The following is a 922,746-nucleotide window of genomic DNA, read 5'->3' on the forward strand; positions in this document are numbered from 1 at the left end:
TGCTGATGGCGTGGTCGTTCAAAAACTGCAGAATGCCGGTGAGCAGGTACAAGGCGGCACGGCCATCTTGCACATCAGCAGCACCAGCAGCAGCGACTGGGTCGTGAAATGCGGCCTTACCGACAAGGACTGGGCGCGGCTGAAAGGCGGTGAGAAGGCAGAAATCAATTTCGACGCTTATCCGCAGACATTTACCGGTAATGTGAAAACGCTGGCGCAAGTGAGCGACCCGGTTTCGGGACTGTACCAGGCCGAAATCACACTCGATAAACCGGTTACCAAGCTCGCCAGCGGCCTTTTTGCCAAAGTGCAGATTTATCCAAAAGAAAAGACCAGCATGGTTTCCATTCCCGTCGACGCATTGATCGAAGGCGAGAACGACAGCGCATTTGTATTCGTGGCGGAGGGTAATCATGCGCAGAAGAAATCCGTGAAGATCGCATTCCTCGAAGGCGACAAGGCATTTATCCTCGCGGGTATCGGCGCAGGTGCGCGGGTGATCCGCGAAGGCTCGGCTTACCTGGCCGAAGGATCGGTGATTAAAGTAGTTCAGTAACCTGTTTCAACCGCAAAGACCATGAAATTACCTGAATTTGCAGTCAAGAATTACCAGTTTACGCTGGTGGTATTCCTGGGTGTGCTGGCGCTGGGGCTGTACTCGCTCTTCACCATGCCCCGAAGCGAGGACCCCGACATTCACCCGCCGCAATTTACCGTCGTGGTGGTGTACCCGGGTGCCAACCCGAAAGATATGGAGCAACTCGTGGTGGATCCGATGGAAAAGAAAATCAACGAGCTCGACGATATGAAGCACATTATCACCGACATCCGCGACGGGCTCGCGGTAATGCAGGTGATTTACAAATACAGCTCCAATCCGGACGATAAATACCAGGAAATAGTGCGCGAGATCAACGCATTGCGCTCGCAGCTCCCGGCCGACATTGCCGACATCCGTATCAACAAACAGATACCATCCGACGTAAGCATTTACCAATATGCCCTTATCAGTGAGAATGCGAGTTATGCGCAGTTGAAGAAGTATTCGAAGGAATTCAAAGAGCAGCTGGAAAAGGTTAAAACGCTGAAAAAGGTAGAGTATTCGGGCATTCCCGAGCCGCAGGTGAAAGTGAGCCTCAATTTGCAGAAGATCGCGCAGCAGAAACTCACCCAGGACCAGATCGTGGGCGCATTGCAGAGCGAGGGCGTGAATATCCCGGGGGGGAGCATTAGTATGGCTACCAAAAAGCTGAATATCAAAACCAGCGGCAGCTACCGCACGCTCGACGAAGTGGCCAACACGGTGGTTTCCCGCTCGAATGGGAAAATTGTGTACCTGAAAGATGTTGCCGACGTGAAGATGGGCTACGAGGACGAGACGCATATTACCCGGCTGAACGGCTTTCGGTGCAGCTTTGTGAATGTGAGCCAGAAGGAAGGCGAGAACATTATCTCCGTGCGCGATCAGGTTGAACCGGTGGTAGCGGAGTTTCAGAAAACATTGCCTTCGAATATCGAGATGATCAAGGTCTTCGATCAGGCCAGTAGCGTTGATACCCGCTTGTCGCACTTCGCCCGCGACTTTGGCATTGCCATATTGCTGGTACTGCTCACATTGCTGCCGTTGGGCACACGGGCCTCGCTGGTGGTGATGATCTCGATCCCGCTTTCGCTGGCGATCGGCCTGACGATCATGAACTTGCTGGGGTATAATATCAACCAGCTCAGCATTGTGGGGATGATCGTCGCGCTGGGTATCCTGGTCGACGACAGCATTGTGGTCGTCGAGAACATCGAAAGGTATTTGCGCATGGGCTACGGCAAGGTACAGGCGGCCATTCAGGCGTCGTCGCAGATTGGCCTCGCCGTGGTGGGTTGTACGATCTTGCTGATCTTCGCATTCCTTCCGCTTGTGTTCCTACCCGAAGGGGCGGGTGACTTTATCCGCAGCCTACCGATGTCGGTGATCACGACGGTGTTCGCTTCGATGCTCGTATCGCTTACCGTGGTGCCGTTCCTGTCGAGCGTAATCCTGAAACCGCATGCTTCGGAAGACGGCAACTGGTTGTTGAGAGGTATGAAAAAGGGCATTCATAAAACCTATGGAAGCGTGCTCGACCGTGCATTGCATTGGCCTAAAACCACATTGCTGATTGCCGGTTTGATATTTGTCGGTTCGCTGGCATTGGTACCGCTCATTGGCAACAGCCTTTTTCCTAAATCGGAGAAACCGATGTTCCTGGTCGATATTGAAACGCCCCAGGGTACCAATCTTAAAAAGACGAACGAAGTAGCGCGTTATGTGGAGGGCATCCTCAAACAAGAGCCACTTATTACATCCTTCTCGACCAATGTAGGCAAGGGTAACCCGCGGGTTTATTATAATGTAGTTCAAAGAAACGAGAGCGAGAACTTTGCGGAGATTTTCGTGCAGGTGGAAGGCCTTGAAACCGAAGAGAAGGTAGCGGTGATCGAAAAGCTGCGCAAAAAGCTGGAACGCTATCCCGGGGCGGAAATTAAGGTAAAAGACTTTGAACAGGGGCCGTTGATCGAAGCGCCGCTGGCTTACCGGATTTATGGTGAAAACCTGGAAGACTTGCGCAAGACCGCATTCCGCGTCGCCGATTTGCTCACCAAAACCGAAGGGACCATTTACGTCAACAACCCGTTGCTTGTGCAACCGACCGACTTACGCATCAACATCAATAAACAGAAAGCCGGAACGCTTGGCATTTCCTCGGCTGACATCGATCGTACGGTGCGGCTGGGGGCTGCCGGGCTGAACGTGGCCACTTTCCGCGAGGATGTGGGCAAGGCTGATAGTTACAATATCAATGTATCGGTGCCGCGTAATGCTGCCATTCAGGATTATAGTGTATTTGATAAATTGTATGTCACAGCTGCATCGGGCGCGAGCATTCCCTTGAAAAACATCGCTACCATCGAAATGGAAAGCTCGCCGAACCAGATCCGCCATTACGATAAGGACCGCTACGTGACCGTTTCGGCATTTGCGAAGCCGGGCTATAATGTCCAGAAAATGAACGACGAGATTACCGTGAAGCTCAACCAGTTCAAATTTGAGAAAGGCCAGCATTTTAAGGTAGCCGGAGAAAAGGAGAGCCAGGAGGAAAGTTTCGGCGGACTCGGATTGATCATACTCATCACCGTTTTCGGGTTCCTGGGTGTATTGATATTGGAATTCAAAACCTTCAAAAGCATACTGATCGTACTCTCGGTGATCCCGCTGGGCATCGTGGGCGGCCTCGCAATGCTTTTCCTGACGGGCGAAACGCTTTCTTTTACAGCCACTATCGGTTTCATCGCATTGGTTGGGATTGAAGTGAAAAACTCGCTGCTGGTGGTCGATTTTACCAACCAGCTCCGCGAGCAGGGCAAGGGCATCGAGGAAGCGATCATCGAAGCTGGCGAAATCCGTTTCGTACCGATATTGCTCACTTCCATGACCGCGATCGGCGGCTTACTGCCACTCGTGATCGAATATAGCGCATTGTATTCGCCGCTGGCTCTGGTGCTCATCGGTGGGCTGATCAGTTCAACATTGCTTTCGCGCCTGGTAACGCCGGTAATGTACAAGCTGTTGCCGCCGAAAGTAGAGCAGCAGAAAGCAGTGGAAGAAGCGGAGTTGGAAGCAGCCTATTGATAATCGGCAGGTTTGAATGTAAAAGGAAAAAGGGTTGCCGGTAAGAATGCCGGCAACCCTTTTTTACGAATCATTTCCTTACAGATTCACCACAACGCGTTTGCCGCCGTTTTGTTTGGTAACCTTATTGAGCGCTTGCCCGATTCCTTTGGTGAAACCCTCGCCGATTTCAGCATAAGCAAGGTCGGTATTTTCCACGATCAGCTTGTGGGCCAATTCATCGTAGCTCCACTTCATACCGGCCATTTTGGTATCTGTTGCGGGAGTTTCCGCAAGTTTGGCGACGGCATTGGGTTTGCCGGTCTGGCCGGCGCCCAGTTTCCAGAGAATAAGGGCGGCCACGACGGCCGCGATGAAAATGGTTTGCAGCTGTCCCTTGGGATTGTGGAGCAGCGCGGATACCGCTGAGGTTACGATGGTGGTAGATTTAAAGAGCATGGCTAATGGGAGTTAAGTACAATAGATGTTTGGTATGAATTGTCCGCATGGGCGGAAGCTATACCGTCTGACAAATTTGTCGCCTTAATCGTTGAAATCTGTACAAAAAATGTCTGATCTGGCTCTTTTATTATTTAAAGCGTGCATTTCAAATCGTGAACCGTATTGGCAGGTTAGCCCATTCTGGTGATGAAGGCCTTGATATTGTCGCGATAGCCTCGTGTCCATTTCACTTTTTCGCCGGTGGATAAATGAATGATATACTCCCCGTTGAAATAGGTTTCAAGTTCGGAGATGAAATTCATGTTCACGATGTTCGAACGGCCTACACGGATCATCACCGACGGGTCGAGGCGGTTTTCGAGGCTGCCGAGGCTTTCGTACACGGTGTAAACTTTCTTTTGTGAAGTATAAACCGATATATAGTTGCCATCCGCCGAAAAATGTGTGATATCGTCGGTTTTGATCAGGTACATTTTCCCGGCTTCCTTTACCAGCAGCCGCTGCAAATAATGCTCTTCCTTTTCTTTCTGATCACGGAACAGACTGTTCACCAACTCCTCTATCCGCGGCTGCGATTTCTGGCTGAGCCGCTCTTTAAGCCGGCCAAGCGACTGATGGAAACGGATCTCATCAAAGGGTTTCAGCAGATAGTCGATCGCATTGACCTCGAATGCGCGCAACGCATATTGATCGAAGGCGGTGGTGAAGACGACGAACGGCTGGTGGTGCGGCCATACTTCGCGCAACACCTCGAAACCGTCGAGCTCGGGCATCTGGATATCCAGGAAAATGACGTCGGGCCGGTGCTGCAATATTTTAACCACCGCCTCGGAGCCATTGGCAGCCTCATCGGTGATTTCAATAGCATGGTCATGCTGTACAAATGTCCTGATAACGTCCCTGGCCAGCACTTCATCGTCGATGATCAGGCAGCGGTATTTCATAATTTTTCAGGTTTTTGGGGTGGGGTGAGGGCCGACGGCTGACCATAGGCCATGATGATGATAGTCGCGGCTAGTACCTAATGTGGTTAATTCAATCGAAAATCCATTGTCTATGGTCCGCCGTCAACCATCGTCCATAGCCGGCTGGCGGCCGTCGATGGTCGGCCGTCGGCGGTCAAAATACATCGTCACCGAAGTGCCGCCGTCGGCGGGGTGTTCAAATTCCAATCGGCCGTCGGCGCCGTAGGCTTGTTGCAGCCTCAGCAATGTGTTTTGCAGGCCGAGGCCCATTCCTTTGGATGGTTTCCGTGGTGTGGCGCCAATGCCGTTGTCGTACACCGTCACATGCATGCCCGTAGCACTCACGTTGCTGGTGATGCGGATCAGGGCGTTGGTGGTGATATCGGAAATGCCGTGGGTAATGGAGTTTTCGACGATCGGTTGAAGGATCAGCTGGGGCACCGGGTAGAGTTCAGAAGCCGGATCGATATGATATTCGACTGTCAGGCGGTCCTGGAAGCGGATCTGCTGAATGTCGAGGTATTGGCGGGTCAGTTTGAGCTCCTCCTGCAAAGGGATGAAATCGGCCGACTGGTTCACGAGCACTGCCCGCAGCAGGTCGCTCAATGTTGTAATCATCAATGTGGCTTTCCGAATGTCGTTTTTCACCATCAGGCTGATCACGCTATGCAGGGTATTGAAGAGAAAATGCGGATTGAGCTGCATTTTGAGCGATTGCAGCTGAGCGTTAGCCAACTGTCCGCGGAGCTGTTCATTATGCAGTTCGGTTTCGAAATTCTGTTGTTTGAGCTGCTGGTAACGGTAAATGTAAGATACTTTGTTGAAACCGACTACCAGCAGCAAATACTGACCAAAACTCGCAGTGTAGGCTATAAAGAACGAAAACAGATAGTTTTCCAGCGGCACGTATTTCCCCACCGCGCGGTACATCAGCGGGTTGGTAACGTAATAATGCAGGACATTAATAAAGATGTTCAGGAACGTTACTATGAACAGGTGGACGAGGAGCGGTTTGAGAATAGAAGAACTCTCCCGCACCTTGAACGCGATGGGCACTTTGATGGACGCGTACAAAATGAGCGGGGTGGTGGACCACCAGAACAGCCCGTCGAGCAGCCAGACAAACATCTCGTGGGGCCGCATGACCACTCCCTCCCTTAAAAGCCACAGCACCATAAGCTGACCGAATGTTATTACCGCGAAAATGCTCCAATAGCAGAAGGAGTACCACCAGAACTGCCCGACCGAAAGCGGCAGCCTGGAATGATCCAACATACGTTTTAAAAATGTCATGACAGGATGGATGATCTGAAACCATAAGGATGGTTTCGGGACAAATCTAATGTTTCGACGGCGGGGAAGTAACCTGCATTTACGCAAAGCGAGGGAATCATTATTTGGAATCCCTTTTCAGCCATGCAATGCGTTTAAGACCACTGTAAATGATTATGTGTTTATTTTTAGAAAAAATGTAAAAATAATTGCCTTTAAATTTTGTTGTTTAATCGATTAAATCTACATTTGGTCACAACAATTCCCAATTTCATATTCCACTTGCCAACCCGATACTTTCATGGCAAGCTCTTTGAATTCCCGATACCATCACAGAAACCTGACTAAGACATTGCTATCCGAGATTTTGGTGCGAAAAACGGCTTAATCGTTTAAACAAAAAATAGATATCAATACATAGCCTGTTGCCGGCGCGACGAATGCATAGGTCACTACCGACCGCGTACGGTTGGTAGTGAAACAGCTTCTTTTTGATTGCGTATATATAATACCGTTCGGTGAAAATCGCCGGGTGCAGCTTTGTCTATTGTCTTTCCTATTCCTGGCCCTCGTGTCCGTAAGCGATTGCGGTTTTCGTGTATGTTTTGCATAACCCTATTCACCCTGAATTTTGACCCAATTAGATGTGATGAAGAAATGTTTTACGATCATCGCGCTGCTGGTTACGCTATGCGGCGGCGTGGTTTTTGCCCAGGGCATCCGCATCACCGGTATCGTTACCGGCGACAACAAGGAAGCGTTGCCGGGCGTCAATATCCTGATCAGCGGCTCTTCGCAAGGTACCGTTAGCAACTCGGAAGGTAAGTATACCCTGGAAGCGCCAGCCAATGCGACCCTCGTTTTCTCTTTTATAGGTTATGTAAGTCAGACCATCGCAGTGGGTGCGCGCTCGTCCATAGACGTGCAGCTGACGCAGGAATCGAGGAATCTCGACGAGTTTGTTGTAACAGCGCTGGGGATCAAACGCGAGGCTAAAACGCTCGGCTATGCCACGGCGACGGTCAATGCGGATCAGATTTCTACCAACCGTACACCCAACGTTATCAGCTCGTTACAGGGTAAAATGGCGGGCGTGAATATCTCTTCATTATCTACCGGGCCGGGTGGAACAGCGAAAATCCGCATCCGCGGGCAGTCGTCGTTCAGCGGGCAGAACAACCCGCTCATCGTAGTGAACGGGGTACCGATAGATAATTCCAATTTCGCCGGCGGAGGCGATTATGGTCAGCGTGCAGCGAACAATTCCGATGGCGGCGATGGTTTGTCGAGTATTAATCCGGACGATATCGAGTCGATGACCGTGCTCAAAGGCGCCACTGCCGCAGCGCTTTACGGCTCGCGCGCCAAAGACGGCGTGGTGATGATCACGACTAAAACCCGGGGGGCCGGCAAGGGCATCGGGCTGGATTATAATATCAACTTCACTACCGATACACCGCTCGATTTTACTGATTTTCAATATGAATATGGCCAGGGCGAAGGCGGCAAGCGGCCTACGAGTGCCAACCCGACCTCGGGCGTGTGGAGCTTTGGGGAAAAGTTCGAGCCCGGTATGACGCAAACCCTTTTTGACAATGAAACATGGCCTTACGAGCCTGTACGCGGGCGTGTGAAGCAGTTTTACCGCACCGGCACGAACATGACCAACACCATAACCGTTTCCAACAACGGCCCCAACGGAGGTTTCAGTCTGTCGCTGGCCAATAGCGACAACCGGGGTATTGTCGAAAACAACAAGTTCAACCGAAAGGTGGTGAACCTGGGTTTTACACAGAATATTTCCAAACGGCTTACCGCTTTTGGTAATATCAATTATTCCAAAGAAAAGAACACGAATCCGCCCCAGATCGACGCCCAGGACTTCGCTACTTCGACGGTGATCTTTACGCTTGCCAACTCGATGCCTTTTGACGCCCTGAAACAAAACCAGACGCATCCGAACGGCGACGAGTTCGTCTTTTCAAGGTTTCTGGTGAGAAATAACCCGTATTACTCGCTCAGCCACCATTTCGAGAACATTTCCCGCGATCGCCTTTTTGGCAATGTGGCATTAAAATACCAGTTTACAGACTGGCTCTACCTGCAACTTCGCGCAGCGCAGGACTTTTACGTCCGTAACCAGGATTACAATATTCCAAACGGCTACGCACCGATCGCCAAAGCACCGGTTGGGTATGTAAACGGCTCATTCACACAAGATGTGCGCCGCAATACCGAGCGCAACCTCGACTTTATCCTGGGGGGCAACCGCAACTTCGGCAATATAGGCCTGGACGTAACGCTGGGCGGTAACCAGCGCTACGCGCGGATGGATTACAATAGCGTCACCGTCCAGGATTTCATCCAGCCCAACCTTTACACGGTCATGAACGGTCGCGTGAAAAACCCGTTGTATGCGCTTTCGGAGAAGAAGATTAATTCGCTTTACGGGGCGGCCACCATTTCCTGGAAGGAGTTCATTTACTTGAACGTAACGGCCCGTAACGATTGGTTCTCAACGTTGGCACCCCAAAACCGTAGCATACTTTACCCGTCGATAACGGGTAGTTTCATCTTCTCGCAAGCCTTCCCGAACCTGCCGGCGTGGATCACCTTCGGCAAGTTGCGCGCGGCGTACGCGCAGGTCGGCTCCGACAATGTGAACCCCTATTCGAATGCATTGTATTACGCGGTGGACAACAACTCGTTCCCGAACCCGTCGGGCCAGCTGGTGCCGGTGGGCGGTATCAATGCGTCCATTGTTCCAAATAAAAACCTGCGCCCGTTGCGCATTAAGGAAGCGGAAGCAGGCCTTGAAATGAAGTTGTTCAACAATCTGCTTGGGTTTGATTTAACATACTACCACAAAACGACTGACGATCAGATTCTTGCGGCGCAGATTTCCGATGCTTCTTCTTACACCGCTCAGCTGATCAATGTCGGCCGGAGCATGAATAAGGGTATCGAGCTTTTGCTGACCGGTTCGCCCGTGAAGACCAAAGATTTTACCTGGGATGTCAGTTTCAATGTGTCCTATAACACCTCCAAAGTTTTAAAACTAGGCCTGGCAGAGAAAGATACGGTAATTACGGTCGGCGGCGGGGGAGGCCGGACGCTCAATATGGTGGTAGGCAAGCCGTTGGGTCAGCTTTACACGTTCACCTACCTGCGCGACGCACAAGGTCGACAGGTGTTCGATAAAAATAGTGGTATGCCATTGAGAAACAATACCTTAATGAATGTCGGCAACGCATTGCCCCGCTACTTTGGCGGTATCACCAATACATTTACCTACAAAGGAATTATGCTCTCGGCGCTGGTGGATTTCAAACTAGGCCACAAAATGATCGCCGGGCGGAATATCAACTACATGCGGCATGGCTTGTCGAAACGGACCTTACCCGGCCGGGCCGAGGGGTTTGTGATCGGAAATGGGGTGAACGCGGATGGCGAGGTAAACCAGACGAAAGCGGCGGTGCAGCCATTTTACGAGTCGATTAACCCTCTGGGAATCAATGAGGATTTTGTTCAGAATGCCGGTTTCTGGAAGCTGCGCCAGCTCACGCTGGGGTACGACCTGGGCAAACTGCTGCCTGAGAAGTCGTTCGTGAAAGGGTTGCGCCTGAGCGCAGTGGCGAACAACCTGCTTGTGATCAAGAAGTGGACGGAGAATATGGACCCGGAAGAGGTGCTCAACTCGTCGGATAACGCCACCGGCCTTGATTTCTGGCCCGGTCTGCCGCCGACCCGCAGCATTGGTTTCAATCTCAATGTTAAATTCTAAACGTCGATCCCATGAAAGCTACATTCAAATATATCCTATTGCTTTTCCTGCCGCTCACGTTCATTACCGCCTGCGATGAGGGCTTCGACGAGATTAACACCAACAAAGTAGATCCGACCTCGCTGGCACCTTCGCTGATCCTGAACAAAGCGATTATCGCAACCACTTACCTCGACGGCGTGTCGACGCTGGGCATGCTTTGCTACAACTTTGGCATTGTGCAGCAGGTGATTACGCCTTATGGAAGTTCTTTGTCGGGCGGCAACTACAACCAGCTTAACAACGCTAATTCGCCGCTCGTCTGGGTTAATTTTTACCGGAATGTGATCAAGCAACTCGTGGCAGTTACCGAGCAGACCAAGGCTGATCCGTTGAGTGCGAATATCTACCACACGGCGCGCATCTGGAAAGCCTACGCATTTATGATCCTGACCGATACTTATGGTGATGTTCCGTATTTTGACGCAGGAAAGGGCTATATCAGCGAGGAGATCCGCCCGAAATACGATGCGCAGGAAGCGATTTATAAGGATATTCTCAAAGAATTGGAAGAGGCTTCCGGCGCGCTCGACGCTTCGCAGCCTGCGGTTACGACCGACATTTTGTACGGGGGCAATGTGGCGCGCTGGAAAAAACTCGGCTACTCGCTTATGCTGCGTGCCGGAATGCGTCTCAGCAAAGTCGACCCGACGACGGCCAAAGCGTACGTGGCCAAAGCCGTTGCGGGAGGTTTGTTCGAAAGTAATGCGGATAACTCGATCATCCGTCACACCTCACTTTACAACAACTTCATTGCCAATCACCTTGCAGCGCGTGAAAAGACTAACTTTTACCTTGCAGCGCCGTTTGTAAACTACCTCAAAGAAAATAACGATCCCCGCCTGCCTGTGTTTGCGGTCCGGTATGTGGGCGCCAAAGGCGGGCCCGAGCAGACCGGCGCACGCGCCTCATCTGACCCGAAGGTGCAGATCGGTATGCCAATGGGCTATAATGACGTGACGATCAACAATGTACTTGCCGAAAATGGGGTGGTTAGCCTCTGGGATTTTACGCAGATTAACCTCGCGACGGTTTTGAAGCTCGACGCCCCGGAATTTCACATTACCTACTCGCAGGTGCAGCTCCTGCTCGCGGAAGCGGCTGTGCGTGGCTGGGTGACAGGCGAGGCAGCGGATTATTATACCAAAGGAATCAGAGGCAATCTCGAACAAATGTCACTCTACGACCCCAGCGCTACGATTAAGGAGGAAGCAATTCTTGCGTACCTGAAAGCGCACCCGCTCGAAACGGCCAAAGCTTTGGAGCAGATCAATACCCAATACTGGGTAGCGACCTTCCTGGACGGCAACGAATCCTGGGCCAATTTCCGCCGAAGCGGCTTTCCCGCATTGAAAAAGAACCCGTACCCTGGCTCGGAGATCAAGGAGGACTTTATCCGCCGCATGCCTTACCCCGACAGCGAGATCGTCGTGAACTTGCAGAATGTGAACGACGCCAACACGCGCCAGGGGCCTAATGACCTGAATACGAGGGTTTGGTGGGATAAAAAGTAAGATCAGCAATTCTCAAACCTTTAATCTGAAACAAATGAAAGAGAACGAAGTGAGTCGTCGTGATACGATGAAAGCATTGGGACTGGGCGGTTCCGCGGGGATTCTGGGGCTGTTCGGGGGTATTTCCAAGACCCATGCCGACGAAGCGGAAACGCCACAGTACGCCAAGGCGATGAAACCTTTGACGATCAAAAGCGTTCGCGCGATAGCCACGGCGCCGCAGGGCTCCAACCTGATTGTCGTGAAGGTCGAAACCTCTGAACCGGGGCTTTACGGGCTGGGGTGCGCCACCTTCACCCAGCGGGCCGAGGTGGTGCTGGTGGCGATCAATACCTATCTCAACGAATTTTGTGCGGGCAGGGATGTCGACAACATCGAGGATATGTGGCATGCCGCCTATGTGAGCTCTTATTGGCGCAATGGTCCGGTGCTCAACAATGCCCTAAGCGGGCTCGACCAGGCACTTTGGGATATCAAAGGCAAACGTGCGGGAATGCCGCTCTACCAGCTGCTGGGCGGGAAAGTCCGCTTCGCGGTGCCGTGTTATACGCATGCGAACGGGCGCACACCCGAGGAAACGGTGGAAAGTGTCAAAAAGATCCAGGAGCAGGGTTACCGCTATATCCGCATTCAGCAGGGCGGTTATGGCGCGGTGGGCAGCACTACCAAGAAGCCCGATTTTAAAGAAGCGGGCTTCGGCGGGGCTACCGACAACTATATGGACGAGAATGCCTACCTCAAAGCCATTCCCATTCTCTTTGAAACCGTGCGCAAGCAATGCGGCGAGGAGGTGGAACTGCTGCACGACATCCACGAGCGCGTGCAGCCGATGAATGCGATCAATATGATCAAAAAGCTGGAAGAATACAGGCCGTTTTTCATCGAGGACCCGTTTTCTCCCGAGAATATGAAGTGGTTCAAGCTATTGCGCCAGAGTACCACCGTGCCGCTGGCAATGGGCGAGCTTTTTAATAATATCAATGAATTCCTCGAACCGATGGCTAATCAATGGTTCGACTACATCCGCATTCACGTCTCGCAGATCGGCGGCGTTACGCCCGCCATGAAAGTGGCGCGGCTGGGGGAATGGTTCAATGTTAAAACGGCCTGGCACGGGCCAGGCGACGTATCGCCTGTGGGACACTCGGCACACGCGCACATCGACCTGGCTGTCTGGAACTTCGGTATCCAGGAGGCGGTGCAGTTCAATGACAAGACATTGGAGGTTTTCTCGGGTTGCCCTACTATGAAGAACGGCTACATGTCGGTGAACGAGGTGCCTGGCATTGGGGTGGATATTAACGAAAAGGCGGCTGCCAAATTCCCGATCAGCACAAAATCCAACTGGCAAGTAAGAAAATTCGACGGTACGCTTATACGTCCATGAAAAAAACATCGCTCAAAGATATTGCACAGCAAGCGGGCGTTTCCACGGCCCTGGTTTCCTATGTTCTCAATGGAAAAGAGAAGGAAACCAGGGTGGGGGAGGCCATTGCACATAAAATCAGGGAGATAGCCAAGGAATTAAACTATCAGCCCAATCATCTGGCCAAGAGCCTCAGAAGCGGTAAAACCTACACCATAGGGCTCATCATCGCAGATATTTCCAACCCGTTCTTCGCCAACATCGCCCGTGTGGTGGAAGATGAGGCCAAAAAGAATGGCTATACGGTCATTATCGGAAGCTGCGACGAACACGCCGAAAAGTCGTGGGATTTGCTCAATGTGCTGATCAACCGCCAGGTCGACGGCTTCATTATCGTTTCCTGCGAGGGCTCCGAAAGTCAGGTGCATTATCTTAAAGAGCGTAACATCCCATTCGTTTTGCTGGACCGCCATTTCCCGGAAATCCAAACCGATTTTGTGGCTACCAACAACTACAAGGCCTCCTACGACGCCGGCATCCACCTCATTCAAAGCGGTTATTCGCGGATTGGGATCATGGCTTACAAATCGAATATGTACCACATGGAGGAAAGGGTGCGCGGCTACAAGCACGCATTGCGCGACAATCACATCGAATTTCGTGATTCATGGCTGAAAGAGGTGCATTTCGAATCGATGGACAGTGAGGTAAAGACTGCGATCGACGAAATACTGGCCTCCGAGCAGCGCGTGGATGCCATGATTTTCGCGACTTATGGATTGGCTATCAATGCATTGAAATATATCAATGAGCTGCGTCTTAAAGTGCCGTCGGACTTGGCGATCGTCAGCTTCGGCCAGGCGGAGGTGTTCGACCTGTATTATTGTCCGATCACCTACGTGCGGCAGCCGCTCGAAATGCTGGGTAAAACCTCCGTCGAATTCCTCCTAGAGAAACTGAAAACCCCCGACGAGGGCATGAAACAGATTTTGATGGAAGCCAAACTGATCGCCCGAGAGTCGTCGAAGCCCAAACCGGCAGCGCTTAGCGGTTAATCCCCGGCGTCAATCCGTCGCGGATATTTTTTTCACAAAAAGCTTAAACGTTTAATTAACAGGTGGTTGCAAAGCGATGGTCAGCCCGACCACACCAGACTATTCCCTGACAACTCTTGATAAAATCGAAACACAAATGCAAAGAAGAAATTTCATAAAAACTGCCTTCCTCGGCTCCGCGGCCGTCGCCACGGGCTTTCCGCTGATCAACGCCGAGGCAGCGTCGAAAATGAAGATTACCAAGATCCGCTACTATGCCGCGCCCGGGTATAGCAAACCGCTTTTCAACCAGGCAAGGGGCATTGTCGAAATCGAAACCGACGGAGGTATTATCGGCATTGGCGAGGGTGGATCGAAGGACATGATCGAGCAATGCGCACAAATGATGATCGGTGAAGATCCATTTCGCATCGAGCACATTTGGCAGAATGTGTACCGGGGGATGTTCTACCCGCCGGGCCGCGAGAAATTGCACGCGTTGGGCGCGTTGGAAATGGCGCTTTGGGACATTAAAGGCAAAGCATTGAATGTGCCTGTGTACGAGCTGCTAGGCGGCGCCACGCGTGACTATGTTGAATGCTATGCGACCGGTTTCCGCGCTTCCAAAGCCAAAACGGAGGAAGAGCGGGCGAGGGATTGCATCGAAGCAGGCTTGCGGTCGTACCGCATAGGGCCTACCGGCGGTAATGGAGACCAGCCTTTTGACTTTTACGAAAATGTCAAAAAGACGATCGACTTCTGCAAGCGGATCGATGAGGCTGTGGGAGGCGGCGGTAAGTGGGCTATCGACCTCCATACCCGTTTCGATATGACCGACGGCTTGAAGATCTGCACGGCACTGGAATCGCTGGAACCGTACTTCGTGGAGGACATTATCCGCTCGGAGAATCCTTCGGTGTATAAAACCGTGCGGTCGATGACGAAGGTGCCTATTGCCGTGGGCGAGCAGTTCGGGGACCGTTGGGATTGCAACGAATTCATCGAAAACCGCTGGATCGATTATACCCGTTTTACGCTGCCCAACACCGGCGGCATCGGCGAGTTTAAAAAGCTGGCTTCCATGTGCGAAACGCATTACGTGGGCATGATACCGCACTTCACGGGCCCGCTGGCGACGGCCACGTTGGTGCATGTATTGGGTTCGAGCAGTCCTGCGCGTGCGCTGATGGAGCTGGGCGGGGGCGAACCGGAGCGGCCGCCTTACTTCAACGAGGATTTTATCAATTTCAAAAATGGTAAGCTGTATCTGAACGACGCGCCCGGACTGGGGGTAAAATTTGATCCTAAAAAGGCGACTTTCATCATGGAAGTCAAAGAAAAAACCAAATTCCCGCATCCGATCCTGAAAAGCCCGGACGGCGCTATCCATAACTGGTAATGCTATGAAATCTAACCCTAAATCTGCCACCTTATCCCGTCGCTCGGCCATTCAATCGGTGTTGGGCATTGCGGCGACGGGCACGATGCTCCTGCCCAAAACTTCTTATGCAGCCAATCCGACGCCTTTTCAGGCATACGGAAAGGTGAAGATTACTAAGCTCGAAACGTTTCTGGTGAAGCCGCGCTGGGTTTTTCTCAAAATCCACACCGATGCCGGCATTGTGGGCCTGGGCGAGCCGTTGCTCGAAGGTCGCGCATTGACAATTCAAACAGCCATTAAGGAGGTGGAACCCTATCTGCTAGGCAAAGATCCGCGGGCCGTGGTGCACCACTGGCAGGCCATTTACCGCCACGCATTCTATCGCGGCGGGCCAATCCTCACCAGCGCGTTGAGCGGCATCGACCAGGCATTGTGGGACATTAAAGGCAAGCTGCTGGGCGTGCCGGTGTACGAACTCCTGGGCGGGCCCACCCGCGACCGCGTGCGGGTATATGGCCGCGCATCCAACGCGGAGGATATGAAAAAGCGGAAGGCAGAAGGCTATACGATCATCAAAACGGGTGTTGCCAAAAAGAACCCTTCGAATTTCGTCGAGAACCCGGCGTTCATCAAATATGCCTCCGATAATTTCGCTTCGCTCCGTGAAGCCGGCGGCCCGGAAATGGACATCGCCATTGATTTTCACGGTTCGGTCCCGCAGCAGACTTCGAAAGTACTCATCAAAGAATTGGAACAGTATCAGCCGTTTTTTGTGGAAGAGCCGTGCCAGGCACAGAATGTAGACACGCTCGTCGACATTGCCAGGGGGACGCACATTCCCATCGCGACAGGTGAGCGGATCTTTACCAAATGGGGCTTTCGCGAAATCCTCGAAAAAGGTGCTGCCAGCATTATCCAGCCCGATTTGTGCCACGCGGGCGGCATTACCGAGGGCAGGCTCATTGCCGGAATGGCCGAAGCATATTACATCCCGATCGCGCCGCACAACCCCATGGGGCCTATCTCGCTCGCTACCGGTCTTCAACTCGCAGCCAGCGTACCCAATTTCCTCGTCCAGGAGCAGGTTACACTCGGTGAAGGTTATCTCAAAGAACCATTCAAACTACAAAAAGACGGGACCGTAATGGTTCCCACCAAACCCGGCCTTGGCGTAGAGCTCGACGAGGACGCATTAAAAGACAAGATTGGTCACGACTGGAAGAACCCCGAAAGCTATAATGCGCTGGATGGGTCGGTGGTGGATTGGTAAAGCAGCCTAGCATTTGACATTCTGAAAGCTACCCGCTTCCGGCTGAGAACCGGTAAGCGTGGAGTTGTTCGTTCAAATGTTCTTAAAAATAGTATTATTTAATTTTTATATATAAATATATTTATTCAAAACCATGAAAAAACTACTAAGCTTATGCCTGGTTTTACTGGGTCTGGGAGGCGACGGTTTGCTTGCCCAGAATGCCAGGGTGACCGGAAAAGTAACGGACCAGGATAATGCGGCGCTCCCCGGCGTGAGCATCCTGATCAGCGGCACCTCGCAAGGTACCGTAACCGACGGAGAGGGCAATTATGTGATCCAGGCGCCGGGAAATGGCACGCTGGTGTTTTCGTTTATCGGTTATGAAAGCCAAACGGTTGAGATCGGTAACCGCTCGGTAATTGACATTAAACTGGCGCAGGGCTCTCGCAGCCTGGATGAGCTGGTGGTGGTAGGCTATGGTACGCAAAAGAAAACCGACGTTACCGGTGCATTGTCGGTGGTGTCGACGCGGGAATTTTCGCAGCAACCTATTACCCGTCTCGATCAGGTGTTGCAGGGCCGTGCAGCCGGGGTGCAGGTGACGCAATCCAACGGCGCGCCGGGTGGAGATTCGAAAGTACGGGTGCGGGGAGCTAACTCAGTGCTTGGCAACAACGATCCCCTGTATGTGATCGATGGATTTGTGGGTGCTAATTATAATTTATTGAACCCCAATGATATCGAGTCGCTGCAAGTGCTGAAAGATGCGGCCTCTACCTCCATTTACGGTAGCCGCGGCGCCAACGGGGTGATCATTATCACGACCAAAAAGGGCAGCAAAGGCATCAAAGTAAGCTATGAAGGGCAGGGAAGCGTTTCGAATGTGATCAAGAAGTTCGATATTCTTCCTGCGGGCGAGTTCGCGGAGATCGTCAACGCACGCGCGGCCGCCACGGGTTCCAATGCGCCATTTACGCAAGCGCAGATCGACGATTTTAAAAAGAACGGCGGTACCGACTGGCAGGACCTCGTGTACCGGAAGGGAAGCGGCCAGCAGCATCAGGTGACAGTTTCGGGAGGTAATGAAAAGACTTCGTTCCTGATCTCCGGTAACTATTTGAACCAGAAAGGAATCGTGAACAACAGCGGTTTCAAACGTTATGTTTTGCGGACTAATCTGACCACCCAAATCAATAAAAACCTTGCATTGCGACTCAATTTATCGGGTGCCAAAACCGCCAACCATAATACTGACGGCGGCGGGGCATTGATCGAAGCGTTGCAATGGGCACCCACCACGCCTGCCTATGGTGCCGACGGCCAGCCGACTTTTGCGGACCCTACCGGTTCGGTTTCAAGAAGCCCGTTGGATCATTTGTACGACAAATCCATCGACACCGAGCGGATGAATATCAATGCGATCGGCGGGTTGAGCTACCAGTTGCCGATCAATGGCCTTTCGCTCGATTTGCAATATGCGATCAACTACCTCGATGCGCAGAATAAGAACTTCAACGGTAAGCGCCTGTCGAACAACAACCCGAATGCGACCCGCTATTCAGCCGACCAGGTAACTTTGCAGAATACCAATGCATTGAACTACAACCGAACCTTCGGCAATCACTCGATTACGGCTGTGGCGGTGTTGGAGACCCAACAGTTTACAGACAAGAACTTTACCGCCACCGCAAACGGCCTTCGTTTTCCACAATTGGGCTATAATAATATCGGCGGCAACTCTGCCGCAACGGTCAATTCGGGTTTTTCCAAATGGACGTTGCTTTCGTTATTGGGCCGGGTAAATTATGCATTCAAAGACAAATACCTGATAACTGCGGCGATTCGCCGGGATGGCTCTTCGAAATTCAGCGAGGACAACCGGAACAGCGTTTTCCCGTCGGTAGCATTGGGTTGGAGGCTTTCGGAAGAAGCGTTTATTAAGAATCTGAATGTATTTTCAAACCTGAAATTGCGCGGAAGCTGGGGGAAAACCGGTAGCCAGGCTATTAACCCGTATGCCACGCTTTCGCCGTATAACTCGACCCAGGTTGGTTTTAACAACACGGCCGTCACGGCGGGTGTGATCCAGGGCAACCAGGGGAATAAAAATCTGAAATGGGAAACAACCACGCAGACCGACGTGGGTATTGAAATGGAGTTTCTCAATGGCCGCCTGCATTTTGAAGCCGATTATTTCAACAAAAGCACGACCGATTTGCTGCTGAATGTGCAGCTACCCAACTACGCGGGCGGGGGTACGCAGCCTCGCAACGTAGGTGAGATCAGGAACCGGGGTTTCGAGTTCGCGATTGGCGGTACGCCTATTGAGAAAGGTAAATTCAGCTGGGAAACCAACCTGAACCTTTCGACGCTGAAAAACGAGGTGGTAAGCCTTGGCGGGCTGCCACGGCTCGGTACGGGCACGGGAGCAGGCGGCGGGATGTCCATTACCAACGAATTTATGCTGATGCCCGGCCAGCCGCTGGGTTCGTATTGGGGCCTGAAATACCTCGGGACGTTTAAACCCAACGAGGCCGACATCGCAGCCAAACAAGGCCGTGTGCCCGGCGATCCGCATTATGAGGATGTGAATGGCGACAATGCGATCACTACCGACGATTTTCAGATAGTCGGCCACGCGTTCCCGAAACTGACCGGCGGTTGGAACAATACCTTTACTTACAGCGGTTTTACGCTGAACGTCTTTTTCCAGGGCGCTTTTGGCGTGGATAAACTGAACTACACCCGTGCCGGCGCCATGTCGGGTTCGGGCGAAGCACGCCAGTTCCTGCTCACCGAGATCCGCGACTATTATCGCGAGGGCAATACGGATTCGGATATTCCGGCATTCACCAAAACTTACCAGCCGTTCACGCAGTCGAGCCGGTTCGTTGAAAATGGGAGTTTTGTTAGGCTGAAAAACGTGAGCCTGGCTTACAATGTGCCATCGTCGGTTTTCAAGGATAAAGCCAATATCCGCATTTTCGCAAGCGCCACCAACCTGCTTACGATCACCAAATACTCCGGTCCCGACCCGGAAACCAGCAACGTGGGTTCCAGCACCGACACGGCCATCGGCATCGACCGCGGCTCGTACCCGAATGCGAAGGTGTATACAGTGGGATTGACGCTCGGATTTTAAATCATTTCAAAAAATAGACATGAAAAAACTAACCATACTTCTTTTGAGCGGCTTGCTCCTTACCGGCGCGGGTTGCAGTGATTACCTCGATGAGGATACGACCGGACTTTTGTACGGGCCTAATGTGCTTTCGACGCAGGATGGGCTTGAATCGGCATTGACCGGAGCTTATAAGGGCCTGGCAAACCAATGGAGTTACGGATTCTTGCACCCGTCGGCCAATGCGGCTGTGCTCGGTGCCGACGACGTGACTACGCACCCGGCGAGCAATAAGGCCGACTGGCGTGAGTTTGACCAGTTCAATGTATCGACGACCAACCAGCGCTCGAATGCCGTTTACAATGGCTGTTACAAAGCGATCCAGGGCGCGAACAATGTGATTAATAATTACCAGAAAACAGTGGGTACCAAGGCTACGATCGATATCATTGTCGGCGAAGCTCATTTCATCCGCGCGTTTTCCTATTATTGGCTGACCCGTTTCTGGGGCAATATCCCTTTGATCCTGGCGGGAGAATATTCCGATGATTTGCTGACCGTCAAAAAGTCGACGCCGCAGGAGGTTTACGATCTGATTGTGGCTGATTTGAAAGTGGCAGAAAGCAACCTTCCGAATGCGAAACGTGATCCGGGGCGGCCTAACAAGGGTTCTGCCAAAGCATTTTTGGCGGATGTGTACCTGACGATGGCAGGCTGGCCGTTGAAACAAACCGACAAATACGATCTTGCCGCCGCAAAAGCGAGAGAAGTGATCGATAATGCGGGCACCTATGGTTTTGAACTGCTTCCGACGTTTGCGGCGGTATTTGAAAACGATCCGGCTTCATCTGGTACCAAGGAAGCCGTGTTCCAGATCAGCGGATACCTGGGCGGCAGCGGTACTGCCAATGCAACCTATGGCAATACCACTATGCCAGGCGAAGAAGGTGGTTGGGACGATATGTTCGCCGAGCTGAATTTCTTCCGCGATTTCCCTGCTGGCCCGCGCAAAGACGCTACTTTCCGCACGGAGTTCGGCCTGGGCGCTACCAAAATCCCATGGCAGGCCAGTCTGACGAAACATCCTTACTATCAAAAATGGTACATTAAAGGGAATGTCGTGACGTCGAGCATTTCGCTGCCTTCGGTAATGATGCGGTACCCGCACGTGCTGACGATCTATGCGGAAGCCAAAGCCCGCGGCACTGGCGGTCCCGATCAGGCTGCTTACGACGCACTGAACAAGGTACGTTTGCGCGGACGTGCAGCTGGTACCAAGGCATTGACGCCGGGTGATGGCCTCACAGCCGCGCAATTCGCCGATGAAGTCGTGCAGGAGCGTGCGTGGGAGTTCGCTTGCGAGCGTACCCGCTGGTTCGACCTCATCCGTCTGGAAAAAGTGGAGGAAGCCAATGCCAAGAAAAGTATCGACGATTTGCAACCGATCAAACCGATTGTGAAGGCCAATTACTGGTTCCCGCTGCCCTATACGGATACGTCCATTAATCCGAATTTGTAGCGATGACAAGATGCATGCGCTTTGACTGCCTGGCGGCCTGGTCCGCTCCGCGTGACAACGTAATGTCAGACTGAGCGAACCGTGCCGCCGGGCGGTCGAAGGCGGGCGAGATACCTGATATGCTTTGTTAAATGTCTTCATTCTATACCCTATGACAATCCGCTTCCCGATCATATCGGCATTGTTGGTTACAGCAATTTTCTGTGCGCTTTCTCCATCGACCCCGCACGATCGCGTCCCGGACGGCCGCGTCCCGGACGATCCCAAAGACGTCGACTGGCCGGTATATGGCGGTAACAATGCCGGCAACCGCTATTCTTCATTGACGCAGATCAATAAGGACAATGTGAAAAACCTGCAACCCGCCTGGACTTACGATACCGGCGAAAACAACAAGGCGGGCGAACGCGGCATGGATATGCAGTGCCAGCCGATCGTGATCGATGGTATTATGTACGGTACCACGCCGCGGTTGAAGGTTTTTGCCATTGAAGCGGCTTCGGGAAGGGAACTCTGGAAATTCGATCCGTTCGAGGGAAAACGGCCGCGGTTCCATCCGATGCGTGGGGTCGTGTATTGGGCGGAGGGGCACGACAAGCGCATTTTGTTCACCGCCGGGGCGTCATTGTTTGCATTAAATGCCGAAAATGGGAAGCTCGTTGAAGGTTTCGGGAAGAATGGAGAGGTAGATTTTCACGACGGCCTGGGCGACGAGGCTACTTACGGCTACGACCCCTACCAATTCAATATCCGCAACACCAGCCCTGGGGTGATTTACAAAAACCTGCTTATTACCGGCTCCTCTGTCTCCGAGGGTGGCGACGCGTTGCCGGGCCACATCCGCGCATTCGATGTACGTACGGGCAAGGTCGCCTGGGTGTTCCGTACGATCCCGCTGCCGGGCGAATACGGGTACGAAACCTGGTCGAAGGAATCATACAGGAAACTGGGTGGTGCCAATTGCTGGGCGGGAATGGTAATTGACGAAAAACGGGGAATGGTGTTTATGGGGACCGGATCGCCATCGGTGGATTTTTACGGCGGGGCCAGGAAGGGCAGTAACTTGTTCGCCAACTGCGTGATTGCGCTTAACGCGGCTACCGGCAAGCGGGTCTGGCATTTTCAAACCGTCCACCACGATCTTTGGGATAGGGATATTCCTTGTCCGCCCAACCTGATCAGGGTCAGAAGGAACGGTAGGATGGTCGACGCCGTGGCGCAAGCTACCAAGGACGGCTATGTTTTTCTTTTCGACCGTGATACGGGGAAACCGCTCTTCGATGTAAATGAAGTGCCGGTACCCAAAGCAAACCCGCTGCCGGGTGACCAGGCCTGGCCCACGCAGCCGGTACCTGTCAAACCGGCGCCATTCGCCAACCAGACAGTAACAGAAGCCGACATTACCACACGCACACCCGCAGCGCACGCATACGTGCTCGACCGTTTTCGCAACAGCAATATGGGCCCGAAAAACCAGCCGCCAGATTTACAGGGTGGCTTGCTCTACGGGATCGGAGGCGGTGCAGAATGGGGCGGTACAGCGGCCGATCCGGAGGGAATTGTGTATGTCAATGGCAATAATATGCTCTGGTGGCTCAAAATGCGGGATCTTCGCCAAAGCCCTGATGGTCAGGAACGTCAGGTGTCGTCAAGAGGCTCCGTCTTGTTTAATACAAATTGCGCGGCTTGCCACGCTATGGATTCAAAAGGAGCGACGCCCTCCGAAGCAACACAGGCATATCCAGCCTTAAAAGACATTGGCCAGCGGATGAACCGCGAGCAGATCGGCGCATTGCTCGAAACGGGCCGGGGAAGAATGCCTTCTTTTCAGCATATTTCAAAGGAAGACCGCGCCGCGATCATTGATTTCCTTTTAAATACTGAAATAAAACCGGCGACTAACGACATTCACGCACAAACAGCGACCGCCGCGGGCAAAAGCCTGGCCGATTTTCCGCATAAGCCGCCTTACGTCAATAACGGTAATGTACAGTTCCGCGACCCGGATAATTACCCGGCCATAAAGCCGCCCTGGGGCACGCTGAACGCCATTGATATGAACACGGGCGAATACCGCTGGAAAGTAACACTCGGCGAATATCCCGAGCTGACAAAGCAAGGCATCCCGCCGACTGGCACCGAAAACCACGGCGGCCCGCTGGTGACCGCCGGCGGCCTGCTCTTCATCGCAGCGACCTACGATGAGAAGCTCAGGGCATTCGATACCCAATCCGGCAAGATTGTTTGGGAATACAAACTTCCGGCAGGCGGTTTTGCAACGCCCATTACCTATATGGTCGATGGAAAGCAATATATTGCAATCGCAGCCGGCGGTACGAGGTACGGTTTAAAACCCGGAGGAAAATACATCGCATTCGCATTGCCATAATACATCCCGGCCACGAATCTGGCCGTGGATCTGGCCGTCGACTTAAGTCGACGGAAACAAAAAATTAAAGAGATAATGAAGAAACACCTGCTGAGTTGTGATTGGGGAACGTCCTCGTTCCGGTTGAGGCTGGTCAATTTGGCGGATCACGATGTGGTGGGCGAAGTGACGTCTCCGGATGGTATCGGGGCGGTTTATAATGCGTGGCAGGAAGCAGATGCCGATGGCCATGTTCCGCGCGCGGAGTATTACCGTTCGGTTATTGCTACTCAGCTTATCGCATTGGGCAAGCAAACCGGAATCGATCTGACGGGCGTGCCAATCGTGCTTTCGGGCATGGCGTCGTCGTCTATCGGCATGGAGGGGCTGCCGTACGCGAGCCTGCCGTTTGCCCTGGACGGGAGCGGCCTCGGGATTCAACGATACGACGAGCTGCCTCATTTTCCCCATGCCATTACGCTCATATCCGGTGTTCGGAGTGGCCACGATGTAATGCGGGGGGAAGAAACGCAGCTGATCGGCCTTGGCGCGGCCATGGACTTGTCGGGTCGCGACGCGATATTCATCTTCCCGGGCACGCACTCCAAGCACATGTTTGTCCGGGATGGCGAGCTGATTGATTTCAAGACATTTATGACTGGGGAGGTGTTCAATCTGATGGCCAATCAAAGCATTTTGAAAGACTCCATCGAACACTATCACCATTCCGATTTTAACGACAACGTAGCCCGGGCCTTCCGCTCGGGCGTGCGCGCGTCGGGGTCCGGGAACATTTTAAATGCATTGTTTACAGTAAGAACCAACCAGCTTTTTGATTTATTGAATAAGCGGGAGAACGGAATGTTCCTGAGCGGGCTGCTGATCGGCTATGAAATCCGCGATCTGATGAAGGAGACAGGCGCGCACCTCGTGCTGTGCGGCGGAAACAATTTGTATCATTTGTACAAATCCGCGATAGAGACTTTGGCGCTGGCCGGCAGGGCAACCATCATCCCCTCGGAGATTGTAGACCGGGCGGCTACTACGGGGCATATCCGTATTTTTGAGAATCAGTATTTAACATTGAACAAAACAAATTTATGAGTGAGCGTACATTTTCGTGGGAGTTGTTCAACAAGGCGCCGCTGGTCGGTATTATCCGGAATGTTTCGCCGGAAGATGTCAAACGCATTCTGCCTATTTACCGGGAGGCGGGTCTGACGACCGTCGAAATTACCATGAACACACCGGGTGCGACGGATATGATCCGATACGCGCTGGAAAACGAGCACTACGGTCTGAATATCGGTGCTGGAACGGTGTGTACCAAAGAGGATCTGGACGCAGCATTGGAGGCTGGCGCACAGTTTGTTGTTACACCCGTTTTGAGTAAAAAAGTTGTTAAATCCTGTGTCAAAAAGGGAATTCCTGTTTTCCCGGGTGCATATACTCCCACTGAAATATTCAATGCATGGGAGCTGGGCGCGTCGATGGTGAAGATATATCCCGCAACGGCGCTGGGCCCGGGGTATATCAAGGATTTGAAAGCGCCGATGAACCAGCTGAAACTGTTGCCTACGGGCGGTGTGAGCCTCGAAAATATGGAGGCATTTCTGAAAGCGGGGGCGAATGGGCTAGGGATAGGGGGGCAATTATTCGATAAAAAGCTGATTCAGGACAAAAACTGGGATGGACTGAAAGCACATTTCCTTCAATTCGCACAAAAACTTGCTTTGTAATGGGTAAAATCAGGAATTACCGCTGGATCATCGTGGTCCTGCTCTTTCTCGCCACGACCATCAATTACCTCGACAGGCAGATCATCGGTCTCCTGAAACCCATTCTGGAAAAAGAGTTTGTTTGGACGGAAACAGACTTTGCGCGCATAGTGATGGCGTTCACGGCGGCCTATGCCGTTGGTTTGCTCGCTTTTGGCTGGCTGATCGACAAGATCGGCACCAAAGCCGGGTACTCGTTCACCATCATCTTTTGGAGTATCGCGGGGATGCTGCATGCGGTTGCGCGCAGCGCATTCGGGTTTGGGGTTGCGCGTGTGGGCCTGGGCCTGGGAGAAGCCGGTAATTATCCTGCGGCCGTCAAAACCGTTGCCGAATGGTTTCCAAAAAAGGAACGGGCGCTGGCAACCGGGCTTTTCAATGCCGGCACCAGCGTTGGGGTGGTGGTGGCGCTCATACTCGTCCCCTGGATTCTGAGCCATTATGGCTGGCAAGAGGTATTCTGGATTACAGGCGCGCTGGGTTTTGTGTGGCTGATTTTCTGGTGGGTGTTTTATGATATTCCTGTCAAACAAAAGCGCCTGGGTGCCGATGAGCTGCAATATATTCTCGGCGGGCAGGACCAGGACGAAAACGATGCCGAAAAGCAACCGGTAAAATGGATCAAGCTTTTCACTTTCCCGCAGACCTGGGCCTACATCACAGGTAAAGGGCTCATCGACCCGATTTATTGGTTCTTCCTGTTCTGGCTGCCTTCCTATTTCGCTTCTACCTTTAATCTCGATCTTAAAAAGCCCAGTTTTGAATTGATGCTCATCTATACGGCGACGACCGTCGGTAGTATCGGTGGTGGTTACCTGTCGTCCTGGCTTATCAAACGGGGCTGGCCGACGCTCAAAGCACGCAAAACAGTGCTGCTTGGTCTGGCATTCTGTGAATTATCCGTGATATTGATCCAGTTTTCCAGCGGCGTCTGGATGGCCGTCGGGCTGATCAGTCTGGCTGTGGCATTGCACCAGGCCTGGGCAACAAACGTATTTACCTTACCGTCCGATCTTTTCCCCAAACAAGCGGTAAGTTCGGTAGTAGGCATCGGCGGGATGGCTGGTGCGGTAGGAGGAATCCTTTTTCCGATCCTGATCGGCAGCTTGCTCGACCGTTATAAGGCGGCCGGCAATATCCAGGCCGGCTACAATATCATTTTTACAATCTGTGGTTTTACTTATCTTGTGGCGTGGCTGATCATCCATTGGCTCACCAGAACGCCCAAAGTGGTAGAACTTGAAGAATTGCAATGATCGATATAAGAAGAACCGACTCCGACGACCTTGATTTCAAAGCCTTGGTAAAGCGGCTGGATGCCGATCTCGCCGAGCGTGACGGTGCCGACCACGGCTTTTATTCCCAATTCAATAAAATAGACAAGATCCGGCACGCCGTAGTGTGTTACGAAGACGGTCAGCCCATCGGATGCGGCGCCATCAAGGCATTCGACGAGCAGGCTATGGAGGTAAAGCGGATGTACGTGTCACCTGAGGGCCGCAACAAAGGCATCGCTACCCGAGTGCTTACAGAACTGGAAACCTGGGCGAGCGAAATGGGTTACGCCAAATGCGTGCTGGAAACCGGCAAACGCCAGCCGGAAGCCATCGCGCTTTATGAGAAAAACGCCTACCGGCGCACGGAAAATTACGGGCAGTATGTGGGCGTGGAGAATAGTGTTTGTTTTGAGAAGGTACTGAAAAATTAGTCCTTCCGAATAGCTGTGATTTCGATGGACGGGAATACGATCATTGATGTCGGCCCAAAGAAACATTCCTTTTTAAGATTCCCGGCGATCGTGTAGTCAGGGATTTCACTATTCTCACTTTTGGCCCAGAGCGAATCCGCATCGCATGCCCAAGCCGAAATTTTATTGAGCGTAATAGGGTGGGTAAAAGTAAAAAGCCCGGCGCCCTCATGAACGGCTCGTGTGTTCTTAATAACCAGCATTGTAGGTCCCGCGCACCCGCAATCCGGTTCAGGATCCTTTTTGCAGCAAAACAGAGCGACCGAAAAGGCCATTAAAATCGCCGAAAGTAGCAGTTTTTTCATGGTATTGGCTTCTTAAATGGATTGTTTTTTAGTGTATCTCGTATTTGGATGCCCATTCGATAACAGCAGGATACAAATCGGCGACAGTTTGACCTGGTTTTCTATTCTTGTATAAACGCATCAGCTCCTGGTTGAATGCTCTAAATCTTTGAAAACCACGGAAGTCAACCATATTTTTTTCTATGGTGCTGTTAAGAGAATCAAATGTCTTTTTGTCAAAAATATCTGAATAATATAAACCGACCAATCCATAGTTCATGTATTCTTCAAAACAAACCAGCGAATTGTTGTAGCTGGAAGAAGGTTTGCCGGAAATAGTCCATTTAGATAAGTCCTTAAAAGCGTCCCCGATTGCTTTATTATATTTTTCGGCCTCTGGATTCAGGTAGGCATGATTAATTTCGGTAAAGGCAATCATCATGCGCCGGCCTTTCAGAATATCGGCGGGTAGTTTTTTATTTTCGTTAGCAACAAAAGGGTAGTTGATGTGTGCTTGTGCCTCCGTAAAGCCGTTATCGTTAAAAAAGCTCGCAGATTGGTTCCATCCGACCAAAGGCGAGAGAATTACTTTAATAGCGGAATATTTAGTGGCTGGGAATTGTTTTTCAAGCCAACTTTTCATGCCGGTTATGTTGATATTATCGCTGAAATCCTTTTTAAGATTTGAATAGTAGTTTAAATTAGCTCTGTAAAACGTTCTGAATCCCGATTTTTCAGCAAATTTTTCCAATAATGGTATGTAATATTCCAGCTCATTTTTTTCTCCTGATGCAATGCGGTCATATACGCCCCCGTTTGTAATTTTATTTCCTGAAAACACAAATGCATAGCTATCCATTTTTAAATGAAGGTAGAAATAACCGGGTTCGAATTTCAACAATGAATCTATCGATCGTACAGCCGGATCTTGGTTGTATGGCGTAAAGTGATCGATTACTGTCTTGAAATACGCAGATCCCTTTTCGATAGCACCCGTTTTCCCGTATTCGGTAAGCGCGAAAACGATGTTAATCAACTCGTACACTTCCGGAATCTCAACAATGGTTTTCCCCTCATTCTCTGCTTTATATTTTTCATTGAAAGATGCCGGTTTAACTAACTTCTGTGTCGTAAAGACGCACGTAACAGTGTCAGCCGTGGACTTTCTCACAATTTTGAATACAGTGTGCCTTTTTGGTCTGAGTATCATTGATATGGAGTCTGATTTTGAAACCAGAGCAAACACCGTCGAATCTTTCTGGACTACAAAACTGTAATCAAATTGCCTGCCTAATTTATTAATGCCATTGAATTCTTCCTTTTGGCCATCCAAATACATGGTTAGACTGTCAGACGATGCGTGTAGGATTGGGATGGGTAATTTTTGAGCGAAAGCGAATCCAGTCCAGCAGATAAAGAGGCAAGTAATAATTAACTTCATGAAGTGTTGGTTAATGTAGATCTGATTTCCTTTGACTAGTAATATAAGAATTTTTTTGTTTTGGCTACAAGAAGTTACATTTATCGCGATCCTGAGAAAACCGTATGATGATCGATAAACTAGCCCTTATTTATATTGGAAACCAGAGAAGACTGGCCGCGAAGCATTTTCCTGGCCGCCCAGATGCTCTTCGACGACCTGAAAACAAAGGGAATGATCGCCTGACACGCGCTTTGTCGACAATTAGGTGCTGTCGGTCGACGGTATGGAACAAATGCAGGGGCGTGTTGATTATGCATGCAGTTTAGTATTTGTCAGCCATATTCAGATGTCAGATTTAAAAATAGCAAAGACTGATTGGGAACCTGCCAGCCGGCTTATTATTACGCAAATTAGCGGCGACATGGAAAAAGCGGATGTGATCCGATGGGAGGAATCGCTACTTGATGCGCTGGATCAGATCGAGGAGGGAGGCACGTTCCGCATTTTCGTAAACCTTCACGGCTTTACGGCGTTAAATCTCGATGCGCATAAATATTTCCGCAATATCGTCCCGCTGACGCTCGCGGATTACGGGTGGAAAGTGGGTTACCTCGCCATGTTTGCGCAGGAATCGTCGAAACTGGTTGTAACCACGAAGCGCGACATCCGGTGCCTGGCTGCGGTGCATTGCCATCAGGACGAGACCAAAATCGAGAAATACGAATCCCTTTATAGCAGTCCAAACGAACGTTTCTTTACCGATCCGGGAATGGCGGAGGCCTGGATCAGGAGCATCGCCTGATTTTTACTGCGGTTCAGGCTTCTTCCTGAATGTACTTTTTGTGCTCCTTACCCCATTCGATCATGGCCAGAATGATGTTTCCGAACGTTTTGCAGTACGGGGTCGACTCGTATTCCACCAAAACCGGGGAATCGGGATAGACGGTCCGTTTGATGAGCTTGTTCATTTCCATTTCTTTCAATTCCCGGGAAAGCATCCGTGTGGTAATGCCCGGAATGCTTCTTTCAATTTCGCGGAAGCGCTTGTTTCCGTTGCATATGGAGTTGATAATGGGCAACTTCCATTTTCCCCCGATTACATAAATCGTGTCCTGCAATGCCTTTACTTCTTCCGGCTGATTTCTGATCAATTGCGCGTTTTCCATGATAGTAGTTGGTATACTCTGTGATACTGATTACAAAGTTATACCAATGCGCACTAATTTTGCCTCATTCAAATCAAAATTTATTCAAAATGAACGAGCAAAAAACCATTTTCATAACAGGAACAAGCAGCGGGCTAGGCAAGCTAACGGCAAAATACTTCGCAGAAAACGGTTGGAATGTGGCCGCAACCATGCGTACGCCGGAAAAGGAAACAGAGCTGACGGCATATGATAACATCCGGATATTTAAATTGGATGTTACCAATACCGAGCAGGTGAGAACGGCCGTTGAGCAGGCGATCGATATATTTGGAAAGATCGATGTGGTGGTGAACAACGCGGGTATGGGTACTTACGGCGCACTTGAATTGGCAAAAGAGGAGGATATCGACTGGCAGTTTGCCGTGAACGCCCGCGGTCCGATTAATGTGATCCGCGCATTCCTGCCGCATTTCCGGGAATATGGTGGCGGGATGTTTATCAATATCAGTTCATTTATGGGCATTACCACGGCGGTGCCGCTGGGCTCGCTTTATAATATGTCCAAGTTCGCGCTGGAAGGCCTGATCGAAGGATTGTATTATGAACTAAAACCGCTGAATATAGAGTTGCGGCTGATCGAACAAGGCGGCTCGAAAGGGAATAGTTTCCGGGAAAGTATTGTCTGGAATACACATCCCGAAATCACGGCATATGACGAGTTGACGAGCAAACTTCGGGCCATTATGGCAAATGCGGATGAAAGCCAGCTGGACGATCCAATGGAAATAGTCAATGTAATTCACAGCCTCGCGACCCGCGAAACAAATCAATTCAGGAATGTGATCGGAGCAACCGGTAACCAGTTAATGCAAATGCGCCATTCGATGCCTATTGAAGAATATATGGAGGCTATGAGAAGCTATTTCTGAGCAGGTGGTTCTTAACAGGCAGGTAGTGAAGTCATTTCATTGCCTGTCTATTTATTGTTTTAATTTGTTGGTAACCGAAGTTATATTATTTTGTATGAAAATATAACTGTCGACAATATGAACTTAGCATCGTTTTTAGGATTGGGACAAATGGAATTGATTCTAATCTCCGCTGTGCTACTTCCAATGCTGGTGTCGCTCTGGGCATTGATTGATGCGATCCGCAGCGATTTTGCAAAAGATATCAACAAACTGATCTGGATTCTCGTGATCATTTGTGTGCCATTTGTTGGAGGTGTATTATATTTTGTCCTCTCGCGGAAGCAGAAAGTAACAGCCTAAACGAGCCATTCAATGACATCAGCCATACTGCTATTTATGGGTTTAGGAGGTTTTTCGGTGGAATCCTCTACCTCTTCCTCGGGCGGAGTCAGAAAGCCGATTTTTAAATCTGAAAGCGTCGGGTGCGAAGCTGGAAGCTATTCCGGCCAGCATCCGGTGGGGCAAAAAAATGGCGGCCATTTCAGGCCGCCTGCAACCCACAACAAAGAGTGGCACAGCATTAATCTGCGATTACATTTTTGTAGTCCTTGACTAATCTTGAGCTTTTGCAAGCCCGTATTTGTGGTCAGTTATCACACTAGCTCATGGAAAACAGCAATTAATTGCTTGCCGGTCGTTTATTGACTCGACCGGCGCCGGAAATGAAGTTGCCCAGAAATCCGGTTCCTGTAATGTGATAAAAGAGGTTGCGATAGCGAAAGTAACACATTCATCTCGTTCGGCAAAACTCTAGCGGATTAAGAAGCCCACTCATTTTTCGATAGAGCAAGGCAAGGCTGCGAAACAGCAATATACGCCGGTCTTGTTGCATCCATAGAAGGATTTCAGTGTCGGAACCTGACTGTGGCATGGCTTTTGAGGCCGTTTGAGCGTATTATGGAAAGTTTATCTCAGTCTGTCAATACGGGAAGGCTCATCATAGTCGCATATCGGTTACCGTTCAAGGTTGTCCGCGACGGTGATGTCTCCCGATTATTTCAAAATTCAGGCGGCCTCGTTTCTGCGGTGCTGTCGCTGGTAAAAGACCAGCAGAACCAGGCCTTTGATGCCCATCAGAAGATTCAGTGGATCGGTTTTTCGGAGAATAGCCCGGACGAGCTTGAAGGGCAGTCGATGGAGAATGAGAATTTCCGGGCGCATCCGGTTTTCATCCCCGACGAACTCAATGAAAATTATTATGAGGGCTTCTGTAACAATCTGATATGGCCGCTCTGCCATTACTTCCCGTCGCTGGCGCGATTCCATGATGCCTATTTCCAGGCCTACCAGGAAGCGCACGAATTGTTCTTCGAAAAGGTGAAGGAAGTGATCCGTCCCGGTGATGTAGTTTGGGTGCAGGACTACCAGTTGATGCTGCTCCCGCAAATGATCCGGCAAGCCTTTCCTGAAAACAAGATCGGCTTCTTTTTTCACATTCCTTTTCCTTCTTTCGAGATATTCAGGCTGCTGCCGGTGACTTGGAGGAAGGCTATTGTGAATGGCATACTAGGCGCCGACGTGGTGGGGTTTCATACCAACGATTATGTGGAGTATTTCCTGAAAGCGGCGAGACTTGTCTCCGAACTGGGGAATAAATTGCATTACATCAACCTCGGCAACCGGATTGTGAAGGTCGATTCATTTCCGATCAGCATCGATTTCGAAAAGTTCAATGATGCCTACGATGAGCCGGACGTGGCAGCCGCGCGTTCGGATGCCCGGCAGTCGCTCAAAGAGAAGATCATTTTCTCCGTCGATCGCCTCGATTATTCCAAAGGTATTATCCACCGGCTCCACGGTTATCAGCGTTTTCTCGAACAGAACTCGGACTGGCACGAAAAAGTGTCGTTTGTGATGGTTGTAGTGCCCTCACGCGATACGATAGAGCAGTATCAGCAAATGAAGTCGGATATTGACCAGACGGTAGGAAAAATCAATGCCGATTTCGGGACGATGTCCTGGCAACCGATCATTTACCAGTACCGCTCGATGCCTTACCACGAGATGGTGGGGATGTACACGGCCAGTGACGTCGCCCTTATCACACCTGTCCGCGACGGGATGAATCTCGTTTGCAAGGAGTATGTCGCAAGCCGAAAGGATGGCCGGGGTGTATTGATTTTAAGTGAAATGGCAGGTGCGGCGGCCGAGCTCGGCGAAGCGCTGATCATTAATCCGCTCGACAGGCAGGATATTGCCGATGCGATCAAAACGGCGTTCGAGATGCCTGAGGAAGAGCAATACAAACGAATGGAGGCCATGCGCGAGAGGATTCGTGACTATGATGTATTTGCATGGACTACTGATTTTTTTACCCAAATGACAATGCTAGAATTGGAACATGACCGGCTGCGCCAGGTTTTCCTGAACAACAGGGGCATCGACGTGATCCGGCACGCATATCAGTTATCCAATAACAGGATACTTTTCTTCGACTACGATGGTACCCTCGCACCGATCGTTCCCGACCCTGCGAAAGCGATTATGAGCGAGGATGTTAAAAAATTGCTCCATGATATTGCCAAACGTGATACGGTGGTAATCGTCAGCGGCCGCGACCGCTATTTTCTCGACAAGCTTTTCAGTGACCTTCCGGTGCATATGATCGCCGAACACGGCGCATTGATCAAGGCCAAAGATTCGGGTGAATGGCAGTTGAATGAAGGCTATGAGGAAAACTGGAAAGACGGCATCCGTCCGGTGATGCAGATCTATGCCAAACGTTGCCCCGGTGCCTTTGTAGAAGAAAAGGAAACCGCGCTGGCGTGGCATTACCGTACCGCCGACGACAAGGAATACGCTACCCGCCGCGCCCAGGAGCTGCTTTGGCAACTCAAAAACTACATCCAACCCGAGCTGAACTTGCAAGTTATTGACGGTAATAAGGTGGTGGAAGTCAAGAAAACCGCATTTAACAAAGGAACTGCTACGCGGACGTTCGTGGAAACGGGCGATTTCGACTTCATACTGGCTATCGGCGACGATACGACCGACGAGGACATGTTCGAAGCCTTGCCCGATACTTCATTTACGATCAAAATAGGGGATGATCTTTCGGCCGCGCGGAATCACATCCGCAGCCAGGACGAGGTTTTTCATTTCCTGCATTTTATGGTCTCGCCCGTAGGCGAGTAGGAGGGGCTTTCGTATTTTAGCGGTTCTATGGAGGAACCGCTAAAATTGCTTCACTCGGTCGTTCAGGCCATTCATCCGCTCGATAACGCCGATTGGGAAGCGTTGTCGGCTATCTGGAAACCGTTCAGCGCGCGCAGGAAGGAAATCATTACATGTGCGGGCGAAACTGAGCGCTACATTTATTTCGTGACGGACGGCGTACAGCGCATTTACTATCTCGACGATCAGAACCGGGAGGCGACCATCGTGTTCACATACCGGCCGTCCTTCGGCGGCATTATCGATTCGGTGCTCATGGAAGTGCCCTCTCGCTATTATTATGAGACGCTTACGCCTTCGACATTTATTCGGGCCCCTTACTGCGAGTTTAAGGCGATTGCCTATGAACGGCCGGCCATTGAGCGGATGCTGCGGGCGGGAATGACGCAGACGCTCTCGGGCATTCTGGAACGACTTGTGGAAGTGCAATGCTTTTCTTCGGAAGATAAATTCAGGAACCTGCTCAAACGAAGCCCGCATATACTGCAATTGGTGCCGCACAAATACCTCGCCAATTACCTGGGCATCGATCCGACGAATTTCAGCAAACTTGTCAACAAAGTCCGCATTTGAAAATCTTGGTTTTTACCAAATATTTCAAAAATCCTGTTGCACAACTTTGCATTGTCTATTAATCGAACGCCCATGGAAACCTTCAATAAGAAAGCATTGCTGCAACGGCTCGACGATCAGGTCGAGCAACACATCGCTGACGCGGTAGCATTGTTCCAAAACAGAGATAACGAATTCCTGAACCGGCCGTCGGATACCGGAGGGTGGAGCATCGCGCAATGCCTGGACCATTTGAACAGCTATGGCCATTACTATTTGCCCAGAATGCGCGAGAAGCTTCGCGCAGCGCCGTCCACCGAAAAGAAAGATTTTACAAGCACCTGGATGGGTGCTTATTTTACCCGCATGATGGATCCCGAAACCGGCAAGCGCAAATTCAAAGCTTTGAAGGGGCATATTCCGCCGTCTGACCTTGATTCCGCCGCGGTCGTAGGCGAGTTTATCAGGCAGCAGGAAGAGCTGCTATATCTGTTACGAATGGGCGTACGGAAAGACCTCGATGCAATCCGCGTTCCAGTGTCGATCCTGCCATTTATCCGTATGAAAATCGGTGACGTTTTCCAGTTCATAGTTGCTCATGACGAGCGGCATATGCAGCAGGCGAAGCGGAACCTCTTACTCGAGAACGTTTATTAGCCAGGAATATATTTTTGGTGGCCGGCGCGAAAATTCACGCCGGCCTTTCGTGCATGAAAAAAGCAGCCACCATGCGGTGGCTGCTCTGAAAAGGGTAAGGATAGCCGCTAAATGTCCGTACGCTATGCGATTGAAACGCCCCCTGTTTCCAATCGGGTTTCCAACAGGGCCTCATTCATGTTTTCGAGCTTAATAAAATGGCAGACATACCCGGCTGACCGCAAGGCAAGCTGGATACGGGTAAAGTCAGATAATTCGGAAGTCAGTGTCAGCAGGAAATCCTGGAAATCGTAAGCCCAGTGTTTTACATTAAGCTGTTTCAGGCAATCGTGCAGCTTTTGCAGCGATTTGCTTGCCTGAATGTGCGTACGGAAAAGAATCTTATATGTATTGGCCATTGTTTACTACTTGAAATTAGTGGTCGGTATGTTACCGTTGAATTCAGATTGTTGATTTAATAGATCAAACTTACTACTTATTTAAAATCGTTCCAAATAACTTTGCTTTAAAATTTGGAATAAAACAAAAAGCTCCGCAACCATGATGCCAAGTTGCGAAGCTTTTTTGATAACTCCTTTTAGTGCTATATTAAGAATTTATTAGATTTAATAAATCCCGCTGGAATGGTAGGCTAATGCTGTCAGTCCCAGCTCTTTTCCAGAAAGGTGACCCAGTTACGCCACATTATCCGTTCGATGTCGGCCTCGGAATAACCGCGTCTGGATAGGAGACTGGTAATGGTTTGCAAATCTGCAATGGAATCCAGGTCGCCGGGTGATTGCTCTTTGCCGTACGCGCCATCCAGGTCGGAGCCGATGCCGACGTGCAATGCATTGCCTGCAATCTGGCAGATGTGGTCGATATGCTGCACGATATGCTCGATTTTCAGGCCGGTACTTTCCGGCGTCGATTTGCCGCGAACCCACCCAGGGATCATCATCCACGCATCGAAGGCCATACCGATCACCGCGTCGCGTTCGAGGAGTACTTTGATCATCTCGTCGGAAAACTGACGGTTGTGCGGTGTGATCGCGCGAACGAGGTTGTGGCTCGCCCAAACTGGCCCTTTATACAAATCCATCGCTTCCCAAAACGCGGTGTCGCACAGGTGGGTAGCGTCGAGAATCATGTCAAGCTGGTCCATTTCGCGTAGCAGGTCTTTGCCTTTTTCGCTTAAAGGAGCATCAGAGTCGGTTCCGTACGCGTATACGCCCGGGCCATAATGCGCGGGCCCGATCGCACGAAGGCCATAGGCGTAGGCGGTTTCAAGATTTTTGAGGCTTACAAATGAATCCGCGCCTTCCAGACTTAGAATATAGCCGATGGGCAAACCTTCGGTCGTTTCGGCATTCTGCCAAAGTTCAAGATGGCTCCGAAGGCCTGTTAGCCCCGTGATCTGCACCATTTCACCAGCCTCTTCCATAGCCTTGTACCACGCAACCTGGGCCTGGGTGATCGCCCACGCCTGAGCCTGCGAATGCCAGCCCGGGATTTTACTATCGGGCCTGATGTAACGGCCGATCTGCGTGGCCACGCAGAGTCCGATATTACCTTTGCGCATTTCCGGAAAACTCACCACGCCTTTGCCGCGGTCGGGTTTGTCGGTAAGGTTTTTTTCACGGTCGCGGATCGAATACAGGTCTTGCGTAAGGTCGCGGTTCCATTCCACGGCATTCATGGAAAGGTCGAGATGTGCGTCGAATAGGAACATAAAATGAATGAGTGAATAGGTCAATGAGTGAATGAGGGAATGAGGGAGGGTAGCTATTCACTCATTCGCTCATTCAAAATTAGGTTATATCGTGATACGCCTGCTACGCGCGGTGATCTTCCATTCATCCGTCACATTGCCGTCTTCAATGACTGTTGCGAAATCGTGCAGTGCCACGGTTGGGCAAATGTGGTAGGGGAGTGCGTAAAAGACATCGCCGATCTGGACGCTCTCCCATACATCGTTACTCACCTGCAACACACCGTGCTCTTCGCTTTGGCTGAGCAATGTGTAATCGGGCAGGTTGAGCAAACGCAGACGGTTTTCAATCGGGTTTTCGGCAGCAATCGCCTTATGGCCGAGGTCGATGGTGAGAATGCCCGGAGTCGGTTTGGAAACGACCCGGGTCAGTATTAATGCGGCGTGCTCAAATGGCTGGCCGTCGAACCGGTCACCGTAGCCCCAATCCCAAAGTACGTTCGTGCCGGGGCTGAGGTAAACCTCGGGGCGCAACGCATGTACGGTAAATGACGGTGAGCCGCCGACGATGATCATCGGTTCATAGCCGCATTCGGTTTCAATGCGGTCGAGCAACGGAAGCGCCTGTTCGTAGGCCTCGTCGGCCGCGGCCTTGCGCTCGGAAAACTCCGGATTACGAATATGGCCGTCGTAAATATGCACGCCACCGAAAGATAATCCATCCAGACCGCTCACGAATCGGTACAGGGAAAGCAACGACTCGTCTGTGGCGTGCCCGGTGCGGTTCATACCATTGTTGACATCCAGAAAAACCGCCGAGCGCAGCCCGCGCTCACGCGACGCTTCGCTCAGTAACGTGGCAGTTTGCTCGTTGTCGACAAGGGAAGCGAAGGTGGTATCGGGAAACATGTTGCGCAATGCAAAAAGCCGGTCGATATTCGGGCCGACGAGCTGGTAGGCGATCAATACCCACGGCGCGCCCGCGGTCGCGACCATTTCGGCCTCGGCGATCGTGGCGCATTTAAATTTTGAAATACCGGCAGAAAGCTGCATTGCGACGATTTCCGGGCATTTATGGGTTTTAACATGGGGCACCAGCCGTTCTGCGGAACGCTGCCCGGACGAGCCAGCAATGTTCACCATGCTGCGGATATTGCTCTCGATACGGCCCTTGTAGAACAGGAGTGATGGAGAAATTACTTCCCCGGGGTTGGTTAGCTGGTACCAGGACATGTTTTTAATTTTGAATGACCGAATGATTGAATGACTGAATAATGGAAAGGACTCTGCCAATTCAATGATTCAGTCATTCAATCATTCAAAATTACTTTTCTTCAAGCTCAAACATCGCCTCGATCTCCACCGGGATGTTATCAGGCAATGTACCCATTCCTACGGCGCTTCTTACACCGATACCGTTTTCTTCGCCCCATACTTTCGCGAAGAGTTCGCTGCATCCGTTGATGATATAGGGATGTCTTTCAAAATCCGTCGTGCCGTTTACCATGCCGAGCACCTTAATCACTCTTTTCACACGGTTGAGGCTGCCAAGATTGGCTTTCAGCGTGGACAAAATAGCCAGACCTACCTGACGTGCAGCGAGTTTGCCCTGTTCTGCATCGAGGTCTTTACCAATACGGCCTTTAATGAGCGAGCCGTCGTCCTGCACAGTGCCGTGGCCGGAAACGTAAACCCAGCGCTTGTCGACGATCAATAAAGGTTTATAAACGCCAACCGGTTTCGGTGCGGGAGGGAGGTTGAGGCCAAGAGCCGCGAAATTTGATTCTGGTGTATTGTCCATAGTAGTTGCGTCTTTTCCGTTAAAACGGACGGGTATTGATTGGGAATTGATTTTGAACGATAATATAAAGAGTATAAAAAGCGTATCTGAATACCCTCTTCCAAATTGAAAAAATCCATTACCGTCCGTTTAAACGGGCGGTATTGACTAAAACTCTTTATTACCGTCCGTTTTAACGGACGGTATGCGGACTAGGGTTTAATTTACTCAGACGAACAAATTTAGCACCAAAACGCCCAGTAAGCCCATTATTGACACAATAGTTTCCATTACCGACCAGGTGAGGATTGTGTCTTTGATGCTCAGATTGAAGTATTCTTTGAAGAGCCAGAAGCCACCGTCGTTGAGGTGGGAGAACATCAGACTGCCAGATCCGATGGCGAGTACGAGCAATTCCGCGGGGACGCCTGCATTGGCAAGCAGGGGGGCGAGAATACCAACGGTTGTAAGCCCGGCAACGGTGGCAGAACCGACACAGACGCGGATTACCGCCGCAATGGCCCAGCTTAGCAGGAGCGGGGAGATGTCCATTCCTTTGAGGCTCTCGGCAATGTAGGTACTCACGCCGCTGGCTGTCATGATTTCTTTAAATACACCTGCTCCCGCGATGATCAGCAAAATGGTGGAAACGCCTTTGAAAGCTTCTTCCATTGATTTGCTCACCTTTTTCATGCTCATGCCACGTTTTACACCCAGTACATAGGCCGCAAAAAGCACCGAAACGAGCATTCCGAAATAGGGCTCTGCCAGCAATCCGATTAGTTTGTTATCAGGATAAACGCGTTTTACACCTGACATGGCAGTGAGTAGAAATACCGGAAGCAATGCAGTAACGATGCTGATTGCCAATCCCGGGAGTTCGGAAGCGGGGCGGGGTTTTACATCGAACAGGTCTTCGTCGGGTTTTGGCTGGAAACGTTTCAATGTCTTCCCAAAAATAGGGCCGGCTACGGCGATAGCGGGTAGCGAAACGATCATTCCATAGAATAGGGTCTTACCCAGGTCGGCATGCAGCTGGCTGGCGATCGCGGCTGGGGAAGGGTGGGGTGGGAGGTACCCGTGCGCTACGGATAACGCCGATAACATTGGAATACCTATATATAATAATGGTAACCTTGCGGTTGCACTGATCATGAAAATCAGCGGGATCACGATGACAAAACCTGCGTTATAAAACAATGGAATACCTATCACAAATCCGGCAAGCGCCATACCCCATTGAATGTATTTTTGACCAAAAAGACTGATAAGCGCATCGGTAATGCGCTGCGCGGCCCCACTGTCCGCCACCATTTTCCCCAGCATCGCCCCGAACCCGACAATGAGCACCAGGTCTCCGAGCGTCCCTCCCACGCCCTTCTGAATAGCCTTGCTCACCGTGTCCACATCCAGCCCGCTCGCGAATCCCAAAGCGATGGAAACCAGCAGGAAAGAGATGAAAGTGTCGATTTTAAGCCAGGCAATAAGTAAAATGAGCGCGAGGATTGCGATAAAGGTTAATAGTAAAGGCATAGGTGAAATTGTCGAAAATTAAGCTTTTGCTAATAAGTTGGAAGAACGGGATTTTTAATGATAGATGCCAATTTAGTTTTCCCGCGGATATTTCTGGCAGGTAATGGACGGATAGTCACGGATATACGCCCCGGGGGCCGAAATAGCACAAAAGATAGTTTGTTAGAATGCTTTAAAATAGCGAAATTTGACTTTTTAGTACCAACAAGATTGTATTAATCCGCTGGGCAATTGAATCTATCGGTTAGCCCAACTTAAATTTTGATTCTTTTCTAATTCTTTATGGCAGAATCTTCTGGTGAAAACATTATCCCGATTAATATCGAGGATGAAATGCGTGGAGCCTACATCGATTACTCGATGTCCGTTATTATCTCCCGCGCTTTGCCCGACGTTCGCGATGGTCTGAAACCCGTTCACCGGCGGGTCCTTTATGGAATGGACGATCTGGGCGTAAGCTACAACCGGGCCCATAAGAAGTCGGCTCGTATTGTGGGTGAAGTTTTGGGTAAATATCACCCGCATGGCGACTCCTCCGTTTATAATACGATGGTGCGTATGGCCCAGCCATGGTCGTTGCGCTACCCGCTTGTCGATGGTCAGGGTAACTTCGGATCTGTCGACGGCGACAACCCGGCGGCAATGCGTTATACCGAAGCCAGGCTGAAAAGAATTGCCGACGAGCTGCTTGCTGATCTCAACAAAGACACGGTTGACTTCCAGCCCAACTTCGATGACTCGTTGAGCGAACCTACGGTCCTGCCTGCTAAATTCCCGAACCTGCTTGTTAACGGATCGTCCGGTATCGCGGTAGGTATGGCCACCAACATGGCGCCGCACAACCTGACCGAGGTAGTGGACGGCGTGCTCGCTTACATCGACAACAACGACATTACGATCCCGGAACTGATGGAGCATGTAAAAGCTCCTGACTTCCCGACGGGTGGTATCATTTATGGTTACAATGGCGTACGTTCTGCAATGGAAACAGGCCGTGGCAGCATCATCATGCGTTCCAAGGCGCAATTTGAGGTTTCCAAGACCGGGCGCGAGCAGATCATCGTAACCGAAATTCCCTACATGATCAACAAAGCGGCGATGATCGAACGGATCGCGTCGCTGATCAACGATAAGAAACTCGACGGCATTTCCGACATCCGCGATGAATCGGACCGTGAGGGTATGCGCATTGTTTTCGACTTGAAAAAAGATGCTATACCTAATATTGTATTGAACCACTTGTACAAATACACGCCGTTGCAGACCTCTTTCGGGGTGAACAACGTCGCGCTTGTAAAGGGACGCCCGGTTTTGCTGAACCTGAAAGACCTGATCAAGCATTACGTGGATCACCGGATTGTGGTTATTACCCGCCGGACCGAATATGAACTGCGCGAAGCGGAAAAACGCGCACACATTCTGCAAGGTTTGCTGATCGCACTCGATAACCTCGACGCGGTGATCTCACTGATCCGCGCAGCCCGTGACCCGGAAACTGCGAAGAACGGATTGATGGAGCAATTCAGCTTATCGGAAATCCAGGCGCGCGCGATACTTGAAATGCGTCTGCAACGTCTGACCGGTCTTGAAAGAGAGAAGATCGTGAAGGAATATGAAGAGATCATGGTCCTGATCGCCGACTTGAAAGACATTCTTGCCAATGAATTCCGTAAGTTCGAGATCATCAAAACCGAGCTGACCGATATTAAGGAACGCTACGGTGATGCACGCAGAACGAAAATCGAGTTCTCGGCGGAGGAATTCAGCGACGAAGATATGATCGCCGATGAGGAAATGCTCATTACCATTTCCAAGGAAGGATATATCAAACGTACGCCGCTTTCGGAATACCGTACGCAAACAAGGGGAGGAGTTGGTTCACGCGGTGTGAAAACCAAAGACACCGATTTCACCGAGCATTTGTTCTCTGCGACAATGCTTAACTACCTGTTGATATTCACCGAATACGGTAAGTTGTTCTGGATGAAGGTTTACGAGGTGCCCGAAGGAAGCAAAACTTCCAAAGGCCGCCCGATCCAGAACCTCATCAGCCTTGAAGGCGGTGACTCGATCCGGTCGGTTATCAATGTGAAGACGCTCTCGGATGAGGATTATATCAACAATAATTACCTCATTATGTGTACCGAGCAGGGCACCATTAAAAAGACTTTGCTCGAAGCATATTCACGTCCGCGTACAAACGGTATCATCGCGATTTCGATCAATGAAGGCGACCGCTTGCTGAACGTTGCGTTAACCAACGGTGACAACGACATCGTGATCGCGTCGGCTGCCGGTAGGGCGGTCCGCTTCAACGAAAAGGGCGTGCGACCAATGGGACGTACCGCTGCCGGTGTTCGTGGTATCAACCTGAACGATCCCGACAATAAAGTGATCGGTATGGTATGTATCAGCCGCGAGGATGCCCAATTGCTTGTTGTTTCTGAAAATGGTTTTGGGAAGCGCTCTGCAATAGAAAGTTATCGGGTAACAAATCGTGGTGGTAAAGGAGTCTCGACCATGAATGCAACCGACAAGGTAGGCAAGCTGGTGGCGATTCGCGAAGTTACCGAAGAAGACGACCTGATGATCATCACACGTAACGGTATCGCTATCAGAATGAGCGTGCTTGATATCCGTCAGGCAGGACGTAATACCCAAGGCGTGAAACTGATCCGTCTGAACAGCTCGGATGAGATCACATCGGTAACCCGTATTCTGAAAGATCCGGATGAGAAAGCCGAAGATGAATTGGACGAAGATGGAAACGTAGTTCCAAAACCGGTAGCGCAGGTTGAAGGCGCATTGGCAGAAGATGTGTTGGTTACAGACGAGTTGGATGAGGAAGACGAGGATGTCGCTGACGACGAAGAGGAGGACGATGAAGAGCCTTCCGACGACGCAGAGGCATGATTTTTGTAAAATTTATATTAATTGATTTATATTTAGAACTCGAACAATCAATCACAACCAAAGTTAATATTTATGAAAAAACTGTTTTTTGTTTCTGCACTTAGCCTGTTCGGCTGTGCTGCGATAGCGCAGGACGCTGTGAACAAGGCTTTGGTAGATGGATTTCGTAAGGAAAAGGAGAAAAGCGATAAAGATGCCAGTGACCCGAAAGCAAGTGCCAAAGCCGCTTTTTGGCTGGAACGCGCTAAACTTTATGAAAACATAGCCCTACAAGGTTCAGAAGTAGATTCTAGTGCAGCAAAAACGGCTTTGGAAGCCTATAAAAAGGTTGTTGAGCTGGATGTTACGAAGAAAGGGGAGCCAGGGAAATCATCAAAAGAAGCTGCGAATGTTATCGCCGGCGGTGAAGGAACCCAGCTTTTCAATGCATTCGTAAAACAAGGTGCGGAAAAGTACCAGGCTAAAAACCTGAACGGTGCCTTGGAAATGTTCCAGGCTGCCCAACAGATCAACAAAAAGGATACTTTGGCATCGCTTTATGGTGGTATCGCGGCACAACAGCTTGATAAAAAGGATGTTGCAAAGGCATCATTTGAAACATACGCAGCGAACGGCGGTAAAGATCCCAGCGTATTCTACGGTTTGGCGCAGCTATACCGTTCTGAGCAGAACTTCGACAAAGCGGTGGAGACTTTGAACAATGGTTTGAAACAATCTCCGGGAAACAAGGACCTGAAAGCGGAAGTTGTTAACATTTTGCTGGCCTCAGGTAAAGAAGATCAGGCAATCAAAGAACTCGAAGCTTTGGCAGTAGCCGATCCTAAAAACACCCAAAATGTGGTAAACCTGGCTATTCTGTACGATAACATGTACAGAACATCTACCGACAAAGTGAAGCAATTGAACGGTAAAGTAGGTTCGGGTAATAATGCAGTTGCAACCGCTACAAAGGCACTGGATGCCGAAAAAAGTAAGATCGAAGTCTACGACGGCGAAGTAAAACGTATCGGAGCGTTGATCAAAAAGCAGCCAAAAAATGCCGACCTGAAACGCCAGCTTGCTGATGTGAACGCGAAGAAAAAAGAAAGTGTAGAAGCGATTGCTAAACTGGAAGGAGAAGTAAAAGCTGCACAGGAAGCTGCGAAAGGACAAGACGTAGCCGCATTGGAAAAAGAACTTGCTGATGCGAAAGCGAAACAGAAAGAAGCAAGCGAGAAGGCGGTACTGAATTATAAGAAAGCACTGGAAATCGACGCAACTAACTACGACGCGCTTTACAACCTTGGTGTATTTTATTTCAACGAGGCTGTGCAGCTGAAAGGCGAAGTTGATAACATGAATATGACCGAGTACCAGCAACGTGGCAAGGAAGTTGAAGGTCGTGTTTGCGGTAAATTCAAAAAAGCAAAACCATACTTCGAAAAAGCAATCCAGGCTAAGGACGAAGCGGAAGCTAAGGACAACCTGACCAACCTGAACGGCGTATTGGAACAATTCGCTGCCAAAGGAGTTGCTTGTATTGAAGAATAGTAAATGTCACGAAGCTCTTGCTTCGCTTACAAGATAGAAGAGCGCATCGGGTAATCGATGCGCTCTTCGTTTAGGAATATCTATTTAACATAATATAAATTATACAACAGGTCGACTCAAAAGTATGAGAGTATGGGACCGCTTGACAATGTTGACAAATACGACGATCTGTAAGTAAGCTTATACTTGGATGGGCACTAGATTTTGCTATCCTGTCTCAGATATCGAATCGTAAATTTTGTGAAAATCTCAGGCTGCGTGTTTAATGGTTTCTCTGAGTTAATTCACTGTAATTGAGCATTATTTCAAGGCTTTTGCAGTCTTCAAAATTAACCTGTGGAAATTCAAAATTGCCTGGAAATGCTGATTTGAAGGCTTTTTGAGCATTTCAAACAGCATTTCCAGGCAATTATCAGAGGAAAATCTCAAAATACTTTGCTTCCGTATCACGCAATATCGCAAATCTTCACACACTGGGCCAAAGAAGCCAGCGGCTCGCGCTTCGGAATGAACTCCTGTGCGACGAATCCGTTGAAACCGGTTTCGACGATCGCTTTCATGATCGCCGGGTAGTACAGTTCCTGGCCTTCGTCGATTTCGTTGCGGCCTGGAACGCCGCCGGTGTGGTAATGGCCGATGTATTTGTGGTATTGCTTAATGGTCGCGATAACGTCGCCTTCCATGATCGACATGTGGTAAATGTCGTAGAGCAACTTGAAGTTTTCGGAACCAACCATTTCACAAAGTCCTGCGCCCCAGGCTGTGTGGTCGCACATGTAGTCGCGGTGATTGACTTTGCTATTGAGCAATTCCATGATCATCGTAATGCCATGCTTTTCAGCTGACGGCATCAGGCGGCGCAGACCAACGGCACAATTCCGCATACCGTCGTAGTCGGACATGCCGCGGCGATTTCCCGAAAAGCAGATGACGGTTTTATAACCAGCTTCTTTCAGTTTTGGAAAAATGTCCTCGTAACTTTTGACAAGTTCATCGTGCAAGGCCAAGTCGTTGAAACCTTTTTCGATACCCATACCTGCGCCGTTAGGCAACGCGCACGTGAGCCCGTACTTTTTCAAGGTCGGCCAGTCTTCCGGTCCGAGGAGTTCTATGGACGTGATCCCGATCTTCTTACATTCCTGTGCGAAAGTGTCGAGCGGAATTTTACCGTAGCACCATTTGCAAACCGAGTGGTTAATCTTACCATTCAGTTTAGCACCCAGTACTGATTCATTTTTTGCGAAAACTTCCGAAATAGACATCATTCCGGCAGCTGCTCCTGCGGCTGTTCCCGCTGCAATATTTTTTAACGCGTTTCGTCTCGTTGGCATAGTGTAAATTGTTGAATATCAGTCTTTAAGAAATATCGCAAATAGTAACCCCCTGTTTCAGCGAAGCCAGATCGTCACCGCGGCTTGGGATAAATTCCTGCCCTACGAACCCTTTGTAACCCGTTTCTACAATCGCCTGCATAATCGCCGGATAATACAGCTCCTGCGTCTCATCGATCTCGTGCCTTCCGGGTACGCCGCCTGTATGATAATGGGCGATGTATTTGTGATACTTTTTGATCGTCGCCACTACGTCACCCTCCTGGATTTGCATGTGGTAAATATCGTAGAGCAGCTTAAATTTTTCTGAACCAACCGCTTCGCAAAGGGCTGCCCCCCACTCTGTCCGGTCGCACATGTAGTCTTTATGGTTGACCTTGCTGTTGAGCAATTCCATCACCAATGTTACATTATGCTTTTCTGCTGTTGGAATCAGTTTGCGGATCCCTTCGGCGCAATTACGAATTCCGTCATAATCCGACATTCCACGGCGATTTCCAGAAAAGCAAATGATCTTGTCATAACCCGCAGCGCGTACTTTGGGGATCACATCTTCAAATCCCTTGATCAGTTCCTCGTGATTTTTCGGATCGTTGAAACCCTTATCGATGCTGCGCGTAAGACCTTCGCCCCAGGGCAATGCACAGGTAAGCCCGTATTTTTTAATGACCGGCCATTCTTCCGGACCAAGCAGCTCGATAGACGTGAGCCCGATCTTCTTGCATTCCTGTGCAAACGTATCCAGTGGAATTTTGCTATAACACCATTTGCATACGGAATGATTGATCTTTCCATTCAGCTTAGGGCCAAGCGCCTTTTCTGACGCGGCAAACGCACTGGCGAGAGAGGTTGAAAATGTACCCAAGCCCGCTGCCGCTGCCATACTTTTAAGTGCTTTCCTTCGATTTGAGAGTGACTTCATTTATCAGTTGACTATCTAAATATACTATTTGACCATACGCGCACTGCGCCCCCTACCCTTTTTCAGCAACGAACGCGTTTGTATATACGTTATATTTGCTGCTCGTGTTCTATTTTGCAGTATCCATAAAAAAGTAGTGATGCTACCGGATCCGTATTTGCTTTGAAAGCATCAGGACCAACACGCAGCACCACTATCTTAAGCCTAATTAATTATAATCTACTCAAAAATTCATGTGATCTATTTTCCGCTTTTCGGTGCTCCCGACTCGGAATAGATCGGATTATTTTTGTTACCGCCTGCCATCAGATAAGCTACCAGGTCTCTCAGTTCATTCGGGTTCAGACCGTTGATCAGGCCGGGAAGCATCATAGACACCGGTGATATTTTGCTGGACACAACGTCCTTCTTAGCTACCTTGCGGATCGTTTTCGTATCGAACGGGTTTTGAGATACGTAATAGAAATTAGCATCCTGGTTTACCTCGCGGCCTACGATCGACTGTCCGTCTTTCATTTGGAATGAGATCGAGGCATATTGGTCAGACACCGCTTTATCGGGTTCGATGATCGCTTCGAGCATGTCCTTCACAGAGAAGCGGGTTCCAAGTTGTGTCAGTTCGGGACCTACATCGGCACCTTGGCCCTGGATAGTATGGCAACGGCTGCAAAGAACGGCTGAAAAAATCTGCTTGCCGCGCTCGAAATCACGGTTGCTAAGGCTGTCTTTAACGAGTTCAACCGCCTGGTCAACTTTCCAGCCACGTCCCGGACCTTTCGGCGTGTAGAGCTTCACGAGATCGTTTCCGGTTCCGGTAAGTAATTCAGAACCAGATAGTTTGTTAAAGTAAGCCACTTTGTCGCTCGGTACGTTTTTCAATGCAAGCTGACGGGCCTTGTCAATAAAGCCGATGTAGCTGCGTCCGCCCTGATAGCTGAATGCTTTATGGAACCATTTGAAATACTCTTCGCGGGATGCAGGTGTCCAGCCGGTTTTAGCACTGCTTAGCATAATCGCGTAGAACGTTTGCTGCTGCGGCGGCATTTTTTCCAGCAAACCAGCCAGGTCGAGACCATATTGCGGGTTACGGAGGATCAGGTCGGCGGAAGCGGTTACCATTTCATTGTCCTTATCATCGAACTTCTCGTTTTTAGCGATCAACGCAAGGGTCTTTTCAACTACTTTTGGTGCTTCGATTGTTACAAGTATTTTGGCTAAAAATCTGTTTTGCAATGCATTAGCAGACGGATATTTAGGATTCAGATAAGCGATCAATGCAGCTTTCGTCGCAGCATCCGGTTGGCCGGCGCGGTACAAGATCACTTCCACAGCACGCAACAGCGCTTGTTTGTTAAGGTCGTCGAGCTTCGCGTAATCGATCGTTATCAGTTTTTTCAAAAGGGGCCCTCCTACCTTTGAGGAATCACCCTGGCGGCCCAATGCGATGGCCGCATAAATGATCGATTGCGGATCTTTCTCAGCGTAAACTTTGCTTTCCCACTGACTTACAGGCTGGTGTTCAATAGCCAACCGGCCCGCGTAGCGTAGGAAACGGTCCGGGCTTTTCAACAATGGCCACGCCTGGTCGATCGCTTTCGGATCTTTCTTAACATGGTACTCTTCAATGGCGGTACGTTGCTTGTGCTCGCTGGTAACAACCGGCGTTGCAGTGTTGGAGCCTGGTGCAATGTTCTTGTAGTCACCATAATACACACGGTAAAGATCCGATTCCAGACGACGACCGCCGGTCAGGAAGTACAGTGCGCCGTCAGGTCCGATGGCGCCGTCGGTCAATGGAAGCGGTGCGCCGGAGAGGAACTCTTCATGGTCAGCAGTGTAAGTCGAGCCGCTTGGTTTCAGGTGCAAACCGTGCACGATACCAAAACTCCAGTCGAATGCGAGCAATGTGTTTTTGTACTTCGCAGGGAAACGCGCGTCTTTCAGATAAATAAGGTTGGTTGGCGATCCTTGTCCGATGTTCATGACCGGCGAAAGGAAATCGGCAAATGCAGGCGAAGTGTTGGCAGAACCTGTTCTCCATCCGAATTCACCACCGCTTACCGCATGGCAAACGCGGGTTGGACGATACCAAGGCGTTCCGAAATCCCACTCCATATCCGAGTCATAAGCGAAAAGGTCACCCGCTTCGTTGAATGCGATATCATAGGGGTTACGGAAACCGGCTGTGTACAATTCCCAGTTTTTTCCTTCGGGATCGGTATGGGCAATCCAGCCTCCCGGAGCATTACGATCCGTCGCGTGGCCGCGCGGGTCTTTAATGAACGGGAACAGGTTGTCGTTTTTCCAGTTCGGCATCAAACGATAAATATCCATCTGTGGCAGGTCGGTGAAGTTACCGGCCACTACGAAAAGCGATTTCTGATCGGGCGCCATTACAATACTGTGCGGACCATGCTCGCCCTCGCCTTTCAGCGGCTTGATGAGCGTGATCTTGTCGTACTGATCGTTGTTGTCGGTGTCCTGCAAACGGTACAAGCCGCTTCCTTTCGGGAAACGTGCATTCGACCGGTTGTTGATCATTACGTAAAGGCTATTGAATGCGTAGAGCAAACCGTGCGCATATCCCATCGCAACTTTCGCGGTATCTCCTTCGATTTTAAGTATCTCAACCTGAGGCTTGTCGGTAGAACCAATTGCCGGCAGCACCAGACGGTACAGTCCGCCATACTGGTCGGAAGTGATCATCCTTCCCTTGTTGTCGAAGGTCATGGATACCCACGAGCCGTTCTTTTCTTCCGAAACACTATATAAATGATCGGCCTTGAAGCCATCCGGAAGTTTCAGTTTGTCGACCTTTGAGCCGGGAGGACGGTGTTTGGCAGTTCGGTTGCTTAGCATCACTCCACAGAAGACCCCTACGGCGAGCAGTACCGCGAGCGTCATCGGAAGTTTTGACCATTGTTTTGTTGTGTACATTTTACAGCTCAGAGTTTAAGTAAATATGATTGATAAAAAAGGATGAAGCGCAGGAGGGGTTGGTGATTAAGTATCCTGGTTCTTAAATAAAGCAAACTAAAACTTCAAATAATCTGATATTACAATATTAGATCGAAACATCGGTGAGACTATCCTGTTCTGTGGGGTATTAGGCCGATTAGTATGATCATAATGAAAAAAGTGCAGCGAGCTTGCGCCTGCTGCACTTTTTTATTCTTTTGCACCCATCAGAAATGTGGCGTCAATGCAGCTTCAACAGCAGGCAGACCATAATAGTCATCCAGTACCGTGAATGCATTTGGCGGAGGCACAGCGCCTGTCTTGAAGTAGTATGCCTGCGGATTCGCTTTCACCTTGGCACCATAAGCCCCGATGATTTCCTTCACGCGACCCGTGCGGGTGAGGTCGAACCAGCGCTTGTTTTCAAATGCCAGCTCTATTCTTCTCTCCTTGAAGATCGCCTCGCGCATATCTGCCTGGGAAGCAGCTTTGGTTGCGGCCAGACCGGCACGTGCGCGAACCTGGTCGATGTAAGTAGCGGCGTCGGCCGGTTTACCTTGTTCGTTCAAAGACTCGGCGAGGAAAAGCAACACTTCGGCATAGCGGTAAACGGGCCAGTTCTGACCGGTGTTGTTATGCAGTGAATGTTGCCGCGCGTACTTTTTGATATAAGGATAAACCTTGTTGTCGTTCAGGGAGCCGCTCAACGTTACGGAACCGATCGAAATGTCCTTTCTCTTGTCACCGGTTTCATATGCCGCGATCAGATCGGGCGTAGGAATGTTGTTACTTTCCTGAGAAGTCGGTTGGGGATTGGAAGTTCCTGTAATCGGCGCGATTTCAGCAGCAGTGATAGGCGACGGAATGAAGCGGTAAATTTGGTTACCGTTATAGCCCGAAGAACCTTCCATATACTGGATCTCGAAAATAGACTCCTTGTTATTCTTGTTACCGGTTGTGGTAGAGAAAGCATCGTTGTAGTCGGGCATCAGTGCATACTGCCCGCTTGCTACGATTTCTTTCAGCAAAGGCTCAGCGAGCGCCCACTTTTTCTGGGTAATGTAAAGATTGGCCAAAAGCGTCTTGGCCGTACCAGAAGTAACACGACCAGCTTCCTGTTTGGCTTTATCATACAGGCCGGTAATAGCTTCCTTAGCGTCTTTTTCAATTTGCGCATAAATCTCCTCGGTAGTCGACAAAGGCAGTGGCGCATCTTCGCGGCTGGTCACAGGCACCAGGTGAAGCGGTACTTTACCGAATAGGCGTACGAGATCGAAGTAGGCAAATGCCCGCAGGAACAATGCTTGTCCTTTGAGGTTCCCTTTCGATGCCGCATCGAAATTGACGCCGTCGATCAAGGCGATGATCTGATTAGCACGTGCGATGACCCGATAGTTCAATCGGTACTGAACCAGCACGTTGTCGTTCGCCGTAACCCCATTTGCGGTCGGTACCGCAAAGTCAGCCACGTTTTCGGTAGGGTCCACCGCGCCGTACAATGTGTTCCGGGCGTAATAGGTGTTATCCGAATGCATTTCTTCTAAAACCCACGCACGCTCGTTGTACATCTGCCGGAACGGTTCGTAAGCCGCATTGACAGCCTGCTTGAAGTCGTTTTCAGAGGTAAAGAAGTTGTTGGAACTCAATGCAGTTTCCGGGTTCACCGTCAGGAAGCTGTCACCGCAACCGGTAATCATGCCCGCCGCCAGAATCCACGCTGCTATATATTTTGTTTTCATTTCTATCGGAATTAAGATGAGCTATTTTACAAGTCAGGCTTAGAAGTTCAGGTTCACACCGAGCGTCCATGTACGTGGCACCGGGTAGTTTGAGAGGTCTATACCCTGGCTCAGGTTACCGCCATCGCCTTGTCCGTCACCTTGTGCGCTGGTTTCAGGGTTAGGTCCGCCCCAATATTTGGTGAAAACATATACCTGCTGTACGCTCGCATACAAGCGCGCCGATTTGAAAAACTTATTGATACCACCCAATTGATAACCAAGCGTAATGTTTTTGAGTGTAAAATAAGAAGCATTTGCCAGGAAGTGAGAGCTTGCCCAGTCGCGTTCGATACCGGTGAAGTTACCGCCGTTATTGGTAGCACCGTACATGCCTTTACCTGGTGTGATCACTGTCTGGGCCTCTTGCGCGCCGGTTACGGGGTTCGGTCCGTTTTTCACGCGGAAGCGGTCTTTGGCCCCTGCCACCATATTGAATACACCGTCGAGGTTGGCAGTGCTGTACAAGTGGCGCACCCATAGCTGGTTACCCTGCGATCCCGATCCTGTGATCGATAGATCCCAGTTTCCATAGCTGAAAGTGTTGGTAAGACCGTAGGTGAATTTGGGGAACGGGTTACCGATGATGGTCCGGTCGTCGGCATCACCACCGTTGGTAATCACGCCATCACCATTCACGTCTTTGAACTTGATGGTACCGATCGCCGAGCGGCCTGGAATGATCGGACTGCCCGCCAGTTCTTCTTTGCTCATGTAGAAACCTTGTTTAACTAGACCGTAGAACTGACCGAATGGTTGACCTACCTGCGTAATGTGGAATGTACCATACACGCGGTCGATACCCGGTGCAAGTTCCATTACTTTGTTACGGTTGATCGAAATGTTCGCATTAGTTGTCCATTTCAACTTGCCCATGAGGTTACGGGTGGTAAGCGAAAATTCATGTCCCCAGAATTTGATCTCTCCGATGTTGTCGTTATAGTTGGTAAAACCTGATTCCTGCGGAACCTGTACCGCGTAAAGCAGGTTGGTGGTCCGTTTGGTGTAGAAATCGTAAATGAACTGGATGCGGTCGTTGAAGAGCCCCAGGTCAAGGCCTGCGTCGAATTGCTTGGTAGTTTCCCAGCCGAGGTTGGAGTTCGAGAGCGAAGTCACCTGTGCACCGGTGGCCACCGTGCTTCCGAAAACGGCGTTGGTCGTGTTGTTCACCAAAGCATACTGCGTGTAGTTACCGATGTTGTTGTTCCCAATCACCCCGTAGCTCGCGCGGAATTTGGCAAAGGAAACTTTCGGGATCGACTGCATGAAGTTCTCGTCCGAGATTACCCAGCCCACCGATGCCGACGGGAACGTACCCCAGCGGTTGTTCGAGCCGAAGCGTGAAGAACCATCCGCACGTACCGCAGCAGTGAAGAGGTACTTGCCTTTGTAGTTGTAAGTCAAACGTGAGATGTACGACATCAATGCCCATTCATTGGCACCGTTGAAAGTGTTGGAACCGGAAATGCCGTTCACGTTAAAGTTTCCACCGCGGTCGATGTTGATTGCACCCTGGATAGTCGGAAGGCGGTCATCGGTGTAGGTGTTAGCCGTGATACGGTCGAACTCCTGACGGAAACGTTGTTGGGTAAAACCAGCCAGCAATTCGAAATTATGCTTTTCATTGAAGCTGTGGCTGTAAGTTGCCAGGTTTTCGTTCAGCCATGAGAAGTTCTGATAGTTCTGACGGATCGAAACGGCAGTGGTTGGAATCGGGACGTTGATCGCGCTCGTAGCAGTCGACGGGTTGAAAAAGAAGAACTTATTGCTCTCCATTTCCACGTTCAATGTCGATTTCAACGTCAGGCCTTTGATCGGGTTGTACTGGATATACGTGTTACCCAGCAACTTGTTGATCTTCGTTTCATTGGTAAGCTCATTGGCGGCGCGCACCCAGTTCGGGTAGTTGAAGATATTGCCCGTGCTTCCAGGGAACGTATTGAACTTCGTCAAATCGCCGTTGGCATCGCGGATCGGCATCACCGGCCACGTATGCAATGCATTGAAGAGCACGCCCGTTCCGCGGTCACCGTCGGTCCTGGGGGTATTGTCATATACAAATTGCGGGGCGACATTGAAGCCGATTTTCACTGTGTTGGAAATGTCGTATTCAGAATTCATCCGCAGTGAATACCTTTTATAGTTGTTATTCAAAACAACCCCTTTCTGATTGAAAACCCCGGCCACGAGCGATGTGCGCATGTTTTCCTTATTAGAGCTGATACTCAGGTTGTAGCTCTGGATCGGTGCCGTGCGAAGCAATGCGTCGTACCAGTCGTTGTCTTTGCCACGGTATTTGGAAGGATCCTGGAATTCGGCAGGTACTGTTTTGTTCTCATCTTCGAACATTTCTTTTTTGAACTGCGCGAATTCTTCTGCATTCAGCATTTTAACGCGACCTCTCATCGGTACTTTCTGAATACCGGCAAAAGCACTGAAACTAACGCTCGTCTTGCCCGGTGTACCGCGCTTGGTCGTGATCAACACAACGCCGTTAGCTGCACGCGAACCGTAAAGAGACGTCGATGCGGCATCTTTCAGAATGGTAATGTCCTCTATTTCATCCGGGTTCATCTGACCGATGGTACCGGTGATCGGAAAACCGTCGATCACGTAAAGCGGGTCGCTACCAGCGGTAACCGACACCTGCCCGCGTATACGTACAGACATCCCCTGCCCCGGCTTACCGGTCGTTTGGTTGATCTGCACCCCCGCAAGACGTCCTTGCAGTTTTTGAGTTACCTGCGAAACAGGAATATCTTTCAATTCCTCACTTTTGACGGTTTGCACCGAACCTGTAATTTCCTTTTTCAACTGGCTACCATAACCCACCACCACGACCTCTGTCAGCGCTTTGGCGTCAGGAGCGAGTTTGATATCGATTGTGGAGCCCGCTCCGACAGGAACTTCCTGCGTGAGGAAACCGACTGACGAGAAGATGAGTACCCCACCCCTGTCAGGAATGTTGATGGTATACACGCCGTCGGCATCGGATACCGTTCCTGTCGTGGTACCTTTGAGGACCACGCTCACACCCGGCAGTTTTTCACCGGTGTCGTCGGTAACCTTTCCCTTGATCGTCCGGTCGGCGGTGACATTGCTGCTTACAACCAGCGGGTTAAGATTGATACTATTATCGGCCATTGCATTGAATCCGCAAGCAACCCCGATGAGCGCCTGGCCCACGGAAAGTTTCAGGATCGAATTCAATCGTGCACAATAAGGAGATTGGCGAAATTGATTCATAAGCTTCATTTTTAGATTTAGTAATTAGCAGAGGCCCGGAGCATTGTCCAAAACATCCGGGAGGCAAGGTTAATCGGTTAAGCTCTCTATTCTCATAGTCATCGGTTTAAGTGAACATATAGTCGGGTTGGGAAAATGCAGAGTTTGTTTGGCCTGAAAGTTGGCAGTGCTATCGTTGATGAAGATTGGAGTACTCTAAGAAATAAATGTCTTTGTGACGTATAAAAGACAATTATTCATGCTTAAAGTAATATTTATGCAATACTAGAAGGAATGCAAGAACAGACTGTCCTGCTGTGTCTGGTTTTGATTAATATTTAATAAACATGAGTTTTTTGGATATATCTTATATTAAGGAAGGGCTTTTCAGGAGGATGCAGGGGGCATGTCGCGGTCGCTCTGCTGGCTGCACGGAGGGTTTTTGCGCGTGGGCGTATAGCATCTTGCGGTCGCCTTGTGGATTTTCCTATCCTTAAAATCAATTGATTGCCCCGGTGACTAAGATTTTGTTACGAGTTTACATATTTTAGCATTTATTTAGAGCCTTTCGCCTACCAATCTTTTTATCAGTTTCGGACCATATGTTGTTCAATAGTTTTGAGTTTCTCACACTAACCATAGCATCGTTTGCTATCTACTACTTATCCATTTTCAGGCGTTACCAGGTACAGATTCTCATAGTGGCGAGCCTTATATTCTACGGATATGCCAATCCGAAGTTGCTGTTACTATTTCTGTTTTCCGTCCTGATCAATGTCATATCAAGTTACAGCGTAGTATACGGAAAGCGCAGCACTCAAAAAACTGTATTGACGATTGGAGTTATTTTTAACCTTTCCATACTTGCGTTTTTTAAATACAGTCCGCTGATCGGCAGCACTTTTTTTAATGCAGGTAATGGAATAGGCGCATTCCTGATTCAGATACCGCTGCCTATTGGAATTTCATTCTTTACATTCGAGGGGATAACCCTGTTAGTGGATGCATATCGGGGAAGGGATGAAGCCAAGTCAGAAAACTTAGTGATACCATCCCTGGGAACACATGCAATGCATACAACTTTCTTCGTCGCATTCTTTCCCCATTTGATCGCCGGTCCCATTCTGAAGGCGCATCATTTTCTGCCGCAAATCAAGGAGAAGTTTTTTAAGGATATTCCGTGGGAGTTTTGTTATCGCAATCTGGTTACCGGATACTTTCTCAAAATGGTGATAGCGGATCAATTAAGTCAGCATACTTTTTGGATCCAATACCCCTATTTCGAGGTGAAATCGTCAATTGAACTGATTGTTTTACTGTTTGGTTACTCGATACAAATCTTTGCTGATTTTGCAGGCTATTCTCTCATCGCGTTGGGTATAGCTGGCTTGTTTGGCTATAAGCTGGAAAAAAACTTTGATTTTCCCTACATCTCGACGTCTTTCTCTGAGTTCTGGCGCCGGTGGCATATTTCATTGTCGACTTTTTTGAAAGAGTATCTGTATATACCGCTTGGTGGTAACAGACGTGGGCCTTTTCGTACCTATTTGAACCTGTTTGTTACTATGCTGCTGGGGGGGCTTTGGCATGGAGCCGCGTGGAGCTATGCTATCTGGGGAGCATTTCATGGATGCGCGCTGGCAATAGAGCGCTTTGTTAAGGATCATGGAAAGCAGAAAGATAAAGCGATGCCGGTTTTTATGAACATATTATCCGGCCTCCTGGTCTTTATGTTTGTCACCTTTGCATGGCTGTTCTTCAAATTGACTAACATATCGGACGTCGTCAAGTATGTCGCGGCGATTTTCAATAATACTCATGTGGCTCCGAGTATGAGCTCGATAGCTTACGTGCTGATGTATTCGCTGCCCGTGATCGCATACCACTTGTTGTATTTAAGTAAAAATCTAATGCCTGATGTCTTGCGCTGGTCAAATTTTGAAGCTTACGCTCACGGCCTGATGTTGTTTATGATCGTGACGAACAGCGGTATTAGCGGTGATTTCATCTACTTTCAGTTTTAGCACATACTGTCTTCTTAAATCTTCCATTAAGTGAAAAAGTCTTTATTGTTCTTCGTTGTTTTGGTTGTTCTTTATGAAGTCTTCATTCGTAGCGTTGACGTGTGGTGGACTTTGGGCCAGAATCAATGGCATGCCAACCGCATTGTAGCTAACAACTTCGTATTTCGCACCAAGGAATATGCTAATGTGATGGTAGGTTCGTCCATGGCGGCCCGGCTGACCAATAAAATTTCAAAAGACAGCTTGCCAGCCGATCTCTATAATTTATCCCTGAACGGCCAGTCGCTTTTTGATGGCTTGCTGATTCTCAAGGAATCCGGCTGCGCGCCCAAAAACCTTTTCATTGAAACCAATGTGTTAATGCGGAACGAAGACCCTGAACTTCACAGCGCAATTTTTTCGCCCGTGACAATGAATCTAAAAAAATATATCAAATCGTGGCGCGACAACTACCAACCGATTGAGCTGCTATATCGAATACGTTCGAAGAAACCCACCAATGCAGACCTTCTCAGTCAGGTGGAGGCTCCAAGGGATGAAAAGAGCTATAAAACAATGCTGGCAGTGCAATTGGAAAAGAACAACGTCCCTCTGGAAGAAAAGGCCTTGAAAAAACAGGTTGAAAAATTGAAGGAACTTGTTTTGTACTTTCAAAAGAAAGGCAGCCACGTGGTACTGTTTGAATTGCCTGTCGATTCGTCTTTATGCTATGCCAAGCAGGTTACACAGAGCAGGGCAGCAATTAGGGAAGCGTTTGTGCCTATGAAATGCGATTTCATTCAAGTCCCTTCCTGTAACGAGTACAGAACGACGGATGGCACGCACTTGGACGTACCATCCGTCTACACCTATCTACACTATTTCAGGAATGCAATAGGCTCTTTTGCAGAGCCCAGGTAACGCGCACCGGAAAATCACACCAGCAACTCCTTCACGGCCAAACCCTTCCCGTCAGGAGTTGTATAGAATGGCCGCTTTTCGATTTCGTATTGCGTATCCGGCGGGATGCCCAGTGCATGGTAGATCGTCTGATGGATTCCGTCGATCTTGACCGGGTTTTCGATGGTTTTGCAAGGGCGTTCGTCGGCGGTTTTGCCGTAAACAAAGCCCTTTTTGATCCCGCCGCCAAACATGAGCATCGAGCAACCATCCGTGAAATGGCGGTGCATCCCGTAAAATTTGAGATCAGAGAGAATGTCCGGCTGGGCTACCTGCTCTTTCACCTTCGCGTCCGGCCGACCTTCCACCATCATATCGCGGCTGAACTCGCTCGCAAGCACGACCATCGTACGGTCGAGCAAACCTTTTTCGTCGAGGTCTTTGATAAGCTGGGCAATGGGTCCGTCGATCTGCTTTTTCATATCCTGCAAACGCGTATGGCCGTTCTCATGCGTATCCCAGCCCTTGAACGGCTCGTATTCGGTGGTAACACTAATGAACCGCGCGCCTTGTTCGGTTAACCGGCGGGCCAGCAGGCAGCCCAGGCCGAAGCGGCCGGTGTTATAAATGTCGTAACTCTTTTTAGGTTCGGTACTGAGGTCGAATGCTTTCGATTCCGGTGAATTGAGCAGTGCATAGGCCTGTTCCATCGAGCGTTTCAACGATTCGCGCTGGTAATCACTGCCAAACTCTCCTACCGGGCTGTTGTTGATCAATTCGTTGTACAGTTGATTGCGCCGCTCGAAGCGTTTGGCGTCCATCCCCACTGGCGGGCGCACGCTGTCGAGGCCCTGGCTTGGATCGGGAATAAAAAACGGCCCGAACTCGTTGCCGAGAAATCCGGCGGTATGAAAGGCTTTTAGCTCTTCGGCCTCGCCCACGGTAAAGCGCTGACCGATATCGATGAATGCCGGTATCACCGGGTTTTTGGGCCCGAGTTCCTTGGCAATCCACGAGCCCATGTGCGGTGCTGCCACCGTTTGGGGCGGTTCATAGCAGGTGTGCCAATGATACTGGTGGCGCGAGTGCAGGATGTGTCCCATGTCGGCAGCGACGTAAGAACGGATGAGCGTCCCCTTGTCCATCACCTGCCCTATCGACTGCAAGCCGTCGGAGAAATGGATGCCGTCGAGCTTGGTGGGGAGCGATTTGAATGTGCTCAAAACGCGATTGCCTTCCATGTCTTTTTCGAACGGTGTGTAGACTTTCGGATCGAAAGTTTCAGTGTGGGCCATGCCGCCTGCCATCCATAAAAGTATCACAGTGTCCGCCGAAGAATTGGCTCCTGCCTTACCCCTGCAAGAGGTGAGCAGGTTTGATACGGGTGCTCCGGCCGCCAATGCCGCCAATGTAGCTGCACTGGCCCGTTGTAAGAACTCCCTCCTATTCCATTGGATATTCATTTCGGTGTTTATTTTAAATGTTTGTATTTCAATATGTTATGTATTAATGCATTTTATACTTTAAATACTTTTATTAATTATAATAAGTACTTAATTTTTTATTCTTTCTATATATTAAAAATATTTCTGATGTATTTAAAGTCCTGTTCATTTGATATTTTAGATATGTTTAATCTGTATAACACATTTAATATATCAGCTGAAACTCGGGCACGAGCGCAATCGCCCAAACGAGGTCCTGAATCCCTTCCTCGCTTGGCGTCGGGCCGAGGATCTTTTTGGCTGCGGCCAGCTCTTTCGCTACCGGTGCCCGGCCCAGTGCTTTTCGGTAAAGAGCTGTCACGAGCGAGTCGGATGTTGGGTACTGCGACTTCCAGGCCTTCGATCCCGCTTTGAGCGTCTCGGTGAATTTCGACCCGTTTGTGAGCTCCAATGCCTGGAGTAGGTTCGCCTGGGAAGTTCGGCCGGTACTAACGGTCTCGCGGTTGGGCCGTCCGAGCGAAGTAAGGAATGGATCGTTTTTTACGAAGGCCGCGCGCGGGAACGGCAGGCGCGACTTAATGTCTTCCGGAAGCTTTTTCAACGCGAGCGCCGTGTCGGCATACATTGGCGTGAAGCTCGTGCTGATAGCGTCCGCGAATTGCTCAGCGGTGAGCCTTCTGCGTACCATGCCGGTAAACTTGAAGTCGGAAGCCATAATGTCCCCCGCTTCTTTCGCCGAAGACGACGGCAACTGATAAGTTTTCGATGTGACAATGGTATAAATAAGCTTTTTGACATCATAGCCATTTGTTACAAAGTCCGACGCCAGCCAGTCGAGCAGGTCCTGGCTCCACGGCATATTGTCCATCGCATCCACTGGCTCCACAATGCCGCGCCCCATCAACTGTGCCCACACGCGGTTCACAAGCGTGCGATACAATCTCCCGTCTTTGGGCTGTACGAGGAAATCGGCCAGCTGGCGGAGACGCTGTTCGGTTTTTGCGTTGACTTCTATCTCACCCAGCTCGGGATACAAAATGCGGGTCCCTGCGATTTTGCCGGTAGGTTTGTCGCAACGGTTAATTTCAAGCAAAGTGTCGGCGAAGATGTTCGCAAATGCATAGGCGTCGGCCAGTTTCCAGTCGCTGATGAAACTGTCATGGCAGGAAGCACATTTTAGGTTTAATCCCAAAAATACCTGTGCAACGTTTTGGGCCGCCTGCATTTCGGTGCGCTGGCTGGAATTGATCGTTCCCCGCCATTTAATGCCTTTAATAAAGCCTTCGGATTCTTTATTGGGGCTGATCAGTTCTTTCACAAACCAGTTGTAAGGCTTGTTGTCGAGCAAACTTGCGTAAAGCCATTTGGAAATGCCGAAGCGACCGCCGGTAATGTAGCCGGTTCCGTCGTAATCGTTGCGGAGCGCGTCGTTCCAGAACGTCATCCAATGTTGTGCATAAGCGTCGTTTTCGGTCAGAAGCTCCTTTGCGAGTTGTTCACGCTTGTCGGGACGCGTATTTGCCACAAATGCGTCGACCTTTTCCGGAGGCGGAAGCAGGCCTATAATATCGAGGTAGACGCGGCGGATATAGGTACGGTCGTCCACCACGGGTTTCCAGCTTCCCTTGTTCTTCTGGAAATAGGCATTCACAAAAAGATCGACAGGCTTATTAAGCTCCGCGGTAGCGGCAGGTACCTGTGGGGTGCGCGGTGCGAGTTCAGCTACGCGATAAATGCTTTTTTCCTTGCCATCGGGCCATGGCGCACCTTTCTCGATCCAGAATGCGAGTAGTTTTATTTCTTTATCTGTCAGTCGCTTACCTTTTGTGGGCATCGCTTCCTTATGGCCTTTTGGAAGTGAAATGCGGCGGATGAGCTCACTTTTGTCGGGATGATTGGGCACCACCACGACGCCGTCCTCGCCACCTTTCATGATGGCGGCTTTGCTGTCGAGCCGGAGCTCACCTTTCATTTTAGCTTCGCCGTGGCAGCTGTAACAGTTGTGCGCCAGGATCGTCCTGACTTCCACATTCAGGTTTTGTATTTGTTCAGGTGTTAATACCCCATTGTTAGTGAGTACAAAGTCAGCTTCTGTCTCCCCTTCAGGCTCCACTGTTTTATCGCCTCCCGGCAATACCTCCGTGAGGTAGTCTTCGCCATGCGTGAGCATCGCGCCATAATGGCCCGCAAATGACACCCCGAATACGGTGGTAAACAACAATCCGCGAAAAAGGCTCCTGTTGCCCGCGCGCAACGTGAACGCGGTAACCACGGAAAGCACCATGGTGGCGATCCCGGCCCAGCGATGGATTTCAAGGTTGGTGCCACTGGAGTCTTCGGAGCTGGCGAGCAGCAGGCCGAATGCCACGGCCAGTACCGCACTCGCGGCGCTGATCCACGTGATAATGCGTGTGCCATCACGTAAGACGGTCGATTTATGCTTCCAGTCAATAAGCTCAAAAAGCAATGCAATGCAAAGAAGTCCGATGGGAAAGTGGACCAGTAAGGGGTGCAATCGTCCTAAAAATTGCCAAAGCCAGAAAGTTTCGGTTGCTTGGAGTAACACAAGTTCAAGGGGTTAGTGGTTCAGGAATATCTGCCGGGACATTCCGCAATATCATACAATACTAAAATGCAGCGAAGGGAATAGTATCCTGTTCTGTCTTGTTATAAATAATAAATATTCATGTTTTTCTAAAATGGTTTATATAAAAGGTGTTTTGTGTACGGGGCAGACTATCAGCATTATAACGATCTGCTTCACGGATTAGTTATAAAATTTAACAGGAGGGACATATTGAATGTCCCTCCTGTGCATTAAAACACGCGTACGGATCAATAGCCCGGGTTCTGGGCCAATTTCGGGTTGATCAGAATTTGCGGCGCGGGCAAAGGCAAGAAGTATTCGTTCTCGGTATAGACGTAGTCTGTCGAGTTGAACGGTACATTCCCCCTGGCGACGGTCGGATTCGCGCGTTCCTGCGCACCATGCGCATTCATGAAAGCCGCCCACTCGGCCGGTGTTTTGGTTCTTTTGAGATCAAACCAGCGGTGGTTTTCGAACGCCAGTTCCAGTCTTCTCTCTTTCAAAACAGCCGTTCGGAAGGCCACTTTATCCGCAGGAGCCAGGTCTGCCAGGCCCGCCCGTTTCCGGATCTGGTTGAGATATCCCAAAGCTTCGGCAGTCGGGCCGGATTGCTCGTTGATCGCTTCCGACAGCATGAGCAGCACATCGGCATAGCGCAGTACAGGCCAGTTGGAATTGGTGCGGTTCACGATCGTATGCGGGTAGCTGTATTTGATCACGTAGGGCACCTTGTAAGTGGTGGTATCCAGTTTGAAATTGGGTTTCAGGGAAAGATCTTTCCGCAAATCACCCTTTTCGTAGGCAGCCATGATGTCGTTGGTAGGCACATTCCGCCCGCCATTGGTGCCTGCCGCGAAGCCTGTCACGGCCCCCTTCGATACCCTCGGTGCGAACACGTATTGGAAGTTACTCCACTCTCCCAGGTCGTTATCGCCCTGGTACTGGATTTCGAAAATGGATTCAACGCCGTTTTTCTTAGCGGGAGACGGGTCGAAATTGTCGGCATAGTTTGGATTCAATGCATAACCGAGCGTTGTTACTTCTTTGAGTGTCGCAGTGGCGTCAGCATATTTTTTTTGCGTCAGATATGCCTTGCCTAGCAAGCTCAGTGCAGCGCCTTTGGTAACACGGCCCTTGTCGCCTGCCGCGGTGTACTTGGCCGGTAATGCTGCGGCAGCGTCTTTCAGGTCCTTCTCAATTTGTGCCCAAACGTCGGCCTGCGGCGAGCGTACCAGGTCAAATGCCGGGTCGGGCACAACGAGCGTGGATGTAACGATGACCACATCCCCGAAATACTGGACGAGGTTAAAATACATATACGCGCGAAGGAATTTGAGCTGTCCTTCCACCTCTTTTCTGCCGGTTTCGCTCATTGTTGCGTCCACCATTTTTTCCAACGTGAGGTTGCAATTGTACATAGCGGCATAGTAGTTATTCCAAAGGGTGGCTATTTCGCCATTTCCCGAGTTTACCGTAGCAAATTCAAATGCCTCCCAGCCGCCAGCACCACCGCGGTCAGACGGGTTTAGGTCAATGGTCGTATTATCCGTCTGAAACTCGCCAAATAGATAGCCGGTGTTTGTTACGACCTGTATCTGGCTGTACACACCGCTTAGCGCCTGCTTCACTTGTTCTTCGTTTTTATAGAACAAGCCGACGCCTACTTTGGTGGGGTCCGTCTGGTTGAGGAAATCTTCGCTACATGACGACAGACACAGCGCCAGTGCGATTCCAAGTATCGTTGCTTTTTTCATCTTCGTCGATTTTAGAAGTTAACTTTAAGGCCTGCGGAGAACGTTCTGGGTACCGGATACGACTCATCGTCGTTGTTCAGTTCGGTACCGGAACGCACACCCGCATCGGGGTTATTGCCCGGATACTTGGTGATCAGCAACAGGTTGGCCGCATTAATGAAAATCCGCGCATCCGACAGAATACCGCCTAATTTTGGAAGCGTATAGCCGATTGTGACGTTTTTAACCCAGGTATGGCTTCCGTCGTACACGTAGCGCTCGCTGCTCTCGCGTGACCATTTGAAATAGTCGGTACCGCCTTGCGAATTCTTCGCGCCTGGGTTGGAGCCCGGGTTTTCAGGTGAACGCCAGCGATCTTTCGCCTTTTCCAGCACGTTGAAAACGCCATCCATGTTCATCGTCGAAGCCTCGATGTTCCGGTAAATGTCGAATTTATGGGCGCCCATCAATAACACACTCACATCGAAGCGCTTGTAGTCAACTCCAACAGTCCATCCCCAGTTGAATTTCGGGTTAGGATTACCGATTTCGGTCATATCCTTGGTATCGTAAGAAACGATTCCGTCGGGGCCGCCGTCGGCTGCACCATGGAGGTCGGCAAACTTCATAGCCCCCGGTATGGCACCTTCCTGAACCGGCGAAGCGTCGATTTCTGCCTGGGTGTTGAAAATTCCCAGTTTTCTATACCCGAAAATCATCCCGATCGGCCGGCCTACCTGCTGGATGTTATAACCGCCGTACTGGCTTCCCTGAAGTATAAAGTCGTTTTGCCCCCGGATCGCCAGGATTTTGCTGCGGTTGAACGTGATGTTGGCATTAGTCCTGAAATTAACCTGACCGATCTTCATCCGATAGCTAGCCGCGAGTTCCACCCCTTGGTTCTGAACTTTACCGAGATTTTTCAATGTCGAAGTGAAGCCGGATACTGCGGGGATGCTGTAACCCAGGAGCATATCATCCGTAACCTTTTTGTAGTACTCGGCAGTAAAGACAAGTCGGTTGTTGAAAGTCGAGAGATCGAGCCCGATATTCAGCTGATTTGATTTTTCCCAGGTCAGCTCGGAGTTTGCAAACCGCGTTACCGTTTTCCCGGAAGCCAATGTGTTATTGAAAACATAGTTGTTCAGACCCAGGAATGCGAGGCTGGCGTAATTACCATCGTCGCCCGCATTTTGCCCGGTACCGAAGTTGTTATTGGCACTTACCTGGTAGGTATTGTTACCGGTCATACCCCAGCTACCGCGGACTTTCAGGTCGGTGAGCCATGCCGCTTTTGGAATAAATGGTTCTTCCGAAATTCGCCAGCCAACCGATACTGCCGGGAAATTACCGAACTGGTGTCCTTCGCTGAAACGGGAACTTCCCTCGCGACGAAACGACGCGGAGAGCAGGTAACGGTCTTTGAACGAGTAGTTCAAACGCGCCAGGTAGGCGAGCATTGTCCATTTCCGCTCCATGGAATTGGAGGAACGGATCGTTGCATTGCCGAGGAATGGCGCAAGATCGTCCGGGAAGGTGTTGCCTGAGCCGTACAAGCCCTTAACGATCTCCTGTTGGGCAGTGTAGCCAACCATGGCATCCATGTGATGGTTTTCACCAAAATTCACGTTATAAGTCAGAAGCTGGTCGGCGGTGTAGTTGCGCAGTTCTTCCACATCGTCGCGTTCCGAAGCAAGCCGCGGAGGCGCGCCGTTGGTGCCTGTGGCGATCGCAAGCCCGATCGTTGAAGGTACATATTCCTTGTACTTGTTATAGTTGATCTTCGCGTTCACGGAGGTCCTGAATTTCAATCCCTTGGCGATGTTGAAGTCAATGTATCCATTAGCCAGGACGTCGGCGATGTTCCTGCTACGGTCGATGGCTTTGAGCAGATAAAGCGGGTTAGGGAAACCGAAAATGTCGCCGACCCCGTTGTAGTACGGGATCAGATCACCTTTCTGATCATAAGCCGGATACCGTGGGTCGCTGATGAGCGTGAGGCCCACCAATGCGCTGCGGCCATCCGTGGCTGCGAGGCTCGACCGAGAGTAGCTCCCTGCGATATTTACCCCCATGGAAATGAACTTATTAATGTCGCCGGCGAGGTTGGTACGGACGGAGGCGCGATCGTAGTCGGTGTACTTCAATGCACCTTCCTCCTTGTAGTAACCTATGGAAACCATCGATTTGATGGGGCCTTTTCCGGACGACATCGACACGTTTACATCCGTGTAAGCGGCGTTGTTGTTGAGAATCAGGTCAAACCAGTTGGTCGAATATTTAGTGTCTGCCGGATTTCGGAAGTCAATGGGAATCTCCTCATTGGTTGGCTGTCTTTTTTTGTCGAGTACAAAACGTCCGATGAAAACCTCCTTCTTGAACTGAGCAAAATCCTGGCCGTTCAACACCTTGGTCTTTCTCGAATTCGGGACATTCTGAATCCCGTGGTCGACGGATACGTTCAGGCTTGTTTTACCTTCCTTCGCGGATTTCGTGGTGATCAACACTACGCCATTCGAACCCCGGGCACCGTAAATGGCAGTTGAAGCTGCGTCTTTCAGTACCGTGATGGTTTCTATATCGTTAGGGTTCAGGTTTTGCCCAACGGAAATACCGACAGGAAATCCATCGATTACATACAATGGGTCGCTACCGGCCCCGAGTGAACTGATACCGCGTACCTTCACTTCGAACTGCTGGCCCGGCGTGCCGCTTTTTTGTTTGATAATTACCCCCGGTGCCTGGCCCTGGATCATCCGGGTGACGTTCGATTTAGGGACTTCTCCAATATCGTCCATATTGATGTTGGATACTGCCGAAGTAATGTCGCGCTTGCGCTGGGTACCGTAACCCACCACGACCACTTCTTCCAATGCTTTGTTATCCACGGCTAATTGAACGTCCAAAGTAGTCTGATTTCCCACTGAAATCTCTTTTGGTACGTACCCGACGAAAGAGAAAACTAAAAGTGGGCTTCCAGATTCAGGTACGTTGATAGTGTAACGGCCCTCCGTATCGCTCACCGTCCCGGTGCTGGAACCTTTGACAACGATACTTACGCCGGGGAGTCCGGCGCCATTTTCATCAGTAACTTTCCCGGCCAGGGACCGGTCGGCGGTCACCATAATCGGGTCCTTCATCGGAGCGGCAGTTGCCGGGGCCTGGTGGAAGCCTGCGAGTGCGACACCGAGTAACACCTGGCCGAGCATCAGCTTAGAAAGCGGACGCAGCCCGGTGTTGAATCTTAATTGTCGAGGTTGATTCATACGTCTAGGATTGGAATAGTTAAAATGATTTGACCTGCAAAATGGGCTTCACGTGCTGTTTTTTGTCATAGGCAGTTGGTTTTGAGTAGAACGCGTGGCCGGAGTGGCCGGAAAGAATAATAAAATTCAAATATGTTGCCGGGAGCAAAAGTGGTTGGGCATCAGGTACATACCATTTTTAATGTTTGATATGTACAATTAATGATTTGAATTATATTATTTGCAATAGTATTGGTATTTGAATTCCATACTATCCTGTGCTGTCCGGTATGGGCCAAAAATTGCAAACCGGCTACAATTAAATTACCGCTTGCTGCCGGCAGCAAAATTTAATCAATGCCTAATCTCGTGATATAGTGTAATTTGAGTATTTTCGGGCATCGGACTTCATCAAAACACGCTCTGTATGTTGAAAGGTCTACGGTTCCGACTGCTTCTTTTTGCCGTGCTGGGGTGGTTTACACCGTTAACTTACGCGAATCATATTGTTGGCGGCGAGTTACAGATGAAGCCGGCAGGTCCTCGCGGTCAGTTCGAAATCTCGCTCATCCAGTTCTGGGATCAAAACAATCTGATAATACCCACAGCTGATAATGGCGGCAATCGGGACGAGCGTGCTGATTTGTATATTTACCAGAAAAGTAACAGGCGTTATAAAGCCACGGTAAGGCTTGCCTATCTCAGCACAGAGCAGATCACCTACCAAAACCGGGCTTGTGCAAGCAGCCGTTCGTTGAACACTTCCATTGGATATTACAAAGGATCGATATATCTCGACCCTGCCGATTATAGTGATCCCGGCGGATACTATATTGTATGGGAGCGCTGCTGCCGCAATGATGATATCAACAATATCAAAGAACCGGGAGATAACGGAATGGTATTTTACCTGGAATTCCCACCCCTTTCCATCCCGAACTCATCTCCGGAATTCGTCGCGCCCAATGGTAGCTACATCTGCGCCAACAAGGCTTTTTCTATGGGAATGAGCGCCACCGATGTGGACGGTGATGAATTGCGTTATTCGCTCGTGACGCCAATGCGCGGCACCACCACCCCAGGCGTGACAACAGGCGATAGTATTTCGAAGAGCGTTTACCCTCTGATAACGTGGTCGAACGGTGTTAGTTTGTCCAATGTCATCCCCGGACCTAAACCGCTGCATATTGATGCTGCGGGCAAACTGACAGTTACCGCTAATGCCCTTGGCTTATATGTATTTACCGTCCAATGCGAAGAATTCCGGAATGGGAAGCGGATCGGCCTTGTCCGCAGAGACTTTCAATTGTTGGTGATCGATTGCAGCGACGATCAGCCGGAGCCACCGGTGATCAAGATGGACGGCAATGACGTATCCGAAGTGAGTTTTTGCCCAGAAGCCCCCGTGGAGCTTCATACCGATAGTGCGACGGATTGGTCCTACCAATGGCAGCTCAACGGGCTCAACATTCCCGGCGCGACCGGGGCCAGCATTATGGTGCAGGACTCGGGCAATTATTCGGTGGTGAAGAGTTACACGAGGAAGTGTTCGCGGGATACGGCATCGTCTATCGTACACGCGACGTTTACGAATCCGCTTCCGGCGGTGATCTCGGCAAAAAAGCAAATGCTCTGTGCCAACGATTCGATCGTGTTGCTTGCTAATGGAGGGGTTACAACGCCCGGGGAACATTTATCATGGTACAATGGGGCCGTTCTGCTAGAACCCAAGGGACCCGGGCTGGCGGTGAAAGAGCCGGGCACATATATATTGACGATCGACGACGAGATACCAGGCTGTGCAGGAAAGGATACGATGGAAATTGGCCGCGAGGAATTTTCCGTTGCGTTGCCCGAAAAGAAGGGGATTCCCGAAGGTACGAATGGTACGGTTATTCCGCTGCTCAGTCCCGAGGCTCTGACATATGCATATGCCTGGTCGCCGCCTGATGGTTTGCTATCCCCGGCAAGCGAGAAGGTTGCCACTATTACGCCCGTGCAACCGGAACAGCTGTACCATCTGCGCGTGACGTCGTTGAGCGGCTGTGTTACCGAGGATAGCGTGTTGGTATATATGATCAAGCCGCTGTTTATCCCATCGTCCTTTACCCCGAACGGCGACGGTCACAATGATACATTCCAGGTCTTTAATGGGAAAGAGCGAATCGAGCAGATGCGGATTTACAACCGTTGGGGAGAGCTCATTTTCCAGTCCCGTGGTTACGACCAAGCGTGGGATGGTACTTACAAGAATTCCCCCGTGCCTGCGGGTAGTTATCCCTACATTATCAAGACACCAGAGCATGAAATCACGGGCACGGTACTGATTTTGAAGTAAACCCAGCATTTTGAATCCCACCTCCCCATTTTGTCACCCTTGTTTAAACTCCTGAAAAGTGCCGTCTGAATAAAAAATAAGCACTTTTTCGATCTTTTTTTCGGGTAAAACAGGTGGTTTTTCTTTCGCTACAATCGGTTGTGCGGGCTGGGGCGCAGGAATTGTTTTTTTACGCGATTCTATGACGGGTTCATTTGCGGCTTCCGGGGCAATTACCGGCAGTGGCACGTCGTCGAGAATCCAGTTTATTCCCAAATCGGGAAAGCGCTTTATAATTTTCTGCACCATATCCAGACTCGGCTTGTTGCGCCCCGCAAGTATATGTGACATGCTCGAACGCTGTATGCCTATTTCATCCGCGAAGAGCGATGGTGTGATATTTTTGTCAACCAGTATCTGTTTAATTTTATCAGTAAGATCCATGCTATGATTTATAATTGCTATTACAAAAGTAAATTAATGTACTTTTCGAAGCAACTACAAATGTAAATTAGAAACGTATTTGTTGATTTAATTAATTAAACAAGAAGATTGCATTTTTTAAATTGTGTGTCAGGGTTAGTGATAGATATTTGTAAACTACTGGTTTGCGCAAAAAATAAGTGCGACACGAAGATCTCATGTCGCACTCAGGTTGTGTTATTCGGGAATTATTCGGCGAACTATACGGCTACGCTATTGTCGCGGAGGGCTTCGTTCAGGGAAGTTTTGAGATCCGTGCTTGGTTTACGCTTGCCGATGATCAGGGCGCAAGGTACGTGATAGGTGCCTGCGGCAAACTCTTTCGGCAGTGTACCGGGAATCACAACACAGTCCTCAGGTACATATCCCTTATATTCGACAGGCTCGCTACCGGTAACGTCGATGATTTTCGAGCTGCCCGTAATCGTTACTCCGGCACCCAAAACCGCTCTTTTTCCAATGCGGGCGCCTTCCACGACAATGCAACGTGAACCGATAAACGCACCGTCTTCAATAATGACGGGTGCTGCCTGAACGGGTTCGAGTACCCCTCCTATTCCTACGCCACCGCTTAGGTGAACGTTCTTTCCAATTTGCGCACAACTTCCCACTGTTGCCCAGGTATCGACCATCGTTCCTTCATCGATATAGGCACCGATGTTTACATAAGATGGCATTAGTACCACGCCTTTGGAAATATAGGCACCGTATCTGGCTACGGCCGGCGGGACTACTCTCACTCCTAGCTGCTCGTAACCCGATTTTAGTTTCATTTTATCATGGTATTCGAAAATGCCAACTTCGCTAACCTGCATCTGCTGGATTGGGAAGTAAAGAATGATCGCTTTTTTTAGCGCTTCGTTAACAATCCACCCGCCGTTAGCATCCGGTTCTGCTACGCGAAGCCGTCCTTTGTCTACCTCTTCAATTATATCGCGGATAAAGTTCTTTGCTGATTCTTCTTTCAATAATTCCCGGTTGGTCCAGTAATTTTCAATTTGGTTAGCGAAATCCATGTTAAATTTTAAAGTTAATAAAATGCATTTAAAGTGGTGTGTATCAATCTGTTATATACATTTTCGACACAAAACAGATGAGTAATCATATTTAATCAAAGAGACGAGCTCTGTAAGACCACCAATCCCCAGAACCCTACTACAATATTATAGGTTATAACAGTAACATCAAAGTAAAAACAAAACAGAATCGAGCGACGCATTACCACCATAATTAGTAAAATCAAAAAATGAAAATACTAAATTTTAGCATTTTTCTAGTAATTTACTAACTTAAATAGTAATATTTTATCTATTTACTTAGTTTCTTATATTTCTGTTCAATGCTTTTCATCCGCAGACATTTTTATTAATATTGCGGCTGAAATAACCAATCTACCTCGATATGTCAAAAGTAAAAGTCGCAATCAATGGATTTGGCCGTATCGGCCGCCTTGTTTACCGTCAAATCTATAACATGGAGGGCATCGATATCGTAGCCATCAATGATTTGACAAGTCCAAAAGTATTAGCACATCTTCTTAAATACGATACTGCACAAGGACGTTTCGACGCAGATGTTAAGCCTACCGACAATTCAATTGTGGTCAACGGCGAAAACATCGTTATTTATGCGCAACGTGACCCTGCACAAATTCCCTGGGCTCAACATGATGTTGATGTCGTTCTGGAATGTACAGGTTTCTTTACCAGTGCAGAATCTGCTGGCGCGCACATTAAGGCGGGTGCTAAAAAAGTGGTTATCTCCGCTCCTGCTACCGGTGACCTGAAAACAATCGTGTTCAATGTGAACCACGACATCCTTGACGGCACTGAAACCATCATCAGCGGTGCCTCTTGTACCACCAACTGTCTTGCTCCAATGGCGCAGGTGTTGGAAAACAAATTTGGCATCGTAAACGGCTTGATGACAACCATCCACGCCTACACCAACGACCAGAACACCCAGGATGCACCACATCCGAAAGGTGATTTGAGAAGAGCGAGAGCAGCTGCTCAAAACATCGTTCCCAACAGCACAGGTGCTGCAAAAGCAATCGGCCTGGTATTGCCTTCTTTGAAAGGTAAATTGGACGGTTCTGCTCAGCGTGTTCCTACGCTAACAGGTTCGTTGACCGAATTGACAGTTGTTTTGGGCCGCGAAACCACTGTGGAAGAAATCAATGCTGAAATGAAAGCTGCTGCTAACGAAAGCTACGGCTACACAGAAGACGAAATCGTGAGCAGCGATATCATCGGTATCAGCTACGGTTCATTGTTCGACGCTACGCAGACTCGCGTTCAAAAAGTAGGTGACGTTCAGCTTGTTAGAACCGTTTCATGGTATGATAACGAAATGTCATACGTGTCTCAGCTCGTGAGAACCGTTTACTACTTCGCTGGTTTGATCCAGAAGTAACAGGCATTTAATACGAAAAGGCCCGTTCCGGCAAAAGCTGGAACGGGCCTTTTCTTTGCAATAGGGTCTAGGCCAATTGCGCTTTAATGTATTTGATGGTGTAGCCTTTGGCGGTGAAAATGGCTTCGTAATGAGTACGCACACCGTGGTGCTCGTCCAGCAAATGCGACTGGTACAAATCGTCGGTATGCTCTATGATTTTAAAATTCGACGCCTCTTCGATGGTCTGTAAAGTGTATTCGTAAAGGAACGTGCTGTCTGTTTTAAGAAAAAACATGCCTCCTTCCTTTAAAAATGCAGCATATTTAGCTAAAAACTCGGGGTTAGTAAGCCGGTACTTCTCATTGCGGTCGCGCACTTGCGGATCGGGATGAATAAGCCAGATCTCGCTTAATTCCCCATTGTCAAAAAACTCGTGCGAATATTGGATACCTGCGCGGAGGAAAGCTACATTGGATAAATTATGCTCGGAGGCCAACGCACTGCCACGCGCAATTCGGTCGCCTTTGATATCGACGCCAATAAAATTCTTTTCAGGAAATTTCCGGCCAAGTCCGACCGTATATTCACCTTTCCCGCAGGCCAGTTCCACCACAATCGGGCCTTCATTATTAAAATATAGCTTGTTCCAGTTGCCTTTTACTTCTGAATAAAGCGATTTTCCTGCCTGAACTACATTTTCTGCCTGCTCACTAAACCTGTAATGATCTAATTTTCTTCTTGCCATTATACTTTAATACGCTATAAACTTTCAATATCTGCGACTACAAAGGTACTACCGCCAACGTAAATTGCGTCCTCAGGACCAGAATCCTTAATGGCCGCTGCCAGCGCTTCGTTTACGTTTCCGAAGGTTTTGCCTACCAAACCGTGTTCAAGCGCCCTAGATTGCAATTCTTGGGCTTTTAACGCCCTCATATTGGATGGTTGGCAAAAGTAATACTGCGCATCTTGCGGAAACAACGACAGCATCGTTGAAATATCCTTATCACCGACAAAACCGACGACAAACCGCTTCCTTCCTCTGCAAACCGTCTCGAACTGTGCCAGGGTTATCGTGAGACCAGCCGTGTTATGGGCCGTATCACAATACACGTCGGGATTTTGGCGTAACTGCTGCCATCGTCCTTTCAGCCCTGTGATCGCGCTTACCGACTTTAACGCACTTCTTATCGAATCATCGGTTATTTTCCAGCCTTTTAATGCAAGTACATCGCAGGCCGCCCAAACGCCGGCTATGTTTTTTAACTGGTAAGCTCCTGTGAGATCGGCCGCCAGCCTTCCTGAAACGATCGCTCCCGAAGCCTTGTCCCTCACATCGACGAGCATTTGACCGTCTAGCAATGCCACAAAGTCTACTTCGATCACCTCAGAGGCAAAAATCAGAGGGGCATCGGCAGCCGCGGCGGCGGCATTAATCACATTGGAGATCTCGTCATTCTGATACTCACTTACGACTACCGGAATACCACTTTTGATAATCCCGGCCTTTTCACCCGCGATTTTGCCGAGCGTGTCGCCCAAAAACTGCATATGATCAAAACTGATGTTGGTAATGACCGACAGCTCCGGCGTAATGATGTTAGTCGAATCCAGCCTGCCGCCCATGCCCACCTCGATCACCGCTACATCCACGTTAGCCTTCTCAAAGTAGGAAAATGCCATCGCTACGGTGACTTCGAAGAACGATGGCGACAATCTATCGATGTTAGATTTTTGATCATCGACAAACTGAATAATGAATTCTTCGGGTACACAAGCTCCATTTACACGAATGCGCTCACGAAAATCCTTCAAATGAGGCGAAGTATATAGTCCAACCCGGTATCCCGACTCTTGCAGTACCGCTGCCAGCATGTGCGAGGTACTTCCCTTTCCGTTGGTACCCGCAATGTGGATGGTGGGATATTTGTCCTGGGGATCGCCCAGAGATTTACATAATTCCCGGGTAGTATGAAGGCCCGGCTTGAAAGCACGGGCCCCGATATTCTGAAAAACCGGTAATCTTTCGTAGAGATACCCGATCGTTTCCTGATATGTCATTTAAATATTAACGTGAACGTATTTTAAAAGTGATGGTACCGATCGACTCGTCCGGTACATTGGCCGACTTGGGCACGAAAGTGAGGTCTCTGACGGCACTTTTGTATTTGTTGACTACGGCATAGTCGGTAACAGTCGTTGCCTGGGTGATCACACTTTTCACGCGGCCGTTTCTGTCGACAGTAATTTTGAATGTAATATCGCCCGTCGCGTCTGAATTATCATCTACAACAGGCCTTCTCGACCAGCTCCATCCCGACAGGTTAAGCCCCACATTGGTTCCTCCGCCGCCGCCTTCCCCTTTGTAGGTTTTGGCAAAAAGGCTGCCGGTTTTAGATCCTTTGTCGCCTACTCCTTCCGCATCGTCGCCGTTATTGTTACCGCCAATGCCTGTTTTGGTACCGTTTGTACCGTTGCTCCCCGATTTGCTACCGGATGATTTGCTGAACAATGCGTCCTTATTAACCGCCTTTTCAGGCGCTGGCTTCACCACCGGTGCCGAAGCATTTTCGCTTCCTGTCGATTTTTTAACGTCAGTCTTCTCAGGCGCCTCCACCGGGCTCTCTACCTTAGAAGTGATGGCAGGCTTCTCAGCGACGGTTTTTGTGGGCTTTGGCGACTCTATTTTAGGCGGTGTGGGAGGCGTCGGTTTCGGTGTCGCTACCGATTTCACTTTCTTCACCTCGTCAGCATCCGCTTTCATGTTTTCCGCGACCTTGCTGTCGTTCGGCTTGTTATAGGTCTGAACATCCCCTTTTCCCACTTTGCTGGTCCCGTAGTTCACTTCCACGAACAATTCCATAGGTTCCACTTTTGGAATGGAGGAGCTGAGCCGGATGAAGAAGAATAGGACCAGCATAGCAGCAGTGATCCCAAAGGACCATGCCCATGATATTGCGATTCGCTGCCGGTCTTCTGCCTGTAATGTGATCATTTTATCAAAATGGGTTTTTCTTTCGGAAAACGTAAAAGTAGTAAAAAACGTATGCAACAAAAAAGGAGGCCAAAGACCTCCTTTCTCTATTTTCAGGTTTAAAACCTCATTTTTTCTTATAAACCCAGCCCGGTTCCCCGATAACCGCTTTGAGTTGTGCGGATGCGCGGTATGCATCGGTTTCATTGTCAAATCCATCCACGGCTACCTTCACTTTCTTGCTGCGCTCGTCGCTCGGGATAATCAATGCTTTTGTAAATCCTTTTTTCGTCAGTTCAGCAAGCAAAACATTTGCCTGTTTCGTTCCCTTGAATGCACCGGCTATTACGTAAAACTTCGCGGAAGCCACATTCGCAGGTTTTGCCTCTGCGACCGCGGGAGTCGGTGCGGGGGTAGTCACCACCGTTTCAGGGGTATTTGAAACTGCTGAATCCGCCGGCATCGAATCTACTTTTGCAACAACCACTTCGGCAACCGGTGCCGGCTTAGGTGTTTCAACCTGCTCGCTGGCTACCACCGTTGTTCCGGCAGCCTCTTTCCGGCTGAACATCTCCGCAAACGGGTTTAATGTGCTTTTGATATATTCGTTCTCGGTATTTACCAGGAAAAAGCTCAATCCACAAAGCAGACCGGCTATTACTGCCGCGGCAGCCCAGCCCGTCCAGCGACGCGGCCTTGCTTCTGCTTCCAGTTCAACCAATTCGACGTCGTCGCTGATGTATTGTGCCGAATTCAATACGGCTACCGGGCGCGCCTGTACCTCAGCAGCTTTCACCTTCTCGAAGCCGTACCATTCGTCTTTAAAGTACTTACCAGTATTAGGTTCAAATACCAGCTTTCCTTCTACGTTTTGCTTGAATTCGCCAATGCCGGTAATGCTCGCCTCTCCGTTTACGTCCAGGCCCGATCTCAGACGATCCGTATAGCCTTTGATGTAATCCACCGCATCCGCGTGGGTCACTTTCTCATGGCGCGAAATGTAGTTTGCCAGCAGCCCGTCGTCCAGTTTCAGGTACTCATTAAATGCCAGCCTCTTGACAGGCGGTGCGAAAATGCCCGAATTACCGTCATAAACCGCCGGTACCTGATGCGAAAGCAAGGCACCGAAGCCGGGAATGATCACGAATTCGTATTCTCCAATGAGTTTCCGAATGACTGTTTCGACTGCTATCATGAAGCAAAGTTTGGTGTTAACTCAGCGAAGTTAAAAAGAAAATGACAATCCCGCAATAAAGTTCAGCCCCTGCTGCGGGTAGTATTGATATCGCTGGTAGTTTTTGCCTAACACATTGTTCAGGTTCACAAATGCAGAGAAGTTCCTGGTTAACAGGTAGTCGATTTTAAGATTCAGATCGGCGATCACCGGCAATTTGGTAACCTCGCCAGTCTGAAAATTTTTCGCTTTCAGGCCCCTCAGCATATAAAAATCAGCAGTAACAAAGAGCTTTTTACTGATGGTAAGGGCATTGAACCAGTTCAAAGTAAGATCGGGACGGTGCCAGGGCTCTTCTACTTTATCTACGGCGTAATCAAAGAAATTGGCTTTGAGCGAGGTCTTGAACAACTCGTTGAAATTGTATCCCGCCTGAGCAGAAATCGTCAGCACCTTTGTTTTGCCCGGGTCGAAAATGGCCGAGAAACGGGACGTATCCGAGAGCGAGTTGTTATAGGAATAAAAATTCTTGTAAGAGGTATAGGCCACTTTACCTTCGTAATTAATGCCTGTACCCGTCTCTCCTTTAACACCTGCGCTAATATCCGACGTTTTTTCGGTATTCATGACTAGCACGTTCGGCCCCAGCCACTGGTTTTCACTCAGCATACTTCTCAATGTGTTCCGGACAATATCGCCATTCCAGCCAGCAAAAATGTGGACGCCTGAAAACGGTGTCACATCCAGGTTAACCGCCGGAAATGCTTTCGTCCGGTTGATATCTAGCTGGCTATCTGTCTCATTCACCGCATTAATACCCGCCGAAACCGAGAACATCTCGTTCACATACTTGAAAGTAGGTTTAACACGGAAAAGGTTACGGTTATAAGTAAAGTAATCGACGCGCTGCGATACGTAGGCATCTGCTTCGAGCAAGGCAAAGAACGTCTCAGAAATGGGTACCGAGGCGGTCAGGTTCGTTCCCCAGTCGATTTCAGACGCATTGTAGCGGTCTTTCAAAGTGTTCAATCCAGTTTTCACCGAGTAATCCACTAATACAGAAGCATCAGTGTTCTCGAATCCGAGGTTAAACCCAAATTGGTTGATCGTTTGCCGGATCGTATCGCGGTTCACAACAACGCCTTCGGGCTGGGGCTTGTAGCCGTAGAAATAATAGTTTTTACGATCAAAATTAAAGCCTGCATCGACTTTATACTTCGAGCGGATATATTTCCCGCCGATTTTGAAACTCGTGGCTGCATTGGCTGAATTTTTACCATCCACCGGGCCGTTGGCCGCCGAGAGGTGTTTCAGCTGCGTTGTAAATGCAAGGTCTTCCTTCGGCCTTCCTCCAACAAATATCTCGCCCAAAAACCGCCCGTAATTACCGCCACCTGCTTTTACATAATTGTTCAGCACATCGGGCTCGTCCTTGCGGCTTTGCTCGTCAGAGGAGGCCGGCACGGCCGGGGTTAGTTTCGGGGAGGCAATATTGATTTCCGGGTCGACGATCTGGTACGAAACTTTCTTCTTACCCGTTTCGCCTTTCACAGGCTGCACTTTGTCGAAAACCCGGTCGGCCGGGGCAAATTCAATGCTTTTGTCCTTTAAGATTTCGTAAGTCTGGCTTTCAATCTCTCCCCGCTGTGCGATCGCGAACTGGGACGAGAAGCCCAGCGCCAGCAAAAACAATGAGGAACGTAATATCTTGGAATGCGTCATGGATAACGAGTTTTTCTGTTTAATGAAACCGTAATTCACGGGTTATTTTTCAATTTTGTTCAACTTCTCCTTCGCCAGTTCAACCGCTTCCTTGTCATCGGAATTCTCGATAATGGAGTTAAGCGTGGCTTTCGCCTGAACCTTCTCGTTCATGCCCAGGTACACATCCGCAAGCAGAATGAACGAGCGCGCACGCCAGAAGTCGTACCCTTCGAAATTTTTCCCCATATCAATAATGGCAGTTTCCGCTTCCTTGTATTTCTTCTCTTTGTAAAGGACCATCGCCGACCAATATGCCGCTTCCGCACCATATTCATCTTTGGAAGAAGTCGATACTTTCCTGAATTCCTCGCCGGCCTTTTTCAAATCGCCCTTCTCGTAGGGTACTTTTCCGAGGTAGAGCTGCGCCTTGCCCAGGCTCGCCGGAACGATATTGCCCATGCTGATGATCTCCTTCGCATAATACAGCGTCGAGTCGTAGCTCTTCAATGTGAAGTAGGTATCCATCAGGCCTGTCCACGCAGTAGCCTGATCCTTCTTGTTTTCCGCATTGCGGGAAAGCACCCGGAAACTCGTTACCGCGTTATTAAAGTTGCCGCGACCGATTTCCAATTCCGCCGAACGTTGCGCTGCTGCACCTACAAACTGCGAACGGTTTTGTTGAACCACTTTACTGTAATATTGAAGCGCTTCATTCACCCGGTTTGTCTTATCATAGGACGATGCAATGAAGTAGGTCGCGTCATACTGATGTTTGCTGGCCGGATAGCTTTGCAGAAACGCCTGCAATGCAGTAATCGCATTCTCGTACTTCTCCGCATAATACAAGTTCCGCACGTTATCAAATTCAACGCCTTCCAGTTTATCGTTGCCCGGATTGTTTTTACGGACAACACCCAGCACCTGGTTAAACTCTTCCGGACGTCCTACCGCAGAATAACTCTCCTGGATACCTTCCAAAGCACTTTCTGCCGATGGAGAATCGGCGTATTCCGTCAGGATCTTGCGAAAATCGACGATCGCCTGCTCATACACCTGCAAGTTGTAGTACGACTGCGCCCGACGAAGCAAAGCGGCCGGGATCAGCGTGCTCTTCGGCTTTTCGTTGACCAGCCGGGTAAAACCCTTCACAGCGGCCGAATAGCTCTGATTTTGGAAATCGATGTCCGCGAGCTGGAAATATGCATTGTCCAGATGCTTGGATTGCGGGTACTGGCTGATCAGTAACTCGAATTGCCGCTTAGCTTCGGCCTCGCGGTTCATGTATACGTACGCGCGAGCCTTTTGGAAGAGCGCGTAATCTTTATCGACTTTGCCTTTCGCAGCAACTTGCTCATAAGTGCGGATCGCCTCGTTGTAATTCTTGGCAGCCAGGTAACAGTCGGCCAGCCTCGCGTGCGCGTCTTCGATCATGTCAGCCTCCATTCCTTCGATATTGTTGGTGAAATCTCGGAAGTACGGCAGCGCCTGGCTGTATTTCTTTTGGTTATAATAAATGTATCCCAAAGCATACAGGCTCTTTCTGGCATAAATACCTGCTTTGGGATTCTTGGCAATCTGGTTGTATAACGCAGCGGCTTCGTCCACACGCTTCAAACCGTAAACCGATTCCGCTTTATAGAATGATGCCGAATTGAAAAGCTCTACATCGATCGGGTATTTCAGTGACTTCTCGAACATTTCAATGGCCTGCTCGAAGCGGCCCGCATTAAAATCCGTCACGCCCTGGTTGTATGTCAGCCGCTGATACGTACTATTTAATTTAGCATTGCGCGTTTTCAGCCCCTCAATGTACTTTATGGCTTGCGAACTGTTGCTAGCGCTGGCATATCCTTCGGCCACTAACTCGGTGGCTTCTTCCGTATGCTTGCTCTCAGGGTACTTCGTCATGTAATTACTGAGCTCTTTCACCGCATCGGCGTTATTGCCCATTTCCAGCTGCACTTTCGCATGGTTGTAAGTAGCTTCTTCCTTCACCACCTGGTTGAAGTCCAATGACGCCGCATTACCGAATGACGTTAAAGCATTACTTAAATTAGTCGTCTTTAAGTTGCTGATTCCCAGTATATATGAAGCATACTGCGAAACAGAATCTTTGCCGTTTCCAATTGGCTTTAATGAGGCAATTGCCCCTTCAAAATTATTGTTGCGGAACTGCGCATGCCCGTAGTGTAAAGCAACCGATGGAGGCATCGCGCCGGGCTTCATACGCTTGTAGCGCTCGTATGACTTCACTGCATTAGCATAGTCTCCTTTCTCATAATACACCTCCGCGACGTACAAGGCCACATCATCCAGCTTCGTATTACCGCGCTGTGCGCCTAAGATGCGTTCGCCATATGCCAGGAGCTCGTCAAATTTTTTGAGTTGGTAGAGCGAAGAAATGATCCAGTTTGGTGCCTCATTCTTATAATAAGGATGCTCCTCGATCCGCTTGAAATCCTGGTAAGCTTCCTCGAAGTTATTTTTCTGATAGTTGATCACACCAGCATAAAAAGAGGCGTCGCCCGCATTCTCGAATCCCGCTTCACTTTTCACCTGATTGAACAACGGGAGTGCAAGATCCGGCTGCTTCGTATTATAATATGCCATCGCAAGCCGGTAGGTGCTTTCCAGCCTCCCCGCTCCTGCCCCCGGCAGATCTACCGCCTTTTCCAGATATGTAATGGCCTTTTCGTAGTTACCGCTTTCATAATAGTATTTACCCAAATCGCTGTAAATAAGCTGCGCTTTGGGGTGTTCCGCGTGGTTCTTAACAAACCTGTCGACTTGCACCTCGGCCTCTGGGTAATTGAGGTATAGCCCCGTCACAGCCACATAATACTCGGCTGTAACCTTATTATAGTCGCTCGTGCTGAGCAACTTATCCTGCGAATTCAGGAACTCGCCGAATTCCTGCCTTGCAGCCACGTAGTTGGACTTTGCGTAATATTCGAGGCCGTTGCGAAAGTGTGCTTCCGGCTCCGTAATACTAAGCGTATTCTGGGCTACTACGGAAGACGCGCCTACACATACAAACATGCCGATGGTGGAGGCGCTACGTTTAAAAACCATAGATACTGAGTTGGTGGAGTTTTGAATTAAGTTGTTGTGGTGTGCCATATCCTGACAAAAGAATATTTTGGTCCTCACTTACCGCTTAAAATTGTTTGCTATCTAACGAAAAGCGTACTAAAACCGTATACGTCCGCTAATCAGAAATAGGCGTAATGGGCTAAAAAAGCACATTATGGCGTATCAGCGAGCCGTTAAAATCCCCGTGCATCGCATCGAACCGCGATGCTACCGCATTGGTGAAGTCTTCGTCCATGCAAACTTCGAGCTCGTCCGTGGAAGCAACTTCGTAATCATCGATTTTGTAAGTTTGCTCATACATACCCGACTCTATTCTGATGATGTACTTACTGTTCCATTGATAAAGACCGATTTTGAAGCGAGGGTTAGGGATGTCTTTAATGTAGCGCATAACTGGTGTTCTTACTATTACTAATCATATGTTATTCAAATTCAATACGTTAATCCGGCTATTTTTTTTAGTACTAATCCTATTCAACTGCACAAGTCAGAGTAAAAAGGATGCTGCCGATTTTTTTCTGAAAGGCAACCAGGCTCTTAGTCAAAAGAACTATGCCGAGGCAATAAGGCTATATGACGAAGCGATTGCCAAAAATGCAGATTTTTCGGACGCCTATCTCAACAAGGGGATAACTTTGTTGAAATTGGGGCGCGGTGAAGATGCCTACGAGATTTTGACAGAAGCGATCCGCATTGACCCTACTTTGACACAAGCAAATCTCGTGCGGTCGGAAGCAGCACTGGATTTGGGCAGGTTGAGAGAGGCTCGGGAAGATTTGGCGCAAATTGAAAAGCAATATCAGGACTCCACTCGTTTCCATCTTGCGAAAGGGAACCTCCACGACGCAGAAGGGAACCCCTCCCTTGCCATTCCGGAATATGATGCCGCGCTCCGGTTGAACAAAACAAACGTGGAGGCGTACGTAAACCGCGGCGCCGTGTATTACCGGATGGGATCCTATTCGGAAGCCAGGTTAGATTTTGAGAGCGCAATAACCCTCGATCCCGCACAACCGCAGGCGCTGAATAACCTGGGACTCATCGCTTCAAAAAACAGGCAATGGCCACAAGCCATCACATACTTCGACCAGGTGCTGAGCCGTGACCCTGCCGAACCCTATTCGCTCAACAACAAGGCGTATGCATTGCTTCAAACCGGAAAAGCGGACGAAGCCCGCGGGCTCATCGAAAGATCACTGGACAAATTGCCGAAAAACGGCTACGCGCTGCGCAACCTGGGCATCTATTATCAGCAGAAAGGGAATACCGCAGAAGCGCTGAAAGCATTCAGCAGGGCCATCGAAATTGCCCAGCCTGTGGAATCGCTCTATGGATTGACCGGGCAGGCTTATATGGCGGAAAAAAACCTTGCAGAAGCGTGTAAAATTTGGAAGCAGGGAGTCGTGCTGAAAGACTCCCTGGCAACGGCCGAAGCGGCCAAATACTGCCGGTAGGATCGCTAATGCAGGGCGCGTTTGAGCTCCCGCCAAGCCCTTGTATTTTCGACGGGATCGGTAAAACCTTCGAGTAGGGCGATCCCGTCGAAATCCAGAAAATTCTGAATAACGATATCAATTCCTTCCTTGCCGGAAACTCCGAAATATGCAATTCCAGAATCCTCGCACGTACGCTGCGCGGAGAATGAATGCCTGGTCTCAAAAAATGTTTCCAGCTCCGGTAAGCTTCCCGGGCCGTCGATCATCCGGAATATGTTCCCACCCGAATTGTTCAGCACAACGATTTTCAGGTTCCGGGGCAGATCGTCGATCAGCAAGCCGTTCCGGTCGTAAAGGAAAGCTACGTCGCCTACGATCAGCAGTGTCGGCCTACCGGTCACGCGTGCCGCGCCTATCGCCGTGCTTACACAGCCATCGATCCCGCTCGTTCCCCTATTCGCGAATACCCCCGACCATTCGTTTTCAGTGGCAAGCAAATTAGCATAGCGCACAGACATACTGTTGGCTATATGTAACTGATACTGGTTTTTAATATATTTAAATATTATATCTAACAGAGATAGATCACTGAACATTGTTAGGTTTTTCGCGATTTCATGCTTCTTCTGCCGCGCATTTCGCTCGTTTTGCAGCCATAACGTATGAAATGCGGTGTCGTGCCCCAAGTCTGAATTCTCGACAAAGGACTGGTAATCAAGTTTTTCGAATAGCTTTTCGAAAAATGATGCCGCTTTTCCCGGAATATCCCTGGTTACCGACTGGAACGGGTCGGCTAGAAACGCGTCTTCGCCCAGGTGCCAATGGTATTTAGGGGGATTTTTACGAATGAATAGCTTGAATTCCTTCGAAAGGAACGACATTCCGAATGTAATCAGCAGATCTGGCCGGAGATTCTCAACGCCTTTTGTTCCTAAAAACAAGTCATGATGACGTATGAATTCCCTGCCCGACAAGTTGGCAATGCAGTCGCCCAAGACGGGAATCTGCCACTCTTCGTTAATGCGGGTCAATACGGTATTCAATGCGCTGTCGGGCTTGCCCTGTCCGCCTGCAATGAGGATATTGGATGCGTTCTCCCATTCATCAAGCAATTCTTCCCAGACCGTTTGCGGCCATACTGCCTCGTTTTCCTGCCTTTTAATAACCCTAACCTGATCCGAAGGCCTGAAATCCTCGCCGGAAGACGGGTAAAACGGCTCACGGATCGGCACATTGATGTGCACCGGGCCATTTGGAGCAATCGAAGCCAGATTAACCGCCTCATTGGTGACCCGGTTAATCGCCCATTGCACGTCCGGGTGCTGATAATCGGGCGAAATCTCAAAGGAGCGCTTTACATGCTGACCGAAAATGCCTGTTTGATAGATCGTTTGGCCATCATATTGGTGCTGCCACTCCTTAGGCCTGTCGGCCGTGAGAACCAGCAGCGGAATCTGCTGGAAAAATGCCTCAGAAACGGCCGGAGCGAAGTTGTAGGCCGCACTACCCGAGGTGCATATCAAAACCACGGGAGAATCGATTTGCTGGGCTATCCCGAGGGCAATAAAGCCCGCCGAACGTTCGTCGATGCAGACATGAGGCTGAAAGCCGCCGTGACGCGCAAATGCGAGCGTCAATGCTGCGCTGCGGGAGCCAGGAGAAATTACGACGTGGCGAATCCCCTGCTGGAAGCAGATTTCGGCCATGTCGATCAAAGGTTGTAAAATAGCCATGGAAAACTTCCTTGTCTGAAAATGAAAATAGCCTCCCGAAAGAGGCTATTAAAGTAATTAGAAGGTTTGCATTTCGAGATGCATTAACCCAAATAGGTTTTCAAAGCTTTGCTTCTGGAAACGTGACGCAATCTGCGGATCGCTTTTTCTTTGATCTGGCGTACGCGTTCACGTGTGAGGTTGAACTTCTCCCCGATCTCCTCCAAAGTCATCGCATGCTCGCCATTCAGCCCGAAATACAAGGCAATTACGTCTGCTTCGCGTTGCGTAAGCGTGCACAATGCGCGCTGCACCTCTTTCCGAAGCGATTCGTTCACCAGTCCCGAATCCGGTTTGTCTTCCAGGTCGTTTTCAAGCACGTCCAAAAGGCTGTTTTCTTCGCCTTGTACGAATGGAGCGTCCATGGATACGTGGCGACCGGAAATCTTCATGGTATCAACTACCTCCGATGAAGAAATTTCCAGTACTTCCGCCAATTCTTCCGGTGACGGTTCACGTTCGAAACGTTGTTCCAGTTCCGAGAAAGTCTTTGAAATTTTGTTCAAAGAACCTACACGGTTGAGGGGTAAACGTACGATACGCGACTGCTCTGCCAATGCTTGCAGGATCGATTGACGGATCCACCAAACTGCGTATGAAATGAATTTAAAACCTCTTGTTTCGTCGAAACGCTGTGCTGCTTTGATCAGACCGAGGTTCCCCTCGTTGATCAGGTCACCCAACGATAAGCCTTGATTTTGATATTGCTTTGCAACTGACACCACGAAGCGCAGGTTCGCTTTGGTCAAACGTTCCAAAGCCAACTGGTCTCCATCCCTGATTTTCTGAGCTAACGTCACCTCCTCATCCGGCGTTAGCAAATCCACCTTACCGATCTCCTGCAAATATTTATCTAATGACTGACTTTCACGGTTGGTAATTTGCTTACTGATCTTTAGCTGTCTCATCTATGTCTTTATTAAGTATGTTATATAACGACGTTTTTACCGTTCCTGCCTAGAAGAACACTGAATTAATCTTTTTTGTTCTCAGGCTTTGGTAACAATACTTTGCGTGAAAGGCGGTATTTTCCAGTTTTCTTATCGATTTCGACCAGCTTGACCTGCACCTCTTCTCCTACTTCCAGAACGCCGTCCATTTTTTCGAGGCGCTCCCACTTGATCTCGGAAATGTGCAATAAGCCATCTTTACCTGGAAGGAATTCTACAAAGGCTCCGAATGGCATGATCGACTTCACTTTGCCGGAATAGATTTCACCGATCTCAGGTACCAGAATGATGCCTTTAACCCGTGCAACCGCCTTATCCATGGAAGTCTTATCAGCAGAGAATATACTTACGAACCCTGCGCCGTCTTTCTCTTCGATGGAGATCGTTGCGCCGGACTCTTTCTGAATATCCTGAACCACTTTTCCGCCTGGCCCGATCACAGCACCGATCATCTCGCGATCGATTTTGATCACGATAGCACGTGGTGTATGAGGTTTCAGGTCAGCACGGCTTTCGGTGATGGTTTTGTTCATCTCACCAAGAATGTGCAGACGACCCGCTTTGGCTTGCATCAATGCCTCTGTCAATACTTCAAATGAAAGGCCGTTCACCTTCATATCCATCTGGCAGGCAGTGATACCCTGCTCTGTTCCGGTTACTTTGAAGTCCATATCGCCCAGGTGGTCTTCGTCACCAAGGATATCGGAAAGAACCGCATACTTGCCGGTTGCTTCATCCGAGATAAGACCCATTGCGATACCGGATACCGGTGCTTTGATTTTCAGACCTGAGTCCATCAATGCCAGAGATCCTGCACAAACGGTCGCCATAGACGACGAACCATTCGATTCAAGAATGTCGGATACGATACGGATGGTGTACGGGTTATCCTCCACTGGCGGCAACACTTTTTTGAGTGCACGCAATGCGAGGTTACCGTGCCCTACCTCACGACGGCCAGGACCGCGGTTTGGCTTCACTTCGCCGGTTGAGAAACCTGGGAAGTTGTAGTGCAAAAGGAATTTGCTGTAACCGTATTTCAATGGGGTATCGATGATCTGTTCGTCCTGCTTGGTACCAAGCGTTACGGTGGTCAGCGATTGTGTTTCCCCGCGCGTGAAGAGCGCAGAACCGTGTGCATTAGGAAGGAAATCAACTTCCGAGGCGATCTGTCTTACTTCGTCCAGGCGACGGCCGTCAAGGCGCGTGCGCTCGTCAAGAACCAGGCGGCGGGATGCTTCCCAAACCAGGTCGTTGAAATAGCGTTTCGCCAGACTTTCGTTGAATTCCGGTTTCTCTTCTTCTGTAATAGTTGTTTTGAATTCTTCCCAAACAGCTTTGAAACCGTCTTTTCTAACTGTTTTGTTAGTAGAACCCAACTGCGTTACCGCATATATTTTGCCATAAGCAAACTCGCGCAGACGTGCTTCAAGCGCTTCGTCGGCAGGGTCGCCTACATATTCTCTTTTTTCAGTTTTGCCAACAGCCGCTTCGAATTCCTTCAACGCAGCGCATTGGTCTTTGATAACTGCGTGTGCTATTTTCAGCGCCTCGATCACTTCCTCTTCCGATACTTCGCTCATTTCACCTTCCACCATCGCGATATCGTTATACGTCGCGCCTACCATCAGGTCGAGCGTTGCATTTGCCAGCGCAGTCGTTCCCGGGTTGATCACATATTCGCCATCGATTTTAGCAACGCGAACTTCCGAAACCGGCCCGCCGAAAGGGATATCCGATGCCGCCAATGCAGCCGATGCCGCCAATGCAGCCAATGCATCCGGCAAGGCTTCTGCGTCAGCAGAGATCAAAAGAATGTTTACCTGTACTTCTGCGTGGTAATCCTCAGGGAAAAGCGGACGCAATACACGGTCCACCAAACGGCTTGTCAACACTTCGTGGTCAGACAGCTTGCCCTCGCGGCGCTGAAAGCTTCCCGGGATACGTCCCGCTGATGCGAATTTCTCCTGATAGTCGACTGACAATGGCAGAAAGTCGAGGCCTTCCTTAATATCCTTGTTAGCAACAACCGTAGCCAACAACATGGTGTTACCCATTCTGACTACCACCGATCCGTCGGCTTGCTTGGCTAATTTTCCTGTTTCGATTGTGATTTCCCTGCCGTCCGGTAAGGTTATAGTCTTGGTAACTATATTAAAGAGCATAGAATATTGTTTTTTGTAGCTGTGAGACGCCGTCCTGACGCCCCGGTAAGTTCTTGTTTTTTCCGCAAAAAATCAGGGAACTTTCACATATGTAAAGTTCCCTGATTTCAAATTACTTACGTATGTTCAATTCGGCGATGATCGCACGGTAGCGATTGATGTCTTTTTTGTAAAGATAATCCAACAATCTTCTGCGCTTTCCTACCATTTTGAGGAGGCCCAGACGTGTATCATTATCTTTCTTGTGCGTTTTAAGGTGCTCGTTCAGATAATTGATACGGTACGTAAATAAAGCAATTTGTGATTCAGCAGAGCCGGTGTCACCGCTCTCCTTTTTAAAACCTTTCGATTCGAAGATCTCGCTCTTCTTTTCCGCGGTTAAATACATGATTGTAACAACAGATTAAAGTGATATGTAGTAATCACGGCACCTTGCCGCAAATAAAGTTGCAAAAGTAGGCTTTTAAAACCGGTTTTTAAAATAATTTAAATTAATTATGAGTGATAAGCTCCGTTTTCCCGAATCTACTTGCCCATTTGGACTTAATTCTTTTGAAGAACATCTGGTAAACATCCTTCTCGAACAACCGTGAGTCGCTCCGTGCGCGCTCAATAAAGTAAATACCCGTCGCAAACAGGAGCGTGTTGGCCATCCACGCACCGATCGGAACTGCCACCAGTCCTTCCTTCACCCATTTATCGCCCTGATTTGTCAGTACATACAACAGAATAAAGAACAGGATCGAAACCAGCACGGGTACGCCGAACCCGCCTTTCTTGATAATAGCTCCCAATGGCGCGCCGATCAGGAACATGATCAGGCAGGAAAGCGCCTGGGTGAATTTGTGGTGCCTTTCCAGTTCGTACTTACTCGCGTCCTTCAATTTCGTCTGCAAATAGTCTTGCTGCGACTTAATATAGCTCAACATACTGTTTGATGCCGCCTTGGTATTCATCAGGATATCCTTTTTCAAACTGTCCGAAACAGGCTTCGCGAGCAGCGAGTCGATCCATTTACCGCTTTTGAGCGTTTTATCGGTGCCTTCGCGGTAGTTGTAGGAATAATATTGCTGACTGCCTGAAACAAGGTTTTTCTTTGTTTCCTGGTAGGAAGTACGTAACGAATCCGCTGTTGCCGTCAGATCGCTAATGTTCTTCATAAATTCGTGGTATTTGAACTGCCCTTCGTCCGTCCGCTTCATTCCAAACGACGCAAGACTTTCCGTAAGGCGGTAATGCCTGAACGACTGGCGGTTAAAATTGGAATAGGGAGTCTGGGAACCGGCGGGCGATGCAATATAAACGGGTCGCGAGCTTCCCGAAGCTTGCTCGTCCGTGTAGCGGGTACCGTTGTAAAGCTCGATCACCAGATAACGGTTCTCATTGATGGAGAACATTCTGCCCGAATCTGCCAGGATAATCTCTGTATTCCCCAATTCGTACGACCGGCTGTTGTGTATATAGATCACCATGCCGATCATCTTGCCATTGTCCAGCTTTTCGTCGACCTTGATGCTATACCCGGGCAAATCATTGTAAAAAATTCCTTCTTTAATTTTTAACGTAGCTTTCGTGGTTTTGATGTCATACAGCAGACTATATCCTTTCAGGTTAGCCCAGGGCGAAACGCGGTCGTTAAAATAAAAGGAGAAGATGCTGATTCCGACAGCCACGATAAACATCGGCAACATGGCGCGCACTACGGAAATACCGGCGCTTTTGATGGCCGTAAGTTCAAAGAATTCGCCCAGGTTGCCAAAAGCCATCAGGGAAGACAGCAGCATTGCCAGCGGTAATGCCGTGGGCACGGTAATGAGGCTGAAAAAGAAGAATAGTTGTGCATAGTCCATGACGTTCAGGTCCTTCGACACGAAGTCATCTATGTAAAAGATCATGATCCGCATCAGGAAGACGAACACCACAACCGACATTGTAATCACAAAAGGTCCCCAAAAGGACGTTAAAATAAGCTTATCCAGCTTTTTCATCAACTACCTACTATTTCTCTTAAATTATCAATAAATCCCTCCCACAATGAATGAAGCTCGTCCTTGTCTCGATTCGACGAATAGTCGATCACGCGTAAAAAGGTTGTCTGGGTTAACTCGCTAACTTCTAATTTTAGTTCCAAATGGTTGTTATCAAGATTGTCGTCACTCGTGTCCTCAAAATCGAAACGCACCGCCTTGTTGATCCGCAAACCGGTTTGTCGGGCAATATGGCTGTCGCCGTCCCATTGAAAATCGAAACGGTGATCGGGCAGCACAGTCACTTTCTCGGCAAACCATTGTTGCAGTCCCGAGGGTGTGGAAATATATGGAAAGAGAACTTTAGGGGAGGAACGCAATTCAAATTCGGTAACAAATTTATATTTTTCCATATGTGCTGAAATTAAAGGTGCGGCCTCGTTAGCCTTGCCTTATGTGCTGATTTAAAAGTTGTAATATAATATAAATCGACAATAAATGCGTGTAAATATAAATTTGTTGTTTCAAAATTATGCGGAATTTACGTTAAAAATGGGTAAACGGGTTGCATCGTAATATTCTTTAACATACTTTTGCACCACAATTACGACGGCGGGGTAGCTCAGATGGTTAGAGCGTAGGATTCATAACCCTAAGGTCGGCAGTTCGATCCTGCTCCCCGCTACATTGTTGAAGACATCCTCCCGGATGTCTTTTTTATTTTCCGCCATTTTGTGTCTTCTCGAGAATTAAAATCGGCGCATTTCGGTTTACAGTAATTGGTAACACCACCGAATCACCTCAGAACTGTATGAAATTATTATTCCAATACCTGAGCAGGTACAAGGGACTCATTTTCCTGGCCCTGCTAATGGCGGCCGTCAATCAAACCTTCTCCCTTCTCAACCCTTACATCCTCGGTAACTACCTCATCGATCCCTACGCCAACAAAGCGGTAGAGTTCCGCACGAAGGGACTTGACAATGCATTCTTTAAGGGGATACTGATGGGCCTGCTGATGATCATCGGCGTAGCGATGGTATCGCGCATAGCCAAGGCATTTCAGGATTACCTGGTGAATGTCGTGATCCAGAAATTCGGTGCAGCGCTTTATACCGACGGGCTGCGGCATGCATTAAGGCTCCCGTTCCAGGATTTTGAAGACCAGCGCTCGGGCGAAACGCTTTCCGTGCTTTTGAAGGTCCGTGCCGATTGTGAAAAGTTCATTCTCAACTTCGTTAACGTCCTGTTCTTTACATCGGTAGGTATTGTTTTCGTGGTCATCGTCGCATTCAGGCTCAGCCCGTGGTTACCGCTGATCTACCTCGTCGGCTCGATCATTCTCGCGTTTCTGACTAGTGTTTTGAGTAGGAAAATCAAAACGATCCAGAAGAATATCGTGAAGGAAACGACCGCATTGGCCGGTTCTACCACCGAATCGTTGCGCAATATCGAGCTCGTAAAAAGCCTTGGATTGACGCAGCAGGAAATCGGACGACTGAATACCACAACTTATAAAATTTTGAAACTCGAACTGAAAAAGGTAAAAAGCATCCGTTCGGTAAGTTTCATCCAGGGAACGTTCGTCAATTTTCTACAACAATGCGTGATGTTCGCACTACTGTTTTTCGTGTTCCGTGATAAAATTACCGTGGGGCAGATGATGATGATGCAATTCTACTCCTTCTTCATATTCGGACCATTGCAGGAATTGGGCAATGTGATCCTCTCCTACCGTGAAGCTGAGGCGTCTTTGAATAACCTGCAAACATTGCTGGCCCGACCCGTAGAACACAAACCGGCTAACCCTGAAAGCATTACCGACATTAAGGAGTTGCAATTCGACCATGTGAAATTCCAACATCAAACGGCCAAACGCCCTGCTCTCGAGGAGATTTCGTTTAATGTGAAACGTGGAGAAACCATTGCATTCGTGGGGCCATCGGGCTCCGGCAAGACCACCTTGGTAAAGCTGCTCGTTGGACTGTACCAACCTATCGAAGGCGCTGTTTTCTATAACGGTGTGAGTGGAAAAGATATCGATTTTGACGAAATCAGGCATAAAATCGGCTTTGTGACGCAGGATACGCAGCTTTTTTCGGGTACCATTAAGGAAAACCTGCTGTTTGTTAATCCGGAAGCAACCGACGAAATGATCAACGACGTGCTCATGAAAGCCGCTTGCTATAACCTGTTGGCCAGAGCCGAAAATGGCATCGACACGATGATCGGCGAAGGCGGTTTGAAATTATCAGGCGGCGAGCGCCAGCGCCTCTCGATCGCCCGCGCACTCCTGCGTAACCCACACCTGATCATTTTCGACGAAGCAACATCAGCACTCGATTCGCTGACCGAAGAAGAAATATCGAACACCATTCGCGACATTACCGACCAGCGCCAACACATTACTGTCATGATCGCACACCGGCTATCGACCATCATGTACGCCGACCGCATTTATGTGCTTGAAAAAGGCCGTATCGTCGAAACCGGCAGTCATCATGCATTGCTTGAAGAAAAAGGCCTCTATTACGCGATGTGGCGCCAGCAAATCGGCGAACGCAAAGACGAAACGGTACTGTCGGCTTAATGGTGCAAATCTCTTGATTTGCACACACTATTCGCAGGCCTCCGGCCGGAGGCCTGCGAATAGCAAGTCACGAAGGCTGACCTTCGTGCCATTTGCTTAACTACGCAAGAATCGGGTTTCAGTGCACGCCCGGGCCGGGTAATTTTGGTTCAACCAATCAAAATACCCAATGACCACCATTGAAAACCTCGACTGGGCTTCCATTCGCGAAAACCTTCACCAGCGCGGCTATGCGCAACTTAATCAGCTTCTGAATCCAGAGGAATGCGACAATCTGATTGCTGAATATGCCAACCCGGCACATTACCGCAAGACGATCGTCATGGAGCGATATCGCTTTGGGCTGGGTGAGTATAAATACTTTTCTTATCCACTACCCTCAATTATCCAACGGCTGCGCGAAAGCATTTACCCAAAACTGGCGCCCATTGCTAATCAATGGATGAATGCGCTCAGCAAAGAAAATCCCTACCCTGCTCATTTAGAAGATTTTCAGGAACTGTGTAAGGCTGAGGGACAAACAAAACCGACGGTACTGATCCTGAAATACGGCCAAGGCGGCCATAATACGTTGCATCAGGACCTTTATGGCGAGCTGTTCTTTCCGATTCAAATGGTGCTGTTCCTCAACGAGCCGGACGAGGACTATACCGGCGGCGAATTCGTTATGACCGAACAAATACCACGTGCGCAATCGAAGGCCATTGTTTTAAAACCCCGGAAAGGCGATGCGTTGCTTTTTACGACGAATTTCAGACCAGTGAAAGGCAGCAAGGGCTACTACCGCGTCAATATGAAGCACGGCGTGAGCGAAGTGCATGGCGGCCAGCGGTACACGTTAGGTATTATTTTTCATGATGCATTGAGCTAAAACCGGGCATTTCCCGGCAAATGCATTTAAAACAGCACGCATGATCAGCCACGAAGAACTAGGCCCGGAAAACTTCGCGACGAGCCGGAAGCTGAAACGAATGATTGCCAGCTTTGCCATCACAATGGCCGGCAACCGCAACCTTAAAATTTACGGTCGATTATCCTGCGGTTCGGGAAAACGAATGAAACGAAGCACCAGGGTATTCTTCTCCGACGAGCGTGACGCGCTCACGCATGGGTACCGCCCGTGCGGGCATTGCATGCGCGAGGCATATTTGAAATGGAAATTAAGTTAGTGGCTTTACAGCCAGGCTCCTCCACAAATAGAACGTGACATAGGTTTCCCAGCCTGCATAATCACGGAAAAAGGCTTCGATTTTGTCCTTTTCAGTACGCTCTGCGATGATACCATGACCAGTCAGCGCATTCAGCAGCCCCACATCTCCATGGGGAATACCCTCGGGCGCACGGAACGACTTCATAAGCACATAATTGGCCGTCCAGATACCAATTCCCTTGTGCCCCACCAACGCCTTCTGTCGTGACTCAAAATCCGGCAAAGCGTCGATTAGCGAACGGCTGAGCGTGCCCTCCACGAATGCGCGAGCCGCACCAATCACATATTCCGCCTTTTTTTGTGAAAACTGCATTCCCCGCAGCACATCGATTTCCGCATTGGCCAAAACTGCCGGTTCAGGAAAAATATGAAAAACCTGATTATCCCATTCAATATGCCGACCATAGCGCTCTACCATGCGCCGTTTCATTTTATATGCAAATGTGAGGTTAATCTGCTGCCCGATAATGGACCAGCAAAGTGCTTCAAACATATCGGAAATGCCCATCAGCCGCAAGCCGGAGAAATTTTCAGCCATATATGCCAGGCGGCTGTCCCGCTTTAACTGCATATAAAACGGCAGAAGGTCGCGATCCAGATCGAACCAATCGCTGACGTAAGCTGTGAGAAAATCGCGGCATTCCGGATTTGCAACACCTTCCAGAATCTCGATTTTTAAAAAATTACCCTGCTCACTTACCTGGAAAAGCACGTCGCCATAAGGCGTCGCAATTGCTTTGAAAACTGCTGTTTCAGTTACCAAATGCAGGCAATCGTCGTAATTGCGGTTTAAAAACCAGAGGCATTCCTGGAAATTGAAAAGCGGCGGGACCGCGATAAGGATAGTTTGTTGATGCATCTTGGGGTTAATTCACTCATTCACTCAATGCACGATTTTGAAAACCAGTTCCCGCAGCAGCTCACCCTCGGGAATACTCGTGCCGTCAAGCCCTTTCAAACGCCCGTCGCTTTCGCGCAGGTAATGGATAATATTAACAACCTTGCCCATTGGATAATTTCGCGCGGCCAGCAGATAATCCTTGACGAAATACGGGTTAACACCCAGCTCCACAGCCAGCCCCTTTTCCGATTTGTCGCGCGCCGCATGGGTAAGGAGTAGTTTCGAGAAAAATCCGAACAAAATGATCAACACCGGCGCCAGCGGATTGTCCTTGGAATTGGAAGCAAAAAAAGCGGCTATCTGGTTCGCTTTCAGCACATCGCGATGCATCAATGCCTTTTGAAATTCAAAAACATTATATTCTTTGCTTATACCTACAAACTTTTCAATCGCCGTCGCATCAATACCTTCGTCTACACGCAGGTTCACCATGATCTTGCGAATCTCGTTTGAAAGCCGTTTCAGGTCGTTACCAATGTTATCCACCAGCATTTGAACGGCCTTCGGACTGATTTTTACGCCCTCGTGCTGGCAAAATGAGCCTACCCAGTCGGGCAGCTTGTTGTCATACATCTTTTTAGATTGCACCACCACCCCATTTGCATTGCAGGCTTTAAGGTAAGATTTTCGCTCGTCTGCGTTGGCGTGATAGCAAAACACCAGCACGGTGCTTGGCACGGGGTTCAAGGCATAATCTTCTAATCGCTGCTGCTGTTCCTTCTGTTCAATGCCGTTCAGGCGGTGTGCTTCTTTCACCAAAACCAGCTGACGCTCGGCCATGAAAGGAAACCGCCGCGCATAGCTCAGCACGCCGGCCACGTCGGTGTCTTTTCCGTACAGCACAAACTGGTTAAATCCCCGCTCCGATTCCGGAACCACTTTATTTTCAAGCTCTTCGGCAATAGAATCGATGTAATAGGGTTCGTCGCCGTGCAGGAAGTACAGCGGCCGAAACTTCTTGCTTTTGAGCTCTTTAAGGATAATATCAGGTGTTTGTGCCATGAGTTTGGGAATTGAGACCGGCATGCGGTCCAGGCATCAAATTTACCGTTCCACAACGATTTATGCCGCGTTTTCGACGATAAATTGCCCTGCCTGCCGGCGCAATTCCGGAAAAAAGGAGACGAATTTGGTATAATAGAACTCTTCATTGGCTTGCAAGTCGCTGACAGCCGTGGAGATAGGCGCTAAAAACTCCGCCCGGCGCGAAAGGCGGTGAAACGTGGTATCAATACCGTCGAACGTCTCATAAGTGTTGAGCCAGTCCTGCCGGATCATCGAACGCACCATCGGCACCATTGTCTCCGGGATAAGGTGGGCGTTCCGCTCGATCACCGAATAAATCCGGTGCGCGTATACGAAAAGCGGTTCATGATGGTAATGCTCGAAATTTTTGGCGAGGAAATAATCGAAATAGATGTCCATCACGATTCCCGCCAGCTTTCCCTGTGTAACCGCCGCCACATCTTTGGCTTCGAGTACTTCGGGATGCTTATCCGTAAATGAATCGATAAAGCGGTGCAGTTTCAGCCCCAGCACATAGTCGGGATTCCAGTTGGCAGTCTTTTCATCACTCAGACGTCCTTTAATGAAGTCACCGACATAATTGCCCATCATCACCCCCTCATTCTCGCCAGACAGCAAAATATGTGCTAAAAAATTCATCCAAATGACATTTTGACAAAATTGCCGTACGTTTGTTCCAGTACTCTCTCACGGAACAATTCTTTTACAACAACCATTATTTTAATCAAACTAGCAAATGAAAATCGAAAAAAATAACGTCGTAGCGTTAACATATAGCCTCAGCATTCCTGACTCTGAAGGCGAAACAGATGTTGTCGAAGTAGTGTCTGAAAATGACCCGATGTATTTTATCCACGGCATCAGCGGACTGCCGGAGGGTTTCGAAAGCCAGATCGAAGGCCTTTCTGCGGGCGATACTTTTGATTTTACCGTCTCTCCCGAAGAAGGTTACGGAGAATATGATGAAGAAGCGGTTGTAGACCTGCCGAAATCGGTTTTCCAAAATAGTGAAGTGGATCAAAACGAGCTGTTGCAGGTAGGCAACATCATCCCAATGACCAACGAAGAAGGCGAAAGACTACACGGTCAGATCGTCGAAATCCAGGATGACGTCGTAATCATGAACTTTAATCACCCGCTGGCAGGCAAGGAAATGCATTTCTCGGGCAAGGTGCTGAGCGTGCGTGCAGCAACACGTGAAGAGCTCGATCATGGGCATGTGCACGGTACGGGGGGAGTGCATCATCATTAATGAGTGAATGTCGGAATGAGTGAATGAATGAATAACCGCAAAAACATTCACTCATTCACTCATTTACTCACTCAATCATTGGCTGATACTGCTCCACCTCCACACCAAACCTTCGCAAAAACTCCACGCCCTCTTCGATCGCAATGCCCTTGTAGGCCGCATACGAGTGCAGGAAAATCACTTTCCTGATCTTCATCGTGTAAATCACCCTTGCACAGGCAATGCACGGCGCGAGTGTGACAAAAAGTGTTGATCCTTCGATATTTGAACCGTTTTTGACGGCGAACAGAATGGCGTTCTGCTCAGCATGCAATGCCAGCGAGCAACTCCCTTTTGCATCGCGCGGGCATCCTACGCCCGGAAATTCTTCATCGCAGTTGTGCGTGCCCGCCGGCGGCCCGTTGTAGCCAATTGAAATAATCCGCGTGTCCTTCGTTAGCACCGCACCCACCTGTGCTTTTATACAATGCGAACGTTTGGCAAGATTTTTTGCCAGGTCCATATAAATGTCATCAAATTCCGGCCGCAAATTCGTTGTAGCTATTGTCATTCTCTGGTCAATCGAAAAATTCAAGGTACAAAATTAGGGAAATGACGGCTGGATTCAACGCAGTTTGAAAAGTATGACTAGAAGCATATTGCTTATTTTCTTCCTGACCATCCTCCTTAACCCGCTTTTCGCACAGCAGGAGAAGTCGGTTGTTACCCTCACCAAAGACCCCGCAGGCCTTTTCAAATCCTATAAATTCTTTATTCAAAATGTAGAAGACCAGCGCCCTCAACCGGGAGCCGCACTGGGCAAAGTTATCGCCCTGGGCAGGGAAATCCCGGTAGTATTGGCCGGAAAGGCCGAAAATGAGCTGTTCGGGTACTGGTCGTACCTCGCGCCGAAGAAAGAGCAATCCTATTTGCCGCTTTACATTACCATTAAGGAACTGTCTGTCAGCGAAAAGCGCGTTGGACCAAACAGGGTTACGGGCGAAGTGCGGCTGAATGTCCGCTTCCGATGGTACCGTAATATGGAGCCCGTGGAGCTTACTGGATATCAAACGGCAGCCAATTATACGCGGCCGGAAACTGCGTTCACCCACGATAAGTTAATCAAACAGCTTGTGGATCAAGCGTTAAGCCATTTTCAAAAGTGGATGACATCCAATGGGGGCAAAACGTCGGCGCTGGCCCGCAATCTGGTGCTTACATTCAAAGAAATTAACAACACGGCCTCCGAGGACACGGTTTTTTACTCTCCAAAACGACCGCTGATCTGGAATGATTTTAAGGTAAGAAGTGCGAAACCGGGCAGCAGGTATGCAGCTGCGGTATTCACCAGTTTCGGGTATGAAGGCCGCTCCTATCCAAAAGGCGATGATCTGGTGGTGGAAATTGGTTTAAAGACCTTCATGGTCAAAAGCATGTCGTGGGGCCGGCCGGAGTCGCGCGATGCGGGCACATTGCGTCATGAGCAGATCCATTTCGACATTACGAGGTTGGTAGTAGAGAAGTTTAAAGAACGCCTCAGAAAAGCGGAATTAACCTTTGAAGACTACGACAGCGAGATTCAATACCAGTTTCTCGAAGCTTTTCGGGAAATGAACCACGATCAGGAACAATACGACGGAGAAACCGGCCACGGCCTGAATGCGGGCGTCCAGGCCGCGTGGGATAAAAAAATTGCACAGCAAATCGAAGCGCTCTATTCGGTGCAGTAATGCCCTTTAAGGCGATTCGAATGACTTACCCGGCTACGGGGCTGCAATGCGGATAATGTCCTGAATTTCACGGCTTAACGCGTAGTTTTTTATATTAAAATCAAAAGCGCGCGTGTCCTCTGCAAATGCCTTATTACTCACAAGGTAAAGTTCACCGCCTGATTTAAAGCCCACTACCTGATGTTTAGGAACCAGAAAGCTGACCATCTCGGCATTCAGGTGCGTATTCAAACCGCCTGATATTGAAATAGTTGCGAAAATTACTACCGATACCGCTGTCCATTTCAGGCAATACACTGAGCGCTGGTACACAGTATACCAAACCAGTAGAATTATACTATACAGCAAAATCACTTCCAATGCGCTTAAATGCAAGTTTTCCAACAAATGTCCGGGAAGCGATCGTGGGATCGAGGCCGACCAGTCCGTAAGCCCGGCAGAAAGTGTTACGACTTGGCCGGCAACCCAGGCAAGCCACGAAATCCCGACAGGACTAATCAGCAACAGAACCAATGCAGCTGGCAGCAAGATATTCGTAAATACCACCACCAGCGGGTTTACCAGCCAGAAGTAAGTCGGGAATTGATGAAAGTAGAAAAGACTCAGCGGGAATGTCGCAATCTGGGCCGCGAGGGCAAGCGCACTTACCTGCCACACAAACCTGATAAGGCTATTTGTAGGGTTCACAATATCAAAAATAGGTTGATAAAGCAGAAAAATCCCCGCCATAGCCAGGTATGACAGCTGAAAACCGACATCATACAATGCACAGGGATCGAGCAGGAGAATTATGAGCGCCGAAAATGCCAGCGTGTTCATCGGGTAATGCTTTCGTCCGGCCACTTCGGCCGTTACCAGTACCATGCACATCAATGTAGCACGCTGGACGGAGGGCGGCAAACCGGTAACCAGCGCATAAAATCCCAGTAATGCAGCTGTGAGGAAGAGATAAATCCATTTTCCAAAGCGCCAACGCTTCAACCAGCCGAAAGCCGTACTAATGGCCAGAAAGATAATGGCTACGTGCATTCCGGAAACGGAAAGAATATGCACCGCGCCCGAAATAACGTAATCGCCTACTTGTTGCTCGCCGAGATCGTCGCGGCGGCCCAACAGCATAGCCTTCACAAGCCCGTATGCCGCGGAATCAATATGCTCGCGGAAACGGTCGTCAGCCCATTGAGAAACTGTTTCAGGCCAATAAGCAGGATTTCCCTTGTTACCGGCGGACATCAGCTGGCAGGAACCCTTATTTACAAATGCGGTAAAAAGGATACCCTTGTTCCTCAAATACCGGGCATAGTCAAACTGTTCGGGGTTTTGCGGCGGAGCGGGTTGCTCCAACCGTCCGTTGATCATCAACTTGTCGCCGGGTCTGGGAATGATCGGGAGGCTATCCGGCAAATAAATCAATGCCCTCACCGGATAATTAACCCATTGCTTTCCGCTTTTAAACTGTTCGGTCCGGATCTCAAAGCGAATGGAATTGGTCCGCTTTTCGGGTATGGTCGTCACTACGGCTGCGAAGGATTGGTATTCCAATGCATTAAGTCCGCTGAGCTGCCTGTCTTTTTCCTCCTCGACCCGCATTTTAACACCAGCTCCCAAAAGAAACATCCAGGCAGCCAAACCAATAGCGAAGCCTGTCTTGCGCCGCAGCAGATACAGCGAAATACATCCCAACGTCACGGCAACCACGGGTATTAATATAAAAACAACCGGCATACCGGCGGTCGTACGGAATGCGTCGCCTGCCAATATGCCGGTTGCTAGGAATAGTACTACGCTTACAAACGGAGCGCGTGGTAGCATGTGTATTTATCGTACGACAAAACGTTTTGTGATCGTCTTATTAGCGGTCTCTACTTTGTAATAGTACAATCCGCTAGGGAAGTTTCTAACGTTGAGGTAAGAGCGGTTGACGGCATCTTCCGTCACCTTTTGTCCTTTCTGATTATAGACGGACACGGTATAATTTTCAAAATTAGGCGTGAACACGTTGGTTGTCAAGGTCTCACGAACCGGATTAGGGTAAAGTTCCACTAAAAGTTCGGTCGTCGAGAACTGTGAGTACTCCACCATTTTCGCACGTCTGGGACTCAATGCAAGCACGGCGTGCATTCGTGCCTTCTGATCATTCGTAAATATGCTCATGCACACGTCGGGCGAGTAGTCCATGTAGTTTTCGATCATGTTGCGCGTCATCACAGTTCCGCCACATTGCGAATATACCGGCGAGCACGAAAGGTCTGTTGTCTCGTTCTTGGTATTGGCGGTTGGCGTGTCGTCGCAATAATCGGTGCCGCAGGTACTGTCGCCCCAAATGTGTATCAGCCCGAGCCAATGGCCTACTTCATGTGTTGTCGTACGGCCCAGGTTATAGATCCGACTCGTGATCGCATCGGAATTGCGGCCGAAATAGCGGAAATCGATGATTACGCCGTCGGTCAATGCGTCGGCTTCCCCATTTTCGGAGGTAGCAAGACCGGCCGTACGGTCGTTGAGCTCCGTGACTACCGGAAACTGCGAAGTCCCGAGGTAGCGGTCGTTCAGCCGCGTTACCCAGATGTTCAGGTAACGGTTTGTAAACCAGGCCGGCGAAATGTTCGCCAGTTCGTCGGCGTCGGTAATCGGGCTGAACTGCGACGTTGCATTATAGGTGCGCACCACCGAAACCAGTTTGAAACGGATGCCGGTATCTACGCCCAGCGAATCGGTATAATAGCCTTTATAGCCCGAAGTATTGCCATAGTCTTCATTCAGGACGTCGATCTGGCTTTGTATTTGCGCATCGGAGATATTGCCGTTGCCTGCGCCGCCGATTACCTTATCGGCCCGGTTGTGGACGACGTGTATCACCACCGGGATCGTGATCACCTCACTCGCGCTCGTACGCGCCGCAGCGCCAGTATGCAGGTAATTCTCAATCGCCTGCTCAGATTGCATTCGCAGGTTGCGGAGGGAGGGGTTTTTCAACAGCCGTACAGAGTCCCGTTCCGTGCTGGCGCACCTCGTAACAAGCGGATCCTGCGCTCTTCCGAGCGTGGAAACCATCAAAAGGCCGACCAGTAGCAGGCTATTTCTCCGATTTTTCATAAGCAGCAAGAATGTCCTTCACCAAACGGTGCCTTACAACGTCCGAACCGTCCAGTTCCACAAAACTGATTCCCTTAATGCCCTTCAAAACGGTGATAGAGTCGATTAGCCCCGATTTCAAGTTTTTGGGAAGATCGATCTGCGACTTGTCGCCGGTAATGATCGCTTTCGAGCTTGGGCCCATCCGGGTCAGAAACATTTTCATCTGCATGGGCGTCGTATTCTGTGCCTCGTCGAGCAGGATAAATGCGTTGTTCAGCGTACGTCCCCGCATGTAGGCAAGCGGCGCAATTTCGATTACCCGGCTTTCCAGGTACAATTTCAGCTTTTCCGGCGCGATCATATCATCGAGCGCATCGTAGATCGGTCGCAGGTAGGGATCGATCTTTTCTTTCAGGTCACCCGGCAAGAACCCAAGGTTCTCCCCTGCTTCCACGGCCGGACGCGTTATGATAATTTTTCGTACTTCTTTGTTTTTCAATGCCCTCACCGCAATGGCGACCGCAGTATAGGTCTTTCCCGTACCGGCCGGACCGATTGCAAACACGAGGTCGTATTTGCCGGCCTGCTCGACCAGGAGCTTCTGGTTGGTCGTTTTGGCTTTTACAACGAGGCCCTTATTGCCATAAAGAATCACATCGTCGTCGTCTTCGCCGGTGGCCACAGGCATTTTGGCTATGCCGTTCAGGTAGCCTTTGACGTTGTCGTTCGTTATTTTCCCATACTTCTGATAATGCGCCAGAAGGGAGTCTATTACATCTGTGATTCGGATAATTTCGGGGGCAGTCCCCTGGATGCGGATCTCGTTTCCGCGTGAAATAATTTTACTTTCGGGGAAAGCAGCAGCGACTTCCTTGATATTCGAGTTATGAATCCCGAGAAAATCGACCATGGATACGTCTTCGAGTGTGATGATTTTTTCCAGCAAATGAATCAGTGTTTAATGTTTATCTAATCGTTGTAAAATTTAGTAATAATAACCAACATTTGTAAAACATAATCGTCGAAAAAACAATTAATCTACTAAATACCTGGCCAAAAAATAACTCTTTCCCGACCAAGTCTTTCATTATCAGACACGCACAAAAAAGTCGTGTGGCAGAAAAAAAATTATTGCGTCAAACTCCCCGCCGCCGCTTTCCTCGAAGGCCTCCAATGATTAACTTTGTCTTAACATGGAAAACGAAAAGGCACCCAACAACTACCCCAGGAGCGGCTCCAAGACCGGAAACGGCACCAAGCGGTCATTCGCCCCAAGAACGCCATCCAACGATCAGAATTTCAGCAAATTACCTCCTCAGGCGATCGACCTGGAAGAGGCGGTTTTGGGTGCTTTGATGATCGAAAAGGATGCACTCACGGCGGTGGCGGATATCCTTCGTCCGGATAGTTTTTACAAGGAGTCGCACATCCGCATTTACAGCGCGATCGTTACGCTCTTCGCCGATTCGGAACCGATCGACATGCTCACGGTCACCGCAAAGTTGCGCAGCACCGGAGAGCTTGAACTCGTCGGCGGCGCATCCTACATTATGGAGCTGACCAGTAAGGTCAACTCTGCCGCCAACATCGAATTCCACGCCCGTATCATATCGCAGGCCTACATCAAACGGGAGCTTATCAAAGTATCTTCGGAGATCCAGCGGGAGGCTTATGAAGATACCACCGACGTGTTCCGCCTTCTCGACAAAACGGAACAGTCGCTCTTCGCGATTTCGGAGTCTAATATCAAGAAAAATTACGCCGATATGGGCGCGCTCATGCGCCAGGCACTGGCCGAACTCGACCAGAAAAAAAATAACAAGGATGGCCTCACCGGCGTACCATCCGGTTTCAGCGCACTCGACAGGCTTACGTCCGGCTGGCAGAAAACGGAATTGATGATCCTCGCGGCACGTCCCGGTATGGGTAAAACGGCATTTGTCGTTTCCTCGCTCCGGAATGCAGCGGTAGACTTCAATATTCCGGTGGCCATATTCTCGCTGGAGATGTCCTCGGTACAGCTGGTAAATCGTTTGATTTCCGCTGAGGCTGAGATCGATAGTGAGAAAATTCGTAAAGGAAGCCTCGCCCCTCATGAATGGGAGCAACTGCACCACCGCATTCACCGGTTGACAAATGCCCCCATTTACATTGACGACACCCCTGCCCTTTCGGTACTCGAACTGCGTGCAAAATGCCGTCGTTTGAAAGCGCAGCACGATATTCAGATGATCGTAATCGACTACCTGCAGCTGATGACCGGCGATACGGGAGGCAAAAGCCCCGGTAACCGCGAACAGGAGATTGCAATGATCTCACGGTCGTTGAAAAACCTTGCAAAAGAGCTCGACGTACCGGTAATCGCCCTTTCTCAGCTGAGCCGTGCGGTAGAAACGCGTGGAGGGGAAAAGCGTCCTCAACTCTCCGATTTGAGGGAATCCGGGTCAATCGAGCAGGATGCAGACATGGTAATCTTCCTCTACCGCCCTGAATATTATGGTATTACGGAAGACGAAGCAGGTAACTCGGTGGCAGGTGTTGGTGAAGTGATTCTGGCTAAAAACCGTGCAGGTTCGCTGGATACCATCCAGCTGCGCTTCATTGGCAAATACACCAAATTCGCTGACCTTGATTCCGGTTTCACACCGGCCCCATTCTCGATCGACCGCCCGATCCAGACCTCGAACCCAATATCTTCCTTCGAGAGCCAGGCCAAACCTTCGGCACCGTCCACGGGCGGAACGCTCCGCAGCCGCGCCAACGACCTGAGCAACTTCGATTACAAAGGGCCGGATTCGGAACCGCCGTTTTAAGATAATCAGTCAAAAAATACCGTTCGGACACTTTCCGGTTGCCGTTTGATAAAGCGATAATGTAACCGGCATCGTCACTATATTCATTTGGATAGTCACCATCCTAAATAGGCTATCCAAATGAAAAGCATTACCAATAAACTTCTTCTTTCCGTTATTGCTGCTTGCTCGCTCCTGCAATGCCGGCAGGAAACCGGTTCTTCCCCTCCTGGGCCCGAAGCATATCCCTATGCATTACTCGTAACCGCAGTGGAAGCCGAAAAACTCGCATTTGGCGAGCTAACCTCTTCCACAAACAACGCTGCCAGGACTGCCGCAACGGACGTTTCAAAACGGATCAAAAACGTGCGCACATTGAATGACGACGAGGGTAATCCACTGATGCACATTATTCATTTCGAGGCGGATGTGCAGCCTGATGCGGGATTTGTCATCATTGCCGGTGACAAACGAGTTGTTCCGGTACTGGCCAAGGGTGATAGCGGCAAATTCGAGCCCGACGGCGAAAACCCCGGCCCGAGAATATGGATTGAACACGTGAAAGCCGAAGTCGCGACTGGTAAAAGACATGTTACCACGCCTGTGAAAGCCGTCGAACTATTGCTCCTGGCCCCGTCACCAATTACAATTTCCCCTTGAACAACAAAATTTCAACAGACAATTGCACGTCCGCCAATCTCGCTGATCAGCAGATAGCCAATATGATACGCGTGGCTGGCATGTACGCCGGTTCTAATTACAATACTTTTGGTTGTAACACAGTGATCTGGCGTGAGAATATCAAGACAGCATTCCAGGCTGCTGGTTATTCAAATGCAGGAAAAAGGGCTGCGTTCAGCAATGTATACAACGATGTCAGATCCGAACTCATGAGCGGCCACCCGGTAATTATGGACGGCACGAACCAGTTCCTCGGATTTAATAACTGGCACATATGAGGGACGGGACTCCACGCACAACATACGAAGCATCCGAATTACGGTCGAAGACGTCAAAATAAACAAGCCCAGGCTCGTAACCAGCGAAGTAATGGATGGCGAGTACAACCCCGCCGCCGACTCGATATGGACTTACTACAAATATTTAGATCGAAATAAATAACCCGCAGTCAGGAATGGTCAGGAGGAGTCAAGGATGGTCATTTATTGTTCAATGTTAACCACAAATGACTACTCCTGACAAAAACCTATTTCCTCACCAACAACGCCACATTCTCCACATGGTGCGTATTCGGGAACATATCCACTGGCTGCACCCGCGTCACTTCATAATCTTCGGACATTAATGCCAGATCGCGCGCTTGCGTGGCTGTGTTGCAGCTCACGTACACAACACGGTCGGGCGCAGCTTTCAGGATCGTTTCGATCACGGGCACGTCCATTCCGGCACGTGGCGGGTCGGTAATGATCACATCCGGACGTCCGTGCGTGTGCAGGAAGCTCTCGTTCATGATCGCGCGCATGTCACCTGCGAAGAATGAGGTATTGGTAATGCCGTTCAACTGCGAGTTAATGCGGGCGTCTTGCACAGCCGCTTCCACATACTCCACTCCGACCACTTTCTTTGCGCTGCGGGCCACGAAGTTGGCGATCGTGCCGGTTCCGGTATATAAATCGTAAACCGATTCACTACCCGTCAGCTGCGCATAATCGCGTGCCACGCTGAACAGTTTATAAGCTTGCTCCGAGTTGGTTTGGTAAAACGATTTCGGCCCTACCAGAAACGTGAGGTCCTCCATCGTTTCGCGAATTACCTTATCGCCCGCGTAATGGATCACTTCCTGATCCTGATAAGAATCATTTCCCTTCAAATTCACGATATAGTTCAGCGAAGTGATTTCCGGGTGATTTTGGTGCAGGAATTCCATCACTTCCGCGATAATTTCGTCATTTTGCGCGCCAAATTGCACGATCACCATCACGTCGCCCGAATTGGCCGTCCGGACGATCACATTCCGCATCACGCCTACATTAAAGCGTACGTCGTAATAAGGAAACCCTTTTTCCTCGGAAAACCGGTGCAAAGCATTGCGGATCGCATTCGAGGGATCGGGTTGGAGATGACAATGATCGACGGTGAAGATCTTATCGAAACGCTTCGGCACGTGGAAGCCTAATGCGGTTTTCGTGAAAGGCTGCCCCGAATCGAGCTGCTCTTTGGTCAGCCAGCGCCAATTCGAGAAAGTGAATTCCAACTTATTTCGGTAATATTCGGTCTTAGGGGCAGCGATAATCTCGTTAATCTCGACATTCCTGATCTTTCCTATCCTTTCAAAATGATCCACTACCTGCTGCCTCTTGAACCTGAGCTGATGCTCATAGCTGATATGCTGCCACTTACAGCCCCCGCACACCGTGAAATGCTCGCAATAGGGTTCTGTACGTAAAGCCGATTGTGAATGGATTTTGGTAACAATGGCTTCCTTCAATTTCTTCTTGGTACGAACGACCTGAAGATCGACGATGTCACCGGGGGCCACATTACCTTCTACAAAGATTACGCCGTCTTCCGATTTAAATATACATTTGCCTTCTGCCGCAAAATCGGTAATTTCAACGTATTCGTACTTGTTACTCTTAGACATTATTTTCTGTTTTAATTACTAATCCCAATATCCTATCGGATCAATTCTACTGCCGCATATTCCATGAAAAAACGGTTCATCTTATTTGTTCTGATGCTGTTTGCCATTTGCGAAGCGAGTGCGACGCACATCGTCGGCGGGCAGCTCTTCATCACGCAAAACCAGGACAGCTACTACAACTATAACATGGGCCTAACGATGTATTTCGATGCCCTGAATGGTAATCCGGGTGCAGAAGATCCGTTTGTCACGATTTATGTATTCAGAAAGCGCGACAATGTCCTCATTGGCTCTCTTGAAGCCCCAAAAATAGAACGAAAATCGGTCAACTACGCAAACCCGCTCTGTGGAATCTCAACTCTGCAGACCTGGCAGATCACTTATGGCTCCGCGGTACACCTCACTCCCACGGATTTTGCCGACGCGCAGGGCTATTACATGGTGTGGGACAGGTGTTGCCGCAACGGTACAATCACCAACATCCAGGCTCCGGGCGACGCCGGCAGCCTTTTCTATCTCGAATTTCCGCCCCTTTTTAAGAATAATGCCAATTTCAAGAACTCGTCACCAGTTTTTCCGGAGATCAAAGGCGATTATGCTTGCGTCAATTCCCCTTTTCTGTTCGATTTCGGAGGTACCGATGCAGATGGCGACAGCCTGGTGTACTCGCTGATCACTCCCATGCAGGGCTATGCCGATAAGGCCAACCCGAGCGCGCCGGCCCGCGGATCATCCAACTACCCGCGCCTGACGTGGATCGACGGCATTTCGGTAAGCAATATGATCCCCGGCCCCGATCCGCTGAAAGTGAACACGTCGACCGGAATGCTGTCCGTCACGGCTGGCTCGGTGGGTTTGTATGTGTTCGCAGTGCAGGTGGACGAATACCGCAAGGGTGTCAAAATCGGGACGCTTACGCGCGATTTTCAGCTCAAAGTGGTCGACTGTCCCAAAATGGACCCGCCCAAGTTATTGTTCAAACCCAAGGGAAGAAATACCTATTACACTGAAAATGAAATTATAACAGTCCAAAAAAATGATCCAAACTGCTTCGAGGTGATGGTAACCGACCCGACTGTGAACCAGATCGTGGCCGTCGATGGCAAAGCGGTGAACAATTCGAAGGACTACTTCACAGTGTTACCGGCGCAGTTCACCACGAGAGTCCCGAACGACACACTGAAATTCCAGATATGCCTGGAAGAATGCTTCGTAACCTACGATAACCGCCCGATAAAGATCCAGCTGATTGCGCAAGACGGCAGTTGCCCTTTCCCGCTTACAGACACGCTGAACATTTATATACGCCGCCCAAGCAGCGGCAACAATGCCCCGACCGTGTCGACCTCGCTCAAAGGCGACTACGTACACGTGAGCGCGGGCGTGCCCGTAACCTTCGATGTTTACGGGAAAGATCCTGATAAAGACAATCTCGCGCTCTCGGGCCGCGGGCAGGATTTCAATATGACCGATATGGGAATGGATTTCAAACCCGTCAGCGGACAGGCCAATGTTCAGCAGAAATTCACCTGGGTGCCTCCGTGCAATGCCAAAAAGGGCGATACCCTGGCTGTCGATTTCAAAGTCGAGGACATGCGCTGCGAGGGAAACCCGATGCCCGTTTCGAAACCGGTATATTTCATCGTCGATGAATCGCCGAACCGGCCTCCTGCCGTAAAGACCTCTTTGCCCGTGCAGGAGATCACCTACCAGATCGGCACCTCGCCCGGCATTACCTTTGATGTGCTGGCAACCGATCCCGACACGAATATGATCGTTCTGACAGCCGCTGGGCGCGGATTTGACATGAAGGGTGCCGGAATGATTTTCGAGGCTAAAACGGGCATAAAATCGGTCACTTCCCCCTACGCCTGGAATCCTGAATGCGCCGTGCTCAACGGCCAGCCTGAACAGACGTTCATGGTCGACTTCGTGACGCAGGACAAAAGTTGCGCAGCCGCCACTGATACTACCACCGTCAAAGTGACTATTAAAGACAATGGCTCGGCGCCATTCCCCGAATTTCCGAACGTTATCACGCCGAACGGTGACGGCAAAAACGACTGCCTCGTGTTTCAGGAACTGCCGGCAGACAATTGCGATGACTACTTCAAAGACATCACTGTTTTCAACCGCTGGGGTAAGCAAGTGTATTATTCAAAAATCAAACCCAACGACTGGTGCCCCGACCAGATCTCCGGTGGCTACTATTACTTCGTCGTTCAATATACCAAACGATCCTACAAAGGCGGATTGACAATTCTTAAATAATTAATAATCAACAATATACACCGTAGCGTTTAATATGATGCTACGGTGTATATTTTTTATATGTTCTATACTGACAAATAGTTTGGTACAGATAATTTATACAAAAAGTATATTACTTTTAATACTAATTATTACTATAAAATTATTAATTCTTTTAGTACTTAATATAAGTATATAAAATATCATACTTTACAAAAAAACAACACTTTTAATAATACAAACAGCCTATTTACCCCAGCCAAGGTGAGATCTTAAAAAACTTCCAATCGCTTGCATTTTCGAAAACAATCCTCCACCTTTGTACTGTAATAATAAAAGTTACAGTATGAATTCTGGTCGCTTTGCCATTTCGGTGCATATTCTCACGTTGCTCGCCTTTTCGGGGGACGAGTGGACGCCGTCCGAGTACCTGGCCGGCAGCATCAATATCAATCCCGTGCTGGTACGGAAAGAGCTTAGTAACCTTCGCGAACGCGGCCTGGTGCTTAGCAAGGAAGGGAAATCCGGCGGGAGTCGTCTTGCCAAACCTGCGGACAAACTATTCATGTCGGAAGTGTATGGGGCTGTGAAACAAAAAGACCTGCTTGGAAAAGGCATCAACTCCCCTAACCCGGACTGCCCCGTCGGCCGGAAGATCAACGACCATCTCGACAACCTGTACGGCGACGCTGAGAAGACTTTGCTTGCCAGCCTGGGCAAAATGTCCCTGGCGGAGTTTTGCAAGAAATTCGAGTGATTTTTGCGCCCTAAACTGTAACATTTATTATTTCAGAACTGAATATCCATCTTAAATCAAACACATATGAAAATTGCATTGATCGGCGCCACTGGATTTGTGGGCACGCACGTTTTGAATGAACTTGTTTCACGCGGCCACCAGGTGACTGCTGTTGCCCGCAACATTGATAAAATCGACGCGGGTAGTGAGCTCGTAACCGCTAAGGCCGCGGACGTAGCGAATTCGGATGAGGTTGCAGCGGCCGTAGCCGGGCACGACGCCGTGATCAGCACGTTCAACGCAGGCTGGACGAACCCCAACATCTACCATGATTTCATCGCTGGTGCAAAGGCCATTCAGGCGGGTGTGAAACAAGCTGGTGTAAAACGCTTCCTGACCGTAGGTGGTGCAGGCAGCCTGGAAATTGAGCCGGGCCTGCAACTGGTCGACACCCCCAACTTCCCCGAGGCCTACAAACCCGGCGCTACCGCAGCCCGTGACTACCTCAATATTCTCAAAACAGAAGCAGATTTGGATTGGACTTTTCTAAGTCCGGCCATCGAGATGTCTCCTGCTCACCCTGGCGAGCGCACGGGCAAATACCGTACTTCGCTCGATACGCCGGTGTTCGATGCACACCACCACAGCAGGCTGTCAGTACAGGACACAGCCGTCGCTATCGTCGACGAAATCGAACAAGGGAACTTCATCAGGAAGCGGTTTACGGCTGCATATTAGGCTGGTATTATTGATATGCGTATCACTTATAGTAAGTATAATTATACCGTTCCGCATTATACTTATCATTCATATAATAAGTATTAAAAGCTTATTATATATTATACTTTAAATACTAAAATATTTTTAAAAAAAGGTTTATACTTTTTTATTCACAAAAAAGTATAAACCTTTTTTTTCTTACACTACATAATATTAGTTCATAATAATATAATACTTTTATTACTTATAGTATATATAAAAAAGTAAGATAATAATACATACTTTTCAATAGTAAAAACTTACTTTACATTTAATACTTGTAATACTATTGAACATATAAAAAGTATTATAAGTGTGATGCATATAAAAATCAAAATGCTGATTAACAGGCCGATAAGCCGATGGCTAATTGATCCGCACCGGTTAGAGTCATTGCTACTACCCCTACTCATTTTTCTGACTGCGCAGCGGACCTGGCCGAAAGCGCCGTAATCGACACTAATTTTTGACTAATTTTACAGTCATAAAACCTTTCAAAATCATGGCCAGAAGCAACACCCCATCAGCAAACCAGCTTGCCAAGCTGTCTTCAAAAGCAGTCAAAGATAGGACGGGCCGGGATTGGGCCGAATGGATTGAGTGGCTCGACAGTCTTCAATCCGACGGAAAGACACACAGAGAGATCGTCACCTTGCTGTCCGAGCATGTCGATAGCATATGGTACCGGCAGAAAATCGCACTCGGATACCGCGAGGCGACGGGCCAAAGGCAGCTGGGAGAGCTTTCGTCTGGCTATGAGATCGGGGTTACAAGAACCTTTCCGGTTTCAAGGACCAAAGCCTGGGAGCTGATGGCCTCCGAGAAAGGACTGTCTGCCTGGCTTGGCGATCTCGAAGACGGCTGCATCGGGGCGGCCGAATCCTTTAAAACCAAGGAAGGTATTAGTGGAACGATTACCGTGCTAGAACCGGGCTCGCATTTCCGGATGGCCTGGAAGCCGGACAACTGGCGCCATCACTCGACCCTGCAAGTACGCGTAACAGGCAGCAAAAGCAAGCACGCCGGCAAAAGCGTGATCAGCTTTCACCATGAAAAACTCCCAAGGGTTGCCGACCGTGATGCGATGAAAAAGCATTGGGAAGAAAAACTATCCGATCTGGCTGAAATAATTAAGGGAAAATAAGGTTCTTTGTAGCCCGATTTTATCGCCACCAATTATACAAAAATGAAGTTTCGTGTTGCCAGCCTATTATTACTTTTTATACTTTTAAGCCATTCAGACCTTTTTGCCCAGCGGTTCCTTATGGACCTTGTGGATACCACAAACCAGATGGGAAAAGGAATGCTCTCTATATATGAACGATATAACCGCGTGAGGATCAGCGGTTATATCCAACCCCAGTTCCAGGTAATTTCCAAAGAAGGTGCCGAGACCTACGCCGGTGGAAATTTCTCCGGCCTCGCCAGCAACCGTTTCATGCTCCGGCGCGGCCGATTGCGTGTAGACTACGCGCACCTGAACAAAAACAATGACCCGACGTCGTATTTCGTGTTCCAGTTCGACGGTACCGAGCGCGGGGTTGCCATCCGCGATTTCTGGGGAAGATTTTATGAAAACAAATTCAAAATATTCGCTTTGACCACCGGGATGTTCGCACGGCCCTTCGGCCATGAAGTGAACCTTTCCTCGGCCAACCGCGAAACACCTGAGCGCGGACGTATGTCCCAGATCCTGATGAAAACCGAACGTGACATCGGTGTAATGCTGACCGTTTCCAGCCGCAAAACGCAGGAATGGCACCAGAAACTAAAATTTGACGTGGGGGTCTTCAACGGCCAGGGTATGTCCGGACCGATGGACTACGATAGCCATAAGGACGTCATCAGCCGGTTGAGTCTTAAACCGACGAAAATCCGGGCGCTGGGTAATGCGACCTTCTCGGCAGCTGTGTCGGGCTACGCAGGTGGCATTGTGAGCCAGGGTAATGTGCTTTACAAAACCGAACGCCGCGGAGGAGAATACCAGGCCGTACGCGATTCCTCGGCCTCAAACCTGCACAAAACAAGACCACGCAATTACGCGGGCGCAGACTTCCAGATATCGTTTCCCAACGGCAAAGGCGAGACGGAATTTCGTGCGGAATATATCAAAGGCCAGCAAACCGCCACATTCAGCACGAGTGAAACGCCTGGTACTTACCCCGTTACCAACGGGATCAAAGATCCGCTTTACAATCGCAGCTTTGACGGCGCTTATTTCTATTTCCTGCAAAACCTGGGCAGCCTCGACCACCAGTTTGTGATGAAATACGATTGGTACGACCCCAACAAGAAAGTTTCCGGCAAGCAAATCGCTGCGGATAAAGGATTCGGAAAAGCCGATCTCCGCTACAACACGCTGGGCTTGGGCTACATATACACGGCCAACGAGTCGCTGAAATTCGTGTTCTATTATGAGTTCGTACGCAATGAAAAGTCGGCGTTGGCGGGTTATGAAACCGATATTTCGGATGATGTTTTCACGGCCCGCGTTCAGTACAACTTCTAAGTCCGAAAACGTTCGGCCAGCACTTTTCTGCGGTAAGCAAAAATCGTATTCACCTCCCGGTTCACGACCATCCGGTCCACAAGATTCCCCAGAATACCGAAGGGAACCTTATAATGCAGAATGTCCTCCATCAGCACGCCGCCATTTTGCTCGGTGAAGTGGTGCTGATGGTGCCAGAATGCATACGGCCCAAAGCGCTGCTCGTCTACAAAATATTGTCTGTCAACCACATGTGTAATCTCGGTGCACCATTTCAGGGGTATACCAAATAGCGGTCTGACGATGTAACGGATGATCTGTCCGGCGTACATTCTATCCCCAGGGTGCGACGACGTTACTACAAATCCCATCTTGGCGGGTGTGATTTCCTTCAAGTTGGAAGGGTCGGAGAAAAATGTCCAGGCCTCATCGAGGCTGATGGGCAACCATTGTTTGAAATATAGCTCGCGCATGTCAACTGATTTGACCTAATATACGTTAAATATGCAGCCTGCGATTAAAAATCCGGGCCGGGGCAATCCAACCCAGGACAACTCTGGCATAGTTTTCTCAGTATTTATCACAGTACTAACTCCGAATGACATGAACAGAAAACAGCTTGCAACCACAACCATTTCTATCCATGCAAGCCCTTCTGCGGTTTGGAAGGCATTGGTAGAACCTGAACTCGTCAAAAAGTATTTTCATGGAACAGAAATGCGCTCGGATTTTGAAATCGGGAGCCCTATTACCTTCGAAGGCGAATGGCAAGGCCAACATTACGTCGATAAGGGTGAAATTCTGAGGATCACACCGGAGCGTGAACTCAGCTATTCCTTCTGGAGCCCGCTGTCAGGCGTCGAGGATTTTGAGGATAATTATACGCATGTGACCTTCCATCTGTCGGACTACCACGAGCATACAACGCTGGTTGTTACCCAGGACAACCTGGAAGACGACGAAGCCGTGGTGAAAGCCGAAGGCAACTGGTTGAACGTGCTGCACGATCTGAAAAGGGTTGTGGAGGAAGAGCGGCTGCACGTACTTTGATGACTCATTAACACAAAACCCGTCGGACTCAATTGCCAACGGGTTTTGTATTTTTCAAAGTTTCATTGATAATGCAATCCGCTTCCGGGAAAGGTCAACCTCGGTTACCTTCACTGTCACGTGCTGCTGCAATTTCACGACTTCGTTCGGATCTTTGATAAACTTGTCGGCCATTTGCGAGACGTGGACCAACCCGTCCTGTTTTACTCCGACGTCGACGAACGCTCCGAATGCGGTGATGTTCGTTACGATTCCCGGAAGAATCATACCGACCTTCAGATCTTCCGGTTTCCTTACCGAGCTATCGAATTCAAATTTCTTCATTTCGGCGCGCGGGTCACGCGAAGGCTTTTCGAGCTCGGCAAGGATATCTTTCAAAGTTGGCAAACCTACCGAGGTGGAAACGTACTTTTCGATCCTTACCTGGCGTCGCAATTCAGGTTTTTGCATTAAATCCTTCACTGTGGTGCCGGCATCTTTGGCCATTTGCTCTACAAGCTCATAGCGCTCGGGGTGTACCGCACTGTTATCCAATGGATTAACACCATTTTCAATGCGTAGGAACCCTGCCGCCTGCTCAAACGCCTTCGCACCCAGGCGCGGAACTTTCAACAATTGCTGCCTCGATTTGAAATTTCCATTTTTAGCCCGAAAATCCACGATATTTTGCGCCAAAGCGGGTCCAAGCCCCGAAACATAGCGTAGCAAATGCTTGCTCGACGTGTTGAGATTTACGCCTACGGAATTCACGCAGCTTTCTACTACTACGTCCAAAGCATTTCGCAAAGAATTTTGGTCCACATCGTGCTGATACTGCCCGACCCCGATCGACTTGGGATCGATTTTCACGAGTTCCGCCAGCGGGTCCATCAGCCGCCGGCCGATTGATATCGAACCACGCACTGTCACATCCTTATCAGGAAACTCTTCCCGCGCAACTTCCGATGCCGAGTAAATGGAGGCACCCTGCTCGCTCACCATGAACAACCCGATCTCCGTCGGCTGTTCCGAGCCGCCGAGCAGCTTCTTCACAAAATCCTCCGTTTCCCGTCCGGCGGTACCATTACCTACCGCAATCGCCTCGACCTTGAATTTCCGGATCAGCTCGTTCAACCGCGCGCCTGCATCGGCTGGTTTATCGAACGGATATATGACATGGTCGGCGATAAGATTGCCCTGGCCGTCGAGCACGACTACCTTGCAGCCTGTGCGGTAGCCCGGATCGATCGCCAACACCGTCTTCTGACCGAGCGGCGATGCGAGTAAAAGCTGCCGGAGATTTTCGGTAAATACCTGGATTGCGGCGACATCGGCCTTTTCTTTAGACAAATTGGCAAATTCCGTTTCAATGGAAGGCTTCAAAAGCCGTTTGTAGCTATCGGCGATCGCCAGTTCGAGCTGATCTTTGCAAGGCTCCGTCCCGAACATGAACAGCCTGTCCAATGCTTCGAGTGCCGCGTCTTCGTCCGGTGAAATATCGACGCTCAAAATACCTTCTTCTTCCCCCCGGCGCAATGCGAGCAGCCTGTGCGACGGTATCTTCGCCAACGGCTCCGAAAACTCGAAGTAATCACGGTATTTGGCGCCCTCTTCCTCTTTTTTCTTCTTGACCTTCGAGGTGATGATCGCCCCGCGCTGGAATGTAAACCGCACTTTTGCGCGCGCATCCTGGTTTTCGTTGATCCACTCGGCTATAATATCCCTGGCTCCCTGCAATGCGTCGGCCGCATTCGCCACCTGATCGTTCAGGAAAGTGGCTGCCTTGCCTTCCGGGTCCCTTTCCTTACCCTCGAAGATCAACTTCGCAAGTGGTTCCAGGCCCTTTTCGATGGCGATCGTAGCACGTGTTTTTCTTTTTTGTTTATAGGGAAGATAAAGGTCTTCCAGTTCGGTCATCGAAAACACCCCCTCGATCTTTTTTTTCAGTTCGGCTGTGAGCTTGCCTTGCTCCTCGATGCTTTTTAAAATCGCCTCGCGTCGTTTTTCGACTTCCTGCTGTTTCTGCCAAGCCTCTTTGACGTTGCCGATCTGGACCTCATCCAGCCCGCCGGTCGCCTCCTTGCGATAACGCGCGATAAACGGCACCGTAGCGCCTTCCTCGAACAGCGCGATGGTATTTCTCGCCTGCTTGTCGCTGACGCCGGCCTGTTGTGCAATAAGGGTATAGTTCATGTTTACTAATGAAATTGGATACGGCAAATAAAGCGGATATTCATCGTTTTCAAAACTAAAATTAGTACCGGAGCGACGTACGCATTTTACCATTTATATTTGGCATGATTTAATCCTCATACCTAATCCCTTATCAAAATGAAGTACCAGTTCGGAAAGCCACTGGCTATCCTTGCCGTAATTCTGGCCATGATATTTTGGCTCACTCCCGCCCATGCCCAGCAGAAAGCCGGATTCAAAGTCATCGCATTTTTTACCGGCGCGAACGACCGCGCACACATCAGCTTTGTGCACGAGGCCAACCGCCGACTGCCGGAACTCGGCAAGAAAAATGGCTTTTCGTATGATTCCACCACGAATTGGGATAACCTGAATGCAGAATTTCTGTCGCAATACCAGGTGGTACTGTTCCTGGACACACGTCCCGAAAAGCCCGAACAACGTGCTGCATTCCGGAAATACATGGAAAATGGCGGTGGCTGGATCGGCTTTCACTTCGCGGCATTCGCATTGACGCCCTCGGCATATCCGCAAAATTGGGACTGGTACCACGACCAATTCCTCGGCTCCGGGCAATACAAAAGCAACACCTGGCGCCCAACCTCTGCCACTTTGAAGGTCGAAGATGCCCAAAGCCCCACCACGAAAGGTCTGGGAGCCACATTTAAAGCTTCCCCCAACGAATGGTACCGCTGGGAAAAGGATTTAACCCAAAATCCGGATATTCAAATACTCTTATCGATCGACCCGTCGAGTTTCCCGCTTGGAACCGGTCCGAAACAGCACGAAATATGGCATAGCGGTTATTATCCGGTAGCCTGGACCAATAAAAAATACAAAATGTTGTACATGAACATGGGCCACAACGACATCGACTACGAAAACAAAACCAATAAGGAATTATCATTTACCTTTGATAACGACATGCAGAACCAGTTCCTCGTGAACTCTATCCTGTGGCTTGCAAACCGCAAAAAATAGCCTGTTATGGAAGAAAAACAGACCCGCAGCTTCGAAAAAGGCCAAATGACTGGCATTACTTGGCAATGCGACGGCATCCTGCTCGGGCACGCCGTTTCCCGCTTTACGGAATTGTCGGGATTCCATTCCAAAAGCGTCAATACCGATGTGGTACGCATGCATTTCGGGCTGAAAGGCGATTATATGTTCACCTACCATCAGCTTGGCAGGACATTCGACCTCGTCGGCGGGCATCATAATATCATGTATTCGAGCGAGTTTGAAATGACCGTTCAGGCCAAAACACTTGAAATTGAGACCTTCGGTATTCAATTTCCCAAAGACGTTTTTATCCAGTTCACACAAAGTGCTGGCGATGCCTTGAAACGCTTTTCGGAGTCTATCATATTGGGAAACAGCACGATATTAACCGACAATTGGGGAACGATCGACTCGCAGATCCAACAGGTAATCCAGCAGATTATTCATTGCAAATATTCGGAAAGCCTGAAAAAGCTATTCCTGCTCTCAAAAAGTTTAGAGCTCCTTGTGCTGTGCGCCGACGCCTGCGAGGCTTCGGAACGCAAAACGGATACATTCATCAAAACCAAAACCGACAAGGAGAAGATCATCGCCGTCCGCGACCTGATTAACGAACGCGTACACTGCCCTCCCAACCTCTCAGAGATCGCCCAGCATGTGGGTTTAAATGAATTCAAACTCAAAAAAGGCTTCAAGGAAACATTCAACAATACGATTTTCGGCTACCTGACCGATCAACGCCTACAACTCGCCAGACAATATCTTCTTGATACACAGCAAACAGCAGCAGAAATATCTACACAACTGGGCTATGCGACGCCCCAGCATTTCAACAATGCCTTCAAAAAGAAATTCGGCGTCACTCCCTTTTCGGTTAGAAATAATCCGTGAAACGCAATTGGGCGGCAGCTGGTGTGTGGTAATATTGTCGTCTGGGGTGGCCAGCCGACCACCGACCAACTTACAACGATCATCAAACCACCAAACGACATGCAAACACCACTCATCATCAAAAACGAAATTACCATCGACGCGCCAGCGCAGCGCGTGTGGAACGCCCTTGTGAATCCCGAACAAACCAAACAATATATGTTTGGCTGTGAGGCACTTTCCGACTGGAATGTCGGAAGCGAGCTGCTCTGGAGAGGCATTCATGAAGGAAAGGAGATTATCTGGGTTAAGGGCGAAATCCTGGACATCGAACCTGAAAAGTTTCTGCGGTACACTACCATCGACCCACATTCGACCATCGACGATATCTCCGAAAACTATCTGCAAGTCACCTATGACCTTATTCCACAAGGAGAAAAGACTCTTTTAAAGGTCACGCAGGGCGATTACAGCACCGTTGCCGAAGGCGAAAGACGGTACCAGGACTCATATAACAATGGTGAGGGCTGGAACCCGATCCTCGTCGAGATCAAGAAGTTGGTCGAAGCGCAGTAAGAGCGCATCAGGGATTTTGAGACTCGATCTCTCCCACTTCGTCCCCATCGGTCGGCTCTGCCGGCGCGTCTTTGTCAATTCTTGAACCGGTATTGACCTCCGGTGCATCGGTGCCTGGTACATCGGGCGTCGGGTTCAATGGGGCTATTTGGCCTGGTTTGTCGGGATAACTGGGTACAGGCGGCTGATCGTCAGGCATTTCAGCGACGGGGAATGCAGGTACATATTGGTTTTGAAAGTCCATGGTTTTGTTTGTTGATTTTGGGTAATCAGGAAAAAACCATGCCTTTCATCTTTTGCGGAACTAGTTGAATGCATTTCTCGCTTTCACCGGAAAAGCATTTCATCAACTATGGCAGTACTTATCGTTCTGATCACCACTTTTTTGGCAAGCCTTGGCATTACCTGGGCGATTTCCGGAGACCCGGCCTACACGCTAAGCGGTAATATCGCTATGTGCGCGATGCTGCAATTCACTGCATTGGGGCATTTCAAGTTTCCCGAGGGGATGAAAATGATGATCCCGCCGTTTGTTCCATTCAAAAAAGAGATGGTATTCCTCACGGGCATGATGGAAATCGCGGCAGGAATCGCGCTGCTTTTTCCGGCCACCCGCTATGCAACTGGCGTGTTTCTGATGCTGTTTTTCATCGCATTGCTTCCAGCCAACATTTACGCGGCCAATCACCATCTCGATTATCAGAAGGGCACCTATGATGGAAAGGGACCAGCCTATTTGTGGTTCCGTATTCCGATGCAGGTCCTTCTGATCGCCTGGGTATGGTATTTTGCCGTCCATTCGGCCATGTAGTGCTATTTCCGTTCGAGCAGCGCCATATAGAAGCCGTCGAAACCGTCCTGCGCGGGGGATGTGCGGTGCTCCGAAACGAACCGCCAGTCGGCTTTATGACGCTTTGTGAATGCTCGTACCTGCTCCTCAGACTCCGATGGCAGGACACTGCACGTTGCATACACCATTTTCCCTCCTTTCTTCACCATTTTAGAATAGTTTTCCAGGATCTGCGCCTGCACTTTGCGGATTTTTTCCAGAAATTCAGGTTTAAGCTTCCATTTGCTGTCCGGATTTCTTCTTAAAACACCCAAGCCCGAGCAAGGGACGTCTAGCAGCAGCCGGTCGGCGGTTTCGGAAAGGTTTTCTATGACTTTGTCGGAGCTGATAACCATAGTTGTCAGATTGGTAACCCCGTTTCGTGCGGCGCGGCGTTCCAATTCCTGCAATTTGTGGTGCTCGATGTCCATCGCAAGGACCGAGCCTGTATTGCGCAGCAATGCGGCCAAATGCAAGCTTTTTCCTCCCGCGCCCGCACATGCATCTATTACAGACATACCGGTGTGTACGTCCAGGTAAGGCGCGATAAGCTGCGACCCCGCGTCCTGAACTTCAAAAAAGCCGTTTTTGAAACTTTCGAGCCCCGATACATTGATGCGCTTTTTCAACGCCAGCGCCTCTGGCAAGCCTGGAACGGTTTCCGTGATTTCAGAGCCTAGCTGCTCCTGCACCGTTTCTGTGTTCGCTTTCAAGGAATTAACACGTAAAACCACAGGGGCGGTTTTGTTAAGCGCAGCCAGCTCTATCGGCCACCGTTCGCCGAGTTCAGTCTCGCCCGTCTGATCGATCCAGTCCGGAATGGATTGTGCTATCTTACGGATTGCCTGGCCCTCCGCGTATCGCTGGTTTACCACTTCCCGGTCGATACCTTCAAATTCAGGCCACTCTGGCAGGGTTTCCAACGCTTCATGGCCTTCCAGCTGCATAGGCTTAATCAGCTGCCATACACCTGCCAGCCGCCAAAAATCTTCACTTTCCCGGACCTTTTCAACCTGCGCGGTGTATTTGACCAACCGCCACCAGCGCACGATTTCGTACACATTTTCAGCAATAAACGCGCGGTCGCGGGCGCCCCACTTTTTGTTGGATTTCAGCAACTGCTCAACGACGCGGTCAGCCTGCCGGTTTTTGACAAATATGTCCTGCAATGCCTCAACGGTGGCCGCAACAAGTCCTTTGTATAGTTTCAAAACGTAAATTTCCAGGTGAAACAAGATGACAAAGTTGGCGACGGATGGACTACAAAACAAAAAAGCGCAGCCGTTTGATCAATAAATATTCTGTGGAAGATCGATCTCGAAATTGGTACCAGCTCCCGGCTGCGAACTAATGCTAATCGTTCCTCCCAGGCTATCGACCAGGTGTTTCACCAGTGCCAAACCGAACCCGAAACCCTGCTCGCCCCCGGTTCCGTTGGTCGACGAGGCATTCCCCGACACGATCGCCTGAATGTTTTCCGTAGTAATCCCAACGCCCGAATCCTTTACCGAAATACGCAGTGCCGGCTTCAACTGGTCGATCAGCAAATGTAAGTCAACCGTTACCTCGCCGAATGGAGGTGTGAATTTCATGGAATTTGAAATGAGGTTGCCGGTAATTTGCAGTAATTTGCTTTTCGAGAAATGAATATTCTCTGTTAAAGGGCTGGTATTCACCTGAAAACGAATGTTCTTTTGCTTAGCCTGCGGACCATAAAGCTTTTCCAGTTTGTCTTTGAAGATTGCCAACGTAAAGCCCTGCCCGTTGGAGGCACGCGGCGAACCGGCGGTTGTCCCTTTTTCCTTGTGTGAGCCCAGGATCTCTTCCGCCAGATCGAGGATAGAATTCCCACTCTTGTGGATGAGATTGATGAATTCAAGCACCTCGTCCATCCGGTTCTGATCGCCCTGGTCGCGGATAATTTGCGCCAGCCCAACTATTCCTCCCAGAGGCCCGCGTATATCATGCGCGACCTTTTTTTGTGTCTGCCCAGCTTCCAGGAGCCTTGATTTCAAGTTTTCCAGGACCTTATGCGTTTTCAAACGGCCTACGATCTCGTCGGCAATAATCTTCAGGAGCTCAATTTTCTCAGGTTCGAGTGTCTTACGTTCCTGATCAAGCACGCATAACGCACCTATTTGCAGCCCATCGCCGGTTTTAAGCGGTATTCCGTAATAATATTTAACGTTTGGCTCACCGGTGACGTAAAATTTATCCTTAAAACGTTCGTCCTCGGTGAGGTCGCCCACTTCAAAATGCTCGGATTCCATGATCGTATATTGGCAGACAGAGTCTTCCCGGAGCATTTGATCGATATCCAGACCGTAATTCGAAATCGTCCACTGTGTTAATGAATCAATGAGGTTCACGAGGGAAATCCGTGTACCGGCTACTTTGGCAGCGAGTTTCGCAAGGTCTTGGAAGGTAACTTGATGATCCGAATAGTCGATATCCAATTCTGAAAGGCCTAGCAGACGTTCCATTTCATTAGCAGGAACAGGCGCACTGGAAATACTCATGATATAAATGCGGTTTAAACCCAATTCTACAAACAATAAATGAAAAAAGAGAGAAGTAATACTATAAAAAACAATACCCGAAATCGACATTTCAGTAGACAGCCTTTGGAAAAATCACCAGCAAATACAAGTTCCGGCCAGGAATAGCTTTTGCAATATTCATGTGAGCCGACGCACCGGCGGCAAGAGATCGGCGTTGGTCACACCGGCGTTTGCTATGGCGTCTTGGAATAATTCTGTTTCAAAATCTGCCAAACTGTTGTATATTGTCACACCAACTATTGAGCAGAATTGTATTTTAGGACGTCGATAGTAAAAAGGCAATTTACTTAACAGTGTTAAGTCATATATCTATCATTGTTAAATTTAAAACCAACGATAGATTTGTGTCATAAAACCTCAATATTGCAGTTTTTTCTTTTACAACGGTTAACAGCGTAAAGTTGACGTAATTTTAAACTTGCATATTTTTAAGAGCCCCCAACCAAGAACAATTAACCCGACGGACGTTACAGGAATGTATAAAATACTTTTTACAATATTTTTTTTCGCGAGTTTCAGCCCTGCCGGATCTCAAATTATTGTTGCGGATAAGATCGTCGGTGAGTGGATCAATGAAGAAAAAGATACCCGGATCGAGATATACAAAAACGGCGACGAATATTTCGGCCGCCTGCTCTGGTCCGAATACCTATTTGAGGCCGACGGCAAAACCTCCCGGAAAGACGTCCGCAATTCGAATGAAAAGCTCCGCGGACGAAACCTGCTCCACGTAAACCTGCTAAACAACTTCGTCTTTAGCGAAGACATTTGGGACGACGGTAAAATGTACGACCCCAGAAGCGGCAAAACCTACAATTGTCTTATTAAACTGCGTAAAGAAAAATTGGAAGTGCGTAGTTATGTGGGCATCCCGCTTTTGGGCAGGAGCACTTACTGGGACCGCGTCCTTTGACCTCCCCCACCCCGCCTGCGAACGTTACTATCCCTGCGGAAAGGACATTTTAGCCTTCCACAGTGAATACAAACGGCGTGTGACGTGTTATGTTTCAAATCACGCATCGATCGTATGAAGCATTTCAAACTGGGTATTCTCGACCAATCCGTTGTGAGACACGGGTCAAGCGTCCGGGAAGCCATCCAAGAAACCATCACCACGGCAAAGCTGGCCGAAGAGTTTGGTTATAGCCGTTTCTGGGTTTCTGAACACCATAATTCCACATTTATTGCAGGCTCCGCGCCGGAAGTCCTGATGGTCAAACTGGCCGACGTTACGAGTCATATCCGCGTCGGGTCGGGCGGGATTATGCTGCCCAACCACAGCGCGTTGAAAGTGGCCGAGAATTTCCGTATGCTCGAAACGCTGTACCCGGGTCGTATTGATCTCGGTATGGGCCGTGCGCCCGGTACCGACCGCATTACTTCTTCCATCCTCAATCCGTCCAATGATTTCAGCGAAAGCAGTTACCTGCGCCAGCTCGAACATTTACAGCATTTTTTCAGGGATACGGCAGGGACCGACCGCGGATTTATCTATGCCTCGCCGCAATCGCCTACTATACCAGAGCAGTGGATACTGAGTTCAAGCGGCGGCAGCAGCAATATAGCAGCGCGTTTCGGCATGGGCCTGGCCGTTGCGAAATTCATCAATGGCTTCGTTAAGCCTGATGTCGTGGAAGAGTACAAACGCAACTTCCGCCCGTCGGATCAGCTCGACAAGCCCAAAGTGATCCTCTCCGTATTTACCTTGTGCGGTGAAACCGAGGAGCAGGCGGCGGCCATGCGCAAGATGATGGATTATGTGCTCGTGGAGTTCGAGCGCGGCAAGTTCGGGCCGTTCCCCGATCCTGAAACCGTACGCAAATACGAATTCAATTTCGGCGAAATGGACCGCATTCGTTACAATAGCGGCCGCATTGTATCGGGGACGGCGGAGTCGGTGAAAGAACAACTCACGAAACTGGCTACCGACTTTGATGCGGACGAGATTATGGTCTCCACGATGGCCGACACTTTTGAAAACCGTATCAAATCCTTTCAATTGATTTCGGAGGCATTTAATTTGAGAGAACCGGTTCTTTAACCTTAATTTGTGCCGGACATTACTTCACCGACACTCATGAACCGTTTCGACCGCATTACAGCCATCCTGATCCAGCTTCAATCCCGTAAAATTGTGAAAGCCCAGGACCTGGCAGAACGCTTCGAGATCAGTCTGAGGACGGTGTACCGCGATATTAATTCGCTTGCGGAGGCGGGCGTACCCATTATAGGCGAGGCAGGCGTCGGTTATTCCATTATGGATGGCTATCGCCTGCCTCCCGTTATGTTTACGATGGAAGAGGCCCGTACATTCATTACCGCCGAAAAACTGATGGAGAAATTCACCGATTTTTCGACACAATCGCATTATCAGGCGGCAATGTACAAGATCAAAGCGGTGCTGAGAAGTACCGAGAAATCGATGGTGGAGAACCTGGAAAACCATATTGAGGTACGGAGTCGCCCACGGGCATTTCACCAGCCCAACAGCAATACGCTCGATATTTTGCTCAGAAGCATCTCCGAAAGAAAGATCGCCAAAATCCTTTATGTCGCGTTAAGTGCCGCTGAGCCCGGGGAGCGGATTATCGAGCCGGTGGGTGTTTATCATGAAAACAATTACTGGTACACCATCGCATTCTGCCACCTTCGCAACGATTACCGCAATTTCCGTTCCGACCGCATCCTGCAATGCGACATTACCGACCAGCCGTTCATGCACCAGCATGCCCCGCTGAAAGACTTCATGCACGACAGTTGGGAAAACGACAACATGCGCCTCGTACGCATACGTGTAGAGAAGCGCGTGGCGCGCTACATACGCGAACAAAGGAACTTTTACGGCTTTGCTTCGGAGGTGGAAAAGGACGATCATACTGAAATGACTTTCCTGAGCCCCTCGCTCGAAGGTTTCGCACGCTGGTACATGATGATAGCCCCGGAGGCTTGCATTCTCGAACCCGAGTCGCTCAAATCGATCGTGCGGCAGCTAACCGAAAAAATTTCGGAAAATTTGAACCACTGACGAATGCTGCTGACACAGGGCTGTCACAAGCACGTGTTTTCTTTGTAATGCACTTAAACAAAGAAGCTATGTCAGCCACAATTGAAATTCCGACCGCAGAAAAAAGTTTGGCTTATGCGATGAAAAATTTCGCAGATTACAACCATTGGGCCAACTGCACATTGGTGAACTGGTTACGCACAAAACCTGCCGAAATCCTCGAAACGGAGCTAAAATCGAGCTTTTCAACCATCCGGCTGACGCTCATTCATACGCTCGAAACCCAGCGCTACTGGCTCTCGATTATCAATCCGGGGAGCAATTACAGCGGCCAGGATTTTGATGGAGACCTTGAATCGACATTTGATACGCTTATAGCACAATCTCAGGAGCTTGCGGAGTACATCGAAAGCCTGTCCACGGAACAGATCCAGAGCGAAACTCTGGTTGTAAGCCAGTGGTTCGAATGCAACTTCCCGAAATTCGAATACATCATGCACGTGGTGAACCACACCACTTACCACCGCGGGCAGATCATCACCATGGGGCGCAACCTCGGTTTCACGGACGCTCCTATGACGGATTACAATTTTTATAATGTTATGGCTAAATAAATTGGCAGCCGCGGAAACCTGTCCGCCCCAGTATTTGTAATGCTGGTTATGAAACGCATTCACATTCTGGGGATTTCGGGTAGCCTGCGCGCCGATTCTACCAATACCATCATCCTGAAAACCTTGGGAAGCCTTTTGCCTTCCGACACCACATTTGAAATTTTCGAAGGCCTGGGCGAAATCGAGCATTTCAGTCCGGGCCTTGTCGATACAGAGGCGGTGATACGGTTTAAAACTGCCATTAACCAAGCCAACGCCGTCGTAATATGCACGCCGGAATATGCATTTGGCGTCCCCGGTACGCTCAAAAACGCACTGGACTGGACCGTCGGCTCCGGCGACCTAAACGACAAACCGGTGTCAGCCATCAGCGCCTCGCCGCTCAATTCGGGTGGTAATAATGCGTTGGCGTCGTTGTTGCTAACCTTAACCGCATTGGGTACCCAAAAGAATGAAGCCTCTGCCCTTTCGATTCCAAACGTTAAAGGGAAAATCGCGGACGGTCGTGTAACCGATGCGCATACGCTTAACGAGCTCAGCGTGCAATGCGCGAATCTGCTGGGACTGATCGAAGCTTAAAGTCTCCCCCAGTAAAATCCTATTTATTATCCGGCAAGCAAAAGACTATAATTTTCATAGAGTAATATCATTTAGTTTGATACATTTGGGCTTTATCCACTTTAAACGTTCAAGCCAGATGAAATTTGAGACCTTGCAGCTTCATGCCGGACAACAGCCCGACCCTGTAACCAATTCGCGGGCAGTGCCTTTGTACCAGACCACTTCCTACGTGTTCAACAACGCCGAGCATGCTGCTAACCTTTTCGCATTAAAGGAGTTCGGCAATATATATTCCCGCATTATGAACCCAACCAACGACGTTTTCGAAAAACGCGTTGCGGCGTTGGAAGGCGGTGTGGCAGCATTGGCCACCGGCTCGGGGCATTCTGCCCAGTTTCTGGCGATTAACAACATTACTACCGTCGGCGACAATTTCGTCACCACATCATTCCTGTACGGCGGTTCCTATAACCAGTTCAAAAATTCGTTCAAAAACATCGGCGTGGAAGCGCGTTTCGCCGATGGCGACGATGTGAGCAGCTTCGAAAAGCTGATCGATGCAAAAACGAAGTTCATTTACCTTGAAACGATCGGTAACCCGAGCTATTCCGTGCCCGATTTTGAGGCATTTGCTGCGCTTGCCAACAAGCATGACCTGCCGTTGATCGTCGATAACACATTCGGTGCTGCCGGGGCGATATTCCAGCCTATCAAGCACGGAGCACACGTGGTAGTGCAGTCGGCCACGAAATGGATCGGCGGACATGGGACTTCCATCGGCGGAGTGATCGTCGATGCGGGTACTTACAACTGGGGCAATGGCAAGTTCCCGCAGTTTACCGAGCCTTCCCCAAGCTACCACGGCCTTATTTTGAACGATGTTTTCGGCATTGGCGGGCCGTTCGGCAACATTCAGTTCATCATCCGCGCCCGCGTGGAAGGCCTGCGCGACTGGGGCCCGTCGCTGTCGCCATTCAATTCGTTTCTGTTCCTGCAGGGGCTTGAAACCCTGTCCCTCAGAGTGGAGCGCATTGCGGAGAATGCATTGAAACTCGCGAAATGGCTTGAAAATCACCCGAAAGTAGAGAGCGTGAACTATATCGGCCTGGAAGGAAACAAATACCACCAGCTCGCGAAAAAGTACCTCACACGCGGTTTTGGAGGCGTTTTGTCATTCACATTGAAAGGTGACAAGAAAACCGCCGAGCATTTTGTCGATAACCTGAAACTGATCAGTAACCTGGCGAACGTAGGCGACGCCAAAACGCTCATCATCCACCCTGCATCTACAACGCATTCGCAACTCTCTGAGCAAGAACAAATTTCCGCCGGAGTACTACCAACACAACTCCGCATTTCCGTGGGTATCGAGCATATCGACGATATCATTGCGGATGTAGAGCAGGCGATTGGGGCCTGAGGATGAACATAACGTCATGCTGATTTCTATGATAAACCAGCAACCTATCAAGATCACTTGGTTTTATCATAGAAATCAGGGTGACAACGTCACTCCCCGATCCCTTCCAACGCAAACATAAACGCGAACTGCAACGCAATTTCCTTCAAGTAATCAAACCGCCCCGAAGCGCCACCATGGCCGGCTTCCATGTTTGTTTTTAGCAGCAGTACATTGTGGTCCGTTTTATGCGTTCGGAGGCGCGCTACCCATTTGGCGGGTTCGAAATATTGCACTTGGCTGTCATGTAATCCGGTAGTAATGAGCATGTTGGGATAAGCCTTTCTCGCTACATTGTCATACGGCGAATAGGACTTCATGTAGTCGTACGATTCCTTTTTTTTCGGGTTCCCCCACTCGTCGAATTCGTTGGTTGTCAATGGAATGCTCTCATCGAGCATGGTAGTAACAACGTCCACAAACGGCACATCCGCTATGATCCCCCGCCAGAGATCGGGGCGCATGTTGCTGATCGCCCCCATGAGCAGGCCGCCCGCGCTACCGCCCTCGGCAAACAAATGCGCCGGCGACGTGAATTTCTCCTTGATCAGGAACTCCGCGCAGTCGATAAAGTCATTAAATGTGTTCTTCTTTTTAAACATCTTACCGTCCTCATACCATTGCCGGCCCATTTCCTGTCCGCCTCGTATGTGTGCGAGCGCATAGATGAACCCGCGATTGAGCAGGCTCAGGCGCGTGCTGCTGAAAGCAGGGTCCATGCTGTTGCCATATGAGCCGTAGGCATACAGCAAAAGCGGGGTTTCGGCACTTTTAGGCGTGCCTTTCTTGTAAACCACCGAAACAGGCACTTTCACGCCATCGCGTGTGGTCGCATACAAACGTTCCGTGACATATTCCTCCGGGTTGTACCCTCCCACCACTTCCTGGCGCTTTTTCAGCTCCCTCTTGCGAGTTTCCATGTCGTAATCGTACACCGAACTCGGTGTTGTGAGTGAAGTATAAACATAGCGCAGCTTCGAGCTGTTGTATTCGGGGTTCGAGCCGGCGTAAGCGGTGTAGGCCGGTTCGCCAAAATCCACATAATGCTCGGAATTGGTATTGATATCGCGGATACGAAGCTGCAAAAGGCCGTTTTTCCGCTCGGTAATTACCAGGTAGTCCTTAAAAACATCAATTCCTTCCAGTAGCACATCGGCGCGGTTCGGGATTACTTCCTTCCAGTTTTCGACACCAGTTTGGGTCACGGGCGTTTCCATCAGCCTGAAATTCAACGCGTCTTTGTTGGTGACTATCAGGAACTTATCTCCCTGGTGATCCACATCGTATAAAACGTCCTTCATCCGTGGCTGGAACACTTCGAATTTGCCCTCCGGCTTGTCTGCGTCCAGGATCAGGTATTCCGATGACATGGTGGCCGACGACGCGATCACAATGTATTTCTCCGATTTCGTCTTCCCTACTCCGATATAATTGCTCTTGTCCTTCTCATTATAAACCACCACATCCTTCTTCGATTCCGTCCCGAGCGTGTGACGTTTGATCTTTTCACTCAGCAGCGTTTTGGGGTTGGTAGCCGTATAAAAAAGCGTTTTGTTATCGTTTCCCCATTCGGAACCACCGCTGGCCGGGTAAATTGTATCGGCATAGTGCTCGCCGGTTTCCAGATTTTTAATGTATATGGTGTATTGCCTTCTCGAAACGGTATCCACGCCGTATGCCAACAACTTATTATCCGGACTTACATTGAAACCGACCGCAGAATAATAGGAATGTCCTTCGGCCATTTTGTCGACATCGAGCAGCACTTCTTCCGGGGCTTCGAGCGAATCTTTCTTGCGGCAATATTTGAAATACTGCTCACCTTCCTCGCTCCGGGTGTAATACCAGTACCCATTGCTGAACACCGGCACCGACTCATCCTTTTCCTTAATGCGCCCCTTCATCTCCGCAAACAGCGCTTCCTGAAATTTCGCCGTGCCGGCCATCATCGTGTCGGTGTAGGCGTTCTCGGCATTCAGGTATTCGACTACTTTATCGCTGTCGGGACCTTCACGGAAGAAATCGCCCATCCAGTAATATTCATCGTTGCGTTGGTCGCCATGCATTCCGGTTTCATGGTCTTTCTTTTCGGCGACGGGTGGTGTGGCTCCCGGCCATTGATATGCTTGTTTCACGGGTTTATTTTGGTTACACGAAAAAATGACAACAGCTAAAAGTAAGAAAATAATTCGCATATATGGGGACGGTTTCAGTGTAGCTGATTATCAGTTATTTAGTCGTCAGTGAGGAGGTTACGCAATGATATTAGGACAATACTTTTAATATGATAGTATGTATTTAAAGTATCTAACTTTCAATTATTTTTATAAGGGAGTGTAAATGAAATGCTTTGCACTTTTAAACTATTTAGTACTAGTTGTTAATACTTAAAATATAATTCTTTTAATACTTTAAAACATATTAAAACTTATATAAAGTACTATACTTTTAATGCAAATAAAGACAACAGTTGCTATTGATTAGTATAATTCTTTTAAAAAGCATGAAACTTTTAATTAATACCGATAGTAACATCCTTACAATACTTGTTCTGCAAATCCACAAAAAACCGCCGGTAAACCCTGTCCGTCCCCATAGTTGCATTATATTTGAGTTTCGATCATAAACTTACCTCATGGAAAAACCCGTTCACAAGCTGTTCCTTCTGGATGCTATGGCCTTGATATACAGGGCGCATTTCGCATTTATCAAGGCGCCGCGCATCACTTCAAAAGGACTGAATACCAGCGCCGTTTTCGGCTTTACCAACACACTGCTCGAAGTACTGCAAAAAGAGAAACCTACCCATATCGGCGTTGCATTTGACACCGCCGCGCCTACATTCCGCCATGTGCAATTTGAGGCATACAAGGCCCAGCGCGAAGCGCAGCCGGAGGATATCACCGTGGCGATCCCGCTCGTAAAGCGCCTGCTGAAAGGCATGTGCATTCCCATTCTCGAACTGGACGGGTACGAGGCCGACGACATTATCGGCACCATTGCCAAAGAAGCGTCGCGGGAAGGTTTCGAGGTTTTCATGATGACGCCCGATAAAGATTACGGGCAATTGGTCGAACAATACGTACACATTTATAAGCCCGCGTTCCTCGGCAAGGGCGCCGAAGTGCTGGGTGTTCAGGAAATACTCGACCGCTGGCAGATCCAGCGCATCGACCAGGTGATCGACATCCTCGGCCTCATGGGCGACGCCGTCGATAACATACCGGGGATACCGGGTGTGGGAGAGAAAACGGCCCAGAAGCTGATCCAGGAATACGATACAATCGAAAACCTGATCACACACGCCGACGAAATCAAAGGCAAACTTGGCGAAAAAGTCCGCGAGAACTTCGATAAGGCCATATTAAGCAAGCAACTTGCAACGATCGATTGCAAAGTGCCCGTGCCGTTCGATGCCGAAGACCTCACCATTTGCTCGCCGAATGCAGAACTCATCGCCGATTTGTTTGATGAACTCGAATTCAAAACATTAAAAACCCGTGTCCTCGGCGTAGGCGGCGGCTCAACGACAGCTGCTGGCGGATCGCTCGGAGCTCCGGCCCCTGGAGGACGTGCAGGTGCCCCGCAAGCACGCAAAACCGTCAACAAGGACCAGCTCGACATTTTCGGTAATCCAGCACAAGAAATTGGTCAGCAGCCAGCGGTCGTCAGCGGCGACCTTGCCGACGGCGAGCTCACCGAAGACACAGAAGGTATCCGCATTCCGACGTCGAAAAAGACTATTGCCAATACTTTCCACCGCTACCATACCGTGGATACGCCCGAACTGATGACCAGTCTCTCGCATTATCTGGGCTTGCAGGAAGCATTCTGTTTCGACACCGAAACGACCTCGCTGGATACCACCGACGCAGAGCTCGTAGGACTTTCGTTCTCCTACTTCGCCGGCGAAGCATTCTACATTCCGGTGCCTGCCGACCGCGAAAAAGCGCAGGAAATCGTGGAGCACTTCCGGGCCGTTTTTGAGAATGAAAATATTGAAAAAATTGGCCAGAACATCAAGTATGACCTGCTTGTCCTGAAAAACTACGGCATTGAAGTCCACGGCAAGCTGAGCGACACCATGCTGGCGCATTACCTGCTGCAACCCGATAAGCGCCATGGAATGGACATCCTGGCAGCTTCCTACCTGAACTACGAACCGGTGTCGATCACGGAGCTGATTGGCAAAAAAGGCGGCAAACAGGGCAATATGCGCGATGTAGCGATCCCCGAGATCACACAATACGCAGGCGAAGATGCCGACATTACGTTTCAGCTCAATGCGATTTTCAGCCGCGAACTGCCGAAAGTGAATGCAGCGAAACTTTTCCACGAAGTCGAAATGCCGTTGACGAAAGTGCTGGCCTCGATGGAAAATACCGGCGTGAGGCTGGATATCAATGCATTGAAAGAAATGTCGGGCGTGCTGGAATCCGACCTCCGCCAGACCGAATCGGAGATTTACGAAGCGGCCGGGCAATCGTTCAATATCAGCTCGCCGAAGCAGCTTGGAGAGGTGTTGTTTGAGAAAATGAAGCTGATCGACAAGCCGAAAAAGACGAAAACAGGCCAATATGCGACGGGTGAGGAAATCCTCTCCGACCTGGAAGCGAATCACCTTATTGCCCGTAAAATACTGGATTACCGCGAGTTACAAAAACTAAAATCGACGTACGTCGATGCATTACCGACGATGGTAAGCAGCCGCACGGGCCGCATTCATACTTCTTATAACCAGGCGGTGGCGGCCACCGGGCGTCTGAGTTCCACCAACCCGAACCTTCAAAACATCCCCATCCGCACGCCGCGCGGACGCGAGATTCGCAAAGCATTCGTGCCGGATACCGACGAATTCCAAATCCTTTCCGCGGATTATTCGCAGATCGAGCTACGCATTATGGCGGCATTCAGTGCCGACGCCAGTATGACGGAGGCATTCAACCAGGGCCGCGACATTCACGCCACCACGGCCAGCAAGGTTTTTGCAGTGCCCTTAGAGGAAGTGACTTCCGATATGCGCCGGAAGTCCAAAATGGTCAATTTCGGTATCATTTACGGCATTTCTGCGTTCGGTCTCGCACAGCGCCTGGGCATCCCGCGCGGGGAAGCGAGTGAGATCATCCGAGCCTATTTCGAGGAATTCCCCGCTGTGAAGGGCTATATGGACAAGGTCGTAAACGACGCGCGTGAGCGCGAGTATGTAGAGACCATCCTCGGCCGCCGCCGGTATCTGCCGGATATTAACTCCCGGAACCAGACCAACCGCGGCTATGCCGAACGAAATGCCATCAACGCCCCGATCCAGGGCTCTGCGGCCGATATGATTAAAGTCGCGATGATCAATATCCACGATTTTATGGCAAAGGAAAAGCTCAAATCGCGCATGATCCTGCAAGTGCATGACGAATTGGTTTTCGATGCACATTACAGCGAAATTGACTTGTTGAAAGAGAAGGTCGATGAGTTAATGCGAAATGCGATCCCGATGGCGGTGCGGATGGAAACAGGCATTGGCGTAGGCGCCAACTGGCTGGAAGCGCATTGATTTGAGGATGGAAGAAAGGGAGGAAAGGGAGGATGGAGGAAAGGGAGGATGTCAGTCTGAGCGCAGTCGAAGACAGTCCATACGGTGAATTATGCCGTATTTCAAGTGCTTCGACTTCGCTCCTAACATTTCTTCCCTTTCCTCCATCCTCCCTTTCTCCCTTTCTCCCTTTCTCCCTTTCTCCCTTTCTCCCTTATTTAGCCACCCAAGTCCGGGTATTCAAATCATCGGTCCCCTGGCGTTTCACCGCTTCTTCACGATTTGCACCGTTCAGCGATTGCTCCGACAGCGGGTAAATAAAGCGTACGGGTACACGGTTCTGGTTCAGGTTGTCCGGCCCCGGCTTGATCTCCGGCATACCTGTCCGGCGCCAGTCGAACCAGGCTTCCAGGCCGTTGAAATAGTAGGCAATCCACTTTTGCAGCGCAATTTTTCCCAGTTTTTCAGCGCTGGTGCCTGTGTACGCTACGCCCGCCTGCGTGTAGTACGACGCGTCCGGCGTAACATTGATGCCGTACGAAGACGGCACTACGCTTTTCCAGTAGTCGAAATTGCTCTGAACGCCTTTTGTATAGTAACCCTCGGCGGTACCGGTTGTAATCCATCCTTTTTCGCGCGCTTCTGCCAGAATAAACTGCAATTCGGAGTAGTTCATAATGATCCCACGCGGAGCAGAAGGATCCGGCGCTGCTTGTCCGGGGTCGTTGCAGACGAGACACGCGAACGTGTAACCTACGCGCGAGACGCCTTGCGGGCCGCCATTGTAGTTCAATGCCGGCACATCTCCCAGTCCGTTAGGAACACCTTCGATCACCGGCTTACCAGCCGATACCGACGATTGTGAAGGACGACCGAAGACCATCAGACGCGGGTCTTTCAATGCGGTAAGGCGGTCGCTAAGCGTCTTGCTCACCCGGAATTCGTCGAATGAACCTACGCGCGCACCGTACAACGTCCATTGGTTGGGGGCCGCTGCCAGATATTTCAACTCTGCATTGTCCTGATTTCCTTCAAAAATAGGGTTCTTCGCAGGATCGGCAAGGATCGCCTGCATATCCGCTTTGACATCCTTCTGTTTCGAAATACGCATCAGGTAGCGCAGACGCAAAGAATTGGCGAGTTTGCGCCATTTAATCAGCGAACCGGTACCTCCTCCGAAGAGGATATCGCCCGAAACGGCTGTTGTGCTCGTAGAGAGGATATTATTGGCTGTACTAAGATCAGCCAGTACGCCCGCATAAACGCTTTCCTGGGTATCGTATTTCGGCTGATAAACACCATCTGTCTTGCCTTTCGTCGCCTCCGTGTAAGGAATATCGCCGTAAGCATCGGTCGCGAGCGCGAACATCCACGATTTCAGGATCAGCGCGATGCCTTTGTAGGCATTGGCATCGTCGGTGCCAACCTGGTCCAGGATGTTTTTAACATTACGCATATTACCATACACATTGTCCCAGATGCTGTTTTGCTGCCCCCACAAGTAGCGGTCCTCGTTCACGAACTGGATCTTGGCGTGGTGCTGCACCACAATGTTGCCGATACCCCAGGCGTCGTTTACCTGGCTATTGACCAGGTTGCGGATCACACCGGCCAGTAGCAGGTCGGGCGTGACGTCGTTCGGAACGTTGTTATTGGTATTGATTTCTTCAAAATCGTTGGTACATGCCCCGCCTGACACGATCAGCGCGGCCATGATATATATCGGAATTAGCTTTTTCATTGTTTTCCAATTGAAATTTTACAGTTTGAAACTCACATTGAAACCATAGCTGCGGCTCGAAGGAATCGACATGTATTCGATGCCCGGCAAAGCGGTTCCTCCGTTGTAAGCCATTGTTTCGGGATCCACGTGCGGCACTTTCGACCACAATGCCAGGTTACGTCCTACCAACGAAATGGTGATGTTCTTGATCGGCGACCGCCCCAGGATGCGGTTAGGGATCGAGTAACCCAGCTGCAATTCACGAAGCTTCACGAACGAAGCGTCGTACATCACACCTTCGGCGATGTTGCGGCCGCCCGTAAAAGCGGTATGCCACGCACGGGCTGTCAGTTTCACGTCGTTTTTGCTGAATGAACCATCCGCATTCTGCACCACGCCGTCGCCGATCACACCGTTGCCGGGTTTGCCCAGGTCGTATCCATCGGCACGTCCTTCGAGGGTTTCTTTAATGATACCGCCTTCACGGCCAACCACCTGTGTTTCAGAAAATATCTTTCCTCCATGGCGAATATCGAACAGAAAGCTCAGTCTCACATTCTTATAGCTGAACTGATTGGAAATACCTGCGAGCCAGTCGGGATTGTAGTTACCCATTTTCTGAACGTTGGTAGTAGGCACCGGGCGACCGTCTTTGTAAACGACCTGACCTACATTCTGGCCTGACGCATCATAATAAGGCAGGGAAGGGCTGGTGTTTTGCACACGCGCAAATGCGATTCCGTACATGTCCCCCATCCTTTCACCCACGCGTGCCTCGATGCTTACGCCTTTGCTCGCCATCACGAAGTTGGTGATACCGTCGGAGAGTTCGAGTACTTTGCTGCGGTTAGCCGAGAAATTGATGCCGACATTCCATTTGAAATCATTGATTTCCACCGGTGTTACATTCAACATCGTCTCAAAACCCCAGTTTTTGATCTCACCCGCATTGAAGAAACGGCCATTATAACCGGTTGTCTGTGAAAGGGGGATTTGCAGGATCTGGTTTTTGGTTTTGCTTTGGTAGAATGTAAAGTCCAATCCTACGCGATTCTTGAAGAAACGCACATCCGCACCCAATTCGAATGCAGTACTGATCTCCGGTTTCAGGTTCAGGTTAGCCAAACGATCGGTCTCGCCGTAGATCTGCGAGCTTCCGAAAGGCGTGCTGGGATTGTAAGCCTGGGTAAAGGTAAACGGATCGGTGTCATTACCTACCTGCGCGAAGCTTCCGCGGAGTTTGGCAAATGAAATCACTTCCGGAAGTTTGGTCATGTCGCTCAATACGGCGCTCAATGCTACCGAAGGATAGAAGTACGAGTTGTTTTCAGTACCAAAAGCTTTCAGGGCTGTCGGGAGCGTCAATGCACTACTCCAATCGTTACGTGCGGTAATGTCGAGGAACAGGTAATTGCGGAATGAAACCGAGGCCGAACCGTACAAACTGTTGATACGCTTGCCTACCTTGCTTTGCGAAGCTACGAGCGCAATGCGGGAGTTTGTCAGGTTGTAAATGCCCGGCAAATTCAGCTGGCCTGCATTTTCCTCGTCGTAAATAGAGCTCTGGCGGTTCTGGTTGCCACCGAGTGTCGCCGAAATGTTGATATCCCTGGTGACGTCCTTGTTGAACGACAATAGGAAATCGCTGTTGCGTTCCTCGGTGTTGATCTTCGTTTCGCGGTACTGACCGAACGGAAAACGTTGCGTGCTGAATGCGCGGCGGTATTCGCGCCGCTCGTTGCCCCAGTCGGTAGCCGTCCGCACTTGCAGGCTAAGCCAGTCGGTAAAATCGTATTTCAGGATAACGTTTCCGATTATGCGGTTCACTTCCTGGCCGTTGGTATTTTCAAAAACCGTCAGGTAAGGGTTATCGTGGTAGTTGTAGTTCCAGCTGAACTGGCGTCGGTCTTCCAGACCGTTCATCCATAAACGTTTCATATCACCTACATCGACCGAACGTGGCAGCCAGCAGTTGAACAGGTACATGATGCTCTCCGTACCATAGCTGATCGACGGACGGTTGCCGCTCGCGCTCTTGATATAGCTCACAAATGTTTTTGCCGAGAGCTTCTTCGTCAGATTATAACCTGCACTCAATGAGACAGTATGGCGTTTCAGATCGGTGTTCGGCACAATACCCGTCTGGTCGAGATTGGTGTACGATAAGCGAAAACTACCCTGGTCGTTATTTCCAATCAATGCGACGTTATTCGTCAAGGTACGGCCTGTCCGGAGGAAGTCTTTCAAACCGTCCACATCCGGTACCCAGGGGGTTGCGGTGATCACACTACCCGCGGGGGCATTCAGGTCCCCACCGAGATAAGGGATTACCTGTCCGTTCAGTGTACGCGGTGAGTTGTATTGCGGGTAGCTCTGGCCTTTGAACTCCGGCCCCCAGCCTTCGTCGGTACCATCCGTGAGACCGCCACCGGCGCCATTCACGAACGCGAAGTCGCCTCCGTTACCATTGCCTTGTCCGTATTTGTTTTGATACTCAGGCAATTTCAACGCACGCTCGAATGTGGTGTTGCTATTCACTTCCACACCGATGCCTTTGTTGCCCTTACCCGATTTGGTGGTGATAAGGATCACCCCATTGGCCGCTCTTGATCCGTACAAGGCCGCAGCCGCCGGTCCTTTCAGCACGCTCATCGTCTCCACGTCGTCGGGGTTGATAAAGCTCGCGCCATTCCCGAAATCGACTTCCAGGTTCCCCTGGCCCGAGCCGCCTGTGATGGAGTTGCTGATAGGCACCCCGTCGATCACGTACAACGGTTGGTTTTTGTTCAAATCTACCGACCGCTCACCCCGGATCGTTACCCGTGCCGAACCGCCGATACCCGACGGGCTTCCTACGACCGTCACACCGGCCACTTTACCGGCCAACTGGTTCACAATGTTGGTCTCACGCGCTGTAACGATGCTTTCACCTTTCAGCTCCTGCACCGCGTAACCCAACTTGCGGACGTCTTTTTTAATACCGAGGGCCGTCACCACTACCTCCTGAAGTTGTTTCTGATCGGCAAAAAGCGTCACGTCCGCCACGGCACGGCCGCCGACCGTCACTTCGTGCGAAACGTAGCCGAGGAACGAGAATGTCAGTACCGAGCTGGCGCCCTTCACCGTGATCTGGTACTTTCCGTTGGAATCCGTCACTGTACCGTTGTTACTCCCTTTTTCGATGACGCTCACGCCCGCGAGAGGCGCCTTGTCATCATCGGAGATCACCTGCCCGGTAATAACCGACTGTGCGACGCCCGCGTGGCAGTAGAGCAGCCCCGTGAGCATGAGCCCGGTGTACGCGCTTCTTCTGAAAATACTCAGCCGAAAGCATAAGTAAAATTTTTTAATCATGAGCACTAGGTTATTTAGGTGAGAAAAGAATGGAAACAGGCAATACGCCTTGCAAAGCGCAAAAATCCGGTTAAATACAGACTGTTATGTTAAGTATTTATTAACATACTATAAACAAATCTTCCCTTCGACACTGCCTCCCCGAGAACCGGTAACTACTACTGACTAACACTTTAAAATTCCACGAATGTCCCTCCGCTGTGATCGGACGTCTGCATCGCGCCCCTTTAAATTTACAAAAATGAAATGCAACCGCAAACAACCTTACCGGCTTGTTTATCAACATTTTACAAAACAATGGTCACCAGATTGGACTATTCCGGACATGTGTTTTGGAATAATACAGAAAAATCCTTGAATAAGGCTACTAAACACCGCCAGTTCTCACACCAAATCCTCCTGTCATTCCCCCCTGCAGTTTCAACCCTTGCCGATATACGCCAGGGCGGCGGGAGGCATAGGTGTTAAACTTTTGATAATTCAAATATGGACTATGCTAATTCCCGGATGACGATACGGAAAGATAGTGGTATCAATGCAAATCCAAAACCAACAATCGCCATGTTCACCTCCCGGGAATACGAAATTATCAAGCTGATCGCGCAGGGTTTACCATCCCGCGCGATCGCCGACCGGCTATTTGTCAAAAGCGGCAGTCGACGCTATTGGCATTGCGTTTAAGGGGCCATTGCCAAGTCTGAGGGGCAATCCCGAGTTTTTGACAGAGCAATGCCATAGTGCCGGTGGACCTGGCACACGCTCATGTTCAAATGCCTGCTGTACAATTACCCGCAAAAACGGCTACTATGCATCATGCGGGCAATCTTGTAACTGTACGAAAGAGGAGTAATAAAACTTCACCACGCCGATTAAAATACGCAAGGCTGCTTCTTCACAAGCAGCTTTTTTTATTAAAAACCGTTCAAAAAATTCATACTATTTCCGGATATAATGGTAAAAAAATGTCGAACTTCGTTTTTTAATTGTAAACAATACACTTAATCGATTCCAATGCATCAATTGTTTCAGAAAGTCTCCCTCCTGCTGCTGGCTTGCCCGGCGATGGTGATGGCTCAGACAGGAAAGGGAAACTATTCTCCGCTTCCCCTCAAAGACCTCAGCGCATTTGAAAGCGCCGCTCCCAACTGGTCGATTCAAGGTGGCATTTCCATACACCCTACCGGTACGGCGAAGCCCAAAACACTGACCGGCGACGGCGTACTGATCGGTAATGCAGGAACCGTGCTGACTACCAAACTGAAAGCGAGCGACTTACGGCTATACATCGAATTCAACGTTTCGCCGGGAGCCGAGGGAAATATCATCCTTCCGGGCGGGCAGAAAGTAAAGATCTCCGATAGCAGCAAACAAAAGACAGCGGACGCCACGACGTCGGGGTATATCGGCCAGTTTCCGAACCAGAACGCCGCTAAATCGGCCGGTCTGTGGCAGACACTCGAAATTTCCTATGATGCATCCGTACAACACATTCCTAACTCCGCACGCCTGAATGCGCTTTCGCTAAACGGCGTCACAGTTCTAGAAACCGTTTACCTTCCTAACTCAAAAGCCGCAGCAGATGGCCAGCCCATCGCATTCGAAGTTACCAAAGGCAGCATCGCATTCCGCAATGTAGGCTACCAACTTCTTGCTAATCGCAAGCCACTGTCAATCAGTAACCTAAATTACAAAGTTTACGCAGACAAATGGGATGCCAAAGAATATAGCAAGCTCGACCACGAGGGTCAGTCTCCCCTGCTAACCCAGGAGGTGACCAACGGAATGCGGGAATTTCACCTTGTGTATGAAGGGGATATCGACGTAACCGAGGCTGGCGACTACATTTTCACGACTATTTATTCCGGTCCTGTCCTTTCGGTTGATATCGACGGCAAAAGCGTGGTATCGTCCGGTGAAGCCACTTCTCAGGAAACACACACCGGTTCTATTAACCTGACACAGGGCAAACACAAATTCAAAATTTATTACTCGCGCTTCCCGTGGCGCCAGCCTGCATTGGGGCTGCGCGTGGAGAAATCGGGTGTGCGCCCTTACGACCTGCATTCATTGTCGTCCCTGCCCGAGCCTGAACCCAAGCCCTACATCAGCGTGACGCCCGACAAGCGCCCGGAAATGGTGCGCTCATTCATTCAGCTGGACGGCGAAAAATCGAAGCGTACGCATTGTATCTCAGTAGGAAGCCCCGATGGCTGGAATTATACCGTCGACCTGAACCGCGGCGCATTGGTACAGGCGTGGAGAGGCCAGTTTGCCGACGTGACCGAGATGTGGTACGAGCGCGGCGAGCCGCAACTGCTTTTCCCCGCTGGCCTCAAAGTACATGTTTCGGGACGCAGCAGCGTAGCGGTGCTCGACAATGCGAATGCAACGTGGCCCGATTCTTCCAATATCAATTTCCTTGGCTACAAAATCGATCAGAAAGGTTACCCGGTCTTCCGTTACGCGATCGGCTCGGCGACGGTGAGCGACGAACTGGTTTCGGGCGGCAACAGCCTCTCGCGCACGTTCCGCGTGGACGGCCGCCTGGAAGGCACGCCCGCAGGTGCGCTATACTCGCTGCTCGCGAGCGGCAAGCAGATCACCGAAATAGAGAAAGGACTTTACCAGATCGACGACCGCTTTTATGTGCAGGTTGATAAAAAAGCCAAAGCGGTAGTACGTCCGGCCGGTGAAATGAAGGAGCTTATCCTTCCTGTTTCCAACACGACCAGCTATTCCCTGTTTTGGTAAAACCTCATTATCTGATTTGTATCTAATGAAAAATATTCTTTTAACTACACTGATTACCGCTGGCTGTGTGAACGCGTTTGCGCAGTCCAAACCCAATAAGATTGACGACTATTACCGCATTATCACCATTCCGATTCCTGAAAACATCAAAATGGAAATAGGTGGGATGCAGGTACTGCCCGACGGCCGTCTCGCGACGTCAACCCGCCGCGGCGAGGTATGGATGATCGGCAACCCGTACCTGAAAGGCGACGGCAAGCCTTCGTTCCACCGTTTCGCATCGGGACTGCACGAGCCCCTGGGCCTGTATTATCGAGGTAAAGACTTCCTCGTGTCGCAGCGCGGCGAAGTTACCCGCCTCGAAGACACCGACAACGACGGTGTTGCGGATGTTTACGACTCGTTCTCGCGCTGGCCATTGTCGGGTAATTATCACCAGTATTCTTACGGACCGGTACCCATGCCGAACGGCGAAATGCTTGTTACGCTCAACCTCGACTGGGTTGGCCGCGGCGCCAGCCAGTCGAAATGGCGCGGATGGATGCTGAAACTCGGCCAGGACGGCAAGCTCACGCCCTGGGCGACGGGATTGCGCTCCCCTTCCGGCTTCGGATCGTATAAAGGCGATATTTTCTATACTGAAAACCAGGGCGACTGGGTGGGCTCAGGCCGTATGACACATCTTGAAAAAGGCGACTTCGCGGGTAACCCTGCCGGCTTGCGTTGGAGCAAAGAAGAAGGATCACCTGTGAAACTGACTCCGGAAGATGTTCCGAGCACCGGCGAACCGCTTTACGATGTTGCCAAGAAGGTTCCTGGCCTGAAACCACCGGCAGTTTGGTTCCCGCACACATTGGTGGGTATCTCCACCTCCGATTTCAAGGAAGACGTAACCAACGGGGCGTTCGGGCCATTTACGGGACAGATGTTCGTGGGTGACCAGGGACATAGCATCATCACCCGCGTTGACCTCGAAAAAGTGAATGGCGTGTGGCAGGGAACTGTCTTCCCTTTTCGCGAAGGTTTTATGTCGGGTATCCTTCGTCTGGAATGGGGTCTCGACGGCTCGATGTTCGTAGGCCAGACGAGCCGGGGATGGTCGGCAACGGGTAAGGAAGAATTTGGTATTCAAAGACTTGTATGGACCGGTAAAATGCCGTTCGAAATGAAGACTGTCCGCTCGACGCCCGATGGTTTTGAGATCACATTCACCAGTCCTATCGACAAAAAGGCCGCTGCTGAGCAAGATGCATACAAAATGAACAGCTTTACTTACCGCTACCACCGCACTTACGGCAGCCCGATTATTAACACCCAGGAAGTGCCTTTGAAAGGCATTATCGTTTCAGAAGACGGCCTGCGGGTGCGTCTGGTAGTCGATCCAGCGACACTGCGCAAAGGGTACATCCACGAAATCAAGGCGGAAGGCGTGAAATCGGCAGACGGCAACAACCTGCTGCATGCGACGGGTTACTACACATTGAACGAGATCGCCGGCGGCCAGGCGGCCAATGCGTCTCAGTTTACGACGACCGTGAAAGCAAGCACCACGATGGATCACAGTGGGCACGGCGCTGCGGCGCCCGGCGAAACGGCGCCCGGCGCAACGGCAGCCAATACCGCCGCCTCAGCCAAACGCGTGACCGAAATGCCGGCCAGCTGGACCAACGGACCGGATCAGGTGGTGACAATCGGAACCGTTCCGGGTTTGAAATTTGATATTTCCGAAATTCAGGTGAAAGCTGGCAGCAAAATTAAAGTCGTTTTCAACAACAACGACGATATGCTCCACAACCTGGTCATTACCAAGCCGGGGGCAGCCAACGCGGTTGGTGAAGCGGGTTTGAACCTGGGCTTGAAAGGCACCGAATTGAATTATGTGCCCAAAACGAATGATGTGCTTTTCCACACCAATATCGTGGAGCCTGAAAAAACGGAGGCGATCTATTTCGTGGCGCCAAGTCAGGCGGGCACCTACCAGTACGTTTGCACATTCCCCGGGCATTACTCGCTGATGCAGGGGAAACTGAAAGTAGTGAAATAACCTGCCCTTGCAGTCTTCCAACGGGGCGGCGAAACACCGCCCCGTTTTATTTTCCCCTAACATTTCCAACACAGAATAATTGCCGCCATTTCACAAGGAGAATACCCCTACCGGCGGCTTTGATTGGCACAATTCATTGATTTAATACAACATTGCCGTTACATTAAGGATTTGAATCAGGACGAAAACATATCGAATACCGGCGAGCTGAATATCAGGCTCTGGCAGCGGTTCAAGGCCGGCGACGCAGAAGCGCTCGGGCAGCTCGCCCAGACGCATTACCGGGCGCTGTACAACTATGCCACAAAGTTTTCTTCCGATCCCGATTTCATCCGCGATTCCATTCAGGAGCTTTACCTCGAACTTTGGGAACGCCGCAATTTTCTCTCCGAAACCGCATTCGTCAAGTCCTATCTACTTAAAGCGCTCCGCCACAAGCTCATCAAGGAAAGTATCCGCCTGAAACGTTTCCACGAGCCGCAAGTGGCCATTTTCGATACCGATCCGTCCGATCCTTCCATCGAAACCAACATCATCGAGGCCGAGCACATCCGCTTTCAAAACGGCCGCCTCAAACGCATCATTTCGCTGCTATCAAAACGCCAGCAAGAGATCATCTATCTCCGCTTTTATCAAAACCTCGACAACGAGGACATCGCCAGCGTCATGGGGCTGGGACGGCAGAGCGTTTCTAATCTGCTCTACCGGACATTGAAAGAGATCAAGGAAATCTGGGCTCCGGCGGAGTTTTTTTGGGTGTTGCTTTTCTTCTTATCGTAAGTAAGGAGGAAGGGAGAATGGAGATTTGAACGAGCCCGGCACGAGCAGCGGCTTTATACTTAATTTACTTTTAATTTAAAATAACACTTTTAAAAAGTATTAACCAATTTTAACTTTTTATACTTATATCCCTCCCTTCCCTCTTCCCTTTATCACTTTTTAAAATTTTTTTTGACTTTTTTGGTTATCCCGGTATTCAAAACAGACATACTATTTTAAAGAGCCTGCAAATGCTCTGAACCGTATGTTTTTGTTTTGCCGATGAGCTTACACCGAATATTTACTGTGGAGGAACTGGCGACGGACGAATCGTTCCGACGTTGGGTTATGGCGCCTACACCGGAACTCGACCGTTACTGGCAGCAGTGGTTACTACAAAATGCCGACCGTGCGGGCGTCGCGGCACGTGCACGGGAGCTGGTGCTCGCGGTGCATGACCTCTATAAAGATGATCTTTCGGACGAAATGCTGCGGCACGAAATCGCGGAGATCACGCGTATTGCCGAAGTACGAAAAGCGGAAGGCCATATGCCTTTCTATCAGCGCGCAGTGTGGAGGGCGGCGGCTGTGCTGTTGCTCACCGGTGGTCTGAGCTGGCTTTACTACACGTCCCATAACACGATAGCGCCGTCCGGTAAAGGGCAGGAAATCACAATGGGCCAGGAAATGCTGATCAAAACCAACGCTACGGAAGTGGAAATGACCGTGCTCTTGAGCGACAAAAGCGTAGCTACACTGGCGAAAGGCAGCAGCATCCGGTATCCGCGGCAATTCGCTGCCGGAGAGCGCCAAGTGTACCTGACGGGCGAGGCGTTTTTCGACGTAGCCAAGAATCCCAGACAGCCATTCCTGGTATATACCAATGAAACCGTCACGAAAGTGCTCGGTACGAGCTTCCGTATCAAGGCATTTGAGGGTGATAATACGGAAATGATTGCCGTTAAAACCGGTCGCGTATCGGTGTATGCCAAGAAGGAATATGAAATCTCACGAGGAGCTAAACCGGCCGGTGTTATCCTGAACCCTAATCAGCAGGTGGTTTTCAACCGTAAGGACAACAAGCTCGAAAAGGCCGTTACGGCCAATCCGGTGCTACTCGCCGAATCGGCAGTGCAGAAAGAGCAGGTGTTCGACGACAAGCCGGTCGCCGAAGCATTCGATGCGCTGGGCAAAGCTTACGGCATCAGCATCGTGTACAACGCCGAAACGGTTTCCAACTGCATGATCAGTGCGCAGTTTAGCGAAGAAAATCTGAAACAACGATTGAATGCAATATGCCAGGCCATCGGTGCCGGCTATGATATGGAGAATGGTCGCGTTGTGATCAGTTCCAAAGGATGTAATTAATCTCTCTAAACCCTTTTCAGGACTAAAATCAACTACCATTAATCCCAAATTTCGCCTATGATATACCAGTAACTCTGCTCCCCTTTGAATGATAAAGAGCCAGTGATGATTGCGCCATCACCGGCCCTGCTACTCCCCTCGCCCGGACTGGAATCTGTGGCGTACAGGAGCGTTTTGTCCCATCATTTCAATTCAGAACAAAACTTTCAAAAATATGAAAAAACACCGACATCTATCCCGGCTACTTTACAGGGTTATGAGAATATCACTTTACCAATTATTAATTGCCTTTATCTTTGCCTCAGTGTCGGCAGCGGGCACCGTTGGGGCACAGGATATTCTGAACCAGAAGATCACAATCCAGGTCAGTAACCTCGAAATGAAGACGGTACTGAACAAACTCAACAAGCTGACACAGTTGCGTTTCACGTACAGTTCTTCGCTGATCAAATCGCAAAGAAAAGTTTCCATCAATGCCGTCGACAGGTCGCTTGGCGATATTCTGGACGACCTTTTCAAACCTGCCAACATCACTTACAAGATCGAAGGCAAGCAGGTTGTGCTGATTAAAAACGCCGCCGAACCCGGCAGCGCATTACCCGAAGTGATCCGCAACCAAAGCGACATCGACCGGAATATCACAGGAAAGGTGACCGACGAAAAGGGTTATCCCCTGCCCGGCGTGAACATCGTCGTGAAAGGCACGAAAGTAGGAACCGCCACGAATGCCGAGGGCTCATTCCAGCTAAGCGTGCCCGATGGCGGCGGCATGCTGGTGTTCTCGTCTGTCGGCTTCACGCCCCAGGAAATACCGTTGGGTAACCAATCGAATTACGACATTTCCATGACCCCCGACGTCCGCAACCTCGAAATGGTGGTGGTAACGGCGCTGGGTATCAAGCGGGATGCCAAAAAGCTGGGATATTCGACGGCAACGGTTAATACCGAAGAATTGACTACCAACCGCACCACCAACCTGGGTAACAGCCTGCAAGGCAAAGTAGCCGGTCTCAACGTAACACCACCCGCGAGCGGTCCCGGCGGTTCTACCAAGATCCGTATCCGCGGCCAGTCGTCATTCGGAGGCAACAACTCACCGCTGATCATTGTAAACGGCATTCCGATCAATAACAGCAGCGTTTCGGCGGGCGGCTCTAATGGAAACGGTACAGGTAACCCTACGGGCGGTTCTTCCGATGCGGGGGATGGTCTGCAAAGCATTAACCAGGACGACATCGAGTCGATGACCGTATTGAAAGGCGCCGCTGCGGCCGCATTGTATGGCTTCCGTGCGAAAGACGGTGCGATTATCATCACGACCAAAAGCGGCAGCAAAACCACCGGCATCGGCGTGGAGCTGAACTCGAATTTCCAGGCCCAGGAAGCATTGGATTACACCGATTTTCAATACGAATACGGCCAGGGAGAGTTTGGAAAACGCCCTACCACCGTGGCCGAAGCTCAAAGCTCGGGCGTTTTTGCATTTGGCGAGAAGCTCGACGGCAAACCTACACCGCAGTTCGACGGCAGTACCCAGCCTTACGTAGCCCACAAAGACCGTATCAAGCAGTTTTACCGCACAGGAACCAGTTTTACCAATTCAGTTGCATTATCAGGTGGTAATGAAAAAGGAAATTTCCGCCTCTCTTTTGCCAATACCGATGCCAATGCGATCATGCCGAATTCGGCTTATCATAAAAAAATCTTCAACCTGGGGTTGAACTACAAGTTTACCAAAAAGCTTTCCGCGCAACTGAACGCAAACTATTCCAACGAGTATAACAAAAACCCGCCGCAGATCGGTATTCAGGACATGAATGCGAACACCACCATTTATACCCTGGCTACGAGCATCGACACCGACTGGCTCAAAAACCGCAAGGACGCCAACGGTAACGAAATGCCCCTGGCGCGTTTCACCAACCGCAACAACCCTTATTGGGTGGCCTACGACCGCTTCGAAAACGTGCGCCGCGACCGGATTTTTGGAAATACTTCGGTACGCTACGATTTCACCGACTGGTTGTTCGTCCAGGGTCGCATCGGGCAGGATTATTACACGCGTCCGTACAATTACAACCGCCCGACGGGTACACGCTCAATCGGTGCCGTGGCGACCGGTTTCAACGGTTATTACTACCAGGATGTAGCCACTTTCCGCGAGCGTAACATGGACATCCTCATCGGCGCCAACAAGTCGTTCGGAGATTTCGGCATCGACATTACATTGGGTGGCAACCAGATGCTGCAGGTAAGCGACAATGTGTCTACCGCCGTAACCAACTTCTACGTGCGCGACCTGTACACCATCGCCAACGGTCAGGTCAAAAACCCGAATTACGGTTATAGTAAAAAGAAGGTTAACTCTATTTACGGATCGGCTGAATTTTCCTACAAAAACTTCCTGTTTGTGAATGTGACGGGACGCAACGACTGGTTCTCTACTTTGAACCCACAATCAAACAGCTACTTATACCCATCCGTGAGTGGCAGCTTTGTGTTCAGCCAGGCTTTCGCTAATGCACCTGACTGGCTCACATATGGCAAGCTCCGCGCTGCTTATGCGGAAGTAGGTGGTGATACCGACCCGTATTCCAACAACCTGTATTACGCTATCAATGCGAACCCTTTCAATGGAACGGCGCTGGGCAACCTGCCGTCCACCGTCAGCCCGAATGCGAACCTCCGCCCGCTTAAAGTGAAGGAAACGGAAGTCGGCCTGGAATTGAAGACATTCGACAGCCGCCTGAACCTCGACCTCTCGTTGTACCGCAAAAACACGGTGGATGAGATTCTGAACGTCAGCATTTCGAACACTTCCGGTTTCAGCCAAACGAAGGTGAATGTGGGTAAGCTGCGTAACCAGGGCGTGGAGTTTTTGCTCACCGTCGTACCAGTACGCAACGACAATTTCACCTGGGAAACCAGCTTCAACGGCAGCTATAACATCAGCAAGGTGATCGAACTTGCTGAAAGACAGGAGCGTTTCGACGTCGGCACCGGCGAATTCTTCGGTATTGTGTCACATGAAGTGGGCAAGCCGCTTGCCTCCCTCCGTGGTTTCGACTACAAGCGCGATGCGCAGGGCCGCATTATTACCTCGGGTGGTCTGCCCCAGCAGGGTAACCTCACCACTTTCGGCAGTGCGATCCCGAAATGGGTGGGTGCGTGGGTGAACACGATCAATGTGAAAGGCGTCCGCATTGGCACACAAATCGATTTCAAGGCGGGCAACAAGATCCTCTCGAACTCGAACCTGAACTTCCTGCGTGAAGGACTCTCGAAACCATCGCTTGTAGGCCGCGAAGGTGGCGTGTTGCTCGAAGGTGTAACCTCTACCGGCGAGCCGAATGCCCAACGGGTGGAAGCACAGCAATTCTATACCGCTTACCGCAGCACCAACCTCGCCTCGCCATTCGTGTACAACGGTGCATTTGTGCGCTGGAGAACGATCTCGGTGGGCTACGACCTCTCGCGTTTCGTGCGTGATAAGAGCTTCATCAAAGGCCTGACACTCTCCGCGATGTGCAACAATGTGCTCATGATCAAGAAATACATCGACAATCTCGATCCCGAAGCACAGGTATCGGCATCAGACAACCTGCAAGGCATTGAGACGCATACCTTGCCGACCACGCGGAGCTATGGTATCAACCTGAATATCAAATTGTAACCTGACTATTGAACATTGTTTTTATGAAAAGAATATTCATATATATCACAGCTTTGAGCGTTCTGGCCGGCGCGAGCTCCTGCGACAGCGGTTTTGAGGAGGTTAACAAAAACCCCGTCCTCGCGACAGACATCGATCCCATCTACCTGTTCTCCAATGCGGAATTCACGTCTGCCATTGCCACCCAGAACTACCAGATGCAGATCGTGCAACAGATTAATACACCTTACACGGGCGTACTCGAAGGCGGGAACCACAATGCCGTTTCCGATCCCAATTCGAATGCAAACTTCAATTCGCTATACCTGCAAAACGGTCCGGTGAACCTGCTGACGACCGTCCTTTACAAAACCAAGGATGATCCCGCGCGGTCGAACCTGTACCAAATGGCGCGCATCTGGAAGGCTTACGTATTCATGGTTTTGGTGGATACTTACGGCGACGTACCCTATTTTGAGGCCGGAAAAGCGTTTCTTGAAGGCATTAACCTGCCGAAATATGACGACCAGAAAGTCATTTACGACGACATCCTGAAAGAATTGCAGGAAGGTACCAAAGCGCTGGACGCGGGCAAGCCCATTGAAGCGGGTGATTTGTTTTTCAAAGGCAATATCGCGCAATGGAAAAAGCTGGGCAACTCGCTGCTGCTCCGCGCTGCTATGCGTTATTCCAAAATCGATGCAGCGAAAGCTAAGCAATATGTGGCGGTGGCTGTCGACCCGGCGAATGGCGGCTTGCAAAGCTCCAACGCCGACAACGCGCTGATCGCATTCAACAGCACATTTAACCACCCGCTGGCCAACTATTTCCAGGGAACCGAGCGCGGTAATGTGTATCTGGGCAAAGCATTGGTCGATTTTCTCAAAGAAACGAGCGACCCGCGCATCCGTGTGATCGCAGTGAAATACGAAACGCCCGGCAACCCACTCGCTACTGCCGGGGCCGAAGATACCGCGCCTGCGAACCAGGAAGGAATGCCCTACGGCTACAATGAATCGACGATCGCGAATGCGCCCGGTTTTCCGGGCAAGATTGGTTCTGCATTCAAATATTCGCAGATCAACCGCCGCACGCTGGGCAAAATCGATGCACCGGAGTTCTTCATCACCTGGTCCCAAACCAGCCTCCTGCTCGCGGAAGCGGTGCAGCGCGGATGGGCCACGGGCGACGTGAAGGCATTGTACGAAACAGGCGTGCGCGCACATATGAACCAGATGGCCACCTACGACGTGCTTGCCACCATTCCGACCGCAAGCCAGGACGCATTCCTGACGGCGAACCCGTTCCTACCTGCCAAAGCGTTGGAGCAGATCAACAACCAGTACTGGATCTCCTCGTTCCTCAACGGCTCCGAAGCCTGGGCCAACTTCCGCAGAAGCGGCTTCCCGGTACTTCCTGTGAACAATTACCCGGGTAAGGACCCGTCGGTGAAAGATTTTATCAAGAGATTGGTGTACCCTGTGCTCGAACGCTCTGTCAACGAGGCCAACTATAAGGCGGCTATCGCCAGAATGGGGCCCGACGAGCTTGGAACACCCGTTTTTTGGGATAAATAATGACTATTACTAACCCTTAATTATTCATTTATGCTTAAACAAACCTTGCTTGCAGGGGCGTTTGTGCTGGGAAGCCTTGCTTCCCACGCACAAGCGATCTCCCCTACTCCTGACCAGATTAAAGCCTACACCTCCGGCTGGAAAGGGGCACGATCGCCGGATGGCCGTCCGCACGTGTCGGATGCGATCCTGGCCCGTCTGAAAAACATTTCCATGGAAGAAGCCTGGGGCGTGCTGCGCAACAAAGGCTACCACAATCAGTTTGAAGGCGAATGGCAGCTGATCCACAACGACAGCACCATGACCGGCCGCGTGGTAACGGCGCAATACATGCCCGCCCGCCCCGATTTGCAGGACCTGGTGAAAGAAACCGGTAAAAAAGAAGGCCGCGTGCAAACCGGCGGTACCAACTCCTGGCCGATTGACGTGCTCAAAGAAGGCGATGTATACGTGGCCGACGGCTACGGCAAGATCGCCGACGGTACGCTCATCGGTGACAACCTGGGCAACTCCATTTATGCCAAATCCAAGCGCGGGGTAATCTTTTACGGCTCCGTACGCGATGTAGAAGGGTTGAGCGAGATCAACGGTTTCAATGCCTGGATCAAAGGTCAGGACCCTTCATATATTCAGCAAATGATGCTTACCAACATCAACACCCCGATCCGCATTGGTCGCGCGGTGGTACTTCCGGGGGATGTCGTTTTGGCTAAAAAATACGGGACGATCTTTATTCCGGCGCATTTGGTGGAAGATCTCGTGATTACTTCCGAGGTAACGGCCCTGCGCGACGAGTTCGGGCACCTACGCCTGCGCGAGGGCAAATACACGCCCGGGGAAATCGATACGAAATGGTCGGATGTGATCCAGAAGGACTTTTTGAACTGGGTAAATAATTACCCCGGCAAGTTGCCGATGACGAAGAAGGAGCTGGACGATTACTTGAAGGAAAGGAATTATTAGCGCGCGGTCCATAGTCGGCGGTCAAAACAAATCACGATACTAAACTCAAATCCCGATGAAAAACATTTTAAAGCAAATCATTGAATCGAATAAACAAGTTGAAAGCGCTGAAAAAGCGGTCGCAGCGGCAGAAATTGCTAACCCTGCTACCGGGGATAGCCGTCGTAATTTCTTGCGCAAAACCGCGGTAGGCGGCATTGCGTTAGGGGGTTTCATGTCGATGTCGACCGAGGATACCATTGCGCAAGCCACTTCCAAAGTAAGCCGTGCTTCCAAACCTTCGGAATTGAAAATCACCGACTTGCGGTATTGCATTGTACAGAATGTGGGCCGGACGCCCATTATCCGCATCGATACCAACCAAGGGATTTACGGCCTTGGCGAGGTGCGCGACGGCGCCGACGAGCGTTATGCATTGTTCCTCAAAAGCCATTTGTTAGGCCAAAACCCCTGCAATGTGGAGCAGCTGTTCAAATCGATCAAGCAGTTTGGTTACCATGGCCGTCAGGCGGGTGGCGTGTGCGGCGTGGAAATGGCGCTCTGGGACCTTTGTGGAAAGGCTTACGGCGTGCCATGCTGGCAGCTGCTCGGCGGTCGCTACCGCGATAAGGTTCGCTTGTACGCGGACACGCCCGAGTCGAACGATATCAACGAGTTTAAGCAAAAGATCAAATTCCGTACGCAGGACCAGGGCTACACGTGGTTGAAAATGGATATTTCGATCGGAATGCTACGGAACAATGAAGGCAGCGTTGTGAATAACAAGGTGTGGGGTGGCGGTTTCTCCCAATGGGCCGGCGATTACCATTCCTATGCCAATACCAAACACCCTTTCACCGCGATCCAGATCACACCGAAAGGATTGGAAGAAATGGCAAAAGTAGTGGAAGAAGTGCGCGGCGTGGTCGGATATGAGATACCGCTTTCTTCCGACCACTACGGCCATTTTGATCTTAACAACGGCATTCGCCTTGGAAAAGCGCTCGACAAATACCGCCTCGCGTGGTTCGAAGACATGGTGCCCTGGGAATACACCGATCAGTGGAAAACCATCTCGGATGCGCTGGAAACGCCGACGCTCACCGGCGAGGACATTTACCTCAAAGAAGGTTTCAAAGCATTGATCGAACAGCGCGCGGTAGACATCGTCCACCCCGATTTGGCTTCGTCGGGCGGCTTGCTTGAAACGAAACGTATCGGCGATTACGCTGAGGATCATGGCATTGCGATGGCGATGCACTTCGCCGGTACGCCGGTAAGCTTTATGGCCAACGTGCATTGCGCAGCCGCCACGCAGAACTTCCTGGCATTGGAACACCATTCGGTGCATGTGCCGTGGTGGGAAAGCCTCGTGAAAACCACCGACGGTCGCAAGCTGATCGACAAAGGGTATGCGCCTGTGCCTTTGGAAGCGCCCGGCCTCGGCATCGAGCTCGTTGAAGAAGAGGTTAAAAAACACCTGCATCCGAAGGACAAATCGTTCTTCGCCCCAACGCCCGACTGGAACGAAAAACGTTCGCACGACCGTCTTTGGAGCTAGGTTTTTGAAAAATGGTAGGGCGCGAAGTCCTACCATCTTTCGCCTTAATTCAGTATTTTGCGCGCTTCACTCTCATATGTACTGATGAAGAACATTCGCAACGTACTCTTTTACTGCATTACAATCGGAATATTCGCAGCCCTGCTCTACTTCTTTATCCGACAGGGCACATTCCTCGAAAAAGCCGGCCAGATTCCTCAAAAAGCACAAAGTATATCCTCCTGGGAGCAATTCACCGATACCTTCGGGCACAACCTCACCCACCCGCTCGCCACGCTCCTCGCCCAAATCGTCACCATTATCATCGTCGCCCGCCTGTTTGGCTGGATTTGCAAAGCCATCGGCCAGCCGACAGTGATCGGTGAGATCGCTGCGGGTATTTTCCTGGGGCCGTCGGTGCTCGGGATGTTCTACCCGGAAGTTTCCGCTTTCATTTTCCCCAAAACCTCGTTGAGCAACTTGCAGTTTCTCAGCCAGGTAGGACTGATCCTTTTCATGTTCATCATCGGCATGGAGCTGGATCTCAAAGTGCTGAAAACCAAGGCGCAGGAAGCGATCGTGATCAGCCACGCCAGCATTATACTGCCGTTTGCGTTGGGCGTAGGGCTGGCATTATACCTCTACACCGACTTTGCCCCCGAGGGCATTAACTTCCTGTCCTTCGCCCTTTTCACAGGTATTGCGTTAAGTATCACCGCATTTCCGGTCCTTGCACGCATTGTGCAGGAGCGCGGGCTCTCCCGTACGCGCCTGGGCATGATGGTGATCACCTGCGCGGCCACCGACGATATTACCGCGTGGTGCATCCTCGCGGCAGTGATCGCAATCGTGAAGGCCGGCGAATTTGTGAGCGCGATCTATACGATCATCCTTTCCGTTGCATATGTATTGCTGATGCTGCAATTGGTAAAACCGATGCTGAAACGCATTGGCGACCACTATGCTTACCGTGAGGGACTTACAAAGCCGGTAGTGGCGCTGTTCTTCGTCGTGCTGCTCGTTTCTTCCTATCTCACCGAGGTAATCGGCATTCACGCGCTTTTCGGGGCGTTTATGGCCGGGGTGATCATGCCTGCGAACCAACGTTTCCGCAATATTTTTATTGAGAAAGTAGAAGACGTGGCACTGGTGCTGCTATTGCCGCTTTTCTTTGTTTTTACGGGTTTAAGAACCCAGATAGGCCTGCTGAATGATCCGCATCTTTGGTATGTCACCGGGCTCATCATCGCGGCGGCGGTGATCGGTAAGTTCGTCGGAAGCGCCGTAGCGGCATTGTTTGTGAAGCAGTCGTGGCGCGACAGTCTTATTATCGGCTCGCTGATGAACACCCGCGGACTGGTGGAACTGGTGGTGCTCAATATTGGGTACGACATCGGCGTACTCTCGCCTCAAATCTTCACAATGATGGTGATCATGGCCCTCGCAACAACCTGTATGACAGGCCCCGCCCTAGACCTGATCGACAAATTCCTCCCCGCACCGAAAGACGACCTCCATCCGATACACGAGCCGTCGCGTTTTTCGGTACTCATTGCATTCGCAAGTCCGCAGGGCGGCCGCAAAATGCTTCGCCTGGCCGACAAACTGGTTTCCAAACAACCTGATGAGCAAAACATTACCGCATTGCACCTTTCGCCGAGCAGCTATCTCAACCAGGTCAATACCGAAGAATACCAGTACGAAACCTTCCGACCGATCAACGAAGAGGCCCACGAGCTCAATACTTCTTTCACGTCGCTCTTCAAACCATCGCAGAGCATCGAGCACGATATTATCGAAACCGCTAACGACGGCGATTTCGATATGCTGATGATCGGGATCGGCAAATCGGTGTTCGAAGGTACTTTTTTGGGGAAAATATTGGGTTTCACTTCCAAATTCGTTAGCCGCGAGCGCCTTTTCGATACCATTACCGGTAAGGAAAAGCTCTTCCACTCCGATGTTTTCGACGAACGGACGACGCACATCATCAGATCGGTGAAGGTGCCCGTCGGCATTCTGATCGAAAAAAATCTCGAACAGGTAAAGAATGTTTTCATGCCGCTGTTCACGCCGGAGGACCGCCGCCTGCTCCCATTCGCCGAGCGCCTTTCTGTCGTAAACGGCTTGCAAATGACGATCATGGACCCGTCGCAGACCGTAAGCCAGCACGTCGAAACCGGTGAGGCCTTGGATGCATTGCAGGAAAAATCGCCTGAAAACGTGACCATGCTTTACGAAAACGTGCTTGAAAAGGACTTTCTGCAAAGTCAGGACCTGATGGTGATCAGCCTCGAAAGCTGGATCAAAGCGGTGGAGTCGCACAGCGTGTGGCTTTCGTACTCCCCCTCCGTGCTGATCATTCGGGGCTGAGGATCCGCAGTTTATGTCAAATGTGCCTATGGTGGCAGCCTGAGCGTACGGGGCCGCCCGGCGATCGAAGGCCGTTTGCGCTATGCAAATGATGTTTCGACCGCCCGGCGGCCCGGTTCGCTCTTATTTAATACCTCCTTCACCCAAACGGGTTTTTAAAAGGAATAATAAGTGTTTATTTTACAGTAGCGACGCTAGCATTCCAACTCTATGATCCCATTTTTAAGCCAAAACCGGTTTACGAAGTCCATTAACCCGCAAACAATCCTTTTCTTTTTCCATAATTTCTTTACGAACGTCGGTACCACGCTGGTTTACGTTTCGGCTAATGTGCTCCTGCTGGAAAACCATCCAGAATACTCGCTGCCGCTCGCCTACATCGCCGCGGCCCTTGCCGTGATGGCCTCGGGAAAAGTTTATGAGTATTTCGAACACCATCTTCTGCTCAAAAAGCTGAGCCTTGGAACGATGCTTTCGGCATTGTTTATGGTGATCGTCGTGATCGGTTTGTTGCTGCTCGGGCATGGCGTAGCCACCGCCATTGCCGTGATGGTGGGTTACCGGATCGTTTACCTGCTTATCAACCTGGAATTCTGGGGCTTATCCGCATTGGTTTTCGATGTGCGTCAAAGCAAGCGGCTGTTCAGCGTGATCGGCTCGGGCGATATGCCTGCCAAAGCGCTTGGTGCGGTTCTTGCCGTGCTAATCCATTCCCCGTCGGTACTGGCAATACTGCTCGTTATCTCGCTGATTTTTTTCGCATTGGCATTCTACACGCAGATCCTCACATTCCGACATACCGATATTCCCAACCCGCACCACGCACGCACCAGGCAAACGAATTCCGATTCCCGCATTATCCAGAAATACTTTGGAGGCAACAAGCTGCTGACTTCGCTATGCATAGGCATGGTCGCCATTGCGGCCACCGCGACCTGGATCGAGTACCATTTTTTTGTAAACGTCAAATACAAATTCCATAGCCAGCACGACGTGATCTTTTTCGTGGGTTCGCTGCTCACGGCCACTTATGTGATCTCGACGTTCGTGAAAATGCTGTTTTCGAGTAAAACCGTGGAGCGATTCGGGATTAAAGTCACATTATACCTGCTGCCGCTGACGACCATCGCCATTTCCCTGGGTTTGCTCGTATCGTCCTATTTCCGCAAAGACGAGCCTTCGCTGCTGGTTTACTATTGCATTGCTTATTTGCTTTTCGAACTGGTAAGAAGGACTATTTTCGACCCGGTTTTCCTTGTTTTGTTCCAACCGCTTTCCACCAAAACCCGTTTGAAAGGTCACACGCTAGCGAAAGGCCTTTTTGAGCCGCTTGGGATGCTTATCGCGGGTGTTATGCTCTGGATCGTCTACACGCAGCATTGGAGCGATATCAGCCTCACATTCGACCTGTCGCTGCTTTTCGCGGTCGGTGCATTGCTGGTGTTCCGGAAAACCTACCAGCACTACATGCAGGAACTGAAATCGGCGATCAGCAAGCGCTTCATCCGCAGCGGCGAAATGGCCTCCCCTGCCGAGGCATTGCCGATTATCACCGAAAACCTGCAAAGCGACCGTAAGGAAGAGGTTCTGAACGCGATCGACTGGCTGGCAAGAAACAAAATATCGCTGTTCCGCAAACATGCCGGCGAGCTTTTGAAAAACCCTTTTGTACAGGTAAGGTTGAAGACTTTGCAAACACTTTCGGCACTCGATAAACCCGAGCTTTCGGGTTCATTTATCTCTTACATCGAAAACGAACCTGATGCGACATGCCAGGTGCTGGCCGTACGGCTGGCCTGCGCCAATGGGAGGCTTTCCGAGGAGGAACTCGCCCGTTTCCTCGCACACCAGGATCTGGACATTGTAAAAGGCACCATTATCGGGTGCTGGGAGGCAGGAAAAGCATTGCCGTTAATACACGGAACCCTGCAAAGACTTTTCGGCTCGGAGCAGGAAGGCCACCAGCTCGCAGCGCTCGACTGCCTGAAAGTAACGGGCATTCATTCGTACGAAAACCTGCTCAAAAGCTGCATTCACAACGGCTCGCAACGCGTGCGCAACTATGCGATAGAAGTAGCGGCGACCGTAGGCTCTCCTGCCCTTTTACGGGATCTCCGTCTCGTGCTCACAGGCACATTGACGCCCTCGACCATCCATGCGCTGATCAATTCCGGTGACCTCGGCATCCGCATTATCGAGGAGTGGTTGCAGCAGGATACCGCCGGGGATCGCATCAGGACGTTTATTAAAACAGCTGAAAAAGGCAGGCATGAATTTATACTTCAAATACTTTTTAACCTTATTAAAAATATTTACCAGCATAAATTTTTAATTAATACTGAAAACACCACTAGTATTAAAAGTAAAGAAAGTAATTCCCATACCAATCATATTGACAGTTTCATCCATATTGCGGCTTTGAAACCACTTAGCAACTACACATTAATAGCTGATTACAAAGTACTTATACCAGAATTTGTGGAAAAAGAGCTCATCCATGCCGGGCAATTGCTCAACGGAATGGATGCTTCTGAAAACGATATTGTATGGAACAATGCCCTGGAATATGAGTTGGAATTAACCGCGCAACGGCTGTTCTACCTCTTCATGATGCAGTACGACAAGGAGGCTGTGCAGAGTGCCTGGAAGGGAATCCGCCATGCCGGCAAAGAGAAACGCGCCAATTCGCTCGAATTGATCGAGAGCTTTTTGCCGCGAATGCTGTACCCATCGCTGCATGCGTTGTTTGAGAATATACCGATCCAGAGAAAGCGCGACGCGTTGCGTCAGTATATGGGCAATATGGATCCGGGCCTGTCGCTGATCACCACCATCCTGTCACAGGAGGAGCGGTCGTTCACAACCTGGACCATCGCGCTGGCTGTCGGCAAATGCGACATTGCCGAGGCCGATTTGATACATCTCGAAAAGCTCTCCCACCATTCATCACGCCTGATACGCGAGGCCGTGCAAGAAAAATATGCCATCCTCGCCCGGCGCCCCGAACTTAAATTCTCGCTTCGAATCCCTATGAAACACGCCGAACCCACCCAGCAGATTTCCGAAATGGAAAGGGTGATTGTCCTTAAAAACACCCAGCTTTTCGCGCAGACGCCCGAGAATGTCCTCAGCTCCATTGCACCGATCATGAGAGAGGTGACTTACAGTGACGGGCAGGAGATATTTGCGAAAGGCGACCTGGGCGATTCGATGTACATCATTTACACCGGCCAGGTAGGCATTTACGACGGTCCGAAACAGCTTGCATTGTTCGATAAGGGAGAGATTTTCGGGGAGCTCGCATTGCTGGATACAGAGCCACGCTCGGCAACTACTGTGGCAGAAACCGACACGCTCGTATTCCGCATCGACCAGGAAGATTTCTTTGAACTGATGGAAGAACGCGACGAGATCCTGCGCAACGTGCTGCGCATCCTATGCCAGCGGATCCGCGTGCAGAATGAAAAAATGCGCCAGTTATAAGGCGCGTGCCTTGTTTTTGAGGTGTTGGAGATGCCGTTGCTTGACGGCATCCCGACGCTTCTGCTCCGAAGCCGTCCAGTAGGAATGTGCTTCCAGGAACCTGACCTGCACCGCATCCCACGCAGGAATGTCCTCCACCATATCCCTCGCTTTCAATTCCTCGAATAATGTGGCTGCAATGCCCTGGAAATCGTCGCGCCCGAGGTAATCCAGGTCGGCGTCGCAAAGGATCATTTCCAGCGCATTTTGGGGGCTTTGCGGGATCTTTGTTGCCATAATCATCCCGCAGATTGTTTCTGTTTGATGTTCGGTGTAGCCAAAACCGGGCAAGACCTCCCGCGCGAGCAGGCAACCCGCTTCCTCATGGCCCTGGTAGACGGTCATGAAGCCACTGTCGTGGTAAAATGCGGCGGTACGAAGCAATAACAGGGATTCCTCGTCGGTAACGCCTTCCGACGCTGCTATTTCTGCTGACGCATTCACAACATCGAGCGTGTGGTGGATTCCGTGATAAAAAAGCGTGCGGTCGAGCCGGTTTTCTAGCTGTCCGAGCACGTATTGTTCAGCCTTTTCGATTTGCATGGCTATTCGAGTACTTCGTAGATCAACACGGGGTTCGATTTGTTTTTGAGGTTCACCTCGCCGACCAAGCTGCATTGGAATGCTTCTTTGAGCTTTTCATAGGCCGAATCCGGCACGACCACCTGCCCCGGTTTGGCAATGGATTGAAGTCGCTGAGCCACATTCACCACGTCGCCGATCACCGTGTAATCCAACCGCTTCAATGCAGCCGAACCGATATTACCCGACACCATTTCACCGGAATTAATCCCTATCGAAACTTTGGGGTGGTAACCGGATTGATCCGACAATTCTTCCTTGAAGCCGTTAATATGGTTGCGAACTGCGAGCGACGACTCCACGGCGCGGTCGAGGTGGTAATCCCCGCGGAAAACCGCCATGACGGCGTCGCCCATGAACTTGTCGACGTGTCCGCCCTGCGCGATGATTTCCTTCACCATCACATCAAAATACTTGTTGATGAGCTTCACGACGCGATCCGGCTGCTCTTTCTCGGATATAGCTGTGAAGCCGCACATATCCATAAAAACGACGGTCCCTTCGATATTTTCGCTCGTCATGAGCGACTTTTCGAAGGTTTCCTGGGTCATGAATTGCAGTACCGAGGCATCCACATACATTCTCAGGATATCGTTTTCACGAACAGCTTTCAATGTTTCCTTCAACTGGGCTACGTATTGAAGCGTTTTCTCCATCGTGACTTCCAGATCGCGGAAATCGATCGGTTTAGTCAGGAAATCGAATGCACCGCGGTTCATGGCCGTACGGATATTGTCCATATCGCCGTAGGCCGACACGATCACGGATTTCAACAGCGGACTCATTTCACCGAGCCGTACGAGCAAAGTCAGCCCGTCCATTTCGGGCATATTGATGTCGCTCAGCACCATATCCACGTCGGGATGCTCGACGAGCACTTCGAGCGCTTTCAGGCCGTTTTCAGCGAAAACGAATTCATATTGCTGTTCGCGGATGTGTCGCCTGAACTTTTGTTTGATGAGCAGTTGCAGGTCGGCCTCGTCGTCCACTACGAGTATTTTGGCTTTCATAACAGGAGTAGTTTCTCTTTCAATTCGTTAAAATTGACGGGTTTCGTCAGGAAATCGTCGGCACCAAGCTGCATCGCCTGGTCGTGGTTGGCGGCGTCGCCGTAAGCGGTGATCATCATCACCTGCGGGGGGGCCGAGGGATGATCTGTGCGAATGCGTTTCAGCAGCTCGATACCGCTCATTCCGGGCATATTAATGTCCGAAAGGATCATGACTACTTCCGAAGGATGGTTTTGCATGTATTCCAGCGCTTCCTCGCCTGAAAATGCGAACGAAAACTCGAACTGCCCGGCGCGGATCTCGCGGCGGAATTTCTGCTCAAAAAGCGATTTAACGTCTTCCTCGTCGTCTACAACCAGTATTTTCATGTTTGGTTAAGGTTAATCAGGCGATGGGCAAGGTAATGCGGAATTCGGTTTTTTCACCTTCCAAGCTATCCACTTCGAGCACGCCTCCGTGGCCGTTGGTAATGATGTCGTAGCTCATCGAAAGTCCTAAACCGGTACCCTGACCGGTTGGCTTGGTTGTAAAAAACGGCTGGAATATCTTTGCTTTCACGTGTTCCGGCATGCCCGTTCCATTGTCTGAAACCCTGATATATAGTTTGTTATCGAATTTTTTAGTACTGATTTTAACCTCCGGCTTGTAGTCGCCCAGTTGGCCTGCCTCGGTGAGTTTCCGCTTTTTCTCAGCAACGGCATAGAATGCATTGGTAAACAGGTTGAGGAAAACACGGCCCAGGTCCTGTGGCAGCACATTGACGGTCCCGATCGTCGGGTCGAAATCGGTGACTAACGCCGCATTAAACTCCTTGTCTTTCGCGCGCAGGCCGTGGTAAGCGAGGCGCATATACTCGTCTGCGAGCGCATTCACCTCCACGGACTCCTTCTCGCCCGACGACGCCCGCGAATGTTGCAGCATTCCCTTCACGATCGAATCGGCACGTTTACCGTGGTGCGTGATTTTCTGCTGGTTCTGGCTCAGGTCGCTGATGATACCTTTGATATAATCCTTGTCATTATCGTCGATACCCGTCTTATCGATCTCCTCTTCCAGCTCCTGACAAAGCTCTACCGACACTTCCGAGAAATTATTTACAAAATTCAGCGGGTTCTGTATCTCGTGCGCTATACCCGCCGTGAGCTCGCCCAGTGAAGCCATTTTTTCGCTCTGTATCAATTGATTCTGGGTTGCTTTCAGTTCTTCGATTGCCTTTTGAAGCTCTTCTTTCTGTTGGGTCAACTCCTGCGTTCGTTCTGCCACCAGGTATTCCAAGGATTGCTTCTGTTCTCGCGCGAGCTCCTCGTCACGAAGGCGGTCGCGCCGCTCCTGTGCCAGAACCTTCTGTTGCTTCCTGGCATAAAACCAAATCACGAAGCAGAAAATCCATGCAAACAAAATAGCCATGCCGAAAATGTCGTCATAGCTTTTGTGAAATTTAGGAAAGAGCAGCTCGATGATGTCGCTCAGCATGGATACGCCCACAAACGGGACAATCGACTGAACAGTAGTGCGTATGGGCTGAAAATCCTCCTCCTTGTAAAAAAACCACAGTAAGCCCAGCAGCGACAGATTCCAAACCCAGGTAAACATCTCGGGCTGCCTTCCTATGTAGTAAATCGCCACCAGGCCCAACACGTAAAAGCGGGCATACTTGAAGAAGTTGGCCCATTTAGGCAGCTTGTCGGTGTGCTGCATGGCTGAATGGGCAAATTGAACGAGAAAGAAGGCAACGATGAAATGCATGTAGAGATGTTGTAATAGTAGTTCTGTTTTACTATTATTCCTTAACAATTGGCAAAGTACTTATTTTCCCTCAAATATCGGTTGTGCCCGAAACTGTCGTGAAAGCGTCGCTCTAATTTATTTCTAACCGAATTTTAATGACTTTATAAAACAGTTTTAATACCATTTTTAGCACAGCTGAGAACCTTTGCCCGCAGGTAATTCAAACTAAACGAACATGTGCTATCCAGTTTTAAAACGGGTTCTCATCCTGGTGATGGTGGGAATGGCGTCTGCAAGGGCTCAGACAACCTACAATTTGCAGCAAGCCCTCCAAACGGCAAAGTCCAATAACCCCATCCTGAAACGCGAGCAATTCAATGTCGACATTTCGCAGGCCGACATTACTACCGCGCAGCTCCGCCCCAATGTGATACTGAACAACCAGTCATTACAGCTGGTGCAGTCGTCCAAATTCCCCGAGAACACCGGGTGGCTCAACGGCGCCAACCGGCAAATCTGGTGGCAGGTAACCAAGCCTTTTCAGTTGCCTGTACAGAGAGAGAACAAGATCAATTTCGCACAGCAAAATGTCAGGCTCACCCAAAAGCAGTATGCAGACACGGAACGTCATCTGTTTCAGACAGTTGCACAGAAATGGCTGGATGTTTGGGCAGCCCGCAAGCAACTCGATTTATTGGGCACAGCGAAGGCCAATATCGATTCGCTGGCCAATATCAACCGCCTACGTGTAAAAAACCAGGTGATCACCACCACCGACCTCGCACGCACCGAACTGCTCGCGAACCAGTACGACATTCAGCTCAAATCGGCATCGCAGGAATACCGCAATCAGCTTTCCAATCTGAAATTCCTGATGGGCGTGCAGGACTCGATCCGGATCGACACGACCGACCAGTTTGCATTTGCATTCCCAGATCAGATGGACGCTATCGTGGAGCAGGCATTACAGAACCGTACCGATATCCAGGCCATCAAATCGACGATGGACGTGGCCGACGCGAATATCAAGCTGCAAAAATCGAGCGCATTGCCGGTACCGGAACTCGGGCTTATCTACAACCCGCAGAACAAGGCGCATTACATGGGCGTGTACGGCACCATTGAAATACCCATTTTTTCAAGGAACCAGGGCGAGATCAAAAAGTCGCAGGTGCTGAAACAACAAGCCGAGCAGGATTTGCGCGCCACCGAAACGCAGGTACAGACGGAAATCATGACGGCCTATAAAAGCTATATCACTCACAGACAGAACTTACAGAATTTCAATCAGTTACTAACTCAATCCCAAACAATCCTGAACAGTGTTAAATATTCTTACCTCCGTGGCGGGACGACAATCATCGACTTCCTGGAAGCCCAGCGCAGCTGGCTCGATACGCAGCAGCAGTATTACGACGTCCTCGGGCAGTACCGCCAGAGCTACATCGACCTCCTTTACGCATCCGGAATGATCAATCAAATCGCGCAATAATCATGAAGAACATACTCGTTTGCACCTGCCTGGCCATGACATTGATGGCAGGTTGCAAGAACAAAGCCGCTAACAAACCCGTACAGGACAATTCCTCGCCGGTGGTGAATGCCTCGGGCACCAAAATATCGTTTCCACTGGCCGAAAGCGCGAATTTTTTCCAAACTGAAAAGATATCCAGTTCCTCGCTCATGGCGAATGTAACCGCACCTGCGAAGGTTTCCGCTACCGTTCTCCGTTCGAATGAGGGGGCTTCGGGCAACATTGTGATATTCGATAACCCCGAGCTTGCGGGCAATTATACCCAGCTCTTGCAGCATCTGACGATGATCAACCAGATCCAGAATATCAATATCCGTCAGCGCAAGACAGAACTGTCTCGGATTAAGGACTTGCAGGAACATGGTGCCGCTACCGGCAAGGACCTGCTCGAATCACAGACTGCTCTGGCGATGGAAGAAACCAATCTGATCAACGAGCGTTCGGCCATTATCGAACACGAAACGAAGCTCAAAGCAGGCGGTTTTGAACCCAAACAACTCCGCACCGCGCCTGCGGGCACCGCGTACATCATCTGCGACGTGCCCGAGAGCGACATCAGCCAGGTGAAAAAAGGCGGTAAATGCACCATTCAGTTCACCGCTTTTCCGAACGAGGACTTCACCGGTACCATCGACGACATCGCCGACCTGGTGGATCAAACCACCCGGATGATCAAGCTGCGCGTGAATATTAATAACTCCAATGGCAAGCTGAAAGCCGGGATGTTTGGAACGGTCGCATTCGGCCTGAGCGAAGGTAAAAGACTCAGTATCAATAAAGATGCATTGGTAACTGTGCAAGGCCGCAACTATGTGTTTTTAAAAACCGCCCCGCAGGTTTTCGAGCGCCGCGAAGTGAATATCGGCGACCAAATCGGCGACCGCATTGTGGCATTCAGCGGCCTGAAAGACGGTGAAAATGTGGTGACCAAGGGCGTCATGCAACTCAAAGGTTTATCGTTCGGCTATTAACCCCCTCCGGATATGCTTCAAGCCCAGATCTTCATCAGTGCCGATCACTGGAAGGACGAAATACCGCTATTTGAATACATTATGCAGTTTCTGGTTAGACAGAAAGTGCAGGGAGCCACAGTGTATCGCGGCCGCCTAGGCTTCGACGGCAAGCACCTGAGCCGCCCCAACGACCTGTTCAGTTTCGACGAAACACCCATGGTCATTTCCTTTATAGACGAGGAAGAAAAAGTTAAATCCGCATTGACATTACTCCGTAAAGAGGTGAAAAGCGGGTTTATAGTTACCAACCATGTAGACAAGTGGAATTAAAATGATCAAGAACCTGCTTTTTTTCAGCCTTCGCAACCGATGGGTCGTGATCGCTGTGAGCGTAGTGCTGATGGGCGCCGGATTCTGGTGCTTCACACAGCTCAAAATAGAGGCTTACCCCGATATTGCCGATACTAACGTGATCGTGGTAGCCCAATATCCAGGCCGCGCCGCCGAGGAAGTGGAACAGCAAGTGACGGTTCCCATTGAAAGAGCCCTGCAAAACACCCCGAACGTGCTCGACAGACGCAGCCGGACCATATTCGGACTGTCGGTAGTGCAGTTGACATTTAAAGACGGCACAGACGATTATTTCGCCCGTCAGCAGGTTACCGAACGGCTTGCTTCAGCTGAGCTGCCGGATGGCGTTGCACCCGAGCTCGCCCCTTTGTCGACTGCGGTAGGTGAAATCCTCCGCTACGTGGTGGAAGCGCCGTCGAGTTACAGCCCTACCCAGCTCCGCGATTTGCAGGATTGGGTGATCAAGCCCGCATTGCTGCAAGTGCCTGGTATTGCCGATGTGACTACTTTTGGCGGTCCATTGAAACAGTTCCACATCATTACCTCGCCTGAAAAGCTGGTGAAATACGGCTTGTCGATGCAAAATGTGATCGACGCCATCAATGCAAACAACCAGAACACCGGCGGGAATGTGATTGCACGCGGTGGCCAGGGCTTTGCTATTCGGGGACTTGGGGCCATTAAAAATGAGCTGGATATCCAGAATATTGTGTTGAAATCTGACAATGGAGTGCCTGTATTTGTACGGGATGTCGCCACTGTTGAGATCACCCCTCCTCCTCCAAGCGGGGTGATGGGTTACACCATAACCGCTGATAAAGTGGACGTTAGCAGCGGCGTTGAGGGCATTATCCTGCTCCGTCGCTACGAAAACCCAAGCGAGGTTTTGAAGGTATTGAAAGAAAGAATCGCCGACCTCGAAGCGAGCGAACTGCCCGAAGGCGTGCATTTGAAACCGCTTTACGATCGCAGCTTTCTGATCGACCATTCGCTTGAAACCGTCGCGCATACGCTGTTTGAAGGAATTTCAATCGTTGTAATCCTGCTGATCTTTTTCCTTGGCAGCATCCGGAGCGCACTGGTAGTGGCGCTTACGATTCCGTTCTCTTTGTTGTTTGCGTTTATATTAATGCGGTTGACAGGCATTCCGGCGAACTTGCTTTCGCTCGGTGCGATCGACTTCGGGATCATCGTCGACGGTGCCTGTGTGATGGCCGAACATTTGATTCGCAAATACCGGACTGCCAGCCCCGAGGAAAAACAGCAGGGTATCGTCAAAATTACATTGCTATCCGCCCAGGAAGTGGGTCGCGAGATCTTCTTCTCAGTAACCATCATCATCCTCGCGTACATGCCTATCCTGCTCATGACGCGCGTGGAAGGCAAGCTTTTCTCACCAATGGCGCTGACGCTCGCATTCGCCGTGATCGGTTCGATGCTGGCCGCGCTGACGTTCATTCCCGTACTCATTTCTTTTGCCTACAAAAAAGCATTGTCTAATCCCGACAAGCCGATGAAAGAGCATAAGAACTTTGTTCTGGACTTTCTTACAAAGTCCTATACCAAAGCATTGGGCGGCTTTTTGAAGAACTATAAAATCACTGTCCTCGCAGGTTTCAGTGTCGTGATCGTGCTTGTTTTGTTCGGGTTAAAACTGGGAACCGAGTTTTTGCCGACCCTCGATGAAGGCTCGATATTCCTCCGTGGCAACTTCCCGGCGGGTATTACCATCCAGGAAAACGCGAGCTATGCGCCGAAAATCCGGAAGATCATTGCCAAATACCCGCAAATATCGTTCGTGATCACCCAAACCGGCCGCAACGACGACGGTACCGACCCATTTCCTGCGAACCGAAACGAAATCCTCGTGGGTTTGAAGGATTATGACCTTTGGAGTAAAACAATCTCCAAAAAAGAACTGGTAGAAAAGATTAAAGCAGACTTGCAAGCCCAACTCCCGGCCGTTGCATTTTCGTCCGGCCAGCCCATTATCGACCAGGTAATGGAGATCGTAACCGGCAGCGCGGCAGATCTGGCAGTTTCGGTTGTTGGCGACGATTTGAATATGATGCGCAAAAAAGCCGAAGCCATTGCGAAAATCGTGAAAGCTACCCCGGGTGCCGACAATGTCAATATAGAGCAGGAAGGCCCTCAGGAACAGCTGGCGATCAACATCAACCGGCAGGCAGCCGCTCGCTTCGGGATCAATGTCGCCGATATTCAGAACATGATCGAGGCGGCAATTGGCGGCAAAACGATTTCCACGCTTTACGACGGTACCAAGCGGTACGACATTGTGATTCGCTTCCTGCCCAAATACCGGAATTCCATCGACGCGATCAAGAGCGTGCAGGTACCCTCGCTCACAGGCGCGCTCATCCCCATGAGCCAGCTGGCCGACATTCATTTCATTGAAGGTCAAACCAATATCTATCGCTACGGCAGCAAACGGATGGTCACAGTCCGCACCAACATCCGTGGCCGTGACCAGGGTGGTTTCGTGAAAGAATTGCAGAAAAAACTCAATGCGCAGGTCCACGTGCCAAAAGGTTACAGCATCATCTACGGCGGCCAGTACGAAAACCTTGAACGCGCGGGTAAGCAGCTGGCATTCACCATTCCGCTGACCATTGTGATGGTGTTCCTGTTCCTCTTTATGTTGTTCAAAAATCTTCCGCACACGATGGTGACGATGAGCTGCATTCTTTTTGCCCTGGGAGGCGGTATTGTGGCATTGCTCATGCGGGGATATTACTTCAACGTGTCGGCCGGTGTGGGTTTCGTGAGCATATTCGGGATTTCGGTGATGGCCGGCGTGCTGCTCGTCTCCGCATTGAACCGCACGACGCAAGCCCGCGAAAATTCATTGGAACACGATGTGCTGGAAGCTTCCTCCGAACAGCTCCGTGCCATGCTTTCCATCCTCGTCGTGGCCATTATCGGCCTGGTACCCGCCGCTATTTCGTCCGGCATCGGTTCCGACGTGCAGCGTCCGCTGGCGACCGTGATTATCGGCGGTTTGACAAGCACATTGCTTTTCGCCCCGATACTCCTTCCACCGCTCTATTTGTGGACAGAAAAACGGCGTAAACCGCAGAAACCGAGAGAAGTGCTCGAATTGGAATAGGGGTCCGAAAGTGCTAAATTTGTTTTAAGTCAAATAAAAATACTGCACTATGAAAGAGAAAAACCCTGTCCTGGAAGCGAAACGCTATGTAGAAAATGCGCGGACTATTTTGAGAGAAAAAGCTATTAAGGAGAATGATCGGTATACCGATCGGAAGTATGTCAAACTGGCCGGTCACGCCGCATATACAGGCGTACTGGTTGCGCTTGATGGCTTCTTTGGAATCACAACTAAGAAACAGAAGGACGCTAATTGGTACAAAGAGCAACTCGCCTCAGTAGATAAAAAAGTGTTGGGCAATTTTGTGGACGCATACGAACTCCTGCATTTATATATGGGATACGACGGGACGCAGAACGCCACCGTTGCGCAACAGGGCATTCAACGCGCCGATGAAATCATCCAGTGGGTAGAGCAGCGAACTGCCACTTGCTAACTTTTAGATTGCCGATAAAAAAGTGAAGCCGGATCCAGCGATGGGTCCGGCTTCGTTGTTCTACAAGCTCAGTATTTCAGCCTTATAATAATTATCCGGTGGATAAAACGGCCGTTTTTAGTTAAATTCCCTAAGTCTTATGTCCTTATCGGCACAAGGCAAACTCAGCTATACACTTTAAACTATCCTTACATGCAGCAAAAACGCTACCTCCTCTGCTTAATGCTCCTTACCGGCCGCATTGCCGCTGCGCAGGCTCCGGATTCCATCCCCGGGGAATACCATTTGCAGGGCGTGATGGAAACCGCTTCCGCCATTTTGCTTAAACCCGACAGCACTTTCGAGCTTTATTTCTCTTACGGCGCCATGGACCGCCAGGGCCACGGCAAATGGCAGGTTCAGAACGGAAGTATTGTGCTCAACAGCCGCCCGAGACCCGAACGCGATTTTGCATTAGTTGCCAGCAAAGCTGCTTCTGACGACTTTACTACCGTCAAAATCGTCGACAGCAACCAGCAGATCCTGCCATTTTTCGAAGCCCTGATCCGAACCCCCGGAGGCGAAAAGTATGGCAAAATGAACCAGGAAGGCATATTTCAAATTCCCAAGACCAAAACGACCGGTATCGACCTGTTCTTTACGTTGGCTCCGGAACGTTACAGTTCATTCCCTGTGCAGTCCGAAGACAACTATTTCGAGTTCCGCATTGAGCCCTGGATTATAGAAATTTTCGTCGAAAATATCGTTCTGAAACCCGAAAAAGACGGCCTGAAAGGGGAACATCCACTTCTTAAAGGCGATGCGTTTTCCTACGAAAAAATGAAGTGATCAAACGTATTGCCTGTCTCCTACCAGATTGATATCCTTCACTTCGAGGATATTCTTGTCGTAGCCGTATTTTGTAACATTGATCATCGCCTTTGCAACTTGTTTCAGCGTAGATGCGCTGTTAGGGAATACCGCTTTCAAAATCGGATACAGCCAGCCGACGTATTTATACAAGCTAAGCAGGTTTTTCTGTCCCTCGGTAGCTTTCATGAACCCCGGGCGGAATGCAAACACCTGATCGAAAGGTAGTTTCCGCAAATCATTTTCCGTTTTGCCCTTCACCCTCGCCCACATAATGCTGCCTTTTTCTGTGCTGTCTGTGCTTGCTCCTGAAACATAGCAAAAGGTCATGTTAGGATTTTGTCGGCTGAGCACTTCGGCTACGTGCAGAGTCAGATCGTAGGTGATGCGCCGGTATTCCGGCTCCTTCATACCTACCGACGATACACCCAGGCAGAAATAGCAGGCATTATAGCCTGTCAACTGGCCCTCTATCGCCGAAATATCGTGAAAGTCCTTGTGTACAATCTCTGTAAGCTTCGGGTGATCCATTCCGAGTGGACGCCGATTGATAATAAGAACCGCCTCCACGTCCGGGTTTTCCAGACATTCGAGCAGTACCCCCTCACCTACCATACCCGTCGTCCCGGTTACGATTGCCTTTATTTTTCCTTCAACGGCCATAGTTTGTCTGATTTTCAAGTGCTGTTAATGCCGCAAGATAAGGATATTTTAAAGTCACTCAGGCGTCGAAATCTGTGGAAACGGATACCGATTTCCAGTTTTCCAGTTCTTCCGAAAAAGTAGCAATTTTTGCTTTTGCCAAACCATAGGCATCTTCCCCAAGGACCAAATGCAACGGCGGATTGGCCTCTCCCGTAATGCGGATCATCGCATCGGCGGCTTTATCCGGATCGCCCGGCTGCTGGCCGTTGATTTGCTGCTGGTGCAATGCCTCCGAATCACGTACCTTTTGATAATCCGCAATGCCGTTTTTAGGTGTTACAAATGATCCGGCGGTGAGGAAATCGGTGCGGAAATAGCCTGGTTCGACGATCGTCACTTTCACACCAAAATCCGCCACCTCAGCCGCAAGCGACTCGGAAAGCCCGTTTACGGCAAACTTGGTAGCGCAATAGATCCCGAAGCCCGGAAATGAACCCGTAATGCCGGCGATCGACGAAATGTTGAGGATATGCCCCGACTGCTGCGCACGCAAATGCGGCATCGCGGCGCGGATCACATTGAGTGTACCAAACACATTCACATCAAAATTTCCGCGCGATTCGGCGTCCGAAAGCTCTTCCAGGCTGCCCGCTAACCCATAGCCCGCGTTGTTCACTACCACGTCTATACGACCGAACGCAGCCCGTGTATCGGCGATCGCCTTACACACGCTTTCCTCGTCGGTAAGCGACACGCTGAGGGGTAAAAATTGCTCTCCTGTGGCTCCCACGGCAGTTTTCAGCTCATCGATGGAGCGAGATGTTGCGGCTACGGCAAACCCGTTTGCCAATAATTTTTGCACAAGTGCCAGTCCCAGGCCTTTGGAGGCACCGGTAACAAACCATACTTTTCTGTTTTCCATTATTCCTTTGTTGATTGTTTTAATATGACAAAGGTAACATGGGCAGAACGCGCCGGCATTGCGCGGCTCAAACAGATACTTGCAAAATTCAAACAATCCTGAAAGCGGATGGTGTCTGACTGGTCTGTTTCCTGAAAAAATTATTGAAATGGGATGGCTCTTCGAAGCCGAGACAATAGCTGATCTCGGAGATATTCCAGTTGGTATGCCGCAAAAGCGCCTTCGCTTCGGAGGTAATGCGCTCAGCGATGTGCGTTGTCGTTGTTTTACCGGTCGTTTCGCGGATTGCACGGTTCAAATGGTTCACATGCACCGAGAGATGCCGGGCAAAGTCGTTGGCCGAACGCAATGCAAACCGCTGCGACGGCGCCTCGATCGGGAACTGGCGTTCCAGCAATTCTGTAAATACGGCCGTAATCCGCGAATTTGCGTTGGGGTGCTGATACAATGCTTCACTGGGCTGCATTTTAAGTGCATAATGTATAAGCTCCGTTACGTAGTTTCTCAGCAAATCATATTTAAACGGGTAATCGGAGGCAATCTCTCCTAACATTTTTTCAAAGATCTCGCTTACGTGCGTATCCTGGATGTCGTTGAGAATATAGGACGGTCGTCCACCAACGGCAAACATGGGCAGATCCGACACATTGCCGCGTAGTTTCTCCGAGAAAAAACCTTCTTTAAAAATGCAGAAATACCCGGTAACCGTGTCGCAGGCGGCTTCCCAGGTATAGGGAACCGTGGGGTTGAAGAACATGAGGGCAGTACCGTCGAGTTCGAGGCTTTTGTCCGCGTAGTGGTAAATATTCTTGCCACGGATCAGCGCGATCTTGTAGAAGTCCCTGCGGCTGTACCGTGCTGGTACCGGGTTGATCATGTAGTTCCCTCCCATCGAAAATACATTGAAATGCCCGATATCCTGCTGCAAATTGTCCGGCAGCCAGTTAAACTTGTATTGATAGAATTCTTCGAGTGATTCCGGTTTCTCCATGCGGCTAAGTTACGAAAATCAAATAGAATAGTTTATAGACCGGCGGCAATCGTCCGTGGCCAGTGGTCTGTTTCCCGCTTTACAAATCATTTAATTCATTTACCCCGGGCTTATAGAACAGTACTTTTTTCTAAATTGAGCTTTCTTAGCTAGGTTTAGACTTAGTCTTTAATCACACACCACAATCATTTTCATCTTCTCATGACATCTTTCAGTCCACTGCTTACCGAGCAACTCGAAAACGGCACACTAGTTTGTCCTTTATGTTTGTCTCCGTTAAAAATCGTTGACGAAAGCATTTACTGCACCAACACAAAGTGCTCGCATTCGACCATCGAAATACCACTGATACAGAAGAAGATACCTATACTCCTTAATTTCGGGGAAACCATCCTTAACAAGGAATCGCTGCTTGCAACCGGGGGCGAAAGCCTTATTCCCCGGAGCGGCAACAAGTACGACGCGATCAAGAAGATATTTTGGGGAAGCGGCGATAAAACAAAGCGGAACCTGGCACAATTCCTCGAAAACGTGCCTAAATATGCCGGCAAAAAATCGACGGTACTCATTATCGGCGGGGGCGCCGTCGGGAATGGAGCCGAGGGAATGTACGATGCAAAAGACATCAATGTGCTGTCATTCGATATTTATGCCTCTTCCAACACCGATTTCATTGCCGATGGCCACTCACTCCCTATTGCCGACAACAGTATCGACGGGATCTGGATCCAGGCGGTACTCGAACACGTCATGTACCCGCAACGGGTGGCAGCCGAAATCCACCGAGTACTCAAAGCGGATGGTGTCGTGTATGCAGAAACGCCTTTCCAGCAACACGTGCACGAGGGACCGTACGACTTCACCCGCTTCACCGAAAGCGGTCACCGCCTGCTTTTTAAAGATTTCAAACTGCTGGATTCCGGCTTCCTGACCGGCATTGGCACCGTCCTGCTTTGGAACGTGCGATATGCGGCCTGGGGACTTACCCGGAGTAAAAAAGTCGCCATCGTGGTAGCCATGGTATTTAGCTGGATCAGGCTTTTCGACCATCTCGTACCGGATTCATTTAATGTCGATACGGCCAGCGGCGTGTATTTCCTTGGCCGCAAGGACCCTAATCACACGTTCAGCGATAAGGATATTATCACGCATTATAAGGGATTTCAACGGAAATGAATTTTTGACGGCTGACCGCCGAACATGAATCGGCGGTCTGTTGTCGGTAATCGGTCATCAAATAGTCTCCCGGTTCTGATCAGTAAAATACGCCAGTCCCAATACAATCGCCTGCAAAACAACAAATGAGCCAAGCAACGCCGGGATAGAATCTTCCGGCGGCGGACCGAACATGTTAAAAATTTCGGCGATTACGAAGAAGCCGATCAGCGAAAAAAGGCCCCATTTGCCTTTGCCGTTGATAGCCCGGGTGTTTTTAAAGTAGATCCAGACACCGGCGATGAAAATGGCGCTTTCGACCAGCATGGTAAGCGGCAAGGAGTTCCAGAGGCCGATACCGACTTTAATACCACCAAATGGAGTAAGCGGAAGGTCTGGAACATGGACGATGAAGTCGAGAAACCAGTGGCTAAGTACAGCCAGCCCAACGATAATCGAACTGCGGATGTCTTTTTGGAATAACCAGTAAATACCCCCACAAACTAGCCCCCAAACGACGCCCATGACCAGGCTATGGGTGAACGGATAATGTACAAATTCAAATGGAGTTACCGCTGTAAACCCGGGATGGATTTTCACCTTTTCGACATCCAATAAAAGCAGGAAGGGCCAGAGAATATCGACAAACTCCACGGCGACGAAGAGCGTCAGGAGCGATACTTTTGGAGCGATTTTTTTTGCCCCGAATGCTAAACCATAATGACCTAGAAACATAACACAGGTGGTTAATTAATGACCTTACAAAGGTATCCGGGCCATTTCCGAACGCACTTGACCTAGATCAAGAAATCAGCTGAGCTGCTTACGGCGGATACGACTGATGGTTTCAGGCGTCATGCCGAGCATGGAGGCGATGTATTGCAGTGGTACCTGGGTGAAAATGTCGCGGTGGCTTTCGAAAAGCAGGTTGTAACGCTGTTCGGCCGTCATGGAAAGGAAGGAAAATACACGGTCTTCGAGCGTGGTGAAGCAATGCGCGATGAAAAGTTTCTCGGTGACCGGCCATTTGGGAATATAATCTCCGAGACGGTCGTAATCATGTTTTTCGATGGTATACAGCGTTGTGTCGCAAAGCGCCTGGATGTTCCAGCGGGCAGGATTGGCAAACACAAGGCTCGACAGATCGGTTACGAAATAGCCCTGCGTGCATATCCATTGCGTCACTTCGCGGTCTTCCAGATCCACATAAATCCGCAGCAAGCCCGATTTAATAAAGCTCAGTTTATTGCAAAGTTTCCCGGTTTTGAGGTAGTAATCCCCTTTTTTCAGTATTTCGGGCTTGAAAAACGAGGCAACCCTGGACAGGTCCGTTTGGTCGAAATCGAAATAGGTTTGCAGGTAGTGTTCAAGATCTGTCATAATGCGCTGAAATCGGTCGTAAATGTAGCAAAGATCGGCTGTCGGCACGGCCGTTATCGCACAAAAGTGTCCGAATGCGAACGAGCTGTCTGTTTAGCTTAAACTCAAATAATTGTAAAACAGCAGGTTAAAGATTTGGCATATATTTTATACAATGTACTATGTAATACATTGTACCGTCTATTAGCCATGAAAATTGAATTTGCTTGCAAAACCCAGTCAGCACCATTCCTATGTTAAAGAACTATTTCAAAATTGCCTGGCGAAACCTGGTCCGCAACCGGGTTTTCTCTGCCATCAACATTGCCGGATTGGCCATTGGCCTGGCTTCGTGCATACTGATCAGCCTCTATGTGATCGACGAGCTGAGTTTCGACCGTTTCCATGAGAAGTCCGGCCGCATTGTGCGCACCACATTCAAAGGCACCATGCCGGGTGGGATCATCAACGAAGCGCACGCTATGCCTCCTACTGCCGCCGCATTGAAGGCCGATTATCCGGAGGTGCTTGAATCGACAAGGCTTCGACAAGGTGGAAAGCCACTGGTTTTGCTCAACAATCAGCTTTACAACGATGAAAAACTAGCGTTCGTCGACTCCAATTTCTTCTCGGTGTTCACCTTGCCTTTCATTACGGGAAGTCCTAAAACCGCATTGCTTGAACCGAATACCATCATTTTATCCGAAACTGCTGCCCGTAAATACTTCGGCAAAACGGATGTTGTCGGCAAAATCATCACTTTAAAAGACTGGAATAAGACCCTACGCGTGACAGGAGTGATGAAAGACATCCCTTCCAATTCACATTTCCGTTTCGACCTGCTGGGCTCGATGGCTACGCTGGACGAAGCAAAATCCAATTCCTGGATGACGTCCGAGTTTTTCACCTATCTGGTTTTGCCGGGAGGTTACGACTACAAAAAGTTGGAGGCCAAACTGCCTGCAACGGTCGATAAATACATTAGTCCGCAGCTGAAACAGTCGATGGGCGTCACCACAGCGGAATTCCGCAAACAGGGCAACAATCTGGAACTCCGCCTGCAACCTCTGACCGACATCCATTTACATTCGGATTTTCAGTATGACCTCGACGCGAACGGCGACATTACCTATGTTTACATTTTCGGCGCCGTAGCCGTAATGATGCTCCTTATTGCCTGCATCAACTTCATGAACCTCTCGACCGCCGGCTCGTCCAAGCGCGCACGGGAGGTAGGCGTACGCAAGGTGATGGGCTCCGAAAAAAGTGAACTCGTAGGCCAGTTTCTCACTGAATCTATTTTGCTGACGTCGCTGGCGCTGGTGCTGGCAATCCTGCTTACCATTATCGCGTTGCCTGTTTTCAATGAGCTATCGGGTAAAAACCTGGCGCTGCAATGGGACGCCGTTCCGCGTCTGCTACCAGCATTAATCGGTTTTGGACTGTTTGTCGGCATTTTCGCGGGGAGTTACCCGGCATTTTTCCTGTCGTCGTTCAAGCCTATCACCGTGCTGAAAGGCGGGTCATCGGTCATCAAGTTCTCATCCTCGGGCAAAAGCTTCAATCTGCGCAGCGGACTGGTTGTGTTTCAGTTCTTTATGTCTATCATCCTGATTGTTGGCACCATGGTTGTTTACCAGCAATTGCAGTTTATCCGCAACAAAAAGCTGGGTTATAACAAAGATCAGGTGATCGTGATCCCTGCCTGGTCGTTGGGCAAAAACATGGAGGCATTTCGTGAAGGATTGTTACACGACTCGCGCGTTGCGAACGTAAGCCTTTCGGGATATGTGCCTGCGGGACCTTCCGACAGCAACAATTTCACAGTCAACCCCGACGGCAAAATTGACCAGATGGTAAAAACCCTCCGCTATGATGTCGATTACAGCTACATCGCAACGCTGGGTATGGAGATGGCCCGCGGCCGTAATTTTTCGAAAGCATATGGCACAGACTCCACCGCTATCATCATCAACGAAACGACAGTCAAAACATTCGGCTGGACGCCGGAGAATGCCATGGACAGGATCATTACCCGCAACGACAACCAGGGAAATAAAGCAACCTATCATGTGATCGGCGTTGTGAAAGACTTCCATTTCAGGTCAATGCACGAGCAAATAGGACCGCTGGTTATGACCCTCAACAATGGCTCGGGCTGGATGATGGTCAAAACCCGCAGCGCGGAGGTTTCCGGATTACTGGCTTCAATGAAGAAAAACTGGGACGGTTTCCGCCCTGATATGCCGTTTAGCTATACATTCCTTGACGAACGTTTCAATGAAACTTACAAGGCCGAGCAAAAGACTGGCCAAATTCTGGGCACATTCGCGGGGCTCACCATTTTTGTGGCTTGCCTCGGCTTATTCGGGCTGGCTACTTTTACGGCCGAGCAGCGTACCAAGGAAATCGGCGTGCGCAAAGTTCTGGGCGCTTCCGTGGCGGGCATTATCGCATTGCTTTCCAGGGATTTTCTGAAACTGGTGATAGTTGCATTGCTTATAGCCACGCCCGCCGCCTGGTGGCTGATGGACCGCTGGTTGCAGGAATTTGCCTATAAAATCGATGTTACCTGGTGGATGTTCGCATTAGCGGGCGCATTGTCGGTGCTGGTGGCACTGTGTACGATTTCTTACCAGTCTGTCAAAGCGGCATTGATGAACCCAGTGGAATCCCTTCGTTCGGAATAGCCGATAGATCGAAATAAACTATTTGAAAAATAAATAGTTATTACATTAGAATCCGGGTCGTATGCGCATTGGCATCCGGCCCGGGTTTTTCTTTTGATCCAAACCATTGCCCCGATGGAACCTACGATCCGTTGCAAAATCACCCGGCATATTCATGTTTTTCAACCGGGTAATATCGTCGAAGTAAGGCGACACATTTTAGAAAAGTCTGAAAGCCAGCCGGAATCAGGGTATTTTGTTCCTGATATCGGTGATGGCACCCCGGGTATTATCCCTTTGGGCGCTGCCGAGCCGCTTACCGAAACGCCCGCCGGGGAAGAGGCCTACTACGGCAAATGCGTGTTGACAAGCGTTTCGAATCTCTGGCAGGGTTCCGGCGACAAAACCGGCGAAGGACAGACAGGCAGCGTGGGGCCTGAAAAAGTGCGGGTTATCCATTATCCCGACTGCCAGCAACTCGTCTTTCACATGCCCCAATACGCCTGGGACGCGGGCACATTCCGCCTCACGAATACATGCTCGCAGGAAGTGATCGAAGAAAAGCCCGTGCGTGAGCGTCTCAACGGCGGCACCATGATTTTGACCAACACATTACCCTACCCGCCCGGCTTCTACACCATTGACGCCAGCTGGCCCGACGGCTGGACACACCGCATACAGTTCATCAAGTTCACGGAAGGCTTTCCCAAAGCGCCGTACGAGAATGCACCCGCAAACATTTTCCGTGCCATCCGTAACGAGGAAGTACATCTCCTGCCACTGAGGGAACCCGAAGTTCCTAAAAGACCGACGGTGTCGGACATCAAAAAGCCCGCGCCTTATCCCGGCTATTCTTCGCCGCCTTGCAGCCTGCACATGATACAGGATAGCGACGAACACCGGTTATTTGACTACAATGGCGTGGAACTGGATTCGGGGATTAATATGGAAAAATTCAAAAAGGACCTGATCAGCCGTTTCGTGCCTGTATTGGAATATAGCCAGGAAGGGCGGGGCGGCAGTATTTATTACAAAGAAGGCGACATTAATATTGAGTTCGGATGGGAATTCGGCGGAGGCAATGCGGTGGTAATTCTTTATATCCCTGAAACAAAATATTGGGAAGCACAGACCGGGACGCCACTTTCCCGGCGCGATGAGATCCTTAAATTCCTCTGCGAGCAGGTGATCCGCGACCAGGCACCAGGCTGTAAGTACAAGATTTACGATAATTCGATCAGCATTCTGCGGTAAGTTTAATGTGGTTGACAGCGAGATGTCTCCAAATACCCGCTGACAACCTAGATGATACTTTGGCTAAAGCCGGACTCGACTGGTCTGCCTGGCCCGAGGCTGAAGCCTCGGGTTAAGTGGATGCTGCGCTCCACGATCCAGGTCCTGCGACACACGACACAGGTGCCCTGGTGCAGGTGATCTAGCCCCCGAACTGGGGCGCCATGAGGTCAATCAACATTTCTGACCAGCCCCCCCGGTCTTCAGACCGGGGCCCACCGCAGACGGTTCAGTAAAGGTGATCTCCCTAAGAACCAAGGTAGTAGGCCATGATCACATCCCACCAGACCCCAGGCCTTCAGACTTGGGCCCACCACAGACGATCCATCTCAGGTGATCTCCCCGCGAAGCTAGATAGTAGGCCATGATCACATCCCACCAGACCCAAGGTCTTCAGACCTGGGCTCACCACAGACGATCCAGCGCGGGTGATCTCCCCCGCGAAGCTAGGTAGTAGGCCATGATCACATCCCACCAGACCCAAGGTCTTCAGACTGGGCCCACCACAGACGATCCAGCGCAGGTGATCTCCCCGCGAAGCTAGGTAGTAGGCCAGGATCATATCCCACCAGACCCCAGGTCTTCAGGCTTGGGCCCACCACAGACGATCCAGCGCAGGTGATCTCCCCGCGAAGCTAGGTAGTAGGCCAGGATCATATCCCACCAGACCCCAGGTCTTCAGGCTTGGGCCCACCACAGACGATCCAGCGCAGGTGATCTCCCCGCGAAGCTAGGTAGTAGGCCATGATCACATCCCGCCACAACCCAGGTCTTCAGACCTGGGGCCAGCGCCCGTCAACATCATCTCGTATCCGGGGTGAGCGATACACTCCCCAATCGGCTTTAGCCTAAGCATTCTCCCCACGCGATCCCCATCTTGAGCCAGCTACAAAAAATTTTTCAACTTTTTTCTTAAATTCCTGTAACCTTTCCCATTCTCCGGAGTTACCACATCAAAATCACGAAAACAAAGCGCGAAGCCTTGAATACCCTAACCGACAANTAGGTGATCTCCCCGCGAAGCTAGGTAGTAGGCCATGATCACATCCCGTCACAACCCGGGTCTTCAGACCTGGGCCCACCACAGACGATCCAGCGCAGGTGATCTCCCCGCGAAGCTAGGTAGTAGGCCATGATCACATCCCACCAGACCCCAGGTCTTCAGACTTGGGCCCACCGCAGACGATCCAGCGCAGGTGATCTCCCCGCGAAGCTAGGTATTAGGCCATGATCACATCCCGCCACAACCCAGGTCTTCAGACCTGGGGCCAGCGCCCGTCAACATCATCTCGTATCCGGGGTGAGCGATACACTCCCCAATCGGCTTTAGCCTAAGCATTCTCCCCACGCGATCCCCATCTTGAGCCAGCTACAAAAAATTTTTCAACTTTTTTCTTAAATTCCTGTAACCTTTCCCATTCTCCGGAGTTACCACATCAAAATCACGAAAACAAAGCGCGAAGCCTTGAATACCCTAACCGACAATTCGCTGATGCTCCGGGTGAAAACCGGCGACCTGGATAAGATGGGCTTGCTCTTCGAACGGTACAACCGGCCGCTGTTCGGTTTTTTTTACCACATGACGCACAAGGCCGATCTCAGCGAGGACCTCGTCCAGAATGTGTTTTACAGGATGCTCAAATACCGGCACACATTTGCGGGTGACGGGGAGTTCAGAACCTGGATGTACCACCTGGCCAGGAATGTGCTCAATGATTCGGTGAAGCAAAACAGGTCGTTCAATTTCTACGACGTGAACGAGGTAGCCGACAGGCTCGAAGGCGGAATGCTCGCCGATGAAAGCCTTGAAAGGCAGCAGGACAAGGATTTTTTGCACGAAGCCATGGGTGCATTAAGCCCCGAGTACCGCGAAGTACTGATTTTGAGCAGGTTCCAGGAAATGAAATACGACGAGATCGCCAAAGTACTGAATATCAATGAAGGAACGGTGAAGGTGCGGGTCCACAGGGCATTGGGGGAATTGAAGAAAAGGTTTTTTACAAATGAAAGACGATAAGCAAATGAACTGCGAATATACCAAAGGCAAACTGACCGAATGGCTCAACAATAACCTCGAGAAAAGCGAGCAGATGGAAATAAACCGGCACCTCGCCGAATGCGTGAGCTGCCAGGAAGAGTTCACTGCCGATAAGCAGATCTGGGACGGTATGGCGAAAATCCGGATTCCTGAACCCAAGGAGGCGTTGCGGACCAATTTCTACACCATGCTCGACGAGTTCAAAGAGGCAGAAAAAGCGGCGGCGCGGTTCTCGTTCCAGAGCATGATGGAAAGTATCCGGGAGTTTGTGTTGCCGCAATGGACGGTCCAGGTTGGTTTCAGCCTGCTGCTCGTGGGCTTAGGCTGGGTGATCGGCAACCGGACGAGCCGCAGCAGCAAAATGGATGCTACCGCCTATCAGCAACGGATAGAGGCACTGGCCGGGCAAGTGCAGGATATGAAAAGCACGATGATGCTGTCGCTGCTTGAAAATCCTTCGGCCACAGAGCGGCTTCGCGCGGTGGGTTACACAAGTGAGATCACCCATGCCGACGATCGCGTCTTAGAGGCGCTGTTTGCCACCTTAAACAACGATCCTAACGTAAATGTACGGCTTGTTACACTGGAAGCACTCACGCAATATGCAGGTGACGCATCGGTGCGGGAGGAATTGGTAAAATCGCTTGCATTGCAGGATTCGCCGATGGTACAGGTGGCACTGGCCGATGTAATGGTTAAATTACAGGAGAAACGTTCCGTAAAAGCATTGAAAACGTTGCTTCAAAAAGAAGACCTGAACGACCTGGTGAAGGTGAAAATCGAACAGACAATCAAAGACCTTTCATAAACTTTAAATCATCTATTAGCCATGAAGTATTTTGCAATCCCCCTGCTGGCGGGAGCAGTGCTCTGCTGTACCCAGGCCCCGGCACAAAAGCTGGAACACAAGGAGCACGTCAGCAAAGAGTTTTCCATCACCTCCGGGCAGGCCGCCAAGAATGTGCTGGCGATTTACAACATCAACGGGTCCATCAAAGTTGAAGGCTACAATGGTGACAAAGTGGTGCTGGAAATCGATAAAAAGATCAGCGCCAAAACACAGGATTATCTCGATCAGGGAAAGGCCGAGTTCAAACTCGAAATCGAACAAGATGCCGACAGTATTATCGCCTACATCGCCAACCCGTTCGATTCCCGGCCTAACCGCAACCGACGCAACTGGGACGGACCGAAAATTCATTACGATTTCGAACTGGATTTTACGGTAAAAGTCCCCTACTCGCTCAATCTGCATGTTTCGACCGTCAATGGCGGCGACGTGAATGTGAATGATGTGACAGGCTCGCTGGGCGTGCGCAACGTGAATGGCGCCATTAAAGTCGTGAATGCCAAGGGAAAGGCGGACATGCATACGATCAACGGCAATGTGGAAGTCAATTACCTGACAGTCCCTCCCGGTGAATCGGATTTCAAAACGCTGAACGGCGACATCAAAATAGGCTACCCCGCCACGATGTCTGTCGACTGTCAGTTTAAAACATTCCACGGCGATTTTTATACCGATTTCCCCAATGTGGAAAAACTGCCTGTAAGAGTTGTCAAAAATGCTGAAAACCATGATAACAAAACCATTTACAAGCTTAGTACCGAAACGTTTATCCGTATCGGCAGCGGCGGCCCTACCTACAAATTCGAAACATTCAATGGCAATATCTATCTTAAAAAACAATCATAGCAAAATGAAAACCCCGCGCATTTTAGCCCTCGCAGCATTCACAGCGTTTACCGCAATTTCGGCGCCGTTGCTGGCCCAGGGCGATATGAAAGAACAATTGACAGTCCCTTTGAGCGACCCGGCCAAACCCGGAAAGCTGAAAGTACACCTGATCACCGGCTCCATCCGCGTGACCGGCTACAACGGGAACCAGGTAGTGATCGACGCCAGTACAAACCAGGATAAGCCCGAAAAGCCAAAAGTGAATGCGGAAGGCATGAAACGCATTTCCAAAAACGGAGCACTGGATATTTCGGCTACTGAGGAGAACAACATCGTGAATGTCAGCTCGAACCTTATCAATACCAAAATGGAGCTGAACATCAAAGTTCCCATGAAGTTCTCGCTCAATGTCGGTACTGTTAACGACGGCGACATTCTGATCGAAAATGTGGATGGTGTAATGGAGATCACGAATGTAAATGGCGACATACGCCTGACCAACATCTCAGGCTCGGCCGTTGCCAATACGGTGAACGGCCTGCTGAAAGTAAATTTCAAAACGGTGGAGGCCAAATCGCCCATGGCGTTTTCGACGCTCAATGGCAATGTGGATGTTACGCTTCCAGCCACGGCAAAATTCGACGTTAAACTCAAATCCGATCGCGGAGACATTTACAGCGATTTCGATGTTGACGTCGACAAATCGGTACCGCAGGCCACGCGCTCAGCCAAGGACGGCATGTACAAAGTGAGCATCGAAGACTGGGTGAAAGGCAAAGTCAATGGCGGCGGCAGCGAGATCATGATGAAGAACATGAACGGAAATATTTACCTCAGGAAAGCGAAATAACATTCCCTGACCCTTTGCCCACGCCTCTGGCAGATCGTCTGTCAGAGGCGTTTTTATTGGCCTGTGTGAAAATCCCAGGGCTATGCGCGGCTATTCTATTGTGGAGCCAAGCTCCGAGAGCATTTTCTGCAAATCGTCGAGCTTCCTGGTCTTCACCGAGGCCATAATCTGCTCCGTTGTTGCTTCCGCCGTGGCGATCGCTTCGAGGTAAATTTTCTTCCCGGCATTAGCCAGTTTCACATACGACACCCTTGCGTCACGGCTGTTCGCCTCTCTTTTTACATACCCCAGTTTCTCCAACGGCGACAACATCCGGGTGATCCCCGAGGCGGTCAAACCCACCTTCTCAGCCACATCGGTACGCCGCAATTTTTCGTCCGGCACATTCGCCAGATGGTGCAAAATCATGAATTCATTGAGGCTGATACCGTGATTTTGAAGCCTCGCATCGAAACGCTTCACCGTAATCGACTGGATGATAGTGAGGTTTAAAAACAGTTTCAGCTCCTGAGAAATAGTTGACATAAACTTGAAAAGTATTTGATTTACAGTTGATATATACTTGATTTATCAAGTATTATACAATAATAAATCATATCTAAGATATTGACAAACAATTGATTGACTATTTGTCAATTATAAACTTGTCAAATGCACTTTCGATTGAATATCAGATAAATGCAAGCGTATCTGCCGCTGACCCGGTCTTTGCCGCCGCGTACATACCCCGACCATCAACCCCACAAAAAAAGCCCGCAGCAAAAATGCCGCGGGCCGCAAATCCTGATAAAGACTGGTTTAATTAGCTCTTGCCAATTGCACTTCCAGACGGATGTCGACATTACGATCATTGCCGTTGTATCGCGAATTATAGCCGCCCGTACCAATGCCGACGCCCATGCCCCCGCCCATTCCGATACCGCCCCCAAGGCCGATGCCGATGCGCGGACTGAAACCGGAATTGGATGACGACTGTCCGTCGACTTTAATGCTGAGCCCCATCATTGCCGTCTCGCGGGCATTCACATTCATGAGCGCGAAAGGAATCGCGATCTGCTCGGTAAGTTCGCCGTTACGATCCATCGCGATGTGCGATTTGATGCTGCCATCCGGCCGCACGAGGTCAATCAGGTGCTGGCCTTCGCGGTCTTTCCAAACGGCCTCCTTATTGTAAGAATCGAGCAGCAAATCCAGTCCGAGGCTGTTGGGTAAATCAGTATCAATACGGCGCAATGCCTTGCGGTCTTCTTTCATCACAACAGGGAACGTCAGCGCGTAGCCCTCCTTCTTTTGCCCTTCGGGGCTGAATGCAATTTTAAGGCCGCTGCTCAATATATTCTGGATCGTGTTGGGATCTTTCGTTTTGAGCGTAATGTAGACGTACTGGTCGTCGTTGATGATTCCGTATCTGAGTCGCGACCGCTGATCCTGCTGGTCGGGTTTGATTTCATCCACATAGGAGAACGGGGCATTCCATTTGGAGGCGTAAGGCATCGTTTTGGAAGAACTGCAACCTCCCAGGGCTATTAACAGTAGCAATGACCAACTGTTTCTGATCGTTTTCATTTGTTGCTTTTAAAATTAGAATTACTCTTTCTACAACGAAATCCTGCAAATATTCATTACGAAAAGTTACTGCAAATCGTTGCACTTTAAACCTGGGACACGTTTGCGGGCATTAAGGTTGAAAGCAGCAAGTCTATTTTCTGATGCAATTTTTCGGGCTCGAACGGCTTCGAAAGCGTATCGTTCATACCTGCATCGAGTGCCTGGGAAACTTCCTCCGGCAACACGGTGGCCGAAAGCGAAAGGATCGGAGTGGTAACGCGCAGCTCTTCACGCGCGAAACGCGCAGCCTGAAAACCGTCCATTTCGGGCATGCGGGTATCCATAATGATCAGGTCGAACAGTTCTTCCCGAAGCTGGTCTACGGCCTCTTTTCCATTGCTGACGATCACAGCATTTAGTTGCCAGGCTTTCAGGTATTTTTTCAAAAGCAATGCATTGATCGGATTATCTTCCGCTACCAGCACCTTCTTACCCTCGAAAGATGGAAGGCTTTGAAATGAAACGACAGGCTTTTGCTCTCCCGACTTTTCGTTGGCGTCCTGGACGATCAATGTGAAGAAAAACTGGCTTCCCTGACGGAAACGGCTGTTCACTTCCAGCTCACTGCCCATGAGCCGCACGAGTTTCTGCGAAATGGTCAGTCCGAGGCCCGTGCCGCCATATTGATGCGAAGTGTTCTCGGAGGCTTGGCCGTATTCCGAAAAAATATTGGCCAGATGCTCGTCCGACATGCCGATTCCGGTGTCCTCCACCGCGAACCGTATCGAATGCCCGGCCGGCGTTTGGGCCAGGTGCTCCATTTTCAACGTCACACTACCGGTTTCAGTGAATTTCAGCGCATTACCGATAAGATTAAGCAAAATCTGATTCAGGCGCATGCCATCTACCGTTACGGATTCAGGGGTATTCTTACCGATTTCAAGCCGCAATTCCAGCTTTTTCTCGTCGGCTTTAAATTGCATCAGATCAATAATTTGCTTGCCGAGGACCCGGAGGTCAGTAGACGCCGGGATGATCGAGAACTTACCCTCGTCTATTTTGGATATATCAAGAATATCGTTCAGGATATTCAGTAGCGATCCCGACGATTGCCGGAGCATATTCACCAGCTCCGTCTGCGCTTCACTGAGTTCTGTCGCCGACAGCAGGTTCCCCAGACCTATGATGCCATTCAGAGGGGTCCGGATCTCGTGACTCATATTCGCCAGGAACGACTCCTTCGTTTTCCGCGCCTTTTCGGCCTGCGTTTGCGCATCAATAAGCGCCAATTCGTGCGCCTTACGCTTTTCCACGTCGTGGAGATTCACAAACAACAGCCGGTTTTTATACATAATCCTGAGTTCCAGCCAAACAGGCTGCCGCAGTCGGCCATAGAACTGATCTTCCACCACGATCGTCTCGCCACCTATAAAACTGCGCTTCACAAGCACATCACGCAGCGAGGATTTCAGGGGATCTACGAGCAGGTCCAGCATCGGCGTTTTAATCAGCGAAGCAGGCGAAATGCCCAGGATGGTCTCAACCGACGGATTAATAGACAGTATCGACCCGGTGTCCGGCTCTACGGTGGCGATAATATCCGGCGAATTCAGGACGATCGTCGCGTAATTTTCGAGCAGTTTGTTCTTATCGCGTATTTCGCGCTGGCTGCGCGCCAGTTTGATCAGCGAATCGACTTTTGCATTGGTAATATAGGGATCCAGCGGTTTGTAGAGGTAATCGATAGCCCCCGTTTTAAGCCCGCGCACTGCGTAAGTGGTTTCTTTGGAAATAGCCGTCACGAAAACAATCAGGATCTCGCGGGTCTTCGGGTTGGAAAAAAGCGTCTCGGCGAATTCGAAACCGTCCATACCGGGCATCTGAACATCCACCAGGGCAACGGCAATGTCATTCTCCCATACAATCCGCAGCGCCTCGTTGGGCGACGTGGTGGCGTAAATGTCAATGTCGTCGCGGTTCAGGATTGCTTTAAGCGAGATGAGGTTTTCCTCCCGGTCGTCCAGCAACAAAATCTTTGTATTTTCCATGGGTTATCGTTGAGTAGCTATTGAAGGATATTATTGATTATCGAAAAAGGGTTTCCATCGATCATTACCTGATGTTTTGAATAGATTGACAGGGCCTGTTCAGGCATTCTCGGTGACTCTGCTTCGGCCGGGTTCTGCACGTACGTCGGAAAGCCCTTTTCTGCCAACGCTTTCATTCCAGAGGCCCCGTCGGCGCTGGAACCCGAAAAGAGCATAGCCGCTTTCACGTGAATGCCCGAAACCGCGGCAGAAATAAAGGTAGCATCAATGGAAGGCCTGGAAAAGAAGTCTTTGTGTGTGCAATCGTAGTAGAACCGCCGGTCGGGGCCTATCAGCAAATGGTAATCCGGGTAGGCGAAATAAATGCAATTCGCCTCGATCGGATCCAGATGATACGGCTCGCTCATAGCTACATTGGTCTTGTTTTTAAATAATTCGGGTAAAACGGTGGTGCTGGATTTGCCGCGGTGCAATACGAAAATCAATGCGAAGGACAACGGTTTTTTGACCAGCCTGATCATTTCTTCGAAGATCGCAAAGCTGCCCGACGACCCGCCGATCAGCACTAAACTGAGAGAACCGTCTTCTTTCGCAATGCTCATCTGATCTTCTGGTAAATGTTCAACGTGCTATCGATCACTTTGAAGTTTTCTTCCAGACCCGAGTAGCGCAGCGTTTCGCGCTTTCCGAGGCAAAGAAAACCCAACATGCTGAGACTGTCATACAAAAGCCGGAATACTTTTTGCCGGAGTTCCAGGGTAAAGTAGATCATCACATTCCGGCAGCTCACAAACTGGAACTCGTTGAACACACCGTCGCCGGTGAGGTCGTGCATTGAAAAAACAATGTTACGACGCAATTCGGGCAATATGACCGCCTTATTGTACGCAACATGGTAGTAGTCCGACAGCGAATGTTTGCCACCGGCCGCCAGATAACTTTCCGAGAACGCCCGCACATTTCCGAGCGTGAATACCCCCTCGCGCGCGGCCGTAAGCGCCTTATTGCTCAGGTCCGTCGCGTATATGAGCGAGCGGCCCAGGAAACCGGCCTCTTTGAGAAAAATAGCCAGCGAATAGGCCTCCTCGCCCGATGCGCAACCCGCCACCCAGAAACGCAGAGTAGGATACGATTCGAGATAGGTAAATACCTCCGTGCTCACTTTCATAAAGAAGTCGGCGTCACGGAACATTTCCGAGTAGTTAACCGTCAGCTCCTGGATCAGGCCGTAGACGACGCTCCCGCCCTGTTCGATGTGCAGAAGCAGCTCGGGGAACTCCATTTTGTGGGTAGTCAGATACCTGCTGGCCCGCCGCAGCAACGACGGCCTCGCATAGCCCGAAAAGTCGAACCCGGATATTTCCCTGATCCGCGCGATGAGCACTTCCAATTGCGGATATTCTATCAATACCATTCCCCTAGGCGTGTAACCAGACCTTGATCAGCGAGAGCAGCTTATCAACATCCACAGGTTTTGAAATATAATCGTTGGCACCGGCTTCGAGGCATTGCTCACGGTCGCCCTGCATAGCTTTGGCGGTCACGGCAATAATGGGAATGTTGGACCATCTGGGCACCTGCCTGATCCGGCGCGTCGCTTCGATACCGTCCATTTCGGGCATCATCACATCCATCAATATCAGTTCTATCTCCGGATTGTCTTCCAGCTTATTAATAGCCTCTTTACCGTTCGTAGCGATTTCAATACTGAAACCGGCGTCTTCCAGCACGGCGCTCAATGCGAAGATATTGCGCATATCGTCGTCAGCGAGCAACAGTTTTTTTCCTGCAAAGTGCTGTTCTGCATTCACGACCGCATTGCTGAACGACTCCCCCGCTACCTCCGGCTCTTGCGTTCTGGGCTGGATCTTTTTGAGGAACAGTTTCACCTCGTCGAGCAACCGTTCGTTGGACTTTTTCGTTTTGATCACCACCGGGTGCGCATATTTCATCACACGTCCCAGATCAGCCTGCGTAAGGTCCTCTGCGGTATTCACCACCACAGGTAGTTCGTTCCATTGCGGGTTCTCTTTGATTTTGTCCAAAAGATCCAATCCGTTCATGTCCGCCAACCTTACATCGAGAATAATGCCGTCCACCCGGTCGGATTCGAGCATATGCAGCGCCTCGGCGGCCGAATAGGCGTATAGCACGAAAATATTATTGCCCGAGAGGAAATCGCCCAGGTATTTACTCTGGAAAGCATCGTCTTCAATAAGCAGGATGCGCTGCCGGTCCAGGTCTTTGCCTTGCAGTTTTAATGCCGTAAATATCTGCTGGGCCGACCGCTCGTCTACCGGTTTTTGCATGAAACCGATCGCGCCGTTTCTGACCATCTCATCATCGAAAAAATCGCCCGATGACACCGTGTGCACAGGGATCAGCCGCGTGCGCGTATCACTTTTCAACGCTTTCAAAACCTCTTCGCCCGGTATATCCGGCAAATGCATGTCCAGGATGATTGCAGTTGGGCTGAATGTGCTTACCATCTCCAGCGCCTCGCGACCATTTGCCGCAATTTGCACGGCAAAACCGCTGCCCTGCGCTTTCGCGGCCATATCCGCTGCGAAAACGGCATCGTCTTCGATGAGCAGCAGACGGCGCGCTTTGCCGTTCTCTGATGGCGACGGCCTGTAAGCAGGGCCTTCCGTTACAGCCGGTTCAACAACCACTTCCTGCCGATCGCCAGCCGGTTGCTCGTCCGATTCGGTCAGGTAAGGTATTTTTAATGTAAATACAGAGCCTTCTCCCGGAACACTCCTCAACGAGATCGACCCGCTGAAGAGGGCCGCAAGCTCGCGACTGATCGATAACCCCAGTCCGGTCCCCCCGAATTTGCGGCTTGTGGAACCATCGGCTTGCTGGAACGCTTCGAATATCGACGCCTGTTTATCGAGCGGTATCCCAATGCCGGTGTCCGCCACTTCGAAATGCAGCTGATCACCCTCTTTTGAAATCGTAAGGGAAACCTTGCCGGGCGCGGAGGTGAATTTGACTGCGTTGGAGATCAGGTTGCGCAGGATTTGCAAAAGACGGGTATGGTCTGTAAAAAGCATTTCAGGGCACGATCCGGCCTTGGTTATCTGCAATACAAGGCCTTTGTTCTCGGCCACTTTCTGGAAGGTGTTTTTAACCTCCGCGAGGACGGATTCCGCGCTGATTTGCTCATGAATCAGTTCGATCTTTCCGGCCTCCACCTTCGCCAGATCCAGAATATCGTTGATCAAGGTCAGCAGATCGTTCCCGGAATTATAAATTACCGAGGCATAACGCTGCTCTTCATCGTTCAATCTGGCCCCTTTATTTTCGCCCAGAATGCGTGACAAAATCAGGATGCTGTTCAGCGGCGTGCGCAATTCGTGGCTCATATTGGCCAAAAATTCACTTTTGAATCTTCCGCTCCTTTCCAGCTCGTCGGCCTTGTTCTGGATCTGGTCGCGCGCCTCCTCGATCGTCCGCTTCTGTTCTTCGAGCATGAATGCCTTTTCTTCCAGCTCGGTATTAATCTGCTTCAGTTCTTCCTGCTGGACGCGCAACTCTTCCTCCGAAACTTGTAACAGCGACGTTTGCCGCGTCAGTTCTTCGTTCGTTACGCGTAATTCCTCTTGCTGGCTTTCCAGTTCCTCCGCCTGCAACTGCGTTTTTTCGAGCAATTCACCGGCAATCTCACGCGCGCGGGCAGCCATAATGGCCACCGCCACGTTGTCCGAGATCATGTCGAGTAATTTGGTCGCTTTGGCCCCCGGCTCTTTTAAATAACCGATCTCGATAAGCGCCGCTGTTTGCCCTTCGAAAGCAATGTTTTTCAATAACACCACCCCCGGCGCCGAGCTCCCCGTAGCCGTTTTAACCTGCATATAGCCAGCGGAGACATCCAGCCGCTTCATATTCTCCTTCGACACAGCAAACTGCCCGAGTATCCCTTCTCCAAATGGTATAAACGAAGGCGCCGCTTCCGAAATACCATACGTAGCCGATCTTTCGAGCACCTCGCCCGAACGTGTCACGAGGTACATCGCCGATACATGAGATTCTGTTACTTCTGCCAGTTTGCTCAGCAATCTTTCTGATAGTTGGGTCAGTGTAGGTTCCCCGCGGACCGCGCTGGACACTTCCATAGCCGCGTTCAATATCCAGTTCTTCTCCTGGTCTTCCAGGCCCAGTTGCTCCAACCTTTTATTCGCCAACTGTGTAGCCTGCTCACTGGCAACCTGGGCCAGGTAAGTCTTGCGGATGAGGTAATAGAGTAAGAGGATCACGAGGAAAAACAGCGCCGAACCCATCACAATATACTGCTTGGCGCGCGCAGAGCTCATCGACGCAAGTTGCTCGCGTTCAGTCAGTAGCCCCTCCTCCACATTTTCGATGCGGCGAAAGCTGAATTCGATTTTTAGGGAAACATCCTTCCCCTGCAACACGATCCGCTGGATCGTATCGATACTGTACTTTTCCGTTTTCAGTATTTCGTATTGCCGACTCATTATCCCCACCCGGTTCTCGAGCAGAACGGACAGCGAGTCCACCCGGGCGCTTTGTGCCTTGTTGTCTTTCACGAGCTTACGCAATGTCCCGACGTCGTCCCAAATGTCGCGCGAAGCTTCCAGATAAACTGTTTCGAAGGTTTTATTGCCTGTGATCGCGAAACCACGGACATTCGCTTCTGCTGTCAGCAGACGGTTTTTAACGGCGGTAGAAACCCGCATTACCTCCCGTGTGTGATCCACCCAGGCGGTATTTTCCTGCTGGATCAGGATTGCATTGTAGGACACATAGCCTACTGCGAGCACTAATAGAATTGAAAATGAGATTCCAAGTAAAACCTGGCGCTGAAATGTGAGATGCATAAACGTTGAATAGCGCGTAGAACTAGTACTAAATGTCTATTTGGGGATTAATTGGAAAAATAATGCATTTTGGGCGCATTATGGCCCTTTTTGTTGGAATTTTAACCGCGTTCAATTTCAATTAGGTTAAATACTTCTACTATTCTACCCATTCCGTGAGTTCATCTTCCAGGGTGATCAGCACCCCTCTCGATTGCTTCCCGCTCTCTGTGAAGGTCCTTATCAGCTTCTTTAAATGCCTGCGAGGCTCGTCGGCGCTGTTCCCGCCTACGAACGACATGAAGATATACCCGCCGTCGGGCCGCTGAACGAGCCTGTCTATGTGCAGCATTTTACCTCCCGGAACCAATAGTTCTCTGTTGATTTGAATATGGTTTTCGTCTTGGTAAAGCGCTTGCAATGAAGGATCCTGCAAGAGCGAAAGTGTCAGGTCTTCAATCTCCCGGGTTTCCTTCCGGGTAAAAATCCCCTCGCCCACTAGCTTTTCCAACGCCTCGGGCAGATCCGAAATGGTTCTCAGCCTCGTTAGCAGGTACCGCATTTTTTGCAGCCTGTCGTGGCGCGGCTCGAACGTCTGCACGTCGAAAATACGGTCGGCCATCCGGCGCAGGCGCAGCGATTCTGTGCGGTCGTTGCTCAATATGTTGTTCAACACAAAAGGACTCGTCCCCCCGCTCACATGCGCATGTCTGAGCACTCCTGAGCCTTCCGCCGCCGGGTCGCCGGCCGCCGGCATGCCGGAAATCACATATTGGGAAATGGTCTCGTCCCAGGCAGGCGTGACGCCTTCCTGGTTCAGGTAGTCGCGCAGCCAGTGGTTGATCTGCTGTCCCGACTCCCAACGGCGTTCGCGCTTCGCCAGCACATAAAGCCGCTGTACAGGCCGCGTGAATGCGACGTAAAGCAGGTTCAGGTTCTCGATCAGCGTCCGCATCCGTTCTTCCCGGTACTGCTCGCCTACCACCGTATTTTCAAGCTCTTTCACCACGGAAACCATCGAGCTCCTCAGTTTGGCATTCGTATAATGGGGCTTATCTTCCAGCCGGATCTCTTGATAGTCAACCTCATCCATATCGACCCAAAGCCGGTCGAGGCGCGCATTGGGCGTCACTTTCCATTGGGCATAGGGAATGATCACCACTGGATATTCCAATCCTTTTGATTTGTGAATGGTAGTAATGCGGATTGCATCCGTGCCTTCGGGTACCGTAATCGAAAACTTGTATCTGGCTGATTCCCAATAGTTCAGAAAATCGCCGAGGTGATTACTCTTCCGGTTACCAAATTCCAGCACCACATCCAGGAAGCGGAACAGGTATTCGCTTTCGAGTTGTTGTTTGAAAAGGCCAAATTGCTGCATCAGCAATTCCGTGAGCTCAAACACCGACACCTGCCGCATTTTGAATGAGGTAATGCCAATATCCCATTTCCTGAAATATTCGAGGAAACTGTCGAGGCCTCGCGCTTCACAAAGCACCCTGATCTCCTCGTACTCATGCGGGGCCGGGTTCTGCCGGCGTATCACCTGGTGGAACAAATATGCCGCTTCGTATCGTGCAAGCCGGTGATCCGAACTGTGGAGCACCTTCATGAACGAGATAATGAAATGCACGGATCGCGAGTAGGCCAGCGACAATGCGTCGTCGGAAATGAGCGGGAAGCCGGCCTCCTTCAGCGTATTGGCCAGGGTGGTGGCTTCTTTTTTCTTTCTGCATAAAATGGCTATGTCCCGCCAGTGATAGCCTTCTTTCCGAAGCCCGCTCACAAGTTCGAACCCGCGCCGGGAGATCGGGTCCGAAGAGGATTCCCCGGCACCTTCTTCGGTGGCTTCATTCATCTCCAGAAACTCGATTTCCACATGGCCGCCTTCGCTCACGCCCTCGGGTATTTCCTGGCTGAAATGCTCGTCGTACACTTCGCGTATCAGCGGATATTCGTCGCCCAGCGAATCGGCGATGAATGCGAAAAACCGGTTGTTGAACTCGGTAACCTCCCGGAAGCTACGCCGATTGGTTTTGAGGTGATTGATATGCAGATAGTTGTCCAGTGCAAACAGCCGTTCTTCGTTGAACGGGCTATTCCCGAGAATGCTTCCCAGCCGCATTACCTGGTTTTGCGCCAGATGCAATATCAGATCCATATCCCCACCCCGGAAACGGTAGATCGATTGCTTCGCATCACCCACGATCAGATTGAAAAATCCGCTCGACAATGCATTCTCGATCAACGGCAGCAGGTTTGCGAATTGCAGCTTGGAAGTATCCTGAAACTCGTCGACCAGAATGTGGTTATATTTTTCTCCTAACCGCTCAAAAATAAACGGTACCGGTTCCCGCGCGACGATGTCGACGATCTTCCGGTTGAAATCAGAAATATGAACCTGGTTGTTCTGTTTGAGCAATGCGTCAAATTCTTTCCTGATTTCGCCCAGGAGCGACAGGTTGTAAATATGCCTGTCGAGCTGGTTGTAAAGGGTAATCTTCCCGGTTTCCACCGAGCGTATATTTTCAATCTGATGGAAATAGTTTTCCAAATCAATGCGGAGGCGTTCTATTTCGTCCCGGATCGGTGCCGGCGTTTTGGCACCATACCACACACCTTCTCCGATGGTTTTGTAAACGTAAGAATTGGGCTCCATCCAGAGTTTTTTACCTTCGGCGCGGTCTCTGAAATAGCCGTAAATGCCTCTGCCACTCTGGTGGAAGTCTTTTTCACTCAAATAGGTAGATTGAATGAGTTCAAATGCATTTTTCGCGTCCCTGGTCATCATTTCCTCCCGCCCACGTACGAAATCGCGCATTTGCTTACGCACAATAATCCAGTCCTCCATTTTCAGGTCCTCAACGCGCTTCATCTGCAAGTAACTCTGCTCGCTCAGCAAAGTACCCGCCGTGTCGCGGATCTGCATCGGCAATGCGCCCCAGTTTTTGCCTTCCTCGGCATTCTCACGGTAATATTTCTCGACAATATCGGTCAGTACCTCCTCGCCCTCCTGCCCGATCCTGGCCAGTAGCCTGTCCACCGCGTCGTCGAGCAGGTCGCCGTCGAGTTGTGTTTCAAATACAAACGGAATGCCCAGCTCGTCCGTAAAACTGCTGATGAGCCGCTGCGTGAACTTGTCGATCGTCATCACCGAGAAGTCGGAATAGCGGTGCAGGATTTGCCCGAAAACCATTTGCGCACGGGCGGCTATCAATTGGCATGCTCCCGTGAAAAGCCCTGTATCGTGTTCGGTATCAGGGTACATTTCTACTACCACGTCGCGCATCATCGGGTGCGGCTTCGTGTCGGTTTCGGTATATGCCGAGAATGTGCGGAGCATCAGCAGAATGCGGTCCTTCATTTCATTGGCCGCCGCATTGGTGAATGTCACAGCCAGAATATGCCTGAAATACAACTCCGAATTGGAATGCAGGGCTAGTTTGAGGTATTCTTTGGTGAGGGTGTAAGTTTTCCCCGACCCTGCCGATGAACTGTAAACTTTAAACACTTTGCGCCGGTAAATAGGTGAAGCGAGTCGAAACTGCGCATCAAATTAAACAAAAAAAGCAGGCGTAAACCTGCTTTTCGTATGCTTGAAAGAAGTATTTCTCAAAGATTGAAGCGGAGACCGGCCGAAATATTGGGACTGAAGAAGAAAGGCTTTCTCAACAGTTCCACGTACGTTCCTCCTTCCAGAAACACGGAAATACGGTTATCGGGAATGTAATATTCAAAACCACCCAACACCGAGCCGCCTAGGGTAAGGTTCTTTTCATAATCGCCGTTCAGTCGTTTCGGGTATGAACGGCGGTTGTTGATCTGCCCGCCAAGGCCATAATATACATGCACCGCTTCCGAGTTGAACAATGGCGTGTGCCATAAATAATGCATTTGGAGCGAAAGGCCGGTGTTTTTGTAAAGTCCGTTGTCGCCGCGGTACTTGCGGTCGTTGCCCAGAATGCCGCCATAAGTGCCGATTGTGACGTCGATGGCGTGGATGTTGTTGAAATACTTGCGGATGTTAACGCCGGTGGGTTCACCGAGTTTGAAACCTACCGCCCAGTTGTCGTATTGGGCGTGCGCCATTCCGAAGCAAAGTGCGCAAATAAAAGTTAAGGCTAATTTCTTCATAGTTAATTAAATCGGGGAAATGTTCCGGGAACGCTGATATACCAGCTATGCAATAACGTTCCTGGGCTGGAATTTCTTTAATGATTCGATCAAAACTTCGTTTTCTTCTTTTGTCCCTACGGTAATCCGGAGGCATCCCTCGCATAAATGCACGCGCGAACGGTCGCGCACAATGATCGTTTCACGGATCAAATAATCCATTACGGCCTTCGCTTCCTCGAACTGCACGAGCAGGAAGTTGGCGTCCGTGGGGTGAATTTTGACCACAATCGGCAGGCTTTGCAGCATTTCGGTCAACGCGTCTCGTTGCTGGAGAATGTCGGCCACCATTTTGTCCTTCTTCTCGATGCCATTCAACCCTTCCAGTAACGCCTGCTGCGCGGGCAAACTGATGTTGTAGGGTGGTTTGATCTTGTTCAGAATGCGGATCAGTTCAGGTGAAGCAAAACACATGCCTACACGGATGCCCGCAAGGCCCCACGCTTTGGAGAATGTCTGCAATACGACCAGGTTGGGGTATTTGTCCAGATGCCCGATCCACGAAGGCTCGTTGGTGAAATCAATATAAGCCTCATCTACCACTACCAGACCGCTGAAATTTTCGAGAATGGTTTGGATGGCATCGTGCTGCATCACATTGCCCGTCGGGTTGTTAGGCGAGCAGATCCAGATGATCTTTGTCAAAGGCGTTACCGCATTCAGAACGGCCTCTGTATCGATTTGGTAGTCATTGGTAAGCGAGACCTTATCGATCTTCACATCATGGATCGAGGCGCTCACTTCATACATACCGTACGTCGGCGGCAGAATAATCACACGGTCCTGCCCGGGCGTACACGTAGCGCGCGTGAGCAAATCGATCGGCTCATCGCTTCCGTTCCCTAGGAAAATACGGTCGGGGCTTACCTGTTTGATCGGGCTCAGTTTCTGCTTGATTTCGGCCTGGTAAGGATCCGGGTAGCGGTTATAGTTCTCGCCGGTCACCGAACCGTACGGGTTTTCGTTCGCATCCAGGAATATGCCTACATGCCCGGTATATTCGTCTCTTGCGGATGAATACGGGGCCAGCGTGAGGATGTGCGGGCGAAGGATTTTGTTTAAATCGAAACTGTTATTCATACTATCGGAAATTACGGCGATTGCCGTGTGTGGATTCTATTTCTGTTTGAAGAGCCTTTTATCAAAATTCAGGGGCTCAATGTCGGTGATCCGGAGAGAGACAACGTCGGGATGCATCGGATTGACGAGGTAATTCTGCTCTGCCTTCACCACCACCGAAGGAACCCGCAGCAAAAGGGTGTTGCCCGGTTTCAGCCAGGTATCGCCTATGTCCTTGCTCCATTGCTGGTCCTCCTGCCAGTCGGCAATCAGTTTGGGCTCGGAAATGGTCGCCAGGTTATCGGGGATTTCCAGGGAAACGATCACGTAATTCGGGGGTGTCACGGTTTTATGCCAGTGCACGAGCACTTCCAGCATGGCCAGCGAGCGGTGTGAAGAAGTATAAAGCATAGCATTTCTCGGAGTGTTCCATCGTCCCCCGTTGTAGAAAGCCCCTATTCCACTCAAATCATCCTGATATTCCGATCTTGTTATCCTGAATAGCTCCATTAAGCGAAAATACCGTGTTCCATGCGCCCTAATTCGGTTTTGACCAGCTCAATGCCCGCATGGGTCCGTAAAAAGCTGATCGGTCTCTCACTACCCAGCGCAGGCACCTCGTTATTCAGCCAATCGAGGAAATATTCTTTACCCAAAACCCGGTTCCCCACGGAGAACAGATCGGCCAGGGCGATCAGATGATCAGAAACTACATTGCTAAGCAGATCGATATCGTTGTAACGCTGCAAGTTCCTGGAAGTAACAGGCAACAGCGCTATCACATCTTTAATATCCATCCCGATAGAATCAGCCAGATGCTGAATAGAAGCTTTCGGAATGCCGTTTTCGGCCAGGTATGCCAGGTCGAAATCATTTTTCACAGCATGTTTGAGGGTTTCGTAACCTCCCAAACGTTCGTTTACCATGTATGCTGTCATTTCCGTGTTTTTTAAGGCCGTTGAAATTTGTCCTCTAATTTAGGACAAATTTCCCGGTCTTAAAATTTTTCACAAAAGATTTTTCAAACGAATGCTCACGGCATTCTTATGGGCGTCGAGCGATTCGGCTGCTGCCATAGCTTCTACGGTAGGCCCGATGTTGCGGATACCTTCCTCCGTAATGTGCTGAACTGTGATTTTTTTCACAAAACTATCGACGGAAACACCGCTGTAAGCCCTTGCATAGCCGTTGGTAGGCAATGTATGGTTAGTACCCGAAGCATAATCCCCGCACGACTCAGGCGTGTAGTTCCCCAGGAATATCGAACCGGCATTGTAAATCTTCTCAGTAACCTCTTCCGCATGGGCAATGCTGAGGATCAAGTGCTCCGCCGCGTATTCGTTAAGCATTTCAATAGCTTCTTCGTCCGTTTCGACCAGTATCGCTTTACTGTTGGCCATCGCCTGTGCAGCTAGCTCCTTGCGCGGGAGTGCTTCCAGTTGCTCCGCCAATGCGATATTCACCGAACCAAGCAGTTTTTTGCTGGTTGAAACCAATAAAACCTGGCTGTCGGCGCCGTGTTCGGCCTGGGAAAGCAGGTCGGCGGCTACAAAGCAGGGCAAAGCCGTATCGTCCGCGTAGATCGCCACTTCCGACGGCCCGGCAGGCATATCGATCGCGACACCTTCTTTGCTGACCAGCATTTTGGCAGTTGTAACATATTGGTTACCCGGACCAAATATCTTGTAAACCTTCGGAACACTCTCCGTACCATAAGCCATGGCCGCAATCGCCTGCGCACCACCAATGCGGAATGCTTTGGTAACGCCCACAAGTTTGGCCGCGTACAAAATAGCAGGATGATCTGACGGCGTGCAAAGAACAATCTCCTTACAACCAGCAATTTGCGCCGGAATACCGAGCATCAATACTGTACTGAACAATGGTGCCGATCCGCCGGGAATATAGATCCCCACCTTCTCGATCCCCACGCTTTTACGCCAGCAGGTAACACCAGGCATGGTTTCCACCTTCTCGGGCGCTTGCAGCTGTCCCTTGTGGAATTTGTAGATATTCTCGTAAGCCTGACCGATCGCCGCTTTCAATGTATCGTCGAGGCGGTTACCTGCTTCGGCAATGTCTTTTTCTGAAAATGCGAGGTCGGTCAGTTCAATTTTGTCAAATTTCAGGGCGAGGGCTTTGATACCCGCATCGCCCTCATTTTTCACCTGTTCGAGCACAGGCTGCACCCGTGCCTCGATATCCTTGGCTTCCAGAACGGGCCGTGCCAGCAATGCAGGCCATTGTGCCCTTTCCGGAAATGGAATGATATTCATAATGTCAGAATCAAAACCCCATACTTAAACAATCATTTTCTCGATCGGGATAACCAGAATCCCTTCTGCACCGGCCTGGCGGATCTTCTCGATATTCTCCCAGAACTCGTTCTCGTTGATCACCGAATGCAGCGAGCACCAGCCTTCCGTCGCCAATGGGAGGATCGTCGGGGAACGCATACCCGGCAGGAACTTGGTGATATTCTCCACCGCATCCACAGGGCAGTTGAGCAAAATGTATTTGTTGTTCTTCGCTACCTGCACCGATTTGATTCGGAACAAAAGCTGGTCCAGCAGGTCTTGTTGAATATCCGAAAGGTGCTTGCTGGCGATCATGACAGCCTCGGAGCGGAAAATCGTTTCCACTTCTTTCAAACCATTGCTCAGCAACGTGCTGCCTGAGCTCACGATATCGCAAACCGCATCGGCCAGGCCAATGCTCGGCGCGATCTCCACCGATCCGCTGATCTCGTGGATATCAGCCGTAACATCATGAGATTTAAGATATTGTTCCAGCAAACGAGGGTAAGTAGTCGCAATGCTTTTGCCTTGCAGGTCCTGTACGCCGTTGTACACTGCCTCGCGCAAAACGCCAATCGACAGGCGGCATTTCGAGAAGCCCAGCTTGTGAACGGTATTCACATCCTTGCAGGATTCTTCCGATACATTCTCCCCTACGATCCCCAGATGTGCCACGCCGTCTTCCACATAACCTGGAATATCGTCGTCGCGCAGGAAAAGGATTTCGGCAGGAAAGTTCGTCGCGTCGGTTTTGAGTTTACCCGCACCGTTGTCGAAACGGATGCCGCATTCTTTGATCAGTTTTAAAGAATCCTCACTAAGCCTGCCCGATTTCTGGATGGCAATTCTTAAAATATTATCATTCATAAAGTTATAGGTTGCTCACGCAGCCGTTTGTCGGTATTTAATAGGGTTATTGGTCTTCCCGGGTCAGCAAAGTTATGATATCTTCCGTTTTCAGTTTCTCCTGCTCACCGGTTTTCATGTTTTTCAAAGTCAGCAAACCGGATTGCATTTCGTCCGAGCCGATTAAAATGACAAATGGGATGCTCTTGCGGTCCGCATAATCGAGTTGCTTTTTCAGCTTCACCGAATCCGGGTAAATCTCCGAGTTAATACCTGCTTTCCGGAACTTCGGCAGGATCGACAGCCCGTAAGTAAACGCCTCCTCATCGAAATTCGAGATCATCACTTTGGTACTCGTCTTCTGGCTTTCGGGGAAGAGGTTCAGTTCTTCCATTACATCATAAATACGGTCGACACCGAGCGAAATACCTACGCCTGAGATACCCGGAACACCAAAAGTGCCCGTCAGGTTATCGTAGCGGCCACCGCCCGAAATACTGCCGATCTGTACATGATTAGCCTTCACTTCGAAAATCGCACCTGTGTAATACGAGAGCCCGCGCGCGAGCGTGACGTCGAATTCGATCTTCGCATTTTCCAACCCCAGGACCTTCACCATCGCCCACACCTCTTCCAGCTCCTGGATACCTTTTAATGCAACTTCCGATTCGGCGAGCCAGCTTTTCAGCTCCGTAAATGGATCTTCATCGGCTGAAAGACTGAAAATCGGTTCGAGCTTATCGATACTATCAGAAGCGAAACCGCGTTCGAGGAGTTCCTCAACCACTTTGTCCTTCCCGATTTTATCCAATTTATCAATCGCGACACAAAGCGGTCCCTCCATTCCGTGCGCCCCGATCATGTCGGCGATGCCGGTCAGGATTTTGCGGTTATTGATCTTTACAGTAAAGTTGTTAATCCCCAATGCAGGCAGGATATCATGCAAAAGCATCACGATTTCGGCCTCGCAAAGCAGTGAATCGGTGCCTACCACGTCGGCGTCGCATTGGTAAAACTCGCGGTAACGCCCCTTCTGCGGACGATCGGCGCGCCAGACTGGCTGGATCTGGTACCGCTTGAAAGGCATTGCCAGTGTACCGCGGTTCATCACCACGTAGCGTGCAAATGGCACGGTAAGGTCGTAGCGCAGCCCTTTTTCGGAAATTTTGGTCGTTAGAGGCTTATATCCTTCTTTCCAGTCGCTGTCGGTGAGCTTGCCGCTGAAATCGCCCGAATTGAGCAATTTGAAGAGCAGCTGGTCGCCTTCCTCGCCATATTTACCCATCAGAACCGACAGGTTTTCGAAAGCGGGGGTTTCCAATGGTAGGAAACCATATCGTTGGAAAGAGCGTCGGATAGTGTCGAAAATGAAAGTACGCTTTGCCATTTGCTCCGGACCAAAGTCACGGGTTCCGCGGGCAAGAGATGGTTTACTCATTATAATAATGCTATCGATTTCGGCCTTGAATGGCCAATGAAACCGTAAAGTTAGGGCAGGTCATGCAATATTTATGACTATTGAGTGCAATATTTACGTTTAAATGCTTAATTTTGCGGCTCTTTCACAAAACAACTTTTACAATGGGAGTTACGGAATTAAAACGTAAAGGTCGCAGAAACAAAGCAGTAGCAAACAACCGCACTGCGAAGATCAAAAACCTTCTACGCAAACCAGAAGTGCGCAATGTTGACGTTGAGGCTATCAAGGCTCAATTCGAAGCAAATAAAAAATAATAAGCCTCTTCGGAAATGCTATTCAACTAGTCCTGTCAATCTGTTTTGGTAGGGCTTTTTGCTTTTTTAGAGGATTTGTGTTTTCCCGAAGCAGCTTTCAGATTGACCTTCCGCAGCAGCTGGCGCATGCTACGCCGCGTTTCGCGACGGACATCGAGCAGGATACGGAAACGCAGAGCCTCACCGAACATGATCAGGCCCCCGTTTATAAGTGCTAGACTGTAAAGCCCTAATACGACCCAAACCTGCGTAGGCTCTCCAATGCGCCGCTGGTGCGCCGCTTCGCTGAGAACGGTAAGACCAAAACTGAACAGCAACAAGCCCAACGGAGCGAGAATCATCCATTTTGTGCGGGTCGACATTCTTTTTATCAGTCGTTTACCAGGTGGTTTCGGGTCAATCGAGGGGATCATTAAACAGGCTATTCGATGTTATGATCCTAAAATTATTAATTTTTAGTTAATTGGTTTAATGAAATCCATCATTAGTTTAGTTCTGCGCTACATTCCGCGTCCCTACCTTCAACTTGTCGGACATTGGGCAGCGCGGTTACTCAGCATCTTTTATATCGGCAATAAAGTGGAATGCCCGGTGTGCAGCAGCAAATACCGTAAGTTCCTCCCCTACGGCCGCAACACGTCGAGCCGCGAGAACGCGCTGTGCCCTAGCTGCCTGTCGCTCGAACGCCACCGCCTGATGGCGCTGTATATGAGGCGCAAAACCAATTTTTATACCGCCAACCTCAAAGTCCTGCACGTAGCGCCCGAATACTGCTTCATCGACCGTTTCGAACAGATGAAAAACCTGGATTACATTACCGCCGACATCGAATCTCCCCTCGCCAAGGTGAAAATGGACATCCACCAGATCCCTTTTCCAGAAAACACTTTCGATGTCGCCATTTGCAACCATGTGATGGAACACGTCGACGACTATATTCTCGCCATGAGCGAGCTCCACCGTGTGCTCAAACCGGGCGGCTGGGCATTGATCCAATCCCCGCAGGACATGAAATACGAAGTAACCTACGAAGACCCGACGATCACCGATCCGAAGGAACGCGAAATCCATTTCCTTCAAAACGACCACCTGCGCCTGTTTGGCCGCAACTACGGTCGTGAACTGGAAAAAGGTGGTTTCAAAGTAACCGAGGACCGGTTTGTAATGGATGAACTGAGCAAAGCCGAGGTTTTGCGGTATTCGTTGCCCGGCGAGGAGATTGTCTATTTCTGTCAGAAGTAGCAGATCGCGTATTGGAGTATTATATAAGCAAAAGAGGCAGTTTCCCGGGAACTGCCTCTTTTGCTTTAAACTCTTGGCTATTCGTAACTACACCTGCCAACTTTACGAAGGATACTCAATCGCCGCCCCTGTTTCCCTATGCGATTTGTTTTCCCAAAGCCTCTTCCATCCTTCTTGAACAAAGCCTATTCCGTAGCCGAAAAGCTGCACAAATGCAGCCCCGATGCTCAGGAATGCAACTTCTGCGCTCTTCGTTTTGCGGAATGCATCAATGAACAACAATGCGACATAAATGGCCAGGAACCACAATCCGAGATAAAAGAATGGCTCAAAAATGAAGTACCACAATGGAATGCTGCAAACACCGAGCGTAAATAGTAACGGGAATGTATGCACGAGCTTCAGCTCGTCGGGATAATAGCGGGCAATGTTAATGCGCGCGCGACCGAAAAATTTCAGCTGCCTGAAAAACGCCCCGAACTGCGTGCGGCGTTTGTGGTAGATAAATGCCTCGGGGATCAATGCCGACTTGAAACCCAACCTCAATGCCGCGATACTGAACAGGATATCCTCTCCCATCCGGCTTGTCAGAAACCCTCCCGTACGCTCCCACACCTTACGCGAGAGGCCCATATTGAAGCTCCGAGGATGAAAGGTACCACCCATATTGCTCTTCTTACCGCGAATACCGCCTGTTGTAAACACCGACGTCATCGAGTAACTAATGGCTTTCTGAATGGGTGTAAATGAAGGATGGTCCGTATCAGGCCCGCCGTATAGGTCAACATAGTCGGTATTCAGGCGGTTTTCGACGATGGAGAGGTAGTTCGGCTCGATCAATGCATCCGAATCCAGCAATATGAAATAGTCGCCCGCAGCCCGCTCGAAACCGTGGTTACGCGCAAAACCCTGGCCGCCGTTTTCTTTGTAATGGTAATAAATGTCGAGTTTGTCTGAGAAAGTTTTTACGACTTCGTCAGCTTTAATTTTTGAACCGTCTTCAACGATTACCACCTCAAAATTGCGGTAAGTCTGCACAGCTAGACAGCCAAGCAGTTCCTCCAACTCGTCGGGACGGTTGTAAACGGGGATGATGATCGAGTAGCGGCGTGAGTTCAATTTTGAATGAGTGAATGATTGAATGCCTCAATGTTACCGAGTTATCTCCACAAGCGCTTCCTCATTCGCGGCAATAATCCTATCCAAATGCGCATCCGTTAGTGCCGTGGAGAGGAACATTGCTTCAAACTGGCTTGGGCCCATGTAAATGCCGCGGTTCAGCATGGCATGGAAATACTTGCCGAAAAGCGGCAGATCCGATGACTTGGCTGATGGGAAATCCGTCACGGCATTTGGCGTGAAGAACAGCGTGTACATGGAACCGATCTGGTTTAACGTGTAGTTCAAACCTAACTTCTCCATCGAAGCGCGGAAACCGTTGGCGAGCTTGCTGCCGGAGTTTTCGAGCTGCGTGTAAACTTCCGGATGCTCACTCAAATACGTAAGCATGGTATACCCTGCAGCCATGGCGATAGGGTTACCAGAAAGCGTACCCGCCTGATATACGGGTCCGGCCGGTGAAACACAATTCATGATCTCAGCCTTGCCACCATAGGCTCCTACGGGCATTCCTCCACCTATTATTTTTCCTAACGTCGTTAAATCCGGCGTAATTCCGAATCTTCCCTGCGCTCCTCCCTTAGAAAGACGGAAGCCGGTCATCACCTCGTCGAGGATCAGCACAATGCCTTCTTCATCGCAAATGCGGCGCAGGCCTTGCAAAAAGCCTTCTTTTGGGAGTACACAGCCCATATTACCCACGACCGGTTCGAGGATCAGCGCCGCGACCTGGCCTTTGTTGACATCCACGAGTTGCTGGACCGCTTCAAGGTCGTTGTAAGGGGCGGTTAATGTGTCGTTGGCAACGCCTTTTGTCACACCCGGACTATCGGGCGTGCCAAATGTAACTGCCCCGCTACCTGCTGCGATCAGGAAGCTGTCGCCGTGGCCGTGGTAGCAGCCTTCGAATTTGATGATCTTGTCCCTACCTGTATACCCGCGCGCTACGCGTATGGCCGACATCGTAGCTTCCGTCCCGGAGTTCACCATCCGCACCTTCTCGATCGAAGGCACCATAGAAACGATCAGTTCCGCCATTTCCACTTCCTTGCGAGTAGGCGCGCCAAAAGAGAATGAATGCTGAATTGCGTCGGAAACGGCTTTCTGGATCAGTTCATGCGCATGCCCGAGAATCATCGGGCCCCAGGAATTGATCAGTTCGATGTATTCGTTGCCGTCCTCGTCGTAGATGTAGGGGCCTTTGGCCGATTTGATAAACAGCGGGGAGCCCCCTACCGCACGGAATGCGCGCACAGGCGAATTGACCCCACCGGGAATATAATTTTGTGCTTTCTCGAAAAGTTGCTGGCTCGTTGAAGTATTCATTCTGTTAAAAAGGTTGGTATTATCTGTCCACAGGTACCCATTTGGAGCCGCTGTATTTCAGGACAGGTGTAATCTGGTTTTCATTCGCTTTGGTATAGTCAAAACCCGACAGCAGGAACTCTTCGCTACCAAACTTGCGCGATTGCAGGCCAGCAGGGAGCTTATCCTTGTATTTCGAAAGCATACGACCAAAGAAAAGCAGCTGGTCATAGCCCTGGTAGGAATACACCGAAGGAAAAGTACTGGTTTTATTATAATAATTCTTCTGGAACTGGCGGATCGTTTCTTTCTCGCGGTCTACGTGGTCCGCGTCGATGAGCGACAGTCGTGAGCCATAGCGCGACAAACGCGATTGCTGGCTGTTGAAGCTCGTCGAAGTAGCCAATACCGGCAGCGTGTTCAATTTACGGCCATTCAATACCTCTATCAGGTTTCCTCCCGATTCTCCATCCGACGAAAACAAGGCAATATGGGCCGGTTTGTTGGTTTCAAATGACGGGATCTTGCTTTCCAGCGATTCGCGGTCAGGCTGGATTTTGGATATGCTCGTTACCTTCCCTCCCTTTGCCTTCCATTCCGCTGCGTAGGAAGCCGCCATGGCCGAATCCTTGGGAGTATTGCCGTAATAAATTACCGTATTGAGTCCCGGCGAAAGGGTACGCATCCATTGTGCGGCTTTCTGGGTTTGAAAGGTGATGGAAGGATGACCCAGGTAAATATTGCCGCCTTTCAGCAAGTTTGCGTCCGTTGAAAGCGGGTTGAGCATAATTGCATTGCTTCCGGAAACAAAATCGGCTGCTACATCGAAAGTGCCCGCATACAATGGTCCGATGACCATATCCGAGAGCTGAAAGTTTTTGTTATCTGCAATCGCCTGCATGCTCTTTACATCGTTGCTAACATCGTAAGCCCACAGGTTAACAGTGATTCCCTCCGTTTGGAGCTGCTCTTTCGCTACCGTCAGCCCCAGATAATAGTCGTAGGCAAACTGATTGGAACGGCGTCTGGAAGTACTGAATTCATCCAGACGGAACGGTAACAACACGGCAACATCCAGGTAACCTTTCGTCCACTGCGTGTCCGACTTCGGCGCACTGCGTTTCGGTGCTTCCTCTACCTTTTCGCTTTTCCGGAATTTAAACTGCTTGTCAAGCTGGTCGGCATAGGCCAGATCGCCTTGCGCGGGAGTGCGCGCCGATTGAATGGATTGGTACACCATCAATGCGATATCGCGGTCGGAAGGATATTGTTTTTGCAGGTCTTTCAGTTTCAGGAAGTCTTTGATTTCGCCCAGGTGATGCTGTTTCAATGCCTGCACATCCTTGTTCAGCGACGATTCCTTAATCCTCCCAAGCTGGTCCAGGCCTTCGGTAATCTGCCCGTTTGCGAGGTTTACCGCCCCCAGCAGGTAATACACGTCATTGATTTTATTCCAACCGGGATACCGGCTTTGCAATTGCAGCAGCATCGGTCTGGCATCCTTATAGCGTTTCAGCTGATAGGCGCTCAATGCATAATAGTAATGTGCGTACGGAGAATAGGCCGTTTTGGCGTTGACGCTGGTCATGGGATAAAACTTATCCATCGCCACAGCATATCTGCCTTGTTTGTAATCTGCCAGGGCCGACCGGTACCTGCTTTCCGCCTGGGCATTACCCTGTCCGAAAGTCGTCTGATACAAGCCGATCTGAACGGTCAAAATCAAAAAAAAGATAACTCTCATCAGGATTTCGGGGTCAAGATTGTGCTGATCTTTCTTATACAAAAAACCTGCCCAAAATGGAAAAAAACGGGCAATATCCCAACCGGAACATTGCCCTTTATTAATACGATCTAAAAAACCTTTTATTTCTTCTTAGTCTTCTTCTCTAATTCAGCTTGCTTCTTTTTCGCCTCTTCCGCAGCCTGCAACGACTTTTCAAGGTATTTCTGGAATTTGTTTTGCTTCTTCTCGCCGGTAGCGTTTTTCTTGCGGTTTTCTTCCAGGATATTTTTGATTTTTTCCTCATTTACAAAACGCTTGATCAACAACTGCTGCGCGATCGTTACCACGTTCGAAACAAAATAATAGAACGTAAGACCAGCCGGGAACGAATTCAGGATGAACATGAACATCAGGGGCATTACGTAACCCAATGCCTTCATATTCACCGGTCCTGGCTGTGTCGGAGTATTCTGGTTATTATAATAGGCATAACCAATGCTGGAAATCGTCATCAGGATCGTGAACAAGCTGATGTGGTTACCAATACCGAAAGGAACGCTGAACGGCAGCTTGAAGAACGAGTCGTAAGTGGAAAGGTCACTTGCCCACAGGAACGACTGCTGGCGCAGCTCGATCAGGTTGGGGAACAAAAAGAAAAGCGAGAACAGGATCGGCATTGTTGCCAGTACCGGCACGCAACCACTGAGCGGGCTCACGCCTACCTGCTGATAAAGCTTCATTTGTTCCTGCTGCTGCTTCGCAAGGTCGTCTTTGTTCTGCTCACGGATCTGTTCGAGCTCTGGCCCGAGGATACGCATTTTCGCCATGCTGATGTACGATTTGTAAGTCAGCGGCGTGAGCAACGTTTTGACAAACAATACCAAAAGGATGATCAGCAAGCCGTAATTGCTCACAAATCCTTCGAGCAGGTTGAAAAGCGGAACGAGGACAAATTTGTTGATCGGTTTCAGGAATGCGTAACCGAGGTAAACGTTCTGGTCGAAGTTCTCCGCTTTTACCTTATCCACAATGTGGTATTCGTTTGGACCGAGGTAGAACTGGAAGTTGGCATCCCCTTTCTGAACTGCGGCCGTCGGGATACCCGCGAAAATGTTCATGTTTTTCACGATCACCGAATCTTCCGGGTTCACATTGGCACGCAGGGTCACGTTCGTCAGCGGCGTTTTTTCCGCGATCAGACCGGCCAGGAAGTATTTGTGTTTAATCGTAAACCATTTAACAGGATCGGCCGTCTTTTCCTCTTCATTGGAAGTCGGGCTGGTAGGAAGACTTTTCAGCGCGTCCGTGTAGTAGTTAACGGTAACCACTTCACGGTTTTTCTTCATGTCATTTTCCAGTTGCAGCAGGTCGTTATCCCAATGGAATTCCACCGACTTGTTGGCCGGCAATGCACCGCTGGCCTTGATACCGTAGTCGATTACATAACCGCTGCCGCGTACCACGTAGGTTTGTTCTACCGTCTGGTTGTTTTTGATCGTGGTACGGTAAGTGATTACCGCCGAATCTTTCTCAGCCAATGTACGGTCCTGCGCGTCGGTCGTGAAAGTCTGGTTTGTCAGTCTTACATCGCCGGTTTGCGTAGGCAAATCGATCTGGAAGGTGTTGTGATTTTCGGCAATCAGGTAAAGTGGTTTCTGATCGTAGGTTTTGTAGTTTTTCAACATCACCTCTTTCATTACCCCACCCTTGTTGGTAAAAACCACGCGGGCGTCCTTTGTTTCGATTACCAGGTCTTTTTGAGGAACCGCAGTGGAATCGACTGATTGTGAGGATTTTTGGGTAGTATCCGAAGTGACAGACGCGGGCTTGGCAGCTTCCTTCTTCACCTCCGCTACCGGGGTAGGTTCCACAGGTTTCGGAACCAGCACCTGGTAGCCTATCAGCATCAGCATGATCAAGACCAGGCCGATTACAAAATTTTTATCCATTATTTACTTTAAATTATTGAAATAACATACCGCTTGTAAGGCGGCAAAGGTAACAAGTTTTTTGGCTTAACAGGCCTTAAAATGTGATCAGTGGGAAACCGGATTCAAGGTTTCTACCGACCTTTTTTGCAATGAATAGGATAATGCCGCAGCTACGAAATTAACGAAGATCGGGTGCGGGTTCATCACCGTGCTTTTCAGCTCGGGGTGGAACTGTACCCCAATATAGAATGGGTGGGTAGGCAGCTCGACCATTTCAACCAGATTGTTGTCCGGGTTGATACCGGTGGCGATCAGCCCTTTTTCGTCGAATTCTTTCAAAAATTTGTTGTTGAATTCGTAGCGGTGACGGTGGCGCTCGCTGATATTGGTCTTGCCGTAGATTTTGTGCGCCAATGTGTCTTTCTTAATGCGGCATGAATAAGCCCCCAGACGCATCGTGCCTCCTTTATTTGAAATATCTTTCTGATCTTTCATCAGGTGGATCACCGGATGATCGGTAGCGGCATCCATTTCAACCGAATGCGCATTTTCCCAGCCAATCACGTTACGGGCATATTCAATCACGGCCATTTGCATACCGAGGCAGATCCCGAAGAAAGGAATATTGTTCTCGCGCACATACTGGATCGCGGCGATTTTGCCTTCGATACCGCGCTCGCCAAAGCCAGGAGCTACCAGCACACCATCAAGGTTTTCCAGTTTTTCAACGGCATTCTCGGCAGTAAGGCTTTCGGAATGGATCCACTCGATATTCACTTTGCATTCGTTGGCCGCTCCCGCGTGGATAAACGACTCAATGATCGACTTGTAAGCATCGTGCAGCTCCACGTATTTACCCACCAGACCAATGCGAACCGAATCGATCGGATTTTTCAGTCTCGAAAGGAAAGTCTTCCACGAGTCGAGGTCTACGTCCTTATCATTATAAATGTCGAGCATATATAATGCGCGCTGGTCAAGGCGCTCTTTCAGCATCAGCAAAGGCACGGCATAAATTGTATCCGCATCCATCGCTTCGATCACCGAGTTGACCTGTACGTTACAGAACAACGCAATTTTCTTGCGGATATCGTACGGCAGCGGGTGCTCCGTACGGCACACGAGGATGTCGGGCTGGATACCCGATTCCTGCAACATTCTTACCGAGTGCTGCGTCGGTTTGGTTTTCAGCTCGCCTGCCGAGTTCAGGTAAGGGATCAATGTAAGGTGGATCACCAGCGTGTCCTGCTGGTCCATTTCGAATTTCACCTGACGAACCGCTTCCAGGAACGGCAGGGATTCGATATCCCCTACGCAACCACCGATTTCTGTAATCACAATATCGTAATCGCCGGACTGGCCCAGCAACAGCATGTTTCTTTTCAGCTCGTCGGTAATGTGCGGAACGACCTGTACGGTTTTTCCAAGAAAATCGCCGCGACGCTCGGCAGTAATAACGTTGTGGTAGATACGCCCCGTTGTAACGTTGTTTGCTTGTGAAGTGCGAACGTTCAAAAAACGCTCGTAATGGCCCAGATCGAGGTCGGTTTCGGCCCCATCGTCCGTTACGTAGCATTCGCCGTGCTCGTAAGGGTTCATGGTTCCCGGATCGATATTCAGATATGGGTCAAATTTTTGGATCGTGACTGAGAGACCTCTCGCTTGAAGTAATTTAGCTAGTGATGAGGCAATGATTCCCTTGCCAAGTGAAGATGTAACACCGCCCGTAACGAAAATGTACTTAGCGGTCTTTCGTGCTTTGGAAGCCATAAGACTTTGCTGTTTTTCTATGATTACGGGATACAAAGATACAGGATTATTAGAAGAATCTAAGCGTGCCCTATTTAAATATTTGGCTGGAATACAGTAATACCCTGGAAGTCTGACGGGTTATCAAATATAAATTTTTCGTGCCCTATACACTGGAATCGCGCTTTTTGCCGAAAAGTGCCGGGCTTACAGGCTTCATAAAATGGGTAAAATTCCATTTAAAAAAAGGCTGTTGAAAAATTTATATTTTCGATTACCTGCCTGCACATACCCATCATTGGTCAATTTGATTGGTTTGCATAGAAAATGGGGCTATCGCGGCCCCCGGCAATAGATTAATTTCTATTTTGCACTTATTCCAAACCTTTTATAACCACTTAAAAAATGATCAGAAAGTTACTCTTCCTTCCCGCATTGCTATTTTGCGGTGTCACCGCGATGGCCCAGCAAGCCGCCGACGCGAAGAAACCGCTCAACATTATCGTCTTTGGTGCCCACCCCGACGACTGCGACCTCGGCGCTGGCGGCATTGCCTCTATTTACTCGTCGATGGGGCACAAGGTGAAATTCGTTTCGCTCACCAACGGCGACATGGGCCACCAGGATATCGGCGGCGGAGAATTGGCTAACCGTCGCTACAAAGAAGCGCAGGAAGCTGCACGCCGCTGGGGGATCCAATACGATGTCCTCGACAACCACGATGGCGAATTGCTGCCCACCCTCGAAAACCGCATGGCGGTAATCCGCAAAATCCGCGAATGGAACGCCGACGTGGTCATTGCGCCCCGTACAAACGATTACCATCCCGACCACCGCAATACGGGCGTAGTTGTGCAGGATGCGGCTTACCTGGTTATCGTACCCAATATTCTCAGCAGCGTGCCGCCTTTAACAAAGAACCCGGTTTTTCTGTATTTCCGCGACCGCTTTCAAAGACCAAACCCGTTCCGGCCGGATATTGCTATCGATATCACGGAAAATCTTGCTAAAAAAGTCGACGGGCTGGATGCCCACGTTTCCCAATTTTATGAGTGGCTCCCCTGGACCGACGGCAATCTTGCTAACGTTCCCAAAGACGCAACCGAACGTAAAAACTGGCTGCTCAAATCCATGGAAAGGCGCTCCTCGGTAACGCCTGAAATCAGGGCTTCCCTGGAAAAATGGTATGGCACGGAGAAGGCGGAAAAGGTAAAATACGTGGAGGTTTTTGAGATAACTGAGTACGGGAAACAACCAAATGCGGAGGAAGTAAGAAGGCTATTCCCGATGTTGCCGAAGCTATAAAACCCCGGTGCATTTACACGGCACTTAATGCACTTTGCCCTCAAAAATGAAGCGGCGTTCCCGAATGTCATTTAGAACATTTCCGGGAACGCCGCTTTCTATTTTGTAACCGATTTTAAATAAATTGTCTACATTTACTACGATAACCTGTCTTTGAAACTTTCGTAGCCATAAGAACGAACCAGCTGAAAATTTTGATCAGCTTTCCATATCCCAATGGAAGGTAAATTAACACCGTTAAATGTGGTAGTCTTTACCATGGTATAGTGGATCATATCCTCGAATATGATTTTATCTCCGATTTCGAGCGGTTTATCGAACGAATAATCACCCATATAGTCCCCTGCCAGACAGGTCATTCCACCCAGCCTGTAAGTTGGTTTTCCTGCCACCCGCTCCTGGTGCGCGCCACGTATAGCCGGCTTGTAAGGCATCTCCAGCGTGTCGGGCATGTGAGCCGCGAAGGAGGTGTCCAATATAGCCACATCAATGCCCTGACTATCGAGGACATCGAGCACGGTCGTATACAGAATCCCGGTGCGCCAGGCGATGGCTGAACCCGGTTCGAGGATTACTTCCAGATTGTACTTTGCCTTGATAGTACTAACTAATTTTATTAGCTTACTAATATCGTATCCCTCCCTCGTCATGAGGTGCCCGCCTCCCATGTTGAGCCATTTGGCCTGATGCAGCAAATCACCAAACCTCGCTTCCAATGCTTCGAGCGTGCGTTCTAAGGTATCGCTGCCATTTTCGCACAGCGTATGAAAGTGAATGCCGTCGATCCCTGTGGGAAGCTCGTCGGGCAGCTTGTCGCGCGTAACACCCAGGCGCGAGCCCGGTACGCACGGATTATACATGTCGGTGGCCACCTCCGAGTACTGCGGGTTTACGCGGATGCCGCATGAAAGCGTCTTACCGGGGTTAGTCGCTTTGTAAGCCTCTACCCTGCTCTGGAAGCGCTCCCATTGGCTCAGGGAATTGAAAGTAATGTGGCTACTGCGCTGCATGATCTCCTCAAACTCGCTGTCGAGGTACGCCGGCATATAAGTATGCGACTGGTAGCCCATAAAGTCGTTGATCAGCTTCACCTCGTTGAGTGAGCTGGCAGTGGCGCCTGAGAGGTATTCCTTCACGATCGGAAAGGCACTGTACATCGAAAATCCTTTCAATGCGAGGATAATCTGGCATCCCGCCGCCTTCTGGACCGAGTCGATCAGTTCGAGGTTTTTACGGAGCAATTCCTCTTCCAATATGAAACACGGGGACGGAATTTCTTTAAAATCAATAGCCATTTGCTATAAATGAGTGTTTGTAGAATCTTCTTGCATGCAATGATTGCATAATTTTGTACACAAAACTATAAGTTTGAGTTTCCAAATCATGACCATTTTTCACACAGCCCCGCTAGCCTGCCTATGTCCTTCCTTGTTTTAGATATCGAAATGACCGGGCCGGAACCGGGTTGGAACGAGATTATCCAGATCGGCGCGGAGTTTTTTGACGACAATTGGCGGTCGCTCGGCACCTACCTGCAAAACGTGTATCCCGAAAATGAGGAGGCATTTTCAGTCAAATCCGAAGAGGTTCACGGGCTTTCGCTCGACGACCTGGAAGATGCGCCGATGATTTACGACGTGATCCCCGAATTTGAAAAGTGGATCAAAAAACTCAATGTCGGTAAGCCGAGCCTTGCCAACGTCATTATTTGCGGACAGAGCGTGATCAACGATATCAATTTCCTGCGTTATGCCTACCGCAACGAGAAATTAAAATGGGGCTTCTCCAACAAAATGCTCGACCTCCACACCGTCTCCTATTTATTCTTCCAGATCCTCGAAAAGAACGGCAAACAGGTGCCGCGATCCCTCAGCCTCGGCTCAGTGGCCAGCTATTTCGGGTTCGAGCGGGAGGAAGAGACACACAATGCGTTGGAAGATGCCCGCCTAACTGCGAAATGTTTTAAAGAATTTTTCAAGCTCATCGACCAGGTCAAGCTAGTATGATCGATTACAACCCCAAAGAGTGGTTCCGCTATATTTTCTATTTCCAGAAGGCCGACACCGTCCGCAAACTGGCGCCGATGATCCTTATAATGGCGGCTTATTCCAGTATTGTTGCTTACATTATCATCATCCATCTTAAAATCACCGAGAACAACGACCTGAAAAACATCTCGCTGATGCACTCGCTGCTCGGCTTTGTGATTTCGATGCTGCTCGTGTTCCGCACCAACACTGCCTACGACCGCTGGTGGGAAGGCCGCAAACAATGGGGTTCACTGATGAACGGCAGCCGCAACCTCGCATTGAAGATCGCCGCGCTGATCGGGCCGGAATATGCTGCAGAGCGAGAGTTCTTCACGAAAATGATCCCTAACTATGCATTCGCGTTGAAAAACCACTTGCGCAACCATTACAGGTCCGACGAGTTTGAAGACACCGCGCTTTACAAAAAATCGTCGCTCATCACGACCGACCATATCCCCAACCAGATCGCCGCTTCATTGTTTTCCAAGGTCATCGAGCTACAACGGAAGGGCGTGCTGCTGCCCGAGCATACCATCCTATTAAACCACGAACTTGAAGGTTTTACCAATATCTGCGGGGCTTGCGAGCGCATCAAGAACACACCTATTCCGCTGTCTTACAGCTCTTTTATCAAAAAATTCATCTTCATTTATTGCCTTACGCTGCCAATCGGCTACGTGTTCAGCCTACATTTCCTTGTCATCCCGTTCGTGATGTTCGTATTTTACATCCTGGCCAGCCTTGAAGTGATTGCCGAAGAAATCGAGGATCCGTTCGGCGAGGACAGCAACGATTTGCCGATGGAGCGCATCTGTAAGGGCATCCAGACTTCGACGTACGCGTTGCTCAAATAGGCCCGAATTGCCGTAAAGATTAGAAAGTGGTTAGAAACTGATTAAAATCAAAAATTTTTCCGGAATTCGCGCTGGGCTTCTTTTTACTTGATTTCCCTGCCCGTAGCTACTTTTTAACCAAAACCACTTTTCCCGGAAACCCGATTTCAGCAATTCCTCCGTTTTTGATTAACATTGGCTTAATATAGCGCCTTGTTTTTGCCAAAACAGCCGTTTTGTGAGTTATTAGAACATTTGGCAATGCTTTTTTCTGTTGTTAATTTTCATGAAATCCCCTATCACCAGGGGCCGATAAAGTGAGAATAAACGATTACCAAACATGAAAAAAGTCCCGTTTTTAACAGCCATATTCATTGCAGGATTGTTCACCATCGCCGCCAGTGCGCAGTCGATCGTCGATCCCGGCATTTCAGTTTACAATTACAAGCATCCGAACAAAGCCGCGCAGGCCAAAGCAGCCGGTAAGGATCAAAATACGATACGCGTCGCAAACATCCGGACTGTCGAACGCTTCGGCAAGTACCAGACCAGGTATGTGAGCACGACGCCCAAATATGCACCTCGCCCTGCCACACTCGTCGTGACGCGCGAATACAAGCCGGAAGGAGTGGAAATCAATCCGCTGAACTCGCCGAGAAACTACAAAACCCCCACTCCCAGTGTGAGCAAAGACACAGCGCAAATGGCTGATTACTACAATACGCCGGATAAGGTTTATCCGACACAAGATTAACCATTATATAAGTGCACGAAACGCCGGCTTCTGTGAGGCCGGCGTTTTTTTTGTTTAACCGGGAAAGAATATCACAATACCATGCGCAGCGCCCATTTAATTAATTTTTAACCCTTCCGCTTTGTAGCCAATATTTGAATTTCATAATTTCAGCTCATGATACCGAATGAGACCGTAGCGCATTTTTACCAGACGCACCCCGCCGCGAAAGGACTAAGAGGTCCGGACAAAACGACCGGAGATGAAGGTCATTTCAATGTGTTCTCCAGGGTATTCTGCAACAAATACACTTCCTACGCGAGGAGGGACTTTTACAAGATTTCGCTCATCCTTGGAAAAGGGAAGATTACCTACGGCAACCAGGAGATCGATATCAACCGTAACGCATTGGTTTTTTTCAACCGGAACGTGCCGTATTCATGGCAGGCACTGTCGGAAGAGCAATCGGGCTATTTCTGCTTGTTTACAGATCAGTTCCTGAGTACGATTAGCCGCTCAGCGACGGTGAGCGACTGCCCTATCCTGCGCAACGACTCCATTCCCGTGTATTTCATTGATGAAGAGCAGCAGGAATATCTGCTCAGTATCTTTGGTAAAATGCAGGCCGACATCGAATCGAACTACGTGCATAAGTATGACCTTATGCGCAACTACGTGAACGTGCTTTCGCACGAAGCGATGAAAATGCAGGTGTCGGAGGTTAGCGACGTGCATGTGAACGGCTCGGCGAAGCTGTCGTCCCTGTTCCACGAACTCCTCGAACGCCAGTTCCCCATCGAATCCCCAGAGCATAAGCTCAAACTGAAAACTGCCAAAGACTACGCCACCCGGCTCGGCGTGCATGTGAACCACCTGAACCGGGCATTGAAAGAAATCACCGGAAAAACTACCACCGAACACATTATCGACCGTGTGCTGACGCAATCCAAAGTAATGCTCCGGCATTCCAACTGGAGCATCGCCGAAATCGCATTCTGCCTCGGATTCGAATATCCCGCCTACTTTAATAACCTTTTCAAAAAGCAGATCGGCATCACCCCGAAATCGTACCGCGTACACGAACGCTAGGGATGTTTGAATTTTATAAGATATTGTTTGAAAGTAATAAACATTGCTGCCAGCCACAGGATTACCTTTGCGAAGCAATTCGACGGGCCTGTCGGACTACCCGGTTCAGTTGCCATATAATTCTGAATGCAAATGACATCGAAGAAGTATTTCCCCTCCCTGTTACTGACCCTCTCGCTGGTCGGAGCCGGTGAGAAACTATGTGCCCAAACACTTACATTACAACAGGCCGTGGAAACGGCGGTCGCCAATTACGGGAGCATCAAAGCGAAGACCAGCTACCTGAATGCCTCGAAGGCGACGGTACTGCAAAGTAAAAAGGAATACCTCCCCAATTTCAACCTCTCGGCCCAGCAGGACTACGGCACCATCAACGGCCAGAATGGCCCGCTCTACGGCCTCGGGCTTTCGGTGGCGTCCTCAGGCCTGCCGCTGCCACACCAAAACTGGAACTCGGCATTCGGAGCACTTTATCTGACCAACGTCAACTGGGATTTTTTCGCATTCGGCCGGGCACGCGAGCGTATCAACGTGGCGCAATCGGCCGTAAACCGCGACCGGGCCGATCTGGAACAGGAGCAATTCCAGCACAGTGTACGCGTAGCCGCCGCTTACCTGAACCTGCTCGCCGCCCAGCGCCTGATCCGTTCCTGGGAAAACAACCTGGAACGCGCCAATGCATTGAAAACCGTTGTAGTTACCCGCGCCAAAAACGGGCTGATACCGGGCGTAGACTCCTCGCTGGCCAATGCGGAAGTGTCCAATGCGAAGATCAGCATTACCCAGGCAAAGGATTTTGAGCAGGAACAGGCCAACAATCTTGCCCGGCTCATGGGCATTACCGATCAACGTTTCCAGCTAGACACGCTGTTGCTCGCACGCATTCCCCGCACACTGGCCGATTCTGCCGGCAAAACTGAAAATCACCCGCTTTTGAAGTTCTATGCCAACCGCATTGCCGTCAGCGAACAACAGGCCAGATACTTCCACACGCTCGGGATGCCGGTTTTCTCGCTGTTTGGGGTATTTCAAGGTCGTGGTGCCGGATTTTCATCGAGCTATGCCCAGGACCAGACGGCCTATACCCATAACTATTTCGAGGGCATCAAGCCGGTCAGGGCCAACTACCTGCTCGGTGTCGGCGCTACCTGGAACATGACGAGCATCCTGCGCACGCGCCAGCAGGTGATGTCCCAGAAGTTTGTTTCCAATGCATTAAAAGAAGAATACGACCTGGCGGACCAGCAACTGAAAAACCAGCTCATTCTCTCCGAAACGAAGATTGACAATGCCCTAGCCAATTACCACGAGGCACCCGTGCAGGTACAATCGGCCTCCGACGCCTATTTGCAGAAGAGTGTTTTGTATAAAAACGGCCTCAGCAATATCGTGGACATGACACAGGCGCTTTACGTCCTGAACCGCGCTGAAACCAGCCGCGACATCGCCGCGACGAATATCTGGCAGGCAGTGCTGCTCAAAGCCGCTGCCAGTGGCGATATCGGTACGTTTCTGAACCAGTAGCGCTCACCCGCTAACTGAATTTTATATTACAATTCCTCTTGTAACATGGATTTAATACGTTTTGCATTACGTAAACCCATAACCATCATGGTGGTGGTGGCCGGTTTATTCTTTTTCGGTATCGATGCGGTGCGGAAGATCAAGGTCGATATTTTCCCGAAACTCGATTTGCCGGTGATGTACATCGCGCACCCGTTCGGGGGCTACACGCCCGACCAGATGGAGACTTTCTTCGCCAAGCAATATATCAATATCCTACTCTATGTGAACGGGATCAAAAGCATTGAAACGAAGAACATCCAGGGGCTTACCCTGATGAAGGTGAACTTCTACCCTGGTACCAACATGGCGCAAGCCTCGGCGGAGCTCAGTGCATTCACCAACCGGGCGCAGGCCATTTTCCCGCCGGGCTCCAACCCACCGTTCATCATCCGGTTCGATGCTTCGACATTGCCGGTTGGCCAGCTTGTACTGAGCTCTGAAAAACGCAGCAACAACGAATTGCTCGACCTCGCGAACGTATACGTGCGCTCGACGTTTACTTCTATTCCCGGACTTGTATCGGCTCCCCCTTTCGGTGGTAATATTCGTACGATCGTCGTAAAAGCCGACCCGGAGCTGCTTCGCGCCCATAACCTCACCCCCGACCAGTTGGTGGAAGCATTAAGGGTGAATAACCAGACGGCTCCATCGGGTAACGTGCGTATTGGCGATAAAAACTACATTACGCCTACCAATACGACCATTCACACAGTTAAGGAGTTTGAAAACATCCCCTTGTTTAAAGGCGGCGTGCAGAACTTGTACCTTCGCGATGTGGCGACGGTGGAAGACGGTGCCGACATTACTTCCGGCTACGGGCTGGTGAACGGCAAGCGCTCGGTTTATTTAAGTATTGCCAAAAGCGCCGACGCCTCGACGTGGGAAGTAGTTCAAAACCTAAAAAAGGCCATTCCGCGCATTCAGAGCACATTGCCGGAGGACGTGAAGGTGAGCTACGAGTTCGACCAGTCTACTTATGTCATGAACTCCGTGATGAGTTTGCTCACGGAAGGTGCCATCGGTGCGATCCTGACCGGATTGATGGTACTCCTCTTTCTGGGTGACCCACGCGGTGCATTGATCGTAATCCTGACCATCCCGACGTCCATTATCTCCGGCGTTTTGTTCCTGAACCTCTTCGGACAGACGATTAATATCATGACATTGAGTGGATTAGCACTCGCTATCGGTATCCTTGTCGATGAAAGTACGGTGACGATCGAGAACATTCACCAGCATTTTGATATGGGCAAACCCAAGGCGCTCGCCATTTGGGATGCCTGTAAGGAAATCGCATTCCCCAAATTGCTGATTCTTTTCTGTATCCTGGCCGTATTTGCACCCGCATTTACCATGGGAGGCATTCCCGGGTCATTGTTCCTTCCGCTCGCTTTGGCGATCGGTTTCAGTATGATCGTTTCGTACTTCCTGGCGCAGACCTTCGTGCCGGTAATGGCCAACTGGATCATGAAAGTGAAGCACCACCAGAAAGCCGACGGTTCGGAAATGACCGACGCCGAAGAGTTTGCCGCCTCCGGCCTCAGCAAAGACCCTGATGCCCAAAAAGAAGCATTGATTCACCGGGCAGATACCGACCAGAATGGCAAAATCAGTGCATTCGAGCGGATCCGGGCACGGTTTATGCGCTTCATCAACCGCGTAATGCCTTTCCGGAAGCCGATAGTGGTCGCATACCTGATCATTACCACGGCATTAGCCGCATTTTTGCTTACCAATATTGGAAAGGATGTTTTGCCCAAAGTAAACGGCAGCCAGTTCCAGGTGCGCTTGCGTGCTCCCGAGGGCACGCGTATGGAGCGCACGGAAGAGAAAACACTGAAAACGATCGACATTATCAAGAAGATCGTGGGGCCGCAAAATGTGTCGGTAACGTCGGCTTATGTGGGCCAGCACCCCTCATTGTTCTCAGTAAACCCGATTTACCTGTTCATGGCAGGCCCTCAGGAAGCGGTTTTGCAAGTGGGTTTGAACGAGGAATTCCACACGAATCTGGATGAGCTGAAAGAAAAGATCCGCAAGGAAGTAAAGCAGGCCATCCCGGATCTGACCATGTCTTTCGAACCCATTGAACTGACCGACAAGATCCTCAGCCAGGGCTCCCCCACGCCGATTGAAGTACGGATGTCGGGACGTGATAAGAAAGTGAACGAGCAATATGCGCAGAAAGTAATCGCGAAATTGAAGGAAATCCGCTATTTGCGTGACATTCAATTAGGTCAGTCGAACAAATACCCTGCTATTAAAATTGAAGTCGACCGGATGCGGGCGGCACAACTGGGTGTGGATATGAATGATGTTTCGAGATCGCTGATCGCTTCGACTTCCTCGTCGCGCTATACCGACAAGAACATCTGGGTCGACGAAAAAGGCGGTTTCAGCTACGCGGTGCAAGTGCAAATCCCGGAAAGCAAGATGAACAGCGTACAGGAAATGGGTGAAATCCCATTGCTGAGAAATGCCAACCGTCCCGTACTGAGCGACATTGCCACCATTACACCTGATACCACTTATGGCGAAAACGATAACCTCGGTGCCATGCCCGTGCTTTCGGTAACTGCCAATTTGAACAATATCGACCTAGGTGTGGCACAAGCCGACGTGAAAAAAGCGCTGGCCTCCCTCGGAGAACTCCCCCGCGGGCTTACCGTAGAGCTGGTCGGTTTGAGCCAAACATTGACCGATACATTGGACAGTCTTCAAAACGGGCTCGTTGTGGCCATTGTCGTGATATTCCTGATGCTGGCTGCTAACTTCCAGTCGTTTAAAGTGTCGGCGATCGTACTGGCGACCGTGCCGGCGGTAATTCTCGGTTCGCTTGCATTGCTGATGGTAACTGGCTCCACATTGAACCTTCAATCGTACATGGGCATTATCATGTCCGTGGGGGTATCCATTTCCAATGCCGTGCTTTTGATTACCAACGCCGAACAGCTCCGAAAGCACAGTGGTAATGCCATTGAAGCTGCGAAAGAATCAGCTGCATTGCGCCTCCGCCCTATTGTGATGACCGCCGTTGCGATGGTGGTAGGTATGGTACCCATGGCTAGTGGCCTGGGGGAAGCAGGTGACCAGTCGTCGCCGCTGGGCCGTGCGGTAATCGGCGGGCTGATCGCCTCCACATTCGCTGCATTGTTCATTCTTCCGCTCGTATTTGCGTGGGGACAGGGCAAAGCAACGACACAAAGCGTTTCGCTCGATCCCGAGGATGAAGAAAGCAAGTTTTATGTTCCAATGACCCGCTAATCAAAAACCGAACTTATCCGACTATGAGACATATTCATCAAATTGCCATGACCGTACTCGTTGCAGGTGCAGCGACGGTCCTGCAAAGCTGCGGTTCCTCACAGGCCGAAGAAGAAGAGGGCAAAAAAGCCGCCGCTGAAACGAGCGTCCACCTGGTGGATGCATTCCCCCTTAAAAAGGAACAACTCGCATCGCACATTCAAATCCCTGGCGAACTGATCGCGTTCCAGCAAGTGGATATTTACGCGAAAGTGAGCAGTTTTGTCAAAAAACTCCATGTCGATGTGGGTAGCGAAGTCCGCGAAGGCCAGCTGCTGGCGACGATGGAGGCACCAGAGCTCACCTCCCAGCTGGTAACAAGCGAATCGCGCCTGAAATCATTTGAAGCCATTTACCAGGCCAGCAAAGCTAATTATGAACGTTTGCTGGAAACCAGCAAAACACCCGGTACCGTTTCCCAGAACGATCTGGACGTGGCGCTGGCAAAACAGCGCTCCGACCTCGCTCAGCTTGACGCGGCTCGCTCTGCCAGCCGTGAAATCACAGATACCCGCAATTACCTCGAAATACGGGCTCCTTTCAGTGGCATTATTTCCGCGCGTAATGTGAGTACGGGCGCATACGTGGGACCGTCGGGTAAAGGCTCGGAATTTCCGCTTTTCACGCTGGTAGAGCAGCGGAAATTGCGTTTGGTTGTGAGTGTGCCGGAGCAATATACAAGCTACCTCAAAAACCAGAGCCAGGTTACATTTAAAGTGAAGTCGTTGCCTAACCAGGATTTTCAGGCCAAGGTAACCCGCCTCGCGGGCGCACTGGACGTCCGTTTACGCTCGCAACGCACGGAAATGGATGTACTTAACACTGATAGAAAACTTTTACCTGGTATGATTGCAGAGGTCTCGATCCCGTTATCAGGCAATGCAGGCACTTTTGCTGTTCCAAAGTCGGCCGTACTGAACTCGACGCAAGGCACTTACGTAATCAAGGTCGTGGAAAACCGGGCGGTGTGGGTACCGGTGACGACGGGCAGCAGCAATACTGAAAAAACCGAGATCTTCGGAGACGTTAAAGAAGGCGATGTACTAGTAAAAATAGCCAATGAAGAGATCCGTGACAATTCGGATTTGAAGCATGTGAAGCAGACAGCGATTTAGGCTGTCAGCGGAGGGCCGTTTTCCCCTCTTTCAATACAATTCTTAATTTAAAACCTGCAAGATCGGTCTTTACCTCACGGCAAAGGCCGTTTTTGTAGGAATACACCCCTTGCTTGCCGTCCGGCAAGGTCACCCCATATTTGCCGTCAGAGAGTTTCCGGATGTTGCACATCTTGCCGTACCGTTCGGAATAGACCTCGGTAATGTTGATGGGTTCTTTATAATAAAGGCTGGTAATGGTGCTGCTAATGGGCTTGTTCACAACCATGCTTGGCTTGTCCTCCGCATCTTCGCCCGAAAACAACACTTCATAAAGCGATTTCGAACTGGTTTTCGTCAAAGTTTTTTCCTTAAGATCGCCGTTGACGTGATGTGCGCAGGTGGCCGAAACGAGCTTCCCCTGCACATAGTTGGTCTGGGTCGAGTATGACCCTTTATAGAACATGACTTTAAAATCCGACTCAATGCGGTGCGTTTCCGTATTGTCGACGCCTTTTTCATCAAATACCTTTAAAGATCCGATCGTACGGCCTGCCACGATCACATCGTAGACGTTCTGCCCCCTGGCAACGGAGGCAGCGAGCATTAAAAACCCCATCATTACAAATCCCGATAAACGCATCTTTCCTCTTGTTTTGTTTTCCTCATAGTGTGCAATCACTTAATAACTCTACTATTTCTATTCCTATTGTACTTCAACAAAGATTATCAAGCGGTTAACTTAATGAATGCGTGGAAAGATTGGCGACCGTTCGGGAAAAAGGGGGATTAAATGCCACAACAGTTAGTGAACGGCACTTAATCCCGCTCTTCGCTCAAAACCGTCCGAATTTCAGGGTGAGGTTATAAGAAATGTTACTCAAATCGCTATCGGTAAGGCCATTGCCCTTTGCATTAAATGCTTTACGATAAGAAACCCCGGGGCTAAACCGCATCCATTTCAGCAAATTAAACTCTACCTGCACACCAGGTTCCATGACGAAAAAACATTTGATGTCGTCATCGTCGTAGCGATCGTCCCAGTCGTCCCAATCCCGATCGTCGAAATCGCGGCGGTCGTATTGCAGGGTGAAGCCCGTGCCCGTCAGCAAATTGGCCGTGAAATGCACCTTACGCGTCGATGCGAACACATATTCCGTCATTAACCCGATCTGACCGTACTGATAGGTCATTTTACGGGCTGGGAAATTCTGTTCTAAAACCGGTACCGGAATGTAGTTGGTCGTAGCAGAAGCCCCAATCCCGAGCAAAAACCGCTGATTAATAAACCAGCCACCGTACAGCTCGGCCATATTCGCATAATCCCCGTTGATTTTCGTGAATTTATTGGAAATCGCCGCGTAACCTCCCGACCGATGAATCCCCCGGCTTTGGAAAAGCGTTTGGTTATCCTGCGCAAAGGTGTTGGCCGTCGCAGCCAGGCTAAAAATGAAGATGAGTGATAGAATAGTCCTTTTCATAATCGCTAAGTTGTTTCTTTCGAGACAACCGGCCTCCTCGGTCCCCCTATTCCCTTCTTGATTTTTTAGTAAAACATTTATTTCACCGCCGAAAAATCGAGCTGCTGGATCAATGCAGGATTTTCGGGTGACAGTGTGAAAAATACACGGATGATCCCCGAAGTGCATTTCAACGTAAATGTGCCTCTCAACTGGTTTTCAGCCACCATGTCCGTCGAACCGGTAATGGTCCCCGCTTTGGCGAGCAATGCATCCAGCTCCCTGCGGCGGTGCGATACGGAACGGTCCGGGAAGAAATTTTCTGCAAAGATGCCGCTCTGCTCCGCATTCTGCCACGTTGGGAGGAGTTTTACGAGTTGCTCTTTTCGTTGTTTTAGAATGCTGGAAACGGCTACCGGCAAAGGTTTCAATCCGGCTAATGCAATGACCGTGTCGAGCACGGCCGTGTTGATCGTCGCCATGCCTGCATACGTGCGATTTGCGTGGGCAATAATTCCGATGCCATATTCCGGCAAAATCTGCCACTGGCTGCCGAAACCGGGCAGACCGCCTGTGTGGCCGATACCTGTCCTCCCCTCGCAATCCCTGCTCCATCGCAACCCATAACCGTATGCCGAAACCATCGCGCACGGACGCCCACCGGGGTATTTATAGGAAGCGTTCAGGCTATTGAAGTTCCAGGGCATTTGCATTTCGCGCACGTCGCTGCGCATTACCGGCCCCGTTTCTACTTGGGACGACGGCGGCCAAGCCGATAAATGGAATGCCACATACTTACTGAAATCATCGATGGAAGTGATAAGTCCGCCCATCGCACCGTAGGTCCCGTCATGTTCCAGTTCCTCTTCCTTCCACACATCGTCTTCGTAGCGATACCCATGTGCCAGCAGGCTTTTGGGAGCCTCAGTGTATTCCCAAATGGTACTGGTCATGCCCAGCGGTTTAAAAATCACTTCATTAATATATTGCTGATAAGGTTTGCCGGAAACGTTGCTGATGATCTTCCCCAGCATTGCAAAGCCCAGGTTGGCATATTCATAAGTCACACCCGGTACATTGGAAAAGGAAATGCCCTTCGAAATCAGCGCGATCAGGTCTTCGTCTTTGGTGTCCAGCTGGCGGTCGCCCCAGGGATTATCCTCCGGAAAGCCGGCCATGTGTGTAAGCAAATGCCGGATCGTGATCGCGGGTGCGTCCGCGGTGAGCGAGGGCATGCTTTTCAGTTCGGGAATATAGTGGTAAGCCGGATCGTCGAGTTTGAGCTTCCCCTCCTTTCGCAGCGCCAAAATGCCCATCGCCGTTACACTTTTCGACATCGAAGCAATGCGGAAAAGCGATTTTGGGCTTGCTTTCGTCGATGTAGCGATCTCGGAAAACCCGTTGGCGCCCGATAGCACCAGTTTCCCATCCACCACCAGCCCGAAAGCCAGTCCCGGAAAATGGTTTTTCTCCGCATAGTCGCGATAGAGCCGTTCGATAACCGGCAAGGTCGCCCGGATTTTGTCGAGCCGCTCGGGAGAGGCGGTTTGTGACCAGGTTTGGAGTGCTAGTAAACTTAGGAGTGAGGAAAAAATGGCTCGCATCGGGCAGGGGTTAGGTGATCTGTGAAGTTAAAAAACAGCGACCGTTTTGCCTACTATTTCGATTACAACCAACCAATCACGCGCAGTTCAATCTCTAAAATGCAACAATTCTTGGTTTTGTACAACACATACTTTTTAATTTAATTTAAAAAATACAATTTCTATGAATCAAATAAGTGCCAGATGCGTTAATTTTGCATTAGATAAGAATCAGCAACTGCTCATAATGCAATTTTCGAAGCACTTGTCATTGAATCAAAGAAATTAAAAAAATTATATTAGAGATATACAAATCACACCACTCATGAACTATTCAATATTCGCTCCTTCCGATTCCAGACGATATCTAAGATGGGCCGTCGCGGCCTTCTTCTTCGTGCAAGGCCTCAGCTTCGCTGCCTGGGCAAGCCGGATCCCCGACATTAAGAACATGCTTCACCTGACAGAAGGCGGGCTTGGAACCGTACTTCTCGCACTTCCTCTTGGCCTGATGGCCAGCCTGCCGATCTCCGGCTGGATGGTAACACATTACGGCAGCAAGAAAATGGTGCTCATCGGTGCCGTTTTGTATGCTATCACCCTGACATTCATTGGCTTTGTGACCCGGACCGAGCAGCTCGTCATTGCGTTGTTCGCATTCGGGCTGTGGGGTAACCTTACCAACATCGCGGTGAACACCCAGGCTGTGGCCGTAGAACAAGTCTATGGAAAATCCATTATGGCTTCATTTCACGGTTTGTGGAGCCTTGCGGGCTTCGTGAGCGCGATGATCGGTTCGTTGTTCATTTCGGTCCACATCCCGCCTCATGTGCATTTTCTGGTTATCGCCGTATTCGCATTTGCCATCATTTTCACGGCCTACAAGCATACGATGCCCGACACTGAAAAAGAGGCTGGCGAAGAGCAACCTATGTTCGTCAAACCCGACCGCGATTTGCTCACACTTGGCCTGATCGGCTTCTGTGCGATGGTCTGCGAAGGTGCGATGTTCGATTGGAGCGGCGTCTATTTCCAGGAGGCCGTTCACGTGCCTGCTTCTATGACGACGCTCGGTTATGTGGCATTTATGGGTACCATGACGGGCGGACGTTTCGCCGGTGACTGGCTTGCCAATCGCCTCGGACGCCGCAAAATGCTACAATTAAGTGGCTTGCTAATGGGTACGGGGCTGGCGATCTCGGTGGCATTCCCCTACCTGGTCCCTGCAACGATCGGTTTTCTGCTGGTAGGTTTCGGTGTATCATCGGTTGTTCCGCTCGTTTACAGCGCAACCGGTAAATCCAAAACAATGTCGGCGGGAATGGCGCTTGCTGCGGTTTCTTCCATCAGCTTCATCGGCTTCCTGATCGGCCCGCCGTTGATCGGTATCGTGGCGCAATTCGCCAACCTCCGCTGGTCGTTCGCGATCGTGGGTGTGCTGGCGACGTTGACGGCCTACTTGTCAACCAAAGCCCGTTTGATCGACTAAGGTATATTGGTATATATTTTTCCATGCAAAAAGAGGATAGCGGCGACGTTATCCTCTTTTCGTTTTTAAAGCGCTTAACCTATGAGAAAACTTAGCCTGGGCATTGGCCTGCTCTTCCTTTCATTTACCGCCGTGCAGGCGCAAAACGACTCGCTTCGGCCCCTGGATATGAACCTGGAAGCATATACCTATCCATTTCCCGTCGACTATCTGGAATTTGAATCGCAGGGCGAAAAGCTCCGCATGGCGTACATGGATGTGCGCCCTACACGTGCGAACGGGCACGCGGTCGTGCTCCTGCACGGGAAGAATTTCAATGGCGCATACTGGGAAGAAACTGCCAGAGCACTTGCAAATAAAGGCTTTCGCGTGATCATTCCCGATCAGATCGGTTTTGGAAAATCGACCAAGCCGCTGCATTTCCAGTACTCATTCCACGAGCTGGCAGCTAACACTAAAAAGATCCTCGACAAATTAAGCATCACCAAGGTCGCCATTCTGGGGCATTCAATGGGCGGGATGCTGGCTACCCGTTTCACATTAATGTATCCGGAAGCAGTTGAGAAATTCATCCTCGAAAACCCGATCGGCCTTGAAGATTATAAGGTGAAAGTGCCATTCCAGCCGGTGGATAAATGGTATATGAGCGAACTGAAAAGCGATTTCAATTCCATTAAAAACTACCAGTTAAACAGCTACTACGATGGCAAGTGGAAGGATGCCTACACCAAATGGGCAAATCTTCTGGCAGGCTGGACGCTCGGCAAAGACTACCCGAGAGTGGCCTGGAACAGCGCATTGACGTACGATATGATCTACACACAACCTGTTTGCTACGAATTCGGGCAGATTAAGGCTCCTACGCTCCTCATTATCGGCCAACGCGACCGAAGCGCCGTCGGGAAAAACCTGGCGCCTGAGCACGAGCGAAAAACGCTTGGGAATTATCCGGAACTTGGCAGACAAACCAAGGCAAAAATTGCCAATAGCGAGCTTGTGGAGCTGGACAATATCGGCCACTTGCCCCATATCGAGGATTTCACCAGCTTTATCAGCCCGCTAATACGATTTCTGGAAAAGAAATAGCGTTAATTTACATTTATAACATATGCTAAATTTATAAATATAAATCAAAAAAATACCGCACAGATCCTGATCATGTGCGGTATTTTTTGAGCGGTACTGATATCGTTTTTTATACCATACCTACATCAAACCGCTTCTGCAAGAATGCATTCTCAGCCCAAAAACTGATTCACGTAGTTACGGCTGGTAAGAATAGCGCTCTTCACATCGGTAATGTTTCCTTCGTAAGCTTTATCTTCTACTTCAATTACAACCGGGCCGCGATAGCGTACGTCTGTCAATGCAGCGAAGAAACCGCGCCAGTTCACGTCTCCGAGTCCGGGGAGCTTGGGAGAATGGTATTCCAGTGGATTAGCCAGAATACCCACATTATTCAATTTATTTTTATAAACTTTCGCATCTTTCAAATGCACGTGGTGTAACCTTGATTTATAATTATAAATTGGCAGTAATTCGTCCATCATCTGCCAGATCATATGCGACGGATCGTAGTTTAATCCGAACAACGGGTTGGGAATCATTTCAAACATCCTGTCCCACACAGCAGGACTGATCGCAAGGTTCTTCCCTCCCGGCCATTCGTCGTCGGTGAAGAACATCGGGCAGTTTTCGATACCTATTTTTACATTGTTTTCCTCGGCTACTTTCACAATCGCGGGCCATACATCGGCAAAGCGGGCCAGGTTATCCTTAATGCTTTTGGAAGGGTCGCGCCCGATGAAAGTGGTCACCACCGGAATACCGAGCTTCGCCGCCCCGCGGATTACCTGTTTAATGTGTTCTATATAATATTCGGAGCGATTCGGATCGGGATCGAGAGGGTTCGGATAGTAGCCCAGCGCCGAAATGAAGACCCCTGCTTCACTCAGGGTATGCCTGATGGACGCCACTTTCTGGTCGGTGAGGTTGCTCACGTCGATGTGGGTCACGCCCGCATACCGGCGGCTGTCGGCATTATCGGCCGGCCAGCACATCATTTCCACACACGAAAAGCCATTGTTCCCGGCAAATTGAACGACATGTTCGAAGCCAAAATCGGCCAGAATTGCACTATTAAAACCTAATTTGAGCATAAGGATTTAGTTTTTTGGCAAACATCCGCAAAAAACGAGCGGGTTTCAAGGATTAGCGGAAATTCCCATCCAAAATTTCAGAGGCTTCATCAACACAGGGCACCATTGGTAAATATCGCCCCCTATGAAATCCTCCGAATTTTAGTAATATTGATCCGACAAAAACTGTGGAACTTAACACTTTATACACTTATGGCAGACTCTGAACCGGGTATTGGTAAAAAGATACTTAGCTTTTTTATCAACGATGCCGACGCAACACCTCAAAAGCCGACCGCCACGGGCCCCGCTCCCGAACCGTCCAAACCTGCTTCCGCGCCCGCTACGGTGACAAATGCCGCGGGAGCCGGCCAGATTGATAAGAAATTCGTGGAGCATTTTGTTAATCTCCTCGAAAAAGCGAACCTGCCCGGCCCTGATTATTTCGAATACAAGCAGGCGCTACAAGGTATGGAAGGGCTTGGTTTGGGCGAGGAAAAACAGTTTCAGGCAGCCTGGGCGAGTTTCAAAGTCATGGGTGGCGCAAAAGATACCACCGTTCTCAAAACTTCCGCCGATCAGTACCTTGGAATTCTGAGCAAAGACCGCGATTCGTTCCTGAAAGATGTCGAAAAGGCAATCAAAGAACGGGTGGGCGCTTTGCAGGAAGAACACAAAAAGTTGGAAGAAACTAATGCCGCTTATGCGCAGCAAATCATTGATTTGCAGAAGAAAATCGACGATAACAAGAACCGGCTGGGGCAGATCTCCGGCGAGGTCTCGGAACAAACCGCCAAGATTAATACCAATAAGGACAGCTTTGAGGTCACTTACGTGAGCTTTGTGGACCAGATTCAATCTGATCTGGCTAAAATCAATCAATATCTTCAATAAACCTGACAACTAAATCACAATGGCAACACCAGATTTCACCCAGATCGGCGGCTCACAGGAGGATAACTCCAAGAAATCCTATTGGAGCCGACCGGAAGGCATTACCTCCCTCCTTTTTATGGGAGGCGTAGGCGCCATAGTTCTCTATTTCTGGAACAAAATAGCCGCTTTCCTGATCGAGGTAACCCAGAATACGCTATACCTCGGCTTCCTGATGGCCGTGCTCGCGCTGGTAATATTTCTCCTGACGAGCAAAGATGTTCGCACGGCGGCATTCTTCCTCTTTAAATCGCTGATGCGCAGCATTACCGGCCTCATTATCAAGCTCGACCCTATCGCGATCATGAAGATTTACGTCGACGACTTAAAGGAAAAACGCGAGAAAATGCAAGGGCAGATCAATACGCTGGCGGGCCAGTTGGTGAAGCTGAACAAGAATATTAATGAGAACAACGAGCGCATTAAGCAGAAATTTGCAGAAGCCAACAAGGCGAGCACCATGCTGGATCGCCCTGGTATGAAGGAAACCGCATCGCTCGCTACCATCGAAGGAGCCGGTTTGCAGGAAATGAACGAGAAGCTTCTCCCCTTGCAGCGAAACATGAAGACCGTGCTCGAATTTATGGAAAAAGTAAACAAGAGTGCAGATTACATTATTAAAGAAACCGAGATAAAGGTTAAACTAAAAGAAGCAGAATATAGAATTGTAAAGGAAAGCTCCAATGCATTGCGTACCGCTATCAGCATTTTCAAGGGTAACCCCGACAAGAAGTTCTACTTTGACGAGTCGATGGAGTACATTCAGGACGATATGAGTCAGAAGCTTGGAGAGATGAAACGTGCAATGGATTTGTCGCTCGACTTTATCAATGGCGTGGATGTGCAGAATGGTTTGCTATCCGACAAAGGCCAGGCGATGCTGGAAGCTTACAATTCGGGTCAATTCAGACTGATCCAGCTGGATTCGCCACAACCCGCCACCCGCTCGATAGATACCCCGAAAGATTCGAGCTACAAGGGCTTGCTGGATTGATAATTCTTCATTTATTCGCTTCATATTTTTCATTTCACAGACCATAACTACACATGAAAAGACTAACAGTTGCCGGCCGGTTGATCATCACCGTCCTGATTTTGGGAGCCATATTTGTTGGGTATAAATACCTGGGCGGGAAAAAAGCCCTGAATCAAATGGCCGAGGACCAGGCACAGACCCCTCAGACCGAAGCGACTACAGGCGAGGCTGAGAGCACCGCATCTGATCCGGGCACCTCATCGAACAGCGAAGCCACTACGTCGGCTACGAGTGCATTCACGTACACGCCACCCGCGCCCGTTGACGGGAAATTGAAAGGTGTGGTAGAACTTGGCGCCAGCGGTTTCAACTCATTTATCATTACCGTTGATAAGAACAAACGTTGGAAACTCGAAAAATCGGAGTTTGGAAATAGCCTTGTGACCGAGAATATGGCTACTGACGAAGATGTTCGCATTGGTTTGAAAAAGTATATCGGTACTATGCTCGACTATGGCGTGGGCAGCAAAGACATCCATTTCGTGGTAAGCTCAGGCGCTGCGAAGGCCGAGGTTACAACCAAGATTACCCGTGTATTGAAGTCACTTGGCTATGTAGTAAACCAGGTAACGGCAGAGCAGGAAGGCCAGCTGGCGTTGAAGTCGGTACTTCCAACCGAATACGCCGACAAGGCATTTGTAGTGGACATTGGCTCAGGCAACACTAAAATCTCCTGGATCAACGGCGGAAAAATCTCCGCTCTCGAATCATACGGAGCGAAGTACTTCCAGGACGGTACCGACGATTCGAAAGTATACCAGGAAGTGAGCGCCAAGGCAAAGCAAATTCCTGCCAACCTCCGCAACACCTGTTTCATTATCGGCGGAGTACCTTTCGAAATGGCAAAGGAAGTACGCAAGGGCAAGGAACGCTACACCACATTAAGCGCGCCCCTGGCCTATTCAAAATTGACAAATGCCAAATCCAAAGCAGGAGTTAACATCTATAAAGCCGTAACCGACGCAACCGGCTGCCAGCAATTCGTATTCGACTGGGACGCTAATTTCACGATCGGGTTTTTATTGGGGCTGTAAAATTTAGAAAGAGAGGAATGGGAGGAAAGGGAGGATGGAGGAAAGGGAGTAAGTAATATTCCCTAGATCTTTCTCCCTTTCTAAATTTCCTTCCTCCCCTTCCTCCCCTTCCTCCTTTCCTCCCTTTCACAACATGACACTATCACAATTCTTCGCCTCCATTTCAACTAATCCCTGGCCTGCGGTAGTTTACTTTTTGATATTACCATTTACGGCGTGGGTGGTTGGGACGGCGGCGGATGGAAGCCGGGATATAAAATTCTGGAGTATCATTTATGCCATCCTGGTTTACGCAGTTTGCATTCCGGGCATCTTCGCGGTTACGCTCAACATTTACCTCTTTCTGTTCGAACGCCAGAGCATCTGGCAAGCCAACATCGTTTTGCAGTATTTGCCTGTCATTTCGATGGCGATTACGCTGATGTTGATCAAAAGTAAGATTCCTTTCTCCCTGATACCCGGTTTTGGGAAAATTTCAGGATTTCTTACCTTAATTGCCGCGCTCATCGGCGTGATGTGGTTTTTCGACAGAATCCACTTAGTAGCATTCACTTACGTTCCATTTTCGGTCATTTTAATCGGTTTTGTACTCACTTTGCTAGCCATAAGGTTTGCATGGAGCAAATTGTTCTGAACAACGGCACGTTTATTCAAATCTCGGTCAGCGACGAGCAGAAATTTTTTGCCCGCCAGCTGGTCAACCATTCCATCCGACACCACCATATCTCCAATATTTGGGATAAGAACGAAGACCGCCTCGCGCAGACCCGCATGATGCGCTTCACGGGAACGCTCGGCGAGATCGTCTTCGCCGACTGCTACCACCTGCCCCGCCCTGCGCGCTCCTTTGGCGCCACCGACGGCCAGGACTGGGGGCAGGACTTCCTCATCCGCTCCGACGCCGAAAACTTCGCCGTCGACATCAAGTCCATGAAACGTCGCTCGGGCATCCTGGCCGGAGACTATGTTTTGAACATCCCTTCTTCCCAGCTCCACAGGCCCGGCTCTAAGACCTCGCATTACTTCTGCATTTCGTTCCACCAATCCGACACCGAGGGCACCATTGCCTCCTTGCTTGGGTTCATTGATAAGCACGCATTAGAAAACGGGGAGACCGGAAAGTTGTTTCATGCCGGGACGAAGCGTACACGAGCGGACGGGAGCACCTTTTCATTCAACGAAGCCACTTATGAAGTGCTATTTTCTGACATCGCACCGCCGGTGGTAACTAATTCGGTCCGTAGGATAAAGGGATTCCGGATGTGCGAATTGAAATGAGTAAGTTTTGGGTGTAAATTTGACTTGACACTCAATCATCACGCAGAAACATGAAAGTTGCAAAAAAACAAAAGGCGAAGTCGGCTTCGGGTGCCAGCCGTCCAGGCAAACCAAAGCAAGTGGATTATCCCGAACCGGACCAAAATTTGCCGGTGATGAGAGCCGAAGAACCTGCCGTGGAATATCGGAAATCCACTCAGTCTGACGCCATTAAATTCCGTTCGTCGCTACCCTATCGATTGATGGGTTGCGCACAGGGCTTTATGAGCAATATGTCCGATGACGAAATCAAGGAAATGATGATTCGTGACAGATATGGCCTATGAAGCTTTTTCTGGATACAAATGTGCTGCTTGATCACGCCCTTAACAGGGTCACCGGGCAGCCGATGGAAATTAGCTATTTGATGTTGTTGACCAAAAATCAGAATATTCCTGTATATATTTCGCCCGGTTCTCTCTATACATTTGCCTATGTTCTCCAAAAAAACGGGTTGCGAGGGAAGGATTTACGAATGAAAATTGAACAATATCTGTCGCTGGTACATCTTTGCCCCAGTGATAAAACTTATTTTTTAGAAGGTATTCAATCCGATTTCAAAGATATTGAAGACGCTTTTCAATATTTTCATGGCTTGCAGACCGAGTGCGATCATCTCATTACAAGCAACGTTCGGGACTTCAAACCGCACTGCGACGGCATGCAGGTTTTTTCGCCTTCCCAATTCGTAACCCAGGTATTGAACAAGAAACGCGGCATCGACTTCTAAACCGGATGGCTTCACAAACACGCACGTACGCGCGCAAAAAATTGCTGGGCCAGGTTTATACGCCTCTTCATATTGTCGACAAAATACTGCGGCATTGCGGTTTTTATGAGACGGACTCAACCGGAAAACGTATGCTCGACCCGGCGTGTGGCGACGGGCGTTTCCTGGTGCCGATCGCGGAATTCATCATTCGCAATACGCCGACCGACGAAATCGCCCAAAAGCTGCAACGACTTCATGGCTGGGACGTTGACAAAAAAGCGTTGCAACAATGCCGTGAAAACCTCGACGCGCTCATTGCACCGCTCGGCATTTCGGTTGACTGGCAATTGCGCCAATGCGATGCTTTGAAACAATGGCGATCCCGGGAGAAATTCGATCTGATTGTCGGAAATCCGCCCTACATCCGCATTCAGCATTTGCCTGAGGTACAACGGAAATACATTCAGAAGCATTACTCATTTTGCAGCACGGGGTCTACCGATGCATTTATCGCGTTTTTTCAACTCGCAACCAAGCTGCTCGCGCGCGATGGCATATGCGGTTTGATTACGCCCAACTCCTATCTCGTTTCAGAATCCGGCGGGCCTTTGCGAAAGTATTTTTGCAAAAATCAAAATTTAAAACTTATCACCAATTACCGCGATGTGCCGGTCTTTGGCGCTGCTTCAACCTACCCTGCTATCACCCTATTCGGCGGGCAGCAAGCCGATGTTTTCCGCTTCGAACAATGCATCAACAACCGTTTCGAATACGAGGGGCGCGATATTTCCCACTTCGAATTGAAGAACGACATCCCCTGGCAGCTTTCCGTCAACGAACAGACAATACAGGAAGGCCGGCGGCTGGGTGACATTTGTAAAATTTCGGTCGGATTGACGACGCTCGCGGACGGTTGCTATCTGTTCAATATTATCAGCGAGAAGAATGGCCTGGTTTACGTCAAAAACAAGAATGGCTTCTTCACGCATTTGGAAAAGGACTTACTTAAACCGATTATCAAAGGCTCCAAGCTGAAAGCTGCCGACGACGCGATTACCGAATATATCCTATTTCCCTACCAGAAAGACAGCTCTGATAAACAGCGCATTATCCCCGAGGAAACGCTTAAAGCAGAATTTCCTCAAACATATTCCTATCTTATTAAAGTAAAACCCGAACTGGATCGTCGTGATAACGGGAAGCCCAATGCAGTTGCGTGGTATGCATTCGGGAGGGCTCAGGGGTTAGATAATGCATTTGGCAAGAAGATCATTTTCTCGCCGATGAACCGCCAGCCGAATTTCATTTTGTATGAAAACCCGGATGTGACGGTTTATTCAGGTTATTTTATTAAATATGATGGCGATTATCAAACGTTACTCGAACAGCTCAATTCGCAACGAATGGCCGATTTTGTGGCTATTGCCGGACGAGATTTTCAAGGCGGATACAAAGGTTACAACAAGAAGGTAATCGAGAATTTTATTATCACCACTCACTCCTGAAAATATGGACATCACCGCTTCTATTGACCGTTTAACCTGGCTCTGCGAACACATCCCGGCACTCATCGAGGCCATTCCGGTTACAGCGCTGGAAAGTAAACCTACGCCCGAAAAATGGAGCAAAAAAGAAATTTTAGGCCATTTGATCGACAGTGCTGCCAACAACCATCAGCGGTTTATCAGGATCCAGTCCGAAAATGAGCCGGTGATCTTCTACAATCAGAACGATTGGGTAGGGTTCAGCAGGTACAACGAGATCGCCACCGAACAGCTGATTGCGACCTGGAAGCATTATAATCTCCACCTGGCAGCAGTCGCAAAGGCCATTCGCCCCGAGAACCTCGCCCGAAATGGTGTGGGAAGAGATGGTCAGCCGCACACGCTGAAATGGTATTTCGACGATTACGTCGACCATATGGAGCACCATTTACACCAAATAGTATCCTATTAATCAGCCCCATTCGCGAATATTTGTGCTAAAAGATTTATAAATAAACGAACGTTCATTTATATTTGCGCCATGAAAAATACCGCTAACAATTGAGACTCAGGGACGCTAACAAGGAGGCGCTGATCCGTGAGAAGGCGATCGAGCTCATCGTGAACCACGGCTTCGACGGGCTGAGCATGCACAAACTCGCCAAAGCCGCAGGGGTATCGGTGGCTACGATTTACATTTATTTCAAAGACCGCGAGGATCTTATCCAGCAGGTTTATACCGATGAATCGCGCAAAATGACGGAGGCGACATTGTTAAATTTCGATCCGGACGTGCATTTCGATGAAGGCTTGAAGCGGCAGTGGATCAATCGCATGAACTATTGCCTTGAAAACCCGTACAGTATGACGTTCATGGAGCAGGTGAAGCATTCACCGCTGGTGGACCGTTCGACGGTGGATACGCGTTTTTTGCAGGCAATGCAGCGGTTTGTCCACAATGCGATCGACCGCAAGGAAATTATGCCGCTGCCGGTTGAAATTTACTGGTCGATAGCCTTTGCCCCCCTTTACCAGCTTGTGAAGTTCCATATCGCGGGCAAAAGTATGCCCGGCCGCCCTCCGTTCATTTTCGATGAAGAGAAAATCAACCTGACACTCGGATTGGTGTTAAAAGCCTTAAAACCTTAACAGGAAAGCTGAAACCGGTCCGCACCTTAATTTGTTTGCCATGAACGACCATAAAATCATCGACGCGTTTGTGCTGGTTTTCAAGACCAACATCAACAATCCAAGACAAGTTAAATCGATCGCCACTACCCTGGATAGCTGCCCCGACATCCTGAAATGGAATGTCGACCTGGCGGATATCGACAAGGTGTTGCGCATCGAGGCCACACACGCGCAATGCGGGCCTGTGATCGAGCTGGTCACCCGCGCGGGGTACGTATGCGAAGAATTAACAGACTAAAAATTTACAAAAACAAACTCTATGTCAGAAACCAAACCCACATTTACCGGCTATGAAAAATTCATCATAGCCCTTTTAGCCACTTTGCAGTTTACAGTTGTGCTCGATTTCATGGTGCTATCGCCTTTGGGCTACATCCTGCTCGACAAATTATCCATTACCACCAGCCAATTCGGGCTTGTCGTTTCCGCGTACGCATTCAGCGCGGGCGCTTCCGGGTTGCTCACTGCGGGTTTTGCCGATAAATTCGACCGCAAAAAGCTGCTGCTTTTCTTCTACGTCGGCTTCCTCGTCGGCACCTTGTTCTGCGGGCTTGCACCTACTTACCATTTACTGCTGGCCGCCCGCGTGTTCACGGGTATCTTCGGCGGGGTAATCGGTTCGATCAGCTTTGCTATTATCACCGATCTGTTTGCAATCAACGTTCGCGGCCGGGTCATGGGGTTTGTGCAAATGGCGTTTGCGAGCAGCCAGGTATTAGGCATTCCGATCGGCCTTTATCTCGCAAACAAATTTAATTGGCACGCGCCTTTCCTGATGATCGTTGCGCTCGGCCTGATCGTCGGCATTCTGATCGTAGTCAAATTGAAACCAATCAATGCGCATTTAAAAATCCAGCAGAAAGGGAATGCCTTCCATCACCTGGGCAAGACACTCTCCCGCCCCGACTACCTGCAGGGCTTTGCCGCCACTGCACTCCTCGCGACCGGCGGCTTTATGCTGATGCCGTTTGGCACGGCCTTCGGGGTACATAACCTGGGCATCGCCGAAGCATCGCTTCCTACATTGTATATGGTGACCGGCATTTCCATGCTTGTCTTTAGCCCGATGATCGGGAAGCTGAGCGACAAGGCTGGGAAGTATAAAGTCTTCCTGATGGGCTCGACGATCACCTGCATTATGACCCTCATTTATTGCAATCTCAGCGTGACGCCGCTTTGGATTATCATCGGTTTGAATGTCCTGCTTTTCGTAGGGATCACCGGCCGGATGATTTCGGCTTCGGCACTGATGACCGCCGTTCCCGACCCGGCCGACCGGGGCGCTTACATGGGTATCAACTCGTCGATCCAGCAGATCGCCGGTGGACTTGCCTCCTTGCTCGCGGGCTTCATTGTCTCGGAAACAAGCACGGGCTTCATCGAAAACTACCCGTTACTCGGTGATGTAGTTGTGTTCGCCGTGATCGTTACTGCCTTGCTGATGTACCGCATTCATAAATATGTGGAATCGAAACTGGCGGCAGTAACGCCCGCGAATGCGCCTAATCCGGCGGTTTAGAAGATTTTTGTTAACCAATATGTCACCCTGAACGGAGTCGAAGGGCAAATGCGGCGACGATATCGCATTACCCTTCGACTCCGCTCAGGGTGACAACTGTTTTAAGGCAAGCCGGCAATGCCTTTATTTATATTGATTATCAAATCATTGTAAAATATTTCTAAAAAAATTCTTTTAATACTTTTTATTCATTTAAAATGATTGATACATTTACCACGACAAAAACTTTTTCGACTTTCTATTTATAAGGATTAGGGTTAAAATTATTTTATGTTTATTTACAAATCCGACATGAGATAAACTATTAACTTTTTATACTTATAATACTTTTAAATGAAAATCATCAGTATTGTCAACAACAAAGGTGGTGTGGGAAAGACTACATCTGCCCAGAGTATTGCTGCCGGTCTCAGCAAATTTGCCAATGCACGTGTGCTGGTTATTGACCTAGATGCACAGGCGAGTCTTACCAAAAGTTTCGGCATTCACCATGCCGGGCTTAAAAAAGACAGCGGCTCGTTCATCACCGGCGAATACGAATTTGATGAGATCGTCAAGCGTGTTGGAGACATTGATGTTTTGCCCGGATCAGCCGAAATGATCCACCGGGAAGACACGATCAAGTCGGCACCTGTTTTTCCTTTCAACCTGAAAATTGCATTGGAGAAAGTGAAGGACCGTTACGACTTTGTGATCATCGACTGCCCTCCTGCGCTCTACGGAAACACGAGACTTGCGTTGGTTTCTTGCCACCAGTATTATGTTCCGTTGCAGGCAGAATTTTTGAGCTACGAGGGTTTGCGGAACTTCCTGGTGTATTCGGCGGAGATCAAAAAGATCAGCCCGAGCACCAATCTGGGCGGCGTGTTTGCGACGCGCTACAACCCAAAGATCCGTAAGAAGATCAGCCACGAACTGATCATGGCGACGCGGGAGCAGCTCGGCGAGGTGTTCATGGAAGCCTACATCCGCGATAACATCGCATTGTCGGAAGCACAGGCCAACGGAACGACGATTTTTGAATACGCACCAAACAGTAATGGAGCAGAAGATTATTATAAGTTGACAAAAGAAATACTGGAACGAATAAATAACTGACACTTATGGCAAAGGAAAGGAAGTTTGATTTTGCACCCCTACCCCTGGTTGCTGATTTACAGGAAGACGAGCCCGTAGTAATTAAAGAGGCAGTCGAAGTCGTGGACGGTGCTCCCACCAAAGTCACTTTCGATTGTGATTTCGTGCTGATGGAAAATATGAAGGATTACGGCTACTGGGAAGGTCTGACGCAAAAGGACATCATCATCGAATCCTTAAAGCTGTATTTTCAGGACAAAGAAATCCGCCCCCGCCCCGATAAGATACGCAACCGCACAAAGGTTGGCCGCAAGCCCAAATCGGCATTGGTATAAGAGAAAGTCTCCCGAAAGGAGACTTTTTTGTTGCATGTTACATATGTCTATTCGACGACGACCTTGCCCGATACCTCCCTACTGCCATTTATAAACCGATAAATATAAATCCCCGGCGGCGCATCAATCACCATCTCAGTTTTGAATTGAAAATGTTTTGACAACACTAATCTCCCCGCCTGATCGTAAAAAGCGATGCGTGATTCGCCCGGCAATGCGGTCTCCAGGGCAATCAGGCCTCTCGCAGGATTAGGAAAAATGTTCAACCATTTCTCCTCACTACCTGCCACCGACAAAATCGGGTCGATTTTCACAACCGTTTGAAGTGTTTTGGCGCAACCATTTTCCCCGGTTACCCTCACCTCATAAATGCCCGCACTGCGAATACCGGCTTCGCTTATCGATGCAGTCGCCGCATTCGCTCTGAAATTTCTCGGCCCTCTCCATTGATAATCCACACCACCTGAGGCGGTCAACTCTACTGTTTGCCCGATTACATATGGCCCTCCATTGCCCGCTGTCGCCACCGGCAGCGGCAGAACGGTAATGGGCACTTCAACAATCAGCGGTGGATTTCCGTCGACTCTGCATTCAGCTTTGTAAATAATGCTTTCGCTTGGGGCTACTGAAATAGATTCGCCCTTTCCCGAGGTTGACCATAACACCTTCCCCGCACAACCATAACCTGTCAACGTGATCGTATCGCCCGCGCAAACACTATCCGCTGATGCTACCACTTGAAATACTCGTGGAAGTGCCGATCGCAACGACCAGCGAATGGTCTTTCTACGCAGATTTTTCACCCCATCTCGCCTGCTCATCGCGGTTGAATCAAACACGGTAGCCGTTAATATCGAACCGTCTGTTACCTGGTCAGGCTTCAAAATCAATTCATCAGTATCCCTCGAGATACGCTTTCCATTTAAACGCCATTCCACCTCGAGGCTATTGGGATCCGGGTTCAACAAAACGAGTTTGAAGGTTACTTGCTTCTCAACATTGATGATAGAAGCAGTGTCAGGCTCAACCCGATCAACGGGATTGACGAGCCCCAGAATGCTTTCCACTACCGCTTCACGACAGACAGCGCAATAGCCTTTATTCATGTCTTCCATTAAACAAGTGCCCTGGGCTGGTTTGTACCATCGAGCGGCTTCGCCTTGCAACCCGTGTCTGTAAACACCAATGGGAGGAAAATTGAGCCAGTTTTTCCATCTAACAGTAGTCTCCGAGCTATCGGTAGTAATATTAGGTCCTTCTCTGGAATAAAGCCCATACGGTTCCTGCCAATATTCGTCGGCTAGATCCGTTAGTGCATGCCCAACTTCATGAACTCCCACATTGTCCCAATTTTCTTGGAGGCTAAAAATTGCCCCTCCTGTTCCTCCCGCACCTCCATAGTACTGGGTATTTGCCAAAAGAATAACCAGATCGTAAGCAGGAAAATGAGTAGCCAGCACATCCAGGTAAATTTCCCTTTTGGTGACATAGAGTAACCTTTGATAAAGCTTACCGAAAGAAACTCCGAAGAATGTCTCTTTCGTCTCGACTGGCTGATCGGGATAAGCGTCACCAGCTGTGCCCGGATTTGTAATACCGCTCTCTTTCGAGGGTGTACGAATCGCAAAAAAATTGAAATAGTCCCGATAGCGATCGTAAGGATGGTAGGATCGAAAAAAGTCCGCAAACTTCTTAGCCTCCGCTTCGAATTTTGGCATTTCAGCTTCTGTAAACCCATCGCCCAGAATGACGACATTGATTCGGTTATCCTGCGGCCCTGTTTTGTAAAGTGTATCGACCTGATATTGTTGGGAAAAAGCGCAGAAAGTAATGCACAGCAACCCTAATGCGAGAAATAATCTCTTCATACCTAATATTTTATAGTGTGTTAACAACAATTACCAATCAAAGCACTAACCCCTTATTGTACCTCCACTTTCCCCGAAACCTCCATTTCTAAACCGGTACATACAGCCCCGCAGACTCATTCAACTTAATACTAAGTTATTGAAACACAACCTTCCCTCCCGTTTCATGCTTACCATTCACAATCCGATAAACATAAAGCCCTGCCGATCCGCGGAAGGTAATTTCGGTCCTGGATCTGAATACCCTGGAAAGCACCTTCCGTCCAGCCTGGTCGAAGAGGGTAAATGTCGATTCCCCGGGCAACAGGCACACCACGCGGATTACGTCTCTGGCGGGATTGGGCGACACATTCAGCCATTGCGCCGGGTCGTTGGCCACGGCAAGTATCGGATCAACCCTTACTTCCGTGCGGGCCGTATCAGAGCAACCGTTCGCATCTGTAACCATAACTTCGTAAACCCCCGCCTGGTCAAGCCCGGCGTTGCGAAGGGAAACGTGTGGTAATGTCGAAGCAAAGAACTTCGGCCCGCTCCACAGATAGGTATTCCCGCCACTAGCCGTGAGCTCGATAGTGCCGCCAACCTCGTAGGGCCCTCCGTTGGTCGCCGTCGCATCAGGAAGGGGCATGACCTGAATTGTCGTCCCGATTGTCTGCTCGGCCGCGCCTTCTACTTTACAAACTGCCGAATAGGTGGTCGTTTGGGCCGGCTTCACCTTCACGGATTTTTCACCGCTCCCGCCAGTCCAGGTCAATGTCCCCCGGCAGCCGTATGCAAAAAGGGTGACCTCTTCACCCACGCATATCGTATCCGAAGAGGCCTTCACCCGAAACACGTCCGGCGTGCCGGATTTGAGTGTCCATTGCACATTTCGGGTTCGGTCGCTCCTGGCGCCGTCATACCGGCTTATGGTTGTGGAATCGAAGACAGAAGCCGTGAGAACGGCGCCGTCGGGCGCCTGCTCGGGTGCGAGGGTTAGCTGTGCGCCCATGCCCACGAGCGGCTCACCATTCAGTGTCCATTGCACCTGCAAGGTATTGGGAAAGGGGGCGAGCAGGTCTATTTTAAAGCTTTGCGGATCATTGACGGTAACAATGCTACCCGGGTCCGGTTCGGCTTTTTCAATCGGGTTGACCTGTTTCAGAAGTGTCTCCACCGTTGCTTCCCTGCAAACTGCACAAAACTCCTGATTCAAATACTCCATTAAGCATGCCCCATTTGCGGGTTTATGCCAAAGTGCCGCTTCGCCGGTATCTCCGTGCTTATAAATGCTGATACCGGGTTCATTGAGCCAATTCTTCCATCGCACACGCAGCACACTGCTTTCCTGCGTCATATTGGGAGCCTCCCATCCATAGCCGGGACCTGCCCAATACTCATCGTTCAGGTGCGAAAACGTGTGACCGATTTCATGGACGCCGATCCTGTTGGCTTGTGTATGAAGCGTGTGCACGGCTATACTTCCCCCCGATCCGCCGTAAAAAGGCGTATTGACCAGGACTATGACCAGATCATACATCGGAAAATGGTCTGCGAGAAGCTTGGTCAAGACATCATATTTAGTGATCGTCACCAACCGATGGATGGAGCTACCAAACGAGGAGCCAAAAAATGTATTTTTTATACCAACAGGCTGGTCCTTATAAGCATCGGGGGCCGTACCCGGATTGGTCACGCCGCTTTCGACCGAAGGTGTGCGAATGGCGAAAAAATTAAAATAGCTGCGATAGCGGACGTACGGATCGTAACCAAGAAAGAAATCGGCGAATTTTTTCGCCTCTGCTGCGAATTGGGGGAGTTCTTGCTGTGTAAAGCCGTCACCGAGGATCACGACGTTGATACGGTTATCGAACGGCCCTGTTTTATAGAGTGTATCCACCGTATATAGCTGGGCAAAAGCCGGGAAGGCAATGCAAATGGCATATAGGGTGGTACAAATCCTTTTCATAACTAGTTAAAGCCGAGCGTATAGATTTTCACGGAGCCCCTTTCCGGAGTGACACTAAAAAGCTCCAAACGGTTGAGTCCCGAATGGATGGGCATGCGAACAAGCAGGGTACCTTCGCCAGCCTTCACTTCCTGGCGCCGCATATGGCCCGAAGGATCACTCACTTCTACTGACCGATAAAGCGGATGTTCAAATGCCATCTCAGCCTCCAGTGCACTCGTCGTGTAACGTGGAATGGCAGTTATGTAAACAGGAAAACCGACCGGATGACGCAAGTCCTTCATCCGGCCGTTGCCGACCGTAGCGCTCGCCAGTTCGACGTGCTCATTTCCGCCCGGTTTACCTGTAATGCGGAAACTCAGAAATAGAATATGATCGGGTGATTTGCTGTCATAGTTCGGAAGCTCACTGATTTTCAGTGTTGAACGGCCTGACCTGCATTCGTTCATCAGCAAACCGGCGAGCGCGATGACAACCGTGGAAAATAAACGTAGCATGGCGTGGTTCGAAACAAAACTGTAACAGCAATCAATGTACAGTATTATTAACGAATTTCACAGTACCTGTAACACTTCCTCCATCTCACTGATAGCCACTTGAATATCGTCTTTCCCCGTTCGGTAATTAACAAAAGCAGCTCGAACAGCAGATGTACCCGACAGCGAAGTGGGCGTCATGAAAATTTTTCCGCGGCAATTTACTTTTTTCAAGAATTCGGGCATTTTTTCGACCTCATTTTTCAATCTGAAACAAACTACATTGAGCCGGACAGGCGCCAACAATTCGAAATGGCCGCTGGTTTCGATGTAATTGCCCAGCTCCTGCGCACGTGCGATGCTATTTTGTACGATCCATTCGAAACCGTTGCGGCCGTAGGCGGTAAGACTGAACCACGCAGGCAATGCGCGGAAGCGACGGGAGTTTTCCGGAAGGAAATTGAGATAGGAAAAATTCTCCGACGGATCGCCGAGATAGGGCGCATTGGAATTCTGAAATGTACTGACTTGCAATCTGCTATGTGCCTTCCTGACGAACGAAACCGCGCTGTCGTAAGGTACATTCATCCATTTGTGGCAATCGATAGTAATGCTGTCCGCCTGCTCCCAGCCATTCAACAAATGGCGGTAATATGGATGGCAGGCTGCGAAACCACCGAAAGCGGCATCGATATGGAGCCAGAAATCGTATCGTTTTTTCAATGCAACGATCGCCTGAATATCGTCAAAATCGACCGTGTTGACGGTTCCTGCACTACAATTAACGACGATTGGCCGGTCCCGGTTGTCAGCGAGCTTTTTCTCGAAATCGGCCAGATCCATTGCCTCCCTCCCATCCAGCGTCTCTATGCGCAGCATGTTGCTACTGCCCAATCCGAGCATAGAAAGCGATTTGAGCACCGAAGAATGCGGCGTAGCGGCCATTACCACCATATCGCCATTTACACCCTCCCTCGAAATGTCGCGTCCAGATCGCTCACCGGCCCATTGTCTCGCTACGGCCAGGCCCGTAAAATTCGACATTGTAGCGCCGGTGACGAAGCCGCCATTGAAATCATCGGGCAAATAGAGCAGCTGACGCAACAACCGGATAGTCTCCTGCTCGACGATCGCAGAAACATCTCCCTCACCTTGCGTGGTCTGCGTATTCTGATCATAAACGGCTGTCAGCCAATCGCCGGCGATGGCTGCGGGAGTGGCGCCGCCAGTTACAAAACCCCAATACCGGGGCCCGGGGCTGGCGACCATCAGTTTGTCAAAGTGTGTTTTAAAGGCTTCAAGGCTTCCCAGCGCGCCCATCCCCCCTTCACTCAGGTTGGCGGGACGAATTCGCTGATCGGCAACGTAGGTAGGCCGGTCTGCAAGATTTTCAAGAAAACCCAGACTGTCCTTTTTTACCTGGTCCAAAATCGTATCCAGGCTATTCAATTCATTTTCAAACAATTCAAACATAAACTAGTGATTATAATGCGCTTTTACCAGACTAATCTTACCTGCCTCATCGAGTTCCATCAACTCGGCGGCCATTCGATTACTTACACTTTTGTAATATAAAATGACAGAACTTGCACCTACGAGGACCTCATTTAGTTCGAAGTGCAAATCCGTGTAAATGTCGAGCGCTTTCTTGAAATAGTTTTCGAGCTCCTGCTTGTCGGCGATGACCCCGTCGGCATTCATGCCTAACTTGATAATGTAGGGCGAAAAGAACCGGATATCCTCGGAATATAGCCTCATGATAGCAGTAAGGTCATGATGATTCCAGGCGTCAATCCATTGTTCTGCAAAGGATTGCGCCGATTGTTCTGTTAAATGCATGGCTGTTTATGGTTGTGTTGACGGTGTTTGAGTGATCCAGCGGCGATGATAGTTGATCTGACCGAGATGCCATGAAAGGTGAGCTAACAAATGGGTAAGAACGAGCCGCACAGACTGTTCCGGAAACAGATCCACCACATGACGAGGATATTCCTCCTCCATCTTCTGCTCATCCAGCGTCCGTAGTGTGTTGATCACTACCTCGTGTAGCGTATCCAGCTCCACAAGCATTTGTATTTGGGTAAACGTCTTTTGGTTAAACTCGGCATCACGGTCACGTATGTACGCATGCCCGCCGAGTGTAAGGCCCACGTATGTGCGTAAATTCCCGATTAAGTGCTGGCACAGATTACCGCCCGGATTGATCGTACCTGGTAGCGGCACCCATAAGGCATTTTCCGAATGGTACTGCTCAATTTCCCTCCGGAGCTTTTTGATATCCCGACTGAATAAAGTGATGAATATGTCGCTATTCATGGCTATTTATTAAAGTGAATGTACTTTTCCTCTTTTGAAGCTGGTAACCGCGGTTTACCAGAAAGACGCCGCCGAGGGTGACAGCAAATGCAAGGGTCGTGAGCCAGGTTATCCTTTCGTCCAATATTAAAAAACCTAGTACCAACGCTACCAGTGGATTAATGTACGCATAAATGGACACCAATCCTGCCGGCAGCCTGGACATGGCAAACAGATACGAACCAAAAGCGAGGATCGAGCCGAAAAAAATCAGGTACAAAAGGGCCAGGATCGATTTCGGTTGCATCACAGGCAAATTTGTCCAATCCTCATTGAAAGCACTCAGCACAAAGAGTCCCACCCCACCGGCCATCATCTGAATCGCGGCGTTGAAAAACGAATCTGTTCTGCCCGGGTAGCTCTTGGTATACAGCCCACCCAGGCACCACGACACGCACGAAGCCAGCGTAACGCAGATACCCATGAAGGAATTCCGGTCGGCCAGGTATTCGAGGTTATCCCTGAACACCAGCATCACCCCCGCAAGTCCCAGCATGACTCCGGCTGCCACATGGGCGTTGATACGCTCTTCCTTCCGCGCCAGCACATTGATCAGGATAGTAAAAAGCGGCACCGTCGCATACAGCAAGGCAGCAAGGCCACTTGGGATGAATTGAACACACCAGCCAACCAGGCCCGTCCCGAACGTGATCATACACCAGCCCGGAACGAGTTGCAAACCGATATCGGCCAAAGTCCAGGGGAATGACCTCTTCCTGAGCATGAGAAAACCCAGCAGCAATGCTCCCGCCACCACGTTCCTGAAACCCATGAAGAAAAGTGCCGGAAAACCCGACACGCCAATGCGCGCGGCCAGGTAAGTGGTCCCCCAAAAGAAACACACCATTACCAATGCGAAATATGCCGTCAGATTCCCTTTCATAGCCGTTTTAGATTGAACGCCACAAAATTCCGCCCCTTAAATTTAATAAAACAGATTCACTTTTGTTATTTTGAAGCATAACAGATATAAATATCGATTAGCATGACCGAAGCGCCTACCCGCGAAGATTTCCTGTACTCACAAATTGCCGACCGACTTGCAGCGCAAATTGAAAAAGGCATCCTGAAAGCCGGCGACAAGCTGTTTTCGCTCCGCGCGCTGAGTAAAGAACAGGGCGTCAGCCTCAGTACGGCATTCAAGGCTTACGTGGAACTGGAAAACAAGGGTATCATCGAAGCAAGGCCCAAATCGGGCTATTTTGTCCGTTTTTCGCCACTCAATGCACCTGAAAGGCTCCATAACACATCGCCAAGCCCGCTCATCGAAAAGGCTAATGTGGATGAAATGATCCGGACGGTCTACAAAACCATGACCCACGAGCGGATTATCCGGCTGTCGGTGGCTGCTCCTTCCGCCGAACTCATCCCGGAAGCCAAATTGAACAAGGCTATGATTGAGGCGCTCAGAAAAAGCCCCCACAGCTGTACCCAGTATGAAGAAGTACAGGGCAACCCCGCCCTGCGGCAACAGATCGCCAGATATGCATTCAACTGGAAAGGAAACGTGAGCGGAGACGACGTCATTACCACGCAAGGCTGTATGGAAGCGCTGATTTTTTGCCTGAAAGCCGTTACCGAACCCGGCGACACCGTTGCGATCGAAAACCCGATTTACTTTGGAATTTTTAATATTATGAAAAGCCTCGGGCTAAAAACGCTCAAAATTCCCTGCCACCCCGACGAGGGTGCCGATCTTGAATACCTTGAAAAAGCACTTGAAACGATTCCCGTGAAAGCAGTGCTGTTTGTACCTAATTTTTCCAACCCCACCGGCGCGCTTATGCCGGATCACCGCAAGAAGCAGCTCGTCGAAATGCTCGCCGCACGCGAGATTCCATTGATCGAGGATGATATTTATGGAGAAATGTATTTTGGAAAAACAAGGCCGGGTACGTGCAAAAGTTACGACAAAAAAGGCCTGGTAATGCTCTGCGGGTCGGTATCTAAAACGCTCGCACCGGGTTATCGCGTGGGTTGGTGCCTGCCGGGGAAGTTTAAGGACAAAGTTCTGAGCAACAAGCTGATGCATACTGTTTCTTCCGCCACGCCGACACAGGCAGCCATTGCCAACTTCTTCGAAACCGGTCGCTATGACCTGCATATGAGGCACTTGCGCAAGTCGCTGCACACGCAATGCCTGCGTTATGTGCAAGCCATTTCCGACTATTTCCCCGCCGATACAAGGCTCGTGCGGCCACAAGGCGGGTATGTTTTGTGGATTGAACTGAACAGAAACATCAATGCATTCGAACTCTTCGAAAGCGCCATCCAGGAAAGCATCAGCATCGCCCCCGGCCAGATTTTCAGCACCGACGCACGGTTCAGCAATTACATCCGCATCAGTTTCGGCGCACCTTATAATGCGGCAATTGACGCGGGATTAAGGAAACTGGGAGAGTTGATCAGGGATGCAACTGGCTGATCAATAGCCTTAAAACATACGCAACAATATTGCAATTACTTGATTTTCAGCACCTGTAACCCTGTTGCACGGCTTTGTAACCTACCTTTGTAATGTTCCTACGGCTCAGCTGTACGGCAGAACAGCATTTTAGTATTTCAATGATTGCATTATGAAACTCGACGAAAAATCGGCCCCTCATCAACCGCACGACGACTGCTGTTCGGCAGAGACACATACGCACGCCAAACATAATGGCCACGCACACGGCCACGAGCATGATCACAGTCACGATCATGACCATGACCACGGAGACCATAGCCACGGATCGGGAGACGATGCGGGCATTTTCAAAAGCCGTTGGATGTTATGGCTGAGCCTGGCAATTCTGGCCGTGTTTCTCGTTTTGGCATACATTTTAAAGGTTGAAGTTGCTCGCCCAGTCGAAATCGGGATGATGCTCGTCGCGTATGTGCTTGCCGGGAATAAAACCGTGGCGCTTGCGTTCCGGAAAGCAAGTCGCGGCGACTTCTTCAATGAATTTACGCTGATGACCATCGCTACCTTTGGTGCATTCTATATCGGGGAGTTTAGCGAGGGCGTTGCGGTGATGATTTTTTACGAAATAGGCGAGCTCTTTCAGGATATCGCCGTTAGCCGGTCGAAACGGTCCATTAAGGCTTTGCTCGACATACGACCGGACACGGTAACCGTTTTGCGCAACGAAAAACCCTTGCAAATCACACCGGACGAAGTTCTGATAGGCGAAAAAATATTGGTCAGGGCAGGCGAAAAAGTGGCGCTGGATGGAGAAATGCGCTCCGCTTCCGGCACATTTAATACCGCAGCACTCACCGGCGAACCGAAACCGCAGATCATCGAAAATGGCCAAAAAGTGCTCGCCGGCATGATATCGATCGAAAAATCCGTCGAAATCGAGGTGAAAGCACTCTTCAAGGACTCGAAACTCTCGCGTATACTGGAAATGGTGCAGGAGGCTAGCGCGCGCAAAGCTCCTACCCAACTGCTGATCAGTCGCCTGGCGCGCATTTACACGCCCGCAGTATTCCTGCTTGCATTGCTCATCATCGCAATCCCCGCGCTTTTTGTAGCCGATTATCAATTCGACCAGTGGCTCTACCGGGGCATGGTTTTCCTGGTCATCGCCTGCCCTTGTGCACTCACGATCTCTATTCCACTCGGCTATTTTGGCGGTATCGGCCTAGCTTCACGCAATGGTATTCTCGTAAAAGGGGCAAATTTTCTGGATGTTATCACTAAAATCGACACGTTAGTTTCGGACAAGACGGGTACGCTTACCAAAGGGGTATTTAAAGTTCAGCAAGTAGAAACTGCCATTGAAAAAACCGATTTTATCCGCATAGCTGCTTCGTTGGAAAGCTACTCGACGCACCCGGTCGCCAAAGCGGTTGTTGAATCGGCGGGAATTATTGAGCTGGCAAAACCGACAGATGTCGAAGAAATCGCGGGACACGGTTTAAAGGGTAATGTCGAGGGTAAGGCTGTTCTCGCGGGTAATACGAAATTGCTCGACAGGTATTCCATCAGCTATCCTGCCGAGCTTGGTTCGGTAGTTGAAACTATCGTTGTTGTGGCGGTCGATAATGATTACGCGGGTTATTTCCTCATTGCCGACCAGGTTAAAGAGGATGCTGCTGCCGCTGTCGCGGAATTGAAAACACTTGGCATTTCAACGGTCATGTTGTCCGGCGATAAAGAAGCCGTCGTCGCCAAAGTTGCAGGCGAGCTCGGCATTGCTAAAAGTTACGGCGGACTGTTGCCTGAAGACAAGGTGAGGATCGTACAAGAGCTTAAAAATAAGGGCAACTACATTGCATTCGCGGGCGATGGTGTAAACGACGCGCCGGTAATCGCGCTCGCCGACGTAGGCATAGCCATGGGTGCGTTAGGTTCCGATGCTACCATTGAAACGGCCGATATCGTCATCCAGAACGACCAGCCTTCGCGCATTGCTTCGGCAGTACGGATCGGCAAAATCACAAAATCCGTTGTTTATCAGAACATTTCCCTCGCTATGGGGGTTAAAATTGCAGTAATGGCCCTGGGTGCCGGCGGCGTTGCGACGCTCTGGGAAGCTGTTTTTGCCGATGTGGGTGTTGCATTGCTGGCAATTCTAAATGCATACCGGATCCAGGGAAAGAAAATATAACATAGCCTGCGTTGCTCAAATACCATGGGAAAAAAGTTGGACCGGATCACACCGGAATTGGAGTCCTTCATCAATAATCAAAAGATTTTCTTCGTCGCCACCGCGGCCGAAACGGGGACAGTCAATTTATCACCGAAAGGAATGGATTCCTTTCGTATTCTCGGGCCAGACCGGGTGATGTGGCTCAATGTAACCGGCAGCGGCAATGAAACCGCGGCCCATTTGCTGCAGAATGACCGCATTACCGTTATGTTTTGTGCATTTGAGGGCAAGCCGCTTATCCTGAGATTGTATGGACACGGCAAAGCCTACCATCCCGCCGACGCAGAATGGCACGAATATGCCCCCCTCTTCCCCCCGTTCGAAGGGGCGCGGCAGCTGATAGACATACAGATACACCTCGTCCAAACCTCCTGTGGCATGGCTGTCCCGTTCATGGATTACGACCGCGAACGGGAGGAGCTAAACGCCTGGGCCAGAAAACAAGGTCCGGGAGGCATTCAGGATTATTGGTCAAGAAAAAACATGGCCAGCATCGATGGTTTCGACACAGGCATTTTCGCTTCCACCCCAACAGATGAAAGCAAATGAACATGCAGCAGGTACAGCAGTGCTGAACCTGCTGCACATTTCAACACAGCATTCCCTACGCAAACGGGTAGCCGAATGCGAAATCCCAACTCAGTTTCTCCAATAGTACACCCCTCCCAAGGGTCGCTAACGACCTCCGGCCAATAAGTGAAACTTACCGGAAAATAACTGATCAAACGACTGGAACGGGCGTACTGCCTGCCACCTTTTCCAGGGCGATGGTGACCCTCTCGATGCGGTCGACATTACCGCGGCTACTGTCTGAAACTGCCTGTGCCACTGAGGTTAAGTAATCCCCACCAAGCTTGGTGTTGAAAAAAGGGTCGTTCTGGGCGAGTACTCCCCGCCAGCCTTTACCCACGATATTCCTGGATTTAACAAACCTGACCAACAGGCGCTCTTTGATGGACAAGCCTCCATGTTCGGAGACTCTTGCTTGAAGCTGGTGCATATACAATAGTGGTGTATTATAAAAAATTGTAATTTGCGCTTTATCAATAACGATAATCACTGGCAATTCAAAAGTACAGAATAGCTATCACTTAGTCAAGTATTTTTATATTAAACTTCTAACTAATGTCAATTGTTGGCGAACGCATTAAGAAATACCGCGAATTGAAAGGCTGGAACCAGCATCAACTGGCTAAGACGTTGAAGAAATCGGGTAAAGCAGTAATCTCGAATTGGGAAACCGGAAGAAACGACCCCTCTCTCGCCGAGCTTCGGTTGATGGCCGAGCTCTTCGACACCACGGTGGCCCAGCTTGTCGGCGAGGTGCCAATGCTCGAAGAACCGCGGGAGCAATATATCATGATCAAAAAAGACGATCTCATTGACCTCCAACGCAAAGCACTGGAATTGGAAGCGGATCGAATCAACAGCCTCAAAGGCCAGCTCAGATTAGCCGAAAAAAATGAACGGCCCGACGATGGCCAGGCATAATGCCAGGTTACGCTGGAACAACGACCGGAAACCCAGCGCGCAGCCAAAGCTGATCACAATCAGCAAAATCCATAATGCGCTGTAACCCCAATGCCCGGCCACATATGCGCCCATAACGGGGCCGATGATCTGCGCGACAGCCTGCGACACCGAATAAGCGGCCGAGTATTTGCCTCGGTTTAAATCGCTGGCCCGGTTCATGACGAAGGTACTCAGATAAGGAAACGCCAGCATTTCGCCCGTTGTGAAAAGCACTACAGTCGCAATGGCAAGTACTACCGGCAAAACATGGGGCACGACAAGCGCCAGGAACGCCATTGCGCTGAAAAGCGGTCCTGAAACCATGTAAAAGTAATCGGGCTTCCGGTTGGCCAGGTTTTGCACCAGTACCATCTCGAACAGGGCGATAATGAGCCCGTTCATGCCCAGCATAACACCGATTGTAGACTCGCCGATGCCCATTTCTTCCTTCCAATAGACGGGCACGAGCCTGAACAGCACTACAAAACACAGCATATAAAGGGTAACCATTACGAGGAAACGTACAAAAAATGCATCCTTCCAGGGAGAAGCGGTGCTTACTTCCGCCATTTCCGGAAAGTCATTTTTCGTAACGTGCTTTCGTTTAGGCAACAGCATAACGATAAGCAAACCAGCCAGCACATATACTACACCGTCAACCCAGAACAAAAGGTGATAATTAATAGCCGCCAGTAACCCTCCCACGCCGGTGCCGAAGCCAAAACCGATATTGGTGGCAAGCCGGTTAAGCGCATACGAGCGTATGAGATTTTCGGGCGTCGAATAAGCGGCGATGGCCGTTTGGTTGGCGGGTTTGAACGCTTCTACAAAAAAGCTGAGGACTACGATCAGCGCGCACAGCAGCGCAAAGTCGGTGGTAAGGCTAAATAGGGTAAAGAATACCCCACTCAGTATCAGGCTGCCGATCTGCACGGGCTGAAAGCCCAGCTTGTCGGTGAGATAACCACCCGCCATCGCCCCAAGCACCGAGCCGACGCCGAACAATGTAATGATCAATCCTGCATCCTCGATGCTCCGGTGCAGGCTTTGGGTAATATACATACTCATAAAAGGTACGGCCATATACCCGCATCTGTTCACCAAAATCACCAGGCTCAGTAACCAGGTTTCCCTGCTTAGCCCGGTGAAAGATGCCCTGTAAGCACCAATAACTTTCCTGATCATATTAAATCCCTGATAATCTTAATGCTTTCTTCCAGTTCCCCCGGATCAGAAGAAGCGAATCCGAGGCGTATATAGTTCCTGAACTGTGCCGGATATCCTGCAACTTTTCCATTTGAGAAATACAAATCCTTTTGTGCCGCCCTTTCCGCAAGCCTGGGTATGTCGATCGCCGGATCAAAACGCGCCCAAACCGCCATCCCGCCGTCGGGAATGTCGAAACTGATATGATCTGGCAATTCAGTTTTCAGCAACTCGCAAAACAAGTCGCGACGCTGCTTGTAGACCCGCACCGATTTCCGCAAATGACGCTGAATGACACCTGTTTGAAGCAGCTCGGCAATCGCATTTTCGAGCATTGTGTCGCCTTGCCGGTCGATAATGCGCCTGAGCGAAGCCAGATGGGCGATGACGTCTTCCGGTCCGACCAGGTAACCGACCCGGAACGCGGGTGAGATCGTTTTAGTAAATGACCCACAATAAAGCACCATACCGGCCTGATCGGCGCCAAAAAGCGGAAGGAGCGGTTTGCTCAAATAATGAAAATCGTAATCGTAATCATCCTCAAAAATCACAAATCCATGCTTGTCAGCAAGTTGAAGAAGCTTAATCCGACGATCGGGCCGTAGTGCGACTGTCGTGGGATACTGATGATGAGAAGTCACGTACACCATTCTGACACGCCGTTTCTGACATAGCTCTTCCAATGCATCTACATCCATACCATGCTCATCCACAGGCACATGGCAAATATCCGCACCTGCCTGTGCGAAGTTCATCGATGCCCCAAACCACCCCGGCGAGTCGGTAACGACGCAGTCGCCAGCCTTTACCAGGCTCGTACAAGCGAGGTACATACCCATTATCATCCCTCTCACAATCAGTATGTTGGCAGAAGAAGTTTTGAGCCCGCGCGTTTCGTTCAAATGGGCTGATAGCTCTTGCCTGAGCCAACTGGTACCGCTGGTTTCCCCATACCCCAGCCGCGTGTAGGAATTGCCATGGAGCAATTGGCTCCTGTATGCACGTGACAGATCTTCGAGTGGCGCGAGCCTCGGATCGGGAAAGCCGTCATCCAGGTGAAGCCGCCAGCCGGCTTTCAATACAGCCCTGTCCAGGTGAGCAGGCTTCTCGAACCCGAAACCGGCCTTTTTGAGCGGATCCCTGTCCGCTGCTATCTCCACCGGCAGCGGAAGCGGCCGCAAATCGGGCAGATTCCGTGCTACGAACGTACCGTTTCCCGTCTGACTTTCCAGCCACCCTTGCGCCAGGAGCTCGTCGTACGCCTGCACGACAGTCCGCCGGTGCACGTTTAAAATAGCGGACAGTTGCCTGGTACTCAGCAATCTATAACCAGATTGCAAAGTGCCGTTCTTGATCAATGACATCAGTTGATTGGCGATCTGAAGATATACCGGCTGTTTTCCACCCTTTTCGGGAGTAATCAGCGTCGACAACACATTCATCATAATTGGACTACCACTATTTAATATATTGGATTAAAGAGATGGACCAATTAACGCATAATTTTGAAGAAAAACAAAGTACATGAACACGCCACCGCCCTATCTCGTACCCAGCCGTCTCGCCAAACGCACACATTATGAGCAAGAAACGATCTGCGCTATTCTCGACGAAGCCTTATTTTGCACTATTAGCTATGCAGTGGACAATAAGCCGTTCTCTATTCCGACGGCTTTTGTCCGCTATGAAGATAAAATTTATATTCACGGATCTGTCGGGAGCCATTTCATCAGGGAAATCGAGAAGGGAATCCCGGTATGCATTTCCGTAATGCTCACCGATTCGCTCGTGGTAGCAAAATCGGCGTTCAGCCATTCGGTCAACTACCGATCGGTCGTTATTTTTTCCAGTGCAGAAAAAGTGGAAGATATCTCGACAAAAAGGGCCGCATTTGAATGGCTTACCAATAAAATAGTACCCGACAGCTGGGATTACCTCCGCCCGATGACCGACAGCGAAGTCCGGAAAACTACCGCGCTGGCGTTTTCTTTTGAGCTAGCATCCGCTAAAATGCGTGACGGGATGCCGAAGGACGAACCGGAGGACCTGGAATTACCTATCTGGTCGGGACTGATACCGCTACAAACCTTACGCGGAAACCCGATTGCCGACGAGACCAGCCAAAATATTCCACTTCCTCAACATTTAAGTTAACCGCATGCAACCTTGATACCGGTTTGAACATCTTTCGGGCAAACTCACCTGCAATATCCCACCCAAATGTTGCACTTCATGTCAGGAAAGGAAATATTCGACCGGTATCAGCTGGCGGCTTTAAAAAACGGACTCGGCTCGCGCGAGTTCAATTACGGGAACATTCTGTATCAGGCACTGCGAATCGAAGGAGAGGAAAGGGTTTTCCAATTGCTTGAACTGGCCGAAAATACCGGCAAACGCATCGCCCTCGCTTGTTCGATTCCGAATGCGGAGACCGGCTCCGAACCTAATATGGTCATTCTCGTCTGACACCCACGTTATCCGTTTACAAAGCTTCTCACGTTAAACACGCAATTCCCTTTTGATTTGCGGACAGCCGTAGCGAATTTTGGCACCATCTTGAATGTATGCTGAATTTGCAAATCGTATGGAATTTCTTGTTGTAATCGCCTTTTTCGGATATATCTATTACCTCCGCAACTATGCCGACCTCCGCAGCCCCAGCGAAAAAGAAGCGGCCGCCGTCTCCGAAGGAATCAAACTGTACAACGATGGGCAAATCGATAAAGCCTATACCTATTTCGATTCCAGGATCCGCCAGAAACCCAAGTCCTGCATCGCTTATCTCTATCGTGGTTTATGCCAAAAAGCGCTCGGGAATCCCGAGGCTGCATTGAAAGACATTCAGGCTGGTCTGAGCTATGACGATCAGGTCTTTACGGTTTATCTCGAACTCGGCAAAATTTACCTCGAACAAAACCAACCCGAACAGGCGCTATCGGCCCTGAACAAAGCCGTAAGCGTCTCGGAAGAACAAAGTGAAGCCCCTTATCACTGGCGTGCAAAGGCATTTGAGCAACTTGGCCGGAATATCGAAGCTGAACAAGACACCAAACACGCACAGGAGCTCCGTGCGCGGCTGCAAAAGACCCATTCCGGCTTCAACTCATCCAAGGCTCCATTCTTCGACAAACGACTGGCTATCAACATGGTCATGATCTCCCTCACCAGCGTATTGCTCGTTTACGTGATCAAAAATGCCGAAAGCATTCACCTGCCCTACCTCGTCGCCGTTTTCGCTGCTATCTCCATCGGTTTCGCAGAACCCTATAAAGGTTGGCTTTTGGCTATTATGCAATGCATTCTCATGCTTGCCGGCTATCACTTTTTCACCGACCTCCCGGAAGACCGCGCCCGGCAGGAGCTAGAAAATTTCAGCCTTTACGGATCGATGATCCTCACGTTCGCGGCCAGCTTTTTGGGCGGGTTTTTGAAGAGGGCTTTGAATATGAAGTAACAATCCAAACCCGACGTGCCGGATTGCACCTGCTCACTATACCGAATGTCAGGCTCAATTATTGCAAGGGAAATCCTAAAAACAATTTTAACCATGGACAGTATCGAACGGCAGCAACTCGAAGACAAGATTCTTGCGAAAAGGCAACAGATCGAGTTCGAGCGTACAAACCTGGAAGAAACCATTGCCTTTTCCCCGGAAAACCGCGAAAATCCGGAAGTAATGGAAGAAACCAAAAACTTTGACGATCCTGCACAGAACGTTGTAGAGCAAGGAGAAATGCGGTCGCTCAGAACCGCCGAACAGGAGCTTAATGAATTGCTGAGGCAGCTGGAAACGCTGCGGAACAAATGACCGGTTATTCCAATGCGAGCACAGGAACCGACACTTCCACGGCAGTCGAGTCGGATTCCCCGCCGCTTACTTTCCCTATTCCGAAATCCCCGCGGTTCACCTTAAATCTGCCGTAGAAAACGTGCTGATCACCCGTGCTCCTAAATGCAAACGGGATCGCTATCGCTTTCTTGATACCTTTCAGTTCCAGCTCGCCGCGCACAACGAAACCCGTGTCTGTCCGGCTGACGGACGTCGAAGCAAAATGAATGCGCGGGTATTTTTCCGCATAAAACCACTTGTCGCTTTTGGCATGCTTGTTTTTCAATTCAATGCCCGTATCGATCGAGGCGACATCTACCGACACTTCAAAGCGGGAATCTTCGGGGTGACCGGGATCGAAGCGGATATTGCCTTCCATTTGACGGAATGATCCATGTGCGTATTTGCCGTCGAAGCGGATCTGATAGCCCTCTACAATGCGCCAGCCAGCGACAACCGCAAATGAAAATGCACTCATTATCAATAAACTGACCACTGTTAAATACTTTCTCATTGTCATTTTTAAATAAATCAAGCCACTATGCGCCTGCTTTTGAGCGAGGAGGGATTAATGCCGCGGTATTTTTTAAATGCTATTGAAAAGTGCTGGGCGTGCTCATACCCCAGCAGATCGGAAACTTCCTCCACGGAATAGGAGGAGTCGAGCAGTTGCTGCTCTGCATAGTCCATCCGCAATTTGCGCAGGTAACCAAAAACGGTGGTTCCAAAAAGCTCTTTGAACCCTTTTTTGACCTTAAATTCATTCAAAAGGCAAATCCTTGATAGCTCCGCAAGTGAATGTTCTTCGAGAAAGTGCATGTCGAGGAAATACTTTAATTGATGCAGCTTGTCTGCATCCCCTACCGAAATACCGTCTGCCTGGTTGGGGCCACGAAACTGCTCGACTTGCAGCGCCAGCAGTTCCAACACTTTCGACTGGATCATCAGATTACGTAATGCCCCGCCCTCCCTGCATTGTTTCACCTCCCTTATCAGGCTTTGCATGCGCGGTGTCGTGTTCGCAGTACCCCTAATTCCCGAAAATGGCCTGTTGCAGAGCAAGTTCTTTTGAACGCGTTCGCTCCAATGGTCGTCGCAACCGATGATATTGGAAAAAAATGTCTTATCCAGGCTGATATGGAACATTTCGAGCGAGTCGTTGGCAGAGACCCGGTTGGTATCGCCGCCTTCCGGTGAAAAGACCAGGTTATGCTTACCCGGCCGCATATGAAGGTCGTGTGAAAGCCCTTCGAAAGTGGTGTCGAGCCGTCCTGCCATGTGGAAATTGATGTTGATCGTATCCACCGGCGTGCTGTCGTAAAGGATTACATCTTCCTGCGACGCCCATTGCAGGTTCATGACGTGTACATGCGGAAACACCAGGCTTTTGAACTTCATCTCGCCGACCTTGGGATGATACCGGGTCACAAACTCGTGCGGGTTATCCGCGCGTGCTTCGTGAATGACCGATTGCGGGTTGGGTACCGGAATGAATTCGATGATGTCGGCTGACTGGATGAATGTGGTGGCCATTGGACGGAAGAGGTTTTAACACGGCACTAAAATACGCGCCCGACTGCCCCGCCCCTGCTACTTACTGAGTGAACGGCCCAATTAATCGACATAATCCGTTCGTCGTAGATTTTTATCCGTTGTGCGTAGGTCAATGCGGCACCCTCCCTTGCATTTTTGCCAAAAACTTCAACGCCATGATCAGAAAAATTTTAAAATGGACAGGCATTGTCCTGGCCGGAGTTGCGCTCGTAGCCATCGGCGCTTACGCCTATGTGTCGGTCTCCATGAAAAACCGGATGGCAAAGGCCTACACTTTTGAGAAAGAAACCATTAAAATCCCGACGGACAGCACCACGCTCGCAAGGGGCAAGCATTTGGTCGCTATTAAGGGTTGTCAGGATTGCCACGGGACCAACCTGGAAGGCAAGATCATGAATGACGATGGCGCCATTGGTCGCCTCGTTGCGGGCAACTTAACGCACGGAAAAGGAGGATTACCGGCAAGTTACGAAGTGTCCGACTGGCTCGCTGCGCTACGGCACGGAATTCATCAGGATGGTAAGCCGCTGCTCTTTATGCCTTCGCATGAAACGACATTGCTTTCTCAGCAAGATCTGGCCGCGCTGATTGCCTATTGCCGCCAGATTCCGGAAGTGGACAATGTACTACCCGAAAACGACCTTGGCCCGGTTGCGATCGTCATGAGCTATATCGGCAAAATGCCACTTTTGTCGGTGGAAAAAATCGATCACGAAAAGCCGATGATCGCCCGGGCGGATTCGACGGAGGGTGCGGCTCAGGGCAAATACCTGGCTGTGTCGTGTTCAGGGTGCCATCGTGAGAATTTCAAAGGCGGTGAGCCGCTCGCTCCGGGCTTTCCCCCTGTACCGGATATCACCCGGGCGGGCCACGTAGGCAAGTGGACGAAAGCCCAGTTCATTACCACGCTTACTTCGGGAAAAACCCCGGAAGGCCATGTTCTCAAAAATGAAGATATGCCCTGGAAAATGACGGCGCAGTATACGCGCACCGAGCTTTCTTCTCTCTACGATTACCTGCAATCCATCCAGTAAACGACCTGGCCGGACTTTTGAAGTCCGGCCAGGCGCTCATGTTATTCCTCCCCTGTCGCGATGGGGCGTTCGGTCCGGGACCATTCGCTCCACGAGCCCACATACAGGCTGGCGCCATGGAGGCCGGCTTCCGCCAGCGCGAGGAGCGTGTGGCAGGCAGTGACGCCTGATCCGCAATGCACGATCACTTTACGGGGATCTTTGTCCGCAAGTGCATCCTTATATTTCGCGGCAAGTTCCGCGGGCGGCATAAACTCGCCTTTTTCGTCGAGGTTGGAAGTATAGGGTATATTAACGGCCCCTGGAATATGGCCTGCTACCAGGTCGATCGGCTCGCTTTCACCGAGGTAGCGGTAATGCTCGCGCACGTCGATCACCATCGATTCGGGATCGGCCGCAGCGAGCGCCACGTCATCGGCATCGACCAACGGCATCTGCCACCCGTTGATCGGATATTCTTCCAAAGCGTGCAGCGAAGCTGCTTTTTGTGTTAAATCGATTCCGGCCTCCACGATCGCGTCCAGCCCGCCACTTACTACAAATACCCTTTCATGACCGGCCGCTTTGAGCATCCACCAGAAACGTGCAGCCGCATTAGCGCCTTTTTTATCGTCATACACAACAACCGTCGAAGAAGGGCTGATACCGAGAATCCCCAAAAAGCGCCCGAAATCATCAGGTTCAGGCAGCGGGTGTCGGCCGCCGTTCGATGGGTCACCGGTTTTTTCCGACAAATCGGTTTCGAGGTCTACAAACTGCGCATTTTCGAGGTGCGCCTTGTTATACCGTTCCAGGGCATCGGTCCCTCCCCGCGCATCGATCACGATAGGGTCTTCATTTTCCAGAATGGTTTTAAGCTGGTCTGTGGTAATGATATTCATGTCCGGGTCCTTTTGAAAAAACTTTGGTAAATAACGTTACTTTTCACGAAAACCAGCGTCTAAATAGTCAATGTTCAACTGTTTCGCACGCTATAATCATGAACAAATTGCCCAATTGTTCACAGGCCGTTATTTCAAAAGATAAAATTGAAAGCTATCTGCTGAACTTCGACCATCGTGAAGGAAAGTCAAAAGCAATGTTTTTTAGTAAATTTGGTTATCCGCTTGCGAATAGCCCGGAGTTTTGTGCAGCGCTTAGGGAACTGGCTTGTGAAAGTATCGTTGTACAGGTTGAGGAGCGGCTCCCGTTCGGAACCAGAATTACAACCGAAGGCCCCTTGCGTACGCCTGATGCAAGAAACCCGCGAATACGCATGGGATGGTTCTTTGATAGGGACAATCCTGAAAATCTTCCACGATTAATCGCCGTAATTCCTACGAGATCAAAATGAAAGAGCTGGATATAGTAGTACTGACCCAAGATCTGCCCCAACTGGAACTACAAGTGGGCGACATAGGAACTATCGTAATGACCCATGGGGAAGATGCGGGGTTCGAAGTCGAATTCTGCACGCTAGATGGCGAAACGGTCGCTCTTGAAACACTCCTACCTTCTCAAATTCGCCCGATCACCCGTGGTGAAATTGCACACGTACGCAAGTTGCCAGCCATTGTGGATTCGCATTAATCCAAAAAAATCACGACGAATGTAAGTTTTTCCCAATCTCAACAACCTATTGGGAAAGATTTGATTTTTATGGAGAAAATTTTTCTTGAAACGATCGGGGAGCATCAGCGGATCATTTTTAAGGTGAGCCGGATGTACCGCAATACGCCTGAGGATCAGCAGGACCTTTTTCAGGAAATCGTCTACCAGCTCTGGCGCGCATTCCCCGGCTTCCGGAACGAATCCAAAATCACGACCTGGATTTACAGGATCGCCCTGAACACGGCTATGGCATCCTACCGGAAGCAAAAACCTCCCGTCTCATTGTCCGAACATCCGCCCGATCTTGCCGATACAACTGAGACATCTTCGGAACGGGAGGAATGGCTGTTCCGCGCATTACGAACGCTGGGCGAATCAGAACGCGCACTTATTTCCCTTTACCTCGAAGACTATTCCTACGCCGAAATTGCCTCGGTGACAGGCATCTCGGAAAATTACGTGGGCGTTAAGCTCAACCGCATCAAGGAAAAACTTAGATCACTTTTAACTTCAAAAAACTTATGAATATCGACGATCTGAAATCGGATTGGCGCCGGGCCGGTAACGAACCGCTTTCTGAAAAACAGCTTGCAATGATGACGCGCGTCCGCAACCACCCATCGCTTCGCAAATTGCGGATCAAGTTCATGACTGAGATAATCGCCCTTTCCGCCCTGCTGCTAATGTATTACGATGGCTTCGATGGGGCTCAGAAACCTTTGCTAGCTAATATTTTACTGATTATTAGCATTGTACTTTACATCGTCAACAATGCATTGGGATATACTCAAATCCAAAATCCGTCGGTAAGCGTGAACCTCCGAGAGGCATTGGCCAAACAGACGCGTTCATTGAAACGGTTAGCATTTCTTTCGCTGACATCGTCGGTGCTGTATGCCACTGCCCTTATAGTTTTCTTTACTTATCAAATGGTTTTCACACAGCGCAAATACATCATTTTGAGCGGATTAATACTATCAGCGCTCCTCCTGTTTTACTATTCATGGATCAGCTGGCAAAGAAAAATTGCTCATTTCAAGCAATTGGAAGCAGATTTTTGACATTTTAGCAGGATTAACGATCTATGCGATGATTAGCCAGGAATTTACAGAAGAAGACATTGCCTACCTCCCCGCCCTCGAACCGGAGGGTTGGGGCGATATCCGCCCGCGGTTCGCCTATTTTTTAAAATCCGATTGTTGTAAACCGATCAAAATCGAGGAAAATGGCCAGCCTGTTGCCGTTGGCGCCGCTATTTTCCATGCCGATACGGCCTGGCTCGCTTGCATCATCACACATGGCGAACACAGGAATAAGGGCCTGGGCAGCGCGATCACACGCAGCCTGATCGAAAGCATCGACCGGAACCGTTACCCGACCGTTTATCTCGACGCGACCGAATTTGGCTATCCGGTGTATTTGAAACAGGGTTTCGAAGTCGAGGGGCAATATGCGCATTTAAGAAGGGAAGCGGTCGCCGCAGATATTGCCTTCCCCCCACATATTGAGCCATTTAATGAATCTTTCCGCGATGCGGCCTATGCGCTCGACTACCTGGTTTCCGGCGAGGACAGGCGCGGTGTCATGGCAGAATTTCTCACTGAAGCATCGGTCTATATCGATTTGAATGGAGATTTGCAGGGGGTTTACCTGCCCACATGGAGCGATGGCCCTATCATTGCCGCCACCGACACCGCGGGATTCGCACTCATGCAGATCCGCTCGGCAACGAGGCCCACGGCGATCCTGCCTGTCGGCAATGCCGAAGGCTTGAAATATCTTCAGGAAAACGGGTACAATATGTATAAGACTTCCCGCCGCATGATCCTCGGTCCGCGCAGGGTGTGGCATCCGGAGCGCCTTTACAATCGCATCAGCGGTGCATTGGGCTGATTACCGCAGTTCCAGCTCGCTGATTTTGGAGAATTCGGTGTGCGGCGCCATCGCTTTCACGATCCCTTTGCGATCCACCAATATAAAATAGGGTGTTTCGCTGACCTTATACCGGTGGTTGAAACCATACGATTCCGGAACGGGAATGAAACCGCAGTTCCGTTTCGGGATGGCTTCCAGGCATTCCTCCTCGGTGTTGAGTGTGGTGCCAAGGGAGACGATCTCTATTCCCTTCCTCTTATTTTCATCCACAAAACTAGAAATCACCTTGGTGCTGGCGAATGTGTACAGCGGCTTTTCATAGCGTACCCAGAACCCCAGCAGAATGTACCTGCCCCTTAATTTCTCCGAGTCATATTCTTTCCCGTCGAGACCGCGCATCACAAACGGAGCGATCGGCTCGCCTACTTCCGGCATTAGATCTGGGTTATTCATGACAGAGCCGTCTGGCTGAACGTACAACTGGCTCTTTTTGATGATTTCAAACGAAGAAGCTTTGCCGTATTTGTCGAATATCGGCTGGGTTTTGTAAAGTCCCGGGCTTCTTCGGAGCATATTGTCGTAGGTCTGGTAACTGATCCGCTTTCCGGTAGCGTGGTCAATGATCGGCGAATCCCGCGTCATTACGATTTGCTGGCTTACCTTGCCATTATACCTTACTACTTTCGGTTCATCGGATTGACAAAATGCTGAAAATCTGACAGATCCGACGACTATCAGCGCACAAACAGAAATTTTATTCAGACGGCTCACAAACATTCTCCCACAAAAGATTGTATTAGTATCAATAGTTTGATATTTTTATACACAAATAATCATTCATTGCAACCTCCTAATAACTGGTAATTACCGTCTGATATTTTAGACAAATTTAACTAATTGCAAAATTTAGTATGTACGAGCGGATCCGGGAGAAGTTGGGGATTTTGGCCGATGCTGCGAAATACGATGTTTCATGCTCGTCGAGCGGCAGTAACCGGAAAAATGAAAATAAGGGAATTGGAGATGCGGAAGGAACGGGGATCTGCCACACTTACACCGAAGACGGAAGGTGTGTGTCGTTACTGAAAATACTGCTTACCAACCATTGCATTTACGATTGCGCATTCTGCGTTTCGCGGCGCAGCAATGACATCAAACGCGCTGCATTCACGGTGGAAGAAGTGGTTGAATTGACCATGAATTTCTACCGTCGCAATTACATCGAAGGCCTGTTTCTGAGTTCGGGGATTTTCAAAAATGCCGACTATACCATGGAACGGCTGTTGCGCATTGTGAAGAAACTCAGGCATGAGGAGCGTTTCAATGGTTATATCCATTTAAAAACAATACCCGGGGCCAGCGACGACTTGCTTCGCGAGGCGGGTTTGTATGCCGACCGCATGAGCATTAACCTTGAAATGCCGACGGAAAAAGGCCTGAAACTGCTGGCGCCGGAAAAGTCACACGCGGACGTAAAAAAGCCTTTGAAATACATTCAAAATAACATTACCCAGTTTGAAAGCGAGAGGGCGCTAATCAAGAGCGTGCCGAAATTCGTACCGGCCGGGCAAAGCACGCAGATCGTTGTGGGTGCCACGCCGGAGTCGGATAAAGAGATTTTGTATACTGCGAATGCATTTTACCAGAACTTTTCACTGAAACGGGTTTATTACTCAGGCTACATTCCGATCAGCAACGATGCGCGGTTGCCGGTAATCGGCTCACAACCGCCTCTGATCCGCGAAAACAGGTTGTACCAGGCCGACTGGCTAATGCGCTTTTATGGTTTTAAAGTTCAGGAAATCCTCAACGATATCCATCCGAACCTTGAAGCGGACGTCGATCCGAAGCTGAGCTGGGCATTGCGGAACCTTGACCAGTTCCCCATCGACATCAACACTGCCGACTATTACATGATTCTCCGGGTGCCGGGCATCGGCGTGGGCTCTGCATTGAAAATAGTTCAGGCACGCAAGTTTAACCGGCTATACGAAAGCCATTTGCGGAAACTGGGCATTTCATTTCGTAAGGCACGGCATTTCATCCGGTATGCCGACAGCCCCATGCATTTAAAAGAATATGAAGCCGGCCATATCAAGGGACTTATTTTTTCCGAAAGCAAAAGCAAATACCTGTCAAACCCGAATAATCAGCTGTCGCTTTTTTAATGGAGCTATACATTTTTGACGGATCGCTGGAAGGATTGCTGACGGCCGTTTTCGAATGCTACCAGCGGAAATCGCCCGTTGTAAAGCTGGTGACCGCAACGCACCATGTTCCGGATGTATTCGATGCAGGGTTCCGGGTAGTTTCCGACCGTGAAAAAGGGAAGCGTGTTTGGAAAGGCCTTTGTAAAAAATTGGGGAAAGAATGGCAATTCCGGTTCTATAAGGCATTTCTGTCCGAACAGCCTGAAACTTTTCAGCACTTACTGAATTTCGCCCGCTACATTATCGACCAGCCGGCGGGCGCGTGCGAGAATTTTGCACATCCCGATATTCTGGCCGTTTCCCAGACGGCCCAGAAAGTGCATCGCGAAAAGCACCGCATGGAAGCATTTGTGCGTTTTCAGAAAACCGGTGACGGCATTTATTACGCCCACATCGAACCGGATTTCGACGTGCTTCCCCTCCTTCCCGAGCATTTTCAGAACCGTTATGCCGATCAGCGCTGGATTATTTATGATTTAACCAGAAAATACGGGATGTATTACAATTTGGAAAAAACGGAAGAAATCGAACTCGATGTAGCGCCGCAAATATCGGTCGTCAATGCGCTTCCTTCGGATTTGCTCGACCCGGGTGAGCAGATGTACACGCTGCTCTGGCAGGATTACTTCAAAAGCACCAACATTCAGGCGCGCAAAAATATGCGGCTGCATGTGCGGCATGTACCGAGGCGATACTGGAAGTGCCTTTCGGAGAAGCAGGGATAGATTTTACTGATAATCAATATTTTTCATGTATGTCGCCACGGTTTACACAATAGGTGGTGTCTCCGAAAATGTAGATAATCCAAGTTCGGATTGTCTTTTCCAGCGATCTGCCGGAACATCCATTCATCCACTTTTTCCAGCATGCTATGAAAACTTGTACGTTCCTCATTTGCTTTCTGCTCTCAGCGATTGCTTCATTTGCTACGGCTTCCGAGGATCACTCCCCGTCGAACACCGCTCCATTTACCGTCTGTCTGGAAGCCGAAAATGCCAACGGTGACGGTCCTGTTTCCTCGGACGCGAATGCTTCCAACGGCCTCACACGTGGCTTCCGAAATTCATCGGATTATTTTGTAGAGTACCAAACCGACGTTCCGTCTACCGCAAAATACCAGGTAACCCTCCGGTATTATGCCGAACGAAACTCACTGGTCACCGTTTCTGTCAATGGCGGAAACCCTTACCAGATCGAACTGCCCGCTTCGCATTCCTGGAATATTGTATCGGCAGAACATACCATTGAGGTGAATTTAACGGCTGGCAACAACCGGATTCGCATCAAAGAGCTTCCTGGTTACGACGTAAGGCAGGACAAGGTTTGCTGGACGGAAATCCCCGGAACCGGGGGGCCGATCACCTGCGACTTTCAGGTAAACCCCCATGTGGTGGGAAACATCCCGAGCTATCGGCCCGGGCAAACGGTAACGCTCGACGCCGGTTGCACAGGCACCGATTGCGACGCCGCTTCGCTGAGTTGGTTCGGCAATAACACGAGTCTTTCAGGCGCAGTTGTTTCATTCGACGCCCCGGCAACACCCGGTGACTATACCTACACGTTGTTCGCTAACAAGAGTGGTTGTCCCAATGATACCAGCATAAACGTCTCTTTCCGTGTTGACGTCACGCCGGCCGACTGCGACTTCACCGTCGGATCGATTGTAAGCGACTATACCCCGACGTGTACTCAGCTTATGTCGGTAAGTGCGGAATGCTCCGGAACCGGTTGCCCGGGGCTCACTTTCAAATTGACAGGACCCGACCTGAATGGGACCGGTAATACCATCAATTTCCATGCTCCTTCTCAAAACGGTACATACACCTACACCAGGACCGGCTCCAAACCAGGCTGTCCCGATAAAACCAGTCAATTCCAATTGACGATCTCCGATTGCGGCAGCACTCCTTTCCAGGCTTGCATTGAAGCGGAAGATGCCCAGGGAAATGCTCCCGTTTCGGAAGACGCCAATGCATCGGGCGGCAAAACGAGAGGCGGCAAAGACCTTCCCGACTATTACGTGGAATATGTTGTCTGGGGTGTTCAGGTGGAAGGTCCACACGCCATTACTTTCCGGTACTATGCCGAAGCCAATACCGCCGTTGAAGTAAAAATAAACGACGAAGTCCCCGCCCACAAAATCGAACTTCCGGCTTCCAATTCGTGGAATATAGTCTGGACAGAACGGACGCTTCTCTTTACTTTGAAAAAAGGCGTGAACATGATCCGCGTAAAAGGAATTCCAGGATACAGTCCGGTACGGCAAGACAGGATATGCATCGAAGAAATGCCCGGCACCCCTCCTTCCTGCGACTTCAATATCACAGCGAGTCCCTCTGTCTATGATCCTGCATGTGGCAGCCAATTTACGATGACGGCCAATTGCACCGGCCCGGATTGCGGCTCGGTTTACTACAACTGGTACGACGACGGTGGCTTTGCGCGGTACACGCAGACGATCGACGTTACTGCGCCATCTTTCGTCGGTTCCTTTTATCTTTCGGTATCTGCCGGGAAAGATGGCTGCGCGCAAAAAATCGTCCGTGTTCCGTACTGGGTTACCAGTTGCCCGCCTCCCGGAGGCGGCGGGGTAACTTCCGCCTGTGTGGAAGCGGAGCATTCGGCCAGCAACGGTGCCGGTTCCAGCGATCCTAATGCTTCGAACGGGCAGACGCGCGGCTCTCAAAATAACTACGACTATTATGTGGATTACCAGGTCACTGACTTTGCCGCAGGTACGTACCCTGTCAAGCTCCGTTACTATGCGGAGGCACAAGCGCAGGTGGTTGTGTCGGTAAATGGAAACATAGTTATCTCGGCGGTGCAACTTCCTCCTACCAACAGCTGGAATATCGTTGCACGGGAGGAAACATTCTGGGTAACGTTGGTTCAGGGGCAAAATACAATCCGCATTCAGGGATTGCCTGGGGCAGCCGTTCGCCAGGATAAGATCTGTGTAGGAAACAGCCAGAACAATGCACGAATGGCCGCGCCGGAATCCCTTCAAACTCAAACCGATGTGCCTTTACTGCAAGCCTACCCCAACCCCGCGCCGGGCGAATTCAAAGCCGTTTTCCATTTAAAAACCGGCGAAACGGGTTCAATGCAGGTTACCGACGTGCAGGGAAAAATTTGGCATACACGTAATGTGAGCGGCAAGGGTACGCACGAGGAGCGGATTAACCTCGGCAATGCGCCGGCCGGCATTTACCTGCTGCAAGTGAAGAAGCCGGAGTCGGTGGAAACGAAAAAGATTTTACTCACACGTTAAATGCAAAAAGCGGTTGCCCGGAATGGGCAACCGCTTTTTATTACTTCCATTTACTTCCCAGCCAGGCCTTTCGAAACGCCTGCATCCCGGCTGAAACCGTTTTCCCGGCCTCTTCATAAGTGACGACCTGCAAACGCGGGTTTTCAATCAGTTCCAGCATAACGGTCTTCTGCTCCTCGCGGTGCTTGTATTCCACGGCAATCTGGTCACCGGGTTTGTGGGTTTTGAGTATTGAAACCAGTTCATCGTTTTTGGAAATTGGCTTTCCATCCACTTTCAGGATTTCATCGTCGATGTCCAGTCCGGCTTTATAAAGCGGGCTTCCGATGACGGTGTTTGAAGTGATCATCAGACCTGCACCCTCTTTGTAGCGGATATCGCCGATCCAGGCTTGCCCCTCAAACTGCTTTTTCAGGAGCAGTCCGGCGTTGGCCAGCAGCGGCGCGTAATCCAGCGATTCGTGGCCATTGATATATTTGGCAAAAAATTGCTGTGCAAATGCTTTGTCTTTGGCATAAGACTCCAAAACAACTTGCAGATCGGACACATTATAGGCAATCTCCGGTTTACCATGTTTTGCCCAGACAGCCTTCATAAAATCATCGAGATTCAGTCCTTTACTCCTCAGTTGCAGGTCCAATGCCAACGCCACCGCCGCGCCGTAAGGATAATAGGAAGTGTAAATGTTGGGGTAATTCGTCTTATCGATCGCAACGCCCGCATCTACGAATACCGCGTTGCTGCTTGCCTGCACAGGCGAAATGCGCTTGGCCCCGGCAGTGTTCTCTTTGGTATTCACCAGGGATGTAAGGGTCCGGCAATACTCTTCCAGTGAATCGAACCCCGCCCTTTCGAGCAGTAGGTCACCATAATATTGGGTAAAACCTTCGGCGAACCAGAGCTCGAAACTCATATTGCTCTTTTCGAAATTGAAAGGTTCTAACGTTTTCGGGCGAATGCGTTCGACGTTCCAGGTATGGAAAAACTCGTGTGAGAATACGCCGAGCAGGTTATCAGAACCGTCAAATGCAACCGGCAGGGCTATCATCGTACTGTTCCGGTGCTCCATACCATCGCCTTTTACATAGGGATTTATGCTGGCGAGAAAAGTGTAGCTACCATTATCGAATACCGGAAATTCGCCGAAAACCATACGCGCCTCTTCGGTAATGCGCTTGATTTTACCGGCAAATGCGGTTGCCAGGGAATCGCTGCCCTTCGCTTCCAGTGCGAGCCTGAATTGCGAGGGTTTGTTATCGGCATTCGGTACGGTCCATTCTTTGACAGTAAGTTTCCCGATTTTCGTGGGCGAATCCATGAAGTACTGCAAGTCAGGAGCAGTAAAGACGTTCGCTTCACCGGTTGTTTTGAGTTGGGTAGCAATAGTCCAGGAATTGGGCTTCGGCAGGTTGAACGCGACTGTGATCGGGGCTTTTTCCAACTCTTTTACCCACATGAATGCCGCAGGCATATTCAAATGCACGCTGCTGGCATCGATTCCGGCGTAGGTGCCGTCCGCATGATTGGCGTACAAATTGTATTCAACTTTCACAAAACCATTGATTCCAACTATTTTATAAACATCCCCATCCACACGCTGCACCGGCACGGATTTGCCTGATTTGTCAAAGGCCACCACATCATAAATGTTTTTCCCATACTCGTGCGTGGCGTATCTGCCCGGGGACGAGCGCGACATTCTGAAAAGCAGCTCCTTTTGCGGGGCCTCGGAAACGTTCACAGCAATGTGGGCTTCGTGGTGGACGATATTGGGAAAGGATACATCGTAGCGGATCGTCTGTGCGAATGCGTACGAGCAAAGCATGGGAGCGGCGAACAAGGCGGCCAGTTTTTTCATGGACTGATCAAATGATTTGAATTGACAGCACCCAATTTAAGCCATTCACCCAACATTTAGAGCCGCCATAGGCATACTAACCCGATTATTGCTTAATTTTTCCGGTTCAAATCCCATTAAAACCTTAAATAGTATCGATCGTCCATGAAGAAATTCTTCCTTCCCCTAGCCCTGACCCTCACTATCACCTCGCAACACGCATTCAGCCAGACCAAAGCACTTTTCAATGGCAAAGACCTGAAAGGATGGCACATTGATGTTCCCGAAATGGACAAAAACCCGAACGCTGTGAATCCGTTCCTTGTGCGCGACGGCCTGCTAGTGAGCCTGGGTACACCTGGCGGGCACCTGATCACGGACGCGCAACATGAGAACTTCCGTTTTACTTTCCAATACCGCTTTGCAGCCAAACCTGGCAATTGCGGCGCATTGGTATTCGTTTCAAAGCCGAGAGATTTGTACGAAATGTTTCCCAAATCCATTGAAATACAGCTCATGAACCAGAACGCAGGCGATTTCTGGTGTATTCAGGAAGATATTACCGTACCCGACATGGAAAAACGCCGCGGACCGAAAGAAAAATGGGGCGTGAACGGCGACAAGCTCCGCCGAATCCCTAATCTGACCGACGGCACCGAAAAGCCGCTTGGCGAATGGAATTCGATGGTGATAGAATGTGTTAAGAATTCAATCAAAGTATGGCTCAATGGCGTGCTCGTCAACTATGGCTACGACGCGACGGCTTCGAAAGGGCAAATCGCGTTGCAGTCGGAAGGCTCCGAAGTTGAGTTCAAGGATGTTAAACTGACGCCGATCAAAGCATTATCGAAATAATGAATTTTAAATCAAACCGCCTCGTCAGGAATATCGCCATTGTCGTGGTGCTGATCGCCAATATTGGCTGCGATCAGATATCGAAAAGCGTAGTCAGGGAAAACGTAGGTTTTTACCAAACCATCCACGTCATCCAGGATTACGTGACCATCACTTATGTCGAGAACACGGGTGCGTTTCTCAGCATCGGCAGCGCTTTACCCGAATCGATCAAGATTTTTGTATTGTCGGTCATCCCGCTGATCGCGCTGCTGTTTGGCATTATTTATTTATTAACCAAAAAGAACCTTACCTGGCTGAGCGCCCTCGCATTGAGTTTTGCCATTGGCGGCGGTATCGGTAACATCTACGACCGCCTCGTCCACGGCTCGGTCACCGATTTCATGCACATCAATTTCGGGTTATTTCAAACCGGGATTTTCAATATGGCCGACGTGTCGATCATGACGGGAATGTTTATCTTTTTGTATCAGTCGTACAGCCGGCAGAAGTCGCGGTTTCCGGGGCTTTAATGCAATATTAGGTTAATGTGCGTGTCGCCAACATTGGCGTGTGTTATCCTCAACAATGCAAAGGGCGCTCCTCCGGAGCAAACAAAAAGGACTTCCGGTATCGGAAGTCCTTTTTGCATTTGGAATAATAATGTACCGCTTATTGAGCGCCAACCGATTTGCGGATGATGTTCAATGCGGAACCTGCTTTGAACCATTCGATCTGCTGGGCATTGTATGTATGATTTACAGGGAATTCCTCGTTGGTACCGTCGTTGTGATGCAAGACGATCGTCAGAGGCTGCCCTTCTGCAAATGTTTCCAATCCAACGATATCGATCGTGTCGTCTTCCTGGATCTTGTCATAATCTGCCGTGTTCGCGAATGTCAACGCCAGCATGCCTTGCTTTTTCAGGTTGGTTTCGTGAATACGGGCGAATGATTTGGTCAAAATCGCTCGTACGCCCAGGAAGCGTGGCTCCATCGCCGCGTGCTCGCGGGATGACCCTTCTCCGTAGTTTTCGTCCCCTACCACGATCGTACCGATTCCGTGCGCTTTATAATCACGCTGTACTGCCGGTACCTCTCCATACTGGTTGGTCAGCTGGTTCTTAATGGTGTTGGTTTTCTCGTTGTAATAGTTAACCGCACCAATCAGCATATTATTCGAGATGTTGTCGAGGTGTCCGCGGTATTTCAACCATGGCCCGGCCATTGAAATGTGGTCGGTGGTGCACTTGCCTTTTGCCTTGATCAGGAGCTTCAAACCGATAAGGTCTGTTCCTTCCCATTCCGCAAACGGTTCGAGGAGTTGCAGACGGCTGGAAGTTGGGCTAACCAAAACCTGCACCTGGCTTCCGTCTTCTGCCGGCGCCTGGTATCCTGCATCTTCTACTGCGAAGCCACGGGTTGGCAATTCCAGGCCGCTTGGCTCGTCGAGTAATACTTCAACGCCGTCGGTGTTAACAAGCTTGTCAACACGCGGGTCGAAAGTAAGGCGTCCGGCGATAGCCATTGCCGTTACGATCTCGGGAGACGCTACGAAAGAGTGTGTATTGGGGTTACCATCGGCACGTTTCGAGAAGTTGCGGTTGAATGAGGTGATGATTGAGTTCTTCTCCCCTTTTTCGGCACCGTGGCGCGCCCACTGGCCGATACAGGGTCCACAGGCATTGGCCAGCACGACCCCGCCTATTTGCTCAAATGTATCCAGGAAGCCGTCGCGTTCCACAGTGTATCTCACCTGTTCCGAACCGGGCGTGATGGTATATTCGGAAGTAACCTGCAATTTCTTGTCGACAGCCTGTCGCGCAAGAGAAGCAGCACGGCTTACGTCTTCATAGGAAGAGTTGGTACAGGAACCGATCAGACCAACCGAAAGAACCTCGGGCCAACCATTTTCCCTAACCGCCGTAGCGAATTTGGAAAGCGGCCAGGCCAAATCTGGCGTAAATGGTCCGTTGATATGCGGTTCGAGCGTGGACAGGTCGAGTTCAAGGAGCTGATCATAGTAAGACGCAGGATCAGCGTAAACTTCGTCGTCTGCACGAAGATGTTGTTTAATGGCATCTGCGGCATCGGCAATGTCGGCACGATCTGTGGCTCGCAGGTAAGCGGCGCTCTTCTCGTCATAAGCGAAGATAGAAGTGGTAGCACCGATTTCAGCACCCATATTGCAAATGGTACCTTTGCCGGTTGCGGAAAGACTTTCAGCTCCTTCGCCAAAATATTCAACCACATAACCGGTACCACCTTTTACGGTCAGCTGGCCGGCAACCCAAAGGATCACATCTTTCGCTGCAGTCCATCCGCTCAGTTTGCCTGTAAGCTTTACACCGATCAAACGAGGCATTTTCAATTCCCACGCAAGGCCCGACATGACATCGGACGCATCCGCACCACCGACACCAATCGCGATCATACCCAAACCACCTGCATTAGGCGTGTGAGAATCGGTACCGATCATCATACCGCCCGGAAAAGCATAGTTTTCGAGCACAACCTGGTGGATGATACCCGCACCGGCTTTCCAGAAGCCCAAACCGTATTTGTTGGATACGGACGAAAGGAAGTCGTATACCTCTTTGTTTTTATCTACGGCGTTTTTCAAATCCTGCACAGCGCCCACTTCGGCCTGGATCAGGTGATCGCAGTGGACCGTAGAAGGAACAGCCACCTTCGGACGGCCAGCCTGCATGAATTGCAGCAGCGCCATCTGCGCGGTGGCATCCTGCATCGCAACGCGATCGGGGGCGAAATCTACGTATGACTTGCCACGCTCATAACTTTGCGTAGGGGTTCCTTCCCATAAGTGGGAGTATAAAATCTTCTCTGCCAAGGTCAGAGGCCGCCCTACGATCTTACGGGCGGCTTCTACTCTTTGTTCCATTTGGGCGTAAACACCCTTGATCATATCTAAGTCAAACGCCATATCTCTCAAATTAATGATTACACATTCTCACTTATCAACAACTGTACCACCAGTAACTATCTGCTTAACTGCTTAACGGGAGGTGCAAACTTAGTCAGATCAATGCCCACCACAGCTGCTTTGTATTCCTCCACATTAGGAATCCGTCCAAGGATAGCAGAAAGTACAACCACCGGTGTGGAAGCAAGCAAGGACTCTCCTTTTTTACGGTCTGAATCCTCCACGACTCTACCCTGGAAAAGACGGGTTGAAGTCGCCAGAACGGTATCACCTTTGGCCGCTTTTTCCTGGTTACCCATGCAAAGGTTACAGCCAGGACGTTCCAGATACATCATATTTTCGTATTCGGTCCGTGCTGCGACTTTCGGGGCATTGTCGTCGAACTCGAAACCAGAATATTTCTGCAATACATCCCAATCACCTTCTTTCTTCAACTCTTCGATAATGTTATACGTAGGCGCAGCCACCACGAGCGGTGCGTGGAATTCAACCTTACCTTGCTGCTCTTCCAGGTTCTTAAGCATCTGGGAGACGATTTTCAAGTCGCCCTTATGAACCATGCAGGAGCCGACAAAACCAAGATCTACCTTTTTATCTTCGCCATAGTAGGACAGCGGACGAATGGTATCGTGCGTGTAACGCTTTGAAACCTCTTTATTATTCACATCCGGATCTGCAATCATAGGTTCTACGATCACATCAAGGTCAATAACAACCTCGGCGTAATATTTGGCATTCGCATCCGGGGTCAGCGCTGGCTTTTCACCTGATTTAATCTCCGCGATCCGCTTATCCGCCTTATTGATCAATCCCTGAAGAACCTGCTTGTGGTTTTCCATGCCTTTATCGATCATGATCTGGATCCTGTTTTTCGCAATTTCCAGTGACTCGATCAGCGTGTCATCCTCAGAAATACAAATTGAAGCCTTAGCCTTCATTTCTGCAGTCCAGTCTGTAAAAGTGAATGCCTGGTCGGCAGGAAGCGTTCCGAGATGAACTTCGATGATCCTGCCCTGAAATACATTCTCTCCGCCGAACTTCTGCAACATCTGAGCTTGTGTGGCATGCACCACATCACGGAAATCCATGTGCTCCTTCATGTCGCCCTTGAAAGTCACTTTCACCGATTCAGGAATCGGCATGGATGCTTCACCGGTAGCCAATGCGAGCGCAACGGTTCCTGAGTCGGCGCCAAATGCAACACCTTTGGACATTCTTGTGTGAGAGTCGCCACCGATGATGATCGCCCACTCGTCCACGGTAATGTCGTTAAGCACCTTGTGAATTACGTCGGTCATCGAGTGATATTCCCCTTTCGGGTCGCGCGCGGTGATCAAACCGAAGTCATTCATAAACTTCATCAGTTTTGGAATGTTAGCCTGAGCCTTTTTATCCCAAACTGACGCCGTATGGCAGCCCGACTGGTATGCGCCGTCAACGATCGGAGAAATAACCGTGGCAGCCATAGATTCCAGCTCCTGCGCGGTCATCAAACCCGTCGTATCCTGCGAACCGACGATATTGACCTCTACACGAACATCTGAACCAGCGTGCAGCACTTTACCCGGCGTAGTACCGACAGCGTTTCTGTTAAAGATCTTTTCGACTGCGGTAAGGCCCTGTCCTTCATTAGAAATCTCTTTTGAGGGAGCAAATACCGGTGTTGGTTCGATACCCAGAATCTTCGCTGCAACCGTCTGAATTTTTTTTCCGAATACGATTGCATACGATCCTCCGGCCCGGATGAATTCCTTTTTCTGAGGTGTAAGTGCCTTCGAAATATCAATCAGTTCCTGATCGCCATGATAGAGCTTCTTCGTTTTTGTATTAATGGTCAGAACGGTGCCCGTGGCAACAGAGTAAACTTCTTCAAGAACAGGGTCACCACTTTCATTGCGGACGACATTACCATTTTCATCGACCTTTTTTACCCAGTTTTTCAGGTCGATACCGATACCACCGGTAACGTCAACCGTTGTGAGGAAAATCGGAGAGATGCCATTTGTACCGCCAACGATCGGGGCGATATTGACAAATGGGATGTATGGGCTTGCTTGTTTACCCGTCCAAAGCGCCACGTTATTAACGCCCGACATTCTGGACGAACCAACGCCCATAGTCCCCTTCTCAGCGATCAACATCACGCTCTTGCCAGGATGTTCTTCCTGCAATACCTTGATTTCCTGTTGTGCCTGTGGGGTAATCATGCATTTACCGTGCAATTCACGGTCCGACCGGGAGTGAGCCTGGTTGCCCGGAGAGAGCAAATCAGTCGAAATGTCGCCTTCGCCGGCGATGTATGTAACAATATGAATTTCTTCGGGGACTTCCGGCAGCTTGGTAAAAAACTCAGCCCGCGCATAGCTTTCGAGAATATCCCTGGCGATTTCATTGCCGATTTTGAATGCTTCTTTCAGCCGGTCTGTGTCCGCATCATAAAGGAAAACCTGTGTTTTAAGAACCTCTGCAGCTTGTTTCGCGATAGAGGCTTCGTCACCCAGGGCGAGATCGATTAATACGCCAATGGAAGGGCCGCCTTTCATGTGGGACAGCAACTCAAAAGCAAAAGCTGGTGATATTTCTTCGACTACGGATTCCCCGAGAATGATCTCTTTTAAAAACCTGGCTTTCGCACCGGCAGCACTCGTGGTCCCTGGTAAAGTGTTGTAAATAAAAAATTTAAGAGAGTCTTCCCGGTGCTCGTTTTCTGAATCTTTGATTTGTGCGATGATCTCACCTAGCAATTCGGCACCATCGATCGGCTTCGGGTGAAGCCCCTGGGTTTTTCTTTCTTCAATCTCTTTAATGTAGTCCTGATAGATATTCATGATGAAATCTTTTCTATGTTAAAGGCAATATCTGTTGTCAATAAAACGGGCAAAAGTACGAAATTACGGAATATACGGGGGCATTCCGGCCGATTTTCCCTACTATTTAAAACCAGTATATTCTAGCCGTACATTTAAATAACCTCCACAAAAATATTTTTGTTCTGACAACCTGTATATTGAGGAAATAATTTGAAACGCCCCTTCGGGGAGGCACTGCGGCGGGTTCCGTTTTTCCGCCACCTTTTATCTGCACTTTGATTTTTTCTAGGATTGTGCCCTATATTTGGACATTCAAAGTGCTACCAGGTCCCTTAATTAGAAAGTTATGTCAAAAAATCTGGTGATCGTAGAGTCACCGGCGAAGGCCAAAACCATTGAAAGTTACCTAGGGCAGGATTTCACTGTCAAGTCCAGTTTCGGACATGTCCGTGACCTCCCGGAACACGATATGGGTGTTGATGTTGAGCATGATTTCCAACCTTCCTACGAAATCTCCTCCGATAAAGTCAAAGTCATTTCAGAGCTGAAAAAACTGGCAAAAGATGCCGAAGTATGGCTCGCAACGGATGATGACCGCGAGGGAGAAGCTATTTCCTGGCATTTGAAGGAGGCCCTCGGCCTGCCCGACGATACCAAGCGGATCGTATTTCGTGAGATCACCAAAACCGCTCTTCAGAATGCAATCGCCAAACCGCGGACCATCGATGCAGACCTGGTAGACGCCCAGCAGGCACGCCGTATTCTCGACCGTCTTGTGGGTTACGAACTTTCACCGGTACTTTGGAAAAAGATCCGGATCGGTAAATCGAACCTATCCGCTGGCCGGGTACAATCGGTGGCTGTACGTATAGTAGTAGAGCGCGAGCGGGAGATCGATGCATTTAAAAGTAAAAGCAGCTTTAAAGTAACCGCCCACTTCGACCTGGGTAACGGCAAGGTGCTCAATGCGGAGCTCGCGAAGAACTTCCCTACCGAGCAGGAAGCATTCCAGTTTCTGGAAAAATGCATCGGCGCGGAATTCTCGATCCGCAATCTTGAAGTAAAACCAGCTAAAAAATCACCAGCACCGCCATTTACAACTTCTACATTACAACAGGAAGCATCCCGTAAGCTGAGCTTTTCGGTAGCGCAGACGATGACCGTCGCGCAGCGATTGTATGAAGCCGGTAAGATTTCCTACATGCGTACCGACTCTACCAACCTGTCGGAAGAAGCGTTGGATAAGTCAAAGCAGCAGATCACGAAAGAATATGGGGATGAATATCACAATCGCCGTATATTCAAAACCAAGTCCGAGTCGGCACAAGAAGCGCACGAAGCTATCCGCCCTACCGATTTCTCTACGCTGGTAGGCAGCAGCGACCGCAACGAGCAGCGCTTGTACGAACTGATCTGGAAACGCGCCATCGCGTCACAAATGTCGGACGCCCAACTGGAACGCACGACGGCGACCATCGGCATTTCGACCACGTCGGAAGAACTCGTGGCCCAAGGTGAAGTGATCAAATTCGAAGGGTTCCTGAAAGTTTACCTCGAATCCAGCGACGATGAGGCGGACGAAGAACAAAAAGGAATGCTTCCCCCGCTGAACATCGGTCAGATATTGAAACTGACCGATATGAAGGCGACAGAGAGATTTACCCGTAACCCGCCGCGTTATACAGAGGCGAGTTTGGTAAAAAAGCTGGAAGAAATGGGGATTGGGCGGCCGTCCACTTATGCGCCCACGATCTCGACGATCCTGAAACGGGAATATATAGTAAAGGAAGACCGTCAGGGTTTTGAAAGAGAATTCAAAGAAATAACCCTTGCCAATGAGCAGATCAAAAGCAAGGTCAATAAAGAAGTGTACGGTTCGGAAAAAGCTAAACTCTTTCCTACCAGCACCGGAATGGTGGTCAACGACTTCCTCGTAAGCCATTTCCAGGATATTGTCGATTATTCTTTCACCGCTAGCGTTGAAAAGGATTTCGACCACATCGCGGACGGTCAACTCGGCTGGCAGCAGATGATCAAGGACTTTTACACGCCATTCCAGAAGAAAGTGGCCGAAGCACGCGAAGAAGCGATTGATAGGAGCCTTACTTCCCGTGATTTGGGTGAAGATCCGGCGACGGGCAAGAAAGTGTCCGTGAGGATCGGGAAATACGGGCCCTATGTGCAGATCGGCGATGTAGAAGATGAAGAAAAGCCGCGTTTTGCGAGCCTGGCGAAGGGCCAGCTGATGGAAACGATCACGTTAGATGAGGCATTCGAACTATTCAAACTACCGCGTCAGGTTGGTTTCTTCGAGGATAAGGATATGGTCGTGAATGTCGGCAAATTCGGCCCTTATGTGAAGCACGACGGAAAGTACTACTCGCTGGCCAAGACCGACGATCCGATGGCAGTTACGGAGGACCGACTGGTGGAAATCATCGAAGAAAAGCGTTTGCAGGACTCTAACCGTACGATTAAAGAGTTTGCGGAAGATCCTGAGGCGAAGGTTCTCAACGGACGGTACGGACCTTACATTGCTTTTGGAAAGAAAAATGTGAAGATCCCGAAAGGTACCGAGCCGGCTTCGCTGACTTATGACCAGGTATTGAAACTGGCGGCTGAGACGCCGGATAAGCCTGCGGGACGCGGTGGTGCAAGAAAGCCAGCCGCAGCGAAGGCTCCTGCGGCGAAAAAGCCCGCCGCTAAAAAAGCAACGAAAAAAAGTTAGCACACTTAAACACGAAGAAGCCCATGAAAAAACTGGTTGTACTTTCCGGAGCAGGGGTCAGCGCTGAGAGCGGGATCAGTACTTTTCGGGACAATAATGGGCTTTGGGATAATTTCCGGATTGAAGATGTGGCTACGCCGGAGGCCTGGGTCCGGAACCAGGAGTTGGTACTGGATTTTTATAACCAGCGGCGGAAACAGGCGGCCGATGTGAAACCCAATGCGGCACATTACGCGCTGGCAGAGCTGGAAAAACATTTCGATGTAACCATCGTGACGCAGAATGTCGATAACCTGCATGAAATTGCAGGCTCTACGAAAGTGATCCATTTGCATGGCGAGCTTTTCAAATCGCGGAGCACGAAAGATCCGAAGCTGGTGTATGAAATGACGGGCTGGGAACTGAAAACGGGCGATTTGTGCGAATTGGGAAGTCAGCTGCGGCCGCATATCGTGTGGTTCGGCGAGGAAGTGCCGATGATGGAAGTAGCGGTGGACGTTACCGAGCAGGCGGACATGTTCCTGGTAATCGGTACTTCGCTGGCCGTTTACCCGGCGGCAGGACTCGTGCATTATGTTCCCATCGGCAAGCGCATTTATATTGTAGACCCGGCCAAGCCGGACATTACATTAAAATCCAATATGATTTTCATTCAGGAAAAGGCAACTACCGGAATGCAAACGTTGATCAAGAAATATTTACTACCTGAATAATAATGCAACTACTCGACGGGAAAGCTATTTCTTCCCAAATAAAATCTGAAATCAAGGCCGAGGTTGAACAATGGGTGGCCGGAGGTGGCAAAAAGCCGCACTTGGCTGCAATCCTCGTGGGACAGGACGGTGCCAGCGAAACTTACGTAGCTTCCAAAATCCGTAGCTGCGAAGAAATCGGCTTTACTTCCACCCTGCTGCGTTTTGACGCCGACACAACCGAGGCACAACTTCTTGAAGCAGTAGAATCCCTGAACAACGATCCCGATGTGGACGGTTTTATCGTTCAGTTGCCGCTTCCAAAACACATTTCGGAAAACACGGTAATGGAAGCTGTAAACCCCGCGAAAGACGTGGACGGTTTCCATCCGATCAATGTAGGCAGAATGTGCAAAGGCTTGCCCGCTTACATTTCCGCGACACCGTTCGGCATTCTGGAAATGCTGATCCGCGCAGGAATCGAAACGAGCGGCAAGCATTGCGTGGTAATCGGCCGCAGCCAGATCGTGGGCTTACCCATGAGCATCCTCATGCAGCGCAACACCTACCCGGGCAACAGCACTGTGACAATTACGCACAGCAAAACCCAAAACCTGAAAGAGATCTGCCAGTCGGCCGATATCCTGATCGTCGCCTTGGGCCGCCCTGAGTTTGTGAAAGCCGACTATGTGAAAGAGGGTGCCGTAGTGGTCGACGTGGGCATCACCCGCGTGGCCGATGCTACGAAGAAAAGTGGCTTCTCGATCAAAGGCGATGTCGACTTCAATGACGTGGCGCCAAAGGCCGGCTTCATTACGCCGGTGCCGGGCGGTGTGGGGTTAATGACCATTTGCGGACTGCTAACTAATACTTTCAAGGCTGCTAAGAAGGAAATTTATAAGTAAGACGTGGGCCGACGGTCGCAGTAAATGAATCGTTTCCATAAAAGCCGGAACGTCAGGATGTAAGCAAACCCTGAGCTTCCGGCTTTTTTATGTTAAAAACTCAAAAAAAGAAGTAAGAAAGTTGCTGATTTCGTTTTTTACTAAAAGATTTGTCAATTAGTAGGGATTCACGGAAAGGTCATACTTATGAGCATCGTCAGCAACAACATCAAGTATCTAAGAAGGCTGAACGGCCTGACACAGGAACAGTTTGCCCGTAAGATCGCGATCAAAAGGTCGTTACTGGGAGCTTACGAGGAAGCACGGGCCAATCCGAACCTTACTAATCTCAAAAACATGGCGGCCGCATTCGGCGTTAGCGTTGATAATTTGCTAAAAAACGACTTGCGAAGGCTAAGGGAAACACCTGAAATGTCGCTGCCGCTGACCACATCCCGGCAAATGACCGTTTCCCACTCGGGTGCCATGCCCCAACCTACGCCTACACGTACACCCGGGTACACGGAGCCGCAGCCATTGTCAAAAATCGTCGAAACATACCAGCAGCCTGAACAGCCGCTTCGACAGGTATCCCGGCAGATCAGCCTCAAACCTGTTAGCGGGGAAATACATCAGTCGGCAGCGCCCCAGCCGGGAGCACCCCAGCCAATCCACCAGTTTAATACGGCCGGTCAGCAGGCGGCACATTATCGCGCCCAGCCAGCACCGCAGCAAGAGGTATTCAGGCAGCCGACGTATCAGGAAACATCAGCGCGCCAGCCGGGCACGCCTCCTCAGGCAGCCGATATACCTACATTTAATAATCAATACCAAACTCCGCAATTCAATGCTGCGGTGGAGCAGCCCGCCCAGCACTACCCTACCATTCAATGGATAGCGCGCGACAAGCAGGCGGAGTACATTGCCAATTTTCAGAATCCGGGCTACTTGAACGGTTTGCCGCTGTTCCAGTTGCCAAACCTGCCTTCGGGCTACTATCGCGCATTTGAAAGCGGCGAAGATTTTATGTACCCGGGCTCCATTCTTGTGGGCACTTTCATCCGTAACTGGTACGATATCAAGGATGGACTGCAATATGTTTTTCTGCTGAGAGGCCACGGCCTGATTTACCGAAATGTATTCAATCAGGTAAAAACAGCGGGTGTGTTGCTGCTCACATCGGACAATCCGTCGATAGAAGAGCTCGAAGTTCCTTTGCAGGATGTGCTGGAAGTGTGGGAAGTGAAGGCTTTCGTGAGCGTGCAGATGCCTTTGCCTCAGCCTTCACTCGAACGGGTGACTCAGCTCGTGGATGAATTGCAAATAGAGCTGAGCCAGTACCGTCAGTAATTACTATTTCGAAAGCGTATTGAACAATGCCTCTATTTTCGCGAGGTCTTTACTCTTAGAAGTCGTTTCCAAAACGGCTACACCTATTTGATACCACAGACCGTCTCCGGCAGTGAGGTACTTGCCACGGTTGGTGGGGATGCTTTCAGACGCATTGTCGGCCACGAATTCAGCTTTGTAAACTGTATCCATTATTTTTTGCAACTGATCCCAATGCAGTTTACGCGGCGCGCCCGCATTCTTGCTTAATGTAAATTCTTTTTGACCGAACGACGCTTTCAGGTCGATGGTCAGTTTGCTGTCATTATCGATATCGACGTAAGTCAACTCGAAAGGCTTTTCACGGCCGGCGGTTTCGAAGATCGCCTGCATCATCTCCTGCAAAAAGTACGACCACCTTTCCTTATCGACCGGGTAAATGGTTACGCGTTTGTCGTTTTCGTCGAGTTCTATTTCGATAAAGTCTTCGTATTCACTTTCCTCGCGCTTACGAATGGTTTTAGAGCCCTCAAAAATCTCCCTAAACTCGCTGATCCAAACTGCTGGCAAAGTGCCTTTCCATCTGTAATCGTCGTCTTTGGTAAAACCTTCGTCATATATTTCGTCGTCGGTCAGTTCTATGCGGTCGTTGTATACAATATCGAAATCTATAAGCAATTCCTCCGCCGACTGAATGTCCAGTTTCAACGTGTAAAAGTGGGCAAAAGGGGCCGGAACTACCGGAGCTGTCTGATAGCGAACAATATAATGACCCGGTATTTGAAGATTTTTATCCATTCGGAGATTTTAAAAGCTGTTGAAATGTTGCGCGTTTATCGATCTTGTCGGTTGCTGTTTTGGCAAACGCTTTTGCAAAGTAAATATGTTTCGGGTTTTCATAGGCCGAAACGCGTCTTCTAATTTCTGCCGACAGTTGCTCCGCGCGCTCCTTAGCCAATGCATTCTCGACGGCCAACACCAGTTTTTGGCCCAATTTTTCATCCGGCTCCCACCAGCAAAAGAACGCATTTGGAATAGCCAAATCATGAAAAATAGTTGCAATCCGTTGATCCATCTGGTCCAGCACTATCTTCACACCACCTGAATTGATGACATTATCCGCCCGTCCGATCCACTCAAACGTGTTACCGCTGATTTGCACCAGATCATTAGTCTGAACCTTCTGATAATTGGTTACTGCGCCGGAAACAAAGAGGCAACCGCGTTCGTCCGTTCCAAATTCAATACCCGGCAGAAACATAAATGAGTCGCTTGCCTGTTCCCCATTCAATGCTTTCAAGGCTACATGCGAAACGGTTTCGGTCATGCCATAGCTTTGGAAAACAGGCACATCCAGCGCTTTGATTTGCGCTGCTAATGGCAAACCGACCGGGGCGCCGCCAAGCAGTATTTTACCCAACTTACTAACCTGATTATGCGTGGCCGTATTAGCAAGAATAGCCTGTAATTGCATCGGTACCATTGCCACAAAGTCAAAATGCGCGTGATCGAGTCCGGCAATGGGGTTTGAAGTCGGTTCGGTAATTGCCAGTTCCCAATCCAGCTCCAATCCGCGGACGAGCATCATCAGTCCCGCAATGTAACCCACGTTCAGGCATACGAGTGCGCGCGTACCGCTCCCGAGCGAGAGCGCTTTGCCGGTCATAGCCGCACTTGCCCGCAGCTGCGTGCGTGTGATGGTAATGGGCTTGGGCATACCCGTAGAGCCGGAGGTATGGAGCACAAATTCCTGGCTACCCTCCAACCACTGTTCCATAAAGTCGTAGGCTTGTGCGAAATAGGGATTTCGCGGCCTTTTCTGCGTTTGCCAAAGCATTTTGCCTGTTGTCCAGATCATCGCTGCCGTTTCGGTGGATTTGCTCGATTACCGGCGTCTTTACCGGTTTTTAATGCGGTGGAAAGTTATTCATTTGTTTTTGAAGGTAATCTAAACAATGAGTAATTTCGCGCATTCAGCCAATGCCGGAAGTAGCTTCTCGAAGCCTGTATGATACCCGCATTGCATTCATTTCAATTTTACCATGTGATTTTATGTCCAGTACAGTTCAATGGGAAACCATTAAAGAATACCAAGAAATTCTCTTTACACTTCACGAAGGAATTGCCAAAATCAGCATTAACCGCCCGCATAAGCATAACGCATTTACCCCGCTTACGGTAACCGAGATGATCGACGCGATGCATATCTGTCGCGAAGATCCGCGGATCGACGTCATTATCCTCACCGGCGAGGGTGGAAAAGCATTCTGTTCCGGCGGCGACCAGTCGGTACGCGGCCACGGCGGCTACATCGGCGACGACCATGTACCTCGCTTGAATGTGCTCGACCTGCAAAAAATGATCCGTTCCATTCCAAAGGCGGTGATCGCGATGGTAGCGGGTTGGGCAATCGGCGGCGGCCACGTCCTGCATGTCATTTGTGATCTTTCGATCGCTGCCGATAATGCACGTTTCGGCCAGACAGGCCCGAAAGTCGGCAGCTTCGACGGCGGGTTCGGCGCTTCTTACCTGGCACGCGTGGTGGGCCAGAAAAAGGCGCGTGAGATATGGTTCCTCTGCGACCAGTACGATGCCGACGAAGCACTGCAGATGGGGCTCGTGAACAAGGTCGTTCCTTTGGAGCAGCTGGAATCTGTGACTTTGGAATGGGCAAAAAAGATCCAGGAAAAAAGCCCCCTCTCGATCCGTATGCTCAAAAGCGCATTCAATGCAGAGCTCGACGGGCAGGCGGGTATCCAGGAACTCGCGGGCAATGCGACGCTGCTTTATTACCTCAGCGAAGAAGCGAAGGAAGGCCAGCGCTCGTTTTTGGAGAAAAGAAAGCCTGATTTCACCAAATTCACCAAATTCCCTTGATTTAATCCCGAAAGATTAACACTTTAACTCTAATCATTACAAATACTCACCGAATGAACTATTGGCTTGTAAAATCAGAACCATTTAAATACTCCTGGGACCATCTAATTGCCGAAGGTGAGGGCATGTGGGACGGCGTCCGAAACTACGCGGCACGCAACAACCTGATGGCGATGAAAGTGGATGATCTTGTGCTGTTTTACCACAGCAACGAGGGAAAGGAGGTCGTGGGACTGGCCAAGGTTTCGAAGGAACATTACCCCGACCCGACGACCGACGAAGCCGGATGGGTGGTGGTGAACCTCGTTCCCGTCGAGAAATTTCCGAATACCGTTACACTCGCGCAAATCAAGAAAGACGAGCTGTTGAAACAGATGGACCTCGTCCGTTTGTCGAGGCTGTCGGTAGTACCCGTTAAACGCGAAGAATTCGACCATATCGTTGCCCTGGCACATGACAAAAAATAAGCGATCCGTTTTTCGGCTGGCCTTACCGTTACTCTTCCTGGCCTTGCTCAGCACGCAGCTCGTCGCGCAGGGAGTAAAACGGATTGAACTTCCATTGCCCGGCAACACGGCCTATCAGGCTGTTCCACTTGGCAAACAGGGCGTATTGCTCATTTCCAAGCCCGACAAAGGCACGTTCAACGTCCAGAAATTCGATACGAACCTCGAACGGGTGTGGTCCATCGACGGCCCGATCGAATCGAACCTCGATTATATCGCTTCCTCCTACGACGGGCAGGCCGTTTTCCTGCTTTTCAGCAAATACCGGAGTTCATTGTACCAGATTGTGAAGGTCAATGTCGGTCCGGGTTTCGTGGAGACATTTACAATCAATACAGTAGACCGTTTTGAGATCACGGATTTCAAAACGCTGGGTTATTCGGTATTTATGGCCGGAATGGTCCGCAACGAGCCGGTTTTGATCTACACCCAGCTTACCACGCAGCAAACAAGGGTGTTACCTTCGGCCATTAAAGGATCTAACGCCATTCAGACCGTCGAAGTGGACACTGCCCAACATTTGGTGAACGTTTGTTTTGCCGTTAAAAAAGGTCGCCAGACCAAGATCGTGGCGCGTTCGTATGAAGAGACCGGAGAGCTGTATACACAGGTAAGTGTCGATCCGGAAGACGATTTCTCGCTTCTGAGCGGCCGTTTGCAGGTTTTGAACGACTCCGTACGCATTGTCATCGGCACTTATGGCTATCGCAATATGCAAAGCAGCACCATAGCGGCTTCGCAGGGTTTGTATATCAGCAAAATCATCGGCGACGAAACGGTTTTTACCAAATACCACAGCTTTACCGATTTCAAGAACTTCTTCAACTTCATGAGCGAACGCCAGCAGGAGAAGATAGAGAAGCGTATCCGCAAGAAAAAAGAAAGCGGCGATGACCTGAAACTGAACTATCGCCTTATGGTGCATGATATTGTTCCCAAAGCGTCCAATTTCCTGCTCGTCGCCGAGGTTTTCTATCCCGAATACCGCTATCAGAACCCGAGTATGATGGGCGGATTCGGCTATGGATATGGAAGCTACGGATACCCGCTTGGAATGGGGCTGTACAATCCGTACCTCTGGAACCCAATGTATGGTGGCCGTGGATACAACCAGCAGGTGTTCGACGGCTTCACGTACACGCATGCGGTTGTTGCGGATGTGGACCAGAACGGTAACCTGCTTTGGGACAACAGCATTAGTTTCGACAATGTAAAAAGCATGGAATTGAAGGAAAAGATCAAGGTCCAATCCTTTTCCAACGGCAATTCCAAATTGATTTACAGCCATAACGGCGCCATTCGCAGCAAGATCATCAAAGGCAACCAGGTAATCGACAGCGACCGCGTGATCCCGAACGAAACCTATGTTGAAGGCGATAAAGTGCGGAAAACGAGTACCGACGACATCGACTACTGGTACGACAACTTCTACCTTGCCTGGGGCGAACAGCGTATTGTAAATGCCGCCGGCGACGCGAACACCCGCGGACGGCGGAATGTGTTTTATTTAAATAAGATTGCTTATTGACCATGGATCGCAGACCATAGGCCATGGTACTTTACAGTAGAACCCTACCCTGGTCCACGGTCGATCGACTATGGTCAAAAAATTTAAACCACCACCACATTGATACTACTTTCACCAGACCAACATACCGACTACCAACTGATCGACAGCGGCGGATTTGAGAAACTCGAAAAATTCGGGCCGTATGTTCTTTCTCGTCCCGAGCCACAGGCGATTTGGGATAAATCTCTTTCCGAAGCGGAATGGGAGCAGCGTTCAAATGCAGTTTTTAAAAAGGACAAAAATTCGCAGGAAAAAGGCCAGTGGGTTACCAAGGGCGATATGCCCGATAAATGGGTATTTCAATACCGTACCAAAGAGCTGCATTTGCGTACGAAGCTTGCATTATCGTCATTCAAGCACGTGGGCGTGTTTCCCGAGCAGGCTACCAACTGGGATTTCATCGCCCGGACTTTGAAGCAAATGCCCGAGGAAAAGCCTTCGGTATTGAATCTCTTTGCCTACACCGGCATTGCCTCGCTGGCAGCCAAGGCTGCCGGGGCGGATGTGACGCACGTGGATTCGGTGAAGCAGGTGATCAGCTGGTCGCGGGAGAATATGGATCTGAGCGGGCTGAGTAATATCCGCTGGGTAGTGGAAGACGCATTGAAGTTCGTGCAGCGCGAGGTCCGCCGAGGTAACAAGTATAATGGCCTCATCCTCGATCCTCCTGCGTATGGGCGCGGGCCCGACGGCGAAAAGTGGCTGCTCGAAGAAAGTTTGAATGAACTGCTCAGGCTGTGTGCGTTGTTATTGAAGGAAAAAAACTTCTTTTTTATCATTAACCTGTATTCGCTCGGCTTTTCGGCGTTGATCGTCGAAAACCTGATTAAGGCGCATTTCGGAACAGAAATCAAGCACGAGTTTGGCGAACTATTTATCCCCGATTCGTTTGGCAAAAAACTTCCATTAGGTGTGTTTTCGCGTTTTTCAGACCAGAATGTTTAGTGGCGAATGAAGTCTGACAATCTGAAATATTTATCATTTGCATTCCTCATTGCATTGGGAGGGCTGGAACAGTCCTGCCAGAGCGATGCGCGCACGTCTACGCGCATTCCACCCGTGATCAAAAAAGGGAAGGCACAATGGCAGAACGATGCATTATTGTCATTAACTGACTTGATCAACCGGGGGATCGATTCGGATGTGAATTATTTCAAAAGGGCGCGCATTTACTTCGAACGCGAACAATATTCCGAAGCGCTGGACGACATCAACGAGTCGATTTACGAGCAGGATAACGTAAGTGAATATTTCCTTCTGCGCGGGAAGATCTACCGCGAACTGGGCAGGATCGATAATGCATTGGAAGATGCGCAACGTGCCGAAGCATTGCAGCAAAGCAGTCCCGAACTGTATGTGCTGCTCGCGGATATTTTGCAGGCCAAAAACCGTTTCGGAGAGGCCGCCGCTTATCTGAATCAAGCCTTGAAAATGGCGCCCTACGATGGTTCGGCATATTATGTCAAAGGAATGTTGCAGGCGCGGCAAGGCGATTCCCTGGCCAGCTTATCGAGCCTGAACTATGCGATGAACGTCAATCCGAGGTTGCTGCGTGCTTATGAGCAGGGGACGGCGATCAATCTCAAATTGAAGAACACGGCCGAAGCGCTGGCGATCAACGAAAGAGCATTGAAACGCTTTCCCGAGCGCGCTACCCTGTTTTTCGGGAGAGGGGAAATCCTGAATGCGCTGGCAAAACCCGACACCGCATTGATCTTTTACCAAAAAGCCGTTGCTATCCAGCCGGATTATGAAGAAGCATTGAACCAGCTTGCGACCGTTGCCATGCAGCTCCGCGCCTACCCGGCGGCGATCCCGGCATTGAAAACGCTTTTGAAAAAGAAACCGCAATCGAAGGAGATCAACAACATGCTGGGCTATGCCTATGAAAAGAGCGGTGAGCTGGATCTGGCCAAGACCTATTATACTACTGCCCTGACGATCGCCCCAGGCGACCAGGACGCGCGCTACGGCATGTACCGCATCCGGAAAATCGAGTCGGAAGGACTTTACCCTTCCTACTATCCTGAGGAAAATACCAACCAGGGATACAAATTACTGGATACGGCGCGGGTTAAAATCAATATTATCCAACCGCGCGGTACCACAAATATCCGCGTGGACTCTTCACGCAAAGCTAAAATTGAATAGCTTTGTGTTTTGCGGCCTCCCCGCATTGCCATTGAACCATAGTCACAGAATTATTTTTTGAATGAAAGACGAGTCTCAAGTAAAAATTACCCTGCCCGATGGTAGCGAACGTTTTTACCCAAAAGGGGTAACCGCTCTCGAAATCGCGCTCAGTATCAGTGAAGGGCTTGCACGGAATGTGATAGCCGCCAAAGTGAATAACGAAGTCTGGGACCCTACGCGCCAGATCACGGAGGATTCCCTGGTGAAACTACTGACGTGGAATGACGAGGACGGCAAAGCTACATTCTGGCACTCTTCGGCCCACTTACTGGCCGAAGCATTGGAAGCGCTCTACCCGGGAATTAAGTTCGGTACAGGACCTTCTATCGAAAAGGGCTTTTACTATGATGTAGACTTGGGCGGGCAGACCATTTCGCAGGAAGATTTCCCGAAAATCGAAGCGAAAATGCTCGAACTGGCCCGTCAGAAAAACGAATATATCCGCAAGCCGATCAGCAAGGCCGATGCTTTGGAATACTTTACCAAAAAGGGTGACGAGTACAAGCTGGAATTGATCGACGGGCTGGAAGACGGTTCTATTACATTGTACGAGCAAGGCGGTTTCACCGACCTTTGCCGTGGGCCGCATATCCCGAACACCGGTTTTATCAAAGCCGCAAAACTGACCAACATCGCAGGTGCATATTGGCGTAACAAGCAGGAAAACAAAATGTTGACCCGCATTTACGGCATTACGTTTCCAAAGCAAAAAGAGCTGGAAGAATATGTGACCCTGATGGAAGAAGCTAAAAAGCGTGACCACCGCCGCCTCGGCAAGGAGTTGGAGCTTTTTGCTTTCTCTGAAAAAGTTGGACAAGGTTTGCCGCTGTGGTTGCCCAAAGGTGCCATGCTTCGCGAGCGCTTGCAGGCGTTCCTGAGCAAAGCGCAGTCTCGCGCCGGTTATGTACCTGTAATTACGCCGCATATCGGTAGCAAGGATTTGTACGTGACCTCGGGCCACTGGGATAAATATGGTAAGGACTCGTTTCAACCCATTAAAACCCCGAACCTCGATGAAGAGTACATGCTCAAACCGATGAACTGCCCGCATCACTGCGAGATTTATAAAACTTCTCCCCGCTCCTACAAGGATCTGCCATTGAGGTTCTCGGAGTTCGGTACGGTTTACCGTTACGAGCAAAGCGGCGAGTTGCACGGGCTCACACGCGTACGCGGGTTTACACAGGACGATGCGCACATTTTCTGCCGTCCCGATCAGGTGAAGGAAGAATTCATCCGTGTGATCGACCTCGTATTGTATGTATTCAAATCCCTTGGGTTCGATGATTACAGTGCGCAAATTTCGCTCCGCGACCCTAATAATAAGGAGAAATACATTGGCCGGGACGAAGACTGGGAGAAAGCGGAAAGCGCGATCATCGAAGCGGCAGCGGAACGCGGCCTAAGCACGGTTACAGAACTGGGCGAAGCTGCATTCTACGGCCCGAAACTCGATTTCATGGTGCGCGACGCTTTGGGACGCAAATGGCAGCTTGGTACCATCCAGGTAGATTACCAGCTCCCACAGCGTTTCCAATTGGAATATACCGGCTCCGACAACCAGAAACACCGCCCGGTAATGATCCACCGTGCACCATTCGGTTCAATGGAGCGTTTTACCGCGATTTTGATCGAAAATACCGCGGGCCAGTTTCCGCTGTGGTTGTCGCCTGACCAGATCGCCATCCTGCCGATCTCGGAGAAATTCGCAGATTACGCAGAAGACGTGTTCTTTCAGTTGCAGGACCATGACATCCGTGGGTTCGTGGATCACCGTGACGAGAAGATCGGACGCAAGATCCGTGATGCGGAAGTTACCAAAGTGCCATTCATGCTTATCGTGGGCGAGAAGGAAGCAGCAGAAGGAAAGCTCTCCGTTCGCCGCAAAGGCGAGGGTGATTTAGGAAGTATGACGATCGAAGAATTCACTGCCTTTTTCAAAAAGGAAGCCGCCATTGCTTGATGTTTTTGTAAGATTTTAGTATTATTCCAGCAATAAGGCACTATTTTTGTGGACCTAGTGTTAATTTTTTCGATTTCCACCAAAAACAAAAAAACACCAATACAAATTATATGGCATTAAGACCCCCTAGTGGACGGATGAGGATTCCCGAAGAACCTTACAAAATTAACGAACGAATTACAGCAAAAGAAGTACGATTGGTCGGTGAAAACATTGAACCGGGCATCGTGGATATCAATACAGCCCGCGCACTAGCAAAGGCACAATCACTTGACCTCGTGGAGATTGCACCAACAGCAGTTCCTCCTGTTTGTAAAGTGGTTGACTACTCGAAGTTCAAATACGAGCAAAAGAAGAAACAAAAGGAAATTAAAGCAAAGGCCCAGAAAGTGGTTATCAAGGAGATCCGTTTCGGCCCGAACACGGACGACCATGACTTCGATTTTAAATTGAAGCATGCCACTAACTTCCTCAAAGAAGGATCAAAAGTAAAAGCATACGTGCATTTCGTAGGACGTACGATCGTTTTCAAGGAACGCGGTGTAAACCTTTTGAAGAAATTTTCCGAAGCATTGTCTGACTACGGCAAACTGGAAATGGAGCCTAAGCTGGAAGGAAAACGAATGACAATCATCCTCGCGCCTGCTCCTGCAAAAAGCAAGTGATACGCTGATTTATAAAGCATATTGATAGAAAATCGTGTTTTCGGCATCATGTCGGGAACACGATTTTTATTTAACACAGATTATGGCTAATTTTGCGCGCTGTTTTATATTTTATCAACTATTAGTTTTTTGAATTATGCCTAAAATGAAAACCATCTCTGGTGCAAAAAAGCGTTTCGCGCTGACAGGCACTGGAAAAGTTAAACGCAAGCACGCTTTTCACAGCCACATCCTGACCAAAAAATCAAACAAGCGCAAGCGTGGTTTGGTTAAGACTGGTCTGATCGATGTGTCTAACGAAAAGCAAGTATTGGCAATGCTTCGGAAGTAATCCGTAAAAAAGCCGATCAGACATTAAAATCTGGTTTTTTGTTCAACCCGATAAAAGGCATTTAAGTCTCAGCAGAGCGCCGATTATCAAAAACAGTTAAATTATGCCACGTTCAGTAAATCACGTTGCGTCACGTGCAAGACGTAAAAAAGTTCTAAAACTCGCGAAAGGCTATTTCGGCCGTCGTAAAAATGTATGGACCGTTGCTAAAAACGCAGTTGACCGCGCTTTGGCTTACGCATACGAAGGCCGTAAACAGAAGAAACGTAATTTCCGCGCACTGTGGATCCAGCGTATCAACGCAGGTACCCGTCAGCATGGATTGTCTTATTCTGCTTTCATCGGCAAACTTAATGCAAAAGGCATCGAGCTCAACAGGAAAGTTCTCGCGGATCTTGCGATGAATCATCCTGACGCATTCAAAGCGATCGTTGATCAAGTAAAATAAAACAGCATCCCGCCTCTCCGGCGGGATTTTTTTTGCATAAAATTTGGATATTGCAGGCGACAATCAACTCGTACCTCAAAACCAAATAGAAATGCTGGAACAACTTTTCGACCTCGTACAACAGAACTCCCAACAATCGGTTGTAGAAAATCCTGACGTCCCCAACGAACACAATCAGGAAGTCATCAATACACTCACCAGCTCCATCACCGGCGGCTTGCAGGAGCAGGTCCAAAGCGGAAACATCAGCGGGCTTATGGGGCTGCTCGGGGGTGACAGCGGCACTTCGGCGGCTTCGCTTATGAACAATCCCATCGTAGCTTCCATCGCTAGCAATGCGATCGGTGCCATCGTTCAGAAATTCGGATTGAACAGCCAGGTGGCGGGCAGCATCGTGAACTCGGTATTGCCGGGCGTACTGGGCGCAGTGATCGGCCAGTTGAACGGGCAAGGCGGCGCTGCCGGTAATAGTGGTAGTGGCAATGGCTTTGACCTGGGATCGCTCATCCAAATGGGCGGCGGCCTGTTTGGCGGCGGCAACGATCAGCAAGGCAAACCTGCTTCGGGAGGCATTGACCTTGGCGGAATGCTGGGCGGCCTTTTTGGCGGAAAGTAATAACAAAGAATAATAGTAGAATAAAGCACGGGCTTTGAAACGATAGTACATTTGCAAAAAATGATGTACTATCGTAAAAGCCCTTTTTCTTTTTCCTAACTCACCTAACCATGGACTCTAGAAGAGAATTTATCCGGAAAGCCACCATGCTCACCGGAGCAGCCGGATTGTTCGGCGCCCTACCCGCCTCTATTCAAAAAGCTTTGGCCATTAACCCACCGAAGGGCACAACCTGGAAGGATGCGGAGCATGTGGTGATACTGATGCAGGAAAACCGCTCGTTCGACCACTCTTACGGAACGCTCCGTGGCGTGCGCGGTTTCAACGATCCCCGGGCCATAACCCTTCCGAACAAAAACCTCGTTTGGCTCCAAACCAATGCATTCGGAGAAACCTACGCCCCCTTCCGCCTGAACATCAGGGAATCCAAAGCGACCTGGATGGGCTCGCTGCCGCATTCCTGGCCTAACCAGGTGGACGCGCGCAACGGGGGTAAATACGACAAATGGCTCATTGCCAAGCAACCGGGCAATAAGGATTATGCCAAAATGCCTTTGACGCAAGGCTTTTATAACCGTGAAGATATTCCTTTTTATTATGCAATGGCCGACGCGTTCACGGTTTGCGATCAGAATTTCTGCTCTTCGCTGACCGGTACGACGCCAAACCGGCTATACCTCTGGTCGGGAACTGTTCGTGAAAATACCGACCCAAACAAACACTACGCCAATATCCGCAACGAGAACGTGACCGACGACCGCGAGGCGTCCTGGACCACATTCCCGGAACGGCTCGAAGACCATGGCGTTTCTTGGAGAATTTACCAGAACGAGCTGAGTATCAATACCGGCTTCACGGGCGAGGAAGATGCGTGGCTCGCCAATTTTACCGACAACCCGATTGAATGGTTTACCCAATACAATATCCGTTACCACACTGGCTATCAGCGGTATTTGAAAGAACGCCAGCAAATGCTACCGGGCGAGATCGAAGAAGCTCAGGCAAAATTGAAATCGCTTTCGGGCAAGGAAGCATCCGATCTTGAAAAAGTATTAAAAGAGAAGCGTGCACTGCTTAAACTGGCGAATGAGGAACTGATCCGTTGGAGCGCTGAAAGGTTTGATAAATTGTCTCAGCGAGAAAAAAACATCCACCAGAAAGCATTCACTATCAATAGGAATGACCCCGATTACCGGAAGGTTACCACGGTAAAATACCACGACGGTGATATTGAACATGAAGCCAAAGCACCAATGGGCGATGTGCTGCACCAGTTTCGTTCGGATGTAAAAACGGGTTCACTGCCAACTGTTTCCTGGCTGGTGGCACCCGAAAACTTCTCCGACCATCCGGGCGCACCCTGGTATGGCGCTTGGTACGTTTCGGAAGTGATCGATATTCTAACCGCCGATCCCGAGGTTTGGAAAAAGACCATTTTCATTCTTTGTTATGATGAAAACGACGGCTATTTCGACCACGTACCGCCATATGTCGTGCCTGATCCGTATAAAGAAGACACCGGTGCTGTTTCGGCCGGCATCGATTGCAAGACGGAATTCGTGACGTTGGAGCAGGATATGACGAAAAAGAAAAAAGAAGAATGCCGCGAAAGCCCAATAGGTTTGGGTTATCGAGTACCCCTGATCGTCGCCTCACCCTGGAACCGGGGTGGTAACGTGTGCTCGGAGGTTTTTGATCATACTTCTATTTTACAGTTCCTGGAAAAATTTGTGAGCCTGAAATCCGGTAAACAGATCAAGGAAACGAATATCACCGAATGGCGGCGCACCATTTGCGGCGACCTTACTTCGACCTTTACACCTTATGACGGCCAGGAGATCAAGCTACCTGCATTCCTGGAAAGAGAGGAATTTATGGAAAGCATTTTCAATGCCAAGTTCAGAAAGCTACCAAACGGTTATAAGGCATTATCCAAAAGTGAAATTGACGAGGTGAATAACAACCCGCTTACCTCCCCTATTCTGCCTAACCAGGAAAAAGGAACGCGGCCTGCATGCGCTATCCCGTATGAATTATATGCCGACGGCGCATTTAACTCTGCCAAAAATGCATTTGAAATTAAGCTGGAAGCCAGAAATGGCATATTTCACGACAAATCTGCCGGTTCGCCATTTATCGTATATGCCCCGGGAAAATACAAAAATGAGGAGGTCAAAGTATGGAATTATGCCGTGAAGCCCGGAGATGCATTAACCGGCTCCTGGAAAGTCTCCGATTTTGACAATCAGCATTACCATTTAAAGGTTTACGGTCCGAACGGATTCTTTCGCGAGTACAGCGGTGACAAAGAAAATGGTCTTTTAAAAGTGGAATGCGCCTACCAGCTCGACCGCAGTAAAAAGCCGACGGGGCATATAGAACTGAAAATCAGCAACCTGCATCCGAGCCAGAAAGCCGTCTTGAAAATCACCGACAATGCTTACGGTGCTGCTATTCAAACTATTACACTTGAAAAAGCCTCCGCCGGACTAAAATCGCGCAAAAGTGTTGTGTTGAATCTTACCAAAAGCTTCAACTGGTACGATATCACAGTTGCGATAGAAGGGGTCGAAAATGCTTTCTCGCGTTTTGCAGGGCACGTAGAGACGGGCGCTATCAGCCAAAGCGACCCTTATATGGGGCAAATGATCAGTTGATGTACTACCTATCGTCAGGCCAGCGAATGGCCTGACACTTTGTCATTCCTATTTTAAGTCAACGTTTCTGGTACGGGCTTTTTAGTAAGTAACCCGGTGGCTGACGAAAACGGCCGCCGGCAGATCCAGAATCAAATCATACTTAACTTATAAAATAGAAAAATGGGAAAAATTATTGGCATAGACTTAGGAACAACGAACTCCTGCGTGGCTGTCATGGAGGGTAACGAGCCGGTTGTAATAGCCAACAGCGAAGGTGCCCGCACTACTCCTTCCGTGGTTGCTTTCATGGATAACGGTGAGCGCAAAATCGGAGCACCGGCCAAACGTCAGGCGATTACCAATCCCAAGCATACTATTAGCTCCATCAAAAGATTCATGGGTAAAAAATACGATGACACAACCTCTGAAATGAAGACGGTTGCGTACAGCGTAGAAAAAGGCCCTAATAATACCCCGCGCATTCCTATCGGTGACCGCCTTTACACACCACAGGAAGTTTCTGCATTCATTCTTCAAAAAATGAGACAAACTGCGGAAGACTATCTGGGTCAGGAAGTTACCGAAGCGGTGATCACCGTGCCTGCCTATTTCAACGATGCAGAACGCCAGGCTACGAAAGAAGCCGGTCAGATCGCTGGTCTGGATGTAAAGCGTATTATCAACGAACCTACTGCTGCTGCCCTGGCCTACGGCCTTGACAAACAGCATAAGGATATGAAAATCGCCGTGTTCGACTTGGGTGGTGGTACGTTCGACGTATCGATCCTGGAACTGGGCGATGGCGTTTTCGAAGTGAAATCTACCGACGGTGATACCCACCTGGGTGGTGACGACTTCGACCAGGTGATTATCAACTGGCTTGCCGACGAATTCGTGAAAGACGAAGGCGTTGACCTGAGAAAAGATCCTATGGCATTGCAGCGTTTGAAAGAAGCTGCTGAAAAAGCAAAAGTTGAATTGTCGAGCTCGACTCAGACGGAGATCAACTTGCCATATATCTTCCCCGTTGATGGTATTCCAAAGCACTTGGTTCGTACTTTAACACGGGCGAAATTTGAGCAACTCGCTGATTCTCTGTTCCAACGCATGATGGAACCTTGCAAGAGAGCGATGAAAAACGCGAGCTATACCAACAGCGATATCGACGAAGTGATCCTGGTAGGTGGTTCTACCCGTATCCCTCGTGTGCAGGAAGAAGTAGAGAAATTCTTCGGTAGAAAACCGTCGAAAAACGTTAACCCTGACGAAGCTGTGGCCGTTGGTGCTGCAATTCAGGGTGGCGTACTCACAGGCGAAGTGAAAGACGTACTCCTATTGGACGTTATTCCATTGTCACTGGGTATCGAAACTTTGGGCGGTGTGTTCACCAAGTTGATCGAAGCGAACACGACCATTCCTTCTAAGAAAACCGAAACATTCTCGACTGCCGCTGATAATCAGCCTTCTGTGGAAATCCACGTATTGCAAGGTGAGCGTCCGCAAGCATCAAACAACCGTACGCTCGGTCGTTTCCACTTGTCCGACATTCCACCGGCACAACGCGGTGTACCTCAGATTGAAGTAACATTCGATGTGGATGCGAACGGTATCCTGCACGTTTCCGCGAAAGACAAAGGAACCGGCAAAGAGCAAAAGATCCGCATAGAAGCTTCCAGCGGTTTGACCGACGAGGAAATCACCAGAATGCGTGAAGAAGCGAAGGCAAACGAAGCTGCTGATAAAGCGGAACGAGAAAAAATCGAAAAAATCAACGGAGCTGATAGCCTGATCTTCTCGACTGAGAAACAGTTGAAAGAATATGGCGACAAACTTTCTGACAGTAACAAATCGAATATCGAAGGTGCGTTGGCAGAGTTGAAAACCGCTCACCAGTCTCAGGATCTCGCAGCTATCGACGTTGCATCGGAGAAACTGAATGCGGCGTGGCAAGCTTCGGCTCAGGAAATGTATGCGCAAGGTGGTGAAGGTCAGCCCGGAGGCGCCCAGCCCGGTGCAGGCGGCCCAACCGGAAACCCAGGCGCAGGTGCCGAAAACAACGGTTCAACTGACGACGTGACGGACGTTAATTTCGAAGAAGTCAAATAAGACTAAAAGATGAAAAAATCCCCGTCCGTTAAACAGATGGGGATTTTTTTTACACGCAGTGTTACATTTTGGGGTGACGGGGCGTATATAAGAATAGAAAATCGGCCTTCGAACTGCTGGCACTGATTTTTTCAAACCAAAACAAATCTTCATCAATCTAATCAACCATTATCAAATTCATCTTCTATGGACGCAAGAATCGCATTACCAGAATTGATGTACCTTTCCCCTACTACGCGCGAAAAAGCAGTAGCCATTGCACAGGAACTTCTCAGGTCGACTAACATTTCTCCTCGCGAAGCTGTTTCCAAAGCAATTCTGATTGCGAAAAACTGGGCGGTCAAAAATGTGAACCGCAGCGTTTGGAAAAAATTGAAATCTGTTGAAAAAGAAATGATATGATAGGGCTGACATTCAAAGATCAGGTCGTCATTGTCACTGGGGCGAGCTCCGGAATCGGTAAAGCTTGTGCATTGCATTTCGGAAACCACGGTGCTAATGTGGTTGTGAATTACAGTTCCAATGCAGGCGCCGGCCAGGAAGTAGTGGATGAAATCCGGGCCAATGGCGGCAGCGCGATCCTCGTGAAAGCGGATGTGAGTAAGGAGGACGAAGTAAAAGCCCTGTTTGCAGAAACCGTCAACCAGTTCGGGCGCGTCGATGTGCTTGTCAGCAATGCCGGCTTGCAGAAAGACTCGCCGTTTCTGGAAATGACTTTGGAACAATGGCAGAAAGTAATCGACGTCAACCTGACGGGTCAGTTTCTCGCCTGCCGCGAGGCCGCCAAGCAGTTCATTGCTCAGGAACAGTCAGTTACAGAAATCAATCACAGCGAACTGGCCATCGGGAAAATCATATTGATGAGCTCCGTACACGATGTAATCCCATGGGCGGGCCATGTCAACTACGCCGCTTCAAAGGGTGGGATCATGATGTTCATGAAATCCATTTCGCAGGAGCTTGCGCCTCACAAAATCCGAGTGAATTCGGTAAGCCCTGGCGCAATCAAAACGCCGATCAACCAGGAAGTATGGTCGGATCCCGATAAATACCAAAGCTTGCTCCACCTGATTCCCTACAAACGGATCGGCACCGCGCAGGATGTTGCCAAAGCGGTAGCCTGGCTGGCATCGGATGATTCCGATTATGTGAATGGCGAAACATTATATATCGATGGCGGCATGACACTCTATCCAGAGTTTGCGGATAATGGGTGACGTGGTCGACTGTCATAAAAAAACGTCAGGTCTCTCGGCCTGACGTTTTTTATTGCTTATAACAAATTATTGCGTAACAAACTCTCCCTTTTCCACCGACCAGTCATTTCCGAAGAACCCCGACATCCTCACTTCTTTAATTCCGTTCTTCAACATGTCTGCCGAAAAGACCATAATATCGGGAAAGCCGCTGCCGCCGCTGAAATACTGGTTCGCGTTCGCTGCCCGGAAACCTGCTTTGCCAGTTCCTGAAATAACGGCGACCGAGGCAGTCTTGCTATCCGATCTCGGGTAAATGAAATATGCCGCAAGATCGTTGCCTGCAAACTGCTTTCCTCCCACCTCGATCTTCCCGCTCGTTACGGTTACCGGGCAGTTTTTCAGCACCTTATCCCAGGCAAGGTTGGTGCTTTTGTTACCGTACAGGATCACACCCCTATCCTTAAATTCCTGTGGATCAAAGTCTTTATCGGCAACGATATCCACTGCCCCATTACCACGGTAGTACCACGACTCAGCGTCGAAAGTTGCCTTTTCAAATGCCCAGGCCTTCTCTTCCGCGCTACCGCCTGTTGCGTACACATATACCATCCGGTTTCTGAATGCGTCTTTTAATGTACCACTCCTTTCCGGATTCTTCTCGGTAGCCGCGGGAGCAGCCGCCAGTTTCCAGTTGCCCTCGTTTTTGAGGAAGATGGTTTCATTTCCTCTCACCGCATATTCAACAGGCGCTTTACCATCCAATACAATTTTCAGCTTCGAGCCCGGCGCGAATGCTCCAAGATCCAAAGAAAGCAGGGCCACATTTTCGGTCGTACCCTCAATTTTCAATTCCTTTTTACTGCTATTGAGTTTGATATGGCTGTATTTCAATGCATTAACTTGTTGGTGCACGCCCGCCCAACGCATGTGTGAAGAGATTCCAGGGTTGGCAGTTTTGAAATCAATGGAAGTCACGGTCGTGTCCCTGGGAATAGCATGCCAGCTGAAAAAGTTGAAAATCGGCGGCCAGTCTACGCTGATATCACCGTACCAATGCTCGCCGCCAACGTGTTCGTAGTAACTGAAATCGCGGTGGAATTTCCCAAGAATGTCGCGCATCTGCCGCGCATAGGTAACGGGTACTGTTCGATCTGCATCGCCGTGAGCAACGTAAACACCCAGACTTTTGTAGTTGGAAGTCAGTGCAAGAACATTGCTTGGATTACTGGCTCTCAGCAACATAGCCTCGATCGGCGACCCTGCGCTGTCGGGAATAACACCATCGTGCGAGCCGTATGCAGCCAAGGTGGGGTAGCCAGCCGATGGCGCAATTGCCGCCCATTTTTCTGGATAAGTTGCTCCAAGGAACCATGTTCCGTGACCGCCCATCGAGTGACCGGTAAGATATATACGCGACGGGTCCGGGTTGAATTGCTTTTTTGCAATGCCCAATACTTCCATCGCATCCATCCTTCCCCAGTCTTCCCAGTTGAATCCGCGCGGACGACGGTTGGTAGGTGCCACCAGCACACCCCAGTCTTTGGGTTTATACCCACGTGCCTGGCTGATCGCCTGAACCTCTGCTCCATGCACTGAGAAAAACAATGCTGGCCGATCATTCGCGCTGCCGTTGATCTGAGGCGATACTGAAAAATACTGAACGCTGCCATCGAGCTCGCTTACGAAAGTGCGGCTATACTGCTTCCCCGCTTCCACCGACTGGATCGCAATCTTCGACTGATCTGTCAGTTTGCCGTTTTGCAACAGACTTAGTGAAACTTCATTTTTTCCAACACTCCTCACCCCGCTACCGTCAATCAGCACACCTACTTTTCGCAATGCCATCGCAGGTACCGGCGGAAGTTTGGTAATAATGTCCTTTCCGGCCACGATCGTTTTCACTTCCAGGCCTGTCAAAGGTTTTTTGGTCATATTCGAAATAACGACGCCTGTCCAGAGGGAATCATTTTTGAAACCAGGAACTACATCGGAGATCGTAAGGTCCTCTGTATTAATGGAAATCGGCTTCTCCGGAAAAGTAAGATTCGCGGTAATGCCGCCAAAACGGCCGAAGCGTGCCACGCGTGCGTAAATTTCATTTTTCCCTTTTTTCAGGACAACAGGTAAATGCATCCAACCATACCGGTACATATCCCCTCCTCGCGGCACGCCATTCAGGAAAATCATGTCCTGACCGGTAATTGTCAAAATAGCTGCCTGTTCCTTTTTTGATTCATAGGTCAGATACACATATCCATTAGAAAATGAGTCACCGCGAAAACGGTGGGTGGAGTCGGCTTGTACTTTTTTCCATTTCACCTCCCCCACTTTTGGATCGGTTAATAAAACACTTCCTTCTTGCGGTTTGAGCGTACCTTTGTAGAGTTGATAGGCGAGCTGGTCGGTGTACAAAGCTTCCCGCCCATATTGGTGGCATGGCCCGATGGCCAGTCCTTCTTCAAAGTGGTAAACAGATTGTGCCTGATTTTGGAAAAAAATAAATAGTAAAGAGAGTGTCGCAAAAATCCTTTTCATTGAAAGAGGTTTAGTAGTATGACAAAAACTAAACTTAATAAAAAATATTAATAACAGTGGTCGCAATTTTTAATTAACTCAAAATTCTATCCAAAAGCCCTCTCAGTGGCTCAAATGACCCTTTTTTAGCTGTGGTGCTGTCAAAATTCAAAAAATGAAACGTAACTTTCGGTGTACAATTTCATAACTATGACCTCAAAATTTTCACAATCAACAATTCGATTTATTGCTCAACATCAATGGCTTAGCTGGCTATGGAGTTTTTTAATCTTAGTTGCGTGCACTTGGCCGGGCAAAGATCTGCCTGCGGCACCCGTCTTAGGTTTTGACAAAATTGTCCACTCGGGACTCTTTACAGTATGGGCGATTCTCGCGCTGATTATTTACCCTGAAAAAAGCCGCCTGGTGGTGGGATTGGGAATGGCTTACGGGCTGGGGCTGGAATTTTACCAGCAGCTTCTGCCATTTGACCGCACTTTTGACTGGTGGGATGCCGTGGCAGATGCTGCTGGTGTGGTAATCGGTTACCTTTTTACAAAAGTGGTGCTCAAAAACTAGCGCCAGCGTTTGTACTGGTTAATCAAACCGTTGGTCGAGCTGTCGTGGTTGGTAACCGGCCAGTCGTTTTGTAGTTCGGGGTATATTTTGTTCGCGAGCTGTTTACCCAACTCAACACCCCATTGGTCGAAGCTGTAAATATTCCAGATGATACCTTGTACGAAAATCTTGTGTTCGTACATTGCGATCAAGCTACCTAGTACTTTCGGGGTGATCTTCTTCACGAGGATCGAGTTGGTAGGGCGGTTACCTGAGAAAACTTTGAACGGCGCGATTTGCCCGATCTCTGCATCGCTCTTTCCGGCTGCCTTCAATTCAGCACGAACTTCCTCATCGGTCTTACCGTTCATCAAAGCTTCGGTTTGCGCGAAGAAGTTGGATAACAACATTTTATGATGATCGCCCAGCGGGTTGTGGCTGATGGCCGGCGCGATAAAATCGCAAGGGATCAGTTTGGTTCCCTGGTGGATCAGCTGGTAAAATGCATGCTGACCATTCGTACCCGGCTCGCCCCAGATCACCGGACCGGTTTGATAACTCACCGCATTGCCGTCGCGGCCGGTGCTCTTTCCGTTACTTTCCATATCTCCCTGCTGGAAGTACGCTGCGAATCGGTGCATGTACTGATCGTAAGGGAGGATCGCCTGCGTTTGCGCGTCGAAGAAATCGTTATACCAGATCCCGAGCAATGCGAGGATCACCGGAATGTTGCGTTCAAGCTTGGTCGTACGGAAGTGTTTGTCCATCTCGTGCGCACCCGCGAGGAGCTGCTCGAAATTCTGGAAGCCTACATAGCAGGCAATCGACAAGCCGATCGCCGACCACAACGAGTAGCGGCCTCCCACCCAATCCCAGAAACCAAACATGTTTTCAGGATCGATCCCGAATTTTTCTACTTCTGAGCGGTTGGTCGAGATTGCAACGAAATGTTTCTTCACATGTTCCTCATCCGACGCCTTTTCCAGGAACCAGCTCCGCGCGCTGTGCGCATTCGCCATCGTTTCCTGGGTGGTAAAAGTTTTGGAAGCGATCATGAACAGTGTCGTTTCCGGATTCAGCAACTTCACGGTTTCGGCGATATGGGTACCGTCGACGTTGGATACAAAATGTACATTCAATCCATTTTTCGCGTAGGCTTTCAATGCCTCGGTCACCATTACCGGGCCCAGGTCGCTGCCTCCGATGCCGATATTCACGATGTCGGTAATTTCCTTTCCAGTATAACCCTTCCATGCACCCGATCTTACCCGCGTCGAAAACTCCTTCATTTTCGCAAGTACTTCGTTTACATCCGGCATTACGTCCTGCCCATCCACGAGCACCGGTTCATTGGAACGGTTCCGCAATGCAGTATGCAAAACGGCACGTCCTTCGGTCACGTTGATTTTCGCACCGGTGAACATCGCCTCGATCGCTTCCGCCAGACCAGCCTCTTCGGCGAGTTGAACCAGGTATGAGCGCGTGCGCGTGCTAATTCGGTTTTTGGAATAATCCAGTAATATGTCCCCGAAACGGATGGAGAACTTTTTATGGCGATCGGTGTCTTCCTCGAAAAGAGTCTTTAAATGCTTTTGTGAAATGGTTTTGTGATGCGTTTTCAGCTTTTTATAAGCCGCCAACTGATCAAAGGGGACGTTTGAAAGCATTGTTTCTGGCGTTATGGTAAAAAAATCAAACCTTGGTTGTGCAAAAATAGGGTTTTACGGCGGTTAATACGTGTTTTCCCCGATTAACTCGCCTGGCAAACTCCACGAAAATACCCCACCGATTCGGCGATTCCGGCCAGGGGCTCTTTCATATCTTTCTCATATTCAAGGCTGCACGAACCCGGGTATTTCACTTTCCGCAACATTTTCACAAATGCGGGAATATCAATAATTCCTCGTCCCAATTCACAGGTTGTACCGTCCTTGGTGGCTGCTGTGACGTTTTTGAGGTGAATGTCAAAAATGCGCTTGCTGTACTTCCCAAGGTCTGCCACCGAATCCTGATTGTCGCGTCGGTTGTGTCCCATATCAAAACAAAGCCCCACCCGCGGGTCAAGGTCTTTTACGAGGTTGTACACCGAGGCTGCGTTCGGGTACAATTTATCCTCCGGCCCATGATTATGGATCGCATATCGGATATTGTACTCCTTAACCTTCTGCTCCACATATTTCAGGTCGTCATGGTTAGGAATGCCCACGATCAGGTCGACGCCCACCCGCTTGGCATAGTCGAATGCATTGTCGATCTCCTGATGGGTTTTGGTATAAATTGGCCCGACAGCATACCCCGTAACGCCCGCGTCTTTCAGCTTCTGGTGAAATGCGGCGATTTGTTCGGCAGTACTATTATAAGGCAAATGAAAATCCTTGATACACAAATAATGAACATCTGTCTTCTTCATCATTTCGAGCGCTTCGTCCAGCTTGAAATGCACAAAACTATAACCGGCCATACCGAGCTTGAATGTATCCTCTTTTTTTGCCGGGGCCGCATTGCTTTGGTCCGGGAGTGAAATGATACTGCCGGCCATGAGCCCGGCGATGCCTTTCTTGACAAATGTTCTTCTCGAATTCATTCTGTTCAGATTAAATTAATTGCTGTATACGTAAAAGACGAAGAGTTACAGATTTACCACCTATCAACTCAAATCTTAAGTTTTATCCCAATCCGGTTAATGGCGCCAGTGAGTAATATGACCAGCAGTGAAAAGCAGGCCGATTTCACAAGACCTACCAGTCCGGTACGCAAATACAACGGCAGGCTGATCCCCGCCAACGTAATGACAGCATACCATATATAAGGAATCAGATAGCAGGTCAGCGTAGCGGTACCGGCCGGGTTGAGCACGTTAGCCCAGTTTCTCAGCTTACGCAAGTCAACAAGCCAGAATAGAAACGCAAATGCAAAAAGGCTGATGCCCGTGCAAATGCCTACCCAGGCCGGAGTGGCCCTGATTTTTGAAATGCCCCAAAATGGACGCGTACCAAAACCGTAGGCGAGGCAGATAACGCCAAAGACGATCAGGATTACCAGAAAAGTGTTGCTTGCCGCATTCCGGCCGGTTCGGTAAATCACCGAAGCTACCACACCGCCCATTACAAAAGCGGGCATCGAGCCGCTGCCTACGACCCACACGTGCTTCCTGACGGGATCAAGGAAATCCAGCGTACCGGCAAAACTGGCCAGGTTGAAAAGCACAAAAAACAGCCATCCGGCGATTGCCCACGCGAGGCGGTCGCCCGTGAGCACATACGTGAGCGCGCCAAGCAGGTACGACCACCCGATAAGGCCTAGTATACCATACCAATGCGTTTCCATCCAAGACGGATTCTCAGGATCTCCTCCCCTGTAAATCAATGCCAAACCCACAAGCAGCAGATAACCAGCTACTTTCAATGCGGTATAAAATCCCTTTCTTTCCGGATTGGGTGGGTAGACATTCCAGATCAGGAAAAAGGCGATAACCATTCCGATTTCCCATACATATTTACTGACTACCATCGCTTCTTCTGCAATATTCTCGTAGTTGACAATGAATATTCCCATGAGCAATAAAGCAAAGGTTCGCTCAGCAATGTGCCTGATAATCAATACATTTGAATCTCCTTTTTTCCTACGGTTCGAAATGGCGAAAGGAATGGAAAGGCCTACTATAAACAAAAAGCCGGGGAATACGACGTCCGAAAGTCCCATCGCATCTTCACTTGCTTTGCTATGTTCAAGCCATTTGGGAACGTTTTCGAGCGACCACAGGTCGTTCACAAAAATCATCAAAAACATGGTGACCGCACGAAAAACGTCGATCGAATCCAGGCGGAGCGAGGATGAGGTAACTTTGTTCATCAGGAAGACAGGATTTAGGAAAGCCTAATATAGCGGTTTTCTGTCTTTCTGAAATTCCTATGGGGACTTTCCAGAAATATTTGGATAGATGCAAACGCCATTCCCACTTGGAGAATGGCGCTTAAAATTAGCTAAGTCAAAAACTAATCAGTAGTTAAGTGTTTTGCGACGATTGCACTAATCTCCACTATAAATATCTCCGTAAATCACATTACCGTTCTGCAATTTTGCGTAGGATCGATAGAAGTAAACCTCGACTTCCGCGTCAGTGAAAGGAGCCGATTTTGAGTGATCGCCAACCGTTCCTGGTAAATCAAAAACTACCTTTGGCCCATCTACGGTCGGAGTAAAATCCGCTGGGTTATTTCCGAACGGAGCTAAAAGATATGCCACGCCATACTCTGTGATCCCTACATTACCTGTGCTTTCTATTCTTAGGTGAAAGAGCGGCTTTCCTGTCTGTGAATTAAAGGTGACCTCCACCGTTTTCACCACTGGCAAAACCTCCGGATTCGGCTCATGATCCGTACAAGCAAAGCAACAGAGGATCACAAACGCGAGCATTCCGAACAAATGGATAGAGAATTTCTTCATGATTGAATTTCGTTTTAATGGACATATAGGATTCATACAGCTAAATATAACTGGTGTAGGTAACTGCCCGGATATCGTCGATCTACGCCATTATCTAACGGCAATCGATGAATTATTAATCGGAAAACTTTGACTGCTGATCGGAAGAAGTGTTATAAGACTATCGATTCGCAGTGTTGATGAACTACCGGCTAGTCTCGTTTATTCAACTGCAATCAATAAGAAGTTTCGCTAGGGCAGCGTAGATTCGGGATTCACTTACGCTATTCATCCCAATCATCATCCAACGAAGACGCCTCTTCCGTTTTTACCGAGGACGCCACCGCCTCGTTGATCTCCTTCATTTCTGATGGAGTCAGGTCCCGCCATTTGCCGACGGGTAAGTTTTGAAGCGTTACATTCATAATGCGAACGCGTTTCAACTTGTTTACATTATAACCGAGGTATTCGCACATGCGACGGATTTGCCTGTTGAGCCCTTGTGTTAAAATGATAGTGAATACAAAACTGCTCTCTTTCCGAACAAAGCATTTTTTAGTAACAACCCCCAAAACAGGCACGCCGGAGGACATTTTCTGAATAAAATCGGGCGTAATCGGTTTATTGACAGTCACCACATATTCTTTTTCGTGATTGTTTCCGGCACGGAGAATTTTATTTACGATATCTCCGTCGCTTGTGAGAAATATCAAACCTTCCGACGGCTTATCGAGCCGCCCGATCGGAAAAATGCGTTCCTTGTGACGAATGTAGTCGATAATATTTCCCTTAATGTGGCGCTCGGTAGTGCAGGTAATGCCCACCGGTTTATTGAACGCAATATAGATGGCCGGCTTTTTCGCTTTAAGCGGCTTGCCGTCCACGCGCACGTCGTCGCCTTCTGCCGCTTTGTCGCCCAAAACTACTTTCCGGCCGTTAAGCGTCACCCGGCCCTGCTCTACGAGTTTGTCGGCTTCACGGCGCGAACAAAACCCGGTTTCACTGATAAACTTATTGATCCTGACTGGCTCCACTGATTTCTATACTTTTTCCAATGCTGTATTTGGCATATCGGACGGCAAATTAATTCAAATCACAAAAAAAATGTGGTTACATATAAAGATTCAGGCGTTTTTGCCCTTTACCTCTTCAATGCTCAATATATCAGATCACAAAATAGAACAAATTGCCGGTCTATGAAAAATCGCTTTTTACTAAGTCAACTCTTCATTTGGATAACCATTCTTTCCCTGCACGCGCAACCGGCGCGGAGGCCCGTCGAGGTGATCGTCACGACCGACCGCGACGACTGGACTTACAAACCCGGGGATAAAGTGCAATTCATCGTCAGCGTGCTGCGCAATGGAAATCCTGTCAAAAATGCTCATGTGCGTTATGAAATAGGGTTGGAAAAACTTGACCCGACTATCAAGGAAACCAAAACTGCCGCTAACGGTACGCTAACCATCGACGGCGGGACACTCAAAACCCCCGGCTTCCTGCGCTGCATCGCCTGGGCGACTGTCGACGGCGTGGAGTTTCGCGGTCTGGCAACGGCCGGTTTCGATCCGTTGAAAATACAGCCCACTGTTGCGAACCCAGAGGATTTTGACACATTCTGGGACAATGCAAAGAAAGAACTGGCAGCCGTGCCAATGGATGCGAAAATGACTTTGCTCCCAGACCGCTGCACCGAAAAAACGAACGTTTACCATCTAAATCTCCAAAATAACCGCCAGGGCGTACGCGTCTACGGTATTTTGAGTATTCCAAAAAAGGAAGGGAAGTATCCTGCGCTACTCCGCGTGCCGGGTGCCGGCGTCCGCGCCTACTACGGCGATGTAGCCACTGCCGACAAGGACATCATCACGCTCGAGATCGGCATCCACGGTATTCCCGTAATCATGGATCCGTCGGTTTACCTCGATATGGGCCAGGGCGTACTGAATGGCTATCCGGCTTATAATCTGGATGATAAGGACAATTTTTATTACAAACGCGTATACCTCGGCTGCGTACGCGCTAACGACTTTCTGACGAGCCTGCCGCAATACGACGGCAAAAACCTGGCCGTCACCGGCGGAAGCCAGGGCGGTGCGTTGTCCATCGTCACAGCCGGCCTCGATCCGCGTGTCAAATGGCTGGGCGCATTCTATCCCGCATTGAGCGATGTGACGGGTTACCTACACGGCCGCGCGGGCGGATGGCCGCATTATTTTGATAAAAACGGGGTGAAAACAAACAATACGAAGGAGAAACTGAACACGGTTTCCTACTATGATGTGGTCAACTTCGCGCGCCGTGTGAAGGCGCCGGGACTATATATATGGGGTTTTAATGACGAGACCTGCCCGCCTACTTCCATGTACGCCGCCTATAATGTCACCACCGCCCCGAAAGAGCTGAAACTCTACCTCGACACCGGCCATTGGACGTATTCCGATGAACGCGACCTAATGAACAACTGGCTGGTCGAGAAACTCAAAGGAAAGTAATACAAACCAAGCAAACCGAAACGAATTCTTATGGATCGCAGATCATTTATTGAAAAGTCGGCGCTAGCGGGTGCTGCTTTCTCATCGCTCCCGCTACTGTCTGCATTGAAACGTGCCGCACCCTACCGCACGGCGCTGATCGGCGCTGGCTGGTGGGGTACAAATATCCTCCGGTGCGCTGTTCAGGCGGGAGAGTCCAAGCTGGTGGCGTTGTGCGACGTCGACCAGAACCAGCTCAAAATCTGCTCCGAAGTTTTTTCCAAACTTACCCCGGACAAGCCGAAGCTCTATAAGGACTACCGCGAAATGCTGGCCAAAGAAAAACCGGAGATTGTGATCGTAGCGACGCCCGACCACTGGCATGCGTTGTGCTGCATTGCGGCCATCGAGTCCGGTGCACATGTTTATGTCGAAAAACCCATTTCTCATACCATTAAGGAAGGTCGCGCGATGGTGAATGCCACGCGCAAGCACGGACGAATCGTACAGGTGGGTACGCACAGGCGCGTGTCACCGCATAATGTGTCGGGTATGGAATTCCTGAAATCGGGTAAGGCGGGAAAAATCGGAATGGCGCGGGCATTCGTGCATTACGGAGGCGGCCCGGGCCAAAAAACACCGGACGCCGAGCCGCCGCAGGGTCTCGATTGGGACTTCTATTGCGGACCAGCGCCTTTGGTCCCTTACAATAAAACTATCCACCCGAAAGGTTTCAGGAATTATCTCAATTTTGCCAACGGTACTTTGGGCGACTGGGGCATCCACTGGCTCGACCAGGTGCTGTGGTGGTCGGAACAAAAATACCCGAAAAAGATATACTCTACCGGCGGGCGGGCGATCCGGCAGGACAACACCGATGCCCCCGACCATCAGGTAGCCGTATACGACTTTGACGGTTTTACCCTGGAATGGGAGCACCGCAATTTCGCAGCAAACAATGCCGAAAAAACGCACCCCAACCAGGCGGTCGGCGTATATTTCTATGGTACCGAGGGCACCTTCCACATGGGATGGCTGGACGGCTGGACGTTCTACCCTACGAATCCGAACAAACCGGTGATCCACCAGGACGCGCAGCTCAACAAGCCCGACGACCAGAATATCCAGCAGCTCTGGGCCAATTTCCTGGAATCTATCAAGAGCAATAAGCCGCCGATCTGTGAAATAGAAGTGGGACAGCGTTCCACGAATGTGGCATTATTGGGGATGCTTTCCTACAAACTGGGAAGAAGCATTGTATGGGATGGAGAGAAAGAAATTATTCCCGGGGACGACGAGGCGAACAAGTTGCTAAGCCGCAACTATCGCGGGGAGTGGAAGTATCCGCAGGTGTAAAGTAGTCAGGAATTGACAGACTTAGGCAAGAGTGGTCAGAAAAAAGTCAGGTGTAGTCAGGAGTTGTTACATGCAAAAAATTACAATAACTACCTCTGACCACACCTGACTATTACTGACTGCCCTTGACTATTCCTGACCTTTGACGGCCGTCAGTCAATCTTAACTACTTCCGCAGGGATATTGTAATGATCTACCGCTTCGCGTGCAAAGCGCACGTGCCCGCGTGGGGCCATCAGATATAACTTAGCACCCTTCATTCCTGCCAATTCGCTCAAGAGTTTCCACTTTGAAATGTGACCGCGCATCTGGTCAGTTTTCATGCAAACTTCGAGGTAATGACGGTTGAACATATTAACGCCTGTCACATCTGGCGTAAAACGAATATTATCGGCCGCCCTTTCGTAGGACTTGGGTGTTTCGTACCCTTCCATATTGGCCTGAATGTCCTTGAACCCGTGCGACTGTGCCCACTTAACGACAAGCGGGATAAATGCTTCCTTTTCCATAATATCACGAATAATTTTCTGCTTTATTCCGGCAGTTTCTACAATACAAATCTTGACTGAGCAGAGGGCATACGACAGAAGCGATATTCCCGATTGTGCAGGATCTTTCGTTAAAGGTAGCCCATTTTCCGCAAAACCGCAAATTAGCGGCCCGCGAGGTCAATCTTCAAGTTCATCCTTGAAATTGTTGAAGGCCGCAAGTAACTCGCGGTGCGCTCTGGCATTATTCTGAATCTGTGCCAGTTCCACGCCTTTTCGGTAAATTTCCTCAGCCTTTTCTATTTTTTCCATCGCAGCAAAAAATGCGCCAGCGTGGTAATAGGTCGGAAGATAATCCGGATGTTTTTCGAGGAGAATGTCGAAAAAGCGCCTAGCCTCTTGGAGATCCGATTTGGAATATTCGATCGCGAGCGCGTAGACATTGAACGGGTCGGCTGGGTCCTCTTCGTAAAAAGCGAGTAAATTGGCGAGTAAGGAGTTATTCATCGATATTATTATGCTTGCATACTATTTACTTTTCCCTTAATTTGCCCGGGCAAAGTTATTCTCATCAAACGCAAAGATAAGTAACCATACCATCATGAAAATACTCGTTTGTATAACTAATGTCCCCGATACAACCGCTAGAATAAGCTTCACCGACAACGACACCAAGTTAAACAAAAACGGTGTTCAGTTCATCATCGGCCCTTATGACGACTATGCGCTGGCCCGGGGTGTAGAGCTGAAAGAGCAATATAGCGGCAGCCTGACGGTCCTTCACATTGGCGAAGCCGATGCCGAGCCGCAAATCCGCAAAGCACTCGCCATCGGTGCCGACGACGCTATCCGTGTGAATGCGGAGCCGCAGGATTCCTATTTCGCAGCAGCACAAATTGCCCATATTGCCAGCCAGGGCACCTATGATCTCATCCTGATGGGCCGCGAGTCCATCGATTACAACAGCGGCGTAGTGCACGGGCTCGTGGGTGAAATGCTGGGCATCCCCTCCTACTCGCCGGTCATGAAACTGGATATTGACGGCAACAATGCCACCATTACCCGGGAGATCGACGGCGGCAAGGAAGTGCTAAAAGCGCCGCTCCCATTGGTGCTGGGATGCCAGGAGCCTATTGCCGAATGGAAAATCCCGAACATGCGCGGCATTATGACGGCGCGCACCAAGCCCCTGAATGTGGTGGAGCCGGTTTCTGTGGATGACATGACCGCCCCGCAGACTTACAAACTGCCCGCACCGAAAGGCGCTTGCAGGATGATCCCGGCGAGCGAAGCCGAAACGCTCATCAAACTGCTGCAAACGGAGGCCAAGGTGCTGTAACTCCGGTGTATTTTTTCTCATTAAAATGAAAACGATCATGTCAGTCCTTATATATGTAGAACTCGATAACGGTTCAATCAAGAAAACCTCGCTGGAAGCAGTGGCTTACGGCGCGAAAGTGGCGGAAAAAACCGGCGGCCAGGCTGTGGTGCTGGCATTGGGCAAAGCAGAAAATACAGCCCTTGAAATAGCCGGACAATATGGTGCAGCGAAAGTACTCCACGCCGCTGCCGCCGAACTGGAACACGAAAACAGTCTCGCCTACGCGAACGCGCTCGTGCAGGCGGCTACGCAGGAAGGCAGTAAAATCATTATCCTTTCCAAATCGGGCCTGGGCGACGCCATGGCGGCACGCGCGGCAGCGAAATTGAAAGCGGGAATCGTCTCCGGGGTGACCGCATTGCCTGAGACGGATGGTGGTTTCAAAGTCACACGAAGCATCTTTACGGGCAAGGCATTCGCAACGACCGAGATCCGGTCGGATATTAAGGTACTTGTTGTCCGCAAGAATGCAATCGAACTAGATGAGGCGGGCCTCACAGGCGGCAATGCAGCCGTAGAAGCATTCCAGCCAACATTACGCGACAGCGATTTCACAGCCAGTGTTGTGAGCGTTGAAAAAGCGGACTCGGAATTATCCTTAACCGAAGCGGAGATCATCGTTTCCGGCGGCCGCGGAATGAAAGGGCCGGAGCACTGGCAGCCGCTGATCGACCTTGCCAAAGCGCTGGGCGCGGCAACCGGTTGCTCAAAACCCGTTTCCGACCTCGACTGGCGCCCCCACCACGAGCATATCGGGCAGACGGGCATTAAAGTGGCACCGAGCCTGTACATCGCCTGCGGCATTTCAGGCGCGATCCAGCACCTGGCAGGCGTGAACGGTTCCAAATGCATAGTAGTGATCAACAAAGATCCGGAAGCGCCGTTTTTCAAAGCCGCCGACTATGGTATCGTCGGCGATGTTTTCGAAATATTGCCTAAACTAACCGAAGCTGCAAAAAGCCTTAAATAGTGTTTCCAGGGCTATTCTTTCAAATTAGTTAAAAGAACAAGTTCAGAAAAAATAGCTTAAAATCAGGTGATTAACCTGATTTAGTTTTAACCCTGGCAATAGCCGCCCAATCTTAACCCTTACAGCATTTTTTTATGCAGTAAGGGTTATTTATTTTTGCACCTTTGATCCGCCAATGGCGCTTTTCAAACAGGAACACTTTAACGGGTTTACTTGTTAATTCGTTGAAAATCAAGAATCAGCCCGAAGACCATTCACCACGACTGTTAACCATTTGCGCATTTAATTCAAACGTGAAAAAAATCAAGTTAGAAATTCTGGGGCTTTCACCAAGCCAATCCCAAGCCGGCTCGTTTGCATTGGTACTGGGGGAAGAACTCGGCAACCGCAGGCTGCCCATCATTATCGGCGTATTCGAAGCCCAGGCCATTGCCGTCCAGATTGAAAACATAGTACCCAACCGCCCGATGACGCACGACCTGTTCAAGTCGTTCGCCGACGGTATGAATTATACATTGAAGGAAATCGTCATTTCTGACCTCAAAGAAGGCATTTTCTACGCCAAAATCGTCTGTACCGACAACCTTCGCGAAGTAGAGATCGACGCCCGCCCATCCGACGCCATCGCGATCGGCCTGCGTTTCGACATTCCTATTTATACTTACGAAACCATTTTGTCCGAAGCGGGCATCGTTTCCAGCTCGATGACCGAAGAAGAAGATGAGGACGAGGACGCCGTTCGCGAAACCATCCGCCCCTCCGGCTCAAAGGATTCGCTCCGTGATCTTACATTTGACGAGTTGCAACGCATGCTCGACGACGCCCTTTCGAAAGAAGATTACGAGAAAGCCGCGAAGATCCGCGACGAGATGGGAAGAAGGAACTGAAAGCACCATTATAGTTAAAAATAGTTAAGGATTGTCCCCAAAAGGGCTGTTTTGAAATTTTAATCCTTATTTTTGCCCGAGTCGTTTTCCAGAAAACCGAACCAACGACGAGCGAAATCCTACGCTGTTATGCCTAAAAAAAAGAAGATCGGGAGTTATCCCAACGCAATGATCGTCATGAGCCTTACGGCTGCATTGTTTCTGATCGGCTTTTGCGGGCTACTGGTGATCCAATCTAAAAAGCTGGTTTCCATTATCCGTCAGAACATCGAAGTACGGGTGTTCATCAATAAAGAAGTTTCCAAGGCGGGCCAGGATTCGATACTTCGTATCATTCAGGCAAAACCTTTTGTACTGAATTCCGGAGAAACAAAGGCCATTACATTTGTTTCAAAAGAGGAAGCAGCCAAGGAATTTATTGAAGGCACTAAGGAAGATTTCGCCACGTTTCTCGGCGAAAACCCATTGCGCGACAGCTACCGCGTGAAAATCCAGGAAGATTATTTCGAAGAAGCGAAGCTGCAACAGATCAAGAAAGAGCTGGATCAGGTGAAAGGTGTGTATGAAGTGGTGTATCAGGAAGATCTGGCCGACAATATCAACCGCAATGTGACCAAAATCTACATAGTCCTGGCAAGCTTTGCCCTGGTTATGCTGATCATCATTGTCTTGCTGGTTAATAATACGATCAAGCTCGCGATCTATTCACAGCGCTTCCTGATCCGCAGTATGCAGCTCGTAGGCGCAACCAACGGCTTTATCCAAAAACCTTACGTGCTGCGCGGGGCAATTCAGGGCCTCGTTGGCGGCATCGTGGCGGCTCTCCTGCTGATCGGCCTTCAACAACTGGCAGTCCGTAATGTGGAAGGGCTGGCGCTATTGCAGGAATATGACAAGATCGTGATCCTCGTCCTTTCCGTGCTCGGCCTTGGCGTCGCAATCGGCGTTGCAAGTACCTACCAGTCGCTGGCGCGTTACCTGCGCATGGCATTGGATGATTTATATTGAACAGTAACCGGAAAATAAACGTATGAGTACTTCAAAAAATGAACTTCCATTTTCATCATCCAACTATGTGATGATGCTGGTCGGCATCGCGGTGATCCTCGCAGGCTTCCTGATCATGACATTCGACGGCGAAGAGTTCGGTTTCGGCTTTCTTGGCCTAACCCTTGGCCCTCTTGTTACCATTACGGGCTTCATCATCGAGTTCTGGGCGATCCTCCGTAAACCCGCTAATTCATGAGTATCTGGCAGGCCATCATTTTAGCGATTGTTGAAGGAATTACCGAGTTTTTGCCCATCTCTTCCACCGGGCACATGATCATAGCCTCCTCGTTCATGGGGATCAGCCATCTGGAATTCACCAAAATGTTCACGGTCAATATCCAGTTCGGGGCTATACTTTCCGTACTCGTTCTTTACTGGAAGCGTTTTTTCCAGACTACCGATTTTTATTTCAAACTTTTCGTGGCATTTCTGCCGGCAGCCGTAATCGGTTTCCTGCTGAACGATTTCATCGATGCCTTGCTCGAAAATGTATGGGTAGTATCCATTTCACTGCTTTTAGGAGGCTTCGTGCTGATCTTCATCGACCGCATTGCAAACGATACCCGCGAGAAGGTGATTACATTTCCTACCGCATTGAAAATCGGCTTTTTCCAGTGTATCGCCATGATCCCAGGCGTTTCGCGTTCGGCGTCGACCATTATCGGCGGTATGCTCAACGGCCTTTCGAGAAAACAGGCAGCTGAATTTTCGTTCTTCCTTGCCGTACCCACAATGGCTGCCGCGGGAGGTTACAAACTTTTGAAAACGTACGATACCATTCAGAAAGAAGATATTCAGACGCTGCTGATCGGTAATGCCGTCGCGTTCGTCGTGGCGATGCTGGCTATCAAATTCTTTATCAGCTTCCTGACCAAATACGGTTTTAAAGTTTTCGGCTACTACCGTATTATCCTCGGCCTGATCCTGCTCGGCTTGCTGGCGTCGGGCTACAAGCTGGATGTTGTTTAGCCCCCTTGATCCCCCTAATTTGAAACAAGAAGAAAACATACCCGACGAAGGCGAAGTTATCCTGATCGATAAGCCTTTGACGTGGACTTCATTTGACGTGGCCAACAAGCTTAAAAGAGCTTGTAAATTCAAGAAAATAGGCCATGCCGGTACATTAGACCCGCTTGCCACCGGCTTGCTCATCCTCTGTACCGGTAAAAAAACAAAGCAGATCGACCACTTCCAGGCGCAGGAAAAGGAGTATACCGGCACATTGGTGTTGGGTAAAACAACGCCCTCCATCGATCTCGAAACCGATTTCAACGTCGATTACCCCACCGACCACATTACCCCGGAAGTGCTCGAAAATGCGCGCAAACAGCTCACCGGGCATATCGAGCAAATCCCGCCGCTTTATTCCGCTATTAAAATCGACGGCGAACGCGCATACAAGCTCGCGCGACGGGGCGAGGAGGCCGAGATCAAGAAGCGTGCGGTAGAGATCAAGCTATTTGAAATAGACGCTGCCCAGTTTCCTTCCATCGATTTTAGGATCATTTGTTCAAAAGGTACTTATATTCGCAGTATGGTTCGTGATTTCGGCGAACTGGCCGGCAGCGGCGCTTACATGAGCAAGCTGTGCAGGACCAGGATCGGTGAGTTCGACCTGAAAGATGCGTGGGAGCTGACCGCTTTCATCCATCAGAAACGAGTGGCTTTGAATTTGGAGGTTGACGAATGAACATTTATCATAGCCTGGATTCCTTTCAAAAACTGGAATATGGCGTCGTAACCAGCGGTACTTTCGACGGGGTGCATCTGGGACATCAAAAAATACTGACCCGTCTTAAAGAGATTACCGAGCAATCGGGTGGCGAATCGGTGGTCCTCACATTCTGGCCGCATCCGCGTACCGTGGTCTCCGAGGACAGCCAGGACCTGCAACTGCTTTCCACGATCGAAGAGAAAATCGAGCTGTTTTCGAAGCTGGGCATCCAGCATCTTGCGATCATCCCATTCACAAGGTCCTTTTCCGAGCTCACTTCCGACGAGTTTATCAATCAGATTCTGGTAGAGAAAATCGGTACTAAAAAGCTGGTGATAGGCTACGACCACCGTTTTGGCCGTAACCGCGAGGGCAGTTTTGAATTTTTACAAAAGAATTGCTCCGAATATGGTTTCGAAGTGGAAGAAATTCCCAGGGAGGATATCGAGCACACGGCCATCAGCTCGACGCGTATTCGTAAGTCACTCATTACCGGGCACATCCATGAAGCTAACGAGTTGCTCGGGCGCGCATATTCACTTTCGGGAACCGTGGTAAAAGGGAAACAACTGGGCCGCACGATCGGCTTTCCCACGGCCAACCTATACGTGCACGAACCATATAAGCTGATCCCGATGAACGGCGTGTATGTGATCAATGCGGTTTACCAGGATCAGGTGTTTCGGGGAATGCTCAATATCGGCGTGCGCCCCACAGTGGACGGCACCATCAGGACGATCGAAGCGAACCTATTCGGCTTTGATAAAGAAATTTACGGCGAAGACCTCCAATTAGAATTGCTTCATTATCTTCGTCCCGAACAGAAATTCAACGGGCTGGATATGCTCGTCAAACAGATCGGAATCGACAAGGAAAACACCCTGGCCTGGTTCGCCTGACCTAATCAGAACTCTTTTTACCTACTCATACAGTTTGCTTTTGCGAAAAGCGTGCCTACCCGGCACGCTTTTATTATGCCTATACGTAAAATCCGGGCCGAATCCGCTTTATTAACGGATTCCTACTCCCAATCCCTTTGCTTTATGAAACACTACGACGCTATTGTGATCGGTGCGGGCCAGGCGGGCACGCCGCTTTGCCGCAAATTGGCCGAATCGGGCCTGAAAACTGCATTAATTGAGAAGAGATGGGTAGGCGGGACTTGCGTCAACGACGGCTGCTCCCCTACCAAGGCCATGATTGCCTCCGCAAAAGCGGCATGGTCGGTGCGGCATAATGAAACCCTCGGCGTGCACGTGGGCGGCATTACCGTCGATTTCGATGAAATCCTCGACCGGAAAAACAGCATTGTGCACACCATGCGCGGCAATTCTGAAAAGCGCATCCTCAACACCGCAGGCCTGGACCTGATTTACGGTACAGCGCGGTTCTGCGGTCGAAAGGAGATCATGGTTTCGTTAACGGACGGCGGCACGGAAACATTCACAGCCGACAAGTTCTTCATCAATGCCGGCTTACAGCCCTTAATTCCCGACATTGAGGGAATTCACACGATTCCTTATCTCACTTCCACCAGCGTCATGGAGCTGTCGGAAATTCCGGAGCATCTGGTCATTCTCGGCAGCGGGTATATTGCACTGGAATTTGGTCAAATGTTCGCTCGGTTTGGCAGCAAGGTTACATTGATTGAGCCTTCGGAAAGAATTCTCAAACGAGAGGACAAGGATATTGCCGAAGCGATCGTGAAAATCCTCGCTAAGGAAGATATTGAAATACTCACCGGCACAAGGGCTGTCAGATTCTCCCAAAACGGGCATATTATTGCCGCGAGCCTTGAAACGGGAGGAATTAAAAGTCAGCGCTCGTGCACACACGTGCTTGTAGCCGCGGGGCGCGAGCCGCAACTCAGCGAATTTGGATTTGAAGCCGCAGGTATTGAGCTAGATCAAAAAGGTTATATCAAAGTGAATGCACAACTTGAAACCTCGGCAGAAGGCATTTACGCATTGGGGGATATTAAAGGCGGCCCGGCGTTTACGCACGTTTCCTTTGACGATTACCGGCTGATCGTTCAGCATGTCATTAAGCAAAAGCAAATCAGCATTGAGAACCGCCTCATCCCATATTGCATGTTCATCGACCCACAGCTTGGCCGTGTGGGCATTACCGAGCAGGAAGCGCGGGAAAAAGGGCTTGATATTAAAGTAGCAGTTCTGGAAAACGATAGCGTGGCGCGTTCCATTGAAACCGGCGACGAACGTGGCATGATGAAAGCCGTTGTGGATGCCCAAACGGGCAAAATCCTGGGCGCGGCGGTGTTGGCCGAGCAAGGTGGTGAGATTGTTACGATCCTGCAAATGGCCATGATCGGCGGTGTTACCTATGACCAGATATTGAACGGCGTTTTTGCGCACCCAACCTACGCCGAGTCGCTAAATAACCTTTTCATGACGCTCGAATCGTAACCTGCTTTTGCTTTTTTCCAGAAAAATGGATCGTTTTCTGACTGATTTACGTAGAAAAAGAATATGCAAATCCTTTTGCAAACCTGAACCACGTACCTGTTCGCAAACATCATGATCATTGCCGACCGCATCAGCAAGCATTTTAATGGTATTGAGGCAGTTAAAGATGTTTCCTTCCAGGTTAGCGAAGGCGAAACGATGGTATTGCTGGGCACAAGCGGCTGCGGCAAAACCACCACGCTCAAAATGCTCAACCGGCTGATCGAAGCAACTTCCGGCCGGATCGAAATTCTCGGAAAAGACATCAGCAAAGAGAAACCGGAAATACTCCGGCGATCGATCGGCTATGTGTCTCAAAACAACGGGCTTTTCCCGCATTACACAGTTGCCGAAAACATTGCCGTGGTGCCGAAACTGTTGAACTGGCCCGCAAACGACATTGGCCGGCATACCGACCGCCTGCTCGAACAGCTCAAACTCCCTGCCAATTTCAAAGATAAATACCCGGACGAGCTCAGCGGCGGCCAGCAGCAACGTGTCTCCATTGCACGTGCATTAATCGCCGACCCACCGGTATTGCTGCTCGACGAGCCTTTCGGCGCGCTCGATCCCGTTACGCGGGCAAGTGTACGCAGGGATTTCACCGAACTGCCGGCATTGAAACAAAAAACCACCGTTCTCGTAACGCACGATGTGCAGGAGGCGCTCCAATTGGGTGACCAGATTTGCCTGATGGACCAGGGTCGCATTGTGCAGCAAGGCAAGCCCGGCGACCTGTTGCTAAGGCCCGTGAACGAGTTCGTGCATGCCTTTTTGGGCCAGCAACTCGAAGACATTTCCCGCATTTACGAACGCATCAGAGCACAGGCATAATGGAAGAACAACAGTCACTATGGGCATTTATGACGCAGCAATCAGACAAGCTGTGGAGCCAGACTGTGGCCCATATCGGCCTGACCTGCATTTCGCTACTCATCGCGATCGCCGTCGGGGTACCCCTGGGAATCTGGATCGCGCGGCGGAAAAAGGCAGCGTGGCTGGTACTGGGCATCGCCGGGGTGCTGCAAACCATCCCCAGCATCGCATTGCTCGGTTTTATGATTCCGCTACTTGGTATTGGGGCGTTGCCGGCCATTACCGCGCTGTTTCTGTACGCATTGTTACCCATTATCAGGAACACCTACACCGGCATTACGGGCGTCGACCCGGCCATTACCGAGTCGGCACGGGGGATGGGCATGAGCTCGCAGCAGATACTGACGAGCGTAGAACTGCCACTGGCGATGCCGGTGATCCTGGCAGGAATCCGTACCGCGACGGTCATTAATGTGGGCGTTGCTACACTGGCGGCCTACATCGCCGCGGGCGGCCTCGGAGAATTTATTTTTGGAGGAATTGCTTTGAATAACACCCAGATGATCCTCGCCGGTGCTATTCCGGCTGCATTGCTGGCCATTCTGCTCGACTTTCTGTTATCATTACTTCAAAAGACGGGTTTAAGCAGAATGCGTAAGATCTCCGTTGTCTTGCCCGTTCTGCTGCTTTTGCTCTCTTCTTTTTACTTAATACCTTATACCAAAGGCGCGTTACTGGCTGGTTTCACTCCTGAATTTATGGGACGGGAAGATGGTTACATGGGCTTGAAATCGAAATACGGGCTCGACATTCCGACCGTCGTGATCAGCGACGCAGTGATGTACAAAGCTGCATTTGAGAAAAAACTGGACGTTATCAGCGGGTACAGTACTGATGGCAGGCTCAAAGCGTTCGACCTCGTGACGCTGAACGACGATCAGCATATTTTCCCGCCGTACTATGCCGCGCCGGTCGTACGGAGTGAAGTACTCCGGCAATATCCTGAATTACAGACTGTTTTCGAAAAACTTTCGGGTTATATCAATGATTCAGTCATGACGGAACTGAACTACCGGGTCGATTATTTGAAACAGGCGCCGGACCGTGTAGCACATGACTTTCTAGTGTCCAAAAAACTCTTCCTCTCGCCCCGCAACGGCAATGAGGGAACAATACGCCTGGGTTCGAAGATTTTTGCCGAGCAGTATATCCTCATTCAAATGTACAAGGAGCTGATCGAGGGCAATACAGACCTCAAAGTCATCACCAAAACCGGTTTGGGGGGTACCAAAATCTGTTTCGATGCATTGAGCAATGGAGAAATCGATATGTATCCGGAATATACCGGAACAGGCCTGCTGGCGATCCTCAAACCCAGCCACATGCAGCTTAAAAAGCTCGGCGGCGACCGGGAAAAGGTTTATGAATATGTCAAAAATGAGTTTTTAAAACGATACAAGCTGCAATGGCTCCGGCCTATCGGCTTCAACAATGCCTATGCGCTCATGATGCGTCGCACGCAGGCACAATCCTTGAATATCCAATCCATCACCGATCTGAAAAACTATGCAACTAATGGAAACCACCGGCATTAGGGAAGCATTTCACCATGTCAGAAAGCATTCGGAATACATTTGCGAACCGCTGGAAGCCGAAGATTACGTACCCCAGCCCGTCGCATTCGTGAGCCCGCCCAAGTGGCACCTCGCACACTCGACCTGGTTTTTTGAAACATTCATCCTCAAACCCAATGTGCCGGATTATCGTGTTTACGATCCCGATTTCAACTATTTGTTCAACAGCTACTACAACAATGTAGGCGAGCGCACCCTACGCACGGACCGCGGGAATGTCACCCGCCCGACGACGGCAGCCGTGTACGCCTACCGAAAATACGTAGACGGGCATATGGACGCATTCCTCGAAGAACTGACCGACCCGGAGGTCGAGGCCCTGGTTGAGCTTGGCCTGCATCATGAACAGCAGCATCAGGAGCTGCTTATTACGGACATTAAATACATTCTGGGCCATAACCCGCTTTTTCCGGTTTACCGTAAAGGACAGAATATGGTCAATGCAAGGAACACCGAAACCGGCTTTATTACCATACCCGAGGGCATTTACGACATCGGACACCATGGCAAAGGGTTTTGTTTTGATAATGAATTAGGCAGGCATAAAGTGTTTCTGCACGAGTTTGAAATAGCCAAAGGGCTGGTTACCAATGGCGAGTATGTTGAATTCATGCATGCAGGCGGCTACCAGGATTTCAACCTTTGGCTGGATGAGGGCTGGTCGTGGGTAAATGAAAACCGCATTTCAGCCCCAATGTACTGGCATTTCATCGACGGCGGATGGCATTATTTCACACTGGACGGCTTGCAAAAGGTTGATTCCGAAGCCATTCTGAGCCACATCAGCTTTTTTGAGGCCTCTGCATTTGCGCAATGGAAAGGCATGCGGCTGCCCACCGAATTTGAATGGGAAGTCGCGTCCACCAACCTCGACTGGGGACGGCGCTGGGAATGGACCAACAGTGCCTACCTGCCCTATCCCGGATTTTCTAAGGCGCCGGGGGCCGTTGGCGAGTACAATGGTAAATTTATGGTCAACCAGATGGTACTGCGTGGAGCCTCCGTGGCAACCTCGCCAGGGCATGCACGCAAAACCTATCGTAATTTCTTTCACACACACGAGCGCTGGCAATATACCGGCATCCGGCTAGCGCGATAATTTGATAGTTATGACAGACTTACAGACTTTTGCCAGAGACATCCACAAGGGATTGTCCGCACCGCAAAAACACATTTCGAGCAAATACTTTTACGACGACATCGGCAGCGGGATATTTCAGGACATCATGAAAATGCCAGAATATTACCCTACCCCCTGTGAATTTGAAATTTTGTCGCTGCAAGGAGAGAATATTATTCAAAAACTGGAATTCAAAGGCCCGTTCCAGATTGTCGAATTCGGAGCGGGGGATGGCATCAAAACGCGACAGCTGCTAAAAAAGCTCGTCGAGCGGCAGGTCGATTTTACCTACGTGCCGATCGACATTTCGTCCAGGGCCATCGAAGAACTGACGACTAATATGCTCAGTCATTTGCCCGGTTTGAAGATCAGCCCGATGGTCGGCAACTACTTTTCGATGATGGAGGAACTCGCTGCGTCCGGCGTTCCGAGTCTGCTGCTTTTCCTCGGCGGCAATATCGGGAATTACGAAGCGCACGAGGTCAACGGCCTGCTTGCCGATTTCCGAAAGTGCATGAATCCGGGCGATTACCTGCTTACCGGCTTCGACCTGCAAAAGAACCCGGCCACTGTCCGTTGCGCTTACGATGACCCGCGAGGCATTACCAAATCTTTCAATATCAATCTATTACACCGCATTAACCGGGAATTAGGGGGTAGTTTCAAGACTAACCAGTTCGATTTTTACTCGCATTATAATCCGGTCAATGGCGAGGTAAGGAGCTATCTCGTGAGCCTTGTACCGCAAAAAGTACATGTGCGGCACACCGACAAATGCTATGACTTCGACCGAAACGAGCTCATTTGGACCGAACTTTCCAAGAAATATACGTTAACTGAAATTGAAGAAGTGGCTAAGGTTAACGGTTTTAGGGTCGTGGAGCATTTTCAGGACTGCAAGGCCTATTTCACCGACAGCCTTTGGACATTATAAAAGCGGCCGGGCTATTTGTTGTCCCGGCCGCTTTCATCAATAACATGTTGCACTAGTTACTCGATACGAACTTGTTGAAGCGGCTTTCCTTGCCATCGGCTGTTTTTTCCTGGTACAGGAATTCGAGTTTGCTTTCGTCGAACTTTTGGAAAAACTCATCCCAGCTGATTTCCTGCAAAGAATCTTCACCGCTGTAAGCGGGAAAATCGATGCGTAGGATGCCGCCGCCATTTTTTTTCGTGGCGGTTCCCTTCACCATCGAAGGCACACCGCCACGCTTCTCCACCCAGGCCCGGATCGTTTCGTGATCACGCGTCGAAGTGTCGGATTTAGAACTGCCGGTCGACTTTTTCGTACCGGCCGCCTTGGTTGTTTTCGAAGTCGCCGCTTTCGAAGCCGCTTTTGAGGCAGCAGGTTTCGATGCGGTGGTTTTCGATGCAGTTGTTTTTGTAGTGCTTTTGGTTGTTGCCTTGGCGGCCATGCTTTTGGCAGACGCCCCTGTTGCGGCATGCTGCTTCATTTTAGAAGTGGCTTCCCTGGTATTGCCCTTTGTTGTAGTAGCCATGGTTTCAGTTGTTTGATTTGAAACCCAACAACTTCAAAAAGCGTGCCTCAGTGGAACTGCCGCAGTGGAACTGCCTCAGTGGAACTATAACCTCAACCTTCCAAAGCCCGGATCACTCCTTTCAATCTGAAACCACAAACGCGGAACCCTGCCTTCTCCAATGTTGCCTGGGAAATACGGTTGGCGATATTGCAACGGGCAGCAGGCACGCGGCCCATTTTATAGGCAGTGCGTTTTAGCTCCTGCACGATGTAGGTCGCATAGCCTTGCTCGCGATACCCCTCCCGCGTCTGCATGTAAATATCCGCGTAAGGTATGTTATAGTTGAGCATTAACCCGCCGCTAGCCACGATCTCGCCACCCACGTCGATCAGATATTCGCTCTCGTCACCGTCCATCGGGTCATTTTCTGAACGTTTGCGGAAGGTTGCGCCTGAGATTTCAAAGGAGGTCGTGAAATGGTCTTCGAAAAGGATCGCCTCCGCGAAAGCGTTGTCGCAGAAGCGGTACAACATCGTTGTCAGAAAAACATCATTGCTCTGGCTCTCGATCCAGATCGCCTTGCAGGCCTTTTGAAATGCCTCAAAAACAAGACTGGCATACTTGCGGTATGGCGGCAGCAGAAAAAATTCGAAGATTGTGTCGCGGTCCTGGCGGCGGTCGGTACCCCAAACGGAACCATAACCGACGCGGACATTATCGATCCTGAACAACCAGGTATCGGCCCAGCCATAGTCGTGGCACTTGTTGCAGACGAACTGGAAGTGATTTTCATACAGGAACATCGTGCGTAAATCCCTGATCTCATCCAGCCCGGTTTTGGAAGTACTGATTCGCATAGTGTGGCACGCACAGCGTGGAAGGGAATCGGGTAATAAGGTAGTATAATGGTGCGAAAAAAACTAGCTGCGTTACAGGAAATACCATGCTTTCAAACGTTTTTTTGTACAGGCATTCCTATTAAAAACACGTCAGCAAGGCAGCAGCGGTGCATTCTGTTACACCGTCCTATTTATTCACTATACCTTCAACCGGCATGAAGCCTCTTATTCAGACCGTTACCTTACTCACGTTCATTATCTTCAAGTGCCACGCGCAAGGCAATATCAATTCAAAACTTTGGTATAAAAAGCCTGCAAAACAATGGGAAGAGGCACTACCCATCGGAAATGGCGCATTGGCTGCCATGATTTTCGGAGGTATTGAAACCGAGCAGATCCAGTTTAATGAAGAAACCCTTTGGACCGGCGAGCCAAGAAGTTACGCGCACAAAGGCGCCTCGGCACATCTGAGCGAAATTCGCCGGCTTCTGAATGAGGGTAAACAAAAAGAGGCAGAAGCGCTGGCCAATGAGCAATTTATGAGCCAGCCCATGCGGCAAATGGCTTATCAGGCTTTTGGCGATGTATATTTAGATTTTCCGGAGCACGGAACACCCGTCGCCTATCACCGCGAACTTGACCTTGAAACAGCTACCGTCAAAAGTACTTACGAGGCTGGCGGCGTCCGCTATACGCGGGAGGCTTTTGCGAGTTACCCCGCGAAAGCGATCTACTACCATATTACGAGCTCACAAAAGGGCAAACTGAATTTTGCCGTTCGCATGGACGCCATTCATGCCAAAAAAGAAGTAAAAATTAACGGCAACGAGATTGAGCTGAGCGTTCAGGTCGACAAAGGCGCATTGAATGGCATTGCCCGCGTGAAAGTAATTACCGACGGAGAATTGAAACAAGCCGAGGGAAAACTCACAATTTCCAATGCAACCCGCGCTACGCTGGTACTTGCCGCGGCTACCAACTACCTTGATTACAAAACCGTCAGTGGCGATCCCGCTACCAAAACAGCAGGAATTTTACAGAAAGCACCCGCATTCGAAACAGCCCGTCCAGTACATATAACTGATTATCAAAAACTTCACAACAGATTCAATTTAGTTTTTTCCAACAGCAAACACTCCGCACTTCCTACCGACGAGCGGTTGAGCCGTTTCAAAGGCGACCCCAACGACCCTGCATTGCTGGCATTATATGTAAAATTTGCACGCTACCTGCTCATCGCAAGCAGCCGCGCGGGAAGTCATCCTGCCAATTTGCAAGGCAAATGGAACCACAAGCTCAATCCTTCCTGGGATAGCAAATACACCGTCAATATCAATACCGAAATGAACTACTGGCCTGCTGAAATGACCAACCTCAGCGAATGCCACGAACCGCTGTTTCAAATGGTGCGGGAAGTATCTCAAACAGGAGCCGAAGTAGCGAAGGAGCATTATAATGCCAAAGGCTGGGTTCTGCACCATAATACCGACGTCTGGCGCGGTGCTGCACCTATTAATGCATCCAACCACGGAATCTGGGTAACGGGAGGCGCCTGGCTGAGCCTGCATTTATGGGAGCATTACCGGTTTACGCAGGACAAAGCATTCCTGCAAAACACGGCCTACCCGCTTATGAAAGGTGCGGCGGCATTTTTCCTCGACTTCCTTGTCAAAGACCCGAAAACAGGAATGCTGATCAGCTCGCCTTCCAATTCACCCGAAAACGGTGGCCTCGTAGCCGGACCGACGATGGACCATCAGATCATCCGCGCATTGTTTAAAGCTTGTATTGAAACGGCCGGTATCCTGAAAACGGACGCAGCATTTGCCGAACAACTGGCGCAGACCTCAAAACAGATCGCCCCGAACCACGTCGGACGCTATGGTCAGTTGCAGGAATGGATGACGGATATCGACGACACCACGAGCCATCACCGCCACGTTTCGCATTTGTGGGGCGTGTACCCGGGTGAAGAAATCACGCCAACGGCTACGCTCGACCTGCTAAAAGCAGCCATGAAATCGCTCAATTACCGTGGCGATGACGGAACAGGATGGAGCCTGGCCTGGAAAATCAACTACTGGGCGCGTTTTCTCGATGGCGAACATGCCTACACGATGATCCGCAAGCTTTTCAATCCGGTGTACGACGCAGGCCAGAAAATGAGCGGTGGTGGCTCCTACCCCAACCTCTTCGACGCGCACCCGCCGTTTCAGATCGATGGCAACTTCGGCGGTGCTGCGGGCATCCTCGAAACACTGGTACAAAGTCATTTGGAAGAGATTAATATCCTTCCGGCCCTGCCGAAAGCATTGCCCGACGGCCGCGTCAGCGGGCTGTGCGCGCGGGGTGGTTTTGAAATGGATATGAATTGGGCAAAAGGCAAACTTACCGGCCTGACCATCCATTCGAAAGCCGGGAATATCTGCAAGTTGCGCTACGGCAGCAAGGTGGTATCGATACCCACCGCAAAGGGTAAAACCTACCGTTTCGGGCCGGATCTGACGATTTTAAAATAAATCCGACTTTTTTCGGCGGTGCGGAAATGCTGCTGACATACTGCTGTCACTGGGCGATGTTTAGTTTGTAATGTAATCAAACAATAAACTATAAAAACCTTTGACATGGAAACTAACAACACCGCACAGGAATTGGCAGCCACCACAACTATTATCACTGCCGAGGCACTTCTGGAACATTGGCAAGGCCACCGCAGGGTCAGCCGGAAGGTTATTGAGGCATTCCCTGAGGATCAGTTTTATACTTTTTCGATCGGTGGCATGCGTACTTACGCCCAGCTCACCATGGAGATGATCGGCCTCGCGGCTCCTGGTATCCGCGGTATTGCATTCGGCGACTGGACGTTCAGCGAACCGGTACTCGATTCTTCGACCCCCGCACCGGCCACCAAAGCCGAAGTATTGAACCTTTGGGACCTTGTTACCGAATACATCAATACGCTCTGGCCTCAGATTCCGGCGCAACGCTTCAATGAGGTAGAAGCCGCCTTTGGCATGTACGAGAACACGATTTACAATACGATCCTTTATCTGATCGACAACGAGATCCACCACCGGGCACAGGGCTTCGTGTACCTGCGCGCGCTGGGCATTCAGCCGCCGTTCTTCTGGGACCGCTCCTGATTCCGGTAAACTTCGCCCCGTTTCTCTTCGACCACCCTGCGCAGCGACTTCATGCACAGGGCGGTCAGAGGGAAACGGGGCTTTGATTTTTATGGAATGATTTTAGTGTTTACCTTCGCAGGACTGAACACTTGAAAAAGAGAACTATGCCGCACATCAAATCCAAAATACTGACAATAGCCGCAGCTACCGGCCTGGTGCTGGCCGTGAACCATGCGGATGCGCAGGTGAGGCAACCTGCGCCAACAGGGCAGGTTCCCAAGGCTTACACCGGGGCGCAATCGTCTTCTGCCGCATTTAGACCAAAACCTACCGGCCAGATAGCGCCGGAAACGCCGGGGCGACTGGGTGTCATCGTGCAACCGGCTCCGGCTCCGACCCAGAGGGTGTCGGAGGTACAAGACCTGGGATTCGAAGGCAAATCCCGGACGGACGCCCAGCAGGGAATGGTGCCCAAGGTAAATACCACGCAAGACCCGCTGACGATGCCCGAGCGCTACCAGCCACAGGTAAGCCAACAGCAATCGGCCGCTGCGTCAGGGCAGGTAATAATACAAACGCAACAGGCGCCCGCGGCGGGAACATATGCACCCGCTACGCAGACGGCACCGGCACCGGTAACCACCGGCCAGACCGTGCCGCAGCAAGGACAGGTCAACACACCAGCCACGGCGTCTCAACCATCCGGCGCCCCGAAAACCGCCGCTCAGCGGGTAGATCCAAAATAGCTCGGACCCCGGTTCTTCCGGGGTTTTTCATTTCTTCGGTATTCTCGCCGCTGCAAAAAAACCTCTGCTACCATCTTCCTCGATAAGCGCCCGACATCATTTCCGCGGTGCTCGGGTATTCGAGCAGGTTTAGCAGAAGAAACTATGTCGTGGACATTTGAAAATTCTCGTATTTCTGTGGCGGAATGAACATGGCGGACCTAGCCCGTCTGAGATAGCGGAACATAGACTTGGTCAACAACCAATTTTCGTTCGTCAGACGAAAACTCGCACAAGCAAGGTAAATCCCGGAAAAGAAACTGTTCTGTCGTTAATGCCGGAAGCGCTTGATATTATCAAAAAATGGGGCCAATATAGCCATGATCAAAACGGGTTCGTTTTTTCCGGAACTGAATTTAGGGATGGACGAAGTAGGTTCACTCCTACAAATTAGCTATTAGCCTAATTCAATAAAATATTTTGTAGCTTAGAGATCACACTAAGCATATCTTGATTATCAGATTTTTTATGTCTCCAAAACACATTCATTAAACAAATTTAAAATTGATTTAACATCTACTTCAAATTAGCCCTATGAGAAAAACGCTATTCATCTACTCTCTTTTCCTACTGTCTTCGTTAATTGCCTCCGCTCAGAGCATTCAGGGCACACTGAAATACGGCAGTTCTAGCGGGAATGGAATTATTACACTGAAGAATAACGGTGTAACTTCCTACACCGGTAATATTACGAGTTTTAGCATTGTGGTCTCATCGGGAGCAATATTTGACTTCCATTTTCTCAGCGATCTGCATTATACATTTTCGTCAAATCCTGTTTCCTATACCACGAAGGATAGTTTTGGTTATCATTATTATCAATTCGATTGGACCGGTAGTTTGGCAGTCAATCTGTTACCGGGTGCTACGTTGGATTTAATTACTTTCAAACTTGATAATTCTTTCGGATCGTCAAACCCGGGCGTTGTGACGTTATGGGCGGGCACCGACCGCAGTTTTCCATGGTCGGTTAAGGTAAATACAATAGAAGCGGCAGACCCGGTAGATAGATTTTATAGTTCGGGTATTGCCGGCTCCTTTCTGACGAATGCACCAGAGTATAGCTTTTATGAAATCCCATTTTTGGCCGCTCCACTACCTGTTCAGCTTGCTGATTTCAAAGCCAAGAAGGAGGAGCATGCAGTTAAACTAACCTGGATCACCGCCGAGGAAATAAACAGCCGGAATTTTGAAATCCAGCATAGTGCCGATAGTAAAATCTGGCGAAAAGTTGGCTCGGTAGATGCATCGGGCGAAAGCAAGCAACGATTGGATTACGCCTTTATTCATCAGAGTCCCGAAGCAGGAGATAACTATTACCGATTAAAGATGATCGATGCTGATGAGACCTTTTCTTACAGCAAGATCAATCACGTCCGCCTGGCTGATATTGCCGGTGTCTATCCGAATCCGGCGTCGGACGTCGTTTATTTCCGGCGTGGGAGTGAGAGTCTCCTTCAAAATGTTGAATTGTATGACGGCAGTGGCCGGATAGTTCTGAAAAAGAGGACGGATGCCGGCCATATCGATGTCAGTTCTTTTGTCCCGGGCGTTTACGCATTGAAGCTCACGGGAAATAATGGTGCCATCAGGAATCACAAAATTATTATCGGGCGATAAAGTTGGTAAGTCTTCGTTGTTGTCATAAGTCAATATTGGCTTAGAAGGAGGTATTTGGGGCAATGACTAGCAAGGCTTTCAGCGTTAAAAAGTCGATTCCGAACTTCACTGATCATGACAGTGATGAATGCTTTCAGTGGATGATGACTGATGAAGAGTTTTGCAAATACATAGTAAAATCCTTAATAAAGGCCATGGCTATAAAGAGCACCTTACGCCACCCGTTCCACGCACCTTCAAGAGGCGCTATTCTTCCGTGTGAAGCATATTCCGTCGCTTGTCACCTTGCGCCGAAAAAAATGAGATAAGAAATATGATGTGTATGGAAAGACTGATTCTGAAAGCACTGGCAGATTCAATTCTTCCAAACAATGCTGGTGTGAGAAGTGCCCCACCGCCGCCAAAGTAGACTATGAGATTTAGAATTATCATCCCCAACAAAATACTACATAATGACCTTAGCTGAGTATCAATTCCTATGAAGCGATCAGATACAACCCATCCAATACCACCAATTACCGCATACAGCAGGTTTGCAAAAATCGCATATGCAAACATTTCACCGGAGCCCGCTAATAAGGCAATTATCAAAGTGAGCGAAATGAACACCGCGTAAAAAACTCCTGCAAATCTCATAATTCATGTATTCATGTTTCGAAATCACTAAAAGGCAGTTTTCCTGGATGAGTTGACCATGCAATCAAGATAGCGCAGAAATATTGAAGCATCAACACTTCAACTAAGTCCCCCCCACCAACATGCGAAAACCACGAGTGATGCCCGAAGGCTGTATGCGCCTCAGCTGAGTTCATCCCAGATCAAAACCGGAAGTGAGTTAGATCCCGGATATCCGGAGGATGCCGAAACTATCGGCTATGCGAGCCCGCCAACACAAACGAGACATTGCCCGGAGATGTGCTCTGCCCTACTACTACGACAAATCCGCGGCCCAGTATTGCATTGCCATTATTGCAAGTTGTATTGCAACTACCCCAATCACCAGCAAAAAAGCACTCACGAAATAATCATAAGTACTTGACGTTAAAGCAATTCTGCTTGGATTCGAACCGCCTGGCGGCGCGGCAAAGGCCTACTGCTTAGAAGGCATGCGGGATGCACTTTGTAACGGAATGCCCTAACCTCTCGGCTAAACGGGCTATTCACGGCAAGGGGAAATAATCATTGACCAAGATTCAAATTGATGCCCAAAATCGAAACCGCGTCGGACCATGCGGCAGATTATAATCTGGATTCGATTGAATAGCCAGGATTTCGATTCACGAAAAACTCTCCGTCAGTTACTTTGAAGCTTTCATGTGAGGGAATAATACTATTGGGATCTGTTCGTACAGTACCAGAAAAAAACCCTTTAATTTTATGCTCAGTGAGCTCTGTGACTTCTATTGTGCCATCGTAAAATGCCCAGTATGCTCGATATTCAAGTGGATTTTTAGTTTTCAGATGTATCCAACTGATTACTACGTCAGAAGTTCGATGAAAATCGTTTGAAACTTTCCATACACCTTTTGTCACGGATGCCTTATCCCTAATGGCTATCAAAAAAGAAGGGGCATCCATCGATCTTGGTAGCACCCCCTCATGACACAAATGCCCGACCCGGCTACCGGGCCGCTTGTTGTAAATTTTATAAACTGAATTCTTCATTGTGAATCTCATTGTGACACTCCTCCGATAGTCCCCTAAAACAGCCTAAAAAGCTCATAGAGCCACATTTTCTAACTGTTGTCTCATTTCACCCACAAATTGTCCCATACTCACCCCGGGAATGTGCGTGGCCGGCCGTATTTTTGTATCAACACTTCGCAAGCCGGTGACAATCCGGTGACTAATCCATATCGTTATGAAAACCTTTTATGCGGTCCTCGCCAACTCGCTGGCAGCCGCGCTTACAAACACGTTTGTCTGGTTTGCCGTCACATTCTGGGTGTATCTTGAAACCAAATCGGTGCTCGCTACTTCGGTAATGGCCGGAGTTTACCTGGCAACGGTGGCTATTTCCGGCTTCTTCCTGGGTTCCATCGTGGACCGCTACCGAAAGAAGACCTCCATGATGCTGTCGGCATCGGTCACCCTGGCACTCTACATGCTGGCCCTGATCATCTACATTTCCACACCCGAAGCCGTTTTTAAAAACGATTCCAGCATTAACCTCTGGCTTTTTATCACACTTTGCCTTTTCGGGGCTATTACCGGGAACATTCGTACGATCGCATTATCAACGGTGGTTACGATTCTGATAGAAGAAGACAAGCGCGACAAGGCCAATGGAATGGTCGGTACCGCTAACGGCGTGTCTTTTCTGATCGCATCTATTTTCAGCGGGCTTGTAATCGGTTACCTGGGCGTGTTGTGGATGATGGTGCTGGCCGTCGGGCTGAGCGTGCTGGTGATCCTGCATTTGCTGACAATTTCAATTCCCGAAAGAGAAGTTGTGCAAAGCGAACCGCACACGCAGCGCGTCGATATCCGTGGCACTATTGCTGCCGTGGGCATGGTACCGGGACTGTTTGGATTGATTTTCTTCAATACTTTTAACAACTTTCTCGGCGGCGTGTTCATGTCGCTGATGGATGCTTACGGCCTCTCGCTCGTATCCGTACAGGCGTGGGGCATCCTCTGGGGCGTGCTCAGCCTGGGTTTCATTGTCGGCGGGCTTGTGGTAGCGAAGCGGGGCCTGGGTAAAATGCCGTTAAAAACCCTGTTTATCTCCAATATTCTGATGTGGGTGATTTGCATGGTTTTCCCTATCCAGTCGTCTATTATCTTGTTGGGTATCGGCATGTTTGTTTACCTATGCCTTATCCCGGTTGTAGAGGCGACGGAGCAAACGATCCTTCAAAAAGTGATCCCTCCCGAGAGACAGGGACGTGTATTCGGTTTTGCACAGAGCATCGAACAGGCGGCCTCCCCCATTACTGCATTTATGATCGGGCCTATTGCCAAGTTTGTTTTCATTCCTTTTATGACCACGGGCGCAGGCGTGCGCCTGATCGGCTCCTGGTTCGGGACCGGGACTGCCCGCGGTCTGGCACTTTTATTTGTCGTGACGGGCATTGTGGGCCTCGTTGTGACGCTGATCGCCATGCAATCGGCCGCGTACAGGAAATTGTCGCTCGTTTACAAAAAACCTGCGCCCGATTTTGATCCCAGCGACGTACCTGTCCGCGAAGAAGCCCGATAGTCTTTTAAATTTTCAATCAACAACAAATCACTACAACCATGTTTGGACAAACCAAAGCATTCAGCGGGTATTCGGTAGACGATCTGCAAAAAGCGCGACAGTTTTATGGAGAAATACTAGGCATAGAGGTTTCGCAGCAACAGGAAATGCCTGTCCTCCATCTGAATATTCACGGGGGTTACCAAGTGATCCTGTATGAAAAACCAAACCACGAACCAGCGACTTTCACCGTCCTCAACTTTCCTGTCAAAAATATCGAAGAGGTGGTCAAAACGCTCAAATCCAAAGGCGTGACGTTCGAGAGCTACGATTGGCCGGGTTTCAAGACCGACCCCGACAATATCATGCGGGGAAATGGTCCCACCATCGCCTGGTTCACCGATCCTGCCGGCAATATTCTGTCGGTCATTGAAAGTGAAAATAATTAACCTTAACCTTCAATTAAAACATGGAAAATGTTAAAAGCACCAGAATGCAGGGCATTGTCAGCCTGTATAATTTGCAAACGCCTTTTTTCTCGTTTGTAACAGAGAATATCAATGAAGCAGACACGCAAAAGCGTCTGGATACCAAGGCCAACCATATCGGCTGGCTCGCGGGCGCGCTTGTGGAGCAACGTTTCGACCTCGCACGCCACCTGGGCTACGACGGGCATCAGCAGGCCAACGAACTGTTCAAAGACTTCAAAGGGATCCAGGACGGCGTGCAATATCCGTCGATCGCGTCCTATCAGGAGGATTGGAACAAGATCACGCCGATCCTTAAAGATTCGTTGAGTAAGCTGAGCGACGAAGAGCTGGAAAGACGGATCGATATGGGTCCCGAATTCTCCATGTCGCTGTACGAACTGATTACGTTCTCGATCTACCGCGAAGCGAATATCATCGGGCAAATCGCCCTCTGGCGGCGGCTACTCGGTTACCCTGGCATGCGGTACATGTAGAAATAGGCGGAATTGTGCTTTCTTGCGGGCTAATATCGACCAGGCATTCTATGAAAATGTTTCAGCAAGGCATTCAGCTCAAAGCAAGAGGCCGCGGTTTTCACCTGATTACCGGAGAAATCCTTTATGCATTACCTGCGATCAGCGAAATCAAGGCCGGGATGTGCCAGGTATTTATCCAGCACACCTCGGCTTCGCTGACGATCAATGAAAATGCCGACCCTACGGTACGGATCGATTTCGAAATGTATTTCAACAAATCGGTCCCCGAAAATGACCCCGACTATCGTCACGACTACGAGGGCTCCGACGATATGCCGGCGCATTTGAAAGCCTCGTTGCTGGGAAGCTCGGTGATGATCCCCGTCCGGAATGGTCGTCTCGCGCTGGGGACCTGGCAAGGCATTTACTTGTGTGAACACCGGGATTATGGTGGTCCGAGAAACCTCGTGATCACTGCCTGGGGCAATTAGGCCTCCTTGATCACGAGGCTGAACAGCATACCGGTTCCGGCATTGGGCCGGGCAGAAATCTCGCAGGAAATTGCCTTGGCAAGGTCCCGGATCAAATGCAATCCTAAACCTGACTTGATTCCGATCGTCGCATGGTCGTCGTACAAGGCGTTCAACTGCTCGTCAGAAGCACCGGGGCCATTATCGGCAACCGACAAAACGATCCGTCCGCCTTTTGCCTCCGCCTTCCAATGGATTTCGGCATTTTGTGTTCTTTTTAATGCTTTGACGGCATTATGGGTAAGGTTTTGCATGATCGTACGGAGGTAATCTTCGTCGGTCACAACGGTGAGGGAACCGGGGTTATCGAAAGTAAATCTAATGTGCTCCGTTCCTGAAAAAAACTTCCGGATGTATTCGAAAAGATCTTCGACAGCAACGCGCCGTGCCTGCGGTTTGAACTGCTGCATTTGCGTTTTGCTCCACAACAGCATCGATTCCATCCCTTCAAGCAACAACTCGGCCGACTCTGTAAGCCGTTTCTGATGGATTTCGGCTGCCTCGGCACGCATCAAATCGGGTGCTTCTTTTTGCAAATGCAGGAAATTGACGAGATTGGCCACCGGGCTTCGCAAGTCGTGGCTTAATATGGCAAAAAAACGCGCCTTAACCTGGTTCGCCTCGTCGAGCTCATTGTTCAAATGCAAGAGCTGCACGTTGGTGCGCTTACGCATGCGGTTCTGCCGGTATAGCAGTGCCCCTATTCCCGCAAGCAACAGCAAACCGCCCGTCAGCAGCCACTGCTGCCTTTTGCGGGCTTCCAGTTCGAGGGCATTAATCCGGATCTGCTTGTCGCGCAAGGCAATCTCGCGCTCCCCTTCCAGTCCTGCGATCTTGTTTTTCTCTTCCTGCGAGAACAGGGAATCTTCCACCATTTTGTAGGCCCTGAAATTGTAGAACGCATTCCGGAAATCGCCCATTTGCTCCTGCACTTCGGCCAGTATACCCGTAAAATGGGATTTGTACCCGATATCCCCGTTCTGCTCGCTGATCCTGATCGCCTTTCGTAAGTACTGTTCCGCCTCTTTCAGCAACAACGCCTTGCTGGTAATGCCTTCCGGGAGCGACCCGATTTTGTACATTTCGAGGTACGCCGCACCTATATTACCAACATTATTGGCCGCTTCGATATGCACCGGGTTCACTTCATTCCAAAGCTGCTCTGACTTTCGGGCATAACTGAGCCGTTTGGGATAGTTGCGGTTTTCAAGCAATGCGAGGCTGCCGTAGGCTTTGGCCAAACCTTCCGTATTGCCTGCGCGCTCCTGCATGACCAACGCCTTGCTAAAATGTCCCCGCGCTGCGGTAGTGTCCTTCATTTGAAGGTAAATGCTGCCAAGCGTGTTCAACGAGTTACCTACTTCACGTTCAATATTGTAATTATCCCCTTTTTCCAGCTGTCCGCGAAGATTTAAGGCTTTTAAACTATAAAAGAGGGCCTTTTTATAATTTTTCTGTGTGAGGTAAACCGATCCGACATTATCGGAGGCATTTGACATCAGGTACTTATCCCCGAGTTTTTCAGCTTCCTTTAATGCCAAAAGATAATAACGAATGGCCTCAGGATAATTGGAAGCAAGGTTTTGCTGCATTACCCCTATATTATTAAAAGTATTAGCCATATTATAAGTATCACCCATTTTTCTAAATACTTCCAGTCCGCGCTTGTTATAATACATACACGAATCCACATTTCCCATGTCGCTGAAAGCCCGCGCCATAGCCACATTGAACACTCCGATGCCGCGCTGCCAGCGCATGGCGCTCACATGTGCGAGCCCGAGCCGCGCATAGGTGAGCGCCTGCCTGGTATCGATAAAAAAGGATTCATCGGCAATGCGTTTGTAAAGCCGGCCTTTCAGCGTGTCGTCTTTGGCATTGGGAAGTTCTGAAACCAGCGAGTCGATCAGCGCACGCCCTTCTTTCTGGCCGTTTACAGGCTGGTGTAGCAGGAAAAAAGCCAGGATGATGGTTACGCAGCGCATGGAGCTATTTCAGGTTGGCCAGTGTGTTCTTGAAACTCCGGCCGACCGGCAACGTGTAGCTACCAATATGCACTTCCTGAGGGGTGATTCGTTCGATATAATGCCGTTGCACGGCATAGCTGCGGTGAATGCGGAGGAAGGATTGGAAGGCCTTTTCGAGAAGCAGGTTACCAATGGACGACAAGACGCTGTACTTGCGTGTGGTGGTCACAATGCGGGTGTAGTCTTTCAACGCTTCCAGGTATACGATGTCATGCAGGTTCAGCTTGATCTGCTGGTGACCGTCCTTGATAAACACCGTGCTTTCGCTTCCCAGGCTATATTCGAAGAGTTCGGCCTTGCGCTTCATTTCAAAATAATGCTGCACGCGTTGCATCGCATATGCAAAACGCTCGGGCTTGATCGGTTTAACGAGAAAATCAAATGCTTCCAGCTCGAAACTCTCAGCGGCGTAGTCTGGATAGGCCGTGACGAAAATACAAACGGGCACCTGCATCATCCGCGCGCGAAATTCGAGGCCGCTCACGTCGGGCATGTCGATATCGCTGAGCAAGACATCCACCTGCATTTGCTGCAAGGCCGCCGAAGCTTCCGTAGCCGAGCCGAATACACCCACGATGTCCAGAAAAGGGTATTTACGTGCATACATGAGCGTCGTAAGCCGGTCGATTTCGTCATCATCAACAATCACACAGCGATAAACCGGAAGGTCGGACATAGTAGGAAGGCAGAGTGTTTGTTTACCAAATTTAAAAGACTTTGCCAGAAAAGCAGACCTGCGACAGCCGGTTTTAGTTACTGGTCTATTTAAAATGTCGTTCATCGACCGCGCATAGCAGCCGCTCTCCCCATCTGATACTTTTGGATGCGTATCGAATTTAAACCAGGTCCCATGAAAAAGTTATGTATTTACTTGCTGATCAGCGCCATAACGGGCTGCTCTGATTCCTCCAAAGACATTCCCGCACCGGGAGGCACAGATATGGACCCGGCCCCAACCACCGTAACACTCCCCGGGAAGGGTACGCCGGGCGTGGTGGGCACACCTTCGCAGACAAATCCCGGGCTTGCGATTTGTTCATATCACCCCGCCGCTGGTTTACATCACGACGAGGGATGAGGGAAATGAGGCAAAAATGCAATTGGGTGCATGGATGAAAGCCATATTTGCAGAAAAGGACGTCGTATTCTACCTGCAAGCGATAGAATCCAACGACGGCGCCTGCAAGCTGGGAAATGTGGGGCGGATTTGCGATGAATACCGCTCCACAGCATCTTACGCAAGCAAAAGCCAGGGCGTGGATGTGCCGTAAGGACAGGGCATTTATGCGAAGCTGCGGCGACCAAAATAAGCAAAGCGTTTTTAATGAGCATTTACAATACCGGAAAATAGTCACCGGGCGAACCACTCACCGCCATTGCTGTATCGCTGCGGAACCGGGCCCGTCGTTCGTCAGAACTTTGTCGCATAGCGTGATTTGCCTCAAAAACGAGTCCCTATCCGGCGCTGTGAGAACATTTCCCGATGAAAGGTACTGGTAGGTGGTCAATTGGTCCATGCAGGATATGACCATTTGTTTCTCAGCCGTACCCGCGAAATTAGCATCGCATTGCAATGCATACCTGAGCATATCGGTATCCAGAATGCCCGTCCGGAATTCACCCTGACGGCCATGCGGCCCGTTCGTCTCGTGGCGGTTGTTCATGAGCATTACCGGATGGTTTTCTGCCGACATCCAGCCATTTCCATGCCGGGTCTGGTACGCCCGCGTGAGGTAATAAACCGTCGCATCGAAGCTCTGCACATTTCTGTTCAGTATTTCAAATGCGTTTTTGCTCGTCGTGCTGGAACGGGTGACATGAGGGAATAGTCCAAAATCCATGTCCAGCAAAATTCCCTGTCCGCCCTCAAAAATGTAGTTTTCAAAACCCATGGCGAACAGTTGCTTTTCAGTAAGCAGGCGCATAATGCCACAGGCGGCGGCCAGGTCATGCATAAACTGATCGACAGGCATAATTTCCAGTTCCAGCGCCTCAATACAGCTTTCCAGCCCGCGGGCTTTGAGTTTCATGCGATAATAATCGCGTACTGCTGCCAATTTTTGCTCCAAAATACCGGGAAAGAACAGGTCCTGGGCGCAAAGTTTGTACGGCCCCTGATTTCGTTCGACAGTCGCGCCAAAGCCCACTCCTACTGTGCCTTGAGCCAGATTAGCGCGATCGTTTATATTATAGAATTTATCAAAAGGCGTAGTAACCATCGCCAGCGGGTCCACAAACAGCACCGGGCTTACCCCCAGCCGGCTCAATGCATCGAACTCCCTAGCCATACCCGTCGGGTCTATCGTGCAAAACCGCGAAAAAAAAGTGGGCACCTTCCTGAACGAGCCTGCGCCAAAGTTCGAGAATACGTGAAAGCTGCCTTGTGCGTGCATGACTGTATGCCCGCACTGGTGCCCGCCGTTGAACCGGATAACGACCGGATGATCCAGCTTGGAGGAAAGGTAGTCTGTAAAAACACCCTTTCCTTCATCGCCGTAACCCATTCCTACTATAATATGGATACCTCCCATTTATTTACAATGCGATAATACCGGAAGAACCGTGATCACGGCGAACTAGTGAATCTTTGACCGCAACGAGTGCATTTGAAACCGATTGCCGTGTTCTCGCATCGAAGCTACTCATCGCCACGTCGACATTAACCCCTTTTACAAGCGCCACGGTAGTCGCGATGAGCTCGGCAATGTTGTTCTGATCTTCGAGCACAAGGAAACGTTCGCCCAGCAATCCCTTCCATTGCGAAAACACAAAATGATCGTTGTGATAGCTGGCTTCATTGGCATGAATATGAAAAACGAAGTATGAGCGGCAGGCTTCGTTCAGCAGCGACGAGGAAGTGAGGTTTTCCTTTCCCTTGTACCCGCACTTGGCCTGCAACAAATCGGCGGCCATATGGTCATGAAAGCCTTCGTCGCCGATCGTGAAGAGCAATCCTTTTTCTTGCCTTTTCTCAAAAGAATCGATCGAGGTGTGCCGGGCCGCAAAGTACCAGGCCAACGGATAACTTTCACGATTTTGGCCGCCTCCGCCCCGCTCGATAAATATTTTTGAAAGGCAGTCGTCCAACTCCATGGTACCGGATTCGAACTGGCCCACCTGCAAGGGATAATCGTCCGAAATATGATCCCCAATGGCCATGAACATGATTTGCGGATCGAGAATGCCATTGTCGATCAAGGTATTCATCAGTGCGCCCAGTTTGTTTTTGATCAGGTTTTCGGGAATAGAGCCCATAGAACCCGTAACATCGAGCGCGACAATGATCGGTACCGAGTGCGGATGCAAAGCCGAGTCTCTTGATTCCCGGAGGTCCACATTGTCGGGAGAAAGATCGGGGTGTATTACGCCCAGCTTGTTTTGTGTGAAGTTGTCATCAATCGACCGGGTTTTACGTACCCGGCTAACGCTGTCATAAGCATCACTGCTCCACGATGAATAGCCCATTGATTTAGATATTTAAGTGTATGAATTGAGATGGAAAGTTTCTGTCGAGCATCTCACGGTACTTTTCATAGCATTCCAGTGAGTCTTCGTCGGAGCTGAGCAAAAAATCTACGAACTCGGAATGGTGCGTTTTCCGCAGCGAAGTACCCAGCCCGGAGCGATCGCCCAGAAGGTAAGCACCGATGCGTTTGACCATTTCCAGATCGGCAGTTTCGCTCGCTTTTTTGCCGGCCAGTAACTGGTCGGGGTACCAATGCCGATAAGCGGCAGATATCGTCGATACCCGGCCGTTCAGTTCGGCCGCGTGATAAAATCCCGCGACGGCAATCCCGTGCGTTGCAGGCACGAGTAGCACCTGTGCGGGGGTGAGACCCAGGTGCGCACGCCCCGTGTGCCCGTGGAGTAGCATACAGAATTCGAGCAAGCGCGATACTACCCAGGTCACATGTTCCTGCGGCAATGTCAAATTAACCAGCGGTATTGCACGTTCGAAAAGCGAAAAACTACAATCGGAGTCCCAATCGTAGGGCATATACCGTTTAAAATGGGCTGTCGCGCCGGCCACGACTTCTTGCTGATTTCGCTTCGCGTGCGCGATCACCTGACCATCGCCCTGATAGCGTACCCAGTGGCCGTTGGTCAGGAAGTTGCCGGAATCGTCTGCTAGGGTAGTTCCGCTGGTGTAATGGCGAAACATTTCGATCAAACGGTTGGTGGCCTCCTCCGCCCGGGGATGTTTGCATATATCGGGATGGATGGCCTTCATCATTTCCCGGAAAGTCAAAGCCGTGCCCTCGGCCAAAGCATTAAAATGGGTGGCTTGTAACACCTGATCGATCATTTGGCTGTCGTCTGTCATGGAAAGCTCTTATCGTTAACGAATACCCGAAATGGCTGTGAGAAAGCCAAGGTATCAGAACTAACGGCACCAAACTCAGGCCATTGAGCGTATGAACGGTATGGATGAGCCATCGGCGTTGCATAGGTTGGGCGTAGTCTGAGGCTACGCCCAACTAGTCTCCCCATCCTTTGTCACAATCCCCCCCTGATAATGTCGCAAATCACATCTCTTTTTGTAAACCGAACCCGCTTAGTTTGTAACATCCAAATAAGGTTAGGCAAAGCGTTCCAAAATCGCAGTCAAAACAATCGGAAACAATGGTAGAAGTATTCAAAACAGACGTAGAGAAACAAAGCCAGGCAACATTGTTAGTCGACCTGATTTGTCTTGCATTCACCGGCTACCGTGCCAGTTTCGACCTTGAAGATTGTGATAAGGTATTGCGGGTCAGCTGTGAAGGCCCGGCCATATGCAACGCCAGCATCATCGGGCTGCTGGAAAGCTTTGGCTACCAGGGCACCGTTCTCGAAGAGTGCATTTCCGTAAATACATACGCCGGCGCCGCGCTGTTGACCGAATATTAAGCCAGCCACGCGCGTGCAGTAATCAAAATTTGCCGGGGAGGTAAATAATATCGAATAGCGCGTATAAGCAGGACCGCTATTTCAGATTTTGCAAATCCTATTTCACTTAATACATCATTAAACTATATCAACTATGAAAAAGACAAAGATTATCTTCTGGGTTGTAACGGGGTTGTTGGCGGTCATGCTGGGCATTGGGTCGGTGTACGATGCCATTTCAGCTCCCGAAGCTGTGGAACATGTGACGCGCATCGGCTATCCGGCTTACATTGTTCCTTTTCTGGGCTTCGCCAAAATTCTGGGCCTCATTGCGATCCTCGTTCCTGGTTACCCCCGAATAAAGGAATGGGCGTATGCCGGCATCTTTTACGACTTGCTGGGCGCTTTCTATTCACATATCGCGTTTGGCGACGGTCCCGATATGTGGGCAGGTTTCATCATCGGCTTTGCGTTGATTGCCGTTTCATATATCTATCACCACAAGCTGCAAAGAGAAACTTTCGCGGTCGCTTAGTGTCCGCATCATGTTGAAAATAAGCGCCCATTCATTTGATTCATCAACAAATAAATCCAGATAAGCTATGTCAACCAACCAATCGTCCGCCGAAATAAAAACAACGGAAACTGTGGACAGAAAACAGCTCTTGCACGACCTCGACCAGACCGAGCGGGATTTTTACACGGCCCTCGCGTCGCTTCAACCCGAGCAGGTGAATGTAGTCCCGTTCGAAGGCAGCTGGACGGCAGGACAAGTGGCGGAACACATCCTGATGTCGGAATCCGGGGTTCCCGAAACTCTGCTCGGCACCATTGAAGAAACCGACCGTCCGACAGCGCAGTATGTGCCGGTGATCGAATCCATTTTTCTCGATTTCACAGCCAAATACCAGGCCCCGGAATTTATTATCCCGTCGGCCGGCCCGCACGACCAGCAGCAATTGCTTGAAGCGTTCAAAACAGAACGCGCCGCAATCCGTGAGATCGCCGCTAATGAGGACCTTGCCGTCACTTGTACCGATTTCGAATTCCCGCAAATTGCCAACCTCACACGCTGGGAATGGCTCCAATTCGTCCTTTGCCATTCGAAAAGGCATACCCGGCAGCTCAGGAATATTTCCGAAAAAGTTAGTCGTCAGACCGGCAACTTGTAGCTCAAAGATTGATAACTTGCGGAATCATTTATTACCCAAGTGTTATGTTCCGTAAGTTATCGTTCCTGTTATTATTGATAGTTGGCATGTCGGATGCCTTTGCCCAGGTGGCCGCCAGCAGTAAAAAAATAGCCCCGTTCCAGATCAGGCTAGTCAATGGCCAGCAATACACATCGTCGCAGCTCGCTGCGGGGCCGGTAGTGCTCATCTATTTTTCACCCGATTGCGATCATTGCCAGAACTTTACCAAAGATCTGCTGAAAAATGCCAGTGTGGTTGCCAACAAGCAGGTGGTAATGGTCACGTTCCAGGCGATGGATATGCTGAAACCCTTCGTGAGCCAGTACAGTCTCGGCAGCTACCCGAATTTTAAAGTGGGCACCGAAGGCACGTCGTACCTTGTTCAACGCTATTATCAGATCCGCTCGTTTCCTTACATCGCCATTTACGACAAAAAGGGAAACCTGGTAAGGACATTTGAAGGCGAACAACCGCACGCCGAAATCTTCAAGGCCCTGAAACAGATCTGACGGCAACAGCCTCCCTGCGTTTCATTTAACTTGTGAACATGGCCTCATAATGCGCCGAAGGGGCGAGAATGCCGCCGCTTTCTGAATAAAACGACTTGTCGGTCAGATAAACGCCCTTTTGTGTTTTGGTCCAGGTACCATTTGCCATGGGGTGAAAGGCCATTAATTTATCCCAATTCTTATAGTATTGATGGCCGTTCGTTTCCTGCAGTCCGATCGACATTCCGGGAAAAGGCTGTAAACGGGCGGCCACATTCTTGTTCCAGTCGACCAGGATCGGGTTCACCGTGAGGTCGGCGCAGAAACACGGGACCTTTTTCTCGTACGCCAGCTGGGTAATTTTCATGGTCATGCTCAGCGTTTTGGCAATGGCCTTTACGGCAATCGCCGAATAGCCCAGCTCAATGCGGTGTGCGGCATCCTCCACGGTATGCGCGCTTTCGTCGGCGGCTACGCGCACGCCCAGATCGCCAACAAAAGCTTCATTACTTTCCTCAAACGGCTCCTCGATCACCGCAATCTGCTCGAATGCGCCGATTTTTTTAGCGTGGTCGAGAAAACGGAGCAGCGTTTCCTTCTTTTCATAGCGGCCATTGGCATCGAAATAGTAAGGAATCTTCCCATTTTGGGTATAAGGCGTTTCGTAATGCCCTATTGCCTTGTGTACGGCTGTGAGGAACGCAATGTCCTTCTCGATCATTTCCTGCTGTGTCCCGGCGGCGCCGGTTTTAAGTTTCAATATAAAATAACCTTCATCAGCAGCCTGTTTGATGCGTTCCGGCGAAGTTCCAACGGCAAACGACGGGATGCTCGCCACTTTTTCGTGCCGGTACGAAAGCCCGGGCCGGTAAGCGGCAGGCACCATTTCATCGAACTGCTTCATACCGGTCTCCTGCGCATACAATAGCCAGGCCGCATTGTCCACACACACCAGGGCATTCAATGCGAACGTTTTGCGCAATTCCTGATTGCCCGTGATTTTCTTTCCATAAGCCAGTACTTCCGGTAAAATGTCGTCGAGCAGCTGCACCGGGTCGCTGAATGACGTCCCCTTGATCATCTGCAATGCCCGTTCGCTCATTGCATACATCAATGCGTTACCCGCACTTTCGGAATGCGCCGCGAAAACTTTCGAGTCCGACCAAAGAACTCCTTGCGTACCCAGGCCTACCTTCCGGACACCCGAATCGGATTCCAGCATGGCAACGGCCTGCCAGCTATCGGTGATGGCGCTCCCCTTGAAACGGTACGGATTCAAGGGCTCCCTTTCGAAGTTGGAGCTCACGTTTTTAATGGTGATTTTTTTCACGGCTGGCTGTGGAAACGGGTTCTGGATAGGACTTTCGGACGTAAATATGCCGGCGGCGGCCAGCAAGCCAGCACGGCGGGCGAATTCACGTCGGGAGAAATGTTCAGGTTTTCCGGAAATCATGGTTTAGGAAATATGTTTCAAATGGTCAGACTCTATAACTGGCTGCTACCCTGACCCAATATCTGAATTTTATCCAGTTTTAATAAACCACGATGCCCATTCTAACCTGCATCAGATCAAATTCACTTCATTTTCCAGAAAACGGGCCACAAATGCGTCATCCACCAGGCTAGGGTAAGCCGCGATGACGCGTGTGATTTCTTCATACTGACCTGGCGAAAGTGTTTCCTTTGGGTTCAGCGTCCAGATACCCTCCATCAGGCCCTGACGACGAAGTACCTCGTGCACACCGGTAATGCAGCCATGAAATGCATGGGCAGGGTCGAATATCGCGGCATTCATGTCGGTTACCGCTATATTGGTGGCGAGCATCGACGCCGCATCGTTATGGCCTGTTGCCAATGTACGCTTCACAGCCGAAAGCAATTCGACAGCCTTCTGAGTCCACACTGCCCAATGTCCGAGCAAACCGCCTACGAAACGCTTTTCGACAGTTTTACCCGCTATTTCAAAACGAAACGGCGTGAGTAGGTCGGCCACGATATTGTCGTCGTTACCGGTATAGAGCGCAATTTCGTCACGGCGGTCCGAATGCGCTACCGCCCGCACGACGTCCAGGGTCTGATAGCGGTTAAATGCAGCCACTTTAATCGCTGAGACATTGGGAATTTCGCTGAATTCGCGCCAGAAATTATAGCTGTAAACCCGCCCGCCGATGGCCGCCTGCAAGTAAAATCCAAATACTGGAATGACTTCCGCCACCCGCCTTACATGCGCGATGATTTCCGATTCCGGCTGCGTTGTGAATGCCGCCATACTGACCAATCCAAGATCGTACTTGTATCTCCTGGCGATTTCCGCCTCCGCCAGCGCCTGATCCGTCAATCCGCAAATGCCCGCTACCTTGATAAACGGCCGCTTCAATGCAGCCCGGTCAATCTCGTCGGCGGCAATCGCGAGCACTTTTTCGAACAAATTGATCTGCGGATCACGGATTTCAAACTGCGTGGTATGAACCCCAACCGCCACTCCGCCTGCCCCGCTGGCCATATAATAGCGCGTCAATCCACGCTGTCTCTGCTCGTCCAGCTGCAAGTCACTTGTCAACGCCAGCGGATGCGCCGGAATTACCGTCCCGTCAAACAGCAGCTCTTTTATATTCGATTTCAACATATTTAAAATAACTATCTAAATATCAACATATTACCACAAAACCCCAACGCAATCACGACAACACCCTCAGCCCCCTTTAAAACTCCCCCTTCCGCTCCTGAAAATGCGTGGGTTTGTTAATGGTCTTCCCGCCTTCCAGTAGCCATTGGGCCGTAATTCCGATCATTTGTTTCAAAGTAGTACGTGGGTAGCCAAATAAACGGAACGATTCCGCAGCATTGCTGAGCAAGGCTGTTGGCTGTTCTTCCCCTTTAAATTGTGGTTCGGTGTTGAATATACGTCCGAATTCTTGCGCCAGCCAGCGCAGAGAAACCGTCTCAGGGCCGGTAATGTTCAGAACCTTCGACGGCGACTCGCAATGTAGCAGCGAACGGATCGCCATTTCGTTCGCGTCGCCCTGCCAGATCACATTCACATGCCCCATCGCCACATCCAGCGGTTTGCCGTTCAGTACCGATTTTGCAACTTCCAACAGTACACCATATTTGAAATCAATGGCGTAATTCAGCCGGTAGAGCAATATCGGTGTGCCGTAGACCGACGAAAAGTACTGGAACATCCGCTCGCGACCGAGGCACGACTGCCCATATTCACCAACCGGATCGGTGCGCATTTCCTCCGTGGCCCCGCCCGAGCCGACCGGCGTGAACGGGTACACATTACCCGTCGAATACACGACAATCCGCGATTTCCGGAACTTCTCGGCCACGCGCCCGGGCAGGTAGGTGTTCATCGCCCAGGTGTAGGGTTCGTTGCTGGAAGTCCCGAATTTCTGACCGGCCAGATACAGTATGTTTTCTACCTCAGGAAGGTCCTGCAACTGGGTGTCATCCAAAATATTAGCGACAATCGTTTGGATACCTTCCGCATTGAGTTGCTCGACCAACCCTTCCTCGCTGAAACGCGAGACGGCGATGACACGCTTGTCGAGCCCAGCTCGTTCGATGGCCTGCATGGTGAGCCTGGCTATGCTCGGGCCAATTTTCCCTCCCGCGCCAAGGATCATAATATCGCCATCGATACGCTTCATATCCTCAACCAGCGCCTCAGAGGGGCTAAGCCATTGTTCTTCAAGAGATTGCATGCCGTTCATTTTACTTAAATAGCGGATTATTAAAAAATAGTTCTTTGATATTGACCAGTGCCAGGGCGAAAATGACAAGCAGGCCCAGACCCGCGAAAATCCTGACAAAAGGCTTATTGACCTTATTACCCATGATACTGGCATCGTTGCCCACCAGGTACATCACCGTGCCAATGAACGGTACCACAAAAATGGTCACGCTCTGCGCGAAAACGATTAGTTCGAGCGGCAGTTTACCAAAGCGGATCGCCACAAATGCTCCGATCACCATCACGAGCGCAACAAGGTAACGCACCTGTTTGGAGGAAAAATTGCTCCCCAGACCCAGCGCATCGCCCAGTAACGTTCCCCCGACAGACGCATTGCCTATCACCGACGAAAATGCTGCGCCAAAAAGCCCGATCAGAAAGAATGCAGAAGCATTGCTCCCGAAAAGCGGTTCGAGGGCCCGGGCCATGTCCGATGCGGAGTTGACAGCTATACCTTTGGGTTTCAGGATCGCAGCAGCGCACACGATGACGATCAGGCACATTAGGCCCAGCAGCATAATGCCTGTGTTGCTGTCATTCCGGCCCTGCCGCGCTGTCGGATTAGTCCGGATTCTCTCTTGGATCAGGTACGACTGATATAACGCCCCGACAATCGAAAAACACGAGGCAGTGAATGCGATAATGAGTCCCACCGAACCTTCCGGCACCTGAGGGGTTACCAATCCACTGGCCATTTCAGGAACGCTGGGTTTGGCCCAAAATAATGTAGTGATAAATGATAGCAGCATCAGCACGATCAGAAAGATCATCGTTTTTTCAAGCACCGAGTAAAAACTCCGGAAAAACAGCAGACAAATCGCAAATGCATTGAAAAACAGAATCCACGGTACCGGCGACGTATGGAATAATTCGCCTGCGGCAATACCTACCCCGACCGAATTTCCTGCCTGAAACGACGACGCCACCAGAAAAACTCCGATACCCATCGCCACGCCGGCCGGCCGGCCCCATTTCTGCCTCACAGTTGCCAGCAGTGATTGCTCGGTGGCGAGACCAATGCGGGTAGCCATACCCGTAAAAATAGCCATGAAGAAAATGGCTACCACAACCAGCCAGAGCAATGAGTAACCGTAGATAGCGCCCATTTTTGAAGTAATGGTCATTTTACTCGGGCCGAACACCAGCGCGGCGGTGATCATGCCGGGTCCCAGCGACCTGAGCCATTTGAGAAATTTCTCTTTAAAGTTTTCCAAGGTAAAAGGGTTTGGCTTTGAGTGAAATATGAATGATTGATGGATTACGGGCACGTGCCCGTAAAGGTAAAAAAGAATTTGAATATTCCATTTTAATGAAAATTAATTCTGGTAAAACTCGTAATTCTCCTTCGTCACTATGTCGATTGGCATATAGTTCTGCTTCGCTACCGGCGCATTCATGACGAGCGTTTGGTAGAGCGTCATCATGCCACGGTAGCCCTGGTCGTCGGGGCGATGGCAGATCAGGAAGTCGATCACGTTATCTTCGAGGTAATCCACGTTTTCCTTCACGAAATCGTAGCCGATCAGCGAAACATGTGTGCGATGACTGTTTTTTAAGAAAGAAGCGACCGTATGCACGCGCGAGTTCGTGACGAATGCCGCGCCGATGTCCTTATTTAAATGGAACACATAGGTAAGGTGCCGCGCTACCGATTGGTAGTCCGTTTCCCGGATATCGATTCGCACGATCTCGTTCGGCTGGTTATTGTCATTGAAATAGGCCCTGAAACCGTCCTCGATTTCCAGATAGTTAAAATTGTCGATCTCCTTTGAAATATTGATGATCAATACTTTTTTCGCGGGCTCGAGTCGGTAAGTGAGCAACTTCGCGCCTACATACCCGCTCTTGCGGAGGTGCGGGCCTATGTAAGCGAGGCTGTGCAGGCCGGGAATGTCGGAATCGATAAAAAGGTAGGGGATCTTGCGCCGGGCACATTCCGATGCGAACTTTTTAGTTTCCTCTATGAAAGAGGGAGAAATGAGTATCCCATGAAAACCGCCTTCGAGAACGTGGCGGATCTGTTCGGAAAACGAATCCTTGTCGTTCAGGTCAAACAGAAAAACCTGCACCTGCACGCCGTATTGCCTCATTTCACCTTCCGCACGGCGTATCCCGTTGAGCGGCGCCGACCAGAAATCCGTTTCTTCCGACACATCGGGGATCAGTGCCGCGAGGCTGATAATCTTTTTCGAGGCCAGCCGGCTTGCAAGGATATTGGGCTGGTAATCCATTTCCTTGATGATCGCGTTGATCTTCGCCTTGGTTTTCTCCGAAACACCAGTCCGGTTATGCAGCACGCGGTCGACCGTTGCAGTGGAGACATTGGCACGCCTGGCGATTTCCTTCACGCCGAACAATTCGTTCTCTTTTTCCATTCAGGGATTCATTTCGAGAGGTAAATATAGTTGTAAGACCAGCATTCCTGCAACTATCTCCCCATCGCAACCACTTGCGAAAACAGTTTATTCAAATTAACTTCCTTCACCGAAAATGGGATCAGAAAAGTGAATGCACCAAGCCGTTGATTGGAAAAGTCATACAAAATAGCCGAGCCATAAACTGTAATCAGGCAAGACAGGATAGAAACCATCGAAAACTTGACGATCTGCCGCCTGCTTTGCGTCGTGTTTTTCGCATTGAATGCAAATAGCCTTGTCAGGAAATACCCGACCACAAATGAACACCAGTAACCCGCAAACAGGGCCGACTTATAGGAAATAGGCAGCCATTCCTGTAAAATTGTAGCAACCAGCAGATTAGTGCCGGCGCCGGTCGCAGCGACGACAAAATAAGCAATAAGGTCGCGGCGGTTGAAGAGTTGATCGGGCATAAAAAGAAGGTTTCCAAATCGCCAATATAATAGATTAACGAACAGCATCTCAACTAAAAAACCAGCCAATGGTATGAAAAAAGCATTACTTTTTGCCTCACTCCTGATCCTGCATAGCGCCGCGATATTTGGACAGGAAAATCAATCGGTATTGTGGAAAATCAGTGGGAATGGGCTTAAAAAGCCTTCGTACCTGTTCGGGACGGTTCATACCGCATCCGTGAAAATTCTCGATCGGTTTCCTAAAATAATGCAAATAGCCGCTGGCGTCGATTTTGCATTGTTCGAAAAAGGAGGAAATACGATTGGCAATGTGGAAGATGCCGAGATTTACACGCCTCCGCTGGATTCTGTTTTTACACCGGAAGAATACGCATTGGTGGATAGTTTCTTTACAGCATCACCATTTGGAAGTATTAAACCTCACAACAATGAAGCAAGCCTCATGGCAATGTGCCAGGCTGTGGTAATGTTGAAACAAAAAGACTCAAAAAATCAGGATGGTTTCTTCGACGACATTATTCAGACGAGACTGCAAGATTCAGGAAAACCGACTTTTCAGCTTGATGAAACCGGTCAGATGGCCCGACGCGAAGAAAATAGGGACAATCGTATTCTTGCAAAGGCCATAGTAGTGATGATCAAAAATGATTTTCGGGAAAAGGATATTACTCCTGAGGACTTTTTCGATCCGGATTTGTACGCTGCCACATTAGAACATCCCATGAAACTCGATCAAAAAGCGCCGCAATTCATTCTCGACGATACTGTGGAGAGGCATGGGATCTGGCTACCCAAAATTGAGGTAAAGGTAAAAGAAGGAAGTTGCTTTATCGCGGTGGGGATGGCTCATTTACAATATCAAACAGGCCTCATCCAATTATTAAAAAACAACGGCTACACGCTTAACCCCGTTAATCTTTGAATTGCGGAAACTCATCCAAAAGTTAATCCAATGCCTGCACCAACCATCAATTGCATCGCCCCGTGCTTCATCGTAAGAAATGTCCCGGCGGCAATGGCATTTTACCGCGATTTCCTGGGGTTTGAAATTACATACCAGGGGCCGAGCGAAGACGACATTTTCTTCGGTATCGTGGAGCGTGGAGCGGCGATGATCATGATGAAAGCCGTCGGTGTAGAACCGGTGCCGAACCATACGCGGGATATTAAACAGGGCATTATGCGCTGGGACGCCTACATGTACGTGCCCGATCCCGACGCGCTCGCTGCCGAGTTTGCGTCCAGGAATGTTACGTTTTTTCTGCCGCTTATGAACAATGATGATAATTTGCGGGGATTTGAAGTGAAGGACGCGGATGGCTATCTGCTATATTTCGGAAGACCTAACACCTTATAATAGTAATGATTGCCTCGGAAGCGATTTGTTTGCATTTTAGGAGCCGAAAACCGTTCACTCCAATCACTCAATAGTTTCCTATGTACGTCAACCGCTACCTTTCCCCTATTATTGTTTACTACTATTCCTGGCGGATGGTCCTGTTTTCTATTTTTACAGGCTCTACGGCCATTCTGGTCTACGAGTATCTGGATTGGAAGTGGGTGGCAATACCCTGGCTTCCGGTGTCGCTGGTTGGTACGGCTACGGCATTTTTTGTAGGTTTCAAAAACAACCAGTCCTACGACCGTAGCTGGGAAGCCCGCAAAGTGTGGGGTGCGATAACCAATCACAGCCGCTCGTTCAGTGCGGCGGTGCGTTCTTTTACCACTTGCTCCCCCGACTCCGACAGCGTTTCCTCCGCCAAAGAGAACCGCGCGATTATTTACAGGCACATCGCCTGGCTTTACGCATTGAAGAATTCGATGGCCCAACGCACCAACTGGGAACATAAGGACCGGGCGAGCGAACGCCAGCGCAAAGCATTCAGGCGTGTTCAAGTGCCCTGTGATGTCGAAATCGCGAAATACCTGCCCGAAGCGGAACTGGCATCTATTAAAGACAAAAAGAACCAGGCGACGCAGATCCTCGACCTGCAATCGCAACATATCCGCGACCTGCGGCGCGCCGGCTCGCTCGACGCCTATCAGCACGTAGCATTACAGGACCTCATTTCGAAGCTTTATGACGAGCAAGGTAAGAGTGAAAGGATCAAAAACACCCCTTTCCCACGTCAATATGCCACTACCTCGACGCTCTTCATATTCATATTTATGAGTTTGCTGCCTTTCGGCTTGCTGCCTCAGTTTGTCGATCTGGGCGAAAAGTATATGTTTTTGCTCATTCCTTTCAACATGATCGTCTCGTGGGTCTTTATGTTTATGGAATATGTGGGCGATATCAGCGAAAACCCGTTTGAAGGCCTGCTGAACGATACGCCGATCAGTACCATTATTCGCAACATCGAAATAGACCTGAAAGAAATGCTCGGTGACACCGACCTGCCCGAAAAACTTTCAAGTTACTCGGGAACATTGTTTTAGCCGAACCAATCGGTTTTTAAGGCTCCGATCGGTTTTATTAATGCCGCTTTCAGGCTCTGCCCATGGCCTGATCAATTTCCTCGTTGATAGTGGCACGATTTGCAGAACCGCCCGAAATGTTGCGATATTGCCGTGGATTTGATTCTCGACGTTCAAAAAATGATGAAAATATTGATAGCCGACGACCATTCGCTGGTACGGTACGGGCTTAAATTGGCACTTCACAACCATTTCAGGGACAGCCATATCGACGAAAGCTGGGATGGTGAATCGGTCAAGGCGCAGTTCGCGCTGCACCGCTACGACCTGTTGCTGCTTGACCTGAACATGCCCGAAACAGATTCGACCATTCTCCTGCAATGGATCAGAGAATTCCATCCCGAAACCAAAGTGCTCGTGGTTTCAATGAATGATGAAAGCATTTTCGGGAAGCGGTCGCTGCAACAAGGGGCGCATGGCTATCTTGAAAAGGACTCTCCCCCGGAAGAACTCGTGAAGGCGATTAATACCCTCATGAACGGCAAACGCTATGCAAGTCCCAAATTGTCCACTATTCTGATCAACGAAACACTTGCAGGCAAATCCGGCAATCCCTTCGACCGGCTCACCGCCAGGGAATTTCAAGTGGCTATGTACCTGGCCAAAGACTATTCAGTGACTCAAATCAGCGAAATACTGCAGGTACAATACACATCGGTTAACACATTCAAGCGCAGGATATTCAAGAAGCTTAATATTGAGAACAAAAGTGCCTTACTCCGACTGACAGATGCTTATAACCCCGGTTGAGTGCAGCGTGGGGACAAACGGGCTGTGGCACACCAATCCCCGTATGCTCACGGAGGTTCCCGCGCCCGGGCTGCTTGCGAGGGACATCGAATAACCGAGCGTGTGCACGAAATCGGCGATGAGCTGGTAACCCAGCCTGCTATTGGGCTCAACCGGCGCATTGACGACCGGATTGGATAGCCGTCGCCGGATCTTTTGCAGCTCTCCGGGCTGTATCCCGCTTCCATTGTCCGAAACCGTCAGCAAAGGACCGTTTTCGTCACTGGCAAAAGTCAGTTTCACCACCCCGCCACGCGTGTGCTTGTTGGCATTATCGATCAGGTTCCGCAGAATCGCTTTCAGGATTTCACGATTGGTATAAACGAAAACATCTTCCGGTGAATCTATTATCAGCGTGTTACGGTTGAGCAGGATCATATCTTCAAAAAATTGCTGCAACTCTCGGGCCAGCTCGATGAATGAAAACGAATACTGCGCCGGCTGGAAATTTTCGTGCTGCGAGCGTGCCCACAGATTAACCTCCTTCACAAATGCATGAATATTGCCTGTCGCCTTTTTGATCTCCTCGGTCCCTGCCCTCACTTCGGAAAGCTGGTTATTGGCAGCAAAACGTGACACGTGGTCCGAAAGGACGTTCAGAAAATGGAGAGGCGATTGAAGATCGTGGGCGATCATCATCGTAATCTTATGTTTGAGGCCGTTGCTGTATTCAAGCTTCTGCGACAGGTCATCTACCTGTCTTTCGAGTGCTATTTTGGCGAGGTGGAGCCTGAAATACCTGTTTCGCAACCATAGAAAAAGCCCCAGCGGCAACGCCGTAGCCAAAATCATCACACAGATCCATTGCAAGATCATAACCGCTACCGGATTAGTTTCAGGAATTTAATAATGGGGTATCGTGATGGGTGCTTTATTGTTATGCAAAGAAATCCTTTTTGTAGTAAATATTGGTACAAAGCACCAAAATATTTACCATAGTTTCTACAAAAACACTAAAAATCAAGAATAATGCCTGTCTAAAACATAGGCATAACGCGAAAAGTAAACAGTTCCGCGGCAGCGCTACGGAACTGTTTTACATTCATTTACAGGGCTTACGCCCTCCCTTTCCACTCATCTATTCTACAAATCGGATGCGTTTGCATTCCTCCGCCGTGACGCTGGCCGAACTGGCCTTCCAGTTACCCACCTGCTCGCCTCCCTTGTAGCGCTTGCCCGACACCGCGTACGTACCGACCGGCAGCATCAGGCTCACCACGGAGGCTGTCCCCGGCGCATTGCACTCTGGCCGTGCGGCCGCTGTTTCAGAAATGGAGCCCATTACCTTCCCATCGACGATGATGTCGATGCGGTCGTATTTCTCCGGGGTGTAGTTGGTGTAGAATATCAAATTCCCCTCGGGTACCGGCATTTTGTTGTCCTTACAGGAGAAGACCAGCAGCAAGAGCGATAAAAACACATAACTGCCTAAACGGGTGTTGTTCAAAAGATTTTTCATGACTAATTAATGATAAATGTTTGTAACTGATTTGGCTTCATTGTCAGCCCCTTTGCTGAACTGACACGACAAAATTATATTTGGCAGCCATCGGATCGCCACGATGTTGAGTAGTCTGCATTTATATTGAGCAGATCGACATAAACTAAAAATGCCTTGCACATGGCAAGGCATTTTGCGCAAAAAATGAATCACAACTCATTGATTACTAATTGAATAATCAAAACCGTTAACTAATATTCATCCGATTATCCGGTCAAAAACGGGCGAACATTTCCATGAATTCCTGCCGTCTCGAACGGGAAATGCTGATCGCCACATCGTTGTCCATAACAATATACCCGCCTTCGCCGCGTACAAATTTCTTGATCCGGTTCAGGTTGATCAGGTAGGAGTTGTGGATGCGGTAAAAGTCGGGGCCGCTCAGTGCTTCGTCGATGTCCTTCAATACTTTGGACACTACTACTTTTTTACCATTGGCGAGCATCACACTCGTATAGTTGCTCTCGGCCTCGCAATACAGGATGTCCTGCGTGGGCACGAATAGCATCCCGTCGCCGGTTGTCAGCGCGATCCGCTGCGGCGTGTTTTTTACCTGCCGCATACTCTGGAAAAGCAGGTCGACCTGCTCGCGGGACGGAATGCTGCGCTTTTCGTCGATCCGCCTGACCGTTTCGATGAGATCGTCGGGATCAATCGGTTTCAGCAGATAGTTTAATGCACTGTATTTGAACGCCTTGATTGCGAACTTATCATAGGCGGTCGTGAATACCACGTCGAAATGCAGCCTATCGAACTTTTCCAGCATGTCGAAGCCGTTCATCCGGGGCATTTCGATGTCCAGGAAAACCAGTTCTGGCCGGTGCTCACGGATCGCCTCGATCCCCTTTTCCGCTGAACTGCACATGGCAGCGACATATACCGACGGGGCATAGGTTTTCAGCAGCCATTCCAGCATTTCGAGACAATTGTTCTCGTCATCGATGATTACACATTTGATCATATCTTTTGCTTTTCATATTTCTACTTGAAACGCCTCATACCGGAATAACGACAACCACCCTGGTCCCGACCGCCATCCTGCTGGCATCTGCCAGGTCCACGATCTCCACACTCGCGTTGGTTTGTGCATATTGATTCAATACCGCGATCCGGTCTTCGGTGAGCTTCATGCCGAGCGATTTCTTTCCGCTGGCCGATTTACTCCTGAATTCCGCAGCCTTTTCGCGCCCTACCCCATTATCTTCTATCACACATTCCAGGGTATTCTCATCCAGCATCCTTACTTTCACCCAGAGGCTGCCATTGCTTTCCTTATGCAGCAAACCATGCCAGATCGCATTCTCAACATACGGCTGAATGATCAGCGAAGGCACGCCAATCGAATCGGCATGGACCCCTTCTTCGACGATAATATGGTGGTCAAACTTATTATCGAAGCGGATCCGCTCCATTTCGATGTATAGTTTCAAGGCTTCCAGTTCACTTGAAAGCAACACTTTCTTGCTATTGGAATTATCGAGTATTAGACGGATCAGCTTCGCAAAACGCGTCAGATAAAGCGAAGCGGTCGCATTGTCGCTTTTGACGATGTACCGGTTGATCGAATTAAGGCAATTGAAGATAAAGTGCGGGTTCATCTGGGCACGCAACGCACGCATTTCGAGCTCTGCCATGTGCTCACGCAATGCAGTTTGCCGCCTGATAACTTTAATACGCCGGCGGAACAGCCAATAGGCCACTGCCACGACCAGTGCCAGTACCGCTGACACAAACCACCAGGTGCTCCACCAGGGCTGCAAGATCACAAAGGCCAGCGGTGCCACCGTTTCCGACCAGGTAATGCCATCGAGGCTCGCCGCTACTGAAAAGGTATATCGCCCTGGCGGGAGGGAAGAAAATCTTACGCGGCTGTTACGTGCATTATCCACCCAATGATCGTCCAGACCCGTGAGCCGATAGCGGTACATGAGCTTCTCCGGGTTCCGGAAATAGGGCGTCAGATACTGGATTTCAACAGAATTCCGCGTCCAGCTGAATGTAAGGGGCTGCTGGTTTTCTGTCAGCAACGAATCGTCCTGGTTTACCCTCACGGCGGCGATGAGCACATTCAGCTTTTCTTCGCGGTATTTGAGCAGCCCGGGATCGAAATAGTTTAGTCCGTTCTGCCCGCCGGCGTACATCCGGCCATCGGATGCTTCCAGCAGTCCGTTCATATTTAAAGGTTTGTTCTGGACATTATCCCTGAAATCAAACCATTGCAGTTTGCTGGTGTTCCGGTTGAGAAGGTACAGGCCATCGTCCGCTCCTATCCAGATACGGCCGCCCTTGTCGCGATGGAGCATTGAAATCCGTTGATTAGTCAACTCCGGAAAAATCTTTTTCTTTTTCAACACATTACCACTTTTCACAACCTCATAAAGGCCCACCGATCCGCACCAGGCCGTGGAATCATTTCGCATAAGAACAGCGCTTACCAGCTTTCCCGGACTAAAATCGCTGTCGGCAACGGTATTCCGGAAGGCCGAATCTGCGACAAGCAATCCGCGGTAAGTACCCATCCAGAAATTACCGCGTCTGTCGTGTGCAACGGTCTGGATCAGTTTTTCAAACCCTTCCACAAGTATTTCGGTAATGTGGTACGAACCGGCTTCCACCTTATAACACCCCAACTCCCCGGTGATCAGGAAATCGCCTCCCGGCATCGGTGCAAGCGTCCCGATCGTCTCATTCATCAGTTTCGTACGCAACCTTTTTCCCGCTTCGCCGGCCGGGTACCGCAGGCCGGTAAATGTCCTGCGAATGGGATCGAGCATTTGCGGTAAAGCACCGCTCGGCGCGACAAGCAGGTTTTTTCCATCAAAAACCAACCCCTTTATTTCTCCCGAATGCGCCCATTCCGGCCCCGCAGGTCTTACAGGCATTACCTTACCACTTCGGACATCTAGTACAGCAATGCCACGCGCTGTACCGAGCCAAATATTCCCCTGACCGTCCTCGGCAATAGACTTGACATTATTGCTAAGGTTCAGGTCGGCACCCGGAAAGCCATTGAGCCACCCTATCGTATGCGCCGACGGCCGGAAAAACAGTATACCGTCCTGGCCGAGTATCCAATGCGTACCGTCGTGGTCGTGAAAATCGGCGTAATTTTCACCGTTGGGCAGCGCTTTGCCTGAGTCGAAAAGGACCGCGCGGGTGAATGTGCGGCTCCCGTTGTCATAGAGATAGCAGCCTTTGGTTGTATTCACGAGCTTTTTACCGTTGCCGAGCGGCGTAATGCTAATGAGCTCCGCCAGCGGGATACCCGCGGGGTGTTGCGTATCGACGGGTGCAATGCGCGTCACCGATCCGATAGCGAAATTGATTTCGAACATCTGCAAAAGATTGTTGCTGGCCCAGGCAACGTCGTCGCTTACCGGGACCACCGAGCGCGCGCCATCAAACGACACTTGGCGCACGCGCCCACTTTTCGTATCGAAACAAAACACGGTCCTGATATCGGCCAGGTACAATTGATAACCCCTCCGACCGAAAACACGCCTGTAATAATAATGGTCCTTCAAACCAGGCAATGCCAGGAAACGGAACGAATCGGTGCGAGGGTCGAAACGATACAGCCCGCGACCCGCATTGGCCCAGATATGGTTATCAGGGGTGACCTGTAATTTGTTAAGCTTGTTAAGGGGCGCTGTTCCGAGACCGGCCAGCGGCACCTTTCGGAGCGACCGGTAGCCCATGCGATACCTGTGAATGCTGCTGTCGGAGGTTGTCCAGATCGTGCCGGAGCTGTCGGAAACAATATCGAGCAGGTTCTCCCCTCCCGTTTCAATCCTTCGCACATCCTGGCCGTCGAATCGCTGGATGTGCCTCGGCGAAAGAATCCAAAGGAAACCATAGCGGTCGCGGATGATCCTCGATGCATTGGCCGTTCCGATGCCATTCTTGTCGTTGAGCAGCTGGACATTGAAATCCGGCAGCTGCGCATAGCACCCGAGCCCTGCCGACAGCAGCGTGAGGAGACCTACACAGAGACGTTTCAAAAAGTTCACCTGATTCGAACGGGACAGAGGTTAATTCGAAAGGATTGCAAGTTTTACAATTTAATACACGACTGGCCAAACCGTTCAGTAAGTTGCTGGTTTTCTTAGTCAGCGGAGGGATTCGGGCAGCCGTTACACTTTTCACCCATCGCGCCGATCCATTCGTCCATCCCCTAGAATCCGGCCTTTGTCATATTTTCCTTTCAGGCCTGGGTGCGCGCCACCATTTTTGTTGCGTCATTTACTAAAACCATGAAAATGCTAAGAATTCTCCTCGTTGTAATCATCCTCGCCAGCTCACTCCTGTCACCGGCATTCGCACAGTTCCCCGCCACAGGAAGCAGCCAGCCCAAAGCCCTGCCGGGAACCGCCGGCGACCAAAGTCCGAAGGGATCGGCCAAGCTAACTGGTTCCATTGTAGATTCGGCTTCTTCGAAAGCGATCGAATTTGTCAGCATTGCATTATACGACAAGGCCAACAACAAAGCCGTAGACGGAACGGTAGCCGATGAAAAAGGGAAGTTCACACTCAACAAGCTCGCTGCGGGCGACTACAAAGTGCTTATTTCCTTCATTGGTTATGCCAACAAAACAATCGATAATATCAAGCTCTCCAAAGGCCAGGAAGCAGACCTCGGAACGATCAGCCTCAGCTCCAATACCAAAACCCTCAACGAGGTAACTGTTACCGGGCAAGCCGCGTTGATCGAAGAAAAGGTGGACAGGCTGGTTTACAATGCCGAAAAGGACATTACGGCCAAAGGCGGTGACGCAACCGACATTTTGCGCAAGGTTCCGCTGCTTACCGTGGACCTCGATGGCAACGTTTCACTTCGCGGAAGTCAGAACATCCGTGTTCTGATCAACAACAAGCCCAGTACCATTATCGCCAACAGCGTAGCCGATGCCCTGAAGCAAATCCCGGCTGATCAGATCAAGTCGGTGGAGGTAATTACCAGCCCGTCTGCGAAATATGATGCGGAAGGCTCGGGCGGGATTATCAATATTATTACTAAAAAGAATTCGCTGCAAGGCCTCAATTTGAACGTCGACGCGGGTGTAGGAAACCGTGGTTCGATGCTCGCATTGAATGGCGGCTACCGCAAGGGCAAAGCCGGTTTCACGATCGGCGGTTTCGGAAGGGGCATGTATAATACGGTTACCAAAACATCGCTCGAACAAACCAGCACCGTGGAAAACGTAGCCACCACCACACGTCAGACCGGCGACGGTTCGAGTCACGGCCTCTTTGGAAACTACAACCTGGGCTTCGACTATGATATTGCTAAAAACCAAAGCCTTACTGCGGGTGTAAAATACGGTGTGCGGAACTTCTCCAACCAACAGGACCTGGTAACCCGCCTGATGAAGACCGGCTCTCCCGATGCCCTGTCCGCACGCAACGTGGCGGCCGACAATCTTTCGGGAACGGTGGATGTGAATGTCGACTACCTGCACACGTTCAAACCCCAGCAGGAATGGAGCATATCGACGCTGTACAGCCGCAACGACCTTACCAACGACTTCGACGCCGACATCTTCAGAGAAAAAGAATTAACCTCACGTCAACGAAACCTGAACAAGAGCATCAACCAGGAGTTTACCTTTCAATCGGATTATCAGACGCCTATCAAGAAAAACCAGATGCTGGAATTCGGCGGAAAGGGCATTTTCCGCGAGGTAAAAAGCAAGTACAGCTTCCTGATTGCCGAGCCAACGGGTGATTTCCGCCCGGAAACCGACCAACCAGCCGGCGACCTGACTTACCACCAGAATATCGCGGCAGCCTATTCTTCTTATACTTACACCACTAAGAAGCGCTATACATTTAAAGGCGGCTTGCGTTACGAACACACGTTCATCGACGCCAGTACCAACGAGGGCGTGGTGGGTGTAGGTAATTATGGTGTGCTGGTACCGAGCGTCAATGCTTCAAAGACATTTAAGGGTACGACCCTGAAGCTGGGTTACAACCGACGCATTCAGCGTCCGGGGCTGCAACAGCTGAACCCGAACTTCAACTCAGCCAACCCTCAGAATATCACGATCGGTAACCCCGAACTTCGCCCCGAGCTCACCAACAATTACGAACTGGGGCTGAGCAAGAATATCAAGAAAACATACGTGAATGCGACGTTCTTCGGACGCTTTACCAATAATGCGATCTCCCAGGTGCGCCAGCCTTCGGATACCCTTCCGGGCGCGATCGTGACCACTTATGAGAACATCGGTAAACAGCATGCCTACGGCGCCAATATTTTCGCCAATATAGCGGCAACGTCCAAGATCAACTTCGGGGTTTTCGCCAACGTATTCTACACCAAACTCACCGGTCAGACCCTCGGGCAAAACGGCCTTTCTCAGGAGATCGATAACGATGGCGTGAATGTGAGTGGCGGTATTTTCTCTCAGGCGACGTTCGGAAACGGCTGGGGCGCGCAGGCATTCGGGTTCATGCAGGGACAGCAAATCCAGTTACAGGGTAAGCAAGGCGGCTTCGGCTTCTATACGATCGGTGTGAAGAAGGAATTCGCCAACAAAAAGGCCAGCCTGGGTCTTGCTGCCGAAAACTTCCTGAGCAAAAGATATAAAATGCATACTGAATTGACTTCCTTGCAGTTCAACCAGGTAAATGATATATATCTTTACAACCGAGGGTTCCGTCTTACATTTACCTACAAAATCGGCAAAATGACGATGGACGCGCCTAAAAGAAAGGCAAAATCGGTTAACAACGACGACGTGAAGAGCGAAGGCGGCGGACAGCAGCAAGGTGGTGGCGGACAAGGCGGCGGCGGAAACGCGCCCCGCTAGGCGCGCCCCGCTAGGCGTGCCCCACTAGGCACACAACAATTCATGAACTTACACAAGCCAGTTTAACTCAAATACAACTTCGGTATGAACACAAACAAACTAATTTGGACAATGGCAGTGGCGCTCGTTTCCGCTGCTTCTTATGCGCAGACTGTGGATGAAATCGTAGATAAACACGTGGCCGCCCTCGGCGGGCTCGACAAGATCAAGGGGGTCAACACCGTGATCACCGACCGTTCGCTTGCGGTGCAAGGCATGGAAATACCGAACAAAACCACGCTGGTAGTGGGCAAATCCGTCCGCAACGAGTCGACGGTAATGGGCAATACGATGGTACAGGTGGTAGACAACGGCCAGGGCTGGATGATCCGCCCGACGATGATGGGCGGTACCGGTGAACCCGAAGACATGCCCGCCGACCAATTGAAACAACAATTGAGCTCGCTCGACCCGTTCGGCGGCCTGGTGAACTATAAGGAGAAAGGCAATAAAGTAGAACTCGTAGGCAAAGAATCCCTGGACAAAAAAGACGTTTTCCACCTGAAACTCACCACGAGCGACGGACAGGTAATCGAAGAGTTTGTCGATGCAAATACCTACCTGGTGACCAAAGTAAAAGTGTCGATGAACGGCAACGAAGGCGAAATCGACCTATCGGACTACAAAGAAGTGGACGGCGTGAAGTTCGCGAATACGATGGAAATCAGTAACCCGCAAATGGGTACCATGTCATTCATTACGAGCAAAATAATTGTCAACAGCCCCGTCGATCCGGCGATATTCAAGAAGCCGGCGAAATAGAGGATTGGCGGCCGCTAGCTGTCAAAAAGCGATACTTTCCCAATAGCGTTGTCATCTGAACAACGCTATTTTTTTTGACAATTCGATCGGGTCCTTCACCTCCATTTTGTCGTAAATGCGCCGTTTGTAGGTGCTGATCGTGTTTTCTTTGAGATTCATGATCGCCGCGATTTCCTTCGTCCATTTACCCTCCGTCATCAGCTGCATCACGCGCCGTTCGCGGGGCGACAGGGTGACGATCGGGTTACCGCCTGTGGTACGACCGCTTATATCGGTAAAGCTGGACAGGAAGATCTGCTGGACGTCGTAGCTTACGTAGCGCCCGTGATCGAGGATCGCCTGAACTGCTGTCAAAAACTCTTCTTGCGGTGCCTGTTTGGAAATAAAACCATCCGCACCGGCCTGGAGGTAGGGCAACGCATAAACCTTCTCGTCGAACGCGGAGTGGATCAGAATCGGAAGCCCGGGTTGCTTCTCACGCAGGAGTTTGATCATCCGCACGTTTTCTCCGCCTGGAATGTCGATATCCAGCACAGCCAAATCGAATCGCTCGTGTTCCAGTACCGACAATGCCCCCTGAAAGGTTCCGGCTTGACTGACGCTGGCCCTCGGATAAAATTCGGCAAATACCATTTTTAACCCCAGCAATATGAGCGGGTGATCCTCAATACATAAAAATTTCATAGAAGTGCTGACCGATAAAGATGGGGTTTGACTATTGTACAATATAAAGATATTATGAACAAAAGGTGTCCTTTCGGTATAGAAATATATCTACACGCCGGAGCTGCGCGTTCTTTGATCGTCAGCTCAACATGGTCACTTTTTCGATCAGTTTGATGAGGCTGTTGACCTGCATCTTTCTAAGTATCCGCATTTTATGGGTTCCGACGGTCGTTTTGTTGATATTCAGGATCGCCGCAATCTCACCGGTAGATTTGCCGGAGATCAGATGGTCCATCACCTGCCGTTCTCTGTCTGAAATGCTCATGAGCGGATTCACATACCGCAGCGACCGGTTTATCTGGCTTTCCTGGATGATCTGCTGCTGCAATGCGGTGCTCGCATACTTTCCCATCACCATCATGGCCCTGATCGCTTCGTCGAATTGCGGCGAAGATGCCAGTTTGGATAAAAAACCGTCCGCACCTGCCTTCATATACGGCAAGCCGTAGATACTTTCATCGAGATCCGTAATCACCAGAATAGCAGTGCCCGGATACAGCGCTTTCATGCGTTCCACTACTCCCGCGCCGGCTTTCCCTTTGATATCAACGTCAAGGATGACCAATTCATAAACGTTCCGGCCCGCAAGGTCGTACGCCGTGTCGACGGACGAAGCCGCGTCTACCGTTGTTATGGGATTGATCTCGCGGATCTTCTGTTTTAATCCCAGCACTGTTAGCGGTTCGTCCTCGATAATGAGTATATTCATAAATTGGCTGATTGGCAGACAGAACCCGGGCATTTCGCCCTGTCGCGACTGTCATAATTCTGCTTAATAAAATTGTGGAAGTAATTCGTATTTTTTGGTCGTAAATTTAAGAACAAATATTACATATTTACGCCTACATGTAAATGTAGAAATTTCTCGAAGATAACTCAAACATACCCGGTGCAAATTCTTCCGGCTGGCGGACGTGGTGGAAAGTAGCGAAACAATCCAAATAGCCTCTAAAACGCCTTAAATTGCCTTCTTTGGCGATTCCTGGCAAAGAAACTTTATACCCGCGAGTAAAAGTTTTTTTGCCGAACCGCGTAATTAACTGTAAACTTGTACAGACCGTTGAATAACTTTTACATCAGATACTAGGAGTTTTACTCAATATTTACTGCATTAATTTGATAACCATTGAGTCCTAAAAGGTTACAGACGGCCGGAAACTGAATACAAGTCCTCCTAAACAAAATGAAAAAAATCTTACTGGTTGAAGACCATGCGATTGTTAGGCTCGCTACCCGGTTCTTGATTCTTGATTTACTGAACCCGGTGGTCGTCCATGAAGCTGGCTCTTTCAGTGAGACACTCGCGCAACTAAACAGCAACCAGATCGATCTGGTGATGCTCGATATCAACATCCCCGACGGCGAAGGCTTCAATATGATCCCCAAGATCCGGGAAATACAGCCCAAAGTCCTGGTCATGATTTTTTCGAGCCTCGAAGAAGAGATTTATGCATTACATTATATTAAAGCCGGCGCAAACGGCTTCCTGTCTAAAAATGCTTCACAGGAAGAAATAAAAAAGGCAATATTGTCCATGCTGGAAATCGGCAATTACATTAGCGTGGCCGTTCAGCAGCAACTGCTCCGCAATACCCTCGAAAACAAACCGAACGGCGAGAATCCGCTCGAAAATCTGTCGCAACGGGAGCTGGAAGTAATGGACATGCTAATTGAAGGCTATTGGACAAAGGAAATAGCGATCAAGCTCAACCTCACCGAAAGCTCGGTTAGCACCTACAAAGCACGGATTTTCGAAAAGCTGAAAGTTTCGACACTGATCGAAATGTTCAAGAAAGTCCAGTTCTACAAAAGCCAGAATCCTGGTATTTAATTACTTAACTATCAACAATTATTTTTTTAGTTGAAATATTTGGCATAACTACGAAACATTCGTAGAATTACGAAAAAATCGTAGCTATGGAAAAACTAACGATCCAGGAGCAGGATGCCATGCTCGCCATCTGGAAAACCGGGGAAGGGAACGTAAAATTGTTCATGGAGGCCATGACGCCTCCCGTCCCACCCTATACGACGGTCGCATCGACCATCAAAAACCTCGAAAAAAAGGGGTACCTCATTAGCCGGATGGTCGGCAATGCCTATTTGTACGCCCCGGCCATCAGTGAGGAGGCCTACAAGCAAAAGTTTATGGGAGGAGTGGTGAAAGACTATTTCGAAAATTCCTACAAGGAGCTCGTGAGCTTTTTCGCGCAAAAGAACAAGATTTCAGCCGACGAACTGAGAGAGATCATCGGCCTGATCGAAGGAAAGAAGTAATTCATCCAAACTTTTTCAGCTATGTCGGCATTACCGGATTACCTGCTCAAATTGTCGGTCAGCCTTGGTGTGATCGCACTTTTTTACCACCTGGTACTGCGCAAGCTTACGTTTTACAATGCGAACAGGCGTTATCTGTGGCTGTATTCGTATCTCTGCTTCGTGATCCCGCTCATCAATATCAACCATTTCATCGCGCCCGAGCCCACGCCCGCGCGTATGTTCGTGCAAAGTGTACCTACGTTTACCCGCATAGCCGCACCTGAATCCGCGACTTTTCCACCGGGGTTTCCGGCTGCGCTGACGGTCGCCGCCGAACCACAGATCCTTACTGCTTCCGATTGGATTTTTTACATATGGCTTGCCGGCGTGGCATTCATGACATTGCGCTTAGGCGCGCACGTCCGCTCCTATCTTCGTATCAGGTCACAATCGGAGTTGATTTCAAACGACGGCGTAAAAATCTTCCATTTCGACCTCGATATGAGCCCATTTTCATTCGGGAAAGCCATTTTTTACAACCCGCACCTGCACAAGCCCGACGAGTTGCAGGATATGATCCTGCATGAATACATTCACGTGCAGCAGTGGCATTCGCTCGATGTGATCTGGTCAGAAATCCTCTGCATTATCAACTGGTTCAACCCGTTCGCATGGCTGATCCGCAGCGCAATCCGTCAGAACCTTGAATACATTGCGGATCAGAAAGTGCTCGAAAACCATCCGGACACGAAAGCTTATCAATATTTGCTCCTGAAAGCAGCCGTCGGCCCTGAGTTTTCGCTCGTGAACCAGTTTGGTTACCATTCCTTGAAGCAAAGGATCGTGATGATGAATAAAAATGCAAGTCCGCGGGTATTATTAGCTTGTTTCCTGTTCATTCTCCCGTTACTCGCAGTGACGCTGGCTGCATTCAGATGGGACGTGCCGGGAAAAGGGAAAGTGCAGAATTTCTGGAAAAGCAATGTCGAGGTTAGTAACAGGAAACCGAAGAATCTGTTGCATATGGCCGGGCTCCTGCTCGATGAAACCGGGAAGCCGATTGCTGGTTTGCCGTTGGAAGTCAAACATGACGAAGTCTACATCAAAACTATCAAAACAGATAAAGACGGTTTTTACTTTGCTGAATTGCCCGTCAAACCTGAAAAAGGCATTACTCATAGTTATTCCATTGGAACTGAGGATCCCGACCATTATCTGAGTTTCCACACAGGCGAGCAATATCACGGCGGATTCGACTTTGGAGAACGTTTCAATTATTACTTTATCCGTAGGCGCACAATGCCCGAATTGCGAAATCACTCATATTCAATAGATTCGAAACCATTTTACGACGGATACGACCCGTCAAAGACCCGGGAAGAACTCAAAGCCTATCTGTTCGCCAACGTGGCGCCTCACCAGAAGGAAATGGACCTCAGGGTGGATTACATTGAAACCCACCGCTGGTCAAATGATGTGATCACGCTTTACAAAGGCGGGTACTTCGACCGGAAAAAGCAGTTGGTCGGCTTCGAAGGCGATATAACACTCTTCCTCGACGGCAAGAAGGCGACTCCCCGTGAAATCAATAGCGCATTCAAAAACTATCCGTACTTGCTCAACGAAAGACAGGAAAAGAGGAACTGGGGACAGAACAATTTCTGCACCGAAATCTCCTACCTCACCTTCCCGCTCTACCGCGATGCCCCGCCGACTGAATTAGTTAAAGGAAATGTAGAAGTAAAAAACGTCCGATCCTTCGATCCGGCCCGATTAAAAAACGAACCTTACCTGCTCGACGGCTTCCGGCAGGTTTATGGCGCCAGCAGCAATTTGATCCCTGAAAAACGGGACGTAAAAAGGATAATGCTGCTCAAAGGCCAGCTGGCGAAATATTATGATCCGTCACTCAACGAAATATGGTGGATCGAAACCCGGCCAATCAATGAAGTTTTCGAACGGCCGGATTTCGCTTCCAAATAACGGTTCACGGTTATCAGCACAAGGCCGACTCATCGCATTGCTCCCGCACGCATCGTGTATGCGCGAGCGTGAGGCTGGGTTTGATCAATTCTTTGAAAAAAGGCACCACCGGCTCTCCGGCAGCCATCAGTTTGGGCCAATCAGGCGAAGCAATGGCAGCACGGCCGATCGATACCAGGTCGGCCGCGTTGCCGTTCAGCAATGTTTCGGCCAATGCAACATCCTGCATACCGCCGTTGGCGATCACAGGCGATCGGAGAATGCTTTTGGCAATGCTATTGGACGAAGTTCCATCGGGATAAACGCATTCGCGCTCCCACCGGCCACCCTCGGCTGCGATGTGCACATAATCCGGATCGATTTCGGCGAGTACCTCGAATATCCGCCGAGCCGTTGCCGAACCATCCGGCCACCGGTATGCGAGGTCGTTGACTTTGCTTTCAGAAACCCGGATGCCGACGATGAAACCGAGTGGCAAGGCCGCTTTCACCGCTTGATACACTTCTATTAAAAACCGTAGCCGGTTCCGTTCATTGCCTCCATACTTGTCGGTGCGGAGGTTGGTATGCGGTGTAATAAACTGGTCGAACAGGTAGCCGTTGGCGGCGTGCAGCTCCACCCCATCGAACCCCACTTCGTACGCCCGCAATGCGGCATTGACATAGCCGGTTTTCACCGTTTCAAAATCCTCGGCCTGCATGGCGCGTGGCATTGGAAACGGGCTTGGCGGCACGGTATTATCGGTCGCACGCAGGCCTGCCGGCAGAACAGCCGAAGGGGCGATCGTTTCCTCACTGCTTTCGGACAATGCACCGCCGTGCATCAATTGATTTATAATGAGCGCGCCATGGCTATGAACAGCCGTCACCACACGTTTCCAGCCATTAATATGTGCCGCATTTGTAATTCCCGGCTGGTTGCGATTGGCTTTACTGAATAGTTCGTCCGTGAAGGTGCCTTCGGTTATGATCATACCAAAACCGCCTGCAGCAAATGCTTCATAATAGTCCGCCATTTCCTGCGTAGGGATGCCTGCGTCCGTTGCACTTACACGCGTCATGGGCGCCACCACGAGGCGGTTAGCTAGTTTTCTGCCACGTATTTCGGTAGCGTCAAATATCGTTTTGCTGATCGTTTCCATACTTTGTTTTTACTTACAAAAGTACCGGGCCGGTCAGGGGGGACGCGTATAACTATTTTAATAAAGCTCCTTAAACTTATTTAATATCGCCGGATAAACCTGGCCGCGACAACTGCTTGCGGATCTGGCTCAGAAATACGGGCGTAATGCCCAGGTAAGACGCAATGTGCCGTTGGGGCATGCGCTGTTCGAGGGTGGGGTATTTGGTAACGAGCGCCTCGTAACGTTCGGCGCCGGTCATAGAAATGGCATTCAGGATACGCTGGTCCTGTGCGATGCCTCCCTTCTGTTCGAGTATCCGCCAGAAGCGTTCAAATGCGGGAATGTCCTTGTAAAGCTGTTCGAGGTCATTCTTTTCTATTTGTAATAAAACAGAGGCTTCCAGCGCCACGATGTTCCGGGTGGCCGGGACCTGTAAATGGAAACTGGTGGAATCGGATATCCACCAGTCTTCCATCGCGAAATGCAGGGTATGGTCGTTCCCCTTCTCGTCCACGTAAAATGAACGAAGAAAACCTTTGCAGACGTAGCTTTCATACTGGCATACATCGCCCTGCTGAACGAGGTATTGCCGGGGAAGCAGCTTACGGACTTTCAGAATGGAAACAAAATGGGCCTGTTCGGTCGCCGTGAGCTCAATGCGGCGCAGAACATGGTCGATGATCATCCTTTGCAATGCGGGGTCTTTTTCCAATGGATTTTGCAGCCTGGTGTTTACGGCAAATATTGGAAACTAATCTTTGCGATCCAATCTGTACGATCCGAAGGCCTAGCTGAGCGTACCGCCGTCGATGGTGATCACCGAGCCGGTGGTGTAGCTGTTGGTTGGGCTTGCCAGGAATGCTACGGCATCGGCAATGTGCTCGGGACGGCCATATTTCGGGATCGACATCATACTCCGCTGAAAATCCGAGAATTCTGATGTCGACGGGTTCATATCCGTATCAACCGGCCCCGGCTGAATCAGGTTTACAGTAATGCCCTTCGGTCCCAGGTCCCGCGAAAGCCCCCGTGTAAAGCCCGACAGCGCCGATTTGCTCGCCGCGTACAACGTCGCCTGCGGTACCGCCGCTCGGTCGGCCATGCAGCTGCCGATGGTAACGATACGTCCGCCCTGCTCCATTTTGCGCGAAGCCGTGAGGCACGCCTCGAATACGGATTTGACATTCACATTCATTACAAAATCATAGTCCTCCGTGGTGTGCTCCTCGAACGTCTTGCCCACATACACGCCGGCGCTGTTCACGAGGATATCGAGCTTGCCATAATGTTCGATTGCCTGGTCGATGGCAGCCGACACGGCCCCCTCCTTCGCATTGTCGGAATGCAGGGCTATGGCGGTGAGGCCGTCCTCTGCCAGTTCGTTTACGAGTGCTTCGGCTTGGGATTTACTGTTGACGTACGTAAAAGTCACCTTTGCTCCTTCCGCAGCAAGCCTTTTTACAATTGCGGCCCCGATGCCCCTCGATCCTCCTGTTACAAACGCGACCTTGTCTTTCAAGTTTTGCATGATGATGAATTGGTTTTGATTCATTGCAAAACTACCCTGCTACTCGTAATTTTACAGGTACTAACATATTTATCAAGTACTAACATAAATGTAAGTTATGCGAAAACAGAGCTCCACGAACCTTGAAAACGAAATATTGATCAACGGAAATTGTGATATGGCCTACACTTTGGACCTGATCGGTGGCCGGTGGAAGCCATCGATCCTGTGGCGGCTTGCCTATGGCGCCCTGCGGTACAGCGATCTCCGCCGCAGCCTCCCGGCCGTCTCCGAGCGGATCCTTATCCTGCAACTCCGCGAAATGGAGGCCGATGGGCTCATCAGCCGTAAAGTATACCCCGAAGTCCCGCCCCGTGTGGAATACCAGCTTACCGATCTCGGCAAAAGCCTCGAACCGGTCATTAACATATTGACCGACTGGGGCAGCGAAAACCGCCCGAACTCGGAAAAAAGAAAGGTGCGGTGCCCGGTATTAACAATTAAATAACACGCATTTTCCACGTACAATCGGCACAAGTTCAAATCTTCGTGCGTACATCGGCATGGGCAGGCGTAATTTTAAACGCGCCGCCGTATCCCCGAAATACGCAACGTTATGAACAACCGTGACCCGTTTTTGCACCGTTATTTCCCCTGGCTGCTGCTGGCAGGCATATTACTCAACATTCCCGGCCTCTGGCTCGACATCATCGAACCCGACGGCGCACTTTATGCCACCATTGCCAAGCACATTGTGCTGCATAACGACTGGGTGAACCTCTACGGCGACGGTCACGACTGGCTCGACAAGCCTCATTTCCCGTTCTGGATGGCGGCCATTAGTTACAAGGTCTTCGGCATCACGGGTTTTGCGTACAAACTGCCCGCATTCCTCTTCTGGCTCCTCAGCCTGCGCTATACCTATCTCATAACGAGGGATTTATATAATGAAGACGTTGCCAGGATAGCGGTACTTATCTATACGGTGGCCCTGCACAGCACATTGGCCAACTTCGACGTCCGTGCTGAGCCTTACCTCACTGCCTGCATTACCGGCGCGGCCTGGCATATGCTGCGTGTAAATGCCCGCGCCCATTGGCTGCACATCGTATGGGCCGCATTGTTTGCCGCCTGCGCCATCATGACCAAAGGTGTATTTGTGCTGATTACGCTTGCTGGCGGCTGGGCCATCTACTGGCTCATAACCAAGCAATTCCGCGAATTTATCAATTACCGCTGGTGGATGGTGCTCGCGATTTGCTTCGTTTTCATCGTTCCGGAGCTTTACAGTCTCTACGTACAGTTTGATTTACATCCTGAGAAAGTGGTTTTCGGACGTACAAATGTCTCAGGCGTACGTTTTTTCTTTTGGGATAGCCAGTTCGGCCGGTTCTTCAATACGGGCCCGATCAAAGGAAAAGGCGATGTGACGTTCTTCGTACATACTACGTTATGGGCATTCCTGCCGTGGTCTCTCGGACTTGTAGGCGGGATCGTTTACCTGTTGAGGTTCGAGAAAAACCGTGATGCGATCCGCTGGGTAATTTATGGTAGCACGCTGGTAACGTTCCTGTTGTTTTCATTGTCCAAATTCCAGCTCCCGCATTATCTGGTCATCGAATTCCCCTATTTCTCGATCATCACCGCTTACTTCTTCACCGAGCTCGCAAAGCGTTCTCAATTAAAACACCTTGTCACGATTCAGACCGTACTGCTCGTGCTGACGCTCGTTTTCATTTCCGGCCTGCTCTACATCACCCGCATTGAGCATGGCATTGCCGCCGCGGTCATTGGGCTGGTGATCGTTGTTACGGCGTGCCTCGTCCATTACCGCAATGCCATGCAGCAGTTGCTTTTCAAAGGCTACGCGATGGCCGCTATGTTATACATTTTTCTGTTTCAATTCTTTTACCCGTTTTTACTACAATATCAATCCGGGATGCTGGCGGCGCGGGTCATTCCTGAAAAAGACAGCCATTTGCCTGTTGCAGCCTATGGTTCATTCTCTTATAGTTTCGAGTTCTATTCGCCGGGTGAAGTCAAACTGATCAAAAACGGTAAGTATCTCAACGATTTCATCGACACCGCGCCCTGCTACCTTTACACGACTGCCGCCGTCGCCGACAGCCTGATCCGCTCCGGCGTCGACGCCGAAGTTCAGGCTTCGCCGAAGCATTTTCATGTGACGCGATTGAAATATGGTTTTCTGGATGAAAAAAAGCGGAGCGCCGTGGTAGAACCCCGCTACCTGCTCTACATCCGCGACGAGCATACACTGTAAATTACACGTTTAGCCTACATTTTTTTCCCATTTATTCTTTATTAATTCCTAGTTAAGCCAATATTATAGGTGCGCGTCTAGATTTGGATCAGCCCGGAAGGCTCACGCCGGGCATTTACTCAAATCTTTCACCTTAAATCAATCCTGATGAAAACAAACTGTTTACTGTTGCTCCTGTTGCTGACAGTGACCCTGCCCTCGTATGCGCAGGTGACGCCCGTGGACGATTGCGAATCGCTCACCGGCTGGGGCGGTGGCGGCAACACCCTAAGCCTCGACAGCGACGCGCCTGTGCAGGGAACTTATTCGATTAAGTCCGAGGGCGGCAATACCGAGCGCCTCCGCCGGACATTCCCGACGCCGATCAATACCGGCATCGGCCCCACCGAGCTGAACATCGCTTACCTCCAATTCTCGCTCTTCGTGTCGGACGTCACGAAGTTCAGCGTGTCGGGCGGGCAGTTCGAAATTACGAGCTCAGGCAACCCTGATACCGATGAATACAACTGGGGTACAGGCAGCGTAAATTTGCGCAACGGCTGGAATAACGTGGTGCTGCGCCTGAGTGCAGCAGGTAAGCAGGGCAACCCCAACCTGGCGGCGATCAACTTTTTCAGGTATTACAAACCCATTAATGCAGGGGAATCGATCATTATCAAGATCGATAATATCCGTTTTACCAAAGGCTATGAAGGCAGTGTGCTTACGGGCGCGCATATTTTCAACGCAGCTGATAACACGGCGGGCTGGTCGAGCGGCGACCCGTCGGGCGGCGATGCGCCGGGCATAGATACGAGCAACAAGATCCTCGGCAGTGCATCCATCGTCAAAACCGGCTCAGGCCCCGACTGGTTTACATACAATCCCGCGCCGTTCAATACCACCGTGACAGAGGCCAATGGCATAGTGAAATTCTGGCTGTTTGTTTCCGACGCCACCAAAATGAATGGCAACGGAAGCATCGTATTCTCATCATCCGGCCAATCGGGAACCGATGAATACCGCTGGAACCTGGCCAGTCAGAAAGTCCTGAACGGCTGGAACCATATAGTTCTGCATTTGCCGGATGCAGCGAAAACAGGTAATCCAAACCTCTCGGCGATCAATTACTTTCACATCAACCAGACGGTTAGCGGAGCCATTACCGCCCGGATCGATGAAATAGAGTTTTATGAGCCTACGCCGGCGACCACGCCCGTTCCATCGGCCAACACGCTGAATGGAAAAGTAATGTTCGGCTACCAGGGCTGGTTTGGCCTTCCTACAGACGGCAACCCTGTCCACAACTGGTGGCTGCACTGGTTCGGCGGTGCACCCGACCACGCGAATGCTACCGTAGATATGTGGCCGTACCTGGGCGACTATCCGTCCAATGAACTTGTGGCTACCAATATGGTGTACAGCAACGGCGCGCCGGCAAAACTGTTTTCGAGCTACAACTACAATACCGTCGACCAGCATTTCAAATGGATGCGCGAGCACGAGGTCGACGGCGTTTTCCAGCAGCGGTTCCTACAAAACTTCCGGACAGGCGATCCGCGTGTCCCCCGGCATTTTGAAAAGGTGATCGAGAATGTACAAACCGCCAGCTTGAAGTACGATCGTGTTTATGCGATTATGTACGACCTTTCCGGTGCGGACGCCACTTCGACCGAAGCAGTGATTGCCGACTGGAAACAGCTCGTGGATGCAATGGGCGTCACTTCCGAGAGCAACTACCTGTGGCACAAAGGCCGCCCGCTGGTCGCATTGTGGGGGCTTGGCCTGGCTTCCAACTCCGAAGCCACTGCGGCCCGCTCCGACAAGCTCGTCAAATGGTTCCGCGACGGCGATCCTACCGACCCGACCGACGATCCCAAATACCGCGCAACCGTCATGGGCGGCCTTAACGACAACTGGCGTACGCATGCCGCCGAGTGGCTCGCGGTGTACGACCAGCTTGACGTGATCAGCCCGTGGTCGGTGGGACGATATAATAATGAAAGCGGCGCCAATGCATTCGCGATCAACTCGGTAAGGCCCGACATGGCCTATTTGCAGCCCAAAAACATCGATTATATGCCGGTCATCTTTCCGGGGTTTTCGTGGTTCAACCTGCAAACTGTGCGGAATAACCCTTCGGCCGCCATTAAAAACGCGATCCCACGCAACGGGGGAAGCTTTTTGTGGCAGCAATCGCAGAATGTGATCAACGAGGGGGCCAGCATGATATACCTGGCAATGTTTGACGAAGTGGACGAAGCGACCTCTTTTTTCAAAATGGAGAAATTCGCCGACCATACCCCGAAAGGCGGCGATACCTGGTTCCTCTCGCTCGATGCCGACGGCTACGATCTTACGCCCGACTGGTATATGGCCATTGGTAGTTATACCAAAAAGGTGCTCGCGGGCAAGGCCACGAACAGCCTTTCTGTCCCGCTCTACCCCAATGCACTTAGCACCACGGCGGGCCAGCCGCTACCTGTTACGCTAGTGAGCTTTGCCGCCCAAACCGAGCAAAACAATGCATTGCTGAGCTGGCGCACTTCGCAGGAAACCAACAGTTCGCATTTTGAAATACAGCGGAGCACCGATGCCAAGGCATTTGCGACCATTGAAACAGTTAATTCAAACCAAAACTCCAATGTGAGGCAGGATTACATTTATGCAGATGTCAACCTGCCTGCGGGGCGTTTCTATTACCGCCTGAAAATGGTCGACGGCGACGGCTCCTTCGGTTACAGCAGCATCGCAACGGCGGAAATCAAGACGCCCATGACGGTGAAAGTCTACCCAAACCCGGCTGCCAGCGTGCTCTCGGCAAAATCCGATACACGGATTTTAAAGGTGGATATTGTCAATGCTGCCGGACGTAAAATGCATTCATCCTCGCCCGGCAAGCCATACTTTGAACTGAATATTGCCAACTGGCCCTCCGGAACATACATTGTAAAGATCGACGGTGTTGAGCGGAAGGTCGTAAAACCCTGAATTCAGACCAATTTAAGCCGGGGCATTCTACGCCCCGGCTTATTTTTTGACATACCGCAGACCCACCGAAAGACCGATCTGGTAAGGCTGGATTTTAAAAGGATTGTCGGGATTACGCAATTTAGACAGGCTGTATTCAAAATAAGGTCCGACGGTCATAGCAACATGCTTGCCCGCAAAGAGTTCCTTCCCGAACCCTGCATTGACCCACACCATATTCTTTTTCGACGTAAGGTCGCGGCTAAATTCTGCCCCGACGTCCCCAAAATAGTTGCGCAGGAAATGCGACCGGCGTACCGCATGCTTTTTCGCGGATATACCTACCAGACGCGCCGTACTCTGTTCCTTCTGAGGAATGCCTTTTCGAACAACCTCATAATTGCCCGTAAGATCCGGCCCGACTGTAAATTCGCTGGTCGCGATCTCATAGCGGTACGACTGCCTGAACTGCCCGTAGTTGAGCAGCAGCTGGAAGCCTTTGCGCTCCACTCCGGCCGAAAACTTGTATCCCACAGTTTCCGCGGAGATGTTTGCCGGAAAAACAAAGTTCTGGTAAACGACGCCATTTCCCGGCCTTACGGTCAGGATCTGGAAAGTGCGCAGCGGCGTTATGCCTACAATGATGCCCCAGCGTTCTTTGACCTGAAATGCATAACGTTTTTGCGGTTCCCCGGGTGTTACGAGGCTGTCGGGTGGCCAGCGATATTGTGGAAGGGCCATTGGCCTGTGATCCAGCACCCCGATGTCTTGATCGGCCAACGCAGGCCCTTCCAGTTCCTTCATATTGCTTTGATTGATAGAGTCGCTGTTGGACAGCGAGCTTCCGAAGCCTATTTTCTCCAATTCTGATTCCAGGAACGCCCTGTCCTCTGACGAAATATCCTTATCCCGAATCCAGATAGAACCAAACGATGGATTAGACCTGACCATGTCGATAAACTTTACGACATCCGCACGCTTGAACCTGTATGGTTTCGCGACCGTACGGGTTGCACGTGAGACACGCGCACCCACAACTTCCCACGTAGCCGGCACCGGTCCCGATTTGACCGATGTTTCGTGTTGAACCAAATCCGTATTGCCTGTGCGGATTTCAGCCACCGGAGCAAGCTTGCCCCCTTCTGGCTGGCCTTTCTGCATTGCCGGACCGGGAGTAGTTGTCGGTGCCTTAGAAAACTCGTGGGCAATCTGCGGCACAGAAAGCGATACCAGGTATACGGTCGCTGTCAAACCGATCAATAGCAAAAGTGAGGCTATCAGGGCGGTCTGGACCATGCTCGTTCCTCCACCCAGCCCTTTGAATATCTTTTCCCGGAGGGTCGGGTCGGGTAGTCTTTCAAAATTGTCGAATCGTTCCCGGAGCGCTTTACGCAACTCCTCGTCGATAGGCTCGTCAGAAGATTTCATATTGCGTAATTCCTTTTTCCTGTAACTTTTTCATTAGCAAATTTCTTCCCCGCAAAAATTGCGATCGTGACGTGCTGTCGGAAATAGCCAGCATTTCGGCGATCTCACCATGCGTGTAACCATCTATCAAATGCAGGTTGATGATCATCCGGTATCCGTCCGGCAACGTGTTGATCACATTCAGCAGTACGTTCATATCTATCTGAGTGATAATCTTTCCATAATCTCCCGAATCGAGCTCCCGCTGATAATCGTCCAGGTTCGAGTACAGCTGCTGCTCCTTCGTCGTCCGGTGATAGTAATTGATCGCCGTCCTGATCACCACCGATTTAACCCAGGCATCGATCACCTCCACGTTTCTCAATTCATTGATATTTTTAAAAACTTTGATAAACCCGTCCTGAAAAATGTCCTCCGCTTCGGCCTTCGTTTTCGCATAGCGCACGCAAAGCCCCAGCAGCCTGGATTTGTACCGTTCATAGAATGCAGTCTGTGCCCTGGTATCGCCAGCCTGACAGGCCCGTACCAGATCGGCAAGCGAACTGTATTTCTTGCTGCGGAAAAAGGTCATTCAGAGGGGTTATGAAGTGTATCGTTGAAACAATTATTGTTCTTTCACCGGTATATCGTCGTTTGATACGACATATTTACAAAGTTTCCATCCTGGTCGAAATTGAACTGGCAATTTTCGTTTGTCCCCTGCAAAACGATCACATAACCTGTCCCAATGGGATCCGAAAACTTATATCCCTCGAGTATTTTCAAAGAGGCAAATGCCGAGCCTTTTACAAAGTTCTGTATTTTCTCAGGGTATTCATCAATATGATAATAAAATGCTTCGGCACGATAAACGGTACTGATCAATTTACCCGGAGCATTAAAAGAAAATTCATAACTGGTACTCGATGCAGTGTATGCATTCACCTCATATTCTTTTTCATTATTTGCATTAATAGAAACCCGAGCATTTGAAAACCTCAGCTTTTCTCTTTCCAGAAAGCTTACTACCGGACCGGGCAGCGTATGCAGCTCATCTTTTCCGATAATGTAGGAAAACTTGACATAAGGCTCTAACCGAATCACATATTTAATAGCATTGGCAGGCTTATATCGCACCCATGTGAGCAGGTATTCACTGTTATTCCAGGTATATTTGGAATGGAAAACCTTATCCTCATTCACCTGAGGCACAGGCTCTTTGTAAACATCTGCCACGCCGCCGCTCACGCTCCGGGAGGGTAACGACTGTCGCATTGAATCGGGAACCGCACCATACATCCGGTACACGCTCAATATCTTTTTTGTATTTAAAGCCGCGTGAAAAGGATTGCCATTCAATTTGTAATAAACCTCATAGAGTTTTTCCTTTTCTATTGCCTGAAAAGTAGCATCCGTAGCGTCTGGATATGCATCGGACATTACTTTGATGATCGCTTCCGGCAATATTTCCGGCGGGATCACCTGTCGATCTTTATAATTGCTGCATCCTTCCAGAACGAGGATTAAAACAATTAAAAGAAATAATCTGTCGGTATACCTTCTTTCATTCATAGCATCAAATAAGTTGATCGCCGGGGTGCCAATTGTATATTTAATATATGGATACTCCTAATTTGTGCTCCGCATCCCGGTATTCGACGTCCGTCATCCAGGCTGCGCGCATTATAAAAGCATAAGTTATTTTTCCTGCTTCTGTTTGCTCTTCCACCACGATCCGTATCCGCTCTGAACTGGCCGCTCTTCGGGCTTCTTCCACGCCCCGGAACAATGGGGCAGGCTCGCTGGCAACATACCCCGAATCGGGCCGCCAGTCGCTTCCCGACAATGCCCCGGCAAGAGACCGGATACTTTCTGGCAGTGGGAATTTCATTACCTTACGCTCACTGTCCCAGGCCCATTCCCCACTTTCCTTCACCGTCCGGGGCATCATTACACACTTAAATTCACCAAACGGGACGTTGCCGTAAGCGCCCGACATCTTCATTTCGCTGACGACGCCCTTCCCGAAATAGCCCCGCCCAAACTGTACCGCTACCATCGGGATCACTTCGTTCAGGTAATGGCTGTTCAGCAACGGGGATACCTCCCTTACATTCACCGTTGCAATCTGATCTTCTTCCTGACGGGCCATTTCCTCGATGCGCCAATACCTTTCCTGTACGATCATCCTGCCCAGGAATTCGGCTTTTGTAAGCCCCTGGCCTGATTTCGGTCCTACATTCGTTTCCGTGTCGCATGCCAGCAACGACAGCATTACAAAAAGAAGGCTGTTTGCTAAGCATATCCAGGTCTGCCGTTCGCGTCCGGCTTTTCCATGCTTTATTATCATTCGTCAGATCGTAAAAAAGTCTTCCCGCAGGTTCGCCCGTGGGGCGGAACATGCAGGAAGACACCCACTTTCAAAAAAACGCTGCACGGAACGGGAAAAAACTTTAAGCCATTCCCGGAAGTTTGAGACCGGAGCCTTTCAGAGCCTCCATTAGTTTCTCCTGGATTTCCATTTTAGTGTCCACAAAACCGTGCGCGTCCAGCCACACATTCACCATCACTTTGTAACCGTCCGGCTCGATGGAGGATATCCCGATACGTCTTGCGGGGACTTTAAGGGCACTTTGGGCATGATCGAGGACATTATTGACGATGTTTTTAACCTCCCTGAAATCGATACTGTTGCTAAATTTCATCTCTACATCGAGCCGCCTGTTGCCCGAGCCGCTGACGTTGATGATCACTTCATTCGAGAGCTTGCTGTTAGGGATCACTACCTTGCGGTTATCGTACGTTTTCACCACCGTATAAAAGATTCTAATCGCTTCGACGGTCCCCTCCTGCCCCTGTGCCACGATGTTGTCGCCCACATGAAAAGGTTTGAGGATCAGGATCAGTACGCCACTCGTGAAATTTTGTAAAGTACCCGACAAAGCCAGGCCCGCCGCAACACCAATTGCGCCAATCAAAGCGGCAAAAACCGTCATTTGAATGCCTACTATCTGCATCACGGAGATTACGAGCAGCACCCGCAGAGAGGTCACCGCGAGGCTGAGGAGGAAGGGTGTGAGCGACGGGTCGATGTCGCGTTTGGACATGTGTGTGCTGAGCCAACGCGAGAGCAGACGGATGAGCCAGAAGCCGGCGATCAATACGCCTATTCCCAAGAGAACGGGTGGCCCGGTTTCCAATATCCACGCGTAAGCTTTGTTATAGAATTGCTGAATTTTCATGATTTGACTTCATTGATTTAGATACCGGCCTCGCGAAAAAAATCCGTTCCAATGCCCGTTGGCATATTTTTTGACCCTCGCCTTTCAATTAGTTAAGGAAAAATCCCAACAGACATGGAAATCCATCATCAACAAACCAAATCATCCGGGGTCACCGCTGGCCGGGCCTCGATAGGCCGCGCCACGATTGGCCGGGCCACGGTTGGCCGATATGCAGTGTACCTGATCATGGCGGCGATCGCCGCGGGTATTGGGTTTTACTTTTATGCCCCAAAGCCGGTCGACAAGGCGGCCAACGAGAATATGTCGCTCTTCCTGCAAAACAAGATCAGCGATGTCGATTTAAAACTTAAAAACGGCGATAGCGACACCGATTTGGCCACGCGACTTTCGTGGCACAAGTCGAATACTGCTTTGTATAACGAAGCTAAGTCCAACTCCGACAAGCAGGTCGCTGAACAGCGTGAAGTCCTGAGAAAGAAAATGGTACAAGTCCAGGAGCGCGACTTCCCCGAATTGCGCACCGAGTATGTCGAATCCAAAAAGGAAGCGCTCAACGAGCAGCATGTCGTCATTGGATTAGCAGGCAGTCACCAGGAGGTACTGACTTTTGAAGGTACAATGTTCAAACCGAAGCAGGTTCAGGAAGATTTCATGAAGAACATTTACGGGATCGTGAATGACCTGCGGTTTAAAAAAGTGGTATACAAATGGTCAGAAGCGCCTGATGGGGTGCACAATTACGAGATCAGATCGAAGGCGGATGGGGAGATCTAATAGCGGTCAGTGGTCGGTTGACGGCGGTCGGTTAACGGCCGTCGCCCCAAATTCACTCCGATAAATCCTGATGAGCAGCAGCAGGTAGCTGATCAGTAACGGACCGAAGATGAAACCCCAGAAGCCGAAGAGCCTCAACCCGGCGATCAGGCCCAGGATGGTGATTACCGGATGCACATTCCCGACTTTCTGCAAAAAGGTGATGCGCGCCACATAATCGATGTTTCCGATAATGACTGCGCTGTAAGCGGCGAGACCGATCGCTTTTCCGGTTTCACCTTTTGAAAACAGGAATATCACAAGCGGCAGCCATATCATCGCCGTACCGATCACCGGGAAGAATGCACACAAACCGGTGATCAGCCCAAGCAGCACGAAGTCTTCGATGCCGACAATCCAATAGCCCACCAGTGCCACCAGTCCCTGGATCAGTGAGATCAGCGGAATGCCTAGTGCATTGGCACGCACCATGCCGCAAGTCTCGTCTGCGATCGATTCTATATTCTTGTGTTTGAGCGGAATAAAATGTTCGAGCGTATCTTCCATGAGCCGACCGTTTTTAAACATAAAAAAGACCAGGAAAAGGATCATCAGCAGATTTCCAACCATGGTAGCTGAGCTGTTGAGTATCCCGGGGATAAAGCTCGCCGCTTTTTTACGGATGTCCGTCGTAGCCTCTTTGGTAAGCAAGTCCTGCCCGGTCCATTCGCGGAGTTGTGAGGATATTGCGTCAATCGCATGATTTACGGGTTCGGGATTTTCCACGATCATATTGATCTTTTGAAAAATCATCTGGATTGCAAAATATACCGGCACCACAATACAGGCCATAAACACTACCATAAAGAGGATCGCAGTGAGGCCCTTCTTCCACTTCCGCTGTTCGGTGAGGTGAAAATAGTACTTCCGGCAAAGGATATAAAGCGTGAGGGCACCCAGGAAGCCGGGGAAGAAAACATAAAGTTCCTTGAAAACGAGTATTGCCAACGCGGTGACAATCAGCAGAAACGCTACCTGCCGAATTCGGTTATTAAAGTCTGCGACCATGAATGTTTGATTTTTATCAATATACGCAGTGCAATTATTATACCAGTGGCTCCGGCAATAGGCAAAAGAAAAACGCAGCATAACCTGTTATGCTGCGTTTTTCTGTATATCGGGATGGCTATGCCGCCGATTGGTCGTCTACTTCTGCATCGGGTGCATTTTTCTTAACGGACTCGATCCCGTTGTCGCGGCTGGCTGCACTTTCATACATTTCGCTGCTACCGATCGACTGGCCGTTGGTTGCTTTTAAAAGAAAGTAGAATTTGTCGTTTTTGGAAGTAAGGCGCTCGAACCGAGCATCGTCCTGCGCGTTTTTTCTCACGGACTCAACACCATTCTCGCAAGCAGCCTTCGTAGTATAACCTTCGCTGGCGAGGATTACCTGACCGTTTCCGGCTTTCAGGTTAAATTGAAATTCTCCGTTGGCCCTTTTTGTTATTACAAATTTTCCCATGTTTTGAAAAGATTGGATTAGGCTTTCAAAGTACGATTATCTTTTATCAATGCAATGCTATACGTTGTCGAAAAAACGCTATACGTTCTTGATGCCGGCCCGGATCAGCCGCGCCACCCGCCCGCGATAGGGAGCGCTCACGGGCAGGATATGCGTATCGATTTCGATCATTTGCTCATTGAATGCCGTTATTTTGCTGATCGACACGATCAACGAGCGGTGTATCCTCATAAAGCCCTTTCCCGCCAGCCGCAATTCGATCGCGGCAAGTCCCTGGTAAACGATAATCTCCCGCTCGCTGGTTTTGATCTTCGCGTAGTTCTTGACCCCTTCGATATACAGCACTTCCCGAAGAAATATCTTCACCACCGACTTTCCCGAAAACAGATACACAAAAGGCCCCTGATCCGGGATTACCTTCCTCTTCCTGGGCTTCCGCTGGAAACTTCGCTTTACAACCGGTGGAATCGTGGCGTAATAGCGGTCGATACTATCGAGAAATTCCTCGAAAGCGACGGGCTTCACCAGGCAGTCGACGATGTGGTCGTCGCCGCCAGGCGCCCACTGTTTTTTCTTGTTCGACAGGAAAATGACCCTCGGGCGGCAGGGTAACATTTTCAGAAACGCCTCTCCGGTAACTTTCGGAAGCATCACATCCAGGAAAAGGAGGTCGATCTTGTGCCGCTGAAGATACATCAGTCCGTCGATCGCGTGGTAGAATGTCCCCACGTGTTCCAGCGAATCCAGCTCGCCGATGTAGGATTCGAGAACGCTCGCAGTGTACGGTTCGTCGTCGATGATCAAACATTTAATTCTGCTCATAAAAGTAATCCGGTGAAAAGATACATTTCAATTGACCGGTCAAGTAATGAGAAGAAGCGAGCTGAGTAGATGGCGCTCAATTTCCAAATAATTCGGGAAAACTCCAACGCCATCCCTGCGGGTCCGCGGCAATAGCATCAGATACTTTTCAGGTACATCCGCAGCGCCCGCATTTCGGTATCCGAAAATGCAGCGGTCATCTGCCATGGCATCGGTGCTTTCAGCTCGGTACCATCCGGCCGTTTACCCGTGCGGAGCGTCTGGAAAAACTGCTCGTCGGTCCAGCGGGCGCTTTTCCCTGTAGATGAAATGTCTGGTGTACCGCCCTCTCCCGGCGTTCCCTTCATGTCGGGCTTGTGGCAACCCGTGCAAATCTGGGTCACATATTTGCCGAAATCGGGGGTAACGCCTTCACGAATGGCCATTGGAACGGGCGCCTTATGGTCTATTTTTTCGGCTTCAAACAGTTCCAGTTCGCCCAGATCGGCCATGATGGTAGCGCCCACGCCTATCTCGCTCGGCGGATTCTCACGGTTTACAGGCGGTACCTGTGCGCAATATGCGATCACAGCTTTCAAATCGGTTTCGCTCAGCTGATTAAACCCGGCCGAAGGCATGTAAATCAGCGGCGTACCGTCGCGCTGCACGCCGTGGCGGATCGCTCGTACCCAGTCGTCGGTATCGAAATCTTTGGGCACGCCGCCCTTTCCTTTGGTGAGATTCCGGGCTGTAAGCCGGCCGATCCCTTTTTGTTCGAAGAGTACTTTTCCGCCGAGGTCTTTGTCGTGGCAATCGGTACAGCCTTTGGTAGTCACGAGGCGCCTGCCCATGGCGAGCGTAGCAGAGTCGTTGGGAATGTCCAGTTTGACGGGCTTCACCGCATAAACTTTGTGCTGACGCTTGCCGATCATAATGTGGGCCTTGGTGTAGTAACCGATGGCAAGCAGGATGATGACCAGCAACGTACGGCCGGTCCATTTCAGGATTTTTTTTAACATGGCTTTTTGACAATAACAGTTTGTAAAAACTGCCGACGCTGGCCGGCGTTGCAAAAATGCCCTGTCGGCCAGCCTTTTCCATTGTCAAATCCGTCGAAGCGTCATTATAGCTGCATGAATTGTAGTAACCTATTTACCAAGCCACTTCTTGAAGTCCATAGCCTTTTCGCGGCTGATGATCACCTCGCTCTCTGGCGTGGGTGTGAGCGCCAGTTTGATCTTGTTGTTAAAATAAGGATTGATCTGCTGCACACAATGCACGCTGATGATGAACTGGCGGTTTGCCCGGAAAAAGCAGTCCGGGTCGAGCATTTTTTCGAGTTCGTCGAGCGTATAATCGATCGGGTATTTGTGATTGTTTTTTGATTTGAAAAGACTCGTCCCCTCTTCCGAATAAAAATAGGCAATATCGGTCACCTCTATCGGCACCCATTGCTGTAAATGCTTCACGAGGAAGCGCTTGCGGTATTCCGATGGCTGCATTTGCTGGCGCAGCTGCTTTACCAGCGAGTCGATCGCATCGCGGTCGAGGTTGGCGGCATGTTTCGCAGGATCGCTCTCGGCACCTTTGGTAAGGCGGTTGTATTTTGCCAGGCTCGCTTCCAGCTCCTGGCGCTTAATCGGTTTCAGCAGGTAGTCGATACTATTCACTTTGAATGCCCGGAGCGCATATTCATCATAGGAAGTCGTGAATATCACCGGCGATTCCACTTTCACCTGGTCGAATATTTCGAAGCTCTGGCCGTCGGCGAGCTCGATGTCCATCAGGATCAGATCGGGCACTTCGTTGTCTTTCAGAAATTCCACTGATTCCTGCACGCTCGCTGCTTTACCCACAATTTCTATATTACCATCAATTTCAGTTAATAGTTTGGAGAGTTTTCTCACCGCCAGGTCCTCGTCTTCAATCAATAATACCTTCATAAGCCGGTTTTGTTGTTCATGTTTAAGGGTGAAAATTTAAGTCAAGATAACCAATTCCCGAAACCCGCGGGAAACGGAAACGCATAAACGTCCTATGAAACGGTATTTACCGCCCATGAAACGTCACCGTGCCACCGGTACCGACATAATATGACCTTGAAACGCCCGATCCGCACCTGCAAACGTTCCATACACCGACTCGTACGCTTCACCTACCGCATGGCACATTTGATACACAATGCCCGCGGCGAGGCAGCTGTGCCGTCCTAATTTGGCACAAGCAATTGCAAATCTGTTAGCCATGAAAAATAAGAAATTCCCTGCCGGCACGAGCGTGCATTTCCTGTACTTTCTTGTGCTGGCAGCAGTACTGTCCGGCTGCATTGAGTCCGCTCCCGTACCTGATGAAGTGAAATCGTCGGCGCCTGGCTTCGGCAGTTCCATACGACGTCCGGAAGGTACGCCGGTCAGCTTTCCGCCAGGCATTAAAGTTGTCGACAGCCCGCATTGGGACGAGCACTGCGCCGACCAGTCTGGCAAACTAGTTTACGGCGTCGGCGATGTAGGCTTTTGCATTCAATTTTCAAACAGCTTCGATACGCCGGTAACGGTAAAAATTCCGGCAGGTGCAATTTTCATTTCAGACAACACAGAATCGCCTAATGGATTTATTATAAAGGATTTAATTACCACAATACCTGCAAAGAGCAGCCAGGTTTTACATTTAATGACCTGCTCCATCAATCAGGACCGCAGAGCTCGCACCACGAGTTTCGAGGCACAGCCGGTTTTGACCAACCATTATAACATACCTGAGCTCCTTAGCATGTTGGAATCTAAGAAAATCAATGCAGCGGATTACGATGGTGGCATGCCGCCGGCAGCTATTTCCGCCATTGTGCAGTCGGCCGTGTATGAAGTCGCGCACACGGGGCAACTTTCTTTCGGATCACGCGAAAAACTACTGCAACTACCTGATAAATAACAGCTAGGCCGATTCCAGCAGCGGCAGGCTGACGGAAAAGCTTTGCGCGTTTTCGTCGATATTGATCTCTCCCTGGCCGAGCAAACTATATTTGGTCGCGATATTGGCGAGACCAATGCGGCTGGAAGCGACTTTCATGGAGCGTCTCTGCAAATTATTAGAAACTACAAGCCTGCCGTCGATCGTGGTATTGAGGCGGATATACAATGGCTGCTGAGGCATGATCACATTGTGCTTCACGACGTTTTCCATGAGTAATTGCAAAGTCAGCGGCGGCAGCATGTGGCCGCGGTATGCCGGGTCGATTTCTTCTTCCAACCGCAAATTGCTGCCGTAACGCGTGCTGAGCAGGTGAAAATAGGAACTCGCGAAGTTCAGTTCGGATTCCAGCGTCGTGAGCTCCGACTCGTTGCTGCGCAGCAGGTACCGGTACACATTGCTCATTTCATCGATAAACTGCGTGGCGAGTTCGGCATCTTCCTCGATCAGCGAGGAGAGCGAGTTAAGGCAATTGAAAAGGAAATGCGGATTGATCTGCTGTTTCAGGCTCTCGAACTGGCTTTGCAGGTTCGCTTTGCGCAGCTTCTCGGTCTCCAGCAGTTTTTGCTGCCAAAGCTCGAACGCGTACACGCCCTCGTGTATGCACGTGACCACGACGTTCATGAGCGCGCCCAACGCGAGCGCCCATTCGAAGCTCGTAAGGTCATATACGTAGCCCGGGAAACGCGCCGCTTTATAACCAAAAAAGAGCCCGCTGATAATCGCTACGTTGCAAACGATATGCGCCGGGATCATGAGCAGCATCCGTTTGGGTGTTTGTTTAAAATGCGAAAACTGCTTGCGGAACCAAAGACCGATACGGGTGTGTACCAGCTGATAGGCAAGCCCGAAAACGATGGTAGACACGAGCGTTGCCTTTGCAAATACTGAAATGTCCGAGAAATAAATATTCCCTACCAGCAGGTAATTCATCAGGAAAATATACGCCGGCAGCAAAGCGAGGGCGATCCAGATATCCTGTTTGGTGTATGTTACCAGCAGCTTCACGTCGTTTCGAATTGATTACGGGGTGTTCCTATCGGTATTCTCACAGTGAAAGTCTCCCCGTCGTCGAAAAGTACCGGCTCTTCCAGGTTCAGGTCACGGAATCGGGTAATGAGCGTTTCCAGGCCTTCACGGGCTGCATTAACATGCTTCGGTTGAATAGAATTACGGACTTCGAGCTGGCGGCCCTGCGTCGCAATCGAGAGTTTCAGCGGTTTTTGCTTCATGACCACATTATTCCGTATCGCATTGTCGACCAGCGTTTGCAATGTAAGCATCGGCACCATGCAGTTGGCGCAGCTGTCGTCCATATCCATTTCCACTTCTATCGCCGAGCCATAACGGGTACTCGTCAGAAAGAGGTACGAGTTGATGAAATCACTTTCGCTTTTGAGCGATGCCAGGCCATTTTCACTCGTATGGAGCAAATAGCGGTAAACGCTTGAAAGTTCGTCGAGAAATGCGCCCGCCTGCACGCGGTCTTCTTCCACGAGTGCGGAAAGTGAATTGAGGCTATTGAATAAAAAGTGCGGGTTAACCTGGTTTTTAAGGTTGTCAAACTGATTTTGCAACGCTTTCTTCTTGATCGCCTCTTCCTCTTGCAACGCAACCCCGTACTGGTTCAACGAATAGATCAGCTCATATATAGCGCCCACCGCGAAGAGCGTCACCACACAAAGGATGTTGTAAATGCCATATTCCTTTAATGTAAAAACCTCCCAATCCCAACGCGCGAAATACATGAGCAGGAAAAAGAAGCCCTGGCTGAGTACCTCGATAGCCAGGTAGCCAGAGAAGGTCACGATGATCCGCTGCCGGGTCTGTGAAATATCGGGATATCGCACACGCCATTTTTCGCTCCATTGCGCCATGAGCTGCCAGGTAATGAGCGTGCAGCCGAGCCACGCCAGGGTGATGGTGAGGCTTTTCCAATTACTTCCGATAAATTTCTGTACAAGAAAAAGGTTCAGCAGCAATGCCCACACGAGGATCACCAGCGGACGGAACCATTTCCATTGCGAAGGATTTTTCAAGTTATACCGGGATATTTGGGTCCAGGAAGCAATTAATCTTCCAAATATATTTTTTTAGCCTCATATTAAAAATTGCTATATTTATAATGCCTGGGCGCGTGCCTTCAACGATATATTTCCGGCCCACTGCTCGTTAACTTGTTTTGCAACACCACAATCATCTGAATGCGGCCTCCCCGGGCCGGCAAGACTTTTCTTGTTCCTCATTTAAACTCCTTCTCAGATGGAAGCAAACAGTTCCTTTAAAACAATCCCCGATTTCAGGGGCAGGGTCATCACTTCTGCCGATGCCGACTACGATACCGCCAGGAAAGTCCACAACGGTATGGTCGACAAATGCCCCGAGTTCATTATACGTTGCGCGGACGAGACGGACGTCATTAAAGCCGTTCAGTTTGCCCGTGAAAACGACCTGCTGGTGGCTGTACGCGGCGGCGGCCACAACGGCGCCGGCCTCGGCGTATGTGACCAAGGGTTAGTCATTGATCTTTCGGCCATGCGCAACGTCACCGTCGACCCGGTTGCCCGTACCATCAGGGCACAAGGCGGGTGCCTGCTGGGCGATCTCGACAAAGCGGGTCACCCTTACGGGCTTGCCGTGCCTACGGGGATTAATGCGACAACGGGCATCGGAGGGCTTACGCTCGGAGGAGGTTTGGGACATTTGACACGCTTCGGCGGACTGACGATCGACAACCTGCTCGAAGCAGAAGTGGTACTGGCCAATGGAACGAGGGTGAAGGCATCCCCTACGGAAAATCCGGACCTGTTCTGGGCTCTCCGTGGCGGGGGCGGCAATTTCGGTGTGGTAACCTCGTTTCTTTTCCGCGCACACGAGGTGCATACCGTGTACGGCGGGCCGATGTTCTGGGATATCAACGACGCCAAAGCGATGATGGAGTGGTACCAGGATTTTATCAAGCAAGCACCGGATAGTGTAAGTGGCTTTTTCAATTTTCACAAAATCCCCCCAGCACCCATATTTCCCGAACAATACCACCTTCAACTGATGTGCGGCATTGTATGGTGCTGTATCGATGAGGAGGAGGCAGCGGAAGTTTTCGATCTGGTACGCAAGTTCCGCAAGCCGCTGATCGACGCCGTAGGGCCGCTACCCGTTCCGGCGCTGCAAACCATGTTCGACGACCTTTTTGTGCCCGGATACTACTGGTATTGGAAAGGCGACTTTGTGAAACACCTTAGCCCGGAAGTAATGGATGTGCATATCAAACACGCGCACAAGATCCCCAATTTTTTCTCGGGCATGCACCTCTACCCGATCAACGGCGCTGCCGGCCGGATACGGAACGACGCTACCGCCTGGAACTACCGCGATGCCACCTGGTCCATGGTAATCGTAGGCATTTCGCCCGATCACGCCGAAAAGGATCTGGTTACCGGTTTCGCGCGCGATTACTGGCAGGAACTGCATCCGCATGGCGCTGGCGGCGCTTATGTCAATTTTATGATGGATGAAGGTGCCGACCGTGTGCAGGCGACTTATGGAAGCAACTACGAAAAACTAACGCGCATTAAAGCCAAGTATGACCCCGATAATGTTTTCAGGGTCAACCAGAACATCAAACCGGCATAACAACTGTCAGCCAGGAGCGGAGTCGAAGGCGTCTTGCGTGACGCCTTTGGCCGCTCAGGCTGACAGTTAACGGCCATTTTTTTAGAATAACACCCCTTCGTCATCCGATTTCGCCGGTGGCGTGTAAACATCCTCGGAAACCTGCGTCGAGTCGGTCGCGCATTCGCCGGTGTAGCCTTCCGGGCGCGGGAACGGGCCCTTGCGGTATTGAATGAGCGTCTGGTCGTTGTAAACCTTTTGCATGAATGCGCCCCATGCAGGCATGGCCACGCGCCCACCCTGCCCGAGCGCCAGGCTGCGGTAGTGAATGCTTCGGTCCTCGCCTCCAACCCACACACCTGCCACGAGATTGTGCGTCATGCCCATAAACCAGCCGTCGGAATGGTTCTGCGAAGTACCGGTTTTGGCCGCGATCTCATTGCCGTCTGTAACACCCCATTGCCGCAGGCGGCCTGCCGTGCCGCCCGGGTCTTCCACTGCGCCGCGCATGAGGTACAGCATATTATAGGCCATATTTTCGCTGAGTTCCTGGCTCTGCTGCTCATGAAACTCGGCCAGGAGCTTGCCGTGGCGGTCTTCGATGCGCAGGATCGTCATGGGCATCACCTTGTACCCCCCGTTGGCAAATGAGGAATAGGCCGATACCATTTCGTAGATGGAGACATCGCCCGTTCCAAGGCAAAGCGCAGGGGTAGCGGGCAAATCGCTGGTAATGCCCAGCTTGTGGGCGTAATCCACGACAGTATTGGCTTTCACCATTTTCATAATGTTAGCAGTCACCGAATTCACCGATTTCCCTAATGCCTGCCGGAGCGACAGCGGCTGCTCCGAGTACACGCCATTGGAATTTTTTGGCGTATAATCTTCCTGAACGTCATCAACCCCGGCTTGGAATGTCACGGGCGAGTCCATGATCTTTTCACAAGGGTTTATAAAGTTTTTGTCCAAACCTGCCGTATAAACAAATGGCTTGAAAGTCGATCCGGGCTGCCTTTTGCCTTGCTTCACATGGTCGTACTGGAAATATTTGAAATTGATCCCTCCTACCCACGCCTTCACGTGCCCATTACGTGGGTCCATGGCCATCATGCCTGCGCGCAGGAAGTGCTTGTAATATTTGATGGAATCGATGGGGCTCATCGTAACCTCCTTTTCCCCATCCCAGGAAAATACCTTCATTTTATAAGGCTTCCGCATCACTTTCCACGCCTCCTCTTCTCCCAGTTTGTTTTTAAGCACATTGAAATACGGCAGGCGACGAACGGCTGTATTGATAAAGCCCGGAATTTCCTTCCCATTTTCGTCGATCCAGGGATTGCGGCCCTTCCAGTGATCGTTGAAAGTCTTCTGCTGCTCTTTCATGTGGCGGGTTAGCGCGTCTTCCATGTACTCCTGCATGCGCGAGTCGATGGTGGTGTAAATGCGCAGGCCGCTTGTGTAGAGGTTCAGGTCCGTGCCGTTTTCCTCGTTGTATAGCTTCACCCAGGCCTTCATATATCCGCGCATCGATTCCTGGAAATAGGGCGCCGGACCATTGGCGTGCGTCTCCATGGCAAAATGCAAGCCCAACGGCTTTTCTTTCAGCTCGTTGAAATCGTCCTCGGTAATGTCGTCATACTTCGCCATTTGAGCCAGTACCGTATTGCGGCGGTTAATGGCATTCTGCGGGAACCGCATCGGGTTGTAGATCGTCGGGTTTTGCAGCATGCCTACCAGCAATGCCGATTGCGTTAAATCCAGGTCGCGCACATCGGTGTCAAAATACGTTTTAGCCGCTACCTTCACCCCGTAAGCATTGTTCCCGAACGACACCGTGTTCAGGTACATTTGCATGACCTCCTGCTTGGTATATTTCCTTTCAAGAATGATGGAAAGAATCCATTCCTTGGTTTTCGCGATCACGATGCGGACGACGGGTATTTTGCCCAAACTCCCTTCAAATTCCTCGGAACGCGTATTGAACAGGTTTTTGGCGACCTGCTGTGTGAGCGTACTACCGCCGCCTGAGCTCGAATTACCCGTGAGGATGCCCTTCGCCACCCGCAAAAGGCTCCGAGGATCGATGCCCGAGTGACTGATAAAGCGGGTATCCTCCGTCGCGAGCAATGCGTTGATGAGATTGGGCGAAATTTCGGAGATTTCCACCGGCGACCGGTTTTCAATCAGGTATTTACCGATCGACTTGCCATCCTGCGAGATCAGTTCGGAAGCGATCTCGCTTTTGGGGTTTTCTAACGCCTGTAAATCCGGCATTCCGCCGAAAAGCCAGAAAAAATTGTAGTTAACGGCAGTAATGTAAAATATCAGCAAAGCCAGCCCAATGCCGAATGTACGCCAGAGTAAAAGAATGCGACGCCGGTATTTCCCGGGTTTCAGTTGAATCATGTATTTTCCAGAGTAACGTCCAATAAACCGACCAAATAAGTGAATTTGATCCACAAATCAGCTATTAGAACGTCACAGCGACGGCATTTGCTATTTTTTAAGTGAAAATATTTAAGTTAATTAAAGTATACCAAAATGGCGTAAAGTGTTACTTTGGGGTTTATTTGAAATAACTCTTCAGTGATTCAGCCATGAACCTAATCCGCCGCATCCCGCTGCTGCTAATGCTCTTAGCGCTCGCCGGTGTATTCACTCCCGCCCTTTCCTGCCGCTGCAGTGTATTCTATGAAGGCGTCGATAGCCTGCAACAACTTGATGAATACGAATTCGTTGCGCACGTCCGTATTACAGGCGACGCGCCGCTGAAAACACCTGATGGCCGCCTGGTTGAAAGCACAGGTTTGCTGAAAATCGAAATCATCGAGCGATTCAAAGGAAAACCGGCTACTGAACTAACAGAAATGCTGAAAAACACCTCATGCGATATGGGTTTCGATGAAGGTGAAGAATGGATTGTTTTCGCTAAAACATCCGGCGACAGACCGGCGGTTGCCCCCTGTCAGCGAAACGTGATTTATAAGGAACGCAATGGGGTCAGCGATTTGCAGTATCGTCGCGGCATCCGTGAACTCAACGATTTGCGGCGTTTGTACGGCCATAAACCAACAAAGCCAGCCGACGGCCTAAGCAAAACATATTATCCGGAAAATAAGCTGCAGGTTGAAGAAACGTATTCGAACGGAATGCGGACCGGCGAACGAAAAGTCTATTTTCTTAACGGTAAACTGATGGGTAGGGAGCATTATCTGAATGACACCCTCAACGGGCCGTCGGAATGGTATTATCCCTCAGGCCAGCTATCCACGCGGCAGTACTTTCAGAAAGGAAAGAATCATAATGTCAGCATTTCCTATCATGACACCACCTGGAACAGCCGCAATCCGGGAATTAAACCAAGTACGCTCATTTGGTATCATGTCGTTTATGATCCGCAGGGGCGCGAAATTCTCTCACGAGAGTTTTCAAGGGCCGGGGTGATCGTTCGCGAGAATATTAATGATCCCGAAACGCGCTTAAGTACCACAATCTTTTATAGTGATAGTGGTTCCATGACAAGCATGCAACACTATCGCGACGGTCAGCCCTACGGCAATTACCAGGAATACGACCGTGAAGGCAACCCAACCAAATCCTGGGATTACGACGCCAATGGCAAGCAAATCAACCTCCACATTCCCAAATAACTACGCAGCGCCGGGCTGGCCGGAAAACTCAACCCGCTTTTTATATTCGTTCGGACTGAGACCGGTTTCTTTTTTAAATAGCCTCGAAAAATAGGGCGGGTTTTCAAAACCCAGCAAATAAGCCGTTTCCGCGACGGTTTTGTCGGTGCTGACCAGCATGTTCTTGGCCTCGGAAACGAGGAAGATGTGGATCAGTTCGATGGCGGTTTTACCCGTCTCCTGTTTGAGCAGATCACTCAGGTAACGCGGCGACGTGTTGAGTAGGTCGGCCATCAGCTTTACGGACGGCAAGCCTTTTTCCTGGAAATTACCATTTTCAAAATAGGTCGCGAGACTTTCGTTGAAACGCGAAACGGTAGTACCCGAAAGCTGCGTGCGGTTGATGAACTGGCGCTTGTAAAAACGCTGTGAATATTTCAGCATCGAATCCAGATGCGTGAGCATAATATCGCGGCTGTATTCGTCGGTATTGTTCAAATATTCACTTTGAATGCGGCCGAAAAGATCCCAGATAATCTGCTCCTCGCGTTGTGACAAGTGCAATGCCTCGTTGGCCTCATAATCGAAAAAGCCGTATTTGCGGATTTCCGAATGCAGCGGGTGACCGTTCAGAAAATCTTCGTGTACATAAAGAATAAAGCCTTTCTCTTCCAGTTCGATGTTATTCATTTCGATCAGCTGCCGCGGTTTCGAGAAAAGCATCGACCCGTTTTCGTGGTCGTATTTCGTGCGGCCGTAAAGAATATGCCCGGCTTTGATCTTTTTGAATGCAATCATGTAAAAATCCGTCGTGAACTCCCGTCGGCCGAGCGTACAACTTCTCAGCTCATCGCAGGTGAACATGCTGATCATGGGGTGTTCTGGCGTCGGCATATTGTTGGCACGATGCAGTTCACTGACGCTCTTGTAATGTTCCATGGTTTTGAAACGGTTAAAATGCTGAATCAAACGCAATTAAGTTGTCACGTTGAGCGAAGTCGAAGGCCGGTACAGTACCGACGTTTCGACTACGCTCAACGTGACAACAAAGTATGAATTAATCAAATTTACCTAAAATCAGGCAGCTATCTACTGGCCAATGGCCACCTCGCCATGTGCGGCGTCAGCTACGTCTTTCCACTCTTCCCAGGTCGCCAGTCGGTCGGCATATACCTGGTTCAACCAGGGGAACCCAACTTTGCCCAGGAAAATTCGCAACGGCGGGTTTTCTTCGTCGACCACTTTCAGGATCGCGTCGGGAGTAGCTTCGGGATTACCGATCGTGTCTGGGGTTAACCCTGCATAAAGTGCTTCCTTAATACCGTCATACAATGCGATCGGCTCGGTATGGAAGGCGGAGGCGCCGCCCCAGTCGGTCGAGAAGCCGTTGGGTTCAACGATCGTCACTTTGATACCGAAATCTTTCACCTCGGAAGCCAGGGTTTCGCTGAGTCCTTCAACCGCCCATTTGGAAGCGTTGTAAAGGCCCAGTACCGGTAATGTGGCAACGCCCAGCACGCTGGACACCTGGATAATGTGGCCGCCGCCTTGTGCCCGCATGACGGGAATGGCCGCTTGTGTCACCCAAAGCAAACCGAACACGTTGGTTTCGATCTGGTCCCTGGCTTCTTTTTCGCTGGTTTCCTCGATGGCTCCGAACAAGCCGTAACCGGCATTGTTGATCACAACGTCCACCCGGCCGAAGTGTTTGCTGGTTTGCTCGATGGCGGCGAAACTTGCTGCCCGATCGTTCACGTCCAGCTGAATGGTTAATAAGGTATCAGGATATTGCGCCGCGAGATCTTTCAGCGCTTCTGTATTGCGTGCGGTAGCCGCTACTTTGTCCCCTCTTTGCAAAAAAGCCTCTGCCCATATACGGCCAAATCCTTTGGAAGCGCCGGTAATAAAAATAGTCTTTGACATGATTGACAATTGTTTTTGTGTTTTGATGCTACAAATTTACCGGGTCGCTTCCGCCGGCGACTTATACAAAAATCCGGAAATGTGATACACTTTAACGAAAGCCCGGTTTAACGAAACCCCGGTTGCAAGGTTTCAGAACCGCCGGGAACCGTTAAAGCCGGATTCCGGTTCCGGGAATAATGAATATCCAAACCTATTTTCCGACGCCGGAGCTTAGCCCGTTTATCCAGTCCTACAAGGTGATCGAAACACCGGCGGACGTGGTCAATAACGTGCTGCCCGGAACTTCGCCGGTAATGGTGTTCAGGCTGAGCGGGCAGGTTTCTGTTAACCACCCGGGCGGGTCCAACGTGCTGGAACCCATCGTCGTCTCCGGCCTGCGAAAATCGGGGCGGGCAATGCAATACGAGTCGGGCACGGTCAATCTGCTGGTTACTTTCCGGGAAGGCGGCATTGCGCCGTTCGTTCGAGAGCCGCTGCATGAGCTCAGCGATACGAGCGTTCCCATGCATTGCCTCGATGGTTTCAAAGACGCCGGCTTGCTGGAAGAGCAACTGGCCGGCCAACCCTCGCATGAAGCGCGCATTACGCTGATCGAGCGCTTTCTGCTAAGCCGCTTGACTGGCAAAACGCCGGATGGAATGGTATTGGCAGCGATCCGGAAAATCCACCGTGCGGGTGGGCAACTGCGGATCAGAGAACTTGCTGACTCCCTTCACGTAAGCCAGGATGTATTCGAAAAACGTTTCAGGCGGGTAGCAGGGCTTTCGGCGAAACAGTTCTCGTATGTTGTTAAAATGAAGTCGGTAGTGGAGAAGGGCCGCACTGGCCTTACATTAGCCCAGATAGCACTCGACGCCGGCTATTTCGACCAGCCGCATTTTAACAAGGATTTCAAACTCTTCACCGGGCTTACCCCTACCGAGTTCTTCAAATCGCCCGTGTCATGGTAAATCAATGATTTTTTACAAGAATGGCAGCCGGCCGTTTTGGAATTTTGTATCAACAAAAACAAACGAAAGGCTATTCACATTCAATTCAAAATCATGGAATCAACATCAAACGGAGAGATCGCATTCATCGGCAAATACCTGATCCCGGCAGCGTCCAAAGAAACATTTCTCGAACGGCAGAACATCGCCCGTGCCTACATCCACACGCTCGCAGGCTTCGTCCGTGACCACGCCTACGAACGCATTACCGAAAACGGTGATACCGAATACATTACCATCGCCACCTGGACAAATGACGAGGCCCTCAACAATGCGAGGGAGCTGGTGCAGGCCGAGAACGACAGACAAGGTTTCGACCGCGCCGCAATGCTCAAAAAGCTGAATATTAAAATGGAGCCGGGCGTCTTCCGGGAAGATCACGCGCTGCCCTGAACAGACCTTGCGTTGCGTACTACTAGGCGCATTCCGGCTGCAATGCCGGGACGCGCTTTTTTCGGTTGGTGTGTCGTATATTTAGGCTCGCATTGCCAGCCATAACACCATGAAAAACGAAGTACTCGACGTTTCCGGAATGAGGGCACTCCCCCTCGACCTCGACTCGGCCATTTCCTTTATGCCGTATATCCGCTTCCTCGAACAGCGCGTCGCGGAAGAGAAGACGCTGAAATCGGCATTTTATAAAAATATTCTCACCTATTTTCACGAGCACCAGATCCCACAGGGAGAAATACCGCTCGACGAGGTACATCGGTACGGCGATTTCCTGGAGTACGTTTATAGCAGTCTTTCGGCGCCACTTGCATCGGAGCATAAGCTTGCCTGGGGCATGTGCATGCCGTTGTACCCGCACATTTTTTACGGCACCGACCTGCTCTTCGAAATGCTGAACATGAAGCCGCTCGAAACGCAGTTTGAACTTCAAAAAAGCCCGGAAGACTACCAGCGCGAGCGTCTGCACCTGATTTACACGCTGATCCTGCAAAGGTTGTACAATTTCCAGGTTCCGGTAAAAATACAGCAGTACCACGCCTGGACGGACACTCAAACCGGCCTTTACCGGTATTATGAAGTGCTGGTAAGCCCCGAGTTTGTGGAAGTGAGTGCCACGCAGGAGTTACCCGAGCTCAATTTCGTTGAAATATATGCCCATTTCAGCGAGAAGGACGGGCATCTGCAATTGCAAAAGGTATTGCCGCTCGACATGTTCCGGTTCCGGGGCTTTGCCGTGATCACGGTGTCGGATGTAACGGCTAAAATGGCTGTCGAGAACATCAAAAAAGTCCAGTTCAACAGGATACCCGGCGATAGCCCGAACCGTTACCAACGCATTATCCAATCGTTGAAAACCCTGGTACAGAGCAACCGCATCGAGTTCGATCTCTTTCCCTTCGTGCGCGTGAACGGCCAGGCAGTGTACGGATACGGACAGGCGGGCACGGGGGTACTTTTTCAGATTTGGGGAGAAAACCGGCTGACACCCGAAGAATTCCGGCGGCAAGCCGAAGGTTACGCGGCCAAACCGAACTCGTTCTTCTCGCCCGACATTCAGGGCGAAGACGAGCGTCAGATCGGCTGGTTGGCACCTTTCCGAGATCTGAATGTGCGTTCCCTTGCGCTGGTACCACTTTTTGTGGAACAGAAACTGGTAGGGGTACTTTGCATGCATACCTGGGACGACGAGCGATTTGACGAGAAAAAACTGGCGTCGCTCGAAATGGCGTTCGCGCCGGTGGCGCAGTTGCTCAACACCTATATCGAAGAGTTCGACCTGGAACTGGAGAGCATTATCAAGGAAAAGTTTACCTCGATACAGCCCGCGGTGCAATGGAAGTTCAACGAATCGGCCTGGCATTACCTGCATCGGCGGAAGAAGGGTTTGCCAGAGGTAAGTGAAAATATCGCATTCTTCGACGTCTACCCGCTGTATGGTGCGATAGACATCCGCAATTCGACCAATGAACGAAATACGTCTATCCGCGCCGACCTGGGGCATTACCTTGATCTGCTCCACGAATTGCTGGATGCCCTGGCAAGCCTCGACCGGTCGTCGCTCATGCAGGAACTGCGCTTTCATTGCACCAGATGGCGGCAGGCCGTCGCCCAGGGTGAACTGAACAGCACTTCCGAGAACAACCTGAATACCTTTTTGAATGAAGAGGCCAGGAATTACCTCATTCATTTGTCGCAGCAGGACGTCCGCACGGCCCCGCTGATCGACCAATACCTTGGGATTACCCACCCGGCTCAGGGCGAAGTGCACCGCCACCGGCAGGAGCTGGACCAATCCATGGAGCTGATCAACACGGCCGTGAACCGGTATTTTGAAAATCAGAAAGAAGCCTTGCAACTGTCGTACCCATGCTATTTCGAGAAATTCAGAACCGACGGCATCGAATATGATATTTACATCGGCCAGTCGATTTCCCCCGACAGGCCATTCAACCACTTTCATTTGAAAAACCTGCGGCTATGGCAACTTTCGTCGATGATCGAAGTGGCAAAACTCACGCGCGGGCTGCTCGGCGAGATGCCTAAGGAGCTGCACACCACTCAGCTGATTTTTGTCCATAACCACATGATAGACATCAGCTTCCGTGCCGACGAACGGAAGTTTGACGTTGAAGGCGCTTACAATATCCGCTACCAGATGATCAAAAAGCGCATCGACAAGGTCCGGATCAAGCATTCGCAGGAACGCCTCACCCAGCCCGACAAGATTGCTCTCATTTATTTGCACCAGCGCGATATCGAAGATTATCTGCCCTTCATCCAGTATTTGCAGGAAACAAATGCCCTGGAAGCTGCAACCGAAGAGCTCGAACTCGAAGATCTGCAAGGCCTGAGCGGCCTGCGTGCGCTGCGTTTGGGGATCGTGTATTGATTGCAAACGGGTTTAGCCATCCTGCCTCCGGAATTACCCCGGGGGCTTTTTTTATGTAATTAAATTTAAATACTATTTGGACTTATTACAAATAGACTATATTTGCGGCTCTACATGCGAAGTGGGTGCTGGTTTTGCCCATCGCTTTTTTACTACTCATTTTTTCAAATCATGTTAAAGAAACAACTCCTTACTGCCGCCTTCCTGCTTTGCTGCACGGCACAGCTGCTCGCCCATGCCCTATGGATCCAGACAGCCCCCAATGGTAAACCCGGTCAGAAACAGTCAGTCAAAATTATTTACGCCGAGCCGGGCGATAAGCCTGAAAAGCTGGGCGACTGGTATTCCGACGTGAAGGAATTTGAGCTCTGGCTCACCACTCCGGACCAGAAACGAACCAAACTGGCGACCGTTGCCGCTGACGATCATTTCACAGCCGACTTCACGCCCGATCAACAGGGCGTATACACGCTATCGGTAGGCCATACCTCCAAAGATCTGGGTGGTACCACCGTTTACCAGTTCAATGCCAGTGCATTAGTAACCGTTGGGAAGTCCGATGCGGGCAACAACCCCGGTGCAAATGCCAACGAATTGAATGTTTTTGCAGATCCTGCTAAAACATATAAAGTAAACAACCCGCTGAACCTGCGCGGACTTTTCAAGAATAATGGAAATGAAAAGCTTTACATAACTGTCGCTTCGCCATCGGGATGGAGCAAGCAAATCAGTACGGATGAAAAAGGTTTGGCTGAATTTATTCCGCTTTGGCCGGGGACCTATTTTATCGAAGCGACCAAAAGCTGGAAAGAAACCGGCAACCTTAATGGAAAGGAATACAAAGCATTCTGGCGCAGCGCCACTTTGCTGGTGGAAGTTGGAAAATAGTTTTTCAAAGCCTTATTCATTCGCATGTCCCTGTACGAACAAATCAGTGCCTATTGCATCCGTCACAAAGTAAGACTGGCCGAAAAACGGGTCGTGGTGGCCGATCATTTACTGGTAGCCAACGAATTTACGGATGGTGATACATTGTGGCGCGACATGCGCAGCCAGGGGATTAAAATTAGTCCCGCTACCGTATATGAATCGCTCAACTGGCTGGTAAGTGCGGGGTTTGCGGAGCGACGTTTCGCGACCGACAGCCGCAAAAATCTTTTTGGAATCCCTGAGCTTGTCAGGAATGGATTGGACAAATGAGGCAGAATGCTGTTTACCAGAACTTAACAAAAAAGGGTCCTGAACCGGACCCTTTTTTTCATATCTGTTAAGCAACCACCGCGTTCTTCGGCTTACGGCCTCTTGGCTTACCGGTGTAAGCCGGCTTAGGTTCTTCCGTTCCTAACGTGAGTTCGTAACCGACAACACCTTCTTCATAATTAAAAAGAGTTACCTCAAAAACATACTTTGTACTTTCAAAATCCACACCACCTTTACGGAGAATCAGTTCCAGCGGGATTGAATATCCGCGGCCGCTTCTGGTAAGGACGAATGTTCCGTTTTCATCCGAGCTCGGTATCAGATAGAGGTTCTTCAAGGTTCTTTTTCCTTGTTGTGCTCCGATCTTAAAGCGAGCTGTTTCTGGTTCGATACCTAATTCTTCCAAAGTTTTAGGAGGAAGAACAAGCTTGCCCGAGGAGGAAACATAGCCGGTTGGCTTTGGTTTCTCCTGAGGTTTTTTCGTTACAGAAACATTATCCTCGGGAGAAAAGAATTTAATTGCTCTTGCTTTCATAAATAAATTACGGGTTGCTGGTGGATTATTACTTTCGCAAAAGTAATCAAGTTAACATTTTATTAAAATACTTTTTGTGATAAATAATGTACCAATACTCGTAAAAAAAAATTAGCGAAATTTCTTACCCGCCGCATTTTTATTAAACGTTTTTTCTCCGCCGATTAAAAAATCGATTTGAAATAGAGGTTCCTGATGAGGCCATTCTCATCCGCTTATTTGCCGTTAATTTCCGTTTTACTTCCAAAGACTTAAAACCTCTCCTTCACTTCGGTCCGCTATTTGAGGTGCGGGCAGATGCGCGCTTACGGATCGCGTTGCAGGCTAACTAATAAGTCGCATACGGTTACAAAATTGCAATTCAGCTTTTACGATCCCAGTCTGGTCGCAGTGGTTAAACACGGCATTCTTATTGACAACAAAAAAGACATTCTTTCGGAATTAATATTGAATTGAAGCAAAAATATCCGGGCATCGAATCTGTACCCGTAGAAGTAGTTTGGTTGACATATTTTCACCTAAGATCTAAGTTATATTAATATGCTTTGCTAAAACTCCTGTCTGCTTTCGCGCCGAAAAATGAAAACTAACTCTCACTCAATCATTAAAGCTGGATTGAACGACTTTCCACTTTCGCGCTCTTCAATTTTATTCAGCGCCAAAAATGAGTAGCACAACAGTTACTTGTAGCAATATTTATTACAACATCAAATGTCGTGCCAGCGATTTTAAGCCTTTGTAAACTTTCGTCAGGCACATTAATCGCGTACATTGCATTTATACGAAAGCAACCATTTCCTCTATGAAAAAACTGCTACTCCTAAACATCCTACTACTCTTCCTCACACGGGCGCACGCACAAGCCACACGCGAGATCACTTCCCCAAACGGCACCATACGGCTCGTAGCCTATGTGCACGATCAGCTACGGTACAGTGTGTATTTCAGGGGCCGGCTGATCGTATCGCCATCGGAGATCGACCTGGTGCTGACGGACGGGAGGAAACTCTCGGGCGGTTTGGCCAAGCCGCAGTTCTCGGAAAGGAACGTGAGTGAAACCATTATTTCGCCCGTACCCGAAAAACGCATCCGTATTCCCGATCGCTACAAGGAGCTCAAAATCACCCTGCGTAATGCGTTTGCCGTTATTTTCAGGGTGTACGACGATGGCGTCGCCTACCGCGTTGCCACCTCTTTCCCCGGTGACATTACGGTCCGTTCCGAAACTGCCGCATTCAGGTTCCCGGCCAATCATCCCGTTTACTTCCCGGAAGTTGCCCCGCCTTCGAACATGGATATTTACCATACCGGTTTCGAGGAACCCTACACGGTCAAACCGCTTGAAAGCATTTCTTCCAAAAGCCTGTTTTTCTCGCCTGTTCTCGTCGCGCCGGACGATTCGCCCAAAATAGGCATTACCGAATCGGACCTGGAAGATTACCCCGGCATGTTCCTCACCGGAAGCGCTGAAAAGGCATTGCTGGGCCAGTTTGCGCCCTACCCCGCGGAAGAAACCGAAACCAAAGAACTGTATTCCACGCGCTATGTGTCCAAACGAGCCGATTTTCTGGCAAAAACCAAAGGAACACGGGCGTTTCCCTGGCGGGTGCTGATTATCGCCCCGGAAGACAAAGACCTACCCGGTAACGATCTGGTTTACAGGCTCGCAAGCCCGTCGCGTTTACAGGATGTGTCGTGGATAAAACCAGGTAAGGCCACAGACGAATGGATCATTACCTCCAATATTTTCAATGTTCCTTTTAAAAGCGGGATCAATACCGCTACCTACAAATACTACATCGACTTTGCCAAACGCTTTGGCTTCGAGCGCATTATGATGGACGCCGGTTGGAGCGACAACAATGATCTGTTTAAGATCAATCCTGACATTCAAATGGAGGAAATTGTTGCCTATGCTAAAAGCAAGGGCATTGGGATCAGCATGTGGACGCTCGCGCTTACGCTGGACAAACAGCTCGAACCGGCCCTGGAACAATTCAGTAAATGGGGCGTGGACTTTATCATGACCGACTTCATCAACCGCGACGATCAGAAAGCCGTGCAGTTCTTTTACAAAGTGGCGGAGGCCTGCGCGCGGCATAAAATCATGCTGATGTTTCACGGGGCATTCAAACCGGCCGGATTTAACCGCACCTTTCCGCACGCGATCGCCCGCGAGGCAGTGCTGGGTTCGGAATACAATATGTGGAGTGCCGAAGCGACGCCCGAACATAATGTACTCCTCGCATTCATCCGTATGCTTGGCGGCCCGCTCGATTATGAGCCGGGAATGCTTAATAATGCAACAGCGAAAGGTTTCCATGCGATGCCCGAAAATGTGATGTCACTCACCACCCGCACCCAGCAGCTGGCGATGTTCGTCGTCTACGAAAGCCCCATCCAGTTTTTTGCAGGAAACCCTTCGCAAGGCTTGAACGAGCCAGCATTCATGGAGCTGCTTGGCAGCATTCCCACCGTTTGGGACACTACCCGCATCCTCGACGCCCGCCTGGGCGATTACGTGGTCACCGCACGAAAAAAGGGCTCCGATTGGTACATCGGCGCCTTAAACGATTCGACAGCGCGGGAACTCAGCATTTCGCTCGGTTTTCTTCCACCCGGAAACTACAACGCCACTATTTGCGAGGACGGCGTCAACGCCGACCGCTACCCGGCCGACTACCGGCTTTCCGAGGCGACATTGAATTCACGGGACAGTTTAAAAATACGCATGGCACCGGGCGGGGGTTATCTGCTGAGGTTGAGGAAATAGATGGCGTAGCCAGCGACAGGTCTATTATTCGGGCTGTTGGTCTACATTATTTGAATGGGACGATTCATTTGCATTGTTTTGTGTCGATGGTCCATGTCGTCTATACTAAACGCAATTGCCATGAAAACACCCATCCTGCTCCTGCTTGCCTTTCTGCCTTGGGCGGATATTGTTGAAGAAGCCCCAAAGTTACGGTTCAAACCACATTATGAATGGAAACGGCTCGTCGCAAATGCACCCTGGGCAAAAAGTTACAACTTCCAGCTTTTCAGCCTGCGTGATACCCTGTGGGTGTTTCATCCGGATGGTACCTGGTTTTCCGTCGATGGCGTAAGATGGTCGAAGTCCGGATTGTACAATGCAATTTCCAACCTGGCATTCCTCGATTATGTACCGTTTGGCCGGGGCATCACAGGATTAGGACATTTCGAGGGTAACATCGAAATGTACCGCTGGCAAAACACTATTTACAACACGACCGATATGAGGACCTGGACGGTTAGCCCGCAAAAAAGCAACCTGCCCGAACGCTTTTTCTACCATCCATTTGTATTTCAAAACAGAATATGGATGATCGGCGGCGAAAACCTGTCGACAAAATTCGGGGATATTTGGAACTCGCCGGACGGCATCCACTGGAAAAAGGTCGCCGACAGCGCTCCTTTCGGACCACGAAGCCACAGCCAGGTAGTGCTTTTGAATCGAAAGCTGTATTTGCTTAACCACGACGTCTGGTCGTCCACGGACGGAATTCACTGGCAACTGGAATGCCCCGAAATTGTGAAGGGCGAAGTAATATTCGGTTACAATGCCGTAGTAATGGACGGGCGCATCTGGCTGATCGGATGCAACCGTGGCGGACGTTTTGAAAGCAAAGTCCTCAGCAGCTCGGATGGCCGCAGCTGGTACGCCGCCGAAGCGCCCTGGTCCCCACGCGGAGGCGTCGCCGCCTGCGTACATAAAGGCGCGGTTTACATCACAGGCGGGAAATACGGTGGTCAGAACATTGATCACCCGCAATTTGAGTACAGCAATGATGTCTGGGTCATGCAGCGGCAACAAACGGTAAAAAATTAACACCATTGTTCAGCCCAAACCATTCAACCTACGAAAGCACCAGTCATGTAGTATGCAATGCATAGTACCTATCATTGCATAGTTTTGTATAAACTATTAGCCATGAAAACTTTTGAAAACAATTTCGATCATTTTCCCTTTCCCGGGCGCTGGCTGGGCGGTATTTCGCTCGTGCTGGCGCCCGTTTTGCTGCTGGTCGGGGAAATCCTGAAACTACGGTTCGATTTCTTCTTTCCCGAACAGTTACGTGCTTATCAAAGCCATCCTAAGCTTATGTTCACGGCTTACAGCTTGTTTCTGGCGGGGAATATGCTCCTTTGGCCCGCTATTGTTACATTGGCCAATCTCATCGGGCGCGAGAAACCGGTATGGGCTGTTTGGGGCGGCAGTCTGGTGTTGTTCGGGTTATTTGCCAGGACGTTCCATTCGGGGATTAATCACCTTGCGTTCCAACTGGTGAATATCCTCAGCTTGCCCAGAGCCACCGAAGTGGTGGCACATTCCTACGGCGCATTTCACATTGTTTCGACACTTTCAGGCGCAATCCTCTTTGGCTGGGCCGTGTTGGCGGTTGGGGCCTGGATTTCGGGCGCATTACGACCTTTTCAGGTCGTGGCACTGGCCATGATGTCGGCGCTGATGATCGGGGTACTAAAAGGCGGGACGGTTATGTCGGTGATCGCTACGGGTTGTCTCTGCATTGCATTCCTCCCGCTGGGTGCACGCATACTGGCGCAGGGAACAATGCCTCCCGCGAGAATATTCTGGGGTTGGGTGATATTTTCAACCGCTGTCATCGGCCTATTTTTCTTCCTCGGACAAGCGGGCTGACATCGGTGCATAACCAGGCTCAACCATCCCACCAACGCTCGTCTTCCGAGCCACAACCATTCTCCTTCCTCCCTTTCTTCCCCTTCCTCCTTTTCCCTCCTTCTTCCTCCGCCCCCACCAGATCACAAACCCGGTGACCGGCAGGCTGGCGCAGATCAAACCTGCAAAAAAGGTAAGGATCTTGCTCGGCAGGCCCGCCCACGCGCCTACATGCAGATCGAAATTCATGGCGTAGGCTTTCTCGCCATTGCTCAGTTCGTCGAATGAGCGCGAGCGCAGTTGTGCGCCGGTAAACTGATCGTACTGTCCCTGAATGCGGTCGTAGCGGTTGCCGGCGGTTAAATAGGTGGATGCATTAATGGGCAGCTTGCCTTTCGCAGGGAAGTTGATCAGATAGCCGTAGGCCCTGGGTTGGCCCTTTTGCAATGCTGCAAATACACGGTCGACAGCGTTCGCGTCCTTGTTTTGCGTGGTATCCGAGAAGACGGCGGGCACCTCCGCCAGCTTTCCGCCGTCGGCGACCGTTTTCACCCCTTTTTCGACCCAGTCAAATGCCCAAACAAGACCGGTAACGGCACACACGAAAAGAATAATGCAGGCATAAAAGCCCAGCACATTGTGCAGGTCGTAGTTGACGCGCTTCCATTTGGCGTTCCATTTGATTTTAAAACTTTTATCGGTACCCGATTTATTCCACCTGGCAGGCCACCACAACACCAGTCCGGAAATCAGGATCAATACAAAGGCTAGTACAGAATAGCTTACAATGGTATGCCCAATCTTTTCCCCGAACAACATCCGCATGTGCAGCGAGAGTATGATGGTAAAAAACTCGTTTTTCGAATCTTCCAGCTTGACAACCTTGCCGTTGTACGGGTTCACATACGCCCGTGTGTAATATTTGTAATAATCCCAATGCGAAAACCCTTCCTTATCAACCTTCAATGCCCTGAAAATATAGGTCCTGTCGGGCTGAGCGGATATTTCGACCCTCGTCACCGGCCGCGTCTCACCTACCGCCTTTTGCGCTACGGCCAGCAAATGGCTCAGCGGCAGCTTCGGTTTGTTTTCAGGTTGTATAAAGAGGCGGTCTTTGTAAACCAGCGGTTTGATTTCATCCGTAAAGACGTAGATCGCGCCGGTAAGCCCGAGTATGATGACCACCAGCCCGGACGCCAGTCCCAACCAGAGGTGAAGTGTTCCGATAAGCTTGGCAAAGGCTGTCTTTTTCTGAGACATGAATGCAGTTTGGATTGGTAGCGACAGGAGAAGGCGCCTCGGCAGCAAAGAAATATCGTATTTAGTTTAATTACAAATTATTAAATACGACCAGGCTGATTATTTCCAAATAATGCTTCGACTTCATCCAGCAAACTTACCTGGCGTTCATTGATTTTGGTCCGGGCTGTGTCGAGATCGAACCATTCCGCTCGGTCGATTTCGGGAAATTTCTGCATTTTGCCCGTACGTGGGGGCCATTCCAGTTCGAATGTATTGCTTGAAACTTTCGCAGCATCGATGTCTCCTTCCACAGCCCAGGCAAGCACCTCCTTTCCTCCCTTCTGCTTAATCGCAGTTAACGGCAGGAAATCACCCTCTACGGCTTGCCCGGTTTCTTCCGCAAATTCGCGCCGCGCCGCTGTGAGCGGATCTTCCGAGTCGTCGTATTCCCCTTTCGGGATCGACCAAGCGCCGAGATCCTTCCGCACAAAGAACGGCCCGCCGGGATGTACCAGCAGCACTTCCAGTCTCTCCTTCCTCCGAAACATTAAAATTCCCGCGCTACGCCCTGCCATCGTGCTTGTTGTGAATCGTTAAATTGCCGGAAAGTAGCAGGCAATATCGTTATTACCAACCGCTTCCCTATTTCTGTTAATTTTGCAGGCTGTTCAGCCAATTATCAGTCCCCGAACCATGAAGCCAGCTTTGTTTTCGAAGTATGAATGGTGGTACCATCTCGCGATGATGCCTGTCTGCTTTGCGTTGGGGAACTATTATTTGCTGGGCGAGCGATATTTCATGCATTTCCCCACCTTCCTCAACGCCTCGGCCCTTGTATTGGTACTGTACTGGTTTTCGGTGGTGATCCTGACGATTGTTATCCGTAAGACCGCCGGCAGCCCGGCCCAGGGCCAGATACTCGGACAAATGCTGAAAATGTTCTGGAAACTGGCAGCCGCAACGCTTGTTCTGATGGTTTTCGATATATGGATTTACAGTCTGGTACCGGCCCTTGAAGTAGCATTCACGTGGTCGGAGATTTGGCCGATGGTGTTGGTGGGCCTGGTATGCGATGCATTTATCTGTGCATTGCTGGGACTATTCTATGCATTGCAACAATGGAAAAACGACAAGGCCGATGACGAAAAACTGGCCAGAGAATCGCTGGAAGTAGAATTTGATGCGTTGAAAGGCCAGGTGAACCCACATTTTTTATTCAACAGCCTCAATACCCTGTCCTCCCTCATCAGTGCCGACCCCGTGCAGGCGGAGGATTTCGTGGAAGATCTCGCCCGTATTTACCGTTACATGCTCCAAGGTGGCCGGACAGACCTCGTACCGCTGCAATCCGAGCTCGCTTTTCTGGAGGTGTATGTCCGTTTGCTAAAAGTACGGTACCACGAAGCGCTTCTGGTGGAGCTCCCCGACCGCTGCCCACCCGACCTGACAATCCCGCCGCTGATATTGCAAATACTGGTCGACAATGCAGTTCAATACAATGCACTATCGGCCAGCCGCCCGCTGACGGTGACGATCAGCCTGACCGGCGACCGCGCCATCCGGGTTGCCAATAATGTTCAAATACGCCATCGCACGCTTGGCGCAACAGGCACCGGCCTGCGTGGGCTTTCGGCGAAGCTGCTCACTTTTACGCTCCGAAAATTGGAGATTCAGCAAACCAACGACACTTTCTCAGTGACGATTCCGCTCCTGCCCGACGCGGTAGCGGTTCAATGACAATTCAAGCCGGTAAAAATGCAGTTGATGCAACTTGTGCGCTTGCGTTTTCCCGCATTACACTATTTTTGAACTTGCCGCAGTGGAACTGTCGCGAAGCAGCCAGAGCGAATGCCTAACCATGAAGAAAAAAGCATTGTTTGAAAAACTTCCGGAAAAAGCACCTTCGGGAAGCACCACAGTTTATGCCCTGGGCTCTGTTGCCTTGCTGCTGTTTTTCAACTACATCACCGTAGGCGCTCACGTGTTTCGCGATCCGCTACTCTTGCTGAAAGCCACTTTACTGAACGCAGGCCTTCTGGCGGCGGCTTGCTGGATACAATCCCGGCTGGCCGGCTACATTACCACGCATTACAGCGATTTGCAGCAAACGCTCGTGCGCGTAGCACTATCGATCTCCGCCCACGCCGTGGCCTCGGGCGCATTCGTGCTGCTAACGGCCTGGCTGTACATCGACAGGAATTTGTTCAGCTCTACCCTCACCGTTCACACACTGGTGCTTGTTTATGTCGTAAATCTTGCGGCTATTGTGCTGGTTACCGGCCTGTGGGAAACGTTCGGCGCGCTCGGGCGGTGGCGGCAGCACGAGATCAATGCCGAACGGCTTATGAAGGAGAATGTCAACGGCCAGCTCGAAAGCCTGAAAGCCCAGATCAGCCCGCATTTCCTTTTTAATACATTAAATTCCCTTTCCGCGCTGATCGGTGAAGACCAGGAGAAGGCCGAGCAGTTTGTAGACGAAATGGCGCGCGTTTACCGCTATCTTTTGCAAACCAACCATTCGTCCGTCGATCAGCGCGATTTCGGGCAGTTAACGACGTTAAAAAAAGAATTGTCATTCATAGAATCGTACGGGCACCTTCTGAAAACCCGCTATGGCGAAGGTATGAAACTTTATATTCACGTGGAGGAGTGCTTTCTGGACCACCGCATTCCACCATTAACATTGCAATTACTGGTTGAAAACGCGGTGAAGCACAATGTAATCCGCGCAAGCAGGCCGCTTACTATTTTCATATTGAGCACCGTGGAGGGCCAGTTGATGGTGCGTAATAATCTGCAAAAGAAGAACCTGACTGCCGGTGCGGAAAATATCGAGTCAACGCACGTCGGATTGGTCAATATTATCACGAAATACCAGCTGCTGAGCGAGTACCGGCCCGGATTATCCCAGCCTGTAATCGAAAGCAACCATGAGTTTTTCACCGTAACCTTACCACTGATTTCCTGAAAGCATGAATGCGCTAATTGTTGAAGACGAAGATTTGTCAGTCCGTCGCCTGAAAAAGATGATCGGCGAAGTAGCGCCCTCGCTGGATATTGCAGGCGTTACGGACAGTATCGAACAAACCGTGGAATGGATCCTTGAAAACCGCGCTGCCGGACAAGCCGACCCGGACCTGATTTTCCTGGATATCGAACTGTCCGACGGCCAGAGCTTTGAGATATTCAACCGGATCGACGTGTCCAGTGCGATCATTTTCACTACTTCTTACGACGAATACGCATTACAGGCATTCAAACACAACAGCATCGATTATCTCCTAAAACCCGTGCACCGCGACGATCTTCAACGGGCATTGCAGAAATATGAAAAAATGAAAGTCCAGCCTGCCGCCGATCATTCGCTGGCAGGCATCCGGAAGTTGTTGGAAGATTTCAAAAAAGCATCGTCCGTCGAGTACCGGCAGCGTTTTCTTGTAAAACAGGGGCAAAAAATGCTTTCGATCGAAGTTGGTGAGATCGCCTATTTCTTCACCGACGACCGTTACAGTTTCTTCATGACCGATTCCAACCAGAAAATGCTCGTCGACTACACGCTCGACGAGCTGGCAGAATCGCTCGATCCGGCCCGTTTTTTCAGGATTAACCGCGGAATGATGGTTACACACCGTTCGGTCGATAAAATCGACCCATATTTCGGTAACCGCCTGGCGCTCACGCTGCGCCCCGCTCATAACAAGGAGGTGCTTGTAAGCAGGGAAAAAGTGGGTGATTTTAAGGTTTGGATGGGTAAATAGAACTAGATTTTCAGCACTAACCGGTCTTCCAGGGCCGCATGCACGCCCACTTCCACGCGCCGCTCATGCGGGAGCGTGTAGAATTCAACCGTGAGGGTAATGCCATCCGTAGTTCTTTCGAGGAGCACTTTCAGGAAGCCGTGCTTCGTGTCGCAGCTACTTTCGAGATTGATGCCTTCAAACTCCGGCAGGTCGCTTTTGAAGCGGTAATCGCTCGTGTAGGCAACCGGATGCAGCTCGTCGTATCCGCCACTTCCCGCTACTATAAATGGCAGTACACGTCCGCTTCCGTGGTCACCGCCCGGGTAATGTCGGCTGAAACGCTGATAACTATGCACGTGGCCGCTGAAAACGATGTCAGGATAAATGCCGGTTTCTTCAAAAACCCCTTCCAGCAATTCGATCATCGGCATGCTCGAACCGTGGTTAATGTCTGCGGAATACGGGGAATGGTGCAGACAGAGTATCACCGCTTTATCGGGGCGTTCGCTGTCGGCTCTTTTGAGTTCGTGAACCAGCCAATCGCGCTGCTCGTCGGTCACCACGCCGAATTTCGTCACGTTGCTATACATCCCGATGATATTCGCCAGCGGTGTGAGGAGCGTCCAGTACACGTTGGGTTGGACCATGCTTTTGCGCGCTGCGTTGCCGCTGAAAGAAACTGTCCGTCGTTCGGTATCACAAAAAACCGCCTTGAATGCGTCCAAACTGTTGTAACGAACGGGGCTGTCGGGATTGATATCGCTGTCGTGGTTGCCCGGAATTGCAAAAATGGGGCCCGGATACTTCTGATAAGGCTCAAAAAACTGTCGCTGATACTGGCTTGCTTCACCGTGGTTGTACACGACATCGCCGAGGTGAAACAGGAATTGCGGTTCGTAACCTGTTTTCTCGGCCGCTTCAAACTGCTTCACCATCTCCCCTACCACCAGTTTCTGAAAATCCGGCGTCCGGATACTGCCCGTATCACCCACCATATGGAACGCTAATTTGTTCTGGTCCGGGACCGGATCAATGGATTCAAGGTCTAAATGATAAGGATATTTTCCGGACGGTTTGGGTGCAGGCAGGTACTTGAAGCTATCGTCGGGAACGTCTTTTTTGAAAACGGGTTTGGAGAATTTCTGCGGGTAACTGGATCTCATTACGACTGGCTGCTGGTGATCAGCCTTTTGGATACTGACTATGTCCATGGCGGCGATTTTGGTCAGCCCAAGCTAACAAAATCGCCGCCAGACAGTGTAAACATAGCATTAATTTTGGTTTAAGAATATCCCTTTTCACATATTATCCCTCCCGCTAAAACCAAAACTTAGAATACCTCAATTATAACTTGATTTGATGATCACTAATCCTCGTCGGAAATCTCGAAACCACCTGCTCGGGTGCGGCGGGGGTATAGATGGTGCTGCGGCCTTCGATGGTCATTTTGCCGGAGGTGTCGAGCGTTACGAAAGCATACAGCGGGTCTTTATAATAGTAGGCGCCGTCTTTGGTGTAGACGTACGTGGCGCTGTTGACCATAAAGTAATGCACGCCATTGCGCTGGCCGTAACGGTCGTCGTGGTCGTGCCCCATGAATACGGCCACTACTTTTGCCGGGCTTCCGGCAGGACTCCCGGCCCGACTCCCATTTTGCGTTGCTTTGAAATTTACTTCGTCGAAAATACTCAGAATCTCGTCTGCATTACCGATTTCCAGGGGAAAGTCGCTTAGGTACACGGGCTGGTGCATGAATACCACCACAGGAAATCTGGCTTGAAGCAGGTCAGCGCGCAGCCATTCGAGCTGTTCCTGGTCGGTGAAGCTGCGTTTGGGTGCCGGAAGCTTACCCCAGTTAGAACTGTCGTAATGCGTAAGGCGGCCATCGTCTTCTTTCAGGAAGTTGCGGTCCATGATGACGAAATGAAAGCCGCCCTGATCAAATGAATAATACCGCTTTGGCATTCCCCAAAACTGCATGATCGCCTCCTTGCCGCAATAGTCCATATCGTGGTTGCCCAGCACGTGGTATTTCGGGCCTTTGAAACGGTTCCACTGCTCCATAATGCCTTCCGAGCGCGTATGCCGGCAAAAGTCACCACACTGGATAATGAAATCCGGGTTCGTTTTAACCACATCATCCATAAACCCGCTAAGCCGCGTCACCTCTTCCCGCCCGAATTGCAAATGGTGCAGATCGGAGATCATCCCGAAACGGATTGTCTGCGCAGGACCGCTGGCGAAAGCTGGTATCGAAAACGAATTCTGGTAAATAGCGACGCTCCCGGCCGCTACTCCCATACCTTTGAAAAAATCCCTCCGTTGCATTATTTAAAAACAGTTTTAACCACCTCTCCAACAGGGTGGTTGGCCGTAAACTTGAATCCCATCAACTGCGCGACCGTTTGTGCAAACTGGTCCTGGTAAACCTGCGATTGGCTTTTCATTTCACCGGTTCCTGGCGTATCGGGGCCAATGACAGCCATCCAGGTTTCGTTGGAGCCTGGTGCTGAGGTGCCGTGGCTGGTCCAGCGGTCGCCGAGGCCGCGGCCATGGTCCGGATAAACGATGATGGTCGTTTTGTCCTTATAAAACGGGTCGGCCTGCATATAATTCCAGAGGCTCGCCACCATTGCATCGACATAATGCGCGCCATCGAGGAAGGAATCGTACTGGCCGTGGTGGCCAAACTCGTCCATATCTGCGAAGTCGATATGGACAACGCGTGGGTGGTTAGCTTCGATGTACGAGCGTGTGAGCGCGTAGGTGTGGGCGTCGAAGCGAACGGATTTACCGAAATATTCGGGCAGGTAGTTTTGCAATTCATTAGCCAATTTCTGGGCTCCGGTAAGGTTGTTGCCTTTCACTTTTTCGCCGGGAATGTTGACGAGCATGCCATTGCGGTCGCGGTTGAGAATGCGTGAAAGCGCGTCCCACGAAGCAAACGTAACCACTTTACCCTCCATGCCTTTTTGCTTATTGAAGAATTCCAGCACATTCTCGTTCGGGTTGTTCGGGTAGTCGTTGCTGTTGACCTTCTCGTCGTAATACCCGCAAAGCGTTTCGCTGCGGCCGGGATAGGAGAACCAGTATTTGTTACGTACGTCCATGAGGTTGCCCAGGTCGCGGTTGCCATAAAGCTGCCCTTGTTTTGAAATAGTATTCCAAAAGAAAGGCATTAGCTTGTTGCGGCGTTCAGCGACGTTTTTCCCCCAATACTTAGCTACCATTGCCGCCGAGTCCTGCTGGCGGTATTTTTTGGTATAAAACAAAACAGAATCCGCGCCGCGGAAAATTTCCTGCCAGCGGCAGCCGTCGACGGAGATCATTACAACATTTTTCGTTTTGGTTTGAGCCATGGCCGCAATGCTCAGCGCGGCCATTAGGCAGGTTAGCAGGGTTGTTTTCATCATTTTAAGTTTAAGAGTCCGGAAAGTAAAAGCTTCCTCCGGATGCAAGGTCCGGAGGAAGGGGAAAGATTATTTAACAAGCCACATCACGCCATTCTGCGTGTCGGCACCATTGAACTGCGTTTTGAGCGAGGCTTTCACATTCACCTCATTCGTCGTGTACTCCGAGGTCGGGTAAGCCCAGCGGACGGGGATCTGATTGTTATTCGAATTGGACTGCCCGATGTCGAATGCCGGAATACCCGTGCGGCGGTTGTTATAGAATGCCTGGCGACCCGAGTTTTCGAAGAATGCCATGTATTTCTGTTCGAGGATCTTCTGCAAACCTTTTTCGGCATTGCCGGGATAAGGATTCGCAGCAAGGAATCTGTCTATTTCCGATTGTGCAATATTATAAAACTTCATCGATTCGGTAACACCTTTTTGATAGTAGTCGGCGGCATTGCCAGCCAGCCAGCCGCGGTTGATCGCCTCGGCAATGCTGAAATTCACCTCATGCGCTCCCAGCTGGATCGCGGGCACTCCGGCTGCCGATGCCTCCCAATAGTCAAAATTGATCATCGAAAGCAACCCCTTCCCGGCTTCTTCCAGCAATGTCGATTGCAAATCGCCGGTTTTGCCGCCGCCATAGCGCAGGTAAGGATCCTGATTGCCTTTCAAAGCATCGGCAGGCAATGCCACTACGAGCAGGCGCGGGTCGCGGGTGGCTTTGGCAATGTCAACAAAAGTGGCACCCAGCGTGTTGCGTTTGTCGTTTTTCACCACTACGCCATTGCTTGGCCATAGCGGGTAGGTATTGATCGTATTGTAAACAACCTGGAAATTATCCGCATTAGCAACAATGAGCGGGTATTTCGCCGGATCGTTCACGATTGCCGCGAACTGCTGCTTTACGTTCAGGTCGGGGGTATCGTCTGCACGTTTACTGAGGCTGATGAGCACGCGCAAACGATACGAATTGATCAGCTTCTGCCATTTAACGAGATCGCCGCCGTACAGGTAATCGCCCGAAATTGCCGGTTTTTTCGCGATCAGCGCGGGCATTTCGGCATTGGCCTCTTCCAACCATTTCAGAACCTGGATATAAATGTCCTTCTGACTGTCGTATTTGGGCTTGAAATTCTCGTCGCTCACGCCTTTGATCGCCTCCGACATCGGTACATCGCCAAACATTTCGGTGGCGCGGCTGTAAAAATAGGCCTTGAAAAACTTCGCGAGCGTGAGATAATGCGCGCCTACGTCGCCGGATTTAGTTGCCTCGATCTCCATACGGTTCACGTTGCGGAGTGAGTTATAGAACACGTCGTAGGAGCCGGTGGTCCAGCCATAAGCCTGACCGTCGTAATAGGCCTCGTTCTGCGTCATAAACTGGTTATGACGATGATCGGTGCTCCACGGCGAGTCCCAGGTATTAGTGAGAATGCCGGTGAGGATGAGGTCAGCCGAAGGGTTGGTGATCGCGCCGGGGTCCTTTTGCAGCGTGTCGATATCCTGGCAGCTTCCCAGGCCAAGGCCCAGCGCCAACAGCATGTATTTAATATTTTTCATAGGTAATTCCGGTTAGAAAGTCACATTCAGGTTTGCTCCAAAACTTTTGACAGATGGCGTCTGGAAACTGGTAATGGTGCCTGTAAACTGATCCAGGTCGATGTTTTTGGTATATTTTCCTGTAAAATACAACAGGTTACGCCCCACGAGCGACAGGCTGGCCGCTGATGCGAAGCGTGTTTTCGAAAGCAGTTTCGCAGGGAAATTGTAGGTTAGCACGACTTCACGCAGCTTTACATAAGTACGGTTCTTGGCCGCAATGTAATTCGACTGATAGTAGTTCGTTGCCCATGCCTGCCACAATACCGGCACTGTATTTGGCGCAAATTCGCGGGTATCGGTGATCACATTTCCATCCTGATCTGTGTTCAGCTGACCCTTCACGATCCGCTTGCCGTCGGTCATGACCGAGCCTTTGTAATCCGGATTGTCGCGGTTCTGCCAGTCTTTCAGGCGGAATTCATTCGCCGACTCCGGTGCCGTTCCGCTCCCGAACTGCTTGGTATACATGTAGTTGTTAACCTTTCCGCCAAAGCGGCCATCTACCTGGAAGCTCAGTGTGAACGACTTGTGCGTGAATGTGTTATTGATTCCCGCGGTGAAATTGTTGTCGTAGTATCCAATCCGCGAATTATACGGATTGTAGGCCGGCATGCCGTTCGAGCCGACGATGATATTGCCGGTTTCGTCGCGCTGGAAATCCCTGATATAATAGGCATCCGCGCGTTCGCCGACGTGGATATTACCATCGCGTTGCTGCACGCCGTCGATCTTGTCGAGCCATTTGTGGTTCATCGACCAGTTGGCCGACACATTCCAGGTGAGGTTCTCGTTCTTCACAGCCGTTCCGTCGATACCCAGCTCGACGCCCTTGCGTATATATGTGAATGCATTGCGCTGCACGCCCGACACACCCGAGGTAACGGAGGTAGGCACGCTCACGATGCCGGGCCCTTCGACGTTGCGGAACACTGCCGCATCAAAACCGAGCCTGTTATGCAGAAATCGCATTTCCAGACCGAGTTCGAGCGTTTTTACCCGTGCTGCTTGGAGGTTGTCGCTGTACAGCGTGCCGGTGTAGCTCACGCCGGTGTAGGAATTGTTCCAGGGTGCTGAGCTCGCGTAGGTCGGAAGCAGCTTGTAAATGTCGTACTGGAAATTCTCATCCACAAAATCGCTGGCCACGTTGGCATAGGAGCCGCGCAGCTTCGCAAATGAAATCGCCTGGGGCAAATCGACCACCTCCGAAAGCACTGCGCTCAACGACGCCGACGGATAGAAATAGGTATTGTTCTTCTTCGGCATCGTGCTCGACCGGTCTACCCGGCCGGTGAGGCTCAAGAACAGGAAATCTTTGTAATCCATATCCACAAAACCATAAACACTTCCTACCCAGCGTTTTGCAAAATCGTTGGCCGATGTCGAAGGTTGTACCGAATTGGAAAGGTCGTATACACCGGGTACAAGGAGGCCCTTGGTTGTTTTACCCGTCAGCGAAGTCACTTTCACCGAACGCAGGTTACCGTAAACCGATGCATTCAGCCCGAAATCCTTGCCGAAACGATCCTCGTATTTCAAAGAGCCTTCGGTATTGTTTTCCCAGAAAGTGTCATAGGTTTCGGAATAACCACCTGCCTGGTTCGGGAAGCCGAAATTGTAAAGATTCGACGAGATCGGAGCGCGCGTGCTGCGGTTGCGGTTCCAGGTACTCACGTTCGTGCGGGCATTGAATGTCAGCTTGTCGTTGATCTTGTAATTCATCTGAGCAAAGCCGTACACATCATTCTTATAGTAGGTTTTCAATGCTTCATAGGCGGTCAGCCAAGGGTTATCGTAAATGGTATACTCCCGGTTGAACTGCTGGGCATTCTCCTTGCCCGGCTGCCAGTAGTTGCGCAGGTCATTCACATCGTAATCCACACCGCCCCACACGGTAAAAATGTAGATAGGGCTTGCCGGACCATAATCGAGCGTCGGGTAGTTGGGTGAATACTGGCGGTTATAATTGATACTCGCATCGAAGCGCACTTTTTTGCCTGCATTAATACCCCCAGAGATATTCACATTCGTGCCACCGAGCTTGGTATTGGGCATCTGGCCGCGCTGGAATGTCTGCGAAAGTGAGAGGCGGAAGTCGCCGAACTCGTTCTTGCTGGAAATCGCCAGGTTATTGGTGCTCAGTAAGCCGTTCCGGAGGAAGTTGGTGAGGTTATCCTTCCCTCTTGCCAGCCACGGAATAGGCACCAGTTCGCCCGTTTTGGGGTCTTTGGGACTATTGTACTGGGTGATCAGCTGCCCCTCAAAACGCGGGCCCCAGATATTGTAGTCGTTGTCGTTGATCCCGCCGCCGCGGCCGTCCTTGAACGCGTATTCGTAATCGCTGCCCGGGCCGTATTCCGTCTGGTATTTGGGAATCGCATTAAAGCCCGTCTGCAACTGGGTACTGGAATTGAAATCGACTGTAAAGCCTTTCTTTGCGCCGCTGCCCTTTTTGGTGGTAATGATAATCGCCCCGTTCTGGCCGCGGTTACCATATAATGCCGCCGCGCTGGCGCCTTTCAGCACCGAATAGGTTTCGATATCGTCCGGGCTCAGATTCCACGAATCGGTGTTAATAGGCACGCCATCAACCACATACAAAACCCCGCTCCTGCCACGCAACGTCACCTGCGGGCTGGAAAGCAAATCGGGGCTCTGCGCAATTGTAAGGCCGGCTACTTTCCCCGTCAGCGAGCTGATCGCATTCGGCTCCCGTGCCTTCACCATGGTAGCGCCTTTCACCTCCGAAACTGAATACCCGACGGCCTTCTTTTCCTTCTTGATACCCAAAGCCGTGACTACCACTTCATTAAGCTGCCGCTGGTCGGCGCTTAGCGCGACGTCGATCACCGTCCTGTTTCCCACCGCCATTTCCTGCGACAAGAAGCCCAGAAAAGAAAAAACCAGGGTATCTTTCTCATTATCAACCCGCAATACATACCTGCCGGTCGCATCGGTAACCGTCCCCCGCGACGTTCCTTTGATGAGGATATTCACCCCCACGAGGCCTTCCTTGCCCGTTCCCTCGGTCACCTTTCCACTGACGGTCCTTTCGTTGACAGACGCATTAATTGTCGAACGCACAAGTTTATACGTATACGCTTTGGCAAGCGTTTTTCCTGTCGCGGGCGAGGTCCCGTGGGCGCAGGTTTCGCCGGGAAGCACCGCCGAAAGCCCCAGGCACAGCATAAGCGCAACAGACCAGCACCCGCTGGGGAGCTTCCGTTCTAAAAACGTAATCTTTTTTTTCATAAGTAATTGTTAATTAGCTGGTATTTCAAGGTCAATAAGGATTCATCAAAGGCTGGAAGCCTTCTTGCAGACATGCGCGTGGTGTGCGCGGGCGAAAACACCGGTTTCAACACCGGGCCGGAGCGCTGACCTTCGGCCGACAAAAGCCCGGCCACCGGTCGTTCAAAAATTAAGGTTTGCGGTTATTTCATGTACAGTCAGGCTTGTGAACAAATACTAAACAGTCTTTGGATTAGCACTACTTCAAAACATTCTGCGGCTGAAACCTAAAAGTAAAGTATAATTAAACAATCTAAAAGCATTTGGCAATATTTATCTAAAAATTTAACATTATGTGCTCGATCACATCTTTATAGGTTTACAAATACTCTATATTTCAACCTTCCGATACAAAGATATTCTGTACTCCTCAGAAGCAATTTATCTTAATGTTAATTAATATTTAACTTTTAGATCTTCTCCGGATCTTCTTTACGCGATGAACTTTCGCCGCCTCCGATACCACCGGCGATTGTGAAGTATTTGAGAACAAATCAAAACTTCTCATTCCCCTAATAATGACTTAACACCCGCGAGGCATCTTTGCGGCACTTATGAAGATACTCCGCATCATACTGCTCGCTTTTTCCTCGTGGGTAATCTGGCTATTGGTATCCCAGTTCTTCTTCTGCCCTCGTTACCAGCTCAACGCGCCCATTCCTTTCGAAGGCCCTATAGTGTACAATCCATACGACTCGGTCGTCGCAGCACAATGGGTGAAATGCAACTTTCACGCGCACAGCCGCGCATGGGAGGGTGTGACGAACGGGCACGGAACAGCATCCGACATTCATAATGCCTATAAAGCATTGCATTATGGCGTGCATTGTGTCTCAAACTATCACCACATCGACACAACCCATTCTACCCGCGGCAATTATCTTTCGGCGTATGAGCACGGTTATAATATCCGGAAGACGCATCAGCTCGTACTCGGGAGCAACGAAGTGCAGTGGCTCGACTACCTTTTTCCGCAAACCACTCACAATAAGCAACATGTACTGAGCCATCTCGCAGGTCCCGATAATGTAGTGATCCTGAACCATCCAGCGCTCAAAAACGGCTATACGGGAGAAGATCTGGCCCAGCTTACGCATTACGATTGCATGGAGGTGCTAAACCCATCTGTAACATCCACAGCCCAATGGGACGCGGCATTATCGGCCGGCAAGCGGGTATTTATTGTGGGCGATGACGATATTCACGACGTCATTTCCAAAAATCGGCTTGGTATACGATGTACTTTCGTGAATGTCAGGAACAACTCCGCCGGAGAGGTAATTCATGCCTTGAAAACCGGGCAGAGCTACGGGGTAATTGTCGGAGAAAGCCAGCACCACGATTCCATTCCACAACTGAAAAGCCTTACCGTTCGACATGACACGATCATTGCCATCATGACGCGGAAAGCCCGTGAGGTAACCATCACGGGCCAAAACGGGAAGGTGCTCGCCATGGCTTGGGACACCGATCGCATCAGCCACCGCATCGTTCCCGAAGAACGTTATGCCCGGGCGACATTCAAATATGGAAACGGAACCGAGATTTTGCTGAACCCGGTATTCTTTACGCCCAAAAACGGCTATCGACCGATGCCGGTTTATGAGAATTTCAACGAAACGATGTTCTTCCGGAGCGTAGGCTCATGCATTCTGGGTGGCTGGCTGCTGCTCTTCGTTCGACTCTTGCCCGGACAACGACCTCAACGTTACGGACGACGCAGACTGTCATGGCGATAGAATACATCGAAAAATATCCCGTAACCCTGCTGGTGATCATTTTTACGATCATCCGGCTGCTCATCGCCAACCTGATCGACCTCGGCAACGATGAAGTGTACTATTTCACCTACGCCGTCCTGCCCGACTGGAACCATTTCGATCATCCGCCGCTGGTGGGCATCTTTATCCGCATTTTCACCTTCAATCTGAACTGCAATTCCGAAGTATTCGTGCGGATGCCGGGCATTGTCGCAGCGGCCATAAATACCTGTCTAATAGCACATTTAGGCAACCTGATTAAGAATCAGAACACGGGCCTCATTGCAGCTTTACTTTATAACACCTCTGTTTACAGCAGCATTCTGTGCGGCATTTTCATCCTCCCCGATTCGGTACAGCTCACATTCTGGCTGGCTGCATTGTATGCGATGCTACGCTGCATCAAGGCTACCGGCCTATCCGATATTCACCGCTATTTGCTGCTTACCGGGCTCTTCATCGGCCTTGCGACGATGAGCAAAATACATGGCGTATTCCTCTGGCTCGGTTTTCTGGGATTTATCGCTTTCGACCGCCGCGGCTTGCTCAAAAGTCCTTATTTGTATATTTCAATAACCATTACCGCATTGCTCGTCTCGCCGGTTTTGTTCTGGAATTTTAGCAACGACTTCATTACCTGGCGATTCCATAGCGAACGCGTGACCTTCGGCGATAGCGGCATTAACATCAGATCCTTTTTGCGGACAACCATCGGTCAGGTTCTGTATGCCAATCCGTTCCAGGTCGTGATCTACCTGCTAGCCGGCAAAACGCTCGCGCGCAGGTTTTCGATCACCGCTACCACGTCGGCCGCTACCACGTCGGCCGTCGACGCAACCTCGGCGGCATTGCTGTTATGGTGCAGCTTGCCCATCATCGCCTGTACCACGCTCGTTTCGCTTTTTCGCGACACGTTGCCGCATTGGAGCGGGCCCGGTTTTCTGGGACTCATGCTATTGGGCGCGGCCTGGGCAGACAAGTTTATATTCCCAAACCTTAACAATCTTCCCAAAAAGCTGCTGGCAGGTTCAGTAGGACTCATTCTATTCGTTTTCGCGGCCGGCCCCATCCTCATCCGCTGCTACCCGGGCACGATGAGCCCCAAATCCTTCCCTCACACGGGCGCGGGCGACGCTACGCTGGATATTACCGGCTGGGAACAGCTGTTGCCCGCTTTCGAAAAACTCCGCAACGACGATATTGCCAGCGGCAGCATGAAGCGCGACGCGCCAATGGTCGTTCATAAATGGTTTCCGGGCTCGCACATTTACTATCACGTGGCGTATCCGCTCGGAATGCGTACGGTGGGTATCGGGAAGCTGGAAGACCTTCACCAGTTCGCCTGGCTGAACAAACTTTACGGACAGGTATCAGCCGGCTCGGACGCGTGGTACATTACCCCATCCAACAATTTCACCGATCCCGCAGAGCAATTTGCAGGTCAGTTTGAGCGGTTCGAAAAGGCCGGGACGATCACACAAAGGCGCAACAGCCGCGTGGCCCGGTATTGGTTTGTGTACAGGCTTAGAAATGCAAGGCTGACGGCCGACCAGTGACCGCCAAAAACTTCCACAATATTTTCCCCCTCCCATACAACCATTTCCTGATCTTGCTGCCTCTTTGACACGAATACGCTAAAAATCCCTGCATGACCTCGGAAGCCGATTTGATAAGTGGTTGTCTTTTAAATGATCGCATTGCCCAGCGACAGCTGTACGACCGCTACAAAAAAGCGATGTACACGCTCGCCTACCGCATTACCGGTGATTTCGACGATGCCAATGATGTTTTGCAGGATGCTTTCATGGAAGTATTTAAACATTTGAATCAATTCCGGGGCGAGTCCACGCTCGGCGCGTGGGTGAAACAGATCGTTGTACGGAAATCGACGAAGAAGAAACGGCTGGTGATCTGGCAAAATGTGGACGAATATATGGGCGAAGGGATTGACTGGGGCGAATCGGAAATCAATACAGCACATCTTGAAACGGCGGTATTATCGCTGCCGGATGGTTTCCGCACCATTTTCGTACTTGCCGAAGTAGAAGGTTACACGCACCGCGAAATTGCGGTAATGCTTAACATTTCGGAAGGCACCTCTAAATCACAATTGTTTCATGCCAAAAGAAAGCTCCGCGCGATGCTTTCGGCCAACTAACTGACACCGATTCGAATGGAAAAGAACCATACAAACCTTCAAAATGCGCTCCGACGCTTTCCTGCATATGAACCGGGAGAAGAGGTATGGAACGCCCTGAACGAAAATCTGCTGGCGCAGCCGCTTCGCCAGGCGCTTTCCGAAATGCCCGCCTACGAACCGGACGAGAAGCTTTGGGACCTGATCGACCGGAAAAGTGTACGGCAACAGCGCTTGAAATGGGGTTATGCAGCCGCAATGCTCCTGATCGGCGCAGGGATCGCCTGGCTGATGCTGCCGGCCGATGGGCCACGTGTTGCCTACTCGCAGGAGCCGGTTGACGAGCGGCTGCAAATGGAAGCCGTCATTAAGACCGATCGGCAATACCGGTTATTGAAAACGTATTGCGAAACGGAAACGCTGGTTTGCAACAGCAGCGAATACCGATCGTTGCGGCAAGAGTACGAGCGGTTAAGTTCCGCCGCCGACCAACTGGTCCACGCCATCGGCAATTACAACACCGAGCCGGAGCTTTTGAGGCAATACAATGAAATTGAAAGACAAAAAACGGACATTCTGAATGCGATGGCCAAGATGATTTAAGCACCTTAATCATGAATATACTTCTTAATAAAATCCGAAAACTACCCTTGCTCGCGCTCCTTGCGTGGGCGTCCGGGAGCTTGCCTGCTTACGCGCAGGGAAAATTGCAGGTCGCTACCAAAAGGATCGAAAGGACGGTCAGCGCACCGGCCGTGCGCACACTCTATATCAGCGCGGAAAAGGCCGACATCGAGATTGTGACGTGGGACAACGCCGATATTGCCGTGATCATGGAGCTTTCCGCCCGCCATCCCGACCGCGCCACGGCTACGCAGGACCTTTCCAAATTGCAGTATATCGCCGACCGCAACGGCAGGGACTATTTTCTGCGCAATTATATTGTACTAAAAGAAGGAGAAAGCAAACCTGTCTCGAACCTCAAAGCCCGGTATACGATCCATTTGCCCGCTTCGTGTGCCGTAGACCTAAAAAACTCGTTCGGCACCATTACACTGCGCGGGTTGACCAACCAGCTGAACCTGAAAGCCGATTTCTGCACGACGAGCCTGACCGGATTAAGTGGAAAAGGGGCCCTGCAAACCACATTCGGCGAACTTTCGGGCAACGAGCTCGCGGGCACATTTACCTTTTCGAGCGACCATACCAACGTCCGCCTGGAACAGATCGCCGGGGCCATTCGCATCGATGCGGCCTATGGCAACGTCGAAATATACCCGACCGTGGGGCTTACAAGCCTTGGGATACACTCCAAAAAGGCCGAAGTAATGCTCCTGACAAAGAACTGGCAGCATTTCGACTACACCATCAACGGCGCTTACGCCACTATGAAACTCCCCAACGGTTTCAAGTGGAAACGCAACACCGCCGATTTCAAAGAAGCTTTTTTTTCCCGCAACCAGCTCGCCAGCGTCGATATCAACGCCGAGTTCGGAAGGGTTACGATTAAATAAAAACGGGTGCTTAACTATTAGTCATGAAAGTAAAATAACCCTCCTCTTAACAATTTAAAATACTGACAAACAACGGCCTATCGACAACACATTTACAACTTTTAACCTGAACCCAACTGTTGTTTAATGCAAAAAGGCGTATTGTTCGTCCTGTCCCTGCTCGTCTCCCTCGTCGCACACGCGCAGGACACCGTCAGCGTATCCTATTCCGAAGAAGCTGACACACTGGTCAAACAGCGATTCATCGACCGGTATGAAAATGTATTTATGACCAAAGTGGCAACGAGACATATGGTGAAGATCGGGCTGTCGCAATACTATCAGGCGATTGCATTTCCATTACAGGACGACAAAATATTGAACAATACATCCTTGCAGCTCGGGTACGAGTTCAAGTTTCTGCCCGCATTTTCAATCGCCCTGGCGGGCCATATGCCTTTCCTGGACCTGAATATTCCGTTAAAGGGACTTGTTCAGTACACGGTAATGGATGCGCAGCTCAGATGGTTCGTGGGAATGCGGAGACGGATCAAAAAAGGCCTGAGTGCCAACAATTTCAGCGGAAATTACATTGGTGTCTTTTACAATGTCCCAGGGACCGTCGATCATTACAATCCCAAAATAGGGTTAAGATTGGGTATTCAGAGAAGGTTTCTGAACCGCGGCTTCATGGATTTTAATTTTTCAGTACATAAACGAGTCGATAAGGTAGAATGCTCAACCCAGGCCATTCTGGGCATTGCTTTCGGGGACTGGAAAAGGATAAACAGGGCGCCGCTTTGCGACATTCTCTTTTGCGACGAACAAATCCGGAATCAATGGAAAGTTCGGCTGCCGGAAATAACGGTAGGCTACTATTTGAACAGACTGAAAGCTGGCGTCGCATTTGAGCAAAAGTTGTCCGACTGGCCGCTTAGTTTAAATTTCCAGCTGGACGCTGCTATGAACAATGGGTTCAATTTAATTAGGGTAAAAAACAATATCTATGGCTATGAAACAGATTACAAGAATGTTTATTCCCGCGAGAAGATTGTCTCATTCTCTATTCAGCCCAGGTATTACGCTTTCACAAAAGCCCAGCAACTCAAAGGGAGGAGCCGCAATGGGCTGTCCGGCCTGTATGCAGGGGTTAACACCGAATATTATTATTACAAAGGCAGCCATGGGCACGCGGTGTATGATAATCTTCGAAGTGAAGACAGTATCATCAACGCCGGTCCACTTATAGGTTTCCAGCTGCGTTTGTTCAACCACGGCTATTTCGACTGTAACACCTCGTACAATTTTCAGGATTATTTAAAAAGTACCCAAACAGACTTTGGATTTCGTACCAATATCACGCTAGGCCTGGCCTTCTGACGCCCACAACTCCCGGTAATTAAGCACATAACTCCATGACACGCACCGCAAAAAAGTGGGTTGGCATCGCTTTGCCCATCATCGTCGTCTTGTCGATGCTGATTCGGTACAGGCTCGGAAATACACCTGCACAAAATGACTTGCAAGCCAACTACCATCGCACCCGAATGCATATCGGCCGGCAGCTCATGAACCTCCGACACGAATTGGGGACGAAACAAATAAATGTTTCACAAAACACTGCCCTTGAAATACGAATGCTCTGGGATGACCGGGATGTGCTTTACAGTGCTCTAAATGGCCGGAAAAGTCGTTTCCAGTCCGACAGTCTCATCAAGCTGGAAAGGTTGATCGACCGCCAGGCATCCTTACCAACCGTTCTCAGGGAAATTGAACGAATTGAAAGAATCAATGATACAGACTAGCCATCGAAGCCATGAAAAACAAAAGGAATGTTCTCAAACTACTGCACAATGCCAAACAATACCTGACCACGCTGGCCTTCCTGTCCCTGCTCGCACTCCTGACTTCCTGCGACCAATTCGAATTCAGCCCCAACCAGTCGTTCGACCATTCGAGCCCATCCAACCTGAATGCGCAAAATCTCGCCCGGCTCCGGCAAAACGCAGAAGATGACACCGTGACGATTGTCTTTGCCGGTGACACCCAGCGATGGTATGACGAGCAGGAAAGGTTTGTCAAAAAGGTAAACAGCCTCACGAACGTCGACCTCGTACTGCTGGCTGGCGATATTTCGGATTTTGGGTTATTGCAAGAATTTAAATGGGTTCAAAAGCGGCTTTCCGCTTTACGCGCGCCTTATTTCGGTATAATAGGCAATCACGACATGGTGGCTAACGGCAGGCAAATCTTCCGGCAAATGTTCGGGCCGTTGAACTATTCATTTGTGTACGGGGGCATCAAATTCATCGCGCACAATACCAACGGACTGGAAGCTCCGGGTGAAAATATCCCCGACCTGGGCTGGCTCTCACGCGAACTGAGGAACATGGAGGGTGCTTCGTATATGGTTACCGTTTCGCATGTACCTCCCTTCAATGCGCTGGAATTCGGCCCCGCTGCAGTGAAACCGTACACCGATTTGCTGCGAAATGCTCCCAATTTGCTACTCTCCCTACACGGCCATGTTCATCTGCACCAGGACTTTTATCCGTTCGGCGATAGGGTGCACTATATCACGAGTTTTTCTTTCAAACAAAGCGCATTTGTCCTACTCCAAATCGTCGACGGCAAAGTGCTGAAATCCATCATCAACTACTGACATGAAACGAATCTTCGCTATCGCGGCGCTCCTCGCAACGGGAGCAGCCAGCAGTTCCTATGCCCAATTCGCCGGGAAACTGGTCCCGGATTTTGCACAAATTCAATATGCTGGCAGCAACGGCTGGATGGGCGTAGGTGCCGGGTATGCGTTTTTTCACCGGCGTTTGCGCACCCACTTCCAATACGGGTATGTGCCGCCAGCGAAGGGCGGGCCTTTGCATTTATTCTCCGGCGCGGTTTTTTATCAGCCGGTACGCTTCCAGCTTGGAACCAGGTTCCAGATCAATCCGGTAGACTTTGGGCTTAAAGGCAGTTATCAATTCGGGAACGACTATTTTTTCAAACTCCCTTCCCGCTACCCGCCCAATTATTACTGGTGGAAACCCGCGTTCCGTCTGCATTTGGCCACTGAATCGTCCGTTACTTACAAATTGCCTGCGAACGCGGGACTCCGCACATTCAGCGCTTATCTTGAATTCAACACCAACGATCTGTATATGGTCAGCTACTTTTTGAACGCAGGATCGCTGCGGGTCCGGGAAGTAGTGAAGGCCGGGATCGGTGTGCGGCTGGGATTTTAGGCAGGTAGAGACGTCAGTTTCTTGCTTTACTATGCAATGGCCCGAATGTGCGTGGCCACTAACCTGCGGACTTATGAAGATCCTGAAAACTCCTGTCGTCTTTTTCAAAACGCTCTGCATTACTGCTGTCGCTTATTGTTTCGTTCAGACCATTGTTCTCGCACAAACCGCCCGTAAAATAATCCCGCTTTGGGAAAACGGCGCGCCGGGCTTCGAAAACAAGCGCAACGAACCCGAGTCGGCTAAGGATTATTGGGTCAAAAACATCCATAACCCGTCCTTGCAAGTGTTTGCACCGCCAGCGGGTAAGGCAAATGGCACTGCGGTGGTCGTCTGTCCGGGCGGAGGTTTCAGGCTGCTCGTCTACAATGCTGAGGGCGTGCAACCGGCTGAATATCTTGTAAAACTGGGTATTACTGTCTTTGTTTTAAAATACCGCCTTCCACGCGAAGAAGGTTCGCCCTATTCACTCGAAAAGCACCCGCGCGAGGACGCATTGCGGGCGATCAGGCAAGTACGCAGCCGCGCGAAGGAATATGGTATCGATCCCGGCCGTGTAGGAATGCTCGGCTTCTCGGCTGGGGGCGAGGTAGTTGCATCGGTGGCATATGTTTCCGGCAAAGGCGATGCCAACGCCAAAGACCCTATCGACCGTCTTGATGGAAAGCCGGATTTTCAAATGCTGATCTACCCGGGGCCGCTCGGCATTCCCGAAACCGTCCCCGCCGACGCCCCACCTGCATTCCTGCTTGCCGCGAACGACGATCCCTGTTGCGGCGTCACGACGGCCAGTCTGCTCGTCAAATACCGCGAAGCAAAGCGCCCCGTGGAAGCGCATCTCTACACCAAAGGCGATCACGGTTTCAACATGGGTGACCGCTCCCAGCTCCAAAGCATCAAATCCTGGCCGCAGCGAATGGCCGACTGGCTGGGAGATAATGGTTATCTAAACTTTCCCTAACTCATCCGATCCATGAAAAATCTCTTCCCATTTATCCTTCGGGCGACTAACACATGATTGTCGAATTCATCTCAACCGGCACCGCACCCGACAAATCGAAATTTACGCTGCCAATTTGTACCATCTTCACGATCGAAAACGGGAACATCACGCAGGATTTCACGTATTACGATAATTTCAGCGAATAGGTCAGCGGCTCGGTCGTGGACTTCGACAACTTTCTTCGCAGGCCGTGTTACCTTTTTTCAATCCGCGTATAATAAGTGAATGCAGACTTGTTTGCCATTCAAAAACCCGATAAGCTTGTTCACTATTAGTAAACTCGCATGTTTAACATCATCACACGCAGGACTTTACTTAAATATTGTAATCTGTATTCGGCAGCAGCCGATGCACTCAAAGAATGGTATAAAGAACTCGTAACGGCCGATTTGAAGAATTTCAATGAGCTGAAAGCGCTTTATGCGAATGCCAGTATCATTGGTGACAACCGGATTGTCTTAAACGTACTTGGAAATCATTATCGGCTGATTGTTAGAATCATGTTTGATTATAAAGCTATTCAGATCAAATGGTTTGGAACGCATTCCGAGTACGACCGGGTTGACGCTAAAACCATTAAACACAAATAAGAAGTTATTCTCCGATGGAATTAAAACCAATCAAAAACGAAGCTGAATACGATCAACTCCTGGAATGGATTGATAGTCGATTCGATGCTGCGCCGACAACGGACAGCCCGGATGGTAATAAGTTGCAAATTGCTTTGCTACTGGTTAAGGCTTATGAGGATGAGCATTATCCGATTCCGGCACCGGATCCAATCGATGCAATCAAACTCAAAATGGATGAAAAAGGTCTTAAAAGTAAGGATTTGGTGGAATGGGTCGGCAGCAAAAGCTATGTTTCGGCTTTGCTAAACCGAAAAAAACCGCTGACGCTGAAATTAGCCAAGCTTTTCCATGAAAAACTTGGGATTCCAGCACAAGTTCTGCTAGGTTAAAACTCCCGCTCCTGATAAGCCAACCCCTTCCCTTTCTCACAATAATCCTTCAAACTGAGCAGGAACATGGCCCAGTTGTAGTTGCACCACTGATAGAACTCGGTTAGCTCCCGCCAATTGAAATGCTTTAATACAATGGCAGTAACACCGTCTTTCCTTTCGAAAAGCTCAAATGATACGCCGGTACCGACCCATTCAGGGTCGGAATGGGTGCAGAGCCATTCAATACGCGTGTTTTCGGTAAGTTCTACGTTCTGCATCAGGACCCGGTCGTCGTCACCAAAACCGAAATCACTGATGGCACCGACCTGGTTTTCGACTGTTAAATCTGTCGTCCAAATACTGCCAAGGCCTTTTTGAGTCGTTAATGCTTCGTATACTTTGTCAATCGGGGCTTTGATGTAATTGATGTGCTCGATCTTTTCCATGGTGTTGTCTATTGAGTGGCTGATCGGCAAATCTAGCAACGGTTGAGATAGTCGGCGTTGGGGAAACGCGCCATTCGAGGGGTTGTTCAAGCCATAACTCATCCAACCGCAACCCCGCCCCGCATATACTCCGCCGTCAGCGACTCTTTCGATTTCAACAAATCGGCAGGCGTACCTTCAAATAATACCTGGCCTCCCTTATGCCCACCTTCCGGGCCCAGGTCGATGATCCAGTCGGCGTGCTTCATTACTTCGGTGTTATGCTCAATGACGATCACGGAGTTGCCCTGGTCGACAAGGTGATCGATGATTTCCAGCAAACGGCCGGTGTCCGACATATGCAGACCGGTCGTTGGCTCGTCCATGACGTAAATCGTACCGTTTTTGTGCAACTCACCGGCGAGCTTAATGCGCTGGCATTCACCGCCGGACAAGGTGCTCAGCGGCTGACCGAGTGTGAGGTAGTTGAGCCCCACCTGGTTCATGGCCGTCAGTTTATGGACAATGTCTTTGGTTTTAAAAAACAGCAAAGCCTCCTCTACCGGCATGTCCAACACTTCGGTGATCGATTTCCCATTGACCTTATATTCCAGTACCTCAGGTTTGAAACGCTTGCCTTCGCAAGTCTCGCACACTGTTTTGACGGGTTCCAAAAACGCCAGATCCGTGAATATAAAGCCAAGTCCCTGGCATTCAGGACAGGCACCATCCGAGTTGAAGCTGAACAGCGAGGGGCTCACCTTATTGGTTTTACCAAACAACTTGCGAATATCGTCCATAATGCCCGTATAAGTCGCCGGATTGGAACGGATCGAGGCGCCTACCGCCGACTGGTCGATCACTACCGCTCCGGGATGCTGGGAGAGGAAAACACCGTTGATCAACGAACTCTTCCCCGAACCCGCTACGCCCGTTACTACCGTAAAAACGCCCGTAGGAATGTCCACGGATACATTTTTGAGGTTGTGTCGTTTGGCATTCTTTATTTTCAATGCACCGGTCGGTTCTCGGAACGCGGGTTTGACCTTTAAATCCCTGTTAATAAATTGGCCCGTAAGCGTTTGGGCGTGCAGAAGGCCCTGGTAGTTGCCAGAATAGACGATTTCGCCACCTCCGCTTCCGGCCTTCGGGCCAACGTCAACAATATAATCGGCCACACGAATAACGTCCGGGTCGTGTTCGACGACCAGAATCGTATTACCCTTGTCACGCAGCTTTTGCAGCAACTCATTCAGCCTGTGTACGTCCCGCGGGTGCAGGCCGATGCTTGGTTCGTCGAAAATGTAAGTGATGTCGATCAGGCTGCTGTTCAGATGCTTTACCATCTTAATCCGCTGCGATTCACCGCCGGATAGTGTGCCGGTTTCACGGTCGAGGCTCAGGTAACCCAGGCCGATGTCTACCAAATGTTGCAGACGCTCGGTCAGAGTATCGATCATCGGTTTCGAAATGGGATCGTGAATCTCTTGGATGATCGTGACCAGTTCCGACACCTCCATAGCCGACATTTCGGCGATATTTCGGCCGCCGATCCGGCATGCGAGCGCCTTCTCGTTCAGGCGGGCGCCCTTACATGCGGGGCAGTCGCCCATTTTCAGGAAACGCTCGACTTTTTTGACCGTCTTCTCAGAAATTTCACTGCTATCTTTCTGAATATAAAGCCGGTTGAACTTATCGACCAGCCCTTCATATTTCGTATCGAACACCATTCCATTATAATTGGACTCGTAGGTCCCCTTTCCGTACAGCAGCGTATGCATTTCCTCATCGGAGTAATCTTCCAGCTTCTTGTCATTATCGAGCATGCCCGAGAAAGTGTAAGCCTTCCAATACCAGGTTCCCACAGCATATAGCGGAAAGAGAATGGCCCCTTCGTTAAGGGATTTCGTCGGATCCAGAAATTTTTCTAGGTCGATTTCCACCTTTTTGCCCAACCCATTGCACTCCGGGCACATTCCCGCCGGGTCGTTGAAGGAGAATGCATTGGAAAACCCGGCATGCGGCTGACCGAGGCGCGAGAATAGCAGGCGCAATACCGCTGAAATGTCGGTGATAGTGCCCATTGTGGACCGCGAATTGCCTCCCAGGCGCTTCTGATCGATGACAATGGAAGTGGAAAGGTTTTCAATGGCATCGGCCTCAGGCTGACTGATGCGCGGCAGCCTGTTACGGATAAACATGCTGAAAGTTTCGTTCAGCTGCCGCTGTGCCTCTGCTCCGATCGTGTCAAAAACGATGGAAGATTTTCCCGAACCGGAGACGCCGGTGAAGATGGTGATTTTGCGTTTGGGAATGTCGAGTGAAACATTTTTGAGATTGTTTTCCCTTGCTCCGCGGATGCGGATGTATTCCTGTTGGCTCATGATGATTGATTTGAAGTTGGCTAATAGTCGGGAGGACGTGAAGTATGAAAAGAATTCCTTCCCGCTACAAACATAACCAAACGCCTCCCTATCACGACGCGCTTGCCGCTGAAAAAATCCACTGAACTGCGTAACGGTCTGTGAGTGTGGCCCATTGGCCTTTGAGAACCTCGGGCGAAAGCGGCGCAGTAACCTCCCCTTCTTTCGCCAATTTCTGGAATACCGATTTTAGCTGCCTGGGCGCGGTAATGCTGATCCACAACGAAATACTGTTCCCCGAAGCTACCCCTTCCTCACCTCCCAGGTCGGACGCGTAGAGCCGGATGTGCTCCGACACCAGGCTTGCATGCAATACCAGCTGCCTGATCTCGTGGGGGAACCGCTTCCCGCCGGGCGTATCGCCCAGGTAGGTAAAATGCAGTTCGCCGCCGAAGCAAGACTGGTAGAAGCGCATTGCCTCTTTGCAATTGCCGTTGAATGTAAGGAAGGGGTAAATCGCCATTGGGTATATTATTCGTTGTAAGCGCGTTCCATTTCAGCAATGTCGAGTTTTCGCATGCCCATTACAGCCTGAAACATCTGCCCGGCCCGCTTTGGGTCACCGCTGGATAACCGCTCGTTCAGCATAGCAGGTACAATTTGCCACGACAACCCGAACTTGTCTTTCAGCCAGCCGCACTGGCTTTCCTCGCCGCCATCGGAAGTGAGCGCGTTCCAGTAATAGTCGATTTCCTCCTGGTCTTTGCAGGAAACAAAAAACGAAACAGCCTCGGTGAACTTGAACATCGGCCCGGCGTCGAACAGATGCAATGTCAGTCCGTTGATCTCGATGACGCCCATCATCACCTGGTCGGCCGGCATATGAGTGCCTTCGCCCCATGTTTTCAGCAATTTGATCTGTGAATTCGGGAAAATGCGGGTGTACAGGTTCATCGCTTCCTCTGCACCGCCATTGTACCAGAGAAACGGTGTAATACCTTGTGTCGTTGCTAATTCGCTCATTGTTTTGGATGTTGAAAGGTGAATGGTTTATTTCAAAAAAGGCAGGATAATTGAAGTAAGTGCCGGCGTATCCATCATGAGGGTAACATGTGATTTGCCCGGCAAAATGGCATACTGCGACCGGGGCGGAGCCACTATATCGGCCATCACACCGCCGCCGAATGCCCTGTACAATTCCGCTGAATGCTCGAATTCGACCCCATCGTTGTCGCCGTTGATCATCAGGATAGGAAATTTAAGCTTTCTGATCTTTTCAATACCGACATCGAAGTGCTGATTTTCAAACACCAGCATTTTGGAAATGAATGCATTCCAATGCTTCGGGTCTGGTGCAAATTTGTCGTACTCGGTCTTTAATGGGGTATTTACCAAAAATTCGGGTTTCAGCATCGCGATCTGATCGCGGGTAGCCTTGGTCCAGCCCTCGGTTTTGTAGGCGGAAGATATGAATATCAGCTTCTTAACCAGCTTAGGATGTTCCGCCGCCATTTGCAGACCGATCGTCGCGCCGAGGCTGTAACCGAGCACTTCCGTACTGTCTATTTTGAGATAGCCCAGCAATGCAGCGGCGTCTTCGGCCATGGCCTGATAGGAAATGGGCCTGTCGATGTCGGCAGTATGCCCGTGGCCCTGCATTTCGACGGCGATCACCTGGCGGGTTTTAGCCAGCTCGGGGATAATCTGGCCCCAATTGAGGCTGATGGTCATAAAACTGCCATGCAGCAATAACAATGGCTGTCCTTGCCCGTGGATTTCATAATACAATTTCAATCCGTTTACGGGCGCATAACCTGATTTCAAAGGTTTGGGTGAAGTAATTTCCTGTGCCATAGTTATGCGCGGGGATAGCGCTCCCGACGCGAGCAGCGCGATGAATAAAATGGTAGATGTTCGAAAGGCTTTCATGGGATGGTTGTTTAAGATGAAGTTGGTTTTTAGTTTGCTGATGATTGACATTACAAATTTGGCAGGTCAGGGAGAAATAAATGGGGTGTAAATACGCCTAACCAAAGGGGTAAAAATGCCAACTGAATATTTTTCTATATTTACGTCATCTAAATCCAAAATCGCCATGAAGCATATTTCGGTATATGTCCCCCAATCTTCCTACATCGAAGCAGTTTCGCCTGCTTACCGGCTTTTCAATACGGCTAATGACTTTCTGAGGGCCTCCGGAAAAGAGCCTAAATTCCATGTTGAATTTGTAGGTCTCAACCACGATATCAAGGCGCAGGACGGTGAATACACCATCCGCATCAACAAGCTGCTCAGTGAAGTGACCCGAACCGACCTCGTGGTAATCCCCGCATTGTGCGGCAACCTGCGCGATTCGGTCGAACTCGACCGCCCGGCCATCCCGTGGATGCTTGAAATGCGCGAAAAGGGTTCGGAAATCGCCTCCCTTTGCCTCGGCGCATTCCTGCTGGGCGCTACCGGATTGCTCGACGGCAAGAAATGTTCGACGCACTGGGCTTACTATGAAGAGTTTAAAGAAATTTATCCGCAGATCGAAGTGGTGGATGGTACCATTATTACCGACGAAGGAAAAGTCTATTCCAGCGGCGGTGCCAACTCGATCTGGAATCTGTTGATCTACATTCTTGAAAAATACACCAGCCGCGACATCGCCATCCTGGCCGCCAAGTATTTCGCCATCGACATTGACCGCGATAACCAGCGTGCATTCACGATTTTCAAAGGCCAGAAAAACCACAACGACGACGGCATTCTCGCTGCCCAGGACTACATTGAACAGAACTACACCGAAAAACTGACGATTACAGAACTCGCCGATATTGCCAGCGTAAGCCGCCGGAGTTTCGAGCGGCGTTTCAAGAATGCGACCAACAACACGATCAACGAATATGTGCGCCGCGTGCGCGTGGAAGCGGCCAAACGGAGCTTCGAGGTATCGCGCAAGAACGTGACCGAGGTGATGTACGACGTGGGTTATACCGATACCAAGGCATTCAGGGACGTTTTCAAAAAAGTTACCGGCCTGACGCCCATCGAATACCGGAACAAATACAGCAAAGACAACTAGAAGCGGCCCGATGGCCGCTTTTTTTATCGAATGGCATTGCACTAATCAATTGTCTTTCAACGAAAAGTATGATTTACCGGTAGCTCATTTTATTTGCACCCTCCTTTCCAAATGCGCAATTTTGCACCGCTATCTCAAAAAATCGAACCAATTTATTGTCATGTCAAAATCCATTTTGATCGTCGTGCTCGCATGCATGATAGGTTCCGCTCACGCACATTCCATTCAACCAGTTATGAGCAGTAAAATCGCCTACACCGAAACCGTCGATTGCGGCAGCGTTTCCCTGATCGACATTTTCAGACGTGCCCGCCTGTGGGTAAGCCAGTCCGCGCCGGATAACAAGACGCTCGTGGACGATAAAGAAACCGGCGACCTCGTCACGCAGGGCCATATTACCATCACCGTTCCAAGGTCCGAAAACAGTGCGGGCGGTGTTTACAAGTTCAGCTACGTGCTTTCCGTTGAATGTGCCAACCGCAAATACCGCGCATCGCTGGCCAATGTGGAATATCAGGAAGGAAGCGGCGGCCGATCTGTACCATTGGAGGTTTTCAGCCAGAAAAACGAGAACAAAACCGCTGCTACTGAGCTCGAAGCCAAACTCAAAGCATTACTCGCCGATTTGCAGTCCAACGTGAAGGATTACAAGCCGTTCTGACAATGAACACCAACCGTATTACTACGTTTCTTCTCGGTCCTGAACTTTCCTGGCTTATCATGTACGGCCTGGCGCTGCTGCTCGTAGCGCCCAACCAACCTCCCACCGAGGCCGGTAACGTCCGGCTTGAAAGTCTTGCCTGGTATGTGCTGTTTGCGGCGATCATTCTCTCCTTCGCTCCTTTGTACTGGTCGCAAGGTGGGCTCGGCTGGTGGATGCTGCGTATAGGCATCGCCGGTTTGATCGGCATCACCTCCCTTGCCACCGCATTTTGCGGCGCTATCGACTACCATGATTCGCGCAATTCGGGCGTAGGCACGTTATGGATTATGCTGGTGATTTTCGGGGTCATCTTCCTTTTCGTGGGCATGATCGGCGTGAGTCTCTATCTCAAATTCAGGTCTTAATCTTAAAAATGATGGTCGACGAAGTTCCCTCCCCTCAAAATACCTATACCGTCCGTTTCGGCGCCTACGAAGTGCGCATGAGCCATTGGATCAATGAACCCATTATTTTACGGGTCGCAAATAACCAGATGGTATTCGAAATGCCCTCCACCTGGAGCTGCGACGAGGCCAAATGGCTTGACGATAATACCGTCGAGCTCAAAACACGACTATATCCGGGCCGCGAGTATTGCGACCTCGTGCTCAACCTCAAAGCTGGCACCGGAACGGCAGTAAGAGGGAGTTACCCGTTTGCGAATTCAATGGGCAGGCCTCCGAAGCATTTCGAAGGCAGCTTACAGGAAATATATCGCTGGCTTTAATATCAGAAAACCATGGAAACAAGCAAGGGAGTACCAGCGGGCGACTTGTTCATTCTGCTCTTTTTCACCATCGGGTCGGTTTTTGCTATTATTTCGTATACCATCTATCGTAACAGCCGTAACCTGATCGAAAACGGTGTCGAAACGAAAGGTGTCGTCATAGACCTGCATCGCTTGAAGCCGCGTGAATATCCGCTGGCACCATCAATCAGATATTTAAAAAAAGATGGTAGCGAACACGTTTTTCACAGTTCGGAAGCACGCAACCCGCCTGAATACCAGATCGGCGAAGAAGTGACGTTATACTACGACCCCTCCGATCCCGACAATGTGCATTTGAAAGGTAATTACCTGTTCGTTTATGTGTTTGCCGGAATGGGTGCCATGTTCTGGTTGTTCTCAATCTGGTACGTCGGAGGAGCCGTGAAAGCGGTATTTCAATGGCTTTTCGGCTGAAAACAGAAACTATTCTACCCGTAAATCAATGAGCTCGCCCGCATGCGTATGAAGAGTAAGCCGTTCGCCGGCAACCGACCCAGCTTGCTTTCCATTGCGTACTACCCGGACCGTTCTGCCTGGCCACGGATTCACAATCGTGCAAACTTTTCCTTTTTCGCTTTTGATCCGGACCTCAGAAACGTTCCCTTTTACCTGCCGGGATGAAATGAGAAATGCGCCCCAGGCCCTCAGGTCTTTGAACTCTGCACTTTGCCCTTCCGGTAGTCCAGTAAACAGACGAATCACATTCCCCACGCTCATGCACAACATTTCGTTCAGGGCATTGGCAACCGTACAGCTGTTTTCAATCCCATGCGGGTTGTCCAGCTGGAAACCATTCGGGTAAGTATGCAAAGCATATTTCCGCAATTCTTTAAAGACAATCCCCGGATCATAACCTACCCGTATTGCCGCCATAAAAAAACTGCTGCTTGTATTGGCATCCTGAAACCGCTTCATATCGTCGATTGTATTACGGGACAAAGCCAGCAACTCGTCCCCGCTATCGAGCGTGATTGCATTAGCAGGATAAATATGTTGGATACCCAAACCATTATTCTCCCACCAGTCAACGCCTTTTTCTGTATAACGGAATACCTTCCTGCCGTTTCGCTCCTGGACTGGGAACAGGCTTAGTTTATCCAGAATGTCCCGCCACTTGGCCTGCCTTTCCTGATCTACTTTCAAAGTGGAAGTTAGATCAAGCATGAGATTGAAAGTGTTGCGAACCAACCCGAGCGTAAGGATAGGATTCATATCGGCCCCGGACCCTTCATGAATGGCGTCATTATAAATAACATACCGTCCCTCTTCATATTTCAGGTAATCTTCCCAAAAATCGGCTACCGCTAATGCATATGGGTATATCTTTTTCCCATAGCGGTCGTCGTACGTACACCGCCAATACTGCGCCATATTCAGCAGACCATAGGCCGCATTAGAACGCTGCCCGAAGAAAAGGCCGCCCCGCTCTTCGTTGTTGGTTTTCGGATACCTCGGATGATTTCTCGTTACTTCAATTCCCAGGGGACCGATTCCTACCGGATAGAGTATGCCCCGGGTACCCGCCACATTTTTCGCGTACCACTGCCCTCTTTGCATAAAATCGATGAGCGGAGCATCATGGGGCTCGCCTTGTTCCAGGCGATTGGCCGAGTAAAGCGAATAAAACGGGGCCTGGTGGTTATAGTTCAAATGATAGTCACCTGCCCATTGCGGGTCGTCGCTGGTAACCCACCCAAAAAGGCCGGGCGGAAAACGGGGATCGCGGCTGCATGCTGCCATGGTGTACAATCCCTGATAATAGGCCTTCATTAAAACCGTGTCTTCGATGCTTATGGAAGATTTCCCCCAATAAGTCCTCCACCATGCCTCATGTTTCGCCATCTCTAAACCGGCAGTGCTTTTGTCTGTCTTTTTTATTTGAGCCAATGCAAATTCCAATGGCTCCGGCCGCTTAAAATTGCTCTCAACCGCGATGGATACGACTACTTTTTCTCCCGGCTCAATCGTAAATGTGCCATCGTTACGATCGATAACCTTTAATGCAACGGCCACCTCAGTGGCGATGTCGACACTATCCGCAAATGCCCGCGTCATCCATAAGACATTGCCTTCTGCACCTTTCTTTAATCTGGCCTGGCGGTTGTTTGGCGCATTCAAACTTACCGATATCCTGCGGGCCTTACCGATCGCGCTAATCTCGATGAAGGCGCGGTTGCTGACGGCCGATACCCATGATTTCAGAACTACCTTCCCACCACCCGTTGCAATGTTGCAGGTTGTAACTCCATCGGCGAGCCGCTGGTCGGCAGCAAAGCCGGCATTCCCGATGGCTTCGATTCGAATGTCGGCAGAACCGGCGGTCCGGGGTCCGGACACATCGTCTTTTCTGGCGAGCGTTTCCGGCGATACCAACCGCCAAAAATCATTTTTAGAAAGATAGTAACTAAGCACTTCGCCCTTGTAACCCAGACACATCGTCAGATCGCCGTTACCCATCAGCGGGGCATCCACCTTATTATTACTTGGCGTGGATACCATCGGTTTTGACCAGCTATTATGAAAGGAAGATACCGCCGAAGCTGCCGCCCTACGAGTTTGGGCAAAGCCTGTAAAACAATTAAATAGAAAAAAAAGGGCTAGGAAAGTCGGTCTCATACGTTTCGCAAATTTTTTCATCGTCCTGACGGGGGGCTATCAGGTTTTGGCAAACAAATACAATTAATTTGTTCAAATGTATATACATATTATCAGAAAAAAAATATTCATAGAGCGCAAAAGGAGGTCATGCCAAAAGCGGTTTCACCACCTTGCCGTGCACATCGGTAAGCCGGTAGCGGCGACCCTGGTGCTTGAATATGAGTTGCTCATGATCGATCCCCATCAAATGCATTACCGTCGCCTGGAAATCATGTACATGCACGGGATCTTTGATGATATTATAACCGAAATCGTCGGTTTGCCCGTACACAGAGCCCTTTTTCACGCCCGCACCGGCCATCCAGATCGTGAAGCTGCGCGGATGGTGGTCGCGACCGTAGTTGTCCCGGGTGAGCTTGCCCTGTGAATACGCCCCGCGGCCGAACTCTCCACCCCAAACCACCAGCGTCTCGTCCAGCAAGCCGCGTTGCTTTAAGTCGTTGATCAATGCAGCCGACGCCTGGTCGACGCTTTTGGCCATCGTTTTAATATCATTTGGCAAATTACCGTGCTGGTCCCAGCCCTGGTGGTACAGCTGCACGAATTTGACGTCCTTTTCGATCAGCTTCCGGGCCAGCACACAATTCGCTGCGAATGTGCCCGGCTTGCGCGAATCCTCCCCGTACATGTCGAAAATGTAGTCTGGCTCCTTGGAAATATCCATTGTTTCGGGCACGGCCGTCTGCATGCGATAAGCCATTTCGTACTGCGCCATCCGGTAATTGATCTCCGGGTCGAGCAGCTTTTCGAACTGGCCCTGCTGCAATTTCGCGAGCGAGTTCAGCATGCGCCTGCGGCTGGTCCGATCGATCCCCTCGGGGTTATTGAGGTAAAATACAGGGTCCGGGCCGGAGCGGAACACCACGCCCTGGTGAATGGACGGCAAAAATCCGTTGCTCCAAAGTTTGGCATACAATGGCTGGTCACCACCACGGCCCTTGGAGAGCAACACCACGAATGATGGCATATTCTGGTTGTCGGAACCAAGGCCGTAGCTCACCCACGAACCCCACGAAGGCCGACCGCCCTGCTGACTACCCGTTTGGAAGAAAGTAACAGCCGGGTCGTGGTTAATAGCTTCCGTGAACATCGAGCGAATGAATGTGACATCGTTGACAATACCCGATGTATAGGGCATCAACTCGCTGATCATCATATCATTATCACCATATCGCTGGAATTTATATTTCGAAGCGGCTAACGGAAAGCTGCTTTGTCCGGCGGTCATGCCGGTCAGGCGCTGTCCCTTCCGCACTGATTCGGGGAGATCTTTGCCCCACATTTCTTCCAGTTTCGGCTTGTAATCGAACAATTCCAGCTGCGATGGCGCGCCGCTTTGGAACAAATAGATTACCCGCTTGGCCTTCGGCGGGAAATGCGGATGCCCGATCGGCAAGCCGACAGCTTCGGCGCCCTTTTCGCCTATCTTTTTAGCAAGTGAATTGTCTGCACTCAAAAGCGATGCCATCGCTGCCGCACCCAGGCCAAGGCTGGTTTTCGACAGGAAGTTACGCCTGCTCAACTGCTCATGCACATGGTTTTCAAGTTCTCTGTAAAAGCTCATAGCTTTGCTTGTTATCGCTTGATCAAAAATTCATCAAAATTCATTACTGTGCTCGCCACAATGGTACCGGCTGCCAGCTGCGCCGGGTTCAGTGTTTTATCGACCGGATATTCGCCCACCGCCAGAATCGATTTCATCCTTTTCGGATTATGGGTAAAATCCTTCAACTCCTCGTCGTACAACTCTTTCAGCACCATCTTTTCCTTCGGATCGGGCAGGCGGCTCGTCAGTGCTGTAAACGCATAGTCGATTTGCTCGTCGATAGACTTGCCGTTTTTCAGCATATGTTGGGCCAGCACGCGGGATGCTTCTACAAATTGCGGGTCGTTCATAACCACCAACGCCTGCAATGGCGTACTGGTTTTCTGCCTTTTGGTAATGCAGAAATGCCTTTCAGCAGCATCGAAGTTGAGCATCATCGGCGGCGGCGAGCTGCGTTTCCAGATGGTGTAGAGGCTACGGCGGTAAAGCGAATCGCCATGCTGCTGCTTATAGGTCACCTCGTTACGGGTCGCGAGCGCTTCCCACAAGCCCGCCGGCTGGTACGGGTACGCGCTCTTACCCCCTACCCTTCGCGTAAGCAATCCGCTGGATGCCAATGCATTGTCGCGGATTTGCTCCGCACTCATACGGTAGCTCGGGCCGCGCGCGTAAAGCCGGTTGTCTGGATCGACGTCCTTCATCCCCGGCCCCATTCTGGACGATTGCCGGTAAGTAGCCGAAGTCACGATCAGCTTTTGCATGGCCTTCACATTCCAACCCGATTCGCGGAAGCGCGCCGCAAGGTAATCGAGTAATTCCGGGTGCGTCGGCAATTCGCCCTGGTTCCCGTAATCGTCGCTGGAAATCACAATCCCTTTGCCAAAATACATCATCCAGAACCGGTTAACAGTCACACGGCTGAAAAGCGGATGGTCTTTGTTCACCAGCCACTTAGCCAGTCCCAGACGGTTTTTGGGGTATTCTTTGGGTATTTTAAAAAATGCATCCGGGGTATCCGACGTCACGGGCTTTCCAGGTGCGTCGTAAGCCCCGCGATTGAGAATGAAGGATTTACGCGGATACTTACGCTCCTTCATCACCATTACGTCGATCTGCTTATCCATAATTTCTGTCTCTTCGCCGATCAACGCACGGCTCGCCGCCAGTTCTTTTTTGTAGCCGGCGTCGATATTGGTCAGATAATATTCTCTCAGAGAAGCTAGCTGTGTCGGTTTCAGTTGTGCCGCCGGCGTTTTTAAGGCGGCTACCAGCTCATTTTGGAGCGTAAACAAACCCTGCATTTCCAGCGGGCTAACGGCCCGGGTGTAAATCCGGAATTCGTCCACCTCGAAATTCTTCGTCCGCTGATCCGATAACCGGCCGATGTTCAGCTTATCGACATACCAATTCGTTTTATTCTTTCCATACAAAATACTCTCAGTCAGGTGGTCATTATGCACGGTAACCTTCACCGGCTGCCCGTTTATGAAGAGTTTCAGGCCCGCCGCCTTGCTCAAACCATCGTAGGTAAAGCCCAGCTGCGTCCATTTGTTCATCGGGAACTTGTCAACGGTCTGTATTTCAATGGCATTCTCCGGCCACACATGGCTGATCGTCAACCGGATACGCCCGTCCTTCTCCCGGAACACATTCCAACCGCGGTAACCGTTCATGACCCCATTGGACTTGTGCAGCAGCGAGCCGCTCACAGCAGGGTCATGCAGGTTAAGCCAAATGCTGATACTGAATGGTTGGTTGCGCTCAAAGAATGCAAATTTATCGCCGAAGCTCACCGCGTTTTCTCCAAAAATATAACGCGCCCTACCGATGCGACCGTTGCGCGAGGCCACATTGGAGAGGCTGTCGTCGCCTTCCGCGTTGGCCTTGTGTTTCGGGTCGGCCAGGTTCGCGAATTCCTTGCCGTTCGGCTCATCGAATGTAAAATGCCCCAGCAAATCGGTTTTTTCCGGCAGCAATGCTTTTTCCGGCGCGGTGCGGGCAGCAGCAAGCCATTGCTGGAAACCGCGTTCGTAAACAGCCGCGTTAGCCGTCATAGCCGATCGCTCCTTCGCCAGGTTGTCGTGAATGTATTTCAATTTGGCATCGGCCTCCGGCGTGGGCAGCGTAATGGCCGGGCTTGCCTCGCCGTTGTACGGGATCTGGCCGTTTTCGTCATTATTGTTGAAAAACGCATACAATGAATAGTAGTCCTTATGGCTGATCGGGTCATATTTGTGATCGTGGCAGCGTGCGCATTCTACGGTAAGCCCCAGGAATGTCTTGCCAAACGTATCCACCCGATCGGAAACATAAGCCGTGCGATATTCTTCGGGGATAATACCGCCTTCCTGGCTCTGTTGGTGCATGCGGTTGAACGCCGTAGCGACCATCATGTCGCGGGTCGGGTTGGGCAGCATGTCGCCGGCGAGCTGCCAGGTCACGAACTGGTCGTAAGGCTGGTTTCTGTTAAATGAGTTGATCACCCAGTCACGGAACGGCCAGGCTGTGCGCAGGCCATCGTCCTGGTAGCCGTGCGTATCCGCATAACGCGCGGCATCAAGCCAGGGCACGGCCATGTGCTCGCCATAATGCGGCGAGGCGAGCAGCCTGTCGACGGCCTTTTCGTAGGCATCCGGCGATTTATCGTTTAAAAATGCGCTTACCTCGTCCGGAGTCGGCGGCAAGCCCGTCAGATCCAGCGAAACGCGGCGCAGTAAGGTGGTTTTGCTGGCCTCCCGTGAAGGTTTGATATGCTTATCTTCCAGCTTTTTAAGGATGAACCGGTCGATATCGTTGCGCACCCAGGCCTCGTTCTTCACTTTCGGCAGCTCGGGTTTTTCGACTTTGGTAAATGCCCAATGCGGCTTGTACTCGGCGCCTTCCTCCACCCAGCGGATCAGAATGGCCTTTTCACGGGCAGTAAGTGACAAATGCGATTCAGGTGTGGGCATCACGATGTCTGGATCGGCCGAGAGAATGCGGTGTACCAGTTCGCTGCTTCCCGGTTTCCCGGGTTTAATGGCCTTCAAACCGCTTTCCGCTTCCTTTTTATAAGCCACTTCGGCCATATCAAGGCGTAAATCGGCCTTCTGGTGGTTGGCATCAGGCCCGTGGCAAGCAAAGCATCGGTCGGAAAGGATCGGCTTTACGTCGTAGGTATAGTCCACGGGAGCAACCAGGGTATTCATTTCGGCGGCCACATCGTCCGGCAGATCGACCTTTTTGTCACAAGACATTAGGAAGAATCCGGCAGCAGGGACCAAAAAGCAATATTTAAACCACGAATTCAACATCATTCAATATGATAATCAGCGGGCAGTTTATTTGTGATAACAGATAACAAAGCAACGATCAGTCCCATTCTCTATCTTCTTAATCCTAATTTAATCAAATTAATCCATTTCTAGTTGGCTAAGGCCAGTTGCAATGGCTCAGGGCTTCTTATATCCTTTCGCCGCATCGTCCACGACCAGTACCCAGTCATGCCCGTATCCTGTCGTAGGCGGGACGAACTTGTTGACTGTATTGTTCTCGAATTTGCCTGCATCCCGAACCTTCCCGTTTCGAGGGTCGAACCAGAATGCTTCCAGGTGCGTGCCGGAAATTTTTCCGGGGTTGACAGAAAAAGACTTTCCGGCAGCCGTATATACAAACAGGTAATCCTTCCCCCGCGTAGCCTGCACGCGCTCGGCCGCGGGCAATGCATTTTCAGCGACAATCGATTGGTCAGGAATGCGGTCCGTAATCGGGCGAGACTCCATCAATTTCCGCACGTGTTTCATTTCCAAAGCGCCGGGTAGGTCGAGAGCCTGCTGCCAAAAGATATGCGGGCCATTCACCGCCTCGCGGTTAGGCGAGTACATTTGCCAGATATCGTGGCAGCCATACGTATGCCCGAATGCGCCCGCAAAAAGATCGAGGTAGGCCGATTTGCGCACATCATAGGCGCTCGACGTCCCGTTTTCCTTCGCATTGAAACACACCGGGTGGTCTTCATAAATAGGTTCCGCGTCGATTACCGGCTTCACGAGCGTGCGGTTGTACGAGCGCTGGATATTGTCATAAACCGGCGTATCGCGGCAGTGGCCGGTTTGGAACATATTGAAATCGAACCACTCGTCGTCGTGGAACCATTCGCTGGACCCTTCCTTGTTCGGCTGCGGGTGGTAGGTCATCAATACCTTATCATAGCCCCCTGCCCCTTCGGCAATTCCGGCGGCCATGGCACGCCAGATTTCTACATCGCGGCTGTCTTTCCGGGGCTGGCGGTCGCCGCCCAGTACCCATATGATGTTCGGCCTGGTTTTGTAGCGGTCGCCCAGCCACTTTCCGTACGTTTTCGCGTTGTTTTCATCGAAGATCTCCGGCCCCTTGCCCCAGGAGCTTTTGAAAACCTTGTCTCCCCAGGTAGGCAGGAAGGCGATTGTCAATCCATAAGCTGCCGCTTTGTCGATGATATAGTCGACATGTTTGAAATAGCTCTCATTCGGCTGCTTCGGGTTGTTATTCACCAGTGGTTTTTCACCATAGGGATTAGGTTCTGCCAGGCCATCGAATTCGGCCAATGCAACGGCCTGGATTACGGTAAAACCTTGTTCGGCGCGTTTTTGGAGGTAGTAATCGGCATCGGAACGGTCGAGGCGATGAAAAAGCTCCCACGCGGTGTCGCCGAGCCAGAAAAATGGTTTGCCTTCTTTGAGTAAAAAACGTTTGTTTTCACTTACCGTATAGTGTTGTGCGCGTACACCCGTGAGCGTACAGCAGAAGGCGGCCAGAATCAGGAGGCTGTTTGATTTCATCGAAAAACCGGATTTAGCTAAGTATGTTCAATCGATAAAGCCGAGAGCAACCGATTCTTAACATCCCGTATTTGAATAATCTAACAAAAAAATGAGCGACCCGGCTTATAGAGGTCTGTTGCAGTGAAATAGACCGCACGAAAATAATTTTCAGCCGGTCGATAAATTTAAGTTTCTCATTTTCAATATTTTACCAAAAATAGTTTCAGATTTTTGTATGATTATACGTAGAATAATTATTACCGTTTAGTAATTTATTTCATCGAAATGGCGATATATCACTAATATTGAAGTACTATTTTTACAAAATCCTAACCTGAACGTACCTCCTGATGAAAAGAATTTCTACATCTTCCGCTGTTGTCATTGCTATTTTACGGACATCCTCCTAATCAGGATAGTTTCCGACCCGTTATATACTGCTCATCAACATCCATTTCGACTGCACTTCATCGATACTGTCGCTAACCGGCAGAACAACGTCAATATTTTACATTATCCATCAATTAACCCATTTCATTTTATGGCTGAACCATTTCTATCTGAGATCCGGATGGTAAGTTTCAATTTCGCGCCGAAAGGCTGGGCGCTTGCCAATGGACAACTTCTCCCTATCAACCAAAACCAGGCTTTATTTGCCCTTTTGGGAACTACTTATGGTGGTAACGGGCAGACCAATTTTGCGTTGCCGGATTTCCGCGGCAGGGTACCCATTCACTTTGGCAACGGCCATGACCTCGGCGAGAAGGCCGGGCAGGAGGCTCACACGATTACGATGCAGGAGACGCCGCAGCACAACCACGTTGTTAATGCCATCGATTCGGGGCCTTCAAATTTAAATGATCCTACGGGCGCCTATCTGGCCAACACTTTGCCCAACAACTTTTATTCGACGGTCCCAGGTGCACTCGGAGCGCTCAATCCCGCGACTCTTTCGAACGTTGGTGGAAGCCAGGCACACAATAACCTGCAGCCTTTTCTGGTGATCAGCTTCTGCATTGCGCTGCAAGGAATTTTCCCGAGCCGTAACTAGGATCTGTCAGCTAATTCTATTCTTTCAACCAAAACAAAACCCCCAAAGTGTATGGCACAGCCTTATGTGGGAGAAATCAGACTATTTGCAGGTAACTTCGCACCCAACGGGTGGTTGTTCTGCGAAGGACAGACACTCCCAATATCTGAAAACGAAGTCCTTTTCCAATTGATAGGAACAACTTACGGCGGTGACGGCGAGGAAACTTTCCGCTTACCGGATATGCAGGGACGCCTGCCCGTTCACATGGGTACGCTCCCGGGCGGCAGCACCTATACCATCGGTGAAGCGGCCGGAACCGAAGAGGTCACCCTCACAATACAGCAGATTCCAGTGCATACGCACGCTTTTCAGGCGTCCGCCAATAGTGCCGATGTGGCAAGCCCCAAAAATGCTGTTATCGGGACTTCCAGCACGACAAACGGCTTTATTGTGAGCACGCCCGCTCAGCCGATGGCGGCGCAGGCTATCGCCCCGATTGGTGGCAGTCAGCCGCACACGAATGTGCAGCCTTTTTTGTGCGTCAATTTTATCATTTCCCTGTTCGGGATATTTCCATCGCAGACCTAGTCTTCGGCGACGGCCTATTATAGAACTCAAACCCAATCAATCAAAATGGATCCATTCGTAGCAGAGATAAGAATATTTCCTTTCAATTTCCCCCCCACCGGCTGGGCATTTTGTAACGGACAGCTTATGCCCATCTCGCAGAACACAGCATTGTTTTCATTGTTAGGAACCACTTATGGTGGTGACGGCAAATCCACGTTTGCGTTGCCCGATCTCCAGGGCAATGCACCCATGCAACCCGGCCAGGGTCCGGGACTTTCGCTGCGTGACCTTGGAGAGATGTCGGGTGAAGAAAGTGTGACATTGCTCCAAACCGAAATACCGTTCCATACCCACACGATGAATGCAGCACCAGAAGCTGCGGAAATCAAGACGCCCGCAGGCAGTGCGCTCGGATTTTCCACGCAGGGGAGTATTTATGCCACCGGGGCACCCAATGCGACGATGCACTTCCAGGCCCTGTCGACGTTCGGGAACAGTTTTCCGCACAATAATATGATGCCCTATATAACCGTGAATTTCTGTATCGCGTTACAAGGTGTTTTCCCGCAGCGCCCCTGACAGGCGCTGATCGGCATTTGATTATATTTTTCTGATTATCGATCAACAATGAAGCTTACCAATACCGCTCTTGCATTAAGGCCGATTACGTCAAAAGACGCTCCCTTCCTGAGGGAAGTCTATGCCAGTACAAGGGAAGCAGAGATGGAGAGGGTTCCGTCCTGGACTGATCTCATGAAAAAAGAATTCCTGAACAGCCAGTTCGAAGCACAGCACAATTACTATCAGAAAAACTATATCGGTGCCTATTTCTGGGTTATTGAATTTGAAAACAAAACCATCGGGAGGCTCTACCTCCACGAGAATTTTCAAGGGTTGGGTATGCGGATCATCGACATTAGTATCCTGCCCGAATTCCGGAACCGCGGGTTCGGCCAGGCTATTTTTAAAGACCTCATGAACAGGGCAGCAGACCTGGAAAGGCCGCTCACTATACATGTAGAAGCCGTTAATCCGGCCAAGAATCTGTATACCCGCCTTGGATTTAAAAAAATCAGTGAAACCAATGGAGTTTATCATTTAATGGAATGGAAACATACGATTTAAGCCAAATAACCGCAGCAGAATTTAAAGCGCTAACCGGCGAACCGGTGATCATCCATTTCGCAGAAAATTTTTCCCTGCCGTCCACCATTGTGGCCGTTAACAAACTGAATGGGTACACTCCCCTGGAAAGGAGCTCATTTTCAGTAGAGTTCCGGACCGATGGCGATCACAGGGTTATTGCACAGGGGATTTTCAAGGTCGTTCTTCCGGACGGAAAATACCTCGACATTTTTTTAGTTCCCATAGCTCAGGATCCGCTGGGCACGCGCTACGAAGCTGTTTTTTCTTAACCGGGCCGTCCGGGCCATCTCAACTTCCAATCCTATGATTCAAAAACTATTCTTCAAACTGAAACCATGAAAACTTTCTACTACTATCTGGCGGGCATTGCCCTGCTGGCGTCGGGGGCCGAAATGGTCAGCAAGCTTTCTGGTGACAAGCCAGCTTCCCAGGAATGGGTGGCGAAACCGGAAACCAAGTCCGACAAAAAATCACAAGAAAAAGTACCGTTTGCACGCGCGCGGAAAAAATCGGGCGCCAAAGCATTTCTCGCACCTAGCATTACCGCTACCAATACCGATGCCGTTATCAGTGGCGGAGCTACCGCAGGCGGCGTGCTTGAATACACGGTGGTGATCGCCAACGGCGGCCCGGATCCTGCCAATGGGACCACATTTACCGAAACCATCGACATCAACACCACGCTGGTTCCGGGATCGTTGGTAGCAAGCCCTATTGCCGTCAACGACAGCTATTCGACGATTGGGAACGTCGGGATTAGTATCGACGCTGGCTCGGGCCTTTTCGCTAACGACGTGAGTCCGGGCGGTACAGCGCTGAGCCTGAGCGGCTCCACGACCATTACCAGTACCGGCGGTGGTACCGCCACCGTTACAGCTGCAACCGGGGCATTCATCTACGAGCCGGCGGCAGGTTACACCGGTACCGATACATTCACCTATGTTATCCAGAATGGCTCCGGAATGACTTCCACGGCCACGGTAAGCGTTACCGTAGCGAATGCCATCTGGTTCATCGATGACAATGCAGCGCCCGGCGGTACGGGAACGCTGGCGAAGCCATTCAATAGCCTGGCCGCATTCCAAGCGATCAATATTGGGGGCGGAAACAATGCCAAAGACGGGCATTTTATATTTATTTACGCCGGGACCTACAACGGCGGTATTACCGTGCGTAATAACCAGACCGTATTCGGACAAGGAGCCGGTACCGCTGGATCCACGCTGCTCACACTTACCGGCCTTTCTGCGCCAAGCGGTAGCCCCTCGGTTCCCTTCCCTACCGTTAACGGCACCCGCCCAGACCTTACCAATAACAGCGGTAACGTGTTCAGCTTATCCGGCATAGCTACCGTACAGGGGCTAAACATCGGCAACAGCTCCGGTGCCAAATTCCAGAGTAGCGCTTCCGGATTGTTCACAGCAAGCCAGATCGACCTGACCGGTACCGGTCCCGCGCTGAATATTTCCAACAAAGCGCTGGCTGCTACTTTCGGCCAGGTATCGTCCACCGTTTCCAGCGGCACCGTCAGCCCGATCAAGCTTTCGACTGTTACCGGTAGCCTTACAATCGGTTCCGGAACGCTGACGGCGAACAACAGCACCAATGTACCGGCGTTAGACATTTCGGGCGGGATAACCCTTGCCGTAAACCTAACGGCGGTAAACGCAAACGGGGGCAATAAAGGGATGATCATTTCCGGTACCGCCGGTACTTTCCAGGTATCCGGTAGCGGAACTACCCTGGGAAGTGGAGGAACGATCCAGAATATCAGCCAGCGTGGTATCGAATTGCTGAATACGACCGGCATCACCCTCAAAAACATAAACCTGACCAACGCCAACACGACTGACGGCACGGAACCATCCGGCACACCCACCGACATGGCTAACGGAAATGCCAATGCGGCGGTACATGCACTGAATACCAACGGCCTGACGATGGACCGCATTATCATCAGCGGAACGGTGGCACAGGAAGGTATCAACCTGCGGGGGACCAGCAATTTCAACTTTACCAATGGTTCTGTCGGCTCTTCGGGCTCGGCAGGAAACTCGTTCGAAGGCTGTATTTTTGCGGTAAATACCGGCGGCACCAACACGATCACGAATTCAACTTTCACCGATCCGGGAGGCCGTGTAGCTTACTTCGCCAATTTCAGTACCAATATGGCATTGCTGACCGTCGACAACTCCACATTCCAGGATGCCGATGGCGCTGCCGGTCTGCAAGTGATCGGTTATGGCACTTCGAATATGAAGGTAAAGGTTCAGAACAATTCAAAATTCCTGAACTGCCGGACGGCCGGTGTTGAAGTATTTGCCAATGATAACTCGCTGATGACAGCCGAAATCAAAAACGCTACGGTCGATCCGGGCAGCGGTGTAGGCAGAGGTTTTGATGTTTCTGCTTTCAACAATGCTACGGCGAAATTCAATATTGAAAGCAATAGCGTGAAGCACAACGGCGGCATCGGGATCAACTCGTTTGCATCGGGGAATGGTTTTGTCGAGGGAACTATTAAAAGTAATACAACAAATAACTTACCCGGTTCTAATGCCGTATCTGGGATTGTCGCTTCGACAGAGGGGGTTACCGCGGGCGCTAACCAGCCCAGGGCTACCGTACTGATCCAGGGCAACACCGTTACGAATGTGCAGAACGTACATGGTATCAGTACGAGTGCAAACGTCAGGGGCGGCTCAACAAGTAATTTTACGCTTCTCAATAATAATGTTCAGTTAACCACGCCCATCGCTTTTTATGGTATCGACGTAAATGCACCCGGCGCTGCCCTGCCTGACGTTAACAACGCCATAATTTGCTCCAATGTGAGCGGCAATGCCGTCACACTGTCATCGCCTACGAACTTCGCCTATCGTGCCAGGTCCGGCAATGCCGGTGCGACAATACGTTCGCAGGGAACCGGTGCTACTGTCGTGAGTGTGTGGGATAATGGCGGTAATACACCGGCAGGCCGGGCTCTTCAAAGCGGTCCCGGGACATTTACCTTCAACGCAACCTGTGCGACTCCGGGTGCTCTCGACTTCTCCCGCGAGGGTGTTGTCGAAGTCTTGCAGGAAAAAGGATTGGTTACACCTGCAACCACTTCTGTCGAAGAACAAAAGACCGACGTAGCAATCGCAACGCCAGCCAACGAAGCCAAACCTGAGGTCGCAATCGCAACGCCTTCTACCCAACCCGTTATCGATGAGGTAACCGAACCTGTTTCTCCAAGCCCTGCCAGAACCGAGGCAACCCAGGCTGGTGAGACAGTAACGGTAAATGGCACAGGAAGCGGTTTCACGCTGCCTGCCGGCAAGAGCACGACCATCAAGTTCAGGGTCACTATCAACAATAACATTCCGGCTTCGGTTTGCCAGCTTTCGACACAGGGTACCGTTTCGGGCAGCAATTTCGCCAATGTGTTGACAGACGACCCGGACGTTGCAGGCTCGAACAACCCGACGGTTACAGCGGTGACCTCGACGCCCGTTATCACATTCTGCCCGGGCAACCAAACGCTATCTCCAGACCCGGGAACTTGTACGTCTACACAAACATTCGCGGCCACCGCGGACGGATGTCCGGCACCTACCATTACTTACTCGGTAGGCGGCAACCCGATCACATTCCCGTACGCATTCCCTGCCGGCCCGACGACTGTGCTCGTAACGGCTTCGAATGGCATCGGAACAGCACCTACCTGCTCGTTCACCGTAACGGTAACCCCTACCCCGGCACCGCCGATCACCGACGAGCCTGATGCGGCGACCATCTGCGCGGGCTCAGGCACGTCGTTCACCGTGGCCACTTCGCAGACAGGTGTAACTTACCAATGGCAGAAAAAACCATTCGGCGGCTCATTTGCGAACATTTCAACCGGTACAAACCCGACTGCCGACGACGCAACGCTGACGCTGACCAACGTACCGGCTTCGGATAACCTTTCGGAATACCGCTGTATCATTACCAACCCTTGCAACAACAGTACTTCCGCGGCAGCTGTATTGACCGTGAACCAGATCACCGGTTCGAGCATCGCGGGAACTACTACTGTGAACCAGGGAGCAGCGGCACCACTTGTTACATTCGGTGCTACCGGCGGTACATTGCCTTACACGTTTACGTATAAGATCAACAACGGATCGAACCTGACTGTAAGCACAACGGGTGTGAACACCTCTGCTACGGTTAGCCAGCCGACTACCACCGTCGGCGTGTTCACGTACGAGCTCGTGACTGTAACGGACGCGCAGAACTGTAGCCTGACACCGCCTTCGGCTCAAACTGCTACTGTGACCGTTGCCAATAACCTCACGGCGAACATTTCGGGCAGCACGACAGCCTGCCAGAACGACACTCAGCCTGTGATTACCTTTACAGCTGTCAATGGTATCGCGCCGTTTACATTTACCTACAAAATCAACGGCGGCTCCGACCAGCAGGTCACAACCACAGGTGTCAATACGAGTGCGACCGTGAATGTGCCAACCACTACGACCGGGACATTTATTTATTCGTTGACCAATGTCAGCGGCGCAGGCGGCGCTACGACCCCAATCGTTGGACAGACAGCAACCGTGAATGTCAACGAGAAACCGACCATTGCCCTGACCGGTGCCCAATATCTGTGTCAATTCTCGGCGGATCCTCAGACTTATACGGTTTTCTTCACGGCTACCCCGGGTGCTGTGATCACCACCGATAAAGGAACCGTTAGCGGCAACACCGTTATCAATGTTCCAAGCAAGCAGACGGCGATCATTGTTGCTACCCTCAACGGTTGCACGGATACGCTCACAGCTTTCAAAGACTGCTCGCTTCCGGTAACCCTGATCGATTTCAGCGGTGCAAGAGTTGAAAACACCATTGCACTGAAATGGAATACGGCGGAGGAAACCAATAGCGACCATTTCGATGTGCAGCGCAGCGGCGATGGTAAGAACTGGGCGACGATCGGTACCAAAAAATCGCAGGGTGAAAGCTACAAGCTGGTGAACTACGAGTTGGTTGACAAACAACCTGCGCAAGGTGATAACTTCTACCGCCTGAAAATGGTCGATGCCGATAAGACGTTCGCTTACAGCAAAATTATCAAAGTCGGTTTCGACGCCGCCGCATTGCTATCCGAGTTCTATCCAAACCCGGTTTCCGACATCCTCAACCTGAAAAGCACGGATTGGAACCAGGTTAAATCGGTGGAAATGCATAGCCTGACCGGACTTTCGGTTTACAAATCGGGCAAGGCTGTTTCGAAAACCATCGATGTGAAGAACCTGCCGGTAGGCATGTACATTCTGACGATCACGCACAAAAACGGTGAGGTTACCAACCGGAAAGTGCTTATCAACCGATAATTACGACACCAATTTGTTCTGAATGTGTTGTTTAGGTTAACTGTATCAGGCGGGGAGTTTCTCTCCGCCTGATTTTTTATATAGCAGCCTATTGTTTTGATTAGAGGGGTATTCCTCTAAATTTGAATTTTTACACTTCGAATGGCATCCTTGAAAACGCAGCAGAAACGGGAGATTGCGATCCATATCAGCATATGGGCAACTGTCCTGCTCCTGCCCTACCTGGTATCGTCGGCTGACGAAGGTTACAGAATCGGCGGGCTGCCGGCCGCTTACTTTATGCTTGCAGGGACAATCCACGCAGGGATCTTCTATTTCAATGCTTTTTACCTCTATCCCAAACTCGCGCATGGCTGGCGCTGGTGGCTGTATATCCCATGCTCGATGGTGTTGGTTATGGCTTCTTTCCCACTCAAATACCAGCTCGTCGCCCAATTGTTTCCCGAGGTCGTTCTCAAAAACTCGGCCGGCTTGATATTTGGCCCATCGGTATTGGTTTTCGCCGCTAGTCTGGTTTACCGGCGGGTCAGCGACGGAATCCGGAAAGAACGGGCACGGAAAGAATATGAGGCACAGCAGGTAGCGGCCGAGCTGAAATTCCTGCGGTCGCAGATAAATCCGCATTTCCTCTTCAACGTACTTACAAGCATGGTGGCACTGGCCCGGCAAAAGTCAGACCTGCTGGAAGACGCCTTACTACGCCTATCGGATCTCATGCGTTACATGACGTACGAATCGCAAGCCACCCGGGTAACCTTGGAGCAGGAAGCGGATTATCTGAAAAATTACATCGAGTTGCAAAAACTGCGTTTTTCTGACTCGGTTCGCATTGATGTTCAAATCCGGTTGGATCATGAAACCGCCGGGTTGCTCATCGAACCGATGCTGTTGATACCTTTCGTGGAGAATGCATTTAAATATGGTGCAACAGGGCTTGAAGATCCCTTTATTAATGTCCGCCTTGAAGCGGCCGGCGGCAAACTCACGTTATCCCTCGAAAACACCTACGATCCTGATCCGTTTAATGACAAGGACGGCAATTCGGGCATTGGGCTCGAAAATGTGAGGACACGCCTCAGACTGATCTATCCCGGAAACCATAGCCTTGTTGTCGGTGATGAAGGCACCGTGTTTCGGATCATATTTAACCTGAATTTACGATGATGCGATGCCTGGCCGTCGATGACGAAAAATTGGTGCTGGACCTGCTGGTAGATAATATCCGGCAAGTTCCGTACCTGACGCTGGTCAAAACGGCTCGTAATGCCATGGAAGCCATTGAAATACTCCAAACTGAACCGATAGACCTGCTTTTTCTGGATATTCAAATGCCGCGCCTCAGCGGATTACAGTTTCTGAAAAGCCTCCCGGACCCTCCTTTGGTGATCCTGGTAACGGCTTATGACAAATATGCACTGGAAGGCTTCGAACTGAATGTGGTCGATTATTTGCTCAAACCGGTGAGTATGGAGCGATTTATGAAAGCCTGTAACCGGGCCCTCGAATTGTTTCAACTCAGACAAAAAACGCCGGTCGCCACTTCGACGCCAACCGCATTGCCCGATTTCTTTGTGAATGTCGAATACTCGCTGGTCAAAATAGTAGCGGCTGATGTGGCTTGGGTCGAGGGGTTGAAGGATTATGTTAAAATCCATCTTTCGTCGGCCGCCAAGCCCGTCATTACCCGCATGACTTTCAAAGCACTGGAAGAAAAACTCCCTGAGCCGGCCTTCGTCCGTACCCACAAATCGTACCTGGCAGCTACCCAAAAAATCACCGTCGTTAAGCGAGATTTTGTCATGATCGGCGCTGCGGAAATTCCGGTTAGCGAGCACTACAAAGACAACCTTCGAAAGATCCTGAACATTTCGGCCGAATAGTCGTCGCAGGATTTTACCGTTTCGTCGCAGGCATTAGCGGCGGCGTCTACTCTCCCTGAAATGCATGGGGGCATACCATAGCTTTGGTCAAAAAACAAACAAAGCCATGATTTCCAATGCATTTACATCCAGACTCATCCTAATGGCGGGCAGCCTGCTCTTCGCGCTCTCCGCCCGGGCCCAGACCCGCATCACCGGAGAAGTGGCCGGTCCGCTTGGTGACGCTATCCCCGGTGCCCACATCCGCATTAAAGGCTCGCAATCGGGCGCAGTGGCAGATTCGCTTGGCGTGTTCGGCTTCGAAACTACCTTGCGTGGCAAACAGACATTAATCATCTCCTCACTCGGTTTCAAAACGCAGCAGCAGCCGATAACCCTCGCCGACAGTTCTGTTAGGCTGTCTATTACCCTCGACGACACAGCCAATACCCTCGAAGCGGTGACCATCAGTGCCGGCAGCTTCGAAGCCAGCGACAAAGCCAAAGGTGCTTCGCTCACGCCCATCGACGCATACACAGTGGCCGGCAATGGCGGCGACATTTCCAATGCATTGCGGTCGCTCCCGGGCGCGCAGCAGGTCGGCGAACGCGAGGGGCTGTTTGTGCGCGGTGGTACCAATGAGGAAACCCGGATGTTCGTCGACGGCACACTCATGAAAAACCCCAACTACGCCTCCGTGCCGGGCATCATGCAGCCGGCCCGCATTAACCTGTTTTTGTTCAAAGGCGTACTGTTCAACACCGGCGGCTATTCGGCATTGTACGGCCAGGCTATGAGCAGCGCATTGATCCTGGAAAGCATCGATCTGCCCGAAAAAAGCTCCGCCAATTTCAGCGTGTTTCCTTCAAACCTCGGGGCCGGTTTCCAGCATTTGTCCAAATCGGGCCGGAACAGTTACGGAGGAGGCGTCGCTTACAGTAATCAGGGTTTGTATAACAAAGTCGTACCGCAGCGTCCCGATTATTACCGCGGGCCTGAGTACCGCAGCGTTAATGCGAATGCCCGCTTCAAAACCGGTAAAAGCGGAATGTTGAAAGCGTATGTAGCCTATGCCGAAAGCAACATCGGTATGCGTAACCCCGATACCGACAGCGCGTCGCTCCGCTCCGATTTCAGGATCAAGAACCCGAATATTTATGGAACCGCAAGCTACCGGACAGACCTCGGGACCGACTGGCGCCTTGACGCAGGCATTGCGTACACATTTGACCAAAACACCATCCATAACCGCCTGCTCAACATCAACAACGAGCCCGTAACCATCCCCAATGCCCCATTTTCAGCCAAAAACAGCGACGCAACCCGCAATTCGCATTTCGCGCAGGGACGTGCGGTACTCACGCGCCACTTTGAGCGCAACCAGTCATTGCGGTTCGGAGGGGAGACGTTTTATTTCGATGATACCCAAACCTATAATGGTGCCCAAAACCTGCTTCGCGATCAACTATCGGCTGCTTTTGTTGAAACTGATATTCATATCGGCGGGCATGTCGCATTCCGGCCAGGCTTGCGGTGGGAGTATTCGAGCCTCTTGCGCAAAGCGGTACTCGCTCCGCGCGCGAGCCTGGGTTATCGGCTTGGCGCGGGCAGTCAGCTGAACCTGGCCTACGGCATTTTTTATCAAAAACCCGAAAACAGGTATCTTTTTCAAAATCGGCAACTTGGCTTTTCACGGGCGGAGCACTATGTGCTGAACTATTCTAAAAAGGCCAATAACCGGTTTTTCAGGACGGAGGTTTATTATAAAAAATACAACGACCTGGTAAAGACGTTGCCCGGAATTCGCCTCGGAGGCGACGGCTATGCGCGCGGATTGGAGCTTTTCTGGCGGGATAAAAAGACCGTTCGCAACCTGGACTATTGGCTGACTTACACTTACCTCGATACGAAGCGCAACTACCTGGATTATCCCGAGCGCATCAGGCCGTCGTTCACAAGCCCGCATACATTCACGATCGCAATCAAGCGGTTTTTCCAGGAAATCAGCACCAATGTCAATGTCTCGTACTCCTGCGCGGCCGGGCGACCGTACTATGATATTCGCGCAGGAGACGACGCCGGTACGCGCATCTACGATTCAGGCACCGCCCGCGCTTACAATGTCCTTAACCTGCACGTATCGAAAATGATGTCTTTTTTCAAGAAATCGAAATTCAGGGATTATTCGGGGTTCGCATTCGGCGCCAACAATATTCTCGGCACAAAACAGGTGTTTGGCTACAACTACGCGTACGACGGCAGTTTCAAAACCCCCATTACCCTACCCGCCACACGCTTCTACTTCGTGGGCGTGTTCATGAGCCTCGGCATCGACCGCACCGAAGACCTCCTCGACCAAAATCCTTGATACCATTCAATTATCCATTACCAATCATTCATTGTCAACTAACAAACATCATGAAAACGCCCATCACCACCATCCTGCTCATTTGCACCGCTGCATTCACATTTGCTCAAAACGGGGATTACAAGGCCGAGTTAGAAGTTTCCATAAAAAAACTGGATCAGGCCAAATCGGTCAGCGACTTCCAGGGCCTCGAAAAAACGCTCGTCCAGCTCGCCAATACCCAGAAAACCGAATGGCTACCGTACTACTACGCCGCTTTTTGTAATGCCAAAATTGGTTTTCTTCTGCAAGACGACGGCGAAAAGATCGAGCCTTACAGCGTCCGGGGCGAGGCGCAGATCAAGCGAAGCGAGTCGCTAGCGAAGGGCGACAGCAAGGCATTAGCGGAAATTTATGTCGTGCAGGCGATGATTTACCGCACCAAGGTTTTCATCAGCCCGATGACCATGGGCAGGCAATTCGGGCCTCTTTCCGACCAGTTTTTAAAGAAAGCCCAAAAGCTGGACGCCGAAAACCCGCGCGCCATTTACCTCGAAGCCTGGACGAAGTACTACACGCCCAAATTGTGGGGCGGCGACAAGGATTTGGCCAAAGAACTCGCCGGAAAAGCCATTCAGAAACTCCCGGCAACTACATTCAGCGTAATGCCGCATTGGGGCAAAGCCGAAAGCGAGACGCTGCTCCGGTAGCTATCATACTTCATCATTGTTTCACTTAAACTTTAAAGACCATGTTTTTCGGATTATTGATTTTCGCACGCATTCTTTTTGTGGCCTGTATGGTTTTCATCATCGGCTACATTTATGGACCGTTCTCCCAACGCCGCGGTCTCACGATCGCCGCACGTGTCGCAGCAATCGCGGTCATCTTCGCATTTATCATGATGAACATCTTTGCTTTTCGTGCCGGGTCGTTCCGCGGAGGGTACGCTCGCCACCACGCGCATTGGGAACATTGCGACGACCATCCCGCGACGGTGGAAACAAAACCATAGACAATCCCATTGGAACCTTAGCGCCCTGCCTCACCGCAGGGCGTTTTTTATTGCCCTACCCCAAAATCCCCCAATATTTTACCGGGATAATGTAAAAAACAGCCGGATTAAGCGCCCCATTAATGGTTTGTTAACCATTTCTTAATTAGCCCCCGATTACTTTGACCCCACGGTTCGGCCGACCGCTTTTCATGCATTTAAACGAACAGGAACTTAACCCTACGGTATGAACAAACAACTTCTATCAAAACCCCTGTGCAGGCACCGCGCCCGGACGGCGCTCTGGCGCGGGTGCATTGCATTATGTGTAATGCTGCTCGTACAGGCAGGCGCATTGGCACAATCGGCCGCGGATGAAACACTCATTAGCGGCGAAGTGAAGGACGAGAAAAGCGACGCCATTCCCGGCGCGAGCATTGTGTTGCAAGGCACCACGAAAGGTACCACCACTGATGCCAATGGAAAATTTTCGCTCTCCGTTCCCAAATCGGGCTCGGTTATTATTGCGAGTTTTTTGGGTTACAAAAGGCAGGAAATAGCTGTCGGTGGCCGGACAAACTTTGATGTTCAACTCGAACTCAGTACGGACGAGTTACAAGAAGTGGTCGTAGTCGGCTACGGTACCCAGCGCAAGCAGACGCTCACCGGCGCTATTTCGAACATCGTTTCGGAGCAGATCAAAACTACGACGCACACGAGCCTGGCGCAAAGCCTGCAAGGCAAAGTGGCCGGTGTGCAGATCCGCCAGAACTCTGGCGAACCCGGTTCTTTCAGCACGAACATCAATATACGCGGCTTTGGAGAGCCGTTGTATGTGGTCGACGGTGTGGCGCGCGATGGCGGGTATGAGTTCCAGAAGATCAATCCGGACGACATCGAAAGCATTTCGGTGCTGAAAGATGCTTCGGCGGCGATTTTCGGTATCCGTGCGGGGAATGGTGTGGTGATCGTCACCACGAAAAAGGGCAAGCAAGGTAAGCCACAGTTCAGCTACAATATGGTATACGGCCGCCAAAGCCCGACCGATGTCCCCAAAATGACGAGCGCATTGCAATGGGCCGAAATGCGTAACGACGCGGCGAAGAACCTGGGCGAAAACCCGGTGTTCTCTCCCGAGGAAATCGAGAAATTCCGCAGCGGTGCGCCGGGTTACCAGGGCACAGATTGGTATAAGGAAACTTTGAACAAATCGGCGGGCCAGCAGCAGCATTTCATTTCCGCATCCGGCGGAGAAGGCGTGGTGAACTACTTCACCAGTTTTGGTTACCAAAAGGAAAACGGTTTGCTCAAAAGCGGCGACATGGGTTACCAGAAGTACACCTTCCGCTCGAATATTGGCATTGATCTAACCAAAAACCTGAAAGCGGACCTAATCCTCTCGGGGCTGTTCGATAGACGGGAGCAGCCGGGTGATAACTTTTTTAACATCTATAAAGGAACCCGCATTGCATTGCCTACCGAGCGCCCCTATGCCAACGACAACCCGAAATACCCCGCATTACTCAGCGGCGGCTACAACCCGGTGGCGCTGGCCGACAGGAGTCTGACCGGCTACTCGCAGGAGGTGAATAAGTTCTTCCAGTCGACATTTGCATTAACCTACACTGTCCCATTCGTTCCGGGATTGCGTATCAAGGGTTTGGTCGCTTACGACAGCAATAACTACCGCGCCAAATCGGTTTCGAAGGCTTATAACCTTTATACCTACGACGCAGCGACCGACAAATACACCGCGCATGCGCAACGTAACCCGTCGCGGATCGGCAACAACTTCACGGATAACAACCGCATTACCTTCCAGGGGCAGCTGTTTTATAATACGGTAATCGCCAAAAACCATAACCTCGGCGCGACGCTGGTGTACGAGCAGCAGGAATCGCACAACCGCTGGGCGGGTCTCGGCCGCGAATATGCATTCTTTACCAACGACCAGATCGACCAGGCGGGACTGAACAACCAGACTACCAGCGGCTCGGAGTCGGAATATGCGAGCCAGTCGTATGTAGGCCGATTGAATTATGATTTCAAGGAAAAATACCTGCTTGAAATCGCTGCGCGCTATGATGGTTCATACCGCTACCATCCCGACCGCCGCTGGGGTTTGTTTCCCGTAGTTTCTGCAGGTTGGCGGGTTTCGGAGGAAGCATTTTTGAAACGCATTCCCATCATTTCAAATCTGAAACTGAGGGGTTCGTATGGCCTCGTGGGTGCCGATGCCGGTGCGCCATTCCAATATGTACCCGGCTTCTCGCTCACCGGTGGTGGCGGGTATGAGTTTACCAACGGCAACTACACTACCGGCGCGGCCTCCCCGGCGATCGTGAACGAAAAGCTGACCTGGTTCAAGTCGAACATCCAGGACATTGGTATCGACCTCGGTCTTTGGGATAACAAAATCGATGTAACTTTCGACATTTACCAGCGCGACCGTAAAGGCCTGCTCGCGCGCAGGAATGTTTCGCTGCCCAATACATTCGGAGGCACATTGCCCGAGGAAAACCTGAATAGCGACCGCGTACGAGGCATTGAATTTTCGGCTGCTTACAATGGTCAGATCCGTGATTTCAAATACGGCATTTCGGGTAACTTCAACTTCGCCCGCACGCAGAACCGCTATGTGGAGCGCGGCGAGTTCCTGAGCAGCATGGACAAATGGCGCGGCGGCGCAACCAACCGCTGGAACGACGTGGTATGGGCTTACCAGCTCGAAGGCCAGTTCCAGAGCAAGGATGAAGTCATTTATGCGCCCATCCAGAACGGCGACCTCGGCAATACCCGGGAGCTTCCCGGTGATTTCAAGTACAAGGATGTGGACGGCAACGGCATTATCGATGGCAACGACGCGATACCGTTGTTCTTCGGCGGCGATCCTAAAATGTATTATGGTGTGACTTTGAATGCTTCGTGGAAAGGTTTCGATTTCACGGCATTGTTCCAGGGATCGGGCAAGTACAGCGTGCGCTTCCGGGAGGTGTATGCAGAAGTCTTCGCATTCCGCGGCAACACGCCCGAGTATTTCTATGACAGATGGCACCAGTCGCCCGACGGCCAGTGGATCCCCGGCGAATGGCCTGCTTCCCGCTTCAATTACAATGTGGGTGCGATGTACGCCGAAAGCGGTGCGTGGCGGAAGGATGCTTCCTACCTGCGTTTCAAGAGCGCGCAGCTGGGCTATACATTCAATTTGCCCTGGTTGAAAAAGATCGGGATCAACGATGTGCGGGTGTATGGCAATGCGCATAACATCTTCACCTGGGCCGATTCGTTCGTGAAGCCTTTCGATCCTGAGAAAGTGGAAGGGTTGTTCGGAGCGGGGCTTACCTACCCGGTGACGAGAAGCTACAACTTCGGGATCAATCTCAAATTTTAATATTACTTGATAATGAGCTATTTAAAAAAGACCCTAACGCTGTTGTTAGTGCTCGTGGCGATGAGCTGCGGCGATGTACTCGACAAACAGCCGCTCGATAAGTTGCAGGGAGAGAACCTGTTCTCCAACCCCGAGGGCGTGAAACTATATATGGCCAACCTCTACTACCAGCTGCCGATCGAGGATTTCACATTCTTCCGGCAGGGCTTCAACTGGAACACCGGCGACCCGAACAACGGCGGGTTCGCGCCGGCCATGTCGACCGACGAGGCCGTGCATACCGAGTTCGGTGATTTTATTGGAGATGGTGATTTTCAATGGTGGGACCAGGGCTATAAGCTCATCCGCGACGTAAATATCCTGATCGACATTATCCCTACCCTCGACATTACCGACGACGAGCGCAAAGCATTGATCGGAGAAAGTTCATTCATCCGCGCCTATGCCTATTTCGCGCTGGTGAAGCGCTACGGCGGCGTTCCGCTCATCACCTCGGTACAGAAGTACGACGGCGACGTGGAAGCCCTGAAAGTACCCCGCAGCACCGAAAAGGAAACCTGGGATTTTGTACTGAAAGAATGCGATACGGCTATCGGCAACCTTGGCGACTCGTGGCCGGCCGGTGAGCGCCGCGCGACCAAATGGGTAGCCTATGCCCTGAAATCACGCGCGGCATTGCATGCAGCCTCCCTGGCCAAATACGCAGACCGCGCCCCGATCTCCGGAACAGCCGTGGACCAGAAGCTGGTCGGATTGGACAAAGCAGCTGCGGCAGAGTTTTACAAAGCAGCCATAGACGCTTCGGAAGCGATAATTAGTTCGGGTAAATTTAATTTATACAAACCCTCGCCTACTACGCCCGAGGAAGCTGCCAACAACTACCGGCTGCTTTTCGAAGATCCCAACAATGCGCCGGAAGAGGTGATTTTCATCAAGGGTTATGCCAGACCCGGCTCCGGTACCGGCCACAACTACGGCATCTGGTACCAGCCCAACCAGACCGCCAACGGTTGGCCGCACCCGGGCCGCATGAACCCGACGCTCGAACTGATGGACGTCTACGAAAGCTACGACAAGCCCGGCGAAAGCGCTCCGCTAGCCACCTCAGCCACCACGAACGACCTGACCGATTATACAGGTTTCAATGCGTCCAAACAATACAAAAGGTTTGATAGCGAAAACGATATTTTCAAAGGAAAAGACGCGCGCATGTGGGCGACGATGATCCTGCCCGGCACGAGCTGGAAAGGCCAGAAGATCGTGATCCAGGCTGGTTTCATCAAACCCGACGGATCAACGCAGATCATGGGGGGCGACCCGTTCACGCATGGTGGCACGACTTACTACACCTATGGCGCATCCGATCGAACGAAATACTCCGGCTTCGATACCTGGGGTGGTAATAATACCCGCACCGGCGTGAGTTTCAAGAAGTTTTTGAATGAGGGATTGAATATTGCGCCGGGCTGGAACCAATGCGTGACCGATTTCGCCGATTTCCGCTATGCCGAAATCCTGCTAAATTATGCCGAGGCGATCGCTGAAAGCGGCACGGGCGACAAAGTAAAGGGCGCGAGAGCATTGAATGACATTCGTCGCAGGGCCGGCCATAAGACCGAAATTCAACTCACGATCACCAATGTGATCCGCGAAAGAAGGGTCGAGCTCGCGTTCGAGAACAAGCGTTTCTGGGACCTGATCCGCCGTCGTGAGTACCACACGGTGTTCAACAACACGATGCGCCATGCATTGCTGCCTATCCTCGACCTGCGCGTTACGCCTGCAAAGTATATTTTCGTGCGCGTCAATGTGCCACGCAGCAACCCGTCCACATTCGATTACCGCCAGTATTACCGCTCCATCCCGGGCATCGGGGCGAACGGTCTGGTTCAGAATCCGCAGTATTAACAGGCTGTAAGCTTTAAGCAATAGGCTATATGCTCACGCTTGTGTACGAAAAAAGCCAAAAGCTTAAAGCTTACAGCATACAGCTTAAAGCAAAAACCCCATTTAAACAATGAAACAAATAATCACCTATACTTCCGCCCTGCTTCTGCTTTTTGGCGTAGTGGGATGCGGCGTCGATAATTACCCGGCGCCCGATTCGCAATTGTACGGTACTTTTCTGGACGCCGAAACCAATGAGCCTGTGGAGCAGGACATCATCCGGGGCAGCACCATCGAATACATCGAACATGGTTACGCCTCGCAGACCAAGCAGACGATGATCATTAAAAACGACGGCACCTACCGCAATAACCTGATCTTCGCGAACACGTACACGATCACGCCCGTACGCGGGAACTTCGTGCCAGTGGCGGCACAGGAAGTAACCGTCAAAGGCGAAACAAACCTGGATTTCAAGGTTCAGCCTTACATTCGCGTGAAGGAAGCCAGCATTGAAAAGGTAGGAACAAAAGTCATCGCCAAATTCAAATTGCAGCAAACCGTGATGAATAATGTCAGAAAGATCGGCTTGTATGCGCACCCGGAACCGTCCGTGGGCGAGCCTATGCGCGTGGCGCTGGCGGAGCAGGAAATCAACGGCGCGATCGACCCGAATAAGGTGTACCAGCTGGAAATCGATATTCCCTCTAACAGCAATGTATTGAAGGCGGGTAATCAATATTTCTTCCGTGCGGGGGGGATTATCGATGCGCCTGAGTCGAAGTTTAATTATGCCAAAGCGGTAAGGGTTGCATTGTAAAAAAGGCCGCGTAGCGGCCCGCTGAAAACCTCCCTTTTACGTACCTAATTTGACATCTATGAACTTATTCAAACTCCTGTTCTTCCTTTCCATCGTTTCAGTCAGTTGCAAAGGCAGCGATGATACCCCTGCGAATGACGACCCTAAACCCGTCGAAGAGGTTAAATACGACGAATCGCATTCCCTTTTCAAAAGTTACAAAGGCCTGGTCATGGCGGGTTACCAGGGTTGGTTCACGGCCGAAGGCGATGGTGCGGGCCGTGGCTGGCATCATTATCAGAAAGCCGGCAAGTTCGAGCCAGGCTTCGCTTCGATCGACTTCTGGCCTGATGTAACGGAATATTCCAAAACCTATAATACCGCATTCAAATACGCCAACGGCGAACCGGCCAAAGTGTACAGTCCTTACGACGAGGAGAGTGTGGACCTGCATTTCAACTGGATGAAAGAGCACGGTATCGACGGCGTATACATGCAGAGGTTTGTGTCGGAAGTAAAGGGAGAAAGCGGCAAGCGGCATTTCAACAAAGTGCTGGCCAATGCATTGAAAGCCGCTAAAAAATACGGCCGGGCAATCAGCATCATGTACGACCTCAGCGGCTCCACCTCGGCAGATATGGATTTCATCGCGAAGGACTGGGAAGAACTCCAACAGCAGTTCAAACTTTTCGACGGACAGGAAAATCCCACCTACCTGCGGCATAACGGCCGCCCGTTGCTCGCCATCTGGGGAGTGGGTTTCAACGACGGCCGCAAATACACCATTGCGGACATTCAAAAACTGATGGAAGAGGTAAAAGGCCCGACTAAAAAGGCCTCGATCCTGCTCGGCGTGCCGTACTACTGGCGTGAACTCGGTCGTGATACCGAAAATTCACCGCTGCTGCATACGGTCATCAAACAAGCCGACATCATCATGCCCTGGGCCGTCGGCCGCTACAATGCTTCTACCTACCTGAATGTAGCCGGTCCGAACTTGCCAGCCGATATTGCCTGGTGCAAAACGAACAAGATCGACTATGCGCCGTTGGTTTTCCCGGGGTTCAGCTGGGGTAACCTCAAAAACGACAAATCACTCTACAACCAGATTCCACGCAATAGAGGCGAGTTCCTCTGGCAACAGATCGCCGGCGCAAAAATGTCGGGAGCCGAGGCACTGTACGTCGCCATGTTCGACGAAGTCGACGAAGGCACCGCCATTTTCAAAACCAGGAAAGAAGGCGATACGCCGTTAAATGCGGATGGGAAATTTGTGGGTATTGAAACCGATCTGCCTTCGGACTACTATCTGTGGCTCGTGGGGCAGGGTGCGAATTGGTTTCATGGAAAAACTGGTTATGGAGTCACGAAACCGGCTCATAAGTAATTGAGTTTCGACGGAGAATTTATGCAAGCGGCACTTACATAAATTCTCCGTTTCATCCGATTCCGTCATTTTTCATTATGTTTAAACAAAATAGAGCCCCTAGGCACATTTGTTAAAACAAAATATATGAAAATTACACTTTCCCTGATCATTTCTTTCCTTTTGGCCGGAGCACAAATGCTGTGTTTTGCAGATGGAGAAAAAAAATCCAAAGCGCTTCCGCGCATTGCCATTGCCGGGCTTGGTATCGAGTCGAGCACGTTTTCACCGGCGCGAACGGAAGAACCTGCGTTTAAGGCCAAATATGGCGACCAGATATTTACCTCCTACCCTTTTATGGCGGCGGATTCCAGCTTGCGCAAACGCGCTGAATGGCTGCCGGCGCTTGTCGGCAAATCGCTGCCGGGCGGGATGGTGACGCGCGCCGCATATGAATCGCTGGTGAAGCAGACGCTCGAATTGTTGAAAAAGAATGGCCCCTACGACGGGCTATATTTCGATATTCACGGCGCGATGAGTGTCGAAGGGCTCGACGATCCCGAAGGCGACCTCATCACACGCATCCGCGAGGTAGTTGGCAAGAAAGTACTCATTTCGACTTGTATGGACTTGCACGGCAATGTGTCGTGGCGCCTGGCGCAGCATACCGACCTGATCACCTGCTACCGGATGGCGCCTCACGAGGATGCTATGGAATCCAAACGTCGAGCCGTCGCGAACCTGCTCTCCCGCCTCGAAAGTGGGAAAGGCAAGCCGGCTTACAAGGCGTGGATACCCGTGCCGATCCTGCTTCCAGGCGAAAAAACGAGTACCCGTATTGAGCCCGGAAAGTCGCTGTACGCCAAGGTAGCGCCCGCTTCGGCGCAGCCGGGTGTGATCGACGCGGCCATGTGGGTAGGCTACGCCTGGGCAGACGAGCCGCGTAACCATGCCGTGGTGATGGTCACCGGCGACGATAAGACCAAAGTGACGGAAAGCGCTGAAATGCTTGCGAAGGGCTTCTGGGATGTGCGTAAAGAATTCGCATTCGTGGCACCTACCGACGACCTCAAGGGCGCATTGAACAAGGCCCTCGCAAGTGACAGGCATCCGTTCTTTATCAGCGATTCGGGCGACAACCCTACCGCAGGCGGTGCGGGTGACGTTACTTGGACAATCACCGAAATCCTAAAACGTCCTGAATTCAAAGCGGAAAACGGCCCATCGCTCATTTATGCATCCATTCCCGGCCCCGAACTGGTAGAAGCCGCTGTGAAAGCGGGCGTCGGCGGTAAAATCGATGCATATGCGGGCGCGAAAGTGGATGCCCGTTTTGCGCCACCGATCCATCTGGTCGGTAAGGTGGAGGCGATCCATCACGGCGATGTCAATGCCGAAACCGAGGTGGTGGTGAAAGTAGGCAGCGTACTTGTGATCGTAACCAAAAAACGGAAACCGTACCACAAGGAAGCCGATTTTACCAGGCTTGGCCTGAACCCGCGCAAATCGGATATCGTAGTCGTAAAAATCGGCTACCTCGAACCCGAGCTCTACAATATGCGCGCCGACTGGATTTTATCGCTCACGCCCGGCGGCGTGGACCAAGATTTGGAGCGGTTGCCTTACAAACGCATTAAACGCCCGATGTTCCCCCTAGACAAGGATATGAAAGAGCCTGATTTAAAGGCCAGGCTGGTACCTTCGTCAGACACCATTTGAGGTTATCTAAAAAGCCTCGGCGGCTGTTCCTGTAAATGGACAGCCGCCGAGGCTGAATAAAATTTACACTCGCATTTACTCCGCCAATGCAAATGCCACGGCTGCATCGGAATGAATTTGTGTGGTGTCGAAAACGGGCACAGGCACGTCAGCCTGACTGATGATCATCGGAATTTCGGTACAGCCCAGGATAATCCCCTCGGCCCCCTGGCGAATCAGTTCATCGATAATCGCCAGATAGCCCTTTCGGGTCTCTTCCCTGATAATACCCTTCCCCAACTCGTCCCGCAGTGTATTTTGGATAAAATCACGGCTTTCCTGCGTAGCCGGAACGATGGGTTCAATACCGGAGCTGACTAGTTTGTCTTTGTAAAAATCCATTTCCATCGTGAACTTCGTGCCCAATAGCCCGACTTTTCGAAGACCTGCCGCTTTGATCGCAGCGGCAGTCTCGGTCACGATATGGATTATCGGAAGATTAATTTCAGTTTCCAAACGATCGGCAACTGCGTGGGCCGTGTTGGCACAAAGTACAATGGCTTCGGCTCCCGCCTTTTCGAGATTCTGGCAGGCATCCAGCAAAATATGGAAAGTATCATCCCACTTACCCGCCGTGTTGTTACTTACAAACGCATTGAAATTCACCGAGTAAATAATGCATTCGGCATAATTTAGCCCTCCCAACTTTGCATTTACGCCTTCATTGATAAAACGGTAATAATCAACGGTCGAGACCCAGCTCATACCGCCTACGAGACCTAATTTCTTCATTTTTAGTATTGGTGTAGATATAAACAAATACTCAGGCGTTATCACGGCCCGAAACGCGGCCAGTCACCCAGAGCAGGAATAATGCATTGAAAATCAGCGTGAGGGGGATAACTGATAAGTTCTTGAAAAACAATATGATCACCCATTCGGAAGACTTTTCGTCGATGATGTTATGAACTTTGAGTTTGTAATAAAGGCAGGTCTGGTAGGCCGCATAGTCGATCAGCAGGTTTATCACCCAGGCGATGAGCAGGTAAATGACAAAACTTGCGAGTAACGACCGCCATTCGGCCCGCAGGCGGACGCTTGCTTTTTGCCAGTGCTCTTTCCAGGCCTTGCCACTGGTGAGCATCAGTTTGATCCGGGAAAGTCCTTTCCTCAGATGCGTGAGCCCCAAAGCATACACGAACAGTAAGATTCTCGCGCATTCTACTACTACTTCCAGAGCAATGTGCGCACTAGAGGAGACCGGTCCGAATGCACCGAGCTGCACAATCCGGCCCATTGCCGCGACGAGTCCGAGGCCAAGCACGATGAGGTAATGGCTGCGAAAAAACAAGAGCGTCTCGCACAGCCACGCGAGGTTTTGAATGGTTTTGATGTTTTCTTTCATGGCGTTGATAGTTTTCGGTAAATTAAAAAATGCATCCCGAAAAAGCACCTATTTGTACGCCATTTTAAGTTTTTGAGAGAAACCGGAAGCTGTATTGTCGATAAATACCGTGTAGACGCCCTTGGGTTTACCCTCCATATTCACTTTCCAATCGCCATTCGAAACGATGTCCCGACTATAAACCAGGAGGCCGGAAGAGTGATAGATCCGCACTTCATCGCCTTTTGCAAGCCCTCCTATGGTGATCTGGCTGCCGCCCGGATTGGGAAAAATAAAGGATCGGTCGCGGATATTCCATGCGCCCGTCACGACGGAGCTGTATTGAAAGGTGCCGTCCGCGTCGATCATTTTCAGGCGATAGTAGCCCGTATCGTGCAATGGTTCGCCGTCCGCGAATGCATAAGAGTTCCCCGCGCCTTCACCATGCACGGTTCCCAGCGTAACGAAAGTGCGGCCGTCGCGGCTGCGCTGTATATCAAAATGCGAGAATTTACTTTCCTGTATGGTCTTCCAATGGATCAGGAAGCGGCTGTCGGTTTTGGTAAGTCTGACAAACAGCAATTTCACCGGAAGGGGATCCCCGGGGTTCGTAATTTTAGACAGTGTACCATTCAGAAATGATAACGTATAGAGCTCACCGGCCTGGTCCTCGCCAAAAGAGATCAGCGAGGGATAGGTAAGCCCGGCATCGGGCGTAGTGACTCCTAACGGATCCACATACCCGATTTTCCCGGCCGAATAGTCGCCGAAAAAGTAGTGGCCTTTCATCGACGGATACCGCGAGCCTCGGTACACAAAGCCCCCCATCACCGATGCGTCCTTGCCGCCATTGTTGGTATAGCCAGCGTATGTGAGTTTGGGCGCAATGTAGGTTGTCCCCGGCGCACAATGCGACGAATTGTAGGTTTGGGTACCTTCGAGGCAGTTCCAGCCGAAGTTTGAAAGGGGCCCGCCGAAAGGATAAGACAAATAGTTGATCTCTTCCCAACCATCCTGCCCGTTATCGCCGATCCACAGGTCGCCGGTCTGCCGGTCGAAACCGAACCGCCAGGGGTTTCTCAATCCGAGTGCAAATATCTTTCCCAAAGGATTATCGCCGGGCAAAGCCTCACTGGTATTAAGCCGCAGCAGCTTCCCAAAAAGTTTGCTCATATTCTGGGAATTATTGTTGGGGTCGCCGGGTACGCCGCGGGAGCCGGGGCCGTTATCACCTGTGGAGATGTACAGAAACCCGTCTTTGCCAAAGGCCATATCCCCGCCCCGGTGCCCGCCCAGGACATCTTCGTAAGGAATCGTCAGAATTTTCACCTCCGAGTTCGCATCCGCCAGATCGGCGTTGCCCGCCTGCCGCGAGAACCGCGAGATCTGGACTTCGGTTTTGCTTTTTACCACATACAGGACGTAGAAAAAGCCCGATACCTGATAATCAGGCGGGAATGCGATGCTGAATATCCCCGCCCAGTCGGGATCGTTGATTTTTGTCCCGATATCCAGGAATGGTTGTGAGATGACTGCACCGTTTTTGACGATTTTAATCTTTCCGCCGATCTCCGCCACGAAAAGACGTCCATCAGAAGCGTGGGTAACCTTCACAGGCCTGGTAAACCCGGATGTGACCGGTTCGATGGCGAGTTGAAGTTGTGCGAAATCGTCAGATACAGCCACGATCAGCAATAGAATAGTGCAGACGAGACTTTTCATGGGCGCAGGTTAGAGGAGCACTGTAAATATAACAAATAACTCCAGCCAATGCTACCGGCTCGACTTCATCGCCATCACGGTTTTCAGGTCGCTTTGTTCTGTGAAGTTCTGGTACTCCGGACTGTCGCACGCATACAGCGCGATTTTTCCATCCTGGTCGTTGTGAACGCCCCAGCCGTACCGTTTGGTCAAAGGTGAGCACCGCATACAAGCCTGGCCTTTTGAAAAGAACTGCTTCCGGGCCTCTTCCAGCTCGCTTTCGGTCAGATCCTTTCGCTCCGCAAAAACCTTGAACAACACATCGTCCGACGAGAATTTGTAGGGATTCTTGCTGATCATTTCATACTGGATACAGGCCACAGTTTTGGCATCGCCCTTCATCGGCGGTATTTCGCCGCCGGAAGCCGGGCAATCGTCGGCGACTTCGATGAAGGTGTTTTCGTAGTTGGTGGTATGTACTTTCATGACTGATCTTTTTTCGACGCAAAATAGTATCTGGGATGACAACGGTATGTCAGCAGATAAAGCTAAATGCCTAAAAACTTTGCCAGAAGGATTACGCCGCCATTTCTGCGGCCACCGGCAGGTTGCTCCGTTTCATATCCTTGTAAGCCCATTCCGCCATGGCGTTGATTACCGGTTCCAGCTCGCGACCGCCTTCCGTAAGCGTATAGGTAACGTAGGGCGGTACCACTGCTTTGGCTTCACGAATGAGCAACCGATCGTTTTCCAGCTGTTTCAAATGCTGGATAAGCATCTTTTCCGTAATGTGCGGCATAGCCTTCTTTATTTCGCTATAACGCTTGCTCCCCGCCAGAAGGTGAAACAGAATGATCGGTTTCCAGTGGCCGCCGATCTTGTTCATCACATACGTAACCGGGCATTCCTGCATTACGATCTCGCGGTTCGCATTATAGGTAGAATTTTCCTTAACTTTAGTCATACATACTCTCGGGTAAGTACTTGTCAAAAAGTAAGTACAAATATAGCTTTGTCCCATCAAAAAACAATTCGAAAAGACATGAAATACATCATCACAGGGTCACTCGGCAATATTAGTCTGCCTGTTACCCAAAATCTCGTAAAAGCTGGTCATGAAGTAGTGGTTATCAGCAACAATGCAAATAAAAAGGAGCAGATCGAAGGCCTGGGTGCAGAAGCCGCCATTGGCTCCGTACAGGACGTGGCATTCCTTGAATCGGCCTTTAAAGGTGGCGACGTTGCCTACCTGATGATCCCAAGCGACTTTTCACTGGCAGACTACGCTGCATTCCAGCGGGAAGTAGCCGACAAATATGTGCAAGCCATTCAATCGGCCGGCATCACGCGCATCGTGCTCCTGAGCAGCATAGGCGCACACCTGCGTAAAGGCGCGGGACCTATCGACGCACTGGGTTATCTGGAAGAAAAATTGGCTCAAATCCCGGGCTTACAAGTAAAAATCCTTCGCCCCTCCTATTTTTTCAATAATCTGTACGCGCAAATCGGCCTGATTAAAAACGCCGGCATTGCCGGCAGTAACTTCGGTGGTACCGAGGAAAAACTCGTGCTTACAGACACCGACGACATCGCCAAAGTGGCCACCGAGCAATTGCTCGCACCATTTACCGAAGCACAAACCATCATCTACATTTCCAGCGACGAGCGCCACCCTTCCGAAATCGCCGCGGTACTCGGCGCAGCCGTGGGCAAAGAAGGAACGCCATGGGTCACCTTTTCCGACGAAGATTCCTACAACGGCATGCTGCAAGCCGGCCTGAACGAAAGCTTCGCAGGCCTCTACCGCGACATGGGCCAGGCGCTGCAAAACGGCACAATGCAGGAAGATTACTGGAAAAACCGTGGGGAAATCAAGAGCAATTTTAAACTGGAAGATTTCGCGAAACGGTTTGCGGGGGCATATCAGGGATGATATTCAGGGCCGAAGGTCCGGCCCTTTTGCTATTGTGTTGCTAGGTAGCCTGTCATCGTCATAATTCGTGTCCTACCGATTTGTTCAAGTTCCAATAAATCCGAATCACCGGTGACGAGTACGTCGGCATTTGAATCGAGAGCCAGCGCAAGCAGGAAATCATCTTTTGGATCACGACATATATTGACCCTGGCTGTGACATTTACAAAAACAGCGACTTCGTGAATCGTGGAGAGAAGCTCTCCAACATTCCTGGTATCGAAAAAGCGCGCAAATTTAGGACGGCTGGCAACGCTCACAAACTCCTGAACGAGCTCTTCGCTGAAAATGAGGGTTACTTTTTGGGAAAACAACAACTCGTCCAGCTTCGCATTTCCGGAAATGAGGAAGCTGATCCAAAGGTTGGTATGAATAATAATTCTCTGGGGGTTATCCGGCATATCGCTTCGTCCTTTCTGATTCGACTTCGGCTGTAATTTCTTCAAGCGTCGGAGTTGAGTCAGAATTGGAACGAAGCTTTTTCAAAACGGAGGCAAAACCGCCTTCCCCTGGTTTTTGAATGGAAATCAATTCCATTTCTTCCAAGTCTTTGAGAAGCTTTGTCGCTTTGGGGTCCAAAATATTGATCAGAAGCGTGTCCATATCTCAAATTTACAAAAAAGATCACACTATTTCAGTCACCGGATCAAAACCGGGCTGCGATCAATATCCTCTTAAACGGATAAAAAACAGGCGCTTTCGGGAACTGCTGGCTCAGTAATACGCGGTAGTCGTCCCGGAAGCGCCTGGTTAATGGTTCGGGCAGGCGTTCGAGGTAAGGGATCAGTGCCGTGCCGGAGACCCAGGTCAGCAATGCGTTCACGTCGTTGAGCACAAGCGGGTATATTTTCTCTAAAACCTGCATGGATTTGCTGCCGTTTTCGAAGAGAAGCTCGGCATAGCGATCAATGTCGAGCACGGGCGATAACCGGTTCCAACCGGCGTAGACCGGCGCGTAAGGCCCCTGTGTGGCAAGTTCGTTGAGCAAGCGGTTGGTAATGTTGTGGTGCTGCGCCGGCATTTGTACCAATAGCTGTCCGCCGGGCTTTATTTTATTGATAATTTGAGGAAATAGCGCTTCATGATCCGGTACCCATTGCAAGGCTGCATTGGAAAATACGACATCCCACTGCTGTGGCTTGGTCAGCTGGTTTTCGATGGAGCTATTTTCAAACTTCAATGTACTCCCATTGCTTTGCTGCGAGCCCGCCAGCATTTCCGCCGACGAATCGACTCCGAGAACATTTGCGCCAGGTAATGCTTCGGCCAGTTTGGCCGTAAGCTCGCCTGTACCACAGCCAAGATCGACCACTTCTAAACCCGATTGCACGCTCAGCAATGCCAGCAGATCGTAAAAAGGTGCTGATCTTTCCGTTTTGAATTGATTATACGTCTCTGGATTCCAGGCCATTCGATGCTTTGTTTCAACCAGTTTTACCTTGTAAACCTAACAACCGATATTAGATTTACAAGGTAAAACATCGGTAAAACGGTCTTTTAAGCAATCCCCTCCCGCCGCTTCGCTTCGAGCTCGTTCGGCTCCTCCAATGCAAACGAACCCGTTTTGATTTCGCCATCAGGCACGTAGGTGGTAATAATCACACCCGTACCCGACACGGTGTGTTTGGTCAGTTTGAGATTTGAAGGCACGGTGCCATCAGCGAAAAGCTTTTTACCATGACCGATCACCAGCGGGAAGATCCAGATATTCATTTCGTCGATCAGGTTGTGACGCAGGAGCGTCTGGATGAAATCGCAGCTTCCGTGCACCTGCAAATCGATGCCGTCACTCGCTTTGAGCGCTTTGACCTGCGCGACAGTATCATCATTTAATAGTACGGTATTTTGCCAGGTGGCTTCTTTCAGGGTTTGGGTAGCCACATATTTAGTGCAGGCATTGAACTGGTCGGCAGTCGGGTCGTTTTCGATGAAAGGCCAGTGCGCCGCGAAAATATCGTAGGTCTTGCGGCCGAGCAGCAGGTCGTACGGCTGGCTCATCCCCTCGCCCATTACCTGCCCCATCACATCGTCCCAGTAGTGGAACGACCACCCACCGAACTCGAAGCCGCCTGCGCGGTCTTCCTCCGGACCACCCGGCGCCTGTATAATGCCATCTAATGTTACGAATGTGTTGGTGATGATCTTTCTCATGATTTCCGAAAAGTTAATGGTTGGTTAGTTTTTGATTTCGTTAATGCAAATTTAGAGCAGCCAACGCATTCGAAGCGGGTGTCGGAACGTCTTTGAAAAGGGTCATTTGCGACAAGTTTTTAAATCGTCGCCACAAAAAAAATTGCCGGTCTTTCAACCGGCAATCCCAATCTATATAGCGTATGTGATTATTGTTGCTTACGTTTTTTGACACTGTGGTCAACAATTGCTCCGGTACCTGCACCCACGCCGGCACCGATCACGGTACCGATCAATGCACCCTCGACTCGCTTCTTATTCACGATCGCCCCGGTGATGGCCCCTGTACCTGCTCCTACCAGTGCCCCTTTGGCGGTGTGGCTCCATTTCTTTTTAGCGGGAGCTGCCTGCGCAGGAGCGCTTGCAACGGCCTGGGTGTGGTGTGTTGCCTCATTTTTCTCGATTTCTTCCCACTTTTGCGCTTCTTCTCGTTGCGCTTGCAGGGCACTCATCGAATCTATAATAGCCTGCTTTTCCATGGCTACGCGCATGGAATCGATGGTTTTTTGTTGTTGTTTCAAGAGTGCTTCCTGCTTGTCTGACTGCGTGTTACAGGCTACCATCACTGAGGCAGCAAATAACATCGAAATAACAGCTTTCATCTTTGGTGTTTGGATGGTTATACCGGTTATTAAGCCAAAAGTGTGCCAAACCTGCCATTTCCGGCCGATAATTCACACATCGGGGCACACGCCTACCGCTAAATAACAAACGATTGAGTAGATCGGGGATAGTCGCTAACTTGTAGAACTACCTTGACTCTTAGACAACCACCTCTTATGGAAGGCATTATCAACGACAACCTCGATCAACAGTCGCAACGGTCCGGCCCGAACGGCCCGCGGCCTTTTTTTACGAGGGGCACCAAAGTAAATATCATCAGTGCCGAGCACGATGGCCGCACATTGTGGTACATTACCAGCGACGGAACGAAGGTCATCGGCAATAAAGTCGAGCTGGATGCCTATTCGGGCCTTTCGGCAAATGACAAATCGCATTTTTTCATTTGCTACCGCGCGCAAAATGCAGGTATCCCGATTATCGATATGGCCGACGCGCCCGACAAGCTTTTCTTTGCGAACCTCCCTCCTGCGCCTAATCTGCCGTTCCGGGTTACAGAGTTGTTCCCCGAGGTATGGGCTACCGGTGTGACGCAGGCCGTGAGCCGGTTGCCGGAGTCCCGCAAGCACGTTTTTGTTTACATACACGGGTTTGACTGGGAACCGGGTCTCAAACTGGAACTGGTACCCCAATTCGTACAAAGCTACCTGGCCCACCCCGCAAACAGCGTGGCCAATGTGCTCTACTTCGGCTGGCCGTCATACGGATGGCGTAAGAAGGCCGACGACCGCTCGATCGGCTATGGCGAGCAGTTCACCCGGAATGGATTGTTTGAATACTTTGAAGTGCTCTCCCGAAAACTGAAAGAAGCGGGTAAAACGCTCAACCTGGTCGTTCATTCATTCGGACACCAGCTGCTGAACGGCATGATCAATCCCGGCGAAGGCCACAGCATTCCGACCGGCATTTTCGAAAACATATTTCTCATGGCCCCCGACGTGACTTACCTGGCCGTACAGCAGGGAGGCGTACAGTTGAGAAACATGCGGAGGAAATTCAAAGGCCCGCATTTTCATTACAATTACACACCGTTGAAGCAGCTTGCCAAGCACGTCGACATTTACTACGACCCGAGCGATTACCTTTTGTACGTGAGTTCCAAACAGTTTAACCTCAATGAAAATACCGCTGCTTTCGATCCCCGCCCCGATGCCGACGGCCTTACTACCGACTTCCGCAACCTGGGCAGCTACGGCGACGAGATCTTCAAAAAAGACCCGACCCTGAAACTCGAAGAAGGCTTCAATTTCTATAACGTGCTGGATATCATCAAACAGGACACCAGCCCGAAAGCAGACCCGCTCTTTTACGGCTTCCTCGACAACGACGACGAAGGCATGACGAAAGCAAGGAATGGCGATTACAGCGGCATCAACCTCCTCAAAACATTCTGGGAAAAGGACTTCCTGATGAAGCACCATGCATACCTGTTCAGTTGCCGGCCCGTGGTGGCGCACGTGTTACAGCGCCTTGCGGGCGTGCCCGCGCAACCGCTTGTGCCTGAGGAGGAAGCGCCTATTGTGTAGAGGGAGTTAAAAAACAGCAAGAGCAAATTTTATGTCACGCTGAGCGAAGTCGAAGCGCGGTACGGTACCGCGCTTCGACCGCCGGGCGGACCGGTTCGCTCAGCGTGACATGGCTTAGATCGCTTGAAAAATACGGCCCGACTACCAACCAAGTTTCACACATTTTGGTCTTCGAACTACCTCACATTCCCCAACTTAGAGCTATGAAGACTTTTTTCTCAACTCTTGCCCTTTTGGTCGTTCTGGCTTGCAAAAAAGACCAACCCACCCCGATGGCCTTCGATGATTTCTCGTTTGTGGCACCTTCCAGCTGGAAAAAATTCGAAGCGCAGGGCTACGATTCCAAAGTAGGCGGCATTACCAATGGAAAGGATACCCTCAGATACGACATGGGCATGTATTCCTATTCATTTACGAAGGAGACCAACGCTACCCACTACCGCACTGAAACCGTGCAGAATGGCTATAAAACACTCACAGTATGGCCCAAAAAGACTGGGCAGGGATTGATAGGGATTTACATTAAAGTCGATGATTTAAGAAAGCTCAGCATTTACGGAAGGAGTAAAGATGAAGATGAGGTTTTGAAAATACTGGCGTCGGTGAAGATACTTTGATAGTCTTCAATGTCAGCGCTAATTCAAAAAACGCACCATTCGAGGCGCCGCCTTTAAATATTGACCCATCGTATGTAGCAATAACCGATTCCGGTGCAAGCTAAACAGATCTTCCGAGGTAAAAAACCATCCCTGATTTGTAACCGTCGAATGTCTTGTTTAATTTGGGCAGCCCGTCCTGCCGGACGTTTTTCCCAAACGTACACCTGTTCTCTTTATATGAAGTACTTATACGCGTTACTTTTGATGGCGCTTCTTGGGAGTTGCAATAACCCTCCCGAGGTCGAACCCGACCCAATCCTCACTTTAGTCACTTATCCGAATCCCGCCGGTAAGCGCATCGCATTCCATGTAGAAAACGACGAACGGGCTGCGTTCACTTTACAGATTTACGATCCAAAAGGGAAAATGGTATTCGAATGGCAAGTTCCTGAGGGAGATGCTACCCAGGGCTTTAACCTCGACCCAACCGAATTTGGAACCGGCGCATTTCACGCAGTGCTTCGCAAGAATGGTTCAGTGTACACCAAAAAATTCATGGTAATATGACAGTGCGGATCATGATATGGGCATCGGCGTTGCTCTTTGCCCTCCAAGTAAATGCGCAGCAAGCCGCTAATGAATGGTTCCTGAACGCAAATATCAATATACACATTCCGGGTGGCGGTTCTCAGAAATCCGTCTACCCCGTTCTCGGATACAACAAAAATACCGACCCGAAATTCCTGCTGGGCGGTGTGGGCGTGGGCGTTTTCATGCTCCGACCGATCGCCTCCGATTTCCACCTGAAAGCACATGGATATCTCTCCAAAATAAGCTATTGGGATGATCCGATCGAAATGAAAAGTGCTGTTGGAGAAAATACCGGCATTTACCAGGCGGGCGGTTCCGATTACGTGGCGGGCGTTAATGGCCTTGTCCACTATCACTTGGCCGATCGCATTTCCGTGGGTGCGGGCGTAGGCGCACAGGTTCTCATCGCTTCATTCTCCCGGACTCCCGGCATTTACGGCTATGGCCTGCCAGCCGAAAAATCTTCTATCACAAATCATCATTACAAGAGAATAGTCCCTGTTATCCCGGTCGAATTATCCTATCGGTTTCCCAGAGTCGTACTCAATCTTCGCTATGACATCGGGCCACTCAACCGGATTCGCGGCGAACTGGCGAAGGCCAAAAACGAAAAGTACGACGTGTTGTCCCTGGAAGTCGGCTTTAAATTGAATTAATGGACAGGCACTGAGCCGCAACCCTTACATTTCTACGTCCAAAAGCGCCATTTGGGAGGAAGATTTAACATCGGGAGAGTTGTAAAATAGCGGTGGAACTCTAAATTTGACCTGTCTAAAAACAAACAAATCATGAAAACGAAGTTCACCTTTTTGCTCCTGTTCGCGGCCTCGCTTTGCATGGCCCAGCTTCCTAAACCCGATGAAATCCCGACCTCCAAAGGTCCGCTCAAAATCCAGCCGCTCAACCACGCCACGCTGGCGCTTACCTGGAACGGCAAAACCATCTACGCCGACCCTTATCAGGCGCCTAAAACGTTCGTAGGGATCGCCAAACCCGACCTGATCGTGATCACCGACATCCACGGCGACCACTTCGACCCGGCCTCCCTCGACGCCCTCGACCTGACGAACACCGTCATCGTGGCCCCGCAAGCCGTAGTCGATAAAATGTCCGACGCATTGAAAGCAAAAACGACCGTCCTCGCCAACGGCGCCACCACCGAAAAGCTCGGCATCAGCATCACCGCTATCCCGATGTACAACCTCCCCGAAACCGCCGACTCGCGCCACACCAAAGGCCGCGGCAACGGCTACGTCCTCAAACTGGGCGGCAAATCGGTCTTCCTCAGCGGCGACACCTCCGGCATTCCGGAGATCAAGGCATTGAAAAACATCGATGTGGCGTTTGTGTGCATGAATTTGCCTTATACGATGGATATTAACGAGGCTGCGGCTACTGTGCTGGCGTTTAAGCCGAAGGTGGTTTATCCTTATCACTATCGCGGGCAGAATGGGTTTAGTGATACGGAGGCGTTTAAGAAATTGGTGAATGGGAAGGATGGTAAGATTGATGTGCGGGTTAGGGATTGGTATACGGTGAAATAGCATTTTCCCTTTGATAATGCATTGGAATCCCTTCGAGTTGTCGGAGGGATTTTTTGTTGGTATATATTACCAATTTTTGGTACTTTTAAATCGCCGCCATCTCAACAGAATAGATCATGACAAAGAACACATCCATCTCCATCGGCCCTCATTTTGATACATTTATCCAAAACCAAATCGAAACCGGGCGTTATGCGTCCACAAGCGAGGTAGTAAGGGCCGGCTTGCGCTTGCTGGAAAAAGAAGAAGAAAAATTGAAGCTATTAAGACAGGCATTGGTAGAAGGTGAACAAAGTGGCTGGATTGAAGACTTTAATCCAGAGGAATTTAAAGCTAGAATGCGAGGTAACACAAAATCTTAATGGGATCATACCGCCTGGCTCGTCGGGCCGAAACAGACTTACAGGACATTTGGGATTACACGGAATCCACCTGGTCAACCGAGCAGGCGGAGAAATATCTGGATGGACTGTTCAGCCGCTTCCAAGCCATCGCCGATGGCAGAGCCAAAGCCATATCAATTGACGCGATTCGTGTAGGATATCGTAAAACTCTTTTTGTTAAGCACAACATCTTCTTTCGAAAGACTGCCAATGGTGTCATCGAAATTGTCCGCGTTCTTCATGTAAGCATGGACGTGGACTTACATATTTGACTTACGAATTCCGAAATGGCCTCTTACTTCCCAACAAACGACGCCAGCATCTTCTCCGCAGCCTCCTGGTAACGCTCAAACTTCGATATCTCGCTGGTGAAAGTCGCCAGATAGGCCATGTCATTCTTAATAAAGCAAATAGCCGAAACTTTCAATTTAAATATCCCCGGTGAAAATTCATATGACAGCCGATATTCCTCGCGCCCACTGCTATTCTCTACCTTCGACTCCAACAATTTGCCCTCGCTGAACATCACCTTGATCTGCTGCTCCGATATTTCTTTATATTTCTGAATGTCAATAGGCTGCCCGCCAAGACTCTGGACCATCACATTCAGGTTATCGCTAAATTTATCATCGGGACCATCCGCCGGCGAGAAGAAAAACACCTTCGAATTCATGGTGCCGGACGTGTCAATGCGCCACGTCGAAGGATATGAAATTTTGAAATCGTTTTTGGAAAACTTTTTAAAATCATCAACGACTACCGACTGCCCGTTTACAGAAAAAATGGTCAAGCAGAAAAGAAGAGGCAGCAGAAGTTTCATCATGTCGTACATTGTTTTACGCATAATAGCACAAAAAATTGATTCCGCTCCATTTTTGGCCGTAAACTCAACCTACCTCCTCTTCGCGCGTACGGGCTCCGGCTCTTCCACCGGGTTGAGGGTAATCTCTAATCTGTTGCCTAAGCATCTCACCGTCACTTCATCTCCGCATTCGAAGCCCGCTTCTTGCAGCCATCTACCGCAGAGGCGGATTTCGGGCATGCGGGCGTATTTGTATGCGCGCGGGAGGTATTTGTGGTAGACGGTCAGGCGGCGTTCGGTGGGGGCCGGAGATTGTTTTCTGTGTGGCATAGTTTGTAATGTTTACCTAGCAATATTAACACGAACCAAATTAAAAGCGAAACGAAACAGACCAATAACACCCTATAAAACAATCATTTACAATCAATCAATATGACACAATCTGCTAATTAATTTACACGAAATGCTAAATAATTATAGTTTTGTGTAAAGCCCGACGTTCGGAAAAATATTTTCGTTCCTATGATTTTTTTGAAATGTATGGAGACCCGAAGCAGGTTTACCGCTAAATAATTAGCTGGTGCCATCAGCGGTGACAAGAAGTAGACACGAAGCCATCCTGACTTAAAACATATTAACAACCTCCTCCACTTCATGGCAGACAAAGCATACATCACACCTATCGTATTTAGATGGGCCCGCGAATCCGCGAAAATGACTTCGGAGATAGCGGCATCAAAAGTCAATGTTACTGTCGAGAGATTGCTGGAATGGGAAGCAGGAACGACTCAACCGACAATAAAACAGGCACAAATGCTTGCAAAAGCTTATAAAAGGCCGTTCGCTCTGTTCTTTCTTCCTGATATCCCGCGGGACTTTCAACCGTTGCAGGACTTCCGCAGAAGCGATTCCAAAGCACTTAGTACCGGCTCCGTTTTCATGATTCGTGAAATTCAGCAAAAACAGGCCTGGATAAGCGAAACTAATCAGGAAAACCGGGAACAGAAATTTCCGTTTGTAGGACGTTTTACCGTCAACGACAACCCGGAAGACGTCGCGGAGGACATTCTGAACACGCTTGACATTTCTCCGGGCAAATACCCCAATGGAAATGCAGTTAAAGAATGGATAGAGAAGGCAGAAGCAAAAGGCATTTTCGTTTCAAGAACCAGTTTCGTAAACTCCCATTTAACATTAGATAGCGACGAACTTCAAGGATTTGCCATCGCCGATCCTTTCGCACCCTTCGTGTTTATCAATTCCGAAGATTGGGCTGCGCCGCAACTCTTCACGCTTGTTCACGAGCTTGCACACATCTGGATTGCTGCCAGTGGAATTTCCGCTGACATTGATCCCGGCTTCCGGAAGATTGACAGGCTTCATCCTGTCGAACTGTTCTGCAATGAAGTAGCTGCAAATGCACTGATTCCGAAACACATGCTATTGCAATTGGGCAGTAGCATTTATCAAACGGCATCTCAAATTTTTGCCGTCGCAAAGACGTTCGGCGTCAGTTCTTTTGCATTGCTCGTACGCGCATTGAATTTGAACCTGATTTCGATCGCCCAGTACAAAAATCTAAAAGCAGCGGCAGACGCCGAATTTAAGGCCTTCCTCATCAGGGAGGAAGAGAAAAAAGCCAAACAAAAGGAAAGCACTGGCGGGCCTAGCTATTACCTGTTACAAATTCAAAAAAACAGCCGATTATTTACTCAAACAGTTCTGGATGCATTTCATGGCGGCAGCCTTGAACCCACCCAGGCAAGCTCGCTACTCAACGTGAAAATCAATCACTTTCACAACCTGGAAGCCCAGCTATACAAATGAGTAACGCAATCAAAAAGTACTGCCTGGACGCCAACGTGCTGATTCAGGCTTGGAACTCCTATTATTCGCCGAAGTTTTGTCCTAGTTATTGGGAAGTGTTGAATGAGTTGGGAAGTGCTGGGAGAATTTTCATTCCGGAAGCGGTTTATGAAGAAATTACTCGGACCGATGACGACCTATGCGAATGGCTTAAACAAAGTCGGATCGACATCAAAGAAATAACTGGGGAAGTAGCCCAATGTCTCCGTAACATTTACGCCGCAAACCCTACTCATATCACCCTTGTAGACAACTTAAAAGGAAGATCACTAGCCGATCCCTGGGTGATTGCGCATGCAATGCACGAACGCGCTACTGTGGTGACTAAGGAGGAGAAGGTTACCGCGTTGAATGCTAATCGGATTAAGATTCCCAATGTTTGTGAGAATATGGGGATTGAGTGGATGAATGATTTTGGGATGATTCAGGAAGTCAGTGTAAAATTTTCTTGTTCGCTAGTTTGACGATCGCAAAACGTGTAAGAAAATTGACGACAATCGCAATCTTCCTGATTTTCCTTTCTTGGAAATGAGGCTTGATTAGAGGCAGACAAGCTAGTTTAGACAAAATCAAAACTTATTTTAAATGTAAACACCAAACGAAAACAAACGATGGAGAAACTCTTCGATGATAAAGATAGGAAGGATAAGCGCTATGCAAGGCACATAGAAAGAACTTACAATTTCTATGATTCGACTGCAAGGCCAGAGTTTGTAGCAATACGTGAAATGCTGAATGAATGGTTTTCACGATATCCGGACACAGACAAACGCCAACTTAAAGGAGATTTTCGTTCGCAATTTGAATCGGCTTTCTTTGAACTTTTCATACACGAATTGTTTTTCCAACAAGGATTTTCATTATCCGCGCATCCAAGCGTTCCGAACTCTACAAGAAATCCAGATTTTCTGGCAAAAAAGGGCGACGTGGAGATATATTTAGAAGCCAAAGTAGCCACTGATAAATCCAATGAAGAGCGAACGTTTGAAAATAAGGTTGGTGCCATATATGATGAACTAGAAAAATTAATTAGTCCAGATTACTGGATTGACATTGTAGCAATATTCTTTAAAACCAACAGGCAGGTAAAATTGAGTAAAATGAGAAGTCAAATTCAAACCTGGTTAAACGAATGCCATTCAAAACAATCACCAATCTACAACGATTACCACGAGTATAGTGAAGAATGTTACTCATACAACGACAGCGAGGTAAAAATATCCTTATGCCTCTTTCCATCCACTATTGAAAAAGACCATCCTATCGCATCCTATTTGGGTGGTACCTATTCTGGTGGATGTGAAGAAGCTTTAATTGATGCAATTAAGACAAAGGGAAGTAAGTATGGACAATTGGACAAACCATATATCGTATGCATTAATCTTCCCGGACTAAGATATCCTCGCACAGATGAAATACACAACACTCTGTTTGGTAAACGTCGCTCAATCTCCGACCTATATCCTTATGAGTCAGTCCCTTTTTCTACTGAAATGGATGGAATCCTAAAAAATCCTGCTGGACCGGCATTTACCCAAATCTCAGCCTTTTTCATCACAAGAGTTTTCGAATCAAATCTACATATAGCAGATCACTGGCTAATAGAACACCCGAATGCGAAAAACAAGCTTGATTCCTCGATTATAGCCCTCTCCTATTCAAATGTAATGCAGGAGAAAGATTCAACAAAAATCTCCATTGGGCAACTAATCCAGCAAAGCAGAGAATAATCCCTGACGGCCCAATTTAGCCTTACAGCTCACCTCCCCACCCCAATCGCCCGCTCAACCTCCCCAACAAACCCCTCCAAAACCCCACTAACCCTTAAAATCCCCTCCTCAGCCTCCTTCCAATTCTTCTGCTCAATCGCCTCCCGGATCATCGGAAGCGTTTTCACCCCATACCCCGTATAAAACCCAGGAGCATAAATCTGATGCCGGTACCAGGGCCGACGAGGCAACCCATCCGCATGAATCAGCTTCCTTTCAGTTTTGTATAAAATCTCGTTCAACTCCTTCAACTTGTCAGCGGGAAGTGTGGAGAATTTCGAGGATGCCGAAGCAAATGCCTTCGCGCTTTGTTCCAACCTCACCAGTGCATTATCCAACGGCGCGAAGTTGAGGTATGGCGCCACCGATTCAACAGATGGTTTCACAAATGGATCTTTCGGGTCAGCCGCAGCTTCGAAGCGGCCTTCACCAAGCACTTTATTGTGATCTTCCGCTTTGGTGCGCGCGGCTTCGAGTTCCTTTTTTACTTCCGCAGTATACCCTTGCACCGTGTTCGCGAAATTGCTGAAATCGAAGGGCAGCACGTCGGCATTGGCGAAGCGGAGGACGGAACGGCCGAGGGTTTTGGCGAGCGTTACGCCGTAGGCAAAGTCGCCGTCCTTGAAACGGGTGTAATGGTCGTAGGAATCGAAAATGGAGTGGTAGTCGCCGCCGGCATCTTCGCCGCCGTAGCCGACGTTGAGGGAGGCGATGCCGAGGTGCTGGATGAACGGCGTATAGTCAGAACCGGAACCCAGCGCGCCAATGCGCAGGTCGGCGCGGGAGCGGGCTTCCTGTTTAGCGGTCGGGGTGCCGTTCAGGATCGTACGTGAGCGCAGGCGCTCGATCACACTCGTGCCTTTTTCGGGGTCGGTGACGTCGCGGCCTACCTGGTTCACGAATTTTTCAAGCGTATGCGACCCGCCCGCGCCCAGGTATCCGCGACCGTTTCCATCGGAATTGAGATAAACGACGGCCTTTTCCTTCAAAATAGATTGGTATTTCTCCACCCATTCCGTCGAGCCGAGCAGACCGGGCTCTTCGCCGTCCCACCAGCAGTAGACGATGGTACGCTTCGGGTTCCAGCCCGTTTTGACGAGCTCGCCTAATGCCCGCGCTTCTTCCAGTTCAGCCACTGCGCCGCTCACCGGATCGGCCGCGCCGAATACCCAGGCGTCGTGGTGGTTACCGCGGATCACCCATTGGTCGGGAAACTCGCTGCCTTTCAGCGTCGCGATCACATTGTAGCAAGGCACGATATCGAAGTTGAATTCCAGCTTCAAATGCACCTTCGCAGGGCCCGGGCCGACGTGGTAGGTGATCGGTAATGCGCCCCGCCAGGTCGCAGGCGCTACCTGACCGCCCAATGCTTTGAGCAGCGGCAATGCATCGCCGTACGAAATCGGCAGGACCGGGATCTTCATCATCGCTGGGGCCTCGTCCACCGACAGTCGCTTGTGCGCCGCGTCGGCCACAAAACCATTGGTGAGCGGATCGCCCGGCGCCAGCGGCAAATCCACCACCGACCCGCGCTGCACGCCCGACTCGTTTTTAAATGCCCCTTTGGGATATACGTCGCCCTGGAAATAGCCATCTTCCTTCGGATCGGAATAAATAATGCAGCCGATCGCACCATGCTCGTACGCTACTTTCGGCTTAATGCCCCGCCACGAACCGCCGTATTTGGCGATTACGATCTTGCCCTTCACATCTACGCCCAGCTTCGCGAGTTCTTCATAATCATCCGGCACGCCATAATTCACGAAAACCAGCTCGGCCGTCACATCGCCATTAGCAGAAAATGCATGGTACGGCGGCAGCACATCCTTCGTTTGCGCCGATGTGGCGTCCTCTTTCAAAGGTTTTTCGGTTAATGAAGCCTTGAATTTCGTCGGTTCGGTCAATTCCAGTATCCGCACTTTGGGCGTCGGGAAAAGCACATGCACTGTATCGAGCCGGGCATCGAAGCCCCATGAAGCAAGCTTGTCGCGCAGAAAAAGCGCATTATTAAGGCCATAAGGCGAGCCCAGCTGGTGCGGAAATGCCGTCATGCGCTTCATCCAGTCGCGCAGGTTATTGGCCTGCAACTGCTTATCGAACGCCGCTTCGAGGTCCAGCTCCTTCTTCGCCGCCTCGGTACCGAAACCGAGAAGCGGTTGCTGCTGCTGCGCCTGCACGGAGGTAGCGGCCATGCCTGAAAATAATATGTAAGTAAATGTTCTTTTAAAAAGGTGTCGCATAGGAACGGAGTGAAAGGTTATTGGTGATGCTTAAATATAGTGAATGCACCGTAAACGCGGACTTTTTGATCGGCGAAATTACCACCGGTTGCAAATGCCGTAAAAATGCCGCTATCATTCCCGCTCCGGAAAGGTTAAATTTGGGTAAAACAACTTCAATATGAACAACCTGAATACCTCTGAACAAATCAAAGCCCTGCGCCGGGCGAAGGGACTTTCGCAGGAAAGTCTGGCTGAAAATGCCCGCATTAATCTGCGCACATTGCAACGCATCGAAGCCGGCGACACCATCCCACGCGGTGAAACGCTCCGCCTCCTCGCGCAGGCGCTCGACGTGCCAGTAGAGACGCTCGTACCCGCGCAAGTACAGGTGGAAGATACGTCATTCCTGAAAACCCTTAACCTCTCCGCTCTCTCTTTCTGGCTGCTGCCCCTCGGCGGTGTCCTCGTCCCGCTTGTGTTATGGCTCTACAACCGCCAACGCGTCGCGGGTGTGAACGAACTCGGCAAGCGTATCCTCAATTTCCAGATCACCTGGGCTATTATTGTGTACAGCTTCGTGCTCATCATCATGTTCGGCCTGATGTCCGGGCGGTTCTTTTTCCACCCCTTCCTGATGGCCGGGTTTGGATTGTTGATGGCAGTGGTCAACACCGCGGTTATCCTTACAACACATTTCCGCCTCGTCCGGGGTGAAGGGGATTATTATGGAATGGGGTTGAAGATTATTCAGTGAGTTTGTTGAAATGCAGGGTTTGGATTGTGGCTCTGCTTCACAAATGCAACACCACCAGCGCCACAATTGCCGGCAAAGCCTGCACGAAAAATATCTTCTTACTAGCCGTAACAGCCCCGTAAATCCCTGCCACGATCACACAACAAAGGAAGAAAACCCCTACGTACAGCCGCCAGTGATGGTCCTCAATGAGCAATGACCAGACAAGCCCGGCGGCGAGGAAACCGTTGTAGAGTCCCTGGTTGGCGGCGAGGGTTTTGGTAGGCTTGAACAGCTCGGGCGCCAAAGAGCCTTTGAAGGTTTCCTTGCCTTTCGTTTCCCAGGCGAACATTTCGATGTAGAGAATGTAAAGATGTTCCAGCGCAACGAGGGCGACGAGGATGGTAGCGAGTGTTTGCATATGTCTTTTTTTGAAGACAATGTACAAAAAAACAGGCCTTTGGGTAATGCCGAGGCCTGTTTAATCATGGAATTTTAATAGCAACCCGCGGATTTGGCTAGGCCTCCTCTTTAATGAGCGTTCGCAATTGATTGGCCAGCTCGGGTGATACCTGCACACCGTGTACATCGTGCGCATGTACGGCGGCCTGCGCCAGAACTTCTTCATCGGTGGCGGCCTTGATTACCCCTTCACAATCGAATCCCGCGTCGCGGCAGTGTAATGTTTTCATATTTGGAACAGGTTAAAAGTGTACGGGCAAAAATAGCGCCCGAGACAACCAGCCGACGGTATCAAAAGATACATAAACCTAAATTTATTTCAGGCGAATATACCCCCTTAGCAACATTACCTTGCCCTGCTGCTCAAAGCTTTTCAGTATCCTCGAAATGACTACGCGGGTTGTTCCCAGTTCGTAAGCAAGCTGTTGGTGGGAAATGGCAATCTTGTCGGTGCCTTCCTGCCGCGACCGGTTAGCCAGATACGTCATGACCCTTTTCTCAACCGGATCAAATGCCACGCTCTCGAATGACCCGAGCAGCTCGTCGTACCGGCTCCGGAAAGTCTGGATCAGAAATGCATTCCACGAAGGATATTTGAGCTGCCACTCGTTCACCAGACGCGACGGAAAAACAAAAATTTCCGACGGCTCGGTCGCTACTCCATACGAACGCTGGTGTTGTTGAAATACGCGGCGGAAAGCGACATCATACAGGTCTGTCCTGCGCGGACGTAGTACAGCAGGATTTCCCGATCCTCTTTTTGCTGAAAAACCCTGATTTCCCCCGTGAGAACAATCGGCAGAAAATCGAGGTATTGCCCTTCACGGACGATCATATCTCCTTTCCCTATCCGCAGGAATTTGCTATTGTGAGCCATTTCCTGCCTTAGCCCCGGCTCGACAAACATCCCGGGAAGTTTGGCCAGTATTTCATTTTTATCCATAAACATTTATTATTCAATACATTACAATAATATTATTGAAAATATACTGAGGTTATTCGTTGTCACCGCATCTTTGCTTGAAGATCTATTATGCGGTAGAGCACGTTCGTATTCCTGCTCATTGGATAACCGATTGCCAATATTATCTTGCCGCCAAATTTTAGCGTTCACTTCCATTCACCAATCAATCCATGAAAAAACACTTTCTCGCCTGCCTGCTCCTGTATGTATGTTCACTCGCGCAAGCGCAGACGCCCGACAAAAGCTTTAAAACCGATGACCTCATCCTCCAAAAAGTAAGCGACCACGCATATACGCACCTTACCTACCTCCAAACGGAAACTTTTGGAAAAGTACCCTGCAATGGCCTCATCGTTTTCGACGGAGGCGAGGCGGTGATCTTTGATACGCCAGTGGACGACGCGACTTCCGAAAAGGTAATCCGGTGGGTCGAAGATAGTTTGAAATGCAAGGTAAAGGCCATCATAGCCACGCATTTCCATGAGGATTGCGTCGGCGGGTTGAAGGCGTTTCACGAGCACGGCATCCCATCCTACGCGACGAACAAGACGATTGCATTCGACAAAGAACACAAATTCCCTGTCCCTCAGAAAGGTTTCGACAATCAGCTGGACCTGAAAGTGGGCAAAAAAGCGGTTGTCGCGGCATTTTACGGTGAAGGTCATACGCGCGACAATATCATCGGCTATTTCCCGGCCGAGAAGGTAATGTTCGGCGGCTGCCTGATCAAAGAAGTGGATGCAACCAAAGGCAACCTCGCCGATGCCAACGTGGAAGCATGGCCCGCAACGGTGACCAAAATCAAAGCGCAATATCCGGACGCGAAAGTGGTGATCCCAGGGCACGGGAAAATCGGCGACACCGCATTACTGGACTACACGATCAAACTGTTTTCCCAAAAATAAACCGCAGAGCGGCTCCTTGTTTATAGCAACATAGTGTTGCAAAAAACGAATTCAGCTCCGTTAAGAGCTTCCCGACACAATTGTCAAGGAAGCTCCTAACGGAGCTGAAATGTTAATCAGACTACCAACGCTACTTCACCCCCTTGCCCGTAGCAGCCCAGTAAATCCCGCCATAAAGGTGATCCAGGAACGACTGATCGGAGTAAACCAGGCCAATGTGGCCCAGGCCGGTGTAGAATGCGCGGCCGCCGTCGAAATTGTGGTACCATGCGATCGGGTGCTCACCCATGCCGGTGCCCTGGTTTGTTTTAGGATCGTAGGTTTTTTCGTCGAGGTTAATGAGCACTTTCAGGTCATCGGCGTTGAGCGGTTTTTTGTATTCGTACCACTCGTCGGTCCATAGCATACGTTTCGGGAAACGTTCGAGGCCGGGGAAATTGCTGTCTTTCACATCCAGGAACGCCGTTTGCTGCGCCGGGTGGGTTTTGAAATACGCTCCTACCAGCTTGCCATACCAGGGCCAGTCATATTCTGTATCCGCTGCCGCGTGAATACCTACCCAGCCCTTTCCGCTTTTGATGTACTTTTCTAGGGCCGCCTGCTGCGTGTCGTTGAGGATATCCCCGGTCGTGTTCAGGAAGATCACTACCGAGTAGTTAGCCAGACTTTTGTCATTAAAAACATCGGCATTCTCCTGCCAGTCGACCGAGAAATTATGCCTCGACGCCAGGTTCCTGATCCCGGTCACACCTTCGTGGATGGAAACATGGTGAAAACCCGCAGTTTTGGTAAAAAGCAACGCCTTGAACTGCTGCGCATGCGCCGTAACCGCGCTTCCGATCAGAAGAGACAGGGCCAGTAATTTTTTGAGCATGATTAAAATTGAAAAATGATGGAAATAGTATTTAAAACAAGCAGGGTTAGAAATTTACTGTTTTGACCACGTGAGATTAGGTTACTTCTAAAATTCAAAGGGCTGTTTTAATGCCAAAAATGGAGCTAACATTAAAATCAGGTACATTTTAATGTCAGCTCCAATAAAGCGTAAACCCTCTAAGACTATCTCCCTACCTTCAACCGCGTCTGTGCGCCGCCGCTAACATCTTTCAATTCCACTTTCAATCCATCCTTCACCACACTGCGGTCGAGTACTAATGTGATCGGCTGGATGCCTTGCGACAGGTCGGCAGTGATCATGCCGGCGGAGATTTTCAGAGGTTTTCCGCCACTGTATGCGGTGATGCCGTCTGTGGTGCTCAATGCGAAGGTTACCGGACCTTTGGTTAATGCCTCGATCTCAAAACCTACCACGCTGTATGTTTTTCCAGCACTGTTGTTGATTTCAGAAAGCTCGTCGATCGGAAGTTCGCCAGATACTTTGCTGTAAACCGGCGCGCCGGAAACCTTCCCTTTACCTGCTGATGCAGGATTTCCCGGAGAGAATTTACTTGCCAGCTCTTTGCTCAAACTGATGTTCTCCCACCTGCGCACGTAGCGCGTTGCGGGTACGCGGAAGTCACCGGGTTCGCCGAGTTTGGTCAGGAATGCGACAAGATCCACAAACTGATCGCGGTCGAGGCTGGCGGTGAGGCCCGGAGGCATGAGCGAGCCGGGTACTTTTTCCATAACCTGCACCTGGCTTTTGGCAATGGAAACCTCCTTGCCCGTCACGTCGCGGATCACGATTTCGTTGGCGCCATCGGAGGCCAGGTAGCCCATCAGTTCAGAGCCGTCTTTTTTGACAACGCGCTTCAAATCGTAACCTTCTTTAATTGAAGCACTTGGATAAAGTATTGATTTAATGATAGTCTCAGCAGGTGAACTCGTTCCAAGGCTGCTCAAATCGGGCCCGATCAATCCACCTGCGCCGCCGATCGCATGGCAGGTCGTGCAGCTTGATTCGGCTTTACGGAAAATCAACTCTCCTTTGACAGCATCCCCTTTTTCGCGGGCCAGCTTGGCGAGGCCTTCAATGGTCTTATCATCGAGGTCTTGCGGCATTTTAGGTGCAGGCATAGTACCTCCCGACGCTTCCAGGGCTTTTTTCAATGCCGCTATTTCGTCGATGCTCTGGCGTGTCCAGCCGGCACGTTGCTGTACGAGTACACGGCCCCGTTTGGCAACGGTTTCCGGAATCTTTTTCGCGGCAATGGCATCAGCCAACGCAGCTGCGCCGGAGTTGGAAGGAATGAATGCCAGGAATAGGTCCGACATGTCGGTATCCGCAGGTAGCGTGCGCATCAACTCGGCACTAGCCTTTGCTCCTTCTTTTTCATCCAGGCCAGCCAGTTGCGCAGCCGCGATGATGCGGACTTCCGGAGTGTTTTTCGGACCTGTCAGGTCGGTTACCAATTGTAATGCTTTTGGTTTATCGATAGCTCCCAATGCGCCGAGGGCAGCTTTTTTGGTAGCTGGGTTGCCCGTTTGGATAAGGCTGGTCAGCCTGTCATTTAACGATGAAACTTTCCAAAGGCCGATCAGGCGAATAGCGCTGAGGCTGACGGCTTCCTCGTCATTACCAATCAGCGACGCGATGCGCTCCGGATTTTTGGTTGGGATCACTTTGCGCTGGCTACCGGCTTCTTCCAATGCAGCCAATTGAGCGGCGGCATTTTTGTTATTGGATTGAACAGCCAAGTCAAGCAGCATATTCAGGTCGGCGGGCTGGCCGAGGCGGGCTATCGATGCGAGGACGTCCTTTTGATATTCATCGGGTACCTGGCCTTTTTGGTACAATGCAGTCAGCAATGCAGCAGCATCGGAACTTGTTGCGGATTTCAGTGCATAGGCCGTCTTTTTAGCATCACCTAATAGATTCGGATCAGATTTCAGCTTCGCTACCCATACCGGTTCCAGTTCACGGACGGTTTGCCACAATGCGAAATCCAGAAATTCGTCCATTTGTGCATCCAGTACAGTCAATGCGGTTTTTGCAGCTTGCGGTGTTTTCGTTTTACGCAAGGCAATTACAGCCTCCAGGCGTACCTGCGGGTGCGAATCCCCGACAGCCTTGGCCAACAATGCTGGCGTATTCGCAACTTTTGGATACCAAAGTGCCAGTGCACGCAATGCAGCCGCACGCGCGTTGTGGCTTTTCGCATTCAGCAAATTCAGCAGCAACGGTTCGTTCAGGGTTTCAAGCGTTTGGTATAACCATAACGCTTCCAGCAAATTGTGCTCGTATTTCGCATCGTTTTTATCCAAACCAGCTACCCATTTTTCCAACGCGGGCAATACCTCCTTTGCGCCACGCGCTTTCAATACCTGTTTCGCTTGCAAGCGCGTCCAGTCTTCTGGCAATTTCAATGATTCGAGTAATTCATTTACCGTCGCTTTTGCTAGTTGCGGCTTTTTAACGAGCGGCCGGTTTTTGGCAACAATGCGCCAGATGCGCCCATGCTGCTGGTCGCGGCGGGGATCGTGAAAATCCACTTCACCGTGTTGTATAATGGGGTTATACCAGTCGGCGACGTAAATGGCACCATCCGGACCTACGTTAATATCCACCGGCCGAAAAGCCACATTGTCGGACCACATCAGGTCGTCGGTTTGTTTCGACACATAACCGCTACCCTGCTCTTCCAGTTTGAAGCTGTTAATGCGGTTGGCGCGGAAGTCGTTGGTAATCATTCGGCCCTGCCACGCGTCGGGCAAATGGCCGCCGGAAACGACGTCCAAGCCGCTATGCTTCGGCTGGCCCGGGTTCAGTCCGCGTAGAAGGCGTGCAGCACCTGGCGCTGTCACGAATGTCGCCCCAGGGAATGCATAGTTAATACCCTCACCACCAGCACCATCCGTAAGGAAAGACTGTCCCCAGCGGTCGAACTGCAAGCCCCACGGGTTTACCAGCCCGCGTGCGTAAACATCCATATCCAGATTGCGCGTGTTGAGCTGCCAAACGCCACCGCCTTCAAGGCGTTTAATACCAAATGGTGTTTCGACGTGGCTGTAAATGTAAATCGACTGGTTGAAATACATCCGGCCTTCCGGTCCCCACCGGAAAGTGTGGATCAAATGGTGCGTATCACCCGTTCCGAAACCGCTCAGGATGCGGCGTTTTTTGTCGGCCTTACCGTCGCCGTCCGTATCCGCGAAATGCAGGATTTCCGTCGAGTTAGCCACGTAGCAGCCGCCGTCACCTGGCAAAATACCGGTTGGCTGGATTAATCCTTCGGCGAAAACCGTCGATTTATCGGCCTTGCCGTCGCCGTCGGTGTCTTCCAGGACAAAGATCTTGTCATTCGCCGATTCACCGGTTTTCAAATGCGGGTACACCGTGCTGCTCACCACCCAAAGGCGGCCTTCGGTGTCCCAGTTCATCTGGATCGGCTTCGCAACCATCGGATCGGCGGCGAAGAGTGTCACTTCGAAGCCATCGGCTAGTTTGAAGGATTTCAGTTCCTTTTCAACGTCCGGGTCGAGGTTAAAAGGATGCTGGTCCGGCTCTGTCGATGAGGTGAGCAGCATCATTGGGAGGAGCAATGCTCCGTATAATAATCTTTTCATGATATAATTATTGCGGTGCTCTGCACCTAAGTATGCATTTTGTTAATCCAGCTTCCTCAGCTCATACACCACTTCCTTCGGCTCGCTGTTGAGGATAATCTGTCCTTCGAGCCATTTGATAAGGATATTTTGCTCTTCGAGCCCCTTCACGTGGCGGCCTTGTTCATATCTCCGAAAGCCGACGATATAGGTCTGGTTCAAAGGCCGGTACTGGAAAAAATGCAATTCGTTTTTACGGATAACCATCTCCCGGATCCGCGCCGATTGCTCAAATTGCGGTCCCTGCTTGATTTCCACACCCTTCTCCCACTCCTTCGCGGAAGCGGTAACGACCTGCTCATTGGCGGCCGTCAAGGTATAATATCCTTTTTTTAACCCAATGATCCTCACCACATTGGCATCGCTCCCGACCCAGCTGCTGGCTTGTGGAAAAGGCAAAGGCAGGTATTTGTCGGAAGCTACAAACCGCGCGATAACGTTGTTGTCCTTGCTGTCTGTCAGGATCTTGACATTGGAAGAATAGGGAGTCGGCTTTGCAATGGTAATCGTCGAAGTCGTGCGCTCACTGGGCAGCCCTAATGCTTTTTCCAGTACGTCGGCGAGGTAGTAATAACCGGTTTCGTTCAAATGGACGGTATTTTCGATGATATCGGCCTTCTTGCTCGTGTTCAGTACCGGATTATAAATATCGATAAACTGCTTGCCGCGCTGGGAAGCCACATCCGCTATCACTTTGGAATACAATTCAAGTTCCGCATTGCGGGCGTCGATGTGCTGCGAGGTGTCGGCAGAAACGACGGGAATCGTCGAAAGCAACACTGTTTTAGCGCCCAGCGATTCAATTTTATCAATGAGTTTATTCAAACCATCCTTGAAATGCCCTACGCCGGCCTGGCCTTCCTGCGCTTCCACGCCTCCGTATGCGAGGAACACGACGGTCGGAGCGGCTTTGGTAATATCCTCCATCAAGTGCTCGTACGGCGTCGGCGGGTTCGTGTAAGTGCTGCGCGCCTCACCCCAGACGTTGTCGCCTGTCCAGCCGAGGTTTCGGAAAGTAATGCCTTTATCGGCAAAACGGGTAGTGAGCGCCAGTTCCAGGTATCCATGCTGAAACTCGTTCTCAAAAATAGAGTTTCCCAGGAAAACGACCCGGTCGCCGTCTTTAAGCGTGAATGCGTTCGGGCTTTTGTTCTGAGCGATGGTGGGTCCGTAGACGAGGGTAAGTAGTAACAGAAAAACACAAACCGGGGGCCCCGGCAGTCTAAAATTGCTCATTTACTTTGGGTTAAGTGTTTGGCAGAGTACTTTACTAGCATACAAAGACCCAAAGCCGCCGAACTTAACCGCCCGTTACACAAAAATCGAAAGTCAGACTTCCTCCACCACCGGTTGCACGGCTTTCGGAGCGGGAATGACGACCATCGTGATCACGGTGGCAAGCACCAGCGCAACAGCCATCAATGTGTAGGAGGCATTGAAATTCCCCGTTTCGCTATTGAGATAACCAACAAGATAAGACCCTGCAAATGAGCCCAGCGCACCCAAGCTATTGATAAGCCCGATAGCTCCTCCAATCACATTCTTCGGTAATATCTCGGCGATGGCCGCAAAAAACGGCCCGTAAGGCGTATATAACGCGCCTCCCGCGACTACCAGCAATGCGTACGCTAGCCAGAAATGGTCCGTACCGATCCAGACCGCCGCATACAGGCATACCGCCGCAATAAGCAGGAAAGGCCAGACGAACACTTTCCGGTTTCCGGTTTTATCCGAAAAATAGGACGCGGCAAGCATCCCTATCACAGCAAATACATAAGGAACCGACGCCAGCCAGCCGGTGGTGACCATGCTCATATTGGGAGCGGCTTTGATGATCGATGGCAGCCACATCACAAAGCCATAAACCCCGACGCTCCACAGCAGGTATTGCAGGCAAAGCAGGATCACTTTGGTGGATTTGAATGCCTCCGCATAGTTTTTAACCGGTTTGATACCCGCCTGCTCTGCTTTTAACTTTTCCTCAATGGCGATCTTTTCTTCCCGCGTCAGCCATTTCGCATCCATGGGCCGCTCATCGATGAGCTTCCACCAGATAAACGCCCACACAATCCCCGGCGCGCCCTGAATGATGAACATCCATCGCCAACCCAGCGATTCGATCAGATAGCCTGAAAGTACCGACATCCAAAGCACTGTCACGGGATTACCTAATATCAAAAAAGTGTTTGCCCGGGAGCGTTCTTCTTTCGTAAACCATTGACTCAGCAGGATCAACATCGCCGGCATTACCGCGCTTTCGACCACGCCGAGCATGAAACGAATGACGATCAGCACCGTCGCGTTGTTGACCATCCCCGTAGCCGCCGCCAACGCTCCCCAGAGGATCAATGAAATGAATATCAGCTTCTTAGCTGTGCGCGTAGCCGCATAATGTGCACCGGGGATCTGGAAAAAGAAATAACCCAGAAAGAACAGCGAGCTCAGCAGCGTAGAGGTGTTGGGATTAATGTGCAGGTCATCGGCCATCCCGCCCGCGACGGCGAAGCCAAAATTGGCGCGGTCGAGGTATGCGAGGCTGTATGTGACGAAAACAACGGGGATAATCCGGTACCAGCGTACCTGGGCGAGTTGCGGTTTCATGCAGGATTCAGGAAGTGATATGCACTAAAACGCAATTACCCGTCGGTTCTACCATCGGGGATTAAAAACTGCGTATAGAATACCCCCGCCTCCCCCAGCGCCTCCTTGCAGATGGTCAGCACCTGCTCCACCGGCGACGCAAAATCTGTCGCGACGGTCGTTTCGCTTTCGAGAATGTCCAGCGGCTCGTCCAGCAATGCATTCAGGCCCATAATTGAAATGGTAGTTTTGATTCCGTGGGCAATGCGGCGTATCTCTCCCGGGTCGCGCTTTCCGGCGGCCGCGGATAATGCTTCCAGCTCGCGCGGCATCAGGTGCAGGAATTGTTCAGTGACGAGCTTTTCATAAATCGTGTCGCCGTTGCTGATTTCCCGCATATAGTTGAGGTCTATCACCTTGAAAGCATTCTCGGGCGAGCCGTTTGCAGATGTGGGCGTGGTATAGCTCGTAAAAATCCTGTCGAGCTCGCTTTCCCTCACGGGTTTGGCAATATGGTCGTTCATTCCGAGGCGGACGCATTTTTCTTTTTCCCCTTCCATGGCATGGGCCGTCATGGCAACGACGGGAATGGTGAGTTTCAGTTCCTCGCGTATGATCCGCGTAGCCGTGTAACCATCCATCCCCGGCATTTGGATATCCATAAAAACCAGGTCAAAGGGCTCATTGCGCAGCATTTCAACGGCTTCATGCCCGTTTACTGCCAGCCGCGCCTCTATTGCCCGCTCTTCCATCAGACGCATCATGAGCCCCTGATTGATGACATGGTCTTCGGCAATCAACACACGGAGCCCGGGCCTGCGTGGATGTGTTTCCGCCGCGGGGGTATCCACTGGGGGCCGCTCGCTCACCGCCGTAATCCGGTAGGGAATCGTCACCTTCACGGAAGTACCCTCGCCCGGCTTGCTCGTTACGCTAATACGCCCGTCCTGCAAATGCACGAGGTCGCGTACGATGGACAAGCCCAGCCCTGTACCGCCAAATTGCCGGGTGGTAGAGTCCTCCGCCTGCCGGAAGCGCTCGAAAATCGTTTCCAGCCGTGCGCTTTCGATACCTATGCCCGTATCTTTCACCTCGAAGGTAAGATCTATCCGGCCGCCGTCAATACGGTCGACAGTTACCCGAAGGTTTACTTCGCCTTTTTCGGTGAATTTAAATGCGTTGCTTACCAGGTTGACCAGAATCTGCGTCAGCCTGGTGGGGTCACCTGTAATTGTTTCAGGGATTTCCGGGTCGAAATGCACCAGGAGCGGCACCTGTTTTTCCGCCGATCGATGGTGAAACATGGTGCCCACCGAATGTACCAGCGCCTCGGGGTCGAACGGCACATGTTCGATCCGCATCATGCCGGATTCTATTTTGGACAGGTCGAGAATGTCGTTCACGATCGCCAGCAGCGTTTCACCGGATTGCTGTACCGTACTGATATGCAAGCGAGTATCCGCGTCAAGTTTTTTCTTTTGGAGCAAATTGGTGTAACCCAAAATCGCATTCAGCGGCGTCCGGATCTCGTGGCTCATATTCGCCAGGAAATTCTCCTTTACCAGCACCGCCTCTTTCAGCTTCCGTTCACTGATATTGAGCTGGCCGATCAGCTCGGCTTGTTTCTTCATGCGACCGATAATGATCGCAAAAACGGCTGTAAGCAATGCCAGCACGCCTACGATCACATACAGGTTCCAACGAAGGACCCGCTGGCCGCTTTGGTCAACGGCGTCCATTTTCCTCGCCAGCGTAGCCCGACTGATGCTATCGGCCTGGTGTGAAAGCCCGCTGCCCATCCGGTACTCGTCGAGCAAGTTTTCGTTGGCGCTGATGAGTTCTTCCAAATTGCGCCGCGTCATGTACTGCACGGCGATCAACGCCAGTACGGCGGCTACAAACCCAATGGTAATATAGATGACGAGCGTGCGGATTCGCATGGATTCAGCTTTTCAAAATCACAACATATTCAGCCGGCGGTTCAACGCCGCGCGGTAGGTATCGGCCACGGGCACCATTTTCTTGTTAATAATAAGCGTGCCACCCTCGATGGTATCGATTTTACCCACCTGAATAATGAATGACCGGTGCACCCGCAGGAATTTCGATTCGGGAAGCTTCGATTCGACGTCCTTTAAGGAAGCGTGTACCGAGTAAAATTTTTCGAGGGTGTAAAGTTTGACATAATCTCCCATTGCCTCGGCATACAGTATATCCCCAATTTTCAGCCGACGGACGATGTTTGAATCCCTGATAAATAGGAAACTGTCGTCCTCCATCCTTACCTCCTGCTTTTTACTCCTGAAAATTTCACGCGCCTTTTCGATGGCTTGCAAAAAGCGGGCGGGGGTCACCGGTTTGGTGATGTAATCGGCCACATTGAGTTCGAATGCTTCGGCAGCGTAATCCTTTTTAGAGGTAGTGAATATGATGACCGGATTTTTAGTACCCAGACTCCTGACCAGTTCAATACCCGTCATTCCATCCATTTCAATATCGAGCAGGAGGAGATCAACCTGTTCGTCCATGATCTTCCGGTAGGCATCCATTGCATTCTCGCATTCGCCCACGAGTACCAGCTCTTTGTCTTGCTTGACAAGTTGTTTTAAAGTGGTGCGGGCGATAATGTTATCGTCGATCACCAGGCAATTCATCATTATCGGTCCGAGTTAGGTTAGAGTAATGCTAAAACCAATGTAGCGAAAAGAAATCATAAAGACACTTTTGCCCATTCCACCGACGACTTTTGCCCTTCTGCCTACCCGCTGTTTCCCACGTTGGCTTCACCAGCTAGTTTTGGATCATTCAAACGATCATCCACCAAAAACATAGCATCACAATGAGAACTTTCATCACTTCCGCAATCATCGCCGCATTGGCAATCACAGGAGCTCAGGCACAAACCGTCGCCCAGGACGTTAAAAAAGAACACCGTGCCGAAAAACGCGCCGAGGCACGCCACGAGGTAAGCGCCCGCTCCAAAGACAGCTTCTATGCCGATTTCGGTACAGTACCCGACGCCAAATGGTTGAGAGGCCCCCTATTCGACGAGGTGACGTTCACCAAAGACGGCCAGAAACAGACCGCCTATTACGACAACCATTTCATCCTCGTTGGTACTACTGCTGACAAAAAATTCGCAGACGTCCCTGCCAAAGCGCAAAAAGAGATCGAAAAACAATTTAAAGGCTACGCGATCGGCGCTGTGGTGGAATACAAAGACAACGAGAACAACGATACCAACATGCTGCTCTACGGCACCCAGTTCGAGGACGCCGACCACTACTTCGTGACCGTTTCCAAAGGCAAAGAAGCAGACGTGCTGATGGTCAAAACAGACGGCGAGGTCTCGTTTTTTAGCACTTTAAAATAGGAGGAGGAAAGGAGGGAAAGGAGGGAAAGGGAGGAAGGGGAAGATAGGATTTTCTCTTTCCTCCCTTTCCTCCCTTTCCTCCCTTTCCTCCCTTCTTCCCTATTTCAACACCTTCTTCATCTTCCGAAAAATCTCAGTATTCTCGTAGATCCCTCTAAAATCCAGGGAATGCGGGCCGTAGGCGAATACGGGTACCATAATGCCCGTGTGGTCGCCGGTGCTGAACTGGCCGTCGACGTAGCCGGTTTTCAGGTTGCCGTCCAGGAGCGTCAGGCCGCCGGTTTCGTGGTCGGCAGTGACGATAACGAGCGTTTCACCGTTGGAATCGGCGAAGCGGAGCGCCTCTCCCACCAGTTTATCGAAATCCAGCATTTCCGTGACTACGTACGGAACGATGTTCGCGTGGCCGCCATAATCCACCTGCGCGCCTTCGGCCATTATAAAGAAGCCTTTTGGGTTCGATTGCAGCGATTGAAGTGTTTTTTGAAATGAATCTTTCAGGAAATCGCCCCGGCCGTTTAGCATGGAAACAGTGTGCTTATCGTCCAGTAAGACGAACGGCGCCTTCATCTGCGCAAGGTCATTCCAGTTGTCGGACACCTGAAAACCTTTTGCTTTGAGAGAGTCAACGGTTTTTGTTTTGGCAAAATGGCTGTAACCTCCGCCGATCAGTACATCGACGGGTTCTTTCAGGAAATCCGTCGCGATCTCGTCCATCTGGCTCCGCTCGGGCCGGTGCGCGTAAAATGCGGCGGGAGTAGCGTCGGTAATGTCGCCGGCGGAAATCAGGGCCGACTTCCGGCCTGTTGCTTTGACCTGACGGATGATGGACGGTACCGCTACCAGATTAGAATCGACGCCAATCGCGCGGTTCCGGGTTTTATTGCCGCTTGCGAACGCTGTGGCGCCCGCCGCGGAATCGGTGATATAATTGTCCGAAGAAGCCGTTTTGGAAAAACCGATATTCAGGAACTTACCCAGATTCAGCTCACCACGGTTGGCCGTCAGCCCCGAATAGATTTGGGCCAAACCCATTCCGTCGCCAATCAGCAGGATAATGTTCTTCACCTTGCCAAGTGCGTCGTTGTTTTTGTAGGTGGGTTGATAAGGTTTGTAAAACCCGGTCGATTTGTATTCGGCGTTCTTGCGGCCACTCAGAAATGTACCCAGCTCTGCCACGTGGTCGGTATTGACATAATCCACACCCAGGTTCATCAGCACCTTCCAGGCATTGATATTATCGGGACTGGCCCAAAAACGGAATGGCTTGCCCATGGCATGTGCCTGTGAAATCACCTCCACAAGCGCTTTGCGGTCTTTTTCCACGGGAATACCCTTCCCGTTCCATTGTGAATACTTATGGAAGTCCTGGCTGATCATCCCGAGTCGGGCCGCCTGCGCCTCCGTATAGCTGGTACCCGGGCGGCCATCAAAGAAAATGTAGGCCGGGTATTGTTCAAATTCTGCCGGTGGGGGTGTGTTACCGCTTAATATTACTTTCACGGAACCTTTCGGGGCAAGCAACGCCTCATGCGGCGCCAATGCTTTCACCAATGCCGGCAAAGTCGTTTTATAGGTAGTTTTAAGATCAACCAGCAGGGTCATTACCCGGTTTTTATCCTTGTAGATAGTTCCCTGGTTTTTAGACACCTGCTTAATAATCTGCTGCAAATACAATTTATCCAAAGTGCGGTCAGCACTGATGTCCTTGGAATCGTGAGCGACGAAAAGGGTGTCGTTTCGTAAATGTACATCAGCTTCCACCGAGCCGAACTGCTGCTGGTAAGCCAGTACAAACGGTGCCGCCTGCAAGTAATCGTTATGCGAATGCGCGCGCGACAATGGGTTTTCGGCGCTGCTCTGGGCAGACACGACCCAGGGTAAAAGGGCAAAGAAAGGAATTGATAGTCGAAAAAAAGCTTTCATGAATGGGTGTCCCGGCGGTTTGAACATGTGGTTGGAACCGGGAATAGCCACAAATATCCGTTGAAATGGCTTTCATCAACCTGCAAATGGCATTTTCATAACAATTATTTAAAACCGCCGGCCAGCTCACAGCCCGTTGCCGATTGCCCCAAAAGAACTCATCAAATTGAAAAATAATGTATTCTTAACAATTTGAAATTATCCTGACCATATGCCGCTGGTAGTTTTGTGCATACCAACCGGCACATTATGCAGGCATATTTAGTTCTTGATAAAAATAGGGTCCTGAAAACCGTTTCCTGGTTGTTCATCCTCTTCTTCCTCTCGGAAGCCACCCCCGCTACCCGGGAACAGACTGCCACCGCTTTTCGGGCAAAGCTTCCACCCGATTCTCTTGATGCAGGCAGTTTTTCCGTGATCACCTACAACATCGCCGGACTACCCCAGCTTATTTGCAGCGCTATCACACCAAGAAAAGAAAGCATTTCCGCCATCGGTCGCCTGCTCAACCGCTTCGATATAGCCCATGTACAGGAAGATTTCAATTACAATCAATATCTGTACCATGCCGGCAACACACACCCCTTCCGCACCACCTCCAAGGGGGCCGTCATGACCGGCGACGGTCTCAATACCCTTTCGAAATTTCCCGTAAAGCATCTGCGCCGCATCTCGTGGACGGACTGCACCGGCGCCGATTGCTTCACCCCCAAAGGTTTCACCTATACACGCATAGAAATCGCCCCTACCCGCTTCATTGACTTTTACAACGTACACGCCAACGCGTACAACCATCCGCGTGCAGCACTTGCGCGAAGACGCAATATGGAGCAGCTCTCGGCCTATATACAGCTGCATTCAACCGGCAATGCGGTAATTGTCATGGGTGATTTGAATGGCCGTTACAGTTTCGAACAGGATAATGTGGATTGGCTGTTGAAGGAGAATGAGTTAAGCGATGCGTGGGTTAGTCTGCATTGCAAAAATCAGTTGCCGTTCCGCAGCAATGCTATTCCTGCCAGCGATATCCTCAGCCTTACCGATTCATGTGAGACGATCGACAAGATACTTTTCCGGAGCAGCGCATTCATTCAACTCAAACCGGCGGCCTATGCATTGGAGAAGGCCATGTTCACCAATGCAAAAGGGTTACCGCTATCGGACCATCACCCCGTTTCGGCCCGGTTTGAATGGAAAATTATCAATGATGTAATTGCCTACGACTGAACCAGCACCGGAAAATTCTCCACCGTTTCCTGAATGCTCTTCCTGAACTGGAACGGGGTAAGCCCGGTAAATTCTTTGAAATTGCGGATGAAATGCGATTGATCGGCATACTCCTGTTCGAAGGCGATGTCGGAAAGCTTGTCGTACGACTGAGCACGAAGCTGGTTGAGCGAAGCCTGAAAGCGGCAGATTCTTCCAAAAAGCATCGGCGAAAGGCCTATTCCTTCCTGAAAACGCCTTTCCAGTGTGCGCTCCGAAACCTGCAATTCCTGCCGCAGGTCCTTCATCGAAACGTTGCCCTGCGACTGGATGATCCGTTGTAATGCATAGCGCGTGGCCGCTTGCAGGGTATGGTCATTGCGGCAGATCTGCTCCCAGAGGCATTCGGAAAGGATATTTGCCTTTACTTCCACATCGGAGGTACTTTTCAGCCGCTCCATCAATCGCTTACCATTCAGCAAAAGGTCCAGATCCAGGCAGTCGTCAGTTAGTTCGTTGGAGTCCAGACCGAAGATGGATTTCAGGGCATGAGGATAAAAGTAGACCCCGATTGTGCTGAAACTAGCCGGCGAAATGATGCGGGTGTACCTGGTCGATTGCCCGTACATATACACCGGTGAAAGTTGTCTGCCCTCCTGAAACGACGCGCCCTCCAGTTGCTGGAAAACAATGCCCGGAGAGCCGTCCGCGATGGTCACGAAATGAATCTGCTCATCGGGCTCGCCCGAGCTTTCGAGCGCCCAATAGTACCGGACGTAGTCTTGCAAATGCGGCGGTGGCTGGATCTGATGGTATTTCATGGCTATTGAGTAGTGAGGCAAGTTACCGATTTTTCAAAACAATTCCCTCAGATACTGCTGAACGCCAAGCGGTTTGCGCCCCAGGAAGCCTTCCAGTGAATGATGGGTTTTTTCAAACTCGCCGGCTCGGATGCTGTCGGCCATGCTGGCATAAAAACCGGCCTCATCTTCACCCAACCCGAAACCGAGGAGCCCCCTGCGGTAGTCTTCCGCAGTGATATCGGTATGTGCAGCCTCCTGATAGCCTGCTATATCCTTTAATGTCAAGGCAATATCCGCAAAACTAAACGTCTCAGGCCCAGTAATATCGAAGGTGGCATTGGCGAATGCAGGCCCGGTGAGCACGTTGGATAATGCCTCGGCAATATCCTTCCGCGACGCAAAACTCACGCGCCCGCTGCCCGACGGGTAGAAGATCCGCCCGTCGCCCATGGCCTCGCCGATAAACAGCGGGATTGTTTCGTGGTACATGCTGTTGCGGAAAAACACGTAGCGCATTCCGCTTTGGCGGATCAGTTCCTCAGTATTCCTGCAAATATGCGCCGCATGGAAATGCGCCGATTCGTGCGGGAAAAGCGTGCTCGTGTAAACAATTTCCGCTACACCGCATTTCGCCGCCGCATGCACCACCCGCGTCTCCTGCGCCATCGCCCGCACACCCGTGGCCGAAGCGGATATTTGCAGCAGCCTGTGCACGCCTGTCAGCGCCCGCTCCAACGACTCCTGGTCTTCATAATCGGCCGTACGAATCTGTATCCCCGAACCTGCATATTCACTTAGCTTACTGGCGTCGCGCACAATCGCGACGATGTTTTCGGGCAATGTCTTTTTCATTAAAAATGAAAGAGTGGCTTGCCCCAGATTTCCGTTTGCTCCTGTAATGGCTATCATTGTTCTGTCTGTTTTGGTTTAAAGCAAAACTAGACCCCGCCCGTCCCTCAAAATAGAACAAAACCGACACAGCCGATTTTTTGGCCCGGAAACCTTGATTTTTCGCAATCATCCTTAGATTTGAGATCGCAGGCCGGACGCCCGGACACCCGAACATTAACCGCAATTATGGAGAATTACAGTATCGTCATTTTTATTATGACCATCATGATCGGCCTTTCCGCCATGGCCGATAGTGTCAGGATACCGTACCCCGTTTTGCTTATCACCGCCGGAATCGCCATTGGATTCATTCCCACGCTGCCCGTGATCGAGCTCAATCCGGAAGTGGTTTTCCTCATATTCCTTCCGCCGTTGCTGTATGACGCTGCATTCAATATCAATTTTCAGGATTTCAGGACCAACATCAATACCATCGGCACACTCGCCATTTCACTGGTATTCATCACAGCATCCGGCATTGCAGCCGTGGCATACTATCTCATTCCCGGGATGACCTGGCCACTCGCATTCGTGCTCGGCTCCATATTGTCGGCTACCGACGCCGTGGCCGCGATGAGCATTACCAAAGGCCTCGGGTTATCTTCCAAAACAAATACCATTCTAGAAGGCGAAAGCCTGGTCAACGACGCGTCCGCATTGGTAGCCTACCGGTTTTCGGTTGCCGCAGTAACAGGCTCTGCATTTATATTCTGGAAAGCCTCTGCCGAATTCGCCGTGCTGCTTTTGGGCGGAGCGATCGTCGGGCTGATCATTGGGCGTATTCTGGGCGCCATCATCATGCGTATCCACCACAATGCACAGGCGACCATTGGTATGATGTTGCTGATGCCATTCGTGGCCTACCGGGTAGCGGAAGAGCTCGAAGTATCGGGCGTGATCGCCGTCGTCATCCTTGGCCTGGGCATTGCCGATTTCAGCAAAAAGATATTTCCCGACCGCCTCAAACAGCAATCCAAAACCATTTGGGAGATCATTATCTTCCTGCTCAACGGACTCATATTTATATTAATAGGTCTGCAATTCCCCTACGTGATCAAAAACATCAGAGGCGACCAACTCCTCCCTTATATTGGCTATGCATTGATTATCACCATTATAGCCCTAGTACTGCGCATGCTGCGGGTTTTCTGGCAAAGGGCCAATCTTCAAAAAGGCTTCGAAAGCGGTCGCGGCAGGATCAGCGAAAACGCCCTGCTCGATTTCAAAAACAGCCTCATTATCAGCTGGTCGGGCATGCGCGGCATTGTCTCGCTCGCCATCGCCATCGGTCTCCCCACGCATCTGCACGACGGCACACCCTTTCCCATGCGCGACGCGATTATCTTCATTTCGGTAGCCGTGGTGCTATTTACGCTCATTGGGCAGGGGCTGACGCTACCTTGGATCGTGAAGCGGTTGGGCAACTAGGCGTTTGTTAAGTCATCGGACGCCGTAGGCCTGCAACTTTTCTCCTCTGCGCCACATTTCTTAACCTAGGTTAATGTTTCCACCCTTCCACTGGCCTAGTTTTGTCATATCAAATCAGGAACAACAAGACAAAACGAAATATCAAATCTCAAAACCTTTTTAACATCATGGAAACTCTGAATATCATCGACCCAGCCAACGACCCTGCCATTTTTGAAGATGTAAAAACTTTTCTCAACGCATTGAACTCCGGGGGCGGTACTCCTTTGGAACAACTTTCACCCGCCGACGCACGCAACGTGCTCGTAGGAGCGCAAAACTCGGTGGAAGTGGATTTATCGGGCATCGAAACCAGCGAGAAAACCATTACACAGGACGGCCTTACCGTCAAACTCGATATCGTAAAACCGGCAGGCAGCACTGAGAAATTGCCGGTGTTCATCTTCATCCATGGCGGCGGCTGGGTATTGGGAGATTTCCCCACACACCAACGCATTGTCCGCGACCTGGTGGTTTACTCGGGCGCAGCGGCGGTTTTTGTGAATTACACCCCATCGCCCGAAGCGCAATATCCGGTGGCGATCAACGAAATATACGCGGCAACCAAATGGGTGGCCGAACACGGCGACGAGATCAATGTCGACGGCAGCAGGCTGGTTGTGGCTGGCAACAGCGTGGGTGGCGATATGGCGGCCGTTACCGCTCTGAAAGCGAAAGACAACAATGGCCCGGAAATCAAACTGCAGGTGCTGCTCTGGCCGGTAACCGACGCGAATTTCGAAACCGGTTCGTACAACCAGTTTGCCGAAGGCCGCTTCCTGACCAAAAACATGATGAAGTGGTTCTGGGATAACTATACCACCAACCCGGAAGAAAGAAAACACCGCTACGCTTCCCCATTACAAGCCACTACCGAACAATTACAGGGCCTGCCTCCTGCACTGGTACAAACTGCCGAAAATGACGTTTTGCGTGACGAAGGCGAAGCATATGCACGCAAATTGGAAGCTGCCGGCGTGAAAACCACATTGGCAAGATACCAGGGCCTCATCCACGACTACGGCTTGCTGAACCCGCTGGCCCACGTGCCCGCCGTGCAAGGCGCGCTCCTGCAAGCCGGAGCCGCTATCCGCGAAGCTTTGAAATAATTTCTGGAATATACTGACACACGAAAACGGGTTATGCGAAAGTGTAACCCGTTTTTTACATTTTGTAATTTGTATTAACCAGAATATCAGGTAATTATAAATATTTTTAAAAAAATAGGAGAATGACGCGAAGAAATCACCCGTTTTGTGTGTCTGGATTTTGAGTAAGCGGTTAAATTGCCGCACCTAAATCCTTACAGTGATTCTATGACGCAAAGACAATTCGGGGTGATCGCCGTCTTTTCCGGCTATCTGCTCCTCGCCATTACAGTTTACCGGTGGCAGCTTTTCACACACTTCATTTGGACCATATGGCTCTTTAAAGCGCTGGTACCTATTGCATTTGCCCTGTTTTGCTGGTCCATCATCCGCTTGTTCAAACTGCCGTTCTGGACGGCACTGCTTACCCCACTGCTCATCGAAGCTGCCTCTTATTTTTACATCCGGCACACGATCGGGGCCAATCAGGACACCGACCGGCATGAGGTGGGCGTGCTCTCTAAATGGATCAGCTACCGCGATGTAATCCAGTTCAACCGCCATTTCGCCAGCTACTCGCCCGACCTTGGCTATGTGCTCCGGCCCAAAAGTGAGGGGGTGCATTCCAGCCTCGAATACAGTAATACATTTAAAGTCAACAGCTTCGGGGTTCGCGATGACGAAAGTTCGCTTAATAACCCCAGACTTGTTTTCCTGGGCGACTCCTTCACCATGGGCTGGGGTGTGGACCAGGACCAGACCTATGCCGATCTTACGGGCCGGAAACTGGGCATCAAAACTTTGAATGCAGGCATTTCATCATACGGAACCTACCGCGAAATGCTGCTTTTCTCTAAAATCAAAAGGGACTCCGTTGACCTCGTCGTGCTGCAGTATTGCGACAACGACATCGAGGAAAACGAAGCCCGTAATGAACCCAATAACCAGGGGCAGGTCCTGACGCCTCAATCCTTTGCCAATACAGCGGTTTTCAACCGCATTAATGAAGGCTATTATCCAATGCGTTACACCTATTTTTTTGTCCGGGAAAAAGATCTGCTCAAAAGAATCTGGACCAGCCCGGTACAAGTCTCTCGTGAGATCGGCGGCGCGCTCTCCGCCTGGTTAACCGGACGTCAGCTGGCGGTTGTAACGCCGCCGGATATCAAAACCCCTGCCGAAACGAAGGCCCACACCGAATATTTTTTCAAATCGCTCGCCAGGATCCGCAGGTTCTACAAAGGAAACATCGTGATCATGCACCTAGATGGCCGCTACACGCTCCCCGAAATGATCCGTGCGTTTGAAACAGAGGCGAAACGCGCCGGCGACGAACAGTTGCATTTCCTCCATGCTTACGAGTTGCTCAAAGCACAGGACTATTACCCTGTCGACGGGCACATCAAAGCTTCGGGGCATGCGAAAATTTCCGAAGCATTGGTAAAACTGATTGATGAACGCGGGCTGCTTACGCGCTGATGCGCTGCGTGCGCTCGCCGAAAATACTGATGATTTCCTTCGTTTTGCGTCGGCTTACGACGGCCTCGTTGCCGCAGCGCAATTTAAGGGCACGGCCGTCCTGTGCACATCCGATCACGTAATCGGAATTCACGAGAAACGATTTGTGTACACGAATGAAGTTGCTGTCGAGCTTGCATGCAAGCCATTTCAGCGTTTTACAGATCAAATATTTCCTACCCGAAGATGTGTATACGTAGGTGTAATTTCCATCGCCTTCGAGCAAAGTAATATGCTCGGCACCGATTGTGATAGTCCTGCCCATAAAATGCACCGAGATTTGTGCGGGTTTGGGGCTGGTCGCATCTGCGTGCGGATTAAAAGGAGTAAAAGTATTCATACAAGAAAAAGTACTGGTCGATGGATAAATGGTCGGGCTGGAAAGGATGACAGATGGCCGCAGCCTAGCGTACATTCACGTTAAAGCTGCCGTCCGTCAGTGTGCGTGATAGTTTGCCCGTTGCGTCAACGGCGGTAAAGCTGAACGTCCCCTGGACGTTGGTGTCGGTTCTCTTGGTGATGGTAATCGTGCCGCTGCCCCCATTGATCGTGGAGAAATCCTGCTTATTGAATGTCGCCATCGCGAAATTCACATTGTTGATCGGGAATGTGCCTTCTTTCACTGTTTTAGGCAATGCGATGGCTACGATATCGCTCGTCTTGCTGTCGAGTCCGTAAATCGCGTAGTAGAGGTCGTTGGCGGGGAAGCTGGCCAGCGCATAGGAAAAATCCGGCGCGTATTCCTTGCCGTCCACCTTTACTTTGAAACCTGCCGCACCCGTTGCCGGATCGGGATTTACATCGTCGCTTTTCTTGCTGCAACCTGTGAGGATAGTGATGCTTAAAACGGATAGGATGGCCAGTAATCTGAAAGTTTTCATAGAATTGATTTAGATAAAGAAATGTGTAGTAGTCGTTTGACATTTCAAAACTAATATCTATCGAACTGCCCATGTAATCTACTACACATCAGGCGGGTTTGAGTTTAAACCCGGCGACGGCCAACCTAAATCCGGCATCAGCCTTCGGGTATCTGGCAGGAAATAGCTATGTTAGAACCGTCGCACAAACAGCCTACGACCATTGCATTACTCTATGGACCTGATTCTCTACCTGAAACAACATATCCTATTAGCCCCCGAAATGGAAGCACAGGTGCAAGAGGCTTTCAAGAGGGAGGAGTTATCGAAAGGGCACCGGCTGTTATCTCCCGATAATTTTTCTCAAAAGGTATTTTACGTCGAAAAGGGCGTTGTGCGCACCTATTATATCAAAGACGGCAAGGATATTACGCATTCATTTATTCTGGAAGGGTCTTTCTTCGTCTCGATAGAAGGCGCTTTTTTCGACAGCCCATCGCCTTACGGTGCCGAAGTGTTGGAACAGAGCATGATCCGCACCATTCCCTACCAGGAACTCGAAAAGTTCATCGACGGCTCCCAGGCATTGCAGAAACTAAGCCGGCTCGTCATGATCAATGCGGTGAAAACATTTTCGGACAAATTGTATTCGATCCAGTTTCAATCGGCGCAGGAGCGCTACAATTCCATGCTCGAAAAATTCCCCGACATCATGCTGCGTGTGCCGCTCGGCCATATTGCCTCCTATCTGGGCATTACGCAGGAGACGTTAAGCCGGATTAGGGCAGGAAAAGTTTGACAATTTTTCGATCTTGGGTTACTTTTTGATTTAGATCAAAAGCATTGCCATCAATCGGGGCCAATTTTGCGCCAGGATATTAAACCTAACGGTCGTCCATTCTATGAAAAGCAATCCTATCTATCTCATGCTCGCGATGGCTGCGCTCGCGGGCTGCAACAAAGCCGCCGATCAGGCAAAGTCAGTTGAAAAGCCCCTCCCGGTCGTGACCCGGCAAGCGCAGAACATCTCGGCCAACAACCAGATCTCCGTCAGCGGGAACGTCGAAGGCAACAAAACGGTCCGCCTCGGTTTTATGGTAGGCGGAAAGATCGACTACATCGCCGCCGCCGAAGGGCAGCTTGTGAAGCAAGGCCAGCTGCTATCCAGCCTCGATCCCGGCAATTACAGCATAGCCAAAGAATTAGCCGATGTGCAAGTGGCTCAGGTACAGGACGAATACGACCGTCTGAAAGTAATGCACGACCGCCGCAGCCTGAGCGAAAGCGATTTTGCAAAGGTCGGCTTTGGCTTGCAACAGGCCCGCGCACAGGAGAAGCTGCACGCCAAAAATCTTTCGGATACCAAGCTGTTTGCACCCATCAGCGGAGTAATGCTTAAAAAAATGGCAGAAGTCGGCGAGATCGTGGGTGTAGGCACGCCGCTGTTCGTGGTGTCCGACATCCGGACGGTCAAAGTCAACGCGTATATTCCCGAAAGTGAATTGCACAATATTAAACTCGGACAGGAAGCCAAAGTGCTCGTTTCTTCACTAAGTGAGACATTTACGGGGAAGGTAATCGAAGTAGGGTCCGCTGCTGATGCTGCATCGCGAGCATTTACCATTAAAATAACCCTCAACAATCCCAAACTACTGATCCGCCCCGGCATGATCGCCGAAGTAACGCTGGCATCCAACCAGTCCAAAAAGGCCCTGGTACTGCCAACCGAGGCCGTTCTGCACGACCTCGACAACCAGAGCTACGTGTTCGTAGCCGATCCCGACCGTAAAATCGCATTAAAAAGGAAGGTCAGCCTCGGTCAGCTCACCGATAACCAGATCGAGATCACCTCCGGGATCACCGAAAGCGACCGCGTGGTAACCGGCGGGCAACACAAGCTCACCGACGGCACCGCCATTTCCATCACCCAATAAGCTGCGCTATGAACTTTGTCAAATCATCCCTGAAATATCCGCAGGTAACGCTGTCGGTATTGCTGCTGGTGTTTGCGGTAGGCGTTTATTCGCTGCTGAACATGCCCCGGCGCGAGGACCCGAAAATAACCGTCAGGCAAGGCCTCGTCCTAGCCTTTTTCCCCGGCGCCAATTCCGCCCAGGTGGAAGACCAGGTTACCAAAAAGCTGGAACAATACCTTTTCCAATTCGAGGAAATCCGCAAGGACAAAACCTACTCGACGTCGCAGGACGGCATGGTGGTCGTGAATGTGGAGCTGGGTGAAAGCGTGAAGAATCCTGATGTTTTTTGGAGCAAACTCCGGCACCAGCTGCTGGTAGCCAAGCAGGTGGATTTCCCGAAAGGCGTCCGCGGCCCGATTGTGAACTCCGATTTCGGCGACACCGAGGCATTGGTGATCGGCATTGAAAGCAACAAGGCCACCTATGCGCAGCTGAAAGATTATACCCAGAAACTGGAAGACGTTCTCCGTACGGTCAAATCTGTTTCCAAAATCAAACGCATTGGCGAGCAGAAGGAGCAGATCACGGTCACTTCGAGCTCCGAGAAGCTTTCTCAATATAATGTCAAACTGTCGTCCGTGGTGCAGGTGCTGCAATCGCAGAATGTGATTAGTCCGACAGGAGATATCAAAACCGCAACGAGCCAGACGCCACTGTACACATCCGGCTATTATAATACGGAAAATGAGATCGCGAACCAGGTCGTGGGAGCGTCCAAAACAGGGGAACTAATCCGGCTTGGCGACATTGCACAGGTCAACCGCGAATATGCCGAACCGACCAGCAAGACGACCGTGAACGGCAATAATGCGATGATGCTCGCGATCCAGATGCAGGAAGGGAACAATATCGTGAAGTTCGGCGAGGAGGTGAATGCCAAGCTGGCCGAAGCAGAAAGGTTGTTCCCTTCGGACGTGACGCTGACGACCATTGTAAATCAACCAAAACTGGTGGATGAAAACATCACGCACTTCATACGCGAATTTTTCCTGGCCATTTTCTCCGTCGTGATCGTTGTGATCCTGCTGCTGCCGATCCGCATTGCCGCCGTGGCCGCGATGGCCATTCCGATGACGATCGCCGTCACATTCGCATTGCTCAATGCTTTTGGCATAGAATTGCACCAGGTGTCGCTTGCTGCCCTGATCGTCGTTCTCGGTATGGTGGTAGACGATGCCATCGTAATCGCCGACAACTATGTGGAGCTGCTCGACGAGGGCATCGACCGCTGGACAGCCGCCTGGCGCAGCGCTACCGACCTGGTAATCCCCGTTTTGGCAGCCACTGTAACCATTATCGCCTCATTCATGCCGATGGTGATCCTGACCGGCTCCGTAGGTGAGTTCATCCACGCATTGCCCATAACAGTGGCCATTGCATTAGCCGCATCGTTCATCGTAGCGATGATCCTCACGCCATTGCTTTGTTATACATTTATCAAAAAAGGACTCCACGACCACAGCGCCGAAGAAACCGATAAAAAGAAACGCATTACCCTGCTCGACCGCATGCAAAACGGGTATAATGCCGCGCTCGAATGGTGCGTGAGGCATTCAGCACTAACGATCGGCGTCAGCCTTGTGACAATAGTGCTTTCATTATTTGTATATCAGGGAATTAAACAAAAATTCTTCCCCGCGGCCGAACGCAACCAGTTTGTAATCGAACTCTGGATGCCTACCGGCACCAAGCTTGACAAAACCGGTGAGGCAATCCTGAAAGCGGAAAAACTCGTAAAAGGCGACCCGCGTGTAACCTCCTACGCGACCTTCACAGGCACGAGCGCGCCGAGGTTTTATTACAACTTCTCCCCCGAAGTACCGGTAACCAATTACGCCCAGATCCTGATCAACACCACCGACGACAAAACCGCCGAGGAATTCGCGCAGGAGCTCGAAGGCAAGGTAGCCGCATTGATCCCCGAAGGCTCGCCGCAGGTTAAACTGATGCAGCAGGGCTCGCCATACAAATCGCCCGTGGAGGTACGCATTGTAGGTGACGACGTTTCCCGCCTCAAAGCGATCGGCTTGCAGGTACAGAATATTCTTAAAAATGCAAAAGGCAGCGCGATGGTCCGTCCCGATTTCCGCGAGGATTATTACGGCATCAGCATTCAGCTCAAAGACGAGGCCAACAAGCTTGGTTTTACCACCGGCAGCATTTCGCAAATGGTGTACACGGGCTTCAACGGTGCGCCGGTTTCGACGATGTATGAAGGCAACAACCCGCTGGATATCGTTTTCCGCCTCGACGCACGCAACCGTCAGTCGTCCGACAACCTGGAAAACATTTACCTAGCCTCGCCTGTTACCGACGCCAATGTGCCGCTCCGCCAGATCGCCGACCTGAAACCGCAATGGCAGACGGGCAAGATCATGCACCGTAACGGCGTGCGGACGCTCACCATCCTGAGCGAAACCGAAGGCGATGTGCTTCCCGCCGACCTCGTGAAGGAAGTTAAAGGCAAAATCGCCGATATTCCGTTGCCAGCCGGCTACCGGATCGAATACGGCGGCGAGCAGTTCAACAAAAACGAGACGTTCAGCCAGATGATGGTGGTATTAGCGATCAGCCTGGTGTTGATATTCTTCATCCTGCTGTTCCAGTTCCGTAGCCTCAAAGAAGCTGCGCTGGTAATGCTTACGATCCCGCTCAGCCTGTTCGGTGCATTAATCGGACTTTATATTACGCATAACAACTTCGGTTTCACCGCATTTGTAGGGCTGATCAGCCTGTCGGGCATCGTGGTACGGAATGCGATCATCCTGGTGGACCATACCAATGAGCTGCTGGGCCACGGGATGGACATCCGCACGGCGGCTATCGAATCCGGCAAGCGGCGGCTCCGCCCGATATTCCTCACGGCAATGGCCGCGGCGATAGGCGTATTGCCGATGATCCTTTCCGGTTCGCCGATGTGGAGCCCGCTCGCGAGTGTGATCGCCGTCGGGGTGATATGGTCTATGGTAATGGCGCTGCTCACCGTGCCGGTGCTGTACATCGCGATGATCAAACCGCATGATAAAAAAGACCTGATGGTAACACCTGTTGCAGAACACCATGAAAACTAAGCTGATACTCCCGATACTCATTGTCCTGGCAGCCGTACAGGTGGCTGCACCCGTGCGCTTATACGCACAGCAGGTGCAGCCGCTCACGCTCGAACAGGCTGTAGAAAAGGCATTGCAGAACAACCATTTGCTGAACGTGCGCAAGTTACAAGTCACCGAAAAAGAGGCCAAAGTGGCCGAGGACCGTATCAAACGGTTTCCCGTGGCCTCGATAAGCTCCGCCTATCAATACAATGCAAACCTCGGCCAGTTGGTAATCGAGCAGGGTTCTTTCGGTACATTGCCGCTTGGGGGAACCAGCATTGCGCTGCCTAACGAGGAGAAGACCTTTCCTTTGGGTAAACACCATAATTTCAATGCGGGCGTGACGCTCTACCAGCCTATTACCCAGCTGGGAAAGATCAAAACCGGGATCGAGGTGGCCCAGACGGATGCTGAACTGGCACGCCACGAGCAATCGAGGGCGTCGCTCCAAATCAGGCAGGCGATAGAGAAGCTGTATTATGGTTTGCTGATTACCCAAAAACAACAGGACGAGGCCAATGCGAAGATCAAACTGGCCCAGATGCGGCTTTACGATGTAGAAAGTGCATTGCTTTCGGGTAAAACTATCGATGTAAACAAGGCTGGCCTGCAAGCGAATATCGCCGACGAGGAGCAAAACCTGTTGAAACTTCGCATCCAAACGGAAGATTACACGGCCGATTTGAAACAGCTGACGGGCATTGAAACAGATAGCCTAACGTTGGCGCCGGTAGCTAATGCAGGCGTACCAGGCACATTGGATTCTTACTTAACGAATGCCGCGACGACAAACAACGACATTAAAATCGCCAACCTGACGGAAATCAAAACGCAAAAGGCCATTCGCGCAGCAGAACAGGGTAATTTACCCGACATCGGCCTCGTCGCGGGTTATTCCTACCAGACAGGCAACCTGCTTTTTCCAAACAATAATCCTTTCGTGGGCGCGCAGTTCAAATGGAATATTCAGGACCTAGTCGCCAACAAACAGGTGATCCGCCAGCGGCATTTGTTGCGCGAGCAGGCCCGCGAAAACTTGATTAATACGCAAAATCAGGTCAAAAACGACGTTTCGAAAACCCACCGGAAGCTCACACAAGCAACTGCATTAATTGCCGTGGCCGAAAAAGCCGTGAAATACCGGACAGAGGAGCTAAAAGTACAGACAGACAAGCAGGCCTCGGGGCTGAATCTTGAAGCGGACATCCTCAGCACGCGTTCGCTACTGGCCAAAGCGGAAGCCGATTTGCTCGCGGCACAATTGAATTACCGGTTGGCTTATTCGGATTTGCAGCGGCTGGCCGGGGAATGATTTTGGAATTTCACAATTAGTTCACATTGCGAACGTACAAGATAACAGGTAACTGTATAAATTGTAACCATAATACAACTTACATTCACCTATTATCCATGAAAAGATCATTTATCATCCTTATTTCTTTGCTGGCATTCGTGGGCTGTCGTCATGACAAGGACGCCGCGCCGGAGCCCGAACTGGCGGTAGAAGACAAAGACTGGTACATCCTCCGCTCGCCCGACAACCGGGATATCAAGGCAGTACACGGTAGTATCGACGATACCCTGACGATCACCACCGGTTTCGAAGTTTTTGTAACGGCCGACAAGGGTAAAACCTGGACAAAAGGAAGCTACAACGCCGGGATAGGCCTTTTTGCGTTTTTGGAAAAAGAAGATACGCTGTTCGTCATGGAAGGCCAGAGAGGCACCACCACCGTTCGCGACAATTCCTTCGGCATTCAACCAACCTGGTTCAGTATGGATCGCGGGCTGACCTGGGAGCGCGCAACAGGACGTTGGATCTACGACGAATGGAAAGTGCCGATCAATTACGCATATTCCGGCAACGGCATCCTATTCAGTATCGACATGATTCAAACCGCGGAAGGTTATTTACAAACAATCGGGCTCAAATCGGAAACTGGCCGAAAAATTTCACTTCCCGCACATCATCAGTTGATTAGTGTAAATTTTGATAAAAAATCACGGTTGTATGTAACGGGCTCGGCGCCACTTTGCGGGGATGGCAATAACTTCGAATATTGCGACCAGACCAACAGAAGCGGAACATTATACATATCGAAAAAGCCCGTCCTGTTTTAAAAACCGACCCTCGCATGCAATTATGCGAGGGTCGTTTGCTATTGCCCCGTGCCTTCTACTCGATCTTCGTCAGCGGCGGCACATTTCGGTTCGCACCGTCATAACCCACATTCTGATTGATTACTCCCTTCGTATTCGCAGTAATCACTAGCGACGGAATCGGCCACAGCGCGTGGAATGGCGCCATATTCGCCGTGTTGCCCAAGAGCTGGATCTTCTTCTCATAGGTATTGTTGTAGCGCATCACCCGGTCGAAATAGTAGTTCTTTTCACTGAAATTGGTGAGGCTATACCCATTAAGGCCCGCTTTGGCCATGATATACGAAATGCGGACAAGCTCCGAATGACGCGGCTCCTCGGCAAACAGCTCCCGTGCACGCTCGTGCAGGATGAAATCAATCGTCACCTCGCCGGTGGTAATCGGTAGCGCTTTCGCGCGCTCGCGTACTTTGTTGATGTCGTCAGCAGCCAATGCGAGCTGATTTTTCCAGAAATAAGCCTCGGCACGGAGCAGATAGGTTTCGGCGAGGCGGAAAATATACCAGTCGCCATTACCACCCATCGGCGTCGCTTTCGGGTCGTCCTGCGGATTGTACATAATGTAATGCGGCATCGCGTACACGTGCTTGAACGTATCCACCTGCGCTGCCAGGAATTTGGTGTTGATAGGTTTGCCAAAATCGACAGAGGACGGGTTGTTGTATTTCAACTCGTGAATGTCCACCCAGTTAATGTCCGCGCGGCGCAAATCGGTGGTGTTGCGCCAGTTCGCTCCTTTATACGACCAGATATCGTATTGATAAAAGCCCGTCAACCTGATATTTGCATTACCTCTGCCCAGTGAATCATACATAGGCCCGCTCGCGACCATCCCCGGCTTACCCTGACTATCAAGCACCTGCGGCTGGAACCACTGGCAATTGTAAAGCCGCATTGTGTACAGACCTACGGAACGCGCGGCCGGCGGTGCTTCATAGCGATCGATGGACGCCAGGATGGTCTCGGTGTTCTGTGCAATGCTGAAATTTTTGGCACGGTGCAAATCCCAGATCAGGTTACGGTACCCCTTCGCCGCATCGATGCCAAAACGTTGGTTCACGAGCGTATAAGGCCCGTTGATAACCTTGTTCGCGGCTTCAATGGCCTTATCATATTCCAGATTGGCCAGATAGATCTTTGTTAGCAAATGGTTCGCCGCGCCTTTGGTAATCACACCCGATTTGGCCGTTGCCGGAAGCCATTGGGCAGCAAATTCGACGTCTGTTTTGATCTTTTCCAGAATTGTCCAGCGGCTGTGCGTCTGAAAGTCTAACTTCGCTTCCTGTATTTCTCCACCCAAAAAAGGCACATCGCCATAGGAATTTACGAGGCGGTAATACCAGTACGCACGGTGCCAGAGCGCCTCGCCCAGAATTGCATTCCGCTCCTGCTCCGAGTTCCATTTAATTTCATCAATCCTGCTGATGAGCACATTACAGTTTTTTATGGAAGAATAAATAACCGTAAACATCGCCAGAAAGCGGTAGTACTGGTCGGTGTTGGGCGTAAGGTTATAGAAGTCGAGCTGCGACCAGGGCGATGCCAGATCCGAGGCGGCGTACTCCATCGTGAGGTTCGGCATGGTGCCTGTACTCTCGTTTTTGAGGTCTTTACGCATGGTAATGAGCAGCGCCTCCATGCCAGCCTTATCCACGAATACATTTTCCGGGCTGAAAAACGACAGCGGCTCCGGTTTCAGCCAATCCTTGTCGCACGCCGACTGGCTGAGCAGCAGAACAGATAATATGAGGTATTTAAAGAGCTTCATAATGCTGAGGTTAATGGCTTATAATGACAGGTTAAGACCAACTGTGAAATTCCGGGGCATCGGAACGTTATTTCCATCGCTATCCCACGCTTCGGGGTCCCAGCCCGGCCATTTGGTGAAGGTGAGCAGGTTACGTGCAGATGCGAACACGCGTACGTTGTTCACTTTCAGTTTTTTAGCAATGTCCGAAGGTGCCGAATAACCCACATTCACATCCTGCACCCGCAGAAACGACAGTTTTTTGTAGACCTTGATCCCACCTCCGAACACATTGGTATTGGTGTTGAGCCGCGCGTATTCGTTGGTCGGGTTATCGGGCGTCCAGTAAGGGAAATCGTTGGTGTTGCGCCGGTCGTAGGTATCGGAGCCGCCTGTGCGCAAGCCTTCCGCAAATGGCGCGATATGGCCCAGTTCGCTTCGGAGGAAAATGCTAGCCGTGAAGTTTTTCCAGAATGTAAACTCGTTCCGCAGACCGATCCGGAAACGCGGCTGACGGTAACCGATGAACTGTTTGTCCAGCAGCGCCTCATATTTACCATTTCCATCCACGTCCACCGCTTTGAAATCGCCAGGTTGTAATTTGTAAACCGCTGCCGCATCCTTTTCTGCTGTTTGCCAGATACCCGTCACGTTATAGTTCCAAACGCGGTCGATCGCCTGGCCGGGAAACCACTCATTGGAGTAATCCGGAAGTTCCTTGCTGACGGTTTTGCCATCCACCGTTTCTTCCTTGTAATCCCCGAACAACCGCTTGATTTTGTTCCTGTTAAATGAAAACACTAACCCGCTGCGCCACGAAAAATTGGTTTGTTCGGTGTTGATAGTGTTAATGGTCATTTCAAAACCCTTGTTGCCCAGCAAGCCCAGGTTCGTCGTAATGTCTTTAAAACCGGTAATTTCCGGCAAAAGACGTTTCATCAGCAGGTCTGTCGTGGTCATATCATAATATTCCATGCTCAGATCGATGCGGTTTTTGAGCAGGCTCAGGTCCATACCGATGTTGATCGACTTGGTTTTCTCCCAAACCAGGTTCGGGTTGGCAAGCGAGGTATTGTAAACACCCACCTGCACATTGGTACCATCGTAATACATCGCGGAAAGCAGCTGCGCGAGCGCCGAATATGCCCCGATATCGCGGTTACCATTCACCCCCCACGACAGCCGGAGCTTCATCTGACTCACGAAATCCACATTGAAAAACTTCTCTTCCGAGATCTTCCAGGCGATTGCCGCTGCCGGAAAAACCGCTCTCGGCTGCTTTGTGCCGAATGCCGAAAAACCATCCCGGCGGACGGAAGCCGTAATCAGGTATTTGTCAAACAATGTATAATTCAGCCGCGCCATGGCCGCGTCGCCGGTAATCTGGGAGTCGTTGGTCTCCATGGCCGGGCTGGTACCGTACTGCATGCCGTGAAAGCCCAGGTTTTGATTTGGTACAAAACCCTGGTTCGCCATTCTGGAATACCAGCCTCGGTTACGCTCGGCGCTGTAAAGCAACGTCACGTCGAACTGGTGTACACCGAATTGCTTATTCCAATGCAGAAGGTTGTCGAGAATGTACTCGTACGTAGACGCATCCGCGCGCGTGCTATACCCGCCGGAGCGCGTGGAGCCGCCGTCGAGCGTGTTGGACGACCAGAAATTATAGTCTTTCGAAGCCTCATACCGCGGTTGAAAAGAGATTTTATAATCAAATCCAAAAGGCAGCTTGATCTTTCCGTAAAGTGAAGCAAAGAGCGTATTCACCTTCTTCATTCTTTCCTGGCCATAATAATTGATGAGCGGATTGGCCACCGCGAAGCTGTTGGGATACCACATGGCACTGCCGTCCGCCTCGAACATCGACCCGTAGGGGCTCATGATGAACATCTGCGGCAGGTTGGCGGGAACGGTACTCTCGTCGCGGTCGGCAAACTGACTGTTCACACCCACATTAAGCCAATCGGTTACCTTGAAATCCAGATTGAGCCGCGAGCGAATAGTCGAAAACTTGTCGCCGCGCAAAATCCCCTCGTTGTTCTGGTAGCCGAGCGACCAGTAATAAGTCACGTTCTGCGAGCCGCCGCCGATGCTCACGTCATAGTTCTGCCGCATGCCGGTCCGGATCACTTCCTTATACCAATCCACTGTTTTCCCCGCGAGGTAATTTTCGGTTTCAATGGGAAAAAAACGTAGCCGGCTCAGCCATTCCTGGGTATTGTCGGCTTGCGGATTGTTACTCGCGGCACGCCATTGTTCGAGTGAAATGCCAGCCGGTAGCGTGCCCGGATTGTCATAATAGAAAGAAGGGCGGTCGGGATTGGTTGCACGAAGGAGGTCTCGGCGGAAGGTCAGGTAACCATCCTTGTCAAATGGTTTGAAATCGTTCGCTGTCTGCACCGTTCCTACATTGGCCGAAACATTGATCACCGGCTTGCCCGTCGCGCCTTTTTTGGTTGTAATCAGGATCACGCCTCCTGCTGCCCTCGCCCCGAAAACGGCTGCCGAGCTGGCATCTTTGAGGATGTCCATCGTTTCGATATCGGCGGGGTTAATGTCAGCGATGCTGCCATTGAAGATCACCCCGTCCATCACCACCATCGGGCTCGAATTGGCCGTCAGCGATTTGGGTCCGCGGATCTGCAAGGAGCTTCCACCCGCCGCGGAAGTGCCCTGGTTTGCATTAAAGCCCGCGACTGTTCCTGTAAGCATATCAGTGAGTTGGGTCATCGGCTGGTTTTTGAATGTCTTCGAATCGATACGGATCACCGCACCTGTCAGGTCACTCTTTTTCATCGTGCCGTAACCCACCACCACCAGTTCATCAAGCGCATTCGTGCTCGGTTGCAGGGCAATTTCGATGACCGACTGGTTACCGACAGCCACTTCTTTCGTCAGATAACCTACATAGCTGAATGTCAGCATATCCGACGGGGCCGCCTGAACAGCGTAACGGCCATCGGCATCGGTGGTTGTGCCACGTTGTGTACCTTTTATCACGACAGTGACGCCCGGAAGGCCCTGTTTACTTAAACTGTCGGTGATCACGCCGGTAACATCCCTGAGATTTTGCCCGTGCAGCCAAAACGGGCTAAGCCACGCAAAAACGACGAGAATACGGACCCACGGGTGGGTTGGTAGTTTTACATGCATAGGATTATGGTTAGGAATTGAAAATGGATTTTCAGAGGATAGCAAGCCAAAATCCGGACACACCAAACCCGGCTTCGCAATGCGGCTGCGAAGTTGATTATGGTGCATTTAAAGCACCAAGCAGTATTTAATTTTGGCTTATAACAATGTTACAATGAATTTGATAGGTATCCGCGATAATCGCCGGAAATAGTAGCGATAACGTTCTCGGAACCAACACCGCAGGTCCCCATCGGCCGTCAGCGGTCGGCCTTCGCAACGACATATCGCCCGAAACCGGCTGATGCTGTATCTGCGACGGTGCCATCTGGCTGCCGGTAAATAAAATAGGCCTGCATGTCCGGACGGCGGTTCAGAATTTCAAACGCACCGTTGATGCCTGCGGCGAGCAACGCGTTGTCGAAGCCGTCGGCGGTGATCGCGTCGGGCGCCACTACGGTCGCGCTGATGATCTCGCGCTGCACGGGGAATCCGGTTTTAGGATCGATAATGTGAGAAAGGCGTATGCCGCCCGATTCCCTGAATTTACGGTAGCTGCCCGATGTCGTAACGGCACCATCGCCAATGCTGATCACTTCGCGGATCACCGGCGCGTCAAATCCGGTGACGGAAGGTGTTTCGATACCAATCTTCATCGGCTCATTGTCAGGCAGTTTCAGGCCTTTCGTTCGGATCTCCCCTCCCACTTCCACCATGTAATTGGAAATGCCGCGTGCTTCCAGGAACCCGGCGACCACATCCACCGAATAGCCCTGGGCGATGCCATTCACATCGATTTGTACACAAGGGATGGTTTTCAAAAGCCTGCGGTCCCGAACCTGCAATTTATCCGAGCCTACGCACGCGAGGATTTCCCGAACGGTAGCACTGTCGGGCATTGTATCTGTCGGTTTTGCTCCGAAGCCCCAGGCTCGTACGAGCGGGTACACGGTAATGTCGGAAAGCCCGCCTGTCTGGCAGAAAATCTCCATGGACTTTTCAACAACACGTGCCAGGTGCCCATCCATTTCAATGCTTTTCTGCGAGGCATTGAACCGGTTGATCAGCGAGCCGGACTGGTAAATAGAAAGCGACGCATCGAGGCTTTTGAAAATACTGTCGATCTGCGTTTTATTCACCAACTCACGGTCGGCGTACCAGGTAATAGCATAGGTCGTCCCCTGCGCCTGCCCGGCGATCCGATAGGTCTCCTGCATTAAAGGAAGGTGTAATGCACTCATTGCCAAGCACATTATCACCAACAAAGATCTTACACAAAGCCACCCATGCTTCATCAGGCGGAATATTCAGGCTTCCAATACTGTACTTTTTCGGTGTCGGCAGCGGCGTTGCCCATATGGATGGCGATCGAGCCGTCGCGGCCGGTTTCGACGTTGGAAACCGGCTCCTTTTTGTTCCTTACGCATTCGGCGAAGTCTTTCAATGCAAACACGGTCGGTTCCAGCTGCGCTTCGCCGGGCTTCCCGAACTTCACTTCCACGCCCGTACCCTGGGTCGTTACGGCAATGGTAGCGCCGGTAACACCGTCCACCACCCCTTTGGCATTGTTGGTTGTTTCAGGGTAAATCAATGCCTTGTCCCGAAGAATTTCCACGGTGGCCTTATCGCCGAGAATGCGAATGCTGTAACCATTATACGCGTTGGAAAGTACCGAGGTCACGCTCGCTTTCACGCCGTTGGGATAGTCGTAAACGGTACGGATGTTGTCATAAGTATCCCGACCATCCTTCCAGTAATTGATACCGCCCAGGCCGACTACCTTGACGGGCCGACTGTCGGTGAGATAATTGACGACGTCGATCTCATGCGCACAAAGCTCCGAGAGCGGGCCGCCGCAATATTCGCGGTACATGCGCCAGTTGATCGCCCGCTCCATTTTCGGGTCCTTGACAGGAAAGCGCCAGTTCGAATTACGGTTGTACTGGCATTCGAAATGCGTGATCTTGCCCAGCCAGTTTTCCTTCATAATCTCCTTTACCCTGTGATAAAGGCCGTAATACCGGTATTGATACCCGATCTGAAAAACCAAACCCGATACTTTCACTTTTTTCACGAGGTCGATAGCCTGCGGGATGTCGTAAGTCATCGATTTTTCGAGATAAATGTGCTTTCCGGCCTGCAATGCGGCAACGGCCATTGGATAATGCAGGTAAAGCGGCGTGGCAATCACTACGGCGTCGATCGATTTATCGTCGAGCAGCTTACGGTAATCGGTGTAGCCTTTGGCATTTTTTGCGGCGAGACTCAGGCCTTTTTGCAGGTTTTCGGGGATAATGTCGCAACAGGCAACCAGGTCATAATCCGGCATTTCCCGGATCAGCGTCGCCAGGCCGGCACCCCGCGACCCGGTGCCGATGATCCCCAGCCGGATCTTGTCCGCCGACCCAATGGCCTTCGCGAATGCGGGGGTAAAAGCGCTGGTCAGGCCCGCTCCTGCCATAGCGGCAAGGCCTGTTGTAATAAAATTTCTTCTCGTTGTCGATTGGGTCATGATTGGGGATCGTCGGTTTGGTCAAGAATGATTTACGGGCACGTGCCCGTAAATGTAAGTATTTTTTAATCAGATCGAAATGGCTCGGCGGGAGAAAAAAATTCAGGACATAAAAAAGTCCCGGCAGTGTGTTACCGGGACTTTACCTGTGGGTGATTCAGGGCCTCACAAAGCGAAGCCCGGCCGATATCCCCACACGGTATGGCTGATAGTAGAACGGGTTTTGGGTACCTTTGACCTTCACCGGGCTGAACTCGGCATAGGGCCCGATGCTGAATGCCGTGTTGCGGCTGAGGGCAAATTGCTTTCCTAATCCCAGGCTGACCCACCCGAGGCTTTGGCTGCTGTTCAAATCATGCGAATATTCCGCACCGAATGCCGCAAAGAACCTGCTGACCGGCGAATGTCCCCAGCGCAACTGTCTTGTAACGCCAATACCGAGCATCGAAAATTTCCGGTTTTCCTCTATTCTGTCGCCTTGGCGAACCGTTTGATATTGCCCTTTATCATCAGGTTTGACGAGGTAGTTGTCGTTCGCGATTTCGTAGGAATACGTTTGCCGGAAGTTGCTGAAATGCAATTGCAGCTGGATACCGTTCCGCTCCACGCCTCCGCTTAGCTTATAACCCATAGATCGCGCCGTGAATAGCGACGGAAAGCTGAAATTCTGAAAATCTTTCGCTGCCGACGATGGCACGGTCAATATCTGATAAGAGTGTAGTTCCGCGGCATTGAATAGCCAGGCAATGCGCGCCGGATTGGTCACGATGACCTTGGCCGGTTTGTACACCGGTGCCACAACGCCGCGCAAATGCAGCGGGATCTCCGCTTGCGTTAAGGGCATCGCATCCAGTTCTTCCAGCGCAGCCACATGCAGGGCCGAATCTGCCACCACTGATATTTCATCGGCCGATGCGGCCTGCATTTCGTCGAAAACCGAACCAGAACCGATCTGGCCTTCCGTTACCTGACTGCCATCGGCAAGCGGTAAACTTTCATACCTGCTTACAGTGGCGCCCCCGATGTTCCCGGAATGCGAGCGATGTACCTTCGCTGCCGGTTTGCTACCCAGGTCTTCCACAAAAACATTTTTAACTACCCGTTCAGACCGCGGATCCGGTACTTTCACTGCCAGTTTCAGCGGCTGCGACGCGCGACCCGGCGTTTCTGCAACGGTATTCGCCGACGTTCCTGCGGGGCTTGCCGTGTGAGGCTCCGTCGATGCCGGTTGGTTTGCTGCGTGCGCGCGTACTTTGTCCGGAACCCCGAACGGCGCGCTGAGTTGGCCGGCATAGCGGCTGAGCAAGATTCCGGAGACCGAAATCAAGACCAGTGCGCCGGTGAACCACCAATATCTTCCCGTGCGTGCAGGCTTTACGCGGGCGCGTATGCGATCGAGCGCGGTTGGGTTGGGCTGCTCCTCATAGTCATCAAATTTGCGTTTGAGGACGTCGCGCAGCGCTTCGTTGAATTTGTCCTCAGAAGTTTTCATGATGCACTATTCCTTTTAGTTCCAATTTTTTCATTAGCAGGTTACGTCCTCTCATAAACTGCGACCGGGCCGTGGCGTCCGACATGGACAGCATATCACCAATTTCGGTGTGTGTATAGCCGTCGATCAGGTGCAGGTTGATCACCGTCCGGTACTTATCCGGCAGCTCGTTGATAAGGTCCAGCAGGTCACGGACATTCATCTGATCGATCATGCGCACGTAATCGTCCGATTCCACCTGCCATTCCACGCCGTCGAGTGGGCTGTGGAGTTCCTCGCGCCGGGTTGTCCGGTTATAATAGTTGATGGCCGTCCGGATCACCGTCACTTTCACCCAGCCGTCCACCGCTTCGGGGTCTTTCAGGTCGTTGATGCTGTTAAAAATCTTAACAAATGCATCCTGGAAAATATCGTCAGCCTCCGCCACTGTCCGGGCATAACGCCGGCAGATACCCGTCATCCGGGCTTTGTATCGCTCGTAAAATACGGTCTGCGCCCTCGGGTCCTGCTGCTGGCAGGCCTTGACGAGGCTGGCGACGCTGTCGTATTTTTTAGAGAGAAAGAATTTCATCAAGGGGACGTTGGCTCAGGAGTAACTTAAACTTACTTAAATACTATTTATTTATATAATAATACAGTGTAACTTTTATTCAATACATTGAAATCCTTGTCAAAATAAAACTCGCATTTAGAAATGCCGCCGACGGTTACGGTGATGTAATAGCTTGTGAGCCCATTGACATGGTTGACCAGCTTCTTTTCGTACTCATAACCTGCGAGTTCGGGGAGGCTATCAAGATATTGCTTTATTTCGACCGGAACTGTTTCCAGATTAGAGTTGGTGGTGAGATTACCCAAGCTCGAAAAAAACGTGCTGCTCCACCTGAGCTTGCCTTTGTCGTCGAACAGCATCGATAGCGGTTCGAACTGGTTGCCGATCCTCTTGCGAGCGAAGACATGATAGCGCTTCGTGTCATCCATTCGTACCCACGTATAACCCATTACAAACCCCAAATCCGGTATGGCAGCAATCGTGTCCTTCACAAAACCGGGCAGGTCATTAATCTCGTAGGTTGTGATTCTGTAAAGGACCGGATCAAACGACGCCGAGCTATTTGAATTAGGAAATTCCCCTTCCCACCGGAACGAATAATTCTCTCCTTTAAAATTGTAAATCAGTTTGTTCTTGGTCGTCGTTGCGAAATAGGCCGTGGAGTAAGCCGACAATACACCGTCACCTAATGCCGTCTTTTTCAGCGATTCCTGCAAAGTCTCGGGAACGCCACCCTGCATTACCTTAAACGTCTCCCACATTTTACCATGATCCACCAGCGACGAATAACGATCTGCCTCCGATTCCAGTTTTACTTCCCAAACCCTGTCTTCGAGCACAGGCTTAAAAACCAGGTTTTCACCTTTTGGAAATTTATCTTTCACCACATCGACAACCATTTGCGGGATGACCTTGCTTGGGTCCTCCGGTCGCAGGTCGTTCAGGTTATTGCAGCTATACAGCAGGAACGCGAGAACGACTATCTGAATGAGGGGTTTCATGATTCGGGGTTCAAAAAACTACGTAATAAACTCTGTGTCCTTCGGGAGTTGGTCGCGGGTAACGCCACATTTGTTTTAATAGAATTGTGGTGACTGCTCCATTCTCCTCATAGGTAAACCGCATCGTGCCGGATTGATGATTTAAGTATGTGGTTTCGGTATCCCTGATCACATGGTAGCCCGACGCATCCATCGTAAGTTCCAAGCCCGATTTAAGGAACGGAACCCAGCCCTGGCCCGAATCAGTCTTGATGACCAGCCTATTATTTGTCGCGTCCCAGTTATATTTCATATTGGATCCCCACAAAAATTTCAGATTTAAATTAAAGGTCCGGGCATACCCGCTGATTTCGGTATTCGGGAACTCATTCCCGCCGTAGTAAAAAACATATCCGTCGCCGAACTGCAAAAATACCGATTTGACAAACCAACTTTGGTAAACAGAGTCTCTCGAAATAAAAGCGGTGTCGCTGCCTTTCACAGAGTACCATTCCGCAACCTGGTAAACATTCTTAATGAGAAACGGCATCACATCTTCTTCCTGCAAAACCGGTTCAGGCGGCACCACTTCTTTCTTTTTCGAACATCCGGCCAATACTCCCAACAACACAACACAGGCAAACAAATATCTCATTCTGCTAACTATCAATTATTTAAGGAAAAACAACATACTTGGCACTGACCTGCTGCCCCGGTTCGCGGTAGTACTGGTACATGGGTTTCATGGTTATTTTATAAGTGACTTTACCCAGTTTCGGATCGTCGTCCTCGAAAATAAACCGCATCCTAGGCTTGACGACTGCTTTTTTTGCCTGCTCCAATGACATTTTCACATTGAAACTTGCCGGTTCGAGGTAGCCTTTTTTGCCCGGGACGATCATTGGGAAATAGGAGGTTGTCCGCATCGTCTCGACGCCCAGCGTGCCCTTCTCCTCATCCCATTTAAGATCCATTTCCGTGGGCAGAAAAATCCGGATATTGAGGTTGAACGTGAGTGCATTACCGGGAATCTCCGTATTGGGGAACTGGCTCCCGCCGCCGTGAAACATAATCTGCCCTTCTCCTTTGCTGATGTAGAAGTGCAGGAATGCGGCATTGGCATAAAGTTTCAGCAGCGTGTCCGCCTTGAACATGTCCACCGAATCCTTCCCGGCAAACCGCCAGGCGTCGGTAATGTAGAACGAGCCTCTTGAGAGCCAGGCCGAAACGGTATCGCGATCGAGGCGAACAGGCTCGGGTTCCGGATCGTGCGACGGATCATTTTTCGAACAGCCGAACTGCCATGTTACAAGCAACAGGAAACAACCTATGGATAATAATCTTTTCATAACCGGTGCCTGATTAATGATCGGATAGCTGCGTTTCGCGCTTCCCATAGCAGAGACACGAATGCCCGTTTCAAACGTGGCGATCGTCAAAGATTTTTTTCAATTTTAAACAAAAAAGCATTGCAACCTGAGCTGCAATGCTTCAAAGATCATCAAAGACATGCTATTTTTCTGAAAAATAAACCCTTACGTCGGGGTGCATCGTGTAAAACCGCCATTGCTGGCCGTCGAACAACGGAAATCCGCTCGATGAATCGTTCCCCACGATCGGGTTTCCCGCGTATTTCTTCCAATGGACCAGGTCTTTCGAAACGGCTACATTCATCGTCCATTCGCGCCAGTCTTTGAAAGCCGACGCGTGGTAATAGGCGTAATAAAGGCCTTTATACTGAATGATCTTGTTGAACGCGACCGCAAATGCGTCGTACTTTTCCGGGCCGGCATTCAGTACCGGCTCGTCCTGCACGTTCGTCCAGGTTTTCAGGTCTTTGCTGGTTGCGAGCCACACGGCGGCATCGTTTCGTTCGTAGAAGAGATACCAAATGCCCTTTTCCTTCCAGATCGCCGGCGTACCGTACGGGCCTTTGTTAAGCGGCGATCCGTTTTTGAGGCGGATGTCGATGGCTCCCCGGTCCTTCCAGTGAATGCGGTCGGTTGAAGTGAGCAAATGTGCAATGTCGTTTTTGCTCTCGGCGAACATGTAATAGGTGTTCCCCTCCTTTAACACAGACATATCCTCCACCCATAATGTCGTGTGAATGGGATTTTTCGGGTGGCGGGCCCATTTCAGGCCATCGTCGGAGGTGGCCAGCCCGAGGTATTTCATGCTGTCGCCCTTGGCTTTCGTATAGCCGGTGTACCACATGTAATATTTGTTGCCCTCGCGCAGGATGTACCCGCGTTCGCGGATCTTTTCGTCCCAAGTCTTCGGATCGCCCGTTCCTTTGAAAACCGGATTACCCGCACGGGGCTTGAACCGGACGATTTCGGCCGGGAATTCTTCGGTTGCAGTTGCAGGAATGCGCTCGACAATCCGGTTGATCTTTCCGTTTTGTTTAACCAGGTCAAATGCGTCGTAAAGCTCGCCGGTAGCGGTGTAGGTGTCAAACGAAAGCTTTTCACCCTCGACATTTACCACATGGAAAAGCTGGGTGTACATGGCCGAACGGTCGATCCAAGCAGCCCGATCGATGTTCGAATCCGTCATTTTCGGCCCGCTTACGGACACCACATACATCGTTCCCGACTGCGCACCTTTCTCGGTCATGGGAATATTCACCATGCCGCGGGCGTAAGTGTGGTCATGGCCTTGCAGTACGAGATCGACCTTGTAACGGTCGAACAACGGCTTGAAAGTCTCACGCATACGCTTGTTGTCGCGCGTGGTTTTGGGGGAGAAAATCGGGTGGTGAAAAGTAATCACCGTCCATTTGTTAGGATTGTTTTTCAAAATGCCTTCCAGCCATTCTTTCTGCACCTGCGTCCATTTCTCCGACACATCTACCTGATCCGAGTTTAACGAAATGAACCTTACTTCTTGAACGTCTGCATAATAGCAAGTCTCTTCCAAGCCTTTCGGGCCGTTCTCGGGCAGTGTAAACTGCGGCCGCCAGAATACCGACGTTGTATTAATTCCCTCCGGCGTATCGAAATGATCGTGGTTGCCGGGTGTCGGGAAGGCGGGGATCATGGAGTGGATGAAGCCTCCGCCCCGGAACCAGTCGCCCCATTCGGCGTCGCGGTTCGCTTTGTTGATCAGATCGCCCGCATAGATGGCCAGGCGCGCGTCGGGCGCTTTCGCGTACGCCTCACGTGCCACGCGTGACCACAGCGAGGAGATATTGACCTGAACATCACCATAGTAAATAAACGACAGTTTCTGGTCGCTCGTACCGGCGGTCGTGAAATGGATCCATTCGCTCCACCCTCCTTCCCCGCCCACCCGGTAGGCATATTTGGTGCCCGGTTGCAGGTTATCGAAGATTATCGAATGGTAATTGGCTGCCGGTGTATCCTCCCAGACCAGTTTTTGCGTGCTGGCTTTGTATTTTTTGGCCTTTGACACGAACCGCGGATCGGCCTCTGCCACCGCGATTTCGGCAAAACTTTCCGACACAGTGTCGGAAGTTCGCCAATTGACCGCCATTGAAGTTGAAGGATCGGCGGTAACGTTGAGTACAATGCGGTCGGGTTCGACTGTGGGGGCATAGCGATCCGTATTTTGCGCCGAAACAGCCAGTGCCCACAAGGCCAATGTGCCTGTTGAAATAACTTTTGAAATACTGTTTTTGAAATACATATTAAAGCCGGGCAGAGCCGAACAAGGTTGGAATGTCACCCTGATATACTGTTTTTTTGAATTGGAATACTACCCCAAAAATCAATAATATCATCACAAACCACGCCTGCCCCGGCATGTCCGGTTGCCTCAGAGGCACTTAACAAGCCTTAACGCTCCCAGGAGAATCTCGCTTTGATCCCGACGCGATCGCCGACACCGATGTTCGAAATCCAGACATCCGCGCCATCGGCCGGGATTCCATCCATTTTATCCACCGGTTTTAATGCATTATCCGCAACCGCTTTCAGGATTCCTAATGGCTCAAATTTCTCGTTGAGCACGGTCGCGCCCGTGTATAAGGGCGCGAATGGAAGGTTGGTGTCGGTTACCAGTGAGTCCGGCGAATTATGCACCGTATGTACTTTCCCGATCAGCAAATCGTCTTCCGCTTCGATGGTCAGGACACTTCCTGTTATCGACGCTGATTGAATGGGGTGCTCGGTTTTGCGGAGCGCATTTGCGAAATGCGCGATCATTCCCGGCTGGATATTTTCCACCGTTCCCTTCTCCAAAGCGACTGATATGCGGCGATTTCTCACATCCACATTCGTCACAATACCGGTTAATGCCGCAGCGCGGAATGTTTTGTTTTTGACTTTCAAATAACTACCGTCACTGAAAAACACCCGCGATGGCACGCCGCTCGGGTCAAAGCTGACCACCGCAGCATGTGCGTCCGTCTCGATCTGATAGCCGGCAATGCTCTTCCGGGCATTTGTCGTATCACTTACGATCACGTCCGTCGCACCATTTCGGACCACCTCCACAGCTGCCCCGTGCGTTACCGCCAGTTTCTTCAATGTGTTAATCAAGGGATTATTCTCTAAAAACGGCTCCATTATTCCAATGAAAGTGCTTTTCAAAACCTCATTACCAACCGACTTACGCCTTGTAATGACGTATTTCAAAAGGTGGTCCTTCGCCCGCGGCTTATTCCATGCGTCGGCTATGACGATTTCCTGACCGGATTGCGGCATAATATGGATCCTGACCTTCGCATTTTCGTCCGAAACATGGCTGTACGTCAGCGTAGTTCTATCCCCATTCAATTTCTGAACATTGAAAAGGTATTGATAACCAGACCCTTTGTAATTCCAATAGCTGCCCTTATAACCTGCAACGCCCATTTTACTATCATCATAAATATCCCCGAATGCTACGTCGCGGCCCGCCAGGGTTCCGGGCTGTTTTGGAGTCCATTTGCCTGTTGCGATCATCTTCCCCGGCGGGCCATGCAATGCGTAATCGTGCCGCCCGCCGCCTGCTACCCTGAAAAAATCGACCACATAACTGCGCGCGCTGTCCACATCGACCATGATCAGGTTACGACGGTGGGCACTTGTTTGCGGATAGGTGGCCGACGAAGCGTCCATCGACCGGGCGAAGGGACCTTCGGCAAAGTCATACAGCACGCCGTGGACGTTGTTGACTTGCCTCTGTGCATCCACGACCACCGTATTATGTGCAACCGAATTGAACGACCAGGTGTAAACTTCTTTCACATATTCGTTCATCGCGTCGGGATAGCCGAGGTCGGGGATCATCTTCTGTCCGTTGGCGAACAGCTCGAAATTCAGGAAATCCCAATGGTAATGCGTGCCTTTGAAGCCATAATTGAATGTCAATGCGACTGCGTCGGAGCGGTTGTTCAGAATACCCATCCCGTAACCAGCCAGCAAATGCGACGGGCGCTCAGGCAACGCGCGGCCATTTGCAAGCGGCTTTACATCGGGCAACACATCGCGGAAAAGCGATTCGAAAGTTGAAAATGAATGCGGCCCCACCTTGCCCGCGGGCGCAAGCCATGCCAGATAGCGCGGATCGCGGTAGGCACCATAACCCACCTGGTACACATCCGGGTCCTGCCCTACCAGCGTCCCAAGTACCGAACCGCTATCCCCGATCCCTGGTGTAATTTTCCCTATTGCGACCATTTCCAACGGGCTATTCATCAGCGCGCGGAGCCGCGGCTCGCCGAAAAGATCCGTACCGCCGGTGCGCAGCATATCCGCAAAACGGGTGATTTTCTGCACCGTCAGTAGATTGTAATCCGGCGCTTCGAGCGGCTGGCCATCGCGAAAGATCATGTTATACAATGCATACCTCAACCCCGACTGCACACGGCTCTCGCCGGGCTCTTCCACGAGCATGCGGAGGTACTTTTCGGTGCCCATGTGCTGCCTGGCCAGCAAAATATACAGCAACGCGATCTGGTGCATGCCGTAGTTGCCCTGGATTTTACGCTCCATATAGGCGTCCACCGCATCTTCCAGCACATTGGCTTCGATGAAAGCGCGTATTTGCTCGCCGGTTCTGCCGGTTGCTTGTTGCAGGTCTGCGTCGCTATCAATACTGTCCCACACCGCGTCGTACGCTTCCGCCGCATTCTGGATAAGGCTCGTCTCCCAGATCAGGTTCAGGATCTTGCCATTGTAGGTGTGGCCCTTCATCTTTTCCATCAGCCCGTACCGCGACTGGTTGGCATGGTCCATCGAAGGATACACCTCCCCTAGCCGATACAGCATTACCGCCGCCTTGTGCGCATAGCGCTTGTCGCCCGTGAGCAGGTAGGCGTGCGCGAGGTCGGCGAATGCAGGCTCGATATGCCCTTTCCACATCCATTGGTTGGCATAGGCCACAAACCAGTACCGTTCGCCATCCGGTGCGATCCAACCCCAGCCATCGTCGGCAAACTTCCGGTCGAGGCCTGTTTTATCCTTAAAACCGCCTTTGTAATAAGCCAGGTAATCGTTCGAAGGAAAAACCTGGCCGTCGATCGGCGATTTTACCTGTAACGGATGGTCGGGATCGACGAACCACGGGTAAAAGCCACCAACTTTGAAAACCGTATCACCGTGGACCGGGCTGCCTTTCGGGTTCAGGTCGAAAGCGCGGGGCACGCGCGCGTCGGGCATGAGCGCGATGATGGCGGAATCGGGACGTTCGAGCCACGGATCGGCGGCTTTCAATATCTTGTCGCGGACCTCGCGGGCCGCTTCATAATGCAGCATATTCATGCGCGCTTTACGAATATCCGCTTCCCGGTAGATTGTACGGGCTGTTTTAAGCGGGAAATGGGGCGTTCGTTCCGCAACGGGCACAAATGGCGGAATGATGAGGTGATCGCCGGCCAAATTTAACGCCGTCTGCCCGAGCGTCTGCAACGGAAGCACGGTTAGCAATGCGATAATACATTTGCGGAAAGTTCGGAAGATCGCTTCCATAAAGTGAACCGTATCACTCATTTTTGTTGACATAAAAATTTCATAAAAAGGATCTTCTCCTCGCAGTGGGCTTATATTAATCTACTTCAATTCTTGTAATGGGAAATCAGTGTGCAGAACTCACACAATTTTCCAATAATTTTTTGTAAACTAAAATATTTTATTTTCGTAAACTTTTTTTGTTCAAAATATTCTTTTCCCAAACTGTAAATTGATAGATTTGCTTGACGGCCGTCCGATTTCTATCTTGGTATAAATTCGGGCACGTACACGCGAAATCCTAAACACTTAATGTAATGAGGCAGTTGAAATCACTCGGAGTAGCCGTGATGGTATTGTTTTCCGCTCACTCCCTGGCGCAGAAACGCTACTCCGATGCCCTTTCCCCCACCGAATCGGCGCGGACGTTCCAACTCCGTGAGGAATTTAGTATCGAACCCGTCGTTACCGAGCCCGATGTACTCTCACCCGTGGACCTCGTCTTCGATGCTTCCGGGAATGCATTTGTGGTCGAAATGGGCGACTACCCCTATGACGCTCAGCCGGGGCGTTTCAAAGGACGTATCCGCCTTTTGAAAGATACCAATGGTGATGGTAAGATCGATAAGTCGTATGTTTTTGCGGATGGCCTGCCAAGTGCGACGAGCGTTTTGCCTTATAAAGACGGCATCATTGTCTGCGCTGCGCCTGATATTCTGCTCCTGCGCGATACGAACGGCGATTTCAAGGCAGATACCCGCGAGCTGCTTTTCACGGGCTTTTTTGCCAAAAACTCCGAGGCCCAGATCACGAGCCTTCGCTATGGCGTCGACAACTGGATTTACGCCAACAACAGCGGCCAGGCAGGGACGATTACCTCGCCGCTACGCCCTGACGCGCCCGCGCTAAACGTCGCGGGCGGCAATTTCAGGTTCAGGCTCGATAAAACGCGTTTCGAGGTGGAATCCGGGAGCGGGCAGTTCGGGCTGGCCATGGACGAATGGGGCCATCGTTTTTATACCCAAAACACATTGCACATACAGCAATCGCCGATCGCCTGGCGGTATCTGCACCGGCATAACTACCTGCCTTCGTTCCGAAGCGACGTGAACATCTCGGACCACGAGCTCGAAATGTTTCAGAAATCGGGCACGCCCTATTGGCGTCAGCAGCGCAGCGACCGCAGGCAAGCCAAATACGATTCCCTGAAAACGGGTTTCACCGAATACGCCCGCGACCATTTCACCGGCGCGTCGGGCGGGACTTTCTATGGCGGCGACGGTTTTCCGAGGGCATTCCAGGGTTCTATTTTTACCGGAGAAGTGGCCGGAAACCTCGTCCATCGCGACGTGATCCATACCTCAAGCGGCTCGCCAGCATTCTCGGCCGTTCGTGACACCGGGGAAAAAGACCGCGAATTTCTGGCCTCGACCGATTCGTGGTTCCGTCCGGCTAACCTTGCCACCGGCCCGGACGGTTACCTTTACGTAGTCGATATGTACCGCCAGCACATCGAAACACCCGTTTCGATCCCCGAAGACCTCAAAACGGATATGGACTTTGCCAACGGCGAGCAGTATGGCCGCATTTGGCGAATATTTCCCAAGGAGGGCCAAAAACGCCCGGTCCTGTTGCCGGATTTACGCACCAAAACCGCTGCCGAACTCGTGTCGCTGCTCGAACACCCCAACCAATGGTGGCGGCTGAATGCCCAGCGCATGTTGGTTGAAAGACAGGACAAATCCGTCAATACCGTTTTACAGCAAATGGCTATCGCACATGCAGATCCGAGAACCCGCCTCCATGCGATTTACACGTTGGAGGCACTTGGCGGATTGGATGAAACGCTCGTTAAGAAAGCATTGAGCGACGCCCACGCAGGCGTGCGCGAACACGCGATCATTCTGGCAGAACAATACCCTTCCCTGCTCTCCGAAATTGTCCGCGCCATGGATGACAGTTCGCCGCAAGTAGCGTATCAGGCCGCGCTAAGTGCAGGGCAATCAGACAAAAAAGAGGTATTGCCCGCACTGGCAGCGTGCGCGGAGAAACATTCCGATAATGCGTCCTATCGGCTGGCCATACTGAGCTCTAACGCCGGCTCTTCGCCCGAACTAATGCCATTGCTGGTCGGCAAGGGTACATTCTTCGGCGCATCTGCGGCCGGTAAGCTGAAATTCATCGAAGAATATGCGTACGTCTCCGGGGCGCGAAACGGGAGGAACGACATTGCCTCATTACTGAATGTGATCCAAACTCCCGTCGTCGCCGCCGATCCGCAATGGGCTGTGGCGGCGTTGACAGGACTTACCAAAGGCATCAAAAAATCCTCCAACAAAATGGAGCCGGAAAAAGGCATTGCCAAATCCCTTGAAAAACTCGAAAAACACACTACAGAGGCCGTCAGGAAACAGGCCGCCGAGGTAAAGAAGGCACTGAATATCAATTAGATTTATATCGTCAACCACCAGTATTGTATGAATAACCTCGCCAACAGGAGAATGTTCCTTCGCCAATGGCTCGCATTGAGCGGTGTGGTGACGCTCGCAGGATGCGCCGGATCCAAAAAAGCACCGGTGGCCCAATCAGGCGCGTCCAAAAATACCCCGGCTACTGACCCTTGCAGCGACCTGACGAGCGTCGATCCGGTCGATGTGCAAAAGCGCAAATCGCTCGGTTACACGAACAAATCGCCCCTGCCCGACAGCCAATGCGACAATTGTAAATTATGGGTTCCGGTCAAAGAAGGGCAGGAATGCGGGGGCTGCCTGCTTTTTACGGGGCCTGTAAACCCCGCAGGGCATTGTACTTACTGGGCTCCACAAGTCTAAAACGATACCGCTTATGCCGCAGCCGCCATTTAACCGCCGGGATTTCTTAAAAGCCAATGCCGTTCTGGGGCTTGGTTCGACTGTTTTTTCAGGATTTATCGGGGAAGATCCGCAGGTATCCAGGGAGAGCCAGGAAATATTTTCTGATGGAAATGCTGCTGAGGGGCGGTTGTATTTTGACGGGTTCACCCGGATCGGGCCGCGGAAGTACAAGCATCCGGCAGAGAAATGGAAGCTGGACGATTTGTTGAAAGACATGGACCAATGCTCGATTTCGGCTGCGCTCGTCGCTTACACGCAATCCGTCAATTACGACCTGATGTATTCCAACCTGGAACTGAGCCGGATGATCAAGCCCTTTCCGCACCTGTTTCCGATCTGGAATGTAATGCCGCACCAGACGGGCGAGTTTCCCGAGCCAGCCGGTCTTGGGAAATTAATGGCCGAGCACCATGTCAGGGCTATCAGTATTCATCCCAAAACCAATGCTTGGGACTGGAAAGCGCGCCACTGCACACCACTATTTGCGCATTTGAGCAAAAATAAAATACTTACGATCACTACCGCGAGTGAGCTGGGGGCCTGGGAAGATGTAGCGGAGTTTCTGGACCGTTACCCAACACTTCCCCTACTGATCACAGGCGCGTTTTGGAACGAGCAGCGATATCTGCTCCCGCTGGTGCAGCAGTGCAAGAACCTGCATATCAGTTTTGATAATTTTCAGATTAATGAAGGCCTGGAATACCTGCACCGTATCGGCTGTGTGGACCAGCTGATTTTTGCCTCGAACAGCCCTGCCATGGCGGCCGGTGCCCATCGGACGTACATTGATTATTCGGCCATTCCCGAGCCCGACCGCGCTAAAATAGCGGGTGGTAACCTGATGCGGTTGTTGAAGATCAGTTCAAAACCTGCGTTACGGGAAAACAAAAACGAGGATATTCTCATGCAGGCGGCACGCGCGGGCTCCCCCCTGCCGGTGCCCGTGATTGACATGCATATGCACATGCTGCACGAAGGCCTGAACGGCGGTGGCTGGACCTATCGCATGGAAAACGGAGGTCCGAAAGGCATATTCGCCACAGCGAAACGGCTGGGTTACCGGGGAGGCGGCATTATGAGCTGGAACGGCGTGGTAAGCCAGAATGCCGTTGCCGGCAACCCATGTACAGCCGAAGCGCTGGATGTTGCGCCGAAAGGATACTGGGGCCTGGCGACGTTCGATCCGAGCCATTACAGCCAGGAAGAGCTGCGTGCGATGATCGCCGAGGTGTACGCCGACAAGCGGTTTATCGGAATGAAACCCTACCAGTTTTATGGCTTCGAATATCACGATCCGGTGTATGATGTGTGGTGGGAATATGGTAATCAAAATAGATTTTACGGTTTGATCCACAACTCCCGCTCCGATTTGCTTGAAGTAGAGACCCTTGCCAAGAAATACCCTGACGTCCGCTGGATAATTGCGCATGCGGGTGGCAGCTACAAAATGGCCGATATGGCGATTGCAGCGATGAAAAAGTATCCGAATGTATTCGCCGAAATCACCCTGACGCCCGTCCCGCTTGGCGTGATCGAATACCTTGTAGCCGGTGCCGGTGAAAACCGCATCCTCTACGGCTCCGACCTGCCCATGCGCGACCCGCGCCAGCAGCTCGGGTGGCTGGTATTCTCAACATTGCCTTTGGAAGTCAAAAAGAAAGTGCTGGCCGAAAATGCGATGCACGTCATTAAACCCTGCCTCGACAGGCTACCGGAACACAACCGGCCTTCACTGACCTCAAAATAGATACCGCAAATGATGTCTAGCGCAAACAACTTGTCGAGAAGGGGGTTCCTGGCCGGTACCGGCGCAATGCTACTGGGTAATGCCTTCGGAGTGAAAGCATCCACTGCCGAACCGATCATCGACATTCACCAGCACGTTCATTACGCCGCGCGACCGGACGATGTGCTCCTAGCGCATCAGCGGGCAATGGGCATTACGCACACGATCCTGCTTCCCGCAGGAACGCCCGCGTTCGGGACTTCCACACATCAGGGAAAAACCAACGGCCTGCAAGCGCAATGCGCAGGTAATGACGCGTGTTACAGCATCGCGCAAAAATATCCGGGTGAGTTTACATTCGGTTCCAATGAGGTGCCCGACTTGTCTGACGCCGTTCAGGAAATTGAAAAATACCTGAAACTAGGTGGAAAGGTGATCGGCGAGTTGAAATTCGGGATGGATTGTGATTCGAAGGAAATGCAGCGAATTTACCAGTTGGCCGAGGCCTACGATGTGCCGGTGTTGATGCACTGGCAGTTCCAAATGTTCAATTACAATTTCGAGCGTTTTCCTAAAATGCTCGAAAAATACCCGAAAGTGAATTTTATCGGCCACGCACAGACCTGGTGGGCCAATATCGACAAAGATCATACGGACCAAAGCGTTCTTTACCCAAAAACGAAAGTTACGCCCGGCGGCCTCACCGACCGTTTGCTGAGCGATTATCCAAATATGTTCGGCGATATGTCCGCCGGCTCAGGTCTTCTCTCGATGACCCGCGACGAAGAGCACGCCCGCGAGTTTCTGGTTCGCCACCAGGACAAACTGCTCTACGGCAGCGATTGTGACGACCATATTGGCTCGGGAGAAAAGTGCCAGGGCACGCAAACCATCGCCGAGATCCGGAAACTGGCAGCCTCCAAAGCCGTTGAAAGGAAAATCCTTTATGACAATGCTCAAAAACTATTCAGAATATAACGGAAATGCCCTTCTGTTTTCGCAAAAGGGCATTTCCGTGAATCTATTATCCTACTAAACTCCCAGGCTCCACCCCTCGCGATAGTTCCGTTTCACCCACTGGTTCACGTCATCGAAGTTGGTCACCTTCATGTTTTTGTAATCCCAAAGCATTTTCAGGTTCGATCCCGGATAGTCGAATCCGTTACCGGTTGCCCGTGGTTTTGGCATGTCTGCTCCACGGATCGCGAGGTTCGCCATCAAAATCGCCTCCGTGAGCGGGCCGGCTTTTTCAAACGGCGAGCTGAGCTCCATCTTGCCATAGCCTGCGATACATCCCTCCACCCATTGTGCATAGTGGCCTTCGGCCGAACCAGGCACGCGTGCGAATTTTTGTTTCACCTTTACTTCCTCCATGCGCGAAAGCGGCAACAGGCGCGGATTAGCCGCATATTCGCTGGCCATCATTTTGCCTTTGGTACCTACGAAAAGGATACCGCTGTTGCCGTCGCCAAACAGTTCGTTAGGACCGAGTTCTTCCGGACGTTCCGGCTTAATCCCTCCATCCATCCAGTGCATGGTAACTTTACCTTTCGTCTTCGACGTTTTCGGGAATGTAAGGGTTGCATGGCTCGCCGGCGGGCAGCTATCAGGGAAAATGCCCCGCTTACCAAATGCGGTAAATACGCTGCTGACGCTCGCCTGCATGTCCAATGCATATTTCAGGTCCAGAATTCGGAAAGGCGCTTCCATCAGGTGGCAACCCAGGTCGCCGAGAGCGCCGGTACCGTAATCCCACCATCCACGCCAGCTTCCCGGGATCAGGTTGTCTACATAATCCTTATAAGGTGCCGTACCGAGCCACAAATTCCAATCGAGCTCCTTTGGAACGGGCGGTTTCTCGGTCGACCAGGGAATACCCTGTGGCCAGATCGGGCGGTTGGTCCAGATATATACAGTGTGCACATTGCCGATAACGCCGGCATCGTACCACTCGTGCAACTGTCGTACACCGTCGCCCGACGATCCCTGGTTCCCCATTTGCGTCACGACTTTGTATTTCTCTGCCGCTTCGGTGAGCATACGAGCCTCATAAATATCGTGCGTCATCGGCTTTTGCACATATACGTGCTTGCCGAGCTGCATGGCCCCCATGGCTACTACCGCGTGGGTGTGGTCGGGCGTTGAAATCGAAACAGCGTCGAAGTTTTTAGATTCTTTTTCAAACAGTTCGCGCCAGTCCTTGTAGTATTTGGCTTGCGGAAAGTTCTTAACGGAGGTGGCTGCACGTCTGTCGTCCACATCGCAGAGGTAGCCGATATTGGCCTTTCCGCTTTTAAAGAAATTGGCAATATCGGAGGTTCCTTTTCCGCCCGCGCCCACCGCTGCCACGGTAATTTTATCGCTTGGTGCAACATATCCTTTGCCCAACACGTGGCGCGGAACGATCATCAGGCCTGCTGCGGTACCTGCGGCCGCTTTAATGAAATCCCTCCGCGAAGAAGAAGGCTGCTCTTGAACGGTATTCTTTTTTTCCATGTACGTGATTTTTTGATTTAGGAAATGGACATACAGATTACAGGTACTTCACCTAAGTTTACTACTCGCCTAAGTACTTTTTTTTAAGTATTTACTCTGAATATTCCAATTAAGGCCACTAACCGGCTATTCGATTTCGATGAATACCGCAAAAACAACCGCCTTTTTTTCCTAACTTTTAAAAATCCTAAAACACCCCTTCCTATGAAAACACATTTCCGCTTCCGCACGGCGCATCTCTCTTTGCTGCTGACAGTCTGCACATTGCTCTTGCTTTCGTTGATCACCCGCTCCGACGTCGGTAAAGGCAAACTGGTTTACAAAACCGGCAGCAAATCTTTCGATATGAACATCAAATCGGCCTACTTCATCGTCGGGCCGGACGGTTTCGACAGCGGCAAGAAAATCCGCCGCCTGATTTTCACGACAAAAGCGCTCGACGATAAGATCAAATCGTGCGGCGCCATGAATTGTGTGGATCAATACATTGAAGGCATGCAGGTCGACCTCGACGCCGCACCGCGGCTGCTTTACTGGGTCAGCCTGAACAACCAGCTCGTACAATACTCGGGTACCGCACAAAACGAGTTCCTCACTTTAACCACCGATACGCCCGATCGCCTGGCCGGTACGCTGAAATTGGACCAGTCGGCCTCCGGCGGCCCGGTTGTGGATGTGACATTTGATGCGAAGCTCGTCAAGACGTTTGCGAAGGCCCGGTAGGTACTTTCCAAAGCCTAAAAGAATTACCATTTATACCGCGGTCTCGACAGTCCGGAATTGCTTGCGATAAGCCGCCGGAGTCATGCCGCCGAATTTACGAAACTGCCTGAAAAAGAAGGGGGGGCTCTCGTATCCGCATGCAAAACTGATTTCCGCCACCTGCAAATCGGTCTCGATTAGCATTTTGGAAGCCATGTTGATGCGGTACTCGTTGAGAAAAGTAAAAAGCGGCTTTTGCATGATCCGGCTGAAAAACCGCGAAAACGATTCCTCGCTCATATACACCAGGCCCGAAAGCGTTGCGAGCGTAATGCGTTCGGCATAATGCTCCCTGATGTAGTTGTAGACGGTGTTAATGCGCTGGTTGTCCTCGTAGTTGAGCGGATAGGCAAACCCCTGTTCGCAAAGGAAATGGATATTCTTCACGGCAGCCAGCAATTCCAGCACTTCAAGAAACCTGATCAACCGGGGAAATGGTTGCATTTCCAGCATTTCTGCCAGCATCGGTTTTACGCGTGCCGATACGTGCTGGTCAAAACGGATACCCTGCCCGGCCAATTGCAGCAAGCGTTTCACCGATTTAAACTCCTCCACATCCAGCCAGCCCCCGCCCATAAACCCGCCCGGCCATTGCACCACGATCGAACTCGCCGGACCCGGGCTATCCGGAGTATTCTTCCAGCAATGGGGCAGGTTCGGCCCCAGCAATACCAGATCGCCCGCCTCAAAACTCTCCATGCTGTTGCCCACATAGCGAATCCCTTCACTTCGTAAAATGACGGTCAACTCGTATTCCGGATGGTAATGCCAGGGAGCGTCAAACTCTGCCACCTCGTACCCGAATATGCGGAAAGAAGATTCGGGCATAGGCTGAAATGCTTCGTATTGTGCCTTCATAACGCTGAAACCGACATTTTATAACCTATTTAGTAGACATTGCAAATACTAACTTCAAAATTAATACAAAATAGGTTAGTTATTAATCAAAATCAGCAACCCCGTTAAAGGTTAACATCGCTCATATTTGTAATACTGAAACTAAACCCGAAACGAAAAGTTATGGAAGTTGCAACAGGAGATCTTTCCAGATACCACGAGTTGATAGCGGATTTGTTCAAGCAGCCCACCAGCCGGGAGGAGTGGGAACAATACCGCCTCAGCGATGAGCAGGTGGCTTTTTTTCACGAAAACGGCTATCTGTCCAACATCAAACTGCTGGAAGACTGGCAGGTGGATGTACTGAACGAGGAACTGGTGTCGGCAACCGATCCGGCCAACCCAAGTCACCATTTATACTACGAGTTCCATTCGAATGAATCGGTCGATCCCAATGCAGTGCTTTTGCATGCTCTTGGTGCCTGGCGCGTGACAGAAGGCTTCCACGATGTACTTTGGAACCCGGCTTTCGTGATGGCGGCCAGCCAGTTGCTCGGCAATAAAGCGGTGCGGTTCTGGCACGATCAGCTGTTTTGCAAACCGGCGCGACATGGTGGAGTGGTGGCATGGCACCAGGATTACTCCTACTGGACACGCTCCGTTCCAATGCAGCACCTTACCTGCTGGACCGGCCTGGACGACTCGCTCGTCGAAAATGGTTGCCTTTATTATGTTCCCAAAAGCCACCGCTGGGGGTTGCTTGACAAGCCCGAACTGGCCGGCGACATGGAAGGGCTCATGCAGTACCTGACCGAAGACCAAAAAGCGGAGTTCAAACCCATCCCGATCGAAATGAAGCGTGGCCATGGAACATTCCACCACCCGCTAATGGTCCACGGATCGTATGAAAACCGCTCGGAGCGCTCACGGCGCGCATTTGTGCTCAATGTTTTTGCTGACGGTACAATGTCGGACACCAACGGTACATTGCTCGACGGCGTGCCTGCCATTCCGAAAGGAGAAAAATTAAGCGGGCAGTTTTTTCCACTGCTTTTCAACGCAAAACGCTACTATTCCTAAACCTGATTGATTATAACACACGCTGCAAAATAGGCTATCCACCGGGTAGCCTATTTTGTGTTTACGGCCTGGCGTGCGCGTTGCGAAAAAGGGATTTTTTACTAAAAGATTTCCTTGGGGCATTTCAAATCTCTGTGGCCATGCCCGGATCACTGATGCCATGCCTGCCGGTTTCGATCCTTCCGGCAAAACGGCGCTGGAATTCGCCTTTGGACCTAAACTGAACGGTAAGATCATACCAGTTTCCCTGGTTACCACATGCCCATTCCCTGACGACTTTTCCATCAGCCGGGATGTTGATATTTACAGATTCAGATTGATCATAAAAATCAATTACCGACAGCTCAACACCGGATTTTGCCGGGTTTTGTAATTCCAAACGGACTATGCTTTTCCGGTGGTCATAGCTAACCTTTACTTCCGGTTCGTCGCTGGTACTACTCCCCGAGAATCGTTGGAAATAGCCATTCGGCCCGAATACTTCCAATGCGTAATCCCCCGAATCGGATGCGAGTGTCCATTCATCTGAAAGTGATTTCCCCGCTTCCACCGTGTAACGCCTCGGGATCCGATCGAGGTGTTTGAGGTCGTATACGTGAAACACGGCCCCGACGGTGCCCTTATTTTCAAAAAACAGTCCGATTTTATTTGAAACCACTTCTGCATACGTATGCAGGCGGTAAGGCAGTGCACGGGAGTAACGTGTACCTTTTTCCTGAAACAGCGGCCCGGGCAATTCAGGCGCTGTGGCTTTGGGAAGCAATTTCGATGCGTCTTCTATGCTGGCATAGTTGGTGGTGTCGGGTAATGCCGGAAAAACAGGGTCGTTTGGGTGAACAAAATCAAACGCCGAAGTGAGGTCGCTGCTTACCGAACGGTGCCAGGGACTAATCGCGGGGATGGTAATTTTGAATCGTTTTTCCAGAAACTGACCGACAGACGTATGATCGGCGACTGCGGAATCGACCCACCCTCCCTTGCTCCACGGAGAAATAATGTACATCGGCACGCGCGGCCCCATACCCCAGGGACGGATCGGGCCGGAAATCGTATCGCGCTTGTCCTGGTAAACACGCGTCCGCACCGGTCCGTCTTTTTTTCTGATCGCTTCATGAAAAGCGCTTGGAAACTCGGATGTGCCTTTGTCGTTGTTAAAATACATGCCCGCCAGGTCCATCGTCGACTTACCCGCCAATGTGCCGTCGGCATTATACGAAGGCACGGCCGGTGCAGGATGATGGTCGAAAAGCCCGTCGTTTTCGTCAAAAGTGAGGAAGAAAACGGTTTTGCTCCAAACCTCAGGATTGGAAGTAATGGCCGTCAAAACCTGATGTGTAAAATCGCCCCCTCGGTTGGGGCTCGACGGCCCGCTCGGGTGTTCCGAATTACTTTGAGACGGAAGAATCCAGCTTACCTGCGGCAAAGTATTATTTTTGACTTGCTCGGTCAGGTCTTTGATCGACCAGTGCTTCATGCCGTTTTCATAAACTGGCGACCCGGGTTTCGCATTACGGAAGCTTTCGAATGCCAGACAGCCGTGCATTGCGCCCGTCCAGTTATCGTTCGGGTCCTGATAAATGCGCCAGCTTACGCCAGCTTTTTGCAAAACATCGGGAATTGTGTCCCATTTGAATGCATTGCCCCGATAAATATAGCCGGGATCTGGCATCTTTCCCTCTACCCAGCAGCGCAAATTCACCGGCTCAGACTCGGCATCGGTACAATTGATGCCGGCCGCCCGTTTTTCCGGATCAAAGTTCGATCCGGACCAGAAAACGATCCGGTTGGGATCGGTACCTGTGGCGATGGAACAATGATAGGCATCGGAGATCGTGAACGATTCGGCCAATGCATATTGGAAGGGAATTTCCTCACGCGTATAATAGGCCATTGAATACGGCGTCTTGAACATCGGCCAGAAGCCATATTTGCCCTGGTTCCAGGCGGCCTGCGTGTCGGGAAAGTCATGCGGCGTGCCATTTACGAGCGCCGCGTTGACGGTCTTTTTATCTGCACGGTAGGGCGAGTATTCCCGCTTCCCGTCCGACTGCGTGAATGCACGCTTCCCGCTTTCGAGCGGAATAGGAAAGCGGTCGCCAAAACCCCTTACACCACGCATCGCTCCGAAATAGTGGTCGAAGGAACGGTTCTCCTGCATCAGGATCACCACATGCTGTACATCCTGAATCGTCTTGGTAGGACTGTACGCATTCACAGCCAACGCTTTACGGATCAACGGCGGCAACATGTTCAAAGCGGCCCCTGCACCTGCCGCGCCGGCAGACATCCTGAGGAATTTTCGACGATCTATTTCAGACATTTTTCCGGATCAATTTTTAAATCAAAAGACAAAACAGGGCTTCATTTAACCTGTCGCGCCTCCGCCCCAGCTAAATTTTCATACTCCGTTAATCTGCCATAACCAACCGTCTAGGAATTGATATGCTTACAGGCGTTACCAAATCGGCAAAATGGCCATCGCACGCCGCCTAAGGAATTCCTGATCCGGTTGGAACTGCATTCAAATGGCCTGATACCCGCCTCCTGGTGGCTCAGGCTGGTACAAAAATCGAAGGAAGCGGAGCTGACGCAGGACACCGCAATTCGTGAGCAGGAAAGCAAGCATGTCAAAAATAAAATCGAACTTGCGCTTTAAACGATCACTGATATTCCGGATGAAATTACGCGCATTTTCGCTTTCCAACTTACTCCTGGCCGTCGCCCTGGCCACCCTTCATTTTTCGGCGCAGGCTTCGGATACACTTCGCATTGAAGGCGGAAGGGTTTCCGGCACAGTGAGTTCTGACGGCCGTATCAGCATTTTCAAAGGCATTCCATTCGCTGCGCCGCCGGTGGGAAACTTGCGTTGGAAAGCACCACAACCCGTGAAAAAGTGGAGTGGCGTAAAAGTGTGCGACGCATTTGGCCCAAGCCCAATCCAAAATGAACCAGCACCGTTCAGCATGTGGAGCGCGGAGTTTCTTATTCCTAAAGCACCTATTAGTGAAGATTGCCTTTATCTGAACGTATGGACAGATAAACAGGGCAAAACAACGGCCAAAAAGCCGGTAGTAGTCTGGATTTATGGAGGCGGCTTTGTGAGCGGCGGTGCGGGGTGTGCCATATACGATGGCGAAGCGACAGCCAGAAAAGGCGTCGTTTTTGTCAGTATCAATTACCGTGTGGGCGCATTCGGCTTTTTTGCGCATCCAGAACTGACGAAGGAATCAGGAAAGAATGCATCGGGTAATTATGCCCTCATGGACCAGATTGCGGCTTTGAAATGGGTTAAAAAGAATATCGCCCAGTTTGGTGGCGACCCCGAAAATGTCACCATTGCTGGCCAGTCGGCAGGCTCGATGAGTGTTAACTGCCTGGTGGTAAGCCCACAGGCAAAAGGCCTTTTCAACAAAGCAATCGCAGAAAGCGGCGCAGGTTTCGGCAGAAATTATCCATCCCTGAAACAGGCCGAAGAAGCCGGTTTAAAGGCCGGTGAAAAATTGAATGCAACCAGCCTGGCAGCATTGCGAAAAGTGCCTGCAGAAGAAATTTTGAAGAACATTACCACCTACCGCGGACCTATTACGGACGGACTGGTGCTTCCGGAGTCGGTATCCACTATTTACCAGGCTGGAAAACAAAATGCAGTCACACTCCTTACCGGCTGGAACCAGAATGAAAACGCAGTGGCCAAGCCGAAGAATGCAGCTGATTTTCAGGCACAATATAACCAACAGTACGGTCCGATTGCCCAGACATTCTTCCAGTATTACCCGGCCCAATCCGACGCCGAAGCCGCGCATTCGCAGGACGAGCTCGCCCGTGACATGAGTTATGGTATTCAGAACTACTCCTGGGCACAAGCGCAGGCACAGCAGGGCAAAGGCGCATATTTATACCGTTTCACACGCAAGCTGCCTGCCACCGGCATTTACGCGCAGTATGGCGCATTTCATACGGGCGAAGTCGCATATGCGTACGATAACCTCCGTTTTATCGATCGTGCATTGCGCCCGTTGAATGCTACGGATGATCAGATTGCCAACGTCATGTCTGCCTATTGGGTCAATTTTATAAAAACCGGCAATCCTAACGGCACCGGATTACCACAATGGCCTGCATTCAATACCAACGCACCCCAAATGATCATGCTTGGCGACGAAATTAAGGCCGGGCCATTAACCGAACAACCTGCGCTCGATTTCCTGATCGAGCAGGCTGCCAAACGGTAGAATTTGCTGGAAGCCGGCTTAGAGCGATTGTAACCAGTCAAACCAAACCGGCTCCTTATGCGTATCGACAGAAAGACCTTTCTTCAAAATCTCTCCATGGCTGCCGGCGCAGCACTTCTCCCGGACCTGACGCTGGCCGATCCGCTTTTTCTGAAAAAACCTAAAATGCAGCTAGGATTTGTGACTTACCTGTGGGGCAAAGACTGGGATGTGCCAACGTTGATCAAAAACCTTTCCGATACGCACATTACGGGCGTCGAGCTGCGTGTGGAGCATGCGCACAAAGTCATGCCCGATCTCACCCCTGACCAACGGAAAGAAGTGAAAAAGCAATTTGCCGACAGCCCTGTCAAAATAATAGGGCTGGGAACCAATCAACAATATGATTATCCTGACCAGGACAAACTGAAAGCCTCTATTGATCGCACAAAAGAATTCATCCGCCTGAGCGCAGATGTCGGCGGCACCGGCGTGAAAGTGAAGCCGAATGCATTGCATAAAGAAGTCCCTACCGAAAAAACATTAGAGCAGATCGGGCTGGCATTGCGGGGGCTGGCGGGTTATGCCGCAGATTTCGGTCAGCAACTGCGGCTGGAAGTTCATGGTGAAGAGACGCAGGAACTTCCCAACATCCGCAAGATCATGGACTATGCCGATCACCGTAACGCGAAAATATGTTGGAATTGCAACAAACAGGACCTGAACGGACAAGGCTTTCAATACAACTTCGACCTCGTCAAAAAGTATTTCGGTGATACCTGCCACGTCCGCGAACTCAACCGCACCGATTACCCCTATCCCGAACTAATAGATAATCTGGCCAAAATGGATTACAAAGGCTGGGTACTGCTGGAATGCCACACCAACCCCGATGACAAAATCAAGGCGTTGCAAGAACAACGCCAGGTTTTTGACAAAATGATGGCTAAATATTAATTACCAACGGACCGCTTTAAACTTCCAGCCGGGCACTTTTTTCTGCATCTCAATTTCATCGTCGCGTTTTTTAAGACCGCAGGCAATGTAATTCTGATGCAGTTTTTTTAATGCCTCGCGATCCAGTTCCACGCCCAGGCCGGGGCCGGTAGGCACTTTCACGCTGCCTTCCTCAAACTGAATACGCCCGCCAACGATGACCTCGTCGCTTTGCCACGGATAATGCGTATCGAGTGCGTAGGGAACATCCGGCAACGCCGCGCCGAGGTGTACCATCGCTGCCAGCGAAATGCCCAGGTGGCTGTTTGAATGCATCGACAGGCCCCGCCCAAACGTGTCGCAAATTCCCGAAAGCGTCATCGAAGCACGCAATCCGCCCCAGAAATGATGGTCACTGAGGATAATGTCTTCGGAACCAAGTTCTATGCTCCGCGGAATATCCCCGAAAGAAGTGGTGCACATATTGGTAGCCAGCGGAATACCCAGCTCCTTTCGCACCTTCGCCATATTCTCCTGCCCGCGCACGGGATCTTCCAGGTATTCGAGGATACCTTTCAGTTCACGGCCATATTGAATGGCCGTTTCTACCTCCCAGATTGCATTCGGGTCGACGCGCAATGGCACATTCGGGCCGAATGCCTTGTGCAATGCCAACATGGAATCCACCTCGATACGCGGCTCGAAAACGCCGCCTTTCAATTTAATGGACTGAAAGCCAAATTCTTTACACATCGCTCGTGCTTGCCCGACTATGCTTTCGGGGTCGAGTGCGGCGGCTTGCCGTGCGGCGGCCCAACCAGTGGCACCCGGGTCGGTACCGAATCCCAGCGGGCCGCCCGCACCTTCATATTTATAAAACAAATAGGCCGAAAATGGCACACGGTCCCGCATTTTACCTCCCAGCAAATCCACCACCGGCCGGCCCGTAATTTTGCCGATAATATCCAGACAAGCCACTTCCACCGCGCTGAAAATATGCACGAGCTTCCGCTGGTCCCAGGGCGCATCCCCGCGCGCAGCCGCCGATTCGGTGCCGAAATGGTCGGTCAGTATCTGCCGGATCACATTCAGATTGTACGGATCGCGACCGATCAGTAATGCTTTGGCTTCTTCCAGAGCCGCGTCGATATCGCTGTTGCCCGGTATCTCGCTAATGCCCGAAATACGATCGTCAGTAACGATCTCAACAACAGTCCGAAGCGCATAAGGTGCATGCAGCCCTGCCGCATTCAGCAGCGGCGGGTCAATAATAGCAATGGGAGTAATGTGGATTTCCTGGATGTGTGACATCGGTACTGAATTTTGAATGGTTGAATGGGTGACCGGGCATGACCATGCCGTCAAAACCTGTTAATCTTTTAATGCCAAAAACAGCGCGCTATGGTCGAGCTCGCCGTTGCCTTGCTGCATGGCGGCGTCCATTTGTCCGGCCGCCGTTTCAGTGCCGGGTAATGTGATACCGAGCTCGCCGCCAGTTTCGAGGGCGATGTTAATGTCTTTCTGATGTAGCTTGATTTTAAAACCCGGCTTAAAATTCCGATCGATGATCCGCTGCCCATGGAGATCGAGAATGCGGCTCTGAGCGAAACCACCCAGCAATACTTCCCGCATTTTGGCAAGGTCTACCCCTGCTTTTTCAGCTAATGTAAATGCCTCGGCCACGGCCTGAATCGTTTGCCCGACGATCATTTGGTTGCAAGCCTTCGTCGTTTGCCCGGCACCCGGTTCGCCGATATGCACGATATTCTTGCCCATGGCCTGAAACACCGGCAATGCCCGCGCAAATGCAGCCGCATTACCGCCAGCCATAATGGACAGCGTGGCAGCCTCTGCGCCCACCTGTCCGCCTGATACCGGTGCGTCCAGGGCTTCCACGCCCTTTTCCTGCATTATATCAAAGAGTTTACGGGCAAAGAGCGGCGCTATGGTGGACATATCTATGAATAAACTTCCCTTGCGAATGCCCGCCAGAACGCCGCTATTGACTACTTCCCCGACTTGCGGCGAATCGGGCAACATGGTAATCACAATATCACTTCCCGCGGCCAGCGCGGCCGCATCCGGCCACACTTCGGCGCCGGCCTCTTTTAATATACCCGACGCCTGGCTTGCTGCAAGCACCCCCACCGGGTAGCCTGCCTTCAAAAGATTGAGCGCCATTGGCTTACCCATAATGCCGAGCCCTATAAAACCGATCTTCTCCATTTTAAATAACTATCTTTTTTTGAAATGATTAAACCAATGGAAATACCCGCGCCGCGATCATCAGGACGATCAGGCCCACGCAGCCCATCACTACCAGCATGGGCGAAAAGGTTTTCAATGCCTCCTTCTCGGTGAGGTTGCTGATCTTGACGATGATCCAGAACCCGGCGTCGTTCATCCAGGGCACAAGTTTCGAGCCGCAACCGATCGCAAGGCCCAGATACAGCGGATGGTACTCCAAATGGGCGCTGGTAGCCATTCCCGACAGAATGCCGGAAGCTGTAATCAACGCCACCGTAGCCGATCCCTGCGCCGTACGTACGACCGCGCTGATCACGAAGGCGAGCGGGATGAGCGTCATCTGGTAGTCGGCAGTGAGTGCGGCAATGCGCGAGCTGATACCTGTTTGCTGCAAAACGCCACCAAATGCGCCACCCGAGGCGGTAATGAGGATAATCCCTCCACCGCTCATCAATGCAGCCTGCACAAACGCCGAAATGCCTTCTTTACTTCCTTTTTTCGTAACAGCCAGCAGCACCAGGGCAATCAGCCCGCCTCCTACCAGCGCGATGTTCTTGTCACCGATCAATGCTACAAAATCCACCAGAAAGTGTGCCGGCGAAGATTCCGGCGTAAATGCGCCCGATTTGATCATCGATTTCAGGATATTATCCAAACAAATGAATACCAGCGGAAAGGTTACGGGCAGAAGCGAGAACCATAGCGGCGGCAGCTCCCTATCGGCCTTTTCGGCCAACGAACGGATATCGTCCAGCCGGGCATCGAGCGAATCGCGGAGTTCTACCGGCCATTTGGCGTTGGCCCATTTGGCAAACAAGAAACCTGCCGTAATCGTGACCAACCCCAGCAATGTGCCGCCGGCCATCATCATGCCGATCGGGATATTCATTTCACCGATCAGGAACAATGGCCCCGGTGCGGGCGGGACGAACGAATTGGCCATCGCTGCGCCGCCGGTAATAGCCAGTACCAGAAGCAGATAGTTCTTACCAATGCGCATGCTCACCGCTTTGGCCAGCGGGATCATCAGAAAGATCACAATATCAAAAAACACCGGCACACCCAGGAAGAAACTGCTCACCAGGAATGCAAACGGCGCATTGCTCACGCCCGTCACGGCCAGCATCGACCGCACGATCCGCTCGGCAGCCCCGCTTTCGAGCATGGCTTTACCAATAATGGCGGCCATCGCGATCAGAATGCCGATTTTCCCACAGGTACTACCAAATTCAGTAGCAATGCGCTCGCCGATGCTTTTTTTGGCCAGTGCTGCGGCGGCTTCGGGAGAGGAACCTTTCGCGATCGCAAATGCCTCGACAGACGACGCCGGCGTGAGCAACGCTACCACAAATGCAGCCAGAATAAGCGCCAGGAACGGGTGCAATTGCAGGAAAATAATGCCGCCCACCACGATAATCACACCGATGAGCAGAATGAAGAGCGGGTCGCTGAATAACGCAGTCATTAAAGTCATGAAAAGGAAGGTTTAGGATGGACGGAGTTCGTTCAGCTTTTTGGCCATGGTGCGGGCGCCCTCGGCGACAAAAGTGGCGTCGGAGCCGCACGCTATGAACCGGATGCCCATCTCATGGTAGGCCGTGTATTCATTGGTATTAAAAAAAAGAATACCCACTGCTTTCCCGGCTTTTCGGGCGGCCTCACACGTTTCCCGAACGGCGTCCCGGAACCTCGGATGATCGAACTGCCCAAAAATGCCGAGCTCCATCGAAAGGTCGGCCGGGCCGATAAAAAGAACGTCGACGCCTTCGGTTGTCGCAACCGCATCGAGGTGATGGAGAACCTCCACCGTCTCGATCTGCGCGATGCCCAGGATATTGTCCCGACTGTTGTCGTAATAGTCCTGAAAATGCTGCCCGAAACCCGTCGCTCGCACCATTTTAGCCACGCCTCTACTACCGAACGGCGGGTAATGCAGGCCGTGCACGAGTTTTTGTGCCCCTTCCGGGTTCTGGATTTTAGGGCACATTACCCCTTCCGCACCCATGTCGAGCACGCGGTGAATGCGCTGGCTTTCCGAACTTTCCACGCGCACAATCGCCGCCGTGGGCGTGTGTTCGAGCGCCTGCAACTGGTAAAGCACGTCCTTTTCGGAGCCGGCGCCATGTTCCAGGTCGATGAGCACCCAGTCGAACCCGGCCAGTCCGACGATCTCGGCGGTGAGGGGGCTGCCTGTATTGAGCCAGCAGCCGTGCAGGGTTTCCCCGTTTTGCAGTCTTTTTTTCAGGTTTTTCATTCAAAAATCGGTTGATACGATGAAGCCTCATTCCCGTTCTGATTTTGTTACGCTACCGACTATACGCATACGCAAAGCGAAGGTTATGAGCTCGGGAGATAATGCTTGCACATACAGCCTCAGGCCCCAATCGAAAAGGTCGGAATAATAGCCCTGCATGATGTTCGCGAGTGCGTACATGACGCCCGACTGATAGTCATTCCAAAGTTTCTGAGCTTCATCCGGAGTAATGCGTGGTCTCATCTCGTGGTAGCTATCAAGTTTTCTAGATGAGACTCATTTTTAGAATATATACCCCACTATTTTTATCTTTTTTATCAAAATAATGCCGAATTGTTTACGGAAGGCTCCTTGCGGCTCGATGGCGTCGTGTTGACAACCTATCAATATCTGCGTAAATTGTGAGTAGCTCCTACAAAAATGAGCCGACCATATGAGAAAACTAACCTCGACGAATTACTACAACCAGACGTTCCTGGAAGAGAAATGTACATTGAACGAACTGATCAACCTGCTTAGCAAACGGTGGTTGACGGAGGTGATGTTCAGCATTGAAGAAGGCAACAACCGGTTTTCGACCCTGAAAGAGGACCTTAAACACATTAGCGACAACATCTTAGCCGATCGTCTGAAACTGCTCGAACAGCACAAGCTGATCATCCGAAATGACAATTTCCGCGAAGTTCCGAGCCGTGTCGAATACTCCCTGTCCGAAACCGGATCGAAGCTGAGCGAACTCCTCGACGGCCTCTGCCACTTCTCCGAAACCGAGATGGAATTTCCGGAATGAGCCACTCTTAAAGACAGCCCGCCCGGTCCTTAACAATTGTTAACAACCACTTCGGAAATTGTGAGTGAACTGGGAATGGCCGTTACCGGCCACTAACCAATCAAATCCCGCAGCACCACCGATGCGCAGGTCGCTCCGAAAGTGGCGGGGAGATAAGGCATGGTACCGTAAGCTGACTTCTTATAATTGCTCCCATCGGTGAGGATGAGCGATTCGCGGATTTGCTCTTCGGTTGAAAATACCGCCTTGATACCCTTGTAAATTCCTGCCTTTTTAAGGTTTTTCCTCACCTGCTGGGCAAACGGGCAGTTAAAGGTTTTGGAAATGTCGACCACTTTCAGTTTGGTCGGATCCATTTTCCCACCCGCGCCCATCGAGCTCACAATTCGTATGTTGCGCTTGTACGCCTGCGTGAGGAAAGTCAGTTTCGGGGTTACGCTGTCGATCGCGTCAATAATATAATCATAGTTGGTCATCGAAAGGATTTGCTCCACCGCATCCGGCGTTACGAAACTTTTCACGACATTTAAAGTGAGCTCCGGGTTGATGGCTTTGAGACGCTCGGCCATAATATCGGCCTTGCTTTGGCCGTGATTCGTCGCCAGGGCGGGCAGTTGCCGGTTACGGTTGGTCGGGTCAACTACGTCGCCATCCACGATGGTCATCGTCCCTACCCCGCCGCGACATATAAATTCGGCGGCAAACGAACCGACTCCGCCCAGCCCGATCACCAGTACATGCGCCCGGCTGAGCTTTATCAGGTTTTCTCTTCCAACCAATAATTCAGTCCTGGAAAGCCAGGAAAAATCCTCCGTCATTATTTAAATACTTTGCCAAAATTCGTTTCGAGCTGCAAAGCAATCTCTTTTTCGGGAATATTCCGCAGCTGTGCCGCGGTTTTGTAGATTTCGCGGATGTCGGCACCGGTATCGTCGGTTTCCAGAAAAAGCTGCTCCATCGGAACAGCCCTGAATGCCTCGGTAATGGCATCGTTGGGATGAAGCAGTGCCTTTCCGAACGACAGGAAATAGCCCGCATCAATCACCGGACGGGTTACTGAAAGGCGATTATTGATCCCATGAAAAACAACGGGGACGCCGGTTTGTTTCAAAAATGCCAGGCACTCCTCAAATGCTTTCACGCAATGCACAATCACTGGCTTTTCCAATTCTTCTGCCAGGGCTATTTGCCGTTCAAATGCGAGGCATTGCGTGTGCCAATCGGTTTTGGTAAGCTTGTCGAGGCCACATTCGCCGATTGCAAGCACCCCGTGCTGGGTAGCATATTTGCGCAATGCGTCGAGATCATCGGAAAGCGTTTCGGGACGGATGTACCACGGGTGCAACCCCGCGCTCACATACCGGGAAGCGGCCGCGTCCCCGAAACCGCCGTGCCGGTTTTCAATGGCAAGTACGTCCTGATCGCCGGCCGGGTGATGGGTATGGATATCCAGAAACATTGGAAGCTGGCCGTTCATTCAAACGGATTGACCGCGTACATCAGATTCCTCGCCGATATTTCATGGGAATCGATGTGCGACCTGCCTTTGTAATTGCGTACCCTGAGGTTGTCTTCTCCCTGATATATAAATGATAGTGTCGCCACCGGCTGGCCGGCGTTGAAGATCTTGGACCCTTTCTCGGTATAAGCGTCGGCTAGCTCTCTCAACAATGCAGCATCCTGGAATTCAAGGCATTTCAGAGTAAAACCGTCAATATCGCCGTCCCAATTGAGGTAAAGTAAATGGCGTTGTCCGGGAGCTATTTCAAAGTAAAAATTAAAGCGGCGCTGACCGTCGAATGCCGACGAAAGCTGTAATTCCTTCGAATCCGGGAAGTAGGTTCTGATCTGGTCGCGTAAGTAATCGAGTGAATTCATGATGGTGCATGGGTGGTGTCTATCAATTCGTGTATAAACAAATATATCCAGCCAGCGGTAAAATTTCAAGGATCAGCCCGGAAAGAGTTTGACAACGTGCTTAAACGTTTTACCAAGCGGTAAGACCTTTCCGTTCAGCAACCGGATCATATTGCCTTCGATGTAGTGTACAAATTTTTTATTTAATATAAACGACTTGTGTATCCTGATGAACGCCTCGGCTGGCAGCTGCTCTTCAAAACTTCCCAGTGTCCGTTGCGTGAGCAGAAATTGATCCCGCCCCCAAACCTTCACGTAATTGCCCAGGCTTTCAAGGTAATACACCTCGTCGAGCTGCATCTGGACGAGCCTCTTGTCGGATTTGATATACAACGGCTCCGGCTCGTGCTGCGTTACGGCTTGTGCGGGCGCAGTAGCTGCTTGTTTTCGCAAAGTATGCTGTTCCAATGCACGGTTGGCGGCTTTCAGGAACCGGTCGAAACGAAACGGTTTCAGCAGGTAATCGACCACTTCGAGCTCGAAACTTTCCAGAGCGTGCTCCTCATACGCGGATGTGATCACAACCAGCGGGCGCTGGTCGAGCGTACGCAGAAAATCGAGCCCGCTGAGCTTCGGCATGCGGATATCGAGGAAAATAAGGTCGACGGCCTGATGGTTGAGAAAGGCAAATGCCTCCGTTGCGAGGTAGCATTGCCCGGCTTTTTCGAGAAACGGGATATCTTCCAGGTACCTCAGGATCACATCATGGGCCAGTGGCTCATCGTCGACAATCAGGCAGCGTAATTTCATAGCAGGTCAATTTCCAGGCTGGCAACAAACACTCCGTTCGCTGCTTCCGTAGTTAACCGGTGTTTCCCCGGGTAGAGCAATGCCAGCCGTTTCCGCAAATTAGTCAATCCGATGCCGGTATGCGCATCCGCCGCCGGTTCGAACGAATTTTTACAGATAAAACGAACAGAATGCCGGTCGGCTTGGAGACTAATGTGCAGGAATGCAGCCTCCTCCGCATTTTCAACACCGTGCTTGAAGGCATTCTCCACAAAAACGATCAGCAACAGCGGCGCGACCAGCACCGTACCATCCGTGATTTCGCTATCAAATTGCAGATCGAGGCCCTTTTTAACTCTGATCTTCTGCAATTGCAGGTAATCGTTCAGGTACTTGACCTCGTCTTCCACACCCACCAATGGCTCTTTGGCTTTGTAAATCACGTAACGCATTAGTTCCGATAGCTGCAATATGCTTTCCGGGGTCTGCTCTGAACGTTGCAGGCTCAATGCATAGAGATTATTGAGTGTATTGAAAAAAAAATGCGGGTTCAACTGCTGTTTCAAAAGGTCGAGCTCTGCGAGGGATTTTTCGTGTTGCAGGGCTGTGATCAGGCTGTTCTGCCTCGCCCATTGAATCGCCAACAGTACCGGGAGACTCACCGCCAGCACCAGTACCGCGCCAAATGCATTTTCCGCTACAAAAGGATTCGCCGAAAATACACCTCCCAGCACCTTGCAGAGGGGCAAGCCGGCCAGCAACTCTCCCCAGAAAGGGTAAAAAACACCTACCAGCGCCGTCGAACAAAGAAGGTAATACAAAATGCCCCGTTCTTTCAGAATACGCGGAACGAGCAAGCGGCTGTTGATATAAAAAAAGAAATACCCTGCCAGGTACATCAGCAGCAGTTGCAGGGAGAAACTGATGAACGTTGGAAACCGAGCAAGGATTTTAAGAATATGTATTTCAAAACCAATGAGCAGTTGCTTACCCGAATGGTAGGCCGGATTGTCGAGACTCGACACCGCCATTGCGCCCAGCAGCAATGCAAGCCCGGTGATGCTGATCAGCACGGCCTTTTCCAGGCTCAGCTTCCGTACCCATTTTACATGGCGCAACCGGCTGATATACTGGCTATCCGCGACCAGCAAGCATTCCAGCGCGGCAATGCAAAGCCCGCCGGTAAAAACAACCGGCCAAAACAACGCTCCTGCATCCATAAGTGCTCCCGACAACACCAATAGCAAGGGCAAATATCCCAAAAAGCACACCAACCAATAACGTCTGTTGCGCCCCCCGAAACGCCCCTCATCGCTCCCTCCGCGCATCCAGGTAGCCACGAGCACAGGTGACCAAAGTAGGGTCAATGCAGTCATCGACTGAAAATATGCGTCCCACGGATCGTCGCGCCCGATCGTAAAACCGATCGAAACCCAGCAGAACAAACCCATGAAAAGTCCCGTATCCCTCCGGCGCGTCAGCACGCCAACCCATTTTTCTATTGCCGCCATCCTGCAAATAAACCCGACTATGCGCTTGCTGTCAAAAATTAATGACGACCGTCGCGATTTTGGTGATATTGGTAAAACAGGCAGGTAAAACGGTCCGACAAAGTCGTTCATCACCGCCCGCAGCACCTTCCTCATTATTAATTGAATACCCGCTTTCGTGCATTCATCTTTGAAGCTTAAACTTCAAAAGCCATGTCATGCAACGATTGAAAATTCAGGGACTTTCCAAAACCTATCCTAACGGCACCCGTGCGCTGGACGGCGTTTCGCTCGAAATACCGAACGGCATGTTCGGCTTACTCGGTCCGAATGGCGCGGGTAAATCGACTTTTATGCGGATCCTGGCCACGCTTACACAACCCGACAACGGGCTGGTAACCTTCGACGGCCGGGATATTGCCCACGACACCACCTGGCTGAGAAGCCGGCTCGGCTACCTCCCACAGGATTTCGGAGTATATCCGGGCATTTCAGCGGAAGATTTGCTCGATCATTTGGCCGTATTGAAGGGTTTGGTCCACAAGGCCGGCAGACGGGAGCAAGTAGCGGCCCTATTGCAGCGAACCAACCTCTATCAGCACCGCAGGCAGGCTGTGAGTACCTTTTCAGGGGGAATGCGCCAACGCTTTGGCATCGCGCAGGCATTGCTGGGCAATCCGCAACTGGTGATCGTCGACGAACCCACCGCCGGGCTTGACCCCTCCGAACGTCACCGCTTTCACGACCTGCTGAGTGAGATCGGGGAACAAATTGTCGTGATACTCTCCACCCATATCGTGGACGACGTGCACGACCTTTGCCCGCAAATGGCGGTATTGGCAACCGGCAGAATCGTGCTCGAAGGCAGACCGGAAACGTTGACAAGCGCGCTCAAAGGGCAACTATGGCGCAAAACGGTAACGCCGTCAGAACTCGCCGAATTGCAAACCACCGTTCACGTCATTTCCACGCGCAGGGTAGCGGGGCGCATTCACGTGCATGTACTCGCGGGAGAGCAACCGGCCAGCGGTTTCGAAGCATTCGAGCCCGGGCTGGAAGACGTATACTTTGCCAAGCTCCCGGGCACAGGGTGGAAGGAGGTGGCGTCATGCTAGCCGCACTGCGCTTCGAAATGGGCTATCATTTCCGGCAGATTGCCTTCCGTATTGCGGCATTGCTGTTCCTGGCGTTGGGTGTTGCGATGCCGTTCGGCAACTTTGGCGGCGAGGAAATTCACCGGAACGCACCCCACGTGATCAATTTCGTCATTTGCCTGCTTTCACTATTCACCATTTTCGTGAGCACGCTCGCCTGTGCCTCCGTAGTCCTGCGCGACGCCCACCACCGCATGGAGCCGCTCATCTTCACTACCAGCATCGGCCGTATGTCCTATTTCACAGTCCGGCTTCTGGGGCTGCTCGGGGCCGTTTTTCTGATTGTGTCTCTTGCCGCAATGGGCACGGCAACTGTATCTTTCATAGCCCCGCCCGAACAGCTCGGGCCCTTCCATTTCTCCCATTACCTGGCACCATTGCTTGCATTCGGCCTTCCCGGGGTGGTTTTTTGTTGCAGCATTGTATTCGCGGCTGCATTGCTTACCCGCAACGCCCGATTCGTGTACGCGGCCGGCGTTTTGATTTTCATTACCTACTTCATGGCTTCCATTTTGGGTAATTCACCGGTGATGGCCGGTTCCATACCTGCCCCGGGAGGCCCCGGCTGGTTTTCGGTACTGATCGATCCTTTCGGTTTTACGGCGTTTTTCGGAGAAACCATGAACTGGCCGGCCTGGCGGCGCAACCGGGAGCTGTTCCCTATCACCCCGATTTTCTTAGCCAACCGCCTGCTCTGGACCGCCATTTCTCTGGCCCTGCTGGGACTGGCTTACAGTCGGTTCAAATTCAGGATTTTATCAGAAAAAGACACAAAAGCCAACCCGGATGTGCAAATCCTGGCCTCCGCTCCCTACCGCACGATCAGTACGCACATTCAGCAACCAATTTATCACTGGCAGGCCTTTTTGCGGGTATTCCGCCTGGAAGCGAAGACACTTTTCAGTCCAATATTAACAATGCTACTTTTTGCAATATGGCTATTTTTCAATGCAGTCGAGCTTTTTGGAAATCTTTCCAACGGCCCCTATGGTGTGCGCAGCTACGCAACCAGCGGAATTCTTGCCGAGCAGCTCATAGCCGTCCGTCCGGCATTGCTGCTGATCATTTTTTATGCTTCCGAGGTGATACACCGGGAAAAAGCCACGGGAATCCAATCGCTGATTTTCGCCACGCCGGTTTCCCTGACTGTCTTCGCCATTGCCAAATCCCTCGCATTGATCGCCTGGATTCTGGCCCTCATTACCGTTCACATCGCGATCGGCATGTCGGTCCAATTGTTTTCAGGATTTGAGGTTTTGGAATGGGGAACCTACTTTTCGCTCTATTACTATGCAGGCCTTCCCCTGGTGCTCTATGCGATCCTGATCGTATTCATCCAAACCCTCGTGTCCAACAAATACCTGGGGATGCTCATCAGTGGACTGGTGATCGGGGTCTTCATTTTTGGCAGAAAACTGGGCGTCGAAAGCTATCTGGCACGCTTCGCCACCGCTCCGCGCCTGCACTACTCCGACTTTCACGGCTTTGGGCACAGCGGTTTAGCCTTTAATTGGTACATGCTCTATTGGACATTCGTCGCGCTGGGGCTCGCGTCCATCGCGGTGCGCCTTTGGCCGGGCAACGGGAAGACACATTCGTTCAGGCACCTATATGCCGGGATAACGCCCATCAGGACAAATGTAGCTTTCAGGTGGCTTTGTGCCCTTTTCGCAGTCGGTACTGGTTTTTATATTCAAAATAAAACCGGCCATTCTGCCCACAACCGCACCGGGGCGGCAGATACGGCATGGCAGACGCAATATGAACGGAAATACAAGCCGCTTGAAAACCTTCCACAGCCGGTGGTTACGGCTGTCGATCTTCAAACCAACCTTTTTCCTTCGGGCCATTATTACACGGTAAAAGGTAATTTGAAGGTTAAAAACCAGTCCAAACAGCCCATTACGCGGCTATGGATTGGTATAGACCCGGACATCGACCTGGTAGCAATGCACCCCGAAGGTGCTTCACACTTATCGTCGGATGAAACCTTCGGGCAGCATTGGTATCGGCCCGATCAACGCCTGATGCCCGGCCAGGAAACGACCATCCATTTCGAAATCCGCGCGGACCGATCCGCTTTTAAAACTTTTAACAGCGAGCATGCGGTTGCCGTCAATGGCTCCTACATTGAGTTGGAAAAGTACCTGCCGTATTTCGGATACCGGCCAGCCTACGAAATAGAAGATGCAGAACAGCGAAGGCAAAACGGCCTGCCTCTCCACAAAAGCAGAATATCAACCGATCACGATTACCATTTCATTCATTTTCAAAACATTATCTCCACCGAAGCAGATCAGCAGGCAGTTACCACCGGCACATTGATAAAAAGCTGGGTGAAAGGGAAACGGAGGTATTTCCACTACCAATCCGAACAAGAGATCCCCTATATGTTCGCATTGAGCTCCGGCCGCTATGCCTTGAAAACCGAGCAGTACAAGGGCACCACGTTCCAAATCTACCACCACCCCGGTCACCCACAAAATGTCCCCGCTATGATGCAGGCCATGAAAGACGCTGTTGATTACAGCACTGACCATTTCGGCCCTTACCCGCACCGCGAACTGACTTTGGCCGAAATCCCGCATTATCCCGGCTCCGCGACGGCCTATCCGGGTGTTATTTTCAGTCAGGAGCGGGCCAATTTCAGGAGTAATCTCAGCGACAGCGCCGGTTTCAACTATACCTATGCCACTACCGCGCACGAAACGGCGCATCAGTGGTGGGCGGGACAAGTAGCAGCCCCGGCAGGGCCCGGTTATGCATTGCTTACGGAATCGCTAGCCAAATACACCGAAGCGTTAGTGACCGAAAAACGCTTTGGCAAAATGTATCTGCGGCCGTATCATGTAAAGGACACACAGCTCTATTTCGCCTACCGCAGTGCCGTCGGCGAGAAGGAAATACCGCTATGGAAAACCACGGAACAGCCCTTTGTACATTACCAGAAGGGAGGATTGGTGCTGTTTCGGCTCAAAGAAGCCTTAGGCGAGGCACATTTGGCCCGGGCATTGCGTGAACTGGTGACGCACCACGGTTACCCATTACGAAAACCCAGTCCCGCCGACCTGATCGATGCATTGAAACGCGGCGCAAATGCCGCCCAAATGCGGTTGATCGACGAGCTTTTCAAGAAGGTTATTGTATTTGATAATGCTATTAAAATACTGTCGAACAAGCCATTGGCCAACCACAGACAACTGCTTACTTTGGAAATAAATATTCGCAAAACAGACGAAACCTCGGGCAAACCGGTACCATTGAAACCCGATGACGATATCGAAATAGTTGTTTTCGACCAGGTATTAACGTCGGGCGGCGAACCGTCGCGCGGCGGGCCATCAAAACCTGTTTACCTGCAACGGCACCATTTTTCAAAAGAGAGGTCGGTGATCCGCATTGCGGTGCCGGACGGACCGGCCACAGTCATGCTCGATCCGCTGTCGTATATGCTCGATGTGGGCGAACACGATAATGTCGCGGTGCTAAAATGAGGCAGGCCGGCATATTGTTTATTTCAAATACCCGGGCACCTCTTCAACGATCGTCTCAAAGAGCTTTTTCGCGCTGGTATGCTTTAATACCGGCGCGATCTGTCCACTCCAGAACATGATCAGGTCATATTGCTGCTTTTCGGTGGCAGCTTTGCGGAGCGGCACGATAAACTGATTTTGCAATGGAAACGGCAGTAGTTCATCGTTATGGCCGGCCAATGTTTCGGTGTAACGGCTGCGGATGCCCCGGCCCAAACGACCTGTTGAAACTTTCGTTAAAGTGGTGTAGAGCGCGGCGTCGGAATGCAGGAGATTGCGGTGATACGCCGATGCGCCGGATTCTTCGGTCGCCAGGAAGGCGGTACCGATTTGCACACCCTCCGCCCCGAGCGTCAATGCGGCTGCCAGGCCACGGGCGTCGGCAATACCGCCGGCAGCTACAACCGGCGTTTTCACCTTTTCACGAATTTGCTGCACGAGTACAAACGTACCGGTCAGCGAAGCTTCCGGCGATTCCAGGAATGACGGCCGGTGCCCGCCGGCTTCGAAACCGGAAGCAATGATGACATCGATACCGGCATTGTCCAGTGCAATGGCTTCGTCGAGCGTGGTCGCATTACCGATGAGTTTAATGCCTTTTTTATGAAATTCTTCCAGGATGGTTTGCGAAGGCAGCCCGAAAATAAAGCTGAAAACGGGCGGTTTGGTGGTCAGCAATGCTTCTACCTGGTTTTCAAACCGCGACGGGTAGGCTTTGGGCTTCGCGGGCAACGGCGCACCAAGTTCTTCAAAAAACGGTTTTACCAACGCAGCAGCTTTTTCAAATTGTTCATCTGAGATTTCTCCGTCGGGGAAATCGCTGTCGGCTACCCAGAGATTGATGTTATAGGGTTTATTGGTGGCTTGTTTCAGCTCTTTATCCAGTGTGACGATTTCGTCGGGCGTGAGCATGTAGGCGCCGTACCCGCCCATTCCGCCGAGGTTGGAAACCGTCGAAACGAGTTTTATAGACGACAGATTACCTCCAAAAGGGCCTTGCAGTATCGGATATTCAATTCCCAGCGTGCGGGAAACATTGGTTTGATTCCACATAAATCCAGACCGCGGGCGGTAAGTGAAACCCGCTACACAAATTAAGCAGAGAAAACGCTCAGCCATATGTGACCTACATCACATTTTGCATCAGCCTAAAAAACCCTCGAACTGCGCGTAGGTCAGTTCGAGGGTTTCTGGGAATATGGCTTATTTGTAATCGAGCAGGGTTGTTGCCTTGCACGGTTTGTCTGCCTTAAACCGTACCCAGCGTGCCGAGAAATTTTGCGGAAATGCAAATGAAACGGTTTCCCCCGGTTTTACTGTGAACGTTTTATACGCCATCCATGGACCGTTTCCAACCGGATCGGCTTCGAGCGTAAATGTCACGGCCTCTTTAGCGTCATGCGAAAGTTTCAAATCCTTTTTATCATAAAAACCAATCAGGTAAGGATCTGAGCTTTCATTTGCATTTACAGACGTGGCTTTCCACGGACCGCCGTGGCCGGTTGGCTTACCCAGTTTCCAGAGATCATCAATGGCACCGGCCCATACCGCCGCCTTTTTGTCCTCCGAAACGATAATGTGCTCGCTGTGCTGCATTGCTTTCGGATCGATGCCCGTCATGACCAACAAGCCGCGGTAGGAAGCATAGTCATGAATGCGCAGGTTATGCGACGAAACCGGTCGGATTTTAGCATAGCCATCCGCATTTTCTGCGGGCAATTCATAAAAGGTGCCATGGCAGTTGAAAAGATCACGCTCGGTGGCCACTTCGCGGCAAATGCGCAGCGAGGCCTGGTTAGTGAGGCCGGTGAATGCCGCATTACCCAGCGGAAGCCGCCAGCGACGGCCTTTGTCGTCCACCACGAGCACCGATGAGGCGTCCACGGTCACCACCTGTTTAGGAATAGCAAATTTTGTTTTAATAAATGCATGCATTTCAGGATCCTCCCGGCGATTGAGCTTCATATTGGCGTCGAGCTCGTAGTAGCCTGCCTCCCCAGGCCTGGCGCTGCTGAAATCCATCGCGGCAATGCCCAGTACCCGCCGGTTTTCACCCAAACCATAGAGTAATCCGCCATGGCTTGCAACCGCACTGGCATTACTAAGCCCTTTGAAAACCGTATTCGGAGTACTCACGCGCCTGTCGTCGGAAGTATAGGTAAAATGAACCGTTGCTCGCGTAGTCTTTTGTGGCCGCACGCGCACCCATTCGCCCGATTCGGCAGCGGTAAATGCTATATTTGAAGCCGCGTGCGCACCGACTTTCACGGTTTTCAGCACCGACCATTCCCCATTCCCCTTTTTATCCACTTCAAATACAAAACCCGTTTCGCTGTCTCCGTCGTTGCGTATCCACACTGAGCGATGCGCCCAGCCCGCGAACAGGAACGGCTCGGAGCTTTCGCCTGCTTTAACGGCTTCGTTCAACCAGACCGAACCCTCTGCGGAATTAGGTCCCAGCTGGTCGGGCAGGTTAATGGGTGTAAACCAAAGATTGGAATTGGATTGACCGGGACCCTCTATCCCACCCTTGGCCTTGCGCTTGTTCAGAAACTCGCGCTGGGCCGAGTCGTCGCAGCCGAAAACGAGCCGCTCGTTCCAGCGGGTAAAATCGCCGATTACTTTCAAATAGGCCGAACGCGGACGGATGCCGGCACTGTTTCGCGAATTGAACTGCCCCGGAAACTTCCAGAACATGCCGTGCATCGTCATCAGGTAATCGGCTTGTTGTGCCGTACCAACATCCCGTATACGCGGCCATTCGGTATTCCAGCCGTGAGCACCGTCGTAGGCGTGACTGGCCTTGGGGAGGCGATAAAAAGTCCATTTCCCATGATCGCGCACGCCAAGTAACACCGATTTGTGGTCCCAGCCCGTGGCCCAGATCGGGTCGGTTGCCGGGTTGGCATTGCCGTAAATGCCTCCCGGCCCGGTTACTTCCACAAACTGGTTGCGGCGAACCACCTTCCAGTTTTTTCCGTCCCATTCCGATAACGACCCGGATTCGATGTCAAACTGGATTTCAGCCTTCCGGCCCGGCTCGCCGTTGTTGGAATAAACAGCCACTCCCTGGCCAGAGTAAAAACCTTTCCCGTGCGTACCCGGGAGCAGGCCTTTCGTTTGGTAGGTAGCCTTGTTGGTCTCCTTGTTGCGGTCGATATTGCCGTCCTCATAAAGCATTTTGGGGGTAAGCATTTTCACATCTACCTCATAAAAACCTTCTTCCATCGTACCGTAAAGAATCTTTCCGGCAGGGTCTGTGAGGTGGCGGGCATTGCCGGTATGGCGGCCGGGCATTGCGATGCCCGGCATAGCGATGCCCGGCATAATTTTATACGGAATCGTGCGTACCGCTCCCTTGCTGTCGATCGCATAAGGACCTATAAATAGCTGGTTGCTTTCGCGGTGGATCATCCGGTTGGCGGGCGTACCACCGATGCTTTCGGGGCGGACCGTCTGTTTGAGGTCGGCCCCGATTTCGTACAGCTTGTCGGAAGAGCCAAACGGCAGGTGCGGGCCGTAAGTAATCGCCCACAATTTCCCGGCCCAGGGCACAATCGCCCCTGTACCGCATTCACCTTCGTTATTGTACATCGCCAAATGCGGGTAAATACCGCTGTACGAAGGCTGTTTCGGGGTTTGCGCAATTACCGGCTGGGCCATACACATCAGGGAACCAGCCACAAACACCCACACACGATTTCTTTTCATCGAAAAACTCATTGGTTTGAAAATCAATTGTAAAATTTAGAATTAATATCCCGCATTCTGGGTGATGTTCGCGTTTACTCGCCGCTCCACCGCCGGGATCGGCCAGAGGTATTGCCGGGATTTGTCGAAATTTCGCTGGGAAAGCACTTTTACATCCGTGCCGAAACCGGAATAGTCGGCCAGGCCATCGTCGTCGAGCGGTGTCACGCCAGGGAAAGGCCATTTGGCGCGGTTCTGAGCCCCAGGGTCAGGCAGGCCAATGACTGGCGTCGACAACGCCTTTTCGGCCAATTTCCAGCGAATCAGGTCCATATACCGCAACCCTTCGCGCGGGAATTCCACGCGGCGCTCGCGGCGCAGTACTTTGCGTAGTGCTGCCGCATTGGTCATGGTAATAGCTGGGTAGGCGCCGGAATTTTCCGCACTCACCCCATATGCCCTGGCCCTGACCTGGTTAACAGCGTTCAAAACGCTTCCGTCGATTTCTCCAAGCTCAATTTTGGCCTCTGCGTACGTCAGGAGCATTTCGGCATAGCGGATGATAATGGCGTCGTTGTCCTCCACAAGCCGGTCTGGCCATGTCTGGTCGATGCCTTTTTTCCAAAGCAGGCCTGTAAAGCTCGCGAATGCGGCCACGGCGCGGGTGTCTTTGTTGGGGACACGGCGGTTTTCCTTCGAACTGAACACTGTTAGGGAGTCTGGGTGCGGCATGTAATTGTAGCCCAACCACTGGGTGTTAAACTCGACGATGGTCGCCGTGAGTCTCGGATCGCGGTTCTTGAATGGGGACCGGGGGTCATACAATGCCGATTCATCGATCGGCTTCCCGTCCGTGCATTCGTAGGCGTCCATCATGTCACGCGTGGGCAGCTGGGCGCCAAAGCCGCCGGCATTACGTGGGATATTGTCCTGCACATAACCAGCGCCGTTGAAAACCTGCTGCTTTTCATCGCGGGGAATGCTGATAATAAGCTCCTTACTGGTTTCCCCGGCCTTCAAAAATAACTGTGAATAGCTCGTGTGCAGCGCATAAGCACCCAGGTCAATCACCGCTTTGGAAGCGTCACGAGCGGCCTGCCATTTGCCGGTGTACAATGCTGTGCGTGCCTTGATCGCCAGCGCAGCACCTTTCGTCAGCCGTTTTGTCTCCGAAGTGCCGTAGGCAACCGGCAAGTTAGCGGCCGCGAAATCGAGCTCGTCGAAGACAAATTGCAGGACTTCCGTCTGGTTTTTGCGGGCAATGTCATAGGACTCCTCCAAAGCCACCGGGTCGGTCAGCAACGGGACATCGCCGAAATGCGTGACCAGCCGTGAGTACTGGTAGGCGCGTATCAGCCGCATTTCCGCTTCCAGCCGCAGCATTACCGCAGCAGGGGTACTGGACGCGGCACGGTCTTTGTTTGCAAGAAATGAGTTGACGCGGGCGATGGCTTTGTAAGAATTGAGCCAAAACGTCTGCACGGCTGCGTCGTCGGCATTCATGGTGCCGCCGATCACGGCATTGGTCAGTTGCCCGCGGTGCCATTCGTTGTCACTGAAAAGCTCGTTGTCGTTACCCCAGAATGCAAGCCGGCACAAGTCGTTTACGGCGAGTTCAAGCTCGGTCTGGTTGGAATAGAATGTGCCGGTAGATGCCTCCGAGAGTGGATTGAGATCGAGGGTATGGCAGCTGGTAGCCCCGGTGAGGATCAGCAAAAATAGGGTCTTTTTCATGATTTATTAGTCAAAAAAGGTTGCTAAAACCGGATAGTGGCACCGGCCATGAAGGTCGCGACGATCGGGTACGAATAGCTGCCCGATTCAGGGTCGAGGTACCTGGGAAACTTGCTGAGCGAGAATACGTCGTTGGCCGAAAGGTAGAGCCTCACCGACTGCACGCCGGTCTTTTTCAGCACATCCTGTTTCAGGGTGTAGCCCAATGTGAGGTTTTTCACGCGAAAATAGGTGCCGCTCATCAGCCAGTAGTCCGAAAGTGCATAGTTGGCCGCATTGGACGTCCGCGAAAGCCTTGGATAGGTCGCTTTCAGGTTCTGATCGGGTGTATTAGTATTACTCCAGAACTTACCTACCATTTCGGCAGGCATATTGCCAAATGCTTCCGAGAATGGCTGAGTCACCTCCGAGCTCAGGCGTGAGAGCTTTTTGGCAACGCCCTGGAATGTCAAACCCACATCAAAACCCTCATAATCGGCCCGCAGATTTCCTCCGTACAGGTAACGCGGCAATGCGCCACCCAGCAGCACTTTATCGTCGGTTGTGATTTTGCCGTCTTTGTTTACGTCCATGTAGCGTACATCCCCGGGCCTGGTAGTCACATTGAGCACCGGCGCCCCTTTGATTTCGTCCACCGTTTGGAATAGCCCATTTGAAACATACCCAAACCATTCGTTATACTGGCTGCCGTTGCGGACGATCTGATCGCCACGGAATTCGGTGCCCTTCAAATCCCCTACCGTCGATTTGGCATCGGATAAATTCGCCGAAACGGAGTAATTGAGCTTGTTGATGCGGTCACGCCAGCCAAGTTCCAGCTCCCAACCTTTCACGTTCAGGGTTCCGGCGTTCTGGTTGGGTTTGTCGTAACCGAGGTAAAGCGGGATATCGAGCGGCAGGAGGATGTTTGTGGTCGTCTTTTTGTAATAATCCGCTCCCAAGGTCAGCCGGTCGTTCAGGAACGCAGCGTCGAGGCCGATATCGGCTGTCCGGCTCGTTTCCCAGCTGATATTTTCAACCGCGTACACCTGTTGCGCACCGCCGGTGAGGGGCACTACACCTCCATTTTGATAAAATAATGCGTTGGAGAAGTCGATGGTGGCCATGTAGGGATAATAGGCCGGGTTGCCATCCTTATCGAGCAGCCTCTCATTACCTGCTTTACCCCACGAGCCACGCAACTTCAGGAACGAGAGCCAGCGCGTGCTTTTAAGAAATTGCTCCTCGGAAATTGTCCACCCGGCAGAGACGGAAGGGTAAACGGCCTTCCGGTATTGGGATGCAAACCGTGACGAAAGATCCGAACGCAAATTTCCCTGAATGAAATATTTGCTTTTGAAATTGTACTGCAAGCGGCCAAAAAACGAATGCAGGCCAGATTCGTTCGCGCTGCCGCTGTTATCGCGCAGTTCCGTAGAGCCCGAATTGAGGTAAGGAAAGCCCGTCAATGCAAACCCGCTGCGCGACGCCCCCAACGATTCCTGCGAGCGGTAGTTTTCCTCAAAACCCGCCAGAATATCAATCGAATGCATTGCATTGAACTCCCTCGCATAATTCACCAGTATCTGTCCGTTGATCGTCACCCCTTCCGACCGGCCTTCGTTCAACACCGTCCTTGCCTGGTTCACCACCGTGCCCACCGTACCGTCGGGATTCGTGAAACGGATTTGCTTCGAGAAGTATTTGGTTTTATCAAAATCGAACACTGGGGCTACCAATGCGGTGAGCGTGAGGCCATTAACTGGTTTGAAGTTAAACTGCATCCGGCCTCCCAACTGGTTATATAGCTGCCGTGTAAACCCACCCTCGCGGAGCTGTGCGAGCGGGTTGCGGCCGTCCTTACCTACTGCCAGCTTGCCGTTTTCATATACATCATCATAAATAGGCGGCATTATCCGTGCTTCGTAAATGGGATTATAAGCACTGTTGGGAAGCTCGTTACCATTGCCTTTGTTCGTTGTCCTTTTGTAAAAAACATCCAGGTTAACACTGATCTTGTCGTTCACCTGCATATCATTATTCACACGGAAGAGGTACCGGTCGTACGAACGGTTATCATAGAACGCACCGGAATTCGCGTAGCCGAGCGACGCCTTGGTTTTGATTTTACCCGTCCCCATGGTGAAAACCAGGTCATGGCGCTGCCTTGGGGCGCTTTTCCGCGTAAGGATGGCTTTTTGCCAATCGGTGTTCGGGAAACGATCGGGATTTACGCGGTTGCTGTCGAGGTAGGAAGCGACGTAAGCATCGGCGAACGGCCCGGCAGTGGCACCATCGTTGACGGCCTGCTCGTTGAAATACCGCATATAGTCCTGTACGCCCACATATTCAGGTGTGGCCGTAGCGCGCTGCACGCCGTATTCGTAGGTATATTCCAGGCTCCCCTGCCCGCTTTTCGCACGTTTGGTGGTGACCAGAATGACGCCGGCCGCGCCGCGCGAGCCGTAAATGGCGGCCGAAGCCGCGTCTTTCAGCACCGTAATGTTCTCTACATCTCCGGGGTTCACGTTATCGATGCTGGCCACCGGCACGCCGTCGACGATCACCAGCGGACTGTTGGTGCCGATCGTGGTAATACCGCGAATGAGGATGCTTGAACCCGAGCCGGGCGCACCGCTGCTTCGGGTTACTGAAACGCCCGCTACGCTGCCCTGCAAGGCATCCGACACCTGCAATGTCTGCCGACCGCCCACATCACGTGCACCGATCGACGAAATAGCGCCGGTGAGGTCTTTCTTTTTTTGGGTGCCGTAGCCTACCACTACTACTTCCGAAAGGGCATTATCGCTTTGTTTGAGGGTTACATCCAGCTTTGTCTGGTTGCCGGGTGCAATGTCCTGGCTTTGGTAGCCTACAAAAGAGAATGTAAGCGTAACGGGTTCGTCGTCGGGCAGCGCGAGCGCATAGCCGCCATTCGCATCCGTAACCGTCCCGCGTTGGGTACCCTTAATGACGATGCTCACGCCGGGCAGGTCTTTCGCGCCCTCGTCGGTCACTTTGCCGGTAAGCTGCCGCACCTGGGCGATCAGCGGTCCCATGGAAGCAAACAACACGGCGCAGCCAAGTAGAATTTTTTGTCGCATATTTTTTTCCAATATTTAGGTTTTCATGCCGCCCGGAGCTCCGAACGGAACAGATCAAAAATTTGAGTGAGTAAATATAAAATTGGACAATACGAAGATTTTAGAATGCGCTTAGCCAGTTCGCTATCCAAAATTATGGACAACCTAAAAAGCTGACATACAGAAGTTTATTGTATGAGTATTATGGAGAATGGACAAGACAAGGCGAGCACATTAGACCTCCTCGATCACTGTTGTCAACTTGTGGCCGACACCTACGGCAAGCCCGACAGCCAGGAATGGACGAACAGCGATTTCATCAGGCTTAGCCATATCCTGTATAAAAAGACGCAGGTACAGATCAGCCCGAACACTTTGAAAAGGATTTTCGGGAAAATAAAAACGGATGCGCGGTACTATCCTCAGAGGGCCACGCGCGATGCCCTGGCCCAATACGTGGGGTTTCCGGATTGGGATAAGCTCATCCATGCACAGTCGACGCAGCAACCCATGCGGCTGCCACAACGGCCCGACACTCAGCCTGTAATCCTTCCGCCGGTTGACCAGCCATTGCCACGGCTACACGCGGGGAAATCCAAGGCGCATAAGATACTGCCGGCTATTTTTGCGTTGATTCTGATCGCCGTTGGAGCTTTGCTCGGGTTTTTGTTTTGGCAAGACAAAGAAGCGGCAATAACCTTGTTTTGTAAAAATCCGGAGGGCGATAATCCGCATTCGGCGGTTTTTGTGTTGAGGAATTTCGGCAGTGTTTCCCGGCTTACAAATGAATATACAATCGAATACGGTGATGCCGACAAAACGCAGCTGAATGCAAAGGACAGCGTTTATTCGCATTACTACGAAGTACCCGGGCGCTATTTTGCCGTGTTAAAAAAGGCCGGCATCGCACTGGATACCGTACCCGTTTTCTTGCACACAAGTGGGTGGACTGCCACCGCAAACATGATGTACGACACCACGCGCGTATACCCCATCGAAGCGCCAAACCTTTTCGTGAAGGGCTACAACAGCATCAGCGCCAGAGAAATAGCCCGAGCTGGCGTCGATACCAACCGGACATTCTTTGTCAATTTTATCAACACCCACCTTACCGGTATCGACGGCGACAACTTCGAACTCCTGGTGGACGTGAAAGCCTCCCCCCCGCGACCGGGCGTGCGCTGCTCGCAGGTGCGGCTAACCGTGTATGGGGATTCGTCCAGTCATATGGTCGATATCATGAAACCTGGCTGCGTGCATTGGAGTAAATTGCAATTTTCGGAACTGCATAGAGACGGCCGCTCCGAAGGCCCCAACTTCCTCGGCGCCGACCTCACCGCAGGAGGTACCATCGCGATGAAAGTCGTAAATCGCCGGGCCACATTGCTGATCAATGACCGGGTGGTTTACAAAAACACTTATAAGAAGGCATTAAGGCACATTTACGGGCTGGATATCATGTTTGCCGGCATTGGTACCGTGCGATCCGTGCGGTTGAAGGATTTGAAAACAGGCAAGCGGTTTGCGGGCAATTTTTAGCGCAAATACACACTGAATGTACCGTATTGCTCGCCATTAATCTGCTCCATGAAATTGCTGTGCCATAAACCGATTCCAAGCCGCTTTTTCGATAATTCAAAATGCTTTTTACAAATTTCGGCGACCTTTTCAAAATCACCGTCCCAACTGAAAACGAGGTTGATCCTGTAACTGTCGGGTTCGGAAAACGACTTCGACAAATGCGTCAGTTGGTCTTCCCTTAGATATTGATACGGATGGACGGGGACATTCGCCGGTTTAAGTCCCGCATTCGTCAAATCGTCGATCAACGCATTGGCAAGCAGGCCGTCAGCTAAGCCAAAATAGGATATTGATCCGAAAACGATGTTTTTCGGGATTGCATAAACAAATGGTATGTTGTTCGTGAAGTAAGGATTAACGGGGACTTTCATCTCATACTGGTTGCGCCCGACTACCAATTCAGAAGTCACTATCGCCTTGCCTGTTTGAAGTCTAAACTGGTAAGTACCGTCGGAAAGCGCGCTTTCGGGAATGTAAATATTTCCCCACGAATGGCATTGATCGCCGCTCGGACTAGGGAACACCGGACATTTCCCTCTAGGGATCTTTTCAACCAGACGGACATCAATCACCCGCCCCTGAACCTCAAAGTCGAACTTATAGTCAAATTTATCGGTAGAAGGTTTCTCGTTTATAAAACTCATGAGCAGGTGCCTGCCTCTCTCGCCGTCGGCTTCGTGATGCCAGTAAAGTCCCAGGCCCTGGTCGTTCATGACGTTCAATTCATCCCGGTCTTTGCAACCGGTAGAAAGTGCAAGCCAAAGCAGTAATGCGGTGTGGAGCAATCGTTTCATAAGGCGGAAAGCAAGTTTTGTTTTGGGAGACAATCATGCCTCCCAAAACGTTGCATTGCGGTTACTCCGAAGATAGCCTGGCCTTTTCCTTTTTTGCCTCATTTTTCCTCTTTTTTCTTACCCAGTTCAACATCACCACGACTCCGGCAGTGAGCAACACAAACGGCCAGATCGCCACCAGCACCACGGCGAAAGACCGGAGATTCCCTACGCCTTGTTTGAATGCATCGGCCAGCTCTTTGAGAAACGGGTTCGATGTGTCGATAGGCTTGAAGAAGACGATATGCAAGGTCGAATATTTGATGTCACCTTGCAGTTGCCGGAACAGCGCCTCGGTCGCTTCAATATCTGTCCGGATCTCGCCCAGCTCCCTTTCGATTTCCAAAATATCCTTCACCGTATTCGCCTTGGTGAGTAATGCGCGGTAGCGGTTTTCTATGTCTTTTTTCGTTTTCAGCCTCGATTCCGTATCGACGTATTGGGCCGTCACATCCTCAATGGATATGGATTTTTCCCGGAAGTCGGTGATCCCCCTTGTCGCCGAAGCAAGAAACGTTTCGAAACGGGCAGCCGGTACGTGCACAACGATCGTAAAGCTGACGGCATCAACGCTACGATTTTCGTCGTCCCGGCTCACATAAGCACTATTGGCCTTCACGGACGCCATAATCGTCTTACGCGTGGCCTCCGCATCGTCGGTTTCAAATTCAATGCGACCGGTCTTAATGAATTTTTTGTCGGCAACAACTCCGCTTGCGGCTCCTTCTACTTCCTCCGTCGGTGCTTCTTCCGCAACCGATTCAATCGCTTTGTTTTGATCCGGAGATTGCGGTGCGACCTCTATCAAGTTAGCTACCGAAGCGTCCTCTTCCTTCGGCCCGCTACATCCGGCGAGCGCCAACCACATGATCGAAATTAACCAAAGTCGTTTCATGGCTATCTTTATATTTAATTTTCTTTAATATATATTTATAACTGAATAAATGCAATAGGACTTGCTATAAAAATTTCAGATGAAACGAGATAACACGCAAACCGATGAACAACCGGCAAGGAAGGATGAACGCCAGGTTATTATTACCGGCCTCACTCTCTTTATTGTATCTACGCTCCTCCGCCATTTCGGCCCCGGCGGGGCTGATATGTAAATTATTCCCTACCTTTGTTGCCAATATGTCAAGGTCTGAAACTACATATCGCCCATCTGCTGACATTGCAGCCTGACGCCGGTCTTCTGAATTAACTTCTTTTCGGGACCCGCGACAATCCCCTGCTTTGATCAATATTTCCTCACGCTATGCGCGCGGACAGGTGATGTGCTGCCCATAGCTCAGACTTTACTCAATGACATCTTTAACTTCATACGGGTGGAACACCCATTTTGAACAACATTTCCTTACTTACCAGGCCCAAGGACTCGAACCGGGACGCATTACCGCCATCGAAGGTTTCCGCCACAAGCTCATCACCGCCAATGGCACAGCCGACGCCATGCTTTCCGGCGCATTGATGAACGGTGCCGACAATTGGGACTTGCCCAAGGTGGGCGATTGGGTCGCATTGAAAGCTTATGACAATGAGGGCATTATCGTTTCCGTGCTACCGCGGATCAACGAACTGAGCCGCAAAATGCCTGGCAGGACAACAGAAAAACAGGTGATTGCGACCAATATCGACACGGCGTTCATCGTGCAGGGCCTCGACCGTGATTTTAACCCGATGCGGTTGCAGCGCTACATTGTGCAGATCATGCAATGCGACATTCAACCCGTAGTGCTTCTGAACAAGCAGGATCTCGTCGCCGACCCGGAAAGTTACCGGCGGGAAGTGATCGCATTAGGATACGAATGCCCGGTGCTGCTGCTGAGCGCGACGGGCCATGAAGGATTGCAAGAATGGGCAGCCGAACATTTGCTGACCGGTAAAACGTACGTGCTCATCGGTTCCTCGGGCGTGGGCAAAAGTACGCTGGTGAATGCATTGCTGGGTTACCGCTTGCAGGAAGAGGGCGCGGTGAGTGATTTCAACCACAAAGGCAAGCACACGACAGTTTCGCGGAACCTGGTGAGACTGCCGTCCGGCGCGATGCTGATCGACTCGCCGGGTATGCGTGAATTTGGTGTGACGCTCGGATCCGACGACCAGGGCATGAATTACCATCCGCTGCTGGCGGCCCTTTCGGCAGCATGCAGGTTCCACGATTGCACGCACCGGCACGAGCCCGGCTGTGCGGTAGCGGCCGCGGTGCGCGATGGCGAGCTTCCGCGTGAGGTTTATGAGAGTTATCTTAAAATCAGCCGGGAACAGGCACATTACCAGACAGACTCCGTCGAACGTAAGCGGGTAGAACGGCAGTTTGGCAAGATCGCCAAGCAGGTAGTTCAACACCGGAAGCAACGGAAATATTAAGTTGAAAAGAAAAAGAGGAACATGCCGCCCCTCTCTTTACTCAAACTACAATGAAATCATGTCCGGAGACCGGACCCTGCTAAAAGGCAGTTGGGCCCGATTCTCTAATGCTTTTGCCCAGATCACCGATTATACGGTATTTGTAAAATCATGCAGACAATAAAAAACCCCGGCGCCTGGAAGCCGCCGGGGTTGCTGGGCCGGTTCAGTAACCGGGGTTCTGGACGATCTTTTTGTTCTGATCCACAACCGGTTGCGGCACCGGGTTCATGTACATTTTTTTGGTAAAAACATGGGGGTGGTTCAGCCCGACGACTTCGTACACCCATTTACCTTTGTTATCGGCCGGTGAGGTGTTGGTGATCTTCATCCCGTGAAAATCTTTGTTCATAACGTCTTCGGCAATCACCCAGCGGACGATGTCGTAGAACCTCTTGGCTTCGAAACATAGCTCCACCCGGCGCTCGCGACGGATCGCCTGGCGCATTGTCTCTTTGGTCAGGCCGGCTGGCAATTCCGGCAGGTTTGAGCGCTTGCGGATCGCATTAACGGCCGAATATACCGATGCATCCGGGCCAACCGACTCATTCTGGGCCTCGGCATAGTTCAGCAACACTTCCGCATAACGGTAATACACGTAGTTCTGCCCACTAGCTGCGCCCCCGCGTGGCTTCAACGGGTTGATTTTCTTTTTGAAATAATAACCCGTATTTCCCACGTCGTCGGTACCGAAATCGATCTGGTTTTTAGAAGGCCTTACCTTGTCAATGCGGGTGTAGATGGTGTCGGTTTTGGCCATCCAATCCTGTTTGTAAGGCGCGCCGTCGTAAACGATGAAGTCATAGAAACGCTTTTCGCGGTTTACGTAGGGTTTTTGCGGATCATAACCGGAAGTCGGGTCGGAAATGGGTTTGCCATTGGCCATCGCGAACTGATCCACGAGTTCCTGCGTCGGGCAGTAATTGCCCCAGGTGTAATACACGCCATCGATCCACACCGGGCCACCGTACTGCTCGTAGTTGGAACCCATGATTACCGACACCACCTGCCGGTCCCAGATCACCTCCGGGTTGTACTCGTTCTTCTCCCACCAGAATGCATTAATATCCGGGAACAAGGCATAAGTACCACCGTAAGTATCCATAAACTGCTTGTTCGTGGCCGCGGCCGTAGCCCAGCGTTTGGCATCGAAATTACCGAAGCCTACAAGCTTGTTGGGGTCCGCACCGGCTGCCGGAGTGGCCGCATTGAATGCGGGGCTGGCAGCGTAAAGTTCCAGCCACCCTTTGAGCGCCAGTGCCGCACCGAGCGTCGCGCGACCCGCATCCGCATCGCCATTGTTATATTTGACGGGAAGCGCTTTGTTGGCGACAATCTCACCCAACTCTTTGGTAATAAAGTTAAATGTCTCCTCGAATGTAGCGCGGGGACGGTAAAGCTCCTCCTCTCCCATCGTATTGCGGTCCAGAACTTCCGTGATGATCGGCAGGCCGCCAAGGTGCATAAACAGCTCGCTGTAATAATAGGCCCGCATAAACCGCACCTCGTCGATGCGCTTTTTGCGGTAGGCCTCCGAGAAATTGGCCGAGTTTTCGGTCACTTTCTGGATAAACAGGTTGCATTTGCGGATTTTGAGGAAACCAGCCGCCCACGAAGCGTAGTCTGTGGCATTGCCATTTGCGTGGTCCATCGGTGTCCCGTTATTCACGGCCGGGTCCACGATGCCCTGCCGCCACGAATACGACTTCCAGTAGAAACCCGCGTCGTTGTCGTCGGTGAAATTGTCGAGGTTATCCGGCGAGTTCCATTTGTTGGATAGAACAGCGTAAATGTCGTTCAGTACCAGGTCGGCATTGCCTTCGGACGACCATTGCATATCCTCGGTCAGGCGGCTTTTGATATCATTTTCGAGAAAATCCTCGTTGCAGGACGTCGTGCAAAGACCCATAGCCAGCAACGCGAGCGAAATGGTATATTTTATTTTTTTCATTGGTTTGAATGTTTTTGCGGTACCGTCACTACTAATCAGAATGTCACATTAAGCCCAAACACATACACTTTCTGGTTCGGATAAGCGGTTTCGCGGTCGGTATAGCCTACTTCGGGGTCCATGAACTTCAACTTACTGAACGTAAGCAGGTTTTGACCCGACGCATACACGCGTACGTTCTGGATGCCGATGGCGCGTGTGAGGCTTTTTGGCAGCGTGTAGCCGATGATCGCATTTTTGAGGCGCAAATGTGCCGTGCTCGTCATCCAGAAATTCGAAAGCTGGGTGTTGTTCGCGTAAGGTGCCTGGGTAGCGCGCGGGTAGCGGGCATCCTGCGTCTGGGGCGTCCAGCGGTTGTCGTAATATTCGTAGCTCGAATTACTATTGTTATTATTGAATGGAATGGTCTGAAACTGACGGATGTCCAGGCTGGCGAGTGACGAGCCCTGGAAGAACAGGTTCAGGTCGAAGCCTTTCCAGTCGGCAGTAGCATTTAATCCGTAGGTGAGCAGCGGATAAACGGGCTTGCCAATCACTACTTCATCATTCGAATCGATCTTGCCATCCGGAACGCCCTGCGGGCCGCTAACGTCCACATATCGAATATCGCCGGGGCGTAACGCACCGAATTGGGTGACATTATAGCCATCGGCGGTGTTGATCAGGCCATCGTCGTTCTTATCGTCCTCGGTAGAGAAGATACCGTCTGTTTTATAGCCAAACTGCGTTCCCAATGCCCTTCCGGTACGGCTGCGGTTCGGGTTGTTGCGCGTCGCGGCGGTTTCGAAGACCTTGATCATTTTGTTTTTGGCATAACTTACATTGCCATTGACGCCCAGCCTGAGGTCGTTCTGAAAGCGGTAGTTGGTACCGAGGCTCAGTTCAATGCCGTTGTTTTCCATGGTCCCGCCATTTTCATCAGCTAATGCCAGCCCGTATTCGACCGGCACACTCACCGCGGGCGGAAGGAGCATTCCGGTGCGTTTTTCATGGAAGTAATCCGCCTCGATCGTTAACAAACCACGCCATAACGATGCTTCGAGACCAATATCGGTTTTGGTAGAAATCTCCCAGGTAATGTTTTTATTGGCTTCGTTCGGCACTACGGCACCCTGCACCATCGACCCCGGGCCGAATGCGTAGGCGTTGCCGTTCAGGTTATAGCCGGTCAGGTATTGGAACGCCGTACCCGCCAAATTCCCCGACTTACCCCACGAGCCGCGCACTTTCAGGTTATCGATCCAGTTGAAGCCGTTTTTAATGAAATTCTCCTCCGAAATAACCCAGCCCGCCGAGAATGCTGGGAAATAGCCCCAGCGCTTGCCCGGCGCGAAGTAGTAGTGGCCGTCGTAACGCCCCGAAGCTTCAAGCAAATACTTGCCAGCATAAGCATAACCCACACGGTACACGTAACCGATCTGGCTGCCGGTCGAGGAAGTTCCACCATTATCGAAGTCGTTTTTGTTGGAACTACCCATATTCAGCTCGTCCACATCCACGGCAAAGTTGTTGCGGCGGGCCGAAAACAGCTCATAGGTGTTGTTCCGGGCTTCGGCCACAAGCAGACCGGTGAAGTCGTGCTTTCCGAATGTATTATGGTAATTGAGATAACCCTGGTAGGTAAATGTCTGGGTTTTGATAAACTGTTGCGCCAGCCAGGAGAATGCCGCCGCGCCCCCTTCCGCGGTCGAAATCTCGCGTTTGTAGGTGTAGGGAGTGGTCGTCAGATCCTGGGTATAATAATAGAATGGCTTGTGGTAGCCCTTCTTGGTTCGCTGGCTGGGGTCATAGCTGAATGTACCTTTAATACTCAACCCTTTGATGAACGGCAGTTTTTGCTCGATAGCGATCGTTGTCAGCAAGGTAGTGTTCGAATTTTTAGTATAACCCGCTTTCAGAATACCTACGGGCGAGTTTCCTGCAAATTCTCCCCATAAACCATTGCTGTAATAAAGCGAGCGTATCGGCACGTATTTGAAGCCATTACGGAACAAATTACCCGCCGATACTGCAGTGTCTACCGAGGATACCCGCTCCACAGAACCGATCACCGAAAGTGAAACCGTTGTGGTTTTCGTCGCTTCGGCAGTCAGGTTCATATTGTAGCTGTAACGCATGTACTTCACCGGATCGAACATCCCGTTTTGTTTCAGGAAGCCGAGACCCGTCTGGTACTTGATCCGGTCGGAACCACCGCTGAGCTGCAAAGTGTAATTCTGCATCGGTGCATTCATGTTTACCAGGTCTTTTGTGTTGCTGATGGGGTATTTGTCCGGGTCCTCACGGTTCAGGTTCGCATAGTTCTCGATCAGGTCTGTCGCGAATGGCAGCTGGGTTCCGGTTGGGTTTTCATTTAAATAAGCCTCATTTTTAAGCCGCATATAATCCTGCGCGCTCAGCATTTTGGGATAATAGGTCGGTGTCTGAGTACCATAATAGGTGCTGAACGACAGTGTCGGAGCACCGGTAGCACCCTTTTTGGTGGTAATCAATAATACCCCGTTTGCGCCGCCCAAACCGTATGGTGCAACAGCCGCGGCATCTTTCAACACGGTGACAGTCTCAATGGAACTGGGATCGATCTGGTTGATATTATCGCGGATCACTCCGTCCACTACCACAAGCGGCTTGTTATTTCCCGTGGTACCAATGCCCCGGATGTGTATTTCAGGCGAATCGGAACCGGGCTGGCCACCGTTGGGCCGCATGCTCACACCCGCCACGCGGCCGGCAATGGAGTTGGAAATATTAGGGACCGGGTTTTCAGAAATCTCGCTGCCCTTCACAGACGCGATGGAGCCTGTCAATGTCGACTTCTTTTGCGTACCATACCCAACAACCACAATCTCGTCCAGCGCCTTCGTATCGAGCTGCAATGCGATGGCGAGGTCGGTACGGTTGCCAACGATCACTTCCTGCGAAAGGTAACCCACAAATGAGAAGATCAGCGTCGCATTTTCGTCCGGCACATCGAGCTGAAATTTACCCGAGACATCGGTGGTCGTGCCGCGCTGAGTACCTTTCAGGATAATGCTCACGCCAGGTAGCGGCTCGTTGGTTTCGGGCGAGGTGACGGTACCCTTTACCGTCCGGTCGGCTGTCGCGGCCAGGCTTTCGGCGGATGCCGCAGCCGGAATTTCGCTTGTTTTTTTAGGTGCGCGGGAAAGTAATATCTGGTTGTTTCGCACACGGTAGTTGATGTCCAGCGGCAGGAGCAGCCGGTCGAGTACCGCAAAAAGCTTTTCCTGCCGGGCATCGACGCTGACGGTCTTTTGGAGGTTGACCAAACCGCTGCTGTACGCAAATTTCACTTTCGTGCCCTGTTCGAGGCGGGTAAGGGCCTCGTTCAGCGTGACATTCCTGAGGTCCAGGGTCACATCGCGGTTCAGCAGTTCCTGGGCCGGCGAGTGACTCGCCACGGCCACTACCGAGAACAGGCTGATCAACAGTAACTGATAAAAAGTCAGGCGCATGATATGGAGTAGCAATCTATGCCATGGATGAAAAGGTTTTTTCATAATTTTACATTTGACTGGGTTAAAATTCAGACAATAGTTATCCTGCCAAGCCTGCCTTCGGGCGAGCCTGTGAACCGCACGTTCCGGGATATTTTAGCCCGTCGTTATCAGGGGTGTCGTAACCACTCCTGATTTTTTTATGGCTAAAAATGCTGGATGATGGGTAGCTATGTTTTCATGATGGGTTGATTTTAAATTAATTGATTCAATTCTAGAGAATATGTCCTACCGAAAACCCTGCAAATATTATGGTGCGCTGCACCTTAACATCTCTCGTGCAAAACCCCGTGAGATTGTGCACGCAACACACCGAAATACAATTACTTGCACCCCTGACCTTTCAGCGTAATACTTTCGCCGTCGATACGATAGGTGCTTCCAAGCAGCGTATCGATCATTTCGAGAATTTCGGGCAGGCGCTGGTCGGTAAAATCTACTTTCAATCGGCAGTCGGCCAGACCATCATCCGCAAAGCCGATTTTTACGTGAAAGGTTTGCATTAAGCGCTGGGCGACTTCGTTCATCGGGGTGTCGTTGAATACCAGGGACGCCGATTGCCATAACTCCTTGTCCGAAGCCTTTTCCTGCACGGCCAGCACTTCCAGGCGTTTGTTTTCGGGTTCAAAAACCACTTCCTGTTCCGGTTTCAATACCACCTTCTCTTTCTTTTTAACATCGCTTACTTCCACGCGGCCCGTCGCAACGGATACCTTGAATGTTCCTTCGCCCGGAATGGCCCGCACGTTGAAGCTTGTGCCCAGTACTTTCGTCTCCAAATCGCCCGTATGGATCACGAAAGGCCGCGAAGCATCGGGTTTTACATCGAAAAAACCTTCACCGGAAAATGTCACATGTCGGTTCACAAATGGATGCGCACGTGAAACCTGAGCGCCCGGATGTAGCCAGATAACCGTGCTGTCGGGCAGCATATGCGGTACGATCTTCGGCTTTTTATTGGTGAATGTCACCCAATCGCCATCTGGCCTGGCAATTTGTGCGACATCCGCTGGTCTTTGGTACAAAAAATAAAGCAAACCGAGGCCAATCAGGAGCACGGCGGCAATGCGGCCAATGTAGCTCCACAGGCTGACTACCGGCCTCGCTTGCTCGTCGCTTTTGCGCAACTCCGAGAGGTACGATTTGATGCGGCGATACAACCGGTCTTCGTCGGCATCGGCAAATGGCTCATCGGCTGCGAGGTCCAAATGCTGGTACCATTCATTCACCAGACGACGCTCTTCGTCCGTGCATTCGTTGGCTAGATACTTTCTAAGGGTTTCAGGAGATAACGGGGGCTTTCTCATTAGGTGTAATTTTTACACTTATTAATCATCTAACAGTACAGTCCCGGAAAAGCAGGTACAACCCTTACTCCAATAGTAATTTTTTTTCAAAAAATTGGATGCGTCAAATGAGAGGCAGCAATAGGAGCGCCAGCGCGATATAATCTTTCATCTCCACGCGCAGGATTTTCAGCGCTTTGCTGATGTGCGCCTCTACCGTTTTCTCCGAAATTTCCAGCTGCGCAGCTATTTCTTTGAGGCTGTACCCCTTGCGGCTGAGCGTGAAAACCTCCCGGCATTTTTCGGGCAATTTGAGCAGCGACTGCTCGTAGAATTCATTGAGGGTATTGAAATCCAGATTCTCGGCTGTGACATTGTCGGGCAGAAAGTCGTCATTTTCAAGCGTAAAAACCTGTTGGCGCTGCTCCTGATGGTAGTAGTTGATAATGCAATGGCGAAGCGTGCCATTGAGGTAAGCCTGGATATTTTTTTGAATGTCGAACCGGTGACGACCCAACCAGAACTTCACGAAAGTTTCCTGCACCAGGTCCTCGGCGATGGCCTTGACGCCCGTTTTTCGGATGGCCGTATGCACGAGCAGGCGCACATGCCTGCGGTACAACTCCCTGAACGCCAACTCCTCGTCCTGCTCGCATATCAGCGTCATCAGGGCCTGTTCGGAATAGCTGCTGTATGGATGGTTCACGGGCGGCAAACGTAAAGCGTTAAAAAAATGTATGGCTACTACCTGGTAAAGCGGATGGGGTTTACAATTTAATGATATAAAACATAATAATTGTCCACCTGACAAAACAAACCCCGCGGAACAGACCAGGCAGCCTCGTTCCGCGGAGTTTTGAAAAAAATGATCAGATCGACGCTTTCGCTACCGGCAAGCAAACCGGTGCTTCGTGCTTTTCCGAATGTTTGAAAGTCAGTTTTTTGATTAATACCTTCTCCGGTGCGGCAGCTCCTTCTCGGATTTTAATGAACTGATTCGCTGCGATATTTTGCAGCTTCTGCACCTTTCCGCTGCCGTTCCAGCGGATTTCGACCTCATCGATCGTCCGAGCCTGCCCCAGCCCGATCTCCCGCTTGAATGGTTGAGAACCGAAACTACCTCCGGAAGACACGACACGGTAGACGCTCCGCTTTTGACCATTTTCAGTGAAGGTCAGCTTAATCCGGGAACCGACGGCCGCCTTGTTGGCCGCTACCCCTTCCAGGTTGACGGAAATCCAGTTATTGGCGCTTTGGCCCGGGTTCATGAAAAATGAGTTCTGGTATGCATCGCCAATGTATGCGCCACCCATTTCGATGTAAATGTCCTGGTCGCCATCATTGTCCATGTCCGCAAATGCTACCGAGTGCCCCTTTTGCAGGCTGCCGACTTTCGCGGAGGTAGTCACATCCGCAAAACCTTTTCCCCCGATATTTTTAAACATTTTATTAGGAATCAGCGACTTGTAGCTCGGATTACCCGTTCCAATGAAAATATCGAGGTAACCATCATTATCAATATCCCCGAAATTACCGCCCATTGCGAAGCCGGTTTTATCGAGTCCCATTGCTTTGGTGACGTTCGTGAATGTACCGTCGTGGTTGTTATGGTAAAGTACCGGCTGGCCGTGGAATTTCGGCGAGTTACCCAGCCGCTCGGCAGCCGCGTAGTAGCTCAATGCATAATCCATCGTGTAATCACCACAGAGAATGTCCTGCCAGCCGTCGTTGTCATAATCCCAAAACCAGGTCGCGAAGCTGCGGTTCTGATCCTGGTCGAGCGTGGCAGCCTGAGTAACATCTTCAAAACTGATCCCGCCGTTGGCGGCCCCTTTGTTCCGAAGCAGAAAACGGCGACCGCTGAGTGTGGAAATAAAGAGGTCGTTCCAGCCGTCGTTGTCGTAATCGCCCGAGGTTACGCCCTTTACAAATGCAGCCACATCCGTTTTCGTCTGCTTGGCCACTTCCGTGAATGTGCCGTTTTTGTTGTTCAGATACAGTTCGCACGGGTGGTAATTGGCGCCGATGGTAGTTTCGTTGCCAATAAACACGTCGAGCCAGCCGTCGTTGTTGAAATCGTTCCAGGTAGCCGTCTGCGTCGGGTGGTGGGAAAGCAGTCCAGCGTCGATCGTGACGTCGGTGAATGTGCCGTCGCCATTGTTCCGAAGCAACGAATTCGGCTGGTCGCCATACGGACTGCCCAGCCACGCGCCGCGCAAAACGAAAATGTCCTTAAAGCCATCGTTGTTATAGTCGGTCTGCGTCATGTGCAATCCCCCGGTGAACTTGCTCAGCCGCGAATGCTCCGACTTATCCGTGAAGGTCCCATCGCCATTGTTTTTGAAATAATGCATCGGCTCGCTAAGGTCCCAGCCCGACATCGCCATATCCAGGAAACCATCGTTATCAAAATCCTCGGTAATCACCCCACCAGCCATGTTTTTGACATCCAGTTTCAAATCCGGCGCGATGTCCTCGAATGGCTTTACAGCTACGGGGTCGTCGGCATCCATCGAGGGGATCAGCATCGTTTTGGGCACGCGTGCCGGGTATTGACCCAAGGTCATATACGCAATGTTAAGCAGCCACAATGCTTCGTAGTCATCCGGTTTTTCGGAGAGCATTCTTTTATAAATATCAACTGTCCCTTTCGACCCTTTGGTATTGCTGTGCACACCCCCATTCCTGATCGGGAGGATGCACGCATCCACAGAATGGTTATTGATACAGTTGATCTGCTCACCAAAGCGCAGATATGCCACAGCCATGTCGTCGGTTACCTTCCGCATGACGCCGGGCAAAGCCATGAACGGGCCCGGATTCCGTTCCAGCTGTCTGAGGATAGCGATCGCATCGTCGGGCCTGCCCAGTTGCAGCAGTATATTGGCCTTAAAGTGCTTTACCCTGAATTGCTGCGCCGCTTCACCTGGCGGTATGGCTTTGAGGAGCGAATCGAGGTAAAGCAGCTGGGCGTCCGGACTGAAATTGTTCTGGTAGTTAAATGCCCTTTGCTTCGACTCCTGCAACAAGCTCAGCATCTTGTCCTCCGAGGTTGGCTTCGTGCACAGGCTTATTGCCAGCGCGCCTGTCAGCAGGACGGTAAAAAGTATAATTTTTTGCCTCATATTCTATGTGTTAGCCTTATTTTTGATAAAACAACGCATACACGCACCCCGCTTACCGACACGGCGAACGGCGGTAAAGGGTTTCTCATGTATGGTGGTATTTCAAAAAAATGGCCTCGGCGGCGGTGACGCGACGCGCAGGCATAGGGAAGGGAAGTTCAGGACGATTCCTTTGAAGCTGGTCGCTGTCGGGATCCAGTCAATCACAAAAAACCAATGCTTCCTGTTGAACGTGAGATAATCCTTTAAGAAGTTTTTGAGCAAATGCGGCGTTTTGCCTTTGCCGTCGGTGACGCCGCCTTTCACGTGCTTGTCTACATGCGAAACGAGGTCGAGGTAACGGTCTTTGGCCGAAAGATCCAGCTTGCATTTCACATACAGGGTGTCGTTCAGCAGCTGTTGTTCTACAATCTGATAAAAATCATCCCCACGCCGCAAACGCCCTTCGGCTTGTTCGGCAACCTGCCAGTCAGTCTGGTAGGGGACCATGATGGGGATTTTCAGGATCAGGAAATCCCCTGGCGCGACAGATCCCGACGAAACTTCGCCACGCTGTCCATCCGCAAAATACTCCCCTATCCAATACACGAGCGGAAAGCCCATGATATTGTAGAGCAGCAAAGCGCACATGAGAATGGAAAAGGCCTTTTTCACCAGTCAGTTTTTATCAAATGTAGGCGTTTTTGTAAAAAAATTCGTCATAAATATTCTATCAATATTTCCATTAATTGCGTGTCTCATAATTTTCCATTGGTGACTTGCAAACACTTACCGGAAATACGATACATTGGGATTCCACTTCCTTTTCAGCCAGCCAAAAACATGAACACCATTGAACTGCTCATCCACCAGAATGCGAACTCCTACGAGTGGACCAACAAGCTCATCGAAAACATACCATTCGAGAAATGGGAGATCATTCCCGACACCATCGAATCCAGCATCAACTGGCAAGTCGGGCACTTGATCGTCAGCCACTACTTTCACACCATCATGGTCATCCGCGGGCATCAAATGGATATCCTGCGCCAATTGCCCATCAAGGATTACAGCGATTACTTCACCATCGCCGGGGCAGCACAGTCCGTCGGCATGTTCACGCCCGAAAAGCTGCTCACCGACTTGAAAATCATGCAGCAGAAATCACTGGAAATCCTTTCGACCGTCACATTGGAAGAGCTTGAAAACCCGTTGGAACCCATTTCTATTCCGCATCCCGTCGCCACCAACAAGTTTGAAGCTATTGATTGGAATGTGAAGCACACCATGTACCACTGCGGACAGATCGGGATTTTACGAAGGGTGGTGAGCGGGCGATTCGATTTTGGGTTGCGGGTGGGGTGAAATTGCAATGTATAACCGGCTTACATAGACTTTTTAGTGGTAGCAAATCGCAAAAAGAAAAATAAGATATTGCAGCCGCAAGCCTAACCGCAATATCAGATGGATGGTTTGTCCAAAAGCAAAAACCCAACGCTCAACTTGCAAGAAAAAATATTGTTTGACGACAAAGTTGTAAGGTGGCGGATAATATGGGTTACAAAAAAATAAAGCCGCATGCGATGACTGAGCAAGAGCTCCGGCAGCTTTGGAAAGAGGAGTATTGCGATCCATCCAGACCTATTTACACACTTGATAATATTCATGTTAAGTTCTTCGAGGACATGTTCGATCATGCCTTTTATGAAAGCGACAGCCGAAAAGCAAGAGACAAATCAATACTGTCGTTTAACAGACTTGAAAAAATGCTTTGGATTAAAGACACTCTGATCGACCCTGACGCAATTTTGAAACAAGGATGGGATAGAGAAAGAAAAAAATATGACGGCGCCCGGCGGGTTGCGTTTATTAAGGATAGTTACGTTGTTGTGATCCGGTTTACGGGATATCTGAAGGCGAAATTTATTACCGCTTATGAAATCCAGTCCCAGCGGACCATTCAAATTATTCAAAATAGCCCGGACTGGACCAACTCTGATTTTTGATTCACGCCACAGCCGCAAAAACAAAAAAACGCTGATTACGGGTTCAGCGTTTGAGACCTTTGTAGGTTCCTTGCTACTGCAAAGAATATTCGAATATATAAAATAATACTGGAAAAGCAAGTGGCTTTGTCACTCCTCACATCAACGCCACATTCCGCCTACGAAATTCCTCGGGCGTAAACCCTGTCTGTTTCCCGAAAAACCTCGTAAAATAGGCAGGTTCCGAAAAGCCCAGTTCGTAGCTGATCTCTTTGATAGGCTTGCGCAGGTACCCGATTTCGCGTTTGGCTTCGAGGATGAGACGCTCGTTGATCATCTGGCTGACAGTCTTCCCGAATGAGGCGCGGGTAAGTTCGTTGAGGCGTTTGGCGCTCAATGAGAGCTGGTTGGCGTAGAAATCAGCCTTGCGCTGCTTGCGGTAGTTGGTTTCGATGGATTCCAGCAGCATTTGCAGCCGCGGATCACCCGCAGAGAGGCCGTCGCCCTCCTTTTGCAGTTCAATGCAATGCAGAAACCAGCTCCGGAGATAGGATTCCAGGATCGCCGGACGTTGGGCATCTTCATATTCAATGCGGATGAGGTCCAGCAGGGCGTTCAGAACGGGCAGGCGGCAATCGGGTATAGTGACGGAGAAATTGGTGGAGTATTTAAATAATTTGAAGATGTCGTTGCCGATGAGGCGCTCGAAAAAGTCTTTGGAAATAGCGATCAGAAAACCGCATTTGTCGCGCCGGTCCATACTGTGGACCTGGTCGGGCAGCAGCAGGAAAACCTGATTGCGCTCGATAGTGAACCGATTGAAATCGATGTAATGCGCCTGTCCGGGCCCCACGTCGGTGAACCACAACATTTCATAAAAATCGTGACGGTGAATGCCGTTAAAAAAATGTTCGTCGCCTTCCTCGATGGTAGCCATCGCAAAAAAGGCATCCCCCATGTCGTGCAGGGGAAATTCCGTGCGCTGCTGTTGGTGATGCTGCTCCTCTATCGACTTGCTACCTGTGTAATCCATATCCCTTTCCCACTTTTTTGCCCGCTTTGCGACCTCAAATATCGGCAGCCGCCGCACATCCTCCAAAACACAAACCCCGCCGGCCAATCAGCTGCGGCGGGGTTTGTAGTACTCCTAAAACCCAAACTATTTGACCTTGACAATGGCGGTAATGGCCCCGCCTTCGACTTTGAGGCCCTGCCTGGCGGCCGCAGTGGCAATATCCACTGTGTACACCCAGCTTCCCGCATCGGTATTGATGCCTACAAAGACGCTCTTTTTGTCATCGCTGACCGTATTATTATTGTAAGAAGCCGACGAAGAAGCGATTGCGTCCGGTGCACCGGTTACCCATGCAAATCTCTGATTGTAAGCATCCGCGATGGCCAGTTTCTTGCTTCCCGATGCCTTGCCCAGATCTCCATACATATAGAGCAGGAACTTGCCGCCCCCCAGATAGGTCTGATTGGCGATTTTGTAGCCACCCGATTTTTCCTGCACATTAAAGAAGTAACTCTTGTCGAAATCCGTCGTTCCTTTCTTGATACGTACAAACGCCGAAGGCTTGGTGGTAGTAGCTACGCCACTGTTGGTGGCCGATGCCGGAGAAAAACCATACACATCTCCGTTTTCATCCACGGACAAGCCATTGTTGAAATACGAACCGATGAAGCTCGTACGGTTGTCTTTGATCACCTTATCGAGCGTCATCGCCGGGTAATTGAACACGGCGATCCAGCTGCTGTCGGGATATGCGGTGCCGAACACGTCGGGAGCAGCGCCTTTGATGCTCATGTAAGGCGCAAAAACCTTGTCGCCTACCTGCGTGGCCCATGTGAAGTGCGCACGCTCGCCATTGCCCGCGAGTTTCACGATGTTCACCTGGGCTTCGCCTACGATTTTCGACTGGTCGGCATTAATGCGGAACCATGAAGCGCTTTCGTTACCGCTTCTCGGAACTTTGATAGTGAGAATATCGTCGCCCGCAGGTGCAAAAACCTGGACAGTTTCACTCTGAAAATCGGAGGTTTTCACCAACCCGCCTTTTTCATCCAATGCATATGTGGTGACAGCACCTGGGTTTCCCTGGCCGTATAGCAAGCTGAAAAACTTGCCCTTATGCGTTAGGTAGTAGCGGTAAGAACCATCCTGCTCGATACCCTGCCCTACCGTGCTGATCGTTCCCTGCGAAAGATCGCCCGTGGTCAGAAGATAATCGGCAACGCCCTGGGAGCCGATTGGTGCCGAAGCTACCACGTAACGTGACTGGCTACCGGTACTCGGTTCCGGCGTCGGGTTGGTCGTATCGTCGTCACTGCTGCACGCGCCCAAAGCGACGCCCACTCCCACTGCGAAAAACCATTTCAAATATGACTTTTTCATTTTCTTACTTTGATTGGATTATTGAATTATTAAAGATTATTTACTGATGAAATAGCGAAATTTGACGTAAAAACCCCTACTAGGCTTCTGCAAGCTGAAATTATCGAACAGCTTTGCGTCGAGCAGGTTTTTGCATTCCAACGAGACATTGTATCTGCCGTCGGCTAGGGCGTACACCAGATTCACATCGTGGCTCAGCTGCTGCGGAATGTCCAGCTTGTCGCTGCCGAGGCTCGGCCAGTAGAGGTAATAGGCGTGTACATAAAGCAGGTTGTAGCCAAGGGTAAGCGTGTTGCCTTTCTTGCCAAGGTCTTTGAAGAAAACGGCAGCATCGGCATTGCCGAACAGGAACGGCATGTTAGGGATACGGTCGCGATAGAGCGGGCTTTCAGTGGTGTAACCTTCCTCGAAGCGCGTATTGTTGCGCAGGTTCTGGTAAGTAAGGTTGACGCCCGCCGTGAGCAGCTGCCGGAACGAGTAGCGCACTTCGCCATCGATGCCGAAGTTGGTCACGTCGGCCAGGTTATCCATTACCTGTTTGGTCTGGTTGGCGTTCAAGCGCGGCCGGATAAAGCCCTGGGCGTCGCGGTAGAGCACATTGGCGTCCACGCTGAACCGGTGCATGCGGTTGATCGCACCATTGTAGCTGAAACCGAGGTTGTAATTGTAGCTCGTTTCCGGATCGAGTTCGATGTTGCCTTCCAGGTTCAGCAGGTCGCCGAAGAGCTCGTCGGTTTCGGGCAGACGGTAACTCTTTTCAAATGAACCTTTTAACTGGAAATTCCTGAAAAGAAAATAGGTGGAAGCGATACCATATCCCAGTTTTTCAAAACCATTCTTTTGAACTAAAAACGCTTCATCGCCCCAGTTGCCCGTGGGGTTGTAAGAGACTGAAAACTTGTTGTTTTGCGAGAAATGTTTGAGAAATAGAGAGGTATTCCAACGCTCGCTGTAATCGAATTTGTAGCCTAATCCCAGCACATTCTTCTTGTTGACGCGCGGCTGCTCATACTTCGCCGATTCAGGGAAAAGCTCGTCCTGGCCTTTGCGGTTAAATGTGTTGAATACATTATTGATCGTAATCGAATGCCGCGGATCGATCTGATAGGTCACATTCGCCGTTGCCAGCCCGTTGTTGTTCCGGAATTTGTACAGCGACCGCTCCCGTTCGCTACCTTTCCCTTCGTATTGTTTGAATTGCTGGAACCAGTTGTAGCGGCGGTATACCGTATCCACATTCTGCTCCTGGCCGAGGTTGTAATTGGCCGAGATATTTACATTCAAACCCTTCACAAACAAATCTTTCTTCTGGTATTTCAAACTCGGCATTACAATGTTGCCCTTGCGGTGCCATTGCCCGAAGACACTCACCATCCGTGCGCCCGTCTGGATTTCGGCCTTGTTCTTCCCTAATGTGATCCCCAGCAAAAGTTTGTCGGCGAACTTCTTGCCCACTACACCCACATTTGCGATCACGGTTTCATTATGGTAAGTATCGTGAAACCTGCGGAGGCGCTGGTTACGGAAATACTCGCCGGTGTTCACGTCCGCGACATCGACGGTGATCCAATAATTGTTGTCCGAATAATTCTGAAATGCATTCAATTGGGCCGTAAAACCATTTTTACCCGTGTAACCCGCATTGATCGTCGTGCGGTGGGTGTTGAATGAGCCGTAGGAATAGGAAGCGTCCAGGTAGCTGTTCTGCCGCGTGTTCGTCACGATATTCACCGCGCCCCCCAATGCATCGGAGCCGAGCCAAATCGGCACCACGCCTTTATACACCTCCACGCGCTCGGCAAGGTTAATCGGAATGTTATTAAGCTGAAATGAAGAACCGAAGTTATCCATAGGCACGCCGTCGAGGAAAAACTTGACCTGCCGGCCCGTGAAGCCGTTCAGCGAGAAATTCATGTTGGAGCCCACGCCCCCGCTCTCCCGTACACGCACCCCCGACACGCGGTCGAGCGCATGGGAAAGGTCGAGTGTGGAATTTTGGAGCTTTTTGGCATCAATAGCCGTCACATTATAAGCCTGGCGGTTAATTTCCTTCGTCTCCGTCCGGCCTATCACCGAAACCGATTCCAGTTCGCGGGTTTCCGAAACCAGTCTGGCATTGTGTTTGAAATGTTCACCGGCTTTAAGGGTAATGTCTTTGGTCTGAGTCTGGTAACCCATAAACGAAACCAGCAGCTTATAGGAACCAGGGCGGACGTGTTCGAGCGTATACGTTCCGTTGGCGCTGGTGAATGTGCCGTGCGAAGTCCCTTTCAGGCTCACCGAAGCGCCGGGAAGCGTCTCACCATCCTCCGACCTGACCTGTCCTGTGAGGATAACATCGGCCTGCTGGGCAAAGGCGACCAACGACAAGGCACAAAGAAGCCCTGTATGCAGAATTGTATTAATTTGCATTGCTTTAAATGTTTCAGCGTTTATAGGTAATGCGCTCCGGCGCAGCAAACTGCGAGGGAATAAGTCCCTTGGCTTTTATTAATAAGTAGACTTATTCTAAATAATGTCGCAAAAGTAGCCGTCTGGCGACAGTTACGCTTATACAATTTGCCGGTTTAGCTGGACAATCTGAACATTAGCCGAAATCGTGTGCAATGTTGCGTCGATTAAAAGCGTAGTGGCCTCCCTGAGTTCTTCCAAACCAAGCGACGCAAACCCGATGCACATTGCGTTCAAGTCCGCACCCGGCGGGTTATGCCGTTTTCCATCCCTGATAAAAAGACCCCGCCGCTGTGCTTCCAGGGCAACACCCGCAGTATCGACCCCGTTGAACCGCACCCAAAGGCACATACCGCCCGTTGGTACCGTAAACGAGACAATGCCCGGCAGGCGCTCGGCGAGCATGGCGCACAGCAGATCCCGGCGTTCTTTGTATAAATTTCTGATCTTGTTCAGATGCCGTTCGACGGCCCCATTGCGCAGCAGTTCCGCCGCCGCCTCTTCCAGGAGGTTATCGCCCTGCAAGTCGACCACATACCGGTGCTGGCCCAGCAAGGCAATGAGTTTGGCCGGAGCGACGATGAAACCGAGCCGAATGGCAGGAGCAAGAATTTTCGTCAACGTGCCGACATATATAACGCTCCCGTTCGCGTCGCGGCTGGCCATCGGCAATGTGGGATGGCTCTCATAGTGAATGTCAAAATCAAAATCATCCTCAATGATTGCGATCCGGTAGGTTTTGGCGAGTTCGAGCAGCCGGAGCCTTCGCGGGGCCGACAAGGTAACCGTGGTAGGATGATGGTGGTGCGGGATGACATAAATGAGCCTCACGGGCGTGCTCCGGCAAATTGCTTCCACGGCGTCGACGTCGATCCCCTCCCCGTCCACCGGCACGCGGCATACGTTAACGCCCAGCCGGATGAACATTTGGGTCACTACAAAAAAACCGGGATCACCCACGATCACCGAATCGCCCGGTTTCAGCAGCAGCGATGCCGCCAGGTACATGCCCATCTGTGCGCCTTTGGAAATAAATACGTGCTCGATGCCGATATTCAGCCCTCTCGTCTGCCGGAGCATGCGAACAACCTCACCCCGCAGACGTGGCGAGCCCTCCTTAGCTGTGTAGGAAAGGTAATCCCGGGCAAATTTCCGCTTGCCTATCACGCGGTACTCCCGCAGGAGCTCGTTCAGAGGGGTTAGTCTTACGTCCGGGAAACCCTCATTGAACACATATTTAAATGCTCCCGACGGATATTTGACCTGCAACTCCTCCCGCATTTCATAGTCAATATCGTAACCGGTTGAAACGGGATAGCCTGCTTCGCGTACCTGCCCCGGCTGCGCCAGCGGGGCAGGTACGGTTCCCGGCATCCGAGGCGAAACAAAACACCCCTTCCTCGGCTTAACCAGGATCCACCCCTGAGCTTCCAGCTCTTCATATGCCGCTACGACAGTATTCCGGTGAAGTTTCAGCGAGCGGGCCAGCTCCCGGCTTGGCTGGATTTGCACACCCGGGCACAAGACACCTTCCCGGATCAGCGTGCTGATTTGTTCAACGATTTGAATGTATAACGGCAAATCTCCCTGCCTGCAAACCCTGATCAGGCTACCGAGCTCAATCATTTCCAATGGTTTAATTCTGGACTAGCAACTATATGGTCATTGGACTATCCGGCATGTGTAAGGCGCATTTATATTTGCCTGATCACCAAAACCCTGAAGAACAATGCGAACTATTATTTTCCTACTGCTGGCTTTCGCCTCCATCCCATCCATTGCGCAACACGAGCATACCAAAGCCGGTGTTACGGCCGATCCGTTCCAATTTCAAGCCGTGCGCAGCGAATGGCTCACCGACGCCGACCTGAAAGGCTACAAACTCGAATCGTCGGTTATGACGATCGCCCCGGGCGCAACGGATACCGTAAGCCACCGCCACGACTGCGATCTATTCGGCTATGTCCTCGAAGGCGAGGTGCAAATTGGCCTGGACCATGCGGCTCCGGTTGCGTACAAAACCGGCCAGATGTTTTTCGAGAAAAGAAACGTCCTTCATTCGCTCGCAGCCAACCCGCTTCGCGACCGCCCCACGCGTGTGCTGCTGCTGTTTCTGATCAAGGACGGCCGCAACGCATACACGCCCGAATATCCAGCCCCAACAACCAAGAAATAATCCAAACCGGCACAAAGAGCAAGGCAATATACCAATGAAGTTGAAACAATTACACAGAATTTCCGGGGTCGCCATCGCGGCGTTTCTCGTTTTACACCTTTCCAACCACCTTTTTGCCCTCGGCGGACCGGCGCTGCACATTACGGTCATGAAATATTTCCGGATGGTGTACCGGTTTCCGCCGGTGGAGGTATTATTACTGCTGTGCGTTACAATCCAGATTATTAGCGGCCTGCGGCTGGTTTTCACAAAAGGGTTCAGAAGGCAGCCACTGTATGTGATAGCACAGGCGGTCAGCGGAGTTTACCTTTCGTTATTCCTGATCAACCATGTCACAGCGGTACTGCTGGCACGGTACGACTGGCATATCGAAACAGATTTTTATTTCGCATCGGGAGTAGCAGTCCATTATCCTGAAAAGCTGTTTTTTATCCCCTACTATACGCTTTCAGTGCTTTGCGCCTTCACGCATATAGCGTGCGCGCATTACGCACGCAGGGTGGAGCTCGCGCGGGTTGCATCGGGGCCGGATGCAAGCGCAGGCTTCAGGAGGGAGGCGTTGTTGATTTTAGGAGCCGGCGCAATAGTTACAGCCCTGATCATGGCATCCTTCACCGGACTGTTTTATCCATTATAGCCTGAATTCGAGGGCACAAAACAACAATAGCCGCACCCGCCGGTAAAATGCGGATGCGGCTACCAAAGCAGTTATTTCAATAAGAATTAGTATTTCAAACTCTTCAAATAAGCGATCGACTGCGGTACTTGTTTTGCGTAGCTAGGGCTTTCATCCTCGATATAGTAATGCTTAAGTCCCGCTTTCCGCGCAGCTTTCAGAACGGCCGGAATGTCGATCTGACCCGTGCCTAATGCAACGTCGTTCTCGACCGGCGTGCCGCCCGACATATTGCCCGTCACCCCTTTTTTCAGATCCTTCATGTGCATGAGTTTGAAACGGTCGGGATACTTGCTGATGAGCGCAGCCGGGTCCTGTCCGGGGAAAAAGGTCCAAAGCATATCGAGTTCGAAGCTGACATATTTCGGGTCAGTGTTCTGGATAATATAATCCATGAGCGTACCGTCGCCGTGCTTTTCGAACTCGTAGCCGTGGTTATGGTAGCAGAATGTAAGGCCGAATTCTTCTTTGAGTTGCTTACCTATTTTGTTGAAATCAGCTACCGTCTGTTGAGCCGCTTCGAGCGTAAATGGTCCTTTATGCGGCACCCACGCCACACGCACGAAGCTCGCGCCCAGCGTTTTGGCATTATTGCCTACTTCCTGCGTCTTGTTTAGCGCGTCGGCATATCCTACCCCGAACGACGAACATTTGATACCACGCTCGTCCAGCAACTTGCGGAGCTCCGCGGCAGTCTTACCAAACAGGCTGGAAAACTCCATGTCCGTAATTTTCAACGCTTTGATTGTGTCCAATGTCGCGGCAGCATCTTTCGAGAGACTTGTCCGGAATGTGTATGAAACTATCCCCGGCTGATCGGGGAACAGCGGCTTTCCTTTCTGGGCAGAGGCCGAATATCCGCAAGCCAATGCCGCCAGGAGCGTTAAATGTTTGATTTTCATGAATAAATGGTGATCAGGTTTTTGAGTTTTTGCGGTTAATGTAAAAAGCGCCGGGCCAGCCTTGCGCCGATATTTAATTGACGAGGAACCTGGCCATTTACCCTAATGCGCCGGTTCTACATCCTCGTTTTTACAACCGCTATTCCTTCGCTTTCAAAAACGCCTCCGCATACCGCTTCCCCAGCTCCCGCGCCGAAGGGGCATCGAAATGCGTGTCATCGCCCTTGTGTGTCAGGCCCGACGCCGAAGCCAGGTAAACGCGTTTGGTATCTTTGGCATAATCAGCAATTACATCGTTAACGAATGCTGCCGCAGGGTTTTTGGCAACATAAAAGTCTCCCAGTGTGCCTACGACCAGCGGTACATCTTCGGTATGCGTATCCCTGCGCAGGCGTTTGAAAAAATCGGCCAGCTTGGCGGCGTAAGCATCTTTTTTCTCAGGTGAGCTGTCGGATTCGCCCTGATGCCAGATAATCCCTTTGATCGTCCCGCGCTTCTGTGCCTCTTTCACACGGGCGAGCATTTCGTCGTAGGCGTAAATGCCGGTTTGCTCATGCCGAACGCCCGGCAGCCAGTCGTCGATGCCGCTGCCGCCTACTGCGCAGGGAATGAGGCCTATCGGGCGGTCGGGATATTCTTTGAGCACTTCCTGCGCGAAGGTCAGGCCGGGACCTACCCCTACTACCGCGGGCTTGTCCTCATGAAGCGGGTCGGTAGCCATTGTCCATTCATTATGGCGGTTAATGGCCCATATTTTGGGAGAATTAGGCTTTGAAGCGGCATCCGTCGCCCCTCGCCCTGCCATATTGGACTGTCCGACAAGGAGATAGAGGTCCATTTGGTCGGGAGGGGTTTGGGCAAAGGCGGTGGAGGAGCCGACGAGCATGCCGAGCAGTATTTTCAAGGTTTTAAGCGTCAGGCTCATTACTAACAGACATTTTGAAATCGATGACATTTAACACAAAAGCAAAGCCGGGCAAATATTTATCCATTAATTTGCCTTACAAATCAAAAGGTCAATGCGCAAGAGCTTCATCCACACCAAACCCCACATTGTACTCCTCCTTTCCTGCCCTATTCTGGCCATCGTGGCCTGGCTAAGGCGCAGTTACGCAGTGGATGTGCAGCTTTACGACACCTATTACATCCTTCGGATCGACCTGATCGCCGAGTTCCTGATCACGATCATACTGATTACCAGCCTCCTGTATTGGCTTACCCGGAGCCGCACCGGCTTTCCGCAACTGACTGCCGCACACGTACTCGCAACAATCGGCATCGCCCTGTACATAATCAGCGCGACGGGCTACCCGCCCAACAATGCGGTTGATACCTGGAAACCGATGTCGCCGCAACAATATCAGGACTGGGAGGATCTAAACACGCGCTTCATGATGGCCGTTGTCACATTCGCGGCCTTTCAAATACTACTAGTCGCTAATTTGATTGTCAAGTGGGTTAAAGGTTAGTCGGTATTATCGGACGTGGCCGGATGGTCGTACGTCAAGGATGACAGAAGCAGTCAGGATAGCCAGAAGCGGTCAGCAGCCACCCACTACCGGTTCAGCCGATCAAGATACTTCAAAGCGTGATCAACGTCCGGCAGGTTTTTGTTCCAATTTCCTTCGCGTTCGATGTAAACGTAGCCGTCAAAGCGCTGGCGTTTAAGCTCGGCGATGACGGCCGGATAGTCGATCACGCCAGTCCCTACCATTACGTCATTTGCTTTGAGGTTCCCCGCGGCGTCGAGGTCTTTGATATGCAGGCATATAATCTTCCCTTGCAGGGTTTGAAGGCATTTCACAGGATCGAGGCCGCTGCGTACCCAGTGACCGATGTCGGCGCAGGCGCGGAAATGCGGGCGGCCCTGCATAGCCATTGCCACGGAATCGGGATGCCAGAAATAGCTCGAACCTTTGGCGTGTTCGTGAATAGCCACCCTGACCTTATAGTGCTCTGCCATTTTCTCGATCGCGTCCCAATGCTGCTTCTGCGGCTCGGCGGTCAGGAACTCAAGGCCCATTTTTTGGGCAAATTCAAAATTAGCTTTCCAATCGTCCTCATTTTTACCGTCGGCGTAAAGCGACTTCATTTTCAGGTCCCGCTTGTCGAGCATACCTTTCATTTTTTTGATCTCCTCGTCGGTCAGTCTGGGAATGGAGTGGCCATTGAACGCATCGCCCAATTTGTGAAAAAAGAAACCTTCGACATACGTTGCATTGATACTGTCGGCTTTATCAAGCGCATCTTCAAAAGAAAAACGGTTGAAAGAATACAATGCAACACCCGGCTTCCATTTCATGCTACCGCCGGGCCCGCCACTACGAAAACTGTATAATGCAAGGGTTGAGGCGATTACAATCGCGACAAAAGCGATGACCGGTGTGTACTTTTTCAAAATGATTTGTATTTAAAATGATTGATTCGAAACAAAACGCTACGATTAAACCAACTTATCGGGCGTGATCGGCAGTTCCCTCACCCGCTTGCCGGTAGCGTGGAAAACCGCGTTGGCAATAGCCGCGGCGACCCCCACGATGGCAATTTCGCCAAGGCCTTTGGAGCCGATCGGGTTGACGTGCACGTCCGGCTTGTCGATGTAATATACTTCAATGGGCGGAATATCGGCATGCACGGGAATATGATAACCGGCAAAATCGGTGGTAACATAGCGGCCAAAGCGGTGGTCCATTTCCGAATGCTCCATCAATGCCATTCCGATCCCTCCCACAACGCCGCCGATCGACTGGCTGCGGGCGGTTTTGTAATTGATGATCGCACCTACATCCGCGCACGTGACCACCCGCGTAACGCGCACCTCACCCGTAAGCGGGCTCACCAGCACCTCCACGAAATGGCAGCCAAATGAATACATCGAATACTGGTCACGCTCCGCGCCCGATTTCGACTCTTCCGTTACTTCGAGTTCATTTAAATGATGGTATTTCAAAATATCCGCATAACTCACCCCGTCCTTGTCGTCAACCGAACCATAGACCTGACCATTTCTGACCACCACCTGGCCCCCTGACTTAAACCGTTCTGACATTTCCCGCGCCAGCGCAACCAACCTGGTCTTCAACGCCTCACAAGCCACGTGCACCGCCGAGCCTACGCTCGGGATCGTGGCCGAACCATTCTGGCCGGGAGCATCGGGCAACGCCGAGTGCCCCAGTTCGAATCGGATCTTTTTTGCATTCACACCTAAAACTTTGGCTGCAATGCGCGTCATAGCCGTGCCGGTACCGGGGCCTATGTCCATCGTCGCGCTTTGGACGATCACAGAGCCGTCGGCCTGTATAACCGCCCTCACTTTCGAGGGGTGCCGGTGGAAACCATACAGGCTCGATGCCATACCGTACCCCATTAGCAGGCCGTTCTGGGTCACCGATCGCGGCGCCTGCATCCTGTTGTTCCAGCGAAACTTTTCCGCACCCAGCTCATAGCATTCCCGCAGCGATTTCGCCGACCAGGGCAAATTCCGCTCGGGATCGGATTCGGCGTAGTTTTTCAACCGAAATTCCAGCGGATCCATTTTTAATGCAAATGCCAGTTCGTCCATAGCCGATTCCAATGCAAACATGCCCGTGGCGTCGCCCGGCCCGCGCATCCAGGTGGGCGTGTTCACATCGAGCGGGAGCAGGCGGTAGCGCGTGGCTACATGCGGGCAGGCGTACAGCGTACGCGACGCGAGAACGGTGCGCTCCAAATGTTCTTCGTACATCGACGTCTGCCCCGTCCCTTCATGCACAATGCCAATCAGCCGGCCATCTTTGGTAGCACCGATATTGATTTTCTGGACGGTATAGGGCCGGTAACCGACAGAGGTAAACATCTGCTCCCGCCCCAGTACCAATTTCACCGGCCGCTTCAACTGCTTTGCCGCCATTACCGCCGCCATTGTATGCGGCCAGACGCGAATTCCCGACCCGAAAGCGCCGCCAATGTACTTTGATATTACCTGCACATTTTCCCGGGGCAGTTTGAATGCCTGCGCCAATTGTCCCTGCGCGGATTTAACACCCTGGTTTTTATCGTAAACTGTCAGCTTGTCGTCCGCTTCCCATACCGCAATGATCGCATGCGGTTCCAGCGGCTGATGGTGCTGGGTTGGAATGGTGTATTCGGCTTCGATCCTGACTTCGGTATTTTCTGACTTAGCTGCCTCGCCGCGCTGATAGTCCTGAAAAGGTGAATTTTTGGAGCGCTGGACATTCAATGCAACACCTGCTTTACCTATATTTTTTTCAAAATGGGTTTGATGGGTTTCCTGCTGATAAGTCACACGCACGAGCGACGCCGCGTGCACTGCCTGCTCACGCGTGCCTGCCACGACCATCGCCACAGGCTGGCCATCGAAATAGATCAGCGGATCATAAAACACCCGGAGTGCCGTGCCCACTGGTACCCGCTCAGCAGGTTGCTTTCGCTCCGGCCAGCCAGGCACAGTAATCGCATTGAGATGGCTGATGACCGCTAGCACGCCAGGAACGGCTTCCGCTTCGCGCGATTCGATGGCCGTGATACTGCCTTTGGCGATAGTACTCGTTACCAATACGGCGTGTACAAGTCCCGGTACGAGGTACTCGGCGGAGTAGGTCGCAGTGCCGGTCACTTTTACAGCCCCGTCGACGCGGTCGAGCGAGGTGTCCGATGCATTATCCAACAATTGTTTTTTCATAGCCCGATCAGGAAATGCCCGCGGCGGTTTTCAATGCAGCAACCATTGCATTGGATGTCAATTTAATCTTATACGCATTACCTTCCAGAGCCTTTGCACTTTCCATTTCATGCTCCGCGACTTCCCTGAAAAGCTGCTCCGACGGAGCTTTTCCCCTCAACATGAGATCGATAGCCCAGTAGCGCCAGGGCTTATGGGCCACACCACCGAGTGCGAGCCGCGCATCCCATATCCGGCCGCCGTCCATTTGCAGCGCCACTGCCACCGACACCAATGCAAAGGCATAGGAAGCCCGGTCGCGCACTTTCAGGTAATGGCTGTGTTTGGCAAATGCATTATCCAGCACCTCAATGGCCGTCACGAGCTCGCCGGGGCCGAGGTTGGTATCCAGCTCGGGCTGCTGGGTAGACAGGCGAAGAAAGTCCTTCATTTGTATCCTCCGCTCCCCGTCCGGGCCATTGACCACCACTACCGTATCCACGGCAGTAAGTGCCACGCACATATCACTGGGGTGAACGGCCAAGCACGACGACTTTTCGATCCCGCCAAAGCCGTTTCCCGCAAAAAAGATGGCGTGTGTGCGATTAATGCCTCCTTCCGCGCCACAGCCGGAGCCCGGCTTGCGCTTGTTACAAGGCAATGCAAGATCGTAAAAGTAGCTGCAACGCGTGCGCTGCAAAAGGTTACCGCCCACCGTGGCCATATTGCGCAACTGCCCCGACGCGCCCGCGAGCAATGCCTGTGCGAGTAACGGCTGGCGGGTCACAACAGCCTTATGTTTCGCAACCTCACTGTTCAGCGCCAATGCGCCGATGCGTAGGCGGTCGTACCGGTGTTCTATTTTCTTTAACGGAAGGTGATTGATATCGATCAGCTTTGTGGGCGACGCGATGCCCCGCTTCATGAGGTCGACCAGATTGGTCCCTCCTGCAATGTAACGCGCTTCGGGGTCGTCGGCGGCCATGCTAATGGCTTCCGCGATTGTTTTCGGACGGAGATATTGAAATGGTTTCATACTTTCAAGCCCTCCATTTTTACTTCGAGAATGGCATCCACAATGTTCGGGTAAGCTCCGCAACGGCATAGATTGCCGCTCATATATTCCCGCACCTCCTCTGCTGAGCCCGCGCACCCCTCACGTATACACGCAACCCCCGACATCACCTGCCCAGGCGTGCAGTAGCCGCATTGAAACCCGTCGTGTTTGATAAACGCTTCCTGCAACGGGTGCAGGTTGTCCCCACTCGACAATCCTTCAATGGTGGTGATTTTCGAGCCATGCTGCATGGCAGCGAACGTCAGGCAAGACAAGGTCCGACGTCCGTCGACATGCACGGTGCAAGCCCCGCATTGCCCGAAATCACAACCTTTTTTGGTTCCTGTCAATCCGAGATTTTCCCGCAGCAAACCCAGCAATGTCATGCGCGGATCAATGGAAATGCGTCTGCGTTTTCCATTGACAGTCAGCGATATTTTCACCTTAGCCGCATTACCTACCGGCCCGTCCTCAGGTGCCAGTGCTGCTTGCAGAAGGTCCGCCGGCGCCATCGAAAGCCCGGCGATGAACATGGATTGTTTCAGAAAAAAACGCCGGGCTTCGTTTTCGGCGTCGGGCGGAGTAGCGTCGTGGTCGATGTCCATCGTCGTTCAGTTCGGTGATTATGTATTGAAAAGGGAGGTAGGTGTGTGATTTACCGGTTGGAAAGTATCAGGAATGGTCAGGCAGTAATCGGGGGTGGTCAAGTGGTGGTCAGGTATGGTCAGAAATGAGTGGCGGGCGAATGCCGTCAGGCATGTAATATTGGTAGTAATATGGCGGATTGGCTTAGTTAAAAATGCCGTCAGGCATGCAACAACAATGCTTTGCTGTTACATGCCTGACGGCATTTCCCGGTATATGGGAGACGGCTTGACCGCTACCAATATTACATCGCTACGGTATGACTACCGCATTTTGATTTTAGATTATTTAAAATCAACTACGTTCCACGTCTTTTCCCTTCCCGCACCTATCTCTGCATTGATCGTTTTGTTTCCGTATTTCAATACCCGTTTCTGTGCATTGGGTGAGACGAGCGTCACGGATTTCAATTTACCATTTTCCCAAACTTCATCTACCGTCACATTACCGCGCGCTTTCAAACCTTTCACCGAACCGGTCGCCCATGCATCAGGTAATGCGGGCAATAGTTCGATCACGCCGGTTTGCGATTGGAGGAGCATTTCGGCTACTCCAGCGGTGGAGCCCATATTGCCGTCTAGCTGAAATGGCGGGTGGGCGCAAAGGAGGTTGGCGTATGAGCCGCCGCCGTCGGCCATGTTGGTACCCTGGTCGGCTACGGGCCGGAGCACGCTTTTGAAAAGTTTGTGCGCACGGTTACCATCCTGCAAACGCGCCCAGAAGTTGACTTTCCAGGCCAGCGACCAGCCGGTACCTTCGTCGCCACGGGCATTGAGGCTCACGCGCGCGGCTTCCGCTTCGGCCGGGGTTTGGGTAATCGAAATTTGCTTGCCAGGGTGCAATGCATACAAGTGTGATACGTGCCGGTGGTGACTGGTAGAGTCGTCGACATCCTCTCGCCATTCCTGCAACTGTTTCCAACGGCCGATCTGCAAAGGCAATATCTTGTCGCGGGTAGCCCGGGCCTTCTGTGCGAAATCGGCATCGATACCCAGCACGGCTGCGGCTTCGGCCGTGTTGTTGAGCACGTCCCAGGCCATTTCGTGGTCCATGGTGGCACCGCTGGAAATACCGCCATGCTCCGGCGAGTACGATGGCGATGAAACGAGCCGGCCTTTGCCGTCGCCGGTCAGGTAATCCATCCAGAACTCCGAAGCCTCCTTCATGACCGGATAGGCCGTATTTTTCAGGAATACCTTGTCATTGGTAAATGCATAATGCTCCCACATATGCTGGCAAAGCCAAGCGGCACCACCCGGGAAAAAGCCCCAGGGGAAATCCCATCCCGGCGAGGTATAACCATAGGCGTTCAGCATCGTATTGACGATCCAACCTTTGGCATTGAAAAATTCTTTCGCCGCCAGACGTCCCGGTTCTACAATGGACCGGGTAAAATCCATCAGCGGTAAATGGCATTCCGAAAGATTGGTCGCCTCGGCAGGCCAGTAGAGCATCTGCACGTTGATATTGGTATGATAGTCGTTCGCCCACGGCGGGTTGGTACTGTCGTTCCATTTCCCTTGCAAGCTCATCGGCATGGTGCCGGGGCGTGTGGACGAGATCATCAGATAGCGGCCGTACTGGAAATAAAGCTCTTCCAAACGGGTATCGGGCTGTCCCGCCGCATAGGCTTTCTGACGCTGGTCGGTAGGAATGGCCGGCGCGGTTGCATTACCCAGTTTCAATGCGACGCGGTCGTATAAATTGTGGTAATCCTTTTGCTGCTCGGCGAGCAATGCGGCGTAGGTCTTTCCGGCCACTTTGGCCATGGTAGCGGCATTGGCCTTTTTGTAGTCGTTACCCTTATAATCAGGGAATTTCATAAGGTAATCGGTCGCCACGGTGTGGATCAGCACAATGGATTTTGCGCCGGTCACGGTTAGCACGCCATTGCTGAAAGCCGTTTTACCGTCGGTATCGATGCGGTAAACGGTTTCGAACTCCTGGTGGTTGTCTTTTAAATGCCCGCCGAATGTGTATTGTTTTTTGTCAAAATGCTCATGGTCTTTCGCATGCGGTGTTACAAAACGGATGGAATACGTTTCCGGCGTCGAGGAAGTGAATTTGTACACCATTACCTTGGAAGGATAATTCCCGAAGAATGTCCTTTCAAAATGGCTCCCGCCGGCGTCGTAGCTCACTTTGCCCAGTGCATCGGAGATATTCAATTCGCGGCGGTAGTTCTGTGCGACGCCTTTGGAGGGCACTTTCACGAAAATATCGCCCACTGTTTGCTGCGCACCAAAATCGGAAGAAGGGGTATTTTCCTTTTTTTCATGAATAACGCCTGTCAGCTCCTTGTTGGCAAGTGCGTGCGCTTCTTTCATTTTCCCGGCTGCGAGTAGTTCGCGTACCTGGGGCAAATGTTTGTAGGCTTCTTTTTTTAAACCAAAATTATAGTCTGCATTCGCTCCCTTGCCGCCCGTCCAAAGGCTGCCTTCCGAAAATTGGATCCGTTCTTCGTCCGTTCCGCCGAAAAACATCGCGCCCACATGACCATTACCAATCGGCAATGCCTGGGTCATCCATTCTTTGGCCGGTTGTTGGTACCATAGCGACAAAGGCGCGGGTTGGGGATTGGGGTTTGGCTGCGCTCGCAGCGGGTTGAATGCGGCAATAGCGCAAATTAGCGGGCCTAGAAATGTTTTCATCAATAATTTTTTGGCAAATAATGGTAAAATTATTCAAAAATCAGTTTGGGTGAGCCGCTCAGTTTTATGTTGCTTTTGGGCATGTTTTCCAACCGGATATTCTTGCCCAGCACCTCTCCTTCCAGCTTCAAATCCGAAACCTCGACATTCGTACAGCCATTGAACCAGAACATATGATGATTGCCCGATTGCGGATCAAGGTCGTTTGTGCGTATGATCCTGTTATTGCCAAAAAACAATCCTCGGGTACTTTTTGCGTACAAAACAGGGTAATCAAATGTTTTGAAAGTATTGCCTTCGATCCGGATATTGAAATGAACGGGCCTCCTGGCGTCCACCACTTTGTTCGACGGGTTAATGGCGATGACGGCATTGCCCGGGCCGCCCTGGTAAGCGCAATCGATGAACTCGTTGTTTCGGATCGTGACGTCGCGCACCGGGCCCGATTCATACCAGCCTTCCGCGTCCGCCTCGATAAGCACGGCGCTCATACCGGTGCGGAAGAATGTATTGTTTTCGATCACGGCCTTTCGTGGAGTTGTGAGAAGTATGCCCCGGGTATTGGTGCGGGTAAAATGATTGCCGCGGATGAGTACTTCCGGCGTCCAGGTCATGTTCTCTACACAATCGTGCTCTTCCAGGCCCGCCGGAACAGGCTTTTCAAAGGTTAGCAGCACCTCACGGTCGTTGAGCCGGCTAACTGCTTTAACCAAACCATGGGCAAACCGCTCCATGGAAGCCGAATGCACGAATGCTACCGTATCGCCCGGGAAGAATGCATTGAAACCATAGCTCTGGCCGTGCATAAACCGCACTTTGAGCGCGTTTACATCGGGCCTTCCCACAATGGGGAGGTTGGTGCCGTGCACGTTGATCGGGTCGTCATGCGCGCCTGAGAACCGGCAATCTTCGACGGTAACCTTTCCCCGACAACCCGAAAAGTGCATAAAATCGGCGGACGAGGCTATCATGCGGCCTGTTTCCGGTCGCGGCGCACAGGTAACGCGGCGCATGGTGATGTTTTCGGTGTATTGGCTCACAATGCCCAGGCCGTGCATATAATGCATGCCTACGTCTTCGAGCGTCACATTTCTGCATTCGCGGATATGCATCCCAACCTGGTCGCGTATGATGTCGCGGACGGTGAGGATATTACCAGGTTTGGGCGTAACACGGGTTTTGAAACGCACGCGGCCGGGACTGATTTCTGTCGCCTGCGCGTTCGCAAAAGGCTTCCAGTCGCTGTAACGCATGGTTTTCAGGGTAGTATCAAACTCTACGGCGTGGAAATGCGTCGTTTTCCAGCCTTCTCCAAACCATTCCAGTCTGCCGTCTCGGATCGCATAACGTGCATCGCGCTGAATGTCCAGCTCGACTTCGCCATTGGCAACCTTCGCGTACCGCATTTCCGACATCGTCGGCCGTTCGAAATCGACGTGGATATTTTGCAGCTTCACATTTTCGCAGCGATCCAGCACGATCGTCGTCATTTTGCCATGAAAGACAAACAGCGCGCCGCTGCCTTCGATCGTCAGGTTACGGGCGTTCCTGAACAGCATGCCGATGATGCGGATTTTAAGCGAATCCTCGGCTTCGGTAGCCGTATTTGAAATGAAATACCTTTCACGGATAGCACCATCCGGCCAGAAATCATAACGGCCTTTCGGGAACGTCACGGTTGTCTTTCCGGTGCGGATCGCCTCGTCAATCACCTGCTGAACGCGGGCGGTGATGTTTTCGTAAGTATCGGGGCGAATGCCCGCGTCGGCGACTGAAACCGTTTGGGCTTGGGAATGACTGAGAAGCAGTAACGCGCCGCAAAGCGCGGCATAAAAGCGGTAGAACAAGGGCATCGGGTCAGGAATCGTTAATCTGGCCCGCAAATTAGGTCAAAATCGAGATAGTTTATGCAAAAAAGAAGCCTGCCGGCATTCTTCGCAAAAAACTGTGAAGTGCCGACAGGATTTTTAATGGACCATTATGCTTAGTAAGCGTGTGGGTAATAGGCATTTGTGACCTTCCCGTCCGCATACAATTCGAGCATGGCAAAGCCCGGCGGCGTTTCCTGGTAGTAATTCGGTGCAGCCGATTCGGCGTCCCCTTTCCCCCACCAAAAGCCGCTCATCGCGCCATTGCAGCAATATTGTATACCATTGTACTCGGTATGGTCCTGCAAATGCTGGTGCCCGCTGAGGCAAATGCGAACCTTGTCGCGATGCTTGTAAAAAAGATTTTTCAGCTTCTTGTAATCCGAATGCCCTCCCCCGCCCGCGAGCATAGGCGTAGCGCCCAGGATCGGGTAATGCGACATCAGGAGCACAAATGTTTCCGGTGCGAGTTTCGCCAGGTCCGCTTCCAGCCATTGGTATTGTTCGTCGTCCAGTGAAACGTGCTCGTTGTTCCCGTCAAGGATCACAAAATGCCAGTTCTTTTTGGTAAAACTGTAATAGCGGCCCGGCGTTTTGAGCCTTTTGACCACATAGTTCTTGCCGTACATTTCATCCTCCTTCGAAGGCGCCGCCCACCAGGGATCGTGGTTGCCGATGCAGCTGTGGATCTCGTAACCTTTCAGATTTGCCGTGCATTCGTCCCATAACTTCCAGTAGCCGAGCATGGTGTCACGGGTAACATCCTTATAATCTGCGGCGTGGATGGAGTCGCCGCCATTGAGGAAGAAATCGGGTTTATGTTTCAAAACGTCGGCGAGGCACTTTTTGAAACGGTTCGGCGCGTCGTCGCCTTCGCGGATATGCACGTCGGTAATGTGTGCGATTTTCAGTACCGGCTTATCGGCAACATGCCCGGCATTGGTAGCCGGGCCAGTTATCGAAGCAGCCGTGAGCAATCCGGTGTTACGGATCCAGGAACGTCTGTTCATTGTATTGATTTTAAATTAATTCCACCCAAAAACCTGCTTCAACTTGGGGTTCAGCAGCATTTCTTTCTGAGGGATAGGTCGGTAATAATATTTCGGGTCTTCAAATTTGCGGGCCGCTGTTTCGGTCACCATAGTACCACCGGCATTGCCGTTTTTGAGGTATACGGTTACGTCCTCGCCGATGGAGCCGGCGCGGTAGTAGATCAGAGCCACGCCGAGGCTGTTCTTTTCCTTGTCCTTCTCGGTCGGGATCGTTTTCGACTTGTCGATCAGGATAATGTCCTCCACGCCGTCGCCTGTCAGGTCATATTTGCCCAGGCCGGCGAAGTACATCCCTTCCGGGATCACGGTCAGCAACTTGCCGGCCTGCCAGCGCATTACGTCGTCGAAACGGAGGTTTTCGAATGCAAATTCCACCCTTCTTTCGCGGCGGATTTCCAGGATCACCCCGCGGTTGGCGCCCGTTACATTCGGGTATTTGGCGGCCAGAAAAGCATCCGGTTTAGCATTGGCTTCCGCCAGCAGTAAATCCGGCAGCCCTACCCGCGTACGGATCAGCTTCACTGATTTATCCAGGTCAGCCTGCGTCAGCGTCCCGAGTTCAGCTTTGGCCTCGGCATAAGTAAGAAGCACTTCGGCGTAGCGATAAACCGGGAAATCGGCGCCATTCAGGGCGTTGTTATCAGTAGTATTCATATACCCCTTCAACTGGTGATACCCTGTGAAGTTCTTGTTCAACCGCTGGATGTAGGGCGTGGCGTCGGGCACACGCACCCAGCCCGGGTACACGAGGGTTTGAGCCAGGCGCGGATCGCGGTTCTCAAATTCTTTGACAAAGCCAAACTGCTGGTAACCCGCAATATCGGTGAAACGGGAACCGTCCTTCATGAGGTAGGTTTGCACGAGGTCACGCGAGGGTGCCTGCTCGTAATCGCCGAAAACGGTGCTGTTGACATTACCTCCGGCCTGTTGCGCCTGATCATACTCATTCACCAAAATCACTTCTTTGTTCTGGCTCAGGTCCAGGCTATTGAACAGCGCAGCATAATCGGTATTAGGCTTGTTCGAATTGGAGATATTGAATTTTTGGGAAGCCATAATGTCTGCCGATACGCTCGCGGCGGTCTCCAGAAACTTGCCTGCTGTCGCCTGCAAGTTGAGTTCGGGATGATACTTGCGATAAGTGCCCTCAAAAAGGGCGGTACGTGCATATTGGGTCATCACGGCCCACTTGTTGGGTGTGCCTGAGGGAACCAGCTCTTTGGAATCGCCTACATTCGCTGCGGCATAGGCAAGGTCAGCCATAACACTGTCCATGACCAAGGTACGTGGGTCCTGCGGTTTGTATAAATCCTCGTCGTTGTCAGTCAATGTTTTAGAATACCAGGGCACATCGGAGAACCGGGCAACCTTATCCAGGTAAAACTGCGCGCGGTAGTAGCGGGCCAGACCGGCATAATGCGCTTTGATGTCCGCTGCCACCTGTGCCTTATGATAATTGTCGAGGAAATAGTTGATATTCCGAAGCCGGCTCCAATCCCAGCCACCGCTGATCGTCTGCGAACTGGGCGAACCCGTCATCACCACTTTCATTTCCACAGCACCGGTAGTGGTTGCATTGTCCGTGTCCTGATCGTTGAGATAAGAACCGATTCCCGGCATATTCAGCAGGCCGTTGACATAAAGTGCCAGGTCCTGCTGATTGTTAAAGAATACTTCCGGGGAAACTTTTGTCTGCGAGTACCTGTCCAGAAAGTCGTCGTTGCAAGAACTAGCTGCAATGAGCAAGGACAGCAATAAAATATGTTTTTTCATCTGTAATACGGATTTAGATAGAGATCAAAACTCGACGTTCACACCGAATGCGAACTTGCGCTGGAATGGGTAAGAAAAGCCCTTCGAGCTCTTGAATGTATCACTGCCCGCGATCACTTCCGGGTCGAAATACTTTTTAAGTTGAGAGAATTCAAAAATATTCTCACCGCTCGCAAACACCCTTACCCGGCTGATATTGTGCTTTCTCAACAGTGCGGTAGGTAATGAATAACCGATCGTAAGATTCTTTACGCGGAGGTAAGCAGCATTCAACAGGTACTTGGTTTGCGGAATATCGAGACCTGAGCTCGGCGAATAATTGTTATCCGCAAGCCACGATTGCAGCACCGGGTAATTTGCATCGGTGTTGGCATCGGCCAGGCCTGCTGCGATATACGACTGCGAATGCTTGGCACGCTGCTGGTCCGAGTCCGCCTGACCGCGGTAAAAGTCGAGATTCCAGGGGTACACATTGGCATAAGGCTGCTGATACGGACCCCAGTACAGGTAATGCTGCGGGTAATAATCTCCTTTTAAAACGCCTTGCAGCACTGCCGAGAAATCAAATCCGTTCCAATCGGCGCTCAGGTTGAAACCAATGCGGAAACGTGGTGTTGTATTGCCTATGACCTTCAAATCTTTCGGATCTTTGGCTGTTGCTCCGCGCATAATGCGGCCATCTCCGTCAAGGTCTTTGTATTTAGGCCAGCCGGGTACTATTGAAAGTGCTCCCCATGGAATAAGGTCCTTCTCGTCCAGCTTCGCGATCTCATCGGTATTCTTGAAAAGTCCGTCGTTCGTAAGTCCCCAGATTTCGCCGACCTCCTGACCCTGACGATAGTTCGCAGTAAACGTCTCCTGGTCATTCTTGAAACGGGTGATAACTGAGCGGGAATCGGACAGAATCAGTTTTGCGCTAAGCGACAATGGCTTGGCCGCCACTGTGTAAGCGTCGTTAAAGCCCAGCGTTAGCTCCCAGCCTTTGGTTTGCAGATCAGCCGCATTTTGCTTGGGCACCGTCGTTCCAAGGACACCGGGCAACTCCTGCCCTCCGGTAAGCATTTTGGTTGTATTACGGATATAATAATCGAAACCCAATGTCACGCGATCTTTCAGCACACCCAGGTCTGCACCGAAGTTAAGAGTCGATACACGTTCCCAGGTATAGTTCGCCGGGTTGATTTCCAGAAGGGGCGAACCGGTAATAACAGGCTGTTTGTCACCATCGATCAGATACCCCGACAGTCCCGTAGGCAATGCCTGGCGAAAACCGTAATAGGCCACATTCTGGTTACCGAGCTGCCCATACGATGCCCGGAATTTCAAGGTGGGGATAAAGGGCAATGTTTCTTTCACAAAAGATTCGGAACTGGCGATCCAGGCCCCCGATATCGATGGAAAAAAGCCCCAGCGATTGCTGGAAGGGAACCGTGAAGACCCGTCGTAACGGCCATTTGCCTCGATAATGTAGCGATCTTTGAAAGTATAGTTGATCCGGCCGAAATAGCTTCGGGTAGCATAACTGCTGTCCCCGCCAAAAGCCTTCGCACCGCCGCTCGTCACACTGAGATAGGGCAATGTGGATGAAATAACACCCGTTTTCTGCGCCTGGGTCGTATTATATCCGTAATACTCCTGGTTGTACCCGGCGAGAAGGCTGATCCGGTGCGTTCCGAGGGTTTTGGTATAATTTCCGAACAGGTCCAGGACATTGTTGACCAGGGTTCCGGACTTGTCCAACACGAAACCGGTGCCGTCGCTTTTCCGGATATCGCCCGGACCATAACCGATTTCATAAATCAGCTCATCCTGGTGGTACTTCCATTGTTCCCTTTTGAAACTCGCCGATCCGGTCACTTGCAGATCGCCATTCAAAGCGGTAATGATCCCTCGGAAAATATCCTGAAAGCCAAACATTTCTTCGCTCTTCTTACCACCGTCCCTAAGTTTTGCAGCAAGGCGGCCCGCTCCCGTATTCGCCCAGGTACCATCCGGGTTCACTGCAACCTGTGTGGGTTGCAGGGTATAAATGTCGGTAATGTCGGCAGTCGGAACAGCACGCTCCGTGCGGTAAATCGACAGGTTGTTATCCAGTTTCAGCCATTTCAAAGGCGAAAAGTCCAGCCTAGCGCGGGAAGAATAGCGGTTCCAGTAATCGTCGGTCAGTTTGTTCAGACCACCTTCGCGGTTATAATCTGCCGAAATATAGTAACCTACCGTCCGTTCATTGGCCGTTTTGGCACTTCCCGTGAAAGCGATGCTGTGGTTCTGAGAGAAACTTCTTTTGGTAAAAAAGTAATCGTACCAGTTGTTGCTGCCCATGTAGGCCCATTTGGTAGGGTCGGACGGGTCGAGGCGCGTGTCGGGCGTGGAAGGATTATCCGAACGTTCCTTGGCCCAGGCGTAATACTCATCTGAGTAGTTTACATAATCCCAGGGCGTGTTATCGGTAGACGTTTCGAGCACACGGGAGAAAATGTATGGGTCGGTTACTGGCTTGGGAAGCACCGTTGGCTGGCCCCAGGAGAAAAAGTTGTTGTAGGTAATGGATTGTTTGCCCCGTCCTCCCTGCTTGGTGGTGATCAGCACCACACCGAACGCCGCCCGCGCGCCGTAAATAGCCGCCGAGGCTGCATCGCGCAATACCGAGAAGGTGGCAATATCGGAAGGGTTTAAGCGGAGGAGATCCTGGCTGCTGGCCGCGGCGATACCATCGATCACGAACAGCGGCTCACCACCATTAATAGACGTAAAACCACGGATGTTGAAGTTCGGCACCGTTCCGGGCGAACCGCTCTGGTAGGTAATGTTAAGCCCCGGGCTTACCCCCTGCAAGCCCTGCATCACGTTCGCAACCGGCCGCGCCTCGAACTGCTTGCCCGAAATCTGGTCCACGGCACCGGTGATATTCACCTTCTTCTCGACACCGTAGCCGATCACGACCACTTCTTCGAGGTTGCCAGGATCAGCCTGGATGGTTACGAAGATCTCGCTCCGGCCTTTTACAAGCTCCTCCTGCGATTTGTAGCCAATGTAGGAGAACACGAGAATATCGTTCCCCGAAACGCCGTCGAGATTATATTTCCCGTTCTGATCAGTGATGGTCCCTTTCATGGAGCCCTTAATCACCACATTCACGCCAGGCAGAAGATCCTTTCCGTCCGTCACGGTTCCGGTCACCCGCAGGGTTTGCGCATAGGCCGGCACGAGCCACGCCCAAGTCATCAATACAGCCAGCAAGGCACACCGTAGCCACCTGGTACTGTAAGGTCTAGGTACATTTTTCATCATAAGTAAAAGTTAAAGGTTAACAACTTTTGAGGCATTTTCGGAATGCAAATGTCCTAATCAAAAGTTACGCCAATATTAAAAAATAGTTACCTGATTGTGATTATAAATTGAATGAATGTTCAATTAATTTTTAAATAACTAACACACTTCCGGTTTCCGCAAAAAACCGTATATTGCCTATCTGTTACACCCTGAACCGCCGATGGGAAGAAAAAGCCTTAAAGAAGCCCGCAAAAAAGAAATCATTAAAGTGTTTTACAGCCTGGCCAAGAAGAACGGCCTCGAAAACACCTCCATCGCCAAGATCGCGGCGAAGATGGAGATCAATCCCAGCCTCATTATCCATTATTTCCAGACGCGCGAAGATCTCGTGTCCGGGCTGGTCGACTATATTCTCGATAAATACAAGCTTATTTATAAGGTAAGCGCGGCCAACGCGACCGACTCAAGAAAGGCGCTGCTCGAAATCATCGGCAATATCTTTTCCAAAAAGTGGAATACGCTCTTCGACGACGGCCTGTTTTACGGCTGCTATGCCATGACATTCCATGACGACAAGGTGCGGGACCTTTATAAAAAGCTGCTGGATTCGCTTAGGGAAATGCTTATCGGGCATATTGAGCAGTGCCGTGCCGACGGCGTACTGGATGTGACCGATGTGGAAACGGTAGCGGATAATATTTTCGTACTCATCGACGGCGCCTATTTCTACCTCAGCCTGGTGTCCGACAAAGCCGAATACGAGCAGCGCCTGGCCAAATACCGGCAGCAGGCATTGTCGATCCTTCATTTACAGGAACTGTCAGAGGTGGCCGGATGATTTCCGCTTCAGCCTGCGGGCCACGGCCCCGATTCCGATCATCAGCCAGATCACATTGACGGCGACGTTCGGCTTGTCGCCATATTCGAGGGAATAAGCAATGAGGTTTGCCGCACCAACCATATTGAGGATGTGAAACGGGTAGCCATTGGGTTTTAGCACCCCTATCGTGAGCAGCAGGTATGCGAGCACGTATGCAACCACGCCCAACCAGCCCATTGTTTCCAGTATCAGTGCGGTGTTCATATCCATATTTTTACGCTACAATATTAACTCAGTGTACTTTCCCGGCCAAATAGCCCGTCGCCGAGCCCCAAACAAGCCATTATTCTCCATTTTGAAGGATTGGCCAAATAAAATCACCCAAATTCACAGTTTTGCGGAATTTCGGAAAGAAATAAGTTAATATCGGTAAAAAAGCCGCTAATTCACATCAAGTTTTTGGTTTTCCGACCTGCTAATTTTACAAATAGATAATTTTCAAAACCGGTCGCCCCGGCGGCACACTGGCCCAACTACCTGTACAACAGGCGGCAAGAATTTTATTGCCCTTATATTCAATAAAGCAGCTATGAAAATCCCTAACCCAAGCCTTTGTAAAAAACTTTACTTGCACACAATCAGCGCCTTATGCCTGGCCACGCCGCTCATTGCGCAACGGTCATTGCCTGCTTACCAGCCGAATCCGGCTGAGCTGGCAGCTTCGTATAAAAGGATGACATTGATGGATTCGCTGACAAAAGGCAGCGTGCTAAAAGCCCAGGTACAGCCCAACTGGCTCGCCGACGGGCAGTCATTCTGGTACAGGAATGTATTAAAGGATAGTTTGACTGAATATTTGGTTGTAAAACCGGGCGAAAACAAAAGGACTCCGGCGTTCGACAATGCAAAAGTAGCGGCGGCGCTGTCCAAGGCTTACGATTCGACGTTCTCGGCCACGAAGCTCTGGATCAGCGATATTCACTTCGAACCCGAAAAACACAGCATTATCCTTCAAAGCAAAGGGAAATGGTTTGCTTACGATACCGAGGCCGGCACGGCGCAGAAAATCGCGAAACCGGATCTGCCGAAACCCAAAGAAACCGGTTGGACCAGGCAGCTCAGCCGCTGGGGCCGTTTCCGCGCTGATAGCGTCTCGCCCGACCGGCAGACGAAGGCATTTGTCCGCAACGGCAATATTTACTTAGGTAAAAAAGATGGTAAAGACGGCAAACAACTGACCTACGACGGCAATCCGCTCAAACCTTACGGTGAACTGAGCTGGTCGCCCGACGGCCGGTACCTCGTGTGCTATCGCATCGATGAGCGTGACGAGCGTCAGGTAAGCATTATATTTTCCTCGCTGCCCAATACCACCCGCGGGGAGGTCAAAACACGCGGTTACGCGCAGCCGGGCGATGAATTTACCAGCTACGAAATGCATGTGATCGATGTGCAGACAGGCAAATCCGTGAAAGTACAATCCGAGCTGATCGACTTTTTCAATGCGCCGGTGATCCGCTGGCGGAAAGGCGATGCCACGCATTTTACTTACGAAAAAGCAGACCGGGGGCATCAACGGTTCCGGGTGATCGAGGTGGACGCTACCAGTGGCGCGACCAAGCATATTATCGACGAAAAAACGGATACGTTCATTTACCAGAACATGATCTACACGCATTACCAGCCTGACAATCATGAAATTATCTGGGTTTCGGAAAAAGACGGCTGGCGGCACATTTACCTGGTCGACGAGCAAACCGGCAAGATCAAGAACCAGGTCACCAAGGGCGAATGGGTGGTACGCGACATCGACAGCGTCGATACACAAAAACGCGAGGTGTGGTTCAAAGCCAGTGGGATGAATGCGAACGAGGATCCATACCACATTCATTATTACCGTATTAAGTTCGACGGAACGGGTCTGGTGAAGCTTACCGACCACGCAAAAGCAACGCACCAGCTCACATTCTCGCCCGACCGGGCTTTTTACATCGATACCTACTCGACCATGACGAGCGCGCCCGTTTCGGAATTGCGGAAAACCGCCGATGCCTCGCTCGTCATGAAGCTCGAAACAGCCGATATTTCACAATACCTTGCCTTGGGCTTCAAGCTGCCTGAAATCTTCAAAGCCAAAGGCCGGGACGGCCAAACCGACATCTGGGGCATCGTGTACCGCCCGAGCAATTTCGATCCGAAAAAGAAATACCCGATCATAGAAAACATTTATGCAGGTCCGCAGGATTCGTTTGTTCCCAAGGCATTCCGCCATTACGGTGAAATGCAGAGCATGGCCGAACTAGGCTTTATTGTAGTTCAAATGGATGGGATGGGCACCTATAACCGCTCTAAGGCATTCCACGACGTTTGCTGGAAGAACCTGGCCGATGCCGGTTTCCCCGACCGCATTGCGTGGATGAAGGCCCTGGCCGAAAAATATCCTCAGGTGGACTCGACCCGCGTGGGCGTTTACGGGACCTCCGCCGGCGGGCAGAACTCGCTGGGTGCATTGCTCTTCCACCCGGGCTTTTACGACGCGGCGGTTTCGGCATGCGGCTGCCACGACAACCGCGTCGACAAGCAATGGTGGAACGAGCAATGGATGGGTTACCCGGTGGGCAAGCATTACGACGAGCAGTCGAATGTGACCAATGCAGCCAAATTGCAGGGAGATTTGCTGCTGATCGTAGGCGAGGTGGATACCAACGTGCCGCCCGAAAGCACCTACCGCGTAGCCGACGCGTTGATCAAGGCCAACAAGGAGTTTGACCTGCTCGTTGTTCCCGGCATGGGCCATAGCGATGGCGGCATTTACGGACGCCGCAAGAAAAGGGACTTTTTTGTACAGAAGCTTTTAGGTGTAAATCCTCCGAACAGAAACAAGGTATCCGCCCCGGCACTAACAACGCTGGGAAAATAAAAACTGCAAAAGCAGTAAAAGGCAGAGCCCTTGCCCCGGTCTTAAGACCGGGGAGTAGATTAAAAGATTGAAAACAGCGCATTGAGCAGGTTTTGCTCGACAAGGATTGCTATGTCACTATTTTTTATAAAACTAAAAATTCAGCCCAGAAAAAGGCACTCAATGCTACTCTAACCCGGATCCAATGAAAAAAGCATTACTATTAATTTTCGCGGCCATACTGATGCACGGATGCGCTCAGAAGCGAAAGCCGGCACAACTTCCAGCCGCGTCGGCTGAAAGCGCCGGCCGCCGCATTGAGCTTTTGTTCCTCGGTCACGACAGCCGGCACCACTTTTCGGAGAAATACTTTCCGATGCTCTCGCTGCCGTTGTTCCAGAAGGGCATTAACCTCACTTACTCATCCGACCCGAATGCATTGAATACCGAAAACCTGGCCCAATACGACGGCGTGGTGATTTATGCCAATCATAACACCATTACCCCGGCGCAGGAATCGGCTTTAAAGACATTTGTAGAAGGCGGCAAGGCGCTCATTCCGCTCCATGCGGCGTCTTTCTGCTTTCAGAATTCGGATTGGTATGTCAAAGCGGTGGGCGGGCAGTTCAGTTCACACAAGTATGGCACATTCACCGCACCGGTGGTAAAGGCTGATCATCCGGTCATGCAGGGCTGGAAAACATTCGAAACCTGGGACGAAACTTATGTGCATTCGAAACTGAACCCGGATATTGTTGTGCTGCAAGAGCGCGTGGAAGGCGACCATCATGAGCCGTGGACGTGGGTGCGCACACAGGGCAAGGGACGTGTGTTCTACACCGCCTACGGGCATGACGAGCGCACGTGGAAACAGCCTGCATTCCAGGAACTGGTAGCAAACGGTATTATGTGGGCAGTTAGCGACGACGCGAAAGCGCGGTTAGCTAAATTCAATCTAACCAAACCCACCTACACCGACGCTGCCGTACCCAACTACGAAAAACGCGACCCGGCACCGAAATTCCAGCAGCCATTATCCCCGGCCGAATCACAGAAACTGACACAGGTACCCGTTGATTTTGAACTGAAACTCTTTGCCTCCGAGCCTGATATTGTGAAACCTATCGCGATGGCGTGGGACGAGCGCGGCAGGCTGTTTGTAGCTGAAACACAGGATTATCCCAACGAAGTCCGCGACCAGGACGGTGTGGGCAAAGACCGCATTAAAATCTGCGAAGACACCGATGGCGATGGCAAAGCCGATAAGTTCACTGTTTTTGCGGATAACCTCAATATCCCGACCAGCCTTGTATTCGCTAATGGCGGGCTCATTGTAGCGCAGGCACCGCATTTCATTTTCCTGAAAGATACCAACGGCGACGACAAGGCCGATATCCGCGAAAATATCATTTCCGGCTGGGGTAAAAGTGATACTCATGCCGGGCCTTCGAACCTCAAATATGGCTTGGACAACAAAATCTGGGGCGTACTGGGCTACGCAGGTTTCCGCGGGACGAATTCAGGTAAGCAGCTGAATTTCAGCCAGGGTATTTACCGGTTTGATAACGACGGCAAAAATCTCGAATACATCGGCAGAACCTCCAACAACACCTGGGGATTGGGCTTTTCCGAGGATTTTGAAGTGTTTATTTCAACAGCAAATGGGAATTACAGCGGGCACTTCGCCATGCCACTTGAATATGTAAAGCGTTCGGTAGCGGATGGTTCGGGCAATACGGTTTACAAACTGGATTCGCATTATGAAATGAATTACCTCACACCCGCATTGCGCCAGGTAGATTTTCACGGCGGGTTTACAGCTGCGGCGGGGCATAACCTTTACACGGCCCGCAACTTCCCGAAATCGTACTGGAATGCAACCGCATTCGTTTGCGAACCCACCGGGCGCTTGCTCTACCAGGCATTGCTGAAACCGAAAGGCGCGGGTTTTAAAGAGAAGAATGGTTTCAACCTGCTAGCCAGCGCCGACGAATGGTTCTCTCCCGTGCACGCGGAAGTGGGACCTGATGGGGCGGTTTGGGTGGCCGACTGGTACAGTTTCATCATCCAGCACAACCCTACCCCGCGTGGTTTCGAAAATGGTAAAGGCAATGCCTACATTAACCCATTGCGCGACAATCAGCACGGACGTATATATATGGTCGTTTGGAAGAATGCAAAAACTGCCCCGTATCCTAAACTGGACAAAAACGACGCAGCCAGTCTGATAGCCGGTTTGAAAAATGACAACATGTTCTGGCGCACCACGGCCCAGCGGCTGATCGTGGAGTCGAAGAATACTTCGGTAATCCCGGAACTGATCAAAATGGTGAATGACCAGACGGTAGACGAAATTGGTTTGAACAGCCCGGCCGTACATGCATTATGGACACTCAACGGCCTGAATGCGTTCAATGGACCAAACGAAGAGGCTTACCACACCCTGGTACGGGCCATGCGGCACCCGGCGGCAGGCGTGCGCAAGACGGCCGTAAAACTGCTCCCCCGCAATGACAAGACACTTTCCGCATTGAAATGGACGAACTCGCTGAACGATCCCGATTTGAAAGTAAGGCTCGCCACCATCCAGGCGCTCACCGACCTGCCGGCTTCGGAAGAAATAGGCAGAATGCTTTACCTGGCTGGTCAGGATTCACAGAATGCTGACGATGAATACCTGGCACAAGCCATTTTTTCAGGGGTTATCAAACATGAAAACGGCTTCAAAGCGGCGGCGGCGAAGCTCAAAGATTCGACATTGACCGCCCGGATCGAGCGCGGGCTGATTGAAGAAACTTATATGCTGAACCTCTGGTCGCCGCCTATCTACCCGCCTGATGTTTCGCATAAAGAACTTAAAATCAAGGCTATTATCACCAAAGCACAGGAGGACCTTTCCGGTGTGGCGGTATCACAGGGTAGCCGGCAGAACGGATACAGCCTGTACATGCAAGACGGCAAATTGCACTGGCTGGTACGCCAGGATGGCAAGTCTTATCAAATCACATCCACACGAAAACTGCCCGACGAACGCTTTAATGCCTATGCCACTCTTTCGGAAGGCGGCAAAATGACGCTGGCCATCGAGGACGAAACACCCGTAACCAGTAATGCAGCAGGGCTTTTCCACCAGCCTTTCACGCCAGACGACATCCGTTTGGGACGCGACTTACGCGACGGAAACCAGGTAGGCGAATACGCCGATAATGCAAGACTGCGCGGCTGGCTAGACCTTAAGAGCACCCTCCACCTTAACCAGGCCGTTCGAGGTCTGGCCCCCCAGACGCCCAGGACAGCCACCACACCAGCACCGGCAGAAGTGCCAAAAGGAAAAGGGACACCGGCAACCGTGAAACTGAAAGTGATTGAGCATGAAATGAAGTTCGACCAGAAGACATTCACCGTTAAACCCGGACAGAAAGTGACTATTCAGTTTACAAACCCGGATTTTATGCAACACAACCTGCTCATTATCAAACCCGGAACTTTGGAAAAAGTCGGCAATGCGGCCGACTTGCTGGCGCGGGAAGCCAACGCGATCGCGCTCAACTATGTGCCCAAAATGCCGGAAGTACTGCATGCAACGGAACTCGTAAGCCCCGAAGGCTATGCGACACTGGTGTTCATCGCGCCCGACAAGCCCGGCGATTACCCGTTCCTGTGCACGGTGCCCGGCCATTGGCGGATCATGAACGGTATTATGAAAGTGCAGTGAGTACCCTCAAATAAGTTTAACCATCTAACTCCAATTGTATGAAAAGACCATTATCCCGCCTGATCCGGGAACTGCACCGTTTTTGCCTCCTCGCGGCGGCGGTTGCCTGTTTCCTGAGTGAAAATGCCCTGGCGCTCGCCGCCGACCGACAGATTTCCGGCAAAGTAGTGTCCGCCGAGGACAAGAACCCACTGCCCGGCGTGACCATCATCGTGAAGGGAAAAAATACAGTAGGAACTGCCACCGATACGGACGGAAAGTTCAAGCTGAGCGTACCTGAGGACGCCGTACTGATTCTGAGCTACATTGGTTACGTGAGCCAGGAGTTGACTGTGGGCAACCAGAGCGAGATCAATGTAGAGCTGGCACCCGACCAGAAACAATTGCAGGAAGTCGTCGTGATCGGGTACGGTACCCAGAAAAAGGGCGATGTTACGAGCTCTGTGGCCAGTATCAAACGGGAGGACTTCGTGCAGGGAACCGTGCGCGATGCGGCCCAGCTGGTACAGGGAAAAGTGGCCGGTTTGCGCATTACGACGCCCAGCGGCTCCCCTACCGCCAATACGCAGATCAACCTGCGGGGCATCAACTCCATTGAAGGTGCTACCAACCCGCTGATCCTGATCGACGGTATTCCGGGCGGGCTTAATACCGTTGCACCGGAAGACATCGAGTCGGTAGACGTGTTGAAGGATGGCTCCGCGGCAGCTATCTACGGCACACGCGCCACCGGAGGGGTCATTTTGATCACAACCCGTAAAAACCGGGCGAATTCACGCGCTACGGTTGAGTATTCCAACTATGTCAACATCCAGTCTATCGCACGCCGCCCCCAGCTGCTGACCGGCGATGATTACCGTCAGAAAATCAAGGAAGGCATCGATTACACCGACTACGGTGGCAATACCGACTGGCTTTCGGAGATCATGCAAAAGCCTGTGAGCCACAACCACAACCTCACATTCTTCGGCGGCAACACCACGACCAACTTTACCGGATCGGTCAATTACCGCAACTGGGAAGGAATATTCCTGAGATCGGGCCAGAACCGTTTCACCGGTCGCGCCGATCTGAACCACGCCATGTTCAAAAACAAACTGAAAACCAACTTACAAATCATCAATCGCATTACCCGTTCGAATGGGGCCGTTTCGCCTGCGAACGACGATGCCGCCTACGGCTATGCCTACCGCCAGGCCATCATCCGCAACCCGACCGACCGTGTGCGGACCGATGACGGTAAAAAATGGCAGGAGCGCGACGGCTACTTCTATGAAAACCCCGTCTCGCTGCTCAACGAATCGAATTTCGAAAGCTCGTTCAAGGAAATGCGGATGGCCGGCAGCCTCGACTATGCGCCTATCGATGATCTGAATTTCAAGCTGATGGTATCGAATGTTCAAAACAGCAACCTCGAAGGCGGTTCTACCACATTTAACCACACGGCTACGCGCCTGAGCAACCAGAATGCGACGGCGTTCCGGAACACCTACGCCAACAACGAAAACCTGCTCGAATTCACAGGAAATTACTCTAAAACAATCGGCAAACACCGTTTCTCGGTACTCGGCGGATACAGCTGGCAGGATGCTACCTATGAAGCATTTGCAGCCAACAACTGGGATTTCCCAACCGACGCCTACGACTGGAACAACCTGGGCGCTGGCGGTGCATTGCAAAAAGGCCAGGCCGGTATGAGCAGCACGAAGAACAAATGGCAGCTCGCGGGTTTCTTTGGCCGTGTCACTTATAGTTTGAATGAAAAATACCTCTTTATGGCCAGCGTGCGCCGCGAGGGTTCGTCACGGTTCGGGGTGAATAACCAATGGGGTACATTCCCGGCAGCGTCTATCGGCTGGCGCATCAGCAAGGAACGCTTTATGGGCGGCCTCGGCGCGGCTTCGGACATTAAGCTCCGCGCGGGTATCGGCGTAACGGGTACGATCGCGAACAACCCGTACATGTCACAGATCAGCTATAATTTCGATCGCGGACAAGGTGCATTCATCGGCGGCAAATGGGTACCGGGCTTTGTCCCTGCCCGCAACTTCAACCCCGACCTGCGCTGGGAGAAAAAAGAAGAATACAATGCCGGGGTAGATTTTGGTTTTATGAAAAACCGCATCAATGGTTCGATCGACTTTTACAGCCGTAAGGTGAAAGACCTGCTCTACAACTTCCCGGTGCCTGTGCCGCCTTACCTGACAGGCAGCATGTTCATCAACGCGGGGGTAATGGAAAACAAAGGGGTTGAAGTGTTATTGAACATCGTTCCGATCCAGACGGGCGATTTCCAGTGGAACACAGGGGTTACCTATTCCACCAACCGCAACAAGCTCGTGAGCCTTTCGAACGATCAGTTCCAGGCAGCCAACGACTTCTTTGACGCCGGTTACACGGGCGAGCCTATCCAGATGAGCACCCACCGCGTGAAAGTGGGCGAACCCATCGGCCGGTTCTTTGTTTGGAAAAGCGTAGGGGTTGACGACAAGGGCGCCTGGCTCGTTGAAAACAAGGATGGCGAAGTGATCCCTATCGCCGACGCAGTGCCGGAGGATCGCCAGTATTATGGTAATGGTATTCCAAAACACATTGTAGGCTGGAACAACAACATCCGCTACAAGCAGTTCGACCTCGCTGTGAACATGCGAGGTGCATTCGGGTTCGACATTCTGAACTTCCAGAAAATGTTCTACGGCAACCCGCGAAACAAGGCCTACAACATGCTCAAATCAGCCTATGATCCAATCGACGGCAAGGTGTTGACCAGCGACCTCGTGTATGTTTCGCATTATATCGAAAAAGGCGATTACTGGAAAATCGACAACGTGACCCTCGGCTATACTTTGCCAGCCAATACCCTCAAAGGCGTGAAAAATCTGCGCATTTTCGTTTCGGGCCTCAACCTGGCGACCATCACCGGCTACACCGGCATCGATCCGGAAGGGGTAAGTTTCACCGGCTTCGCACCGGGCAGCGACTATCGCGACAAGTACCCAACCACCCGGACATTCACTGCCGGCCTGAGCGTCACATTCTGATCATTCAACTCTCGCAAACAATGAAAACTAAAAATATAAGATACGCGATCCTGGCCGCTCTGCTCGCCGGGGCCCCGCTCTACTCCTGCACCGATCTCGACGAACAAGTGTATTCCGAGGTACTCGGCAGCAGCTACCAACCTACCGAAAAAGACCTTCCGGCCATCGTAGCGCCCGTATATTCGTCGCTGCGTTCGCTCATGCTCGGCTGGCAGGGTTATTTCGATTTGCAGGAAGAAGCTGCTGACGCGATCATCACGCCCGTGCGGCCCAACGGCTGGGACGATGGCGGGACCTATCGCCGCATGCACCAGCACACCTGGACCTCGCTTCAATGGCAGCCCGAAAACGCCTGGCGGCAGGCATTCGCCAGCATTACAACGGTAAACCGCGTGCTTTCACAGATCGCTGACGGTGATTTGCCCATTGCCAATGGCAAGGATGCTACCATCGCCGAGCTCAGAGCCGTGCGCGCATTTGCCTATTACCTATTGCTGGATAACCACGGCAATGTACCCATTGTAACTGATTTTAAAGACGTTACACTTCCCAAACAGAGCACACGCAAGGAGGTCTATAATTTTGTGGTAAAAGAATTGACAGAATCGCTCCCCAACCTGAGCGAGAATGCCGCCACAACTTACGGCCAGATGAACAAATGGGGCGCGAAAACGCTTTTGGCAAAAATATACCTCAATGCGCAGGTGTACACCGGCACGGCCGAATGGGCGAAGGCGATCCAGGAGGCTGACGACGTGATCAAAAGCGGTAAATATGTGCTGGACGCCAACTATTCGGACGTATTCACCTGGACAAATTTCAACTCCAAGGAAATCATCTTTGCCATTCCTTACGATGAGATCTATGGAACAGGCAACCAGATCCACATGAAAACGCTCGACCCGCTGAGCCGCTCAGTGTACCCGATGAACGCCGGCCCGTGGGGCGGAAACTGCGCCGTTCCGCAGTTTATCGACACCTACGACGCCGCGGATAGCCGCCTGGCCGACACCTGGATCATGGGCCCACAGAAAAGTGCCGCAACCGGCGCAGTGGTAATCACCTACAACAAGGCCGTGCCGGGTATGGAAAAAACCGCATCGTCGGATGGTTTTCGGATTGGTAAATACAAAATTAAACCTAATGCAACCGGAAGCCTTGACAACGACTTCCCATTCCTGCGCTATGCGGATGTGTTGCTGATCAAGGCCGAAGGCTTGCTACGGACGGGTAAAGCCGCCGAAGCGGCGGAACTGGTTACCCAGGTGCGTCAGCGGGCATTCAAAGGCACGCCCGCTAAAGCGACGGTTACTGCGGCCGATCTGGCGAAAGGAAGCCGCTACAACTACGGTTACCAGGCTACCGACGGCACCATTACGGAGCGCCAGGGTGGCGACGATATCCAGTTCGGGCGGTTCCTCGACGAACTGGGCTGGGAATTCGCTGCGGAAGCACACCGCCGCCAGGACCTGATCCGTTTCGGGGTATACGAAACCAAAAAGTGGTTCAACCACCGTCCGCAAACGGTACAGCGCGCACTCTTCCCGATCCCGCAAAATGAAATCGACAAAAACCCCAATCTGAAACAGAACCCGGGTTACTGAACCATTTATTAATTTGGGTTAGGTAGTTCTCATTTGCTCACCGGACAAAGTATATTTGTTTCGGTGGGCAAATTTTTTGTTGTATTCCAAAACCATATTATCCCATGTTTTCCAAATCAACATACTTAAACCGCAGGCAAACACTTCAATCCAAACTTGGCAGCGGCCTTATCCTCCTGCTCGGAAATGAGGAAAGCGGCATGAACTACCGCGATAACGTATATTCGTTCCGTCAGGATAGTACATTCCTTTACTATTTCGGCATCGACCAGGCCTCGCTCACGGCCGTTATCGACATTGATAACAACCGTGAAATCATTTTCGGCGACGAGCTCACTATCGACGACATCGTCTGGACCGGCCCGAAAGAAGCCATAGCTGAAAAAGCCGCCAAAGTGGGCGTAACGGAGGTGAAACCGGCTTCCGCTGTCGGTAGCTTTTTGAAAGACGCATTATCGCGCCGGCAAACGATTCATTTCCTGCCTCCTTACCGCGGCGAGCACTACCTGAAATTGCAGGAATGGCTGCATGTTAATCCCTCCGAAGCGGCGCAAAAAGCATCTGTCGGCCTCATTAAAGCAGTTGTTTCTATGCGTTCTTACAAAACGGAGGAGGAAGTCGCCGAAATTGAAAAGGCGGTTGACACGTCTGTCGACATGCATTTGTCCTTCATGCGCGACACCCGCGCAGGCATGACCGAGAAGGAAATCGCAGGCAGGCTCCAAAGCATGGCCATCGGGCAGGGCGGCGATATCTCCTACCCTGTCATCCTGACCGTCAATGGCGAAATCCTGCATACCCACGCGCGCGACCTCGCGCTCCGCGAGGGCCAGATGGCGCTCTGCGACGCCGGAGCCGAAACCGCCATGCATTACTGCGGCGACCTCACACGTACCATTCCGGTCGGCAAGGCGTTCACGACCATTCAGAAAGAGATGTACGATATCGTACTTGACGCCCAGGAAACGGCCATCAAAGCCTGCAAACCGGGGGTCTTGTTCAAAGATGTGCACAAGCTGGCTTCTACCAAACTTGTCGAAGGCATGAAACAAATGGGCGTCGTCAAAGGCGACCCTGCCGAAGCGGTCGAGCATGATGTGCACACCCTGTTCTTCCAATGCGGTCTCGGCCACATGATGGGCATGGACGTTCACGACATGGAAAACCTGGGCGAGCAATACGTCGGCTACACCGACGACCTCCAAAAAGGCACCGCCTTCGGCTGGAAATCCCTCCGCCTGGGCCGCGCCCTCGAACCCGGCTTCGTTGTCACCGTCGAACCCGGCCTCTACCTCATCCCGACCCTCATCGACCGCTGGAAAGCCGAGAAGAAACTCGCTCAGTTCATCGACTATGAAAAGCTGGAACACTTCCGTGATTTCACCGGCATTCGCATCGAGGACGACCTTTTGATAACGGAGAATGGTAATAGGATACTTGGGAAAGAGCTGGTGAAAAGTGTGCGGGATGTGGAGGCATTGAGGGGGTAAAAATAGTTTAGAGTATGTGCTAAATTTGTCGGTTCTTCAATAATTTTAGCACACACTCTTTTACTAGACAATGCATTTACCTAAATACAGATGTACAGGAAACGAGTCAAAGTCCCTGTTTGAATTTTTCAGCGAAGGTCCTCACGGACGGATCAGAAAACTGGTTGAATTCACCAGAACCAAATTCGCCAATGTATATAATCTTGGCTTCGGTGATTTTGACGAGTCTAGTAAATGCATTAATGATATTGTGATTACAAACAACGGTGACAGCATGAAAGTATTGACAACCGTTGCCAGTACGGTATACGATTTTACCGCCGCGTATCCGAAGGCAATCATTTTTGCCACTGGAAGCACTAAATCCAGAACGAGGCTATATCGGATTGGAATCAACCGACATTTGATTGAAATCCAAAGAGATTTCGTTATTTTTGGAAGTAATAACTATCTCATTTGGGAGGAATTTGTTCCAGGAAACGAGTACAACGCATTTTTCCTGACCAAAAAAGAAAACCAACAAGCACTATGGCGACAACTGGCAAAAGTAAATCGACAAAATCATCCACAATAGTCGTGAAAGATATGAGCCATTTGGAAGGGCGTATTTACTTTCCGGAAAAGTTACGGAAGGCGAATGAAGCCTTGTCCAAACTAAACTTCCCTCAATGGGAGGAGTCTCACTAATCCCCCCGACTCCAACTCCTGAATATCTCCCTTTGCAAAGCACTCGGTGACGCCATTTTCGTAATCTCAAACGTCCCGTAATGCGTATCCGTCGTGACATCAATATCCAGCCCGGCATAGCCCAGGTACTTCTTATAATCTGGCTCGGCGGTGGTGTAGATGTAGCTGAATAATTCATCCAACTTCGTTCCGGCGATTGCCTCTATTGTCGATCGCAATTCCGCTTCGGTAAAGCCGCGGTTCTTTTTAATGTAAAAATCCTGATACAATTTCCGCATTACATCGTCCAGTGACCGTTTGTTTTTGGTTTCGTACCGGATGGCGAGGTCGAAGAGCAGGCCTACCACCGGGCCCTTCTGGTAATAGGAAATGGTTTTATTCACTGCGTCGCCGGTGCGGCCAAAGGGGCCGTCGGACCAGGTTTCGGCGCTGGCCTGGGCAAGCGTTTGAAAGAAGCGGCCGGGTTTGGTTTCTACATCAGCGATCTGTTTTTTGAATAAATCAAGCAATTCCTGCTCACCCATCAGGCCGGCTGCCCGCATGATCAACGGTTCGTAGTAAACCGTCAGCCCCTCGGACACCCATAGCATATTGGTTCTGCTGCCTTTGTCGTAGTCGAATGGCCCGAGTTCAACGGGACGGATGCGCTTGACGTTGTAATGATGGAAGTACTCGTGGGTAATGAAGCGCAGCATCCCATTCCACCCGCGCGAATTCAACTGATCTCCGCTGAAACTGATCGTAGTCGAGTTCAAATGCTCGATACCGCCCTGCCCGGGGCCGATCGCGATGAAGGTGTAATGCTTGTAAGGAATGTCGCCAATGAGCGCAGACGACTTTTCGACGATCTTCTGAATGTCCGACATCAACCTGGTTCTGTCAAAATCACCCAGCTTATAACCAATAAAGCGGTGCGGAATGCCTTTCACCTCGAATGCCCGCAGCTCTTCCAGATTGCCGGTGAGCAACGGACTGTCATACAATATGTCAAAATCCGGGGCACGATAAGTAAACGACTTGCCGGCCACTGAATCCAGCCCGGTCGCAACGCGGTCCCAGCTATTGTATGGCTTGATCGTCACTTCCGACGGCATTTTGAGTTTACCCGCCTCGTGCATGAACATGCTTACCGGTGTAATGTAGCCGTGCTCTTCATCCAGATAACTGGTCGCCACGAACTTGCGCGCGGTCTTCACATCATATTCCGCATGCAGGCTGCGTACGCCTTTGGTCGCGACGGCCCAACCGTTCCTGCCCGATTTCACCCAGCGCAACGCATTGTCATTTTCGTCTTTCACAACCAACTTATCGATATTCGAAGCGTAGTCCATGAGCTGATAATAGCCGGGTTGCCAATCCGGTAGTTTCAGGCGCGTGCTGTCACCATTACCGGCTTTCCAATCCATCGTGACGTGAAAAGTATGATTGGCCGGCTCGGGCATGGACACCGTAAACCGTATAGGCTCCGACTTTTGGGCTATTGCGCCAGCTACCAGGCAATGCGACGCCAGCAGGCAGAGCCAGCGCCGTGTTTTTTTAGATTTCATGGTATCTTGTAAAACTTCCACTGGGTTTTAAAATCAGATTTTAGTGGCTGGTTGGTCAGCGTGGCGCGTACCATCTCGATCGGCATATTGTTCTCTTTCATCACCGCGTCATGGAATTGCCTGAAAGTCATTTTGCCGCTATCCACAAGCTCTTTTTTAAGGCTGAACAACTGCAAGCCGCCAATGAGGTAGGCTACCTGATACAGCGGACTGTAATTCCCCTCAAACGACCTTCTCACTTCCCCTTCCGCATTCGCCCGCTCGTGCCCTACGCGATCGACGAGGAAATCGATACATTCTTGCGGTGTCCATTTCCCCAGATGGTAGTTCAGCGAGAAGATAATGCGTGCGCACCGGTGCATACGCCAGAAAAGCATTCCGATACGTTCCTCAGGTGTTTTGGCAAAACCTTTATCATACAATAGCAGCTCCCAATACAATGCCCATCCCTCGGTCCAGAACGGCGTGCGGAAGTCTCCACGGTAGGATTTGTAGCGGCTATTCATATAATATTGCAAATGGTGGCCAGGCACAAGCTCGTGATGCACGGTAGAGCGCGAGAAATACGGATTGTTACCCCGCATGCTCATCAGCTTATCGTCATGGGCCATGGTGTTGGTAGGGTAGGAAATGATAATATCCCTGCCCCCCAGGAAAAAAGGGTTCACCAGCTGCCTTTCCGGCGTCATCATCTGCATTCCCCAGGTTTCGTCCGCTATTTGGGGATATTCAATGAGGTTGTTTTTGAGGATAAATTCCTTCGCGTCGTTGTAGAGTTTCAGGATCAGTTCAGGCTGGGTACCGGCTGGAACATAGCTGTTTTTGACCTTTTCCTGCGCCTTTTTCCAATCATTGCCAAAACCCATTTCCGCAGAAGCTTTCAACAACTCCTTGTCGCACCATGCAAACTCCTTATTGGCCAGCTCGATCAGTTCGTCGGGCGTGTAACTGATCATTTCCGTACCTAGCTGACGGATCAGCTCCTCACGGCCAATAGGAATCCCTTTAATTCCGCTGGCATCTTCCTTCTGCGTCGTATTGAGCTTTCCTTTGCTACGGATCAGTTTCGAATAGGCGAGCAGCGTGCTGTCGAGCGTTTTGTAAGGCTTCGGCACCCACCAGCTAAACAGCGGATCGTAACCGTTGTAAAACTCAAACGTACTTTTCAAACGCGCTTCCAGGCCGGCTACTGCTTCCGCGCCCATACGCGACAACGGCATGTCAATCGATTCCAGCTTTTTGAACGACTCCCCGGCTTTGGTAACCTCCTTTTGCAAGTCATTCAGCTTCGCTGCAACCGCCTGGCCGTCCACGGTAGCACCTCGCCGACGGCCTTTTTCAAGGTCATAAATTCCTGCCGCGAAAGGAATGTATTTTTCAATTTGTCCATACTCATTTTCCTCCTGTGCGAGCGTGAGCAAATCGTCGTTGATATTGCGTTTGAGCAGCAGGTAATCCACTTTGCCGTAAATGCTCATCGCATTAAAATCCACCTTTGCGAGCTTTGCCAGGTAATCATTACCCACTTCCCGCAACCTTTTCCGTTGCTCGGGCGAGTTCAGGGTCGTCCCCTGCTGCCCGCGCCCGCCCGTGGGCATAGGACGGTAAAAGTATTCCACCGCACGATAATCCTGCGCATACTGGATCACCAGCCCGGCCACCTCGCTGGTTTGTTCATATAGGTCAAATTTCGATTTGGAAGACTGCGCCGCTGCGCTAAAAGCTGCAATCCAGCAAAAAAGAAAAACCGCCCAACGCGAGCGCCTTACGTAGTTATGCGTCATAGGATTCAGGATATTAAGGTTGGATTTCACCAAAATTAGCCCAAAATCCCCATGAAAACGTGTCGGGTTTTAATCATTTATTGACGGATTTTAGCAACGTGGGGCGATGATCAACCGTCAGTCGATCAAATTAATTAACGAATCCCGGATCCCCTCCGCTTTTGCCTGGTCTGCCTCCGTTTCGCCGTCGCCCATTTTGCCGATAGCCGTATCCAGAACCTTTAACGCGGCAGGATAATCCTCCTTAAAATCGCGCAGGCGCAATGCCAGCGACATCGCCTTTCGCAAGGGCGTCAGCGTAGCCGGGTCGGCGTCTTCGTACTCGACCTGATCCTTTTCGCCCATCTGGAACACGATGACGGAGTTTTCTGAGACGTCGGTGATTGTAAAGCGGGATTGGCCAGGTCGCATTCTCGAAATTCTCGGAACGCCGGTATTCGGTACCCGCCCCAGCCGGGTTCGCAATGCTTCACAGAAATCGGAATGGACCTTTTTTACGTCGTCTACCATGATCAGGCAGCCTGCATAGCCGGTTTCGGCGCCTTTCACGCGCACAAAATGCAACTGATGCCCGTTCCGCTCGACGACACCGTACTGGTAAGGCCTGTCCTGCCGGTATGTAATTGTAAAACCTAAATTCTCCCAAAATAATAGCGTTTCCCCAATGGCTTTGCAGGGTAATACCGGCACGGTAGTCCAATCTTTTTGGTTCATAAAACTGATTTTTGTTCAGTCGGCAAACCTAGCGGATTGGATTTTGAATTTCCTTTTATATACTTTTTTGACGATAAAGAACGAGCTACCGGATGGTTAACCGCCGATTCGTTTAATTTGCGCCATGCAAGATTTCATCCACGACAAACGGGTCTATTACAGCCCGGTAGAATTCGCGATGTCGTACATCGGCGGAACCTGGAAAATCCCGGTGATCCTGGCCCTTGCCAAGGGGCCGCTGCGCTACGGAGATCTCAAAAACGCCATCGCGCACATTACCGACAAGATGCTTAACACGCAGCTCCGCCACCTCGAAAAGAAAGGTATGGTAACCCGCACCATTTTCCGGGAAAAACCGCCGCGGGTCATGTATGCGCTCACAGAAAGGGCAATGAGTTCGCTGCCGGCGATTGAGGCGCTGGAAGCCCTGGGCCGGATTTTAATGAAGGATGAAGGGATTTTGAGAGGCGGTAGTTGACGACCGATCGCCAGCACCAGCAAGCTGATTCGCTTTGCTCAGCTCTGCCCGGTACCGCGTGATAATCGCCTTCAACGTCTCACCGGTACCTTTGATCACCGCTTTGTTGAGGTTGTACTGGGACATCTTCATCGCCGCGGCTACTTCCTGGATGGTGAGGTATTCGTTCCGCTCCAACGTATTGCGGATTTTATTGAGCACGCGGTCGGTTTCATCGCTATAATGCGTTGCCGACTCTGCACGCAAGCTGTCCGATAAGTTGCGTTTCACGAGGTTCACCAGCAATGTTACCGAATTCGCAACCAACTCCCGGCTGCTATCCTGCAAATGGCCGAGTTCCGTTTCGATCAGGCGCACGAGATGCGTCACGGCCAAGCGGTCGGTTTCGCTCCGAAGCTCCTTCTGGCGCAGGAAACTCGGCACCGAAAACAGGTCGCGTACGGTGCGGAACATGTTTGTAAAGCTGTTGATAGGATCCGCCGCCCCGGCGATGCGGAACGGATCAAAGAAGATAGTAAGCAAGTTTGTCCTGTAAAAGGACTTGAATTGGAATGAATGGCCGGGGGATAGGAGAAAGATCGCCTGCTCTTCGTAATGCCAGGAATCGTCGTCGCAGGATAATACCCCCTCCCCTTCCGTGACAAATGCAATACCAAACAAGCCGCCGTAGCGGGAAGACTGTTCGAGCTCTCGGGCTTCGCAGCTTACCAGGTTCAGGGTCTGATCGATATTGAGTTCTTTCATCACGTTGAAGAAGGGTTTAGGAATAGTCACCTTTGTACCGCTTCCGCCTACGTTGGCGTACACGAAACACTGGGTTTAGGTTTATGGTTGACTAACTGATGGTTTCACAACATACAGTCGGTAGCCAAAGATGTTTACCGATAACCGAACCAAAAAATCAAAGGTGCCCAATGCCGGATTTGCGGAGCCGAATGCCCGCTTTGAGAGGAAGAACGCAAACGGTTGCCGTAGTGCAACCGGGGTGGCTATTTACCGAGCCACTGCTTGAAATCGGCCATTCGGTCGCCGCTCACGAAGACCTCCTGCGCGGCCGCCGGGGTAAGTTCGAGCTTTAACCTGCCAGCCGAAACCGTGTAGATGGAGCGAATGCTGTTCAATGCGATAATCAGCGAGCGGTTGATGCGGAAAAACTCTTTGGGATCGAGCATTTGAGCGAGTTTGTCGAGACTGTAATCCATCGCCAGATGCTGGCCATCGAAAGTCCGGAGGAATGTCGCTTTCTGCTCAATGGTAAAATAGGCGATCTCGCTCGTGCGGATACTGAAAAGTTTAGGGCCCGCCGATGCCAGGAAACGCTCTTTGTAACCCTCTTCATTACCCGATTGGTACATGGCCATCAACGCGGCAAAATCGGGTGCGGGAGTAGCCGCTGCTTTGGCATGCAATGCTACGAATTTGTCGATCGCCGCCGTAAGTTCGGCCTTATCGACCGGTTTCAGCAAATAATCGATGCCGTTCGCTTTGAATGCTTTAAGCGTGTACTCCGAGTAGGCTGTCGTAAAAATGATGGGGATAGTCAGTTTCAGCTCCTCGATGATCTTGAATGCGAGGTCGTCTTCCAGGTGCAGATCCATGAAAATCAGGTCCGGTCGTGTATTGCCGGCGTCGGTCAGCCATTGTATACTTTCCCTCACCGATGACAGTTTCGCCATCACCCTAATTTTGGGATCGTATTTCCCGACAAGGCTTTCCAGCCGGTTGGCGCTTAGCGACTCGTCCTCTATAATAAGCACATTCATGAAAGCAACGGCACTTTAACGGTAAAACAACCATCGGTTTTGTCGACCATTACCGGCTTATCGATCAGCAACTTATAGCGGTTTACAATATTCTGAAGCCCGAGGCGCGTAGAAGATTCGGGCAGGTCACGGACTTGCAGCGGGTTGCTGATCACCAGGTAATCATCGTCCACGCCGATCGTGATCAGCAGTGGAGCGCTGGCCGACATGCGGTTATGCTTCACCGCATTTTCGACCAGCAACTGCAAGGTGAGCGGCACGATCGAGTATTTTTCTTTTTCCAGACAGGAAATGCGGACATCCAGACGCAGCTTATTCTCGAACCGGATCATCAGCAGGAACATATAGGTTTCCAGAAACTCGACTTCCGTCGCCAGTTTGATCGAATCGTGAACCGATTTCTCGAGAATATACCTGTAAGCCTTCGAAAGCTGGTTGATGAACTTGACCGAAAGCTCCTGATTGGTTTCCACGAGCGTAGTGAGCACGCTGAAATTGTTGAAAAGGAAATGCGGGCTTACCTGGTTTTTCAACGCATTGAAATGGGCCGTTGCATTCTCCTTCTGCAAACGCTCCTCGTTGATCACCACCCTTTGCAGGCGCTCGTACACGCGCTTGTTGGCCGCAAGATAGTATTCCGCCATCAGCGCCATAACAGTAATGCTCGTATTCGCCCGCTGTTTCAGCACCGGGGTTTTGTTCAGGGTAATGGGCAGTACATCAAAGCTCTTTTTATCGAAAACCGCCTCCATCCAATGCCATAGGTAGCGGTACCAATGGTTGAACACCATGGCCAGGCCAATCGCGACGATGAGCATAATGGCCTGGTTCACCACACGATGACGTTCCGGAAAATCCTCTCCCAGGAAGCGGGAAGTGAAATATTGCAGCCACTCGATCACATTGATCCAGAGAATAAAAAAGGCAATGCTGAACAGCACTTCCATCGTCCATAGCGGCAGCCGGTGCCAGAAAGTGGGCATATCGATCTGCAAAACGTTCATATAGATGCGTATAGGCACGTATATGACCGCGAGACCCAGACCAAGTTCCCATTTTTGACGGTTGGTAAGACGGGATGTTATTCGGGATTGCATTTACTTTTGAATTCTGAACATCAAAAGTAAATAAAGTAGCATTAACTGTGATCTACTATTTTCTGGTCAGTCCAGTGAATGCTTCCTCCGGACCGGGCTTGTCTGCGTCCAATTCTTGAATGCCCGGTGGAATGCGCTGGCTTCGGCGTAGCCCAAAACCTCCGAAATAGCGTGTACCGTGGCGTCGGTATTTTGCAACAGGTTAACTGCGAGCTCTTTCTTCATTTCTGCCGCCAGCGAGCGGTAACTCTCCCCATCCTGCTGCAACCGCCGCTGGAACGAGCGGTCGCTCACGTTCATATGTGCGGCGATGATTTCAAGGGAAGGTATTTTGCCTCCAAAATCGCGGGTGATCACTGTTTTCACCTGCTCGCTAAACCGCGCGGACTGCCCGCTCAATGTGCATTTGTCGCGCAGAATTTTGGCAAATGAGGCATACAAAGATTCGTCGGCACTGATGAGCGGCATTTCCGCCAGAGCTCCCTCAAAAATCACCCGGTTTTGTGCCTTTCCAAAACTGACGGGGCATTTCAGCATTTGCTCATAGTCGCTTCGCGGCAACGGGCTCTGATAAGCCAGTTCGGCGCGCAACGGGTATCTTTTTGTGCCAGTGAGAATATAAAAGTAGTTCAACACGCCCCCGATAGCCATTTCAACGCCTTGCCGGGCTGTTTCAGGGGACGCTTGTTCCCAAAGCGGGTGAACTTTAAAGATCAGTTCGAGTTCTTTACCGAATACCACATCATAGGAGATCCAGCCGGAAACCGTCTGCTGGTATTTCACCACTTCGGAATAGGCATCCTTGATATTCCTGCAACTTTGCATAAGGTAACCCAGCGCCCCGAAAATGGCCGGGTTATTGGTGTGGCCGATATGTAATCCAAATGCGGCGTTGCCGGTCGAGACGATTGCCTCGGTCCATAAGCCAATAATCGGCATGAGACCTTCGATCCGCTTTTCCGCATCGTTCAGCTCGCCCGGCCTGATGCCCAGTGCAGTACACAACCGGCCCAGATCTGCGCCTTTTTCAACGGCAGAATAAACGATGTACCTCAAAACACGGACAGTCCCGTACATATGAAAATTAGTTTTGAATGCCTGAGCAATCCTGAAAACATTCAGTCATTCGGTCATTCCTTAAATCTGCAATTGGCGCAAAGTGTCACATTCCTGTCGCAAAATGTCACGGATTACCGGCAGCGGCCCAGGTTATTTTGTATCATCAATCAAAACTAGTCAAAATGCCATGGAAACTTTTACCGAACAGGAACTCATCGAAACGAAGGCACTGCAACGCATCATCGCCAATCCGGAATACACCGTCACTTTCCTCACCACAGCCGCCGAGAGCGGTAACCGACTGACAGACATGGAGATCGAGCTGCGCCCCGGTGGCGGCAACGGCCTGCACAAGCATTTGAATTTTACGGAGACATTCATTCCCATCGAAGGTGCTCTCGAAGTGCAGATTGGGAAAAACAAACTATTACTCGAACCCGGCGAACAATACACGGTACCCATCGGCATGCCGCACAACTTCGCTAACCCCGGCAGCAAGCCTATCCGCTTCCGCGTCGTGATCGAGCCGGGCCATAAAGGATTTGAATATTCATTACGAATGCTTTACGGCCTCGCTAACGACGGCAGGGCAGAAATAAGGACCTGGGACGATCTTCTGCGCGCATCCGTAATCCTGATGATCTCCGACATGCGTCTTTCCGGCACAAAGGCATTGATCAACCCGTTCCTCCCATTCCTCTACCGCCTTGCGCGCGAGAAAGGGTACGACCTGGATATGATCAAAAAGTATTGTATTTAGGTAAACAAAACAGCGGCCCGGTCGTGCTGACCGGGCCGCTGGCCTGATAAGTTGTTAAGATCCGGAAGATCTACTGTTCCGCATATTTCTTGAAGTTGTCAAGAATCGCCTGCCAGCCAGCCTGCTGAAAATCAACCGGATGCGTATTTTCAGGATCGAATACTTCTACAACTTTGGTTCCGTCGCCTTGCTGTTCGAACGATACCGTCACTTTGCGGCCGTCGCCCATGGTATAGGCCAGGTAGCGATTTTCCTCCACTTCGGTATAAGTACCGCCAAAATCGAAGCTGAAACTGCCATCCTTCGCTGCCATGGTGGTTTTGAAATCTCCATCTACACGCACATCGTTTTCAGCAAAAGGCGCATGCCAGTCGTCGGATGCGAAACACCATTGGGTGATATGCTCCGGCGCAATCCATTTATTCCATACGTCCGCTACCGGTGCATTGATATTCGCTTGTACTGTTACAGGTTGTGTTGTCGCTTCCATTTCTCTTTGTGTTTTTTATTGATGATTGATGTTACAAAGTTGCCGGGTTTCCGGGAAACGGAGCGATGCCTGTTGCGACAAAAAGCGGGTGCATTTGCGTCACCCGCTCAAAAAAGCGTCATGAATTAACTGCCAGAGCCTTTTTTACCGCCGGAGCAACGTGCGTTCCGAGCAGTTCGATCGACTTCATAAGGTCCTTGTGCGCAGGCGCACCCACGTCCGTATGCATGAGAAAGCGCGTGAGGCCAAACATCTCCTGATGGTACAATATCTTATCCACCACCTCATTAGGCTCGCCTACGAACAATGCGCCGTCGCGACCTTGTCCGCCTTCGAACTGGGCACGAGTGTAAGGGGCCCAGCCACGGCTGCGGCCCACCCGGTCCATCTGCGCAGCATAAGAGGGAAAATACGTATCGCTCAACGCCTTCCCATTCAGCCCTACCAATCCGTGCGAATGCGTAGCTACCTGCATTTTCGCCGGATCGTGGCCGGCCTCCAGATATTCAGTTTTATATAGTTCAAAAAACGGCTGGAATTGCGACGGCATACCACCGATGATCGCGATAATCAGCGGCAGGCCGAGCCTTGCAGCGCGCACTACCGATTGCGGCGTGCCACCAACTGCCACCCAGATTTCCAGTTTGTTGTTCACGGCCCGGGGCAATACCTCCTGCCTGTCGAGCGTCGCGCGGAACTTCCCTTTCCAGGTGATCACGTCATTTTCATTGATTTCCTTTAACAATTGCAGCTTTTCGGAAAACAGGCCATTGTAATCGTTCAAATCGTACCCAAAAAGCGGAAACGACTCGATGAAACTACCCCTGCCCACCGTGATCTCCGCACGGCCGCCCGAAATGAGGTCGACGGTCGAGAAATTCTGGTAAACGCGTACCGGGTCCGCCGAGCTCAATACCGTCACCGAGCTGGTTAGTTTGATGTTTTTGGTAACCGAAGCCGCCGCCGCGAGAATGATCTCGGGCGTCGAAACGGCGAAATCCGGCCGATGGTGCTCGCCTATTCCGAACACATCGAGCCCGACCTCATCGGCCAGTTTGATTTCTTCCAACATATCCCGCAAGCGTTCTTGCGGCGACTGAAAAGAGCGGGTGGCGTCATTAAAAGCCAAATCCCCGAACATACTGATTCCTATTTCCATGATGTTTGCTAAGTGCTGATTTTCGTTTGTGCGGGACTAAAACCCACCCAATTATCAAACCAGCAACACCAAATATAGATTCCAGAATCGGGCCGTCGACCCGGTATCCAAAAGTATACTGCCGATGGCTAACCACCGACTAACCGCGCCGCGGCCTACTCACTCCGCAAACTCCTTACCGGATTCATCATCGCTGCCTTAACCGACTGAAAGCTGATCGTAAACACGGCGATCAGCACCGCAACAACCCCGGCCAGCGCGAACATCCACCATTCGATATCGATCTGATAGGCAAAACCTTGCAGCCATTGTTTCATAATATACCAGGCTACCGGGGAGGCCAGTACGATCGCCATCAGCACCAGTTTCAGAAAATCTTTGGAAAGCAGACCCACAATACCCGCCACCGACGCGCCCAGCACTTTACGCACGCCGATTTCCCTGGTACGCTGCTCGGCGGTGAATGTGGCCAGCCCAAATAGCCCGAGGCAAGAAATAAATATCGCCAGAAAAGCAAAGTAACCCGCCAACTTCCCGACGATTTGCTCACTCTGGTATTGGCGTGCATACTCCTGGTCCGTAAATGCATAGGTAAATGGCACTGCCGGGTTGAGTTTCCTGCAAATGCGCTCGATAGCGTCCAATGTTTCGGGTGTTTTGCCAGCCTGGATGCGAATCACGACACTTCCCTGCGGCTCGCGGGCACCCAGGTAGGCGATCAGCGGACGAATAGCATTGTGCAGCGACTGGAAGTGGAAGTCCTTCAAAACCCCTACAATGCGGACTTTCGATCTGCCCCAGTTGATTTCCCGGCCGACCGGTTCTTTAAGCCCCATTACTTTCACGGCCGTTTCGTTGACGAGCACTCCCGATGAATCTGTTGGAAATTCCTTGGAGAAATCACGGCCGCCGGCCATTTTCAGGTTCATTGTTTTGGTAAAATCATACCCTATTCCCACCGGCGTGAACCTCACCTGGTCATTCGGGTCGCTGCCGGGCCAGGTAATGCCTTCGGTACCGTTGCCGTTGGAAGCGGGCGTGGCGGTCATATGCGAAACCTGCTTTACCCCGGGAATTTGTGTCAATTGTTCTTTCAACAGATTAAATTTATTGAAAAGCTCCCCTTCGATCGGGAAATAGACCAGGTTTTCACGGTCGAATCCAAGGTTTTTGCTTTGCACAAAACCTACCTGCCTGTAAATGATGATCATCCCGACGATCAGGATCACTGACAAGCCGAACTGGAACACCACCAGCCCCTGCCGCACCCACACCGAGCTGGAATCGAATTTTAACGCGCCTTTGAGAATGCGCACCGGATTGAGCGACGACAGGAACAGTGCCGGATAGCTGCCCGCCAGCAGGCCTGTCGCAACGAGCAAGCCCACGATCACTCCCCAAAACGACGGCTGCGACCAAGGTAGTGCCATTTGCTTGCTGGTGAGGCTGTTGAATGCAGGTAACAGCAATGCCACCAGCAGGACGGCCAATACGGCCGAAAGTCCGGCGATCAAAAGCGCCTCGCCCATGAACTGACCGGCCAGCATCGAACGCATCGCGCCCACCACCTTCCGGACGCCCACTTCCTTCGCCCGGCGCGCCGAACGCGCGGTCGCAAGGTTCATGAAGTTAATGCAGGCGATCAGCAGGATAAATACCGCCACGAAGGTGAACAACTGCACATACTCGATGCGCCCACCGTCCATTTTGTCACCTTTGATGTTGCCGTTAAGATAATATTCCTGAAAAGGCTGCATGGCAAGCTGCGTTTTATACGGCTTGCCCCCGTCGCGGTTGGTCTTGTCGAGCAAGTGGAGCATTTTGGCTTGCACTTTCGCAGGATCGGCGTCTTTCCGTAGCTTGAAAAAAGTGAGCGGATCGGTACTGCCCCAGTCTTTGGCCCAGCCATTGTCGTCGACATAGGCATCCCAGGTCATCAGGCAGTCGAATTGAAGCGTGCTGTTGGCCCCGATATCCTCAAAAACGGCCGACACGGTCATTTCCTTGCGGTTATCGAAGCGGATGGCCTTCCCTATTGCGGCCTCCGGGGTTCCGAAGAACGCCCCGGCCATCTTCCGCGAGATGGCTATGTTGCCGCGGTCGCGCAATGCGCCTTCCGCAGTGCCTTGCAACAACTTGTAGCTAAACATCTTGAAAAAATCGCTGCTTGCCCAGTTTGCAGCCTGCTTATGGATCTTGCTGCCAACAGAGAATGTGTGCTGGTTGGTCCACGAAAATGGCGTAGTCATCTCGATTTCGGGCACCGACTTTTTCAATTCCTCGGCAAGCGGCCCGGGCGTCCAGATTACGGCCTGCACCTTGCCGCTGAAATACTCCCGCATGTAAATTCGGTAGAGCTGGTCTTTGTTCGTATGAAACGCATCGACGGCTCGTTCGTCGCGGATCCAGAGCATGATCATCAGGCTGCAAGCCATCCCCAGCGCGAGGCCAAAGACATTAATAGCAGAAAAAGTTTTGCTTTTGAGCAGGTTACGGAAAGCGATTTTGAAATAATTATGGATCATGGCCGGGCTGAATGAATAGGTTTCGGAATAGTCGGTTGCGCGTTTCGGGCGGGCGAGGGGCCGCATAAGCCGGAGCGCCGTAAGTGCATATTTCCGGTCGGCGGCACGTTTGCCCAGGCTTTGCAGCCACCAGGCATACATTTCGAGCATATCGCCCTGTAATTCTTCCCGGGCATCGGGATGCGACCAGCGCGATAGCAGCCAGGCAGCCCAGCGAGGCGGGCCGACTGGGCGGGGCCCAGCGGGGCCCGGATCAGCATGTTGCTTCGGGTTCATATCAATTGCCCATTAATTGGAGTGTCTGCGGCGACATCGCATTCCATAATGTCTCCCTCGCTTCTTTCACGTCCCGCAAAGCCTTGCGGCCAAACGCAGTAACGCGGAAAAACCGTTTGCGCCTGCCGCCCCGCTCGGCAGTAGCCCCGCCCATTTCAGACGACAGGTACCCTTTTTCTTCCAGCCGCTGCAAGGTTGTGTGCACGGTACTAAACCCGACAGCGCGCCCGGTTTTCTGGTCAAGCTCCTGCGCGACAGTCACGGCATAGGCTTCCTCCGCCAACACCGCGACCGTCAGCAGTATAACCTCTTCCAGTTCACCCAAAAATGTTCTTTTCATGGCCAAAAGTATTTATTCCGATTATGTCGAGCAAATGCCGTGCCAAATTTGAAAAATATCCTCCAAGGCCTTCAAAACGGTGTTTTTGTGAATTTAAACTGCCGGTTGCATGTCCGATTCCGAACATCCGTGGTATCAAACCGGACAAGTGGCAGATACGGCTTGAAAACCGGTTGCCAAACAGTTACATTTGGAATACAATCGGTCTTGCATCATGAATATAGGTAAAGAGATCCTGTTCTTTTTCAGTGCGCTGGGTGCTTTCAACGGCATTCTTCTAGGGATATTCCTGCTATTTTTCACCCAAAAAAAATACCTCGCCAACAGCTTCCTAGGTGGCTTGCTACTGGCGTCCAGCATCCGGATCGCCAAGTCGGTATGCCTGTATTTCGATGGGGCCTTGCCTAAAATTTATTTGCAAATAGGCCTTTCCGCCTGTTTTTTCATCGGACCGTTTTTGTACTATTTCGTGCGTTCGGCTGTAACGCCGCTGGAAAAACTGCCTAAAAGCTGGATATGGACGCTCATAGCCTTCGCAGTAGTTACCCTGGGTGTGGGCATGGCGTGGCCTTACGAACAGTACCCGGCCTTATGGAACAAGGTGATTGCCAGGGCGATATATGTGCAATGGTTTGGCTTTCTGCTGGCTTCGGGGATTCTGGTCCGGGGTTTGCTCCGAAAACAATTCAGCCGCTCCTATACCATGAAGCCCGCAGAGACCTGGATTTCGATGATCTTCCTGGGTAATGTGCTGATATTCCTTTTGTACTTTTCTTCGCTGATCAACGCGCCGTTCGCGTCGTACATCAGCGGCTCCATTGCCTTCTCGCTGATCCTTTACCTGATGATCACGCTGGTGATTTACAAAAAGAAGACCGACGAGCTGTTTTTGCTTTTGCCTGATAAACCGGCCGCGAAAAAGCTCAATGAAAGCGATGCCGGAATATGGCTCGACAGGCTGGAAAAGGTCATGACAGAAAAAGCAGTTTACAAAAACCCGGACCTTAAACTACACGACCTTTCCCGGGAAATACAGATTTCGGGCCACCAGCTCTCGGCATTGCTGAACGACCGGCTGGGTAAGAATTTCACGACGTATATCAATGAGTGGCGCATCGCCGAGGCTTGCAAAATGATCGCCACGGAGCAACACCTTACATTGGAAGCAATCGGTTATGAGGTGGGTTTTAATTCCAAATCGACCTTTTTTGCGGCATTCAAGAAGGTTAAAGGAGCCACGCCGTCGTCTTATCAACAAACTATCAATCAACCGATTGCTGATTAACACAGTACTGATTTATAAATCCGTACTCCTGATTCGCCTTTTACATACCTCCGGCAACGGCCGACTTTGGATTTTTGCTTCAAATCAGATCCATCGTATCCGCCATGAAGTTTTCCGGTATCCTTATCCTCATTGTTTTTCTTTTTACTAAAAACTCCATTGCCCAAAGCCGCTACTCGGTTTCGGGTAACGCCGTCGGGGCAAACCGGCAGCAGGTCGCCGTTTACGCCCGGCTGCTGGCGCTGCCCGATTCGGCGCTTTTGCAAGGCGCCCCGTTCGAAGACGGCCGCATTGTTTTCACCGGCATCGACCACGAAACGGTTGCACTAAGAGTCAGCGGCATTGGTCTTACCGACACGCTCATCGTCATCCGTCGGGAAGGCCGCACGCATATTGACCTCGGCACAATCCTCCTGCATGAGCACGTACAGGCGCTCGCGGACGTAACCGTCCGCGGGCAGGCGCCGCTCGTGCGGCAAGGCACGAACGGAACCACTGAGGTACAGATTGCCGGCAGCATTCTGGCAGGCAGCACGTCGGCCAGAGAACTGCTCGAAAGGTCGCCGGGCATTATTTTCGCCGAAGGGCGCGCGGGTGTTGCAGGGCGCGGCGAAGCATTGATTTTCCTGAATGGGCAGGCCATCAGCTACGAGCAAATGGCCGCCATCCCGGTGAGCCGTATCACCCGCGTGGAGGTGATCCCCAACCCGTCGGCAAAGTACGATGCCGAGGGCAAGGCGGTGATCAATATCGTTACAAAACCGATCGTTAATGCCGGCATGACAGGCTCGGTAACCCAGCAATACGCCTATACCAAATTCGCGGGCAGCGAACTCAATACCCTTGCCGATGCTCAATATATGCACAACCGGCTCTCGCTCCAAGCTAACTACGCCCTGCAGACCGGCAACAACCGTGAAGTGCTGCATACGATGCGCACCCGCCCCTCTCCCACCGAATACCTGCATTCAGACCTCACCACCGACTGGCAACGCAAAATGCGCAACTACTCCAATTTCGGTGCGGGCGTGCAGTTCAATTTGAAAGAAAACAGCTATTTATCATTGACCTACAAAGGCAACCTGAACAGCCAGGGCGGCAGCCAAAACAGCAGCAATGCGCTCACCGACGTTTCGGGAAGCAGTTTTTACCAAAGCCGTATTGCCAAAGATGAAGAACGCTGGAACCATGCCCTTACCCTCAATTTCCATCGGGCGCTCGACACGCTGGGCTCCGCATTGTTCGTCGGCAGCCAGTATGCCCGTTTCAAAACCGACCAGCACGACAGAATTGCGGAAACCAGCCTCAGCGGCGACAGTACCGGCCTCCGTAACCTGCTGAACGACGTGCTGGTCCGCATCAGCATTTCAAGCACCCAGTTCGATTACACCAGAGCATTCCGCAACGGCCATAAGCTGGAAACCGGCGCGAAATTCAGCTTTGCCGACAATGGCTCGGGTACCGGCTTTATGATTTCCACAGAAGATGGCCCTTTCCTGCCCGATCCGACTCTTAGCAGCAATTTCCGGTACCGGGAAAAAATCCCAGCGGCTTATTTGAATTACCAGGGAAGTTTGAAAGATAATGTGCAATTCGGTGCGGGTGCGCGCGGCGAGTACACTACCTACACCCTCAACACTACGGCCCGGGGCGGACAGAATATCGGGGACAAGTATTTCAATGTTTTTCCCAATGTATTTATCAGTAAAAGCTTCGCTAATGGCCTGCAAAGCCGCATTTCTTACTCTTCCAAAATCACCCGCCCACGTTACCAGGCCCTCAATCCGTTTGTAATTTACCAGGACCCTTTTACGACGATCGAAGGCAATCCCAATATGCAGCCCGAGAAGATTCATACTTTTGAAACCGGTGTGCAGTACAAGCAAATCGACGTCCGCGGAGGTTATACCTACACGAAGGACAAAATCAGCGGCGCCGCATTACGCGGAGATTCGCCGAACAGCTACATTCTCAAAGGTATTAACCTCGCAAAGGAACATTCCCTTTTCCTCACCGCCTCGGCCACATTCAACATTAACTGGTGGAGCACGACCAACACGGTAACCATCAGCCGCAACAAACTGGTTGACAATGAATACGGCTTTGAAATCCTCAAACCCAGGCCTCAGGTTTATGCTTACACCAATAATGCTTTTGATGTAAATCATCTTTTCAAAATCCAACTCGTGGCCTGGTACCTCAGCGAGAGGTCACAGGGACTTTACCATGATTTCAGCCGATCGACCGTAACCGTTGGCGTGGAGAAGGATTTTTTCAGGAACACATTGAAAATCAGGCTCACGGCCAATGACATTTTTCACAAAAGCCATGTTCACGGCAAATACAGCGTGGGGGCGACCAATATTTACTATCACCGCACTTACTCCACCGCATATTTCGGGATGAGTGCCTCGTACCGTTTCGGGCGGTCGTGGAAAATTACATTTAATAGTAAGTCCACCGGTGAAACGGAGCAGAACAGGGCGCGGTGACACAAGTGTCATTTGTAGTCATTAAATAGTGATTAAAAAGGCATTTCGGAGGCATTCGGATTAAAGCTAGTTGCTACTTTTGAAGCATTCTCTTCAACCTGAAAAACTATGAAAAATTACATTGTCATTTTCCGTGAGCCGGACGGTCGGCAGGGCACCCACACCGAAGAAGAAATCGCCGCACACCGCGAAAACTGGGCGAAATGGTTTGCAGAATGGGGGGCGAAAGGCAAGCTCGCGGGCGGCAGCGGATTGACGCTCAACGGCCGGATTATCAGGGACGGACAAGCCAGCGAAGGCATTCACCAGGTCGGTACCGAAATCGTCGGAGGCTTTCTCCTACTCAAAGCCGAAGACCTGGACGAAGCCACCGCAATCGCCGCCAGCTGCCCGATTTACGAGTTCGATGGCTACGCCGAAGTAAGGGAAACGCAGCAGTAATAGCTTATCATCGCCGGACTAGTGCTTTAAGCCTAACCCGGCGATTTCTTGATGTTTTCAATCAAATTTTGCTCATAGCGTGGGCCATGCACGGGTCGGTCACACTTTCTTTCCCCGTTTCCACACGTCCGGCGAAACGCCTCAACAAGTCACCGGAGCCAGGATCGACGTTAAAGTCATACCATTGGTGGCTTTGTGCCGTGGGGACAAGCGTTTTCACTGTTGCTTCACCGGCCAGGCTTACTTCGATGTTTTTCTGCTGATAGCTGTTGTCAACAATATGCAGCTTTAAAGATTTTTTCCCGTTGTTCACAGCAACAAGCTCCACCTCACCCGTCGGCTTGCCCTTTTTATCCAAAACATACCCGCAAGATACCGCCACGTCCGGTTCCTGTGCATTACCCGCAAACTCGCGGAAATAACCGTTGGGACCATATACCCGCAAATGGTACCTTCCATTTTCGAAACCGGTCAGCTTGAAGTTTTCCGTCAGCGTATCGCCCGCTTTCACGGCATAATTCCAAACCCGCAGCACTTCGCCTTCATAAGGGTTCATGGCATAAATGATAAAAGGCGCTCCGGCTGATTTTGGGCCAAATACCTTATTCCCGGCATGCATGCGGATCTCGAAAGCACTTTTATCCGCTGAAAGCGCACCATTCACATGCAGTTCGTAAGGAAGCGCGACCGAGGGCCTTGTACCGGGTTCCTGTTTGGGCAAAAATGGCGATCCGGCCGGGCTTGCATTGATCTTACCAATTTCTGCTGCATTGAGCGCCTTGAAATTCGCAGGCACGTCCTTGAACTGTGCTTTGTGAATGGTCGTCAGGATTTCTTCGCGGTTTACCGGCTTCGGTTTTTTGTAGGCAGAGGCATCGAAAGGCTGGAAAACCGCGCTGATATTCCCACAGACCGTCCGGCGCCATTCCGTAATATTGGTTTCACAGACCTGTTTCTTCGATTTATGGCTCGTAAATTCTTCCAGAAACTGAATAATGGAGGTATGGTCAAAAACCTGCGAGCATACCTTCCCGCCCCTCGACCACGGCGATGCGACCACCAGCGGTACCCGGAAGCCTAATCCGATCGCACCGCCCCGTGCATTCGCCTTGGGCACCTGGGTTTCGTCCTGTTCCAGCGTTACATATTCGGCTTTGATATCAATACCCGCAGATACTTTTCCTGCATTCGCCTTCAATGGGTCGGGGATAGAAAATGGCGGAACGTGATCGTAATAGCCATCATTTTCATCATAACAAAGAATAAATATAGTCTTCTTCCACACTTCTGGATTTTTGGTGAGGATATCGAGTGTCTCGGAAATATACCATGCTCCATACCAGGGCGCCGACGGATGATCCGAGAAATTCTGGGGCGCTGCCAGGTACGAAACCGCTGGCAACTTGCCTTCTTTCACATCCTTGCGGAACTGGAAGAAGATATCGCCTTTCGGCATATCGATCTTCTTGCCCAAATCACCCTCTTTGTAAAACATGGACGAAAGTTCGAGGTAATCGGGGTCGTTACGGTTGGTTACGAATGCATTGCGGTGCAGTTCCTGCTCAAACACCGAAAGTTTCCTGAAATTCTCTTCGCTATGCTCTGCCAAATCCGTTTCCAGCCTTTCAAGCAGCGCATTCCGCTGGTCCCACGACTTCGTCAGTTTGTCCTTTTCCGCGCCGGTTGCCGCTTCTAGCTTTTCCTTCAATGCGGGCAGGTCCTTTTTGATCTTCTCCACTTCCAATTGTGCATAGTGGATAAAATCCTTCGAAAACTTCACCCGATACTGCGCGTAACGCTCCAAGGGATTACATCCGAAATTGCTCAGCCACGAGCCTTTTCCTGGGTGGAACTGCATCACCGCGCCCACTTCATTCTGATAAAACTTCCAGCTGATACCGGCTTCCTGCATACGTTCCGGGAAGGTCTTCCATTTCACGGGTTTGTTGATGGAAAAATAGCTGTTCCGCACCACCGCCAGCGAGTCCATTTCCGGCTTTTCACGGATCGTACCCGACCAGAGATAATAGCGATTGGGATGCGTGGGCGTCATCGACGAGCAGAAATTCTGGTCGCAAATCGTAAATGCATCGGCCAGCGCGTAGTAAAACGGAATGTCTTCGCGGTCGTAATAGCCGAGCGTCAGCGGCATTTCGGCGTATTCCTTATGGCCAGAACGTTTGGAACTGAGCCATTTATCATATTTCCCGCCATTGTAGGCGTCCACCTGCGACTCGCGCGAGTGCGGCAGGTCATGCATCCAGGTGGCTTTGGTATTTTTAATATCGAGGCGGAACGGCGCGTAGGTATCGCCTTTCAGGTCGGTTTGCAGCCACACCTTGTTCTTATTCGGCAGATCGATCGCACGCGGGTCGTTGAAGCCGCGCACGCCCTGCAATTTGCCGTAACAGTGATCGAACGATCGGTTTTCCTGCATTAGGATCACCACATGCTCGGCGTCGAGGTAGGTCGTACCGGGGGCCGGGCTGATTGCCATCGCCCGCTGCACCGACTCGGGGAACAAACTCGCTGCGCCTGCGCCGCCAGCGAGCATAGCAGCCTTTTTAATAAAATCTCTTCTTGAATCCATTGGGTTTAGTCTGGGTGGTTGGTAAAAATGTACAAGTAATGTGGGCGGCAAAATTACTGATCCGGGTGTCAGAGCGGGGTTATGGGAGTGTTAAGAAAATTTGGAAAAAATCCAGATGGGTTGTAAAAATTCCAAAACATGCATACATTTGTTGCATACTCAATTGTTCCTTCATTCCTTCTGCACTCAGGTAACCATTAACCAGGAAAACCTTTTTTGAGCTATGGACGCTTTTGAAGAAAAAATCGAGGGGACAATCCACTTACTACTTTACATTCTGCAAAAGCTTGGCGGGCGCTCCGATATCCACAAGCTCTTCAAAATCCTTTACTTCGCTGAACAGAAGCATTTGGTCAGATATGGAACGGCTGTTTCGCAAGATCGTTACCATGCGATGAAGAATGGACCCGTACCGTCCATTGCTTATGATATTTATAAGAGCGTGAAAGAAGGTGGTGTAACCTATGCACGCTATTTTTCAGCATTAGACCGCTTTTCCATCGAGGGAGTTGCCGATCCGGATCTCGATTTCCTTTCCGAATCAGAAATGAAATGCATTGACGAATCTGTGCAGGAAAACCAAAATCTCAGCTTTAACGACCTGACAGACAAATCGCATGACGAGGCTTGGAACCAGACGGCGAGAGATAAAGAGATAAGCCCCATCGCGATGGCCAGGGCCGGAGGCGCAGACAGCCATATGGTCAAGTACATTGAGGATCAGCTGCTGATCCATTCAGCCAAATTTGAATGATCATACCGACCCGGAATCATTCAAATGACTTCATTGATCGGGACCGTCCTTCGGATGATGGTCAAAGATACGACTCCACCCAAAGTCAAGCGTTTCATCATTGTCGGTGAGTCGGCAGACAGCCTGACGCTAGCTTCGGTATACATTAATACCGAACTCGATATGAAGGTCAACTTCAATCTGGACCTTCAATGCCAACATATCGAATTCGACGCTGCCGGTCGGGATTACCTTGATCATACCTCGTTTGTCGATTGCTCAAAACTCAAAATCATCGAGCGTACCGAAATATGTACAATCATTCAAAACCGCCCCACAGTCATCATAGGCAGGCTCGATCAGCAAGATTTTGAAGTCATCAGACGCCAGATCACCTGCTCTACGACAATCAAAGGCAAAATCAAGAAACGCTACGGCTTCTACGATTAAAAATTCCATTTTTTCCAAACCCGACCTTCGGGTGTTGTGTATTGGTGCTACTAAGGGGTGATATTAGAATCAACACCTCATGCCACGCAGTTCATCTATATTTTTATTCCTCCTGATCACAATCAGTTTTAACGCGCTGAACGGCCTCGCCCAAAAAGTGCCGTCGGTTTCCGGTTATGTCAAAACAGAATCCGGCGAGGCGCTGCCAGGAGTTACCGTTTCAATCTTAAAAACGGCGCATGGCGTTACGACGGACGCAAACGGATTTTTCGAGTTACCTCCCGTGAAAGCAGGTACCTATGCCGTGCAGGCTACTTTGATGGGCTACCAAGCAGTATCCCAAACGGTCGTCATCCAATCCGGAAGGACAGCTGCTTTCAATTTCCAGCTCAAAGAAAACCAGCAAAACCTGAACGAGGTAAGCGTGTACGGCAAAACGGAAACGCAGGCGGTGAAGGAGCAGGCGTTCACGGTGAATGCGATCGAGACGAAGCAATTTCAGAACACGACGGCCGACCTCAACCAGGTGCTCAACCGCAGCGCAGGCGTTCGTATCCGCGAACAGGGTGGATTGGGATCGAACTTCAACTTTTCGATCAACGGCCTTTCCGGTAAGGCGGTGAAATATTTCATCGACGGCGTACCAATGGAGGTAATGGGTAGCGCGATGTCGCTGAACAACATTCCGGTGAACCTCTCGGAGCGGATCGAGGTGTACAAAGGCGTGGTGCCTGTGCAGCTCGGTTCTGATGCCATGGGTGGTGCTGTGAATGTGATCACCAACCAGAAACAGACCAATTACCTCGACGTCAGCCACAGCTACGGCTCGTTTAACACCCACCGTTCGGCCCTTACAGCGCAATATGTACACAAGCCGACGGGTATTACCGTGAAAGCGAGCGGCTTTTTTAATTATTCCGACAACAACTATAAAATGAGAGGCGTCGAGATCCTCGAAGGAGGTACCCGCAATGGCGACCAGATTACCGATCTCAACGGCGCAAACTTCGTGATCACGGACGTGAAGCGCTTCCACGACCGTTACCGCTCGGGTATGGGGCAGGTTGAAGTGGGTATTTCCAACAAAAGCTGGGCGGATGTACTGTATGCCGGCTTCGGGTACTCGGAGAGCCGCCAGGATCAGCAGACCGGTTTTGAGCAGGCCATCGTGTACGGCAATGTGGAGCGAAAAGGAAAGTCGTCGACAGGGACTTTGCGGTACAAAAAGAGCAATCTATTGCTGAATGGACTGGACGTCAACCTATTTGCTTCGCTTTCAACCGATAAATTCCTGACCGTCGACACCCTGCTCCGCCAATATTACTGGGACGGGTCCTGGACGACCAAGGGCGCTACCGAAATGGGCGGCATTAAGTCGCTCTCGCACATCATCCGCCCGCGTGCCTTCCTGCGTGCGAATGCGAGCTACACGCTCAGCGAGCGGCATTCATTTAACCTGAACTATACAATCGACCGTCTCAAAAACGAGAGTTATAATGAATTACTCGTGTCCGGCGACGATATGCCGGGGATTATGACAAAGCAAATCCTGGGACTCGCCTATCAGCAGGAGTTGCTCGACAAACGCTGGACAAACACTTTTTTTGTAAAATACTATGGCCTGGGCCTCGAACGGAAGAAGTGGATCGACGGCGGTTACCAGGTGCTGACAGACAATTTCCCCAACTACGGCTACGGCGCGGCATCGCGCTACAAAATCCTGCCCGACTTCGGCCTGAAGCTCTCCCTCGAACATACTTTCCGCTTACAGGAAGTGGAAGAAGTGTTTGGTGATGGCCTGAATGTGCAGCCCAACCCCGACCTCAAACCCGAGCGCAGCGATAATGTGAACCTGGGCTCCTACTATGGCTTCCGTACCGGTAAGCACCGCTTTTTCGCCGAAGCGGCAGGCTTTTACCGCAATGCATCCGATTTTATTTACCCTGTTGCCGACCAGCGCTCGAAGGCTTTGAAAAACGAAAACAAGTCGAATGTACGCGTGACCGGTTTCGAGGCCGAGCTGCGGTACGATTACGCCGACCTGCTTTCTTTCAATATAAATGCGACCTATCAAAGCGCGGTTAACATGACCAAATTCGGCAGCACCGCCTCCAATGTGCCCGAAGCGACTTACAAGAACAAGATCCCCAACCAGCCGTGGTTCTTCGGCAATGCCAACTTCGGCATCGGGAAAAGCGATGTGTTTACGAAGGGCTCGCGCCTGCAATTCAGCTGGTTTACGCAATATGTACACTGGTTTTACCTGACCTGGGAAGCTTTCGGAAATGTGAACGGCAAGTCGACGATCCCGAGCCAGCTGATCCACAATGCGACGTTGAGCTATTCACTCGCCGATGGTCGCTACAATGTGTCGGCCGAATGCCGCAACCTTACCGACGACCTGGCCTACGATAATTTCAGGCTGCAAAAACCCGGTCGTGCATTCGCGTTGAAACTCCGGTATTTCATCCATTAAGCAACTCCAATTTTATCTATAACACCCAAAAATGAACAGATTTTTCAGCTACCCGGCAAAAGCAATGCTCGTTGCACTCACCGCAGTCATGCTCAACGGATGCAGCGATAGCTCCGACAACGAAAATACGCCTGTGAAGGAAGAAGGCAAATATTCGGCCATCCTTTGCGTGGGCGCCTGGCCTAATACCGCCTACTACATTGCGGACGTGCCTTCACTCACCAGCGGTTCCATCAGCCTCAAAGGAAACGGTGCGGAAATGACGGGCAAGGTTTATGCTCAGGATATTATCCAGAAAGACGGTTTCTACTACCACGCCAACTTCGGCAGCGGCCGTTTTGGTAAATACCATGTTGAAAACGGTTCACTGGTAATCGACAAGGAAGTGCCATTTACATTCCTGAATTGGAGCTCATACGTGTGGGTAGACGACCAAACGCTCGTTATCCTGGGCGATGCGGAGGGAGAAGGGCGTTATGCGATCGTGAAAGTAGCCGACATGACGCTTACGACCGGCAAGCTCGACCTGAAACCGAAACCGGCAGGCTTCACCGGCTACAATTTCGGATTCGCCGAGTATCGCGACGGCAAGTTGTTCCTCGGCTATGGCTATTCTTTCTCCGACTGGTCGCAGAATCCGTTGCCCGTAAATCCGGATTTCAACGTGGCGGTCGTAGGCTACCCTTCGATGAAAGTGGAAAGTATCATCACCGAGACACGTACAACTACTCCGGGCGGACCGATCGTGTATGCACCGGCATCTTTCAAGGATGAAAACGGCGACATTTATTTCGTCAGCGACCCTGTGAGCGGCTACGATTACAAATCCCCTTCGGTGGTTTACCGCATCAAAAATGGCGCCACTACGCTTGACGCGAGCTATTACTTCGATCTTTCAGCCAAAACAAGCAATGGAATGGGAGCGGCTATGTGGTACATCGGAAACGGCAAAGCCATCGTTCGCACACGTGTAGCGGGCCAGTCCATCGACGCAGACCATTCATTCTCGGTCATCGACGTTAAAAGCGGAACATTTATCAAAAAGCTGGACCTTCCTGCCGACAAAGGCGAGCGTATGGTGAATGCCGTGGTGGTTGAAGACGGCAATGCATATATCGCTGTGAATGCTGCCGACAAGGATTATATCTGGCAATATGATCCCAAAACAGATAAACTGACCAAAGGGGCCGAGTTTGTGGACGGCATCGATTATATCCTCCGTTTGGAAAAAACCAAATAGCAGATTCATTGTAAGGAACAAGTCTGGTGTATCAGAAGGCCCCGCGGTATGTTTACGCGGGGCTTGTTCTTTTTACACTAAAATGTGATAGTTAACATTGTTTTCACATTCGGTTACAGTATTAGTATTAGTAACCCTTCTTTTACAAAGAAAAACCTTACTCATGCGATACATTCTAGCAATGCTCGTTTCGCTGCTTTGCACGTCAGCCTCCATCGCGCAGCAAGTTCAGTCAACAGATCTCAATCTCGACTTCGAAAATCCAGCAGATTCCAAAAAGCTCCCACGGCCCTGGATGGAATGGGGAAAGGGTTACCTGCTTCTGGTGGATACAACGGAAAAATTCAAAGGGAAGGCAGCATTGCGCATCCAGGCACCGGCGGTTATGGACAATATCCAATTCGGTAGTGCAGCCAACCCGGTCCCCGTCACCTTTGGCGGCAAAGAAATCGAATTACGGGGCTACCTCAAATTCAGTGGTGTGACAAAGGGCTGGGTCGGTCTGATGATGCGGATAGACGGCAAATCGGACATTTTACAACTCGACAATGGGCAAGCAAAGGGCATACGAGGAACCGAAGACTGGAAACAATACAGCATTAAAATGAAGCTGCCTGCGAGTGCCGACAAAATTTACCTGGGCGCGATACTGGTAGGGCCCGGAACGGTCTGGGCGGATGATTTCGAATTGCTCGTGGACGGGAAGCCTTTTACGGAAGCTCCTCCTAAAAAGGCGTTTCCCGCCGCGCTCGACAAGGAATTCGACGGCGGATCCAAACTCACGCTTGGTCCGGGGTACCCATTATCCAAAGAGCAAACCGGTCATCTCGCGGAACTGGGCAGGATTTGGGGATTTGTCAAATACCATCATCCGGCCGTAGCAGACGGTAATTTCAACATGGATTACGAGCTTTTCCGCGTTGCCTCGCCGTACATTACTGCCAAAAACGATGCGGAACGGCAGCGCGTGCTCGCCAATTGGCTGGTTAAATTCGGGCCGATCAAAAAGCTTTCCTCCGTGACCATTCCAACCGATGCGGTCATTAAACCGGACCTGGCATGGTTGGACAATGTGGGAAAAACACTTTCACCCCGACTCGACTCGATTCGCCAGGCTGAGCGCACGGGCGAGCATTATTACATTGACGCATATCCGAATGCAGGTAACCCCGATTTTAAAAACGAGAACACCTACCAGGAAATGGCCTACCCCGACCCGGGTTTCAGGCTGCTTTCGCTGTTCCGCTACTGGAACATGATCGAGTATTTTTTCCCTTACAAGCCTCTTATTCGCGAAGACTGGTATGCGGTATTGAACGAGTTTGTGCCCAGGTTCGTGATGGCTGCGAATGAAACGGAGTACAAGCTCACTGCCATCGCGCTGATTGCCCGTGTGAAGGATTCCCATGCGAACCTATTTGGTAACCACGAGGCTCTGGACAAATATTTCGGAAAGAACTATGCACCCGTGCAGCTTAGCTTTGTCGAAGGAAAACCGGTTGTGATCGATTACTACAATGCTCAGTTGGGTGAGCGATCGGGGCTGAAACCCGGCGACGCGATCGAATCGATCAATGGCAGATCCATCGACGGGATCATCGGCGAGCAAAAGCCCTACACACCAGCCTCCAACGACGTAATGCAACTGAAAGCCATTGCCCCTAACCTGCTCCGGAGCAACGATTCTACGTTGGCTATCACGATTAACCGGGCCGGAAAAGTACAAAAAACGAGCATTTCGCTTTACCCATCCAGCCAGATTGATACTTATGCCAATTACAATAAAAAGGACACTTGCTTCAAAATGATCGGACAAGACGTAGCTTACATTTTCCCGGGTAAATTCAAAAACGCCTATTTACCTGCCCTAACGCCGCAGATAGAAAAAAGCAAGGGTGTGATTGTCGATTTGCGCTGTTACCCTACCGACGCTATTGCATTTTCATTTGGACCAATGCTGCTGCCGGAGGCTAAACCTTTTGTAAAATTCACAATAGGCAGTCCGCAAACGCCCGGCTTGTTCACCTGGTCGCCAGAGCTGAAACTCGGCAAAACCAACCCCAATAACTACAAGGGCGAAGTAATCGTGATTGTGAATGAAAACACAATTAGCCATTCGGAATACACCGCAATGGCGTTTTCGGCTGCGTCGAATGTAACGGTCATCGGCAGTACAACGGCCGGTGCCGACGGCAATGTATCGCCGATCGTGCTGCCCGGCGGACTACGTACGGGCATTAGCGGTATCGGCGTCTACTACCCCGACGGCCGCGAAACGCAGCAAATCGGCATCGTTCCGCAAGTGGAAGTGAAGCCCACGATCCTGGGCATTGCCGCCGGGCGCGACGAGCCGCTGGAAAAGGCATTGCAACTGATCAACGGCAAGTGACCGTCAAAACTCCCGATCACCGAATTCGCTGGCCGGGAGTTTTGCTTTTTTAATGAGCTGGTTGAGGTTATAGCTCAGGTTAATGAGGAAAATATCTGTTTCCTGAATGTAATTTGTGGTGGTATAAAAGTCCCTACCCCAGGTGGAGATACGCTGCTGGTTGGCCCCGACGATGCCCAGATCCATGTTCTGCCATTGCAATGTAGCCGCCAGCTTGCCTTTCAGGAATGACTTCCTTACGGACAGCGACGGGTTCACAAAACGTGAATCCTCTCCCTGCGCCGTTACCCTTTTTGAAAGATAGCTTATGCCCCATTGTACCTGCAATGCAGGAGTAATTTTAAACGTGGTGTTGGCATTCAGCGAATATACGACACTCGAACTATTCACCACCACGGTGTTCCGGAAAAGCCCCCCTTCGATCGCGTACCGGTACACGTTCGCGCCTGCATAAAGCTGCCACCATTTGGCTAGATTGGCATTCCCGCTCACTTCCACGCCCCATGACGTAGCCAGGCCCGCGTTGGTGTAAATCCGGTTGACGATGCTATCGTTATACACGCTATTGACCCGGTTAACGACGTTTTTGACGCGCTGGTTATACAACGTGGCGAAAACACTTCCCTTTTCAAACTCCCTCACGACGCCCAGCTCGGCCTGGCCGATAAATTCCGGCAAAATGTCTGGGTCGCCCGATTCCAAGGTTTCGGAATGCTCGCGTTCGGGATACGGGTTCAGCTCGTTGTTGGTCGCGCGTTGTACGCGGCGCGTGTAGCCCACCTTCCCACGCCAGCTTTTGGAAAACCGGTATTGCAACTGGGCCGAGGGGAAAAAGTTGGATAAGTCGAGGTTACGTTTGTCGGTACCTTCCGCGGTAAATTGCCGGGTGGCGTATTCATAACGTAAACCACCCGAGTATTCCAGTTTTTCCGATTTTCCGCTGTACTGGCCGTATAGGGAATGAATATGATTCACCAGGCGCGTCCGGCTCGAAAACTGGGGTACCAGCACAAACTCGCCGGTTTCCAGGTTTTGATCAAGATATTGAAAAGTCCCTTTCTGCTCCTGGTTTCGGTATTGATAGCCCGTTTCGAGCTTCCCCTTACCGATCTGAGCAACGTAATCGGCCTGCAAGCGGAATGCATTCAGCGGGTTTTGGCTGGGGTTACGCGTGCTTTGCAGTGTGTGCGTGCGGCCCGGTTCAGAAAGATTGATATTGGTAGTCAGCCCGTCGAGGTCCGCCGATTCGATCAGCCCCGACAAGGTCAGCTCCGATTTGTTGGCGAAACGATGCAGGTAATCGAGGTTACCAGACATCACATCGGCCGTCTTTTGCGCGACATTGGAGTTGAAATAGGTAATCCTTCCCAGGTTCTGCCCCGTTTCCAGGTTGGTTTTGGTGTTGTTATAAACCAAATCTGCCCTTCTCGATTGGAAACGGTAACCTTTGTAAAAACCGGCCGAAACCACGTTGGAAGGATCAGCGGTGAAACTGACCGATGCCCGTGCCGTGTAGTTGTACCGCTTAAAACTCCGCTCCCCGTCGGACGGGAAGGAAGTGAAAACATCGCCGATCGTCGTGTTCACGTCGCCGATCCTACGGCCGGTAATATCGTTGCGCAGATAGCTGCCGCTCAGGTTCACCTCCCATTTACCTGTTTTCAGTCCCCAGGCTGCATCGGCACCGAAACGCTGCGGTTTTTTCAGATTGTCGTAGGTATGAACCGACGGAAACCCTCCCTGAACATTCGCGATGAGGCTCTGGCTGTTTTTATCGACGGTTTTGGTGGTGATATTGATGATCCCCGATTTCCCATCCGGGTCATAGCGCGCCGAAGGACTGGTAATGATTTCGACGTTTTCAATGCTGTTGGCGGGGATTTGGTTGAGCACCACAGCCGGGTCGGTTTGCACAGGCTTGCCGTTCACAAGCACCAGGAAGCCGGTCGAGCCGCGCAGCATAATGTCGCCTTCACTATTTACCGTTACCGACGGCGTATTTTTGAGTACATCCACCGCCGTACCGCCCTGGCTTCCCAGGAATGCACCTGCGCGGTACACCTGCCGGTCGATCCTGCTTTCTACCGCGCCGCGGGCACCCTTTACTTCCACCGCGTCGAGTAACCGGCCATCCGCCTGCATGGCAATGGGCGGCAATTCCACGACGCCCTCTCCCGAAGGCACGGGTGTTCGCGTTTTCCGGTACCCCATATATTGTGATTCGAGGTAATAAGCTGCACTGTTCGTTTTCTCGAAGCGGAAACTGCCCTTATCGTCGGCCAAAGCACCACTCACCAGTACCGAATCGGTCGAGCGGTACAATGCGACGGAGGCAAAAGGCAACCCCTGGCTAGTCTGTTGGTCGGTGATTTTGCCGGTAATGACCACCTGGCTTTGGGCCCGGGCGAACGCCATCAGGCAAAAAAGAAATGTTAGGGTAAATAGGAATTTCATAGGGGTTATTTTCGCCAATTCATCGTGTTGAATGACGTGGCAAAAATAACCCTACAAAGTCAGTAGACTTTTGTACTTTCCGTCCGAAAACTGGTATATTCAGGAAATTCCCTTGCGGTAAATGCTCGGCAGAACGCCGGTTTGCCTTTTGAAGAACTTATTGAAATGCGAAGGATCGGCAAAACCGAGCTCATAGGCAATTTCGCCCATATTTGCCTGGGAATAGAGCAGCAACCGCTTGCATTCCGCAGTCAGCTTTTCATTGATCACGGCTCCGGCCGTTTTGTCCAGAAACTTCCGACAGTTGGCATTCAGGGTCTTAGTCGTCACATTCAACTCGCTGGCATACCAGGCTACTTCGTGTGAGGTTTTATAATGCGTCGCAACGAGTTCGAAGAAGGCTTTGAGCAAGGGCGGCTCCGACTGGCTGCGGTCGATGTGCGCTTCCCGTTTCAGCAAATTAAAGAGCAGCAACAGGTAAGTCTGGATAATAGCCTGGTAGTTCGGTTGCCGCTCAGCGTGCTCATTTTCAATATTTTCAAAAATACCATGCACGGCCTCTCCCGTTTGTTCGAGCTGATAGCCACTGCTGAATGTGAGAGGAAACGTCTGAAAAAGATCGTCATAAAGCGGATGGCCAAGGAGAAAATCCTTTTGGACCATCACCACAAAGCCTTTCGGAATGGCGGTCAGCGCCCAGTTGTGGATCTGACCGGGCATAACGAGGTATAAACTATTGCCACGCACCGGAAAATGGTGGTGGTCGATCTGGTGAAGGCCTTCGCCCTGTGTAAGGAAGATGATTTCGAGATATTCTTTGTGGCCGTGCGGGTTGGTGGTTTTAATAACCTCCTTCATTCTCTTGATCCGAAACAACTCATTGTCGTTCAGTTTGTTTTTTATCTCTATTTGCATACAGTCAGGGTGCGGAATATTCTAGCAGGTTAATAGGGTATACAAATTAAACCAAAAATCTTTCATTACGAAAAAGAGGGCACCCTGAAACAGGACGCCCTCTCGCACACCAGCTACTCTAAATAATGGCTGTTATGCTTGTTTCGCCAGCTGAATATTAGCCAGTATCTTAATGTTTTCGCCCAATGCAAGGCCCCCGGTTTCGGTAAGTGAATTGAACGTCACACCGAAATCCTTGCGGTCGATCACGCCACTCACTTCAAATCCTACCTTGGTATTCCCCCATGGATCGCGCTCGGTGCCACCGTATTCGGCTGCGAGTTCTACCTCTTTTGTAACACCTTTGATGGTAAGGTCACCGGCAAGTTTGTATACGTCTCCTTTGTCTTTTTTAAGGGAAGTCGATACAAAACGGAACTCGGGGTATTTCTCCGCTTCGAAGAAATCCGCATTGCGCAAATGCTCGTCACGGCCGGGCTGGCCGGTGTCCACGCTGTTGACGTCGATCGTAAAATCGACCTGAGCGTCCTCGAAACTGTCGCCGTTTGTAGATGCGGAACCGTTGAAAGTGCGGAAAAACCCGGTCACGGTCGAGATTACAAGATGCTTTACTTTAAACTGAACTTCTGAATGTGCAGTGTCAACATTCCAGGTTGTCTTCGACATGATTTCATTGTGTTTGATGGTATGAATACTTCACACCGGGTCCTGACCGAAAGCCATTCTTGACGGCCTGCCATCAGGGCCGGGCGGCGATACAAAATTAGCGCATATCGGCGCCCGAGATCGACTACTTACTCCGAGGTTACCACTATACTCTGATATAGCGTGCAGGATTTCCAGCCATTGGAATCTACATTCCCGAATAAGATTTTCGCCATCGTCATTGAAATATTTTTCAAAAATGAGGCCGCTTTCTCAGCATAGCTCTACAATCCAAGAGGTTTCTATGCAAAATATATTTGTCAAATGAAATCGATATTTGTAGAATCATTTCTACCAAACTAAACGTGTCAGTTTAACATTTAGTTTGATATTTGTTGTCAGTTACTTCTATATCAACCTCTTCTTCTAAAAAGAAAAAAGACACCTGTCGTCAACGACACGGGCCACTAAGACTGTGGAGTCTGACGCACCATGTACGCTAATTCAACGGTTCCTTTTTTTACTTAATTCCAAACGCTTGCTTATGAACAAAAATCTATTTGTCAGAGCACTATTCCTGCTCATGGGAGTGCTGTGTTACGGGGCTGCTCAGGCAGTCAACATTACAGGGACCGCCTGGGTCGACACCGACAATGACGGCATCGTCGATGCCGGGGAAACCGGCACCGATTTCGGCGGCACGATGTATGTCAACGTGGTCAATGCTTCGGGGGCGGTCATCGCCTCTACAACGGTAGGGCCCGCCGGAGGTTATGCATTCACCGGCCTGCCCAACAACCTCACAGGCCACAAACTCGTGCTTACCAATACGGCCACCAATCCGAAAGGAAACCGCATACCCGGTGTCTATTTTGTGGCCGAAGATGTAGTAGGCGGCAGCAACACTGCCAATCAGGCTAATGCACCGCTGACCGGTGAAATCGCGCTCACCAACCAGGCAGCGAACATGCAGAACCAGAACTTCCGCATGAGCCTGCAGACGTCATTCGGCTGCCTGGACGGTATCGCCTACCAGGTTGCGATCCTTGCCGGTAACACCGAATCCTCTCTTTTAAGTTACAATGTCAGTTCTGGGGTACGTACCCAGATCGGCGCCGTTACCCCTTATGCACTGAACTCACTCATTTACAGCACCGCAGCCGACAATTTCCTCTGGGCTACACTCAACGCCACAAACGACATCGTACGTATCGGAGCGGGCGCCGGAACGGTTGTTTATGATATCGAAAATCTCCCGACAGGCACCTATAACGTGGGGGTAGAACTGCCCAATGCCTATATGCTCATCTATACCAGCAATGCAACCGAGTTTTATGTGGTGGACGTAGACCCCACGCGTGCCACGTTTCTCGAAGTCGTCGACCCCGCCAACGGCTATGCGCTAAAAACCGGTCCCAATTACGGAACAACGGTCTCGGCAGGATTTAACTCCTCGGATATGGCCTACCTCGCATCTACGGGTCTGGGTTACGGTATTACACCAACAAGCAACATCACGACCATTAACCCTGCGACAGGTATTGTAACCATCAATGCAACACCGGTGGCAGGTCTGCCCAATGCCAATTATGGCGGCATGTTCAGTGATAAAGCCGGCAAATTGTACGCGTTCAACAACGCAACCGGCGGGTTTTATCGTATCGATCCCGTTGCCAACACGGCAACATTGCTCTCGACCAGCCCTGCTTCGGGCGGGAACGACGCCGCGAGTTGCCCGAATGCATTCGTGGAATGCGATACCGACATTCCGGTCGTGCCAGCCGATGTAACGCTTTGCCCTGGCAGTACCACTAATTTCACCGTCGCACCCGACGGCAATGGGCCGTTCACTTACCTATGGCAGCAAAGTACCGACGGCGGAAACAACTGGGCTAATTTGCAAACCACTCCGTTTACGGGGCCAAATGGCAGTTATTCTGGCGGCGGCACAGCCACACTCACCGTCACACCATCGACAGCTGCTTGGAATAATTTCCGCTACCGCTGTATGATTACCAGCAACCTGTGTACTACCCCCTCATCGTCGGCTACGATGAACGTATTCGCCACTCCGGGCGCGCCAACGCTGGTAGCAGGCAACGACGCGCCGATTTGCCCGGCCACGACCTACAATCTGAACCGGCTGGTAGCAGGCTCCGCCCCCGCTGGCAGCACATTGCGCTTTTACACTTCATCAACACCTTCGCCTGCGACGCTCGTGGCAGATCCTACACAGGCACCCGTAGGCACGTATTACGCACGTTACGAGAACCCGGGCTGTGAGGGCCCCGTGAGCCAGCCGATTACGATTTCCGGCTGTCTCACACCCTTCACCTGTGAAGATGGCGTGGCCTACCAGGTAGCCGCCGCCGGTGGTGAAACTGTTTCAACACTTTACGCCTACAATGTAACCAGTGGCACAAGAACGCAGATCGCACCACTTAGCACATTGGTAAACTCGCTCATTTACAGCGAAATTGATAATACGCTTTGGGCTACCAAAAACGGCACAAATTCCATCGTTCGCATCGCGGCCGATGGTGCGCTCATCGAATACCCTATTGCCAACCTCAGCGGCAACTTCAACGTGGGCACCGGGCTTCCGGGAGGCTATATGCTCGTTTACAACACCAACCAGCCGCGCTTTTATGTGATCGATATCAACCCGTCCCGCGCCACTTACCTGCGGTTGGTTGATCCTGCCAATGGTTACGCACTGCAAACCGGCCCGACCTACGGCATTGCGTTGAGCACACCCATCAACGTGGCCGATCTTGTGTATGAACCCGTTACAGGGTTGGTCTATGGCGTGGAATCTACCACCGCGAAATTGGTAACCCTTAACCATGTCACCGGTGCAAGCAACGTCGGCGCAGTGGTAGCAGGCTTGCCAACGGCAACTTCTTTCGGAGCGGTATTTGCGGATCCAAGCGGAAAGCTCTACGCTTTTGCCAACGACCCGGGCACATTCCACCGCATCAACCCTACTGCGGCAACATCCACGCTGCTCTCGACCAGCATTACGTCGAATAGCAACGACGGTGCCAGCTGCCCTAACTCCATCCTGGAAAACCTGCCCTTCGATTGCGCGGATGGTATCACCTACCAGGTGGCAGCTTCCGCTGGAGAACCTGTTTCAACACTCTACGCATACAATGTAAATTCAGGTGCCCGCACCGAGATCGCACCCCTTCCGATGACCGTCAACTCACTGATTTACAATTCGGCGGATAATATGCTCTGGGCTACCAGAAACGGAACCGCCAGCATTGTACAGATCGACCGCGAAGGCGGTACCGTGGAATATCCTATCGCGAACCTGCCTGCTAGCGGTACTTTCAACGTCGGGGTAGAACTGCCGAATGGTTATATGATGATTTATCAGACCAATACGCCAAGCTTCTACGTAATCGACGTGGACCCGAACCGTCCTTCGACCTACCTGAAACTGGTGGACCCAACCAACGGATTCGCACTTCAAACCGGCCCGACCTACGGCGTAACGCTGAGCGCACCTTTCGGAGGAGCCGACTTTGCCTACCTGCCTTCTACCCAGCTCATTTACGGCTTCACTCCCGATGCGCGCATTTCGACGATCAACCCGCTTACCGGCGCGGTTACCGTGGGGGGCACGGCAGTTTCCGGTTTGCCCGCCGCCAGTGGTTTCGGGGCTGTTTTCGCCGATGCGACCGGCAAGCTCTACGCATTTCACAACGACTCGGGCCGTTTTTACAAAATAGACCCGGTCAACAATTCGGCCAGCTTTATGTCGGCCTCGACGCCATCCGGCAGCAACGATGGTGCGAACTGTGTTACGGCAACGCTTTGCGATATCGAGCTCACTAAGCCGAATCCGGAAAACCAGGTTGCCTGTGTGGCCAAAGCCGCCACGTTTGAAGTAACAGCCAGCGGCACCGGAACACTCACGTACCAATGGCAGGTAAGCACCGACGGTGGTAACAACTGGACCAATCTGGCCCCAGGAGGTGCAACCGACGCGAACGGAACCTATTCGGGTGCCAATACCAACACCCTGACACTCACGCCAGCCACTACCGCATGGAGCGGCAACCGCTACCAGGTGATCGTCGACAGCGACAGCGACCTTTGTACGCTCACATCCGCACCGGCCAGCCTGACGGTCAGGACCCAGCAGGAATGCGGATTACCCGTAACGCTTGTGTCGTTCACAGCTTCGAAAGAAACCGGCAGCGCCCTGCTCAATTGGTCAACTACCGAAGAAACCAACAGCGACCGCTTCGAAATCGAGCGTAGCCAGGATGCCACAAACTGGAAAATGATCGGCACCAAAGCCTCGCATGGTGAAAGCAGCGTGTTGCGTAAATACGATTTCGTCGATCGGGCACCGGCAGTGGGGCTGAACTACTACCGCCTTAAAATGATTGACCGCGCGGCCGACGGCAAGGAGGCTCCTTTCGCGTACAGCCGCATTCTAAGCCTGGATTTCGGCGGCAACGGCTTGCTTGCGGCCTACCCTAACCCGGCCAGCGACCGGTTGAAGTTCAAGGATTATGCAAAAGTGAAGTCTGTTGTCCTTCACAATGCAGCTGGGCTGAAAGTGATCGACCGCAAAGCTGTCACTTCCGAAGGCCTGGATATCAGCAAGCTCGCTCCGGGAATATATAGCCTTAAACTCACCCTCGCCGACGGCAGTCAGAGCGTGCAGAAGGTTATTATAGTTAGGTAAATAGTTGGTTATAATAAGAAAGAGTCCGTCTCAGATCTAACTGGGACGGACTCTTATTTTGGACGCAGCACCCATGAAAAATCAGCTTGTCATTGATCCGAGGTGTCGGTAAGCATTGAGCATTACCCCCGTTGGAGTGGTTGCTGTACTCACAAATTCGAGTTTGCGGGCATCGAAGCTCTCTGAGAGAAGGCGTTTGCCCTTACCCAGCAATACCGGGTATACGATCAGGATGACCTCATCTACCAATCCAGCGTCGAGCAGCACAGACGTTAATGATATACTTCCGGAAAGAACCAGATCAGGGCCGTCTGTGGACTTGAGGTTGCGAACACCTTCTATGATATCCCCTCCCAAATCCCTGACCGGCCCCCACTTTAAGCTATCAGGTCTGTGGGTAGCTACGTATTTGGTTGCAGCGTTTATAGCGTTCGCCATCGGGAAGTCTCCGGCATTTGGCCAGTAGCCCAACCATTCGTCGTACGTACGACGGCCAACCAGCAGGTCAAAAGTGGTACCGTATGCTTCAAGAAGCATGGCCATCCCGGCAGGGGTTCGGTAGGGTCCTGTCCACCCGCCATACACATAGTTTTTGTCGTGCTCGATCACGCCGTCGAGGGAAATGTGTTCAAAAATCCTGAGCTTTCTCATTTTGCTGTTATCGGTTAATAATGTCCAAATTTAGCCGGGGTCAGGTACACGCGCCGGGTGCTATCACGACAATATGAGGGGGCTATTCGACCATTTATCATTCGATATTACTATGGCTTGAATTTTACAGCCGGAATTGAAATAAATTAAGGTTTGGAACGAGACTTGAAATCGTTTTGCAATACTATAAATGGCAAATACACATTCCAGTCGGCTTTTACCTCTTCCTGATTGAGAAACCCTTTGGAATAGTTCCCCAACACAATATCCGGATCGCCGTCGCCGTCCCAGTCATTTACATCCATACAAATCCATCGGCCATACCCGGCGATGGGGAGCGAAATGGGTTGAAACTTTAAACCAGCCCTGGAAGACTCGTTACGGAAATACAGGAATTTCTCGCCGGGATTACGGAGATGGTCGGCGAAGAATGCAATGGAGGCGATATCCAGGTCGCCATCGCCGTCAAAATCGGCCGCCATTGCTTTGGTTGCGCCATTGGCCGGGTAGAACCAGCTTTGTTCGAAATGGTTATTCCCCTTGTTCAGAAAAATATATACCCCGTGATAGGGTTTCAGAATGCGGGAATAATCGCTGTTGTCGCCTGCGGTGTAAATGATATCGGGCTGGCCATCCCGGTTGACATCGGCGAGCTGGAAGCTGGAAGAGCCATAAACCGGCGGGAAACGCAGCAATGGTTTTTCAGAAAAACCGCCTTTCTTGTCATTGGTAAAAAGCCAGATACCTTCCTGCGCATGGGCGAACAAGGCGACAATATCCGGCCAGCCATCTCCATTGAAATCGCCGGTAGCCGATTGCGTCGCGCCCGCGACTTCACGCACAGGTACGTTTTCAAACTTCCCATCCTGCATTTGCCGAAACAAATAAAGACCGCCCTGGTTATGACCGAATGCAGAAACTACATAATCCGTTTTGCCATCGCGGTTAAAATCCGCTGCCGATGTATGCAACGGTCTCCGCAAGCCGGTCACAAAAGGGACCGGATCAAACACACCCGATGCCTTGATACGATAGAGTTCTCCTTTCGAAACGTCGTAAGCACGCATTTCGCCCACGACTGTTACGACCGGCGCTGCACCGCCGTGCGACGGACCGCTGGAAAACAGCATGTGCATGGCTGGTGACGAGAACGGCGCTTTCATTTTTTTTACAAATTCCTGGTCCCAACGCACCAACGCGGGTACTTCTGAACTGCTCGTGTAAATAGCCCTGCCAGCGCTGTCGATAGCGGCCAGGGTGGTGGTGGCCAGGCGGGATGTGTCGTTGGCGGGCGTTTTCAGTGTAAAACCGGCCCACTCTTCCTGCACGGGCGGCCGCGGGGCCGATAAGCGCGCAGGCGCGAGGGAATCGTAATACGCCACGATTTTCATCCAGTCGGTAATGGCCATGGCCGATTTTTCGTCGGCAAAATACTGGTTCCTCTGCCACACCTCGATCCCAAAATATTGGGCCATCACAGGCAGCACACGGTTTTTCCAGGTATCCTTGTCGAGCAGCGCCGGCGCCACCGCCAAATGGCAGGTACTGCAATATTTTTGCGCCGCATCCCTGCCCTCCGCAAGTTCGCCCGTGAGTTCCGCTTCACGCGATTTTTCGTCCGACCGGCCCGTAGTACCGCACGCCTGAATGCAGGCCGCCGCGACAAAAATCCAGATTGGTATGCCCGAAAACCATTTAGAGAATTTCATACTCAAATCAATAATACCTCCTATTATAAACAAAAAAGGGCAGTTATGAACTGCCCCCTTTGCATTGCATTGGTATTAGTTTGTCTATTGATAACCGGGATTTTGTTTCAATGGAGAGACTCCGTTCCGCGTACTGATGTCGATTTGGGACTGGGGGATCGGGAAATACTCGTTCACATTTTTCAGGAACTTCCCTCCTCTTACGTCAGGCGTAATTTTACCTTCGAACGTGATGTAGGCATTGAGCGTCTGCTCGGCAATGCCCCAGCGCGAGAGGTCGAAGAACCGGTGACCTTCCATCGCGAGTTCCAGCTTACGCTCGAAGTAGATTGCCGCCAATGCACCGTCTTTTCCCTTAGCCGCAAATGCACCGGCAGGATATTGGGCGATTTTGTAATTCGCAGCCGGCGTTTTGGTAAAACCACCCATGGGCTTCGCAGGATCGGCGTAGGTATATACCCAGCTCTCCGGTTTCGCCGCCCGCGCCCGCACGCGGTTCACGTATTCCTGTGCTTTCGCAAGGTTGTTCAGCTGCGCTTCGGTTTCAGCGGCCATTAGCAACACGTCGGCAAAACGGATGATCTGTACGTTGATCGCCGTTCCCGGCGCCCATGAATGCTGGTCGGAATATTTATCCTGCGTTGCCTGCCAGTACATATTCTTTTTAGGGGAATAGGGCCCGGCGTAGCTTTGGTCGCGGATCCATGACTGGCCGGGGTGGTTACCCCAATCGAGGAACGGCACACCGCGGCGGCCTACGGTCCAGTCGATACGGGGATCGAGTGCGGTGGTGGCATCCGGTGTAAATGCGGCCTCCGATTTGATGCCCATATCATTTTTCAACGTGGCAGCATTGTAATTGTCCACTTTCGGCAAGCCATTCGCATCGGTCTGGTAAGAATTGGCCAGATCGATACTCGGCTGGTAGAAACCGCAGCAACGGAAAGGCGAATTGTACGGGAAGTTCAGCATACCGCCGGTGTTGGCGTTGTCGATCGTATTCGTACCGTCGTTGGCGGCCATCTGAACGGCAAAAACCGATTCGGCAAGGTTCTTTTGCGCTGCGTCGAAGTTATCCTGAAACTTCGGCATCAAGTCATATTTCAAACCGTTGCTCGTTACGCCCTGGGCAATAACCTGGTCGAAGATCGTCTTGGCCTCGGCATATTTCTTTTCGTAAAGAAACGTCTTTCCCAAGTACGCCGCCGCCGCCCATTTATTCACGCGGCCCACGTCCGACTGCGTAGCCGGAAGATTGTCCATCGCAAACCGGAAATCGCCTTCGATATTTGGCCAGATGTCCGCGTCGTTGGTCACAGCCGCGGGGTTAGGTGTATTTTCGTCAACCCACGGTACCATATTGAACATTTTCTTCAATTCGGAATAGTAATGTCCCCGAAGAAAGCGTGCCTGGGCGGTGTAATCGGTCTTTTCGGCCTCTGTCATACCACTCTCTACAAGCGGTATGAACTTCAAAACGGTATTTGCGCGGTTGATTCCCTCGTAAACCGCTTTCCATTTGCTGTTAAAAAAACCGTTGCTGGGCCCGGCACTGTAAATCATAATGGAGTTGATCCCCGGCTGGTCGGCACCATCGCTGCCTTTTTTAGCGTCTCCGCCCGCGATACTGCCATAAATCCAGTTGTCGGCAGCGGCATCCCATGCGCTGGCTGCGCCGACGCCATTTCCATCCAACGCGGCATAGGCGCCGATCAGCAGGTTTTGCACCCCTGCTTTGGTATTCAGCTGGGCGTCACTCAATGCCCCCAGTGCAGGCTTATCCAGGAAGCTGTCCTGACATGAATAGGATATCAGCCCGAAAATCGCGACCAGTGCTATCTTTGAAAATCTCAGTGTCTTCATCTTTTTCTGTTTATATACAGTGAATTAGAATGTCAGATTTAAGCCAACCAGGAACTGGCGGGTGTTCGGATAAACCCCCTCGTCCAGGCCGAACGCCGTTGAACCGGCCACCTGGCTCTGTCCAACCTCCGGATCAGGACCCGAGTATTTGGTGATCGTGAACAAATTGGCGGTTTGCACATACACGCGCAGGCGGTCGATCTTCAATGCCTGTGTGAGGTGCTTAGGCAGGGTGTAGCCGATCTGTGCATTTTTGGCACGCAGGTAAGATCCATTTTCCACGTAATAGGAGTTTGGAACGTTAGTGGTACTGAATGAACCGGTATTTTCCTGGATAGGCGCGGTCGCATTCTTGTGCTCGGGCGTCCACGAATCGTACAATGCGGTATTGCTTTTTGCACCCTGGAAGTTGGTGTAGAAGTCGTGCCACCATTTCAGGTTATTCCAGATCTCGTTACCCTGAACGCCGTAGAGGAAAATCCCAAAGTCGAAGTTTTTGTAGGTAGCTCCGATATTGAGACCGTAGCTGAATTTAGGGCTGGGATTTCCAAGGAAAGTGCGGTCATCGGCCGTAATAACGCCGTCGCCATTAATATCCTTATAGCGGAAGCGGCCCACTTTCACTTCATTCTGGTAAACCGCGGCCGGGTTGCCCGAACGCTCTGCCGCTTGTGCATTGGCCTGGTCGATCTCCTGCTGAGTGTTCCAGAAACCTGCAATGTCATACCCGAAGAACTGACCGATCGAGTGATCCACCGCATTGCGTACAATAGCACTACCGTTGAAGCGGCGGCCTTCCTGATCGAAATAGCTCGCACCGTCGGTGATCTTGATAATCTTGTTGTTATAGGTCGTCAGCGTAGCGGTAGCATTCAGTTTCAGGTCCTTACCGATGGTTTTCTCGCCGTAAAGCGACATATCGATCCCCTTGTTGTTCATCTTTCCGATGTTCACCGCAGGCGCAGTACCCTGTCCTACCGTACCGGCGAGTTCAGGTGCGAAAAGCAGGTCCTTTATGTTTTTCTGATAATAGTCGATCGTGAATTCGACAGACCCATTGAACAGCGACGCATCGATACCGATATTGGAGTTGATATTTCCCTCCCATTTCGCAGCCGGGTTACCCACGGTAAGACGCTGGAAGCCCTGGGTGGTACTGTTACCCGTTCCTTTGATGTCGTAGAACGAATGGCTTCTGTTCTGACCATAAGTAGTGAATGCATTGGTCGGGTTCACGTTGAACTGGTTACCCATGATCCCCCAGCCTCCGCGGATTTTCAGGTCGTTAAGCCAGGTCACGCTTTTCATAAACTCTTCCTCCTTCATACGCCATCCCGCGCTCACAGCCGGGAACCAGCCATACTGGGAAGTAAAACGCGAAGAACCGTCGCGGCGCAGCGTTCCGCTCAGCAGGTATTTATCTTTGAAATTGTAATCGATACGGCCGATATACGAGAACAATGCATCCGCCGAACGGTTCGAGAAGTTGGTAGGCGTTCCCGAGCCCGACGATAAGCTGGTGTAATTCGGGTCGAAAGAGAAATAGCCTTGGGTAGAACCTCCTACTTCCCGGTACAAGCTGTTATAAGCCTCGGTACCCAGCAACACCTTCACATTATGGGTATTATTAAATGAATGCTCATAGGTAACGGTGTTCGTCCAGGTCCAGTTATAGCCCGAATTCACCCTTTCCGAATAAGCGTTCGTCGTTACATTTTCAGCATTCTCCCATTCAGGATAACCGAAAGTATTCTCCGTGTAGGTAAACCAGTTACCCCCGAAACTTGTACGGAAAGTGAAGTCTTTCAGGAAGTCCACCTCAGCGAACATATTCCCAAAGATGGAATTGGTCAGGCCCTGGTTATTGCGTGCCCGGTCACGGATAGCAACGGGATTTTTGGCATTCCCCAAACCACTGCCGAAAGAACCCGCATAATTACCCTTAATGTCGTACACCGGAATAATCGGCTGCATCCGGTAAGCCATACCGATCGCACTGCCTTCTTCCAGGATGCCGCTGCGCGGATTGTTCACCAGCGTAAGCGCGATATTCTCACCCACACGGATGTTTTTAGTCACATTATACTGGCTATTGGCCCGGATCGTGTAACGTTTCAGGTAGGTGTTCATCAGGTTGCCCTGCTGATTGAAATGGTTGAACGAGAACAGGTAGCTTCCTTGCTGCCCGCCTCCGCTTACCGAAAGGTTGTGGCTCTGGGTAGGCGCGCTTTTGAACACCTCGTGGAACCAGTCTGTACCCTGTTTGTTGGCCTTCACGATCCGATAGAACGAATCCATATCGGCTTTATCGGTGTAGTTCGGGTTGACATAATATTTCGAGAAATCCACACTGCCTTCACTTGCACCGGTTGGCACAATGTAATCGGGCAAAACGGGCGTCTGTCCATTGCCGTATTGCGGATCGTTGATCGCTGATCCCGAGTTTTTCAGCGCAAGAAATTTCAGATCCGCCATTCCCTGAGGCGAAAGGATATCGTAGACATTTCCTTTGGGGACACCCTGTGTTCCGTAAAACATGTCATAACTCACCTTCACTTTGCCGTTTCCGCGCTTGGTCGTGATAATCACCACACCATTGGATGCACGCGAACCGTAGATTGAAGCCGAGCCGGCATCCTTCAACACCTGCATTGTAGCCACGTCGTTCGGGTTCAGGTTGTTGATATCCTGGGTAGGAACGCCGTCCACTACGAATAATGGCGTGTTATTGCCAAATGAGTTGATACCGCGGATACGGATCTGAGGCGCCTGCCCCGGCTGGCCTGAGGTAAGGACAGTCACGCCTGAGGCGCGGCCTTGCAGCTGGTTGCTCAGGTTGGCATTAGGCTGCTCGGTCAGTTCAGCGACTTTTACAATTGACACCGCACCGGTAAGGTCCTTGCGATTGGCTGTTCCATAGCCCACAACCACCACTTCATTAAGAAGCTTTTCGTCCTGGGAAAGGGTCACATCGAGCGTGCCCTGGCCGGCTGCCACATCCACGTCCTTGGGAGTAAAACCTACAAAGCTGAATGTAAGCGTCACATTTCCATCCGGCGCGTCAATCTTGTACACGCCTTGCGCATCGGTGCCGGTCCCGCGGGATGTTCCCTTTACCACTACCGAAACACCCGGCAGAGAAGAGCCGCTCGCGTCGGTAACAGTACCAGAAATGCTGCGGTCCAGCGTGGCCGACTTGTAGCTTTGCGGATTGAGCTTTTCAACGGGCAGCTTCACTCTTTTCAGGATGATCTGTTTCCCCGAAACCTCAAAATCAAGGTCCAATGGTGTAAGAATGGTTTTCAATGCTTCGCCCAGCTGTTCCTGCCGGACATTCACACTCACCCTCCGTTCCGCCTTGATCAGATTGGAACTGTAAAGGAATTTTATTTTAACCTGGTCTTCAATCGCTGACAACACTTTACGGACGTCCTGATTCTGCATCTGGATCGTAATGCGGTTATTCAGGACCTCCTGCGCTTCGGTAACACCAGCCACGGCCACGGTCGTCAGGAGTGCAGCAATGATGAGTTGCATACAACTGAATCTCATAAGGATCTGCCAATAAGCATAGTTAGGATACAATTTTTTCATAACTTTACTAAGTTTTGTAACATGGAAAAATGGGCAAAACGAGTCCTCCATCCGCTGGTAACGGATGTATCTAACTGGGGATGAACTCAGGGTTGGTGATGGTGCAACATCATCAACCTTTTCTTTTTTAGGGAGTTTGTTTAAATCATAGAAGCAATCACGTTTTAGGGTTGTTAGTTAGGTTTGTTTGCATTGGTTAATGCTTTAAAAATCAATTACATCCGCGGCCGGTCACGACCATCTTTCCGTCCACTACTTCAAAACTCGCCTCGATGCCCTTGCAAATGAGTTCCATTTTCTCATAGAGGCTTTCGGTCGTGAACGAGGCCGTCAGAAGGCATTGGCCGAACAAACGGTCGTCATATACGATGTCGATCCCGTAGGTCTCCTCGATATTGCCGAGCAGCGCCGACACCGGCATATCCTGGAACTTCAGCAGCGGTGCTGGTAACACCGCCGAGGCAAGGATTTCCGGTGAGTCCACAAGCTCTTTGCGGATCTGCACCTGCTCACGTGAAAAAAGTACTTTCTGGTTGGGCGTGATGATCGTCCCTGCCAGTTCGGGGCTGGCTATCCCCTCGCATACTTCCGTATCGGTGCGCGGAAAAACGGAAACTTTGCCGGTTTTAACGCTCACTTCCACCTGGCGCGCATCTTCGAATGCCTTCACTATAAAACTCGTACCCAATACTTTGGTAACCAGCTCGTTGGAATATACTATAAATGGGCGCCGACGATTTTTGGTTACTGTAAAAAACGCCTCGCCCGACAGGTACACTTCCCGCAATGCATTCCGGACGAAGTCTTTACGATAACTCACGCTGCTTTTCGGCTGCAACAGAATCGTACTGCTATCGGGCAATGTGAGCAGGATCGGCGCGGTGGTCGTGTTGGTTTGCTCCATCAGGGGCGCGTCCACCGCCGACAACAATTCCTCATAACTTACGTGGTTGTCGTGCCGGTTGGGCTCTCGGAGCCAGCCTATGGCCAGCAAAACCACGGCAGCAGCCGACAACGACGCACCCAGCCGCAACCATAGTCCACGCATCGGCCAGCGACTTGTAGCCTCCTTCCGACTGTGGATCTCGTCGAGCATGGCTGTCACCTGCCCCTCAGTCGGGAAATCTTCTTCCATTTCGGACCGGATTCCCAGCAGGACCCATTTCGCGCTGGCAACGGCCTCCGCTTTTTCGGGGTGTGTAAGTAAAAAATTATTCCAAAACTCGCAGGACTCCTGAGACGGGGTTAATACCCAGGACTTGAAATATTGATCTTCCAGGAAATCAGTTACTTCGTAATGATAGTAACCCATCAGTATGAATATTTGATGAAAAAATTTAACACGGTGCTCAATAAGAAAGAGCACGTGCAATGACGGTTTAACTCACTTTTCGTGAATTATTTTAGAAGAAATAGAAATAATCCGGAGATAACGACCGAGATAGTGAGCTGGCGGAGCTTAGAAACAGCCCTTTGCACGAGGTTTCGTACCGATTGCTCATTGATCGTAAGTAGTTGGGAAATCTGGGAATAGCTGAAATCCTGGTAAAATCGCAGCATCATTACCTCATATTGCCGCCCTGGCAGGCTTTTCAGCCACGCATCGAGCTCGTCTTTCTGTTTTTGGGTCTGCTCCGATTCAATGATTTCGGTTTCTTTCGGGAGCGTTATGGGATGAAGGTCTTCGTCGATAAGATCCCAGCGCTCGTTGAAACGGCCGTTGCAAGCACGGTGAATGCGGCGCCGAAGCGAGCGGAAAAGGTAAAAGCGGGGAGATTCTGCATCGGCCAGGCGTTCGCGGCTCTGCCAGAGGTCAATAAACAAGTCCTGGACCAGGTCCTCAACCACCGCGTCGTCTGTAATCAGCTTTTTCCCGTAGCTGTAAAGTACCCTTACATACCGCTGATACAGCGAGGTAAATGCCTCCTCGTCGCCTTGCCGGAAGCGCTGCCACAGTATTCTATCATCGGTATCGGTAAAGGGAGAAGCCAAACAGTCGGGTTTTTGCTTTTTATCAAAAATACTAAAATATGTTTAAATAGAACAATTTTCGACCAAATCCCCTTCGAATATTAGCATTTTCCTATCCTATATTGACATCTTTAAACTCGTAAAATGCTGGTTACATAGCAATTACGCTGGAAACCAGATGTTGAATATCGCCCCTTCTCCCGGATGCGATTCGGCGGACAGGAAGCCCTCGTGCTGCTCCACGATCTTTTTGACGATGCTCAGGCCTATCCCCGTGCCGGCATACTCACTCCGGCGGTGGAGCCGCTGGAATAATGCGAATATCTTCTCGCTAAACTCGGGTTCGAAACCAATGCCATTGTCCTTTACGCATATGTGGTGGTAGCTGTTGTCGGCCAGCTCGACGGGTGCCAGCGGGATTTCGCGGCCTGATTCCCGGCTGCTCGTAATCCGTATTTCCGGCGCCACAACCGAGAACTTGAGCGAATTACTAATCAGGTTTGAAAACAGCTGATTCATTTGCAAAAGGTTCGCGTCGATTATCGGAAGGTTTTCAACCAACAGCACGGCTTGCTTCTCCTGGATAGCCAGTTCAAAATCGACGCTAATATCGTCTATCACTTTGTTCAGATCGACCCGCTGCAAGGCTTCTCCGTTTTTCGAGAGCCTGCTATACGACAATACCGACTGGATAAGCTCGCCCATTCGCTGTGCAGAAGTGTATATTTTCTGAAAATAGCCTTTCGAAAGCTCGCTATCGAAATTGTTCCGCTCGATCAGGTGAATGAATGTCTGTATCTTCCTGAGCGGCTCCTGAAGATCGTGGCTGGCCACATAATTGAAAGATTCGAGCTCCCTGTTGGCATTCACCAACTCCTGCGTGCGCTGCTCGACTTTCCGTTCCAGCTCCTCGGTAATCTTATTGCGCTCGCCCAACATCCGTATCTGCGCCTGCGCCCGTACGATCAGCTCCTTGCTTGAAAACGGCTTCACAATGTAATCGTCCGCACCAATCTCGATTCCCTCGATCCTTGAATCCTCCCCGGCCCGCGCCGTGATCAGGATTACGGGTGTGTGGCATAGCACCGGGTCGCTTTTCACGGCCTTCAGCAGCTCCGTCCCGTCCATCTGGGGCATCATAATATCGCTCAACACGAGCGCAGGCCGATGCTTCCGGATCAGTTCCAGCGCTTCAAGACCGTTAGGGGCCGTCAATACTTTATACTTATTCCCCAAAAGCGACCGGATATGCTCCCGCATATCGGCATTGTCGTCGGCAATGAGTATGCAATCCCGCCGACGGTCGTCATGGCAATTGTCAGCCACCGGCTCTTTTTCCGCAGAAGCCAGCAGGCTCTCGGCTTCGCTTACATAGAAATCCGAAATGGCGTCTTCTACTTCTGGGTTGGTGTCGTACACCTGCGAGGCCTCGAGGTGCCCTTTGCCTTCGGGTATTGTTGCCGTAAAGCGGCTCCCCACACCCTCCGTGCTTTCGACGCCGATCGTCCCGCCGTGCAGCCTGACCAATTCCTTGATGAGTGACAACCCTATCCCCGTGCCCTCGTAGGTCCGGCCTCCGGAATTTTGCACCCGGTGAAAACGCTCGAACATGTGCGGGATCTCGTGCGCGGGAATGCCGACGCCCGTATCGCTCACCGACAGCCGCACCTGGCCGTCGTGCGCATCGAGTTCCAGCGTGATTTTTCCTTTTAATGTATATTTGAATGCATTCGATAGCAGGTTAAAGACCACTTTCTCCCACATTTGGCGGTCTACATAAGCATAGCATGTGTTACCGCCGATCCTCACCTCAAATTCCAGTTCTGCTTTTTCGATGACCGAACGGAAATTGGAAGCAAGGTTCTGCGTGTAGGAAGCCATATCGGTCTTTACGAACCGCGCATGTCCCCGGCCGTCTTCCATCCTGCTGAAATCCAGCAGCGTATTCACGAGTTTGAGCAGGCGCAATGCATTACGGTGCGTCACTTCCACTTTCGCGCTTTCCGCCTCCGACCATTCCGTCGTGCCACGGTTCATCAGTTCTTCCAGCGGGCCAAGCATCAGCATCAGCGGCGTCCGGAATTCGTGACTGATATTGGTGAAGAACAAGGTTTTGGCCCTATCCAACTCTTCCAACGCCCGGAGCCTCCGTTGCTCCTCCTCGTATGCCATTACATTGCCAAGGCCCAATGCAATGCGGTCGGCGATCTGTTGAAGAAAATTCCGGTAAGCCTCGTCAAATTTGCGATATGGATTCAGCCCGACGGCCAGCAGCGCAAGCGGGGATTTTCGGCTCGCCGACCGAATAGGCAGGTACACCACGTATCTGGGCGGCACATCCCAGCCACCTTTGGCGAGATTTTTCCAATCTCCGCGGTTAATCGCCTCGGTCATCCGGTTTTGCTGCACGGTCGCCGCCAGTTGCTCGTAACGATCACCCGGCTCAGCCAGACGGATCTGTTCATCCAGAAGCGGGCTGGCCCGGTCCACACCCGACGTTGCAACGAGATGGGCATGTGCTCCGTCATCGGACACCCGGTACATGACCGCAAACGGAAAGTCCAGCGGGTTGGCCAACAATGCCCGCCCCACCTGCGCGAACACTTCGTCTTCCCGCTTCTTTTCGCCCAGCGAGTCGAGCTGCTGCATGGTTTTGAGCGCGCGTTCACTGAGAATACGCTCTGTATCAGCCGTGTTGTAGCAGATCATCCCTGCCGGGCGACCATCGTCGCCCAACACGGGCGTGTATGAAAAAGTATAATATGTTTCTTCCGGGAACCCGCTCCGCACCATGATCAGCAGCCGCGATTCCTCGTAGGTGCCTTCGTCGCGCTCCATTGCCCGGGAAAGCATAGGTTCTATATCCTTCCAGATGTCTTTCCAGACGACAGACGCAGGCTCACCGAGCGCGTGCGGATGCTTACCCCTTACAATATCAATATAGGCGTCATTGTAAAATTTCAGAAGTCTCGGCCCCCACCCGATCCATATCGGCTGTTTCGAGCTAAGCATGATCCGGATACAGGTTCTCAGGCTTTGCGGCCAGTCCCGGGGACTTCCGAGTTCAGTTGCCTGCCAATCGAATTCCCGTATGCGTCGTCCCATTTCGCCTCCACCTGCCAAAAATTCAAGGGTGGTTTGTTCCTTCGGGTCGGTCATAAAGGCAAACGGTTATCGATCACTGAACTAAATTCTCTGCGAAGCTCTTCAATGTCAGGACTTTTCTTCATAAAACCGGAAGCACCCAGTTCCATGCACTTCGTCACGATCTCCTTTTGATCCGAAGTCGAATACATATAGACGGGCGTCTTCCCCAGCCGCGGGTTTTGTTTCAATGCTGTGAGCAATTCCATCCCATTCATTTTGGGCATATTGATATCGATAAAAATCAGGTGAGGCTGATAGCCGCCGTCACCGAGTTTTTCCAGCGCCTGGATACCGTCGCATGCAAATTCGCATTCCACGCCCGTGCCTGTGTCCTGCATGGTAAGCAGGAAAATCTCCTGATCATCGACATCATCGTCCACCAGGAGAATTGAAATGTTTCCGGGTATCATCGTCTTCATTGGTAATCTGAGTGTCGGCCCAGGCTCCTTATCACCCTATACGTCCGTGGCCCCATAGCCCGACTATCGCAAGCAATGCAAAAGTTGTTCCATCCTGGCCGATTCTGAACCGGCCCCGGATGTGGGGACTTAACCTTGCCTAAAATGAGCATGCAGACGCCCTGTTGGTACTTTCGGCCGCGATAATAGGGAAAAATTTGCACGAATATTCCAAAACGGGGAAACGATGTTTAAGAATACAATTGTAGAATTTCTTCAAAAAGCAATACTACAAAAGTAGAATTAATTAACTTTTCGGTATACTTGCGGACACAAACATTTAGCCAATACAATTTTCATGAAGAAAAATCTCCTCCACCTGTGGCTGCTCGTGTTCATGACAGCGGTGTCCTTCTCGTGTAGCGACGACCACGGTACCGACCCCGAGACAATCAAACTCGAAGATTCCTGGAAAGCCCCCTGGACTTCGCAGAAAGTACTCGACATCGCCAAGGGCCAGCGCCCCGACCCGTCGGTGTACCTCGACCAGAAGTATATCGACTTCCACCTTGCGCAATTCAACGGCGGCGCGACTTATCTTGTCTCCAAATCATCATTGGACAAGTATGGTCGCGACACGCTCGGCTACCCCGACAACACGCAATTTGTAATGACCAAGACCGAAATGGACGCCATGCTGACCAAAACCGGCAAGGACATCAGTAAGATTGAAACAGAACTGGGTATACCGGCCGGTAGCTGGAAAGGCCTGGAAATGGTAAGGATATCAATCCCCGACCCCAAGGGATTGAATGTACGCGTTCCTTCGGGCAACGAAATGGGCGCCAACAGCCTCTGGCTGCCAGGCGGGCACCTTCCGACGGGCTATTCCGAAGCGGTTGTCAACAAGATACCAAAAGGAAAATATACAGAAACACCACTATAACTATGAAATCGGGACAGCGCGTAGGGCTACGCGCTGTCCTTTCTTTTTGACGTATATTTAGCCCCGCATAACGCTTATTTACATGAAAGAAATTGCCAAGGAAGCCTGGAACTACACTTTTTCCGAACAGCAGCCCGGAGACTACATCCTCTCGGTGGTATGTGGAGGGGTGGGCTTGTACGACTTTGCAATACGTCTCACAGCCACACAAATTGCTGACTATGAGCGGGAAGGCATTCCTTACATTACCCGTCTGGCCGAACAGATACGTCACGACCAAACCCCGTTCCACCGGCAGAGGGCCTGACACCATTCTCCTGTTTTTCAAGCTGATTAACAAAATCTGAAAGGCCTTCCGGGGCCTTTTTTTCTTTTCCGTGCAACGTTTCCGGAACTCGGTCGTCATTGCATGCATCGAACAGTCGTTAATTAGCCATGTATGAAAACACCCCTACTCACCCTGGCCATCCTGGCCCTCACCATGAATTTCCTGTCGGCCCAACATGTGCGCATTTCGGGGCTACTGATGGACTCCACGGCCAGTAAACCCGTCGAGTTCGCGACGGTGGCATTGCTGAAAGACGGGAAGATCACCGAAGGCGTTACCGCCGATGCCAAAGGCCGGTTTGTATTTGCCAAAGTCGCGCCAGGCGTGTACATTGTCCAGGCCTCCCTGATGGGCTACACCAGCAAAACCTTTGGTCCGGTACATGCCGACAAAGAAGATGTCGAAATCGGCGTGATCAAACTCGCCGCCGCGGCGCAAAACCTGAAAGAAGTGACCGTGAGCGAGCAGAAGGCCCTGTTCGAGGAGCGATCCGACAGGATGGTTTATAATGCGGAGAAAGACATTAGCATTAAAGGCGGGGACGCTACCGATGTTTTGAAGAAGATACCGTCCATTGCGGTGGATATCGAAGGTAACGTACAGCTGCGTGGAAGCGGCAACATCAAGGTTCTCATCAACAACAAGCCTTCCAACGTCGTTGCCCGAAGCGTTTCCGAAGCACTGAAACAGATTCCGGCCGACATTATCAAGCAAGTGGAAGTAATCACCTCGCCTTCTGCCAAATACGACGCGGAAGGAACGGCAGGCATCATTAATATTATTACCAAAAAGAATACACTGAAAGGCACCAACGGATCGATCAGCCCGAACTTCGGGCAATGGAACAACTGGCCGAATGCCAGCATCAGCCACCGCAACAAGGGCCTGACACTTTCTGCGAACGGCGGGTTCAGCAACTGGAAAAACAAACGCTACATGCAGCAGCTGCGCACCTTCACCAACGGCGATACCGTCACCAACCAGGACCAGATGCAATGGATAAACGGCAGGGGAAAGAACTTCTACGGAACTTTCAATGCCGACCTGGATATCGACTCGCTCAATCGCATCGGTGCAGGGATTAACTACTATAATGGCATCAATACCAACAGGTTCGACATTACTTTCGACGAAAGCAGCCAGGGCGTTTCCGGCCAGTACTTCCAACGCGATATGCGCCGGACCTACGACTGGCAGGGTGCGACGGTCAACTTCGATTATACCCGTTTGTTCAAGAAACCAAAACGGGAGCTCGCCTTGCTGATGATGTACTCTTTTGAAGGAGAGGACAGCGATTACGACTCCGACGTCGCAACCCGCGAGAATGCAGTGTACTACCGCGAAAAGAGTTATAATATCAGCAATAATAAGGAAGGGACGATTCAGCTCGACTTCACCAACCCGCTCGACAGCATCAGCACGCTCGAAACCGGTACCAAAACCATTTTCCGCAAGATCCTGAGCGATTACCGCATATCCAGTGCCATCGACGGTTCCGACGATTTCCACGATATGCCACAGCAGGCCAACGTATTCGATTACGCCCAGCAGGTGACCTCCGCATACCTTGTTTATAACCGCACGCCGAAAAAGAAATGGGGTATCAACCTTGGCGCACGTTACGAGCACACGTTCATACAAGCCAACTTCCTGAACGGTACCGCGGCTTTTTCCAACAATTACGGAAACCTTATTCCGAGCGTGAGCCTGTCGCGGAGTCTTAAAAAGAACCAGCAGGTCAGGCTGAGCTACACCCAGCGCATTCAGCGGCCGCAGTTCTTTTTCCTCAACCCATATGTAAACCAGGCCGACTCCAAGAACCAATACGGTGGCAACCCGTACCTGAAACCCGAGCTGACGCACTCCGTGGAAGCGAATTACAGCGTATCGATCAAGCAGACAAGCATTAACGCGTCCTTTTTCCTGCGCCAGACCAACAACGCGATCGAGAGCATCAGCAGCGTCGACAGTACCGGCGTATTGAAACAGATTTTCCAGAATGTAGCCGAGAACTCCGCTTACGGCCTGAACCTGAGCGCCAATACGAAACTCATGAAGCAATGGACCGTCAACGGCTCGCTGAACCTCTTTTATAATGTACTGGAAAGCGCCGAGCTCAAAACCCGCAACGCCGACTGGATGTACCGCATCAACCTGAACTCGACAATCGATTTCGGCAAGGGCATCAAAGCGCAGCTCTTCGGGTTCTACAACTCGCCGCGCGTGAACCTTCAGGGTAGCTATGGCGGCTTTGGGTTCTATAATATTGTAATACAAAAAGAAGTGCTGAAGAAGAAAGGAACGATCGGGTTTGGCTATGACAATCCGTTCAACCGCAGAATACGGTGGAAAAACGATTTCGTAGGCGCCAACTTTGTGCAGACGCAGGACGTAGCCATGTACCGCCGCGGGTGGCGCCTCAACCTAAAATATGAATTCGGACAGGTGTCCGGTGGTCAGCGCCAGAAAAAACGGATCAGCAATGACGACAAGAAGTCTGGTGAAGGAAATAATTAAGGTTCAACAGTATTACTAAATCGGACAAAAAAGCCCGGGTTTCTCAAAAAACCCGGGTATTTTTTTGGAAACCGTATGGTTTCATTTATATTTGGAAACCATACGGTTTCCATTTTATTTTCCATTAGTTGTAAAACCCATGAACCAGACGCGGCGCGATGTTTTTCAGGCTATTTCGGACCCTACCCGTCGGGAGATCATCCATTTGCTCGCCCGGCGGACGCTCAATCTGAACAACGTCGCCGATCATTTCACGATCAGCCGGCCGGCTGTTGCGAAACACATCCGCATACTCACCGAATGCGGACTCGTCGTTGTCCGGACCCGTGGCCGCGAAACCTTCTGCGAGGCCGATTTGAAGGGCCTTAAACAGGTTTCGGAATGGGCCAATACCTACCAGGAATTCTGGAATAATAAGCTGGACGCACTCGAACGCTTCCTGGACGAAAACCCTTCGGATGAAAACCTCTGAACTTTTAACCCATAACAACTATGGCTTTTGAACCTTTTGTTTTAGAAAGAGTACTGAATGCCCCGCCGGCGCGCGTGTGGAGAGCTCTTACCGACGCGGGCCAGATGAAAAAATGGTATTTCGATATCCCGGAATTTAAAGCGGAAACCGGCTTCGAGTTCGAATTTACAGCCGGAAGCGAGGAACGGCAATACCGCCATCTCTGCAAGGTCACAGAGGCTGAGCCGAACCGGAAACTCGCCTATTCCTGGCGCTACGCCGACTATCCCGGCGACTCCGAAGTAAGTTTCGAGCTGATCCCCGAGGGTGATAAAACCCGACTGCGCCTCACGCACAAGGGCCTTCATACCTTCCCGAAAGACCATCCCGATTTCAGACCCGAAAGCTTCTCTGCGGGCTGGAACCACATTATCGGGAAGAGCCTGGCCGAGTTTGTCGAGCAGGAAGGTTAAGGAATTACCTTTTCGGCACGCAACTGATCGAATATGCGGTAGAACATTTGTTCGGTATCCGCATATTCGTGAAAGCCCAGCCGCCTGGCCTTGGAACCGTCTGCGAGAAAATCATAATTCCAGGAAAAGACGAAATCTCCGAATGGCCAGGCGGACAATGCTTTGTAGCCATATTGCAATCCATGGCGCTCGCGCAGCGCTTCCCACACCGGCGCCTTGTCGCGCATGACCTCCGCGAGGGGGAGTTGCACGGGCGAAGCGGTTTCCAATCCGAAATAGCGACCAAGCTTAGGCCACATTTCTTCCCAGCGAAACAGGTCGCCGTTGTTGATATTAAACGCCTGATTCACGGCTTCCGGCGTAGTAGCGGCCCACACGGTGGCTTTGGCCAGCAAATCCGCGTCGGTTAGCTCGATCAACGGATGATAGGCGCCCGGCTTTCCCGGAAACCGGAAAGGCACATTCAATTCCTTGCTAATGGAAGCATAAACGGCAATCAGCGACACCAGATTGAGCGGGTTACCGGGTGCAAAACCACCCACCACCGACGGCCTGATAGCCGACCAGTTCCATTGCTTGCCTTCCTGCGCCAAAGTAATGTACCGTTGCTGTTCCGTCATAAATTCGGGAAGCATAATAGGCGGGTCGTCCTCCCGTGCGGGCGTCCTGAACGGCCCCAGATGCGCGCCGTACACTTTATAGCCCTGCATGAAACTGACATGTTCCAGTTTGGGCGACACTTTTTCGATAGTTTCCACCACGTTCCTGAACATGGCCATGTTGGGCGCTACCAGTTCGGCCCAGGTCGGCTTGTCCTGATAGGCCGTATAAAAAACGTGGGTTACCCGGTCCAATGCTCCAAATTTGGCTGCTACATCCGCCTCGTCGAGCAAATCGACTATAATGGTTTCGACATTTCCCGGCAGCGGCTTTCTCGATGTTCCTATTACTTTCCAATCGGGCAGCGATTGCAAATAGGCTGTCAGGTTTTTACCGATTACCCCGCTTGCTCCCACGACCAATGCTGTTTTTAGCTTTTCCATGGCCCGTTACGCTTGATATGCTATTTCCTGATTACTGAATATACCTTCCAAATGCGCCAGGTATTGATTCTTGTATGCATCGACACGCTCGGGCGTCGCGTTCTTTTCGAGATCGTGGAAATGCATGCCGTCCAGCTGCGCTAATCCTGCAAACGCATTCATCCGGTGAAAACCGAACATCACACCTTCATCCACCGAGTGTTCGCGGAAGAACTCGCCCGGTAATGTGAATGCCGTTTCCGGAGCGTTCCAGGTGGTGGTGAGCATGTATTTGCGGCCGTGGAGCATTCCGCCGGTGCCGTAGTTGATCGCCGGATTATCGGTTTTGCGGCCGTCGCTTCGATAAATGCCTTTGCGGTGGCCTGCGGTGAAGACGATGTCGATGTATTCTTTCAATTTATAAGGCATCGAGAACCACCATATAGGCGTATGGTATACGACCACATCGGCCCAAACGAATTTCTTCACTTCCTCATCCGGGTCGTAGGACTCGTTAATGTCTGTTACTTGCAGCTCAAAGCCGTTTTCTTCCGTAAAATAGGATTGGTCAAGTCCGGTCAGTGTATGATTAAATTTCCCTCCGGAATGCGCAAAATGCTGACCGCCGTTGATGACAAATATCTTTTTCATGTTCTGTTTGATTTTGATGCTACAAATTTCCGGCAGCTTAACTCATTATCAAAATAACTTAAATTGTATATTTGTATCATAAAACTTATAGAAAGGTATGGTACTCAATCTGGAATGGCTCCGCACTTTCAAGGCGATCTATGAAACGGGGACGCTCTCGGCGGCGGCCCAGGAGCTTTTTATATCGCAACCAGGCGTAAGCCTGCATTTAAACTCACTGGAAGCCTATACCGGGCACAAACTGTTCGACCGGTCGCCGCGGAAAATGGTACCAACCGAGAAGGGAAAGGTATTATACAACTTCGTGCTCGACCCACTGCGCAAGCTGGAAGCCGTGGAACAGCATTTTCATAAAAGCTCCAAGTCCGAGCGGCCGACGATCAGCGTCGGGATGTGTTTTGAAACATTCCAGTACACGCTCGAAGAGCATATTGCCTCATTGCCGTTTAACCTCATTATTAAATTCGGCGAATACCCGCAAATGCAGCAGGACCTCGACAACGGCCTGCTCGACCTGATCGTCACGCCACAGCAGGGCAGCCAGCAAAACCTGGTTTACAAGCCATTTTCCAAAGAAAGGATTGTGCTCATCGCTGGTAATCAGACCGACATCGACCCGCTGATCGATCTGCTCGGCCAGCCGAATAAGACGGAAGCCGCCAACTGGCTCAAACAGCAGATCTGGTACAGCACGGCTGCCGACATGGAGCATTTGAAGAATTTCTGGCTGAAAAATTTCGAGCAGCACCCCGATTTCCGCCCTAATTACATTGTCCCCAACATTTGCTCCATCATCCGTTGCCTCAGCGACGGCGAGGGCTTCTCGATCGTCCCGCATTTCCTATGCGTGGAGGCCATGGAAGCCGCGCAGATCCAGCTCGTATGGGAAGGCAGCACGCCGCTGGAAAACACGCTGTATTTCGGGACAAGGAAAAAGACCATTTATCAAAAGGAGATCGAGCAGTTGCAGGAGCTGTTTGTGAGCAAATGGAAAGCTCCGGAAGCCATAGCATTGGCCTGAGTTAATACAAAAATCCCCGCCCGGGATAAACCGGACGGGGCTGTCGAGGAAGTACTGTACTTAACCTATCAGATACTCACGTTAATAGTGACGTTGATATTCCCCCGCGTCGCTTTGGAATAAGGACAAGTCTGGTGCGCCGATTCGATCAGAATGCGGGCAGTTTCTTCGTCCAGGCCGGGCAGGCTTACATTCAGGCGGGCTTGCAGGAAATATTCGGCCTTAGTGAGACCCAGGTCTACCTCTGCATCCACCGCTGTACCTTCCGGCAAAGCAACTTTTTTCTTCGCGGCTGCTATGCCGATTGCCCCGATAAAACATGCTGACCAGCCCGCGGCAAAAAGCTGCTCAGGATTGGTACCAGCGCCATTGGAGCCCGGTGATGACAATTTAATGTCCAGATTACCATCCGAACTGCGTGAAACGCCGTCGCGGCCGCCAGAGGTGTGGGTTTTCCCTGTATAGAGAACTTTATCGATGGTGGTATTACCTGCTACTTGAGCGATTTCGATTGTTTCCATGATTTTGACCGGGTCGCCGGTACGATTAAATTAAAGTTTGATTTTGTAGTCTTTTAATAGTTTGCAATTCTGCGCAAAATCAGCGTTTCCGCTGCGATTTCTGATACAAATAGACTACAATTCCGTCGCACCCAACACCGCAAAATAACCCGACTGGACAGATTGAAAGCCCAACTGGACAAAGAACGTCGCGAGCTCGGCAATTTCAGTCTGAGCCGCCCCGTCCGCTCAGACTGAAATTGCCCTTCCTCCCCTTCCTCCTTCCTCCTTCCTCCCTTCCTCCCTTCCTCCCTTCCTCCCTTCCTCCCTCCCCCGTCCATTCCAGCCCCGAATATGTCCAGTTCGGCCCGAATCCAATTCCCCACGACGGCTCCTAACCCTACTTTTGAGAAAAAACAAACCGCAATGAAGACCCTGAAACACCACACATTCCGCAACATTGCAGCCGTGCTCGCAGGCATCTTTTTCACGAGTTTCGTTGTATTGCAGGTTAATAGCCCAGAGATCGAAAATCCGCCCGTAACGTCGGAATTTCACGGACCGGAAGAGGTAACCCGCATTCTGAAACGCTCGTGCTACGATTGCCATTCCAACGAAACCAACCTGCGCTGGTACGACAAGGTCGCACCGTTCTCCTACAAAGTCGCTGCCGACGTCGAGGAAGCCCGCAAACGGTTCAATTTTTCGGAATGGGACAGCATTCCCAAGGGCGAGCAGGAAGGCAAGCTCTGGTACATTGTCAATATGATCGAGGCCGGCCGGATGCCGCTACCTGAGTACACAGCCACACACCCGTCCGCAAAAGTGACGCCTGCGGAGCTTACTGTCCTGAAAAACTACGTGACCAGCATATCGCAAAAGCATTATGCCACCGGAGACACAGCCAAGATCGTTGACAAGCCTAAAGTCGCAAACGTGCCAACCTCCGTCATTGGCATTCGCTATTTCGATGATTACAAAAACTGGAAGGTGATTAGCACCACAGGCCGTCCCGACAATGGTACCTCACGCATAATCTACGGAAACGACATTGCCGTGAAAGCCCTGGAAGAAAACGACATCCTTCCCTGGCCCGACGGTGCGGTGATCGTGAAAGTAGTTTGGAACAGCCAGGCACCCGACGCCGACGGCAATGTAAAACCCGGCAACTTCAACAACGTCCAGATGATGGTCCGCGACGCGAAAAAGTTTGCCGGAACCGAAGGCTGGGGCTTCGCCCGGTTCGGCGGGCTTGATTTGAAACCCTACGGCAAGACGACCGCATTCGCGACCAGCTGCATCAATTGCCACCAGTTGGCCAAGGGAACCGGGTTCGTATTCGACATTCCGACCAAACCGGCTCAGCGGTGACAGCCTGAACATTCACTCATTCAAAACTCAATCATTCACTCATTATGAAAACCAAAATCATCAATTCGCTTTTTCTTTTATTCGGCATTTCCATTTCTGCTATGGCTTTTAACCCAAAAACCGATTCGGCAAATACAGAAAAAGCCGCAAACAGAGGCTTTGCGGTTATCGAACTCTTCACCTCGGAGGGCTGTTCGAGCTGCCCGCCAGCGGATAAGCTGCTGGCGAAAATCCAGGAGGAACATGCGGGCAAACCGGTTTACATTCTCGCCTTCCACGTAGACTACTGGAACCACCAGGGCTGGCGGGACGTGTTCAGCGAAAAAGACTTTACCAAACGCCAGTACCAATATGCAAGCTGGCTCAACCTCGAAACGGTTTACACGCCGCAGGTGGTCGTAAACGGCAGGCATGAACTGATCGGCTCGCAGGAAGAGACGCTGAGACGCGCATTGAATATAGAACTGAACTCCGGCGCTCCTGCGCAGTTGCATGCCGACGCGCAAATCGAGGCGGGGAAATTGAAACTGGCTTACCAGGCAACCAACGCGGGCCGCGGTACCGTTTTACAAGTCGCATTGGTACAAAAAGTAGCGCATACGATGGTGAAACGCGGCGAGAATGCGGGCCGGTTGCTGCCGCACGTGCAGATCGTCCGCCGCATTCAAAGCTTCCCGGCAGTAGACAGCGGCCATGTGGCGTTGAATCTGCCGGAAGGTTTTAACCCGACCGAATGGGAAGTGATTACTTTCCTGCAAAACACCCAGACTGGTACCATTACCGCCGCCATTCGGCCCGATTTCAAACAAAATAGCTAAGGATCGCCATGAAAAGCATCATTTTAATCATCATCTCCGCCACACTCGTATTGGCCGCTTGCCAGGACTCGCGCAAGCTCACGCCTGCACCCGAGACGATCTTCGACGATCAGGGCCTGCACGTCATCACCTCCTTCCACAACGCCCGTACGCATACGATTTCGGTACTTTACGGGAACGACGACGCCCTCGCACATGCACGTGAGGAGCGCGCAGCGCACACATCCGGCGAAGCGACGCCCGGCGAAGCGACGCCGGGCGTAGTTTTCAAGCTCGTAACCTGGGATTTGAAACAAAATCCGCTGTGGTTTGGGAGTAATATCAATGGCGGACTACGGTCGGTGGAGACGGTAACCGTTTCCACCGGCGGCTCTGGCCCTGCGATCGATTATGCGATCCGCCACTCCCGTCAAAAGCGTGACGAAAATGCCGCTACAAGCAAAGCAGAGCGGATTAGTTTTATATTTGCCCAACAGGCATCTGTTTTTCCGTAAACCTGTTCAAGAACAATCATGGTACAAAAGAGATTCAGGGTTTCGGCGGTGATCGTCTGGCTTAGTTCCCTGTCACTGGGTGTGCTCACCACCGTCCCCAAAATAGCCGAGAAGCATCCCAATGGTTTCGAGGCGATTACCAGCGCCTTGATCACCACGTCGTTTACCTTGTTTGTGTGGTATTTCAATATCTATTCGCTGCCGAAATTCACCAAGGAGCATTCAGCGACGGGCTTTTCCTACTCCCTGCTGTTCCGGAGCATCGCCATTGGCATCGTGCTCATGTTCCTGATGGTAGGCGCGCAAAAGCTGGCGATCCCGTCGGTGGATTTCGGACCGGTGGTGCTGATGTTCGAGGTGCGCGGGATCATGATCAACCTGATCTTCTATATGTTGCTGCATCTGCTCTACCAGACACACCGCAACCAGCAGGTGATCCTCGAACTCGAACGCAGCAAGGCCGACAACCTCGGCGCGCAATATGAGTTGCTGAAACAGCAGGTCAACCCACATTTCCTCTTCAACAGCCTCAGTACCCTGAAATCGATGGTGGAGCTGGAAGACAAGAACAGCGTCGACTTCATATTAAAACTCTCTGATTTTTACCGGTTTTCACTCGAAAACAGAAAGCTCGACCTGATCTCACTTTCGGAGGAGATTGAAATACTCGACGCTTATATGTATTTGCTGAAAGCACGGTTCGAAGAGGGTATCGAGCTGGAATACCGGATCCCGGAGGACATTTACCGGACTTTCATACCGCCGTTCACCCTGCAACTGCTGGTCGAGAATTGCATTAAACACAACGTCGTTTCGCTTGATTATCCCTTGCACATTACCATATACGAAAAGAACGGCCTGCTGGTCGTCGAAAACCCTTTGCGCCTGAAAAAGAACCCCGAGCATTCGACGGAAGTGGGGCTCGACAATATCAACCGCCGGTATTTCCACCTGCTGAACCAAAAAGTACAAATCGAAAACGACCAGGAATATTTCAGGGTCAAACTGCCGCTCATTCATGAAAATCGTAATCGTTGAAGACGAAATCAAAACGGCCCGCTCGCTGGCGCAGCTGATCACCACGCTCCGCCCCGAAGCCGACATTGTGGCCACGATCCAGAGCGTGGAACGGGCCGTTTCCTACCTCACGGAAATGCCCCAGCCCGACCTGATTTTCATGGATATCCAGCTGTCCGACGGCCTGTGTTTCGAGATTTTCGAATCGGTGAGAGTGGTACCACCGGTGATATTCTGCACGGCTTACGACCATTATGCCATCGAGGCGTTCAAGGCCAATGGCATTGATTATCTGCTCAAACCATTCAAAAAAGAGCATATTGAAGGTGCGCTCGATAAACTTAGCCAGTTGAAAACCTATTTTTCCAGTGAAAAACCACTGGTACCTGAGCTTGAAATGCTTTTAAAAAAACTCGCCGAACCCGAAGGCAAAAAGAGCTTTCTGGTTTTCAGGCAAAACAAATACATTACCATTAAAACCGAGACGATCGCATTCTTCTACATTCATAATGAAACAACCTGGCTGCGCACATTTGATAATCAGGATTATACCATTACCCAGCCTCTGGAAGACGTGCAGGGGATGGTTTCCTCTTCACAGTTTTACAGGCTGAACCGCCAGTACCTCGTCAATTTCGATGCGGTGAAGGAAGTGGAGCATTATTTTTCGAGGAAGCTTTTTATCAAACTCACGACCCCGACACCGGAAAAACTGCTGATTGGCAAGGAAAAAGTAAGCCATTTTTTGGGCTGGCTCGAAAACCGTTGAGCTTTATATAAAAAATCCATTGAACATAAATATGGACAATGGATCTTTAACTACATAACTCAATAGCAATAACCGCACTAGGTGCATTTGTTATTGTGTTCGAAATATATCGTTAAGAAGAAGGCGGTGTAATTAAAAATGAATTAAAAATGCCCCCTTCCTCTGCTAAATCGTAATCGACTCCCCTATTTCGGGCAAATGCAGCGTCAGGCCCGCGTCGCGGAACGCCTCTATTGCCGCCGCTTTGTCGACCTTAATAAAGCCGAAAGTGTCGTAATGCACGCCCAGTACATGCGTCACCCCCAGCAGTTTGGCCGCCTCGATGGCATCCTCGATCCCCATCGTAAGCACATCGCCGATCGGTAATGCCGCGAAGTCCAGCTTCACCCATTTCGGGACGAGCGTCATATCGAGCGTGAGCGCGGTATCGCCGCTGTAATAGAAATTGCCGTCTTCGGTTTTGAATGCAAACCCCTCCGCTACACCGGCGTAGCTGCCATCCTGGAAACTGCTCGAATGCACGGCAGCGGTACCTTTCGCGATCCCGAAGTCGAAGCTCCACTTACCGCCCGGGTTGAGCGGATGCACGTTTTTAACACCCTGCGCGCCGAAATGCGTGTAAAGTTCCCAGCTGCCCACCACCATTGCATCGTTGTTGTTGGCGATACGCACCACGTCATGTGAGTGATCGAAATGCCCGTGGGACACAAAAATATAATCCACTTTAATATCGTCCGGGTTGATGCCGCTGGCAAGTTCGTTACCCGAAATGAACGGATCGAACAGGATCGTTTTGCCTCCCGCAACTACGGAGAAACACGAATGGCCGTAATAGGTAATTTTCATTGTTTTAGTTTTTGGTGTAATAATACTGCCCGGCCGGGAGCTGTCAAAATGATAACGGCATAAAAGTCGGTGTTGCTCACGTCAGTGCTTAATCGTCCACCATTGCCATTTTAAACTCATGTAACCGAAAGTACTATAACCCTATACTTTGTAGGCAAAATATTTCCCGATACTGTTGGATATACATAAAAGTACTTCTACATTTATACGCTTTCCTTAAAGCAACAAAATTCACTTTATTCCCTCTTTAATTATGAAAAATTACTTTACCCTCGTCCCCTTTACCCTTGTTGTGGCGCTGGCCGGCTTATCAAACCGTGCCCTAGCACAGGACACCCAAACCGACAATCACCAGATTTCCGTGGTTGTACCCACCGTGGCATTACTTGACCTTGAAACTTCCGCAACCAGAAACTTTACAGCCAGTTTTACCAAACCTGCCAACGATGAAGCGGGTGATAAAATAGTAGCTCCCGCTGCAAACTCGACGATTTGGCTAAACTACACATCGATCCAGACGGGAACCACGACCAAGAAAGTGAATGTGAAAGCTACGCCGCTGGTCGATGGCATAGACATCCACCTGGTGGCAGCCACTGCGGTGGGTGGTGCCGGTACAAAAGGTACGCCAACGGCCGGCTTTAATCTGCTGACAACCGATCAGGCGCTCATTTCCGACATCGGAAGCGCGTACACGGCTTCGGGCCCCACGAGCGGGCACCAGCTCACCTATACTTTCATTGCCGACGATGCCAATTATGCAAACCTGCGGTCGGGATCCACGACGGTTACCGTGACTTACACGCTCGCGGACAACTGAGATTCCGATGAAATGGATTGCCTTACTCAGCATGATGCTACTGATGCCCCGATATTTGCGGGCATCGGTAGTGGTCTTGAACGGATTGACGCACAACCACAGCATTCCGACAGCCTCGACGAAGGTCCAGGGGACGATCAAGGTCAAAAATGATGGAGGAAAAGACTCCCGTATATTGGTATACCGTCAGGACCTCGTTTCAGAGTGCGATCAGCAGGCGGCTTACCCGGAAGTGGGCAGCCACAGCAGGTCGCTCGGGTTGGGCCTGAAAACGAATATCGATGAACGGGTGATCGCCACCAGCGAAGAATACGACGTGCGGTACACGATCGAAGCCGATCCGAACCGCCAGCCGGGTACCTATTGGGAGGTGATCATGGTGGAAGTTGCCGATCCCGTGCGCGAGGAATCGCACCGGGGCATTCAGATCAATTCGAAAGTACGTTACGCCATTCAGGTGATCGTGGATATCGGGCCGGCGGAAGGGCCTCCTTTGTCCTACGAGAAGGTTACCTACGAAAAGGTTGCCGCCGAACAGTCTGTCCTGAAAGTCGTTTTGAAGAACAACGGCGCCTATGGCGCGCGTACGAATGTGATTCTCGAAGTGTACGACAGCAACGGTAACAAGCTCAAAACCACGCAGCCAAATACCCGCATGCTTTATCCGGGCAGTTGCAGTACGTTTGAAATACCCGTTACCGATGTGCCGAAAGGCAAATACGATTGCGTGATCATCGCCGACACAAAAAAAGACCTGTTCGGCTCGAACATTTCTTTACAGGTTGAATAACCCTCCTCTCCCATTGTACCGGCTTATCGCCATATTGCTTTTGTTGACAGGACTGAACGGTTACGGGCAATCACCCATAACCGTGAGCCTGGCAAATGTACCGAGCCCCGCTGGGTGGGGCCCCGCTGGGTCGGGCCCCGCCGGGTCGGGCACGGTTGTTCCCGGCGGACATTTCACACTGTTTTTTGACGTAAAGTCCTCCTCATCCCTCCCAGATTCGCTGCGGGAAGAGATTCAGCTGCCTGAAAAATGGCGGCTGCTTTCCCAGCGACGGCCCGCAAGAACGCCCGGCGACCAGAGCCTGCGCTACTTTTACGTAATAGGCACGCCAGCCGCCTGCGCCTCGGGCGATTACCAGGTTAAATTCCACGTGCACACTGCCGTCGTGAGCGCCGTGCAAACGGACGGACGCGAGGCCAGCGTGCAAGTGCCAATCACCATCACGCCGATTCGCAGCATTGAACTGTTTGTGGTCACACAGCCCGAGTTTATCCGCGAAGGCGACACGCTCCGGCTGACCTACCTGATCCGCAATTCCGGCAACAATCCGGAGAAGTTTCTTGTGAAGTCCGACCAAGGCAAGGTCGATCACATTGCCGACAGCCTAACCCTCGAACCGGGGGCCGGCACCAACGTAACCGTATCGCAAGTCATTCCGGTCACCGACAACAATGCGTGGCAAGCCGCTTCGAACCTCTCGATTATGATGACAGGCGGCGCGGAGCCCGTGTATTCCGTTACTAGCATACCTGTTTTTTCCTCCAAAGTCAGGAAAATCGACCCCTATTTCCGCTTTCCGGTGGAAGTGGGCGGTACATATCTCTCCTACCGCTATGGCGGCAGGCAGTTCACGGCCTATCAATACCTGGCCACCGGCAAAGGTTTCATCGATCAGAAAGAGCGCCATTACATCGACTTCACCGTTCGCGGGCCGAACCAGTTCGTGTTCCCAGCGATAGGCACGTACGATCAATACTCGCTCGATTATGCCTGGCGCAAACGCCTGTTCGTTTCGGCGGGCGATTATGTTTTGCAGCTCAACAACCTGATGGAATTCGGCCGTTTCGGGCGCGGGCTGCGCGTGGAGCAGCAGTTTAAAAAAGTGGCCTACACCTTATTTTACCAGAAAGCCCGGTTTTTTATGAACCAGAAGGATGCTATCGGGGGCAGGTTTTTGTTTAAAATCAAAGAGTCTGCCAATGTAGGGGTCCATTATGCATCTAAAAATGTGCTTTTTCACCACCAGCAATTCTGGTCGCATATGACGGGCCTTGCCGCGAGCGTCCACACCAGGGAATTCAATTTCGAAAGCGAACTGAGTGCCGGCCAGGCTATCGGCAAAACCGATTACGGTGCATTTCTCCGGCTTCAATTGGCCAAAAAATGGATCAGTATCACGAGCAATCTCATTTACGCAGGAAAGCACTTTTATGGTTTTTACAACAACAGTCGCCTGTTCAACAACAATATCGGCTTCAATATCACCCGCAAACTGACGATCGGCGCAAGCAACAACTTTTCCGACGTGAACCCGAGCCTGGACGCCAACCTGTACAGCGTGTCGCCGAAAGACCGCAGCTACATGGGTTACATTTCCTACCAGCCCGACCAGCGAAACCGCTTTTATCTCTTCTATTCCAAAGCGGAACGCAAGGACCGGCAGCAGCCCGCGGCATTTCACTACTCCGAAAATTTCAGTAATTTTTCCTATAACCTTGCCTCCCAAAAGTTTACCCTCTTTTATCAGGGCAGATATGGTTATTCCAAAAATCACCTCGTACCCGATAATAATGGACGAAACGAGTCGTTTTCGAACCTCATACAACCGGCGGTCCGGCTCTTTCCGTGGATTTGGGTCGGCGGGTATTTCGAGCACCAGCGTACGAGCAAGTTTTCGGCAACCGGCGCGGTCGAAAATTTGCTTTTCTATGGAGGCAATGCGAGGGTCAATATCAAAAGGAACCTGTACGCGAGCTTCCTCTACCGCAATAATTACGCGCCCGACGAGCTCTACGTGCGAAGAAGTTTTCTGGACGCCTCGATTACCCTGGACCTGAAAAGGCACGTTTTCGCACTCTCCGGCGGCCATTCCTATATTCCCAACGCCGCCAATACCGACCAGAACACGCTCTTTTTCAATATCAGGTACGCATTGCGGCTGAATGTGCCGCTGGGACGGAAAAAGAACATCGGCACGGTGAGAGGGAAACTTACCGGTTTGGGCTATCGCAAGCAGGGTAATCTTATCCAGCTCGGCAGCCATAAGTTTATGACCGACAGCACGGGCATGTTCTCCTTCGTCGGTGTAGCGCCCGATCGCTATTACCTCAGCATCATCCAAAACGAATCGGGCAGCGAGGGTGTAGTACCGGTGGTGCGGATGCCCATGTTGGTAGATGTGCGCCCCGACAGCCTTAGTATGGTAGAAATTCCGCTGACGCGCACAGGAAGCATTGTCGGCAGGATCGAATTTTTAAAGGCAAAACAGAATGGCCTGTCGGCCGTCCTGACCGAAAAGCCGCCGGTGCTGATCAAACTGAATGGCGAAAATGGTAGCTACCTCACCGAGCTAAACGATAAAGGTGAATTTTCGTTCCGCGAGATACGGCCCGGGAACTGGGAAATATCGGTATTCATCCCTGGAAGCCAGGACCGGTTCGTGGTCGAAGAAAGCAACCGCCAGCTGACGGTAGAAACCGACAAAACGCTCGATCTGACATTCAGGATCAGGCCGAACGAGAAGCGGATCCATTTTTCGGAAAGAAATTTTGAAGTATCTGTCAAAAAATGAGGTATGTAATGCTCCTTTACTGTCTTTTGTCCGGCCTCGCCTCATCCGCGCAGACGGTGACCGTGGACGTGAGCCTTGCTATGCCGTCGGTGGCCCTGGTGGACATTTTGCCCACGGGCTCCAACAGCGTTACCCTGCAAATGACCGCACCGACAGAAGCAGGTAATACGGTCGGAACGGGCACTTCAAACAATGCCAACTGGCTCATATTCACTTCGGCGGTTGCTACCGGGGGATCACGGAGCATTAAGGGCGATGTGATAGGCACCCTGCCCGCAGGCATCCGGCTGCGCCTGGATGTATCGGCGTACGTCGGCACCGGGCTGGGCTTTACGGGTGGTAACAGCTACGTCACGGCCAACAAATACCTGACCAACACGCCAATCAGTTTTATAGATAATATTAAAGGCGCCTACACCGGCATTACCTATGGCAGCAGCGGCTTCCAACTTACTTATTCGCTTGAAATACAGACTTATGCCAATATCCGCAGCGGCACATCGAATGTGACGGTGCGTTATACCATGGCCGACAACTGATGAGATACCTGATCGCTTTTTATATCGCCTGCCTGAGCACCTTCGCCGTTTCCGCCCAAACGATATCGATTAACAGCGGAACAACGTGGTCTATCCCCTCGCTGTCGTCGACGATCACAAAAGCCGGTAAAAATTACGAGCATATCGAAACCAGCAGCGCTTCTCAAACCCTACTGAAAGTGAATGCGTTAATTGGCTGGTCCATCACCGCACACCTCAGCACGACTTCCAACTGGGACTCCTCGCTGAAACTTTACGTGCAGCGAACCGGCAATGGTACGGGCATTGCCATCCTTAGCGGCGGCACCACGTACATCCAGCTCACCAGCACGCCGCAAGCATTCTTCAGCGGCTTGCTGAACCTGCTCGCCCACCGCGACAATATCCCTATTCAGTACAAAATCGAAGGGTTGTCGGTTATGCTGCCGGTGAAGACGTATACGACGACGGTGACTTATACGATTTCGGGGCTGTGAAGCCCTTCGGGCCGACCATGGACGATGGTCGGTCATTGCTATTCAAACATCTTCTCCTCCCGTATCGCGCGAAACGGCTTCGCAAAAAATTCCATCGTCACCCGGTTAAACTCTGCCGCGTAATGCACCAGCGTAGAATGCCCTGAATTCGGTAAAATCCACAAATACGACTTTGGAATAGCCCGGGCGATCTGAACTGTATGTTCGGGGATAATCACATCATGGTCGCCGCCGATGATGAGCGAAGGGCAATGTATTTTATGCAGTTGTTCGAGCGTGATATTCGGCTGGACGGCCATCAGATGCATGAGCTTCTTCTGGTTGCGTTTCACGGGATCGGATGTTTGAATGGCGAGGTCGGCGTCCCATTCCAGGATTTTTTTGTACACCCACGGATCCAAGGCCGTGGAATCGGGCCAAAGGTTTGCGCCCGTGGCGGCCAGTTTGCGTACTTTCCCGGGGTGTCGCAGGGCAAGCAGCAATGCATTGATACCGCCGTCGCTCCACCCTACCACATTACAGGAATCAACTTTGAGGTGTTCCAACAATGCGTGGATGTCGTCGGCCATCATTTCGTAGGATAGCGAGTCGCCTGCATCTTTAGATTTCCCATGTGCCCGGCTATCGACCAGAATCACTTTGTTGGATTTCGCGAATGCAAGGAGCTGGTGCTTGAAATCGTGCATAGAGCCGCCGTTACCATGAATAAACAGCACCGGCGCACCGGCGCCATACATTTCATAATACAGCTTCACGCCCCGCAATTCGGCAAAATGGCCCGCTTTGGGATTGCGGCCCAGCAGCGCGGTATCCGGCTTTACCTGGGCTGACGCTTGTACAAATGCCTGTGCCCACGCCAGACAGCAAAACACGATCGCGAGTTTCAGTTTCATTTCAGATTGGTTTGTGGCTCGTACTTTCCAAATGTACGTTCCAAAAACGACTCTATCCTCGCTTTTTGCCGCAAATGATGCCTGAAATGCATTTCCGAAAACTGAAACCATTCCTCCGCGCACAGGTAATGCAGCCCGGGATGTTTCGCTTTCCCATGAAACAAACTCCGGCCGATCAAAAGGTCCGTTTCGGCGACAAGCGTTTTCAAACGGACAAGCCTGTCGACCAAGAATTGCTTGCTGCCCGGCTGGCGGACAAACGCATTGGAAGGAGGACCTTCGAGAATCGCATCGGGAAATGCATTGTTGCGCAGCATGGCTTTCGCCTCGGAAGTGCAATCCTCCATGGCATGATCGTTCGACGCGAGGCAAATCCTGATCTGGCTAAAATAAAAATCCGTCTCTTCCAGGATGTGCATATACACTTGCCCCAACGACCACGCACCCGGCCCCGGCTGGGCCAGAAGCCTGGCAATGTCGTAAGCTTCCAGCGATTGAAGCCAGATATTAATGGTGTGGTGGTAATCCTTGACCCTCATTGTTTAAGATGTGCTGATGAACTTACAAACTTAACCGGATCATGTGTGAAAATGCGCGGGGTTTAACGACAATCAGCGGTGGCATTTGCGACAAAAATAGGGCTATGTACAGGATCGACGGAAGGGTAGTCGATGTAGCCTTCGTCACCGCCCTGGTAATAGGTCGCCGGATCCCCCACTGCAAGGGGAATATTTAACCTGAAACGTTCGGTGAGGTCAGGATTGGCAATGTAAGGTTTTCCAAATGCGATGAGATCGGCCAGCCCGGCTTGCAACGCAGCCTCAGCCGTCTCTGCCGAATAGCCTCCTGCAAGGATTACCAGCCCACTGTAACGCCGACGCAGCTCGCGGATGAATGCTTCCGGGATTTTGCCGTGCCCAACCGGCCCCTGATCGGACAAATGAATGTACAGAATCCCCATTTGCTGCAATGCATCCACAATGTAGCGCTGCGTTTCAGCTTCCTCCGCGTAGTCGGGCAGGTCGTTGAGCTTTACAAATGGCGAAAGGCGTATCCCCGTGCGCTCTTTCCCGATCGCCGCCGCGGTACCTTCCACGATTTCGAGCAGGAAACGGCTGCGGGCGGCAATACTTCCCCCGTACGCATCTGTGCGCCGGTTGGTATGCGGGTGCAGGAACTGTTCGGGCAGAAAACCGTGTGCACCATGTATTTCCACGCCATCGAAACCTGCCTCGATGGCATTGATAGCCCCTTGGATATGCTCGCCGATGAGCCTGCGCACGTCGGCGGCGGTAGCTTCAACGGGCTCGCTGTTTGGCAAATGGATTTCCCCCGGCGTGCGGATTAGTCCTTCTGCGCTGACCGCGGCCGGCGCGATCAGCGGCATTTGTCCTTCATTATTGAGGTAATGCCCGATGCGGCCCGCATGCACCAGCTGCATAAAAATCCGTCCGCCGAGGGCATGCACCTCCGCGGTAACGCGCTTCCAGCTGTCGACCTGCTCCTGGTTGTAAATTCCGGGGGTACCCATATAGCCGATGCCATTAGGGGCGACGGCCGTATTGTCCGTAATAATCAGCCCCGCGCCCGCCCGCTGCCTGAAATATATCGGCGCTGATTCACCGGGAATGCCATTCAATGCCCTCCGGCGGTTCATTGGCGCCATTACGACGCGGTTTGGTAATTCAAGCGTGCCTGTTGTGACTGGTGTCAATAGTTTTTTCTCCGTATTCATAAATTGCTTTTTTTGAATACAAAACTATCCGGACCACCGGCGGCCGGCCAGTGACATTGCGTGGTTTTTTCGGTATTTTTACAGGTTATGAAACAAAAAACACTGCACCAACCCTTTGAAGTTTACGTAGCCGATATGGATTGCTGGAACGAGCGGCCATTGATCTACCACTTCTTCGAAATAGTCTGGATCATGAACGGCACCGGTACCCGCGAGACCAACCGGAACCGCTTTCCCTACCGCCCCGGCAGCCTATTTCTATTCACCCCGCTGGATTGCCGAGGGTTCGATGTCGGCACGCACACCCGGTTCTGCTCCATCCGGTTCTCGGAAGTGTTTTTATCCGAATACAAAACCGAGCAGGACAAAGAACGGGTAACGGCGTGGCTGAAACAGCTTGAAACGATTTTCGCACACCATAACCGGTTCGAAGAGCTCCTGATCCGCAACGAGGGCGATTGCAAAATGATCTCCTCCCTGATCGCACATCTGATCACTGAATACAACCAGCGGCAGGCAGGTCACGAGGAAAACTTGCGGCACCTGGTCACGCTGATCCTCAATGTGATCACGCGCAACGTGCACGACGGCCGTGCTACCGACAGTCCCGGTTCAAAGGAGGCACTGATTAACCGGGTACTGCTGCATATCCAAAGGCATATCGCGAACCCGGACAAATTGCGCGTCGAATACCTGGCGGAGCAATTCAGCCTTTCACCCAATTATGTAGGCGAATATTTCAGGAAATACACAGGAGAAAGCCTGCAAAGCTACATCGCATCCTCGCGCATCAAGCTCGTAGCACAGCGGCTCACGCAAAGCAGCCTGACGATCGGTGAAATAGCCGCCGAGCTGGGCTATACCGACGAAAGCCATCTCAGTCGCCAGTTCCGTAAGCATCACGGCACGAGCCCGACTGCCTTTCGAAAAGGGCTCGTTATCGCCGCCTGATGCCTCAAAGAATGCCGTTAGCGGCAAATTCGCGGGGCGTCATATTGTACAGGTCGCGGAAGCATTTGGCAAAATAAGAAAGGTTATCAAAACCGACCGCATAGGCCGCTTCCGACACCGAAATACCCTCCGAAAGCAATGCAGCCGCTTTTTTCAACCGATAGTTACGGATCAGTTCCACCGCCGAAAGGTCGGTCAGGGTTTTGAGTTTCCGGTTCAGGCTACTGTTGCTCATGCCTATTTCGCGAATCAGCTCGGTCACCCCGAACTCAGGGTCGTCGAGACGGGTATCCAGGATCGCATGCAATCTGTTCAGAAACGGGTCTGTGACTACTTCCTGGTCTGCCGGTAGCGCGGCGGGCGTCGCGAACACTGCCCGCAGGCGTTCGTAGAGGCGCGTCTGCCTGTCGAGCAGGTTACGTATGCGCAGGCGAAGCTCAGGCAGGTGGAAAGGCTTGGTAATGTAATCGTCCGCACCGAGTTCCAATCCCTCCACCCTGCTTTCCAGGGCCGACTTGGCCGTCAGCAGCACTACGGGAATATGGCTCGTTTCGAGGTTGGATTTAATGAGTTTACAAAAAGTATAACCATCCATGACCGGCATCATCACATCGCTGACGATCAGGTCGGGCATGATTTCGGCGGCCATTGCGAGCCCCTCCTCGCCATTCTGCGCATGGTAGAACCGGTAACTCCCGGCTAGACTGTCGGAAACAAATTCTGCCAGTCCCGCATTGTCTTCCACAAGCAGTATTTTGGTCAAATGCGCTTCCTGGTGAGGGATTCGACCGTTTCCATTGATCTTCGGGATATTTTCGGTTGCATTCCGTTCCTCCCCACGGCGATAAGGCAAAGCCACTGTGAAAACAGTATCGAAGCCATCCGCACCGCTTTTGACAGATACCGTGCCGCCTTGCAGGGTTACCAGCTCCTTCACCAGGGCGAGTCCGATGCCGGTTCCTTCGTGATAACCCGTTGGCTGACCGGCCTGATAAAACCGGTCGAAAATGCGGCTAAGCTGCATGTCCGGGATCCTGGCGCCGGTATTCGCGACGGTGATTTCCGTACCTTCCGGACCAGCCGCATTCAACGTAACGAGTATGTGCCCGTTTTCATTCGCAAATTTCACCGCATTGGCAAGCAGGTTAGTAACAATCCTTTCCAATTTTTCATGATCAAACCAGTAGTACCGGTTTTCAAGGCGGTTGTTGAACGCCAACGTCACATTCTTAGCTTCCGCAGCCAGCTGGAATGTGCCGGTGAGCAATTCAACAAAATCCGCCAGGTCGCCCCAGGCCGCATCGACGTGCGTGGTACCGGCTTCGAGTTTGGAAAGATCGAGCAACTGATTGATCAGCCCGAGCAGTTGCCGCGCATTCCGGTCGATCAGCGATAGGCGTTTGTTGTCCTTTTGCTCCCGCGGTTCTTCCAGCATTTGGCCGGCAGGACCGAGGATCAAAGTCAGCGGCGTTCTGAATTCGTGGGTAATGTTCGAGAAAAACCGGGTCTTCATTTCGTCCAGCTCGCGCAGCTGCTCTGCCTCCCGGGCTTTCAGGTCTATTTCTTTTTGTTTGAAAACAATGGATTGCTGCATCCTGACGCGGTTTATATAAACGCGTAATGCTCCATAAAGCACGGCTAGAAAAACCACACCATAGATCACGTAAGCCCACCAGGTCTGCCACCAGGGTGGACTAATTCGGATATGCAGCTCCCGGATTTCGGGACTCCACACACCAAGCGTGTTCGATGCATTCAGCCGGAGGACGTAATGCCCCGGCCGGAGATCGGTATACTTGGTAACAGGCGTTTCGGTTTCGATCCAGCGCTCGTCCACACTTTCCAACTGGTACCGGTAGCGGATCTTGTCGCTCCGGTTGTATTGCATGGCCGCAAATTCGATCGTGAGAAAGTTCTGCCAATAGGCCAGATCGAGCCCCTGCATCGCAGCTACCGGCAATTCCCCAGCCGACAGACGCGGCTCCAAAGGCGCATTGTTGATGGAAATGCCGGTGATATAAACCGGCGGCCGGTACCGGTCCTCGTTCGGCTGTTTTGAATCAAAAGCTGTTATCCCCTCCATTCCGCCCAGAAAAATGCGGCCATCGGGCAATGCAAGCGCATGGAAGCGGTTGAATTCGTCGGCCATCAGACCGTCCTCACGCGTATAGGTTCGCGTGCGCAGGGTTTTCCTGTTTACCTGGCATAACCCCTGGTTGGTTGCGACCCACACGCTGCCCTGCCGGTCGGGGATCGCGGCGTACACCACATTATTGGGCAGGCCATTTTGTTTCGTAAGCCGCTCGCAATGCCCGGTACGCTTGTCGAACCGGCAGAGGCCGCCGCCGAATGTGCCTACCCAAAGCAGGTTTTCATCGAGCGGATCGGCGAAAAGGCAATACAGATTGTCACTACTAAGCGAGCCAGCGCCTTGTCCGTACCGCCTGATCGCACCCGAAGCTTTATCGATGCGGTACAATCCACGCACCGTCGTCGCGACCCAGAGATATTGCCTATCGGCTACGATCTGATAAATGCCCGATTCGATTCCCGGGCGGGCCGGGCCGCGATCGGTTGCTTGCCGCGGTCGGATAGCATGCGAGAAACGCGTCCAGATGCCGTTTTTGTAGGAAAACAAAAGGCTGTCGTGTATGGCCCACATGCGGCCGTCGGGGTCTTTCGCCAGGCTGATCGCCAGCTCCGACCGCTTGATATCAGCGACCTCCACGGGAAATGGAATGCTTTTGATCGCGTGCGAAGTCAGATCCAGTTCATACAGCGGCGTGCGCCCGGCACTAAACCACATTTTCTGCGGGCTGTCGAATGCATAGCGGAAGTTGTAGGAAAACAACCCGGCAGGCAGCTTTGCCATTTCGATCTGGGGCACTTTCAAAAAATCACGCAGGAGATCCGAAATAAAGTCGGATGAATAGGCCTTGGTATTGAAATAGCTCGCCCTGAGGTTGTATTTCCGGATCCCCTGCCCGTTGGTACCCGCCCAAAGCACATCAGAACGGTCAACGTAGAGGCTCTTGAATTCGTCTACATCCGGCTGGACCGGAAATTCGGCGAGGCTGTTGTCCTTGCCAAGTCTGTACAGGTGGTTCATCCGGAAAAAATAGACATTCCCCTTGCTATCCGTCACGATCGGGTGCCTGTACTGCGCCTGGGTGTCCAAAACCAGCTCGCGGGTTTGCCCAATGCCGGTAACGGGATCGAGTAATACCATCCCGGTATTATAAAGCAGCAGCAGGCTGCCGTCGTTTAGCTCGCTCAACGCATTTACTTTCTGATCAATATCGCCGGAGAGCGTATTCGAGTGGTATTTTACAAAACGGGCCGTGCCCTGTTTTTGCAAGAAAAGACCCCGGTTGGTAACAGCCCAGATATTGCCGGCCTTGTCTTCTTTCACAAACCGCACATGTGCTTTTGCAATGGCACTTGTATCTCCGTCGGCAGCATAATAGCGGCGGATTTTTTGGGTATTTAAGTGAACGTAAGCCAGTCCGCCACCATCCGACATCAGCCAAAGCCGGTGCTGGCGGTCGGCGTACATATCTCTGAGAAAGCGTTTCCCGAACTGTTCCTGATAAAAAGCCTGGCGTGAAAAGTTGATGAAAGTCTCCCGTACGGGGTCGAAGAGGTCGATCTGACCCTGGTCGGTGGTGATCCAGATTTTCCCGTCGGCGGTGGTCTGCAAATTTTCAAGCCCTAATGACGAAAGCGATATCTCCTGCGTGTCCGACGGTTGGAATACCCTGAAACTTCTACCGTCGAAGCGGCACAGCCCGTCGCGCGTGGCGAGCCATATGAAGCCGCGTGAATCCTGGACGATACCCGGTACAAAACCCTGGGGAAGGCCCTGTTTGGCCGTGATACTTTCGGGAACCGGGAAGCCGGCGGGCTGCGCCAACAAGCCTACCGGAACGCACCAGCAGGCGGCCAGCCAATACAGCATGAAGACGAGAAACGTACGGAGCATGTAGAATTTCTTCAAATGGCGTGCTTTGAAGCTAATTTACGACAAAACAGCCTTGTATGACGAAAATTGAACAGTATCTGATTAAAAATTGACAATCCCCGGGCGGTTGAGCAGTCCATATTGCATCGCTAAAAATGATCACTCATCATTCCGGACCGCGCTATGAATACACAACTACTACGACCCATTTTCACAGTGTTTTGCGCACTGCTGGTTGCTACCATCGCCCATTCGGCGGTGATTTATAACCACACCTTTCCCAATAGCAATTTCAACACCCCTACCTCCATTAACGCTAACCTGACGGGCAAGTGGACGGGGATAGGCGACACTCCTTACTCGTACAGCTACAACGGGAACAACGCGATGGCACTCAATGCGCACAATCACGTGTACGTGCTCACGGTCACGATCAAGGAAGGGTATCAGGTTGAACTGACCAGTATTACCTTTTCACGGTTCTCTGCTGACAACGGGACATTCCAGGTCCAGATTGACGGCGTCAACTACGGCTCGTCCTTTTCGTCGAGCATGGACATGGCATCCATTACCCGCACCAAAACCGTTTCCAAACTGCGGAACACCATGCAGATCAGGATCGCGGTTAACAACAGCAACACGCCCAACCAAAATTATTCAGCAATCGACAATTTCACGCTCAACGGCTCGGTAACCAGCTACGATGCCGCCGAGGACGCACAGCCCGACGGCAATGGAATCTTATATGTCAATGACGAAACCAACTCGCCGGGCAATGGCAGCAGCTGGGACAACCCGCTGAAACGGATGTACCACGCAACCCGCGCGGCAGCGCTGAATCCGGCTATCAAGCAGGTATGGGTAGTGAATGGTAATTACCAGACCGAAGCCGCCAACACGCCTTTTTCACTGACGAACGGCGTAGCTTACTACGGCGGTTTCGAGGGCTACGAAAGTGATCTTCGCGAAAGGTCGTTCAGCGGCCAAACCGTGCTTTCCGGGCAGGGCGGCACGGTCATAACCGTTTCCGGTGCGAGCGCCACGACACGGCTCGACGGCTTCATCGTGACGGCCGGGACCGGCGTGCTCGTGGGCAGCGACCGACGGGGCGGGGCGCTGCATGCGACCAATTCCTCGCTCGTGATCGCCAACTGCACGTTCGGCGAGAACGCCACCGATCCGTCGGCGGCGGAAGGCAAGGGGGGCGCGATGTACCTGCTCAATTCAAGCCCTTTGATCGTACAATGCCTTTTCGCGGTCAATTCGGCCAGGGGCACTACGTCCGGAAAAGGCGGTGCGATCTTTCTTGACAATTCGTCGCCTACGATCCGGAACTGCACTTTTTCGGCCAATGAGGTAGGGGGCAGTGCCACGGAAGGCAACGGCGGGGCATTGTACGCGGTGGGCGGCTCGTCGCCCGTGGTCGAGAATACGATCATTTGGAACAATACCGATCCGGCATCGCCCGGCGGCATCAGCAGCATCGGTGGAAGCGGAACGCCGGTTGTCTCCTACTCGCTCATCCAGGGCGGTTTTGCAGGAGGCACGAACATCCTCGACACCGATCCGCAGTTCACCGACCCGGTGCAGCTTGATTTCAGACAGCGCAAAGGCAGCCCGGTGACCAACGCCGGCAACCCCGCCACGGACCTTTCCATTTTCCCTAAAAACACAGACGATACACCCGTCGCATTCGACGGCAGCCGAAGGCTCACCAGCCAGGCCATCGACCTCGGGCTCTATGAAGTGACGCCAAGCGCAATCTGGTATGTAAGTACGACGAACGCTGCGCCCGATCCTTCCGGGGATAGCTGGGCCAATGCGTTTCCCACCCTGCAAGACGCTTTGAACGTCGCTTCCGAGGGCGACCAGGTCTGGGTAGCACGCGGAGAATACGAAAATAGCGGAAGCCAGCTGGCCTTTATCCACGGCGTGAAGATGTACGGCAGTTTCGCAGGAACCGAAACCGCCCTCAACCAACGGCCGCTGCCCATCATCCACGGCGATCCGGCGACGGCGACCGTGCTTACTTCATCCGTAGGGCCGTTCATTAACAATTCAGACAACGGCCTGACCCGCGACGATGTATTCGACGGGTTTACCATTGCCGGTGTGACCGGAAACGACGGCGGTGCCATGCGGAATTTCAATGTGTCGCCCACTATTTCCAATTGCGCATTCCTGAACAACTCTGCGTCAAATGGGGGGGCGATCTACAATGACATTGCCTCGCCGCTGATCACCAACACGATATTTCAAAGTAATACGGCCATGTTCGGCAACGGCGGCGCCATAGCCAACAGAAACGGCTCGAACACGGTTTTGATCAACTGCCTCATCACAGGCAATTCCGCAGGCGATTTTGCCGGGGCGATTTTTAATCAAAGCTCCCAGGTGACGCTGCTCAACTGCACGGTTTCGGGCAACAGCCAGAACTACCCGGGTACCATTACCGGCTACGAAGGCCCGGTAACCGTCCGCAACAGCATCCTTTATGGCAATGGCAGCGGCATCACCAGCCAGGAAAGTACTGTTTCGGTCACATACAGCCTGGTTGAAGGCATTGCGGCCAGCGACGCGGACCATAATCTCGCCGGCACCACCAATCCGCAGTTCGCAGGCGAAACTGACTGGACGCTCCTCCCCTGCTCGCCGGCCATCAACCGGGGTACCAACGAAGCATTGCCCGACCTCCCTGCTAACTTGACCGACCTCGCCAACAACACCCGTACTTTTAACGTCCAAACAGACATGGGCGCGTACGAGCTGCAAGCGATCGCAGGCCCGGGTACATTACCCGCGAGTGGCGAGCAGGCTACGCTACCTGTGTATGCAGGCGCGACCTCCATCACTAGTGATTGTAAGACTTTCGGCCTCATCGAACCCACCGGTACACCCGGCTCACTCGGTAATGTCACGATCAAGACTTTCCTGGCAGCCGGCAATACCGTGTCGGAAGGACAAAAAATATTTGTCAAGAGGCATTACGACATCACCCCTTCCGGAACCGACGGCCCCGCAAAAGTGACGTTATTCTTTTCCAAGCAGGATTTTGAAGCCTATAACCAGGCCTACGGCAACGCCAACAATGCCTCTCTCCCTGCAAACCTGAAAGTGGTACAATACCATGGTACCAGTCCGTATGGCTTCCCGGGTACCTACTCCGGGCCTACGCAACTGATCACGAACGTAACCGTAACGGAAAGCGAAGACCACACCATGTACCTCGTTTCATTTCAGGTGAGCGGGTTCAGCGGGTTCTTTATTTCGGGGCAATCGGAGGCCGCATTGCCTGTTACGCTCGTGTCCTTTCAAGCCAAAAAACGCGAGAATGAGGCTCATCTCCAATGGCGGACCAGCTCCGAGATCAACAGTCGTACATTCGAAATTGAACGCAGCCGCGACGGCAAGCAATGGCACCACCTTGGCGAAGTAATGTCGAGCGGCGGTGAAGCGACAGTTACCGACTATTCCTATACCGATGCCCTTCCACAAGCCGGTACCAACATGTACCGGCTTAAAATGATCGATCTGGACGGTACATTCTCGTACAGCCGCATGGCCGTGCTGGAATTTGAAGGAGAAAGAGTGGCCATTTATCCTAATCCTGCCATAGGCGTGGCGGCAGTTCGTGTGAAAGGGCTAAAACCTGAAAGCATCATGAACATCAGGCTGTTCGACACCAGCGGAAGGCTAGTTGTACAGCCTGCATTGCGGGAAGGCAGTATGGATATCGGCAAGCTGCGGCCAGGCACCTATGCCGTTGAAATAGAAACAACTGGTGGCAGCCGGCAGAGCCTCAAACTCGCGGTGGCGCCATAATCATTACAAACGCTAGCTAATACTCAACGTTCCATAATGGGGGCAGGCTGGATTGAATTCACACAAATGTTTCAGATATTCGCCGGTTACTTAAATGCTGCCGGCCATCTGATCCGGCTGGTGCGAATCGATCTACGCTTGTCCCTTTTTCATTGCTATGTCCGCAAATCCCTGGCTGGCCGCCGTCAAACGCATTCTGGCCCTTTCCCAAACCGGCCTGGCCTTTCAACCCGGAGAATACGACCGGGAACGTTACGAGGAGATCCGCCAGATCAGCCTCAGCCTCCTCGCCGATATCAGTAACGCGCCCATTGAGCAGATTATCAGCCTCTTGCCCCACGAAATCGGTTATGTTACACCGAAAGTCGATATCCGCGCCGTGATTTTCCGTGGTACCGATGAGATCCTGATGGTGCAGGAAAAGATCGACAACGATCGCTGGACATTGCCCGGCGGCTGGGCGGATGTCGGCTACACACCATTTGAAGTGGCGGTGAAAGAAACATTTGAAGAAACCGGCCTGCACGTGGAAGCAGTGCGGTTACTGGCTGTTTTTGATAAACGCAAACACGACCACCCGGAAGAGCTCTGGTACGTTTATAAATTCTTCATTCTCTGCCGCGTCACGGGCGGCGAGATGCTTGACCAAACCAACGAAACTTCTGGTGTCAGTTGGATCAGGTTCGACGCGTTGCCGTCGCTGGACTTGTCGGTGAACCGGGTCGCCTATTCGCAGATCAGCCAGTTGCTCCCATTCGCTTCTGATCCCGGGCTGCCGGTTTTATGTGATTGACAACGCATGAAACATTTCCTGAAAACTTTGAAGCAAATTTAAAAACAACGATTTTTTAAATTAATATAAAAATCTAATAATCAACTAACTACATACAAAAATACCAAATGTGAAATTTAAAAACATTTGGTACGGATTCGAAAATAGTTTGCCCGGAGAGCCGGTAGCTTCGTCAGAAATTAATTCAACAATCATGACAAGCAAAAAGGTAATCTTCTGGGCATTCACAGTCGCGCTGGGCGGTTTTTTATTCGGTTTTGATACGGCGGTCATTTCGGGCGCGGAGAAATCGATCCAGCAATTGTGGGGCCTCACTACGGTGCAGCACGGGTTCACAGTTTCCATCGCTTTGATCGGCACCGTCCTCGGGTCGCTCACCGGTGCTATCCCTTCCGAGCGTTACGGGCGTAAGTACACGCTCTTCGCCATTGCTGTCCTTTACTTGCTGTCTTCGATCGGCTCGGCACTCGCCTCCGACTGGATTTCCTTCCTCGTCTTCCGCTTCCTGGGCGGCATCGGTGTGGGCATTTCGTCGGTTACCGCTCCATTATACATTTCCGAAATATCGCCCGCCAATTCCCGCGGCCGCCTGGTAGCCATGTTCCAGTTCAATGTGGTGCTTGGAATCCTCATCGCCTACCTGTCCAACTTCCTGCTCGTAGGCGTGGGCGACAACGACTGGCGCTGGATGCTGGGCGTGCAGGCGTTCCCGTCGCTGGTTTTCCTGGTGACGATCCTGTTCGTACCCGAAAGCCCCCGCTGGCTGATCGTGAAACGCGGCAGAGTGGAAGAAGCGCGGCACATACTATCCGTCGCTAATGGCGGTATAGATGTGAGCGGCATTGTTTCCGACATTCAGAACTCCGCCAATGCGGGCATCCAGAGCGGAAACAGCATGTCCATTTTTTCATCCCAATACAAACTCCCCCTGGCGCTGGCCTTGCTTTTTGCCTTTTTCAACCAGGTTTCGGGCATTAATGCGATCATCTATTATGCACCGCGCATTTTCGAAATGGCTGGCCTGGGCAAAAGTTCGGCGTTGCTGTCGTCTGCCGGTGTAGGGCTGGTGAATTTCTGTTTCACATTCATTGCCATCAATCTCATAGATCGTTTCGGCCGCCGGACGCTGATGTTCATCGGGTCGTTCGGATTGATCGCAACGCTGGGGCTTGTGGCGCAGGCATTTTACAGCGGCAACCTGGGCGGTTATGCCGTACCGGTGTACTTGTTCATTTACATTGCATTCTTCGCATTGTCGCAGGGCGCGGTGATCTGGGTTTTCATTTCTGAAATTTTCCCGAATCAGGTACGTGCAGCCGGGCAGTCGATGGGCAGCTTTATGCACTGGCTGCTGGCGGCCGTGATCGCATTCACATTCCCCTACATCGCCGAAACCCTCGGCGGCGGCAACACCTTCATGATCTTCTGCGGGATGATGGTACTCCAATTGCTTTTTGTATGGAAGATGATGCCCGAAACAAAAGGCACGTCCCTCGAACAAATCGAAAAAACACTGGTCCTCCACTAAAATCTCCACTTTAACCGAATACATATGACACCGAAACTGACTGTTTTTGGAGAAGTACTCTGGGACGTTCTGCCCGACGCGCGCCTGGCCGGCGGTGCTACGATGAACGTTGCTGCACATTTGCAACGCTACGGCATGGACGTTGCCTTCATCAGCCGCGTAGGCCACGACGAGCTGGGTGACGAACTGCTCGCATTTATGGCACAGCACGGGCTCGATACGCAATGGGTACAAACCGGCGAGACGCATTTGACGGGCATTGCCAAAGCCAACGTGTCGGACAGCAACGAGGTTACCTACAAGATCCTGCACCCGGTGGCCTGGGACTACATTCAGTTCGATGCCGCCGCCGCACAGCAGGTTGCCCACAGCGATTTCTTCGTGTACGGCACGCTGGCCGCCCGCGACCATACCACGCGTGCTACGCTTATGCGGTATCTAAGCCATGCCCAGACGCGTGTGTTCGACGTGAATCTGCGCCCGCCGCATTACACCCGCGAGCAGGTACTCGAACTCCTCGGATTTGCCGGCATCGTCAAAATGAACGAGCATGAAATTCGCGAAGTGATGGGCTGGCTCACACCGTTTGAAAGCGAAAAACAAGCCATGGCATTCCTGATCGACCATTTCAAACTCGATATGCTGGTTCTTACCTGCGGGGCGGACGGCGCAATGCTACTTACCGCTAGCGGCGAGTTCCACCAGCACCCCGGGTTTATCGTGGAGGTGGCAGATACCATCGGCAGCGGCGACGCATTCCTGGGCGCATTCCTTTACCAGACCGCCACCGGGCATCCGCTTGCTGAATCCCTCGAATTTGCCTGCGCCGCCGGTGCATTCGTAGCCGGAAAAGCCGGTGCATTGCCCGCATTCGGCGAAACCGATATTCAGGATTTCATTCACACACAGCTGCCGCTGCGGCAGCATCCGCTGGGGCAGCATCCACTGGGGCAGCACTCCGTTACCCACTAGTTTCCAATCACCCTATTTTAATCTCAATCCGTATGCAAAGAATTTTACTGCTGGTGGCCTTCGCGGTCACCTGCGTGATGCAACTGCCCGCCCACGCGCAAAACAGGGCGCAAATCAAGGGTGTCGTCAAGAGTACCGACGGCGAGCCGCTTCCCGGTGTGAATGTCCTCGAAAAAGGGACCTCGAATGGTGCCGTAACCGATGTTTCGGGAGCGTATAATATTTCGCCAGCTGCGAATGCTTCGTTGGTTTTCTCCTACATTGGCATGCAAACCAAAGAGGTGGCCGTGGGTAACCAGACGACCATCAACGTTACCCTCGATTACGACCAGAAAAGTCTCAACGAAGTGGTGGTAGTAGGTTATACTTCTTCCAAAAAAGAAGACCTCACCGGCGCCATTGCCGTAGTGGACATGGCCCCTTTAAAAAACATCAGCTCCGGTAACCCGATGCAGGCTTTGCAGGGACGCGTGCCTGGTTTGTATATTGAAAAAACGGGCTCGCCGAATGGTACCAATTCCCGGATCCTGATCCGTGGCGCGAACACGCTGGGCAATACAGATCCACTTTATATCATCGACGGCGTGCCTACCAAGCGCCCGGAGGTATTTCAGGGGTTGAACCCGAACTCCATTGAGTCAATTCAGGTGCTGAAAGACGCCTCTGCATCGTCCATTTACGGGTCGCGTGCTTCCAATGGGGTGATTATCATTACCACCAAAAACGGTGCCAATTCCAACGGCAAGATCAATATCGACTTCAATACGAGCATTTCGACGCAATCGGAGAAATATGCGCGGTATAAAATGCTGAATGCGGTTGATCGCGGGCGTGCATTGTGGCAGGCTTCGGTGAACGACAAGGTCAATCCGGAGGACGGTTACGGGGCCTTATACCAGTTCGACTGGAACAAGGATTTCACCAATCCCATATTAAATGGTGTAAAAGTACAGCCGCTCGTGGGCGGGAATGCCAACATGCCCGCAGGCGATACCGATTGGCAGAAAGTGATGTACAAAACCGGCATCGTGACCAACAATGAACTGACCATCTCGGGTGGTAACGGCACTTCTTCGCTGCAAATCAACCTGGGTTATTACAAAAACACGGGTATGCTCCGCTACACCGACTATGATAAGATCAGCGGGCGCATTAACGGCCTTACGAGCGCATTCGACGGCAAACTGAAAATCGGGGCGAATATGCAGATCGCATCCTCGAACGAGACGCTGGCTTCGACCGACATCGGTGGTGCCGGCACGCCCGGCCTGGCCGTTACCCTTGCCCCTACCATTCCGGTGTATGCCAAAGACGGCTCCTGGGGCGGCGCTATCGGCTCGGGTTACTCCGACCGCAACAACCCCCTCCACATGCAGGAGATCAACAAATGGGACAATGCGCACCGGCTCACGCTGTTTGGCAATGTTTTTGTGGAATTACAGCCATTTAAAAATTTCTTTCTTAAAACCAGCCTCGGTGCGGATAATGCGGCTTTTCGCTTCAAAAACATCGAACAATCCTTTGAAGAAGGCTCTTTCGGCCGCGCCAACAATAGCCTCACGATCGACCAGAACCGCTACCTGAGCATTACCTGGTCCAACACGGCCCGCTACAACCTCGACCTTGGCAACAGCCATTTCAAGTTCCTGGCGGGTGTCGAGGCCATTAAAAACGACTCCGATTTTGAAATTGCGAGAAAAGAAGGCTTCGCTGTGCAAACCAAGGAGTACTTTGTGCTCAATGCCGGCACCGGCAATACCAACGTGACCGGCTCCGGCTCGGGCAGCAGGCTGCTTTCCCAATTCGCCCGCATCGACTACGGTTTCTCGGACCGTTACCTGGCGGCCATTACCATCCGTCGTGACGGCTCGTCGCGCTTCGGTTCCGAGAATGCCTACGGTATTTTCCCGGCGGCATCGGTGGGCTGGCGCATCGATAAAGAACAGTTTTTCAAAGGGGTAACCAAAATAAGCAATCTGAAACTGCGGGCCGGGGTCGGCAGGGTTGGTAACCAGGAGATCGGTGACCTCGCCCGCTTTGGATTGTACGATACGCGTTACGGCGCGCGGCAATCGCAGTTTCCGAACGGTCATAACGGCTTTTTCGACCAGTTCTACAACATCGGCACTGCCTATGACCTCAATGGTGCCAATACAGGCAACCTGCCTTCCGGCTTCGTCTCCATTCAGGGCGCTAACCCGAATTTGAAGTGGGAGACAACCGATGAAGCTAACTTCGGGCTCGATTTCGGGCTTTTCGACGGGATGATCCAGGGTTCATTTGACTACTTTACCCGCAAAACCAGCGACATCCTGATCACCCCGCCGGTGGCATCGGCCGTGGGCGAAGGGCAGCTGCGCGTGCTGAATGGTGCGGCCAAGTCCAACAAGGGTTTTGAGTTTTCGGCCGGCTACTATGCTCGTCCGAAAGGCGATTTTACCTACAATATCACGGCTGGCGTGAGCCGTTTCCGCGACAAAATCACCGAGCTGCCCGAAGAAGTGCGCGCCGCTTATCCCGGCAATGCGATCCAGACGATCCTCGGCCATTCGCAGTTCGATCTGTTTGGCTATAAAACCAACGGCCTCTTCCAGAACCAGGCCGAAGTGGACGCCGCTCCCGCACAGGTGGGTGCAGGGCCGGGCCGCATCCGTTACGTGGACACCAACGGCGATAACCGCATCGACGACCTCGACCGCGTGTTTTTCGGCACTACCTTGCCCGCATTCGAATACAACCTGAAAGTTGAAGCATTCTACAAGTCGTTCGACTTCTCGATCTTCGGCTCCGGCATTGCGGGCAGGAAGGGATTCGATACCTATACTTTTTATAACAACTTCATCCGTGGTCGCGAGAACGTAGGCCCGGGCGTGTTCGATGCCTGGTCGACAAGCAACACCGGCTCCAAAATCCCCGCATTGTCGCTTTCCGACGCCAACAACGAGACGCGTTCTTCGGATTATTTCAATGTGAATACTTCCTATTTCAAACTGCGCAACATCCAGCTGGGGTACGCACTGAGTTCGGAGCTAACCCAGAAAATCAAACTGCAACGCGTACGGATGTACCTCATGGCCGAAAACCTGTTCCTGATCAAATCAAAGCAGTTCACCGGCCCTGATCCCGAGCGGACGGACATCAACGCGATCCCGATCCCGAGGACATTCACATTTGGTTTGAACATTTCTTTCTAATCCCCAAAGCGCATTGTTATGAAAAGCAAATATCTATTCGGTCTGATCGCCAGCGGCACGTTGCTGATCACTACTTCCTGTAACGACTTTCTCGACTACCAGCCGCAGGGGCTGCTGTCGTCGGAGAACGTCAAATCGGCCTCGGCGGTGGAATCGCTGGTTACGGCTGCCTATGCCGGTATCGGCAACGACGATATGATCGGCCCCATGACGAGCATGTGGGTGTACGGCAGCGTGCGCTCGGATGACGCCTACAAGGGCGGCGGCGGTGTTTCCGACGTGGCGGAAGTGGATTTTTACGAGCACTACAACCTCACCCGCCCGGATCTCGGCCTGATGCACCCCTTCACCTGGGAGAATTTTTACAAAGCCATTTCCCGTGCCAATGCTGCCCTCACGAGCCTCAATACATTGACCGATGCGGAATTTCCCCTCCGCAGTACCCGCATTGCCGAAATGCGTTTCCTGCGCGGCCACTCGCATTTTATGCTCAAAATGTTGTTCAAGAATGTGCCTTATATCGATGAAAAGTTATCGAGCGACGACATTTTGAAAGAGTCGAACGTGCGGTACAACAACGACGAGCTTTGGAACAAAATCGGAGAAGATTTCCAGTTTTCGGTCGACAACCTGCCAGCCAAACAAAGTCAGCTTGGTAGGGCCAACAAGCTTTCAGCGGCGGCATATCTTGCTAAATTACGGCTTTTCCAGGCCTACGAGCAGGATGCAAACCACAAGGTGACGGCTATTAACAAAAACCGCTTGCAGGAAGTGGTAACGCTTACCCAGCAGGTGATCGCCTCCGGCCAGTACAGCCTGCAACCCGATTTCGCCGAGAACTTCATCGCCGAAACCGAAAACGGCCCCGAATCGATCTTCGCGATCCAGTACTCGATCAACGACGGTACCGCCGTGGGCCGCCTCAGCTACGTGACCGGCCTCAACTACCCGCACGGCGCGCCGCAATACGGTTGCTGCGGCTTCCACCAGCCCAGCCAGAACCTCGCCAACGCCTACCGCACCGATGCGAACGGTTTGCCGCTTTTCGAGACATTCAATGACAAAAACGTGGATTTCACAAACGAAACCGTCGACCCACGTGTAGACCATACCATTGGTATCGACGGCCATCCTTACAAATACGACGCAACCAAGCCGTTCAGCAACAGCTGGGTGCGCGACCCGGGCGTGTACGGCTTTTTCCATACCATGAAAGAGCAGCAGCTGGCAACGAGCGCGTCGTACCACAAGGAAGGTCCGTTCATCGGCAGCTCTAAAAACATCGACATTATCCGCTACGACGATGTGTTGCTCATGCAGGCCGAGGCTTATATTGAACTCGGGCAGCATACGCTTGCATTGCCGCTCATTAACCAGATCCGCAAACGCGCTGCCGCGAGTACCGGCCGGTTGAAAAAGAAGGACGGCACATTGCCCTCAAAATACAATATCAAAGAATACAGCACTTCCGGCTGGACGCAGGATTATGCAAGAAAGGCACTCCGCTGGGAAAGAAGGCTCGAATTTGCGACCGAAAGTCCGCGTTTCTTCGACCTCGTACGTTGGGGTATCGCTGAGCAGACTTTGAATGCGTATCTTGAAAAGGAAAAAGTGAGGAGGCCGTTTCTGGCGACTGCGAAATTTACTGCGGGAAGGGATGAATATTTGCCCATTCCGCAGCGGGAGATCAGCTTTACGAAGGGACTTTATGTGCAGAATCCGGGTTACTAATAATATTATAAAGTTGTAATAAAAGATGAAAATGACATTCTGTTTGTCACGCTGAGCGAACCGGGCCGCCGGGCGGTCGAAGCGCGGTACAGTACCGCGCTTTGACTTCGCGTGACATTCGAGTTGCCCTTGACATTACCAGTAAAAACACAGCAAATGAAAAAACTCTTAATATTATCAGCACTACTAACGGCGCAGTTCGCAAATGCCCAGGACACGCCCGAAAAGTACCGCCCTCAATTCCACTTCTCGCCGAAGGCGCATTGGATGAACGACCCGAACGGGATGGTGTTCCACGACGGCACCTACCATTTGTTCTACCAATATTACCCTGAGGCGAAAATATGGGGGCCAATGCACTGGGGCCATGCCACGAGCAAAGATATGGTGCATTGGAAGGAACAGCCCATCGCGCTCTATCCCGACAGCCTCGGCTACATTTTCTCGGGGAGCGCGGTGGTCGATGTAAATAATACTTCCGGTTTCGGGAAAAACGGCAAAGCGCCGTTGGTAGCCATTTTTACGCACCATAACCCTGTTTTGGAAAAGCAAAAAACCGGCCGCCACGAGTACCAGAGCATTGCTTACAGCCTCGACGACGGTGTTACCTGGACCAAATACAATGGAAACCCCGTACTTCCCAACCCCGGCATTACCGATTTCCGCGATCCGAAAGTGCGCTGGTACGAACCGCAGAAAAAGTGGATCATGACGCTCGCTACCAAAGACCGCATTACTTTCTACTCCTCCCCCGGCCTCAAAAGTTGGTCGAAGGAAAGCGAATTCGGCGTCGATGCGGGCGCGCACGGCGGTGTATGGGAATGCCCGGACCTGCTCCCGCTCACGCACAATGGCAAGCAGGTGTGGGTGCTGATCGTTAATATCAATCCCGGAGGACCCAACAAAGGCTCCGCAGGCCAATATTTCCTCGGCGATTTCGACGGCAAAACATTTACCGCGTATTCCAAAGAAACCAAATGGCTCGACTGGGGTGCAGACAACTATGCCGCCGTGACCTTCTCCAACACCGGCAACCGAAGCCTGCTGATGGGCTGGATGAGCAACTGGCAATACGCCAACCAGGTTCCCACCGACCCCTGGCGTAGCGCCAACACTATTTCCCGCGAGCTGGGCCTGAAAACTGTGGGTAAAGAGCTGTACATGACCTCGGTACCCGCCAAAGAGCTGGACGCCATTAAAGCGGCAGGTTATTCCAAAAAAAACCTGGCCGTAAAAGCGCCCGTTGACCTGGCACCGAAAGGCGGCAATGCTTCCGGCCTATTCCGGCTCGATCTGAAAACGGCAACAGCCAACGATTTTGAACTGGTGCTGTCCAACAAAGAAGGCAATGAGCTCCTGATCGGTTACGACAAGGCCAGCAATCAATATTACATTGACCGTACCAAATCGGGCAAGGTTGATTTCGAAGCGGGTTTCGGGCAAAAGCATCTTGCACCGAGATTGTCCAGTGACACGAAAATTGCATTGACGCTCATTGCTGACGCGGCGTCCGTGGAACTTTTCGCCGATGGCGGGTTGACTGTCATGACCGATATTTTCTTCGCCGATACGCCGCTTTCGGGACTGAGTATCAAATCCGCAAAGGGTATTCAGATAGAAGATTTGCAGTATCATGCATTGAAACCGTCGATCGAATAGCGGCCCCGGCGGTATGAGAGCTGCCGTGGCCATCGCTACGGCAGCTCTATTTTGTATTATATTTGAAATACAAATTATTCTATGAGATTCGCGCTGATCGCTTTCCTGTTGCTGATGTTGTTTGGAGGCTGTTCTCAAAAACAGGAGGAGGGTTATGTCATCGGATTCTCCCAATGTACCGGTGACGACGAATGGCGGCGGGCCATGCTCGACGGGATGCAGCGCGAACTCGCATTTCACAACAATACCAAGCTGATTTTCAGGGACGCACATGCCAACAGCGCCGTGCAGGTGAAACAGATCGAAGAGCTGCTCCAAAGCGGTATTCAGTTGCTGATCGTTTCACCCAACGAGTCGGACCCGCTCACGCCCGTGATCGAAAAGGTTTTTCAAAAGGGTATCCCGGTCGTAGTCGTCGACAGGCGCACTTCATCGCCCTATTATACGGCCTATGTGGGCGGGGATAATTACCAGGTTGGCAAAACTGTGGGCGAATATGCAGCCACTTTACTCAGTGGAAAGGGCAGTATGATCGAGATCACCGGCTTGCCCCGCTCCTCGCCCGCCTCCGACCGCCACCGCGGCCTCGTAGACGCGCTCGTGACCCGTCCGGGTATTCAGCGCGTGGCCACATTGAATGGCCAGTGGGAAAAGGATATTGCCAAAAAAGAACTCCGAAAAACCCTTCCGAACTTCCCCAACCTGGCTCTCATCTTCGCACAGAACGAGGTAATGGCTATGGGCGCGCGCGAAGTTTGCAATGAGATTTTTCCAGAACGCAAGATCCGCGTGATCGGCGTCGACGGGCTACCGGGGCAATTTGGGGATATCCAGATGGTCTACGACGGCCATATTACCGCTACCGCACTTTACCCTACAGGCGGCGAGGAAGCTGCACGGGTAGCAATGAATATCCTGCAAAAGCAGCCCTATCAAAAGGAAAACCTGCTGCAAACGGCTATTATCGACTCGTCGAATGTAAGGATGATCAAAATGCAGACCGACAAGATGATCTCCCAACAGAATGATATCGAGCGTCAGCAGGCCCGTATCGACGAGCAACTGGAAATTTACCAAACCCAGCGCGGCCTGCTTTATGTGATGACCGTCCTGTTTATCGTCTCGATCATCCTCGGCTCTGTGGCCTTGTATTCACTGATCGAAAACAAGAAGATCAACCGCGAATTGAATTCTAAAAACACGGAAATCCTCATCCAGCGGAACCGTATTCAAGACATTGCCGAAAAGGCGCAGGAAGCTACGGAATCCAAATTCCGGTTTTTTACCAACATTTCCCACGAATTCAGGACGCCGCTAACACTCATACTCGCACCGGTGGAAGAGCTTCTCAGGCAAAAAAACGAAAGCCCGGCAGCTAAGAAAAACCTTTCCCTTGTGCAAAAGAACGCGCAGCGACTGCTATGGCTCGTGAACCAACTGATGGATTTCCGCAAGATCGAAAGCGGCAAAATCCGTTTGCAGGCCGCCGAAAACGATATTATTGCGTTTATCAGCGAGCTCATGCTCCCTTTTGAACAGGTCGCCAAAAAACGCAGGATTGATTTCCGACTGATCACCACGCTGCATGAGCTAAATGTCTGGTTCGACCGGGACATGTTGGACAAGGTACTCTTCAACCTGCTTTCAAATGCATTCAAGTTTACATCCGACTGGGGGCATATTTATATTCATATCACCCAAAATGCCGGTGAAGTGACCATCAAAGTGCAGGATAACGGCTCGGGATTGAGCGAGGCCGATATGGTGGGTGCATTTGAAATGTTTTACCAGGGAAAAAATTCGACCAAGGGTACCGGGCTCGGCTTACCGCTTTCCCGGGAGTTTGTCGAATTACACCAGGGCACCATCACTGCCGACGGCAAAAAAGGCGATGGCGCAACTTTTACGGTCACATTACCACTCGGAAATACCCATTTCCGCCCCGAAGACCTGGCCGACCCCGCGGCCGGTGCCATCGAAAAATCCATTACCTGGACGACCACAAGCTTCGAAACGGAGGAGCCAACCAATACGCCGCCGCACCGCGACCTACCGGCCATCGTGGTCATCGAAGACAATGAAGATCTGGTCGGTTTCATGACCGGCCTTTTACAAACCCAGTACGAGGTCGTTACCGCAACGGACGGCAAGGCCGGGCTCGACCAGTGCTTCGACACCGTACCCGACCTGATCATTTGTGATGTAATGCTGCCTGGCATGGACGGTTTACAGATCACCGCCGCCCTCAAAGCCGACATGCGCACGTCGCATATCCCGGTAATCCTGCTCACGGCCAAAAACGCGCCAGAACAGCAGGTAGAGGGTATGCAGGCGCGTGCGGATATGTACATGACGAAGCCATTCAGCCCGCAGTTTTTACAGGAAAGCATACGCAGCCTATTGACTAACAGACAACTGCTGCTATCCGCTCAGATAGGGCGTAATATGGCAGACACCGATACCGGCATATCGCGACTTGACAAGAAGTTTGTGAATGATCTCCGCGCGCTGATCGTCTCCCGGCTGGCCGACCCAACCCTTACCGTAGAAGCCATCGGCAAGGAAATGGGCCTGTCGCGCGTGCAGCTTTTCCGCAAAACCAAGGCGCTCCTGGGCGGCGGAACCAACGACCTCATTCTGAACATCCGGCTCGAAAAAGCCTGCGCATTGCTCCGCAACCCCGATCTGACCGTCGCAGAGATTGCCGACCAGACCGGATTTACCTCGCAGAGCTATTTCTCTACCGTTTTCAAAACCCGGTTTGGGGTGTCGCCCAAGGATTGGCGGCTGGTGAAAAGCTGATGCTTTGACCGGCGAGTGAGGTGGTATGCCAGATAAATGCTATTTTGCCGCCCATTTAAACACAATTTGATTAATACACTATGAAACGTTTCCTCTTTTCTCTCGCAGCCGCTTTGTTTCTGTTCTCGGGGGCTTCCACCACCTTCGCACAAGGTCTTTCGGTTGAAAGCCTGCTAGACAAGGCTGTATCATTGACGCAAAAAGGTGACAAATCCGGCACGGCCGATGCGCTTACACAGGGTGTTTCCGCATTGGAAAAAGAGGCGAAATCCTCCGACGGCAGCCTGAAAGACAAGCTGCTGGGCAAGGCGGGCGACCTTAAAAACCTGATTCCGCTGGCTTCGTCGGGCAAGCTGTCGGGTGGTACGCTCGGCAAGGTGGTTAACGCCGTAAAAATGCTGATCGGCGCCAATCGCATCAGCGGATTGCTCGGAAAAGGCGAATCGGGCCTGTTGGGGAACGCAGCGAGCCTCACCAGCAACCTCGGGCTGATCAAAGCCGGAAGCTCAATCCTGGGCGATTCCAACGAGTCGAAACTGAACGGACTGCTTGGTGAAGCCACCAAAACCGTTTCTGGTCTTGACAAAAAAGGCCCTGCTGCCAAACTCGCCGCGGCGGCATCGTCCAAGCAACTGGGCGGCATCGTTAGCCTGGTAAGCTCCGCATTGTAATACGTTTAGAGCCATCCGTCACCCGTGGGCGGATGGCTAACTTTTAGCTACACGCCCGTTCCGGTATGCCTTCGGCGACATTTTGTTGATCTTCTTGAAGCACCGGTTGAAATAGGAAATATTTGAATAGCCGCATTCCAGCGCAATTTGCGTAACCGACAGATCCGATTGCTGCAACAGCTTGCAGGCAAAACCGATGCGTACCTCGTTCAGGAAATCGGAGAAGGTGCGGTTGGTGAGTGTCTTAAAAAAACGGCAGAATGAATGGATTTGCAATCCGGCTACCGAAGCGGCTTGTTGCAAAGTAATGTCCTCCTTGAAGTTCTGCTGGATGAAATGCATGAGCTTGGGTACGCGGCCGGAGGTCTGAGTGGTATAGCTCGAAATGGGGTCCGGAACGTTGAGCCACACCAGCTCCTCCGGATCGAGCAGCTGATCGAGAATTTGCAGAAACGATGCGAGCATTCCTACGTGACGGTTCTGCTGCCCGAGCATTTGTTTCAAAATGTCGGTAATCAATGCCTTTTTCTCTCCGCATATCCGTATTCCCCGCTCCGATTCCTTAAAAAACTGCCGCAGCTCCACGGTGTCGGTCAGCGCACTCAAGTACTCGCAAACCGTTTCCGGATTAATGTACAGCGCGAGCGAGACAGCCTCGAACGCCGGTTCATTGGGTTTTGACTCGCTATACCACACGTGGGGCACGTTGGCGCCTACAAATGTCAGATCGCCTTCTTCAAACCGCTCGGTCGAGTGACCGATAATGCGCGTACCTGAACCTGAAAGCACGTACACGAGCTGGCATTCTTTGTGGAAGTGAAAATCCGTCGAAAAATACGGCCTCACCGTCTTTTTTACGACAAATGGCTTCTGCGAAGGCGCAAATTCAGGAAGGAGGGTGTAGGTAGCTTTCATAGTTTCGGGAGTTAAGCAAACTTAGTACTACAAGTTATCAATCCGCCATTAACTTACAGGATTTATCACCCATATTTTTGTACAAATTCAGTAGCAAACCAACCAAGCAAAAAAATGATATCCAAATATTCCGGACCCTTTTAACACTAAAATATAATGTAACACCGGTAAGAATCTATTTTTCAACACTATTGCAAGCTTTCTCCATTTCACTCAACCGCAACTCCGGCAAGAATCCGAATTGGTATCATATTGACATCCGCTGAAAACATGCATATTATTACATCCATTGAAATAAAGGACAAGCGTTTCGACCTGGCGGAAGGGGTCGGCTCGGACGCTACACACACCACCCCGCAATACGCCTATGCCGTTTGCTGCCTGCACACAGGCACGCCGGTTACGGGCGTCGGTCTCGCATTTACACTTGGCGCCGGGAACGATCTCGTTTGCAAAGCCATTGAATACCTCTCGGTTGCATTAAAAGGAAAGGAAATCGAAACGCTCATGGCCGACTTCGGCAACGAATACCGTCGTATGGCCGATTCGCCTTCACTCCGCTGGCTAGGGCCGCATAAGGGTGTGATTCACCTGGCGCTTGCGGCTGTCGTAAATGCCTGCTACGACCTCTGGGCCAAGTCGCGCGGGGTGCCGCTCTGGCAGTTGTTGCTCGATCTCACGCCCACGCAGCTTGTGAATACCCTCGACCTCAGTTACCTTGAAGAAATATTAACCCGCGACCAGGCCATTTCACTGCTGGAAAGCCATTTGCCTACCCGGAACACGCGCACGTCCGTCCTTTCGTCGGGCTACCGGGGCTACGATACTTCCGTGGGCTGGTTCAACTATCCCGATGAAAAGATCGTCGCAAATACCCGCAAGGCCATGGATAACGGTTTTAATGCGATGAAGCTTAAAGTCGGCTCCGACGACCCGGAACGCGACATCCGCAGGGCCGGGCTGATCCGCCAGACGGCGGGCGACGGCGCAACCATTATGGTGGATGCCAACCAGAAATGGAACCTGCCGCAGGCATTGGATATTTGTAAAAAACTCAGCGACATCAACCCTTTCTGGATCGAAGAACCTACCCATCCCGACGATGTGACGGGCCACCAGGCTATCGCAAGCGCTATTGCCCCTTTTAAAGTGGCTACGGGCGAGCACATTCCCAACAAGGTGATATTCAAAAACTTCCTGCAAGCCGGTGCCATGGACTTCTGCCAGGTGGATGCCGTGCGGGTAGGCGGCATATCAGAATTCCTGACGATCAGCCTCCTGTCCCGGCAAATGGGGATTCCGGTGGTGCCACACGTGGGCGATATGGGACAGATCCACCAGCATCTGGTGCTGTTCAACCACATCGGCATGGGGCATGAGCATTTGTTTTTGGAACATATTCCGCATTTACGGACGTATTTTACGCATCCGGCGGAAATCAGGGACGGTTACTATCAGGTACCGCAAATACCGGGCAGCGGCAGCGACCTGAATGACTGACCGCCACAGCAAAAACGAGCATTATGAATCTGACCAGTAAAACGATTTTTATCACCGGCGGCGCATCGGGTATCGGGCGCGAATGCGTGACCGCCTACCTGCGTGCGGGGGCACGTGTGGGCGTGCTCGACCGGGACGAAAACGCCCTGAACGAGCTGCAAACGCAGTTTGGCGAAGCGTTGCTGGCACTACCGGGCGATGTCAGGCAAAAAGACGACATTCAAACCGCTATCGAACAAACGGTAGCTACCTTCGGCACCCTGCACGTAATCCACAACAATGCAGGCATCGCCAGCCCATCCAGGCCGCTCGACCAGACTTCGGAAGACGAATGGGACAGCCTTTTCGAGATCAACCTGAAAAGCGTTTACTACACCACCAAATACGGTTTAGAATACCTGAGACAAACCCGCGGCAATATCCTCAACACCAGCAGCATGGTGGGTGAAATAGGCCAGGAGAACCACGCCGCATATGTGGCGACAAAGGGCGGCATGAGCGCCCTGACGAAGGCCATGGCGCTGGATTACGCTCCTTTCGGCATTCGCGTGAATGCCGTTTGCCCTGCGGGTGTGTGGACGCCCATGCTCCGCAAATGGGCAGGCGAGCAGCCGAATGCAGGCGAAATCGAACAGTACCTGGACGACATCCATCCGCTTAGCTATTGCCCCGAGGGCGACGTAATCGCCGATGTGGCCGTATTCCTGGTTTCGGATGCGGCGCGGTTTGTAACAGGTTGTATCATGCCCGTAAGCGGCGGTGCGGAATTAGGTTATAGAAGATAAGCAATGGCAACAAAAAGAACGTGCATGGCCCTCGACCTGGTCGACAACGCCGAACTCATCGCATCGTACGAACATCACCACAAACCAGGAAACATCTGGCCCGAAATCCCGGCCGGTATTCGCGATGCGGGCATTACCGATATGCAGATTTACCGGATCGGCCGGCATTTGTTCATGATCGTGGAGCATGACGAGACCACCGACCTCCAAACCGCATTCGATAAAATGGCAACCCTGCCCCGGCAGGGAGAATGGGCCGCATGGATGGGCAGCTTCCAGCAGAAACTTTCCGAAGCCCCAGCCGGCGAGCATTGGGCCGCAATGAAACCTGTGTTTTTACTCAACGACCATTTGTAATGAAAAACAGCAAAGACGTGGTGGTACCATTGCTCGTTGTGATGGGCCTGATGTTTATCTGGAACCTCAGCCGGAATATCAACGACGTCCTGATCCCGCATTTGAAACGGGCCTGTCAGCTGACGGACTTTCAATCGTCGCTCGTACAATCGGCGTTTTTTGGTGGCTATTTCCTGCTGGCATTGCCGGTGGGGCAGTTTATCGGCCGGTTTGGCTACAAGGCCGGCATGGTTACCGGGCTGCTTACGGCCGCTGCGGGTGCACTCCTGTTCTTCCCCGCCGCCGATATGCGTTATTACCCGCTGTTTCTGACGGCGTTGTTCGTTATGGCAGCCGGTTTTACGTTCCTCGAAGTAACCGCGACGCCCTATATCTCTGTCCTCGGCGATCCCGAACGCGCATCCAGCAGGTTGAGCCTCGCTTCGGCAGTGGGCTCGGTGGGTGCCACGCTCGGGCCATTTATCGGCAGCCGCTTCTTGCTTCATGCGACGGAAGTGTCACCTGAAACGGTTGGGCAGTTCAATTCGGAACAATTGACCCATTACCTGAATGCAGAAGCCCAGCTCGTGAAAACGCCCTATTTGAGCCTTGGCGGGCTGTTTTTAACCATCGGACTCCTGCTGTATTTTATTAAACTACCCAAAATAGAAGGCGAGGACAACCACACGGGCAGCATCCGCGACATTCTGAAATTCCGCCATACCGTTCTCGGGGCGCTCGGCGTGTTCTGCTACCTGGGCGCGGAAGTGGGTATCGTGAGCTTTTTGATCCGCTATGCGAAATCGTCCGGCATTCCGGGGCTTACCGAGCAAAGTGCGGCATTGTTTATCACATTATACATGGCATTGGTGCTGACCGGGCGGCTGGTCGGGGCTTACTGGCTGCGGAGCGCGAACCCACCGGTAACCCTGGCCTTCTGCTCGGCAGCGGCAATGGTACTGGTGTGTATTTCAATGACAACCACCGGTTATGTATCGGTGTATGCATTGTCGCTGGTAGGGCTGTTCACTTCCGTGATGTACCCTATTCTGTTCACGCTCAGTATTAAAAATTTAGGGATTTACACCAAAACCGGCTCCTCGCTGATCATCATGAGCATTGTGGGCGGAGCTGTGATTCCGCCGGTAATGGGACTCCTGTCCGACGGTTTTGGAATACAAAAAGCATTTATCGTACCGGTGCTCTGCTACATCTACCTCGTGTATTACGCACGGACGGGGCACACCATCACGCAGGCAAGCATAACGCAAGTTTAAAGCATTGATTTGAATTTTTATGATGATGAAAAAAACAATACTAGGAATGTTACTGGCGGCATTTGCGCTACCCGGATTTTCTCAAACCGAAATGCCGAAAGCGCAGCGCCTGAAATGGTGGCAAGACGCCAAAATGGGCCTCTTCATTCACTGGGGGCCCGTCTCCCGCATCGGCAAGGAAATCAGCTGGTCGCGAGAAGGCTATGGCAAGGCCAAATACGACTCGCTCTACCGCGGCTTCAACCCTACCCGCTTCAATGCCAAAGAATGGGTAGCACTCGCGAAAGCTTCGGGCATGAAGTATATGGTGCTCACGGCCAAGCACCACGACGGCTTCTCGCTTTTTGATACCAAAACCAATGATTACAACATCATGCACACGCCATTCGGCCGCGATGTGTGCAAGGAGCTTGCGCAGGCTGCGCACGAGGCCAATATGCCCATCGGCTGGTACTTTTCAGTAGCCGACTGGAAAGACCCCGACTGCCGTAATCCGCAAACGAACGGCATATTCGCCGACCGTGCACTCGAACAGGTACGCGAGCTATTAACCAACTACGGCAAGATCAGCCTGCTTTGGATCGATTACGAAGGCTGGCCGACGCCGGTTGAGCCTAAAAAAGTATATGATCTGGCCAGAAAACTCCAACCAGAAATCATTATCAACAACCGCCTGGAACCATTCACACCCGACGAATCGCACGCTTATGTGGGCAAATACGCCGACTATGCTACGCCCGAGGGTTTTGTGGCCGGTTACGGAAAAGTACCCTGGGAAACCTGCACCAATATGGGCCACCAATGGGCATGGAGGTTCGGCGACACGCCCCGCAGCCTGAAAGAATCGGTGCACACCCTGTTGCGCTGTGTAGGCGGAAACGGCAACCTGCTTTTCAACATCGGTCCGGATAGCACCGGCATTTTCCCCGCCGACTTTGCAGCCCGGGCCCGCGAAATGGGCGATTGGATTGCGAAGAACCGGACTGCCATTTACAATACTAAAGGCGGCGTATTCACCCCCGCTCCCGACTATGTGAGCTCGTATCGTGGCAAACAAGTGTTCGTCCATTTGCTGAATGCGGATAAAACCACCCTCACATTGCCGGCCATTCCCGCCAAAATACTGAGCGCAAAGCTGCCGGACGGCACGCCGGTTCAGTTCACACAAAATAATAAAAGCATTGGCCTCGCCTACCCCGCAGACAAAATCGACCCGATCGCGACGATTGCCGTATTGACGCTCGACAAAGACGCTTCGACGATCGCGCCGACCGTTCCGCTGCCAGCCAGCGGCTCGCTCGCTTATGCCCACAAGGCCACAGCTTCAAGCGCGGTAGGGCAGTTTTACCACGACGCGGCATCCGCATTTGATGATAACCCCAAAACAGCCTGGAAGATCGGGCGGCGGAAGGACGTCGATTTCTCGAAATATTATGGTAAAAACCTGCATTATCAGTCGCCCGAGATCATGGCGTTGTATGAGCCAACGGGCTGGCTGGAAGTAGATCTGGGCAAGCCGGAGACCGTAGGCCGCATTAAGCTGGGCGAATCCAGGTACGGAAAATCGGAGATCAAAAAGTTTGAAGTGCTCTATTTAAAAGGAAATCAATGGGTTTCGCTGGCGCAGGACAGCAACATGGGTGACTGGGACAAGACCATCGCACCCGTGAAAGCCCAGAAATTCAGGCTGGCCATTCAGGATTACCACGGCTATTTCGGCGTGAACGAATTTCAACTATTCCCCCCTAACCCTTAAAACAAGCACACGCCCCGGAAATCCGCTGGCGTGTGCTTTGAAATCCTGGTCAGAACCCTCAGGCCAGGATTTTTTGCAGGTTTTTATAACAGGTTTCTACCGTTTCGAAGCCCGGTGCGAGGTCGTATTCCACGAAGAAATATTTCAAACCGGCGATTTGCGCAGCTTCGAAAATGCGTTTGAACTCCACGACGCCGGTTCCTACGGCAGTAATGGTGGCAAGATCTGCCTTAATGTCTTTCACGTGCCAGAGCGGGAAACGGCCCGGATGCTCCTTAAACAGTGCTACCGGATCTTTTTTGGCTTTGGTAGCCCAGGCCAGGTCGAGCTCCATTTTCACCAGGTCCTTATCGGTTTGGGACAATACCAGTTCGTAAGGCGTTTTGCCGCCATCCACGGGATCGAACTCCGTTGCGTGGTTGTGGTACGCGAATTGAATGCCGGCTTTTTTCGCTGCTTCACCGGTTTTCTGGAACACTTCAATGGAGCTTTTGATCTCGTCGCTTGTGCCTACGGGCGTGCTTGCGCATACGAGGTAGCTCAGGCCGGCGGAGGCTGCGTCGTCTACAAGTTCCTGGTAGTTATCCCGAAGATTTTTCATCGGCGGGATGGTAATGGGCTTGCCGTCGGAGCCAACCGGCAACTTACGCCCGGGAGGCATTTTGAACGGTGCGCCTAGTGCGTGATGTGCGCGCCAGGTCATGCCGAGACCTTCCACCAATGCTTTGAACTCCTTAGGCTCATAGCCATAATACTTGCCCCGCGTGCTGAATGCGGATTCGATTTCCTTGTACCCGATCTTAGCGATCTGCTCCAAAGTACCTTTCGGGTCGGTATTCATTTTTTCAAAAACCGTGAAAAGCTGGATACCGGCTGGTTTTTCGGCCAAAGTAATGCCTGCCTGGCGGGCAGCTTCGACCAACGAGGGCGCCAACAGCGTACCGGCGGCCATTGCACCTGCACGGGTGAGGAAATCCCTCCTGTTTATGTTAAACTTCATATTTCAATTAGTTATGGTTTGTTTTTGAACTTGATTTTAGAGAACGACATCAGCGGCTCGATAGCCTTAGCTTCGGCGTTCCGGAACACGAAATAAATGTCCTGCTTGCCGGTCGTAGGTTGAATACCGATTCGAACAGGGGGCTGCGAGAAGCGTCGTGGAGGCGCCGGTGCCGGTTTGGCAGTCGATGCTGCGGCAGCACCCGATCCTTCCTTTTTCGCGCCGTTTTCCAGCTCGGCCATCATTTTAGCGACGTCTACCGGTTTGGCTACGGCGAGTTTTTGCTGGCCGATCAACGTGCCGGTCGGCGAACCCAGGCGAATTTCGATGGTTCCTCCCACGCTGCCTTCGCGTTGCTGGGCGGCGGCATTCAGTTCGAGGGAATCGATGCCCGTGAGATCAATGGCCGGGAATGCGATGTAGCTGTTTTCGAACGCGACCACGGCAAAGCCTTGTCCGGCTACACCCAATGCTTTGGTTTCGACACCTTTCGTGACAGGTGCTTCGGCCGCATTAAGCTCCGGACTACGAAGCACGATCATTTCCTCGGTGGTTTGGGCGGGAACGGCTTTCGTGGTGCCCACAGGACGGTCGGTGTAGGCCGCGCGGATGATTACGGAGCCTTTCCCGTTGTCTGTTTTCGGGATCTGGGGGGTGTATTGCCCTTCCAGCGGCAATGTCGAAAGCGTTTTTTCGGTACTGTTCAGAATGTATTTGACGATTACTTCGGCATCAGCTACGGGCAACGCAGGGTGCGCTGCCATGGCTACTTCGCCCCAAACGCCCGATCCGCCTTCGCGCACTTTCTTCACCAGTTTGTCCAATGCGCCCGGGTCAGCTTTGTATTTGTTCGAAACATCGGCAAATGAAGGCCCTACCGACTTGGTGTTCGGCTGGTGGCACACTTTGCAATCGCTTTTACTCATTAATGTCTGTGCTACTGCGAATTGCGTCGTCGCATCCACGCTGCGCTGGCTCTGGGCCACTTCGGCATAGTCAAACCCTTCGGCGGTATAGTCGATACTTACCGCCACCTGCCCTGCTTTGATTTTGCCGTCGGCCGTGCTGCCATCTTCCTTATCCGTAATACCGACCGCGTAACCGATCGGCTTTTTAGGGAAGAAAAATGTGCTGTTACCGTCGAGTTTGATCGCCACTTTCGGCGGCTCGTTACCGGCAATAATGCGTACGGATTGGCTGTTGCTGGCACCTTTGGCATCGGTAACGGTCAGAGTGGCGGTGTAAACGCCCGCTTTATCGAATTTTACCGCAGGGTTTTCAGTACTAAAAACCTTTGGCGCAACACCCGGACTGGTTACTTTCCAGCTGTATTTCAATGCGTCGTTATCGAAATCCTTCGTGCCTTTGGAGGACAAAATTGTTTCGAATGGCACCGTCCCACCCTTTTTCTCTGCCGATGCGGCTACTACGGGCTTGCGGTTTCCGCCATTGTACTCAATGCGCACCAGCCGCGAATTGTCGCTTTTGCGGAACCAGTTGCTGCCGTATTCGAGGATGTACAAATCGCCATCCGGCCCGAATTTGATATCGATCGGCTGCACCGGGTGATAGCTCGGCAATACGCGCTCCATCGATTCGTAATCGCCCTGCGCATTCATCGTAATGGCCATGATCCAGCCGCGTGAGAAGTCGGCGGCGATCCATTTGTTTTCGTAATAAGCCGGCCACGGACGTTTCGGTGCCTTGAAATCGGAACGGTGGTAAATAGGACCGCCCGTCGCGCTGCGCGAGCCTGAGCCTACCTGCGGGAACTTCTCCGAAACGCCGTAGGGATAATATATGAAGCTCGGGGCGGTCGGGAACAGTTCCTTCAAGCCCGTATTGTTCGGCGAGATGTTCACCAGGTTTTTAGGGTCTTTCTTCTCGCCGGGTTTATTATTGCCATAATCAAAAACCGGAAACGCCTGATCGTTGCCTACAAACCACGGCCAGCCGAAGTTGCCCGGCTTACGCGCCTGGTTCAGTTCGTCGTAGCCTCTCGGTCCGATCTCGGAATCCTCGTTCGCATCCGGTCCTACTTCGCCCCAATAAATGAAGCCCGTCTTGCTGTCGACCGAGATGCGCCATGGGTTGCGGTGGCCCATTGAATAAATCTCAGGGCGGGTCTTGGCGGTGCCTTTCGGGTAGAGATTACCCTCCGGAATGGTGTAACTACCGTCCGGTTCGGGATGAATGCGGAGAATTTTGCCCCTCAAATCATTGGTATTACCGGCATGTCCCTGGTCGTCCCAGCTTTCTCGGCCGGGGCGTTCGTCGGTTTGGGCGGCTTTGTCATTACCGGTGTTGTTGCCGACAGTAAGCAAAAGGTTGCCGTTTTTATCCCACGTCATACCGCCACCCGTGTGGCAGCACACTTCCCGCTGGGTAGTTACTTCGAGCACCACTTTTTTTGAATTTTCGACCAGTTGGTCGCTTACCAGGTCCCAGCGTGCCAGAATGTGCTTTTTCTCCGTCGGATGGGCATAATAGAGGTAAATCCAGTGGTTTTTGGCAAAGTTCGGATCCAGGGTAATACCCATCAAACCCTCCTCGGCCTCTCGCGAGACGCCCTCTTTGCTCACATATTTGGTATTGACGGGGATCGTCGTGATGAGCTCGGTGGTGTTGGTCGACGGATTGTACTTTTTCAAAGCGCCTTTACGCTCGATAATGTAGGAACTGCCGTCGGGGAGCACTTCGAACGCCATCGGTTCATCGAGGTTATCGGCCAGGACAACAGGCGTGAACCGACTTTCATCAGGTTTGGTGACGGTGTCCTGCATCGTGAATGCAGCAAAGGCGGCGACTGTGATCAGTTTGGCGGACCAGCGCACCGACGAAACAAGGCTTTTGCGCGGAATCGGGAAAGGTTTAAGCATAGATATGTACATCAAAATGAACCATTTAATATATGACCTTCATTGAATTCGCATCAAAAGCGGAAAGCAGGGGAAGCCTCCCCCGCCCTCCTTTTCATCCATCGTATTAAAACTCGTAAGACAACGAGAGCCAAAAACTCCTCGGGAGAATCGTGCGTCCCGGCATCATTGTTCCTTTTTCCACGGCAGCGAAGTTGCGGAACTGGTCGCCGCGCACATCGCCTTCCGTCAATACTCTTGCATTGAGCAGGTTATCAACCCAGAAACGTGCATTGATCGCCTTCGTAAAGTTGTACCCGGCACCACCTTTCATGAGCACATAAGCTGGCAGCTTGTAGCTATCGCTCGGTGCAGTAAAGCGGGAACCGATGTAGTTTCCTGCGAGGTAAATGTTAAACTTCTTGTAATCGTAAGTCGCCGACAATTCGGTGTTGAAAACGGGGACGCGTTCCGTTCTTTTGCCTGTGAAGCTGTAAGTAGTATCGCCCAGAATCGCCACAATGGCGTTGTTGGTATTGGTGTTGGCGGTATAATCTGTGTATTTCGAATCCTGCAAAGTACCCGTCCAGCGAAGGCTCAGGGCTTTTGTCAGCTTGTAGGACGCTTCGAACTCAGCGCTGTAAGTGCGCGTGGAGCCGAACGCTACGAGCACCTGGTTACCCGAGGAAATGGTCGGTACTGTAATGGACAACGACACATTCTTGATCGCGGAATAGCTGGCAGAAGCAAACAGTGAAAAGTCGTTTTTCGCATACTTCACCCCCACTTCACCCAGGTACACAGGACGTTTCTTGATCCTCGCCGGATCGTACGCGGTGGCGTTGTAATCCGCGATGGTGGGTGCATTGTAGGCGCGTGTGGCACGTGCGAACAAGGCCGCCTCATTGTTGACTTTGTAGTTCAAACCAGCCGTTGCCGCCCAGTTGGTGATGGTTTCCGAATAATCGGTGTGACCCGCGATCGTCAGGCCTGCCCCTCTCGTGTAATCGGGTGTGCCATCGGCTTTGAATGCGTAGAATGGACGCTTGCCTGAAACATTCTGGTTATCGATGCGTGCTCCGAGGTCAAGGCGCCATTGGGGATTCAGTGTGATCTCGTCCGATGCATAGGCTGATAATGTGCGGGTGTCGCCGATCACCGTTACAAGGTTGGTGGCCGTGATTTTGGCCGCCGTTGGCGAGGTCAGCAGTCTTTTAGGATTTTCTTTAAACTCCTGCTGGTAAGAGAAGTTATAGTTAGGTCCGTCGTTGCGGTTGAACTGGTGAATACCTGCGCCGAAGCCAACGCTATGGTTGCTGATCGTCTTTTTAAAATCCAGGTAATCAACAACCTGAACATCCTTACCCTCCTGGCCGATGCCGGTCACATTCACAATCCTGTCGCCCGCTTTCAAACCGGCCTCTGAGCCATCGAGGTAATAATAAGGTGTCGTTCCGTTGTAGGTTGTAATGCTTGCCGGAATGCCCGCAGTAACGGTGCGGTTGGTGTGCTGGTAGCGAAAATTGTTATTCACCTCCCAGCCATTATCCAGCAGGTAATTGAACTGGAAACCGCCCGACCCCTGCTTGGTGTGAATGCCGTCGGAAAAATCATAATTACGTGTCACGCCGCTGGCATCGGTATAACTGAACTTGGTATCGATCGTCGCCAGCGACTGCGTAACCATGTCGAAATTGCCGGTTTTGGTGGGCTTACCTGTGCCGTCGTAGGGATAGAAGCTCGTCAGCATCCACTGTACTTTATCATTCAGATACTTCCCGTACAGGCGCACGAAGCCTTTCTGGTTTTTGAAATTGAAAGTCATATTACCTTTCAACTGACCGCCCTGGTTGGCTGTATAGCCCGGAGGCACAATGCCTTTATCGGTGCGGAAGAAGCCGCCGATGTTGTACCGGATCTGGTCGCTTACCTTGCCGCCTACATTACCGTCGAGGCGGTACAAGCCTTGTGAAAGGCCGGTCGTGGCTTTGAATTTGCCGTAAGTTTTATCCGCACCGGTGTAGCTAAGGTTGTTGATCACCGCGCCGGGCGTGTTAGCCATTACAATCGACGCATTACCCCCGCGCACTGCTTCGATATTCTTAATCGTCAAATCTGTTTTATAATACTGGTCCACAGAAGGAATGGAATTGAAACCTGTGGGCAGTACGGGCAGCCCGTCTTCCATTATTCCGAGGAAAATATAGCCGCCCTGCTGCGGGAAACCGCGTACCCACACGTTGCCGGGCCCGTCGCCTCCAGTACTTTCCACCGTCAGGCCTGGGATAGCTTTCAGGAGGTCGGTACTGTTCAACGGCGCGCGGGTTTGAATGTCTTTATTATTGATAGTCGTAATGGCTACGCTGCTTTCGATCTTTTTCTTCGGGTTACCGCCTGTCACGACGATTTCCTGCAATTGCAGAATGTCGTCTTTCATTTCTATATTCAGCTGCACGTCCTGGCCTGCCACCTGTATTTCCTTCTTAATGGCCGTGAAACCAATGCTCGTCACGTTCAATGTATAGGTACCGTCCGGAATATCGGCGAAGCTGTAAGTTCCGTTAATGTCGGTCACCACGCCGAGGTTGTTGTGGCTGAGGATCACGGTGACGCCGCTGAGCGTCTCGCCCGCCACGTCGGTAATCTTCCCCGAAACGGTATACCCCGCCGCCCGGCTGCGGATGCCCGTCGTAGGCGCTACTGCCGACTTAGCGGACCGGCTGATGATGATCAGGTTGTCCGTCACCCGGTAATGCAGCCCGAGCGGTTTCAATGCTTCATCCAAAACCTTATATAATGGTCTCTGGCTTGCCTTAATGCTCACTTTTCGCCCGCTGCCAATCATTTTCGCGCTGTAAACAAACTTGCCGTTCACCTGTTTTTCCAGATTTCCCAGCACATGCTCGATCCCCTGCTCCTGGATATCCACCGTCACTTTTTTGGACAAAAGCGCCTGCGCGTTGCCGTCCGTCGCTTTGGCAGTACCAAGCGCCCACAACCCGACAAGTAAAAACTGGCACAGCGATATCCGCATCACATTGAAAATAAATTGAAACTTAAAAGCTTCTTTCATACATTTGACTGTTTTATTGAGGTTAGATTTTGATAAAACAATCCCCGTTATCCTTCTTAGGACGGATAGTATTTGCGGTCGAAAACAAATATGGGGATTCATGAGGGTCGGGCATGTTGGTAGCATTGTCCGACTCTTTTTTTGTGGCTACTTTCTTCTATATACGCATCGGCATCCGGGTTTGGTTGGGTTAAACAGGGTTTCTAGCTTTTACAGCCCCTACTGTAAATGACAATCTTGCCGTCGAGCACTTCGTACCTCGCCTCGATCACCTCGCAGAGAATGCTCAGTTTGCTGAACATCGGCTGCCCGCCGAGCGATGCCGTTACCGGGCACCCCTTCATGACATCACGGTCGAAAATGATGTCGATCTGGTAAGCCTCTTCGATGTCGGTGAGCACGGAGGAAGCGGGTGTATTTACAAATTCGAATGTCTTCGGGTTATCGGAAGGCACGATTTCCGGATTGTCGCTCAGCGTCCTGCGCATTTCGCTGCTTGCATGCTCGAAAATGAGCTTCTGGTTGGGCGTGAGTACCATGCCGTTCGGCGTTTTGGCCTGGGCATTTTTGCGCGCCGCAAATTCCTTTTGTTTAAAAACTGAAACTTTTCCTTCCCGCACCTCTACCAGCGTCTTGTCTGAAGCATCCTGCGCCCGCACGAAGAAGCTGGTACCCAGCACTTTGGTTACCAAGTCCGTCGTATGTACCAGAAACGGCCTCTTCGGATCCTTGGCCACCTGGAAATAGGCATCGCCCGACAAGTATACAATACGCTGATCCGGTTGAAATGTTTCAGCAAAGCTGAGCCGGGATTGCGGGTAAAGCACCACTTGCGTGCCGTCTGCGAGTTTGATAACCTGCTGTTTCCCGGAAGTATTCACCCGCTCCACCAGCCCCTTACCCGATACCAGCCCGTTATAGCCGTCATTGAAGCGATAATACCGCCATCCGATCCACCCCAAACCAATCGCCAGCACCAGACAAGCCGCCACCCGAGTCCAAAACGCCGACCCAAACCACACGCTACGCCCGGATTCACTAACAACACGCGACTCGTTGAGTTTCAATGGCTCACTGACAATTCGCTCCTCCCTTCTTCCATACTCCTTTTCCTCCGTCCTCAAACCCAGCAACTTCTCCGTTCTGACGCGTTCCAAAAGTCCCTGTATTTCCAGGTCGATCTCCACTTCGTCAATTTCCGTACGGTAATGACGGTACACGCCGTCGAGCAGCTTGTGGGCGCTTCGAATGTCGTCTGCCTGCAAAGGGTTTTCGTCGATATATTGCTTCCAGAATACCGCATCCGTAGCTTCCTGATGCCGTACCCAGCCCTGAAAACGGGCGTCGAGAACGAAATCTTCAAGGGTGTATTCCTGGTACTGATCCATGTTATAATTGTTTTCTAACTATACATAGGCAGGGGTCGCATTGGAATAATCAAAATATTTCAAATTTTTTTTAAAAGGGAGGAACGGAGGAAAGGGAGGAGGGAGGAAAGGGAGGAGGGAGGAAAGGGCCTCCGGCTGGTCTATACTGCGATGGCGTCTTTGCAATACCGACCGGCCGGAGGCCTGCGAATGGGGTGTGCAAATCAGGAGACTTGCACGAGCGCACGAACGCTTTACAGTCGATCTTTCAGCTCCTGGATGGTGCGGTAGAGCAGGTTGGCAACGGCGGGACGTGTGATCCCCATTACCTGTGCGATGGCTTCATTATCCATACTTTCAAAAAAACGGAGGTAAATCACCTCCTGCTGGCGGCGCGTGAGCAGGTTTATTTGCTGATTGAGCGTTTTGAGCATCGCTTCATTGGTTTCGATCTCGATGATATGCTCTTCAATGGAAGCGTCTCCGGTGGTTTCGGCAGAAAAGTCCAGTTCATCCCCGTCGTTAATCCATTGCTGCCGCTGGCTTTCGCGGTAGATTTTCCGGCGAAGAGATTTAAGCAGGTAAAATTTTACAAATTCAGTATCCCCGATCGTCTCGCGCTTGGCCCAAAGTTCCATGAAAAGATCCTGGATGCAATCTTTTACAAATTCACGGTCACGTGAAAACTTGGCCCCATAACTGAACAGGCTTTTGTAGTAATGCCGGGCTATCTGCCCGAACGCCTCATCATCCCCGGCACGAAACGACTTCCACAAGTCAGCGTCATCAGCATTGTTGTCGGGATTGGATTGCATTCAGGAGCGGTACGTCAGTTGTAACGGGAATGCAATCCTACACGTTTTTATATAATTAAACAATTTTTATTTTGGGTGAAAGGAGGAAGAAAGGGAGGAGGGAGGAAAGGGGGGAGGGAGGAAAGGGAGGAGGGAGAAAAGGGAGGAGGGACTATCCCTTCCTCCTTCCTCCCCTTCCTCCTTTCACCCTTCCTCCCTCTTACCGTGGATACGACGAATGGCTTTTCACTTTCAGGATCTGCCGCAAATGCCGGTCTGTGTGGCCCCATTGGTAAATGAGCACCTGGTGCATGTTGCGCGGGTCGGGTGTGCCGGTCAGCTCGAAAATAGCCCGCATATCGGCTTCGCTGGTGCGCACAAAAGAGATACTTTGCTCCCGGCCTCGCAGGAAAAACGTCAGGTTGTCCTTTCCTTTGATAAACCCGGTTGGCTTCGCGATTTCAGCGGCTTTGTGAGGGTTCGGCTCCATGATGAATTCCTGGTAATAGCTGTCTGGCCGCGTGGTTTTGATCAGCTCCGGTTGCGGCTTGTTTCTTGTCCCGATGCTAAGCTCTCTGAACCAGACAATCTCCCAGAGCGCCAGATGCTCCACCACTTCGGCAATGGACCAACGGTCGGGCGACTCGCGGAATGCCCATTGCTCGGGCGTGAGGTTTTCCGTTTCCTTCACCAATGCATCGCGTGTGCGGATCAATTGATCGATCGTGGACTGTTTGTCAGCTGCGGTCCAGAGCTTTTCCTGGCCGAAGCATTGCATGGCCACACAGAGCCAAACTAGGGTAAAAAGTGTACTGATTTTCATAGCTTTTGTTTTGTGAACGCTTGTTCCGCAACAAATGGCGGCCGGCTTTTCGGGAACTGCCGCGACCATTGTCCGGAATGTGGCCACAATGCTATTTCTTTTTACCTGCTTTGACAATTTTGATTATCCAAAGGCGTAAAAACAGGGTATTATACGTGCTTTTCAGTGATTTAACGGCACCATATTATTTGCTTTCCCGGGAAGGAAATGGGTACGCTATTGGCTCAAATAGGGTGGTAAGATATGCCGGAGCGTCGGATTATCTAGCAGGCTGCGCAAGCGGACGGAATCGGGGTAAGGTATTTCAAATTGCGGTTGAACCAGCACCGACGGGTCGCCCGTTTTCAGGTACTTGCGCACGTTCGATTCCTGTTTCACGGAGAGGCCGTACGACGTGCGGACATTATGCATTTCCAGATCGCGGCGAGTGACGTGCCCCCTGATGAATACCACGAAAAACACTGCCCCAATCCAGGTAATATACCAGTGTTTCAGCGTAATTTCCATAAAACGTGCTGCAAACCAGGCACCGCCGATCAATCCGATGGTAAACAGCTCGGTGTAGCGGGAAGAGACGGTTTGCATCGCCTGTCCGCGCCCGTATGCGATCGCGAGCGTCTGTGCGAGCGACCACATCACGCATCCGGCCATGAACAGGTCCGCCCGGGAGAGCGTGCGGTTCCGCAAAAACCAGGGTACCATCACCACAGCAGGAGCCCACAACGCAATCGCAGCAGGCCAGCTTTTCAGCACCGGCCAGGCCAGAATGTACCGCAACGCCTTACGTAGCTCGACAACGCTCCGGGAGCGGTAAATGTGGTTGGCTTCGATCTGTGGCATCAGGAAATACCCGGCCACGGATAAGCCAATGAGCACAGCGGCAAAAGCCACGTGTTTCCAATTGAGCTGCCGCTTTTGAAACCCTTGCAATGCATACACGCCCGCCGCCGCCAGGGGCGTAAGGATGCCAGAAGCCATCGTCAATACACTCAGCCACGACAGTACCAGCACGCCAGCCATCGCCACGAAACTGTCGGGATAGCGGGAGACCAGTATGAGGGCCAAAAGTGTAAAAATGATGAGGAAATAAAACTGGCTTTGAAAGCCGATCAGCAGGTTTTCGAATGCAAATGGCAGCGAAAACTGGGCGATGATCACAATCAGCACCAGCCAGCGCAGGCCGTGCAACGCCTTTTGCCGCATTAGAAACAGCAGGATAATGAGCGGAATGCAAGCTGCGACAAGGATGTTCACCCGCGCCTCGACCAGGTTGTCCCATACGCCTGTAACACTGAAAATCAGCAGCGACAGCAACCGCGTGGGAAAAATGCGGTGCTCGTTATGCGGCTCCCACAGGTCATGCAATTTCAGCCGGCCTTCGATCCACGGTCTGAGCAGAAAATCCCCCTCGGCATCCCACTGGTCCCAGAAGGGCAGTCGGATCGCGAAGGTTTCGACCCAATATAAACGGGCTGCTGCGATAACCAGCAGCGTTGCAAGCAATGCAAGGATATTTCTTGTGGGCATAAATATTTTAGAGAATTTGCTGCAATGCCTTCGCCACTTATTTTGGCCGTCTCGTACACGAGTTGTCCCGTCGTATAACGGATTTCAACGGATACAATTTGATTTAGGTGAGTAGTTGGATCAAAATTAGGTTGTAACTATTACATTACAAAATGGCTGTACAGACGAAAACGGGCCGATCCCCAAAGAACCGGCCCGCCCGAAAAGTCCGTCCAGGACTACCTGTCCAGGATACCATATTGAACACTACCCACTTACATTTTGCTGGTAACGGTAACAATGCTCCGCGCTTTTACCGAAATATTGCCGTTCGGACCGCTTACCTGTACAGGCGCGAGGTCACGCTCGGCGGAAGTTTCGTAAACCCTGGTCGCCACCGGCTTCTGGCCGGATCCGAGCGAGAGCTGAATCTCCCGATCCTGATTGTCGTTGTTCACGATCACGGTTACCAGTTCATTATTTGTATTTAAATAAGAAGAAACCAATAGCCCGTCGGTACCGAGGCTGCTCGATGCCTCCACCCTCTTAGCGCCCGGACGCACGAAACGACTGAAATTACCCAATGCCCAAAGCATTTTGGATGACTGGAAACTACCGTCGGTTTTGTTTTTATCAATGTATACCAACCCATCCTTGTAGTCGTAAGGCGAAACGGAAAGCCACCAATGCCAGGCCGTGGCATTCGCATAGACGAGGTCGTTGTGGATCACTCTGGCAATGTACAGACCGGAAGTGATGCTCAAATCGCGGCCCTCACCCTTTATTTCGCCATCGTTATCGCCCAGAATGCAGTATTCCGTCTGCCAGTATTCCAGCCCCGGTACCGTCGCAAGCCCGCCCGCAAGCTGTTTTCGCTTGTCAACGGCGGTTTTATAAGGGGAAGTAGTGAAATAGCTGTGCCCCGAAATCGCCGGAACCACATTAGGAAGGTTACCAATGTATTCGGAGCTGTTTTTATCAAAGAAAGCTGCGATCTGGCTCGCACGTCCCGGGCGGTTATGCTCCGAATAGAGATATTCGAGCTGCCCGGCTTCCGCCACATTGATTTTGGTCGAAAGGTTCTTTTTCAGCAGCGAAGCGCTTAGCGAGCGGGTAATGGCTGCCACCTGGTTGTTGAAATACGGCGTTCCTTCCTGGCCGCCGTCACTCCAATCCCACTGTGGCTCATTCACCGGGCTCACGTACTGAAACGTAATGCCGGTTTTCTTGCGCACGCCGTCGATCACATCGGCCAGGTAACCAGCAAATTTATCGAACTGCTGGGAGGCAAGGTTTGGCTGGCCGTTTGTGGCATAACCTTTTCCGTTGGTCGTAAACTGCACCGGCGGGGTATTTGGGAAAAGTAAAAACTCGCCTACACCGCGTTCCCTGGCCGCATTGAGGAACCAAACCTGGCCGGCTTGCTTGTTCCAGTCATAACCTCCGTCGTTGGCAAAAAACGATTCCGCACGCCGCCACTCATCGCGGATACCGCTCGCATCGCCCTGCTCGGTGGTACCGCCACCGGCATTAAACCGCCACAGCGACAGGCCAATGCCTTTCAGACGACCGTCGGCGAGCGTGTCTTTGCTGAAAAGCAGATCGGCGATCCCGTTCTTTTTGGCCAGCGGCCAGTTGCCTACAAACTGGCATGCCCAGGCATCGGAACCACCGAAATTTCTGATCGTTTGATAAGTTTTGGTTGGATCGATGCGGATCGTCACCGTTCCGGCAGCCGGCTCGTTGGTCTTAGCAACGGGGTCGCTTCCTTGGCAACTGATGGGTGCAGCCATGAGCAACCCCAGGAACAATGTTCCGAGGTTTTGAGAAATTTGCATGAATTGGTCTGTCAGGGAATGGATAGAAAAAGAACTCCCGGCGACTGAGGCGCCGGGAGTGAAGGATATTAATAGCCCGGGTTCTGTTCGAGCTTGTTATTCGAAGCCTGGATCTCGGTACGCGGGATCGGGAGCCAGTATTGCTTGTCGGCGAACTTGCGGCCGGTAAGCGCTTCCTTACGGGCATAGGTAAACGCGCTGCCGCTCTTGCCAATCTCGACGCCATAAGCAGGCACGTTTTCGGTCGTGCTTGCGATTTTCCAGCGGCGCACATCGTAGAAACGGTGCTCTTCGAATGCCAGCTCGATGCGGCGCTCGTTGCGGATACGCTCGCGCATTTGCGCCTGTGTGAGGCCCGCGGGCAATGCAGGCATGCCCACACCCGTACGTTGGCGGATCGCATTCACAGCCGCGTACACGGTTGCATCCGGGCCCGAGGCTTCGTTTTGCGCCTCGGCGTAGTTCAGCAGGATCTCAGCATACCGGAAGTAAATCCAGGTCTGCGTTCCGGCCACGTCCCAGGGGTTGTCGATCGGCAGGTTGTCGTTCATGAATTTCTTCAGATAATAGCCTGTCTTGGACGTATTCCAGTTCGAAGGTCCGTCCTTGCTATCCTTTCCTCCCGGTGTGAAGGTCTCCACGGTGCTGCCGCGATATGAGGCGCCATTGTAAAGAATAGTGGCGTAAAAACGTGGGTCGCGGTTTTTGTACGGGTTTTTCGGGTCATAGCTCGTGTTGGCATCGGTAATGCGCGTACCGTCCAGCATTTCGTAGTCGTCCACCAGGTTCTGCACCGGCACGTTACCGCCCCATGCATTGTAGCCATTCGGGCCGTTCGAAATTTCGAGGCACACGTGGCGCGCGCCTACCGCGTACAAACGGCCGAAAATGATCTCCTGGTTATCGGTAGTCGTGAAAAGATTACCATATCCGCCGGTGTAGAGCGAGTATTTGTTCAAATCCATCACCGCTTTGGCCGCTGCCGCTGCCTGCTGCCATGTTCCTGCATTGTAAAGCGGACTTGCAGCATAAAGTGCCAGACGCGATTTCAATGCCAATGCAGCGCCTTTCGTAGCACGGCCGAGCTTCCAGGTACTGTTGTCGTTCGATGCGGGCAGTAACGCGACTGCTTCGTCAAGCTGCGCGATCGCATAGTCCAGACCCGCTTTAATCTCCGATCGCTGGAACAGCTCCGGGCTCGTCAGGTCATCGCTTACTTGGTACACTTTATCCCCCAGCAGCACCACTTTACCATAATTACGCAGCAAATCGTGGTAGCGGAATGCACGGATGAACTGCAATTCGCCTTTCAAACGGCTGCGGCGGGCAGCGCTCATCGGCACCGCGTCGATATTTGTCAGCGCGTAGTTAATCTCGCGGATACTACGGTAGCTACGGCCCCAGAATGTCCCTGCGATACCGGTGTTTTCCGGTGCGATCTGCCCGCGCTGGATCAGCCAGGTGTTATCATCATTGTTATAAATTGATTCGTCGGTAACGGAAGACCACAGCGCATATTCAAATCCGCGGCCAAAGCCGGGCAAGGTGCCTTCCGCTTCCTTGTCGGCCAGGCGGACGCCCATGTAGCGGTTCGTAACATATGCTTCGAAAAGTACGGAGTCGGAGAGAATGGAGGCATCGGACACACGGTCGGTGGGAACGACATCCAGGAAATTCTGGTCGCACGCAGACAGCGAAAGCATCATCGCTGCGGCCAGGGCTGGTAATGTGAAGCTCTTTATTTTCATGTTAATCATGATTTCAATTAAAATTTGATATTGAGGCCCAGGTTCAGAATACGTTGCTGCGGATAGAACTGGCCGCTGTTGCTGTTGCCTTCCGGATCGTAATCTTTCACACCCGTGATCGTGAATAGGTTAAATGCACTCGCATACACTCGCAGTGACGCGATTTTAAGCCTCGACAATGCGTCTTTCGGCAGTGTATAACCCAATTCCAGGTTTTTCAAACGAACGAACGACGAGTTGTTCAACCAGAAATTATTGGCATACAAACCACCGTTGATCGACGAAGAAGCACGGGTGTCGACACGCGGGAACGAGCCGTCAGGATTTGAAGGGCTCCAACGGTTGTCGGCCCAGCTGCTGTAAAAGTTTCCTACCTGGCCCGATTCGGGCAACACATACTGGCTTACCATGCCCTGACCGGAGAATACCAATGACAGGTCGAATGCATCGTAACCCGCATTGAACGTCAAACCGTAAGTCAGCAGAGGCACATTGCCGTATTTGCTGCGTACCTGGTCGTCGGCGGTGATTTTGCCATCCTTATTGTAGTCTTCCAGGATCAAATCGCCCGGCTGCGCGCCTTGTACGTGCGGGTGTGCATCCAGGTCAGCTTGCGTGCGGAAGATTCCGAGGGTATTATAAAGCAGGTTGGTGTAAAGCGGCCCACCTGTCTGGCGCTGATAATCAAGCGCGCCGGGAGCTTCGTCGATGAAAATCACCTTGCTTTTGGCATAGGTAATGTTTCCTGAAATGTTGTAGCGGAACTTGCCATTATGGTTATAGCCCAATGTCGCTTCCACCCCGGTGTTGTTCACTTTTCCAAGATTTTCGTCCGGCACCAATGGGGTATTGTCATTGGTTTTGTAAGGGTTTACGATACCGGAAGTATTTGGTATAGAAGCATTTCTCGCCGCCAGGATGTCCGATCTCTTTTGGCTGAAATAGATCACTTCGATATTGAAATTTTTCAGGAACACCGCATTCAGACCGATATCCAGCTTCTTGGAAGTCTCCCAGGTAATGTTCGGATTGGCTATCTTCGTAAGGTCGATACCCGGAGAAATCACATTGTTGCCCAGCACATACTGGTTCACGAAGGAGTAGTTATTGTAGAACTGGAATTGGCCCACATTATCATTACCCAACGTACCGTAAGAAGCACGTAATTTCAGGTCGTCGATGAAATTAACGCTGTTTTTAAACCAATCTTCTTCCGAAATGCGGTAACCTGCCGAAACCGACGGGAAGAAACCATATTGCTTGCCTTTCGGGAAAACCGATGAGCCGTCCACACGCGCCTGCACTTCTGCCAGGTATTTTTCATTGAAATTGTATGCGAAGCGCCCGATGTAGCTTCGGCGGGTGAAGTTGAAGCTGCTACCCGAGTTGTTCTTGTCGGTCGCCGCCGCACCACCCTGTGAAAGTTCAGGCGTGGAGGTAGTCGGGAAATTGATCCGCGTTGCACCGAATTTGGCCTCATTACGCTTGTTTTGCTCGTAAGCCACAAATGCATTCACATTGTGCTTGCCGATCGTTTTGACGTAGCTCAACCGCAAGTTCTGCGTAAGGTTGGTAATATTGAGCTGCGACTGGTCAATCGACGCCGCGCCGGCCGACCCGCCGGTAACTACGCCGGAGTAAGCCCCGGTTGTCTTATTGTAATTATAGAGCGTGTAAGGCGTGCTGAACGACTTCGAGAAGTTGAACGATTTATCCACCGAGTAAAACCCGTCCACCGAAAGGCCGTCCACAAACGGAAGGTTATAGTTCGCACGCAGGATACCATTGAAGACGGACGTCGGGTTGCTGACAGTACCTCCCATGTTAGTCCCCAGTACAACGGGGTTCTGGTTCTCCACGCCCGTCGAGTAGTAGCCGTTTGGATATTGCGCGATAACGGTTGGATAGGCCCGGTAAATCGAACGGAATGTGTTTCCTGCCGACGAAATCGGGAAAGCGCGGTTCTCCTGACGGCCAGAAACGCCCAGACTGACCTTGAAATCTTTGGTCACATTGGCGTCGATATTCGAGCGGAAATTATATTGCTTGTATTTCGTAGCGCCATTTTTGTACAAACCATCCTGGTAAATCGTCCCCAGTGACACGTAATACTTCACATTGTCGGTACCGCCGTTGATCGCCAGACTATGCTGATTCTGCAATGCGAAGCTTTTGAGGGTTTCCTTCTGCCAGTCGGTATTCGGGTAATTCAAAGGATCGGAACCATTGCGGAACTTCGCGATCTCGTCCGCTGAATAATGCTGGTTCATCCCGCCCGCCGGGTTGTTATAGTAATCGATCTCATTCATGATCGTCGCATACGTAGGCGCGTCGGCCAGCTTAGGCAGGCGTGTAGGCGATGAAAAACCCTGGTTGAAGCTGTAAGAAATGACCGGCTTGCCCGTGGTACCGCGCTTGGTGGTGACAAGAATCACCCCGTTCGCCGCACGGCTACCATAAACAGCCGCCGAAGCGTCTTTCAGGATCGAAATGCTCTCGATGTCGTTCGGATCGAGGCGGTCGAGTCCCCCAACCTGGCCGGGAATACCATCCACGACGATCAGCACATCGTTATTTCCGGTGGTAGCGAACCCGCGCACCGTGTAGCTCGACCCATCATAACCCGGCTCACCGCCACGGTTGTTGGCCACAAAGCCCGAAAAACGGCCCGCGAGCGAGTTGGAAAGGTTGGGTTGCGGGCTTTTCACAATGTCGGCCCCTTTTACTTCCGAAACCGAGCCAGTTAATGTGGCCTTTTTCTGGGTGCCGTACCCTACCACCACGATCTCTTCCAGCGTCTTGTCGTTGGGAGCGAGTTTCACATCCAGCTGCGAGCGGTTGCCCAGCGCGATTTCCTGGTTCAGGTAGCCGATGTAGGTGAATACCAACGTCCCGCTGCCGTCGGGCACGTTGAGCGAATACTTGCCGTCCACGTCTGTCGTAGTGCCGGTAGAAGTGCCTTTCAGGATCACACTAGCACCAGGCAGCCCTTCGCCGGTTTCGGAAGTGACCGTTCCTTTCACGTTAAATGGGTTTTGTGCAAACGCCGACAAGGAGGTTAACGCGAGGAACAGCAAAAAACACGCAGTGCGCAAAGTCGCCGGGAGGGCTTGCCGGGCGGGCCGGCTGACGGTGTACAGGGCCGCCCGGAGGGTTGGTCTAACGGTTGGCCGAACGCCTTCGTAAAGAGTTTTTTTCATACAGCTGTAAAGTTGAATAATTGGATGCCGGATCAGCTCATAAGGGGGCGGCTTGACTGGATCCGGCCAATCTTGATTTAATCATAAACCGGGGTACCGCCCGCCGCTTTTATAAATTGATCAATCAAAAGTAGGACTATTTCAACCCGGCCACAGGGGGACATTTTCGCATTAAAAAGGGGGTGAATTCACAAAAAATGCCTGATTTTGTTAGAATCAGGCATGAAAAGCTGGGGAAACTCCAATAAACAACCTACTACACGGATCTTTTGCGGAAAATATCTTTGTCGATCGTCATCTGCTCGTGGAAAGGCGTTCTGAATTTTTTCACATATTCGGATGGCTTCATCCCGAACAGTTTCTGGAAATGCTCACGGAAGTAGCGGATGTCGTTGATGCCAACACTGAATGCCGTCTCGCTGATCGTAATGTCCGTGGTAATGAGCAACTGGGCAGCCTTGCGCAAGCGTATGAAACGGACGAAGCTCGTCGCCGACTGCCCGGAAATGGATTTGATGCGGTTGTAAAGCGTAGAATGGCTCATCCCGATCTCCGAAGCGAGCACTTTCACATTGAATGCCGGGTCGGTGATATGGTTTTCTACAATGCGGATACATTCGTTCAGGAACTCCTTATATTCGGCCGAGATCTTGAAATCACTCGTCTGCAAGGTGATTTCGTTGTAAAAATACCTTTGCAGGTCGTTGCGGTTGCGGAGGATCGATGCCACCCGCGCCACGAGAATATCCTTATCGAACGGCTTGCCGATATAGTCGTCGGCACCACCCTCGATACCTTTCAAACGGACATCCTGTGAGGTACTGGCCGTGAGCAGGATCACCGGGATATGGCTCAGTGCCATATCGAGTTTCATCTGGCGGCAGAGTTCGATGCCGGAAGTGCCCCCCATCATCACATCGCTGATCACGATGTCGGGCAAATGCCTGCGTACAAGTTCAAGGCCCTCCTCCCCGCTTCCTGCTTCAAACATTTTGTACTTTCCCGAGAAAATGGAGCCCAGGTACTGTCTTATCTCAGGGTCGTCGTCCACCACAAGCATGGTGTGGCTTTCGGTCGAAGGTTCCTTCATGTCCAGCAGTTCGCTCTGCCAGTCGGGCATAGCGGGCGTTTTTACCGGCATTACCCCTTCCGAAAGCTCTTCCAGCAGCACCGAATCGCGCATTTCGCCTTCGCGCGCAAAACTGGCAAGCTCGGGATGGTTTTTCCAAAGCGAAATATGGAATGTCGTGCCGCGGTCCAGCTCCGATTCATACCTCAGCTGCCCGAAATGGTTTTCTGCAAATGTCTTGGCTAAATATAAACCGATCCCAAAGCCACCTTTGGCTGCAAAGCGACGGTCGGCATACTGATGAAAGACCTTGAAAATATCCTCGCCCGCATCCGCCGGAATGCCCGGCCCGGTATCGCTCACAACGATTTCCACCTGCTCCCCGAGATCGAGCACCTGCACCCTCACAGTCCCATGTTCGGGCGTAAATTTTATGGCATTGGAAATCAGGTTAAAGACCGCAATTTCGATTTTTTCCCAATCGCAGGTCACTTCCAATTCGGTTTCGGGAACGGCCAGCTCATAGCGGATATGCTTTTGTTCGGCCTGGTGCAGGAAGCATTGGAAAACTTCGGTAACCAGCTGGGGAAGGTTGTGTACGGCCGGTTTGAGCTGGTCGGTCTGCTGGTCGGCCTTACGGAAGAGGAGGAGTTGGTCCACCAGGCTGAGGAGGCGTTTTGCATTGCGGTAAATGATGTGCATGCTCGTCGTCGCTGACGGCACCGACGGGACGTCGGCGCTAGCCGCCCCAGCGGACTGCATCATCTCCCGTATCGGGTTGATGATCAATGTAAGCGGCGTCCGGAACTCGTGCGAAACATTCGTAAAAAACGATAGCTTCTTTTCGTTCAGCTCCATTTGCTGCCTTGTTTCCAAATGTGCCAGCTGCACCTCATACTTCATTTTTTCCTGCCCCAGCTTGTACTGCTGGTAGTAGTAAAGCACCAGCCCGATGGTGAGCATATAGAGGAAATACGCCCACCAGCTTTGGTACCAGGGCGGCATCACGCGGATCGGCAGCGAGGCATAGTCTTCAAACCAGACACCGTCCTGATTGGCGACCTTCACCTTAAACTCATAGTTACCCGAAGGTAGGTAGCGGTAGGTCGCCGAACGCTCGTTTTCGACATAACTCCAATCCTTGTCGAGCCCTTCGAGCATGTAGGCATAGCGTGTAAGTTCCGGGTAAGCGTAGTTCAATGCCGTGTAATCGATCGCAAATACCGACTGATCGGGTTTGATCGAAAATCGCCGGGATTTACCCAGGTATTCAAAAAGTGAAATAGCCTCGTTGCCCTCCTTGTCCTTACCAAATATCCTGATCCCGCTGATCATCACCTTCGGCTGATACCGCGACGCCCGCACCTGCGTAGGGTCGAAGAGGTTCCAGCCCTCGGTCCCCCCGAAGCTCATCAGGCCGCTTTCGGCATTATAAAGTGCAGAACCAGGATTGAATTGCCCGCCTTGCAGCCCGTGGCTGGTGTCAAAATTCTCGATCGAGCCCGTTGTCGCATCGATTCTTGAAAGACCTTTATTTGTACTCAACCAAACTTTTCCCGCACTTTCCGGCTGGATCGCATTGACCACATTGCTTGCCAAACCGCGCTTCTCGTCAAAAAACCGCACCGTTTTCGCGCGGGTATCAAACAGCAACAGCCCGTTCCCTTCCGATCCGATCCAAAGCCGGTCCAGACCATCCATACACAGGGAGAAAATGATCCTGTTGGACAAATAGGGCTCCTTACCGGCCGCATTGAACCACGACCCGAACCGCATCGTACGGGTATTCAGGTAGTTGAGCCCGCCGCCATAAGTCCCGATCCAGAGATTGCCATACTTATCCTCCGCGATCGCACGCACGTCGTTCGCATTAATGGAGCTGTTGGACGGGATAAAATTGCGGAACTTACCGGTCCGTTCATCGAGCAGGCTAAGGCCTCCCCCATTTGTACCGACCCAGATATTACGTCGCCGGTCCTGATAAATGACACGAACGTCGTTCGCGCCCAGCGAATACGGCTCCGACGGGTCGTGCGCGTAACGTCTGAAAGTGTCCGTAGCAGGATCGTACCGGACCAGGCCTTTGGAATACGTCCCAAACCATAGCCGGTCCTGCCGGTCGCGGTGCGCGGCGATTACGGCTCCGTCCGGCAGCATGCCGGGCGTTGTGGAGGCCGCATAATGCTTTAAAACTTCCCCCGAAGCAGTTGTTTTGTAAATGCCGTCGCCATCGGTGCCGATCCACAGATTACCATCCTTGTCGGCGCACATGCCATAGTAACGCAAATAGCTTTCAGCCCGGGAATCGATGGTTTTCTGTTCAAACTTCCTGAATTTCTCCGGTATCGCGCTGATCAGGTACGCGCCTTCGCCGTAGGTGCCGAGCCACACATTGCGGTCCTTATCAATGTAAAGCGACTGCACCGAGCGCTGCGTGATGCCCTTATTGTCCTTATCACGTACCTGCTCGAAAAGGAGCGCATCCGGCGATCTGGAACCCAATTGTGATAATGCCAGCCTATAAATCCCGCCATCCTGCACACCGATCAACAGGTTGTGCTGCTGGTCCTCTATCAGCGACAGATAGATGTCGCTGTGATGGAATGTATTGATATGTAAGTCATAAAACCGGTTTTCGCTCCTTTTGAAGAGGATCAGGCCGCGGGAAGAAGCGATCCAGACGTTACGCAAATGGTCCTCGTAAAGCGCATTGATCCGCGCACGGGATACCCTGCCGACGTCCAGCCCTGCCTTCACCAGCTTTCCGACGCCATCATGTTTCCAAACCTCGATCCCATTATCGCGCGAGCCGAGCCATAACATTCCCTGCGAATCTTCGAACACATTAAGAATGGAATTCGTAAAAAGCCCGGGAAGCGTTTGCTGGTTATGAAGTGTAAATCGATGGGATTTGGTGTTGAAAGAGGCGAAACCCGAGCCATTTAATGCAAGCCAAAGGTGATCACCCGCCCCCTGGCTGATATCGCTCACGTCGTTTCCGACACCGCCTTTGGTTTGATAGGGTTTGTACCTGTTGAAACGCTGGCTCGCAGGCACAAACTCCCCGATGCCTTCGCGCGAGGAAACCCAGATCGTACCGTTTTTGTCCCGGAGAATGGATTTGACATAGTTACCTGGCAAACTGTGCGGATCGTTGCGGTCATATTTGAAATTCCTGAACGCAGTGCCGTCGAACCGGCTGACACCGTCGCCTGTTGCAAACCACATCAGGCCGTCGTTGTCCTGTGCGATACTATTCACCACGCCAAACGAAAGCCCCTCGCGGATCGAATAGCGCAGCACCCGTCCCGCAGCATTGTCGGCAGCGCGACCGGCAATGGCGCTACCTGCCAGCGCCACACAGCATAGCACCGGCAGCAAGGCTTTAACCAAATTTGAAAATACGCGTTTCATCACCCGCATAACCCACTTTTCTGACATATTTCCGAAACGAAACGATCTTGCCCGCCCGTTTTTTTACGGGCGGAACTTCAAATATAACAGAATCGGCGCCGACTATTTAAAGGGTACTTTCAACTTATGCAAAGCCTGGTTCCGGAAAAACGCGACTTCCCCCTCGCCCATCCAGTTGATCTCCTGAAAAATATCTGTCAACTCCGCCACATTGGCAATATCGCGGTGGTTCAGGACCCGTATCACATCACCCGGCTTCATGCCTGCACGTGCAAGCAAGCTATTTTCAGCCACGGCTTCTACTACCACACCCTTTTCATCGGGCAACCCATAGGCCGATCGGTCACCCAGGCCATTTACATTCCGCAACTGGCCGCCCAGCCAGGCTATCGCGGATACGGCTTTGCTGTCGGTCCCATTTTTGATCGCCGGAAGAGGCACCTTTGCGGCCTTGCTTTTCAGTTCGATAGAGACGATGCCAAATTCGTCCATGGCGAAATTCACAAAGCCCAATTTCAATGCCGGACTGCCCGGTTTCACGCGGTAATCGCCCTTTGCCGGGTCCTCAAACATCGGGTCACCTTCCAGGCTGTGTGCGTCGGTACCATTATGGCGGGCCTTTTCAAGCGCTGGCTGGTCGGGGAAAAGATTGTAATCCACCTCTTTGCCCCATTCATTTACCCGGATCGGCGCGTAGGGTTTCGTGACGATATTTTTTCGGAATACATCACCGCTTTTGGCAAACCACACATGCGGGTGGAAGGAGTTATTAACCATAATATTATTTTCCACGACCCGCTGAAAACCTTCCCGCAGCTTCAAACCGCCATTCAGGCACAAATTATTGTAAATATGATAGTTGGAACTGCCATCGTCGAGGTCGATGTCCCACCCATGGTCGCAACGGAAGCGGTTATTACGGATCACAATCGTCCTGCCTGCGTCCAGAAGGATCAGTTCGGGATGGGCGGCAGCGAGGCTGTCCATCCGTTCCCGCACCGGATGCCAGAACCGGTCGCGTCCCCAGGAATTGAACGAGCCATGGTCACCCGTTTCCAGCACGGTGTCGAACACGTCGTTGAACTCGATCAAATGCCCGCCCCACGTGCCTTCGCTCACGTTAATGCCTGCCCGCGGGATGTTGTAGATCGTGTTGTGGCTAACGGTAATATCCATACTCATCGAAATCTCCACGCCGGCGACCTGCTTCTCCACGCGCCCCAGGCCGTGCATCAGGTTATCGTAAACCCTGCATTGGGCCGGGTAATTATCAGTTTTCGGGCCGGGAGCCTTGTCCATTCGGTCGTAAGGCACCGCCTGGTTGTATTCGAAACTCGGCGAACGCACCGCGCCGGGGTCGCCCACAAAGCAAACCGCACTGGCTCCGGTTTCTTCAAAATGACATGCGGAAACTTCGCCACCGCGGTTGTAATTACTGAAAAACACCCCGTTGCCACCCACCGCATTGAAATGGCACTTGCGAATGGCGCAATTTTCGGTACCGTCCAGCAACACCGCTCCGCCACGGTAAATGGTCCAGTCGCTCCGGAGTAACGGTTCTTTGGTTTCCATGAAAGTGCGGAGGGTATGCGCCAGTTCAAAACCCTCGATATGGATATTCCGAACCGGTTTCTGCGCGGTGCCGCGGAATTCGAACAAATGCCTGATCTGCGGCGTCAGCACCTCGCGGGCGTCCGCAGGCGCATACACGTACAGCGTACGCGAAGGGGCGTCATAGTACCATTCATCAGGCGCGTCGAGCTCTTCGAGCAGGTTTTCGATGAAACGGTACTTGTCGTGCATGCCCATCTGGCGATTGTTCTGATACCCCCCTTCGAGCGCCAGCGTGGTGTCGCCTGTTTTCCCTGTCACCCGGTAATGGTAATCGCCCCATTCGTGCTTATGCATGGCGTGGATGAAGGCACCCTCCGGCCGCTTCCAGGAGTTGATTTTCGCTGGTGAAAGCACATCCGCCGAATAGCCGCCGAAATGGCTGACCGCCGGGTCAAAATTCGGGTAACGCGCCATGTGCAGTTTTTTCCTGCCAATAAACAGCTGGTCGAAAATATAATCGCCGCCGATAGTCGCCTTCTTGACATTACCCTTGTATTCCAACCATTTAACCGGGACAACTGCCGCGCCGCTAATTGTGACTTTTTCTCCGGGAAAGGCTTTGTAGGTTACCGCTTGCCCCGCCGCCCGCGAGTCCTCCGGCCCGAAAACGACGGGTTTGGAAAAATAATACGTGCCTCCCCGCAGAAACACAGTTACTGTTCCGCTCATGCTCCTCACCTTGTTGCGCGCAGCTTCAAGGGTCGCCAACGGTTTTTCCTTCGTGCCCGCGTTACGATCGCTCCCACCCGGGGCAACGTAAATATCCGCAGCAGGCAGTGAGGTCGCAAATGCAGCGCATATGGCACACAATGTAATCGTTATCAATCTTTTAAAATTTTCATTCATAACTAAAAAACACCGTACGGAGCCGGTACCGATCAAACTTCGTTCTGATTAATATAAATAGCTATTTCAATGTACGGATATAGGCCAACAAATCGGCTACCTGCTGGTCGGAGTAGGTGTCGATCAGTCCCTTAAGCATGAATGACCGACCGCCCAGCGCGCCCTGGCTTTTGATCTGCCCGGCCGGAATGAAGGTAGTTGCCCCTCCCATGAATGCGAGCGTGGTGCCGCGTTTGTCCTGACTCACCAGATAGCCTTCGAAATTCGTCCCGTCCTTTTTACTTATCCTATAAACAGTGTATCCGCTTTCGACGGCTGCATCGGGATCGAGAATGGCCGTCAGCAATGCCTCATTTTCCCGGCTCGCCGAGCCGTCCAGCGATGGCGCGATATTCTGCCCCTTACCTCCGGCCTGATGACAGTTCAGGCAGGTCTGAAAGAGGGCCCTGCCCGTTTCCGCATCTCCTTTCTGCTGCCCGGCTATGGTCATATATTTGTCTAGTCTGGTTTTGAATGCCTTCTTTTTCTCACTTTCCGCAGATTTGGCCCGACTTAGCAGGCTTGCCGTTTCCGCGTTCCGGCGAACAGCCACCAGCCTTTCGGCAGTAGGGACGTCCAGGGAGCTTCCACTGAGTTGTTTGTTTTTAATAAGGTAAATCAAAAGATCGGCCCCGGCGGGCGACGATGGGAGCATGCTCGCTAGCGCTGCTTTTTCCGCGGCGTCCAGCTTTGATACCCACTTTTGAGCGGCCAGCCTCGCCGATGCGGGATCCGTCTTTGCCAGCGCCGTCAATGCATAGGCGCGCACATCGAACTCCCGGCTGCCGTTGTTAACGACCTTAACCAATGCATTTTTGCCCAAAGCCGGATTCGCGTCGATCGCTTTCAACGCCAGTTTGACCGACGACGCGGGCATATCGCGGTCCAGCACGGCCAGCACCTGACCTACTGCATCACGCATTCCAAACCTCCCGACTGCATCGAGCCCGAGGTCGACTTCCGCCTGATCGTTACTTTTTAAAAGCCGCGATACCGGCGCAGCCAGCAAGCCATTCAGTTCCGCCGACTGGACCTGTGCCTGGTTATCGATCGCAAAACGGACATATTGCGTCGCCTGGGGTGCCTCGAAGGCCGGTTTGATCGCTGAAAGCACATTTTTATTGGACAGCATCGCGGTAATGCTGGTAAACGTAGGCTCGTCGAGCTTTTCGATATGTGCCTCTGGCCAGAAACGCAGGAATGCCTCTTCCCGATCGTCCTTCGGCAATGCCTGGGCCGCCCAGAGCAGGTTTTCGACAGGTACCCTAGCCACATCCGGCCCGGAAATGAAGCGGTTTAGTGCCTCCGAATGTTTTTCAAGGGCCATTCTTGCCAAAAACCTTTCGAAACTCCGCTCATAAGGCCCGCCGAGCATTTCGCCCGCCAACTCCGGCTTGCAAGCGGCAATAAGAATGGCAATACCCGCCCTATCCAGCTCGACCGCCTCGCCCAACGTGCGCAATACCTGCGAGCGCACCATGGGATCGGAATCGTCTGCCGAAATCTTCGCCAGCGCCGCAATTTCAGCACCATTCAATTTAAAACTACTCAATGACCGTACCGCCTCGCGCCGGATAGCGGGGGATGCTTCGGCGAGCAGGTTGCCCATTAATGCGGCATCGAAGTGCTGTAAACTTTCGAGGCACCAGAGCGCGTGGATTCTTGTAATGTCGTCGGCAGTACGGTCCGCGGCTATGGTGGTGATGGCCGGGATCAGCGCATTCGTTTCTTCGCGTGGCCGGTCGGCGATCTGATGCCAGGCGGCCCTTTTTGCCCAAAGCGAGGGAGCGCGCAAATGCTCCGGCAAAGCAGAAGCAGGCATTTTGTAAAAATCAGGAATATTCCTCGGCCGCTGGGTCACATGGCGAATCCGCCAAATGCGGCCGTGTGTCTTGTCGCGGTCGGGGTGCGTGGTGGGTAATTCGTTGTGGGAAACGATCTTGTTGTACCAATCGGCGATGTACAGGCAGCCGTCCGGCCCGAATTCCATATTCACAGGCCTGAACCAGTCATCTTCCGAGGTAAGCAAATCGGGCAAATGGGCGGCGGAAACAGTGCCATCCGCATTTCTCACAACTTTCACCGCATTAACAGAACTCGTGATCGGGTTGGCCAGGAACGCCACATCGCGAAACGCCTCGGGAAATGAACCGGATGCATCGTCCGCGAACGCCGTCCCCGAAATGCCCGTACCACCGACGCGGAACGAATGCAATGCAGGCATAAATGGCTGATAAGGCCTCAACTTTTCATTCCCTATGCCCGGCAACGCCGTTCCCGGCTCCATCGGGACCACCGAATAGCCCAGGTCGTTCGCTTCGGACCCGTACCATTGCCCGTTACCCCGCAACTGAAAGCCCCATATATTGTTCAGTCCCACGCTTACCAGTTCCATTTTCCGGCCATCGGACGTAAAACGCGCTATTTTACTGAAATCGATTTTCAAACTATCACCACTCACCAGCGACTTCACGCGTCCCTTATTGAGCGCGCCGTGGCTGAAGTGGATCCAGTTTCCCGGCGCCCGCACGAGCGCATGCGCCATCGTGTGCGTATCCGTGAACCCGAAACCGGTAAAGAGCGGTACGCGCTTATCGGCCCTGCCATCTTTATCGGTATCATCCATAAAAAACAGCTCCGATCCCTGGGCGATATACGCGCCGTCGCGGTACGGCAGGATACTCATCGGGATCGTCAGTCCATCGGCCCAAACCGTCGGTTTCGCCGGCCCCTTTCCGTAGATATCCGAAAGCACAATGACCTTGTCCACTCCTTTGGTTTCGCCTTTGTAGAGCTGCAAAACGCGTTTGAAATTGGGATGATTACGCTGGGCATTCTCATCGTCCATCAATTTCAGGAGATCTTCCCAGCGAATGTCTGAAATCGGGTCGAGGGGGTACATTCTGGCCGTCTGCGTCCACAACCTCCCCGCATCGTCGAACGTAAGGTCGATCGGCTTGAATACGCTGTCACGCTCGCTGGCCACGAGTTCTATCACAAACCCTTCGGGCAGATGAAATCCGGCCAACTCCTGCTCCGGCGTATTGGCGCCCCTGCGGACGGAATGGGTCTTGTCCTGCGCGGCAGCCGGTGTTATACATGAAACCACCGCAATAATATATGCATGAAGGTAACGTCTGGACACGGTCATAGGGAGCGGTTTTGATGATCTGGAATTTCGGATTTATCAGATGTATCAAAGCAATCGGTAACCTATTATCTACCGTAAACCAGATATTCATTAGTACCAGCCTTCTGCTAATTCGCCGAATAAGAATTTCCGTAGGCTGACTTATACTTATGCCCCGTTGCCCCGGCAAATTATGACATTGAAGAACTTTCATCAACCTGAATTATGAATGAAACACTTATCTTTTTGGAGCAGAAAGTCTTCTGCCAGTCGTTTATCGCCGACATACTTTCCGGTTTCATAACCTCCTTCGTATTCCTTTTTGCGCTTCTGTTTTTGTTTCGTCCACGGATAAGAATAGCCCGTCATATCGCGACACATGTGAGATCATATGGTTGCCGGTCGAACAAGTGGTATTGCTTCAAAATCATCAACAGATCCTTGTTCAGAGCGTTTGACCTTCGTGTCGAGGTGATTCAAAAGATCCCGATGACCGGTCCCGAGGGGAAAACGAACCACCGGACGGAACCCCTCACGCTCATAAAAGACCAGTACAACTACGTAGCACCGTTCAGAGTTGGGGAAAAATCCGAGTACGCACTCTGGTTTTTGACAACGGACGATATCTCCACCATCTTCAATGACAATGAACATCACATCATTGAACTACGAGTAATTTGCAAGCACGAACTAACGGGATTGGGAAGCGTATTTGTCAGAACCTATTCAAAACATGACATAAAAGAAGGCACATTCAAGTCGGGCAATACATTTGAAATTGTAAATTGAATTCTGTATCATTACATACTTTTAAGCCACCACGGTTAAAACTGAATCTGCTATGAAACCAGACATTATTGTGATGTAAGCCTCTGAGGTTTACATTTAGATCAAGCCAATTATGAAAAAGGACATCTCACATGCGAGGTGCCCTTTTTCGTTTCAATACCTGGTTCAAACCAGACCCTTAACGGACAGCCGGATTACGTGAATCGCTACCAGCCCATATAATAGGTCTTGCTCAACCAATCCGGGCGAAGGAGATGAAAATGTGATTCCAGCATTTTCTCCGCTTCGCAAAACGCTCCTTCTACCCATCCTTGCTGATCGGAATAGGCCTCACCAACAACATAAATATGCTCGTCTGCATCCGGCTTGCGCATGTAAGGCATGACGTCCCAAACCGGCACACCGGCCTTCCAGGCATGGTACCCTGCGCCGAACGGATCGTCGGACCAGTCGCGGAAATAGGTCACGTATGGTTCCGGGATTTCCACCTGTGCACCATGCAATTCACGCAGCTGATTCATAATTTCATTCACCATCAATTGCGTAGCCTGCTCTCTTTCAAGGGCTTTCAGCTCCACCAGCGAGGCCGATGCCGCCGCGCTTACTTTGAACAGCACGGTATCATCCGAAAGTGCCTTCCAAAATGTCTCGGTTTCCATATCCCCGTAGCTGCCGAGTAGCATCGAGTTGTTGTTCTGCGGATCGGTGCCGAAGTAGTAGCATTGCCGCATCGGCAGGTCGGTAATAGAGTGCCCGGAGTCGATACCCAGCTGTTTCCACCAGGGCTCACGGAAGCCCATCAGGATTTTGAATGCAGGCTCCATGATCACCGAACGGATATTCCGGTCAAGAGCGGTGTTTTCATTGGAATTGAAAAAGAAATTCTGCTGATCGAGCAGTTCCAGCGATTTACGCGGCATTCCGAGAATAATTTGGTTGGCATAAGCATACCACAGGGTGTTGCTCGGGATATTCAGGAAAGTGAGCTCGTAGCGGTAATCGTCACGCAGCTCATGGCCTTTCGAGAAGGTCAGCAGCTTGTTTTCCGACCAGATAGTCCCGCCCGGAATGCCTGTATACTGATTCGCAAGCGCATAGGCGATGCTATCGTAACCTTCCTCGATCGTTTTATAAGTCACATCGGCCGAAAAATCTCCTACCATATAAGGAAATGCCTCTGCGGCATTCCAGTTGATCGTGTTGGAATAATAACCTCCCGCATTCGCCACAAAACTATAACCCTCTTCCGAAATCTGGTCTTTGATCAGGTTCCAGAAACCGAGGTCGTTCACCTTGCGGCCATCATAGGGCGACCCCGGGAAATTGTAGGTGAGTTTAGGCTTCACCTGGTCCCAATCCTCACTGGTCAGTTTGAAACCGTAATCATATTGCGTAGGCCCTTTGGTAACCTTGTCGGAATAATTAGCTACAAACCAGGGATCGGCCACAAGCACGTCGTAGATGATCTTGTTGAAAAGCTGGTCGGAGCTGAAACCGATGTCGTCGTCGTTGAGGTAGTAGCGGGTCACGAGTTTCTCTCCTTTATCCTGTGCTACATTCCAGGCATTTTGTTTGAAATGTTGCTTGCGGAGGTAAAAGAGCAGATCAGCCGGGTTGCCCATCGGGAACGGAACGGGCGTCATATGGTCTTTGAGTACCGGCGTGCGCTTGCTCAGGTCTTTTTCCGTCAGCGGATAGCCTTCAATAAGCGTAGTCACGATCTCCTGTGAAGTGAGGTAGCGCATGCCTCCCAGCTCGCCCCAGAAGTTCATCCCGGGCAGGATTACCGATTCGAGGCGGCCGCCGAGGCGATCGCTCATGTCGAAAATCTGCACCTGCTCGCCGGTGTATTTGCCGGTGTCGGTCAGGCGGTAGGCGCTGTACAGGCCCGAGGTTCCTGCGCCGATGATCGCGACTTCCGTCCGTAAACCAGGCTTCATTCCGTTGTTAAGTGGCGTGTTTTTGTTCATGTTGATGGTTTTAAATGGCTTTGAAATAATTATAACCCAGCTTAAATGGCGAGATATCGAAAGTGGAATGGCCGTCGAGCGCCAGCTCGGTCAGTATCTTACCTAAAAACGGGGTAAACTTGGCAGCCCAGCCTGTGGCATACACCACGATGTTGTGGTGATTAGGCACATAAGGCGGCGCAAAATCGATCAGCAGCTCCTTGTTCGCGATCTTGCTGAGCGCGATAAGGCAGGTCGAAGTAAAATAGGGCGTCGGATCGAGGCCTGTCATGTGCTCGCTGACCCATTCCGACGTGTAGGCGAGCTCCTTCGGGTTAGGTACGAGCGTCCGTTGCTCAGGACTTGTGAGGGGATCGATCACAAAGTCGGGTGCGACACGGATGTACTCCGGATGGTCCCAAACCACACCTGGGAAGCCATAAAACTGGTTACCGTTCGAGCCGATCGCATTCTGGAACACAAACCAGGTCGGGTACTGGATTTTCGGATCCGTCTTTTTGAAATAGGCCGAAGACATATTCCAATAGGTCGCTTCGATCGTAAACCCGAGCAGGTTGATCACGCTATCAATATACGGCCCGGGTACTAACACCAGTTTTTCACTTGTAAAAACACCTTTCGGCGTCGTCACGTTGAACAACTTTCCGTCCTGCCCAATCGCTGTCACCGGCGATTCTTCGTGCAGGGTTGTGTACGGATCCCGCTCGCAGGCCTGGTAGAGGGTTTCGATGGTGGCACGGAAATCGATGCTCGCACCATCCGCCTGGAAAAGGCCGGTATAAGTATCGGGCAGATTCCGGAAGTGGTATTGCGACTCGATTTCCTTCGCCGTCAGGCTGGTGTAAGGCACGCTCAATGCTTTGAGTGCCTGCTCGGCCTCGGCAATATTACCCTCGGTGGAATGCACCGAAGGATCACCGAACCAAAGCGTCCCAACCTTGTCGAGCAGTGTTTTGGGCGTCAGCGTTTGCAGCTCGTCCCAATACGGCTGCGCGTCCAGCGCCATTTGCACCATATATTCTTCGGGATACGGAATGCGGTATTGCCGCGAAACGCCCGCTGAGCTGCCAAGCTGATTTTTGAAATTGAACTGCTCCAAAACCAGTGTTTTAGCTTTTCGTTTTCCCAGATGGTAACCGGTGGAGAGGCCTATTGCCCCTCCCCCGACCACGATCACATCAAAATGATGATCTGCTGGTTGCGCCATGTATGTCGTATTTATCGTGAAGGTTTCGTTTATTACTTATTGTTTCACCAGCGTGTTGATGTTCACGTGCGGCCATTGGATGAGCTTAGCAGGATCGTGGAACTGCGGGATAAACTCGATGATGGAAGTCTGCGAGTATTGCAGTTGCAGGAACGAGCCGCCGGTATTCGGGTTTTGTACGGTTTCAATCCAGTAAGTTGCCTCAAAACTGGTCGTGTTAGCGTTCTGAACGATGAAGGGAATGTTGGTAATCCCGCCTTTGTTGGCCGTGCTCACCGAAATGGTGGTGGTGGAAGTGATCGTCTGACCGGCAATGGCATCCTGCAAAGTGGCATTCGGGTTCACCTTGTTGAAGCCTTCCTGCGGTGTGAGGTAAGGGTCGGTGTAGCCCAGCGGTTTCGAACCCGGGCCGGTAATCGGCAATGTGCTGATCGCCGGGATGTTGGGCGCCCCGCCGTTGACAGACGAACCGCCCAGTGCCAGCAATGAATCCCCATGCGGGACAGATGCCTGGCGGGCAATGCTGAATTCGTCCGGGCAATCCTGCAACAGCAGCCACGTTCCGTTCTCTGCGTGTAGCAAACTGCCATCGATATTGCTATGGATCGTGAGCTGGTACAGCAAAGTAGGTACCTGCTGCACGATGTGCGTTCCGCGGTTGGGCGTAGGTGTGCTCAACGGCGTGACGGTGAGCATTTCGGTGTAGGGCTGCACAAGCAAAATAAAGCCGCCTCTTTGGTTAGGAACGGCCACGAGGTTCCAGCCCTTGCGCCCCACCCAGGTACCGATCAGGTCGGTCAGCGGACCGAACATCGAGTTGGTTTCCTCGGGAGCACCACCTAAACGAGTGGTTTGAAGGGCATTGCTAGTAACTTTTAACATGGTGTATGATGGTTTAAGTGAAAAAAAGAGAATGCAGGGTAACAAGTATGGCTCGTAAATCCGACCGTTACCAACCCTTCACAAATCACCCGATCGGCATTCACCATGTCGTTTATATAGAATTAGTTTTATATTTTCTACAAATTAGATCATAGAAGGTGTAACCAAACTAATACTACTTGTGGACTTATTTAACGGTCAAAGGTTTTCGCAGGGTGGGTAAATTCGGCGCTTCTGTTATGTCCTACAAAAGGAATTATTAGCTTTGCATCCAAATCTCTCTTCCGACCCGGCACCTGGCCATTGCAATTATGAATGATCTGAAAAACGATATCCAGCCTTTGGGGGCTTCTACCATGGCCGACATGGTCGAGTCGAGGCTGCGTGAGTATTTGAAACGGAAATCCTTCGTACCCGGCGACGCATTGCCCAAGGAACAGGAACTGGCCGACGCCCTGGGCGTGAGCCGGAATGTGGTGCGTGAGGCGCTCAGCCGCCTGCGCATGCTCGGGATGATCGATACCCGCAAAAAACGCGGGATGGTGCTCACCCAACCCGATATCCTCGGCTCGCTCGAACGCGTCCTCGATCCGCTGATCCTCGGTAAAAACACATTGAAAGACATTTTCGAACTGCGGCTCGTACTGGAAATGGGCCTGGCCGACCTCATTTACCTGCGCAAAACCCCGGAAGACATTACCGCCCTTGAAACGATTGTTGCCCAGGAGGTAAACAAGCAGCAGAAGCCCTTCCGCGTAGAACATGAGATCGCTTTCCACGGCAAGCTTTACCAGATGACCGGAAACGACACTTATATGCGTTTCCAGAAAATGCTGCTGCCCGTATTCGAATATGTGCTCGATTATGAGATCCAGGTAAATGGCCAGGCGGATGTGGGCAAGGTTACCCATCACGATTTGGTTGAAATATTAAAAACAGGTGATTCGGAAGATTTTCGTCGGGGTATGAAAGCGCATTTAAAGCCACACTTCGACCGTTTGAAAGCTTGAAACGGTATATTACATCGCTACGCGATTTTGCATTACCAGACTATTAGTGGAAGATTGATGGCAGATCGCAAAATGTCGTCAGACATGTAACATCGGCAGAAAACGGACATCAATTCCCGTGGGGATGCAACAACGACTATAAACCGCGCAACGGCACCAGATTTTGCATTATTTTCTGAATAAATATTTGGATGTTCAGTAGCAAAGCTTCTATCTTTGTTATTATGTAGTACATAACTACTAATAAACATATCAAATTCCTGACTCTTTAAAATTCGATCCTATGAAGAAAGTGTACGCGGTAGTCCTGCTGGGCTGTGCGTTGTTGCTCCTGGCTCCGGTCGTCACGGCGCAGCAACTGACCATCACCGGGACCGTCAGATCAGCCGGGACGGGCGAGAACCTGCCGGGCGTGAGCATTATCCTCGGTGGTACCTCCTCCGGTACCACTACCGATGCCGATGGAAAGTATACGATACAGGCACCAGCCACGGGCCGTCTGGTTTTCTCCTACGTCGGTTTCGATCCTCAGGAAGTAGCCATTTCAAGCCGTTCGAAAATTGATATTTCCCTCTCGGAAAGCGAAAAGGCGCTTAGTGAAGTTGTGGTGGTGGGCTATACAAGCCAATCCAAAGCAAAAACGACCGCTGCGGTGTCGAAACTGGGGACGGAAGAGCTCAGAAATACTTCTAATCCCAACCCTGTGCAGGCCATGCAGGGCAAAATGGCAGGTGTGTCGGTACCGGTCAATTCCGGGCAGCCGGGCGCCGGGGCGACCAATATCATCATTCGTGGCGGGACGAAGCTCAACGTTTATGGGACAGGGTTAGGCAATTCGGGCGGCAATTCTGTGGGGACTTCGGAGTCGAGCGGGCCGCTGGTGATCCTGGATGGCGTGTTCCGGTCATTGAGTGATATCAATCCCGACAATATCGAATCGTTTCAGGTGATGAAGGACGCCGCGGCGACAGCCATTTACGGTGCACGAGGTGCGAACGGCGTGATCGTCGTCAAAACCAAGGGGGGAAAGTTCAATACCAAAGCCAATATCACCCTCAACCACCGCACAACCTGGGAAACCAATGCGCGGGATTATAAATACCTGAATGCGAGGGATTACCTCGCATTGGCAAGAAAGACAGTCCAGGCGACTTTCGACCCTATCGACAAAAACAACCTGCTTAACAACGGGGGTTTCTCGGCCGGAACACGCATTTATACCACGCCGGGGCAATACGGAAACAATATCAACCTCACCGCATTGTACGACAACATCGTAGCCGTAGAAGGCCAGCCTTACGTCGACCGGCTGCTGGCAAACGGGTGGCAGACCATGGATGACCCGATCAACCCGGGCACGAAGCTGCTTTTTGCCGACAATCATTACCAGGACATGCTCTGGAACACCGGCATTACTCAAAACCATAACCTATCCGTCGACGGCGGCAGCGAAAGGGCGAGTTACAATGTGTCGGCAGGTTACACCAATCAGGCAGGTACGTTCGCAGGTACCAGATACAAACGATACGATGTGCTCGGCAATTTCGGTTTCAAAGCGGCCGACAATTTCCGGATCGATGCGATGGTGAACTACCAGAATGTGCTCCCCAATTACGTGGAGGCATTTCAGAACGAGCTCACACGCGGCACGCGCCTGACCCCGCTCATACGCATATACAAGGACGACGGTAACCCGACGCCCGGCGAGAACTATGCAACCCGCAACCGGTTCCACACTTTGAAATACGACGACGTCCGGTCCTCCACCGAGCGGGTCATTTCACGCATTGCCGGTGACCTCCTAATCGCCAAAGGATTGAGTTACAAACCGGCCATCTCCTATTTAATGCAGGATTATCGGTATATGTTTATGCGGAAAGGCACACCGACCTCCGAAATCCAGCCCGGTACCCAGCGCCAGAAGAATGAGGATACCAACAACTTCCGGCAACTGATGATCGACCAGATCCTCCAATACGACCTCAGCCTGTGTGATGCCCATAACTTTACATTCCTGGCGGGTTTCAATTTTACCAAATCCACCAACAGCATTATCAATATCGGTTCGCAGCGCGCTACGAGCGACTACATCTATACTATTAATGAACCTTCGACGTCGGTCATCAACGGCGTGGTGAACACCAACGTGACGGATTTCAGGACCTCCCTTTCGGAAAGCCGTTCGGCGAGCTACTTCGGGCAGTTCAATTATGATTACGACGGCAAATACCTGCTCAGCGGCGCATTGCGGTACGATGGGTTCTCCAATTTCGCCCCTCAAAACAAATATGCATTGTTCCCCTCGGCCTCCCTGGGCTGGAACATCCACCGGGAGAAATTCTGGAACATCGCACCGGTAAGTATGCTGAAACTCCGCGCAAGCTGGGGCCAGGCCGGTTCCAGCGACCTGAGCCTCACCGATACCTACGGTGGCTATTCCGCAGCGACGTACGCATTGGGCTCCGGTATCCTGAGGGCCAATCTCTCGAACCCGAACCTTAAATGGGAACTCACCGAAACCACCGACCTCGCACTCGACGCAGCGCTGTTCGGTGACCGGGTTACATTATCGGTTGATTTTTACAACAAACTCACAAAAAACAGGTTAGAATCGAAACCACTGCCTTCCGAAGCGCCGTTCCCCTCCATTACTTACAATAACGGGACCCTGCAAAACAAAGGTGTTGAAATAGAACTGGGCGCGACGGTGATCAAAGCCGGCGCATTTACGTGGCGATCCAGTTTTTCATTTGCCCTCAACCGGACCACTATCAAAAAACTACCCGACAACGGCCGGGCTAAAAACCGGCAAGGCGGCGATCTTGTTTACGACCGCGCCGCAGGCAAAAACGTAGAAGCCGGTGGACTGGCAGAAGGCGAGCGGCCGTTTGGATTGTACGCCTACAAAGTGCTGGGCGTATTCTCGACCGAGGAGGAGGCCAAGGCCTGGAACGCTACCAAAAAAGACAACCTCGCTTCACCCTCCGGCATTACCACCGGGAAGCACGCCGGCGACTTCATCTTCGACGACCTCAACAACGACGGGGTGATCGACACCAAAGACCAGGTGTTCATGGGCTACCGCAACCCCGACAAAATCGGCGGAATGCAGAATACTTTTACTTATAAGTCCCTGTCCCTGCGAGTGGCCGTCGACTATGCGCTCGGGCATATGATCAGCAACGGCGCACTGGCCCGCTCGCTCGGAACCGGAAGGGCATTCAACGAAGGGGCGCCTTCGCAGGCACTCGGACCCGACATTTGGCAAAAATCGGGCGATACCGGTAAGAAATATGCCCGTTTCTCGTTCGCAGATGCCGATTTCGGCCAGCGCAACTACCTCCGCTCGGCGACATTAGGCAACAACAACGGCTACGGATCCGACGTATCGGCCATGATCGAAAAGGGCAATTTCCTCGCCCTGCGCGAGCTTTCACTGGCCTACGACCTGCCCAAAAACCTGCTCAAAAAAATCCATTCTACCGGAATGAATGTGTTCGTAAGCGTGTACAACCTCGGTTATCTCACCAGGTACAAAGGCATTAACCCGGAAACTTACACCGGCTTCGACGCCGTGGGCTACCCGCGCCCGCGCCAATTTTCGCTAGGAACCACGCTCAGATTTTAACAGAAAGTATTATGAATCCAAGAATTAAATTCCTCACCCTAACCGCTTTTGCTCTCACAAGCCTGAGTGCTTGCGACAGTTTGCTGGACGTGAAGCCGCAGTCGAGCATCACCGAGGCGGTTTATTTTCAGAATGAAGGCGATTTTGAACCATACCTGACGGGGATTTATACCTACATGCGAACTTTTGCAAACAATGTAACCTACGGTACCGAGCGCAGCGAAGAGTTGATCGCCGGCTCCAACTCGCGTTTCGGCGTGGCATGGTCGCAGATCATCACCCCTACTTCCGGCGCTATCAATTACAACGATTGGTATAAGGCCATCGGCCATTGCAACCTGCTGCTGGCGAGGATAGAAGCCTTCCCATTCGCCGGCAATCCCGATCTCAGAAAGCGCATTATCGCCGAAACTTACAGTCTACGCGCCTATTTTTACTTTCATTTGACCCGCATTATCGGAGACGCGCCGCTGATGCTGCAAGCGGTGACGGACGAAAATGTGCCGTTGCTGCCACGCTCTCCGGCTGCCGAAGTAATGCAGCAGGTTCAGGGGGACCTGGATAAAGCAATCGGGTTTTACAAATCTGTGGGCAATTTCAATGCGGCTTCATACCCAAGCAAATACCGCTTCGCATATGGCTCAACCCAGGCGCTCAAAGCGGAAGCCAGTTTGTGGAGCGCCAAAGTACTCGGCGGCGGCGATGCGGATTTCAATACGGCTATCGCGGCTATTGCGGAAGTAGAAGCTTCGGGCGTTTCACTGAATGCGGATTTCAAAAACGTGACAGGCCTGCGGGCACCCAATAACCCGGAAGTCATGCTATCGGCCTATTTCAGCCGGGACGAAACGGGCGGCAATTATGGCGTAAATGCATTACCCTTCCTGACGATCGTGCAGGGTGCCGTCAATCTCGACAGCCTGCCCTACACCCAAACTTCCACCACCGGCCAGGGAGCCTACCAGATCAGCCAGCCGTCGCGGGCATTATTTAGCAAAAGCACCACCGACAAGCGCACTCCGTACACCTGGGTTACCGAACGGCAAACTTCCGGCCCGAAGATTTCCTGGATCACCAAATACCCCGGTACCAAATATTCCGACGACCGCATTTCCGACAACGAGCTCATCATTTTCCGCCTCGCCGACATTTATCTCATGAAAGCCGAAGCCTACGCTGCTCTTAACAAAATGGAGGAGGCGATCGCCTACCTCGACAAAATCCGCACGCGGGCAGGCACCGGCGCCTACGCGGGAGCAAAAACAAAGGCAGCCGTGGAGCGGGAAATCCTCGACGAACGTGGTCGGGAGCTGTTTTTCGAGAATAAGCGGTGGTACGACCTCGCAAGGTTTCACAAAGGAGGCACCATCGATGTCTACCAATTTGTACCGAACCTGGTGGGCAAGAAAACGCCGCTTTTCTGGCCGCTCAATACGACGGTTCTAGCCAATAACAAGCTATTGGTCCAGACTGCGGGTTATTAACCTTTACTTTTCAAGAATTTTATTTGATGTTTTGATATGATAAAAAGAACATTGCTGATCCTGATCGTCCTGGGCGCCACTAGGGCATTTGCGCAAGACATTCCCGAAACGCGTGCATTGTTCAGCGCAGGTGAAGGCGGCTACAAAAGCTATCGCATTCCGTCGCTGATCAAAGCCAAAAACGGCGCACTGATCGCGTTTTGTGAAGGCCGCAAAGACGGCGCCGGCGATGCCGGCGATATTGATTTGCTCATGAAACGCTCGACGGATAATGGCAAAACCTGGGGGCCGCAAACGGTCGTCTGGGACGATGGTACCAATACCTGCGGCAATCCTTGCCCGGTGCTCGACGAGGAAACAGGCGAAATTCTCCTCCTACTTACCCAAAACCGGGGCGACGTACCCGAAAAGGACATTATCATTAAAAAATCCGAGTCGACCCGGACGGTGTGGCTCTCCCGCAGCGCCGACCACGGTGCCACCTGGGCCAAACCGGTTGAAATAACCCAAACTACCAAGAAACCCGAGTGGGGCTGGTACGCAACCGGACCCGGTATTGGTATACAAATCAAAAACGGTCCGCGCAAAGGCCGGCTGGTGATCCCCTGCGATTTCAGCTACGACGACCCGAACGGCAAGGTCCGTAACGGCCCGTTCGAATACGGCGCGCACGCCATTTACAGCGACGATCACGGTAAAACGTGGCAGCTGGGCGGGACGATCACACCCAAAATGAATGAATGTCAGGTAATTGAAGTGGCCGACGGCAACGGCACGCTGCTCATGAATATGCGCTCCTATTTCGGCCATGGGCGGCGGGCGCAGTCGGTAAGCTACGATGGCGGCGTTAGCTGGACGGCTCCCGAAGACATTCCCGAGCTCGTTGAACCGGTATGTCAGGCGTCGATCATCCGGTACCAGCGTCCGAAAGGGAGTAGTGCAATGCTCTTCCTCAATCCTGCCAGCACTACCAAACGGCACAACCTGACGTTGCGCGCCAGTTTCGACGAGGGAAAAACCTGGCCGGTTATCCGGACCATTTTCCCCGGCCCATCGGCCTATTCGAGCATGGCGGCATTGCCCGACGGCAATATCCTGTGCCTTTACGAAGCGGGAAAAACCGGTGCCTATGAGCAGATCGTGCTGCAAACCATCACCCCGCAATGGTTGTTCGGGGACCGCAAATAGTTGAATTTCAAGTTTATCAATCCGTATGAATACCATCCAACACACCGACGGCCTCATCGCCGCGCTTTTCACGCCCTTGCATCCTGATGGCTCCGTGCATTACGAGCTGCTGCCCGCATTAGTCGAACATTTGATCAGTACCGGTATTTCGGGCATATTCATTTGCGGCAGCAACGGCGAAGGTCCCAATCTGACACTCGAAGAACGGATGCAGGTTTCCGAAACCGTCATCCAAGCCGGTAAAGGCCGCCTGCGCATGATCGTACACGTGGGACATGCAAGCATTGCGGAAGCGCGCAAGCTGGCACGTCACGCGCAAGAGGCGGGGGCAGACGCCATTTCGTCCGTCGCAGCATTCTATTTCAAACCTACTTCCGTGCAAAACCTGGCCGACTGCATGACCGACATTGCGGCAGGTGCACCCGAGCTACCTTTTTATTATTATCATATTCCTTCACTCACCGGCTTTTCCGTAGACGTGCTCGACTTCATGTGCATTGCCGAAAAGCAGATCCCCAACTTCGCCGGAGTGAAATACACCGCAGCTACGCTTTGGGAATACCAGGAATGCCTGAATCACGAAGGCGGCAAATACGATGTATTGTATGGTTTTGATGAAAATCATTTGCCCGCATTGTCGATGGGTGCCAAAGGGTGCATCGGCAGTACATTCAACTTCGCAGCACCTCTTTATCTGAAAGTAAGGGAGTATTTTGAAGCGGGCGAGATGGAAAAGGCGCGGAAGCAAATGCTTTTCTGCGTCGAGATGGTGCGGATCGTGGTGCAGTACCCGCCGATTCCCGCACAGAAAGCCGTCATGAAAATGCTCGGCTTCGATATGGGGCCCTGCCGCCTCCCGCTCGTGACCCTGTCCGACGAGCAATACCAGGAATTAAATCGCCAGCTCACTGAAATCGGGTTCTTCAAATTCCTGGGACAATGATTGAATGAGTAAATGAGTGAATGAGTGTATAACCGAATGACGCAATGACCCGCTTACTGCTGTTCCTGACTATTTTCCTACAAACTATGACTTCCAATGCCCAATTGGTCGGCCCTTCGCCGTTGCGATGGAAAAGCCTTCCACCGCTTCCTGACGATGTTGGGTTTGCGGGTGCTTATGCCGGCGTCAGTAACGACGCGCTGATCGTCGCGGGCGGTGCCAACTTCCCGGGCAACGCCGGACCGTGGGGTACTGCGCCCAAAACCTGGTATGACGATATTTTTGTGCTGGAAAATCCGTCGGGAACCTGGAAGAACGCGGGTAAATTGCCCCAGGCAATGGGATACGGCATTTCGCTCACAACCCCGGAAGGTATTTTCTGCCTCGGAGGCGCCGATGGTACACAGCATTACAAGCAGGCATTTTATCTGAATTGGAAGGACGGCCGGATTACCACGACGCTACTCCCGGCGCCACCGGTTCCCCTTGCCTATGCGTCCGGCGCGGTGCTCGGCGACAAAATATATGTGGCAGGGGGCACCACCGCCCCGTCCGACACCCATGCATTGAACCGTTTCTGGGAATTTGATTTACACAAAAAACAATGGCACGAACTGCCTCGAATCCCTGGCAATGGCCGCATGCTGGCCGTTGCGGGTGCACAGGATGGCCGTTTTTTCCTGTTCAGCGGCGTAGAGTTGCACCATCATGCCGGTGTCGCCCGGCGCACCTATTTGAAAGAATGCCTTGCCTATAATCCTGCCTCGAAAAGCTGGAAACGCATTGCCGACCTGCCGAACGCCGTGGCTGCCGCACCTTCCCCCGCATATGCGGCCGGGCAGTCGCACCTGCTTGTAGTGGGAGGCGATGATGGTGCCAATGCCCAACGGGTAATGGAGCTCAAAGAGAACCATCCCGGTTTTCGCAACGAAATCATGGCCTACCACAGCATTACCGACACATGGGCATCGCTGGGGACATTTTCGGAAGGTAAGGGAGCGGTTACTACGCCGCTTGTGACGTGGAACGGGCAACCGGTGATCCCCTCGGGCGAGGTGCAGCCGGGCATCCGCACGCCGCGCGTGGTGGCGGGCAGTCCGGTAGTAAGTACCGGCACATTCAATGGGATCGACTGGGGCGTGGTGTCGGTTTACTTTTTGCTGGTACTGGGCATTAGCATTTACGTTTCGCGCAAGATGAGCGCCAGCACAGACGATTTCTTCCTCGGCGGCCAGAACATTCCCTGGTGGGCGGCCGGACTGAGCATTTTCGGGAGCAAACTCAGCGCCCTTACATTCATCGCCATCCCCGCGAAAACCTACGCTACCGACTGGGTCTACATCTTTGCCAACGCGATGATCATCGTCGTGGCACCGATCGTGATCTGGTTCTTCCTGCCCTATTTCCGCAAACTGAAAATCACCAGCGTCTACGAATACCTCGCTTTCCGGTTCAATAAAACCGTCAAACTGGTGGGCAGCTTCACATTTGTTGTTTTTCAGGTAGGAAGACTGGGGATCGTGATTTACCTCCCTGCATTGGTACTAAGCACGGTCACCGGGATGAACCTCATGCTATGCATCACCCTCACCAGCCTTATTACGACCGCCTACACCATTTCGGGTGGGATCGAAGCCGTGGTCTGGACGGAAGTAATGCAAGTCGGGGTATTGCTCGGCGGGGCGTTTATCAGCCTATTTTTTATTGCAAATGCCTCAGGAGGCTTTGAATCACTATTTACACAAGCGGGTGACGCCGGCAAATTCCACATGGTGAATAGCGGCTGGGCTATCACCGAGCCGGTGCTTTGGGTAGTTTTGGTGGGTAATTTTTTAACACAAATCGTCACTTACACTTCCGATCAGGTGGTGGTGCAACGCTACCTCACCACTCCTACGGAAGCCGAAGCCCGCCGTTCGATCTGGACGAATGCATTTCTCGTCATTCCGGCCACATTGATTTTCTTTCTGGTTGGGACGGCATTGTGGGTGTATTTCAGGCAGTCACCTCACCTCCTGAACCCGATGGCGCGCACCGACGATATTTTCCCCTGGTTTATCTCCACACAACTACCCGCAGGCCTGCGCGGATTGGTGATCGCGGGGCTCTTCGCGGCTACGATGTCCACTATCAGTTCCTCGATGAACTCCATTGCCACCGTGGTCACTACCGATTTTTTCCAGCATTTTGTGCCAAAATCCACCGATCTGCAACGCTTCCGCTTTGCACGTTACACGACGCTGGTACTAGGCGCCGCCGGGATCGGAATTGCCGTTTGGCTGGTTTTTATAGAAAACAACAGCATTTGGGACCAGTACCTGAAACTGATCGGGATATTCGGCGGCTGCCTGGCAGGGATGTTCGTGGCGGGGATATTTGTTCCTTCCATTAACAGCACCGGTATTCTCGCCGGGTTTTTCATAAGCGCGGTGCTGTTGTATTTTGTGCAGGCGAATGGCTGGGTACATTTCTTCCTGTACCCTGGCGTCGGGATTTTTGGTTGTGTGATATTTGGCTGGCTCATCAGTAAGGCGGTTCCCCAGCCCCGGCCTTCCTGACCATTAAATGCTATACCCGTGGCATTTTATAGCCGTTGTGGTACTCGTTACCGATCAGCTTGTTGGCCGCCGCATTGTCGAACTCCCCTTTTTGGGCATCCCAACGAAGCGTACTCCCCGTTCGATAAGCGATATTACCCATTTGAGAAAGGATCGCGACCTCCGCGCCTACGTGTATGGGTGCATGCAGGTCGTCCATACGCCGCGAGCGGATCACTTCCACGAAGTTTTTGGCATGTTCATCAAGGCCATTGTCCGACGAAGCCTGGAACGGAACGGCTTCCATCCGTTTTTCGTACGGCACGACTTCCCAACCACGCCTGTCGACAATTAGCGTGCCGTTCTCACCCAGGAATGCGACGCCGTGCTCGCGGTTGTAAATGCCCGCGCCATAGCCGATCACGTGTTCCCATTGTATATTAAAACCTTCGTATTCAAAGAGCGTCGTAAGCGTATCGGGCGTTTCCGCGCCGGGGTTACGCAGCATTGCGCCGCTGGCGCTCACACGTTTCGGCGCGGCGGCGGCCGGCGATCCGGCGGCCGGCGATCCGGCGGCCGGCGATCCGGCGGCCGGCGATCCGGCAGTCTTCATACCCAGCAATGCATAGTCGAGCAAATGCACGCCCCAATCGGTCATAATACCACCTGCATAATCCCAAAACCAACGGAACGAGCCGTGGAAACGGTTGGGGTTGAATGGCCGTTTGATAGCCGGTCCCAGCCACATATCATAATCCACGCCGGCCGGGGCTGTACCGTCTGGCTGTTTTAGGATTGGATTACCATAATTAAAATATCCCCAAACTTTCACCAACCCTATTTTCCCGAGTTTTCCCGAATGCACAAAATCGACCGCATCGCGGAAATGTTTCTGGCTGCGTTGCCATTGCCCCACCTGCACCACGCGCTTGTACCGCTCCTGAGCCGCCACCATCGCCCGGCATTCGGCAATGGAGTTGCCGATGGGCTTTTCTACATACACATCCTTGCCCGCTTCGCACGCCTCGGCCATCATCAAGCAGTGCCAGTGGTCGGGCGTGCCGATCACCACCGCGTCTATATCTTTGTTTTCCAAAATCCTCCGGTAATCGCCATAAGTTTTCACCTGAATTCCTTTCGAGGCAAACTCGGCAGCCCGTTTGTCCAGCACATTGCGGTCGGCGTCGCAGAGCGCAACGCATTCCACACCCGGATTTCGGATCACCGCATTGATGTCCGCCCACCCCATACTGTTGATACCGATCGCCGCAACACGGATCTTGTCGGCGGCCGGCGATCCGGCGGCCGGCGATCCGGCGGCCAGCGATCCGGCGGCCAGCGATCCGGCGGCCGGCGATCCGGCGGCTGATCGGACAGAACCGGCCTGCGCGAAGTCGGTGATCATGGGTAAAATGCCCGCTCCACCAGCCAGGGCGGTCGCAGTATGGATGAATTTTCTTCTGGAAATAGTCATGACAAACCAAGATGATGATTAGCGGAAAACAAAGCAGGTTTTGGCAGACTTTTACCGCTGTTTTTACACAAACAATTCTTGCAATATTTCAAATGTCAGTTTGACAAATGTTGTCATATAATTTGGTATTGCCGGGAAAAAGTATGGCTTTCCCTATAAAATTCCCGAATGACAACGTTCCCGGCAACGTCTGCGTAAAAAAATCGGGCGATTACATTGGTCACGATCAAAAATGGGTTCAAATTAAGTCCGGGCAACAATGCAAGCATTTGCCACTTATGGGAAAAATACAATTTCAAAACATTGACCCGACACCCATTTAACCACATTCAGTAACTGCACATGAACGTTAAATCTCTACCGGACCAACACCTCGTCGAAGCCCTGCGGGACGACGACAGCCTGGCATTCCGGGAGATTTACCAACGTTACTGGAAAAAAATGTACCTGCTCGCGCTCCGCAAGATCGACGACCGTGAGGCCGTCGAAAGCATCGTCCAGGACGTGTTCCTCCGGTTGTGGGAACGCCGCAGCCTTTTGCAGATCGACAACCTGGAAGCCTATCTCGTCACGTCGGTCAAATACACGTGTATCAATCATTTCAAATCGGCGATGGTACACGAAAAATACCTCGCCCACGCATTTGTCGGGTATTCCGACTCGATTTCTACCACTGAAGATCAGCTGAACGTGAGCGAACTGATGAGCAGCATCGAAGCGCGCCTGAGTCATTTCCCCGAAAAAGCCCAGACCATTTTCCGCCTTCACCGCCTCGAAAACCGTTCTACCAAAGAAATAGCCACCCAAATCCAAATGCCCCAGCGAACGGTAGAGCATCATCTCAGCCTAGTGGTAAAGGCGCTGCGTTCCTATTTGAAAGATTATCTTTAAAAGGGAGGAAGGGGAGGAAGGAGGAAAGGGAGGAGGGGATTTCTATCCGATCCAATCCCCTTCCTCCTTCCCCCTTCCTCCTTCCTCCCTTTCCTCCCCTTCCTCCATCCTCCATCCTCCCTTTCCTCCCCTTCCTCCATCCTCCCCTCATAGCACAAAAGCCAGAACTTTCTACCCCAAAGCCCGATTTAACATAACTTATCCAACAATTTCTAAAAACTTTTGCGGAACACCGGCCCTGAATTTGACTACTAACTAAAAAGCAAGCAGCCATATCAGGCAATGAACCGGGAACAATTCGCAGCATTATTGGAGAAATATCAGGACGGCCGGTGCACCGAGCAGGAGAAGCTACTGGTGGAGCATTGGTTTGCATTGCTTGAAAACGAAAATGCCGGTGAAGTTTCCGAAAGTGATCTGGAAGGTACCAGCGAGCGAATGTGGGCGGAAATGCAGGAAAAGACTTTCCTCCCCGACCTCCATGAGAGAAATGGCAACAGCCCCTTTCGATCCATCTATCTCCGATGGGCCACCATGGCCGCCTCCCTGCTCCTGATCGGCTGGTTTTTCACGGGAAGGGTTCGCGACCGCCATGTGCCGCTAACTGCCTATGCCTGGGAAGAAAAGCGTAACGACGGCACCAACATCCTGCCTGTGATGCTGGAAGACAGCAGCGTGGTGGAACTCCGCCCCGGAAGCTCACTGCGCTATCCGAGCCGTTTCGAGGGAGGAAAAAGAGAGGTGGTGTTGAAGGGAAACGGCTTTTTCAGTATTCGTAAAAACCCTAAAAAGCCCTTTTACGTGCATTCGGGAGGCGTTACCACGAGAGTGTTGGGCACGAGCTTCCACGTGAGCACGGCGCCCGACGGGCAGCAAACAAAGGTGGAAGTCGTAACAGGACTTGTGTCGGTTTACAGCGAAAAAACGGGCGAAGATGCCGTGGATATGCTGGTAAGCCCCAACCATACCGCCACATTCAACCGCAACTCGGGCAAATTCTCGGCGGGATTGGCCGACCGACCACGCATGCTCAACGCGGGCATATCGTTCCAATTCAACAATGCACCGTTATCGCTGGTTGCGCAACATATGCGTGACGCGTGGGGTGTGGATGTGGAGGCCGAAAACAGCCAGATTATGAATTGCCCGCTGACGGCCGACCTGAGTGGACAGCCCCTTTTTACACAGCTGGATATCATTTGCGCAGCACTAGGCGCAAAATACAAAGTCCGCGGCTCGGCTATCCGTATTTCGGGCCCCGGTTGCAAAATACGCAGTACCCACGCTTTTCGAACTCGTAAACCCAACCATTCCCATATGCAGACATAGCCGCAAACGAAAACGCTGGCCATGCAGCGAACATGGGCCAGCGCCAGCAAATCCTGTGAGGCCGACAGCGAATCGCGCCTTTTCGGGAGCTTCATTTTATCAAATCTCCATTCAATAAAACATTTAAAGGTATGAAAAAAACAGAACCTTTACTTTTAAGGCTTTCCAATTACCGGGGTATGAATATGCCGCGCAAGTTACTGCTATGGGCCGTAACGGTGACGCTGCTGGCCTGCCAGACGGTACTGGCGGGCGGTCAGCAGGAAGTAATGTCCCGGCTCGTTACGCTGAAATTCCAGAACCAGCGGTTCGAAAAAGTCATCAGCAGCATTGAAAGACAAACCAAAGCCAGGATCGTTTATAGTTCTGAGCGTGTGAATGTGGCCAGGAATGTGAGTGTGGAAGTAAACAAAAAACGTCTCGACGCGGTTTTGGACGAACTTCTTTCGCCACTGAACCTTACTTATCGCGTGGTAGGCGGGCAGATCGTGCTCGAAAGCCTGGCGCGTGACGAATCGATGGCGCCAGCTAAGACCCAGGCGGCGGACCGGACCATTTCCGGCGTGCTCACCGACGAAAAGAATGCAGTGCTCCCTGGCGTAAGCGTGATCCTGAAAGGTACCAACCGCGGTACTACCACAGACGGCCAGGGCAAGTTCAGTCTGCTCGTTCCGGACGATGCGGGCGCTGTCATGACCTTCTCATTTGTGGGTTACCAAAGTCAGGATGTTGCATTGGGCGCACAAACGATCTTCAATATTTCGCTGAAACCCGATGTAAGTGCGCTGGAAGAAGTAGTCGTGATCGGCTACGGCGCCGTGCGCAAACGTGACCTGACCGGCTCGGTGGTACAACTTAAAAGCGAGCAATTGAAACAAGTGCCTTCCAACAACGTCCTCGACGCCGTGCAGGGTAAGATCGCGGGGGCGGACATTACGCGCAGCAGCGGTCAGGCGGGAGCGGGCGTGAACATTACGATCCGTGGTAACCGTTCGATAGGTGGAAATAACTCGCCGCTCATCATCGTTGACGGGGTTCAATATGGTGACTTGGCGGATATCAACTCCAACGACATCGAATCGATGGAGGTTTTGAAGGACGCGTCGTCTATCGCTATCTACGGTTCGCGAGGTGCCAACGGCGTTATTTTGATCACAACCAAAAAAGGGAAAAGCGGCCGCCCCGATATTTCCTTCAATTCCTACGCGGGCGTTTCGCAGGTGACGATGTACCCGCGTGCGATGGATATCAACGAGTTCCGTGATTTCAAACGCGAAGCGTGGCGTGCAGCGGGCGTCTGGAACACCGCCGCCGACGATCCGACGATTTTTACCAATGTGGCCGAATATGATGCATTGCAAAAAGGTACCTGGACCGATTACCAGAAAGAACTCATCCATCCCGGGTTCCAGCAGAATTACCAGCTCGGCTTCCGCGGCGGTTCTGAAAAGCTGAAATCCTATGTTTCGGTTGATTATTTCAATGAAAAAGGAATCTTGAAACTCGACGAAATGAACCGCTACACGGCGCGCTTGAATGTCGATTACACGCTGACGGACTGGATGAAGATCGGTTTGCAAAGCCAGCTGACGTACTACAACCAGAGCGTCCGCCGCGATCCTTTGAACCAGGCCAACAAGATCAGTCCGCTGGGCTCACTGTACGATGAGAACGGCAATTTTAACTTTATTATGCTCGACGGGCAGACGGCCAACCCGCTCTCCGACGAGCAGCCTGGCGTTTTCAACAACAATATCCTGACAACCCGCACACTAACGAACGGCTACGTCGAAATCACGCCATTGAAGGGCCTCACGTTCCGCAGTACCCTGGGTGCGAACCTTTCCAGCTCGCGCAACGGCGCCTATTCTTCGCCCAAATCCATCGACCGCTCGCTGACCGGAAAGTCTCTGGCTACCTACAACGTGTCCAACGGCCGGACGATCAACTGGGAGAACGTGGTGACCTACCAAAAGGCTTTCGAACAGCACAATTTTACATTTACAGGTATTGGTAGCTCCCTGGCGACCGTTTCGGACAATGCGCAGGCATCCGGGGTCAACCAATTGATTCCCTCGCAGCTGTTTTACTCGCTCGGTAGTGCTACGGAAGAGATCAAGATCAATTCTGCCTATGCTAAAAACAACCTCGTGTCCTTCGCAGCACGTGTGAATTACGGTTTCAAAGACCGCTATTTGCTCACGCTGACGGCGCGGAAAGATGGTTCCTCCAAACTCGCACCGGGCAACAAATGGACGTTTTTCCCCTCGGCTGCATTCGCCTGGCGGATCATCGATGAGGGTTTTATGAAGAATTTCAAAAAGCTCAGCGACCTAAAACTGCGCCTGAGCTACGGAATTGCGGGGAACGACCCATCGGGGCCGTATGCGACGCAAACCACGCTGACCCGCATTGCATTCGGCTTTGACGAAGTGGCCTATCCGGCTTACACTTTCTCCCGAAATGTCGGGAATGCGGCTTTGGGCTGGGAGCTTTCGGCTACGCAAAACCTGGGGCTCGATTTCGGATTATTCGATGGCCGCATCAACGGTTCGGTCGACTACTACGACACCCGGACTTCCGACTTGCTCCTCGACCGCGGCTTGCCTCCTACTACCGGCGTAACGACCGTGAAGCAGAACATCGGGAAAACCCGCAACCGGGGTATTGAGGTAGTACTGGGAAGCACCAACATCCGCACCGCCGATTTCACCTGGAATTCAAGCCTCACATTCACTAAAAACAAAGAGGAGATCACGGAACTCGTAACCCAGGGCAACGACATCGGCAACGGCTGGTTCATCGGCAGCCCTATCAGCGTATTCTACGATTACGAGAAACTGGGTATCTGGCAAACTTCGGAAGCGGAAGCGGCCAAGGCGATGTCGCCCACGCAGCTGCCTGGTGAAATTAAAGTGAAAGATCAAAATGGCGACGGCAAGATCGACGCCGTAAACGACCGCGTGATCCTCGGCACACCGCGCCCGAAATGGAGCGGGGGATTGGACAACACGATCAAATTCAAAGGTTTTGATTTAAATGTAATGATTTACGCGAGAATCGGATCGATGATCAACTCCGACCGTTACGCGCGGTTCGATCAGCAGGGTGTCGGCAACAGCACCGCCGGCCTCAACTACTGGACACCGGAGAACCCGACCAACGATTATCCCCGTCCGAACAAGAATGCGGGGCTCAAATACCTTTCGACATTGGGTTACCGGGATGCTTCCTATGCACGCATTCGCAACGTGACGCTCGCGTACAACCTGCCGGTGGACAAGTTTAACTGGAAGATCATCCGCGGCCTGCGCATTTACGCCACCGCCAAGAACCTGGCGACATTCACCAAACTCGATTACGACCCCGAACGCGGCGGATCGGAGAACTTCCCGATGACGAAACTGTTCGTTTTTGGCCTGAATGTGAACCTGTAACCCTTTAAACCAGTCAAACAATGAGATCACAACTATTGAAAACAGGGTTTATAGCGGTTTCCCTCCTGGGGCTGTTTGCCTGTGAAAATACATTGGAGGAATACAATCCCTCGGGCCTGACCTCGGAAACCGTGTACACCACACCCGAAGGTTTTGAAACACTCGTGAACGCCGCCTACTCGTACCAGCGCTGGTGGTATGGCAAGGAAGAAGGATACAATATCGCCGAAACCGGCACCGATATCTGGACAAGCGGTGCGGGCGAAGTATACCGCGATTTGACCCAATACCTCAACCTCCAGGGCAGCAACACGGCACTTACCAACGAATGGCGAGAGTTCTACGCAGCTATCAATCTCTGCAACGGCGGTATCAACCGCATCGGCCAGGCTGGCTTGTCGGCGGCCCTGCGCCCCGTACGCGAGGGAGAGCTGCGCTTTTTGCGGGCATTTTACTACTGGCATATCGTCGAAACCTGGGGTGGTGTCCACTTTACGACCACCGAGACCAGCGGCATTGTGACAACGGCCAACAAAACGCCGGTAGAGACTTTCTACAACCAGATTTTCGAAGACCTCAAAATCGCCGTCAGCAACCTGCCTGCAACACAGCCGCAATATGGCCGCGTTACGAAAGGTGCAGCGCAGGCATTTCTGGCACGAATGTACCTTACCAGAGGCATGAACAAAGAGGCATTGGAAACGGCGAAAGCGGTTTTAGATGGCAATTATGGTTACAAACTGGAAGCGAATTATGCGGATCTCTGGAAAATGAGCAACCTGAAATCCAAAGAGGTGATCTACACCGTGGATTACTCCGCTAACCTGGCGCTGAACGACCTTGCAAATTCGACATTTAACCCATATGGCCATGGCCGCGGCAGTAACAATGCGCATTTGCTTTTCCTGATGAAGTACGACGACCGACCCGGCATGACCCGCGACATTACCAATGGCCGCCCCTTCAACCGCTACATGCCTACCCGTTTCCTGCTCGACCTTTTCCCGGCCGAGGATGCACGCTACGAAGGCAGTTTCATGGAATCGTGGTATGCCAATTCAAATACGCTTCCCGCGGGTATTGCCAAAGGTGACACGGCTGTTTATTGCACCAAACTTGAAATCGCCGACGCTGTGGAAGCTTCCAAAAAATACCAGACCTACGACCGCAGCGATATTTACCTCGCCGACGGAACCGTGAAAGACAACCTGCGCTACCCTACCCTGTCCAAATTCATGGATCCCACCCGCGCGAGCCTGAATGAGGCGCAAAGCGCGCGTGATGTGTTCGTGATCCGGCTGGCGGAAGTGTACCTGATCGCCGCGGAAGCCGCCATGCAAACTGGCGACCTTGCCAAAGCAGCGGAATATGTGAATGTGGTCCGCACCAGGGCGGCCAAGCCCGGCAAAGCAGCCGCCATGCAAGTGAAAGCGGCGGATATTACGCTGGATTTCATCCTCGACGAGCGCGCACGCGAGCTTGCAGGTGAGCAACTGCGCTGGTTCGACCTGAAACGCACCGGTAAACTCGTGGAGCGCATCAAAAAATACGCGCCCGACAATGCGGTCAATATCCAGGAACACCACACCGTCCGCCCGATCCCGCAAACGCAGCTGGATGCAGTGGTGAATAAGAGCGAGTTTAAACAGAATGCCGGTTATCAATAATCCATTTTAAATGTCTTCCTGCCCAAAAAGCAGGAAGACGCTTTTGCTATGACCTACAAAATACGAATTGCAGCTTTTGCCCTTGTCGCGATGGGCTATTGTAACATCGCCGCGCAGTTTGCAACGGCTCAGAATAGTCCCCGCGCGAATGCGCCCGAATACAGTTGGTCGAACCTGCCGAAGATCCAACAGCCGGTGTTCCGAAAGGATACCCTCCGCATTACCGCATTCGGCGCCGTGCCCGACGGCCACACGCTCAACACCAGGGCCATTAACCAGGCCATTGAAAGTTGCAGCAAGAAAGGCGGTGGTGTGGTGCTGGTACCTGCCGGGTTGTGGATTACAGGCCCTGTTGTGCTGAAAAGTAATGTAAACCTGCATTTGCAGGAAGGCTCGCTGCTCCTTTTCACGACGGACAAGTCGCAATATGCCATTACCGAAGGTTTTTACGAAGGAAAAGCCGCGGCGCGGAACGAGTCGCCTATTTCTGGAAAAGACCTTGAAAACGTAGCCATTACCGGCAAGGGCATTGTGGACGGCAACGGCGATGTGTGGCGGGCAGTCAATAAAAACCAGCTCACCGAACCGCAGTGGAAGGAGAAAATCGAATCCGGTGGCGTGCTGAAAGACGATGGCAAAGTCTGGTATCCGAGTGAACAGTTCAAAAAGGCCAGCGTCGAAAACAAAAGCATGTTGCTGACGGGTGGTAAAAAACCGGGAGATTTTACGGATATTAAAGATTTCCTTCGACCTAATCTGGTGGTTTTCAATAACTGTAAAAAGGTTTTGCTGGAAGGCGTTACGTTCCAGAACTCGGCTGCATGGTGCTTGCATCCGCTGATGGTACAGGACCTGACGATCCGCAATGTACGCGTCAAAAACCCGGAATATGCGCATAATGGTGATGGTATGGACATCGAATCCTGCAAAAACTTCCTCATCGAAGGCTGTGTGCTCGACGTGGGCGATGATGCGATCTGCATTAAATCCGGTAAGGACGAAGAAGGCCGTAAGCGTGGCATACCGACCGAAAACGGCATTATCCGCAACAATATCGTGTACCAGGGACACGGCGGGTTTGTGGTGGGTAGTGAAATGAGCGGCGGTGCCCGGAATATTTTCGTGGAGCAATGCACTTTTATGGGTACCGATAAGGGCTTGCGCTTCAAATCGGTGCGCGGGCGCGGCGGCGTGGTGGAGAAGATTTTTGCGAGAAATATCAATATGAAGGATATCAAGCAGGAAGCTATCTTCTTTGACCTTTACTATTTCGTCAAATTCGCTACGGATGGCGAGCGCGATATGCGTCCGGTCGTCAATGAAGGTACACCGGTTTTCAAAGACATGCATTTTGAAAACATTGTGTGCAATGGTGCTACCAAAGGCGTATTTGTACGCGGACTGCCTGAAATGCCGGTCCGCAATATCGTCATGGAAAACATGGTACTTTCTGCCGAAACGGGTGTGGAACTTATCGACGCTGACAAAATCAGCTTTAAGCAAGTTAAACTGATCACCAAGCATTCCAAACCGGTTATTTTCACCGATAATGCCACCAATATCACGATCGACGGTCTGCAATATAACGATCATAGCGAAACCCTGATTTCGGTCACCGGCGAACGCAGCCAGAACATCAACATCACTCACACGGATGCTTCGAAGGCAAAAAAAGTAAAGGAATTTTCAAAGGGAGCACAGGAAAAGAGCCTGGTTATTCATGAAGGTAAATAAGTACTATTGGGTCGTCGGCGCACTGCTGGCGACCTCCGCTTTCGCACAGAAAAACGCTGTTTTAAATACAAAAACAAGAACTACTGTTTCACCAACCGCGGTTTCCAAAACGGCAGTTTCCGAAACCTGGGTAGCCGATTTGCAGGATGGCCGTTACAGAAACCCGGTCCTCCACGCTGATTACTCCGACCCCGATGCCTGCCGTGTGGGGGAAGACTACTACATGACCGCATCCAGTTTCGATGCAATCCCCGGCCTGCCCATTCTGCATTCCAAAGACCTCGTCAACTGGACGTTGATCGGCCATGCATTACCACGGCAGGTGCCTATCGAACATTTCGAGAAAACGCAGCATGGAAACGGTGTGTGGGCGCCCGCAATACGCTTCCACAAAGGCGAATTCTACATTTACTATCCCGACCCTGATTTTGGTATTTATGTAATTAAGTCCAAAAATGCCGCTGGGCCATGGAGCGAACCGGTACTCGTGGAAGGTGGCAAAGGGCTGATCGATCCGTGCCCGCTTTGGGACGACGACGGCCAGGCGTACCTCGTACACGGGTGGGCGGGCAGCCGCGCGGGAATTAAAAGTGTGATTACCGTCAAGAAAATGAATGCGGAAGGCACGAACGTAACCGACGCAGGGGCGCTCGTGTACGACGGCCACAAGATCGACCCGACGGTGGAGGGTCCGAAGTTTTACAAACGAAATGGCTACTACTACATTTTCGCGCCTGCGGGAGGCGTCGCAACCGGGTGGCAAATTGTGTTGAGATCCCAAAACGTGTATGGCCCTTACGAGCGGAAGGTGGTAATGGCCGAGGGAAAATCCGGCATTAACGGCCCGCACCAGGGCGCCTGGCTGACGACCAGCCCTGTCGATGGTAAGTCGGAGGATTGGTTCCTGCATTTTCAGGACAAAAACGAATACGGTCGCGTCGTGCATTTACAGCCGATGAAATGGACGAACGACTGGCCGGTTATCGGTACCGACCCGGATGGCGACGGCATTGGAGATCCCGTGTTGACCTACACCAAACCATTGACCGTCAGAAAGTACCCGCTGGCAACCCCACCCGAGTCCGACGAATTCACCGAACTGGCTTTGGGCAAACAATGGCAATGGCAGGCCAACCCGAAAGGAACCTGGGCGATGCCCGCGGCGGGTTATCTGAGGTTATATTCCTACCAAAAGCCCGAACAGGCAAAAAACCTGTGGGATGTGCCCAACGTGCTTTTACAAAAATTCCCGGCGGAAGAATTTACGGTAACCACCAGGCTACGATTTACCCCGAATGCGAACCTGACAAACGAAAAGACCGGGCTGGTGGTTATGGGGCAAAGCTATGCGGGTATTTACCTGCGCAGCGGCAAGAACAAAACGGAACTGATTTACGCGGTCTGCCAGAAGGCATCGGACGGCAAACCGGAAACCGAACGCGTTCTCGCCGAATTCAAACCTGAAACCGATATTCAATTGCGCGTCAAAGTAAGCAAGGGCGGTAAATGCGAGTTCGGGTTCAGTGAGGATGGCACCCGTTTCAAGATGATGGGCGAGACTTTCCAGGCGGAGGTTGGAAGATGGATTGGCGCCAAAGTGGGCATTTTCTGCACTCGGGAAAACCAGACTAACGATTCGGGATATGCTGATTACGAGTGGTTTATAATAACCAAATGAAACAATGCAATGCAGGTAGCTTGTACCGTTAAACCGCGCTTATGCTGTCCAGGTTCAGCACTACCGTCCGTTTGCGACCTGCGTAATTGTATTTGACCGAGACACGGTCGCCGGCCTGGGGTATGCGGGTGAGTTGTTCGCGCAACACGTGGACCTCGGTCACAAAATTGCGGCCCCTTGCCGGCTTCACATGTACCTGGAATGTATAGTAGGTTTCGCCCTGTAAATAAGAGCCGAGATGCTCTTCCGAAAACAGCACCACGGCATCGGCAACCTGCCCATCCGCAATATCCCTGCCGCCGAGCAACAACATGGTGCGACGAAACCGCAGCACAAACCAAAGCCCCCCGATGATCAGAACTGCCAGTAATAAAATGAGCAACAACTGCCCTGCACGAATCGCCAATATCTCCATAGCCAATAGAATTCAATGGCTTCAAAGAAAAGAGGCAATGTTCCAAAGTACGACAATAGTGATTTAACGGACATTATCACTTATCGAGTGGCTGGTTTCCGAGTGGTAATTGTAAAAGCACTTCTTCTTTTTTACGCCTCGATATTTCTACACGGCTACCATCAAGCAGTTCTACCAAATCGTGATCCGCCATGAGTTTTGCAATAAATTTCGGGTTGACCAAATGTGATTTGTGCGTCCTGATAAACCCGAATTCGGTCAGCATTTCCTCGTAATATTTCAGGGTCTTGCTTGCCAGGACCGGCTTGCGGCTTTTAATGAAGATATTGGTATAGTTGCCTTCGCCCTGTAACCGGATGATCTGGTCGAGCGTAAAAAACGACACGCCGTCCTGGTAAGGCACAGCCAGCCGGAATTCGCTCGCGCGCTTGTGCGCGATGTTGCGCACAAGGTTATCGAACAGTACCGGGTTCTGGTGCACGTTCTGCTTTTTGAGGAAACGGTCCACGGCCGCCCGCAGCTCATCCGGATCGACGGGTTTGAGCAAATAATCAAGCGCGCTGAACCGAATCGCCTGCACGGCATACTGATTATACGCGGTGGTAAAAATCACTTCAAAAGCAGGCTCCTTTAAGGCCCTCAGAAAATCGAAACCATTTTTACCGGGCATTTCGACATCTAGAAAAACAATATTAGGGCGGAACGTTTTGAGTATTTCGAGCGCAATATCCACGGATTCGGCTTGCTTTACTTCACGGATCTCTTCAACATAAGTTTCAATGTAATGCGCCAGCACGTTTCTTGATTTAGGCTCGTCGTCAACAATAAGTGCTTTGATCATTGTTTAAGTCTGATATAAATAGGTAGATAATTCTATTCTGACAAGCGTTCCAAGTGCGTTACCGGCGGGATCGTACCGGTCGATCACTTCGAGGGTGGCGTGGTTGCCCTGCCGCGCAAGGACGTCGATCCGGTCTTCACAGATACGTATTCCACGCGATTCGTGTTCCCTTGTGCGAGAGGAATTTTGTCTGATCTCCGCCGATTTTTTCCGGCCAATGCCATTGTCCTCGATTTCGCACGCAAACTGCTCCGGCCCGATCAGGAAAAAGCTGATTCTCATGTGTCTGTCGCCTTCCTTATGCATTAATCCGTGCCACAAACCGTTCTCCACGAAAGGTTGAAGGAGCATCGATGGCAGCCGCACATAATCGTCTTCGAGTTCAGGATCCAGGTCGATGGAATAGGTAAACCCTTGGCCGAAACGCATCAGTTCAAGTTCAAGATAAAGTTCGAGAACGTCACGCTCTTCGGCGATCGTCACCAGGTTTCTGCCCGAGTTGTTGAGCACAAGCCTGAAAAGCTTGGCGAATTTGTTGAGGTACTTGCTAGCCTCGGTATATTTCTTAGTGACGATGCATTCCTGGATGCTATTGAGACAGTTAAAAATAAAGTGCGGGTTCATTTGCGCACGGAGAGCCATCAGCTGGCTTTCTGCAAGCATTTTATTAATCCGCAAAAGCATGATCTCCTGCCGCTCTGCTTGTGCCCGCGCCATGGCCTCGGTAATTTTGTTGGCGCTGATGGCAGCGATGGTCGAGATCACGCGGACATGGTCGTGCGTATAAAAATTCTTACGTGGATGTTCCGAATCAATAACCCCTATCACCTGCCCTTCATGCAGAATAGGCACCGCCAGCTCCGACGCCCTCGCCTGGTCATCGATAATGTAACGGTCGTCCTTTGAAGTATCGCTGATGATCTGCGGCGTAGCGGTAGCCGCGGCAGCTCCTACGATGCCCTCACCTACCTGGATTTCGATGGGGTTAAGAATTTCATACTCCTTCGGACTTTTCGGCCCGTAAGCGGCTTTCTGGATCAATTTGCCGCTTTCCTTATCCAGGAGATAGACTACGCAATCTTCAAAATGCAGTTTTGAAATACAGTTACGGGCAATGTCCCAGCATATTTCATTGACGGAGTTATCACCGTAGACGCTGTTGGCAAAATACTCGATCGTGTCATCGAGATCTTTCTTTCTGAGCCTTTTGGTATAAACAGTATAAAACCAGTAAACGATACTCACGAGCGCCAGTGCACAAACGACGAAGAACCACCACGTCTGCCACCAATGCGGCAACACCCGAATTCGGAGCGTTTGAGCAGTCTTCATCCACCGGCCATTTTCGTCGGTGCTTCTGACCTTGAAAACGTACTCAGCCGGAAGCAGGTTGGTATAAGACGCCCTGATATTGCGGCCCGCCACAACCCAGTCGTCGTCGAGCCCGACGAGCTGGTAGCTGTATTGAAGTGAAGGAATGTCCCGATGGCTGAGCGAAGCATATTGGAAGGCTACGAAAGACTCGTCGGGTTTCAGTTCCAGCAAATCGCCTTTCAGTTCCCTGATCCTCTCCTGCCCGAAAACCTTCACGGATGTAATGGCAGGCGGCTTCTGGACGGGTACGGAAGCGAAATGCTGCGGATTAATCACCACGACGTGATCGAGCATTACCGCATAAATTTTACCTCCGGCCACTGTTACATAGTTCCAATAATCCTGTAAGGTTTTACCGAGATCGAGCTCAACTTTACTGACATTGTTGCTAACGGGGTCATAGGCGGCCAATCCTTCGCGGGTAGCGGCCCACACTACGCCGTTATCATCGATATCCAGCGATGAAACCTGGTCGTATGGCAAGCCGCTTTTGGTGCTGATCGTCTTGATAACCTTGCCATTGGCGTCGATTTTCATCAATCCGTTGGCTGTCGAAGCCGCCCAGATCCCGCCGGTTTTGCTTTCATGCATGGCATATATGTGCTCGTCTACCAGTTCAGGTGCAGCCAGGGTAATGAACCGCCCGGAAGAATGGTCGTGGCGTAATAACCCTTTTCCCTCCACGGCAAAAAGAATATCGCCGTTGGCAAGCAGGGCAAATGCCTGTGAGTTGGCAAATTGGAACAGCCCGTATTTCGGATCGGTACCGTCGAAGCGATCACAGACTTTGGTCACCGGATTATAGCGGTAGAATGCGTCGCCGTCTATCTCAAACCAGATATTACCCTGTTTGTCCAGAAAAACAAAGGGTGCCTGGTACGACGACAATCCTTTCTTCATCTGATCGAAACGTTGTAGGACGGACTGCCCGGGAGCAAGCGAATAAATGCCGTCGAAGCCCGCGAACCACCAGGTATTGCCCACTTTGGCCGTCATTACCGAACGGTTATCCCGCAGCCTCTTACTGGCCGTGAGGTATTTCCGGTAGGTGCGGTCGACCGTATTATAGAACACCACGCCGTCTTCTTTGCAAGCGATGATCGTCTTACCGTCGACTGTGATGGAATTGGCGTGGGCGAAGGTAGTTTCCAGGAAAAACGCAAAACTGGGCAATTTGTAAATGGCCTCGATGGGATTCTTGGGCAACGTTTTACTCACGCCGTTGATCGTACCGAGCCAAACATTGCCTTGTGCATCCGAAATAGCATCCCGGAAATGCCCGTATGCGATCGTGTAGGCCTGATCCTGGCTGTATTCTATTTTACGAAACGGCTGCCCGGGCTCTTTCAGGAATGCCGCAAACAGCCATGTAGAAACCCATAGCCTGTCCTGGCGGTCGATAAAAATGAAATTACACCCCTCGCCGATCAGCTTTCTGTCGAGCTCGTAATATTTTTCAAGCTTGCCGGTGCGATAATCCCAGTAATTCAGTGTCGGTTCTGTATCGCAACCATACCAGACATCGCCGCGGCGATCCAGTGCAATGGCATTCACATGTTCAGATTCCAACAGCGGGCTATTCAATGGGTTATTGCCTTTGAAATAAACACGGTTTGCTTTACAATCCACAAAAAACGGCCGGCTACCGCCCACCCACAAACCGCGCCGCAGGGTATCGTAGGTCATAAAGGTGAGCTGAAAACGCGAGAAGTCGAACGTGCGGGCTTCGGGAAAAACCTCCGTCAATGGTTTCAGTTTTTGCCCGTCGTATACATACAGCGCCTGGGATGTGCCTATCCAGATGCGTCTCTGACCGTCGACGCGTATGCTCACGATGTACTTTTGTGCAAGTGCGGCAAACCGGGGATCGCGCGAGAACCTACCTGATTTTTTATCGAACAACAGGATTCCCCTTCTTAGCCCTATCATGAGTGTATCCTCGCCGCGAAACGGTAAAATAGCATTCACAAAATGCTTCTGGCCTCCGTTCGCATCGTGAAAACGCTCCACAACAGCGCCATCGTAACGGTCGAGGCCGGCCGACGTCCCTATCCAGAGAAAGCCGGAAGAATCTTTATATAAGCACCTTATCTGCTTGGCACTGAGGCCATCCTGCCATCTGATATTCTGAAAAAGCGTCTGTGCCCCGAGCGATCCTCCAAATAAACAGAGGACCACAAGAGGTAATACATAGCCTAGCTTTTTATAGAAAAACACCACTGCTTACAGGATTTCATTGACGATTCACGCATCAATATGTGCGATCTGAAGACCAAATACGTCAATTCTATACAACTGTACTACCTCATTTATTTATCGGTAAAACGCCGTAACCGCCTCAGAATGGCTGAAATGCGGTTTTTTGAGGCACCGAATAATCATTGATTTACCGGTAAATAGTCAATACCGACCGTTGCATCATTAAAAATGGACGTTGCATGTCCCGGTGTGCACTTTTGCGGCTCGAATCCTGACGCCATGAAAAATAATCATTATCACACTTAACCTCATCCTATAACGTCATGCTCATCCTGCTTCTCATTACCTGCGTATGCCTGATCCTGGTCATCGCAACCCGTTTCCTCCTACGCCCTGCTACCGAATCCTTCGCGCCATCTCCTTCATTTGATGTGTATGAGATCGAAAACAAAGTAGTTTACTACACGGAAAGCGATGGACGCAGATCCCCGATCTCCGATGCGCACGCCAGGACCTTTCAAATACTCACTGCCGGAGCTGTAAGGCAACCGAACCCGTCGCTTTATGCCCGCGATTTTGAAAACGTCTATTTTCGGGGCAAAAGCATCCCCGGTGCCAATCCGGTTTACTTTCAGATCCTGGGGCCCGATCTCGGCCGCGACGACCGGCATGTTTTCAAAGCATGCCATCTGATTTCCGTCGATGCCAGGAATTTCAAATGCCTCGACGAGCGCCTGAGCAAGGACGCTAACCGCGTATACTTCGACGATCATGTGATTTCCGAAGACGCCAGCCATTTCAGATACATCGGAAAATGGCAAAAAGTCTCATTCTACAAAGACCAAAGTAAGGTTTTCGTGAACGGGAAAGGTTACCGGGTTGCCGATATCGATACTTTCGACTACGCAGGAAACGGGATTTTTACCGACCGTTATCAGGTATACAAGTTTGATGGAGACGGCTTTCGCAGCAATTCCGGACAGCCGGTCTTTCGGGCAATGATGCAATTCCAGCCCGTTTTTGGCTAAATTACGCCAAGTCCCTATTCGAAACCGCCCTTCCTTCATTTCATGAACTACCTGAAAATAGCCACCGTCATTAACTGGGTGGTGATTGGCGTACTTTTCACGCTTGTCATGCTCGAAACGCTGTTCCCTGCGAAAGGCGGCGACGCTGCTTCTTCCATGGGGAAAGTATTTTACTACCTGGCCATTTTCGTTCTGGTCGTATTGGTCACCCTCAATTTACTTCCTTTTAAGTGGAGCAGATATACCGCATTTGTACTGATCGCGGTCCCGCTTTTTTGGACACAGTTCGGTTCATCTATCAGCAGGTTCAAAAGAGGGATCGTGGATATGATAGAAGCGAAGCCGTTTTTTGAAGAGAAAGAAAGAGACAAAATGGCTAGGGCGATTCTGAATGGTAAGCCCGATAGATTAAAAAAATACATCGCGGAATTTGGGCCCCAACTTCGCAAGAATGCTTACGGTTATCCGCTTCTTGAAATGGCGGTCAAAAGTTCCGTCTTCGAGCACAAAGACCTGGAACCCCATATCGCTTGCATCAACGCCCTGCTGGATGCAGGCGTGCCCATCAGAAGTGAGAACCCCGACGACCAACCGATTCATTACGAGCCGGCAGAGCATGGAAATCCGCTTATATTACGCCTTTTGCTGGAAAAAGGAGCGAGCGCAAATGCTAAAACCACCGAATTCGGCAGCGGCAGACGCAATGTGGTACCTATTATTTTTGCGGCGTTGGATACACCTTATGGTGCGTATGACTGCACCAAAGCCCTGCTCGATCACGGTGCCGATCCGAATGCGATTATGCCGCGGCACGGCGATCGTCTAAAAATTTCACCCCTGCTTTACGCCGCCGAACGACAATATTGGGGTGTATGTAAAATGCTGATTGAAAAAGGTGCCGACCCACTCTATACCACGCCGGACGGCACCTCTCTGCAAGTTTTTATTGATCAGGGCGATAGCTACTACCCCGAAGACGAGCAGGTGCTGGCGGATTTTGAGGCAGTGCGCGCAATCGTGGAAGGACCGACGCCCGCTGACAACACTCCTATTTCACCCTCTTCGCCGTAGCATCAAACATGCTCATCATGCTTCCTTTGAGGTTATCGTCGTCCACTTTTGAGAGGTCGAGGGTAACGTCGTACCCCTGCGCGGAAAAGCCGATCGTGATCTTGTCAGCCGCTTCGTCGATACTGGTAATGGCGATTTTCTCGGCGCTTGGATCGGTCGCGTTGGTGATTTGGCCGGTGAGCTTGCCATCGGTCCGCGCAAGGTCAGCGACGAGCTTGGCATCGCCATTGGGCGTTCCGGCAACGGTAATCTCCCATTTACCGGCAAAAAAATCGGCCGGTGCCGTTGTTTGGGCAATGCTGGTACAAACCGCGCCCAGCAGGCACAGGATCATCAGAATAGAGCTAATCCTTCTCATAGTCAATATGTTTTTGGTGAAGAAATGAAACAGTCCGGCCGGGGAAAGTGGCACCCCCGCGACCATCATACAACAAATGTAAAGAAGAAGTTTATTTATTGTCTATATTTAAGACAATAATATTTTTCCAATTACTTATACATTTAATACAAACTGACCAGTAGGTTTCGTAGCGGCAGATTTTGTCCTGATTGCCCCTCGAGAAAGTCTACTTTGCACACCAGCTGCACCCTTCCTAAGAGATAACTTTGCCAGAAACATCTCGCTATGAAAATGAAACCCGGCGAATTCATCGCCCTCTCCGCTTGCACTATGACGCTCACTGCGCTGGGCATCGATATTATGCTGCCCGCATTCGGTGAAGTACGGAAGCATTTCGGCCTGAGCACCGGCTCTACCGACACGGCTCAGATCATTTCGTTCTTTTTCATGGGCCAGGTAGCTCAGATCGTATTTGGCGCTCTTTCCGACCGCTTTGGCCGCATTGCCATCCTACGGATCGGATTTCCGCTGTACATCATCGGCGGCATTATAGCGGCGATGGCACCCGACCTGCCTACCATGCTCGTAGCGCGCTTTTTCGCCGGTATGGGCGCTTCTGCGGTATTCATGACTACAATAGCCGGCGTCCGCGACCGCTTTGTGGGTGATGAAATGGCGCGCATCCTCTCATTGATCTTTACGATATTTCTGTTCACGCCGGTAATAGCACCTTTTCTCGGGCTGGCGATCATGTCGGTGGGATCCTGGCAAATGGTATTTCTTGCGCCGCCCCTATTTGCGGTAGCGGTTTTTTTGTGGTCGCTGCGGTTGGAAGAATCGCTCCCGGCCGCGCAACGTACGCCGCTCAGCCGCACGCACGTGGGACGTTCAATCGTGCGCGTACTCAGCAATCGGGCATTTCTGCGGTATACGACAGTCACTACTTTGCTTTTTACGGCCCTTAGTTCCTATGTGTCCAGCTCTGAGCACATTGTGGGAGAAATTTACGGGAAGCCGGAGCTTTTCGCCTGGATTTTCGCGGGTATGGGAGCCACGATGTCGCTCTGTGCATTGCTGAACTCACGACTCTCTGCGCGGTTCGGTGCCCGGCGGACAATCAAATGGCTTCTCTCGATTTATACCGTTGTGGGCGCGGTGCTGTTGGTATGTACCTGGGCATTTGGCGATCCGCCGCAAATGCCGCTGTTTTTTATTGCCGTAACCACGATGCTCGCGATTAACCTCGCGGTGGAGCCCAATAGCAGCGCATTGGCCCTCGAACCGATGGGCAATATGGCCGGAATGGCTTCGGCCATTTACGGAACATGTTTCTTTTTCGTCGGCGCTTTGATAGGATCTGTTACAAGCCACCTCATGGTGCACGGCGTGTTTCCGCTCGTGCTTTGCTTTTTTGTATTCGGACTAGTGTCGGTGCTGCTGGCGTTTGGAGACCGGCCGCAGCCCGCAACGGAAACGCCCTAGCTTTTTTGCGCCCGGGAAGTGGTAGAACAACTTGGAGCACTTCATTGGATTAATCCATTCACCAGGCGGCAATGGAGAAATTACCTTGCGTCCAAAATCTGTTTGCCTATCGCCAGCTTATCTCCCGAATCATCCACTTCAAAGAGTCTGGGAACGCGTACCGTGCGGCCGTTTACACTTCGGTGGCTGTGAATGGACATCAGCAGTTTACCTTTAAAAGTCCGGAAAAGCATCCCGTGCCCGAAGTTGGGCGGGCTGACTGGTTCCTTTTCCTGTACCCAGGGGCCATCAAGCTTGCCGCTTTCAGAGTAGGCAACACCCTGCGTGTAAACGTCATAGATCCAGCTTGTCCAGAGCATACCCAGCTTCCCGGTTTTAGTTCGGAAGAGCCATGGGCCATCGGTGACCTTGTTGGGGCGGTCGGTGCCGTCCTTGTTTTTTTCCCTGCTCCAAGGCGAGTCGCTGGCCAGGAAGAGCAACTTCGACGGACCGGTGGTACCGCTGAAATCCGGCTTCATCGCGATCTTTTCCACGGTACCATCGCCATTTTGCAGCCATTCGTGGCAAAAAATCATGTACGGTTTGCCGTCGGTGTCGGTCCAGAGCGTGGCATCGAGCGTCAGTTTATCCTCCGGCAGGTAGGTCGAATCCTTCATTGGTACGTATGGGCCCTCCGGACGATCACTCACCAGTACGTGGCAGGCACGGCGCTCCAAGCCTTCGCCCAGTTTGATAGCCTTGTTGGTGAAAGTGGCGAAGTAGTAATATTTGCCTTTGTAGGCGTGCAATTCGGCTGCCCAAATCATCGGCGTCGGCCCCATCCACGATTTGGGATCCGTTTGTGCGATGGTGTAAGGTCCCGTCCATTTCTTTAAATCCTTACTTTTCCAAAGTTTGCCACCGGTGCCGGTCATGTAATAGGTTTGAGTCGGCCTGTCGGCGAGTATGAATGGATCGCTGAGGCGGATGGAATCCAGCGGAATGTCGGTTTTGAGTGTCTGCGCGACATTTTGCGCGAACATACTGCCACTCAACGGGAAAGCCAGCGAGCATAATAGCACACCTCGTTTGATAATGGATAGGATCATTTGGAACATGAATATTGAAGTAATCAGAGGCGCTCTGCCGTCAAATCTACCGGCAATCGGCGCCGGCTTTTGAAAAAATTCTGAAAACCCTTGCATTTGGTATTTTGTCATTTTATTTTTGACAAAAACTAAGTTAGTGCGTTAAGTTAATATGAAGAAAAACTATATCCGCTGGTGGGTCGTTTTCCTGGTCTTCATCGCTACCGGACTGAGCTTTCTGGACCGGCAGGTACTGTCCATCGCCGTTATCCGCATCCAGAAGGAATTCGGTTTCAGCGACGTGGAATATGGTTGGGTGAATACCAGTTTCTTGCTGAGCTACGCATTGATGTTCACCGTCGGTGGTTGGCTGATCGACCGCATCGGGGCCAAAAAAGGCCTTGGAATTGCCGTGGGGGTATGGTCGGTGGCTAACGCGTTACATGGCGTTATGGCGAACCTCCCGCAGTTGCTTGCGTTCCGGTTTCTCCTCGGCCTGGGCGAAGGGGCCTGTTTCCCCGGCGCGGCCAAGACGGTTTATGAATGGTTTGATCAAAAAGAACGGGCACTGGCCAATGGCATCGCTATCGGCGGATCGGCTATCGGGGCCGTCATTGCACCACCGCTTACAATTTGGATTTCAAACAGTTACGGATGGCGCGCGGGGTTTGTACTTCCGGGGCTTATCGGCATTGCGTGGGTGGCGATCTGGCTGCTCATCCCCTGGCGGCAAAAAGCAGGCGCAATCAGCGAAGCACGACAGGACACCTTTAAGGTGCCATTCCCCGCCGTCCTGAGACAGCACGAAACCTGGGTTTTCGTTCTCATGCGCTTCCTACTCGACCCGGTGATGTATTTTATGATGTTCTGGATCCCCAAATACCTTAGCGAAGTGCGAAATGTGCCCTTTGAGCAAATAGGAAGCCTTTTCTGGATACCCTTCCTCGCTTTGGGCATTTCCAATATCCTGGGCGGCCTGTTCTCCGACCAACTGGTTAAAAAGGAGGTCAGTACCAATCGCGCCAGAAAAATGATCATGGGCTGTGCCGCCGCATTGACGCTGGCCGTTCCGATGACCGAATACACGTCGTCGGTCGCCATCGCGATTGCGCTCATGGCGCTCTATATGTTCGCACACGGGTGCTGGATCACCAATTACATCACGGCTATTTCGGATGTGTTCGGGCCGGGCGCTACTTCTACGGTTGTGGGGCTTTCGGGTACAGCGGGGGCATTATCCAGCCTGATACTTAATCCGATGATCGGAAAAATCGTGCAGGAATATTCTTATAAGCCGCTCTGGATCGCTTCCGGGTTGCTATATCCTATCGCGTTCCTTGCATTCATTCTGCTGATTCCCAGACTAAAACCACTTTTCGACCGTCCGGAGGAAATAGTGGTGCCCGTAGAAGTTGCGGATTAGCATTTCAATTTTTTAAACAAACCCCGAAAAGGGGAAACTGTTGCCAAAAAAACTTAGTGCGTTAAGATTTAAACCATAGAAACAATACCACTCACTCATGGAAAATCCATTACAAATCGAGAATCACACCTTCAAAGAAGCCATCATCCGGAAACGTCAGCCTACCAGGCCGCGCATCGGGGTATTTGGGGTGGGATATTTCAAATATTGGAGCCAGTTCGACGGCCTGCTCGACGATATGCTCTGCAAACAAGCCGTTTTCATCGAAAAAATAGAACAAATGGCGCATGCCGAGCTGATCGATTTCGGGCTGATCGACAATGTCCAGAAAGCCTATGATTTGGTACCCAAACTCAATGCGGCTAATCTGGACCTGATTTTCTGCGACATGCTTACGTATGCGACTTCCAACACTTTCGGGACTATCATCCGCAATCTCAACGTACCGATCGTGCTCGTGGCCCTGCAACCCGACCATGCGATGGATTATACCCGCGCATCGACCTACATGCAACTTTATAACGACGACATTTGCTCCCTGCCCGAGTTTGCGGGCGTGGCCGCGCGTATGGGCAAAAAAGTGCCGGAGATGATCATCGGAACGCTTCATGACGACCCGCAGGCCGATGCGGAAATAGCGGAATACTGCCGAATCGCCGCCGTGCTGCACGATGTGCGGACGTCGCGGATCGGGCATATCGGCCATCCGATCGAAGCTATGCTGGATATGCATTCAGATTCGACCATGTTTACCGCGCATTTCGGTGCGCATATCGTGCAATGCGAGGCGCACGAGATCGTGACGCATTACCAGCACGCCGACCCCGCCGATATCGAAAACATGAAGGAGCGCATTCTCGACTTTTTCGACACGCCCGAGCCGGTTTCCGACCCTATCTCGGAAAAGCTCCGCGACAGCGACCTGGAAACGGCCGCCAGGGTGACAGTGGCATTGGAAAAGTTCGTGGAAGCGAAGCAGCTCGATGGCCTGGCCTACTACTACGAAGGGCCCGACAATAGCGAAACCCGCACTGTCATGTCCAATCTCATTGTCGGAAATTCGCTGCTTACCGGCGCGGGTTTCCCGATGTGCGGAGAATCCGACCTGAAAACCTGTTTTGCGATGCTGATCATGGAACGTTTAGGTATAGGCGGCAGCTTCGCGGAGTTCCACCCGGTCGATTTCAAGGAAGGTTTTGTACTTGTTGGCCACGACGGCCCGCATAATGTGGCCATAGCGGAAGGAAAACCGGTTTTACGCAGCCTCACGAAATACCACGGCAAACCTGGTTTTGGTGCGGGTGTAGAGTTCAAGATCAAGGAAGGGCCTATCACGATGCTGAGCATTAATTCTACTTTCGATGGAAAATTTAAATTTGTAATCGCTGAGGGTCAGTCGGTTGAGGGCTCTATTCCGCCAACCGGCAACACCAACACGAGGGGCTTCTTCAAACCCGACGTACGCACTTTCCTTCAACGCTGGATGAAGGAAGGCCCTACTCACCACTTTGCATTGGGCGTAGGACACCATGCAAGCGCTATTGCTAAAATAGCCGGATACCTCAACCTCGACGCCGTCATCATCCGCGAAGACTAGCAACAACATACCCCAGGTCCGCTCTTTCAAGCAGCATTATGTGCTGAATTTCAAGCATTTCTTGCCTTTATCAAACCCGAGTTTAATCCTCAAAATTGACAATTATGAAATGTACCCTATTCCCCGGGCGCTGGCTGTGGGTGGGTGGCCTGTTGTGCCTCCTTCTCAGCGTGGTGCCTGCATTGGCCCAATCCGGCGGCCGCGTATCCGTCACGGGCCAGATCCTCGGAGACACCGACAAAGCACCGCTTATCGGTGCGACGATTACCGAGAAAGGCACTAACAATGGCGCCGTTTCGGACGTAGAAGGTAACTTCAAGCTTTCGGTAGCCTCCGGAGCCAGTATCGTTGTGAGCTTTATCGGCTATGTTCCGCAGGAAATACAGGTTGGCAGCCGCACCGTCATCGATGTGATGCTCGCTGCCGACCAGCATCAGTTACAGGATGTGGTGGTGGTCGGCTACGGCACACAGCGCAAGAAAGACCTCACTGGTTCCATTGCCAAAATTTCCGGCGAGCAATTCATTCAGCCGTCGACCGGCAGCTTCGATCAGATGCTGCAAGGCAAGGCGCCGGGTGTGCAGGTAACTCAAACCACCGGCGCCCCAGGCGGTAATGTCAATATCCTCATCCGGGGTGTGAGCTCTATTACCGGCGGGAATCAGCCATTGTACGTGATTGACGGCTTCGCGATAGGTTCGGGTGGGGGAGGTTCGGATATGCGCAACTATGGTGGAAACAACTTTTCGTCTGCCGGGATGGCATCCAATACCGGCAACCGCGTGAACCCGCTGGCCTCTATCAACCCCTCTGACATTGAGTCCATTGAAATCCTGAAAGACGCTTCCGCCACGGCTATTTACGGTTCGCGCGGAGCAAATGGGGTGGTGATTGTAACCACCAAAAGGGGCGCTTACGGCAAATCGCAGATCAGTGTGGACGCATCCTACGGTTTCCAGGAAGTGGCGCACAAGCTCAAAATGCTGAATGCCAGGCAATACGCCGACTACGTGGTCGATGGACGCGACAATGCATGGGTGTATGCAGGAGGAAAAGCGACGGACCCCAACGAGCTGCGGTCCGTCAACACGCGGGTAAGGCCCGATTTCAGGAACCCGGAGTCCCTTACTACCGATACCGACTGGCAGGATGTGTTGTTCAGAACAGCGCCAGTAAGGAATTTGCAGCTATCGTCCACCGGCGGAACTGAAAAGGCCAGATACTTCATTTCCGGAGGTTATTTCTCGCAAGAGGGCGTCATTATCAATTCTGATTACACCCGTTTCAACCTGCGGGTAAACCTCGATGCGCAGATCACCAAGCGCATTAAAATCGGAACTTCTACATTCGGTTCGTACGGTTATGGCCGGTTTGTGAATACCGAATCGCATTACGGTGCGGGAGGGCTTTTGGCGAACGTACTGGCCGCCTCGCCTACCATTCCGGTTTACGATGCCAACGGAGGTTACTATTTCAACCAGAACGACGTCAATGACGGCCTCGGGTTCCTGGCTAATGTATTGGCTGTGGCCGATGGCTCCGGCGACCGGCGCAAAGTGATGGACCTGGTTACCAACAATTTTGTGGAAGTTAATATTAATGATAACCTGACCTTCAAAAGCTCGATCGGGGTGAATTTCGGTACCAATAACATTCGCTTGTGGAGATCGTCGGCGGTACCCAATTTTGGTACACTAAATTACCCCGCAACGGCCGGCACCTCCCGGGCCGAAAACCTGAACTGGCTGAATGAAAATACATTAACCTACGCAAAAGTCTTCAACAACAAGCATTTTGTAAACGGTCTGATCGGCTTTACCGCCCAGAAAAACAGCCGGGACCTCGTTTCCACAGGCGCCTCCGATTTCCCGACCGAGTATGTGCCGTTCATCACAGCAGGCATCGTCAATGCAGGATCGCAGAGCATCAATGAATGGTCGCTGCTTTCGATGATGGCCCGGGTAACGTACTCTTATGCAGGGAAATATATGCTTACCGCTACCGTGCGGCGCGATGGAAGTTCGAGATTCGGCGCTAACAACCGCTGGGGTTCGTTCCCTTCGTTTTCAGTAGGTTACAATATGGCCGAGGAAGATTTCATGAAAAACCAGCACGTGGTCACCAACCTGAAACTGAGGGCCAGCTACGGTATTTCAGGAAATAACCAGATCGGCGACTACACCAGCATCGGCTTGTTATCGACCACGAGGTATATCAAAAACCGGGCGCTCAATCCCGGCCTCATCCCCAGCACATTATCCAACGATAACCTGACCTGGGAAAAATCGAAACAGACCAATATCGGACTGGACCTAAGCTTGTTCAAAGACCGTGTTACCCTCACCGCCGACGCCTATCGCGACCGCAAGACCGACTTGCTGCTGGCCGTGCAATTACCCGCCGCATCCGGGTTCAACAGTTCAACACAGAACATCGGCGACATCGAGAACAAAGGGTTCGAGCTGGGTTTGCAAACCGTGAATATTCGTCACAAAGGGTTTGAATGGAGCACCAACATCACGTTCAGCCACAACGAAAACAAGGTTTTGAAACTGGCTACCGAAGGCGGAAGAATCTCCAACTCAGCCTATCAGATCACCCAGGTGGGCTCCCCTATTTCGAGCTTTTACCTGATCAACAAGCTCGGCGTATTCATGAACAGCGCCGAATTGGACGGAGCCGCATTGCAGCATCCGAAAACCCAGGCTGGCGACCTCAAATTTGAAGATGTGAACAAAGACGGCGTCATCAACCAGAGTGACCGGAAGATCGTGGGATCACCCTGGCCGGATTATACCTGGGGGATGGACAATAATTTTTCGCTGGGAAACCTGAGCCTTAACATTGGACTTGTCGGCTCGCACGGTGCCTACACTTATCTGGACGCGGGGGCTTCCCTGCTCGGTGACAATGGTGTGCAAAACAACCTCGTATTGACCGACAGAAGATGGCGCTCCGAGGCGGACCCCGGCGATGGCATCATGCCACGTTCGATCCGCAGTAACCATGCACTGGGCTTCGGCACCTCGTCGCATTACCTGTTCGATAATTCATTTACCCGAATCAGAAACATCAAGCTGTCGTACAATCTGCCAAAAGACCTGACCCGGCGCATGGGCGTGAGCAATCTGAATGTGTATGGAAATGTTTCGAACGTGCACACATTCACGAACTATCCCGGCTACGACCCCGAATCGAGCATTACAGGCGACAATATAGTCAATGCAGGTATCGATTACCTCAACTATCCCCTGCCGCGCACTTATACACTTGGGATCAAACTCACCCTTTAAAAGCATTTCCCATGAAAAAGTACATCATATACAGCCTCATCGCGCTTGGCGCCAGCTCCTGCTCCGACTTCCTCAGTTTGCAGCCCGCCTATCAGATCAACGAAAATTCGTTTTATAAAAGCCCGAAGGATTTTGAAACCGCATTGGTAGGAAATTATGCCGGCTTACAAGGCTTGCATAACACCGCGCTGATAGACCTGGGCGATCTTACGACCGATAACACCGACATCAAATCCACTTCCCCGCTTGTGGCCGAAGCCGAATGCGACGAGGTGAACCTGACCGCATCCAATGATTTCCTCAATACCGTGTGGAGCACCAGCTTTGCGACCATCGCCCGGTCCAACAATATCCTTTCACGGCTCGACGCCGTGCCTATGACCGACGCGCAAAAGAACCAGTACAAGGGTGAGGCCCTATTTTTGCGGGGTTACGCCTATTTCTATCTGGTACGTCTGTTCGGAAATGTGCCCATGGTGGATGTCTCGTTCCGAAGTCCTGCCGAGATCATGAATTTTGACATGACCAGAAGGCCTGTCGCCGAAGTGTACCAGGTCATTATCCAGGACTTGACGCAGGCAGCTGCCTTGCTGAACGGGATTACCGGTTTAAGCAAATCGCAGGCGTCCGTAGGCTCGGCTAAAACGCTTTTGGGCAAAGTATATCTTACGGTGAAGGAGTTTGATCTGGCTAAAACAGTTTTGAAAGAAGTGATTGACCAGAAAAGCTACGCATTGAATCCGGATTACAAGAAATTGTTCTCCAACGGCAATGATGAATTGCAGGAATCGATTTTTGAAGTAAAATATTTATCAGGTAACGTCGGCGAAGGCAACTCATTCTCGACGATCTTCATGCCTTCCCGGTTTGACGTGGGCATGTTCCCCGGCAATATGCAGGGTGCGGGCAGGGTTTTGCCGACCCGCCAGATGGCCAACTCCTACGAGACAGGCGATTTAAGACGGGCAGCGTCCATTGGCGATTCGGTGAAGCTGATATCCGGCAAATATGAGAAAGACCTTTTTGGACTGAAATTCGTGGATTTCACAACCGGCATTGTCGGCGATGGCGGCATCAACTTCACTGCATTGCGGTACGCCGACGTACTATTAATGTATGCCGAAGCATTAAACGAGACCAGTAATACGGCCGAAGCACATACTTACCTTAATTTGGTGCGAAGCCGCGCGGGGCTACCGGCGAAAACAGGCTTGAATAAGGCCGCATTCACACTCGCGCTCGAAAATGAAAGGAAGTTCGAATTTTTCCTCGAAGGCCACCGGTGGTTCGACCTCGTGCGGACAGGACGTTTTCAGGTGGTGATGAACCAATATTTCAAAGACAACGGATTGAGTTTCACCGTAGCTGACCATGAGGTACTGATGCCCATCCCTTTGCGTGAAATCGATATCAATCCAAATCTGGGACAGAATCCGGGATATTAACGATTAATACCAATGATTGTAAATAAGACTTTACGGGCATGGATCGCATTGCTCCTGGCACCGTTGGCAGCCACGGCCCAGCCGCAGACCTCGACGCTCAAAGGGGTGCCATTCAACAACATTACCCTGGAAGTTTCCCTGAAACCTTTCCGGAAGAACGACCAAGCGTACATCCGGGAAACTGCCCATGAAATGTTCACGCAGTGGCATTCGTTGCTACGGCATGCCGACACGGTGTCGGTGATGCTATGGACCGGCGACGGCTCCGAAATCCTCGAATATAAAGGCGATCCTGCCCAACGGCTGGAATGGGCCCGATATATCGGCAACCCCAATACCCGGCATGCGGTCAACTCCGGACCTAAGGAGCTTTCGATTCATGAAAGGGCCTATTTGTATCTCGAAAATCCGCCGGAATTTACCTATGGCGACCTGAAATTCATTGTGCAGGCATTAAAGGAGGAGGGTCGGAAGGTCACTGGCAAACCCATCCGCATCGGCGAAACGTTCGACCCGGGGCCGGAATTTGCCCAATCGGATTTCAAATACAACCGCCACCGCGAAATCCTGGGTGGCAGCGCAATGGGGCACAATACGATGGTAAGCTGCTACTCCGTCCTGAAAGCCGATAGCCAGCCTTACGCCGGGTTCCCGAACGGCATTCCCGAAGGCACGCCGTTTGGAACGTTTCTCGGCAGGCAGAGCCGTCACTTATTGCAAGATATGGGTTTTGATTATATCTGGCTGAGCAACGGCTTTGGCTTCGGAGTGGAAGGCTGGTCGTCAACCGGTGCTATTTTTGATGGCAAGGGTTTTGACCAGGACAAACTGGCGGCGACGCGTTCCAAAATCGCCGATTTCTGGAAGTTTTTCAGGAACGAATGCCCGGATGTGCAGGTCCAGACGCGCGGTACCAACCTCTCGGCCGGTGCCGACCTGGCACGCGACGGTGTCGATCTTAAATCCATTTACAAGGACAAAAACATACTGCCGCCCCCCAACTCGCCCTGGGCGGCACTGGACGGCGATTTCGGATTGGAAATGGTAGGCTATATGTCGAGAATGGCCGAACTGCCCGACGAGCGCTACCTTTTCCGCTACTACACCCACGACCCGTGGTGGATCAACAGCCCCTGGCTCGACCGCTACGGCCGGGAGCCGCACGATATTTACCTACCCCTGGCCGTGTCGCGCGTGAATGCCAAAGGCGAGGTAAAACTGCCGAGCCACCTGAACTTGCTGAGCATCGACGATTCCTTCGGCAACATGCCCACGCAGGTGCCCGACGAAGTTACGCCGCACATCCTCAAAGCCCGCTACGACGCCCCCACCGCGCCCGGCCCGCTCGTGTGGGTGTACCCGTTCGACGAGTACTACGACTGGGCATTCCGCTACAAAGATCGCCTCCCCGAAATCTATTACGGCGACTGGCTGATCCGCCAGGCATTGAACAATGGCTTGCCGGTCAACACTGTGATTTCCACTACCTCATTTAAAAAAGTCATTCAAATCGATCCTGCCAGGTTTAAAGAATCGGTATTGCTGACGGTTGTGCCGGAAGCAGGCTCGGAGTTAGAAAAGACATTGGTTTCATTTGTTCAAAATGGGGGAAAACTGATGGTATACGGCCCGGCCGGGCATGCAGGAAAAGCATTTCTCGAACTTTTGAACCTGCAAAATGTGACACCGCTCGAAGGCGGGTTCAATATCAGTTCGGTTTACGCCGGGGACCAGATGGGCAAGCCTTATCCCGACAAAATCATCCATCATGCATTGTTCTCAGGCGGCGGCGTGGGTACGCGCGTGCAGAATTTGAAAGACCCCTCCACCAAAGTACTCGCGCAAATGAGCCAGGGCGGCCAAAAACGCGATGCGGCCTGGGTCCGTAGTACAAAGGAATGGAATGGCGGAAAAGTGGTGTATATCCGCGGCACCAATTCCAGCAAATTCACAGGGGGAAAACTGCTGACACCCGACGATCCTTCCCAACTCTTTACCGGGCCGCTGCTGCTGAGGTATGCCATGCATGAGTTTGGAGTAGATCTCAACATCGTGAAAGAAGATCCGTCGATCAAAAACCCGGTACTGACGGTTTCCAGAAGCCATAATGCATTCATTTTCGCAGGGTATAATCCCAACACCACCATTAGCAACAAGTTCCGCTTTCCGCAAGGTGCGCCCTTGCTGAACGGCCTGGATACCAAGCTCGACAAGGGCCATTCGGTGTACAGCCTCCCGACGTCCTGGAACCGCGAGTCGCGGGTATTTGTGGAGCAAAACGAGGGAATTGTTTCACTGAAAGAACTGCATTCCGGCGAAATGGGCATTACCAAGCGATACCGCATTACCGGCCTTAAAAATGCTATTGTGCGCATTTATCCGCATGAGAACATTAGCTCCGAGCAGTTCAATGCTTATCTGAATGCCAACTACCCGTGGAAAGAGGGCCGCATTTCCTTCAAGGCTGGCGATCCGAAATTCGGGAAGCATTACGTGGTGGAAAACGTGACGGGGGATCTGGTGGTGTCGTGGTAAGGAGGGTGCTGCGCGTTGACGGCTGACAGCGGACCGCTGACCAATTGACTAACAATTACTGACTCATTCACTCATTTCCCCGAAAGAACCATGCTGAAATATCTGCTTCCCGTCCTGCTCTTTGCTTTTACCAATACGTTCGGGCAAGTCGCCGACTCGACCTATTTATCGGATGTAAAACGCGAACTACGTACGCAATGGCCGAAGAACCGGCGCATTAACGTCGTTTTTCACGGGCATTCGGTACCGGCAGGCTTTTGGGATAACCATGAAGTGCACACACTGGAATCGTATCCCAATTTGTTTTTGAAGGCATTGAAAGACAAATATCCTTACGCCGTCGTCAATGTGATCGTGACGGCGGTTGGCGGGGAAAATTCACTGAAAGGTGCGACGCGTTTTGAATCGGAGGTGTTACCGCACCAGCCCGATGTGATTTTCATCGATTATGCATTGAACGACCGGTTTTCACCTTTGGATAAAACCCGTGAAGCATTGGCAAAGATGATTCTCGCCGCGCAGGCGAAAAATATCAAAGTAATATTGGTAACGCCTTCGCCCGATCAGCGCATCGATATTTCAGATCCTGCAAACCCGCTCGATCCCTACGCAGCGCAAATTCGTGAGCTGGCAAAACAGTATCATACCGGTCTCGCCGATCCCTATGTGAATTTTCAAAAAGTGGTGAAAGAGGGTAAACTGAAAGAAGTAATGTCGTCGGTCAATCATCCGAATCTGGCCGGTCATACGCTTATTGTGAACAGCCTCCTTCCCTATTTCCTTTAATGCGGATCAGGTGTTCTGGTAATCGGGGTTCGCACTGATAGCGAATTTGTATTTGTCGCCCCGGTAAAACGAGCGCTCGATTTCCACCACCTGGCTGTCCGGGCAGATTACCGCACTGTCGAGGATGAACATCGGTGTGGGCGCCGTTAATTCAAAATTATCCACTTCCGAGCCGGGCTGCACGATTTCTGTGCTCAGCGTCTGCTTCACCTCGTCGATGCGCAGGTGGTAGGTATTTTCATAAACCTTGAAATACGAGATCTCCGTTGGCATGCGGTTGATCTTCGGACAAAGCGTGAGGGAAATATACTTGATCTCGTCCTTGATAATCTCCTCGTCGGCATACCGCAACTGGTGGATTTTCAGCACCGGCCCATCCATAATGAAATGCTTGCCGCCTATTTCAGAGGATATCCCATCGTCGAGCACCGTTTTCTCCAACACCACATTATGCGGCTCGAAGCCCTCGGCGATGAGGCTTTCGTGGAAGCCGCGCCGGGTGGCATTGATAGACCCCAACGTGCGGATCAGGTGATGGCCAACCGTCCGGTTCAGCACAAATGTTCCCTTGCCTTTAATGCGGCGCGCCCAACCCTGATTTTCAATTTCAAGCAGACTTTTCCGCGCCGTGGTATTGCTTACCTTGTAATTTTTGATGAGATCATTCTCAGAAGGCACCTTGTCACCGGGCTGCAATTCGCCCGATTTGATCCTTTCTATTATTTCATCACTAATACTTACAAATTTCGGTTTCATCAGGTGCCAGCGGTCGTGTTTATCTGTCGCCAAAATAACAAAATTACCTGCTGCAAAAGGCATAGCGGCCGGTTTTGTTGCCCCGGCTTTTCAGGCGCACTGGGGATGGCCTTTAAAACAAATAAAATCGGACTTTAAAACAAAACCGTCGGGAGCGGGTCAGGCTAATTTTGTTTCATCAAAACAATCAGACTTTTATGAAACAATCAGCAACAACAGAGATTCGCCCTGGCAATGCGCAGCAACCCATCGGCTCCGGCTTCGACGCCTTTTCTACGGCCCAGGATGCGATCAGGGGCATTGACCTCACCGGAAAAACCATCATCGTCACCGGCGGCTATGCGGGCATCGGCCTCGAAACGGCCAGGACATTCGCGGAAGCTGGCGCGCACGTGATCGTCCCGGCCCGGGACCTGGCCAAGGCGACCCGCAATGTAGCGGGCATTCCGAATACGACCGTCGAATCCCTCGACCTGATGGACCCGGCGTCCATCGACAGTTTTACGCAGAAATTCTTGCAAACCGGACGTCCGCTGGATATATTGGTCAACAATGCGGGCATTATGTGGGTACCGCTCCAACGGGATGCACGGGGCTACGAATCGCAGCTCTCGACCAACCATCTGGGCCATTTTCAGCTTGCGGCCAGGTTATGGCCCGCGTTGAAGCAAGCCGGTGCCGCGAGGGTGATCAGCGTTTCTTCGTTCGGTCACCATATCGCCCCGTTTGATTTTGCAGACCCAAATTTTGAACACCGGGAATACCAGACGCTGGCGGGTTACGGCCAGTCCAAAACGGCTAATAACCTATTTGCCGTGGAGCTCGACCGGCGGGGAAAAGCATTCGGCGTGCGTGCATTTTCACTCCACCCCGGCTCGGTGAATGGCACCGACCTTGGCCGTGTTGCACCGATGGAGCTTTTCCAGCAAATGGGTACGCACGATGCCAGCGGTAACATTTACCCGGAGGTAGCCAGGAAGTTAAAAACCATCCCCCAAGGCGCAGCAACTACGGTTTGGTGTGCTACCAACCCGCAACTGGCAGGGTTGGGCGGTGTATATTGCGAAAACACCGATGTGGCCGAGATCGACAATGACGACATCGAACACCGATACGATGAGCCGCTGACATTACGGGGAGTAAAACCCTATTCCATCGACCCGGAAAACGCCCGCAGGCTTTGGACATTGAGCGAACAAATGACAGGTATTACTTTTGAAATAAACTAAAAACCGGTGGCACACGAGGCGCATTACATTCATCCCGACCTGAAAATCTCCGGTTTTACCGAACATTTTCACAAAAGCGACGTGCTTTTTGAGGAGCATTTGATAGTCTGGTTTATTTCGGGGGAAACGAAGATCGTGCAAGGCGGCCAAACACACCTTTTCGGCGCGGGGGATACGCTTTTCTTTCCGAGGCATGAGCTGGTGACGGTAATCAACTACCCCAAGGACGGTTTACCTCATCGATCGGTGGTAATGCATTTGACGGCGAAGCGCCTGGAAGATTATTATGCTAAAAATAAAGTGGAGGTAAAGCCCGTACCCAAACCCGGGTTCAGGACATTCGGCAAGCATCCGCTGCTGCAAAGCTGCCTGGCGTCGCTGGTACCCTATTTCGACCTGCGCGATCCGTTACCCGAAGCATTGGCAGCTATTAAAGTCACGGAAGCCATTACCATTTTGAGGACGCTCGCCCCGGAAATCGATCACTTACTGGCCGATTTCGGAGAGCCCGGCAAGATCAACCTCGCCGATTTCATGGAGCATCATTATATGTATAATCTGCCGATGACTAAATTCGGCTACCTCACCGGCCGCAGCCTCACCACTTTCAAGCGCGATTTTAAAAAGACCTTCCAAACCACACCGCAGAAATGGCTCACCGAAAAGCGGCTGGACCTGGCGCATTACCTCATCCGGGAGAAAAACCGGCGTCCGTCGGAAGTTTACCTTGAAGCCGGATTTGAAAATCTGTCGCATTTCGGGTATGCATTTAAAAAGCAATTCGGCTACGCGCCGACCGAGTGAGGACAATAGGCCGTTTTGGTGACATCTCACAAAAATGCTTCGACTTCGCTCAGCATTGACATCCGGATGTCATGCAGCGAAGTCGAAGCACATGCGAGGACGCTATGCAAATGCTCAAAAAGTAGGCGGTCTCCGATTCGGCCGTTCGGCGGGAGCACCGATCGGAGTGGCCGGCTTGATCTTATCATATTCCACGACCCCTGTTTTTTCCGCCCAACGGAAATAGTCGGCGGAAAGTTGGTCTACGATATTTGGGTTCGCAGAGGCTACGTCGGTGGTTTCTCCCCTATCGGTTTCCAGGTCGTATAGCTCCCATTTGTAAGCCGGGTAAGTCGAAACGATCTTCCATTTGCCTTTTCTTACTGCCCTATTACCTGCGCGTTCCCAGAAAATCGGCTCGCCGCCACGGTCTACCTCTGTGGATTTGCCCGTGAGCACGGGCACGAGGCTTTTGCCTGGAAGCGGATTGATATTAATCCCTTTTTCAGAAGCCGGATAGGCTGCTTTGGCCAAATCATAGAACGTCGGCGCGAGGTCGATCAGGTGGCCGGTACCTTTTACGATCTGTCCGCCTTTGATCTGCTTCGGAAACCAGGCGATAAACGGCGCGCTAATCCCTCCCTCGTGCATATTGTTCTTGTAGGCCGAATGCGGCGTGTTCGACACATACGCCCAGGGCTGATCCTGGTAGACATACGAACCTGCCGTACCCGCCGGGCCGGTATTGCGCTGAGGCCTGCGGGGCGATGCGCCTGCGTAACCGCCCTGCGCGCCGTTGTCGGAAATGAAGACAATCAATGTGTTATCGTCCTTGTTCAGCGCTTTCAGCTTCTCGCGAAGCTTGCCGATGTTCTGGTCTACCCGGTCGACCATCGCAGCGTAGATCTCCATTTTTCGTTCCCAAAGCAATTTTTCATCATAAGGCACATTATCCCAGGGCGTCACGTCCTTATCCCGAACGGCTATTGCCTGTTTCGGGTCGGCGATACCCAATGCTTTCTGGCGTTCGATCCGCTCTCTGCGCAGCGAATCCCACCCGATGCTGTACCGGCCTTTGTATTTCGCAATATCCGATTCGGGTGCCTGGAGCGGCCAGTGCGGGGCGTTAAAAGCCAGGTAAAGGAAGAAAGGCTTGGCTGTTTTGCTTTGCTCGTCGAGAAAGCCGAGCGCGTGATCGGTAATCTCGTCGGTCAGGTATTTATCGGGCGGCAGATTGATGCGCTTATTGTTTTCAACCAGCTCCACAGGCTGGCCTTTGCCGTATTTACCAATATCATAATAATTGCTCGCGCCATTGATAAACCCATAGAAACGGTCGAAACCACGTTGGTTAGGCCAAGCGATACTATCATTGCCGACGTGCCATTTGCCACTCAGCAGCGTGCTGTAACCTGCATTGCGGAGCACTTCGCCGAATGTAAGCGACTCTTTATTGAGATATCCCTGGTAAGCGGGCAGGCCCAGGTTCACATTGAAATACCCCACCCCGGCCTTGTGCGGGTACTGGCCCGTGATGAGCGACGCACGCGTGGGGGCACAGATGGAGTTGTTGTAAAACTCGCGGAAGCGGATGCCCTCACCGGCAAGCTGGTCGATATTGGGCGTTTTGATTTCGGAACCGTACGCGCCGATGTCCGAATAGCCCAGGTCGTCGACCATGATCAGGATAATGTTGGGGCGATTTTCCGGGCCTTTCCGGTCGGACGCGGGTTTCTTTTGCGCCACGACACCAGAGAAGGTCATCAATGCCAGGGCGAAGAATGCAGAGGTCTTCATGATTTTGGAAAAAAGTGTAACAAGAGATGTGGCCACAAAAATATATCTATTCTATATATCCTATATACTATATTCAAAATAAACTTCAATCAACTCCTTCCGCACGCGTTTGGGTTCGTTATAACACCTGCAACGTCACCCTAAGCCCTCGGTCGTCATCACCACCTTGCTCATCGAACCATCCTCTTGATAATACAATCGGTCGACGCAAACGGAGCGACGGTGGCTGCCACCACCGGGTAATGCACCATTGTGATAGAAGAAATAATCCGAGCCGTTAAATTCAACAATCGCAGGCCGGTTGGTGGCGCAGTTTCCGGCGATTTCGTTCAGAATACCTTTGAATTCCCATGGACCATGGATGTTGCGGCTCATCGCGTAGGCCACTTTTTCCGGGTAACCATAGCCATAAGCAAGATAATAGATGCCGTTCTTTTTGTGAATGTGGGCGCCTTCCGCAAATCCGGGGAGATCGATCACGGCAATCGGGCTGGCAAGTCCGGTAAGGTTGCTTTGCAGTTCGGCAAAATAGCATTGCCCATTACCCCAGAACAAATACGAACGCCCGTCATCGTCGATTAGCACGGTCGGATCGAGGTTGGCTTTGTCGCTTTCGCTAAACGGTAACATATCGTGGGTAACCAGCGCCGAGCCCTTCGCGTCCTCAAATGGCCCCGTCGGATTTTCAGAAACAGCTACACCGATTGCCTTCCGGGACCCTCCCGCGTGCGTTACGGATACGAACCAATAGAATTTACCCCGATATTCAACCACTTTCGATGCGTAGGCGTCGCCGCTCGCCCATTGAAAATCCGTGGCTTTCAGGGGCGATGAACATTCGGTCCAATGCGTGAGGTCGTTGGAAGAAAAGCAGAGCCAATCCTGCATATAGTAATCGTCGGTGCCAGGAGGTGGATTGTCGTGGCCGGTATAGAGATAAACCGTTCCGTCATGGACAAGCACCGTCGGATCGGCCGTATAGGGATTGCGAATAATGGGGTTTCCTTCTTTTACCATAACCTGAAATTGCAAGAACCGGCTTTCCCGGCCTATTGCAGCTATTTAGTTTACGCATTTGATGTAAAAACCATACCAAAAAACACCGGTCGCGTTGCCAATGTCACCACCCGCGCCGTCCAACCCGGCTGTGGATGCGTCCATTTCGGCACGATTGCGCATGTGCAGATGCTGATTTCAGGCCAGTTTTGTGTCATCATTCACTCAAAAACAATCAAGGTCATGACACAGAAAACAACAACCACAATCTACTGGATAGGCACGGCATTAACTTCCCTTTGGTTCGGCGCAAGCGGCTTTTTCGAATTGACCAAAAACCCCGTCGTGTGGGACATTACCGTGCAACTGGGCTACCCGGCACATTTCATTTACCTGCTCGGCGTTTTCAAACTGTCAGGCGTGGCCGTGCTGCTTACTCCCAACAAGCTGCACAGACTGAAAGAATGGGTCTTTGCGGGGATCTTGTTCGATATCATCTTTGCATTCGTGTCTAAACTGGCGGTGATAGGCTTTGCGGCAACCGTCGATGCGATCATTGCATTTGTAATGGTTTCAGTCACTTACGCCATGTTCCGCCGGCTTGAAAAATACTCCGGAAATACCGTTGGCCGGGATGCCGTCTTGGCGCATTAACAAAAACCGCAATATGCCGCGCATCAAGTCCGGCGACGGCATTGAGCGTATTGTCTACTCATTTACAACGCATTACAAACAGGCCCGGACGATGTTCCCGGCCTGTTTGTTTATTATTTTAAAAAAATATTACTCTACTATTTCTATATACTTAATAATATCAGTAGCTTTGTCCCCGAACTTACAATCCCTACATATGAAACCACCGATTATACCTTACTGTTGTTGTCCGAATCGCCGAAAGCAGCACTAGGACAGGCTGTTTCGCAGTAACCACCACTCAAAAACACCATCGAAAAACAGTAAAGCTATCCTCATTTATGAAGCCATTTTTAAAAGCCCTATTCAGTTCAGCAATTCTACTCGCCTCATTTGTTGCCCATGCTCAAAACGCCCCGATCGTCAATGCGACGGTTTCCGGAACGGTTCTTGATGCAGCTACCGACTCCCCACTCATCGGCGCGACCGTAACCATCAAGGGGACGACCAACGGAGCAGCAACAGATGCAAACGGGCAGTTCCAGCTTGTAACAGGTCAGAAACTTCCATTTACACTGGTCGTTTCGTTTTTGGGCTATATCAAGAAAGAGACAGTGATTGAAGGCAGCGGGGTAACTATTAAGCTTGACCCTTCGGCGGATAACCTGGAAGACGTGATCATTTCGTCGCGTCGTCGCCAGGAATCGGCACAGGAAGTACCTATTCCGATCTCCGTGATCCGCGGGTCGGCAGCGGAAGACGCGGGTGCGTTCAATGTGAACCGTTTGAAAGAACTTGTTCCTACTGTTCAGCTCTACGTTTCAAACGCACGTAACACCACATTGAACATTCGCGGACTTGGTTCGACCTACGGTCTGACCAACGACGGTATCGACCCGGGTGTAGGTTTTTATGTCGACGGCGTTTACTATGCTCGTCCGGCAGCTACCGCCCTGGATTTCATCGATATCGAGCGCATTGAAGTACTTCGCGGGCCTCAGGGAACGCTTTTCGGAAAGAACACAACTGCCGGTGCATTCAACATTACTACCCGCGGTGCCCAGTTCGATCCAGGCGGCAGCTTTGAATTGAGCTACGGTAACTTCGGTTACATTCAGGCCAAAGGATCATTCACCGGTCCGATCAGCAAAAAACTTGCGGCACGCGTTTCATTCACTGGTACGCAGCGCAACGGCCTGTTCTTCAATGAGCATACACAACAGCCGATCAACGACATCAACAACATTGGTGTACGCGGACAGATCCTTTACCAACCAAGCAGCAAAGTCAACATTACCGTAATCGGTGACGTTTCGGACCAGAAACCAAATGGTTACGGCTGGCCGGTAGCAGGTGTGGTGCCTACCAAACGTGCGGCTTACCGCCAGTTCGACGCGATCATCGCTGATTTGGGCTACAAACTCCCGTATTCAAGTGCATTCGAACGCAAATTGGACCTTGACACACCTTCGAAGTCCGACAACAGACTGGGCGGTGTTTCGGCCAACGCAGATATCAAAATCGGGAACGGAACGCTTACCGCCACTTCGGCCTGGCGCTTCTGGAAATGGACTCCGCTTAACGACCGTGATTACATTGGATTGCCGGTATTCACGATCTCTTCCGGTAACTCGGTACACGACCAATGGTCACAGGAGATCCGCTATTCGGGTAAAATCTCTCCGAAACTCAGCGGCGTAGTGGGCTTGTTCGGCCTTTGGCAAGATTTGAAATCGGATCCGGTACAAACGGAAGAAGCAGGTTCGGCACAATGGCGTTTTGCACAAAGCACTACCAGTGAGCTTTGGAAAACACCGGGCTTGCTCGATAACTTCGGTATCCGCACCACCAACCGCATTAAAAGCACCAGCTTGGCTGTTTTTGCACAGGCCGACTGGGCTATCACCGACAAGCTGCACGTGTTGCCGGGTGTACGTTACAACTACGATAAGAAGGTTGTAGACTATGAGCGAAAAACATATGGTGGCCTGCAAACGACCGACCCGGCATTGCTCGCATTGAAAAGACTTGTTTATACCGACCAGGCATTCAATACCAACTACGACCAGGGTAACTTCTCGGGACAGTTGTCGCTCCAATACAAAGCCAGCAGCCGCTTCAATGCCTATGCTACCTATTCGATCGGCTACAAGCCCATCGGTGTGAACGTGGGTGGTTTGCCAACGGCCAACGGCGCGGTATTGCTCGATCTGGCTAATGTAAAACCAGAGCACGTAGCTCATAAAGAACTGGGTATCAAAACAAAACCCAGTGCCAACTCGGTTCTTAACCTGACATTGTTCCGTTCCGACATCAATGACTTCCAGACCCAGGTTCAGACTCCTGATCCCGGTGTAAACCGCGGGTATCTCGCGAATGCTGAGAAAGTTCGTGTTCAAGGCGCGGAAGTGGATGGTAATATCCGGTTCAGCCACCTGTCGTTCAATGCGGCGGTAGCTTATACCGATGGCAAATATGTGAAGTTCAAAAACGCTCCCGTGCCTTTGGAAGAAGTAGGTGGCGAGCAGGCTTTCAAGGATATTTCAGGTGGCAGACTGCCAGGTATCTCTAAATTTTCGGGATCGGTAGGTGGTGAAGGAACCGTGAAAGGTACATTCCTTGGATTGAAAGGCAACTACTTCCTCGGTGTCGACGTATTCGCCCGCTCAGGCTTCTCATCCAGCCCATCGCCATCCAAATACCTGAACATCGAAGGTTACTCGCTGACCAACAGTCGCCTTGGTTTCAGAGCTTCTAACGGCATTTCGTTCTTTGTGTGGGCAAGAAACGTGTTCAACAAAGACTATTACGAACTGCTCCTTGCAGCTCCGGGCAGCTACGGACAGTACGCGGGTGTCGTAGGCGACCAGCGCACCTACGGTGTAACATTGCGCTACTCTTTCTAAGATTTCGAAGGGAATACGAATATTATAACACTGTCGATCGGGGCGCTCCATTGGGGCGTCCCGATTTTTTGTATTAAACCAAAAAGACGCCCCGTTCCCTAAGCCATTACATCATCAGGCTCCGCTCTTTTCTTTTTCAATGGCTCAATGGGACCACTCGTGATTTGAAAAATCGAAGCGCCTAATTTCACTTCGAGCAACGCCAGTGTTTTGATCGTAAAATTATGCGTGCCGGTCATCCATTTGCTCACCTGCGATTCCTTTTTGCCCAGCATTTCAGCCAGGTCTTTTTGCGTCAATCCTTTTGATTCGAGCATTTCATGGATCCGGTCGGATAGGTCGAAACTGGTACCAATGAATCTATCAATGGCTGGATCGGGAGTAATCCTTTCTAATAAGTTTATCATGATTATATGTCTATAAACAGTTCACCTTCAAGTTTCATAAGATCAGGAGAATAATAAATATCACCTTCCCCTATTTTCTCGATCAATCTTTTGTCAATCTCCATCATTAATTTCATCGCCTTCCAGGTTTCAACGCCATCCTGGGTTTTCTGCCCTTTCTTTTCTCCACCACCGTCTAGAATGACGATGTTCTGACTACATCTGATACAATAAATCCGCAATCTTGAGAAAGCGACCGGTCCAGCGCTCACATTGTTTTCTGAACGAAAATACCGCGGTTCTGCCCCACGGTCTTTCAGATAGCCGAGCCAACTGCTTATCATGTCAAGGTCTTCCGCGAAGCCATTTTCCGAATATTCATTCACAAAGTTATTCGTTTCTGAAAGCTCACTACCCTCAAATCTGATGGTATAGATGGTAATCATCCTTGATTGCGAATACAATTCAAAATAGATACGATTCACTTATAAGTTAAGTTCAAATATAAAACATTTCCCGACAAAAAGGAATGTTGAGCGAGATCGATTCTATTAGCAATATCTAAAAAAATCCCAGTTAAATTTTATAAGTAGATATCACAAAATCACCGCTTCACCATCCGATAGACCAGTTTTCCGGCAGTAAATCAGCATATTACTATGAAAAAACTCGCGCTACTTGCATGGGTACTTCCTGCGCTCGCATTCGGACAAACCACAACTCTCCGGCAAGGCTTCCAAACCCCGCCCGACGCCGCCAAACCGCGTGTGTGGTGGCACTGGATGAACGGCAATATCACCAAGGAAGGCATTGCCAAAGACCTTGAATGGATGAAACGCGTAGGCATAGGCGGTTTCCAGAATTTCGATGCGAGCCTTTTTACACCCAATGTGACGCCGAAGAAACTGGTGTTCATGACGCCGGAATGGAAGGACGCATTCAAACACACTACTGATCTCGCAGAAAAACTGGGGCTCGAAATGGCCATTGCCGGCTCGCCCGGATGGAGCGTGACCGGCGGACCGTGGGTGCCGGCAGCCGACGCGATGAAAAAATATGTCTGGACCGAAACCCGGTTACCTGGCGGCCAGACATTCACCGGCAAACTTCCGCAACCTAAACCCGTAGCCGGCAAGTTTCAGAATGTGCCGCTGCCGGCCGAAGGCGGCATTACCGGACCTACCGGGGAAGTACCCGACTATTATGCCGACGCTGCGGTGATCGCGTACCGCTTGCCGGCTACCGACAAGCTTATGACCTCCCTGAACCCGAAAGTAACTTCCAGCGGCGGCACATTCTCCGTCTCCGACCTGACCGACGGCGATTTGGGTAAAACCAGTCTGCTGCCTCCCGTGGAAGTAGGCCAGGATATGTGGATCCAATATGAATTTGATAGTCCACAGACTTTCAAGGCATTGACAATCGTAGGCGCGAGCTCGGGCGGGGCACTTGCAGAATTCAACGGCGCACCGAACAATCGGACGTTGCGGGTAAGCGACGACGGCGTGAACTTCCGCGATGTGGCTCCCATCAAAGGCAGTACTGTCCCTCAAAATACCCTGGCATTCGCACCAGTAACCGCCAGATTCTATCGCATTGCATTCAAAACGCTACCGCCGCCATCTAATCCGTTCGCCGCGATGTTCGGCGGCAGCGGGGAGCCACCGAAGCCGGAGGGCGTGCAAGTTGCCGAAATCCTGCTCCATAATACCGATCGAATGGACCAGTTCGAAGAGAAGGCCGGTTTCAGCCCGTGGAAAGAGAATACAGCATCCTTTGTGCAGCCTGATGCCGATGCCATACCGCTCACCGATGTAGTTGACCTAACCTCCAAAATGAGTGCGGACGGCAGCCTGAACTGGACCCCACCGAACGGTAATTGGGTGATCGTGCGGCTTGGCTACTCGCTTACCGGTCGCAAAAACCATCCCGCGTCGCCGGAAGCAACCGGCCTGGAAGTGGACAAGCTGGATAAGGAGGCCGTTATGAAGTACATCAACACCTACCTCGACATGTACAAAGACGCTACGGGCGGCCAAATGGGTGCGAAAGGGTTGCAATATATGGTACTGGACAGCTACGAAGCGGGCCACATGACCTGGACGAAAGCGATGCCCGAGGAGTTCAAAAAACGACGTGGTTACGATATTACACCGTGGATTCCCGTCCTCACGGGGGCAGTAGTCAAAAGTGCGGCGGAAAGTGACCGGTTTCTGTGGGATTTCCGCAAAACGATCGGCGAGCTAATCGTCGAAAATCATTACGAGGCCATCGGCGATGCATTGAAGGCCCGGGGAATGAAACGTTACACCGAGTCGCACGAGGGCGGGCGCATTTACCTGGCCGATGGCATGGATGTGAAGCGCAAGGCCGACGTCCCGATGGCCGCGATGTGGACGCCCGGCAGCCTGGCGGGTGGTGCCGACGAGGAAGTCCGTAGTGAGGCCGATATCCGTGAATCGGCATCGGTAGCACATATTTACGGGCAAAATCTCGTCGCCGCCGAGTCGATGACGTCCGTCGGCAATGCATTTACCTGGTATCCTGAAAAGCTGAAACGCACCGCCGATCTTGAAATGGCCTCCGGTTTGAACCGTTTCGTGATCCATACTTCGGTGCACCAGCCACTCGACGACAAGAAGCCGGGCTTCTCATTGGGGCCATTCGGACAGTATTTCACCCGACAGGAAACCTGGGCCGAGCAGGCGAAGGCGTGGATGGATTATCTGGGCAGGAGCTGCTTCATGCTGCAACAGGGCAAGCCGGTGGTGGATGTGCTCTATTACTACGGAGAGAATTCCAATATCACGCAGATTTCCACTCAAAAACTGCCCGCTATCCCGGCAGGCTATGCTTTTGATTTTGCGAATGCGAGTGTGGTCAAAAATATGCTGAAAGTAGAAAAAGGCGCTATCGTAACGCCATCGGGGCAACAGTACCGTTTGCTCGTGCTCGATTCTACCGCCCGCAATATGACTTTGCCGGTGCTTCAAAAGATCGGCGAGCTGGTAGCTTCCGGCATGAAGGTGGCGGGCGTAAAACCCGAACGCTCCCCCAGCCTGAGCGACGATGCCTCGGCATTCGGTGCGCTGGTAAACCAGATTTGGCGCAACTCAAATGTTTCCTCACAGCCGCTGGAAACCGTTTTGAGCAGCATTATCCCCAAAGACGTGACCGTTACTGGCGAGAAAGCGAAGATTCTTTACGTGCACCGCCAAACGGCCGACAGCGATATTTACTGGCTCGACAGCCGCAGCAACGACGCTAACGAGGCGCAGGTCAGCTTCCGGGTTACCGATAAAGTCCCGCTACTCTGGAACCCCGAAACCGGAAAAATCAGCAAGGTATCCTACCACATCGCCGAAGGGCGCACCACCATACCGTTGAAATTCGACTCCTGGCAGGCCTATTTCATCGTTTTTAGTGCGAAAGCAGCCGCGAATTCTTACACTGCGCCGGTTTGGGCGGAATCGGAAATCGCGGGCGTTACGGGCGCGTGGACCGTCCGCTTCCAGCCGGGCCTGGGCGCTCCCTCACAGGCCCGGCTGAATGCCCTCACGTCGCTTTCGGAGAATGCGGATGCGGGTATCAGGTATTTCTCGGGAACTGCTACTTATGAAAATACTTTAAATGCACCCGCTATCAGTAAGAATGCGCGATACTGGCTGGATCTGGGCGATGTCAAAAATTTGGCCGAAGTGATTGTCAACGGTAAAAACGTAGGTATTACCTGGAAAAAACCGTTCCGCATAGATGTCACCGAGGCGTTGAAAAAAGGTTCCAACAGCATTCAGGTGAAGGTTACCAATACCTGGGTGAACCGGCTGATCGGCGACGCGCAACCCGGCGTGACGAACAAGATCACTTTTACGACAATGCCATTTTACAAAGCCGATTCCCCGTTGCTGCCCAGCGGCTTACTCGGGCCGGTGAAATTGATCGCTGCATCGCCCGCGAAATAAGGCAAATGGGTTGATTAGGAAATGGTCATGTATCGTCAGGGAGAATCATGTGCTGCCCCATTCCTGACAACACATGACCATTCTTGCCCCTACCATTAACAAGTCCGCGGGCACGGAGCGCTCAGGTCGTAATAGCCGCTTTCCTCTTCAAGGCTTAGCGCACCACTATTATCGCTCCCACGGTTGGCAATGCCCTGAAATAGCAAGCCGAAAGAATAAGAGCCGGTCAATTCCTTTTGGACCGCCTCGCCGGCCGCGGGGAAATACCGGTGCAGCACAAAGCGAATATAGATCTTCGGCATTTTCTCAAACCTGAAAAGTGCGGCCAGCAGCTCTTTTACGGGGTAATTGTAGCCATTCAGAAAACCGTACTGCGTGCGAAACAGCGGACTGGTAATTTCTCCGGCATGTCCCTTTTCTTCCCAATATTTAATCCATTGTCTTGCCAAAACATCAGGCACATTGCCACCCGGACCGTCTCCCGCTTCCCGGAAATCGCCCGGGGCGTGTGCATAATAGGGCGTAATGATTTGTCCGGCGCTGTCAACGCCGAAGAGCACGAGTTTGAATTTGGTTTCCTCCGTATCAAAGCCAAAACGCACTTTTATAGTGGAAATGCCTGGCGTCGACACGAGTGTTTCAAAATCGTTTCCGTCAAAGAAATCGCCTAAAAGGAGTTTGCTCCCCAAATTAAAAAAGCCAAAGGGCTCACGGCTGTGTTCCAATGCCTGCCACTGGGCAGCCCATTTTGCAAAAACTTCGTCACTGATAAACTTAGGCATGTTCGCTGAGATTTAGTGGTTAAAAAAGGCATTTGCTTTCCGATCATCCGGAGCAACCCGCATCCGGACAATGGAAAGCAATATACCTAAGGGCAAGGAAGTGATGTAACTAATTCGTCAAGAACTAGAATTAATTCGATTAATCGGTTAGGTTACAATTTCTTGTTGGGGTCTACGGGGAACGGCCCTTGGGGGCTGGGATTCGGAGAACTGTCAGTTCCCCGAATCATTTAAGCTACCCCGGATTTTAGTTTGATGATTTCAGACGCAAGAGCCAATCAGGATTATTTTTCAGCACCCGTCCCGATTGACATGTCAAAGTTCCGCAAAGCAAGGACAGCGTGTAAGCGTGGAAACACCTGAATACAAAAACAGGTGTTTTCCGGGGGGCAAGGGGGCTCCCGTATTTTCCCTTCCGTGTCGAAGCTCCTCCGGGAGCCGATTTCAGTCCGGTACTTCTTTGGCGATTTTTTCATTCGCCAGCTCAATATCCTCCGGTTCGGCATCGGGCGCGTCCTGCTCACTGCTCGCCGACCGCTCATATTGCAGGGAAATCAGGATAGGGAAATGGTCCGACGAGAAGTTTTCCAGCCGGGCGAGTCTCACCAGCTTAAAATCCGTTGAACAGAACACATGATCGAGCGGAAAGCGCAACAAAGGCATTTTGGCGTGGAACGTGTTGAAGAAGCCGCGGCCGATACGCGGATCGAGCAAGCCGCTGATCCGGGTAAAAAGATCCGTGGTGTACGACCAGGCCACGTCGTTGAGGTCCCCCACCACAATACAAGGTAAACGGCTCTTCTTCACTTCTTTCGCCACCAGCAAAAGCTCCTTGTCGCGCTCGGTCGAATGCAGGTTTTCGCCGGGAACAGGCGGCGTGGGATGTACACAATAGAGCTGCACTTTTTGGCCGGAAGGCAATGTTACGAGTACTTTAATGGACGGTATTTCCTCATCTACCAGGTAGCGTACCGCTATTTCAGAAAGCTCCAATTTCGAGTAAAGCAACATTCCGTAGGTATTTTCCAGCGGCACCGGCACCTCATGCGGGTAGTTATCGCGCAACGCCAAGGTGTTTTCATGCCAAAATTTGTCGGTTTCCAAAAGCAGTACGACGTCGGGGTCGTGTTTCCGGATCAGATTCAGGCAGCCGGTCGTATTTTGGTTATCCTGAAATACATTGGAGGATAGAATCGACAGCCTGTTTTCCGGCAGATCTTTCCGAGCAGGCAGGATTACCTTACCCGCAAGCGGTGTAAATGGGTAGATCAGGTAGCAAAGGTAAATGCTGTTTAAAACAAATACGGCGGACAACGTCTGCGTCTGCAAGTCGGTAGAAGAAAACAGGCTGAGATGAAGGCCGGCAATGGCCACGCTGAGGACGAGTTTTTGCAACCTGGGGTATTCGAAAACCCGGAATGTCCAGTAGTCGCTACGGACCAGCGGAATAAGCGACATCAGAACGACCACCACGCCGGCGACTTCCAGAAAGGTTTTGAAATAGTGCATTGTTCAGTTAAGGTAATAACTGCAATATTTCAATTATTCCCCGTCATTTCAACTATCGGCGTGCAGGATGCGCTACTTTTTTACCGCTTTGGCAGATTTGTTATCGGGAAATAAATCCCTTTATTCGCAGTTCCATCAATCCACCAGATTATGAAATTCCTGCCCGGTTTATTCTTTTTTTCGTGGTTCGTTGCTGCCCAGGCTCTGGCCCAGAAGCCCGCTCCAACAAGGGTAATCACCTACCGGAATCCCGTGATTGCGGGCGATTTTGCGGATCCGTCGGTCATTCGGGTGGGTAACACGTATTATGCGGCCGGCACGTCTTCGGAATGGGGGCCCGCCTACCCCATTTACAGTTCCAAAGACCTGGTGAATTGGGAGTACGTAGGTCCGGTGTTCGCAGAGCTGCCCAAATGGACGATGGGAAGTTATTGGGCGCCCGAGTTGTTTTTTCGGAATGGCACTTTCTATGTTTACTATACTGCCCGCCGGAAATCGGACAAGCAATCGGTGATCGGTGTAGCCAGCACGAAGGATATCAGAAAGGGATTCAAAGACCACGGCATTATCATCGAATGGACCAAAGAGGCCATCGACGCTTATGTTGTGGAGGATAAGGGAAAACTGTTCATTACCTGGAAGGCTTATGGTCTGGACAAAGACCGGGGTATTGAACTGCTCGGTGCCGAGCTTTCGCCGGATGGCCTTAAATTGGCCGGAAAGGAATTCAGCCTCATCAAGGCAGACCCGGCAGGATGGGAAGCCGGCGGGGCCGAAGGACAGGCTATATTTAAAAGAGGCAATTACTGGTATATGCTCTATTCCGGCAATGCCTGCTGCGGCGATCGCTGCGACTACCAGGTGGGGCTCGCCAGGGCCGAAAAGCTGCAAGGGCCATGGACCAAACACACGGGCAACCCGGTACTTTTTGGGGATAATTTCTGGAAATGCCCGGGACACGGTACCGTGGTGGTGACACCGGATCGCCGGTATTTTTACCTGCACCACGCCTATAACGGCACCGATTTCACGTTTGCCGGCCGACAGGGCGTGCTCAGCGAGCTGGTTTGGGACGAAACAACCCACTGGCCTGCATTCAGATATGGCAAAACGCCCCCCGCGCAGGCCGAGTCACCCACCGGCGTGGGACCTGTACCGCAGCAAACGCTCAACTTTTCGGTTAACTATGAGCGTGACACCTTGCGGCTTCCCTGGGTGTTCGACGCAAGCCTGCCAAAGCCGAAATTCGATATCAGGGCATCGGCGCTGGAAATCGAATGCGAAAATCCAGCCATAACGGGTAACTTTTTAGGTCATACCATTAAAAACGGCAGCTACACCTTCGCAACCGAATTCGTGATCAAAGACACCGCCTTCCACAACATTATCCTTTACGGCGATGCACACAATGCCATTGGCTACGGTGCCGGCCAGAACCGCGTGGAGCTTTGGCAAGTGAAAGACGGCAAACGCGAAACCCTTCAAAAACAGGAGATTCCCGATAAATACAAGAATATCCGGCTGGAACTGCAAAGCCGCTATGGCCGCTTCTACACATTCAGCTGGGCTGTAAAAGGTCAGAAGATCGACTCGCTGACCAGCCCGCTGCAATTGGAAGCTCCCTGGCTGCCGCGCTGGGACCGGGCACCGAGAGTAGGGATCAGCATTACCGGCCCGGCGAACCAGAAAAGTGAATTTAAGGCGATTGAAATGAAGTACGAATAAAAGTATCGCAGCATCAACTTGGATAAATGGAACGTCACTTCCATAACAAATAAGGTCTGCAAACACATTGGCTTGCAGACCTTACTTACATATTCAGCGCTTTGATAAGGGCTTGCCGCCCCAAAAGTTAGTTCAGTTCATTTTTCGAGGGGCTCTTCCCTACTTCGAGGGTTGGTCGGTCATTTCGGCTTTCCGCAGTTCCAGTACGATCCGAATGCCCATGCCGGCAATCACCACCGCAATCCCAAGCTGAGCCAGACCTGCCCACATGCTAATAGTCCATTCCATTATTGTATCGATTTAATTTTCAACACAAAATAAAAACGACGAAGGCTGCAATTAAAGTGTTATCAATTAACCGGTTATCATAATTAGTAAACGGCTAAAAACAGGTTTTTCAAAAAAATCCGTGCCAACCATATTGCAGAATCTAAATTCATTTTTAACTTTGAAATACAAAGTACTTTTAATCACACTCACTCAGCACTGAAAAAAGCTAATTCCAATTTTCAATCATGGTTTTATGCGCGAAGAAATCCTGTTAAATCAACACAATGCCCTGCAACTGGAAAAGTTGTACCGTGGCAACAAGCCCGGCTTTAAGGCAGCTTTCAATGCACTGTACCCCGAATTACCCGGGAATCCGCTCGCGGAAGGATGGTACCAGCGGCTCAATTTCGGTCAGGACGAACTTTCCGGGGGGGCAGGTGCGTGGGGTACGCCCGGCGAGCGCACATTTGTGGTGGCGGCTTCGCTCTTCGCCGCACTGATCGCCAAGCTGCCCGAAATGCTTTCCATCAGCGAAGACTTTTTCTATCCACGCAATATCGGTTTCATAGTCGCTCCTGTGCTAATGGCCTATTTTGCATGGAAAAACTTCATTTCGTGGAAAACCCGGGGCTTAGCAATCCTGTTACTCGTCGCATCGGCAGTATTTATCAACTGGCTGCCCCAGAATGAAAAGAGCGACACGCTGATCCTGTCGTGCATTCACCTCCCGCTCTGGCTGTGGTCGCTGCTGGGCGCGGCGTACAATGGCGGAAAATGGAGAAAAGGCGCAAACTGGCTGGAATTCCTGCGTTACACCGGCGAACTGGTAGTAATGTCGGGGCTGCTGGTCTTATCCGGCGGGCTCACTACCGCCATTACCATCGGGCTTTTCAAGCTGATTGGCTGGGATATTCAGGAATTTTACTTTCAATATATCGTGATTTGCGGGCTTTCCGCCGTGCCTATCGTCGCCACCTTCATAACCCGTGTACAGCCAACGCTCGTCAGCAAGGTTTCACCGGTTATCGCGAAGCTGTTCAGCCCGGTGGCGCTGGTCATGCTGGTGGTATACCTGGTGGCAACGCTTGTAGCCGGCAAAAGTCCCTATCACGATCGGGAATTCCTCGTGCTTTTCAACGGATTGCTGGTCGGTGTGATGGCCCTGATCTTCTTTTCGGTAGCCGAAACCGACCAATCGGGCAGTAACCGGGGCCAAATTGTACTGCTGTTCCTCTTATCGGCGGTGACACTGCTTGTGAATAGCATTGCATTGTCGGCGGTTCTGTTCAGAATTTCGGAATGGGGGCTGACGCCGAACCGCGCCGCGGTGCTGGGCGCTAATGTGCTGATGCTGGCCCATTTGTTTTATATCGGACTAAAACTTTTTTCCGTGCTCAGCAAAAGAACCAGCCTGTCGGCCGTGGGTGCGTCGCTGGCGGTATTCCTGCCTCTTTATAGCATTTGGAGCGCCACCGTAATCTTTCTCTTCCCGTTGATTTTCGGATTTAAATAGCGCACTTGCAAAACATTGCAGGAATGAAGATTTCTCCCAACACGGAAAGGCTGTCGGATCACCGGCAGCCTTTTTCGTTTTAAAGGCGATCTGAGATATTTGTAACTCTTGCTGTAATCCTTGTACGCTCCTGGCGCGGGCAGTCTGCCATCTTTGTAATGTTCTTTAACACTAAACAAAAACGACCATGAACTCACTCGAAAATAAAGTAGCCCTCGTGACCGGCGCGTCAAGGGGAATAGGTGCCGCAGTAGCCTTTCATCTTGCCCGGGCAGGTGCAAAAATTATTGTAAACTATACCAGTGGCGTGGAAGCGGCCCAACAAACGGTCGCAGCGATCGAAGCCGGCGGCGGAGAGGCCATTGCATTGCAGGCCGACGTAGCGAACCCGGCGCAAGTGAAAGACATGTTCGATGCGGCCATTACCCGCTTCGGCCAGATTGACGTGCTGGTCAACAATGCCGGCATTATGATTACCAAACTGCTCAAAGACACCACCGACGAGGATTTCACCCGCCAGTTTGAAGTGAATGTGCGCGGCACCTTCAACACGCTGCGCGAAGCCGCTACCCGCCTGGCCGACGGGGGCAGCATTATCAACTTCTCGTCCACCACCACGCGTGTGATGATGCCTACCTACGCGACATATGTAGCCACAAAAGGCGCCGTTGAGCAACTGACACGCGTTTTTGCGAAAGAAGTCGGTGCACGTGGCATCAACGTCAACGCAGTATTGCCCGGCCCTACCAATACCGAACTTTTCACGAAAGGAAAACCTCAGGAAGTAATCGACCGTCTCGCTTCCCTGAATGCCTTCAACCGGCTGGGCGAGCCCGAAGACATTGCCAAAACTGTCGCATTCCTCGCCAGCGATGACGCCAAATGGATCAGCGGGCAGAGTATCGGACTGAATGGCGCGATGGCTTAATGGAGAAATAGTTGCAAATTGTGATGGATTTTTATCACAATTTGCTGTCATGAAGAAATATTGCCTGCTTGCTTTCCTGCTTTCAAATATTGCATTTTCCTCCTTTGCCCAGGTAAGCCGATCCGTCAACTTCCCCGACGGAACGAAAATACCTGCCTGGTTTTCAGATACATCCAAAATAGAGCTAAAAAACCTTGGCAAGCAGTTTGTGATCACGGAGCATGGGGTTTCTACTGATAGCAACGTTGTTCAAACGGCCAAAATCCAGCGGGTAATCGACCAGGCGAATGCACAAGGCGGCGGCGTGGTAGTGATCCCGAAAGGTACATTTCTGAGCGGGGCATTGTTTTTCAAACCCAAAACACACCTCTACGTCGCGGAAGGGGCCGTGCTGAAAGGCTCCGACAAGATCGCCGACTACCCGATCATGCCTTCGCGCATGGAGGGACAAAACCTCGATTACTTTCCGGCGCTGGTAAATGTCTACGGCGTGAACGGCTTTTCGATTTCGGGCAAGGGTACGATCGATGGCAACGGGCTGAATTACTGGAAAGCATTCTGGCAGCGACGCAAGGAAAACCCGAATTGTACCAACCTCGAAGTGTCGCGCCCGCGGCTGGTCTTTATCTGGAAAAGCAACGATGTACAGGTCCAGGAAGTGACGCTTCAAAATTCGGGCTTCTGGACGAGCCATTATTACCAGTGCAACAACGTTAAAATACTGAATGTAAGGATCACCGCGCCGCATGAGCCGATCAAGGCGCCAAGTACGGACGCCATCGACCTGGATGTATGCAACAATGTGCTCGTGAAGGGCTGTTACCTCGCCGTAAACGACGATGCCATTGCATTGAAAGGTGGAAAAGGGCCTTATGCTGACCAGGATCCCCGTAACGGAGCCAACACGAATATCATCATCGAAGACACCAACTTCGGCTTTTGCCACGCGGCGCTTACGTGCGGGAGCGAGGCAATTCATAACAAAAATGTAGTGATGCGCAACTGCCATATCGTGAACGCCATGCGCGTCCTCTGGCTCAAAATGCGCCCCGACACGCCTCAGAAGTACGAATTCATCAGTGTCGAAAACGTGGACGGCTATGCGTACAGCCTCATTTACGTAAAACCCTGGAGGCAGTTCTTCGATTTGAAGGGTAGAAAGGATGTCCCGCTCTCCTACTCGGACAACATCAGCCTGAAAAACATCAAACTGAAATGCGACGTGTTTTTCGATGTGAGCCCCGGCGAATATGACAAACTTTCGAAATTCAGTTTTGAAAACCTGGATATTACGGCAAAAAACGCCTCTTATGATAAATCCGTGGTCAAAGACTTTAAGCTTGCGAACGTCAAGGTGAATGACAAGCTAACCCATTAGTATTCAGCCACCCAGGCACTGGCAGGCCAGTTGGTAAAACTCGGCGACGAACGAATCGTAGGCGATGAATATGTCGGGCTTGGCGATAAAATCCTTTGCACCCGCGCGCATACACTTCTCGCGCGTGGACACAACGGATGAGGTTGAGGTGGCGAACACCGCAATATCCGGATAGGTGGTTTTGAGCTCGTCGATAATGTCGTAGCCATTTTTACCGGGCATATTCAGGTCCGAAAGAACCAGCTCGGGAAGCTCACGTGGCGATTCATGCAGCCATTCCGTCAATTGGTCGCCGTTACCGAACTCCCCGAGAATTTCGAATTCTCCGGAAGCCCTGAACGCCTCGGACATAAAGAAGCGCTCGTCTTCATCGTTTTCAACAATGGCAAGTCTGAATGTTCTCATGCTCCGGTCTTATATCTTGGGTAAAACAATATGAAAACTGGCTCCATTTCCCTGCACCGATTCGGCCCAGATTTTACCCCGGTGCCGTTCGACGACCTTTTTGCAAACCGCCAGGCCGACACCATTCCCCTGATATTGATCTGAGAAATGCAGCCTCCTGAAAATTTCGAAGATCTTTTCCAGGTTTTGAGGTGAAATGCCTATCCCGTTGTCGTGCACAACAAACCTTACGCTGCCATCTTCCATCCAGGACTTCACCTGCACTTCCGGTGTGCTCCCGTTAGTAAATTTCAACGCATTGGCCAGCAGATTTTGAAAAAGCTGTACAAGCTGTACCCTGTCGCCGTAAATAAACGGCACGTCGCTATCGACACGGATATGCGCACCCGATTGCTCAATGGCGTCGTTCAGGTTCTGGATCGCCTCCCCGATCACATTTGCTACTTTCAGCTTCTGGCGTTCCAGCCCTATCTTGCTGATCTGCGAATAATGCAGCAGGTTATCGATGAGATCGTGCATGCGCTGGGCCGCCAGAATGCCTTTTCCGATACTCGCTTTCAGGAGGTCGAACTTCTGCTGGTCGAGGTGCTGATCCATCAGGTGCAAAAAACTTCGCACCGTCCGAACAGGTTCTTTTAAATCGTGGGAAACGATGGCGGTGAACTGCTCCAATTCACGGTTTACAGACGACAGCTCACCGTTAGTTACGGAAAGTTCCTCCGCGAGCTGTCTGTATTTGTCGGAACTCTCCTGCAATGCCTGCTCGCTCATTTTGCGCTCTGTAAGGTCGCGTGTCACTTTCGAAAAACCACTCAGCCGGCTCTCGGTGTCATAAACCGCGGTGATGACGATACTCGCCCAGAAACGACTCCCGTCTTTCCGCAAACGCCATCCCTCTTCCTCATATTTACCAGTCGACCTCGCTACTTTCAGTTCCCAGGCGGGCTTGCCGTTGAGTATATCCTCTTCCGGATAAAATATGGAGAAGTATTTTCCGATCACATCCTCGGCGCTGTAACCTTTAATACGTCTGGCGCCTTCGTTCCAGCTAATAATGCGCCCTTTCGTATCCAGCATAAATATCCCGTAATCGCCTACCTGCTCAACCAGGGAACGGTACCGGGCTTCACTCTGGCGCAGTATTTCCTCGTCTTTCAGTCGATGGGTCAGGTCGCGCGTGACCTTCGAATAACCGATAAGCATATTCCGGTCGTTGAACAGGGCGGTCAAAACCACACTTGCCCAAAACAGCGAGCCGCCCTTTTTGACCCGCCAGCCTTCCTCTCGGTACGAGCCGCTTTCGCTGGCGATCTGCAATTTCTTTTTCGGCTTCTCGTCGATAAGGTCGGCGGATAGATAAAACACCGAGAAATGCTTGCCGAGGATCTCGCTTTCGGAATAACCGTGGATAAAAGTCCCGCCGTCGTTCCAGGTCATCACGTTTCCGTCCGGGTCGAGCATGAATATCGAATAATCCCTGATCGCCTCTACCATCAACCGGTAGCGCTCCTCGCTTTCGAGCAGATCGAATTCCCTTTTCTTCTGTTCATTAATATCGCGCAAAAGCACGCAGTACCCGGTGAGGTGCCCGGACTCGTCGAAAACCGGGGAATAAGAAGTTTCCGCCCAATACCTGGTGTGATCTTTCCTCATCTTCCAGCCCTCCACCACGAACTTTTTCTTTTTCAGGGCCTGATCGAGCTCATACCGGTATTTGATAGGATCGTCCTGGCCCTCGCCGATGGCATAAAACGGTTTGGCTTCTATTTCGGTAGCATCATAGCCTGTGATAGCGCTCGCCGCTGGGTTGCAAGTCGTTATTCTGCCTGTTTCGTCCAATAAAAAAATACCTTCGGCAAGGCTGCGAAAAATCAGGTCACTGTTCAAATGCATGCTTGGGTAAGGTATAAGTCAAATCGGGAAGAACCCAGCAAATTCCGTGCCAAAAAATCAGGCGTACCGGAACAAAGCCAGTACGCCTGAATTACATTCACATCCATGGTTTTTAACCAATATGGTGCCCGGCAACATGGCCTCCATCGAGGTTGATCACTTCGCCGGTGATGAAGTTGCTGCCGGCCAGGTACAATGCGAGCTGGGCAACGTCTTCCGTTTCTCCGATGCGGTCTACCAGGTGCAGGCCTGCAAGGCTGTCGGCATCGCTCACACCCGTTTTCGCTTGGAGCGGGCTGCGGATAATGCCTGGTGCGATAGCGTTCACACGTATGTTGTTTCTGCCAAATTCCGCGGCGAGCTGGCGTGTCAATGCATGAATGCCTCCCTTGCTCGAAATGGGCGCAGTTGCAGGGAAGCCGCCGATCGCGTGATCCACCAGCACGGTACCGATGTTGATGATCGAACCGTCGCCTTGTTGCAGCATTTGGGTAATCGCCGCCTGGCTGGTAAAAAATGTCCCCTTCAAGTTGATATCGAGGAAATAATCCAGATGCGCTTCGTCTACTTCGAGAAAATTACGCGGTTCAAATACACCCGCATTATTCACCAGCACATCCACGCCGCCGAATTCGCGAACTGCCGTATCGACCAGCAACTGGCCGGTCGATTTTTTACTGATGTCGCCCGGTACCATCACCAGGCGGTCGTGGTTACCCAGCTCGTTATACGTCGCGGTGAGGTTATCCGCGTTGGCCGAGTTGATGACCACATGATGGCCATGTTCCAGAAACAGGATTGCTACCGCTTTGCCGATGCCCGTAGACGCGCCGGTTACGATAATTGTTTGCTTTTTCACGATGATTTGTCAGGTTTGTTATTGATTTCTGTTTGCTGTAATACCTTTTTCGCGTAGCACCGACACCTGTTCCCCGGCGTAGCCCCAGTCGTCCAGTTCCACCTCCTGTATTACCACGTGGGTCAGTTGGGGGTCTTTGTCGAGGACTTCGGTGATCAGCTGCGTTACCCCGGCGATAAGTTCTTGTTTTTGCTTGCGGGTAACCCCTTCACGGGTTACCTCAATTTTTACATATGGCATGATTTCTGTCTTTAAAAGGGTTATCAATACATTTGATGTCAATTCCTTACTCCGTTTTGACCATACAAAGGAACCCGGTTGCCGACAGACCATTACGTGACATACATCACAAGTATCGTCCTTCCCATTTGCATTGCCGGGCAAATAGTGAGAAATTGCGCCCCCAATTTTCCAATACAATGACAACTCCTGTTTTCTGCGGCATCGATTTCGGCACTTCCAATTCCAGCCTCGCAATAGCAAACCAAGACGACGTTTTCCTGATCCCGGTTGAAAACGAACATAAGACGATCCCCAGCGCGATGTTTTTCGCACGAAAGGACAACGAGGCATTCTTCGGCCGCGCAGCCATGGAACGTTTCCTGGGCCGGCACCCGGGCAGGTTAATGCGAAGTTTGAAACGCGTGCTCGGAACACCCGCCATGCGCCAGGGTACGATGGTGAATGGTGAATTGATGAAATTCGACCAGATTGTCGCCGCTTTTCTCGACCAGATGAAGCAGAAGGCAGAAGCCGACACCGGCACCGAACTGAAACATGTGGTAATGGGTCGGCCGGTGCATTTTATCGATAACGACCCTGCTGCCGACGAACGCGCGGAAAACGAATTGAAGGCGATCGCTAAAAGCCTGGGTTTCGAACATGTCGGTTTCCAGTTTGAACCGATCGCGGCTGCATTTGCGCACGAGGCGCGGGTAACGGGCGAAAAACTCGCCCTGGTGGTGGATCTCGGCGGCGGGACTTCCGATTTCACGATCATCCGTCTTTCCAAAGACAATGCCCGCAAACACGACCGCAGCGGTGATATTCTGGCCAACACAGGTGTGCGACTCGGCGGCAACGACTTCGATAAGGACCTGAGCCTCGCACGCATGATGCCGGAGCTGGGCTTCCGCACAACCTACGGCACCAAGAACCTCGAAGTACCGTCCTACCATTATTTCGACCTTTCGGAATGGAGCAAGGTCAACTTCCTGTACACCAACCGCACGATATTCCAGGCCAAGCAGCTCCTCCGCGAAACGCATTCGCCTGAGAAATACGGAAGGCTCATCAGCGTCCTGGAACAGGAAAGCGGCCACGCAGTACTTGCCGAAACCGAAAACATCAAGATCGGCCTCACGCAAAGCGACGCCTATGTGGCCTCCCTCCCATTTATAGACGAAAACTTACAGATCAACGTCGAACGCGAAGTGTTCAATGAAGCGATCAGCACCAAAACACAGCGCATTATCGACGCGGCCAAGCAATGCTTGCAAAGCGCGGGCATCGCGCCGGAAGCCATTGCCCTGGTGATCATGACCGGCGGCTCCACGGAAATCCCGCTCATCCAGGAACGTTTCCGCGAACTGTTCCCTGCCGCCGAGTGGTCGGAAGAGAACAAGCTATCGAGCGTAGGACTAGGATTAGCCTACGACGCCCGCAGCCGGTTCTCCTGATAAACGCGCCGGGGTATTGCGCCGCTTTCCACCGATTTTAGGTCGATGGGTAAAACCATGCCCGGGTTTGCTTCGGATACCGATATCTGGTTATACTTGCATTATGGCAGTTTCAGACAAAAGCATTTTAATACTCGGCTGTTTTGATACCAAGGGCGACGTGTTTTCCTACCTCAGGAATTGCATTATCGGACGCGGCGAAACGGTGATTAGTGTCAATACAGGCATTTTTGGAACTACAAAGGCGTTTCCCGTCGACTTCGAAGCCGATCGTGTCGCCGCCGAAGCTGGCCACGATATTTCCGACCTCCGCCGCGACCGCGACCGGGGCAAGGCGATCGATGTCATGGGCCGGGGCGCTTCGCAACTGGTTTCACAACTTTATGCCGAAGGAAAAATCAAAGCTGTGGCCGGGATGGGAGGAGGTGGAGGCACTTACATTGCACTTTCGGCCATGCAGGGCATCCCATTCGGCGTGCCCAAAGTTTGCCTGACGACCCTGGCCACAAAAGACCTCTCCCGGCAGATTGGCGATAAGGACGTTATGCTGATCCCGTCCGTGGTGGACGTGGCCGGAATGAACCATATTTTAAGACAATTGGTAGCACAAGCCGCTGCGGCAATATGCGCAATGGCTAATGTCGAAACCGTTGACACCAGCACAAAGGTGCGCAGCATTGCCATCAGTATGTTCGGGAACACCACGCCGTGCGTCGACAAATGCACCGAGCTCCTCACCCATGCCGGCTACGAAGTGCTCTCCTTCCACGCCACCGGCGTAGGCGGCAAGACGATGGAATCGCTCATTCGCGAAGGCTGTTTCGACGCGGTGCTCGACATTACCACCACCGAGCTGGCCGACGATTTGTGTGGCGGCATTTGCAGCGCCGGGCCCGAAAGGCTCACGGCTGCGGCAGATATGGGCATTCCGCAAGTAGTGGTGCCGGGCTGTATGGATATGGTCAACTTTGCCCACCCAGACACCATCCCGCACGCATTCGTGGCTAGGCAGCTGTACAGCTGGGCGCCCGACGTGACGCTCATGCGTACGGATGAGCGCGAGAATGCGATCCTGGGTGAGCGCCTGGCGCGCAAGGTAAGCCGGTCGCCGGTACCTGCTGCCGTTGTGCTACCGCTGCGTGGCATTTCGCAAGTAGCCTCGGAAGGGGGGATTTTTCATAACCCGGTAGCCGACGAGGCATTGTTTGCCGCGATCCGGGCCCATGTATCCGGCGACGTATCGGTGACCGAGGCAAATACGCACATCAACGACCCGGCATTTGCCCATTTGCTGGTAGAAACTTTGCTGGGCCTAATGCAGAAATAGTAAAGAAAAATAAATGAGTCTTATCATTAAATAACCAGAACCGAAACAATATGCCTAACCCATGGACAGGTAAGGGAAATCCCTATACGAAACAGGAAGTAAAAGACCGTCTGCAAGCTACAATAGACCAGGGAAAAGCAATCATTGCAGCTGGTGCCGGCACGGGTATCAGTGCCAAGTTCATCGAAAAAGGCGGTGCCGACCTCATTATCATCTACAATTCAGGGCGCTTTCGGATGGCCGGTCATGGGTCTACGGCGGGCCTGATGGCGTATGGCGACGCGAATGCAGTGGCCATGGAAATCGGTGAGTTCGAGGTACTGCCCGTGGTGGAAGAAATACCGGTAATATGCGGTGTACACGGCTCCGACCCGCGCCGCCGAATGTGGCACCACTTGCTGAAAGTAAAGGAAATGGGCTTTTCGGGCGTCAACAACTTCCCTACCCACAGCATTGTGGACGGGCATTTCAGGCAAGTACTGGAAGAAACCGGGATGGGTTTTGCCAAAGAGGTGGAGATGATCAGGCTGGCGACGATGATGGATCTTTTCTCGATCGTATACGTGGCTACGCCCGAAGAGGCGCGCCAGATGGCAGAAGTAGGTGCGGATGCGATCATTGCGCACGTCGGCACTACTGTGGGCGGTTCTATCGGCGTAGTAGATGCTACTTGTAGCATGGACGAAGCCATTGAACGCACGCAGCTAATCGGCGATGCGGCACGCAATGTCAACCCCGATGTGTTCGTACTCGCTCACGGCGGACCCGTGAATACCCCGGCGGACGTCCGCGAAGTACTATCGAAAAGCGACATCCACGGCTTTGTGGGCGCATCTTCCCTCGAACGCATGGGGATAGAGCAATCGCTCACCGAACTGACGCGGGATTTTAAACGGTTGACGTTGGGGAATGGGTGATGACGGCCGACTGCTGAGTCAGTTGAAAAGCATCTGCCGAAATAAGTCAAGTGGTCGGCGATCCGCGGCCGGCCGTCAGTCGTCACTACTCCCTCTCCGGCTGTGCCACATACCTCAAATACGGCTTCACCGTCTTCCAGCCTTGTGGGTACTTTTCTTTTGCTTCGGCATCGGATACGGCCGGGACGATGATCACCTCGTCGCCGTCCTGCCAGTTCGCGGGTGTGGCAACTTTGTGTTGGGCAGTGAGCTGCATGGAGTCGAGGACGCGCAGGATTTCATGAAAATTGCGGCCGGTGGTCATCGGGTACGTCAGGTTCAGCTTGATCTTCTTGTCCGGGCCAACGACGAATACCGAGCGAACGGTTTGGTTGGTAGCGGCGGTGCGGCCTTCGAAAGTACCGGGTTCATCGGCCGGGAGCATGTCATACAGTTTTGCGATTGCAAGGTCAGGGTCGCCGATCATCGGGTAATTCACCGCGTGGCCTTGTGTTTCTTCGATGTCCTTCTCCCATTTTAAGTGACTATCCACCGGGTCGACACTCAGGCCGATAACCTTGCAGTTGCGCTGCGCGAACTCGGGTGCAAGCTTAGCCATGTACCCCAGCTCGGTCGTACATACGGGCGTGAAGTCTTTGGGGTGTGAAAAAAGAATGGCCCAGCCGTCGCCGATCCATTCGTGGAACCGGATAGTACCCTGGGTGGTGTCGGCCTGGAAATCGGGAGCAATGTCGTTTATTCTCAAACTCATGGTATATAAAAATTTAAAAGGTTAATGGATGGATGATGATTATTTAGAGGTACGGTCGGGCCGTCAGAAAAGCGTGTAGCGTTTTTTGCAGGCTTCGCATTCGTAACATTCGGGTTGGAGCTTGCCCAGCGACGCAATCTTCGCCAGGCGGCCGGCGAAGCTCATTTTCGGGTAAACAACCAGGTTCCCGCCGCAAATCGTACAGCGTATCCCGAAGAAGTTCCGTTTAATGATAATTTTATCCAGATCGAGCAAACCCACAGCGACGCCAAAAATGGGCGTCAGCAAGAGCAAGGGCAAAAAAAAGGGACGAACGCTTGTGCGGTGGGACGAATGCGGGGAGGTTCGGGAAGAAGGTCAGCCGTCGGCGGTCAAAAAATCCCCAACCCCCGAAGTAATTCCGCCCTATACGACTTGCCGATCGGCAGTTTTTCGCCGCGGATGGTAAGTTCGTTGGGAAAGATGTCTTCGATAAAATGATTGTTCACGGCGAAGCGGCGATGGATGCGGACAAACCGGCCCGGTTCAAGCTGGTCGGTGAAGTCGTTAATCGTGGAGCGTACCATGATCTTTTTCCGGGACACCAGGTGCAGCAGGACGTAGTTAGCTTCGCTTTCCAGGTAAAGTAGTTCATCAAAAAATACCTTCCGGAACACGTAGCCGTCCTTTACGAACAGGAAGTTTTTGGTCGTGAATGCGGCCGGTGTTTTAGCCTTGCCGCTTGTTTGGGCACCCGTAAAATTATGAAAAGCGATCTCGATCGCCGCGTAGAGCTCTTCCTTCGTAAACGGTTTTACAATGTACGCGTGCGGCTTCACTTTCTTGGCGCGGTCGATGGTTTCGATGTCGCTGTTGGCCGTAAGGAAAATGAAAGGCAGTTTATAGGTCTCATTGAGCCGTTCGGCCACGTCAAAGCCATCTTTCCGGCCGGAAAGCTGTATGTCCAGCAGCAACAGGTCCGGCTTGTCGGTTTCGAGCATTTCGAGGGCCTCGGTGTAGTTGATCGCCGGGCCGCAATGCGAGTAACCCAGCTCTTCCAGCGTGCTCAGTATCGTGCGCGCTATCACCAGTTCATCTTCAACAATACCTATTTTTAATTCTGCCATTAGGGTTTAGTCCTGATTTTTACGCACATCGCGATTGGTGAAATTGATGGTAAACACCCCGCCGCTCCGGGTTTCATAATGCACACGTCCGCCAATTTGCCGACTCAGGTCATAGATCAGCTGCAAACCGAGTGTTGTCGCCCGTTTCAGGTCGAAGTTTGCCGGCAGGCCAGGCCCGTTGTCCGAATAGATCAGCTGGAACCGCCCTTCCGAAACAATGCGGACCGTTACCAATATTTTACCATCGGTCACATATTCAAACGCATATTTAAACGAATTTGACAACAATTCGTTCAAAATTAATCCCAAAGGAACCGCAGAGTCTATATCGAGGTGGAGCTCAGGAACATCGACAGCCAACGAAACCTTCTTTTCTTTTTGAAATACACTTTGGACCTGGCGGCACAAATCCCCGATGAAACGTTTTAAGTCAATGCTGCTGAGGTTTTCGAACTGATAGAGGTTCTGATGGATCAATGCAATGCTCCGTACACGGTTTCGTCCTTCCTCCAATGCCTCCCGGGCAGCCTCGTCGGTCAGGCTTTTGCCCTGCAATTCGAGCAGGCCTGAAATCACCTGCAGGTTATTTTTGACGCGATGGTGGATTTCCTTCATCAACACATCTTTTTCCAGCAGCAGGGCCGTCTGCTCGGAAAGCGACTGTTTCAACTGCATTGTCCGCTCATTAACAGTCTCTTCCAGCCTGCTTTTTTCGCGTGCGAGTTGTTTGGTCCGGAACCTGATAAACAGGTAAATCGTCGTTCCGGTCAACAGTACCATTGCCATAATAAAGTACCATTCCAGGTAAACGGGTTTTAAAACTTTCAACGGAATGGCCAGCTCCTCCTTGTTCCAGGCACCTTCCCTGTTCTGCGCTCTGATCCTCAGCACAAAATCACCGTAAGGCAAACCGCTTATCCGAACCGAATTTTCATTGATGAACACCCAGTTTTTATCCAGCCCCTCGATCAGATAGGCGTACCGGTGGCTGGCGGTGCGATGCCCCTCGTCTTTGGCAAAATCCAGTAACTGAAAATCCAGCGTAAAGAACTTGTCGTCCGGTTCGAGCACGATTGGGAGATTACGCAGCAGCTCGCCCGTTTTGTTGACCAGCTCATTGGCCGAGCCGACAAACTGGTTGAATGCGATCACCCGCAAAGGCACCTGCAACTGCGAAGTGTCTGTCTCGAAATCACGGGGATCGAAGCCGGTCACGCCATTCAGGCCTCCAAAATACAACTTGCCGTCGCTGGCTTTAAAGGACGACGTACGGTTGAACTCGTTGTGGGAAATACCGTCGGTGGTGGTGTAGGTATTAATCGAAAAACTCCTGCGGTTGAAGCGGATCAAGCCATAGTCGGAGCTGATCCAGAGGTTATCGGATGCGTCCGGCTCGATGCGGTATAGGACATCGGAGGGGAAGCCCGCCGTAATATTGAACTGCCGCGACAGGTTTGTCTTCGGGTTCCAGCGGTAAAGTCCTTCCCCGTTCGTAGCGAGCCACCACACACCGTCGGGATCCTGCCAGGCATCCAGCAGGCTTAGCCCATTCAGAAAGGGCGATTTCAGCCGGGCCATTTGCAGCAGCTGCTTTTGCCCCGAAATCGTATTGAGCCGGAACAACCCGTTTTCGGCCACTGCCCATATTACCCCGTCTTTATCCTTCAAAAAACGGTAGACAAACCTGGCTTCCGGTGCATCAGATGACGGCAGCGGATCAAAGCGGTTGGCAGTGGTGTTGAACACCGAAAACCCGTTGATACCACCAAGTAATAAAAGACTGTCGTTCAACGAATAAAGTGACCAGATCTCCGACGGGGGCGCCATCGGAAAGCCGATAAACCTTTTCTGTGCTTCGTTGTACCGCGACAACGCAAAGCCCCCGGTATACAATGCACCGCCATGCCAGGCAAGCCCGTAATTGATGAAGTGATGGCTAAACCCCTGAATGCGAACGCCTTGTTGGATAAATGTGTGCCCCCATACATTCGCGATCACGTTGCCGCGCGCGTCAGCGAAAATGCCGCGGGCCTGTCCGTTCGGCTCCAATGCCTGCTGGCTGGTCGAGAAATAGGGTTTGAAACGGTTCTTTTTAATAGTCAGCTGCATTACACCCGATGAAGTACAGAGCCAGAGGTTCCCCAGCCTGTCGGGAAAAAGCCGGTATATGAACAGGTTTTCAAAGCCTTTCAATTCCGATTTACCAGTCACCTTCAGAAAAGCATGCTTATTCCAGAGGTACAGCGCGTCGGTGGCAATATAAAAAGCTGCTGCCTGCCCGTCGGTAGCCGGCCACACCTGGAACCAGTACCGGCCCTTCACCTCGTCAAGGTGGTATGGATCAAGGTTTTGAACCGGTGCAAGCTGGCCATTGCTGTCCAGTTTGTCCACGGCGAATTTGTCAATGTCCGTTGCGGTATTGTAAGTAATCAGCAGCTCATGCTGCTCCGTCAAACCGATCGGCAACGACCGTAGCACCTGATGCTGGCGGAACGGCGTCACCTTTTTGCCTTTCACTACATACTGTACCTGCTGGTTGGTCAGTTTCAAATGCGCCGTCCCCTGAATAAACGTATTCACGGGCCCTGTGGTGCGGTAATCTAAGAGCGAATCCTGCCTCACCCACCCTTTCATTTCCAGCACCAGCCTGAAACCTTTTTTAGAAGAATACCGCCAATACCGGAAGGGCGAGGCGGTCAGGAAGCTGATCTCGCCGGTGCCGTCGTTGGCGATCCAGTAAACATCCCGTTCCCTGAAAGGCAGGTTGGGGAAAGCCGCTGTCAGCGTTTTTACCTCCTGCGTGTTGGCATCCATCACATCGACCTTCCCGATGGTTGTAAGCTGAAAACCGGCGCTGCCATATTGAAGGAAAAGGCGGTTGGCGTCGTCGACCGCCAGCTGCACTACCTTGTTTTCTTGCAATTTGTTTCGCTGGCGGGTAAAAAGCAGACAATTACTTCCGTCGAAGCGGTTGAGTCCGTTACGCGTACCGAACCACAGAAAGCCGGAAGAATCCTGCACCCCGCAAAACACCTCGTGCGACGCGAACCCGTTTTCCACGGAAAGCAGCCGTTTGGTAATAGTGTATTCCAAATTGGAACGTATGGAATCGCCCTGCCCGAGTACTGTGAGGGCATTCGGGAGGAGCAACAGCAACCAGAATATGCGGAAACGGCGCGAGGAAGGTTTCCAAACCCGACGATGTGCCAATGACGACTGCTTTGAGGTGAATGCGGCAAGATAGCCGAAATTTCAGCACGGGTTGAATAGCTTGGCTTAATTAATTATCACCCAACTTTGGAAGCGATTTCCACCAGGCAACCAGCTTGGCGCTCAGTTCCTTCGTAAGTTTTTCCTCGGTAGCTTCAAGATTGGTCGTTTCGGCGGAGTCCTTTACGATATTGTAAAGCTCCAACCTGGTGCCGTCTGCGTCCATCAACAGCTTCCATTCGCCCGACCGCACAGCGAGGCGAGGGCTGCGGTCGTTGTTTTTAGGATAGTTGTAAGCAACGTCGTTTCGCCCGTATTCCCAAAACATTTCCTTTTTTCTCAACGAAGGCTTCCCCAGCAACATCCCCGACCGATCAACCCCATCGCCATGGTAGCTTTCGGGAATTTTCACACCTGCAAGTTTCGATAATGTAGGCAAAAGATCGGTCGCGTGCAGTTCCGAACGGTCGTCGGTTCGATTGGCCGGAATACGCCCTGGCCAGCAGATTATGAAGGGCATACGAATGCCGCCTTCGTACAGCGAAAGCTTAGATCCACGAAGGCCACCACTACGCTTTCCGCCGAAAGTAGGGAGTGCGCCGTTGTCGCTGGTGAAGATAATGATGGTATTTTCGGCCAGCCCGAGTTCATGGAGGCCGTCGAGCAGGCGGCCGATCTGCACATCGTATTCTTTGAGCCCCCCCTTAAATGCCGCTTCTTCCTGGGGCTTCACCGGAGATTTACCGGCGTACCCGGTTTCCGGTTCAGGCACCCACGGCGTGTGCACGTCGTCGGGCCAGAGGTTCACGAAACACGGCTGCTCTCTGTGCCGCTTCATGAAATCGAGCGTCCGGTCCACGAAATACCGGCTTCTGTCCCACCTTTTAATGCTGTCTTTTTCAGACCATATCCAGTTTGTAGCCGTAATTGCGGGATCCGGCTCCGGACTTTCGTAGGTGCTGGCGTGCTCATCGAAGCCATATTGCACAAAACCGGGGGCGTCGGTAACATCTCTCCCACCGCCCATGTGCCACTTGCCGAAATGCCCGGTTGCATACCCTGAATGCTTGAAAAAGCGGGCAATCGAAGGTGCTTCCGTATTCAGGTAGTCGATCTGCTCAGCGTCTTTGTTGTGCTTTTTTGAATCCAAAAAGGTGGTAAAGTTCCATTTTCCAGGTTGCATACCGGTGAGAATGCTGGCCCGTGACGGCGAGCAAATGGGGGCGCCACTATAATATTGCGTTAGTTTGAGACCGCTGGCTGCGAGCCGGTCGATATTGGGTGTAGGAACAAAACGTCCACCATAAGCACCGACATCGCCGTATCCCATGTCGTCGGTAAGGATAATGATGATGTTCGGGGGCGACTGTGCTGCACCTGCTCGGCGTTGCGCAAATACCGGCAGCAAGCTCAATACCAATACAATACCCGCTAATAACCTTGCTAGTCTGGTCCCGTCCATGTGATGTCCTACTGCATTCCCGTACCCCGCGGCAGCTTCAAAAGGCTACCGCGGTTTAAACCAAAGATTGCTAATATACTAAATCCATAGAATAGACTTGAATTTTTAGCGGTTTTGAGCAGTCGCTACTCACTCCTCAAACTCCTGACCGGGTTCATCAGGGCAGCGCGGATGCTCTGGAAGCTGACGGTGAACAATGCGATGGCGATCGACAGGGCCCCGGCCAGCAGAAAGACCCACCATCTGATATCGGTGTGGTAGGCAAAATCCTGCAACCAGTTTTTCATGCCGTACCAGGCAATGGGCGATGCTATGAGAATGGCAATGAGGACAGGTTTGAGAAAATCTTTCGAAAGCAGCCCCACAATGCTCGGTACCGAAGCGCCGAGTACTTTTCTGACGCCGATTTCCTTCGTCCGCAGCTCGGCCATGAACATCGAGAGCCCGAGGAGCCCCATGCACGAAATGAGAATGGCAATGCCCGCAAATATGCCAAACAGCAACTGCTGGGTCTGCTCGCGTGCGTAAAGCTTGCCGAAGCGCTGGTCGAGGAATTCGTATTGGAATGGCACGTCGGGGAAACGTTCCTTCCACACAGACCCGATGTGTGCGATCGCACTTTGAATATTGCCGCCCGCTACCTGCACCGACACGCGCCCGAGGCGGCCAGGCTGGTAAAACATCACAATCGGTGCCACTTTCTGGTGCAGCGATTCGAAATGGTAGTCGGTAGTTACGCCAATGATCTGCCCCCTCACTTCGCCATAACCAAAGCGGTTGCCGATGGCCTCTTCCGGGTTTTTCCAGCCCAGCAAACGGGCGGCAGTCGCATTCAATATGAAGCCATTGGTACGATCTGTCGGATGCTGGCGGGAGAAATTACGGCCCGCCGCCATGCGGATCTGGTAAGCGGGAATGAAGTCCTCGTCCACGGAAAGAGACTTGATACTGATTTCCGTGGGCGCCATCGAATCGCCTTTCATCACATAGGCTTCCCAGGAGTCGAGCAAACGGCCAGACGGAATGCGCGATGAGCGGCCCACTTCCCTGACGCCCGCATGTTCCTTGAAACGCTGTCGGATCGCCTCGACGTCGGTCGTCGAATCATCGGGCATACCGAAAGTGATCACCTGATCTTTGGCATAACCCAGCTTGTAATTCTGAATGTAACGCATCTGGTTATAAACGACCGTCGTACTGATGATCAGCGTCACGGCGATCGCAAATTGTGTTACTACGAGCGTCTGACGCAATTTTCCGTTTTTCAGGGCGGTGGCTATTTTACCTTTCAAAACTGCGATAGGCTGAAAGCCCGTCATGAAAAATGCCGGATAACTGCCCGCTACCAGCCCTGTGAAGACGGTAATGCCCAGCAGGATGCCCAGGAAAGATGGGTCCAGCAATGCGGAAACAGAGAGCTGTTTTTGCGTAAAATTATTGAACAGCGGAAGACAAAGGACCACGGCTACAAATGCAAGTACGACGGAAATCACTACCAGCACCACCGATTCGCTCAGAAACTGGTTGATCAGCTGACTACGTACGGCCCCAATGACCTTCCGCATTCCGACCTCCTTCGCACGTGTAGCAGATTTCGCCGTTGCCAGGTTCATATAGTTAATGCAGGCTATCATCAAAATGAAGATCGCGATCGCCGAAAAAAGGTACACATATTGAATGTCTCCGTTGCCCTCTATCTCAGAATCTAAATGAGAGCGCAGGTGAATGTCCGTGAGCTTCGTAAGCGTCAGCACCGAATATTTTGATGTATTGGGACCGACGTGCTTGTTCTGAAATGCGGGGAAAGAAGCTGCCAGTTTTTGCGCGTCGTAATGCTTCGGTAAAAGCAGGAAAGTCGAGAATGAATTGTTGCCCCAGTTGGTGCGAAGCCCTTCGGCACCATAAATACGGTTGTCGTTGAGGGTCGAGAAAGATACCAGAAAATTGGGATGGAAATGCGACTGAGAAGGAAGCGGCTCGAAAACACCCGTAACCGTGTAGTCAAACTGGTTGTCCAGCCGCACCACTTTACCAACCGGGTCCTCCTTTCCGAAATATTTCTCCGCCATAGGTTTTGAAAACATGATCGAAAAAGGGTTTTCGAGTGCCTTATCGGGGTTTCCGCGGTCTATTTTGAAGGTAAAGACCTTAAAGATATTCGCTTCGGCGGCAAACATCTGTTCCTCCGAAAACCGGTTTTCGCCGTACTTAACCAAAGCCCCGGTCTCCAGTAAACGCACCACCTGTTCTACCTGCGGGAAATCCTGCTTCACCAGCGGACCGAACGGCGGTGCCGCGTGTCCGAGACGAAGCGATTCGGTGCCATCGTTGGCCAGGAACGTGCGGTTGAGCCTGTAAATGCGGTCGGCATGCTCGTGGAAACGGTCGTAAGCCAGCTCATCCTTTACATACAAGGCAAGGAGCAGAAAGCAGGTCAGCCCGAGTGATACACCGGAAATGTTGATGAAACTGAAAGCTTTGTACTTGGTCAGATTCCGGAACGCTATTTTAAGATAGTTTTTGAACATGGTGTTTGCATTTGGGCCGTGGTAAGGCAAGGAGATAGAATGTCGGTTCGGCTGGACACCAACAAATGTATGCCATGGAAATAATCTATTGAAAATAAGCAATTTAATAAAAACAACTTGTCCGAAATCGGACGCACACGTCCGTGGCTGCACGGCCGGTCTGAGTTGAAAACGGACAGGCCCGTTCGCTTCCGAACATCGCATTAGTTTAAAAATACACTCTGGGTCAACAGGTTACAATTTGGCATAATCCTTGAATGACCGCATTTATCTAATCAGCCATATTTGTATGAAAAACAATCTCCTCAGGATCATCTTTTTCTCTACCCTACTAACCAGCCCGCTCTATGCCCAAACCGACCCACTCTCCCGGCGCATCGACTCCCTGATGCAGGCAGCCCATCGGATCGGTGTTTTTAATGGAAATGTTATAGTCGTCAACAAAGGGCAAACCATTTACAAAGCGGCCGTAGGGTTCGCCGACGGCAGCAGGCAATATCCACTAACCCAGCAAAAGCGGTTCGACATCGGCTCCGTCGCCAAAGAATTCAACGGCATATCGGTCATGCTCCTCGCGGAAAAGGGAAAGCTGTCGGTAACCGACCACATACGTAAGTACCTTCCCGAACTGCCCGCCTGGGCCGACAGCATTCAGATCGCCCACCTGCTCAATTACACCAGCGGACTACCCGGTAACCCGGCAAATACCGACCAGGACGTCCTGAATGACCTTTTGGCACTAAAACACCTCGCGAATGCCCCCGGGAAGTCGTACATATACAGCTATGCCAACGTGTACCTGCAACAACGGATCATAGAAAAAGTCTCCGGTTTGAAGTACCATGCTTTTGTGGAGAAAAACATCCTGAAACCGCTCGAAATGAAGCATACCGCGATGGACCTCCCTATCAACGATACCACGATGGCGGTGGCTTTCAATAATAAATTTGTCAACGAAAAGCCCCGCGAAACCACCACCGGCTGGCCCCGGCTGACGGTGGAAGACCTTTATCGCTTCATGTCGGCTGTTGACAGTTACAAACTCGTCGGCAAAGCCTCCGTTCAGCAACTTTCGCAGCATTTCGGAGAAGGCGAAAGCAGCCTGGGCGAAGCGAAGTTCGAGCAGGGCGAATTGGTCTGGCATCAGCATCACGGCTCTAATTACAACTACGAAGCACTTATTACACACGATCTGAAAAAAGACCGGTTCGTGATACTGATGACGAATAACCAGAATTTCAAAGTCCGCCAGCTAGCTTCCGCTATCCTTTCCATCCTCGACAATGCGGCTTACACCGTTCCCAAACGTTCGCTATACCTCGAACTACGCGAGGAAATGCTCGCCGATTTCGACGCCGGCGTAGCGTTTTACCGGACCGCCAGGGAGCAGAAGAAAGACTTCTACGACCTATCGTTCGAAATCGGCGACCTTGTCAATACCGGCAAGTTCCTTATGCGGCGCAACCGGATCGACGACGCCATCAGGGTATTTACGCTTGGTCTTCTCTTGGACTTGCAGAATAAGGATTACGCCATCGCCTGCCAGTTCATTGCCGAAGCGTATAAACAACAGGGTAAAACCGATCTCGCGATTTTATATGCGCAGCAAGCCATTCGGAAAGATCCCGACAACAAGATTGTCCGCTCGATACTGGATCAGGCGGCACATTAGCCAAATGGCCCCGAAATTAGTAGCAGGTAGCCGCGGGTTGTTTGTATCCGCGCAAGCCTTTGAACCAACTGTAAAGTACCTGGAAGAATTTGGGGGCGGCAGGGGCTGTCCGGCGCTTTCTGTCTGCCGGTTGCAGGCTTGGGGAGTTTCCGGCGCCGGGTCCCCGTGTGGCCGACGCGGCTACCACGATGTCCAGTGCCCCGTTGGTGAGGGCGTGAATGTCTTCATGCAGCTCGTCGAGCAAATTGGCCGCCCGGCCGTGGAGATGGTGCCGATCGGCGATCTGAATGGTGGTCTTTACTGCGAAATCGTAAATTTCCTGCGAAAGCTGATCGCAAAGTTCGCACATATCCGCCCTCCGTTCGGGCAGGATAATACTTCTGGCCTTCATTTCCTGGATTTTGCGTTCGGTTTTCGTGACCAGTTCGGCCCGTATTTCATTCAAATTCATATGATGGATGCTGTTAGAGGGGTTGTTCGAAACGCATGAACGTTCCCAGAAATATTATAAATATTTTGACAGAATCAAAGGTTTTAATTTTTTTCTAATCCATTTTAATGGGCCTTCGGGCCGCCCTGCCCTACTTTTAGCGCTCATCATTACATTGCGGAATGTTTATAGGCTACTTGCCATTCGGGGCAGAGGACATTTTTTTAGAAAAACTTCAAACGGCCGGGTGCCACAAAATAGTAAGAGAATCGGAAGCTGGCGGTAGTTCCCGCCTGACGGAACTGCTGGACGGACTTCAAGAAGGAGACGTACTGATACTTTGCCACAGCAGCCACGTCGGGTCAGAAACGAACTTTCTGAATGTACTTATTCTGACCGGACGCAAGTGCGCCCATTTTGTTTCGATTGACGAAGACTTCGACACGCTGCGCGACACCGCGCACTACTGCTCGGAGGCGGCACATTAAGAGCCATCCCCGTCGGTCTTTCATTGCTACAAAATTTACGGTATTTCGTAACCCGATAGGGATTTGACGAAATACCGTGCCTTTTTTTATAACCATTTCAAAATCCGCACTGATAATCATCATCTTAACTTTTGGCATGAGTATTGTCCCCATAAGAGCATCCTATCCAGAACTTAATATGATGAACCGTCAACCTTTACCGGACAATGCTACGCGCACGATGCTGTATGCGGTCTTGCAGGCCGTGGGGCTGCTCGGGGAAACCGACTTCGCACCTGCTGCCGAAGAAAACGCTCCCCTGTTGCGATCGATGGGAATCCGGGCCAGGCCGACCGTAGCAGTAGCGAGCCATGCAGGCGGCACGGGTCAGGCTGCCAGATGGCGCGATGTCGTTTCAAAAATCGGCATAGAGGAACTCAAAGTGCTGTTTTCCAATAGCCGCGTCATTCCTTTTTCCGACTGGACGGACGTTCATCAGGCCGCCGATCTCTGGTATGGCCTGCTCGCCGACGTGATCCGCCCCCTGGCGCGTAATGACTGGGAATTCATTTTCTATCTCGGCAACCCTGCCAGCAGTCATTTTTTCGACGTCGATGAAATTCTGGATGTAATGGGCAGCTTCACGCGGAGCGGCAATGTGACGCTCGCACTGGATGAGCGGGAAGCCTCGGGCCTTTGGTCGATCCTGTTCGGCGGCAAGTCGGAGTTTGATACGCACGACCCCGATGCCAGAGGACGTTACCGCGCTATTTTCCAGACCCTGGACATCCGGCGTCTTATCGTCTATTCGGAAGACAAAGCACTAATAATCACGCAGGATTCGTATTTCGAACTCACCCGCCCTCCCGTGCCCGCATACGTACACAATGAGCAGGAGCGTGCCAACTTCATCGAGGGATATGCGTTAGGCCTGAAAAACAATATGGAGATAGCGCATTGCCTTGTGCTGGGCATTGCCACTTCCGGCTCGGTTCCCGAGGGGAGTAGTGTCCCTGCCAAGGCGGAAATTCAACGCTTTCTGTCCAATTGGGCTGACGAACTTTGAAAGCGGCCGCTCACCGCGGGTTCGTGGCTGCCCTGCCCGGGTAGCCTTTTTGCATTCCGACTTTTATTAAATTAGTATAAATGCTACCGTCACCGGCATAGCACTTTCTGCCGGAAACCGACAGGCCGGCAACTATCATTAATCATGAAAACAACTACACAAAACGGGAACGACGTGTCAGCCGCGCCAAAAACGGACCTCAAAACCAAGGAGTTCCTGGAAAAGCAGCGGAAAATATTGCTCGACCTTAGCGACGACATCACGCAGATCCGCGACAAGACCGACCTGATTATCCTGTTTTCTTCCCGCATTAAAAACCTTTTCTATTTCAAACATACGATTGTGACCCTGATCGACCCGGAACGAACCTCGTATCGTCCCTTTTTGCTCGATCCGGTCTCGTCGCCGATCCAGACCCACCCCTCGTACGCCAGGTTGGTTGATTCGGATTTTCCGCTTCGCGGCGCATTCATCGAGGGCGTACTCGATGCCGGCAAGCCTGTATTGTATTGGATGGAAGATATCATGGACCTGCCTGGCAGCCCTTCTTTTTTGCGGGTTAACTATGAAGGAGGCATCCGGGAAATCCTGATGACGCCTTTGAAAAGCAAGAATGAAACAATAGGCTTCCTGCACATGTACACCGATCGGCCCGGCAGTATAACGGAAGAGTTCATCAGCATTATTGAAGGCATTGCACCGCAAATTTCCAGCGCGGTTACCAATATTATCAAGAACGACGAGATCCGGGAAAAGGAATGGATCAATGAAATCCTGCTTGAATGCAGCATTGGCCTGGCTGCCGTGCGTACGCGCGAGGAGCTTGCCGGTACCGTGCGGACTACACTCATCCGGTTCAACCTCATGCGCGGGTTCGGCATCCGGCGGATCAACGCCGACCAGGAAACCATGACGACCTATGTCCATGACCTGGGAGTTACCAATGTGTCCGAAGCTGAAATGATTGAACTGACACAAAGCCAGTTCCCTATCTATGACGGCTTGCAGGACCGCGTGCTCGACAGCAGTATCCCATTACAAGTCAACATAGACGCCGAAATCAGGCGGGGCATTACAAGCCGGTACCTGGTCCTGTGGCAGGATATGGGATTGAAAACGATGGTGGGTATTGCCCTGCGGAACGGCGATGTGACGCTGGGTGTGCTGTGGCTGGGCATCGAGCAGGCCAATCTTTCGCTGTTACAGGCCATCGGCTCCCAAATTTCCGTCGCCATGTCCAATGTGTTGGCCGCAGAGGAAATCATCGATCGGGAACGCGAGAAGACCTTTCTGCTGGGGTTCAGCAATGAAGTGGCGCGTGTACGTACCAAAGAAGATTTGAAGAATGCGGTTTTCAAAGTGCTTAACCGCGTGCTGAATGTCAAGCTGGCGATGATCAACCTGATCGAGGATGATAATGTCACTTTGAAGCCGTTTATGTACGACAGGACGCTTTTTGAAAACGCGTCCGAAGAATTCGACGCGCTCGTGGCGGCTTCCAATACCATACACGAGCCGACTGCCACCCGGGTGCTCGCTGCGGAAGATCGTCTGATCCTGAAAGTAGCGGAAGAACTGCAAGCGTGCCCCGACAACCCTTTTGTGCAGCTCTGGGCGAAAACCGGGCTGAAATATATGTTCGCGGCACCGCTGCGCAGCGCCCAGGCCGACCTCGGCACAATCTGGCTGCTGACCGACAACCTGAAAAGCGAGCTGCTTCAAGGCATTTGCTCGCAAATCTCCACGGCTATCGCCAACATACAGGCCAACGAAAAGATACTGGCTTACAAAAGAATGCTCGAAATGGAGAACAGCCAGTTGAAGGAACAGATCAAACGGACCTATAATTTCAACGAAATCGTAGGAAGCGGGCCGGAAATGCAGCAGGTGTACGACCTGATCAGCCTGGTTTCAGAATCGAACTCGACTGTGCTTATTACCGGCGAAACCGGCACGGGCAAGGAGCTGATCGCCCGGGCCATTCACAGTGCTTCTCCCCGAAAGGACAAGCTGATGATCAAGGTCAATTGCGCCGCATTACCGGCCAACCTCATTGAAAGTGAATTGTTTGGCCACGAAAAAGGGGCATTTACCGGCGCAGTGGAACGCCGCATCGGGAAGTTTGAGCTGGCGGATAACAGTACGCTTTTCCTTGATGAGATCGGTGAAATGCCCCTCGAAGCACAGGTGAAGCTGCTGCGCGTCTTGCAGGAAAAGGAACTGGAAAGGATCGGCGGAAAAACGACCATCAAAGTGAATGTCCGCATCATTACCGCCACCAACCGCAACCTGGGAGAGGAAGTAAAAGCCGGCCGGTTCCGCTCCGATCTCTATTACCGCCTCAACGTATTCCCGATCCACCTACCGCCTCTGCGCGACCGCCGTGACGACATTATACCCCTCGCGCATTTGTTTGTGGACCGTTACAGCAAGGCTACCGGCCGAAAGGTCAGGAAAATTTCGCCCAAAGTACTCCAAGAGCTCACCAGCTACCCCTGGCCGGGCAACGTACGCGAGCTCGAACACCTGATGGAACGGTGTGTCCTGTTATCGACTGAGCCCATGATCCGGGAGGTTTACTTGCCCAACAAAAACACAGGTGCCGAAGTGCAGCCAGTGGCCATGCTGGGCACGCTGGAAGACGTGGAGCGCATGCACATTATCGAGACCATCAAGCGATGCCGCGGGAAGCTCGCAGGCCGCGGCGGCGCCGCCGAGTACCTGGGTATGCCTGCCACTACCCTGCATTCGAAAATCAAGAAGCTCGGCATCACCAAACGCCAGTACCTGGCAGAGTGATTTTGTCCGGAACGAATCACGCGATATTTAAAGCCGACGTGTGTCATTAGGCGAAATATCGCGTGATTTTTAATACAAACAAACACACAAACAACTGATTATTAGTATATTAATACCTTGGCACGACGATTGATCTTTATAAAGTGTTTTCAAACCAAAATCTTTAACACTCATGAAAATCGTTGTAATCGGCGGAAGCGGCCTGATCGGCTCCAAAGTCGTCAATAACCTTATCAACCTGGGCCACGAGGTCATTGCAGGCTCACCCGCAACGGGTATCAATACCATCACCGGCGAAGGATTGGCGGAAGCCCTGAAAGGCGCGGACATTGTGATCGACGTGGCCAATTCGCCTTCTTTCGAAGACCAGGCTGTGCTCGATTTTTTCACCACTTCGGGCCGCAACCTGCTGGCGGCCGAAAAGGAAGCCGGCGTGAAACATCACATCGCATTGTCGGTGGTGGGCACGCAGTTGCTTTCGGACAGCGGCTATTTCCGGGGCAAGATCGCGCAGGAAAAGCTGATCCGGGAGTCGGGTATGCCTTACACTATTGTGCATTCCACGCAGTTTTTCGAGTTTTTGGGCGGTATTGCGCAAGCTGCCACGCAGGGCCAGATCGTGCGGCTGTCGGCAACTTATGTGCAACCTATTTCATCGGATGATGTAGCCTCGGCTATGACGGAAGTTGCCCTCAATACGCCGCACAACGGGGTGATTGAAATCGCCGGACCGGAACGTTTCAGGCTCGCCGAGCTGGTACAGAAGTTCCTGAACCTGAAAGGCGACACCCGCTCGGTGGTGACAGACAGCCAGGCACGGTATTATGGCGCTCTTCTCTCCGATGTGGTACTGCTCCCTGCGGGCGACGCACGTGTGGGTTCGGTCAAGTTCGCAGATTGGTTCGAGGCAGTTAACGTATAGCGTTTACAGTGCGTATTCTATTCTCAGTTTATTTCTAAACCATAAACAACTACGATTATGAACCTGTTTATGCAAATGGTCCACGATAATGGCACCGACGACAACTACAAACACGAGGTCGAGATACTCTCCACAGAGGTTCACCATCATGAAGACCATACCTTCGAAGGTAGCGAGTTCATGGACGATGCACTCCGGATGCACGAGCAACTGCTCGACGACGACCAGTAACTCACCGGCTAGTTGCGGACGGCAAGTTGCCGAACATGATCGGCCGTCAGCGGTCGGCTAGTCCCTACCGGAACGATTAGTATAGTACAGATTTTCAAATTCAGTCATGAAGCATTTAGAGGTATCCAAGGTATTTCAAACCGTTAGTTCGGGTGACGGGCAGTTTGCAGCGAGGAAAGTCCGCTCGATCCATTTCAATGGCCTTCTGGATCCATTGATCGGTTTCGACCATTTCGAGTTGACGTCCGATGTTTTCGGCCCGCACCCGCACGCAGGTATGTCGGCAGTGAGTTATCTTTTTGAAGATTCCGGGCATTACCACAATCTTGATTCGTCTGGGACCGACATCATGATCACGCCCGGCAGCCTGATGTGGACCTGGGCAGGGCGGGGCATCGTCCACACGGAATTTCCCGTACCCGAAGGCTCCCGCGTACACGGCATGCAGATATTCGTCAACACGGCCGCGAGCCGCAAGCAGCTGCTGCCGCAGGCGCTCTTTATCGACAGCCGCGACATGCCCGTAGTAAGCACAAAAGGGACAGCCGTGAAAGTGGTCACCGGGCGCACCGAAGCCGGCAGCAACCCCACTGAAACACCCGATCGCCTGACATTCCTCGACATCACCATTGAACAGGATCATACGTTCCGGCATGACCTGCCGGCGGGGTGGACCGCGACCATTTACGTCGTATCTGGGAAAGCCGTTTTCGCCAACGACCACAAATCCTGGATCGTTACCACCGGCCAGGTACTGGCCGCGGGCCGCTCCGACCGGCAAGAAATACTGGCGTTGACCGCAATTTCCGACGCACGGGTCATCCTGCTGAGCGGCAAACCCCTCGGCGAGCCGATCTTCTCGGCAGGAGCTATGGTCATGGGTTCCGAAGAAGAGCTCGGAAAAGCCATATCGGATTTTGAAGAAGGCCGAATGGGCTTCATCCGCATCGAAGGGAACCTCAGAACAGTTGTTTTAGCCACCTAAATTCCCAGCCAAACCATGCAACAGTACCATGTAAAAGTGCTACCCGGCGATTGCTCCGGGGCCGTCATCAGTATGCTCCAAGACCTCGCTTTGGGGCATTTCATAGAACTCGATCCGGTATCGTCCACCGCTACCCCGCTCACCGACGACCAGGTGCTGGAAATGATCGAGGAAGCAGACCTTACCGCCCACTATTCCCTGGAGGAAGCCCGGGAGATCCTGCATGTAGGAGCCCGCTATTAAGCTATTTTTTGACCTTTTATTTTTTTACTAACCATTTAATTTTCAAAACAATGAATGATTTCCTGATTGCGATCCACAGAGACATTACCAGCTCCGATCCGATACCTACTCCCGCACAAATGCAAGCGGCTATCAAACCCTACCAGGACTGGGTTGCCGGCATTGGTGCGAAAGGCCGTCTGGTAGCGCCTCCCAAAAGATGGGACATGGACGGCCGCGTTATCAAAAAAGGTAATGATATCAGCAAAGGACCGTTTGTCGAAAACAAGCAGTCAATCGGCGGGCTGTTCCTGATCCAGGCCGAGAGCTATGATGAGGCGGTTGAAATCGCGAGCGGCTGCCCAATTATCGAGTTCGGCGCTTCGGTGGAAGTCCGTATGGCGATCCCGCCCGTGCAGTAAACCTTTGAGATGTCAGCCTGATCGAATCGTCATGCGTAGCGCAGTCGAAGCGTCATACGGGACGTTCATATTACGGTATGGCCTGCCTTCGGCTTCGCTCAGGCTGACATTTCATTTTCAGAAGGGTTCATTTACCTTGTAGAACCTCCACGCACCCTCCCAAAAGCAGTATCGGGCAATCCCTGGCTATTTCGGCGGCTTCGGTATAATCACTGGCCTCGATGAAGATCAACCCTTCAACGACTACTGCGTTTTCCATCACCCCTTCCTGACTAACGGCAACCCCCTGCGCGTCCCATCGCTGAACCGGCCTTGCGAGCCGCTTGGAAGCTGCCAGGCTCAGATACCAGTCTTGCCAATGCTTGCGATACATGAGCAGGTCTTCCTCTTCCAATTGCGGGGCAGTGCTTCGATGATCTCTTCTGAAAACCAATACGAACTCCATTGTTTCTGTGTAGCTAAGATGTCAGAGTACACCAAGCTGCAAGCGTTGTGCCAAATACCCAACCAGCTATTTACAAGGAAGTTACCTACCGGGCATAATGCAATATGCCGCGATATTCAGCCATTTGACGACGCAAAGGCGAAATACCGCGGCACTTTGGGGTTCAGGCTTCAGAAGTAATCCGCCTTGCTGATTTTTAGTTTTTTGATTTTGGAATGAAGGGTGGTAGCTGGAATATCGAGGAATTCGGCAGCGCCGTCCATGCCCGAAATTTTACCTTGAAATTGCCTCAATACCTCGATAATGTAGGTCCGTTCCACCTCCGAGAGTGTCCTGCTAAGCGGCGCCACCGGCATCTTCTCTTCCGGTCTTAGTTTAGGTAAATGAATTTCGCGGATTATGGCATCCTCACTCAGCAACACGCTGCGCTCGACGAGGTGTTCAAGCTCGCGGACATTGCCCGGCCACGGATAAGCTTGCAACTCCTGAATTACCCGGGGCGAAAAACCGGTTACCTTCCGGCCGGAAGTTTTATTGTAACGGTCTACAAAGAAATGCGTCAGCGGGACGATATCGTCACGACGGTTGCGAAGCGGCGGAAGTACAATGGGAAATACATTGAGGCGGTAGTAAAGGTCGGATCGGAACCGCCCCGCCCGCACCTCTTCTTCCAGGTTACGGTTGGTGGCAGCGATAATGCGTACGTCTACTTTGATGGTCGTTTTTCCGCCGATCCTTTCCAGCTCCTTTTCCTGCAAAACGCGCAACAACTTCACCTGCGCTTCCAGGGGCATTTCGCCGATCTCGTCCAGGAACAGCGTACTTTGGTCGGCCAGCTCGAACTTACCGATCCGCCGCTCCACCGCGCCGGTGAATGCGCCTTTTTCGTGGCCGAACAATTCGCTTTCAATCAGGCTGGCCGGCAATGCAGCGCAGTTGACCTTGATCATCAGCTTGTCCCTGCGCGGCGACGCACTATGTATAGCGCGGGCGATGAGCTCCTTTCCCGTGCCCGTCTCGCCAAGGAGCAGTACGGTCGAAGCCGAATCGGCCACGAGGGACATTAAATGGTAAACTTCCTGCATTTCGGGACCGCTGCCTACGATCTCCGAGAAATTGTAGATCGTCCGGATCTGTTCTTTCAGCTGATCGTTTTCGATTTCGAGCAATTGCTTGTAGGCCAATATCTTTTCATTGGCCCTGATATTCGATATGGCAATGGAAATCTGTGCACAAAGGCCTTTGAGCAGGTTTAAATTGAGATTATCGGATAGAAAAAACATCGTTCCGAGATTTTCCTGACCCACGCGTAACGCCGCCGCATACACGTTTTTCAGGCCCAACCGTTTCCAGAACGCGATGTAGTTGGGGCTGTTGCCTTTCCGCTCCTCCTCCGCAATGTCGATCACGATCGGCTCCTTGCTGGCGAGCACCTGCGCGAAAAAATATTCGTCGACCGTCGCCCGACGGTTGGCCAGCTGATCGAACATATCCATTACACCGGCAAAAAGCGAAATGTCCCACAGGTAAGGGGTCAATGTCACCCCATCATCCTCAATCACCCTGATCATCGCCAGGCGGGTGCTCAGCAAGTGTTCCAGGGCGTCGGAAATGGCGGCTTCGAGATCAGGTTTTGTCCGCACGGCGGCGATATTCTGGCTGAAATCAAGCAGAAAAGACTTTTCGCTTTCCCGGTTGAGAATCTCTTCGTTAGCTGTGATATTGCTGGCCGCTGTCGACAGCTGGCTGGCAATGCGCTCGATAATGTGCACCGCGCAATCGTCGAAAGTGCCCGTTTCATCAGAAAAAAGGATCAGACTGTGCCTCCGGACGTCTTCGCCTGGCAGGGCCTTGATCAGCATTTCCCGCGCCCCGGCCGCGTAATGCAGCTTAAACCACACCGGCGCATTTTCGACATCGAAGTTCCGCATATCGAACAGCACCGGCTCCTCCGACCGGGCTGCAACGTCGTAAATGCCGTCTCCGACCGGGTAAGGCGTACTGATGGCCTCGTTATAGGCTGCGTAGTCACGGGATTTAGACTCGGGATCCGTCAGAAAAGCGTTGTAGGTCTGGTGCACCTCGTCGAGTATGGTCATCACGCAGGCCGTGAAATTGATCGCCTTCCGCAAACCCGAATTGATGACGTGCAACAGGTCCTTCCGGTCACGGACTTTCACCATCCGGTTGCTCAGTTCGAGCAAAGCGTCATTGATCCGCTCTTTTTCCGCAAGTTCTTCGTTTCTAAGCATCCGCATCGATCGACCTGTTGACGTGGAATTTTATTTTACAATAATTGAAGCCATTACTGGTAAAGATACATGATTTCCTGCTGTTGAAGGTCGTCGACCCATTGATCGATATAATCCACAAGACCTTGACGGGCCACATTAGAGCGTTTTTCCGTCCGCGAGCCGAAAACGATCAGGCCCAGGGCGAGGCAGCGTACAATGTCCATCTGCCGCACCAGGCCAATGCAGAAACCTTCGATAAAATGCTCGCGTGCCTCGGGCGCGATCTCAAACGACGACGCCACCTTTTTACGCGCCAGCAGCAGCTGGGTGTGCCTGGTAAAAAGCATCGCCTGCGTGGCCGAGTACACCAGCAGGCGATCGATATTGATAGTCCTGAAAATGGAAATGAATTTTCTCTTCAAATCGGGGAAGGTCTGGTTCACTACACTGTCGTATTTATGTACTCCATTCAACACCATCCAGAGTTTAATGGCCTCTTCCTCATCGAGCGCAATGGTAACCTGGCCATATTCCGAAAATTCGGTGATGATATCGATGGCCTCCTCCACCTGAAACGAGCGCCTGGTGAGCGGGTCGCCGAAGTAAAAGATAAACTCAATATCCTGTGTGCCAACCGGCTTGATGGCACCCAGTAACAGGCTGCTCCAGAGTTCGGAAGCGCCGGAGAGGCCGGCCCAATCGTGGAATGCAATGGTGCGGCAGTTCATCAAAAACGGCTGCAAAATGCGGGTTATCGCATCGCTCGTCAGGTAGCCCAATTTGTCCTGGTCGTTGCCTGTATGCGGAATACCCGCGCTCAGCCGGTGCAACGGGCTGAGATCCTGGGCTGTATTCAACGTCAGGCTCCGGACACCCATCACTTGCAGCACTTCCGGAAGAGCCGATTCCCTTACGCCCAGCGGGTTGACACCAAAGTCCCAGATCGAAAAATCGGGTGACCCACTAGGTGTCGGACGGCGCAGGTAATAATGCGGCAAAGCGCCAAGGGACTGCAACTGGCCACGCATGTCGTTAAGGATCGGGCCGGGGTTCAGAATTTCAAGGTTAAGTGTTTCCATTTTATGTTTGATTTAGGTTTAAAGGATAATATTGTTGTGAGGCAGCAAATCGTCCGGCAAATTGCTTTCACCCAGCATTTCGCGGAGCTCGATATTCAGCTGCTGGCTCATCTGGGAAATAGGTACGTCGTTGGCACTCCCCTCGAACGGATTTTCGGTGCTCTCCCCTACCTGTTCAAGCGAAATGTACATCCATGAAATGAGCATGCTGAAAGGGATCGTTACCCAGGCCATGTACCCCCGCAACGGCGGATCCACGACTTCATTGAGCAAATCGAAATCATGGACGATCCCGAACGGCAGCATGAAACAGAACGTCCACACGAAAATGTGGTTGATCACCGCATATTGCCGCGGATAAGGTGAGTCTTTGAGCTGTTCGCATTTTGCCTGCAAACTGTGCAGGTCTTTCAGCATCTGTTGCAATGCGGCATATTGCGGCGCAATCACCTCTCCGTCGGCATTGAGTGATTTAACGGCTTTGCTTTGCAATCCGAGTATCTTTCCGATCTTGTTCTTCGAACCCAAAACCTGTTCCAGCTCGTGTTCGGGCAGAAGTCCTTTCAGTTCGGTTTCCACCGCCTGCATGCGTTCGGGAATGTGAAAAAACTGCTGGTACTCCTTGTTATGGCTCTTTTCGTTGCTTTCCCAGACGCGGTCCTCGCGGAGGTAAAAACGCAAGGCCGTAAGCCAAGCAAGGTGACGGTAGATCAACTCCCTGCTTTGTTCCTGGTTATTCAAAAAATCAACACTGATGGTACCCCAGAAACGGCTCAGCCCCAGAATATCGGTCCAAAGCCGTTGCCCTTCGGCCGCCCGGTTGTAAGTCTGGGCATTTTTAAAACCTACTGTAAAAGCGGTAGCCGTACCCAGAAGCGCCACCACGGGCCAGGGGACGTTCAGCCATTTCAGTCCCCATATTTCATGAATAACCACCGGGAAAAGGCCGAGGAAAAAGAGGATGTAAGTGTTCCGGCGGGTCCAGACGAGAAATTCACCCAACCGGTATGATTTACCTATGTGCATGGTGTTTTTGTATTGGTTTTGGTTCCCGGCCACCTTGTCGAAGAAGCGAAAGGTGACCTGGGAACTTTTGAAATCATACTTATTTAGAAGCAATGCCCTGGGTATCGACAGTACTTGCAGCATTGGCGATGAAAGCGGCCACTTTTGCAGGCTGCGACAGCATCGGCACATGGCTGGAATTCAGTTCGAGTGACTTTGCACCGATTTTTTTGGCCAAAGTACGTTGCAGGCCTGGATTGATCATTCTGTCGTTACCGCCTATGATGAACCACGACGGCTTGTCGTGCCAGGCAGCTTTGCTAACCTTCTCGCCTGTGGTAAATGCGGCCCACTGGCCCTGTGTGGCGAGAATCAATTTGCGTTCTGGCATAGGCAGGTCCTGAGCGAAGTCTTCGAAAATACCCTTCGGAGTCAGGGACAGGAAGCCGGCTGCATCGGCCCGAACCTCCTCATTACCCGGTGCAGGAGTTGCGGTTTTGGCAACGTCGTTCAGCGATTCACCCGTGTCCGGTGCGAACGCTGCCATATATACGAGACCCGCCACTTTCGGGTCGTTACCCGCTTCGGAAATTACCACTCCGCCCCACGAATGGCCTACTAGCAGCACGGGGCCGTCCTGCAAGGCTATAATGCGCTTGGCGGCTGTCACGTCATCGTTGAGCGAGGTAAGCGGGTTTTGTACTGCCGTCACTTTGAAGCCCTTCGCTTCCAGGAGCGGGATCACTTTCGACCAGCTCGAACCGTCGGCGAATGCGCCATGTACCAGTACAATGTTTTTGACGCCTTTTTGGGGCTCTTCGTGCTTCTGCCCGGATTCGATTTGCTGTCGCGAGACGAATGCAAATAATGCAGTAGCGACCATTCCAATAGCGATTGAGTTGAATTTTGACATGGTTTTAAATGGATTAAGGGTGAATCGTAAGAAAATGATGGTGGACTAGCTGAGGTACTTTTTCAGTTCCGCACCAATTTGTCGGATGTGCGAACGAACCGCCGGCAATGTGGCCAGGCCATTCAGCAACCCGAAATCGTGGATCATTCCGTTGTAGCGCACCGTCGTTACCGGCACACCGGCTTCGTCGAGTTTGCGGCCGTAGGCTTCACCCTCGTCACGAAGAATGTCATTTTCGGCAGTCTGAATGAGTGCCGGCGGCAAGCCTTTCAGCTGTTCCAAGGTCGCTTGCAATGGAGAGGCGTAAATGGCTTTGCGCTCTTTGGGGTCCTCGATGTAGAGGTCGTACATCCATTTCATCAGCGAAGTGCTCAGGAAACGATCTTTGCCGAATTTACGGTAAGATTTGGTTTCGAAATCGGAGTCGACGATCGGCCACATCATTACCTGCAGCTTGATTTCCGGCCCGCCTTTTTCCTTCGCCATCAGGCAAGTAACAGTGCTCATGTTGCCGCCCACGCTGTTTCCCACTATGGCCAGCTTGCTGCCGTCGACGTTGATCGTAGGACCGTTAGCTGCTACCCATTTCGTAGCTGCGTAAATTTCGTTGATCGCCTGCGGATATCGCGCCTCGGAAGTGCGGGAGTAGTTGACGAACACCGCGGCCATACCCGATTCGAGCACGATGTCACGGACCAGCCGGTGATGCGTCGGAAAATCACCGAGTATCCAGCCACCGCCATGAATGAACATGAATGCGGGCAGGGTTTCGGTCGCGTTTTCAGGGCGTACGATGTGGAGATCCACCGTGTAGCCGTCGCTGGTAATGGTTTTCAGGTCTATTTTAACACCCGAAACATCTACATCCACGGATGCCTGTGCATTGGCCAGTCCGGCCTGCGCATCGGCAAGCGGGAGTGTTTCAAGGGCGGGGCCTCCGGAATTGTTGACAATTTTCAGAAATTCCCTGACGTCCCTGGACAGGTTGGGATCGGTAGCATAGTCTTTGATAGCTTGCTTTTTTTGCTTCTTTTTCATGTTGGTTGAGTTCTTTTTTTAATTAATCCTGAAATTTTCCCTTTCATTGAATCACCGTGTTGCTGATCGGACTTCGCGGGAACGGCGCGCCGACGTTGGTTTGTCCCGTGCACGAACGGATGGAAAGTGCACACCCCTTACAGCAGCCTCGGTGAGCTGGCATCCGTCATCTTCGTTTCTATGAAAAAAGGAAATCGGTTCGGGCAAGAATTGTCAGACTGTTTCACCAGTGAAATCTGCCCGGATGCTATATTCAATTGCAAGCCGCGTGCCATTGCTTTAACTAATTGATTTACAATTAATTAAAAGACAAATACGACAAATTATGTAGCGATATTTCGTGCAATCACTTGGTACGGCGCTAAATACCGTGCGCCTGCCCTAATGCAGCTATACAGGTTGCAGGAGCGGCAACGTCACGCGGAACCAGCCATCCACTTCCTCTATATGCGGGCTGGACTGGTTGAGAAGCTTGTATTTGAATGCAATGTTGGACAGCCCCACCCCGTTCGATTCGACCCTTACCTTGCGCCGCTGGATATTATTTTCGATGACCAACTGCCGTTCAGGCGTAGTACGGATACGGATGGTGAGTGGCTGGTGGGGCAGTACCACATTATGCTTGACCGCATTTTCGACCAGTAGTTGTAATGTGAGCGGTGGCAGCAACGCCTCCTTGTGTGTATCCATGGTGAGGAGATCGGTGTGGACGCCATTGCCGTACCGGGTACGCAGGAGGTGAAAGTAGGACTGTATAAAACCCATCTCCTGGCTCAGCGTAGTCAGTTCGCCATCTCCGGCGCGCAGCAGGTAACGGTAAACGCTCGACAGTTCGTCGACATAGTCGATGGCCTGGCTCGGGGTTTCGTCGATCAGCGATGATAATGTGTTGAGTGCATTGAAAAGAAAATGCGGGTTAACCTGGCTCTGCAATGCCTTCATTTGCGCCTCGGTGTGCTGCTGTTTCAACTGTTCGAGGATCAAGTCGGCTTCGAGTTGCCTTCGGAGGTGCTGTTCCCGTTCACGGATCAGTTCCTGCTCTGCAATTACCTGCCGCATCGCCTGACGCTGCTGCCGGTACGAGATTCCAAGCGATACCAGTGCGAGGTCGAGGAAAATGCCCGCCTGCATTAAAAAGCCCGGGTGAATGAGCAGCGGCAGCTGATCCAAAGCTGGTATGCCATTGCCCAGATGCATATGCAATGATATGGTCGACAGGATTTCACCGACCCACAGCGCCAGTGTCCCTGCAAAAAAGAAGCGGGCCAGGATATCAGTACGCTTCAGGTGCTTTACAAACGTGTATAAAATGGTAAAATTCGTAGCCGCCATTACAATGGTACGGATCACATTCAGTTGCGCTTCATGCCAGTCGGTGCGCCAGAGGTCGGAAAACAGGTTAAAATAGATTTCAGGCAAAGTACAAATGAACCAGGTGTATTGCATGATCCGGTACCATCGGACAAGCCTCGGATGGTCGCTCAGATCGATAAATTCAACCGCCAGTTCCAGGTATATAATGGAGAACAAATAGAAGGGCACTGTTCTGCCGAAAGCAACTATATTGTCGGCCGGGGCCACTAGTTCCAGCCCGAAGGAGGTGATCCACAAAAAAACGTACAGGCTGTACAAAAGGTAAATACGGTCGCGACGGACCACCCATTGGAGCAGGTTTGCAGCCAGCAATACGGCAGCGGCACCTATAAAAAGCAGTAACCATTGTTGATAGCCGGGTGCAAGTAACGTCATGAACGGGCAGGGTGATGTTCAGACGAAAATACATAAAAGTCGTTTCATACCCTTCATTTTACAGTTCATCTGAGTGAGCGTAGGCGGCGAGGAATACGTCTCCTACTTTTGTCGGGTCAAAACAAGTAATATTAGCCATGAAAATTCAACGTATACTTTTTGCAACGGTTCCTTTCGACGGGCATTTCAGCCCGCTTACCGGCCTGGCCGCCCACCTCAAACAGCTCGGGCACGATGTGCGCTGGTACGTGGGCGGCCACTATGGCGGGCGCGTCACGAAGCTAGGCCTTGTCCACTACCCGTGTGTAAAGGCGCCCGTGATCAACCAGGAGAATATGGATGAACTGTTCCCTGAACGCAAAAAGATCAAAAACCCGATTGCCCGCGCCCGATTCGATGTAAAGCATACCTTCCTGAGCCCTATTCCGGGGTATGTCGACGATCTTGTAAAAATTCACGACGAGTGGCCGTTCGACCTGATCGTGTACGACCTGGCTTGCCTGGGCGCATTGTTAGTACAGGAATTGCTGGCCGTGAAAGGGGTAGCTGTGGGCGTACTGCCGTTATTTGAAAGTGAGTCGAACCTCCCTTCCGACGACCCCGGCCGGAATGCGATCGCGAGGTCGGTGGCGCGTTGGGCCAAGCGTGCCAAGATCCATTTTCAATTCAACATCATCATGAAGCCATGCAGCACATTGTTCAACGAATTGCGTGTTAAATACGGCCTGCCGCCGGAGCCGGGCTTCATGTTCGACGCGGTGTTCCGGAATGCCCACCTGTACCTCCAAAGCGGTGTGCCGGGGTTTGACTATCCGCACAGAAAGCTGAGCCCCAACGTCAGGTTTGTCGGACCGCTTCTGCCCAATAAATCGAACGGGAAGGCCTCATTTGCACATGCCGACGAGACATTGAAATATAATAGGGTCATTCTGGTTACGCAGGGCACATTCGAGCGGGATGTAGAGAAAATCATCGTCCCTACATTGGAAGCCTACAAAAACGACCCGGAAACGATGGTGATCGTTACTACCGGTGGCTCCGGCACTGCGGCATTGCGCCAGCGCTACCCGCAGCCTCATTTCCTCATCGAAGATTTCATCGATTACGACGCCGTAATGCCTTACGCGAGCGTGTATGTAACAAACGGGGGCTACGGGGGCGTGATGCTCGCGCTGCAACACAAGCTGCCCATCGTGGTGGCGGGTGTCCACGAAGGCAAAGACGATATTGCGGCGCGTGTCCAGTTCAACGGTGTCGGGATCGATCTGAAAACGGAAACACCCAAAGCGGGCCAGATCCGGCGTGCGGTCGCCACCGTGTTATCCGACAACAATTACCGCAAGCGGGCTCACCAACTCAGCGAGGAGTTCAGGAATTATCCCGCCAATGAAATCGCAACGGGTTACATTGGCGGGCTTGTTTAAAAAGCCGGGACTATCTGGAAACCGATATTTCTTCCTTCCTTGGCGCTCCCAGGATCATTTTTTCAATGGAAGCCATTTTCGAATCCATCGCTTCGAGTTTGGCTTTCAGCTGATCATTCTCCTCCTGTAATGCTCTTGTACGTTTTTCAAGCGCCTGAATGGCAGCCATATTCACGCCGTCGATATCGGAGGTGTTGATCGTTGTATCATTCGCAATTCCGTCCAGACCAAATGCGGCATAGAAATCCTGTGCCATCGGACCTATGTGCCTTGTCGTAGCAGGCTGGCTTTTGTAATTCCAGCTGGTAAGGGGTAACTGTGCCACTTTATGGAGGATTTTCTCGGTATCCAATGCTTCGAAATTCTCCTTTTTCCGCCTGTCGCTGACCGTACTCCACGATCCTCCGCCAGCAGATATTTCAACTCCGCTGCTGAGACCCTGATTGGTAAAGACCCGAGCCCCACCTGCAAAACGCATGGTCAGCTGGTTGTTGGTAGTGCTGTAAGCGCTGTCGCTACTAAACCCTGCGCTACCGTCGCTGATCACGAAAGATCCCTGATGCCTTACCCGCGCATTTTTGCCGAGCGCGAAGGAGAAATTTCCTCTTGCACTGTTTTGCAGGCCAATGGCGACCGCAAATGCACCGTTTGCGATAGACGGCCCGATCACAACCGAGGCCAGTCCGCCTGCGATCGACGACGGGCCAATGGCTACGGCATCGTCACTGGTGGCCTGCGCACCGCTACCAAGTGCGATGGCGCCCACTCCGTTTGCAGTTCCGTTGAATGCCAGTGAGCGGTCTGCCGCTGCCGTGCCGTTGTTTCCCAATGCTACCGATTCATCGCCGGATGCGGTAGTTGCGAGACCGACCGCGAAAGAATTATCGCCGGAAGCACGAACATGCTGGCCCGCTCCGAACGAATAGTTCCCGACATTGGGGCCGTCCCAATAGCTGCTCGAAAATGAGCCCACGTACCCTACGCGGAATGCGGCCTTGTCCACGTACCACATCATACGACGACCTCCGCCCGAAATAGGTACAGGTTTGTTGACTGCAACATCACCGGGGGCGGAAAAAACCACACTGCTGTCGGCAACGTGCAAACCAGCCCGCGGTGTAAGTGTACCGATCCCCACCTGGGCATGGGTGTAAGAGGAAATAGCGACAAAGAGGGAAGCAAACACAATTCGTTTCATGTCAGAAGGATAAAGTGGATACAGATTATTCAACAACCAGTTTGTGATTCACAACACCTTGGCTCGTAGTTAGTTTAAGAAGATACAGACCTGACACAACGCCATTCAGGCTCACCTGAACCGAGCCGTCGGACACGGCCAAGGTGCGGACAGGTATTTGGCGGCCAAGCATATCCCAGAGACCTACCTCGCTGGCAGGCGCACCGGACGAAACTGTCACCATACCAGCCTTGCGCGCCGGGTTCGGGTACACACCCGCGAACCGGCCCGCATCGCGCGGGTGCAGGGAAACAACCCTTGACAAACTGAAAGTACCGTCCAGGTCGACCGAACGGAGCCGGTAATACACGGTTTGCAACTGGCCGCCGAACGAGCGGTCTGTGAAATAGTACCGTTGTAGCGCGTTACTATTACCGGCTGCGGCCACAGTGCCGATTTTCTGAAAGCTGCGCGCGTCGAGGCTTCGTTCTATTTCAAAATGAGAAGCGTTCTCTTCACTGGTTGTCTGCCATTCGAGCAATGCGTTGTTTTCAACTGCTTTCGCATTGAAACTGACCAGCGTGACCGGTAAGCCGGCTTCCGGTATCGCACCGAGTGTGAACGGGCTCCAAGCCGATAGTACCTCGCTCGTTACAAAACCTGCCGTCAGTGTGCCGGTCACATTATGACCTTCGTTGAGCCAATTGCCTCCTGTAAGGTGGGCTACGCTGAAAACATTCGGGTTTTCGGAAGCTGTGATAGTCGGGTTTTTATAGTCATCATAGGTGATAATTACCTTACCGGTTGCGGTGCCTTTCGGCGCGAGATCCCAGTATTCCTGGTTATTGTAGGCTTCAAGGGCAATATCGGAGGCACCGGTCGTCGTGAATGTCCCGGTGCCAGCGTCTCCGGCAAAGTAACGGACGCTCATCCCCGCGCTGTTATCGGTCAGTTCCGTCGTAACAGGCTGGTACCTGACTCCGTCCCCAACCGGGTAAACGAAACTGCCCGTCCCGGTTTTTACCACGTAGCCATTCACATGCCGCTCATCGGATACGCCCAGCACCGATGCGGTATCGCCAATCACCAGCGCGGCCAGGTCATTGGTAGCATCCACGATGCCGTTTACGAGATTCACCCTCGCACCAACCTTGATACTATTGTCCAACACAATGCCCGCAGGATTGTTGATCGTCAGAAAACGGGTGAAATAAGTTTGGGTACCGCTCAAAGTCTGCGCGGCGACGCCATCGAGCGTCAGCACCCCGGTATCCGCCTCCGCCATCGCCTGGTTGTTGACCAGGTTTCCGGAAACAAAAACGTTGCCGTTATTGGTAAAAGATCCTCCTCCCAGTTGCAGGTCGCCCTTTACCTGCAAAATGCCGCCGCTGACCTTAACCGTCCCTCCGGTGCTGGACAAGCCCTGCGCAACGGCGCTCCCGCCGAGTCCGGCAAGGACCGCCACAATATATATAGCTTTCATTTGGAATGTATTTGATTAAATAACAGGAAAATGACTGAATGCGCGAAGCCTAGAAGCCCCTGCTTCCGCTTGGTTCCATACGCCGGCGCCCCATCACCAAACCAGTTCCCACTGCAAGTGCAAGCAGGGCCAAACCGGCTAGTCCCATCCAGGAATTCCCGTTATTGTCATGCATTTGCTGGCGAAGTGCCGCATTATCCGCTTTCAGGCTTTCCAGCTCTGCCGCAAGGTTGCGGGTGCGCTCTTCCAGCGCTTTGATACCCGCCAATGCCACACCGTCGGCGTCCACGGTTCCGATGCCACGGTTATCGTTGCCCAGCCTGAACGCCGCGTAAAAGTCCTGCGCCATGGGGCCGATGTGCCTGATATTGTCGCCTTCCGTTTTATAGCTCCATCGGGTTACCGGGAGTTTACGGAGCTTTCCGAGGATTTCTTCGTTTGAAATTTGTTCAAAACGATGTTTGCGGTTCACATCCGATGCATTCTGCCATACCCCGCCGGTGGTCAGCATAGCTCCGGTGGAGGTGGAAATAACCGCGCTGGACTGCCCCCAGTTACTCACCGAAGCACCGCTCTGAAGCGTCACACCGGTACTAAGATTGGACGAGGTAAATATCCGGTACCCACCGCTGACGCGCCAGTTGGCCGAGTGGTTCACACCGGCCCGGAGTGTATCTACGCTCGATCTATCGGCGAACACAAAACTACCCTGCCGGGCATTGGTATGTGCATGATAACCCATGGCGACGGAAGCAGCTCCGCTCGCGACATTGTTTTCACCTACTGCAAATGACGATTGCTGCGCGGCGGTCGTCCGTAAACCAAAAGCAGTTGCGTTGCTGGCCGATGCCCGCACATCTTGTCCGATCGCCACGGAATAGTCTCCGATATTGGCCGCATCCCATTGCGTACTGTTTACACCTCCTCCCCGGAAAGCGGCCTTTCTTGGGTACCACATCAGGCGTGTACCAGCTCCTTCGACAGGTACGTCAACACCTGATCCGTCTCCATTGTATTCACCTCCGAATAGAAACGCTCCGTCTTGATAAATGACCATGTTCTTGTTTTGCGCGGCATCCCGCCCAACCAAGAGTGTGTCCGTCTTTTGCGCATGCGCGCCCACAGGCACCAGTATTGAACAGAGCAAAGTTTTTAAAACAGGTTGCCGCAGGAACAAATTGGACAATTTTCTGCGGGAAGAATTTGGGGTAAAGCTTGCATTCATATGACAGATAGGATTAGGTGTTGTTACGAAAAGTACAACTAATTCCAAAAATACAACTATGAATGAAAACTACTTTTACATAGCCAACAATAGCGCATGTAGAAAACATCAGCAGCCAGATAAACTAACATTAACTGCCGTCGCGTACTAACCGCACTGGCTGTTGCCAGGATTCATAACTGGTTGATTATCGATCACATCTTCATCGAGAGGCTCTTCTTAAAACCGTTTAATAACTTTCTATGCAAAAGCGCCGCGGAATGGAGGTTTCGCGGCGCTTTTGCATCTTCATTTCTATCAAATCACTGCGCAAACTTCCGCTGCTTCGTTTCCGTCTCAGTTGGAAAGTCGGATGGGATAGGAATATTCGTTTTCCCGGTAGCTGCCCACTGGCTCCCGCGTTGCAGACAAGTTATGAATCCTACACATTCCACGGAGTAATCGGCGTGGCCCAGCGCCATATGAAAAATCCGGCCCTTACCGTAGCGCAGCGCGATCAGCATAGGCTCGTTGCGGTCGGTACCGTTGTTGGTCTTGGGAGAGAATGCCGTGGCCAGAATCTGCATGTTTTCGGCCGGGCCCCGCAGGCGGTCGTACAACTCGTCGCGGCTATGCAGCCAGCTTGCCGGCATGCCTTTCGTAATGGGGTGGTTCGGTTCGCGAACAGTGATTTTAAACTCCATTTGTGCGCCGTGAGAGCCGGCCTTACCCGGCTGCGTATCGCGCACTTCTTTACCATTCTGATCGAAATACACATAAGGACCGTCCTTTTCCGTCCGGTCGCCCCAGCCGCCGAGGCCGATCATCTGATTATAGGCAGGCCATTGCGGAAATGAGTTGTTGGCAGCATGAATGACCACAAGGCCGCCACCGTTTTTCATGAATTTTTCGAAATCTTTCTGTACATCAGCCGTCCATGGCGCCGCATTCCACCCGAAATTGCAGATGACCACATCGTAATTTGAAAATTTAGGATGAAAAGCAGAATCTGTCTTAGGCTGCTTCAATGCCTGCGTTTCCGGGCCGCTTTTCACCGGATATTCCTGCACAAGCTTGTCGCCCTGCCAGGTATAGCGCGTGCGTTGAATGTCCACGCTGAATTTTTTGCTGTCTTCCAGGTAATACTTCATCATAGCCGTGATCTTTGGCCACTGCTCGTGGTTATTCTGCCCATCGACGATGAGCACTTTCAAAGGCGACTTCTGTGCGAAGGAGGAAACAGAAAAAGAGCCTGCGCCCAGCAACGCGAGGAGGAAAATCAGGAGTTTGTTGTTAAATGCCATAAATCGACGGATTTCGGGGATTATTCACCTATTAAAATTATGTGTGTTCCAAATCAAGAGCAGTAAATACACTTTATTTACCCATTACCGGTAGTCCGCTGGGAACACTTTTGGGTATCGATTTATCAAACGAATCGTCATTAAGCGTGTTCAGAAACTCCACGATCCGGGAAATGTCTTTGAAATTGACGTCCATTTGCGTCGCGAGCGGATCGATCTGCCCTTCCTTTACATTCGGGTTCAGCAGTTTCCCACCTGCAATATCCTCATAGAACATGAGTACCTGGTCGAGGGTAACAAATTTGCCACTGTGCATATAGGGGCCGGTGAACCTGAGGTTGCGGAGCGACGGTGTCCTGAATGCATACTTTTTATCGGCGCCAGAGTCGCTTTCCCGTCTGTTTTCTGTATCGGGTACGCCGAGGACGTGCAATTTAAAATCGGAGAACATCGGGCCGGAGTGGCACTTGGCACATCCCGTGGCGAGGAATGCATTCATTCCCTCCTTTTCGCCGGTCGATAATGCATTGCTATCGCCGCGCATGTACTGATCGAAACGCGTGTTGTTCGCCACGAGCGTACGTTCATACGCAGCGAGGGAGCGGGCGAGATTCACCCGGCTGACGGGCGACTGGTCCTTAGGAAATGCCACCGAAAACAGCCTGCGGTATTCAGGGAGCCGGGAAAGCCTTGCCACTACTTCGTCGAGGATACCGGTTTCGTGAAAACCATTTCCCCGCATTTCTTCCAAAGTCTTGATAGGTTCCAACGCCTGCTCCTCCAATCCCCTGGCCCGGTTATCCCAAAACATCGGGGCCGAAGCAGGGTCGTAGACTTCATTATTTCTAAGCCCGTTGAAGGCTGTATTCACTACGCTTTGGGAATTTCTTTTAACAAACGGGATGTCGTTCGGGTCTGTGAACCTGCGGTTTTGCCCTCGCCCGACGCCATTTACACCAATGGATGTTTCGAGGAATTCCGCGTAATTGAATTCGGGCTGATGGCACGTAGCACAGGCCACATCCTTATTCCCCGAAAGAACAGGGTCGAAGAACAGCAACCTGCCCAGCGCCACTTTTTCGGGCGTCGAGGGGTTATCGGCGGGGTCCGTGGGCGTCAGCGGCAATGCGCCGAGGTCCGCGATCGTTTCCACCTGCTCCTCCGCCTTTTCCGATACTGCATTCCGCTCGCCGCATGAAAAAAACATAGTGGCGGCACCCAGGGTCAAAATACAATTCCTTAACACTTCAATCGATATTCCTGCCATTCCAATCTCCATATTCAACTCAAACTCCCTTATATAAGGCAAGTAGGAACAGAAATTTACCATTCATCTGGCATCAATAACAATGATGAAGGTCATACCTGCTATTTTTAATCGGCACGCAGGTTCTTGACCGGGTTCAACAGCGCCGTTTTGACGGCCTGGAAACTAATCGTGACGACAGCCAGCAACAATGCTGCGAGCGCTGCCATTGCCAGTACTTGCCAGCCGATGGTAATGCGATAGGCAACTGGCAGGGGACGGTTTGGGAGCTAGCAAGAAGGCCGATCCCTCCGCAAGATGTTTGATGTGGCAGTACAAATAATTATCTTTGGCTTTGATTTGTATAATACCAAAGCACCAATGCATACCGAAACGCTGCAACAGTTTTATGAGCGCACGAAACAGCCGATGCCCGCAGAGCTGGCTTCGCAGTCCAATGTGAGCCACTTCAATGTAAAACAGCGCACCTGCCTAAACAGAATGACGCCCTATAACCGGCGCGACTATTATAAAATCTGCCTGATCATCGGGCAGGGCATGCACTTGGCGGGCGGCAGAGAAACGCCTATCGAAGGTGCCGGCATTATTTTTTCAAACCCCGGGGTACCGTCTTCCTACCACGCTGTTTCGGAGTCGCAAACAGGTTTCTACTGCCTTTTCAACGACACATTCCTGCTCAACAGCATCCGGCAGGAGATACGCTACCGGAGTGCGTTGTTCAACCCTGCCATTCAGGCGGTAATCCCGCTGGATGTTGTCGACCGCGAGCGTTTCAGCAGCCTCTTCGGCGAGATGGAGCGCTTATTATCAACCACATACACTTACAGGTTCGATATGATCAGGAGCTTATTGCAAATGATCATCCTGGAAGGCATACGCTTGCAGGGTCCGGTTACTAACGAAAACACTGCCGACCGCCTGATCTCCCGCTTTTTTGGCTTACTCAACCAGCAATTCCCCGTCGACTCGCCGGAAAACCCCCTGAGATTACTCACACCCGCCGCCTATGCCGACCAGTTGAGCATTCATGTCAACCATTTAAACAATGTGCTTAAAAAAACGACGGGCAAAACTACCCGGGAGATTATTCACGAACGCATTGTGGAAGAGGCTAAAACATTGCTACTGAACACCGACTGGGATGCCGCCCAGATCGCCTACACGCTCGGCTTCGAGTACCCCTCCCATTTCAACAAGTATTTCAAACAGAATACCCAAACCACTCCCCTGCTATTCCGGGAGCAGCTACGGCATGCCAATTGACATTTGATTTATATAAGCATTGCTTTGATTCATATTACCTACTGATTTGCTTGCAGCCCTACCTTTGGGACATTAATAGCAAGCATATGAAAAGACTTAAAGAATCCAATAAAACAGTCAGCACCGTTCTGGCCCTCAGCCTGATCCCCATCACAGGCTTTGCGCTCGACGTGTTCATTCCCTCACTCCCAGCCATGAGCGCGCGGCTGCACGCTACGCCCGAGGCCGTGCAATTGTGTATCTCCATTTTTCTCGCAACTTACGGCGTAAGCCAGCTGCTGGTCGGTGGCTTGCTCGACAGCTATGGCCGTTTCTGGCCCAATATCTTCGCGCTGGCGGGTTTCAGTGCCGCCAGTTTCGTCATCGCAAACACCGAAAGCCTTGAAATGATTTATGTGATGCGGGCTGTACAGGGAGTGATGTCTGCAGTGATCGTGGTCAGCAAAAGATCCTTTTTCTTCGACCTTTTCGAAGGCGAAAAACTGAAACATTACACGAGCCTATTTTCCGTGATCTGGTCGGCGGCGCCGATCATTGCGCCTTTTCTGGGCGGGTACCTGCAAACGCGCTTCGGCTGGCAGTCAAATTTCTACTTCCTCGGCTTTTTCGGGTTGGTATTTCTTGCATTGGAGCTTCTGTTCAGCGGCGAAACCATCGCCTCAAAAGCACCATTTCGCCTGAAAACCATCGGTAATGCCTACCGGTCGATGCTCGGGACCTGGGATTTCACTTCGGGCCTGCTCATTCTGGGCTTGTCGTACGCCGTTCTGATGATCTATAACATGTCGAGCCCGTTCCTGATCGAAGAAGTAATGCATTACCCCGCAACCGTCACGGGCAATTGCTCCATGATTTCGGGCCTGGCCATGCTCGGTGGAAGCTTGCTATCCAAAGCGCTTATTTCCAAGCCATTCTATCAAAGATTATTCACAGCAGCCGTGGCGCAACTGGCCGTTTCGGGTGTGCTCATCGTGCTTACATTACAGTACCACAACCTGTACACGCTGATGGTATACGTGATTTTGCTGCACTCGGCGTCAGGTTTCATTTTCAATGGCATGCTTGCCTATTGCCTTACCCGGTTTTCGCAATTCGGCGGATTGGCAAGCGGATTAACGGGCGGCGGGTACATTCTTTCGACCTCGGCATTCAGCTACGTTGTCGTGAAGGCCATCCGCATCGACAGCCAGGTTTGGCTCGGCGCTGGCTATGCGGCACTGATTTTGGCTGTGCTGGTGCTCATCATCCGCACCAAATGGCTGGAACGCAGCGCGAAAAGCGAAGTATTAAAAGAAGATGAGGTGATGTTAATTATCGAGTAACATGCGGACAAGGAAATCCCTGCTGAATCTTGCCTGCGGCAGCACAGCATTTACCATCGCTGGCGCGCCCGGATTGTCGTAGCGGCTTATCAGTACTATACAATCTTTCCCAATCTGTTAGGATCAAAACTGGCCCATTTACGCATCTTAAGAGCCTTATAATGCGACAGCGCGGCCTGGTAACACCACCGGCAAGCCTATCGGAAGAGCCCCGCGATACGAGCGTATTTGCGGGGCTTTTTACTGCCCGACCTTCGCAGCCCGCATCGTACCACCATTCACAAAAAGGTTAAAAATAAATTAAAAAAAACAGGGAACTGCTTTGCTGTAATTCTTATACTTTTTCGATCTTTATGACGTCTGAATTAAAGACGAAACTCAATCCCTAACAAACGTAAAGCATGTCCCCTATCAACAATTTACTTCCTAGCCTGTTACCGCTCGGCCGGTCAGAACGCGGGCGAACGTATAGCAGTGCAAGTAACTGGCGGTTTCCGAAATAATCTATTTTCCGGCCCGAACTGTCCTCTTCTCGTTTCTGGAACAGCAACTCTTTTTTTAACCGATCGCTTAGCCATCGGTTACAACCATGGACGCTCCATGTGTGTCAAGTGTTTGCTATACCCTTCAAAGCAGGGAAGCCCAGTCGGCAATCAAGGTTCAGGAAAGTTTGAAATACCCGACACCAGGTGTATCAGGAAATAATAACTCAGATTATTGATGGATTCCGCTCCGGCAACATCGCTCATTATTGCAACTTATAACTGGGCGGAAGCGCTGCATTGCAGCCTTTTGAGTGTTATAAAGCAGAAAATCTTACCAACGGAGGTAGTCATCGCCGACGATGGTTCCGACAAACGGACGCTGGAAGTGGTCCGCAAAATGCAGGAAACATGTCCTGTGCCGATTATCCATGCGTGGCACGAGGACGTCGGGTTCCGCAAAAGCCAGATCCTTAATAAAGCGATCGGACAGTGTTCCGGCTCTTACGTGATCCAGGTAGATGGCGATGTGCTCCTGCATACTTCTTTCGTGGCAGATCACCTGGCCGCGGCCGAGCGCGGGACGTTCATACGCGGGTCACGTGCGCGGCTTACTCCGGCGAAGACCGACGAACTACTCCGGGCCCCGGGCACGCACGTCAGCATCTTTTCAAAAGGAGTTTACAACAGGCTGAATGCATTGCGGTTACCTGTGCTGCAATCACTCGGGCAGCGCAAGGAAATGAAGAGCCGGAGCGTCCGAGGCAGCAATCTCTCCTATTGGAAGGAAGATTTCCTGCGCGTGAACGGCTACAACAATGAACTCAGTGGATGGGGCCATGAAGACGAAGAACTGGCGGCCCGCTTCATCAATAACAATATCATTAAAAAGATCGTGAAGCTGGGTGCCGTGCAGTACCACCTGCACCACGAAGAACTGCCGCGGTCGAACGAGCCGGTCCACCGCCAGATCATTCAACATACCCTGCTAACAAAAGTCAAAAGATGCCTTAATGGATATGAAAACCTTCTCTAAGAGCGCGCTGATTATTTCCACCTACAACTGGCCGGAAGCATTGCGGCTTTGCCTGCTCAGCGTCAGAGAGCAGTCGGTATTGCCCGATGAAGTGATTATCGCCGACGACGGGTCTACGGGGCAAACCGCGGAGGTGATCGAAGCCCTGCGACCTTCTTTTCCGATGAAACTGATCCATGTCTGGCAGGAAGACGAAGGTTTTCAACTTTCGAAAATCCGCAACAAAGCCATTGCGAGCAGTTCGGCCGACTATATTATCCAGATCGACGGAGACCTTATCCTGCATAAACATTTTGTCAAAGACCACCTGGCATTGAGCAAACGCGGCACCTTTGTTGCAGGAAGCAGGGTACTGATGAACAAGGAATTATCCGAAAACATGCTGGGCAGACAACAAGCCAGGGTAGCACCGTTTCAACAGGGACTCGGGAATTTCTCGAACCGGTTCAGCATCACCTGGCTGTGCAGGTACATGGCCGATCGCTACAAAACGCAGGACATATTTGCTTTGCGCGGCTGCAATATGGCCTTCTGGCGGGAAGACCTCCTGCGTGTAAATGGCTACAACGAGGTGTTTCATGCCTGGGGCCGTGAGGACAATGAAATTGCCGTTCGGTTGCTCAACGCAGGCCTGAAAAAACGGGCTGCCAAATTCGGCGGGGTGGTTTTTCACATTTATCATCCTGAAGTGGACCGTGGCGGCTGCCCAAAAAATGAAGCGTACCTCACCGATGCGCTGCTCAACAAAACGGTTTATTGCAGCAAAGGCATTCATCAATATCTTGAAAGTATCGAGCCGGTCCGGATGGCTGAGCAGGAATTTGCGCTTTAATGCATGGGTAACAGTGAATTGATTTCAGTCATCCTGGTCACGTATAATGCAGAAGGTTTTTTGCAGCGATGCCTGGACAGCATTTACAGCCAGCATTACCCGCATATCGAGATCATCGTCATGGATGGCGGCAGTACCGACGGAACGGCGGCCGTTCTTAGCAGTAACGCCGGCAAACTGGCTTTCTGGAAAAGTGAAAAGGACGGCGGGATCTATGAAGCGATGAACAAAGCCCTGGACCATGCCCGGGGTAAGTGGATTTATTTCATCGGAGCAGACGATATCCTTACCCCCGCATTTTCGCAAATGCTTGCCGGGTTAACTGACCCCTATGCCATTTATTACGGCAGCGTACTCAAAGCCGGCCAAAAATACCTGGGAGAAATGGCACCCTACAAGCAGGCAAAAACGGGCATCAACCATCAGGCGATCATCTACCCCGCCGGGGTATTCTCCCTGCGCAGGTACGACACCCGCTACCGCATTTCAGCAGATCACGTGTTCAACATGCAGTGCCACAGCGACAGCCGCTACCACTTTGTTTTCAGGGATTTCGATATCGCACTTTTCAACGATACAGGCATATCGTCCACACAGAAGGACCTCGTATTTGAAAAAGAGAAGGCCAGGCTGATCTTGAAGCACTTCGGACCGGTGATTTATGTAAGATTTTTATTCAAAAAACTGAAAGAACGAATTTTCAGCCATTAAAAACTTTCCTGCATTACCATTCCCACATTCCTGTCGAATACTATCTTAGGCGGAAGGCCGAGGAGTTTCACAAGCAGCCGGTTCCGCCATTTTCTTTTTGGAATAATACGAATCAAAACCATCATCGCGCGGCAAATGGCTAGCTGCAATGCATTGCTATTGTCCTTTACGAGCAATTGTTTTACTTCCTCTAAATATTGGTCGCGCTGGTCGTAGCTCTTCTGGTTTTCGGTCCGGAAACGGAAACCACCGAGCAGGAAAGAGGTCGAATACAGGCGCTCGTATCTGAAAAACCGGAGCCAAAGTTCGAAATCTGCTGCCAGCGGGTGGTTTTGGTCAATCAAACTACCCGCCTGATCCCACAACCCGCGCCGCCAAAAGACCGATTCCTGCTGGATAAACCGCCCATCGAACAATTGAAGCCGCAATCTCGACCAACGCTGGCCGTACGGAAGGTCGTCATAAAGGAAAGCCCGTCCGCTTTCGTCGAAGAAGGTGTTGGCCCCCATGATCCACTTCACGTGCGCAAACCGTCCGAAAAGGTCGGCGACCGTAAAGAGCGACTTCGGGTGATACATATCGTCGGCATTGAGCCACGCCATGATATCACCCGACGACCGTGCAAAGCCCTTCTGCAAGGCATCGTAAAGGCCATTATCCTCCTCACTGACCCACCAGGCAAGCTGCTGCTCATATTTCCGGATAATGTCCACAGACCCATCGGTACTCCCGCCGTCGATAATAATGTATTCCAGATTGGGATACCCCTGCCCCAACACCGACACGATGGTATTTTCCAGGTATTTCCCCTGATTAAACGAGGGGGTCACAATGGTAATCTTCGGCAGGGACATATTCAATGCATAAAACTTATGGGCAACCGTTAAGTAAGCGACAATTCGCGCTGATAGGGCTCGCGTACGCGCTCCGGAACCTCAAACGGCTCGGAGGCGAGTACCATCAGAATGGAATCGTCGGCAATTTCAAGCATGTCATACCGGTCCTCGGGCGCTAACAGGAGACATTGGTCTGCCGAATTGAGGACAAAGTGCTGATCTTCGGTGCCGGTGTGGTTGGTGATCAGGCAATTGCCTTTCAGGCAAATGACCGCCTGCTTCATCCGTTTGCGACCATTCTTAAATTGATCGGGGCCATTGACGTAGAAAATACGCTTGATTTCGAACGGAATGACACGCTCGATCACGGTCAGGCTCCCGCGGGTGTCCGTAAAAGTTTTCAGATTAATTAAACGAGCCAAGGGGTGTTTACGATTAGTTTAGGTTAATGCATTCTTTTTGGTATAATTCTTATAGCGACCCCGCAACCCGAACTGTATACGCCGCGACAAGCTGACCTTTATCCATTTTAAAACCATCGGTTGTTCATGGAAAACGGCGGCCGGATCAATCAGCAAGATTTGGGACTCAGCGGAAGAAAGCGCTTTGATATAAGTACTGTACACGAGCCGAATCATATCATCCGGAAGGTAATATTGTTCAGCAGTAAGGCGAAAAGTTCTGTCGATGCAATACCGGAAATCGTGGAAGTGATAGAAAACAAGCGGAATTTTCCCTGTACCGGCATTCTGAATAAATACCTGTCCGTTCGCATTGACGCAGGAATAGTCCACTGCATTCCAGGGTGCGATTCCCCCTCCCCTATGTTCGAGCACGTGAACGCCCTCGAAACGTTCCGTCCAATCATCGAGATATTTCTGGTCCCCGAACTTGCCATCCTCGAAACGGTTGTAACACCATTCCAGGCAAGCGTTCATCCACCACCGGAGTACCGCCAACCCCTGGTCCGTATTTCTAAAAGTAACGAACTGGACGCAATAGATGCCGCTATCCCCCGACTGGTCGTATTGCGGACTATATCTGTGCGCGGTGATCAGCACTGATTTCTCCCCAATTTCATCCGTTAGAACCTTCGGATCTGCAAAAAACAGCAGGTCCGCATCGAGATAGGTGCAGTGGTCGAGCGAAAATGTATGGATACAATGCCAGATCGTGAAAGAGGTACAGGTCCAGCAATACTCGCCGGGCGTGCGGCTTTCTTTTATTGCAAGGAGTTCCGGCGTTTCAAATTCGTCTAGGGAAATGATGGTTGCATGCGAGAGGTTCAGGCGCCGCAGCAAGGCGTCGCAAGCGTCGTCGAACGCGAAAATATACAAATGAAAATCAGCCTCTTGCCCGACCAGCGAATTGTACATCGCCAATCCCCTCGACAGGTAGCATGAATCGAAAAGGGTACAAAAATTCTGCATTAAAATATGTTAGGGGTGGAAGACCGCGATCTTCTATTACAAATATCAGCGATAAATTGTGAATCTCGTCCTCTTCGTGGTTGGTAAAATAATATATGGCAGACTATTTTTTTGCCGTCCAGGTTGTAAAATTGTAGAATAATTAATTGACTACCAGTTATATAAGACCTAATCCGTCTCATTATCACGAAGTTGGCTATGCTAAGATCGTATTGTAATGCGGTTACTGAATAAAGCCCTAACTTGCACGAAACCCTAGAATAGAAACATGGCATTCTTTAAACCAAAGAAAAAAAAACCGTACGGTTGGTTCGGCGACTACAAAAAGTGGGAAACATTGACCGCACTGTCGGGCGGCTACGAAGCCGAAGCAATATTGGATAAAACAAAGAATGCGCTGCTAAAAGTAAAAAATGGTCAGGCGGTGTACGAACGCGATTCGGTTTTGTTTGATAAAAAAATCTATCCCTATTCCGTCATCTCGGCGCTGCTGTACACTGCCGTCGAATGCGGCAACACTCTGAATGTGCTTGATTTCGGAGGGTCACTAGGTAGCACCTATTACCAAGTGAGGGACGTCATCCCACCTGGGGTGCAGCTGCATTGGAGCGTGGTAGAACAAGAGAATTACGTCCGGTGCGGGCAGCAGTTTTTTGAAGATAATACCCTGAAATTTCATTTCACGATCGAAGAAAGCATGGGAGCCGAAAAGGCCGACCTCCTGTTGCTTTCGAGCGTGGTACAATACCTCGAAAAGCCGCACGATTTCCTTGAAGAGATCAAGCAATACAATTTCAAATACATACTCATCGACCGGACAGCATTCGTCAAAGGCGACCGCACCGACCGGTTGACGCTGCAAGTAGTGCCGCCGGAGATCTACGAGGCACATTACCCGGCCTGGTTTTTCAATGAGAAGCGCTTTCTCGAACATTTTGAAGGATACGAGATCAAAATGGAATTCGAATCATTTGTGGCGGGCGAACAGGAAATGGAGATCGACCATGTGAAAGCTGGCTACGACAAGGGCTTCTTTCTCATCAAAAACTGACCGGCGTTATTTATTTTGCCTGCTCACCATTTCATTGATCCAGATCGGCGCAAAAGGCGATGTACAGCCTTTTGAAACGGGATAGTCGCGGTAAATGCCCAGCTTTTCACCGATCGCCAGCGCGCGTGCGCGGTGCTCGGGAAAATTGATCCCGATCTGCGCCAAAGTTGTGTTCATCGTCCATTGCGCTTCGGAAGGGGCTGTCGGCATTTCGGATTCAATGCGGTCGAGCAAACCCACGACGTCAATACCTTCGGGGCTGCGTGCTACGCGGCCGGCCGTAAGGCTCCAACCCGCGCGGGCAGCCCACGGATAATCCGAGTCCATCCACGCCTCGCGAAGTTCTTCCTTTTGAGGATGCTCTTTGATAATATAGGAAGAAAGCCAGTCGGCAACCCAAAAATAGTTGACGCTATGTACCAGCCTATCGACTTCGGCAACGGACAGCAATTTGGGCTTCATCACGAGTACACCCAAAAGCTGCGCCTCGATATTGCCGGTATCCCACAATGCCAGGCCCAGGTCGTGGTCGACCTTGATCTTATTCGCAATGGCCCGGATGTCGCCCATTTTCACCCCGAACTGATTTTCGTGAGCGCCATTTTTTGTATTCATGGCCCGCACTTTCTCATGTCCGAGTGATTCAAGTCGTGTTAACGCTTCTTCGACCGTCATTTGCCCTGCATTTTTTCCGGATCATCGTAGTTGACCATCCAGTTGATACCAAATTGATCGGTCAGCATCCCGAAATAGGCGCCCCAGAAAGTGTCCGCGAGCGGCATGGTAACCTGCCCGCCCGTCGCGAGACCGGCAAAAAGCTGATCGGCTTCCCCACGGTTTTCCGCATTGACCGAAATGGAAAAGTTGTTGCCCGGCTGATAATGCGATGCCCATTCGCCGCCCGTATCGCTTCCCATGAGAATGGTTTCCTTACTGATCGGCAAGCTGATGTGCATGATCTTGTCCGCATCCTCCGCGCTCATACTTTTGCCATCCTCTCCCGGCGGCATTTCCCCGAAACGGCCTACATAGGGAAATTCTCCTCCGAAAACAGATTTATAAAAATGAAAGGCCTCTTCGCAGTTGCCATTAAAAGTGAGGTAAATGTTTACAGTTGCCATTGTGGTGGTGGTTAGGATTAATACCTTCAATAATAAGGTTTTTCCAATAAAAAACCTTTTAAGGTTCTACTTCCACGATCATTTCAATCTCCACGGCAATACCAGACGGCAACGACGCCACACCTATCGCCGAACGGGCATGTTTACCGCTTTCTCCGAAAACCTCCACCATAAAATCGGTAAAACCATTGATCACCTGCGGTTGCTGGGTCAATGTCGGCGTTGAGTTTACGAGGCCCAATACCTTCACGACTCTTTTCACTTTGTTCAGATCGCCGATTTCGTATTTCAGGGAGGCCAGCAATGCGATACCACAAAGTTTGGCGGCCTCTTTTCCTTGCTCGACGGTGAGGTCATCCCCTATTTTTCCCAGTATTTGCCCGCCACCGGGCTTATCCGGACCGTGCCCCGAGAGGTAGATCAGGTTGCCGACGCGCACCGCACGCATGAGATTTCCTTTACCCGCATTGAGTTTGGGCAGGGTAATGCCCAGCTCGGTCAGCTTTTTTTCCGGATCGGGGCGACCGGTTTGTGCTACACCCTGAAAACTGACAGCGAAGAATAGAAACAGGAGTGCGGCTAATGAAGTTGTTTTTAACATGATAGGTTTAGTTTAATCTAAAATACAGTCAAAAATAACAATCATTCAGAAAGAACCACACGCGATCCCGTCCACCGGTCGGGCGGCTTTGCTTAAACATTGTTTTTTAATAATTATTCAACAAATAATTAAAAATAACAGTAATTGTTTAACCCTGCTTGACTTATTAATCCAAGTTACTCGTCCTCTACTTAACCGTTGCGCTGCCAGCGTTGCCAGCTCCGTGGCAGATTATGATATTGTTAAATAGCTTTTCCCCGAAAGGGTAAGTACAAAGGATTGCCCAATTTTGTCGCCTCAAAACCGGAACTAACTTAATCTACCCACCATACCCAAAATCTACCCATATGTATCGATGTAAAGAAAGGTGGCCGCTGCGTGCAGGCACCTTACACAAATCGATTGCCCAGGCTGCGCTGATCGCCCTGATCGGCGGCACGAGCTGGGCAAGTCCGACCCTCGAAACCGGGATCAAAACCGGTCATGTACACTGGAATTTCGCGAAAGCAGACCGTCAGATCAAAGGACGCGTGACCGATGGAGATACCCCCGACGGTATCCCGGGCGTGAACGTTGTTATTAAAGGGTCCCAGACCGGTAGCGTTACCGACGCCAGTGGAAACTATTCACTCGAAATCCCGGAAGGAGGGGCCATTCTGGTATTCTCCTATGTAGGTTATGTAAGCCAGGAAGTCGAGACGGGCACACGCTCCACGATCGATATCGCATTGAAGGCCGATAGCAAGTCCCTTAACGAAGTGGTCGTTGTCGGGTACGGTACTCAAAAGAAAGTTAACCTGACCGGCGCCGTGGATCAGGTGGGACAGGAAGTGTTGCAAAACCGTCCGCTCCCCAACCTCGCGCAAGGCCTGGTAGGCGCCGTGCCCAACCTGAACATCCGGATGTTCGATGGCAAGCCGACGCAGTCGCCTTCGTTCAACGTCCGTGGCACGACTTCAATCGGTCAGAACGGAAGCGCCCTGGTACTGATTGATGGCGTAGAAGGTGACCCGCGCATGCTCAACCCGCAGGACATCGAAAGCATTTCGATACTGAAAGACGCGGCTTCGGCATCCATTTATGGCGCCCGCGCGGTTTTCGGGGTGGTATTGATCACTACCAAGCCGGCACCGGAAGGTAAAATAAGGGTTTCCTATTCGGCCAACTACTCGATTAAAGCACCAACAGCCGTACCCGACAATATCACCGACTCATACCCATGGGCACAGGGTTTCAGCGACGCATGGTCGCGCTGGAACGACAATGGCAGCACACCGACGGCGATCAACAAAACCATCGCCTTCTCTCCTACCTACCTGGCCGAGATCAAACGAAGATACGAGGACCCCTCGCTCCCACGTGTGGAAGTGAACCCTACTACCGGCGAATACCAGTACTATTACAGCACCGACTGGTACAAAGAGCTGTATAAAAAGCGTCTCAGCGCCCAGGACCACGCGCTTTCCATTGCGGGCGGTACCGACAAGGCTACCTACCTCCTGAGCGGGCGCTTCAACAACCAGGACGGTCTTTTCCGCTACAATCCGGATAAATACAGCATGTACAATTTCCGCGGCAAAGGCGGTGTTCAGCTGGCTCCGTGGTTGCGCGTCGATAACAACACGGAATTCTCATCGATGAAGTACCACCAGCCCCTGAACGTAGGGGAAGGAAGCGGCATTTACCGCAACATCGCCGATGAGGGCCATCCGTTGGCGCCGTTGACTAATCCCGACGGTTCGCTTTCGTTCTCGGCGGCTTACACGGTGGGTGATTATTACTACGGCAAAAACGCGAGCGACCAGACGCGCCGCTTCCTGAAAAACCAGACTGCATTGAAGGCACAGTTCTTCGACAAGGCTCTGACGATCAAGGCCAATATGACTTTCCAGAGCACTGACGTCGCTATACAGCAAAACCGGGTTCAGGTGCCTTACAGCCGTACCAAAGGGGTGATCGGATACACCGGCACGAACACCAACGATATTTCGGAAAGCAGAGGAACCACCAACTATCTGGCTACGAACTTCTATGCGGACTATGTGAAGTCGTTCAACAATGCGCATAATTTCACCTTGCTGGGCGGTTTCAACTACGAAAGGTCATTGACCACCAGCCTGAGTGCCTCGCGTAACGGCATCGTGTACAGCGACGCCGACGATATTAACCTTGCATTGGGACAAAGCATCACTACCAGAGGCGGTTACCAGAAATGGGCCATTGCCGGTGGTTTCTTCCGTTTGAACTACAATTTCCGCGAACGTTACCTGCTTGAAGTGAACGGGCGTTACGACGGCTCTTCTAAATTCCCGACTGACCAGCAATGGGCGTTCTTCCCGTCGGTATCGGCCGGATGGCGGGTATCCGAAGAACCGTTCTGGAAAGTAAGCCCGAAAATCCTTTCGAACGTAAAGATTCGCGCCTCTTATGGCTCGTTGGGTAATGGTAACATCCCCCCTTACACATTCAACGAGAAGTTTGGCATTTCGCAATTGGGACGTGTGATCAACGGTATCCGTCCGCAAGCCACCAGCATGCCGGCCGTAGTACCCAATGGTCTGACCTGGGAAACTGCTACAACTGCCAACCTCGGTCTGGACTTTTACGCCCTGAATAGCCGTCTGCAATTCTCGGGAGACATTTACCAGCGCAAAACGACGGACATGTTCACCGTAGGCCCAACGGTTCCTGCCATTTACGGAACAGCTGTACCATTTGGGAACTACGCCGACCTAAAAACCAACGGGTGGGAGCTTACCGTCACCTGGGACGATCAGTTCAACGTGGCATCGAAGCCATTGCATTACAATGTGCGTTTCACATTGGCGGACTACAAAGCGACTATCACCAAATACAACAATCCCGACAAAAACCTGACCGACTACTACGAAGGCCAGCGTGTGGGCGAGATTTGGGGGTACAAGGTGGCCGGCCTGTTTAGGTCGGACGCGGAAATTGCCGAGTCTCCTTCGCAAAGCAACATTCCGAACACCAACACCCGGAAAAACTACGTAGGTGACCTCAAATTCCAGAACCTGGATGGCGACAACGTGATCTACCAGGGACTGAACCGCGTCGGCAACTCGGGGGACAAAAGCATTATCGGTAACTCCGAACCCCGCTATTCCTACGGGGTCAACCTGTCGGGGGATTGGAGCGGCTTCTTCGTGGGCGCATTCTTCCAGGGTGTGATCAAACAAAACTGGTACCCCTCGTCGGAAGCGCGTTTCTGGGGACAGTACAACCGTCCCTACAACTCCTACCCCCGCTGGCAACAGGACAATATGTACCGCGAGGAGCTGGGCAACTTCGATGCCTATCTCCCACGTCTCGTAGGTTATGTGGCCCAAGGCACCGGCCGTGCATTGCAGGTAGCCAACGACCGTTACATGCAGAACGTAGGCTACATCCGCCTCAGGAACCTGCAAATAGGTTACACGATTCCGGAGCGCATTACCTCGAAAATCCACGCCCGCTCGCTGCAAGTCTACGTTTCCGGTGAAAACCTCTGGACCTGGTCGCCGCTGTACAAATGGACACGCGACACCGACGTGACCAGCATTTACGGTTCCGACCGCGATCTTGGTAACGGAGGCGCCGGCGACGGATACAATTACCCGATGTTGAAAGCCGTATCTATTGGCTTGTCACTCAATTTTTAATGGAATTATGAAGACTAGAAAAATACTTAACTATATGCTTGCCGCCATGCTGATAGCCACGGCAAGCTCCTGCGACCTCAATGAGGTGCCGGTAGATACCGCGACTAACGACGCCGTTTTCGGTTCAGAAAGTGGTCTTGAACTTTACGCAAGCTCTTTTTACAACTTGCTTCCTGATCCGGACGTTGGCGTATTCCAAATCGACGACAATTCCGACCTCGTAGCGCGTAATGGCGTAGATAATTACCTGGCTGTAAATGCGTTGAGCCCGATCACCAGCTCAGGATGGTCAGTCAGCGACTGGGCACCGGTAAGGAATATCAACTACTTTTTAGAAAACACAGAGAAAAGCACCGTTCCTACCAAAAACCACTACCTGGGCGTGGCGCGTTTTTTCAGGGCGTTGTTTTACTTTGATAAGGTCAAAAGGTTCGGTGATGTACCCTGGATCGACAAAACCATCGATGTAAAAGATGATGTTAGCCTGTACGGTCCTCGTATGAACCGTTACGAGGTAATGGAAAAGGTGCTTGCAGACCTGAATTTCGCGATCGAGAACATTACATTGGCTTCCGATCCGTCGGTAACACGTATTACTAAAAACGTTGCGCGCGCTTACAAAACGCGTATTGCGCTGTTCGAGGCGTCGTGGCGGAAGTACCATACCGAGGACAACAAGCAGGCGACCGCCAACACCTGGTATGAAGAAGTGGTGAAAGAAGCCAATGCAATCGCCGGCTTTACGCTGCATTCAGCCGCCGCGGACCGGGCCTACCGTGATTTATTCATCGCAAAGAGCGCATACGCCGACGAATCGATCCTTTCCGTTGCATTAAGTGCGAACTTGCAGGTGTACAGCTCTGCCAACCGCCGGTTCATCAGTCCTACTTACGGTAACCGTCCCAGCCTGACACGCCGTTTTGTAAATACTTACCTGAACCTGGACGGCACCCCATTCACCAGCAAAAAGGGATATGAAACCACGCCGTTTGTTGAAGAAGTAAAAAACCGCGACCTGCGTTTGAAACAAACCATCCGCACCGGCGATTACACGCGTACTGAAAACGGTGTTCCCGTGGTTGCGCCACCGAATTTCAGTCAAACCTACACAGGTTACCAGCCGATCAAATGGTGCTACGACGAGCGTTTTCCTTTCGATGATGAAAGCCGTAACGACAACGCTCACATTGTCATGCGTTGGGCGGAAGTGCTCCTTAACAAGGCAGAAGCATTGGCTGAACTGGACAAAATGACGGCCGCCGAATGGACCAGTACCATCGGTGCGCTGCGCAAACGGGCAGGTATCACCGGCGCTACGTTGACATCCCTACCCACCACGGCCGATCCTTATATGATATCATTTTTCGGGGGTAAGTTCAGCAATCCTGTGCTACTGGAAGTATTGCGTGAAAGAGGTACGGAGCTCGTCTTCGAAGGCCTCCGTCCGGACGACCTGAGAAGATGGAAACTGGGTAACCTGTTCCAGGATGCGCCGATGAACGGCATGTACGTTCCGGCACTCGGCGAGTACGACCTGAACAGCGACGGCAAGAACGACGTGTATTTCTATCAGGGAACCAAACCTACGTCGACAACTCCGGGTATCGCATTTGTGGATGTAAGCCCATCGACGGCCGTAGGACGTATCCAGCTTTCAAAAGGCACTTCCGGCGAAGTGATCTGGAACCCCGGGGCACGTGAATGGGCGGATAAGAAATACCTCTACCCCATTCCCGAACCGGATCGCATTCGCAACCCGGCATTGGGCCAGAATCCGGGCTGGTAATATCAGGCTTTGTCAGATGGAGCCAGTTATAGGGCCTACCAGGCTTAGGTTATCAGGCGAGCCCCCGGGCGGCAACACCCCAGCTCGCCCCCAGGTGGATGACCCCGGGCGGCCCAGAGCGGGTGACCCCAGGTCTTAAGACCTGGGTTATGAGAGCGAGGTTGTCGTTTCCGGCGGCCTCGCTTTTTTATGCCTTTCTCTTGTCTCTTGCCGGGGTCAATTGCCCCGGTCTTAAGACCGGGGCTAAAAAATATTTTACATACAAAATATGATTTTATAATTTGATAATACATACATTTAATGATTAAATAAGCTAAACCATTATCTGCCAGTGAAAGGGACTAACCTTGGCGAATTTGAAGAACTGGTATTGCTGACGATCGCGGCACTCGGGACGGAAGCGTACAGCGTGGCAATTTGTGATGAGCTGGAAAGGTATACCGGCCGCTCGGCGAAGCTTGGCGTAGTACACGCCGTACTGAACAGGCTTGAAGAAAAAGGGCTGGCCAAAAGCCACCTCGGCGACGCCAGCGCTACCCGCGGAGGGAAACGCAAGCGATTTTATGAAGTATCGCACGCAGGCAAGGTGGCGCTCACCCGTGCGAAGGAATTGCGCGAGGCAATCTGGCGGAATATCCCCGGCTTTAACCTGGAAGGTTCGATATGAAAAAACCTGACCCGCAGCCACCGAAATGGGCCACCAGTTTCCTGAGATGGTATTGCCGTCCCCGGCTGCTCGAAGACCTCGAAGGCGATCTTTACGAGTATTTCCTCCGCAATGTACGCGAGAAGGGGCCGGGACGCGCACGTTTCGTGTATATGCTCGATGTGATCAAGTTCCTGCGGCCTTACACCATCCGCAAAATAGAACTTCTCACCTTTATAACCCATTTCATGATGATCGGCAGCTATTTCAAAACTTCGAGGCGTAACCTTGTGCGCAACAAACTGTTTTCGTTCATCAATATCGTCGGCCTGGCGGTGAGCATGTCGGTAGGATTGCTGGTAATTGCCATTGTAAACGACTTGCGTTCTTACGACGATTTTCATGAAAAGAAGGACCGCATTTATCGCGTTATTACCCGCCATCAGGACGATGGGCAGCCGCCAATGGATCTTGCCTCCTCGTCGGTAAGAGTTGCTCAAAGACTCGGCGGCGACGTCCCCGGAATAGAGGATTTCACGATCATACGAAACGGATTTTCGGGAGATGCCAAGGTCGGACAAAACACTTTCCCGCTCGAAGGTACCTATGCCGACCAATCGTTTTTCAAAGTACTTACCTTCCCGCTGATAGCTGGAAATCCAGCGACAGCGCTCAAAGAACCCTATTCGCTGGTTTTGACAGAAAAAACAGCGCTAAAACTTTTCGGCAATACGCATGTGCTGGGGCAGACGGTACGCTTCGACACGCTCGATTACCAGGTTACCGGCGTGGCAAAGGACGTTCCGCACCTCTCCCACATCCGTTTCGACGCCCTGATATCGTTCGCCACCGCTTACGCGACATTCGGAAAGAAGGACGAGGGCTTCGACAACTGGGACAATGTGTGGTCCAACTACATATACGTGACGCTCCCCAAAAGTGGCAACACAGCGGGTATACAACGGGCATTCAACCAGGTTAGCAAGGAAGAAAACAAGGCTTTGTACCGAAAGAAAGTGACCTTATCGCTCCAACCGTTAAAGGATATCGCATTAGGCGGCAAACTTTCTAACAATACGGGCCCGCGGATGACACCTCTCATGCTCTGGATATTGGGCGGGCTGGCATTTGTGATCATCCTTTCGGCCTGTTTCAATTATACTAATCTCTCTGTCGCACGCTCGCTCAGGCGGTCACGCGAGGTGGGGGTGCGCAAGATCATCGGCGCACGCGGAAGCCATGTTCTTGGACAGTTTATGGCCGAATCGGTGATGATCGCCTTTCTTGCATTGCTGTTTTCATTCGGGCTTTATCTGTTTTTGCGGAGAGAATTCCTTGCGCTTGACCCCCACATTCCCGAGATTTTCACGCTCGGTCTTTCGGTCCGTTCAGTGCTCTGCTTTGTCGCCTTGGCCGCATTTACCGGGCTTGCGGCCGGCTTTCTTCCGGCTGTGTTTTTCTCGAAAATCAATGCCCTTTCTGTCATGAAAGATGCGTCGGGGATTAAGATTTTCAAGCATATCGGGTTACGCCGGGTGCTTATCGTGGCGCAATATGCACTATCATTGATATTCATCGCCACTACCCTCGTCGGTTACAGCCAATACAAAGGCTTTCTGAATTTCGACCTGGGTTTTAACACTGAAAATATCCTGAATATTAAACTGCGCGGCAAAGATGCTGCGGCCCTGAAAAAGGAATTGGCGGAAATACCCGGGGTGAAACAGGTCTCGCAGTCGAGCATGGTCACCAGCCTGGGCAGCATTTACGGTTTCACAATGAAATACCAGCCCGGCGCGGCGTCGCCGGGAAATGCTCCGATGGCGGGCGATTCTGCATTGGTTTGGATGAATATGGTAGATGAAAACTATCTGCCTATCCATCAACATCAATTATTGGCGGGAAAGAACTTTACATTGCGCCCGGAAAAAGGAAAAGAAAGCGAAATTATTGTAAACCAGCAGGTTTTGAAACGGCTCAACATTGCCGGCCGGGATCCCCAGAAAGCATTGGGCCAGGTTGTGGAGGTCGACGGGCAGAAGCTTGCCATCGTAGGCGTATTGAAGGATTTCCACTACGGAACAATGGAAAATAAGATCGAGCCGGTGATGTTCCGCTATTCGAAAAGCGAGACGTGGGGTTACCTGAACCTCCAAATCGCATCCAAAGACGTTGAAAGTACTATGGTAAAAATTGAATCGGCCTGGAAACGGTTCGATCCGGTGCATCCGTTAAAAGCCAATTTCTATGATCAGCAAATTGAAGAAGCGTACAGCGAGTTTTCCATGATGGTAAAAACCATCGGCTTCCTTGCATTTCTGGCGATCTGCATTGCTTCGCTGGGTCTTTTTGGAATGGTCGTGTTCACCACCGAAACCAAACTGAAAGAAATCAGCATTCGCAAAGTACTGGGTGCCAGCGAGCCAGGGCTCATTTACCTCCTTTGCCGCGGATTTATAACGCTCCTCGCGATAGCGGCCCTGATCGCCCTGCCGGCCACCTATCTGCTGTTTGACAAAGTAATCCTCGCCCGCTTTGCCTACCACCAGCCCATTGGCGTCGCCGAACTGCTGGGTGGAACATTGGCTGTAATGCTACTGGCACTGGTAATGATCGGATCGCAAACCGCCAAAGCTGCCAGGAGCAATCCGGCGAGGGTTCTGAAAAGCGATTAAATAAACGCCGTCAGTCCAGCCTGGCGGCATTTTTATTAATCATTTACTTTGAAAAACAAAGTACTTTTCAAATATTTGAGAAAATTTCCAAACGATATGCATTTATTAAGCCGCCTGGCAGCTTTTTACCTGGAAGCAAAAGGGAACAAATGGTTCCGCTACTTCGCTACCTTCTGCCGCATCGGGCTGGCATTGGGTTTTATTCCTTCCGGCATTGTGAAGATAATGGGCGACAGGTTTACGGCACTGCCGTCGAACCATCCGCTTGGTCATTATTTCGATGCTCTGCATTTGACCGGCTACTATTATACATTTATCGGCGCCGGGCAGCTGATCACCGCAGTACTATTGCTAATCCCGCGAACCGCGTTGCTGGGCGCTCTCATGGCCTTTCCTATTATCCTGAATATCTGCGTGCTGGTGTACGCGCTCCGTTTCGAAGGAACGCGCATCACCACGCTTATGCTACTGGCGAACATCTATCTGCTCTGCTGGTACTTCGACAGGATCAAGTACATACTGCCCTTTCGGCAAGCCGACCTTGGCATGCAGGAATACACGCCGGGCAGCAACAAATTCCCCTTCAAATTCTTCGGCTTGGTCATCGCAATCATCGCGGCGGTCATTATAGGAAACCATTTTCTGTACAACATCCGCCCAGGCAACTCCGCGGAGGAATGCTCGAATGGCTGCGCCGGCAATAGCAACCCGGAAGCCTGTACGCGTTTTTGCGACTGCATTTACGTACAGGGAAAGCCGCTGGATGTTTGTGTGGCAGAGTACGAAAAGGCTTCCGGGAGGTAGATTGGTAGGGCAATCAATTTAAATAGTATTATAAATTTATTTTTATATAAAATTAAATTATATATTTGATCAGTAAGGTTAACGTCTCCTTCATAACTTACCAAACCTGACAAATGGCAGCAATAGAAGTATCCGGCAACCGCCACGACACTGGCCTCGGCAGAGTGAGAAACAGGGTTTCCCCACGCGTAGACATGACGCCCATGGTGGATCTAGGCTTTTTATTGATCACATTCTTCATGCTTGCAACCACTATGAGCAAGCCTACTTCGATGTCCGTATTTTTTCCTGATAAAACAACGGACGATGGCACCCATCCGCTCCCTGCATCGGGTGTTTTGACGATTTTCCTGGGCAACCACGACCAGATCTACTACCTCGATGGCGTCGCTCCGGATGACAATAAGGCTTCGACTTCACTGAAAACCACCCGTCCGGGATTCGAACTGCGTAACGTCATCTTCGCCGCGCAGAAACGGGTCAATGCCCTGCCACGCAAAAACAATGACGACGAGCGCTCCCTTGTTGTTGTCATCAAACCTACCGTGGTATCTAGCTATAAAAACATGGTCGACGTGATGGACGAAATGGCGATTACCAAGTCCAGCCGCTATGCATTGGTGGATTATCTGACGGACGCGGAGACGAAACTACTCGGTGACCGGATTTTGGAAAAGAAATAATGCGTTCGTCAAAATAGCAACCTGTGATATTTCGGGCCGGACGCGTGAAACCGCAACGCCTCCGGCACCGATTCCGCGGCCGCGAACCGGCACGTCGAGAGCCTTTCAATAGGTAATTCCGCTTCGCCTTCTTCGATTTGCTATTTTTAACTTCACAAGGAAACCATAGGTTATGCATATACCTTCCCCGGATGAAGTGCGGGCTATCGCGGCGATCGCCGAACCGACAATCCGCAATTTGCGTATTACGCAATGCTATTGCGAACTTTCGACCGCATTTATCGGTCGCACGGGCCCGGTTGCCAACTGGTGCACGTTTGCTACCTGGGCTTCCAAGCAGGCAGGCCAGAGTATCAGGCGCGAAGACCTGCTGCGGAGTATGGAGGCCCGGTTGAACCTCGCTCAATTGGAAGAGCTGAAGTTGGTATGGCGCGTCGCCGGAGAACTGGGAATCAATGGTGGTCTGGAACAAAGGCTGCACGGTATTATTCGCAACGCCTGGCTGGCAAGCATCACCGATAGGATCAGTGACGCTGTTGCTCGTGGCAACCGAAAGGTTTTCGAAGAAATCGGTTGGGAATTTGCGCGTTTCTTTTCGCTGTGTGTTCCTGATGAAGCTTTCGATCAGCAGCGGCTGGATACCTTTTGTGCGGAATTCAGGCCGGGAAACCCGCCGGATGGACAGCAATATCTTAAACAGGCTTTCACCAATTACTACCAGGCTTTTTTTGAGCAAGACCCGCAGTTGCGGACCGAATTGCAGCTGCTTGCCAATCTCGAAATCGGGTTTCATGAACAGACCCGTCTGCAACCGGAAATAGCGGCGTCGCTGAATGCTGCATTAGCGGTAGATATCGAAATGGTCCGCAAACAGATAATCGACAGCTTTTTTCCTCCCGACAGCTGGCTGGCCCGGATCCGGCTCGCTTACCTGAAAATCACCGGCAAAACATCGCGGCTGGACGCAGCCATCGACCAATTGATGAACCGGTTACAGGGCATTGTGAGGGGACTACTTACTACACACCTCATGACATTGACTATCCCTCCCGACCTCCGTCTTTCGCTGGGCAAAGATCTCAACAAACCTTATCCCGCACCCCTGCTGCAACTCTCGTGCGCAGGCTTGCTGGCGATGCTTTCTGAAATAGACCCCACTCCCGACAGCGTTGCCCAAAGTGGCGCCATCGATTGGGCAGACCTGCGCGAACGCATCCATTTCATCGCGGAGTTATTTCGGTGTTACCACTTCGATACGGCGCTGTACTCCGACGCATTTACACCACAACAGGTCGCAACAATGAAGGACGGGAAACTGCCCGCAGGAAGGCTTTAAGAAAACCTCAATTGAATGTCCAATAAATAGAATTACGTCTATTCAAATAATACATCAGGCACATTTTGTAGAAGGTATTGAACAAAAATACAATTTCACATTTCAGCGTGGGCAAAGCGAATTATCATACTAATTACAATTCGTTTTGTTCAAAAATATCCATCAAACTGATCATAGGCCGTTGGTGTAAATTATCCAGAGTAAGTTGTTACATATCAATAAAAAACACATTCTTGCGAACCAGCAATCACATCAAATAATTAAAGTCTTGGGCTTATTATCTTTTATTAAAGGCGTTGACGAGAAAATTTTCACCTAAACTAATTACCATAACAAATCTTCTGATATCAATTCTGATTGATACGCTGGCAGGCTAGCTCGCGGACAAGGTATTCAGCGCTTCTCGTTGTCATTGTGGCTACAAATACTTCTGGGGATTATAGGTGGCTTTGTTGGAGGTTGGGTGTTAGGAAACGAGCCGGAAACTGTGCTCGGCCTTCCATCAATCGCCTCGCGCATCCTTACATCTTTATATAGGCGCAATTATTGTACTTGGAATAACTGCCTTAATTAAAGGAAAGAAGGCCGCTTAAATAGGAGTTAACTATTTATTTAAACTTCGTCTTCACTAATTTCTCCCGCAAATTTTATCTGCCAAAATTTTAAAAAAAAGTACGTCACGAATATCTTCGCCCAATTGTTAATCAGTTCTTTTTTCGGGTATGCGTACAAGGAATGTAATTCCGGGTGTAGTTTTTTCTGTTATTCTCTCATTATCAACAACATTTGCACAAAACAAAGTCGACCTCTCCAATCCCATCAATGCCACCCGCCTGAAAACGGACAAGGATACAACGTGGCGTAAGATCGAGTTCGGGGCTAATCTCAACCAAGGGGCATTTAGCTCCAATTGGACAGGCGGGGGAGTAAGTTCCGTTGCGCTCGGTGTATTTTTTAATGCATTGAACGAAACGAAGAAAGGAAAGGATTCGTGGCGTAACGATTTTCAATCGCAGTACGGCATTGTCCGCAACAAGGGACAGGAGAGCCGCAAGAATGCCGACCGTATTTTCTTCGACACCAAATACAACCGCGAGTTGTCGGCGAAATGGAGCTTCTTCGCCAATGTCAACTTCCTCTCGCAGTTCGCGGCAGGTTATGAATATAGTGCAAGTACGGATTCCGTCGCTTTCAGGAAAAAGGTTTCGGGACTGCTTTCTCCGGCCTATCTCACCGAGGCGATCGGTATTGAATACCGCCCTGCTCCCTATTTCTTCGTCGACCTCGCGCCGGGCGCATTACGGCAGACAATCGTGATTGACAGGGATTTGTATATCAATACGCCTGACCAGAAAAACTACGGCGTGCCCATTGGAAAGCGCGTACGGACGGAAGCCGCGCTCATTCAGCTCGTGGCCAACTTCGAGAAGGACGTGGCCAAGGGTATGAACCTGAAATTCAGGTACCTGCTATTTTCCACTTTCCGGGATCCGTTGGAAATCGATAACCGCCTGGACGCTCAGCTGACGGCGAAGATCAACAAGTATGTCAACGTAAACCTTGGTGCGATCTTGGTTTACGATAAGGACCAGAGCAGTAAAATCCAGTTCGCCCAGGCGCTTAGTATCGGTTTTCTGTTTGCATTCTGATCAGGAAGTTGCGAATTTCCAGAGAGTGCCGTTCGGCGTGACCCAGGCTTGGAGAAGGCCTTGCCGATGTAATATGCGGAGCTGGTTTTCGCTGTTTTCAAAGCTTTGTCCCGTCAGTCCGGCAAATTCTTTGGTAGTGAGCGTGGGATATTTGCCAAACAGGTCCTGCCAGTTTTTGCTGTACCAGCTTTTCGGGGCACCAGGATGCATTTTGGCTATCGCGGCTTCAAACACTTCGTAGGGTTTAAAACCGTATACTTTCTCATACTCGTCTCCCCGGTTGAAAATCAGGAGTGTAGGAAAGCCGCGGACGCCCCATTGGGCTGCCAGCTGCAAATCCGCGTCGAATAAGGCCACGGCATCGGTTTGGCAGTTTCGTTCGAAAATGCCGACATCAAGGCCCGCGTCCCTGGCAGCATCCGCAAGGTGCTCCCATCTGGTAATGTTTTTCTTTTCTAAAAACACCATTTCCCTGATCCTGCGCAGAAAGGCGATCGCTTTGTGCTCATCCTGCATTTGCGCCGCCTTGAATGCTACCGAAGGCGGATAAGACGAATGCAGGGGATCTTCCAACCATACATCACCAACAATGGGCATTTGATAGTGCCGGCTCACTTCGTCCCAATGGGACGCCACGTCCGCCGGCTTACTGATCCCGCCGCTGTTGTAGGACCAGTCGGGCAAGAGGCCTCCCATCCGGTATTCGAGGTCGACCAGCTGGCCGTATTCCAATTTCAATTTTCGTAACTGCGGCTCGATCCCCCAGCAGGTAGAGCAGATCGGGTCGGTGAAATAGAGCACTTTTAAGGGCTTGTTTCCCGGTTGAACAGGACCGTGCGCACTTTCATCAGGGGCAGACGGCATTTCGCAAACGCCGCTTTCGGTATCGCAGAGCAATGGGTTGTTTTTCATACACGAAAATAATGGCGGCATAGTTTACTATTGCTATCCATTTCCCTTTGGTAACCAGTTACCTCTTGGAAACTATTAAACCGGCTCCTAACTTTACAGGCAACCCTATCGCGAAGAAAAGATGAAAAAACAGGCATCGTGCAATACCTCCCAGCAGTGCAGAAAAAGGATCCTCGCTATTAAGGATACCATGGAGATTCTTTCCGGAAAATGGAAGTTTCACATCCTGGGAACACTGCTTCTCAACGACAAAATGCGTTTTATGGACCTTATGAGAGAGGTGGACGGAATTGCCGCCAAGATGCTTTCCAAAGAACTGAACGATATGGAAATGAACCGGCTGATCACCCGCCGCGTACTCGACACGAAGCCGGTAACCGTAGAATACGAGCTCACCGAATACGGCAGATCTGTTGAACCGATTATCAACGAAATAGCTAGCTGGGGCATGGTGTATCGCAACGGCGTAGTGGCGTGAGGCATGTTTAACCAGAAAGAATTTTCAGCATTTTTGAAAACCGGTATTTACATTAGCCGACCCATACGCTTCCGTCATGAACGAAAAAAATCATCCTAACCGCCCATCCGCGCAAATATCCATTGCTGTCCTGCCATTTACGAATCTGAGCAATGATCCCGAAGAGGAGTATTTCAGCGATGGTGTCACCGAAGAAATCATCAATGTGTTGAGTCGTGTACCGGGTTTGCAGGTGGCCGGGAGAACTTCGTCTTTTACTTTTAAGGGCCATCATCACAACCCGCAATGGATCGGCGCGCAGTTGCAGGTCGGTTTTGTTCTGGACGGCAGCTTGCAAACGTCCGGTGACCAGTTGCTGATCACCGCAAGGCTTGTGAAGGCCGAAGATGGCTTGCAGGTCTGGTCTGAAAAGTATGATAGGGCATTGGAAGACATATTTGATGTCCAGGAAGAAATAGCACAGGCCATTCTGGGTTCCGTCAAGATCGAACTGCTGGGCGAGGAACCCGGAATTGCTTTCAAGCGGTATACGCATAATAAGGAAGCTTACCAGCTTTACCTCCGCGCGCGGTTCTACCACAATAAGTTCGGCGGCAGCGATGACTACAATCGAGCCATCGGCTATTTCCAGGCTGCCCTGGAAATCGACCCGTCTTACGCGATAGCCTACTCCGGCATTGCTTCCTGCTATTTGAACATGTGGTTTTACCGGCATCTTCCGGCCGCGAAAGCCTTGCCGCTGATGAAGGAAGCAACCGAGCAGGCGCTGGCATTGGACGACGGCATTGCCGAAAGTTACCTCGCGCTCGCACGCATGCAAATGCTGTACGAATGGGACTTCGCCGCCGCTTCGGGGTCGTTCCAAAAGGCATTGGACCTGAACTGGAATACAGCCGACCTTCACGGACAACACGCACTGTATCTGGCCCTTACCGATCGGCCGGTCGAGGCAGAAGCCGAAGCGGCACAGGCCCTATCGCTCGAACCGTTTTCACTGATCAACAATTTCTACGCAGCCTATGTATACTGGGTTTCAGCCAAGTTCGACCTGGCCGTCGGGCAGGGACGCAGGCTTGTGGCGCTGGACCCTTCTTTCTGGGGCGGCCATATGATCACCGGCCTGAACCTGATCACGCTAAAAGACTACCCCTCCGCCCAGGATGCCCTTGAAACCGCTTTGGAAATCAACTACAACGGCATTACACTGAGCGCCTGCGGCGTACTCTTCGGATTGTCGGGAGAAACCGACAGTGCGAGAGATATTCTCACGCAAATGTCATCGCTGGGTAAAACCAGCGTCGTTGCCAATTATGACATGGGCATTGTAAATGCCTCGATCGGCGAAACCGCGACGGCCGTGGCCTGCTTCCAGGCGGCGATCGACAAACACGAACCGCCGATGTTGTTTTTCAAATACATTGTCAGGGACTGGTTGTCGGGCGATTTGTATGACCAGCGCTACGAATTGCTGATTAGCCAGGTAGTCAAATGAACATTTGATTTTTTATATTTTATTTCCGTAACAACATCAAACATTTTATTCTACCTTTGAAGCTTAACAAAATAGTAAAAGTATGAACAAGGGTAGGGTCAAATTTTTTAATGAAACGAAAGGTTTCGGTTTCATTTCTCCTGAAGATGGAGGAGATGACATTTTTGTACACACATCAGGTCTGAAAGACAATGTTCGTGAAAACGACCTTGTAACTTATGAAGTTGAGAATGGCCGGAAAGGACTGAATGCTGTCAACGTTACGTTGGTTTAAGCGGTCACTTTATACGACAACAGATAAATCCTCCTTATTTGGGAGGATTTTTTATTTAAAAATCGAGCATTAACACCCATCCTTTATGGCATTTATCGACATTGTACTGCGCCGGCCTTCGTACGGATGGCAAGATGAACAGGGAAATCTGATCAAACCACGTCCTGGTCAGATTTTTGCCGAATTCTTCAAACGGCTGAACATTGTGCGGGATAAGAGGAACTGGCTCTCGCTGATGAGCTGGGTGAAAGTGCTTTGTATGGTGCCTTTCCTGGCACTTTTTATTTTCAAATTTTTCAGTCTCTGGTTGCTGCTGGCGGCATTCGTGTACAGCATGTTCATTATGGGCACGCATGGCACCATCTGGCACCATCGCTATTGCACACACGGCGCATACAAGTTCAAGAACCGCTTCTGGCGTTTCTTTACCCAAAATCTTACGGTTTGTATGATCCCGGAAGAGATCTACGTGATTTCGCACCACGTACACCACGCCAAATCCGACCAACCCGGCGATCCGTACAATGCCGAGGCGGGTTTCCTTTATTGCTTCCTGGCCGACGTGAACCATCAGCCAATCGCAACGGATCTTAGCGAAAACGACTATAACCGCGTGAAATCGCTCATGAAGCATACGGGCGTTATAGCCAATTCCTATCAGCAATACCTATCGTGGGGCTCCTACCAGCACCCGGGACGAGCTATGCTCTACTGGCTGCTCAACTGGTCGTTCTGGTATGCGGCTTTCTTCCTGCTCGGTGGCCACGCACTGGCCTGCACGTTGTTCGGCGCCGCCGGCTTCTGGGCGGTTGGTGTGCGTACATTTAATTATGAAGGGCACGGAAAAGGCCAGGATAAGCAACGCCCAGGAACCGACTTTAATCAAAGCGATAAGTCGATCAACCAGCTTTGGCCGGGGATCGTTGCCGGCGAATGGCATAACAACCACCATCTTTTCCCGAAAAGTGCGCGTAGCGGTTTTAAACCTCACCAGGTGGATATGGCATGGTACTACATCAAAATGATGAATACGCTCGGCGCGATATCCAGCTACCATGATTCGAAAGAGCAGTTCTACAAACTATACGAATCCCCCTATCGCGAGGCATTGCAAAATACGGCAAATCATGCCGAAGCCTGAAAAATACTAAGCCTTCACCCGCATTGTGTCGACAATTTGTAGTATTTACACTACAATAGAATTGTCGCGCGCGCTTTTCTGAACAGTTATTCCCGTGTATTTCATCGAAATGCGTAGAACAATTTCTATCTTGTCGACTATTGTATACGCATAAGCATCCTCAGTGAATAAAAGCGCCCGTTCCGTCTGTCTTTTGCTGCTTCTCCTATTCTGCAATTCAGTCCTTACCTGGTCTCAGAGAACACAGCCTCCCTGGTTACAGGAGTTTCGCATCGAACATTACACCGATGAAGACGGCCTGCCCCAAAATAGCGTTTACGCCATCGCCCGCGACGAACTGGGGTACGTGTGGCTTTCGACCGAGCGTGGCCTCGCCCGGTTCGACGGTAAGAATTTTAAAATTTTCGAGAATTTCGGAAAGACCTATTCCTCTGCCAGTATAGGCATGTTCAACATCGATCCCCGCCCAAAACCCGCTGGTTTTTTTGCGCTGAACAATGAATGGAACTTCATACATATCCATCAGGGCAAGGCCGCGATAGACACTGTGTTGCATCAGTTTATCAAACAGCAGCCATTTCGATACCCGGACAAAGGCGACGGACATATTATGGAGCGGCATCCGAGGCTCTACTATGGAAACCCGTTCCCGAACTACGCTGTGTACCCGGCCGGAGGCGACCGCTTTTTTGTTTTCAACGGTACTGCGCTTGAATATTTCGAGAAAAAAAAGAGCAAAGGGCGGGTCAGGTGGGTTGATGAAGGCCCCTGGCATTTCTTTTGGCTGGATAACTGTTTCTACCATCTCAAAAATGGAAAACTCCACCTGTTTACCACCGATTCGGGCCCGTTCGGTGCCCGGCCAGCCGTTTTGAAAGGCGCATTAACCAATGAACTTTTATACCGGCAAGGCAAATACGAGCTGTATTGGAACAACGCCATGAACCAGACGTTTATTCGAGCGGGTCAGTCTGTTTACCGGATCAGACGCGAACAAAACGGAGATTTAAACTCCGAGCTGATCCTGAATGGATTTGATTTCGAGAAAGAACAAGTATTAGCCATTCATTACGACCCCAACACCCACCGCATCTTCCTCGGCACGCAACTCAGCGGCCTTTTTGTGCTTACCAGAAAAAGGTTTACAACCCTGGCATCCCCCTACCCCGGTACCGACCAGGTCTACTACGGACAAGCGCTGATTAACAAAAACACAGTATTATCCAACCAGGGGATCGCCTACACGACAAATGATTCCGGAAACATCACGAGCCGGCAGCTTCCCCTGATAACCCGCAGTGTGTTCTGGGACAAATCCAGCATTCTGAGAGATGACAACGGCTTTATCTGGTGTAAGCTCGCAAACAAACTGATGTTGTTCGAGCCAGATGGGTCTGCTATTAAACTGGCCTGGACATTGCCCTCCGAAATCACCCAACTTTACCAGGGTCCCGACGGAACGATCTGGATAGCAACCAGTACCGAAGGCCTCTTCTCGATGCGCGCTCCCTTCACAAGGAACAGCCACCCCGATTTGTTTTTAAAAGGACCTCTCATCGACATATCCTGGCTGGTAGAGCAATCGGCCGACACGTTCTGGATTGGTACCCGTCGGGGGCTTTTCCGGATTTCAAAAAGAACCAAGAAGATATCGGCGATCAAGGGACTGGAAGGTATTTATATACGAAGCCTGCATATCTCTCAAAACCAATCCGAGATCTGGCTAACGACTTATAAGGATGGCTTTTTTCTTCTGAAAGATGGAAAACTAACCCGCTTTCCGCCCGACCGGAAGGGTTATCTCGCCAACTCGCATTGCATTGTCGAAGACGATAAGGGTTTTTTATGGATTCCTACGAACCGGGGCTTGTTCCAGATCTTAAAGAAGGACTTACTGAACTACGCCGACAAGCCAACAGACCTCTATTATCACCACTATTCGAAAATCGACGGGTTTAATAGCAATGAATTCAATGGAGGGTGCCAGCCCTGTGCCCTCCGGCTGCCTTCCGGAATAGTGTCGCTGCCTTCCATGAATGGACTGGTCTGGTTCAACCCGGAGCAGACGTCGGCGGAGATGCCCGACAAGAAGATCGTCATCGACCGCATCGAGATCGACCAGCAAGCCGTAGCGGAACCCTGGAAGCGCATTACCTTCACACAGAGCCAGAAACAGCTGAGATTAGAGGTGAATACACCTTTTTTCGGAAATGACTACAACGTTGAATTTTCCTACGCCCTCGCGAAACGTGGTACTGCCCCTGCTCCACCCGACTGGCTGAACGTCGACGCGCCCATTACCAACAAAGCGACGATCAATATTTCCAGCCTGGGCAAAGGGAGGTATACCCTGTATATCAGAAAAAAAAACGGTTTCGGCGCAGGTAATTACGGCTACGAGACTGTCGAAATCGATGTTCCGCCGTTCTGGTATCAGACCTGGTGGTTTTACTTGTCGATCGTGCTGGCAGTCTTTCTGGCTGCGTTTCTTTACTTGAAATACAGGATTCGTTCGATCCAGCGAAGAAGCCGGCTCCTTGAACTCCAGATCAGCGAACGTACCAGCCAGTTACAGGGCACACTACGGGATTTGGAAAGCTCACAAAACGAGCTACTCAGCCAGATGCACCTTCAATCCCGTCTAATGGCCTCTATTGCGCATGACGTCCGCTCCCCGCTTGGCGCGGCGATCATCGTAGCCGGCGAAATGCAGAAAATGATCGAACGACAACAGTTCGACATGGTGTCGCTTTTTGGCAAAAACATAGAAGATGCCCTGCGCATGGTAAAGGGCTCCCTGGAAGACCTGCTGGCCTATGTAAAGATCCAGGTCTACAATCACGAACCCAAGAGTGAAACAGTGGCGCTGCACGAACTGCTCGAAGAAAATATGCAGCTCTACGGTAAAAACACCAGAATCAATTCAAACACATTCCTGAACCTGATCCCCGCCGGTACATTTGTCGATACCCACCAGCAACTGCTCAAAATCATCATCCATAACATCATCGACAATGCCAACAAGTTCACGGATAATGGCGAGATTCGGGCTTACGTCTCACAACACAACAGCCGCCTGCAACTCATCATCGAAGATTCCGGTCGCGGAATTTCAAAGGAGCTGCTTGCCTGGTTTATGGAAGACAAGGCATTGCCGCCTACATCACCGCACACCGGGATCGGCCTGGCGATGATCAAGGAACTGGCGCCATCGGTGACGGAACGTATTGAGATGGAACGGCTCGATCCGGGAACCAGGGTTACGCTTACGTTCCGTGCATTTTCGCAGCATAATTAACCCGGCATATCAAGGCTGTTCCGGGAACCGTTGTTCCGGGAACCGTTGTTCCGGGAACCGCTGCTCCGGGAGCCGCTGCTCCGGGAGCCGTTGCTCGGCCAGTCGCTGCTCACGGAGCTTGTCCGCTAGGTCAATCACATTATCGACACCCAGTTTTTCAAATATCCGCGCTTTGTAAGTACTCACGGTATTGGACTGAATATCGAGATGAGCGGCAATTTCCTTCACCCATTTTCCCGCCACCAACAATTCCGAGATCTCTCGCTCGCGCCCCGAAAGGCTCTTGATTCCGAATGGACGTGTCCGTTTCTGCTTACCGTAAGTCACCACATCGAGCAACCTCTCCTGCACGGCCTGGCTTACATAACGGCTTTTCTTGACCACCGTTAAGATGGCTTTGACAGTCTCGCTCCGCTCGGCGGTTTTGGAAAGATACCCATTTGCACCGGCTGCGACGAATGCGAGCGCGTTCTGTTGCTCGTCGGCCGCGGAGCAAACCAGAATAGGCACCTCCGGCTGCAACTGGCGGATTTTTCCGATCATCGCCGTCCCCTGGCCCCCGGGAAGTTCGATATCGAGCAGGATCAGGTCATACGGGTTGCCGCGGACGCAGATGACGGCATGATCAAAGCTTTCTGATTCATCGATGGTTGCATGGCCGTAAAGGTCCTGCAAAACGATCTTCATACTCATCCGAACCAAAAAATGATCTTCAACAATAAGAATGTTCATGACCTAATCTAATAGTGGGTTTGTCGTAAAACAACACGCAATTGTAGTAATAATTCGCATATTCTTCAAGTTAAATTTAGCTTCTTCCGGGGTAAGCCCACGGATTTCGGAGCCTGCGGCGAATGCGAAGTAATAATACCAAAAATCTCCCGGGCTTATACAACAACCCGGGAGAATGGGAGTTTTTATCACCTCTACGGACAATGGCCAGCGTGGCGCTACCGGGTAACGGCTACTTTGTGTGTGCTGATAGTGCCGTCAAACAGGGTCAAGGTCACGATATAGACGCCGGGCGTGAGCTTGCTGACATCGACTCCGTCGTTGGATACCTTTTGCACTTGTAGAAGATATTGGCCGGCAATGTTTTTTACCGATACTTCTTTCACCATGACATAGCTGTCGATGAGCAGTTTGTCAGACACCGGGTTCGGATATGGCCTGACGGCCTCACCTTTGATTTCTACATTACGGATCGCGCTGTACGCGAAGCTATCATCCCTGTCCACCATTTTCAGCCGGTACAGGTTCTGTCCTGTCAAAGGTGCGTTATCTGTATAGAAGTAATCGACCAGAACTTTACTTTCTCCAGTTGAAGCAACCGTCCCGATCTTGCCCCATTTTTTGCCGTCGGCACTTCGCTCGACTTCGAACCGGTCGCTATTGGTTTCCTCCGTGGTTGCCCAGCTGAGCAATGCGGTTTTCCCCTCGGCAACGGCCGCAAAGCGGGTCAGCGTTACCGGAAGCGGCAGAATAAGCGAAGCAAATGTATAGGCTGTATAGGAATCCGGCGCCAGCGACGAGGTAGTCGTAATGGACCCCTCTGCCAGGCTGCCGCTACCACCCAGTATGGATGTAACATCCACTTTCGACGGAATGGCCACCCATTGCGTTCCGTTCCATCCGGCGATCGTGAGTTTAGCAAGGTTCCCCCCCGTCAACGAAGCTATGGCGCTTCCTGCGTCCCAGGTCAGCGTCAGTGGCGTCGCATTTGCGCCATCAATGTCCCAATATTCGATAATACTCACGACCTCGACGTTCTGGCCCACGCTGGCCGTTGCGAACGGCCCGCCATTTGGAAGCGCGGCATAGTTAGCCCCTGTAAACAGGTTACTTGTGGCGGCGGTATTAGGGTCTGTATGAAAATAAGCACCCATTGTCCCATCTGCAGATGCCGCAAACTGCCCCAAAGCTCCATTGTCGCCTACAGGGAAGACAAATGTGCCCGCTCCGTACTTGCGCACGTAGCCGTCCACATAGCCCGCGTCCGAAGCACCAACGGACGTCAGGTTATCTCCGGCGAAGTTCAGCACACCGAAGCTTCCTGTTGCACGCTCGGTAAGGATCACACCGGGCTGGGTGCCCCCTCCTCCGGTAACGAAATTGTGGTTGCCGAAAAATGACATTTGAGCACCGCCGAAAATAGTCGTATTTCCCTGGCTGCCTTCCTGGGCATGGGCCAGGTGCCCGAGCAAAAGCAGGGCAGCAGAAACCGCCGCGCCGCGCCATCCGCTTCCGGATGAGCTGGTATAAAGTTGTTTCATTGTTTCGTCTTGGTTAAATGACAGGCATCACGAAAATGCTTGCAGCGCCGCGGTGTTGATACCCACGCCGCCGTGCTTCATCACCACCACATGCCAGGCATGTTGAAATGAAGCAAATGTCTCAGTCGATTTTGGTGACAGTCATGTATGCACGTCCGCAGGTTCCTGTCCAGATGGGATTGACTGGCGGATTTCCATCGGTTTGCATCGTGTACCCTTCCAGCGAGATTCCGTCACCTGCTGTTAATTTCCCCGTGTAAACCACGGATTGCCAGTCCCCGGCTGTCAGGCCCATCGGGCTGGCTCCCTTGAAAATCGGACCGCCATTTTCCGATACTACCCATATCCTTGTCCAGAGCGTTACGCCGGCACCCGTTGTGCTGATACACGACAATCCAACCTGCACGGAGTAAGTACCGTCCGCGGGAACAGTATACCGTTTGGTAGATGCGTTCCAGCCTGCCGCACCCAGCGTAGGGACAAGCGGAAGCCGCTGATCCGGTTCGTCATGGGTTGTGAAAGTGGGAATCGTAGCAAGCCCGGTAATAGCCCCGCTGAATGCAGTTACCGGAATCGAGAGATCGGACTGGCTTTGCCAGGTAGCCACACCGTTCGCATCGGACGTTAATACCTTTTTATCGCCCTGGGAACCGTCAGCGATGGTCAGTTTGCCCGTCGTTTTGTGAATGCTGATTTTTTTGGCAGGATCCGTACTTTCAACTTCGAGGTTATTGTTCGGATTGATTGTCGTGGGATTGGAGCCGATCTTCACCTGACCGAAAGTGGCAGCACCGGTTGCCACCGTCATGGCAATCGCCAGTGCTGAAAAGAGTCGAATTGTTTTCATGAAGTGATTTGTTTGTGGAACTATGGTTGAGTTTGAAACAGAACAAATCTACAATCGCAGGATTACTTCAATCTGTCGACATACGAAATAGTTATCGTAGATCAAGCCCTACAAAGTAGTACAAATACTACTTTGCAATAGCTGGATACAACGAAAAAAAGTCTGCACCCCGAAGATATGCAGACATTAGATTTTTTAACTAGTTATTCCCTAACCAGCCCCCACGTAGCTCCGGATATCAAAAACGTTAAGGCCTAAAATGACCGGATTCCCCGGTGCAGATTTGAACCGTATCACCAGTGATCCGGGCCCCGTTGCAATGCTGTTGGAAAATACCGACGACGATATAGGGCAGTAAACAGGCCAGTCACCCACCGCTGCTAGGCCTTTAATGATCACCTGTTCGGCCGGGGTAAAGTCTGCATCAGAAGTGAGGGTAAGCGTAATGCCATCGGCGGCAAACAGGGAGCCCACAGCATGGGTAAAGCTTCCGGTAGCCCCGAAGTAGGCCTGCCAGTCGGCACTGTCGATCCACGGCGGAGTACACGGCGATGCCCATGCCTGGTGCAGCAGGAAGGAATTGTACCATTGCCCTGGCGTGACCGCGACGGTTGCGACATGGTCGAACTGGACGGAAACGGTGATCTTGCTCAATGCGAACTTCCTGCTCACATGAAAGGCCGCCGAACTGCCCGTCCATATTCCGAAATAATTAGGGTCATCGCCGGGCACCCAGGAATTGGAAACATCCGGGTCGTCGTGGGTCGAGTCGAAGGAGAAGCTTGCCCCGGAAGAAGCCCGGAGGGTGTTTTTCAGATCCGAAAAAGTAGGCAAAAAATCCGCTGGTTTGGCATTTGGCCCTTCATAGGGCTGCAAAAGCGCCTGCGCGCCTTCGATCAGCAGTTGGGTGGAAAGGTCGGAGCGCCCGATGTTGGCTACTTCCGGCGCATTCACCATTGCCCACTGAAACCACACGGTCGGTAAGGTATTGGCGGGCGGAGGGGGCGTGATGGTTTTAAGGTAAGCCTGCCATTGCACATAGGTGTCGGCACCGATGTCCTCCACAAAATCGCTTTCGGGGAACGAAAGCCCATTCACCACCGCCGCGTACTGGCTGAAAAACGTTGGCTGCTGATAAAGCCAGCGATTGTATTTGAGCGTGACGGGTGGAACGACATTGAAGGAATCCCAAAGAGCCTGGTCGCTCGTGGGTACCGCCGGAGGTTGTAGCAACTGGAAATGCCGGATCGACAGGTTCAGACTGGCCGCCAACTGATTATACCACCCGTCGGTCACGGCGGTCATCGCTTCGGTAGGGGTATCGGTGATAGTTATCATTTTGCTTCCTGAATAATGGTTTCCTTCCACATGGGTAAAATCAAAAGAAGAAGGCTGGTCTTACCCAGCCTTCCAAAGAAAACACTAAGCAGTAGCCAGGCTGTTCGGAACGAATGCTTTGGCCGATTCGAAAAGCGAAACGCCCAGGTCCGCAGAGTGGCCTACAAATTCTCCGGCTGACAATACGTTCACACCCAGCACAACCGGTACCCCCGGAATACTGCTGGTAGTGATGGTCATATTGTTGTCCTTGTTGAATGTGACGCGGTTGGTCGACGTGCTGCCGCTATCGCCCGAATAGAACGGCCAGAAACCGGACGAGCCGCTGGATGTAATCGTCTGCTGATCAACGGAAGAATACTTGGCATTCGAAGTAATGGTGATGGACATACCCGACGCCACGATCACGTTCGCGGAGAAGTATTGCATGTTACCATCTGTGCCAAACGTATTGTTCCAATTAATGGGTGCTTTGTCTCTCCATGGGCTGCCGGTTTTGTTGGCAAATGCCAGACCCATCGCCGAAGAATAATACCATGCGCCCGGTGTGTTGGGCAACACGAGAAGGTGCTCAAATTTCGCTTCGAGCTGAATGCGGCTGGAAGCGAATTGCTCGCTGAGCGTTGAGGTAGAGCTGCTGCCGCCCCACAGGCCGAAGAAACCCGAGGTCGAGCCGCCTGCCCAGGAGCTGCTTACATTTTTGTCCATCGTACTGCTGTCGAACGAGAACGAACGTGAAGGAGCGTTTGCCAATTGGTTTACCATATCGGCATAGTTCAGTTGCCAGTCGAAGTTGATCGGCAGGCCTTGAGGCGTGGTGTACACCAATGTAAGTTCGTTCTGTGCGGTAGCGATCGGGTCAAGCAGAATAGCCGCATAGTCGGAAGAACCGATATTGGCCACGTCCGGCGCGTTGAACATCGCCCAGTTTCTGAACATCGTGGGGATCTGGTTCATACTTGGCGTAGGCTGTTTTTGCACATAAGCCTGCCATGCGAGAAAATTCTCGTCCCCGATATCCTTTCTCACATTGATAGTCCGCGAAGCCTCCAGCGCCGAAAGCAAGCCTCTGTAATTGTTATAGAACTGGTTACCGCCGCTGGCAACAAACTGTGCGGTCAATGATTTGGGAGGGATATTGTTGTAGTAAGCCCAGAAAGTCGGGTTTGCGGCAGTACCACTCGCAATCGGAGGTGCTGGCTGAATGATCTGAAAAGAGTCCTTACTCTGGCCTAAACCCTGGATCAAACCATTGTACCAGCCGTTTTGTAAATCTAGAAAATCGCTCATTGTGACGTATGAATAATCCCCTTTTTTAAGACGTGCAGGATCCGTCCCCGTAATAATGCCTTTACAGGTAAGCCCGTTTTTTCGAGTGGTTGCTGATCTCCACTTTACAAAAGCTTTTGCCTGACAAAGGTTCGTAGAAATAATTCTTCAAAAACGACTACAAACACCTGTTTTTGAAAAACACGTGTTTACACCTGCCTGAATGGTAAACCGGTAGGAAATGAGGTGAAATGGGCCAGAAAAGGCTGATAGAAGCAAAAAAATATTATAGAAGTATTTCTATGTCAGAAATTTACTAAACCGTCGCCGCAATCCAGTTCCGCACAATGGCGGCCAGCGCCTGCTCTCCCGCCTTCACGGCCTCCATATGCTTAAAAGAAGCGATCGCCCGGTCGTTTTCCCTCCAAACGAGCAGGCCTGACGCGTCCTGTATCAGCCTGCCTTTCGGCTGCTCCTTCACCTTCGCGCCACGGTGAAAAACGAGCTGGATTTGCTTGGGAGGTTGGATTCTCATCGTGACCCTGTCTTCAGGGCCTATTGAGTAGTTGGGGCCATTCCATTTGATATTTTCTTCCAGCAATGCATTTGCCTGCAAAATAATGAGGCGCAGCGCTTCAATCTCCTGCCTGAGCGGGTGATGCAATTCATCCAGAAATCGGGTAACGTCGTTATTAAGCGGCATGACCGGGAAAGTTATGATTGACAAAAAATTACTCGATAAGTTTACAAAACCGGATCGTGTTGCCGTCCGCATCCGTGACATAAAACTCCCTCCGGCCCCAGGTCTGGTCCACCGGTCCCTGATGCACCTTCGAGCCGGCCCTGAGCGAAATGTCAAGCCCCCGCCCTATGTACTTCGCGAACAATGTATCCACATCTTCCACCCAAAAATAGACTACGGAGCCAAACAACCTTTCGCTTTCCGAGGTAGTTAGTTGCATGTTCCAGCCATCCCGGCCCAGGTCTACCACCGGGGAATCGGCATTATCATTCGGGTCGGTCATTTCGAAATCAAGCACCTCCGTGTAGTACCGGATAGCCTCGGCCATGTTTGTGACTTTGAATAGCGGGACGATCATAGCAACATATTAAGTTTTTACGGAACATTTTTTGGCATTATTGTATTTTATATTATATTTAATTAAATTATATATTACCATGAAGCCATTACCACTTACCGTCTTCGTCCTCGCGTTAGGCGCTTATATGACCGCCCATGCGCAGACGCGCAAACCTGCATTGCCGGAGGACACCATCACCTCGGAAATCATCTTGCAGGACTTGCTGTACCGCCATCCACCCGAAGTTGAAAATTTTTCAGAAGAAAAAGTCTTTGCGTGCCCCATCGAGCAACAGCCGGAATACCCCGGCGGGACTCATGCAATGTACAAATTTATTGAAGCCAACCTTCGTATGCCTCGAAAGGCGAAAAACGCCCGGATTTCGGGGAGGGTATTTGTGAGTTTTCTTATAAAAGAAACAGGCGAGATCAGCGATATCACCGTTTTGAAAGGGCTTGGATTCGGGTGTGACGAAGAAGCGGTGCGAATAGTGGGGTTAATGCCCAAATGGAAACCAGCCAGACAGTCTAACAAAATTGTCAGGGTCAAATACAATCTACCCATCTTATTTAATATCAACTAAAAGCCGAAAACATACATTCCGCATGCTTTCGGCCGATTATTAATCCACATTTCCATCCTACAACGCAACCGTCCTCGTAGAAATACCAACGCGATTCAGAAAGTTGATGTGGCTGATGCAAATGATCAGATCGCCGATCTCGCTGGTCGTGAAATGCGTTTTGACACTTTCATAGGTTTCGTCGGAAAGGCCGTCGACCGAAATGTGCGTGATCTCTTCGGTCAGTTGAAGCACGCTCCTTTCGGCCTCGGTGAACAGCGGGCTTTCTTTCCAGGCCGAAAGCGCAAATATCCTCCGGGCAGATTCGCCGATTTGCAAAGCCTCAGCGGTGTGGTAATCGATACAATAGGCACATTTATTGATCTGCGAAGCGCGGATCTTGATGAGCTCGATCAGGCTCCGGGGAACGGATGATGCGTATACGCGTTTTTCGATGGCGGACATATGCGTCCAGTATTGGGGTTCTTCCCTCCAGACATCCAGGCGGTGTTTAACAACTTTTTGCATGATTGACATTGTTTTGTTTTGTACTACAAAATTCGTCAGGCATGCGAAGGAACTTCTTAAACTGGTTTAAGAAAGGTATTTCTTCCGGATCTCACTGAGGTACTCGGGGGTAAAACCCAGGAACGAGGCCATCAGGTATTGCGGTACCCTTTGCAGGAAGGCCGGATATTTTTTGCTAAAATCCCGGTACAAATCCTCCTTCGACAGATCGTACATCTTGCGCACCCTCATTTGCGAAGCCGCATACGCCCGCTGGAATACGAGATGAAAGTACTCGTTAAGTTCAGGAAATGCCGATAGCAGTTCTCGTTGTTGCGCGGCGGAAATAGCCAATACTTCGGTTGCTTCGATGGCGCGGATGGAAAATTGCGCAGTACCGCCATCCTGAAATGCCATAAAATCGGTAGTCCACCAGTTTTCCAGTGCGAAATCAATGGTTTGTTCCACGCCATTCTGCCGTAGGTACAGCAAATGAACACATCCTTTCACAATAAAAAACTTCTCATGGCAACGCTGTCCTTCTTCGAGCAGCAACTCCTTTTTTTCAAAGGACCTCCTTACAAAGAAACCCCCGATCGCGTCGAGTTGCCCGGGCTTTACCGAAGAATATCGGGCAATATGGGTAATCAGTTCCTGCATAAGCGTGCTTCCGTTGTTGTGCGGGGTAAAAATAGCCACAATAATGCGCGCATAAACCCTTTAAACACCCGGGCCCGAAAATGTTTTCTTCCGGCCTTGGCGTTTCGTTGTGAATTGAAATAAGTAAATTCGCAACAGCCCTGTATCCAACTCCGGGCTTTAAGACTAAACTTCCTGAAAAAATGAAATTTGCAATCCACGCATTCCTTGCCGGTGCCACACTCACGCTTGCGCCATCGCTCTCGATCGCCCAGCAAACGGCAGCGCCGGCCGCCGGAGCCCCCGTTGAGACCAAAAAGCCCAACTCCGAGTACAAATCTGCATTTGCAGGCCAAACCCGCATTGGCTCGGTCGTAACCAAAACCCCCTATGAGGGGAAAGTACTGACATCCTCCCTCGAAAGACCATGGGGAATAGCAGTGCTGCCCGACGGCAAGTTTATCGTGACGGAAAAGGGCGGGACGATGCGTATCGTGTCTGCAACCGGCGAAGTTGGGAAACCGATTGACGGTGTACCCAAAGTAAACAGCGACGGCCAGGGTGGCCTGCTCGGCGTTACGCTTGATCCGGCTTTTGCTCAAAACAGAATGGTGTACTGGGCGTTTTCAGAGCCGCTGGCTGACGGAAACCTCACAGCCGTGGCGAAAGGCAAACTTTCGGCGGACGCGACGAAGCTGGAAAATGTTAAAGTTATTTATCAGGCAACTCCTGCCTATAAAGGGACGCTCCACTACGGCGGCCGCGTGAAATTTGCGAAGGACGGAAACCTGTTCGTATCGACCGGGGAGCGCTCCGACCTCGTTACACGCCCGCAAGCGCAGGACCTCAACTCCGGACTGGGTAAGGTAATCCGCATTACCACGGACGGAAAACCTGCCAAAGGAAACCCGTTCATTGGCAAGGAAAATGCACGCCCCGAACTGTATTCATACGGACACCGCAACGTTCAGGGTCTGGCGATCAATCCGGTTACGGGCGATTTGTGGGAAACCGAATTCGGCCCAAGAGGTGGTGACGAGATCAACCGCGTATTGCCCGGCAAAAACTACGGCTGGCCAACCATCACCTACGGAATTGAGTACAGCGGCAAGCAGATTGGCGATGTGATTCAGCAAAAAGAAGGAATGGAACAACCGGTGTACTATTATGACCCCGTTATTTCCCCGAGCGGTATCACATTCTACGACGGCAAGCAAATACCCGAATGGAAAAATAACCTGTTCATCTCCTCCCTCAGCGGCATGCACGTTTGCCGGATCGTGATCAAAGACAATAAGGTTGTCGGCGAAGAACGACTTCTTTCCGGCGAAAACCAGCGTTTCAGGGACATTACCGAAGGCCACGACGGAGCGCTTTACGCCGTTACAGACCAGGGAAGACTGTATAAAATCGGTAAAAAGTAATTTTCAGGAGCATTCTCCCGGAATAGCAAACCGACCCACCACCCGTCGCACCGGCAACAGCGTTGTCATGCGACGGGTGTTTTGTTTTAATAGCTGATTTTGAAAGGATTTGGTACGCTTATTGCTGGTTATATGCAGATATAAACCATGACCGATATGGAGAACTTAAAGCCCATTGTTAAACAGGTTATCAAGATCTGGCGTCTGTATAAGACCCTGCAACTGACGCTGACGCTTGCCATGCGCCATGAAATCCCGTTCCGGATGCGGAAGCTGTTGAGTCGTGATTACATGATTTGCTCTGTATTGAAGAAAGAAATGGCTAATCTGTACGACGCGCTCAAATGCTGCATGCAGGATGTTTGTATCACGCGCCCCGATACCGGAGCTACCATGGTTGTGGACGTAAAAGGCAATGTAGAGCTGGCAATGGGTAAAATCGTCAACGTGCACCGGCAGATCATCGCAGAATACGAAACATTATTTGCGCTGGTCGATGGTTCTAATCTTAACCTTTCGTTGCTTCGACAGCATCGGAAACAAATGGCGCAAATGACGGATGATCTTTCGGCACAATCGGAAAGACTGGAACCGGAAGATCATCGCCAGAACTACGTTTGATGTGCCAGTGACCAGCGGGGTCACCGGATATCCCATTTGACTTTTCCTGCGAACGGGTCACTGCTCACCATATATTTGCTACCCTTTTTCAGGAGTACAAGCTCCTTTACACTTTCCAGGCCAGGCAGGAAAAGCTGCACTTTCGCGGTAGCACCGCCACCATAAGTTTGCAATTCGATCCGTGACCAGTCGATATCGCCGGTAGACTGCGCAACCTTTACGTGCGGAAGTACCGCGCCCTCGCGCACCATCATCACCACGTCGAGTTCGCCGGTTGCGATTTCATGCCAGCCGCTTCCGTAGGCCTTGCCGGTTTGGTAGTCGGTCCATTGACCTTTCGGCAGGTAAACGCTACGTGTTTTGCCTGCTTCAAAAAGGGGCGCCACTAGCAGGTCCGAGCCAAGCATATACTCATTATCGACCATCCAGGCACCGGGATCGGCGGGGAACTCCACCAGCAACGCACGCACCATCGGCAATCCTCTTTCCGACGCGAGCTTCGATTGCGTATAAATGTAGGGCATGAGTTTGTACTTCATCTCCACTGCCTTTCTGAAATAGTTCTGAAACTCCTCACCGTATTCCCACGGCTCCTTGGGCGCCTGCCCATGCGTGCGGGTATGTGAGGCGAGTAGCCCCATCGGCAGCCAGCGACGGTAGAGATCTTCCGGCGTCTTCATGGTAAACCCGCCGATATCGTGGCTCCAAAATGTAAAACCCGACAACCCTAGCGACAAACCGCCCCGCAGCTGCGCTTCCATTCCCTTGTTCGTAGTTTCGGCGTCGCCGCCCCAGTGGATCGGGTAACGCTGGCTCCCTGCCCAGGTGCTCCGTGCCCAGATGATGTTGTCACCCGTCATTTTCCGGGTCAGTTCGGATACAATCTTGTTGTAGCGCAGCGGGTAGAGATTATGTTCGTAAAAACCAGTGCGGCCCGAAGCATATAGGCCCGATAATGGCGCAGCCTCCCCAAAATCAACCTTAATGGCCGAAACGCCCAGTTTCAGCAGTCCGGCTATTTTGTCTTCATACCACTTTACCGTATTAGGATTCGAAAAATCGAGCACCGCATCCTCGTAAGGGAGTGTACCATTGGCGTTTTTAACAGCCAGCCCTTTTTCCACAATTTCAGGATATAGCGCATTTTTAGGAACAAAATAAGGCAGCTGCCAGAGCGAGGTACGGAAACCCTGCTTTTTCAGGTCGGCGATCATGCCTTCCGGGTCCTTGAAACGGCTCGGAGCGAAACGGTAATCGCAGCGCCAGTCGGTTTCGAACCAGCCGGTGTCGAAATGGATTACATCCGACGGAATGCGGTTCTGGCGGAGTTTCGCGGCTACGTTACGGCCATCCTGCTCCGAAAAATAAGTAATGCGGCTCATCCACAACCCGAACGACCACAATGGCGGCATGGAAGCTTTGCCGGTGAGGTCGGTATAGGCATCCAGAATTTCCTTAGGTTGCCCCAGGAATACAAACAGGTCGAGGTTTTCATCGCCGATCTGCATCGCATTCGACTCCCCGTAGGTAGCTCCGAAATCACAGGTAATGGGAGCCGTGGTGTGCATGAACATGCCGTAACCGCGCGAGCTCATATAAAATGGAATGGGCTTGTACATGGTCTGCGTTTCGACGCCGTTGGGGTCGTGGGTCCAGAGCACCAGTTTCTGCCCGTTTTTGTCCAGGCGGGTAAATGACTCGCCGCAGCCGAAGATCTTTTCATCGGGCGAGATGGCAAACACCGCTGCCACGCTGCGCGAATAATCGGATGCCCGGCGGACAAACGAAAAAGGCAATGTCGGCGTGTAGGAAGCCTTACCATCGGCTTGGCTGCGGGTTTGGGTTAAAATCTTGCCACTGGCATCGCGGATAAGTATTTTCCAGGGGTTTTCATAAATGGTCACCGAGCCATACGCGCCGGTGTACTGGTGCCCCCCGTTAATCTTGCTATACTTCCACGAAGCATCCTTCGCAGGCTCGCCCGTAAGCATGAGCGACGGGCCCGGTGCGGGCCCCTGTGCACCCGTGTTCGCACGGATGCGCACCGTACGCGGGGAGGTGAATTCGACGGAAAATGGCAGAACCGGGTCCTGGGCGTATTCAATTGCCGGGAACTCGTTACTGAACGAGCGTTTGTAGCTCAACATCGAGTTGTTGAAGTTGTGGGCCGAAAACGGCTCGTTCCTCTTCCATTTGATCTTGCCAGCACCCGTAGCCGGGTCGAACGCGGCCAGACTGTCGGCGAAGAAAACGGTGTTGGAAAAATCGCGAAAATCTTGGCTGATGTCGACTGGTTCGTTGATCAGCTTGCTGTGCCGGCCGCTCCCCGGCTGGGCGTCGGTGCTAAAAACCGTGACCAGCGTTAGTAAGAGGCTATAAGCTATAAGCTGCAAGTTGTAAAGTCTGTTGCGGACTGGGCGCTTTAAGTTATACATGGAGTGCTTTTCAAATGTGATGCCCGATATTTGCGGGCAATGATTTCCCTGAAAAACGCTACGCCCACGTCACGCAGGCGCACGAGATCCTGGTCGGGTAAGGTTCCAGTCACTTGTATTTGTCCGGCCACCGGCGGGCTACCCGGCAATCATATTGCGAGCGCCCAACCGATGGCGGATAATGGATTATTCGGCGTTGTACCTATTTTTTCACGATCCGGAAATTATCCACGCTACCGTTAAAAGAAGCGATGGCCACATCCGCCGAACCGAACGACACTTTCAGGTCGGTAATCTTCGATACATCGGAGATGGTAGAGCCGGAAGCACTCTTGAACTCGGAAAGCTCGATAACCGCTGTTCTCCACCCGTTTGTCTGATAGCCTGCCGAAGCATATTCCGTAGAGTTCCAGGGCTGGAATGCATACACATATTCAGTGCCGCCAGCGCCGATGGTAATATCGTACTTCCCGGCTTTCCACGGTTCTGCGATATTATGTTCGAATTTGAATTGTCTGCTCCCTGCGTCTCCGGCCGCCAGTTTGAAGTCGAAATAGCAGGTGGAGAACACCCAGCCGTCGTTATAGCCGGCAGCGGGCAGTTTGGTTTGCTTGATCCTCGAAAACTTACCCGAAATGGCCTGCGCGTCCGTTGCGGGCACAATAGGCGCCCCTCCCCAGCATACTTCCGATCCCCACGTGGTAGCGGGAACATCGAAATTGATCATATTGCCCGTCAGGTCGTTCATTTTAAAAGTAGTTTTCGTAGTTCCGAACTCTCCTTCAACCGTAATAATGTCAACCGCGGCGGTAGCAGGCATTTTGGCGGTAATTTGCTTTACCGTAGCGCTCAAAACCTGCAAACTGGTGGTACCCAGCTTCACCGATTTAATATTATAGAAATAATCCCCATTGATTACCACCGTACCATTAGCCTTCACAAACTCGGAATACAAACCCGAAATGACCGGTACCGGTGCCGTCAGCACGAAATCGTAGGTCGTTTCGCCACCTTTGGTAACCACCTTGATTTTGCTGGGCACAGCGGCGTCCACCGCTTTGGTAGGCGCATTGGCCGGAATGGTCACGATAATGTTCGAATTACTGCCCAAAGCGGAATTAAAACTTGCTTCGAAATCATTGAAATACACTTTCAACACGCTGCCCAGGTTCTGTCCCTGGATCACGATCAGGCTGCCCGGTTCGGCGGCGGTCAGGGAGCTGTCGGCTTTCGTGGGATCGAGCAGGCGCACTTTGCTGATGGTCGGCGCGCCATCGATGTCGTCGTCGTTACAGCTCTGGAAGGACAGCAGCATACCTGCCGCCAGCAATAGTCCCAGCGCCGTTTTGCATATATTTTTCAAATTCATTGTGATCAGGGATTTGGGTTAATCAACTAGCTTGCTGAAATCGAAAGCGACCGGCTCATTCTTCAACGAAGGCGCATTGACGATCTCGCTTTCCGGGAACGGCAGGTACAAGGTCGCGTCGGTCAGCGGGTAATACTCGGCCGGTGAATACGTCACAGTGTACTTTTTGGGATTGATAGAGCCCGCCATGTAGGTCATCGTATAGTTTTCCTTGTGTTGGGCTGCTGTGTAAGCGATCGCTTTGGCAGGATTGAAATAATACCAGCGCACCACTTCGTTCCAGGAATTACCCTCAAAAACCGTTTCCACCCTTCTCTCTCTGAAAATATCCTCGAAAGTCAGCGAAGTCTTCGCAGGCATTCCCGCTCTTTTACGCACGGCATTGAAGTACTCCAGCGCTTTTGCGTCGGCAGTCGTTGCGGCATTGCCCAAGACGGCGTCGGCATAAATCAGGTACACTTCCGCCAGGCGCAACATGTAGGAGTTGATGTTCGCAGCCATGAAGCCGCCGAGGCCGCCATTATCCGCCGGTGAGCCGATAATGTACTTTTTAATGGCCGACAATGCAGCCGGACGGTTGTATTTCAACCCGCCGTTCCCTTTCTGGATATTAGGGTAAACATCGGTATCGAACATGGCAATCGCCTTTCTGCGCAATGAATCGGCCGGGTTTTCGGTGAAATACTTCACGAGGTCGGCCGATAGCCCCTGTGCCGCGCCCCAGCCGTCGCCCGTGCCGGTAATATTGGCATCGTAGGCGAAATATGCCTGGAAAGAGTTGTTCACGCCCCACGGGCTGCTCACGGGCATCCATTGCAGGGAGAATAGGCTCTCAGGATTGTTCTTCGAAGCATTGTTGTTCGCGCTCTCGAACAGCTCCCCATACGTAGGCGCCAGCGAAAGGCCGCTTTTGGTGATCACGCTTTCCGCATAGTATTTCGCACTGTCCAGGTCAGCCTGTTTACGGGTACCGTTCTGGTTCAGGCCCGAGCGCATCAGGTACATACGGGCTAGCATTCCTTCGGCCGAATACTTCGTCAGACGCCCCTGTACCGCCGTTGCAGGCAGGTTTTCAGCAGCGAAGCGGTAGTCTTGAATGACGAGTTTCCACACATCGTCGATCCGGTTGCGGACGGGCGGCGTGTTCAGCTGCGCCACGTTGTCGTATACAATGGGGACCGCCCCCCAGTTGGTTACCAGGTAATAATAGGCCGTAGCGCGCATAAAGCGGCATTCGCCCAGCCCCTGCGCCTTTACGGCTGCCGAAGCAGTGCTGCCCTGGGCCTCTTTGATCGCCTTGTAGGCATTGTTGCTCTGCGCGATGATCTTGTAAAACGACTTATAACCAGGTAGTAGCGTACCCACGTCTGTCGACGGGACCGCATGCTTGATGTAAGCCGTGCGGTCGTTGGAATTGAGGTTCCCGGCGCGCGCCTCTTGGAATGCCATGTTGGCCTTGTCGTTGAAATCGAACCAGACAATGTTGTAGAGCGGGGCTGTTCCGGCCAGGATTTCGTCGTTGGTTTTGTAAAAGTTACCCGACGTCATCGCGTCCAGCGGCGGGTGGTTGAGGAATTCCTCGCCGCACCCCTGCAAGAGCATCATCGCCCCAATAGCCGCTATGAATCTGAATTTGAATTGCATATGGAATATTTTTTAAGAAAAATTGACGTTGGACCGGCCCGCTTAGAAATCGGCCAGCAAACCGAATGAATACATGCGCACGGAAGGGTAACGGCCCGTATCGATCCCGGCCATCACAGTACCGCCATAGTTCACCATCCCGATCTCCGGATCGTAGCCTTTGTATTTCGTGATCGTGAACAGGTTCTGCGCACCCACCGAAGCCCGCAAGCCCCTGATGAAGAAGTCTTTCAACATCGATTTCGGGAAGTTGTAGCTGAGCGTGATGTTTTTCAGGCGCACGTAGCTGCCGTCCTCAATGAAGTTGGTGTTCATCCGGTTGTTGCCATTCGGGTCGCCCGGCGCGATGCGCGGGATCGTGTAACCCGGATTGGTGAGCGTAACAGTTTCCGCGTCGCCCGCATTGTAGCTGCTCGGCTTCGCGTAGTTAGCCACCGATTTCCACTGGTTGCCAAACACACCGCCATTACCGGGGATTTCGGCACGATAACGTGGGTAGTTGAGAATGTCGTTCTTGAAGCTTCCGGTCAGGAATGCATTCAGTTCGAAATTCTTGTAAGTCATATTGTTGTTGAAACCGAGGGTAAATTTCGGCCATGGGTTACCGATCACGGTGCGGTCCTCGGCGTCGATCACGCCGTCGCCGTTCAGGTCGCGGAACTTGGTGTCCCCTACCCAGCTACCGGTTGCAGGATTGATCGTCAACTGACCGTTCGAGGTCTGCACGGCGTGGTTCTTGATATCGTTCGCATCCTGGAAAAGCCCGTCGGCTACATACCCGGTGATCATGCTCGCGGGCCGCCCTACTTCGGTTTTGAAACCTACCGAAGTCGCATTCCAGGTTGGCGTGATCGGGTTCAGCAGCGAGGTCACTTTGTTGCGGTCAAACGAGAGGTTAATACCCGTTTTCCAATAAAAACCACCTTTGTCGATGTTCACGGTATTCAGCGTAAAGCCGATACCACGGTTTTTCATCGAGCCCGCATTCACGGCAGGCCAACTCAAATAACCCGGCGAATAAGCGATGTCGCCGCCGTACGTGAATGGGTAGGAGTTTACGGTAATGAGGCTGGTAATGTTCTTAATGTACGCATCCGCGATCAGCTCCAAGCGGTTGCCGAACATGTGCAGGTCAAGTCCTCCGTTGATCACGTCGTCCTTTTCCCAGGTAAGGAACTCATTGGCGAAGTTGGACGCCAGAAAGCCGGTTCCCCAACCGGTGGGCACAGTTTGCAAGGTCGAGAAGATCGCATTGCCACCGCTGCCCTGATTACCGGAGCGACCTACTTCGAAACGCAATTTCAGGCCGTTGATCTCTTTCACATTTTTCAGGAATGGCTCCTCCGACACGCGCCATGCCACCGACACCGCCGGGAAATTACCCCAGCGACGGCCTTCGCGGAATGCCGACGAACCGTCCATCCGGTAAGTTCCCTGCAAGAAATAGCGTTCCTTGAAGCTGTAATTCACACGGGCAAAATACGATTCGCGCGAGCCGCCGCCTTTGCCGCTTCCGTTGCTCACATTAGAAATCACGGAAGCATCCCCTCCGGAAAGTTCTTCAATGGTATTGGTAATAAACTTCTTACGTGTTCCTGTGAGCGACTCGTAAGCAAACTCCTGCGCCTCGTGACCGGCCATCAGGTTGACGCCATGTTGTCCGAGTTTCAAATCATAGGTTAATCGGCTATGCAAACTCCACCATGTATTTGTATTCACCGAGCGGGTCGAGGTGGCCGCGTCCTGCGACACCACATAACCGCCGATGGTATACGACGGGTGGAATGAATAGTATTTCAAAAATTCGGCGCTACCGTTGGCTTCGGTGTGCCAGGTGAGATTCTTGGCCAGTTTCACATCCGCGAAAAGGCTTCCCAGGATCGACGTCCGGCGGTTGTAGTCATTGTAGATTTTCGAGATCATCACCGGGTTCGTAAACTGGAATTGCGTGGAGGTAGGCCCGCCCCAGCTGCCGTCGGGATTGGTCACAGGCACGCTCGGGTTCTGGTCGAGGGCGAGCTGGATAATGCCGCCATTATTGGTATTCACTTTTTCTTCGGTAATACCTACGCTCATATTGGCACCGATTTTCAGCCAGCTGCGGGTCTGGTTTTCGAGGTTCAAGCGGCTGTTGTAGCGTTTGAAACCCGAACCTTCGACGATCCCTTTCTGATTGAAATACTCTCCCGACAAATAGTAGGTCGATTTTTCCGTACCGCCACTAAGCCCCAGCGAGTATTTTTGAAGGGTAGTAGGCCTGAAAAGCGCGCTCTGCCAGTCGGTACCATTGCCGAGCACCGACGGATCTGCAAATGCCGGGTCGCTGGCGGTGCTACCCACTGCGGCCGCTTCGTTTCTGAACTGCGCATACTCCCGCAGGTTCATTACATCAATATGCTTAGGCTCAGCCTGCACGGTTACGAGTGAGTTAAATGTAATCTTCGCCTCGCCCGCCTTACCGCGCTTGGTGGTGATCATCACAACTCCGTTGGCACCCACGGCACCGTAAATCGCGGTTGCCGAAGGCCCCTGCAAAACGTTGATCGTCTCGATATCGTCGGGGTTTATGCTGGAAAGGATGTTAGAAAAGCCCGTCGGACGGTTGTTAGGGTCGTCCTTCATATTATCCGGCTTGATCTGCACCCCATCGATCACATATAGTGGCTGTGTAGTACCCGTCAAAGAGCTCAGACCGCGGATCAGTACCGACGGCGCCGCTCCCGGCTGGCCGGAGTTCTGCTGCACCAGCACGTTGGCCGCGCGGCCCTGCAAGCCTTGTTCGAGGGAAGTATTAATGGTTTTGCTCAGATCCTTGCCCGAAACAGTTACCTGCGAACTCGAAACGTCGGTCTTCTTCATTTCTCCATACCCTACTACCACCACCTCGTCCAGAGAAGAAATGCTCTCTTTCAGTTTAATGTCGATTTTTGTCTTGTTCCCTATCGGCGCTTCCTGCGTTTCATACCCGATGAAGGAAAACACGAGCGTACTGCCCGACGCTGCTTCAATCGAAAACGCTCCATTGGTGTTGGTCGTCGTACCGTTGGACGTTCCCTTCACCACCACGCTCACACCGGGGATACCATCGCCTTGCTCCAAGGCAACGACCGTCCCCGTAATAACCCTTTTAGCTTCCGACTGCGCGAATGCGCCGACGGCAGTACCCATGATCCCCAATGATAGAAGGAGAGGTCGTAGCAACCCGGCCAGAAAGCGCGAACGCCGCTTTATCCGCCTTGTTTCGTACAAATTTTGTTGCATGTTGTTTTGTTTTAAAAGTGACTATTTGTTCATCCCGATTTAGACATTTCCAATATCTCGGGGTCGTATACCAGACAATGGGATAAATCGAATGAATAGTTGGACAAATGTGTCTCTTTAAAACATGCGGCATGGGATCCAAATGTTTACAAATAGGGGGTCATTTGTAAACCAAGGCAAAAAATCGGGCTATTTTTTCACCTTTTATTCCAGTTTGAGGAAGAACTATGTGTAAGAATGGATGAGCAAGCGTCGAGCAGGTGATTATAGGCCGTTATTAGAGTATCGGACTGGACTCTTGCACTATTCTAATATTTGCTGCGATGCCTGCCTCCTGCGGTATTCGGTTGGCAGCACCTGATATTCGTCTTTGAAGAGTTTGGCGAAGTACTTAGGGTTGTTGAACCCCACCTGGTAGGCGATCTCTGAAACTGTCAGCTGGCTCTTTTCAAGCAGCGTGGCCGCCCTGCGGATACGGATAATGCGGATGAACTCGATAGGCGTCTTGCCAGTCAGCGAAAGTACTTTTTTATACAAATAAACCCGGCTCATCGACATCGCGTCACTCAATTGCTCCACCGTGTATTCGGCATTGGCCAGGTTCTCCTCCACCACCTTCACGGCGCTGTTCACGAACTGTTCGTCCATCGATCGCACCGCCACGTCGGTCGGGCGGATCTCTACGTGCTGCTGGAACTGCTTCTGCAACTGCTCGCGCTGCAAGATCAGGTTCGCGATCCTGACCCTTAAAATATCCAGTCTGAAAGGCTTGGTGACATAGGCATCCGCGCCGGTCTGATAGCCCTGCAATTGCTGCTCTTCTTCCGCACGTGCGGTGAGGAGCACCACAGGAATGTGGGAAACGCGCCGGTC

The 922,746-nt window shown here is 51.1% G+C and carries 741 protein-coding genes and 1 tRNA gene (2 of these 742 only partly in view); 389 read left to right on the forward strand and 353 right to left on the reverse strand.

Annotated features, from left to right (window positions below; translation table 11 throughout):
• Together IEY24_RS06415 and IEY24_RS06420 are read left to right on the forward strand one after the other, a co-directional pair.
• A protein-coding gene (locus IEY24_RS06415; protein ID WP_188929760.1) for an efflux RND transporter periplasmic adaptor subunit crosses the window boundary here: on the forward strand, nt 1-556 show its 3' portion. Its footprint begins 488 nt before the window's first position; 556 of the gene's 1,044 nt are visible here — the last part of the coding sequence; the start codon falls outside the window, past its left edge; it ends in the stop codon at nt 554-556.
• A gap of 21 nt (nt 557-577) precedes the next feature.
• Nucleotides 578-3,664, forward strand: coding sequence for an efflux RND transporter permease subunit (locus IEY24_RS06420; protein WP_188929762.1), 3,087 nt, complete (start codon nt 578-580; stop codon nt 3,662-3,664).
• 78 nt (nt 3,665-3,742) lie between these two features.
• Here the strand turns inward: IEY24_RS06420 and IEY24_RS06425 are convergent, their stop codons facing one another.
• From IEY24_RS06425 to IEY24_RS06435, 3 genes are all read right to left on the reverse strand, one after another.
• Complete coding sequence (locus IEY24_RS06425) at nt 3,743-4,102, reverse strand: hypothetical protein (RefSeq protein WP_188929779.1); 360 nt, start codon at nt 4,100-4,102, stop codon at nt 3,743-3,745.
• A gap of 173 nt (nt 4,103-4,275) precedes the next feature.
• Nucleotides 4,276-5,049, reverse strand: coding sequence for a LytR/AlgR family response regulator transcription factor (locus tag IEY24_RS06430; protein ID WP_188929780.1), 774 nt, complete (start codon nt 5,047-5,049; stop codon nt 4,276-4,278).
• A 123-nt stretch (nt 5,050-5,172) separates the two neighbouring features.
• Nucleotides 5,173-6,345, reverse strand: a complete 1,173-nt coding sequence (locus IEY24_RS06435; RefSeq protein WP_188929783.1) for a sensor histidine kinase — start codon at nt 6,343-6,345, stop codon at nt 5,173-5,175.
• Between the two features lie 646 nt (nt 6,346-6,991).
• Between IEY24_RS06435 and IEY24_RS06440 the strand changes: the two genes are divergently transcribed.
• The 13 genes from IEY24_RS06440 (at nt 6,992) to IEY24_RS06500 (ending at nt 27,206) form a co-directional block, all read left to right on the forward strand.
• A complete protein-coding gene (locus tag IEY24_RS06440) occupies nt 6,992-10,126 on the forward strand; it encodes a SusC/RagA family TonB-linked outer membrane protein (protein ID WP_188929785.1) in 3,135 nt (1,044 codons plus the stop codon).
• An 11-nt stretch (nt 10,127-10,137) separates the two neighbouring features.
• On the forward strand, nt 10,138-11,679 hold the full coding sequence (locus IEY24_RS06445; RefSeq protein ID WP_188929787.1) for a SusD/RagB family nutrient-binding outer membrane lipoprotein: 1,542 nt from the start codon (nt 10,138-10,140) through the stop codon (nt 11,677-11,679).
• Nucleotides 11,680-11,713: 34 nt separating this feature from the next.
• Nucleotides 11,714-13,066 carry an enolase C-terminal domain-like protein gene (locus IEY24_RS06450; RefSeq protein ID WP_188929789.1) on the forward strand — a complete coding sequence of 451 codons (1,353 nt, stop codon included), beginning with the start codon at nt 11,714-11,716 and terminating at the stop codon, nt 13,064-13,066.
• Nucleotides 13,063-14,100 carry a LacI family DNA-binding transcriptional regulator gene (locus IEY24_RS06455; protein WP_188929791.1) on the forward strand — a complete coding sequence of 346 codons (1,038 nt, stop codon included), beginning with the start codon at nt 13,063-13,065 and terminating at the stop codon, nt 14,098-14,100. Before IEY24_RS06450 ends, IEY24_RS06455 begins: the two co-directional genes overlap by 4 nt.
• A gap of 136 nt (nt 14,101-14,236) precedes the next feature.
• Nucleotides 14,237-15,478: a mandelate racemase/muconate lactonizing enzyme family protein gene (locus tag IEY24_RS06460; RefSeq protein WP_188929793.1), complete on the forward strand. Its 1,242-nt coding sequence runs from the start codon at nt 14,237-14,239 to the stop codon at nt 15,476-15,478.
• A gap of 4 nt (nt 15,479-15,482) precedes the next feature.
• Nucleotides 15,483-16,730, forward strand: a complete 1,248-nt coding sequence (gene dgoD, locus IEY24_RS06465; protein WP_188929795.1) for a galactonate dehydratase — start codon at nt 15,483-15,485, stop codon at nt 16,728-16,730.
• A gap of 133 nt (nt 16,731-16,863) precedes the next feature.
• A complete protein-coding gene (locus tag IEY24_RS06470; RefSeq protein ID WP_188929797.1) occupies nt 16,864-19,854 on the forward strand; it encodes a SusC/RagA family TonB-linked outer membrane protein in 2,991 nt (996 codons plus the stop codon).
• A 19-nt stretch (nt 19,855-19,873) separates the two neighbouring features.
• Entirely contained in the window at nt 19,874-21,352 is a 1,479-nt protein-coding gene (locus IEY24_RS06475) for a RagB/SusD family nutrient uptake outer membrane protein (protein ID WP_188929799.1), read from the forward strand.
• Nucleotides 21,353-21,503: 151 nt separating this feature from the next.
• A complete protein-coding gene (locus IEY24_RS06480; RefSeq protein WP_188929801.1) occupies nt 21,504-23,741 on the forward strand; it encodes an outer membrane protein assembly factor BamB family protein in 2,238 nt (745 codons plus the stop codon).
• A gap of 75 nt (nt 23,742-23,816) precedes the next feature.
• Nucleotides 23,817-24,824 (forward strand): 2-dehydro-3-deoxygalactonokinase, encoded by a 1,008-nt coding sequence (locus IEY24_RS06485; RefSeq protein WP_188929803.1) that lies wholly within the window; start codon nt 23,817-23,819, stop codon nt 24,822-24,824.
• The gene (locus IEY24_RS06490) at nt 24,821-25,459 is read left to right on the forward strand and encodes a bifunctional 4-hydroxy-2-oxoglutarate aldolase/2-dehydro-3-deoxy-phosphogluconate aldolase (protein ID WP_188929805.1); all 639 of its coding nucleotides are present in this window, start codon (nt 24,821-24,823) and stop codon (nt 25,457-25,459) included. Before IEY24_RS06485 ends, IEY24_RS06490 begins: the two co-directional genes overlap by 4 nt.
• Nucleotides 25,459-26,754 (forward strand): MFS transporter, encoded by a 1,296-nt coding sequence (locus tag IEY24_RS06495; protein ID WP_188929807.1) that lies wholly within the window; start codon nt 25,459-25,461, stop codon nt 26,752-26,754. The genes IEY24_RS06490 and IEY24_RS06495 overlap by 1 nt, the downstream gene beginning before the upstream one ends.
• A complete protein-coding gene (locus tag IEY24_RS06500; protein WP_188929808.1) occupies nt 26,751-27,206 on the forward strand; it encodes a GNAT family N-acetyltransferase in 456 nt (151 codons plus the stop codon). Before IEY24_RS06495 ends, IEY24_RS06500 begins: the two co-directional genes overlap by 4 nt.
• Here the strand turns inward: IEY24_RS06500 and IEY24_RS06505 are convergent.
• Together IEY24_RS06505 and IEY24_RS06510 are read right to left on the reverse strand one after the other, a co-directional pair.
• Nucleotides 27,203-27,550 carry a hypothetical protein gene (locus IEY24_RS06505; protein ID WP_188929810.1) on the reverse strand — a complete coding sequence of 116 codons (348 nt, stop codon included), beginning with the start codon at nt 27,548-27,550 and terminating at the stop codon, nt 27,203-27,205. The two genes, IEY24_RS06500 and IEY24_RS06505, sit on opposite strands and share 4 nt — an antisense overlap.
• Nucleotides 27,551-27,578: 28 nt before the next feature.
• Nucleotides 27,579-28,970 (reverse strand): DUF4932 domain-containing protein, encoded by a 1,392-nt coding sequence (locus IEY24_RS06510; protein ID WP_229221519.1) that lies wholly within the window; start codon nt 28,968-28,970, stop codon nt 27,579-27,581.
• Nucleotides 28,971-29,373: 403 nt separating this feature from the next.
• On the opposite strand from IEY24_RS06510, the gene IEY24_RS06515 reads away from it, so the two are divergent.
• A complete protein-coding gene (locus IEY24_RS06515; protein ID WP_229221521.1) occupies nt 29,374-29,754 on the forward strand; it encodes a hypothetical protein in 381 nt (126 codons plus the stop codon).
• A 13-nt stretch (nt 29,755-29,767) separates the two neighbouring features.
• Here the strand turns inward: IEY24_RS06515 and IEY24_RS06520 are convergent, their stop codons facing one another.
• Nucleotides 29,768-30,118 (reverse strand): winged helix-turn-helix transcriptional regulator, encoded by a 351-nt coding sequence (locus tag IEY24_RS06520; RefSeq protein ID WP_188929814.1) that lies wholly within the window; start codon nt 30,116-30,118, stop codon nt 29,768-29,770.
• Nucleotides 30,119-30,207: 89 nt separating this feature from the next.
• Here IEY24_RS06520 and IEY24_RS06525 point away from each other — a divergent pair, with 89 nt between their 5' ends.
• From IEY24_RS06525 to IEY24_RS06545, 5 genes are all read left to right on the forward strand, one after another.
• A complete protein-coding gene (locus IEY24_RS06525; RefSeq protein WP_188929816.1) occupies nt 30,208-31,029 on the forward strand; it encodes an SDR family oxidoreductase in 822 nt (273 codons plus the stop codon).
• A gap of 117 nt (nt 31,030-31,146) precedes the next feature.
• On the forward strand, nt 31,147-31,371 hold the full coding sequence (locus tag IEY24_RS06530; protein WP_188929818.1) for a PLDc N-terminal domain-containing protein: 225 nt from the start codon (nt 31,147-31,149) through the stop codon (nt 31,369-31,371).
• A 597-nt stretch (nt 31,372-31,968) separates the two neighbouring features.
• The gene (locus IEY24_RS06535) at nt 31,969-34,206 is read left to right on the forward strand and encodes a bifunctional alpha,alpha-trehalose-phosphate synthase (UDP-forming)/trehalose-phosphatase (protein WP_188929820.1); all 2,238 of its coding nucleotides are present in this window, start codon (nt 31,969-31,971) and stop codon (nt 34,204-34,206) included.
• A gap of 27 nt (nt 34,207-34,233) precedes the next feature.
• Nucleotides 34,234-34,818, forward strand: coding sequence for a Crp/Fnr family transcriptional regulator (locus IEY24_RS06540; RefSeq protein WP_188929821.1), 585 nt, complete (start codon nt 34,234-34,236; stop codon nt 34,816-34,818).
• A 72-nt stretch (nt 34,819-34,890) separates the two neighbouring features.
• Nucleotides 34,891-35,454 carry a DinB family protein gene (locus IEY24_RS06545; RefSeq protein ID WP_188929823.1) on the forward strand — a complete coding sequence of 188 codons (564 nt, stop codon included), beginning with the start codon at nt 34,891-34,893 and terminating at the stop codon, nt 35,452-35,454.
• Between the two features lie 122 nt (nt 35,455-35,576).
• Here IEY24_RS06545 and IEY24_RS06550 read toward each other — a convergent pair whose 3' ends face one another.
• The 5 genes from IEY24_RS06550 to IEY24_RS06570 all read right to left on the reverse strand — a co-directional run bounded on the left by IEY24_RS06550 (nt 35,577) and on the right by IEY24_RS06570 (nt 40,457).
• On the reverse strand, nt 35,577-35,852 hold the full coding sequence (locus IEY24_RS06550; RefSeq protein ID WP_188929825.1) for a hypothetical protein: 276 nt from the start codon (nt 35,850-35,852) through the stop codon (nt 35,577-35,579).
• A gap of 242 nt (nt 35,853-36,094) precedes the next feature.
• Complete coding sequence (locus tag IEY24_RS06555) at nt 36,095-37,165, reverse strand: dipeptidase (protein WP_188929826.1); 1,071 nt, start codon at nt 37,163-37,165, stop codon at nt 36,095-36,097.
• Nucleotides 37,166-37,249: 84 nt separating this feature from the next.
• Entirely contained in the window at nt 37,250-38,377 is a 1,128-nt protein-coding gene (locus IEY24_RS06560; protein ID WP_188929828.1) for a D-TA family PLP-dependent enzyme, read from the reverse strand.
• Between the two features lie 91 nt (nt 38,378-38,468).
• Nucleotides 38,469-38,945 carry a RidA family protein gene (locus tag IEY24_RS06565; RefSeq protein WP_188929830.1) on the reverse strand — a complete coding sequence of 159 codons (477 nt, stop codon included), beginning with the start codon at nt 38,943-38,945 and terminating at the stop codon, nt 38,469-38,471.
• Between the two features lie 207 nt (nt 38,946-39,152).
• Nucleotides 39,153-40,457, reverse strand: coding sequence for a GntT/GntP/DsdX family permease (locus IEY24_RS06570; RefSeq protein ID WP_188929832.1), 1,305 nt, complete (start codon nt 40,455-40,457; stop codon nt 39,153-39,155).
• Between the two features lie 282 nt (nt 40,458-40,739).
• Here IEY24_RS06570 and gyrA point away from each other — a divergent pair, with 282 nt between their 5' ends.
• Both gyrA and IEY24_RS06580 read left to right on the forward strand, forming a co-directional pair.
• Complete coding sequence (gyrA, locus tag IEY24_RS06575; RefSeq protein WP_188929834.1) at nt 40,740-43,370, forward strand: DNA gyrase subunit A; 2,631 nt, start codon at nt 40,740-40,742, stop codon at nt 43,368-43,370.
• Nucleotides 43,371-43,442: 72 nt separating this feature from the next.
• Complete coding sequence (locus tag IEY24_RS06580) at nt 43,443-44,900, forward strand: tetratricopeptide repeat protein (RefSeq protein ID WP_188929836.1); 1,458 nt, start codon at nt 43,443-43,445, stop codon at nt 44,898-44,900.
• 446 nt (nt 44,901-45,346) lie between these two features.
• On the opposite strand, the gene IEY24_RS06585 is transcribed toward IEY24_RS06580, so the two are convergent.
• From IEY24_RS06585 to IEY24_RS06605, 5 genes are all read right to left on the reverse strand, one after another.
• Nucleotides 45,347-46,231, reverse strand: a complete 885-nt coding sequence (locus IEY24_RS06585; RefSeq protein ID WP_188929838.1) for a hydroxypyruvate isomerase family protein — start codon at nt 46,229-46,231, stop codon at nt 45,347-45,349.
• 25 nt (nt 46,232-46,256) lie between these two features.
• Nucleotides 46,257-47,153: a hydroxypyruvate isomerase family protein gene (locus IEY24_RS06590; RefSeq protein ID WP_188929840.1), complete on the reverse strand. Its 897-nt coding sequence runs from the start codon at nt 47,151-47,153 to the stop codon at nt 46,257-46,259.
• Between the two features lie 240 nt (nt 47,154-47,393).
• Nucleotides 47,394-50,090, reverse strand: coding sequence for a c-type cytochrome (locus tag IEY24_RS06595; RefSeq protein ID WP_188929842.1), 2,697 nt, complete (start codon nt 50,088-50,090; stop codon nt 47,394-47,396).
• A gap of 248 nt (nt 50,091-50,338) precedes the next feature.
• A complete protein-coding gene (locus tag IEY24_RS06600) occupies nt 50,339-51,850 on the reverse strand; it encodes a RagB/SusD family nutrient uptake outer membrane protein (RefSeq protein WP_188929843.1) in 1,512 nt (503 codons plus the stop codon).
• A 39-nt stretch (nt 51,851-51,889) separates the two neighbouring features.
• The gene (locus IEY24_RS06605) at nt 51,890-55,135 is read right to left on the reverse strand and encodes a SusC/RagA family TonB-linked outer membrane protein (RefSeq protein WP_188929845.1); all 3,246 of its coding nucleotides are present in this window, start codon (nt 55,133-55,135) and stop codon (nt 51,890-51,892) included.
• Between the two features lie 581 nt (nt 55,136-55,716).
• Here IEY24_RS06605 and IEY24_RS06610 point away from each other — a divergent pair.
• Both IEY24_RS06610 and IEY24_RS06615 read left to right on the forward strand, forming a co-directional pair.
• Nucleotides 55,717-57,138: an MBOAT family O-acyltransferase gene (locus IEY24_RS06610; RefSeq protein WP_188929848.1), complete on the forward strand. Its 1,422-nt coding sequence runs from the start codon at nt 55,717-55,719 to the stop codon at nt 57,136-57,138.
• A 30-nt stretch (nt 57,139-57,168) separates the two neighbouring features.
• Nucleotides 57,169-58,038, forward strand: coding sequence for a hypothetical protein (locus tag IEY24_RS06615; protein WP_188929850.1), 870 nt, complete (start codon nt 57,169-57,171; stop codon nt 58,036-58,038).
• A 14-nt stretch (nt 58,039-58,052) separates the two neighbouring features.
• Here IEY24_RS06615 and IEY24_RS06620 read toward each other — a convergent pair whose 3' ends face one another.
• The 4 genes from IEY24_RS06620 to IEY24_RS06635 all read right to left on the reverse strand — a co-directional run bounded on the left by IEY24_RS06620 (nt 58,053) and on the right by IEY24_RS06635 (nt 67,048).
• Complete coding sequence (locus tag IEY24_RS06620; RefSeq protein ID WP_188929852.1) at nt 58,053-59,480, reverse strand: DUF1501 domain-containing protein; 1,428 nt, start codon at nt 59,478-59,480, stop codon at nt 58,053-58,055.
• Nucleotides 59,481-59,667: 187 nt separating this feature from the next.
• Nucleotides 59,668-61,977 (reverse strand): DUF1549 domain-containing protein, encoded by a 2,310-nt coding sequence (locus tag IEY24_RS06625; protein ID WP_188932216.1) that lies wholly within the window; start codon nt 61,975-61,977, stop codon nt 59,668-59,670.
• Nucleotides 61,978-62,297: 320 nt separating this feature from the next.
• Nucleotides 62,298-63,803 carry a RagB/SusD family nutrient uptake outer membrane protein gene (locus IEY24_RS06630; protein ID WP_188929854.1) on the reverse strand — a complete coding sequence of 502 codons (1,506 nt, stop codon included), beginning with the start codon at nt 63,801-63,803 and terminating at the stop codon, nt 62,298-62,300.
• 11 nt (nt 63,804-63,814) lie between these two features.
• Nucleotides 63,815-67,048, reverse strand: a complete 3,234-nt coding sequence (locus IEY24_RS06635; RefSeq protein WP_426294510.1) for a SusC/RagA family TonB-linked outer membrane protein — start codon at nt 67,046-67,048, stop codon at nt 63,815-63,817.
• Nucleotides 67,049-67,454: 406 nt separating this feature from the next.
• On the opposite strand from IEY24_RS06635, the gene IEY24_RS06640 reads away from it, so the two are divergent.
• Nucleotides 67,455-69,365 (forward strand): T9SS type B sorting domain-containing protein, encoded by a 1,911-nt coding sequence (locus tag IEY24_RS06640; RefSeq protein ID WP_188929856.1) that lies wholly within the window; start codon nt 67,455-67,457, stop codon nt 69,363-69,365.
• A gap of 33 nt (nt 69,366-69,398) precedes the next feature.
• On the opposite strand, the gene IEY24_RS06645 is transcribed toward IEY24_RS06640, so the two are convergent.
• On the reverse strand, nt 69,399-69,788 hold the full coding sequence (locus IEY24_RS06645) for a helix-turn-helix transcriptional regulator (protein ID WP_188929858.1): 390 nt from the start codon (nt 69,786-69,788) through the stop codon (nt 69,399-69,401).
• Between the two features lie 239 nt (nt 69,789-70,027).
• A complete protein-coding gene (locus IEY24_RS06650) occupies nt 70,028-70,843 on the reverse strand; it encodes a 2,3,4,5-tetrahydropyridine-2,6-dicarboxylate N-succinyltransferase (RefSeq protein WP_188929860.1) in 816 nt (271 codons plus the stop codon).
• Between the two features lie 385 nt (nt 70,844-71,228).
• Between IEY24_RS06650 and gap the strand changes: the two genes are divergently transcribed.
• Nucleotides 71,229-72,242 carry a type I glyceraldehyde-3-phosphate dehydrogenase gene (gene gap / locus IEY24_RS06655; protein WP_188929862.1) on the forward strand — a complete coding sequence of 338 codons (1,014 nt, stop codon included), beginning with the start codon at nt 71,229-71,231 and terminating at the stop codon, nt 72,240-72,242.
• A 67-nt stretch (nt 72,243-72,309) separates the two neighbouring features.
• Here gap and trmB read toward each other — a convergent pair whose 3' ends face one another.
• The 7 genes from trmB to IEY24_RS06690 all read right to left on the reverse strand — a co-directional run bounded on the left by trmB (nt 72,310) and on the right by IEY24_RS06690 (nt 81,560).
• Complete coding sequence (gene trmB, locus IEY24_RS06660; RefSeq protein WP_188929864.1) at nt 72,310-72,969, reverse strand: tRNA (guanosine(46)-N7)-methyltransferase TrmB; 660 nt, start codon at nt 72,967-72,969, stop codon at nt 72,310-72,312.
• Between the two features lie 14 nt (nt 72,970-72,983).
• The gene (locus tag IEY24_RS06665) at nt 72,984-74,285 is read right to left on the reverse strand and encodes a bifunctional folylpolyglutamate synthase/dihydrofolate synthase (RefSeq protein ID WP_188929866.1); all 1,302 of its coding nucleotides are present in this window, start codon (nt 74,283-74,285) and stop codon (nt 72,984-72,986) included.
• Between the two features lie 7 nt (nt 74,286-74,292).
• Nucleotides 74,293-75,219: a hypothetical protein gene (locus IEY24_RS06670; RefSeq protein ID WP_188929868.1), complete on the reverse strand. Its 927-nt coding sequence runs from the start codon at nt 75,217-75,219 to the stop codon at nt 74,293-74,295.
• A 106-nt stretch (nt 75,220-75,325) separates the two neighbouring features.
• Entirely contained in the window at nt 75,326-76,393 is a 1,068-nt protein-coding gene (locus tag IEY24_RS06675) for an HU domain-containing protein (protein WP_188929870.1), read from the reverse strand.
• A gap of 30 nt (nt 76,394-76,423) precedes the next feature.
• Nucleotides 76,424-78,094: a TonB-dependent receptor gene (locus IEY24_RS06680; protein ID WP_188929872.1), complete on the reverse strand. Its 1,671-nt coding sequence runs from the start codon at nt 78,092-78,094 to the stop codon at nt 76,424-76,426.
• Between the two features lie 42 nt (nt 78,095-78,136).
• Nucleotides 78,137-81,148, reverse strand: a complete 3,012-nt coding sequence (locus IEY24_RS06685) for a tetratricopeptide repeat protein (protein WP_229221532.1) — start codon at nt 81,146-81,148, stop codon at nt 78,137-78,139.
• A gap of 160 nt (nt 81,149-81,308) precedes the next feature.
• On the reverse strand, nt 81,309-81,560 hold the full coding sequence (locus IEY24_RS06690; RefSeq protein WP_188929876.1) for a hypothetical protein: 252 nt from the start codon (nt 81,558-81,560) through the stop codon (nt 81,309-81,311).
• A gap of 28 nt (nt 81,561-81,588) precedes the next feature.
• Here IEY24_RS06690 and IEY24_RS06695 point away from each other — a divergent pair, with 28 nt between their 5' ends.
• The gene (locus IEY24_RS06695; RefSeq protein WP_188929878.1) at nt 81,589-82,623 is read left to right on the forward strand and encodes a tetratricopeptide repeat protein; all 1,035 of its coding nucleotides are present in this window, start codon (nt 81,589-81,591) and stop codon (nt 82,621-82,623) included.
• 5 nt (nt 82,624-82,628) lie between these two features.
• Here IEY24_RS06695 and menD read toward each other — a convergent pair whose 3' ends face one another.
• From menD to IEY24_RS06725, 6 genes are all read right to left on the reverse strand, one after another.
• Entirely contained in the window at nt 82,629-84,338 is a 1,710-nt protein-coding gene (gene menD, locus IEY24_RS06700) for a 2-succinyl-5-enolpyruvyl-6-hydroxy-3-cyclohexene-1-carboxylic-acid synthase (RefSeq protein ID WP_188929880.1), read from the reverse strand.
• A gap of 83 nt (nt 84,339-84,421) precedes the next feature.
• A complete protein-coding gene (locus tag IEY24_RS06705) occupies nt 84,422-85,285 on the reverse strand; it encodes a sigma-70 family RNA polymerase sigma factor (protein WP_015810559.1) in 864 nt (287 codons plus the stop codon).
• 65 nt (nt 85,286-85,350) lie between these two features.
• The gene (gene pnp, locus IEY24_RS06710; protein WP_188929882.1) at nt 85,351-87,492 is read right to left on the reverse strand and encodes a polyribonucleotide nucleotidyltransferase; all 2,142 of its coding nucleotides are present in this window, start codon (nt 87,490-87,492) and stop codon (nt 85,351-85,353) included.
• Between the two features lie 112 nt (nt 87,493-87,604).
• A complete protein-coding gene (gene rpsO / locus IEY24_RS06715) occupies nt 87,605-87,880 on the reverse strand; it encodes a 30S ribosomal protein S15 (RefSeq protein WP_031527901.1) in 276 nt (91 codons plus the stop codon).
• Between the two features lie 103 nt (nt 87,881-87,983).
• On the reverse strand, nt 87,984-89,480 hold the full coding sequence (locus IEY24_RS06720) for an LptF/LptG family permease (RefSeq protein ID WP_188929884.1): 1,497 nt from the start codon (nt 89,478-89,480) through the stop codon (nt 87,984-87,986).
• Nucleotides 89,480-89,872 (reverse strand): START-like domain-containing protein, encoded by a 393-nt coding sequence (locus tag IEY24_RS06725; protein ID WP_188929886.1) that lies wholly within the window; start codon nt 89,870-89,872, stop codon nt 89,480-89,482. Before IEY24_RS06725 ends, IEY24_RS06720 begins: the two co-directional genes overlap by 1 nt.
• 198 nt (nt 89,873-90,070) lie before the next feature.
• On the opposite strand from IEY24_RS06725, the gene IEY24_RS06730 reads away from it, so the two are divergent.
• The 4 genes from IEY24_RS06730 (at nt 90,071) to IEY24_RS06745 (ending at nt 93,218) form a co-directional block, all read left to right on the forward strand.
• Nucleotides 90,071-90,144: transfer RNA gene (locus IEY24_RS06730), tRNA-Met, on the forward strand.
• A 126-nt stretch (nt 90,145-90,270) separates the two neighbouring features.
• Nucleotides 90,271-92,049, forward strand: coding sequence for an ABC transporter ATP-binding protein (locus IEY24_RS06735; RefSeq protein WP_188929888.1), 1,779 nt, complete (start codon nt 90,271-90,273; stop codon nt 92,047-92,049).
• A 169-nt stretch (nt 92,050-92,218) separates the two neighbouring features.
• Nucleotides 92,219-92,920: a 2OG-Fe(II) oxygenase gene (locus IEY24_RS06740; RefSeq protein ID WP_188929890.1), complete on the forward strand. Its 702-nt coding sequence runs from the start codon at nt 92,219-92,221 to the stop codon at nt 92,918-92,920.
• A gap of 40 nt (nt 92,921-92,960) precedes the next feature.
• Nucleotides 92,961-93,218, forward strand: coding sequence for an Ada metal-binding domain-containing protein (locus tag IEY24_RS06745; protein WP_188929892.1), 258 nt, complete (start codon nt 92,961-92,963; stop codon nt 93,216-93,218).
• Here the strand turns inward: IEY24_RS06745 and IEY24_RS06750 are convergent.
• From IEY24_RS06750 to IEY24_RS06760, 3 genes are read right to left on the reverse strand one after another with little or no spacing between them, the layout of a single operon-like run.
• Nucleotides 93,210-94,118 (reverse strand): DNA-3-methyladenine glycosylase family protein, encoded by a 909-nt coding sequence (locus IEY24_RS06750; RefSeq protein WP_188929894.1) that lies wholly within the window; start codon nt 94,116-94,118, stop codon nt 93,210-93,212. The genes IEY24_RS06745 and IEY24_RS06750 overlap by 9 nt on opposite strands.
• A 24-nt stretch (nt 94,119-94,142) precedes the next feature.
• Complete coding sequence (gene holA / locus IEY24_RS06755; RefSeq protein WP_188929895.1) at nt 94,143-95,162, reverse strand: DNA polymerase III subunit delta; 1,020 nt, start codon at nt 95,160-95,162, stop codon at nt 94,143-94,145.
• A 60-nt stretch (nt 95,163-95,222) separates the two neighbouring features.
• The gene (locus IEY24_RS06760; RefSeq protein ID WP_188929897.1) at nt 95,223-95,825 is read right to left on the reverse strand and encodes an acyl carrier protein phosphodiesterase; all 603 of its coding nucleotides are present in this window, start codon (nt 95,823-95,825) and stop codon (nt 95,223-95,225) included.
• Between the two features lie 97 nt (nt 95,826-95,922).
• On the opposite strand from IEY24_RS06760, the gene IEY24_RS06765 reads away from it, so the two are divergent.
• Complete coding sequence (locus IEY24_RS06765) at nt 95,923-96,438, forward strand: FKBP-type peptidyl-prolyl cis-trans isomerase (protein WP_188929899.1); 516 nt, start codon at nt 95,923-95,925, stop codon at nt 96,436-96,438.
• 67 nt (nt 96,439-96,505) lie between these two features.
• Here IEY24_RS06765 and IEY24_RS06770 read toward each other — a convergent pair whose 3' ends face one another.
• Nucleotides 96,506-96,988 (reverse strand): deoxycytidylate deaminase, encoded by a 483-nt coding sequence (locus IEY24_RS06770; protein WP_188929901.1) that lies wholly within the window; start codon nt 96,986-96,988, stop codon nt 96,506-96,508.
• A 73-nt stretch (nt 96,989-97,061) separates the two neighbouring features.
• On the opposite strand from IEY24_RS06770, the gene IEY24_RS06775 reads away from it, so the two are divergent.
• Nucleotides 97,062-98,147 carry a DUF922 domain-containing protein gene (locus tag IEY24_RS06775; protein WP_188929903.1) on the forward strand — a complete coding sequence of 362 codons (1,086 nt, stop codon included), beginning with the start codon at nt 97,062-97,064 and terminating at the stop codon, nt 98,145-98,147.
• A 33-nt stretch (nt 98,148-98,180) separates the two neighbouring features.
• Here IEY24_RS06775 and IEY24_RS06780 read toward each other — a convergent pair whose 3' ends face one another.
• From IEY24_RS06780 to IEY24_RS06790, 3 genes are read right to left on the reverse strand one after another with little or no spacing between them, the layout of a single operon-like run.
• The gene (locus IEY24_RS06780) at nt 98,181-99,959 is read right to left on the reverse strand and encodes a ComEC/Rec2 family competence protein (RefSeq protein WP_188929905.1); all 1,779 of its coding nucleotides are present in this window, start codon (nt 99,957-99,959) and stop codon (nt 98,181-98,183) included.
• A 6-nt stretch (nt 99,960-99,965) separates the two neighbouring features.
• Nucleotides 99,966-101,243, reverse strand: a complete 1,278-nt coding sequence (locus IEY24_RS06785; RefSeq protein ID WP_188929907.1) for a T9SS type A sorting domain-containing protein — start codon at nt 101,241-101,243, stop codon at nt 99,966-99,968.
• On the reverse strand, nt 101,224-102,171 hold the full coding sequence (locus IEY24_RS06790; protein ID WP_188929909.1) for a PhoH family protein: 948 nt from the start codon (nt 102,169-102,171) through the stop codon (nt 101,224-101,226). The genes IEY24_RS06785 and IEY24_RS06790 overlap by 20 nt, the downstream gene beginning before the upstream one ends.
• A 247-nt stretch (nt 102,172-102,418) precedes the next feature.
• On the opposite strand from IEY24_RS06790, the gene dnaB reads away from it, so the two are divergent.
• From dnaB to IEY24_RS06805, 3 genes are all read left to right on the forward strand, one after another.
• Nucleotides 102,419-104,038: a replicative DNA helicase gene (gene dnaB / locus IEY24_RS06795; protein ID WP_188929911.1), complete on the forward strand. Its 1,620-nt coding sequence runs from the start codon at nt 102,419-102,421 to the stop codon at nt 104,036-104,038.
• A 120-nt stretch (nt 104,039-104,158) separates the two neighbouring features.
• Nucleotides 104,159-104,677: a Spi family protease inhibitor gene (locus tag IEY24_RS06800; RefSeq protein ID WP_188929913.1), complete on the forward strand. Its 519-nt coding sequence runs from the start codon at nt 104,159-104,161 to the stop codon at nt 104,675-104,677.
• Nucleotides 104,674-104,976, forward strand: a complete 303-nt coding sequence (locus tag IEY24_RS06805; RefSeq protein ID WP_188929915.1) for a C10 family peptidase — start codon at nt 104,674-104,676, stop codon at nt 104,974-104,976. Before IEY24_RS06800 ends, IEY24_RS06805 begins: the two co-directional genes overlap by 4 nt.
• A 248-nt stretch (nt 104,977-105,224) precedes the next feature.
• Here IEY24_RS06805 and rlmD read toward each other — a convergent pair whose 3' ends face one another.
• On the reverse strand, nt 105,225-106,622 hold the full coding sequence (gene rlmD, locus IEY24_RS06810) for a 23S rRNA (uracil(1939)-C(5))-methyltransferase RlmD (protein WP_188929916.1): 1,398 nt from the start codon (nt 106,620-106,622) through the stop codon (nt 105,225-105,227).
• A 63-nt stretch (nt 106,623-106,685) separates the two neighbouring features.
• Here rlmD and IEY24_RS06815 point away from each other — a divergent pair, with 63 nt between their 5' ends.
• The 5 genes from IEY24_RS06815 (at nt 106,686) to IEY24_RS06835 (ending at nt 112,879) form a co-directional block, all read left to right on the forward strand.
• Nucleotides 106,686-108,893 carry a T9SS type B sorting domain-containing protein gene (locus IEY24_RS06815; protein WP_188929918.1) on the forward strand — a complete coding sequence of 736 codons (2,208 nt, stop codon included), beginning with the start codon at nt 106,686-106,688 and terminating at the stop codon, nt 108,891-108,893.
• A gap of 325 nt (nt 108,894-109,218) precedes the next feature.
• Entirely contained in the window at nt 109,219-109,629 is a 411-nt protein-coding gene (locus tag IEY24_RS06820; protein ID WP_188929920.1) for an Rrf2 family transcriptional regulator, read from the forward strand.
• Nucleotides 109,630-109,695: 66 nt separating this feature from the next.
• On the forward strand, nt 109,696-110,349 hold the full coding sequence (locus IEY24_RS06825; RefSeq protein WP_188929922.1) for an NAD(P)-dependent oxidoreductase: 654 nt from the start codon (nt 109,696-109,698) through the stop codon (nt 110,347-110,349).
• A gap of 523 nt (nt 110,350-110,872) precedes the next feature.
• A complete protein-coding gene (locus tag IEY24_RS06830; protein ID WP_188929924.1) occupies nt 110,873-111,514 on the forward strand; it encodes an SRPBCC domain-containing protein in 642 nt (213 codons plus the stop codon).
• A gap of 159 nt (nt 111,515-111,673) precedes the next feature.
• Nucleotides 111,674-112,879, forward strand: coding sequence for a putative porin (locus IEY24_RS06835; protein ID WP_229221534.1), 1,206 nt, complete (start codon nt 111,674-111,676; stop codon nt 112,877-112,879).
• Here IEY24_RS06835 and IEY24_RS06840 read toward each other — a convergent pair.
• Complete coding sequence (locus IEY24_RS06840) at nt 112,876-113,331, reverse strand: SRPBCC family protein (protein WP_188929926.1); 456 nt, start codon at nt 113,329-113,331, stop codon at nt 112,876-112,878. The two genes, IEY24_RS06835 and IEY24_RS06840, sit on opposite strands and share 4 nt — an antisense overlap.
• A 130-nt stretch (nt 113,332-113,461) precedes the next feature.
• Between IEY24_RS06840 and IEY24_RS06845 the strand changes: the two genes are divergently transcribed.
• Nucleotides 113,462-113,908 (forward strand): SRPBCC domain-containing protein, encoded by a 447-nt coding sequence (locus IEY24_RS06845; protein ID WP_188929928.1) that lies wholly within the window; start codon nt 113,462-113,464, stop codon nt 113,906-113,908.
• 54 nt (nt 113,909-113,962) lie between these two features.
• On the opposite strand, the gene IEY24_RS06850 is transcribed toward IEY24_RS06845, so the two are convergent.
• On the reverse strand, nt 113,963-116,080 hold the full coding sequence (locus IEY24_RS06850; protein WP_188929929.1) for a Tex family protein: 2,118 nt from the start codon (nt 116,078-116,080) through the stop codon (nt 113,963-113,965).
• A 138-nt stretch (nt 116,081-116,218) separates the two neighbouring features.
• On the opposite strand from IEY24_RS06850, the gene IEY24_RS06855 reads away from it, so the two are divergent.
• The 3 genes from IEY24_RS06855 to IEY24_RS06865 all read left to right on the forward strand — a co-directional run bounded on the left by IEY24_RS06855 (nt 116,219) and on the right by IEY24_RS06865 (nt 118,528).
• Nucleotides 116,219-117,061 (forward strand): ThuA domain-containing protein, encoded by an 843-nt coding sequence (locus tag IEY24_RS06855; protein WP_188929931.1) that lies wholly within the window; start codon nt 116,219-116,221, stop codon nt 117,059-117,061.
• Nucleotides 117,062-117,067: 6 nt separating this feature from the next.
• Nucleotides 117,068-117,973 (forward strand): helix-turn-helix transcriptional regulator, encoded by a 906-nt coding sequence (locus IEY24_RS06860; protein ID WP_188929933.1) that lies wholly within the window; start codon nt 117,068-117,070, stop codon nt 117,971-117,973.
• Between the two features lie 99 nt (nt 117,974-118,072).
• A complete protein-coding gene (locus IEY24_RS06865; protein WP_188929935.1) occupies nt 118,073-118,528 on the forward strand; it encodes an SRPBCC family protein in 456 nt (151 codons plus the stop codon).
• Nucleotides 118,529-118,535: 7 nt separating this feature from the next.
• On the opposite strand, the gene IEY24_RS06870 is transcribed toward IEY24_RS06865, so the two are convergent.
• Nucleotides 118,536-118,772, reverse strand: coding sequence for a hypothetical protein (locus IEY24_RS06870; protein WP_188929937.1), 237 nt, complete (start codon nt 118,770-118,772; stop codon nt 118,536-118,538).
• A gap of 108 nt (nt 118,773-118,880) precedes the next feature.
• Between IEY24_RS06870 and IEY24_RS06875 the strand changes: the two genes are divergently transcribed.
• Nucleotides 118,881-119,339, forward strand: a complete 459-nt coding sequence (locus tag IEY24_RS06875; protein ID WP_188929939.1) for a DoxX family protein — start codon at nt 118,881-118,883, stop codon at nt 119,337-119,339.
• A 2-nt stretch (nt 119,340-119,341) separates the two neighbouring features.
• Here IEY24_RS06875 and IEY24_RS06880 read toward each other — a convergent pair whose 3' ends face one another.
• Entirely contained in the window at nt 119,342-120,568 is a 1,227-nt protein-coding gene (locus IEY24_RS06880) for an RsmB/NOP family class I SAM-dependent RNA methyltransferase (RefSeq protein WP_188932222.1), read from the reverse strand.
• A 78-nt stretch (nt 120,569-120,646) separates the two neighbouring features.
• Nucleotides 120,647-121,876: a GAF domain-containing sensor histidine kinase gene (locus tag IEY24_RS06885; RefSeq protein ID WP_188929941.1), complete on the reverse strand. Its 1,230-nt coding sequence runs from the start codon at nt 121,874-121,876 to the stop codon at nt 120,647-120,649.
• Nucleotides 121,877-122,393: 517 nt separating this feature from the next.
• Here IEY24_RS06885 and IEY24_RS06890 point away from each other — a divergent pair.
• From IEY24_RS06890 to IEY24_RS06915, 6 genes are all read left to right on the forward strand, one after another.
• Nucleotides 122,394-122,831: a DUF2147 domain-containing protein gene (locus IEY24_RS06890; protein ID WP_188929943.1), complete on the forward strand. Its 438-nt coding sequence runs from the start codon at nt 122,394-122,396 to the stop codon at nt 122,829-122,831.
• A 114-nt stretch (nt 122,832-122,945) separates the two neighbouring features.
• Nucleotides 122,946-123,959, forward strand: coding sequence for an LLM class flavin-dependent oxidoreductase (locus IEY24_RS06895; RefSeq protein WP_188929944.1), 1,014 nt, complete (start codon nt 122,946-122,948; stop codon nt 123,957-123,959).
• Between the two features lie 9 nt (nt 123,960-123,968).
• Complete coding sequence (locus tag IEY24_RS06900; RefSeq protein ID WP_229221537.1) at nt 123,969-124,943, forward strand: helix-turn-helix transcriptional regulator; 975 nt, start codon at nt 123,969-123,971, stop codon at nt 124,941-124,943.
• A gap of 68 nt (nt 124,944-125,011) precedes the next feature.
• Nucleotides 125,012-125,536 (forward strand): DinB family protein, encoded by a 525-nt coding sequence (locus IEY24_RS06905; RefSeq protein WP_188929946.1) that lies wholly within the window; start codon nt 125,012-125,014, stop codon nt 125,534-125,536.
• 48 nt (nt 125,537-125,584) lie between these two features.
• Complete coding sequence (locus tag IEY24_RS06910) at nt 125,585-126,115, forward strand: NADPH-dependent FMN reductase (RefSeq protein ID WP_188929948.1); 531 nt, start codon at nt 125,585-125,587, stop codon at nt 126,113-126,115.
• A 118-nt stretch (nt 126,116-126,233) separates the two neighbouring features.
• Entirely contained in the window at nt 126,234-127,517 is a 1,284-nt protein-coding gene (locus IEY24_RS06915; protein ID WP_188929950.1) for an O-acetylhomoserine aminocarboxypropyltransferase/cysteine synthase family protein, read from the forward strand.
• Nucleotides 127,518-127,606: 89 nt separating this feature from the next.
• On the opposite strand, the gene IEY24_RS06920 is transcribed toward IEY24_RS06915, so the two are convergent.
• On the reverse strand, nt 127,607-129,691 hold the full coding sequence (locus tag IEY24_RS06920; RefSeq protein WP_262892326.1) for a S9 family peptidase: 2,085 nt from the start codon (nt 129,689-129,691) through the stop codon (nt 127,607-127,609).
• Nucleotides 129,692-130,191: 500 nt separating this feature from the next.
• On the opposite strand from IEY24_RS06920, the gene polA reads away from it, so the two are divergent.
• Nucleotides 130,192-133,104 (forward strand): DNA polymerase I, encoded by a 2,913-nt coding sequence (polA, locus tag IEY24_RS06925; protein ID WP_188929954.1) that lies wholly within the window; start codon nt 130,192-130,194, stop codon nt 133,102-133,104.
• Nucleotides 133,105-133,297: 193 nt separating this feature from the next.
• On the opposite strand, the gene IEY24_RS06930 is transcribed toward polA, so the two are convergent.
• Together IEY24_RS06930 and IEY24_RS06935 are read right to left on the reverse strand one after the other, a co-directional pair.
• Nucleotides 133,298-134,824, reverse strand: coding sequence for a SusD/RagB family nutrient-binding outer membrane lipoprotein (locus tag IEY24_RS06930; RefSeq protein WP_188929956.1), 1,527 nt, complete (start codon nt 134,822-134,824; stop codon nt 133,298-133,300).
• 18 nt (nt 134,825-134,842) lie between these two features.
• The gene (locus tag IEY24_RS06935; protein WP_188929958.1) at nt 134,843-138,160 is read right to left on the reverse strand and encodes a SusC/RagA family TonB-linked outer membrane protein; all 3,318 of its coding nucleotides are present in this window, start codon (nt 138,158-138,160) and stop codon (nt 134,843-134,845) included.
• Between the two features lie 486 nt (nt 138,161-138,646).
• Here IEY24_RS06935 and IEY24_RS06940 point away from each other — a divergent pair, with 486 nt between their 5' ends.
• From IEY24_RS06940 to IEY24_RS06990, 11 genes are all read left to right on the forward strand, one after another.
• The gene (locus IEY24_RS06940) at nt 138,647-138,841 is read left to right on the forward strand and encodes a LuxR C-terminal-related transcriptional regulator (protein ID WP_188929960.1); all 195 of its coding nucleotides are present in this window, start codon (nt 138,647-138,649) and stop codon (nt 138,839-138,841) included.
• 330 nt (nt 138,842-139,171) lie between these two features.
• Nucleotides 139,172-140,911: a 3-keto-alpha-glucoside-1,2-lyase-like domain-containing protein gene (locus tag IEY24_RS06945; RefSeq protein WP_188929962.1), complete on the forward strand. Its 1,740-nt coding sequence runs from the start codon at nt 139,172-139,174 to the stop codon at nt 140,909-140,911.
• 25 nt (nt 140,912-140,936) lie between these two features.
• Nucleotides 140,937-142,955, forward strand: a complete 2,019-nt coding sequence (locus tag IEY24_RS06950) for a plastocyanin/azurin family copper-binding protein (protein WP_188929965.1) — start codon at nt 140,937-140,939, stop codon at nt 142,953-142,955.
• 123 nt (nt 142,956-143,078) lie between these two features.
• Nucleotides 143,079-143,735: an RNA polymerase sigma factor gene (locus tag IEY24_RS06955; RefSeq protein ID WP_229221545.1), complete on the forward strand. Its 657-nt coding sequence runs from the start codon at nt 143,079-143,081 to the stop codon at nt 143,733-143,735.
• Between the two features lie 261 nt (nt 143,736-143,996).
• Nucleotides 143,997-145,082 carry a FecR family protein gene (locus IEY24_RS06960; protein WP_188929968.1) on the forward strand — a complete coding sequence of 362 codons (1,086 nt, stop codon included), beginning with the start codon at nt 143,997-143,999 and terminating at the stop codon, nt 145,080-145,082.
• 214 nt (nt 145,083-145,296) lie between these two features.
• Nucleotides 145,297-148,755, forward strand: coding sequence for a SusC/RagA family TonB-linked outer membrane protein (locus tag IEY24_RS06965; RefSeq protein WP_229221548.1), 3,459 nt, complete (start codon nt 145,297-145,299; stop codon nt 148,753-148,755).
• Between the two features lie 23 nt (nt 148,756-148,778).
• Nucleotides 148,779-150,311 (forward strand): SusD/RagB family nutrient-binding outer membrane lipoprotein, encoded by a 1,533-nt coding sequence (locus IEY24_RS06970; RefSeq protein WP_188929971.1) that lies wholly within the window; start codon nt 148,779-148,781, stop codon nt 150,309-150,311.
• 30 nt (nt 150,312-150,341) lie between these two features.
• On the forward strand, nt 150,342-151,274 hold the full coding sequence (locus tag IEY24_RS06975; protein WP_188929973.1) for an RraA family protein: 933 nt from the start codon (nt 150,342-150,344) through the stop codon (nt 151,272-151,274).
• 55 nt (nt 151,275-151,329) lie between these two features.
• Nucleotides 151,330-152,814 (forward strand): mandelate racemase/muconate lactonizing enzyme family protein, encoded by a 1,485-nt coding sequence (locus IEY24_RS06980; RefSeq protein WP_188929975.1) that lies wholly within the window; start codon nt 151,330-151,332, stop codon nt 152,812-152,814.
• A gap of 84 nt (nt 152,815-152,898) precedes the next feature.
• The gene (locus IEY24_RS06985; RefSeq protein ID WP_188929977.1) at nt 152,899-155,166 is read left to right on the forward strand and encodes a cation:proton antiporter; all 2,268 of its coding nucleotides are present in this window, start codon (nt 152,899-152,901) and stop codon (nt 155,164-155,166) included.
• A gap of 210 nt (nt 155,167-155,376) precedes the next feature.
• Nucleotides 155,377-158,649 carry a cyclic nucleotide-binding domain-containing protein gene (locus IEY24_RS06990; protein WP_188929979.1) on the forward strand — a complete coding sequence of 1,091 codons (3,273 nt, stop codon included), beginning with the start codon at nt 155,377-155,379 and terminating at the stop codon, nt 158,647-158,649.
• Here IEY24_RS06990 and IEY24_RS06995 read toward each other — a convergent pair.
• Genes IEY24_RS06995 through IEY24_RS07010 form a run of 4 tightly spaced genes read right to left on the reverse strand, consistent with a single transcriptional unit; the run spans nt 158,644 to nt 162,026 of the window.
• On the reverse strand, nt 158,644-159,231 hold the full coding sequence (locus tag IEY24_RS06995; protein WP_188929981.1) for an HD domain-containing protein: 588 nt from the start codon (nt 159,229-159,231) through the stop codon (nt 158,644-158,646). The genes IEY24_RS06990 and IEY24_RS06995 overlap by 6 nt on opposite strands.
• Nucleotides 159,232-159,233: 2 nt before the next feature.
• A complete protein-coding gene (locus tag IEY24_RS07000; RefSeq protein ID WP_188929983.1) occupies nt 159,234-160,280 on the reverse strand; it encodes an adenylate/guanylate cyclase domain-containing protein in 1,047 nt (348 codons plus the stop codon).
• Nucleotides 160,277-160,648, reverse strand: a complete 372-nt coding sequence (locus IEY24_RS07005) for a response regulator (RefSeq protein WP_188929985.1) — start codon at nt 160,646-160,648, stop codon at nt 160,277-160,279. The genes IEY24_RS07000 and IEY24_RS07005 overlap by 4 nt, the downstream gene beginning before the upstream one ends.
• A 16-nt stretch (nt 160,649-160,664) precedes the next feature.
• Nucleotides 160,665-162,026: a sensor histidine kinase gene (locus IEY24_RS07010; RefSeq protein WP_188929987.1), complete on the reverse strand. Its 1,362-nt coding sequence runs from the start codon at nt 162,024-162,026 to the stop codon at nt 160,665-160,667.
• 217 nt (nt 162,027-162,243) lie between these two features.
• On the opposite strand from IEY24_RS07010, the gene IEY24_RS07015 reads away from it, so the two are divergent.
• The 6 genes from IEY24_RS07015 to IEY24_RS07040 all read left to right on the forward strand — a co-directional run bounded on the left by IEY24_RS07015 (nt 162,244) and on the right by IEY24_RS07040 (nt 169,237).
• On the forward strand, nt 162,244-163,500 hold the full coding sequence (locus IEY24_RS07015; protein WP_188929989.1) for a TolC family protein: 1,257 nt from the start codon (nt 162,244-162,246) through the stop codon (nt 163,498-163,500).
• A 2-nt stretch (nt 163,501-163,502) separates the two neighbouring features.
• The gene (locus IEY24_RS07020; protein WP_229221550.1) at nt 163,503-164,513 is read left to right on the forward strand and encodes an efflux RND transporter periplasmic adaptor subunit; all 1,011 of its coding nucleotides are present in this window, start codon (nt 163,503-163,505) and stop codon (nt 164,511-164,513) included.
• Between the two features lie 12 nt (nt 164,514-164,525).
• On the forward strand, nt 164,526-164,825 hold the full coding sequence (locus IEY24_RS07025; protein WP_188929991.1) for a DUF190 domain-containing protein: 300 nt from the start codon (nt 164,526-164,528) through the stop codon (nt 164,823-164,825).
• 1 nt (nt 164,826) lies between these two features.
• Nucleotides 164,827-167,973 (forward strand): efflux RND transporter permease subunit, encoded by a 3,147-nt coding sequence (locus tag IEY24_RS07030; protein ID WP_188929993.1) that lies wholly within the window; start codon nt 164,827-164,829, stop codon nt 167,971-167,973.
• Nucleotides 167,974-168,022: 49 nt separating this feature from the next.
• Entirely contained in the window at nt 168,023-168,409 is a 387-nt protein-coding gene (locus tag IEY24_RS07035) for a DUF5618 family protein (protein WP_188929994.1), read from the forward strand.
• 192 nt (nt 168,410-168,601) lie between these two features.
• The gene (locus IEY24_RS07040; protein ID WP_188929996.1) at nt 168,602-169,237 is read left to right on the forward strand and encodes a hypothetical protein; all 636 of its coding nucleotides are present in this window, start codon (nt 168,602-168,604) and stop codon (nt 169,235-169,237) included.
• Here the strand turns inward: IEY24_RS07040 and IEY24_RS07045 are convergent, their stop codons facing one another.
• The 3 genes from IEY24_RS07045 to IEY24_RS07055 all read right to left on the reverse strand — a co-directional run bounded on the left by IEY24_RS07045 (nt 169,238) and on the right by IEY24_RS07055 (nt 171,816).
• Nucleotides 169,238-169,921, reverse strand: a complete 684-nt coding sequence (locus IEY24_RS07045; RefSeq protein ID WP_188929998.1) for an NAD-dependent epimerase/dehydratase family protein — start codon at nt 169,919-169,921, stop codon at nt 169,238-169,240.
• Nucleotides 169,922-169,979: 58 nt separating this feature from the next.
• Entirely contained in the window at nt 169,980-170,825 is an 846-nt protein-coding gene (locus IEY24_RS07050; RefSeq protein ID WP_188930001.1) for an oxidoreductase, read from the reverse strand.
• 88 nt (nt 170,826-170,913) lie between these two features.
• Nucleotides 170,914-171,816 carry a helix-turn-helix domain-containing protein gene (locus IEY24_RS07055; protein ID WP_188930002.1) on the reverse strand — a complete coding sequence of 301 codons (903 nt, stop codon included), beginning with the start codon at nt 171,814-171,816 and terminating at the stop codon, nt 170,914-170,916.
• A gap of 201 nt (nt 171,817-172,017) precedes the next feature.
• Between IEY24_RS07055 and IEY24_RS07060 the strand changes: the two genes are divergently transcribed.
• Nucleotides 172,018-172,992 carry a methyltransferase domain-containing protein gene (locus IEY24_RS07060; RefSeq protein ID WP_188930004.1) on the forward strand — a complete coding sequence of 325 codons (975 nt, stop codon included), beginning with the start codon at nt 172,018-172,020 and terminating at the stop codon, nt 172,990-172,992.
• 57 nt (nt 172,993-173,049) lie between these two features.
• Here the strand turns inward: IEY24_RS07060 and IEY24_RS07065 are convergent, their stop codons facing one another.
• The gene (locus IEY24_RS07065; protein ID WP_188930007.1) at nt 173,050-173,706 is read right to left on the reverse strand and encodes a metal-dependent hydrolase; all 657 of its coding nucleotides are present in this window, start codon (nt 173,704-173,706) and stop codon (nt 173,050-173,052) included.
• A 75-nt stretch (nt 173,707-173,781) separates the two neighbouring features.
• The gene (locus tag IEY24_RS07070) at nt 173,782-174,351 is read right to left on the reverse strand and encodes a Crp/Fnr family transcriptional regulator (RefSeq protein ID WP_188930009.1); all 570 of its coding nucleotides are present in this window, start codon (nt 174,349-174,351) and stop codon (nt 173,782-173,784) included.
• A gap of 233 nt (nt 174,352-174,584) precedes the next feature.
• On the opposite strand from IEY24_RS07070, the gene IEY24_RS07075 reads away from it, so the two are divergent.
• The 6 genes from IEY24_RS07075 (at nt 174,585) to IEY24_RS07100 (ending at nt 182,858) form a co-directional block, all read left to right on the forward strand.
• The gene (locus IEY24_RS07075; protein ID WP_188930010.1) at nt 174,585-177,020 is read left to right on the forward strand and encodes an ABC transporter permease; all 2,436 of its coding nucleotides are present in this window, start codon (nt 174,585-174,587) and stop codon (nt 177,018-177,020) included.
• A gap of 114 nt (nt 177,021-177,134) precedes the next feature.
• Nucleotides 177,135-178,253 (forward strand): hypothetical protein, encoded by a 1,119-nt coding sequence (locus tag IEY24_RS07080; protein ID WP_188930012.1) that lies wholly within the window; start codon nt 177,135-177,137, stop codon nt 178,251-178,253.
• 1,531 nt (nt 178,254-179,784) lie between these two features.
• Nucleotides 179,785-180,309, forward strand: a complete 525-nt coding sequence (locus IEY24_RS07085) for an RNA polymerase sigma factor (protein ID WP_188932230.1) — start codon at nt 179,785-179,787, stop codon at nt 180,307-180,309.
• Nucleotides 180,296-181,138: a HEAT repeat domain-containing protein gene (locus IEY24_RS07090; RefSeq protein ID WP_188930014.1), complete on the forward strand. Its 843-nt coding sequence runs from the start codon at nt 180,296-180,298 to the stop codon at nt 181,136-181,138. Before IEY24_RS07085 ends, IEY24_RS07090 begins: the two co-directional genes overlap by 14 nt.
• Before the next feature lie 21 nt (nt 181,139-181,159).
• On the forward strand, nt 181,160-182,026 hold the full coding sequence (locus IEY24_RS07095) for a DUF4097 family beta strand repeat-containing protein (protein ID WP_188930016.1): 867 nt from the start codon (nt 181,160-181,162) through the stop codon (nt 182,024-182,026).
• Between the two features lie 4 nt (nt 182,027-182,030).
• Entirely contained in the window at nt 182,031-182,858 is an 828-nt protein-coding gene (locus IEY24_RS07100; protein WP_188930018.1) for a DUF4097 family beta strand repeat-containing protein, read from the forward strand.
• Between the two features lie 90 nt (nt 182,859-182,948).
• On the opposite strand, the gene IEY24_RS07105 is transcribed toward IEY24_RS07100, so the two are convergent.
• The 14 genes from IEY24_RS07105 to hisS form a co-directional block, all read right to left on the reverse strand.
• Nucleotides 182,949-183,383, reverse strand: coding sequence for a MarR family winged helix-turn-helix transcriptional regulator (locus IEY24_RS07105; protein ID WP_188930020.1), 435 nt, complete (start codon nt 183,381-183,383; stop codon nt 182,949-182,951).
• Nucleotides 183,384-183,656: 273 nt separating this feature from the next.
• Nucleotides 183,657-184,424, reverse strand: coding sequence for a hypothetical protein (locus IEY24_RS07110; RefSeq protein WP_188930022.1), 768 nt, complete (start codon nt 184,422-184,424; stop codon nt 183,657-183,659).
• 86 nt (nt 184,425-184,510) lie between these two features.
• Complete coding sequence (locus IEY24_RS07115) at nt 184,511-186,454, reverse strand: response regulator (protein WP_188930024.1); 1,944 nt, start codon at nt 186,452-186,454, stop codon at nt 184,511-184,513.
• A gap of 17 nt (nt 186,455-186,471) precedes the next feature.
• Nucleotides 186,472-187,056, reverse strand: a complete 585-nt coding sequence (locus tag IEY24_RS07120) for a chemotaxis protein CheB (RefSeq protein ID WP_188930026.1) — start codon at nt 187,054-187,056, stop codon at nt 186,472-186,474.
• Complete coding sequence (locus IEY24_RS07125; protein WP_188930028.1) at nt 187,053-187,868, reverse strand: CheR family methyltransferase; 816 nt, start codon at nt 187,866-187,868, stop codon at nt 187,053-187,055. Before IEY24_RS07125 ends, IEY24_RS07120 begins: the two co-directional genes overlap by 4 nt.
• 4 nt (nt 187,869-187,872) lie before the next feature.
• Nucleotides 187,873-191,298: a response regulator gene (locus tag IEY24_RS07130; protein WP_188930030.1), complete on the reverse strand. Its 3,426-nt coding sequence runs from the start codon at nt 191,296-191,298 to the stop codon at nt 187,873-187,875.
• 139 nt (nt 191,299-191,437) lie between these two features.
• Entirely contained in the window at nt 191,438-194,788 is a 3,351-nt protein-coding gene (locus tag IEY24_RS07135; RefSeq protein WP_188930032.1) for a UvrD-helicase domain-containing protein, read from the reverse strand.
• 101 nt (nt 194,789-194,889) lie between these two features.
• Entirely contained in the window at nt 194,890-195,411 is a 522-nt protein-coding gene (locus tag IEY24_RS07140; protein ID WP_188930034.1) for a hypothetical protein, read from the reverse strand.
• Between the two features lie 45 nt (nt 195,412-195,456).
• Entirely contained in the window at nt 195,457-196,530 is a 1,074-nt protein-coding gene (gene hisC / locus IEY24_RS07145) for a histidinol-phosphate transaminase (RefSeq protein WP_188930036.1), read from the reverse strand.
• A gap of 36 nt (nt 196,531-196,566) precedes the next feature.
• On the reverse strand, nt 196,567-197,019 hold the full coding sequence (locus IEY24_RS07150; protein WP_188930038.1) for an RES family NAD+ phosphorylase: 453 nt from the start codon (nt 197,017-197,019) through the stop codon (nt 196,567-196,569).
• Entirely contained in the window at nt 197,019-197,447 is a 429-nt protein-coding gene (locus IEY24_RS07155; protein ID WP_188930040.1) for an Xre family toxin-antitoxin system antitoxin, read from the reverse strand. Before IEY24_RS07155 ends, IEY24_RS07150 begins: the two co-directional genes overlap by 1 nt.
• Before the next feature lie 69 nt (nt 197,448-197,516).
• Nucleotides 197,517-198,785: a histidinol dehydrogenase gene (hisD, locus tag IEY24_RS07160; RefSeq protein ID WP_188930042.1), complete on the reverse strand. Its 1,269-nt coding sequence runs from the start codon at nt 198,783-198,785 to the stop codon at nt 197,517-197,519.
• A 24-nt stretch (nt 198,786-198,809) separates the two neighbouring features.
• Nucleotides 198,810-199,673, reverse strand: coding sequence for an ATP phosphoribosyltransferase (hisG, locus tag IEY24_RS07165; RefSeq protein ID WP_188930044.1), 864 nt, complete (start codon nt 199,671-199,673; stop codon nt 198,810-198,812).
• Between the two features lie 46 nt (nt 199,674-199,719).
• The gene (hisS, locus tag IEY24_RS07170; protein WP_188930046.1) at nt 199,720-201,090 is read right to left on the reverse strand and encodes a histidine--tRNA ligase; all 1,371 of its coding nucleotides are present in this window, start codon (nt 201,088-201,090) and stop codon (nt 199,720-199,722) included.
• A gap of 143 nt (nt 201,091-201,233) precedes the next feature.
• Between hisS and IEY24_RS07175 the strand changes: the two genes are divergently transcribed.
• Nucleotides 201,234-201,386 (forward strand): hypothetical protein, encoded by a 153-nt coding sequence (locus IEY24_RS07175; protein WP_015810647.1) that lies wholly within the window; start codon nt 201,234-201,236, stop codon nt 201,384-201,386.
• Nucleotides 201,387-201,421: 35 nt separating this feature from the next.
• On the opposite strand, the gene IEY24_RS07180 is transcribed toward IEY24_RS07175, so the two are convergent.
• The gene (locus tag IEY24_RS07180; RefSeq protein WP_229221552.1) at nt 201,422-201,748 is read right to left on the reverse strand and encodes a hypothetical protein; all 327 of its coding nucleotides are present in this window, start codon (nt 201,746-201,748) and stop codon (nt 201,422-201,424) included.
• Between the two features lie 109 nt (nt 201,749-201,857).
• Here IEY24_RS07180 and IEY24_RS07185 point away from each other — a divergent pair, with 109 nt between their 5' ends.
• Nucleotides 201,858-202,628: a class I SAM-dependent methyltransferase gene (locus IEY24_RS07185; protein ID WP_188930050.1), complete on the forward strand. Its 771-nt coding sequence runs from the start codon at nt 201,858-201,860 to the stop codon at nt 202,626-202,628.
• Between the two features lie 102 nt (nt 202,629-202,730).
• Here the strand turns inward: IEY24_RS07185 and IEY24_RS07190 are convergent, their stop codons facing one another.
• The 5 genes from IEY24_RS07190 to pyrG all read right to left on the reverse strand — a co-directional run bounded on the left by IEY24_RS07190 (nt 202,731) and on the right by pyrG (nt 210,479).
• Nucleotides 202,731-203,747, reverse strand: coding sequence for a glycosyltransferase family 2 protein (locus IEY24_RS07190; RefSeq protein WP_188930052.1), 1,017 nt, complete (start codon nt 203,745-203,747; stop codon nt 202,731-202,733).
• A 33-nt stretch (nt 203,748-203,780) separates the two neighbouring features.
• Complete coding sequence (hemL, locus tag IEY24_RS07195; RefSeq protein ID WP_188930054.1) at nt 203,781-205,073, reverse strand: glutamate-1-semialdehyde 2,1-aminomutase; 1,293 nt, start codon at nt 205,071-205,073, stop codon at nt 203,781-203,783.
• Nucleotides 205,074-205,092: 19 nt separating this feature from the next.
• A complete protein-coding gene (locus IEY24_RS07200) occupies nt 205,093-206,796 on the reverse strand; it encodes an ABC transporter substrate-binding protein (protein ID WP_188930056.1) in 1,704 nt (567 codons plus the stop codon).
• 122 nt (nt 206,797-206,918) lie between these two features.
• Nucleotides 206,919-208,727 (reverse strand): membrane protein insertase YidC, encoded by a 1,809-nt coding sequence (gene yidC, locus IEY24_RS07205; protein WP_188930058.1) that lies wholly within the window; start codon nt 208,725-208,727, stop codon nt 206,919-206,921.
• Nucleotides 208,728-208,814: 87 nt separating this feature from the next.
• Nucleotides 208,815-210,479, reverse strand: a complete 1,665-nt coding sequence (pyrG, locus tag IEY24_RS07210; protein WP_188930060.1) for a CTP synthase — start codon at nt 210,477-210,479, stop codon at nt 208,815-208,817.
• A 384-nt stretch (nt 210,480-210,863) separates the two neighbouring features.
• Between pyrG and IEY24_RS07215 the strand changes: the two genes are divergently transcribed.
• Nucleotides 210,864-211,763, forward strand: coding sequence for a PIG-L deacetylase family protein (locus tag IEY24_RS07215; RefSeq protein ID WP_188930069.1), 900 nt, complete (start codon nt 210,864-210,866; stop codon nt 211,761-211,763).
• 137 nt (nt 211,764-211,900) lie between these two features.
• On the opposite strand, the gene nspC is transcribed toward IEY24_RS07215, so the two are convergent.
• Nucleotides 211,901-213,058 carry a carboxynorspermidine decarboxylase gene (gene nspC / locus IEY24_RS07220; protein WP_188930071.1) on the reverse strand — a complete coding sequence of 386 codons (1,158 nt, stop codon included), beginning with the start codon at nt 213,056-213,058 and terminating at the stop codon, nt 211,901-211,903.
• 123 nt (nt 213,059-213,181) lie between these two features.
• Here nspC and IEY24_RS07225 point away from each other — a divergent pair, with 123 nt between their 5' ends.
• The 7 genes from IEY24_RS07225 (at nt 213,182) to IEY24_RS07255 (ending at nt 222,432) form a co-directional block, all read left to right on the forward strand.
• A complete protein-coding gene (locus IEY24_RS07225; RefSeq protein WP_188930073.1) occupies nt 213,182-213,769 on the forward strand; it encodes a 3'-5' exonuclease in 588 nt (195 codons plus the stop codon).
• Nucleotides 213,766-214,647: a bestrophin family protein gene (locus IEY24_RS07230; protein ID WP_188930075.1), complete on the forward strand. Its 882-nt coding sequence runs from the start codon at nt 213,766-213,768 to the stop codon at nt 214,645-214,647. The genes IEY24_RS07225 and IEY24_RS07230 overlap by 4 nt, the downstream gene beginning before the upstream one ends.
• 319 nt (nt 214,648-214,966) lie before the next feature.
• Nucleotides 214,967-215,380, forward strand: a complete 414-nt coding sequence (locus tag IEY24_RS07235; RefSeq protein ID WP_188930077.1) for a hypothetical protein — start codon at nt 214,967-214,969, stop codon at nt 215,378-215,380.
• Nucleotides 215,381-215,536: 156 nt separating this feature from the next.
• Complete coding sequence (locus tag IEY24_RS07240) at nt 215,537-216,448, forward strand: helix-turn-helix domain-containing protein (protein WP_188930079.1); 912 nt, start codon at nt 215,537-215,539, stop codon at nt 216,446-216,448.
• Nucleotides 216,449-216,580: 132 nt separating this feature from the next.
• Complete coding sequence (locus IEY24_RS07245) at nt 216,581-217,972, forward strand: TolC family protein (protein WP_229221564.1); 1,392 nt, start codon at nt 216,581-216,583, stop codon at nt 217,970-217,972.
• A gap of 45 nt (nt 217,973-218,017) precedes the next feature.
• Nucleotides 218,018-221,278 (forward strand): efflux RND transporter permease subunit, encoded by a 3,261-nt coding sequence (locus IEY24_RS07250; RefSeq protein WP_188930083.1) that lies wholly within the window; start codon nt 218,018-218,020, stop codon nt 221,276-221,278.
• Between the two features lie 23 nt (nt 221,279-221,301).
• Complete coding sequence (locus tag IEY24_RS07255; RefSeq protein WP_188930085.1) at nt 221,302-222,432, forward strand: efflux RND transporter periplasmic adaptor subunit; 1,131 nt, start codon at nt 221,302-221,304, stop codon at nt 222,430-222,432.
• Nucleotides 222,433-222,436: 4 nt separating this feature from the next.
• Here the strand turns inward: IEY24_RS07255 and IEY24_RS07260 are convergent, their stop codons facing one another.
• The 3 genes from IEY24_RS07260 to IEY24_RS07270 form a co-directional block, all read right to left on the reverse strand.
• Nucleotides 222,437-223,054, reverse strand: coding sequence for a DUF6134 family protein (locus IEY24_RS07260; protein ID WP_188930088.1), 618 nt, complete (start codon nt 223,052-223,054; stop codon nt 222,437-222,439).
• A 193-nt stretch (nt 223,055-223,247) separates the two neighbouring features.
• Entirely contained in the window at nt 223,248-223,892 is a 645-nt protein-coding gene (locus tag IEY24_RS07265) for a hypothetical protein (RefSeq protein WP_188930090.1), read from the reverse strand.
• A gap of 77 nt (nt 223,893-223,969) precedes the next feature.
• A complete protein-coding gene (locus IEY24_RS07270) occupies nt 223,970-225,475 on the reverse strand; it encodes a serine hydrolase domain-containing protein (RefSeq protein WP_188930092.1) in 1,506 nt (501 codons plus the stop codon).
• Between the two features lie 304 nt (nt 225,476-225,779).
• Between IEY24_RS07270 and IEY24_RS07275 the strand changes: the two genes are divergently transcribed.
• Nucleotides 225,780-226,943 carry an MFS transporter gene (locus IEY24_RS07275; protein ID WP_188930094.1) on the forward strand — a complete coding sequence of 388 codons (1,164 nt, stop codon included), beginning with the start codon at nt 225,780-225,782 and terminating at the stop codon, nt 226,941-226,943.
• An 81-nt stretch (nt 226,944-227,024) separates the two neighbouring features.
• Complete coding sequence (locus tag IEY24_RS07280) at nt 227,025-228,029, forward strand: alpha/beta fold hydrolase (RefSeq protein WP_188930096.1); 1,005 nt, start codon at nt 227,025-227,027, stop codon at nt 228,027-228,029.
• Between the two features lie 152 nt (nt 228,030-228,181).
• Here the strand turns inward: IEY24_RS07280 and IEY24_RS07285 are convergent, their stop codons facing one another.
• Nucleotides 228,182-229,102, reverse strand: a complete 921-nt coding sequence (locus IEY24_RS07285) for a sugar phosphate isomerase/epimerase family protein (protein WP_188930098.1) — start codon at nt 229,100-229,102, stop codon at nt 228,182-228,184.
• Between the two features lie 192 nt (nt 229,103-229,294).
• Between IEY24_RS07285 and IEY24_RS07290 the strand changes: the two genes are divergently transcribed.
• The 14 genes from IEY24_RS07290 to IEY24_RS07355 all read left to right on the forward strand — a co-directional run bounded on the left by IEY24_RS07290 (nt 229,295) and on the right by IEY24_RS07355 (nt 239,719).
• Nucleotides 229,295-229,975: a hypothetical protein gene (locus IEY24_RS07290; protein WP_188930100.1), complete on the forward strand. Its 681-nt coding sequence runs from the start codon at nt 229,295-229,297 to the stop codon at nt 229,973-229,975.
• A 19-nt stretch (nt 229,976-229,994) separates the two neighbouring features.
• Nucleotides 229,995-231,008: a hypothetical protein gene (locus IEY24_RS07295; protein ID WP_188930102.1), complete on the forward strand. Its 1,014-nt coding sequence runs from the start codon at nt 229,995-229,997 to the stop codon at nt 231,006-231,008.
• Between the two features lie 53 nt (nt 231,009-231,061).
• Nucleotides 231,062-232,084 (forward strand): Ppx/GppA phosphatase family protein, encoded by a 1,023-nt coding sequence (locus tag IEY24_RS07300; RefSeq protein ID WP_188930104.1) that lies wholly within the window; start codon nt 231,062-231,064, stop codon nt 232,082-232,084.
• A 133-nt stretch (nt 232,085-232,217) separates the two neighbouring features.
• Entirely contained in the window at nt 232,218-232,718 is a 501-nt protein-coding gene (locus IEY24_RS07305) for a hypothetical protein (RefSeq protein WP_188930106.1), read from the forward strand.
• Nucleotides 232,700-233,362, forward strand: a complete 663-nt coding sequence (locus IEY24_RS07310; protein WP_188930108.1) for a hypothetical protein — start codon at nt 232,700-232,702, stop codon at nt 233,360-233,362. Before IEY24_RS07305 ends, IEY24_RS07310 begins: the two co-directional genes overlap by 19 nt.
• Nucleotides 233,363-233,412: 50 nt before the next feature.
• Nucleotides 233,413-233,688 carry a hypothetical protein gene (locus tag IEY24_RS07315; protein WP_188930110.1) on the forward strand — a complete coding sequence of 92 codons (276 nt, stop codon included), beginning with the start codon at nt 233,413-233,415 and terminating at the stop codon, nt 233,686-233,688.
• Nucleotides 233,685-234,131, forward strand: a complete 447-nt coding sequence (locus tag IEY24_RS07320; protein WP_188930112.1) for a type II toxin-antitoxin system VapC family toxin — start codon at nt 233,685-233,687, stop codon at nt 234,129-234,131. The genes IEY24_RS07315 and IEY24_RS07320 overlap by 4 nt, the downstream gene beginning before the upstream one ends.
• A 5-nt stretch (nt 234,132-234,136) precedes the next feature.
• Nucleotides 234,137-235,618 (forward strand): Eco57I restriction-modification methylase domain-containing protein, encoded by a 1,482-nt coding sequence (locus IEY24_RS07325; protein WP_188930114.1) that lies wholly within the window; start codon nt 234,137-234,139, stop codon nt 235,616-235,618.
• Between the two features lie 4 nt (nt 235,619-235,622).
• Nucleotides 235,623-236,069 carry a DinB family protein gene (locus IEY24_RS07330; RefSeq protein WP_188930116.1) on the forward strand — a complete coding sequence of 149 codons (447 nt, stop codon included), beginning with the start codon at nt 235,623-235,625 and terminating at the stop codon, nt 236,067-236,069.
• 89 nt (nt 236,070-236,158) lie between these two features.
• Nucleotides 236,159-236,746 (forward strand): TetR/AcrR family transcriptional regulator, encoded by a 588-nt coding sequence (locus IEY24_RS07335; RefSeq protein WP_229221567.1) that lies wholly within the window; start codon nt 236,159-236,161, stop codon nt 236,744-236,746.
• A 40-nt stretch (nt 236,747-236,786) separates the two neighbouring features.
• Nucleotides 236,787-237,026, forward strand: coding sequence for a hypothetical protein (locus IEY24_RS07340; protein WP_188930117.1), 240 nt, complete (start codon nt 236,787-236,789; stop codon nt 237,024-237,026).
• A 21-nt stretch (nt 237,027-237,047) separates the two neighbouring features.
• Nucleotides 237,048-238,307, forward strand: a complete 1,260-nt coding sequence (locus tag IEY24_RS07345) for an MFS transporter (RefSeq protein WP_188930119.1) — start codon at nt 237,048-237,050, stop codon at nt 238,305-238,307.
• Nucleotides 238,308-238,640: 333 nt separating this feature from the next.
• A complete protein-coding gene (locus tag IEY24_RS07350) occupies nt 238,641-239,405 on the forward strand; it encodes a ParA family protein (RefSeq protein WP_188930121.1) in 765 nt (254 codons plus the stop codon).
• A gap of 5 nt (nt 239,406-239,410) precedes the next feature.
• Nucleotides 239,411-239,719 (forward strand): hypothetical protein, encoded by a 309-nt coding sequence (locus IEY24_RS07355; protein WP_188930123.1) that lies wholly within the window; start codon nt 239,411-239,413, stop codon nt 239,717-239,719.
• 47 nt (nt 239,720-239,766) lie between these two features.
• Here the strand turns inward: IEY24_RS07355 and IEY24_RS07360 are convergent, their stop codons facing one another.
• The 7 genes from IEY24_RS07360 to IEY24_RS07390 form a co-directional block, all read right to left on the reverse strand.
• Nucleotides 239,767-241,587 (reverse strand): M64 family metallopeptidase, encoded by a 1,821-nt coding sequence (locus IEY24_RS07360; protein ID WP_188930126.1) that lies wholly within the window; start codon nt 241,585-241,587, stop codon nt 239,767-239,769.
• Between the two features lie 136 nt (nt 241,588-241,723).
• Nucleotides 241,724-243,535 (reverse strand): M64 family metallopeptidase, encoded by a 1,812-nt coding sequence (locus IEY24_RS07365; RefSeq protein ID WP_188930127.1) that lies wholly within the window; start codon nt 243,533-243,535, stop codon nt 241,724-241,726.
• A gap of 2 nt (nt 243,536-243,537) precedes the next feature.
• Nucleotides 243,538-244,032 carry a hypothetical protein gene (locus IEY24_RS07370; protein WP_188930128.1) on the reverse strand — a complete coding sequence of 165 codons (495 nt, stop codon included), beginning with the start codon at nt 244,030-244,032 and terminating at the stop codon, nt 243,538-243,540.
• A 57-nt stretch (nt 244,033-244,089) separates the two neighbouring features.
• The gene (locus IEY24_RS07375; RefSeq protein WP_188930131.1) at nt 244,090-245,484 is read right to left on the reverse strand and encodes a pyridoxal phosphate-dependent decarboxylase family protein; all 1,395 of its coding nucleotides are present in this window, start codon (nt 245,482-245,484) and stop codon (nt 244,090-244,092) included.
• Nucleotides 245,485-245,487: 3 nt separating this feature from the next.
• Nucleotides 245,488-245,850, reverse strand: coding sequence for a nuclear transport factor 2 family protein (locus IEY24_RS07380; RefSeq protein ID WP_188930133.1), 363 nt, complete (start codon nt 245,848-245,850; stop codon nt 245,488-245,490).
• A 6-nt stretch (nt 245,851-245,856) separates the two neighbouring features.
• The gene (locus tag IEY24_RS07385; protein WP_188930135.1) at nt 245,857-246,327 is read right to left on the reverse strand and encodes a DUF1572 family protein; all 471 of its coding nucleotides are present in this window, start codon (nt 246,325-246,327) and stop codon (nt 245,857-245,859) included.
• The gene (locus tag IEY24_RS07390) at nt 246,320-247,249 is read right to left on the reverse strand and encodes a DMT family transporter (protein WP_188930137.1); all 930 of its coding nucleotides are present in this window, start codon (nt 247,247-247,249) and stop codon (nt 246,320-246,322) included. Before IEY24_RS07390 ends, IEY24_RS07385 begins: the two co-directional genes overlap by 8 nt.
• 102 nt (nt 247,250-247,351) lie before the next feature.
• On the opposite strand from IEY24_RS07390, the gene IEY24_RS07395 reads away from it, so the two are divergent.
• From IEY24_RS07395 to IEY24_RS07405, 3 genes are all read left to right on the forward strand, one after another.
• Nucleotides 247,352-248,791, forward strand: a complete 1,440-nt coding sequence (locus IEY24_RS07395) for an aminotransferase-like domain-containing protein (RefSeq protein WP_188930139.1) — start codon at nt 247,352-247,354, stop codon at nt 248,789-248,791.
• 151 nt (nt 248,792-248,942) lie between these two features.
• A complete protein-coding gene (locus tag IEY24_RS07400) occupies nt 248,943-250,961 on the forward strand; it encodes a heavy metal translocating P-type ATPase (protein ID WP_188930141.1) in 2,019 nt (672 codons plus the stop codon).
• 24 nt (nt 250,962-250,985) lie between these two features.
• Nucleotides 250,986-251,552 (forward strand): pyridoxamine 5'-phosphate oxidase family protein, encoded by a 567-nt coding sequence (locus IEY24_RS07405; RefSeq protein WP_188930143.1) that lies wholly within the window; start codon nt 250,986-250,988, stop codon nt 251,550-251,552.
• Nucleotides 251,553-251,724: 172 nt separating this feature from the next.
• On the opposite strand, the gene IEY24_RS07410 is transcribed toward IEY24_RS07405, so the two are convergent.
• Nucleotides 251,725-252,003 carry a hypothetical protein gene (locus tag IEY24_RS07410; protein ID WP_188930145.1) on the reverse strand — a complete coding sequence of 93 codons (279 nt, stop codon included), beginning with the start codon at nt 252,001-252,003 and terminating at the stop codon, nt 251,725-251,727.
• A 125-nt stretch (nt 252,004-252,128) separates the two neighbouring features.
• Here IEY24_RS07410 and IEY24_RS07415 point away from each other — a divergent pair, with 125 nt between their 5' ends.
• Entirely contained in the window at nt 252,129-252,494 is a 366-nt protein-coding gene (locus IEY24_RS07415; protein WP_188930147.1) for a helix-turn-helix domain-containing protein, read from the forward strand.
• Here the strand turns inward: IEY24_RS07415 and IEY24_RS07420 are convergent.
• Together IEY24_RS07420 and IEY24_RS07425 are read right to left on the reverse strand one after the other, a co-directional pair.
• On the reverse strand, nt 252,453-253,700 hold the full coding sequence (locus tag IEY24_RS07420; RefSeq protein ID WP_188930149.1) for an MFS transporter: 1,248 nt from the start codon (nt 253,698-253,700) through the stop codon (nt 252,453-252,455). The genes IEY24_RS07415 and IEY24_RS07420 overlap by 42 nt on opposite strands.
• Nucleotides 253,697-255,166, reverse strand: coding sequence for an aminotransferase-like domain-containing protein (locus IEY24_RS07425; RefSeq protein WP_188930152.1), 1,470 nt, complete (start codon nt 255,164-255,166; stop codon nt 253,697-253,699). Before IEY24_RS07425 ends, IEY24_RS07420 begins: the two co-directional genes overlap by 4 nt.
• Nucleotides 255,167-255,245: 79 nt before the next feature.
• Between IEY24_RS07425 and IEY24_RS07430 the strand changes: the two genes are divergently transcribed.
• The 4 genes from IEY24_RS07430 (at nt 255,246) to IEY24_RS07445 (ending at nt 257,529) form a co-directional block, all read left to right on the forward strand.
• The gene (locus tag IEY24_RS07430; protein ID WP_188930154.1) at nt 255,246-255,875 is read left to right on the forward strand and encodes a pyridoxamine 5'-phosphate oxidase family protein; all 630 of its coding nucleotides are present in this window, start codon (nt 255,246-255,248) and stop codon (nt 255,873-255,875) included.
• Nucleotides 255,876-255,953: 78 nt separating this feature from the next.
• Complete coding sequence (locus IEY24_RS07435) at nt 255,954-256,187, forward strand: hypothetical protein (protein ID WP_229221569.1); 234 nt, start codon at nt 255,954-255,956, stop codon at nt 256,185-256,187.
• A gap of 118 nt (nt 256,188-256,305) precedes the next feature.
• Nucleotides 256,306-257,175, forward strand: coding sequence for a tetratricopeptide repeat protein (locus tag IEY24_RS07440; protein WP_188930158.1), 870 nt, complete (start codon nt 256,306-256,308; stop codon nt 257,173-257,175).
• A 93-nt stretch (nt 257,176-257,268) separates the two neighbouring features.
• On the forward strand, nt 257,269-257,529 hold the full coding sequence (locus IEY24_RS07445; RefSeq protein ID WP_188930160.1) for a hypothetical protein: 261 nt from the start codon (nt 257,269-257,271) through the stop codon (nt 257,527-257,529).
• Nucleotides 257,530-257,533: 4 nt separating this feature from the next.
• Here IEY24_RS07445 and IEY24_RS07450 read toward each other — a convergent pair whose 3' ends face one another.
• Together IEY24_RS07450 and IEY24_RS07455 are read right to left on the reverse strand one after the other, a co-directional pair.
• Nucleotides 257,534-258,064: a YceI family protein gene (locus IEY24_RS07450; RefSeq protein WP_229221571.1), complete on the reverse strand. Its 531-nt coding sequence runs from the start codon at nt 258,062-258,064 to the stop codon at nt 257,534-257,536.
• A 17-nt stretch (nt 258,065-258,081) separates the two neighbouring features.
• On the reverse strand, nt 258,082-259,083 hold the full coding sequence (locus tag IEY24_RS07455; protein ID WP_188930162.1) for a helix-turn-helix transcriptional regulator: 1,002 nt from the start codon (nt 259,081-259,083) through the stop codon (nt 258,082-258,084).
• 176 nt (nt 259,084-259,259) lie between these two features.
• Between IEY24_RS07455 and IEY24_RS07460 the strand changes: the two genes are divergently transcribed.
• On the forward strand, nt 259,260-260,138 hold the full coding sequence (locus IEY24_RS07460) for a c-type cytochrome (RefSeq protein ID WP_188930164.1): 879 nt from the start codon (nt 259,260-259,262) through the stop codon (nt 260,136-260,138).
• A gap of 41 nt (nt 260,139-260,179) precedes the next feature.
• On the opposite strand, the gene IEY24_RS07465 is transcribed toward IEY24_RS07460, so the two are convergent.
• A complete protein-coding gene (locus IEY24_RS07465) occupies nt 260,180-261,019 on the reverse strand; it encodes a sulfurtransferase (RefSeq protein ID WP_188930166.1) in 840 nt (279 codons plus the stop codon).
• A gap of 98 nt (nt 261,020-261,117) precedes the next feature.
• Between IEY24_RS07465 and IEY24_RS07470 the strand changes: the two genes are divergently transcribed.
• The 5 genes from IEY24_RS07470 (at nt 261,118) to IEY24_RS07490 (ending at nt 263,621) form a co-directional block, all read left to right on the forward strand.
• On the forward strand, nt 261,118-261,471 hold the full coding sequence (locus tag IEY24_RS07470) for a DUF6883 domain-containing protein (RefSeq protein WP_188930168.1): 354 nt from the start codon (nt 261,118-261,120) through the stop codon (nt 261,469-261,471).
• Nucleotides 261,468-261,707, forward strand: coding sequence for a DUF4926 domain-containing protein (locus IEY24_RS07475; RefSeq protein WP_188930170.1), 240 nt, complete (start codon nt 261,468-261,470; stop codon nt 261,705-261,707). Before IEY24_RS07470 ends, IEY24_RS07475 begins: the two co-directional genes overlap by 4 nt.
• A gap of 69 nt (nt 261,708-261,776) precedes the next feature.
• Entirely contained in the window at nt 261,777-262,253 is a 477-nt protein-coding gene (locus IEY24_RS07480) for an RNA polymerase sigma factor (RefSeq protein ID WP_188930172.1), read from the forward strand.
• Complete coding sequence (locus tag IEY24_RS07485) at nt 262,250-262,789, forward strand: hypothetical protein (protein WP_188930174.1); 540 nt, start codon at nt 262,250-262,252, stop codon at nt 262,787-262,789. The genes IEY24_RS07480 and IEY24_RS07485 overlap by 4 nt, the downstream gene beginning before the upstream one ends.
• 28 nt (nt 262,790-262,817) lie before the next feature.
• On the forward strand, nt 262,818-263,621 hold the full coding sequence (locus tag IEY24_RS07490) for a GNAT family N-acetyltransferase (protein WP_188930176.1): 804 nt from the start codon (nt 262,818-262,820) through the stop codon (nt 263,619-263,621).
• Here the strand turns inward: IEY24_RS07490 and IEY24_RS07495 are convergent, their stop codons facing one another.
• Nucleotides 263,622-264,380: a thioredoxin family protein gene (locus tag IEY24_RS07495; protein WP_188930178.1), complete on the reverse strand. Its 759-nt coding sequence runs from the start codon at nt 264,378-264,380 to the stop codon at nt 263,622-263,624. It lies immediately after the preceding gene.
• Between the two features lie 134 nt (nt 264,381-264,514).
• Between IEY24_RS07495 and IEY24_RS07500 the strand changes: the two genes are divergently transcribed.
• The 3 genes from IEY24_RS07500 (at nt 264,515) to IEY24_RS07510 (ending at nt 269,084) form a co-directional block, all read left to right on the forward strand.
• On the forward strand, nt 264,515-265,771 hold the full coding sequence (locus IEY24_RS07500) for a putative DNA modification/repair radical SAM protein (protein ID WP_188930180.1): 1,257 nt from the start codon (nt 264,515-264,517) through the stop codon (nt 265,769-265,771).
• On the forward strand, nt 265,771-266,538 hold the full coding sequence (locus tag IEY24_RS07505; protein WP_188930182.1) for a TIGR03915 family putative DNA repair protein: 768 nt from the start codon (nt 265,771-265,773) through the stop codon (nt 266,536-266,538). The genes IEY24_RS07500 and IEY24_RS07505 overlap by 1 nt, the downstream gene beginning before the upstream one ends.
• Nucleotides 266,539-266,684: 146 nt before the next feature.
• Entirely contained in the window at nt 266,685-269,084 is a 2,400-nt protein-coding gene (locus tag IEY24_RS07510) for a T9SS type A sorting domain-containing protein (RefSeq protein ID WP_188930184.1), read from the forward strand.
• Nucleotides 269,085-269,124: 40 nt separating this feature from the next.
• Here the strand turns inward: IEY24_RS07510 and IEY24_RS07515 are convergent, their stop codons facing one another.
• A complete protein-coding gene (locus tag IEY24_RS07515; RefSeq protein WP_188930186.1) occupies nt 269,125-270,942 on the reverse strand; it encodes a M61 family metallopeptidase in 1,818 nt (605 codons plus the stop codon).
• A gap of 144 nt (nt 270,943-271,086) precedes the next feature.
• Between IEY24_RS07515 and IEY24_RS07520 the strand changes: the two genes are divergently transcribed.
• Nucleotides 271,087-271,776, forward strand: a complete 690-nt coding sequence (locus IEY24_RS07520) for a 3-keto-disaccharide hydrolase (RefSeq protein WP_188930188.1) — start codon at nt 271,087-271,089, stop codon at nt 271,774-271,776.
• Entirely contained in the window at nt 271,776-272,288 is a 513-nt protein-coding gene (gene lspA, locus IEY24_RS07525; RefSeq protein ID WP_188930190.1) for a signal peptidase II, read from the forward strand. The genes IEY24_RS07520 and lspA overlap by 1 nt, the downstream gene beginning before the upstream one ends.
• A gap of 139 nt (nt 272,289-272,427) precedes the next feature.
• Here lspA and IEY24_RS07530 read toward each other — a convergent pair whose 3' ends face one another.
• Entirely contained in the window at nt 272,428-274,698 is a 2,271-nt protein-coding gene (locus IEY24_RS07530; RefSeq protein ID WP_188930192.1) for an aconitate hydratase, read from the reverse strand.
• Nucleotides 274,699-274,754: 56 nt separating this feature from the next.
• Nucleotides 274,755-277,526 carry a bifunctional aconitate hydratase 2/2-methylisocitrate dehydratase gene (locus IEY24_RS07535; protein ID WP_188930195.1) on the reverse strand — a complete coding sequence of 924 codons (2,772 nt, stop codon included), beginning with the start codon at nt 277,524-277,526 and terminating at the stop codon, nt 274,755-274,757.
• 328 nt (nt 277,527-277,854) lie between these two features.
• On the opposite strand from IEY24_RS07535, the gene topA reads away from it, so the two are divergent.
• The 4 genes from topA (at nt 277,855) to IEY24_RS07555 (ending at nt 283,162) form a co-directional block, all read left to right on the forward strand.
• Nucleotides 277,855-280,236, forward strand: a complete 2,382-nt coding sequence (topA, locus tag IEY24_RS07540) for a type I DNA topoisomerase (RefSeq protein WP_188930197.1) — start codon at nt 277,855-277,857, stop codon at nt 280,234-280,236.
• Nucleotides 280,237-280,259: 23 nt separating this feature from the next.
• On the forward strand, nt 280,260-280,949 hold the full coding sequence (locus IEY24_RS07545) for an SIR2 family NAD-dependent protein deacylase (protein WP_188930199.1): 690 nt from the start codon (nt 280,260-280,262) through the stop codon (nt 280,947-280,949).
• Between the two features lie 2 nt (nt 280,950-280,951).
• A complete protein-coding gene (locus IEY24_RS07550) occupies nt 280,952-281,833 on the forward strand; it encodes a bifunctional 5,10-methylenetetrahydrofolate dehydrogenase/5,10-methenyltetrahydrofolate cyclohydrolase (protein ID WP_188930201.1) in 882 nt (293 codons plus the stop codon).
• A gap of 186 nt (nt 281,834-282,019) precedes the next feature.
• On the forward strand, nt 282,020-283,162 hold the full coding sequence (locus tag IEY24_RS07555) for an XRE family transcriptional regulator (protein ID WP_188930202.1): 1,143 nt from the start codon (nt 282,020-282,022) through the stop codon (nt 283,160-283,162).
• A 3-nt stretch (nt 283,163-283,165) separates the two neighbouring features.
• Here the strand turns inward: IEY24_RS07555 and IEY24_RS07560 are convergent, their stop codons facing one another.
• Both IEY24_RS07560 and IEY24_RS07565 read right to left on the reverse strand, forming a co-directional pair.
• On the reverse strand, nt 283,166-283,939 hold the full coding sequence (locus IEY24_RS07560; RefSeq protein ID WP_188930204.1) for a hypothetical protein: 774 nt from the start codon (nt 283,937-283,939) through the stop codon (nt 283,166-283,168).
• A complete protein-coding gene (locus tag IEY24_RS07565) occupies nt 283,932-284,999 on the reverse strand; it encodes an AMP-binding protein (RefSeq protein ID WP_188930206.1) in 1,068 nt (355 codons plus the stop codon). Before IEY24_RS07565 ends, IEY24_RS07560 begins: the two co-directional genes overlap by 8 nt.
• Nucleotides 285,000-285,193: 194 nt before the next feature.
• Between IEY24_RS07565 and menB the strand changes: the two genes are divergently transcribed.
• The 14 genes from menB to IEY24_RS07635 all read left to right on the forward strand — a co-directional run bounded on the left by menB (nt 285,194) and on the right by IEY24_RS07635 (nt 300,272).
• Nucleotides 285,194-286,018, forward strand: coding sequence for a 1,4-dihydroxy-2-naphthoyl-CoA synthase (menB, locus tag IEY24_RS07570; protein ID WP_188930208.1), 825 nt, complete (start codon nt 285,194-285,196; stop codon nt 286,016-286,018).
• A gap of 53 nt (nt 286,019-286,071) precedes the next feature.
• A complete protein-coding gene (locus IEY24_RS07575) occupies nt 286,072-286,485 on the forward strand; it encodes an EVE domain-containing protein (protein WP_188930210.1) in 414 nt (137 codons plus the stop codon).
• Nucleotides 286,472-288,052, forward strand: a complete 1,581-nt coding sequence (locus tag IEY24_RS07580) for a hypothetical protein (protein ID WP_188930212.1) — start codon at nt 286,472-286,474, stop codon at nt 288,050-288,052. Before IEY24_RS07575 ends, IEY24_RS07580 begins: the two co-directional genes overlap by 14 nt.
• Nucleotides 288,053-288,151: 99 nt before the next feature.
• Entirely contained in the window at nt 288,152-289,039 is an 888-nt protein-coding gene (locus IEY24_RS07585; RefSeq protein ID WP_188930215.1) for a class I SAM-dependent methyltransferase, read from the forward strand.
• 6 nt (nt 289,040-289,045) lie between these two features.
• Nucleotides 289,046-290,245 carry a tetratricopeptide repeat protein gene (locus tag IEY24_RS07590; RefSeq protein ID WP_188930217.1) on the forward strand — a complete coding sequence of 400 codons (1,200 nt, stop codon included), beginning with the start codon at nt 289,046-289,048 and terminating at the stop codon, nt 290,243-290,245.
• A 61-nt stretch (nt 290,246-290,306) separates the two neighbouring features.
• Complete coding sequence (gene thrS, locus IEY24_RS07595; RefSeq protein WP_188930218.1) at nt 290,307-292,250, forward strand: threonine--tRNA ligase; 1,944 nt, start codon at nt 290,307-290,309, stop codon at nt 292,248-292,250.
• 110 nt (nt 292,251-292,360) lie between these two features.
• Nucleotides 292,361-292,915, forward strand: a complete 555-nt coding sequence (infC, locus tag IEY24_RS07600) for a translation initiation factor IF-3 (protein ID WP_188930220.1) — start codon at nt 292,361-292,363, stop codon at nt 292,913-292,915.
• Between the two features lie 136 nt (nt 292,916-293,051).
• On the forward strand, nt 293,052-293,246 hold the full coding sequence (gene rpmI, locus IEY24_RS07605) for a 50S ribosomal protein L35 (protein ID WP_188930223.1): 195 nt from the start codon (nt 293,052-293,054) through the stop codon (nt 293,244-293,246).
• Nucleotides 293,247-293,349: 103 nt separating this feature from the next.
• Nucleotides 293,350-293,694, forward strand: coding sequence for a 50S ribosomal protein L20 (gene rplT, locus IEY24_RS07610; RefSeq protein ID WP_188930225.1), 345 nt, complete (start codon nt 293,350-293,352; stop codon nt 293,692-293,694).
• Between the two features lie 91 nt (nt 293,695-293,785).
• On the forward strand, nt 293,786-294,310 hold the full coding sequence (locus IEY24_RS07615) for a hypothetical protein (RefSeq protein WP_188930226.1): 525 nt from the start codon (nt 293,786-293,788) through the stop codon (nt 294,308-294,310).
• 110 nt (nt 294,311-294,420) lie between these two features.
• Complete coding sequence (locus tag IEY24_RS07620; RefSeq protein WP_188930228.1) at nt 294,421-296,967, forward strand: phosphocholine-specific phospholipase C; 2,547 nt, start codon at nt 294,421-294,423, stop codon at nt 296,965-296,967.
• 162 nt (nt 296,968-297,129) lie between these two features.
• Nucleotides 297,130-299,055, forward strand: a complete 1,926-nt coding sequence (gene dnaK / locus IEY24_RS07625) for a molecular chaperone DnaK (RefSeq protein ID WP_188930234.1) — start codon at nt 297,130-297,132, stop codon at nt 299,053-299,055.
• Nucleotides 299,056-299,241: 186 nt separating this feature from the next.
• On the forward strand, nt 299,242-299,457 hold the full coding sequence (locus tag IEY24_RS07630) for a hypothetical protein (protein WP_188930236.1): 216 nt from the start codon (nt 299,242-299,244) through the stop codon (nt 299,455-299,457).
• On the forward strand, nt 299,454-300,272 hold the full coding sequence (locus tag IEY24_RS07635; RefSeq protein ID WP_188930237.1) for an SDR family oxidoreductase: 819 nt from the start codon (nt 299,454-299,456) through the stop codon (nt 300,270-300,272). Before IEY24_RS07630 ends, IEY24_RS07635 begins: the two co-directional genes overlap by 4 nt.
• Before the next feature lie 66 nt (nt 300,273-300,338).
• Here the strand turns inward: IEY24_RS07635 and IEY24_RS07640 are convergent, their stop codons facing one another.
• Nucleotides 300,339-302,789 carry an alpha/beta hydrolase-fold protein gene (locus tag IEY24_RS07640; protein WP_188930239.1) on the reverse strand — a complete coding sequence of 817 codons (2,451 nt, stop codon included), beginning with the start codon at nt 302,787-302,789 and terminating at the stop codon, nt 300,339-300,341.
• Nucleotides 302,790-302,978: 189 nt separating this feature from the next.
• Between IEY24_RS07640 and IEY24_RS07645 the strand changes: the two genes are divergently transcribed.
• The gene (locus IEY24_RS07645) at nt 302,979-303,347 is read left to right on the forward strand and encodes a VanZ family protein (RefSeq protein WP_188930241.1); all 369 of its coding nucleotides are present in this window, start codon (nt 302,979-302,981) and stop codon (nt 303,345-303,347) included.
• On the opposite strand, the gene pgi is transcribed toward IEY24_RS07645, so the two are convergent.
• The 5 genes from pgi to rluF all read right to left on the reverse strand — a co-directional run bounded on the left by pgi (nt 303,344) and on the right by rluF (nt 308,785).
• On the reverse strand, nt 303,344-304,993 hold the full coding sequence (gene pgi / locus IEY24_RS07650) for a glucose-6-phosphate isomerase (protein ID WP_188930243.1): 1,650 nt from the start codon (nt 304,991-304,993) through the stop codon (nt 303,344-303,346). The genes IEY24_RS07645 and pgi overlap by 4 nt on opposite strands.
• 83 nt (nt 304,994-305,076) lie before the next feature.
• Nucleotides 305,077-305,910 (reverse strand): sugar phosphate isomerase/epimerase family protein, encoded by an 834-nt coding sequence (locus IEY24_RS07655; RefSeq protein ID WP_188930245.1) that lies wholly within the window; start codon nt 305,908-305,910, stop codon nt 305,077-305,079.
• A gap of 68 nt (nt 305,911-305,978) precedes the next feature.
• Nucleotides 305,979-307,178 carry a heparan-alpha-glucosaminide N-acetyltransferase domain-containing protein gene (locus IEY24_RS07660; RefSeq protein ID WP_188930247.1) on the reverse strand — a complete coding sequence of 400 codons (1,200 nt, stop codon included), beginning with the start codon at nt 307,176-307,178 and terminating at the stop codon, nt 305,979-305,981.
• A gap of 177 nt (nt 307,179-307,355) precedes the next feature.
• A complete protein-coding gene (locus IEY24_RS07665) occupies nt 307,356-307,772 on the reverse strand; it encodes a hypothetical protein (protein ID WP_188930249.1) in 417 nt (138 codons plus the stop codon).
• A gap of 263 nt (nt 307,773-308,035) precedes the next feature.
• Nucleotides 308,036-308,785 (reverse strand): 23S rRNA pseudouridine(2604) synthase RluF, encoded by a 750-nt coding sequence (gene rluF / locus IEY24_RS07670; protein WP_188930257.1) that lies wholly within the window; start codon nt 308,783-308,785, stop codon nt 308,036-308,038.
• A gap of 162 nt (nt 308,786-308,947) precedes the next feature.
• Here rluF and IEY24_RS07675 point away from each other — a divergent pair, with 162 nt between their 5' ends.
• Both IEY24_RS07675 and IEY24_RS07680 read left to right on the forward strand, forming a co-directional pair.
• Complete coding sequence (locus IEY24_RS07675) at nt 308,948-310,246, forward strand: acetylxylan esterase (protein WP_188930259.1); 1,299 nt, start codon at nt 308,948-308,950, stop codon at nt 310,244-310,246.
• Between the two features lie 30 nt (nt 310,247-310,276).
• Nucleotides 310,277-311,581: a Gfo/Idh/MocA family protein gene (locus IEY24_RS07680; protein WP_188930261.1), complete on the forward strand. Its 1,305-nt coding sequence runs from the start codon at nt 310,277-310,279 to the stop codon at nt 311,579-311,581.
• A 152-nt stretch (nt 311,582-311,733) separates the two neighbouring features.
• On the opposite strand, the gene IEY24_RS07685 is transcribed toward IEY24_RS07680, so the two are convergent.
• Together IEY24_RS07685 and IEY24_RS07690 are read right to left on the reverse strand one after the other, a co-directional pair.
• Nucleotides 311,734-312,090 carry a hypothetical protein gene (locus tag IEY24_RS07685; RefSeq protein ID WP_188930263.1) on the reverse strand — a complete coding sequence of 119 codons (357 nt, stop codon included), beginning with the start codon at nt 312,088-312,090 and terminating at the stop codon, nt 311,734-311,736.
• Nucleotides 312,091-312,249: 159 nt separating this feature from the next.
• Nucleotides 312,250-312,576: a tetratricopeptide repeat protein gene (locus tag IEY24_RS07690; protein ID WP_188930265.1), complete on the reverse strand. Its 327-nt coding sequence runs from the start codon at nt 312,574-312,576 to the stop codon at nt 312,250-312,252.
• A gap of 94 nt (nt 312,577-312,670) precedes the next feature.
• Here IEY24_RS07690 and IEY24_RS07695 point away from each other — a divergent pair, with 94 nt between their 5' ends.
• The 13 genes from IEY24_RS07695 to IEY24_RS07755 all read left to right on the forward strand — a co-directional run bounded on the left by IEY24_RS07695 (nt 312,671) and on the right by IEY24_RS07755 (nt 325,040).
• Nucleotides 312,671-313,408 carry an electron transfer flavoprotein subunit beta/FixA family protein gene (locus tag IEY24_RS07695; protein ID WP_188930267.1) on the forward strand — a complete coding sequence of 246 codons (738 nt, stop codon included), beginning with the start codon at nt 312,671-312,673 and terminating at the stop codon, nt 313,406-313,408.
• Between the two features lie 37 nt (nt 313,409-313,445).
• On the forward strand, nt 313,446-314,420 hold the full coding sequence (locus tag IEY24_RS07700) for an electron transfer flavoprotein subunit alpha/FixB family protein (RefSeq protein WP_188930269.1): 975 nt from the start codon (nt 313,446-313,448) through the stop codon (nt 314,418-314,420).
• Between the two features lie 293 nt (nt 314,421-314,713).
• Entirely contained in the window at nt 314,714-315,307 is a 594-nt protein-coding gene (locus tag IEY24_RS07705; RefSeq protein WP_188930271.1) for a bifunctional nuclease family protein, read from the forward strand.
• Between the two features lie 129 nt (nt 315,308-315,436).
• On the forward strand, nt 315,437-316,315 hold the full coding sequence (locus IEY24_RS07710) for a cell division protein FtsX (protein ID WP_188930273.1): 879 nt from the start codon (nt 315,437-315,439) through the stop codon (nt 316,313-316,315).
• A gap of 22 nt (nt 316,316-316,337) precedes the next feature.
• Nucleotides 316,338-316,553 (forward strand): DUF3098 domain-containing protein, encoded by a 216-nt coding sequence (locus IEY24_RS07715; protein WP_188930275.1) that lies wholly within the window; start codon nt 316,338-316,340, stop codon nt 316,551-316,553.
• Nucleotides 316,550-317,326: an undecaprenyl-diphosphate phosphatase gene (locus IEY24_RS07720; RefSeq protein ID WP_090146186.1), complete on the forward strand. Its 777-nt coding sequence runs from the start codon at nt 316,550-316,552 to the stop codon at nt 317,324-317,326. The genes IEY24_RS07715 and IEY24_RS07720 overlap by 4 nt, the downstream gene beginning before the upstream one ends.
• Nucleotides 317,316-318,047, forward strand: a complete 732-nt coding sequence (gene truB, locus IEY24_RS07725) for a tRNA pseudouridine(55) synthase TruB (RefSeq protein ID WP_188930277.1) — start codon at nt 317,316-317,318, stop codon at nt 318,045-318,047. Before IEY24_RS07720 ends, truB begins: the two co-directional genes overlap by 11 nt.
• The gene (locus tag IEY24_RS07730; RefSeq protein WP_188930279.1) at nt 318,044-318,970 is read left to right on the forward strand and encodes a bifunctional riboflavin kinase/FAD synthetase; all 927 of its coding nucleotides are present in this window, start codon (nt 318,044-318,046) and stop codon (nt 318,968-318,970) included. The genes truB and IEY24_RS07730 overlap by 4 nt, the downstream gene beginning before the upstream one ends.
• 144 nt (nt 318,971-319,114) lie before the next feature.
• Nucleotides 319,115-320,497 carry a mercuric reductase gene (locus tag IEY24_RS07735; RefSeq protein WP_188930281.1) on the forward strand — a complete coding sequence of 461 codons (1,383 nt, stop codon included), beginning with the start codon at nt 319,115-319,117 and terminating at the stop codon, nt 320,495-320,497.
• Nucleotides 320,498-320,608: 111 nt separating this feature from the next.
• Nucleotides 320,609-321,370 (forward strand): ATP-binding cassette domain-containing protein, encoded by a 762-nt coding sequence (locus IEY24_RS07740; protein ID WP_188930283.1) that lies wholly within the window; start codon nt 320,609-320,611, stop codon nt 321,368-321,370.
• Complete coding sequence (locus IEY24_RS07745) at nt 321,370-322,947, forward strand: ABC transporter permease/substrate-binding protein (RefSeq protein ID WP_229221574.1); 1,578 nt, start codon at nt 321,370-321,372, stop codon at nt 322,945-322,947. The genes IEY24_RS07740 and IEY24_RS07745 overlap by 1 nt, the downstream gene beginning before the upstream one ends.
• Nucleotides 322,928-324,085 carry an ergothioneine biosynthesis protein EgtB gene (egtB, locus tag IEY24_RS07750; protein ID WP_188930285.1) on the forward strand — a complete coding sequence of 386 codons (1,158 nt, stop codon included), beginning with the start codon at nt 322,928-322,930 and terminating at the stop codon, nt 324,083-324,085. Before IEY24_RS07745 ends, egtB begins: the two co-directional genes overlap by 20 nt.
• A 10-nt stretch (nt 324,086-324,095) precedes the next feature.
• Entirely contained in the window at nt 324,096-325,040 is a 945-nt protein-coding gene (locus tag IEY24_RS07755) for an L-histidine N(alpha)-methyltransferase (RefSeq protein ID WP_188930287.1), read from the forward strand.
• 52 nt (nt 325,041-325,092) lie between these two features.
• Here IEY24_RS07755 and IEY24_RS32760 read toward each other — a convergent pair whose 3' ends face one another.
• Complete coding sequence (locus IEY24_RS32760; RefSeq protein WP_229221576.1) at nt 325,093-325,605, reverse strand: hypothetical protein; 513 nt, start codon at nt 325,603-325,605, stop codon at nt 325,093-325,095.
• Between the two features lie 92 nt (nt 325,606-325,697).
• Nucleotides 325,698-326,444 carry a GNAT family N-acetyltransferase gene (locus tag IEY24_RS07765; protein WP_188930289.1) on the reverse strand — a complete coding sequence of 249 codons (747 nt, stop codon included), beginning with the start codon at nt 326,442-326,444 and terminating at the stop codon, nt 325,698-325,700.
• Nucleotides 326,445-326,641: 197 nt separating this feature from the next.
• On the opposite strand from IEY24_RS07765, the gene IEY24_RS07770 reads away from it, so the two are divergent.
• The 4 genes from IEY24_RS07770 to IEY24_RS07785 all read left to right on the forward strand — a co-directional run bounded on the left by IEY24_RS07770 (nt 326,642) and on the right by IEY24_RS07785 (nt 331,956).
• Complete coding sequence (locus IEY24_RS07770; protein ID WP_188930291.1) at nt 326,642-328,945, forward strand: glycoside hydrolase family 95 protein; 2,304 nt, start codon at nt 326,642-326,644, stop codon at nt 328,943-328,945.
• A 105-nt stretch (nt 328,946-329,050) separates the two neighbouring features.
• Complete coding sequence (locus IEY24_RS07775) at nt 329,051-329,569, forward strand: DinB family protein (protein ID WP_188930293.1); 519 nt, start codon at nt 329,051-329,053, stop codon at nt 329,567-329,569.
• Between the two features lie 146 nt (nt 329,570-329,715).
• Nucleotides 329,716-330,297, forward strand: a complete 582-nt coding sequence (locus IEY24_RS07780) for a hypothetical protein (protein ID WP_188930295.1) — start codon at nt 329,716-329,718, stop codon at nt 330,295-330,297.
• 573 nt (nt 330,298-330,870) lie between these two features.
• Complete coding sequence (locus IEY24_RS07785) at nt 330,871-331,956, forward strand: T9SS type A sorting domain-containing protein (protein WP_188930297.1); 1,086 nt, start codon at nt 330,871-330,873, stop codon at nt 331,954-331,956.
• Nucleotides 331,957-332,202: 246 nt separating this feature from the next.
• Here IEY24_RS07785 and IEY24_RS07790 read toward each other — a convergent pair whose 3' ends face one another.
• Nucleotides 332,203-332,592 carry a hypothetical protein gene (locus IEY24_RS07790; RefSeq protein WP_188930299.1) on the reverse strand — a complete coding sequence of 130 codons (390 nt, stop codon included), beginning with the start codon at nt 332,590-332,592 and terminating at the stop codon, nt 332,203-332,205.
• A gap of 1,225 nt (nt 332,593-333,817) precedes the next feature.
• Between IEY24_RS07790 and IEY24_RS07795 the strand changes: the two genes are divergently transcribed.
• From IEY24_RS07795 to IEY24_RS07810, 4 genes are read left to right on the forward strand one after another with little or no spacing between them, the layout of a single operon-like run.
• Entirely contained in the window at nt 333,818-335,158 is a 1,341-nt protein-coding gene (locus IEY24_RS07795; protein ID WP_188930301.1) for an MFS transporter, read from the forward strand.
• 38 nt (nt 335,159-335,196) lie between these two features.
• A complete protein-coding gene (locus IEY24_RS07800) occupies nt 335,197-335,586 on the forward strand; it encodes a VOC family protein (RefSeq protein WP_188930303.1) in 390 nt (129 codons plus the stop codon).
• Between the two features lie 20 nt (nt 335,587-335,606).
• Entirely contained in the window at nt 335,607-336,101 is a 495-nt protein-coding gene (locus IEY24_RS07805; protein ID WP_188930305.1) for a DinB family protein, read from the forward strand.
• 50 nt (nt 336,102-336,151) lie between these two features.
• Nucleotides 336,152-336,574 carry a secondary thiamine-phosphate synthase enzyme YjbQ gene (locus IEY24_RS07810; RefSeq protein ID WP_188930307.1) on the forward strand — a complete coding sequence of 141 codons (423 nt, stop codon included), beginning with the start codon at nt 336,152-336,154 and terminating at the stop codon, nt 336,572-336,574.
• Here IEY24_RS07810 and IEY24_RS07815 read toward each other — a convergent pair.
• Both IEY24_RS07815 and IEY24_RS07820 read right to left on the reverse strand, forming a co-directional pair.
• Nucleotides 336,571-338,598: an ATP-binding protein gene (locus IEY24_RS07815; RefSeq protein ID WP_188930310.1), complete on the reverse strand. Its 2,028-nt coding sequence runs from the start codon at nt 338,596-338,598 to the stop codon at nt 336,571-336,573. The genes IEY24_RS07810 and IEY24_RS07815 overlap by 4 nt on opposite strands.
• A gap of 4 nt (nt 338,599-338,602) precedes the next feature.
• Entirely contained in the window at nt 338,603-339,316 is a 714-nt protein-coding gene (locus IEY24_RS07820) for a LytR/AlgR family response regulator transcription factor (protein WP_188930312.1), read from the reverse strand.
• 174 nt (nt 339,317-339,490) lie between these two features.
• Between IEY24_RS07820 and IEY24_RS07825 the strand changes: the two genes are divergently transcribed.
• On the forward strand, nt 339,491-339,718 hold the full coding sequence (locus tag IEY24_RS07825) for a hypothetical protein (RefSeq protein WP_188930314.1): 228 nt from the start codon (nt 339,491-339,493) through the stop codon (nt 339,716-339,718).
• A 34-nt stretch (nt 339,719-339,752) separates the two neighbouring features.
• Nucleotides 339,753-339,911, forward strand: a complete 159-nt coding sequence (locus tag IEY24_RS07830) for a hypothetical protein (RefSeq protein WP_188930316.1) — start codon at nt 339,753-339,755, stop codon at nt 339,909-339,911.
• 96 nt (nt 339,912-340,007) lie between these two features.
• On the opposite strand, the gene IEY24_RS07835 is transcribed toward IEY24_RS07830, so the two are convergent.
• From IEY24_RS07835 to IEY24_RS07845, 3 genes are read right to left on the reverse strand one after another with little or no spacing between them, the layout of a single operon-like run.
• A complete protein-coding gene (locus IEY24_RS07835) occupies nt 340,008-341,171 on the reverse strand; it encodes an adenylosuccinate synthetase (RefSeq protein ID WP_188930318.1) in 1,164 nt (387 codons plus the stop codon).
• Between the two features lie 4 nt (nt 341,172-341,175).
• On the reverse strand, nt 341,176-342,105 hold the full coding sequence (locus tag IEY24_RS07840) for a hypothetical protein (RefSeq protein ID WP_188930320.1): 930 nt from the start codon (nt 342,103-342,105) through the stop codon (nt 341,176-341,178).
• 4 nt (nt 342,106-342,109) lie between these two features.
• On the reverse strand, nt 342,110-342,964 hold the full coding sequence (locus IEY24_RS07845; RefSeq protein WP_188930321.1) for a hypothetical protein: 855 nt from the start codon (nt 342,962-342,964) through the stop codon (nt 342,110-342,112).
• 299 nt (nt 342,965-343,263) lie between these two features.
• Here IEY24_RS07845 and IEY24_RS07850 point away from each other — a divergent pair, with 299 nt between their 5' ends.
• The 4 genes from IEY24_RS07850 to IEY24_RS07865 all read left to right on the forward strand — a co-directional run bounded on the left by IEY24_RS07850 (nt 343,264) and on the right by IEY24_RS07865 (nt 345,211).
• Nucleotides 343,264-343,530, forward strand: a complete 267-nt coding sequence (locus tag IEY24_RS07850; RefSeq protein WP_188930323.1) for a hypothetical protein — start codon at nt 343,264-343,266, stop codon at nt 343,528-343,530.
• Between the two features lie 133 nt (nt 343,531-343,663).
• On the forward strand, nt 343,664-344,044 hold the full coding sequence (locus IEY24_RS07855; RefSeq protein ID WP_188930325.1) for a DoxX family protein: 381 nt from the start codon (nt 343,664-343,666) through the stop codon (nt 344,042-344,044).
• 67 nt (nt 344,045-344,111) lie between these two features.
• Nucleotides 344,112-344,681: a DinB family protein gene (locus tag IEY24_RS07860; RefSeq protein ID WP_188930326.1), complete on the forward strand. Its 570-nt coding sequence runs from the start codon at nt 344,112-344,114 to the stop codon at nt 344,679-344,681.
• A gap of 44 nt (nt 344,682-344,725) precedes the next feature.
• Nucleotides 344,726-345,211 carry a TlpA family protein disulfide reductase gene (locus IEY24_RS07865; protein ID WP_188930328.1) on the forward strand — a complete coding sequence of 162 codons (486 nt, stop codon included), beginning with the start codon at nt 344,726-344,728 and terminating at the stop codon, nt 345,209-345,211.
• A 25-nt stretch (nt 345,212-345,236) separates the two neighbouring features.
• Here IEY24_RS07865 and IEY24_RS07870 read toward each other — a convergent pair whose 3' ends face one another.
• The 6 genes from IEY24_RS07870 to IEY24_RS07895 form a co-directional block, all read right to left on the reverse strand.
• The gene (locus tag IEY24_RS07870; protein ID WP_188930330.1) at nt 345,237-346,643 is read right to left on the reverse strand and encodes a mandelate racemase/muconate lactonizing enzyme family protein; all 1,407 of its coding nucleotides are present in this window, start codon (nt 346,641-346,643) and stop codon (nt 345,237-345,239) included.
• A gap of 111 nt (nt 346,644-346,754) precedes the next feature.
• On the reverse strand, nt 346,755-347,816 hold the full coding sequence (locus IEY24_RS07875; protein ID WP_188930332.1) for a dihydrodipicolinate synthase family protein: 1,062 nt from the start codon (nt 347,814-347,816) through the stop codon (nt 346,755-346,757).
• A 76-nt stretch (nt 347,817-347,892) separates the two neighbouring features.
• A complete protein-coding gene (locus tag IEY24_RS07880; protein WP_229221579.1) occupies nt 347,893-348,900 on the reverse strand; it encodes an NAD-dependent epimerase/dehydratase family protein in 1,008 nt (335 codons plus the stop codon).
• A 10-nt stretch (nt 348,901-348,910) separates the two neighbouring features.
• Nucleotides 348,911-350,143, reverse strand: a complete 1,233-nt coding sequence (locus IEY24_RS07885; protein ID WP_188930336.1) for an Nramp family divalent metal transporter — start codon at nt 350,141-350,143, stop codon at nt 348,911-348,913.
• 102 nt (nt 350,144-350,245) lie between these two features.
• On the reverse strand, nt 350,246-351,304 hold the full coding sequence (locus IEY24_RS07890) for a LacI family DNA-binding transcriptional regulator (protein ID WP_188930338.1): 1,059 nt from the start codon (nt 351,302-351,304) through the stop codon (nt 350,246-350,248).
• 53 nt (nt 351,305-351,357) lie between these two features.
• Nucleotides 351,358-351,759: a GtrA family protein gene (locus tag IEY24_RS07895; RefSeq protein ID WP_188930340.1), complete on the reverse strand. Its 402-nt coding sequence runs from the start codon at nt 351,757-351,759 to the stop codon at nt 351,358-351,360.
• Nucleotides 351,760-351,832: 73 nt separating this feature from the next.
• Between IEY24_RS07895 and IEY24_RS07900 the strand changes: the two genes are divergently transcribed.
• The 4 genes from IEY24_RS07900 (at nt 351,833) to IEY24_RS07915 (ending at nt 354,990) form a co-directional block, all read left to right on the forward strand.
• The gene (locus tag IEY24_RS07900) at nt 351,833-352,684 is read left to right on the forward strand and encodes a TraB/GumN family protein (protein WP_188930342.1); all 852 of its coding nucleotides are present in this window, start codon (nt 351,833-351,835) and stop codon (nt 352,682-352,684) included.
• Nucleotides 352,685-352,714: 30 nt separating this feature from the next.
• Nucleotides 352,715-353,119, forward strand: coding sequence for a VOC family protein (locus tag IEY24_RS07905; RefSeq protein ID WP_188930343.1), 405 nt, complete (start codon nt 352,715-352,717; stop codon nt 353,117-353,119).
• An 80-nt stretch (nt 353,120-353,199) separates the two neighbouring features.
• Nucleotides 353,200-354,201: a bestrophin family protein gene (locus tag IEY24_RS07910; protein WP_188930345.1), complete on the forward strand. Its 1,002-nt coding sequence runs from the start codon at nt 353,200-353,202 to the stop codon at nt 354,199-354,201.
• 159 nt (nt 354,202-354,360) lie between these two features.
• Nucleotides 354,361-354,990 (forward strand): response regulator, encoded by a 630-nt coding sequence (locus IEY24_RS07915; RefSeq protein ID WP_188930347.1) that lies wholly within the window; start codon nt 354,361-354,363, stop codon nt 354,988-354,990.
• Here the strand turns inward: IEY24_RS07915 and IEY24_RS07920 are convergent.
• From IEY24_RS07920 to IEY24_RS07935, 4 genes are all read right to left on the reverse strand, one after another.
• A complete protein-coding gene (locus tag IEY24_RS07920) occupies nt 354,955-355,845 on the reverse strand; it encodes a sensor histidine kinase (RefSeq protein ID WP_188930350.1) in 891 nt (296 codons plus the stop codon). The two genes, IEY24_RS07915 and IEY24_RS07920, sit on opposite strands and share 36 nt — an antisense overlap.
• A gap of 262 nt (nt 355,846-356,107) precedes the next feature.
• Nucleotides 356,108-356,488 carry a hypothetical protein gene (locus IEY24_RS07925; protein WP_188930352.1) on the reverse strand — a complete coding sequence of 127 codons (381 nt, stop codon included), beginning with the start codon at nt 356,486-356,488 and terminating at the stop codon, nt 356,108-356,110.
• A 256-nt stretch (nt 356,489-356,744) separates the two neighbouring features.
• Nucleotides 356,745-357,491 carry a LytR/AlgR family response regulator transcription factor gene (locus IEY24_RS07930; protein WP_188930354.1) on the reverse strand — a complete coding sequence of 249 codons (747 nt, stop codon included), beginning with the start codon at nt 357,489-357,491 and terminating at the stop codon, nt 356,745-356,747.
• Nucleotides 357,492-357,525: 34 nt separating this feature from the next.
• Complete coding sequence (locus IEY24_RS07935; RefSeq protein ID WP_188930356.1) at nt 357,526-360,531, reverse strand: sensor histidine kinase; 3,006 nt, start codon at nt 360,529-360,531, stop codon at nt 357,526-357,528.
• A gap of 252 nt (nt 360,532-360,783) precedes the next feature.
• On the opposite strand from IEY24_RS07935, the gene IEY24_RS07940 reads away from it, so the two are divergent.
• Both IEY24_RS07940 and IEY24_RS07945 read left to right on the forward strand, forming a co-directional pair.
• On the forward strand, nt 360,784-363,345 hold the full coding sequence (locus IEY24_RS07940) for a TonB-dependent receptor (protein ID WP_188930358.1): 2,562 nt from the start codon (nt 360,784-360,786) through the stop codon (nt 363,343-363,345).
• 84 nt (nt 363,346-363,429) lie between these two features.
• Nucleotides 363,430-364,146, forward strand: a complete 717-nt coding sequence (locus IEY24_RS07945) for an outer membrane lipoprotein-sorting protein (protein ID WP_188930365.1) — start codon at nt 363,430-363,432, stop codon at nt 364,144-364,146.
• Nucleotides 364,147-364,197: 51 nt separating this feature from the next.
• On the opposite strand, the gene IEY24_RS07950 is transcribed toward IEY24_RS07945, so the two are convergent.
• Together IEY24_RS07950 and IEY24_RS07955 are read right to left on the reverse strand one after the other, a co-directional pair.
• Nucleotides 364,198-364,830 carry a response regulator transcription factor gene (locus IEY24_RS07950; RefSeq protein ID WP_188930367.1) on the reverse strand — a complete coding sequence of 211 codons (633 nt, stop codon included), beginning with the start codon at nt 364,828-364,830 and terminating at the stop codon, nt 364,198-364,200.
• 121 nt (nt 364,831-364,951) lie between these two features.
• The gene (locus IEY24_RS07955) at nt 364,952-365,581 is read right to left on the reverse strand and encodes a response regulator transcription factor (RefSeq protein ID WP_188930369.1); all 630 of its coding nucleotides are present in this window, start codon (nt 365,579-365,581) and stop codon (nt 364,952-364,954) included.
• A gap of 474 nt (nt 365,582-366,055) precedes the next feature.
• Here IEY24_RS07955 and IEY24_RS07960 point away from each other — a divergent pair, with 474 nt between their 5' ends.
• From IEY24_RS07960 to IEY24_RS07970, 3 genes are all read left to right on the forward strand, one after another.
• Entirely contained in the window at nt 366,056-366,703 is a 648-nt protein-coding gene (locus IEY24_RS07960; RefSeq protein WP_188930371.1) for a response regulator, read from the forward strand.
• Between the two features lie 86 nt (nt 366,704-366,789).
• Nucleotides 366,790-367,149 carry a BlaI/MecI/CopY family transcriptional regulator gene (locus IEY24_RS07965; RefSeq protein ID WP_188930373.1) on the forward strand — a complete coding sequence of 120 codons (360 nt, stop codon included), beginning with the start codon at nt 366,790-366,792 and terminating at the stop codon, nt 367,147-367,149.
• A 21-nt stretch (nt 367,150-367,170) separates the two neighbouring features.
• Nucleotides 367,171-369,114 (forward strand): M56 family metallopeptidase, encoded by a 1,944-nt coding sequence (locus IEY24_RS07970; RefSeq protein WP_188930375.1) that lies wholly within the window; start codon nt 367,171-367,173, stop codon nt 369,112-369,114.
• Nucleotides 369,115-369,127: 13 nt separating this feature from the next.
• Here the strand turns inward: IEY24_RS07970 and IEY24_RS07975 are convergent, their stop codons facing one another.
• The 3 genes from IEY24_RS07975 to IEY24_RS07985 form a co-directional block, all read right to left on the reverse strand.
• Complete coding sequence (locus IEY24_RS07975) at nt 369,128-370,255, reverse strand: oxidoreductase (protein WP_188930377.1); 1,128 nt, start codon at nt 370,253-370,255, stop codon at nt 369,128-369,130.
• A 76-nt stretch (nt 370,256-370,331) separates the two neighbouring features.
• Nucleotides 370,332-370,949: a Crp/Fnr family transcriptional regulator gene (locus tag IEY24_RS07980; RefSeq protein ID WP_229221581.1), complete on the reverse strand. Its 618-nt coding sequence runs from the start codon at nt 370,947-370,949 to the stop codon at nt 370,332-370,334.
• 75 nt (nt 370,950-371,024) lie between these two features.
• Nucleotides 371,025-371,765, reverse strand: a complete 741-nt coding sequence (locus IEY24_RS07985; protein ID WP_188930379.1) for an SDR family NAD(P)-dependent oxidoreductase — start codon at nt 371,763-371,765, stop codon at nt 371,025-371,027.
• A gap of 97 nt (nt 371,766-371,862) precedes the next feature.
• On the opposite strand from IEY24_RS07985, the gene IEY24_RS07990 reads away from it, so the two are divergent.
• The 3 genes from IEY24_RS07990 (at nt 371,863) to IEY24_RS08000 (ending at nt 376,995) form a co-directional block, all read left to right on the forward strand.
• A complete protein-coding gene (locus tag IEY24_RS07990; RefSeq protein ID WP_188930381.1) occupies nt 371,863-372,252 on the forward strand; it encodes a winged helix-turn-helix transcriptional regulator in 390 nt (129 codons plus the stop codon).
• Between the two features lie 108 nt (nt 372,253-372,360).
• Nucleotides 372,361-374,025, forward strand: coding sequence for an ArnT family glycosyltransferase (locus IEY24_RS07995; protein ID WP_188930383.1), 1,665 nt, complete (start codon nt 372,361-372,363; stop codon nt 374,023-374,025).
• Nucleotides 374,026-374,172: 147 nt separating this feature from the next.
• Nucleotides 374,173-376,995 (forward strand): T9SS type A sorting domain-containing protein, encoded by a 2,823-nt coding sequence (locus IEY24_RS08000; protein ID WP_188930385.1) that lies wholly within the window; start codon nt 374,173-374,175, stop codon nt 376,993-376,995.
• Between the two features lie 39 nt (nt 376,996-377,034).
• Here IEY24_RS08000 and IEY24_RS08005 read toward each other — a convergent pair whose 3' ends face one another.
• The 5 genes from IEY24_RS08005 to IEY24_RS08025 all read right to left on the reverse strand — a co-directional run bounded on the left by IEY24_RS08005 (nt 377,035) and on the right by IEY24_RS08025 (nt 381,623).
• On the reverse strand, nt 377,035-378,402 hold the full coding sequence (locus tag IEY24_RS08005; RefSeq protein WP_188930387.1) for a hypothetical protein: 1,368 nt from the start codon (nt 378,400-378,402) through the stop codon (nt 377,035-377,037).
• Nucleotides 378,389-378,973 carry an RNA polymerase sigma factor gene (locus IEY24_RS08010; RefSeq protein WP_188930389.1) on the reverse strand — a complete coding sequence of 195 codons (585 nt, stop codon included), beginning with the start codon at nt 378,971-378,973 and terminating at the stop codon, nt 378,389-378,391. Before IEY24_RS08010 ends, IEY24_RS08005 begins: the two co-directional genes overlap by 14 nt.
• A 44-nt stretch (nt 378,974-379,017) precedes the next feature.
• Nucleotides 379,018-379,953 carry a PepSY-like domain-containing protein gene (locus IEY24_RS08015; protein ID WP_188930391.1) on the reverse strand — a complete coding sequence of 312 codons (936 nt, stop codon included), beginning with the start codon at nt 379,951-379,953 and terminating at the stop codon, nt 379,018-379,020.
• Nucleotides 379,954-379,993: 40 nt separating this feature from the next.
• Nucleotides 379,994-380,731: a hypothetical protein gene (locus IEY24_RS08020; RefSeq protein WP_188930393.1), complete on the reverse strand. Its 738-nt coding sequence runs from the start codon at nt 380,729-380,731 to the stop codon at nt 379,994-379,996.
• 103 nt (nt 380,732-380,834) lie between these two features.
• Nucleotides 380,835-381,623 carry a mechanosensitive ion channel family protein gene (locus IEY24_RS08025; RefSeq protein ID WP_188930395.1) on the reverse strand — a complete coding sequence of 263 codons (789 nt, stop codon included), beginning with the start codon at nt 381,621-381,623 and terminating at the stop codon, nt 380,835-380,837.
• Nucleotides 381,624-381,737: 114 nt separating this feature from the next.
• On the opposite strand from IEY24_RS08025, the gene IEY24_RS08030 reads away from it, so the two are divergent.
• On the forward strand, nt 381,738-382,400 hold the full coding sequence (locus tag IEY24_RS08030) for a hypothetical protein (RefSeq protein WP_229221584.1): 663 nt from the start codon (nt 381,738-381,740) through the stop codon (nt 382,398-382,400).
• Between the two features lie 6 nt (nt 382,401-382,406).
• On the opposite strand, the gene IEY24_RS08035 is transcribed toward IEY24_RS08030, so the two are convergent.
• The 5 genes from IEY24_RS08035 to IEY24_RS08055 all read right to left on the reverse strand — a co-directional run bounded on the left by IEY24_RS08035 (nt 382,407) and on the right by IEY24_RS08055 (nt 386,645).
• On the reverse strand, nt 382,407-383,447 hold the full coding sequence (locus IEY24_RS08035) for an AI-2E family transporter (protein WP_188930397.1): 1,041 nt from the start codon (nt 383,445-383,447) through the stop codon (nt 382,407-382,409).
• Nucleotides 383,448-383,565: 118 nt separating this feature from the next.
• Nucleotides 383,566-383,901, reverse strand: a complete 336-nt coding sequence (locus IEY24_RS08040; protein ID WP_188930399.1) for a YegP family protein — start codon at nt 383,899-383,901, stop codon at nt 383,566-383,568.
• Between the two features lie 78 nt (nt 383,902-383,979).
• Nucleotides 383,980-384,723 (reverse strand): LytR/AlgR family response regulator transcription factor, encoded by a 744-nt coding sequence (locus IEY24_RS08045; RefSeq protein WP_188930401.1) that lies wholly within the window; start codon nt 384,721-384,723, stop codon nt 383,980-383,982.
• 137 nt (nt 384,724-384,860) lie between these two features.
• Entirely contained in the window at nt 384,861-385,721 is an 861-nt protein-coding gene (locus IEY24_RS08050) for a c-type cytochrome (RefSeq protein ID WP_188930403.1), read from the reverse strand.
• Between the two features lie 129 nt (nt 385,722-385,850).
• Entirely contained in the window at nt 385,851-386,645 is a 795-nt protein-coding gene (locus tag IEY24_RS08055) for a LytR/AlgR family response regulator transcription factor (protein ID WP_188930405.1), read from the reverse strand.
• A 301-nt stretch (nt 386,646-386,946) separates the two neighbouring features.
• On the opposite strand from IEY24_RS08055, the gene IEY24_RS08060 reads away from it, so the two are divergent.
• Nucleotides 386,947-387,630 carry a hypothetical protein gene (locus IEY24_RS08060; RefSeq protein WP_188930407.1) on the forward strand — a complete coding sequence of 228 codons (684 nt, stop codon included), beginning with the start codon at nt 386,947-386,949 and terminating at the stop codon, nt 387,628-387,630.
• Between the two features lie 3 nt (nt 387,631-387,633).
• Here the strand turns inward: IEY24_RS08060 and IEY24_RS08065 are convergent, their stop codons facing one another.
• Entirely contained in the window at nt 387,634-388,677 is a 1,044-nt protein-coding gene (locus IEY24_RS08065) for a sensor histidine kinase (protein ID WP_229221600.1), read from the reverse strand.
• Nucleotides 388,674-389,708, reverse strand: coding sequence for a sensor histidine kinase (locus IEY24_RS08070; protein WP_188930408.1), 1,035 nt, complete (start codon nt 389,706-389,708; stop codon nt 388,674-388,676). Before IEY24_RS08070 ends, IEY24_RS08065 begins: the two co-directional genes overlap by 4 nt.
• Before the next feature lie 223 nt (nt 389,709-389,931).
• Here IEY24_RS08070 and IEY24_RS08075 point away from each other — a divergent pair, with 223 nt between their 5' ends.
• Nucleotides 389,932-391,302, forward strand: a complete 1,371-nt coding sequence (locus tag IEY24_RS08075) for an FAD-binding oxidoreductase (RefSeq protein WP_188930410.1) — start codon at nt 389,932-389,934, stop codon at nt 391,300-391,302.
• An 81-nt stretch (nt 391,303-391,383) separates the two neighbouring features.
• Here the strand turns inward: IEY24_RS08075 and IEY24_RS08080 are convergent, their stop codons facing one another.
• Entirely contained in the window at nt 391,384-393,687 is a 2,304-nt protein-coding gene (locus IEY24_RS08080; protein ID WP_188930419.1) for a penicillin-binding protein 1A, read from the reverse strand.
• 191 nt (nt 393,688-393,878) lie between these two features.
• Between IEY24_RS08080 and IEY24_RS08085 the strand changes: the two genes are divergently transcribed.
• Entirely contained in the window at nt 393,879-394,931 is a 1,053-nt protein-coding gene (locus tag IEY24_RS08085) for a hypothetical protein (protein WP_188930421.1), read from the forward strand.
• Here IEY24_RS08085 and IEY24_RS08090 read toward each other — a convergent pair whose 3' ends face one another.
• Nucleotides 394,932-395,849: a helix-turn-helix domain-containing protein gene (locus IEY24_RS08090; protein ID WP_188930422.1), complete on the reverse strand. Its 918-nt coding sequence runs from the start codon at nt 395,847-395,849 to the stop codon at nt 394,932-394,934.
• Nucleotides 395,850-395,999: 150 nt separating this feature from the next.
• Nucleotides 396,000-396,833, reverse strand: coding sequence for an SDR family oxidoreductase (locus IEY24_RS08095; RefSeq protein WP_188930423.1), 834 nt, complete (start codon nt 396,831-396,833; stop codon nt 396,000-396,002).
• 179 nt (nt 396,834-397,012) lie between these two features.
• Here IEY24_RS08095 and IEY24_RS08100 point away from each other — a divergent pair, with 179 nt between their 5' ends.
• The 5 genes from IEY24_RS08100 to IEY24_RS08120 all read left to right on the forward strand — a co-directional run bounded on the left by IEY24_RS08100 (nt 397,013) and on the right by IEY24_RS08120 (nt 401,867).
• Nucleotides 397,013-397,786 carry a helix-turn-helix domain-containing protein gene (locus IEY24_RS08100; RefSeq protein ID WP_188930425.1) on the forward strand — a complete coding sequence of 258 codons (774 nt, stop codon included), beginning with the start codon at nt 397,013-397,015 and terminating at the stop codon, nt 397,784-397,786.
• A gap of 93 nt (nt 397,787-397,879) precedes the next feature.
• Nucleotides 397,880-398,218 carry an antibiotic biosynthesis monooxygenase gene (locus IEY24_RS08105; RefSeq protein ID WP_188930427.1) on the forward strand — a complete coding sequence of 113 codons (339 nt, stop codon included), beginning with the start codon at nt 397,880-397,882 and terminating at the stop codon, nt 398,216-398,218.
• A gap of 109 nt (nt 398,219-398,327) precedes the next feature.
• On the forward strand, nt 398,328-400,667 hold the full coding sequence (locus tag IEY24_RS08110) for a GAF domain-containing protein (protein ID WP_188930429.1): 2,340 nt from the start codon (nt 398,328-398,330) through the stop codon (nt 400,665-400,667).
• A gap of 171 nt (nt 400,668-400,838) precedes the next feature.
• Complete coding sequence (locus tag IEY24_RS08115) at nt 400,839-401,555, forward strand: DUF4198 domain-containing protein (protein ID WP_188930430.1); 717 nt, start codon at nt 400,839-400,841, stop codon at nt 401,553-401,555.
• 24 nt (nt 401,556-401,579) lie between these two features.
• Nucleotides 401,580-401,867 carry a transcriptional repressor gene (locus tag IEY24_RS08120; protein ID WP_188930432.1) on the forward strand — a complete coding sequence of 96 codons (288 nt, stop codon included), beginning with the start codon at nt 401,580-401,582 and terminating at the stop codon, nt 401,865-401,867.
• A gap of 67 nt (nt 401,868-401,934) precedes the next feature.
• Here IEY24_RS08120 and IEY24_RS08125 read toward each other — a convergent pair whose 3' ends face one another.
• A complete protein-coding gene (locus tag IEY24_RS08125; protein ID WP_188930434.1) occupies nt 401,935-402,402 on the reverse strand; it encodes a hypothetical protein in 468 nt (155 codons plus the stop codon).
• Nucleotides 402,403-403,204: 802 nt separating this feature from the next.
• On the opposite strand from IEY24_RS08125, the gene IEY24_RS08130 reads away from it, so the two are divergent.
• The 3 genes from IEY24_RS08130 to IEY24_RS08140 all read left to right on the forward strand — a co-directional run bounded on the left by IEY24_RS08130 (nt 403,205) and on the right by IEY24_RS08140 (nt 407,083).
• Nucleotides 403,205-405,175 (forward strand): glycoside hydrolase family 97 protein, encoded by a 1,971-nt coding sequence (locus tag IEY24_RS08130; protein ID WP_188930436.1) that lies wholly within the window; start codon nt 403,205-403,207, stop codon nt 405,173-405,175.
• 120 nt (nt 405,176-405,295) lie between these two features.
• Nucleotides 405,296-406,252: a DUF6242 domain-containing protein gene (locus IEY24_RS08135; RefSeq protein WP_188930437.1), complete on the forward strand. Its 957-nt coding sequence runs from the start codon at nt 405,296-405,298 to the stop codon at nt 406,250-406,252.
• Nucleotides 406,253-406,354: 102 nt separating this feature from the next.
• The gene (locus tag IEY24_RS08140; RefSeq protein WP_229221602.1) at nt 406,355-407,083 is read left to right on the forward strand and encodes a hypothetical protein; all 729 of its coding nucleotides are present in this window, start codon (nt 406,355-406,357) and stop codon (nt 407,081-407,083) included.
• On the opposite strand, the gene IEY24_RS08145 is transcribed toward IEY24_RS08140, so the two are convergent.
• Nucleotides 407,054-408,322, reverse strand: coding sequence for a PepSY-associated TM helix domain-containing protein (locus IEY24_RS08145; RefSeq protein ID WP_188930439.1), 1,269 nt, complete (start codon nt 408,320-408,322; stop codon nt 407,054-407,056). The genes IEY24_RS08140 and IEY24_RS08145 overlap by 30 nt on opposite strands.
• A gap of 80 nt (nt 408,323-408,402) precedes the next feature.
• Entirely contained in the window at nt 408,403-408,879 is a 477-nt protein-coding gene (locus IEY24_RS08150) for an NUDIX hydrolase (protein ID WP_188930441.1), read from the reverse strand.
• Nucleotides 408,880-408,997: 118 nt separating this feature from the next.
• Here IEY24_RS08150 and IEY24_RS08155 point away from each other — a divergent pair, with 118 nt between their 5' ends.
• From IEY24_RS08155 to IEY24_RS08165, 3 genes are all read left to right on the forward strand, one after another.
• A complete protein-coding gene (locus tag IEY24_RS08155) occupies nt 408,998-410,041 on the forward strand; it encodes a sensor histidine kinase (RefSeq protein WP_229221604.1) in 1,044 nt (347 codons plus the stop codon).
• Between the two features lie 121 nt (nt 410,042-410,162).
• Nucleotides 410,163-411,272 (forward strand): sensor histidine kinase, encoded by a 1,110-nt coding sequence (locus tag IEY24_RS08160; RefSeq protein ID WP_188930443.1) that lies wholly within the window; start codon nt 410,163-410,165, stop codon nt 411,270-411,272.
• 4 nt (nt 411,273-411,276) lie between these two features.
• Nucleotides 411,277-412,062: a LytR/AlgR family response regulator transcription factor gene (locus tag IEY24_RS08165; RefSeq protein WP_188930445.1), complete on the forward strand. Its 786-nt coding sequence runs from the start codon at nt 411,277-411,279 to the stop codon at nt 412,060-412,062.
• A 2-nt stretch (nt 412,063-412,064) separates the two neighbouring features.
• On the opposite strand, the gene IEY24_RS08170 is transcribed toward IEY24_RS08165, so the two are convergent.
• The 5 genes from IEY24_RS08170 to IEY24_RS08190 all read right to left on the reverse strand — a co-directional run bounded on the left by IEY24_RS08170 (nt 412,065) and on the right by IEY24_RS08190 (nt 420,293).
• The gene (locus IEY24_RS08170) at nt 412,065-413,255 is read right to left on the reverse strand and encodes a metallophosphoesterase family protein (protein ID WP_229221613.1); all 1,191 of its coding nucleotides are present in this window, start codon (nt 413,253-413,255) and stop codon (nt 412,065-412,067) included.
• A gap of 133 nt (nt 413,256-413,388) precedes the next feature.
• Nucleotides 413,389-414,372, reverse strand: coding sequence for a metallophosphoesterase family protein (locus IEY24_RS08175; protein ID WP_188930447.1), 984 nt, complete (start codon nt 414,370-414,372; stop codon nt 413,389-413,391).
• Complete coding sequence (locus tag IEY24_RS08180) at nt 414,372-415,457, reverse strand: alkaline phosphatase family protein (RefSeq protein ID WP_188930454.1); 1,086 nt, start codon at nt 415,455-415,457, stop codon at nt 414,372-414,374. The genes IEY24_RS08175 and IEY24_RS08180 overlap by 1 nt, the downstream gene beginning before the upstream one ends.
• Before the next feature lie 66 nt (nt 415,458-415,523).
• Nucleotides 415,524-417,002, reverse strand: coding sequence for a SusD/RagB family nutrient-binding outer membrane lipoprotein (locus IEY24_RS08185; protein WP_188930455.1), 1,479 nt, complete (start codon nt 417,000-417,002; stop codon nt 415,524-415,526).
• Between the two features lie 12 nt (nt 417,003-417,014).
• Nucleotides 417,015-420,293 (reverse strand): SusC/RagA family TonB-linked outer membrane protein, encoded by a 3,279-nt coding sequence (locus tag IEY24_RS08190; RefSeq protein ID WP_188930457.1) that lies wholly within the window; start codon nt 420,291-420,293, stop codon nt 417,015-417,017.
• 593 nt (nt 420,294-420,886) lie between these two features.
• On the opposite strand from IEY24_RS08190, the gene IEY24_RS08195 reads away from it, so the two are divergent.
• The 13 genes from IEY24_RS08195 (at nt 420,887) to IEY24_RS08250 (ending at nt 430,931) form a co-directional block, all read left to right on the forward strand.
• On the forward strand, nt 420,887-422,071 hold the full coding sequence (locus tag IEY24_RS08195) for a CehA/McbA family metallohydrolase domain-containing protein (RefSeq protein ID WP_188930459.1): 1,185 nt from the start codon (nt 420,887-420,889) through the stop codon (nt 422,069-422,071).
• Nucleotides 422,062-423,648: an ArnT family glycosyltransferase gene (locus tag IEY24_RS08200; protein ID WP_188930461.1), complete on the forward strand. Its 1,587-nt coding sequence runs from the start codon at nt 422,062-422,064 to the stop codon at nt 423,646-423,648. The genes IEY24_RS08195 and IEY24_RS08200 overlap by 10 nt, the downstream gene beginning before the upstream one ends.
• A 92-nt stretch (nt 423,649-423,740) precedes the next feature.
• Entirely contained in the window at nt 423,741-424,250 is a 510-nt protein-coding gene (locus tag IEY24_RS08205) for an RNA polymerase sigma factor (protein WP_188930463.1), read from the forward strand.
• A 15-nt stretch (nt 424,251-424,265) separates the two neighbouring features.
• Entirely contained in the window at nt 424,266-424,832 is a 567-nt protein-coding gene (locus tag IEY24_RS08210) for a hypothetical protein (protein WP_188930465.1), read from the forward strand.
• A gap of 11 nt (nt 424,833-424,843) precedes the next feature.
• A complete protein-coding gene (locus tag IEY24_RS08215; RefSeq protein ID WP_188930467.1) occupies nt 424,844-425,743 on the forward strand; it encodes a hypothetical protein in 900 nt (299 codons plus the stop codon).
• A gap of 126 nt (nt 425,744-425,869) precedes the next feature.
• Nucleotides 425,870-427,102 (forward strand): hypothetical protein, encoded by a 1,233-nt coding sequence (locus IEY24_RS08220; protein WP_188930468.1) that lies wholly within the window; start codon nt 425,870-425,872, stop codon nt 427,100-427,102.
• A gap of 35 nt (nt 427,103-427,137) precedes the next feature.
• Nucleotides 427,138-427,527, forward strand: coding sequence for a hypothetical protein (locus IEY24_RS08225; RefSeq protein ID WP_188930470.1), 390 nt, complete (start codon nt 427,138-427,140; stop codon nt 427,525-427,527).
• An 11-nt stretch (nt 427,528-427,538) separates the two neighbouring features.
• Nucleotides 427,539-428,384 carry a metallophosphoesterase family protein gene (locus tag IEY24_RS08230; protein WP_188930472.1) on the forward strand — a complete coding sequence of 282 codons (846 nt, stop codon included), beginning with the start codon at nt 427,539-427,541 and terminating at the stop codon, nt 428,382-428,384.
• A gap of 1 nt (nt 428,385) precedes the next feature.
• A complete protein-coding gene (locus tag IEY24_RS08235; protein WP_188930474.1) occupies nt 428,386-428,967 on the forward strand; it encodes a hypothetical protein in 582 nt (193 codons plus the stop codon).
• Between the two features lie 73 nt (nt 428,968-429,040).
• Nucleotides 429,041-429,928, forward strand: coding sequence for an alpha/beta hydrolase (locus tag IEY24_RS08240; RefSeq protein WP_188930476.1), 888 nt, complete (start codon nt 429,041-429,043; stop codon nt 429,926-429,928).
• A 53-nt stretch (nt 429,929-429,981) separates the two neighbouring features.
• Complete coding sequence (locus IEY24_RS32950; RefSeq protein WP_262892331.1) at nt 429,982-430,116, forward strand: nuclear transport factor 2-like protein; 135 nt, start codon at nt 429,982-429,984, stop codon at nt 430,114-430,116.
• A gap of 138 nt (nt 430,117-430,254) precedes the next feature.
• Nucleotides 430,255-430,560: a type II toxin-antitoxin system HigB family toxin gene (locus IEY24_RS08245; protein ID WP_188930478.1), complete on the forward strand. Its 306-nt coding sequence runs from the start codon at nt 430,255-430,257 to the stop codon at nt 430,558-430,560.
• A gap of 14 nt (nt 430,561-430,574) precedes the next feature.
• A complete protein-coding gene (locus IEY24_RS08250) occupies nt 430,575-430,931 on the forward strand; it encodes a helix-turn-helix domain-containing protein (protein WP_188930480.1) in 357 nt (118 codons plus the stop codon).
• Here IEY24_RS08250 and IEY24_RS08255 read toward each other — a convergent pair.
• The 5 genes from IEY24_RS08255 to IEY24_RS08275 all read right to left on the reverse strand — a co-directional run bounded on the left by IEY24_RS08255 (nt 430,928) and on the right by IEY24_RS08275 (nt 435,630).
• Nucleotides 430,928-431,359, reverse strand: coding sequence for an SRPBCC family protein (locus tag IEY24_RS08255; RefSeq protein WP_188930482.1), 432 nt, complete (start codon nt 431,357-431,359; stop codon nt 430,928-430,930). The two genes, IEY24_RS08250 and IEY24_RS08255, sit on opposite strands and share 4 nt — an antisense overlap.
• 98 nt (nt 431,360-431,457) lie before the next feature.
• Nucleotides 431,458-433,722 (reverse strand): ATP-binding cassette domain-containing protein, encoded by a 2,265-nt coding sequence (locus IEY24_RS08260; protein ID WP_188930483.1) that lies wholly within the window; start codon nt 433,720-433,722, stop codon nt 431,458-431,460.
• A gap of 91 nt (nt 433,723-433,813) precedes the next feature.
• Nucleotides 433,814-434,224 (reverse strand): VOC family protein, encoded by a 411-nt coding sequence (locus IEY24_RS08265; RefSeq protein ID WP_188930485.1) that lies wholly within the window; start codon nt 434,222-434,224, stop codon nt 433,814-433,816.
• A gap of 8 nt (nt 434,225-434,232) precedes the next feature.
• Complete coding sequence (locus IEY24_RS08270) at nt 434,233-434,724, reverse strand: VOC family protein (protein WP_188930487.1); 492 nt, start codon at nt 434,722-434,724, stop codon at nt 434,233-434,235.
• A gap of 27 nt (nt 434,725-434,751) precedes the next feature.
• A complete protein-coding gene (locus tag IEY24_RS08275) occupies nt 434,752-435,630 on the reverse strand; it encodes an alpha/beta fold hydrolase (RefSeq protein ID WP_188930489.1) in 879 nt (292 codons plus the stop codon).
• Nucleotides 435,631-435,796: 166 nt separating this feature from the next.
• On the opposite strand from IEY24_RS08275, the gene IEY24_RS08280 reads away from it, so the two are divergent.
• The 5 genes from IEY24_RS08280 (at nt 435,797) to IEY24_RS08300 (ending at nt 438,654) form a co-directional block, all read left to right on the forward strand.
• A complete protein-coding gene (locus tag IEY24_RS08280; RefSeq protein ID WP_188930491.1) occupies nt 435,797-436,768 on the forward strand; it encodes a GlxA family transcriptional regulator in 972 nt (323 codons plus the stop codon).
• Nucleotides 436,769-436,928: 160 nt separating this feature from the next.
• Nucleotides 436,929-437,429 (forward strand): DUF4468 domain-containing protein, encoded by a 501-nt coding sequence (locus IEY24_RS08285; RefSeq protein WP_188930493.1) that lies wholly within the window; start codon nt 436,929-436,931, stop codon nt 437,427-437,429.
• Nucleotides 437,430-437,431: 2 nt separating this feature from the next.
• The gene (locus tag IEY24_RS08290; protein ID WP_188930495.1) at nt 437,432-437,836 is read left to right on the forward strand and encodes a hypothetical protein; all 405 of its coding nucleotides are present in this window, start codon (nt 437,432-437,434) and stop codon (nt 437,834-437,836) included.
• Nucleotides 437,837-437,844: 8 nt separating this feature from the next.
• Nucleotides 437,845-438,198 (forward strand): hypothetical protein, encoded by a 354-nt coding sequence (locus IEY24_RS08295; RefSeq protein ID WP_188930497.1) that lies wholly within the window; start codon nt 437,845-437,847, stop codon nt 438,196-438,198.
• A gap of 12 nt (nt 438,199-438,210) precedes the next feature.
• Nucleotides 438,211-438,654, forward strand: coding sequence for a DUF3592 domain-containing protein (locus tag IEY24_RS08300; protein ID WP_188930499.1), 444 nt, complete (start codon nt 438,211-438,213; stop codon nt 438,652-438,654).
• Between the two features lie 9 nt (nt 438,655-438,663).
• On the opposite strand, the gene IEY24_RS08305 is transcribed toward IEY24_RS08300, so the two are convergent.
• The 4 genes from IEY24_RS08305 to IEY24_RS08320 all read right to left on the reverse strand — a co-directional run bounded on the left by IEY24_RS08305 (nt 438,664) and on the right by IEY24_RS08320 (nt 447,243).
• Complete coding sequence (locus IEY24_RS08305) at nt 438,664-440,739, reverse strand: glycosyl hydrolase family 95 catalytic domain-containing protein (protein WP_188930501.1); 2,076 nt, start codon at nt 440,737-440,739, stop codon at nt 438,664-438,666.
• Nucleotides 440,740-440,983: 244 nt separating this feature from the next.
• Nucleotides 440,984-442,462 (reverse strand): DUF1501 domain-containing protein, encoded by a 1,479-nt coding sequence (locus tag IEY24_RS08310; protein WP_188930503.1) that lies wholly within the window; start codon nt 442,460-442,462, stop codon nt 440,984-440,986.
• 11 nt (nt 442,463-442,473) lie between these two features.
• Nucleotides 442,474-445,680: a DUF1553 domain-containing protein gene (locus IEY24_RS08315; protein ID WP_229221622.1), complete on the reverse strand. Its 3,207-nt coding sequence runs from the start codon at nt 445,678-445,680 to the stop codon at nt 442,474-442,476.
• Nucleotides 445,681-445,875: 195 nt separating this feature from the next.
• Complete coding sequence (locus IEY24_RS08320) at nt 445,876-447,243, reverse strand: glycoside hydrolase family 140 protein (RefSeq protein ID WP_188930506.1); 1,368 nt, start codon at nt 447,241-447,243, stop codon at nt 445,876-445,878.
• Nucleotides 447,244-447,766: 523 nt separating this feature from the next.
• Between IEY24_RS08320 and IEY24_RS08325 the strand changes: the two genes are divergently transcribed.
• The 16 genes from IEY24_RS08325 to IEY24_RS08400 all read left to right on the forward strand — a co-directional run bounded on the left by IEY24_RS08325 (nt 447,767) and on the right by IEY24_RS08400 (nt 469,696).
• Nucleotides 447,767-448,276 carry a phage tail protein gene (locus IEY24_RS08325; RefSeq protein ID WP_188930508.1) on the forward strand — a complete coding sequence of 170 codons (510 nt, stop codon included), beginning with the start codon at nt 447,767-447,769 and terminating at the stop codon, nt 448,274-448,276.
• 51 nt (nt 448,277-448,327) lie between these two features.
• Nucleotides 448,328-448,846, forward strand: a complete 519-nt coding sequence (locus tag IEY24_RS08330; RefSeq protein WP_188930510.1) for a phage tail protein — start codon at nt 448,328-448,330, stop codon at nt 448,844-448,846.
• A gap of 45 nt (nt 448,847-448,891) precedes the next feature.
• The gene (locus IEY24_RS08335) at nt 448,892-449,407 is read left to right on the forward strand and encodes a phage tail protein (protein WP_188930512.1); all 516 of its coding nucleotides are present in this window, start codon (nt 448,892-448,894) and stop codon (nt 449,405-449,407) included.
• Between the two features lie 48 nt (nt 449,408-449,455).
• The gene (locus IEY24_RS08340; RefSeq protein ID WP_188930514.1) at nt 449,456-449,953 is read left to right on the forward strand and encodes a GNAT family N-acetyltransferase; all 498 of its coding nucleotides are present in this window, start codon (nt 449,456-449,458) and stop codon (nt 449,951-449,953) included.
• On the forward strand, nt 449,935-450,243 hold the full coding sequence (locus IEY24_RS08345; protein ID WP_188930516.1) for a DUF6916 family protein: 309 nt from the start codon (nt 449,935-449,937) through the stop codon (nt 450,241-450,243). The genes IEY24_RS08340 and IEY24_RS08345 overlap by 19 nt, the downstream gene beginning before the upstream one ends.
• 66 nt (nt 450,244-450,309) lie before the next feature.
• On the forward strand, nt 450,310-455,334 hold the full coding sequence (locus IEY24_RS08350) for an Ig-like domain-containing protein (protein ID WP_188930518.1): 5,025 nt from the start codon (nt 450,310-450,312) through the stop codon (nt 455,332-455,334).
• A 141-nt stretch (nt 455,335-455,475) separates the two neighbouring features.
• Entirely contained in the window at nt 455,476-456,498 is a 1,023-nt protein-coding gene (locus IEY24_RS08355; RefSeq protein WP_188930520.1) for a sensor histidine kinase, read from the forward strand.
• A complete protein-coding gene (locus IEY24_RS08360) occupies nt 456,495-457,214 on the forward strand; it encodes a LytR/AlgR family response regulator transcription factor (protein WP_188930522.1) in 720 nt (239 codons plus the stop codon). Before IEY24_RS08355 ends, IEY24_RS08360 begins: the two co-directional genes overlap by 4 nt.
• 106 nt (nt 457,215-457,320) lie before the next feature.
• On the forward strand, nt 457,321-459,561 hold the full coding sequence (locus IEY24_RS08365) for a TonB-dependent receptor (RefSeq protein WP_188930524.1): 2,241 nt from the start codon (nt 457,321-457,323) through the stop codon (nt 459,559-459,561).
• 50 nt (nt 459,562-459,611) lie between these two features.
• Complete coding sequence (locus IEY24_RS08370; protein WP_188930526.1) at nt 459,612-460,250, forward strand: hypothetical protein; 639 nt, start codon at nt 459,612-459,614, stop codon at nt 460,248-460,250.
• 41 nt (nt 460,251-460,291) lie between these two features.
• Nucleotides 460,292-460,555: a hypothetical protein gene (locus tag IEY24_RS08375; RefSeq protein WP_188930528.1), complete on the forward strand. Its 264-nt coding sequence runs from the start codon at nt 460,292-460,294 to the stop codon at nt 460,553-460,555.
• A 226-nt stretch (nt 460,556-460,781) separates the two neighbouring features.
• Complete coding sequence (locus tag IEY24_RS08380; protein WP_188930530.1) at nt 460,782-463,925, forward strand: SusC/RagA family TonB-linked outer membrane protein; 3,144 nt, start codon at nt 460,782-460,784, stop codon at nt 463,923-463,925.
• Nucleotides 463,926-463,937: 12 nt separating this feature from the next.
• A complete protein-coding gene (locus IEY24_RS08385; protein ID WP_188930532.1) occupies nt 463,938-465,833 on the forward strand; it encodes a RagB/SusD family nutrient uptake outer membrane protein in 1,896 nt (631 codons plus the stop codon).
• Nucleotides 465,834-465,942: 109 nt separating this feature from the next.
• A complete protein-coding gene (locus IEY24_RS08390; protein ID WP_188930534.1) occupies nt 465,943-466,632 on the forward strand; it encodes a DUF3823 domain-containing protein in 690 nt (229 codons plus the stop codon).
• 58 nt (nt 466,633-466,690) lie between these two features.
• Nucleotides 466,691-467,998, forward strand: a complete 1,308-nt coding sequence (locus tag IEY24_RS08395; protein ID WP_188930536.1) for a glycoside hydrolase family 99 protein — start codon at nt 466,691-466,693, stop codon at nt 467,996-467,998.
• Between the two features lie 126 nt (nt 467,999-468,124).
• The gene (locus tag IEY24_RS08400) at nt 468,125-469,696 is read left to right on the forward strand and encodes a M81 family metallopeptidase (protein WP_188930538.1); all 1,572 of its coding nucleotides are present in this window, start codon (nt 468,125-468,127) and stop codon (nt 469,694-469,696) included.
• Nucleotides 469,697-469,771: 75 nt separating this feature from the next.
• Here the strand turns inward: IEY24_RS08400 and IEY24_RS08405 are convergent, their stop codons facing one another.
• The 5 genes from IEY24_RS08405 to IEY24_RS08425 form a co-directional block, all read right to left on the reverse strand.
• Nucleotides 469,772-470,467 carry an aspartate/glutamate racemase family protein gene (locus tag IEY24_RS08405; protein WP_188930540.1) on the reverse strand — a complete coding sequence of 232 codons (696 nt, stop codon included), beginning with the start codon at nt 470,465-470,467 and terminating at the stop codon, nt 469,772-469,774.
• Nucleotides 470,468-470,498: 31 nt separating this feature from the next.
• Entirely contained in the window at nt 470,499-471,080 is a 582-nt protein-coding gene (locus IEY24_RS08410; RefSeq protein WP_188930542.1) for a hypothetical protein, read from the reverse strand.
• Nucleotides 471,081-471,128: 48 nt separating this feature from the next.
• A complete protein-coding gene (locus tag IEY24_RS08415; RefSeq protein WP_188930544.1) occupies nt 471,129-472,781 on the reverse strand; it encodes a PQQ-dependent sugar dehydrogenase in 1,653 nt (550 codons plus the stop codon).
• 51 nt (nt 472,782-472,832) lie between these two features.
• The gene (locus IEY24_RS08420; RefSeq protein WP_188930546.1) at nt 472,833-473,246 is read right to left on the reverse strand and encodes a DUF6157 family protein; all 414 of its coding nucleotides are present in this window, start codon (nt 473,244-473,246) and stop codon (nt 472,833-472,835) included.
• Nucleotides 473,247-473,337: 91 nt separating this feature from the next.
• A complete protein-coding gene (locus IEY24_RS08425; protein ID WP_188930548.1) occupies nt 473,338-473,724 on the reverse strand; it encodes a winged helix-turn-helix transcriptional regulator in 387 nt (128 codons plus the stop codon).
• 78 nt (nt 473,725-473,802) lie between these two features.
• Between IEY24_RS08425 and IEY24_RS08430 the strand changes: the two genes are divergently transcribed.
• Nucleotides 473,803-474,693, forward strand: coding sequence for an SDR family oxidoreductase (locus IEY24_RS08430; RefSeq protein ID WP_188930550.1), 891 nt, complete (start codon nt 473,803-473,805; stop codon nt 474,691-474,693).
• 29 nt (nt 474,694-474,722) lie between these two features.
• On the opposite strand, the gene IEY24_RS08435 is transcribed toward IEY24_RS08430, so the two are convergent.
• The 5 genes from IEY24_RS08435 to IEY24_RS08455 form a co-directional block, all read right to left on the reverse strand.
• Nucleotides 474,723-475,178, reverse strand: coding sequence for a putative toxin-antitoxin system toxin component, PIN family (locus IEY24_RS08435; RefSeq protein ID WP_229221634.1), 456 nt, complete (start codon nt 475,176-475,178; stop codon nt 474,723-474,725).
• Nucleotides 475,123-475,335, reverse strand: coding sequence for a hypothetical protein (locus IEY24_RS08440; protein WP_188930551.1), 213 nt, complete (start codon nt 475,333-475,335; stop codon nt 475,123-475,125). Before IEY24_RS08440 ends, IEY24_RS08435 begins: the two co-directional genes overlap by 56 nt.
• 43 nt (nt 475,336-475,378) lie before the next feature.
• Nucleotides 475,379-476,143 carry a methyltransferase domain-containing protein gene (locus IEY24_RS08445; protein ID WP_188930554.1) on the reverse strand — a complete coding sequence of 255 codons (765 nt, stop codon included), beginning with the start codon at nt 476,141-476,143 and terminating at the stop codon, nt 475,379-475,381.
• A gap of 86 nt (nt 476,144-476,229) precedes the next feature.
• Nucleotides 476,230-476,883 carry a dihydrofolate reductase family protein gene (locus IEY24_RS08450; protein WP_188930555.1) on the reverse strand — a complete coding sequence of 218 codons (654 nt, stop codon included), beginning with the start codon at nt 476,881-476,883 and terminating at the stop codon, nt 476,230-476,232.
• A 188-nt stretch (nt 476,884-477,071) separates the two neighbouring features.
• A complete protein-coding gene (locus tag IEY24_RS08455; RefSeq protein WP_229221636.1) occupies nt 477,072-477,443 on the reverse strand; it encodes a glycine zipper family protein in 372 nt (123 codons plus the stop codon).
• Nucleotides 477,444-477,701: 258 nt separating this feature from the next.
• Here IEY24_RS08455 and IEY24_RS08460 point away from each other — a divergent pair, with 258 nt between their 5' ends.
• The 7 genes from IEY24_RS08460 (at nt 477,702) to IEY24_RS08490 (ending at nt 482,458) form a co-directional block, all read left to right on the forward strand.
• Nucleotides 477,702-479,069, forward strand: a complete 1,368-nt coding sequence (locus tag IEY24_RS08460; protein ID WP_188930559.1) for an alpha/beta hydrolase — start codon at nt 477,702-477,704, stop codon at nt 479,067-479,069.
• 203 nt (nt 479,070-479,272) lie between these two features.
• On the forward strand, nt 479,273-479,686 hold the full coding sequence (locus IEY24_RS08465) for a hypothetical protein (RefSeq protein ID WP_188930561.1): 414 nt from the start codon (nt 479,273-479,275) through the stop codon (nt 479,684-479,686).
• 219 nt (nt 479,687-479,905) lie between these two features.
• The gene (locus IEY24_RS08470; RefSeq protein ID WP_188930563.1) at nt 479,906-480,235 is read left to right on the forward strand and encodes a T9SS type A sorting domain-containing protein; all 330 of its coding nucleotides are present in this window, start codon (nt 479,906-479,908) and stop codon (nt 480,233-480,235) included.
• Nucleotides 480,232-480,915: a hypothetical protein gene (locus tag IEY24_RS08475; RefSeq protein WP_188930565.1), complete on the forward strand. Its 684-nt coding sequence runs from the start codon at nt 480,232-480,234 to the stop codon at nt 480,913-480,915. The genes IEY24_RS08470 and IEY24_RS08475 overlap by 4 nt, the downstream gene beginning before the upstream one ends.
• 132 nt (nt 480,916-481,047) lie before the next feature.
• On the forward strand, nt 481,048-481,803 hold the full coding sequence (locus IEY24_RS08480; RefSeq protein WP_188930567.1) for an MBL fold metallo-hydrolase: 756 nt from the start codon (nt 481,048-481,050) through the stop codon (nt 481,801-481,803).
• Nucleotides 481,804-481,919: 116 nt separating this feature from the next.
• A complete protein-coding gene (locus tag IEY24_RS08485; RefSeq protein ID WP_188930569.1) occupies nt 481,920-482,165 on the forward strand; it encodes a type II toxin-antitoxin system ParD family antitoxin in 246 nt (81 codons plus the stop codon).
• On the forward strand, nt 482,165-482,458 hold the full coding sequence (locus IEY24_RS08490; protein ID WP_188930571.1) for a type II toxin-antitoxin system RelE/ParE family toxin: 294 nt from the start codon (nt 482,165-482,167) through the stop codon (nt 482,456-482,458). The genes IEY24_RS08485 and IEY24_RS08490 overlap by 1 nt, the downstream gene beginning before the upstream one ends.
• 23 nt (nt 482,459-482,481) lie before the next feature.
• On the opposite strand, the gene IEY24_RS08495 is transcribed toward IEY24_RS08490, so the two are convergent.
• Nucleotides 482,482-483,009, reverse strand: a complete 528-nt coding sequence (locus IEY24_RS08495) for a PsbP-related protein (RefSeq protein ID WP_188930573.1) — start codon at nt 483,007-483,009, stop codon at nt 482,482-482,484.
• Nucleotides 483,010-483,078: 69 nt separating this feature from the next.
• Nucleotides 483,079-483,318, reverse strand: a complete 240-nt coding sequence (locus tag IEY24_RS08500; RefSeq protein WP_188930579.1) for a SymE family type I addiction module toxin — start codon at nt 483,316-483,318, stop codon at nt 483,079-483,081.
• A gap of 324 nt (nt 483,319-483,642) precedes the next feature.
• Here IEY24_RS08500 and IEY24_RS08505 point away from each other — a divergent pair, with 324 nt between their 5' ends.
• The 3 genes from IEY24_RS08505 (at nt 483,643) to IEY24_RS08515 (ending at nt 486,584) form a co-directional block, all read left to right on the forward strand.
• Complete coding sequence (locus tag IEY24_RS08505) at nt 483,643-484,815, forward strand: XRE family transcriptional regulator (RefSeq protein ID WP_188930589.1); 1,173 nt, start codon at nt 483,643-483,645, stop codon at nt 484,813-484,815.
• On the forward strand, nt 484,812-485,318 hold the full coding sequence (locus IEY24_RS08510; RefSeq protein WP_188930591.1) for a DUF4411 family protein: 507 nt from the start codon (nt 484,812-484,814) through the stop codon (nt 485,316-485,318). The genes IEY24_RS08505 and IEY24_RS08510 overlap by 4 nt, the downstream gene beginning before the upstream one ends.
• Before the next feature lie 147 nt (nt 485,319-485,465).
• Nucleotides 485,466-486,584, forward strand: coding sequence for a hypothetical protein (locus IEY24_RS08515; RefSeq protein WP_188930593.1), 1,119 nt, complete (start codon nt 485,466-485,468; stop codon nt 486,582-486,584).
• Between the two features lie 29 nt (nt 486,585-486,613).
• Here the strand turns inward: IEY24_RS08515 and IEY24_RS08520 are convergent, their stop codons facing one another.
• Nucleotides 486,614-488,815 carry a M28 family metallopeptidase gene (locus IEY24_RS08520; RefSeq protein ID WP_229221638.1) on the reverse strand — a complete coding sequence of 734 codons (2,202 nt, stop codon included), beginning with the start codon at nt 488,813-488,815 and terminating at the stop codon, nt 486,614-486,616.
• Between the two features lie 208 nt (nt 488,816-489,023).
• Here IEY24_RS08520 and IEY24_RS08525 point away from each other — a divergent pair, with 208 nt between their 5' ends.
• Nucleotides 489,024-489,599, forward strand: coding sequence for a helix-turn-helix domain-containing protein (locus IEY24_RS08525; RefSeq protein WP_188930597.1), 576 nt, complete (start codon nt 489,024-489,026; stop codon nt 489,597-489,599).
• Between the two features lie 37 nt (nt 489,600-489,636).
• On the opposite strand, the gene IEY24_RS08530 is transcribed toward IEY24_RS08525, so the two are convergent.
• The 4 genes from IEY24_RS08530 to IEY24_RS08545 form a co-directional block, all read right to left on the reverse strand.
• Nucleotides 489,637-489,999, reverse strand: a complete 363-nt coding sequence (locus IEY24_RS08530; protein WP_188930599.1) for a DUF1304 domain-containing protein — start codon at nt 489,997-489,999, stop codon at nt 489,637-489,639.
• A gap of 97 nt (nt 490,000-490,096) precedes the next feature.
• Nucleotides 490,097-490,270 (reverse strand): DUF1059 domain-containing protein, encoded by a 174-nt coding sequence (locus IEY24_RS08535; RefSeq protein WP_188930601.1) that lies wholly within the window; start codon nt 490,268-490,270, stop codon nt 490,097-490,099.
• 84 nt (nt 490,271-490,354) lie between these two features.
• Nucleotides 490,355-490,654 (reverse strand): Crp/Fnr family transcriptional regulator, encoded by a 300-nt coding sequence (locus tag IEY24_RS08540; protein WP_188930603.1) that lies wholly within the window; start codon nt 490,652-490,654, stop codon nt 490,355-490,357.
• Nucleotides 490,655-490,695: 41 nt separating this feature from the next.
• Complete coding sequence (locus IEY24_RS08545; RefSeq protein WP_188930604.1) at nt 490,696-490,983, reverse strand: cyclic nucleotide-binding domain-containing protein; 288 nt, start codon at nt 490,981-490,983, stop codon at nt 490,696-490,698.
• 191 nt (nt 490,984-491,174) lie between these two features.
• Here IEY24_RS08545 and bla point away from each other — a divergent pair, with 191 nt between their 5' ends.
• Nucleotides 491,175-491,909 carry a subclass B1 metallo-beta-lactamase gene (bla, locus tag IEY24_RS08550; RefSeq protein WP_188930606.1) on the forward strand — a complete coding sequence of 245 codons (735 nt, stop codon included), beginning with the start codon at nt 491,175-491,177 and terminating at the stop codon, nt 491,907-491,909.
• Nucleotides 491,910-492,039: 130 nt separating this feature from the next.
• Here the strand turns inward: bla and IEY24_RS08555 are convergent, their stop codons facing one another.
• From IEY24_RS08555 to IEY24_RS08580, 6 genes are all read right to left on the reverse strand, one after another.
• Nucleotides 492,040-492,783 carry a ThuA domain-containing protein gene (locus tag IEY24_RS08555; RefSeq protein ID WP_188930608.1) on the reverse strand — a complete coding sequence of 248 codons (744 nt, stop codon included), beginning with the start codon at nt 492,781-492,783 and terminating at the stop codon, nt 492,040-492,042.
• A 185-nt stretch (nt 492,784-492,968) separates the two neighbouring features.
• Entirely contained in the window at nt 492,969-496,415 is a 3,447-nt protein-coding gene (locus tag IEY24_RS08560) for a PVC-type heme-binding CxxCH protein (protein WP_188930610.1), read from the reverse strand.
• A gap of 42 nt (nt 496,416-496,457) precedes the next feature.
• Entirely contained in the window at nt 496,458-497,690 is a 1,233-nt protein-coding gene (locus IEY24_RS08565; RefSeq protein ID WP_188930612.1) for a GDSL-type esterase/lipase family protein, read from the reverse strand.
• A gap of 93 nt (nt 497,691-497,783) precedes the next feature.
• Nucleotides 497,784-499,055, reverse strand: coding sequence for an MFS transporter (locus tag IEY24_RS08570; RefSeq protein WP_188930614.1), 1,272 nt, complete (start codon nt 499,053-499,055; stop codon nt 497,784-497,786).
• A gap of 35 nt (nt 499,056-499,090) precedes the next feature.
• A complete protein-coding gene (locus tag IEY24_RS08575) occupies nt 499,091-500,974 on the reverse strand; it encodes a hybrid sensor histidine kinase/response regulator (protein ID WP_188930616.1) in 1,884 nt (627 codons plus the stop codon).
• An 18-nt stretch (nt 500,975-500,992) separates the two neighbouring features.
• A complete protein-coding gene (locus IEY24_RS08580; RefSeq protein ID WP_229221640.1) occupies nt 500,993-501,691 on the reverse strand; it encodes a LytR/AlgR family response regulator transcription factor in 699 nt (232 codons plus the stop codon).
• Nucleotides 501,692-501,873: 182 nt separating this feature from the next.
• Here IEY24_RS08580 and IEY24_RS08585 point away from each other — a divergent pair, with 182 nt between their 5' ends.
• Entirely contained in the window at nt 501,874-502,407 is a 534-nt protein-coding gene (locus IEY24_RS08585) for a hypothetical protein (protein WP_188930618.1), read from the forward strand.
• Between the two features lie 99 nt (nt 502,408-502,506).
• Here IEY24_RS08585 and IEY24_RS08590 read toward each other — a convergent pair whose 3' ends face one another.
• Complete coding sequence (locus IEY24_RS08590; RefSeq protein WP_188930620.1) at nt 502,507-504,333, reverse strand: alkaline phosphatase; 1,827 nt, start codon at nt 504,331-504,333, stop codon at nt 502,507-502,509.
• 249 nt (nt 504,334-504,582) lie between these two features.
• Here IEY24_RS08590 and IEY24_RS08595 point away from each other — a divergent pair, with 249 nt between their 5' ends.
• A complete protein-coding gene (locus tag IEY24_RS08595; RefSeq protein WP_188930622.1) occupies nt 504,583-505,560 on the forward strand; it encodes an endonuclease/exonuclease/phosphatase family protein in 978 nt (325 codons plus the stop codon).
• Here the strand turns inward: IEY24_RS08595 and IEY24_RS08600 are convergent.
• Both IEY24_RS08600 and IEY24_RS08605 read right to left on the reverse strand, forming a co-directional pair.
• Nucleotides 505,551-506,360, reverse strand: coding sequence for an AraC family transcriptional regulator (locus IEY24_RS08600; protein WP_188930624.1), 810 nt, complete (start codon nt 506,358-506,360; stop codon nt 505,551-505,553). The two genes, IEY24_RS08595 and IEY24_RS08600, sit on opposite strands and share 10 nt — an antisense overlap.
• Before the next feature lie 33 nt (nt 506,361-506,393).
• The gene (locus IEY24_RS08605) at nt 506,394-507,251 is read right to left on the reverse strand and encodes an NAD(P)H-binding protein (RefSeq protein ID WP_188930625.1); all 858 of its coding nucleotides are present in this window, start codon (nt 507,249-507,251) and stop codon (nt 506,394-506,396) included.
• Between the two features lie 168 nt (nt 507,252-507,419).
• Between IEY24_RS08605 and IEY24_RS08610 the strand changes: the two genes are divergently transcribed.
• The 3 genes from IEY24_RS08610 to IEY24_RS08620 all read left to right on the forward strand — a co-directional run bounded on the left by IEY24_RS08610 (nt 507,420) and on the right by IEY24_RS08620 (nt 511,267).
• Nucleotides 507,420-508,661 (forward strand): Na+/H+ antiporter, encoded by a 1,242-nt coding sequence (locus tag IEY24_RS08610; RefSeq protein ID WP_188930627.1) that lies wholly within the window; start codon nt 507,420-507,422, stop codon nt 508,659-508,661.
• Between the two features lie 167 nt (nt 508,662-508,828).
• Nucleotides 508,829-509,809, forward strand: a complete 981-nt coding sequence (locus IEY24_RS08615; protein ID WP_188930629.1) for an alpha/beta hydrolase — start codon at nt 508,829-508,831, stop codon at nt 509,807-509,809.
• Nucleotides 509,810-510,016: 207 nt separating this feature from the next.
• Entirely contained in the window at nt 510,017-511,267 is a 1,251-nt protein-coding gene (locus tag IEY24_RS08620) for an SGNH/GDSL hydrolase family protein (RefSeq protein ID WP_188930631.1), read from the forward strand.
• On the opposite strand, the gene IEY24_RS08625 is transcribed toward IEY24_RS08620, so the two are convergent.
• Both IEY24_RS08625 and IEY24_RS08630 read right to left on the reverse strand, forming a co-directional pair.
• The gene (locus tag IEY24_RS08625) at nt 511,257-511,646 is read right to left on the reverse strand and encodes a LytR/AlgR family response regulator transcription factor (protein WP_188930633.1); all 390 of its coding nucleotides are present in this window, start codon (nt 511,644-511,646) and stop codon (nt 511,257-511,259) included. The genes IEY24_RS08620 and IEY24_RS08625 overlap by 11 nt on opposite strands.
• A gap of 64 nt (nt 511,647-511,710) precedes the next feature.
• Nucleotides 511,711-512,187, reverse strand: a complete 477-nt coding sequence (locus tag IEY24_RS08630; RefSeq protein ID WP_188930635.1) for a DUF6252 domain-containing protein — start codon at nt 512,185-512,187, stop codon at nt 511,711-511,713.
• Nucleotides 512,188-512,401: 214 nt separating this feature from the next.
• On the opposite strand from IEY24_RS08630, the gene IEY24_RS08635 reads away from it, so the two are divergent.
• The 5 genes from IEY24_RS08635 to IEY24_RS08655 all read left to right on the forward strand — a co-directional run bounded on the left by IEY24_RS08635 (nt 512,402) and on the right by IEY24_RS08655 (nt 519,358).
• Nucleotides 512,402-512,965, forward strand: a complete 564-nt coding sequence (locus IEY24_RS08635; protein ID WP_188930637.1) for a Crp/Fnr family transcriptional regulator — start codon at nt 512,402-512,404, stop codon at nt 512,963-512,965.
• Between the two features lie 103 nt (nt 512,966-513,068).
• On the forward strand, nt 513,069-514,100 hold the full coding sequence (locus tag IEY24_RS08640) for an efflux RND transporter periplasmic adaptor subunit (protein ID WP_188930639.1): 1,032 nt from the start codon (nt 513,069-513,071) through the stop codon (nt 514,098-514,100).
• Between the two features lie 8 nt (nt 514,101-514,108).
• Nucleotides 514,109-517,213, forward strand: a complete 3,105-nt coding sequence (locus tag IEY24_RS08645; RefSeq protein ID WP_188930641.1) for an efflux RND transporter permease subunit — start codon at nt 514,109-514,111, stop codon at nt 517,211-517,213.
• Complete coding sequence (locus IEY24_RS08650; protein WP_188930643.1) at nt 517,203-518,549, forward strand: TolC family protein; 1,347 nt, start codon at nt 517,203-517,205, stop codon at nt 518,547-518,549. Before IEY24_RS08645 ends, IEY24_RS08650 begins: the two co-directional genes overlap by 11 nt.
• 98 nt (nt 518,550-518,647) lie before the next feature.
• A complete protein-coding gene (locus IEY24_RS08655) occupies nt 518,648-519,358 on the forward strand; it encodes a hypothetical protein (RefSeq protein ID WP_188930645.1) in 711 nt (236 codons plus the stop codon).
• 55 nt (nt 519,359-519,413) lie between these two features.
• On the opposite strand, the gene IEY24_RS08660 is transcribed toward IEY24_RS08655, so the two are convergent.
• The 11 genes from IEY24_RS08660 to IEY24_RS08710 all read right to left on the reverse strand — a co-directional run bounded on the left by IEY24_RS08660 (nt 519,414) and on the right by IEY24_RS08710 (nt 536,748).
• Nucleotides 519,414-521,165, reverse strand: a complete 1,752-nt coding sequence (locus IEY24_RS08660) for a RagB/SusD family nutrient uptake outer membrane protein (RefSeq protein WP_188930647.1) — start codon at nt 521,163-521,165, stop codon at nt 519,414-519,416.
• An 18-nt stretch (nt 521,166-521,183) separates the two neighbouring features.
• A complete protein-coding gene (locus tag IEY24_RS08665; RefSeq protein ID WP_188930649.1) occupies nt 521,184-524,297 on the reverse strand; it encodes a SusC/RagA family TonB-linked outer membrane protein in 3,114 nt (1,037 codons plus the stop codon).
• Between the two features lie 239 nt (nt 524,298-524,536).
• Nucleotides 524,537-525,493 carry an FAD:protein FMN transferase gene (locus IEY24_RS08670; RefSeq protein WP_229221648.1) on the reverse strand — a complete coding sequence of 319 codons (957 nt, stop codon included), beginning with the start codon at nt 525,491-525,493 and terminating at the stop codon, nt 524,537-524,539.
• Nucleotides 525,494-525,570: 77 nt separating this feature from the next.
• The gene (locus IEY24_RS08675) at nt 525,571-526,788 is read right to left on the reverse strand and encodes a Gfo/Idh/MocA family protein (protein WP_229221651.1); all 1,218 of its coding nucleotides are present in this window, start codon (nt 526,786-526,788) and stop codon (nt 525,571-525,573) included.
• Between the two features lie 157 nt (nt 526,789-526,945).
• Complete coding sequence (locus IEY24_RS08680; protein WP_188930653.1) at nt 526,946-528,280, reverse strand: hypothetical protein; 1,335 nt, start codon at nt 528,278-528,280, stop codon at nt 526,946-526,948.
• Nucleotides 528,267-528,851: an RNA polymerase sigma factor gene (locus tag IEY24_RS08685; RefSeq protein ID WP_188930656.1), complete on the reverse strand. Its 585-nt coding sequence runs from the start codon at nt 528,849-528,851 to the stop codon at nt 528,267-528,269. Before IEY24_RS08685 ends, IEY24_RS08680 begins: the two co-directional genes overlap by 14 nt.
• 47 nt (nt 528,852-528,898) lie before the next feature.
• A complete protein-coding gene (locus tag IEY24_RS08690) occupies nt 528,899-529,834 on the reverse strand; it encodes a hypothetical protein (RefSeq protein WP_188930658.1) in 936 nt (311 codons plus the stop codon).
• A 10-nt stretch (nt 529,835-529,844) separates the two neighbouring features.
• Complete coding sequence (locus tag IEY24_RS08695) at nt 529,845-530,468, reverse strand: hypothetical protein (RefSeq protein ID WP_188930660.1); 624 nt, start codon at nt 530,466-530,468, stop codon at nt 529,845-529,847.
• 19 nt (nt 530,469-530,487) lie between these two features.
• A complete protein-coding gene (locus IEY24_RS08700) occupies nt 530,488-531,162 on the reverse strand; it encodes a hypothetical protein (RefSeq protein ID WP_188930662.1) in 675 nt (224 codons plus the stop codon).
• A gap of 163 nt (nt 531,163-531,325) precedes the next feature.
• On the reverse strand, nt 531,326-533,461 hold the full coding sequence (locus IEY24_RS08705; protein WP_188930669.1) for a fibronectin type III domain-containing protein: 2,136 nt from the start codon (nt 533,459-533,461) through the stop codon (nt 531,326-531,328).
• 149 nt (nt 533,462-533,610) lie between these two features.
• Nucleotides 533,611-536,748, reverse strand: coding sequence for a heparinase II/III domain-containing protein (locus IEY24_RS08710; protein WP_188930677.1), 3,138 nt, complete (start codon nt 536,746-536,748; stop codon nt 533,611-533,613).
• 275 nt (nt 536,749-537,023) lie between these two features.
• On the opposite strand from IEY24_RS08710, the gene IEY24_RS08715 reads away from it, so the two are divergent.
• Genes IEY24_RS08715 through IEY24_RS08730 form a run of 4 tightly spaced genes read left to right on the forward strand, consistent with a single transcriptional unit; the run spans nt 537,024 to nt 542,283 of the window.
• Complete coding sequence (locus tag IEY24_RS08715) at nt 537,024-539,156, forward strand: PVC-type heme-binding CxxCH protein (RefSeq protein ID WP_188930679.1); 2,133 nt, start codon at nt 537,024-537,026, stop codon at nt 539,154-539,156.
• A gap of 27 nt (nt 539,157-539,183) precedes the next feature.
• Complete coding sequence (locus IEY24_RS08720) at nt 539,184-539,537, forward strand: high-potential iron-sulfur protein (RefSeq protein ID WP_188930680.1); 354 nt, start codon at nt 539,184-539,186, stop codon at nt 539,535-539,537.
• A gap of 13 nt (nt 539,538-539,550) precedes the next feature.
• On the forward strand, nt 539,551-541,326 hold the full coding sequence (locus tag IEY24_RS08725; protein ID WP_188930682.1) for an amidohydrolase family protein: 1,776 nt from the start codon (nt 539,551-539,553) through the stop codon (nt 541,324-541,326).
• Nucleotides 541,327-541,335: 9 nt separating this feature from the next.
• Entirely contained in the window at nt 541,336-542,283 is a 948-nt protein-coding gene (locus IEY24_RS08730) for an amidohydrolase family protein (RefSeq protein ID WP_229221652.1), read from the forward strand.
• 54 nt (nt 542,284-542,337) lie between these two features.
• On the opposite strand, the gene IEY24_RS08735 is transcribed toward IEY24_RS08730, so the two are convergent.
• The gene (locus IEY24_RS08735) at nt 542,338-543,801 is read right to left on the reverse strand and encodes a Gfo/Idh/MocA family protein (RefSeq protein ID WP_188930684.1); all 1,464 of its coding nucleotides are present in this window, start codon (nt 543,799-543,801) and stop codon (nt 542,338-542,340) included.
• Nucleotides 543,802-544,005: 204 nt separating this feature from the next.
• Between IEY24_RS08735 and IEY24_RS08740 the strand changes: the two genes are divergently transcribed.
• Nucleotides 544,006-544,524 carry a hypothetical protein gene (locus IEY24_RS08740; RefSeq protein WP_188930686.1) on the forward strand — a complete coding sequence of 173 codons (519 nt, stop codon included), beginning with the start codon at nt 544,006-544,008 and terminating at the stop codon, nt 544,522-544,524.
• Between the two features lie 30 nt (nt 544,525-544,554).
• Here the strand turns inward: IEY24_RS08740 and IEY24_RS08745 are convergent, their stop codons facing one another.
• The gene (locus tag IEY24_RS08745; RefSeq protein ID WP_188930687.1) at nt 544,555-545,421 is read right to left on the reverse strand and encodes a helix-turn-helix domain-containing protein; all 867 of its coding nucleotides are present in this window, start codon (nt 545,419-545,421) and stop codon (nt 544,555-544,557) included.
• Nucleotides 545,422-545,583: 162 nt separating this feature from the next.
• On the opposite strand from IEY24_RS08745, the gene IEY24_RS08750 reads away from it, so the two are divergent.
• Entirely contained in the window at nt 545,584-546,480 is an 897-nt protein-coding gene (locus tag IEY24_RS08750; protein WP_188930689.1) for a phytanoyl-CoA dioxygenase family protein, read from the forward strand.
• 124 nt (nt 546,481-546,604) lie between these two features.
• Here IEY24_RS08750 and IEY24_RS08755 read toward each other — a convergent pair whose 3' ends face one another.
• Nucleotides 546,605-548,800 carry a phosphocholine-specific phospholipase C gene (locus tag IEY24_RS08755; protein ID WP_188930691.1) on the reverse strand — a complete coding sequence of 732 codons (2,196 nt, stop codon included), beginning with the start codon at nt 548,798-548,800 and terminating at the stop codon, nt 546,605-546,607.
• A 117-nt stretch (nt 548,801-548,917) separates the two neighbouring features.
• On the opposite strand from IEY24_RS08755, the gene IEY24_RS08760 reads away from it, so the two are divergent.
• Genes IEY24_RS08760 through IEY24_RS08770 form a run of 3 tightly spaced genes read left to right on the forward strand, consistent with a single transcriptional unit; the run spans nt 548,918 to nt 551,648 of the window.
• Nucleotides 548,918-549,136 (forward strand): hypothetical protein, encoded by a 219-nt coding sequence (locus IEY24_RS08760; protein ID WP_188930693.1) that lies wholly within the window; start codon nt 548,918-548,920, stop codon nt 549,134-549,136.
• A 19-nt stretch (nt 549,137-549,155) separates the two neighbouring features.
• Nucleotides 549,156-550,712: a carboxylesterase/lipase family protein gene (locus IEY24_RS08765; protein WP_188930695.1), complete on the forward strand. Its 1,557-nt coding sequence runs from the start codon at nt 549,156-549,158 to the stop codon at nt 550,710-550,712.
• Nucleotides 550,713-550,769: 57 nt separating this feature from the next.
• Nucleotides 550,770-551,648, forward strand: a complete 879-nt coding sequence (locus IEY24_RS08770; protein ID WP_188930697.1) for a sugar phosphate isomerase/epimerase family protein — start codon at nt 550,770-550,772, stop codon at nt 551,646-551,648.
• Here the strand turns inward: IEY24_RS08770 and IEY24_RS08775 are convergent, their stop codons facing one another.
• From IEY24_RS08775 to IEY24_RS08795, 5 genes are read right to left on the reverse strand one after another with little or no spacing between them, the layout of a single operon-like run.
• Nucleotides 551,649-552,938, reverse strand: a complete 1,290-nt coding sequence (locus IEY24_RS08775) for an enolase C-terminal domain-like protein (protein ID WP_188930699.1) — start codon at nt 552,936-552,938, stop codon at nt 551,649-551,651.
• Nucleotides 552,939-552,998: 60 nt separating this feature from the next.
• Nucleotides 552,999-553,853 (reverse strand): NAD(P)-dependent oxidoreductase, encoded by an 855-nt coding sequence (locus IEY24_RS08780; RefSeq protein ID WP_188930701.1) that lies wholly within the window; start codon nt 553,851-553,853, stop codon nt 552,999-553,001.
• Between the two features lie 28 nt (nt 553,854-553,881).
• On the reverse strand, nt 553,882-555,348 hold the full coding sequence (locus IEY24_RS08785) for a GntP family permease (RefSeq protein ID WP_188930703.1): 1,467 nt from the start codon (nt 555,346-555,348) through the stop codon (nt 553,882-553,884).
• Nucleotides 555,349-555,360: 12 nt separating this feature from the next.
• A complete protein-coding gene (locus IEY24_RS08790; RefSeq protein WP_188930705.1) occupies nt 555,361-556,128 on the reverse strand; it encodes an HpcH/HpaI aldolase family protein in 768 nt (255 codons plus the stop codon).
• Between the two features lie 27 nt (nt 556,129-556,155).
• Nucleotides 556,156-556,371, reverse strand: a complete 216-nt coding sequence (locus IEY24_RS08795; protein WP_188930707.1) for a hypothetical protein — start codon at nt 556,369-556,371, stop codon at nt 556,156-556,158.
• 190 nt (nt 556,372-556,561) lie between these two features.
• Between IEY24_RS08795 and IEY24_RS08800 the strand changes: the two genes are divergently transcribed.
• Nucleotides 556,562-556,918: a winged helix-turn-helix transcriptional regulator gene (locus IEY24_RS08800; protein ID WP_019943040.1), complete on the forward strand. Its 357-nt coding sequence runs from the start codon at nt 556,562-556,564 to the stop codon at nt 556,916-556,918.
• Nucleotides 556,919-557,010: 92 nt separating this feature from the next.
• On the opposite strand, the gene IEY24_RS08805 is transcribed toward IEY24_RS08800, so the two are convergent.
• The 5 genes from IEY24_RS08805 to IEY24_RS08825 form a co-directional block, all read right to left on the reverse strand.
• Nucleotides 557,011-557,736, reverse strand: coding sequence for a tRNA threonylcarbamoyladenosine dehydratase (locus IEY24_RS08805; RefSeq protein WP_188930709.1), 726 nt, complete (start codon nt 557,734-557,736; stop codon nt 557,011-557,013).
• The gene (locus IEY24_RS08810) at nt 557,736-558,395 is read right to left on the reverse strand and encodes a TatD family hydrolase (RefSeq protein ID WP_188930711.1); all 660 of its coding nucleotides are present in this window, start codon (nt 558,393-558,395) and stop codon (nt 557,736-557,738) included. The genes IEY24_RS08805 and IEY24_RS08810 overlap by 1 nt, the downstream gene beginning before the upstream one ends.
• A complete protein-coding gene (locus IEY24_RS08815; protein WP_188930713.1) occupies nt 558,392-558,796 on the reverse strand; it encodes a hypothetical protein in 405 nt (134 codons plus the stop codon). The genes IEY24_RS08810 and IEY24_RS08815 overlap by 4 nt, the downstream gene beginning before the upstream one ends.
• A gap of 72 nt (nt 558,797-558,868) precedes the next feature.
• Nucleotides 558,869-559,585 carry a LytR/AlgR family response regulator transcription factor gene (locus IEY24_RS08820; RefSeq protein ID WP_188930715.1) on the reverse strand — a complete coding sequence of 239 codons (717 nt, stop codon included), beginning with the start codon at nt 559,583-559,585 and terminating at the stop codon, nt 558,869-558,871.
• Nucleotides 559,582-561,210 (reverse strand): sensor histidine kinase, encoded by a 1,629-nt coding sequence (locus tag IEY24_RS08825; RefSeq protein WP_188930717.1) that lies wholly within the window; start codon nt 561,208-561,210, stop codon nt 559,582-559,584. Before IEY24_RS08825 ends, IEY24_RS08820 begins: the two co-directional genes overlap by 4 nt.
• A 62-nt stretch (nt 561,211-561,272) precedes the next feature.
• Here IEY24_RS08825 and IEY24_RS08830 point away from each other — a divergent pair, with 62 nt between their 5' ends.
• Both IEY24_RS08830 and IEY24_RS08835 read left to right on the forward strand, forming a co-directional pair.
• Complete coding sequence (locus IEY24_RS08830) at nt 561,273-562,169, forward strand: ABC transporter ATP-binding protein (RefSeq protein ID WP_188930719.1); 897 nt, start codon at nt 561,273-561,275, stop codon at nt 562,167-562,169.
• Entirely contained in the window at nt 562,163-565,702 is a 3,540-nt protein-coding gene (locus tag IEY24_RS08835) for an ABC transporter permease/M1 family aminopeptidase (RefSeq protein ID WP_188930721.1), read from the forward strand. The genes IEY24_RS08830 and IEY24_RS08835 overlap by 7 nt, the downstream gene beginning before the upstream one ends.
• Before the next feature lie 18 nt (nt 565,703-565,720).
• On the opposite strand, the gene IEY24_RS08840 is transcribed toward IEY24_RS08835, so the two are convergent.
• The 4 genes from IEY24_RS08840 to IEY24_RS08855 all read right to left on the reverse strand — a co-directional run bounded on the left by IEY24_RS08840 (nt 565,721) and on the right by IEY24_RS08855 (nt 574,248).
• Nucleotides 565,721-566,794 carry an NAD(P)H-dependent flavin oxidoreductase gene (locus IEY24_RS08840; protein WP_188930723.1) on the reverse strand — a complete coding sequence of 358 codons (1,074 nt, stop codon included), beginning with the start codon at nt 566,792-566,794 and terminating at the stop codon, nt 565,721-565,723.
• Between the two features lie 150 nt (nt 566,795-566,944).
• Nucleotides 566,945-569,452, reverse strand: a complete 2,508-nt coding sequence (locus tag IEY24_RS08845; RefSeq protein ID WP_188930725.1) for a hypothetical protein — start codon at nt 569,450-569,452, stop codon at nt 566,945-566,947.
• Between the two features lie 42 nt (nt 569,453-569,494).
• Nucleotides 569,495-571,165: a RagB/SusD family nutrient uptake outer membrane protein gene (locus tag IEY24_RS08850; RefSeq protein WP_188930727.1), complete on the reverse strand. Its 1,671-nt coding sequence runs from the start codon at nt 571,163-571,165 to the stop codon at nt 569,495-569,497.
• A 23-nt stretch (nt 571,166-571,188) separates the two neighbouring features.
• Nucleotides 571,189-574,248, reverse strand: coding sequence for a SusC/RagA family TonB-linked outer membrane protein (locus tag IEY24_RS08855; protein ID WP_229221655.1), 3,060 nt, complete (start codon nt 574,246-574,248; stop codon nt 571,189-571,191).
• A 183-nt stretch (nt 574,249-574,431) separates the two neighbouring features.
• Here IEY24_RS08855 and IEY24_RS08860 point away from each other — a divergent pair, with 183 nt between their 5' ends.
• A complete protein-coding gene (locus IEY24_RS08860; RefSeq protein WP_229221657.1) occupies nt 574,432-575,766 on the forward strand; it encodes a hypothetical protein in 1,335 nt (444 codons plus the stop codon).
• Here IEY24_RS08860 and IEY24_RS08865 read toward each other — a convergent pair.
• Nucleotides 575,763-576,602 (reverse strand): hypothetical protein, encoded by an 840-nt coding sequence (locus IEY24_RS08865; protein ID WP_188930729.1) that lies wholly within the window; start codon nt 576,600-576,602, stop codon nt 575,763-575,765. The two genes, IEY24_RS08860 and IEY24_RS08865, sit on opposite strands and share 4 nt — an antisense overlap.
• Before the next feature lie 61 nt (nt 576,603-576,663).
• Nucleotides 576,664-577,536, reverse strand: coding sequence for a DUF4349 domain-containing protein (locus IEY24_RS08870; protein WP_188930731.1), 873 nt, complete (start codon nt 577,534-577,536; stop codon nt 576,664-576,666).
• A 410-nt stretch (nt 577,537-577,946) separates the two neighbouring features.
• Here IEY24_RS08870 and rsgA point away from each other — a divergent pair, with 410 nt between their 5' ends.
• Nucleotides 577,947-579,011, forward strand: a complete 1,065-nt coding sequence (rsgA, locus tag IEY24_RS08875) for a ribosome small subunit-dependent GTPase A (RefSeq protein WP_188930737.1) — start codon at nt 577,947-577,949, stop codon at nt 579,009-579,011.
• 205 nt (nt 579,012-579,216) lie between these two features.
• Here the strand turns inward: rsgA and IEY24_RS08880 are convergent, their stop codons facing one another.
• From IEY24_RS08880 to IEY24_RS08905, 6 genes are all read right to left on the reverse strand, one after another.
• Complete coding sequence (locus tag IEY24_RS08880) at nt 579,217-581,001, reverse strand: RagB/SusD family nutrient uptake outer membrane protein (protein ID WP_188930739.1); 1,785 nt, start codon at nt 580,999-581,001, stop codon at nt 579,217-579,219.
• Nucleotides 581,002-581,036: 35 nt separating this feature from the next.
• Entirely contained in the window at nt 581,037-584,519 is a 3,483-nt protein-coding gene (locus IEY24_RS08885) for a TonB-dependent receptor (protein WP_229221659.1), read from the reverse strand.
• Nucleotides 584,520-584,839: 320 nt separating this feature from the next.
• Nucleotides 584,840-585,823: a FecR family protein gene (locus IEY24_RS08890; RefSeq protein WP_188930741.1), complete on the reverse strand. Its 984-nt coding sequence runs from the start codon at nt 585,821-585,823 to the stop codon at nt 584,840-584,842.
• Between the two features lie 103 nt (nt 585,824-585,926).
• Entirely contained in the window at nt 585,927-586,508 is a 582-nt protein-coding gene (locus IEY24_RS08895) for an RNA polymerase sigma factor (protein ID WP_188930743.1), read from the reverse strand.
• Nucleotides 586,509-586,671: 163 nt separating this feature from the next.
• Nucleotides 586,672-588,927, reverse strand: coding sequence for a CRTAC1 family protein (locus IEY24_RS08900; RefSeq protein WP_188930745.1), 2,256 nt, complete (start codon nt 588,925-588,927; stop codon nt 586,672-586,674).
• A 102-nt stretch (nt 588,928-589,029) separates the two neighbouring features.
• Entirely contained in the window at nt 589,030-589,581 is a 552-nt protein-coding gene (locus tag IEY24_RS08905) for a hypothetical protein (RefSeq protein ID WP_188930746.1), read from the reverse strand.
• Nucleotides 589,582-589,749: 168 nt separating this feature from the next.
• Between IEY24_RS08905 and IEY24_RS08910 the strand changes: the two genes are divergently transcribed.
• Both IEY24_RS08910 and IEY24_RS08915 read left to right on the forward strand, forming a co-directional pair.
• Nucleotides 589,750-590,271 (forward strand): DinB family protein, encoded by a 522-nt coding sequence (locus IEY24_RS08910; RefSeq protein WP_188930748.1) that lies wholly within the window; start codon nt 589,750-589,752, stop codon nt 590,269-590,271.
• Between the two features lie 188 nt (nt 590,272-590,459).
• The gene (locus IEY24_RS08915; RefSeq protein ID WP_188930750.1) at nt 590,460-590,912 is read left to right on the forward strand and encodes a hypothetical protein; all 453 of its coding nucleotides are present in this window, start codon (nt 590,460-590,462) and stop codon (nt 590,910-590,912) included.
• 136 nt (nt 590,913-591,048) lie between these two features.
• Here the strand turns inward: IEY24_RS08915 and IEY24_RS08920 are convergent, their stop codons facing one another.
• From IEY24_RS08920 to IEY24_RS08935, 4 genes are all read right to left on the reverse strand, one after another.
• The gene (locus tag IEY24_RS08920) at nt 591,049-591,924 is read right to left on the reverse strand and encodes a helix-turn-helix domain-containing protein (RefSeq protein WP_188930752.1); all 876 of its coding nucleotides are present in this window, start codon (nt 591,922-591,924) and stop codon (nt 591,049-591,051) included.
• 126 nt (nt 591,925-592,050) lie between these two features.
• Complete coding sequence (locus IEY24_RS08925; RefSeq protein ID WP_188930755.1) at nt 592,051-593,286, reverse strand: DUF4374 domain-containing protein; 1,236 nt, start codon at nt 593,284-593,286, stop codon at nt 592,051-592,053.
• A 36-nt stretch (nt 593,287-593,322) separates the two neighbouring features.
• Complete coding sequence (locus IEY24_RS08930; protein ID WP_188930757.1) at nt 593,323-595,698, reverse strand: TonB-dependent receptor; 2,376 nt, start codon at nt 595,696-595,698, stop codon at nt 593,323-593,325.
• A 138-nt stretch (nt 595,699-595,836) separates the two neighbouring features.
• Nucleotides 595,837-597,363: an aminotransferase-like domain-containing protein gene (locus IEY24_RS08935; protein ID WP_188930759.1), complete on the reverse strand. Its 1,527-nt coding sequence runs from the start codon at nt 597,361-597,363 to the stop codon at nt 595,837-595,839.
• A gap of 103 nt (nt 597,364-597,466) precedes the next feature.
• Here IEY24_RS08935 and IEY24_RS08940 point away from each other — a divergent pair, with 103 nt between their 5' ends.
• Together IEY24_RS08940 and IEY24_RS08945 are read left to right on the forward strand one after the other, a co-directional pair.
• A complete protein-coding gene (locus IEY24_RS08940) occupies nt 597,467-597,913 on the forward strand; it encodes a cupin domain-containing protein (protein WP_188930760.1) in 447 nt (148 codons plus the stop codon).
• A 40-nt stretch (nt 597,914-597,953) separates the two neighbouring features.
• On the forward strand, nt 597,954-598,550 hold the full coding sequence (locus tag IEY24_RS08945; RefSeq protein WP_229221681.1) for a succinate dehydrogenase/fumarate reductase transmembrane subunit: 597 nt from the start codon (nt 597,954-597,956) through the stop codon (nt 598,548-598,550).
• 86 nt (nt 598,551-598,636) lie between these two features.
• Here IEY24_RS08945 and IEY24_RS08950 read toward each other — a convergent pair whose 3' ends face one another.
• Nucleotides 598,637-599,491 (reverse strand): sugar phosphate isomerase/epimerase family protein, encoded by an 855-nt coding sequence (locus tag IEY24_RS08950; RefSeq protein ID WP_188930764.1) that lies wholly within the window; start codon nt 599,489-599,491, stop codon nt 598,637-598,639.
• Nucleotides 599,492-599,630: 139 nt separating this feature from the next.
• Nucleotides 599,631-600,416 (reverse strand): sialate O-acetylesterase, encoded by a 786-nt coding sequence (locus IEY24_RS08955; RefSeq protein ID WP_229221683.1) that lies wholly within the window; start codon nt 600,414-600,416, stop codon nt 599,631-599,633.
• A 94-nt stretch (nt 600,417-600,510) separates the two neighbouring features.
• On the opposite strand from IEY24_RS08955, the gene IEY24_RS08960 reads away from it, so the two are divergent.
• Nucleotides 600,511-600,960, forward strand: coding sequence for a hypothetical protein (locus IEY24_RS08960; protein WP_188930766.1), 450 nt, complete (start codon nt 600,511-600,513; stop codon nt 600,958-600,960).
• A gap of 86 nt (nt 600,961-601,046) precedes the next feature.
• Here the strand turns inward: IEY24_RS08960 and IEY24_RS08965 are convergent, their stop codons facing one another.
• From IEY24_RS08965 to IEY24_RS09005, 9 genes are all read right to left on the reverse strand, one after another.
• Nucleotides 601,047-601,889, reverse strand: a complete 843-nt coding sequence (locus tag IEY24_RS08965) for a sugar phosphate isomerase/epimerase family protein (RefSeq protein ID WP_188930768.1) — start codon at nt 601,887-601,889, stop codon at nt 601,047-601,049.
• A gap of 45 nt (nt 601,890-601,934) precedes the next feature.
• Nucleotides 601,935-604,172, reverse strand: a complete 2,238-nt coding sequence (locus tag IEY24_RS08970) for a xanthine dehydrogenase family protein molybdopterin-binding subunit (protein ID WP_188930769.1) — start codon at nt 604,170-604,172, stop codon at nt 601,935-601,937.
• A 7-nt stretch (nt 604,173-604,179) separates the two neighbouring features.
• Nucleotides 604,180-605,187, reverse strand: a complete 1,008-nt coding sequence (locus IEY24_RS08975; RefSeq protein ID WP_188930771.1) for an FAD binding domain-containing protein — start codon at nt 605,185-605,187, stop codon at nt 604,180-604,182.
• Entirely contained in the window at nt 605,184-605,813 is a 630-nt protein-coding gene (locus IEY24_RS08980) for a (2Fe-2S)-binding protein (protein WP_188930773.1), read from the reverse strand. The genes IEY24_RS08975 and IEY24_RS08980 overlap by 4 nt, the downstream gene beginning before the upstream one ends.
• A gap of 324 nt (nt 605,814-606,137) precedes the next feature.
• Nucleotides 606,138-608,504 (reverse strand): glycoside hydrolase family 95 protein, encoded by a 2,367-nt coding sequence (locus IEY24_RS08985; protein WP_188930775.1) that lies wholly within the window; start codon nt 608,502-608,504, stop codon nt 606,138-606,140.
• Nucleotides 608,505-608,533: 29 nt separating this feature from the next.
• Nucleotides 608,534-610,357, reverse strand: coding sequence for a right-handed parallel beta-helix repeat-containing protein (locus tag IEY24_RS08990; RefSeq protein ID WP_188930777.1), 1,824 nt, complete (start codon nt 610,355-610,357; stop codon nt 608,534-608,536).
• A gap of 131 nt (nt 610,358-610,488) precedes the next feature.
• A complete protein-coding gene (locus IEY24_RS08995; RefSeq protein WP_188930780.1) occupies nt 610,489-611,382 on the reverse strand; it encodes a metallophosphoesterase family protein in 894 nt (297 codons plus the stop codon).
• A 15-nt stretch (nt 611,383-611,397) separates the two neighbouring features.
• A complete protein-coding gene (locus IEY24_RS09000) occupies nt 611,398-613,197 on the reverse strand; it encodes a RagB/SusD family nutrient uptake outer membrane protein (RefSeq protein WP_188930782.1) in 1,800 nt (599 codons plus the stop codon).
• 24 nt (nt 613,198-613,221) lie between these two features.
• Nucleotides 613,222-616,488 (reverse strand): SusC/RagA family TonB-linked outer membrane protein, encoded by a 3,267-nt coding sequence (locus tag IEY24_RS09005; protein ID WP_188930784.1) that lies wholly within the window; start codon nt 616,486-616,488, stop codon nt 613,222-613,224.
• A 202-nt stretch (nt 616,489-616,690) separates the two neighbouring features.
• Between IEY24_RS09005 and IEY24_RS09010 the strand changes: the two genes are divergently transcribed.
• Nucleotides 616,691-617,308 carry a TetR family transcriptional regulator gene (locus tag IEY24_RS09010; RefSeq protein WP_188930786.1) on the forward strand — a complete coding sequence of 206 codons (618 nt, stop codon included), beginning with the start codon at nt 616,691-616,693 and terminating at the stop codon, nt 617,306-617,308.
• Here IEY24_RS09010 and IEY24_RS09015 read toward each other — a convergent pair.
• Nucleotides 617,291-617,554, reverse strand: a complete 264-nt coding sequence (locus IEY24_RS09015; RefSeq protein ID WP_188930788.1) for a CBU_0592 family membrane protein — start codon at nt 617,552-617,554, stop codon at nt 617,291-617,293. The genes IEY24_RS09010 and IEY24_RS09015 overlap by 18 nt on opposite strands.
• Before the next feature lie 325 nt (nt 617,555-617,879).
• Here IEY24_RS09015 and IEY24_RS09020 point away from each other — a divergent pair, with 325 nt between their 5' ends.
• From IEY24_RS09020 to IEY24_RS09045, 6 genes are all read left to right on the forward strand, one after another.
• Nucleotides 617,880-620,210 carry a S9 family peptidase gene (locus IEY24_RS09020; RefSeq protein ID WP_188930790.1) on the forward strand — a complete coding sequence of 777 codons (2,331 nt, stop codon included), beginning with the start codon at nt 617,880-617,882 and terminating at the stop codon, nt 620,208-620,210.
• 184 nt (nt 620,211-620,394) lie between these two features.
• Nucleotides 620,395-623,904, forward strand: coding sequence for a PVC-type heme-binding CxxCH protein (locus tag IEY24_RS09025; RefSeq protein WP_188930792.1), 3,510 nt, complete (start codon nt 620,395-620,397; stop codon nt 623,902-623,904).
• 38 nt (nt 623,905-623,942) lie between these two features.
• Complete coding sequence (locus IEY24_RS09030) at nt 623,943-626,945, forward strand: SusC/RagA family TonB-linked outer membrane protein (protein ID WP_188930799.1); 3,003 nt, start codon at nt 623,943-623,945, stop codon at nt 626,943-626,945.
• 20 nt (nt 626,946-626,965) lie between these two features.
• Nucleotides 626,966-628,549: a RagB/SusD family nutrient uptake outer membrane protein gene (locus IEY24_RS09035; protein WP_188930806.1), complete on the forward strand. Its 1,584-nt coding sequence runs from the start codon at nt 626,966-626,968 to the stop codon at nt 628,547-628,549.
• Nucleotides 628,550-628,653: 104 nt separating this feature from the next.
• Nucleotides 628,654-630,039, forward strand: coding sequence for an aminopeptidase P family protein (locus IEY24_RS09040; RefSeq protein ID WP_188930808.1), 1,386 nt, complete (start codon nt 628,654-628,656; stop codon nt 630,037-630,039).
• Nucleotides 630,040-630,109: 70 nt separating this feature from the next.
• The gene (locus tag IEY24_RS09045) at nt 630,110-630,613 is read left to right on the forward strand and encodes a DUF6934 family protein (RefSeq protein ID WP_188930810.1); all 504 of its coding nucleotides are present in this window, start codon (nt 630,110-630,112) and stop codon (nt 630,611-630,613) included.
• A gap of 109 nt (nt 630,614-630,722) precedes the next feature.
• Here IEY24_RS09045 and IEY24_RS09050 read toward each other — a convergent pair whose 3' ends face one another.
• The 3 genes from IEY24_RS09050 to IEY24_RS09060 form a co-directional block, all read right to left on the reverse strand.
• Nucleotides 630,723-632,273: a M61 family metallopeptidase gene (locus IEY24_RS09050; protein WP_188930812.1), complete on the reverse strand. Its 1,551-nt coding sequence runs from the start codon at nt 632,271-632,273 to the stop codon at nt 630,723-630,725.
• Nucleotides 632,270-634,057: a DUF885 family protein gene (locus tag IEY24_RS09055; RefSeq protein ID WP_188930814.1), complete on the reverse strand. Its 1,788-nt coding sequence runs from the start codon at nt 634,055-634,057 to the stop codon at nt 632,270-632,272. The genes IEY24_RS09050 and IEY24_RS09055 overlap by 4 nt, the downstream gene beginning before the upstream one ends.
• 117 nt (nt 634,058-634,174) lie before the next feature.
• On the reverse strand, nt 634,175-634,771 hold the full coding sequence (locus IEY24_RS09060) for a DUF8817 family protein (RefSeq protein ID WP_188930816.1): 597 nt from the start codon (nt 634,769-634,771) through the stop codon (nt 634,175-634,177).
• Between the two features lie 124 nt (nt 634,772-634,895).
• On the opposite strand from IEY24_RS09060, the gene IEY24_RS09065 reads away from it, so the two are divergent.
• A complete protein-coding gene (locus tag IEY24_RS09065; RefSeq protein WP_188930818.1) occupies nt 634,896-635,249 on the forward strand; it encodes a winged helix-turn-helix transcriptional regulator in 354 nt (117 codons plus the stop codon).
• On the opposite strand, the gene IEY24_RS09070 is transcribed toward IEY24_RS09065, so the two are convergent.
• From IEY24_RS09070 to IEY24_RS09085, 4 genes are all read right to left on the reverse strand, one after another.
• A complete protein-coding gene (locus IEY24_RS09070) occupies nt 635,211-636,056 on the reverse strand; it encodes a cupin domain-containing protein (protein WP_229221686.1) in 846 nt (281 codons plus the stop codon). The two genes, IEY24_RS09065 and IEY24_RS09070, sit on opposite strands and share 39 nt — an antisense overlap.
• 182 nt (nt 636,057-636,238) lie before the next feature.
• A complete protein-coding gene (locus IEY24_RS09075; protein ID WP_188930820.1) occupies nt 636,239-637,012 on the reverse strand; it encodes a LytR/AlgR family response regulator transcription factor in 774 nt (257 codons plus the stop codon).
• Nucleotides 637,009-638,109, reverse strand: a complete 1,101-nt coding sequence (locus IEY24_RS09080) for a sensor histidine kinase (protein ID WP_188930822.1) — start codon at nt 638,107-638,109, stop codon at nt 637,009-637,011. The genes IEY24_RS09075 and IEY24_RS09080 overlap by 4 nt, the downstream gene beginning before the upstream one ends.
• 66 nt (nt 638,110-638,175) lie before the next feature.
• Nucleotides 638,176-639,186, reverse strand: a complete 1,011-nt coding sequence (locus IEY24_RS09085; RefSeq protein ID WP_188930824.1) for an AraC family transcriptional regulator — start codon at nt 639,184-639,186, stop codon at nt 638,176-638,178.
• A gap of 169 nt (nt 639,187-639,355) precedes the next feature.
• Between IEY24_RS09085 and IEY24_RS09090 the strand changes: the two genes are divergently transcribed.
• Nucleotides 639,356-639,928, forward strand: coding sequence for a cupin domain-containing protein (locus IEY24_RS09090; protein ID WP_188930826.1), 573 nt, complete (start codon nt 639,356-639,358; stop codon nt 639,926-639,928).
• A 70-nt stretch (nt 639,929-639,998) separates the two neighbouring features.
• On the opposite strand, the gene IEY24_RS09095 is transcribed toward IEY24_RS09090, so the two are convergent.
• The 4 genes from IEY24_RS09095 to IEY24_RS09110 form a co-directional block, all read right to left on the reverse strand.
• Entirely contained in the window at nt 639,999-640,418 is a 420-nt protein-coding gene (locus IEY24_RS09095) for an SRPBCC family protein (RefSeq protein WP_188930828.1), read from the reverse strand.
• 118 nt (nt 640,419-640,536) lie between these two features.
• Nucleotides 640,537-641,577, reverse strand: a complete 1,041-nt coding sequence (locus IEY24_RS09100; RefSeq protein WP_188930830.1) for an LLM class flavin-dependent oxidoreductase — start codon at nt 641,575-641,577, stop codon at nt 640,537-640,539.
• Nucleotides 641,578-641,732: 155 nt separating this feature from the next.
• On the reverse strand, nt 641,733-644,378 hold the full coding sequence (locus IEY24_RS09105; RefSeq protein ID WP_229221698.1) for an ABC transporter permease: 2,646 nt from the start codon (nt 644,376-644,378) through the stop codon (nt 641,733-641,735).
• A gap of 1 nt (nt 644,379) precedes the next feature.
• A complete protein-coding gene (locus tag IEY24_RS09110) occupies nt 644,380-644,718 on the reverse strand; it encodes a PadR family transcriptional regulator (protein ID WP_188930832.1) in 339 nt (112 codons plus the stop codon).
• Nucleotides 644,719-644,932: 214 nt separating this feature from the next.
• On the opposite strand from IEY24_RS09110, the gene IEY24_RS09115 reads away from it, so the two are divergent.
• From IEY24_RS09115 to IEY24_RS09125, 3 genes are all read left to right on the forward strand, one after another.
• Nucleotides 644,933-646,003: a helix-turn-helix domain-containing protein gene (locus tag IEY24_RS09115; protein WP_188930834.1), complete on the forward strand. Its 1,071-nt coding sequence runs from the start codon at nt 644,933-644,935 to the stop codon at nt 646,001-646,003.
• Nucleotides 646,004-646,107: 104 nt separating this feature from the next.
• Nucleotides 646,108-648,495 (forward strand): outer membrane beta-barrel family protein, encoded by a 2,388-nt coding sequence (locus tag IEY24_RS09120; RefSeq protein ID WP_188930836.1) that lies wholly within the window; start codon nt 646,108-646,110, stop codon nt 648,493-648,495.
• Nucleotides 648,496-648,603: 108 nt separating this feature from the next.
• The gene (locus IEY24_RS09125) at nt 648,604-648,936 is read left to right on the forward strand and encodes a YciI family protein (RefSeq protein ID WP_188930838.1); all 333 of its coding nucleotides are present in this window, start codon (nt 648,604-648,606) and stop codon (nt 648,934-648,936) included.
• Between the two features lie 61 nt (nt 648,937-648,997).
• Here IEY24_RS09125 and IEY24_RS09130 read toward each other — a convergent pair whose 3' ends face one another.
• Nucleotides 648,998-651,526 (reverse strand): phosphocholine-specific phospholipase C, encoded by a 2,529-nt coding sequence (locus IEY24_RS09130; protein ID WP_188930845.1) that lies wholly within the window; start codon nt 651,524-651,526, stop codon nt 648,998-649,000.
• Between the two features lie 223 nt (nt 651,527-651,749).
• Between IEY24_RS09130 and IEY24_RS09135 the strand changes: the two genes are divergently transcribed.
• The 5 genes from IEY24_RS09135 to IEY24_RS09155 all read left to right on the forward strand — a co-directional run bounded on the left by IEY24_RS09135 (nt 651,750) and on the right by IEY24_RS09155 (nt 658,814).
• Nucleotides 651,750-652,280, forward strand: coding sequence for a Panacea domain-containing protein (locus IEY24_RS09135; protein ID WP_188930847.1), 531 nt, complete (start codon nt 651,750-651,752; stop codon nt 652,278-652,280).
• A gap of 24 nt (nt 652,281-652,304) precedes the next feature.
• Entirely contained in the window at nt 652,305-652,709 is a 405-nt protein-coding gene (locus IEY24_RS09140) for a hypothetical protein (protein ID WP_229221700.1), read from the forward strand.
• Nucleotides 652,710-652,788: 79 nt separating this feature from the next.
• Complete coding sequence (locus tag IEY24_RS09145; protein ID WP_188930849.1) at nt 652,789-655,185, forward strand: TonB-dependent receptor; 2,397 nt, start codon at nt 652,789-652,791, stop codon at nt 655,183-655,185.
• Nucleotides 655,186-655,216: 31 nt separating this feature from the next.
• Nucleotides 655,217-656,425: a DUF4374 domain-containing protein gene (locus tag IEY24_RS09150; RefSeq protein ID WP_188930851.1), complete on the forward strand. Its 1,209-nt coding sequence runs from the start codon at nt 655,217-655,219 to the stop codon at nt 656,423-656,425.
• A 163-nt stretch (nt 656,426-656,588) separates the two neighbouring features.
• The gene (locus IEY24_RS09155) at nt 656,589-658,814 is read left to right on the forward strand and encodes a S41 family peptidase (protein ID WP_188930852.1); all 2,226 of its coding nucleotides are present in this window, start codon (nt 656,589-656,591) and stop codon (nt 658,812-658,814) included.
• 3 nt (nt 658,815-658,817) lie between these two features.
• Here the strand turns inward: IEY24_RS09155 and IEY24_RS09160 are convergent, their stop codons facing one another.
• The 3 genes from IEY24_RS09160 to IEY24_RS09170 form a co-directional block, all read right to left on the reverse strand.
• Nucleotides 658,818-661,268 (reverse strand): TonB-dependent receptor, encoded by a 2,451-nt coding sequence (locus IEY24_RS09160; protein ID WP_188930854.1) that lies wholly within the window; start codon nt 661,266-661,268, stop codon nt 658,818-658,820.
• Nucleotides 661,269-661,367: 99 nt separating this feature from the next.
• The gene (locus tag IEY24_RS09165; RefSeq protein ID WP_188930855.1) at nt 661,368-662,183 is read right to left on the reverse strand and encodes a helix-turn-helix domain-containing protein; all 816 of its coding nucleotides are present in this window, start codon (nt 662,181-662,183) and stop codon (nt 661,368-661,370) included.
• A 132-nt stretch (nt 662,184-662,315) separates the two neighbouring features.
• Nucleotides 662,316-662,849 carry a YceI family protein gene (locus IEY24_RS09170; RefSeq protein ID WP_188930857.1) on the reverse strand — a complete coding sequence of 178 codons (534 nt, stop codon included), beginning with the start codon at nt 662,847-662,849 and terminating at the stop codon, nt 662,316-662,318.
• A 523-nt stretch (nt 662,850-663,372) separates the two neighbouring features.
• Between IEY24_RS09170 and IEY24_RS09175 the strand changes: the two genes are divergently transcribed.
• Nucleotides 663,373-667,536 (forward strand): DUF6923 family protein, encoded by a 4,164-nt coding sequence (locus tag IEY24_RS09175; protein WP_188930864.1) that lies wholly within the window; start codon nt 663,373-663,375, stop codon nt 667,534-667,536.
• 81 nt (nt 667,537-667,617) lie between these two features.
• Here IEY24_RS09175 and IEY24_RS09180 read toward each other — a convergent pair whose 3' ends face one another.
• The 8 genes from IEY24_RS09180 to IEY24_RS09215 all read right to left on the reverse strand — a co-directional run bounded on the left by IEY24_RS09180 (nt 667,618) and on the right by IEY24_RS09215 (nt 680,890).
• Nucleotides 667,618-668,187, reverse strand: a complete 570-nt coding sequence (locus tag IEY24_RS09180; RefSeq protein WP_188930866.1) for a dihydrofolate reductase family protein — start codon at nt 668,185-668,187, stop codon at nt 667,618-667,620.
• Nucleotides 668,188-668,333: 146 nt separating this feature from the next.
• Nucleotides 668,334-669,896: an FG-GAP-like repeat-containing protein gene (locus IEY24_RS09185; RefSeq protein ID WP_188930868.1), complete on the reverse strand. Its 1,563-nt coding sequence runs from the start codon at nt 669,894-669,896 to the stop codon at nt 668,334-668,336.
• A gap of 84 nt (nt 669,897-669,980) precedes the next feature.
• Nucleotides 669,981-671,759 (reverse strand): RagB/SusD family nutrient uptake outer membrane protein, encoded by a 1,779-nt coding sequence (locus tag IEY24_RS09190; RefSeq protein ID WP_188930870.1) that lies wholly within the window; start codon nt 671,757-671,759, stop codon nt 669,981-669,983.
• A 24-nt stretch (nt 671,760-671,783) separates the two neighbouring features.
• A complete protein-coding gene (locus tag IEY24_RS09195; RefSeq protein ID WP_188930872.1) occupies nt 671,784-675,353 on the reverse strand; it encodes a TonB-dependent receptor in 3,570 nt (1,189 codons plus the stop codon).
• A gap of 211 nt (nt 675,354-675,564) precedes the next feature.
• Nucleotides 675,565-676,665 (reverse strand): FecR family protein, encoded by a 1,101-nt coding sequence (locus IEY24_RS09200; RefSeq protein WP_188930874.1) that lies wholly within the window; start codon nt 676,663-676,665, stop codon nt 675,565-675,567.
• A gap of 86 nt (nt 676,666-676,751) precedes the next feature.
• The gene (locus IEY24_RS09205) at nt 676,752-677,345 is read right to left on the reverse strand and encodes an RNA polymerase sigma factor (RefSeq protein WP_188930876.1); all 594 of its coding nucleotides are present in this window, start codon (nt 677,343-677,345) and stop codon (nt 676,752-676,754) included.
• Nucleotides 677,346-677,486: 141 nt separating this feature from the next.
• On the reverse strand, nt 677,487-680,483 hold the full coding sequence (locus IEY24_RS09210; protein ID WP_188930878.1) for an ATP-binding protein: 2,997 nt from the start codon (nt 680,481-680,483) through the stop codon (nt 677,487-677,489).
• Nucleotides 680,480-680,890 (reverse strand): response regulator, encoded by a 411-nt coding sequence (locus IEY24_RS09215; protein ID WP_188930880.1) that lies wholly within the window; start codon nt 680,888-680,890, stop codon nt 680,480-680,482. The genes IEY24_RS09210 and IEY24_RS09215 overlap by 4 nt, the downstream gene beginning before the upstream one ends.
• 337 nt (nt 680,891-681,227) lie before the next feature.
• Here IEY24_RS09215 and IEY24_RS09220 point away from each other — a divergent pair, with 337 nt between their 5' ends.
• The 5 genes from IEY24_RS09220 (at nt 681,228) to IEY24_RS09240 (ending at nt 685,584) form a co-directional block, all read left to right on the forward strand.
• Nucleotides 681,228-681,815, forward strand: coding sequence for a hypothetical protein (locus tag IEY24_RS09220; RefSeq protein WP_188930882.1), 588 nt, complete (start codon nt 681,228-681,230; stop codon nt 681,813-681,815).
• 82 nt (nt 681,816-681,897) lie between these two features.
• Nucleotides 681,898-682,122: a hypothetical protein gene (locus IEY24_RS09225; RefSeq protein WP_188930884.1), complete on the forward strand. Its 225-nt coding sequence runs from the start codon at nt 681,898-681,900 to the stop codon at nt 682,120-682,122.
• A gap of 132 nt (nt 682,123-682,254) precedes the next feature.
• Nucleotides 682,255-684,660, forward strand: a complete 2,406-nt coding sequence (locus tag IEY24_RS09230; RefSeq protein ID WP_188930892.1) for a TonB-dependent receptor — start codon at nt 682,255-682,257, stop codon at nt 684,658-684,660.
• 139 nt (nt 684,661-684,799) lie between these two features.
• On the forward strand, nt 684,800-685,132 hold the full coding sequence (locus IEY24_RS09235) for an ArsR/SmtB family transcription factor (RefSeq protein WP_188930893.1): 333 nt from the start codon (nt 684,800-684,802) through the stop codon (nt 685,130-685,132).
• 20 nt (nt 685,133-685,152) lie between these two features.
• Complete coding sequence (locus IEY24_RS09240; protein ID WP_188930895.1) at nt 685,153-685,584, forward strand: SRPBCC family protein; 432 nt, start codon at nt 685,153-685,155, stop codon at nt 685,582-685,584.
• Here IEY24_RS09240 and IEY24_RS09245 read toward each other — a convergent pair.
• Both IEY24_RS09245 and IEY24_RS09250 read right to left on the reverse strand, forming a co-directional pair.
• The gene (locus IEY24_RS09245) at nt 685,581-686,627 is read right to left on the reverse strand and encodes an SDR family oxidoreductase (RefSeq protein ID WP_188930897.1); all 1,047 of its coding nucleotides are present in this window, start codon (nt 686,625-686,627) and stop codon (nt 685,581-685,583) included. The genes IEY24_RS09240 and IEY24_RS09245 overlap by 4 nt on opposite strands.
• A gap of 6 nt (nt 686,628-686,633) precedes the next feature.
• Nucleotides 686,634-687,257, reverse strand: a complete 624-nt coding sequence (locus tag IEY24_RS09250) for an NAD(P)H-dependent oxidoreductase (RefSeq protein WP_188930899.1) — start codon at nt 687,255-687,257, stop codon at nt 686,634-686,636.
• Nucleotides 687,258-687,354: 97 nt separating this feature from the next.
• On the opposite strand from IEY24_RS09250, the gene IEY24_RS09255 reads away from it, so the two are divergent.
• Nucleotides 687,355-688,278, forward strand: a complete 924-nt coding sequence (locus IEY24_RS09255) for a LysR family transcriptional regulator (protein WP_188930901.1) — start codon at nt 687,355-687,357, stop codon at nt 688,276-688,278.
• 68 nt (nt 688,279-688,346) lie between these two features.
• Here IEY24_RS09255 and IEY24_RS09260 read toward each other — a convergent pair whose 3' ends face one another.
• On the reverse strand, nt 688,347-688,799 hold the full coding sequence (locus tag IEY24_RS09260; RefSeq protein ID WP_188930903.1) for an organic hydroperoxide resistance protein: 453 nt from the start codon (nt 688,797-688,799) through the stop codon (nt 688,347-688,349).
• Nucleotides 688,800-689,204: 405 nt separating this feature from the next.
• Between IEY24_RS09260 and IEY24_RS09265 the strand changes: the two genes are divergently transcribed.
• From IEY24_RS09265 to IEY24_RS09285, 5 genes are read left to right on the forward strand one after another with little or no spacing between them, the layout of a single operon-like run.
• Nucleotides 689,205-690,149, forward strand: coding sequence for a heme-binding domain-containing protein (locus IEY24_RS09265; protein WP_188930905.1), 945 nt, complete (start codon nt 689,205-689,207; stop codon nt 690,147-690,149).
• Nucleotides 690,150-690,193: 44 nt separating this feature from the next.
• Nucleotides 690,194-690,967: a DUF1223 domain-containing protein gene (locus tag IEY24_RS09270; RefSeq protein ID WP_188930906.1), complete on the forward strand. Its 774-nt coding sequence runs from the start codon at nt 690,194-690,196 to the stop codon at nt 690,965-690,967.
• Nucleotides 690,968-690,975: 8 nt separating this feature from the next.
• On the forward strand, nt 690,976-691,461 hold the full coding sequence (locus IEY24_RS09275) for a hypothetical protein (RefSeq protein ID WP_188930908.1): 486 nt from the start codon (nt 690,976-690,978) through the stop codon (nt 691,459-691,461).
• A gap of 18 nt (nt 691,462-691,479) precedes the next feature.
• Nucleotides 691,480-692,499: a sensor histidine kinase gene (locus IEY24_RS09280; RefSeq protein WP_188930910.1), complete on the forward strand. Its 1,020-nt coding sequence runs from the start codon at nt 691,480-691,482 to the stop codon at nt 692,497-692,499.
• The gene (locus IEY24_RS09285; RefSeq protein WP_188930912.1) at nt 692,480-693,247 is read left to right on the forward strand and encodes a LytR/AlgR family response regulator transcription factor; all 768 of its coding nucleotides are present in this window, start codon (nt 692,480-692,482) and stop codon (nt 693,245-693,247) included. The genes IEY24_RS09280 and IEY24_RS09285 overlap by 20 nt, the downstream gene beginning before the upstream one ends.
• Nucleotides 693,248-693,412: 165 nt before the next feature.
• Here the strand turns inward: IEY24_RS09285 and IEY24_RS09290 are convergent, their stop codons facing one another.
• A complete protein-coding gene (locus tag IEY24_RS09290) occupies nt 693,413-694,093 on the reverse strand; it encodes a metal-dependent hydrolase (protein WP_188930914.1) in 681 nt (226 codons plus the stop codon).
• A 253-nt stretch (nt 694,094-694,346) separates the two neighbouring features.
• Here IEY24_RS09290 and IEY24_RS09295 point away from each other — a divergent pair, with 253 nt between their 5' ends.
• Genes IEY24_RS09295 through IEY24_RS09315 form a run of 5 tightly spaced genes read left to right on the forward strand, consistent with a single transcriptional unit; the run spans nt 694,347 to nt 699,509 of the window.
• Nucleotides 694,347-694,913, forward strand: coding sequence for a hypothetical protein (locus IEY24_RS09295; RefSeq protein ID WP_188930916.1), 567 nt, complete (start codon nt 694,347-694,349; stop codon nt 694,911-694,913).
• 7 nt (nt 694,914-694,920) lie between these two features.
• The gene (locus IEY24_RS09300; protein ID WP_229221702.1) at nt 694,921-695,703 is read left to right on the forward strand and encodes a hypothetical protein; all 783 of its coding nucleotides are present in this window, start codon (nt 694,921-694,923) and stop codon (nt 695,701-695,703) included.
• Nucleotides 695,696-698,494, forward strand: a complete 2,799-nt coding sequence (locus IEY24_RS09305) for a COG1470 family protein (protein ID WP_229221704.1) — start codon at nt 695,696-695,698, stop codon at nt 698,492-698,494. The genes IEY24_RS09300 and IEY24_RS09305 overlap by 8 nt, the downstream gene beginning before the upstream one ends.
• Nucleotides 698,495-698,502: 8 nt before the next feature.
• Nucleotides 698,503-699,033 carry a hypothetical protein gene (locus IEY24_RS09310; RefSeq protein ID WP_229221705.1) on the forward strand — a complete coding sequence of 177 codons (531 nt, stop codon included), beginning with the start codon at nt 698,503-698,505 and terminating at the stop codon, nt 699,031-699,033.
• Nucleotides 699,033-699,509: a hypothetical protein gene (locus IEY24_RS09315; RefSeq protein ID WP_188930920.1), complete on the forward strand. Its 477-nt coding sequence runs from the start codon at nt 699,033-699,035 to the stop codon at nt 699,507-699,509. The genes IEY24_RS09310 and IEY24_RS09315 overlap by 1 nt, the downstream gene beginning before the upstream one ends.
• A 38-nt stretch (nt 699,510-699,547) precedes the next feature.
• Here the strand turns inward: IEY24_RS09315 and IEY24_RS09320 are convergent, their stop codons facing one another.
• The 3 genes from IEY24_RS09320 to IEY24_RS09330 form a co-directional block, all read right to left on the reverse strand.
• A complete protein-coding gene (locus IEY24_RS09320; protein WP_188930922.1) occupies nt 699,548-700,402 on the reverse strand; it encodes an alpha/beta fold hydrolase in 855 nt (284 codons plus the stop codon).
• Nucleotides 700,399-700,941 carry a DinB family protein gene (locus tag IEY24_RS09325; RefSeq protein WP_188930924.1) on the reverse strand — a complete coding sequence of 181 codons (543 nt, stop codon included), beginning with the start codon at nt 700,939-700,941 and terminating at the stop codon, nt 700,399-700,401. Before IEY24_RS09325 ends, IEY24_RS09320 begins: the two co-directional genes overlap by 4 nt.
• A gap of 62 nt (nt 700,942-701,003) precedes the next feature.
• Complete coding sequence (locus tag IEY24_RS09330; protein WP_188930926.1) at nt 701,004-702,137, reverse strand: alkene reductase; 1,134 nt, start codon at nt 702,135-702,137, stop codon at nt 701,004-701,006.
• A gap of 87 nt (nt 702,138-702,224) precedes the next feature.
• On the opposite strand from IEY24_RS09330, the gene IEY24_RS09335 reads away from it, so the two are divergent.
• Nucleotides 702,225-703,088 carry an AraC family transcriptional regulator gene (locus tag IEY24_RS09335; RefSeq protein ID WP_188930928.1) on the forward strand — a complete coding sequence of 288 codons (864 nt, stop codon included), beginning with the start codon at nt 702,225-702,227 and terminating at the stop codon, nt 703,086-703,088.
• 4 nt (nt 703,089-703,092) lie between these two features.
• Here IEY24_RS09335 and IEY24_RS09340 read toward each other — a convergent pair whose 3' ends face one another.
• On the reverse strand, nt 703,093-707,085 hold the full coding sequence (locus IEY24_RS09340) for a hybrid sensor histidine kinase/response regulator transcription factor (protein WP_188930930.1): 3,993 nt from the start codon (nt 707,083-707,085) through the stop codon (nt 703,093-703,095).
• 147 nt (nt 707,086-707,232) lie between these two features.
• On the opposite strand from IEY24_RS09340, the gene IEY24_RS09345 reads away from it, so the two are divergent.
• The 9 genes from IEY24_RS09345 to IEY24_RS09385 all read left to right on the forward strand — a co-directional run bounded on the left by IEY24_RS09345 (nt 707,233) and on the right by IEY24_RS09385 (nt 724,221).
• Entirely contained in the window at nt 707,233-710,871 is a 3,639-nt protein-coding gene (locus IEY24_RS09345; RefSeq protein ID WP_188930937.1) for a right-handed parallel beta-helix repeat-containing protein, read from the forward strand.
• 157 nt (nt 710,872-711,028) lie between these two features.
• The gene (locus IEY24_RS09350) at nt 711,029-711,664 is read left to right on the forward strand and encodes an NUDIX hydrolase (protein ID WP_188930939.1); all 636 of its coding nucleotides are present in this window, start codon (nt 711,029-711,031) and stop codon (nt 711,662-711,664) included.
• 193 nt (nt 711,665-711,857) lie between these two features.
• Complete coding sequence (locus IEY24_RS09355; RefSeq protein WP_188930941.1) at nt 711,858-713,192, forward strand: sugar porter family MFS transporter; 1,335 nt, start codon at nt 711,858-711,860, stop codon at nt 713,190-713,192.
• A gap of 24 nt (nt 713,193-713,216) precedes the next feature.
• Nucleotides 713,217-714,164, forward strand: a complete 948-nt coding sequence (locus IEY24_RS09360) for a carbohydrate kinase family protein (protein WP_188930943.1) — start codon at nt 713,217-713,219, stop codon at nt 714,162-714,164.
• Nucleotides 714,165-714,196: 32 nt separating this feature from the next.
• Nucleotides 714,197-717,358, forward strand: coding sequence for a SusC/RagA family TonB-linked outer membrane protein (locus IEY24_RS09365; RefSeq protein ID WP_188930945.1), 3,162 nt, complete (start codon nt 714,197-714,199; stop codon nt 717,356-717,358).
• An 18-nt stretch (nt 717,359-717,376) separates the two neighbouring features.
• Entirely contained in the window at nt 717,377-719,089 is a 1,713-nt protein-coding gene (locus IEY24_RS09370) for a RagB/SusD family nutrient uptake outer membrane protein (RefSeq protein WP_188930948.1), read from the forward strand.
• 156 nt (nt 719,090-719,245) lie between these two features.
• On the forward strand, nt 719,246-720,748 hold the full coding sequence (locus IEY24_RS09375) for a glycoside hydrolase family 32 protein (protein ID WP_188930950.1): 1,503 nt from the start codon (nt 719,246-719,248) through the stop codon (nt 720,746-720,748).
• 81 nt (nt 720,749-720,829) lie between these two features.
• The gene (locus IEY24_RS09380) at nt 720,830-723,550 is read left to right on the forward strand and encodes a substrate-binding domain-containing protein (protein ID WP_188930952.1); all 2,721 of its coding nucleotides are present in this window, start codon (nt 720,830-720,832) and stop codon (nt 723,548-723,550) included.
• Nucleotides 723,551-723,630: 80 nt separating this feature from the next.
• The gene (locus IEY24_RS09385; protein WP_188930954.1) at nt 723,631-724,221 is read left to right on the forward strand and encodes a hypothetical protein; all 591 of its coding nucleotides are present in this window, start codon (nt 723,631-723,633) and stop codon (nt 724,219-724,221) included.
• A 36-nt stretch (nt 724,222-724,257) separates the two neighbouring features.
• Here IEY24_RS09385 and IEY24_RS09390 read toward each other — a convergent pair whose 3' ends face one another.
• On the reverse strand, nt 724,258-725,136 hold the full coding sequence (locus IEY24_RS09390; protein WP_188930956.1) for an AraC family transcriptional regulator: 879 nt from the start codon (nt 725,134-725,136) through the stop codon (nt 724,258-724,260).
• A gap of 270 nt (nt 725,137-725,406) precedes the next feature.
• Between IEY24_RS09390 and IEY24_RS09395 the strand changes: the two genes are divergently transcribed.
• Genes IEY24_RS09395 through IEY24_RS09415 form a run of 5 tightly spaced genes read left to right on the forward strand, consistent with a single transcriptional unit; the run spans nt 725,407 to nt 730,790 of the window.
• Nucleotides 725,407-726,636 (forward strand): enolase C-terminal domain-like protein, encoded by a 1,230-nt coding sequence (locus IEY24_RS09395; protein WP_188930958.1) that lies wholly within the window; start codon nt 725,407-725,409, stop codon nt 726,634-726,636.
• Nucleotides 726,637-726,659: 23 nt separating this feature from the next.
• Nucleotides 726,660-727,421 (forward strand): SDR family NAD(P)-dependent oxidoreductase, encoded by a 762-nt coding sequence (locus tag IEY24_RS09400; protein ID WP_188930960.1) that lies wholly within the window; start codon nt 726,660-726,662, stop codon nt 727,419-727,421.
• A gap of 3 nt (nt 727,422-727,424) precedes the next feature.
• On the forward strand, nt 727,425-727,778 hold the full coding sequence (locus IEY24_RS09405; RefSeq protein ID WP_188930963.1) for an L-rhamnose mutarotase: 354 nt from the start codon (nt 727,425-727,427) through the stop codon (nt 727,776-727,778).
• The gene (gene fucP / locus IEY24_RS09410) at nt 727,778-729,034 is read left to right on the forward strand and encodes an L-fucose:H+ symporter permease (RefSeq protein WP_188930965.1); all 1,257 of its coding nucleotides are present in this window, start codon (nt 727,778-727,780) and stop codon (nt 729,032-729,034) included. The genes IEY24_RS09405 and fucP overlap by 1 nt, the downstream gene beginning before the upstream one ends.
• Nucleotides 729,035-729,080: 46 nt before the next feature.
• Nucleotides 729,081-730,790: an alpha-L-fucosidase gene (locus tag IEY24_RS09415; protein WP_229221707.1), complete on the forward strand. Its 1,710-nt coding sequence runs from the start codon at nt 729,081-729,083 to the stop codon at nt 730,788-730,790.
• A gap of 58 nt (nt 730,791-730,848) precedes the next feature.
• On the opposite strand, the gene IEY24_RS09420 is transcribed toward IEY24_RS09415, so the two are convergent.
• From IEY24_RS09420 to IEY24_RS09480, 13 genes are all read right to left on the reverse strand, one after another.
• Nucleotides 730,849-731,790, reverse strand: a complete 942-nt coding sequence (locus IEY24_RS09420) for a sugar phosphate isomerase/epimerase family protein (RefSeq protein WP_229221709.1) — start codon at nt 731,788-731,790, stop codon at nt 730,849-730,851.
• Between the two features lie 11 nt (nt 731,791-731,801).
• Nucleotides 731,802-734,669 carry a PQQ-dependent sugar dehydrogenase gene (locus IEY24_RS09425; RefSeq protein WP_229221719.1) on the reverse strand — a complete coding sequence of 956 codons (2,868 nt, stop codon included), beginning with the start codon at nt 734,667-734,669 and terminating at the stop codon, nt 731,802-731,804.
• A 106-nt stretch (nt 734,670-734,775) separates the two neighbouring features.
• Complete coding sequence (locus tag IEY24_RS09430; protein ID WP_188930969.1) at nt 734,776-737,721, reverse strand: TonB-dependent receptor domain-containing protein; 2,946 nt, start codon at nt 737,719-737,721, stop codon at nt 734,776-734,778.
• Between the two features lie 203 nt (nt 737,722-737,924).
• Entirely contained in the window at nt 737,925-739,109 is a 1,185-nt protein-coding gene (locus tag IEY24_RS09435) for a FecR family protein (RefSeq protein WP_188930971.1), read from the reverse strand.
• 233 nt (nt 739,110-739,342) lie between these two features.
• Complete coding sequence (locus IEY24_RS09440) at nt 739,343-739,903, reverse strand: RNA polymerase sigma factor (RefSeq protein ID WP_188930973.1); 561 nt, start codon at nt 739,901-739,903, stop codon at nt 739,343-739,345.
• Between the two features lie 199 nt (nt 739,904-740,102).
• On the reverse strand, nt 740,103-740,705 hold the full coding sequence (locus IEY24_RS09445; protein WP_229221721.1) for a DinB family protein: 603 nt from the start codon (nt 740,703-740,705) through the stop codon (nt 740,103-740,105).
• A 216-nt stretch (nt 740,706-740,921) separates the two neighbouring features.
• Nucleotides 740,922-742,232, reverse strand: coding sequence for a hypothetical protein (locus IEY24_RS09450; protein WP_188930975.1), 1,311 nt, complete (start codon nt 742,230-742,232; stop codon nt 740,922-740,924).
• 254 nt (nt 742,233-742,486) lie between these two features.
• Entirely contained in the window at nt 742,487-744,049 is a 1,563-nt protein-coding gene (locus IEY24_RS09455) for a glycoside hydrolase family 30 protein (RefSeq protein WP_188930977.1), read from the reverse strand.
• Nucleotides 744,050-744,117: 68 nt separating this feature from the next.
• Nucleotides 744,118-745,797: a RagB/SusD family nutrient uptake outer membrane protein gene (locus IEY24_RS09460; RefSeq protein ID WP_188930979.1), complete on the reverse strand. Its 1,680-nt coding sequence runs from the start codon at nt 745,795-745,797 to the stop codon at nt 744,118-744,120.
• A 17-nt stretch (nt 745,798-745,814) separates the two neighbouring features.
• Complete coding sequence (locus IEY24_RS09465) at nt 745,815-748,997, reverse strand: SusC/RagA family TonB-linked outer membrane protein (protein ID WP_229221723.1); 3,183 nt, start codon at nt 748,995-748,997, stop codon at nt 745,815-745,817.
• Between the two features lie 256 nt (nt 748,998-749,253).
• Nucleotides 749,254-753,507 carry a hybrid sensor histidine kinase/response regulator transcription factor gene (locus IEY24_RS09470; protein ID WP_188930981.1) on the reverse strand — a complete coding sequence of 1,418 codons (4,254 nt, stop codon included), beginning with the start codon at nt 753,505-753,507 and terminating at the stop codon, nt 749,254-749,256.
• 75 nt (nt 753,508-753,582) lie between these two features.
• Entirely contained in the window at nt 753,583-755,919 is a 2,337-nt protein-coding gene (locus IEY24_RS09475) for a PDZ domain-containing protein (protein ID WP_229221725.1), read from the reverse strand.
• Nucleotides 755,920-756,001: 82 nt separating this feature from the next.
• On the reverse strand, nt 756,002-759,130 hold the full coding sequence (locus IEY24_RS09480; protein ID WP_188930985.1) for a PVC-type heme-binding CxxCH protein: 3,129 nt from the start codon (nt 759,128-759,130) through the stop codon (nt 756,002-756,004).
• Nucleotides 759,131-759,334: 204 nt separating this feature from the next.
• Here IEY24_RS09480 and IEY24_RS09485 point away from each other — a divergent pair, with 204 nt between their 5' ends.
• Complete coding sequence (locus IEY24_RS09485; protein ID WP_188930987.1) at nt 759,335-759,898, forward strand: hypothetical protein; 564 nt, start codon at nt 759,335-759,337, stop codon at nt 759,896-759,898.
• 206 nt (nt 759,899-760,104) lie between these two features.
• On the opposite strand, the gene IEY24_RS09490 is transcribed toward IEY24_RS09485, so the two are convergent.
• From IEY24_RS09490 to IEY24_RS09500, 3 genes are read right to left on the reverse strand one after another with little or no spacing between them, the layout of a single operon-like run.
• The gene (locus tag IEY24_RS09490; RefSeq protein WP_188930994.1) at nt 760,105-761,868 is read right to left on the reverse strand and encodes a flavin monoamine oxidase family protein; all 1,764 of its coding nucleotides are present in this window, start codon (nt 761,866-761,868) and stop codon (nt 760,105-760,107) included.
• 10 nt (nt 761,869-761,878) lie between these two features.
• A complete protein-coding gene (locus IEY24_RS09495) occupies nt 761,879-763,075 on the reverse strand; it encodes an FAD-dependent oxidoreductase (protein WP_188930996.1) in 1,197 nt (398 codons plus the stop codon).
• Nucleotides 763,076-763,111: 36 nt separating this feature from the next.
• A complete protein-coding gene (locus IEY24_RS09500) occupies nt 763,112-763,957 on the reverse strand; it encodes a heme-binding protein (protein WP_229221735.1) in 846 nt (281 codons plus the stop codon).
• A gap of 311 nt (nt 763,958-764,268) precedes the next feature.
• On the opposite strand from IEY24_RS09500, the gene IEY24_RS09505 reads away from it, so the two are divergent.
• The 6 genes from IEY24_RS09505 to IEY24_RS09530 all read left to right on the forward strand — a co-directional run bounded on the left by IEY24_RS09505 (nt 764,269) and on the right by IEY24_RS09530 (nt 774,768).
• Nucleotides 764,269-764,967, forward strand: a complete 699-nt coding sequence (locus IEY24_RS09505; RefSeq protein WP_188931003.1) for a FadR/GntR family transcriptional regulator — start codon at nt 764,269-764,271, stop codon at nt 764,965-764,967.
• 283 nt (nt 764,968-765,250) lie between these two features.
• Nucleotides 765,251-768,595: a SusC/RagA family TonB-linked outer membrane protein gene (locus tag IEY24_RS09510; protein WP_188931012.1), complete on the forward strand. Its 3,345-nt coding sequence runs from the start codon at nt 765,251-765,253 to the stop codon at nt 768,593-768,595.
• Nucleotides 768,596-768,606: 11 nt separating this feature from the next.
• Nucleotides 768,607-770,079 (forward strand): RagB/SusD family nutrient uptake outer membrane protein, encoded by a 1,473-nt coding sequence (locus tag IEY24_RS09515; RefSeq protein ID WP_188931018.1) that lies wholly within the window; start codon nt 768,607-768,609, stop codon nt 770,077-770,079.
• Nucleotides 770,080-770,115: 36 nt separating this feature from the next.
• A complete protein-coding gene (locus tag IEY24_RS09520) occupies nt 770,116-771,267 on the forward strand; it encodes a sialidase family protein (RefSeq protein WP_188931020.1) in 1,152 nt (383 codons plus the stop codon).
• Nucleotides 771,268-771,292: 25 nt separating this feature from the next.
• Nucleotides 771,293-772,210: a dihydrodipicolinate synthase family protein gene (locus tag IEY24_RS09525; protein ID WP_188931022.1), complete on the forward strand. Its 918-nt coding sequence runs from the start codon at nt 771,293-771,295 to the stop codon at nt 772,208-772,210.
• Nucleotides 772,211-772,254: 44 nt separating this feature from the next.
• A complete protein-coding gene (locus IEY24_RS09530) occupies nt 772,255-774,768 on the forward strand; it encodes a sodium:solute symporter family protein (protein WP_188931024.1) in 2,514 nt (837 codons plus the stop codon).
• 10 nt (nt 774,769-774,778) lie between these two features.
• Here IEY24_RS09530 and IEY24_RS09535 read toward each other — a convergent pair whose 3' ends face one another.
• Entirely contained in the window at nt 774,779-776,221 is a 1,443-nt protein-coding gene (locus IEY24_RS09535; RefSeq protein WP_188931026.1) for a Gfo/Idh/MocA family protein, read from the reverse strand.
• A gap of 342 nt (nt 776,222-776,563) precedes the next feature.
• Here IEY24_RS09535 and IEY24_RS09540 point away from each other — a divergent pair, with 342 nt between their 5' ends.
• The 6 genes from IEY24_RS09540 (at nt 776,564) to IEY24_RS09565 (ending at nt 786,957) form a co-directional block, all read left to right on the forward strand.
• Entirely contained in the window at nt 776,564-777,112 is a 549-nt protein-coding gene (locus IEY24_RS09540) for an RNA polymerase sigma-70 factor (protein WP_188931028.1), read from the forward strand.
• A 282-nt stretch (nt 777,113-777,394) separates the two neighbouring features.
• Complete coding sequence (locus tag IEY24_RS09545) at nt 777,395-778,441, forward strand: FecR family protein (RefSeq protein WP_188931030.1); 1,047 nt, start codon at nt 777,395-777,397, stop codon at nt 778,439-778,441.
• A gap of 131 nt (nt 778,442-778,572) precedes the next feature.
• Complete coding sequence (locus IEY24_RS09550; RefSeq protein ID WP_188931032.1) at nt 778,573-781,878, forward strand: TonB-dependent receptor; 3,306 nt, start codon at nt 778,573-778,575, stop codon at nt 781,876-781,878.
• Nucleotides 781,879-781,898: 20 nt separating this feature from the next.
• Entirely contained in the window at nt 781,899-783,545 is a 1,647-nt protein-coding gene (locus IEY24_RS09555) for a RagB/SusD family nutrient uptake outer membrane protein (RefSeq protein WP_188931034.1), read from the forward strand.
• A 48-nt stretch (nt 783,546-783,593) separates the two neighbouring features.
• The gene (locus IEY24_RS09560) at nt 783,594-785,279 is read left to right on the forward strand and encodes a glycoside hydrolase family 28 protein (RefSeq protein ID WP_188931035.1); all 1,686 of its coding nucleotides are present in this window, start codon (nt 783,594-783,596) and stop codon (nt 785,277-785,279) included.
• Nucleotides 785,266-786,957, forward strand: a complete 1,692-nt coding sequence (locus IEY24_RS09565; protein ID WP_188931037.1) for a glycoside hydrolase family 43 protein — start codon at nt 785,266-785,268, stop codon at nt 786,955-786,957. The genes IEY24_RS09560 and IEY24_RS09565 overlap by 14 nt, the downstream gene beginning before the upstream one ends.
• A gap of 28 nt (nt 786,958-786,985) precedes the next feature.
• Here IEY24_RS09565 and IEY24_RS09570 read toward each other — a convergent pair whose 3' ends face one another.
• The 3 genes from IEY24_RS09570 to IEY24_RS09580 form a co-directional block, all read right to left on the reverse strand.
• On the reverse strand, nt 786,986-787,372 hold the full coding sequence (locus IEY24_RS09570; RefSeq protein WP_188931039.1) for a hypothetical protein: 387 nt from the start codon (nt 787,370-787,372) through the stop codon (nt 786,986-786,988).
• Between the two features lie 76 nt (nt 787,373-787,448).
• Complete coding sequence (locus tag IEY24_RS09575; protein WP_188931041.1) at nt 787,449-788,213, reverse strand: LytR/AlgR family response regulator transcription factor; 765 nt, start codon at nt 788,211-788,213, stop codon at nt 787,449-787,451.
• 3 nt (nt 788,214-788,216) lie between these two features.
• Complete coding sequence (locus tag IEY24_RS09580) at nt 788,217-791,765, reverse strand: two-component regulator propeller domain-containing protein (protein WP_188931042.1); 3,549 nt, start codon at nt 791,763-791,765, stop codon at nt 788,217-788,219.
• Nucleotides 791,766-792,109: 344 nt separating this feature from the next.
• On the opposite strand from IEY24_RS09580, the gene IEY24_RS09585 reads away from it, so the two are divergent.
• Both IEY24_RS09585 and IEY24_RS09590 read left to right on the forward strand, forming a co-directional pair.
• Nucleotides 792,110-792,814, forward strand: coding sequence for a DKNYY domain-containing protein (locus tag IEY24_RS09585; RefSeq protein ID WP_188931044.1), 705 nt, complete (start codon nt 792,110-792,112; stop codon nt 792,812-792,814).
• Nucleotides 792,815-792,856: 42 nt separating this feature from the next.
• The gene (locus IEY24_RS09590) at nt 792,857-793,885 is read left to right on the forward strand and encodes an ankyrin repeat domain-containing protein (protein WP_188931045.1); all 1,029 of its coding nucleotides are present in this window, start codon (nt 792,857-792,859) and stop codon (nt 793,883-793,885) included.
• On the opposite strand, the gene IEY24_RS09595 is transcribed toward IEY24_RS09590, so the two are convergent.
• The gene (locus IEY24_RS09595; protein WP_188931048.1) at nt 793,863-794,243 is read right to left on the reverse strand and encodes a hypothetical protein; all 381 of its coding nucleotides are present in this window, start codon (nt 794,241-794,243) and stop codon (nt 793,863-793,865) included. The two genes, IEY24_RS09590 and IEY24_RS09595, sit on opposite strands and share 23 nt — an antisense overlap.
• Nucleotides 794,244-794,510: 267 nt before the next feature.
• On the opposite strand from IEY24_RS09595, the gene IEY24_RS09600 reads away from it, so the two are divergent.
• On the forward strand, nt 794,511-795,707 hold the full coding sequence (locus tag IEY24_RS09600; RefSeq protein ID WP_188931050.1) for an MFS transporter: 1,197 nt from the start codon (nt 794,511-794,513) through the stop codon (nt 795,705-795,707).
• An 80-nt stretch (nt 795,708-795,787) separates the two neighbouring features.
• Here the strand turns inward: IEY24_RS09600 and IEY24_RS09605 are convergent, their stop codons facing one another.
• Nucleotides 795,788-796,795 carry a glycoside hydrolase family 43 protein gene (locus IEY24_RS09605; RefSeq protein ID WP_188931051.1) on the reverse strand — a complete coding sequence of 336 codons (1,008 nt, stop codon included), beginning with the start codon at nt 796,793-796,795 and terminating at the stop codon, nt 795,788-795,790.
• Nucleotides 796,796-796,946: 151 nt separating this feature from the next.
• Between IEY24_RS09605 and IEY24_RS09610 the strand changes: the two genes are divergently transcribed.
• The 6 genes from IEY24_RS09610 (at nt 796,947) to IEY24_RS09635 (ending at nt 807,853) form a co-directional block, all read left to right on the forward strand.
• Complete coding sequence (locus tag IEY24_RS09610; RefSeq protein ID WP_188931053.1) at nt 796,947-798,197, forward strand: MFS transporter; 1,251 nt, start codon at nt 796,947-796,949, stop codon at nt 798,195-798,197.
• A 97-nt stretch (nt 798,198-798,294) separates the two neighbouring features.
• The gene (locus IEY24_RS09615) at nt 798,295-799,794 is read left to right on the forward strand and encodes an L-fucose/L-arabinose isomerase family protein (RefSeq protein WP_188931055.1); all 1,500 of its coding nucleotides are present in this window, start codon (nt 798,295-798,297) and stop codon (nt 799,792-799,794) included.
• Between the two features lie 104 nt (nt 799,795-799,898).
• Entirely contained in the window at nt 799,899-803,087 is a 3,189-nt protein-coding gene (locus tag IEY24_RS09620) for a SusC/RagA family TonB-linked outer membrane protein (protein ID WP_188931057.1), read from the forward strand.
• Between the two features lie 11 nt (nt 803,088-803,098).
• Nucleotides 803,099-804,532: a RagB/SusD family nutrient uptake outer membrane protein gene (locus IEY24_RS09625; RefSeq protein ID WP_188931059.1), complete on the forward strand. Its 1,434-nt coding sequence runs from the start codon at nt 803,099-803,101 to the stop codon at nt 804,530-804,532.
• Between the two features lie 12 nt (nt 804,533-804,544).
• Entirely contained in the window at nt 804,545-807,067 is a 2,523-nt protein-coding gene (locus IEY24_RS09630) for a hypothetical protein (protein ID WP_188931061.1), read from the forward strand.
• Between the two features lie 90 nt (nt 807,068-807,157).
• On the forward strand, nt 807,158-807,853 hold the full coding sequence (locus tag IEY24_RS09635; protein WP_188931063.1) for an SGNH/GDSL hydrolase family protein: 696 nt from the start codon (nt 807,158-807,160) through the stop codon (nt 807,851-807,853).
• A gap of 6 nt (nt 807,854-807,859) precedes the next feature.
• Here IEY24_RS09635 and IEY24_RS09640 read toward each other — a convergent pair whose 3' ends face one another.
• Nucleotides 807,860-808,672, reverse strand: a complete 813-nt coding sequence (locus IEY24_RS09640) for a GntR family transcriptional regulator (protein ID WP_229221737.1) — start codon at nt 808,670-808,672, stop codon at nt 807,860-807,862.
• Between the two features lie 134 nt (nt 808,673-808,806).
• Between IEY24_RS09640 and IEY24_RS09645 the strand changes: the two genes are divergently transcribed.
• Both IEY24_RS09645 and IEY24_RS09650 read left to right on the forward strand, forming a co-directional pair.
• Nucleotides 808,807-809,838 carry an SDR family NAD(P)-dependent oxidoreductase gene (locus IEY24_RS09645; RefSeq protein WP_188931074.1) on the forward strand — a complete coding sequence of 344 codons (1,032 nt, stop codon included), beginning with the start codon at nt 808,807-808,809 and terminating at the stop codon, nt 809,836-809,838.
• Nucleotides 809,839-809,844: 6 nt separating this feature from the next.
• Nucleotides 809,845-810,642: a helix-turn-helix domain-containing protein gene (locus IEY24_RS09650; RefSeq protein ID WP_188931076.1), complete on the forward strand. Its 798-nt coding sequence runs from the start codon at nt 809,845-809,847 to the stop codon at nt 810,640-810,642.
• Between the two features lie 114 nt (nt 810,643-810,756).
• On the opposite strand, the gene IEY24_RS09655 is transcribed toward IEY24_RS09650, so the two are convergent.
• On the reverse strand, nt 810,757-812,418 hold the full coding sequence (locus IEY24_RS09655) for an arylsulfatase (protein ID WP_188931078.1): 1,662 nt from the start codon (nt 812,416-812,418) through the stop codon (nt 810,757-810,759).
• A 135-nt stretch (nt 812,419-812,553) separates the two neighbouring features.
• Complete coding sequence (locus IEY24_RS09660; RefSeq protein WP_188931080.1) at nt 812,554-813,435, reverse strand: glycoside hydrolase family 43 protein; 882 nt, start codon at nt 813,433-813,435, stop codon at nt 812,554-812,556.
• Nucleotides 813,436-813,657: 222 nt separating this feature from the next.
• Here IEY24_RS09660 and IEY24_RS09665 point away from each other — a divergent pair, with 222 nt between their 5' ends.
• Nucleotides 813,658-814,068, forward strand: coding sequence for a DoxX family protein (locus IEY24_RS09665; protein WP_188931082.1), 411 nt, complete (start codon nt 813,658-813,660; stop codon nt 814,066-814,068).
• A gap of 320 nt (nt 814,069-814,388) precedes the next feature.
• Nucleotides 814,389-816,953 (forward strand): TonB-dependent receptor, encoded by a 2,565-nt coding sequence (locus IEY24_RS09670; RefSeq protein WP_188931084.1) that lies wholly within the window; start codon nt 814,389-814,391, stop codon nt 816,951-816,953.
• Between the two features lie 98 nt (nt 816,954-817,051).
• Here the strand turns inward: IEY24_RS09670 and IEY24_RS09675 are convergent, their stop codons facing one another.
• Together IEY24_RS09675 and IEY24_RS09680 are read right to left on the reverse strand one after the other, a co-directional pair.
• A complete protein-coding gene (locus IEY24_RS09675) occupies nt 817,052-817,360 on the reverse strand; it encodes a helix-turn-helix domain-containing protein (protein ID WP_229221739.1) in 309 nt (102 codons plus the stop codon).
• 2 nt (nt 817,361-817,362) lie between these two features.
• Nucleotides 817,363-817,785 carry a hypothetical protein gene (locus IEY24_RS09680; RefSeq protein WP_188931086.1) on the reverse strand — a complete coding sequence of 141 codons (423 nt, stop codon included), beginning with the start codon at nt 817,783-817,785 and terminating at the stop codon, nt 817,363-817,365.
• Nucleotides 817,786-817,998: 213 nt separating this feature from the next.
• Here IEY24_RS09680 and IEY24_RS09685 point away from each other — a divergent pair, with 213 nt between their 5' ends.
• Nucleotides 817,999-821,301 carry a glycosyl hydrolase gene (locus IEY24_RS09685; protein WP_188931088.1) on the forward strand — a complete coding sequence of 1,101 codons (3,303 nt, stop codon included), beginning with the start codon at nt 817,999-818,001 and terminating at the stop codon, nt 821,299-821,301.
• A gap of 95 nt (nt 821,302-821,396) precedes the next feature.
• Here IEY24_RS09685 and IEY24_RS09690 read toward each other — a convergent pair whose 3' ends face one another.
• Together IEY24_RS09690 and IEY24_RS09695 are read right to left on the reverse strand one after the other, a co-directional pair.
• Nucleotides 821,397-822,083: a hypothetical protein gene (locus tag IEY24_RS09690; protein WP_188931090.1), complete on the reverse strand. Its 687-nt coding sequence runs from the start codon at nt 822,081-822,083 to the stop codon at nt 821,397-821,399.
• A gap of 444 nt (nt 822,084-822,527) precedes the next feature.
• The gene (locus IEY24_RS09695) at nt 822,528-823,592 is read right to left on the reverse strand and encodes an endonuclease/exonuclease/phosphatase family protein (RefSeq protein ID WP_188931093.1); all 1,065 of its coding nucleotides are present in this window, start codon (nt 823,590-823,592) and stop codon (nt 822,528-822,530) included.
• A gap of 150 nt (nt 823,593-823,742) precedes the next feature.
• On the opposite strand from IEY24_RS09695, the gene IEY24_RS09700 reads away from it, so the two are divergent.
• A complete protein-coding gene (locus IEY24_RS09700; protein WP_188931095.1) occupies nt 823,743-825,317 on the forward strand; it encodes a glycoside hydrolase family 43 protein in 1,575 nt (524 codons plus the stop codon).
• Between the two features lie 159 nt (nt 825,318-825,476).
• On the opposite strand, the gene IEY24_RS32955 is transcribed toward IEY24_RS09700, so the two are convergent.
• Complete coding sequence (locus tag IEY24_RS32955) at nt 825,477-825,605, reverse strand: hypothetical protein (protein WP_262892334.1); 129 nt, start codon at nt 825,603-825,605, stop codon at nt 825,477-825,479.
• 235 nt (nt 825,606-825,840) lie between these two features.
• Between IEY24_RS32955 and IEY24_RS09705 the strand changes: the two genes are divergently transcribed.
• The 3 genes from IEY24_RS09705 to IEY24_RS09715 all read left to right on the forward strand — a co-directional run bounded on the left by IEY24_RS09705 (nt 825,841) and on the right by IEY24_RS09715 (nt 829,406).
• The gene (locus tag IEY24_RS09705) at nt 825,841-827,100 is read left to right on the forward strand and encodes a hypothetical protein (RefSeq protein WP_188931097.1); all 1,260 of its coding nucleotides are present in this window, start codon (nt 825,841-825,843) and stop codon (nt 827,098-827,100) included.
• Between the two features lie 187 nt (nt 827,101-827,287).
• Nucleotides 827,288-828,028: an SDR family oxidoreductase gene (locus tag IEY24_RS09710; protein WP_188931099.1), complete on the forward strand. Its 741-nt coding sequence runs from the start codon at nt 827,288-827,290 to the stop codon at nt 828,026-828,028.
• A gap of 49 nt (nt 828,029-828,077) precedes the next feature.
• Nucleotides 828,078-829,406, forward strand: a complete 1,329-nt coding sequence (locus IEY24_RS09715; protein ID WP_188931100.1) for a rhamnogalacturonidase — start codon at nt 828,078-828,080, stop codon at nt 829,404-829,406.
• 3 nt (nt 829,407-829,409) lie between these two features.
• Here the strand turns inward: IEY24_RS09715 and IEY24_RS09720 are convergent, their stop codons facing one another.
• The 4 genes from IEY24_RS09720 to IEY24_RS09735 all read right to left on the reverse strand — a co-directional run bounded on the left by IEY24_RS09720 (nt 829,410) and on the right by IEY24_RS09735 (nt 832,803).
• On the reverse strand, nt 829,410-829,811 hold the full coding sequence (locus tag IEY24_RS09720; protein WP_188931102.1) for a response regulator: 402 nt from the start codon (nt 829,809-829,811) through the stop codon (nt 829,410-829,412).
• Between the two features lie 9 nt (nt 829,812-829,820).
• Nucleotides 829,821-831,704 carry a PAS domain S-box protein gene (locus IEY24_RS09725; RefSeq protein ID WP_188931104.1) on the reverse strand — a complete coding sequence of 628 codons (1,884 nt, stop codon included), beginning with the start codon at nt 831,702-831,704 and terminating at the stop codon, nt 829,821-829,823.
• Nucleotides 831,705-831,816: 112 nt separating this feature from the next.
• Nucleotides 831,817-832,563: an SDR family NAD(P)-dependent oxidoreductase gene (locus tag IEY24_RS09730; protein WP_188931106.1), complete on the reverse strand. Its 747-nt coding sequence runs from the start codon at nt 832,561-832,563 to the stop codon at nt 831,817-831,819.
• 18 nt (nt 832,564-832,581) lie between these two features.
• Nucleotides 832,582-832,803: a tautomerase family protein gene (locus IEY24_RS09735; protein ID WP_188931108.1), complete on the reverse strand. Its 222-nt coding sequence runs from the start codon at nt 832,801-832,803 to the stop codon at nt 832,582-832,584.
• A 179-nt stretch (nt 832,804-832,982) separates the two neighbouring features.
• Between IEY24_RS09735 and IEY24_RS09740 the strand changes: the two genes are divergently transcribed.
• From IEY24_RS09740 to IEY24_RS09750, 3 genes are all read left to right on the forward strand, one after another.
• Nucleotides 832,983-834,242: an Hsp70 family protein gene (locus IEY24_RS09740; RefSeq protein WP_188931110.1), complete on the forward strand. Its 1,260-nt coding sequence runs from the start codon at nt 832,983-832,985 to the stop codon at nt 834,240-834,242.
• Between the two features lie 103 nt (nt 834,243-834,345).
• Nucleotides 834,346-835,569, forward strand: coding sequence for a Tm-1-like ATP-binding domain-containing protein (locus tag IEY24_RS09745; protein WP_188931112.1), 1,224 nt, complete (start codon nt 834,346-834,348; stop codon nt 835,567-835,569).
• A 50-nt stretch (nt 835,570-835,619) separates the two neighbouring features.
• Complete coding sequence (locus IEY24_RS09750) at nt 835,620-836,486, forward strand: phosphoenolpyruvate hydrolase family protein (RefSeq protein WP_188931114.1); 867 nt, start codon at nt 835,620-835,622, stop codon at nt 836,484-836,486.
• An 85-nt stretch (nt 836,487-836,571) separates the two neighbouring features.
• On the opposite strand, the gene IEY24_RS09755 is transcribed toward IEY24_RS09750, so the two are convergent.
• The 6 genes from IEY24_RS09755 to IEY24_RS09780 form a co-directional block, all read right to left on the reverse strand.
• On the reverse strand, nt 836,572-837,237 hold the full coding sequence (locus IEY24_RS09755; protein ID WP_188931117.1) for a peroxiredoxin: 666 nt from the start codon (nt 837,235-837,237) through the stop codon (nt 836,572-836,574).
• Nucleotides 837,238-837,300: 63 nt separating this feature from the next.
• On the reverse strand, nt 837,301-837,537 hold the full coding sequence (locus IEY24_RS09760; protein WP_188931119.1) for a hypothetical protein: 237 nt from the start codon (nt 837,535-837,537) through the stop codon (nt 837,301-837,303).
• Between the two features lie 71 nt (nt 837,538-837,608).
• A complete protein-coding gene (locus IEY24_RS09765) occupies nt 837,609-838,343 on the reverse strand; it encodes a LytR/AlgR family response regulator transcription factor (protein WP_188931121.1) in 735 nt (244 codons plus the stop codon).
• A gap of 6 nt (nt 838,344-838,349) precedes the next feature.
• Nucleotides 838,350-841,553: a histidine kinase dimerization/phosphoacceptor domain -containing protein gene (locus tag IEY24_RS09770; protein ID WP_188931123.1), complete on the reverse strand. Its 3,204-nt coding sequence runs from the start codon at nt 841,551-841,553 to the stop codon at nt 838,350-838,352.
• 70 nt (nt 841,554-841,623) lie between these two features.
• Nucleotides 841,624-843,015 (reverse strand): sulfatase-like hydrolase/transferase, encoded by a 1,392-nt coding sequence (locus tag IEY24_RS09775; protein WP_188931125.1) that lies wholly within the window; start codon nt 843,013-843,015, stop codon nt 841,624-841,626.
• A 125-nt stretch (nt 843,016-843,140) separates the two neighbouring features.
• On the reverse strand, nt 843,141-845,543 hold the full coding sequence (locus tag IEY24_RS09780) for an ABC transporter permease (RefSeq protein ID WP_188931127.1): 2,403 nt from the start codon (nt 845,541-845,543) through the stop codon (nt 843,141-843,143).
• Nucleotides 845,544-845,832: 289 nt separating this feature from the next.
• On the opposite strand from IEY24_RS09780, the gene IEY24_RS09785 reads away from it, so the two are divergent.
• Complete coding sequence (locus IEY24_RS09785) at nt 845,833-847,215, forward strand: serine hydrolase domain-containing protein (RefSeq protein ID WP_188931129.1); 1,383 nt, start codon at nt 845,833-845,835, stop codon at nt 847,213-847,215.
• Nucleotides 847,216-847,231: 16 nt separating this feature from the next.
• Here IEY24_RS09785 and IEY24_RS09790 read toward each other — a convergent pair whose 3' ends face one another.
• Entirely contained in the window at nt 847,232-847,666 is a 435-nt protein-coding gene (locus IEY24_RS09790) for a hypothetical protein (protein WP_188931131.1), read from the reverse strand.
• A gap of 161 nt (nt 847,667-847,827) precedes the next feature.
• On the opposite strand from IEY24_RS09790, the gene IEY24_RS09795 reads away from it, so the two are divergent.
• From IEY24_RS09795 to IEY24_RS09830, 8 genes are all read left to right on the forward strand, one after another.
• On the forward strand, nt 847,828-848,133 hold the full coding sequence (locus tag IEY24_RS09795) for a recombinase family protein (RefSeq protein ID WP_188931133.1): 306 nt from the start codon (nt 847,828-847,830) through the stop codon (nt 848,131-848,133).
• Between the two features lie 178 nt (nt 848,134-848,311).
• A complete protein-coding gene (locus IEY24_RS09800) occupies nt 848,312-849,178 on the forward strand; it encodes a hypothetical protein (RefSeq protein WP_188931135.1) in 867 nt (288 codons plus the stop codon).
• A 144-nt stretch (nt 849,179-849,322) separates the two neighbouring features.
• Nucleotides 849,323-851,977: a sigma-54-dependent Fis family transcriptional regulator gene (locus IEY24_RS09805; RefSeq protein ID WP_188931142.1), complete on the forward strand. Its 2,655-nt coding sequence runs from the start codon at nt 849,323-849,325 to the stop codon at nt 851,975-851,977.
• 172 nt (nt 851,978-852,149) lie between these two features.
• Nucleotides 852,150-852,899: an SDR family oxidoreductase gene (locus IEY24_RS09810; protein WP_188931143.1), complete on the forward strand. Its 750-nt coding sequence runs from the start codon at nt 852,150-852,152 to the stop codon at nt 852,897-852,899.
• 57 nt (nt 852,900-852,956) lie between these two features.
• Complete coding sequence (locus tag IEY24_RS09815) at nt 852,957-853,130, forward strand: hypothetical protein (protein WP_188931145.1); 174 nt, start codon at nt 852,957-852,959, stop codon at nt 853,128-853,130.
• A 106-nt stretch (nt 853,131-853,236) separates the two neighbouring features.
• A complete protein-coding gene (locus IEY24_RS09820; protein WP_188931147.1) occupies nt 853,237-854,115 on the forward strand; it encodes a pirin family protein in 879 nt (292 codons plus the stop codon).
• Nucleotides 854,116-854,130: 15 nt separating this feature from the next.
• Nucleotides 854,131-854,358, forward strand: coding sequence for a hypothetical protein (locus tag IEY24_RS09825; protein ID WP_188931149.1), 228 nt, complete (start codon nt 854,131-854,133; stop codon nt 854,356-854,358).
• A gap of 50 nt (nt 854,359-854,408) precedes the next feature.
• Entirely contained in the window at nt 854,409-854,759 is a 351-nt protein-coding gene (locus IEY24_RS09830) for a YciI family protein (protein ID WP_188931151.1), read from the forward strand.
• A gap of 127 nt (nt 854,760-854,886) precedes the next feature.
• Here IEY24_RS09830 and IEY24_RS09835 read toward each other — a convergent pair whose 3' ends face one another.
• The 7 genes from IEY24_RS09835 to IEY24_RS09865 all read right to left on the reverse strand — a co-directional run bounded on the left by IEY24_RS09835 (nt 854,887) and on the right by IEY24_RS09865 (nt 863,222).
• Complete coding sequence (locus IEY24_RS09835) at nt 854,887-855,204, reverse strand: YciI family protein (protein ID WP_188931153.1); 318 nt, start codon at nt 855,202-855,204, stop codon at nt 854,887-854,889.
• Between the two features lie 170 nt (nt 855,205-855,374).
• Nucleotides 855,375-857,462, reverse strand: coding sequence for a sigma-54-dependent Fis family transcriptional regulator (locus tag IEY24_RS09840; RefSeq protein ID WP_229221747.1), 2,088 nt, complete (start codon nt 857,460-857,462; stop codon nt 855,375-855,377).
• Nucleotides 857,463-857,509: 47 nt separating this feature from the next.
• Nucleotides 857,510-858,517, reverse strand: coding sequence for a hypothetical protein (locus IEY24_RS09845; protein ID WP_188931155.1), 1,008 nt, complete (start codon nt 858,515-858,517; stop codon nt 857,510-857,512).
• 18 nt (nt 858,518-858,535) lie between these two features.
• Complete coding sequence (locus tag IEY24_RS09850) at nt 858,536-859,666, reverse strand: bestrophin family protein (RefSeq protein WP_229221749.1); 1,131 nt, start codon at nt 859,664-859,666, stop codon at nt 858,536-858,538.
• Complete coding sequence (locus tag IEY24_RS09855; RefSeq protein ID WP_229221751.1) at nt 859,623-860,435, reverse strand: alpha/beta fold hydrolase; 813 nt, start codon at nt 860,433-860,435, stop codon at nt 859,623-859,625. The genes IEY24_RS09850 and IEY24_RS09855 overlap by 44 nt, the downstream gene beginning before the upstream one ends.
• Before the next feature lie 45 nt (nt 860,436-860,480).
• Nucleotides 860,481-861,473 (reverse strand): alpha/beta hydrolase, encoded by a 993-nt coding sequence (locus tag IEY24_RS09860; RefSeq protein WP_188931157.1) that lies wholly within the window; start codon nt 861,471-861,473, stop codon nt 860,481-860,483.
• Between the two features lie 390 nt (nt 861,474-861,863).
• On the reverse strand, nt 861,864-863,222 hold the full coding sequence (locus tag IEY24_RS09865; RefSeq protein ID WP_188931159.1) for a sensor histidine kinase: 1,359 nt from the start codon (nt 863,220-863,222) through the stop codon (nt 861,864-861,866).
• A 137-nt stretch (nt 863,223-863,359) separates the two neighbouring features.
• Between IEY24_RS09865 and IEY24_RS09870 the strand changes: the two genes are divergently transcribed.
• On the forward strand, nt 863,360-864,646 hold the full coding sequence (locus IEY24_RS09870; protein WP_188931161.1) for a glycosyltransferase: 1,287 nt from the start codon (nt 863,360-863,362) through the stop codon (nt 864,644-864,646).
• 10 nt (nt 864,647-864,656) lie between these two features.
• Here IEY24_RS09870 and IEY24_RS09875 read toward each other — a convergent pair whose 3' ends face one another.
• The 5 genes from IEY24_RS09875 to IEY24_RS09895 all read right to left on the reverse strand — a co-directional run bounded on the left by IEY24_RS09875 (nt 864,657) and on the right by IEY24_RS09895 (nt 871,021).
• Nucleotides 864,657-865,844 carry a tail fiber domain-containing protein gene (locus IEY24_RS09875; protein WP_188931163.1) on the reverse strand — a complete coding sequence of 396 codons (1,188 nt, stop codon included), beginning with the start codon at nt 865,842-865,844 and terminating at the stop codon, nt 864,657-864,659.
• Nucleotides 865,845-865,869: 25 nt separating this feature from the next.
• A complete protein-coding gene (locus IEY24_RS09880) occupies nt 865,870-867,306 on the reverse strand; it encodes a T9SS type A sorting domain-containing protein (RefSeq protein WP_188931165.1) in 1,437 nt (478 codons plus the stop codon).
• A gap of 49 nt (nt 867,307-867,355) precedes the next feature.
• Nucleotides 867,356-868,453, reverse strand: a complete 1,098-nt coding sequence (locus IEY24_RS09885; protein WP_188931167.1) for a tail fiber domain-containing protein — start codon at nt 868,451-868,453, stop codon at nt 867,356-867,358.
• Nucleotides 868,454-868,833: 380 nt separating this feature from the next.
• Nucleotides 868,834-869,814, reverse strand: coding sequence for a ThuA domain-containing protein (locus IEY24_RS09890; protein ID WP_188931169.1), 981 nt, complete (start codon nt 869,812-869,814; stop codon nt 868,834-868,836).
• Nucleotides 869,815-869,887: 73 nt separating this feature from the next.
• Nucleotides 869,888-871,021 carry a cytochrome-c peroxidase gene (locus IEY24_RS09895; protein WP_229221753.1) on the reverse strand — a complete coding sequence of 378 codons (1,134 nt, stop codon included), beginning with the start codon at nt 871,019-871,021 and terminating at the stop codon, nt 869,888-869,890.
• A 420-nt stretch (nt 871,022-871,441) separates the two neighbouring features.
• Between IEY24_RS09895 and IEY24_RS09900 the strand changes: the two genes are divergently transcribed.
• The 5 genes from IEY24_RS09900 to IEY24_RS09920 all read left to right on the forward strand — a co-directional run bounded on the left by IEY24_RS09900 (nt 871,442) and on the right by IEY24_RS09920 (nt 876,727).
• Nucleotides 871,442-872,344, forward strand: coding sequence for a helix-turn-helix domain-containing protein (locus IEY24_RS09900; protein ID WP_188931173.1), 903 nt, complete (start codon nt 871,442-871,444; stop codon nt 872,342-872,344).
• A gap of 86 nt (nt 872,345-872,430) precedes the next feature.
• Nucleotides 872,431-873,666 (forward strand): MFS transporter, encoded by a 1,236-nt coding sequence (locus IEY24_RS09905; protein ID WP_188931175.1) that lies wholly within the window; start codon nt 872,431-872,433, stop codon nt 873,664-873,666.
• 720 nt (nt 873,667-874,386) lie between these two features.
• Nucleotides 874,387-875,184 carry a glycosyltransferase family 2 protein gene (locus tag IEY24_RS09910; protein ID WP_188931177.1) on the forward strand — a complete coding sequence of 266 codons (798 nt, stop codon included), beginning with the start codon at nt 874,387-874,389 and terminating at the stop codon, nt 875,182-875,184.
• A complete protein-coding gene (locus IEY24_RS09915; protein ID WP_188932290.1) occupies nt 875,168-876,016 on the forward strand; it encodes a glycosyltransferase family 2 protein in 849 nt (282 codons plus the stop codon). Before IEY24_RS09910 ends, IEY24_RS09915 begins: the two co-directional genes overlap by 17 nt.
• 3 nt (nt 876,017-876,019) lie before the next feature.
• Nucleotides 876,020-876,727, forward strand: a complete 708-nt coding sequence (locus IEY24_RS09920) for a glycosyltransferase (RefSeq protein ID WP_188931179.1) — start codon at nt 876,020-876,022, stop codon at nt 876,725-876,727.
• Here the strand turns inward: IEY24_RS09920 and IEY24_RS09925 are convergent.
• From IEY24_RS09925 to IEY24_RS09935, 3 genes are read right to left on the reverse strand one after another with little or no spacing between them, the layout of a single operon-like run.
• On the reverse strand, nt 876,724-877,581 hold the full coding sequence (locus IEY24_RS09925; protein WP_188931181.1) for a glycosyltransferase family 2 protein: 858 nt from the start codon (nt 877,579-877,581) through the stop codon (nt 876,724-876,726). The genes IEY24_RS09920 and IEY24_RS09925 overlap by 4 nt on opposite strands.
• A 29-nt stretch (nt 877,582-877,610) precedes the next feature.
• Complete coding sequence (locus tag IEY24_RS09930; RefSeq protein ID WP_188931183.1) at nt 877,611-877,985, reverse strand: sugar 3,4-ketoisomerase; 375 nt, start codon at nt 877,983-877,985, stop codon at nt 877,611-877,613.
• A gap of 18 nt (nt 877,986-878,003) precedes the next feature.
• Nucleotides 878,004-878,993 (reverse strand): glycosyl transferase, encoded by a 990-nt coding sequence (locus IEY24_RS09935; RefSeq protein WP_188931185.1) that lies wholly within the window; start codon nt 878,991-878,993, stop codon nt 878,004-878,006.
• A gap of 268 nt (nt 878,994-879,261) precedes the next feature.
• Here IEY24_RS09935 and IEY24_RS09940 point away from each other — a divergent pair, with 268 nt between their 5' ends.
• Nucleotides 879,262-880,044, forward strand: a complete 783-nt coding sequence (locus IEY24_RS09940; protein ID WP_188931187.1) for a methyltransferase, TIGR04325 family — start codon at nt 879,262-879,264, stop codon at nt 880,042-880,044.
• Nucleotides 880,045-880,050: 6 nt separating this feature from the next.
• Here the strand turns inward: IEY24_RS09940 and IEY24_RS09945 are convergent, their stop codons facing one another.
• From IEY24_RS09945 to IEY24_RS09955, 3 genes are read right to left on the reverse strand one after another with little or no spacing between them, the layout of a single operon-like run.
• The gene (locus IEY24_RS09945) at nt 880,051-880,719 is read right to left on the reverse strand and encodes a DNA alkylation repair protein (protein WP_188931189.1); all 669 of its coding nucleotides are present in this window, start codon (nt 880,717-880,719) and stop codon (nt 880,051-880,053) included.
• Nucleotides 880,716-881,165 carry a VOC family protein gene (locus IEY24_RS09950; protein WP_188931191.1) on the reverse strand — a complete coding sequence of 150 codons (450 nt, stop codon included), beginning with the start codon at nt 881,163-881,165 and terminating at the stop codon, nt 880,716-880,718. The genes IEY24_RS09945 and IEY24_RS09950 overlap by 4 nt, the downstream gene beginning before the upstream one ends.
• 58 nt (nt 881,166-881,223) lie before the next feature.
• Nucleotides 881,224-881,766 (reverse strand): RidA family protein, encoded by a 543-nt coding sequence (locus tag IEY24_RS09955; protein ID WP_188931193.1) that lies wholly within the window; start codon nt 881,764-881,766, stop codon nt 881,224-881,226.
• 347 nt (nt 881,767-882,113) lie between these two features.
• Between IEY24_RS09955 and IEY24_RS09960 the strand changes: the two genes are divergently transcribed.
• The 8 genes from IEY24_RS09960 (at nt 882,114) to IEY24_RS09995 (ending at nt 895,007) form a co-directional block, all read left to right on the forward strand.
• On the forward strand, nt 882,114-885,428 hold the full coding sequence (locus IEY24_RS09960) for a SusC/RagA family TonB-linked outer membrane protein (RefSeq protein WP_188931195.1): 3,315 nt from the start codon (nt 882,114-882,116) through the stop codon (nt 885,426-885,428).
• A 7-nt stretch (nt 885,429-885,435) separates the two neighbouring features.
• Nucleotides 885,436-887,214, forward strand: coding sequence for a RagB/SusD family nutrient uptake outer membrane protein (locus IEY24_RS09965; protein WP_188931197.1), 1,779 nt, complete (start codon nt 885,436-885,438; stop codon nt 887,212-887,214).
• A gap of 331 nt (nt 887,215-887,545) precedes the next feature.
• Nucleotides 887,546-887,881, forward strand: a complete 336-nt coding sequence (locus IEY24_RS09970) for a PadR family transcriptional regulator (protein ID WP_188931199.1) — start codon at nt 887,546-887,548, stop codon at nt 887,879-887,881.
• Nucleotides 887,878-890,535, forward strand: a complete 2,658-nt coding sequence (locus IEY24_RS09975) for an ABC transporter permease (RefSeq protein WP_188931201.1) — start codon at nt 887,878-887,880, stop codon at nt 890,533-890,535. The genes IEY24_RS09970 and IEY24_RS09975 overlap by 4 nt, the downstream gene beginning before the upstream one ends.
• 96 nt (nt 890,536-890,631) lie before the next feature.
• On the forward strand, nt 890,632-891,339 hold the full coding sequence (locus tag IEY24_RS09980; protein ID WP_188931202.1) for a DoxX family protein: 708 nt from the start codon (nt 890,632-890,634) through the stop codon (nt 891,337-891,339).
• 113 nt (nt 891,340-891,452) lie between these two features.
• Nucleotides 891,453-892,022, forward strand: coding sequence for an ExbD/TolR family protein (locus tag IEY24_RS09985; protein ID WP_188931204.1), 570 nt, complete (start codon nt 891,453-891,455; stop codon nt 892,020-892,022).
• Between the two features lie 172 nt (nt 892,023-892,194).
• Nucleotides 892,195-893,358 carry a hypothetical protein gene (locus tag IEY24_RS09990; RefSeq protein WP_188931206.1) on the forward strand — a complete coding sequence of 388 codons (1,164 nt, stop codon included), beginning with the start codon at nt 892,195-892,197 and terminating at the stop codon, nt 893,356-893,358.
• A gap of 722 nt (nt 893,359-894,080) precedes the next feature.
• Complete coding sequence (locus tag IEY24_RS09995) at nt 894,081-895,007, forward strand: DUF3078 domain-containing protein (RefSeq protein ID WP_188931208.1); 927 nt, start codon at nt 894,081-894,083, stop codon at nt 895,005-895,007.
• Here the strand turns inward: IEY24_RS09995 and IEY24_RS10000 are convergent, their stop codons facing one another.
• A complete protein-coding gene (locus IEY24_RS10000; protein WP_229221755.1) occupies nt 895,008-895,940 on the reverse strand; it encodes a ClpXP adapter SpxH family protein in 933 nt (310 codons plus the stop codon).
• 100 nt (nt 895,941-896,040) lie between these two features.
• On the opposite strand from IEY24_RS10000, the gene IEY24_RS10005 reads away from it, so the two are divergent.
• From IEY24_RS10005 to IEY24_RS10025, 5 genes are all read left to right on the forward strand, one after another.
• Nucleotides 896,041-896,397, forward strand: coding sequence for a winged helix-turn-helix transcriptional regulator (locus tag IEY24_RS10005; RefSeq protein ID WP_188931211.1), 357 nt, complete (start codon nt 896,041-896,043; stop codon nt 896,395-896,397).
• 76 nt (nt 896,398-896,473) lie between these two features.
• Nucleotides 896,474-897,889, forward strand: a complete 1,416-nt coding sequence (locus IEY24_RS10010) for an AraC family transcriptional regulator (RefSeq protein WP_188931213.1) — start codon at nt 896,474-896,476, stop codon at nt 897,887-897,889.
• An 82-nt stretch (nt 897,890-897,971) separates the two neighbouring features.
• On the forward strand, nt 897,972-898,163 hold the full coding sequence (locus IEY24_RS10015) for a cold-shock protein (protein ID WP_188931215.1): 192 nt from the start codon (nt 897,972-897,974) through the stop codon (nt 898,161-898,163).
• Nucleotides 898,164-898,248: 85 nt separating this feature from the next.
• Nucleotides 898,249-899,304, forward strand: coding sequence for a fatty acid desaturase (locus IEY24_RS10020; RefSeq protein ID WP_188931217.1), 1,056 nt, complete (start codon nt 898,249-898,251; stop codon nt 899,302-899,304).
• Between the two features lie 163 nt (nt 899,305-899,467).
• Entirely contained in the window at nt 899,468-902,602 is a 3,135-nt protein-coding gene (locus tag IEY24_RS10025) for a ligand-binding sensor domain-containing protein (RefSeq protein WP_188931219.1), read from the forward strand.
• Between the two features lie 9 nt (nt 902,603-902,611).
• On the opposite strand, the gene IEY24_RS10030 is transcribed toward IEY24_RS10025, so the two are convergent.
• The 7 genes from IEY24_RS10030 to IEY24_RS10060 all read right to left on the reverse strand — a co-directional run bounded on the left by IEY24_RS10030 (nt 902,612) and on the right by IEY24_RS10060 (nt 909,429).
• Nucleotides 902,612-903,334 carry a response regulator gene (locus IEY24_RS10030; protein ID WP_188931221.1) on the reverse strand — a complete coding sequence of 241 codons (723 nt, stop codon included), beginning with the start codon at nt 903,332-903,334 and terminating at the stop codon, nt 902,612-902,614.
• 218 nt (nt 903,335-903,552) lie between these two features.
• On the reverse strand, nt 903,553-904,875 hold the full coding sequence (locus tag IEY24_RS10035) for a T9SS type A sorting domain-containing protein (protein ID WP_188931222.1): 1,323 nt from the start codon (nt 904,873-904,875) through the stop codon (nt 903,553-903,555).
• A gap of 121 nt (nt 904,876-904,996) precedes the next feature.
• Nucleotides 904,997-905,722: a hypothetical protein gene (locus tag IEY24_RS10040; RefSeq protein ID WP_229221757.1), complete on the reverse strand. Its 726-nt coding sequence runs from the start codon at nt 905,720-905,722 to the stop codon at nt 904,997-904,999.
• Nucleotides 905,723-905,932: 210 nt separating this feature from the next.
• On the reverse strand, nt 905,933-907,060 hold the full coding sequence (locus tag IEY24_RS10045; RefSeq protein WP_188931224.1) for a hypothetical protein: 1,128 nt from the start codon (nt 907,058-907,060) through the stop codon (nt 905,933-905,935).
• Nucleotides 907,061-907,144: 84 nt separating this feature from the next.
• A complete protein-coding gene (locus IEY24_RS10050; protein WP_188931226.1) occupies nt 907,145-908,350 on the reverse strand; it encodes a hypothetical protein in 1,206 nt (401 codons plus the stop codon).
• Nucleotides 908,351-908,645: 295 nt separating this feature from the next.
• On the reverse strand, nt 908,646-909,032 hold the full coding sequence (locus tag IEY24_RS10055) for a DUF1801 domain-containing protein (RefSeq protein ID WP_188931228.1): 387 nt from the start codon (nt 909,030-909,032) through the stop codon (nt 908,646-908,648).
• 28 nt (nt 909,033-909,060) lie between these two features.
• Nucleotides 909,061-909,429, reverse strand: coding sequence for a glyoxalase superfamily protein (locus IEY24_RS10060; protein WP_188931230.1), 369 nt, complete (start codon nt 909,427-909,429; stop codon nt 909,061-909,063).
• Nucleotides 909,430-909,508: 79 nt separating this feature from the next.
• Between IEY24_RS10060 and IEY24_RS10065 the strand changes: the two genes are divergently transcribed.
• Nucleotides 909,509-909,994, forward strand: a complete 486-nt coding sequence (locus IEY24_RS10065; RefSeq protein WP_188931232.1) for an energy transducer TonB — start codon at nt 909,509-909,511, stop codon at nt 909,992-909,994.
• Between the two features lie 57 nt (nt 909,995-910,051).
• On the opposite strand, the gene IEY24_RS10070 is transcribed toward IEY24_RS10065, so the two are convergent.
• Nucleotides 910,052-910,501 carry a carboxymuconolactone decarboxylase family protein gene (locus tag IEY24_RS10070; protein WP_229221759.1) on the reverse strand — a complete coding sequence of 150 codons (450 nt, stop codon included), beginning with the start codon at nt 910,499-910,501 and terminating at the stop codon, nt 910,052-910,054.
• A gap of 66 nt (nt 910,502-910,567) precedes the next feature.
• The gene (locus tag IEY24_RS10075; RefSeq protein ID WP_229221761.1) at nt 910,568-911,179 is read right to left on the reverse strand and encodes a Crp/Fnr family transcriptional regulator; all 612 of its coding nucleotides are present in this window, start codon (nt 911,177-911,179) and stop codon (nt 910,568-910,570) included.
• A 143-nt stretch (nt 911,180-911,322) separates the two neighbouring features.
• Between IEY24_RS10075 and IEY24_RS10080 the strand changes: the two genes are divergently transcribed.
• Nucleotides 911,323-912,543, forward strand: a complete 1,221-nt coding sequence (locus tag IEY24_RS10080; protein ID WP_188931236.1) for a PQQ-dependent sugar dehydrogenase — start codon at nt 911,323-911,325, stop codon at nt 912,541-912,543.
• A 156-nt stretch (nt 912,544-912,699) separates the two neighbouring features.
• The gene (locus IEY24_RS10085) at nt 912,700-913,164 is read left to right on the forward strand and encodes a hypothetical protein (RefSeq protein WP_188931238.1); all 465 of its coding nucleotides are present in this window, start codon (nt 912,700-912,702) and stop codon (nt 913,162-913,164) included.
• A gap of 20 nt (nt 913,165-913,184) precedes the next feature.
• Here the strand turns inward: IEY24_RS10085 and IEY24_RS10090 are convergent, their stop codons facing one another.
• The 5 genes from IEY24_RS10090 to IEY24_RS10110 all read right to left on the reverse strand — a co-directional run.
• Entirely contained in the window at nt 913,185-915,599 is a 2,415-nt protein-coding gene (locus tag IEY24_RS10090) for a glycoside hydrolase family 31 protein (RefSeq protein WP_188931240.1), read from the reverse strand.
• A 202-nt stretch (nt 915,600-915,801) separates the two neighbouring features.
• Nucleotides 915,802-916,968 (reverse strand): glycan-binding surface protein, encoded by a 1,167-nt coding sequence (locus IEY24_RS10095; protein ID WP_188931242.1) that lies wholly within the window; start codon nt 916,966-916,968, stop codon nt 915,802-915,804.
• A gap of 18 nt (nt 916,969-916,986) precedes the next feature.
• Nucleotides 916,987-918,612, reverse strand: a complete 1,626-nt coding sequence (locus IEY24_RS10100) for a RagB/SusD family nutrient uptake outer membrane protein (protein WP_188931247.1) — start codon at nt 918,610-918,612, stop codon at nt 916,987-916,989.
• 42 nt (nt 918,613-918,654) lie between these two features.
• Nucleotides 918,655-921,873 (reverse strand): SusC/RagA family TonB-linked outer membrane protein, encoded by a 3,219-nt coding sequence (locus IEY24_RS10105; RefSeq protein WP_188931249.1) that lies wholly within the window; start codon nt 921,871-921,873, stop codon nt 918,655-918,657.
• 303 nt (nt 921,874-922,176) lie between these two features.
• On the reverse strand, nt 922,177-922,746 hold the 3' end of the coding sequence (locus IEY24_RS10110) for a two-component regulator propeller domain-containing protein (RefSeq protein ID WP_188931252.1). Its footprint extends 3,621 nt past the window's final position; 570 of the gene's 4,191 nt are visible here — the last part of the coding sequence; the start codon falls outside the window, past its right edge; the stop codon is at nt 922,177-922,179.

This window comes from Dyadobacter endophyticus (assembly GCF_014641595.1).
In the GTDB taxonomy this organism is placed as follows: domain Bacteria; phylum Bacteroidota; class Bacteroidia; order Cytophagales; family Spirosomataceae; genus Dyadobacter; species Dyadobacter endophyticus.

Excerpts from the sequence above, each read along its gene's own strand:
- IEY24_RS06420 (WP_188929762.1), top strand. The coding sequence starts at position 578 with ATGAAATTACCTGAATTTGCAGTCAAGAATTACCAGTTTACGCTGGTG.
- IEY24_RS06425 (WP_188929779.1), bottom strand. The coding sequence starts at position 4,102 with ATGCTCTTTAAATCTACCACCATCGTAACCTCAGCGGTATCCGCGCTG.
- IEY24_RS06430 (WP_188929780.1), bottom strand. The coding sequence starts at position 5,049 with ATGAAATACCGCTGCCTGATCATCGACGATGAAGTGCTGGCCAGGGAC.
- IEY24_RS06435 (WP_188929783.1), bottom strand. The coding sequence starts at position 6,345 with ATGTTGGATCATTCCAGGCTGCCGCTTTCGGTCGGGCAGTTCTGGTGG.
- IEY24_RS06440 (WP_188929785.1), top strand. The coding sequence starts at position 6,992 with ATGAAGAAATGTTTTACGATCATCGCGCTGCTGGTTACGCTATGCGGC.
- IEY24_RS06445 (WP_188929787.1), top strand. The coding sequence starts at position 10,138 with ATGAAAGCTACATTCAAATATATCCTATTGCTTTTCCTGCCGCTCACG.
- IEY24_RS06450 (WP_188929789.1), top strand. The coding sequence starts at position 11,714 with ATGAAAGAGAACGAAGTGAGTCGTCGTGATACGATGAAAGCATTGGGA.
- IEY24_RS06455 (WP_188929791.1), top strand. The coding sequence starts at position 13,063 with ATGAAAAAAACATCGCTCAAAGATATTGCACAGCAAGCGGGCGTTTCC.
- IEY24_RS06460 (WP_188929793.1), top strand. The coding sequence starts at position 14,237 with ATGCAAAGAAGAAATTTCATAAAAACTGCCTTCCTCGGCTCCGCGGCC.
- dgoD (WP_188929795.1), top strand. The coding sequence starts at position 15,483 with ATGAAATCTAACCCTAAATCTGCCACCTTATCCCGTCGCTCGGCCATT.
- IEY24_RS06470 (WP_188929797.1), top strand. The coding sequence starts at position 16,864 with ATGAAAAAACTACTAAGCTTATGCCTGGTTTTACTGGGTCTGGGAGGC.
- IEY24_RS06475 (WP_188929799.1), top strand. The coding sequence starts at position 19,874 with ATGAAAAAACTAACCATACTTCTTTTGAGCGGCTTGCTCCTTACCGGC.
- IEY24_RS06480 (WP_188929801.1), top strand. The coding sequence starts at position 21,504 with ATGACAATCCGCTTCCCGATCATATCGGCATTGTTGGTTACAGCAATT.
- IEY24_RS06485 (WP_188929803.1), top strand. The coding sequence starts at position 23,817 with ATGAAGAAACACCTGCTGAGTTGTGATTGGGGAACGTCCTCGTTCCGG.
- IEY24_RS06490 (WP_188929805.1), top strand. The coding sequence starts at position 24,821 with ATGAGTGAGCGTACATTTTCGTGGGAGTTGTTCAACAAGGCGCCGCTG.
- IEY24_RS06495 (WP_188929807.1), top strand. The coding sequence starts at position 25,459 with ATGGGTAAAATCAGGAATTACCGCTGGATCATCGTGGTCCTGCTCTTT.
- IEY24_RS06500 (WP_188929808.1), top strand. The coding sequence starts at position 26,751 with ATGATCGATATAAGAAGAACCGACTCCGACGACCTTGATTTCAAAGCC.
- IEY24_RS06505 (WP_188929810.1), bottom strand. The coding sequence starts at position 27,550 with ATGAAAAAACTGCTACTTTCGGCGATTTTAATGGCCTTTTCGGTCGCT.
- IEY24_RS06510 (WP_229221519.1), bottom strand. The coding sequence starts at position 28,970 with ATGAAGTTAATTATTACTTGCCTCTTTATCTGCTGGACTGGATTCGCT.
- IEY24_RS06515 (WP_229221521.1), top strand. The coding sequence starts at position 29,374 with ATGGAAAAAGCGGATGTGATCCGATGGGAGGAATCGCTACTTGATGCG.
- IEY24_RS06520 (WP_188929814.1), bottom strand. The coding sequence starts at position 30,118 with ATGGAAAACGCGCAATTGATCAGAAATCAGCCGGAAGAAGTAAAGGCA.
- IEY24_RS06525 (WP_188929816.1), top strand. The coding sequence starts at position 30,208 with ATGAACGAGCAAAAAACCATTTTCATAACAGGAACAAGCAGCGGGCTA.
- IEY24_RS06530 (WP_188929818.1), top strand. The coding sequence starts at position 31,147 with ATGAACTTAGCATCGTTTTTAGGATTGGGACAAATGGAATTGATTCTA.
- IEY24_RS06535 (WP_188929820.1), top strand. The coding sequence starts at position 31,969 with ATGGAAAGTTTATCTCAGTCTGTCAATACGGGAAGGCTCATCATAGTC.
- IEY24_RS06540 (WP_188929821.1), top strand. The coding sequence starts at position 34,234 with ATGGAGGAACCGCTAAAATTGCTTCACTCGGTCGTTCAGGCCATTCAT.
- IEY24_RS06545 (WP_188929823.1), top strand. The coding sequence starts at position 34,891 with ATGGAAACCTTCAATAAGAAAGCATTGCTGCAACGGCTCGACGATCAG.
- IEY24_RS06550 (WP_188929825.1), bottom strand. The coding sequence starts at position 35,852 with ATGGCCAATACATATAAGATTCTTTTCCGTACGCACATTCAGGCAAGC.
- IEY24_RS06555 (WP_188929826.1), bottom strand. The coding sequence starts at position 37,165 with ATGTTCCTATTCGACGCACATCTCGACCTTTCCATGAATGCCGTGGAA.
- IEY24_RS06560 (WP_188929828.1), bottom strand. The coding sequence starts at position 38,377 with ATGTCCTGGTACCAGCTAACCAACCCCGGGGAAGTAATTTCTCCATCA.
- IEY24_RS06565 (WP_188929830.1), bottom strand. The coding sequence starts at position 38,945 with ATGGACAATACACCAGAATCAAATTTCGCGGCTCTTGGCCTCAACCTC.
- IEY24_RS06570 (WP_188929832.1), bottom strand. The coding sequence starts at position 40,457 with ATGCCTTTACTATTAACCTTTATCGCAATCCTCGCGCTCATTTTACTT.
- gyrA (WP_188929834.1), top strand. The coding sequence starts at position 40,740 with ATGGCAGAATCTTCTGGTGAAAACATTATCCCGATTAATATCGAGGAT.
- IEY24_RS06580 (WP_188929836.1), top strand. The coding sequence starts at position 43,443 with ATGAAAAAACTGTTTTTTGTTTCTGCACTTAGCCTGTTCGGCTGTGCT.
- IEY24_RS06585 (WP_188929838.1), bottom strand. The coding sequence starts at position 46,231 with ATGCCAACGAGACGAAACGCGTTAAAAAATATTGCAGCGGGAACAGCC.
- IEY24_RS06590 (WP_188929840.1), bottom strand. The coding sequence starts at position 47,153 with ATGAAGTCACTCTCAAATCGAAGGAAAGCACTTAAAAGTATGGCAGCG.
- IEY24_RS06595 (WP_188929842.1), bottom strand. The coding sequence starts at position 50,090 with ATGTACACAACAAAACAATGGTCAAAACTTCCGATGACGCTCGCGGTA.
- IEY24_RS06600 (WP_188929843.1), bottom strand. The coding sequence starts at position 51,850 with ATGAAAACAAAATATATAGCAGCGTGGATTCTGGCGGCGGGCATGATT.
- IEY24_RS06605 (WP_188929845.1), bottom strand. The coding sequence starts at position 55,135 with ATGAATCAATTTCGCCAATCTCCTTATTGTGCACGATTGAATTCGATC.
- IEY24_RS06610 (WP_188929848.1), top strand. The coding sequence starts at position 55,717 with ATGTTGTTCAATAGTTTTGAGTTTCTCACACTAACCATAGCATCGTTT.
- IEY24_RS06620 (WP_188929852.1), bottom strand. The coding sequence starts at position 59,480 with ATGAATATCCAATGGAATAGGAGGGAGTTCTTACAACGGGCCAGTGCA.
- IEY24_RS06630 (WP_188929854.1), bottom strand. The coding sequence starts at position 63,803 with ATGAAAAAAGCAACGATACTTGGAATCGCACTGGCGCTGTGTCTGTCG.
- IEY24_RS06635 (WP_426294510.1), bottom strand. The coding sequence starts at position 67,048 with ATGAATCAACCTCGACAATTAAGATTCAACACCGGGCTGCGTCCGCTT.
- IEY24_RS06640 (WP_188929856.1), top strand. The coding sequence starts at position 67,455 with ATGTTGAAAGGTCTACGGTTCCGACTGCTTCTTTTTGCCGTGCTGGGG.
- IEY24_RS06645 (WP_188929858.1), bottom strand. The coding sequence starts at position 69,788 with ATGGATCTTACTGATAAAATTAAACAGATACTGGTTGACAAAAATATC.
- IEY24_RS06650 (WP_188929860.1), bottom strand. The coding sequence starts at position 70,843 with ATGGATTTCGCTAACCAAATTGAAAATTACTGGACCAACCGGGAATTA.
- gap (WP_188929862.1), top strand. The coding sequence starts at position 71,229 with ATGTCAAAAGTAAAAGTCGCAATCAATGGATTTGGCCGTATCGGCCGC.
- trmB (WP_188929864.1), bottom strand. The coding sequence starts at position 72,969 with ATGGCAAGAAGAAAATTAGATCATTACAGGTTTAGTGAGCAGGCAGAA.
- IEY24_RS06665 (WP_188929866.1), bottom strand. The coding sequence starts at position 74,285 with ATGACATATCAGGAAACGATCGGGTATCTCTACGAAAGATTACCGGTT.
- IEY24_RS06670 (WP_188929868.1), bottom strand. The coding sequence starts at position 75,219 with ATGATCACATTACAGGCAGAAGACCGGCAGCGAATCGCAATATCATGG.
- IEY24_RS06675 (WP_188929870.1), bottom strand. The coding sequence starts at position 76,393 with ATGATAGCAGTCGAAACAGTCATTCGGAAACTCATTGGAGAATACGAA.
- IEY24_RS06680 (WP_188929872.1), bottom strand. The coding sequence starts at position 78,094 with ATGACGCATTCCAAGATATTACGTTCCTCATTGTTTTTGCTGGCGCTG.
- IEY24_RS06685 (WP_229221532.1), bottom strand. The coding sequence starts at position 81,148 with ATGGTTTTTAAACGTAGCGCCTCCACCATCGGCATGTTTGTATGTGTA.
- IEY24_RS06690 (WP_188929876.1), bottom strand. The coding sequence starts at position 81,560 with ATGCGCTACATTAAAGACATCCCTAACCCTCGCTTCAAAATCGGTCTT.
- IEY24_RS06695 (WP_188929878.1), top strand. The coding sequence starts at position 81,589 with ATGTTATTCAAATTCAATACGTTAATCCGGCTATTTTTTTTAGTACTA.
- menD (WP_188929880.1), bottom strand. The coding sequence starts at position 84,338 with ATGGCTATTTTACAACCTTTGATCGACATGGCCGAAATCTGCTTCCAG.
- IEY24_RS06705 (WP_015810559.1), bottom strand. The coding sequence starts at position 85,285 with ATGAGACAGCTAAAGATCAGTAAGCAAATTACCAACCGTGAAAGTCAG.
- pnp (WP_188929882.1), bottom strand. The coding sequence starts at position 87,492 with ATGCTCTTTAATATAGTTACCAAGACTATAACCTTACCGGACGGCAGG.
- rpsO (WP_031527901.1), bottom strand. The coding sequence starts at position 87,880 with ATGTATTTAACCGCGGAAAAGAAGAGCGAGATCTTCGAATCGAAAGGT.
- IEY24_RS06720 (WP_188929884.1), bottom strand. The coding sequence starts at position 89,480 with ATGAAAAAGCTGGATAAGCTTATTTTAACGTCCTTTTGGGGACCTTTT.
- IEY24_RS06725 (WP_188929886.1), bottom strand. The coding sequence starts at position 89,872 with ATGGAAAAATATAAATTTGTTACCGAATTTGAATTGCGTTCCTCCCCT.
- IEY24_RS06735 (WP_188929888.1), top strand. The coding sequence starts at position 90,271 with ATGAAATTATTATTCCAATACCTGAGCAGGTACAAGGGACTCATTTTC.
- IEY24_RS06740 (WP_188929890.1), top strand. The coding sequence starts at position 92,219 with ATGACCACCATTGAAAACCTCGACTGGGCTTCCATTCGCGAAAACCTT.
- IEY24_RS06745 (WP_188929892.1), top strand. The coding sequence starts at position 92,961 with ATGATCAGCCACGAAGAACTAGGCCCGGAAAACTTCGCGACGAGCCGG.
- IEY24_RS06750 (WP_188929894.1), bottom strand. The coding sequence starts at position 94,118 with ATGCATCAACAAACTATCCTTATCGCGGTCCCGCCGCTTTTCAATTTC.
- holA (WP_188929895.1), bottom strand. The coding sequence starts at position 95,162 with ATGGCACAAACACCTGATATTATCCTTAAAGAGCTCAAAAGCAAGAAG.
- IEY24_RS06760 (WP_188929897.1), bottom strand. The coding sequence starts at position 95,825 with ATGAATTTTTTAGCACATATTTTGCTGTCTGGCGAGAATGAGGGGGTG.
- IEY24_RS06765 (WP_188929899.1), top strand. The coding sequence starts at position 95,923 with ATGAAAATCGAAAAAAATAACGTCGTAGCGTTAACATATAGCCTCAGC.
- IEY24_RS06770 (WP_188929901.1), bottom strand. The coding sequence starts at position 96,988 with ATGACAATAGCTACAACGAATTTGCGGCCGGAATTTGATGACATTTAT.
- IEY24_RS06775 (WP_188929903.1), top strand. The coding sequence starts at position 97,062 with ATGACTAGAAGCATATTGCTTATTTTCTTCCTGACCATCCTCCTTAAC.
- IEY24_RS06780 (WP_188929905.1), bottom strand. The coding sequence starts at position 99,959 with ATGCTACCACGCGCTCCGTTTGTAAGCGTAGTACTATTCCTAGCAACC.
- IEY24_RS06785 (WP_188929907.1), bottom strand. The coding sequence starts at position 101,243 with ATGAAAAATCGGAGAAATAGCCTGCTACTGGTCGGCCTTTTGATGGTT.
- dnaB (WP_188929911.1), top strand. The coding sequence starts at position 102,419 with ATGGAAAACGAAAAGGCACCCAACAACTACCCCAGGAGCGGCTCCAAG.
- IEY24_RS06800 (WP_188929913.1), top strand. The coding sequence starts at position 104,159 with ATGAAAAGCATTACCAATAAACTTCTTCTTTCCGTTATTGCTGCTTGC.
- rlmD (WP_188929916.1), bottom strand. The coding sequence starts at position 106,622 with ATGTCTAAGAGTAACAAGTACGAATACGTTGAAATTACCGATTTTGCG.
- IEY24_RS06815 (WP_188929918.1), top strand. The coding sequence starts at position 106,686 with ATGAAAAAACGGTTCATCTTATTTGTTCTGATGCTGTTTGCCATTTGC.
- IEY24_RS06820 (WP_188929920.1), top strand. The coding sequence starts at position 109,219 with ATGAATTCTGGTCGCTTTGCCATTTCGGTGCATATTCTCACGTTGCTC.
- IEY24_RS06825 (WP_188929922.1), top strand. The coding sequence starts at position 109,696 with ATGAAAATTGCATTGATCGGCGCCACTGGATTTGTGGGCACGCACGTT.
- IEY24_RS06830 (WP_188929924.1), top strand. The coding sequence starts at position 110,873 with ATGGCCAGAAGCAACACCCCATCAGCAAACCAGCTTGCCAAGCTGTCT.
- IEY24_RS06835 (WP_229221534.1), top strand. The coding sequence starts at position 111,674 with ATGCTCTCTATATATGAACGATATAACCGCGTGAGGATCAGCGGTTAT.
- IEY24_RS06840 (WP_188929926.1), bottom strand. The coding sequence starts at position 113,331 with ATGCGCGAGCTATATTTCAAACAATGGTTGCCCATCAGCCTCGATGAG.
- IEY24_RS06845 (WP_188929928.1), top strand. The coding sequence starts at position 113,462 with ATGAACAGAAAACAGCTTGCAACCACAACCATTTCTATCCATGCAAGC.
- IEY24_RS06850 (WP_188929929.1), bottom strand. The coding sequence starts at position 116,080 with ATGAACTATACCCTTATTGCACAACAGGCCGGCGTCAGCGACAAGCAG.
- IEY24_RS06855 (WP_188929931.1), top strand. The coding sequence starts at position 116,219 with ATGAAGTACCAGTTCGGAAAGCCACTGGCTATCCTTGCCGTAATTCTG.
- IEY24_RS06860 (WP_188929933.1), top strand. The coding sequence starts at position 117,068 with ATGGAAGAAAAACAGACCCGCAGCTTCGAAAAAGGCCAAATGACTGGC.
- IEY24_RS06865 (WP_188929935.1), top strand. The coding sequence starts at position 118,073 with ATGCAAACACCACTCATCATCAAAAACGAAATTACCATCGACGCGCCA.
- IEY24_RS06870 (WP_188929937.1), bottom strand. The coding sequence starts at position 118,772 with ATGGACTTTCAAAACCAATATGTACCTGCATTCCCCGTCGCTGAAATG.
- IEY24_RS06875 (WP_188929939.1), top strand. The coding sequence starts at position 118,881 with ATGGCAGTACTTATCGTTCTGATCACCACTTTTTTGGCAAGCCTTGGC.
- IEY24_RS06885 (WP_188929941.1), bottom strand. The coding sequence starts at position 121,876 with ATGAGTATTTCCAGTGCGCCTGTTCCTGCTAATGAAATGGAACGTCTG.
- IEY24_RS06890 (WP_188929943.1), top strand. The coding sequence starts at position 122,394 with ATGTATAAAATACTTTTTACAATATTTTTTTTCGCGAGTTTCAGCCCT.
- IEY24_RS06895 (WP_188929944.1), top strand. The coding sequence starts at position 122,946 with ATGAAGCATTTCAAACTGGGTATTCTCGACCAATCCGTTGTGAGACAC.
- IEY24_RS06905 (WP_188929946.1), top strand. The coding sequence starts at position 125,012 with ATGTCAGCCACAATTGAAATTCCGACCGCAGAAAAAAGTTTGGCTTAT.
- IEY24_RS06910 (WP_188929948.1), top strand. The coding sequence starts at position 125,585 with ATGAAACGCATTCACATTCTGGGGATTTCGGGTAGCCTGCGCGCCGAT.
- IEY24_RS06915 (WP_188929950.1), top strand. The coding sequence starts at position 126,234 with ATGAAATTTGAGACCTTGCAGCTTCATGCCGGACAACAGCCCGACCCT.
- polA (WP_188929954.1), top strand. The coding sequence starts at position 130,192 with ATGGAAAAACCCGTTCACAAGCTGTTCCTTCTGGATGCTATGGCCTTG.
- IEY24_RS06930 (WP_188929956.1), bottom strand. The coding sequence starts at position 134,824 with ATGAAAAAGCTAATTCCGATATATATCATGGCCGCGCTGATCGTGTCA.
- IEY24_RS06935 (WP_188929958.1), bottom strand. The coding sequence starts at position 138,160 with ATGATTAAAAAATTTTACTTATGCTTTCGGCTGAGTATTTTCAGAAGA.
- IEY24_RS06940 (WP_188929960.1), top strand. The coding sequence starts at position 138,647 with ATGGACTATGCTAATTCCCGGATGACGATACGGAAAGATAGTGGTATC.
- IEY24_RS06945 (WP_188929962.1), top strand. The coding sequence starts at position 139,172 with ATGCATCAATTGTTTCAGAAAGTCTCCCTCCTGCTGCTGGCTTGCCCG.
- IEY24_RS06950 (WP_188929965.1), top strand. The coding sequence starts at position 140,937 with ATGAAAAATATTCTTTTAACTACACTGATTACCGCTGGCTGTGTGAAC.
- IEY24_RS06960 (WP_188929968.1), top strand. The coding sequence starts at position 143,997 with ATGAGCTTACACCGAATATTTACTGTGGAGGAACTGGCGACGGACGAA.
- IEY24_RS06965 (WP_229221548.1), top strand. The coding sequence starts at position 145,297 with ATGAAAAAACACCGACATCTATCCCGGCTACTTTACAGGGTTATGAGA.
- IEY24_RS06970 (WP_188929971.1), top strand. The coding sequence starts at position 148,779 with ATGAAAAGAATATTCATATATATCACAGCTTTGAGCGTTCTGGCCGGC.
- IEY24_RS06975 (WP_188929973.1), top strand. The coding sequence starts at position 150,342 with ATGCTTAAACAAACCTTGCTTGCAGGGGCGTTTGTGCTGGGAAGCCTT.
- IEY24_RS06980 (WP_188929975.1), top strand. The coding sequence starts at position 151,330 with ATGAAAAACATTTTAAAGCAAATCATTGAATCGAATAAACAAGTTGAA.
- IEY24_RS06985 (WP_188929977.1), top strand. The coding sequence starts at position 152,899 with ATGAAGAACATTCGCAACGTACTCTTTTACTGCATTACAATCGGAATA.
- IEY24_RS06990 (WP_188929979.1), top strand. The coding sequence starts at position 155,377 with ATGATCCCATTTTTAAGCCAAAACCGGTTTACGAAGTCCATTAACCCG.
- IEY24_RS06995 (WP_188929981.1), bottom strand. The coding sequence starts at position 159,231 with ATGCAAATCGAAAAGGCTGAACAATACGTGCTCGGACAGCTAGAAAAC.
- IEY24_RS07000 (WP_188929983.1), bottom strand. The coding sequence starts at position 160,280 with ATGAAAGCCAAAATACTCGTAGTGGACGACGAGGCCGACCTGCAACTG.
- IEY24_RS07005 (WP_188929985.1), bottom strand. The coding sequence starts at position 160,648 with ATGAAAATACTGGTTGTAGACGACGAGGAAGACGTTAAATCGCTTTTT.
- IEY24_RS07010 (WP_188929987.1), bottom strand. The coding sequence starts at position 162,026 with ATGCATTTCATCGTTGCCTTCTTTCTCGTTCAATTTGCCCATTCAGCC.
- IEY24_RS07015 (WP_188929989.1), top strand. The coding sequence starts at position 162,244 with ATGTGCTATCCAGTTTTAAAACGGGTTCTCATCCTGGTGATGGTGGGA.
- IEY24_RS07020 (WP_229221550.1), top strand. The coding sequence starts at position 163,503 with ATGAAGAACATACTCGTTTGCACCTGCCTGGCCATGACATTGATGGCA.
- IEY24_RS07025 (WP_188929991.1), top strand. The coding sequence starts at position 164,526 with ATGCTTCAAGCCCAGATCTTCATCAGTGCCGATCACTGGAAGGACGAA.
- IEY24_RS07030 (WP_188929993.1), top strand. The coding sequence starts at position 164,827 with ATGATCAAGAACCTGCTTTTTTTCAGCCTTCGCAACCGATGGGTCGTG.
- IEY24_RS07035 (WP_188929994.1), top strand. The coding sequence starts at position 168,023 with ATGAAAGAGAAAAACCCTGTCCTGGAAGCGAAACGCTATGTAGAAAAT.
- IEY24_RS07040 (WP_188929996.1), top strand. The coding sequence starts at position 168,602 with ATGCAGCAAAAACGCTACCTCCTCTGCTTAATGCTCCTTACCGGCCGC.
- IEY24_RS07045 (WP_188929998.1), bottom strand. The coding sequence starts at position 169,921 with ATGGCCGTTGAAGGAAAAATAAAGGCAATCGTAACCGGGACGACGGGT.
- IEY24_RS07050 (WP_188930001.1), bottom strand. The coding sequence starts at position 170,825 with ATGGAAAACAGAAAAGTATGGTTTGTTACCGGTGCCTCCAAAGGCCTG.
- IEY24_RS07055 (WP_188930002.1), bottom strand. The coding sequence starts at position 171,816 with ATGGAGAAACCGGAATCACTCGAAGAATTCTATCAATACAAGTTTAAC.
- IEY24_RS07060 (WP_188930004.1), top strand. The coding sequence starts at position 172,018 with ATGACATCTTTCAGTCCACTGCTTACCGAGCAACTCGAAAACGGCACA.
- IEY24_RS07065 (WP_188930007.1), bottom strand. The coding sequence starts at position 173,706 with ATGTTTCTAGGTCATTATGGTTTAGCATTCGGGGCAAAAAAAATCGCT.
- IEY24_RS07070 (WP_188930009.1), bottom strand. The coding sequence starts at position 174,351 with ATGACAGATCTTGAACACTACCTGCAAACCTATTTCGATTTCGACCAA.
- IEY24_RS07075 (WP_188930010.1), top strand. The coding sequence starts at position 174,585 with ATGTTAAAGAACTATTTCAAAATTGCCTGGCGAAACCTGGTCCGCAAC.
- IEY24_RS07080 (WP_188930012.1), top strand. The coding sequence starts at position 177,135 with ATGGAACCTACGATCCGTTGCAAAATCACCCGGCATATTCATGTTTTT.
- IEY24_RS07085 (WP_188932230.1), top strand. The coding sequence starts at position 179,785 with ATGCTCCGGGTGAAAACCGGCGACCTGGATAAGATGGGCTTGCTCTTC.
- IEY24_RS07090 (WP_188930014.1), top strand. The coding sequence starts at position 180,296 with ATGAAAGACGATAAGCAAATGAACTGCGAATATACCAAAGGCAAACTG.
- IEY24_RS07095 (WP_188930016.1), top strand. The coding sequence starts at position 181,160 with ATGAAGTATTTTGCAATCCCCCTGCTGGCGGGAGCAGTGCTCTGCTGT.
- IEY24_RS07100 (WP_188930018.1), top strand. The coding sequence starts at position 182,031 with ATGAAAACCCCGCGCATTTTAGCCCTCGCAGCATTCACAGCGTTTACC.
- IEY24_RS07105 (WP_188930020.1), bottom strand. The coding sequence starts at position 183,383 with ATGTCAACTATTTCTCAGGAGCTGAAACTGTTTTTAAACCTCACTATC.
- IEY24_RS07110 (WP_188930022.1), bottom strand. The coding sequence starts at position 184,424 with ATGAAAACGATCAGAAACAGTTGGTCATTGCTACTGTTAATAGCCCTG.
- IEY24_RS07115 (WP_188930024.1), bottom strand. The coding sequence starts at position 186,454 with ATGGAAAATACAAAGATTTTGTTGCTGGACGACCGGGAGGAAAACCTC.
- IEY24_RS07120 (WP_188930026.1), bottom strand. The coding sequence starts at position 187,056 with ATGAGCATTGCGAAAGAAGACGGTTCTCTCAGTTTAGTGCTGATCGGC.
- IEY24_RS07125 (WP_188930028.1), bottom strand. The coding sequence starts at position 187,868 with ATGGTATTGATAGAATATCCGCAATTGGAAGTGCTCATCGCGCGGATC.
- IEY24_RS07130 (WP_188930030.1), bottom strand. The coding sequence starts at position 191,298 with ATGCATCTCACATTTCAGCGCCAGGTTTTACTTGGAATCTCATTTTCA.
- IEY24_RS07140 (WP_188930034.1), bottom strand. The coding sequence starts at position 195,411 with ATGAAGAAATTAGCCTTAACTTTTATTTGCGCACTTTGCTTCGGAATG.
- hisC (WP_188930036.1), bottom strand. The coding sequence starts at position 196,530 with ATGAATAACAGTTTCGATTTAAACAAAATCCTTCGCCCGCACATCCTC.
- IEY24_RS07150 (WP_188930038.1), bottom strand. The coding sequence starts at position 197,019 with ATGGAGCTATTCAGGATAACAAGATCGGAATATCAGGATGATTTGAGT.
- IEY24_RS07155 (WP_188930040.1), bottom strand. The coding sequence starts at position 197,447 with ATGACAGCATACATGGTAAACGAACGTTTGGGAGGTTACGAAACCCTC.
- hisD (WP_188930042.1), bottom strand. The coding sequence starts at position 198,785 with ATGAATATCATTCCATTTCCGGAAAGGGCACAATGGCCTGCATTGCTG.
- hisG (WP_188930044.1), bottom strand. The coding sequence starts at position 199,673 with ATGAATGATAATATTTTAAGAATTGCCATCCAGAAATCGGGCAGGCTT.
- hisS (WP_188930046.1), bottom strand. The coding sequence starts at position 201,090 with ATGAGTAAACCATCTCTTGCCCGCGGAACCCGTGACTTTGGTCCGGAG.
- IEY24_RS07175 (WP_015810647.1), top strand. The coding sequence starts at position 201,234 with ATGGGAGTTACGGAATTAAAACGTAAAGGTCGCAGAAACAAAGCAGTA.
- IEY24_RS07180 (WP_229221552.1), bottom strand. The coding sequence starts at position 201,748 with ATGTCGACCCGCACAAAATGGATGATTCTCGCTCCGTTGGGCTTGTTG.
- IEY24_RS07185 (WP_188930050.1), top strand. The coding sequence starts at position 201,858 with ATGAAATCCATCATTAGTTTAGTTCTGCGCTACATTCCGCGTCCCTAC.
- hemL (WP_188930054.1), bottom strand. The coding sequence starts at position 205,073 with ATGAATACTTCAACGAGCCAGCAACTTTTCGAGAAAGCACAAAATTAT.
- IEY24_RS07200 (WP_188930056.1), bottom strand. The coding sequence starts at position 206,796 with ATGAGAGTTATCTTTTTTTTGATTTTGACCGTTCAGATCGGCTTGTAT.
- yidC (WP_188930058.1), bottom strand. The coding sequence starts at position 208,727 with ATGGATAAAAATTTTGTAATCGGCCTGGTCTTGATCATGCTGATGCTG.
- pyrG (WP_188930060.1), bottom strand. The coding sequence starts at position 210,479 with ATGGCTTCCAAAGCACGAAAGACCGCTAAGTACATTTTCGTTACGGGC.
- IEY24_RS07215 (WP_188930069.1), top strand. The coding sequence starts at position 210,864 with ATGATCAGAAAGTTACTCTTCCTTCCCGCATTGCTATTTTGCGGTGTC.
- nspC (WP_188930071.1), bottom strand. The coding sequence starts at position 213,058 with ATGGCTATTGATTTTAAAGAAATTCCGTCCCCGTGTTTCATATTGGAA.
- IEY24_RS07225 (WP_188930073.1), top strand. The coding sequence starts at position 213,182 with ATGTCCTTCCTTGTTTTAGATATCGAAATGACCGGGCCGGAACCGGGT.
- IEY24_RS07230 (WP_188930075.1), top strand. The coding sequence starts at position 213,766 with ATGATCGATTACAACCCCAAAGAGTGGTTCCGCTATATTTTCTATTTC.
- IEY24_RS07235 (WP_188930077.1), top strand. The coding sequence starts at position 214,967 with ATGAAAAAAGTCCCGTTTTTAACAGCCATATTCATTGCAGGATTGTTC.
- IEY24_RS07240 (WP_188930079.1), top strand. The coding sequence starts at position 215,537 with ATGATACCGAATGAGACCGTAGCGCATTTTTACCAGACGCACCCCGCC.
- IEY24_RS07245 (WP_229221564.1), top strand. The coding sequence starts at position 216,581 with ATGACATCGAAGAAGTATTTCCCCTCCCTGTTACTGACCCTCTCGCTG.
- IEY24_RS07250 (WP_188930083.1), top strand. The coding sequence starts at position 218,018 with ATGGATTTAATACGTTTTGCATTACGTAAACCCATAACCATCATGGTG.
- IEY24_RS07255 (WP_188930085.1), top strand. The coding sequence starts at position 221,302 with ATGAGACATATTCATCAAATTGCCATGACCGTACTCGTTGCAGGTGCA.
- IEY24_RS07260 (WP_188930088.1), bottom strand. The coding sequence starts at position 223,054 with ATGCGTTTATCGGGATTTGTAATGATGGGGTTTTTAATGCTCGCTGCC.
- IEY24_RS07265 (WP_188930090.1), bottom strand. The coding sequence starts at position 223,892 with ATGAAAAGGACTATTCTATCACTCATCTTCATTTTTAGCCTGGCTGCG.
- IEY24_RS07270 (WP_188930092.1), bottom strand. The coding sequence starts at position 225,475 with ATGCGAGCCATTTTTTCCTCACTCCTAAGTTTACTAGCACTCCAAACC.
- IEY24_RS07275 (WP_188930094.1), top strand. The coding sequence starts at position 225,780 with ATGAACTATTCAATATTCGCTCCTTCCGATTCCAGACGATATCTAAGA.
- IEY24_RS07280 (WP_188930096.1), top strand. The coding sequence starts at position 227,025 with ATGAGAAAACTTAGCCTGGGCATTGGCCTGCTCTTCCTTTCATTTACC.
- IEY24_RS07285 (WP_188930098.1), bottom strand. The coding sequence starts at position 229,102 with ATGCTCAAATTAGGTTTTAATAGTGCAATTCTGGCCGATTTTGGCTTC.
- IEY24_RS07290 (WP_188930100.1), top strand. The coding sequence starts at position 229,295 with ATGGCAGACTCTGAACCGGGTATTGGTAAAAAGATACTTAGCTTTTTT.
- IEY24_RS07295 (WP_188930102.1), top strand. The coding sequence starts at position 229,995 with ATGGCAACACCAGATTTCACCCAGATCGGCGGCTCACAGGAGGATAAC.
- IEY24_RS07300 (WP_188930104.1), top strand. The coding sequence starts at position 231,062 with ATGAAAAGACTAACAGTTGCCGGCCGGTTGATCATCACCGTCCTGATT.
- IEY24_RS07305 (WP_188930106.1), top strand. The coding sequence starts at position 232,218 with ATGACACTATCACAATTCTTCGCCTCCATTTCAACTAATCCCTGGCCT.
- IEY24_RS07310 (WP_188930108.1), top strand. The coding sequence starts at position 232,700 with ATGGAGCAAATTGTTCTGAACAACGGCACGTTTATTCAAATCTCGGTC.
- IEY24_RS07315 (WP_188930110.1), top strand. The coding sequence starts at position 233,413 with ATGAAAGTTGCAAAAAAACAAAAGGCGAAGTCGGCTTCGGGTGCCAGC.
- IEY24_RS07320 (WP_188930112.1), top strand. The coding sequence starts at position 233,685 with ATGAAGCTTTTTCTGGATACAAATGTGCTGCTTGATCACGCCCTTAAC.
- IEY24_RS07325 (WP_188930114.1), top strand. The coding sequence starts at position 234,137 with ATGGCTTCACAAACACGCACGTACGCGCGCAAAAAATTGCTGGGCCAG.
- IEY24_RS07330 (WP_188930116.1), top strand. The coding sequence starts at position 235,623 with ATGGACATCACCGCTTCTATTGACCGTTTAACCTGGCTCTGCGAACAC.
- IEY24_RS07340 (WP_188930117.1), top strand. The coding sequence starts at position 236,787 with ATGAACGACCATAAAATCATCGACGCGTTTGTGCTGGTTTTCAAGACC.
- IEY24_RS07345 (WP_188930119.1), top strand. The coding sequence starts at position 237,048 with ATGTCAGAAACCAAACCCACATTTACCGGCTATGAAAAATTCATCATA.
- IEY24_RS07350 (WP_188930121.1), top strand. The coding sequence starts at position 238,641 with ATGAAAATCATCAGTATTGTCAACAACAAAGGTGGTGTGGGAAAGACT.
- IEY24_RS07355 (WP_188930123.1), top strand. The coding sequence starts at position 239,411 with ATGGCAAAGGAAAGGAAGTTTGATTTTGCACCCCTACCCCTGGTTGCT.
- IEY24_RS07360 (WP_188930126.1), bottom strand. The coding sequence starts at position 241,587 with ATGAAGAGATTATTTCTCGCATTAGGGTTGCTGTGCATTACTTTCTGC.
- IEY24_RS07365 (WP_188930127.1), bottom strand. The coding sequence starts at position 243,535 with ATGAAAAGGATTTGTACCACCCTATATGCCATTTGCATTGCCTTCCCG.
- IEY24_RS07370 (WP_188930128.1), bottom strand. The coding sequence starts at position 244,032 with ATGCTACGTTTATTTTCCACGGTTGTCATCGCGCTCGCCGGTTTGCTG.
- IEY24_RS07375 (WP_188930131.1), bottom strand. The coding sequence starts at position 245,484 with ATGTTTGAATTGTTTGAAAATGAATTGAATAGCCTGGATACGATTTTG.
- IEY24_RS07380 (WP_188930133.1), bottom strand. The coding sequence starts at position 245,850 with ATGCATTTAACAGAACAATCGGCGCAATCCTTTGCAGAACAATGGATT.
- IEY24_RS07385 (WP_188930135.1), bottom strand. The coding sequence starts at position 246,327 with ATGAATAGCGACATATTCATCACTTTATTCAGTCGGGATATCAAAAAG.
- IEY24_RS07390 (WP_188930137.1), bottom strand. The coding sequence starts at position 247,249 with ATGAAAGGGAATCTGACGGCATATTTCGCATTGGTAATGGTGTGTTTC.
- IEY24_RS07395 (WP_188930139.1), top strand. The coding sequence starts at position 247,352 with ATGACCGAAGCGCCTACCCGCGAAGATTTCCTGTACTCACAAATTGCC.
- IEY24_RS07400 (WP_188930141.1), top strand. The coding sequence starts at position 248,943 with ATGAAACTCGACGAAAAATCGGCCCCTCATCAACCGCACGACGACTGC.
- IEY24_RS07405 (WP_188930143.1), top strand. The coding sequence starts at position 250,986 with ATGGGAAAAAAGTTGGACCGGATCACACCGGAATTGGAGTCCTTCATC.
- IEY24_RS07410 (WP_188930145.1), bottom strand. The coding sequence starts at position 252,003 with ATGCACCAGCTTCAAGCAAGAGTCTCCGAACATGGAGGCTTGTCCATC.
- IEY24_RS07415 (WP_188930147.1), top strand. The coding sequence starts at position 252,129 with ATGTCAATTGTTGGCGAACGCATTAAGAAATACCGCGAATTGAAAGGC.
- IEY24_RS07420 (WP_188930149.1), bottom strand. The coding sequence starts at position 253,700 with ATGATCAGGAAAGTTATTGGTGCTTACAGGGCATCTTTCACCGGGCTA.
- IEY24_RS07425 (WP_188930152.1), bottom strand. The coding sequence starts at position 255,166 with ATGATGAATGTGTTGTCGACGCTGATTACTCCCGAAAAGGGTGGAAAA.
- IEY24_RS07430 (WP_188930154.1), top strand. The coding sequence starts at position 255,246 with ATGAACACGCCACCGCCCTATCTCGTACCCAGCCGTCTCGCCAAACGC.
- IEY24_RS07435 (WP_229221569.1), top strand. The coding sequence starts at position 255,954 with ATGTCAGGAAAGGAAATATTCGACCGGTATCAGCTGGCGGCTTTAAAA.
- IEY24_RS07440 (WP_188930158.1), top strand. The coding sequence starts at position 256,306 with ATGGAATTTCTTGTTGTAATCGCCTTTTTCGGATATATCTATTACCTC.
- IEY24_RS07445 (WP_188930160.1), top strand. The coding sequence starts at position 257,269 with ATGGACAGTATCGAACGGCAGCAACTCGAAGACAAGATTCTTGCGAAA.
- IEY24_RS07450 (WP_229221571.1), bottom strand. The coding sequence starts at position 258,064 with ATGAGAAAGTATTTAACAGTGGTCAGTTTATTGATAATGAGTGCATTT.
- IEY24_RS07455 (WP_188930162.1), bottom strand. The coding sequence starts at position 259,083 with ATGGCCACCACATTCATCCAGTCAGCCGACATCATCGAATTCATTCCG.
- IEY24_RS07460 (WP_188930164.1), top strand. The coding sequence starts at position 259,260 with ATGATCAGAAAAATTTTAAAATGGACAGGCATTGTCCTGGCCGGAGTT.
- IEY24_RS07465 (WP_188930166.1), bottom strand. The coding sequence starts at position 261,019 with ATGAATATCATTACCACAGACCAGCTTAAAACCATTCTGGAAAATGAA.
- IEY24_RS07470 (WP_188930168.1), top strand. The coding sequence starts at position 261,118 with ATGAACAAATTGCCCAATTGTTCACAGGCCGTTATTTCAAAAGATAAA.
- IEY24_RS07475 (WP_188930170.1), top strand. The coding sequence starts at position 261,468 with ATGAAAGAGCTGGATATAGTAGTACTGACCCAAGATCTGCCCCAACTG.
- IEY24_RS07480 (WP_188930172.1), top strand. The coding sequence starts at position 261,777 with ATGGAGAAAATTTTTCTTGAAACGATCGGGGAGCATCAGCGGATCATT.
- IEY24_RS07485 (WP_188930174.1), top strand. The coding sequence starts at position 262,250 with ATGAATATCGACGATCTGAAATCGGATTGGCGCCGGGCCGGTAACGAA.
- IEY24_RS07490 (WP_188930176.1), top strand. The coding sequence starts at position 262,818 with ATGATTAGCCAGGAATTTACAGAAGAAGACATTGCCTACCTCCCCGCC.
- IEY24_RS07495 (WP_188930178.1), bottom strand. The coding sequence starts at position 264,380 with ATGTTTGTGAGCCGTCTGAATAAAATTTCTGTTTGTGCGCTGATAGTC.
- IEY24_RS07500 (WP_188930180.1), top strand. The coding sequence starts at position 264,515 with ATGTACGAGCGGATCCGGGAGAAGTTGGGGATTTTGGCCGATGCTGCG.
- IEY24_RS07505 (WP_188930182.1), top strand. The coding sequence starts at position 265,771 with ATGGAGCTATACATTTTTGACGGATCGCTGGAAGGATTGCTGACGGCC.
- IEY24_RS07510 (WP_188930184.1), top strand. The coding sequence starts at position 266,685 with ATGAAAACTTGTACGTTCCTCATTTGCTTTCTGCTCTCAGCGATTGCT.
- IEY24_RS07515 (WP_188930186.1), bottom strand. The coding sequence starts at position 270,942 with ATGAAAAAACTGGCCGCCTTGTTCGCCGCTCCCATGCTTTGCTCGTAC.
- IEY24_RS07520 (WP_188930188.1), top strand. The coding sequence starts at position 271,087 with ATGAAGAAATTCTTCCTTCCCCTAGCCCTGACCCTCACTATCACCTCG.
- lspA (WP_188930190.1), top strand. The coding sequence starts at position 271,776 with ATGAATTTTAAATCAAACCGCCTCGTCAGGAATATCGCCATTGTCGTG.
- IEY24_RS07530 (WP_188930192.1), bottom strand. The coding sequence starts at position 274,698 with ATGGCGTTTGACTTAGATATGATCAAGGGTGTTTACGCCCAAATGGAA.
- IEY24_RS07535 (WP_188930195.1), bottom strand. The coding sequence starts at position 277,526 with ATGAATATCTATCAGGACTACATTAAAGAGATTGAAGAAAGAAAAACC.
- topA (WP_188930197.1), top strand. The coding sequence starts at position 277,855 with ATGTCAAAAAATCTGGTGATCGTAGAGTCACCGGCGAAGGCCAAAACC.
- IEY24_RS07545 (WP_188930199.1), top strand. The coding sequence starts at position 280,260 with ATGAAAAAACTGGTTGTACTTTCCGGAGCAGGGGTCAGCGCTGAGAGC.
- IEY24_RS07550 (WP_188930201.1), top strand. The coding sequence starts at position 280,952 with ATGCAACTACTCGACGGGAAAGCTATTTCTTCCCAAATAAAATCTGAA.
- IEY24_RS07555 (WP_188930202.1), top strand. The coding sequence starts at position 282,020 with ATGAGCATCGTCAGCAACAACATCAAGTATCTAAGAAGGCTGAACGGC.
- IEY24_RS07560 (WP_188930204.1), bottom strand. The coding sequence starts at position 283,939 with ATGGATAAAAATCTTCAAATACCGGGTCATTATATTGTTCGCTATCAG.
- IEY24_RS07565 (WP_188930206.1), bottom strand. The coding sequence starts at position 284,999 with ATGATCTGGACAACAGGCAAAATGCTTTGGCAAACGCAGAAAAGGCCG.
- menB (WP_188930208.1), top strand. The coding sequence starts at position 285,194 with ATGTCCAGTACAGTTCAATGGGAAACCATTAAAGAATACCAAGAAATT.
- IEY24_RS07575 (WP_188930210.1), top strand. The coding sequence starts at position 286,072 with ATGAACTATTGGCTTGTAAAATCAGAACCATTTAAATACTCCTGGGAC.
- IEY24_RS07580 (WP_188930212.1), top strand. The coding sequence starts at position 286,472 with ATGACAAAAAATAAGCGATCCGTTTTTCGGCTGGCCTTACCGTTACTC.
- IEY24_RS07590 (WP_188930217.1), top strand. The coding sequence starts at position 289,046 with ATGAAGTCTGACAATCTGAAATATTTATCATTTGCATTCCTCATTGCA.
- thrS (WP_188930218.1), top strand. The coding sequence starts at position 290,307 with ATGAAAGACGAGTCTCAAGTAAAAATTACCCTGCCCGATGGTAGCGAA.
- infC (WP_188930220.1), top strand. The coding sequence starts at position 292,361 with ATGGCATTAAGACCCCCTAGTGGACGGATGAGGATTCCCGAAGAACCT.
- rpmI (WP_188930223.1), top strand. The coding sequence starts at position 293,052 with ATGCCTAAAATGAAAACCATCTCTGGTGCAAAAAAGCGTTTCGCGCTG.
- rplT (WP_188930225.1), top strand. The coding sequence starts at position 293,350 with ATGCCACGTTCAGTAAATCACGTTGCGTCACGTGCAAGACGTAAAAAA.
- IEY24_RS07615 (WP_188930226.1), top strand. The coding sequence starts at position 293,786 with ATGCTGGAACAACTTTTCGACCTCGTACAACAGAACTCCCAACAATCG.
- IEY24_RS07620 (WP_188930228.1), top strand. The coding sequence starts at position 294,421 with ATGGACTCTAGAAGAGAATTTATCCGGAAAGCCACCATGCTCACCGGA.
- dnaK (WP_188930234.1), top strand. The coding sequence starts at position 297,130 with ATGGGAAAAATTATTGGCATAGACTTAGGAACAACGAACTCCTGCGTG.
- IEY24_RS07630 (WP_188930236.1), top strand. The coding sequence starts at position 299,242 with ATGGACGCAAGAATCGCATTACCAGAATTGATGTACCTTTCCCCTACT.
- IEY24_RS07635 (WP_188930237.1), top strand. The coding sequence starts at position 299,454 with ATGATAGGGCTGACATTCAAAGATCAGGTCGTCATTGTCACTGGGGCG.
- IEY24_RS07640 (WP_188930239.1), bottom strand. The coding sequence starts at position 302,789 with ATGAAAAGGATTTTTGCGACACTCTCTTTACTATTTATTTTTTTCCAA.
- IEY24_RS07645 (WP_188930241.1), top strand. The coding sequence starts at position 302,979 with ATGACCTCAAAATTTTCACAATCAACAATTCGATTTATTGCTCAACAT.
- pgi (WP_188930243.1), bottom strand. The coding sequence starts at position 304,993 with ATGCTTTCAAACGTCCCCTTTGATCAGTTGGCGGCTTATAAAAAGCTG.
- IEY24_RS07655 (WP_188930245.1), bottom strand. The coding sequence starts at position 305,910 with ATGAATTCGAGAAGAACATTTGTCAAGAAAGGCATCGCCGGGCTCATG.
- IEY24_RS07660 (WP_188930247.1), bottom strand. The coding sequence starts at position 307,178 with ATGAACAAAGTTACCTCATCCTCGCTCCGCCTGGATTCGATCGACGTT.
- IEY24_RS07665 (WP_188930249.1), bottom strand. The coding sequence starts at position 307,772 with ATGAAGAAATTCTCTATCCATTTGTTCGGAATGCTCGCGTTTGTGATC.
- IEY24_RS07675 (WP_188930259.1), top strand. The coding sequence starts at position 308,948 with ATGAAAAATCGCTTTTTACTAAGTCAACTCTTCATTTGGATAACCATT.
- IEY24_RS07680 (WP_188930261.1), top strand. The coding sequence starts at position 310,277 with ATGGATCGCAGATCATTTATTGAAAAGTCGGCGCTAGCGGGTGCTGCT.
- IEY24_RS07685 (WP_188930263.1), bottom strand. The coding sequence starts at position 312,090 with ATGGAAAAGGAAGCATTTATCCCGCTTGTCGTTAAGTGGGCACAGTCG.
- IEY24_RS07690 (WP_188930265.1), bottom strand. The coding sequence starts at position 312,576 with ATGAATAACTCCTTACTCGCCAATTTACTCGCTTTTTACGAAGAGGAC.
- IEY24_RS07695 (WP_188930267.1), top strand. The coding sequence starts at position 312,671 with ATGAAAATACTCGTTTGTATAACTAATGTCCCCGATACAACCGCTAGA.
- IEY24_RS07700 (WP_188930269.1), top strand. The coding sequence starts at position 313,446 with ATGTCAGTCCTTATATATGTAGAACTCGATAACGGTTCAATCAAGAAA.
- IEY24_RS07710 (WP_188930273.1), top strand. The coding sequence starts at position 315,437 with ATGCCTAAAAAAAAGAAGATCGGGAGTTATCCCAACGCAATGATCGTC.
- IEY24_RS07715 (WP_188930275.1), top strand. The coding sequence starts at position 316,338 with ATGAGTACTTCAAAAAATGAACTTCCATTTTCATCATCCAACTATGTG.
- IEY24_RS07720 (WP_090146186.1), top strand. The coding sequence starts at position 316,550 with ATGAGTATCTGGCAGGCCATCATTTTAGCGATTGTTGAAGGAATTACC.
- truB (WP_188930277.1), top strand. The coding sequence starts at position 317,316 with ATGTTGTTTAGCCCCCTTGATCCCCCTAATTTGAAACAAGAAGAAAAC.
- IEY24_RS07730 (WP_188930279.1), top strand. The coding sequence starts at position 318,044 with ATGAACATTTATCATAGCCTGGATTCCTTTCAAAAACTGGAATATGGC.
- IEY24_RS07735 (WP_188930281.1), top strand. The coding sequence starts at position 319,115 with ATGAAACACTACGACGCTATTGTGATCGGTGCGGGCCAGGCGGGCACG.
- IEY24_RS07740 (WP_188930283.1), top strand. The coding sequence starts at position 320,609 with ATGATCATTGCCGACCGCATCAGCAAGCATTTTAATGGTATTGAGGCA.
- IEY24_RS07745 (WP_229221574.1), top strand. The coding sequence starts at position 321,370 with ATGGAAGAACAACAGTCACTATGGGCATTTATGACGCAGCAATCAGAC.
- egtB (WP_188930285.1), top strand. The coding sequence starts at position 322,928 with ATGGAAACCACCGGCATTAGGGAAGCATTTCACCATGTCAGAAAGCAT.
- IEY24_RS07755 (WP_188930287.1), top strand. The coding sequence starts at position 324,096 with ATGACAGACTTACAGACTTTTGCCAGAGACATCCACAAGGGATTGTCC.
- IEY24_RS32760 (WP_229221576.1), bottom strand. The coding sequence starts at position 325,605 with ATGGCTACTACAACAAAGGGCAATACCAGGGAAGCCACTTCTAAAATG.
- IEY24_RS07765 (WP_188930289.1), bottom strand. The coding sequence starts at position 326,444 with ATGCGAATCAGTACTTCCAAAACCGGGCTGGATGAGATCAGGGATTTA.
- IEY24_RS07770 (WP_188930291.1), top strand. The coding sequence starts at position 326,642 with ATGAAGCCTCTTATTCAGACCGTTACCTTACTCACGTTCATTATCTTC.
- IEY24_RS07775 (WP_188930293.1), top strand. The coding sequence starts at position 329,051 with ATGGAAACTAACAACACCGCACAGGAATTGGCAGCCACCACAACTATT.
- IEY24_RS07780 (WP_188930295.1), top strand. The coding sequence starts at position 329,716 with ATGCCGCACATCAAATCCAAAATACTGACAATAGCCGCAGCTACCGGC.
- IEY24_RS07785 (WP_188930297.1), top strand. The coding sequence starts at position 330,871 with ATGAGAAAAACGCTATTCATCTACTCTCTTTTCCTACTGTCTTCGTTA.
- IEY24_RS07790 (WP_188930299.1), bottom strand. The coding sequence starts at position 332,592 with ATGAGATTTGCAGGAGTTTTTTACGCGGTGTTCATTTCGCTCACTTTG.
- IEY24_RS07795 (WP_188930301.1), top strand. The coding sequence starts at position 333,818 with ATGAAAACCTTTTATGCGGTCCTCGCCAACTCGCTGGCAGCCGCGCTT.
- IEY24_RS07800 (WP_188930303.1), top strand. The coding sequence starts at position 335,197 with ATGTTTGGACAAACCAAAGCATTCAGCGGGTATTCGGTAGACGATCTG.
- IEY24_RS07805 (WP_188930305.1), top strand. The coding sequence starts at position 335,607 with ATGGAAAATGTTAAAAGCACCAGAATGCAGGGCATTGTCAGCCTGTAT.
- IEY24_RS07810 (WP_188930307.1), top strand. The coding sequence starts at position 336,152 with ATGAAAATGTTTCAGCAAGGCATTCAGCTCAAAGCAAGAGGCCGCGGT.
- IEY24_RS07815 (WP_188930310.1), bottom strand. The coding sequence starts at position 338,598 with ATGCGCTGCGTAACCATCATCCTGGCTTTTTTCCTGCTACACCAGCCT.
- IEY24_RS07820 (WP_188930312.1), bottom strand. The coding sequence starts at position 339,316 with ATGTCCGACCTTCCGGTTTATCGCTGTGTGATTGTTGATGATGACGAA.
- IEY24_RS07825 (WP_188930314.1), top strand. The coding sequence starts at position 339,491 with ATGAAAAAGTTATGTATTTACTTGCTGATCAGCGCCATAACGGGCTGC.
- IEY24_RS07830 (WP_188930316.1), top strand. The coding sequence starts at position 339,753 with ATGAAAGCCATATTTGCAGAAAAGGACGTCGTATTCTACCTGCAAGCG.
- IEY24_RS07835 (WP_188930318.1), bottom strand. The coding sequence starts at position 341,171 with ATGGGAGGTATCCATATTATAGTAGGAATGGGTTACGGCGATGAAGGA.
- IEY24_RS07840 (WP_188930320.1), bottom strand. The coding sequence starts at position 342,105 with ATGGGCTATTCATCGTGGAGCAGTGATGCTTATGACAGCGTTAGCCGG.
- IEY24_RS07845 (WP_188930321.1), bottom strand. The coding sequence starts at position 342,964 with ATGACAGACGACAGCCAAATGATCGATCAGGTGTTACAAGCCACCCAT.
- IEY24_RS07850 (WP_188930323.1), top strand. The coding sequence starts at position 343,264 with ATGGTAGAAGTATTCAAAACAGACGTAGAGAAACAAAGCCAGGCAACA.
- IEY24_RS07855 (WP_188930325.1), top strand. The coding sequence starts at position 343,664 with ATGAAAAAGACAAAGATTATCTTCTGGGTTGTAACGGGGTTGTTGGCG.
- IEY24_RS07860 (WP_188930326.1), top strand. The coding sequence starts at position 344,112 with ATGTCAACCAACCAATCGTCCGCCGAAATAAAAACAACGGAAACTGTG.
- IEY24_RS07865 (WP_188930328.1), top strand. The coding sequence starts at position 344,726 with ATGTTCCGTAAGTTATCGTTCCTGTTATTATTGATAGTTGGCATGTCG.
- IEY24_RS07870 (WP_188930330.1), bottom strand. The coding sequence starts at position 346,643 with ATGATTTCCGGAAAACCTGAACATTTCTCCCGACGTGAATTCGCCCGC.
- IEY24_RS07875 (WP_188930332.1), bottom strand. The coding sequence starts at position 347,816 with ATGTTGAAATCGAATATAAAAGAGCTGCTGTTTGACGGGACGGTAATT.
- IEY24_RS07880 (WP_229221579.1), bottom strand. The coding sequence starts at position 348,900 with ATGCAATCTCTTGAAGAACAATGGCTTAGCCCCTCTGAGGCGCTGGTT.
- IEY24_RS07890 (WP_188930338.1), bottom strand. The coding sequence starts at position 351,304 with ATGGAAAAAGAGAACGAATTGTTCGGCGTGAAGGAAATCGCCAGGCGT.
- IEY24_RS07895 (WP_188930340.1), bottom strand. The coding sequence starts at position 351,759 with ATGCCCGATCAACTCTTCAACCGCCGCGACCTTATTGCTTATTTTGTC.
- IEY24_RS07900 (WP_188930342.1), top strand. The coding sequence starts at position 351,833 with ATGAAAAAAGCATTACTTTTTGCCTCACTCCTGATCCTGCATAGCGCC.
- IEY24_RS07905 (WP_188930343.1), top strand. The coding sequence starts at position 352,715 with ATGCCTGCACCAACCATCAATTGCATCGCCCCGTGCTTCATCGTAAGA.
- IEY24_RS07910 (WP_188930345.1), top strand. The coding sequence starts at position 353,200 with ATGTACGTCAACCGCTACCTTTCCCCTATTATTGTTTACTACTATTCC.
- IEY24_RS07915 (WP_188930347.1), top strand. The coding sequence starts at position 354,361 with ATGATGAAAATATTGATAGCCGACGACCATTCGCTGGTACGGTACGGG.
- IEY24_RS07920 (WP_188930350.1), bottom strand. The coding sequence starts at position 355,845 with ATGATCTTGCAATGGATCTGTGTGATGATTTTGGCTACGGCGTTGCCG.
- IEY24_RS07925 (WP_188930352.1), bottom strand. The coding sequence starts at position 356,488 with ATGAAAAATCTTTTGAACAACACCCGTTTAGGCAGTTATGTGTTTTTA.
- IEY24_RS07930 (WP_188930354.1), bottom strand. The coding sequence starts at position 357,491 with ATGATCAAATGTGTAATCATCGATGACGAGAACAATTGTCTCGAAATG.
- IEY24_RS07940 (WP_188930358.1), top strand. The coding sequence starts at position 360,784 with ATGAAAATGCTAAGAATTCTCCTCGTTGTAATCATCCTCGCCAGCTCA.
- IEY24_RS07945 (WP_188930365.1), top strand. The coding sequence starts at position 363,430 with ATGAACACAAACAAACTAATTTGGACAATGGCAGTGGCGCTCGTTTCC.
- IEY24_RS07950 (WP_188930367.1), bottom strand. The coding sequence starts at position 364,830 with ATGAAATTTTTATGTATTGAGGATCACCCGCTCATATTGCTGGGGTTA.
- IEY24_RS07955 (WP_188930369.1), bottom strand. The coding sequence starts at position 365,581 with ATGAATATACTCATTATCGAGGACGAACCGCTAACAGTGCTGGGATTA.
- IEY24_RS07960 (WP_188930371.1), top strand. The coding sequence starts at position 366,056 with ATGAAAAAAATCTTACTGGTTGAAGACCATGCGATTGTTAGGCTCGCT.
- IEY24_RS07965 (WP_188930373.1), top strand. The coding sequence starts at position 366,790 with ATGGAAAAACTAACGATCCAGGAGCAGGATGCCATGCTCGCCATCTGG.
- IEY24_RS07970 (WP_188930375.1), top strand. The coding sequence starts at position 367,171 with ATGTCGGCATTACCGGATTACCTGCTCAAATTGTCGGTCAGCCTTGGT.
- IEY24_RS07975 (WP_188930377.1), bottom strand. The coding sequence starts at position 370,255 with ATGGAAACGATCAGCAAAACGATATTTGACGCTACCGAAATACGTGGC.
- IEY24_RS07985 (WP_188930379.1), bottom strand. The coding sequence starts at position 371,765 with ATGCAAAACTTGAAAGACAAGGTCGCGTTTGTAACAGGAGGATCGAGG.
- IEY24_RS07990 (WP_188930381.1), top strand. The coding sequence starts at position 371,863 with ATGCGAAAACAGAGCTCCACGAACCTTGAAAACGAAATATTGATCAAC.
- IEY24_RS07995 (WP_188930383.1), top strand. The coding sequence starts at position 372,361 with ATGAACAACCGTGACCCGTTTTTGCACCGTTATTTCCCCTGGCTGCTG.
- IEY24_RS08000 (WP_188930385.1), top strand. The coding sequence starts at position 374,173 with ATGAAAACAAACTGTTTACTGTTGCTCCTGTTGCTGACAGTGACCCTG.
- IEY24_RS08005 (WP_188930387.1), bottom strand. The coding sequence starts at position 378,402 with ATGAAATCTTCTGACGAGCCTATCGACGAGGAGTTGCGTAAAGCGCTC.
- IEY24_RS08010 (WP_188930389.1), bottom strand. The coding sequence starts at position 378,973 with ATGACCTTTTTCCGCAGCAAGAAATACAGTTCGCTTGCCGATCTGGTA.
- IEY24_RS08015 (WP_188930391.1), bottom strand. The coding sequence starts at position 379,953 with ATGAATGAAAGAAGGTATACCGACAGATTATTTCTTTTAATTGTTTTA.
- IEY24_RS08020 (WP_188930393.1), bottom strand. The coding sequence starts at position 380,731 with ATGATAATAAAGCATGGAAAAGCCGGACGCGAACGGCAGACCTGGATA.
- IEY24_RS08025 (WP_188930395.1), bottom strand. The coding sequence starts at position 381,623 with ATGAAAATTCAGCAATTCTATAACAAAGCTTACGCGTGGATATTGGAA.
- IEY24_RS08030 (WP_229221584.1), top strand. The coding sequence starts at position 381,738 with ATGGAAATCCATCATCAACAAACCAAATCATCCGGGGTCACCGCTGGC.
- IEY24_RS08035 (WP_188930397.1), bottom strand. The coding sequence starts at position 383,447 with ATGGTCGCAGACTTTAATAACCGAATTCGGCAGGTAGCGTTTCTGCTG.
- IEY24_RS08040 (WP_188930399.1), bottom strand. The coding sequence starts at position 383,901 with ATGGGAAAATTTGTAATAACAAAAAGGGCCAACGGAGAATTTCAATTT.
- IEY24_RS08045 (WP_188930401.1), bottom strand. The coding sequence starts at position 384,723 with ATGAGCAGAATTAAATGTTTGATCATCGACGACGAACCGTACACTGCG.
- IEY24_RS08050 (WP_188930403.1), bottom strand. The coding sequence starts at position 385,721 with ATGTTAAAAAAAATCCTGAAATGGACCGGCCGTACGTTGCTGGTCATC.
- IEY24_RS08055 (WP_188930405.1), bottom strand. The coding sequence starts at position 386,645 with ATGAAGGTATTATTGATTGAAGACGAGGACCTGGCGGTGAGAAAACTC.
- IEY24_RS08060 (WP_188930407.1), top strand. The coding sequence starts at position 386,947 with ATGAAAAATAAGAAATTCCCTGCCGGCACGAGCGTGCATTTCCTGTAC.
- IEY24_RS08075 (WP_188930410.1), top strand. The coding sequence starts at position 389,932 with ATGGAAGCAAACAGTTCCTTTAAAACAATCCCCGATTTCAGGGGCAGG.
- IEY24_RS08080 (WP_188930419.1), bottom strand. The coding sequence starts at position 393,687 with ATGATTCAACTGAAACCCGGGAAATACCGGCGTCGCATTCTTTTACTC.
- IEY24_RS08085 (WP_188930421.1), top strand. The coding sequence starts at position 393,879 with ATGAACCTAATCCGCCGCATCCCGCTGCTGCTAATGCTCTTAGCGCTC.
- IEY24_RS08090 (WP_188930422.1), bottom strand. The coding sequence starts at position 395,849 with ATGGAACATTACAAGAGCGTCAGTGAACTGCATCGTGCCAACAATATG.
- IEY24_RS08095 (WP_188930423.1), bottom strand. The coding sequence starts at position 396,833 with ATGTCAAAGACTATTTTTATTACCGGCGCTTCCAAAGGATTTGGCCGT.
- IEY24_RS08100 (WP_188930425.1), top strand. The coding sequence starts at position 397,013 with ATGAATATCCAAACCTATTTTCCGACGCCGGAGCTTAGCCCGTTTATC.
- IEY24_RS08105 (WP_188930427.1), top strand. The coding sequence starts at position 397,880 with ATGGAATCAACATCAAACGGAGAGATCGCATTCATCGGCAAATACCTG.
- IEY24_RS08110 (WP_188930429.1), top strand. The coding sequence starts at position 398,328 with ATGAAAAACGAAGTACTCGACGTTTCCGGAATGAGGGCACTCCCCCTC.
- IEY24_RS08115 (WP_188930430.1), top strand. The coding sequence starts at position 400,839 with ATGTTAAAGAAACAACTCCTTACTGCCGCCTTCCTGCTTTGCTGCACG.
- IEY24_RS08120 (WP_188930432.1), top strand. The coding sequence starts at position 401,580 with ATGTCCCTGTACGAACAAATCAGTGCCTATTGCATCCGTCACAAAGTA.
- IEY24_RS08125 (WP_188930434.1), bottom strand. The coding sequence starts at position 402,402 with ATGAAAGCAAGAGCAATTAAATTCTTTTCTCCCGAGGATAATGTTTCT.
- IEY24_RS08130 (WP_188930436.1), top strand. The coding sequence starts at position 403,205 with ATGAAAAAACTGCTACTCCTAAACATCCTACTACTCTTCCTCACACGG.
- IEY24_RS08135 (WP_188930437.1), top strand. The coding sequence starts at position 405,296 with ATGAAAACACCCATCCTGCTCCTGCTTGCCTTTCTGCCTTGGGCGGAT.
- IEY24_RS08140 (WP_229221602.1), top strand. The coding sequence starts at position 406,355 with ATGAAAACTTTTGAAAACAATTTCGATCATTTTCCCTTTCCCGGGCGC.
- IEY24_RS08145 (WP_188930439.1), bottom strand. The coding sequence starts at position 408,322 with ATGTCTCAGAAAAAGACAGCCTTTGCCAAGCTTATCGGAACACTTCAC.
- IEY24_RS08150 (WP_188930441.1), bottom strand. The coding sequence starts at position 408,879 with ATGGCAGGGCGTAGCGCGGGAATTTTAATGTTTCGGAGGAAGGAGAGA.
- IEY24_RS08155 (WP_229221604.1), top strand. The coding sequence starts at position 408,998 with ATGAAGCCAGCTTTGTTTTCGAAGTATGAATGGTGGTACCATCTCGCG.
- IEY24_RS08160 (WP_188930443.1), top strand. The coding sequence starts at position 410,163 with ATGAAGAAAAAAGCATTGTTTGAAAAACTTCCGGAAAAAGCACCTTCG.
- IEY24_RS08165 (WP_188930445.1), top strand. The coding sequence starts at position 411,277 with ATGAATGCGCTAATTGTTGAAGACGAAGATTTGTCAGTCCGTCGCCTG.
- IEY24_RS08170 (WP_229221613.1), bottom strand. The coding sequence starts at position 413,255 with ATGGACATAGTCAGTATCCAAAAGGCTGATCACCAGCAGCCAGTCGTA.
- IEY24_RS08175 (WP_188930447.1), bottom strand. The coding sequence starts at position 414,372 with ATGCAACGGAGGGATTTTTTCAAAGGTATGGGAGTAGCGGCCGGGAGC.
- IEY24_RS08180 (WP_188930454.1), bottom strand. The coding sequence starts at position 415,457 with ATGATGAAAACAACCCTGCTAACCTGCCTAATGGCCGCGCTGAGCATT.
- IEY24_RS08185 (WP_188930455.1), bottom strand. The coding sequence starts at position 417,002 with ATGAAAAATATTAAATACATGCTGTTGGCGCTGGGCCTTGGCCTGGGA.
- IEY24_RS08190 (WP_188930457.1), bottom strand. The coding sequence starts at position 420,293 with ATGAAAAAAAAGATTACGTTTTTAGAACGGAAGCTCCCCAGCGGGTGC.
- IEY24_RS08195 (WP_188930459.1), top strand. The coding sequence starts at position 420,887 with ATGAAGATACTCCGCATCATACTGCTCGCTTTTTCCTCGTGGGTAATC.
- IEY24_RS08200 (WP_188930461.1), top strand. The coding sequence starts at position 422,062 with ATGGCGATAGAATACATCGAAAAATATCCCGTAACCCTGCTGGTGATC.
- IEY24_RS08205 (WP_188930463.1), top strand. The coding sequence starts at position 423,741 with ATGACCTCGGAAGCCGATTTGATAAGTGGTTGTCTTTTAAATGATCGC.
- IEY24_RS08210 (WP_188930465.1), top strand. The coding sequence starts at position 424,266 with ATGGAAAAGAACCATACAAACCTTCAAAATGCGCTCCGACGCTTTCCT.
- IEY24_RS08215 (WP_188930467.1), top strand. The coding sequence starts at position 424,844 with ATGAATATACTTCTTAATAAAATCCGAAAACTACCCTTGCTCGCGCTC.
- IEY24_RS08220 (WP_188930468.1), top strand. The coding sequence starts at position 425,870 with ATGCAAAAAGGCGTATTGTTCGTCCTGTCCCTGCTCGTCTCCCTCGTC.
- IEY24_RS08225 (WP_188930470.1), top strand. The coding sequence starts at position 427,138 with ATGACACGCACCGCAAAAAAGTGGGTTGGCATCGCTTTGCCCATCATC.
- IEY24_RS08230 (WP_188930472.1), top strand. The coding sequence starts at position 427,539 with ATGAAAAACAAAAGGAATGTTCTCAAACTACTGCACAATGCCAAACAA.
- IEY24_RS08235 (WP_188930474.1), top strand. The coding sequence starts at position 428,386 with ATGAAACGAATCTTCGCTATCGCGGCGCTCCTCGCAACGGGAGCAGCC.
- IEY24_RS08240 (WP_188930476.1), top strand. The coding sequence starts at position 429,041 with ATGAAGATCCTGAAAACTCCTGTCGTCTTTTTCAAAACGCTCTGCATT.
- IEY24_RS32950 (WP_262892331.1), top strand. The coding sequence starts at position 429,982 with ATGATTGTCGAATTCATCTCAACCGGCACCGCACCCGACAAATCGAAA.
- IEY24_RS08245 (WP_188930478.1), top strand. The coding sequence starts at position 430,255 with ATGTTTAACATCATCACACGCAGGACTTTACTTAAATATTGTAATCTG.
- IEY24_RS08250 (WP_188930480.1), top strand. The coding sequence starts at position 430,575 with ATGGAATTAAAACCAATCAAAAACGAAGCTGAATACGATCAACTCCTG.
- IEY24_RS08255 (WP_188930482.1), bottom strand. The coding sequence starts at position 431,359 with ATGGAAAAGATCGAGCACATCAATTACATCAAAGCCCCGATTGACAAA.
- IEY24_RS08260 (WP_188930483.1), bottom strand. The coding sequence starts at position 433,722 with ATGAGCCAACAGGAATACATCCGCATCCGCGGAGCAAGGGAAAACAAT.
- IEY24_RS08265 (WP_188930485.1), bottom strand. The coding sequence starts at position 434,224 with ATGGCGATTTACCCCTTCCTTACATTCAACGGCAATTGCAAAGAGGCA.
- IEY24_RS08270 (WP_188930487.1), bottom strand. The coding sequence starts at position 434,724 with ATGAGCGAATTAGCAACGACACAAGGTATTACACCGTTTCTCTGGTAC.
- IEY24_RS08275 (WP_188930489.1), bottom strand. The coding sequence starts at position 435,630 with ATGAAAGCCTTTCGAACATCTACCATTTTATTCATCGCGCTGCTCGCG.
- IEY24_RS08280 (WP_188930491.1), top strand. The coding sequence starts at position 435,797 with ATGAAGCATATTTCGGTATATGTCCCCCAATCTTCCTACATCGAAGCA.
- IEY24_RS08285 (WP_188930493.1), top strand. The coding sequence starts at position 436,929 with ATGTCAAAATCCATTTTGATCGTCGTGCTCGCATGCATGATAGGTTCC.
- IEY24_RS08290 (WP_188930495.1), top strand. The coding sequence starts at position 437,432 with ATGAACACCAACCGTATTACTACGTTTCTTCTCGGTCCTGAACTTTCC.
- IEY24_RS08295 (WP_188930497.1), top strand. The coding sequence starts at position 437,845 with ATGATGGTCGACGAAGTTCCCTCCCCTCAAAATACCTATACCGTCCGT.
- IEY24_RS08300 (WP_188930499.1), top strand. The coding sequence starts at position 438,211 with ATGGAAACAAGCAAGGGAGTACCAGCGGGCGACTTGTTCATTCTGCTC.
- IEY24_RS08305 (WP_188930501.1), bottom strand. The coding sequence starts at position 440,739 with ATGGTATCCACGCCAAGTAATAATAAGGTGGATGCCCCGCTGATGGGT.
- IEY24_RS08310 (WP_188930503.1), bottom strand. The coding sequence starts at position 442,462 with ATGAGCTTTTACAGAGAACTTGAAAACCATGTGCATGAGCAGTTGAGC.
- IEY24_RS08315 (WP_229221622.1), bottom strand. The coding sequence starts at position 445,680 with ATGTCTTGTGACAAAAAGGTCGATCTGCCGGACGATGTGGCCGCCGAA.
- IEY24_RS08320 (WP_188930506.1), bottom strand. The coding sequence starts at position 447,243 with ATGAAATCAAACAGCCTCCTGATTCTGGCCGCCTTCTGCTGTACGCTC.
- IEY24_RS08325 (WP_188930508.1), top strand. The coding sequence starts at position 447,767 with ATGGCTGAACCATTTCTATCTGAGATCCGGATGGTAAGTTTCAATTTC.
- IEY24_RS08330 (WP_188930510.1), top strand. The coding sequence starts at position 448,328 with ATGGCACAGCCTTATGTGGGAGAAATCAGACTATTTGCAGGTAACTTC.
- IEY24_RS08335 (WP_188930512.1), top strand. The coding sequence starts at position 448,892 with ATGGATCCATTCGTAGCAGAGATAAGAATATTTCCTTTCAATTTCCCC.
- IEY24_RS08340 (WP_188930514.1), top strand. The coding sequence starts at position 449,456 with ATGAAGCTTACCAATACCGCTCTTGCATTAAGGCCGATTACGTCAAAA.
- IEY24_RS08345 (WP_188930516.1), top strand. The coding sequence starts at position 449,935 with ATGGAAACATACGATTTAAGCCAAATAACCGCAGCAGAATTTAAAGCG.
- IEY24_RS08350 (WP_188930518.1), top strand. The coding sequence starts at position 450,310 with ATGAAAACTTTCTACTACTATCTGGCGGGCATTGCCCTGCTGGCGTCG.
- IEY24_RS08355 (WP_188930520.1), top strand. The coding sequence starts at position 455,476 with ATGGCATCCTTGAAAACGCAGCAGAAACGGGAGATTGCGATCCATATC.
- IEY24_RS08360 (WP_188930522.1), top strand. The coding sequence starts at position 456,495 with ATGATGCGATGCCTGGCCGTCGATGACGAAAAATTGGTGCTGGACCTG.
- IEY24_RS08365 (WP_188930524.1), top strand. The coding sequence starts at position 457,321 with ATGATTTCCAATGCATTTACATCCAGACTCATCCTAATGGCGGGCAGC.
- IEY24_RS08370 (WP_188930526.1), top strand. The coding sequence starts at position 459,612 with ATGAAAACGCCCATCACCACCATCCTGCTCATTTGCACCGCTGCATTC.
- IEY24_RS08375 (WP_188930528.1), top strand. The coding sequence starts at position 460,292 with ATGTTTTTCGGATTATTGATTTTCGCACGCATTCTTTTTGTGGCCTGT.
- IEY24_RS08380 (WP_188930530.1), top strand. The coding sequence starts at position 460,782 with ATGAACAAACAACTTCTATCAAAACCCCTGTGCAGGCACCGCGCCCGG.
- IEY24_RS08385 (WP_188930532.1), top strand. The coding sequence starts at position 463,938 with ATGAGCTATTTAAAAAAGACCCTAACGCTGTTGTTAGTGCTCGTGGCG.
- IEY24_RS08390 (WP_188930534.1), top strand. The coding sequence starts at position 465,943 with ATGAAACAAATAATCACCTATACTTCCGCCCTGCTTCTGCTTTTTGGC.
- IEY24_RS08395 (WP_188930536.1), top strand. The coding sequence starts at position 466,691 with ATGAACTTATTCAAACTCCTGTTCTTCCTTTCCATCGTTTCAGTCAGT.
- IEY24_RS08400 (WP_188930538.1), top strand. The coding sequence starts at position 468,125 with ATGAAAATTACACTTTCCCTGATCATTTCTTTCCTTTTGGCCGGAGCA.
- IEY24_RS08405 (WP_188930540.1), bottom strand. The coding sequence starts at position 470,467 with ATGAAGAAATTAGGTCTCGTAGGCGGTATGAGCTGGGTCTCGACCGTT.
- IEY24_RS08410 (WP_188930542.1), bottom strand. The coding sequence starts at position 471,080 with ATGAAAGAAAACATCAAAACCATTCAAAACCTCGCGTGGCTGTGCGAG.
- IEY24_RS08415 (WP_188930544.1), bottom strand. The coding sequence starts at position 472,781 with ATGAAAAGTCTCGTCTGCACTATTCTATTGCTGATCGTGGCTGTATCT.
- IEY24_RS08420 (WP_188930546.1), bottom strand. The coding sequence starts at position 473,246 with ATGAAAGTACATACCACCAACTACGAAAACACCTTCATCGAAGTCGCC.
- IEY24_RS08425 (WP_188930548.1), bottom strand. The coding sequence starts at position 473,724 with ATGACTAAAGTTAAGGAAAATTCTACCTATAATGCGAACCGCGAGATC.
- IEY24_RS08430 (WP_188930550.1), top strand. The coding sequence starts at position 473,803 with ATGAAATACATCATCACAGGGTCACTCGGCAATATTAGTCTGCCTGTT.
- IEY24_RS08440 (WP_188930551.1), bottom strand. The coding sequence starts at position 475,335 with ATGGACACGCTTCTGATCAATATTTTGGACCCCAAAGCGACAAAGCTT.
- IEY24_RS08445 (WP_188930554.1), bottom strand. The coding sequence starts at position 476,143 with ATGGCCTGGAATCCAGAGACGTATAATCAATTCAAAACGGAAAGATCA.
- IEY24_RS08450 (WP_188930555.1), bottom strand. The coding sequence starts at position 476,883 with ATGAGAAAGATCATCACCAACACATTCGTAACATTAGATGGCATTATA.
- IEY24_RS08460 (WP_188930559.1), top strand. The coding sequence starts at position 477,702 with ATGGAAGGCATTATCAACGACAACCTCGATCAACAGTCGCAACGGTCC.
- IEY24_RS08465 (WP_188930561.1), top strand. The coding sequence starts at position 479,273 with ATGAAGACTTTTTTCTCAACTCTTGCCCTTTTGGTCGTTCTGGCTTGC.
- IEY24_RS08470 (WP_188930563.1), top strand. The coding sequence starts at position 479,906 with ATGAAGTACTTATACGCGTTACTTTTGATGGCGCTTCTTGGGAGTTGC.
- IEY24_RS08475 (WP_188930565.1), top strand. The coding sequence starts at position 480,232 with ATGACAGTGCGGATCATGATATGGGCATCGGCGTTGCTCTTTGCCCTC.
- IEY24_RS08480 (WP_188930567.1), top strand. The coding sequence starts at position 481,048 with ATGAAAACGAAGTTCACCTTTTTGCTCCTGTTCGCGGCCTCGCTTTGC.
- IEY24_RS08485 (WP_188930569.1), top strand. The coding sequence starts at position 481,920 with ATGACAAAGAACACATCCATCTCCATCGGCCCTCATTTTGATACATTT.
- IEY24_RS08490 (WP_188930571.1), top strand. The coding sequence starts at position 482,165 with ATGGGATCATACCGCCTGGCTCGTCGGGCCGAAACAGACTTACAGGAC.
- IEY24_RS08495 (WP_188930573.1), bottom strand. The coding sequence starts at position 483,009 with ATGATGAAACTTCTGCTGCCTCTTCTTTTCTGCTTGACCATTTTTTCT.
- IEY24_RS08500 (WP_188930579.1), bottom strand. The coding sequence starts at position 483,318 with ATGCCACACAGAAAACAATCTCCGGCCCCCACCGAACGCCGCCTGACC.
- IEY24_RS08505 (WP_188930589.1), top strand. The coding sequence starts at position 483,643 with ATGGCAGACAAAGCATACATCACACCTATCGTATTTAGATGGGCCCGC.
- IEY24_RS08510 (WP_188930591.1), top strand. The coding sequence starts at position 484,812 with ATGAGTAACGCAATCAAAAAGTACTGCCTGGACGCCAACGTGCTGATT.
- IEY24_RS08515 (WP_188930593.1), top strand. The coding sequence starts at position 485,466 with ATGGAGAAACTCTTCGATGATAAAGATAGGAAGGATAAGCGCTATGCA.
- IEY24_RS08520 (WP_229221638.1), bottom strand. The coding sequence starts at position 488,815 with ATGGCCGCTACCTCCGTGCAGGCGCAGCAGCAGCAACCGCTTCTCGGT.
- IEY24_RS08525 (WP_188930597.1), top strand. The coding sequence starts at position 489,024 with ATGAACAACCTGAATACCTCTGAACAAATCAAAGCCCTGCGCCGGGCG.
- IEY24_RS08530 (WP_188930599.1), bottom strand. The coding sequence starts at position 489,999 with ATGCAAACACTCGCTACCATCCTCGTCGCCCTCGTTGCGCTGGAACAT.
- IEY24_RS08535 (WP_188930601.1), bottom strand. The coding sequence starts at position 490,270 with ATGAAAACATTACACTGCCGCGACGCGGGATTCGATTGTGAAGGGGTA.
- IEY24_RS08545 (WP_188930604.1), bottom strand. The coding sequence starts at position 490,983 with ATGGATAAAAATGAAATACTGGCCAAACTTCCCGGGATGTTTGTCGAG.
- bla (WP_188930606.1), top strand. The coding sequence starts at position 491,175 with ATGAAAAAACACTTTCTCGCCTGCCTGCTCCTGTATGTATGTTCACTC.
- IEY24_RS08555 (WP_188930608.1), bottom strand. The coding sequence starts at position 492,783 with ATGCTCAAAAAATTACTGGCCCTGTCTCTTCTGATCGGAAGCGCGGTT.
- IEY24_RS08560 (WP_188930610.1), bottom strand. The coding sequence starts at position 496,415 with ATGAAAAGATTATTATACGGAGCATTGCTCCTCCCAATGATGCTGCTC.
- IEY24_RS08565 (WP_188930612.1), bottom strand. The coding sequence starts at position 497,690 with ATGAGCAATTTTAGACTGCCGGGGCCCCCGGTTTGTGTTTTTCTGTTA.
- IEY24_RS08570 (WP_188930614.1), bottom strand. The coding sequence starts at position 499,055 with ATGAAACCGCAACTCGCCCAGGTACGCTGGTACCGGATTATCCCCGTT.
- IEY24_RS08575 (WP_188930616.1), bottom strand. The coding sequence starts at position 500,974 with ATGCGAATCCGCACGCTCGTCATCTATATTACCATTGGGTTTGTAGCC.
- IEY24_RS08580 (WP_229221640.1), bottom strand. The coding sequence starts at position 501,691 with ATGATGAATTGCCTGGTGATCGACGATAACATTATCGCCCGCACCACT.
- IEY24_RS08585 (WP_188930618.1), top strand. The coding sequence starts at position 501,874 with ATGAGAACTTTCATCACTTCCGCAATCATCGCCGCATTGGCAATCACA.
- IEY24_RS08590 (WP_188930620.1), bottom strand. The coding sequence starts at position 504,333 with ATGAAAGCTTTTTTTCGACTATCAATTCCTTTCTTTGCCCTTTTACCC.
- IEY24_RS08595 (WP_188930622.1), top strand. The coding sequence starts at position 504,583 with ATGCAGGCATATTTAGTTCTTGATAAAAATAGGGTCCTGAAAACCGTT.
- IEY24_RS08600 (WP_188930624.1), bottom strand. The coding sequence starts at position 506,360 with ATGAAATACCATCAGATCCAGCCACCGCCGCATTTGCAAGACTACGTC.
- IEY24_RS08605 (WP_188930625.1), bottom strand. The coding sequence starts at position 507,251 with ATGATAGCCATTACAGGAGCAAACGGAAATCTGGGGCAAGCCACTCTT.
- IEY24_RS08610 (WP_188930627.1), top strand. The coding sequence starts at position 507,420 with ATGGAGAATTACAGTATCGTCATTTTTATTATGACCATCATGATCGGC.
- IEY24_RS08615 (WP_188930629.1), top strand. The coding sequence starts at position 508,829 with ATGGAAACTCTGAATATCATCGACCCAGCCAACGACCCTGCCATTTTT.
- IEY24_RS08620 (WP_188930631.1), top strand. The coding sequence starts at position 510,017 with ATGACGCAAAGACAATTCGGGGTGATCGCCGTCTTTTCCGGCTATCTG.
- IEY24_RS08625 (WP_188930633.1), bottom strand. The coding sequence starts at position 511,646 with ATGAATACTTTTACTCCTTTTAATCCGCACGCAGATGCGACCAGCCCC.
- IEY24_RS08630 (WP_188930635.1), bottom strand. The coding sequence starts at position 512,187 with ATGAAAACTTTCAGATTACTGGCCATCCTATCCGTTTTAAGCATCACT.
- IEY24_RS08635 (WP_188930637.1), top strand. The coding sequence starts at position 512,402 with ATGGACCTGATTCTCTACCTGAAACAACATATCCTATTAGCCCCCGAA.
- IEY24_RS08640 (WP_188930639.1), top strand. The coding sequence starts at position 513,069 with ATGAAAAGCAATCCTATCTATCTCATGCTCGCGATGGCTGCGCTCGCG.
- IEY24_RS08645 (WP_188930641.1), top strand. The coding sequence starts at position 514,109 with ATGAACTTTGTCAAATCATCCCTGAAATATCCGCAGGTAACGCTGTCG.
- IEY24_RS08650 (WP_188930643.1), top strand. The coding sequence starts at position 517,203 with ATGAAAACTAAGCTGATACTCCCGATACTCATTGTCCTGGCAGCCGTA.
- IEY24_RS08655 (WP_188930645.1), top strand. The coding sequence starts at position 518,648 with ATGAAAAGATCATTTATCATCCTTATTTCTTTGCTGGCATTCGTGGGC.
- IEY24_RS08660 (WP_188930647.1), bottom strand. The coding sequence starts at position 521,165 with ATGAAGCTCTTTAAATACCTCATATTATCTGTTCTGCTGCTCAGCCAG.
- IEY24_RS08665 (WP_188930649.1), bottom strand. The coding sequence starts at position 524,297 with ATGCATGTAAAACTACCAACCCACCCGTGGGTCCGTATTCTCGTCGTT.
- IEY24_RS08670 (WP_229221648.1), bottom strand. The coding sequence starts at position 525,493 with ATGCAGGAGACCTATCGGATCGCCGGGCAGGCGCAGGGGACGACCTAT.
- IEY24_RS08675 (WP_229221651.1), bottom strand. The coding sequence starts at position 526,788 with ATGACCCAATCGACAACGAGAAGAAATTTTATTACAACAGGCCTTGCC.
- IEY24_RS08680 (WP_188930653.1), bottom strand. The coding sequence starts at position 528,280 with ATGAAAACTTCTGAGGACAAATTCAACGAAGCGCTGCGCGACGTCCTC.
- IEY24_RS08685 (WP_188930656.1), bottom strand. The coding sequence starts at position 528,851 with ATGAAATTCTTTCTCTCTAAAAAATACGACAGCGTCGCCAGCCTCGTC.
- IEY24_RS08690 (WP_188930658.1), bottom strand. The coding sequence starts at position 529,834 with ATGAAACCCCTCATTCAGATAGTCGTTCTCGCGTTCCTGCTGTATAGC.
- IEY24_RS08695 (WP_188930660.1), bottom strand. The coding sequence starts at position 530,468 with ATGAGATATTTGTTTGCCTGTGTTGTGTTGTTGGGAGTATTGGCCGGA.
- IEY24_RS08700 (WP_188930662.1), bottom strand. The coding sequence starts at position 531,162 with ATGAAAAGATTATTATCCATAGGTTGTTTCCTGTTGCTTGTAACATGG.
- IEY24_RS08705 (WP_188930669.1), bottom strand. The coding sequence starts at position 533,461 with ATGTATTTCAAAAACAGTATTTCAAAAGTTATTTCAACAGGCACATTG.
- IEY24_RS08710 (WP_188930677.1), bottom strand. The coding sequence starts at position 536,748 with ATGAGTGATACGGTTCACTTTATGGAAGCGATCTTCCGAACTTTCCGC.
- IEY24_RS08715 (WP_188930679.1), top strand. The coding sequence starts at position 537,024 with ATGAGGCAGTTGAAATCACTCGGAGTAGCCGTGATGGTATTGTTTTCC.
- IEY24_RS08720 (WP_188930680.1), top strand. The coding sequence starts at position 539,184 with ATGAATAACCTCGCCAACAGGAGAATGTTCCTTCGCCAATGGCTCGCA.
- IEY24_RS08725 (WP_188930682.1), top strand. The coding sequence starts at position 539,551 with ATGCCGCAGCCGCCATTTAACCGCCGGGATTTCTTAAAAGCCAATGCC.
- IEY24_RS08730 (WP_229221652.1), top strand. The coding sequence starts at position 541,336 with ATGATGTCTAGCGCAAACAACTTGTCGAGAAGGGGGTTCCTGGCCGGT.
- IEY24_RS08735 (WP_188930684.1), bottom strand. The coding sequence starts at position 543,801 with ATGGAAAAAAAGAATACCGTTCAAGAGCAGCCTTCTTCTTCGCGGAGG.
- IEY24_RS08740 (WP_188930686.1), top strand. The coding sequence starts at position 544,006 with ATGAAAACACATTTCCGCTTCCGCACGGCGCATCTCTCTTTGCTGCTG.
- IEY24_RS08745 (WP_188930687.1), bottom strand. The coding sequence starts at position 545,421 with ATGAAGGCACAATACGAAGCATTTCAGCCTATGCCCGAATCTTCTTTC.
- IEY24_RS08750 (WP_188930689.1), top strand. The coding sequence starts at position 545,584 with ATGGAAGTTGCAACAGGAGATCTTTCCAGATACCACGAGTTGATAGCG.
- IEY24_RS08755 (WP_188930691.1), bottom strand. The coding sequence starts at position 548,800 with ATGTCTGAAATAGATCGTCGAAAATTCCTCAGGATGTCTGCCGGCGCG.
- IEY24_RS08765 (WP_188930695.1), top strand. The coding sequence starts at position 549,156 with ATGAAATTACGCGCATTTTCGCTTTCCAACTTACTCCTGGCCGTCGCC.
- IEY24_RS08770 (WP_188930697.1), top strand. The coding sequence starts at position 550,770 with ATGCGTATCGACAGAAAGACCTTTCTTCAAAATCTCTCCATGGCTGCC.
- IEY24_RS08775 (WP_188930699.1), bottom strand. The coding sequence starts at position 552,938 with ATGTCACACATCCAGGAAATCCACATTACTCCCATTGCTATTATTGAC.
- IEY24_RS08780 (WP_188930701.1), bottom strand. The coding sequence starts at position 553,853 with ATGGAGAAGATCGGTTTTATAGGGCTCGGCATTATGGGTAAGCCAATG.
- IEY24_RS08785 (WP_188930703.1), bottom strand. The coding sequence starts at position 555,348 with ATGACTTTAATGACTGCGTTATTCAGCGACCCGCTCTTCATTCTGCTC.
- IEY24_RS08790 (WP_188930705.1), bottom strand. The coding sequence starts at position 556,128 with ATGAAAAACCTGAAAAAAAGACTGCAAAACGGGGAAACCCTGCACGGC.
- IEY24_RS08795 (WP_188930707.1), bottom strand. The coding sequence starts at position 556,371 with ATGAGACCACGCATTACTCCGGATGAAGCTCAGAAACTTTGGAATGAC.
- IEY24_RS08800 (WP_019943040.1), top strand. The coding sequence starts at position 556,562 with ATGAGAAAACTAACCTCGACGAATTACTACAACCAGACGTTCCTGGAA.
- IEY24_RS08805 (WP_188930709.1), bottom strand. The coding sequence starts at position 557,736 with ATGACGGAGGATTTTTCCTGGCTTTCCAGGACTGAATTATTGGTTGGA.
- IEY24_RS08810 (WP_188930711.1), bottom strand. The coding sequence starts at position 558,395 with ATGAACGGCCAGCTTCCAATGTTTCTGGATATCCATACCCATCACCCG.
- IEY24_RS08815 (WP_188930713.1), bottom strand. The coding sequence starts at position 558,796 with ATGAATTCACTCGATTACTTACGCGACCAGATCAGAACCTACTTCCCG.
- IEY24_RS08820 (WP_188930715.1), bottom strand. The coding sequence starts at position 559,585 with ATGAAATTACGCTGCCTGATTGTCGACGATGAGCCACTGGCCCATGAT.
- IEY24_RS08825 (WP_188930717.1), bottom strand. The coding sequence starts at position 561,210 with ATGAGGAAGGTGCTGCGGGCGGTGATGAACGACTTTGTCGGACCGTTT.
- IEY24_RS08830 (WP_188930719.1), top strand. The coding sequence starts at position 561,273 with ATGCAACGATTGAAAATTCAGGGACTTTCCAAAACCTATCCTAACGGC.
- IEY24_RS08835 (WP_188930721.1), top strand. The coding sequence starts at position 562,163 with ATGCTAGCCGCACTGCGCTTCGAAATGGGCTATCATTTCCGGCAGATT.
- IEY24_RS08840 (WP_188930723.1), bottom strand. The coding sequence starts at position 566,794 with ATGTGGAATCAAACCAATGTTTCCCGCACGCTGGGAATTGAATATCCG.
- IEY24_RS08845 (WP_188930725.1), bottom strand. The coding sequence starts at position 569,452 with ATGAAAAGAAATCGTGTGTGGGTGTTTGTGGCTGGTTCCCTGATGTGT.
- IEY24_RS08850 (WP_188930727.1), bottom strand. The coding sequence starts at position 571,165 with ATGAAAAAGACCCTATTTTTGCTGATCCTCACCGGGGCTACCAGCTGC.
- IEY24_RS08855 (WP_229221655.1), bottom strand. The coding sequence starts at position 574,248 with ATGCGACAAAAAATTCTACTTGGCTGCGCCGTGTTGTTTGCTTCCATG.
- IEY24_RS08860 (WP_229221657.1), top strand. The coding sequence starts at position 574,432 with ATGGAGAATGGACAAGACAAGGCGAGCACATTAGACCTCCTCGATCAC.
- IEY24_RS08865 (WP_188930729.1), bottom strand. The coding sequence starts at position 576,602 with ATGAAACGATTGCTCCACACCGCATTACTGCTTTGGCTTGCACTTTCT.
- IEY24_RS08870 (WP_188930731.1), bottom strand. The coding sequence starts at position 577,536 with ATGAAACGACTTTGGTTAATTTCGATCATGTGGTTGGCGCTCGCCGGA.
- rsgA (WP_188930737.1), top strand. The coding sequence starts at position 577,947 with ATGACATCTTTAACTTCATACGGGTGGAACACCCATTTTGAACAACAT.
- IEY24_RS08880 (WP_188930739.1), bottom strand. The coding sequence starts at position 581,001 with ATGAAAAAAATAAAATATACCATTTCGCTCGCGTTGCTGGCTATGGGT.
- IEY24_RS08885 (WP_229221659.1), bottom strand. The coding sequence starts at position 584,519 with ATGAAAAAACCTTTTCATCCATGGCATAGATTGCTACTCCATATCATG.
- IEY24_RS08890 (WP_188930741.1), bottom strand. The coding sequence starts at position 585,823 with ATGAGAAAGCCCCCGTTATCTCCTGAAACCCTTAGAAAGTATCTAGCC.
- IEY24_RS08900 (WP_188930745.1), bottom strand. The coding sequence starts at position 588,927 with ATGAGGCAAAAAATTATACTTTTTACCGTCCTGCTGACAGGCGCGCTG.
- IEY24_RS08910 (WP_188930748.1), top strand. The coding sequence starts at position 589,750 with ATGAACACCATTGAACTGCTCATCCACCAGAATGCGAACTCCTACGAG.
- IEY24_RS08915 (WP_188930750.1), top strand. The coding sequence starts at position 590,460 with ATGGGTTACAAAAAAATAAAGCCGCATGCGATGACTGAGCAAGAGCTC.
- IEY24_RS08920 (WP_188930752.1), bottom strand. The coding sequence starts at position 591,924 with ATGGATTACACAGGTAGCAAGTCGATAGAGGAGCAGCATCACCAACAG.
- IEY24_RS08925 (WP_188930755.1), bottom strand. The coding sequence starts at position 593,286 with ATGAAAAAGTCATATTTGAAATGGTTTTTCGCAGTGGGAGTGGGCGTC.
- IEY24_RS08930 (WP_188930757.1), bottom strand. The coding sequence starts at position 595,698 with ATGCAAATTAATACAATTCTGCATACAGGGCTTCTTTGTGCCTTGTCG.
- IEY24_RS08935 (WP_188930759.1), bottom strand. The coding sequence starts at position 597,363 with ATGATTGAGCTCGGTAGCCTGATCAGGGTTTGCAGGCAGGGAGATTTG.
- IEY24_RS08940 (WP_188930760.1), top strand. The coding sequence starts at position 597,467 with ATGCGAACTATTATTTTCCTACTGCTGGCTTTCGCCTCCATCCCATCC.
- IEY24_RS08950 (WP_188930764.1), bottom strand. The coding sequence starts at position 599,491 with ATGAAAATCAAACATTTAACGCTCCTGGCGGCATTGGCTTGCGGATAT.
- IEY24_RS08955 (WP_229221683.1), bottom strand. The coding sequence starts at position 600,416 with ATGAGCCTGACGCTTAAAACCTTGAAAATACTGCTCGGCATGCTCGTC.
- IEY24_RS08960 (WP_188930766.1), top strand. The coding sequence starts at position 600,511 with ATGCGCAAGAGCTTCATCCACACCAAACCCCACATTGTACTCCTCCTT.
- IEY24_RS08970 (WP_188930769.1), bottom strand. The coding sequence starts at position 604,172 with ATGAAAAAACAATTGTTGGATAATGCATCGGACACCTCGCTCGACCGC.
- IEY24_RS08975 (WP_188930771.1), bottom strand. The coding sequence starts at position 605,187 with ATGAAACCATTTCAATATCTCCGTCCGAAAACAATCGCGGAAGCCATT.
- IEY24_RS08980 (WP_188930773.1), bottom strand. The coding sequence starts at position 605,813 with ATGGACATCGACCACGACGCTACTCCGCCCGACGCCGAAAACGAAGCC.
- IEY24_RS08985 (WP_188930775.1), bottom strand. The coding sequence starts at position 608,504 with ATGAAAACATTTCTAGGCCCGCTAATTTGCGCTATTGCCGCATTCAAC.
- IEY24_RS08990 (WP_188930777.1), bottom strand. The coding sequence starts at position 610,357 with ATGCCCTTGTTCTACCGCTTTTATGCCGCGCTTTGCGGCGCGTTACTG.
- IEY24_RS08995 (WP_188930780.1), bottom strand. The coding sequence starts at position 611,382 with ATGAACAGACGTTCCTGGATCCGTAACACCGGATTGCTCACGGCTGCT.
- IEY24_RS09000 (WP_188930782.1), bottom strand. The coding sequence starts at position 613,197 with ATGAAAAAACATATTTTATTGCTGTCCTTGCTCATTGCAGCTAGTTCT.
- IEY24_RS09005 (WP_188930784.1), bottom strand. The coding sequence starts at position 616,488 with ATGATGAAAAATGTACCTAGACCTTACAGTACCAGGTGGCTACGGTGT.
- IEY24_RS09010 (WP_188930786.1), top strand. The coding sequence starts at position 616,691 with ATGGGAAGAAAAAGCCTTAAAGAAGCCCGCAAAAAAGAAATCATTAAA.
- IEY24_RS09015 (WP_188930788.1), bottom strand. The coding sequence starts at position 617,554 with ATGAACACCGCACTGATACTGGAAACAATGGGCTGGTTGGGCGTGGTT.
- IEY24_RS09020 (WP_188930790.1), top strand. The coding sequence starts at position 617,880 with ATGAAAATCCCTAACCCAAGCCTTTGTAAAAAACTTTACTTGCACACA.
- IEY24_RS09025 (WP_188930792.1), top strand. The coding sequence starts at position 620,395 with ATGAAAAAAGCATTACTATTAATTTTCGCGGCCATACTGATGCACGGA.
- IEY24_RS09030 (WP_188930799.1), top strand. The coding sequence starts at position 623,943 with ATGAAAAGACCATTATCCCGCCTGATCCGGGAACTGCACCGTTTTTGC.
- IEY24_RS09035 (WP_188930806.1), top strand. The coding sequence starts at position 626,966 with ATGAAAACTAAAAATATAAGATACGCGATCCTGGCCGCTCTGCTCGCC.
- IEY24_RS09040 (WP_188930808.1), top strand. The coding sequence starts at position 628,654 with ATGTTTTCCAAATCAACATACTTAAACCGCAGGCAAACACTTCAATCC.
- IEY24_RS09045 (WP_188930810.1), top strand. The coding sequence starts at position 630,110 with ATGCATTTACCTAAATACAGATGTACAGGAAACGAGTCAAAGTCCCTG.
- IEY24_RS09050 (WP_188930812.1), bottom strand. The coding sequence starts at position 632,273 with ATGAAATCTAAAAAAACACGGCGCTGGCTCTGCCTGCTGGCGTCGCAT.
- IEY24_RS09055 (WP_188930814.1), bottom strand. The coding sequence starts at position 634,057 with ATGACGCATAACTACGTAAGGCGCTCGCGTTGGGCGGTTTTTCTTTTT.
- IEY24_RS09060 (WP_188930816.1), bottom strand. The coding sequence starts at position 634,771 with ATGAACCAAAAAGATTGGACTACCGTGCCGGTATTACCCTGCAAAGCC.
- IEY24_RS09065 (WP_188930818.1), top strand. The coding sequence starts at position 634,896 with ATGCAAGATTTCATCCACGACAAACGGGTCTATTACAGCCCGGTAGAA.
- IEY24_RS09075 (WP_188930820.1), bottom strand. The coding sequence starts at position 637,012 with ATGAATGTGCTTATTATAGAGGACGAGTCGCTAAGCGCCAACCGGCTG.
- IEY24_RS09080 (WP_188930822.1), bottom strand. The coding sequence starts at position 638,109 with ATGCAATCCCGAATAACATCCCGTCTTACCAACCGTCAAAAATGGGAA.
- IEY24_RS09085 (WP_188930824.1), bottom strand. The coding sequence starts at position 639,186 with ATGTACGGGACTGTCCGTGTTTTGAGGTACATCGTTTATTCTGCCGTT.
- IEY24_RS09090 (WP_188930826.1), top strand. The coding sequence starts at position 639,356 with ATGGAAACTTTTACCGAACAGGAACTCATCGAAACGAAGGCACTGCAA.
- IEY24_RS09095 (WP_188930828.1), bottom strand. The coding sequence starts at position 640,418 with ATGGAAGCGACAACACAACCTGTAACAGTACAAGCGAATATCAATGCA.
- IEY24_RS09100 (WP_188930830.1), bottom strand. The coding sequence starts at position 641,577 with ATGGAAATAGGAATCAGTATGTTCGGGGATTTGGCTTTTAATGACGCC.
- IEY24_RS09105 (WP_229221698.1), bottom strand. The coding sequence starts at position 644,378 with ATGAACCCGAAGCAACATGCTGATCCGGGCCCCGCTGGGCCCCGCCCA.
- IEY24_RS09110 (WP_188930832.1), bottom strand. The coding sequence starts at position 644,718 with ATGAAAAGAACATTTTTGGGTGAACTGGAAGAGGTTATACTGCTGACG.
- IEY24_RS09115 (WP_188930834.1), top strand. The coding sequence starts at position 644,933 with ATGAATATAGGTAAAGAGATCCTGTTCTTTTTCAGTGCGCTGGGTGCT.
- IEY24_RS09120 (WP_188930836.1), top strand. The coding sequence starts at position 646,108 with ATGAAGTTTTCCGGTATCCTTATCCTCATTGTTTTTCTTTTTACTAAA.
- IEY24_RS09125 (WP_188930838.1), top strand. The coding sequence starts at position 648,604 with ATGAAAAATTACATTGTCATTTTCCGTGAGCCGGACGGTCGGCAGGGC.
- IEY24_RS09130 (WP_188930845.1), bottom strand. The coding sequence starts at position 651,526 with ATGGATTCAAGAAGAGATTTTATTAAAAAGGCTGCTATGCTCGCTGGC.
- IEY24_RS09135 (WP_188930847.1), top strand. The coding sequence starts at position 651,750 with ATGGACGCTTTTGAAGAAAAAATCGAGGGGACAATCCACTTACTACTT.
- IEY24_RS09140 (WP_229221700.1), top strand. The coding sequence starts at position 652,305 with ATGACTTCATTGATCGGGACCGTCCTTCGGATGATGGTCAAAGATACG.
- IEY24_RS09145 (WP_188930849.1), top strand. The coding sequence starts at position 652,789 with ATGCCACGCAGTTCATCTATATTTTTATTCCTCCTGATCACAATCAGT.
- IEY24_RS09150 (WP_188930851.1), top strand. The coding sequence starts at position 655,217 with ATGAACAGATTTTTCAGCTACCCGGCAAAAGCAATGCTCGTTGCACTC.
- IEY24_RS09155 (WP_188930852.1), top strand. The coding sequence starts at position 656,589 with ATGCGATACATTCTAGCAATGCTCGTTTCGCTGCTTTGCACGTCAGCC.
- IEY24_RS09160 (WP_188930854.1), bottom strand. The coding sequence starts at position 661,268 with ATGAAATTCCTATTTACCCTAACATTTCTTTTTTGCCTGATGGCGTTC.
- IEY24_RS09165 (WP_188930855.1), bottom strand. The coding sequence starts at position 662,183 with ATGCAAATAGAGATAAAAAACAAACTGAACGACAATGAGTTGTTTCGG.
- IEY24_RS09170 (WP_188930857.1), bottom strand. The coding sequence starts at position 662,849 with ATGTCGAAGACAACCTGGAATGTTGACACTGCACATTCAGAAGTTCAG.
- IEY24_RS09175 (WP_188930864.1), top strand. The coding sequence starts at position 663,373 with ATGAACAAAAATCTATTTGTCAGAGCACTATTCCTGCTCATGGGAGTG.
- IEY24_RS09180 (WP_188930866.1), bottom strand. The coding sequence starts at position 668,187 with ATGAGAAAGCTCAGGATTTTTGAACACATTTCCCTCGACGGCGTGATC.
- IEY24_RS09185 (WP_188930868.1), bottom strand. The coding sequence starts at position 669,896 with ATGAAATTCTCTAAATGGTTTTCGGGCATACCAATCTGGATTTTTGTC.
- IEY24_RS09190 (WP_188930870.1), bottom strand. The coding sequence starts at position 671,759 with ATGAAGACACTGAGATTTTCAAAGATAGCACTGGTCGCGATTTTCGGG.
- IEY24_RS09195 (WP_188930872.1), bottom strand. The coding sequence starts at position 675,353 with ATGAAAAAATTGTATCCTAACTATGCTTATTGGCAGATCCTTATGAGA.
- IEY24_RS09200 (WP_188930874.1), bottom strand. The coding sequence starts at position 676,665 with ATGGGTTACTATCATTACGAAGTAACTGATTTCCTGGAAGATCAATAT.
- IEY24_RS09210 (WP_188930878.1), bottom strand. The coding sequence starts at position 680,483 with ATGACCGACCCGAAGGAACAAACCACCCTTGAATTTTTGGCAGGTGGA.
- IEY24_RS09215 (WP_188930880.1), bottom strand. The coding sequence starts at position 680,890 with ATGAAGACGATGATACCCGGAAACATTTCAATTCTCCTGGTGGACGAT.
- IEY24_RS09220 (WP_188930882.1), top strand. The coding sequence starts at position 681,228 with ATGAAGAAAAATCTCCTCCACCTGTGGCTGCTCGTGTTCATGACAGCG.
- IEY24_RS09225 (WP_188930884.1), top strand. The coding sequence starts at position 681,898 with ATGAAAGAAATTGCCAAGGAAGCCTGGAACTACACTTTTTCCGAACAG.
- IEY24_RS09230 (WP_188930892.1), top strand. The coding sequence starts at position 682,255 with ATGAAAACACCCCTACTCACCCTGGCCATCCTGGCCCTCACCATGAAT.
- IEY24_RS09235 (WP_188930893.1), top strand. The coding sequence starts at position 684,800 with ATGAACCAGACGCGGCGCGATGTTTTTCAGGCTATTTCGGACCCTACC.
- IEY24_RS09240 (WP_188930895.1), top strand. The coding sequence starts at position 685,153 with ATGGCTTTTGAACCTTTTGTTTTAGAAAGAGTACTGAATGCCCCGCCG.
- IEY24_RS09245 (WP_188930897.1), bottom strand. The coding sequence starts at position 686,627 with ATGGAAAAGCTAAAAACAGCATTGGTCGTGGGAGCAAGCGGGGTAATC.
- IEY24_RS09250 (WP_188930899.1), bottom strand. The coding sequence starts at position 687,257 with ATGAAAAAGATATTTGTCATCAACGGCGGTCAGCATTTTGCGCATTCC.
- IEY24_RS09255 (WP_188930901.1), top strand. The coding sequence starts at position 687,355 with ATGGTACTCAATCTGGAATGGCTCCGCACTTTCAAGGCGATCTATGAA.
- IEY24_RS09260 (WP_188930903.1), bottom strand. The coding sequence starts at position 688,799 with ATGGAAACAATCGAAATCGCTCAAGTAGCAGGTAATACCACCATCGAT.
- IEY24_RS09265 (WP_188930905.1), top strand. The coding sequence starts at position 689,205 with ATGAAGACCCTGAAACACCACACATTCCGCAACATTGCAGCCGTGCTC.
- IEY24_RS09270 (WP_188930906.1), top strand. The coding sequence starts at position 690,194 with ATGAAAACCAAAATCATCAATTCGCTTTTTCTTTTATTCGGCATTTCC.
- IEY24_RS09275 (WP_188930908.1), top strand. The coding sequence starts at position 690,976 with ATGAAAAGCATCATTTTAATCATCATCTCCGCCACACTCGTATTGGCC.
- IEY24_RS09280 (WP_188930910.1), top strand. The coding sequence starts at position 691,480 with ATGGTACAAAAGAGATTCAGGGTTTCGGCGGTGATCGTCTGGCTTAGT.
- IEY24_RS09285 (WP_188930912.1), top strand. The coding sequence starts at position 692,480 with ATGAAAATCGTAATCGTTGAAGACGAAATCAAAACGGCCCGCTCGCTG.
- IEY24_RS09290 (WP_188930914.1), bottom strand. The coding sequence starts at position 694,093 with ATGAAAATTACCTATTACGGCCATTCGTGTTTCTCCGTAGTTGCGGGA.
- IEY24_RS09295 (WP_188930916.1), top strand. The coding sequence starts at position 694,347 with ATGAAAAATTACTTTACCCTCGTCCCCTTTACCCTTGTTGTGGCGCTG.
- IEY24_RS09300 (WP_229221702.1), top strand. The coding sequence starts at position 694,921 with ATGAAATGGATTGCCTTACTCAGCATGATGCTACTGATGCCCCGATAT.
- IEY24_RS09310 (WP_229221705.1), top strand. The coding sequence starts at position 698,503 with ATGCTCCTTTACTGTCTTTTGTCCGGCCTCGCCTCATCCGCGCAGACG.
- IEY24_RS09315 (WP_188930920.1), top strand. The coding sequence starts at position 699,033 with ATGAGATACCTGATCGCTTTTTATATCGCCTGCCTGAGCACCTTCGCC.
- IEY24_RS09320 (WP_188930922.1), bottom strand. The coding sequence starts at position 700,402 with ATGAAACTGAAACTCGCGATCGTGTTTTGCTGTCTGGCGTGGGCACAG.
- IEY24_RS09325 (WP_188930924.1), bottom strand. The coding sequence starts at position 700,941 with ATGAGGGTCAAGGATTACCACCACACCATTAATATCTGGCTTCAATCG.
- IEY24_RS09330 (WP_188930926.1), bottom strand. The coding sequence starts at position 702,137 with ATGAATACGGAGAAAAAACTATTGACACCAGTCACAACAGGCACGCTT.
- IEY24_RS09335 (WP_188930928.1), top strand. The coding sequence starts at position 702,225 with ATGAAACAAAAAACACTGCACCAACCCTTTGAAGTTTACGTAGCCGAT.
- IEY24_RS09345 (WP_188930937.1), top strand. The coding sequence starts at position 707,233 with ATGAATACACAACTACTACGACCCATTTTCACAGTGTTTTGCGCACTG.
- IEY24_RS09350 (WP_188930939.1), top strand. The coding sequence starts at position 711,029 with ATGTCCGCAAATCCCTGGCTGGCCGCCGTCAAACGCATTCTGGCCCTT.
- IEY24_RS09355 (WP_188930941.1), top strand. The coding sequence starts at position 711,858 with ATGACAAGCAAAAAGGTAATCTTCTGGGCATTCACAGTCGCGCTGGGC.
- IEY24_RS09360 (WP_188930943.1), top strand. The coding sequence starts at position 713,217 with ATGACACCGAAACTGACTGTTTTTGGAGAAGTACTCTGGGACGTTCTG.
- IEY24_RS09365 (WP_188930945.1), top strand. The coding sequence starts at position 714,197 with ATGCAAAGAATTTTACTGCTGGTGGCCTTCGCGGTCACCTGCGTGATG.
- IEY24_RS09370 (WP_188930948.1), top strand. The coding sequence starts at position 717,377 with ATGAAAAGCAAATATCTATTCGGTCTGATCGCCAGCGGCACGTTGCTG.
- IEY24_RS09375 (WP_188930950.1), top strand. The coding sequence starts at position 719,246 with ATGAAAAAACTCTTAATATTATCAGCACTACTAACGGCGCAGTTCGCA.
- IEY24_RS09380 (WP_188930952.1), top strand. The coding sequence starts at position 720,830 with ATGAGATTCGCGCTGATCGCTTTCCTGTTGCTGATGTTGTTTGGAGGC.
- IEY24_RS09385 (WP_188930954.1), top strand. The coding sequence starts at position 723,631 with ATGAAACGTTTCCTCTTTTCTCTCGCAGCCGCTTTGTTTCTGTTCTCG.
- IEY24_RS09390 (WP_188930956.1), bottom strand. The coding sequence starts at position 725,136 with ATGAAAGCTACCTACACCCTCCTTCCTGAATTTGCGCCTTCGCAGAAG.
- IEY24_RS09395 (WP_188930958.1), top strand. The coding sequence starts at position 725,407 with ATGCATATTATTACATCCATTGAAATAAAGGACAAGCGTTTCGACCTG.
- IEY24_RS09400 (WP_188930960.1), top strand. The coding sequence starts at position 726,660 with ATGAATCTGACCAGTAAAACGATTTTTATCACCGGCGGCGCATCGGGT.
- IEY24_RS09405 (WP_188930963.1), top strand. The coding sequence starts at position 727,425 with ATGGCAACAAAAAGAACGTGCATGGCCCTCGACCTGGTCGACAACGCC.
- fucP (WP_188930965.1), top strand. The coding sequence starts at position 727,778 with ATGAAAAACAGCAAAGACGTGGTGGTACCATTGCTCGTTGTGATGGGC.
- IEY24_RS09415 (WP_229221707.1), top strand. The coding sequence starts at position 729,081 with ATGTTACTGGCGGCATTTGCGCTACCCGGATTTTCTCAAACCGAAATG.
- IEY24_RS09420 (WP_229221709.1), bottom strand. The coding sequence starts at position 731,790 with ATGAAGTTTAACATAAACAGGAGGGATTTCCTCACCCGTGCAGGTGCA.
- IEY24_RS09425 (WP_229221719.1), bottom strand. The coding sequence starts at position 734,669 with ATGCTTAAACCTTTCCCGATTCCGCGCAAAAGCCTTGTTTCGTCGGTG.
- IEY24_RS09430 (WP_188930969.1), bottom strand. The coding sequence starts at position 737,721 with ATGAAAGAAGCTTTTAAGTTTCAATTTATTTTCAATGTGATGCGGATA.
- IEY24_RS09435 (WP_188930971.1), bottom strand. The coding sequence starts at position 739,109 with ATGGATCAGTACCAGGAATACACCCTTGAAGATTTCGTTCTCGACGCC.
- IEY24_RS09440 (WP_188930973.1), bottom strand. The coding sequence starts at position 739,903 with ATGCAATCCAATCCCGACAACAATGCTGATGACGCTGACTTGTGGAAG.
- IEY24_RS09445 (WP_229221721.1), bottom strand. The coding sequence starts at position 740,705 with ATGAAAATCAGTACACTTTTTACCCTAGTTTGGCTCTGTGTGGCCATG.
- IEY24_RS09450 (WP_188930975.1), bottom strand. The coding sequence starts at position 742,232 with ATGCCCACAAGAAATATCCTTGCATTGCTTGCAACGCTGCTGGTTATC.
- IEY24_RS09455 (WP_188930977.1), bottom strand. The coding sequence starts at position 744,049 with ATGCAAATTTCTCAAAACCTCGGAACATTGTTCCTGGGGTTGCTCATG.
- IEY24_RS09460 (WP_188930979.1), bottom strand. The coding sequence starts at position 745,797 with ATGAAAATAAAGAGCTTCACATTACCAGCCCTGGCCGCAGCGATGATG.
- IEY24_RS09465 (WP_229221723.1), bottom strand. The coding sequence starts at position 748,997 with ATGAAAAAAACTCTTTACGAAGGCGTTCGGCCAACCGTTAGACCAACC.
- IEY24_RS09470 (WP_188930981.1), bottom strand. The coding sequence starts at position 753,507 with ATGTCAGAAAAGTGGGTTATGCGGGTGATGAAACGCGTATTTTCAAAT.
- IEY24_RS09480 (WP_188930985.1), bottom strand. The coding sequence starts at position 759,130 with ATGACCGTGTCCAGACGTTACCTTCATGCATATATTATTGCGGTGGTT.
- IEY24_RS09485 (WP_188930987.1), top strand. The coding sequence starts at position 759,335 with ATGAATGAAACACTTATCTTTTTGGAGCAGAAAGTCTTCTGCCAGTCG.
- IEY24_RS09490 (WP_188930994.1), bottom strand. The coding sequence starts at position 761,868 with ATGAACAAAAACACGCCACTTAACAACGGAATGAAGCCTGGTTTACGG.
- IEY24_RS09495 (WP_188930996.1), bottom strand. The coding sequence starts at position 763,075 with ATGGCGCAACCAGCAGATCATCATTTTGATGTGATCGTGGTCGGGGGA.
- IEY24_RS09500 (WP_229221735.1), bottom strand. The coding sequence starts at position 763,957 with ATGTTAAAAGTTACTAGCAATGCCCTTCAAACCACTCGTTTAGGTGGT.
- IEY24_RS09505 (WP_188931003.1), top strand. The coding sequence starts at position 764,269 with ATGAATGATCTGAAAAACGATATCCAGCCTTTGGGGGCTTCTACCATG.
- IEY24_RS09510 (WP_188931012.1), top strand. The coding sequence starts at position 765,251 with ATGAAGAAAGTGTACGCGGTAGTCCTGCTGGGCTGTGCGTTGTTGCTC.
- IEY24_RS09515 (WP_188931018.1), top strand. The coding sequence starts at position 768,607 with ATGAATCCAAGAATTAAATTCCTCACCCTAACCGCTTTTGCTCTCACA.
- IEY24_RS09520 (WP_188931020.1), top strand. The coding sequence starts at position 770,116 with ATGATAAAAAGAACATTGCTGATCCTGATCGTCCTGGGCGCCACTAGG.
- IEY24_RS09525 (WP_188931022.1), top strand. The coding sequence starts at position 771,293 with ATGAATACCATCCAACACACCGACGGCCTCATCGCCGCGCTTTTCACG.
- IEY24_RS09530 (WP_188931024.1), top strand. The coding sequence starts at position 772,255 with ATGACCCGCTTACTGCTGTTCCTGACTATTTTCCTACAAACTATGACT.
- IEY24_RS09535 (WP_188931026.1), bottom strand. The coding sequence starts at position 776,221 with ATGACTATTTCCAGAAGAAAATTCATCCATACTGCGACCGCCCTGGCT.
- IEY24_RS09540 (WP_188931028.1), top strand. The coding sequence starts at position 776,564 with ATGAACGTTAAATCTCTACCGGACCAACACCTCGTCGAAGCCCTGCGG.
- IEY24_RS09545 (WP_188931030.1), top strand. The coding sequence starts at position 777,395 with ATGAACCGGGAACAATTCGCAGCATTATTGGAGAAATATCAGGACGGC.
- IEY24_RS09550 (WP_188931032.1), top strand. The coding sequence starts at position 778,573 with ATGAAAAAAACAGAACCTTTACTTTTAAGGCTTTCCAATTACCGGGGT.
- IEY24_RS09555 (WP_188931034.1), top strand. The coding sequence starts at position 781,899 with ATGAGATCACAACTATTGAAAACAGGGTTTATAGCGGTTTCCCTCCTG.
- IEY24_RS09560 (WP_188931035.1), top strand. The coding sequence starts at position 783,594 with ATGACCTACAAAATACGAATTGCAGCTTTTGCCCTTGTCGCGATGGGC.
- IEY24_RS09565 (WP_188931037.1), top strand. The coding sequence starts at position 785,266 with ATGAAGGTAAATAAGTACTATTGGGTCGTCGGCGCACTGCTGGCGACC.
- IEY24_RS09570 (WP_188931039.1), bottom strand. The coding sequence starts at position 787,372 with ATGGAGATATTGGCGATTCGTGCAGGGCAGTTGTTGCTCATTTTATTA.
- IEY24_RS09575 (WP_188931041.1), bottom strand. The coding sequence starts at position 788,213 with ATGATCAAAGCACTTATTGTTGACGACGAGCCTAAATCAAGAAACGTG.
- IEY24_RS09585 (WP_188931044.1), top strand. The coding sequence starts at position 792,110 with ATGCTCATCCTGCTTCTCATTACCTGCGTATGCCTGATCCTGGTCATC.
- IEY24_RS09590 (WP_188931045.1), top strand. The coding sequence starts at position 792,857 with ATGAACTACCTGAAAATAGCCACCGTCATTAACTGGGTGGTGATTGGC.
- IEY24_RS09595 (WP_188931048.1), bottom strand. The coding sequence starts at position 794,243 with ATGAGAAGGATTAGCTCTATTCTGATGATCCTGTGCCTGCTGGGCGCG.
- IEY24_RS09600 (WP_188931050.1), top strand. The coding sequence starts at position 794,511 with ATGAAAATGAAACCCGGCGAATTCATCGCCCTCTCCGCTTGCACTATG.
- IEY24_RS09605 (WP_188931051.1), bottom strand. The coding sequence starts at position 796,795 with ATGATCCTATCCATTATCAAACGAGGTGTGCTATTATGCTCGCTGGCT.
- IEY24_RS09610 (WP_188931053.1), top strand. The coding sequence starts at position 796,947 with ATGAAGAAAAACTATATCCGCTGGTGGGTCGTTTTCCTGGTCTTCATC.
- IEY24_RS09615 (WP_188931055.1), top strand. The coding sequence starts at position 798,295 with ATGGAAAATCCATTACAAATCGAGAATCACACCTTCAAAGAAGCCATC.
- IEY24_RS09620 (WP_188931057.1), top strand. The coding sequence starts at position 799,899 with ATGAAATGTACCCTATTCCCCGGGCGCTGGCTGTGGGTGGGTGGCCTG.
- IEY24_RS09625 (WP_188931059.1), top strand. The coding sequence starts at position 803,099 with ATGAAAAAGTACATCATATACAGCCTCATCGCGCTTGGCGCCAGCTCC.
- IEY24_RS09630 (WP_188931061.1), top strand. The coding sequence starts at position 804,545 with ATGATTGTAAATAAGACTTTACGGGCATGGATCGCATTGCTCCTGGCA.
- IEY24_RS09635 (WP_188931063.1), top strand. The coding sequence starts at position 807,158 with ATGCTGAAATATCTGCTTCCCGTCCTGCTCTTTGCTTTTACCAATACG.
- IEY24_RS09640 (WP_229221737.1), bottom strand. The coding sequence starts at position 808,672 with ATGCCTTTTGCAGCAGGTAATTTTGTTATTTTGGCGACAGATAAACAC.
- IEY24_RS09645 (WP_188931074.1), top strand. The coding sequence starts at position 808,807 with ATGAAACAATCAGCAACAACAGAGATTCGCCCTGGCAATGCGCAGCAA.
- IEY24_RS09655 (WP_188931078.1), bottom strand. The coding sequence starts at position 812,418 with ATGAAGACCTCTGCATTCTTCGCCCTGGCATTGATGACCTTCTCTGGT.
- IEY24_RS09660 (WP_188931080.1), bottom strand. The coding sequence starts at position 813,435 with ATGGTAAAAGAAGGAAACCCCATTATTCGCAATCCCTATACGGCCGAT.
- IEY24_RS09665 (WP_188931082.1), top strand. The coding sequence starts at position 813,658 with ATGACACAGAAAACAACAACCACAATCTACTGGATAGGCACGGCATTA.
- IEY24_RS09670 (WP_188931084.1), top strand. The coding sequence starts at position 814,389 with ATGAAGCCATTTTTAAAAGCCCTATTCAGTTCAGCAATTCTACTCGCC.
- IEY24_RS09675 (WP_229221739.1), bottom strand. The coding sequence starts at position 817,360 with ATGATAAACTTATTAGAAAGGATTACTCCCGATCCAGCCATTGATAGA.
- IEY24_RS09680 (WP_188931086.1), bottom strand. The coding sequence starts at position 817,785 with ATGATTACCATCTATACCATCAGATTTGAGGGTAGTGAGCTTTCAGAA.
- IEY24_RS09685 (WP_188931088.1), top strand. The coding sequence starts at position 817,999 with ATGAAAAAACTCGCGCTACTTGCATGGGTACTTCCTGCGCTCGCATTC.
- IEY24_RS09690 (WP_188931090.1), bottom strand. The coding sequence starts at position 822,083 with ATGCCTAAGTTTATCAGTGACGAAGTTTTTGCAAAATGGGCTGCCCAG.
- IEY24_RS09695 (WP_188931093.1), bottom strand. The coding sequence starts at position 823,592 with ATGCACTATTTCAAAACCTTTCTGGAAGTCGCCGGCGTGGTGGTCGTT.
- IEY24_RS09700 (WP_188931095.1), top strand. The coding sequence starts at position 823,743 with ATGAAATTCCTGCCCGGTTTATTCTTTTTTTCGTGGTTCGTTGCTGCC.
- IEY24_RS32955 (WP_262892334.1), bottom strand. The coding sequence starts at position 825,605 with ATGGAATGGACTATTAGCATGTGGGCAGGTCTGGCTCAGCTTGGGATT.
- IEY24_RS09705 (WP_188931097.1), top strand. The coding sequence starts at position 825,841 with ATGCGCGAAGAAATCCTGTTAAATCAACACAATGCCCTGCAACTGGAA.
- IEY24_RS09710 (WP_188931099.1), top strand. The coding sequence starts at position 827,288 with ATGAACTCACTCGAAAATAAAGTAGCCCTCGTGACCGGCGCGTCAAGG.
- IEY24_RS09715 (WP_188931100.1), top strand. The coding sequence starts at position 828,078 with ATGAAGAAATATTGCCTGCTTGCTTTCCTGCTTTCAAATATTGCATTT.
- IEY24_RS09720 (WP_188931102.1), bottom strand. The coding sequence starts at position 829,811 with ATGAGAACATTCAGACTTGCCATTGTTGAAAACGATGAAGACGAGCGC.
- IEY24_RS09725 (WP_188931104.1), bottom strand. The coding sequence starts at position 831,704 with ATGCATTTGAACAGTGACCTGATTTTTCGCAGCCTTGCCGAAGGTATT.
- IEY24_RS09735 (WP_188931108.1), bottom strand. The coding sequence starts at position 832,803 with ATGCCATATGTAAAAATTGAGGTAACCCGTGAAGGGGTTACCCGCAAG.
- IEY24_RS09740 (WP_188931110.1), top strand. The coding sequence starts at position 832,983 with ATGACAACTCCTGTTTTCTGCGGCATCGATTTCGGCACTTCCAATTCC.
- IEY24_RS09745 (WP_188931112.1), top strand. The coding sequence starts at position 834,346 with ATGGCAGTTTCAGACAAAAGCATTTTAATACTCGGCTGTTTTGATACC.
- IEY24_RS09750 (WP_188931114.1), top strand. The coding sequence starts at position 835,620 with ATGCCTAACCCATGGACAGGTAAGGGAAATCCCTATACGAAACAGGAA.
- IEY24_RS09755 (WP_188931117.1), bottom strand. The coding sequence starts at position 837,237 with ATGAGTTTGAGAATAAACGACATTGCTCCCGATTTCCAGGCCGACACC.
- IEY24_RS09765 (WP_188931121.1), bottom strand. The coding sequence starts at position 838,343 with ATGGCAGAATTAAAAATAGGTATTGTTGAAGATGAACTGGTGATAGCG.
- IEY24_RS09775 (WP_188931125.1), bottom strand. The coding sequence starts at position 843,015 with ATGGACGGGACCAGACTAGCAAGGTTATTAGCGGGTATTGTATTGGTA.
- IEY24_RS09780 (WP_188931127.1), bottom strand. The coding sequence starts at position 845,543 with ATGTTCAAAAACTATCTTAAAATAGCGTTCCGGAATCTGACCAAGTAC.
- IEY24_RS09785 (WP_188931129.1), top strand. The coding sequence starts at position 845,833 with ATGAAAAACAATCTCCTCAGGATCATCTTTTTCTCTACCCTACTAACC.
- IEY24_RS09790 (WP_188931131.1), bottom strand. The coding sequence starts at position 847,666 with ATGAATTTGAATGAAATACGGGCCGAACTGGTCACGAAAACCGAACGC.
- IEY24_RS09795 (WP_188931133.1), top strand. The coding sequence starts at position 847,828 with ATGTTTATAGGCTACTTGCCATTCGGGGCAGAGGACATTTTTTTAGAA.
- IEY24_RS09800 (WP_188931135.1), top strand. The coding sequence starts at position 848,312 with ATGATGAACCGTCAACCTTTACCGGACAATGCTACGCGCACGATGCTG.
- IEY24_RS09805 (WP_188931142.1), top strand. The coding sequence starts at position 849,323 with ATGAAAACAACTACACAAAACGGGAACGACGTGTCAGCCGCGCCAAAA.
- IEY24_RS09810 (WP_188931143.1), top strand. The coding sequence starts at position 852,150 with ATGAAAATCGTTGTAATCGGCGGAAGCGGCCTGATCGGCTCCAAAGTC.
- IEY24_RS09815 (WP_188931145.1), top strand. The coding sequence starts at position 852,957 with ATGAACCTGTTTATGCAAATGGTCCACGATAATGGCACCGACGACAAC.
- IEY24_RS09820 (WP_188931147.1), top strand. The coding sequence starts at position 853,237 with ATGAAGCATTTAGAGGTATCCAAGGTATTTCAAACCGTTAGTTCGGGT.
- IEY24_RS09825 (WP_188931149.1), top strand. The coding sequence starts at position 854,131 with ATGCAACAGTACCATGTAAAAGTGCTACCCGGCGATTGCTCCGGGGCC.
- IEY24_RS09830 (WP_188931151.1), top strand. The coding sequence starts at position 854,409 with ATGAATGATTTCCTGATTGCGATCCACAGAGACATTACCAGCTCCGAT.
- IEY24_RS09835 (WP_188931153.1), bottom strand. The coding sequence starts at position 855,204 with ATGGAGTTCGTATTGGTTTTCAGAAGAGATCATCGAAGCACTGCCCCG.
- IEY24_RS09840 (WP_229221747.1), bottom strand. The coding sequence starts at position 857,462 with ATGCGGATGCTTAGAAACGAAGAACTTGCGGAAAAAGAGCGGATCAAT.
- IEY24_RS09845 (WP_188931155.1), bottom strand. The coding sequence starts at position 858,517 with ATGGAAACACTTAACCTTGAAATTCTGAACCCCGGCCCGATCCTTAAC.
- IEY24_RS09850 (WP_229221749.1), bottom strand. The coding sequence starts at position 859,666 with ATGCTGCAAGTACTGTCGATACCCAGGGCATTGCTTCTAAATAAGTAT.
- IEY24_RS09855 (WP_229221751.1), bottom strand. The coding sequence starts at position 860,435 with ATGTCAAAATTCAACTCAATCGCTATTGGAATGGTCGCTACTGCATTA.
- IEY24_RS09860 (WP_188931157.1), bottom strand. The coding sequence starts at position 861,473 with ATGAAAAAGAAGCAAAAAAAGCAAGCTATCAAAGACTATGCTACCGAT.
- IEY24_RS09865 (WP_188931159.1), bottom strand. The coding sequence starts at position 863,222 with ATGACGTTACTTGCACCCGGCTATCAACAATGGTTACTGCTTTTTATA.
- IEY24_RS09870 (WP_188931161.1), top strand. The coding sequence starts at position 863,360 with ATGAAAATTCAACGTATACTTTTTGCAACGGTTCCTTTCGACGGGCAT.
- IEY24_RS09875 (WP_188931163.1), bottom strand. The coding sequence starts at position 865,844 with ATGAAACGAATTGTGTTTGCTTCCCTCTTTGTCGCTATTTCCTCTTAC.
- IEY24_RS09880 (WP_188931165.1), bottom strand. The coding sequence starts at position 867,306 with ATGAAAGCTATATATATTGTGGCGGTCCTTGCCGGACTCGGCGGGAGC.
- IEY24_RS09890 (WP_188931169.1), bottom strand. The coding sequence starts at position 869,814 with ATGGCATTTAACAACAAACTCCTGATTTTCCTCCTCGCGTTGCTGGGC.
- IEY24_RS09895 (WP_229221753.1), bottom strand. The coding sequence starts at position 871,021 with ATGTTTTTTTCATGCGGCGAGCGGAATGCAGTATCGGAAAAGGCGGAG.
- IEY24_RS09900 (WP_188931173.1), top strand. The coding sequence starts at position 871,442 with ATGCATACCGAAACGCTGCAACAGTTTTATGAGCGCACGAAACAGCCG.
- IEY24_RS09905 (WP_188931175.1), top strand. The coding sequence starts at position 872,431 with ATGAAAAGACTTAAAGAATCCAATAAAACAGTCAGCACCGTTCTGGCC.
- IEY24_RS09910 (WP_188931177.1), top strand. The coding sequence starts at position 874,387 with ATGGATTCCGCTCCGGCAACATCGCTCATTATTGCAACTTATAACTGG.
- IEY24_RS09915 (WP_188932290.1), top strand. The coding sequence starts at position 875,168 with ATGAAAACCTTCTCTAAGAGCGCGCTGATTATTTCCACCTACAACTGG.
- IEY24_RS09920 (WP_188931179.1), top strand. The coding sequence starts at position 876,020 with ATGGGTAACAGTGAATTGATTTCAGTCATCCTGGTCACGTATAATGCA.
- IEY24_RS09925 (WP_188931181.1), bottom strand. The coding sequence starts at position 877,581 with ATGTCCCTGCCGAAGATTACCATTGTGACCCCCTCGTTTAATCAGGGG.
- IEY24_RS09935 (WP_188931185.1), bottom strand. The coding sequence starts at position 878,993 with ATGCAGAATTTTTGTACCCTTTTCGATTCATGCTACCTGTCGAGGGGA.
- IEY24_RS09940 (WP_188931187.1), top strand. The coding sequence starts at position 879,262 with ATGGCATTCTTTAAACCAAAGAAAAAAAAACCGTACGGTTGGTTCGGC.
- IEY24_RS09945 (WP_188931189.1), bottom strand. The coding sequence starts at position 880,719 with ATGACGGTCGAAGAAGCGTTAACACGACTTGAATCACTCGGACATGAG.
- IEY24_RS09950 (WP_188931191.1), bottom strand. The coding sequence starts at position 881,165 with ATGGCAACTGTAAACATTTACCTCACTTTTAATGGCAACTGCGAAGAG.
- IEY24_RS09955 (WP_188931193.1), bottom strand. The coding sequence starts at position 881,766 with ATGTTAAAAACAACTTCATTAGCCGCACTCCTGTTTCTATTCTTCGCT.
- IEY24_RS09960 (WP_188931195.1), top strand. The coding sequence starts at position 882,114 with ATGTATCGATGTAAAGAAAGGTGGCCGCTGCGTGCAGGCACCTTACAC.
- IEY24_RS09965 (WP_188931197.1), top strand. The coding sequence starts at position 885,436 with ATGAAGACTAGAAAAATACTTAACTATATGCTTGCCGCCATGCTGATA.
- IEY24_RS09975 (WP_188931201.1), top strand. The coding sequence starts at position 887,878 with ATGAAAAAACCTGACCCGCAGCCACCGAAATGGGCCACCAGTTTCCTG.
- IEY24_RS09980 (WP_188931202.1), top strand. The coding sequence starts at position 890,632 with ATGCATTTATTAAGCCGCCTGGCAGCTTTTTACCTGGAAGCAAAAGGG.
- IEY24_RS09985 (WP_188931204.1), top strand. The coding sequence starts at position 891,453 with ATGGCAGCAATAGAAGTATCCGGCAACCGCCACGACACTGGCCTCGGC.
- IEY24_RS09990 (WP_188931206.1), top strand. The coding sequence starts at position 892,195 with ATGCATATACCTTCCCCGGATGAAGTGCGGGCTATCGCGGCGATCGCC.
- IEY24_RS09995 (WP_188931208.1), top strand. The coding sequence starts at position 894,081 with ATGCGTACAAGGAATGTAATTCCGGGTGTAGTTTTTTCTGTTATTCTC.
- IEY24_RS10000 (WP_229221755.1), bottom strand. The coding sequence starts at position 895,940 with ATGCCGCCATTATTTTCGTGTATGAAAAACAACCCATTGCTCTGCGAT.
- IEY24_RS10005 (WP_188931211.1), top strand. The coding sequence starts at position 896,041 with ATGAAAAAACAGGCATCGTGCAATACCTCCCAGCAGTGCAGAAAAAGG.
- IEY24_RS10010 (WP_188931213.1), top strand. The coding sequence starts at position 896,474 with ATGAACGAAAAAAATCATCCTAACCGCCCATCCGCGCAAATATCCATT.
- IEY24_RS10015 (WP_188931215.1), top strand. The coding sequence starts at position 897,972 with ATGAACAAGGGTAGGGTCAAATTTTTTAATGAAACGAAAGGTTTCGGT.
- IEY24_RS10020 (WP_188931217.1), top strand. The coding sequence starts at position 898,249 with ATGGCATTTATCGACATTGTACTGCGCCGGCCTTCGTACGGATGGCAA.
- IEY24_RS10030 (WP_188931221.1), bottom strand. The coding sequence starts at position 903,334 with ATGAACATTCTTATTGTTGAAGATCATTTTTTGGTTCGGATGAGTATG.
- IEY24_RS10035 (WP_188931222.1), bottom strand. The coding sequence starts at position 904,875 with ATGAAACAACTTTATACCAGCTCATCCGGAAGCGGATGGCGCGGCGCG.
- IEY24_RS10040 (WP_229221757.1), bottom strand. The coding sequence starts at position 905,722 with ATGAAAACAATTCGACTCTTTTCAGCACTGGCGATTGCCATGACGGTG.
- IEY24_RS10045 (WP_188931224.1), bottom strand. The coding sequence starts at position 907,060 with ATGATAACTATCACCGATACCCCTACCGAAGCGATGACCGCCGTGACC.
- IEY24_RS10050 (WP_188931226.1), bottom strand. The coding sequence starts at position 908,350 with ATGAGCGATTTTCTAGATTTACAAAACGGCTGGTACAATGGTTTGATC.
- IEY24_RS10055 (WP_188931228.1), bottom strand. The coding sequence starts at position 909,032 with ATGCCGCTTAATAACGACGTTACCCGATTTCTGGATGAATTGCATCAC.
- IEY24_RS10060 (WP_188931230.1), bottom strand. The coding sequence starts at position 909,429 with ATGATCGTCCCGCTATTCAAAGTCACAAACATGGCCGAGGCTATCCGG.
- IEY24_RS10065 (WP_188931232.1), top strand. The coding sequence starts at position 909,509 with ATGAAGCCATTACCACTTACCGTCTTCGTCCTCGCGTTAGGCGCTTAT.
- IEY24_RS10070 (WP_229221759.1), bottom strand. The coding sequence starts at position 910,501 with ATGCAAAAAGTTGTTAAACACCGCCTGGATGTCTGGAGGGAAGAACCC.
- IEY24_RS10080 (WP_188931236.1), top strand. The coding sequence starts at position 911,323 with ATGAAATTTGCAATCCACGCATTCCTTGCCGGTGCCACACTCACGCTT.
- IEY24_RS10085 (WP_188931238.1), top strand. The coding sequence starts at position 912,700 with ATGGAGAACTTAAAGCCCATTGTTAAACAGGTTATCAAGATCTGGCGT.
- IEY24_RS10090 (WP_188931240.1), bottom strand. The coding sequence starts at position 915,599 with ATGTATAACTTAAAGCGCCCAGTCCGCAACAGACTTTACAACTTGCAG.
- IEY24_RS10095 (WP_188931242.1), bottom strand. The coding sequence starts at position 916,968 with ATGAATTTGAAAAATATATGCAAAACGGCGCTGGGACTATTGCTGGCG.
- IEY24_RS10100 (WP_188931247.1), bottom strand. The coding sequence starts at position 918,612 with ATGCAATTCAAATTCAGATTCATAGCGGCTATTGGGGCGATGATGCTC.
- IEY24_RS10105 (WP_188931249.1), bottom strand. The coding sequence starts at position 921,873 with ATGCAACAAAATTTGTACGAAACAAGGCGGATAAAGCGGCGTTCGCGC.